Here is an 891,180-nt window from a genome sequence, read left to right as displayed (position 1 = left end):
CGTGGTGCGAGCGCTCCTATTCCGACGTCGAGGCCGAGCACGGCCCGATCGTCATCGAGGACCATCTGCTGCGCCCCGCTCCCGATGGCGAGGACTATCCCGCGATCGCCGCGCGCCTGCGTCGCTGGATCGAGCGCACCGGCGACGATGGGCGCGACCATGTCGTCGTGATGCACGGCATCTCCAGCCGGGTGCTGCGCGGGATCATGGCGGGCTATCCGGTCCATCCGGCGCACGGCGTGCCGATCGCGCCCTCGCTGGTCCAGGGCTCGGTGGCGCTGGTCAAGGACGGCGCCGAATGCGTGCTCTATGGCGCAGAGCGCGGAACCGAGCACGCCTGATGGCCGAGATCGTAAATCTTCGCACCGCGCGCAAGGCAAGGCAGCGCGCCGATGCCGCGGCGCAGGCGGCGGGCAATCGCGCGAAGTTTGGCCGGACCGCCGCCGAGAAGGCGCGCGACGGCGCCGAAGCGGCGCGCGCCGCCCGCCTGCTCGACGGCGCGCGGCGCGAGCGCGAGGGCGACTGAGCGGCGATGCGCACGACTTACGGCGAAGCGACCGTGCGGCTCTATCACCTCGGCGACGGCGTCGAGGGCGGGCAGGCCGAGACGCTGTTCTATGGCCCGCTCGACGAGGCGATGGCGATTGCCGCGGCGCAGAGCGAGACGGTGCAGGACGGGCTCTACCTCGCGACCGACAACGACGTCGTCGCCTATCTCGACCTGCTCGAGGGATGACGTGAGGTGACGCGCGCCGTTGCCGCCGCGCTGGCGCTGGCGCTGGCCCTCCCCCTCGCCCTCGCCCCGGCCGCCCGGGCGCGCGATGCGCTGGGGGTGTGGAACGACTGGGCGGCGTTCCGCGATCCCGGCGTGCCGCGCTGCTATGCGATCGCGATGCCGCGGCCGGCGCCGGGGCGCAAGCGCGACTTCCAGCCCTACCTGACGGTGGCGACCTGGCCGACGCGCGACGTGCGCGGGCAGGTCCACGTGCGCTTGCCCCGCGTCGCCCCGGCCGCGGCGCAAGTCACGCTGTCGCTCGGCGGGCAGAGCTTCGCGCTGCTTGCCGGCGGCAACAGCGCCTGGGCGCCCGACCGGCGCAGCGATGCCGCGATCGTCGCGGCGATGCGCTCGGCGGCCGAGCTTACCGTAACGCTGCGCGAACCCGGCCGGGTGACGCGCGAGGTGTGGCGGCTCGCCGGCCTGCCCAGCGCGCTCGACGCCGCCGCGCTCGCCTGCGCCCGGCGCTAGGCCGTGAACTCATAAACGGCGCCTTCGAGGCGTCAAAATGGCGAACAGCGCGGGCCAAGGCGCCCGCCGGGAGGGCTGGTTGCCCTTCCAAGGGCGGCTTGGTTCGCGATGGAAGCCATTTTGACGTCCCTTCGGGATTTGACCGGAAGGGCCATCTGCCGCGTCGGGAAGGCTTGAAATATCGACATATTCCTGCGCCTTCCCTCCTTGCACCTGGCCCTTCTGCCTCAAACCTCGAAGGCGCCGTTTATGAGTTCACGGCCTAGACGGCAACGGGCCGGGGTTGCCCCCGGCCCGCCACACGCCCGGGCCTTCGCGCCGGGCGATCGAAGCAGGCGATCAGAAGCGCACGCCGACCGCGGCAACGACCTGGTGACGGTCGGTGTCGATGTTGAAGCGGCCGCTGTCCGGCACGTCGTCGTTGAAGTCGAATTCGCCCTTCTGGTAGTTCGAGTAGCGATATTCGAGACGGCCGAAGCCGTGGTCGCCGAGCTTCTGCTCGATGCCCGCGCCCGCGCGCCAGCCGTCGGTGTCGAGGCGCCGCTCGCTCGAGAAGCCGCCGCCGTTGCCGCGCAGCGCGAAGCGGGCGTTGGTGTAGCCGCCCTTCACGTAGAGCAGCGTCTTGGGCGACATCGCGAAGCCGAGGCGGCCACCGGCGTAGAAGTCGCGCTCGGCCTTGACCCGGCCGAGGTTGAAGGTGTTGGGCACGCCGTTGTTGTTGTCCCAGCGGGCCGAGCTCGTGGTCCCTTCGGCTTCGGCGCCGAGCGTCAGGCGGTCGCCCAGCGGCACGTCGAAGCCGATGCCGCCGCCGAACACGATGCCGTTAAGCGACTGCTTGACGTCGGCGTTGCTATCGATGTCCCTGGTGCTGCCCGAGCGCAGGTGGTCCCAGCCGATCACGGTGTTGATGCTGAGGCCGCTGAAGTTCCGGGCGGGCGACGTGGTCTCGTCGGTCATCGCATCCTGCGCAAAGGCGGGAGCGGCGACGGCGATGGCGGACACAGCGGCAAGCGCTGCAATGAACTTCTTCATAAATGAAACTCCATGCTCTTACTTCTGCCGACAACCGGAAGGTGGCGACCCGGCCGACAGTCCCCTCACGAATGACTTTGAGAGCAAAGGGTTTCCTGAAACGAATACAACAAATGATTGTGCCTATTTAGCAACACTACTTTATGGCAGGCACGACAAGGGGCGAGCCGGACTGCTGCCCGACCCGCCCCTGTGCTGTCGGCGGTCAAACCGTCAGATGCTAGTCGGTTCCCCGATCAGAACCGCACGCCGGCGCCGACCATCACCTGGTGGCGGTCGGTGTCGATGTTGAAGCGGCTGCTGTCGGGCGTGTCGCCGTTGAAGTCGAATTCGCCCTTCGAATAGTTCGAGTAGCGGTATTCGGCCTTCACGTAGGCATTGGTGCCGACCTTCTGCTCGACGCCCGCGCCAAGCCGCCAGCCGTCGGTGTCGAGGCGCTGGCGCAGGTTGGTGGTGCCGTCGCTGCCTTCGAGGTTGTAGCGCGCGTTGGTGTAGCCGCCCTTCACATAGACCAGCGTCGAGGGCGACACGGCATAGCCCGCGCGCGCGCCGAAGTAGAGGTCGCGGCCGGCTTCGACGCGGCCGAGGTTGAAGGTGTTGGGCACGCCGTTGTTGTTGTCCCACTTGGCGCTGCTGTCGGTCACCTCGGCCTCGGCGCCGATGGTGAAGTTGCTGCCCGCCGCGACGTCGTAGCCGACGCCCACGCCGTAGACGACGCCGTCGATCGACTGCTTGATGTCGCGATTGGTGTCGATGTCGACGCTGCTGCCCGAGCGGTTGTGGTCGTAGCCGACCAGGCCTTCGACCCTGAGGCCCTGGAACTCCTGCGCGGGCGTGGCATCCTGCGCGAATGCCGGGGCCGCGATCGCTGCCGCACCGGCGGCAAGGAGGGCGCTGATCTTCTTCATACTGAAACTCCGTTCAAATACCCCTGCCGGACTGCACAACGTGCACGGCGGCATTGGTCCTTCGAACGGCCTCGCGCAGCGGCGGTTTCCTGAACCTCACACAACGACGACCTGTGACGAAACTGTCACACTGGCCCTCGAGCGTTTGCGCATCCGCGCGACATTCCTTATATGCCGCCCATGCACACCCCCCTGATGCCGATACCCGGGCACACGGACCCCGTTCCGGTGCCGCGTGACGTGACCCCGCGCGACGATGGCCGGATCGACCTGATCGGCCTGCCCAAGAAGCGGATCGTCGAGCTGTTCGGTGAAGCCGGGCTCGACCCCAAGGCCGCCAAGCTGCGAGCCAAGCAGGTGTTCCACTGGCTTTACCACCGCGGCGTGACCGATTTCGAGGCGATGACCGACATCGCCAAGACGATGCGCCCGTGGCTGGCCGAACGGTTCGTGATCGGCCGCCCGGAGATCGTCGAGGCGCAAGTCTCGACCGACGGCACGCGCAAGTGGCTGCTGCGCACGGCGGACAAGCACGACTTCGAGATGGTGTTCATCCCCGACGCCGACCGCGGCACGCTGTGCGTCTCGAGCCAGGTCGGCTGCACGCTCAACTGCCGTTTCTGCCACACCGGCACGATGCGGCTGGTGCGCAACCTGACGCCGGGCGAGATCGTCGGGCAGGTGATGCTCGCACGCGATTCACTCGGCGAATGGCCCAAAGGCAGCGGCACCATGGCCGGGCTCGACTTCGACGACGAGGACGAGGAAGCCGCCAGCGCCTATACCCCCGACGGTCGCCTGCTGACGAACATCGTGATGATGGGCATGGGCGAGCCGCTCTACAATTTCGACAACGTGCGCGATGCGCTCAAGCTGGTGATGGACGGCGACGGCCTTGCCCTGTCGAAGCGCCGCATCACGCTGTCGACCAGCGGCGTCGTGCCGATGATGGCGCGCGCGGGCGAGGAGATCGGGGTGAACCTTGCCGTCTCGCTTCACGCGGTGACCAAGGAGGTGCGCGACGAGATCGTCCCGATCAACCGCAAGTACGGGATCGAGGAACTGCTCCAGGCCTGCGCCGACTATCCCGGCGCCTCGAACGCCCGGCGCATCACCTTCGAATACGTGATGCTCAAGGACAAGAACGACAGCGACGACGACGCGCGCGAACTGGTCCGGCTGATCAAGCAGTACAAGCTGCCGGCCAAGGTCAACCTGATCCCGTTCAACCCGTGGGACGGGGCGGTCTACGAATGCTCGAGCCCCGAGCGGATCAAGCGCTTTGCCGAGATCGTGTTCGAGGCGGGGATTTCGGCGCCGGTGCGCACGCCCCGCGGGCGCGACATCGACGCGGCCTGCGGGCAGCTCAAGACCGCTGCCGAGAAGAAGAGCCGCGCCGAGCTCGACCGCCTCGCCGAAGAGAAGCTGGCCGCGCTCGGCTGACGGCGGTGGTCCGCGCCGGGATCAGGACGCGGTATAGCTGCTCGACAGGCGGAACACGGTCTGCGCGCTGGCGCCGTTGACGTAGCGCACGCGGTAGAGCACGCCCGCGCCGAGGCCGCCGCACAGGCGGACCGAGAGGTTGGCCGCGCTGCCCGCGGTGACCGCCTGGCTCATGACCGGCTGATAGGTCGTGCCGGTGTCGGTCGACTGGTCGATGAACAGCGTGCCCGCCTGGTCGGCATAGGCGCAGGCATTGAAGAAGCAGTACTGGGTGCCGTTGGTGTTGCGCGCGGTGCCGGTAAAGCTCGCCGAGGCGCCGAGCGCGGTCTGGGTGTCGGTGTAGCCGGTCGTGGCGTTGATGGTGCCGGTCACCGTGACCGAGCCCAGCGCCGAAGTGCCGCCGGCGAGCGAGACGCCGCTGAAGCTGCTCGACTGCTGCTTCTGGGTCAGGGTGATCGCGACCGTGCCGCTGCCGTAGGTCGAGACCCGGGCGCGCACGAACGCGGCGGACGAGGTGAAGCTGTAGAGCCCGGTCGCGGTCGAGGTGGTCGTCGGCGCGCTGGTGGCGGTCGCGGACGAGATCACCGGCAGCGTCACCCAGTTGGTGCCGTCGTTCGACTGCTCGTAGGTGACGGTGCACGAGGTGCCCGCATTGGTCACCTGGAACGAGCCGCCCATGTAGAGCGAGTTGCTCGCCGAGACGACGGTGGTCGCCGAGGTCGCACTGCCCGAGATCGCCGCGCCTTCGCTGCACGAGCGGTAGATCGCCGACAGCCAGCCGGTCAGCCCGACGCCGCCGGTCGGCATCGTCGTGCCCGTCACCGGAACGCCGGCCGGCTCGGCATTGGCAAGGTCGCTCGCCGGCCCGACCGACAGGCTCGCCGCCGCGGTCTTCGCTCCGAGGCTGGCGGGAAGCTGCGCCGAGATCGCCGACAGCGTGGTCAGCACGTTGGCCTGCGCGGCGGCGGTGGCGGCGCCGCTCGGCAGCGGCAGGCTGGCGGCCGAGATCGCCTGCGTCGCCGGGAAATTACCGACGTTGACCGCCTGGCTCGCGGGGAAGTTCGACACCGTGACCGTCTGGTTGGTCGGGAAGTTGCCGACGCTGACCGTCTGGCTCGCGGGGAAGTTGGCGACGTTGACCGTCTGGCTCGCGGGGAAGTTCGACACCGAGACCGTCTGGCTCGACGGGAAGTTCGAGACCGTGACGGGCTGGCTGGCGGGAAAGTTCGAGACCGTGACCGCCTGCGCGGCGGGCAGGTTGGTCACCGCGACCGGCAGCGGCGCATCGAGGCTGACCGTCTGGGCCGAGTTGTCGGGGTTGGCGAAGGCCACCGCATTGGCGGCGGTGAAGGTCGAGGGGAACTGGATCGGCGGATTGGGCATCACTGTGGCTCCTTGCAAAGGAACCCGTCAGATAACCAAATTGGCTCGTGTAGGAAAATGCACTATCCAAATTGTAACATCCCATCGCGCGACACCATGTCCGCGCGGCCGCCGATCCACACCCCGTCGGCCTGACGGCGCACGCTGATCCGACCATCGGCGCCGACCTTGCGGCCTTGCGCGGCGACATAGCCTCCGCCCTCGCCGGCAACGCCCGGATCGCCGCGCTCGACCAGCGCGAGCGCGATCGCCGCGTTGAGGCTGCCGGTGACCGGGTCCTCGGCCAGCGTCCCGTCGGGCCGCGCGAAGAAGGCGCGCACCTCCCATGCCGCCGCGCTGCCCGGCGGGCACGGTCCGACCAGCCCGATGTCGGTCGGCACCGATGCGCGGGCGACCGGTTCGGCCGCAAGCACGTCCGCCGCCGAGCGCAGCATCAGCAGCTGCCATCCCGGGCCGTTGTCGGCATGGACCGCATCGACCACCTGCTCGGCGCGGACCCCGGCGATGCGGATCGCCGCCGCGCGCTCCTCGTCCGAAAGCGCTCCGGCGCGGCGCAGCGGCGGGGCGCGGAAGGCGAGCGTTTCGCCCTCCTCGCGCACTTCGACCAGTCCGACGCCGCACTCCTGCACGATCGTGCCCGCCGTGCGCGGCACCCCGCCTGCCGCCCGCCAGGCGCGCGCGCTGCCCAGCGTCGGATGCCCGGCGAAGGGCAGCTCGCCCGCGGGGTAGAAGATCCGCACGCGATAGTCGGCGGCAGGATCGGTCGGGGGCAGCAGGAACGTCGTCTCGGAAAACCCGAGCCAGCGGGTCAGCGCCAGCATCTGCTCCGCGCTCAGCGCATCGCCGCCGCGTACGACGGCCAGCGGGTTGCCGCGCAGCGGCTGCGCACCGAAGACATCCACCAGATCGAGTTGCATCGTCGCCTTCTCCATGGCCCGGGGTCGGGATCGCGGTCGGGGTCCGCGCCTGCGGCGTCGACCGTCGCGCCACGGCCACGGCTCGTCGCGCAAGGCAGCGCCCCTGCAGGCGTTCATCCGGCGTTGTGGATCGCAAGTCCACCCCCGTCGTTGCCCGTCTCGTTCGACTTTTCGCTGCATGGAGCAGGGAGCTTACCGATGAAGAAATTCGTTATCGCCGCGGTACTTGCCGCTGTCGCCCTTCCCGCCGCGCCGGCTCTGGCCGACCCGCCGGCGTGGGCTCCGGCGCATGGCCGCCGCGCGCATGATCGCGACGACTGGCGGCGCGACGACTATCGCCGCGACGCGCGTCCCCAGCGCTATTACGCCGGCACCTACGACCGCTACGGCCGCTATGTCGAGCCGCGTCGCCTGTCGCGCAACGACCGCGTCTGGCGCGGGCGCGATGGCCGCTACTACTGCCGCCGCGGCAACGGCACGACCGGGCTGATCATCGGCGCCGGCGTCGGCGCGCTGCTCGGCCGCACGATCGACACCAGCGGCGACCGCGCGCTCGGCACGATCCTGGGCGCGGCGGGCGGTGGCCTGCTCGGCCGCGAGATTGACCGCGGCGGTCTCAAGTGCCGCTGACCCGACGGCGGCGCTGAGCACGGCGTCGTCCTGACGAGGGCCGTCCTTGTCCGACGCGCGGCTTGCGGGAACGCTCGCCGCGCGTCATGCATTGCAGGGCGGGGATCTTGCGGGAGATGCACATGAGCATGCTGTTGCTGGACCAGGCGCTCAAGCGCCTGATCCGCCGGGGAACGCTGACCGTCACCGAAAGCTCGGGCAAGACCCGGGTCTATGGCACGCGCGAGGAAGGCTGGCCCGATCTGGGGCTCAGGCTGATGGACGCCAAAGTGCCGGGCGCCATCGCGCGCGATCCCTCGCTTGGCTTCGCCGAAGCCTACATGGACGATCGCGCCCGGATCGAGGGCGGCGACATCATGGACTTCGTCGGGCTCGTCCGCCGCAACAATCCGTGGGAGCGCGGCGGCAACCTCGACAATCCCGGCCCGGTCAAGAAGGCGCTCGACCATCTCGCCTTCCTGCTCGACCAGCGCAACCAGCGCGTCGCCTCGCGGCGCAACGTCAAGCACCACTACGACATCGGCAACGATCTCTACGAGCTGTTCCTCGATCCGCTGCGCCAGTATTCGTGCGCCTACTGGACCGACGAGACCGCCACGCTCGAAGCGGCGCAGGAAGCCAAGATCGCGCATATCGCGGCCAAGCTGCGCCTCTCGCCCGACGTGCGGGTGCTCGACATCGGCTGCGGCTGGGGCGGGCTTGCCATCACGATCCACCGCCTGACCGGGGCGCGGGTCCACGGCGTGACGCTCAGCGAGGAGCAGATCTCCTACGCCAAAGCCTGGGCCGAGCGCGAAGGCGTGGCCGACAAGGTCACTTTCGCCCTGACCGACTACCGCGATGTCGAAGGACGGTTCGACCGGATCGTCTCGGTCGGCATGTTCGAGCACGTGGGCGTGCCCAACTATCGCACCTTCTTCCGCACCTGCCACGACCTGCTGGCGGACGACGGGGTGATGCTGATCCACACGATCGGCCGCGCCGGGCCGCCGACCGGCACCGACGGCTTCACGCGCAAGTACATCTTCCCGGGCGGCTACATCCCGTCGATGAGCGAGATGCTGCGCGCGATCGAGCCGAACCGGCTGATGGTCAGCGATGTCGAGGTGCTGCGCCGCCACTACGCGCTGACGCTGCGCGAATGGTACCGGCGCTGCGTCGCCAACGAGGCGCGGATCGTCGAGCTCTACGACGCCCGGTTTTATCGGATGTGGCTGTTCTACCTCGCGGGCGCGGCAACCGCGTTCGAGCACGCCGATCTCGTCAACTTCCAGTTCCAGATCGTGCGCAACCGCGATGCCGTGCCGCTGACGCGCGATTACATCGGCACGGCCGAGGCGGGTCTGGCGGCAGAGGGGGCGGCGGGCAACGTGGTCCGGCTCGACCGGAGCGGGCGCGCACGCTAGTCGCCGTGGCGCGGCGGCTGCCGCTCAGGCGCGCGCGGCGCGTCCTGGCTTGCCGCGCTCCGGCGGCGCGCGGCGCGCGCGCCAGTCGGCGATCGTGCCCCAGGTCATCAGCAGGAGCGCAGGCAGCGACCAGACCGCAGCGAGGTTGGTGAACACCAGATGGGGCACCGCCACCGCGAGGGCTGAGACAAGCTGGGTGACAATCGCGAGCGATTGCATCGCGGCGAACCACAGCGGCCAGTAGCGATCAGAGCGCAGCGCCACGGCCCAGGCCAGCAGCAGGATCGCGCCGTCCGACGCGATCCCGATGCCTGCCAGCACGGCCGGCGCCACATAGGCCGATGCCGCCAGCACGGCCACGCTGATCAAGCAGAGCGTGCCGGCAAAGATCCGCTCCAGCGCCCGGCCGAAGATCGCCGCCGAGGCCATGTTGGCAAGCAACATGAGCCAGAACAGGATCAGGACGGCGAGCGTGAACACGGGTCGGCCATCGTCAGCAGGTGACCGGCTCGGCCGTGTCGGCGATCGCCGTCCACAGGCCTGCGGGGCAGCCGAAGCTGACTTCGCGCAAGTTGCTGTGCTTGAGGATGCGGGTCATCTCGCGAACCGAATTGGATACCTTGGCCCGCCCTTCGACAAGGCAGGCGAGCCCGTCGGCGAGCGACTGCAGCGCCGGCTGGGTCATAGGCATGGCCAGCTTCGATTCCTGGCTCGCCTCGATGAAGCTGGTGGCGAGCCGCATCTGCTGCAGCAGCGCCCGGTCGATCATGCCGCCCATCTCTTGGGCATCGCTGGCCACGACACGGGTCGAACCTTCACGCAGGTTGATCATGGAATACCTCCTGTCTCGCTTCGAGGTCCATGATTGTACAATCACATATGCAATTTGAGCACGAAGATCAAACCAAGAACAAAAGTGATCGCGGCAGATGCGGCCATTATCGAGAGGATCGAGACCTGCGCGATCAGAAAAATCCTTTCCTTCAACGAAAGTGAATTGCGAATCCCTCCCACCGGGATGGGCAGGATCCACCGACGCCAAAGCGGAGACGCGGCCTCGTCCTTGTCTGTCAGCTTGCGCGATTCGCTCTGCTCGCGATACCAGCGACCGACTGCGCCGCGGTTCGGGAAACCGAACTGGTGCATTGCCGTGGCAATGTGGTTGTCTACGGTGGAGGGCGAGATGCCCAGCTCGCGCGCGATCTCCTTCGAACTCATGCCCTGGGCGACGAGCGCGATGCAGTCTTCCTGACGCGCCGTGAGCCTGACATCCTCGAGCCGGTGAGGTGCATCGTTAACCATGGCAGTCAAATCAATGCCATGGGCCCTTGCTGCGCGCATCTTCAACAACGCCCAATTTGGCACGATAAGCTCCGCAACGGCGCAATGATTGCGTCACGGATACGCGTAATGTCGCCAAGGACTTGGCCGAGGTATTAACCGTGACGAGCGCGCGTTTTCGGTTATCTCCACCCGATCTCCAGCGATCTCCGGTCGATCGCCAGCCGATCTCCGGCAAGTCTCCAGGCAGGCCGCACGGGAACTAGGCAATCTCCGCTTTCCTCCAGTCAGGCGCCGCCAATGGCCTGGAGATGCCCGATCCTGCGACAAGGCGGCCAGCGAAAGGCGGATTGGCCATAGCTCCGGAGGGTTGCCAGCGGCGTGGGTAGTCGTGGCAGCTGCTATCCGTCGGGAGGTCCACGCTCCCGACCCGCCAACCCTGAAGCGACCGGCCGCCTGCCTGCGCAAGCGGCCGGGTGATCGAACACAGGCCACTGTCGGTGCGGTGGGCCAGGATGCACCCGCCGCACCCGGCCCCATGGACCGACGCAGGCGGACCAGACGGGGATGGCGGCGCTCCCCCGTGCCGCCTGTCGCCTGCCTGCCGCCCCGTGCTGCCTGCCGCCGCGTGCTCCCTGCCTGGCGTGGCCAACCGGCCCGCCCTTCCCTGCCGACCCGCCCTGCCGCCCCGCCCTGCCGATCCGCCGCGCGCCGGCCGCCCGCCGCGCGGCTCGGCGCGACGCGCCCCGCGGCGCCGCCCGGATCGACGGATCGCGCTGGGCCTTACGCCCGGCAGGGCGACGCCCGGTTCACGGGGCAAGGCGACCGCCCGGTTCCCGGGCAGGGCGACCACCCGGTTCTCCAAGGGTTCCCGATGCGGTTGCGCCCCCGCCCCCTGACTGTTAGGCGCGCGGCGCGAAAAATTCTGGCGCGCAAACGGGAGTCGCCCATGACCGATATCAAGCGGGTCGTCCTTGCCTATTCCGGCGGGCTCGACACCTCCGTCATCCTCAAGTGGCTGCAGGTCACCTACAACTGCGAAGTGGTGACCTTCACCGCCGACCTCGGGCAGGGCGAGGAACTGGGGCCGGCGCGCGCCAAGGCCGAGCTGATGGGCGTGAAGCCCGAGCACATCTACATCGACGACCTGCGCGAGGAGTTCGTGCGCGACTTCGTCTTCCCGATGATGCGCGCCAACGCCCGCTACGAAGGCGACTACCTGCTCGGCACCTCGATCGCGCGCCCGCTGATCTCCAAGCGCCTGATCGAGATCGCGCGCGAGACCGGCGCCGATGCGGTCGCCCACGGCGCCACCGGCAAGGGCAACGACCAGGTCCGCTTCGAGCTGTCGGCCTATGCGCTCGACCCTTCGATCAAGGTGATCGCGCCGTGGCGCGAATGGGACCTCGCCAGCCGCACCGCGCTGATCGCCTGGGCCGAAGCGCACCAGATCCCGGTGCCCAAGGACAAGCGCGGCGAAAGCCCGTTCTCGACCGACGCCAACCTGCTCCACACCTCGTCCGAGGGCAAGGTGCTCGAAGATCCGTGGGAAGAGACGCCCGACTACGTCTATTCGCGCACGGTCAATCCGGAAGACGCGCCCGACCAGCCGGAATACATCACCATCGACTTCGAGAAGGGCGACGGAGTGGCGCTCAACGGCGTCGAGATGAGCCCGGCAGCGCTGCTCACCGCGCTCAACGAACTCGGCCGCAAGCACGGCATCGGCCGGCTGGACCTCGTCGAAAACCGCTTCGTGGGCATGAAGAGCCGCGGCATGTACGAAACGCCCGGCGGCGAGATCTACGCCCGCGCCCACCGCGGCATCGAAAGCATCACGCTCGATCGCGGCGCCGCGCACCTCAAGGACGAGCTCATGCCCAAGTATGCCGAGCTCATCTACAACGGCTTCTGGTTCGCGCCCGAGCGCGAGATGCTGCAGGCGGCGATCGACCACTCGCAGCAGCGGGTCAACGGCACCGTGCGCCTAAAGCTCTACAAGGGCAGCGCGCAGGTCGTCGGGCGCAAGTCGGTCGACAGCCTCTATTCCGAGCGCCACGTGACGTTCGAGGACGACGCCGGCGCCTACGACCAGAAGGACGCGGCGGGCTTCATCAAGCTCAACGCGCTGCGCCTGCGCCTGCTCGCCCAGCGCGACCGCCGCTGATCCTGCGCGCGGACGACCGGCCGTGACCGACCTCGACGTCGACCCGTTCCACCTGTTTCTGGTCGCGGGGCTGGTCATGGCCGCGCTCTCGGTGCTGTCCGGCTGGCTCGACCGCCAGCAGAACCGCCGTCGCAACCTTGACCGGGTCAGCCTGGTCAACTGGCGGCTGCTTTCGACGCTGTCGCTGCTGACCGCGATCGTCGCGCTCAGCGTCGCCGCCAAGCTGTGGTTCACCACGCCCTAGCGCGGTCTGCGCCAGCGCATAGAAATTCTTGATTGCCCGAAACCCCTCCCAGATGGGAGGTGGGCACTGGCGGCACGCGTGCCATCTGCGGCGCCACCAGGTTCATCAAGGGTTGCTCATGTCCGACAGCACTGTCCTCACCCACCTGCAACGGCTCGAGGCCGAGGCGATCCACATCATGCGCGAGGTCGTGGCCGAGGCGGACAACCCGGTCATGCTCTATTCGGTCGGCAAGGACAGCGCGGTGATGCTGCACCTTGCGCGCAAGGCGTTCTACCCCTCGCCGCCGCCCTTCCCGCTGCTCCACGTCGACACCACCTGGAAGTTCCAGGCGATGTACGAGCTGCGCAACAAGATGGCCGCCGAAAGCGGGATGGAGCTGCTCGTCCACCGCAACCCCGAAGCCGAGGCGCGCGGGATCAATCCGTTCGACCACGGCGCGCTCCACACCGACATGTGGAAGACCGAAGGGCTGAAGCAGGCGCTCGACAAGTACGGCTTCGACGCGGCCTTCGGCGGCGCGCGGCGCGATGAGGAGAAGAGCCGCGCCAAGGAGCGCATCTTCTCGTTCCGCACCGCCAGCCACGGCTGGGACCCCAAGAACCAGCGCCCCGAGCTGTGGAACCTCTACAACGCCCGCAAGAACAAGGGCGAGAGCATCCGCGTCTTCCCGATCTCGAACTGGACCGAGCTCGACATCTGGCAGTACATCCACCTCAACGACGTGCCGATCGTGCCGCTCTACTTCGCCGAGGAGCGCCCGACCTACGAGTGGGAGGGGCAGCTGTTCATGGCCGACGATATCCCCCGGCTCGAACGCGTCCTCGGCTATACCCCCGAGATCACGATGAAGTCGGTGCGCTTCCGCACGCTCGGCTGCTTCCCGCTGACCGGCGCGGTGGAAAGCACCGCCACCACGCTGCCCGAGGTGATCCAGGAAACGCTGCTGACCACCACCAGCGAGCGCCAGGGCCGCGTGATCGACAAGGACGCCGGCGGCGCCGGCATGGAAGTCAAGAAGCAGCAGGGGTACTTTTGACGCGCTACGGCAATGCCGCAAGGCGTTGCCGTAGCGTCAACCCCGGACTTGATCCGGGGCCTGGCTGCCTTCCGGATCGACAGAGAAAGCCCAGCCCCGTGTCGGGCACGGGGCGACGAGGATGAAGACGATGGCCGATAGCGAAGCTACCACCGACGTGATCTACAAGACCGACGACCTCATCGCGCAGGACATCGACGCCTATCTCGAGCAGCACCAGCACAAGACGATGCTGCGCTTCATCACCTGCGGGTCGGTGGACGACGGCAAGTCGACGCTGATCGGGCGGCTGCTCTACGATTCGAAGATGATCTTCGAGGACCAGCTCGCCGCGCTCGAAAGCGACAGCAAGAAGGTGGGCACGCAAGGGGCGGAGATCGACTTCGCGCTGCTCGTCGACGGCCTTGCCGCCGAGCGCGAACAGGGCATCACCATCGACGTTGCCTATCGCTTCTTCGGCACCGAGAAGCGCAAGTTCATCGTGGCCGACACCCCGGGCCACGAACAGTATACCCGCAACATGGTCACCGGCGCCTCGACCGCCGACCTCGCGGTGATCCTGATCGACGCGCGCAAGGGCGTGCTGACGCAGACCCGCCGCCATTCCTACCTCGCCCACCTGATCGGCATCCGCCACATCGTGCTGGCGGTGAACAAGATGGACCTCGTCGGCTACGACCAGGCGACCTACGACGCGATCGTCGCCGATTACGCCGCCTTTGCCCGCTCGATCGGGATCGAGCGCTTCGTCGCCATGCCGATTTCCGGCTTCAAGGGCGACAACATCACCGGCCCCAGCCCCAACACCCCGTGGTACACCGGGCCGAGCCTGATCCAGCACCTCGAGACGGTCGAGGTCGACACCACCGCCGACCAGGCCAAGCCGTTCCGCATGCCGGTGCAGTGGGTCAACCGCCCCAACCTCGACTTCCGGGGCTTTTCGGGCCTGATCGCGAGCGGCGCGGTGCGTCCGGGCGATGCCGTCCGCGTGCTGCCCTCGGGCAAGACCAGCACCGTCACCCGCGTGGTCACGCTCGATGGCGACCTTGACGAAGCCGTTGCCGGCCAGTCGGTGACGATCTGCCTTGCCGACGAGATCGACTGCTCGCGCGGCGACGTCCTCGCCACGGCCGACGCCCCCCCGCAGGCCGCCGACCAGTTCGAGTCCACGCTCGTGTGGATGGCCGACGAAGCGCTGCTGCCCGGCCGCGCCTACTGGCTCAAGCTCGGCACCCAGACCGTCTCGGCCACGGTGCAGGCGCCCAAATACACCGTCAACGTGAACGATGCAGGCGGAGCGGGGTCGCATCTTGCCTGCAAGACGCTCGATCTCAACGCGATCGGCGTGGCGGAGATCACCACCGACCGCCCGATCGTGTTCGAACCCTATGCCGAAGGGCGCACGCTCGGCGGGTTCATCCTGATCGACAAGATCACCAATGCGACCGTTGCCGCCGGCATGCTCCATTTCAGCCTGCGCCGCGCGCAGAACGTGCACTGGCAGGCCCTGGACGTCAGCCGCGCCGCCCATGCCGCGCTCAAGAACCAGCAGCCCGCCGTGCTCTGGTTCACCGGCCTTTCGGGCTCGGGCAAGTCGACCATCGCCAACCTTGTCGAGAAGAAGCTTCACGCACTCGGCAAGCACACGTTCCTGCTCGATGGCGACAACGTGCGCCACGGTCTCAACAAGGACCTCGGCTTCACCGAGGCCGACCGCATCGAGAACATCCGCCGCGTGGGCGAAGTCGCCAGGCTGATGACCGATGCCGGCCTCATCGTCCTCACCGCCTTCATCAGCCCGTTCCGCGCCGAGCGCGAGATGGTGCGCGGGCTGCTTGCGGCGGGCGAATTCCTCGAGGTGTTCATCGACACCCCGCTCGAGGTCGCCGAAGCGCGCGACGTCAAGGGGCTCTACAAGAAGGCGCGCTCGGGCCAGCTCAAGAACTTCACCGGGATCGACAGCCCCTACGAAGCGCCGGAAAACCCCGAGATCCGGGTGGACACCACCAGGGAAAGCCCCGAAGACGCGGCCGAACGGATCGTCGACCACCTGCTCGGCTGGGCGCCGACGATCTGATGGGAGAGAAAGCGATGACCGATGCCGACCTTGCCGCGCATCTCGCCGAGGTGGCCGGGCGCCTGCTGCTGACCGTGCGCGACAGCCAGGTGCTCAGCCTCAAGGCGCTGGGCAAGGCGGGCGACGCCACCGCCAACCAGTTCCTCTGCCACGCCCTGCGCGAACAGCGCCCCGACGACGGCCTGCTCTCGGAAGAGGAAAAGGACAACCTCGATCGCCTCGCCTTTTCGCGCACCTGGATCGTCGATCCGGTCGACGGCACCCGCGAATACGGCGAGGAACGCACCGACTGGGCGGTCCATGTCGGCCTCGCGGTCGATGGCGTCGCCACCACCGGCGCGGTCGCGCTGCCCGGCGCCGGGATCGTGCTGCGCTCGGACCAGCCGCGCGCGCTGCCCACGGCGCCCGCGGTCTTGCGCATGGTCGTCAGCCGCACCCGGCCGGCCAAGGAAGCGCTCGCCGTGGCCGGAGCGCTCGGCGCCGAGCTGGTGCCGATGGGCAGCGCCGGCGCCAAGGCGATGGCGGTGATCCTCGGCACCGCCGACATCTACCTCCACTCGGGCGGCCAATACGAATGGGATTCGTGCGCCCCGGTCGCGGTTGCGCTCGCCCACGGCCTGCACTGCAGCCGCATCGACGGCAGCCCGCTGGTCTACAACCAGGCCGACACCTACATGCCCGACCTGCTGATCTGCCGGAAGGAACACGCCCCCCGCGTCCTCGCCGAAGTCGCGAAGGTGAAAGACTAAACCAGCGCGAGCACGCTGGTCAGCAGGCGCCGCACCAGGTCGGATTGGCCGCGCGCGCCGGTCTTGGCGTAGACCTTCTTCGAATAGTTGCGCGCGGTCTCGACCGTGAGGCCAAGCTCTGCCGCCGCCTCGGCGATGCCCTGTCCCTGCGCCAGCGCCCAGGCAAGCCGCGCCTCGCTCGGGCTGAGGCCGAACAGCGCGGCGACGAGGGCGCTGCGGTCATGGTCGGGCATCCCGCGTTCGCCGATGTAGGCGGTCGCAACCGCGCCCTGCCCTGCAACCGCGCCCTGCCCTTCGACCAGCGCCGCGTGCCGCGCCGGGAGCACGAGCAGGTCGACCGGCGGGTCCTGCGCCAGGGGCAGCGCCAGCGGCTCGTCGCGGCGGTGATCCGCCAGCGCACGCACGCCCTCGACCAGCTTCGCGTCGCTTTCGGGCGCGGCGAGCAGCAGGCGGCTGCGCGGCCCGCGATGGATCACCGGCGCGCGCGCCAGCAGCGCCTCGGCCCGCGCATCGCAATCGACGATGCAGCAATCGCGATCGAGCGTGATCCAGCCGACGCCGAGCCGATCGAGCACGCCGGCGCTCGCTTCGGCCCGCGCGCGCGCAGCCTCGAGCGCACCCAGGGCCAGCAGCGCGGCGCGGAAGAACGGCGCCAGCAGCGTCAGCATGCGCCCTTGCGCGGCGCCCAGTTCGCCCTTGCCGACCAGCGCCAGCCAGCCGTCGATGCCGCCCGGCTCGCGCAGCCGCATCGCGCGCACGTCGGCGAGGCCGGCCGGGGCAAGCTGGCTCGCGACGAAGGCCGCCTGCGCCTCGCCGCCGCTCTCGACCAGTTCGGCCAGGCCATAGACCCGGCCTTCGCGCATGAACCGCAGCCGCTCCGCCGCCTCGGCGCGGCCCGCCGTGAAGAAGGCGGCGAAGTCTTCCGCGCCGAGGCCCGAGCGGATCTCGATTGCCCTTGCCGGGTCCGCGCCCATCACCACGATCACCGCCTGCGCGACCCCGGTCGCGCTGCGCAGCCGCGACAGGAACGTCTGCCACATCGGCCGCTCGAAGATTCCCTCGACCAGCGGCAGCAGCAGGTCGGTCTCTCCGGGCGTGGGAATGCGCATGGCGCCGATCCTACCGCCGCGCGCGCGCCGCCGCCACTCCGCTTGCGCCCGCCCATCGGCGCAGCCCGCCCCCGCGCCAGCCGGGCGACGCGGGGGCGGCGCCGGGCGCCGGCCCTACTTGACGATCAGCCCGCTGGCGTTGGTCTGGTAGGTGATCGCGTAGTTGTTGGCGCTGCCGGCCGAGAACACCGCGTTCGAGCCGAACAGCGAGTAGGTCCCGGCGAGCGAGGCGAGCGTTGCGTCCGAGGTCACCGAGATGCTCGACACCGTGTCGCCATTGACGAGGCCGGTGGTCGCGGTCGCAGCGGTGGCGGTCGCGGTACCGGTGGTCGGGTTGGCGGCGCCGATCGCGCGGGTCAGCTGGTTGGGCGTAAGCACCAGCGTGCGCTTGGTGATCGTCAGCAGTCCGGCGTTGGCGAAGGTATAGGTGTAGTTGGCGTTGGTCGCGGTCAGCCCCGAGCCGGTGATGGCGTATGTCCCGACCCCCGAAAGGTTGGTCGCGGCCGTGGCGAAGCTCGCCGTGCCCGAGACGGTGTTGGCAAGCGTATCGCCATTGACGAGGCCGCTCGCCACGACCGTGCCCGACAGCGCCGGGTTCGCCGTGCCGTAGATCTTGGTCGCGGCATTGGCGGTGTAGGTGATGGTGAGCGGCGCGGCGATCACCGAAAGCGCCGTGGCATTGCCCGCAGCCTGGACGAAGGTGAAGGTGTAGTTGCTGCTGGCGCCGGCAAGGCCCGAGCCGGTGATCGCATACTTGCCGACCGGCGAAGTGGCGGTCGCCGTGGTGCTCCACCCCGCCGTGCCGGTGGTGACGCTCGCCAGCGTCTGGCCATTGGCGAGGCCCGTCGCGCCGATCGTGCCGGTGACCGCCGGCAGTGCGGCGCCATAGGTCTTGCTTGCCGCCGTGGCGGTGTAGGTCACCGTCACCGGCGCTGCCGTCACGCTGAGCGCGGTGGCGTTGCCCGCCGCCTGCACCGCGGTAATCGCGTAGTTGCTCGCGGTCAGCCCCGCCCCGGTCACGGCATAGCTGCCGACGTTCGAGGTGGCGGTCGCTGCGGTCGTCCATGTCGCCGCACCGCCGAGGTTCGCCAGGGTCTCGCCGTTGACGAAGCCGCTGCCGGCAACCGTCCCCGTCAGCGCAGGATTCGCCGCGCCGTAAATGCGGCTGGCCGCGCCCGCGGTATAGGTCAGCGTCAACGCCGCCGGCGTGATCGACAGCGCGGTGGCGTTCCCTGCCGCCTGGACGAAGGTGAAGGTGTAGTTCGCGCTGTTGGCGGCGAGCCCCGCTCCTGCGATCGCCACCTTGCCCACCGGCGTGGTCGCGGTCGCTGCCGTGGTCCAGGTCGCGGTGCCGGTCGTCACGTTCGCCAGCGTCTGCCCGTTGACGAGGCCGGTCGCCGTCACCGTCCCGGTGAGCACCGGGTTGGCCGCGCCATAGGTCCGGCTGGCGGCGGTGGCGGTATAGGTCACCGTCAGCGCTGCCGGGTTGATCGTCAGCGCGGTGGCGTTGCCCGCCGCCTGGACATTGGTCACCACGTAGTTGCCGTTGGCGACGAGTCCCGCGCCCGTCACCGCGTACTTGCCGACGTTCGAGCTCGCGCCCGCCGCGGTGGTGAAGGTGGCGGTGCCGGTGGCTACGCCCGCCAGCGTCTCGCCGTTCATCAGCCCGGTCGCGGCGACCGTGCCGGTCAGCGCCGGGTTGGCCGCGCCGTAGATCCGGCTGGCCGCGCCGGCAGTGTAGGTGATGGTGAGCGCGGCGGGGGTGATCGACAGGGCGGTTGCGTTGCTCGCGCTCTGGGCGAAGGTGAAGGTGTAGTTCGCGCTGTTGGCGGCAAGGCCTGCGCCGACCACCGCCACCTTGCCGACGGGCGTGGTGCCGGTCGCCGCCGTGCTCCAGGTCGCAGCGCCCGTGGTCACCGTGCCCAGCGTATCGCCGTTGGCGAGGCCCACGGCGGTGAGCGTGCCGGTCAGCGCCGGATTGGCCGCGCCATAGGTCCGGCTCAGCGGATCGGCGGTATAGACCACCACCAGCGCCGCCGGGTTGATCGTCAGTGCGGTGGCGTTGCCGGCGGCCTGCGCAAACGTGAAGGTGTAGTTTGCGCTGTTGGCGGCGAGCCCCGCGCCCGTCACCGCGTAGCTGCCGACGCCCGAGGCGGTCGTGGCAGTGGTGGTGAAGGCGGCCGTGCCGGTCGTCACCGAGGCGATGGTGTCGGCGTTCTGCAGGCCGGTCGCAACGACCGTCCCGGTCAGCGCCGGGTTCGCGCCGCCGTACGTCCGGCCGAGCGCGGTGGCGGTATAGGTCAGCGTCAGCGGCGCGGGCGTGACGGTGAGGTTCGCCGCGGTCGGCACGATCACGCGGTAGGCGACGCCGAGGTTCGACTTGGCCGCAGGATTGCGCGTGATCGCGTAGGTGCCGACGTTGCTCGTCGGCGTGGCGGTGGTGGCGAAGAGGTTGCCGATGGTGAGCGCATCGCCCGCCGGGCCGAAGGCGTAGTAGGCCGCACCCCCGCCGGTGATCGACCCGCCGAAGGTCGGATTGGCCGCGCCGTAGGTCCGGCTCGCCGCCGCCGAGTTGGCGACCACCACCGGGGTCAGCGCATAGAGCTGCGGATAGAACGCCGCGGCTTGCCCCGCCTGGCCCGAGAGCGAAGGCGGCGACCAGGTGCTGGTGAAGTTCCACCCGGCATAAGTCGTCGACGCCAGCGTGTAGTCGGTCATCTGCGCGGTGGTGAAGCCCTTGGTGTTGTCGCAGCCCGCGCCATTGACCTGGCCGCACATCACCGCGCCGCCCCCCTGCTTGTTCCACAGCGACTTGGAAATGCTGGAATTGGACGCGGCCCAGCCGACCAGGCCGCCGACCGAGGTGCTGCCCGCGCCGACGGACAGGCCGCCGCCGGCGTAGGTCTGGTTGAGCCGGGCATAGTAGAGATAGCCGACCAGCCCGCCGACATTGGCCGAGCCTGCGCCCGAACTGACGTTCCCGGTGGCATAGGCCTGGAAGATCGTGCCGGTGTCGAAGGCACCGGCAAGGCCCCCGACGCTGAACGCGCCCGCGCCCGCCTTGACCGCGCCGCTCGCATAAGCGGTGGTGATGCTGGCGTTGGAATAGCCGACCAGCCCGCCGACGTTGTAGGTGCTGCTGCTCACCGCATCGCCCACGGTGACCGCGCCGGTGGCGAAGACCTGGGTCAGCGGCGCGGTGTTGTAGCCGATCAACCCGCCGATGTTGCTGCCGGTGACCGGCGCGGCGGTGGTGCCGATCGTCACCGCCCCGTTCGCCTTGGCCTGCGTGATGGCGGCGGCATTGTAGCCGGCGAGGCCACCGATGTAGCCCGATCCGGCCCCCGCCGACACCGCGCCGATCGCCGAAAGCTGCGACCCGCTGCCGCTCTCGAACGATCCGGCAAAGCCGCCGACCGCGTTCGCGCTCGCGCCGACGCTGACCGCGCCGACCGCGTAGGAATTGGTCACCGTCCCGCGCATCAGCCCGGCGAACCCGCCGACCTGGTATGCGCTCGCGCCGAGCGCGCTGACATTGCCGGTGGCGTAGGACCCGGTGATCGGAGCGTAGTCGTTCTGGCCGATCAGGCCGCCGACCTGCTGGAGGCCGCTCACCGCGCCTTTGGCGTAGGATTGCGTCACGCTACCATAGCTCTGGTAGCCGACCAGGCCGCCGACGTAGCGCCCACCCGAGACTGCGCCGATCGCGTAGGACTGGATCACCGTGCTACTTGGATTGCTGCCGACGAGGCCGCCGACATAGTTGGTCGCAGAGGTGCCGATGACCGCACCGTCACCGTGCGATCCCTGGATCAGCGAACCTGCCGAACCGACGAGGCCCCCAACATAGTCGACCTCGGCAGGAAGGGCCGAGATCGTCACCGACCCGGTGGCATAGGAGTTGTGGATGGCGCCCACGCCGCTGCTTCCGACAAGCCCGCCGATGTTCGAGTAGGAGATGCCGGCGCTGCCGATTTGGACCACGTTGCCCTTGGCGAAGCTGTTGCTGATCGTGCCGTCGGAGCTTACACCGGCTAGACCTCCGACGTTGGAACTGCCGGTGACCGCCCCGATCGCGTAGGAGTTATCGATATCGGAATCGGACGCGTAGCCGATCAGGCCACCGACGTAGCTGGATTCGACACCCGTGGTGACCGCGCCTTGGGAATTGCTGCCACTGATCGAAACTGTCCCGGCATATCCCGCAAGTCCGCCGATGTTGCTGCTGGAAAGGCCGGTCTTCACGGCGCCGGCTGCATAGCTGGCGTTGATCGCGCCATAGTCTTTCTGGCCGACGAGGCCGCCGACCTGCTCGCTGCTGTCTCCTGCGGTCACGTTGCCCTTGGCGAACGAACTCGCGATCGTGGAGTTGGCATGATCGTAGCCGATCAGCCCGCCGAGATACTGGCTCTGGAAGCCCGCAGAGACCGCACCGATCGCGTTCGAGGTGCCGATCGTGACCGGCGCTCCGCCATCGAGATACCCGACCAGTCCGCCAACGCGAGCGCTACCGGTCCCGACCGTGACCGTACCGATGGTGTTGCTCCCGGTGATCGAGCCACCGAAGTCATAGCCGATCAGCCCGCCGATCGAGCCGCTGTCGTTGCCTGCCTTGACCGCGCCATTGGCGTAGCTCGCACTGATCGTGCCGAAGGTCGTGCTGCCGTCGCCGTAGCTGTAATTGCCGACGAGACCGCCGACATCGTAGGACGAAGCGCCGACCGTGACGTTGCCCTTGGCGAACGATGTGTCGATCTTGACGACATTGGTCGCACCGGCCAGGCCGCCGACGTAATAGCTGCCGTCGCCCACTGTCACCGCGCCGATGGCGTTGCTGCCGGTCAGGACGGCCGCAGTGCCATTGGCTTCGAGATTGCCGACGAGGCCGCCGACATGCTCGCTGGTCGCGCCGGTCGTGATCGCGCCGCTTGCGCTGCTGCCGGTGACCGAAGCTCCGTATACGTTGCCAGCGAGCCCGCCGACGTACCGCGCGTTGGTGCCGAGCGTGATCGCGCCCGTAGCCGACTGCGACGCGATCGGGCCGTCGATGGTGCCGACCAGACCGCCCACCTGATAGGCATAGCTGCCGCCCTTGATCGTGCTGCTCGACGAACTGGTGGTGAGCGTCGCGCCGGCGATGCCGCCATTGGTGAAATAACCGACCAGCCCGCCGACGTAGCTTATTGAACTGCCGAGCGTGATCGCGCCGCTGCTGGTGCTGCCCGAGATTGCCGCGGCGTACTGGTAGCCGACCAGGCCGCCGACATTGCTCGAGTTGTCGCCCGCGGTGATCGTTCCGGTCGCCTTGCCGCCGCTGATCTTGACGCCTTGCGAACTACCCACGAGACCGCCGAGGTACGTCCCGGACACCGGCGCCGTGGTCGTGCCGAGCAGGATGGCGCCGCTGGCGGTCGAGTTGGTGATCGCCCCGGTGATCGATTCCGCCGAGCCGATCAGCCCGCCGACATTGGTGCTGCCGGCGCCCGCCAGCGTCACCGCGCCGGTCGCGGACGATCCGGTCACGTTCTGCGCGCAGAGGCTGTCGCACTGGATGCGCCCGACGAGGCCGCCGAAGTACTGGCCACCCTGCGCGGTGCTGACCGCGCCGCTCGCCGACGAGTTCGTGACCGAGGCGTTGTAGAGGTAGCCCGTCAGGCCGCCGAACGCGTAGGAACTGCCGCCGGTGGCGCTGTCGCTGACCGCGCCCGTGGCCGAGGAGGCGGTGATCGTTGCCCGCTCGGTCCAGCCGATCAACCCGCCGACATAGTTGCCGGCGACCACATTCACCGTCGCCGACGAGCTGAGCTTGTTGATCGCCCCGCCCACATCGACGCCGATTGCGCCGCCGATGTAGGAGGAACTGCTGGTGGTGGTCACCTTGCCCGCCACGGTGATGTTCGAATAGTCGGCGCCGCCGGTGCCGTTCTGGTAGTTGTAGTTCGAACCGACCAGCGCGCCGGTGTAGGAGCCGCCCACGACATTGGCGTTGGTGAGGGTGAGGTTCTCGATCGTCTTGCCGACGCCGCCGACCACGCCGAACAGGCCGATGTACTGCACCCCCGCCCGGTTGATCGTCAGCTTGTCGAGGGTGAAGCCCTGCCCGTCGAAGCTGCCGGCAAAGCCCGCCCCGCCATTGAAGTAGTTGCCGTTGCCATCGGTGCCGAGCGGCACGAAGTTGGTGATCGCCGAGAGGTCGAGGCTCCTGCCCAGCGCGTAGTTCTCGTTGAGGTTGCTGTTGATGTTCTGCAGGTCGCCCGCGCGGTTGACCAGCTCGTAGGCGGTCACCTTCGTGGCGGTCACCGCCGGGAACGCCACCGCCGTGCCGAAGACGGGCGCATTGTAGTAGATCTTCGCGAACGAGCCCGCGCCGGTCAGCTTGGCGGTGATCCCGCTGGCGAAAGTGACCGTGCCGGTGCCGGTGCCGGTGTTGTCGGCGCGCAGGACCAGCCCAGCGCCCGCGCCGGTCGCGGCGATGTTCTTGTTCACCGCAACGTTGCGGAAGGCCGAAAGCGTCAGCGCATTGCCGCTGGTCCAGCTCACCGCATCGTTGACGATCACGTCGCCCGCGGTGCCGGTGAGGCCGGTGCCCGCCGCGATCGTCACCGAGGTGGTGGCGAGCTTGGTCGCCAGCGCCGCGCCGGTGATGTCGCCGCCGCTCGCCGCAACAACGTAGTCGGTGGGATCGATCAGCCAGGTGCCGACCTTGCCCTTGGCCGAGGTCGTGTCGACCGACAGCCCGCTCGCCGCGACATGCTGGCCCGAGGTTTCGACGAAGCCGCCGTTGCCGGCAGCGCCGGTCGCCTTCGCGCTGATCGCGCCGGTGCCGGTGACGGTGCCGCCCGCGCCGCCCAGCAGCACGACCTTGCCGCCCGCGCCGGTCGCGCTGTCGGCGTTGATCGTGCCGGTCAGGTTGACGACGTTGCGAACCAGGTCCTTCACTGTCGCCGCCTGCAGCGCGACATAGCCGCCGCTCGCGCCGATCGTGCCGGCATTGGAGACCAGCGCGCCCGTGCCCGCCTGGGTCGAGGGCACCGAAAGCTGCATGAAGTTGCCGCCGTTGAGATCGAGCACGACCTTCTCGGCCGAGGCGAGGCCGACCTTGCCCACCGGCACGGTGATCGTGCCGGCATTGCTCACGCTGCCGCCGAGCAGCGCGACGTAGGCGCCCTGCGCCGCCGCGATCTTGCCGGCATTGCTCACCGCCGCCGAGCTGCCCTTGCCGGCAAAGGCGAGCTTGCCCGCCATGAAGTCGGCATCGGCGATGTCGAGCGTCGAGGCGACGAAGCCGCCGCCGGTGCTGACCGCGCCGGTCGCGGTGATCGCGATGCCGTTGGGATTGACGAGGTAGACCGCGCCGTTCGCATTGATTGCGCCGGCGATCGTCGATCCGGCGCTTCCGGTCACGCGGTTGAGCGTAGCGCTTGCCGCCGTGGGCTGCTTGAAGGTCACGCTGCCGCCCTGGCCGACCGAGAAGTCGGTCCAGTTGATCACCCCGCGCGCGCTCGTCTGCGTCACGGTCACCGCGCCGGGCGCGGTGGCGATCGACGCGGAACCGGCGGCGACGACGCCGCCCGTCGGCACGGTCTGGGCGAGCGCGGGGCTGGACGCGAGCACGCTGGTGGCGAGCAGGGCAAGACGCAGGGGACGCTTGGTGCGGGTCATCGAAGGTCTCCGGGGATCGAGGGCGCTGCTGGTCACAGCGAAAGGCCGAGGGTGAGGTTGAAGCGGGTCGCCCGGTCGAGCGGGCGGAGGCGGGAAAATCCGAAGGCGAGCTCGCTCGCCAAGCTCAGCTTGCCGCCCAGCGCACCGGCGCGAAGCCCGGTGCCGAGCGCGAAGGCGGTCACGCGCGAAGGCTCTGGGCCGGTCGGGCGCGCGATGCGTCCGGTTCCGGCCGCGCCGAACAGGTAGGGGTTGAGGCCGAGCGTCCGCGCCGGCAGGCTGGCGACGAGCTCGCCGCGCGCCACCGCGCCGCTGTCGACCGCGGTCTGACCGCCGACATAGGCCGAAAGACCGTCCGCGCCTTCGAGCGAAAGCTGCTCGGTGCGCAGCAGCGCCGCGCCGAACGCGCTCTGCGCGCGCACGTGGAGGGACAGCGACAGCGCCGGCGCGACCGGCATCACCCCGGTCAGCTCGGCATCGACATGGCTGAAGTCGTTCGCCGCGCCCTGGCGCGAGAACGGCACGAAGCTCGTCGCGACGTCGTGCGCCGTGCGCGCGCCGAGATCGCCGAGGCCCTGGTTCCAGCGCAGCGCCAGCGTCGCCGCCGGACGGCCGGCGCCGCCGAGGCTGGCGCTGAGCCCCAGCCGCGCGGCGAGGAAGCGGTCGTGGCTGAGGTCGACGTCGAAATCGGTCGCGCTGTTGATCGAATCGGTGCGCTCGAGCGTGGCGGTCAGCACCACCGTGCGCGCGCGGCGGCGCACCGCGACGTAGCCCAGCCGCAGCGTCTCGCGCTCGAGCCGCCCGAGCGTGACCGGAGCGCCCGGCGCGGGGTCCGGCCGGGTGCGCGAGAACGTCGCTTCGGGGTTGAGCGTCAGCGCGCCGCGCGCAAGGCGCAGCAGCGCGCCGCCGCCGAGCACCCGCACGCGTCCGGTGCCGTCGACGAGCCGGCCGAGATCACGGCCCGAAGCGACGTAGCCGTACAGCAGTTCGCCGCCGCCGAACGGCGAGTTGAGCGAGGCTTCGGCGCTCAGCCCGAGCGAGCCGAGCGCCGGGTCGTAGTCGTTGCGCAGCCCGAGCGATGCCCCGGCGGAGCGGAATTCGCCCGCCAGCAGCAGCCGCGTTCCGCCCGGATTGGCCCCGCGCTCCAGCGCCGAGCGCAGCGCGAGGCCCGGCACGTCGCCCGCCAGCAGCAGCGCCCGCTCGACCTCGCGGGCGCGCAGGTGCGGCTTGCCGCGCAGGCCCATGACGCTTGCCGCGACCGCGCCCCGCGCCGCCGCAGGCACGCCGGTCAGGTCGATGTCCTCGAGGAAGCCGTCGGTCACGACAAGGCGCAGCGTGGCGCCGGGCGCCAGCTCCTGCGGCGGCACCGACACGCGCACGAGGAAATGGCCCGCCGCGGCATAGGCCTGCTCGAGCGCGCTCGCCGCGGCATAGACCTCGCCCAGCCGCACCGGCCGGCCGACCAGCCTCGCCAGCAGCGGCCGCGTCCGCTGCGCCAACGGGCCGAAGCCGCCGTCGACGACGACGTCGCCGAGCCGCAGTTCGAGTTCGTCCGAACCAGGCGGCGCGCGCAGGCCGTCGGATGGCGGCAGCGGCGGGGCGGAATCGTCGGGGCGGGATTGCGGCACCAGCACCCGCGGGGTCACCGTCACCGTCGCCGGCGGCGCGCCGGGCGCGGCGGCCAGGGCCGGCGAGCCTGCGAACAGCGCAAGGCCGGCCACGACCCGCAGGGCATCGGTCGCGCTGGCCGGACGAAGTCGCTGCGGTCGACACTGCACGGGATCCGGCCCTTCTGGTTACGCGTCGACTGCAGGAAACCTGCAGAAGCGCAGATTCACGAAATAATCGCGCACCCAGAAGTTCGGTTTGATTGGTAGCTGATCTTCAATTCGATTGATTCGCTACTTGAGGCGATGATTGCTCCAATATGAACCGAAGTCTAACCCTTTTTCATAACAAATCCACATCGGTTAATATTTCAGTTTTATTTGTCTATGTGCGGAGCAGGCACAAAAGCGCGCCAGCTCGACGTACCGCTCGCGCGTCGATTGGGCGGGAAGGAAAATCAGGAGATTGCAGATCGCCTTTCGCGCCGGCGCAGGCAGCCGCAGCGGGCCGCTTGCCCCGCGCCGCGGCGCGCGCGGCCGGTTTCCGCGATGGTTAAGGCGCCCGGCAGCCCACGCTGCGCTGCGGCATCGAGTCCGGCGGATTGGGCCGGATCGGGCCGGATCGGGCCGGATCGGGCAGGACCGGGCTTAGTCAGGCGCCCCAGTGCCGCCGTCGCTGTCGCTGCCGGTGCTGCCGACGTGGCGCCGCCCGCGCGCCGCGGCGAGGCGGACCTGGCGGTGGCGCTCGCGGTACCCTGCGCGCTGCGCCGCGTCGCGCCGGTCGTGGCAGGCGGGGCAGCTCACCCCGTCCTCGTAGAGCGGCGAGGCGCGGTCGGCGGCGCTCACCGGGCGCCGGCAGGCGCGGCACAGCCCGTGGCTGCCCTCGCGCAGCCCGTGGCCCACCGCGACGCGCTCGTCGAACACGAAGCATTCGCCCTGCCACAGGCTCTCGTCCTCGGGCACCGTCTCGAGGTACTTCAGGATCCCGCCCTTCAGGTGGTAGACCTCGTCGATCCCTTCCTGGCGCAGGAACGCGGTCGACTTCTCGCAGCGGATGCCGCCGGTGCAGAACATCGCCACCTTGGGCGTGCGCCCTTCCCCCAGCAGTTCGTCGCGGTGCGCGCGGAACCAGCCTGGAAAATCGCGGAACGTGGCGGTCTTCGGGTCGATCGCGCCGGCGAAGGTGCCGATCGCCACCTCGTAGTCGTTGCGCGTGTCGATCACGATCGTTTCGGGATCGGCGATCAGCGCGTTCCAGTCCTGCGCATCGACATAAGTGCCGACGCTGGCGCGCGGATCGATGTCGGGCACGCCCATCGTCACGATCTCGCGCTTCAACCGCACCTTCAGCCGGTGGAACGGCATGGTCGAGGCCTGCGACAGCTTGACGTCGGCGTCCGCGCAACCGGGCAGCGCGCGGATATGCGCGAGCACCTCGGCAATGCCTGCATCCGGCCCGGCGATCGTGCCGTTGATGCCCTCGTTCGCCAGCAGCAGCGTGCCCTTCACCTTCGCCGCGCGGCAACGGGCCTCGAGCGGCCCCTGCAGCGCCGCCGGGTCGTCGAACGGCGTGAAGCAGTAGAGCGCGGCGACGGTGAACGCAGGAGAAGCGGCGGCGGTCATGACGCGCCGCCCTTCCCCGATCGCGGCCCTTTCGTCAATTCACGCGGCACCGATCATCCCGCGCCTGCTCAACCTCCCCCGAACGCGCGCTCGAGCAGCGGATCGTTCGTCCCGCGCGGATTGCGGCGGATCTCGGCCTCCTCGCGTCCGATCGCGCGCCAGATCGCATCGTCGGCCTGCCGGGCAAGGTCGTTGGCAAGGCCGTTGACGTCGACGCCCGTCGCCAGCTGCAGCGCCTGGCCCACCAGCGGGTCCGAGGTCGCGTGGAGCAGGTTGCCGAATTCGGGGAACATCACGTCGATCAGCCGCCCCGCCATCTCGCCGCGCAGATACCTGGTCGCCTCGTCCGGCCGGCCGCGCACCAGCGCCAGCGCGTCGCGCACGCCGATCCCGCGGATCGCCTCGGTCACCGCGGGCGCGGCGCGATAGGCGGCACGCTCGGCCATTTCGTTGAACACGCGCGCCAGCCGGTCCTTGAATAGCGGTCCGGTCAGCAGCTGCTGCAGCGCCCCGCCCCGATTGCCGAGCTGCTGCGGCAGCGTCAGCCGCGCCATCTGGTCGTCCCAGAACCCGCCGGGCGCGAGCAGCCGGTCGAACGCGCGATTGGCCGAGAGCTGCAACAGGCGCCGCACCACCTCGACCAGCGAGAAGCCGCCATAGCCGGCGCATCCGCCAAGCCCCAGCGCCGCCGCGCCGACCAGCGCGCCCGTCCCCAGCATCAGCCTCCTGCGGGTCAGAACCGTCGTTGCCGCCATCGCCTCACTCCTCTTTTTGCCGCGGTGCCCTTTCGCCCGACAGCCATGCCCGCCATATGCGATCCCCACGATGAACCGCGTCCGCTGCCTCGTCTTCAACGCCGCGCTTGGGGCCCTCGACTACCGCGTGCCCGAAGGCATGGCGGTCGAGCCGGGCAGCGTCGTTGTCGCGCCGCTGGGTCCGCGCCAGATCGTCGGCGTGGTGTGGGAGAGCGAACGGCTCCCCGCGACCGAGGTTCCGGAGGCCAAGCTGCGCCCGCTGCTGCAGGTCCTGCCGGTGCCGCCGATCGCCGCCCCGTTGCGCCGGCTGATCGAATGGTGCGCCGATTACTACGTCGCCGGCCTCGCTTCGGTCGCGCGCATGGCGCTGTCGAGCAGTGCCGCGCTGCGCGGCGGCGGCACCGTCACCGAATACCGGCTCACCGGCCACGAACCGGCGCGCCTCACCCCGCAGCGCGCGCAGGCGCTCGACCTGCTCAACGGCCAGCAGGGCACGATCCGCGAGCTGGCCGAGATCGCCGGCGTGTCCGACGCGGTGCTGCGCGGCATGGTCAATGCCGGCATCCTCGAGCCCGTGCTGGTCGACAGCGACCGCCCCTACCCCGCGCCCGATCCGCGCCATGCCGAGCCCGACCTTTCGGCCGAGCAGGCCGAAGCAGCGGCGAAAATGGTCGCCGCGGTCGAGGCGCACCACTTCCGCCCCTTCCTGCTCGACGGCGTGACCGGCTCGGGCAAGACCGAAACCTACAGCGAAGCCATCGCCGCCGCCATCGCAGCTGGGCGTCAGGTCCTCGTCCTGCTGCCCGAAATCGCGCTCACCGAAAGCTTCCTCAAGCGGTTCGAGGCGCGCTTCGGCGTGCCGCCGGTCACCTGGCACTCCTCGCTCAAATCGTCCGAGCGCCGCCGCGCCTGGCGACAGGTGGCCTTCGGCCAGGCCCGCGTCGTGGTCGGCGCGCGCTCGGCGCTGTTCCTGCCGTTCGCCCGGCTGGGCCTGATCGTGGTCGATGAAGCGCACGAGATCAGCTTCAAGCAGGACGACGGCGTACGCTACAACGCGCGCGACGTCGCGGTGATGCGCAGCGCGTTCGAAAGCGTGCCGGTGGTGCTGGCCAGCGCCACGCCTGCGCTGGAAAGCCTGCAGATGGCCGAAGCCGGGCGCTACGAACGGCTCGTCCTGCCGAGCCGCTTCGGCGGCGCGACGCTGCCAGACATCCGCGTGGTCGATCTGCGCGAACAGCAGCCGCCCCGCGGCCAGTGGCTCGCCCCGGTGCTGGTCGAAGCGCTCAAGGACCGGCTCCTGCGCGGCGAGCAGAGCCTGCTGTTCCTCAACCGGCGCGGCTATGCGCCGCTCACGCTGTGCCGCACGTGCGGCCACCGCTTCCAGTGCCCCAACTGCTCGGCCTGGCTGGTCGAGCACCGCCTGTCGCGCCGCCTCGCCTGCCACCATTGCGGGCACGAGATCCCGCCGCCCGACGCCTGCCCCGAATGCGGCGAGAAGGACTGCCTCGTCGCCTGCGGCCCCGGCGTCGAGCGCATCGCCGACGAAGTCGCCCACATTCTCCCCGACGCCCGCGTCGCGCTCGTTACCTCCGACACGCTGACCAGCCCGGCCAAGGCCGCCGAATTCGTCGCGCAGGCAGAGGCGAAGGCGATCGACGTGATCGTCGGCACCCAGCTCGTCACCAAGGGCTTCCACTTCCCCGACCTGACCCTCGTCGGCGTGGTCGATGCCGACATGGGGCTGGAGGGCGGCGACCTGCGCGCGGCCGAGCGCACCTACCAGCAGGTCGCGCAGGTCGCAGGGCGCGCCGGGCGCGGCGAGAAGCCGGGCGAAGTGCTGATCCAGACCCGCCACCCCGATGCTCCGGTGATCGAGGCGCTGGCGAGCGGCGATCGCGACGCCTTCTACGCCGCCGAGACCGAAGCCCGGCGCGAGGCCAACGCCCCCCCGTTCGGGCGCTGGGCCGCGATCATCGTCTCCAGCGAGGACGAAGCCGAGGCCCGCGACGCCGCCCGCGCCATCGGCGGCACCGCGCCGCGCCTGCCCGATGTGCTGGTGCTCGGCCCCGCGCCCGCGCCGCTCTCGCTGCTGCGCGGCCGCTACCGCTATCGCCTGCTCATCAACGCCCGCCGCTCGACCGAGCTGCAACGCGTGATCCGCGAATGGCTCGATCCCTTGCGCTTTGCCCCCGGGGTCAGGGTGGCGGTGGACGTCGATCCCTATAGCTTCGTCTAGTGAAGAAGCCCGTCCTCGTCCTGATCCTCGGCGACCAGCTGTCGCCCGCCATCTCCTCGCTCGCCGACCGGACGCCCGACGACACGATCGTGCTGATGGCCGAAGTCGCCGACGAGACGACCTACGTGCGCCATCACAAGGCCAAGATCGCGCTGGTGCTCTCGGCCATGCGCCATTTCGCGGCCGAGCTGCGGCAAGCGGGCTGGAGCGTCGATTACGTGCGGCTGGACGATGAAGGCAATTCGGGCAGCCTCACCGGCGAAGTCGCGCGCGCGATTGTCCGGAACCATGCCCGCGGCGTGCAGGTGACCGAGCCGGGCGAATACCGCCTGCGGCAGGCGATGGAGCAATGGCGCGAGGACTTGCCCGTCCGCCTGCGCATCCTGGCCGACACGCGCTTCGTCTGCCCGCTGCCTGATTTCTACGAATGGGCCGCCGCGCGCCGCGAACTGCGCATGGAGTATTTCTACCGCGACATGCGCCGCAAGACCGGCCTGCTGATGGAGGGTGACAAGCCGGTCGACGGCCGCTGGAACTTCGACGCCGAAAACCGCTCAGGGCCCGAAAAGGGCGCGAGCTTCCCCGCCCCGCCGCGCTTCGCCCCCGATGCCGTGACGCGCGAGGTGAACGCCATGGTGGAAAGCCGCTTCACCCGCCACTTCGGCACTCTGGATGCGTTCAACTGGCCGGTCACGCGGTCAGACGCCGAGACACTCCTTGCCCACTTCCTGAAAAGGCGCCTGCCCCACTTCGGCCGCTGGCAGGATGCGATGGTGGCGGGGCAGGACTTCGTGTTCCACGCCCTGCTTTCGCCCGCGATCAACCTGGGCCTGCTCGACCCGCTCGCCGTGTGCCGGGCCGCCGAGGCCGAATACCGTGAAGGGCGCGCGCCCATCGAGGCGGTCGAGGGCTTCATTCGCCAGATCATCGGCTGGCGCGAATACGTGCGCGGCATGTACTGGCTCGACATGCCCGCCATGGCCGAGGCCAACTTCCTCGACGCCACGCGCCCGCTGCCCGACTTCTGGCGGACGGGCGAAACGAAGATGCGCTGCCTGTCGGAAGCGGTGCGCACCACGCGCGACAATGCCTATGCCCATCACATCCAGCGGCTGATGGTGCTGGGCAACTTCGCGCTGCTGGCGGGGCTCAAGCCGCAAGAGGTGGCCGACTGGTTCCTCACCGTCTATGCCGATGCCTACGAATGGGTCGAACTGCCCAACGTCGCCGGCATGGCGCTCCACGCCGACGGCGGACGCCTGGCCTCCAAACCCTATGCCGCGAGCGGCGCCTACATCGACCGGATGAGCGACTATTGCGGCACCTGCGCCTACAAGGTGAAGGTCAAGACCGGCCCGGACGCCTGCCCCTTCAACGCGCTCTACTGGCACTTCCTCGCCCGCAACGAGAGCAAGCTCGCCCGCAACCCCCGCCTGTTCCAGCCCTACGCCACCTGGCGCCGCATGACCGCCGACAAGCAGCGCGAATACATGGAGAGCGCCGAGGCGTTTCTGGCGACGCTGGAACCGGCGGAACCGGGCTGGGCGCGGGGGTAGTGGGGGGGGGGTGACTGTTCGGAAACGCCGACTTGCGGACGTTTCATGGCGGCTGGGAGAGGCCAGCTATCCGGCGTCGCCGCACAAAAGGCGCTGTTCCGCACACGACGACATGGCGGACGTCGGATGGCACGGGTTGTGCGGCTGGGATACAGATGGTTGATTGGAGGTGCTATTCTTCCGCAAGTTGCCACGGGAACCGCCGACTGACCAACCAGCATACCCCAACCATGACCGCCCAACTCCCCAAACAGTCGAGGACGAACAAGCCCTTCACAGCACCTTTGGAAGGCAGATCCGGGTTCGCGACGTAATTACGTTCGACATAAAGCAGGACTAGATTGGCCACCTCGAGCAGCACAGTGGTCGGCCAGAACCAAACTGAGCCGCGAAGTCGCCAGAATGGGGCGACTGCGAATCCGACAGCGGTTAAAGTTCCGGAAATCCAGAAGTATTGGCTAGGATAACCCCACCCACCCACGATGATGAGACCGCAAATCCAGACCGCAAAGAGGCCGAAAACGACGAGCATTTTCTTCGTCCAGCTCACGTTTCGTCGCCTCTGATGTGGATCCCCTTGATTGCCTATCTGAGCGATCCACATTTTGAAAGTTCAATGGGCGGTTCGGCATACACGCTGAGCCAGCGACCGCTTCCCACCAAAACCAGACGGCGTCCTCCGAACAACACGCCGTCATCCCGGGCTTGACCCGGGATCCCGCTTCCTTCCTGCAACCTCGCCAGAAAAGCGGGACCCCGGGTCAAGCCCGGGGTGACGGGAGGGGGTATGGGCAAGCAGCTTCTGCGTGTGTCCACGCGCTGACGCACCAGCGCTCCCCTACCCCTCCAGCAGTTCCGCCGCCGCCAGCAACCTGTTGCCGTGGTCCACTTCCTCCGCCCCGTTCTGGCGCAGCAGCGCGGCGGCTTGGGGGTTGTCGATGCGCGCGGCCCAGCTTTCGTAGAGCGCCTGCCCGCCGAATTCGCCCTGCGCCTGTTTGCGCAGGCCTTCGGGCGTGATGGGGGTGACCGGCAGGTTGTCGGCGGCGAGGTAGGGATTGTCCTCAGCCGCCGGCGGCTCGAACGCGCCGCCGCCGAGCAGGCCGACCACTTGCGCGGCGCGGCGGGCGTGGACCATTTCCTCAGCACCGTTGCTGTGCAGGATCTGGATCACCCCGGGATGTTCGGTGCCCTTGGCCGAAAGCTGGTAGAGCGTCTCGCTCGCGGCCTCGACCAGCGCCATGATCTTGATGTCGTCGACGCTCGGGCTGGTCACCGTCCCGATATGTGCAAAAGCCTCGCGCAAGCTCTGCGGCCAGCCCGGTTCCAGTGTAAAGGCCATCGTTTCTCTCCCCGATTGTCGTTCGCGCGCAGCCTGCCCGAAACCGGCCCGTGCGTTAAGCGCTTTTCGCCTCGTCCGTCGGGGGAAGCCAGCCGAACGGCACCCAGTGTCCGCGCCTGATCGCGATGCGCAGCATGATGAGGCCGGCGATCGTCGCGATCACCAGCGTCACCGCCGACGCCTCGAGCCCGAAGGCGCCGCCGGTCAGCCAGTCGGGGCCGTTGCGTTCGGTCAGGAACAGGCCGTCGCCCGCCGGATTGCCCGAAACCGGGATCGACCAGATGAACCCTTGGGTGAAGTTCCAGCCGGCGTGGAGCCCCACCGCCAGCCACAGCCTCCGCGTGACCATGTAGGCCGCGCCGAGCAGGATGCCCGCCTCGACCGCGATCGCCACCGCCGCGAACAGCGACGCGCCGGGATTGGCAAGGTGCGCCACGCCGAAGAACTGCGAGGCGGCGAACAGGCCGACGATGCTGCCGCCCAGCTTTTCCACGAAGCGGAAGCCGATGGCGCGGAACATCACTTCCTCGTTGACCCCCGCCGCAAGCGACATCGCCGCAATGGGGAAGAAGATCGTGCCGTGCCCCATGCCGGTAACCTTCAGCCCGCCCATCAGCGCCACCGCGCCGACAAGCAGGCTGAACAGCGCAACGCCGAGCGCGAAGCCACCCGTCACCTCTTTCAGCGAACCCATGCCGAGCGGCAGTTCGCCATCGGGCTTGCGTTCGATCCATCGCTTGAACGCGCGGTACGCCAGAAACGTCGCCATTACCGCCGCGACGGTGAACGGGAACACCAGCGCCGGGTTGATCGCCCGGATCTGGTTGGGACCGAAGCTGGCGAGAACGATCGCCGGAAAGCCGACCAGCGCCTCGCCAAGGATCAGCAAGGTCAGCGGATGGGCAAGGATGCGTGAAAACGTACCAGGCGCAAGATCGCGCGCAGAAGTGGCCATGGTTACCCCCCTACGTCGCGTCCGCCCTCCTTATCGAGCAGCGCCTGCTTTATCGCAAGGCCATAGGCATAGCCGCCAAGGCTACCGTCCGATCGCACCACGCGGTGACAGGGGATCAGCACGGCGACGTTGTTGGCCCCGTTGGCGCTGCCCGCCGCGCGCACCGCGCCGGGCTTGCCCACTGCGGCCGCGATCTGGGCATAGCTGCGCGTCTCGCCCGGCGGGATGCGCTGCAGCTCGCGCCACACCGCCTCCTGGAACGCGGTGCCGCGCACATCGAGTGGGATGTGCGCGGCACTCCCCGGCGCCTCGACCGCCGCCACCACTTGCGCCAGCAGCGCGGCGAAGTCCTCGCCGCCTTCGACCAGCTCGGCCCTGGGGAAGCGCCGGGCGAGCGCCTCGGGCCCTTCGGCGAAGGAGAGACGGCACACCCCCTTGTCGGTCGCGGCCACCAGCATCGCCCCCAGCGAGGTATCGACGACCGCCCAGCGGATCGTCACCCCCGCCCCGCCGTTGACCCACGCCGATGGCGCCATGCCCAGTCTCCCCTCGTTTGCGGCGTAGAACCGCGACGGCCCCGAAAATCCCGCCTCGTAGATCGCTTGCGTCACGCTGTCCTCGCCGCTCAGCGCCTCGGCCGCGCGCTCGGCGCGCAGCGCGCGGGCATAGGCGGCGGGCGAGAGGCCGGTGTGGCGGGCGAAGACCCGTTGGAAATGCGTCGGCGAATAGCCCGCCTGCGCGGCGAGATCGGCGAGCGCCAGCGGCTGGCCAGCGCTGCGGATGGCCGCTATCGCCGCCAGCACCGCGCGTTCATCGCGCGCCACGTCGTCGGGCGAGCAGCGCAGGCAGGGCCTCAGCCCCGCCGCCCGCGCGCCCGCGCCATCCGCGAAGAAGCGCACGTTCGCGCGCCGCGGATGCCGCGCCGCGCAGCTCGGCCGGCAATAGATCCCGGTGGACAGCACGCCGGTGACGAAGCGCCCGTCGAACGCCCGGTCGCGCGCCAGCACGGCGCTCCACGCTTCGTCGTCGGCAATCGCGGTCGTGGCGCTCACGCAGCGTCTCCCTCGCGCGCGATCCGGGCGACGAAGCACCCGTGCGCGGCGTTGTGCGCATCGATATAGGCGATCGCCGGATCGGCGAACAGGTCGCGCACCGGCCCGTCGCCCTGGTCCGGCAGCATCAGCCGCGCCGCGCGCAGCATGCCCGCCTCGTCGAACCCGCGCAGACCGATCGGGCGCCCGGCGAAGACCGGCGGCAGGCGGTCGACATGCGGCGCCGCCCGCGCGTCCGCCCCTTCGCGCACGTAGATCGCATAGGCGCTGCGATAGGGCGTGGCGACGTCGTGGCTGACATGGTGGAGCAGCAGCAGCGCCTCGCCCGCCCGCGCGTCCTCGAGCGTCACGCGGCAGGGAAAGCCCCGGTCCGCCGCCGCGACCACCCGCCGCGCGCCTTGCGCCGCGAGCGCGTCGTCGGAGAGTCCGAACAGCGGGGCGAAGGCAGCGGGATCGAGTCCCTCGATGCGATAGGTCATGGCATGGTCTCCTTCAGGGGGGCCTCGTCGGCCGCGACCGCGACCGGCCGCCCGCTGTTCTTGCCGCAGCGGACGCATCGGCGCGTCCTGCCGCTTGCGGTCAAAGCGAAAGGCGGCAAGAAGTCCGCGCATGTCGAAGCTGGTCGCCCGCCTTCTCGCCGCGCTCGCGCTGGTCCTCCTCGCCCCGTCGGCGCTCGCCGATCCGGCGGACATCGCCGCCGCCAGCCGCAGCGTGGTGCGCGTGGTGATCCTCGAGACCGACGGAACGCGCGCCAGCATCGTCGGCCACGGCACCGGCTTTGCCGTTGCGCCGAACCTCGTCGTCACCAACGCGCATGTCGTCGAGCAGCTGCAGGAGGACGATTCGCTGCTCGTCGGCGTCGTCCCGCCGCAGGGCCGCGCCGGCGTGCAGGCAAGCCTCGTCGCCACATCGCCGCGCAACGACCTCGCGCTGCTGCGCATCGACGGAAAGGGAATGCTGCCCGCCGCCACGCTCTATCCCGGCGCGGTGCAGGACAGCGCCGAAGTCTTCGCGGTCGGCTACCCCGGCAATGTCGACATGGCGCAAGGCCTGTCGATGGCCGACCTCGTCACGCCACAGGCCGCGGTCAAGACGCGCGGCTATGTCTCGGCCGGGCGCTCGTCGAAGCAGTTCGACACGATCCTCCACACCGCGCCCCTGGGCTCTGGCAATTCGGGCGGGCCGCTGCTCGATTCGTGCGGCCGCGTCGTCGGCGTGAACAGCTTCGGCACGGTCAGCGACAACGGCACCGATTCCTCGTTCTTCTTCGCCATCTCGATGCGCGAACTCGCCGCCTTCCTCCGCCAGGCCGGGGTCGAGCCGCACACCAGTGGCCTTCCCTGCACCTCGATCGCCGATCTCGACCGCGCCGACGCCACCCGCGCGATGGGCGAGCAGGCGCGCGCCGCCGCCGAGCAGCAGGGCCGCCTCGAAGCCCGCCAGCGCGCGCAGGACAAGGCGCGCCGCGATGCCGAGCTTGCCGTGCTGGCGGAACGCGACAACGGCCTCGCGCTCGCCGTGCTGCTGCTGGTCGGCGCGCTCGCCATGGGCGGCTGGGCGTTCCTGCAGGGCCAGCGCGGCGAAGCGCGGGCGATGAAGGTGTTCGGCGGCCTCGCCGGCGCGCTGGTGCTCGGCGCCGTCGTCGCCTGGCTGCTGCGCCCCTCGCTCGCCAGCATCGACGAGCGGGCGCAGGACATGCTTGCCGAACCCGAAGCCAGCGCGTCTGCCAGCGCCGAACCGCTCCCTGCGCGCGCCGCCGGCACCGGGCCGATGACCTGCGTGATCGACACCAGCCGCAGCCGCGTCACCGTCTCGGACATCACCGACGTGCCGCTCGACTGGAGCGCCGACGGCTGCGTCAACGGCCGCACCCAGTACGGCCTTGCCGAAGACGGCTGGAGCCGCGTGCTCGTCCCCAACGGCGAGGACACGATCTCGGTCACCCACTACGATCCCGCCAGCCGCGGCTATACCGTCGAACGCTTCCTGATGGGGCTCGACGCGATGACCCAGGCGCGCGCCGCGCGGAGCAAGATCGTCGCGCCTGCTTGCGGCGCGGGCGAGGACGCCGCCCGCCAGTTCGGCGCGGCGCAACGCGCGATCACCGCGCTGCTGCCCGCCGAACCCAACGAACGCATGCGCTACAACTGCCAGCCGACGCCCTGATCGCGCCCGGGGCAATGCCCCACCCCCGTCTGCCCTGAGCCTGTCGAAGGGCTGCCCTTTTCTTCACGTGGCGCCCCAGGCTCGCAAACCCGCACTGCCCGACGGCAAGCCCGCAAGCCGCAAGGACGAACCCCGGCGCACAGCCCGCGCGCATACGTCTGCGCGCGCTTCGCCGCCGCCTGGCATCTGCTCTCTTGTCATCCGGGGTCGACGTTGCTAGGCGCGCCCCGTCTGCGGGCCGTTGCGTGAGTTTTCGCGCGACATGCGTGCCTGCCCGACTCATCGGTACGAAGGGGACACAGGCGCGTGGAGATTTCCGGCGGCATTACGGCCAGCTTGGCAGGGCGCTACGCTTCGGCGCTCTATGAACTGGCGAACGAACAGGGCTTCGTCGCCGCGGTCGAGGCGGACCTGGAAAAGCTCGCCGCCGCGGTGCGCGAATCGGACGATCTCGCCGCGCTGATCCGCAACCCGCAGGTCGGCCGCGAAGCCGCCGCCCGCGCGGTCGATGCGGTCGCGAACCTGCTGGCGATTTCGCCGCTGACGAAGAACTTCCTCGGCGTGCTCGCCGGCAACCGCCGCCTTTCGGCGCTGCCCGACGTCGTGCGCGCCTTCGTGACCATCGCTGCCGCCATGCGCGGCGAAGTCACCGCCGAAGTGACCACCGCGCACCCGCTCGACGATTCGCAGCTCGCCGCGCTCACCGAAAAGCTCGCCGCGCGTGAAGGCAAGGCCGTGAAGGTCAAGGCTTCGGTCGATCCCGAGATCCTCGGCGGCCTGGTCGTGCGCATCGGCAGCCAGATGATCGACAGCTCGATCCGCACCCGTCTCAATTCTCTCGCCCAGGCGATGAAGGCCTAACGGCCCGCATAAAGTTTCAGGAAGGACTGAACATGGAAATCCGCGCCGCTGAAATCTCAAAGGTCATCAAGGACCAGATCGCCAGCTTCGGCGCCGAGGCGCAGGTCTCGGAAGTCGGGTCGGTGCTGTCGGTCGGTGACGGCATCGCCCGCATCCACGGCCTCGACAAGGTCCAGGCCGGCGAGATGGTCGAATTCGCCAACGGCGTGAAGGGCATGGCCCTCAACCTCGAAGCCGACAACGTCGGCGTCGTGATCTTCGGCTCGGACGCCGAAATCCGCGAAGGCGATACCGTCAAGCGCACGGGCACCATCGTCGACGTGCCCGTCGGCAAGGGCCTGCTCGGCCGCGTCGTCGACGCGCTCGGCAACCCGATCGACGGCAAGGGCCCGATCGAGAACGCCACCCGCCAGCGCGTCGAAGTCAAGGCGCCGGGCATCATCCCGCGCAAGTCGGTGCACGAACCCGTGCAGACCGGCCTCAAGGCGATCGACGCGCTCGTTCCCGTCGGCCGCGGCCAGCGCGAGCTGATCATCGGCGACCGCCAGACCGGCAAGACGGCCGTCGCGATCGACACCTTCATCAACCAGAAGGACGTCAACAAGGGCGACGACGAGAGCAAGAAGCTCTACTGCATCTACGTCGCCGTCGGCCAGAAGCGCTCGACCGTGGCGCAGATCGTCCGCCAGCTCGAGGAAAACGGCGCGATGGAATACTCCATCGTCATCGCCGCTACCGCTTCGGAGCCCGCGCCGCTGCAGTACCTCGCGCCCTACACTGGTGCGACCATGGGCGAATTCTTCCGCGACAACGGCATGCACGCCGTGATCGTGTACGACGACCTTTCCAAGCAGGCCGTCGCCTATCGCCAGATGTCGCTGCTGCTCCGCCGCCCGCCGGGCCGCGAAGCCTACCCCGGCGACGTATTCTATCTCCACAGCCGCCTGCTCGAGCGCGCCGCGAAGATGAACGACGAAAACGGTGCCGGCTCGCTCACCGCGCTGCCGATCATCGAAACCCAGGCGGGCGACGTTTCGGCCTACATTCCGACCAACGTGATCTCGATCACCGACGGCCAGATCTTCCTTGAAACCGGCCTGTTCTACCAGGGCATCCGTCCGGCCATCAACGTCGGCCTCTCGGTGTCGCGCGTCGGTTCGTCGGCCCAGACCAAGGCGATGAAGAAGGTCGCCGGCTCGATCAAGCTCGAGCTCGCGCAGTACCGCGAAATGGCGGCCTTCGCGCAGTTCGGCTCGGACCTCGACGCCTCGACGCAGAAGCTGCTCAACCGCGGCGCGCGCCTGACCGAGCTGCTCAAGCAGCCGCAGTTCTCGCCGCTCGCCTTCGAAGAGCAGACCATCGTGATCTTCGCCGGCACCAACGGCTACCTCGACGCCATCCCCGTGTCGCAGGTCACCGAATACGAAGCCGAGCTGCTGCACCACCTGCGCAACGACAAGCCCGAGCTGCTCGCGGAAATCCGCAACGCCAAGGACCTGACCGACGCCGCCAAGGCCAAGGTCATCGAAACGCTCGACGCCTTCGGCAAGCAGTTCGCCTGACGCCCTTTTCCCGTCACCCCGGCCTCCGCGCCGGGGTCCCGCTCTTGCGGGGCAAAACCAGGCGGGACCCCGGATCAAGTCCGGGGTGACGATTTAGAGGAACCGATAGAGTGGCTTCACTCAAGGAACTCAAGGGCCGGATCAACTCGGTCAAGTCGACCCAGAAGATCACCAAGGCCAAGCAGATGGTCGCCGCGGCGAAGCTGCGCAAGGCGCAGGCCGCGGCCGAAGCCGCGCGTCCCTACGCCAGCCGCCTCGCCGAAGTGATGGGCAGCCTCGCCGCCAAGGTGGCAGGCCAGAACAACGGCCCGCTGCTGATGCGCGGGACGGGCTCGGACAAGCGCCACCTCCTTGTCGTGGTCAACACCGACAAGGGGCTGTGCGGCGGGCTCAACTCGAACATCGTCAAGGAAGCCAAGCTCCGCGCCCGCGCCCTCGCAGCCGAGGGCAAGGACGTGACCTTCTACCTCGTCGGCAAGAAGGGCCGCGCGCCGATCAAGCGTGACTACCCGACCGCGATCGCGAAGAACTTCGACACCAGCCTCGTGCGCACGCCCGGCTTCGACGAAGCCAGCGCGATCGCCCACGAACTGATCGCCATGTTCGAAGCCGGCGCATTCGATGTCGCCCACCTCGTCGCGCCGAAGTTCCGCACCGCGCTGTCGCAGGACCCGGTCACCACCCAGCTGATCCCGGTTCCCGCGCCCGTCGCGAAGACCGAAGGCGGCGCCGTGGTGGAATACGAGCCGAGCGAGGAGGAAATCCTCGAGGAGCTGCTGCCGCGCTACGTCACCACGCAGCTGTTCGGCGCGCTGCTCGAGCGCGAGGCATCCGAACAGGGCGCCTCGATGACCGCGATGGACAACGCCACGCGCAACGCGGGCGAGCTCATCAACAAGCTCACCATCCAGTACAACCGCAGCCGCCAGGCGGCGATCACGACCGAACTGATCGAGATCATCGCCGGCGCCGAAGCGCTCTGATCGAACAATAAGGCCGGGGCTCGCTCCGGCCTTTTTGTTTCAGGGTCGCCCGCGCCCCCCAGCCCCGGCACAGCCCATGACCGAACCGCTTTCCGCAGAGGCAACCGGCAACCGCGACGGCGGCCCCTCCTTCTCGCTTCGCAACCGGCTGTTCCGCGTCATCTGGGGCCTTGCCTGGCTGCTGCTCTGCCGCTGGACCCCGCCGCCGCTCCACGCCTGGCGCGCGCTCGTGCTGCGCGCGTTCGGGGCGCGGCTGGGGCCCAGGTGCCGCATCTATGGCTCGGTCGCGATCTGGCACCCCGGCAACCTCGTCTGCGGGCGCAACGTCACCGTCGGCCCCGGCGCGCGGCTCTACAACCAGGGGCGCATCGTGATCGGCGACGATGCAACGATCTCGCAGCGCGCCCACGTCTGCGCCAGCACCCACCGCGTCAACGACTTCCACTTTCAGCTCGTGCTGCGCCCGGTCACGATCGAGAAGCTGTGCTGGGTCGCCGCCGAAGCCTTCGTCGGCCCCGGCGTCACCATGGGCGAAGGTTCGGTCCTCGCCGCGCGGGCCGCGCTGTTTGAATCGACGCAGGCCTACGGCGTGTACCGCGGCAATCCCGCCACCCTGCTCAAGACCCGCGTGCTCTCGAACGTGCCGCAGGAATGACGCAATTGCGCCGCTCTGCCCCGCGCGTGGCGCAAGATCGTGCATACCAATGCACGGCTTATCCGCGACTGCGTGCGCGGCCCGCCAATCGAGAGTGGACGCAAGCGCCAGGTTGTGCTTAGGGGCAGCCCGACTCATTCGCCGTTTTGGACCGTTGCATCGGCCACGCCACCCGTGTGGACCGAGCGAAGAAAGATAAGGAACTGACGCATGGCAACCGCCCCCGTCATCAGCACCACTGGCAAGATCAGCCAGGTCATCGGTGCTGTCGTCGACGTGACCTTCGATGGCGAGCTTCCGCCGATCCTGACCGCGCTTGAAACCGACAACAACGGCAACCGCCTCGTTCTCGAAGTCGCGCAGCACCTCGGCGAGAACACCGTCCGCACCATCGCGATGGACTCGACCGACGGCCTCACCCGCGGCCAGGCGGTTTCGAGCACCGGCTCGCAGATCTCGGTGCCGGTCGGCCCCAAGACGCTCGGCCGCATCATGAACGTCGTCGGCGATCCGATCGACGAGCGCGGGCCCGTCGGCGCCGACCAGTTCGCCCCGATCCATGCCAAGGCGCCGGAATTCATCGACCAGTCGACCGAAGCGGCGATTCTCGTCACCGGCATCAAGGTCATCGACCTCCTCGCCCCTTACGCCAAGGGCGGCAAGATCGGCCTGTTCGGCGGCGCGGGCGTGGGCAAGACCGTGCTCATCCAGGAGCTGATCAACAACATCGCCAAGGGCCACGGCGGCGTGTCGGTGTTCGCGGGCGTCGGCGAACGCACCCGTGAAGGCAACGACCTCTACCACGAATTCCTCGACGCCGGCGTCATCGCCAAGGACGCCGACGGCAACCCCACGCCCGACGGCTCGAAGGTCGCGCTCGTGTTCGGCCAGATGAACGAGCCCCCGGGCGCCCGCGCCCGCGTCGCGCTCTCGGGCCTCACCATGGCCGAGTACTTCCGCGACCAGGAAGGCCAGGACGTGCTGTTCTTCGTCGACAACATCTTCCGCTTCACCCAGGCCGGGTCGGAAGTGTCGGCGCTGCTCGGCCGCATTCCCTCGGCGGTGGGCTACCAGCCGACCCTCGCCACCGACATGGGCGCGCTGCAGGAGCGCATCACCTCGACCACCAAGGGCTCGATCACCTCGGTCCAGGCGATCTACGTCCCCGCGGACGACCTCACCGACCCGGCGCCGGCCACCTCGTTCGCGCACCTCGACGCGACGACCACGCTCAACCGCGCGATCTCGGAACTCGGCATCTACCCCGCGGTCGACCCGCTCGACTCGACCAGCCGCGTGCTGTCGCCCGCCGTCGTCGGCGAGGAGCACTACCAGACCGCCCGCCGCGTCCAGGAGACGCTGCAGAAGTACAAGTCGCTGCAGGACATCATCGCGATCCTCGGCATGGACGAGCTTTCGGAAGAAGATAAGCTCACCGTCGCCCGCGCCCGCAAGATCCAGCGCTTCCTCAGCCAGCCGTTCCACGTCGCCGAAGTGTTCACCGGCATCCCGGGCAAGTTCGTCCAGGTCGAAGACACCGTGCGCTCGTTCAAGGCGGTGGTCGACGGCGAATACGACCACCTCCCCGAAGCCGCGTTCTACATGGTCGGCGGCATCGACGAAGCCGTCGAAAAGGCCAAGAAGCTGGCCGCCGAGGCCTAAGGCTCACTGGCCCTCTCCCCTTCAGGGGAGAGGGTTGGGAGAGGGGCGAGGCGCCAGAACCCCCTCTCAACTCCGACTAGCCGCTCAAGCGGCAAGTCTGCGTATCTCTCCCCTGAAGGGGAGAGAGCTTGCGAGGACCACAGATGTCGCTGCACTTCGAACTCGTCACCCCGGCCCGCCAGGTCCGTTCGGAAGAAGTCTACATGGTCGTCGTGCCCGGCACCGACGGTGAATTCGGCGTGCTCGAAGGCCACGCGCCGTTCATGTCGACGATTCTGGACGGCACCATCCGCATCTACCGCGCGGCCGGCGCAAGCCCCGAAGAAATCAAGGTCCAGGGCGGTTTCGCCGAAGTGGGCGACAAGGGCCTGACCGTCCTTGCCGAACACGTCGAAGGCTGATCCTAGCCCCCGAGACCTGACGAAGAGGCCGGCCCATTGGGTCGGCCTTTTTCGTTTCGCCCCCCTCCCCAAGCAGCGCCACTCTCTCCCCTCCCCGGCGGGGAGGGGCCGGGGGTAGGGGTCCGGCGCCCGCTCCAAAAGACAGGTTCGCGCAGAGCCCGCAAAGCCCGCAGAGACACCGCGCCACCCCGCGTCGCCGCCCCACCTCCTCCGCCCGTCCTGAGCTTGTCGAAGGCCCGCCCTTCTCCTTCATGCCACCGCTCGACAACCTCATGCCCCCTTCCCCCAAACTCTAAAAGACCCTCGTCGCCCCGTGCTCGACACAGGGCTCGGCTTCTTTGCATTCCCGCGCGAAGACCTCGCCATCGCGCCACCAGAAGGCGGCTGCGAAACGCGGTTTCCTTCACGCAAAGCCGCAAGAGAAGCGGACTGCGAGCAAGCGGCGATGTAGAAGGATGTAAAGCAGTCGGGACCGGACAAGTTATTGGGCCGTCGCTCCTTTCGCCTTGCCTTCTATTGCGTCCAGCGAACACATTGCCTTGACGGGGTCGATTACCGCCAATAACCCCATGATAAATCCCAATTGGAGGTGGTATGGTGGTACGGCGCCCCAGTTCTCTCACTGATGAAGATTGGCATGCAAAGCGGTGGGAGGTCGCTGAACTGTTCACGCCCTCAGCGCCAGTGACGACCGCCGACCTGTTCGCAGGTCGGCACGCCCAAATAACCAAACTGCTCGACGTGATAAGCGAACGAGGACGCCATGCAATCATCTATGGAGAACCTGGAGTTGGTAAAACCTCACTCTCGCAAATCATCAAACTTATTGTTCCGACAAAAGCATCACGGATAAGATATATAAGAAAAACAGTATTTTCATCTGATACTTTTTCGTCAATTTGGATGGATATATTCAGAGATATTAAGTTCGTCGCTGACATCGGTGAAGGCAACAAGGAATTTTCGGTATCGGACCTCTATCCAAGAGAAGGGGTCAAGCCAGCAGACGTTGTTCGCGAACTATCCATTTTCAGCGAGAACGACATTCCGATTATAGTGATTGACGAGTTTAATCTGATCCGCGATCAGAACGCATCACGCCTCATGGCTGAGACAATCAAAGCTCTTTCCGACGAGGGCGCGAAGGCAACGGTTGTCGTGGTAGGTATTAGCGATAGTGTCGCAGACCTCATCGACGGACATCAATCAATCACCCGATGTACAGAAGAAATTCTCATGCCGCGCATGGATAAAGAAGAAATGCGTGACGTGGTCGAAGGTAGAATTAGACGTCTTGGAATGGAAATTGAGGGAAATGCTAAATGGAAGGTGATAAACCTGACGAAGGGCCTCCCGGCATTTGCCCACGGACTTGGAAAAGAGTCCGCAATAGCTGCTATTTCAAAAAAGCGTCTGCGCGTTTTAGAAGAGGACGTAGATAAAGCTATAGACGCCATTCTAAACAGCAACCAAAATAGCCTCAAGCAAGATTATGAAAACGCCACGCACAGCAATCAAGCGCGCGCGCGATATCGCCAGATACTTATGGCTTGTGCTTTAGCGCAATCAGACGAAGTTGGATATTTTACACCGAAGCAGGTGGTTGATCCTCTTAGTTCCATATTAGGCAAAGATACACCCGTTGATTACTTTAATGATAATTTGAAGGAATTTACAGAAGAGAAAAGGGGGCGGGTACTTTATAGACAGGGATCCTCTCGGATCTATCGGTATAGGTTCCGAAATCCGGCAATGCAACCATACGTGATAATGAAAGGCATCAGGGATGGATTTTTAGGCGACGATGCAGTCAAGGCTCTAGCTAGTCCTGAGCAACCTGATCTTTTTTCAACGATGTAGCTGGCCTTTTCTTCGGATTGCGGTGGCAGATTACGGTGCCAGTTTTCCAGATTCCTAAGTCACTCCAGCAGCCGCCCCAAGGCACCCCCTTCTCCGCCCCTCCGCGCCTCTGCGCAAAACATGAACCCTTCCCCGCCATGCCCCTCCCCCAACCTACCATCCGCCCCGCCACCGCCGCCGATGTCCCCGCGCTGCTCGATCTCGTGCGCGCTGCCGGCACGCTCGACCGGCACACGCCCTACACCTACTGGGCGCTCGTCAATGCCGGGCTAGTGCTCGTCGCCGAGCGCGAGGGCGCGCTGGTCGGGCTGCTCACCGCCATGCGCGCAGTCGAGGGCGAGGCGATGCTGCTCTGGCAGGTCGGCCTGCGCGAGGCCGAGCGCGGCACGGGGCTGTCGCAGCGGCTGCTTGACGCCTTCCTTAGGGAAGCGCACGGGCTCGGGGTCGGCGCGATCACGCTGACCATCGCCGAGGACAACCGCGCCTCGCTGGGCATGATGCGGCGCTTTGCCGAACGGCATGGCTTCGCGCTCGAACCGGTGGGCGACACCGCGCCGGCAGCGTCGGTGATGGCGCTCGAAACGCTCTATGCGATGAAGCTGACGCGCGCGTCAGTTTAGATATTGCATATGCAAGGCGGACGCGGCGCTGTCCTACAGCCGCGAGATGCGCTAGACGCCTTCCCCTCGCTCCTTGAAATCGCCGGCAATCAGCGCCTTGCGCCAGGGCTCGCGAACAAAGCGCCGGGGGGGCTCGGAGTTTGCGCCCAGGACTGTGTAAACCCCGTCAACCCCCTGCCCTCCGGCAAGGCGAAAAGAGCCCGCTTGCGCACGGCCGCTTCCCGTTCGATCCGCTGGGGCGCAACGGCACGGTGAACGCCGAGGGGTTGGACCTCGCCCGCCGGAATTGCCACCGCCTCCGTGCGGTTGCGGATGGCCCCGCGGACAGGGGGTGTCGTCATGCAGAAGTCACAAAATCGCGACAGACAGGCCACGCTTCCAAGTCGCGGGACCCCATGCGCCAGATCGACATCCTGCTCACCGAAACGCTGCCCGGCGGGCACGATCCGTTCGTTCACGGCGACTTGCGCGTGCAGTTCCACCGCTGGACCTGGGCGAGCCCGCTGCCGCTGCTCGACGGCCAGCCCTGGGCCTTCGTCGACTGGGTGCTGCCCGAGATGTCCGGGCTCGAGCTGTGCCGCCGCCTGCGCTGCGATCCCGCGACCGAGCAGGCGCACGTCACGATGATCCTCGAGGAGGACGAGGCCGAGGCCAAGCGCCGCGCGCTGCGCGCCGGTGCCGACGACTACATCGTGGGGCCGGTCGATCGCGGCGCAGTGCTCGACCGCGTGCTTTCGGTCCAGATCCCCGAGCGCGAGACGCCCGGCCGCACGCTCCAGCTCGGCAACCTCAGCCTCGACCTCGCCGCGCTCCAGGCGCGCTGGAAGGACACCCCGATCGCGCTGATGCCCAACGAGCTGCGCCTGCTGCGCTACCTGATGGAGCAACCGGGCAAGGTGTTCAGCCGCGGCCAGCTGATCGCCGCGCTCGGCAAGAACGACCAGCCGATCGACGAGCGCACCGTCGACGCCTGGGTCAGCCGCCTGCGCCGCGCGCTGCGCGAAGTGGGCGCGGGATATCCTTTGCGGACGGTGCGCTCGCTCGGCTACGTGCTCGACAAGCCGTAACCGAGCGCCCCTCTTTCCGCTGTGCCTAGAACTTCGCGCCGGCGCGCAGGCCGATCGTGCGCGGGGTGATCGGCACGTAGTACGGCCGCTGCGTGCAGGCGCCGCACTGGACGAAGCGCGAGAGCTGGCCGCGTTCGTCGAGCACGTTCTGCATGAACAGCTCGAGCGAATAGTTCGGCCAATCGGCGCCGAGCGCGAGGTTCATCGTCGCGAAGTCGGGCAGGTCGCCCTGGGCCTTGGCGAAGTTCACCCGGATGTCCGAGGTCGCCTTGGACTGGTAGGCGAGGTTGAATTGGCCGTAGACCTTGGCGCTGTCGACCGGCACGGTGTAGCGCACGGTCGTCGTCGCCTTGAACTGCGGCGTGATCGGCAGGCGGGTGCCCTTGGGCGCCTGGATCGCGCTGGTCGCGCAGGTGAACGTCGGGTCGAAGCTGGCGCACAGGTTTTGGCGCGTCTTGGCGTCGGTGTAGGCCGCCGCCAGGTTGACGCTCAGCCGCTCGATGTTGAAGCCCGCATCGACATCGAAGCCGCGGATCCGCGCGTCGGGACCGTTGGTGATGACGGTGAAGCTGTTCTCGCCGAGGAAGGCGAACTGGAAGCTCTGCCAGTCCTGCTGGTAGATCGCGGCGTTGAGCCTCAGCACCCCGCCGAGCGTGGTCTTGAGCCCGAGTTCGTAGTTGATCAGGTAGTCGGGCTGGTAGGCGCCCTTGTCGCCGCGGCGGTTCTGCCCGCCCGGGCGGAAGCCCTTGGACACCGTGGCGTACATCATCAGCGTGTCGCTGGGCTTGTAGGTCGCGTTGAAGCGCCAGGTCACGCCGTCGCCCTTGGCCACGACCGGGCGGACCTTGCCGTTGCTGAACTCGCCCAGGTTGGTGCACGGGCTGCCCGCCACCACCGGCGGCAGCAGCACGCGCGAGCTGGCGTAGGTATCGCTGTCGCGGTCGTAGAGCCGCTCGCCCGACTGGGTGAAGCACTGCGCGACGCCGGTGCGGTTCGAGCCGACGCCGTTCGGCGGCGAGCCCTCGAAGTCGCCGGCGGGGCCGGGGTTGCGACCGAAGCCGAAGAAGCCGACCAGCGAGTTGTCGTACTTGAACAGGCGCGCGCCGCCGGTCAGCGAGAACTTGCGGCTGATGTCCCAGGTCAGTTCGCCGAACGCGGCATAGTCCTTGTCGACGCGCTCCTGCTGGGTCAGCCAGAGCGTGCCGGGCACGCCGTTGACCGACAGCGCGGGCGCCAGGCCGGCGACCTGGTAGTCCTGGTGGATCGCGTTCGACTGGCGCTGGAAGAAGGCGCCGGCGACCAGCCGCAGCGGCTTGTCCGAAGGCGAGGCGATGCGCAATTCCTGGCTGATCTTCTTGAAGTGGTCGCTGCCGATCACCTTCTGGCGCGGGTCGATGGTGTTGCCCGCCGCGTCCTGGAAGTAGAGGTAGCTGGCGATGCCGCCCGACGAGGCGTAGATCTGGTCGTAGGCCTCGGCATAGTCGGTATAGTCGCTCGACGAGAAGGTCTTGCGGTCCATGTACGAGCCCGCATAGGTCACGTCCCAGTTGCCGATCCGGCCCTCGATCGTCAGCGCCGCGCTCCAGAAGCGGTCGTCGCGGTATTCGGGGAAGAAGTGCTGCACGGCCAGGTCGCCGACGCTGGCGTCGGTGCCGTAGGAGCCGTGGCTCTTGGTGTCCTGGTACATGACCGTGGGCGTGACGGTCCAGTTGTCGTCGAGATCGACCTTGAGCGCGGCGCGGCCGCCGTAGATCTCGGTGTCGTTGTAGTCCTTCTTGACGAAGGCCGAGTTGTCGACGGTGATGCCGCCGTTCTTGGCGGGCGGGCAGCCGAACGGGTCGGGCTCGGGCAGGAAGGCGCGGCAGCCGGGCACGTTGTCGATGAAGCCGGCGTCGCGCTGGTAGTAGCCGATCACGCGCAGCGCTGCGGTAGGCGAGAACGGCACGTTGATCATGCCTTCGAGCTTGCCGCCCTGGCCGCCCTTGTTGACGGTGTTCACCTCGCCATCGACGCGGCCGTAGAAGCCGCTGGTGTCGGGCTTGTTGGTGATGATGCGCAGCGTGCCGGCTTCCGACGAGGCGCCATAGAGCGTGCCCTGCGGGCCCGACAGGCTCTCGATGCGGGCGACGTCGTAGATGTGGACATCGAGGTTGCCGCCGACCGTGGTGACCGGCTGTTCGTCGAGATAGACGCCGACCGAGGGCAGCGAGCCCGAGTGGTTGCCGTCGCCGCCCGAGGCGACGCCGCGCATGTAGATCACGTTGGTGCCGGGGGTGCCGGCCGACTGCGCCACGACCGAGGGCAGTTGCTGGGTGTAGCTGTTGAAGTTGCTGACGTTGAGCTGTTCCAGCTTGGCTTCGCCCAGCGCCTGGATCGAGATCGGCACCTTCTGCAGGTTCTCGCTGCGCTTCTGCGCGGTGACGATGATCACGTCGGGGCCTTCGGCGCTTGCCGCACCGTCCGCCTGTGCGGCCTGCGGCGCCTCCTGCGCGAAGGCGGGGACGGCGAGCAGCGCGCCCGATGCGAGAAGCAGACCTTGCGCGATGCGCGCCTTGCGGGACATCCTCATGCGTACTTGCCCACCCTGTTGTGACTTTGTCCAAGAACGAGCCTGCGCCCGGACACATCCGATGGCAAGACGGCAACGCTTTGCAATTATTGTTCGTCCACAGGCGTGGCGAAATTACAACGAGGTTTCATGGCGCGTGCGGATAGGCCGCGAGCACCGGCCCCAGCGCCGCCTTGAGCGGGTCCAGCCACGGCTCGAACGGCTTCCAGCTGTCGGCGCCGTCGCGGTTGATCGGGCGGCGGACCTGTTCGGAACTGGCGGTGCGGACCGCGCGCTCGGTCTTGTGGAAGGCAAGGCACGCCTCCTCGAATGGCAGGCCGCAGACATCGAGCAGCCGGCGCACCTCGCCCTCGAAATCGTCGAGCAGCGCTTCGTGGATCACGCGGTGGACCGCGCCCGGGGCTACCGCATCGACATGCGCCATCAGCCGCACATAGTCGCGGTAGTAGCGCCCCATGTCGTCGAGGCTGTAGGTGAAGCCCTGCCCCTTGGCGAAGTGCTGCTTGAAGTTCGAAAAGCCGCAGGCGAGCGGATGGCGCCGCGCGTCGATGATCGTGGCGTTGGGCAGGATCAGGCGGATGAAGGGCACGTGCAGCCAGTTGTTCGGCATCTTGTCGACGAACCGCGGCCGCGCGGTGTGCCGCTGGATGCGCGTGCGCTCGACATAGCGCGCGCCGAGACGGCGCAACTCCGCGCCCGAAAGCCGCGCAAGGCCGGCCGGATAGTCCTCGACGCTGCGCGCGAGCAGCGCGATGTCGCCCAGTTCGCTGGTGCCTTCGACCTGGCTGTGGCTGGCGAGGATCTGCTCGATCAGCGTCGACCCGGCGCGCGGCATGCCGAGCACGAAGATCGGGTCGGGCGCTTCGCAGCCCCCGCCCTGCCCGCCCGCCAGCAGCGCGGGCGTGGCCGCGGCGATCGCGGCGTCGACCTGCGCGGTCGTGTCCGCCGCCTTGTAGGGCATGCGCCGCTTGCGCAAGGCATTGCCCGCGGCATAGTGCGCAAAGGCGCGCGCGGCCTCGCCCCGGTCCTCGAACGCCTTGCCGAGCGCGAAGTCGAGGTGCCAGCGGTCCTCGGGCGAAATGCCCGCGTCGCCGAGCGCCGCCTCCATCGCGGCGATGTCCTCGTCCGAGAACCGCACCGTCTTGAGGTTGGCGAGGCTCCACCACACTTCGCCCAGCGTCGGCGTCAGCGCCAGCGCGCGGCGATAGGCGGCAATGCCCTCGGCCTGGCGCCCCACGGTCTTGAGCATGTGGCCGTAGCTCATCCACACCTTGGGCTGCTCGGGCATTTCGGCGAGCACGTGCGCATAGAGCGCCAGCGCCTCGTCGAATTCGCCGATGCGGCCATAGGCGGCGGCCTGGAGGTTGGCGATGCCGATGTTGTCGGGGTCCTCGGCCGAGACGCGCGCCAGTTCCTCGAGCGCCTCGCCCGCGCGGTTGGTGCGATAGAGCACGAGCGCGAGGTTGGCGCGCGCAGGCGTGAACTGCGGCGCCAGCTCGATCGCGCGGCGCAGCAGGTTCTCGGCATCCTGGTAGCGCCCGATGCGGCCGGCAAGCTCGGCGAAGAGGCGGATGGCGCGCACGTCGAACGGATTGTCCTTGAGCAGGCTGCGCAGCAGCGGCTCGGCCACGGGCAGGTCGTTCGCATTCATCGCGTGCGCGGCGCGCACGAGGCGCGGGTCGTAGGAACGGGGGTCGAAGTCGGGAAGGCTCGCCATCAAGGCGCAACAAACACGGTGACGCGGCGCGATCAAGCGTTAGTCTGCACGTTTCGAGACGGCGGGGAGACTATTCGCTTGAGCACCACAGCCACCAGACCGGCCCGCCAGCTCGGCTTCCTGATGACGCTGGCGCTGGTCGTCGGCAACCTGATCGGTTCGGGCATCTACCTGCTGCCGGCGACGCTGGCGCCGCTGGGGGCGAACCAGCTGCTCGGCTGGCTGGTGACGATCGGCGGCGCGCTGTGCCTTGCCATCGTGTTCGCCCGGCTGGGCGGCAAGCTGCCCTTGGCGGGCGGCCCTTATGCCTATGCCAATGCCGCGTTCGGCCCGCTTGCCGGGTTCGCCACGGCGTGGTCGTACTGGACGATGATCTGGGCGGGCAACGGCGCGATCGCGGTGGCGGTGGTCAGCAACATCAGCCTGATCGCGCCGGTCATCGGCCGGACGCCGGGTCTGCCCGCGCTGCTCGCGGTCGCCTGCGTCTGGCTGCTGACCGCGGTGAACATCCGCGGCGTGCGCACCGCGGGCGAAGTGTCGCTGGTGACGAGCGCCCTCAAACTGATCCCGCTGGTGGTGCTGATCGCACTGGCGCTGTGGCTGGCCCTGACCGGCGCGCCGCACGTGGCGCAGCCGCCGGTGCCGATCGCAGCAGGCGCGATCGCGAGCGCCGCGGGGCTGACCTTCTGGGGCTTCCTCGGCCTCGAATCCGCAACCGTCCCGGCCGACAAGGTGGAGAACGCAAGCGCGGTGGTGCCGCGCGCGACCTTGATCGGCACGGTGCTGACCGGCGTGGTCTATGTCGGCATCAGCCTCGCCTTCTTCGCCTATATGCCGACCGGACAGGCGGCGGCCTCGCCCGCGCCCGTGGCCGACTTCCTTGGCCAGCATTTCGGCGGCGGGGTGGCGAGCGTGGTTGCCGTGTTCGCCGCGATCAGCGCGTTCGGAACGCTAAACGGCTTCATCCTGCTGCAGGGCGAAGTGCCCTGGGCGATGGCCAAGGGCGGCGTATTCCCGGCGTGGTTCGCCAAGGAGACGACGCGCGGCACGCCGGGGCGCGCGCACGTCGTATCCTCGGTTCTGCTAACCTGCGTGGCGCTGATGAACTATTCCAAGGGGCTGGGCGACCTGTTCCAGTTCATCGCCTCGGTCAGCCTGGCCGCCGGCATGCTGAGCTACCTGATGGTGATGCTCGCTGCCTTGAAGCTGCTACCGGGCGAGCGGCTCCTCGCCGTGGTCGCGCTGATCGCGGCGGCGTTCATCGTCTGGGCCTCGTGGGGCCTGGGCGCGCACGCGCTGGGTTATGGCGCGCTGTTCGTGGTGGCCGGGGTGCCGGTCTACTGGCTGGTGCGGCGGGGAGCGGCAGCATGACCCCCCCACCACCCGCTGCGCGGGCGGTCCCCCTCCCCGTTTGCACTGCGTGAAAACGGGGAGGATCTTGTTCCTCCCCATTTTTGCAGAAGGCACAAATGGGGAGGTGGCAGCCCGCAGGGCTGACGGAGGGGCTCACCGCCCGCGGTGCAGCACCTTCCACAGCACCGAGCGGTCGCGGATGATCTCGTGCGCGGCGTTGTGGCCGGGCGCGCCGGTCACGCCGCCGCCCGGGTGGGTGCCGCTGCCGCACATGTAGAGGCCCTTGATCGGCGCGCGATAGTCGCCGTTCCCCAGGAACGGCCGCGCGGCCCAGAGCTGGTCGAGGCCCATGTTGCCGTGGAAGATGTCGCCGCCGATCAGGCCGAACTTGCGCTCGAGATCGAGCGGCGAATGGATCTGGCGCGCGATCACGCTGGCCTTGAAGTTGGGCGCATGGTCGTTGACCGTGTCGATGATCAGGTCGGCAACCTTCTCGCGGTGCTGGTCCCAATCGACGTTGGGATCGAACTGCTGGCAGAACAGGCTGGCGACGTGGCTCCCCGGAGGGGCGAGGCTGTCGTCGACGGTGCTCGGGATCTTGATCTCGACGATTGGCTTCTTCGACCAGCCGTGCTGCTGCGCGTCGATGAAGGCCTGGTCCATGTAGTCCATGCCGGGCGCGATGATGATGCCGGCGGTGTGGTGCTCGGCCTTTTCCTTGCCCGGCAGCACGGTGAAGTCGGGAAGCTCCGACAGCGCGACGTTCATGCGGAACGTGCCCGAGCCGGTCTTGTAGTTCTTCACCCGGCGGTTGAAGTCCTCGTCGAGGTCGCTGGAATCGACCAGCTGGCGATAGAGCAGCGCGGGGCCGACATTGGCGGCGATCACGGGCGCATAAAGCTCCTCGCCGCTTTCGAGCTTCACGCCCTGCGCCTTGCCATTGTTGACGAGAACCTTGGCGACCGGCGCTTCGAGGCTGATCTCGACGCCGTATTCCTCGCAAGCCTTGGCCATCGCCTGGGTGATCGCGCCCATGCCGCCGACCGAGTGGCCCCAGGCGCCGAGCTTGCCGTTCACTTCGCCGAACACGTGGTGCAGCAGGACATAGGCACTGCCGGGGGTGGAGACGCCGGCATAGTTGCCGACCACCGCGTCGAAGGCGAAGGCCGACTTGACGTGATCGTCCTCGAACCAGCCGTCGAGGAAATCGCGCGCCGACTTGGTGAAGATGTCGAGCAGGTCGCGCTGCGTCGCAAGGTCGAGCCTGGCGAGCGGCCAGCCCTGCATCACCGCGTTCTTCAGCGCGGCGAGCCCGCCGCCGAGGTTGGGCGGGGTCTGCAGCGCGATGTCGCGCAGCACGTTGGCGACCTTTTCGAGCGCGGTGTCGTACCTGGGATAGGCCTCGGCGTCCTTCTTGGAAAAGCGCGCGAACTCGGCCTCGGTCCGGCCCGGCGCGCCGCCGAGCTTGAGGTAGGTGTCAGGGAACGGGAAGAAGTTGCTGATCGTCCGCTCGAGCACGCGGTAGCCGCGTTCGTGCAGCTTCATGTCGGCGATGACCTTGGGCCGCAGCAGGCTGACCGTGTAGCTGGCGGTCGAGTTGCGGAAGCCGGGGTGGAATTCCTCGGTCACCGCGGCGCCGCCAACCACGTGGCGGCGTTCGAGCACGCGCACCTTCATGCCGGCACGGGCGAGGTAGAACGCGCAAGTGAGGCCGTTGTGGCCGCCGCCGATCACGATGGCGTCGTAGCGATTGGTCATCTGGTGCTCCCGGAAACTCTATATCGTGTGCTTCAGCGCTTGCTCCACCCCGCCGGCGGCGCCTTGTGCAGGCGCGCTTCGGGGAAGATCGCGCGGATCTTGCGGGCGAAGCTGCGCAGGCAGACCTCGCTGCGGCCGATGGGGCCGGCGCCGTAGCTGCCGCTCGCCATGCCCTGCTGCACCCGCTCGATCAGCCAGGTGTCCTCCTGGTTGACCACGCGGTTGATCCGCCAGTTGGCATAGCGGGCGAGCTTCATCTCGCGCCGGTCATCCGGCAGCGCATAGGCCATTTCGCGCAGCACGCAGCTGGTCGGCCCGGTCGGGATCCACTGCATGAAGTCGATCTGGTCGGCGTAGATGTCGAAGGCGATGTTCGGCCACAGCTTGTAGTAGAGCCAGCGGCGCTGCGCCGTTTGCGACAAGTGCGGCACTTCCGGCAGGTGCGCCTGGTAGAACCGCTCCCAGAAGTTGGCCGAGGGCTTTTCCACCAGATCGCCCTTCATCCGGTCGGCCCAGCCGTGCGCCGAAATCTCGTAGGACCGGGCGAAGATGCGGGTGAGGCCGTCGTGCGCGACGGGAATGTGCAGGTTGTCCGAATAGTTGTCGCCCACGTTCTTCCAGTTCACCGCGCGCGGGCGCAGGCGGACATCGGAAATGCGCTGCATCTCCTCGAAGCGGTAAGGCGCGACTTCGTCTTCGAACGGCGCCATCATTTCGGCGACCGAGGGGAAGCCCTTGTCGACGAGGCGGACGAAGACGAAGCCGCGCCAGATCTCGACCGCCACGGCATGAAGCCCGTTCTCCTCCATCTTGAGCGCGGGGTAGTCGGACTTCATCGGCACGCCGGTCAGGCGCCCGTCGGTTTCGAAAGCCCAGGCGTGATAGGGACAGATCAGCTTCTTCGCGCAACCCGAAGGGCCCTCGACCAGTCGCATCGCGCGATGGCGGCAGACATTGGTAAAGGCGCGGACCTGTCCGTCCTCGCCACGGATGACGAGGACGCTTTCGCCGAGGTAGTCGAGAGTGCGGTAGTCGCCGGGGGCAGCGATGTCGTTTGCGTGACATACAATCTGCCAGGAAGGCCGGATAACCTCCTCGATCTCCTTCGCATAGTATTCGGGATCGGTGTAGAGCCAGCCCGGCAGGCTCCAGTCACCATCCGGGTCGACGTCGACCGACGCGATCTCTGCAAAGGCGGAAGATAGATCACCCATCGCTTGGTCCTTGCCGCCGGCTCCTGAACCGACTTATTGGACGATTGTATAACAAACCGAGGCCCGACACCAGCATGAAAGCACCCGCCTATCGCCGCTCGGTTCCCGATGCCCGCCGCCGCAGCCTGATCGAGGCGTGCATGCGCGTGCTCGCCCGCGAGGGCGCGACGCGCACCAGCGTGCGCGCGATCGCGGCCGAGGCGGGGGTCTCGGCCGGCCTCGTCAACCACTACTTCGAAGGTGTCGATGCGCTCGTCGCGGAAACCTACGCCGAAACCGACCGGCTGGTGACCGACCGGCTCGCCGAGGCGGTGGCCGCGGCAGGCCCCGACCCGCGCGACCGGCTGGCCGCCTTCGTCACCGGCAGCTTCGCCGCGCCGATCGCCAACCCCGACCTGCTCGCCACCTGGATCGCGTTCTGGTCGCTGGTCTCCGCCCGGCCCGAGATCGCCGCCCAGCACGAGGCGCACTACTGCGCCTTCCGCGCCCGGCTCGAGGAACTGCTCGCGGCCTGCGGCGTGCCCGCCGACCGCCTGCGCAGCGCCGCCATCGGCGTCACCGCGCTGGTCGACGGGCTATGGCTCGAACTGTGCCTTTCGCCCGGTCAGTTCGACCCGGCCGAAGCCGATGCGATCGCCCGCCGCTTCCTCGACGCGATCATTGCGTCAGGCGGGTGAACAGCGCGTTGTAGTAGACGAGGCCGGGGCGCACGTTCGACAGGCGCACGCGTTCGTTGAGCCCGTGCGAGAATTCCTCGCTGTCCTTGGTCATCAGCGGGCTGGCGCCATAGGCGGCGACGCCGACGCTGCGATACCACATCGAATCCGAAGCGCCCGAAGCCTGCATCGGGATCACCGGCACGCCCGGCCAGGCGGCGTGGATCGCCGCTTCGGCCGCGCCGACGAAGTCCGCCCGCATCGGCGAGGCGGGCGAGGCGGTCGAGCCTTCGCTGACGTCGGTGAAGGTGACCGAAGGCTCGGCCGCCACCCGGGCGAGTTCGGCCATGACCTCGGCCGGCTTGTTGCCGGGGAAGATGCGGCAGTTGATGTTGGCGGTGGCGCGCTGCGGCAGGGCGTTGAGCGCATGGCCGCCCGAGACCATCGTCGGCACGCAGGTCGTGCCGACCTTGCCCACCGTCGAGGGATTGGCGCGCAGCACCGCCAGCGCCTTTTCGTCGTTCGGGTCGGCGGCGAAGGCGCGCATCGCGGCGGCCGTCGCCGCATCGGATTCGAACGCGGCGGCGCGCTCGAACCACGCCTTGGTCAGCGGGTTCTGCTCCGCCGCGAAGTGATGCGCGCCGATCCGCTCGAGCGCGCGCGAAAGCTGGACGATGGCATTGTCGGGCCTCGGCGCGCTGCTGTGGCCGCCGGGGTTGGTAACCTCGAGCTTGAAGTCGGCATAGGTCTTCTCGGCGCCGTCCCAGGCCCAGTAGACCGGCTTGCCCGTGGCCTCGTCGAGCTTGCCGCCGCCGCCATCGACGTTGATCACCAGTTCGGCGCCCTTGAGCCGCTCGGCGATCGCGCGCGAGGTCGCCATCGTCGTCTCCTCGTCGCCCGAGAAGGCGATGACGATCGTGCGCTTGGGCTTGTAGCCCGACTGGCGCAGGTCGATCAGGCTCGACACCGCTTGCGCCGCGTTGAACTTCATGTCGGTCGCGCCGCGGCCGTAGAGGATGCCGTCCTCGACCACCGGCACGAAGGGATCGCGCTGCCAGTCGGCGCGCTTGGCTTCGACCACGTCCATGTGGCCCGAGACGACCAGCGGCTTGAGCTTGGCGTTGCTGCCCTTCCATGTCGCGATCAGGTAGGCGGTGTCCTTGAGCGGCACGATCTCGACGTCCGCGGCCGACCAGCCGCCGGCGACGAGCGCATCGCGGATCGCGGCCGCGACCCTGGGCGTCTCGTTGCCCTCGCCCACCACCGAGCGCATCGCCATGATCTGCTGCGAGAGCGCCAGCACTTGCGCCTCGGCGCGGGGCGTCGGCGCGGGAGCAGCGCCCGCGGCACACGCGACCGGCGCGCCCGCGACCGACAACGCCGCCGACAGCGACAGCGCGAGCGCGAGCGCGGCGCGACCGGACCGGCCGGGGGCAGGGAAACGGATGCGGGTGGAAACGGGGGTGGTGAACGAACGAGGCATGGCGGTGGCGACTCCTTTGCCCGGGACCTTGCGTCCGCCCCGCCGCCTTCGCAATCCCCCCGCGTCACCCTTTCCACCCCGCCGACGGTTGCGCCGGAAACCGGATGACGAAGCCGCCGGAGTGGATCCAATGCGGAAAAAACCTGTCCTAAAGGGCAGGCCATGCTGCACTGCACCTTGCGCGTGTTGCAATTTCCCAACGCGTAAACCCTGCCCACATACGAATGCACGGCCTGAAAACGCCCGGTTTTCCGCGATCGCTGCAAAAGCGCCGCTCCGACCGGCACAGAATGACAAAGCTATGATTGCAAAAATTTCAATTGAACGAGCGCGTTTCGCACTTGTCGGAATCGGTGCTGCAGCGCACATAGGACGGGCCTTTCAGGCATCCTCTCCCAAACTTTCCAGGGCCGCCCTCCGGGACGGCCCTTTCTTTTTGCGCATGGTCCGCGGGCGCACGCTACGCCTTGCGCGCAACGGAAAGGGCCGGCGGATCGGTCAGGCGTGCGGCAGGATGATCGTGCGGCCGACCACGCTGCGATCGCGCATCGCGGCATAGGCTTCGCGATAGGCGTCGAGCGGCACTTCGCGATGGACGGTCGGCGCGATCGTCCCGTCCTGCGCCATCTGCATGATCGCCGCGACGTTCTCGCGCCCCAGCGCGGGGAACTTGCGCCCGAATTCGCCCGCGCGCACGCCCACCACCGAAAAGCCCTTGATCAACGGGATGTTGGCGCGGATTTCGGGAATGCGCCCGCTGGCAAAACCGATCACCAGCAGGCGGCCGCCGAAGGCGATGCAGCGGGTGGATTCGTCGAACACGTCGCCGCCCACCGGATCGTAGACGATCTGCACCCCCTTGCCGCCGGTGATCTCCAGCACCCGCTCGCGAAAGCCGGTGGGGCCGAGAATGGCGTGTTCGGGCGCGAACAGTTCGCGCACGCGGGCAAGCTTGTCCTCGCTCGAGGCGACGGCGATGACTCGCAGGCCCAAGGCCCGCGCCATGTCCACCGCAGCAAGGCCCACGCCGCCGGCGGCGCCATGGACCAGCAGCCAGTCGCCCCGCTCGGCGCGACCGCAACGCACCAGCCCGACATAGGCGGTGAGATAGGCGGCGCGAAGGCCCGCCGCCTGCCCGAACGAAAGCCGCGCCGGCTTGGGCGATACCGCCGCCGCCGGATGCACCGCGTACTGCTGGACGCCCCCGGTCAGCCCGCCGACCACCACCTCATCGCCGATCGCGAAACCCGCGCCCTCGCCGACCGCGGCGATCGTACCGGCGGCCTCCATGCCGGGCACGAACGGCAGCGGGGGCTTTGCCTGGTAGAGCCCTTCGGTCATCAGCAGGTCGGGAAAGCCGAGCGCCGCCGCCTCGATCCGCACCAGCACTTCGCCGGGGCCGGGCACGGGGATCGGCTTCTCGACGATCGAAAGCCCGGCAAGGTCCGGGGCGAGCGCTCCCACTTCGACGGCACGCATCATGGTCATGGCTTTTCTCCCGCCACCGCCATGCAGGCCCGGCACCGATTAATCAACCGGGCAACTAAGGCGGGGCTTACGGAAGCGGCGCGCCCCGGCTCGCCACCAGCACCGCGTACCACTCCGCGCGGGTCCAGCGCACCTTGAGCGCCTCGGTCGCCTCGACCACCCGCGCCAGCTTCTGCGATCCGACGATCGGCACGATCCCCGCGGGATGCGCCATCAGCCAGCTGAACGCCGCGCTGCTGCGCGACACCCCTTGCGCCTGCGCCACCACGTCGAGCGCGGCGGCGACCGCCTTCTCGCGCGCGGTCTGCGGATCGAACAGGCTGCCCCCGCCGAGCGGCGACCAGGCGAGCGGCGCGAGGTCCATGACCATCGCCTGGTCCATTTCGCCGTTCTCCAGCGGCTCGATGCGCAGGGGACTGATCTCGGGCTGGGTCGAGACGAGCGGCGCATCGAGGAAGTGCGCCAGTGCGGCGATCTGCGCCGGGGTGAAGTTGGAGACGCCCAGGCTGCGGATCTTGCCCGCCCGCACCGCATCGTCGAGCACGCGCGCCACGTCCTGCGGATGGGCAAGGATGTCGGGGCGGTGGATCTGGTAGAGGTCGATCCGGTCGGTGCGCAGCCGCCGCAGCGAAGCGTCGATCGCGCCGGCGAGATAGGCCCGCGACTGGTCGTAGGGCAGCGGCGGCATGATCCCGCCCTTGGTCGCCAGCACCATCCGGCCGCGCAAGGACGGCGCGAGCGCCAGCGCCTGCCCCAACAGCGCCTCGGCCTCGCCGAACCCGTCCTTGCCATCGAAGCCGTAGATGTCGGCGGTGTCGAGCAGGGTCACCCCGGCGTCGAGCACGCCCTCGACCAGTCGCGCGACCCCGGCGGCGTCCAGCCCCGCCGCCGTCAGTCGCCACATTCCCCAGCCCAGCGACGAGATCGCAATGCCGCTGCGCCCCAGGGGGCGGTCGGCGGGCGGGAGCGGCAATTCGGACATCGGGACGCCTTTCGCATCGGTGGAACCCGCCGGCCATGCCAGCAAGCGCCGCCGATGCGAACGGCGCGGGACCTCATCGCATACGAATAAGGTCCGCGCCGGTGCCCCGCTTCATCGTCGCGGCCGCGCTCAGGCGGCCGAAGCCTTCTGGTGCAGGCGGGTGATCGCGTCGATCGAGGACAGCAGCGCGCCCTCCTGCCAGCAGCCGTAGTACGAGCAATGTTCGCCCGCGAGCACGATGCGGCCCTCCATCGAAACGAGGTTCTGGTAGTGCGCGGCGCGGCTTTCCTCGGTCCAGGCGGCGCAGCAGCCGAGGATCCACGGCATGCGGTTCCAGGCGACGCTCGCGCCCGACAGGAACTCGGCCTTGTACTCGGCCGGATGGAACACCGATCCCTGGTCGAGCGCGGCCTGGATGCGCTTTTCCGGGGTCATGCCGGCCAGCATGTAGGCGCCCGGCCCGAACGGATAGGCGCCGAGCAGCACCGCCGGCCCATCGCTGAAGCAGCCCGCGCTGGGATACGAGATCAGCGAGATGGCCTGATCGGTGAACGAGATGCCGCCGTAGATGGCATAGTCGGTCTCCCAGAAGCGGCGCTTCATCTCGAGCCCGATCTTGACCGAGTTGCCATAAGGCAGCGCGCGGATCGCCGCCTTCTTCTCCGGGCTCGCCTGGAAGTCGATCTGGTTGAGCACCGGCGCGGGGATCGTGCAGACCATCCAGTCGGCATGGGTCTCGCCGGTCTGGCCGGTCTTGGTGTCGGTCCAGCTGGCGGTGACGCCGCGCTCGTCCTGCGCGATCTTCGAGACGCGCGTGTTGAAGCGGATCAGCTTGCCGACCTTGGCCTGGAAGCCCTTGCCGATGTGATCCATGCCGCCCTTGGGCTGGAACATCGTCGTCTGCATCACGTGCTCGGCATAGAAGCCGAGCGACTGCCAGATGCCGCTGTCGAGCGTCTCGGTCAGGCTGAACGGATCGTTGGGGATCGGCGCGCCGTTGACCCCGCCGCCCGGCGGCCGCTCCCAGCCGCGCTGTTCGCCGACATGGTCGCTCTTGGTGTACTTCATGTCCTTGTCGAGCACGCCCCAGCCGCGCATCGCCTCGAGCAGCTTGGCCTTGTCCTCAGGCGTGACGGTGGTGTCGAGCGCGCCGGCGTTGAGCGACTTGCCCAGCAGCTCGGAAACGTGACCCTTCCAGTCGACCATCAGGTCGCGATAGGGCTGCGGCTTGCCGCCAAACGCCTTCTTGTTGTGGATCAGCGCGTTGTGGTTGATCTGCAGGAACGGCTCGAGCTCGACCCCCAGCTCCTTGCAGTAATGCAGCACGGTGCGGTGGTGGTAGGGAATGCGCCATGGCCCCGGGTTAAGGTAGTTGCCCGGAGCAAAGCTCACCTCCTGCTTCGAACCGATCTCGGTGATCGTGTCGCCGCCGCGCACGGTATAGTTGCGCCCGCCGGCGCGGCCCTGGAATTCGAGGATCTGGACCTTGTAGCCCGCCTTGGTCAGCTCGTAGGCGGCGAGCATCCCGGCAAGCCCTGCGCCCAGCACCAGCACGCTCGCCCCCGGCTTGGCGCCCGAGAGCTTGGGCGGGCCGGTGAACTGGCTGTCCTTGGCGTGGCCGAGCACGGTCATCGCCTGGTAGAGCGCGGCGGCGCCGCCCGCCTTGCCGATCATCGTCAGCAGCTGGCGGCGGGTCGGCGGGGTGAACTGGTCGAGCATTGCAATCCCTTCGTGGTCGGATCGGGAGAACTGGAAAGCGTTGGCGAGCGGCGGCTTCAGTGGCCGCAGGTGTTGCACTCGGGCACGGGCGGGTTCGTCGCGACGATGCGGTCGATGTCGGCGACGGTCACCGGATCGTGGTAGTCGTTGAAGTGGCCGCGCACGTAGGTGATCACCGCGGCGATCTGCTCCTTGGTCAGCACGCCGTTGAACCACGGCATGCCGCCGCGGCCCTTCATCACCACGATGATCGGGTAGTCCTTGTCGGCAAGGTTCTTGTTGCCGGCGAGCGCGGGGATCATCGCGCCGGGCTCGCCGCCGCCCTTGGCGTCGGCCATGTGGCAGGCCTGGCAGATCTGCTCATAGACCTCCTGCCCCTCGCTCGACACTTCCACCGTCGCCCCGCCCGGCCCCGGCCGGTCCTGAGCGAAGCCGGGGCTGGCAAGGCACGCCACTGCGGCAAAGGTCGCGCCGGCCAGCGCCAGCACGGCAACCCTGATCGTCTTGTTCATCGGATACTCTCGGCTGTGAATGGGCCCGTCACGCGCGCCACCCCTCGCGCGCATCCCCCAGCGCCTGCGACAGCGGCGCGAGGAACGGTTCGAACTTGCGCCATTGATCGAGTCCGGCGCGGTAGATCGGCTGGCGCACCTGCTCGGAACTGACCGTGCGCACCGCGCGGTCGTTCTCGAAGAAGCGCAAGGTCGCCGGGTCGAACGGCAGGCCCACTGCATCGAGCAGGCGGCGCACCTCGCCCTCGGTGTCCTCAACGAGGTCCTCGTAGACCAGCGTGTGCACCGCGCCGGGCGCTGCGGCATGGAAATGGCGGACGATGGCAAGGTATTGGCGATAGTAGGCGCCCAGATCGCCAAGGTCGTATGAGAACTCCTGCCCTTCGGCGAAGAGCTGCTTATAGCCCGAGAAGCACGCGGCCATCGGATTGCGCCGCACGTCGACGATCCGCGCGTTGGGCAGGATCAGCCGGATCAGGCCGATGTGCCGGAAATTGTTGGGCATCTTGTCGATGAACCGGGCCCGGCCCAGCCGACGATGGACCTGCGTGCGGGCAAGGTACTCCTCGCCCCAGCCACGCAACTCCTCCGGGGATGCGGCCGCGATCCGCGCCGGCCCGCCCTCGCGCTCGATCCGGCCGACGAGGCTGCCGATGTAGGGCAGCTCCATCGTCCCCTCGATCGCGGGATGGCTGGCGAGGATCTGCTCGACCAGCGTCGAGCCCGAGCGCGGCAGCCCGACGACGAAGATCGGCGCATCGTCGGCCGCGCCCTGCCCGGCGCGCGCAGCCAGGAACTCCGCGGAGTAGAGCGCGGTGACCGCCTCGGCCTCGGCGGCATAGTCGCGGGTCTCGCCGCCGAACTTGGCGCGCGCCAGCGCCGCGCCCCTGGCGTAATGCGCGAAGGCTTCCCCGGCCTCGCCCGCGTCCTCGAGCCGGCGACCGAGCGCATATTCGATGCGCATGCGGTCGTCGTCGGGGAGCGATCCGGCGAGCAGCGCGCGCATCTGCGCCTCGTCGCTCTCGCCCATCGCCCCGATCTTGAGGTTGGCGAGCCCCCACCACGCCTCGCCCGCCTTGGGGCTGAGCTGCGTTGCGCGGCGATAGGCGGCGATCGCCTTGTCGCGCAGACCCGCGGTGCGCGCGGCATGGCCGTGGTTGACGGCAACGCTCGCGTTCTCTGGGAAAGCCGCGGCAAGCTCGGCATTGATCGCCTCGGCGGCGCGGTCGTCCCCGAGCAGGCCGAGGCAGGCGGCCTGGAGGTTGAGGTAGGCGGGGTTGGCCGGCTCCGCCGCGAGCAGCGGGGCAAGCTCGGCCAGCGCCTGTTCGGCAAGGCGCGCGGCGAACAGCGCGTGCGCGAGATCGAAGCGGATGCGCGCCGAGCCGGGTTCGATGGTCAGCGCATGGCGCAGCAGCGTCTCGGCGGCATGGACGGTGCGGTTGGCGACATGGCACGCCGCCATCAATCGCGCGGCTTCGGCATGGTTGGGGTTGGCGAGGCAGAAGCGCCGCAGGATCGGATCGGCCTCGCCATGGCGGCCGAGCGCGACGAGTTCCGCCGCCCGGCCGAGTTCGGGGTGGCCGGCATCGAGCCGCGCCAGCGCGGCGCGGGCGCGGCGTTCGGCTTCCGCATCGCCGCGGGCGAAAGCGCGGTCGGCTATTGCCGCCCAGGCCTCGGCATGGTTGGGATCGAGCGCCACGGCGGCGTCGAGCTGCTGCTCGCCCTCGCCCGCGCGACCGACCGCGCAGAGCGCCAGCCCCAGCTCGTAGCGCGTGCGCGCGGCTTTGGGATAGGCGCGCGCCAGTTCGATCAACAGCGGCAGCGCCTCGCCCGCGCGGCCCAGCCGGCGCAGCGCCGAAGCGAGGATCAGGCGCGGGCGCGGATCGGCGGGATTGCGCCGGACCAGCTCGCGCGCGGTCCGCTCGGCGGCCTCGGGCCGTGTCCCCAGATCCTTGGCGGCCTGGTCGAGGGGATCGTTCATCGCGGCGAGCATGACACTTCGTCAGGAAAAGGGAACCGGATCGCAGCGATCCGGAAGAGACCGGGGCGACGCGCGCCCCGGCCCGAAGGACCGCGCCCCCCCGCCCGCGCCAGGCCGGTGCAAGGGGGCGCCGCCGTCATCGGCAACCGTCAGAAATTGAAGGTTGCACGGGCATAGTAGTAGCCACCGTTGATGCCCCACGGGGTGAAGGTGATCGGCGGATTGTAGACGTTCGCGCCGTTTGCCGGGCGCTTCGATCCCGACGGGTGATCCACCAGCGGCACGGTCGGCGCCTTCTTGTCGAACAGGTTGTTCGCGCCGACGTCGAAGCGGATCTTGGGCGTGATCTTGTAGCCGAGGTTGAGGTCGGTGATCGCGCTGGTGCCGATCCGCAGCACGGTATAGCCGCTGCCGTCGCCCGGCGCGCCATAGCCGCTGCCCGAGAAGCTGGTGCGCTGGTGCGTCACGCCATAGATCGATTCGCGCAGGTTGACCGAAAAGTCACCGAACGTGAGCAGCGCGTTGGCGATGATCTTGACCCGCGGCGTCGCGGTGGTCAGCCCGTCGATCGAGTTGGGATCGAGCAGGTTGGTCTGGCTGAAGGCGGTGTTCACCACCGCTGCCGGCAGCGGATAGATCTTCTCGATCTTGGTCTGGTTGTAGTTGAAGCCCAGCGTCCAGTTGGCCTTCGCCCCGTCGCCGAAGTCGCTGGTGTAGTCCACCGTCGCTTCGACGCCGCGGGTGCGGGTGTCAGCGCCGTTGGTGAAGATGTTGATGCCGGCGTAGCTGGTCGCGTCGGCAAGGCTGACGCCGCGCGCGATCAACGCGTCGATGACCGCCTGCGAGACGATGTCGCTGCCGAGCGAACCGAAGATCGCCGCCGAAGGCACGATGCGCTTCTTCAGCTTGATCTGGTAGGCATCGACCGTGATCTGCAGGTTGGACAGCGGGTGCGCGACGAAGCCGGCCGAGAAGCTGGTCGCCTTTTCGGGCTTGAGCGGCGCGAAACCGAGCACCGTCGCGGCGCTGGAGTTCGGCGGCAGCTGGCCGAAGGTCGAACCCGGGCCGACGTTGACCGACGAGTAGTAGGATTCGGCGAGCGTCGGCGCGCGGAAGCCGTTCGACACGGTGCCGCGGATGCCGAAGGCGGGGCTGAAGTCGTAGCGGCCCGTGAACTTGCCGTTCCACACCTTGCCGAAGTCGGAGTAGTGCTCGTAGCGGCCGGCGAGGTCGAGGTGCAGGCCTTCGACCGGGTCCATCGCGAGGTCGACGTAGGCGCCCCAGGCCTTGCGGCTGTAGGAGCCGGCGTCGGTCGGGGCAAAGCCCGGATAGGACTGGCCGCCGCCACCGAACCACGAGGCGAACTCGCCCGACTGGATCGCGTAGGTGTCCTTGCGCCACTGGCCGCCGAACGCCAGCGTCAGCGGCTTGGCCATGCCGACTTCGAAGTCCTTGGTCACGCCGGCTTCGACCGCCCACTCGCTGTTGACCAGCGTGCCGTCGTAGAAGTTGCGCTGCAACGAGATCGGATCGGGGTTTACCGACTGCTGCTGGGCGAAGATCGTCGGGTTGGCGGAATCGAGCGTGTAGAGCGCGACCGCATCGCGGCCATAGGTCAGCGACAGGTCCCAGACCCAGCCCGAGACCGTGCCCTTGAGCCCGCCGGTCAGCGAGAAGTCTTCCTCGTCGAGGTGCTCCTGCGGGTTGAACCCGGCCGGCAGCGGATAGACCTTTTCGCCCTCGCTGGTCGTGCCCGAGATGCGCGTGGCGCGGCGATAGTTCTCGTAGGCATAGGCCTTGCGCTTGCCGTAGCTGCCGAAGGCATAGGCCGAGACCGCATCCGAGAAGTCGTAGCCGGCGTTGAGCACGAAGTTGTACAGGCTGTACTTGGCATCGCCGTTGATCGTGTTCACGCGCGGATAGAACGGGTTCGCCTCGACGCCCGCCGCATCGATCGGATTGATGTCGGTGCGGGTCTTGCAGTCGAGCGTCAGGTAGCGCCGGTCGCAGCCGCCGCGCTGGGTATAGTCGTGGAACTTGTACTCGCCGGTCACGTTGACGAAGCCGCTGTCGCCGAGCTTGAAGCCCATGTTGAGCGCGGTCGAGAAGGTCTTGCCGTCGCCTTCGTAGTATTGGCCGCCGGTGGCGGTGAACAGGCCGCCTTCGGACTGGTCCTTGAGGATGATGTTGACCACGCCCGCAATCGCGTCCGAACCGTACTGCGCCGCGGCGCCGTCCTGGAGGATTTCGATGCGGCCGATCGAATTGGTTGGAATGAAGCTGAGGTCGGTGGTCGCCGCGCCCGAGTAGGGCGAGCCGCCCAGCACCGCGAGGTTGGCGGTGAAGTGGCGGCGCTTGCCGTTGACCAGCACCAGCGTGTCGTTGGGCGAAAGCCCGCGCAGCGCGGCGGTCAGCGTGAGGTTGGCGGTGTCGCCGCCGAAAGCCTGGAAGTTGAGGCTCGGCAGGCTCTGCGCCAGCACCTGCGTCAGGTCCTGCTGGCCGACGTTGGCCATCGCCTGGGTGCCCACGACCTGCACCGGCGCGGCGCTGTCGGCGGCGCGCATGCCGGTCACGCGGGTGCCGGTGACGATGATGTCCGACGGCAGTTCGTCGGCGGCGGGCGCTTCCTGCGCCATCGCCGCGGTCGGAAGCGCGGTCGAGGCAAGGAGCGAAATCAGGGCAGCTTTGGACAGTGGCGACATGAATAGACCCCCATTGAACGTGTCGCTCCCGGCATCCGCTCTCGATCGGGGTTCGTGTCCGTCGGGCTTCCTGCGCCCGCGCTGCCGACCCCTTGGTGTTTCGCGCGTGTTGTGAAATTTTTGCACGATGTTTCCGGCAGAGACGGCAAAGCGGGGGACTTGCCCATACGCAGATTGTCGTATCACCTGGGCCCGCACGCGCTTTAGGGTGAGCCCTGCCGGAAGGGTCGTGCCGCCCGTCCTGCTCCCGTCACGCCACGACCAGCCAAGGACTGCCCATGCGCTTCATCACCGGTAACCGGATCGCCGCCCCTGCTCTCGCCCGTGCCCTCGCGCTTTCCGCCACCGCCGCCGTCGCCCTGCTCGCCCCGCTCGGCGCCGCGCAGGCGCAGGTCACCAAGATCCAGTCGAACCCGCAGGCGCTGATTCTCGATGCCGCCGACGTGAAGGCGGGCACCGATATCATCTTCCTTTCGGGCCAGCTCGCCTCGCCCGTCGATCCCAAGAAGACCTTCGCCGACGTCAAGTCGGTCGATGATCTGGGCGACACCAAGACGCAGACGATCAGCGTGCTCACCAAGATCAAGGCGCTGCTCGAGGCGCGCGGCTACACGATGGCCGACCTCGTCAAGCTGACGCTGTTCGTCGCGGCCGATCCCAAGCTCGGCCACATGGACTTCGCCGGCGCCAACGAAGGCTTCAAGCAGTTCTTCAAGACCGCCGAGAACCCGACCACGGTCGCGCGCTCGACCTTTCAGGTCGCCGCGCTCGCCGGCCCCTACTTCCTGATCGAGATCGAAGGGATCGCCGCCAAGAAGAAGTGAGTTCCCCTGCCCGGGCGGCGCCAGGCGGGCCGGCCGGCGATCAGGGTGCGATCACCTTGATCGCGATCGCCGCCGCCGCCGCCCGGGTTTCCACGCCCAGCTTCTCGTAGATCCGCTCGAGGTGCTTCTGCACGGTGCGCGGGGATATCGTCAGCACTTCGCTGATGTCGGCGTTGGACTTGCCGTAGCTGATCCACAGCAGCACCTCGGCCTCACGCTCGGTCAGCCCCAGCTTGCTCTGCAGCCGCGCCGCATCGACGTGCGGGTTGAGCTCGTTCAGGCGGATCAGCACTTCGTTCTCGCGGTAATGCGCGATCAGCACCAGTTCGAGCGCGCCGTCGCCCTGCTCGATGCGCAGGCTCGCCCCTTGCGCGTCGCGGGTCAGCAGCCGCTCGACCGAATGGCGCAGTTCGACGGGCAGTTCGGCCTGGTCGCGGTTCCACCCGGGCGAGAGGCGGTTGATCGCCTGTTCGGCGAGCGGCGTGCACCACAGCAGGAAGCCGCGCGTGTCGGTGGCCATCATCAGCCGCCCCGTGGCGTCGAGGCTCGCCGTGCTCGCCTGCACCGCGCGCGCATGGCCTAGGTGGACGCGCACGCGGGCCAGCAACTCGTGGACGTTGACCGGCTTCCTCACGTAGTCGACGCCGCCGACCTCGAAGCCCTCGATCACGTGCTCGCTTTCGGTCAGCCCGGTCATGAAGATCACCGGCACGTGCGCGGTCAGCGGGTTGGCCTTGATCCGCGCGGTCGTCTCGAAGCCGTCGATGCCCGGCATCACCGCATCCATAAGCACCAGGTCGGGCACGACATGGCCGAGCAGGTCGAGCGCCGCCCCGCCCGAGGTGGCGACCAGCACCTGGATGCCGCCGGCTTCCAGCGTGTCGGTCAGCAGCCGCAGCGAATTGGGCTCGTCGTCGACCACCAGCACGGTGTCGCGGCGCTGGAGAAGATCCTCGGTCACGAAATCACAATCCTTCCAGCTTGCGCGACAGCGCGGCGAGGTCGAAGCGGTCGAGGCAGGCGTAGAGCGTGCCGGCGAGCGCCGCGCATTCGGGTGCGGCCTGTTCGAGCGCGCGGATTTCCGCCTCGATCCCGCGCACGTGGCCAATCCGCACGAGGTCGCGCAACCTGCCGACATGGGCGAGCGCCGCTTCGGGAAGGCCCCCCGCGCCCCCGCCGCCTTCGCCCCCGCCGCTTTCGCCCCCGCCCGTATCGCCCGCGCGCGCCGGCGCCGCGCCCTCGCGCAGCCATTGCAGGCCGAGCTGGCGACCGATCGTGTCGATCAGCTCGCCGATCTCGACCGGCTTCAGCAGGAACTGGTCGTGGGCCTGCTCCTCGTCGTCGCCGGCCGGGCCGTGGCGTTCGTGGGCGTTGGCCGAGAGCATCACGATCTTCAGCGCCCGGCCGTTGACGCTGCGCAGGTGGCGCGCGGTGGACCAGCCGTTGCGCGCGCCCATCTGCACGTCGAGCAGCACGAGATCGAAGCTGCGCGCCGCGCACAGCGCGATCGCGGTGTCGCCGTCGGGCGCGACCGCGACATCGAAGCCCGCGTCCTCGAGCGCCTGGCGCACGAACGAGAGCTGGCGCACGTCGTCGTCGACCGCGAGGATCTGCCGGCGCGGCCCCGCGTGGCCGACGATGCGGCCAAGATCGGGCTTGCCCGCGCCCGCCACGCGCACTTGCGGCAGGTGCAGCGATACCCGGAACATGGCGCCTCCGCGCGGCGCGTCGACGATCGCGATGTCGCCGCCGAGGATCTGGACGATGGCGCGCGTGATGGCGAGGCCGAGGCCGAAGCCGCTGCCGCGCCCGTCCGCGTCCTCGCCGCGCTCGAACGGCGCGAACACCCGCTCGCGGTCGGCGGGCGCGATGCCGGGCCCGGTGTCCTCGACCTCGAAGCGGGTGACTTCGCCGGTGCAGCGCAGGCGCAGCGTGACCGAACCCGCGTCGGTGAACTTGATCGCGTTGCTGATCAGGTTGATCAGCACCTGGCGCAGCCGCTTCTGGTCGGTGCGCACGAACTCGGGCAGCCGCTCGGGCAGGTCGAGGTCGAACGACAGGCCCTTGGCGTCGGCCGCGGGCGCGAACATCCGCGCGAGCTGGTCGAGGAACGCGGGCAGCCGCACGATGTCGCTGGCGACGCGGCTGACGCCGTTCTCGACCAGCGAGATGTCGAGCAGCCCCTCGACGAGGTCGGTGAGGTGCTCGGCGCTGCGGCGGATCACCTTGGCCGCCTCGCGCGGGTCGACCCCCGAGCCGCGCTCGATCAGCTGGGCATAGCCGTAGATCGCGTTGAGCGGCGAGCGGAGCTCGTGGCTGACGTTGGCGAGGTAGCGGCTCTTGGCCGCGCTCGCCGCCTCGGCGACGTCGCGCGCGCGCTCGAGCTCGGCGATCAGCGGCGGGCGCGGAGCGGCGGCCGCGGGCCCGCGCCAGAGGCGTCGCAACGCCGCCCGCGCCCGATCGGCGCGCACGGCAAGCGTGTTCCATGGTGAACCGTGCGGGGGCTCTCGGCCTTGCGCCGGACCCCTCTCCAACGCCGTCTGCATTTTTATGATGTGGACCCTGCGCGCCGTGGGTTGACCGACGCCGACACGGCCATTGTGCACTGCAAGGCGGCGGGCTTCAAGCCCCTGCCGTCGCAGGCGCCGCGGCTCCCTTGGCGGTTCGCCCGGATCGCGGCTGCCTGCTCAACGGTCCGTCAGATCAGCTGGTCGCGCTGCAGGCGCTGCATCAGCCGCTCCGCGACCGAGTGGCGGATCGCCTTGCCTTCGCGCAGCTTGACCCAGGTATTGAGCCCGATGCCGAAATGGGTCTGGATCACTTCGGGCTTCTGGCAGGTGATGACCGAACGCATCTTCGCCACGATGTCCGGTTCAAGGTGAGTGAGTCGCTGCGCGCGCATGGGTCCTCTTCTGATGATGCGGTGCACGCGAAATTATGCCGCAGCGCGGCACCGCCCATACGCAATTTCTCGCATGGGCAGACCGCGGCGAACCCCGCAAGCTGGTGCGATACGCGCGCAAGGGATGCTGACATTCCCGCACGCCCGCGCTAGGCGGCGCCAAGGCCATCGCGGCAGCACCATGCCGGCGGGGCCATGCTGATCGTGAGGGGTTTTCCATGCGCCGTCTCGTCCCGCTCGCCGCGCTCGCGGCGGGCAGCGCCAGTGCCGTCCCTGCAATCCCTGCCATGGCCGCGGACGCGCCGCCTGCCGAGCAGATCGTCGTCACCGGCCGCGGGCTCGCCGAAACCCCCGCCGCCCCGGCCTACGACGTGCAGCGGATCGAACGCGAGCGCCTGCTCGTCGCCGCCTCGGGCCGGATCGACGACGCGCTCTCGGCCGCCGCGGGCGTGCAGCAGTTCCGCCGCTCCGACAGCCGCGCCGCCAATCCTTCGGCGCAGGGGCTGACGCTGCGCGCGCTCGGCGGCAACGCCACCAGCCGCACGCTCGTCCTGCTCGACGGGGTGCCGATGGCCGACCCCTTCTTCGGCTACATCCCACTGTCCGCGATTGCCCCCGAGCGGCTCGGCGGCATCAGCGTGATCCGCGGCGGCGGCTCGGGCGCGTTCGGCGCGGGCGCGGTCGCCGGCACGATCGCGATGACCAGCGCCGGCCCCGACCAGCTCGGCCTGCTGAGCGGCAGCGCGCTCGCCAACGATCGCGGCGAGACCGAGCTGTCGGGCACGCTCGCGCCCAGGCTCGGGCAAGGCTTCGCGGTCGTCTCGGGGCGGTGGGACCGCGGCCGGGGCTTCTGGACCACGCCCGAGAGCCAGCGCGGGCCCGCATCCGTGCGCGCCCGCTTCGACAGCTGGTCGACCTCGCTGCGCGCGGTCGCGCCGATCGCCCCCGACATCGAGCTGCAGGCGCGCCTCGCCGCCTTCCGCGACGAGCGCACCTTGCGCTTCAAGGGCGCGGACACCGGGATGGAGGGGCAGGACGCCAGCCTGCGCCTGGTCGGGCGCGGGGCCTGGGCGTTCGATGCGCTCGCCTACCTCCAGTCGCGCGATTTCCACAACACGGTGATCAGCGCGACCACCTTCCTGCGCACGCTCGACCAGCGCAAGACACCCTCGACCGGCGCGGGCGCCAAGCTCGAGCTGCGCCCGCCGGTCGGCGGCGGCCATGTCCTGCGCCTCGGCGCCGACTGGCGCTCGGCGCAGGGCCACACCATCGAGGACACCTACCGCCTCGGCGCGCCCTCGGGCCACCGCCGCGCCGGCGGGACCAATTCGGATGTCGGCTTCTACCTGGAAGACGACTGGACCACCGGCCCGCTGGTGCTCACCGCCGGGGCGCGGGCCGATCGCTGGTCGATGCGCAGCGGGGTCTACGAGCTGACCGACCTTGCCGGCGCGATCCAGCCCGGTTCGACCGCCTACCCCGATCGCGCGGGCTGGGAAGGCAGCTTCCGCGGCGGCGCGCTGCTTCACGCGGCCGGCGCCATCGACCTGCGCGGCTCGGTCTATACCGGCCTGCGCCAGCCGACGCTCAACGAGCTCTACCGCCAGTTCACCGTGTTTCCGATCACCACGCTCGCCAATGCCCAGTTGCGCAACGAGACGCTGTTCGGCTTCGAAGGCGGGGTCGACCTGCGGCCGCTGCCGGGCCTGACGCTCGGCCTCACCGCCTTCGACAACGACGTGCGCCACGCGATCGCCAACGTCACGCTCAACGCCACCACCCGCCAGCGCCAGAACGTCGACGCGGTCCACGCGCGCGGGATCGAGGCGAGCGCCGCCTATGCCGCCCGGCGCTTCACGCTCGCCGCCTCGCTTGGCTATACCGACGCGCACGTCCGCGCGCCCGGCCAGCCGCTCGACGGCAAGCGCCCGTCGCAGACCGCGCGCCTCGCCGCCAGCGCCACCGCGAGCTGGCAACCGGCGGACCGCTGGCGCCTCGCGCTCACGCTGCGCCACACCGGCGCGCAGTACGAGGACGATCTCGAAACCGACGTGCTCGCGCCCGCGACCACGCTCGACGCCTTCGCGCAAGTGCCGCTCGCGGGTCCGTTCAGCCTCGTCCTGCGGGGCGAGAACCTCACCGACGAAACGATCGTCACGCGCAATTCCGGCGGCTCCCAGGATCTCGGGACGCCGCGCACGCTGTGGGCGGGCCTGCGCATGGATATGCGCTGAGCGCGCCGCGGGGCGCGCCCGCAGACGTATTCCCCGTCGCCACCGCGCCCCGGCCGTGCCAACCCGGTGGCGAGGGGGGATTTTTTCGCCGTGGGCCAGCCATCGCACCTTGTGGAACGCGCAGCGCCTCGCCTAGTCTTGCAGGCGGGAGAGCCGGGCGGGTCACGCGCGGCAGAAGCAACGAGCGGCAGATGCCGTCCTGACAGGCCAGGACAACCGGTTCGCCGGCGCGCGGGGGCTCGCCCTTGCGCCCGCCGCGACCCCAGCAGGTGGAGCGCATTGCCATGAGCCTCGACATCCCCTTGAGCACCGGCTCGAACGCCGCCGAGATCGACGCGCACATCATCGACGTGCTGCGCCATCGCGTCGGCAAGGACGAACGCGCGGCCAAGCCGCACGACTGGTTCACCGCCACCGTGCTCACCCTGCGCGACGCGGTGATCGACCGCTGGATGGAGAGCACGCGCAAGACCTACGCCGAGGGCGGCAAGCGGGTCTATTACCTCAGCCTCGAATTCCTCATCGGACGCCTGCTGCGCGATGCGCTGTCGAACATGGGCCTGACGCGCGAGATGGAGAAGGCGCTCGCCGCGCACGGCTTCGACCTCGCCCAGCTCGAGGAGCTGGAACCCGACGCCGCGCTCGGCAACGGCGGTCTCGGCCGGCTCGCGGCGTGCTTCATGGAAAGCCTCGCCAGTCTCGACATCCCCGCCTACGGCTATGGCATCCGCTACAAGAACGGCATGTTCCGCCAGCGCATCGACGATGGCTGGCAGGTCGAACTGCCCGAAACCTGGCTCAGCCACGGCAACCCGTGGGAGTTCGACCGGCGCGAGAGCGCCTACCGCGTCGGCTTTGGTGGCGAAGTGATCGACCGCGGCGACGGCGTCGAATGGAAACCGGCCGAACAGGTCGAGGCGAGCGCCTACGACATGCCGGTGGTCGGCTGGCGGGGCAAGCGCGTCAACACGCTGCGGCTGTGGACCGCGCGCGCGCTCGATCCGATCCGTCTCGACGCCTTCAACGCCGGCGACCACGTCGGCGCGCTGGTCGAGGACGCGCGCGCCGATGCGCTGGTGCGCGTGCTCTATCCGGCCGATTCGAACGCCGCGGGCCAGGAGCTGCGGCTGCGCCAGGAGTATTTCTTCACCTCGGCCTCGATCCAGGACATCATCCGTCGCCACGCGCAGTTCCACGGCGACGTGCGCACCCTGCCCGACAAGGCGGCGATCCAGCTCAACGACACCCACCCCGCGGTCGCCGTCGCCGAGATCATGCGCATCCTCGTCGACGACCACGGGCTCGAATTCAACGAAGCGTGGGAGGTGACGCGCAGGACCGTCGCCTACACCAACCACACGCTGCTGCCCGAAGCGCTCGAGACCTGGCCGCTGCCGCTGTTCGAACGGCTGCTGCCGCGGCACATGCAGATCATCTACGCGATCAACAGCCGCGTGCTGCGCGAAGCGCGCAAGGGCGGCATGGACGATGCCCAGATTGCCGCGATCAGCCTGATCGACGAGCATGGCGAGCGCCGCGTGCGCATGGCCAACCTCGCCTTCTGCGGCGCGCATTCGGTCAACGGCGTCGCCGCGCTCCACACCGAGCTGATGAAGTCGACCGTGTTCGCCGATCTCCACGCGCTCTACCCGGCGAGGATCAACAACAAGACCAACGGCGTCACCCCGCGCCGCTGGCTGCAGCAGTGCAACCCCGGCCTCGTCTCCGTGCTCAGGGACGCGATCGGCGACGGCTTCCTCGACGATGCCGAAAAGCTCGCCGAGCTCAACGCGCTGGCCGACGACGCTGCGCTGGGCGAGCGCATCGCCGAAGTGAAGCGCGCCAACAAGGTCGCGCTCGCCGGGCACATCAAGGCGATCACCGGCGTCCGCCTCGATCCCGACGCGCTGTTCGACGTCCAGATCAAGCGCATCCACGAATACAAGCGCCAGCTGCTCAACCTGGTCGAGACGGTCGCGCTCTACGACCAGATCCGCAGCCACCCCGAACGCGACTGGGTGCCGCGGGTGAAGATCTTCGGCGGCAAGGCGGCGCCGAGCTACCACAACGCCAAGCTGATCATCAAACTCGCCAACGACATCGCCCGGCGCGTCAATTCCGATCCTTCGGTCGGCGGGCTGCTCAAGGTCGTGTTCGTGCCCAACTACAACGTCAGCCTTGCCGAGCGGATCATCCCCGCCGCCGACCTGTCCGAACAGATCAGCACGGCCGGCATGGAAGCCAGCGGCACCGGCAACATGAAGTTCGCATTGAACGGCGCGCTCACCATCGGGACGCTCGACGGCGCCAACATCGAGATCAAGGACCGCGTCGGCGACGACAACATCGTGATCTTCGGCCTCACCGCCGACGAAGTGCTCGAACAGCGCGCGAACGGCTACGACCCGCGCGCGGTGATCGAGGGCAACCGCGAGTTGCAGCAGGCGATCAACGCCATTGCCAGCGGCGTGTTCAGCCCCGACGATCCCGACCGCTACGCCGCGCTGATGGGGGGCCTGTACGACAGCGACTGGTTCATGGTCGCCGCCGACTTCGACGCCTACCATGCCGCGCAGCGCAGCGTCGACGCGCGCTGGGAAGATCAAAAGGCGTGGCGCGCCAGTGCCTTGCGGAACATCGCCAATGTCGGCTGGTTTTCATCGGACCGGACCATCGGCGAATATGCGCGCGATATCTGGGGGGTCTGAGCAGCCACGATGAAGCCCGACGCGCGTGCCATCGAAGCCCTGCTGGAAGGCACGCACGCCGACCCGTTCTCGTTGCTGGGCGTCCATCCCGGCCCGCAGGGCGCGTTTGCCCGCGCGATCCTGCCGGGCGCGGAAACAGCCGAAGCCTTCGCGCTCGACGGCACGCCGCTCGGGGCCCTCGCCCGCACCGATCCGCGCGGCCTGTTCGAGGGCCTCGTTGCCGGCCCGCCGCAGCCGGTGCGCTACCGCTGCGGCGCCGGCGTCCACCGGTGGTCCGTCACCGACCCCTATTCGTTCGGTCCGGTGCTCGGCCCCACCGACGATTTCCTGATCGGGCAAGGCACGCATTTCCGCCTGTTCGACAAGCTGGGCGCACATCCGATCGAGCATGAAGGCGCAAGCGGCGTCCACTTCGCGGTCTGGGCGCCCAACGCGTCGCTGGTCAGCGTCGTCGGCGATTTCAACGACTGGGACCACCGCCGCCACCCGATGCGCAAGCGCGCCGACACCGGGGTGTGGGAAATCTTCCTGCCCGACATCGGCACGGGCCGCGCCTACAAGTACCGGATCGTGGGGCCCGACGGCGCCGCCCAGCCCTTGAAGGCCGACCCTTACGCCTTCGCCGCCGAGCTGCGCCCCGCCACCGCCTCGATCGTGGCGCGCCCCGGCAAGCCCGACTGGGCCGACCACGCCCACCGCGCGCATTGGGCGAAGGCCGATGCTCGGCGCGAACCGGTCTCGATCTACGAGGTCCATCCCGGCTCCTGGCGCAAGCCCGACGCGGCCGAGTTCTACAGCTGGGACGAGCTCGCCGACCGGCTGATCCCCTACTGCGTCGACATGGGCTTCACCCATATCGAGTTCCTGCCCGTCTCCGAGCATCCCTACGATCCTTCGTGGGGCTACCAGGCGACCGGCCTCTATGCGCCGAGCGCGCGGTTTGGCGAACCGGCCGGCTTCGCCCGCTTCGTCGATGGCGCGCATCAGGCGGGGCTTTGCGTGCTGGTCGACTGGGTGCCCGCGCATTTCCCCACCGACGCCTTCGGCCTCGCGCGGTTCGACGGCACCCACCTCTACGAGCACGAAGACCCGCGATTGGGCTTCCATCCCGACTGGAACACCGCGATCTACAACTTCGGCCGGCGCGAGGTGGAGGCCTTCCTCGTCAACAATGCGCTGTTCTGGGCCGAACAGTACCACGTCGATGGCCTTCGCGTGGATGCCGTCGCCTCGATGCTCTACCGCGACTATTCGCGCAAAAGCGGCGAATGGATTCCCAATGCCGAGGGCGGGCGCGAGAACTGGGAGGCGGTCGGCTTCCTGCAAGCCATGAACAAGGCGCTCTACGGCCAGCATCCGGGCGTGATGACGATCGCCGAGGAATCGACCTCGTGGCCCGGCGTCACCCTGCCTGCCCACGAGAAAGGGCCCAATGGCGGGGGCCTCGGCTTCGGCTTCAAGTGGAACATGGGCTTCATGCACGACACGCTGAAGTACATGGCCCGCGATCCCATCCACCGCCGCTACCATCACGACGAGATCACCTTCGGCCTGATGTACGCCTTCGCCGAAAACTTCGTCCTGCCCTTGAGCCACGACGAAGTCGTCCACGGCAAGGGCAGCCTGCTCGCCAAGATGGCCGGCGACCAATGGCAGAAGTTCGCCAACTTGCGCGCCTACTACGGCCTGATGTGGGGCTACCCCGGCAAGAAGCTGCTGTTCATGGGCCAGGAGTTCGCGCAAGCGCGCGAATGGAGCGAGGCGCGCGCGCTCGACTGGGACCTGCTGCAACACGAACCCCACGCCGGGATGCAGCGCTGGGTGCGCGATCTCAACGCCGCCTACCGCACGCGCCCCGCCCTCCACGCCCGCGATTGCGAGGCCGAGGGCTTCGCCTGGCTGGTCGTCGACGATGCCGCAGCCAGCGTGTTCGCCTGGCTGCGCAAGGCGCCGGGCGCCGCGCCGATCGCGGTCGTCTGCAACATGACGCCCGCCACCCACGGCTACTATCGCCTGCCGCTGCCGCACGACGGGGTGTGGCGCGAGGTGCTCAATTCCGATGCCGAGCCCTATGGCGGGTCGGGCCAGGGCAACCTCGGCGCGGTCGAAGCGAAGGACGGCGCGGCGCTGGTCGTGCTGCCCGGACTTTCCACGCTGATGTTCGAATTTGCCGGAACCGGAGAGGATCAATGAGGGACAGGACGATCGGCCAGCCGCTGGCGCGCGATGCGATGGCCTACGTGCTCGCCGGCGGGCGCGGCAGCCGTTTGAAGGAGCTGACCGACAACCGCGCCAAGCCGGCGGTCTATTTCGGCGGGGTCAGCCGGATCATCGACTTCGCGCTGTCGAACGCGATCAATTCCGGCATCCGCCGCATCGGCGTCGCCACGCAGTACAAGGCGCATTCGCTGATCCGCCACATGAACCGCGCGTGGAACTTCATGCGCCCCGAGCGCAACGAGAGCTTCGACATCCTGCCCGCCTCGCAGCGCGTGTCCGAGCACCAGTGGTACGAAGGCACCGCCGACGCGGTGTTCCAGAACATCGACATCATCGCCGCCCACGCGCCCAAGTACATGGTCATCCTGGCCGGCGACCACATCTACAAGATGGACTACGAACTGATGCTGCAGCAGCACGTCAGCTCGGGCGCGGACGTCACCGTCGGCTGCCTGGTCGTGCCGAAGAAGGACGCCAGCGGCTTCGGGGTGATGGCGGTGGACGACAATTCCACGATCACCGCCTTCGTGGAAAAGCCCGCCGATCCGCCGACCATCCCCGGCGACGATGCCCATTCGCTCGCGTCGATGGGCATCTACGTGTTCGAGACGAAGTTCCTGTTCGAACAGCTCAACCGCGATGCCTCCGATCCCCATTCGAGCCGCGATTTCGGTGGCGATATCATCCCGTACATCGTCCGCCACGGCAAGGCGGTGGCCCACCGCTTTACCGAAAGCTGCGTCCGCGCGGCGGAGGAAATCGAGGAATACTGGCGCGACGTCGGCACGCTCGACGCCTATTTCGACGCCAACCTCGATCTCACCGATACCGTGCCCAAGCTCAACATGTACGACCGCGACTGGCCGATCTGGACCGACCAGGTCGTCGCCGCCCCGGCCAAGTTCGTCCACGACGAGGAAGGCCGCCGCGGCATGGCGATCTCCTCGCTGATCAGCCAGGACTGCATCGTCTCGGGCGCGCTCGCGCGCCGCTCGCTGCTGTTCACCGGGGTCAAGATGGGCTCGTTTTCCTCGGTCGAGGAAGCCGTGATCCTGCCCTACTGCAACATCGGCCGCCACGCGCGACTGAAGCGGGTGATCCTCGATTCGGGCGTGCGCATTCCCGAGGGCCTCGTCGTCGGCGAAGACCCCGAACTCGATGCGCGCCGCTTCCGCCGCACCGAAAACGGCGTGTGCCTGATCACCAAGGCGATGATCGAACGCCTGCCGTGACCTTGCGCGTCCTCTCGATCGCCTCGGAAGCCGCGCCGCTGGTCAAGACCGGTGGCCTGGCCGACGTGGCGGGCGCCCTGCCCGCCGCGCTCGCCCCGCACGACGTCGCGATGACCACGATCCTGCCGGGCTATCCCAAGGTCATGGCCGCGCTGGGGGCGAAGGCGGCGAAGGCCAGGGCGATCCACGCCTGGCCGTCGCTGCTGGGAGAGCCGGCGCGGCTGGTCGCGGGCAAGCTCGGCCAGCACGAGCTGCTCGTGCTCGATGCGCCTGCCTTCTTCGCGCGCGATGGCGGGCCTTATGCCGATGGCGGCGGCCGCGACTGGGGCGACAACTGGCGCCGCTTCGCCGCCTTCGCCCGCGCCGCCGCCGATGTCGCCACCGGCGCAGCAAAGGGCCTCGCCTTCGACCTTGTCCACGCCCACGACTGGCAGGCGGCGATGGCGCCCGCCTACTTGCGCTACGACGGGTCGCCGCTGCCTTCGGTGATGACCATCCACAACATGGCGTTCCAGGGCCACTTCGGTGCCGAGGTGTTCCCCGCGCTCGGGCTCCCGCGCGAAGCGTTCGCCTTCGACGGAGTCGAATATCACGGCGGCGTCGGCTTCCTCAAAGCCGGGCTCGAAGCCGCGAGCGCGATCACCACGGTCAGCCCCACCTACGCGCGCGAGATCCGCACCGCCGAATTCGGCATGGGCCTCGAAGGGCTGGTCCGCAGCCGGGGCGCGCGCGTCCACGGGATCGTCAACGGCATCGACACCGCCGAGTGGAACCCGGAGACCGACCCCGCGCTCGCCCAGCGCTTCTCGCTCCGCAGCTTGCCCAAGCGCCTTGCCAACAAGCGCGCGCTCGAAGCCGAATTCGGGCTCGACAGCGATGCCGATGACCGAGGGGGTCCGCTGTTCGTCGTCATCACCCGCCTTACCTGGCAGAAGGGCATGGACGTTCTGCTCGAGGTGATCGACCACCTCGTCGGCCTCGGCGGGCGGCTCGCGCTGCTCGGCTCGGGCGATGCCGCACTGGAAGGCGCGCTCCACGCCGCCGCCGCGCGCCATCCGGGCAGGGTCGCGGTGCGCATCGGCTATGACGAAGGCCTGTCGCACCGGATGCAGGCGGGCGGCGACGCGATTCTGGTGCCGAGCCGCTTCGAACCTTGCGGCCTGACCCAACTCTACGGCCTTGCCTACGGCTGCGTCCCCGTGGTCAGCCGCACCGGCGGGCTTGCCGATACCGTGGTCGACGCCAACCTCGCCGCGCTCGCCGCCGGCGCGGCGACCGGCGTGCAGTTCAACGCGGTCAACTACGCCAGCCTCGCCGACGCGATCGACCGCGCCATTGCGCTCTATCATCGACCAGACCTCTGGCGCGGCCTCCAGCGCGCGGGGATGAAAAGCGACTTCTCGTGGCGGCGCAGCGGCAAGGCCTACGCCGATCTCTATCGCAGCCTGCTGCCGCAGGGATGACCGCCAGCAGCCGCTTCACCGTCCGCAGTCCCCGCGCGCAGGCGGTCTGGCTGTGCCTGTTCGACGGCTGGGGCGAACGCCGCATCGCGATGGAGCGCAGCGGCGAGGACTGGACGGTTGAGCTTCCAGGCGACCTCGCGGGCGTCGCCTACGGCTATCGCGCGGCGGGTGAATGGGCGCCCGAGCGCCGCCTGTGGTTCGATCCCGCCAAGCTGCTGGTCGATCCGCGCGCCGTCGAGCTCGACCGGCCCTTCGTCTACGATCCGCGCCTGTCGCGATACGGCGTCGACACCGCCGGCATCGTCCCCCGCGCGATCCGGCCGGGCGCGCTGCCCGAAGTCGCGCGCGCGCCCGCGATCCCCGTGCGCGGCGGGCTGATCTACGAGGTCAATGTCCGCGCCTTCACCATGCTGCACCCCGAGATCCCGCCGGCGCAGCGCGGCACCGTCGCCGCGCTGGCGCACCCGGCGGTGCTCGCGCACCTCCGGAAGCTCCACGTTACCGCCATCGAGCTGATGCCGATCGTCGCCTGGATCGACGAGCGCCACCTGCCTCCGCTCGGGCTGTCGAACGCCTGGGGCTACAACCCGGTCGCGCCGATGGCGCTCGATCCGCGGCTGTGCCCCGGCGGCCTTGCCGAACTGCGCGAGACGGTTGCCGCGCTGCACGCCGAAGGGATCGGCGTGCTGCTCGATCTCGTGTTCAACCACACCGGCGAAAGCGACGCGGCAGGGCCCGTGCTCTGCCTGCGCGGGCTCGACAACGACAGCTACGCCCAGGCGCGCGACGGCAGCCTCATCAACGACACCGGCTGCGGCAACACGCTCGACTTCGGCAACCCGGCGGTGCGCGCGCTGGCGCTCGATGCCTTGCGCCACTTCGTCCGCCATGCCGGCGTCGATGGCTTCCGCTTCGACCTCGCCACGATCATGGCGCGCTCACCCGGCTTCGACGCGCAAGCCCCGATTTTCGCCGAAATCGCCGCCGATCCCTGGCTGTCGGACCGCGTGCTGGTCGCAGAGCCCTGGGACATCGGCCCCGGCGGCTACCAGCTCGGCAGGTTTCCCGCCCAGTGGCTCGAATGGAACGACCGCTTCCGCGACGACCTGCGCCGCTTCTGGCGCGGAGACGGCGGCATCGGCGCGCTCGCCACGCGGCTGGCGGGCTCGGCCGACATTTTCGGCAAGGGCCCTTCCCGCTCGGTCAATTTCCTCGCCGCGCACGACGGCTTCACGCTCGCCGACACGCTCGCCTACGAACACCGCCACAACCACGCCAACGGCGAGGACAACCGCGACGGGCATGGCGAGAACTTCAGCTGGAACAATGGCGTCGAAGGCCCGAGCGACGATCCGCGCGTGCTTGCCGCCCGCGCTGCCTTCGCGCGCGCCATGCTGGGCACGCTGTTCGTCTCGACCGGGACGATCCTGCTTACCGCCGGCGACGAATTCGGCCGCAGCCAGCGCGGCAACAACAACGCCTATGCGCAGGACAACGCGCTGACCTGGATCGACTGGGAGGCGCGCGACACCGCGCTCGAGGACCATGTCGCGCGGCTCGCCGCCTGGCGCGCGGCCAATCGCGAAAGGCTGGTCGAATTCCCCGAGGACGGCCGCTGGCTCACGCCCGGTGGCGCGCCGATGACGCCGGAGCGCTGGGAGGATCCGGCCACAAACGGCGTCCGCTGGGAGCACGGCGAACCGGCGCGACCGTTCGGTTTCATCCTCGATCGCGCCGGCCCGTACGCAGAGCCTCTGGAGGACGGCTTCGCCCGGGGGCTTCGGGCGGCGTCAGGCTCCCAGCCGTCGTAGCGCGGGGTCGATGAACCGCCGCTGACCGGGTTCGTAGCGCGCCGGGCCTTCGTCCAGCGACAGCGGGCGCGGCAGCAGGCGGTTGAGCAGCAGGCGCCCGAAGGTCCACTCGCCCAGCTCCGAGCGCGCGTTGATGTGGCCCGCAAGGCCCGCGTCGGCAAAGCTCGCGCCCCAGGTCCGCGCCAGCGCCCGCGCGCTGCCGAACGGCATGTAGGGATCGTCGCGGCTGGCGACGACGATGCTGCGGAACGGCAGCTCGCTCCCCGGCACCGGCGCGAAGCGGGTCAGCCGCCGGTCGATCGGCGCGTCCTCGACGTCGGGCGGGGCGACCAGCAGCGCGCCCGCCACGCGGTCGAGGCTGCCGCCGCCCGACAGCCGCTCGTATTCGGCCCACCAGGCGACCGCGTGGCAGCCGAGCGAATGCGCCACCAGCACCACCGGCCGGTCGGCGCGCTCGATCGCGAGGTTGATCTTGTTGACCCAGGTGTTGCGGTGGGGGTCGTCCCACAGCCCCAGGTCGACCCGCCGGCAATCGGGCAGGGTCTCTTCCCAGCGCGTCTGCCAGTGCCCGGCGCCGCTGTTGCCGAGGCCCGGCACGGTCAGGATCACGGGGTCGCGCTGCGTTGCATGTGTCTGTTCGAAGGCCATTGCATCGTCTCCAATCGAAGAGGCGGCCGGTCGACTCGGATTACGTCCCGACAGAGTTCCAAGATAACTCCACCTTTGGAGTAGACAATGGCCTTGCGACCATCCGCGCCGCATCGTCGCCGGACCGAGCGCGCAAATAAGCGTTGCAAATCGCGCGGCGCTGTCACAGGCGGCAAGCCAAGCGGAGACGGGCCAGGCGCTCGCCGCCCTTGAAAGATCGCGCCGCGCCCGCCACCTGACGCATCGATCGCGCCAGAGCGCACGGGACCGGCCCGTCATGCGGATATTCGAACCTTGGACAGAGCGGCCCCACCGTCCCCGGCAGACACCAGCAACCGCCGCCTGCTCGTCTCGATCCACGACGTCTCGCCCCGCTCGGAGGCCCAGGTCGACCGGCTCGCCGCGCTGATCGAGCGCCACACCGGCCCCGCCCGCTTCGCCATGCTGGTGATCCCCGACCACTGGCGCGAGGCGCCGATCGCCGGCAACGCTGCCTTCGCCACGCGGCTGCGCGGCTGGGCCGACACGGGCATCGAGATGTTCCTCCACGGCTGGTGCCACCGCGACGAGACCCCCGCCCGCGACGGCCTCGCCGGGTTCAAGGGCAAGCACATGACCGCCGGCGAAGGCGAATTCCTCAACCTGCCGCGCGCGCAGGCCCTGTCGCGGATGCGCGAGGGCAAGGCGCTGCTCGAGGACATCCTCGGCCGCCCCGTCACCGGCTTCATCGCCCCCGCCTGGCTCTACGGCGAAGGCGCGCATGCGGCGATGCGCGAACTCGGCCTGCCGCTCGCCGAAGACCACATGAAGGTCTGGCGCCCGACGACCGGCGAAGTGCTCGCCCGCGGTCCGGTGGTCACCTGGGCGAGCCGCAGCCGCGGCCGCATCGCCAGTTCGCTCGCCTTCGCGCGGCTTGCCCGCACCGTCCTCCCGCTCGCGCTGCCGACGCTGCGCCTCGCGGTCCACCCCGGCGACACCACCGTGCCGGCGCTGATGGACAGCATCGAGGGCACCCTCGCCCGCTTCGTCCGCAGCCACGCGCCATCGCGCTACGCCGCGCTCGGCGCTCCGGGCTGAGGCGCGAAGGGGACCGATGGCCCGCGACGAAACTCAGCCCTCGCGCAGCTTGCGCGTGCTCACCTTCCTGCACAGCTTCGCGCCAGGCGGGGTGGAGCGCGTCGCCTTGCGCCTGCACGCCGCCTGGGTCGCGCAAGGGATCGACGCGCGGCTGGTGATGGGCCGCGATGAAGGCGCTATGCGCCACGAATGGCCCGGGCTCGCCTACGACCTGCTCGATTCCGGCAACCGCACCGGGCCGTTCGAAACGCTGTGGATGATCGCCTGCCTTCCCGGCGCGATCCGCCGCCACCGCCCCGACGTGCTGTTCTGCGCGGGCAATTCCTACACGATCGTCTCGGTGGCGATGAAGCTGCTGCTCGGCCGCCGCTGTCCGCCGATCCTCGCCAAGATCAGCAACGATCTCCAGCGCCCCGACCTGCCGCGCCTCGCCATGCCGTTCTACCGGCTGTGGCTGCGCATCCAGGGCCGCCGGCTCGACCGCATCGTCGCCATCGCCCCGGCAATGGCCGAGGAGATCGCCGCGATGATGCAGGCGCCGCGGACGCGGATCGCGGTGATCGACAACCCGGCGCTGTCCGAGGCCGAGCTCGATCACCTCGCCACGATGCCGCGTCCGCGCCACGACGGCGCCGGCCGCCGCTTCCTAGCGATCGGCCGGCTCGCGCCGCAGAAGAACTTCCTCGGCCTCGTCGAGGCCTTCGCCCGCATCGCCCGGGCGCACGACACGCTGACGATCTGCGGCGAAGGCGGGCAGCGCGCCGCGATCGAGGCGCGGGTCGAACGCCTCGGCCTTGCCGGCCGGGTGCGCCTGCCCGGCCACACCTTCCCGCTCGACGGCGAGCTCGCCCGCGCCGATGCGCTGGTCCTGTCCTCCGATTACGAAGGCCTGCCCACGGTCGTGCTCCAGGCCTATGCCGCCGGCCTGCCCGTCGTCGCCACCGATTGCAGCGTGTCGATGCCCGCGCTGCTCGGCGAGGGGCGCTTCGGCGCGCTCGTGCCGCCGCGCGATCCGCACGCGCTCGCGCGGGCGATGGACGCGGTGCTCGACCGCCCGTTCGACCTGTCCGCGGCGCGCGCGATGGCGCGTCGGTTCACCGTAGATTTAGCTGCACGGCGCTACCGGCAGGCGATGGAGGACCTCATTCCGTCGGCGGCGCTTTCGCGCGCACCGCGCATCAAGTTCCGCTAAGGGTCCGATTCGATGTCCGATTCCACGATGATCCAACCGCCCCTGCCGGCGACGGCAGCCCCCTCCCAGACCGCCCTGCGCAAGTGGGGGGCCTATGTCGGGCCGGCGATTTCGGCCGCGATCCTGATCGCGGTGCTGATCGAGCTGCGCAAGCTCAACTGGGGCGTGGTCACGTCGATCCTGCCGACCAACCCGCTGATCTGGATGGTGTTCCTGGTCAGCTATTTCCTCAGCCCGATGGGCGACTTCCTGATCTTCCGGCGGCTGTGGTCGATCCCGGCCACGGGGATCCTGCCGCTGCTCAAGAAGCTCGTCGGCAACGAACTGCTGCTGGGCTACATCGGCGAAGTCTATTTCTACGACTGGGCGCGCCGCCACGTGAAGATGGAAGGCTCGCCCTTCGGCGCGGTCAAGGACGTGGCGATCCTCTCCGCGCTTGCCGGCAACATCATGACCGTGATCATGCTCGCGCTGACCTGGCCGGTGATCGGCACCCTGGGCCTCGGCGTCAGCGCGAACATCATGGCCGCCTCGCTCGGCCTCGTGCTGATCACCTCGGCGGTGATCATGTTCTTCCGCAACGGCCTGTTCAGCCTGTCCAGCCGCGACCTGTGGTTTGTGTTCGGCGTGCACTGCGCGCGCATCGTGCTCAAGACCGGGCTGACCGCGCTCGCCTGGGCGCTGATCCTGCCCGAAGCGCCGCTCAGCTCCTGGCTGCTGCTCTCGACCGTGCGCCTGCTGCTCTCGCGCCTGCCCTTCCTGCCCAACAAGGACATCGCCTTCGCCGGGGTCACCGCGCTGCTCGTGGGCGCGCAGGTTAAGACCGGAGTCATGATCGCCATGCTTTCGATGCTGACGATATCGATGCACGTCGTGCTGTTCATCGCACTGATGCTGATCGATCTCGCCGCAAGGGAACGAACTGCATGACGATCCGCCCGCCTGTCCTCGCCGCCGCGCCGATGCTGCTGGCTGTCGCGGCCGCGCCGCTGCTGCTCGGCAACGGCCCGCTGCGCTCGACGCCCGATCTGGGCAAGGCCGAGGGGCAGTGCCGCGCGGGCGAAAGCGGTCCGGCCTTCCTCGTCGACGTGGTCGGGCTCAAGGACCGCTCGGGACACCTCAAGCTCGAGGTCTATCCCGCCAACGACGCCGATTTCCTTGCCGACGACAACCTGCTGGTCATGGCCGGCAAGACCTTCCGCCGGGTCGAGGTGACGACGCCCGCCACCGGCACCCCGCGCCTGTGCGTGCGCGTGCCCGGCCCCGGCGCCTATGCCGTGACGGTGCTCCACGATCGCGACGGCAACCGCAAGTTCAACTGGACCCACGACGGCATCGGCTTTTCGGGCAATCCCCGCCTCGGCTGGTCCAAGCCCAAGGCGCGCAACGTCGCGGCGCAGGCCGGCGCCGGGCCGACCCCGTTGCGCATCGTGCTCAATTACCGTAACGGCCTCGCATCGGTGGGACCGATCAAGGGGAGCTGAGCCGGCTCTATGAAGCTCGTCGATGTCTGCGCCTTCTACGCGCCCAAGGGCGGCGGCGTCCGTACCTATGTCGATCGCAAGCTCAAGGCCGGCGCCGCCATGGGCCACGAAGTCGTGGTCATCGCGCCGGGCAGCCACGATCATGTCGAACACCGCGGCCCCAACGCGCGGATCGTCTGGCTGAAGTCGACGCTGTTCCCGCTCGATTTCAACTACCGCTACTTCTCTGACATCCCCGGCCTCTATGCCGCGCTCGATCGCGAACAGCCCGATTTCGTCGAGGCGTCCTCGCCCTGGCGCAGCGCCTCGGTCATCGCCGACTGGCCCGGCGCTGCGCCGCGCGCGCTGATCATGCACGCCGATCCGCTGTCGGCCTATGCCTACCGCTGGCTCGATCCGATCGCCACGCGCCCGACCATCGACACGATCTTCGATCGCTACTGGCAGCACCTGCGCCGGCTCGACACGCGCTACGACATGATCGTGAGCGCGAGCCAGGGGCTCAGCGACCGGCTCGCCGCCGGCGGCGTATCGCGCGTCGTCACCAATCCGATGGGGGTCGATCCCGGGGTGTTCTCGCCGGGCTTGCGCGACGAAGCCCTGCGCGCAGGGATGCTGGCGATGGTCGATCTGCCGCCGCAGGCCACGCTGCTGCTCGGCGTTGGCCGCTTCGCGCCCGAAAAGCGCTGGCCGATGCTGGTCGAGGCGGTCACCGCCGCGGGCACGCGCACGCCGGTCGGCATGGTGCTCGCCGGCCAGGGGCGCGACCGCAAGGCGATCGAGCGCAAGATCGGCGAGAACCCGCATATCCGCATCCTCGCCCCGATCACCGAGCGCGCCGAACTCGCCCGCGTGATGGCGAGCGCCGACGCGCTGATCCATGGCTGCGAGGCCGAGACCTTCTGCATGGTCGCCGCCGAAGCGCGCGCCAGCGGGCTGCCGCTGATCGCGCCCGACGAAGGCGGCGCGGCGGACCAGGCCCGCGCCTCGGGCGGCTTCCTCTATGAAAGCGCCGATGCCGCCGCCGCGGCCGACGCGGTGGTCGACTATGCCACGCAGCGCCTGGCCGGCCTTGCCGGCCCGCGCGCCGACCTCCCGCCCCCGCGCACGATGGACGATCACTTCGCCGAACTGTTCGCAAGCTACGAGCGGATCATCGCGCAAGGCAAGGCAGGCGGCCTGCGCGCCGCCTGACGCCCGCGCCGCTCCCGCCCCGCTCCAGGCGTCCCCTGCGCCGGCGGGCGCCCCCTCAAGGCCTAAGGCAGCCCTTCGACAAGCGCAGGGCAGGCGGTCTTCGAGACCGCAAACTTCCCTCACCCGTGCCGGCCTGTCGAAGCACTGGGCTCCCCTTCGCGCCTCAGCCCGCGTCCGAACCGGAAGCAGCCGTTCGACAGGTTCAGGGCAGATGGTCCTCGCACACCAGGCATCCTCCGTCCGCCCGTGCTGAGCTTGTCGAAGCACTGCCCTTCCCTTCGCGCCCCACCCCGCGATCCGAACCGGAAGCAGCCGTTCGACAGGGTCGAGGCAGCTGGTCCTCGCCCCCCAAACAACGCCACCCCCGCCGGTGCCGGCCTGTTGAAGCACGGCCCTTTTTCGGTGCCCCGCAGCGCCGCCCCGCACCCTCGACCGGGATGCCTTCGCACGGGCTGGCGGACATATTGCATATGCAACGATCACCGCGCGCTGTCCTACAAGCCCGCGCCGAGCTATAAGCGCGCGCAACCGCTCCTTGAAACCCACGTGAATCAAACGCTTGTCCGCGAAGGGAGAGCTTTCGCGAAGGGTTCGGATTTCATCCCTGGACTGTGTAAACCCCGTAAACCCCCTCCCCCTCGGCGCGCCCCGGGACCCAACGAAAAAACGGCGGCAGGATCGCTCCTGCCGCCGCCAGTCTCAGGGTGGATTCGTGACCGGTCCGGCGCGCCTTGCGCGCGCCGGCACGGGGGTCCGTCAGAAGTTGACGGTCGCTTCCAGACCGTAGGTCCGGGGCGCGTTGAAGTTGGCGTAGTCGCCCAGCACGGCCGCGTTCGCGTTCGAACGGCGGTAGATGTACTGGGTGTTGAACAGGTTGCGGGCCCAGGCCGCGATCGTCAGCTTCTGGCCGCCGGCGCTGCTCATCGGGATGTCGGCGAGGCTCAGGCGGGCGTTGACGACGAAGCTCTTGTCGGTCTTCACGTCCTCGTTGTCGAACGAGTAGACCGGGTCCGAGTAGTTGCCGTCGAGGTGGAAGCGCACCAGCGCGCCGGCGCCGCCCACGGGCAGGTCGTAGTCGATGCTGCCCGACAGCGCGTTCTCCGGGGTGAACACGATGAACACCGGCTGGAACACCTTCACGCCGTCGTTGTTCTGCTGCTCCTGCACGGTGTTCTCGGCGAGCGGAACCTTGGTGTAGGTGTAGGCATAGGACAGGCCCAGCGACAGGTTGTCGATCGGCTTGACCGTGACGTCGGCCTCGATCCCGCGGATCTTGGTGGTGCCGGCCGCATTCACGGTTTCAAGCGTGTTGCGGATGGTGCCGTCGGCCTGCGGGATGAAGAAGTTGAAGTCGACCTGGCTGTCCTTGCGGTCCATGATGTAGCCGGCAAGGTTGAAGCGCACGCGGCGGTCGAACAGCTCGGACTTGAGGCCCACTTCGTACGACTTGACGCTTTCCGGGCCGAACGAGCGGTAGGTCAGCGAGCGCGAGCTAGCCCCGCCCGCGCGGTATCCGGTGGCGTACTTGGCGTAGAGGTTGACGTCGGGGGTCACGTCGTAGGCGACGATGGCGAGCGGGTCGAACCGGTTGTTCTTGTACTCGAAGGTGCAGACCGTCGGCGCCGCGGCGGTGCCGCAGTTCGAGGCCGCGCCGTTGACCAGCTCGAGCGTGCCGTGCTTCTCGTCGCGGGTGAAGCGGCCACCCAGCGTGATGTGCAGCGGATCGATCGGGCTGTAGGTCGCCTGGCCGTAGGCCGCGTAGCTCTTGGCATAGGCGATCGACTGGCGGGCGATCGTCGCGTTGAGGTACTGGCTGGGGTCGTTGATGGTGTAGCCGGTGATCGCGCCGGTGACCGGATCGACCTTCCAGGTGTTGCTGTTCGGCGTGCGCGCCCAGTCGTTGGCGCGCTCGTTGAAGTAGTAGAGGCCGAGCACGTAGTCGAGCTTGTCGATCGAGCCGACCGCCTGGAACTCCTGGCTGAACTGGCGCTGGTCGAGGTAGGCGAGCGAGTAGCGGCTGAACGCCTGGCCGACGTAGCTGCCGGGCGCGCCCTTGACGTTGAACGCCGGGGTGCGGTGCGCGCCGCCCGAGTTGTCCCACTGCTCGTCGGTCACGGTGCGCCACGCGGTGATCGAGCGCAGCTCGATCTCGGGGCTGACCTTGTACTTGATCGTCGAGGTGAAGCCCTTGGTGTTGTCGATCGAGGGCTGCTGCGGCACGCCGATGTCGGCGGTGCTGACGCGCTTGTCCGAAACGATCACCTGCGAGGGCAGCGGCGCGATCTTGCCCGAGGGCACCTTGCCGCCGTTGGCCGCGATCTCGGCGACGGTGGCGACGGTCTTGCCGAGCGGGTTGTAGTTGATCAGCTGGCTGTAGAACGGCGTGTTCTCGTCGCGGCTGCGGTCGAAGGCGAGGTCGACGGTCAGGCCGTCGATCGGGCGCCAGCGGGCGGCGATGCGACCGCCGTAGCGCTGGTACTGGTTCCAGCCGGCCTGGCCGGGGAGCGGGTTCTTGACCGTCGGGTCCTGGTGCTGGACCACGCCGTCGAGCTTGAACGCGACGTTGGCGATCTCGGGCAGGTCCATGTGCAGCTGCGCGGTGTAGCTGCCGTAGTTGCCGAAGCCGGCGGTCAGGCGGCCGCCGAATTCGCCGGTCGGCGCCTTCGACACGATCGACAGCGCGCCGCCTTCGGTGTTGCGGCCGAACAGCGTGCCCTGCGGGCCCTTGAGCACTTCGACGCGCTCGACGTCGAACAGGCTGGCGTTGAGGCCGTGCTGGCGGCCGAGGTAGACGCCGTCGAGGTAGACGCCGACGCCCTGCTCTCGCGCGGGCTGGTTGGCGTCGAGCGGCACGATGCCGCGGATGCCGATGGTCAGCGCCGACTGGCGGGCTTCGAAGGTCGCGACGCGCAGGCTGGGCACGGCGCCGTCGGCGAGGTCGATCAGGCTCTGGACGTGACGCTTCTTGATGTCGTCGTTGCTCATCACCGAGATCGAGATCGGCGTGTCCTTGAGGTTCGTCTCGCGCTTGGTCGCAGTGACGACGATCTCGGTCAGGCCCGAGCTGTCACCGGCGGCCGCGGTTTCGGCGGCGGCGGCGTCGGCCGGTGCGGTCGCGGCGGCGGCTTGCGCGAAGGCAGGGCTGGCGGCGAGCGCAAAGACGCCCGCTCCGGCCAGCAGGCCGGCGCGAATCTGGTAATTGAAAGTCATGGTTCCCTCACTTGCGAAGACGGCATGTCCCCCCGGGCGAGGCCCCATTAGGCGCGCTAAAAGACAGTTATGTGACAGGTTTGCTGAACGGATTGTAATGTTGCGCCAAAATTGACCGAATTGTGACTTCCCACCGCACCGCAAGCGGCAAGCCAAGCTTTTCCAACGCACAAGGGTGCGGGACCCTTCGCGCGTTGTCGCAATCGGACGGCTATCTGACCTTCTTTTGACCAAAATCGATCGGTCTGTCCTCCGCCGAGGGCAGTCCGACGCCCATCAATGCGGCCAGGGTCGGGGCGACCTGGCGCATGTTTATTTCACCCACGTTCGCACCTGCGGGAACATTCGGCGCCGTGACGAGGAAGGTCGCGTTCATTTCGGCAAGTCCGGGAAAATACCCGTGCATGCCCTTGACCCGCGCCGGTCGGACGAACGGGGCGCTGGCCCCCGCGAAGGGCGAGGCGACCGCGCCGGCGGACAGATCGAGGTAGAAATCGGCCTGCGGATTGCCCCCTGCGGCAACGATCTGCGCCGCATCGAGCACCTTGGCGATGCGCGCCTCGGGATCGGCGGAAAGTTTCGCGACCAGCGCGCGGACCTTGTCCCGCAGCGCCGAATCGTCGCGGCGGGCGAGCACGATCGCCACCGATCCCCCCGAACTCCACGGCATCGCGTCCCAGCCGCTGACCTTGCCCTCGCCGTCGAGCGTGATCAGCCCGGCATCGATGAAGGCGCGGAAGAAGTTCACCTCGGTGTCGGTCGGCGCAAAGCCATGGTCGCTGACCACCGCCACCGCGGCGTCGGGATGCGCGGCAAGCTCGGCATCGCGCAGCTTTCCGACCACCGCGTCGATCCGTTCGAGCACGGCATTGGCCTCGCTCGAGCCGGGACCCGTCGCGTGCTCCTGGTGGTCGAGCCCGGCGAGGTAGACCGTCACGAAGCCGGGCTTGTGCCGCGCGATCAGGTCGGCGGCGAAGGCCGCGCGGTTTTCGTCGCCATCGACCGATTCATCGATGCCCTGCGCATAGGCGCGGCCGCAATCGTGCTCGAGCTCGTCGACCAGGCCCGGACTGGCGAGCGCCTTCAGCAGCTTGGCGTCGTCCTCGTGGCCCGAGCGCCAGATCTGCGGCAGGTTCCAGGTGAGCGCGCGCGCGCCGACGCTGACCGGCCAGTGGACGTTGGCGGTAGTGAGCCCGGCATCGTGCGCGGCGTCCCACAGCGTGCGCGCCTTCTGGTCCTGCGCGTACCAGAACCAGCCGCCATAATTGATCTGCCTGGGATCGAACGTGGTGTTGCCGACGATCCCGTGGCGCGCCGGGGCGACGCCGGTGAGCAGCGTGGTGTGGCTGGGATAGGTCAGCGTCGGCAGCACCCCGGTGACCCCGGTCGCCGACGCGCCTTCGCGCACCATCCGCCGCAGGTTGGGCACCTTGAGCCCCCGCCTGTCCGCTTCGAGCACGTCGCCCGGGCGCAGCCCGTCGATGGAGATCAGCAGCAGCGGCCGTGCCGGCGCGAGGCCCGGCGCAACAAGAAACGCCGCGCTGCAAAGCAGCGCGGCGCTCTTGAGGAGGCGACGATCGACGAGACGATGCTTCATCGCTTCCTTGTGACGCATCAGAAGCCGGCCTTCAACGTCACGAACACCTGGCGCGGCGCCCCGGCGAGGAAGGTCTGGTTGTCGCCGCTGTTGCCGAAGCCGTTCGACCCGATCGTCGCGATGTAGCGCTTGTCGAACAGGTTGGTCACGTTCGCCTGGATCTCGATCGGCTGGCGCAGGCCCGCATCGAAGCGATAGCCGAGCGCGGCATCGACCAGCGCGCGGCTGGGGACGAAGCCCTTGCCGTCGCCCGCGGCATAGAGATCGTTGGTGTAGGTGAAGTAGCGCTTCGACATGTAGTTCACGCCGATCCGGCCGAACAGCGAGGTGCTGTCGTAGGCGATCTCGGCATGGGCGAGGTGCTTGGGGCTGTCGACCACGGTCTTGCCCTTGGTCAGCACCGTGCTGGTCGGGTTGCCGGCGCTGTCACGCACGACGACGTTGTTGCGGTAGGTGTTGTCGTTGTAGCTGTACGAGGCGAACAGCGACAGGCCGAAGTCGAACTTGTATTCGCCGCTGGCCTCGATGCCCTGGGCGCGGACGTTGCCGACGTTCTGCAGCGCGTTGGCCGCGCCGACGATGCCGACCGAGGTCGGGATGGTCAGCAGGCGGTTGCGGAAATCGACGTGGTAGCCGCCGAGGACCCCGCGGAACGCGCCTTCGGTCACGCGCAGGCCGGCCTCGTAGGTGTCCGACTGCTCGGGCTTGAGGTAGGGCTTGATCGCGTCGAAGCCCGCCTGGGTCGACGAGAACGGACCCGCCGTGGTGGCCGAGGCGAAGGCGCGGGTCACCTGGGTGAAGCCGGCGAAGGCTTCGACGCCGCCGCCGAACTTGTAGTTCACGCCGGCGTGCGGCTGGAACCAGTCCTTGGTCGAGAGATCGCCGACCGTGCGGCCGCCCGAGACGATCGCGCGGGCCTTGTTGTCGACCTTGAAGCCCTTCCAGCCGAGGTTGATCGTCGCGTCACCGAGCTTGATCTCGTCCTCGACGAAATACTGGTAGGTCTTGGTGTTGAACGCGATGTCCCATTGCGTGAAGAACGGGTTGCGCATGAACTTGAGGTGGTCGCGACCCGGATTCGAGCGGCTGGCATAGGCGTAGAAGCGGCGCGCCTGCTCGAAATCGTTGTTTTCGTACCAGCCGCCGACGGTCAGCTTGTTGAAGGCGACGTCGAAGGCGAGGCTGCCGAACACGCCCTTGCGGTCGATGTCGTATTCGGTGGTGCGCACCGCCATCGGCACGCCGGTCGGGCTGCCGACATAGGGCGTGCCCCAGGTGCCCTGGCCCTCGTTCTTGTGCAGGTAGGTCTTGAGCTTGAAGGTGACGTTGTCGCCGATCGGCGCCTTCATGCCGATCGAGGCGAGCGTGTCGCGACGCAGGCCCGAGGCATCGTAGTAGGCATCGTCGATCGACTTGATCTTGCCGGGATAGGTGGTGCCGGCAGCGGGGTTGCTGGGCGCATAGCTGGTCACGTCGGACAGGCCGTCGGGGCCGGGCGCGCCGGTCGTGTTGTTGACGTTGTCGATGTTGTTGGCGACGTCGGCGACCTTGATCGCGGTGGCGTAGCCCGAGGGGCCGAAGTTGTCCCAGTCATAGCCGAGACGCTTGATCATCTCGAGGCTGAGATCCTGGTAATCCTGCTCGGCGCGGTCCGAATGGCTGAAGAAGCCTTCGAAATCGACGTTGCCGACCGGCACGATCGCCTTGGCGTTGACCGCCCACTGGCGCTGCTTGCCGTCACCCTTCCACTTGTCGGCGGTGCCATAGGCGAACGAGCCCATGAGCCGCGAGCCCGAGGCGTCGCCGATCGCGGCGCGCACGAAGCCGCGGTAGGTGTTGTCCGAACCGGCGGTGCCGTTGATGTCGAGCGCCTGGTTGGCGCTGCCGAGCATCGAGGCAGGGTCGATCGAGGTGAATTCGAGCGTGCCGCCGAGGTTGTTGGTCGACTGCGTGTCGATCGAGCCCGAGCCCTGGCTGACGATGGTCGAGGCGATGTTCTCGGGGCTGATCGCGCGGCTGATGTGCAGGCCGTTGTAGTTGCCGTAGCTCATGTCGCCGAGCGGAATGCCGTCGAGCGTGAAGCCGAGCTGGTTCTGGTTGAAGCCGCGGATGGTGATGCGGGTCGACCATTCGTAGGCGCCGAACGGATCGGCCGACTGGAAGTTGACGCTCGGGAGCTTCTCGACCGCCTTCAGCGGGCTCGAACCGCCGGCGAGGATGGCGATGTCGGCGGCGCCGAGTTCCTGGACCTGGCGCGTCTGGCCCTGGCCGAACACGACGATCTCCGACGATTCACCGGCATCTGCTGCAGGTGCGGCCTGCTCCTGGGCAAGAGCGGGAACGGCCGAGAAGAGCGCGGTCGTGGCGAGGAGATAAAATCCTGAACGCATTATAAATTCCCTCATGCGCAGTTGTTCTGCGTCGCGGCAGCTAGGCTTGCTGCATTGCAAGGAGGTTCCCGTTGCATGACAGATCCATGTCATGACCCGATGGGCAGACCCTGCGGCACGAACGCCACACATTTCCATTTCATCGAACAATCGAGATCATTTTATCCGGATTTTGCGAAGCGTCGAAACGTCATAGCCAAGGTGCATCGGACGGACCTGCCCCGCCCGGCTCCTCGCTCCCTCGTTTTGCAAAGGACCCGACCCATGACGCTTTCCACCACCGCTGCTTCCGCACCCGTTCCTGCCGCGCCGGCAACGCTGCGCGATACCCCGACCGGCAACGCGCTCGCCTTTGCCGGGCGCGTGCTGATCGCCGCGATCTTCGTGTTGAGCGGCCTGTCCAAGGTGACCGCGCCCGCCGCCACGATCGGCTACATCGAGAGCGCCGGGCTGCCCTTTGCGCAAGCCGCGCTGGCCCTGGCGGTGCTGGTCGAACTGGGCGGCGGCCTTGCCCTGATCGCGGGCTACCGGGTGCGCCTCGTCGCGCTGCTGCTCGCCGGCTTCTCGCTCGTCACCGCTTTCGCCTTCCACGGCGCGATCGGCGACCAGAACCAGTTCATCCACTTCTTCAAGAACGTGGCGATGGCCGGCGGCCTGCTCCAGGTCGCGGCCTTCGGCGGCGGGCGGATTGCCTTCCACCGCGACTGAGACCACGATGCCCGGGCGGGGACGGCGAGCGCCGCCCCGCCTCCATTCCTGCCGGTTTCCGCTTCTACTTCTCCGCCCTCATCCAAGGACTTCGCCATGACCGCCCGCAGCGCCAATCCGCTCGTCCTGCCGCTGATCGTCGACCGTTGGTCGCCGCGTTCGTTCGACGCGACTGCCGTCCCGCAAGCCGATCTCCACGTGATCCTCGAGGCTGCGGGGCTTGCCCCCTCGGCCTACAACCACCAGCCCTGGCGCTTTCTCTACGCGCTGCGCGGCGACGCCAACTGGGATCACTTCGTCTCGCTGCTCGTGCCCGGCAACGCGGTCTGGGCCAAGGATGCGGGCGCGCTGCTGTTCGTGCTGTCGCAGAGCACCTTCCCCCGCCCCGACGGAGCCAAGGCCAACCGCAGCGCGAGCTTCGATGCGGGCGCGGCCTGGGCGTTGCTCGCGTTGCAGGCGACGCACATGGGCTACCACGCCCACGCCATGGTCGGGATCGAATTCCCCCGCGTGCGCGAGGAACTGGGCATTCCCGAGGACGTGCGGGTCGAGGCCGCCGTCGCGATCGGCCGGCGCGATGCGCCCGCGAAACTGCCCGACGGCTACCGCGAGCGCGAGGCGCCCTCGGCGCGCAAGCCGGTCGGCGAGATCGCGGCCGCCGGCAGCTTCGCCAACCTGCCGGCCTGAGCCGGAAACGCCGATTCGCGCCCTGCGCCACCGCCCGCGGACCACTGCGACGGGCGGTGGCGCACGCGCGACCGGCGCATTCGTTCCCCGGCCCGGCGAACGCCCGGCGGCGCTGCGCGCACGGCCCGTCGCAGGATCCGGGCGGCAGGGGTTTGCTTCGCCGGCTGCTTGCCTAAGTCGGATGCAAAGAACACTTCGGGGTCTCGCATCATGACGTTCGGCCGGCGCCGGTTCCTCGGCGCCATGGCGGCTTCGGCCACTACCATGCTTTTTCCGCGTACCGCAGCCGAGGCGATCGCACCGCAGGTGCCGGCGGGCAACGGTCTCGTCGTGCCGCCGGCTGCGCCCTGGGGCATCGGCGGCCAGAGCGCGGGCGCGGCGCCTGCCGGGCTCGACATCCCGGGCGCCCCGGCGCTGCTGCCGCGCGCGCTGGCCGCGCTGCAGCAGCACCACGCCCGGCTCGCCGAACGCGACGTGATCGGCATCGTCGATTTCTCGATGCCCTCGCGCGAGCCGCGCTTCCATCTCGTCGACATTGCCGGCGGACGGGTGCTCTCCACGCATCTCGTCAGCCACGGCAAGGGCTCGGACCCCGCCAACAGCGGCTGGGTCGAGCGGCTGTCGAACCGCATGGGCTCGGAAGCCTCGTGCAGCGGCGCGTTCCTCACCGGCCCGACCTATGTCGGCAAGCACGGCCGCTCGCGCCGCCTGCTCGGTCTCGATCCCGAGAACAGCCTCGCCAGCGAACGCGGCATCGTGATCCACGCGGCGAGCTACGTCGACGCAGGGCTTGCCGCGGCGCAAGGGCGGATCGGGCGCAGCCAGGGCTGCTTCGCGGTCTCGCAGGACGAGATCGGCCGCGTGCTCGCGGCGCTGGGTCCGGGCCGGCTGCTGTTCGCCGCGCGCTGATCGCGCGACGCCACTCGAGCAAGATGTAACATTATGTCGTAGCGCGGCAATCTCCCGACAAAGGGGGATGGCGCGCGGCCGATCTGTGATAACCCGCCGGCGTCGACTCGCAGCGTGCCGCACTGCACCATGGTGCAGGAAGGCGCGCGGCGGGAACCGGATCCGCCGAAAGCGCTTTCGTCGCCGTTGCACCCCGGGGTGCGACCCGCTCGCCCCGACGATTTGCCTTTCCTGGCGGACACAGCATCGAGAGTACCCGTTTTGCGCCAGTCATCCCGCCTGCCTGCGTTCCTCCCCGCGCTTGCGCCCGCTGCCCTGCTTGCCACGATGATCGTCTCGCTCTCCGCCTGCGGCGCGAAGGCGGAGGACAAGCAGATGCCGCCGCCGGTCGTCGGCGTGATCATCGCGCGGACCGAGACGGTCCCGCTCGAAACCGAGCTGTCGGGCCGCACCGAAGCCTCGCTCGTCGCCGAAGTGCGGCCGCAGGTCTCGGGCATCGTGCTCGACCGCCTTTTCGCCGAGGGAAGCCGGGTGCGCGCAGGCCAGCCGCTCTACCAGATCGACAGCCGCCTCTACGCCGCATCGGCGGCGCAGGCGCGCGCGGCGCTCGCGACCGCCGAAGCGACGGTCGAGGCCAACCGGCTCAAGGCCGAACGCTACCGCCTGCTCGCTGCCGAAGGCGGCGTGAGCAAGCAGGACGCCGCCGACGCGCTCGCGACCTACAACCAGAGCCGCGCGCAAGTCGCCGCCAGCCGTGCGGCGCTGCAATCGAGCCAGGTCAACCTCGGCTTCACCCGCGTCACCTCGCCGATCACCGGGCAGATCGGGCGGTCGAGCGTGACCAAGGGCGCGCTGGTCACCGCGAGCCAGGCCGATCCGCTCGCCAAGGTCCAGCAGCTCGACCCGATGTTCGTCAACATCCAGCAATCGAGCAACGATTTCATGAGCTTGCGCCGCTCCTTGCAGAAAGGGTCGCTGGCGCCGGTAGGGTCGATCCCGGTGCGCATCGTGCTCGCCGACGGCAGCGCCTATCCGGTCGAGGGCCGGCTCAACTTCGCCGATGTCGACGTGGCCGAAGGCAGCGGCACGGTCACCCTGCGCGCGACCGTGCCCAATCCGCAAGGGCTGCTGCTACCCGGCCTGTTCGTCAAGGCGCGGCTGGCGCAGGCGAGCGTCCCGGGCGGCATCCTGATCCCGCAGCAGGCGGTGACGCGCACGCCGCGCGGCGATGCCTCGGTGCTGCTGGTCAACGGCAAGGGCGAGATCGAGCCGCGCCCGGTCACCGCCGACACCGCGATCGGCGACAAGTGGCTGGTGACGAGCGGGCTCAAGGCCGGTGACAAGGTCGTGGTCGACGGCCTGCTCAAGGCCAAGCCCGGCGCGAAGGTCAAGGCCGTGCTGGCAACCACGCCGTCCGCTTCGGTCGCACGGTAAGGGCGCGCGCCGATGCTTTCCCGCTTTTTCGCGCACCATCCGATCTTCGCCTGGGTCATCGCCATCGTCATCATGTCCGCCGGCGCGCTGGCGATCACGCGGATGGGCGTCGAGCAATATCCCGACATCGCCCCGCCGACGATCTCGATCAACGCCACCTACCCCGGCGCCGATGCGCAGACGATCGAGAACAGCGTCACCCAGGTGCTCGAGCAGCAGCTCAAGGGCATCGACGGGCTGCTCTACTTCACCTCGAGCAGCAACCAGGGTTCGGGCTCCATCACCGCGACCTTCGAGAAGGGCACCGATCCCGACACCGCGCAGGTCCAGGTGCAGAACGCCACCAGCCGCGCGCTCAGCCGCCTGCCGCAGGCGGTCCAGCAGCAGGGCGTCAACGTCAACAAGGCGCAGGCCGACATGCTGCTGGTCGTCGGCCTCTACGACACCACCGGCAAGAGCACCAACGGGGACATCGCCGACTACCTCGCCACCCACTTCCAGGACCCGCTCTCGCGCGTCGAGGGCGTCGGCAGCGCCGACATCTACGGCGGCCAGTACGCGATGCGCATCTGGCTCGACCCGGCAAAGCTCGCCGCAGTCAGCCTGATGCCCTCGGACGTGATCAGTGCGCTGCAGGCGCAGAACACCCAGGTCTCGGCGGGCGAAGTCGGCGCGCAGCCCGCGCCCGAGGGCCAGCGGCTGAGCGCGACGGTTACCGCTCGCTCGCGCCTGCAGACCGTTCCCGAGTTCGAGGAGGTGATCGTCAAGACCGACGCCAACGGCAACACGGTGCGCCTCAAGGACGTCGCCCGGGTCGAGCTCGGCCAGGAAAACTACGGCAGTTACAACCTGTTCGACGGGTTTCCTTCGACCGGACTTGCGGTCAGCCTGTCGTCGGGCGCCAATGCGATGAAGACCGCGCAACTGGTCAAGGACAAGGTCGCCGAACTGTCGAAGGACCTGCCCGCGGGCTATGCCGTGTCCTATCCGCGCGACAGCAGCCTGTTCGTCAAGATCTCGATCGAGGAAGTGGTCAAGACGCTGTTCGAGGCGATCGTGCTGGTCGTCATCGTGATGTTCCTGTTCCTGCAGAACTGGCGCGCCACGCTGATCCCGGCGATCGCGGTGCCGGTGGTCCTGCTCGGCACCTTCGGCATCCTTGCGGCGGCCGGCTATACCATCAACACGCTGACGATGTTCGGCGTGGTGCTCGCCATCGGCCTGCTCGTCGACGACGCGATCGTGGTCGTCGAGAACGTCGAGCGCGTGATGCACGAGGACCACCTCTCGCCGCTCGACGCCACGGTCAAGTCGATGGACGAGATCACCTCGGCGCTGATCGGCATTACCCTGGTGCTTTCGGCGGTGTTCGTGCCGATGGCCTTCTTCGGCGGTTCGACCGGCGCGATCTACCGCCAGTTCTCGGTGACGATCGTCTCGGCCATGGCGCTGTCGGTGCTGGTCGCGCTGACCCTGACCCCGGCGCTCTGCGCCACGCTGCTGCGCCAGGTGGAAAAGCCGAAGGGCCGCTTCTTCGAGGGCTTCAACCACCGCTACGAGCGGCTGCAGAACGGCTACCACGGCCGGCTCGAGCGCTTCGTCGGCAAGCCGCGCGCCTGGATGCTGGTGTTCCTCGCACTCAGTGCTGCGATGGCGTTCCTCTACGCCCGCCTGCCGACGAGCTTCCTGCCCGACGAGGACCAGGGCAACCTGATGCTCTCGATCACCCTGCCCGCCGGCGCGACGCTCGAGCAGACGCAGAGCGTCGCCGCGCGCGTCAACAAGTACATCCGCGAGAGCGAGAAGGAGGATGTGGTCCACGTCTTCACCGCCGCCGGCCGCGGCAACCAGGGTTCGGGCCAGAACATCGCGATGGGCTTCGTCATGCTCAAGGACTGGGACGAGCGCCACGGCAGCGAACACAGCGCCGGCGCCATCGCCCAGCGCATTTCGAAGCACTTCATGGGCGATCGCGACGCGCAGATCCTCGCGCTCTCGCCGCCTGCGATCCGGGGCCTGGGCAATTCGAGCGGGTTCGAGATGTGGCTGCAGGATGCCGCAGGCAACGGCGTGCCGGCGCTGACCGCCGCGCGCAAGCAGCTGGTCGAGGCCGCCAATGCCGATCCCAAGCTCGCGCAAGTGCGCTTCAACGGGCTCGAGGACACCCCCCAGCTCAAGGTCGATCTCAACGACGATGCGGCAAGCGCCTACGGCATTGCGCCGGCCAACGTGAACGCGACGCTGGCGACCGCCTGGGGCGGCACCTACGTCAACGACTTCGTCGACCGCGGGCGGGTCAAGCGCGTCTATGTCCAGGGCGATGCGCCCTACCGTTCGAACCCGTCGGACCTCGGCCAGTGGTTCGTGCGCAGCGACAGCGGCGCGATGGCGCCGTTCTCGGCCTTCGCCACCGCCAAGTGGGGCAGCGGCCCGCCGATCCTGCGGCGTTTCAACGGCATCGCCGCGCAGCAGCTGCAAGGCGGCGGCGCGCCGGGCACCAGTTCGGGCGAGGCGATGGCGCTGATGGAGCAGAAGGCGGCGCAGCTCGGCAGCGGCTACTCGGTCGCATGGGGCGGGCTGTCGTTCCAGGAGCGCGCGGCAAGTTCGCAGTCGGGCCTGCTGTACGCCGCCTCGATCTTCTTCATCTTCCTGTGCCTTGCCGCGCTTTACGAAAGCTGGTCGGTGCCGGTCTCGGTGCTGCTGGTGATCCCGCTCGGCGTGATCGGCGCGGTGCTGGCGGTGACGCTGCGCGGGATCGACAACGACATCTACTTCCAGGTCGCGCTGCTCACCACCATCGGCCTGTCGGCCAAGAACGCGATCCTGATCGTGGAGTTCGCCGAAGCCGGGCTCGCGCGCGGCCTCTCGCCGTTCGAGGCGGCGATGGAGGCGGCGCTGCTGCGCTTCCGCCCGATCGTGATGACCAGCGTCGCGTTCATAGCCGGCGTCGTGCCGCTGGTCGTGGCGAGCGGCGCGGGCGCGCACGGTCGCCAGGCGATCGGCACCGCGGTGATGGGGGGAATGCTTTCGGCGACGGTGCTGGCGATCTTCTTCGTGCCGCTGTTCTTCGTCTTGGTGAAGCGCCTGTTCGCGCGCCGGACGAAGCTGTCGCCAGACGTCCATGGGCCCGACGTTCATGGGCCCGACGTCCATGGGGAGCCCGCGGCATGAGCGCGCTGCGCACCCTGGTGGCAACCGCATCGGCGCTGGCGCTCGCCGGCTGCAGCCTTGCCCCGCGCTATGTCCAGCCGGCCGCGCCGGTGCCGCCCGCGCTGCCGCAGGGCCAGGCCTTCCCCGCGCTCGCCCCCGGCGACGGCGCGATCGACGCGATGGGCTGGCAGTCGTTCTTCACCGATCCCCGGCTCAAGGACACGATCGCGCTGGCGCTCGCCAACAACCGCGACCTGCGCGCGACGATCGCCAATGTCGAGCGCACCCGCGCGCTCTACCGGGTGCAGCGCGCCGGCCAGTTCCCGACGATCGGAGCGAGCGCCAGCGCGAGCGTGACCCACAACGCCTCGAGCGCCGCCGCGGCGGGATCGGGCACCGGCGCCGCCTTCGGCGCGGGCACCAACGAAAGCTACGGCGCTTCGGCGAGCATTTCGTCGTTCGAACTCGACCTGTTCGGGCGGCGGCAGAACCTGACCCGGTCGGCCTTCGAAGCCTATCTGGCCAGCGACGAAGGCCGCAAGGCCGCGCAGATCGCGCTCGTCGCCGAAGTCGCCAACGCCTGGCTGACCTATGCCGCGACCGGCGATGCGCTCGCCGTCGCGCGCGAGACGCTGGCGAGCCAGGAGCAATCGCTGCGCGTCAACCAGCGGCGCGAAGGGCTGGGCATCGGCACCGGGCTCGACGTCGCGCAGGCGCAGACCCAGGTCGACACCGCGCGCGCCGCGGTCGCCGACTACGAAACCGACCTTGCCCAGGCGAAGAACGCGCTCGACCTGCTTGCCGGAACCACGCTCGGCGCCGAGCTGCTTCCCGCAACGCTCGGCGCCGGGGACCAGGTGCTGGCGAGCCTGCCGGTGGGCCTCGATTCGAGCGTGCTGCTGCGCCGTCCCGACGTGCTCCAGGCCGAGCACCAGCTGCGCGCCGCCAATGCCGACATCGGCGTCGCGCGCGCGGCGTTCTTCCCGACGATCTCGCTGACCGGGCTGCTGGGCTTCGCCAGCCAGAGCCTGTCTTCGCTGTTCAGCGGCGACCGCTTCCGCTGGAGCGCCAGCGGATCGGCGAGCCAGACGCTGTTCGACTTCGGCGGCAATGCGGCCAACCTCGCCGCGAGCAAGGCGGCGCGCGATGCCGCGGTGGCGACCTACGAAGGCGCGATCCAGACCGCGTTCCGCGAAGTCGCCGATGCGCTGGCGCGACGCGGCACGATCGACGCCAAGCTCGCCGCGCAGCAGTCGCTGGCCGACAACGCGACCCGCGCGGCGCGCATCTCGCAGTCGCGCTTCGCCAACGGCATCGCCAGCTACCTCGAGCCGCTCGATGCGCAGCGCACCGCTTATGCCGCGCGGCAGGCGCTGGTCAGCGCGCGCCTTGCCAGGGCGAGCAACATGGTCACGCTCTACCGCACGCTCGGCGGAGGCCTGCGGCCCTAGCTCGCCGGCGGGGAATCCCCGCTGCGCGTGCCCGGCCACTTGAGCAGGAAGCTGCCCGCCGCGGACACCTCGGCGCAAAGCAGCGCGCCGTCCTTGCGGAAAGCAAGGTCGCTGCCGTCGTAGGCGCGCAGGCCATAGGCCGAGGGATCGGGCGCCCCGCCGTCGAACTGCAGGAACAGGCGCGCGGTGCAGCCGTCCTGCCCATCCAGCCGGAAGGCGATGGTGGTCTCGTCGAAATGCTTCCAGGCGCGCAGGAAGTGGTCGCTGAACAGGACGAACGGCGCCCCCTCGATGCGATGGAAGGCGCGCGTTGCATAGACCAGCGCCGCGCCCGCGCCATAGATCTCCTGCCCCACCTGCCCGGCCTGCTGCCCGTCGGGATAGAGATCCTCGAGCGGGAAGTTGAGCGCGGGAGCGATGTAGCCGTTGCGGGGGCTCGCGGCGATGGCGTCGGCGGGCAGCGCGTCGGGGTAGTAGTACCAGGCCCGGTCGAGCGCGTGGCGGCAGTATTCCCCGACCAGCAGGCGGACCGAGGTGATCAGGTCCGGTCCGCCGAGGTCGAGGTAGCGCTCGAACGCGGCGTAGCTGTCGAAGCACTCGTAGGCGGCCATGTACGGCGCATCCTGGAGGCAGGTGACGCCAAGGAAGTTGGTGTAGTTGCGCGCGAGCGCGATCTCGCTCTCCCACAGCTGCGCGTTGTGGAAGAAACCCGCAAGGTAGACGTAGCTCTGCGTCAGGTAGCTCTTGTCGCCGGTGATCCGCCACAGCCGGATGCAGGCGGCAGCGCCCCAGGCGGTCAGGTTCGCCTGGTAGTTGAGGTCGAAGCGCATGCCCTTGGCCGCCTCGATGGCCGCCACCGCTTCGTCGAGGAAACGCTTCTCGCGGGTCAGCTCGAAGGCCTGGAGCATGACCCAGGCATAGATCCCGCCGACGTCGGTCTGGCCGCGCTGGTCGGCTTCGGCGACCGCGCGGATCACGCTGAAGTCGCGCATGTTGTACATGATCGGCCAGCGATAGGCGAAGTGCTGCGCGGCGCGGATGCCGTAGTCGACGCTGCGCAGGAAAAGGTCGCGCGCCTGCGCGTTGCCGGTCAGCGCCACGTTGGCGAGGTTGAGCAGCGGGTGGTAGAGATACCAGGAATCGACCGCGTCCGGGTCCTTGTCGCTGCCGACGTTGGGCAGGTAGCGGCGGATCGAGCCGACCTGCGGATCGTAGAACCGCTCGATCCCGGCAAGGATCTCCGAGGCCAGCGGCTGGTGCTCGCCGCTCCAGTCCTCCCACTCGCGGATGGCCGAGAGCAGCGAGAGCTGGACCATCACGTCGGGATATTCGCTCGCGGTATAGCGGTGGAAATAGTCGCGCCCGTAGTGCTCGATCCGCGCCTCGGGCGCCTCTGCCAGGTCGGCCAGCGTGCGCTGCGAGCGCTCCACCCAGTCGTGGTAGGACAGCGCCGGCGCGCCGAGCCAGCGATAGGCGGCGCCGAGCATGTCGAGGAACTGCCAGGCCGAATCCGCTTCGCCGTTCTCGCTGTAGCGGCGGATCACGAGGATGGTGTCGTAGAGCGTCACCTCCCGGTGCGCGAGCAGCAGCGCCTTGCCGCTTTCGGGATCGAGCGGCGGGCGGTAGCCGAGGTCGGGCCATTCGCCGCCGACGGCGTCCTCGGGCTTGCTCCCGGTGCGGTTGAAGTAGTCGTTCAGCGACGAAAGGTTCTGGATATACAGAACCTTGCCGAACGAAGGCCGCGCGAATTCGAAATAGAGCAGGCCGGTGTTGAGCCGCCGCTGCTTCGCCTCGATCCGCCCTTGCGCGCCGGCGGGATCGTCGTGCTCGTCGTGCTCGTCGAGCGGCACAAGGTCGCGCGGCAGTTCGCGCAAGGCGATGTCGTGCGCCGGGCGGAAGCGCAAGCCCACCCGCAGCTGTTCGAGATCGAAGCTGTCGCCCTCGAGCGTGATCGTGCTGGTCCCGGCGCTGCTGCGGCACACGACTTCGACGCGCCCGTCGCGCTCGGTGCAGGTGCAGTCGTCGGGCGCGGCGAACAGCGGCAGGCGCAGCGCGAGGCCGCCCAGGTGCGGCCGGCGCATCACCACCCAGGCCTCGGTCGCATGGTGCGCGAGCGTGATCTCGAGCCCGCCCTGGCGCGTCCGGTGGAGCGTCTCCGCCGCCTTGCTGCCCAGCGCGGCGGCGGCGGAAAGCGTATCGGCGGTCGGCACCGATCGCGGGTCGGCATCGGCCATGGCAAGGTCCTCCTTCGCTGTCGTGCGACGGAGGAACGTTTGTATGTCAGATGTTTATCCCGCGATGCGGACCGGCTCGCTGCGCGTCTCGCCCGCTTGGCCGGGTTCGCCCGCGCCGGCTCTCGCACCATTGCCGAGCGGTACGGCGCCCACCGACCAGGCGCGTCGGTCCAGTTCGCCGATCGTGCGGTCGGGTGCGGTGCGCGCCAGCTCGCGCAAGTATTGCACCTTCAGCGGGAGCACCAGCACCGCCAGCGTCGCGGTGGTCACCGCCCAGCGCCAGGCGTCGAAGCCGCCGGTCTGCACCGCCGACATGAACTCCGCCGTGGTCGCCCAGATCGCGATCGCGCCGAGCAGCTCCGACGCGCGCTGGTCGGGAAACGCCATCATCAGCAGCATGCCGAGGCCGAAGGCGCCGAGCGCCGCGGTCTCGAGCGTCAGCCAGCCATCGGCGTACCCGATCATCAGCAGGACAAGGGTGACCAGCGACAGTGCGCGCGCAAGGCGGACGAGGAGGGCGGGCGTGAGATGCGCGATCAGGCTGTTCATGGCCCCACTTTCGCCGGGAAAGGTCCTCATCGCCCTATCGAACATGGTTAACGGCGCGGTCGGTCCCCGCGATGCCCCGGCGCCACGCCCTCGCAAATTTATATTGTGTGCAGTTTAATTGTGAACTATTTAAATCCCATCGTACGCACAGTGAAAGGAAGCCTGCCATGTCCACGCTCTATACAACCCGCGCCAAGGCGGTCGGCGGCCGCAGCGGCCGCGTCGCCACCGACGACGGCCTGCTCGACGTCCAACTGGCGATGCCCCAGTCGCTCGGCGGCAAAGGCGGGGCCACCAACCCCGAACAGCTCTTCGCCGCAGGCTATGCCGCCTGCTTCGGCAACGCGGTGATCCACGTCGCGCGGGGGCTGGGCGAGCGGATCGCCGACGACGCCATCGTCGTCGATGCGGTGGTCGGGATCGGCCCCAATGCCGGCGGCGGCTTCGCGCTGAGCGTCGACCTCAACGTCGCGATCACCGGCCTGTCGCAGGACAAGGCCGAGGAGATCGTCGCCGCCGCCCACGCCACCTGCCCCTACTCGAACGCGGTGAAAGGCAATATTGACGTCGGCCTGAACGTCACTACTGCCTGAGACATGAGCGAAACGGAAAGCACGGCCAGCCCCGCAGACGACGTGCTGCGTCTCGACCGCCAGCTGTGCTTTCCGCTCTACGCGGCCTCGAACATCCTCACCCGCGCCTACCGTCCGCTGCTCGACGGCCTCGGCCTGACCTATCCGCAGTATCTCGTGCTGCTGGTGCTGTGGGAGCGCGCCCCGCGCGCGGTCGGCGAGATCGGCCAGCAGCTGTTTCTCGACACCGGCACGCTCACCCCGCTGCTCAAGCGGATGGAAGCGGCTGACCTCGTCCACCGCCAGCGCGATCCCGAGGACGAGCGCCGCGTGATCATCTCGTTGACCGCGCGCGGCGAAGCGCTGCGCGCCCAGGCGCGGGCGATCCCCGGCCAGATGGCCGCCACCCCGTGCCTCACTCTCGACGAGGCGCAAAAGCTCCACGAAACCGTGTGGAAGCTGATCCGGGGCCTCACCCCTGCGGCCTGACGGCAATTGTCGCCAATCCCGTGCCATCTGCCGCACCGTTACGTTGCAGTTCGGTGACAGCAACGATATTCTCTCTGTATCGCGACGCACTGCCGCTAGGCTTCCGGTCGGAAGCCCGCAGTGGCGGGAATCCGGCGACGACTGTCGCGACGAGAACACAAGGGACCGGGCCGGGGGGCCACGGTTGATGGACGGGACGCACCAATGGCAAAGGCATTCAAGGCACAGCACACGCTGTCGGGATCGGAATCGCGCTACCCGGTCGACCCCGAAGGCGTCGAAACGACGCGGGGACTGCTGATCGGTTTCGCAATCAGCCAGGTGCTGTGGATCGGGATTGCGCTGCTGGTCTTCTGATCCCGTCGGTTTTTTCGGGCGCGGACGGCTCTTCGGGGCACGAAGGCTTTTTCGGGCCAGGCCGTTGCTCAAGGCCGGACGCGCCGACGCCGTCACGCCCGGCGCGGAAGTCTCACCACAGCGCGCGGATGCCCCAGGCGATCGCCGCCCACAGCAGGGCCGAAGCGCCGATCGGAAAGCCTACGCGAAACCAGCCGGGATAGAGATCGGGGCGCCGCGCGACCTGCGCCCCACCCGCCATCGCTGCGCCCTGCTCGAAGATCGCCAGTTCGTGCTGCAGCCGGTGGACCGGCGAGACCACGGCCACGTCGCCTTCGCCGGCAAGCCGGGCGACCCGCGCCGCCTCGCCTTCGGGATCGAAGAACCGCTCGGTGGCGGGACGCAGGGCGGGCTTGGTCTTGGGCATCGAAATGGGCTGGGGAATGGGCTGGGGCATGGGGGCAAGACCTCCGCTGCCAGTGCTATCCCGTGCCCGCTTGACGGCTCCTGACACCGCCTATGGCATTTATCCTAAGGGATTTTACTAGGACGCCCGGCCCGCGCGTTTGCGCCCTCCCGCGCCCGCACGCCCTCCCCCGTCAGGCGCGGCTTGCCTGATCCAGCGGTTCGCCGTCGTAGGGGTAGCCCGCCTCGGGCGGGATCGTCAGCCACTTGACCCCGTCGCGCAGCTCCACCCGGGGGGTGATGATCGACACCGGCGTCGCCAGCGCATGGGCCCGCGCGCTTTCGAAGTCGGGATAGACCGCCAGCCGCTCGAGATTGCGCCGGGTCGGGAAGATCACCTTGATCGCGCCCTCGTCGGCAAGGCGCAACGCCTCGTGCGCGCTCGCCCAGAACAGGTGCCGGTTCTCGGTCGCATCGACCGCGATCTCGACCGCGCCGGTGCCAAGGTCGGCGAGATAGAAGCGCGTATCGAACACACGGATATGGCGGTGGCGCGGCCACCATCGCGCCCAGGGCACCAGCCGGTCGAGATCGAGCGCCCAGCCCATCGCATCGAGCGCATCGCCCAGCCGCCCGGTCGAAATCGCGATGCGACGCGCCTCGGCCGCCCCTTGCGCGCTGACATCGCCGGCGATGCCGACGGCAAGGCCGGTCTCCTCCAGCGCCTCGCGCACCGCGGCCACGCGCGCGGCAGCGTCCTCGGGATCGAGGTGCGCGCCGAAGCGCTGCGCCAGCGCGTGGTCGTCGGGATCGACCTTGCCCCCGGGAAACACCGTCGCGCCGCCGGCGAACTTCATTTCGCTCGAGCGCTCGACCATCAGGATCTGCGCCGGGCCTCCCGCCGGATCGCGGCGGAACACCACCACCGTGGCGGCCGGGGTGGCGGTCGGCGGGGCTTCGTCCTCGCCCCAGGCGTCGTTCGTGTCATCCATCTCCATGCGACGCACCATGCGCGCGCGCCATGGCCTTGCCAAGGGGCTCGTGCCCCCCGCCCTGCCCGCCTCCCTGCCGCGCGCCATCGCCGCAAGTGTCGACCAGCTTTACAAACTCCATGCATGGTTGGCGGGCATTAACTATCGTCGCGCGCCGCATTCCATCCCGCGACGAAATTGGCACGCTCCGTGCAATGAATGTTGCGTCCCGAAGATGTCTTCTTCAATCGGGGCGGAGCCGGTCCCTCAGTCTTCCCGGCTCCGCCCCTCCCGGGACTTCCCCGAACCGCTCCAAACCCTTGGCCGCCATACGAAAAAGCGCGACTCCAGCAGGGAGCCGCGCCATCGTGGCCGGTGGGTGAAGGCAGGATCGGCGGCCAAAGCCTGCCGATCGCCCGGCAGGCTTTGGCCGGCGGGGCACGATCAGGCCGCGCCCTTGATCCCGTGCTGCTGCATCAGCTGGCCGAGTTCGCCCGCCTCGTACATTTCCATCATGATGTCCGAGCCGCCGATGAACTCGCCCTTCACGTAGAGCTGCGGGATCGTCGGCCAGTCGGAGAAGGCCTTGATCCCCTGGCGGATTTCCTGGTCCTGCAGCACGTCGACGCTGGCGTATTCGACGCCAAGGTGATCGAGGATCGCGACCGCGCGGCTCGAAAAGCCGCACTGCGGGAACAGCGGGGTCCCCTTCATGAACAGCACGACGTCGTTGTCGCCGACGATCTGGGAAATGCGGTCTTGGGCCATGGCGTTTCTTGTTGTCCTGGAGGGCGCGGATGCGCCGGATCGATGGTTCAGGTGGGGACCCCGGTGGTCAGTTGCAAGGCGTGAAGCACGCCGCCCATGCGCCCGCCGAGCGCGGCATAGACCGCCTTGTGCTGGGCAACGCGCGAAAGGCCGGCGAACGCCGGGCTGACGACGTGGGCGGCATAGTGGTCGCCATCGCCGGCAAGGTCGGTGATGGTCACCTCGGCATCGGGCAGCGCCGCCTTGATCATCGCCTCGATGTCTGCGGCCGCCATCGGCATCAGGCTTCGCCCATCAGCTGGCGGCGGGCATCGATCGCACGCGCGTCCATTGCCGCGCGGATTTCGCTTTCGTCGATCTCGACCCCGGCCGAGACGAGGTCGCCGAGCAGCTTGCGGATCACGTCCTCGTCGCCGGCTTCCTCGAAATCGGCCTGGACCACCGACTTGGCATAGGCCTCGGTCTCGGCGGCATCGAGCCCCATGCGCTCGGCCGCCCACTGGCCGAGCAGGCGGTTGCGGCGGGCGTGGACGCGAAACAGCATTTCCTCGTCACGCGCGAACTTGGCTTCCTCGGCGCGCTCGCGGTCGTCGAACATGGTCATGGCGCATGGTCCTCTTTCGGCGGGCCGCGGGGCGGCCTCGCGTGCTGGTGCTTGTCCTTGCGGATAGTCGCAGGGCGGGCGGGCGGCAAGCACCGTCCGCATCGGCGGCGCGCAAAGGCGGCCCCGCGCCCCGGACCCGAAACGATGCGACGGCATCGCGCGGCGGCGGCGCCTCAGTCGAAGGTGACTCAGTCGAAGGCGACTCAGTCGAAGGTTACCGCGGGCCTTGCCGGATCGGGGCCGGCGCAGGTGAAGCGCACGGCGTCGTAGCCGCGCAAAGCCGGTGTCCAGCCGCGGAAGTCGCCCCGCCAGCCGCGCCCGTAGACGCGGTCGCCTGCCTGCCAAGGCCGGCCCAGGCGGTTGACCGCGACCCGGCCGGCGATGCGGTAGCCGCCGGCGCGTGGCTCGACCTGCGTGACGTCGATCGCGTCGGCGCCGCTCCCGGGCGCGGCCTGCTCGGCCGCCGCGATGCAGGCGGCGATGGCGCCGCGCACCCGGCCGTCGTCGGCGAGCGGGATGCGCTGCGCATCGGTGGCGCGGGCGGGCACGCGCACCACGGCGCCGCCAATGGACTCGCCCCGCGCGACAACCGTTTGCGATATCGAAGCAGAGCCCGCGCCGGTTGCGACGACGGCCAGGGCGACGAGAACAGAATTGATCAAGATGCGTGCGACCGTTTTACTTGAAGCGCCTGACCCGATGGCGGTGAAAGGCTGCGCTCGACGACTCCCTTAGTCGCCGCTCGGTTCCCGTTTGCCCACCGCAATTTCCTCCGATGCGGTTGGTTCGTCACGCGTCCGCTGCGCAACCGGCGCCGGCGCGGCGAGCCCGGTCCAGTAGGCGAGGAAGGCGAGCGTGTCGGCCCCGCTGGCGATGGTCTTGTCGAGCGGCTTGCCCGCGCCGTGGCCGGCCCTGCTTTCCACCCGCAGCAGGTGCGGACGCTCGCCGATCCGCGCGGCCTGGAGCGCGGCGGCGTACTTGAAGCTGTGCGCCGGGACGACGCGGTCGTCGCTGTCGCCGGTGGTGACCAGGATCGCCGGGTACTCGGCGCCCTCGCGGATGTTGTGGTAGGGCGAATAGCCCCGCAGCACGCGCCAGTCGTCCTCGCGCGCCGGCTGGCCGTAGTCGCCGGTCCACAGGCGTCCGGCGGTGAAGCGGTCGAAGCGCAGCATGTCGAGCACGCCGACGTCGGGATTGGCGGCGACGAACAGGTCGGGCCGCTGGTTGACCACCGCCGCCACGAGCAGGCCGCCGTTCGATCCGCCTTGCGCGGCAAGGCTGCCGCTGGCGGCGATCCCCTCGCGCACCAGGTATTCGCCCGCGGCGATGAAGTCGTCGAAGCTGTTCTGCTTCTTGTCGCGCCGCCCGGCGTCGTGCCAGGCGCGCCCGAACTCGCCGCCGCCGCGCACCCCGGCCAGCGCGAAGACGCCGCCCGCCTCGAGCCAGGCCATCCGCACCGGCGAGAAGCTGGGGGTCATCGCGATGTCGAAGCCGCCGTAGCCGTAGAGCAGTGTCGGCGCCGCCCGCCCGGCCAGCGCGCGCTTGCGCACCAGGTAGAGCGGGATCCGGGTGCCGTCCTTCGAAGGGTAGAAGCGCTGCTCGACGAGGTAGTCGGCCGGATCGAAGCCCATGCGCGGCTGGGCGAAGGGCGTGGTCGCGCCGCTGTGCAGGTCCATGCGGTAGATCGTCGGCGCGCGGTTGAAGCTGGCGAACTGGTAGAAGGTCTCGCCTTGCCCCGGGCGGCCGGCGAAGCCCGAGGCCGAGCCGATGTCGTTGAGCGTGATCGCGCGGCTCGGCCTGCCCTTGAGGTCGGTCACCACCGCCACGCTCGCCCCGCCGTTGAGGTAGGACAGGATGAACCGGTCGCCCACCGCATTGGCGGCGGCGAGCTGCTGGTCGCGCTCGGGCACCACCACCTTCCATTGCGGCGGACCCGACAGGTCGAGCTCGACCAGGCGGTAGCGGGGGGCGCCCTGGTTGGTGACGAACCACAGGCGGTCGCCGATGCCGTCGACGAACTTCCAGTCGTTGTCGAAGCCCTCGGCGACCTTTCCGCTGGCCCATTGCCCCGGCTTGCCGCTGCGCAGGTCGAGCAGGTGGATCGCGCGCAACGGCTGCGTGCCGATCTCGCTGGTGATCACTGCCCAGCGCCCGTCGGCCGAGACCGCCGCCTTGTGCCCCTGCTCGGGATGGTCGGGCGTCGCGAAGACCGGCAGGTCGTCCGCCTGCGGCGTGCCGACGCGGTGATACCACACGGCCTTGCCGTAAGTCGGCGCAAGGTGCTCGGCGCCCGGCGCGGGCGCAGGATAGCGCGAATAGAGGAAGCCCTCCTCGCCGACCCAGGCGATCGCGGTGTCGTTGGCCCAGGCGAGGGTATCGTCGAGCACCCGCCCCGAGCGCACGTCGAGCAGGCGGATCGTGCGCCAGTCGCTGCCCGCCACCTGCACCGTATAGGCGAGCGAGCGGCCCTGCGGGCTCGGCACCCAGGCGTCGAGCGCGACCGTGCCGTCGCTCGACCAGGCGTTGGGATCGAGCAGCAGCCGGTCCGGACCGGCGAGGCCCGCGCGCACGTAGAGCCCGCTCTGGTTGGCAAGGCCCGGGTTGCGCAGGAAGAAGTACGACTTGCCGGCGCGGCGCGGGAGGCTGATCCGCTCGTAGTCGTAAAGGCTGCGGATGCGCGCGGCAAAGGCGTCGCGGCCCGGCAGCTGCGCGAGGTAGGCGGCGGTCGTCGCGTTCTGCCGCGCGACCCACTGCGCCACCTCCGGGCTTGCCGCCGGGCTCTGTTCGAGCCAGCGGAACGGATCGGCCACGTCCTGCCCGAACAGATGCTCGACCAGCGGCAGGCGCCGCGTCGGCGGATAGGCGAGCGGGGCGATCGGCGGCAGCGCGAGCCGCGGCGCGGCCGCCGCCGCGCCCGGCCGGGGCGTGGCGATGGTGAGGCCGCCCGATGCCGCGACGTGGGACGCGCCCTCGGCTTCCTCGGCCGCGGGCATCGCCGATTGCGCATGCGCCCAAGGCGGCGCGCAGGCGAGCAGCAGCGCGGGCGCCAACCCGCTCCACACCTTCGTGGCGCGGCCTCCCGGCCTAGCTGTCCTCTCCGCACGTCGCATCTTTTATCCTGCACGCCTTAGCACCCCGGCGGGGCTTCAGGCGAGAGGCAAAACGGCGAAAGTCGCGCCGCTTTCAGGGCCTTGGCCGAAGGCCCGTCCAGTGCGCGAGGAAGGCGTAGACATCGGCGCTTTCGGCGATGGTCTTGTCGACCGGCTTGCCCGAGCCGTGGCCGGCGCGCGTCTCGATGCGGATCAGGTGCGGCTTGTCCCCGATCTGCGCCGCCTGCAGCGCGGCGGCGTACTTGAAGCTGTGCCCGGGCACGACGCGGTCGTCGGTATCCGCCGTGGTGACGAGGATCGCCGGGTAGTCGGCGCCATCGCGGATGTTGTGGTAGGGCGAATAGGCGCGCAGCACCTTCCAGTCCGCCGCGCGGTCGGGGTGGCCGTAGTCGTCGACCCAGTAGCGCCCGGCGGTGAAGCGGTCGAAGCGCAGCATGTCCATCACCCCCACCGCAGGATGCGCCGCGGCGAACAGGTCGGGGCGCTGGTTGACCACCGCGCCGACCAGCAGCCCGCCGTTCGAGCCGCCTTCGACCGCGAGCCCGCCCCTGGGCGCAATGCCGTTGGCGAGCAGCCATTCGCCGGCCGCGATGCAATCGTCGAACACGTTCTGCTTGTTCGCGCGGCGGCCGCCGTCGTGCCAGGCATCGCCGTATTCGCCGCCGCCGCGCAAGTTGGCGACGGCATAGGCCCCGCCGCTTTCCAGCCAGGCCATCCGCGTCGAGGAGAACGCCGGCGGCAGCGAGACGTTGAAGCCGCCGTAGCCGTAGAGGATCGTCGGCACCGGCCCGGCGGCGTCCTTGCGGCGGATCACGAACATCGGGATCTTCGTGCCGTCCTTCGACGGGTAGAACACCTGCTCGCTGACGTAGTCGGCCGGATCGAACTTCAGCGCGACCTTTTCCCACACGCTCGCCTTGCCGTCGGCCTCGCTGAAGCGGAACACGGTCGAGGGCATGGTGAAGCCGGTGAAGCCGAAGTAGCCCCCCGCCCTGCCCGGCTTGCCCGACAGCCCGGCGAGCGCGCCGACGCCCGGGAGGGCGAGCGCGCCGGCGGGCGCGCCGTCGAGCGTGAACAGCCGGACATCGGCCTTGACGTCGCGCAAGTAGGCAACGACCAGCCGGTCGCCGACGATCGCCGCGCCATCGAGGTTGGCGTCGCTTTCGGGCACGATCGTGGTGAACACCGGCTCCACGCCCGACAGGTCGACGCGGACGATCTTCTTGAGCGGGGCGTCCTTGCTGGTGACGAACCACAGCACATCGCCCACGCCATCGATCAGGTCCCACTGCGCGGCAAGGTCGGGGATCAACGGGCGAACCTGCCAATCGCCCTTGCCGATGGGCGCGATGCCGACGGCGGTGGTGGGATCGGTGCCTTCGTGGCTGGTGACGACCAGCCAGCGCGCATCGCTGGTGACCTGCGCGCCATGGCCCCAGGTGGGCTTGTCGGGCGTTGCGTAGACGAGCCGGTCCTGGTCCTGCGGCGTGCCGAGGCGGTGGTAGTAGACCTGCTGGTCGTAGTTGCGGGCCTGGAACGCCTCGCCCTCCTTCGGCGCGGCGAAGCGCGAATAGAGCACGCCGTCGTTGCCGACCCAGGCGATGCCGCTGAACTTTACCCACTTGAGCTCGTCGGCGAGCGGCTTGCCGTGGGCGGCGGCGACGAACTTCATCGTCCGCCAGTCCGAGCCGCCATCCTGCACGGTATAGGCGAGGAGGTTGCCATCGGGCGACGGCTCCCACGCATCGAGCGCGGTGGCGCCGTCGCTGGCCCAGCCGTTGGGATCGAGCAGCACGCGCCCGCGGGGCGAGGCGGCATCGCGCACGAGCAGCTGCGCCTGGTTCATCAGCCCCGAATTGAAGGCGTAGAACAGCCGCCCGCCTTCCTCGCGGGGAACGCCGAAGCGGGCGTAGTCGAACAGGCCCTTGAGCCGCGCCTCGAAGGCCGGGCGTTCGGGCAGCGCCTTGAGATAGGCGTCGGTGAAGGCGCTTTGCGCAGCGACCCAGTCGTGGACCCGGGCATCGGTGCGCACGTCGGCCTCGAGCCAGCGCCAGGGATCGGCCACCTGTTCGCCGAACGCGGTTTCGACGACGTCGCCGCGCGGGCTGGCGGGATAGGGCGGCAGGGCAGGCTCGGACGACATCGCGGCGGGACTCGTGTTGGCAAGGACCGGCAGGGGGTGGAGCAGCAGCCCGCCGACGGCAAGCGCGAACCGCAGCCCGGCGATCCCTTTCGCCCGCAGGGGTTGACGGGGTTTACACTGTCCTGACGAAAAAACCGCAGGCCCGGCGCGGGCCTCGTCGCGATCGCGGGAAATGGCGGAAGCGTGCGGTCTTGCGGGGGCCTGGCGGTGCGTCATGGCCCATGCATACCGCGCGCCGCGGCTGTAGGACAGTCCCCGGCCGCGCCCTTGTGGAGTTGCATATGCAACAAGGCCGGACCGCCCTCGCTGGACCACCCTCGCCGGGCGCGACCGCAGGACGCCCGCCGCGCCGCGAACGGCAATGGCCGGCAACGCCCGCCAAAGGCAAAAAAGGGGCGGCAGCCTTGCGGCGCCGCCCCTTTTCCGTGGATGTCGCTTCAACCGAAGCGCTGGTCAGGCAGCCCGACAAGACGGGCCGATCGGACCGCCGGCCGGGAAGGCCCGATCAGGCGGCTTCGTATTCGTCTTCGTCCGCGGTCTGCACCGGACCCGAGTCCAGGCCCTTGGCGGCGGTGTCGCGGTCGACCAGCTCGATCACCGCGATCGGCGCGGCGTCCGAAGCGCGGAAGCCGGCCTTGATGATGCGGGTGTAGCCGCCGTTGCGATCGGCATAGCGCGCGGCCAGCACTTCGAAGAGCTTCTTTTCCTGCGCTTCGTCGAGCAGACGGGCGTGGGCCAGACGGCGGTTCGACAGACCGCCCTTCTTGGCGAGGGTGATGAGCTTTTCGAGGTAGGGGCGAAGTTCCTTCGCCTTCGGCAGCGTGGTGGTGATCTGCTCGTGCTTGATCAGCGCGGCCGCGAGGTTGCGCAGCAGCGCGATGCGGTGCGAGGAAGTACGGCCGAGCTTACGCTGTCCCAGCTTGTGACGCATGTTCTTGTCTCCGTTCGTAGGGGGGCCGTGTCAGGTACCCCGATCCAGGTCGGTTGAGGGGCCGACCAAATCCCCATTCCCAAAGCCTAGTCGCCTGAAGTTTCAGGCCTTGGCTGAAGCCATTTGGGCCAGGTGGGAGCGAGAAGCGTGGTTTCCGAGTACCGGAGCGCAGCGTACTTTCAGTACGTGAGCACCGGAACGCAGGAAACCGCGCTTCGCAGCCCCGCATGGGCCGAATGGATCAGCCAAGGAGCTCTTGCTCGAGCTTCTTGGCCATCTCTTCGATATTTTCCGGCGGCCAGCCGGGGATGTCCATGCCGAGGCGCAGGCCCATCGACGAGAGGACTTCCTTGATCTCGTTGAGCGACTTGCGGCCGAAGTTCGGCGTGCGCAGCATCTCGGCCTCGGTCTTCTGGACCAGATCGCCGATGTAGATGATGTTGTCGTTCTTGAGGCAGTTGGCCGAACGCACCGACAGTTCCAACTCGTCCACCTTCTTGAGCAGGTAGCGGTTGAGCTGGTTGGCATCGCTCTCTTCGGGCGTGTGCGCCGCGACGCCGCCCGCAACCGACGGCGCGTGGCCGGTCGGCAGCTGGTCGTCGAAGTGGACGAACAGCGAAAGCTGGTCCTGGAGGATGCGCGCGGCATAGGCCACGGCATCTTCAGGCGTAATCGTGCCGTCGGTCTCGACCGTCAGGTTGAGGCGGTCGTAATCGAGCTCCTGGCCGATACGCGCGTTCTCGACCTTGTACGAGACCTGGCGAACCGGCGAGTAGAGCGAATCGATCGGGATCAGGCCGATCGGCGCGTCGACCGGGCGGTTCGACACGGCCGGGACGTAGCCCTTGCCGGTGTCGACGGTCAGTTCCATGTTGAACGTCGCGCCTTCGTCGAGGTGGCAGATCACGAGATCCTTGTTCATCACCTCGATGTCGCCGGTGACGGCGATGTCACCCGCCTTGACCTCGCCCGGGCCGGTGGCCGAGAGCTGCAGGCGCTTGGGGCCTTCGCCCTGCATCTTGAGCGCGACCTGCTTCACGTTGAGGACGATGTCGGTCACGTCCTCGCGCACGCCGGCGAGCGAGGAGAATTCGTGCAGCACGTTCTCGATCTTGATCGAGGTGACGGCCGCGCCCTGGAGCGACGACAGCAGCACGCGGCGCAGCGCGTTGCCGAGCGTCAGACCGAAGCCGCGCTCGAGCGGTTCGGCGACGAAGGTCGCGCGCGCCTTGGCATCGGTGCCGGGCTTGATCTCGAGGGAGTTGGGCTTCTTCAGTTCCTGCCAGTTCTTGATGTTGACAGTCATGGAATTCCCCTGGGGTTGGTTCGGGAGCCGAAAGTCGGCCTGAGGGCAGGCCGCTTCCGGTCAAAGATATTGGGCGGCCGGCGCGGTGGATCCGCCGCGCCGGTCGCCGAAAGGCAGGTCAGACGCGACGACGCTTCGACGGGCGCACGCCGTTGTGCGGGATCGGGGTCACGTCACGGATCGCCGTGATGGTGAAGCCGACCGCCTGGAGGGCGCGCAGCGCGCTCTCGCGGCCCGAGCCGGGGCCCTTGACTTCGACTTCGAGGGTGCGGACGCCGTGCTCGGCGGCCTTCTTGCCGGCGTCGTCCGCGGCCACCTGGGCGGCATAGGGGGTCGACTTGCGGCTGCCCTTGAAGCCCATCATGCCGGCCGACGACCACGAGATGGCGTTGCCCTGGGCATCGGTGATGGTGATCATGGTGTTGTTGAAGCTGGCGTTGACGTGCGCGACACCACTGGTGATGTTCTTGCGCTCGCGGCGCTTAATGCGCTGAGGTTCGCGTGCCATGTGCTGAATTCCTGTCGAGAAACCGTTGGGAAGACCGGACCGTGAAGGTCGATCTTACTTCTTCTTGCCGGCGATCGGCTTGGCCTTGCCCTTGCGGGTGCGGGCGTTGGTGTGCGTGCGCTGACCGCGGACCGGCAGGCCCTTGCGGTGACGCAGGCCACGATAGCACGCGAGGTCCATCAGGCGCTTGATGTTCATCGCGGTTTCGCGACGAAGATCGCCTTCCACGGTGTGCTCGGCGTCGATCGTCTCGCGGATCTGCAGGACTTCGGCGTCCGACAGGTCGGCCACGCGGCGGGTATGGTCGATACCCAGCTTGTCGGCGATCTGCTTGGCCTTGAACGGGCCGATACCGTGAATGTAGGTGAGCGCGATGATCACGCGCTTGTTGGTGGGGATGTTGACCCCGGCAATACGAGCCACTTGTTTCTCCGTCTGCTCCACAGGACGCCGACGGCGAGTCGGGGTCCTATCTCATCGCTTCACACCCGGGCCGGAATGGGAAAAATCCCCAAGAACCAAAGCTCTGCCTTGACTGGGGAGAATCTGCCCGGTTGAGTGTGAAAGGCGCGCTTAGGACTTTTGGCGAGGAGCGTCAACCGCCAAGCCGCGCAAATCGGCGAAAGTCCGCCACTTCGGTGAAGGACGGGCGGTTCGGGCCGAGGTCGCCATGATACTGCATCGCCGCGCGGTCGTCAAAGGGGTGGCGATCGCGGCGCGAGACTCCGAAGCGGCGATCAATTGCATTGTGATTTCTCCGCAAGGGCGCAATGATGCGCCAATAGCGCAATGTAACGGATCGAGGCGATGGCGGAAATCGGAGGAACAACGGGGAACGACACGCTGAACGGCACAAGTTCCGACGACATCATCATCGGCTACGACGGCGACGACGTCATCCATGGCGGCGCCGGCAACGACCGGATAACCGGCTCGTCGGGCAGCGGCTATGGCAGCCACGACCTGCTCTACGGCGAGGCCGGCGACGATGTGCTGTACATCTATGCCGCCGACGGTCGGCGCGCCGATCCCTGGAGCCTTGCCGACGGCGGCGATGGCGACGACACCGCGGTGGTCAGCTTCTCGAACTTCGGCAGCGGCCTGACCTATGTCCACAACGCCACCTCGGCCGACATCCATTGCGGGCGGCTCGCCGGGCGACTGGTGGGAATCGAGCACGTCGTGTTCTTCGGCGGCTTTTCCAACGACAACCTGACCGGGGGCAATGCCGCCGACCAGATCTTCGGCAACGGCGGCGATGACACGGTCGACGGCGGCGGCGGCGACGACGTGGTGACCGGCGGCGGCGGAACCGACATCGTGCGCGGCGGCGCCGGCGACGATCTGCTGCTGTTCGACGGCTTCGGCAACGACAGCTTCGATGGCGGCACCGGCGACGACCTGCTCGACTTTACCCAGCAGTTCGACGCGGCGGCGGGCGTCGCCATCGACTTGCGCAACCGGTCGCAGAGCGTCGGCGGGACCACGATCACCGTCACCGGGGTCGAGAGCCTCGCCGGCACCAGCTATGGCGACACGCTGCAACTGGGCGCAAGCGCGGGCCGGGCGTTCGGGCTCGGCGGCGACGACACGCTGATCGGCGGCGCGGGCAACGACCGGCTGGTCGGCGGGACCGGCGCCGACACGATGCTGGGCGGCGCCGGCAACGACAGCTACGAGGTCGACGCGGCCGGCGACGTGGTGATCGAGACGACCACGGCGAACGCGACCACCGACGCCGGGGGGATCGACACGGTGCTGGCGAGCGTCGGCTTCAACCTTGCCAACACCGCCGTGGCGCGCGGCCGGATCGAGAACCTGACCTTGACCGGCAGCGCCGCGATCAACGGCACCGGCAACTATCTTGCCAACACGATCATCGGCAATGCCGCCGCCAACCTGCTCGACGGCCGCGGCGGCGCGGACATGCTGCGCGGCGGCGCGGGCAACGACACCTATGTCGTCGACAACGCGGCGGACCAGGTGCTCGAGACCGTCTCGGCGAGCGATGCGGGCGATGCCGGCGGGATCGACACGGTCCGCGCCGCGGTCTCGTTCACGCTCGGCGCCTATGTCGAGAACCTGGTCCTCACCGGCAGCGCGCAAGGCGGCACCGGCAATGACGCCGCCAACCGGCTGATCGGCAACGATGCCGCCAACCTCCTGTCCGGCAAGGGCGGCAACGACGTGCTCGACGGCGGCGCGGGCGGCGACACGCTGAACGGCGGCGCAGGCGACGACCGGCTGGTCGGGCGCGCCGGGCAGGACCTGCTCGAGGGCGGGACCGGCGCCGACCGCTTCGTCTTCGTGGCCGCCGACACCGGCAAGGCCGCGGTCGCGGCGCCCGACCGGATCGTCGACTTCAGCCACGCCGAAGGCGACCGCATCGACCTTTCGTCGATCGACGCGGTGGCGGGCACGGCGACCAACAACGCCTTCCGGTTCATCGGCGCCGCGGCGTTCAGCGGCCACAAGGGCGAGTTGCACTATGCGATCGGCGGCGACGGCACCACGCGGATCGAGGCGGACATGACCGGCGACGGGCTGGCCGACCTGATGATCGTGCTGAGCGGCGCGCACCAGCTCGTCGCGGGCGACTTCGTGCTGTGACCTGACAAGCGCGCGCGCCGCTGCTAGGGCGCGGCCGAAGCCCGCATCGGGCGGGCGCAGGGGATGGTGATGACGACAGCGGCGGCGCAAGTGCAATGTCCCGGCGCGGTCACCGGTCCGGGCCCGGCCGGGCCGCGCGTGGCGGTGCTGCTGCCCGCCTACAACGAGGCGCTGGCGATCGGCGCGGTGATCGAGGCATTCCGCGCCGCGCTGCCCGAAGCGACGATCTACGTCTACGACAACAACAGCCGCGACGCGACCGCCGAGATCGCCCGGGCGGCGGGCGCGGTCGTGCGCAGCGAGCGGCGCCAGGGCAAGGGCTATGTCGTGCGGCGGATGTTCGCCGACGTCGACGCCGACATCTACCTGATGTGCGATGCCGACGCGACCTACGAGGCCGCGGCGGCCCCGGCGATGGTCGAGCGCCTGCTGCGCGACGGGCTGGACATGGTGGTGGCGACGCGCAGCGCGGTGAGCGAGACCGCCTATCGCCCGGCGCACGCCTTCGGCAACCGGATGCTGACCGGGATCGTGCGGGTGATCTTCGGCAATGTCTTCACCGACATGCTGAGCGGCTACCGCGTGTTTTCGCGCCGCTTCGTCAAGTCGTTCCCGATCACCTCGCAGGGGTTCGAGATCGAGACCGAGCTGACGATCCATGCGCTCGAGCTGCAGATGCCGGTGGACGAAGTGCGCGCGCGCTTCACCGACCGGCCCGCCGGATCGACGAGCAAGCTCAACACCGTGCGCGACGGCTTGCGCATCCTGCGCACGATCGTCGGCCTGCTCAGGCTCGAGCGGCCATTCCAGCTGTTCGGCTGGATCGGCGCGCTGTTCATGGCGCTTTCGGTGCTGGCGGGATGGCCGGTGGTGACCGAGTTCCTGCGCACCGGCCTCGTGCCGCGCCTGCCGACCGCGGTGCTCGCCACCGGGCTGATGCTGATCGGCTGGCTGAGCGTGTTCAGCGGGCTGATCCTCGATTCGGTGACGCGCGCGCGGCAGGAAGTGAAGCGGCTGCGTTATCTCGAGCTGGCCGGGGTCCACGCGCTCGCCGCGCCCGATCCGCTGGCGGCCGCGGCGGCGGCGCCGCGCTGAGATGCCGCCCTTCGCCCGCTTCGCGCTGGTCGGCGCGGCCGGCTTCGTGGTCGACGCGGGCGTGCTGACCCTCGCCCGATCGACCGGCGCCGGGCTGCTCGCCGGGCGGGCGCTGTCCTATCTCGTGGCGGCGACGTTCACCTGGGGCTGCAACCGGCGCTTCACCTTTGCCGCAACGCAAGCGCCGAGCGTGGGCGAATGGGCGCGGTTCCTCCTCGTCAACGCGGGCGGCGGGCTGGTCAACCTTGCGGTCTATTCGGCGCTGGTGCTGGCCTTGCCGCCGGTCGCGCGGATGCCGGTGCTGGGCGTGGCGGCGGGATCGCTGGCGGGGCTCGCGGTCAACTTCGCGCTGTCGCGCCGGTTCGTGTTCCGCGCCTGATCGGGCCGCGGCAAGGCGACCGGGCAGGCATAGGGCGGCAGCCAGCAGGGCCAGCCGATCGTCAGCGCAGGCGCGTAGCGCGCGAGCGGGGCGCGCGGGAAGACGCCCGGCAGCGGAGCTTCGTCGATCTCCATCGGGTTGAACGGCCAGGCAACGCCGCGCGCGGGATCGAACCACTGCTCGTTCCCCGCGAAGTCGCGCCGCAGCGCCTCGGCGAGCACCAGCCCCTGCCCCGGCGCCGGGACCTGGTGGTATTCGAAGTAGTTGCGCATCGGCCCGGCCGCATCGCCGATCGACGAGCGGGCGAAGTAGACCCGGTTCACCTCGGCAGCGACCCCGGCGAAGGCGACGAGCCGCGCCGGGGCTGCGCCCGCCACGGCCACCGGCTCGAGCCGCAGCGCGCCCAATGCGAGCAGCGGCGCGAGCGCCAGCAGCGCGCGGGCCGGCGCGCGCCGCAGGATCGCCAGCCAATGCGCCAGCCCGAGCACGAAGACGGGCACGAGCCACTTGAAGTAGTGGACGTTGTTGAACTTCCACAGCCCGCTCGGCAGGAGGTCGATATAGGCGAGCATGACGGCGGCATAGGCGAGCGCGGGCAGCAGCAGCAGCAGGCCGAGCATCCGGCGGCGCGGATCGGCGAGCAGCAGCAGCAGCCCGGCGAGCCCGGCCGGCAGCCACGGCAGCACCCGCAGCAGCCCTTCCCCTTCGGGATACCACGGGCGCGGCTCGACCAGCAGCAGGTAGGCCTTCCATCCGATCCACGAAAAGTTGGCGCCATAGGCGCGTGACAGCAGCATGTAGGGCGAAGGCCGCGCACCGTAGATCGCGAGATGCAGCGCAAGGCCGGCGGCGGCGACGGCAAGGCCGGCGGCGGCCATCGCGCCGAGCACGCGCCAGCGCCGCCCGTGGCGCAACAGCCCGATTCCCGCGATCGCGCCGACGATCGCCGCCACCGGGGCATCGCCCGGCCGGCCGAGCGGAATCAGCGCGAGCATGGCGCCGAGCAGCGCGGCGCTGCGCAGCGGCATCGCGCGCGCCGCCTCGCGATCGAGCGTGCGGCTGGTCGAGGCGAGCGCGAGCCAGATCAGCGCGGCCGAAGGCGTGGTCGTCCAGGGCAGCAGCCACTGGCTGCCGAGCCGGGGCCAGAGCACCGTCGAGACCAGGAACAGCGCGACGAGCCGCCATCCGGCAAGACCGATCCGGCCCGCGACCTCGCGAAAGCCGAGGAACGTCGCGAGGAAGCAGACGAGATCGACCAGCGTCGTCTGGAGCAGCGAGGGCAGCCAGGCGATCGGCGCCAGCAGCAGCGGATAGAGCAGCGGATACCAGTGGCGCGCGGCGGCGAGATCGCCGTGGAGCAGCGCCCGCGCCGAGGCGAGGTACTGCCCTTGGTCGAACCACAGCGCGAACTTGGGCGGCTTGTCCAGCAGCAGCACCGGGATCGGATAAGTCAGGATCACGCCGACGACGAACACCAGGCCGACGAGGAGCAGTTCGGTCCGGCCGGTGGACTTCGCCGGGAAAGAGGGTGCGGTCATCGCTCTCCAGCCATCGTGGCCGGATCGGCCCTTGCCCGCCGGTGCATAAGCCAGCCCCGGCCCGCTGCCAATCGCAGGCGGACCGGGGCGCGGGCGGACCGGGGCGCGGCGGACCGGGGTGCGGGCGGACCGGGGCCGCGTGTCCGGCGCGCGCCGCGCCGGCTCAGACCACGCCGAAGGCCAGCATCGCGTCGGCCACCTTCTTGAAGCCGGCGATGTTCGCGCCCTTGACGTAATCGACATAACCGCCGCCCTGGTCGCCATAAGTAAGGCAGGACTGGTGGATGCCGAACATGATGTCCTTGAGCATCTGCTGCAGTTCTTCCTCCTTCCACGCGCGGCGTTCGGAGTTCTGGCTCATCTCGAGGCCCGAAACCGCGACGCCGCCGGCGTTCGAGGCCTTGCCCGGCGCGTAGAGCAGCCTGGCCGCCTTGAACACGTGGACGCCTTCGAGGTCGGTCGGCATGTTCGCGCCTTCGGCCAGCGCCTTGCAGCCGTTGGCGACGAGCGTGCGCGCGTCCTCGCCCAGCAGTTCGTTCTGCGTGGCGCAGGGCAGCGCGACATCGCAGGGGACGCCCCACGGCGTCTTGCCTTCGTGGAAGGTCGCCTTCGGGAACGCCTCGACATAGTCCTGGATGCGGCCGCGGCGGTGGGTCTTGTGGGTCTTGACCCAGTCGATCTTGTCCTGCGTGAAGCCGTCGGGATCGTGGACGAAGCCGCCCGAATCCGACAGCGTCAGCACCTTGCCGCCCAGTTGCACGATCTTCTCGGCGGCGTGCGTGGCGACGTTGCCCGAGCCCGAAATGACCGCGGTCTTGCCGACCAGATCCTCGCCCTTGGTCGCGAGCATGTTGGCAAGGAAGTAGACCGCGCCATAGCCGGTCGCCTCGGGCCGGATCAGCGAGCCGCCGTATTCCAGCCCCTTGCCGGTGAGCACGCCGGTGAACTGGTTGGTGATGCGCTTGTACTGGCCGAACATGAAGCCGATCTCGCGCCCGCCGACGCCGATGTCGCCCGCCGGCACGTCGACGTCGGCGCCGATGTGGCGATAGAGCTCGGTCATGAAGCTCTGGCAGAAGCGCATGATCTCGCGCACGCTCTTGCCCTTGGGATTGAAGTTCGAGCCGCCCTTGCCCCCGCCCATCGGCAGGCCCGTGAGCGCATTCTTGAACGTCTGCTCGAAGGCGAGGAACTTGAGCACGCTTTCATTGACGCTGGGGTGGAAGCGGATGCCGCCCTTGTAGGGGCCGATCGCGTTGTTGTTCTGGACGCGGTAGCCGCGCTGGACGCGGATGTTGCCGTTGTCGTCCTCCCAGCAGACGCGGAAGCTGACGACGCGATCGGGCTCGGCGATGCGGCGCAGGATCTGCTGCGCGTGGTACTCTTCCTTGTCCTCGATGAATTCGTAGATGTCCTCGGCAACCTCCTGCACCGCCTGGACGAATTCGGGCTGGTGCGGGTTGCGCTTCCTGACGCCTTCCATGAACGTCGGCAGGTCGACGTGATCGCTCACGGCCATTGATACTCTCCCCCGGTGGCCGGCGCCTGCGCGGGTGCAGGCAGGCCGGCAGTCGTTACGACGCGTGCGACCGGTGGAGCGTCTGTGGCGATCGAGGCCGAGTCGCGCTCCTTGTGAGCTGGAACGTAACGATTTTTTGCGCCCTGGGTAGGCGTTCGCACCGAGTTGGATGCAGCTTGGGCGGGCGCTGCCCCTATTGCGGCGTCGGCGCAGGCCCGAGCAGCGCATCGAACGCGGCGTTGGCGTCCTCGTGCTCCTGGTCCACCGGCTTGGCGACCGGCTTTGCGGCAGGCTTTGCCGGCGGCCTGGCGGCAGGCTTTGCTGCGGGCGCGACAGCAGGCCTGGCCGGCGGCTTGGGCGCGGCGGGCTTCGCGGCGGCGGGAGCGGCAGCGGCAGCGGGCGGCGGCGCCAGAGGGGCGGCACGGCGCGCGGGCTTGCTGCCCGGCCCCGGCGGCAGGCTCCACCCCTGCGGCGCCAGCGCCGCGGCGGACGCATCGCCGGACGGAGACGGTGCAGCCGGATCGGCCGCTGCCACGGAGTCCGCCGCGGGCCCGGGCGTCGGCGCCGATGCCGATGCCGGGGCGGGCGTGGACGCGGGCGCGCCGCCCATCGGGCCGAGCTTCATCGCCAGCGACGCGAGCTGCGCCGCGATCACCGCATCGACCGCCGGCGCGATCTCGGCCACCGGGTAGCGCATGTAGCCGCCGACGACGTAGTCGAAGACGATCCGGCTGCCCCCGTCGATCGGCTTGATCGTGATCGTCAGCGTGCCCTGCACCGCCTCGCTCTGCAGCGGCCCCAGCGCCCCCGACAGGCGCAGCGCCTTGCCGGGTTCGGCATAGAGCACGCGCATGTGCTGGACGCCGCCGGGGCGCTCGCCCTTGGCCGCGGTCTTCGGCAACGGCAGGCGCTCGCAGAAGCAGCCGCCCGGAACGGGATCGAGGGTGAGATTGGCGGCATCGCCGGAAAAGGTGTGCTGGCCCTGCCACCACTGGGCCGGGGCGGACAGCGCCTTCCACGTGGCGGCGGGATCGCTGGTGACGCGCGCGGCGACGCGGACGACGAAGCCGCTGTCGCCCTTCGCCACGACTTCGGCGCGCGCCGGGCCGATCGTGGCCGCGGCGAGCAGCAGGGCGAGCGCAGGTCGCTGAAACATCGGTGGTCCCCCCATCGCGCCGCCGGCGCCGCCAGGGCGGCGGCGCGGGCGACGATCGAGACCTAGCCGATAATCGCTTCGATGGCAGCCGTCACGTGGTCCATGTCGGCCATGCCGTCGACCCGGGTGACGATGCCGCGACTTTCGTAGATCGGCAGGATCGGCGCGGTCTTGGCGCGGTATTCGGCCATGCGCGTGCGCACGGTCTCTTCGTTGTCGTCGGGACGGCGCTTGAATTCGTGCCCGCCGCACTTGTCGCAAGTGCCTTCGACGGCCGGCTTCTCGAACTTGTCGTGATAGCCCTTGCCGCAGGTGGCGCAGGTGTAGCGGCCGGTGATGCGCTCGACGAGCGCGTCCTCGTTCACTTCCAGCTCGATCACGTGGTCGAGCTTGCGGCCGCGGCTTGCGAGGATCGCGTCGAGCGATTCCGCCTGCGGCGCGGTGCGCGGGTAGCCGTCGAAGATCGCGCCCTGCCCGGCGGGCATCGCGTCGAGTTCATCGCCGATCAGCGCCGAGACGATCTCGTCGGAAACGAGCTGGCCCGCATCCATCACCGCCTTGGCCTGGAGCCCGACCGGGGTGCCCGCCTTGACCGCGGCGCGCAGCATGTCGCCGGTCGAAAGCTGCTTCATGCCGTGGCGCTCGACCAGACGTTGCGCCTGGGTGCCCTTGCCCGCCCCCGGCGGTCCCAACAGGATGATGTTCACGTGCCTTGCGTCCCCCTTGCGGCGCTGCGCCTAGCGCATGCGTCCCTTCAGTTTGGCCTTCTTGATCAGGTCGCCGTACTGGTGCGCCAGCAGGTGCGACTGGATCTGGGTGATGGTGTCGACGGTCACGTTGACCACGATCAGCAGGCTGGTGCCGCCGAAGAACAACGTGCCCATGCCGGTTTCGGCCATGATCCATTCGGGGACCACGCAGACCACGGTGATGTAGGCGGCGCCGAGCACGGTGATGCGGGTCAGGACATAGTCGAGATAGGTGGCGGTGTTCTTGCCCGGGCGGATGCCGGGGATGAAGCCGCCGTTCTTCTTGAGATTGTCGGCGGTCTCTTCCGGATTGAACACCACCGCGGTGTAGAAGAAGCTGAAGAAGATGATCCCCAGCGCATAGAGCAGCATGTAGACCGGCTTGCCGTGGCCGAGATACTGGTTGAGCGTGACGATCACCTGGCCGGTGGTGCTGTCGGGCGACACCGCGTTGCCGGCGAACTGGGTGATGGTCAGCGGCAGCAGCAGCAGCGAGCTGGCGAAGATCGGCGGGATCACGCCCGCGGTGTTGAGCTTCAAGGGCAGGTGGCTGCGGTCGGCGGCCATCATGCCGTTCTGCGTCGCGCGCTTGGGATACTGGATCAGCAGCCGGCGCGTGGCGCGCTCGAAGAAGCAGATGAAGATCACCACCGCGACGATCAGCGCCAGCACGCCGGCGATCACGAACGGGTTGAGCGAGCCGGTGCGGCCCTGCTCGAACAGGTTGCCGAAGAACTTGGGCATCTGCGCGACGATGCCGGCCATGATGATCAGCGAAACGCCGTTGCCGATGCCGCGGCTGGTGATCTGCTCGCCCAGCCACAGCAGGAACATGGTGCCGCCGATCAGCGAGATCACCGCGCCGACCTTGAACAGCAGGCCGGGGTTGACCACCGCCTGCAGCCCGCTCGACGCGCCATAGGCCTCGAGACCCGAGGCGAGCACCCAGCCCTGGATCGCGGTCAGCAGCACCGCGCCGTAGCGGGTGTACTGGTTGAGCTTCTTGCGCCCGCTTTCGCCTTCCTTCTTCATCGCCGCGAGCGCGGGATGGAGCGAGGCGGCGAGCTGCACCACGATCGAGGCGGTGATGTAGGGCATGACGCCCAATGCAATCAGGCTCATGCGCTGGAGCGAGCCGCCCGAGAAGGCGTTGAAGATATCGAGGATGCCGCCGCGGGTCTGGTTGTAGAGCGTCTCCATGATCAGCGGATTGACGCCCGGCAGCGGCACGAAGCTGAGGAACCGGAACACGATGAGCGCGCCCACCGTGAACCAGATGCGCTTCTTGAGCTCGGTGGCCTTCGAGAAGTTCGCCAGGTTGAGGTTGCTGGCGATGTTGTCGGCGCGGGATGCCATTGGTCTGGTGTCAAGCCTTGCTGGGGCGCCGGGACGAATTGGGTCAGGCGCCGCATTCACGGAAGCGGCCCGTCGCGGACGGACCTTGCGTGAAGCCCATATAGAGCGGGCGCAGGGATTCCAAGAACCCCCGCGCCCGCAATACGCGATTAAATGAGATCAGGCAGCTTCGACCTTGGTCGCAAGCACTTCGACGGTGCCGCCGAGCTTCTCGACCGCAGCGGCCGCGCCCTTCGACACGCCGGCGACCTTGAAGCTGACCTTTTCGGTCAGTTCGCCCTTGGCGAGGAGGCGCACGCCGTCCTTGCCGCCACGCGCGAGGCCCGCCGCCTTGAGCGCGGCATGGTCGATCACCGCGTCGGTGGCGAGCTTGCCGGCGTCGATCGCCTTCTGGATCATGCCGAGGTTCACGTGGGCATAGTCCTTGGCGAAGATGTTGTTGAAGCCGCGCTTGGGCAGACGCATGTGGAGCGGCATCTGGCCGCCTTCGAAGCCGTTGACGCTGACGCCCGAACGCGCCTTGGCGCCCTTCTGGCCGCGCCCGGCGGTCTTGCCCTTGCCCGAGCCGATGCCGCGGCCCACGCGCATGCGGCCCTTGCGGGCGCCGTAGTTGTCGGAGAGTTCGTTAAGCTTGGTCATGTCGGAGCACTCGCTTTCGCTTTGAGTCGCGCTTGATGGGAAGCGGCGCCGTTAGACGAAAGCGGGGGGGTTGTCGACTCTCACGCGACCGAGGGGCGCGGCGCGGGTCCGCGACGAGGTGCGTTTTCTACATCTGGGGAAAATCGGCGAGACTGTACGCGCCCGTTAGGCGGGCAAGCGCTCCACCGCGCGACCCCGCCGATCCAACCAGACGATGAACCGGCGGCCAAAGACATTCGCCCGATCCTCGATCAAGTGCTTGCTGACCACGCCGATCGCGTAGCTGGCGCCAATGGTCAGCAACAACGTCGGGACGTAAAGCAGCAAGCCTCTCACATCCCAACCGCCGGCCCCCGGGACGCCCCCTCGCCCCGCCATTGCCACCAGTCGCTGCGTAATCGGCCAAGCGAAAATGAAGTGGAAGATGTAGATCGAATAGGAGACTTGGCCGATCTTCGCGACGATCTGAGCCGGTCGCGCCGATGCATGCAAGCGCGCAAGATTGAATACGAAGACAAAGCATGCCGCCGCCGCCATCGGCATGAGCGCAAGGCAGACCCGCGGCATCCAGTTAAAATGCGAACCCAGAAGCAGGACGAGTGCAACCATTGCGAAAGCCGCCGCGCCGACAGAATCGCGGCGAGGTGAAGGCTGCCACCCGTCGCGCGCCGCAAAATACAGGACCATACCCGTCAGGAACGCCGGCAACTGGTTGAAAAGACTGTAATACATCATCTCGCGATCGACAGGAATGCCGACCCATACCAGGAGGGAGATGGCTGTGAACACCAATGGCAGGCCGCATACGACCTTCCAGCGACGCATATCTACCCAGCCCGAGACCAGTGCGAACAGGACAGGGAAGATCAAGTAGAACAGCACTTCGACGCCGATGCTCCACCCCCCCGGCACGATCCCGTTCATCGCTTCCTCGCGAAACGACTGTAGGAACGTGACGTTAAGTGCGATGTTGAGCGGGGTGTAGATCTCGTACCCCTGGTGCTTCACGTAGCGATAGAGCACGAAATACATCGGAATCGCGAGGTAATAGAGCGGCGCAATCCGAAAGAAGCGGCGGACCAAAAAGTTGCGGTACGCATTCGGCTCGCAACCGCGCGATGTTGCCGAGTGGCAAAGGGTGAATGCAGACGCAACGAAGAACAACTGTACGCCAAATTGCCCGAACGCAATCAGGTAATAGGCGTTACCGATTGCAGTATACTTCTGGCCATGGTGAACGACGATAACCATCAGCACCGCAAGTCCACGCAGGACGTCGACGAACTCGAACTTCTCGATGGTCTCGTTCGATTGCGCCACTGATGCCTCCAAGGTGCAAGTCACACCTGCAGTCCGACACGCAGTCGGCCTGACTCCTCCATTTTGGGAGTATCAGAAAGGACACCGGGGGACAACCGCGGCTGCGCGTTTCTCCTGCGTGATTGAACGACTTCAGCCGCGCATCCCACAAGAGTGCGCCAACCCGACAAGGCCAGAGGATCCTAGCGTCTTTGGACCCAGAAGAGCGGCCCTCCCCTTACCTGAGCGCGCACTATCGGGCGTGGGATCGCCAGTACGATAGTGCGGCGCACCAAGTGCCTCGAAGCGTTGCGAACGCACGGGCACGGAAAGTCGACCACAACGCAAAAGGCCCCGGCATTGCTGCCGGGGCCTTTCGTGTTGGTGCCTGCAGGCGGGCGGTGGTCAGTCGACCACGGCCACCATGTGCGGCAGCTTGGCGATCGCGCCGCGGACTTCGGCGGTGTCTTCCACCTCGACCACGCGGTTCATCTTGCCGAGGCCCAGGCCGACCAGGATCTTCTTCTGGCTTTCCGGGCGGCGGATCGGCGAACCGATCTGCTTGATCTTGATAGTCGCCATGATGCTTACTCCACGATGGCAGCGGCTTCGGCTTCCGCCTCGACCGCCGTTGCGCCGCCGCGACCGAGCAGGTCTGCAACCTTCTTGCCGCGACGCTGGGCGACCGACTTCGGCGAAGTCTGGTCGGTCAGCGCGTCGAAGGTGGCGCGGATCATGTTGTAGGGGTTGCTGGTGCCGACCGACTTGGTCACCACGTCGGCAACGCCTAGGCTCTCGAACACGGCGCGCATCGGACCACCGGCGATGATGCCGGTACCGGCCGGCGCCGAGCGCACGTTGACCTTACCCGCGCCGAAACGGCCCTTGCCGTCGTGGTGCAGGGTGCGGCCTTCCTTGAGCGGAACGCGGACCATCTTCTTCTTGGCCGAGGCGGTCGCCTTGGTGATGGCTTCGGGCACTTCGCGCGCCTTGCCATGACCGAAGCCGACGCGGCCCTTGCCGTCGCCGACCACGACGAGCGCGGCGAAGCCGAAGCGCTTGCCGCCCTTCACGGTCTTCGAAACGCGGTTGATGTGGACGAGCTTCTCGATGAGCTCCTCGCCACCTTCTTCCTCGTTGTTGCCACGGCCACGACGGTCGTCGCGACGGCCACGGCCGCCACGCTCGCCGCGTTCGCCGCGATCGTTGCCACCACGGCCACGGCCACGGCCACGACCTTCACGCTGCGGCTCGCCGCCGGTCGCTTCGACCGGTGCGGCGGCGTCCAGGTTGGTTTCGTCAGCCATCGTCAGAACTCCAGGCCGCCTTCGCGGGCAGCGTCAGCCAGCGCCTTGACGCGGCCATGGAACAGGAAGCCGCCGCGATCGAACACGACGGTGGTGATGCCGGCAGCCTTCGCCTTCTCGGCGATGTCCTTGCCGACCTGGGCGGCCGCATCGACGTTGGCGCCGATCGACTTCTGGCCCTTCACCAGCGACGACGAGGCGGCAAGGGTCTTGCCGGCGGCGTCGTCGATGATCTGGGCGTAGATGTGACGGCCCGAACGGTGCACCGAAAGGCGCGGACGGCCACCGGCACGCGCCTTGAGCGCAGTGCGGACGCGGCGGCGGCGGCGATCGAAGAGGGACAGCTTGGCCATTACTTCTTCTTCCCTTCCTTGCGGAAGATGAACTCGCCGCGGTACTTGATGCCCTTGCCCTTGTAGGGTTCGGGCTTGCGCCAGCGACGGATCTCGGCCGCAACCTGGCCGACCTTCTGCTTGTCGATGCCGGAGATCTGCACCGTGGTGTTGTCGGGCGTCTTGATCTCGATGCCTTCGGGCACCGCGAAGTCGACGTCGTGGCTGTAGCCGAGCTGCAGCTTCAGGTTCTTGCCCTGGGCCGTGGCGCGGTAGCCGACACCGGTGATCTCGAGAACCTTGGTGTATCCTTCGGTCACGCCGGTGACGAGGTTCGAGACCAGCGTGCGCTGCATGCCCCAGAAGGCGCGCGCCTGCTTGGTGTCGTTCGCCGGCTTGACGAGGATGCTGTCACCTTCGACGGTGTAGCTGATCTCGTCGCGCAGGTTGAGCGTGAGGGTACCCTTGGGGCCCTTCACGGTCAGCACACCGTTCGCGATATCGGCGGAGACCCCGCTCGGGATCGCCACCGGCTTCTTGCCGATGCGGCTCATCAGAACACCTCCGCCAGCACTTCGCCGCCGACGTTGGCAGCGCGCGCCTCGGCATCCGAGAGCACGCCCTTGGGCGTCGAGACGATGGTGATGCCAAGGCCGTTGCGGATCACCGGGAGTTCCTTCGAACCCGAGTAGACGCGGCGGCCGGGCTTGGAGACACGGGCCACATGCTTGATCGCGGGCTGGCCCTCGAAATACTTGAGCTCGATGCGCAGCTGCGGGTGGGCACCGGTGGTGTCCTCCGAGAAGCCGCGGATGTAGCCTTCGCGCTGAAGGACTTCGAGCACGTGCGCACGCAGCTTCGAAGCGGGCGAGAGGACTGCGTCCTTCTTCGCCTGCTGGCCGTTGCGGATGCGGGTGAGCATATCACCCAGGGGGTCGGTCAATGCCATCGGATGATCCTTACCAGCTCGACTTGGTCACGCCGGGGATGAGCCCCTTGTTGGCCAGGTCGCGCAGCTCGACGCGGCACAGGCCAAACTTGCGGTAGTAGCCGCGCGGACGGCCGGTGGTGTTGCAGCGGTTGCGCACCCGGGTCGGGTTCGCGTTGCGCGGCAGCTCGGCCAGCTTGAGGCGGGCGATCAGGCGCTCGGTTTCGTCGAGCGATTCATCGTCGGCCTGGGCCTTGAGCGCAGCGAACTTGGCTGCATACTTCTGAACGAGCTTCTTGCGCTTCTCGTTCTTGTTGATCGAACTCAGTTTCGCCATGGACTTAAGCTCTTCCTTGGAACTGACTTACGCGGCCTGCTGCTGTTCAGCAGCGTCCAGCGGGAACGGGAAGCCGAACAGGCGAAGCAGCTCGCGCGCTTCGTCGTCGGTCTTCGCGGTGGTGGTGACGATGATGTCCATGCCGCGCACCTTCTCGATCTGATCGTAGCTGATCTCCGGGAAGATGATCTGCTCCTTCAGACCCATCGCGTAGTTGCCGCGGCCGTCGAACGACTTGGGGTTCAGACCACGGAAGTCGCGGATGCGGGGCATCGCGATGGTGATCAGGCGGTCGAGGAACTCGTACATGCGTTCGCGGCGCAGGGTGACCTTGCAACCGATCGGCATGCCCTCACGCAGCTTGAACTGCGCGATCGACTTCTTCGCCTTGGTGATCACGGGCTTCTGGCCGGCGATGAGTTCCATCTCGGCAGCGGCCGTGGTGACCTTCTTCTTGTCCTGGCTCGCCTCACCGACGCCCATGTTGAGCGTGATCTTCTCGATCTTCGGGATTTCCATGGCGTTCTTGTAGCCGAACTTGGCCTGCATCGCCTTGGCGATGTCGGCTTCGTACTTGGCCTTCAGACGCGGAACGTACTTGTCAGCCATCGATGGCCTCCCCGGACTTGACGGCCACGCGGACCTTCTTGCCGTCGCGCTCCTCGAAACGGACGCGGGTGGGCTTGCCATCCTTGTCCGCGACCGCGACCTTCGAGATGTGGAGCGGCGCCTCCGAGCGGTCGATGCCGCCCTGGGGGTTGGCCTGGCTCGGCTTGCGGTGACGCGTGGCGATGTTCACGCCGGCGACGACGACCTTGTTGTCCTTGGGCAGGACCTGGAGCACCGTGCCGGTGCGGCCCTTGTCCTTGCCCGAGCGGACGACGACGCTGTCACCCTTCTTGATCTTCGCGGCGGCCATTACAGCACCTCCGGAGCGAGCGAGATGATCTTCATGAAGCCCTTGCCGCGCAGTTCGCGGACGACGGGGCCGAAGATACGGGTGCCGATCGGCTCTTCGTTCTTGCCGACGAGCACGGCGGCGTTGCTGTCGAAGCGGATCACGCTGCCGTCGGCACGGCGGACGTCCTTCTTCGTGCGCACGATCACGGCGCGGTGCACGTCGCCCTTCTTCACGCGGGCGCGCGGCTGCGCTTCCTTCACCGACACCACGATGATGTCGCCGACGCCGGCAAAACGACGCTTCGACCCGCCCAGCACCTTGATGCACTGGACGCGCTTGGCGCCGCTGTTGTCCGCGACGTCGAGATTGGATTGCATCTGGATCATTGATCCGGTTCCTTCTCACTGGCTTGCCGGAACCAGTCCGGCAGTTCCAAAATCGCTCGGTAAGACGTCAGACGTCGGCTTCGATCGCGGCGGTCTTGCCGGCCGTGACGCGGTCGATGACCTTCCACGTCTTCAGCTTCGAGATCGGCGCCGTTTCCTCGATGCGGACGGTTTCGCCGGTCTTGAACGAGTTCTGCTCGTCGTGCGCATGGTACTTCTTCGAGCGGCGGATGATCTTCCCGTAGAGCGGGTGCTTCACCTTGCGCTCGACCTTGACCACCACGGTCTTGTCGGTCTTGTCGGAGACCACGGTCCCGATCAGAATACGCTTGGGCATCGTGTACTCCTTACGCCTTGGGCGACTGAGAACGCTCAGTCTGCAGCGTCTTGATGCGAGCGATGTCGCGGCGCACTTCCTTGATGCGCGCCGGACGCTCCAGCTGGCTCGTCGCCGCCTGGAAACGCAGGTTGAACTGCTCGCGCTTGAGCTCGGCGAGATCAGCAGAGAGCTGGTCGTCGCTCTTGACGCGAAGGTCTTCGAACTTGGCCATCGTAGTCTCTCCTTACTCGCCGCCAAGGTGCGAGGTGTCACCGAGGCGGGCGACGACCTTGGTCTTGATCGGCAGCTTCATCGCGGCGCGGCTGAACGCCTCGGCCGCGAGCGGGCCCGGAACGCCGTCCAGCTCGAACAGGATGCGGCCCGGCTTCACGCGCGCCGCCCAGTATTCGATCGAGCCCTTGCCCTTGCCCTGACGGACTTCGGCAGGCTTCTTCGACACCGGCACGTCGGGGAACACGCGGATCCACAGGCGGCCCTGACGGCGGATGTGGCGGGTGATCGCACGACGGGCGGCTTCGATCTGGCGCGCGGTGACGCGCTCGGGTTCCATGGCCTTGAGGCCGTAGGACCCGAAGTTCAGGTCGGTGCCACCCTTGGCGGCGCCATGGATGCGGCCCTTGAACGCCTTGCGGAACTTGGTCTTCTTCGGTTGCAGCATGGCTTAGTTCCTGCGGTCTTCGCGGGCCGGACGGACGCCGGAAGTCTGCGCTTCCATCATCAGGCGGTCCTGCGCCATCGGGTCGTGACCGAGAATCTCGCCCTTGAAGATCCAGGTCTTGATGCCGATCACGCCGTAGGCGGTGTGGGCTTCGGCCTCGGCATAGTCGATGTTCGCGCGCAGCGTGTGCAGCGGCACGCGACCTTCGCGGTACCATTCGACGCGCGCGATTTCCGCGCCGCCGAGACGGCCGCCGCAGGTGATCTTGATGCCTTCGGCGCCAAGACGCAGCGCCGACTGCACCGCGCGCTTCATCGCACGGCGGAAGGCGACGCGACGGACGAGCTGGTCGGCAATGCCCTGGGCAACGAGCTTGCTGTCGATTTCCGGCTTGCGGATCTCGACGATGTTCAGCTTGACGTCGCTCTGGGTCATCGTCGCGAGCTTCGAACGAAGCTTCTCGATGTCAGCGCCCTTCTTGCCGATGATGACGCCCGGACGAGCGGCATAGATCGACACGCGGCACAGCTTGGCCGGACGCTCGATGACCACCTTCGAGATCGCCGCCTGGGGCAGGTTCTCGACGATGTACTTGCGGATCTGCAGGTCTTCCTTGAGCAGCTGCTCGTAGGAACGGCCTTCGGCGTACCAGCGGCTGTCCCAGGTACGGTTGATCTGAAGGCGCAGACCGATGGGGTTCGACTTGTGACCCATGATCAGGCCTCCTCGACTTCGCGGACGACGATCCGGAGGCGCGAGAACGGCTTCAGGATCCGGGTCGACTTGCCGCGACCACGGGTGTGGAAGCGCTTCATCGTGATCGACTTGCCGACCGAGGCTTCCGCCACGACGAGCGAGTCGACGTCCAGGTTGTGGTTGTTTTCCGCGTTGGCGATCGCCGAAGCGAGCACCTTGCGGGCGTCGACCGCCATCGCCTTCTTCGAGAAGGCGAGGATGTTCATCGCATCTTCGGCCTTGTGGCCGCGGATCAGCGCCGCCACCAGGTTCAGCTTCTGCGCCGAACCACGGATCTGCGTGCCGACCGACAGCGCTTCCTTGTCGCCGACGCGACGGGGTGCCTTAGGCTTGCTCATCAGCGCTTGCCCTTCTTGTCAGCGGCGTGGCCGGGGAAGTTGCGCGTGGGCGCGAACTCGCCGAGCTTGTGGCCGACCATCTCTTCCGAGACGGAGACGGGGATGAACTTCTGCCCGTTGTAGACGTTGAACGTCAGGCCAACGAACTGCGGAATGATGGTCGAACGACGCGACCAGGTCTTGATCGGGCCGGCGCGGCCGCCTGCATCCTGAGCGACTTCCGCTTTCTTCAGGAGGTGCAGGTCGACGAAGGGGCCCTTCCAGACGGAGCGTGCCATGGGGTGTTACCTCTTCTTCTTCGCGTGGCGCGAACGGATGATCATCTTGTCCGTCTGCTTGTTGTGACGGGTGCGGGCGCCCTTGGTCGGCTTGCCCCACGGGGTCACCGGATGACGGCCACCCGAGGTGCGGCCTTCACCACCACCGTGCGGGTGGTCGACCGGGTTCTTGGCGACGCCGCGGGTCAGCGGACGACGGCCGAGCCAGCGGTTGCGACCGGCCTTGGCAAGGTTCTGGTTGGCGTTGTCGGGGTTCGACACGGCGCCGACGGTGCCCATGCAGTCGCCACGCAGGTAGCGCTGCTCGCCCGAGTTGAGGCGGACGATGACCATGCCGCGGTCACGACCGACGAGCTGGACATAGGTGCCTGCCGAACGCGCGATCTGCCCGCCCTTGCCCGGCTTCATCTCCACGTTGTGGATGATGGTGCCGACCGGCATCTGCGACAGCAGCATGGCGTTGCCCGGCTTCACGTCGGTCTTCTCACCGGCGACGATGGTGTCGCCGACGGCCAGACGCTGCGGCGCCAGGATGTAGGCCTGCTCGCCGTCCTCGTACTTGACGAGGGCGATGAACGCCGTGCGGTTGGGGTCGTATTCCAGACGCTCGACGGTGGCCGGCATGTCCCACTTGCGACGCTTGAAGTCGATGTAGCGGTACTTCTGCTTGTGGCCGCCCGCGATGCCGCGGCTGGTCACGTGGCCCTTGTTGTTGCGGCCGCCGGTCTTGCGCTTGCCTTCGGTCAGCGCCTTGACGGGCTTGCCCTTCCACAGCGCCGACTTGTCGACGAGGACCAGGCCGCGCCGGGCGGGGCTGGTCGGATTGTAGGTCTTGAGTGCCATGGTTCTACCCGCCTCAGATACCGCTGGTGACGTCGATCGACTGGCCTGCTGCCAGCGTCACGACGGCCTTCTTGACGTCCGAACGCTTGTAGGGCTTGCCCTTCCAGCGCTTGGTCTTGCCCTTCTGGGTCAGCGTGTTCACGCCGGTGACCTTGACGTTGAACAGGGCTTCGACCGCCGCCTTGATCTCCGGCTTGGTCGCCTTGTCGGCAACCTTGAAGACCACGGCGTTGTGCTCGGACAGCAGCGTCGACTTCTCGGTGATGTGGGGAGCCACGATCACGTCGTAGTGGCGCGTGTCGATCGCTTCCTTAGCCATTGAAACGCGCCTCCAGCTTTTCGACCGCAGCGCGCGTCAGCACCAGCGTGTCGTGCTTCAGGATGTCGTAGACGTTCGCGCCGATCGCCGGCAGGACGTTGACACCGATGATGTTGCGGGCAGCCTTGGCGAAGTTGTCGTTGACGGCTTCGCCGTCGATCACGAGCACCTTCTTGCCGAAGCCGGACTTGGCGAGCGTGGCGGCCAGCGCCTTGGTCTTGCCGTCGACGTCGAGCGTGTCGACCACGACGAGACCGGCCTTGGCCTTGCTCGAGAGCGCCATCTTGAGGCCGAGCGCGCGGACCTTCTTGTTCAGCGAGATGTTGAACTCGCGAACGCGCGGGCCGTGCGCCTTGCCGCCGCCGATGAACACGGGCGCCTTGCGGTCGCCGTGACGGGCGGTGCCGCCACCCTTCTGGCGACCGAACTTCTTGCCGGTGCGGGCAACGTCCGAACGCTCGCGCGCCTTGCGGGCGATGCCGCGGCGGTTTTCGAGCTGCCAGGTGACGACGCGATGCAGGATGTCGGCGCGCGGCTCGAGGCCGAACACGTCGTCCGAGAGTTCGACTTCGCCGTTGCCGGTGGTGCCGTCGAGGTTGAGAACCTGAACCTTCACGACTTAGCCCTCCTGACCTTCGGTCGCCTCGACAGCCGCGACGTCGTCCGCCGGGGTGTCGGCAGCAGCCGAGTCATTGCTGTTGGCGGCCTGCTTGAGGCCGGCGGGATAGGGCGCTTCCGCGTGGCGCGAGACCTTGACGGCGTCGCGGACGAGCAGCCAGGCATTCTTCGAGCCGGGCACCGAGCCCTTGACGAAGATCAGGCCGCGCTCGTCGTCGGTGCGGACGACCTCGAGGTTCTGCTGGGTGCGCTGACGGTCGCCCATGTGGCCGGCCATCTTCTTGTTCTTGAAGACGCGGCCCGGGTCCTGGCGGTTACCGGTCGAACCGTGGGCACGGTGCGAGATCGACACGCCGTGCGTGGCGCGCATACCGCCGAAGCCCCAGCGCTTCATCGCGCCCTGGAAGCCCTTGCCCTGGGTGTGGCCGGTGATGTCGACGTACTGGCCGGGGACGAAGTGCGAAGCGGCGATGGTCGAGCCGACCTCGAGCAGCGCGTCGTCGGCGACGCGGAACTCGGCGACTTCCATCTTCAGCGGCACTTCGGCCTTGGCGAAGTGTTCGCGCTGCGGCTTGGCAACGTTCTTCTGCTTGGCTTCGCCGGCACCGAGCTGGAGAGCGACGTAACCGTCACGCTCAGCAGTGCGAACCGAAACCACCTGGCAATCTTCAAGCGACAGGACGGTGACCGGCACGTGCCGTCCGTCGTCCTGGAAAAGGCGGGTCATCCCCACCTTCTTCGCGATCACGCCGGTGCGCATGATCCATACTCCATCACAGAGGCCTGCCGGGCCCATCCCGACAGGCGTGTTCAGCCCGTATGTGAAGCATGCCCCCGACCGGGCTGAGTGCTCCTGCCAAACAGGAGCGATCGGGGGACGCTTGCCCGGCTATGTCCCGAAGGACGGCGCCGGAGGTATCCCTATGTCGCGGTGGCCTTTGCGCCACCAAGCCGGCTTTGGACCGGAAGGAATTGTGGACCCGAAGGTCCGAAACTTGCGTCGTTGATCTGTCCGCCTTCGGCCACCCCGGCTTTCGCCGGGGCTGAAGGCAAGCTCGCTTAGGCGAGCTTGATCTCGACGTTCACGCCGGCCGCGAGGTCCAGCTTCATCAGCGCGTCGACGGTCGCAGCATTCGGCTGAACGATGTCGAGCAGGCGCTTGTAGGTGCGAACCTCGAACTGCTCACGCGACTTCTTGTCGATGTGCGGGCCGCGGTTGACGCAGAACTTCTCGATGCGCGTCGGGAGCGGAATGGGGCCCCGGATGAGCGCGCCGGTGCGGCGGGCGGTGTCAGCGATTTCGCCGGTTGCCTGATCAAGCACGCGATGATCGAAGGCCTTGAGGCGAATGCGGATGTTCTGGGCTTCCATGTCCGTTTACCGATGCGAAAGAGCGAAAAACAAAAAACCAGTCGCCCCGCCCTCTCACCCTGCCCCAGCTGGTGAAGCGAGGGGAAAGCGGGCCGACTGAATCGAAAAACCGGACCGGCGAGGGAGCGAATCCCCCGCCGGTGCGCGGCCTATATTACTTCGTGATCTTGCTGACAACCCCCGAACCGACGGTGCGGCCGCCTTCGCGAATGGCGAAGCGCAGACCTTCGTCCATCGCGATCGGCGCGATCAGCTTGACCGACAGCGTGACGTTGTCGCCAGGCATGACCATCTCGGTGCCCTCGGGAAGGATCACTTCGCCGGTCACGTCGGTGGTGCGGAAGTAGAACTGCGGGCGGTAGTTGGCGAAGAACGGCGTGTGACGGCCGCCTTCGTCCTTCGACAGCACGTAGACCTCGGCCGAGAACTCGGTGTGCGGCTTGACCGAACCGGGCTTGCAGAGGACCTGGCCGCGCTCGACTTCTTCACGCTTGATGCCGCGGACCAGCGCGCCGATGTTGTCGCCGGCTTCGCCCTGGTCGAGCAGCTTGCGGAACATTTCGACGCCGGTGACGGTGGTCTTGGTGGTGTCCTTGAGGCCGACGATCTCGACTTCTTCACCAACCTTGACGATGCCGGTCTCGACGCGGCCGGTCACGACCGTACCACGACCCGAGATCGAGAACACGTCTTCGACCGGCATCAGGAACGGCTTGTCGGTCGGGCGCGGCGGCTGCGGGATGTAGCTGTCGACAGCGGCCATCAGCTCGTTGATCGAGTTCTTGCCGATGTTGTCGTCGCGACCTTCGAGGGCGGCCAGAGCCGAACCCTTGATGATCGGAATATCGTCGCCCGGGAAGTCGTACGACGAGAGCAGCTCGCGCACTTCCAGCTCGACCAGCTCGAGGATTTCCTCGTCGTCGACCTGGTCGACCTTGTTCATGTAGACGACCAGCGCAGGCACGCCGACCTGGCGGGCGAGCAGGATGTGCTCGCGGGTCTGCGGCATCGGGCCGTCAGCGGCGTTCACGACCAGGATCGCGCCGTCCATCTGGGCGGCACCGGTGATCATGTTCTTCACGTAGTCCGCGTGACCCGGGCAGTCGACGTGGGCATAGTGGCGGTTGGCGGTCTCGTACTCGACGTGGGCGGTCGAGATGGTGATGCCACGCTCGCGCTCTTCGGGAGCCTTGTCGATGTTCGCATAGTCGGTGAACGTCGCGCCGCCGGTCTCGGCGAGCACCTTGGTGATCGCCGCCGTCAGCGTGGTCTTGCCATGGTCGACGTGACCGATGGTGCCGATGTTGCAGTGCGGCTTGGTCCGCTCAAACTTAGCCTTGGCCATTGCTCAAACCTTCTTTTCGCTAATTGTTGATTGCTCTTGGAGGGCGGCACCAGCCGGACTCGCCAGAAAATCAGGCGCCGCCCCTAGCCTGATCCATGCGATCAGGCAAGCGTTCGTGAGACCCGTCGTAGCGACCTGTCGGATTGCTCCGCTCAGGCCATCTTCGACTTGAGTTCGGTCGCGACGTTCGCCGGGACCTCGTCGTAGTGCGAGAACTGCATCGAGTAGTTCGCGCGGCCCTGGGTGAACGAGCGCAGCTGGTTCACGTAGCCGAACATGTTCGCGAGCGGCACCATGGCTTCGACCACCTGGGCGTTGCCCCGGCTGTCGGTGCCCTGGATCTGGCCACGGCGGCTGTTGATGTCGCCGATGACGTCGCCCATGAACTCTTCCGGCGTCACGACCTCGACCTTCATGATCGGCTCGAGGACCTTGATGCCCGACTTGCTCGCCGCTTCGCGCATCGCGCCGCGGGCGCAGATTTCGAAGGCCAGCGCCGACGAGTCGACGTCGTGGTAGGCGCCGTCGTAGAGCAGGACTTCGAAGTCGATGATCGGGAAGCCGATCAGCGAGCCGGTCTCGGCGGTTTCGCGGAAGCCCTTCTCGATCGCGGGGATGTATTCCTTCGGAATGTTGCCGCCCTTGATCTCGTCCTTGAAGACGAAGCCCGAACCGCGCTCACCCGGGGTCAGCTTGACCTTGACGCGGCCGAACTGGCCGGTGCCGCCCGACTGCTTCTTGTGGGTGTAGTCGATGTCGACCGGCTTGCCGAGGTATTCACGATAGGCCACCTGCGGGGCGCCGACGTTGGCTTCGACCTTGAACTCGCGACGCATGCGGTCGACGAGGATTTCGAGGTGAAGTTCGCCCATGCCCTTGATGATGGTCTGGCCCGATTCATGGTCGGTCGAGACGCGGAACGAGGGGTCCTCGGCCGAGAGACGGTTGAGCGCGATGCCCATCTTCTCCTGGTCGGCCTTGGTCTTCGGTTCCACCGACAGTTCGATGACCGGCTCGGGGAATTCCATGCGCTCGAGGATGATCGGCTGCTTTTCGGCGCAGAGCGTGTCGCCCGTCGTCGTTTCCTTGAGCCCTGCCAGAGCAACGATGTCGCCGGCATAGGCGGTATCGATGTCCTCGCGGTTGTTGGAGTGCATCAGCAGCATGCGGCCGACCTTCTCCTTCTTGTTCTTCACCGAGTTCAGGTAGCTGCCCTTGGTCAGCGTGCCCGAATAGATGCGGGTGAAGGTCAGCGAGCCGACGAAGGGGTCGTTCATGATCTTGAACGCCAGCGCCGAGAACGGAGCCTCGTCCGAGGTCGCGCGGGTGTCCGGCTCGTCGGTGTCGGGGTTCACGCCCTGGACGTCGGGAATGTCGAGCGGCGAAGGCAGGTAGTCGACGACCGCGTCGAGCAGCGCCTGGACGCCCTTGTTCTTGAACGCCGAGCCGCACAGCACCGGCACGAAGGCCTGCGCCAGCGTGCCCTTGCGGATCAGCGCCTTGAGCGTGGCGACGTCGGGCTCGTTGCCTTCGAGGTAGGCTTCCATCGCCTCGTCGTCCTGTTCGACGGCGAGTTCGATCAGCTGCGAGCGGTAGAGCTCGGCCTCGTCGGCCATGTCGGCCGGGATCTCTTCGTAGAAGAACTCGGCGCCGAGCGATTCGTCCTTCCAGATGATCGCGCGCTGCTCGACGAGGTCGACCAGGCCCTTGAAGTCGGCTTCGGCGCCGATCGGCAGGTAGAGCACCGCAGGCTTCGCGCCGAGACGGTCGATGATCGTCTGCACGCAGTACTTGAAGTTCGCGCCGGTGCGGTCGAGCTTGTTGATGAAGCACATGCGCGGCACGCCGTACTTGTCGGCCTGGCGCCACACGGTCTCCGACTGCGGCTCCACGCCGGCGACGCCGTCGAACGCGGCGACCGCGCCGTCGAGCACGCGCAGCGAACGTTCGACTTCGATGGTGAAGTCGACGTGGCCGGGGGTGTCGATGATGTTCAGGCGATGGTCACGCCAGAAGCAGGTCGTCGCGGCCGACGTGATCGTGATGCCGCGTTCCTGCTCCTGCTCCATCCAGTCCATGGTCGCAGCGCCGTCGTGGACTTCGCCGATCTTGTAGGACTTGCCGGTGTAGTAGAGGATGCGCTCGGTCGTCGTCGTCTTGCCGGCGTCGATGTGCGCCATGATGCCGAAGTTGCGATAGCGCTCGAGCGGATGGCTGCGGGCCATGGGAGGTTTCCTTGGGTGCTGGGGGAGCCTGGATCTCAGGCTCGCCCCATATGGTTACGTACGTGACCGTTTAAAGACGGGAACCTTACCGCCGCGGGATTACCAGCGGTAATGGCTGAACGCGCGGTTCGCGTCGGCCATGCGGTGGGTGTCTTCGCGCTTCTTGACCGCGTTGCCGCGGTTGTTGGCGGCATCGAGCAGCTCGCCCGACAGGCGCGCCGACATCGTGGTCTCGCTGCGGTTGCGCGCCGCGGTGATCAGCCAGCGGATGGCGAGCGCCTGGGCGCGTTCCGGGCGGACTTCGACCGGGACCTGGTAGGTCGCACCACCGACGCGGCGCGAACGGACTTCGATCTGCGGCTTCACGTTGTTCAGCGCATCGTGGAACAGCTGCAGCGGGTCGGCCTTGGCGCGGGTCTGCATGGTGTCGAGGGCACCGTAGACGATCGACTCCGCGACCGACTTCTTGCCGTCGAGCATGAGGTTGTTCATGAACTTCGACAGGACCTGATCACCGAACTTCGGATCAGGCAGGATTTCCCGCTTTTCGGGACGACGACGACGAGACATCGCAAATTCCTTATTCTCTGGCCAGCAACCTGGCCCCTGGGGGCGCCATGCGGGCGCACCCCGGTTGATCCGGTGGAGCCGGGCTTACTTCGGACGCTTGGCGCCGTACTTCGAGCGGCTCTGCTTGCGGTCCTTGACGCCCTGGGTGTCGAGCACGCCGCGCAGGACGTGGTAGCGAACGCCCGGAAGGTCGCGCACACGGCCGCCGCGGATCAGCACCACCGAGTGCTCCTGCAGGTTGTGGCCTTCACCCGGAATGTACGAAATGACTTCGCGGCTGTTGGTCAGACGGATCTTGGCGACCTTGCGAAGCGCCGAGTTCGGCTTCTTCGGGGTGGTCGTGTAGACGCGGGTGCAGACGCCGCGCTTCTGCGGGTTCTGCTCCATCGCAGGGACCTTGCTCTTGGCCTTCTGCGGTTCGCGACCCTTGCGGATCAGCTGGTTGATCGTAGGCATGAAGTACTCTTCACCTTGACTGTGGCGCGAGCGGCCTGCGTGGCGAAGAGAAAAAAGACCGTCACCGCTTGCAGCAAGCGGGCGCTGCCCCTGCAAGGAAGGGCACCATGACGAGCTTGAAACGCTCCACCCGCGCCGCGGCGCCGGGTTACTTTGACGGATTACGCAAGGACGAAACCCCGCACGCACCGGCAATGTTCAGCTCTTCCCGCAAACCGAATCCGGCTGCGGAACACGGCGCCCCTAGTGGATGGCCCGGTTGCGGTCAAGTCCGGTGGCGATCGGGCCCGGGCGCGATCAGGCCCGGGCGCGATCGGCGGCGCGCCGCGCAACAAGACGCTGGACAGGCCCGCCCGCGCATTGGGATAGGGACCATTCTATTGGGGACGGCCTCGAGGACGGGCAGCGGGAGCGACGCCAGATGAAGCTGACACGGCGGGACATCATCGGCGGCGCGGCGGCGCTGGGCGGCATGGCGCTGGGCGGCGTGGTGGCGGGCGGCCGGGCGATGGCGCAGGCGGCACAGGCCGTTGCCCCTGCATCTGCATCGCCTGCGCCCTTCGCCCTCGCGCCGCTGCCGGTGCCGGCGACGCCCGAGGCGCTCGACATGGCGCGCTTCATCCGCGTCATGCCCAAGGCCGAATACCACGTCCATCTCGAAGGCACGCTCGAGGCCGAGATGAAGTTCCGGCTCGCCCAGCGCAACGGCATCACCCTGCCCTTCGCCGATGCGGAGGCGCTGAAGGCGAGCTACCAGTACCACGACCTGCCGAGCTTCCTCGCCATCTACTACGACGGGATGCAGGTGCTGGTCACCGAGCAGGACTTCCACGACCTCGCGCTCGCCTACCTCGCCAGGGCGGCGTCGCAGAACGTGCTCCACACCGAGATGTTCTTCGACCCGCAGGAGCACCTCAAGCGCGGCGTCACGATGGGCACGGTGATCCTGGGGATCACCCGCGCGCGCGAGGAAGCGGCGCGGCTCTACGGGATCTCGTCGGGGCTGATCCTGTGCTTCGTGCGCGATCTCGACCCGCACACCGCGATGGAGGCGCTCGATGCGGCGCTGCCCTATCGCCAGCACCTGGTCGGCGTCGGCCTCGACAGCGACGAGAAGGGCCACCCGCCGGGCAAGTTCGCGGCGCATTTCGCCAAGGCGCGCGCCGCCGGGCTCAGGGTGACGGTCCATTGCGACGTCGACCAGGAGAACAGCCTCGCGCACATCCGCCAGGCGATCGTCGACCTCAAGGTCGATCGCATCGACCACGGCGGCAACATCCTGCAATCGGCCGAGCTGGTCGCGCTGGCGCGGCAGCGCGGCATAGCGTTCACCGTCTGCCCGAGCTTCTCGGGAACGGTGCGGGCGGGCGGGCAGGACATCGACGTCGTGCGCGGCATGCTCGATGCCGGGCTCAAGCTGACGATCGCCTCGGACGATCCCGCCTACATGGGCAGCGAGTACCTGTCCGAGGTCTTGCTGCGCGCCCAGCAGCGCAGCAGGCTGACCAAGGCGGACCTGCTGCAGATCTCGCGCAATGCGATCGAGGCGGCCTGGCTGGGCGAGGACCACAAGACGCGGATGCGAGCGCGGCTCGACATCTTCGAGCGCGCCTGGGCCTGAAGCGCACGAAATTAATCCCGCTAACATAAGTATTTGCCCGAGCCCTGTTGCACGGGAATCACAGGCTCGGGCCAATCCGATGCTGCACTTTCAGGCAGCATTGCAGACGTGCGTGCGGTTGCAGCATTAAGCGCGCATGATGCCACCCGGCGTCGCAAAGAACACGGAACGCATGTTCTTGCAGGGAGGACTTGAAATGGCTCGTCACGCCACGACGGCGCGCAGCATGCTGCTCGCTTCGACCACCGCACTGATCTTCGCCGCCGCGCCGGCCCACGCGCAGAGCTCGGACGCCACCGTCACCGAGGGCAACGAGATCATCGTCACCGCGACCAAGCGCGCGCAGAGCATCCAGGAGGTGCCGTTCTCGGTCAACGCGCAGACTTCGGCGCAGATCGAGAAGATGGGCGCCAATTCGATCGAGGACATCTCGCGCGCGGTCGCCGGCCTCACCGTCCAGAACCTCGGGCCCGGCCAGAGCCAGGTCTCGGTGCGCGGCGTTTCGGCCGGCCAGATCGTCCGCGACCAGCCCGGCGTGAAGGAACAGGTCGGCATCTATCTCGATGAATCGGTGACCTCGCTGTCGCTGTTCACGCCCGACTTCGACCTGTTCGACCTCAACCGCGTCGAGACGCTGCGCGGGCCGCAGGGCACGCTGTTCGGCTCGGGCTCGGTCGGCGGCACCGTGCGCTACATCACCAACCAGCCCAAGATCGGCAAGACCGAGGGCCAGGTGGCGGGCGACGTCAACGTGCTCAAGGGCGGCGACGTCGGCTATTCGCTCAAGGGCGCGGTGAACGTGCCGCTGGGCGAGAAGGCGGCGCTGCGCGTGGTCGGCTACGGCGAGCACTTCGCCGGCTTCATCAACGCCATCGGCCCGGCGGCGGGCAAGCACGTCAACGACGGCGAGCGCTTCGGCGGCCGCGCCGCGCTGCTGCTCGAGCCGGTCGAAGGGCTCAGGATCACGCCGCGCGTGGTCTACCAGGACATCAAGGTCAACGGCTTCAACCGCGAAGACGTCTACAACTTCTACCGCAGCCCGCTGACCGGCGCGGCGCCGCTCGACGAGCGCACGCAGTACCTCAAGCTGCGCGAGCAGTTCCACGACAAGACCACGCTGGCCGACCTCACCATCAACGCGCCCGTCGCCGACGGCGTCGAGGCGACTTCGGTGACCAGCTACATCCACCGCAACATCCTCGTCAGCCGCGACGCCTCGGCGCTGACCGGCTCGGTCGGGGTCAGCGTCGGCCTGCCCGCGGGCGCGATCGACCTGCCCTCGAACCTGCGCGACACCACCAAGCTCGACACCTGGACCCAGGAGCTGCGCCTGTCCTCGACCGGCGCGGGGCCGCTCCAGTGGGTGCTCGGCGGGTTCTACAGCGACATCAAGCGCACTTATGCGCAGCGCCTGCCGACCCCGGGCTACGACGCCTTCGTCGATGCGAAGTTCGGCGCCGGCACCTCGGACGCGGTAGCCAACGGCTTCCCCGACAACTCGCCCTACAACGCCGACATTCCGTACCGGATCAAGCAGTTCGCGCTGTTCGGCGAAGGCAGCTACAAGGCCGGCGACTTCAAGCTGACCGCCGGCGGCCGCTACTACGACTTCAAGGAAACGCGTGACTTCGTCTCGGGCGGCCTGTTCGCGAACGGCGACCGCAACCTCGGCGACAAGACCAAGTCGACCGGCTTCAACCCGCGCTTCATCGTCAGCTACGAGCCCAGCCGCGACCTGTCGTTCAACGTCCAGGCCTCGAAGGGCTTCCGCCTCGGCGGCGTCAACGATCCGCTCAACATCCCGCTCTGCTCGGGCGGTGCGAACGGACCCGACGCCAAGACCTTCGGCGGGCGCCCGAAGTACGAGGACGAAAGCCTGTGGAACTACGAGGCCGGGGTCAAGGCCTCGACCGGCGGCGTGACCTTCAACGCCGCGGTGTTCTACAACGACATCAAGAACCTGCAGGTCACCGCCGACGCCGGCTCGTGCTCGTCGCGCGTGGTGTTCAACGTGCCCAAGGCGCACACCACCGGCCTCGAGGTGGAGCTGAGCGCACGGCCCGCGCCGGGCCTCGACCTCTCGCTCAACGGCAGCGTGATCGATTCGAAGTTCGACAGCAGCGTCACCGACGCAAGCGGCAACGTCGTGGCGGGCATCCGCGACGGCAACCGCCTGCCCACCGTGCCCAAGTTCCAGATGTCGGCCACGGCAAGCTACGCCTACCCGGTCGCGCAGGACATGGACTGGACCTTCAACGCCACGTTCAGCCATGTCGGCAACCGCTTCACCCAGCCGGCCGACCAGGAAGCGGGCGCGGGCAACTTCACCAACTCGCTGTTCTTCAACCCCGGCACCGGCGCCTCGGGTTCGGGCAGCTACAGCTTCGGCTCGTACCAGTTGCCGAGCTACAACCTCGTCAACCTCTCGACCGGGCTCGAGTGGAACAACGGGCTGTCGGTGCTGCTCTACGTCAACAACCTGTTCGACGAGACCCCGCTGCTCTCGCTCGACCGCGAACGCGGCGGCCGGGCGCGGATCGGCTATAACATCGGCACCCCGCGCAAGATCGGCATGACCGTGCGCAAGAGCTTCTGACCGGCCCGCGCCGGTCCGGCTTCGCGAGCCCCCTTTCCACCACGGAAAGGGGGCTCTTTTTTTGAACGGAACCGGCTTGTTCGTTTATTCTACTTCTTCAGTAGAGATAAGAGGCATAGACTGGCCTGCATCACCAGACCGACCCCGGCCGCAGATCCGGCAGGCCGGCCGGATGCAGGACCGGGGCGGCATTCGAGAGAGGATGAAGCCCATGGCCTATGCATCGGAACGCGCGCGCGGCGGCAGGTTCGGCGCAGGCGCCGCGGTGGTGGCGCTGCACGCGGGTCTCGGCGCGGCGCTGCTGTCGACCTTCGCCGGCGGGATCATCGGCGGCACCGTCCACAACGCGCTCGACGCCAACGACTGGACCTGGGCGCCGCCGCCCCCTGCCCCGCCCGAGCCGCCGGCGCCGCAACCGACGCACGCCGCGCAGGCGCACGCGCAGACCGAGATCGTCGCGCCCCGGCCGCCGCTCGGCCCGCTCGAACCGCTCGCGCCCGGCAGCCTCGGCACGGTCGATCCCGGGCTCGCGCTGCCGCCGCTCGATCCGGTCGACCTCGCGCCGCGCGGCGCCCTGGCCGGCGTCGATACGGCGGCAAGGCCCGCCGGCCCTGCGCTCGCCGCGCGCGCCAAGGGCGATCCCGGCGCCTGGATAACCCGCAACGACTATCCCACCCGCGCGATCCGCGAGGAATGGACCGGGATCACCCGCCTGCGGCTCGGCATCGGCAGCGACGGCCGGGTCGCCGCCTGCGACGTGACCGCGGGCAGCGGCCATGCCGAACTCGACGCGGTCGCCTGCGATCGCGTGACTCGCCGGGCGCGCTTCGAGCCCGCCCGCAGCGCCGACGGCACCGCCATGGCAGGCGCTTACGAAACCTCGGTGCGCTGGGTGCTGCAGGACTGATCGCCACCGCGCGATGGCGGTTTCGACCTCGCGGTGACGATCGATCGCGCGCCGATCCGGGCCGATGTCGACCCGCTCGCGCTGCCGCGGATGCCGGGGGGCGACGGGTCGGCGGCGGCCTTTCGCCGCGCGATCCCGGTCGCGCCCCCCGGCTGGTCATCGCGCGCACCGCCTGAAGGGCGGCGAAAAAGCGGCGGCTCGTCGCATCGCCGCGCCCCCGGTGGAACGTCGGGGGGCGTTCGCCCCTTCCTCCTTCGGGCCGCGCACGATCCGCGGCGAAGGAGAGCGATCATGACGAAGAACAACGGCAATGTCCCGGGCGCGCAGGGCGGCGGCGCCGACGAGGGCAATCTCGGCGGGCAACTGGGCGGCGACCATCGCCAAGGCCACGGCCAGGACGGGCGCGCCGCCGGCCAGCAGCAGCAACAGGGCGGACAACAACAGGCTGGACAGGCGCAGGAGGGCCAGGGCCAGATGGACCAGCAGCAGGACCGCACTAACCAGATGGGCCGGACCGCGAGCGATGAATCCGCTGACAGCGAGGGCGAGAGCGCGGGCGAGGCCGGTCCCGACGCGGCGGGGGGCAGCGCGGCCCGGCGGTCTCGCGACGATTGATCCCGCGCGGATCGCAGCGCGGCCCGTTCCGGCCAGCGATGGCGTTGCGCGCGCGTTTCGGCGCTGGCCTGCGCGCGCCGAAGCGGGCAGGATCGGAACCGGCGGGCGGCGCAGATCGTTGGCGCCGGCCCGTTGCCGTTTCGCAATCGTACAGGAGTTGACCGATGCGCCGTCCGATCCGTCCCGCCCTGCTCGCCCTCGCCGCGCTCGCGGCAGTCGCCAGCGCTCCCGCCGAAGCCCGTTGCGGCAAGCGCATGACCAAGATCGAGGGCGCGCTGGTCGGCGCGGCCGGCGGCGCGGTGCTGGGCAAGGTCATCGCCGGCGGCACCACCGGCACCCTGCTGGGCGCCGCCGCGGGCGGCCTTGCCGGGCACGAGATCGCCAAGAAGGGCCAGCGCAAGTGCCGCTACGACCGGCGCTGATCCTTCGCTGATCGGGCGTTTATCCGGCGGCCGCGGCCGCGCCGCTTCGGGCCCGCCCCGGTGCGGCGGCGCGGCCCCCTGCCGCGATTACAGCCCCCCGTGCGACTACAGCCCCTTAACCCGCGCCATCGCCTTGTCGATCGCGACCAGCATGTTCTCGAGCCAGCCGTCCATCGCCAGCAGCCCCTTGTCGGTGAGGCGGACGAAGGTCCTGCGCCCGTCGCGTCCATCGTCCTCGCGCTCGACCAGGCCCTTGGCCTCGAGAATGCGCAGCCAGCGCAGCGCGGTCGTCGGCGGAACGTGCGCGCCGATGCAGGCGCTGGTCGTCGGCACGCGGCGATCCTCGCGCGCGGCGACGTAGAGATCGAGCAGGATGTCCCAGGTCGGTTCGCCGAACAGGTCCCCGCTCATGAAGCGCTCGCGCTTGCGCCGCCCGACGTAGAGCTCGTGCGCCAGCGCCAGCGCGGCATGGCCGGCGAGCGTCGTGGGCGCCAGCGAATCCGCGGGCTCGGTCGCCGCGGCAGTGGGTCGGCATGCCGGCGCTGCGTCGCGCCCGGTGGCCATCATCGATCGAACCGTCATGATCTTGTTCCCTGGAAGCTCCGGCCCCGTCCCTTTCGCGATCGGCACGGTGGCCTTGCGGAAGCGGGGTCGAGCGGTTTCCCGAAGTCGGTATTCGTTCAGGCGGGGCGCCAGTTGTGGTAGCTGCCGACCCGGCGCCGCCGCGCGATGTGCGCCGCGGTGCCGAACGCGAGGACGCAGAGCTGGAACAGGAAAGGGATCTGGGTCATCGCCCAGTAGGCCCAACGCACCATGTCCAGTTCCCAGACCTTGGCGATATGGCCGATCACCACGATCAGCTGGCCCGATCCCACCAACAGCGGCCAGCCGCGGTTGGCGCGGAGCGCGATCCACATCAGCAGGACGAAGGCCCAGCTGTCGATCACGAGATGGCCGGGATCGACGGTGAACCAGTCGGGCGTGCCGAACCAGGCATGGTTGGCGATGTCGAGCGCGAAGGTGGCGAACAACACGGCGGCAACCAGCCGCTCGGGTTCTTCGCCCCGTCGCGCCGCGAAAAGCACGCTCAGGAACAGGGCAATTCGAGGTATCCACAGCGAAACCATCTGCGCACTATACCCTTGCGAACCTTGAACATCGCGGGACCACGCCCCGCACCGCTGACCGGCCACCTGGGACCTTCCCTCGCGGGATCGGTCCCTGCCGATCATCCCGAACGCGCCGGCTTCAGGCGACTTTGGCGGAGAGGTCGTCGTCTGCCTCGCGCGCGGCGGGCGGACAGGCATCGTTGCCGCCGTTGGTTTCCGCCCCGATCGTGCTGAGCCGGCCGTGGACGCGGGCGAGTTCGCCGCCCGCGTCAACCAGCGTCTGCTGGCTGCGGATCAGGCGCAGCAGCGCATCCTGGCCGAGGAACGGCGCCACGCCCGTTTCGCGGCGGGCGCCGACCATGGTCTGGAGCAGTTGGGCCTGGCGCACCAGCGCTTCGTCGAGCGCCGCCTCGGCATGGTGCAGATCGCGCGCGATGCGCATCTGCGCAACTTCGGTAGACATCCCCGAATCGAGTTTTTCCAACTTCATCTTCTTCCCCCTTCCGCCCGTCCGGAGACGGGCCCTCAGAAACGGGAGACGAAGCGGCAGGTCAGTGACCGATCAGCTCGGAAAGCTGCGCGAAGAGCGACAGCCCGCCCAGCACGATCAGGATGAGGAACGCGGTGATCACGGCGATCGCGCCGAGACGCACCAGGGTTCCGCCAGGCCCGTCGAACATCTCCGGGAGAACGCGGTAGTAACCCTGGCCGGCTGCGAACCCGTCGTGGCGCGCCATCGCTCGCGGCGCTTCGCCAGGACGCTCGAAGCCGGAGTGGCCCTGTGCCTCGTCTTCCTGCTGCCGACGATGCACATCCGATCCGGATGATTCGACGTAGGACGGCTCATATACGGGTTTTTCCCATGTCATCACGGGACTAGAGATTGCGGACTGGCGCTTGCATTCCAGCAACTTGCGATATTGCTGCGCCACTTCGCCGCGCGTCGCGACATTCAGCTTGGCGCGCGCCAGCATGATCCGCTGGTCCACCGTATGCGGCGAAATGCCGAGCAGCCTGGAGATTTCCTTCGAGGTCTTGTGCTGGATCAGCAGGTCGAGAACCTCGCGCTGCTTTGGCGTGAGCGCTTCGAGGAGATCCTCTTCGGGCTCAAGCGGAAAGGTCGTCATGATCATCGTCGTGCCTGCCCTCCCGCAACGCCGCCTTCTTCCGTAAGGAGGCCGCGCGCCCCTGTCATCGCTGCTTCCCTCGTCCAGCCATCGCACATCTGGCACGCCCGGTTCTTCGACCTTTGCACTGCCATGGCAATTTTTCCCACATCCAACATGAAAATGGTCTAAGATTAACATCGCCGCAAGTTATCGTTGGCGTGAGCACGGTGAGATAGTTCCAGCGCGAACCCTTCTAACGTGTGAACAGAGTATTACAAAGAGCTTAATGGCCGCGGGCGGGCGCGGGATCCGGGATGGGTCAGGACGGGATGGCAGGGCAAGTTCGGCAACGCATGTTCATGCGACGGACCGGCAGGGTCCTTGCCGTGACGCGTCTGGTGCTGGCGATCGTGTTCCTGCTCGCGGTGGTGGTCGAGCCGACGCAGCCGGCGCGCGCCGCCCTGGCCGGGCTGGCCCTGCTCAGCGCCTACATGGCGCTTGCCGCGGCGCAGGTGGCGATCGCCTGGCGCAGCTGGTGGTTCGACCTGCGCCTTGCCCGCATCGCCCACCTGGTGGACATCTGCGCGTTCGTCGCCGGGGTCTATTTCACCGAGACCAACAACAGCGATTTTTCCAGCCCGTTCATGGCCTTCGCGGCGTTTCTTCTGGTCAGCGCGAACTTGCGCTGGGGCTGGAAGGGGATCGCCGCCACCGCGCTGGCGCTGCTTTTCGCCAACAGCGTGGCGGGCGCCGTGCTCTACATGCTGCACTTCGATCTCGATCTCTACCGGTTCAGCCGGCGCATCGTCTACATGCTGGTGCTGTCGATCGTGATGGTCTGGCTGAGCAGCGACAACCTCCTCGCCCAGGCGATCGCGCTGGCCGATCCCGGCGGCGATCCCGGCGAGCGGCGCGGGCGCGTGCTGACCGCGGCGATGGCGCAAGCGCGCCAGGCGCTCGGCGCCCGGGGCGTGGCGGTGGCGCTGTTGCGCAACGAGGAACCGCTGGTCGAGATCTTCCAGGACGATGGCACCGCGACCCACGCGATGGCGGCGCCCGGCGACTTGTCCGACGCGCTTGCCGCCGGGCACCCGGCAACCCTGTTCGACCTGCGGCGCGGCCGCCGCATAGAGCTTGCCCGCGGCGAAGGCTTCGTCGCCCGGACCGGCCCGGTGTCGATGCCGCTCGCCCGGCGCTGCAACACCGACGAGGGCATTTCCTGCGCCTTTTCCACCGCGAGCGGCCCGGCCGAGCTGCTGGTCTGGGGCATGCGCGACATCACCGTCGACGACATGCCGCTGGTCGAGGCCTTCGCCCGCGAGATCGGCCTTGCCCTCGACCGCGAGGAAATGGCCCTGCTGGCGCAGCAGGCGGCCGTCTCGGGCATCCGCAACGCGCTCGCCCGCGACCTCCACGACAGCGTCGCGCAGTTCCTTGCCGGCACGCTGTTCCGGATCGAGGCGCTGCGTCGCTGGATCCGCGAGGGCAACGACCCCGAAGGCGAGATCGACGCGATCAAGCAGGCGCTGCGCCGCGAGCAGGTGCAGTTGCGCGGCCTGATCGACCGCCTGCGCAAGGGCGAGGACGGCGACCGCCGCACCGACCTTGCCGAGGAGCTCGACGCGCTGCTCGTCGAGCTTGCCCACCACTGGCACATCGCGACCCGGCTCGATGCCGCAGTGCGACCGCTGCCGGTGTCGATCGAGCTTGCCTATGAACTGCGCCAGCTGGTGCGCGAGGGAGTTGCCAATGCGGTACGCCACGGGCATTGCTCGAGCGTGACCGTTTCGATTGCCGGAGAGGCCGAGGCGCTGCGCCTGCGCATCCACGACGATGGAGCCGGTTTCCCCAAGGGCCCCGTCCCGCTGCGGCCGCGCTCGATCAGCGAGCGGGTCGAAGCGCTCGGCGGCCAGCTCCTGATCGCGGACGCATCCAGGGGCGTCACGCTCGACATTTCACTGCCTGCAAGGATGGCCGCATGATTCCCGTACTCGTAGCCGATGACCATGGTTTCATCCGCGCCGGCGTCGAAGCCGTGCTGCGCGGCACGCCGTTCCAGATCGTCGCGGCCACCGCGAGCGGCGAGGAAACCCTCGCCGCGATCGAGACGCACGATCCGGCGATCGTGCTGCTCGACATCAACATGCCGGGAATGAACGGGGTCGAGGCGCTCGAAGTGCTGCGTTCGCGCGGCGACCGCCGGCCGATCGTGCTGCTCACCGCCGAAATCAACGACCGCCAGCTGCTGTCGGTGATGCGCGCGGGGGTCGACGGCATCGTCTCGAAGGACGGCGCCGAGGACGAGCTGGTCGATGTGCTCGAGAAGGTCCACGGCGGGCAGAAGGCGATCGCGCCGATCTTCCTCCAGCGCGCGCTCGATCTCTCGCTCAGCCCCCAGGCGGGCCCGCTCGACCGGCTCAACCCGCGCGAGCGCAAGATCGCCCGGCTCGTCGCGCGCGGCATGCGCAATCGCGACATCGGGGCCGAGCTCAACATCGGCGAAGGCACGGTCAAGGTCTATCTCCACGCGATGTACCAGAAGCTGGGCATCGAGAACCGCACCGAGCTGGCGCTGCTCGCCATCAACGATCCCGGAGATTGAACGGGGGCGACTGAACGGGGCCGACTGGGGGCGCGGCCGAACCGGCTGCCGCTTCGTTGCCGGCGCTCTCAGGAGAGTCACGTAACAGCGGGCTAACCGAATCCTCGCGCCCTGCGTCCTAACACCGGCCCACCATGGCCATGACCAACGCCGAGCGGCAGCGCCGCTATCGCCAGAGGCTGAAAGCCCGCGCATCCGGGGCCGCGCTGCCCGAACAGGCGCGCGACGCGGTCGAGCGCGCGATCGTCGCGCTCTGGGCGTTTCACGAACGCCCCTCGCCGCAAGGACTTGTCTGGTCCGATATCGACGGTTGCACCACGATCGACCAGTACCGCTCCGACCTCGAGCGCAACCCCGGCAACCTGATCCAGGCCTGCCGCGCCTTCCTCCCCGATTTCGTCGGCCTGACGCCCGAGGAAGCCCAGGCGGTCGCCACGGTGATCGCGCTGGCCGATGCGCTGCGGCTTGCCCCGCCGCGCACGATGAACCTGCCCCGCGCCGCCTGACGCGGCGCGCGCGCGCGGGCACGCCCCATAGCGTGCGAATCGCTGCCCACCGCGTCGCGTCGCGCCACCGCGTCGCGCCGCCCGTCGTTCGATTGACAAGCCTTTCGCCATTGCGCCACTGGTCATATCGCGGTGACGGGTCCATGGAGGGTCCGTTGCGCACCAGATTGTCGGACGAACCGGCAAGGCCGAGACCGAGTCCGGAGACAGGGGATGAACAGAGCGAGGCTCGTCCGCCGGGCGCTGGTCCGGCAGCGCGGCACTGCCGAGCAGATGCTGCTGGTCGTCCTGCTGATCGCCCTGCCCACCGCGTTGCGCGCGCTGGTCGACCAAGGCACCAGCTCGCTGCCGTTCCTGACCTACTGGCCGAGCATCCTGATCGGCGCGCTGCTGCTCGACACGCGCTATGCGGTGATGCTCTCGTGCCTTGCCGCGGTTGTGTCGCAGCGGCTGTTCGGCGGCGGCGCGTGGTTCGCCACGATCGACCCGGTGCGCATCGCCTTCTTCGTCATGTTCTGCTTCTCGGCCGGCCTGATCCTCGGGACGGGGGCCTCGCTGCGCTGCGCGGTGCGCGAGCTCGATGCGCTCCACCTCCAGGCCGAAGGGTTCAACCGCGAGCTGCGGCACCGCGTGCGCAACATGCTGACGATCGTCCAGGCGCTCGCCTCGCGCGGGCCCAAGGCGGAGAACCCGCTTGATTTCTATCGCGAATTCTCCAGCCGACTCGAAGGGCTGGCGCAGGCCAGCGACCTCCTGCGCATCGGCACCGAGACCGAGGGCCGCCTGCCCGAGATCGCCGAGCGCACGCTGACCCCGTTCGGCAAGGACCACCGGTTGCGCATCGCGGGCGAGCCCTGCTTCCTGCCCGACGCTTCGTGCATTCCGCTGATCATGGCGCTCCACGAACTCGCCACCAACGCGATCAAGCACGGCGCCTGGTCCGACGAGCGGGGCCTCGTCGAACTGAGCTGGTTCCTCGCGGTCGACGGGCGCAGCCTCTACATCCTGTGGAAGGAACAGGGTGGGCCGCCGGTTTCGCCGCGCAACCGCGAAGGCATCGGCACGCGGCTGCTGACGCCCCAGCCCGGGCTCGATGCGGTCGAACTCAACTTCGATCGCCGCGGCGTGTGGTGCGAGATCATGATCGAGGGCGCGCGCCTGGTCGACGAAGGCGCAGCCCCGCGCCGGCCGCCCCCGACCCGCTGACGTCAGCGCAACGGTTCGTCATTCCAGCGCAACATTCCCGCGCGAGGCGCGCCTGCCGGGATCGTCCTTGCGACCGCAACCCGATTGCTTTAGCCCGGCAAAAACAAAGGAAGTCCGAGACCGTGGATCGGCAGGTTCTTAACTTATTCATAAGCCGGTATCGCGGGGGCCTGGTCCTCGTCGCCGTGGCCAGCGTGCTGCTCAACGTGCTGGTCTTCGCAGGCTCGGCCTACATGATGCTGGTCTACGATTCGGTGCTGCCGAGCCGCTCGATCCCGACGCTGATCGGCCTGTTCGTGATGCTGGTGCTGGTCTATGCGTTCCAGGCAATCTTCGAGGCGATCCGCAGCGAAGCGCTGCTCGGCGTCGCCAACGGCGTCCACGACGACCTGTTCGAAGCGGTCCACTACGCCACCGTCACCCGCCCCTTGCGCAACGGCCCGGAAAAGGGCGACGGCCTGCAGTTCACCCGCGACCTCGATTCGATCCACACCTTCCTCGCAGGCCAGGGGCCGATCGCGCTGATCGACCTGCCGTGGGTCATCATGTTCCTGATCGTGCTCACCTCGCTGCACTGGTGGCTGGGCCTGACCGCGCTGTTCGGGGTGGTGGTGATGACCGCGCTGGCGCTGGTCTCCAACCGCCGCACGATGGCCGGCTCGCGTGAGCTTGCCAACATCACCGGCCGCCGCTCGGCCGCGGCGCTTGCCGAGATCCGCTTTGCCGAGAGCGCGCTGGCGATGGGCATGCAGGAGCGGCTCGTCGCGCGCACCTCGGGCTGGGAAGACAGCTTCATCGGCGCGCAGTCGTACCTCTCGCGCACCGTCGCGCGGCTCGGCGGGGCGAGCCGCATGTTCCGCATGTTGCTGCAATCGCTGATCCTTTCGGTCGGCGCGCTGCTGGTGATCGACGGCAAGGCGAGCGGCGGCGTGATCCTCGCCTCCTCGGTGCTGTCGGGCCGCGCGCTCGCGCCGGTCGACCAGGCGATCGCCAACTGGCGCGGCCTCGTCGCCGCGCGCGCCGGCTGGAGCCGCGTGGTCCAGGCGGTCTCGGCCTATCGCAAGCCGCCGCCGCGCGAAGTCCAGCTCAGCCGCCCTTCGGGCGAGCTTTCCCTGCGCGACGTCTGGGTGGCGCCGCCCGGCACCCAGCGCTTCACCGTCTCGGGCGTTTCGCTCCAGCTCACCCCCGGCCAGGCGCTCGCGATCATCGGGCCGAGCGCGGCGGGCAAGACCTCGCTGGTGCGCGCGATCCTCGGCATCTGGCGCCCCCAGCGCGGCGAAATCCGCCTCGACGGCGCCACGCTCGACCAGTGGGACGCCGAAACGCTCGGCAGCTTCTTCGGCTACGTGCCCCAGATCGTCGACCTGATGGACGGCACGATCGGCCAGAACATCGCCCGCTTCGATCCCGACGCGACCTCCGAAGGCGTCGTCGCCGCGGCCAAGGCGGCGGGCGTGCACGAGCTGATCCTGTCGATGCCCGATGGCTACGAATCCCCGGTCTCGGCCGGCGGGATCGAGCTTTCGGCCGGCCAGCGCCAGCGCGTCGGCCTTGCCCGCGCGCTTTACGGCAATCCCTTCCTGCTGGTGCTCGACGAAGCCAACTCGAACCTCGACGCCGCGGGCGACGCCGCGCTCGCCCAGGCGGTGATGGCCATGCGCCAGCGCGGCGGCATCGTCATCATGATCACCCACCGCCCGGCGACACTCGGCCCCGCCACCCACGTCGCGCTGATGCAGGGCGGCCGCATCGCCGACTTCGGCGAGCGCGACGCGGTGCTCGCCCGCCTGCAGCAGGGCGCCGATGCCTCGCGCATCCAGCCCGGCGGCAACGCGGCGGCCCATGCCGCGGCGTCCGGAGTTTCCGCATGAACGCCCAGCTTCCCACCGATCCCGCCCGCATGCTCTTGCCCGTGCTGTGGGAGGACGGCGCCGAGAAGGCGGCGCAGCCGGTCCTGCTGCGGCGCCTGCTGATGGCGGTCGGCGGCCTGTTCGTGGTGCTGTTCGTGCTCGCCGCGGTCGTGCCGATCGGCGGCGCGGTGATCGGCGGCGGCCAGGTCGGCGTCGAAAGCCGGGTCAAGCGCATCGCCCACCCGACCGGCGGGGTGATCGACGCGATCCTTGTCCACAACGGCGAGCACGTCAGGGAAGGCCAGCTCCTGCTGCGTCTCGACGACCGCGTCACCGGCACCGATGCCTCGCTATCGAACCTCACCGTCGAGCAGCTGCTCGCCCAGCGCGCCCGGCTCGAGGCCGAGCGGCTCGGCGAAGGCGGCATCCGCTTCCCGCCCGAGCTGACCGGCGCCAACACCGACAGCGCGCGCAAGGCGATGGCAGACGAGGAAAAGCTGTTCCGCCTGCGCCAGGTCGAGGAAGGCCAGATCCGCGCCCAGCTCGCCGCCCGCGTCCAGCAGTACAACCAGGAGATCCGCGGGCTCGAGGCGCAGATCGCGGCCTTGCGCGAACAGCGCCGGCTGATCGAGCCCGAGCGCCAGGGCGTCAAGGACCTGTGGGACAAGCAGCTGGTCACGATCAACCGCCTGAACCAGCTCGAACGCACCGCGGTCGATCTCGAAGGCAACGTCGGTTCGCTCCAGTCGCAGATCGCCCAGGCCCGCGCCCGCATCACCGAGGCGCAGGAGCAGTCGATCCAGCTCGCCCAGACCCGTCGCGTCCAGGCCGGCACCGACCTCGCCCAGGTCAACACCGCGCTCAACCAGCAGCAGGTCCGCTCGGTCGCCGCGACCGACCAGAAGGAGCGCACCGAGATCCGCGCGCCCTATTCGGGCACGGTCGAGAAGATCGCCTTCGCCGCGATCGGCGACGTGATCCGCCCGGCCGAGCCGATCATGGAGATCGTGCCCGACAAGGACGTCTTCGTGGTCGAGGCGATGATCAGCCCGGCCGACATCGACCAGGTGATCCAGGGCCAGCACGCCCGCGTCCGCTTCACCGCCTTCAACCACGCCGCCACCCCCGAAATTCCGGGCAAGGTGGTCTACGTCGCGACCGACCGCAGCGAGAACCCCGAGGCCAAGGCCTCGTACTACATGGTCCGCATCGCGGTCGAACAGGACAAGGTCCGCAAGGAAGGGCTCGACCTCAAGAGCGGGATGCCCGCCGAAGTCTACATCGAGACCGGCGAGCGCTCGATGCTGTCGTACCTGACCAAGCCCCTGCGCGACCAGTTCATGCGGGCCTTCAGGGACAATTGAAGAAGGGAACGAGGGCAATGCGGCCGAACATCCTGCTGCTTGCCGGAGCCGCGCTCTGGGCGGGTCCGCTCGCCGCGCAGGAGCAGGCGACGATGGGCCCGGCCGATCCGGCGCCCGCCGGGCCGCTGCTCTATGCCCCCGAGCTGGCCGGCGGCACGCCCGCCGACGTCGCCGAGGCGGCGCGCGCCGGAACGCCCGTCGCCGCGCTTCCCGACGCGCTCAAGCTCGCCTACTGGACCAGCCCGACCCTGCTCGCCCAGCGCGCGGCAGTGCGCAGCGTCGATTACCGCGTGCCCCAGGCGCGCGCCGCGTTCGGGCCGCGGCTCGATTTCCAGGTCGATTACGGCATCACCCGTTCGGGCACGCGCACGCCGGGCAACGGCTGGTCCGACGGCACCTATCGCAGCGCCACCGCCACCGCGATCCTCACCCAGCCGCTGTTCACCTTCGGCCGCAACGCCGCCGCCGAACGCTTCGCCATGGCCCAGCTCGGCTACCAGCGCCAGGTCATGCGCTCGACCGAGCAGCAGGCCATGCTCGATGCAATCTCGGCCTATGTCGGGCTGCTGCGCGACCGCGCCAGCGTCGACATCGCGCGCGACAACCTCGACACGCTCGAACGCGAGCTGTCCGACAACCGCGCCCGGCTCAAGCGCCGCGAGGTGACCTCGACCGACGTCGAGCAGGTCGAGACCCGCGTCGAACTCGGCCGCGCCCAGGTCTACACCGCGCAGCGCGACGCCGCCGCGAGCGAGGCGACCTTCCTGCGCATGATCGGCGCGCCCGCCGGGGCGCTCGCCGCGCCCAACCCGCTGCGCCTGCCGGTCGAGACGCTCGAGGCCGCCTACGCCTATGCCGAAGGCCACAACCCGGTGCTGATCGCCGCGACCGAGCGCGAGAAGGTCAGCCGCGCCAGCCTCGAATCCGCCAAGGCCGACCTGATGCCGCGCGTCGACCTCAAGGGCCAGGCCGACTATACCAATTCGTGGAGCCCGCCGAGCTTCTTCAACCAGACCGGCCGGCAGGACCAGCGCAGCGTCGCCGGCCAGGTCGTGCTGTCGGGCCCGATCTACGAAAGCGGGCTGCGCCAGGCCCGCGTTGGCGAGGCCATCGCCGCCAACGATGCCGACTGGCGGCTGATCGACGCCTCGCTGCGCGAAAACCGCGCCACGCTCGCCGCGGCCTGGGACGACTGGACCGCGCAGACCGCCGCGATCGAACGCTTCGCCGGCGCGGTCGAATCCGCCCGCCGCGCCTACGACGGGGCGCTGCTCCAGGAAAAGGCGGGCCTGCGCACCACGCTCGACGTGCTCGACCTCGCCCGCGAACTGCTGCTCGCGCGCAGCAACTACAACAGCGCCATCGCCAGCTCCTATGTCGCCAAGGCGCGCGTGCTCGCCGCGATGGGCGCGCTGGAACAGGGCTGGCTGCTGCCCGACGAGCCGCGCTACGATCCGGCCACGCACTTCGACAAGGTGAAGCGCCGCGGCGACGTGCCGCTGCTCACGCCGCTGCTGCGCGAAATCGACCGCCTGCCGCTCGGCAGCGGCTCGGCGCGCGCCTTGCGCGATCCCGCCGCCCCGCGCACCGCCGCCCCGGTCGCGCTCGACCCGGTCAAGGAACTGCCGGTTCCCTGAATCATCGACTGGCAGATCCCAGACGCATCACCGAGCGCTGGTCGCGAGCGCGCGTCACCTCTCATCACGGAGACAACTTGTCCTGGACCGCGAGCCGGTAGCCCACGCCCGGTTCGTTGCGCAGCGCCGACTGGCCCTGCCCGGCGTCCTCGAGCTTGCGCCGGATGCCGCGCGCCGCGACGCGCAAGTATTCGACGTCGTCCTCGTGCCCCGGCCCCCAGATCTCGCGCAGCAATTGCGCATGGGTCAGCACCTTACCGCTGTGCGCCGCCAGCAGCGCAAGCAGCGCGTATTCCTTCGGCGCTAGGTGGACCTCCTCTCCCCCCCGCGTCACCCGCCGCGCGACGAGGTCGATCGCGCATTCGCGGGCGAAATGCACCACGCTCGTCGCCGCCGCGGGCGCGACGCGGTGGCGCAGCGCGGTGCGCACCCGCGCCAGCACTTCGGCGGGGTCGAAGGGCTTGGTCACATAGTCGTCCGCGCCGAGATCGAGCGCGGCGACCTTCTCCGCCACCGCGTCGCGCGCCGAGACCACCACCACCGCCGCGCCCGCGCGCTTGAGCAGCGGCACCAGCTCGAGCCCGTCGCGGTCGGGCAGGCCGAGGTCGAGCAGCACCAGCGCATGGCCGCCGGCATGGTGCGCGGCGATCGCGGTGCGGGCATCGCCGGCCTCGTCCACCGCATAGCCCGCGCCGCGCAGCGCGCCCGCCAGCAGCGCGCGGATGGAGGCCTCGTCGTCGACCACCAGCACCTGCGGCAGCGCGCTCATGCCATGTCCTCCACCGCGCGCAGCAGCGCCGGCGCAAAGCGCAGCACGAACCGCGCGCCCGGCCCGTCGGCGCGATTTCCGGCGCTCGCCTCCACCCCCATCGCCTCGGCAAAGCCGCGCACGATGGCAAGGCCGAGCCCGGTCCCGCCCACCCGGTCCGACCCTTCGAGCCGCTCGAACTGGCCGAACACCCGCGCCTCGCTGCCCGGCGGCAGCCCGGGTCCGCGATCGAGCACGGCGAGTTCGACGGCGCCGTCGCCGGTCCGCGCCGCCGCGATCGCCACGTCCCGGCCGCCGCCGTGGCGCAGCGCATTGTCGATCAGGTTGATCAGGCAGTGGTGCAGCAGCCGCGCATCGGCCATGACCAGCGGCAGGTCGTCGCCCACGCGCACCGCCACGGCCAGCGCGCCGCTGTCGCGGCCGAGATCGGCGAGCGCCGCGGCCACCGCCTCGCCGAGGTCGACCGCCTCGCGCAGGCCGGCGACCGATCCGCTCTCGATCCGTACCATGTCGAGCAGGTTGGCGACGAAGCGCTCGAGCCGCTCGGCCGCCGCGCGGGCCTGGGCGAGCGAGGCGCCCGCCTGCCCCGCCTCGAGCGCGTGGAGGCTGGCGAGCAGCGTCGTCAGCGGCGTGCGCAGGTCGTGGCCGAGCGAGGACAGCAGCGCCCCGCGCAGCGCGTCGCGCTCCTGCACCCGGCCGAGCGCGATCATCTCGTCCTCGGCGACGATCCGCGCGTGGGCGAGGCTCGCCTGGTCGATCAGGCTGGCGAGCAGCGGCAGCCGCTCGGTGCGCAGCGGGGTCGTCGCATCGGGCCGGGCGAGGCCGACCGTGGCGACCGCCTGCGCCCCGGCGAGCACCGGGTGGAACAGCCATTCGGAGGCGGTCGGCACCGGCGCGCCGGGTCCGGCGGCGCGCGCGTTGTCGAGGCTCCACTGCGCCGAGACCCGCTCGAGCAGGTCGAGCTGCGCCAGCGGCGGGGCCGCGGCGGCGAGCCGCGCGTGGCCCTCGGCATCGGCCTCGCACACCACCACGCGCACCCCGAAACGCCGCGCCAGCTCGGCGGCGAGCACCTGCCACAGCTCGTCGCGACGGGTCACCCCCATCAGCACCCGGGCAAAGCCGGCGAGCGCCGCCTCGCGGCTCGCCTCGTCCTGCGCCGCGCGCGCCTGCCGCCGCACCTTGGCCGCCATCTGGCTGGCGACGATCGCCACGCCGAGCAGCACCAGCACGGTGATCGCATGGCTCGGATCGCGGATCGCGAAGGTCAGCACTGGCGGGATGAAGAAGAAGTTGTAGGCGAGCGAGGAGACGAGCCCCGTGGCGATGCCGGTGACGAGGCCGTGCCGCGTCGCCGCGAACATCACCGGCACCAGGTAGAGCAGGCCGATGTCGGCGATATTGCCCCGCTCGACCAGCAGCCCGCCCAGCAGCGTCATCAGCGCGACCAGCGCGAAGGCGGCGACATAGCCCTCGGCGCTGCCCAGCGGCGCAGGATCGGAAGAAACGGTTTCACGCGCCATGCGCCAACGCCATAGCCGCTGCCGCACGCGATGGGGAGAGGGTCGCTGCCCGAGGCGTCACCCATCCGCGAGCGCAGCCCGCCGTCCGCCCCCACCCCCCGCATAAACATCGCGTAAAGACGCGTGAACCGTGCGCCGGGCGGGGGCATCGGGGCGTCATGTCCCAGACCCTCACGCTCGATTCCGCACCCTCGTCAGACGCCGCGACCGCTGCCAGCCCGGGCGGCGATCACCCTGGCGCCCACCCCCGCGAAAGCCTTGCGACGCTCGCGATCGGGGCGATCGGGGTGGTGTTCGGCGATATCGGCACCAGCCCGCTCTATGCGCTCAAGGAGAGCTTCATCGGCGCGCACCCGCTGACCGTCGACCCGGCGCACATCTACGGCGTGCTGTCGCTGATGTTCTGGACGATGACGCTGGTGGTCACGATCAAGTACGTCTTCGTGATCCTGCGCGCCGACAACAAGGGCGAAGGCGGCAGCCTCGCGCTGATGGCGCTGATCGGGCGCAAGCTCGGCGAAGGCGGCAGCGTGCGCTGGCTTTCGGCGATCACCACGATGGGGCTGGTCGCGACCGCGCTGTTCTATGGCGATGCGATCATCACCCCGGCGGTCTCGGTGCTCTCGGCGGTCGAGGGGCTGCAGGTCGCGGCGCCGGGCGCGGCGCGCTACGTGCTGCCGATCGCGATCACCATCATTGTCGGCCTGTTCGCGATCCAGTCGCGCGGGACTGCGGCGGTCGGCCGCCTGTTCGGCCCGGTGATGGTGGTCTATTTCCTCGTCCTTGCCGTGCTCGGGGGCATCCAGATCGCGCAGGCGCCGCAGGTCCTCGCCGCGCTCAATCCGTTGTATGCGGTGAACTTCTTCCTGCTCGATCCCGCGCTCGCCTTCCTCGCGCTCGGCTCGGTGGTGCTCGCCGTCACCGGGGCCGAGGCGCTCTATGCCGACATGGGCCATTTCGGCCGCCGCGCGATCAGCCTTGCCTGGCTTTGGTGCGCGTTTCCCTGCCTGCTGATCAACTACCTCGGCCAGTCGGCGCTGCTGCTGCGCCAGCCGGCAGCGGTCGAGAACCCGTTCTTCCTGATGGCGCCCGAAGCGCTGCGCCTGCCGCTGGTGGTGCTGGCGACGCTCGCCACGATCATCGCCAGCCAGGCGGTGATCTCGGGCGCCTATTCGGTGACGCAGCAGGCGATCCAGCTCGGCTTCCTGCCGCGCCTCGCCATCCGCCACACCAGCGAGAAGGCGGCCGGGCAGATCTACGTGCCGCTGGTCAACTGGCTGCTGCTTGCGCTCGTCATCCTGCTGGTCATGGGCTTCCGCTCGTCGGGCGCGCTCGCCGCCGCCTACGGCATCGCGGTCACCGGCACGATGTTCATCACCGCCTGCATGACCGGGGTGCTGACGATCCGGGTGTGGAAGTGGCCGCGCCTCGCCGCCGGGCTGCTCACCGCGGTGTTCCTCGTCGTCGACGGCGCCTACTTCGCCTCGAACGCGACCAAGGTGCCCGATGGCGGCTGGTTCCCGCTGCTCGTCGCCGGCATCTGCTTCTTCGTGCTCACCACCTGGGCGCGCGGGCGGCAGATCATGCGCGAGCGCCTCGCGGAGGATTCGATGCCGTTCGAGCTGTTCCTCGCGAGCGTCCCGAACAGGGTCAAGCGCGTCGCCGGGACCTCGGTGTTCCTCGCCGCGAGCGCCGAGGGCATTCCGCCCGCGCTGCTCCACAACCTCAAGCACAACCACGTGCTCCACGAACGCGTGGTCGTGCTGACGATGGTGACCGAGGCGGTGCCGCACGTCGCGCCCGCGGCGCGCGCCGGGATCACCGACCTCGGCCACGGCTTCTACCGGATGGTGGTGCGGCTGGGCTTCATGGACGAGGCCGACCTGCCCGCCGAGCTCGCGCGCGAGAGCCGCGCGGGCGGCCCGTTCCGGCCGATGGAGACGAGCTGGTTCCTCTCGCGCCAGACGCTGATCGCGTCGAACCGGCCGGGGCGCGGATCGGGCATGGCGATCTGGCGCGAGGCGTTCTTCGCCTGGATGGTGCGCAATGCCTCGTCGGCGATGCAGTTCTTCCACCTGCCGACCAACCGGGTGATCGAACTGGGCAGCCAGCTCGAGATCTGAGCGGCCCGGAAGGGGCGGCGCGGGATGCGTCGATTCACCCTGCGCAGCGCTCCCCTTACGGCAAATGCGCATTGGAGATTCGACTTCGCTTCAATTATTTGGCATAAGCGTGGGGCTGGTCAGCAGCGTAGGACACGATGGCAAGACGGGGTCGGACAGTAACCGTGGGCGCACGCAAGCGGCGGGGCCTCGTCGAGAGCACCGAGTGGGCGCGTGCGCGCCTTTCCCGCTGCCTGCAGATGGCCTACCCGATCCAGCCGGTGCCCCAGGCCTTCGACGACCTCGCCTACGCCATCGAGAACGAGGAAATCACCCGGCTGCTGCGCGAGATCGAGGATCTCGAGAGCGATCGTCTCGACCGTCTCGGCCGGGTGCTGTCGCGGCACCACTGCAACGACAACTGAAGCTCCGTTCCGCGCTTGACCTGCGCCCCGGCTTGCCCGATCCGGATTTAACCAATCGGTTGAAACGGAACGGGAGACGCGCGTGAAACTGGCCGGCATCCGGGTGCTCGACCTGTCGAGCTTCATTCCCGGCCCCTACCTCACCCTCGCCATGGCCGACCACGGCGCCGAGGTGATCAAGGTCGAGGCGCCGGGCGGCGACCACACCCGCCACATCGGCCTGTCCGACGGGGCCGAGACCGTCTATTTCCGCGCCTTCAACCGCGGCAAGAAGAGCGTGGTGCTCAACCTCAAGGACGAGGCCGACCGCGCCGCCTTCCTCGCGCTGGTGGACACGGCGGACGTCGTCGTCGAATCCAGCCGCCCGGGCGTCGCGGCGCGGCTCGGCATCGATTACGCGACGCTTTCGGCGCGCAATCCGCGCATCGTCTACTGCGCGATCAGCGCCTTCGGCCAGGACGGCCCGCTGGCGAAGCGCCCGGCGCACGACCTCGCGCTCGAGGCGATGACCGGCGTGCTCGGCGCAACGCTGGGGGCCGACGGCAAGCCCGCCATGCCCGGCATCCCGGTCTCGGACTACCTCTCGGCGCTGCAGGGCCTTGCGGGCGTGCTGATGGCGCTGCTGGCGCGCGAAAAGACCGGCCTTGGCGACTTCATCGACATTGCGATGCAGGAGGCGCTGCTCTCGGCGACCTCGAACGTGATGGGCCCGGCGCTCGCCGAAGGGCGCCAGCCGGTGATCGCGCACGAGCGGACCACGGGCGGCGGCGCGTTCTACCGCTGGTACGCATGCGGCGACGGGCGGATGCTGGCGATCGCGGGGCAGGAGACCAAGTTCATCGCGGCGCTGCTCGGCCATCTCGACCGGCTCGACCTCGCGCCGCTGTGCAAGGAGCCGGGGCCGCACCAGCAGCCGGTGGTCGACCTGCTCGCCGCCATGTTCGCGACGATGACGCTGGGCGAGGCGGGCGCGCTGCTCGACCGGCTCGACGTGTGCTGGGGCCCGGTCAAGACCTACCCCGAGGCGCTCGAGGACGAACAGGTCGCCGCGCGCGGCTTCGTCCTCACCGATGCGGAGGGCCGCCGCCACATCGGGGCGCCGATCCGCTTCGCCCGCGAACCCGCGCAGCCCGACCTGCACGCCCCGGCGCTGGGCGAGCATCAGGATCTGTGTCACACGCCTGCCACGCGACCGTGAAAGGGCGCGCGCTTGCTCTCCCCAAAGGAACCTCGCTTGATCCGCACCGCTCTTGCCGCCGCCGCGCTGGCGCTCGCCTCGACCGCCGCCGCCGCCGCCGCCGCCCCGGCGATGCCGCTGCCCGGCCAGAGCAACGGCGCCGAAGACCCGGTCCGCGCCGAAGGCGGCTGGCGCAGCGCGGACCTGGTCGCGCCCGCCGGCAAGAGCGACCGCATCTACGGCCCGGCCGACGCCGACCTCACGCTGATCGTCTGGCTCGATCCCGAGTGCCCGTACTGCAAGCAGTTCGGCAATACCGGCGAGCGGCTGGTCGACAGCGCGAACGGCAAGCTCAACCTCGTCGTGCGGCTGCTGCCGCTACCCTTCCACGGCGAGCCCGCGATGGCCGCGTCGGTCGCCTCGTTGTGCGTTGCCGACCAGGCGGGCGCGGCGGGCTTCTATCGCTTCCTTGACGCCTACCTCGCGATGACCGCGACCAACGGGCGCGGCATCCCGGCGCGGATGGGCGGGGGCGCGGACCCGGTGCTGAGCCTCGCCGTCGCCTCGGGCGCGAGCGATACCGAAGCCCTGCGCGCCTGCCGCCGCTCGGCCGACACGCTGCGCCGGGTGAGCGCCGAGACCGCGGCGGGCGAAGCCGCGGGCGTGGGCGGCACGCCGTCGGTGGCGATCCGCAACAACCGCAGCGGGACAAGCGTGATGGCCGACGGCGCGATCCCCGAGGACGACATCAAGGCCGCGGTCAACTGGCTCGCCGCACATCCGGCCGCGCCTGATGCCGAAACCAGGCGGCTGTAATCGCACGGCGAAGCAAGTTGCGCCGAGACGAGCGTGAAGTTACGCTCGGGAAAAGCCGCGCGAACACCTTGCGCGGCAACGCGGGGAGACTGTCATGGCCATCGTCAATTCCGGCGCCAGCATCGGCGAGACCTGGAGCAACGTGCTCGACGCCGAAGTCGTCGCCGATTTCCAGTTCGGCCAGACCGCCGCGCCCGCGCTGCTCGACAAGGGCGGCCAGCTGGCCTTCACCTTCGGCGCCGACCAGATCGTGTTCAGCGCGCTCAACACCTTCACCCTCGCCCCGCCGGCCGGCACGATCGCCGGGTTCGAAAGCGCCGACACGGTGGCGAGCGGCCTGTCGGTCGGCCTCGCCGAGTTCTTCGCGATGGTCCGCGACGGCGATGTCGATGCGCTCAACGCCGTGGTCTGGGCGGGCGCCGACACGATCAACGGCGGCGCCAGCGACGACCTGATCCGCGGCTTCGGCGGCGGCGACACGCTGTTCGGCAACGACGGCAACGACTCGCTGCTGGGCGACGGCGGCTCGGACCGGCTCTATGGCGGCAACGGCAACGACGTGCTTTCGGGCGGGGCCAACGCCGACCGCCTGCAGGGCCAGGTCGGCAACGACCGGCTGAGCGGCGGCTCGGGCAACGACCAGCTGACCGGCGGCGCCGGCTTCGACCGCATGGTCGGCGGCAGCGGCGCGGACACCTTCCTGTGGAAGGCGACCAGCGAGTTCGCCGGGCGCCTGCCCAACGCCAGCTTCGCGGTCGACATCGTGCTCGACTTCAGCCATGCCGACGGCGACCGGCTCGACGTCTCGGGCGTCGACGCCAACGACGGGCTGGCGGGCAACCAGACCTTCGCCTTCATCGGCAGCGACCCCTTCGCCGCCGACGCCGCCGGCCAGATCCGCGTCGCCGCGACCGACAACGCCAACGTGTTCCTGGTCCAGCTCAACACCGACACCGACGCCCAGGCCGAAGCGAGCTTCCTCGTCGTCAGCCCGGCCGGCGCGCCGGTCGCCGCCGACTTCGTGCTCTGACGCCGCTGCCGGCGATTTCCGTTCCGTCCCCGTTCCTGTCGTCCCCGTCGTCCGCCCCGGAGCGCGGCGGCGGGGTTGACGGGGTTTACACGGTCCCAGCGACTTGAATTCGACCGGCCCGGGAAGGTCCGTCGGGATGGCCGCGATCGCGCCTTCCGCCTGCGCACGATCCGCGTCATCGTCCCCGGCGTCGGCGGCGACCTCCTGCTCGTCCGCGACATTCTCGTCGTCCCGATCCTCTTCGTCGTCCTCCTCGTAGTCCTCCTCGTAGTCCTCTTCGTAGTCCTCTTCGTCCTCGACGATGGGCTCGCCGGCGAGGAGCGCGTCGATGCGGGCGAGCGCGCGGGTGCGGCCGGCGTGCCAGTCCGCCTCGGCGGCGGCGACGGCGGCCTGCGAATGGATCTCCAGCGCGGTCTCGTAGACCTCGTCCTGGTCGGGCTTCTCCACTTCGGCGAATTCGGGCAGGCTGAGCACGCGGATCAGCAGCTCGGTATCGACCCCGCGCAGATCCTCGGGGAACTGGCGACAGGCCGCGCGCCACGCCGCCTCGCGCGTTTCGGCGAGCGTGCGCACCGGGGTATCGGCCGAGGCGGCGCCGGCGGCGAGCTTGCCGACATAGACGTCGAAATCGGCGGCGATCGCGCGGACCTGCGCGCGCCGCTCGCCGGGCATGCGCGCGGCCTGGGCATCGAGCCGGGCGACGTGGGCGAGCAGCAGGCGATTGTCGAAGCGCACGCGCGTGGCGACGACCTCGCCGCGATGGAACACCTGCTCGGCCGTGCCGAACAGCGCGCGGTCGGCAAGCACCTGCCCCGCATGTTCGGCGGCATGGAGCAGCGCGGCGTCCCAGCCGGCGGCGAAGGCGCGGTCGCGCCGCCGGGCGATATAGGCGCTGGTCGGCGACGTCCCCGCCGCGCGCGCGGCGAGCCGGGCATTGCCGTGCTCGGCGAGCGCGAGCAGGAACAGCGCGCGCTTTTCCGCGGTGAAGGCGTGAGGGTTGACGGGCGCCGGACCGGCGACGTCGGCATCTGCAACCGGGCGCGCCGCCAACGAGGGATCGGCAAGGCCCGGCGCTTCTGCCGCCGGAAGGCGCGCAGGCAGCAGCGGATCGTTCGGCAGCGGATCGTTGGGCAGGCCGATGTCCCGGCCGGCGGGAATCCAGCCGCGCCCGAAGGCGCTGGACGGGGCGACATCACCCAGGGCGGAAGCGGACATGGCGGCACTCCTGTTGGAACAAAACAGGAATATCTAGGCCGGAAGGGGGGCTGTAGGAAAGGGGATGATATCGAGCAGCGTCCCAAGCAATTCGGCGCGCAGAAGCACCTGACATGAGAGCCTTTTTGCCGGTCGAGGCAACGCGGCATTAATGGTTAACACGCAGCGGCGTTAAGACCGCAGACGACCTGCTAGCGCGGCCCGACACGGGATTTCCGATAAGTATATGATTTGAATATATTTATTGCGTTACAGGTGCGGCACGTTCGTGAAAGTCGTTAACCAGTGACAACGATTGCGGAATTTCGCAACGCGTTCATAAGTGCCACGTCCCCGGCGGATAAGCCCAGCGCGGAATTACACAAATGTTTCAGTTTGATAGTAGCCGCAAGTTTGTTCCAGAACATAGCGACGAGTCCGCGCGTTCCTCCGCCTTTGCGCTCCCTGGCACGTCGTGTCCACGCGCGAGGGTGGTTCACTTCGGCGATAGCGTTGCCGAGGCCAAGCTCACGTGGTTGCAACTGGTGGGCCTGCCATTCGACCGCCGCAAGATTTCCGAAGCCTACGTAACCGATCTTGGCAGCAGTGGCGATCCGTTCGACATCCTGCTGGTTTCGGGCGGCGATCAAGTGCGCATCCGCAGGTTCCTGCGGATCAACAAGCCGCTGCTGAACGGCAAGTTGAAAATTGCGCTGATGCCAAGCTCGAAGCCGCGCGACCGGGCACTGCTGCTGAGCGCCGGGTTCGACGACGTGTTCGATTTGAAGATGAACACGCTCGAGGCCCGGATGCGCGCCTGCGCGATGAGCGAGCGGATGGGCGCGTCAACGCCAATGCGGGTGCGCGACGTGGCCTGACGTCGCGCCTGCCAAAGCATCCCCTTCCCTGCAATCCGATCAGCGGCGCCCCTGCGACAGCGGGGTGTGCCTCCACGCGCGTAGATCCGCGTGCGCCTTTTTTGAAGGACAACCCCGATGAATTTCGGCCACGCGCCGACCCGCGAAGAGGAACAAGTGGCGAAGGCGGAGCATAAGCTGCGCCACCCGCAACAGTATTATTGTTCGTACCTGTCCGAGCTCGCCAGGCTGTGCGAGAGCACGGGGAAGGACGACGCCGCTCCGGTCGTCCACTCGGTGCTCGAGGCGATCGGCGCGGTCTTCGACCGCCATGTCAGCAAGGGCTGGTCGCGGCGAGCCACCGCGGCGCAGCGCATGCTCCGCGCCGGCGCGCTGGAAAGCGCGGTGCTGCATGTCATACCGCCCGAGTTCCGGCTCGATTTCTGCACCATCGGCGGTCACGGCGAATTCGTTGCCAAAGTGGTGCAGCCCGACGCCCGGCCGGGCTTCTCGGTCGGCGCCAACCGACCGGGCATGGCCTGGATGGCAGCGCTGCTGCGAGCGGCAGCGAACAAGATCGGTCACGACGATGCGCAGTGAGACTCCGGCTGACACCGCTTGCAGTCCCCGCGAACCGATCCGCGATGGCATCTTCGCCGCCGGGCTGCACCTACTCGCACTGGCCCTGTCAAGGAAGCGCTTCCGCAAGTTGCGCTGCTTCGTGGACATGTGCCGCTATGACTACCATGTTCCGCGCCGTGGCTTTCCGCAGCGTCCACGCTGGATGGGGAGCGGCTTTCGTGGCGTCTGCCGATATTGCGGGACAACCATCTACCTATCCAGCTACCTTCCCGAGCGCGAACGCAAGCAATGGAGCGCCCTGGAACCCGAGTTGATCCCGATGCTCGGCGGCAAGCGCTTCGGCCGCCAGCGGCCCGCGCCGTACCCGTTCGCGGTGGCAGCGATGATTCCGAAGCGCGTGCAGCATCAGGCGGCGCGAGCAGCAGGAGCGACCGCGACGGAGCGGGAACGACAGGACTGACTGCGCCGGCGCCTCGTTCACCTCGGCGGGGTCAGAGCGTGCCCGAGACGCCGATGATGGCGCAGGCGAGGGTGAGGAGAGCGAGGCGGGGCCAGGAGGCGGGTTCGCCGGCCACGAAGACCGCGATCAGGATCACCACCAGCGGCACGGTCGCGGCAAGGAGCGGCATGAGCAGGCTGAGCGGGCCGCCGCCGCGGATCAGCGTCGCGAGCGCCCAGAGCGAGACGGCGTAGGTGAGCGCGCAGGCCGCGCTCCAGCCGGGGTGGGTGAAGGCCGCGGTCCGGCCGAGCATCAGCGAGCCGGCGACCTGGCCCGCCGCGCAGACGACGAACAGCGTGACGACGCGCGCGGTGAGCGCTTCCATGGCAATCCCCTTCCCCTTCGTTTCGTTGCGCGAAGGCTAGCGGATCGCTGGGGCTTGGGGACTGGTGGTTTGGGGAGGGGGCGTCGGGGCTGCGGCTTTACCCCTCCACCATGCTGCGCGGGCGGTCCCCCTCCCCGTGACGGGGAGGTTTTTACCCCTCCACCATGCTGCGCATGGTCCCCCTCCCCGTGACGGGGAGGATGGGGGTGGACTGTTGGGACCGGCCCCCTCCGTCATCGCTCGCGCGATGCCACCTCCCCCAAGGGGGGAGGATCTGGGGAGAAATTGCGAACGATGGCACCGTTCGTGATCGCTCGTGCGATGCCCCCGGCGGGGAGGGTCGGGGGTCAGCGCTCGAGCAGGGGTTTGAGGTAGTGGCCGGTGAAGCTGCGGGGGTTTTTGGCGACCTGTTCGGGCGTCCCTTCGGCGACCAGTTCGCCGCCGCGCACGCCGCCTTCGGGGCCCATGTCGAGGATCCAGTCGGCGGTCTTGATCACGTCGAGGTTGTGCTCGATGACCACGACCGAGTTGCCCTGGTCGACGAGGCGGTGGAGCACCTCCAGCAGCTTGCGCACGTCTTCGAAGTGGAGGCCGGTGGTCGGCTCGTCGAGGATGTAGAGCGTCTGCCCGGTCGAGCGGCGGGCGAGTTCCTTGGCGAGCTTGACCCGCTGCGCCTCGCCGCCCGAAAGCGTGGTCGCCTGCTGGCCGACCTTGACGTAGCCGAGGCCCACTTCGTTGAGCATGTGCATCCGGTCGCGGATCGGGGGCACGGCCTGGAAGAAGGCTTCGGCGTCCTCGATCGTCATGTCGAGCACGTCGGCGATCGAGAGGCCCTTGAACTTCACCTCGAGCGTTTCGCGGTTGTAGCGCTTGCCGTTGCATTCCTCGCAGGTGACGTAGACGTCGGGGAGGAAGTGCATCTCGATCTTGAGCAGGCCGTCGCCCTGGCACTTCTCGCAGCGGCCGCCCTTGACGTTGAAGCTGAAGCGGCCGGGCTTGTAGCCGCGCGCTTCGGATTCCGGGAGCCCTGCGAACCAGTCGCGGATCAGGGTGAAGGCGCCGGTGTAGGTGGCGGGGTTCGAGCGCGGGGTGCGGCCGATGGGGGACTGGTCGATCTCGATCACCTTGTCGCAGTGTTCGAGGCCGGTGATGCGGTCGTGCGGGCCGGCGATGACGCGCGCGCCGTTCAAGGCGCGGGCGGCGCCGGCGTGGAGCGTGTCGATCGTGAACGAGGACTTGCCCGAGCCCGAGACGCCGGTGACGCAGGTGAAGGTGCCGAGCGGAATCGACGCGGTGACGTCCTTGAGGTTGTTGGCGCGCGCGCCTTCGACGGTCAGTTTGAGGCCGTTGCCCTTGCGGCGTGCCTTGGGCACCTCGATCCGGCGCGCGCCGGTGAGGTACTGGCCGGTGAGGCTGTTCTCGTTGGCGAGGATCTCGGCGAGCGTGCCCTGCGCGACGATCTCGCCGCCGTGGACGCCGGCGCCCGGCCCCAGGTCGACGACGTAGTCGGCGGTGCGGATCGCGTCCTCGTCGTGCTCGACCACGATCACCGTGTTGCCGAGATCGCGCAGGCGCTTCAATGTTTCGAGCAGGCGGTCGTTGTCGCGCTGGTGCAGGCCGATGGAGGGTTCGTCGAGCACGTAAAGCACGCCCGACAGCCCCGAGCCGATCTGGCTGGCGAGGCGGATGCGCTGCGATTCCCCGCCCGACAGCGTACCTGAAGTTCGGTCGAGGTTCAGGTAATCGAGGCCGACATTGTTCAGGAATCCAAGACGTTCGTTGATTTCCTTGAGGATCGCGCGAGCAATCTGGCTCTGCTGGCTGGTGAGCTGGTCATCGAGAGCGAGGAACCAGGCGACTGCCGCCGCGACCGACAGGCGGGTGACGCTCGAGATGTCGTGCCCCGCGACCTTGACGCTCAGCGCCTCGGGCTTGAGCCGGGCGCCGTGGCAGGTCTCGCACGGCTGCGCGGTCTGGAACTTGGCCAGCTCCTCGCGCATCCAGGCGCTTTCGGTTTGCAGCATGCGGCGGTTGAGGTTGCCGATGACGCCTTCGAACGCCTTGCTGACGGTGTAGGACTTCTTGCCGTCGACGAAGGTCAGCGGCACCGGCTTGCCCGCGGTGCCGTAGAGGATGACGACCTTCACTTCGGCGGGCAGCTGTTCCCACGGCGTCGCCAGGCTGAAGCCGAAGTGTTCGGCAAGGCTTGCCAGCACCTGCATGTAGTAGGGCGACGGCGGGTTGCTCTTGGCCCAGGGCACGATGGCGCCCTGCTTGAGGCTGAGGTGCTCGTTGGGGACGACGAGCTGGGGATCGAACAGCAGCTTTTCACCGAGGCCGTCGCAGGCCGGGCACGCGCCCTGCGGAGCGTTGAACGAGAACAGCCGCGGTTCGAGCGCGTCGATGGTGAAGCCGCTGACGGGGCAGGCGAACTTTTCGGAGAAGACGATGCGGTTGGGCGGAAGGCCGGTCTTCTTCATGCCGGAGGTTTTACCGCCGGCCTTGGCCTTTACCCCTCCACCAGCCTGCGGCTGGTCCCCCTCCCCTGCCAGGGGAGGATTGCCGAGTTCGGCGAGGGTGGTGTCGGCGAGGTCGACGTAGGCGAGGCCTTCGGCGAGCTTGAGCGCCTGTTCGAAGCTGTCGGCGAGGCGCGTCTGGATGCCGTCCTTCACCGCGATGCGGTCGACCACGACCTCGATGTCGTGCTTGAGCTTCTTGTCGAGCGCGGGGGCGTCCTCGATCGCCATCAGCTCGCCGTTGATGCGCACGCGGGTATAGCCCGCCTTCTGCCATTCGGCGAGCTCGCGGCGGTATTCGCCCTTGCGGCCGCGCACCACGGGCGCGAGCAGGTAGGCGCGGGTGCCCTCGGGCAGGGCCATGACGCGGTCGACCATCTGGCTGACGGTCTGCGCCGCGATCGGCTCGCCGGTGGCGGGCGAATAGGGCACGCCGACGCGCGCCCAGAGCAGGCGCATGTAGTCGTAGATCTCGGTGACGGTGGCGACGGTCGAGCGCGGGTTGCGGCTGGTGGTCTTCTGCTCGATCGAGATCGCGGGGCTGAGGCCGTCGATGTGCTCGACATCGGGCTTCTGCATCATCTCGAGGAACTGGCGGGCATAGGCCGAGAGGCTCTCGACATAGCGGCGCTGGCCTTCGGCGTAGATCGTGTCGAACGCGAGGCTCGACTTGCCCGAGCCCGAAAGGCCGGTGATGACGATCAGGCTGCCGCGGGGAAGATCGACGTCGATCCCCTTGAGGTTGTGCTCGCGCGCGCCGCGCACCGAAAGGGTCGTGAGGGACATGATGCCGATGTTCCAGATTTGTTCGATTCAGGCAACGGGGTTTTGCCTGCAATCGCGGAAGAGCGGCGGATGTGGGGAGCGCCGCGCGGCGGGGCAAGGTGGCGGCAGGGGCAAGCGGGAGATGTAAGAGCTTTCGCGCAAAGGGCGCAGAGACGCGGAGCTCGATTGACGTGGGGAATGGTTCAGGAACCCATCCGCAACGCACTTGCGGGAGGGCGGAATTCGCTTACTCTTGTGCGGCATCGGGGATGCGACGCGCGCGTGGTCGAGCGGGGCGCGACGGGCGGGGACGAGAGGGACGACATGCAGCAGATCGCGGCAACCCTCGCGCAAATATCCGCGGGCCTGCGCGATACCGCCAATTAGCCGCCGCCCTTCAGGGACTCGGCCTTCTGATCGACCGGAAAACGCGCCGCGGCACGCGCGGTGATAGCGTGGAGCAATTTTTTCCAACCAGGCATGACCAATCGCGGTATGCATAGCGCGAGTTATTGATCTTTTGTCGGACAATAACACGAACTGCGCCTGCTACACGGACGGGCGACAATAAAATGAAAGCAGGGGGCTTATCTTGGCATTAATCAATGGCACAACGGGCAATGACAAGCTGATTGGAGGTTCCGCAAGCGATCGCATCAACGGCCTTGCCGGTGACGATATCTTACGCGGCGGCGATGGCGCCGACACGCTCGCCGGGGGCGAAGGCGTGGATGCTGTCTATGGCGGAGCAGGCGACGACATCATCCTGCTGACGAAGTCGGAAGACATCGCCGCGGGCGATGCCGTCGATGGCGGTTCAGGATATGATACGCTTCGGGTCGATTTCGGCAGCATCTATGCGCCGCGCGCAGAAATCACGTACACGAAGCTCACATCCATCGAAGCGATCGATTTCGGACTCAACAACGGCGGACTGATCAAGGCAGACCAGCTGGCTCCGCTTGCTGCAATCAGCGGAGAAATCTGGCTGTCGGGTGGCGGCACGTTCCATTTCGAAGGAAGCCAGGGACAAGGCCAGTTCCATCTGGCGCGCGCCGCGACGCGGTTCGACGGCTCGCTTGCCGACACCGGACTTGTCATCGCCGGCAATATCGGCGCGGACGTCGTGCTGGGCAGCGCCTTCAACGACACCATCGTCGGCGGAGGTGGCAACGACACGATCCGGGGCTATGCCGGCAACGACAGGCTCGACGGAAACGTAGGACTCGACAAGGTCTACGGCGGTACCGGAGACGATACCCTCGTCGTCCACAACTACGCTACGGCCGGAGCGCTGCTCGACGGCGGCTCCGGGATCGACACGCTGGAAGTTGCCGAGGCCGGACTCATCGACCTGAGCAAACTGACGCTGGCCGGGCTCGAGCGGATTGCGTTGCCCGAATTTTCGCTGGCTACGCTGACGCTCGGCCAATTCCACCAATTCCAGTTCCTGTCGGGGAGTTTTGTGCTGACCAGTGGCGGCACGATCTCGCTGAAAGGCAAGGCATTCGAGAATTTCTCGCTGCAGCTGGCGGCGGTGAACAACGTGGTCGACGCCAGTTCGGTAACGGGCGCGGTCGCCATTTTTGGTGCGCAGGGGAATGACACGATCCGTGGTGGCAGCGCAGACAGCACGCTGTCGGGAGGCTTCGGCGCCGACCTCCTGCGGGGTGGAAGCGGCAACGAGACGCTCGTCGGCGGGTTCGGTCTCGACCAAGTCTACGGCGGCGGCGGCAACGACACGATCATCATCGGCAGCGATGACGCGGTTTCGGGCGAGCTGGTCGATGGCGGAGCCGGATACGATACGCTTGCATTGGACAGCCCGGGCCAGACCGACCTTTCGCTCATCAAGCTGGTCTCGGTAGAGGCGCTGACGAGCCTCTACCCATCGTTCATCCGGCTGACCGCGGCGCAACTGGGCAGTTTCGCCAATCTGCCGCAGGCGACATACGTTCTCGCCGACGGGGGCCTGGTCGCACCGACCGCGACGATCGCAAGCGGCACGGACTTCCAGCTGGCCGGCGGGGCTGCGACGCTCGACCTGCGCGGCGCGAAGGCGAACTACGTCGACATCTTCGCAGGCGACGGCGCCGATACTGTCTGGGCAACCGAATCCGCCAACACGATCCAGCTCTGGGGAGGAAACGACGTTGCCTATGCGCGGGGCGGAGACGATGAGGTCGATGGCGGGGCGGGGAACGATCGGATCGATGGCGGCGGCGGAGCAGATGTCATTGTCGGCGGTGCGGGCGCCGACAGCCTGAGCGGCGCTGCCGGAAACGACCGGCTCGAGGGCGGCAGCGACAACGACACGCTGAATGGGGGCGATGGCAATGACCTCCTGATCGGCGGCGCAGGCCAGGACATGCTGACCGGTGCGACCGGCGCGGATACCTTCCTGTTCATCGCGGCCGACTGCGGCACCACCCGTGCCAGCGCGGACCGGATCGCCGACTTCAGCCATGCTGAAGGCGATCGGATCGACATCTCGCTGATCGATGCCGATGGAGCGACGTTCGGTGACCAGACGTTCACGCTGGTTTCGGACGCCTTCACTGCGGCAAGCCAGGTGCGAGTGGTCCAGGCGGACGGCAATACCTACGTCGAAATGAACACCAACGGCGATACGGTTGCCGACCTGGTGATCCGGCTGGACGGCGCGGTGACGCTGGTGGCCGCCGACTTCGTGCTCTGATCCCGCCTTCCCCCTAGCTCCCCCCCCCTTCCCCCGCCTATGCGCTTGCGCACTGGCGGGTGGGCGGGATTCGTTTACTCTTGTGCGGCATCGCGGATGCGGACGCACGCTTTGCCCGGCGGGGCGCGGGCGGGGACGAGAGGGACCACATGCAACTGATCACGGCGACCACGGCGCAGATTTCGGCGGGCTTGCGCGAGGCGGGGATATCGCTGGGCGCGAGCCAGCGGACCTGGTCGGTGCCGGGCGCCGGCTCGACCTGGCCGGGCGACGACTATCCCGCCGGGTCCGAGCCGTTCACCGGCTATGCGACGTTCAACGCGACGCAAGCCGCCAATTTCGGCAAGGCGATCGCGGCGTGGGACGAGGTCGTCGCGGCGAACTTCACGCAAGTGGCCGACAACGCCTCGTCGCGCGGGGAAATCCGCGTCGCCTTCACCACGATCGCCGACGCGGGCGTGGCGGGCTATGCCTACCAGGGCTTCCCCGGCGCGCCGGGCAGCTCGACCGGCGACATCTGGATCGACGACGAGAGCAAGGCGGCGACGATGGCGCCGGGCAGCTACGACTTCGAGGTGCTGATCCACGAGATCGGCCACACGCTGGGCCTGAAGCACCCGTTCGAGGGCACGCCGCTGCCGCAGGGGCTGGACGATGCGCTCTACACGGTGATGAGCTACAACCACTTCGCCCAGGCGGTGACGGTGACGCTCGCCGACGGGGCGTTCTCGACCGACTTCGCGATCGTCTCGGCGGTGACCCCGATGGTGCTCGACATCGCCGCGGCGCAGGCGATCTATGGCAAGGACACGACCACGCGCAAGGGCGACACGGTCTACAGCTTCGTGCAGGGGCAGGCGCAGGTCGAGACGATCTGGGACGCCGGCGGCACCGACACCTTCGACTGTTCAGCCTTCACCCGCCGCTGCAACATCGACTTGCGCGCCGGCGCCTACAGCGACATCGGCGTGCTGACGATCGCCGACCAGGTGGCCGCGCAGAAACCGGTGCAGCAGGCGGGCGAGAGCGACTTCGCCTATGCCCAGCGGCTCGACGTGTGGCACCAGTTCGCCGACTGGGTCGATACCAGCGTGCTCCCGGTGATCCGCCAGTCGGGGATCACCGCGTTCGAGTTCAAGGACAATGTCGCGATCGCGCTGGACGTGACGATCGAGAACGCGATCGGCGGTTCGGGCAACGACCAGATCGGCGGCAACGGCGCGGCCAACGTGCTGAGCGGCGGCGCGGGCGCGGACACGCTCTCGGGCCTTGCCGGCAACGACACGCTGAACGGCGGCAGCGGCGCCGACAAGCTAATCGGCGGCGGCGGCGACGACACTTTGCGCGGCGGCAGCGGGCGCGACGTGCTGACCGGCGGGACCGGCGCGGACCGCTTCGTCTTCGCAGGCGGCGAGACCGGCAAGCTGCACACCGGCGCCGACCGCATCACCGACTTCGCCCATGCCCAGGGCGACCGCATCGACCTTTCCGCGATCGACGCCAATGCGACGCTCGCGGGCAATCAGGCCTTCGCCTTCATCGGCGCGGGCGCGTTCGGCAAGGTCGCAGGGCAACTCCACGCGGTGCTCGACGGCGGCAACACCTATGTCGAGGGCGACGTCAACGGCGACGGCCTTGCCGACTTCGCGATCCGGCTGGACGGGGCAGTGACGCTGCTGGGGTCGGATTTCGTGCTCTAGGCCGTAAACTCATGGAGTTTAGGGCCCTGGCAAATGCGCCGGATCGGGCCGAAGCCCTTGTCAGCAGGAAATTAATCCCGCAGATCAGGATGATAAGTCCGCGCCGCGAGGGCGCAGGGGAGAGATCGCAGGCACCGCTGGCGCAAGGCGCGCACGGGCGGCGCGCCGTCTTCTCCTCCCTTCCCCCCTCGGCCAAGCGGTGGCCCGCGCGTGGCGACGCCGGGGACCAAGGTCGCATAGCCCGTCGCCGTCCCGATGCCACCGCCGCAGCGCGCGCGTCGGCGGCGATGCCTGCACCTTCCCGGGGACCCTAGCGACCATGGCCACTTTCACCGTCCGCACCAACAACGTTCCGATCGACTTCGACAACCTCGACCTCAACTGGTTCTGGCGCAACCAGACCGATGCGGACCTGCAGCAGGGCGCGTACTACACCGTCTATGGCATCACCTATCCCGACGTCGCCTACATCTCGGCGAGCCAGGGCGGCGACGACGGCGAGATCCAGGTCGGCGGCACCGGGCTGACCGCCAGCAGCAGCGGGCTGACCGGCGGCACGATCACCGGGCTGCTCGAACAGCAGAACGGGGTCACGCTCTACACCATCGAGAACGTCAGCGTTTCGGCGCGCGCGCTGCAATCGGCGCTGCAGAGCCAGTCGAGCGCCGACGACAAGGCGCTGCTCGCGGCGGCGTTCTCGGGCAACGACACGATCGAGCTGTCCGACGCCGCGGACCGGGTCTACGGCTTTGCCGGCGACGACACGATCAGGGGCGCGGGCGGGGTCGACTACCTCGACGGCGGCGCGGGCGACGACCTGATCGACGGCGGCAGCGGCAACGACATCATGGTCGGCGGCGCGGGCGACGACAGCTTCATCGTCGAACAGGCGGGCGACCAGGTGCGCGAGAACGCCGGCGAAGGCCGCGACGCGGTGGGCGCGACGATCAGCTATACGCTGGGCGCCAATGTCGAGGACCTGTTCCTGCTGACCGCCGGCGGCGCGATCGACGGCACCGGCAACGAGCTCGACAACCTCATCGTCGGCAACAGTTCGGTCAACGTGCTCAAGGGGCTGGGCGGCAACGACCGGTTCTACGGCAACGGCCCGGGCGACAGCTTCATCGGCGGCGCGGGCAACGACACCTACAACGTCAACTTCGCCGGCACGACGGTGGTGGAAGCGGCGGGCGAAGGCACCGACACGGTCCGCGCCGGGATCAGCTATGCGCTGACCGCCTATGTCGAGAACCTCGAGCTGACCGGGACCAATGCCATCGAAGGCACCGGCAACGGCAGCTCCAACCGCATCACCGGCAATGCCGCGGCCAACGTGCTGGCGGGCGGCGCCGGGGCCGACGTGCTGCTCGGCCTGGGCGGCGACGACACGCTGCGCCCGGGCAGCGGCGGCGGCCGGGTCGATGGCGGCGACGGCTTCGACACGGTGAGCTATGCCGGCGAGAGCTTCGGCGCCCGGGCCGCGTTCGGCGCCGAGATCAGCGGCGGCGACCGGCTCGACAACGTCGAGCTGCTGATCGGATCGGGCAAGGCCGACAGTTTCTTCGGCGACGCCAACGGCAACCGCATCGAAGGGCGCGGCGGGGCCGACCACATCGAGGGCGGCGCGGGCGACGACGTGCTGTCGGGCGGCGCCGGCGACGACGTGATCCTTGCCGGGAGCGGCGCCGACACGGTGGCTGACAGCGGCGCGGATGCGGGCGGCAGCGACGAGATCGACCTCGGCGACGGGGCCGACACGGCGACGCTCGTGCTCAAGACCGGCAACGTGCTGCAGGTCCGCGGCGGCAAGGACTACGACACGATCACCGTCAGCGGCAGCGCCGGGGCGGACGGGCTGGTCCATGTCGAGACCGACGACGAGGCGAACAACGCCTACGTCGGCAACGGCGCGAAGGTGGTGCTGGCGGTCGACAACGCGGTGGTGATCGGCGGGGCGAGCCAGGACACGGTGGTCTCGACGCTGGGCCGCGGCGGCGTGCAGACCTATACGCTGGGCGATGGCAGCGACACGATCCGGCTCGGCGGCGCGGGCCTGGGCCGGACGCAGGTGACGGTGACCGACTTCGCCGCGGGCGCGGGCGGCGACGTGTTCGCGCTCGACGACCTGATCGCGCGGATGACCGGCCTCGCCCCGCTCGCCAACCCCTTCGGCGACGGCCATCTGCGGCTGGTGGCCGAGGGCACGGACACGCTGATCCAGATCGACCGCGACGGCCTTGCCGGCAACGACTTCGCCTTCCAGACCGTGGCGCGGCTCGAAGGGCTGTTCCCGGCGGTGCTGACCGCGGACAACTTCGGCGGTTATGCGCCGTCGTTCTCGTGGGTCTATTTCGGCACCGGTGCGGGCGAAACGCTGACCGGCACGGTCAACGACGACACGATCGTGGGCTTTGCCGGCAACGACACGATCAAGGGCCTGGCCGGCAGGGACACGCTCGAGGGCGGCAACGGCGACGATGCGATCAGCGGCGGCGACGGGGCCGACCTGCTGCGCGGCGATGCCGGCAACGACACGCTGCGCGGCGGCGATGCGGCGGACGTGCTGAACGGCGGGGACGGCGACGACGTGCTGTTCGGCGATGCCGGTGGCGACACGCTGCGCGGCGAGGCGGGCGCCGACACCCTGCGCGGCGGCGCCGGGCTCGACACGCTGATCGGCGGGACGGGCGCGGACCGCTTCGTGTTCGGCAACCGCGAGACCGGCGCGACGCGCGCCGGCGCCGACCGCATCGCCGACTTCAGCCACGCGCAGGGCGACCGCATCGACCTGTCGCTGATCGACGCGCGGGCGATGACCGACGGCAACCAGACCTTCAGCTTCATCGGCACGGCGGCGTTCACCCGCGCCGGGCAGCTCCACGTGGTCCACGAGGGCGGCTCGACCTGGATCGAGGGCGAGATGACCGGCGACGGCGTGGCCGACCTGGTGATCCGGCTGAACGGCACGGTGGACCTCGTCGCGGCCGACTTCGTGCTGTGACGGGGCCGGTGGCGCGCAAGTGGCGGGCAGGCGGCGACGGTAACCAAAAATTTCCCATCCATGTCGTTCCGATACAAGCGCTGAGGGGCAATACGTGCTAACCCAATGGAAGGATTGGCATATATCGTAAGATTGGATAGTTTGCCCGTGACCGAGCTGCGCGACTTCGAATGGCGGATCGCCCCGACGCGGGCGGCTGCGCCGATCCCTTGCGCGACGCCCGCGCCAGGGAGCGCATCGCCCGCTCCCGTACCCGTACCTGTCCCCGCCCCCGCTCCCGCCCTGCTTGCCGACCCGCACCGCGAGCCGCCGGCAGCGCACCTGTTCGGCGCCGGTCCGCACGGCCCGGCGGCGGCGCGACCGGCGATCCCGCTGGCCGAGCGCGATCATTTCGCCGAGCGGTTCGCGATCGATTTCGCCGCCGCGCTCGACCGGCGCGGCTGAAGCGCCCCCGCTTCCCTTTACCGCACGACCAGGACGCCCCGTCGCGAATTCGCGGCGGGGCGTTGTCGTATTGAAGTCATCTTACGAAACGCGAATGTAACCCTGCAACAAATAATGATTCCAGTTGAAACCGAATTAGTTTCACGCAAGCGTTTGTTGCATTTAATCCAAATAAATACGCAAAACGAATCCTTTACATTGTATTAAACTGCGAGCATTGCGCGGGCGGGATCGCGATAACTACTCGACACCCCCAGTTCCCAGGAGATTATCGTATGGTTCGCACCGCAGTTTTCGCGGCGATGGCGCTCGCCACCACCGCTTTCGCTCCGCTCGCGCAGGCGCGCGACGACGCCCTCGCCCCCGTGCAGAGGCTCGACGTCCGCTACGACGACCTCAACCTTGCCAGCGGGCGCGGCGTCGCCACGCTCGACCGCCGCATCGCCCGCGCCGCCGTGGCGGTCTGCGGCAGCGCCGACGGCGCCGAGCTGGCGCTGCGTCGCGCGGTCAAGGCGTGCCAGCGCCGCGCGATCGGCGGCGCGAGCGACGCGCGCCGCTTCGCCATCGCCGCCAACGCGACGCGCATGGCCGCGCGCTGAGGCGGGGAAGCCGCTTGGAGAGGCCCGCCGGACGCAACGGTCCGGCGGGCCTTTTCGCATCAGCCGAGCGCGAGCGCGCGCGCGCCCGGCTCGCCGAGCCAGCGCGCGGCGACGCCCCAGACCTGCGCGATCAGCGCAGGGGTGAGCACGGCGGCAGGCGCGCCTTCGGCGACGAGGCGGCCGCGATCGAGCACCGCGACGCGGTCGGCGTGGTTCATCGCCAGCGCGAGGTCGTGGAGCACCAGCACGACGCCGCGGCCCGCGCCCGCCAGCGCGCGCAGCTGCGCGAGCAGCACCTGCTGGTGCGAAAGGTCGAGCGCGGCGAGCGGTTCGTCGGCGAGCACCCAGTCGGGCTCGCCCGCGAGCACGCGCGCAAGCAGCGCGCGGGCGCGCTCGCCGCCCGAAAGCTGCGCGACGGGGCGCTCGGCAAGCGCGGCAAGATCGAGCTGGCGCAGCGCGGCGTCGATCGCGCGCGCGTCGTCGGCAGCGCCGGCATCGTGCGGCAGGCGGCCGAGCGCGGCGAGCGTGCGCACCGAGAGGTTCCAGGCGACTTCGCCCGACTGCGGCAGGTAACCGATGCGCTGCGCCCGCCGACGTGGGGGGAGCGCACGCAACGCATCGGACCCGAGGCTGACGGCGCCGGGGACGAGCCCGGCGAGCGCCGCCAGCAGGGTGGACTTGCCCGCGCCGTTGGGCCCGACGATGGCGGTGACGGTGCCCGGCGCGAGCGCGAGGGACACGCCTTCGAGCCGTCCGTCGACGATCAGGTTGCGGGCGAGCAGCGTGCTCATGCGACCTCGCGCCGCAAGCGCAGCAGCAGGTGGAGGAAGAAGGGCGCGCCGGCGAGGCTGAGCGCGATGCCGAGGCGCAGCTCGCCGCCGGGCAGCGGGACCAGCCGGCACAGGCAATCGGCGAGCAGCAGCAGCAGCGCGCCGGCCAGCGCGCTCGGCAGCAGCAGCGCCGACGGGCGGCCGTCGGTGAACGGGCGCACCATGTGCGGCACGATCAGCCCGACGAAGCCGATGATCCCGGCGACCGCGACGCCGGCGCCGACGAGGCAGCCGACCCCTGCCGCCAGCAGCCATTGCAGCCGCACCGGATCGACCCCGAGCGAGCGCGCCGCCGCCTCGCCCAGCGTCAGCGCATCGAGGCTGCGCCCGGTGCGCGCGAGCAGCGCGAGGCCGAGAAGCGTCGGCGGCGCGGCCAACGCGACATCGCGCCAGCCGCGATCGGCGAGCGCGCCCATCAGCCAGGTGACGATCTCGGACAGCGCGAAGGGGTTGGGCGAGAGGCTGATGGCGAGGCTGGTCAGCGCGCCGGCGAGGCTTGCGATCATCATGCCGGCGAGCGTGAACAGCGCGATCCCCGCGCCGCGCCCGGCGATCAGCGCGAGCAACCCCATGGCGAGCGCGCCGCCGGCGAGCGCGAAGACGGGCAGCGCGAAAGGCTGGACCGCATAGCCGGTATAAAACGACAGCACCGCGCCCAATGCCGCCATCGGCGCGACGCCGAACAGCCCCGGATCGGCGAGCGGATTGCGCAAGTAGCCCTGCATCGCGGCGCCGGCGGCGCCGAGGCCGCCGCCGACCAGCAGCGCGAGCACCGCACGCGGCGCGCGCAGTTCCATCAGGATCGGCACGGCATTGCGCACCGGGGGCCCGAACGGATCGATCCACACCTGGCCTGCCAGCAACGAGAGCGGCAGCGCGAGGAGCAGGAGGCCGGCGAGAAGGGTGGCAGGGCGGGTCATCGGGCGTGGACGGGCTGCATTACCCCTCCACCGCCTGCGGCGGTCCCCCTCCCCCGTTGGGGGAGGATCTGGTTGCGGACTTCGGCGAGGCGGCGGGCGGCACGGATGATCGTTGGGCCGCCGCAATAGAGCAGGTTGGGCGCGAAGGCGGCGCGGGTGGTGCCGGCGAGCGCGCGCAGCGCCGGGTGCGACAGCGCGCGGTCCTGGTCGGCGGTGGCGCGGTCTGTCGCGTCGGCGACGAGGATCACCCGCGGCGGGTCGGCGAGCATGCGTTCGAGCGGCAGGCGGTCAGCCTGGCCCAGGCCACGCAGCGCGCTGAAGTTGCTGTAGCCGGTGCGGACGAGCAGGTCGGAGACGAGCGTCCCCTTGCCCGGCACGATTCCGCCCGGCTCCCATACGACGGCCGGGACCGGCGGCGCGCCCGGCGGCGGCGCGGCGGCGGCGAGCGCCGAATCCATCCGCGCGACCAGCGCCTCGCCGCGGTCGGGATGGCCGACCAGCGCGGCGAGCCGGCGCACCTGCGCGCGCGAGGCCCCGACCGTCGCGGCCATGTCGAAGGTCTCGAACCGCAGGCCGAGGCGGGCGTAGGCATCGGCGGTGGCGGGCGCGACGAAGGCGCCGTCGATCACCACGTCGGGACGCAGCGCGAGCACTTCCTCGACGGTGCCGTGCGTGCTCGGCAGCCGCCGGGCGAGGCCCGGGTCCATGCTCGACGCGCGGGGATCGCGGCTCCACGCCGAGATCGCGAGGATCTGGTCGCGGTCGGCGACTTCGGCGAGGATCGCATCGGTGCAGGGGTTGAGGCTGACCACGCCGGGATGCGCGCGCGGCGCAGCCGGGGCGTCGGCGCGGCTGGCGGGAATGCACCCCGCGAGCAGGAGCAGCGGCGCCGCCCCGGCGAGCGCGCGCGCCGCGCCGCGGCCGATCGCCTTAATAGCGCACCCTGACGCCGGCGAAGACGCTGCGCCCCCAGGTGTTGTAGGTCGCCGCGGTCGGCACGTAGGCGTCGAACACGTTCTCGACGCGCCCGTAGAGTTCGAACGCGGGAGCGATGGCATAGGCGGCGCGCAGGTCGGTGATCATCCCGCCCGGCAGCTTGACGGTGTTGGCGCGGTTGTCAAAGCTCTCCGAACGGAAGCGCAGGTCGGCGCCGAGCGACAGGCCCTCGAGCGGGCTGGTCCAGTCGATCGAGCCGGTGACGGTGGCGAAGGGCCGGCGCGGCAGGTCCTTGCCGTCGTAGAACGAATCCGTGCTGCGGTCGCGCGCGCGCAGCAGCGTGGCGTTCATCTGCACCGCAAGCTGCGGCGAGGCCTGCGCGGACCATTCCAGCTCGACGCCCTCGGCGCGGGCGCGGCTGGCGTTGTAGTAGAAGCCGCCGAAGCCGAACCCGGCATCGTTGGCCGCGACGCAGGCGGGCGAGGTCTCGCCGAAGCACGAGAAGAACTCGACGAGGCTGCGGGTGTCGCGGCGGAACAGGGTGACCGCGGCGAAGACCCGGTCGCGGCTGCCCCATTCGAGCCCGGCCTCGTAGCTGCGGCTGCGCTCGGGCTTGAGCGGGTCGAGGCCGAGCGGCTGGTAGGCGACGTTGCCGTAGGTGGGGTCGTAGAGTTCGAACAGCGTCGGCGCGCGGAAGCCCTCGCCGTAGCTGGCGCGCAGGCGCAGGTCGGCGGGCAGGCGGACGCTGGCGTTGGCGCCGAAGGTCCAGGCATCGCCGTACTGGTTGTGGTCGTCGTAGCGCACGCCGGCCGCGACCTGCGCGCGCTCGCCGTACCAGCCGAGCAGCGCGTGGGCGCTATTGAGGCGGCTGCGCGGGCTGGCCGAGCCTTCGCGCGGCAGCGTCTGGCGCTCGCTGTCGGCGCCGAAATCGAGCGCGAAATCGGCCGGCAGGCGGACGCGCCCGGTCAGCTCGGCGCGCTGGCTGCGGCCGGCAAAGCCGTATTCGAGCGCATCGCCGGCGCCGCCGTCGTAAGTGTCGCGGCGGGTGTCGGAAAAGGCGTAGCCGGCATCGAGGTCGAGCGCGCTCGAACGGTAGCGCAGGCCGGCGCGCGCGGTGAACTGGCGCGTGACCTGGTATTCGAGCGTGTCGCCGAAGGTGTATAGCGGCGGCGGGAAGCCGTCGATCTCGCTGCGGCTGCGGGCATAGCGCGCGGTGGCGACGACGCTGAGGCCGGGGACCAGCTCGAAGCGGCCGCGCCCGCCGACGCGCCACTGGTCGTAGCCGTCGGCCTCGGTCCCGGCGCGCGCCGCCGAGACGCCGTCGGTGCGCTCGTAGCCGCCGTTGAGGGTGAGCGCGGCGCGCGCACCGGAAAGGCCGGCGACGGCATTGCCCGAGAAACTGCCGTAGCTGCCGCCTTCGGCGCTCGCCTCGACGCCGTTCAGTTCGCGCGAGGTGACCGCGAGCACGCCGCCGATGGCCTCGGAACCCCAGATCACCGAGTTCGACCCGCGCAGCAGCTCGACCGAGCCGAGCCCGCCGGTCTGGAGCGTGGCGAAGTCGTTGGCGCCCTTGGGCGAGGACACGTCGTTGAGCCGCACGCCGTCGACGAGGACGAGGAGATGCTCGGAATTGGCGCCGCGCACGAACAAGCTGGTCTGGCCGCCGGGGCCGCCGGTGCGGGCGAAGGCGACGCCGGGCAGGTGCTCGACGACGCGGACGAGGTCGGGGCCCTGCAGGCGCTGGAGATCCTGCGCGGTGAGCACCGCGATCGCCTGGCCGGTCTGGTCGATGCGGGTCTCGGTGCCGGTGGCGAGCACGGTGATCGGCTCGGGCGCGGGCGCGGGCGCGCCCTCTTCGGCGTGCGCGACCTGCGCAGACAGCGCGAGCGCGCAGGACAAGGCAATGAACGACGAACGCATGGCATTTCCCCCGGCCCATGAACGACGAGGCGTCGTCCATGGCGGGAGCCTGCGCGGGGCCAAACGGCGCGCGGGATCACGCATGCGCCCGGTACACCCCGCCCGGCCGCGGAACGACCGCACACCGGCAGGTTTCCTGGCTCGCCCGGGTCATCGCGGGGGCCGTCCGCCTTCCCGGCGCTGGGGCCAGTGGCATGTGGACGGTCCGCTCGCCGGGCACAGTTGCGGGGGCAGCTCCGGCTGGCTTCGCTGGGCGAAGATCCGGATTCCCTCTTAGCCCCGTCTCCGGGGCACCGATGGCGTCGGCGGCGCGACTAGCGGGGTTTGCCCGTGCGGGCAAGAGGCGCACGGACGCATCGCTCGCCGCGCCAAGGCCGGCGTTAACCACAAGGCAGGCGCGGCGGGCTATGGCGGCGATGCCGCGCGGGATGCAGCGTTGCGCGCGCAAATGCGCTATGGTCGGCGCCGGATGGAGGGAGGTCCCTGCCGCTTGTCGCGATGATGGTTGACGCCGCGTGCCTTTGACGATCGCCTATCGACCGGTGATCCTGTCGCCCGAAGCGGCGAGCCCTGCTCGGGTGGCGCCCGTGCCGGCCGACGGCCCGCACCCGCGCGACTTTGCCGCGCGCATCCGCCAGAAGGACACGGTTTCGGTGCGGCGGGCGCTGGCGCGGCCCTCGCTGCTGCGCCAGCGGCTGGCCGGCGTGGCGGCGATCGGCATCGGCGCGGCGGTGCTCGGCAGCCTCGGCTGGGGCGATCCGCAGGGCGTGCGCGAGGCGGCGGCGCAGGCAGGGCCGTTGCAGCCGTTCGAGCGCCCGGGCGAGAGCTTTCCGGGCTCGGCCTTCTATTACATCGCGCCCGAGGATTCGGGCCTGCTCGCCCCCGACAGCGCCGAGGCGGCGTGGCGCGCGCGGCGCGACGACGAGGACGCCTCGCCCGCCGGCGCGATCGCCCGGCCGGTGTTCGCGCGCGGCAGCAGCGAGGACCGCTGGCGCGCGCAGCAGTGCCTGACCACCGCGATCTACTACGAAGCGGCGAGCGAGCCCGACGCCGGGCAGCGCGCGGTGGCGCAGGTGATCCTCAACCGCGTGGCGCACCCCGCCTTCCCCAAGACGGTGTGCGGCGTGGTCTACCAGGGCTCGGAGCGGCCGGGCTGCCAGTTCAGCTTCGCCTGCGACGGCTCGCTGGCGCGCAAGCCGGTGGCGCAGTTCTGGGACCGCGCGCGGCGCGTCGCGGCCGAGGCGATGGCGGGCTATGTCTATGCCCCGGTCGGCCTCGCCACGCACTACCACACTTGGGCGGTGCATCCCGGCTGGGCCGACAAGCTCGCCTTCATCGGCGCGATCGGCGCGCACCGGTTCTATCGCTGGGGCGGCAGCGCCGGGCAGCCGGCGGCGTTCAGCGCGGTCTATGCCGGCGGCGAGCCGGTGGCGGCGCCGCATCCGCGCAGCTGGACCCCGACCGGCGCGGACTTCGCCGATCCGGTCGCGCTCGAACGCGCGTTCGAGGAAGGACGGCTGGCGGCGCTGCGCGCGCAAGCCCCGTCCACGCCCGCCGCGGCGGCGGGCGCCGCCGCATTCGGGCAGCAGCCGCTGCCGCACGCGAGCGCGCCGGCCTATGCCCCCGAGATCGAGCAGCGCGGCGGCGACGCCGTGTTCAAGGGCGACGGCCTGCCGCAGGGCGGCGCGGTGAACCCGGCCTACGAGAACGCCGGCAAGTGGATCGCCAAGCCCGGCGCGTGAGCGGGCGGGAAGCGGACGGGGACCGGGCATGGGCCGGGCGCGGTTCGTCCTGCGCGAGGGGCGGAGCGAGGGGTTATCGCTTCCTTTACCGTGAGGGCCAACCGACTGTTCATGCGGGGGGCGCTAACCGCTCGGCCCAGGAAGACACCGACCCCGACCCGCCCCCGCCCCGGCCCCCGGCCCGGGCCTCGGGGGCCGGGGACGGCGACAGGCGATGGAGACCGTGACATGCTGCGCTTTGCCCCCCGCTACGGGATCGTCTCGCCCTGTCTCGTCCGTCCCAGCCGCAACCCGCGCCGCCGCGCGATCGAGCGCCCCGCCAACGACAACGCGCCGCTCGACGCGAGCGACCTGTTCGACGCCGAGGGCGTGCTGGCCGCGGCGCTGCGCCTGTTCGCCGCGCACGGCATCTGCGCCGCGGAGCGCGCCTGCGAGGCCGCGCAGATCGCCGAGGCGACCGGCGATGCCGAAGGGGTGGTGTGGTGGCTCGAGATCTGCCGCACGCTCGACCGGCGCATGGCGCGCGAAGCCTCGCGCCGGCTGGCGCAGGGAGGATAGCGCCCGCCCGCGGCGCGCACCCCCGGCATACGGCCGCGCCGCAACGGCGGACGGCGCGCGAAGCCCGGGCGGGAAAGCGGGGCGAGCACCGCGGCGCGCGGCATTCTTGCTATTGCGAACTGTTATCGAAAAAACCCGGAAATCAGGGTTTTTTGCGGGTTGCTTTCGCCTGGAGAGCGGCCTACGGCGCCTTCCGTTCCGTCCGAACCTTCCCGTCATGCGGGGCGCGGGAGGTTGCCGACCGGGCGGTTGCCTGACCTCTTGTCCCGCATGTTTCGGGAAAGGACCGAAAAGCTCATGGCACGCAAGAAGATCGCCCTGATCGGGGCCGGCAACATCGGCGGCACGCTGGCCCACCTCGCCGCCCAGAAGGAACTCGGCGACATCGTCCTGTTCGACGTCGTCGAAGGCGTGCCGCAGGGCAAGGCGCTCGACCTGTCGCAGTGCGGCCCGGTCGAAGGGTTCGACGCCAAGATCACCGGCTCGAACGACTATGCCGACATCGCGGGCGCCGACGTGATCATCGTCACCGCCGGCGTCGCCCGCAAGCCCGGCATGAGCCGCGACGACCTGCTCGGCATCAACCTCAAGGTGATGAAGGCGGTCGGCGAGGGCATCAAGACCCACGCCCCCGACGCCTTCGTGATCTGCATCACCAACCCCTTGGACGCGATGGTCTGGGCGCTGCGCGAATTCTCGGGCCTGCCGACCAACAAGGTCGTGGGCATGGCGGGCGTGCTCGATTCGGCACGCTTCAGCACCTTCCTCGCCTGGGAATTCGGCGTTTCGGTGCGCGACGTGAACTCGTTCGTGCTCGGCGGCCATGGCGACACGATGGTGCCGGTGGTCGAATATTCGACCGTCGCGGGCATTCCGGTCACCGACCTCGTCAAGATGGGCGCCTCGACCCAGGAGAAGATCGACGCGATCGTGCAGCGCACCCGCTCGGGCGGCGGCGAGATCGTCGGCCTGCTCAAGACCGGCTCGGCGTTCTACGCCCCGGCGGCTTCGGGCATCGCGATGGCGGAAGCCTATCTCAATGACCAGAAGCGCATCCTGCCCTGCGCGGCTTACGTCGACGGCGCCTATGGCGTCGACGGCCTCTATGTCGGCGTGCCGGTGGTGATCGGCGCGGGCGGCGTCGAGAAGGTGATCGAGATCGCCCTCGACGACGCGGCCAAGGCCAACCTCCAGGTCTCGGTCGACGCGGTCAAGGAACTGCTGGTGGCGTGCAAGGGCATCGACCCCACGCTCGCCTGATCCGACGCGCGCCGGGGCGGCGGGCGATTCCCTCGCCCGCCGCGCCGGCGCAGTCGTATTCTGCCGGGCGGACCCCACGCAAAACCCGCTCCGGCATCATACCTAGAGGCTCGCTCGGCGGGCCTTTGCACCAAGGCCCTATGGCGCATGCGCGCAGCGGGGCGGATGGTTGACGAATTGGGCGGAACGCTTCGCCCGCAGGAAAGTACCTGACGCTGTTCGAGCGGGGCCCGCGCGGCCCCGGCGCGGACCGCGCTAAGTCCGAAGCCCCACCCTCCCCGGGGGCAGCAGGAGTGACCGATGGGCCAGGAAGTTCACGAGTTCGACGTCGATCTGTTCCAGGAAGCGCCGCAGGCCGGCCCTTCGTGGGCGTCCAAGCGCTGGCCGATCATGGATGCCGCCGCGGGCGACGACCTGACCCAGGCGCTCGATCCGATGGCGCTGAAGCTGGAAATCGCCAAGGCCGCCAAGAAGGGCGGCGCCGGTGCGCCGGGCGGCGCGGGCGCGCTCGACGAAGCCGCGCTTGAAAAGGCGGCGAACGATTCGATCCGCGCGATGCTGCTGGTGCGCACCTATCGCGTGCGCGGCCACCTTGCCGCCGATCTCGATCCGCTGGGCCTTGCCCGGCAGGACCTGCCCGCCGACCTCAGCCCGGCGTTCCACGGCTTCCTTCCCGCCGATCTCGACCGCAAGGTGTTCATGGGCGGCGTGCTCGGCCTGACCTGGGCGACGGTGCGCGAGGTCGAGGCGATCCTGCGCAAGAACTACTGCGGCAAGGTCGGCTTCGAATACATGCACATCGCCGACGTGGAGGAGCGCCGCTTCATCCAGGACCGCATCGAGGGCGGCGACAAGTCGATCGACTTCACCCCCAACGGCAAGAAGGCGATCCTCGCCGCGGTGGTGCGCGGCGAGCAGTACGAGAAGTTCCTCGGCAAGAAGTACGTCGGCACCAAGCGCTTCGGCCTCGACGGCGGGGAATCGATGATCCCGGCGCTCGAGGCGGTGATCAAGTACGGCGGCCAGCTGGGCGTGCGCGAGATCATCTACGGCATGGCCCACCGCGGGCGGTTGAACGTGCTCGCCAACGTGCTGGCCAAGCCCTACCGCGTGATCTTCCACGAATTCTCGGGCGGCACCGCCAATCCCGAGGACGTCGGCGGTTCGGGCGACGTGAAGTACCACCTCGGCACCTCGACCGACCGCGAGTTCGACGGAATCAAGGTGCACATGAGCCTGCAGCCCAACCCCAGCCACCTCGAGACGGTGGACCCGGTGGTGCTGGGCAAGGCCCGCGCGCAGCAGGCGTTCCGCGACGACCTGGGCGAAGGCAAGCACAAGCAGGTGCTGCCGGTGCTGATCCACGGCGACGCGGCCTTCGCCGGCCAGGGCATCGTCTGGGAGTGCTTCGGCTTTTCGGGCGTGAAGGGCTACAACACCGGCGGCTGCCTGCACTTCGTCATCAACAACCAGATCGGCTTCACCACCAGCCCCCAGTTCAGCCGCGGCTCGCCCTATCCCTCGGACGTCGCCAAGGGCGTCCAGGCGCCGATCATCCACGTCAACGGCGACGATCCCGAGGCGGTGACCTTCGCCTGCAAGCTCGCCATCGACTATCGCCAGAAGTTCGGCCGCGACATCGTCGTCGACATGTGGTGCTATCGCCGCTTCGGCCATAACGAGGGCGACGAGCCGGGCTTCACCCAGCCGCTGATGTACGCGAAGATCCGCCAGCACCCGGCGGTCTCGACGCTCTATGCCGAGCGCCTCGTCGCGCAGGGCGTGATCGACAAGGACACCAAGGGCGAGATCGAGGACCACTTCACCGCGACGCTCGAGACCGAGTTCGAGGCGGCCAAGAGCTACAAGGCGAACGAGGCCGACTGGTTCGGCGGGCGCTGGTCGGGGCTGAACAAGCCGGCCGACCCGGTGACCGCGCGCCGCAACGTTTCGACCGGGATCGACGCCAAGCTGTTCGACAGCCTCGGCCGCGTGCTGACGACGGTGCCCGAGGGCCTGACCATCCACAAGACGCTCGGCCGCGTGCTCGACGCCAAGCGCGAGATGTTTTCGAGCGGCGTCGGCTTCGACTGGGCGACGGGCGAAGCGCTCGCCTATGGCAGCCTCGTCACCGAAGGGTTCAACGTGCGTCTGTCGGGCCAGGATTCGGGCCGCGGCACGTTCAGCCAGCGCCATTCGGTGTGGGTCGACCAGACCGACGAGCACAAGTACGTGCCGCTCGCCACGCTGCCGCACGGCCGCTTCGAGGTGCACGACAGCCCCTTGAGCGAATACGGCGTGCTCGGCTTCGAATACGGCTACGCCAGCGCCGACCCCAAGACGCTGGTGCTGTGGGAAGCGCAGTTCGGCGACTTCGCCAACGGCGCGCAGATCATGATCGACCAGTACATCGCCTCTTCGGAATCGAAGTGGCTGCGCGCCAACGGGCTCGTCATGCTGCTGCCGCACGGCTACGAGGGCCAGGGTCCGGAGCACTCGTCGGCGCGCCTGGAACGCTACCTCCAGCTCTGCGCCGAAGACAACATGCAGGTGTGCAACATCACCACCCCGGCCAACTACTTCCACGTGCTGCGCCGGCAGATGCACCGCCCGTTCCGCAAGCCGCTGATCATCATGACGCCCAAGAGCCTGCTGCGCCACCCGCTGGCGAAGTCGGTGCGCGAGGACTTCATCGGCGAGGGGCACTTCATGCGCATCCTGTCCGACACCAACGGCGCGGCGGACCAGGACACGCGCAAGGTGATCCTGTGCAGCGGCAAGGTCGCCTACGACCTGATCGAGGCGCGCGATGCCGCGGAAGCCAAGGACGTGCAGATCATCCGCCTCGAACAGCTCTACCCCTTCCCCGGCGAGCCGCTGAGCTTGCGCTTCTCGCGCATGCCGAACCTCGAGGAAGTGGTGTGGTGCCAGGAAGAGCCCAAGAACAACGGTTCGTGGTTCTTCGTCGAACCGCTGATCGAGGAATCGCTGAAAGCCGCCAAGGCCAAGGTCGCGCGCGCCCGCTATGCCGGGCGTTCGGCTTCGGCCTCGCCCGCGACCGGCCTCGCCAAGCGGCACGCCGCCGAGCAGGCCGCGCTGGTGGCCGATGCGCTTTCGCTTTCGGTGCGTGGCGAGATCCGCCGCAAGCAGAAGGCGTAAGGGCTCGAGCGCTCGCCTGATCCATCAGAAGAATTCTCCCCAAGGAAACGCAAGTCATGTCCATCGAAGTCAAGGTTCCGACGCTGGGTGAAAGCGTCAGCGAAGCGACGGTCGGCCAGTGGCTCAAGAAGCCCGGCGAAGCGGTGGCGCTCGACGAGCCCATCGTCAGCCTCGAAACCGACAAGGTCGCGGTCGACGTGCCCGCCCCCGCCTCGGGCGTGATGGGCAACTACGTGGCGCAGGAAGGCGACACCGTGTCGGTCGGCGCGCTGCTGGCGATGATCGAGGACGGCGTCGCGGCGGCCGGTGGCCAGGCCCCTGCCCCGCGTACCGAAGCGCCGGTGGCCCCCGCTTCGGACACCATTGCGCCCAAGGCCGATGCCGGCGCGCCCAAGGGTGACGACGCCGCGGTGCTCAGCCCCGCCGTTCGCCGCGCGGTGCTGGAACACGGCATCGACCCGTCGACGGTCAAGGGCACCGGCAAGGACGGCCGCCTGACCAAGGAAGACGTGCTGGCTGCGGCCCAGGCGAAGCAGGCCGCGCCTGCGGCTCCCGCGGTGACCGCCGCCGCGCCGATCCCGGCGGCTGCGCCGACCGCGCCCGGCCGCAACGAGGAACGCGTCAAGATGACGCGCCTGCGCCAGACGATCGCCAAGCGGCTGAAGAGCGCGCAGGAAACCGCCGCGCTGCTGACCACGTTCAACGACGTCGACATGACCGCGGTGATGGAGGCGCGCGCCAAGTACAAGGACGTGTTCGAGAAGAAGCACGGCGTGAAGCTCGGCCTGATGAGCTTCTTCGCCAAGGCTTCGGTCCTCGCGCTCAAGGACATCCCCTCGGTCAACGCCCAGATCCAGGGCGAAGAAATCGTCTACTTTGATTACGTCGACATCTCGGTCGCGGTGTCGGCCCCGAACGGCCTCGTCGTGCCGGTGGTGCGCAATGTCGACAAGATGAGCTTCGCCGATATCGAGAAGGCCATCGCCAACTACGGCAAGGCCGCGCGCGACGGCACGCTGACCATGGCCGACATGGCGGGCGGCACCTTCACCATTTCGAACGGCGGCGTGTTCGGCGGCCTGATGTCGACCCCGATCATCAACCCGCCGCAGTCCGCCGTGCTCGGCCTGCACCGCATCGAGGACCGCCCGGTCGTCCGCAATGGCGAGATCGTGATCCGCCCGATGATGTACATCGCGCTGTCCTACGACCACCGCCTGATCGACGGGCGCGAAGCGGTGACGGCGCTCAAGACGATCAAGGAAGCGATCGAGGATCCGACCCGCCTGCTGATCGATATGTAATATTCGATCCTCCCCTGAAGGGGAGGAGGACCGCCGCAGGCGGTGGAGGGGTGTGGCGCGGTTGTGCTACCCCTCCGTCAGCCCTGCGGGCTGCGACCTCCCCTTTCAGGGGAGGATGAAGTTAGGAGCCAAGCAATGGCTGATTACGATTACGACGTCCTTGTCATCGGTGCCGGTCCCGGCGGTTATGTCGCGGCGATCCGCGCGGCGCAGCTGGGCCTGAAGACAGCGTGTGCGGAAGGGCGCGAGACGCTGGGCGGGACCTGCCTCAACGTCGGCTGCATTCCTTCGAAGGCGCTGCTGCACGGCTCGGAGAAGTTCGACGAGGCGAAGAACGGCACGTTCGCCAGCTATGGCATCAAGACCGGCGAAGTGACGCTCGATCTCGATGCGATGCACGCGCAGAAGGCGGATTCGGTCAAGCAGCTGACCGGCGGGATCGAGTTCCTGTTCAAGAAGAACAAGGTCACCTGGCTCAAGGGCTATGCGAGCTTCGAGGACGCGCACAGCGTGACCGTGGCGGGGCAGAAGGTGACGGCGAAGAACATCGTCATCGCCACCGGTTCGAGCGTGACCCCGCTGCCGGGCGTGAGCGTGGACAACGATGCCGGCGTGATCGTCGACAGCACCGGCGCGCTCGCGCTGAAGAAGGTGCCCGACCACCTGGTGGTGATCGGCGGCGGCGTGATCGGGCTGGAGCTGGGCTCGGTGTGGCGCCGCCTTGGCGCGAAGGTCACCGTGGTCGAATTCCTCGACCAGCTGCTGCCCGGCATGGACGGCGACGTGCGCAAGGAAGCCGCCAAGATCTTCAAGAAGCAGGGCATGGAGCTGAAGCTTTCCACCAAGGTGACGGGCGTTGCCGTGGACGGCGCGAAGGCCACGCTGACCGTCGAGCCGGCCAAGGGCGGCGACGCGGCGACGATCGAAGCCGACTGCGTGCTGGTGGCGATCGGCCGCCGTCCGAACGTGGATGGCCTGGGCCTCGACAAGATCGGCCTCGAACTCAACGCGCGCGGCCAGATCGAGACCGACCACGACTTTGCCACCAAGGTCGACGGCGTGTGGGCGATCGGCGACTGCATCCCCGGTCCGATGCTGGCGCACAAGGCCGAGGACGAGGGCATTGCCGTCGCCGAGAACATCGCTGGCCTGACCGGCATCGTGAACCACGACGTGATCCCGGGCGTGGTCTACACCTTCCCCGAGTTCGCCGGCGTCGGCCTGACCGAGGAAGCGGCCAAGGAAAAGGGCGAGATCAAGGTTTCGAAGTTCCCGATGCTCGCCAACAGCCGCGCCAAGACCAACCACGAGCCCGACGGCTTCGTGAAGGTGATCGCGGACGCCAAGACCGACCGCGTGCTGGGCGTCTGGGCGATCGCATCGGTTGCCGGCACGATGATCGCCGAAGCCGCGCTCGCCATGGAATACGGCGCGACGAGCGAGGACATCGCCTATACCTGCCACGCGCACCCGACCCATTCGGAAGCGCTGAAGGAAGCGGCGATGGGCGTGGCTGGCAAGCCGATCCACATCTGATCGCTCCACCTCCATCCACGGTGAGCGAGGGGCCGCGCGAGGGAAACCTTGCGCGGCCTTTTTCTATTGCCGATCAACGGCTTTCATCGAGAACAGGGCCAAGATCGCCGCAACTGGATATTTGGGCGATACTGTCGTACTCTTGCAACGTACCTTGCAAGGGGGATCAGACGATGAAGTCGTGGCAGGGAGCACTGGCGGCCGCCGCACTCTGGTCTTGGGGAACATCGTCCAGCGCGCAGGACCGGCCGGTCCAGCCCCCCGCCGCGGACCAGCCCGGTGGAACGGTCGGCGAGGTGGTGGGCGGCGAGTTGATTGGCGGCGAAGACGGCGTGGACCGTCCCGCCGAGCGCCGCGACGAGACCACGGTGCGCTACCGCATCACCCGCGCGCTGCCGCCGCAACCGGTGCCGGTTGTCGGCTCGGTGCCGGCGCTGGCCGGCGTGGCGCCGGTGCCACCGCAGGCCGGGCACAACAACGCCGGGCTGGTGCCGAGCTACGGCGGCACGTCGAACTACGGCGCCGGCGGCAATGTGACGCAGCCGGGCCTCGGCGCGGGTGTCGCTGGCGTGCAAAGCGTCGATGCCCAGCAGAACGATCTGATCAAGAAGCTGATCGCGCGGGTCAAGGCGCTCGAGGACCGGGTCGACAAGCTCACGCACCACTGACCGCTGCGATAACGGACAGCGGCGCCATCAACAGGGGGGAACCACAATGCCAGACGACACCGCGAGCAACGCGCCGCTCGATTCCTCCTCGACGGCCGCAACCGACGATTTGACCCGACTGCAGCAGGCGCTGGATCAACAGACCGCGCAGGCCGATACCGCAAAGAAGAGCGTCGATCTTGCCACGACGGCGCTGGCCGAGCACCAGACCCGCGACGAGCAGTGGCAGGCGCAGGCGCCCTATATCGCCAGCGCGATCCTCCTCTACGGGCTCGCCATCACCGGGATTTCGGTCTGGCTGGTCAACCGTGGCCGCGATTCCGACGAGGTCCTGCGGCTGGTGGCGGTGCTCTCGGCGGTGATCCTCGCCGCGTTCCTGCTGGTGGCGGGGTACGACGACAAGCAGATGACCCCGGTGATGGGGCTGCTCGGCACGATCGTCGGCTACCTGCTCGGCAAGGAACAGGGCGTGCGCCAGGGCGTGCGCCAGGGCGCGGGGACGGCGCAGGGCGAAGGCGCGCCCGCCGACGCGAACGCCGCGGTCGCGGGCGGCGGCGCCGCCTGACGCCCGCCCTTTCGGGAAACCTTGCGCCGCTTTTGCATTGTGCGCCCGTCGGGCTATCCTGCCCGCCGGGGGGCGCGCATGACCGGACGAAGGACCCTTGCTGTCGTGGCGGCGGCGCTGGCGCTCGCATCGTGCGGGCGCGAGGCGAAGTTCGCGGCCCCGCCGCGCGCGACCGACGGGTTCGCCCCGCCCGCGCAACGCTCGCACATCGCGGTGCCGGTCGAGGCGCGGCTCGCGCTGTTCCGCGAGGCGCTGGAGCGCGCGGTGCCCCGGCAGCTGTGGTCGATCGACGAGCGCGGGCGGACCTGCGTACGCTCGAGCAAGGTCAAGCTGCTGGTGGTCAAGGTCAAGACGCCCACGCTCAAGTGCGACCTGCAAGGCGCGGTCACGCGCGGGCGGCTCTCGCTCAGCGGGCGCGGGGCCGACTTCGTGGTGACGATGCCGCTCCACGCCGAAGTCCACGCGCGCAAGGTGGCGGGCATCGCCCGCGAGACCGCCACCGCCGATGCGCAAGTGCGCGCGGTGGTGCGGCTCGACATCGGCGGCGACTGGAACCCGCGCGCGAAGGTGCGGATCGAATATGGCTGGACCACCGAACCGGGGATCGACTTCCTCGGCCAGCGCATCCGCTTCACCGACAAGGTTGACCACAAGCTCGCCCCCGCGATCGACAAGGTCGAGCGCACGCTCGAGCGCGAAGTGGCGCGGCTCGACTTGCGCGGCGAAGTGGCGAAGGCCTGGGGCGAGGCGTTCACCTCGCTCCAGCTCAACCGCGAGAACCCGCCGGTGTGGATGCGGATCACCCCCGACAAGCTGCACTACGGCGGCTATGTCGTGGAAGGCGATGCGGCGCGCGGCGGGCGGCTGCGGCTTGATCTCGGCATGACCGCGACGACCGAGACCTTCGTCGGCCCGCGCCCGGCCGACCCGCCGGCAAGGCCGCTGCCGCCGCCCTCGCCGCTCGAACAGGGCGCGGGCAAGCTTGTGTTCTTCGTTCCCGTGGTGGCCGACTACCGCGAGCTCGAGCCGGTGATCGCCAGGGCGCTGATCAAGCGTTCGGCGCGGCCCTTCGTGCTGCCCGGCATCGGCCCGGTGCGCGCGCGCTTCGGCAAGGTCACCGCCTATGGCACCGGCCACGGCAAGATCGCGGTGGGCGTGCAATTCTCGGCCAGCGACGCCGCCAACCGCATTGGCACGGCCAAGGGCACCGTCTGGCTGACCGGCACGCCGACCAACGCGCCCAATTCGCGCGCGGTGCGCATCGTCGACCTGTCGGTGGCGGGCGCGACCGACAGCATCGGCACCGACCTGCTGCTGACGCTGGCGCGGCTGCCCGAGATCAACGGGCTGATCGCCGATGCGCTGGCCCAGGACTTCGCGCGCGACTACGACAAGCTGATCGGCAAGATCGACCGCGCGATCGAGCAGAAGCGCGCGGGCGCGCTGCTGATCCGGGCGCGGATCGACGCGGTGGAGACGGGCACGCTGGTCGCCGCCGGCCAGGGGCTCTACCTGCCGGTCAGGGGCACCGGCACCGCGGCGATCACGCTCGTCCGGCGCCCGCGCTGAGCGCACCGGTCGGGCTGACTTCGAGGAAATGGCGCGGACCTGCGGGCACCGCGGCGAGCGCGGCCCGGAGCGCGGCGGGCGAGACGCGGTGGCGGGTGACGAGGCCGCCCGCGCCGTCCGAAACGAGCGGGGTCTCGAACTCGACGCCGATCGTCGCCTCCTGCGCGCGCACCACGGTGCAGACCGCAAGCTGGCCCGCGCCGAGATCGAGCACCAGCCTGGTCCCGACCGGCACGCCGACCAGCCCGTCGATGCGCGCACCGGTCGCCGACAGGTCCTTCATCACCGCTTCGTAGCGGTGGTCCTCGTGGATCAGGCCGATGCCGCGATAGACCGCGCGGCGTTCGGGGCGGTGGCGCTGCGGCCCGCTCGGCGCGATGCGGAAGGCGGCGGCGGCGATCCGGTCGAGCGTTTCGCCGAGCGGCAGCGGCGGCGAATAGAGGTAGCCCTGGACGAGGCTGGCGCCCTTGTCGCAGACGAGGTGGAACTGGTCGAACGCCTCGACCCCCTCGACCACGGTCTCCATGCCCAGCGCCTCGGCCAGGCCGATGATCGCGGCGATGATCTTGGCGCTCGAGCTGTCCCTGAGCGTGCAGGCGTCGACGAAGGCGCGATCGACCTTGAGCTTGTCGAACGGCGCCTGGCGCAAGTAGCTGAGGCTCGAATAGCCGGTGCCGAAATCGTCGAGCACCAGCCGCACGCCCAGCGCCTTGAGTTGGGCGAAGGCGGCCTGCGTGCGCTCGTCGTCGCCGAGGAAGATCGTCTCGGTCAGTTCGAGCTCGAGCCGCTCGGGCGCAATCCCGGTCTCGGCAAGGATCGCGCCGACCGTATCGGGGAACTGCGGATCGGCGAACTGCACCGCCGACACGTTGACCGCGACGCGCACCGTTTCGGGCCAGGCGAGCGCGTCGCGGCAGGCATTGCGCAGGACCCATTCGCCGAGCGGATGGATCAGGCCGCATTCCTCGGCGATGGGCACGAACACCTGCGGCCCGATCGGCCCGCGCTCGCCGTCGTCCCAGCGCAGCAGCGCCTCGAAGCCGACCACGGTGTGGTCGGCGGTGCGCACCACCGGCTGGTAGTGGAGTTCGAGCGCGTCGGTATCGAGCACGCAGCGCAGCGCTTCCTCGATCGCGCGGCGCTCCTCCTTCTCGTCGGTGAGGTCGGCCGAATAGAAGCGGTAGGCGCCGCGCCCGCCGTTCTTGGCGGCATAGAGCGCAAGGTCGGCGGCATGGGTCAGCGCCTCGCGGTCGTTCCCGTCGTGCGGCGCCACCGCGATGCCGAGCGAGGCCCCGATCACCGCGCGGTCGCCGCCGACGAGGTAGGGCTGCGAAAGCAGGCCGATCACCCGGCCGGCCAGCTCGCCCAGCACGCCGCGGTCCTCGAGGTCGGGGAGGAGGACCTGGAATTCGTCGCCGCCCAGCCGGCCGATCTCGCCACGGTCGCCGATCACCTTGCGCAGCCGCTGCGCGACCTGCTGCAGCAGCTCGTCGCCGGCCGGGTGGCCGAGCGTGTCGTTGACCTGCTTGAAGCGGTCGAGATCGAGCATGACGAGCGCGCAGGGACGGCCGGCGGCGCGATAGGCGGCGAGGATCTGGTCGAGCCGGCGGTTCAGGCGGTGGCGGTTGCCGAGCCCGGTCAGCGTGTCGAATTCGGCCAGCCGCGCATCCTCGATGCGGCGCAGGTGGTCGGCGGTGACGTCGCGCGCGGTGCCGCGATGGCCGAGGAATTCGCCCTCGCTGCCGAACGCCGGTTCGGCGCTGAGCGACCACCAGCTGACCGCCGCGCCCTCGACCGCCGCATCCGGGGCGAGCCGCACGACGAGATCGTCGATGCGCTGGCGCGCGGTCATCACGAATTGGAGCGGGCGATCGGCGCGCGCCGCGGCGGTCTCGGGGTCGGTGGCGAAGACGTGCGCGAAGGCGCTACCCACGAGATCGGGCCTGCGCGCGCCCAGCCGCGCCGCCGCCCCGGGCGAGAGGTAGAGCAGGCGGCCGGCGCCGTCGGTGCTCCACAGGAACAGGCGGCCCGAAGCCTCGAGCGCATCGACCAGCTCGGCGCGGGCGGCGGGATCGGCGGCGGAATCGGCGACAGGAAGGGCGGCCCTATCGCCGGCGCGCTGGCCGCCGGGATGTCCGGCGGGCAGGTCCGGCGGGGCCGCGCGCACGGCGAGCGGAGCGGTGCCGGTGTCCGCCGATGCCCCTCGCCTCCGCAGCAATCGTGTCAACGCCATGGCGCAGCCGCCTTTCGCAAAAGGACTTGCCATGCAGATGGTTACCATTGGCCTAAGGGCCATTCCGCAGGCCGCAGCGAGCGTTGCGGGCGCCTCGCCACTGGCACAAGGCGGCCGCGCGGTGCTAGGCACGCGGCGATGCCGACACCGATCCTGCCCCCCCAGATCCTGCCCGCCCCTTCGCTGACCGCCGTGCTCGGCCTGCTCGACCTCGCGGGCGTTGCCGTGTTCGCGCTGTCGGGGGCGCTGCTGGCGGCGCGGTTGCGCCAGACGCTGGTGACGATGACCTTCTTCGCGCTGGTGACGGGCGTGGGCGGCGGATCGGTGCGCGACCTGCTGATCGGCGCGCCGGTGTTCTGGGTGCGCGATCCCCTCGTCGCGCCGGTGTGCCTCGGCGTGGCGCTGGTGGTGTGGTTCAGCCCAAGCCGCTGGTGGGCGGCCTCGGACTACGACTGGCCGATGCTCGACTGGGCCGACGCGCTGGGCCTTGGCGCCTATGCGGTGCTGGGGACGGCCAAGGCGCTCGCCTACGGGGTGACGCCGGTGCCGGCGATGCTGATGGGCGTGATCACCGGCTGCGTCGGCGGGGTGATCCGCGACGTGCTCGCCGGGCGTCCGTCGATCCTGATGCGGCCCGAACTCTATGTGACCGCAGCGGCGCTCTCGTCGCTGGTCTGCGTCCTGGGCACCGGGCTCGGGCTTGCCAATGCGGTGGTCTGGCCGTTCGCGGCGCTGGCGGGCTTTGCCCTGCGCGGCGCGGCGATCCACTGGAAGCTGGGGCTGCCGACCTATGGTGCGAAGGAGCGGGATTAGGCTTTACCCCTCCACCATCCTGCGGATGGTCCCCCTCCCCTTGCCGGGGAGGATCACGGGGGCTCACCCCCTCCGCCGTCCTGCGGTTGGCGGAGGGGTCGCGAACGCCCCTCCGCCTTCGATCACATCGTCACCACGACCTTGCCCACGGCCTGGCGGTTTTCGAGCATGGCGATGGCCTCGCCGCCGCGCTCCAGCGGGAAGCGGGCCGAGACGCGGGGGCGGATCTTGCCCTGCTCGACCATCTCGAACAGCTGCGCGACTTCTTCCTTGAACTTGACCGGCTCGCGCGCGGTCCAGGCGCCCCAGAACACGCCGCGCACGTCGCAGGCCTTGAGCAGGGTGAGGTTGAGCGGCAGCTTGGCGATGCCGGCGGTGAAGCCGATGACGAGGAAGCGGCCCTCCCAGGCGATCGCGCGCACGGCCGGTTCGGAATAGTCGCCGCCGATCACGTCGTAGACGATGTCCGCGCCGTTGGGTCCGCAGGCGGCCTTGAACGCGTCGGCGAGTTCCTTCGACTGCGCCTTGTCGAGCGGGGCGCGGGGGTAGATCACCACTTCATCGGCGCCGGCCTCGCGCGCGATCTGGCCCTTCTCCTCGGTCGAGACGGCGGCGACGACGCGCGCGCCGAAAGCCTTGGACAGCTCGATCGCGGCAAGCCCGATGCCGCCTGCCGCGCCAAGCACGAGCACCGTGTCGCCGGCCTTGATCTGGCCGCGGTCGACAAGGCCGTGGATGTTGGTGCCGTAGGTCATCAGCAGCGACGCGCCGGTCTCGAAATCGACGCCTTCGGGCAGCGCGAACAGCCGCGCGGGGTCGGCCACGACCTTTTCGCGAAGGCCGCCGTTGCCGACCATGGCGATCACGCGGTCGCCGACCTTCCAGTCGGTCACGCCCTCGCCCACGCTGTCGATCACGCCGGCCAGCTCACCGCCCGGCGAATAGGGGCGCTGCGGCTTGAACTGGTACATGTCGCGGATCATCAGCGTGTCGGGAAAGTTGATCGAGCACGCCTTGACCGCGACCACGACCTGGCCCGGGCCGGCGACCGGATCGGGCAGGTCGTCGAGGACGAGCGTGTCGGGTCCGCCCACGGCGTGGGTCTGCAAGGCCTTCATGAATCTGTTCTCCCGCGTCTCGATGACGGGCGTCGACGCGCCCGGTTGCGGGGATCAGAAAAGCAAGTTTCGCCGGCGAAGGGAAGCGGTAATTAACCGGGCAGTTAAGCGGCGATCGACGTCCCGTGGGTAAGGAAGCCGCGCTCGCGGGCGAGCTTGCTCTCGTAGCTCGCGATCTGGGCGTCGCGGGCGAGGGTCAGGCCGACCTCGTCGAGTCCGTTCATCAGGCAATGCTTGCGGAACGGGTCGATCTCGAAGCTGAAGCGATCCTGGAACGGCGTGGTGACCGTCTGGTTCTCGAGGTCGATGGAGATCGGATCGGTGCGCGCGACCTCCATCAGCCGGTCGACCGCCTCCTGCGGCAGGACCACGGTGAGAATGCCGTTCTTGAACGCGTTGCCCGAAAAGATGTCCGAGAACGAGGGCGCGATGACCGCCTTGATGCCCATGTCGCCCAGCGCCCAGGCGGCGTGCTCGCGGCTCGACCCGCAGCCGAAGTTGTCGCCCGCGACGAGGATCGGCGAGCCTGCGAACTCGGCGCTGTCGAACAGGTTGTCCGGATCCTGGCGCAGCGCTTCGAACGCGCCCTTGCCGAGCCCTTCGCGGGTGACCGTCTTGAGCCACTTGGCAGGGATGATCACGTCGGTGTCGACGTTCTTCAGGCCGAACGGATAGGCGCGGCCATCGATCTGGTTCACGGGTTCCATGGCGCTTCGCTATACGCGCGGGCAAGCGCCATGCAACACCGGAATCGGGCGCCTGGTCAGTCGGTTTCGGGAACGTCGACCGGGGGCGACTTGGGCGCGGCCTTTTCGGCGCGCTCCTTGCGGCGCGAGGCGTAGAGCAGCGCGGCGGCAATCGCGGCCGAGCCGATCGCGGCGCCTGCCATCGCGGCCTTGCCGGTCCAGTTGTCGCTCTTCTTGCTCACGCGTCGCTCCCTTTCTGGTCAGGCGCGCCATTGTCGACGCCCGCACTCGCAATTTCAAGTTTCAGCGCAGGAATTTCCGCAAGTCGTTCCACGCCTGCTGCTTTTCGTGGAGCGAGACGCGGCAATAGGCCGGGCTGCTGGACGGAAGCTGAACGAGCGCGAGCGCGCTATCAGCGGCGAACTGGCGGCGGCCGATGCGCCACGCGGCGCCGCCGTTGAACGCCACCGCGCACAAGGCCGGAAGCGTCGCCGCAAGCGCGCCCAGCGGCGCGGGTTCAACCTCGCGGATCGCGGCGTCGAGACTGCCCTGCCGCGTGGCGCGCGCGACGCTGTCCCACAGGCCGACGCGGTGCGCGAGCAGCGCGGCCAGCCGCGCATCGTAGTCGAGGCGCACGAGATCGCACCCGATCACCCCGCCGATCAGCGTCCAGAACTGGTTGCGCGGATGGGCGTAGTAGCGGCCTGCGCCAAGCGACGCCTCGCCCGGCAGGCTGCCGCAGACGAGCACGCGGGTGTCGGGGGAAACGACGGGGGCGAAGGCGGATTTCAGCGTCGCGCCAGCCCTTATGGGTCGAGTCCGACCAGACGCGCGCTGTCGTCCCACAGCCGCGCGCAAGCCTCGTCGTCACGCGCGAGCTGCGACGGGGCGACCTCGACGAGAGCGGGCCCGCGCACCGACCAGTAGCTGCCGCGCGCGCCGGCAAAGCGCCCGTCGGTCGCCAAATCGGCGAGGAACTGGCCGGAGCGCGGGATCGTGCTGGTGCGGTCGGCCTTCATCAGACGCGGCAGGATCAGGCTGACCAGCGCGGCGATGATCCGCCCGTTGTCGCGGCCGAGACCCGTGTGCGGCACATAGCCCGGATCGTAGGCAAGCACGTCGACGCCCGGCAGGCGCCTCGCCGCTTCGCGCGCGGTCATGATGTTGGCGAGCTTGGACGAACTGTAGGCGCGAAAGCACGCCTGGCGCGTGCCCTTCTCGGCGGTCGGATCGCGCTCGGGATGCGCCAGCCAGTCGGCATTGGCGTGGACCGGCGGGGTAACCGGGGTCTTCTCGGCGGGATCGTGCGTGCCGCTGCCGGTCAGCACGATCCGCCCGCCTTGCGCCAGCCGCCCGGCGAGCAGGCGCAGCAGCAGGTAGTGCGCGAGGTGATTGACCGCGAACGTGCGCTCGAAGCCATCGGCGGAACGCGCGGGCCTGGCCAGCTGAAGCCCGGCGTTGAGCACCAGCACGTCGATCGGCGCCTCGCCCAGCGCGTCGGCGAAGGCGCGCACATTGGCGAGCGCATCGAGGTCGAGCGGATGCGCCGCGACGCGCCCCGCGAGGCTTGATGGCAGGGCAGAGGGACTGCGCGCGCCAATGACAAGGTCCGCGCCGGCCGCCACCAGCCGCTCGGCGGCGAACAGGCCGAACCCGGCAGTGGCGCCGGTCATCACGATGCGCATCGACGCGGGCTCCCGAAAATAGGTCTCAGGTTTGAAACCTATTCCCGCGGGATCGACAAATCAAGCGGGCGCTCAGACCAGCTCGCGCACGTCGGTGAGCCTGCCTGTCACCGCCGCCGCCGCCGCCATCGCCGGGCTGACGAGGTGGGTGCGCGCACCCGGGCCTTGGCGTCCGACGAAGTTGCGGTTGCTGGTCGACGCGCAGCGTTCGCCCGCCGGCACCTTGTCCGGGTTCATGCCGAGGCAGGCCGAGCAGCCGGGCTCGCGCCATTCGAAGCCGGCCTCGGTGAACACGCGGTCGAGCCCTTCGGCTTCGGCCTGTTCCTTGACCAGCCCCGAACCGGGCACGACGATCGCCCAGCGGACGTTGGCGGCCTTGGTGCGGCCTTTCAGGATCGCCGCAGCAGCGCGCAAGTCCTCGATGCGGCTGTTGGTGCAGCTGCCGATGAACACGTTCTGGACCTCGACATCCTGCAGCCGCTGGCCGGGGACGAGGCCCATGTAATCGAGCGACTTGCGCGCGGCGTCCTGCTTCGAAGCGTCGGCGAAGCTTTCCGGCGCGGGCACCACGCCGGTGATCGGCAGCACGTCTTCCGGGCTGGTGCCCCAGGTGACCGACGGCGCGATGTCCGCAGCGTCGATGGTGACGACCTTGTCGTAGGTGGCGCCGGGGTCGGTGGCGAGGCTGGTCCACCACGCGACGGCGGCGTCCCATTCGGCGCCCTTGGGCGCATAGGGGCGGCCCTTGAGGTAATCGAACGTCTTCTGGTCGGGTGCGATCAGGCCGGCGCGCGCGCCGTGCTCGATCGCCATGTTCGACACGGTCAGGCGGCCCTCGATCGACAGGTCGCGGATCACGTTGCCGGTATATTCGATGACGTAGCCGGTGCCGCCCGAGGCGCCGAGCACGCCGGTGATGTGCAGCACCACGTCCTTGGCCGAGACGCCGGGGGCAAGCTCGCCCTCGACGCGCACTTCCATCGCCTTCGACCGCTTGAGCAGCAGGGTCTGCGTGGCCAGCACGTGCTCGACCTCGCTGGTGCCGATGCCGAAGGCGAGCGCGCCGAGGCCGCCGTGGCAAGCGGTGTGGCTGTCGCCGCAGACGATCGTCGCGCCGGGCAGCGAGAAGCCCTGCTCCGGCCCGACGACATGGACGATGCCCTGTTCGCGGTCGGTCGCGCCGATGTAGCGGATGCCGAACTCGGGCGCGTTGGTTTCGAGCAGCGCCAGCTGCTGCGCGCTTTCGGGGTCCTCGATCGGCAGGCGGTTGCCCGCAGCGTCGGTCCGCGCGGTGGTCGGCAGGTTGTGGTCGGGCACCGCGAGCGTCAGATCGGGGCGGCGCACCTTGCGACCGGCGGCGCGAAGGCTGGCGAAGGCCTGCGGGCTGGTCACCTCGTGGACGAGGTGGCGGTCGATGTAGACGAGGCTGGTGCCATCGTCGCGATCTTCGACGACGTGGGCGTCCCAGATCTTCTGGTAGAGCGTTCGCGGAGTCTTGGCCATGGGCGCGGGTTAGGCGCGCGCATTCCGCTTTTCAAGCAGGAAAGGCGCGCCTTGTTGCCCATCGACGTAATTTAATTACACAACGTTGGTCCGCCGCGCGTCAACCGCGATGGCCGTCGCGGTCCCAGCGTTCGGCGCGCAGCTTGTCCTGGACGAAGCCGACGCGGCGTTCGAGCGCGGCGTGCTCGTAGCGGTCGAGGCCGCCGCGGGCGAAGTCGGCGTACTGGCGCTGGATCTTGCCGACCTCGCGGCGCAGGTAGTCCGCCTCGCGCCACGAGATCGCCCGGCGCTGCTGGGCGCGGTCGATCTGCCAGCGCAGCTGGTTGATGTCCTGGCGGATGTCGGCATTGCGCGAGGGATTGCGCCAGCCGTTGCTGTAGCCGTTGTTGTATCCGTTGTTATAGGACTGGCCCCAGCCCTGGGCGCTCGCCGGCGCGGCGGCGGAGAGCAGCGCGGCAGGGACGAGGGCGGCAAAAACGAGCTTCTTCATGGCGTTCGGTCCTTTCGTTCGGGGCGGCGTTCGATGCGCCGCCGACCCACAGGAACATGTCGCCAGATCAATGAACGGCCGCGAAATTGGTTGTCTCAAGCGAACGAGAAAGTGTCGCGGATTGTCGCGCAACGCAGTAGAGAGCGCAGCCATGGATACCGTCATTGCCATCGTCATCGTCGTCGCGACCGTGCTCGGCATGGAGCTGGTGGCCTGGAGCAGCCACAAGTACGTGATGCACGGGTTCGGCTGGAACTGGCACCGCGACCATCACGAGCGCCACGACGGCTTCTTCGAGAAGAACGACCTCTACGCGCTGGTCGGCGCAGCCCTGTCGATCAGCATGTTCGCGATCGGGAGCCCGCTGATCCTGGGCGCCAGGGCGTGGTGGCCGGGCACGTGGATCGGGCTCGGCGTTCTCGCCTATGGCGTGATCTACACGCTGGTCCACGACGGACTCGTCCACCAGCGCTGGTTCCGCTACGTGCCGCGGGGCGGCTATGCCAAGCGGCTGGTGCAGGCGCACAAGCTGCACCATGCGACGCAGGGCAAGGAAGGCGGCGTCAGCTTCGGCTTCGTCTTCGCGCGCGATCCCGCGGTGCTCAAGCAGGAGCTGAAGCAACAGCGCGACCGCGGCATCGCGGTGCTGCGCGAAGCAGTGGAGTGAGTGGTCGATGAGTGAGAGTCGCACAAGCAAGGTCGCTGCCGCCACTTTCGGCTTCTGGATCATCAAGATCCTCGCGACGACGCTCGGCGAGACCGCCGGCGATACGCTGTCGATGACGTTCGACCTCGGCTATCTCGTCAGCACCCTGATCTTCGTCGCGGTGCTGCTGGGGCTTGCCGCCGTGCAGGTCCGCGCGGCGCGGTTCTACGCCCCGCTGTACTGGGCGACGATCATCGCCTCGACCACGGCGGGCACCACCCTTGCCGATTTCGCCACGCGCTCGCTCGGGATCGGCTATGCTGGCGGGTCCGCGCTGCTGCTCGTCCTCGTCGTCGCCTCGCTCGCCGCGTGGCACTTCACTACCGGCGCGGTGAAAGTCGACCACCTGACCGACCGCACGTCCGAGTGGTTCTACTGGCTGACGATCTCGATGTCGCAGACGCTCGGCACCGCACTGGGGGACTGGACCGCCGACACCAACGGGCTCGGCTACCTCGGCGGAGCGACGCTTTTCGCGGGCGCGCTGGCGGTGATCGCGGTGCTGTACTTCGCCACCAGGATCAACCGCGTCGCCCTGTTCTGGACGGCGTTCATCCTGACCCGCCCGCTCGGCGCGACGGTGGGGGATTTCCTCGACAAGCCGGTGGCCAAGGGCGGGCTCGACTTCAGCCGCCCGCTCGCCTCGGCGGTCCTGCTCGCAGCGATCGTGTTGCTCGTCGCGGTCCTGCCGCACCGGTCCAAGGCGGCGCTCACGCCAGATTGATTTCGTTGAGCACGCGCTTGGCGGCGGTGCGGAAGCGCAGGGCGTCGGGCACCGTGACGACCTCGCCGCGGGTGGCGGCGGCGCGCAGCGCGGCGAGTTCGACGACCTGGCCGCGCACGCGGCGGTCGAGCGCATCGCTTCCGCCTCGCCGGGCAAGGCGCGCGAGGCCCTCCTCGACCCGCGCCCAGGCATCGAGCACGGCGGCGCTCGGCGAAAGCTCCAGCAATTGCAGGAAGCGGGCATGATCGCCCGAGAGCGCGAGGTCGGGCTCGTCCTCGTGCGGCGGCGGCAGCGCGGGCGGGAACGGCGCGGCGCGCTCGAGCCGGTCGAGCCGGCGCGAGAAGCGCGCGGACTTGTCGCCCCAGCGCAGTTCGTCGAGCCGATGGAGCAGCGCGATCCACTGCGCGCGGAACAGCAGCGCGACGAGCACCAGCGCCAGCGGCCAGGCAAGCGCGCCGGCCAGCGCGACCAGCCGGTCGAGCAAGAGCATCGAACCCGCCGCCTTGGCGACCGTGACCGTAACCATTGCCATCCGACTCCGACCTTTCCTCCCGGAGCCGATTTTACGGTAAGAACAAATCAGGAACAATAGCGCGCAAGCAGATCGGCGAGCGCGCCGAGGCCATCGCGGGCGATCGCCCCGCCCGCCATCGGCGCAAGCAGCGCCGCGCCATCGACCGCGACGATCATCAGCGCGGCAAGCCGGGCGCGGGCGGCATCGTCCGCCACCGCAAGGCGCGCGTCGGCCCAGTCGCGGAAGCCTGCGGCAATGGCATCGGCGATGGCGTCGAACGGCGCTTCGCCGCGCGCGGCGCCGGCGGCGATCTCGCTCCACAGCTCCATGTAGGGGCGCATCTGCGCGGTGCCCGCCATCGCGCCGAGCCGCGCGAGCAGGTCGGCGGGGGCAAGGCGCTCGGCCGAAGGCAGCGCGCCGTCGAGCAGCGCGGCCATGTCGGCGGCGATCCGCGCAAGCACCACGCCGAGGATCTCGGCCTTGTCGGCGAAATAGTAGAGCAGCATGCGGTCGCTGGTGCCGGCTGCCCGGGCAAGGTCGCGCAGCGAGGTGCGCGACAGGCCATGCGCCAGGACATGCGCGGCAAGGCGCGCCTCGACTTCGCTGCGGCGGGTTTCGCGATCGATCATCGGCGGGTGCCTAGCAGGCTCTTGTAGCGACCGCTACATCGGTGTACGAATGTAGCGACTGCTACATAGACTCGAGGAGACCACGATGTCCGCTGCACCAAGCGCTTCCGTCCTGTCCGGCCGCCAGACCGCGGCGATGATCGTCGCCGGCATCGTGCTGTGGTACGCCGCCGCGCTGCTGCTGCGCGCGCTGAGCGATGCGCATCTGCTCGGCGGGACCACCGGCGCGCTGGTCTTCGCCGCGGTGGTGCCGGGCACGCTGCCGTTCGTGCTGCTGCTGCAGAAGCTGGGCGGGCTGTCGGCCGAGCAGATGGTGCCGGGCTATACCCTGGCGACGACCGCCGCGCTGCTGTGCGACGGCGTGGCGATGACCTGGCACCCGGGCCTCTATGGCGCCGACGACACCGCCGCGCGGCTTGCCGCAGGCGGCGTGATCTTCGGCGGCGCGGTGGGCCTTGCGCTCGCGTTCCTGGTCGCGGCGCGGATGCGCGCGCGCTGAAACGGCGAAAGGGCCGGCCCCGCGCCTGGCGGGCCGGCCCCTTCTTCGTGCGACCGGCCGAAGCCGGTCGCAGCGCCGGTCAGACCAGCGCGAGGTCGTGGAACGGACGGTCGAGGCCGATCAGCCCGAAGCCCGAAGTGGTGGCGAAGTCGCCGTCCTGGACCTGCGCGAGGGAGAGCAGCGTCAGCGTGCCGCCGCTGGTCAGGGTGACGCGGGTGTCGAGCACGCCGTCGTTGTTGTAGTCGGCATGGGTCTCGCCCTTGAACCACACGCCCTCGGCCAGCAGGATCACGTCCTGGCCGTGGGTGAAGTCGGTGATCGTGTCGTTGCCGGCGGGCGCCTTCTTGCCGTCTTCGAGGCGGCTGTAGTCGAAGGTGTCGTTGCCCGCGCCGCCGGTCAGCCTGTCGTCGCCGCGACCGCCGATCAGGACGTCGTTGCCGGCCATGCCGTCGAGCACGTCGTTGCCGTTGTTGCCCCACAGCACGTCGTCGCCCGAGCCGGCGCGGATCGTGTCGTTGCCGTTGAAACCCTTGATCACGTTGGCGGTGCCATCGCCATTGAGCAGGTCGTCGCCGTTGCCGCCGTCCTTGACCGCATCGACGGTCATCAGCAGCAGCTGGCCCTTCTCGACGGTCCTGGGATCGCCGGTGGTGGCATGGACCTGCGCGTCGAGCAGGTAGGCGCGGGTGTCGGCATCGCCCCAGATCGAGCTGACGTCGAGCACGCCCGAGCTTTCCTCGTCCTGGGTGATGAAGCCCGGCAGGCCCGGGGTGAACTGCGCCGGGTCGAACTTGAGGATCGAAGTCAGCGTGTCGGTGGCGATGTCGTATTCGTAGACCTTCGACACGTAGCTCTGATTGCCCGGGTCTTCCTGCAGGATCACCTTGCCGTTGGCGACGGTGATGTTGTCGAACATCTGCTGGCCTTCGGTGCCGTCGAGCACGGCTTCGAGCTTGCCGCCCTTGGCCGGGTCCGTGATGTCGTCGAAGGTCGCCTTCCACAGGCGCGACGGGCTGTTGAAGGCGTTGGTGGTGACGAAGTAGAGCACGTTGGGGTGCTCGGGATCCCAGGCCGCATCCTCGGGACGCAGGAAACCGGTGATGCCGTCGGCGACGCTGGCGTTCTGGATCTGCGCGCCGGTCATATTCTTGACGTTGCCGTCGGCGCCGACCGCTTCGAGCGTGAAGGTGGTGTTGAGCGAGGTGCCGGTGCTGGCTTCGGCGGCGAAGGTCGCCTTGATGCCGTAGAGCGTGCCGGCGTCGAGGCCCGCCTTCTGCAGCTCGGTGCCGCTCGCCTGCTTGTCGCCGACGTAGATATAGACCTGGCCGCCGGCGGTGTCGTCGGTGGTGGCGATGATCGTCTTGTTCTGCGCGAACGGATTGGCGACGAGGTTCTCGAACGACTGGTTGCCGAGCGCCGCGATCTCGTAGGCCTTGCCGGCATCGGCGCCGGTCAGGATCGTCGCCATCGGACGCCCTTCGTTGCCCGCTTCCTCGCCGGTCAGGTAGATCCGGGTCTGGGTGCCGAGGCCGGTGGCGGCGTTGTAGTAGGCGCTGGTGTCGGCAAGGTCGCCCGAGCAGAAGCGGTTGAACGCCGGGCTGGCGAGGTCGTACTGCTGCGAGGTCGCGTTCCACAGGTAGACCTGCTTCATCGCGTCGTCGCCGCTCAGCACCTGCAGGCTCGCCTTGTCGATGACGAGGCGGTCGACGTACGACCCGATCGCGCCGTGGTCGCGCAGCACGCCGGCGGTGGCGCCGATCTCGTGGTTGACGAGCACGGTAACGGTGCCGTCGCCGTTGTCGAACGCGCCGAGGCCGTCGGGAACGCCGCCGAACACGCCCGAGGTGCTGCCCGAGAGCGAATCGCCGGTGGTGATGATCGAGGTGATCGTGACGTTGGGCTCGAGCGCGAGCAGATACGGATTGGTGGTGGTTGAAGGTCCGGTTGCCATCGTTGGTCCCCTGGCTGGTTGGATCAGGGGCTTCGGCTAACGCTCGAATAAGAAAAATTAGGGAAGATTAAAAGTCTACAACGTTACACTTCGATACAATGCGGCGATCTTTCGATAGGATGCGGTGCGCCTCACTCGGCGCGGGTCCAGATCCAGGCGCCCGACAGCGCCATGACCAGCGCCGGGACCAGCACCCAGGGCCAGCCGGCGGTCGCCGCGGTGATCGCCACGCTGATCGCCATCGCCAGCAGCGCCGCCTTCTTGGCGCGGCGGGGGATCGCGCGGCGTTCGCGCCATTGCCGCAGCGGCGGGCCCCATTTCGGATGGTCGAGCAGGCGCTGCTCCCACGCGGGGTTGCCCCGCGCGAAGCAGAACAGCGCGAGCAGCAGGAACGGCACCGTGGGCAGCAGCGGCAGGAACGCGCCGACCGCGCCGATGCCGACGAAGGCAAGCCCCGCCCCGGTCCACAGGTGGCGGCGCAAGGGGGGCGCTTCCGCTCAGCCCGCCGCGGCGAGGCGCGCGGCATGCTCGCGCACCAGCGCGATCATGTTGGGCACCCCTTGCGTGCGGTTCGAGGAGAGCTGGTTGCCGAGGTCGAACGGCGCCAGCCGCGCGGCGATGTCGGTCTGCGCGACCTCCCCGGCGGGGCGGTCCTGCACCGCGGCGAGCACCAGCGCGACGATCCCCTTGGTGATCGCGGCATTGCTGTCGGCGAGGAAATGCAGGCGCCCGTCCTGTGCGCCCGCGACCGGGTAGACCCACACGCTCGCCGAGCAGCCGCGCACCTGCGTCGCTTCGGTCTTGAGCGCGTCGGGCATCGGCTCGAGCGCGCGGCCCAGCTCGATCAGCAGGCGATAGCGTTCGTCGCCGTCGAGGAATTCGTACTCTTCGAGGATGTCTTCGAGACTGCGCATGGCGCGAGGCTCTAGCCGCCCCCCGCCCGCGCGTCCATTACCCCGAGAGGCCGCCGGGGCGCGTGAACAGGTACCACAGCACGTAGAGCCACGAGAGCACCCCGTGGATCGCCGCCCACAGCACCGACTTGTGGAGGCTCCACGAGATCGTCACGGCCAGCGCCGAGCCGAGCCCGATGCCGGCCTTGGCGCCTTCGCCGGCGCGGCTCACAGGTCGACCCCGGCGGCGATCGCCTCGAGCTTGCGCAGTCGTTCGCGCAAGTCCGACAGCTCGATCCGGCTGGCGACGGCAGGGTCGCCGCCCGCGGCGCGATCGAGTTCCAGCCGCTTGAGGTCGAGCCAGCGCTCCCACGCGCGCCCGGCGGCGCGGGCGAGCACGAGCAGCCCGGCAATGGCGCCCAGCGTCATCACGATGGTGTCGAAAGAAGCAAGGGTCATGGCGGATTTCCCTCTGGCGTGGCGCGCGATCAGCTGTCGCGCAGGGCTTCGATCTCGTGCGCGAGGCGGCGCGTCTCGGCGCCGTCGGTGGCGATCCGCTCGAGCACCTCGAGCCGCTTGCGCAAGTCGGCGATCTCGCGCTCGAGTTGCGCGGTATAGGCGGGGTCGGCGCCGGCCAGCGGCGTCCCCGCGTGGCTGCGGTAGCGCGCCTGGCGGGTCGTTGCCCAGGCGATGATGGCGACGATGGCGACAACGGAAGTCCAGAAGCCCACGATCAGGTTCCTCAGTTCGCCCGCGCTTCGCGCAGGGCTTCGATCTGTCCGACAAGAGCCGGGTTCTGCTCGGCGGCCCCGTCTCCGATTTGGCCGATGGTCTCGGCAAGCTGCGCCGCGCGGTCGGTGGCGATGCGTTCGAGCACGCGCACCCGCTGTTCGAGCCGTTCCGCGCCGGCGGCATATTGCGCGGCCTTTTCGGCGGCGCGGACCGCCAGCAGCTCGAGCTCCTTCTCGCGCAGTTCCATCGACCGCTTGTAGGCTTCGAGCGCCATGCCCATCGCGCAGATCAGCAGCAGCACCACCGCGCACAGCGCGAAGACCTCCATCCCGGTCACTGCGCCCGTCCTTCCGAACGAAGCGCCTCGATCTGGCGAGTCAGCGCATAGCCGCTGTCGGTGACGATGCGCTCGACGTTGGCGAGGCGGTCCTTGACCGATCCCAGCTCGGCCTGAAGGCGGGCATTTTCCTGGCTGAGCAGCGCAATCCGCTCCTGCTCGGCGCTGCTGGTCCTGGGATAGACCGGCTTGCCCCACGAGTTTTCGAGCGGGTAGCCGTGGCGGACGCGGAGCCAGGTGTTGACCACCCAGCCGACGGTGATCGCGATGGCGGGAACGCCGATCATCGCAGGCGAAAGATCGAACGGCATGTGATGTCTCCCCTTTTATGTCTTGTGCCCGCGCCCCGGCCTCAGGCGTGGCCCTCGGTCTGACCGGGTCGGTCCTCGAGCCGGCGCACGTCGCGCAGGGCCTCGATCTGCGTCGCCACGTCGTAGCCGCCATCGGTGACGATGCGTTCGAGCACGCGGACGCGTTCCTCCAGCGCCTGGTTTTGCGCGGCGTACTGCGCCGCCTTCTCGGCGGTGTTCTGCGCGCGGATCTCCTCGACCTTGCGGTTGTGCCGGGTCCAGATCGCGAACCCTGCCAGCATGAACGGCGCGAGCGGGATCAGCAGTGCGAGTGTACCGTGGTCCATGATTTCCCCCTTTTGTCCCGGCGACGCGTGGCAGCGGTCAGCGCAGGCTTTCGATTTCCGCCGAAAGGCGCGGGTTGGACGAGACGTAGAAGCTTTCGACATCGGCGAGGCGGCGGTCGATGTCGCGGAACTGGGCGCGCACTTCGCGCGCCGTGCGCGCCGGGCTCTGCCGCACGCCCTGCCAGAACTTCTGCTCCTGGCGGTCGCCGTAGAGATAGCCGGGCTTCTTTTCCGACAGGAACCCGAGCACGAAGTAGGCGATCGGCAGGAAGCCGAGCCCGCACAGCGTGCCGATGACGAGGCCGAGGCGGACCCACAGCACGTCGACGCCGGTGTAGTCGGCGATGCCCGCGGCAACGCCCATGAACTTGCCGTTGACCTTGTCGCGATAGAAGCGGGTGCGTTGCGCGGTCATTTACAGGGTCCCCCTCTTTTCGGCGAGCATGCGGTCGAGCTCGCGCAGCTTTTCGTTGTCGGTGGCGCGGTCGTGGGTGATCCGCGCCGGGCGGAATTCGGGATTGTCGGCCGCGACGAGGCGCTCGACGGTGTCCATTCGCTCGTCGAGCCGGCGGGCGAGCTGGTAGAGCTCCTCGAGCAGCGCCTCGTCACCCGAGGTGAGCGTGGCGGCAGTCTTCCAGCGGGTGATGTAGTGCAGGATCACCCAGGGCATCCCGACGAAGATGCCGAGGATGGCGACCATGGGAACGACGACGTCTTCCATCACTGGGCATCCTTTTGGTCATGGGCGCCGAGCGCGCGCTTCATCGCCTCGAGTTCCTCGTCGATCTTGTCCTGCCCGGCGAGCGCGGCGATCTCGTCGGCGAGATTGGGCGCGGTGCCATCGGCCAGGCTCAGCGCATCGGCGCGGCCTTCGGCGTAGTCGACCCGGCGTTCGAGCTGGTCGAAGCGGGCGAGCGCCTCGTCGACGCGCTCGTTGGTCAGCAGCGAGCGCAGGCGCACCCGGTTCTCGGCGCTTTCGAGGCGCGCGGCGATCGCGGTCTGGCGGCTGCGGGCTTCGCGCAGGCGGGTCTGCAGCTTCTCGATGTCCTGCTCGTAGGCGCGCATCGAATCGTCGAGCACGGCGATCTCGGACTGGAGCTGCGCGGCCATGTCGGCGGCCTTCTTCTTTTCGACCAGCGCCGCGCGGGCGAGGTCCTCGCGGCCCTTCGACAGCGCGAGCTGCGCCTTTTCGGCCCAGTCGGCCTGGAGCCGGTCGAGCTTGGCGACGTGGCGGCCCATCTCCTTCTGGTCGGCGATGGTGCGCGCGGCCGAGGCTCGGACTTCGACGAGGGTTTCCTCCATCTCCATGATGATCATCCGGATCATCTTCGAAGGATCGTCCGCCTTGTCGAGCAGGTCATTGAAATTGGCGGCAATGATATCGCGCGTCCGCGAAAAGATGCCCATCAGGTTGGCTCCGGTTGTGAAGGGGGGGCGGGCGCGGTCGGCCGCGTCGCGATTGCTGGTCTGGCGCTGGCGCAGCGCGTCGATCTCGGCGTCGAAGCGCGAGGTCCGCGCCTCTTCGCCGCGCGCCCGGCGTTCCGGGCCGATCGGGGTCAGGTCCACGCTCACGCCAGCTCGCCGGTGATCGCGGCGCTCGAGGCGAGCACCTGCGGCGCGGCGTGGAGCTGCTGGGTGAGCGCGAAGCAGTTCATCGCCACCATCGCCACGATGCTGGCGAGGCTTGCGCGGCCGAGCTTGGTCGAGAAGAAGCGGGCGGTGTACATGGGTGTTCTCCGGTGGTCCGCCGGTCTGGTCCGGCAGGGTCGTTCACCATTAAGCAAGGGTCGTGCCAAATGCTGCCAAGCCCCGATTTCCGCGATTTTCTTCGCCGTACGCGCCAAGCCTTATGGGAAATCTTGCGCAAGGTTGGGAAAATATGCCATCCCTTGGCGCGCGATTGAGAAGAGGGCATAAAACGTGGATCGCGAAGTCCAGTTCATCGGCCAGTCGGGTGCCTTTCTCGATGCGGTGGAACGTGCCAGCCGCGCCGCGCCGATGCGCCGTCCCGTCCTCGTCATCGGCGAACGCGGCACCGGCAAGGAACTGATCGCCGAACGGCTCCACCGCCTGTCGACGCGCTGGCAGGAGCCGCTCGTCACGATGAACTGCGCCGCGCTGCCCGAAACGCTGATCGAGGCCGAGCTGTTCGGGCACGAGGCGGGCGCCTTCACCGGCGCCACCCGCGCCCGCGCTGGCCGCTTCGAGGAAGCCGACAAGGGCACGCTGTTCCTCGACGAGCTGGGCACGCTGTCGATGGGCGCGCAGGAGCGGCTGCTGCGCGCGGTCGAATATGGCGAGGTCACCCGCATCGGCGCGAGCCGCCCGATCCGGGTCGACGTGCGCATCGTCGCGGCGACGAACGAGGACCTGCCGAAGATGGCGGCGCAGAACCGCTTCCGCGCCGACCTGCTCGATCGCCTCAGCTTCGAGGTGATCACCCTGCCCCCGCTGCGCGTGCGCGAGGGCGACATCGCCGTGCTGGCTGACTACTTCGGCCGGCGCATGGCCGCGGAACTGCACTGGGACGCCTGGCCGGGTTTCGCGCGCCACGTCGCCGACCAGCTCGAACGCTACGCCTGGCCCGGCAACGTGCGCGAATTGCGCAACGTGGTCGAACGCGCGGTCTATCGCTGGGACGATCCTTCCGCGCCGATCGGCCATGTCCAGTTCGACCCGTTCGAAAGCCCGTGGAAGCCAGCAACGAGCCAAGCCGCCGCGCATCCCGCGCCGCCGCCCGCCAACGATGCGCCTGCCCGCCCCGCCCCGGCGCGCGCCGACCTCGACGACATCGCCGACCTGCGCAGCGCGGTCGAGGCGCACGAGCGCGCGATCCTCGAACACCACCTGGGGCGCAACCGCTACAACCAGCGCCAGACCGCCAAGGCGCTGGGCCTCACCTACGACCAGCTGCGGCACTGCCTGAAGAAGCACGGGCTTCTGGAGCGCGGGCAGGGCTGATGGAGCGCGAAATCTGGTTCCGCAGATGGCTGTTCGGCTACGTGCCGGTGCACTGGAAAGGCCTCGCGCTGATCCTCGGCGCGGTGGTCTGCGTGCTGACCTGCTTCGTCGTGCTGGTGGCCTGCGCGCAGTATTTCGAGCGCCCGGCCATCGCCTTCACCATCCCGGTGCCGTTCCTCTACATCCTGATCACTGCGCTGCGCATCGCGCAGAGGCATGCGGTTTAGTTGGACCGCCTGGTTGTGAGCGGAGCGACGGGATATTGGGTGGAAAGTGGACTTTCAGGTTTTGGAGGCAATGCTCTGATAAGCCGACGCTTCTTGTGGTTCGACCGTGGGGAAACCGGACCACAATCTTGCTAGGCACATGAAGGCACTAGCGGCCGGAAACGAGATAGCCGCGCTTACAATGCCGACAAGTGAACCGGTTGCCCACCACATCCCCGCGACGCTCAACCCCACCGCAGAGACCGCCGCAATCATAGCCCATCGATAAGGGTGCTTTGAGATCGAACGGGCGAATATCCACGCAAAGACCAAGGCGATGGCAATCAGCGGGGACGATCCGATCAGGAGTATGCCTGCCCACCATAGGCCCTCAGTTCCGACAAAAAGGAGTGGGAGATAGCCGGCGACAAAGCTAACGAAAACGGCCACAGTGACACGAACGCGGTTCAAGCCTGTAAAAGTCGCCTTCGGCTCCATTCTGTTACAATGCCGCATTTCGGGAACGTCCGCAAACAGGTACGCCCGAGTTAACATAGATGTGTCCGCAACCGGGCGAAACCGGCCTTCCCCATCGCCCCTCCCCAGTTGACCTTTGCGCACAGGGCGCAGACGCACTAACGCCGCCGACGTGGCTCTCACCCGCCTGACCCTGCGCGATTTTCGCAACCATGCCGCCAGCCGGCTGGAGGATACGCGCGCGTTCAACGTGCTGGTGGGAGAGAACGGCGCGGGCAAGACCAACGTGCTCGAGGCGATCAGCCTGCTCGCGCCGGGCAAGGGCCTGCGCCGCGCCGCGGCTGCCGAGATGGCTGGGCGCAGCGGCGATGGCAGCTTTGCCGTGGCGGCCGAGATGGAGCACGGCGACATCGCGCTCGCGACCGCGACCACGCCCGCCGCCCCCAACAGCCGCAGCGTGCGGATCAACGGCGCGGCGGGTCCGGCAACGCGCCTCGCCGACTGGCTGTCGATCACCTGGCTGACCCCGGCGATGGACCGGCTCTTCGCCGAAAGCCCGGGCGACCGGCGCCGCTTCCTCGACCGGCTGGTGCTGGCGCTGCGCCCCGATCACGCCCGCACCGCGACGCGCTACGAGACCGCGCTGCGCGAACGCAACCGCCTGCTGGCCGAGCCCGCCGAACCCGACCCCGCCTGGCTCGACGCGCTCGAGGCGCAACTGGGCGAGACCGGCACAGCGCTGGCCGAGGCGCGCCGCGCGCTCGTCGCCGCTCTGGCGCGCGAGATCGCGACGCAGCCCGAGGCGCCCTTCGCCCGGCCCGCGCTCGCCTATGCCAGCGAGACGCCGCGCGATCCCGAGGACTTGCGCCGATCCTTGCGCGACAGCCGCCGCCGCGACCGGGCGGCAGGGCGCACGCTGGTCGGGCCGCACCGCGACGACCTCGCCGTCACGCTCGCCGCCAAGAACGCGCCCGCCGCCGACTGTTCGACCGGCGAGCAGAAGGCGATGCTAATCGCGATCGTCCTCGCCCACGCAGCCATCACGGGTAGCGAACGCCCGCGCCTCCTGCTGCTCGACGAGATCGCCGCGCACCTCGATCCCCTGCGCCGTGCGGCCTTGTACGAGCGCCTCGCCGCCTCGGGCGCGCAAGTGTGGATGACCGGCACAGAGCTTGCGCCGTTCGCCGAGATCGAGGGCCAGGCGGCAGTGTGGAAAGTCGCCGACGGGATCGTCGGGCGGCTCTAGCGTTCGGCCGCCTTCAGCGCCTCCGCAACCTGCTCCTCGGTCGCCGCGACGATGCGCTCGACGCCCTGGGTGTTGGGGTGGATGTGATCGCCCAGCAGCAGCTTGTCCTGCCCGAGCACCGGGGCGAGGAAGAACGGCACCAGCGGCGCATCGTATTTCTTCGCAAGGCTCGGCCAGATCGGGTTGAACGCCTTGACGTAGTCCGCGCCGAGGTTGGGCGCGGCGAGCATGCCGGTCAGCATCACCGCGATCTTGCGCTTCCGGAACTCGGCCAGGATCGCGTCGAGATTGGCGCGGGTCTCGGCGGGCGGCAACCCGCGCAGCATGTCGTTGCCGCCGAGCCCGACCAGCGCGAGCGTCGGCTTCACCGGCTGGTTGTCGAGCGTGAAGGCGAGCCGCTGGCGCGCCGCCGCGGTGGTGTCGCCCGAAACGCCCGCATTGACCACCCGCGCCTTGATCCCGCCGGCGTTGAGCGCGGCTTCCAGTTTCGCGGGATAGCTGTCGGTCGGCGGCAGCTGGTAGCCGGCGTAGAGACTGTCGCCGAACGCGAGGATCACCGGCGCGTCGGCCGGAGCGGGAGGGGGCGCGGGCGTGGTGGTGGTGGCTGCGATCGCCGCGGCGCTCGCCGGCGCTTGCGGCGCGCTCGCCTCCTGCGAACAGCCGGCAAGGACAGCAAGCGCGAACAGGATCGACAGGCGGCGCATCGGGCTCTTTCGGGAAGGTTGCGGCAAGCAACCAATCTAGGCATGGTCGCGCCCGTGACAAGCGATCCCCAGGCGCCCGCCTCCTTCCTCACCGGCCCCGTCATCATCGCCAAGGCCCTGACGCTTTCGCTCGGGCAGGGCGAGGCGCGGGTCGAGATCCTGCGCGGGATCGACCTCGAGATCGGCGTGGGCGAGACGGTCGCGCTGCTCGGCCCCTCGGGCTCGGGCAAGTCCTCGCTGCTCGCGGTGCTGTCGGGGCTAGAACGCGCGAGCGGCGGCACGCTGCTGGTCGCGGGGCAGGACTTCGCCCGGCTGACCGAGGACGGCCTCGCCGAAGCGCGGCGCGGGCGCATCGGCATCGTGCTCCAGGCCTTCCACCTGCTGCCGACGATGACCGCGCTCGAAAACGTCGCGACCCCGCTCGAGCTGGCGGGCGCGGACGGCGCGATGGACACCGCGCGCGCCGCGCTCGAAGCGGTCGGGCTGGGCCACCGGCTGAACCACTACCCCACCCAGCTTTCGGGCGGCGAGCAGCAGCGCGTCGCCATCGCCCGCGCGCTCGCCCCTTCCCCGCGCATCCTCTTCGCCGACGAGCCGACCGGCAACCTCGATGCCGCGACCGGCGCGAGCGTCGCCGACCTGCTGTTCGCGCAGAGCGAGGCTGCCGGCGCGACGCTGATCCTGGTCACCCACGACGAGGACCTGGCCCGCCGCTGCCAGCGCATCGTGCGTCTGGCCGACGGCAAGATCGCCTCGGACAGCGGCAGGCCATGAGCATAAGCTGGGCGACCGCCTGGCGGCTCGCGCGCCGCGGGCTCGACTGGCGCTTCCGCGGCTTGCGCCTGCTGCTCGTCTGCCTCGTGCTTGGCACCGCCGCGCTGGCCGCGATCGGCACGCTGACCGGCGCGATCCGCACCGAACTTGCCGCGCGCGGCCAGGCGATGCTCGGCGGCGACATCGAATTCACGCTCGCCGCGCGCACCGCCAGTCCCGCCGAACGCGCCGCGCTCGAGAAGCTCGGCACGCTGTCGGTCGGCACGCGGCTGCAGGCGCTCGCCCGCCGCCCCGGCGACCTGACCAGCGCGGTGCCGGTCGAGCTGAAGGCGGTCGACGCGCGCTGGCCGCTCTACGGCCGCTTCACGCTCGAAGGGGGCCGGCAGGCAGGACCGCCGCCGGGGATGACCGCATGGATCGCGCCCGGCGTGTCCGACCGGCTGGCTGTGCGGCGCGGCGACCGGCTCCAGATCGGGCAAGCCGTGCTGACCGTCGGCGGGGTGATCGAAGCCGAGCCCGACCGCCTCGGCGAAGGCTTCGCGCTCGGCCCCACGGTGATCGTGTCGGTACAGGCGCTGGCAGCGAGCGGCCTCGTCCAGGTCGGCTCGATGGCGCGGACCAAGTACCGGGTGCGCCTGCCTGCCAGCGCCGACCCGCAAGGCCTCGCCGACGCGGTCAAGGCGCAGTTCCCGGTTTCGGGCTTCGAGATCCGCACCCGCGACAAGGCTTCGCCCGGGCTCGACCGGTTCGTGTCGCGCATGGGCCAGTTCCTCGTCCTCGTCGCGCTGGCCGCGCTGGCGATCGCCGGGATCGGCATCGGCAACGGCGTGTCCTCCTACCTCGAGGCGCGCCGTTCGAGCATCGCCACGCTCAAGATCCTCGGTGCGACCAGCGGTGACGTGGCGCGGGTGTTCCTGCTTCAGCTGGTCGTCGCCTCGGCGCTGGCCATAGCCGCCGGCCTCGCGCTCGGGGTGGCGACGACGCCGCTGATCGGGCGGGCGCTGCAGGGGCTGCTGCCGATCGAGGCCGGGCTGGTGGTCGATCCCGCCGCGCTTTCGCTTGCCTCTGCCTACGGCCTGCTCGTCGCGCTGACTTTCGCCGCGCCGCCGCTGCTGCGCGCGCGCGACTTTCCGGCCATGGCGCTGATGCGCGCGCGGGTCGCGCCGCTGGCGACACGCTGGCGGGCCGCGGCGCTTCCCGTGGCGGCCGGGCTCGGCGGCATCGTCGCGCTGGCGGTGCTGACCTCGCCGCAGCGGCTGGTCGCAGCCGGCTTCCTCGCCGGCGCCGCCGCGCTGTTCCTCGCGCTCGCCGCGCTCGGCGTCGGCCTCACGCGCCTCGCCGCGCGGCTGCCGCGGCCGCGCGGGGCCATCGCGCGCATGGCGCTCGCCAACCTCCACCGCCCCGGCGCGCAGACTTCGGCGCTGGTCGTGGCATTGGGCTTCGGCCTTGCCGCCTTCGTCCTCCTGGCGAGCGTGCAGACCAGCCTCGATGCCAACATCGCCCGCCGCGTGCCGGACAAGGCGCCCGACTACTTCGTGCTCGACCTGCCGCCCGCCGACCTCGCGCGGTTCGAGGGGATCGTGCGCAGCGCCGCGCCGGCCGCGGCGATCCGCACCGTGCCCGCCATGCGCGGCAGCATCGTCGCCTACGGGCCGAAGGATCGCATGATCCGCGTCGCCGACCTCAAGGACATTCCCGACGACGCCTGGGCGCTGCGCGGCGATCGCGGCCTGACGTATGCCGCCGACCTGCCCGAAGGCAACGTCGTGACCGCAGGCGCGTGGTGGCCGAGGGACTACGCCGGCGAGCCGCTGGTCTCGGTCGACGAGCAATTGCGCGACGCCATCGGGCTCAAGCTCGGCGACCGCATCACCATCGCGCTGCTCGGCGTCGAGCGGACCGCGACGGTCGCCTCGTTCCGGCGGATCGACTGGGACTCGATGGGCTTCAACTACGTGCTGGTGTTCAGCCCCAACGCCATTGCCGATGCCCCGCACAACCTCGCCGCGACGATCAGCCTGCCGCCGCGGGACAAGGGCGCGCGCACCCGCCGCGCGATCCTGTCGGGGCTGGTCGCCGCGCTGCCCTCGTCGTCGGTGATCGAGATCGGGCCGGTGCTGGGCCAGGTGCGCGACGTGCTCTCGCAGATGGGCACCGCAATCCTCGCCGCCGCCAGCGTTGCCGTGCTCGCCGGCATGGCGGTGCTGGCGGGCGCGATCTCGGCGGCGCGCGAGCGGCGCCAGTACGACAGCGTGATCCTGCGGGTGCTCGGCGCGAGCCGCCGTCAGTTGCTGACGCTGCTGCTCGCCGAATACGGCCTGCTCTGCGCGCTTCTCGCCGCCGTCGCGCTGGGCTTGGGCACGCTGACCGGCTGGCTGGTCATCACCCGCCTGTTCGAGTTCGAGTGGCTTCCCGACTGGCCGCGCGTGCTCGGCGTGCTCGGCGCAGGGATCGCGCTGGTGCTGGTGCTGGCGCTGGCCGGATCGCTTTCGCTGCTGCGCACGCGGCCCGCGCAAGCGCTACGCGAGCTTTAGGCCCTAAGCCGCCTCCTCGCACAGCGCCTTCAATTGGTCCGCGCAAGCGCCCCAGCCCTGTTCGAAGCCCATCTCGGCGTGACTGCGCATCGCCTCCTCGGTCCAGTGGCGGGCGCTCGCGGTATAGCGCGTGCCCTCGCCTTCGGGCGCGACGTCCCAGATGCCGATCATGAACGGGCCGGCCGGCTGCAGATCGGCGGTCACCGCGTCGGTGGTGGCGAAGCGCCGCCCCTCGTCCCAGGCGAGGTAGATGCCCTCGTTGGGCACGACCTCGCCGTCGGGACCGTACATCGTCAGCGAAGCGCGCCCGCCCGCGCGCCGCTCCTGCACGACCACTTCGGCGCGCCACGGCTTGGGGCACCACCACTCGTTCTGGCGATTGACCATCACGTCCCACACCTTTGCCGGCGGGGCGGCGATGAAGCGGCTGATCGACAGTTCGTGCATTTCAGGGTCCTTTCTCAGTCCCGGTCCGGCGCGCCGAGCGGGAAGAAGGCGCGGTAGGGGCGGGCGTCCTCGACGCAGCGGACGACCGGCGGCAGCGCGAGCAGTTCGGCGCGCAGCGCGCGCAGGCGCGGCTGGTCCTCGCCGATCGGCTCGATCCAGTCGGCATAGAACAGGCTCGGCGCGGCAGCGCAGGTGACGAGGCTGACGTTCGGCGGCAGGGCGTTCGCCACCAGCCAGCCGTCGAGCCAGGCATAGGCCTGTCGCAGCCGCGCCTTGGCGGCGGCGATCTCGGCGGCGTCGGGCTCGGCGCGCAGGCCGAGTTCGGGCTTGTCGCGGCTGGCGAGGTGCGCCGCGACGACGCGCTGCATGTTGCCCATCACGTAGTTGTCGAACACCCGGTCGAGCATCCGCGCCACCACCGCTTCGGCCGGATCGGCGGGAATCAGCGGCGCGGGACCGGGATGGTGGACGGCAAGGTGCTCGACGATGCTGGTCGCCTCGATGACCACCGCGTCGCCATCCTCGAGCACCGGGATATGCCCGCCGGGATGGACCCTGCCCGGAAACTGCTCGGACAAGGGCCGCTCGCCGTCCATCTGCACGAATTCGAACGGCGTATCGTTGGCGTAGAGCGCGATCAGCGCCTTCCAGCAATAGGAGGAAAACGGATGGGCGTGGAGCCGCAGCACCGCGTTCACCCCTTCCGCGCCGCTTCGATTGCGGCGATGTCGATCCTGCCCATCGTCATCATGGCTTCGAACACGCGCTTGCGCACGGCGGGATCGGGATCGGCCATGCCGTCGGTCAGCGCGCGCGGGGTGATCTGCCACGAGATGCCCCACTTGTCCTTGCACCAGCCGCAGGCCGATTCCTGCCCGCCGTTGCCGACGATCGCGTTCCAGTAGCGGTCGGTCTCCTCCTGCGTGTCGGTCGCGATCTGGAAGGAAAACGCCTCGCTGTGCTTGAACATCGGGCCGCCGTTGAGCCCGATGCAGGGCAGGCCGAGCACGGTGAATTCGACCGTCAGGACATGGCCCGCCTGCCCGTCGGGATAGTCCGCGGGCGCCTGGTGGAGCGCACCCACCGCGCTGTCGGGAAAGGTCTGCGCATAGAAGGTCGCAGCGTCGAGCGCATCGCCTTCGTACCACAGGCACAGCGTGACGGCGGGGGCGCTGACGGGGGCGGCGCTCACCTCTGCGCCTGCGCGATCAGCGCGGCGTCGATGCCCTTGGCCTCGACATAGGCGGGCCGCGCGCGCAGGCGCTCGGCATAGGCGACGAATTCGCTGCGCTCGGGCAGCGACTTGAACATCAGGCCCCAGTCGACCTGGCTGCCGACATAGACGTCGGCCATGGTGAAGCGGTCGCCGCAGACGTACTCGTTCAGCGCGAAATGCCCCGCAAGCGTGTCGACCGCGCGCTCGTAGCTGCCGAATCCCGCCATGACCTGCTGCTGGCCCTTGGGCTCGAAGCCGAGGCTGCGCGCGGTGATCGCCTGCTCCACCGGCCCCGCCGCAAAGAAGGTCCAGCGCAAGTAGGCGGCGCGCTCCGCATCGCGCGGGGTCAGCGCTTCGAGCGGCGAGACTTCGGCGAGGTAGAGGCAGATCGCTGCCGCCTCGCTCACCACGTGGTCGCCGTCTTCGGCGTGGTGGACGATGGTCGGCACCTTGCCCATCGGGTTGGCGGCGAGCAGCGCCTCGGGCTTGGCCTGCCAGTCGACCAGCACCGTCTCGTAGTCGACGCCCGCCTCGTGCAGCGCCCAGCGCGCGATCTGGCCGCGCGACATCGGATTGGTGAAGAAGGTGAAGCTCGCCATGGTCACGCTCCTTGCGGGCCGACGACGCCGAAGGCGGCGCCCTGCGGATCGGTGGCGACGACGATCCAGTCGCCGCCGGGCACTTCGTGCGGCCCCATCATCACGAAGCCGCCGGCGTCCTCGATCGCGTCCTTGGCCGCAGTTGCGGATTCGACGCCGAAGTAGACCAGCCACGACGGCGGCCGCGCCGGGTCCATGATCGGCATGACCGCGCCGAGGCCCTGCCCGTCGAAGTCGATGAAGCTGTATTCGCCTGCCGCGCCCATCGGCATGCTGTTGTTGAATTCGAAGCCGAAATGCTTCGCATAGAACGCCCTGGCGCCGGCGGGATCGCTCGTCGCCAGCTCGTTCCAGCGCGCGTGCTGCGCTTTCTCGCGATCCCACGCATGGCTCTGGCCGTCGGGACTGCCCTCGCGCGGGGTCGGCTGCATCAGGTAGAACGGCGCGCCCTGCGGGTCGGTCACCATCGCGAAGGCGCCTTCGTCGATGTCGGTGCGCGGCATCAGCACTTGCGCGCCCTCGGCCTCGATCGCCGCCAGCGTCGCATCGATGTCGGCGGTGCCGAGGTAGGGCACCCAGGCGGGACGCGCGCCGCCCGCCTGCATCTCGGCCGTCAGCGCCAGCAGCCCGCCGGTCGGCGCGCCGTCGTCGCGCAGGATCATGCGGTAGTCCATCGGCGATCCGGGCTCGGCCTCGCCGATGCGCCAGCCGATGACCTTGCCGTAGAAGTCCGCCGCGCCGGTCGCGTCGGTGGTCATCAGTTCGTACCAGACGAACGGAACCTGCCTGCTCATGCCCCTGCTCCCCCTGCTGCGCGGATCGACAGGATCTGCTCGAACCCGCCCATGATCATCCGCTTCGAATTGAACACGCTCATGTCGATCGCCGCGGCGATGCGCGGGTCCTCGAACACCGCCTTGTGCCCGGCATCGCGCGTGGCCCGGTCGGGCCAGACGATCAGCGAAAAGACCACGCCTTCGCCCTCCTCGGCCGCCACCGCGCGGCGGAAGTCGGTCACCTCGCCTGCGGGCAGGTCAGCCCCCCAGCTTTCCAGCACGTGGAGCGCGCCGTGGTCGAGGAACACATGCGCGGCTGCCTCGGCCATGCGGGCGTAATCCGTCCGCCGCGCTTCGAACACGGGTATCGCGTAGCCATCGATCCACGCCATGATCGGCACTCCTCCCTCGAGCCGGGCAGCCGGGAACGCAACGCGTACCACCGCCGATTCGGGACCGCCCGTTCACCGTACCCGACGGGTTGCGGGGCACCGGCAAGCTTGCGGCCAAGCGAGCGGCTGGCGGGGCCGCCTGTGCGCCCCGCTCCCGCCCGCCCCCGGATCAGGCGGCGGCTGCCGCCATGATCCGCTGCGCCATGACATCCTCCATCTCGGCCACCCTGGCCCAGGACGGGCGCGCGGCGACGCGGCCGAACCAGGCGGCGGTCCTGGGCCGCGCCGCGGCGTCGACCCCGTGGTGGATGTAGGCGAGCGTGCGGAACAGCGAGGCGACCGAGATGTCGGCGAGCGTGAAGGTCTCGCCCAGCAGCCAGCCGTCCTCGGGCGCCACGCTCTCGAACCAGTCGGTCCAGCGCGGCAGCTCGGCCTCGCCCTGCAGCGCCAGCGCCTCGTCGCCGCCGACCTTGAGCAGCTTCGGGCCGACCAGCCGGTTGAACAGGATCTTGAGGCCCGCCGCGCCGAGCACGGTATCGGCGAACTCGTCGTAGAACACCGCCTTGCCGCGCGCCTGCGGCTCGTCGGGGATCAGCCGCGGCTCGGGATGCTTCGCGTCGAGATAGAGCGCGATCGCGGTCGAATCGGCGAGGGTGAAGCCGTCGTCGTCGATCGCCGGGATCTTCCCCAAGGGGCTGGCGGCGAGGAACTCGGCATCGCCGCTGCCCGGCCCGCCGCGGCCCAGCTCCCACGAAACGCCCTTTTCCGTAGCGATAACCGCGACCTTGCGGACGAATGGCGAAATCAGCGCGCCATAGATCTTCATCGAAAATCTCCCTCTCAGACCAAATCCTCTCCCAAAGATTATTGCAGGCCTTGGCCGCCGCGTATAGGCGAACGGGTGATGAGCGAACTTCCGACCAATCATGCGACGACGCTGATCGCCGCGCCCGACACCGAAATCGATGTCCGCGACACGTTCGGCATCGACATCGACATGAAGGTCCCGGCGTTCTCCGCCGCCGACGAGCGCGTGCCCGACCGCGACGACAGCTACGTGTTCGATCCCGACACCACGCTGGCGATCCTCGCCGGCTTCGCGCACAACCGCCGCGTGATGGTCCAGGGCTATCACGGCACCGGCAAGTCGACCCATATCGAACAGGTCGCAGCCCGCCTCAACTGGCCGTGCATCCGCATCAACCTCGATGCGCACATCAGCCGCATCGACCTGATCGGCCGCGACGCCATCGTCCTGCGCGACGGGCTCCAGGTCACCGAATTCCGCGAAGGCCTGCTGCCCTGGGCGCTGCAGACGCCGACCGCGCTGGTGTTCGACGAATACGACGCGGGGCGGCCGGACGTGATGTTCGTGATCCAGCGCGTGCTGGAAACCGAAGGCAAGCTGACGCTGCTCGACCAGAACCGGGTGATCCGCCCGAACAAGTTCTTCCGCCTGTTCGCCACCGCGAACACCGTCGGCCTCGGCGATACCAGCGGCCTCTACCACGGCACGCAGGCGATCAACCAGGGCCAGATGGACCGCTGGAACCTCGTCGTCGCGCTCAACTACCTGCCCGCCGAGACCGAGATCGCGGTCGTCACCGGCAAGGTGCCGACGATGGACCCGGCGCTGATCGCCAACATGGTCCGCGTCGCCGACCTCACCCGCAAGGGCTTCATCGGCGGCGACATCTCCACCGTGATGAGCCCGCGCACGGTGATCAGCTGGGCGCAGAACACCCAGATCTTCAACGACGCCGGGTTCGCCTTCCGCCTCTCGTTCCTCAACAAGTGCGATGAGACCGAGCGCGTGCTCGTGGCCGAATACTACCAGCGCGTGTTCGGCAAGGATCTGCCCGAAAGCGTCGTCGCCAAGGCCTGAGGCGGTAGCGCGCGGGCCCTGGCCTAACGCGCCGCGGCCCCTTCGCGGCGCGGCGCGTCGGTGGCGCCGGCGTGCAGGCTGCGGCGCCCTTCGCTGATCGACGCGATGTCGGGCTGCGGCAGCTCCTGCTTGGGCGAGGTTCGCTCGATCGGCAGGTCATTCGCCGCCAGCGCCTTGCTGAACAGATAGCCCTGGACCTGCTCGCAGCCGCGCTCGCGAAGGCTGTCGAGCTGCGCGACGTCCTCGACCCCTTCGGCGATCGTCTGCATGTTGAGCTTGGCCGCCAGCTCGAGCACCGCCTCGACGATCGCGCCGCTCTCGTCGTTCCGCGCAATGTCGGTGACGAAGCAGCGGTCGATCTTGATCTTGTCAAACGGGAAAGAGCGCAGGTAGTTGAGCGAGGAATAGCCCGTCCCGAAGTCGTCGAGCGCAATCCGCACCCCCAGCGCGCGCAGGCGGTGCAGCAGCCGCAGCGGCTCGTCGCTGTCCTCCATCAGCATCGTCTCGGTGATCTCGAGCTCGAGCCGGCGCGGGTCGAAACCGGTGGTCGAGAGCGCCGAGACGACCTGACGCAGCAGCTCGCCGCCGCGCAGCTGCGCGGCCGAGACGTTGACCGCAACGGTGAGGTGGTCCGGCCAGGTCGCGGCCTCGGCCACGGCCTCGCGCAGCACCCATTCGCCGATCTGGACGATCAGCCCGCTTTCCTCGGCGATCGGGATGAACACGTCGGGCGGCACGTTGCCGCGCTCGGGGTGATTCCAGCGCAGCAGGGCCTCGAACCCCGCAATCGCATCGTTCTCGATCCGGAGCAGCGGCTGGTAGTGCAGCGCGAATTGCCCGCTGGCAAAGGCGACGCGCAGGTCGGCCTCGAGATTGCGCCGCTCGAGCAGTTCGGCCTGCATGCCTTCGTGATAGAGCGAAGCCGAGCCGCGCCCGTTGGCCTTGGCATCGTAGAGCGCGAGGTCGGCGGCGCGCATCAGGTGCGCGCTGTCGCAACCGTCCGCGGGCGCGACCGCCACGCCGGCGCTGGCGCCGACCTGGACCTTGCGTCCTTCGACCGCGATCGGCTCGGACAGGCCGCGCACGAAACCGAGCGCCTTGTCCCGCGCATCGGCCCCGCCGGTCACCCGCGGCAGGATCACCGCGAACCCGTCGCCGCCCAGCCGCGCCGCCACCGAACCCGGTCCGCCGATCTCGGTCAGGCGCCGCGCGGTCTCGATCAGCACGCGATCGCCGATCCCGTGCCCCATGCTGTCGTTGATCGTCTTGAAGTGATCGAGGTCGACGAGGAGCAGCGCAAGGCTGCGGTCGCGCTTCAATCGGGCCAGCATCGCCTCGAGCCGGGCATGGAACTCGCCGCGATTGGCGAGACCCGTCAGCGAATCGTGGTGGGCGAGGTAGCGCACCCGGTTCTCCGCCGCGCGGCGTTGCGTCACGTCGCGGATGAAGCCGCGAAAGCCGCGATGCTCGCCCGATTCGGTGAACATCGGACACCCGGAGATCGACCAGTGCCGCACCCCGTCGTCGCTGCGGAACGTCACGGACATGTCGCGGAAGGGCTTCAGGCGATGCGCTGCGCTGCGCAGCGCGGTCAGCTCCTGGCCCTTGACGAACAGGTCGACCAGCTTGCGCCCCGCAAGCTCGGCTGCCGACAGGCCGGTCGACCGACACAGGCGCTCCGAAGGGTTCACGATCAGCCCGCGCGCGTCGGTCTCCACCAGCCAGTCGCTGCCATGCTCGTCGTACTGGTTGAGCAGCAGCTGGATCGTCTCGTGCGCGGTCTGCAGCTTGCGCGTGCGCAGCCTTCGCGTCGAATAGAGGTAGTTGAGATTGAACAGTTTCATGTGCAGCGCGAGCGCCTGCACCGCCAGGACCGCAAGCACCGGCCCGGCATCGACATCGGGCCGCAGGGCAAGGCCGAGCGCCAGACCGGCGGTGGCGATCAGGCCGGATACGAGGCCTTCGACCGGCATCGTGAACTGGCCGAACAGCTCGATGTTGGCGATCACCACGGTGGCGAGCACGACCGCGCTCAGCCGCTCGGGCGGCGCGCTCCAGACCAGCACCAGCGCCAACAGCGACGTGGCGAAGCTGCGCCAGATCATGGCCTTTGCGATGAACCGCATCAGCGCCGAAGCGCTTTGGCCGGCCCGCTTGCGCCGGCGGATTTCCTCGACCATCGCGAGCGCAACGATCGACCATACCGCGGGCAAGAACATCAGGGCCGGATCGCGCGGCGCGCAGATCAGCACCAGCATCAGCGCCCGCACGATCTCGAAGGGCAGCAACGGCAGCGACTGGAACTGCGTCAGGCGGCAGCCGTCGAACCATTCGCGGTCGGCGGGGTCCACCTCATGCCGGATGAGGTGGGTCATCGCCAACGGATGGCGCAGCAGGGAATTGCGCAATCTGCCTAACAAGCAAGGGCTCCCCACCCGAACGGTATTCCTGAGATGCTAGGCATCGGGACTACACGTGGCTGGTTAGAAGCTCCCTGCGCGATCCTGCGGCGAATCCCCTATCCGCCCCCTCGCCCGTCAGTTGGGCACGACCAGGTACTTCTCGCCGGTGCGGCGGGCGTTGTAGTCGAGCACCGCCTCGCGGGTCAGCGCCTGCTCGAGGTCGACCCTGGCCTTGTACTTGCTGGCGAAGGTCGTGGTGATCCCGTCGCGCACGCGCTGGCGCAGGCGCTCGACGTTGTGCTCGCCGATCTTCTGGAGGAAGGGCATCAGCAGGAAGCCGTTGATCCCGAAGCTGAAGCCGAAGTTCAGCTGGAGCACCGTCGGCGACAGGTCGAGCAGACCGTAGATATAGGCCTGCTTCGGGCTGTTCGAACCATAGCGGCTGTAGCCGGCATTGGCGTTGGCGACGCGCTCCATCGCCGAAAGGATCTGCGTCACCAGCTTGCCGCCGCCGGTCGCGTCGAAGGCCATCGTCGCGCCGGTCGCCGAAAGCGCGGCGGCCAGGTCGTCGTGGAAGGTGGGCGCGCTGCTGTCGACGACGTGTTCGGCGCCGATCTCCTTGAGGATCGCGACCTGCGCCGGGCTGCGCACGATGTTGACCAGCGGCACGTTGTCCTCCTGGCAGATGCGCACCAGCATCTGGCCGAGGTTCGAGGCCGCGGCGGTGTGGACAAGGCCGGTGTGGCCCTCGCGCTTCATGCATTCGACGAAGCTCAGCGCGGTCAGCGGGTTGACGAAGGCCGAGGCGCCCTGTTCGGCGCTGGTCCCTTCGGCGAGCACCATGCACTCGCGCGCATCGACCAGCCGGTACTGCGCATACATCCCGCCGGGGATGCAGGTCACGACCTTGCCCAGCAGCGCTTGCGCCTCGGGCGCGTCGCCCGCGGCGATCACCGTGCCCGCGCCCTCGTTGCCGACCGGCATCGCCATGCCCCAGCGCGCCTTCATCGCGCGGGTGCCGCCTTCGGGCATCTTCGCCACGATCTTGCGGGGGCTGTAGTCGGCATTGGCGACGTCGGCCGGGCCGAACAGCAGGCCGAGGTCGGAGGGGTTGATCGGCGCCGCCTCGACCCGGATCAGCACTTCGTGGCCGGTGGGTTCGGGCAGCGTCTGCTCGACCAGTTCGACCGTCAGCGTGCCGCTCTCCTCGAGCGTCGACAGCAGTTGCAGGCCACGCGTCTCTGGCATCACGATTCTCCCGGATAGCTTGCTTTGACGAAGTAGAGCCCTTCGGGTGGCGCATTCAGTCCCAGTTTGCAACGGTCCCGCGCGGCGAGCGCCTCGGCGACGCGCTCGACCGGCCACTCGCCGCGACCGACGAGCGCGAGGCAGCCGACCATCGAGCGCACCTGGTGGTGGAGGAAGCTGCGCGCCGCCGCCTCGACGATCACGTGGTCGGCCTCGCGCCGCACGTCGAGCCGGTCGAGCGTCTTGACCGGGCTCGCCGCCTGGCACTGCACCGAACGGAACGTGGTGAAATCGTGCTTGCCGACCAGCGCCTGCGCGGCGCGGTGCATCGCCTCGGCATCGAGCGGGCGCGCGATGCGCCAGGCGCGCCCGGCCTCGAGCGTCAGCGGCGCGCGGCGATTGGCGATGCGGTATTCGTACGACCGGTTGATGCACGAAAAGCGCGCGTGCCAGTCTTCGCCGACCTCGACGCAATCGAGCACCGCGACCGCCTCGCCCGCCATCCGCAACCGCGCGTTGAGCGCCTCGGACAGGCGGAAGGGCTTGAGCGCCTTGTCGCTGTCGAAGTGCGCGCGCATCCCCAGCGCGTGGACCCCGGTGTCGGTGCGCCCGGCCGCGTGCAGCGTCACCGCGTGCCCGACGACCGTCTCGGCCGCTGCCTCGACCGCCTGCTGCACCGAAGGCCCGTGCGCCTGCCGCTGGAACCCCATGTAGGGCGTCCCGTCCCATTCGAGCGTGAGCGCGTAGCGGGTCATTACCCGAGCACCGTCCCCGCCGCGATCGCCCGCCCGCGCAGCAGCGCCGCCGTGTCCATCGCCGGCCGGCCCGCGCGCTGCACGATGGACGGCCGCAGCGCCCCCTCGCCGCAAGCGATGGTCAGCGCTTCGTCGAGCACCGTGCCCGGCGCACCCGATCCGTCGACCACTTCGGCCGCCAGCACGCGATAGCGCTCGCCCTCCAGCTCGAAGAACGCCCCCGGCGCCGGCGCGAAGGCGCGCACCTGCCGCTCGACCTGCGCCGCGCTCGCGGCGAAGTCGAGCCGGCTCTCGGCCTTGTCGATCTTGTGGGCATAGGTCACGCCCTCCTCGGGCTGCACCACCGGCGGATACGCGCCGAGATCGGCCAGCACCTCGACCATCAGCGCCGCGCCCTTCTCGGCCAGCTCGGTGGTCAGGTCGCCCGCGGTCTTGCCCGCCACCGGGGTCTCGACCGTCGCGAGCATCGGACCTGTATCCAGCCCGCGCTCCATCTGCATGATCGTCACGCCGGTCGCCGCGTCGCCCGCCAGGATCGCGCGCTGCACCGGCGCCGCCCCGCGCCAGCGCGGCAGCAGCGAGCCGTGGACGTTGAGGCAGCCAAGGCGCGGCGCATCGAGAACGGCTTGCGGCAGGATCAGCCCATAGGCCGCGACCACCGCCACGTCCGCGCCCAGCGCCGCGAGCGCCGCCTGTTCCTCGGCGCCCTTCAGCGATACCGGCACGCGCACCGCGATGCCGTGGCGCTCGGCGGCAAGCTGCACCGGCGAGGGTTGCAGCTTCTTGCCCCGCCCCGCCGGACGCGGCGGCTGGCTGTAGGCCGCGACCACCTCGTGCCCGGCCGCGACCAGCGCCTCGAGCGTCGGCACCGCGAACTCGGGGGTTCCCATGAAGATGATGCGCATGGCGCTCCGATAAGGCCTTTCGTTTGTTGCGCCCGGCCCTATCTGTGCAGCCATGGCATCGCAAGAGATCGAGGCGCTGGCCGGCGCCCTCGCCCGCCTTCCCGGCCTCGGCCCCCGCAGCGCGCGCCGCGCCGTGCTGTGGCTGATCAAGCGCCGCGACACCGCGCTCGACCAGCTCGTCGGCGCGCTCCAGGTCGTGCGCGACGCGCTCGTCGAATGCGAGGTCTGCGGCAATGTCGACACCACCAACCCCTGCGGCATCTGCGCCGACCCGCGCCGCGATCCGCGCGCGATCTGTGTGGTCGAGGAAGTCGCCGACCTCTGGGCGCTGGACCGCGCGCGCCTGTTCACCGGCCGCTATCACGTGCTCGGCGGCCGCCTCTCCGCGCTCGAAGGGGTGCGGCCCGAAGACCTCGCCATCGCCGGCCTGCTGACCCGCGTCGCGGCAGGGGGGATCGACGAAGTCGTGCTCGCGATGAACGCCACATTGGAAGGCCAGACTACCGCGCACTACATCGCCGAACGGCTCGAAGCCTACCCCGTCCGCCTCACCCAGCTCGCCCACGGCCTGCCGGTGGGCGGCGAGCTCGACTACCTCGACGAAGGCACCCTCGCCCAGGCCCTGCGCGCGCGGCGGCCGATCGGATAGACCAGACGCAGGGAGACCCGGCATGCAGTTCGAAATGGTGGCCATCGGCAAGGTCGTGGGCGGGCGCGACGAGATCCGCGACGACGACTGGGGCGCCAGCCGCGCGGCCATCGCACTCGACCCTGCCCAGGTAGACAACGATGCGCTCGCCGGCCTTGCCGCGTTCAGCCATGCCGAGATCGTCTTCGTGTTCGATCGCGTGCCCCACGACCGCATCGAGCGCGGCGCGCGCCATCCGCGCAACCGCGCCGACTGGCCGCTCGTCGGCATCCTCGCCCAGCGTGGCAAGAACCGCCCCAACCGCATCGGCGTCACCGTCTGCCGGATCGTCGCGGTCGACGGCCTCACGCTCGAGGTCGAGGGCCTCGATGCGATCGACGGCACTCCGGTGCTCGACATCAAGCCGGTGATGCGCGAATTCCTCCCGCGCGGCGAGGTGCGCCAGCCTGCGTGGAGCAGCGAGCTCATGGCCGGCTATTGGTGACGAGGGGCGGACGACAAGGCTCCCTTGCGACTCTGCCGCATCGCGCTTATCTGCCCCCCATGGCCATTCTTCCGATCATCGAAGTCCCCGATCCCCGGCTCAAGCAGGTCTCGGTCCCCGTCGACACCTTCGACGACCAGCTGCGCATCCTCGTTTCCGACATGTTCGAGACGATGTACGATGCGCCCGGCATCGGCCTCGCCGCGATCCAGGTCGGCGTGCCGCTGCGCGTGCTGGTGATCGACCTCCAGCCCGAGGACCCGGACGCCGAGCCCGAAGTCTGCCACAGCCACGGCGGCCATCACCACACCCACCAGCCGACCAAGCGCGAGCCGCGGGTGTTCATCAACCCCGAGATTCTCGATCCTTCCGAAGAGCACAGCATCTACCAGGAAGGCTGCCTCTCGGTGCCCGAGATCTATGCCGAGGTAGAACGCCCCGCGCGCATCCGCGCCCGCTGGCAGGACCTCGACGGCAAGGTCCACGAGGAAGAGCTCGACGGCCTCATGGCCACCTGCCTGCAGCACGAGATGGACCATCTCGAGGGCGTGCTGTTCATCGACCACCTCAGCCGGCTCAAGCGGCAGATGGCGCTCAAGAAGCTCGACAAGCTGCGCAAGGTCGCCTGACCTTACGCAGCCCCTCGGCCCTGACCTGTCGGGCGTATCCTGTCCCGTCAGGCGATCTCCGCCTGGACCGATTCCATCGCCGCGCGGCAATCGTCCGAGCATTCGCGGCACATCTGCGCGCAGCGGCGGCAGTGCGGGTTGTCGTGCTGCGCGCATTCCGCCGCGCAGACGTCGCAGGCGCGGATGCAGGCGAGCAGTTGCGAGACCAGCACCTCGCGGTTCGATCCCGTCCGCCGCGTCGCCACCCGCGCGGTCGCGGCGCAGACGTCCGAGCAGTCGAGGCAGGTGCGCACGCACTGGTCCATGTCCATCGCCTCGGCAAGGCAGGCATCGGCGCACGAATTGCAGATCGCCGAGCAATAGAGCAGGTGCTTCACCGCCCTGCCCAGCGCCTCGTTGTAGGTCTCGTCCGAGACCTGCGGGTGTTCGCGGATCATCGCTTCGATCGACATTGTCCTGGGGTCCCTTCCTGGCAGTGCTTGCGATACCCGATCAGCGCGGCGGTCGCAGGCGCGTTCCCTATCAAAGGACATAATGCCCGGCAGGGTTGCCAGACCGTGCCGTGACGGGCTAGGTTCTCGCTTCGTTCCCGCCATCGGAGCCTTGCCTTGGACTCGCCGCTCGTTCTCGCTCTTGTCGTCCTCGTCGCCACGCTCGCCGGCCTCGCGCTCGGCTGGGTGCTCGGCGGACGCCCCGCCGCCGACTGGAAGGCCCGCCACGCCACCCGCGATGCCGAAGCGAAGGCGCACGAGGAGCGGGTCAAGGCGATGACCGTCGATCTCGCGACGATGGCCGAGCGCAACAAGCAGGCCGAGCAGCTTGCGCTCGATCTCGCCGCCATTCGTCAGGAACGCGATACCCTCGCGCCCGAACTTGCCGCCGCCCGCGCCCGGATCGGCGAGCTTGAAGCCCTTCGCGGCGAACTCGCCCAGGTCGCCTCCGAACGCGACGCAATCCGGCAGGAACGCGACGACCTCGCCCCCCGCCTCGCCACGGCCCTGTCGCGCGCCGCCGAAGGCGACCTCGCGCGCGAGGAGCTCGCCCGCATCCGCGCTGACCGCGACGCCGCGCGGACCGAGCTCGAACGGATGAAGGCCGACGCCGACAACTTCGCCGAGCAGAAGCGCCTGCTGGTCGAGGCGCAGGAAGCGCTGCGCAAGGAATTCGAGAACGCCGGCAACAAGGTGCTGGAAAAGGCGCAGGAAGCCTTCCTCAACCGCGCCCACGCCCGCTTCGAGGAAAGCGAGAAGACCAGCGCCGAGCGCCTCAAGGCCCTGCTCGCGCCCGTCGATCAGCGGCTCAAGAGCTACGAGGAACAGGTCACCGGCCTCGAAAAGCAGCGCGTCGATGCCTTCGGCCAGCTGACCGGCCTGATCCAGTCGATGCGCGAGGGACAGGAAGCGGTGCGCATGGCCGCCGCACAGCTCGGCAACAGCTTGCGCAACGGTCCCAAGACCCGCGGCCGCTGGGGCGAATTGCAGCTGCGCAACGTGCTCGAACAGTGCGGCCTGTCCGAACACACCGATTTCGTCACCGAGCATTCGGTCGAGACCGAGGAAGGCCGCCTGCGCCCCGACGCGATCGTGCGCATTCCCGGAAACAAGTTGCTGGTGATCGACGCCAAGGTTTCGCTGAACGCCTACCAAGACGCCTTCGAGGCCGAGAGCGACGAGGCGCGCAAGACCGCGCTCGGCGCGCACGTCCAGTCGATGCGCAACCATATCCAGACGCTGGGCGCCAAGTCGTACCAGAGCCAGTTCGAGGAAGCGCCCGACTACGTGCTGATGTTCGTGCCGGGCGAACACTTCATCGCCGCCGCGCTCGAGCGCGATCCCACGCTGTGGGACTTCGCCTTCGAACGCCGCGTCCTGCTGGCGAGCCCGACCAACCTCGTCGCCATCGCGCGCACCGTCGCGCAAGTCTGGCGGCAGGACGGCCTGGCACGCGAAGCGCGCGAGATCGGGCGCATGGGCGGCGAGCTTTACGACCGCCTCGCCATCGCCGCCGACCACCTCAAGCGCGTCGGCTCGGGCCTCGAAAGCGCGGTCGGCAACTACAACAAGTTCGTCGGCAGCTTCGAACGCAACGTGCTGTCGGCGGGCAAGCGGCTGCGCGACAAGCACATCGAGATCGGCAAGCGCGAGATCGAGGACGTGCCGCTGGTCGAGACAAGCCCGCGCTACGGTGATAGCCTCGCGGAACCCGCGGCGCTCGCCGCGATTGAGGACGCGACGTCCTGAAGGGTGGCGGCAAGGTTGATGAAGCAGCGGATCGGCGGAACCATCGCAAGCCTCGCGTTGGCGGGTCTCCTCGTCCTCTCGGGCTGCAACGACCCTGCCGAAGCCCCCGCGGCGCCAGCCTCGGACCCTGCCGTTGAGACCGCCCCGAGCGCGGCCGCCGCGCCGGTCGCCGCGACCTCGCCCGATCCGCACGTCGGCGCGGCGCCCTCGGGCGACCCCGAACCCGAACCCGATGCCGAAGCCAGCGCAACCCCTGCCCCGCGCAAGGTCGCGCACCTGCGCCCGCAGGACGAATGCGCCGGGCTGCCCGGCTGGCGCGCCTTCCGCGCCAGGCTCGCCGACGCGATCGCCCGTCGCGACAGCAAGGCTCTCGTCGCGCTCACCGCGCCCGATGTCACGCTCGATTACGGCGGCGGCCACGGCCACGACGAACTGACGCGGCGTCTGTCCGCGCCGCAGACCGGCACCGCGCTGTGGAGCGATCTCGCCACGATCATGCCGATGGGCTGCGACACCCGCGACGGCCTTCTGGTGATCCCGTGGTTCTTCTGGAACGTCCCCGAAAGCGCCGATCCGGGCGAGGCGATGCTCGCCACCGGCGCGGCCGTCCCGCTGCTGTCGAGGGCGAAGGCCGATGCCGACCCGGTCGCCACGCTCGACTGGGAGATCGTCACCCTGCAACCCGGCTTCGACGCCGCCCGCCGCTTCACCGCGGTCGAGACCGAGGACGGGCTCAAGGGCCAGGTCGAAACCCGAAACCTGCGCAGCGTCCTCGCCCGCCGCATGATCGTCGAACGCGGCGACGCCGGCTGGCAGGTCACCGCCATCGTCGCGGGGGACTAGCGTTAAATCCTCCCCGTTTTCACGAAGTGCAAACGGGGAGGTGGCAGCCCGGAGGGCTGACGGAGGGGTTTGCTGTCAATCCAGCCGCCGCGCCTCGGACCCGCCCGCCGCATGATCGTCGAACGCGGCGACGCCGGCTGGCAGGTCACCGCCATCGTCGCGGGGGACTAGCGCCAGATCCTCCCGATTTCACGAAGTGCAAACGGGGAGGTGGCAGCCCGGAGGGCTGACGGAGGGGCCTGCTGTCAATCCAGCCGCCGCGCCTCGACTTCGTGGCCGGCGGACTTGAGCCGCAACGCGCGGCCGCTGCGCTCGAACGCGGGCGCGCCGGCCAGCAGCGCGCTGACCGCCTGCTCCTGGTCCCACACCGGTCCGTCGCAGAACATCTGCGTCGCGATCAGCGGGCCGGCGATCACGCGCCCGCCTTCGACGCGGTAGTCGCCGCCCATGCCGTTGCAGCCGACATTGGCCGAGATCCGCGCCGCATCGAACGCGATGCGCGCCTTGTCGGGGGCGGCGCTGGCGGCGCCGTCGACGCGGACGATCTGCCACTGGGTGCCGGCGAGCGGCGCATGGGCCGCGCCGGCGCCGGCGCAGGCGGCGAGCGCGAGGACGCCTGCCATGCTGCCGGAAAGGGAAAGAAAACGCCACATGATCAGTAACATGGCACGCAAGGGCTGACCGCGCGCTTAACGTTCGACTGCGGCAAGCACCTCATAGGCGAGGACCGCGGCGGCGACCGCGGCGTTGAGGCTGTCGGCGCGGCCCTTCATCGGCATCGTCACGCGCAGGTCGCAGGCCATTTCATAGGCCTCGGGCAGTCCTTGCGATTCGTTGCCGACCATGACGAAGCACGGCGCGGCGTAGGGCGCGCCGCGATAGGGTTGCGCCTCGCGCAGCGAAGCCGCCACCAGCTGGCCGCCCGCGCCATCGGCGCCCTGCCGCAGCCAGGCCTCGAATTCGGCCCAGCGCGCCTGCGCCAGCGCCACGGTGAAGATCCCGCCCATGCTCGCGCGCACCGCCTCGACCGAGAACGGATCGACGCAATCGTCGAGCAGGATCAGCCCGCCCGCGCCGACCGCGTCGGCGGTCCGCAGCATCGTGCCGAGGTTGCCCGGATCGCGCATCGCCTGCGCCACCAGCCAGATCGGCGCGGCCTTGCGGTCGATGCGGGCAAGGCGCGTGTCCCATTCGGCGAAGACCCCGGCGACGGCCTGGGGGTTGTCCTTGCCGGTCACCTTGGCGAGCAGGTCGACCGGCAGTTCGATCACCTCGCCCCCCGCCGCCTCGACCGCGCGTTCCAGTTCGGCGAGCAGCGGGTGCTCGTCGCGTCCCTGCGCCATCAGCAGCATCTCGGGCAGCCGCCCGCCTTCGCGCGCGTCGGTCAGCAGCCGCAATCCCTCGACGAGGAACCGCCGCGCCTCGCGCCGGTGCTTCTTCTCGCGCAGCGAGCGTACGAACTTGACGGTGGGATTGGAAAACCCGGTGATGACCTTGCGCGGCATGGCCGGTCCATGCGTCAGCGCGGACCGCGAGGCAAGGTGGTCAATCCTCGCCGAAGCCGTCCTTGACGAGGCCGGCGAGCTTCATCAGCACGGCGTCGGCATCGCCCGGCGCGCCCGCCACGGTGATGTCGACGCTGTCGCCCTTGGCCGCGCCGAGCATCATCAGCCCGAGGATCGAGGCGCCGTTGGCTTCGGTGCCGTCCTTGGCCACGGTCACGGCGAAGCCTTCGGGCAGCTTGGCCACGGCGTTGACGAACTTGGCGCTGGCGCGCGCGTGCAGCCCGCGCTGGTTGACGATCGTGACGGTCTCGCGCGCGGCGTAGGCGGATTGCTCCATCAGGCGTCCTGTCCCAGGAATTCGGACGCGATGGTGATGTAGTTGCGCCCCGCATCGCGCGCGGCGGCGGTCGCGTCCTTCACGCTCATGCAGGTGCGCGCCTTGGCGAGGCGGATCAGCATGGGCAGGTTGATCCCGGCGATCACCTCGACGCGGCCCGCCTCGAGCAGCGAGATCGCGAGGTTCGAAGGCGTGCCGCCGAACAGGTCGGTGAGGATGATCACCCCCTGCCCCGAATCGACCCGGCGGATCGCGTCGGCGATCTCGCGGCGGCGCTTTTCCATGTCGTCGTTGGGTCCGATGCAGACCGCGACGACGTCCGACTGCCGACCGACGACATGCTCCATCGCGTGGATGAATTCGTCGGCAAGCGCGCCGTGGGTGACGAGAATGAGACCGATCATCGAGGGGAATGGCTCCGAACTGCAGCCCGGCACTCTGCCGCGGCCTGCCTGAACGCAGGCTGGGCGCAGCGCTCGGGCATGCTGGCAAACTGGGGCATGCTGGAAATCTGGCACTCTGCAGGCATGGCTTCCAGCGCCGCTCCCCTCCCCAAGGGCATCGTTATGGGCGACCCGTTCATCACACTTGCGGCCTTTCGAGCAGGCCGGCGCTGCGCGACGCCAGGTTGCGGTGCAGCAATGTGGGAGAAAATCCCGCCTCGCGCAAGGCCGAAGCGATGCGCTCGGCGGTATAGACCGAGCGGTGTTTCCCGCCGGTACAGCCGAACGCGACGTGGACATAGGCCTTGCCCTGCGCCTCGAAGCGCGGGAGCAGGAGCAGCAGCAGGTCGCGGATGCGCGCGAAGGCCTCCTCGAACGCCGCATCCTCGCGGATGTAGTCGCCCACCGCCGCGTCCTTGCCGGTCAGCGGCCGCAGCTCCTCGACCCAGTGCGGGTTGGCGAGGAAGCGCATGTCGAACACCAGGTCGGCGAGCGGCGGCGTCCCGCGCGAGAAGCCGAAGCTCGAGATCGTCAGCGTCGACCGCCCCGGCGCCTCGCTGGAAAAGGCGCTGCGGATCGCCTGCTGCAGGTCGTTGGTGGTGAAGTCGGTGGTCGAGATCACCACGTCGGCCCAGCGCCGCAGCGGATCGAGCAGCTCGCGCTCGGCCGCGATCCCGGCGAACGCCGGCTTGTCCGCGCTCATCGGGTGGCGCCGGCGCGTCTCGTTGAAGCGGCGTTCCAGCTCGGCCCCGCCGCAGTCGAGGAACAGCGTGCTGATCGAAAGGTCGCTGCGCGCGGCCAGCGCTTCCACCCGCTCGATGATCTTGGCGGGGTCGAAGCCGCGGGTGCGCGTGTCGAAGCCGATCGCCAGCGGCGCGCCGGCATCGAGCCGCGCCGAACCCGGCTCGGTCTCGAGCAGGCGGTCCAGCAGGCGGATCGGGAAGTTGTCGATCGCCTCCCAGCCCATGTCCTCGAAGGTGCGCAGCGCGGTGGTCTTGCCCGCGCCGAGCACGCCGGTCACCAGCAGGATGCGCTGGGGGCTAGGGTCCGACTCGGCGTCCATCGTGGCAGCGTTCTTGCGCCTTCGCAGCCGCGAAGGGAAGTCCGCTCGCGGTGCTATCCCACGGGTAACCTTTTGCGAAGTCTCACCGTTCGGGCAGGCCGTACTGCGCCAGCGCGAGCTCGGCGCGCAGGGCGAGGACCGGGGTTTCCGGGGTCAGCCGGATCAGCGGCAGCGGCACGCCGGCGCGCACCGCCGATTCCGCGCCCGAGACGAAGCGCGGCGCCGCCGGGTCGAGCGCGACGACCAGCGCGATCGGCGCCGCGACCACCGAGGGCATGTCGACGATGCCGAGGTTGCGCACCTCGAGCTTGCCCGCGATGTTGGGGTGCGGGCTCGCCAGCAGCACGTCGCCGTCGACGTCGAGCAGCACGCCGTCGTCGCCCACCAGCACCGCGCCGCGGTCGATCAGCGCGAGCGCCAGGCTCGACTTGCCCGCGCCCGGCTCGCCCTCGATCAGCAGCGCGCGCCGCCCGATCATCACGCAGGTTGCCTGGTGGGGGGTGCCGCCAAGGCCCAGGGTCACGCTTCCTCCTCGCCGGCCGCCGGCAGTTCGAGCACCAGGCAGGCGCCGCGCGCGCCATCGGCGCGATCGGCGATGCCCAGCGTCCCGTCATGCGCCTCGGCGATCGCGCGGGCAATGGCAAGACCCAACCCGCTGTGCCCGCCGAAGGCTTCGTCGGCCGGACGAACCGAATGGAATCGCTCGAAAACCTTGTCGCGCTCGGTCACCGGCACGCCGGGGCCGTGGTCGGACACGGTCAGCCGCACGCGCTCGCCTTCACCCCCGCCTTCACCCTCCCCGCGAACCTCTACCGCCACCTCCACCGCCGCGCCCGGCGGCGAGAACGAGACCGCATTGTCGAGCAGGTTGTCGAGCACCCGCTCAAGCCGCAGCGCATCGCCGCGCACCCAGGCAGGCGCGCCCGCGCTGCGGAAGCGGATCGGGCAGTCGCCGCGCTGGTCCGGCCGCGCGCCGCGCGCCGCCACCACCTGCGCCGCGAGATCGGCCAGGTCGAGCTCGACGAACGTCGCGCGCGACAGCTCGGCGTCGATCCGGCTGGCGTCGGCGATCTCGGTGATCAGCCGGTCGATCCGCTGCACGTCGTGGCCGGCAATGCCGAGCAGCTGCCGGCGCAAAGCGGCATCCTCGACCTTGCCCATCGATTCGATCGCGCTCGACAGCGAGGCGAGCGGGTTCTTCAGCTCGTGCGCGACGTCGGCGGCGAAGCTTTCGACCGCGTCGATCTTCTGGCGCAGCGCATTGGTCATGTCCGAGATCGCGCGGGCGAGCAGGCCGATCTCGTCGCCGCGCTCGGGCAGGCGCGGCACCACCACCTCGCGCTCGCGCCCCAGCCGCACCCGCACCGCCGCGCGCACCAGCTGGCGCAGCGGCTGGACGATCGTGCGGGCGAGGAACAGCGAGAGCTGGATCGAGGCGAGCAGCGCGAGGCCGATGATGATCACCAGCGTCTGGCGCGCATCGCGCACCGCCTGGGTGATGTCGATCGCGTTGCGCATCGACAGCAGCATGTCGCCCCTTTCCCCCACCGGCGTCGCCGCGGTGATCACCGGGGTGCGGTCGGGGGCATAGCGCAGATAGACCTCGGTGGCCTGCGCCCGGCGCGCCAGCGCGATCTCGGGCCAGTTGCCCGCGCCCGGCTGCGGCGGCTCGCGATAGCGCTCGATCCGCGGCGCGCCGACGATGAAGTCGACCCCGCGGTCGAGCCCGCGCGCCGCGGTCTGGTACCACGGCTCGCGCGCCGGATCGACGAAGGCGAACGAGGGCGGGGCAAGCCGGAAGCTGTCGTCGAGCAGCCGCCCCCTGGCATCGTAATAGGTCAGCCGCAGCGCCTGTTCGGTCCCGATCCGCGCCAGCAGCTCGCGCCGCCGCACAGCGTCCGCGCCTTCGAGCGCATCGGCCGCGATCTCGGCCTCGGCGCGCGCCAGCTTGAAGCGCTCGGCCAGCAGCTGCTTGCGATAGCTGTCAAGGTAGAACACGCTGCCCGCCAGCAGCACCAGCGCGATCACGTTGACCGCGAGGATGCGGACCGTCAGTGATACGCCGCGCGCGCGGGCCAGCCGCAGCCGCGCGGCGAGCGAGCGGTCAGCCTTCGGCAAAGCTGTAGCCTGCGCCGTAGAGCGTCTCGATCCCGCCGAATCCGGGGTCGACTTCGCGGAACTTGCGCCGCAGCCGCTTGATGTGGCTGTCGATCGTGCGGTCGTCGACGAACACGTCGTCGTGATAGGCCGCGTCCATCAGCTGGTTGCGCGTCTTGACCACGCCCGGGCGCAGCGCCAGCGCTTCGAGGATCAGGAACTCGGTAACGGTCAGCGAGACCGGCTCGCCCTTCCACGAAACGAGGTGGCGCGCCGGGTCCATCGTCAGCGCGCCGCGCCGGATCGGCTCGGGCAGCGGCTCGGCCTGTTCGCCCGCGCCGTCGGCCGGCGCCGCGCGCACGAACTCGCTGCGCCGCAGGATCGCGCGGATGCGCGCGATCAGCAGTCGCTGGCTGAACGGCTTGGCGATATAGTCGTCGGCGCCCATGGCGAGGCCCAGCGCCTCGTCCGCCTCGTCGTCCTTGCTGGTCAGGAAGATCAGCGGCAGCGCGCTTTTCTCGCGCAGCCGGCTCAGCAGCTCGAGCCCGTCCATCCGCGGCATCTTGATGTCGCAGACGACGAGGTCGGGCGGATTGTCGAGCAACGCCTTGAGCGCGCCCGCGCCGTCGTTGTAGACGCGCGTGGCGAAGCCTTCGGTCTGCAGCGCGATCGACAGCGTGGTCAGGATGTTGCGGTCGTCGTCGACCAGCGCGATCACCCGCGGGCCGGGCGCCGGCCCGTTCGGCCCGTTCGGCGCTGCAGCCGCGCCGGCGGCCAGGTTCGGCGGCGGGGGCGAGCCCGGTCCCTCGTGCGGGGCGGCGGGAGCCTCTTCCTGTCCGGCGAAGCTGTCGGCCATGATGGGTTTCGCGTCCGTCTGCCTGTGCGCCCGATGGCGCGGGCGCCCACGATTACCGGGTGCGCAAGGGGCTGGCAATGCGTGGGCGTCGGTCATGCCCCGGTAACGTCGGCGCAGTTGCTTTCCTTGCAACAATCGACGCAAAAATCTGTATTGCCGCACGCCGTTTGACGCAGCAAAGGCCAAGCACTATGCGCGTTGGAAATCGCCGCGCATTCGTATTCAGATTCTGCGGTCCGGCGTAGCTGTTGGGAACTCTTCCCACCCGCCGCGGCCTGCACAACGGGAGGCTTGAAGTGTCCGATACCAGCCTGAACGTCACGCTCTCGCAGCAGGGTTACCCCGAGCCGGCGCAGCTCTTCGCCAACCTCGGCACCGCGCCGCTCGTCGAACACGCCGTGCGCAACGGCGAAGGCCTGCTCGCCAAGGACGGTCCGCTGGTCGTCGCCACCGGCAAGCACACCGGCCGCTCGGCCAAGGACAAGTTCATCGTCCGCGATGCCGAGACCGAGAACACCGTGTGGTGGGGCAAGACCAACGTCGCGATGACGCCCGAACACTTCGCCAACCTCAAGGCCGATTTCGTCAAGGCGCTGGGCGAGAAGGACAAGCTCTACGTCGCCGACCTGTTCGGCGGCTCGCAGAGTGAACACCGCGTCAACGTGCGCGTGATCAACGAGTTCGCCTGGCACAACCTGTTCATCCGCACGCTGCTGGTGCGCCCGACGGCCGAGGAACTGACCTCTTTCGTCCCCGAATACACGATCATCGACCTGCCCAGCTTCCGTGCCGATCCCGAACGCCACGGCGCGCGCAGCGAGACGGTGATCGCGGTCAACTTCACCGAGAAGCTGATCCTGATCGGCGGCACCAGCTATGCCGGCGAAATGAAGAAGTCGGTGTTCGGCATCCTCAACTACCTGCTGCCGGTCAAGGGCGTGATGCCGATGCACTGCTCGGCCAACATCGGCCCGAACGGCGATACCGCCGTGTTCTTCGGCCTGTCGGGCACCGGCAAGACCACGCTCTCGGCCGATGCCAGCCGCACGCTGATCGGCGATGACGAGCACGGCTGGTCGGACACCGCCGTGTTCAACTTCGAAGGCGGCTGCTACGCCAAGATGATCCGCCTCTCGGCCGAGGCGGAACCCGAAATCTTCGCCACCACCAAGCGCTTCGGCACCGTGCTCGAAAACGTCGTGATCGACCCCGCCACGCGCGAGATCGACCTCGACGACGCCAGCCTCGCCGAAAACAGCCGCGGCTCCTACCCGATCGACTTCATTCCGAACTGCTCGGAAAAGAACCTCGGGCCGGTGCCGCAGAACATCATCTTCCTCACCGCCGATGCCTACGGCGTGCTGCCGCCGATCGCGCGGCTCACGCCCGAACAGGCGATGTACCACTTCCTCTCGGGCTACACCGCCCGCGTCGCCGGCACCGAAATCGGCGTGACCGAGCCCGAAGCCACCTTCTCGACCTGCTTCGGCGCGCCGTTCATGCCGCGCCACCCGTCGGTCTACGGCAACCTGCTCAAGGAGCGCATCAACAAGGGCGGGGTGAAGTGCTGGCTGGTCAACACCGGCTGGTCGGGCGGCAAGGCCACCATGGAAGGCATCAAGCGCATGCCGATCAAGGCGACCCGCGCGCTGCTCAACGCCGCGCTCGACGGCAGCCTCAACGACGCCGAGTTCCGCGAAGACCCCAACTTCGGCTTCGAAGTGCCGGTCGCGGTGCCGGGGGTCGAGGCCAAGCTGCTCGATCCGCGCGGCGCCTGGGCCGACCCGGCCGAATACGACAAGACCGCGCAGGACCTCGTGCGCAAGTTCATCGACAACTTCGAGCAGTTCGCCGAGCACGTCGACGAATCGGTCCGCCAGGCAGCCCCCGTCGCCGCCTGATCGGCCGCTCTGCCGGACAGCAAGGCCCCGCCCCTCGCGGCGGGGCCTTTTGCTTTCGCGACAGGGACCGGCGGGCGCCGGAATGCCGGCGTGCGCTCCGATATTGCATATGCAAGAGCTGGCGGGGCGTGGCGGCCTTGCCGCGGCCGCGCTGTCCTACACCGCCCGTCTCGGCTAAGGCGGTCGCGTGACCATGCCCGGACCCCTCGCTTTTCCGCCGTTTCTTCCGGCCGAGCGGCATCCGTCGCGGCGGCTCGCGAAGGCCTTGCCGGGCCCGTCCGTTTCGACTCCTGAACAGTGTAAACCCCGTAAACCCCCCGGCGCTTTTTCACCGCGCGCCAGCCCCAGGATCTCCCCGCCATGACCGCCCAGCCGATTCGCCCGTTCGCTTCCGACGACGCCGTGCGCCACGTCGCCCAAGGCCTGCTCGATCGCTCGCTGCCCAAGGCGGAATGGACCCACGAGGCCCACCTCGCCGCCTGCCTGTGCCTGCTGCGCGAGCATCCCGCCCTGGTGCTCGAACGCGATCTGCCGGGCGTGATCCGCGCCTACAACGAGGCGGTCGGGGGCAAGAATACCGACAGCGCCGGCTATCACGAGACGCTGACCCAGCTCTACATCCGCGGCGTGCGCGCCTTCGCCGCCACGCTCCCCGCCGGCGCGTCGCTGGTCGATGCGGTCAACGCCCTGCTCGCCAGCGAGATCGGCCCGCGCGACTGGCCGCTGTGCTTCTACTCGCGCGAGCGCCTGTTCGGCGTCGAGGCCCGCCGCCACTGGGTCGAGCCGGACCTTGCGCCCGCCGGATGATTCAGTCGGGAAAGCCGACGAAGCGCGCGCATTCGGCCACGCGCTTGCGGTTGGAGACGACCGCGTTGGCCGGAAAGTCCTCGTCGGGCCAGCCCATCGCGACGCAGATCATGATGACCTGGTCGTCCGGGATCCCGGCGTGCTCGCGCACCACCGGCGACTGCATGATGCCCTGGCTGTTGATCACGCAGCCCAGGCCCTTCGACCAGGCCGCGTTGACCAGCGCGTTGGTCACCGCGCCGCAGTCGAACGGGGCGATGTCGCTGCCCTCGAGCACCTTGTCGTAGGTGACCACCACCGAGACCGGCGCGTCGAACTGGCGGAAGCCGCGCAGGACCCAGTCCATGCGGCCTTCCTTGTCCTCGCGGGCGATGCCCATCACCCCGAACAGCTGCTTGGCGACCTCGATCTGCCGCTCGCGGTGCTGCGGGCCGATGGCGCCGCCGGCGCGGAACTCGCGGCTGTCGGGCACGCCGGCCAGATTGCGCTCGGTGTTGCCGGCGCGGATCTTGTCGAGCGGCTCGCCCGCCACGACGGTGAAGTTCCACGGCTGGGTATTGTGCGACGAAGGCGCCCGCAGCGCGAGCTCGAGCACCTCCTCGATCACCTTGCGCGGCACCGGCTCTGCCCTGAAGCCGCGGATGCTGCGCCGACCGGTGACGATCTCGGCATAAGTCGCGGTTTCGTTCATCGCATCTGATCTCCTCTTGCGCGCTGTTTAACCGAACAGTTAAGTGGCGCAAGGCAGATCAGGCAAAGGCGGATGTCGAGCGGAGATGATTGTAGGCCTCGACCACTTCCTGCAGCCGTCCCTCGAAGCTGCGGTCGCCGCCGTTGCGGTCGGGATGGTAGCGGCGCACCAGCTCCGAATAGCGGCTGCGCAACGCCTTGCGGTCGGCGTCGAGGCCGAGCCCGAGCACTTCGTACGCGCGCCGCTCGCTGGGCGAGATGCCGCGCCGCGCCGCTTCCTGGCGATGCATCGCGTCCTCGCGCCGCGCCCGCGCGCGCTGCTGGATCGCCTCGAGCGGATCGGCGAAGTCGTTCCAGCGCGGCGCCTGGTCGATCCCCGCGTCGGGACGGAAGGCGCGGGTGTGGGTCTCCCAGCCGGCGATCGGCGATTGCGCGGCGAGGATTTCCTCGGGGCTCATCCCGGCGAAGAAATCGTAGCCCGAATTGAACTGGCGCACGTGGTCGAGGCAGAACCAGCGATAGTCGCCCGGCCCGTCGAAGCCCGAGGGACGCCCGCCGGGCGCGCGGAATTCGCCCGGCTCGTCGCAGCCTGGCGCATTGCAGATGCGCCCCGTACGGTGGACGCGGCCATGGAACTTGTCTTGCTTCACCCGATTGCACATGGTGCCTCTTCTGCTGGAAGGGAAGCCATGACCGGACCGATCGCGCGCGAAATCGAACGAAAGCTGGCGGAGGCCTTCGCCCCCGTCCGGCTCGACGTGATCAACGACAGCGACCGCCATGCCGGGCATTCGGGCCACGACGGATCGGGCGAATCGCACTTCACCGTCGAGATCGAAAGCGCCGCCTTTGCCGGCGTCTCGCGGCTCCAGCGCCAGCGCATGGTCAACGCCGCACTGGGCGACCTGCCCGGCCAGCGCGTCCACGCGCTCGCGATCAAGGCGCGCGCGCCCGGTGAGTGAGCGGCGCATCCGCCGCGCCGCGCGCATCCTGTTGAGCGATGCGCAAGGGCGCGTGCTGCTGTTCCGCTACAGCCCGCCCGGTCGCCGCGCGTTCTGGTGCGCGCCGGGCGGCGAGTGCGATCCGGGCGAGGACTTTCCCGCCGCCGCGCGGCGCGAACTGCGCGAGGAAACCGGGCTCGACATCGACTGCGGCGCCGAGTTCGCCGCCCGCGCCGACGATTTCGTCACGCTCGAGGGGGAACCGGTGCGGTCGGACGAGCGCTTCTTTCGCGTATTGGTCGAGACCCACGCGGTGGTCGATCACGGCCGCACCGAACTCGAAATCGCCATGGGCATGACGCACCGCTGGTTCACCCGCGACGAGATCGCCGGATGGGCGGAGCCGATCTTCCCCGAAAACCTCCTCGCCCTGCTCGACCACGAGGTGCCGGCATGAACGACGCGCTGATCCAGACCATCCGCCCCGTCACCCACGACCTCGGCGCGTTCGAGGTGCGCCGCGCGATCCCGACGCGCGAGCGGACGATGGTGGGGCCGTTCATCTTCGTCGACCAGTTCGGCCCGTCGCACCTGCCGCCGGGCAGCGCGATGGACGTGCGCCCCCACCCGCACATCAACCTCGCCACCGTGACCTGGCTGTTCGAGGGCGCGATCGAGCACCGCGACAGCCTCGGCAGCCATGCGACGATCCGCCCGGGGCAGGTCAACCTGATGACCGCGGGGCGGGGCATCGTCCACTCCGAGCGCAGCCCGCAAGCCGCGCGGCTGACCACGCAAACGCTCTACGGCATGCAGACCTGGCTGGCGCTCCCCGACGGGCGCGAGGAGATCGATCCCGCCTTCGAGGCGCAGGCCGACCTGCCGCTGGTCGAGGATTCGTGCGTGCAGGCCCGCGTCATCATGGGCACGCTGTGGGGCAGGACCGCGCCGACCACCCAGCACGCCGCGACGATCTACGCCGAGATCGTGCTCGCCGCCGGCGGCGCGCTGCCGATCGACAGCGAGGCCGACGAACGCGCGGTGATGCTGGTCGGCGGCGAAGCGGAGATCGAGGGCACGCCGCTCGAACCCTATGCGCTCGTCGTGCTCGCGCCCGGGCGCACGCTCACGCTGTCGTCGGCGCGCGGCGGGCGGGTCATGCTGCTGGGCGGCGAAGCTTTCGCGACGCCGCGCCACGTCTGGTGGAACTTCGTCAGTTCGGACCGCGCCCGGATCAACCAGGCCAAGCAGGACTGGGAACAGGGGCGCTTTCCCAAGGTGCCCGGCGACAGCGACGAGTTCATCCCGCTGCCGCGCATCGCGACGACGGTCAGCTACCCATAAGCACAGGACAGGACGGGAGAGAGATCATGACATTTGCGGGCGAAGTCGCCTGGGTGACCGGCGCATCGTCGGGGCTCGGCACGGCCATGGCGCAGGAACTGGCCAGGGACGGCGCGATGCTGATCCTGTCGGGGCGCAACCGGGAGGCGCTGGATGCCGTGGCGAAGGACTGCGGCGTCGAAACGCTGGTGCTGCCGTTCGAGGCGGCGGACTATGGCGCCGCCGAAGCGGCCGCAGCGCAGGCGTGGGACTGGGCCGCCGCGCGTTCGGGCGGGATCGACCTGCTGATCAACAACGCCGGCATCTCGCAGCGTTCGGTGGCGCTCGAAACCGCGTTCCCGGTCTACGAGCGGATCGTCGCGGTCGACCTGCTCGCTCCGATCGCGCTGACGCAAGCCGTGCTGCCGAACATGGCGGCGCGCGGCAAGGGGCGGCTGGGCTTCGTCTCGAGCATTGCCGGCAAGGTCGGATCGCCGATGCGCACCGCCTATAGCGCGGCCAAGTTCGGGCTGATCGGCTATGCCGACGCGCTTCGCGTGGAAGTGACCGGGCTTGGCTTGTCGGTCCACACGATCTGCCCCGGCTCGGTGCGCACCAACGTTTCGCGCAATGCGCTGACCGCCGACGGATCGGCCCGCGGGGTGAGCGACCGGAACATCGAGAACGGACTGGAGCCCGACGCCACCGCGCGCGAGATCATCGACGCGATCGCGGCGGGCGAGAAGGAAATCATCGCCGCGATCGGCTTCGAGAAGGAAATCGGCGAACTGCGCCGCACGCCCGAGCCGCTGATGGACCGCATGGCGCAACTGTTCGAGGCGGGTTATGCCGCGAAGATGAAGGAAGGGGCATGACCGGGATGCAGCAGAAGATGGTCATGCTGAAGAACGGCATCGAGCTTGCCGTGGTCGACGAAGGACCGCGCGATGCGCCGGCGCTGATCTTCCTCCACGGCTTTCCCGAATCGCACCGCACCTGGCGCCACCAGATCCGCCATTTTTCGGACCGCTATCGCTGCATCGCGCCCGACCAGCGCGGCTATGGCCGGTCGGCCAAGCCCGATGGCGTCGAGGCCTATACCGCCAACAACATGATCGGCGACGTCTTCCGCCTGGCCGATGCGCTGGGCATCGACGACTTCACCGTGGTCGGCCACGACTGGGGCGGCGCGATCGCCTGGGGCGTGGCGCTGACCGGCCAGAAGACCCGCGTGAGGCGCGCCATCGTCGCCAATGCGCCGCATCCCGGCGTCTTTCCCAAGCTCGTCTGGACCGACAAGGCGCAACGGCAGGCGAGCCAGTATTTCCGCGACTTCCGCGATTCCCTGAACGACGCGGCGCTCGACAAGGGCGGGCTGAAGCCGCTGCTGGGCCAGCAGACCACCCAATTGTTCAGCGACAAGATGGAACCCGAGGAGCGCGCCGCGCTCGAAGCCGACTGGGCGGACCCCAAAACCGCCAAGGCAATGGTCAACTGGTACCGGGCCAGCCCCGTGTTCGTGCCGCCGATCGACGCGCCCTACGAACTGCCGGCGGACTACAAGCCGCTGAACGTGCCGGTGCTCGAGATCCCGACGCTGGTGGTCTGGGCGATGGACGATCCGGCACTTTCGCCCGCCAATGTCGATGGCCTTGCCGAAACGATTCCCGACCTCACCGTCGAACGGGTTTACGATTGCGGGCACTTCGTGACGTGGGAGGCGGCCGACCGCTTCATCGCGGCGATGGAGGAGTTCCTCGCCCGCACCGAAGCCGCCACGTGAGCGAACCGGCGCGCGACCGCCCCTCGCTGCTGCGCGGGCACGGTGGCGGCCATGCGCCGGTCAGCTACCTCGAACTGTTCTTCGACCTCGTCTATGTCTTCGCGATCACGCAGGTCTCGCACTTCCTGCTGAAGCACCTGTCGTGGAACGGGCTTGCCGAGGGCGCGCTGCTGTTCCTCGCGGTGTGGTGGGCCTGGATGTACACCACCTGGGCCGCCAACTGGGCCGAGCCGGAACGCGTGCCGGTGCGGATCATGCTGCTGTTCGGGATGCTCGCGAGCATGGTCATGGCCGTCGCCATGCCGCGCGCCTTCGCCCATGGCGAGGCGGACCGCGGGGTGCTTTTCGTTTGCGCCTACCTTGCGCTGCAGGTCGGGCGCACGCTGTTCATGGCCTGGGCGATGTGGCGCGACGACCGCGCCGGCGCGATGACGATGGTGCGCATCGCCTGCTACTTCGCGGTTTCCGCGCTGTTCTGGTTCGCCGGCGCCGGGGTCGAGAACTCGGGCCGTCGCACGATGCTCTGGCTGGCGGCGCTGGCGATCGAATATTCGGGTCCGATCATGGGCTATCGCACGCCGTTCCTCGGCAGGGCGACGCCATCGGACTGGACCATCTCGGGCAGCCACATGGCCGAGCGCTGCGCGCTGTTCATCATCATCGCGCTGGGCGAAGGGATCATCGTCACCGGCGCGAGCTTCGCCGACCTTACCCCCGGTGCCGCCCACGTCGCCGCGTTCCTGATCGCCTTTGCCGGCTCGGTGCTGATGTGGTGGATCTACTTCGACGTCGGCGCCGAGCGCGGCGCGAAGCATATCGAGCACCACGACGAGCCGGGGCGCGTCGCGCGCAACGCCTATACCTACCTGCACATGCCGATCGTCGGCGGGGTGGTGGTGACCGCGGTTGCCGACGCGCTGATCCTCGAGGCGCCCGAAGGCGCGGCCGTGCTCGGCCTCGTGCTCACCCAGTGCGGCGGACTGCTGCTGTTCCTTGGCGGCGTGGCGCTGTTCAAGCGCTTCGCCAGTCCGTTGCGCAACCTGCCGCTGAGCCACCTCGTCGGCGCCGGGCTGCTGCTGGCGCTGGGCGGATGGAGCCTGTGGCGGGGCGTTCCCGCGCTGGGCTTCGTCGGCTGCACCGTGGGCGTGCTCGCGCTCGTCGCGCTATGGGAATGGGGCTCGTTCCACGGCGGCTGGGAGGAGCGCGTTTCGCGCTTCATGCCGCGCGTGCTGGCAAACCTGCGCGGCTAGGCGCCGAACCATTCGACCCAGGCGCCATGCGCGTGCGCGGTGCCGAGCAGCGTCTCCTCCCCGCCGCCGGGCCAGTAGCGCAAGCGCAGTTCGTGGCGGAAGGTTTCGCGGTTGGTCTCGAGCTTGACCCAGGCGAGGCGGCGGCGGGCGTCGGCCCTGGCCCCCGCCGCGGCCATCGCCGCTTCGATCCGCGCGCGGGTCTCGCCCGGCAGGTATTGCCAGACGATCGAATGGTAGACGACGCGCGTGGTATCGTCGGCCTGCTGCGCGGCGAGACGCTGGTCGACGAAATCGGCGGCGTCCATCTGCACCAGCCTGGGAGGCCGGGCCTGCGCCAGCGCGATGGCGGCGTCGATCCGGGCGATGCGTTCGGTCACCTCGGCCCAGACATAGGCTTTCAACCGCAGCGCCTGTTCGGGATCGGCCAGGCTGACCGGCGCGCGGTCGCAGCCTTCGATGGCGACGATCTCGACCGGGGCCTGCTGCGGGGGCGGCCCCTTCCATTCCGGCCGGATCTGCATCGGCGAATCGGCCGGGCCGGCGGTGGCGCCGCCAAGGTCGAAGTGGAAGCGCTCCATCATCGTGTTGACGCCCGCGCTCGCGCCAAGCTCGTTCATTTCGAAGCGGGGGCCGAGGCGCGGCGAGAGCCACAGCAGCGCCGCCATGATCGAGGCCGAGCGCCCCGCCTCGTTGGTCTGCGGAGGGCCGTCGAGCCAGGGCAGCAGCGCGGCATCGTGATCGCGGGTGACGGCGTAGACGAGCGCGTCGACCTCCGCCTGATCGGTCACCTCCCCGCGATAGACGGCGCCGAGGCGCGCATCCGCGCCGGTGAGGCTGAGGAAATGGTGCCCGCCCGCCAGCCGCAGCGGCAGCGCATCTTCAAGCGGGCGACCCGGCCAGTGTGCCAGCGCGCGGCCCACAGCGCTTGCCCCATCGAGCAGGGCGAGCTGCGCGCGCACCACGCGGCCGGTGCATGGCGCGCCGTTGTTGGCGGCATGGTCGGCCTGCCAGCGGATCGCGTTGGCGACGTTCTCGATCTCCATGATCGGTTCCATGAGGTTGCCCTTTCCGGCCCTTTGCCATAGGGCGCGCATCGTCATGACCGCCGCCGCCCAGCTCGTATTCGCCCTGCCCAAGGGCCGCATCCTCGACGAGGCGCTGCCTCTGCTCGAACAGGCAGGCGTGGTGCCCGATGCCGACTTCTTCAACAAGGCCTCTCGCGCGCTTTCGTTCGCCACCAACCGGCCGGACGTGAAGATCATCCGCGTGCGCGCCTTCGACGTGGCCACCTTCGTCGCCCACGGCGCGGCGCAGATCGGCATCGTCGGCTCCGACGTGATCGACGAGTTCGACTATGCCGACCTCTACGCGCCGGTCGATCTCGACATCGGGCATTGCCGCCTGTCGGTGGCAGAGCCGGTCAGCGCGGTCGAAAGCGGCGCCAATGCGCGTGAAAGCCATGCCCGCGTCGCCACCAAGTATCCCAACCTCACCCGCCGCCACTTCGAGAAGCTGGGCGTTGCGGCAGAGGTGGTGAAGCTCAACGGCGCGATGGAGCTTGCGCCTTCGCTCGGGCTTGCCAGCCGGATCGTCGACCTTGTCTCGACCGGCAAGACGCTGAAGGACAATGGCCTTGTCGAAACGAGCCGCATCCTGCCGGTCTCGGCGCGGCTGATCGTCAACCGCGCGGCGCTCAAGACCGACAGCGCGCGCATCGGCGCGCTGGTCGATGCGTTCCGCGAGATGGTCGCCAGGCGCAAGGCGGCCGCGTGATGCTCAAGCTCAGGACCAGCGACGCCGGGTTCGCGCAAGCCTTCGCCCGCCTCGTCAAGGATCGCCGCGAGAGCGACGAGAACGTCGCGCGCGACGTGCAGACGATCATCGACGACGTCCGCCTGCGCGGGGACGAGGCGCTGGCCGAATATACCGAGCGCTTCGACCAGCACCTGCCCGCCGACGACGGCTGGCGCATTCCGGCCGAGGCCTGCCGCGAGGCCTTCGACGGCCTGAAGCCCGACCTGCGCGCCGCGCTGGAACTCGCCGCGCAGCGCATCCGCGCCTATCACGAAGCGCAGCTGCCGCAGGACCGCGACTATACCGATGCCGCCGGCCTGCGCCTCGGCGCGCGCTGGACGCCGGTCGATGGCGCGGGGCTCTACGTGCCGGGCGGGCGCGCCGCCTATCCCTCGTCGCTGCTGATGAACGCGATCCCGGCCAAGGTCGCGGGCGTCGAACGGCTGGTGGTGGTGACCCCGACGCCCAAGGGGCTGGTCAACCCGCTGGTGCTCGCCGCCGCGCATCTTGCCGGGGTGGACGAAGTGTGGCGCGTCGGCGGGGCGCAGGCGGTGGCCGCGCTCGCCTATGGCACCGGGCGCATCAAGCCGGTCGACGTGATTACCGGCCCCGGCAATGCCTGGGTGGCCGAAGCCAAGCGCCAGCTGTTCGGCGTGGTCGGCATCGACATGGTGGCGGGCCCGTCCGAAATCCTCGTCATCGCCGACGCGCAGAACGATCCGCAGTGGATCGCCGCCGACCTTTTGAGCCAGGCCGAGCACGATCCTTCGGCGCAGGCGATCCTGATCACCGACGACGAGGGCTTCGCCGACCAGGTGGCCGACATGGTCGGTGTCGAAATCGCGCTGCTGCCTACGGCGAGGGTCGCCAAGGCGAGCTGGGACGCGCACGGCACGGTGATCGTGGTGGACAGCCTCGACGAGGCCCCGGCCCTCGCCAATGCGCTCGCCGCCGAGCATGTCGAGATCGCCACCGACTCGCCTGAGCGCCTGTTCGACAAGATCCGCCATGCGGGCTCCGTTTTCCTTGGGCGGATGACGCCCGAAGCCATCGGCGATTACGTCGCCGGCCCCAACCATGTCCTGCCCACCGGCCGCCGCGCGCGGTTCTCTTCGGGCCTTTCGGTTCTGGATTTCATGAAACGCACCAGCTTCATCGCCGTCAGCGATGCTTCCATCTCCGCCGTCGGCCCCGCCGCGGTCGAACTCGCCGAGGCCGAGGGCCTTGCCGCGCACGCCCGCTCAATCGCGCTGAGGCTCGGCCAGTGAGCAGCGGAAAGGACCAGACGCGCGCGCGCAGCGCCGCCCGCCTCGCCGCCGTGCAGGCGCTCTACCAGCTCGAGATGGAAAGCCCTGAGCTGCATCTGCTGCTCGACGAGTTCCACATGCACCGCCTCGGCGCCGAGATCGAGGACGTAGAATATGCCGCCGCCGACGTCGCCTTCTTCGACGACGTGGTAAAGGGCGTTGCCGCCCGCCGCGACGAGATCGACGCCCTGCTCGGCGCCAAGCTCGCCTCGGGCTGGTCGGTCGCGCGGCTCGACCGCACGATGCTCCAGATCCTGCGCGCAGGGGCCTGGGAGCTGATGGCGCGCAAGGACGTGACCGTGGGCACCGTGATCAACGAATACCTCGACGTCGCCCACGCCTTCTTTGATGCGCGCGAGGCGAAGTTCGCCAATGGCGTGCTCGACGCGGTGGCCAAGTCGGTCCGCTGATCGCCCCACCTTTGAGGACAGAAAAAAGGGCGCGCCGGAAGTCCGGTCGCGCCCCTTTTCGTCTGCGCTAGTGATGGTTTCTTACGAACCGATCACGTGCAGCGCGCAGAGCTTGTTGCCGTCCGGATCGCGCAGGTAGGCGAGGTAGAACGGGCTGCCGGCGCGCGGTCCCGGCGGATCTTCGCAAGCCGTGCCGCCATTGGCGACGCCCGCGGCGTGCCAGGCATCGGCCTGTTCCGGGGTCATCGCGAAACCGATCGTGCCGCCGTTGGCGCCCGTCGCCGGCTGGCCGTTGATGGGCGGGGTGACGATGAACATTCCGCCGTTGTGCTGATAGATCAGGCGGCCCTTTTCGTCCGTGATCGCGGGCTTGCCGCCGAACGCGGCGAAGGTCGCGTCATAGAACTTCTTCGAGGCGGCAATGTCGTTGCTGCCGACCATCACGTGACTGAACATCTGAGGAATCCTCTCCCTGTTGAGCAAGGTAGCCAGAGGTGTGCCGCCCGCCCGGCAAGCGGTCAAGCCTCGGTTGCGCAATGCAACGTATCAGCCCTGTGAAAGCGTGCGGCGCACCGCGTCGCGCCACAAGGCGGCCAGCCCGGCGCGACGTTCCGACGGCATCGCCGGCGTGAAGCGCGCGGCGCTTTCCCAGGTGCGCGACAGATCGTCGAGCCCCGACCACACGCCTGTGGCAAGGCCCGCGTGGAAGGCCGCACCCAGCGCCGTGGTTTCGAGATTGGTCGGCTTTTCGACCGCGACGCCGAGCATGTCGGCAAGGAACTGGCACAGCCAGTCGTTGGCCGCCATGCCGCCGTCGATGCGCAGCGCCGCGGCCAGCGCGCCGCTGTCGCGCACCATCGCCTCGACCAGGTCCATCGTCTGGAATGCGACAGATTCGAGCGCCGCGCGCGCGAGATGCGCGGCCGTTGCGCCGAGCGTGAGGCCGTATATCGCGCCCTTGGCGTCCGGGTCCCAGTATGGCGCGCCCAGCCCGGCAAAGGCCGGGACCATGACCACGCCGTGGCTGTCGTCGACTTGCGTCGCGAGGCCATGCGTCTCGCTGGCATGGGCGATCACGCCCAAGCCATCGCGCAGCCACTTGACCGCGGCCCCCGCCACGAAAATCGACCCTTCGAGCGCATAGGTCATATGCCCGTCGAGGCGGTAGGCGGGCGTCGTCAGCAACCGATTGGCCGAGCGCGGCGCTTCGCCGCCGGTGTTCATCAGCATGAAGCAGCCGGTGCCATAGGTGCTCTTGGCCATGCCGGGCGCGAAGCAGGCCTGCCCGAACAGCGCCGCCTGCTGATCCCCCGCCATCCCGGCGATGGGCAGGCTGGCGCCGAGCAGCGCGGGGTCGGTCGTGCCGAACAGGCCGGAATTGTCGCGCACCTGCGGCAGGATGGCGGGTGGCACGCGCAGAAGGCGACACAGCTCCTCGTCCCAGCACTGGCGGCGGATGTCGTAGAGCAGCGTGCGCCCGGCATTGGTCACGTCGGTGGCGTGCACCTTGCCGCCGGTCAGCCGCCACAGCAGGAAGCTGTCGATCGTGCCGAAGGCCAGCTCGCCGCGCTCGGCCCGATCGCGCGCGCCCGGCACGGAATCGAGCATCCACGCCGCCTTGGTCGCGCTGAAGTAGGGATCGAGCAGCAGCCCGGTGCGCTCGGTCACGATTCCCTCGGCCCCGTCGGCCTTCAGCGCGGCGCAGGTTTCGGCGGTGCGGCGGTCCTGCCAGACGATCGCGCGATGGATCGGCGCGCCGCTCGCCCGGTCCCAGACCACCACCGTTTCGCGCTGGTTGGCGATGCCGATGGCCGCGACTTGCGACGGCGGCACGCCGTCAAGCGCCTCGCGCGCGACGGCAAGGCAATCGCGCCAGATGTCCTCGGCGTCGTGCTCCACCCAGCCGGCTTGCGGATAATGCTGGGCGAATTCGCGCTGCGCCACGCGAACCGAACGGGCGTCCTCGTCGAACAGGATGGCGCGAGTGGAGGTCGTCCCCTGATCGATCGCCAGAACGTGCCGCAAGTGTCCTCTCCGCCTTGTTATCGGCGCAGATGACACCGGCGGCGCGCAAGGCGCAAGATCACAGTTCTCCCGAAGCGAAGCCCAGCGTATCGAGCAGCGCGGTGCGCGCGGTGCGGCATTGCCGCCAGAGCGCCGGATCGCCGAGGTCTTCCGGAGCAATCCGTTCGGGCCAGTGCGCCTCGATCACCTGGGCCATGCGGTCGGCCTTGGCGGGATCGAGCAGGAAGCGCGGATCGATCGCAGCAAGAGCCTCGTCGCTCACCGCCACGCGCAGTCGCAGGCAGGCAGGGCCACCGCCGTTGCGCATCGATTCGCGCACTTCGACAACTTCCAGCCGCCGGATCGGACCATTGCCGGCGACGATTTCCTGCAGCCAGTCCCACACTTCGGGCACTTCGCGCACTTCGCCGGGCAGGACCAGCGCCATGCCGCCTTCGGGCAGGGAGATCAGCTGCGAGTTGAACAGGTACGAGCGGATCGCGGCGTCGAGGCTGATCCGCGCGGCGGGCGCTTCGACGATCTGCACCGAGGGCAGCCGTTCGCGGATCGCGGCATAAGTGCCATCGCGGTCTTCGAAGGCGAGTTCGTGGGTGAACAGCACGGTCTCGTTGGCAACCGCGACGACGTCGTTGTGGAACGCGCCCGCCGCAATCGCGGCGTCGCTCTGGCAGACGAGCAGCGTGCCCGCTTCCGACAGCCCGTGGCGGCGTGCCACCGCTGCGCTTGCCGCCTTGTGCTGGCGCGCGGGGAATTCGGCGCGGCCCTGCTCTCCATAGACCAGCACTTCGAGGCCGGGTGCGCCGTGAGCGGTGGCAAGGCGCATGAAGTTCGCCGCACCTTCGTCGCCGAGTCCACCCGGCAGAGCATCGTGCACCGCGAAGTGGCGCGAGTCAGCGAAGGCGAGCTTCAGTTGCCGCAGCGTCTGCGGCGCCTCGATCGAGCGGTGAAGCATGGTCGAGAGGTTGGCGACCGAGATGTGGCAGCGCCCGTCGGCGCAATCGGGCGCGGGGCTGACCGTGCCGGCATTGGCGGTCCACATCGCGCTCGCCGACATGGCGTTGCGCAGCAGCGCGGGCTCGGCCTTCCACGCCGCTTCGCAGACCTCGTCGTCGCTTCCGGCAAAGCCGAGCGTGCGCAGCCAGTCGGCATCGGGGCGCGCGTGGGGCAGCAGGAAGCCTTGGCTGAGCCCCATGTCCATCACCCGGCGCATCTTGGCGAGGCCCTGCAGCGCGGCGGCGCGGGGCGAGGACACCCCGCCCGCGTTGCGCGCCGAGGCGAGGTTGCCGAGCGAGAGGCCGGCGTAGTTGTGGCTGGGGCCGATCAGCCCGTCGAAGTTGACCTCGCGCATAGGATCAGCCCCTCAGCCCGACGAGGTCGGCGGTGAGATCGGCCAACGCCGGGCTTTCGAACGAGGCGACCGGATAGGCGCTGTAGTCCGCCGCGTAATAGGCGCTCGGGCGGTGGTTGCCCGATGCGCCGAGGCCGCCGAACGGCATCGCCCCGCTTGCGCCCGTGGTCGGGCGGTTCCAGTTGACGACGCCGGCGCGGCTGCGGGCGAGGAAGTCCTCCCACTTCGCGCCATCTTCCGAAACGAGCCCGCCCGACAGGCCGAACCCGGTCGCATTGGCGAGTGCGATCGCCTCGTCCCAATCGGCGGCGCGGCGAACCTGCAGCACGGGAGCGAAGATCTCGGCATCGGGAACATCGAGCCCGGTCACGTCGATCATCGCCGGGGTTACGAAGGCGGCGGAGCGGCCGGGAACGGCGGCGAGCGGGCGGATCACCTTGGCCCCGCCAGCCACCAGCGCACCATAAGCGCGGTGCGCGGTTTCGGCGGCGCGGGCCGAGATCAGCGAGCCGAGCGTCGGCTGCGGGTCTTCGTCCCACGCGCCGATGGTCATGCGGTCGGAAAGCGCGGCCACCGCCTGAACAATGGCGTCGCCCGCAGCGCCTGTCGGCACGATCAGGCGGCGCGCGCAGGAACAGCGCTGGCCGGTGGTGGCGAAGGCCGAGGCCGCGACGATCGAGGCGACGGTCTCGGGCGCGCCGTCCCAGGCGATCAGCGGGTTGTTGCCGCCCAGCTCCAGCGCGAGGATCACGTGCGGCCGATCGACCAGCGCACGGCGCAGGAACGCGCCGGTGGTGGCGCTGCCGGTGAACAGCAGGCCATCGATATCGGCATCGACCAGCGCCGCGCCGGTTTCGCGCGCGCCCTGCACCACCTGCAGCACGTCCGCCGGCAGGCCCGCCTCGCGCCACAGCGCGACCATCGCCTCGCCCACCAGCGGGGTTTCCTCGCTCGGCTTGAACACCACGGTGTTGCCGGCGAGCAGCGCGGGGACGATGTGGCCGTTGGGCAGGTGGCCGGGGAAGTTGTAGGGCCCGAGCACCGCCATCACCCCGTGCGGCTTGTGGCGCAGCGTGGCGCTGCCGAAGGGCGCGGGATCGGTGCGGGTGCCGGCGCGCTCGGCCTGGGCGCGGATCGAGAGTTCCACCTTGCCGACCATCGAGCCGACCTCCTGGCGCGTCTCCCACAGCGGCTTGCCGGTTTCCTGCGCGATCGTGCGGGCGAGCGGCTCGGCCTGGTCCTTGAGCCGCGCGGCATAGGCGCGAGCGAGCGCGATGCGCTCCTCGAGCGGCATGCGCGACCAGCCGGGCAAGGCGACGCGGGCGCGGGCGACGGCAGCGGCGACCGCGCCGGCATCGGCGGCCTCGCCGGCCCAGAGAACGGCGCCGGTGGCGGGACAGGTGGAAGTGAGCGTGGTCATCGAACGAGCGCCTGCTGACAAGGAAATTTCGGGCCATCCTATACGCGCGGATGCGCTCTGGATAAGCCGATAATCGCGCCGTATTGATGACCTATGGTCATGAAGGACGACGATCCCCGGCTGCTCCCGCCGCTGTCGATGCTGCGCTGCTTCGAAGCCGCCGCGCGCGAGGGCAGCTTCAGCCGCGCTGCCGCCCGCCTCGGCCTGACCCAGAGCGGGGTGAGCCGGCAGATAGCCCATCTCGAGGACTGGCTGGGGCAGGCGCTGTTCGAGCGCCACGGTCGCCGGGTCGCGCTCAACCGCACGGGCGAGGCCTACCTCGGCGAAGTCTCCGCCGCGCTCGGCCTGGTCCGCACCGCCACGCGCCGCCTGATCGCGCCGCACGACCACGGCGTGACGCTGGCGACGCTGCCGGGCTTCGGGATGCGCTGGCTCGCCCCGCGCCTGCCCGCGCTTTCGGCGATCCACCCCGACCTGATGGTGAGCATGATCGCGCGGACCGACCTGTTCGACTTCGCCGCCGAGGACTTCGACGCCGCGATCCACGTCGGCCCGCCCGACTGGCCTGCGGGCGCGAGCGGCGAGCCGCTGGTCCACGAGCGGCTGTTCGGCGAAGTGATGGTGCCGGTGATCGCGCCCGCGCTGCGCGCCCGGCTGGGGATCGTCTCGGCGCGCGACCTGCTCGAAGCGCCCCTCCTCGCGCTCGCGGCGCAGCCCGAGGCGTGGAGCCGCTGGTTCGCGGCCGACGGGCTCGAGCTTGCCGCAGGCCCGCCGCGCCAGCGCTTCTCGCAGTTCCTGATGCTGGCGCAGGCCGCCGTGGCAGGCGCGGGCGCCGCGCTGCTGCCGCGCTTCCTGGTCGAGACCGAGCTTGCCGCCGGCCTGCTCGAAGTGCCGGTCGAACGCCCGCTCGAAGGCACCCGCGCCTATTACCTGGTCCACCCCCCGCGAAGGACGCGCGACGGCGATTTCGCCCGCTTCAGGACCTGGCTCCTCGCCGAGGCACGTAAGTAGGCTATTCACGATCGGGGGGATGACAAGCGGACGCGCGACGCGTAACCGCGCCCGTCATGCAGGCGCTGCGTTCGATCCTGATGCGCAATCGCGGGCTCGCCATGGCGCTGGTCGCGCTGGCGTTGGCGCTGCGCGCGCTCGTGCCGGCGGGATACATGCCGGGCCGCACCGTCAGCTCGAGCTTTACCGTGCTGGTCTGCGCCGACGCGACCGGCATCGCGGCGCCGGTGACGATCAAGGTCACCAAGCAGGGCGTGCCTGAAGGCGCCAAGGCGAACGAAAGCTGCGCCTTTGCCGGGCTGGGGATGGCGGCGCTGTCGGGCGCGGATCCGGTGCTGCTGGCAGCCGCGCTCGCCTTCCTGATCGTACTCGGCTTCGGCGCCCTCGCCCTTCCGGCGCTGCGGCGCGCGCCCCGGCTCCTGCCCCCGCCCTGCGGCCCCCCGGCCCTGTCCTGAGCCGCCGACGCGGCTGAACCGATGCGACCTGCGCGCGCCCCGCCGGCGCGCGCGACACTCCGTCTTTCAGGACTGGCTTGTTTTCATGACCGTTTCCCGTACCGCGCTCGCGCTCGCGAGCCTGCTGCCGCTTGCCGCTGCCCCGATCGCCGCCCCGCTCGCCCACGCCCAGCAAGCGCCCGACGAGGGCGGTGCGGCCCCTGCGATCATCGTCATCGGCCAGGGCCAGGCGACCATCGCCGAAGAGCAGATCGCCAGGACCCCCGGCGGCGTCGATGTCGTCCCCTATCACGACTACGCCGATCGCACGGTGGTGTCGCTGCGCGACACGCTGGCCTTTTCGCCCGGGGTCTACACCCAGCCGCGCTTCGGGCAGGAAGTGCGCATCTCGATCCGCGGCTCGGGCCTTTCGCGCAGCTTCCACATGCGCGGGCTGACGCTGCTGCAGGACGGCGTGCCGATCAACCTGTCCGACGACAACGGCGATTTCCAGGAACTCGAGCCGATCTTCCTCGACCATCTCGAGGTCTATCGCGGCGGCAATGCGCTGCGCTTCGGCTCGGGCACGCTGGGCGGCGCGATCAACGGCGTGACGCCGAGCGGCGACAGCGCGCGCGGGATCTATGCCCGGCTCGACGGCGGCTCGTACAACATGATCCGCGGCCTCCTTTCGGGCGGCTTCGGCGATGACCGCGCCAATGCCTGGGCCGGCCTTTCGGTCGACAGTCACGATGGCGACCGCACGCATGCCAGACGCCATTCGGTGCGCTTCAACGGCAATGTCGGGGTGAAGCTTTCGGACACCATCACGACGCGCTTCTATGCCAGCGTCAACGACATCCACCAGGAGCTGCCCGGCGCCCTGAATGAAAGCGATGCGCTGACCGATCCGGCCAAGGGCAATACGGCGGGCGACCAGCAGCGCGACATCACCAGCCTGCGCCTGCAGAACCGCACCACCATCGACCTTGGCGCCGGCACGCTGACCTTTGGCGGCTTCACCAACAACAAGCAGCTGTTCCACCCGATCTACGTGGTGATCGACCAGAAAAGCGAGGACAAGGGCACCTTCGCGCGGGCCGAATGGAGCAGCGGGATCGTCTCCGCCACGCTCGGCGGCGAAATCCGTTGGGGCACGACCGATGCCAAGCAGTTCGTCAACCTGAACGGGCATCGCGGGGCGCAGATCTTCGAAGCAACGCAGCGCGCGCGCACCGCCAACCTTTACGGGGAGCTGCGGGTGACGCCGGTGGCCGGGCTGTCGCTGATCGCCGGCGGGATCTGGGCCGACGGCTGGCGCGAACAGGACCGCACGATGCCCAGCACGGTCAACGCGCGTGCCTCGTTCCAGGCGTTCAGCCCCAAGATCGGCGTGCTGTGGCAGCCGGCCGAGGGGATCGACGTCTACGCCAACACCAACCGCTCGGTCGAATTCCCGACGTTCGTCGAGCTGGCGCAGACGGTGACCTTCGTGCCCGTCCAGCCGCAGAAGGCCTGGACCGCCGAAGTGGGCACGCGCGGCAAGCGCGGGCCGTTCGCCTGGGACGTGACCTACTATCGCGCCACGCTGAAGGGCGAGATGCTCCAGTACACGGTGAGCGTCGACATCCCGGCGAGCACGTTCAACGCCGACCGCACGCTGCACGAAGGGATCGAGGCCGGACTTTCGTGGGAGCCGGCGGACTGGCTGCGGCTGCGGCAGGTGTGGCAGTGGTCGAACTTCCGCTTCCGCGGCGATGCGCAATACGGCGACAACCGGCTGCCTGTCGTTCCTCGCAATGTCCTGCGCAGCGAAGTGCGCTTCGGGTCCGAGGCGCTGCACATCGCGCCCAATCTCGAATGGGTGCCGCAAGGCGCCTATGCCGACTATCGCAACACCACGCGCACGCCGGGCTACGCCTTGCTGGGGCTGACCGCGGGCGCGACCTTGCGCGACGGGCTCGACCTGTTCGCCGACGTGCGCAACCTGACGGGCAAGAAGGCGATCGGCGACGTGGCGGCGGTCATCGGCGCGAGCGCGGGCTCGGTGATCTATTACCCGGTCGAGCGGCGGGCGATCTACGCCGGCCTGCGCGCGCGGTTCTGAGCGGAGGGGCCAAGGCATGACGACCATCCCCGCGCAGCGCCGCGCCGCGCTCGTCCGCACGATCTGGCGCTGGCATTTCTATGCCGGGCTGTTCGTGATCCCGCTGATCGTGGTGCTCGCCTGCACCGGGGCGGTCTACCTGTTCAAGCCGCAGATCGACGCGTGGGAGGAGCGCGCCTTCACCGGCATGCCCGACCGCGGCAGCGTTGCGCCCGAAGCGCAGGTCGATGCCGCGCGCGCGGCCTTTCCCGGCGCGAGCGTCCTGTTCTACCGCCTGCCGGCGCGCGAGGGGGATGCCGCGCTGGTGCACCTCGCGCTGCCGGCGCAAGGCGGGATGCGCGACGTGTTCGTTTCGCCGCAGGGCCGGGTGCTGGGCGCGCTTTCCAGCGAGACGCGCATCGCCGAGATCGCGCACCGCATCCACGGCCAGCTGCTGCTCGGCCGGCAGGGAAGCTGGCTGGTCGAGCTGGCGGCGAGCTGGGCGATCGTGCTGATCGCGAGCGGCCTGTACTTGTGGTGGCCGCGCGGGCGTGGCCTCGCCGGCGTGGTCTGGCCGCGCCTCGGCAAGGGCGGGCGCACCGCCCTGCGCGACCTGCACGCGGTGACGGGCTTCTGGGTGGCGGGGCTCGCGCTGGTGCTGCTGGTCACCGGGCTGCCGTGGGCCGACGTCTGGGGCTCGGCGTTCCGCGCGGTGCGGACCGAGATGGGCTGGGTCAAGGGACGGCAGGCCTGGACCGTGGGCGGCAAGGCGCCGCCGCCGGTCGCCGGCGAGGACCATGCCGGCCACGACCACGCCGCGATGCTCGCAGGGTCTGCAGGGCCCGCAGGGGCCGGGGCGAGGCTCCAGCCCATGTCTCACGGCGATCACGGCGGGCCGCAGGGTCCGACGCTGAGCGAAGTGGTGGCGCTGGCCAAGGCCGAGCACCTCGCCTTCCCCGTCGTGGTCGTGCCGCCCGGCGCGCCGCAGGCGTTCGGGGCGCCGCCGCGCGAGGACTGGACGATCCGCTCGGACACGCAGGATCGCCCGCTCGGCGTGACCATCCGGCTCGATCCGCGCACCGGGCGCGAGACCGCGCGCGAGACCTTCGCCGACAAGCACCCGATCGACCGCGTGGTCGGCTACGGCGTCGCCTGGCACGAAGGCGCGCTGTTCGGCCTTGCCAACCAGCTGGTCGGGCTGGCGACGGCGGTGATGCTGGTGACGCTGGCGGCGAGCGGGTTCGCGATGTGGCGGCGGCGCAAGCCGAAGGACCTGCTCGGCGCGCCGCCGCTGCCCGCGGCGCCGGCGCGGATCGGCGGGGCGATGGCGATCCTGTGCGCGCTGGCGCTGCTGCTGCCGATGCTGGCGATCTCGCTGGCCGGGCTGGCGCTGCTCGAGCGGCTGGTGCTGCGCCGGATCGACCCGCTGGCGCGCTGGCTCGGGCTCGCTGCCTGAGCCGGTCGGGCGCAGGCCGGACAGGCAGGGGGTTTACGGGGTTTACACAGTCCTGGAGGCGAATTGACGGCCCCCGCGAGGCCCGAATCCCCGGCACGTCGCATCGCGCCCGCAAAGGCATGGCTTTCCAGCGATTTCAGTGCCTTGTTCGATCATGCGGGTGCAGTCTAGCGCAAGCGCGGACTGTAGGACAGAGCCGGCCAGCGCCTTGCATATGCAAGGCCATTCCTGACATACGCGTCAGCTTCCTTCGAGCGCGCGGCGGAAGCGGCGGCGGGCGAGCCGCGGCTCGAGCCAGCGCCCCAGCACATAGAGCGCGGCGAAGATCCCGGCAAAGACATAGCCCGGCGTCGGCGACAGGTCCTTGAAGCGGCCGCCCTGCTTCTTCTTGTCGTCCTTGGGCTTTTCCGGCGCGGGCGCGCCGAGCGCCTTGTCGATCGGGTTCTGGTAGAGCACCGGCTCGGGCTTCTTCTTCTCGGGCTGCGGGTGCGCCTTGGCCGAGGCGGCCTCGCGGTCGGCGATGAACACCGCGGTCTGGGCAAAGGCGAGGAACAGCAGCGGCGCGAGGAAGCAGGCGAGCAGCGCCTTGCTGACGAGCCGCCAGGCAAGGACGAGGCCGGCGCCGCTGTCCTCGATCGCGAGGCTGCCCCGGTCGAAGGTCGCGAGCGGGTCCTGCGCCGCGGGATCGGTCTTGGTGTAGGCCAGCGCATCGCCGCTGCGCACGGTGCGCGTGCCGTAGTGGTCGAGCAGCGGTTCGAGCCGGGCGAGCGCTTCGTCGCGGGTGAGCGCCGGATCGAGCGGCAGGCGGCCCTGCACGGTCCAGATCGACCGGACCAGGCCAAGCAGATTCATCGGTGTTCCTGTAACGGGTACGGTGGCGAGAGGCGCTGCGATGGTCGTGGGGGCGGCGTTCATTCGGCAGGCACCGCCTGGGCCTCGGCAGGCGCGGCCCGGCCCATCCGCTCCTTGATGGTCTTCCAGCCTTCGGTGAAGGGATAGGTCATCTGCTCGCGGATCGACATGCGGCGGCCGCCTTCCATGCCGAGCAGTTCGGCCTCGCCATCGACGCAGGTGCCGAACATGCGGTCGATGAAGATGAACGAGTTGGCGTAGTTGCTGCGGGTCGATTCAAAGTCGCGCGAATGGTGCAGACTGTGGTGCTCGGTGGTGTTGAACAGGAAGCGCCACCAGCGCGGCGTGTTGAAGCGCACGTTGATGTGCTGGTAGGTGCCGATCGCCATGCCGATGGCGCCGGCCATCATCGCCGCGCGCGGCAGGAAATCGAACATGCCGCCGATGCCGAGCCCGATCAGGAACAGTTCGAGCGGGTTGCCGACCGCGCCCTTGTTGATGTTGAGCTGGGTGATGTAGTGGTGGACCGAGTGCGGCAGCCACAGCGGATACCAGTTGTGCATGCCGCGATGCATCCAGTACTGGCCGAAATCGAAGATGAACACGATCGTGAAGGCCTGGAGCAGCAACGGCCAGTGGGTGAACCAGGCGAGCTTGTCCCAGTCGTAGCTGTTGCGGACGAGTTCGATCAGCGCATCGCTGCTGATGAAGTGATCGACGATCCCGAGCGCGGTATAGCCGAGGCCCACGTAGAACAGGTCGGTGGCGAGTTCCTTCCAGGTAAGGTCCCAGCTTTCGTGCCGCGGCGCGATCTTTTCGAGCGCGAGCAGAAAGACGCGGAAGCCGATGCCGATCCAGATCGCGGTCGAAGCCTTGGCGATCGAATTGGGCGCATAGAACCAGAAGGCGAGCAGGCCGAACAGCACCGCCGGCTGGAACCAGGTGAAGAACAGGCGCTTCCATGGCCCGCCTTCGACCCGGGGGATGTTGTCCCAGCCGATGGTGACGGGCGACTGGGTGCCGAACACCCGCTTGCCTACGCGAACTCCGTCCATTGCCTGCGTCCCTCGATAGAGCGAATTCCGTCGTCGTTTCAGCGTCCTGCAACCACCCTCATCTCGCCAGAGGGCAAAGTTTGATGGAACACATAGAGGCGATCTATGCCCCCTTCACTCCGCGCGGGGCGGCACGGTGACGATGATGAAATGATCGTGGACCTGGCGGATATCGGGCGCATCGAGCAGGGCCCGCAGGCCCGCGCGCAGCTCGGCGATCTGCGTCGGCGGCAGTTCGAGGCGATGCTCGTCCGGGTGGGCCGGCGCTTCGTGGCCGTAGTCCTTGCCCGGGCTCGTGGTCATCTCGATGTGCGCGCCGAGCGCGGCGCGGATCGGGTGGCTGCGCGCAAAGGCGGCAAGCCGGTCGAGGCTGGCGCGGTCGTCGGCGAGGAAGTTGACCGGCACGTAGAGCCGCCCGGGGTAGAGCGTATCGCCCGAGAGCAGGATCTTCAGGCGCGGATCATAGACCATGATCGCCGCGGCCTGGTGGCCGGGCGTGGGAATGATCGACAGCCTGCGGCCGCCGAGGTCGAAGCTCGCGATGTCGCGCGGCCAGTCGCGCACGCCGAAGAACGCGGCGACGTCGGCGGGCTTCAATCCGACGACGGTGGTGCCGGGCCGCGCGCGGAAGGCGGCGTCGGTGGCGACGTGATCGCCGTGGCTGTGGCTGTGCGCGACGATAAGCGGGGGGACCTTGCCGCCGTGGCGCGCGGACCACGCGGCGATGAGCGCATCGACGGTGGGCACAATGCGCGCGCCTTCGGCCCCGCTGTCGACGAGCAGCGCCTTGTCGCGGCCGAACAGCAGGTAGAGGAACGGCGCCTCAAAATTGCTGTGGACCGACTGGCGCAGGACGAAGGTGTCGGCGTCGAGCGCCTGGACCTGCACCGCGGGTTCGGCGCCGTTGGTGCCGTCGATCCAGCGTTCGGGAAAGAGCGTGGGCGCCGGCGCGGGCGCAGCGTGGGCGGCGGCGGCGGGCGCGAGAGTGGCGAGACCGGCCGCAGCGATCGCGGCCTTGGTGAGCTTGCGCATGGCGGGGCGACCCCCTGGGGCTCGGGAGGGGAGGTGACGCCGCCGGTGAGGACGGCGCCACCTCAGGGGAAGACTCAGTACTTGATGCGGAATTCGAGACCGACCGTGCGCGGGTCGATCACCGCCTTCTTGTAGTAACGCAGGCGCACGCCATCGTTCAGGCCGACGCGCGAGCGGTCGTTCGAGACCGAGGCGACGGCGTACTTGTCGAAGATGTTGTTGGCCCAGAGCGAGACGGCGTAGCGATCGGTCTCGTAGCCGAGGGTCGCGCGGTGCAGCACGTAACCCGGCAGCTTGTCGCCATAGGCGCGCTCCCAGCCGAGGCGGGTGACGACTTCGCCGCGATAGGTCGCGGTCCAGTCGGCGATCACCTTGCCCTCGCCCACCGGCACGGTGTAGGTCGCGCCGAGGCTGCCGCTGTGCTTGGCCGAGCCCGGCAGCTGGTCGCCCTTGAGCGCATCGAGCTGGATCGGCTTGCTGGGATAGGTTCCGGCCGGCGAATTGACCGCGATGATCGCATCGACGTCCTGCGTCAGGCGGGCATTGGTGTAGGAATAGGTGCCCTGGATCGAGAGGCGATCGGTCGGGCGCAGCTGGAACGAGGTCTCGAAGCCCTCGGACTTGGCCTTGCCGCCGTTGACGGTGATCCCGACGATGCCGTTGACCGTGGCCGAATCCACCTGGATGCCGTCCCACTTGATCGAATAGACGTTGAAGTTGAAGGTCAGCTTGCGGTCGAACAGCTGGGTGCGGATGCCGATTTCGGCGTTCTTGGTCGAATCCGGCCCGTATTGCTGTTCGTTGGGCAGCGCGCAGACGTTCTGCACGTTCGGATCGAGCGGCAGGATGCACGCCGCCACCGAGTTCGGACCGCCGATGCGGTAGCCCTTGCTGTAGGTTGCGTAGAGCATCACGTCGGGGGTGAAGTTGTACGAGCTGTTGAACTTCCACACCCAGCCCTTCTTGCCCGACTTGCCGCCCGCGGGGGCAAGATCGTAGGGGCTGATCGGGTCGCCCAGGATCGGCACCACCGCGCGACCGGCGATCTGCGAGGTATATTCGAACCAGCGCGCGCCCGCGGTCAGCTGCCACTGCGGCGTGACCTTGAAGGTGCCTTCGCCGAACGCCGCCTTCTCGGTCACGCGCGACTTGGTGTACGAGGCGTACTCGATTTCGTCGGGGTTGGTCGAAAGGTCGATCCAGGGGTGGTTGGGCAGGTGCTCGCGGTAGTCGTTGTGCAGCCGCTGGTTGTTGTAGAACCCGCCGAGCACCCAGCTGAACGGCCCGCCGTGGGTCGAGACGAGGCGCACTTCCTGGTTGAACTGCGAACGGCGGTTGTCGCTTTCGTTCCAGCTCGAGAAGGCGGGGAAGCTTTCGTAGCCGTAGTCGAGATCGAGCAGCAGGTCGGTGTTGTCGCTGCGGCGGCGGTTGCGGACATTGGTCCAGGCGGTGGTGGCGACGAGCTGCGCGATGTTGCCGAGGTTGGCGTTGATCTCCATCGCATAGAGGTGCGCCTGGCGGTCGACCGGCTCGAGGTAGCGCGCGGCGTTCTCGTACTTGCCGGTGCCGAACACGCCGTCGCTGTTGTACTGGCCGCCGTCGGTCTTCGTCTTCTGGTAGGCGTAGGTGAAGTTGACCTGGAGATCCTCGTTGAGCTTGAGCAGCAGCTGGTTGCGGGTGGTGAAGGTGCGCTCGAAGTTCACGTCCTTGCGGCTGGTGAGGTTGGCGGCGTAGCCGGCCGGGGTCACCACATCGGGACCGTCGGGCTGGGGCAGCGAGACCCCCGGGGTCTGCAGCAGCAGCGTGGAATCGATGAAGCCCGGGTCGAAGTAGTAGCCGGTGGCGCTGCGGAACGCGACGTGGTCCTTGATGATCGGGATGTTGATCACCCCGTCGGCCTGGTAGCCGGTGGCGCTGCCGTGGGCCTTGCCGTAGACGCGGCCGTGGACTTCGGCCTCGATCTTGTCGGTGTCGGGCCGGTTGGGAATGTTGCGGATCGCGCCCGCCAGCGTGCCGAGGCCGTAGAGCGTGCCCTGCGGCCCGAGCAGCGTTTCGACGCGGGCGATGTCGAGCAGCTTGAAGTCGTAGTAGAGCGGCACTTCGCCGAGATAGACGCCGAGCGCGTTGTCGTAGGACGCGCCGCTGGCCGAGGAATCCGAGGCGTTGAGGCCGCGCAGCACGATCGTGCCGGTATTGCCGGGGCCGGTGTCGGCGATGGTCAGGCCGGGGGTGAAATCGGCGATGTCGCGCACGTCGTTGATGCGCTGGCGTTCGAGCTGTTCGGCGCCGACCGCGGTGATGTTGATCGGCACGTCCTGCAGCGAGGTGGCGCGCCGGGTGGCGGTCACCACGATCTCGTTGCTGGCGCCGTCGGCGGCGGCGCCTCCAGCGCCGGATTGCGCCTGGGGCGCTTCCTGCGCGAACGCGGCGGTGGCGCCGAGGCCCATGAGCATGGTCGCTCCGAGCAGCGTGTTGCGAAACAATGTCTTAGTCACTCCGACCCCCTCGCTCTGGTGCCCGTGGTGTGGTGACATCACTCTCCCCGCGACGCCCGGCTCGATGGCCGGCGCCTTTTTGGTCCGTGACCCGCTGCGTGAGGCCCGGTTGACATGGTGCATTCGTGGCGATGGCGCCGGGAACAGCCGGGTTCGGCGCGCGCTCCGCATGACGCGGGGCCGGGCCGACCGCTGGCTCCCCTGGCTGACGCCGGCAGGCCGGCGCCGTTTCCACCCTTCTTCGTCGTCGATCCTTGGTCGACAAGGGGTACGGTATGGATATTACCTAATGCGTCAAGCGTAATAATTCCGCACCTGCTCAGTATGAACCAACAAGGGTGGTCGGACCGCGAAAAGTGACGGTTTTGCGTCAGCGCATACGCCATTTGTCGTACGTCGCGACCGCCCTCGCAACGGCCGTAGGCAGCCCGGCCAGCGCCCGCGACGAATCGCCGCAGACCGCCGATTCGCGCGAAATGGGGCGCCATGGGGAGCCGAACCGGGGCATCGGCCGCAGACACCGGTTGGTATTACCCTTTTTCAAACTCGTAATATTTTTCGGTTGCCAAGCGGGCGAAGCGCGGTGATGCTGCACTGCGAAAGGGGATCGACTCGATGATCATCACGGGGACCAGCCTAAGAGCCAAGTTCGTAACCGCCGGCATGATCGCCGCATCGCTTGCGCTGGCCGCCTGCTCGCCGTCCGCGCCGCCGGCCGCGGCGCCCAAGACCGAGTTCAACATCGGCTGGTCGATCTATGCCGGGTGGATGCCCTGGCCCTATGCCCAGCAGGCCGGCATCGTGAAGAAGTGGGCCGACAAGTACGGCATCAAGATCAACCTGGTGCAGGTCAACGACTATGTGGAGTCGGTCAACCAGTACACCGCCGGCAAGTTCGACGGCGTGACCGTGACCAACATGGACGCGCTGACCATCCCCGCCGCCGGCGGCAAGGACACCAGCGCGATCATCGTCGGCGACTATTCTAACGGCAACGACGGAATCCTGCTGAAAGGCGCCAATTCGCTCGCCGCGATCAAGGGGCGGCAGGTCTACCTGGTCGAGCTGTCGGTCTCGCACTACCTCCTGACGCGGGGGCTGGAGACGGCCGGCCTGAAATCGACCGACGTGAAGACGGTCAACACTTCGGATGCGGACATCGTCGGCGCGTTCAACGCCCCCGACGTGACCGCCGCGGTCGCGTGGAACCCGCAGCTTTCGGTGATGAAGGGCGGGTCCGGTGTGGCGCAAGTGTTCAGCTCGGCGCAGATCCCGGGCGAGATCCTCGACCTGATGGTGGTCGATACCGCCACGCTCAAGGCCAATCCGAACCTCGGCAAGGCGCTGGCCGGGATCTGGTACGAAACGATGGCGCTGATGCAGCGGCAGGACGCCGAAGGAAAGGCCGCCCGCGCGGCGATGGCCAAGCTTTCGGGCACCACCCCAGAGGTGTTTGACAAGCAGCTGACCACGACCTTCCTCTACGCCGATCCCAAGGCGGCGGTGGCCGCGGCCGATGCGCCCGCGCTGGTCACGACCATGACCAAGGTGCGCGACTTCAGCTTCTCCAAAGGGCTGTTCAAGGGCGCCGCTTCGGCCGACGCAGTGGGCATGGCCTTCCCCGGCGCGAAGACGCTGGGCGACCCGGCGCACGTGACGCTGCGCTTCGACGACAGCTTCATGAAGCTCGCCGCCGACGGCAAGCTTTGACCCGCCCGGCCCAGGCCCTGCCCTTCGGGCCAAGTCCCGCCCTTCGGAACGCAACAAGGACACAACGATGCGCTGGGTGAATCGGCAGGTACGACGGAGCGACGCGGTCCTGCTGGGCGCGGTGCCGATCGTGCTGCTGCTGCTGGTCTATCTGTTCCTGGCGGTGAGCCGGCACGCGGCGAACCCGTTCGACAAGATCCTGCCGCTGCCGCAGGGGATGGTGACGGGCATGGTCCCGCTGCTGTTCCAGCCCGACCAGCTCTCGGGCCAGTACGTGTTCTGGGCCGATACGCTCGCCAGCCTCGAGCGGCTCGGCCTCGGGCTCGCCATCGCCACCGCGACCTCGCTGGTGGTCGGGCTGGTGCTGGGCGTGCTGCCGCCGGTGCGCGCGACGATCGGGCCGCTGGTGACCGGCATCGCGGTGATCCCGCCGATCGCGCTGCTGCCGATCCTGTTCATCGCGCTGGGCCTGGGCGAGACCGCCAAGGTGGCGCTGATCGTCATCGGCATCACGCCCGTCATGGTGCGCGACATTGCCGCCTATGTCGGCAGCCTGCCGCGCGAGCAGATCGTCAAGGCGCAGACGCTGGGCGCCGGATCGTGGCAGATCATGCTGCGGGTGGCGCTGCCGCAGGCGCTGCCGCGGCTGATCCACGCGCTGCGGCTGGCGCTGGGCCCGGCCTGGGTGTTCCTGATCTCGGCCGAGGCGATCGCCTCGGACATCGGCCTTGGCTACCGCATCTTCCTCGTCCGCCGCTACCTGTCGATGGACGTGATCATCCCCTACGTCGCCTGGATCGCGCTGCTGGCGATCGTGATGGACGTGGCGCTGGCGCAGTTGAGCAAGCGCGCCTTCCCCTGGGCCCACGGAGCAAGCCATTGAGCACGCCGGACCACACCCCGGGGGCCAAGTCCCCACCGATCCTGTCGCTCCACGACGTCTGGGTCGAGTATGGCGACAAGATCGTGCTCGAGAAGGTCGAGCTCGATTTCGAGGCGGGCTCGTTCGTCTCGATCGTCGGCCCCTCGGGTGCGGGCAAGAGCAGCCTGCTGCGCGTGATCCTGGGCCAGGAAGTGCCGACGCGCGGGCGCATCCTGCTCGACGGGGAGCCGCTCGCCCCCGAATGCGGGCCGGATCGCGGCGTGGTGTTCCAGCGCTATTCGGTGTTCCCGCACCTGACCGCGCTCGGCAACGTCGTGTTCGGCCTCGAGTGCGTGAAGGCGCCGCTGCTGGCGCGGCTGTTCGGCAGCGCGCGCAAGGCGGCCGAGGCGCAGGCGGCGGACATGCTCGCCGCGGTCGGCCTCGGCGATGCGCTGCACCTCTACCCGGCGCAGATGTCGGGGGGGATGCAGCAGCGGCTGGCGATCGCGCAGGCGCTGATCAAGCGGCCGCGCATCCTGCTGCTCGACGAACCGTTCGGCGCGCTCGATCCGGGCATCCGCGCCGACATGCACGCGCTGATCACCCAGCTATGGCGCGATTATGCGCTGACCATCATCATGGTGACGCACGACATCCGCGAGGCGTTCGGCCTCGGCACCCGGGTGCTCGCGCTCGACAAGCGCCGCCACGATCCGCACGCGCCGCACCGTTTCGGCGCCACCGCCGTCTACGACCTCGCGCTGCGCAAGGCTGCGCCGGGCGCGGTCGACGAACCCGCCGCGCAACCGGCGAACATCGCGCAAAGGGCTTCGGCATGAACAACGAACCCACCAGCCTCGCCCGGCTTTCGATGAGCCTTCCGGGCGAACTGTTCCGCCAGCTCGACGTGATGGTCGAGGAGCGCGGGCTGCCGTCGCGCTCGCAGCTGATCGCCGAGCTGATCCGCCACGCGCTCGCCGAGCACGAGGCCCACACCCGCCCCGACGAGATGCTCGCCGGCACGATCACCATCGTCTACCGCGGCGACCGCGGCCGGGTGCGCCACCAGCTGGCGCAGACCCAGGGCGAGTACCTGAAGGAAGTGATCTCGTCGCAGCACGTGTTCCTCGAGGACGACCAGTCGCTCGAGGTCCTGCTGGTCCAGGGGCCCGCCGTCCGCCTGAAGGAGCTGTGCGACGCGCTGCGCCGGGTGCGCGGCGTGCACCAGCTCCAGCTCGTCACCACCACCGCTCTCCTGCCGCCGCTCTACGAGCCGGACGCGGCCGAGAGCAGCAATGGAGCCGTTGCATGAGTGCCGTTCTCGACAATCCTCTTGCTGCGCGCGACCATGCCCGCGCCATGGCCGGCACCGTGGTCGAAGCGATGCCCAAGCTGCCGCCGGTGGCAGGCGACCTCCCCGCAGGCGTCGCGGCCGACGACCTCGTGTGGGAGGAGACGATCGCGGCGGGCGGCTATGCCACGCGGCGCCTGACGCGCGGCACGCGGCTGCGGCTGATCGACCTGAAGGGCGATGCCTGCGCCGGGTTGCAGGTGTTCAACGCCGAGATGCCGAGCGAGCGGCTGAACGTGGCCGACACGGTCAAGGTCCAGTGGAACGCCTACCTCGGCGCCGGAAAGCTGCTGCTGTCGGACATGGGGCGCGTGCTGCTGAGCATCGTCGAGGACGACGCCGGCACGCACGATGCGTTCTGCGGCACTTCGAACGCGGCCACCAACGAAGCGAAGTACGGCGAGGGCCGCAACAGCGGGGCCTATCCCAACGGGCGCGACCGCTTCCTGCTGGGCGCGGCCAAGCACGGGTTGCAGCGCCGCGACGTGCACCCGTGCATCAACCTGTTCAAGGGCGCCAGGATCGAGGCCGATGGCGCGATCACCCCGCAGGTCGGCCCCTTCGCGCCCGGCCGGCAGGTGGTGCTGCGCGCCGAGATGGACGTGATCTTGGTGATCGCCAACGTGCCGCACGTGGCTGATCCCCGGCCCGACTGGTCCGTGACCCCGCTGCGCGCGACCGCGTGGCGCGGGGCGGTGACCGGCGAGGACGATCCCGTCCGCAATGCCACCCCCGAAGGCCTGCGCGCCTTCCTGAACGTCGAAGACTACTTCCGCCGCTGAGAGGGAAGGAACACGAACCCATGAGCACCGATCCCCATCTCGCCGGGCTTTCCGGCCCGGTCGTGCACGATTGCGTCGTGCCCGCGCGCGCGCCCTGGCTGCACCACGTGGCCGCCGGACAAACGCTGCGCATCGTCGACCTCGAAGGCAACCAGGCGGTCGACTTCCTGCTCTATGCGACGGCCGACGATGCCGAGCGCTACAGCGCGCAGGACACCGTGGCGGCGCAGGGCAACCTGTTCCTGCGCCAAGGCACCGTGCTGCGCTCGAACGAGGGCCGGCCGATGATGACGATCACCGCCACCTCGGTCGAATACCACGACACGATCGGCGGCGCGTGTTCGTGCGAATCCAATACGCTGCGCTACGGTCATCACACCAAGTCGGAGCACGCCTGCGTCGAGAACTTCCTCGAGGCGAACCTTATCGAAGGGCGCGGCAAGCGCGACATCGTCTCGAACATCAACTTCTTCATGAACGTGCCGGTGGAGCCCGACGGGTCGCTGGGGATCGTCGACGGCATCTCCGCGCCCGGCCTGACGGTCGACCTGCGCGCCGAGATGGACGTGACCGTGGTGGTCTCGAACTGCCCGCAGATCAACAATCCCTGCAACGGCTTCAACCCCACCCCCGTCCGGATGATCGTGACCGCATGAGCGCAGCACCCGCCCTCGCCTCCAGGCCGCCGTTCGACACCGTGCTGATCGCCAACCGCGGGGCGATCGCCACGCGGATCATCCGCACGCTGCGCAAGATGGGGCTGCGCTCGGTCGCGGTCTATTCCGAGGCGGACAAGGATTCGCTGCACGTGGTGCAGGCCGACGAAGCGGTGTGCATCGGCGGCGCGCGGGCTTCGGAAAGCTACCTCAACATCGCGGCGATCCTCGCCGCGGCGAAGGCGAGTGGCGCGGGCGCGATCCATCCGGGCTACGGCTTCCTCGCCGAAAACGTCGACTTCGCCGAGGCCTGCGCGGCCGAAGGAATCGTCTTCATCGGCCCGACCGGCGACAACATCCGCACCTTCGGCCTCAAGCACACCGCGCGCGCGCTGGCCGAGGCGCACGGGCTGCCGCTGGCGCCGGGCACCGGCCTGCTGACCGACGAGGAGGAAGCCGCGAAGGCGGCGGCGCAGATCGGCTACCCGGTGATGCTCAAGGCCACCGCCGGCGGCGGCGGCATCGGCATGCGGGTGTGCGCGGACGAAGCGGCGGTGCGCGAGGGCTTTGCCGCGGTGGCGCGGCAGGGCATGGGCAATTTCGGCGATGCCGGCGTGTTCCTCGAGCGCTTCGTCGCCCGCGCGCGGCACATCGAGGTGCAGATCTTTGGCGACGGGCGCGGCCGCATCGTCGCGCTGGGCGAGCGCGACTGTTCGCTGCAGCGGCGCAACCAGAAGGTGGTCGAGGAAGCCCCTGCCCCGCTGCTGCCGGCGGCGGTGCGCGCCGACCTGATCTCCGCCGCGATCCGGCTGGGCCAGGCGGCGAACTACCTCTCGGCGGGCACGGTCGAGTTCCTCTACGACGCCGAGCGCGAGGAGTTCTTCTTCCTCGAGATGAACACCCGCCTGCAGGTCGAGCACGGCGTGACCGAGGAGGTCATGGGCGTCGACCTCGTCGAATGGATGATCCGGGCGGGCGCGGGCGACTTCGGCTTCCTCGACACCGATCCGCCGCGCGGCCATGGCCATTCGGTGCAGGTGCGGCTCTATGCCGAGGACCCGGCGCTCGATTATCGCCCGACCTCGGGCACGCTGACCGCGGTCGATTTCCCGCAAGGCATCCGCGCCGAGACCTGGTGCATGGCGGGCAGCACGGTGAGCGCGTGGTACGACCCGATGCTCGCCAAGCTGATCGTCCACGGCGAAACGCGCGAGGCGGCAGTGGCGGCGATGCAGGCGGCGCTCGATGCCTCGCGGATCGACGGGATCGAGACCAACCTGCGCTGGCTGCGCGAGGTGGTGCGCTCGCACGCCTTCACCAGCGGCGAGGTTTCGACCCGCGCGCTGCAGGACGTGGCCTATGCCCCGCGCAGCGTCACCATCGCCAGCGGCGGCACCGCGACGACGGTGCAGGACTGGCCGGGGCGGCAGCACCTGTGGTCGGTCGGCGTGCCGCCGTCGGGGCCGATGGACGACCAGTCGTTCCGCCTGGGCAACCGGCTGCTCGGCAATCCCGAGGGGACCGCGGGGCTCGAGGTGACGATCACCGGGCCGACCATGACCTTCAACACCGACACGCGCATCTGCCTGATGGGCGCGGACTTTTCCGCCACGCTCGATGGCCGGCGGGTCGGCCGGGGCGAGCCGATCGCGGTGCGCGCAGGCCAGACGCTGGCGCTCGGCCGCGCGGTCGGCGGGGGCCTGCGCGGCTATGTCCTGTTCGAAGGCGGGCTCGACATCGCGCCCTATCTCGACAGTCGCAGCACCTTCGAGCTTGGCCAGTTCGGCGGCCATGCCGCGCGGCGGCTGCTGGCGGGCGACACGCTGCACCTGGGCACGGAGCCACGCGAAGCGCCCCTGCCCTCTGCCACGCTGCCCGAGATGGGCAACGAATGGACGCTGCGCGTGCTCTATGGCCCGCACGGCGCGCCCGACTTCTTCACCGACCGCGACGTCGACACGCTGATTTCGGCCGAGTGGCAGGTCCACTACAACTCCAATCGCACCGGCGTGAGGCTGGTCGGCCCCAAGCCCGAATGGGCGCGCAAGGACGGCGGCGAGGCGGGGCTGCACCCGTCGAACATCCACGACAACCCTTACGCCATCGGCGCGGTCGACTTCACCGGCGACATGCCGATCATCCTCGGCCCCGACGGCCCATCGCTGGGCGGCTTCGTCTGTCCGTTCGTGGTGATCGCGGCGGACCGATGGAAGATCGGCCAGCTCTCCCCCGGCGACAAGCTGCGCTTCTGCCCGGTCAACGCGGTCGACGCAGCGCTGGCCGACAGCCTGCAGCGCCGCCTGCTGGCGAGCGGCGAGCGCCCCGATTGCGGCCCGGCGCGTCCGATCGCGACGCTTTCGCCGATCCTGTCGGAAATTCCCGAGGGGCCGAAAAACCCGCACACGGTCTATCGCCAGCAGGGCGACCGCAACATCCTCGTCGAATACGGGCCGATCGTGCTCGACATCGAGCTGCGCATCCGCGTGCAGGCGCTGATGACCGAGCTGGAGCGCATGGCGCTGCCCGGCGTGATCGACATCGTGCCCGGCATCCGGTCTCTGCAGTTCCACTTCGACGGCGCGACGATGACGCAGTCGCAGGCGCTTTCGACGCTGATCGCGGCGGAGGAGCGGCTGGGCGATCTCGAGGACTTCGCGATCCCTTCGCGCGTGGTCCACCTGCCGCTGAGCTGGCGCGACCCGGCGACGATCGAGACGATCGAGAAGTACATGGGCGCGGTGCGCGACGATGCGCCGTGGTGCCCGGACAACATCGAGTTCATCCGCCGCATCAACGGCTTGCCCGACGCGGCCGCGGTCGAGAACCTGATCTTCGAAGCCAACTACCTCGTGCTCGGCCTCGGCGACGTCTACCTCGGCGCGCCGGTGGCGACGCCGGTCGATCCGCGCCACCGGCTGGTGACGACCAAGTACAACCCAGCGCGGACCTGGACCCCGCCCAACGTGGTCGGCATCGGCGGCGCGTACATGTGCATCTACGGCATGGAGGGGCCCGGCGGCTACCAGCTGTTCGGCCGCACGATCCAGGTGTGGAACACCCACCGCCAGACCGACGCCTTCATCGACGGCAAGCCCTGGCTGCTGCGCTTCTTCGACCAGATCCGGTTCTATCCGGTGAGCGCTGAGGAGCTGGAAGCCTGGCGGCGCGACTTCCCCACCGGGCGGCGTTCGATCCGGATCGAGCCGTCCGAGTTCCGCCTTGCCGACTATCGCGCCTTCCTCAACGACAATGCCGAGGCGATCGCCGCGTTCGAAGCGCGGCGGCAGGCGGCGTTCGACGAGGAGCGCGCCGAATGGCAGCGGCGCGGCGAGTTCGACCGCGCCGAGGCGGCCGAGACCGAGCCGGCGCCGGCGAGCGCGATCCAGGTGCCCGAGGGCGCCGACCTGATCGAAGCGCCGTTCGGCGGCAGCGTGTGGAAGATGCTGGTCGAGGTGGGCGACACGGTCGAAGCCGGCCAGACCATCGCGATCATCGAGGCGATGAAGATGGAATGCCGCGTCGAAAGCCCGGGTTCGGGCGTGGTCGCCGCGCTCTATGCGCAGGAGAAGCAGGCAGTGCAGCCCGGAACGCCGATGCTCGCGCTCAAGGCCCACGCACCGGTGGAGGCGGCATGACCATGCTCGACCGTCGCAGCGTGATCGCCATCGCCGAGGCCGTGCGCAGCGGCCGGTCCACGGCGCTGGCGCAGGCGGAGGAGACGCTGGCCCGGCTCGCCGCCTACGATGCGGTGCAACCGCAGATCTGGATTTCGCGCGCCAGCGACGAGGCGCTGCGCGAAGCGGCGCGCGCGATCGACGCGCGGCTGGCGGCGGGCGAGGACCTGCCGCTTGCCGGCGTGCCCTTCGCGGTCAAGGACAACATCGACGTCGCCGGGTTCGCGACGACCGCGGCGTGCCCTGCCTTCGCCTATCGCCCGGAGACGAGCGCTACGACGGTCGAGCGGCTGCTGGCGGCGGGCGCGCTGTGCGTGGGCAAGACCAACCTCGACCAGTTCGCGACAGGGCTCAACGGCACGCGCAGCCCCTATGGCGCGCCGCGCAATGCCTACAACCTCGCCTATGTCAGCGGCGGATCGAGCTCGGGTTCGGCAAGCGCGGTGGCGGCGGGGCTGGTGGCCTTCGCGCTCGGCACCGATACGGCGGGGTCGGGCCGCGTGCCCGCCGCCTTCCAGCACCTGATCGGGTTCAAGCCGAGCAAGGGGCGGTGGAGCAATTCGGGACTGGTGCCGGCCTGCCGCACATTGGACTGCATCAGCGTGTTCACCGGCGACACCGCCGATGCCGCGCTGATCGACAGCGTGGTCGCCGGCTTCGATGCGGGGGATGCCTGGTCCAAGCCGCTCGCCGACCGGCCGCGCGCGCGCAAGCGCATCGGCGTGCCGCGCCGCGACCAGCGCGCCTTCATGGGCGATGTCGATTCCGAATTGTTCTACGACCGCGCGCTCGAAGCGTTCGGCGCTTTCGCCGAGATCGTCGAGATCGACTACGCTCCGCTGCAGGAAGCGGCGCAGCTGCTCTATGGCGGGCCGTGGGTGGCCGAGCGCACCGCCGCGCTCGAAGCGCTGCTGCGCGACGATCCCGGTGCGCTCGACCCGACGGTGCGCGAAGTGGTGGCGCCGGGGCTGGAGATCGGCGCGGTCGAGCTGTTCAACGGGATCTACCGCCTCGCCGAACTGAAGCGCCATGCCGACCTGCTGTGGCAGGACATCGACCTGATGGTGTTCCCGACCACGGGCACGACCTATCGCGTGGCCGAATTGAAGGCCTCGCCGATCGCGCTCAACAGCGCGCTGGGGTTCTACACCAATTTCGTCAACCTGCTCGACATGGCGGCGATCGCCGTGCCGGCGGGGACGCGCGGCAATGCGACCGGCTTCGGCGTGACGCTGATCGGCCCTGCCGACAGCGACCGCGCGCTGATCGCCGCGGCCGACGCCTACCTCGCACAAGCCCAGCTTCCACCCCCACCCCCGCTCGATCTGGAGGGCCGCATGCAGACCGTCAAACTCGCCGTCGTCGGCGCGCATCTCAAGGACATGCCGCTGCACTGGCAGCTGACTTCGCGCGAGGCGAAGTTCGTCGAGGCGACGCAGACCGCGCCGACCTATCGCCTCTACGCCATGGCCGACAGCGTGCCGCCCAAGCCCGCGCTGGTGCATAGCGCCGACGGCGCGGCGATTCTCGTCGAGGTCTACGAGCTGGGCGTGGCCGAGTTCGGCAGCTTCGTCGTCGAAGTGCCGCCGCCGCTCGCGATCGGCACGGTGACGCTGGCCGACGGGACCAGCGTGAAGGGCTTCGTTGCCGAACCGCGCGCGCTGACCGGGGCCGAGGACATCACCCACCTCGGCGGCTGGCGCGCCTATATCGCGCAGAAGGCGTGAGCGCGATGCGCAGGATCGAGAGCGCCATGCTCGCCGCCGCAGCCGCCGTGCTCGCGCCGGCTGCCGCCCATGCCGAAGACGCGGCACCTGCGCCACAGGTGCAGGTGGTGCCGGGCTTCGCCGACTTCCTCGCGATCGACGGGCCGACCGTCTGGGCAACGAACAAGGGCCGCGTCGAACAGTGGTCGACCAAGGGCAAGCTCGCCGAGGCGCCGATGGGGCGGCCGTGCGGCGGGATGAGCGTCGACTTCGGTTCGCTGTGGGTCGCCGATTGCCCGGAGAACGCGGTCAAGCGGATCGACGTGAAGACGGGAAAGCTGCTCGCGACGATCTCGAGCGGGATCGCCAACCAGCGCGAAGGCGAGCTCAACACCGTGACCGGCGCCGGCGCGGTGTGGATCGGCTCGGATGCGGCGGGCAAGATCGCGCGGATCGATCCGGCGACCAACACGGTGGTGGCGAGCGTGACGGTGGCGCCGGGGACCTGGTACCTGTCGTTCGGGCTTGGCGCGCTATGGGCGGTGAGCGCGAAGGAGCAGCTGCTCCAGCGCATCGATCCCGCAACCAACGCGGTGACCGGGACGGCGCCGCTCGGCAAGGCGCCGGGCTTCCTCGTCGCCGGCGAAGGCGCGGTCTGGGTTCAGGAACAGGGCGACGGCACCGTGGCGCGGATCGACCCCGCGACGATGGCGGTGACCGCGCGGATCAAGGTCGGCGACAACCTGAAATGGGGCGACATCGACACCGGGGCGGGCAAGGTCTGGCTGCGCACCACCGACGACCAGGAATACGTCGTGATCGACGCCGCGACCAACGCGATCCTGTCGCGGGTGGGCAAGCCGGTCGGCAGCGGCGCGCTGCGCTGGACGCCGCGCGGCGTGTGGACGTCGGCGCACGACGTCCACACGCTGACCTGGTGGCCCAGCGCGAAGTAGGGGAAAGTTTCAGGCCTCTCCCCTAACCCGGATCAGCGCAGCGAGGCGACGCGGGTACCGGTCTTGTCGGCGGCGGCGAGGCGCGCTTCGATCTGGTTGCGCACGTCGGCGGTGACGGCGGTACGGCAGGCCTGGGCCTTGGCCTCGAGCGCGAGGTGGACGCCTTCGAGGCGCTCGCCGCAGACCGCGCGCGCAGCGGCGTCGATGCGGATGGCGAGGCGCTGCTGGCCGTCGGCGCTGGCGAGATCGAGGCCCTTGAGGTCGAGGATCGCCTGATCCTTGGCAAACGGATTGCCGGTGCTGGTCGGGGTGGCGGCCGAAGCCTGCGTTGCACATGCGAACATGGCGAGCGCCACGAAAGCCTTCTTCATCTTCATCTCCTGCGCGGAAAACACGCGCCGCTCTTCGGGCGGCTGCTATGGTCGATATAGCGCCCGGGGATGAAACTTTCAATAATGAAGGCTTGTTTGTAGTTTTATTACTCCAGTTCTGTGCGGTTATTACCGTGCCCGGACGACGAGCATGGCCAAGTCCTTGGGGTGGCCGAGCATTCCCGTGGGAAGCGGCGTTTCGGCGACGGCGCCGGCGACCGCGACGGCGATCGAACGGGCATGGGGTTCGGACCAGGCGCGCACGGTGGCGACGGTGATCTTCGCCTTCCAGCGGCGTCCGCCCGCGACGGCGACGGGGTGGTCGTTGACCGTGACCGCGGCCGCCGGGTCGGCGCGCTGGCCGGTCACCAGCAGGCAGTCTGCCGCACCGCAGCGCACGAGCTTCGCCTGCGCGGCATGCGCCGGCGTGGCCGCGCCGGCCAGCGCGAGCGCGAGCGCAGGGAAGATCGCAAGGGCCCTGGGGTTCATCGTGGCTCCCTTCATTCGACCGCCACGCCCGCGCGGACGAGGTATTGGCGGACGGGTTCGAGCACGTCGGCGTGGCGCTTCCAGCGCGCGACGGCCTCGGTGTAGATCGGGCGGCGGACCTGCGCCGCGCTGGGGGTCGAAACCGGCGCGGCATTGGCGTGGAAGGCGAGGCAGGCCGGGTCCCAGTCGAGCCCGCAATGCGCGAGCAGGCGGCGGCTTTCGCCCTCCTGGTCGGCGACGAGGCCCTCGTAGGACAGTTCGAGCACGCGGCCCGGCAGCGCTGCGCGCCAGAACGCCATCATCCGGTCGAAGCGGACATAGTAGGCGGCGGTCTCGAGCAGGTCGTAGCTGTAGTCGTAGTAGCGCGAGCCGACCGCGAAGAGATTGCGGAAGTTGCCGAGCACGGTGTCCATCGGATTGCGGCGCAGGCAGACGATCCGGGCATTCGGCAGCGCGCGGGCGATGAAGCCGAGGTACTGGAAATTGCCGGGGAACTTGTCGACGAAGCGCGGCGCGCCGGTGCGGCGATGGTGGCGCGCGCGATCGAGGTAGGCGCGCCCGACCGGGCCGAGGTCGACCTGCGCGGCGGCGCGCACGGTCTCGGCGTCGAGCACGGTGCGGCTGCGCGTGGCCGCGGCCTGCTTGACGGCGAGCGGCATCGCCTGAAGCTCGCCCGCGCTTTCGACGGCGGGGTGCGAGGACAGGATGCGGTCGACCAGCGTGGTGCCGGTGCGCGGCATGCCGACGACGAAGATCGGCGCATCGCCGGCGGGATCGGACACCGGCGCGCGGGCGAGATCGCCCCACGCCGCCTCGATCGCGTCGAACACCGCCTCGTCGCGGGCGAAGCTGTAGGGCAGGCTGCGGCGGTGCTCGCCGTTGGCGGCAATCAGCGTGTCGAGCGCCTGCTCGGCCTCGCCGATGTCGTCAAGTTCCTTGGCGAGCGCATAGCCGAGCAGCAGGCGGGCCTGGCCCTGCGCCGCCGCGGCGCGCGCCTGGCCGAGCCGGGCGACGTGGTTGGCCTCGCGGGTCTGCCGGCGCAGCGACGAGAGCAGATGGTGCGCCCGCGCCGCGCCGGGATCGCGCGCGATCAGCGCCTCGAGCGCGGCCTCGGCCTCGTCGACGCGGCCGAGGAAATTGAGCGTGACCGCCTGGTTGTAGCGGAACTCGCTGCTGTCGGGCTGGCCCGCGACGGCGGCGTCGAAGTGCGGCAGTGCGGCGGCGTGATCGCCGAGGCGGGCATAGACGCAGCCCATCGTGTCGCGCGCGAGGGCATCGGCGGGCAGCGCCCGTTCGGCCGCGCGCAGCATGGCCGCGGCATCGCCTTCGCGGCGGACGAGGGTGTAGAGCTTGGCGAGATGGGCGCGGTATTCGCCCTGCGGATCGAGTGCCACGGCGCGTTCGAGCGCGGCGATCCCGGCAGTGATCGCGCCCGACGAGGCTTCGGCGATGCCGAGCAGGAAATGGGCCTCGGCGCAGGCGGGCTCGGCCGCGAGCAGCGCCTGCGCGTGATCGAACGCCGCATCGAAATCGCCCCGCGCGAGGGCGGTCCGCGCCAGCGCGCGGCGCGCCGCCGTGGCCGCCGCGGGGCGCGTCGCGATCATGCCGCGGCGGCGCCTTCGGTGCCGGGGACCGCAGCGGAGGCCGCGGCGGCGGCGGCTGCCTTGCGCGCCTTGTACCGATCGACCAGCGGCTGGAAGGGGAACACCGTCTGCTCCCAGATCGACAGGCGGCGGCGCTCGTCCTGTCCGACCAGCACGCCCTCGCCCTCCTTGTAGGTGCCGAAGATGCGGTCGAGCAGGATCAGCGAGTTGCCGTAGTTGCAGCGGGTGCTCTCGTAGTCGGTCGAGTGGTGCAGGCTGTGGTGGCGGATCGTGGTGAAGAAGAACGAGTACCAGATCGGCGGGTTCGACTTCACGTTGGCGTGCGCGAAGGTCGAGACCACCGCGGTGGTGGTGAAGCAGGCGAACAGCGCGGTCTGGTCGAAGTCGAAAAAGGCCAGCACGCTGAGCGTGATCAGGAACAGCTCGATCGGATTGCCGACCGCGCCCTTGGCGGCATTGAGCTGGGTGAGGTGATGGTGCGGCGCGTGGGTCAGCCAGAACGGCGTCCAGTTGTGCATCAGGCGATGCATCCAGTACTGGCCGAACTCGATCACGAACACCGCCAGCGCGACCTGCGCGAGCCACGGCAGCTGCCCGACCCAAGGCGTGTGGATGCCGAGCGCGGTCTTGAGCGACTGGAGCGGGGCCTCGGCGAAAGTCTGCGTCATCCACGCGATCACGGTGGAGCTGAGCACGACGTAGTAGAGGTCGGTGAAGAACTCGCGCCGGTTCATGCGCCAGCCTTCGTGGCGCTCGAAAACGAATTCGAGGCCGAGCACGCTGATCGTGACCAGCGCGGTGCAGACGACCAGCGTCCACGGATTGGCGAGCAGGTCCTTGGGGCCATAGGCCCAGAACAGCAGGAACGCCGCGACCATCGCCGGGGGAATGAGGTTGATGAGCGTGGTCCTGACACTGGCAAGCATTCGTGCGACTCCCGATTTGGGTCGCAGGTTGCGTTGCAGCGCGTCATCGAGGCAGGGGCATTTCCCCGATGAAAGACATAGACACCATCTATGACCGGTGCTGCGAGCGGACGCGGCGGAACACTTCGTCCCAGAACAGCTGGGTCGCGGTGTCGCGCGCGGGATCGGTCCGCGCAAGCAGGTAGATGTCGTAGGAAGGCTCGAAATCGGCGTGGAGCATCGGCCAGAGCGCGCCGCGCGCCACTTCGGCCTCGGCCGCGGCGACGGGCAGGAAACCGATGCCGACGCCGAGCTTGATCAGGCGGCGCGCCTCGTTGATGTCCTCGGCCTGGCCGCTGACGCGCGTGCCGAGGCGGTAGCGCCGGCGCAAATGGGTGATCAGCTCGATCTCGTCCTCGCCGGTCAGGACGAAGCCTTCGTCCTTCAATTCGTGAAGCCGGCTGATGCGGTAGCCGAAGTACGGGCTCGAGCGCGAGCAATAGAGCTGCTGCCGTTCGACCAGCAGCGGCTCGTACATCAGGCTGCCGCGCACGGTGCTGTCGTAGCCGACGCCGATCTCGACCTCGCCCTGCTCGAGCGCATCGAGCACTTCGCGCCAGGGCGAGACCCGGATCTCGATGTGGATCGCGGGGTTGCGACGGTGGAAGCTGGCGATCGCCTCGTCGAATTCGGGCGAGACCAGCCCCGAGACGATCTGGATGCGGACGAAGCCTTCGACCCGCTTGGTCGCCTGCGCGATCTGGTGCGGCATCATCCGCGCCGCCTCGAGCATGTCCTCGCACAGCGCGAGCATGGCCTTGCCCGCCTCGGTCATCTCGACCCCGCTGGCGCTGCGGGTGAGCAGCGTGGCGCCGACGTGCTCCTCGAGCCGCTTGAGCGCCGCGCTGATGCTGGGCTGCTGGCGGTTGAGCTGGCGCGCGGCCGCGCCGATGCCGCCCGCGCGCACGATGTCGACGAACGTGCGCATCAGGTTCCAGTCGACCCGGCTGGCGAACTTGCGGTCGATCAGGGGCACGCGGTCGGTCATGGCGCAACAGGACTCATTCGCAACGGAAGCGGACATATCCCCGCTTTGCGCGCGAGGGCATAGATGAGATTGATGAAAAACATAAGGACGTCGTCAATGGCGTTATAACCTTCCCGTCCTATGCCGGAGTGCATGATCGAGACCGCCGTGCTCCCCGTCGTCGACATCACCGCGCTCGTCCAAGGCGACCGCGCCGCGCGCGCCGCCGTGGCCGCGCAACTCGACCGGGCCTGTGCCGATGCGGGCTTCCTCACCATCACCGGCGCGCAGCTCGACCCGGCGATCTTCGCGCGCGTGCTCGCCCGGGCCAAGGCATACTTCGCGCAGGACGAGGCGACCAAGATGGCGAGCTACATCGGCAAGTCGGTGAACCATTCGGGCTATGTCCCGGTGGGCGAGGAACAGTTCGCCGGCGCCACGCCCGATCTCAAGGAAGCGTTCGACTGCAATCGCGACTACCGTGCCGAGGAGGGCCGGCGACCGCTGCTCGGCCCCAACCTGTGGCCGGAGATGCCCGGCTTCCGCGAGGACGTGCTGGCCTACTACGAACACGTCACCGCGATCGGGCGGCAGTTGTTCGCCGCCTTCGCGCTGGCGCTGGGGCTGGAGGAAGACCACTTTGCGGCGCACACGCGCCATTCGCCGAGCCAGCTGCGGCTGATCCACTACCCGTTCGATCCGACTGCGCAGGACCGCCCGGGGATCGGCGCGCACACCGACTACGAGTGCTTCACGCTGCTTTACGCGACCACCGCCGGGTTGCAGATCGTCGACCGCGACGGCGCCTGGCGCGATGTGCCGCTGGTCCCGGACAGCCTGATCATGAACATCGGCGACATGATGGAGATCATGTCCAACGGCCGCTATCTGGCGACCCGGCACCGGGTGAAGCGGGTGGCGCAGGAGCGCTACGCGTTCGCGCTGTTCCATGCCTGCGACTACGATCACGTGGTGGCCCCCGTGGTGCGGGGCGAGGCGCCGCGCTATGCCCCGCTCAAGTCGGGCGAGCACCTGTTCAACCAGACCGCGCAGACCTTCCGCTACCTGAAGGAGCGCATCGCCCGCGGAGAGCTGGTGCTCGACGATGCAGTCCCGCTCGACAGCTTCGGGCGCCGTGTCGAGGTGGCGCCGACATGACGCTCGCCGAACTGCTGAAGAAGCTGCCGCCGGTGGTCTGGCCGGGCGAGGTGCCCTTCCCGCCCCGCCTGCTGGGCGCGTTCCGGCGCAAGAGCATCACCTTCTGCACCGGCGAGACCGACGAGGAAACGCAGGTGTTCTGGTTCCAGTCGGCGAGCTTCACCATCGACCTGCGGCTGGCGGCGGGCGCGCAGACCCCGCTCGAGCTGCGGCAGGGCTGGACCGGCGACACGCGCTGGAACGCGGCGCGCGGGCAGATGGCGTGGGACATCGCGCGCAGCTACCAGCCGCACGACATCTGGCCCGAACCGGCCGACTTGCGCTTCATCGGCAATGCCGTGCTCGAGTTCGCGCCTTCGGGCGCCTACGTCGAGGACTGGCGCCAGCTCGCGACCTCCGGCCCGCTGCTGGGCCTGCGGCTGGTCGAGCGGACCGCGCGTGGCACCGGGGCGCGCCACGTGATGGACGGCGGGCTGATCGTGGCGGGCGAGCACATGGCCTATGCCTGTTCGCGCCTGCCGGACGTCGATGCGCGGCTGCGCGCGGCAGGATCGATCGCGGCGGCGCTGGCGAGCGGCGCGGCGAGCGCCGACGAGGTGGAAAGCTACGAGGTGTCGGTTGCGAGCGGCGGCGACGCGGTCGCGCTCAGCACGCAGCCCTGGCGCATCGGTCAGCCGCTGATCGAGGGTCCCTTCACGGTCGAGCCGGACGGATCGGTGTCGCTGCACGATCCGGCCACCGGCGACCGCCTGTGCTTCATCATCGACCTGCACCTGCCCACGTTCCTGTTCGCCGGGACGTCGGAGGCGACGCCCGCCGCGCGCCAGTGGATCGCCCGGGAGCGGGCGCACGTCATGCCCCACGGCCGCGTGGTGCGCTGAGCCGCGCCGTGCTATCGTCGCCATCGGCGGCAATCGGCGAAAATCGGCGGCAACCAGCAGGGGGGAAACGATGCGCAGGCAGTGGACGGCAATCGCGGCAGGCCTGTTCGCGCTCGCCGGAGCCCGCGCATCGGCGGCGCCGCCGCCGCCGCAATCCGCCGTGCCGCCGCCGGTCGCGCAGACCCATGCCGAGTGCGCCGCGCCGACCTATGCCTCGGACCAGCTCGTCTGCTCCGACCCCGGCTTGCGCGAAGCCGACGCGGCGATGGTCGCGGTGCTGGCCCGCGCCGGCACGCAGGCGCTCGTGCCCGCCTCGCCCGGGATCGAGCCGCAGGAGGCCTGGCTGCGGCGCCGCTCGCTCTGCGCGATGCGCTCCGACCACGCCGCCTGCCTGCGCGCGGCCTATGCCGACCGCACCGCGGTGCTGGCGGCGCTCGCTGGCCCGGGCGCGACCGAGGCGGCCGGCTGGAACTGCCCCGGGTTCGGCACGGTGCGGCGCGCGGGCGCGGTGTGGGTGGGCGCCGACGCCGACGGCGCGATCGTCGCGCTGGCCTCGCCGCCGGGCGCGTCGAGCTGGACGCCGTTCGTCACCGCCAGCGAGAAGGGCGGCAGGCTGCGGCTGGCGCCACTGGGCGGCAAGCCCGTGACCTGCCGCGCGCTGCGCTGAGGCTTCAGGCGGTGAACTAGTTCTGCGGCGGCGTGGCGAGCGGCTGGGGCGCGGCCGGAGTCGCGGGCGCCGCCGCTTCCGCCGCACGTTCGCGGGCGATGCGGGCGTCGTACTGCTTTTCGAGCTGTTCGACCCGGGCCTGTTCGGCCGCGGCATCGGCGTCGATCGTCTGGAGCCGCCTTGCGCGCTCCTCTTCGATCAGCTTGCCCATCTGCACGTCGGTGCCCTGCTTCTTTTCGGCGTAGGCCTGGTTGATGAGCTTGGCCATGCAGCCCGAGGCGCCGCCCGAACCGACCGGCGAGCACGAATAGGCGCCGGCCGCGCCGACCGTTTCGTAGGCCTTGACCCGATCGGTCCAGCCCTGGTTGACCGCGGCGTTGGGATTGTCGCGCAACGGTGCGGGGATGCGGAAGCGCTCGGATTCCTCCTTGCGCGCGCAGACGGTGATCGAGCCGTCCTTCGATTCAGGGCAGGGATCGTCGCCATAGACGATCAGCTGGTTGACCTTTTCGCCCGGGGCGGCCTGGGCGAGGACGGGGGACGGCGCGAAGGCGATGAGGCCAAGGGCGGCGGCAGCGGCGAGAACGGGCTTCATCGTGCGGGCACTCCGGGGGGCGGTCAGATGCGCTTGGACAGCGCGATGGCGGCGCGGCAGCCGAGGCGGACGGCGCCGAACAGCAGCGGATAGGCCGGCGCGCGCTCGGCGCCGGCGGCAAAGGCGGCGTCGCGGTGCTCGCGCTCGTCGTCGCGGAACTCGCGGATCACGGCGGCGAGCTCGGGATCCTCGTCGCCCAGCTCCTCGAGCTGCTCGGTATAGTGCTGGTCGATCTCGGTCTCGATCGCCGCGGTGCAGGCCATCGCCGCCTCCGGGCCGATCAGCGCGGTCGCGGCGCCGAGCGCGAAGCCCGCCGCCGACCACAACGGCTGCAGCGCGGTCGGCCGCACCCCGCGCTGCGCGATCATCGCATCGAAGCGGCGGCGATGGTCTTCCTCCTGCCGCGCCATTCCGGCGATCTCCTGCGCGCCCGGCGCACGGTCGCCCATCACCGCCAGCTGCCCGGCATAGATGCGCGTGGCGCCGAACTCGCCGGCCTGGTCGACGCGGAGCATGGCGGCGGTCTTGCGCGAAACGGTGGTCATGCGATCCTCCTGCGGCCCTTGCCGAGCAGCACGAACACCGCCACGGCTCCGAACGTGGAAATCAGGAAGTTGAACCCGGCAAGGCTCACTCCGAACAGCGTCCACTGCGCCACGTCGCAGCGGACCACCGGCGCGTCCATGATCGCCGCGAGCGGATCGCCGCCCGACGCCGCGGTGCGGGTGCAGGCGGTGATCCCTTCCCACCAGTGATATTCGACACCGGCATGGAACGCGCCGATCAGCCCGCTGATCCCGATGGCGACGGCGGCGAGCCGGACCAGCCAGTCGCCCGCCGCGCCTTGCCGCAGCGAGAACGCGAGCGCGGCGAGCACGAGCGCGGCGATGTGCGGATAGCGCTGCCACCAGCACATCTCGCAAGGGTAGAGCCCGAAGGCGTATTGCGAGACCAGCGCCCCGCCGAGCAGCGCGGCGGGAACGAGCAGGGCAAGCGCGTAGGCGGCGTGGCGCGACTGGTGCGGAGTCATGGCCTGTTCCTCAGCGCTTGCGCGACGCGAGCGCCTGCGGCGTGGTGCGGCCGAGCGTCTGCTCGGCATACCACAGCTGGAAGTCCTCGATGTTCTTCGCCTTCAGTTCCTCGGGGGTCATCTTGAAGCGCGGGTCGTCGATCTTGTCCTTCTCGAGATCCTTGTCGTCCTTGATCTCGTTGACCAGGTGGCCGCGCAGGTCGCTTTCGCGGTAGGAACGCAGCGCGCGCTTGCGCAGGTCGGGGTCGGAAATCTGCGGCACGGCAATGTCGGGATCGATGCCGCCCTCCTGGACCGAGCGGCCCGAAGGCGTGTAGTAGCGCGCCGTGGTCAGCTTGAGCGCGGTGGTCGGGGTCAGCTGGATCAGCGTCTGGACGCTGCCCTTGCCGAAGCTGCGCTGGCCCATGATCAGCGCGCGGTGCTGGTCCTGCAGCGCGCCGGCGACGATCTCGGAGGCCGAGGCCGAGCCTTCGTCGATCAGCACGATCACCGGCACGCCCCTGGCGATGTCGCCGGCCTGGGCGTTGTAGACCTCGTTGTCGCGGGCATAGCGGCCGCGCTGCGAGACGATCGGCCCCTTTTCGAGGAACTGGTCGGACAGCGCCACGGCTTCGTCGAGCAGGCCGCCGGGATTGCCGCGCAAATCGAGCACCAGGCCCGCCGGGCGGCCCCCGGTCTTCGCCTTGATCTGGTTCCACGCCGCGGCGACCTCGGTGCCGACGTTGGCGCTGAACTGCGAGACCGAGATCACCCCGACATTGCCGTCGACCTTCCAGTCGACCGGCTTGAGGTCGATGATCTGGCGGGTGATGGTCACGTCGAACGGCTCGTCGCGGCCGGGCCGGAAGATGGTCAGCTTGATCGAGGTGTTGGGCGGGCCGCGCATCTGGTCGACCGCTTCGTCGAGCGTGCCGCCGTAGATCAGCTTGCCGTCGAGGTGGGTGATGTAGTCGCCGGCCTTGACCCCGGCCTGGTCGGCGGGGCTGCCCTTGGTCGGCGCGATCACCTTGACCGCGCCGTCGTCCATCGTCACCGACAGGCCGAGCCCGCCGTAGGAGCCGTCGGTCTGGGTGCGCAAGTTCTCGAAATCGCGCGCGTCGAGATAGGAGCTGTGCGGATCGAGCGTCGCCAGCATGCCGTCGATCGCGCCCTTGATGAGCTTGTCGTCGTCGACCGGCTCGACGTAGTTGGCCTTGATCCGTTCGTAGACCGCGAGCAGCTTGCCGAACTGCGGGCCGCTCCTTGCATCGACCGCGGCGAGGCCGGCCGTGGCGACGGGAAGCAGCGCGACGGCGCCGACCAGCGCGGTCATGCGCAGCAGCGGGGCAAGGGACTTGGCCATCGGGGCCTTTCGCGTGAGGGATTGCATCGTCGCCGCTTCTATAACGCCGCCGGGCTGAACGCCAGATGGCGAAAGGGGATGACGCGGCGCCGGCGTCATCCGGGCATGACCGACAGCGGATTGACCGGGCGGCCGTCCTTGCGCAGCTCGACCGTCACCGCCGCGCGACCCGGCCCTGCCGCGCCGAGCGGCGAGCCCTGCAGCACGCGATCGCCGACCGCGACGTCGAGCCGGCCGAGATCGGTGACAAGGCTCGACCAGCCGCCGTCGTGCTCGATGATCACGATCCGGCCGTAGCCGCGATAGGGTCCGGCATAGGCGATCCGGCCCGGCGCGGGCGCGACGACCTGCGCGCCGGGGGCGGGGGCGAAGGTCAGCCCGCGCGCGGCGCCGCCGGGGGTCGCCTCGCCGAAGCCGCTGACGATCCGCCCGCCGAGCGGCGCGATCCACGAGAAGCGGGCCGCCGCGCTTGCGCCGGGCGCCACCGCATCGGCCACGAGCACGTCGCCGGGGCGCGCGGGCCGCTGCACCGGTCCGGGCAGCGCGGCAAGCTCGCGCCGCAGCGCGCCGTCGGCCTCGAGCCGGCCGACCAGCGCCGACAGGTCGCGCGCCTCCTCGGCGAGCGCGAGCGCGCGGTCGGCCTCGCGGCTGGCGACCCCTAGCGCCGCGCGCGAGGCGATGCGCTGCCGGCTTTCGAGCGCGATCAGCTCGGCACGGCGGCGGGCCAGCGCCGCCTCGCCTTCGCGCAACCGCCCGGCCGCGAGCCGCGCGCTGTCCTGGAGCGCGCGGCCCCGCACGATTTCGCCGCGCAGCGCGGCGGTGCGGCGGCGCACTTCGGGCACCACCGCTTCAAGCACCGCGCGCAAGTAGACGGTATCGCGCAGCGACTGGGTGCGCATCAGGCTGAAGGCGAGCGGCCGGCGGGCGAGCAGTTCGAGCGCGCCGGTGAGCCGCACCACCGGTTCCTGCCGCGCCGCCATGCGCAGCCGCAGGGCATCGCGCTGGCGCGCCACGGCCGCGCCCTGCGCCTGGGCCAGGCGGATCTCGGCCTCGGACTGCTGGATGCGCGCGGCGGTCGCGGCGACCTGCGCGGCGGTGCGATCGGCCTCGGCCGTGGCGCGCCGCGCGGCGCGGTCGAGCCCTTCGGCGCGCTGCTGCGCCTGCGCGAGCGCGCGCGCCGCCTCGCGCAGGGCGTCGCCCGCCTGCGCGCTGCTGCCATAGGGCGCCGGCTGGCCGAGCGCCGCCCACGCCAGCAGCGGCGCAAGGCAGGCGGAGACGAGAAGAAGTGCGGCGCGCGACGTCATGGGACCCTTGGGCGCGGCTTATCCCTCGCGATGGTACGGATGGCCAGCGATAATGCTGGTGGCGCGAAACAGCTGCTCGGCGAGCATCGCGCGGGCCAGCATGTGCGGCCAGGTGCAGGCGCCGAAGGCGATCAGCAGGTCGGCCTTTTCGCGCAGCGCCTCGTCATGCCCGTCGGCCGCGCCGATCAGGAAGCGCGCCTCGCGCACGCCGTCGTCGCGCCAGCGTTCGAGGATTCGCGCGAATTCGCTGCTGGAAAGCTGGCGCCCGCGCTCGTCGAGCGCGACGGTGCGCACCGGGGTGAACGCCGGTGGCGGCAGGGTCCCGCCCTTGTCGGGCAGTTCGGTGACCTTGAAGTCCTTGCCGAGCCGCTTCGCATAGCGGTCGACCAGCTCGCCTTCGGGCGAGCGGCCGATGCGGCCGCGGGCGATGACGTGGAGCAGCATGGCGTGTCAGACCCGCGCCCGGCCCTGCCCTCGACGGAAGGCAGAGACCGCCCGCGCGACGCGTCGTTCGCTCAGGCCGCGCCCTGGTCGCCGAACGCCCACATCCGCTCGAGGTTGTAGAACGAGCGCACTTCGGGGCGGAACAGGTGGACGACGACGTCGCCCGCATCGATCAGCACCCAGTCGGCGGCGGGCAGGCCCTCGATCCGCACCGAGCCGTAACCGCCGTGCTTAATCCGCTCGGCGAGCTTCTGCGCCATCGCCGCCACCTGCCGGGTCGAGCGGCCCGAGGCGATCACCATGAAGTCGGCGACCGAGCTCTTGCCTTCGAGCGGGATGGTGATGACGTCCTGCGCCTGGTCGTCGTCGAGCGACTGCAGCACGAGATCGTGCAGGCTGGCCGGAGCGGCCTTGGGGGCAACGCCGGCAGCCGCCGGCAGGGGTTCGAGGGTGGTCATGTGGGGTAGATGGTCTCCATGGCGGGCAGTTCAATGACACAACGCGCAGGCGCCGCAACGTGCGCCGGTGCAATATGCCGCAAGGATCGGTGCGGAAGCGATGCGCGGGTCAAGCGCCGCTCTGCCCGAAAGGTCGGTGCGTCACCGCATCGTGCAGTGATCCCGGCCGGGGCAGCGGGCGATGCCAGTCCGGATCGGCGGCACGGATGTCCGAGGCCGAGCGCGGATCGGGATCGAAACGCAGGATGGTCAGCGCCGGTGCGCTCCCGCTTGCGCCATCGAATTTCTGTCCGCTTCGCCGGCGCCAGCGGCGCAGCCAGGCCATGGCGGGGCTCGCCAGGGCGGAAGCATCATACCCCGGACGCGCGACAACCGCAATCGGCATCTCCCGGGCGATGCCGCGCCAGTCGCGCCAGCGGTGGAACTGGGCCAGATTGTCCGCGCCCATGATCCACACGAAGCGCCGCCGCGGGTAGCGCCGCTTGAGCGCGCGCAGGGTGTCGATGGTGAAGCGCGTCGCCAGTTCGCGCTCGATTGCGGTGACCCGGATCGGCGCCCGTCGCGCCTGCGCCCGCGCCGAAGCGACGCGGGCGGCGAGCGGCGCCATGCCGTCGCCCGGCTTGAGCGGATTGCCCGGCGAGACCAGCCACCACACCTCGTCGAGCGCGAGCGCGCCGGCGACGAACAGACTGATCCGCCGGTGGCCGCCGTGCGCAGGATTGAAGCTGCCGCCGAGCAGGCCGGTATGGATCGGCGATCGACTCAACCCGGCACGCGCCTCGGCGAGACCGCCTGCGCGCGGTAGCTGCCCTGAAGCTCGAACATCCAGCCGGGATATTCGCGCGGCAGCGCCGAGAGCGCATCGAGCCGCGCCAGTTCGTCGGCAGTGAGCTCGACCGCGCACGCGCCGATGTTGTCGGCGAGCTGGTCCGCGCGCTTGGCGCCGACGATCACGGTCGAGACGACCGGCTGGTAGAGCAGCCAGGCCAGTGCGACCTGCGCCACCGTTGCGCCCCTGGCGGCGGCGATCGCCTGCATCGCATCGACGAGGTCGAACGCGCGCTCGCGCTCGACCGGCGGGAAATCGAAACTGGCGCGGCGGCCCTCGCCTTCGCCGGCGCGCGTGTACTTGCCCGAGAGCAGGCCGCCGGCAAGCGGGCTCCACACCATCAGCCCGACGCCCTCGCTCGCCAGCATCGGCACGATCTCGCGCTCGAGATCGCGACCGGCGACGGTGTAGTAGGCCTGGAGCGAGGCGAAGCGTTCGAGCCCGAGCCGCTCGGAAATGCCCAGCGCCTTCATGATCTGCCAGGCCGCCCAGTTCGACACCCCGACGTAGCGCGCGCGGCCGCTGCGCACGATATCGTCGAGCGCGCGCAGAGTCTCCTCGATCGGGGTCTGCGGATCCCAGCCGTGGATCTGGTAGAGGTCGATATGGTCCATCCCGAGCCGCGCGAGGCTGGCGTCGATCTGGTCCATGAGGTGGACGCGCGCCATGCCCGCATCATTCGGCCCCGCGCCCATCGGCCCCATCGCCTTGGTCGCGATGACGACATCGCTGCGCCTGATGCCGAGATCGCGCAGCGCCTGGCCGGTGATCTCCTCCGACTTGCCCTCGGAATAGATGTTGGCGGTGTCGATGAAGTTGATGCCCGCATCGAGCGCCTGTTTCACCAGCGCGGTCGAGGCCCCGAGGTCGAGCCCGGCGATCGCGCCGAAACGGCCGTTGGTGACGCCGAAGGTCATCGTGCCGAGGCACAGTTCGGAGACGATCAGGCCGGTCGAGCCCAGTCGGTTGCAGCGCATTGCTTGTCCTTTCGCATCCGTCCGCCGCCGGGTTTAGCCGGTGACAGGGGACCGTCAACCGGGCGGGCGGCGCTTACGGCCGGATCTGCCCCGTGCCGCGGACGAGCCACTTGTAGGTGGTGAGCCCTTCCAGTGCGACCGGCCCGCGTGCGTGCAACCGTCCGGTGGCGATGCCGATCTCGGCGCCGAGGCCGAACTCGCCGCCGTCGGCGAACTGGCTCGAGGCGTTGTGGATCACGATCGCACTGTCGACTTCGGCGAGGAAGCGGTCGGCGACGGCCTGGTCGCTGGTGACGATCGCATCGGTGTGCGCCGAGGAGTGGCGCGCGATGTGCGCGAGCGCGTCGTCGAGCCCGTCGACCACCGCGACCGAGAGGATCGAATCGAGATATTCGGTGTCCCAGTCCTCGTCGCTTGCAGCGGCGATGCGCGGGTCGATCGCGCGGGCGCGGGCATCGCCGCGCAGCTCGCAACCCTCGGCCAGCAGCGGCGCGACGAGGCCGTGCGGGTCGGGATAGGTCGCATCGACCAGCAGCGTCTCCATCGCGCCGCAGATGCCGGTGCGGCGCAGCTTGGCGTTGCGCACGATCGCGCTGGCCATCGCCGGATCGGCGTCGTGGTGGACATAAGTGTGGTTGATGCCGTCGAGGTGGGCGAGCACGGGCACCCGCGCCTCGGCCTGAACGCGGGCGACGAGGCTCTTGCCGCCGCGGGGCACGATCATGTCGATCAGGCCCGCGGCGGTCAGCATCGCGCCGACCGCGGCGCGGTCCTGCGTGGGCACGAGCTGCACCGCCGCCTGCGGCACGCCGCCCGCGACGAGCCCTTCGACCAGCGCCGCATGGATCGCGCGGTTGGAATGGACCGCTTCCGAGCCGCCGCGCAGCAGCACGGCATTGCCCGAGCGCACGCACAGCGCCGCGGCGTCGGCGGTGACGTTGGGGCGGCTTTCGTAAATGATGCCGATGAGGCCGATGGGAATGCGCACGCGCTGCAGCACCATGCCGTTGGGGCGCGCCTGCTCGTCGATCAACGCGCCCACCGGATCGGCCAGCACGGCCACGTCCTCGATCGCCGCGGCGATGCCTTCCAAACGCTTCTCGTCGAGCCGCAGGCGGTCGATCAGCGCGGGCGTCAGGCCGTTGGCCTCGGCCGCGGCGACATCGCGGGCATTGGCCGCGAGCACCTGCGGCGCGGCGCGGCGCAGCGCGGCGGCGGCGAGCTTGAGCGCGTGCTCCTTTTCCGCCTGAGTCAGCCGCGCCAGCACGCGGCCGGCGTCGCGCCCGGCGCGGCCGAGCGAAACGACGAGGTCTTGGGGCGAAGTCACGGCGGGGTCGGGCTGATCGGTCATGGCGCCCTGCGACTAGCAGCGCGGCGCGGCCTTGTCATGTCAAGGAGTGAGAAGCCCCTTGGCGGCGCACGAGTCGCCAGGCACCGGCTCCGCCCGGCGCATAACAACACCGATTCGGCGCAGCGGTTCCCGCAAAAGTGACAAAAATCGCGGCGCACGCGCATTTCATCGCTGGCCAGGCACGATTCGGCCCGAGTCGATTCGACCTTGCCCGGCCCGGTGCCTAGACGCCCATGCGTTCCCGTGCGCAAACCGCTGCGGTGAACGACGAAACAAACCCGGGGGTCGCCCATCTTGTCATCCATCGCCACCCAAAAGGTGCTCGTGCGCCTGCGCCGGTGGTTCCCCGACCGCGAATTCTTCATGCGCGCCGATGGCGAGGTGAAGTTCGTGCGGATCTCGGGGAAGCTGCAGATGACCGCTGCCGCCGCCGTCTGCGCGGTCCTGCTGCTGTGGATCGGCGCGCTCGGCTGGGCGCTCGCGGCGCAGATCCTCGCCGGCAGCGAGCGCTCCAGCCTGCAATCGCGCGAGGCCGCGGTCGCCCGCGCCGAAGAGCAGGTCGCCAGGTACCGCAACGGCATCGGCGGCGTGGCGCAGGAACTGGAACGGCGGCAGGACTATCTCGAACGCATGGTCGAGAGCCATACCGGTGATCTGCCGGCCGCCGCCGCAGACGCCCCGACCGCCGGCGCGCCGGCCGCAGGCGCGCCCGCCGCCGCAGGCGCGAAGGTTTCGCTGGCCGATCCCGTGTCCGGTCCGGCAGGCGGCCTCGGCGCGGGCCCCGATGCCGGCCGCTTCGATCGCATCGCCGCGCGCCAGCTCGCGCTCGTCGACCACCTGACGCGCTATGCCGAGGCGCGGACCGCCCGCGCCGAGACCGCGATCCGCCGCGTCGGGCTCAACCCCGCGATGATCGCCGCCGCCGACCGCAAGGCGATGGGCGGCCCGCTGATCCGCGCCGGCGCGATGCCGGGCGATCCGCGCTTCCTCGCCTTCGGCCGCGCCTTCGAGCGGATGGGCGCGATGCAGGCGGGGCTCGCCCGCATTCCCAACACCCTGCCGGCGCGGCTCGAATACATCTCGAGCGGCTTCGGCTACCGCGCCGACCCGTTCGACGGCGAGGCCGCCTTCCACGCCGGGCTCGATTTCCGCGGCCCGCTCGGCGCCCCGATCTACGCCGCCGCCGCCGGCACGATCAGCTTCACCGGCGTGCGCCAAGGCTATGGCAACTGCGTCGAGATCAGCCACGGCAACGGGCTGATGACGCGCTATGCCCACATGTCGCGGATCGGCGCGCACCTTGGCGACAAGGTGGCGCCAGGCGCGGTGATCGGGCAGATCGGCAGCACCGGCCGCTCGACCGGCCCGCACCTCCATTTCGAAGTCCGCATCAACGACCGCCCGGTCAATCCGCGTCCGTTCCTCGAGGCCAATCGCGATGTTTTCCAGCAAGACCGCGCCAAGCGCGGCTGACCGCAGCACCGGCGCAACCTTTTCGATCCTGGGCGCCGACCTTGTCGTGCGCGGCGACATCAGCGCCTCGTCCGACCTGCACATCGACGGCGAGGTGACCGGCGACATCGCCTGCGCGAGCCTCGTCCAGGGCGAGCGCAGCACGATCCGCGGCGCGATCGCGGCGAAGTCGGCGCGGCTGGCCGGCACCGTGGTCGGCAACATCGACGCGACCGAACTGGTCGTGCTGCGCAGCGCGCGGATCGAGGGCGACCTGCTCTACGATGCGCTGACGATCGAGCACGGCGCGCACGTCGACGGCCGCCTGTCGCGCCGCACCAGCGAAAGCGCAGTCGTTCCCGCCCTCGCCGGATAACGCGGGCGCTGCCCGTCGGGCAGCGGCTGGCGTGATCTGCCCATCGGCTGGCGGCATTTGGCCGATGGTCTTGCGGGCAGACATGGCGCACTTTTCCTGACCGGGACCACCGGGGTGGCGCGCGCCGTTCCCGATGCGCCCTTACGCGCTCGCCGCAGATTCAGGTAGGAACCGTCAATGCTCCGCATCGCTTCGCGCATCGCGCTCGTCACCGCCGCATCAACGATGGCCATCGCCCCGACCCTTGCGACGGCGCGCAGCGCGGGGGACCTCCAGGACCTGATCGGCACCCGCGGCTCGTCGGGCGAGAGCGCGCTCGAATCGCGCGGCTGGGTCCTGACCGACGGGCATCAGGGGGGCGGCGCAGCCTATACCTACTGGTGGAACCCCAGCCGCAAGGATTGCGTGATGGTGACGACCCGGGACGGCAACTACGCCGCGATCAGCGACGTGCCCCCCGCCGACTGCAACCAGCGCACCGGCAAGGGCGGCGACGCGGCGGTGGCGGTCGGCGCCGTCGCGGCAATCGCCGCACTCGCCCTCCTTGCCTCGCACAAGTCCGGGCACCACGACAACGGCCAGCACTATTCGGACGAACGCCAGGAGGCCGCTTACGAGCGCGGCTACAACGACGGGCTCTATAACGAACCCTATCACAACTACGACCGGAGCGATTCCTACAGTTCGGGCTACCAGAACGGCGTCGAACAGCGCCGCGACAAGACCAGCTATCGCGACACCAACCGCTGGGGCGCGGGCTATGCGCCGTCGATCAACCTCGACGATCTCGAGGGCGCGCGCGCTGCCGGGGCCGAAAGCGACCTCGAATCGCGCGGTTTCCGCAGCGTCGACGGCTTCCAGTCGGGCAATGGTCGCGGCGCCGTCTGGTGGAACGGCCGCACCCGCCAGTGCATGCAGGTGATCGTCGCGGACGGCCGGGTCGACAGCGTGACCGACATCCACACCCACCCCCGCTGCCGCTGAGCCGCCGACGGAGCGCGGCGACGACCCTTGCCCCGGCGGGCCCTGCGATGCGCAGCACGAGGCCGCTCCGCCTGCCAAGACCGGTCGCCTGGCGACAGGGGATTGACGCGGGGCGGTGCTTGGTGGCAAGCGCGCGGCTCGCACCGCTGCGTCGGCACCGGGCGGGTGTAGCTCAATGGTAGAGCAGCAGCTTCCCAAGCTGAATACGAGGGTTCGATTCCCTTCACCCGCTCCATTTTCCCCTTCGCCGAGGCCGTGCTTCCCCTGCCCGCAACTCCCGCACCGGCGAGGCCCATGGCGTCGCGCCGCGCTTGCAGATGCGGCTTCTGCACGCCCTCCGGCAGGCGCGGCGCGGCCAGCGCATTCGATTTTGTGCTAAACCTCGCGCGAAGGTTCCTCTAAGACCGCGTGGCCGGCCCGGGACAACCCGGGCGGCTGGGTCGATGCGAGGGGTGGATGGATCGGGTGATCGGCAAGGTTGTCGTGCTGGGCGGCGGAACCGCGGGGTGGATGACAGCCGCGCTGCTGTCCAAGGTGCTGGGCGCGCAAGTCGCGATCGAGCTCGTCGAATCCGACGACATCGGCATCATCGGGGTGGGCGAGGCGACCATTCCGCCGATCCAGGTGGTGAACTCCGTGCTCGGCATCGACGAGGCCGAGTTCCTGCGCGAGACCAAGGCGACGATCAAGCTCGCCATCCGCTTCGAGAACTGGGGCGACGTCGGCCAGTCCTATTACCACACCTTCGGCACCGCCGGGCGCAACACCGCGTTCGCCTCGTTCCATCACTTCTGGAACCGCGCGCGCAAGCTGGGCTTCGGCGGCAGCTACTGGGACTACGACCTCAACTTCCTCAGCGCCGAGGCCGGCAAGTTCGCCTCGACCCGGGGCAACGACCCGGTCTGGGACATGCCCTATGCCTATCACTTCGATTCGGCGCTCTACGGCCAGTTCCTGCGCCGCCATTCCGAGGCGCGCGGCGTGGTGCGGACCGAGGGCAAGGTCGCCGACGTGGTCCGGTCCGGCGAAACCGGCGATGTCGCCGCGCTGGTCCTGACCGACGGCCGGCAGGTGAGCGGCGACCTCTTCGTCGATTGCTCGGGCAGCCGCGGCGTACTGATCCAGCAGCACCTTGCCACCGGGTTCGAAGACTGGGGCCACTGGCTGCCCTGCGACCGCGCGATGGCGGTGCCCTCCGAACGGTTCGAGCACACGCTGCCGTTCACCCGCGCGATCGCGCATGGCGCGGGCTGGCAGTGGCGCATCCCGCTGCAGCATCGCAACGGCAACGGCCTCGTCTATGCAAGCCGCCACTACAGCGACGACGAGGCGGCGGCGATCCTGCTCGGCAACCTCGATTCCCCGGCGCTGGCCGATCCCAGGATCATCGCCTTCCGCACCGGCTGCGCGCGCCGGCAATGGAACCACAACGTCGTCGCCGTCGGCCTGTCGAGCGGGTTCCTCGAGCCGCTCGAATCGACCAGCATCTACCTGATCCAGTCGGCGATCACGCGGCTCATCCACCTGTTTCCGCACGCCGGGATCACGCCCGACCTGGTCGACGAATACAACCGCCAGTCGCGCATCGAGATGGAGCTGATCCGCGACTTCATCATTCTCCATTACCACGCCAACGCGCGCACCGATTCCGCGTTCTGGGCCGAGCTGCGCACGATGGCGGTGCCCGAGCGGCTGGCGCGCAAGATCGCGCTGTTCCGCGCCAACGGCACGCTGGTGCAGGACCAGTACGACATCTTCATGGAACCCTCGTGGGTGCAGGTGCTGATGGGCCAGGGCATCGTTCCCGAGGACCATCACCCACTGGCCGACGGGCCGAGCGAGGCCGAGCTCGCCGCGCAGCTCGCCCAGCTCGCCCAGCTCAAGGCGCGCCCGCTCGACCAGTTGCCCAGCCACGACGCCTACCTGCAGCGCCTGGTCGCGGGCGCCCGGTGACGCCAGCGCTGCGCATCGTGATCGCCGGCGGCGGCAGCGCGGGCTGGATGACCGCCTGCCTGATCGCGCACCGCTGGGCCCACCTCGGCGCACAGGTCACGCTCGTCGAGGCGCCCGACATCGCCACGATCGGCGTCGGCGAAGGCTCGACCCCGTCGCTCAAGCGCTTCTTCGAAGTGCTCGGCATCGCCGAGCGCGACTGGATGCCCGCGTGCAACGCCACCTACAAGGCCAGCATCCGCTTCCGTGGCTGGAGCCCGGCCTCGGGCGTGGCCGAGTATAGCCACCCCTTCACCACCCAGCTCGACCTCCACACCGAAGACGCCTTCGTCAACAATTGCCGCAACCGCCGGCTCGGGTTCGACGTGCCCACCCTGCCCGATGCCTTCCTGCTCGGCGGCGTGCTCGCGGCCGCGGGCAAGGCGCCGCTCGCGCCGGCGCACTTCCCGTTCCGCATGGAATACGGCTACCACTTCGATTCCGCCCGCCTCGGCGCGTTCCTGCGCGAGCACGCGGTGCGCCTCGGGGTCACGCACCTGCCGCGGCGGATCGTGCGCTGCGAACAGGCCGCGGACGGCAATCTCACCGCGCTGGTCACCGACCGCGACGAGCGCATCGCCGGCGACTGGTTCGTCGATTGCAGCGGCTTTTCGGCGATGCTGATGCGCGGCGCGCTGGGCGTGCCGTTCACGAGCTTCAAGGACAACCTGTTCAACGACGCGGCCGTGGTGATGCCGACGCCGCAGCACCGGGGCGTGCCGGTCGAGACCGTCTCGACCGCGCTGTCGTGCGGCTGGGCCTGGTCGATCCCGCTGACCACGCGGTTCGGCAACGGCTATGTCTACAGCCGCGACCACCTTTCCCCCGAAGGCGCCGAAGCCGAATTGCGCGCCCACCTCGGCGCGCCGGCCGAGAATGCCGAAGCCCGCCATCTGACCTTCTCGCCCGGCCAGCTGGCGCGGCACTGGGACCACAACTGCCTCGCGGTCGGCCTCGCCCAGGGTTTCGTCGAGCCGCTCGAGGCGACCGCGCTGCATCTGGTGCTCAACACCGTCGACCTGTTCACCGACCACCTCGAGCGCGGAGGGTTCACCGCGCGCCACCGCGAGGACTTCAACGCGGTGATCACCGGCCGGGTGGAGCGGGTGCGCGACTACATCGTCGCGCACTACAAGCTCAACACCCGCGACGACAGCGACTACTGGCGCGCCAATCGCGCCAACGAAGCGCTTTCGGACCCGCTGCTGCATATCCTCGAGACCTGGTTTCGCCGCGGCGACCTCGCCGCCGAACTCGCCGGGATGGAGGGCCTGAGCCATTTCCAGAGCCTGTCGTGGCACTGCCTGCTCGCAGGGTACGGCGCCTTCCCCCCGCTCGGGCGGACGCAGCGCGACGACGTCGACTTCCATCGCAGCCGCGACATCGCGGCATTCCTCTCCGGGTGCGCGATGAACTTTCCTTCGCACGACGAGGCGCTCGGACTCCCTCCCCTTCCCGCGGCACAGGACCAGGCATGATCACCCCCTCACGCACCCGCAGGCGCAGATGCGCCGTGCTTCTCGCCCCGCTGCTGGCCGTGCTTTCGGGCGCTGGCGCCGCACCGGCGCAAGCGGCCAGCGCGCCTGCGACGCCCCCCGCGCCGGCATCCTCGCCCGCGCCGGCGGCAACCAGCCCCGGCACGACGGCAAAGTGGTGGCACAACGCGGTAATCTACGAGATCTACCCGCGCAGCTTCCAGGACAGCGACGGCGACGGCATCGGCGACCTCAAGGGCATCACCCAGCGGCTCGACTACCTCGCGCAGCTCGGCGTCGACGCGATCTGGGTGACCCCGTTCTTCCCCTCGCCCAACGCCGACTTCGGCTACGACGTCGCCGACTATACCGGCGTCGCGCGCGAATACGGCACGATCGAGGACTGGGACACGCTGACCCGCGAGGCGAAGAAGCGCGGCATCCGCGTTCTGGTCGATCTGGTCGTGAACCATTCCTCGGACCAGCACCCGTGGTTCGTCGAATCCCGCTCGTCGCGAACCAATCCCAAGCGTGACTGGTACGTCTGGCGCGATCCCGCCCCCGACGGCGGCCCGCCGACCAACTGGCAGTCGATCTTCGGCGGCTCGACCTGGCAGTTCGACAAGGCGACCGGCCAGTATTACTACCATATCTTCCTCGCCCAGCAGCCGGACCTCAACTGGGCCAACCCGCAGGTGTGCGCGGCGATGCACGCGGTGATGCGCTTCTGGCTGAGCCACGGCGCCAGCGGCTTCCGGCTCGATGCGACGCCCTACCTGTTCGAGGACCCGGCCTGGCCCAACGACCCGGATGTCGCGAGCGGACCGCCGGTCTGGCTCAAGCCGTACAATTCGGGGCTGAAGGAAGGCAACGTCGCGCTGCGCGGGTTGCGCCAGGTGGTCGACAGCGTGCCCGGCGACGCGATCCTGCTCGGCGAATCCTCGACCGCCACGATCGAGGACCTGCGCAAGGTCTATGGCGCCCATGCCGACGAGATCAACCTGCCGATGAACTTCCTTTACGGCAACCTGACCAGGCTCGATGCGAAGGTCTTCAAGAAGACCATCGACGAGGCCGAGACCCGGCTCGACGGCCTGCCGCCGGTGTTCTTCTTCTCCAGCCACGACCATTCGCGCCAGTGGACGAGCTTCGGCAACGGCGTCGACAACGACCGCATCGCCCGGCTGACCGCGGCGATGACGCTGACCCTGCGCGGCACGGCGCTGCTCTACTACGGCGAGGAGATCGGCATGGCCGACCTGCCGGCCGACCTGCTCGAAGGCTTTCCGCTCGGCCCCAAGCGCAAGGTCGCCGACAAGCGCGATCCCGAACGCTCGCCGATGCAATGGACCGGCGAGCCCGGCGCCGGGTTCACCACCGGCGCGCCCTGGCTCCCCGTCGCGCCCGCGGCTCGCACCGTCAACGTCGCGCGCCAGCAGGGCGAGGCAGGCTCGATGCTCGGCTGGTACACCCAGCTGCTCGCCTTGCGCCGGACCGAGCCGGCGCTGCGCGAGGGCGCCTACGTGCCGCTCGATTCGGGCAATGGCGACGTCGTCGCCTACGCGCGGCGGCTCCCTTCGGGCGAAGGCGTGCTGGTGCTGCTCAACATGAGCGGCCGGCGCCAGGCGCTCAGGATCACCGGCTGGCCGGACGCCGCGCCCCGCGCCGGCGAAGTGATCATGACCAGCGCCCCTTCAGGCGCCGCCAACGTCGTCGACCCGGTGCTCGAACCCTACGCCACCACGCTCGTCCGCCTGCACCCCGCCGCCCCCGGCTGAAGCCGGGCGTCACCCGGAAACCGCTTCGACACCGGATGGCGCACCGCGTTCAGCGTCTGCCAGGCGATCAGCATGGCCATCACCGTGGTCTTGCCAGCGCCGGTCGCGAGCTTCAGGGCAAGGCGCAGCAGTTCCGGATTGGACGCCGCGTTTGCCGCTTCCAGATGGGTCCAGAACCTGCGCCCCTGCGACGAGGACTTCGGTGCGACCTCGGTCAGCCAGATCACCGTCTCGACCGCTTCGACCTGGCAGAAGAACGGACGCTGGTCGGCAAGAGGATGCCTGCGCCAGTGCCGCAGCAGCCGCTGCCTAGTGGGCGTCACCTGCCACTGGCTTTGGGGCAGAGCACGCCAGCACTCGATGGCCGAGCGGATGCCGTTGATGACTTCGGTTGGGTTGTATTCCTGCCCCTCCTCGCCGCTGAGGAAGTCGGCCTGGACCGGCGCCTTGCCCTTGACCTTCTTCGCCTCCGGAATCAACGAAACCTGAGCGAAGCGACGGCGCGCGGCCGCTATGACCAGCGTGCTCCGAAGCGGGTGTCTGAGTTGCTGAGCGCGGGCCGCATCATGCCGGCAGTTCCCTCGCCAACACGTGCATCTCGCGCACCACCGCGCGCAGGCGGTCGGCGCCTGGACCTGGGAGATGGCGGACGAACGCTTCGGCCAGCGCGTCGTAGTACCACAGCGTGCCGTCGCGCCCGCCGTTGAAGCGGGCCCACAGCGCTTCGCCGTGGAGCGCGAGATCGTCGACGATGGCGCGAGCGTTGTGGGTCTTGTCGGCAAGGCTGACCAGCAGCGCGTCTGCGTCCTTGTCCGCCATGCCTGCGATGTAGGCGAGTTTGCGCGCCCGCCACGGGGCCTTCTCGCCAGTCGCCGCGTCGGGCGTTCCGTCGGTGTTGGCGGCGACCATGCCAGCGACGCGCGGGCCGAAGCGCGCCTCGATCTCGGCCAGCACCGGCGCACCGCCCTGGTCCTCGTCCGCGCCCAGTTCGAGCGCGATCGCGGCGACGCCGAGCAGGTGAGCGACATAAGGGATGTCCGTTCCCTTGCGCCGCTGCGTGCGATGCAGCCGCGTCGCAAGGCCAAGCGCGTCCTCGAAACGGTGGGTCAGGTCGGTCATTGTCCTTGCCTCCAGTTCACACCGTGCCTTCGACGCACGACAATTCCGGTCGCGGCGCAGGCCGCCTGACAACCCGGCGACCGGGTCGAAATCCATTCAAGTTCTTCCGAAAGCGCAGGCAATGTCAAACCGTGAGACCGACGGTCCCCAACACTCGCAGGGCCCCATCACCGTAATTCAATGACGCGTTCATGAAATGCCCTGCCGGATTCCACGGCGCTTTTGCCGGAACCCGTGCGCGACAAGCGCAAGATCACACGACGACTATGCGGATCTGGCGCTATTAGCTCCCGGTCGAAGGCAGCGAGGCACGGTCTTGGCGGCGGAGCTATCGGCCGCCCCAGCCAACCCCGGCACTGAAGCTGCGGGGGAGCACGCCACCGTCCGCGCGTCTGCCGGGACCAGCGAGAAGAATACTGAGGGGCTTGAAGCGGCGCAATGGCCCACGCCGGCGCCGCGCCCAGGCGAGCCTGATCAAACCGGCTCACCGCCGCAAACTTGCGAATTTCCTGGAAAATGGTGCCGCTTACGTGACTCGAACACGTGACCCCATCATTACGAATGATGTGCTCTACCGACTGAGCTAAAGCGGCGTGCCTTGTGGGCAGGGGCGCGCTTTAGCCAGCGGTTCAGCCAGTGGCAAGGGGTTTCGGCAGCGTGTGCGCGCAGTTTGCGCGGGGTTTGCGCGCGGGTTTGCGCAAGGTCCTGCCGCGCCCTACCAGGTGCCGGTGTTCTCCATGCTCGCCCACGGCTCGCGCGGTTCGAGCCGGCCCTTCTGGAGCAGTTCGACCGAGATCCCGTCGGGCGACTTGACGAAAGCCATGTGCCCGTCGCGCGGGGGGCGGTGGACGGTCAGCCCGGCATCGAGGAAGCGCTGGCAGGTCTCGTAGATGTCGTCGACCTGGTAGGCGAGATGGCCGAAGTTGCGCCCGCCAGTGTAGGTCTCGCCCTGCCCGTCGGCGTCGGGCCAGTTGTAGGTCAGCTCCACTTCGGCAACGCCCTCCTCGCCCGGCGCTGCCAGGAAGATCAGCGTGAAGCGTCCGGCCTCGCTGTCGAAGCGCCGCACTTCCTCGAGCCCGATCAGGCGGAAGAAGGCGATCGTCGCCTCGGGGTCGGTGACGCGGATCATGGTGTGGAGGTACTTGGTCACGGCAGAACGGGCCTCGTCGCGGGGGAATGATGGCCCGAGAGATAGGCGCCCGCGCCCAAAAGGAAAGGCCTGCCGGGCGCTCGCCCCGCAGGCCTTCCGCTTTGCCGTGGGGTCACGGCGCCGATGCGCCGCGCGCCCCCCCTTGCGATCAGAACGTGGCGATCAGAACGTGGCGGTCAGCGAGACCACCGCGACGTCCTTGGCCGCGCGATAGGTCTCGCGCGCCGAAGGCACGCCGCTGCCGTCGTTGAACGGCACCGCGCGGGCATCGGCGCGGCTGACGTTGGTGCCGACCCACGAGACGTCGAGCGTCAAGTTCTTGTAGGTCGCGCCGACGCCGACCGAATAGTCGAGGTACTGCTTGGTCCAGTCGAACGCGCCGCCGGTGTGGCCGAGGTGCGAGTGCACCGTCAGCGGGGTGTTGGGGATCGCGCTCGACAGTTCGCCGTAAACATAGGTGTTGGTGTGCGTGGGGTAGATCCGCAGGTTCTTCTGCGCCGGGGCGAAGTTCACGCCCGCCTTGGCGTTGACCGGGCCGAGCGCGCCCGAGAGCGAGCCGTAGACTTCGTAGTAGTTGGCGGCCGGCGCGCCCGGATAGAGATAGCCGTAGACGCCGACGTCGACGTTGACCCCGCTGCTGCCCAGCGCATGGGCGAAGCCGCCGTAGACGTCGATCTCGGTGCCGCCGATCTGCACCGCGCTGTTGCCGCCGGTCGCGCTCGAGCCCCAGGTCGAGACATAGAAGCCCGACGAATGCGAGATCGTCAGCGCGCCCTGCACCGCCGGCTTGTTGTCCGACTGGGCGATGCCGCGGAAGCGGTACTGGCTGACGATCGCGGCCGAGCCGCTGATCTTGATGTCGCTGGGCGGCGCGGTGTCGTCGGCCAGCGCCGGGGTCGCGGCGGCGAGGAAAAGGGTCGAGGCCAGGAGGGCCTTGATGGACGTGCGCATGAGCATTCCTTTGCTTGGGTCTTGACGCGGCGTCCCACCTGCGCGGGTCCTGTCGCCCTCTGTCGTGTCCCGGTCGCGGGATGCGGGGCGGCTTGGGCCTGCGCCAGCATCGGTGCATCCAGATATTGCAGCGCACAAGTCCAATGTAACCGAATATTGCTGGTTTGCGTCGGAATGTGGCTTTTCCGCACCACGTGGCCGCTGCGACTTGTGCGCCGCGTCACAATGGGCTTATCGCCCGGCACGTAGCGCGCGATCATGATCAAGAAGCTCCGCTCCCTTTTCGCCGGCCGCCAGGACCAGCCCGCGCCGCAGACCGCGGTCCCCGCGGGCGAGCGCGTCTATGCCGTGGGCGACATCCACGGCCGACTCGACCTGTTCGAGGCGATGATCGAGCGGATCGAAGCCGACGATGCCGCGCGCGGCCCTGCGCAGACCACGGTGATCCTGCTCGGCGATCTCGTCGACCGCGGCCCCGACAGCGCCGGGGTGATCCGCACCGCACAGGCCTGGGCGCGCACCCGCACCGTCCGCGTGCTCGCCGGCAACCACGAGGAGATGTTCCTCGGCGCGTTCCGCCGCGACGATACGCTGCGCCATTTCCTGCGCCACGGCGGGCGCGAGACGCTGCTCAGCTACATGGACTACGACGCCTACGAGCGGACCACGATCGAGGAACTGCGCGCGCTGATGCCGCAGGTCGTGCCCGCGGGCGACGTCGCCTTCATGGAAGCGATGGAAGACCGCATCCGCATCGGCGACTACCTGTTCGTCCATGCCGGAATCCGCCCCGGCGTCGCGATCGAGGACCAGCAGGTCGCCGATTTGCGCTGGATCCGTGGCGAGTTCATCCAGGACCGCACGGCGCGCGACTTCGCCGTCGTCCACGGCCACACGATCACCGAGATGGCCGAAGTCACCCCGTTGCGCATCGGCATCGACACCGGTGCCTATGCCTCGGGGCGGCTCACCGCGATCGGGCTCGAGGGCACCGCGCGCTGGCTGCTGACGGCCGAGGCTCCCGCCGCTCCGCCGGCCTGAACGCCCTTTCGCCCCTGTCGCTCGCTGACAGAAGCCGGTTCACGAGAGGGGGCGCCGGGCGCGCCCGAAGGGCGCCGCGCAACGCCGCAAAGCCGCTTCGGTTCCCCTATATCTTCCGATAGGTTGCGATTGCCTCGCCCCTGCGCGTCAAAGGCTTTTTCCCGCTGCGTTGCAGCGATGCCACAGCCAACAGTTTCCTATCCCATACCGCTGATTTCGTGAAATTTTCGTGCGCTATGGGATGCCTTTCGTTGCCCATGATGTCGCATATCCAATGATAGGATTTTAATCCTCACGAAAGTGTCTTGGAGGTGTCACACCGGGCCTCTTTGGCGGCCCCGCGGGCGCCGCTAAAGGCGCGCCCGTCCCGGCAGGGCGCGTGCCGCATGGCGCGCTCCAACCGGGTCCGCCGTGCGGCGCTCGCCTGCACGAGGGTTCGCAAAATTCCGCCCGGGCCTCTCCCAGCCGGGCAACAGACGGGGTACTTCGATGCAACGCAATCTCCTCACCGCCGCGAGCGTGCTCGCGATCGTCGCGGGCGGCCAGGCCGCCTTCGCCCAGTCCACCGGTTCGGCCGACGTCGAGGAATCGATCGTCGTCACCGGTGCGCGCGGCGAACGCGCGGTCGACGGCATCAAGACGCCCGACACGCCCAAGGCCAAGGCCGTGCTGACGCAGGAGCTGATCGCGCGGCAGAACCCGGGCAAGGCGATCTTCGACACGATCAACATCGTCCCCGGCGTCAACTTCACCAGCACCGACCCCTATGGCGCGGGCGGCGGCAACCTGCGCATCCGCGGCTTCGACGGCGCGCGCGTCTCGGCCACCTTCGACGGCATCCAGGTCAACGATTCGGGCAACTACGCGCTCTACACCAACCAGCAGCTCGATTCGGAGCTGATCGAGCAGGTCAACATCAACTTCGGCGCGACCGACGTCGACAGCCCGACCGCCAGCGCCGCCGGCGGCACGGTCAACTACCGCACCCGCCTGCCCAAGCAGGACCTGGGCGCGACCTTCAACTACTCGCACGGCACCTACGACTACAACCGCGTGTTCGGCGCGATCGACACCGGCGAGTTCGGCCCTTGGGGCACGAGCGCGTTCGTGGCCGCCAGCAACACACGCTACGACCAGTTCCGCGGCCCCGGCGAAATCAGGAAGACGCAGTACAACGCACGCATCTACCAGCCGCTCGGCGGCAACGGCGACTTCGTTTCGATCGCCGGGCACTACAACCAGAACCGCAACAACTTCTACCGCCGGATCGGCGTGAACGACATGGTCTCGCGGCTTCCGGCCGGCACTGTGGTCGATCCCAAGACCAACTTCTACACGCCCGCCAACCCGCTCGACCTTGGCAAGCTGTCGGATGCCCAGTTCGACACGCTGTTCAACGTCAACAACGACGCCACCTGCACCCTCGGCCCGCGCGGTGAAGTTACGCCCAGCGGCGGTTCGACGAGCACCTGCAGCGGCTACTACGGCTTGTCGATCAACCCGTCCGACACCGGCAACGTGCGCTTCAATTCGCGCTACACGCTGGCGAGCAACCTGATCTTCACGCTCGATGCGAGCTACCAGTACACCCTCGCCAACGGCGGCGGCAGCTCGGTCTTTGCCGAAACCGACTCCGAAGCCGGAAAGAACGGCGCCTACAACCGCCAGGGCACGCGCCTCGGCGCAGGCGTTGCAGCGGGCGTCGATCTCAACGGCGACGGCGATCTTGCCGACTACGTCCGGCTCTACTTCCCCTCGAACACCCGCACCCATCGCCTCGGCGCCACCGCCTCGCTGCGCTGGGACATCGATCCCTCGCAGACCGTCCGCCTTGCCTATACCTATGATCGCGCGCGCCATCGCCAGACCGGCGAAGCGGGCTACATCGCGCCCAACGGCAATCCGCTCGACGACTTCGGCGGGATCAAGGGTGACGTCGCCGCGGTCGACGCTGCCGGCAACGTGATCCAGAAGCGCGACCGGCTGTCCTACGCCATCCTCCACCAGATCGCGGGCGAATATGTCGGCCACTTCATGGACGATGCGCTGACCCTGCAGGCGGGCGTGCGCGCGCCGTTCTTCAAGCGCAACCTGACCAACAACTGCTGGACGATTCCCGGCAGCTCGAACGACGCCTACTGCACCAGCGAGAGCGCAGCCGTGGTGGCGGCGAAGTATCCTGCTTACGCCGCGCCGTACAAGAACCGCACGGTCAACTACAACACCGTGCTGCCCAATGCCGGCTTCGTCTACAAGTTCACGCCCGAAGTCAGCGTGTTCGGCAACTTCAGCCAGGGCTTCTCGGCGCCGCGCACCGACAACCTCTATGCCTTCGACGGGGTGAAGCTCCAGCCGACCATCGACGTCAAGCCCGAGCGCACCGATTCGTTCGACCTCGGCCTGCGCTACGCCTCGGGCCGGGTCCAGGCCCAGCTTTCGGGCTGGTACATCGGCTATCGCAACCGCATCATCTCGTCGCAGGTGCAGCTCGAGGACGGCTCCTCGCTCAACATCGACCGCAACGTCGGCAAGGTGAAGAGCTACGGCGTCGACGCCAGCATTGCGTTCAAGCCGATCGACCAGCTCTCGCTTTACGCGTTCGGCTCGTGGATCAGCGCCAAGCTGCAGGACAACGTGGTCGACGCCTCGGGCAACGTGCTCTCGCCGACCAAGGACAAGTTCGTCGCCGAGACGCCCAAGTGGCAGGTCGGCGGGCGCGTCCAGTTCGATCTCGACCGCTTCTCGCTCGGCGCGCAGGGCAAGTATGTCGGCAAGCGCTACCTGACCGACATCAACGACGTGATCGCGCCCTCCTACACCACCGTCGATCTCGATGCCCGCTTCACCCTCGGCAAGATCGGCAACGGTTCGGCCTGGCTGCAGCTCAACGTGATCAACCTGTTCGACCAGAAGTACTTCGCCAACCTGTCGACCCAGCCGCAGGCGTCGAACAACCCGCAGGTAGAATTCGGCGCGCCGCGCACGATCGTGGGCTCGATCAACCTCGACTTCTGATCCCTCCCGCGCTTCCTTGCGGAAGCAGCGGAGCGGCGCGGATGGCCCTGGCCGTCCGCGCCGTGCTTTTTCCGGCCCGGCGCCCCGCACGGCCCCTCTGGCGCGGCCACGTAGTCGTACGGGCGCGCGCCGCCCGCTTTGACAAGCGCAGTCGTGCTAGGCGGTCGTTGCGAGCGTCCGGATTCCGGCCATCAAGTTCCGGCACCGGTTTCCGGCCATCGGTTTCCGGCAGGGCAGGCGTACACCTGCCGGGAAGGGGGTCGCCCACCAGCCCCGGGCGGCCCCCGCACCCGACCGGTCGCGGTTCAGCGATAGACGCAGCCGTCGTAGTCGCCGCGCACCACGTTGACGCGCGCGGCGATGGCGTTGCCGTGGCGGCGGGTAAAGCCGCTTGCGCCGACCACTTCGCGCCTTTTGGGCGCCGGGAAGGCCGCCGCGATCCGGGCGGCCTCGACCCGGCTCAGCCTCGCCGCGCTCTTGTTGTAGTAGCGCTGCGCCCCCGCCTCGACGCCGTAGGTGCCGATCCCGGTCTCGGCGACGTTGAGGTAGACCTCCATGATCCGCCGCTTGCCCCAGATCTGCTCGATCAGCACGGTGAACCAGGCTTCCAGCCCTTTGCGGAAGTAACCGCCGCCCTGCCACAGGAACACGTTCTTGGCGGTCTGCTGGCTGATCGTCGAGCCGCCGCGGATGCGCCCGCCTTTCAGGTTGCGCTCGAAGGCCTGCTGCATCGCGTCGGTGTCGAAGCCCGAATGGCTGCAGAACTTCGAGTCCTCACCGGCGATCGCGGCGTCGACCATGTTGCGGTCGATGCGCGACAGCGGCGTCCAGTCCTTGGTCACGCCATTGGAATCCATCGCCATCGTCAGCGTGTAGGGCACCGGCACGAACTTGTAGAGCAGCGTCAGCCCGACCGAAACCGCGAGGAACAGCACGATTCCTCGCCCGATCCACCAGCCGAGCCGCCAGGCGAATCCGCGGGACCTTGTCTGGCGAGAGGGCTTGAGCGCGTTGGTGGCCATTGCGCGCACCTTAGCCAATGTTCAGCGCCGCGATCAATCCGCACGCATCCGCTTGCCCACGTCCGCCGCGCCGCCTATTCCGCTGCGCATGCCCAGCTCTTCCCCCGCCCGCATCTGGCTGATCTTCGCCGCTGCCTCGCTCGGCCTGCTGTTCCTGCTGCTGCTGCCTGCCGCCGACGACGGCTTCAACCGCACCGTGGTGATCTCGCAGGTGGTGCTGTGGATCGGCGTGACGCTGATCTGCGGCTTCGGCCTGCGCTTCTACCTCAAGGCCGGGCGCTGAACGCGAAAACGGCCGGAGTTTCCCCCGGCCGTCTCGTCTGCATTTCCCGCTTTCGCAGCTTTTCCAGCCTGGCCGCTCAGCCCGCCGCCAGCAACCGCCGCTCGCCGGCGATCTTCTGGATCGCCTTCTGCAGCTTCTCGAACGCGCGCACTTCGATCTGGCGGACGCGCTCGCGGCTGACGTTGTAGACCTGGCTCAATTCCTCGAGCGTCTTGGGCTCGTCGACCAGGCGGCGGTCGGTCAGGATGTGGCGCTCGCGGTCGTTGAGGCTCTCCATCGCCTCGACCAGCAGGTCGTGGCGCACTTGCGCTTCCTCGGCATCGGCGACGGTCTCGTCCTGCAGCGGACGGTCGTCGGTCAGCCAGTCCTGCCACGAGCCTTCGCCGTCCTCGCGGATCGAGACGTTGAGCGAGGCATCGCCGCCCATCATCATCCGCCGGTTCATGTTGATCACTTCCTGCTCGGGCACGCCGAGGTCGGTCGCGATCTTGCGCACGTCGTCCGGATGCAGGTCGGTGTCCTCGAACGCCTCGAGGTTCTTCTTCATCCGGCGCAGGTTGAAGAACAGCTTCTTCTGCGCCGCGGTGGTGCCCATCTTGACCAGCGACCAGCTGCGCAGGATGAACTCCTGCATCGAGGCCTTGATCCACCACATCGCATAAGTCGCGAGGCGGAAGCCGCGGTCGGGCTCGAACTTCTTGACGCCCTGCATCAGGCCGATGTTGCCTTCGCTGATCAGCTCGCTCACCGGCAGGCCGTAGCCGCGGTAGCCCATGGCGATCTTGGCCACGAGCCGAAGATGGCTCGTCACCAGTTGCGCGGCGGCCTGGGGATCCCCATGTTCCTGATATCGCTTGGCAAGCATGTATTCCTGCTCGGCGGTCAGGACCGGGAACTTGCGGATTTCGGCAAGATAGCGGTTGAGGCTGGCTTCCCCGTTGAGCGCGGGGACGCTGGCGGCCTTGGTCTGTTCGCTCACCTGGACACTTCCTTTCGTCGCGTCGGCACCCCGATGCCTAACCCCTACTGGGCGTCGGGCGGTGGGGCCACACATGGAATCTATCGGGCGTGATACCCGTCACTACAGCTTCGCCATAAGCCGTGCACCCTGTTCTTGAGCGCACAGTTCGATGATGAGTTCCCGCATGTCGACGGGCGTCGGGCTGGCGAAGCGGAGCGCCGCGCCGTCGACCGGATGAACGAAGCCGAGCTCGGCGGCATGGAGCGCCTGGCGGCGGAAGCCGAGGCGCTGGAGGATCGGGCGGATGCGGGCCGGAGGGCGTCCATAGACAGGATCGCCCAATAGCGCATGGCCGATTGATGCAAGGTGAACGCGCACCTGGTGGGTCCTCCCGGTCTCGAGCCGGCACTCGACCAGCGCCGCCCCGTCGAGCGCCTCGAGCGTGCGATAGTGCGTCACCGCGTGCTTTCCGCGTCCTTCCTCGACCAGCGCCATCTTCTTGCGGTCGTGGCTCGAGCGGCCGATTGCGCCGCGCACCGTGCCCGCAGGGGGCATCGGCACGCCCGCGGTCACCGCCTTGTAGGCGCGCGTGATCGAATGGTCGGCAAACTGCTTTGCCAGTCCTTCGTGCGCCACGTCGGTCTTGGCGACGACCAGCAGGCCCGAGGTGTCCTTGTCGATGCGGTGGACGATGCCCGGGCGCGCCACGCCGCCGATGCCGGACAACTGGCCGGCGCAGTGGTGGAGCAGCGCGTTGACCAGCGTTCCGTCGGGATTGCCCGCGGCGGGATGGACCACCAGCCCCGCCGGCTTGTCGACCACGATCAGGTGCGCGTCCTCGAACACCACGTCGAGCGCGATGTCCTGCGCCACCGCCTCGGCCGGGGCCGCCTGCGGCACGCGCACGCAAAACGGCGTCCCTTCGGCGGCCTTGAACGAGGCCTGCGTCGCCGCCTTGCCCGACAGCTCCACCCGGCCCTCGTCGATCAGCGCCTTGATCCGTTCGCGCGACAGGCCGGTCGAATCCGCCAGCGCCCGGTCGAGCCGCTGGCCGCCGGGACCAATCACGCCTTCGATGATCGCGTCGTGTCCCCCCATGTCCTGCCATATGGGGATGCTTCGCAGTCCAACAAGAGCGCGGATCAGAAGCTCGCGGTGGTGCGCAGGCTCAGGATCAGCGCCGAGCGCGCCTGGCGGTCGCCGCCCGGGTGGCGCACCCATTGCACGTCGGGCTGGAGCGAGAGCCAGGGCAGCACGCTGTCGGCATAGGTCGCCTCGATGCCCTGCTCGTTGGCCGGGACGACGCCCTCGGCGCGCGCCGCGGCGCGGAAGTTGCGGTTGGTCCAGGCCTGGTGGAAGCCGATCGAGAACAGGCTCTCGGGCCGCGCCTTCAGCGCCGGGGCCAGCAGCACGCCGGCCTGCAGCGCGCCGCGGAACGGCGCCGAATCCGGGCTCGCCACCCCTGCGCGGACGAAGGCGGTCAGCTTGCGCGCCTCGCCCAGCGGCAGGTCGTGCTCGACCATCGCATAGCCGCCGTAGGACGGCTTGCGCACCGGTTCGCCGTCGGCGCCGGCGAGGTAGAAGTTGGGCGCGCCGCGCGAATAGCCCCAGGCCCCCACCGCCAGCCGCGTCGCCCCCTTCGCCTTGCCCGCCTCGCCGATGAACAGCAGGCCGTCGCCGAAATGCAGGTCCACCCCGCCGACGTCGCCAAAGGTCTGCGCGCGGGCATCGAGCACGGCCATGCGGACGAAGCCGCCGTCCTTGCCGAGCGGCAGCGAAAGCCGCGCGGCGAGCGCCGAGGAGGGAAAGATCGACGGACCGTTGCGCCCGGTCGAGGCGAACTCCGAGCCGATCCCGAACGGCGGGCCCAGCAGCAGTCCCGAGGAATCGGTCACGTAGAACTCGCTGTTGAGGTCGTAGAGTCCCACCCGCAGGTTCGCGCCGCGCCCGAGGTCCTGTTCGATCCACGCCTCGAACAGCCGCGTCGCGGCCCTGCCCACCTCGATGTTGTTGACCCCCTCGAGTGTGCCGGCGGCATCGTTGGGCCGCAGGCCGTGGTTGTCGAGCACGTAGACGAAGCCGCGCGCGCCCGACCAGCCGGCAAGCGCGTCGAGATCGAGGTCGGCCGTCAGGTCGAGGTTGCTCAGCACGCGCGCGCGGTGGTCCGCCCCGCCGCGAACCGCCGCCACGACATCGACGGTCAGCGCCGCGGCGAGTTCGACCGCGCGGCCGGGGGCCGTCGCGGCCCCGCTTTCGCCAGCGTCCTGCCCTGCCTGGGCCGAGCGCGCCGGCTCCGCGCAGCACAACGCGACGCAGGCCGCGACCAGGGCGGCAAAGGGTTTCACGCGGCCAGACCGTAGTCCGACCGCCGCGCCGCGCCGCGCGCGATGACGAAGCGATCCAGCTCGCGGACCACCTCGTTGATCGAGGCGACCACCTCGCGGCTGGCCTTGGTCACCTCGTCGGCCACCGCGGCGTTGCTCTGGGTGATCTTCTCGATCTGCTTCGATGTCGCGTCGATCGAGGCGAGCGAGGAGTTCTGCTCGCTGGCCCCGGCCTCGACCACTTCCATCATCCGGTTGATCTCGCTCATCTGCTCGGTGATCGCGCGCAGGCTCGCGCCCGCATCGCGCACCAGCCGCACGCCCTCGCCGATCTCCTGCGACGAATTCTCGATCAGCTGCTTGATCTCGCGCGCGGCGTCGGCGCTGCGCAGGGCGAGCGCGCGGACTTCGCTGGCGACGACCGCGAAGCCCTTGCCCTGCTCGCCGGCGCGGGCGGCCTCGACCCCGGCATTGAGCGCAAGCAGGTTGGTCTGGAAGGCGATCCCGTCGATCACGCTGACGATGCTGCCGATCTGCTGCGAGGCGACCTCGATCCGGTCCATCGCCGCCTCGGCGTCCTGGATCACCTCGCCGCCGCGGCTCATCTCGCTGCCCACGTTGTCGACCGCGTGACGCGCGGTGGACACAGCTGCGGTCGATCCGGCGACGCGTTGCGCCAGGCTGGCGATCGCCGCAGCGGTCTCCTCGAGGCTCGCCGCCTGGTTGGCGTTGCGGTTGGACAGGTCGCCCGCCGCGCCGCCGATGTCACGTGCCACTGCATGAAGGTGCTCGGTCGAGTTCTTCATCTCGCCCAGGACCTGGCCCAGCGCGCCGAGCGCGTCGTTGAAGTCGGTGCGCAGCTTCTCGAAGCGGCCGGCGAGCGGCTGCTCGATGCGGTAGGCAAGGTTGCCCCCGGCAAGCTCGCTCAGGCCCGCGCCGATCGAATCGACGATCGTGTCGGCCTGCCGCCCGGTTTCCGCGCGCGCTTCGGCGAGGCCGTCGCGCAAGTCGGACACCGACCGCGCGAGGTCGCCGATCTCGTCGGTGCGCTCGCCGCTGGACACGACGATGTCGAGCCGTCCGTCGGCCAGCTCGCGCAGCCGCGCGGCGATGCCGAGGATCGGATCGATCAGGAAGCGCTGGCCCGAGCGCGCGACGAAGGCAAGCGCCAGCAGGATCGCGAGCAGGCTCGCGATGGTCATCCAGCGTGCCTGGCCGGCCACCGCGTCCGCTTGCGCCGAAGTCTCCGCGACGTGCGCCTGGACCGCATCCGAAACATTGGCCATCTCGCCCTCGAGCTCCTCGAAGAGCTGCTGGAAGCGGCGCAGTCGCGCATCGTCGGGTACCCGGCCGGCCGCGCCGTCGTCGGCGATCTGCCGCGCGATTTCGACATAGGCGCGGAACGCGGGGTCGGCCTTGGCCCGGGCGCGCGCCACTGCCGGCGCGTTCTCGACGCGTGCGGTGGTCTCCATGTGCTGCGTAAAGTCGTCGACGCGGTCGCGCAGTTCGGCCGCCGCGGCCGGCCCGTCGATGGCGCCTGTCTGGCGCGAGGCGACGATGCTGACCACCTCGCCGCGGATCGCGTCGTGGCCCATGTCGGCTTCCATGTGATTGCGCAGCAGCGCACTCGCGCCCGCAATCGCGTGCATCGCCTCTTGCTGGCGGCTCATCCCGATCACGCTCACGGTCGCCGAGGCGATCGCGGCGACGGCGAGGATCGCGCAGCCCGTCCAGACTTTGGCAATGATGGTCTTGTTACGCAGCAAGCGGCTTCTCCCCAATCGGTCCGAACAATCGAAGGGAACGGGTCGAAAGGTGTCATGCCGCAGAATAGGTAACATCGGAATTGCGCCGGTTATGTAGTTTTCCGCCGGATTTGGCCGTAATCAACCGGATCAAGTTGCGGCTTGTGCCTGCGCGGCTTTGCGCCCAATCTCGCCTTCGTGACGGTGACGTTGACAGCCTCCGCCCACGCCGCGATCCTCGATGCCGCCGCAAAGGCCCATCCGCTGGAATGCTGCGGCCTGCTCGTCGGACCCGAAGGGATCGTGCGAAACGCGCTCGCCGCGCGCAACGTCGCGGCAGACCCCGCGCAGGCTTTCGAGATCGACCCCGCGGCGCTGGTCGCGGCGCATCGCGCCGCGCGCGCCGATCGCGATGCCCAGGTTCTCGGCTACTTTCACTCGCACCCCAACGGTCTTGCCCGGCCCTCGTCGCGCGACGCGGCGAGCGCGGCCGGCGACGGACGGATCTGGGCGATCGCCGCGGCGGGCTCGGTCACGCTGTGGCGCGACCTCCCTTCAGGTTTTGCGGCCCTTTCCTACGCGGTCGCGGATGGGTAAGGCTGACCGCGTGACGAAGCGCCGCCCTCCGCTGCCGCACTTGGCGAAACCCCGGATTTCCGGCCGCGCCGGGCCTTGCGAGTTTTTGCTCAGGACTGTGTAAACCCCGTAAACCCCCCTCCCCCCTCCAGGATGCGAAACCCGCCCATGACCACCGCCTCGCCCGATTCCCACGCGCTCGATCTGGCCAGCCTGCTCTGCTCGCGGCTGTGCCACGATCTGTTGAGCCCGGTGGGCGCGCTGACCAACGGCCTGGAGCTGCTCGCCGAGGAAAAGGACCCCTCGATGCGCGAGAAGTGCTTCGAACTGCTCGAACAGAGCGCACGCATCTCGGCCGACAAGCTGCGCTTCTTTCGCCTCGCTTTCGGCGCGGCAGGCGGCTTTGGCGACATGGTCCCGCTCGCCGAGGCGCGCAGCCTCGTCGATGCGCTGGTCGGCAACAATGGCCGGATCGCGGTCAACTGGGTGCTGGGTGGCGACAGCCTGCCCAAGAGCGCGATCAAGGTGCTGCTCAATCTCGCGCTGATCGGCATCGACGCGCTGGTCCGCGGCGGGCAGCTCGACATCGGCGCCGAAGCCGGCGCGCAGGCGATCGAGATCGTGGTCCGCGCAAGCGGCGCGCGCGTCGCCTTCGACCCCGCGGTCGGGCAGGCGCTCGAAGGCACGCTGCCCGATGGCGAGCTGTCGAGCAAGACCGCGCCGGCGACGATGGTCCAGCTGATCGCGGCGCAGCTGGGCGGCGGCGTGCAGGTCCACGCCACGGCAGAGGCGCTGGTGCTCGGCGCGGTGCTTCCGGCTGCGGCCTGATCGCGGGGCGATGAGCCGCTGGCCATGAACCGCTGGCTGATCCACCGGGAAGCCGCCTCGCCCAACTGGAACGAGCGCAAGCTCCCGGTGACCATGGTGGTGCTCCACTACACCGGCATGCAGAGCGCCGACGAGGCGCTCGCGCGGATGTGCGATCCCGCCGCCGAAGTCAGCGCGCACTACATGATCGACGAGGACGGCACCGTCACCCGCCTCGTCGCCGAAGAAAAGCGCGCCTGGCACGCGGGGCGCTCCTACTGGCGCGGGGTGACCGACGTGAATTCGGCGAGCGTCGGGATCGAGCTGGTCAACCCGGGCCACGAATGGGGGTACCGTCCCTTTCCCGATGCGCAGATGGAAGCGCTCGCCCCGCTGCTGGCCGACATCGTCAGGCGCCACAACGTGCCGCGCGCCAATGTCGTCGGCCATTCGGACATTGCGCCGGCGCGCAAGAGCGACCCGGGCGAGCTGTTCGACTGGGACATGCTCGCCCGCCTGCGCCTCGCCCTGCCCAAGCCGAAACTCAAGATGCGGCTGCTTTACGACAACGACGGCGCCTTCTTCCTCGCGCTCGAGCGCTTCGGCTACGACATCAGCGATCCCGCCGCCGCGGTGCGCGCCTTCGAGCGGCGCTGGCGCCCGCACCGCATCACCGGCGAGATCGACGGGCAATTGGGCGCGCTGCTCTTCGAACTCCTGTTGGAACGCGATATGGGTCATGCTAGGTGACCCATCGCGCCGGGGGGCCGGGCAGCCGCGTCGTCAGCTCGTCTGATGCCGAGGAAAGTCCGGGCTCCACGAAACGAGGGTGGCGGGTAACGCCCGCCGGGCCGGAGGCTTCGCCGAAGGTCAAGGGAAAGTGCCACAGAGAGCAGACCGCCCCTTTTTCGAAGGGGTAAGGGTGAAAGGGTGCGGCAAGAGCGCACCGCGCGACTGGCGACAGGAGCGGCACGGCAAACCCCACCCGGAGCAAGATCGAATAGGGACCGCGCGCCTCGCCTGCGCGAGGCAGGCCAGTTTCGGGCCAGCGGTCCGGGTTGATTGCTAGAGCAGTCCGGCAACGGCCTGCCGAGAGGAATGGCTGCCAGCGGCGATACGGTGCGATGATCGCATACCGTCGGCGCTACAGAACCCGGCTTACAGGCCCCCCGACGCACCAAAGGCATTTCCTACCCCCGCGCGAGGGTCTAGGGCGTCCGTCATGTCGGGCTCCCACGCGCATCATCACCATCACGGCCATTCGCACGGGCACGGGCATTCGCACGGGCACGGGCATTCGCACGGGCACGGGCATTCGCATGGGCACGGCCACGCACATGCGCCGGCCGACTTCGGTCGCGCCTTTGCCGTCGGGGTGCTGCTCAACACCGGCTTTGTTGCCGTGGAGGCGGGCTACGGCGTCCTGTCCGGCTCGATGGCGCTGGTCGCCGATGCCGGGCACAACCTGTCCGACGTGCTCGGCCTGCTGATCGCCTGGGGCGCGAGCGTGCTCGCCAGGCGCCCGCCCTCGGCGCGCTTCACCTATGGCTTCAAGTCGAGCTCGATCCTCGCCGCGCTCGGCAATGCCTCGCTGCTGCTGGTGGCATTGGGCGCGATCCTGGTCGAGACGGTGCGCCGCCTGTTCGACCCGCAACCGGTGGCCGCCGGCCCGGTCATGGTCGTCGCCGCGATCGGCATCGCGATCAACATGGGCACGGCGCTGATGTTCATGCGCGGCCGGCACCACGACATCAACGTGCGCGGCGCCTACCTGCACATGGTCGCAGACGCCGCGGTGAGCGCCGGGGTCGTGCTCGCGGGGCTCGCGATCATGCTGACCGGCGCGACCTGGATCGATCCCGCTACCAGCCTGGTCATCGTCGCGGTGATCGCGCGCGGCACCTGGGGCCTGCTCAAGGACTCGCTCAAGATGGGGCTGCTCGGCGTTCCGGCCGGGATCGACGAGGCGAAAGTGCGCGGCTTTCTCTGCGCGCTGCCCGGCGTCACGGCGGTCCACGACCTGCACATCTGGCCGATGAGCACGACCGAAACCGCGCTCACCGCGCACCTCGTGATCCCCGCCGGGCACCCAGGCGATGCCTTCCTCCACCACCTTGCCGAGGAGCTCGAGCACGACTTCGGCATCGGCCACGCCACCGTGCAGATCGAGCTGGCGAGCGAGAGCCACGCCTGCCGCCTGCACCGCGAAGAGGTCGTCTGAGGAGCGCCGGGCGCGCCGCGCTTCCCTTCGGGACAGGTGGTCAGCTCACGCATCGTGCCCATCTGGCAAGCGGGAAGGGGCGATGCGGATCGAGGATCTGCGGTCGCACGCCGGCGTTCCCCCTCGCCGGCGCTGCGCCGCCGCCCACGGTCCGGCGCCTCTTCTCGTCCAACGAGGAGAGTCACGATGAACCGCTTCCCCCTTCGCGCCGCCACGGTGGCCGCCGCCGCGCTTGCCGCCACCGGTGGCCTCGCCGCCACGCCGGCGCTCGCCAGCCATCACGAAACCCCTGCCTCGGTCATGGTCGGCGGCGCGGCGATGCTGCCAAGCCGCACGATCGTCGAGAACGCGGTCAACTCGGCCGACCACACCACGCTGGTCGCCGCGGTCAAGGCGGCGGGCCTGGTCGATACGCTCAACGGCGCCGGGCCCTTCACCGTGTTCGCGCCGACCAACGCGGCCTTCGCCAAGCTTCCCGCCGGCACCGTCGATACCCTGCTCAAGCCCGAGAACAAGGCCACGCTGACCAAGGTGCTGACCTACAACGTCGTGCCCGGCCGCGTTTCGGCCGAGCAGTTGATCGCCAAGATCAAGGCCGACGGCGGCAGCACCCGGCTGACCACCGTTGCGGGCGGCACGCTGACCGCCGCGATCGTCGACGGCAAGGTCGTGCTGACCGACGAGAAGGGCGGCACCGCCACCGTCACCCAGGCCGACGTCTTCCAGAAGAACGGCGTGATCCACGTGACCGACGCGGTCTCGCTGCCCAACTGATCCCCGCGCCCGACGGGTCGCACAAGCAGAAGGGCCGGCCTTCCCCATAGGAAAGCCGGCCCTTCGAACTTGCGGTGAACGGCGTCAGCCGGTCAGGCCGCCGCTTCCTTGCCCTTGAGCACGCGGACGGGTTCCTTGCGGCCTTCGACGACGTCCTTGTCGACCACGACCTCGGCAATGTCGCTTTCGGTCGGCACGTCGAACATCGTGTCGAGCAGCAGGCCCTCGACGATCGAGCGAAGCCCGCGGGCGCCGGTCTTGCGTTCGATGGCCTTCTTGGCGATCGCCTCGAGCGCCTCGTCGGTGAAGGTGAGCGCGACGTCCTCGAGCTCGAACAGCTTGGAGTACTGCTTGACCAGCGCGTTCTTCGGTTCGCGCAGGATCTTGACCAGCGCCTCGATGTCGAGGTCGTTGAGCGTCGCGATCACCGGCAGGCGGCCGACGAATTCGGGGATCAGGCCGAATTTGAGCAGGTCCTCGGGCTCGGCCTTCTGGAGCAGTTCGCCGACCTTGCGCTTGTCGGGATCGGCGACGTGCGCGCCGAAGCCGATCGAGCGCTTCTGCAGGCGGTCGGCGATGATCTTCTCGAGGCCGGCGAAGGCGCCGCCGCAGATGAACAGGATGTTGGTCGTGTCCACCTGCAGGAATTCCTGCTGCGGATGCTTGCGCCCGCCCTGCGGCGGCACCGACGCGGTGGTGCCTTCCATCAGCTTGAGCAGAGCCTGCTGCACGCCCTCGCCCGAAACGTCGCGGGTGATCGAGGGGTTTTCGGCCTTGCGGCTGATCTTGTCGATCTCGTCGATGTAGACGATGCCGTGCTGCGCCTTCTCGACGTTGTAGTCGGAAGCCTGGAGCAGCTTGAGGATGATGTTCTCGACGTCTTCGCCGACGTAGCCTGCTTCGGTAAGCGTCGTCGCATCGGCCATCGTGAAGGGCACGTCGAAGGTCTTGGCGAGCGTCTGCGCGAGCAGGGTCTTGCCCGAGCCGGTCGGGCCGACCAGCAGGATGTTGCTCTTCGACAGTTCGACGTCGCCGCCCTTGCCGCTGTGCTTGAGGCGCTTGTAGTGATTGTGCACCGCCACCGAGAGCACGCGCTTGGCGCGGTCCTGGCCGATCACGTAATCGTTCAGCGTCTCGAAGATGTCGCGCGGAGTGGGGACGCCGCCGTCCTTCTTGCCGGCGATGCCGGCCTTGGTTTCCTCGCGGATGATGTCGTTGCACAGCTCGACGCATTCATCGCAGATGAACACGGTCGGGCCGGCAATCAGCTTGCGCACCTCGTGCTGCGACTTGCCGCAGAAGCTGCAGTAGAGCGTGCTCTTGGTATCCGATCCGGAAAGCTTGGTCATTCTTCAATCCCAGGCGCCTCTCCACGAGAGGCGGGCCCGATCATCCTACTACCCCAAGGGCATTAATCAACCGGACACGATGACAGGAAAACCGCCTTATCCCACGGCACCTTGCTTTCAGCTTAAGGTGCCGCGGAACAAGCATTTATCAGGCGCTCGGAGCGCCGCCCGAGCCCTCCTCGACACCGGTCTGGTCCGTCGCGGGACGCGACTCGAAGACCTTGTCGACAAGGCCGAAAGCACGGGCTTCTTCGGCCTCGAGGAAAGTGTCGCGATCCATCGCCTTCTCGATCTCGTCGAGCGAACGGCCGGTGTACTTGACGTAGAGGTCGTTCATCCGCTTGCGGATGCGCAGGATCTCGCGCGCCTGGATCTCGATGTCCGAGGCCATGCCGCGGGCGCCGCCCGAGGGCTGGTGCACCATGATGCGCGCGTTGGGCAGCGCGATGCGCATGCCCGGCTCGCCGGCGGCGAGCAGGAACGAGCCCATCGAGGCGGCCTGGCCGATGCACACCGTCGACACGCGCGGGCGGATGTACTGCATGGTGTCATGGATCGCCATGCCCGCCGTGACCACGCCGCCCGGCGAGTTGATGTACATCGAGATGTCCTTCGACGGGTTCTCCGATTCGAGGAACAGCAGCTGCGCGACGATCACCGAGGCCATGTGGTCCTCGACCTCGCCGGTGACGAAGATGATGCGCTCGCGCAGCAGGCGCGAGTAGATGTCGAAGCTGCGCTCACCGCGGCTCGACTGTTCGACCACGACCGGGATCAGCGCGCCGGTGACGGGGTCGGTGGTGAACTTTCCTTGTGCGCCGTGGACGGATGCGCCGCTGGCGCCGAACAGGTCGAGCATGATGTTCCTCATGTGATTGGCGAGGGCCTATGTCGCGTGCCCCGGCGCGATGTTCAAGGGCGTTAACCCAAGATGGGCGCAAACCCTGATGCGGCCCGGTCCGGCCCGAGCGGGCAACACCCTTTTTGGACCGCACGGCTTGCCCTCCCCGGCCCGGCGCAGCACCAAGGCGCAGACACCGAGCCACGCTGCCGAAGGAACGCCCGCCATGCGCCGATCCGCCCCTTGCGCCATCCTCCTGTCCCTGGCTGCCGCAGCCGCGCCGGCCTGCGCCGCCCCGCCCGTCACTCAGCCTGCCGGCCCGTCCGCCGTCCCGTCGGTTGCCGACTATCGCGCGCGGATCGCGGCGATCGACGATGCCGGCCCGATGATAAATGCGGTGATCGCGCTCAACCCCGATGCCGAGGCGCAAGAGGCGGTGGCCCGCAAGGTCCAGGGCCCGCTCGCCGGACGCGCGGTGCTGGTCAAGGACAACATTGAGACGCGCGATGCGATGGCGACGACGGCGGGAAGCCTCGCGCTCGAGGACAACGTGACCGGACGCGATGCGCCGCTGGTCGCGCGGCTGCGCGCGAGCGGGGTGGTGATCCTGGGCAAGACCAACCTGTCGGAATGGGCCAACATCCGGTCGGACCACTCGGTCTCGGGATGGAGCGCGGTCGGCGGGCAGACGCGCAATCCGCACGCGCTCGACCGCAGCCCGTGCGGATCGTCCTCGGGCAGCGGCGCGGCGGTGGCGGCGGGCCTTGCCTGGGCCGCGATCGGCACCGAGACCGACGGATCGGTGACCTGCCCCGCGAGCATTGCCGGGATCGTCGGGTTCAAGCCGACCGTGGGCCTCGTCAGCCGCACCCACGTCGTGCCGATCAGTCACAGCCAGGACACGCCCGGGCCGATGACGACGAGCGTGCGCGATGCGGCGATGCTCCTGACCGCCATGGCCGGGAGCGATCCTGCCGACAGCGCCACCGCCGCCGCCGACGCGCACAAGGCGGACTTCGCCGGCGGGCTCGACGCCGCCTCGCTCAAGGGCCGGCGGATCGGCGTGTTGCGCCGCCAGGCCGGCAGCAACGCCCGCGTGCTGGCGCTGTTCGACGGGGCGCTGGCCGACCTCGCCCGCGCCGGCGCCGAGCTGGTCGAGATCGACTTCAAGCCCGACGAGGCGATGTATCGCGACGAGTTCACCGTGCTGCTCACCGAGCTGCGCAGCGACCTTGGCGCCTACCTCGCCGGGCTTCCGGGCAAGCCGCCGGTGCGCAGCCTTGCCGACCTGATCGCGTTCAACGCGGCGCATCGCGACAGCGAGCTGCGCTGGTTCGGCCAGGATACGTTCGAGCTGGCCGAGAAGAGCACCGACCGCGCCGCCTACGAAAAGGCGCGCGCCAATTCGCTGCGGCTGGCCGGCGTCGAGGGGATCGACAAGCTGTTGCGCGACAACCGGGTCGAGCTGCTCGTCGCGCCGACCGAGGGGCCGGCCTGGCCGATCGACATGGTCACCGAATCGCACGGCCTGTCCGGGATCGGCGCCGGCTCCCTGGCGGCGATCGCCGGATATCCGCACCTCACCGTGCCGATGGGCGCGGTCGAAGGCCTGCCGGTGGGGCTGAGCCTGATCGGCGCGGCGTGGGACGACAAGCGGGTGCTCGAAGCGGGCGCGGCCTACGAACGCACCCGCACCGCGCCGCTCGCCGCGCCATCGTTCAGGCGCTGGGGCGAATGACCACGCGAAAAGGCCCGCCCTGCGGGGTGCGGGGCGGGCCTTTCGGTTGATCGCTGGGCGCGAGGAAGATCAGGCTTCCTCGGCCTTCTTCCTGGGCGCGGCCTTCTTCTTGGGAGCGGGCGCTTCCTCCGCGGCCGCTTCGGCCGGGGCTTCCTCGGCAGCCGCCTTCTTCTTCGGCGCGGCCTTCTTGGCGGGCTTGGCTTCCTCGGCGGCCGGGGCTTCGTCGCTCACCGGAGCCTCTTCGGCGGCAGCCTTCTTCTTGGGCGCGGCCTTCTTCTTGGGCGCCGCTTCGGCAGCCGGAGCGGCGCCGTTCTCGTCAGCCTCGATCGCGGCCTGGAGCTCGTCGCGGGTCACCTGGCGCTCGGTGACTTCGGCCTTGTCGAACAGGAAGTCGACGACCTTTTCCTCGTAGAGCGGCGCGCGCAGCTGGGCGGCGACCATCGGCTCGGAGCGGACGTACTCGACGAAGCGCTGGCGGTCCTGCTCGCGGTACTGCTGCGCCGCCTGGCGGATCAGCATTTCCATTTCCTGCTGCGAGACCTGCACGCCGTTGGCCTGGCCGATTTCCGACAGGAGCAGGCCGAGGCGCACGCGGCGCTCGGCGATCTTGCGGTAGTCGTCCTTCTCGGCCTCGATTTCCTTGAGGGCTTCCTCAGGGTTTTCCTCGTTGCCGGCTTCCTGCTCGAGCTGCTGCCAGATCTGCGCGAACTCGGCCTCGACCATCGAGGGCGGCACGGCAAAGTCGTGGCCGGCGGCGAGCTGGTCGAGCAGCGCGCGCTTCATCGCGGTGCGGGTGAGCCCGGCGGTCTCCTGCTCGAGCTGGCCCTTGAGCAGGCCACGCAGCTGCTCGAGGCTTTCAAGGCCGAGCATCTTGGCGAAATCGTCGTTGGCTTCGAATTCGCCCGGGTTCTTCACCGCCTTGACCTTGATGTCGAAGGTGGCTTCCTTGCCCTTGAGGTTTTCGGCCGGGTAGTCCTCGGGGAAGGTCACGGTGATGACCTTCTCGTCGCCGACCTTGGCGCCGACGAGCTGCTCTTCAAAGCCGGGGATGAAGCGGCCCGAACCGATCTCGAGCGGCTGGTCCTCGGCGGTGCCGCCGTCGAACGCCACGCCATCGACCTTGCCGAGGAAGTCGATGATCAGCTGGTCGCCGTCCTTGGCCTCGGCGCCTTCGGGGGCGTCGGTGAACGACTTCTGGCCCGAGGCGATGCGCTCGATCTGTTCGTCGACTTGGCTGTCCTCGACCGGCACGACCAGCTTTTCGAGCTTGATGCCCTCGAGCGAGGGGACGGTGATCTCGGGCAGCACTTCGAGGCTGACGGTCAGCTGCGCGTCCTTGCCTTCTTCGTAGCCTTCGACCAGCGCGACATCCGGGTTCATCGCCGGGCGCAGCTGGTGGTCGGCGACGAGCTTGTCCATCGCTTCGCGGATCGAGGTCTGCAGCGCTTCCTGGTGCAGCGCCGGGCCGTGCATCTTGCGCACGAGGTTGGCGGGCACCTTGCCGGGGCGGAAGCCGGGCATGCGGACCTGGGGGGCGATCTTGCCGACTTCGCCCTCGACGCGCGACGCGATGTCGGCCGCGGCGATGGTCACGGTGTAGGCGCGCTTCAGGCCCTCGTTGCTGGTTTCGACGATCTGCATCTGTGATCCAACTTTCTCGTAAGACGTCACGTCATTTGGGGGCGGAGCCGGCATCGGCGGCTCTGGTGCGGGCGAAGGGACTCGAACCCCCACATCTTGCGATGGCAGGACCTAAACCTGCTGCGTCTACCAGTTCCGCCACGCCCGCATCCGGCGAAAAGCGAGCAGCGCCCCTATCGCAGGCACGGGGAAAGGGCAAGCGCCCATGGACGCGCAGCGCCGCGCGTGCCGTATCGGGCCGGAACCACGTCGCGACCGGACCCGTTGCTGCAGTCTCACCTCGACGAGGACACACCGCCCGATGGCCAGCCAGCCCGCCGCACCCGAACCCGACCGGATCGAGCCGCAATCGCCGCCCGAGACCCCGCCGACGCCGTCGCCGGCCGAGGACCCGGCGGGGCAACCCGACGAAATCAGCCCGCCCCGGCCCGACACGATCGACCCGGACGCGCCGATGGAGACCCCGCTGCCGCCCGATTGAGCGCAAGCTTATCCCAGCAGGCGCAGGACCAGCGTCTGCAACAGGCTCCTGCCCGCCGCCGGCGTCGTGCGGGCGGGCGCGGCCAGGCCGGCGCATTCGGCGCAATAGACCTGCGCCCCGGCGCCGCTGCCGAGCCGGTCGAGATCGGCGAGCAGCCGGCTCGCCAGCGCCTGCTGTCGCCCAGCGACGAGGCCGGCGATGTCGTGGGCGCTGCCCTGGCCTTCGCCCTGGTCGACGCTCGAGCCCATGATCTGCTCGAGCAGGCTGCCGAAGGTATCGTTGCCGGCGCCGAGCCAGACGGCATGCCACTGCTGCGCGCCCGCCCGCTTCGCGGCATAGGCGAGCGCGTCCTCGATCCCGCCGAACTGGTCGACGAGGCCGATCTGGCGGGCGGTTCCGCCGTCCCAAACCCGTCCTTGCGCGATCGCATCGACCTGTTCGGGGGTCTTTCCACGCGCCTTGCCGACGAGCCCGATGAACCGGGCGTAGATGTTGTCGACTTCGTTCTGGGTGACGGCGGCGAACTGGGGATTGAGGCCGCCGAGCACGTCGGGCTGGCCCGAGAGCGGCGTGGTGCGCACGCCGTCGGTGGTCACCCCCAACTTGCCCAGCGCGCCCTCGAAGGTCGGGATCACGGCGAAAACGCCGATCGACCCGGTGATCGTCGAGGGTTCGGCAAAGATGCGTTCGGCCGGGGTCGAGACCCAGTAGCCGCCGCTCGCGGCAAGGCTGCCCATCGACACCACCACCGGCAGCTTGCGCGCCCTGGCTCGGTCGATCGCGGCGCGGATGCGCTCGGCCGCGGGGACCGAGCCGCCCGGCGAATCGACCCGGACCACGAGCGCCGAATAGTCGCCCGACGAGACCGCTCCATCGATCAGGTCGGCAATGCGGTCGCCGCCGGCGACGCCGGGGCCGGCCTTGCCGTCGACGATGTCGCCCGCGACCGTCACCACCGCGATCGCCTTGCCCGCACCGGGGGCCGGACGGTCGGCGAGATAGGCGGCAAGGCTGGTCGAACGGAAGGCGCCGTCGGGACCTGCCGGATCCGCGCCGACCAGCTGCGCGACGCGCCGGCCGAACGCCACCTTGTCGCCGATGCGATCTACGAGGCCCGACTTCACCGCGGCCTGCGCGGCATCGCCACCCGAAGCGGCGAGCCACCGGACCGGGTCGGAGGTGATCGCGGCGATATCGGCGCGCGGGCGCGCGCGCTTCACGTTCGCCTGCCATTCGGCCCAGAGCGCGCCGAGCAGGCCCTGCAGGTTCTCGCGCGCTTCGGGCGATGCATCCGAGCGGATGAACGGCTCGACCGCGCTCTTGTAGGTGCCGACCTTGAACACGTGGGCGGTAACCTGGAGCTTGTCGAGCAGGGTCTTGTAGTAGAGCTGCGTGCCGCCCGGGCCGGTGAGGATCAGGCCCCCGACCGGATCGACCCAGGCCTCGCTCGCATGCGCGGCGAGCAGCGCGGCATCGTCGGTGTAGAGCATGGCGCGGACCAGCACCGGCTTCTTCGCCGCGCGCGCCTTGTCCATCGCCGCGCCGATGCGCTCCATCGCCACCTGGCTGCCGCCGCCGAAGCCGTCCAGATCGAGCACGACCGCTTTGATCCGGGCGTCCTCGGCCGCGGTCTCGATCGCCCGGGCGAGGTCGCGGGTCTGGACCTCGTGCCGCGGCGCCTGTTGCGAGAGCAGCAGCGCGGTCGGGTCGAGCCTCGCCTTCTCCTCGACCACCGGGCCGTCGAGCGTGACGTAGAGCGCGCCGTCGCGGACCATGCCCGGTACCGGGCGCATCGTCAGCACCGCATAGAGCGCCCAGAAGAACAGCAGGAGGAGGGCAAGGACGAGGCCGTCCTTGATGGCGACGAGGATCTTCCAGACCGAGCGGGCAAAGTTCATGGGGGATATCTACGGGGGCGGACACGATCTTGCCACCCCGAACCCTTGAGTGCCGCGTCCATGGAGACTAACGGGTGGTCTTCGATGCAACCATCGACACCTTCACCCGATCGTCGCTACCCGCAGGGCGGCCTCGCCTTCCCGCACCGCGACCTGACCGGCATCGCCCAGCTGGCCCGGCACGAAATCCTCTACCTGCTCGACGAGGCCGAGCAGTGGGTCGAGCTCAACCGCCAGCCCAAGAAGCGGGCCGAAGTGCTTTCGGGCCTGACGATCATCAACGCCTTCTTCGAGAATTCGACGCGGACGCTGCTGAGCTTCGAGATCGCCGGCAAGCGCCTCGGCGCCGACGTCGTCAACATGCATGCCGCAACCAGCAGCGTGAAGAAGGGCGAGACGCTGATCGACACGGCGATGACGCTCAACGCCATGCGCGCCGACGCCATCGTCATCCGCCACGGCAGCTCGGGCGCGGTCCGGCTGATCGCCGAAAAGGTCGACTGCCCGGTGCTCAATGCCGGCGACGGGCAGCACGAGCATCCGACCCAGGCGCTGCTCGACGCGCTGACCATCCGCCATGCGCTGAAGCTGGCGCCGGGCAGCGACCTCAACGGGCTCAAGGTCACGATCTGCGGCGACATCCTGCACAGCCGCGTCGCCCGCTCGAACATCCTGAGCCTGACCGCATTGGGCGCCGACATCAGCGTCTGCGCGCCACCGGCGCTGATGCCGGCCGAAATCGAGGCGATGGGCGTGCGCGTGTTCCATGATTTCGACGCGGCGTTGAAGGGAGCCCAGATCGTGATGATGCTGCGTCTGCAGCAGGAGCGGATGCAGGGCCAGTTCATCCCCTCCCCGCGCGAATACCGCCACCTCTACGGGCTGACGCTCGAGCGGCTGGCCAAGGCGGACCCGGCCGCGCTGGTGATGCACCCGGGACCGATGAACCGCGGCATCGAGATCGACAGCCAGGTCGCCGACCACCCGACGCGCAGCCTGATCACCGACCAGGTGGAGCGCGGCGTGGCGATCCGCATGGCCTGCCTCGACGTGCTGACGCGTCGTGCGCGAGGCCTCGAAGGCTGGGACGCGCTGGCAGGAGGCCGGGCATGACCCCGCGCCCGCTGACCATCACCGGCGGCCGGCTGGTGCTGCCCGAGGGCCCCGCCGTGAGCGGTGCGCTGCGCTGCGTCGACGGCCGGATCGCGGCGATCGGCCCCGACGTGGTCGCGCAGGACGGCGACGACGTGGTCGACGCCAGGGGCGCGCTCGTGGCGCCCGGTCTGGTCGACCTCGGCGTATTCGCCATCGACAAACCCGCGTTCCACTTCGGCGGCATCACCCGCGCGGGCCTGATGCCCGACCAGAGTCCCCCGCTCGACCACCCGGCCCGCGTCCGGTTCGCAGCGCAATCGGGCAAGCCTGACATGTGGGTCCACCCACTCGCCGCGGCAACCGTCGGGCTCGAGGGCGCACACCTCGCCGAGCTGGCGCTGATGCGCGACGCGGGCGCGCGCGCGGTTGCCACCGGCCGGCAGTGGATCGCCGATTCGGGCGTGATGCTGCGGTTGCTGTCCTATTGCGCGATGCTCGACCTCGTGGTCGTGACCCATGCCGAAGACGCCGGGATCACCGGTAGCGCGGTCGCCACCGCAGGCGAGATGGCGACGCGGCTGGGGCTGCCTTCGGCGCCCGCCGAGGCCGAGGCACTGGCGGTCGCGCGCGACCTTGCACTCGCGGAGATGACCGGCGCGCGGGTCCACTTCCGCCAGGTGACGACCGCGCGCGCGCTCGATCTCGTCCGCGCCGCCAAGGCCCGCGGCGTGCGGGTGAGCGCGGGGGTGACGCCGGCGCATTTCATGCTTTCGGACCTCGAACTGGCCGATTTCCGTACCTTCTGCCGCCTTTCGCCGCCGCTGCGCAGCGACTCCGATCGCAAGGCGGTGATCGCCGCAATCGGTGACGGCACGATCGACGTGATCGGCTCGGGCCACGATCCGCGCGGCGCGGAGGACAAGCGCCTGCCGTTCAGCGATGCCGAGCCGGGCATGGCGGGCGCGGAGACGCTGCTGCCGCTGACGCTGACGCTGGTCCGCGACGGCCATATCGACATCGCCCGCGCCTTTGCCCTGCTGGCGCGCAACCCGGCAGCATTGCTGGGCGTGCCGGCGGGCGCGCTGACGGTCGGCGGGGAAGCGGACATCGCGCTGATCGATCCGCACCGGCCGTGGATCGTCGATTCGGACAAGATGGCCGCAGCCGCAGGCAATACGCCGTTCGACCGCCGTCCGGTCGAAGGCCGCGTGCTTGCGCTGTTCAAGGGCGGCGCGCGGGTCGACTGACCTTCGCTGCAGGCCGGGGCGCCGACAAAAATGGGGCCGGACGCGCTGACGTCCGGCCCCAGTTGGTTCATTCAGGGGTAATCGTGACGGTGGGTCAACGCCGTCGGGCAAACCTGGTTTCCGCAGCCGCGACCGGCGCGGGAGCGCTGGCGCTCGCCATGACGAGGCACGACCCGCCGCGCGCCTTCACGGTGCCGCACAGGGCGCTGGCGCGGGCATAGCCCTGGAAGCCGGCGGCCTGGACGCGCCAGAACATGCGTCCGTGAACGTTCGCCTGGGTAATCAGCGGCTTGTAGCCGGAAAGCGTCGGGCTTTTGGCCACGAAATGACGCCAGGCGCGGCGCGCGCCCTCGGCGCTCGAGAAGGCGCCGAGCTGGACGACGTGGCTGCCGCCCGCCGCCGGAGCGCGCGATGCCGCCGGCGCAACCGGGGCGGGCCGCAGCGCATTGGCGCCGACGACGCGGTAGGCGACGTGCGTGGCAGCATGCGAAGACGGCGGAACGGCGGCCTCGGCCAGGGTTGGCGCGGGCGCCGGCGCTGCGGCAGACGCTTCGTCGTCGGCACGGACTGCCGGGAGTTCCTGCGTGGCGGCCTCGGCGAGGACCGGGGTCGCGGCCGCGGGCGTTGCCGCGCCCCCCGGCGCTGCGGCTTCGCCGGAATCGGCCTGGCGCACCGCCCCGTGTTCCGGGAAGTTCACCAGCGCGAGCGCTTGCGGCTGCCCCGCATCGGCGCGCAGCGGGGCGCCGAGCAGCGCGGCGACGCGGGTGCGGGTCTCGCGCGGGCCGGCGCTGAGCAGCCATTGCTGCATGCGCGCATCGAGCTGGTCGGCCGGAAGATCCTGCGCGGCCATCACCCGCGCCTCGCGCCACTGGCCGGCAAGGGCATAGGCATAGGCAAGGTTCTGGCGCAGCTTGGGACTGTCGTCGCCGGCGCGCAGGGCAGCGACCAGCGTGCTCACCCCTTGCTGCGTGCGTCCGGCCATCGCCATGGCGAGGCCGTAGTCGGGATCGGGAATGCTCGCGCGGTAGACATCCAGCGTATCGGCCGCGGTATCGAAGCGGCCCATGGCGATGTCGGCAAGCGCGAGGCTGAGCGCGGCCTTGCCGCTGTCGTCACCCAGCTGCATCGCCTCGTCGAAGGCCTGACGCGCGGATTCGAACCGCCCGGCGCGAAGATAGGCATTGCCGAGCGCGGTGCGGCGGGCGGCATTGCGCGGATCGGTCAGGACCGCCCGTTCGGCAAGGGCGATGGCCTTGTCCGTCCGGCCCGCGACGGCGGCCGCATCGGCTCCGGCGGCGGCGCGCGAAGGGTGGACGCCCACGGCGCTGCAGCCGGCGACGAGGCTGCCGAGGAACACCGTCGACAGCGACAGGGCGAGGCCGGTGTTCCAGGAGCGTCTGATTTCGGCGCGGAGAGTCATGGCGTCTGGTTCCCGATTATCAGTGTTCGCGCGCACGACGGGCGAAGTCGTCCATGCCTGGAATAGCGTTAAGAAATTGGTCGAGGGCCTCTGCGACAACTGCCTGGGCGCTGCGGCTTTCGAGCGCGGCGGCAAGGCGCAGGCGCAAGTGCTGCTCGCTGTCGAGGCGCAGGGTGAAGGCAGCCTTGCGGCCTTCCTTGAGCGCTTCGCCCTTGCGCCGCGACGGGCGGGGCATGGCGAGCGCCTCGGCCGCGGCGACTCGCGCGTCCATCGCGACCTTGCGGGTGATCACGTCGGCCAGCGAATCGAGCTGGCGCACCACTTCGGGCGGCTCGACCGATGCGGCCACGGGCGCCTTGGCGGAAATCGCGACGACGGGTGCGAGTGCATCCTCGCCCATGTCGTTCCAGCCGAGATCGTCTTCGAAAACGGGGCGGTCGCCGTGCATCGGCACCACCCGCGGGCTGTCGTCGAAACCGAGCGCGTGCAACTGCGAGCGCATCGCCGGGCGGGCGGTGCCCTTGCGGGCGAGCAGGCCCGGCGTCAGCGACGCGACGGGGCGGGGTTCGGCCATCCGGGGATCCTCCGTCACGAGCCGACGACGCGGCGACCGAAGCCGCCGGCGGGCCGCGGAGCGCCGGCCATCGGCATCGGCGTTGTCGATGCGGCAGGTTGCGGGACGGCGAACACGGTGCGCCGGAAATTTTTCTCGAGCCGCTCGGAAACGTAGGTCCAGAGCTGGACCACTTCCTGCGCCGACTTGCCAGCCGGATCGACTTCCATGACCGTGCGTCCGTCGATCATCGACGAGGCGAAATCGGTGCGGTGGTGCAGCGTGACCGGAGCGACGGTGCCATGCTGCGACAGCGCGACGGCGGCCTCCGAGGTGATGCGCGCCTTGGGCGTCGCCGCGTTGACCACGAAGATCAGCGGCTTGCCGGCGCGTTCGCACAAATCGACGGTGGCGCCGACGGCGCGCAGGTCGTGCGGGCTCGGCCTGGTCGGCACGACGACGAGTTCGGCGACCGAGATCACCGACTGGATCGCCATCGTGATCGCGGGCGGCGTATCGATCACCGCAAGACGGAAGCCCTGCTGGCGCAGGATCGCGAGATCGGCGGCCAGACGCGACACGGTGGTCTGGGCGAACGCGGGATATTCCGCCTCGCGCTCGTTCCACCAGTCCGACAGCGAGCCCTGCGGGTCGATGTCGATCAGCACCACCGGGCCGGCACCGGCGCGCTGCGCCTGAACGGCGAGGTGACCGGACAAGGTGGTCTTGCCCGAACCGCCTTTCTGCGAAGCCAATGCCAGTACGCGCAACGTATCCCCCTCGAAGCCTGAAGCAGGTTCGCGGAAAGGAATCGCAAAACTCACTAAAATATTGGTTAACGCCCCGGCGTTCCGCGGAAACGCGCCTGCGCGTCTGCATCAAGGCTTTGCTAATGCCTTGTTGACTATGTCTGCTACTGTATCGCTTGAACTTTGCCGACGGCGAGGCGCCGGCGGCCGGACAAGGACGTGCCTCGATCCCATGCGTCGCCCGATTGCCTTCCTCGCCCTGCCCGCGTTCGCTACCGCGCTGGTGCTTGCGACGCCGGCGCTTGCCGACGTCCGCGCCGGAGTCGAGGCATGGACCAGGGGCGACTATGCCCGCGCGGTCAAGGAGTGGCAGGGTCCGGCGGCCAAGGGCGATGCCGATGCGCAGTTCGACCTCGCCCAGGCCTACAAGCTGGGACGCGGCGTCGCCCCCGATCTCGCCAAGGCGGAGCAGTACTACCGCGCCGCCGCCGAGCAGGGCCATGCGCGCGCGGCCGACAACTATGGCCTCCTGCTGTTCCAGTCGGGCCGGCAGGCCGAGGCGATGCCCTGGCTCGAGCAATCGGCCGAGCGAGGGGAGCCGCGGGCGCAGTATCTGGTCGGCGTGGCGGCGTTCAACGGGGACTTTGCCAAGCGCGACTGGGTGCGCGCCTATGCCTTGCTGACGCGCGCAGCGGCAAGCGACCTCCCGCAGGCGCTGTCGGGCCTTGCCACGATGAACCAGACGATCCCGCTCGACCAGCGCCAGCAAGGCGTCGCGCTTGCAGGAGAACTGCAGCAGCGCGAGGAGCGCGCCCGGGCGATCCAGCTCGGCGGCGCCGACCTTGCCGCCCGCAGCGGCCTTGCCGTCAACGAGCCGGCGCAGGCCGCGCCTGCTTCGGCTGCGCCGTCGCCTGCCCCGCCGGCGCCTCCGACCCCGCCCGTGCCGGCGCCCGAGCCGCCGCGACCGGTGCGGGTGGTGGGCGAGCACGCGGTCGTTCCACCATACCAGAGCGATCCGACCCGCCCGGTCGCGGTTGGCGCGGACTACGCCGGCGCAGTGGTCGTTCCGCCGCGCGCGGTGCGCGGCGCCGCGACCGGGCCCGGCAGCGCGCCACCCACTGCCGCCAACGCCGCTGCCGCGGGTTCGACGGCGGCGCGGCCCGCAGCGCCGAGGTCGCTACCGGTCACGGGCCCCTGGCGCGTCCAGCTCGGCGCCTTTGCGAGCAAGGCCAATGCCGATGCGCTGTGGGCCCGGGCGCGCACCCGGCCGGAAATCGTCGGCCGCGCGCGCATCGACCTTTCCGCACAGGGCGTGACCCGGCTCCAGGCAGGCGGCTATGCCAGCGAGGCCGAGGCGGCGCGCGCCTGCAGCGGACTGAAAGCGGCGGACCTCGCCTGCCTCGTCACGAAGCCCTGAACGCTTGGCGACCGCTGCCCGTCCCGCACGGCCGCGCGACGCGGCGGACGGCCGGCGGATCGAATCGCTGGACTTCATTCGCGGCATCGCCGTCCTCGGCATCCTCGCGATCAACGTGACCGGCCTGTGGGGACCGACGCTCGCCACCTTCAGCCCGCGCATCGGCCCGTCCGACGCTGCGGGAACAGCGTGGTTCGCTTTCGCCTTCGTCGTGTTCGAAGGAAAGATGCGGGCGCTGTTCACGATGCTGTTCGGCGCGAGCCTGATGCTGTTCGCGCAGAGCGCCGAGCGACGCGGGCTGCCGCCGGACCGGCTGCAGGCGCGCCGGTTGCTGTGGCTCGCCGTCGCGGGATATCTCCACTACCTGCTGTTCTGGTGGGGCGACATCCTGTTCCCCTACGCGGTCTGCGGCCTCGGCGCGATGGCGCTGCGCCGGCTCGCTCCGGCGACGCTCGCGGCCTTGGGCCTCGCGGTGTTCCTCGTCAGCCACGGCCTGGCGAGCCTGGGGGACCTGCAGGGAATCGCGGTCGAACAACGGATCCTGGCGGGCCATGCCGCTCCCGGCGAGGTGGCCGAGCAGGCGGCGGTCATGCAGCGGATCGCCGAATCGCTCGCGAGCGATCTCGCCATCCTCCATGCAGGCTTCCTGGCGGCGATACGGCTGCGGCTGGCGACCGCTCCTTTCCTGCCCTTCGACACCCTGCTGGTTACCGTAACCGAGACCTTTCCGCTGATGCTGGTCGGCATGGCGTTGCAGGCAAGCGGCCTGTTCGCCGGGCAATGGCCGCCGGCGCTCCTGCGCCGGGCGGGCCGCATCGGCATCGGCCTGGGCGGCGCAATGACGCTTGCGCTGCTCGTCTGGCTGTGGCGGCACGACTTTCCGCCGCGGGCGATGTTCGCGGCGCTCGGCAGCCTGTCCGCCCTGCCCCACCTGCTTATGGCGCTCGGCTATGCGGCGCTGCTGGTGCGGTGCTGGCCGCAGATTCGGCACAGCCGCCTTGCACGGCAGGTCCGGGCGGCTGGGCGTTGCGCCTTCACCAACTACATCGGCACCACGGTGCTGATGAGTGCGCTGTTCGCCGGCTGGGGGCTGAACCTCGCGCCGATGGTGCCGCGCGGTGCTTTGCCCGGCTTCGTCGTGCTCGGCTGGGCCGCGATGCTCGCCTGGCCGGGCTGGTGGCTCGCCCGGTTCGCCCAGGGTCCGCTAGAAGCGCTGTGGCGTCGGCTCACCCGGCTCGGGCTTGCGGCCGCTAGCCCACCGGTGGATCGGCGGGAGCGCGACGCGGGGTAAGCACGAGCACGCCCTCCTCGACGCGCCAGCCCTTCAGGCGCGAGAGGAAATTCATGCCGAGCACGTTCAACCCGCCGGTCGAGCCGGTGACGATCGCATCCATGTCGCGCGCCACGATCGAGCCGAAGCGCACTTCGTCGATCCGGGCCATCTGCGCCTGCGTCGCGCCATTGGCGGTGCGCACGACGACCGGGAGGCGGAGGGGATCGGGACGGATGCCGGCGGCGTTGGCGGCCTCGGTCGACAAGGCCGTGATCGTCGCCCCGGTATCGACCATGAAGCGCTGCGACGCACCGTTCACGCGCGCCTCGATCCAGTAGTGCCCGTCCGCCGACAGCGGGACGCGCGTTTCGCCTCCCGAGACCGTCTGGGCCGGCATCGCGAGGTTCGACGTCAGCGAATCGAACGCGGGGTCGAGCCGGACGAAACGCATCGCCGCCAGCAGGAACACAGCGAGCAGGGCAAGGTTGCCGCTCAGGCGCAGGGCACTGCCGAGCCGCGGCGATACGCGCCCCAGCCCGCCCGCGAGCAAGGTGAGCGCCATCGCCGCGCCAGCCCCGATCAGCAGCGGCGGCGCACTGCCGAGCGAGGCTTCGAGCCCGCGCAGAAAGGGAAGGACCTGGTCCATCGGGAGCTTATGCCATGCGTTTCATTGCGCTGTCCTGAAGGGACTCGTCGCTCGCGGCCGGGTCATGCTATTCGCGCCGCGCGGGAAGCGGGGATACGGCACCAGCATGGCGAAGAGCGGACCTGTCGAATTCGTGCGGCGATACCCCCTGGCGGTGATGCTCGTCGGCGCCATCGGGCTGCTCGGCGCAATGCTGCTGTGGCAGGTCGGCGGCGAGGTGTTTTCGGTCGCGCGCGCGCGGCTTCGCCCGGCAATCGCGGCCGCGCCGGCCCCGCGCCCTGCACCTGCTGCTTCGGCCCCGCAGCGGCCGGTCGACGACAGCCCCTTCGTGGTGAAGTCGATTCTCAAGATCGACGGCCCGATCAAGTACGGACAGTTCTACTGGGACGAGAGCAAGGGCGCGCCCGGGCCCACGGTGATCACCGTCGATCTTGCTGCACGCACGCTGTCGGTGTTCCGCGGCGGCCACGAGATCGGCGCGACGGCGATCCTCAAGGGCTATGGCGAGAAGCCCACGCCGCTCGGCATTTTCCCGATCATGGAGAAGGATGCCGATCACGTATCGAACATCTACGAAGCGCCGATGCCCTACATGTTGCGCATGACCAACGACGGGGTGTCGATCCACGGCGCCAACGTGCGCAAGGGCTACGCCACCAACGGCTGCGTCGGCGTGCCCGAGGAATTCGCGAAGAAGCTGTTCGCGGTAACGAAGGTCGGCGACCGCATCATCGTCACCGACGGCAAGCGGATCGGGGTCGGCGATCCGATCGTGGTTGCCGACCCCGCACCAAAATCATGAACTTCAGCGTGGCGCCATGCGGATGGCGCCGTCGAGGCGGATCGCCTGGCCGTTGAAGTAGGAGTTGCGCACCAGCTCCATCGCGAGGCTCGCGTACTCCTCGGGCTTGCCGAGCCGCTTGGGGAACGGCACCGAGGCGTTGAGGCTTTCCTTGACGTTTTCGGGCAGACGCCCGAGCAGCGGCGTGCCGAAGATGCCGGGCATGATCGAGTTCACCCGGATGCCGAGGTCCATCAGGTCGCGCGCCATCGGCAGGACGAGCCCGTTGACGCCCGCCTTGAGCGATCCGTAAGCGACCTGCCCGATCTGCGCGTCCTGCGCCGCGACCGAAGCGGTCAGCGTGATCACCCCGCGCTCGCCGTCCTCGAGCGGCTCGAGCGAGGCCATGCCGAGCGCCGAGAGCGAGGCGACACGGTAGCTGGCGACGAGAATGCCTTCGGCGGCGAAGGCATAGTCCTCGGTCGAGAGGCGGACGAATTCGCCCGTCTCGCGGTTGCGGCTGATCGTCTTGCCCTTGCGGCTGGCCATCGCGCAGTGGACGGTGATCCGCTCCTGCCCATGCGCCGCGCGCGCCTTGGCGAAGCCGGCGACGACCGACTCCTCGCTCATGATGTCGACCTTGCAGAACAGGCCGCCGATGGCCTCGGCGACCTCCTGCCCCGCGTCCTCGTTCAAATCGAAGATCGCGACCTTCACCCCGGCAGCGCCGAGCGCCTCGGCAGTGGCGCGGCCGAGGCCCGAGGCGCCGCCGGTGACGACGGCGCTGGTGGTTGCGTCGATCTTCATGCCATGAACCCGGCGAGACGCTGCTTCAGGATGTCCTCGGCCTCGGCCATGATCCGGTCGATCAGCACCTGGCAGGTCGGGATATCGTGGATCAGGCCCTGGATCATGCCGGCGGTCCAGATGCCGTGATCGGGATCGCCGTTCTCGAGCCCTTCCTTGCCGCGCTTGCCGTTGACGAGATGGGCGATCGCCTCGAACGGCTGGCCCGACCGTTCGATCGCCACGGCTTCGACCGCGACCTTGTTTTTCGCGACGCGGGCGGTGTTGTGATAGCTGCGGAACATCAGCTCGGTGGCGCGCTCGTCGTTGTCGACCATCGCCTGCTTGATGCCCTGGTGGATCGGGGCTTCGACCGTCGCGCAGAAGCGGGTGCCCATGTTGATGCCCTCGGCGCCGAGCGCGAGCGCGGCGACGAGGCCGCGGCCATCGCCGAAACCGCCCGAGGCGAGCATCGGGATCTTGACCTTGTCGGCAGCCGCCGGGATCAGGATCAGACCGGGAATGTCGTCCTCGCCCGGATGGCCGGCGCATTCGAAGCCGTCGATCGAGATGGCATCGACGCCCATCCGTTCGGCGGAAAGCGCGTGGCGGACCGCGGTGCACTTGTGGATCACCTTGATCCCGTGCTCCTTGAAGTGGTCGACATGCTCCTGCGGCTTGTAGCCGGCGGTCTCGACGATCTTGACCCCCGAATCGATGATCGCCTGGCGATATTCGGCGTAGGGCGGCGGGTTGATCGAGGGCAGGATGGTCAGGTTCACGCCGAACGGCTTGTCGGTCAACGTGCGGCAGCGGTCGATCTCGGCGCGCAGGGCGTCGGGCGTGGGCTGGGTCAGCGCGGTGATGATGCCGAGCCCCCCTGCATTCGAGACCGCAGCGGCGAGGTCGGCGGTGCCGACCCACATCATGCCGCCCTGGACGATCGGATGCTCGATGCCGAGCATTTCGGTGATACGGGTCTTGATAGCCATGTCCCTCTCCACAGGAGTTGTTTAATCGAACGATTAAACAGAAAAGGGAGAGCGGCGCAAGCGGCTAAATCGGCGCTGGGGGGCCGATGGCTACAGCACGTCGAAGCCGTCGCCCAGCGCGGCGCGCAACTTTTCGAGCGCCTGCGCCTTGAGCTGGTGGACGCGCGGCACCGAGACCTGGAGCACCTCGGCGATTTCCGCGAGGTTGAGTTCCTCGACGAAGTAGAGCTGGATCACCATCATCAGCCGCTCCGGCAGCGTCGCGATCGCCTCGGCCACCTGTCCGCGCATTTCGGCATCGGCGAGCAGCGCGAAGCTGTCGGGGCGATCGTCGGCGAAGGCGCTGTCGCTGTCGGAATAGGCATCGTCGATCGCCTCAAATCGGACCGGTTCGGCAGCAGCACGCAAGTCGGCAAGATCGGCGCCGGTCAGACCCAGCTCCTTTGCCAGCTCCTGCTCGGTGGGCTCGCGGCCGAGGCGGGCGTGCAGGGCGCTGGTCGCCTCGCGCAGCGTCCGCCGGCGATCGGCGGCCGTCCGCGACAGCGGGTTGGCGCGGCGGACGAGATCGACCATGGCGCCTCGCACGCGCAGCTTGGCATAGGCGGCGAAGCCGTCCTCGGTCGGGCCGGCGTGCTTCTGGGCGCACTCGGTAAGCGCGACGAGGCCCGCCTGGACAAGGTCGTCGAGTTCGATCCCCGCCCGTCCCGAGCCGTGGACATGCCAGGCGAGGCGCCGGACCATCGGCAGGAAGCGGCGGATGCGGTCGGCCGTGTCGTCGCGATAGGCGCGCGCTGCGGCAAAGCTGCGTTGATCGTAGTTCATGCGGCAAGTCCCTGAACGGTGGGAGCTGGCAAGGAGGGGGGCGCGGCCGTCTCGCCGATGACCGAGACGACCTCGATCGGCTGGGTCGGCGGCAGCTCGGAGATCGAGATGACCAGGCATCCCGGCGCACGCAGGCGAAGCAGCGCGGCGAGCGACCGGCGCGCGCGGGGCTGGACGATCAGCGCCATCGGAGGTGCGGCTGGACCGCGCTCGGCGACGATGTCGGCAACGCGCTCGCCAATGGCGCGGGCAAGGTCGGGCTCGATCACCGGCTGCCCGGTGACGGGATCGTGCATGCCGTTGACGATCATCTGCTCGAGCCCCGCTTCGAGGGTCAGGACCGGCAGTCGCTGCGTCGGCGGACAGATTCGCGCGACGATCAACGGTCCCAGTTCGGCGCGGACAATGTCGATCATCCGTTCGTGGTCGGTGGTCTGCTGCACCGCCTGGCCGATCGCCGACAGGATCGGCAACGGATGCGCGACGCTGATCCCGTCCTCGAGCAGCGCGTGGAACAGCCGCGTCAGCGCGCCCAGCCCCAGCGGATTGGGATGGATCGTTTCGACCAGGCCCGCCGCGCGTTCGCGAACGCCTTCGACGATCGAGCGGACCTCGTCTGGCCCGAGCAGCAGGTGCGGCCGCTCGCCCAGCAACTGGTTGAGATGGGTGGCCAGCACCGTGCTCGCATCGACCGTCAGAAAACCTTCGGCGATGGCCTGGTCGCGCTGCGCAGGGTCGATCCACAAGGCCGGGCAGCCGAAGCTGGGATCGCGGGTCGGCTCGCCGCCGAGGCCGTGATCGGGACGGGCTTCGCCCGCATCGATCGCAAGGACCCGCTCGGGCCGGATCTCCGCGCTGCCGACGACCACGCCGCCGAGCAGAATGCGGTAGCCGCCGGGCACGAGTTCGAGCGAATCGCGCACCCGGAACTGCGGCACGACGAAGCCGAACGCCTGGCTGAGCTGCTTGCGCACCCCGGTCACCCGCGCCACCAGCGGCGCGCCGCGACGTTCGTCGACGAGGTGGACGAGGCCGTAACCCAGTTCGATGGTCACCAGCGTGTGATCGCTGACGTCCTCCAATGCGATCCGCGACGGATCGGGCGGCGGGGCGGCTTCGACCACCGGCGCCTGCCGCGACCGTTCCTCGCGCTTCTTGAGCCGCCACCACAGCCAGCCGGCGAGACCCGCGGCCGGCAGGAACACGGTTTGCGGCATGGCCGGGATCATCCCGATGGCGGCAAGGATCACCGCGACCGGCAACCAGGTCCGCGGGCTGGCGAACTGGCCGCCGATCTGCCCGGACAAGTCGCGCGTATCGGTCACGCGCGTGACGATCACCGCCGCCGCGATCGACAGCAGAAGCGAGGGCACCTGCGCCACCAGCGCATCGCCGACCGCAAGCGTGATGTAGCGCTGCGCCGCATCGGTGGCCGAGAGCCCGTGGCTGATCATGCCGAGGCAGAAGCCGGCGATGATGTTGACGCCCAGGATCAGAAGCGCGGCGACCGCATCGCCCTTCACGAACTTGCTCGCGCCGTCCATCGAACCGTAGAAATCGGCTTCGGTCGAGACCTCGCGCCGACGGTTCTTGGCTTCGTCCGCGGTGCACAGGCCTGCGGCGAGGTCCGCGTCGATCGCCATCTGCTTGCCCGGCAACGCATCGAGCGTGAAGCGCGCGGACACTTCCGAGACGCGCCCGGCGCCGCGCGTGACGACGACCATGTTGATGATCATCAGGATCAGGAAGACGAACAGCCCGACCGCGAAATTGCCGCCGATGAGAAATTCGCCGAAACTCTCGATCACGTGCCCTGCCGCCGCGCCGCCTTCGTGCCCGTGGACCAGCACGACGCGGGTGGAGGCGACGTTGAGCGACAGGCGCAGCAACGTCGCGAACAGCAGCACGCTGGGAAACGAGGAGAAATCGAGCGGCTTTTCGGCGTTCATCGCCGCCATCAGGATCGCGACCGACAGCGCGATGTTGAGCACGAAGAAGACGTCGAGCAGGACCGAGGGGATCGGCACGATCATCAGAACGATGAGCGTGAGGATGCCCGCCGGAAGCGCCAGTGCGCCGGGGTTGGCGCCGAACCGTTTCAGCATGGCCTAGAGCCCGAAAGCGCGCAGGCGACCATAGGCCGCGCGCACGTGCTGGGGCGCGGCACCGCCTTCGCCGACGCCGAAGGTGTCGCGCAAGGTGTCGGCCATCGTCGCGGACCTGCCCGGCGCAACCGCCGGCAGCGCGCTGGCGACGGCGTGATATTCGCGCGCGACGTCGCCGCCCCAGCTCGGCGCCTCGGCGCCCTGGCGGGTAAGCGGAACGGGCAGGTAATCGAGCGTCGGGGCGGCGCTACCCAGCGGCGCCTGGTCGTAGGGCAGCCCGTTGCCGCCCGGCAGCAAGTTGCCGACGCCGGGCATCGCGGCTTCGAGCCGCGAGCGTACCAGATCCATCACCTCGCCCACGCTGCGCGCGCCGCCGGGGCCGAAGAATATCCCGCGGTTGGCCGCGGCGGCCTTGGGCAGGATTGCCGCGGCAGAACGGGTCGGATCGCTGTCGAGCGCGGACAAGAAACGCACCGCGCCTTCCGAGCCGAGAAAGTGTGCCATGTAGAGCTCGGCGCTGTCGGGCTCGCGGCCGAGCGTCGCGCCAAGCTGGGCGCGATTGTCGTTGGCGAGTTCCCCCGCCATGAGCGCGGAAATCTGCGGGTCGTAGCGCAGCGCCATCAGCTGCGAGCGGATCTGCGGATCGCGCGCCGCGCCGCTCTGGATCGCATCGGCCGCCCATGCGATGCCATGCTCGGCAGCGTGGTTGCCGAGGGTGCGCAACCAGGTCGCATCGGTGAACTGGTAGAGCCCGCTGGCGCTCGAGGTGCGCGCCTGGGCCGAAGGGTCGAGCCCGGATTCGAGCTTGGCCTGCGCCAGCAGATAACTGAAATCGACGCCGGTGGCCTCGGCCGCGCGGGCGATCGCTGCGTGGACTTCGCCGGGCCTTCCCGCGCCCGGCAGAGACTGGACTGAACTCACGCACTTCCCTTTCCATCGCGCCTGTCGAGGCACACGGAAAGGCTTCAGCAAGGGCCGTGCCAAACGCTGGCGGACCTTGCCTCGGAAGTCGGGCGGGTCAGCGTGCGCGGCCAATCCTGGCCGGCGCGGCATGGGCACGATAGAGCGCCGGCTGCCCGGTCATCGCATCGAGCCGCTGCGCCACGTTGGCCGCGATGAGGTTACGCACGCGGCGATTGGCCTCGTTGAGCCGGCGCGCCGCGTCGAGCAGCCCCAGGCACTCCTCGTCGACCATCGCCATGGCGGCGGTGTCGAGCCGTCCGCACAGCGCGTTCTTGCCGACCGCGCACCCCATGATCGCATCGACGTCGAGGCCTGCAAGCGCGTGCCTTTCGTCTTCGAGCACGGCAAGCATCTGCCGCAGGGTCTCGCGCAGCTCGACCGGGTCGAGAATCGGGTCGAACGCGGTCTCGTGCGCGGCAAGCGACATGGCCATTACTGGGGGCTCCTCAACAACATTCCGGCGGCGATCATCGCATCGGCGATGCGGGTGGGAATGACCGGGTAGTGTCCCTCCTCGATCGCCTTGCGGATCTTCGCGACCCGTTCGGAATCGATGGGAGCGTCACCGCCCTTGACTGCGTCGCTGGTCTGGACCTGCGGCGCGGCGCTGGCGGGCGTCGACGTCTTGGCACTCTCTACCTGACCGGTCTCGGCACAGATGGTTTTCACCTGAACCGCGCCAACCGGGCGCGACGGTCCGATTTCAATGGGTGGCATGGTTCCGCTCCTCGGCGTTGTTACACAGGGAAGAACGACGCGGGAGCAGCTGGATTAAGGTGGTGCGGCGCTTTTTTGCCGAAACCGGCAAAATGCGTTATTCTACAGGCAGTTGCACGAGGCCTGGGCGGACGATCTGCGCGCGCATCGGGTCGGCCTTGGCATTCGTACGAACACGTATCCAGGCGCCGACCGCGCCGGCGTCGAGCGCCTCGCCCGGTTGCGACACCGAAAAGCCGTCGCCCGTGGCGGCGATGGTCACCGCATCGCCCCGCGCCACCGCCGGGGTCGTATCCGCCTGCTGCTGCTGCGCGACGGCGACGAAGATGCGCCAGCCGCCTGCCTCCGGACATTGCACGACCACGCTGTCGTGCCCGCCGTTGCGCCAGCTGAGCGCGAGCGGTGCGGTACATTGCACCAGGCGAAGCCGACGGTCGACCGGCAATTGCGCGCCGCCCGGCACGCCGATCGGCGCACCGGTGAATGCGGCGACGGCGCGGTCGATCTCGACGGGATCGGTGAACCCGCCTGCCCGGGCGGGTCTGGCAGGAAGCGAAGCGCCGGCCAGCAGGGCGGCAATCAGCGGAAGTCGGCGAAAGAGCATGGCGCGTCTCGGCAAGCGGTTGAACTTGCTCCAGTTCCAAGCAATCATCGTGCCATCGGGTCCGCATCGTAGCCGAGCGTGACCGTTGCTCCCGCTCCTTCGCGCCCGCTCGGCTCGACCACGAGACGGGCGTGCGGAGCGAGCGGCCCCAGTTGGCCGAGCAGTTCGCGGGCATGCTCGAGCGCGAGCCCGGTGTCGCCGGTTTCGCGCACCAGGACGGTGGCGCGAAGGCGCGGATCGGCGCCTTCCTGCGCGACCCATCGGGACAGCGGGGGCATGCCGGGCCCCTCGCGCCATACTCCGACCGGTTCGCCCGCAGGCGAAGCGCGCACAGGAGTCGGCATCGGCCGCGGGCTCGACGGGGCCGGCGCCGCGGGCTTCTGCGGCGGCGCGGCGGCCGGGTCGGACAAGGCCGAGGCCGTGACCATGAACAGGATCAACGCAAGGTCCGCGAGGATCGTCTGCCATGTCAGCGAGGGCCGCAAGGTCAGGCCACTTCCCCGAGGGGATCGACTGCGGGACGGTCCTCGGCTTCGACCGGCGCAGGCGCGCGCACCGGGGCGGCGCGCGGCGCTTGCCGGGTCGCTGCGACCTGGGTCGGCAGTGCAGGCGCGAGTTGCCACGAGAGCCAGTCGATCACCTCCTGTCGGGCTGCCTCCTCGGCATCGGCCTGACGCTCGACCGCACGCGCCAGCGGGGCGAAGATGATGTTGGCAACGAGCACGCCGTAGAGCGTGGTCAGCACGGCGAGCGAAATGGCGCCCGACAGCGCAGCGCGCGCGACCCCTTCGGGCGGAAGCTGGCTGAGCGAGACGAGCGTGCCGGCAAGGCCGAACACGGGACCGAGGTCCGCGGCCTGGTACAAGGTTCGCGCCGCGGCCGCGGCAGCCTTGCGCCGCCGCCGTGCGTGCTGTTCGTGGCGCTCGATCAGCGCCTCGATCGAGCGGGAGCTAATCAGCGCTTCGGTGGCTTCGTCGAACTCGGCGTCGCCGACCTGGCGGAAGCGCGCGCGCAGCACGCCGTCCTGGCGGATCTGCGCGACCTGCCCGGCAAGGTCGGCGCGCACCTTCTCGGCATGGAACGCCGGACGCACCAGCCGCGCCAGGGCGACGATCGTTGTCCGGCAATCGCCGATGCCGGCCCGCAGGACCGTGCCGAGCACGGTCCCGCCGCCGACGACGATGGCAGCCGAAGCGTTCAGTAGGTGAGAAATTTCCATCGGGGCGCGCGTTCCTCCTCATCCACGAGAACGGCCTCGCGCGAGGGAAATTCAGTCGAGGCCGAACTTTGCCGGGGCGGCAAGCGGTTGCCGGGCAAGGCCCGCACCCGGGACTCACAAAATCGCGCGGGACTCGCCTGCCAGCCCCTCGCCCGCCCCCGCATCTGCAGACCACGGCGCCGGCTTGGCACGCACCTTGCTGAGGTTGGAGGGCAATAGCGTCCACCTCCGCAGCAAGGCGGCCAGATCATGAGCGATACACTCTTCGGCATCCACGGAATGGCGCTGGAACTGCGCTCGCAGCGCATGGGCCAGCTCGCCTCGAACATCGCTAATGCCGGCACCCCCGGCTACAAGGCCAAGGACATCGACTTTGCCGCAGCGCTTGCTGCGCGGACCGGCGGGGCGAGCACCGACAAGGCGATCGGCGCGGCGACCCGCTATCGCGTGCCGGTCATGCCCAGCCTCGACGGCAACACCGTGGAGATGGCGACCGAGCAGACCGCATTCGCCGAGAATGCGGTCGGGTACTCGGCCACGCTCAGCTTCCTCAAGGGCCGGGTCGAGGAAGTGACCCGCGCGATCAAGGGCGATTGATCGTGGCCGGGCCCGTCAACCGCAATCCGATGACCCTGTTCGACGTCGCCGGCCGGGCGATGTCCGCGCAACTCGTCCGGATGAACGCCGCCGCTTCGAACCTCGCCAATGCCGGCACCGTCGCCGCGAGCGAGCAGGAAGCCTACCGCCCCCTGCGCGCGGTCTTCGCCGAGCAGCTCGACAGCGCCAACGGCCTCTCCACGGTCAAGGTCGACGGGGTCTATCGCTCCGATGCGACCCCGATCCGCGAGCACAACCCCGATCACCCGCTGGCCGATGCGAACGGCGACGTGTGGTCGGCCCCGGTCGATGAAAACGCCGAGATGGTCGAGATGCTCGAAAGCAGCCGCCAGTACCAGAACGTGGTCGAGGCCATGCAGACCGCAAAGCAGCTGATGCTCGAAACGATGAGGATGAAGTGATGACCACTGCCATTACCAACACCGGGGTCGGTGCGGCGTCCGCGAGCGCCGCGACCTCCGCCAAGGCCGCCACCAAGTCCGGATGGGGCTCGCTCGGAGCGGGCGACTTCCTCAAGCTGCTTACCGCGCAGCTGCAGAACCAGGACCCGACGCAGCCGACCGACAACATCCAGATGGTCACCCAGCTCGCGCAGTTCTCGTCGCTGTCGAACAGCACCGAGATGTCCGCAACGCTCAAGACCATCTCCGACCAGCTCGCTGCGCTCAACAGCAAGTTCGACTGACCCCTGCCGCTACAAGGAAGTATCGATGTCCTTCTATACCTCGCTCAACGGCCTCAAGAACGCCCAGACCGACCTCAACGTCATCAGCCACAACATTGCCAACGCCGAGACGGTCGGCTTCAAGCGGAGCCGCACCGAGTTCGCCGACATCGTCGCCGGCAGCGCCTTCACCAACCCCAAGCAAATCCAGGGCATCGGCGCCACGCTGACCTCGATCACCCAGAACTTCGCGCAGGGCGCCGTCCAGCAGACCGGATCCGCGCTCGACCTGATGGTCAACGGCGACGGGTTCTTCTCGACCAAGTCGGCCATCACCGGCGACACCTTCTTCACGCGCAACGGCGCCTTCTCGCTCGACGGCAACGGCATGGTGCAGGACGGCTCGGACAATGTGCTGCAGGTCTTCCCAACCGACGCCGCAGGCAACGTCACGGGCACCACGCTGGTCGATTGCACGGTGCCGGCGACCAACACCGCCGGCGCCGAATTTGCCGGCCTGACCGTGCTCGAAAACGGCAACGTCACCGCCTCCTATGCCGACGGCAGCAACACGGTGGTCGGCAAGATCGCGGTCGCATCGTTCATCGCCCCGACCGGTCTCAAGCAGGTCGGCTCGTCGAACTGGGTATCGACCGGCATCTCCGGCACGGCGACCTACGGCCAGCCCGGCAACGGCCAGTACGGCGACATCCTGTCCGGCGCGCTCGAGCGCTCGAACGTCGACATCGCCGAGGAGTTGGTCGGACTGATCACCGCACAGCGCGATTTCCAGGCGAACGCCAAGGCGATCGATACGGCGACGCAAATCTCGCAGACGATCATCAACCTGCGCACCTGACGCTGAGGGCCGGACACGATGGACCGCCTGATCTACACCGCCTATTCGGGCATGAGCGGCTCGATGGTTCGCCAGCGCGTGATCGCCAGCAACATGGCGAACGCGCAGACCACCGGCTTTCGCGCCGAAATGCTCAACGCCCTGCCGGTGACGCTCAAGGGGCCCAGCCTCGAGGCCCGCGCCATGACCGAAGGCGAAGTGCGCGGCGCCAGCATGAAACAGGGCACGATCGTCGAGACCGGCAATCCGCTCGACGTCGCGCTCGAAGGCAAGACCATGCTGAGCGTGCAGGCCGAGAACGGCGACGAGGCCTATACCCGGCGGGGCGACCTGACCATCGATCCGACCGGCCTCCTGGTCAACGGCGATGGCCGGCCGGTTGTCGGCGACGGCGGACCGGTGACCGTGCCGCTCGGCTCGAAGGTTTCGATCGGCCCGGATGGCGCCGTGCTCGTCGCCGACCCGGCAACGCCCGACACGCCGCCACAGCAGGTCGCCCGGCTCAAGCTGGCGAGCTTCGAAGGCTCGCAGATCGAGAAGGGCCTCGACGGCCTGTTCCGCGTCGTCGGCGGCGGGGTGCTCCCTGCCGACGAGGAGGCGGGCGTCCACGTCGGCGCGCTCGAACAGTCGAACGTCGATCCGACCGCGATCCTCGTCGAGATGGTCGAGGCCCAACGCCTGTTCGACATGCGCACCAAGCTGATCGCAACCGCCAAGGAGGTCGACGAAAACAGCGCCTCCCTGATGCGCCTTACCTGACGGAGTTCTGACCCATGCCATCATCCGCCCTTCACGTCGCCCGCACCGGGCTCGAGGCGCAGGACACGCGCATGCGCGTGATCGCCAACAACCTCGCCAACGTCGGCACGACCGGCTTCAAGCGCGATCGCGCCAACTTCGCCACGCTTGCCTACCAGGACGCCCGCGTCGCCGGACAGCAGTCCTCGGGCGAGACGGCCTATGCCACCGGGCTCAACCTCGGCACCGGCGTCGGCATCCAGGCAACCACCCGCATCGACAGCCAGGGCTCGCTCCAATCGACCAGCAATGCGCTCGACCTGGCGCTCGATGGCGACGGCTATTTCCAGATCGCGCTGCCCGGAGGCCAACTGGCCTATACCCGCGCCGGCAATTTCTCGCGCTCGTCCGAAGGCCAGCTGGTGACCGCGCAAGGCTACGTCGTGCAGCCGCCGATCACCGTGCCGGAAGGGGCGAGCGCGATTACCATCGCGCCCGACGGGACCGTTTCGGCGACAGTTGCAGGTTCGGGCGAGCCGACGCAACTCGGCCAGTTAACGATCGCCAGCTTCACCAATCCGTCGGGGCTGCAGAACAAGGGCGACAACTTCCTGCTCGAAACCGCAGCCAGCGGCGCCGCGCAGATCGGCATCGCCGGGCAGGACGGCCGCGGCCAGATCCGCCAGGGCTACCTCGAGGCGTCGAACGTCAACGTGGTCGAAGAGCTCGTCGACATGATCGAATGCCAGCGCGCCTACGAGATCAACTCCAAGATGATCTCCGCGGTCGACGAGATGCTCAAGAACGCGAACCAGACGCTGTGACGATGCTCGACGCGCCGTTCGACGCGATTTTCGACGCCGTGTTCGTTCCCCGCCGGGCGCGCCGTCTTCCGCGCCCTGCGGGACTGCTTCTGGCGTTGGCTGCGCTGGCGGGCGCATTGGTGCTAGCGCCTCCCGCGCATGCCAAGACCCGCCCTGCCCCCGGCTTCGAAGCCACGCTGCCGCCATCGCCCGCCGCACCGCAGGGCAATGGAGCGATCTTCAACGTCGCCGCAGGCTACGCCGGCCTGGTCGAGGGGCGTCGCGCCCACGCGGTGGGCGACCCGCTGACCATCGTGCTGGTCGAGCAGCTGACGACGTCGAAGTCGGCCGCATCGAAGACCCAGCGCAGCGGCGACTTCAACATTGTCCCGCCGACGGCGGGGCCGCTGTCGTTCCTCAACCCCAACGCCCTTAAAGCCTCGGGCGGATCGTCGTTCAACGGACAGGGCAACGCGACCCAGACCAGCTCGCTGGGAGGAACGGTTTCGGCGACCATCGCCGAAGTCCGCGCCAACGGGACCGCGCTCGTGAAAGGGGAAAAGCGCTTGCTGCTGAGCCAGGGCAACGAATGGGTGCAATTCTCCGGGATCGTCCGCCTGGGCGACATCGACGGGGACAACTCGATCCCCTCGAGCCGGGTTGCCGATGCCCGCATCGAATATGCCGGCAACGGCGCCGTCAGCCGGGCCAGCCGCGAAGGCTGGCTGTCGAAGTTCTTCAACGCAATCAGTCCTTTCTGAAGTCGGGGAAGCCACAAGCCATGCGCCGCCTGTTCTATTTCGTCCTTGCTCTGATGACCCTCGCGACCCCGCTCGCGGCGCCGGTCGCGCATGCCGAGCGCGTGCGCGATCTGGGCGCGTTCCAGGGCGTTCGGAGCAACCAGCTTACCGGCTATGGCGTTGTCGTCGGACTTCCCGGCACGGGCGACGACAACCTCGACTATCTCACGCAGGCGATGCGCGGCGTCTCGGGGCGGCTCGGCGTGCAGTTGCCGCCGGGTGTTTCGCCTGGTCTGAAGAACGCTGCGGCGGTGCTGATCACCGCGGATCTGCCCGCCTTCGCCAAGCCCGGCCAGCGCATCGACGTGACCGTCAGCACGATCGGCAAGGCCAAATCCTTGCGGGGCGGCGCGCTGATCCTCGCGCCGCTCTATGGCGCCGACGGCCAGATCTACGCGATGGCGCAAGGTAACCTTGCAGTCGGCGGGCTCGGCATCACGGCGAAGGACGGCTCGCAGCTCACGGTCAACGTCCCCACCGTCGGCCGCATAGCCGACGGCGCAAGCGTGGAGCGTGCCGTGGCCACCGGCTTTGACACCGGCGAAGTGCTGCGCTGGAACCTGTTCCAGTCCGACTTCCTGACTGCCGCGCGCGTGCGCGATGCGATCAATACCCGCTATCCCGGCATCGCCTCGGTCGAGGACGGGGTCACCCTCGCGCTCCGGCTTCCCGACGGGGCCGATCGCCGCGCGAGCACGATGGCCGCGATCGAAATGCTGCAGGTTTCGCCGGCCGAGGCCGCAGCCAGGGTCATCGTCAACAGCCGCACCGGCACGGTCGTGATCAACAGCGCGGTGCGCCTGTCGCCGGCGGCGATCAGCCACGGCAAGCTCGTGGTCAAGATCGACGAGAAGCCTCAGGTATCGCAGCCCGGTCCGTTTTCGCGCGGGCAGACCGCAGTGACCCCGAACAGCCAGATCAGCGTGTCCGAACAGGAAGCGCACGTGGCAATGTTCAAGCCGGGTGCCTCGCTCTCGTCGCTCGTCGATGCACTCAACAAGCTCGGCACCAGTCCCTCCGATCTCGTCGCGATCCTCGAAGCGCTCAAGGAAGCGGGTTCGCTCAAGGCCGAGATGGAAATCCTGTGAGCGTGCTGCTCCCCCCTGCCCCCGTCGCGCCTGCCGCCGCCGGCGCAGCGAGCGACGCCAAGGCGGTCGAGCGGCAGAAGCTGCGGCAGGCCGCCGAGGGCTTCGAGGCGATGTTCGTCCGCCAGATCCTCGCCGCAGCGCGCCAGGGCAGTTTCGGCGGGGAAAAGGACCTTTTCGGGGGGAATCCCGTAGGGGGGGCAGACGATACCTTCACCCAGATGCGCGATGAACGCTTTGCCGAAATCGCCGCGCACAGCGGTGCGTTCGGTCTAGCGCATCAGATCGAGGCCCAGCTCGCGCGTGGCCTGGACCTGGGCAACGGGGCCGCGCCGCGCGCGCCTCTCGCCACCAACCCCGGCACGTCCGCCGCCACCCCGTCAGCCACGGAGGGCTGAAGCCATGTCGTCCGACCTGCTTTCGATCGGCCGCAGCGGCGTGAAGGCCGCGCGCATCGCGCTCGACGTCACCGCGCAGAACATCGCCAATGCCTCCACCGACGGTTACGTGCGGCGCAGCGTTTCGCTGTCCGAAGTGGCCACGACCGGTTACTTCGGCACGTCGCGCGATGTTTCCCTCTCGGGCGTGCGGGTCAGCCAGATCCAGCGCAATGCAGACGCATTCCGCCAGGCGGAAGTGCGGCGCACCGGAGCCGACACCGCCCGGGCCGAGGCGGAAGTGAAGGGCTTGCAGAACGTCGAGGCGGCGCTGGAACAGTCGAACGCGTACGGTTCGATCAACGATTTCCTGAGCGCGCTGCAGCAGCTCAAGCACAACCCGACCGACACCTCACTCCGCGCCTCGGTGTTCGAGGCGGCGCGCAGCATGACCGGGACCTTCCAGATTGCCGCGCAGGAGCTGGATGCGGTGGGTTCGGGCCTGCAGTTCACCGCGAACCTCGGGGTGAGCGAAGTGAACCGCATGGCAGCCGAGCTGGCGCGCACGAACTTGCGCCTGACGCGCGCCTCGGACGCGAGCAGCGACCAGACCAAGCTGCTCGACCAGCGCGACAACCTGCTCCAGCAGATCAGCCAGTACGGCGACATTTCCACGACGTTCGCCTCGGACGGCAGCGTCCAGGTGCGCATGGGGGGGAGCAGCGGCCCCCTGCTGGTCGATGGCGGCACCGCCACCACCCTGACCGCCACGACCGCCAGCAACGGCACGATGAGCTTCGCGCTCGGCTCCGCAGCCGTGACCTTGTCCGGCGGCTCGCTCGCCGGCGAAGCCCAGGCCTTGGCCAAGCTGGCCCAGATCCACGGCGATCTCGACACGCTTGCCGGCAAGATCGTGACCACGGTGAACACCGCCAATGCCAACGGCAGCGATCTCGACGGCAATCCCGGCGGCGCGATCTTCTCCGGCACGAGCGCCGCGAGCTTCACGCTCGTCGCCGCCAGCGGGCGCAAGATCGCAACCGCAGCTGCCGGTGCGACTGCCGGCAGCCGCGATGCTTCGAATCTCAATGCATTGCAGAGCGCCCTCGATGCCGACGATCCCTCGGTCGCGATGGACGGCATCCTGTTCGACATCTCGGCTACGGTAAACGGGCGCAAGATCACTCGCGATGCGCTCACGACCATTTCGGATTCGGCCCGGACCGCGCTTGCCGCGCAGTCGGGCGTCGATCTCGACACCGAGGCCGTCAACCTCGTGCGCTACCAACAGGCATTCCAGGCTTCGGGCCGGGTGATGCAGGTCGCGACCACGCTGTTCGATACCCTGCTCAACATCCGCTGAGGCCCGCCATGACGATCTTCGCCACCAGCACCAGCGCCTTCTTCGACCGCGGCGCCCTCGACCTTACCTCGCTGCGTTCGCAAGCCGAGCAGATCCAGAGCCAGATCGGCTCGGGCCAGAAGCTGACGGCATCGTCCGACGATCCCCTCGCCGCTTCGCGCCTGCGCAGCCTTTCCCGAAGCGAATCGATGGCGCGGATCGACGGCGCGGCAGCCAATCGCGCCACGACGGATCTCAACCTCGTCGATTCGGCGCTAAACGAATTCGCGGCCTTCGTTACCCGCGCGCAGGAGCTGACGACGCAGGCAGCGACCGGCACCCTGACCGACAGCCAGCGCAAGTCGATCGCCGCCGAGCTTTCGCAGATCCACGGCAATCTCGTGTCGCTCGCGAATACGCGCGACAGCGCCGGCAATGCGCTGTTCGGCGGCGACGCTGCCGGGCCGGCCTACACCGTCGATGCTTCGGGCAATGCCACCTACGTCGGCAGCGGCAGCGCGGGCGAGCTGTCCCTGGGCGACGGGCAGACCGTGGCCCGCACCTTCACCGGCCCCGAATTCCTCGACTTCCAGTCTGGCGGGAGTTCGAAGAACCTGCTTTCGACGATCAAGACGCTGGCCGACACGTTGACCGCGGGCGGTCCGGGCACGGCGAGCGCGGCCAATGCGGCGCTGACCACGCTGTCCGACGGACTGGATTCGATCACCACCACGCAGACCGTGCTGGGTGCCCGGCTTTCGTGGATCGACCTTAACACGCAGCGCCAGCAGGTGATGAGCGAAGCACGTTCGGAAGAGCAGACCCAGATCGGCACCACCGACCTGACCGAAGCGCTGACGCGGCTCAACGAACTTTCGACCGTGCTGCAGGCGAGCCAGGCAAGCTTCACGCGCCTCGCCGGCCTGTCGCTGTTCGACCTTCTCAAGTAAAAACCAGATCTCGGGACGTCTCCAGACATGTACGCAGGCATTGGCATCGTTGTTCTTCTGGCGATGGTCTTCGGCGGCTTCGCCATTACCGGCGGCGCGCTCGGGCCGGTCATGGAGGCCATTCCCCACGAGATGCTGATCATCGGTGGCGCTGCGCTGGGGGCGACGATCACCGGGAACTCGCTGCACGAGCTCAAGGGCATCGGCGCAGGCTTCGGCAAGGTGTTCAAGGGGCCCAAGCACAACAAGCAGGACCATGTCGATGCCATCGTGCTGTGCACGAAGCTGATGAAGATCCTGCGTTCCGATGGCCCCGTCGCGCTCGAAAGCCATGTCACCGATCCCAAGAATTCGCCCATCTTCGCCGAATACCCGCGACTGCTCGCCAACAAGGCGCTGATTTCGCTGGTTTGCGACACGCTGACGCTGATCGTCGTGTCGTCGGGCACCCTCGAGGTGCATGCCGTCGAGGACGTGATGGACCACGCGATGAAGACCCACTTCCACGAGGAAAGCGAGGCGCAGCACGCGCTTCAGGGCCTTGCCGACGCGCTTCCCGCGCTGGGTATCGTCGCGGCGGTGCTCGGCGTGGTCAAGACCATGGGTTCGATCGACAAACCGCCTTCGATCCTCGGCGCGATGATCGGCTCGGCGCTTGTCGGCACGTTCATGGGCGTGTTGCTGGCCTACGGCATGGTCGCCCCGCTCGCCCAGCGCCTCAAGCAGGTGCTCGACCAGGACGAAATGATCTTCCAGGCGGTCAAGCAGGTGATCATCGCGAGCCTGCACGGCTGGCCGCAGCCGCTGGTGGTCGAAAGCGCCCGCTCGGGACTGGGGCATGCATTCCGCCCTGGCTTGTCCGAACTGCTCGACGCCCTGCGCGGCCGTTAAGAGAGGCTCGGATAGATCATGGCCAAGGCGGGCAAAGGCAAGGCGGAACCGCCCAAGCCGATCATCGTCAAGAAGATCACCGTCGTCGCCGGCGGGCACCACGGCGGCGCCTGGAAGGTCGCCTATGCGGACTTCGTGACCGCGATGATGGCGTTCTTCCTGCTGATGTGGCTGCTCGGGGCGACGACCGAGAAGCAGCGCAAGGGGATCGCCGACTACTTCACCCCGACGCTGGTGAAGATGAAGGAAGGGAGCGCCGGGTCCTACGGCCTCCTGTCGGGGTCCTCGCTGACCGATTCCGATACGTACCAGTATCGCGCCGGGCAGACCGGCACGAAGACGCTGACCATTCCGCGCGATGCGAGCGGCGGAGCCAAGGACGGCGGATCGAAAGTCAAGCGCACCGCAGCGCTCCAGCAGAAGTTGCAACAGAAGCTGGCGGCAAGCGAGAAGCTGCGCAAGCTGTCGCGTCAGGTGCGCATGACCATGACCCCGGAAGGAATCCGCCTCGACCTGGTCGATGACGCGAAGTTCTCGATGTTCCAGCTGGGTACGACGATCCTGACGCCCGACGCGCTCGAGCTGGTCCAGGCGATCGGGCAGGTCCTCTCGACCGATGTGTCGGGCCTTACCGTGCGCGGCCACACCGACTCGCTGCAGTGGAAGCCCGGGGATGCCGCGAACAACTGGTCGCTCTCCGCCGGTCGCGCCGAGGCGACGCGCCAGGCGCTCATGCGCAGCGGTATCGCCGAGGGACGCTTCCACCGCATCGAAGGCGTGGCCGACAAGGAGCCGCTGGTCCAGGACAATCCCGCGGACCCGCGCAACCGGCGGATGTCGATCCTCCTGCTGAATTGAGTGAGGCGGGCGCCGCTCCTGGGACGCCTGCGCTCTCGTGCCGCGGTGACACGCCACGCACACCCGTCGGCGCCTCGGACAAGCCCGTGTTCTGCACGAAAGGCACTCTCGCTGCGCGCAGCAGCGCGTCGTCGTCCTGGCAAATCCGCTTTATGAAGACGAGCGTCAGGCCGCTGCGCTGAGGGTCCCGCTGCCGCGGCCGGCCTGCTGGATGCTTGCTGCAAAATAGCTGCGCAAGCTGCGCCGCGCATTCGCGGTCAGCGAGATCCACACCCGCCTCGCATCGCGCGGATCCGCCTTGCGGGCGATGAGCCCCTGGTTCTCGAGCAGCTGGATCCAGCGCAGGCCGGTGGCGACCGGAACGTTGGCGCCGATGCACGCGCTGGTCGTCGAGACCTGGCGATCCTCGCAGGCGGCGATGTAGAGATCGAGGAGCATGTCCCACGCGGGCTCGCCGAACAGGTCGGCATCGAACATGTCGCCGCGGCGGCGGCGATCGCGGTAGAGGCGCTTGGCGATGCCGAGCGTCAGTTCCTCGCTGTTGAAGGCGCGGCGCGCTTCTTCGGCCGGGACGGCAGGATTTCCTGCACTCCCTTCGAGCAGACGATTGCGCACGTCGCCGACAAGCGCTTCGAGCTCGGCCGCGAGGCCGGAGAGGTGACTGTGCGCGGGACAGGCCGCAAGGTCGGCCTGATCGGGCGATCCGGCAAGACCGGTGCCGCGGCATCCCCCGTTGGTCGATCGCTCCATGCTCGCCATAGCAGTCGTCTCCAGTTGACCGTCGCGTCACGCTACCGGTTTGGGGCAGCGCCTCGGCTCGCACTGAAATGCCTACAATTTTCTCGCATAAACAAGGACATAATTAAATTTTTAGGCATTCCGGGCTACGCAAATGTCACTTTATTGACAGAATTAAAACGAGCACATTAACCTTCGTATATGCCTCGCTATATCGTTGCACCGATATCCAGATCCGAACGGCAAGGCATTCAAAAGAACAGATATTTTCTAGATCGCCGACGATCGGACCGCGAATCGAGCGCCAGGAGCGCGGACGCGAGCCTGTAGAGAGCGCAAACGGCCCGAAACCCGGCGATCGGGGGATCGCCGGGTCCGGGCCGCCTGTGGAGACAGGCGATTACGCTGGGTGACCTTAGCGCAGCAGCGACAGGACGTTCTGCTGGCTCTGGTTCGCCTGGGCGATCATCGCGGTCGAGGCCTGGCTGAGGATCTGGGCCTTGGCCATCGCGGTGGTTTCCGCCGAGTAGTCGGTGTCCTGAATGCGCGAACGCGCGTCCGACAGGTTGGTGATGTTGTCGTTCAGGTTGTTGACCACCGATTCGAGGCGGTTCTGGCCCGCACCGAACGAAGCGCGCGCGGCGTTCACTTCACCGAGCGAGGTATCGACGTCGCCCATCGTGGTGGTGGCTGCCGAAGCGCCGGTCACGTCGAAGGTGACCGAGGCGATCCCCTTGCTGGTGATGTCGACGGTGTCGCTGGTGTCGGCGCCGACCTGGATCGTGAAGGTGCTGTCCGAAGTGCCGAACACGGCGTTGCCGTTGAACTTGGTGTTCGTCAGCACGTTGTTGATCTGGGTCGACAGTTCCTGGACTTCCGCGTCCATGTAGCCGCGGTCGGAGTCCTGGTAGGTGCCCGAGGCTGACTGCACCGCCAGCTCGCGCACGCGCTGCAGCATGTTGGTGACTTCGTTGAGCGCACCTTCCGCCGTCTGCGCCAGCGAGATGCCGTCGTTGGCGTTGCGGACGCCCTGGCTCATGCCCTTGATCTGCGCCGTCATCGTGGTGCTGATCGCGAGGCCCGCCGCGTCGTCCTTGGCGCCGTTGATGCGCTTGCCGGTCGACAGGCGCTCCATCGCCGTTGCCGCCATCTTGCCTGCCGAGTTCGAAGCGTTGGCAGCCTTGATGGCGCTGATGTTGGTGTTGATAACCGCCATTTTTTCTCTCCAGTGAGATCGTTCCCGAAAGACTGCCTGATCCTCGTGGAATCGGGCCGTCGGGACAAAGACCGGCAAGAAGCTGCCGGAATTAAGTCTGCCGGCTGCCGGAATCTGCCGGTCATGAGGGCTGACACTAGGTGAAAACACGCAGCTTAAAGTTTCGGCCTGTTGGTCGTTTCCGCGCGAAAAGGCCCTTGGAAGACATGGTTAAAGACGGGGTTGAAATGATGAGTCGCAGGCTTACACGATTGCACATCTCGGAGGCGGCGAGCCGTGACCATGCTCCGTTGACGGTGCGCGCTTCGAGCGTGGCAGCAAGCTTTGGCGGCGCATCGGCCGAACTTCGCGACATCTCGGACAAGGTCCCGGCCGATCCGCGGCGGACGTCGGTGATGCTGGAGCGGTCGGACGCCTGTTCGATCACGAGGCTTGCCGGCGGTCAGCGGTTCCTGCTGCGGTATGGCGACGGAGCGTCGCCGGCGGTGCTTGCAGCCTTGCTCGCCTGCGCTTCGGCCCCTGGCGCTCCGATTGCCGCCGATCCCGAAAGCCTGTCGATCCTGGCGCTCGCCGAGCGAATCGCCGGCAGCGACATCCCCGTACTGATCAACGGCCCGACCGGAACCGGCAAGGAAGTGCTCAGCCGCTTCATCCACGAGCGTTCGCCCCGCGCGGGCAAGCCGTTCATCGCGATCAACTGCGCGGCCATGCCCGAGACCATGCTCGAGGCGATGCTGTTCGGGCACCAGAAGGGATCGTTCACTGGCGCCAATGCCGCGGGCGAAGGGTTCTTCCGCGCGGCCGACGGCGGCACGCTGCTGCTCGACGAGATTGCCGAGATGCCGCTGTCGCTCCAGGCCAAGCTGCTGCGCGCGCTTCAGGAAGGCGAAGTCGTTCCGATCGGGGCGACGGCGCCGGTCAAGGTCGATGTGCGGGTGATCGCCTGCGCCAACCGCGATCTTCCGCTCGAAGTCGAGGAAGGCCGCTTCCGTGCCGACCTGTTCTATCGGCTCAATGTGTTTCCGCTCGCACTGCGGCCGCTTAGCGAGCGCAGCGAGGACATCGCGCCGCTCGCCTTTGCGATGATCCTGCGTCACGCTCCCGTCGGGCAGGTCGTGCCGTGGCTGTCTGACGCGGCGATCGCAATGCTCGCCTGCCATGCCTGGCCCGGCAACGTGCGCGAACTCGAGAACGTCATCCGCCGCGCCCTCGTCCTCCTGGGCAACGAGCACGAAATCGGCCCCGAGCACATCGTCTTCGACCGCGCGGTTCGACTTGCCGGCACCGAAGCGCCGACAGAGAGCACGGCTGCGGCCGGCGGCAAGCTCTCGAACATCGTGCAGCTTTCCGAGGCTCGCGCGATCCTTGCAACACTCGAGGCCTGTGGCGGCAGCCGCGTGGCGGCCGCCCGCCAGCTCGGCATCTCGGAGCGGACGCTGCGCTACCGCCTCGCCAGCTTCCGCGAAGCCGGCATTGCCATCGGCGGCCTCGCCGCCGGAGGCCGGCGATGAGCGGCATCGGCGCCATCGGCGGTGCGACCGGCGTCCAGCAGATCATGGCCTTGCGCCAGCAGATCGTCGAACGCTCGCAGCTGCTGCAGCAGATCCGCAATCCCTCCGACGCGACCGCGGAAACCGGAGGGGCGGCACCGGCCGGAGGGTTTACCGGCGCGCTCAAGTCCGCGCTCGATCAGGTCGCGGCAACGCAGGACAAGGCGGCGGTGCTGAGCGAAGGCTATGAAAAGGGTGAAGTGACCGACGTCGCCAAGGTGATGCTCGCACGCCAGGAATCGGGAGTCGCATTCGAGGCGACCCTGCAGGTCCGCAACAAGCTGCTGTCCGCCTACCAGGACATCATGCGGATGGGGATCTGATAGATGGCGGATATCGTACCCGCGTCCTCCGGCGCCCTGCCGGCAGGACCGGCCCCGTCGTTGCTCGCGCCATTGACCGATCCCGCTGGAGGGCCGATCCTTACCCGTGTCGGGCAGTTTCTCGGCCAGCCGCCGGTTCGCAGGGCGCTCCCCTGGTTCGGTGGAGTGACAGCGGCCGGGCTGACCGGCCTGCTCTGGATGACGATGGCGCCTGCACCGCAGCGCGTGCTCTACAGCGAACTTTCCGACAGCGAGCGCGCGCAAGTCGCCGCCGCGCTCGACAAGGCTTCGATTCCCTACACCATCGACAATTCCACCGGCGCTCTCTCGGTCGGCGAGGACGATCTTTACAAGGCGCGCATGGTCGCGGCCTCGGACGGCGCGATCGCCACGCCGGAGACAGGCGAGCAGATGATCGACAAGCTGCCGATGGGCGCCAGCCGCACGGTGGAAGGCGAGCGCCTGCAGGCCGCTCGAGAGCGCGAGCTCGAGCTGACGGTCATGCAGATCGACGGTATTGAGGCGGTCAGGGTGCACCTGGCCGAACCCGAGAAATCGGTCTTCGTCCGCGACAACGCGGCGCCTTCGGCCTCCGTCATGGTCAAGCTGGCGCGCGGGCGGCAGCTTTCGGACAGCCAGGTCGCGGCGATCGTCAACCTGGTCGCCGCGTCGGTCCCCGGCCTCTCTGTCGACGCCGTGCGGGTGATCGACCAGCACGGACGCCTGCTGTCTTCGGACAAGCCAGGCGACAACGACCGGCTCGAGATGCAGGGGCGGCTCGAGGAAAAACTCCGCCAGCAAGTCGCGGCGCTGCTGACTCCTATGCTCGGCGATGGCAATTTCTCGTCCGAGATCCAAGTCGAACTCGACATGGACCAGACGACCTCGGCGCGCGAAAGCTACGACAAGAACGGCGCGGTGCGCCAGGAATCGCAGTCCGCATCGCAATCCTCTGCCGCAGGGGGCGCTGCGGGCGTGCCCGGAGTCCTGTCGAACACGCCACCGCCCCCGACCACGCCACAGCCCGGGGCGCCGGGCGCAACCCCTAGCCCGGCCGCGACACCCAGCGCCGCGCCGACCAACGGCGAAAGTTCGTCGACCAAGACCTACGAGCTTGGCCGCGAAGTCGCGGTCGTCAATGCAGGCCCCGGCAAGATCAAGCGCCTGTCAGTCGCTGTTGCGCTCTCGGGCGCGGTAATGGCCAAGGCCAAGCCCGCCGAAATCGAGCAGATCAAGCAGCTGGTCTCTGCGGCGGTCGGCGCTGATCCCGCACGCGGAGATCAGGTGGCGGTTGCCGTGCGCAGCTTCCAGCCGGCGGTGGTCACGCCACCGAAGTTCTGGGAAACGCCATGGTTCGCGACGATCCTGCGCAACGTCGTTGCCCTGCTCGCAGTGCTGATGACGCTGCTGCTCGGCGTACGTCCGCTGATCAAGGCGCTGAGGCGCGATCCCGCCACTGGAGCCGGCAAGCCGGGCAAGAAGAAGGGCAAGTCCGGGGCGGTCGAAGACGCCGATGGTGAGGACGCAGGGGCGGACGAGGACAACGATGCCGATGCCGATTCAGCATCCGCCGGTGCCGGCGGCAACCGCAAGCCGCCGCAGCTGACCAATGCCAGCGGCCAGATCGATCCGGAGCTGCTGAGCGCCCAGGTCGGGCTCGCCCAGCGGCTGGTCGCCGAAAAGCCGGAGAGCGCCGTCGAAGCGCTGCGGCAGATGCTCAAGGAACCTGAAGAGGAAGGCGCGCGATGAGCGAGATGAGCGCAATCGAGGCCGACGCGACGATCAGCGATCCCGAGCGCGCGGCCGTTATGGTCATGCTGCTCGAAGACGATCAGGCCGCACACCTGCTTTCCCAGCTGGAGCCGGGTGAACTGCGGCTGCTCGGCGAAAAGATGTGTGCGTTGGGCGAAATCGGCCCGCGTACGATCGCCCAGGCCATCGTCGGCTTCGTCGAGAAGACCGAGAAGCTCGGGCTTACCGCACACGACCGTGTCGGCCAGGTTCGGACACTGATGACGCGCGCTGTCGGCGAAGTGAAGGCCGACAGCCTGATGCAGCGCATAGCGCCCGAAGAAGCTGGCAAGACCAGTTCGCTGGAACTCGCCCGCTGGCTGACCCCGCAGGTCATCGTGCCACTGGTGCGCGATGAGCATCCGCAGGCGATCGCCGTCCTGCTGGTCCAGCTCGATCCCGAGGTTGCCGCCGCCGTGCTTCACGCACTGCCCGACGCGATCCAGCCGCAGGTGGTGCACCGGATCGCGACGTTGGGCCCGGTCGCGCCCGAAGCCATCGTCCTGCTCGAGGAAATGCTCGCACGGCGGATCACCGAATGCCACGGTCGCGCCGCGCTCACCATGGGCGGTCCTCGCGAGGCCGCCGACATCATCAACGCGGCCGCGCGTGCGGTCGAAAAGCGGGTGATGCCCGAGATCGCCAAGCAGGACAAAGCGCTGGCCAAGGCGATCGAGAACGAGATGTTCAAGTTCGAGCACCTCTACGTGCTCGACGACAAGTCGATGGGCTCGCTGCTGCGCGAAGTCGATTCCGACACGCTCATCGCTGCGCTCAAGGGAATTCCCGAAGACCAGCGTGACTGTTTCTTCCGGGCCATGTCCAGCCGCGCCGCCGACGGCGTGCGCGACGAGATCGCCGCGCGAGGCCGGATGAAGATGGCCGAGGTCATCGAAGCACAGAAAGCCATCGTCACCGCCGCCCGCCGTCTCTCTGCCGAGGGCGTGATCGTTTTCGGCGCAGGCGACGACGACTATGTCTGAGATGCTCCACGATCGCTTTGCGCCTCCTGGTGCCCGCTCGTTCGCGCTCGCCGAACTGCTGGGCAACGGCGCGAGCCTGTTCGCGCGCGACGCCCGGTTCGTGTCCGAGGCCGATCGAACGGCGGACGAGAAGGCATCCCTGCAACGCGCGCCGCAAGGGATCGACGAAGATCCCCTGCAGAGCGCCTTCGCGGACGGCTATGCGCAAGGCGCCGAGGATGCGCGCCGCGCAGCCCAGGTCGAGGCAGCCGAACGCGACGCGGCGCGCCATCGGATCGAGACTGGCCTCGCCCGGTTGGACGAAGCGATGGTTCATCAGTTGCAGGACCGCTTGCGCCAGACCGTGCTCGCCTTGTGCGAAACCGTCACCGCGCAAGCCGCGATCGACGCAGATGCGCTCGCGCGCCGGGTCGCGGCCGCCGCAGCGATGCTGGCGCGCGCCGAGGATGCGCGGGTGATCCGCCTGCACCCGGAAGACCTCGCTCTGGTTCACGCCCGCCTGCCCGAAGCCTGGCACTGTGAACCCGACCCGACGCTCGAACGCGGGTCCATCCGCGTCGAAGGCGCGCACGGAGGGGTCGAGGACGGCCCCGAGCAGTGGCGCCGGGCGATCGAGGACGCGCTGCGCCAATGCTGAACCCCGCCCTGCCGATGCTGGCGCGGTTCGGAGAGGTGCAGCCCGATTTCGCTCCGCGCCGCTATGGCCTGCTGTCCGCCTGTGACGGGGGCCTGCTCGAAGTCAGCGGTCTTTCGGTGCCGATCGGCACCCAGTGCCGGATCGCGCATGGCGCAGGCTCTCTGGCGGCGGAAGTCATCGGCTTTCGCAACGGCAATACCCTGATGATGCTGCTCGGCGATGCAGTCCTGCTGCGACCCGGTTCACGTGTCCGGCCCGAAGGGCGCCCGGGCATGCTGCCGGTTGGCGAAGCCTTCCTCGGTCGCGCGGTGGATGGCGAGGGCAAGCCGATCGACGGCGGGCCGGCCATCGAGGCGAGCCGCGAATGGCCATCGGGCGGCGTCCGTGCCGGCGCGCTCGATCGATCGCCCGTGCGCTTGTCCTTCGACACCGGCGTACGCGCGCTCAATGCATTGACCACGTTCGGCGTTGGCCAGCGCATCGGCGTCATGTCCGGGTCGGGGGTGGGCAAGTCGGTGCTGCTCGACATGATCGCGCATGGCGCCGAGGCCGAGATCGTCGTCGTCGGGCTGATCGGAGAGCGCGCGCGCGAGGTGTCGGACTTCGTAGAGCGCCACATGCACGGCACGAAGCGCGCGCGCAGCGTGATCGTGGCCGTGCCTGCCGACCACGCGCCCAACTTGCGCATCCGCGGCGCGATGCTCGCCACGAGCATGGCCGAATACTTCCGCGCGAAGGGCAAGCGCGTGCTGCTGATCATGGACTCGCTGACCCGCGTGGCGCACGCCGGTCGTGAAATCGCCTTGCTGCTGGGCGAACCCGGCGCTGCGCGTGGCTATCCGCCATCGGCGCTCGCCACCATCACCAAGCTGGTCGAGCGCGCCGGCAATTCGGCGGCGAGTGGCGGTTCGATCACCGGGCTCTACACCGTGCTCGCCGATGGCGACAACCAGGACGATCCGGTTGTCGATACCGCCCGCTCCATTCTCGACGGGCATATCGTGCTCTCGCGCGATCTGGCGCAGCGCGGGCAGTATCCGGCGATCGACATCGCCGCCTCGCTCTCGCGGGTGATGAGCGACATTACCGCACCCGACCATCAGCAGCTCGCACGCCAGTTTCGCGCGCTGGTAGCGACTTATGAAGCCAACCGGGATCTCGTGCTGATGGGTGCCTATCGCTCCGGCACAGACCCCCAGCTCGATCGCGCAATTGCCATGCACGAAGCACTGAGCGCCTTCCTGTCGCAACCGCAGCGCGAAGTGGTCGATCTCGATGCCAGCATAGCTGCGCTGGTGCGCCTGCTCGGTCATGAAGGCTGAGCGCGTCCGGCTTGCCCGGTTGCAGCGGCTCGAGCGAATCCGCGACGTGGCACGGCGAACCGCACTGGCCGAGGCAGGCAAGGCCGAAGGCACGCTCGCCCAACTCGAGGCTCTGGGCCACCGCACCCGCTCGCTGGTCGCCGAGTACGCCGCCCGCGCGGATGCGACCGACGCTGCAGCGCTCCAGCAGCAGCACACCTTCATTCGCGGCCTTGAACGCATCGCGACCGGAAACGAGCGCGACGTCGCACGGGCGCGCAGCATCGCCGACGCCCGCGCCGCCGAGGCGGCCGAGGCCGAGCGCCGTCGCGCGGCGGTTCAGGATCGCGCCGAGGAACAGGCTCGCAGGATCGCTCGGCTGCGACAATCGGGTGCGGTGCCCTCAGCATCAGCGAGAAGCCGTCGCACCGAAAGCTGACCGACCTACCGCACTTGGCACGCATCTTGAAGAGCGTGCGGTGCCAACCGCTTGAAGGACCTGCCAATGGTCGATTTCACCGCCAATGCCACTCTGCTCCCTGCAAGCGCGCTCGATGCGCTCGGCGCGCGTCCTTCCGGCAAATCGGCGGTTTCCATCGGCACCGCGGGCACCGGCCCCGACTTCGCTGCCGCGCTTGTCGAAGCGCAGTCACCGTCCGCTCTCGCCGAAACCATGACGACGGGCCCGCAGGTGGTTGCCGCCCGGCAGAAGCTTGCCGCTGCCGCTCCCGATCCTGCAGCGTCGTTGCCGGCAGACCCCATTCTTGCCGTTCCGGCGACCAGTGGGACCGCGGCCGATGCTCTCTCAATCGGGGCGAACAACGAAGACGCGGCTCAGGATGAAGACCTCGCCGAAGATCGCAAGCTTGCCCGGCCCATCGAGCTCGTTGTGCAGTTCACGGGCATCCTGCAGGCGTCGCCTCTGCCGTCCGCTCCTTCCGCTGGCCCTGCTCGCGCGTCTGCATCTACACCTGCACCTGCGCCTGCAACCACGACAGCCGGTGCTGGCGCTGTGCAGCCCGCACCGGCGCAAAGTGTTGCAGCCGCAAGCCCTGCAGTGACCGCCAATCCTGACCTCGTCCCGCCCGCCAGCAGCACCAGGCCGTCATCTCGCCCGCTTCTCGCAACTGGTTCCACCGCCTCGGCCCAGCCGGTGTCGCCCGCGCAGGCGCGACCTGCTCGGCCGGTCCGCACGCAATCAGCCGTAGCAGCACCGCAGCGCCCAGCTCCGGTCGGGGCGCTTCCATCCGGCGGGCGCGCCGGCATGGTGCCGGACGTCGCGCTAACGCTGGTCGCCGAACCCCAAACGCCGACGCCTGCCGCGCCGTCCGGATTCCGCCCGACCGTACTGACCGTTGCCAAGGTTCCGGTCGAACCGACGGTGTTGCCGACCGGGATGCCCGTCACCCGGATTGACACGAAGCCGACCGAGGCCTTGCCCGAGACCGCCCCAAAACGAGCGTCGCAGCCCATGCTACCGGACGCTGCACCGGGCGCCGCGAGCCCGGTTTCGGCTGGCACGGTAGGCTCGGCCATACCGGTTGGGACCGGCCCGGTCCCGGGTGCCCCGGCCGCCCCGGCAACGGACACGACGGTTTCGTCTCCAACGCACGATGGCGTAACCCGAACTGCGCCGCGCGAAGCCGATCCATCGGCCGCACCGGTCGCGCCTGCAACACCTCCCGCCTCACGGCCCGCCGATCCGAAGGGTCCCGTGGAACACGTTCGGGCAGCGGAGCCGGACGTGGCGCAGAGCGCCAAGCAGGCGAGCACTGCGCTTGTCGACAGCGAGCGGCGGGCCAAGCCCGTGATGCAGCCCGATGCTCCGATCGTTTTTCCGGCAACCGATCACACGGCCACATCGAACGAGCGCCCCCCCGTCGCTCCCGACGTCCCGCAGCCCCTGCGCAGCGGCGCGCGAATCGACATGGACGGGCTGGTGGACGCCATCGCCCGCGCAAGGTCGGACGCGCACAATCCGGCGGCGCCGATCGCCGTCGCGCTCACGCACGGAGAATTCGGCAAGGTCTCGATGCGGTTTCGCGCCGACGACGATGGCCTGTCGGTCCAGATGACGAGCAGCGATGCCGGCTTCGCCCCGGCAGTCGCCAGTGCGAGCCAGGCGATGCCTGCAGCACAGCAGGCGGGAGGCAGCCAGCAGCAGGACCAGCCCCGCGGCGACCAACCACCACGATCGACGCATGGATCGAACGCGAACGACCCCGCTGGCGCGGGGAGCGGCCCGGCAGGACAAGGGAACGGGAACGGGAACGGGAACGGGAACGGGAACGCCGGCGCGACGGGCAGCGGCCAGGGCGACAATCGCTCGGGCGGCAACGCACGCAACCCGGCAAACTCCCAGCTCGTGCAGACGAACCGCGGACGCGGCACCGCTTCGCAGCAGCCACCGGCGCGCGACGGCATTTTCGCCTGATCCGCTTACCTAGACCATTCGGGAAACCAGCATGAGCGACAAGAAGGATAAGGAAGCCAAGCCCAAGAAGAAGGGTGGCGGCAAGATGATGATCATCGGCATCGCGGTGGCGATGCTCGCGGTCGGAGGTGGCGGCGCCTATGGCCTCGTGGCGGCCGGCATCATCGGGGGCGGCGGGCACGAGAAGGAAGTCAAGGAAGACAACCGCCCCAAGCTGATCAAGAAGGGCGAGATCGATCCCTTCGCGCCCAAGCCCAAGGAAGGCGGTCATGGCGAGGGTGAGGAAGGCGGCCAGGAAACCGAGGGCGAAGGCGGCAGTGAATATCGCACTGTCTACTATTCCTTCGCGGACGACTTCACCTCGAACCTCAAGGACAGCGACGCACTCGTGCAGCTCTCCGTGGCCTGTTCGACCCGGCGCGATTATCGCGTGATCCTCTGGGTCCAGAAGCACGAACTGGCTATCCGCTCGGCGCTGCTCGATGTCCTGGCTGAAACCCCCGACACCGACGTCCAGACCAGCAAGGGCAAGGAACAGCTGCAGAAGCGGATGACTGCCGCGATCAACAAGGTGCTGACCCAGACCGAAGGGTTCGGCGGAGTCGATGCCGTCTACTTCAAGACCTTCATCGTCCAGTAATTTCCTCATCTTGCGGACGGCACGAACAGCGACATGAAGCCTGAACGATCCCTCGTGGCCGAGAGGCCCATCGCTCGTCACGCGGCGGAGCTGGTGCGGCAGGGTCCGAGCGCTGCCGAGCTGTTGCCGGCGCTGGCCCGGGCGAGCGAGCGCATGGCGCGGTCGCTGCGCGGCGCGCTGGCCCTGCTGCTCGGCGGCGAGCCGCCACTGGTCGATTGCGGAGAGCCCGAAGATCTCGTCCTGGGCGACATCGAGGCGCGAGTACCGGGGCTTGCCGCATGGAGCCTGTACCGGGTGGCCGGATCGGGCGGGCGCCTGCTTTCGGCGATCGATGCTGAAGCGGTTCTTCGCCTGGTCGACCGCGCATTCGGCGGCCCGGGCGAAGCGCCCCACCCGATGCCGCGCGAACTGCCGCTTTCGGCCGAACTGATGGTCCAGCGGATCGAATCCGTGTTCGCCGCCCAATTCGCGGCTGTCGCCAACCTGCGTGGACCCGAGCCGATCGCCGCGGTGCGGCGCGACAGCAACCTTGCACAACTCGAGCCCTACGGTCCCGATGCGAGGCTGGCTGTGCTGTCGTTCGCGATCACTGAAGCCGGGCGCAATCCGTGGGAAATGCGGCTGGCCATTCCGTTTGCGATGCTCGCCGACTTTTTCGGCCAGGCAGACCAAGCATCTCGCAAGCCGGCGCGACGGAGCCGGCCGGCCAGTCCGGAAGACGCACCGTTCGGCGAACTGCCGTTGCCGGTGAGCGCCGTGCTCGTCGATGTGGCGCTACCCCTCGCAGTGCTTTCGGCGCTCGAGGTTGGCCAGGTCCTCTCCGTCCCTATCGCACGCTCGATTCCGCTGCGGGTCGCCGACCGAACGGTCGCTCACGGCAGCATCGGCGCGGTCGACGATCGCGTCGCCGTTCAACTCACCCAGCTTTCCTGAAGAAGAGGCTTAGATGACCTTCCAAACCCGCGGCTTCGATTTCCTCAAGGACGTCGATGTCCGCCTGACCGTCGAGCTCGGCCGCACCGAGATGAAGCTCAAGGATGTGCTGGGGCTCGCCGAGGAGAGCGTGGTGATGCTCGACCGGCTGACCGATGAACTGCTCGACGTCATGGTCAACGGCAAGCTGATCGCGCGCGGCGAGGTCGTCGCGCAGGGCGATCGCTTCGGGCTGCGCATTGTCGAACTGATCGGCCAGCCCACCTCCCTGCCGCGCGAGGATGCCGCCTGATGCTGTGGTACATCCTCAAGCTGGTCATCCTGCTCCCGCTGATCGGGGGTCTTGCCTGGGCCAGCCTCAAGTTCGCCAAGCGCATGGAGGGCAAGTTCGGAACGTCGACCGGCACGCGATCGGTGAAGATCGTCGAAACGCAGATGCTCAGCCCGAGCTTGCGGCTTGCCGTGATCGAGTTCCGTGGGCGTGAAATTCTCGTCTCGGCCAGCAAGGCCGGGCTGGTTCCACTCGCCGAGGCGCCTGCGCGCGCGAGCGACGCGCCGGCCGAAGAATGACGACGATGCGCCTTGCCATGGTTCTTCGCAGTGGCGTGTTCCTGCCGCTGCTGCTCCTGCCCACGCTGGCCCTTGCCGCTCCTGCCGCCGCTCCTGCCGCTGCACCGGGCTCGACCGCCGCCGCCATTCCGGGCGCGCTCGATCGCGCCTTCGGCCAGATCGCCGGCGCACAGTCGGGCGGCAGCCTCTCGCTCTCGCTCCAGCTCCTGTTGATCATGGGGCTGCTGACGATCCTGCCCAGCCTGATCCTGATGATGACGAGCTTCACCCGCATCCTGGTGGTGCTGGGCATCCTGCGCCAGGCGCTCGGCCTGCAGCAGTCTCCGCCCAACCAGGTGCTGATCGGGCTCTCGCTGTTCCTCTCGCTGTTCGTCATGGCGCCGACGCTCGACAAGGTGAACCAGACGGCGATCAGTCCCTATTCGGCAGGCACCATCAATGCAGAACAGGCGATCGCCAATGCGGGCGGGGAATTCCACAAGTTCATGATCCGCCAGACGCGCGAGCACGACCTGTCGATGTTCGCCGACATGGCGCATGCGCCGAAGTTCGCGAACAGCGCCGACGTGCCGTTCTCGATCCTGCTCCCGGCCTTCATCACCAGCGAGCTAAAGACCGCGTTCCAGATCGGCTTCATGCTGTTCTTGCCGTTCCTGGTGATCGACCTCGTGGTCTCCTCGGTGCTGATGAGCCTTGGCATGATGATGATGAGCCCGACCATTGTCTCGCTACCCTTCAAGCTGCTGCTCTTCGTCCTCGTCGACGGCTGGGCGCTGCTGATGGGCAGCCTCGCTTCGAGTTTCGGCTGATGGACGATACTGCCGCCCTTCTCGCGCTTGCGGACCGGATGCTGTGGGTTGCAGCGCTCGTCGCCGCGCCCGTGCTGCTCGCCAGCCTCGCCGTCGGCCTCGTCGTCGGGATCATTCAGGCTGCGACCTCGGTCAACGAACAGACGCTGACCTTCGTGCCCAAGCTTGCCGTTACCGCGCTCGTGCTGGTCCTGCTGGGCGGCGCGATGCTCGGGCTGATCGGCGACTTCCTCAAGGACGTGTTCGTCCAGATCGCCGCAACCGGGCGCTAAGGCATCCGATGATCGCCCTCGATTTCGGATTTGGCGCGCTCGAGGCAGAGTTCTGGCGGATGGTCTTCGTGATGACGCGGATCGCGGCAGCCCTGTTCGCCGCACCGCTGTTCGGTGCGAATACGGTGCCGCCACAAGTGCGGGTCATGGTGAGCGGCGCAGTCGCGGTCCTCGTCTGCGCCTGGACCAGCGTGGTCGCCCCGCCCAACCTGCTCTCGCTGACCGGCATGCTCGCCATCGCCAACGAGGTGGTGCTCGGCCTCGCCCTCGGCTTCGTGCTGCAACTCTCGTTCGCAGCCCCGCTGATTGCCGCGGAACTGATCGGGGGCGGCATGGGGTTGTCGATCGCGACGACGTCCGATCCTGTTAGCGGCGCGCACTCACCGGCGCTCGGCCAGTATTTCTCGGTCGTGATGACCGTGCTGTTCCTCGGCCTTGGCGCACACCTCGACTGGTTCTCGCTACTGGTCGAGAGCTACCGCACCTTCCCGCCCGGCACCGCGTGGTTTTCGGCAGGCCACATGGCCCAGGTCACCGCATTCGCCTCGCAGATGTTTGCAACCGCCCTGATAATTGCCCTGCCGGTCACGCTGCTGCTGCTGCTCGTCCAGGTCATGACCGGGGTGATCAGCCGCTCCGCGCCGAGTCTCAACCTGTTCTCGCTCGGCCTTCCGGCCGGGGTCCTTGCCGGCCTCGTCGCGTTGATCGCCTCGGCGCCGCTCGTCACCGACCGGTTGACCGATCTCACCCGCACCGCGGTCGGCCAGAGCGCCGCATTGCTGGAGCACTGAGCCGTGGCCGAAAGCGCAGGCGAGAAGACCTTTGCTCCCAGCGCCAAGCGCAAGAAGGACGCGGCCCGCAACGGCGACGTCCTGCGCTCACGCGAACTTACCACCGCCGTCTCGATCCTGATCGGGGCGGTCTGGCTGCGACTGGCAGGGCCCTGGGTGCTGACCGCACTGGGCGAGACGGCCAAGCGCGGGCTGGTCTGGGATCGGGCCAGCCTCGATGATTTCACCCCCGGCACGCTGATCGTCCAAGCGCTTCAGGCTGTTCTGCCGCCTGTTTTCGCGCTCGGCGGCCTGATCCTGCTGTTCTCGCTGGCTGCCCAGCTGGGTCCGGGCGGTGAAGGTCGCTGGGTTGCCTCGAACCTCGCCCCGAAGGCTTCGCGGATCAATCCGATGAGCGGCTTCAAGCGCATGGTCGGACCGCAGGGATGGATCGAGATCGTCAAGGGCCTCGCCAAGCTCGCCCTGCTCGGCACGATCGCCTGGTCCTGGCTGCACGGCAGGCTGGCCACGCTGCTCGGGCTCGGCAGCGGAGAGGTCGTCGGACAGTTGTCCTACGCATGGGATTCGCTGCTCTCGCTGCTGTTCGCGCTCGGCGGCGGTCTGATCGTGATCGCCCTGATCGACTTCCCGATCCAGTGGGTACGCCGGTTCCTGCGCTTGCGCATGAGCCTGCAGGAGATGAAGGACGAGCACAAGGAAAGCGAAGGCAGTCCCGAACGCAAGGCGGCGATCCGCCAACGGCAGCGCGATATCGCGATGGGCGGGCTGCAGAAGGCGATGCGCGAGGCGCAGTTCGTGGTGACCAATCCGACGCACTTCTCGGTTGCGCTGGCCTATGATCCCCAACGCGCGTCCGCTCCGATCGTTCTGGCCAAGGGCCGGGGGGAGAAGGCGCTCGCGATGCGCGAGCTTGCCGCCGAACTGCGCGTGCCGACGCTGGAATACCCGGCGCTCGCCCGCGCGGTCTATTTCACCACGCGCGAGAACCAGACGATCCGCGAGGAACTCTATGCCGCGGTAGCGTCGGTGCTCGCCTTCGTGCTCTCGCTCAAGCGCGGTGAAACGCCGGCCCGGCCGCGGATCGATGTGCCGATCGAGTTGCGTTTCGACGCCGAGGGGCGGCTCGAAAAACGCGACGGAAAACCCCTTGGCAGCGCTTAAGGCGCGCGCCGCAAAGCCGTTCTAGCTGGTATGACCACGAATTCGACGACTTCGGCCACTTCGTCCAGTTCGGCAACCGCCAAGCTGGTGTCGGCGCTGGGCGGTGGCAGCGGGATCGACACTGCAAGCCTCGCCGAGCAACTCGCCGCCGCGCAATTCGCATCGCGGCTCGACCAGATCAATTCCCGCAGCGACAAGCTGGCCACGCAAATCTCGGCTGCCTCGACCCTCAAGGGCATGGTCTCCACGATAGCGTCCTCGTTCGGCGACCGGGTACGCACCGGCGATCTCGCCGTGACGCCCCAGATCGCGAACGGCTCCGTCGCCGTCGTCTCGAAGGGGACACTGACGGGCAGCGGCACGTCCACGCTCGAAGTCACTTCCCTTGCCAAGGGTGCGACGCTGGTATCCCCGGCTTACGCTGCAGGGGCTACTGCGACGGTCGGTTCGGGCACGCTCACGCTTCGCTTCGGAACGATTGCCGGCACGACCTTCACCGCCGACGCCAGCCGCTCGCAGGTCGACGTGACGATCGCGCAGGGCGCGACGCTGACCGACGTCGCCAACGCCATCAATGCCAAGGGTGCGGGCGTCACCGCATATGTCGCGACAGGAGCGGGTGGCGCGCAGCTCGTGCTCAAGGGCAAGGACGGCGCGGCGAACGGCTTCCAGATCGAGGCGAACGAGAATCCTGCCGATCCCGGCCTATCGGCGCTCGCCTGGACACCCGCCGACGACGCAACGCGGCTCAAGTCGGCGGCGAGCGATGCGGCCTTCGTTCTCGACGGCGTACCGCGCACATCGGCCAGCAACATCATTACCGATGCCGCGCCGGGCTTGACGCTCAAGCTGACCGGGACCAATGCCGGGGCTCCCACCACGATCAGCTTCAGTGACCCGGCAAGCGGTATCTCGGCCGCCATGGGCGATCTCGTCGCCGCGCTCAACGAGATGGTGTCGGAGCTCAATCGCGATACCGACCCGATCTCGGGCACGCTCAACAACAACCCCGGCGCTCGCGAACTGCGGCGCCAGCTCGGCGCGCTTGCCCTGGCCAAGGTGATGCCCAACGCGGCGACCGGCGAGCCTTCGACGCTTGCCGAACTCGGGCTCAAGACCAATCGCGACGGCAGTTTCACCTTCGACAGCGCCCGGCTGTCGACGACCATCGCGGGCAATCCGGCGGGCACCGCCAAGATGTTCACCACCGGTCTCTACGGGGTCTACGCCACGCTGGACAAGATGTCGCGCGCCGTCACCTCGACGGCAGGCGCCAACACGCTGGGTGGGTCGGTGGCAAGCATGACGACGCTGCAAGCCAAGCTGGCAACCCAGAGGAGCGACATCGAGACCAAGCAGGAAACGCTGCGCCAGAAGCTGGTCACGCAGTACGCCGGGCTCGATGCCCGCCTGTCGAGCTCGAAGTCGACGCTCTCGTTCCTCCAGGGCCAGATCGCCGCCTGGAACGCCAAGTCCAACTAAGCCTGCGAGGGACCGATGCTGCTTTACCGAGATCCTTGCGAAGCCTACCGCCGCGTCGACTTCGATGCGCGGGTCAAAGGCGCGAACTCGATGCAGCTCGTCGACCTCTGCCTGGAACAGCTGACCGGGTCTATCGGCCGGGCGATCTACGCTGAATCCCGTGGCGACAACAGCGCCAAGAGCGCCGCTCTGACCCGGGCAACGGCTGCGCTGACTGCCTTGCAGCTGGGCGTCGATCCTGAAAACCCGGCGGGCCCGGCGCTTCTCCACCTCTACCAGACTGCACGCAAAAGCGTGCTCGACAGCGCGGTGCGGTTCGACGCCGCAACGCTCCAGGCGATCCGGGCGGACTTCATCGAGATCAGGGCCGCAATGCTCGGCAGCGCGAGCTGATCCAACCAGCCCCGGACGGGGGCGCGCTTTTTCCCTCCCATCTCCGACAAAAAAAGTCCGGAACCGCACGTTCTGCGGTTCCGGACCAATGGGACGGTCCGCCAAGAAGGGGGACTGGAGGCGTACCGTCCGGGGTATTGTCCTGCGACCGTGAGGGCTCCCTCAGCTTTGATTGCAACTGGCGAGGACAGCACTGCCGATGTCGTCGAGCGCGATCTCGCGCGTCGCTGCCTCGAGCGCGATCACCGCGTCCGGGGTCTCGGCGACGAGTGCCGTCTTGCGGTCCTGGACAAAGGTTTCGAATCCAGAATCCCGCAGTAGCTTCAAGCCTTTCGCCCCGTCGGATCCCATCCCTGTAAGGACCGCTCCCACCGACTGGATCGCGGCGCGCGCAATCGAGCCGAACAGCAGGTTGGCGCTCGGCCGCGCCCCCTCGACAGGATCGCGCTGGAGCAGACGGATCTTGGGCGGCTGGCCTGCCTCGACCACGACGTGGCTTTGCGGATCGGCGGCAATATGGATCGTGCCCTGCACGAGCGCGGCACCATCGCGCGCCGGCTTGACGCTGCATTTGAGGTCGGTGTCGAGCCGCTTGATGAAGGTTTCGACCAGCATCGGCTCGGCCTGCAGGCAGACCACCGTCGGCGGGCAGTTCTGCGGGAAGACCGACAGGATCGTGGTGAGGGCATCGATTCCGCCCATCGACGCACTGAACGCGACGATGCGGCCGTTCCATTCGAACACGGTGCCCGTTTCGACATGGACCCGCTGTCCGGCCTTGCGGTCCTTGACGTTCGAGTTGGCCGCCGCGAGCACGATCTTGCCGAGCTTGCCGACGGTCTTGGCGAACTGCTCCGGGGTCGCCTTGAGCGGCTTGGGGAAGCACTCGACGGCGCCGAGCTCGAATGCCTTCAGCGAGGTTTCCGTGCCCGCCTGGGTCAGCGACGAGAGCATGACCACCGGAAGCGGGTTCTTCTCCATGATTTCCTCGAGGAACTCGATCCCGCTCATGCCGGGCATCTCGACATCGAGCGTGATGACGTTCGGCTTGAGTTGCAGGATCTGCTCGCGCGCGTCGTCCGCGCTGCGGGCCGCGCCCACGACGCTGACGTTCTTCGCCTGATCGAGGATGTCGGAGAACAGGGCGCGCATGGCCGCGGAGTCATCGACAACCAGAACGCGTGCTTCGTGCATCGGTACCAAACCCTTGCTTTAATGCAGTTTCATCGGCGCCCGAGTTGGCGTCCTCGGCAATGCTGTTAGCCTGCCACCGGACAGCAAATTCCCCCCGGGGCGATAGGTATCTCACCCTAAGTCACGGGCAATCCGACCTTTGCCGCTTTGTCGGTAGGCCGCTGAGCCGAAATGTCGCTTCAAGCCCGCCGAATCACCGGAAGGGGCCGAGCGGCCGAGGTCTCGCAAAGGGAAACCCGTACCAATGCCGACGATCACCCTGCCGTCCCGGTGCGATCGCGCCGCAGCCGAAGCGCTGCTGCCCGAGATGGTCGCATCGCTGGGTTCCGGGCCGCTGCACATCGACGCACGCGAATGCACGCAGATCGGCCTCGCCATGCTGCAGGTCCTGGTCAGCGCGCGCCACACCGGCGAAGGCGCGATGATCGAGCCGTCCACCAGCCTTCGCGATACGGCGCGCCAGCTCGGGCTCGAGGCGGAGCTGTTCGACGGGGACGGTCGCGGAGGCACGCTGTGAACGCCGAGGAAATCCAGGCCATCTTCTTCGCGGAGTGCGAAGAATCGCTTGCCGCCGCCGAGCAGGGCCTTGCGGCCTGCAAGGCAGGCACCCATGATGCCGATACCGTCAACGCGGTCTTTCGCGGCGTCCATTCGATCAAGGGCGGCGCAGGCGCGTTCGGCTACACCGCGCTTCAGGGCTTCACCCACACCTTCGAGACCCTGCTGTCCGACGTGCGCGATGGCACCGTCGCCATCACCGATCCGCTGGTCGATCTCCTGCTGCGCGCGCTCGACACCTTGAGCGACCACGTCAGCGCCGCCCGGGGCATGGGCGATACGCCCGACGACACCGCGCTCCAGGTCGAGCTCACTGCGGCGATGGCGGCCAATGCCGGCGCCGTGGCAGACGACGCCCAGGCCGAGACCCCCGCCGCGGTTGCGGCAGGTGATGGCGACAGCGCGCCTGCCGCAAGTTCTGCGGTGGACGACGACTTCGGCTTCGATTTCGATGCCATGCTCGACGACATCACCGGCGCCGTCGGCGCTGGCGCGGGCACCGCTGAAGGCGACGAAGGCGCGGCCGGCGGCGACGAGCAAGCCCCGGGCGACAACCTCTGGCTGTTCAAGGTCCGTCCGCACGCAGGCTCGATGCGCAACGGGAGCGAACCGCTGCTGATGCTGCGCGAAATGATCGCGCTCGGCGGCGCCTGCATCGAGTGCGACATCGACCAGATCCCGCCACTCGATACTCTCGACCCGGGCACCGGCTACCTCGGCTGGACATTCGGTTTCCCGCCCGAGGCGTCGCAGGACTCGGTCCGTGAGATCTTCGACTTCGTCGGCGACGAATGCGGCATTGCCGTGGGCGAAGGCGCCCCGATGCCTGCGGTCCAGTTCCCGGCGCCACGCGCGGCGAACCCGGTTCCTGCTGCAGCCGCGCCGGCCGTCGCCCGCGACGAGGCGCAGGGCGTGCAAGCCACGCCGGCAACCACGCCCACGGCTGCAGCCGTCCCGGTGGCCGACAGCGCTCCCACGCCGCCGCCGCAACAACAGCAGGCCGCCGTTCCCGCTCCGCCCGCTCCGGGACAATCGATCCGCATCGAGCTTGGCAAGCTCGACAAGTTGATCGATGCCGTCGGCGAACTGGTCATTGCGCAAGCGATGATGGCGCAGCGCCTGGCCGGCGACGGCCTCGCCGTGACCGAGGAACTCGCGGTGCTAGAAGGCCTCACCCGCGACATCCAGGAATCGGCGATGGCCATCCGCGCCCAGCCGATCGGCTCGGTCTTCAGCCGCGTGCCCCGCATTCTTCGCGAACTTACCACGAGCACCGGCAAGCATGTCCGGCTCGAAGTCTCCGGCGAGAGCACCGAACTCGACAAGACCGTCATCGAGCGCCTCGGCGAGCCGCTCACCCACCTCATCCGCAATGCCGTCGACCACGGCATCGAATGTGCGGAAGACCGCATCGCCGCCGGAAAGTCGGCCGACGGTACGCTGACCCTTTCGGCCGAGCACCGGTCGGGCCGCATCCTCATCCGCATCGCCGACGACGGGCGCGGCATCAATCGCGAGCGCGTTCTTGCCAAGGCGATCGAGAAGGGACTCGTCGCACCCGATGTGCAGTTGTCGAAGGAAGAGATCGACGCGCTGATCTTCGCGCCCGGCTTTTCGACCGCGCAGCAGATCTCGAACATCTCAGGCCGCGGCGTCGGCATGGACGTGGTCCGCCAGAACGTGAAGGACCTCGGCGGCCGCATCACGATCGAATCCGAAGAAGGCAAGGGCACGACCTTCACCCTGACGTTGCCACTGACCCTTGCGATTTCCGACGGGATGATCGTCAACGTGGGGGACCAGACCTTGGTTGTCCCGCTCGCCAACGTGGTCGAGAGCTTGCGCCCCGATCCGAAGGAAGTTCAGGGTCTCGGTGCCGCGCGGGCCATGATCAACGTCCGCGGCAGGTTCATCCCGGTCGTCCCGCTTCACCTCGCGGTCGGCGCCCGCGGCGCGGTCGAAAGGGCCGACGAAGGCGTGCTGATCGTCGTCGAGACCGAGCGCGCAGGCCGCGCCGCGCTGCTTGTCGATGCGATCTGCGACCAGCGCCAGGTCGTGATCAAGAGCCTCGACACGCACTATCGCTCGGTTGAGGGCGTCGCCGGTGCGACCATCCTCGGCGATGGCCGCGTCGCGCTGATCGTCGATGTCGACGGCCTCGTGTCGCGCTCGCTGTCGGGCCAGTCGCTGGCGGAGGCAGCGTGAACCTGACTGCGACCTTCTCCGAGACGCTGCCGGGAATCAGCCCGGACGTCTATGGCCCTGCCGACTTCCAGGCGGTGAGCGACCTTGCCCACCGAGAGGCAGGGATCGTCTTGCCGCAAGGCAAGGCGATGCTGGTCTATTCGCGGCTCGCGCCGCTGGTTCGCGCCTCCGGATGCCAGACGTTCGGTGCCTATGTCCTCCGCCTGCGCGAGGATGCCGCCGAGCGGACCAAGGCCATCTGCGCGCTTACGACGAACCACACCTTCTTCTATCGCGAGGCGCACCATTTCGAGCACTTCGAGCAGGAGGTCCGGCCCAAGCTCGTCTCGCGCCTCGAACGTGGCGAGAAAGTCCGGCTGTGGTCGGCGGGATGCTCCAGCGGCGAGGAAACGTGGTCGCTGCTGATGACCCTGCTCGGGCCGGATCGCAACGCTGGCCAAGCCATCGCACGCCGTGACGTTCGCCTTCTCGCCAGCGACATTGCGACCCACGCGATCGCAAAGGCGGAGAGCGGCACCTATCGCGCAGAGGACCTCAAGCCGGTGCCCGAGCCTCTGCGGCGCGCGTGGACCGCAGTGTCGGGCGAGGACGCCAAGATTGCCGCCGAGGTGCGCAACCTTGCGCGTTTCCGCACCCTCAACTTGCTTGGCGATTGGCCGATGCAGGGCCGTTTCGACGTTATCTTCTGTCGTAACGTCATGATCTATTTCGACAATCCCACCAAGGAGCGGCTTGTCGCGCGCTTTGCGGAAATGCTGGTGCAAGGCGGATGGCTCTACATCGGCCACAGCGAACGGGTGACCGGGCCTGCACTTTCCGAGCTCGCGCCGATGGGGCCCACGATCTATCGGAGGAATGCGGCATGACCATTCGCGTCATCATCGTCGACGATTCGCCAACCATGCGCGCGATCCTGATGAGCCGTCTGGCGAAGGAGCCCGACATCGAAGTCGTGGCGGCGGCCGCCAACGCCGCCGAAGGGCGCCAGGTCATCCGCGAACTCGATCCGGACGTGGTCACGCTGGACGTCGAAATGCCGGGCATGAACGGTCTCGATTTCCTCGAGAAGATCATGCAGCTGCGCCCGACGCCGGTGATCATCGTCTCGGGCGCAACGCAGAAGGGGGCCGAGACCACCGCGCGCGCGCTCGCCCTGGGCGCCGTAGATTGCTATGCCAAGAGCGAGAACAGCACCGGCCTGCCTCTCGACGACAATGGCAAGCTGGCACAGATGATCCGCGAGGCTTCGAAGATCTCCTTCAAGGGGCGCGCCGCCCCGCCGCCAGCGCCTGCCGCGGCCCAACGACAATCGGTCCAGCGGGTCGCTACCGAGGCGCGCGGCTCCATGCGCGAGCGCCCCAGGCTGATCGCGATCGGTTCCTCGACCGGCGGGGTCGAAGCGCTGCAGATCCTGCTCGGCGGCTTCACCGAGACCTGCCCGCCGACCATGGTCGTCCAGCACATCAACGCGCGGTTCGCACCGGCGGTCGCGCGCACACTCGACGGATCCTGCCCACCCAAGATCGTCGTTGCCGAGCCAGACATGCCGCTCAAGGACGGGCACGTCTACATCGCGCCTGGCGACGATCGCCATCTTCTCGTCGGTGGCGCCGGCAATCTGCTCACGGCGAAGTTGCGCAAGGGCGATCCCGTTTCGGGCCATCTGCCGAGCGTCGATGTCCTGTTCGGCTCGGTTGCAGAGGTGATCGGCGCGAACGCGGTCGGCATCCTCCTGACCGGCATGGGCAGCGACGGCGCACGCGGATTGCTCGCGATGTCGCAGAAGGGTGCGCACACCATTGCGCAGGACGAAGCAACCTGCACCGTGTTCGGGATGCCGCGCGCCGCCATCTCGCTCGGTGCGGCCGGAGTGATCGCACCGATCAGCCACATCGCCCGTCACGCATTGAGCAAGGCGGCCTGACCATGATGATGGAACGTCCCATCGCCGCAGCCCCGGGCCGCGCGATCGACCGTATCACGGTCATGCAGGGTCAGGCGCTGGCGACGGGCGACCCGGCGACTGAATACTCCACCGTGCTCGGCAGTTGCGTCGCAACCTGCCTGTTCGATCCTGAATCACGCGTGGGCGGCATGAACCATTTCCTGCTGTCCGAACCCCCGGCGGGATGCGGCAATGCCACCGTCGACGAGCACTACGGCGTCTACCTGATGGAACTGCTGGTCAACACCATGCTGGGCAAAGGAGCCCGCAAGGGCCGGCTCAAGGCGCACCTCTACGGCGGCGCCAACGTCAACCGCAACATGATGCGTATCGGCACAGCCAATGCCGAATTCGCCCGCGCCTTCCTGATCCGCGAAGGGATCGAGCTTATGCGCGAGGATCTTGGCGGCACTTGCGCCCGCCGCGTCGATTTCCGCCCGGCCTCCGGCCAGGTGCGCTGCCGCACGGTCGAGGATCGTCTCGCACCGCCCGTCCAACCCGCCGGCCGTCCCGAAAAATCCACCGGCGACGTCGAACTGTTCTGATCCAAGAGCGAGCCTGATCCATGAGCACCACCACCCGCATCCTCACCGTCGACGACAGCCCGTCCATGCGCGCGCTGCTCAACCATGCCCTGACAACGCAGGGCTTCGATGTGGCGCAGGCCGAGGACGGCATTGCCGCGCTCGACTGGCTTGCGCTAAACGAGGTCGATGTCGTCATCACCGACATCAACATGCCCAGGCTCGACGGTTTCGGCCTGATCGAAAAGCTGCGCGAAGGCAGCCGCCATCGCGATCGCCCGATCCTCGTGCTGACGACCGAAAGCAGCGAGGAGAAGAAGGCGCGCGCTCGCGCCGCCGGCGCCACCGGCTGGATCGTGAAGCCGTTCGACCCCCAGAAGCTCGTCGCCGCGGTCCGCCGCGTCGCCCACTGACCCTTTCCTGCAAGGAGGCCCGCGCCATGATCCGCGAACTCATCACATTCGAAGTCGAAGGCCAGGTCTTCGGGCTCGACATCATGTCGATCCGCGAGATCCGCGCGTGGACGCCGACGACCCGCCTGCCGCGCGTGCCGCACTATGTCGCCGGCGTCGTCAACCTGCGCGGCACGGTGCTGCCGGTGGTCGACCTTGCCGCGCGCCTCGGCTGGTCCGCCACGGAGCCCACCCCGCGCCACGCGATCATCGTCACGCAGCTGGGCGCTCAGGTCGGCGGGTGGATCGTTGATTCGGTCAGCGACATCGTTACCGTCCCGGACGAAGCGATGCAGCCGCCGCCGCCCACCGCAGGCCACGACACCGTCGTCCCGTTCCTCGAAGGCCTTGCCGCGATCGAGGACCGCATGGTCATGGTGCTCAACCTCCAGGCGCTGAGCGATGGGGCCCAGCTCGCCGAAGCCGCCTGACGGAAGGAAACGCCGATGGCCAATCAGGCCACCCACCGCCAGATCGCGGTGGTCCTCGAAGAGCTTGCGCAGGAAGTCGAAGCGCTCGGCGCGAAGCTGTGTACCGACATGGACATCGCCATGCGGCACATGGATTCGCTCCAGGGCATCGATCTGATCGCCCAGAAGCAGCGCTCGCTGGCGACGCTGCTCGATGCCGATTGCCCGATGGAGGAGATCGAGAAGATCGCGATCGACGTTCTGCGCGAACGCATGCGGATGCTCGGCACCGCCCACTGATCGCACATCCTGCGGGGCATTGGTCGAGATCCGCGCTGGGGCGCCCGTCGGGCGCAGTGTGTCGCTCGTCGATGACCGACGCCGGCAGGCCGCAGCACAAGCCTATGATTGCGAATGAAATCGCTTCGCATGATGGCCTGCCCGCTGCTCCTGTCGACCGCGCTTGGCGCTCCTGCGCTCGCTGCCGCAGGTGACCCTGCCGACGCGCCCGCAGGCGCTGACGCGCCAGCGCCCTCGCCCCAAGCCGCCCTTAGCGTCTTCACCCCCGCTGACTTCGCGCGCTTCGCCCCCCGTAACGCGCTCGACCTGCTGCGCGTCGTCCCCGGCTTCTCGATCCGCGAAGCGGAACAGGCGCGCGGCCTTGGCCAGGCGAGCGGCAACGTGCTGGTCAACGGCCAGCGCCTCTCGTCGAAATCGGATGACATCTACACCCAGCTCTCGCGCATTCCGGCAAGCACCGTCGAACGCATCGAACTGGTCGATGCGGCCACGCTCAAGGTGCCCGGCCTGTCGGGCCAGGTCGCCAACATCATCGCCCGGACCGACAGCTTTTCGGGCCAGTTCCGCTGGGAGCCGCAAGTGCGCCCGCACTATGCCCACCCCCGGCTCTACGACGGCGAAATCTCGGTCAGCGGCCGGCAGGACTGGGTCGAGTATACCATAAGCCTCGTCAACGACGCCAACCGCGGTGCCGCCGGCGGCCCCACCACGATCCGCGATGCAGGCGGCAGGATCGTCGAACGCCGGCACGACGAACTGACTAGCGACGAAGACAATCCCAAGCTCGCCGGCCGCTTCGTGATCGATGGCCCCGGCTCGTCGGTCATCAACCTCAACGGTTCGATCCAGAAGATCTGGTCGCATTACGACGAACGCTCGCAGCGCACCCGCCTGCCCGCCGATGCGCCGTGGGGCGGTCCCGATCGCCTGCGCCTGATCAAGGTTCGCAACGATACGTGGAACTGGGAGCTGGGCGGCGATGTCGAGTTCGCGCTGGGCCCCGGCCGGCTGAAGCTGATCGGCCTCAACCGCGAAAGCCAAGAACCCTACCTGCAGACCGTCGTCACCTCCTACGCCGACCAGAGTCCCGCCGACGGCGATCTCTATGCCCAGGCCGGCGATACCAGCGAACGCATCGCCCGCGCCGAATACAGCTGGAAAATGTTTGGCGGCGATTGGCAGATCGCCGGCGAAGGCGCGTTCAACCGCCTCGACAACGTCGCTTCGGTCGGCACGCTCGCCGATGATGGCAGCTTCACCCGCGAACCTTTCCCCGGCGGCACGGGCGGAGTCGCCGAAGACCGCTACGATGCCAGCCTTTCGGTCAGCCGCCCGGTCTCGAAGACGGTGACGCTGCAGTTCGTCGGCGGCGCCGAATGGTCGACCTTGCGCCAGACCGGAGCCGATGGTCTGCAACGCCGCTTCTTCCGCCCCAAGGGCTCGCTCTCGCTCGCCTGGAAGCCGGACCCGACGTTCGACCTGTCGGTCCGCGTCCGCCGCCGCGTCGGGCAGCTTTCGTTCTACGATTTCCTTGCCCGCCGCTTTCTCGACAACGGTAACGCCAACGCCGGCAATGCCGAACTGGTGCCGCAGCAGGACTGGACGCTCGAGGTTGAGGCGAACAAGAACCTCGGCCGCTGGGGCTCGACCAAGCTGCGCTTCATCGGGCGGCAGGTGGAAGACTACGTCACCGTGGTGCCCGTCGGCCCCGACGGCGAGTCCGTGGGCAACGTGCCAAGGGCGCGCGTCCGCATCCTCGAAAGCAACACCACGCTGCAGCTCGAACCGCTCGGCTGGAAGGGCGCGCGGCTCGATGTGCACCTGCTGCTGCAGCACACCCGGCTGAAGGACCCGGTCACGCTGCGCACCATCACCTACAGCAACATCACCGACCGCCTTGCCGAGATCGAACTGCGCAACGATCTGCCCGGCACCAACTGGGCCATCGGCAGCTCCTTCAACTATTCGCACCAGTCGCTCGGCTACCGCGTCGGCGAATTCGGGCGAGACTGGGAGGGCCCTGTCTTCGCCGGGCTCTATATCGAGAACAAGAACGTGTTCGGCCTCACCGTCCGCGTCTCCGCCGACAACCTGCTCAACGCCCGCCGGCGCTGGGACCGCGTGGTCTATGCCGGCCGCCGCGACCAGTCGCCGATCCTGTTCACCGAAACACGCAATCAGCTGATCGGACCGCTGTTCACGCTGCTCATCAAGGGCAGCTTCTGACGGGCGGCTGCGCTTTCCCCCTTCGCCCCACCCTGCTAGGGGCGCGCGATGCTTTCGATCCAGTCCCTCACCGTGCGCCTTGGCGGGCGCGAAATCCTGTCGCGCGCCTCGGCTGCCATTCCGCCCAAGGGCAAGGTCGGCCTGATCGGTCGCAACGGCGCGGGCAAGTCCACGCTGATGAAGGCGCTGATCGGCCAGATCGAGCCCGACGACGGCGAGATCGAGATGCCGCGCGGTACGCGCCTGGGCTACATCGCGCAGGAAGCGCCGGCCGGCGATGCCACGCCCTTCGAAACCGTGCTCGCCGCCGACAAGGAGCGCACCGCGCTGCTCGAAGAAGCCGAAACCTGCACCGATCCCAACCGCCTGGGGGACGTCCACGACCGCCTGATCGCGATTGACGCCTACACCGCCCCTGCCCGCGCCGCGCGAATTCTCTCCGGCCTCGGCTTCGATGAAGAGATGCAGGGCCAGCCGCTCGACAGCTTCTCGGGCGGCTGGAAGATGCGCGTCGCGCTCGCCGCGCTGCTGTTCAGCCAGCCCGACGTGCTGCTGCTCGACGAACCGTCGAACCACCTCGATCTCGAAGCGACGCTCTGGCTCGAAAACTTCCTCAAGTCCTACCCCGCCACGCTGCTGGTGATCAGCCACGAGCGCGACCTGCTCAATTCGGTGTGCGACCACATCCTCCACCTTCAGGGCGGCAAGGTCACGCTCTACCCCGGCGGCTACGACAGCTTCGAACGCCAGCGTGCCGAACGCGCCGCGCAAGTGGCCGCCGCGCGCGCCGCACAGGAAGCGCAGGCCGAACGGTTGCGCGACTACATCGCCCGCAACAGCGCCCGCGCCTCCACCGCCAAGCAGGCGCAATCGCGCGCCAAGATGCTGGCCAAGATGCAGCCGATCGCGGCGATGATGGAAGATCCCTCGCTGTCGTTCGATTTCCCGGACCCGGAAGAACTGCGCCCGCCGCTGATCACGCTCGATCTGGCGGCCGTCGGCTATGCCGAAACGCCGATCCTGCGCCGGCTCAACCTGCGCATCGATCCCGACGATCGCCTTGCTCTGCTGGGTCGCAACGGCAACGGCAAGACCACGCTTGCGCGCCTGCTCGCTGCGCAGCTGGCGCCGATGGAAGGCGCCATGAACGCGGCGGGCAAGATGCAGATCGGCTACTTCACGCAGTACCAGGTCGAAGAGCTGGCGGGCGATGCCACTCCGCTCGAACACATGACCCGCGCCATGCCGGGCAAGACGCCCGCTGCGGTGCGCGCGCAACTGGGCCGCTTCGGCTTTTCCGGCCCGCGCGCGACGGCGCAAGTCGGCACGCTATCGGGCGGCGAACGCGCCCGCCTCGCCCTTGCGCTCGTCACGCGCGATGCGCCGCACATGCTGATCCTGGACGAGCCGACCAACCACCTCGACGTCGATGCGCGCGAAGCGCTGGTCCAGGCGCTCAACGAGTACAAGGGCGCCGTCCTGCTGATCAGCCACGATCGCCACATGGTCGAACTCACCGCCGATCGCCTCGTGCTTGTCGACGAAGGCACCGCACGCGAATTCAACGGTTCGATGGAGGATTACATCGACTTCGTGCTGGGCCGCAACCAGCCAAAGGCCGAAGGCACCTCGGGCGGCAAGGGCGGCAGCGGCAAGCAGGATCGCCGCGCCAATGCCCAGCTGCGCGAACAGTTGAAGGGCCTCAAGAAGACCGTGACCGAGGCGGAAACGCGCGTGGCCAAGCTCCAGGCCGAACTCAGCGAGCTCGATCGCGCGATGTTCGAGCCCGGCAGCGTCAAGGGCGATCTCGCCAAGCTGACCATGGGCCAGCTTTCGGAACGTCGCGGTCGCAAGGCTTCGGAACTGGAATACGCCGAAACCGCTTGGATGGACGCCAGCGAAGCCTACGAACTGGCGCAGGAGCAAGGTGCATGAGCGTTGCCTTCCGCCGCGAAAGCGACGACGAACATCTCGAACCCAAGTTCGAAGTGCCGATCCCGCCCGGTCCCAACTGGGTCACGCCCACCGGCCTTGCCCTGATCGAAGACCGCGTCGCGCAGTTCGAAGCCTTGGTCGCCGCCGAACCCGAAGAGACCGCGCTCGCGGCCGCCAAGCGGTACTTGCGCTACTGGAAGGCCCGCCGCGCCAGCGCCGAGCTCATCGCGCCTGCCGATGGGTCAAGCGTCGCCTTCGGCACGCGCGTCACCTTCCGCATGGGCGGGCAGGAGCGCACCATCGCCATCGTCGGCCATGACGAGGCGGACGCCGGCGAAGGCAAGGTCGCCTTCACCGCCCCGCTCCCGCGCGCGATGATGGATGTGGAGGCCGGCGAACGCGTCGATTTCAACGGCAAGGCCGAAGCCATCGAAGTCCTGAAGGTCGAGCCTATCTGACAAGCGGGCGCACGTCCGCCACCCTATCCCCGTTCGCCCCGAGCCTGTCGAAGGGCCACCCTTCCCCTTGCGGAACAGCAGCCCCCCAAAGCCTCGGAGCGATCCTTCGACAAGCGCAAAAGGGCGGGAGCATCAGCCCCCAGCCGCCCTCAGCGCTCGAAGCGCTTGGCCTTGTAGACCTTCTTGCGGAACGGCGCGCCGCCGGGACGGTCTCCGCCGTGCGAACGATCGCCATAGGCGCGCTCGCCACCGTGCGGACGGTCGCCGTTTGCGCGCTCACCGCGATTCGGCGGGCCGGCGCGGCGGTTGTCGCGGGCCATCTCGCGCGGCGGCTGGGCCGAATGCTCGATGGTGATGCCACTTTCGTCGTCGCCTTCGACACCCGCCGTTCGGGCCACGGCATGGGCAAAGCGGTCGGCCGCCGCGCGCGGGATTTGCACGAAAGTCTCGTTGGCCGAAATGCGGATCGCACCAATCTCGCCGCGCGTCACATGGCCGCGACGGCACAGCAGCGGCAGCAGCCAGCGCGGATCGGCGTTCTGGCGACGGCCGACATCAAGCCGGAACCACACCACGTCCTCGAAACCGGGACGCTTGCGCTCGGCGCGCGCTTCGGGGCTGTTGCCGATCAGATCCTCGGGCTGCGGCAGCGCGGCCGAATGCGCGCGGACCAGCGCGATGGCCAGTTCCTCGGCGCTCTTGTGCGCCAGCAGTTCCTGGACCAGCGTGGCGTCGGCCTCGTCGGCCTCCACCGGTTGCAGCAGCGTGCCGAGCAGGCGTTCGCGGTCGGCGGCGCGGATTTCCTCCGGCCCCGGCGCATCGATCCACGCCGCTTCGATCCGCGCCCCGCGCAGCATCATTTCGACGCGGCGACGACGCGGGAACGGCACGACTATGACCGCGGTGCCCTTCTTGCCCGCGCGGCCGGTGCGGCCCGAACGGTGCTGCAGCGTTTCGGCATCGCGCGGGATTTCCACGTGCACCACCAGCGAAAGCGACGGCAGGTCGATGCCGCGCGCGGCCACGTCGGTGGCAACGCAGACGCGGGCGCGGCGATCGCGCAAGGCCTGCAGCGCGTTGTTGCGTTCCGACTGGCTGTGTTCGCCCGACAGCGCCACGGCGGCAAAGCCGCGTTCGACCAGCAGCGCGTGCAGCCGCTTCACGTTGTCGCGCGTCGCGCAGAACAGGATCGCGGTTTCCGCTTCGTGCAGGCGCAGCAGGTTGACCACGGCGTGCTCGATGTCGGCCGGCGCCACGGTCACCGCCTGGTAGGCGATGTCGCCATGCCCGCGCGCCGCGTTCATCGTCGAAATGCGCAGCGCATTGTCGGTGTAGCGGCTCGCCAGCATCTCAATCGGACGCGGCATCGTGGCCGAAAACAGCAGCGTGCGGCGGCCCTGCGGCGTCGCGTCGAGCAGTTCTTCCAGATCCTCGCGGAAGCCCATGTCGAGCATTTCGTCCGCCTCGTCGAGCACCACCGCGCGCAAGCTAGACAAGTCAAGCGCGCCGCGTTCGATATGGTCGCGCAACCGGCCAGGCGTTCCGACCACGATATGCGCGCCGAAGTTCAGCGTGCGGCGCTCGCGCATCGGGTCCATGCCGCCAACGCAGGTGGCGATGCGCGCACCGGTTTCGGCATAGAGCCACTCGAGCTCGCGGCTGACCTGAAGCGCCAGTTCGCGGGTAGGCGCAATCACCAGCGCCAGCGGCGCGCCGGCCTGGGGCAGCACGCCTCGCTCGCCCAGCAGTTCGTCGCTCATGGCCAGGCCGAATGCCACGGTCTTGCCAGAGCCGGTCTGGGCAGAAACGATCAGATCGCGACCCTTGGCTTCGGCCTCGATCACGGCGGCCTGCACCGGCGTCAGCGCCGAATAGCCATGGCCGGTCAGCGCCCGGTCGAGCGCGGAGTTAAGTCCTTCGAATGTCATAACAAATGCCTATGGAGCGGGTGTGCGGCCCGATCTTTTCTTGTCGTTGTCGTGGATGCCGCTCCCACCGCGGCAGTGATGCCCTTTGCGCACACGCCCGGGCCATCGTTGCGCTGCCCCCTACAGCAAGTCAGGCGGCTTGGCTTGCACTTTTTTCGGCGATTACAGATCGGGCAGCGTCTGGCTGGCAAAGCCCCAGCCGGCAAGGCCCTTGCCCTTGGCGCGCCGCAGCAGCGTTTCGGCATCGCGGATCGAGTAGGGATGCGCGCTGTCGAACTGGTCGAGCTCGCCCCATGCGATCGGCAGCGCGACCGGCGCCCCCGCCCGCGCCCGCGCCGAATAGGGGGCAACCGCCGTCGCCCCGCGCTGGTTGCGCAAGTAATCGATGAAGATCTTGCCCACGCGCTTCGCCTTGCTCATCGTGGCGATGAAGCGGTCGGGCTCGGCCATCGACAGCGCTTCGGCAAAGCGCCGCGCGAAGTCCTTGTGCGCCTCCCACGAATGGCCCGGCGTGAGCGGCACCACCACGTGCACGCCCTTTCCGCCTGACAGCATGGCAAAGCTGGCAAGCCCGATGTCGGCCAGCCGGTCGTGCAGGTGCCGTGCCGCGCGGCGGACCTCGTCCCAGCCGAGCCCCTCGTCGGGATCGAGGTCGAAGATCATCCGGTCCGGTGCCTCGACGTCATCCACCCGCGCGCCCCAGGTGTGGAACTCGATCGTGCCCATCTGCACGCAGGTCAGCAGCCCCTCCGCATCCTCGACGTAGATGTAGTCCTCGGCATGCCCATCCTTTTCGGCAATCGGCACCTGCCGCACGTGATCGCCGAAGCTGCCGCTGTCATGCTTCTGGAAAAAGCACTTCTTCCCGCGCCCTTGCGGACAGCGCACCAGGCTCACCGGACGGCGGCCCACGAACGGCAGCATCAGCGGCGCCATCTGGGCGTACCAGTCTGCCAGCATGCCCTTGGTTTCGCCGCTTTCGGGAAAGATCACCCGGTCGCGATTGCTGATCTTCACCTCGGCGCCCACGTCCCCCTCCTCGGGCGCTGCCTCCGCGCGCTCGGGCACGACTTGCGACGCGGGCTTGTCGCCCCGCAGCCCCACGAAACTCGCGTGGCGCACCGATCCCTCGGCGGTGAATTCGGCAAAGGCGATCTCGGCCACCAGCTCGGGCCTCATCCATGTCACCCCGCGCCGGTCTTCGCGCGGCACTTCGGCGGGGGCCGTCTCCACCACCAGCTTGCCCATTGCAGCGGCCAGTTCCTCCATCGCCCCGCCGCCGAACCCGGTGCCGACATTGCCCTTGTAAACCAGCTTCTTGCCCTCGTTCTGCGCCAGCAGCAGCGACGCAAACGGCCGCCCCCGCGCGCTCGACTTCTTCCAGCCGATGATCACGAACTCCTGCCGCAGGATGCACTTCACCTTCAGCCAGCTCTTGCTGCGCCGGTTCTGGTACGGCGCGTCGATCCGTTTGGAGATCACGCCCTCCTGCCCTGCGGCGCACATCGCCTTGAACAGCTTTTCGCCCGCGCCGATCACGTGGTCGGCCACGTGGATCGGCGGCTTGGCCTGCGCCAGCAGAGCGTGGAGCCGCTCCTTGCGCTCGATATTGGGCAGCGTGGCCAGATCCTCTCCATCCAGCTCGAGCAGGTCGAAGGCGTGGAACGATAGCGGCGTGGTCTCGTCCTGCGCGCCGTGGCCGCGCTTCAGCACTTTCTGCAGACTCGAAAAGTCGGGATTGCCCTTGTCGTCATAGGCGACGATCTCGCTGTCGATCAGCGCAGGCGGCAGCTCCAGTCTGGCAAGCTCGCGCACCAGCGGAGCGAACTTGTCGGTCCAATCGAGCCCGTTGCGGGTATAGACGCGCACCTCCATACCATCGGTCGCGACCAGCGCGCGGTAGCCGTCGAACTTGATCTCGTGCATCCAGCCGTTTCCGGCCGGCACGCTGTCCACCAGAGTGGCCAGCTGCGGCGAGCGAAAGGCGGGCAAGCCCTTGGCGCCCTGCGCCGCCCTGCCTGCCTTCTTGCGCGCAGGCGCAACTTTGGCATTGCGCTTGGCCGCCGCCTCCATCTCGGCGGCAAAGGCCTTGCCCTTCTTGCCTTTCAGCGAATGCTCGCCCTTCACGTCGCCCTCGATCTCGGCCATCGTCCGCCCGGTCAGTACCGAGGTCAACCCGCGCTCCACCAGCACGTCGCCCTTTTCGGCGAAGGCATCCTCCACCTTGCGCAGCAGCCAGTTTTCGCGGGTTTCCTTCCCCCTCGGCTTCAGCCGGAAGATGATCCACTCCCCCTTCATCCGCTCGCCCTCGAGCGTGAAGTGCAGATGCCCCTTGTCGAGATCCTTGGCCGACTTGCCCGCGATCGGCGCCCAGGTGCCCCGGTCCCACAGCATCACGGTGCCGCCGCCATATTCGCCCTTGGGGATCGTCCCCTCGAAGTCAGCATAGGACAGTGGATGGTCCTCGGTCCGCACCGCCAGCCGCTTGTCGTCCGGGTCAGGGCTCGGCCCGCGCGTTACCGCCCAGGACTTGAGCACGCCGTCGATTTCCAGCCGGAAATCCCAGTGCAGCCGCGTTGCATCGTGCTTCTGCACGATGAAGCGATTGCCGCCCTTCCCCGCCGCGCGCTTGCCCGCAGGCTCTGCCGTCTTCGCGAAATCGCGCTTGGCGTTATAGGCTTCGAGCGGATCGACCGGCTTCTTGGCCATGGCTCAGGCCTTCTTCCGCCGCGGCGGAACGCGCTTCTTCGGGGCCGCTTCCGCCGTGCCTTCCTTGCCGTCCTTCGCGCTTGAGCCCAGCGACTTCTTGAGCGCCGCCATCAGGTCGATCACATTGCCGCCGCGCGGCGCAGGTTCGGACACGTCCTCGAGGATCTTCCTGCCCCGCGCCTTGACCTTCTTCTCCACCAGCCGGTGCAGCGCATCGACGTAACGATCGTGGAATTCCTCGGGCTTGAACGGCGCGCTCTTCTTCTCGATCAGCGTGGTGGCCAGGTCGAGCAGGTCCTCGGATGGCGCATCTTCGGGGATCTCGGCAAAGAACCCGCGCGCTTTGTGCACCTCGTCGGCATAGCGCAGCACTTCCAGCACGATGCCCCGCCCGCACGGCTTCAGGCTCACCAGCTGCTCGCGCCCGCGCACCGACAATTGCCCCAGCGCCACCTTGCGCGCCGCGCGCAGCGCCTCGCGCAGCACGACATAGGCTTCCTCGGCAAGGTCGTCGGCCGGCACGACGTAAAAGGGCTTCTCGTACCACAGCGGCTCGATCTCGTCGGCATCGACGAACTGCACGAGCTCCAGCGTCTTGCGGCTTTCGATCTTGACCGCCTCGATCTCGTCGTCGTCGAGCAGCACGTATTCGCCCCGGCTCACTTCGTAGCCCTTGACGATCTCGTCGCGGTCGACCGGCCCGATCCCGGCCACCACCTTCTCGTAGTTGATCGGCTTGCCGCTTGGCTCGTGGATCTGGCTGAACGAGATCGCCGCGCCCGACCGTGTCGCCGAATAGACCTCGACCGGGATCGAGACGAGCGCCAGCCGGATCTGCCCCTGCCAATATGCCCTTGCCGCCATCTTACCCTCGCGCTTGTCCGTGCAAGGTTCTAGAATCCGGCTGGCCGTGCAGGTTCCCGGTGCAAAAATCGCCGGGCGGGCGCTGGGGCGCTGGACTTGGCCCGCCGCGATCGTCCATTGACCGCAGAATCATGTGGCAACTCTATCAGTTCCCCCTCTGCCCCTTCTCGCGCAAGGTCCGCCTGCTGCTGTCGGAAAAGGGCGTCGCCTACGATCTCATCCGCGAGAATCCGTGGGAGCAGCGCGACGAGTTCCAGAACCTCAATCCCGCGCTGCGCACACCGGTGATCCACAATCCCGAGCGTCAGATCACCATCGTCGACAGCCGCGCGATCTGCGAATATTTCGAGGAAACCATCGACAAGGCGCCGATGATCAACGGAACTGCGACCAATCGCGCGGAAATCCGTCGCCTGATCGCCTTGTTCGACGAAAACTTCTTCGCCGATGTCACCCACCCGCTGCTCGAAGAGCGGATGAAGAAGCGGCTTGTCTATCGTCAGTCGCCCGATTCGCGCCTGCTGCGCGAAGCGATGCGCATGGCGAACCTGCACCTCGACTACATCGACTACCTGATCGACCACCGCCCCTGGCTGGCCGGCGCGACGATGAGCCTCGCCGACCTTACCGCGGCGGCGCAGATTTCGGTGGCGGACTACCTCGGCGGCATCGACTGGTCGCAGCACGAACAGGCAAGAGGGTGGTACTCTGTGTTCAAGAGCCGCCCCAGCTTTCGACCGCTACTTTCCGAACGGATGGACGTGATCCACCCGCCCGCGCACTACGCCGACGTCAACGCCTGAATGGGCAGAGGGAAGAAGAAGCAGGGATTTGCCATCCTGCACCCTGGTGAACGTCTCCCGGCGAGAGGACGGAGCCGACCGCGCGCTCCCCTGGTTCCTCCCCGCTTTCGCCGACCGCGCCAATCGGGAGGGGGACCACCCGCAAAGCGGGTGGTGGAGGGGTAATGCTTCCCGCGCTCAGGCGGCGCGCGTCTTCGCCCCGAACCGCCCGTACTTGCGATAGCGGACCATCCAGCGGTCGAGGAACAGACCGAGCGGGCGCGCATCGACGCCAAGCTCCTCGAGCCCCGGCAGCGTCCCGCTGGCGACATTGCCCTGGGCGAGCAGCTTCCACTGATCACGGCTCAGCGGCGCGCCGGGCAGCCAGCCCGTCGCCGTGGCAATCGCCGACGACACGCCATCGGGCAGGTCGAGGAACAGGCGGTTGCGGCCTTCGGCCTTGGCGATCCGGCGGTTGAGATCGCCCATCGCGATCTGTTCGGGGCCGGCGACCTCGTAAGTCTTGCCCGCATGGGCCGCAGGCGCAGCGAGGATGTTGCCGACCGCTTCCGCCACGTCATCGACGAACACCGGCTGGAACTTTGCCGCAGGCCCGAACACCGGCAGCGCCGGGAATGCCGCGATCAGCCCCGCAAACATGTTGATGAACTTGTCGTCCTCGCCGAACATCACCGAGGGGCGCAGAATGGTTACGCCGGGGAAAGCTGCCTGCAGCGCTTCTTCGCCCTGCGCCTTGGTGCGGGCATAGGCGACGTCGCTGTCCGCATCCGCGCCGATGGCCGAGATGTGGACCAGCGCCTGGACGCCCTTGGCCGCGGCGATCTCGCCCAGCCGGCGCAGGCCCTTGCCCTGCACCGCATCGAGATTGCCGGCAAAGGCGCCGACGAGGTTGACCACCGAATCGACGCCGGTCAGCGCGACGTCGAGCGTGTGCGGCTTGGCCACGTCGACCGCGACCTGCTGGACCTGGCCGAGAATGCCGAGCGGCTTGACGCGGAACGCCCGCTCGGGATGGCGGCTGCAGATGCGCAGCCGCGCCCCGCGCGCCAGCAGTTCCTGTGCGAGGTGCGTGCCGAAGAAGCCGCTGCCGCCGATCAGCGCGACCAGCCGTCCTTCGAGATCCCGCGTCCTGCCCTTGCCCATATGCCTAGTTCCGCCCGCAATTGGTGTGAACGTGATGCCGTCGCCCCTAGCGGACTTCGGATATCCGCCACTGGTTCCGGTCGCCGCCTTTGGCACAGAGCGCCATGCCCGTTCAATGGCGAAGAAAAAGAGTCAGGTCCATCCGTCAAACCCTTGTTGACACCCCGCGAAGGCCGCTTTAGAGGCGCCCTCCTACCCGGCGAGACGGCGCTTTTGCCCCTCGCCTCCGTGCCCAGATGGCGGAATTGGTAGACGCACCGTCTTCAGGTGGCGGCGCTGGAAACGGCGTGGAGGTTCGAGTCCTCTTCTGGGCACCATTTCTCCTTCGGATATCGATCCGATTCCATGCGGGCCGATCATGGCGGCTACCTCGATCTCTCCAGAGAGCAACGCCTCCGCCCCCCCTGCAGCTGTCCCGCGGAAGCAACCGGCGTAAATTTCTCGCGGCGGTCCGCGATCATCGACCGGTTTGCAGCATGGTCTCCTGCTCGCCAGCCGTTTCCGCAGTGCCGAAGATGGTGGCGAGCGCTGCCGGGGCGGACGGGAAATAATGGTGCATGTAGCTCGCCCAGAGGGCGCCGTGCCGGAAGATCTGCTCCCCTTTCGCTCCCCCCTTGCCATACGCATGCTGCACCGGCGCGAGCGGCGTTTCGAGACGGGAGTAATGGAAGGTGTGGCCGCGCACCGTCCCGCCGGGAAGCTCGACGGATTGCAGCCCGAGCGCGGCCAGGCTGCGCTGCATGGTGGCTCGCCCCGGCATCAGCCCGAGCATCGCGGCGCTGCGCCCGGCTGCGTCCTCGAGGGCATCGACACAGTAGAGCATGCCGCCGCATTCGGCGAGAATGGGCTTCCCTGCGGCAAAGTGCGCGCCGATGGCCGCATGCATCGGCCGGTTGTCGGAAAGCGCCTGCAGGTGCAGTTCGGGATAGCCGCCCGGAAGCCATAGCGCGTCGCATCCGGGCAGGTCGCGGTCCGAAAGCGGCGAGAAGAAGGTAATCTGGGCGCCCATCGCGGCAAGGCACGCGAGGTTTGCGGGATAGACGAAGGCAAAGGCCGCGTCGCGGGCGACGGCGATGCGCCGTCCCGCGAGAAGCGGCGGCACGCCGGGCTCCGCCGCGTACCGGAAGGGCACGGGCTCGGGCAGCCACAGCGCCGCATCCCCAAGGGCGGCCGCGGCACGGTCGAGGCGCATGGCGAGGTCGCCCACTTCGTCCGCCTGGACCAGGCCCAGATGGCGTTCGGGGAGAGCAGCAGCCTCGTCGCGCGGCAGGAACCCCAGCCAGCGCATGTCTTCGGGCAAGCTCGCTTCGAGCATGGCGGCATGGCCGGCGCTGCCGACCCGGTTGGCGAGCGCCGCCACCACGCGTACATCGGTCCGATAGGTGGCGAGGCCGTGGGCGATCGCACCGAAGGTCTGCGCCATGGCGCTGCCGTCGATCACCGCCAGCACCGGCAGCCCGAACAGCGCTGCGAGGTCGGCTGCGGAAGGTTCGCCGTCGAACAGGCCCATCACCCCTTCGACGAGGATGACGTCCGCCGCGCCTGCCGCTTCGTGCAGCAGGCGGCGGCATTCGCCTTCCCCCACCATGAACAGGTCGAGCTGGTGAACCGGGGCGCCGCTGGCGGCCTCGAGGATCATCGGATCGAGGAAGTCCGGTCCGCACTTGAACACCCGAACGCGGCGCCCGGCCTGAACGTGGCGTCGTGCCAGTGCTGCGGTGACGGTGGTCTTCCCCTGCCCAGAGGCCGGCGCGGCGACCAGCAGGGCCGGGCACCGCGCCACGGTCACAGGTCGATCCCTTCCTGCGCGCGCACGCCATCCCGGAACGCGTGCTTGACGTCGCGGATGGCGCTGACCGTGTCGGCAGCCGCAATCAGCGCATCGTCGGCGGCGCGGCCGGTGACGACCACGTGCTGCATCGGGGGGCGCGCCTCGATCGCGGGAAGTATCTCGTCCAGACCGAGGTAACGATAGGTGACGAGATAGGTCAGTTCGTCGAGCACGACGAGGCTGATCCCCGGATCGCGCAACGCCGCGCAGGCCTTGTCCCACCCGGCGCGGGCGGCAGCGATGTCGCGGGTGCGGTCCTGGGTCTCCCAGGTAAAGCCTTCACCGCACTTTTCCCAGATCACGTCCGGATGCGACGCGAAGAACGCGCGTTCGCCGACGTTTTCCGCGCCCTTGATGAACTGGAACACCGCTGCCTTGCGGCCATAGCCCAAGGTCCGCGCAACCATGCCGAACGCGCTGGACGACTTGCCCTTGCCGTTGCCCGTCAGGACCAACAGCAGGCCCTTGTCTCGCTGGGCGGCGGCGATCCTCGCGTCGACCGCCGCCTTGTGTTTGCGCGCGCGTTCGCGGTGGGCCTCGTCGGTCGCGCTCATTGCTTCTCGCGCGCGAACAGCGTCGGACGCACGATCGCGACCAGCGTGCCTGTTGCTGCCGCGGTGCTGCTCCACAGCAACGTCGCGAACAGCGTCGGCGGAAAGTACCGGGCGAGGCGGGGCAGGAACCCGGCGATGGTGGGATCGGCGAATCGACCGCCAAGGAAGTAGAAGCCACCGCTGGAAAACAGCTCGGACACCAGCGTGGCGGCGCAGATCAGCGCCAGAAGCGCAGGAAGCGAGGCTGCCGTGGCGCCCAGCCGCTCCGCTCCGACACGACCCGCCAGCCACATCGTGCCATAGGCGGGAAGGAGCATGGCGTAGGCGGGCGTAAAGCAGAAGCTCGACTGCCCGAACCAGCCGATCACGGTGATGTCGATGGCGAAAGCGAGCAGCGCCAGTCCCGCGAAAAACACCGGTCGACGGACCATGAAGCCCAGTACGAAAAAGCTTGCGAGGCTCGTATCGGGCAGGTGGATCGCATTGCTCAGCGAATGCGTGCGGGTGGCGAGCATGACGAATGCGAGCGCGCCGAACAGCGCGAGGTCGATACGCGAATTGCGGACCATGAAAGGTCTCCTGATGACAGCCAAGGCAGGAAGGGCCGGAACATGCCGGCGCCATGGGCGGCGCGAGCCGGCGCGCAGCGCGCGCCGATGCCCGGACCGCGGACGGCAGGCGCAATCGGTCAGCGGGTGTTGGTCATCGCGGATCTCCCTTCGCCAAAAAACGCACCACGGTGTCGTCCGCGAAGGGTGTGCCTTCGTCCGCCCGGTACATCCCGCCCGCGCAGAGAAACGACTGCACCGGGCCGGTTTCCTGACTTCCGGATCTTCGCGCCCCCGCCGCCTTCTCGGGCCGAAGCCCAATGGCATGATGGCGAGGCGCTACCGGTTACAGTTGCGGGAGCAGTGCCGGATCGGGCGGCTTGCGACCGCCTCCCGGACTTCCCGATTAAGCCCTTGCGGGCACCCGTTGCAGTGCTTCGGATAGGCCAAGCGAAAGCCCGGCGCAAGCATTCGCACTTGCAGCAGCGTAGTCGCGGCGCTACCTGCAGCGCCGCGACAGGTTCCCCGAGAGGGGATCAAAAGGGAACGGAGTGAGAGACTCCGGCTGCCCCTGCAACTGTAAGCGGCGAGCCGACCGGCCATTCACGCCATTGGGACCCATCGTCCTGAGAAGGCGGCCGGACCGGCACTGACCCGCGAGCCAGGAGACCTGCCTGACGCGGTCGTTCTTCGTTCGGGCAGGGTGCACCGGACGTTCGAGGTTGCCGCCGGCACAGGCGGCCCAGCCCTCGCGCAACGACAGCCATCGCCTGCCGGGATGACCCGCGCAGGAAGCGATGCCGCGTTGCGCCCCTGCGGGCGCAAGGTCCTGGCGCGTGCTTCCTGCGCAGGTCGGAACGGCAGGTCCTTGCCGTTCGTACCGGAGGGAATCGCACCATGCGTCCTACCCATAGTTCTGTTCTTCGTTGTTCTTGCCGCAAGCCCTTCGTCCTCGGGCCCGCGGCCTGCCTGCTTGCGCTGATCGCTCCGCCAGCGCTCGCGGACGAGGCGCCCGACGGCGCGATCGTGGTCACCGCGTTGCGCAGCCCGGTTGCGCAGCGCGAGGTCTCCGCCACCGTAACCGTGCTCGACGAAGCCGCGATCCGCGCGCAGCAACCGATCGCGCTGACCGACCTGCTGCTGCGCACGCCCGGCATCAGCCTGTCGCGCAACGGCGGCTACGGGACGGCTACCTCGCTGCGCATCCGCGGCGCCGATGCCGCGCAGACCGTGATGGTCATCGACGGCGTGCGCATTGCCGATCCTTCGGCCACCGGTGGCGGATATTCGTTTTCGAACCTGCTGGTCGACGACATCGACCGGGTCGAGATCCTGCGGGGGCCGCAGTCGATCCTGTGGGGCAGCGATGCGATCGGCGGCGTGGTCAACGTGCTCACTCGTCGCGCGCAGGAGCCGCTCGAGGCGAGCATGGCGCTGGAGGCCGGTTCGCACGACACCGTGAGCGCCCAGGCCGGCATCGGCGGCACCGGCGCGTTGCTCGACTGGCGCGTATCGGGGTCCGCCTTCACCACCGATGGCATCTCGGCGCGCAGCAACGGGACCGAGCCCGATGGCTATCGGCGGGTTTCGGCAAGCGGCACGGCGCGCATGAAGCTCGCAGCCGACCTCTCGGTCGATCTGCGCGGCTACTGGGCCGATGCGCGCAACGACTTCGACGGCTTCGCGGGCGATTCAAGGGCCTACGGGCTGAGCCGCGAATGGACCGGCTATGCCGGCGTCAACCTTGCCCTGTTCGACGGCAAGCTGGCCAATCGGTTCGCCGTGCTCCAGACCGAGACCGACCGCGAGAATTACGACCCGGCACGCTCCGTCCGCCCGCTCAATTTCGATGCGCATGGAAGGATTCGTCGGTTCGAGTACCAGGGAACGCTCGCGCTTTCGAGCCTCGTGCAAGCGGTCTTCGGGGCCGAACGCGAGGAGCAGCGGATGACCAGCGCCTCGCCCGGCGACAACACCAAGCCCTACGCTCTCGTACCGCAAGGCGCGGACACCGATAGCCTCTACGGCGAGGTGCGCGTCAAGCCCTTCACCGGGCTCGCCCTCAACGGCGGCGTCCGCTACGATCACCAGTCGCGCTTCGGCGGCAACACCGTGTTCAGTGCGGGCGCCGCCTATACCCCCAACCGGGGCGCGACGGTGCTGCGCGCAGGATACGACGAAGGGTTCAAGGCGCCCTCGCTCTACCAGCTGTTCAGCATCTACGGTTCGGCATCACTCCAGCCCGAAGGGGCCCGCGGCTGGTCGGTCAGCGCCGAGCAGGCGCTGGGCGAGACGATCCGAGCCACCGCGACCTGGTTCGAGCGGGACAGCGACAACCTGATCGACTTCGCCTTTTGCCCGACGAGCGGGCCCGTGCCTGCCGCCTGCACCATTCCCGGCACCACAACCAGCCGCTTCGGATATTACGCCAATGTCCGCAAGACGCGGGCAAGAGGGCTGGAGCTCGGCGCCGAAGTGCGCGCGGGCGCGCTCTTCGCCACCGGCAACTACAGTTGGATCGCAGCCGAGGATCGCGCGCGCGACAGCGCCGACTTCGGTCGCCAGCTCGCCCGCGTGCCGCGCCACCTCGCCAACCTCGAAGGTGGTGTGGACCTGCCCCAAGGCCTGCGCGCCAGCGTCGCTGCGCGCTATTCGGGCAGTTCCTTCGACCGCGCCGGCAGCCCCGGCGTCCTTGCCTCGTACTGGCTCGTCGATCTGCGCGGCCAATGGCGCGTCGCGCAGACCCTGACCTTCCAGGCCCGGGTCGAAAACCTTGCCGACAAGCGCTACGAGACTGCCGGCGGCTACGGCGCGTTGGGCCGAACGGTCTATTTCGGTCTGCGGAGCCGCTTCTGATGCTGCGCGCGGTAGAAACGGGGCCGTCGGTGGTGGTCTGCTCGACCTGCCGCGTGTCGGCCGAAGCCCGCGAAGATGGCGACGGTGTTCGTGGCGGCGCCCTGCTCGCCAAGGCCCTGCGCGAGGTCCAGCACGAGGACCCGAGCCTGGCGGTCGTGGCGGTGCAGGACATGCCATGCCTGTTCGCCTGCCAGCGCCATTGCGTGATCCACCTGCGCGCGCTTGGTCGGATCGGCTACGTTCTCGGCGGGTTCGCCCCAAGCGCAGACGATGCGCGCGCGATCCTCGACTACGCGGTGCTCCATGCCCGGAGCGCCGACGGGGTCGTGCCCTACGGCGAATGGCCCGAGGGGGTGAAGGGGCACTTCATCGCCCGCACGCCGCCCGAAGGCTTCGTCTGCGCATGATCCGGTTCGACGACGCGGAGGCGTTCGCAGCGGCCCTCGCGGCGCTGCCCGCCCCCGATGCCGGCTCGATCGCGCTCGCGCACGAACGACAGGCACTGCTCACCAAGCCGGCCGGTGCGCTCGGCCGGCTCGAGGAAATCGCGGCTTTCATGGCCGGCTGGCAAGGCCATCCGAGGCCGGTGCTCGAACGGGTCAAGGCGGTGGTCTTCGCGGGCAACCACGGCGTCGCGCGGCACGGGGTCAGCGCCTTCCCTCCCGAGGTAACGGCACAGATGGTAGCGAACTTCCGTTCCGGCGGCGCGGCGATCAACCAGTTCGTCCGCACCGCGGGCGCATCGCTCGAGGTCGTCGCGCTCGACCTCGAGCGGCCGACCGCAGACATCGCGCAGGGCCCGGCGATGTCGTCTGCCGAATGCCTCGCCGCGATCAACGCCGGAGCGGCGACGGTCGCGTCCGATCTCCATCTGCTGCTGGTGGGGGAAATGGGCATCGGCAACACCACCCCTGCCGCAGCGCTGTGCGTGCAGGCGCTGGGCGGCAGCGCGCGCGACTGGTGCGGCCGGGGCAGCGGTCTCGACGACGAGGGCGTCGCGCGGAAGATCGCCATCGTCGAGACCGCGCTGGCGACGCACCGGGTGCGATGCACGTCTCCGTTCGAAACCCTGCGCCACCTGGGTGGACGCGAGCTGGCAGCAATGGCGGGCGCGATCCTCGCCGCACGCATGCTGCGCATCCCGGTGATGCTCGACGGCTTCATCTGCTGCGCCAGCATCGCCCCCCTCGTCGCCGTGCGCGCAAACTTCCTCGCCCACTGCCTCGCCGGACATTGCTCGGCCGAGCAGGCCCACGCGCGGCTGCTCGAGCGGTTCGGCGTGGAACCCCTGCTGCGGCTCGACATGCGCCTGGGGGAAGCGTCGGGTGCGGCGGTGGCGGTTCCGATCGTGCGCGCCGCGCTTGCCGCGCACGATGGCATGGCGACGTTCGCCGAGGCCGCGGTGGCGCAGGTGCCATGAACGGCAGGACCATCCACCTCCTGCGCCATGGCCCGCCGCGTCGCGCAGGGCTGCTGCTCGGCCATCGCGACGAGCCCGCCGCAGACCCGGCAGGGGGCCTCGGCGGCGCGGTGCCTGCAGGCCTCGCGATGTCCTGCATCGTCAGCTCGGACTTGCAGCGCGCGCGCACAGGCGCGCAGACGCTCGCCCAGCAGCGTGGCCTCGCCTTGACGATCGATTCGCGCTGGCGCGAACTCGACTTTGGCGATTGGGACGGCCTTGCGCCCGAGAACCTGCCGGCCGAAGCGCTGTCCCGGTTCTGGAACGATCCCGAAGCGTGCCCCCCGCCCCGCGGCGAGCGATGGTCGGCCTTGTGCGCGCGGGTCGCCGCAGCGCTTTGCGATCTTCCCGATGACGCGCTGGTGGTCACCCACGGCGGCGCGATGCGCGCGGCAGTCGCAGCGGTCACGGGCCTCGATTTCCGGCAGGTCTGGGCCTTCGACCTGCCTTATGCCGCGCTGCTTGGGCTGCGCATATGGCCGGCAGCCGAAGCCGGGGCGCCGCCATCGGGCCAGATCGTCCGCCTGCATTCGGGCGCGATGCGATGACCGCGCTGATCGTCGCCTTGCAATTCCTCACGCGCCTGCCCCTGCCGACCGTCACCGCCTCGCAGGCAGACTTCGGCAAGGCGATCCGCTGGTTCCCGCTCGCGGGCGCGGCGGTTGGGCTGGCCGTGGCCGGAGCCGGGTCGCTCGGCGCGATGCGCGATCCCGCGCTCGGCGCGCTGCTCGCGCTCGCGGCTTGGGTGGGCATGACGGGCGGTCTTCACCTCGACGGGCTGGGCGACATCGTCGACGCGGCCGGCGCCGCCCATCGCGACCCGGCGCGCCAGCGCGCGGTGCTTGCCGATCCGCACCTGGGCGCGTTCGGAGCGATCGCCATTGCGCTGCAGCTGCTCGCCAAGCTCGTGCTGCTCGCGCTGATCCTTGCCTCCTGCACAACGGCAAGGGAGGTGCTGGCGCTGGCGCTGGTCCCGGTGCTGGGCCGGATCGGCCCGCTGGTCTGGGTGCGCGTGCTGCCCCCGCTGCACGAAGGACTGGGCACCCTGTTCGCGCAGCGCGCCGGAGCCGCAGTGCTGGTGGCATGGCTCGTCGGCTGGAGCCTCGCCGCCTGGCTACTCGCGCCGGTCCTGCTCGCCGCCCTGCCCGCGCTGCTGCTCTGGCCGCTGTGGTTGCGTGCGCGAATCGGTGGACTTTCGGGAGACGGCCACGGTGCCGGGATCGAGCTGGTCGAGACTGCGGCGCTGCTGGCCCTGGTGCTGACGCCGTGACCGCCGACTTCGTGCATCACGGAGGACGCCTCGGCGCAGCCTGCGCGCGCTTCGGCGGCGAACCTTCCGCCTGGCTCGACCTCTCGACCGGCATCAATCCGCTGCCCTGGCGGGCGCCCGGCGACCTCTCGATCGATTGGCACCGCCTGCCCGAACCGGCGGAGCTCGAAGCTCTCGAAACCGTGGCGGCGCGCCATTTCGGCTGCGACCGCGCGCATTGCGTCGCGGTGGCGGGCAGCGAATCGGCGCTGCGCCTGATCGGCCGGATCCTGGAGTTGCCGGGGCTCTACCGCCCGCCCTGCTACGGCACCTATCGGACCGCCTTCGCCCGGGCAGAGCCGTGCCTGTCGCTCGATGCCCTGCCCGGCCGCGCCACCGCGCTGGTCCTCGGCCACCCGAACAACCCGGATGGCGAAGCACTCGGGACAGACCGGCTGCACGCCGTGCTCGCGCATCAGGAACGGCACGGCGGCTGGCTGATCCTGGACGAAGCCTTCGCCGATTGCGACCCGCGCGCCAGCCTCGCCCCTCTCGTCGACGCCGAGCGCCGGCTCATCGTGCTGCGCTCGTTTGGCAAGTTCTTCGGCCTTGCCGGGTTGCGGCTCGGCTTCGTCGTCGCCCCGCCGCTGCTCGCCGCCGCGCTGCGCGCGCTGCTCGGCGACTGGCCGGTCCATTCCGCCGCGATCCGGCTAGGGCGGGCCGCCTACGCCGATCGTGCCTGGATCGAGCAGGCGCAGCGCCAGCTCGCCGCCTCGGCCGCGCGCCTCGATGCGATGCTGGCGCGCCGTGGATTTCCCACCCGCGGCTCCTGTCCGCTGTTCCGCCTGATCGTGACGCCGCAGGCGCCCGCCCTGTTCGACCGGCTGGCACGCCGGCGCATCCTGACGCGACCCTTTGCCGACCGGCCCGACCTGCTGCGGATCGGGCTCCCGGCGAACCGCGCGGCGCGCGACCGGCTGGAGCGCGCGCTTGGCTGAGCCGGTCGCCCTTCCCGCGCTGGTGCTCGATGCGGCGTTCGGCTGGCCGCGGGCGCTTTATGCGCGGATCGGCCACCCGGTCGGCATGTTCGCGCGGATCATCGCGATCTGTGATGCGCGCTGGAACCAGCGCACCTCGCCTGACGCAGCGCGAAGGGCAGGCGGCGTTGCCACGGTGGTCGTGCTTGTCGGCACCGCGGTCGGGGCGAGCCTCGGCCTTGCGCAGCTGGCCGGTACGGTCGCCGGCAGCCGCTCGTGGATCGTGCTGTCGCTGCTGGCCTGGCCGGCGCTCGCGCAACGCAGCCTCGACCAGCACGTCGCACCGGTCATCGACCACTTGCGCGAGGGCAGGCTCGACGAGGCGCGGCAGGCCGTAGGCCTGATCGTCGGCCGCGACACCCTGTCGCTCGACGAGGCAGGGGTCGCGCGGGCAGGGATCGAAAGCCTTGCCGAAAGCTTCTGCGACGGCGTTGTCGCTCCGCTGTTCTGGCTGATGGTGGCGGGCCTGCCGGGTATCTGGACGCTGAAGGCGGTCAACACGGCCGACAGCCTGATCGGGCACAAGGACGCGCCATATCGCGACTTCGGTTGGGCCGCGGCGCGGCTCGACGATGCGATGAACTTCGTCCCCGCGCGGCTGTCGGCGCTGCTGATCTGCCTCGCCGGCCTAGGTGGCTGGCGCATCTGCCTCGCTCACGCCCACCGCCACGCTTCGCCCAACGCCGGCTGGCCCGAAGCGGCGATGGCAGGCGTCCTGGGCGTTCGCCTGGCAGGTCCGGCAAGCTATGACGGCGTTGTCGCCGACAAGCCCTGGATCGGGCAAGGCGGAGAAGCCGACGGTCGGGCAATGACGCGCGCGCGCCGGGTCTATCACCGCGCCTGCCTGCTCGGCTGGCTGATCGCAGGGGGAGTGGCATGGCAGGGCTGATGCTTCAGGGAACGGGATCGGACGTCGGCAAGTCGGTGCTGGTAGCAGGGCTGTGCCGCGCCTCCGCCAATCGCGGGCTGAAGGTGCTGCCGTTCAAGCCGCAGAACATGTCGAACAATGCCGCCGTCACGGCCGACGGAGGCGAGATCGGGCGCGCGCAGGCGTTGCAGGCGCTCGCTGCGCGCGCCGAACTACACACCGACATGAACCCGGTGCTGCTCAAGCCCGAGGCGGACCACACCTCGCAGCTCGTCGTCCACGGCAAGGTGCGCGGGCGGCTCGGCGCATCCGGCTTTCGCGAAGGGCGGCGAAGCCTGCTGCCCGAAGTCCTCGAAAGCTGGAGCCGGCTCGAGGCGCGCTGCGATCTCGTCGTGATCGAAGGCGCCGGATCACCGGCCGAGATCAACCTGCGGGCCGGGGACATCGCCAACATGGGATTCGCCCGCGCGGCGCAGGTCCCGGTCGTGCTGGTCGGCGACATCGACCGCGGCGGGGTGATCGCCTCGCTGGTGGGTACGCGAGCCGTGCTCGATCCGGCCGATGCGGCGATGATCCGCGGCTTCATCGTCAACAAGTTCCGGGGCGACCGCGCGCTCTTCGCCGATGGCTATGCCGCGATCGAGCAATTGTCGGGTTGGCCGGGCCTGGGGGTCGTGCCATGGCTGCCCTGCATCGCCAGCCTGCCGAGCGAGGACGCTGTGGTCCTTGAGCGCGATAGACGCCGCGACGCCGCGCGGCGGCTGGTCGCCTGCCCGATGTTGCCGCGCATCGCCAACTTCGACGATCTCGACCCGCTGCGCAGCGAGCCCGAAGTCGAACTGGTGATGGTCCCCCCGGGGCAGCAGATTCCGCTCGCCGCGGATCTCGTCGTCCTGCCGGGGACGAAGGCCACCGCCGCCGACCTCGCCTTCGTGCGCGAACAGGGCTGGGACATCGACATTCTCCATCACCATCGCCGCGGCGGCATGGTGCTGGGCATTTGCGGCGGATACCAGATGCTCGGGCGCGAGCTGGCCGACCCGCTCGGAATCGAAGGCGCGCCCGGCGGCTGCGCCGGCCTCGGGCTGCTCGATGTCCGCACCGAGCTCGGGCCGCGCAAGGCGCTGCGCCGCGTCTCGGGCATAGCGCTCGGCGCTCGGTTCGACGGGTACGAGATGCACATGGGCACAACCGCAGGGCCGGACTGCGCCCGCCCGTTCGCGCAGCTCGACGACCGCGGCGCGGAAGGCGCCGTCAGCGCCGACGGCCGGGTCATCGGGACATATTGCCACGGATTGCTGGGTGGCCCCGCGCTGCGCGCCCGACTGCTGCAGCGCATTGCCGCACGCAGCGACGGGCACGACCACGCCCGCCTGGTCGACGCCGCGCTCGACCAGCTTGCCGACGCGCTCGAAAAGCATCTCGACCTCGAGCGGATGATCGCGCTTGCCCGGGGGCGGGCATGACGCGCACGCTGTTCGTGCTGGGCGGCGCGCGCTCGGGCAAGAGCGCCTATGCGCAAGCGCGCTGCGAGGCGCTGGGCCGGCGGCTCGTCTACATCGCGACGGCAGAGGCCGGGGACGACGAAATGGCCGAACGCATCGCGCGCCATCGCGCCGACCGTGGCGAATGCTGGTCGACGCTCGAGGCGCCGCTCGACCTGCCGGGCGCCATCGCGCACGCTGCCCTGCGGGCCGATGCAGTGCTGGTCGACTGCCTGACGCTGTGGCTGTCCAACCTGATGCTGGGCGGCCACGATCCCGCGCCCGCCCGCACTGCGTTGGCGCTCTCGATCGAGAAATTGCAGGTCCCGCTGGTCCTCATCGCCAACGAGGTCGGCCTCGGAATCGTGCCCGACAATGCGCTCGCCCGGCGCTTCCGCGACGAAGCAGGCCGCCTCAACCAGCATGTCGCGGCAGTGGCGGCAGAGGTGGTGCTGATGGTTGCCGGGCTGCCGGTCCAGGTAAAGGGCTGACTGTCCAGCCCGGTGCGCGGCGCCCGCCCGTCGAAGCACCCCGCGCTTGACGGGCGGGTGCGACTTGTCCAGTTGCGCCCGATACTTGGCCTCAAATGGGAGCATGCACCTTGCGGACCAGCCTGATCGTGGCACCCGTCCTGTCGCTCGCACTCGCGGCCGCGCCCGCATGCGCGCAGGACCATGGCGCGATGGACCAACACGCGATGGAACATGGCGCCATGGACCACGCCGCCATGGGCCACGATGTGCCCGACCACGCGGCGATGAACCATGGCGACATGGCGGGCATGGTCGGCGCGCTCGGGGCCTACACAATGATGCGCGACAGCTCGGGCACCGCCTGGCAGCCCGATTCGGCGCCGATGCAGGCGATCATGGGTCGCGTCGGCGGCTGGTCGACCATGGTCCACGGCAATGCCACGCTGGTGCAGGACTGGCAGGGCGGCCCGCGCGGCGACGACAAGGCCTTTGTCTCCTCGATGCTGATGGGCATGGCGCAACGTCCGCTCGGCGGTGGCACGCTCACCTTGCGCGCGATGGGCAGCCTCGATCCGCTGATGGGCAAGCGCGGCTACCCGCTGCTGCTGGCAACCGGGGAGACCGCCGACGGGCGCACCGAGCTGGTCGATCGCCAGCATCCGCACGATGCCTTCATGGAACTCGCCGCGACCTACAGCCACCCGCTCGGCAACGGCGTCTCGGGCTTCGTCTATTTCGGCCTGCCGGGCGAACCTGCGCTCGGCCCGACGACGTTCATGCACCGGTTTTCGGGGATGGCGAACCCCGAGGCGCCGGTGTCGCATCACTGGCTCGATTCGACCCACGTTACCTTCGGGGTCGCCACCGCGGGCATCGTCGCGGGCAAGGTGAAGCTCGAAGGCTCGCTGTTCACCGGGCGTGAGCCCGACGAGAACCGCTGGGACATCGAGCGCCCGCGGTTCGACAGCTGGTCGGCGCGCGTCAGCTGGAACCCCACCGCCAATCTCGCGCTGCAGGTGAGCCACGGCTTGCTCAAGAGCCCTGAAGCGCTTCACCCGGACGAGGACGTGCACCGCACCACCGCCTCGGCCACCTGGAACCTGCCGCTGGGGCCGCGCCGCAACCTCCAGACCACCTTCGCCTGGGGCCGCAACGCGCCAACCGGCGGCGAGGACCACCACGGGCATCCGACCAACGCCTTCCTGCTCGAGAGCGCGCTCCAGCTCGGTCGCTGGACCCTGTTCGGTCGGGGCGAGAACGGCGACAAGGGCGAACTGTTCGCCAGCGGTCCGCTCGAAGGCCGCGTGTTCAACGTCTCCAAGCTCAGCCTCGGCGGCTACCACGCGCTGCCGATCGGCAAGGTCTCGCTCGACTTCGGCGGTCTCATCAGCGCGATCGGCCTGCCGGCCGCGCTCAAGCCCGCCTATGGCGGCGAGCCGATCAGCGGCATGATCTTCACCCGCCTGCGCGTGACCGGCTGAACGCCCTGCCGCCGCCGCGGCGCCGGGTGGCGGTCAGGCAGCTTCGGCGATCCGATAGCCGAAGCCGCGCACGTTCTCGATCTGCGCGCCGCAGCCGTCGAGCTTGCGGCGCAGCCGGCTGATGTAGACCTCGACGATGTTGGTCAGCGGATCGTCGTCCAGCGTCCACACCGAGCGCAGGATCTCGTGGCGCGAGAAGACCTTGCCCGGCGAAAGCACCAGCAGCGTGAGCAGGTCGAGTTCCTTGGCGGTCAGCGTGAACGGCTGGCCGTCGACCGTTGCCTGCTTGCGGGCGTGGTCGATCGTGAGCGTGCCGAACGAAACCGGCCCGGTCGCCGCCGCCAGCGGGTTGCCGCTGCCGGCGTCCTGGGGCTGGGCGCGGCGCAGCACCGCCTCGATCCGGGCGAGCAGCTCCTCGAACGCGAAGGGCTTGACGATGTAGTCGTCGGCGCCGGCGCGCAGGCCCGCGACCCGGTCCTTTACCTCGTCGAGCGCGGTGACCATGATCACCGGGACCACGATGCCGCGCTCGCGCAGCGTTTCGGCGACGTCGAACCCGCTCATGTCCGGCAGCATCAGGTCGAGCAGGACGAAATCGAAGCGGGTTTCCGCGGCGAGCGCGAGCGCCTGGCGGCCGGTCGCGGCATGGCTAACGCGATAGCCCTCGCTTTCCAGCCCGCGCGACAACGTCTCCGCGAGCTTCAGTTCGTCCTCGACGATCAGCAGACGCATTACTTTTGCCCTTCCCTAGCTAGAACCGCAGACGCTTCGGGCCCGACCCCGAAGACCGCCCCACGCCGGGCCTCGCGCGAAGTCGAGAGCCGGGGGTCGTCTTGCGGGGCCGCCGGGTCCGCGCACGGCAACCGCAGGGTGACCTCGGCGCCGACGCAGGCCCGCGACGCGATGGCGATCGATCCGTCGTGCGCTTCCATGATCGTGGCAGCGATTGTCAAGCCCAGGCCGTGGCCATCCTCGGTCCGGCGGCGCGGCCACTGGCTGCGATCGAGCAGCCCGGCCAGCCGTTCGGGCGCGATGCCCTCGCCACAGTCGGCAATGCGCACGCAGGCAAAGCCGTCCTCGCGCCAGAGGGTCGCGCAGATGCACAGTTCATCGCCCCCGTGCGTGACCGCGTTGTCGAGCACGATCCGCACGACCTGCTGGATGCGCAGCGGATCGACCCGCACCGGCAAGGGCTCGACCGAAGGCGAAGCGGTGATCGAGCCTCCGTCCGCCTCGATCACCGGGCGGAACTCATCGAACGTTTCGCCGACGATATCGGCAAGGTCGACCGCCTTGCGTTCGTAGGACAGCACCGGCGCATCGGCGCGCGCCAGCCGCAGCATGTCCTCGATCAGCCGGCCGAGCGTCCCGGCCGTGCGGGTAATGCGCTCAAGGCTCGCCTGGAGCATCGGAACCGTTGGCGCCGGCTCGCGCAGGGCCACCTCGGCGTCCGCGCGCAGCACCGCGACCGGCGTGCGCAGCTCGTGCCCGGCGGTGGCGATGAAGCCGCGGCGGCGATCGTCGAGTTCGCGCAGCGATTGGTTGGCGGCCATGAGTTCCGCGGTGCGGGCCCGCACTTCGTCTTCGAGCCGCCGGTTGACCTGCACCAGCCGGGCCTGCGAGCGGCCGACTTGCGCCGCCATCGCATTGAACGAGCGGTTGAGAGCGCGAAATTCGCGCGGCCCCTCGTCGGGCAGGTCGATGCCGTAATCCTCGCGTGAGATGCGTCGGGTCGAACTGAGCAGCCTCTGCAGCGGCGTGACGATGTTGGCCCCTGCCCACAGCGCGATCGCGATGCTGCCGATCACCAGCACCATCGAAATCGCGAAGAAGGCGTGCTGGGTGCGCTGGAGCGCGGCCACGGCGCGTTGCTGCGCGCCCCGCACCTCGGATTCCTCGCTGGCGATGCCGAGCCGCAGCTGGCGCCACCAGGCGTCGTCGAAGCGGCCGGTCAACGCTTGCGCCTTCATCGCCCGCAGGCGGTCGGTCCCGGCCTTCTGGCCGTCTTCCTCGCGCTGCATCTGCGCGGCACGATCGGCGCTGAACCGGCCTTTGGCGATGACCGCCATCTCGGCCGCGGTCGCTTGGTCGATCTGCGCGATCTGTGCCTCGAGCGTGTCGAGCACCGCCTGGCGCGAGGCAGCGTCGCGAACCTTACCGCTGCGCACTTGCGCCACCACCTCTTCCGAAGTCGTTCCCATCGCCAGGTATTGCCGCAGCGCGGCCGTGGCGTATCCGGCGCGCTCGTTCTCCTCGCGCACGGTGATCAGCGAGTATTCGGCGTAGAGGCCCGGGATCACCACCAGCGCGCCGATCAGCAGCGCGATCGCGGACATCCGCGCCGGCAGGCTGAACGAACTCAGCAGCGCTCTCAGGTTCGGCATGCAACGCCTCGCATGGCGCCATTGTCGCATGCTGCGCAGCAACTGTGAAGAGTACGGCCACGCGACGTCCCACAGCGGGTCACGCGTGCCGCAGAGGTGCCGGCAGGGATCGCCACCAAGGGTGATCGCGCCGCTTGCCAGCCGCTGCCGCTGCGGCGATATTGCCGCGTCGCCAACGCTCCCGGAGCATTCGATGTCGCACCAGCATCACTGCCTTGCCAATGACCGGGCCGACACCGCGACCCAGTTCCTCCAGCATCCGGACAATCCCATGATCCACGCAAAGACCATCGTACTCGCGCTCGCCGCCGTCAGCGCGCTTGCCGGCGGCGCCGCCTCGGTCGCCGCCCTGACGCCCCAGCAGGCGATCGACATGCGCCACGCCAACTTCGAGAAGATGGGCAAGGCGATGAAGGCGATAGGCGGCGAGCTCAAGTCGGGCGCGCCGAACAAGGGCTTGCTTCTTGCCAACGCGAAGATCATCGCCGCCGCGGCGCCGCAGGTGACCAAGCTGTTCCCCGCCGGCACCGGGCCGTCGTCGGGCCTCAAGACCGACGCGCTGCCCGCGATCTGGACCGACCGCGCCACCTTCGACGCGCTCGGCGGTCGCCTCGTGGGCGAAGCCAACAAGCTGGTCGGCGTCGCCGGTTCGGGCGATGCCGCCGCGGTCGGCGCGCAGATGAAGGCGCTCGGCGGGGTCTGCGGCGAATGCCACCGCAAGTTCCGCAAGGAAGACTGACCCGAGCGATGGCCAGCACCACTTCCGGGTCGGACGCAACGACCATGCCTGCGGTTCCGCTGTGGGACCTTCCGACCCGGGTGTTCCACTGGGCGCTCGTCGGTCTCGTCGCCTTCTCGTGGTGGAGCGGCGAGAACCACGACATGGATCGCCATCGCCTGTCGGGCTACACGATCCTCGCGCTGCTCGTGTTCCGCGTGTTCTGGGGCCTGTTCGGGAGCCGCACCGCACGGTTCTCGCAGTTCCTCAAGGGCCCCGGCGCGGTGCTGGCCTACGCCCGCGGCCTCACAGGACGGCGGCACGCGCCTGCCTTCGGCCACAACCCGATGGGCGGGTGGAGCGTTGCCGCGCTGCTTCTCGCACTGTTCGCGATGGTCGGCGCCGGCCTTTTCGCGGTCGACGTCGATGGGCTCGAATCCGGCCCGCTGTCGGACTACGTCAGCTTCGAGGCCGGACGCCAGGCGGCCGAGATCCACGAGGCGGCGTTCAACGTGCTGCTCGCGCTGGTCGCGCTGCACGTCCTCGCCATCCTTTACTACCGCTTCGTGCTGGGGACCAACCTGCTGACCGCGATGATCACCGGAAAGACCCGTCCGGCCGCGGGCGCGCAAGTCGAACCGGTGCGGGCAAGTCCGGTCGCGCTGGTCGTCGGCATCGCCCTTGCAGGCGCCGTCGCCTGGGCGATCTCGACCGGCCTGCGCTTCTGAGCCCGATCTCGGGGCAGCGCCGGCGCGTGCGTCAGCAATGAAGCTCATCGGCGTGCTCGGCGGCACGAGCTGGCCCTCGACGATGCTCCCTTACCGCCTCCTAAACGAAGAGGTCGAGCGGCGCTGCGGAGCGCATCACTCGGCGCGGATCGCGCTCTACAGCATCGACTACCACGCGATCCGCACCGCCTATTCGCACGACTGGAGCGTGATTCCGGGCCTGCTGCGGCGCGAGATCGAGACGTTGCTGGCGTTCGGGCCCGATTGCTGGATGATCGCGAACAACACGCTGCACAAGATCTACGACACGATCGCGCCCGACTTCACGCACGCGCCGCCGATGGCCCACGCCATCCGCCTCGTGCGCGACGACCTCGTCGCCCGCGGGGCCAGGCGGGTGCTGCTGCTCGGCACGCGCTTCACCATGGAGGACGGCTACTATGCCGATCCGCTGCGTGCCGCAGGGCTAGAGGTCGAGGTCCCGGTGGAAGCCGACCGCGCCACGATCGGCGCGATCCAGACGCGGCTCGCCAATGGCGAGAACGACCCCGCCTTCACTGCCTGGTTCGCGACGCTCATCGCCGACCACGCCGCACGAGGGTGCGAGGCGGTGATCCTCGGCTGCACCGAACTGCCGCTTGCGATCAGGGCCGCAAGCTCCGCGCTGCCGCTGGTCGATCCGCTCGTCCTGCAGTGCCGCGCCTGCGTCGACCTGGCGCTCGCCGGCTAGCCGAGGGCGAGGCGGATGCCGCTGAACGCCCAGCGCGCGGCGGGGGGAAAGAAGTTGCGATAGGTCGTCCGGGCATGGCCCTGCGGCGTCGCCAGCGACCCGCCACGCAGCACCATCTGGTTGATCATGAACTTGCCGTTGTATTCGCCCACCGCCCCCGCCGGCGCGACGAATCCGGGATAGCCGAGATAGGCCGAACCGGTCCACTGCCAGGCGGTGTCGCAGCATTGGTCGAGCGCCACGGTCTGCGCCGCGACCTCCCATTCGGCCTCGGTCGGGAGCCGCGCCCCGGCCCAGCGGGCATAGGCGTCGGCCTCGTAATAGCTGACATGAAGCACCGGCGCCTGCGGATCGATGGGAACGAGTCCACCCAGCGTGAAGCAGCGCCAATCCTCGCCATCGCCGTCGCGCTCCCAATAGAGCGGCGCCTGCCAGCCCTCGCGCCGGGCCTGGTCCCAACCGTCGGAGAGCCACAGCTCGGCGCGCGCATAGCCGCCATCGGCGATGAACGCGCGGTATTCACCGGCGGTAACCAACCGGCTCGCGAGCGCGAACGGTTCAAGCCAGACGCGATGGCGCGGCTGCTCGTTGTCGAAGCAGAACGCGCTTCGACCCCGGTCTGCGCTCCCGTCCGAGCCGGCGTGACCGATCTCGTAATGGCCGCCCGGCACCGCGCGCCATTGCGCCGGTCCTGCCGCTTGCCCGCCCTCGCCCTCGGCGCGGTAGGCCGGACGCAGCGGATTGCGCGAAAGCACGTGCTTGATGTCCATCAGGATCAGCTCCTGATGCTGCTGCTCATGCTGGCAGCCGAGTTCGAGCAGCGCCGCCCAGCCTGCCGCCGGCGTCCCCGCGACCAGGTCCGCGATCGCTGCGTCGACATGGACGCGATAGGCGAGCACCTCGCTGAGCGAAGGGCGGGTCAGCAGTCCCCGCTCGGCCCGCGGGTGGCGCGCCCCGACGCCGACGTAGTACGAATTGAACAGCACCGCATAAGCGGGATCGAACGCGCGATAGCGCGGCAACAGCGGCAGCAGCAGGAAGGTCTCGAAGAACCAGGTGGTGTGGGCAAGGTGCCACTTCGCCGGGCTGACGTCGGGCATCGACTGGACCTGGCAATCCTCGGCAGAGAGGTCCGCGACGAGCGCCACGGTCGTGTCGCGCACGCGGCGGTAGCGCGCCAGCGCATCCCCGGTCTGCAGGGCGTCCGCATCTCCGGCCCGCGCACGCTCGGGCGCCGTGCTCACGGTTGCAGGACCTCGTCCGCCGCCGCCCAGACATGCAGCCCGAACAGGTCCTGCGGATCGGTCCAGGCGGCAAGCGGCTCCCAGCCCGATGCCCGCGCCAGCAAGCGCGCCTCGGCCGGGGTGTACTTGTAGCTGTTTTCGGTGTGGATCGTCTCGCCCGCGCGCATCGTGAAATGGCGGCCGGCCACCGCGAAGGCGACATCGCGCGTCGCGACGAGGTGCATCTCGATACGGCCATAGCCGTCGTGCCACACCGCGCGATGCTCGAACGCCTCGACCGGAACCGTCCCGCCGAGCTCGCGGTTGATGCGGTGCAGCAGGTTGAGGTTGAACGCCGCCGTCACCCCTTGCGCATCGTCGTAGGCTGCCTCGAGCAGATGCGGGTTCTTGCGCGTGTCTATCCCGATCACCAGCCGCGCGTCCTTGCCCAGCGTCGCGCGGAACGAGCGCAGCAGGTCGACTGCGGCGCGATGGTCGAAGTTGCCGATGGTCGAGCCCGAGAAGAACCCGGTGAGCGGCCCGGGCAGCGCCGGCAGCGCGAGCGGGCGGGTGAAGTCGCCCGCGACCTCGACCACCTCGAGCGCCGGCCGTGCGGCGGCAAGCGCGCGCGCCGCATGGCGCAGGAACTCGGCCGAAATGTCGATCGCGACAAACGTGCGCGCCTCGGTCGCGTCGAGCAGCAGCGGCGTCTTGGTCACCGAGCCCGCGCCGAATTCGACCACCGTGCGCCCGCGCCCGGCGAGCCGCGCCAGATCGTCGCCATGCCGCTCGAGCAGCGCGAGTTCGGTGCGGGTGGGATAATATTCGGGCAGTCGGGTAATGTCCTCGAACAGTTCTGACCCGCGCAAGTCGTAGAAGTAGCGCGCCGGGATCGTCTTGCGCGGCTGGCAAAGTCCCTGCACCACGTCGCGGGCAAAGTTCGGGTCGATCTTGGCGAGAGTCTCGGTCATGACGGCGGTCCTTCGAAGCTTCGACAGGGCCCGAGCCGGTCGCACCTTGCGACATCCCGTTTCCCCCACGCGGATTATCGCGTGAACCGGCAGAGTTTATGTTAGTTCCGCAACGATGATCAAGCCAGCAACCACGCCGACCCCGCCGCCATCGCGGTCGACCCAGCCGGCGCCCGCGCCGATGTCGCGCGCCTCGCAGGCGATCGCCGCGTTCTCGACCATCGTCGAATGGTACGACTTCACCTTGTACCTCTATCTCGCCGCGGTGCTCTCGCGCGTGTTCTTCGGCGCGGGACAGTCCGGCGTGCTGGTCACGCTCGGCGGCTTCGCGGTCGCCTATCTGATGCGCCCGATCGGCGCGATCGTGTTCGGACACGTCGGCGACCGCTTCGGCCGCCGCCTGACGATGCTCGCCTCGATGCTGATGATGAGCCTCGCCATGCTCGCCACCGCGCTGCTGCCCGGCCGAGGCGAGGTCGGCGAGCTGGCGGGCGCGCTGCTGCTGTCGATCCGCTGCGTCATGGGGTTCTCGGTCGGCGGCGAATATACCGGCGTCGTCGCCTATCTGATGGAGGGCGCACCGGCCGAGCGGCGCGGGCTCGTCACCTCGCTCGCCGCCGCCGCGAGCGAGATCGGCGCGCTGCTCGCCGCCGGCGTCTCGGCGCTTACCGTCAGCCTGATGAGCGATGCCGATCTCGTCACCTGGGGCTGGCGCATACCGTTCCTGTTCGGCGCCGTGCTCGCCGCCGGGGTTCTCGTCGCGCGCGTGCGGATCGAGGAATCACCCGATTTCGACCGGCAGCGCGCTTCGGGCACGGTCCCTGCAAACCCGCTGCGCCATGCCCTGCGCCACCATCGCGCCGGGATCGTGCGGGGCTTTGCCATTTCCGCACTGGGCTCGATCACCTACTACGTCGGGATCACCTACGTTCCGGTCTACCTCGCCTCCGTCGGTGCGATGAGCGAAGCGCAGACCCTCCAACTCGCGACGGTCGCCGCGCTCGCGGTCATCGTTGTCACTCCGCCGCTGGGCGCGCTGTCCGACCGCATCGGACGCAAGCCGGTGCTCGTCGGCTTCGCGCTGGCCAGCGTGGTGCTGCCGATCAGCCTGTTTTCGCTGATGGCTGGCGCGTCGGGCGCAGTCGCGACCGTGGGCGCGGTGATCCTCGCCGCGCTCGCCGGCGGGGTCAGCGCGGTCGGCGCGGTGGCGACCGCCGAGCAGTTCCCCGGCGAAGGTCGTCTGAGCGGCCTCGCCTTCGGAGCGACGACTGCGACCGCGATCTTCGGCGGGCTCGCTCCGTGGATCGCACAGGCGCTGCTGGCGGCCACCGGCTGGGCGCCGCTGCCCGGGGCGATGATCGCCGTGGTCGCGCTGGCGACGGTGCCGGTCCTGCTGAAGATGCCCGAAGCGCACGCCGTGCGGTGACCGCCCGAAGGCGAGGATCACCGTTCCGTTCTGACTGTCTGGTGCGGTCGAGAAGACTCGAACTTCCACGGGCTTTCGCCCACAACGACCTCAACGTTGCGCGTCTACCAATTCCGCCACGACCGCAAATCGTCCGGGGTGCCAGGCTTCGAGCGAACTCGTGAAAAGCGGCTTCCCGTCGGGGTAGGAGCGCGCCCCTAGCAAAGGACTTTGGGGCACGCAACAGCCCCGGCACGATTTTTTCGCGCCGGCCGTCGCAAGCGGCGTCAGTCGGGCTTCCAGCCGATCTCGGCGACCTTGGCGCTTCTCGGCACGTCGGTGACCGCCTCGTTGATCGTCACGCTTTCGCCGGGCTTCAGGCTCGGCCTGGGTGGATTGACGTCCCAGGTATAGACGATGCGGTCCTTGGCATCGCGCAGCACGATCAGGATCGGCGGCAGGTCGCGGACCTCCTTGCCGACGTTGGTCACGGTACCGCTCGCGCCGAAATATTCGGTGCCGTTGGGCAGCGTGCGCCGGTCCTGGCGCTCGGCGGGAAACGACAGCTCCAGGTCGGCCTGGCTGGGACCGAACGTCGGGCGCGCCACGGGCAACCAGTCGGGCAGGCCGAACCAGGCGACCGCGCCGATCAGCGCGGCGACGAGCAGCGCGAAGGCGATCGCCGCGGCGGTCCACCACCGCGCGAGGTTGCGCCGCGGGCGGAAAGGGGGTTCGGGCGCGAAGGTCGATGCGACCTCGGCATCGGCCTCGCCCGCCGTCTCGGCTTCGTCGGCAAAACCGTAGCGGCGCGGCACGCTCGGCGTGGTCGGGAACGTTTCCTCGGCAACCGCCGCTGCCGGAGAAGCCGCCGGGCGCGGCGGCACGGGCTGCGCCGGAGCCGGCCGAGGCGCAGCCGGCTGCGGGGCCGGCCGGACGGGCGGCGCAGCAGCCGGCGGAGGCGGCGCAGGCGGCGGCGGCGCTGGTGGCGGCGGCGCAGATGCGGGCGACGGACCAGCCTCGCTTGCCTGGAGCGGCAGCTCCGGGCCGTGCTGGAACCAGCTGTGGCGGCATTTGGCGCAGCGGACGGTGCGGCCGTCCGCACCGATCGCACTGTCAGGAACGACATAGCGCGTCGAGCATGCGGGGCAGGCGATGATCATCGCGTTCGATCTAAGCATGGCCGCTGGAGCCGAAACAATAGCCGAGGCCCCGGCAAAATGCGTCCCCAACCTTTTTTCCACATGGATTGACGCCTATAGCGGCGGAAACGACAGCAGGACCGCGAGCCGCCGCAAGCTCCGTCGCCGCCTCGCCAGTGGGACCCGCCGCAGACGTGATGATCAAGCCCGATGCCGAGATCGTCCAGTTCGACAACGTCGGGCTGCGTTACGGCGCCGAGCGCGAGGTGCTGAGCGACATCTCGTTCACGCTCTATCCGGGGTGCTTCTACTTCCTCACCGGGGCGAGCGGCGCGGGCAAGACCAGCCTGCTGCGCCTGCTCTACCTGGCCCAGCGCCCCTCGCGCGGGTTGATCCGCATGTTCGGCACCGATGCGATCACCCTCCCGCGCGAGCGGCTGCCCGGCTTCCGCCGCCGCATCGGCGTAGTGTTCCAGGACTTCCGCCTTGTCCCCCATCTCTCCGCCTTCGACAACGTCGCCCTGCCCTTGCGCGTCGCCGGGGTCAGCGAGAGGGAGATCCTGCGCCCCGTCGCCGACATGCTCGACTGGGTCGGCCTCGGCGATCGCCAGCACGCGCGGCCCGCCACGCTTTCGGGCGGCGAGCAGCAGCGCGTCGCGATCGCCCGCGCGGTGATCGCGCGGCCCGACATGCTCGTCGCCGACGAGCCGACCGGCAACGTCGATCCCGAAATGGCGATGAAGCTGATGCGCCTGTTCGAAAGCCTCAACCGGCTCGGGACCACCGTCGTCGTCGCCACCCACGACCTGCACCTGATCGGCAAGGTCGAGGGCAGCCTGCTGATGCGGCTCGACAAGGGCAAGCTCGCCGACCCGACCGGCGCGCTGCGCTATCCGCCGCGCCGCGCTACCGTCGAGACGGGGCTGGCATGATCGGCCTGCGCCTCTCCTTCTCCCTGCCCGACGGGCGCCGCCGCAGCGACACCCGGCTGCTTCCCGAAGGCTCGCTGTCCGGTCCGATGCCTTGGGTGATCGCGATCATGATCGCGCTGACCGTCGTCGCCGCCGGCAGCGGTCTGGCCTTGCGCAATGCGGCGCGCGCCGCCAGCGCCGATCTCGAAGGCGGGGTCACCGTGCAAATCGTCTCTGCCGCGCCTGCCGAGCGCAACCGCCAGGCCGAGGCGGCGATCGCCGCGCTGCGCCGGGCGCCGGGCGTCGCCTCGGTGTCGCGCGTCTCGCAGGGCGATCTCGAGACCCTGCTCGAGCCCTGGCTCGGGACGCGACCGGGCGACGACCTCGAAGCGCTGCCGATCCCGGCGCTGATCGACCTGCGCCTGGCCGCGCCCGCCTCCCCGGCGCGCCTCGCCGCGCTGCGCGCGCGCATCGCCGCGGTGGCTCCGGCCGCGCGCGTCGATGCCCAGTCCGCCTGGCTCGCACCGGTGTTCGGCGCGATCGGCGCGCTGCAGTTGCTCGCCGCCGGCCTGATCGCGCTGCTCGCCTTCGCCACGGTCGCTTCGGTTCTGCTCGCCTCGCGCAATGCGCTGGGCAGCCATCGCGAAACGATCGAGATCGTCCACATGCTCGGCGGCACCGACCGCCAGATCGCGCGCGTGTTCCAGCGCGGCATGGCGGTGGATGCGGCGGTCGGCGGGATCGCCGGGCTGCTGTTCGGCGGGGCCGCGCTGCTCGCGCTCGGCCGCGCCTTCGCGCCGCTCGGCTCGGGCCTCGCCAGCGGGGCCATGCTCGGCTGGAGCGACTGGCTGGCGCTTGCCGCGATCCCGCTCGCAGGCGTTGCGCTGGCAGTGGTCACCGCGCGGCTGACGGTGCTCGCCGCCTTGCGCGAGATGCTGTAGGGCAGGCCGACGATGCGCAAGCCACCCGGTCTCTTCCGCCGCCTTTTCGCGAGCGCGCTGCTGGTCTGGGCGCTGGGTTTCCTGTGGTTTGCGCTGGCCTTGCCGCAGCCGGCGGGCGACGTCCGCACCGACGGCGTGGTCGCGCTGACCGGCGGCGGCGGGCGCATTCCGCGCGCCTTCGAGGTCCTGCGCCGCAAGCTGGCCGACAAGGTGCTGATCTCGGGAGTCGACAGCGAAGTCCGCCCGCGCGAGTTCGCCGCGCAATACAAGGTGCCGCCGCGGCTCTTCGCCTGCTGTGTGACGCTCGGCTACGAAAGCGTCGACACCCGCTCGAATGCCCAGGAAACGGTGCGCTGGATCGCCGCGCGCAAGATCGGCTCGGTGCGCCTTGTCACCACCGACTGGCACATGCGCCGCGCCGCGCTCGACTTGCGCCTCGCCGGCCCTAAGGATCTGGTGATCGTCGAGGATGCGGTGCGTTCGCGGCCGAGCTTCAAGGTGCTGTTCGTCGAATACAACAAGCTGATCGCCCGCGTGGTCGCCTGGGCGGCGGGCTGGTAGCGATGGCGGGTGTTGCTTGGGAGGAGCGCGTGCGCGCCGTGGAAGTGTTGCGCAGCCTCGCGTTCTACGCGGTGTTCTATCCCGGCACCGCGCTGTTCGTGTTCGCCTGCGGAGTGGTCGTTCCCTTCTCGCGCACCGGCTTCCGGCGCGTGGTGCGCGGCTGGGCGGCCTTCCATCGCGCCTGCGCGCGGCTGCTCGTCGGCATCCGGCTCGACGCCAGCGACACCGGCCCGCGTGGAAACGTGCTCTACGCGATCAAGCACGAATCGTTCTTCGAGGCGATCGACCTGCCGCGCCAGTTCGACCTGCCGGTGATCTTCGCCAAGGCCGAGCTGATGCGGATCCCGCTGTGGGGGCGCACGGGGGCGCGCTATGGCCTGATCGCGGTCGAGCGCGATGCGGGCGCGCGCGCCTTGCGCACGATGATTTCCGAGGCGCGCCGGCTTACTGCCGACGGGCGCCCGCTGGTGATCTTCCCCGAAGGCACGCGCGTGCCGCACGGCACGCAGCCGCCGCTGCAATCGGGCTTTGCCGGGATCTACAAGCTGCTCGGCCTGCCGGTGGTGCCGGTCGCGGTCGATACCGGCCCGCTCTACCACCGCCGCTGGAAGCGCGCGGGCACCGCCCGCTACCGCTTCGGCGAGGAAATCCCGCCGGGCCTCCCGCGCGAGGAGATCGAGGCGCGGGTCCACGCCGCGATCAACGCGCTCAACGACGCGCCGCCGCTGTGAGCGCTTCCCGCCCTGCGCGCCGCCCGTGGTACGCCGTGCTCGGCCCGGGCCTGGTCACCGGCGCCGCGGACGACGATCCCTCGGGCGTCGGCACCTACAGCCAGGTCGGTGCGCAGTTCGGCTACGGCCTTGGCTGGACGCTCGTCTTCGGCTTTCCGCTGCTGGCATCGATCCAGGCGATCTGCGCCCGGATCGGGGCGACCACCGGCAAGGGCATCGCGCGCAATCTCGCCGCGCATTACCCGCGCTGGCTGCTGCGCGGCGTGGTCGTTCTCCTGCTGGTCGCCAACATCATCAACATCGGCGCCGACCTCGGCGCGATGGCCGAGGCGCTGGCGCTGCTGCTGCCAGGCCCGGCGCTGCTCTACGTCGCCGCGTTCGGCGCGCTGTCGGTGGTGCTCGAGATCGCCCTCAGCTACGCGCGCTACGCCGCGATCCTCAAGTGGGCGACGCTCTCGCTGTTTTCCTATGTCGCGGTGGCCTTCGTGGCCGACGTGCCGCTCGCCGAAGCCGCCCGCGGGCTGCTGGTGCCCAGCCTCACCTTCGGCAAGGCCGAGGCGATGGCGCTGGTGGCGGTGTTCGGGACCACGATCAGCCCGTACCTGTTCTTCTGGCAGGCGGGCCAGGAAGTCGAGGAGCAGCACCGCCGCCACGTCAAGCCGCTGATGGTCAGCCCGCGCCGGGCCGGCCCGGAACTCGAGCGGATCCGCGTCGACACGCTCGTCGGCATGGGCTTCTCGCACCTCACCGCGCTGTTCATCATGGTCGCCACCGCCGCGACGCTGCACGCCCACGGCATCACCCGGATCGACAGCGCGGCACAGGCCGCCTCGGCGCTGCGGCCGATCGCCGGCGACATGGCCTTTGGGCTGTTCGCGCTCGGCATCGTCGGCACCGGCCTGCTCGCCGTGCCCGTCCTCGCCGGTTCGGCCGCCTATGCGGTTTCGGAAACCTTCGGCTGGGTCGAAGGGCTTGATCGCAAGCCGCGGGAAGCGCGCGCGTTCTATGCGGTCATCGCCCTTGCCACCGGCGGCGGCGTCGCGCTCAACCTGCTCGGGATCGATCCGATGACCGGGCTCTACTGGGCGGCCGTGGTCAACGGGCTGCTCGCTCCGCCGCTGATGGTGGTGACGATGCTGATCGCGCGCAATCCGCGGGTGATGGGCCGGCTGGTCATCTCGCGCCGGCTGGCCTTCGGCGGCTGGGTCTCGACCGCGGTGATGAGCGCGGTCGCGCTGATCTTCCTGCTCAGCTGAGCCGCGCCCGCGCCGCTCTCGTCAGGCGGCGCCGTTGTGGTCGCTGCGGCCGAAGTCGGGGCGCGCGTCGTCCTGGCCCATCTCGATGATGCCGCGGCGGATCGCGCGGGTGCGGGCGAAATGGTCGAACAGCGCATCGCCGTCGCGTTTGCGGATCGCCTTCTGCAGCTCGGTCAGGTCCTCGGTAAAGCGCTGGAGCATCTCGAGCACCGCATCGCGGTTCGACAGGAACACGTCGCGCCACATCGTCGGATCGGACGCGGCAATCCGGGTGAAGTCGCGGAAGCCGCCGGCCGAAAACTTGATCACCTCGCTCTGCGTCACTTCCTCGAGGTCGGAGGCGGTGCCGACGATGGTGTAGGCGATCAGGTGCGGCAGGTGGCTGGTGACCGCGAGCACGCGATCGTGGTGTTCGGCGTCCATCAGCTCGACCCGCGCGCCGAGCGCTTCCCAGAATGCGGTGAGTGCGGCGAGCCGCGCCGGGTCGGCGTCCTCGGGCGGGGTGACGATGCACCAGCGGTTGCGGAACAAGGCGGCAAAGCCCGCGTCCGGCCCGCTCTGCTCGGTGCCGGCGACCGGGTGCGAAGGGATCACCGCGCGGCCCGGCAGCGCTTGGTCGAGCTGCGCCATCACGCGCGCCTTGCTCGAGCCGACGTCGGTGACGAGCGCATCGGGCGAGAGGCCCGCCGCCATCGCGCGCGCCGCATCGGCCATCGCGCCGACCGGCACGCAGAGCACGACGAGGTCGGCACCCGCTACCGCATCGGCAGCGGTCTCGGCCACCGTTCCCGCCAGCGCGATCTCCCGCGCCCGCGCTCGCACGCCGGCGTCGGCGTCGTAGCCGGTGGTCGCCGTGCCCGGCAGGAACTGCTGCACGGCGCGCAGCACCGAGCCGCCGAGCAGCCCCAGTCCGATCACCGCGACATGGCGGAAGGGTGCCGCGCTCACTGCGCCGCCTCGGCCAGGGCGCGCAGCGCGGCGAGGATCGCGTCCATCTGTTCGGACGTGCCGATCGTCACGCGCAGGCACTGGGGCAGGCCTTGCCCCGGCAGCCAGCGGGTGATGTAACCGTGCTCCATCAGCCCTTCGTAGGCGGCCTCGGCGGTCAGCTTGCCCGAAAACTCGATCAGCACGAAGTTCGCCTCGCTCGGCAGCGGGCGCAGGCCGTGGTTGCCCATCGCCTCGAGCGCGGCCACGAAGCGCGCGCGCTCGCTCGCATTGTGGACCCTGCTCGCCTCGACGAAGGCCTGGTCGGCGACCGCCGCCAGCCCGGCCGCCTGGCCGCTCGAGGTCACGTTGAACGGCCCGCGGATGCGGTTGAGCATGTCGACCAGCGCCGGCGCGCCGGTCGCCCAGCCGATGCGCTCGCCGGCGAGGCCGTAGATCTTCGAGAAGGTGCGCGTGACCAGCACGTTGGCGTGCGCCGCGGCAAGCTCGAGCGCGCCGTCGCCGTCCTCGGGCGCGACGTACTCGGCATAAGCCTGGTCGAGCACCAGCAGGATGTCGGGGCGCAGGCCGGCGTGGAGCCGCGCCACCTCGCTGCGGCCGATATAGCTGCCGGTGGGATTGTTGGGGTTGGCGAGGAACACCACCCGCGTGCGCTCGGTCAGGCAGGCCAGCAGCGCGTCGACGTCGGTGCCGTAGTCGCGGTCGGGCGCGACAACCGGAGTCGCGCCGCAGCGCCGCGCGGCAATGTCGTAGACGGCAAAGCCGTAGCGCACGTAGAGCACTTCGTCGCCCACGCCGGCAAAGGCCTGCGCCGCAAGGTTCAGCAATTCGTCCGAGCCGGTGCCCATGACGATGCGTTCGGGCGCAATGCCGTGCAGCCGCCCCAGCGCGGCGCGCAGGTCCTTGCTGTCGGGATCCGGATAGAGCGAAGGCGCCAGCGGTGCGGCGCGGGCGGCCAGCGCCTGCGCGCTGGTGCCGAGCGGGTTCTCGTTGGCCGAGAGCTTGACCAGCGGCCGCCCGTCCTTGCCCGCCGACTTGCCGGGGACATAGGCGTGGATGCCCAGGATCCAGTCCTTGGGACGCGGGGCTTGCGCAACGGGGGCGGCGCCGGGGAGGCCGGCGGTGGGGTCTTGCTGATCTGCCATCTCGGCTGCGCGCCTTAGCGGCCCTGCGCGATCAAGGGAACAGGCGCAATCAGCGATCGAAGCGATAGAATTTCATCTCGCCTTCGGGACGGCGCAGCACCAGCGCGCCGCCGTCGAGGTCGAGGCAGGTCTTGTCGAACTTCGCCTTGCCCATATCGTTGGGCACCAGCGTGATCAGCAGCCGCCGCGAGCCGTCGAACGGGAAGCGCGGGCTGGCGAGGTCGTGGACCGGGTCGAACAGCTCGACCCAGCGCGGCGCGCGCTTTTCCTCGGCAGGCAGCACCCAGCCGTCGTCGAGCGTGTAGCCGCCCGCGAGCACGCCCGCGCCCGCGCTCTCGCCCACGGGGATGCCGAGGCCCACGCGCACCCCGATCCCGGCGAGACCGGTCCCGTCGGGCAGGACGACGCGCACCGTTGGCCCGCTCGCCACCGGCATCGCCCGCCAGGCCGGCGGCTGGGGGGCGGGAACGGTGGTGAGGCAGGTGCGCGCGCCGATGAACTCCCAGGTTCCCGCCGCTTCCTCGGAGAGCGCGCCGGCCACCATGCGATAGGCAAAGCGATGGTCGCGCGTGATGCTGAGCGAGCCGCTGACGTCGGGGCCGGCGTCGAGCTTGTAGCTCCCGGTCAGTTCGACCGGCAGCTCCTCCGCCACCACCACCGGCGTCTCGGCAGCCTTGCGCGCGCCCGCGCTGGCGGGGGCAAGCACGAGACTTGCGGCAAGACCCGCGAGGACCGCCGCGCGCGGAAAGGTCCGTTCGATTCGCACCGCGCCACAGTGCCGGTTTTGCCGCCCCCGCGAAAGGTCCGGAAGGGCGCTTTCGTGCGGAGTCGCACGAAAAAGGGCCGGAAGCGGGCTAGCGCTTCCGGCCTTAGTCTGTTCGCAGGAGGAACATCGTCTGGCGGGTCCGGTGGACGAGAGGGAGAGGATCTGACCCCCGGCCCCGCCAAGCTCTTCAGAACTCAGTAGTTGTAGGCGCGCTCGCCATGCTCGGTGATGTCGAGGCCCTCGCGCTCGGCTTCCTCGGTCGGACGCAGACCGATGGTCTTGTCGAGGACGAAGAAGAGGATCGCGGAGACGCCGCCCGAGAGCACCAGCGTCAGGACGACCGCCTTGATCTGGGTGACCAGCTGCGCGGCCATGTCGTAGGCGCCGGCCTTGGCCGGGAACACGGTGTAGTCGACCCAGCCTTGGCCGCCGAGCGACGGATCCGCGACGATCGCGGTGCCGATCGCGCCGACGATGCCGCCGATGCAGTGAACGCCGAACACGTCGAGCGTGTCGTCGTACTTGAGCGCGTTCTTCACGGTCGAGACGAACACGAAGCAGATCGGCGAAACCACGAGGCCGAGCACGATCGAGGTCATCGGCGCGGCGAAGCCCGAAGCCGGGGTGATCGCGACGAGGCCGGCGACGGCGCCCGAGGCAGCGCCGAGCATCGACGGCTTCCCGTGCTTGATCTGCTCGACGATCGACCAGGAGACGGCCGCGGCGGCGGTGGCGACGAAGGTGTTGATGAAGGCGAGCGCGGCCAGGCCGTTGGCTTCAAGGTTGGAACCGGCGTTGAAGCCGAACCAGCCCACCCACAGCAGCGAGGCGCCGATCATGGTCATGGTCAGCGAGTGCGGCGGCGTGGCTTCCTTGCCGTGGCCGATGCGGGGGCCGATGATCAGGCAGCCGACCAGGCCGGCGATGCCGGCGTTGATGTGCACGACGGTGCCGCCGGCGAAGTCCAGCGCGCCCCAGCCATAGAGCAGGCCGGCATCGGCAGTGTTGTCCGACAGGAAGTCGGGGCCGGCGAAGTACCACACCATGTGCGCCATCGGGAAATAGACCAGCGTCAGCCACAGCACGGTGAAGATCATCAGCGGGGTGAACTTCACGCGCTCGGCAAAGGCGCCCACGATCAGCGCCGGCGTGATGCACGCGAAGGTCATCTGGAAGATGACGTAGGCGTATTCGGGGATGTAGACGTTGTTCGAGAACGTCGCGGCGTAGGTCGAGGCCGACACGCCCATCAGGAACGCCTTCGAGAACCCGCCGAAGTAGGGCGAACCGCCGGTGAAGGCCATCGAATAGCCCCAGCAGCACCACACCAGCGCGGCGACCGACACGATCATGAAGACCTGCATCAGCACCGAAAGCATGTTCTTGGTGCGCACCAGGCCGCCGTAGAACAGCGCCAGCGCGGGAATGCTCATCAGCAGGACGAGCGTCGAGGACAGCAACATCCAGGTGGTGTCGCCCTTGTTGACCATCGTGGCCATCTGTTCGGCGGTCGGCGCCTTGATCGGCCCGGCCTGTGCAAACGCGGCGGACGCGGCGCCGAGCGTCAGCCCCAGCCCCGCTACGCCACTGATCATCTTGCGGATCATATGGTTACCCCTCATGTCGGAAGTCAGAGAGCCGTGTCGCCGGTCTCGCCGGTGCGGATGCGCGTGGCGGAGGCGAGGTCGAGCACGAAGATCTTGCCGTCGCCGATCGCTTCGGTGCTCGCGATCTGCTGGATCGTCTCGATGATCTGCGGCGCCAGCGCATCGCTGGCGGCGATCTCGATCTTCACCTTGGGCAGCATGTTGGTCGAATATTCGGCGCCGCGGTAGATCTCGGTCTGGCCTTTCTGACGGCCAAAACCCTTCACTTCCGACACCGTCATCCCGGCAACGCCCAGCCCGGACAGCGCTTCACGCACCTCGTCGAGCTTGAACGGCTTGATGATGGCGATGATGAATTTCATTCATGCCCCCTTTCACGGCCTTCCCGCCGGGCGACCCGCCGGCAGGAAAGGTAAAGCAATGGGCGTGCCAAACGGTAAAATGCCTAGAAAACCTACGCAGGCCGGAACGAACGCGTCCGAAACGGGTTAGATTGCGCCCGATTCTTGTGCATCGCAGCGAACGTGCCTAATTTTTAGGCAACCATTTGGAGCGACAGCCGCGCGAAGACCGGCAGGTGGTCCGAGGCGATCGCCGCCTGCGGGCTGTGGTGGACGGCCGCCGCCTCCACCTGCCACTCGCGGCTGACGACGATGCGGTCGAGCTGGGCGAGCGGGCGCCGCGCGGGGAAGCTGCGGCCGGGCGCGAGCACGCTAAGGTTCGGCGCGAACGCCGCAAGCGCGCCGCCGCGCAGCGCCCATTCGTTGAGATCGCCCATCAGCACCGCCGGCGCTGGCGCAGCGCGCGCCGCAAGGTGGTCGCAGACCGCGCGCACCTGCTGGCGGCGGCGCAGGCCCGACAGGTCGAGGTGCATGCCGACCACGCGGAAGATGCGGCCTTCGACCGCCAGTTCGGCGCAGACCGCGCCACGCGGCTCGAGCGTCGGCAGCGCGACCGCGCAAACGTCGCGCACTTCGATCCCGCGCCGCACCAGCAGCACGTTGCCGTGCCAGCCCAGGCTCCCCGGGCGCATCCCCGGCGCCACCGGCATCCACGGGCTATGATCATCGAGGCTGGCGCGCGGGATCACCGCTTCGCGCGCGCCGAAGCGGCGGTCGGCTTCCTGCAGCGCGATCACGTCGGCGTCGATCTCGCGCAACACCGACAGGATGCGATCGGGGTCGCGGCGCCGGTCGAGGCCGACGCCCTTGTGGATGTTGTAGCTGGCGAAGGTCAGGCGCACCGGGGGACAATCCGCGCGCCCGTGCACCGGTTCCGCGGCGCCCGCGGCGTCAGAGGAAGTCCTTGAGCGTCTTCACGAAGCGGTCGAACTGGTCGTGGTGCAGCCAGTGGCCGGCGTTCTCGAATTCGACCACCGTGGCGTTGCGGAAATACTGGATGCGCCCGTCGCGCTCGGGATTGCCCGCGGTCGAATCCGCGCCGTTGAGCAGCAGCGTCGGGCACGTGATCGAATTCCACAGCCCGTGCAGCTGGTCGAGGCTGATGTCGTAGGGCGCGGCATCGACATTCAGGTGCGGGTCGAACTTCCAGCTGAACGTTCCGTCCTCGTTGCGGTTGATCCCGTGGATCGTCAGATGCCGCGCCTGCGCGTCGGTCAGGTACGGGTTCTCGCTCTTCATGCGCGCGTAGGCGTCCTCGAGGCTCGGATAGCGGCGCGGCAGGCGCCCGGCGGCCTTGCGCTTCTCGCCGATGAACTCGCGGACCCGGCGCGCGAAGGGCACGTTCTTCATCAGCGCCTCGCGCTCGGGCGTCGGGTGGATGCCCTCGATCGCGACGATCTTGCGCACGTTCTCGGGGAACAGCCCGGCATAGCGCAAGGACGTGTTGCCGCCCCACGAATGCGAAACGATCGTCACCGGCGCGAGGTCGAGCTGGTGGATCAGCTGGGCGACGTCGTAGACCAGGTCCATCGTCCGGTAGTTGCCGTCCGAGGTCCATTCGCTGTCGCCGTGGCCGCGGTGGTCCATGGCGATCACGTGCCAGTCCTCGCGCAGCGCCTCGGCGGTCCAGTCCCAGCTCCGGCAATGGTCGCGCCCGCCGTGCACCAGCAGCAGCGGCGGCTTGTCGGTGTTGCCCCAGTCGACGTAGTGCAGCCGCAGGCGTTGCGAGATGAAGGTGTTCGAAGTCGGACCAAGCAGATTCATGCAGCGCTACCTGCAACGCGCGACCGGGCGGCGCAACCCCCGCAGGACTACCTTTCCTTGGTCGCGGAAAAGGTAAGCTCGGGATTTCGCTCCTGCTGGTAGCCGACGTCCCAGGCCGAGCGCGCCATGAACACCGGATCGCCGTCGCGGTCCTTGGCAAGGTTCGACAGGTTGAAGTCGGCAAAGGCCTTGAGCGCCGCATCGCTGCCCTTGAGCCAGCGGGCGGTATCGAACGGCGAAGCCTCGAGCACCGCCTCGACCTTGTATTCGGCCTCGAGCCGGCTGATCAGCACGTCGAGCTGAAGCTGGCCGACCACGCCGACGATCCACTGGCTGCCGATCTCGGGGTAGAACACCTGGATCACGCCCTCTTCGGACAAGTCGTCGAGCGCCTTGCGCAGCTGCTTGGTCTTGGTCGGGTCCTTCAAGGCCACGCGGCGGAGGATTTCGGGCGCGAAGTTGGGCAACCCCGTAAAGCGCACGTCGTTCTTTTCGCTGAGCGTATCGCCCACCCGCAGCGTGCCGTGGTTGGGAATGCCGATGATGTCGCCCGCCTCGGCGGTGTCGGCGATCTCGCGGTCCTGCGCGAAGAACAGGATCGGCGAATGCACCGCGATCGGCTTGCCGAGGCCCGACGGCGTCAGCTTCATGCCCCGCTTGAACGTGCCCGAGACCATGCGCATGAACGCGATGCGGTCGCGGTGCTGCGGGTCCATGTTGGCCTGCACCTTGAAGATGAAGCCGGTCACGTCGCTGCGCTCGGGCAGGACCGTGCCCTGCTCCGAGCTTTGCGGGCGCGGCGGCGGGGCGAAGCGGGCGATCGCGTCGATCAGCTCGGCCACGCCGAAGTTCTTGAGCGCCGAGCCGAAGTAGACCGGGGTCATGTCGCCGTGGCGATAGGCTTCGAGGTCGAATTCGGGGTAGCCCGCCTGCGCCAGCTCGATCTCCTCGGCCACCTCGTCGGGGATCGGCGCGCCTTCGCCCTTGGCGTCGCGGCGCCCCAGGAACTCGCGGCTGTCCCCCTCGGGCCGCGCGATCGTGTCGCTGGCGAAGTCGAGCACGCCTTCGAAGATGCCGCCCATGCCGATCGGCCAGGACATCGGCACGACGTCGAGCGCCAGCGCATCGGCCACTTCATCCAGCGTCTCGAACACGCTGCGCCCCTCACGGTCGACCTTGTTGACGAAGGTGATGATCGGCACCGACCGCATCCGGCAGACCTCGAACAGCTTGCGCGTCTGCGGCTCGATGCCCTTGGCCGCGTCGATCACCATGATCGCGGAATCGACCGCGGTCAGCGTGCGGTAGGTGTCTTCGGAAAAGTCCTCGTGGCCCGGCGTGTCGAGCAGGTTGAAGACGACGCCGTCCTTCTGGAAGGTCATTACCGAGCTGGTAACGGAGATGCCGCGCTGCTGCTCGATCTTCATCCAGTCCGAGCGCGCCCGCCGCGCCGCCCCGCGCGCCTTCACCTCGCCCGCCAGATGGATCGCGCCGCCCTGTAGCAGCAGCTTTTCGGTCAGCGTGGTCTTGCCCGCGTCAGGGTGCGAAATGATGGCGAAGGTGCGGCGATTGGACATGGGGAGCGCCCCTAGCCGAGCGCCGCCCCGCTGTCACCTAAGGCCACGCATCGCGAGCGCCAGCAAAACCGGCCATGTCGCGACGATGCCGGCGAACACGCTCGCGACGCCCCAGGGCACCGCCTGCCCCGCGCGCCAGGCCGGCCAGACGAACAGGGCGAGCCACAGCGCCTTGTAGACCACCTGCACCAGCAGCAGCGGCGCGAAGAAGGCGGGCGCCAGCAGCCCCGCCGCCGAGGAGACAAGGATCGCCGCCCACAGGCTGAACACCAGCAGCCGCAAGCCCTCGCTCTCGTCCACCGCGCCCTGGAACACGGAGGCGGCGGCATTGCGCGACAGCATGCCGAGGCACACCGGCACGAGGATCGCGATGTTCGCGGCATAGGCGATCCGCAGCACGCCGGGTGCGACGAAGACATTGCTGCTCATTTCCATCGCATCCCCCGGCTCCTGCCTCGCGATCAAGCTAGGCGCTCGGCGCGGCGGCGGCGAGGACCCTGTCCCAATGGGCAGGCTTCACCCCGCGGCGAGGCAGCGGCGCAGCGCTTCGGCTTCGACCTTGTCGAGCGGGCGGCCCCCGCGGCTCGACAGTTCGAGCCGCGCGCCCTTGCCGTGCGGCGCGACGACCACCTGCAGATCCTTCGCTGCAAGGCCCGGTGCAAGGCAGGCGCGCAAAGCGCGCGGCGCCAGCGCGGCGTTCGCGAACAGCACGTTGCGCATCTCGGCCTTGCGCTCGCGTTCGCCAACGGTCAGTGCGAACAGCACCAGCGCGCCGACCAGCGCGATCATCACCGCCATCCGCTTCACGCTCGCCGTACCGCCACCGCCAATTGGAACCGCGCCGTCTCGCCCGGCGGCAGCAAGACCACGCCCGGCTTGTCGCGGAAGTCGCCGGTAAAACCGACAGGATCGGCCACCCCGGCCCAAGGCTCGAGACAGATGTAATGCGCCCCCGGCACCTGCCACAGCCCGAACATGTGCATGTCAGGAAAAGCCACGTCGAGCCACGCGCCGCCGTCCGCGCCATACGAAACCTTGCGGCTGGCAAGCCCGGTCCAGATCACCGCGTCGGCTTCGAACAGTTCAGACCGCAGCGCCAGTTCGCGGCCCACGACCGGCGTCGCCTCGCCCTCGGGCAAGAGCAGCCCCGCGCCCTTGCTGATCCGCCGCACGTCCTGCGGCTCGTCGCGCTCGAACACCAGCTTGTGCGCGGCCTTGTCCGCCCCGCCCGGCAGCGGCCAGGCAAACGCGGGGTGGAAGCCGAAGCTGAACGGCAGCGCCCGGCCGTTCGGATTGAACACGCTCGCTTCCATCACCAGCGTCAGGTCCTCGACCGAATAGGCCATCTCGAGCACGAAGCCGAACGGGTAGGACGCGCGCGTCTCGGGTGAATCGGTCAGCCGGAAGCGCGCGTGCGCCGGGCCCGTCTCGACCGGCGCGAAATGGCTGCGGCGGGCAAAGCCGTGCTTGGGCAAGGTGTAGTCCCGCCCATCGAGCCGCAGCCGGTCTCCGGCAAGCGCGCCGACCACCGGGAACAGCAGCGGCGCATGGCCCGTCCAGAATGCCGGATCGGCATCTGTCATGTATTCGTAACCTTCATGGTCACGTAACGACCACAGTTCCGCGCCAAGCGGATGAATGGCGACTTGCAGAGCGGCGCTTTCGATTCGCACCAATTCGTCGTCTTCCATCGCGATCATGGCGTTTCCTTAACGAATAATTGGCGGTCGACTCGTACAATCCCAGTTGTTCTTGACCGGGGAATCAACCGATGCACGCCTGCTCGATACTGCCCGCGCCCGTGCGTGTTGCATTGCAACAGCGGCCGGAGCAACTGCGATGATCGCGCGCCGCCTTCCGCTCGTCGTGCTCGCCGCGCTCGCGCTCGCCGCCTGCGGCAAGGGCATGCACTATCCGGTCACCCCGAACGAGGCGCACAAGCGGCTGGTCAAGCACGAGCTGCCGCTGGTCATGTTCGGCGGCAATGCGGCCGAAACCAAGCTGGTCTCGGCTTCGAACGACAAGGTCGTCTGGGCGGTGACCGACGACGAGGACAACGAACTTCTGCGCCTTGCCGCCAATATCGCGCCCGAATCCGACGGCAGCCGGATCACCACCGAAGTCATCGCACCGATGGGTCTCTATCACGACCGCATCGCCAAGGGGCTCGCCGAAAAGACCTCGATCACCGATGTCTACCGCGCCGTCGCCGACGAACAGGTCGCCTCGTCGATGGCCGACCGCATGTTCAACTACGATGCGATCAATCCCGCGCTGATGAAGGCGGCGTTCGACATCGTGCCCGAAATGCGGCGCGAAGCGATGGACCAGGCATCGGAGGCGCAGCGCATGCGCAAGCGCGCGGCCGAGCAGGCCGAGGACGTCAGCGCGCGCTACCGCGAAAAGGCAGGCGCGCCGGATCCGACCTACGGCCGCCCGATGGACGAGCAGCAGAAAGCCTACGGCGAGGAGTACTGACCCCTTCGCCGCAAGCGCTCACCCGCGCAACGTGGCTCCCTGCTTGGCCGCCGCCGCGACGATCCGGTCGGCAATCGCCTTCAGCGCGGCTTCGTCGTAGCTTTTCTCGACCGGCTGGAGCGTAACCTCGATGGCCACGCTCTTGTGGCCCTCGGGCACGCCAGCCCCCCGGAAATCGTCGAACACGCGGGCCGACACGATGTTCGCCTTGTCCGCGCCCTTGACGCTGCGCAGCAGGTCGCCCGCGGGCACGCCCAGCGGCAGAAGGAAGGCAAAGTCGCGGGTCACCGCCTGCAACGCGGGCGGCGCATAGGCCGCGCGGGCAAAGCCGCTTTGCGCCTTCTTCGGCGGGATGCGGTCGAGGAACAGTTCGACCAGCGCCACCGGCCCGTCGATGTCGAAGGCCTTGGCGGTCGCCGGGTGGATCATGCCGAAGCGCGCCAGCACCTGCTTGGGGCCGAGCCGCAGTGTGGCCGACTGGCCGGGATGGAACTGTGGCCCCGCCTCGCCCATGACCTGCAGGTTTTCGACCGGCGCGCCCGCTTCGCCGAGCAGGGCCAGCGCCTCGGCCTTGGCATCGAACGCGTCGAAGCCTCGGGCCTTGCCGGTCGCCCAGCCGCGCGCCGCGCTTTCGCCCGCCAGCACCACCGCAAGGCTCAGCTTCTCGTCGCTCGCGCCGCCCTCGCCACGCAGGTAGCGGCGGCCCAGCTCGAACAGCCGCACCGACGCCGCCCCGCGGTCGAGGTTGCGCTTGGCCGCGCCGAGCAGGCCCGGCAGCAGCGACGGCCGCATCGCCTTGAGGTCCTCGGAAATCGGATTGGCGAGCGTCCATACGCCGCCGTTGTCGTCAGCAAAGTGTGCCGCCTCGCTCTCGGGCAGGAACGACCAGGTCACCGCTTCATTCAGGCCCCGCGCCGCCGCCGCCCGGCGCACGCGCCGCTCGAGCAGCTGCACCGCCGTCGCCGTCGGCCTCGCCACGCCATCGGCACGCGGCAGCGCCACCGACGGCACCGCATCGAGCCCGTGAACCCGGATCACTTCCTCGACGAGGTCGGCCGCGCCATCGACGTCCGGGCGCCAGCTCGGCACCGAGACCGTCCACCGGTCGCCGGAACCGACCACGCCGAACCCCAGCGCCTCGAGAATGCGCTGCTGTTCGCCGCGCGCCACGTCGATGCCTCCGAGCCGGCCGGCCAGCGCCGGATCGTAGGCCACCGTCTTGTGCCCCGAAGGCGGCGTCCCTGCGCGCACGACGTCGCTGGCTTCGCCGCCGCAGATTTCGAGGATGAGCTTCGTCAGCAGGTCGAGCCCGGTGTCGAGGAACGCCGGGTCTACCCCGCGCTCGAAGCGGGTGCGCGCGTCCGAGGACAGCGCCAGCGCCTGTCCGGTGCGGGCGATGCGCTGCGGATTGAAGTAGGCCACTTCGAGCAGCACGTCGGTCGTCTCGTCCGAGCAGCCCGAATGCTCCCCGCCCATGATCCCGGCGATGTCGTGCACCCCGGCCTCGTCGGCGATCACGGTCATGCCGGCATCGAGCACATAGTGCTTGCCGTTGAGCGCGGTCACGCCTTCGCCATCGACCGCACGCCGCGCGACGACCGCGCCGGTCAGCTTGGCCAGGTCATAGGCATGGGCCGGGCGGCCATAGCCCAGCATGATGTAGTTGGTCGCATCGACCAGCGCCGAGATCGGCCGCTGGCCCGCGCCCTTCAGCGCATCCTGCAGCCACTTCGGGGATGGACCGTTCTTCACGCCACGGATCACGCGGCCATAGAAGGCAGGGCAGCCCTGGGGATCGTCGGTGCGGACCTCCACCGGGCAGGGATAGCTGCCGGCCACGCCGCCTGTCGCGATCGGCTTCAGCGTGCCGAGGCCTGCCGCCGCCAGATCGCGGGCAATGCCGTAAACGCCCATGCAGTCGGGGCGGTTGGGCGTTATCGCCACGTCGAACACCGGATCGCTGCCGAGGTAGTCGGCAAAGCTCGTGCCCACCGGCGCATCGGCAGGCAGCTCGATGATGCCGTCGTGTTCCTCGCCCAGCCCCAGTTCGCGGGTCGAGCACATCATGCCGTTGGATTCGACCCCGCGCACCGCGGCGACCTTCAACGTCATGCCGTTGGCCGGCACCACCGCGCCCGGCACGCCCAGCACGCCGACCAGGCCCGCGCGGGCGTTAGGCGCACCGCAAACCACCTGCAGCGGCGCGCCTTCCCCGGTATCGACGGTCAGCACCTGCAGCTTGTCCGCCTGCGGGTGCTTTTCGGCCGTCAGCACGCGCGCCACCTTGAACTTGGCGAGCGCGGCCGAGGCGTCCTCGACGCCCTCGATCTCGAGCCCCAGCGCGGTCAGCTTCTTGGCGATGGTATCGGCGTCTGCTTCCGTGTCGAGGAAGGTCTTGAGCCACGACAGAGCGAACTTCACGGCTTGACTCCCACGCCACCGGACAGAGTGGGCACGTCCAGCGCCCCGAAACCATAGTGCGCCAACCAGCGCGCATCGCCGTCGAAGAAGGCGCGCAGGTCGTCCATGCCGTATTTCAGCATGGCGAGCCGGTCGACCCCGGTGCCGAAGGCGAAGCCCTGCCATTCGTCGGGATCGAGCCCGCCGAATTCGATCACCTTGCGGTTGACCATGCCGCTGCCCAGCACTTCCATCCAGCCGCCGTTTTCGACGTCGCCGCCGCCGCCGACCACGCGCTTGCCGTTCACGATGGTGTAGCCGACGTCGACCTCGACCGAAGGCTCGGTGAACGGGAAGTAGCTCGGCCGCAGCCGCAGCACGATGTCGTCACGCTCGAAGAAGGCCTTGAGGAAGGTCTCCAGCGTCCACTTGAGGTGGCCGAGGTGGATGCCCTTGTCGATCACCAGCCCTTCGATCTGGTGGAACATCGGCGTATGCGTCGCATCGCTGTCGCTGCGATAGACGCGGCCCGGGGCGATCACGCGCAAGGGCGCCCCCTGGCTCAGCATCGCGCGGATCTGCACCGGACTGGTGTGCGTGCGCAGCAGCATCGCGCGGCCCTGCGCGTCCCGGTCGGGGAAATAGAACGTATCGTGCATCGCGCGCGCCGGATGCGTCTCGGGCATGTTGAGCGCGGTGAAGTTGTGCCAGTCGTCCTCGATCTCCGGCCCGCTCGCCACGGCAAAGCCCAGGTCGGCGAAAATCTCGGCAAGTTCCTCCATCACCTGGCTGACCGGGTGGATCGAACCCCGCGGCGCTTGCGGCGCGGGCAGCGACAGGTCGACCGTTTCGGCAACCAGCCGCGCTTCGAGCGCCGCGCTTTCGAGCGCCGCCTTGCGACCCGCCAGTGCGGCGGTCACGCCTTCGCGCGCGGCGTGGATCTTCGGCCCCTGTGCCTGGCGCTCCTCCGGGCTCATCGCCCCCAGCGTCTTGAGCAGGGCGGAGACCCAGCCTTGCTTGCCGAGCGCGGCCACGCGGATCGCTTCCACCGCCTCGGGGGTTTCGGCCGCCGCGATCGCGGCCAGGGTCTCGTCGAGCTGTTCCATGGTGGCTCGCGCGCTAGCGCCAAACCGCGCCGATTCCAACCCCGCTCCCGGAGGGCGCCCTATCTGTCCGCCGGGTGCCGCAGCAGCGGATGGTGCAGCGCCTGCACCGCCGCGCCCGCCGCTTCCTGCCGGGCGCGCATCACCGCCGAGAGCACCGGGTGGGGCGCTGCGGCATACTGGCTCGGGCTCATCCCCATGAAGCGGTGGAAGTCGCGCACGAACTGCGCCTGGTCGTGATAGTGCCCGTCGATCGCGCCGATCCACTTGAGGCTCGGGTCGAGCATGTATTGCGCAAGGCTGCGCATGAACCGCTGGCGCCGCAGCAGCAGCCGCGGCGGAAAGCCGAAGTGGCGGCGGCACAGGCGCTCGAGGGTGTGCGCCGGCAGCCGCGCGCCTTGCGCAAAATCGGCCACGCTCGACAGCTCGGGATCGAGCAGCGCGGCATGGCAGGCGACGATCCGGTCCTCGTCGGGCAGGTCGACCGGCGGTCGGGCAAGGAAATGGGCGCCGATCCGGTCGAGTTCGGCCCGCTCGTCGGGCTCGGCCTCGAACAGCGTGTCGACCAGCGGGCGGAACGGCGCGAACACGCGCTCCTCGCGCGGGTCCATCAGGCGGTCGGCATAAAGATGCGCCGGCGCGCCGACGAAGCGCGCCCATCCCAGCGGCAGTAAGCCGATGCCCCAGATCCGCGTGGTGCCGACCGAGAAGCGCACGGTGGTGCTGGTCGGGCCGGTGAAGGTCGCCGGCACTCCGCCCAGCGGCTCGCGCCCGCCGATGTCGCTGTCGGGCAGGCTGCCCTGGAACATGCGCAGGTTGGCCCATTCGGGATGGAGCCAGTCGAACGCGCAAGTGCCTTCCGCGACGTCGATCTCGGTCAGGTAGAAGGTGGTGAAATAGCGCCGCAGCGCCGCCGGCGGCGGATGGAATCGAACCCGGACGGCGATGTCCCCGCTCACCCTAGCGAACCCCTGTTATGCCCTTCGTTACGGCATAACCCTGTTCGACGCGCAAAAGAAACACCGATTCGGACAAGTCTCCGGATCGGACATTCACAAACGTATGAAAAAGGGCGCCGACCCTGGCGGGTGGCGCCCCAATTCTTCAGGCATGCTACCGGCGATCAGGCCGGAAGCGCGGCCTTCGCCTGGGCGATGACGGCGGTGAACACGCCACCTTCGTTCATCGCGAGGTCGGCCATCGCCTTGCGGTCGAGTTCGATCCCGGCGAGCTTGGCGCCGTGGATGAACTGCGAGTAGGTCAGGCCTTCGGCGCGGACAGCGGCGTTGATGCGCTGGATCCACAGGGCGCGGAACGTGCGCTTCTTAACCTTGCGGTCGCGATAGGCGTACTGGCCGGCCTTCTCGACGGCCTGGCGGGCGACGCGGATGGTGTTCTTGCGACGGCCGCGATAGCCCTTCGCCTGATCCAGAATCCGCTTGTGCTTGGCACGGGTGGTAACACCACGCTTGATACGGCTCATAAGTCAGCGCTCCTCAGTTCAGCCCGTAGGGCGCCCACTTCTTGATCACCTTCGCATCGGCGTCGGAGATCACTTCGGTGCCGCGGTTCTGGCGGATGTACTTGGCGTTGTGGCTGATCAGGCGGTGGCGCTTGCCGGCGACGCCGTGCTTCACCTTGCCCGACGCGGTGATCTTGAAGCGCTTCTTCACACCGCTCTTGGTCTTGAGCTTGGGCATTTTCGTCTCCTCGACTGAAAGCGCGGCAGGCCCGCCATGGCAGCCCTAGTTGGCCAGGCGAGTCAGCGAATCCGCGCGAACGGAAGCGGCGCCGTTAGGGGAAGCGGGGCACAAAGGCAAGCGCAGTTGCCCACCTGCCCCGTTTCCTGCAGCCTGCCCTGCACGACAAGACGGTGTGCATCGCGCACAAAGCGGCCCCGGAGCCATGCGCGCGACGGGGCGCTGCCCCTCACAGCTGCCCGATATCCCCCAGCTCGTATGGCGTCGTCTGGTAGGTCTCGTTGATCCAGTTGCCGAACAGCAGGTGCCCGTTGCCGCGCCACGAATTGACCGGCTGCGCCTGCGGATCGTCGCCGGGAAAGTAGTTCTTCGGCAGGTAGCCCGCCTCGTCCCGCGCATATTCCCCCGCCAGCGTCAGCGTGTCGTATTCGAGGTGGTTGAACATGTGCAGCGCATTGTGCGCGGGGTCGTCGATCAGGCACAGGCCGGTCTCGTCGCTCTCGGCCAGCACCTGCAGGCCCCGCCCTTCGGGCAGGTCTTCGCGGCGGATTTCGCTCCAGCGCGAGACGGGAACGTCGAACACGTCAGGCAGGCCGCGCATCCACGGGCTCGCGGGCGCGCGGTTGTGGTGGCGGAACACGCCCGAGGCCTTGGCGGCAAGCGCGTGCTTGTCGACGCCGTGGAAGTGGTGGAGCGCCGCCATCGCGCCCCAGCACACCGCCAGCGTGCGGTGGACGTTGCCCTGGCTCCAGTCGAAGATGCGCCGCAGCTCGTCCCAGTAGGTCACCTCGGCGAAGGGCATCGTCTCCACCGGCGCGCCGGTCACGATCAGCCCGTCGTACTTTTCACCCGCCACTTCGGCCCAGGGTCGGTAGAACTCCGAGATGTGCCCGGCCGAGGTGTTCTTGCTGACATGGTCGGAAATGCGCACCAGCTCCAGCTCGACCTGCAGCGCCGTCGCGCCCAGCAGGCGGGCGATCTGGGTCTCGGTGGTGATCTTGTCGGGCATCAGGTTGAGCAGCGCGATGCGCATCGGCCGGATGTCCTGCCGCGCCGCCTCGGTCTCGCCCATCACGATCACGCCTTCGGCTTCGAGCGTGCGGCGGGCGGGCAGGTTGTCGGCGATGCGGATCGGCACGGGTTCGTCTTCCTCTGCAGCGGCAGGGACGGACGCGAACGCAAGATGCAGCCTGGGCTCCGCTTGGTTGCCGGACCGGCCACATCCCTCCGCAAGGAGGCGCCACCTTGCCCGGAGAAGGCAGGTTGGCGTCGGGGCGTCTTCCCCAACTCTTGATGCTGGGGGCGATCTAGCGCGGGCGCAGGGCGATTGCAACCGAAGGGCCTTTGCGCAGCGCCCGCTCAACTGCTCGCAAACCATTCGCAACAGCCTTGATAATGCGAACGCGTCGCATTAAAAGATGGAGACACCGCCCGGAGACTCGGCCCGATGTACATCTGCATCTGCAATGCGATCCGCGAGAAGGACCTGCGCGCCGCGGCCCGCTGCCACGGCGGCGATGCCGAGACGCTCTACGGCCGCATGGGCTGCCAGCCGCAGTGCCGCCAGTGCCTCGACGACGCAGAGGACGTGATCGCCGACGAACGCGCCTGCCTCGCCGCCTGAAGCTTCCCCCCGATTTCGGTGTCTTCGCGGCTTGCGCCGCTCCGCGCCCGGCGGCACCATCGCGCAACCCGCCAGCCAATTGGGAGACGCGCCATGAAGGGCGACGCCAAGGTCATCGAGTTCCTCAACAAGGCACTGCTCAACGAACTGACCGCGATCAACCAGTACTGGCTGCACTACCGCCTGCTCGACAATTGGGGCGTCAAGAAGCTCGCCGAGTTCGAGCGCCACGAATCGATAGACGAGATGAAGCACGCCGACCGCCTGGCCGACCGCATCCTGTTCCTCGACGGCCTGCCCAACTTCCAGGCGCTCGGCCGGCTGCGGGTCGGCGAAAGCGTCGAGGAAATCCTCAAGGCGGACCTCGCGCTCGAGATGGACGCGCTGCCGCTGCTGCGCGACGGCATCGCCCATTGCGAGGCGGTGCGCGACTATGTCAGCCGTGATCTGCTGCAGGACATTCTCGAAAGCGAGGAAGAGCATGTCGACACGCTCGAAAAGCAGTTCGACATGATCGCGCGGATGGGCATCGAGAACTACGTGCACCTCAACAGCAAGCCACCCGAAGGCTGATCGGCCGCCGCAGCGACGCAGTATTTATCCCGATGGCGCGTCCTGTGGAACTCTAACCCGGCACCGCTAGCCGCATCGTGTCCCCACAATGCGGATTCTTGCGATGACCGACCTGCCGATTTCCCGCAAACTGCTGCTGGCGGTTTCCGCCTTTATCGCCACCTTGCTGGTGGTCGGCGCGGTCGGCTTCTTTGCCTTGGGCATGCTGTCCGACATCACCCAGGATCTCGGCGTGTCCCGTCGCGAAAAGCTCGAGGCGGCGGCCGACGTCGATCGCAGCGTCGCGGCGCTGCGCGGCGCCGAAGCCGCGCATATCCTGTCCACCACGCCCGACGAAATCGCGGCCCAGGCGAGCAAGATCCAGGAGATCCGGCAGGAAATCGACGCCCGGGTCGAATGGCTCAAGCCCCGCCTCAACAAACCGAAGACCAAAGCCGCGCTCGATGCCTTCATCCCGCTGCGCGATGCCTACTACACCAAGTCCGACGCCCGCCTCGCGCTTTCGGCGCAGAACCGCAACCAGGAAGCCTTCGACAACTTCCGCGAATCGGCCGCATCCTTCGCGAAGCTCGACGAGACGGCCACCGCGATCCAGACCGCGCAGGCTGATCTCATGAAGAAGGTCGCCGCCGATGCCCAGACCACCGCCACCACGGCGCGCATCGTCGTCGTCGTGGTCACGCTCATAGCGCTCGGCATCGCCGGCGCCATGCTGGTGGTGCTCACCCGCCTGATCGCCAACCCGCTCGTCGAAGTGACCGAGACCATCTCGCTACTCGCCGAAGGGCGCACCGACGTCATCGCCCGCGCCACCGACCGGCGCGACGAGGTGGGCGACCTGTCGCGCGCCACGCTGGCGCTGCGCGACCTGCTGGTCACCGCCGAACGCGCCAAGGACGAACAGGCCCAGCTGATCGTTCGCAGCGTCGGCACCGCCCTGTCCGAACTGTCGCGCGGCAATCTCGGGCACCGCATCGACGCCAACCTGCCCGGCGTGTTCGCCTCGCTCAAGGCCGACTACAACGGCGCGGCCGACCACCTCGCCCAGACCATGGGCGAAATCGCCACCGTCTCGCACGGCGTCGACCGCGGCGCGGGCGAGATCCGTCACGCCTCGCAAGACCTCTCCTCGCGCACCGAGGAGCAGGCCGCCAGCCTGGAAGAATCGGCAGCCGCGCTCGCCGAAGTCACCCGCACCGTGTCCGACAGCGCCAGCGCCGCGCGCGAGGCCAACCAGGCGGTGACCGGCGCGACCGGCGAAGCCACCGCCTCGGAGGACGTCGTGCGCCGCGCGATCGCCGCGATGGATGCGATCGAGGCCACCAGCCGCGAGATCGAGCAGATCATCGGCCTGATCGACGGCATCGCCTTCCAGACCAACCTGCTCGCGCTCAACGCCGGGGTCGAAGCGGCGCGCGCGGGCGAAGCAGGCAAGGGCTTCGCCGTCGTCGCCACCGAAGTGCGCGCGCTCGCCCAGCGCTCGGCCGAGGCCGCGAGCGAGATCAAGACCCGCATCAGCCAGGCCTCGCGCGAGGTCGCCAACGGCGTTTCGCTGGTGTCCGAAACCGGCAACGCGCTCTCGCGCATCGTCGAGCAGATCCATCGCGTCAGCGCGCTGATGACGCGCATCGCCGAAGCCTCGGAAACGCAGTCGTCGGGCCTGATCCAGGTCAACGCCGCGATCAACGAGATGGGTAAGATGACCCACCAGAACGCCGCGATGAGCGAGGAATCGACCGCGGCCGCGCGCAGCCTCGCCACGCAGTCGGCCGAACTGCTCGAAAAGGTCGCGCGCTTCCAGCTCGGCCACCAGCAGGCGAACCTCGCCGCCTTCCCCGGCCCGCGCCAGGCAAGCCCGGCGCCCGCCTACGAGCCGGCGCCGAGCTACGAACCGGCGCCCGCCTACAAGAGCGAACCCGCCCCCGCGCCCTTGCGCGTCGCCAACGGCGGCTTCGCGTCGGGCGGCGGCGACGACTGGTCGGAGTTCTGAAGCCTCAGCGCGCCGGGGCGGCCTTGGCCACTTCGCCGCCCTTCATCACGAAGCTGACGGTCTCGAGCGCGCGGACGTCGGCGAGCGGATCGCCGTCGACCGCGATCAGGTCGCCATAGCGCCCGGCCTCGATCGCGCCGACGTCGCCGGTCTTGTCGAGGAACTTCGCCGCGGTCACCGTCGCCGCACGGATCGCCTCGATCGGGGTCATCCCCCACTCGACCATCTTGGCGAACTGCAGCGCGTTGTTGCCGTTGGGATAGACCCCGCCGTCGGTGCCGAACAGCAGCGTCACGCCGGCGGCGTGCGCGGCGCGGAAGGTCTCGCGCTGCTTGCGCCCGATCATCCGCTCCTTTTCGAGGCTTTCGGCAAAGACGCCGTTCTTCTCGCCCTCGGCGAGGATGTAGTCGTCGTTGTAGATGTCCATGTCGAGCGCCGCGCCCTTCTCCTTGGCGAGGCGGAAGCTTTCCGCGTCGGCGAGGCTGGCGTGCTCGATCGTGTCGACGCCCGCGCGCAGCGCGGCGTTGATCCCGGAGTTGCCGTGGGCGTGCGCCGCCACGCGCATGCCGAGCATGTGCGCCTCGTCGACCACTGCCTTGAGCTCGGCCTCGTTCATCTGCTGCGCGCCGACCGAATCGGTCTTCGAGAACACCCCGCCGGTCGCGCAGATCTTGATCACTTCGGCGCCGTACTTGCGCACCTTGCGCACCAGCGCGCGGAAGGCGTCGGGCGAATCCGCGACGCCCGGCGCATCGGCGTGGATCGAAGGCGGAAACTCGGTCGAATCGCAATGCCCGCCGGTCGCGCCCAGCGCATACGTCGCCGGCACGATGCGCGGTCCGGTGACATACCCTTCCGCGATCGCCTGCTTGAGCGCGACGTCGTCGTAGTTGCCTGCGCCCACGTTGCGCACCGTGGTGAAGCCCGCCTCGAGCGTCTTCTTCGCGTTGGCGACGCCGACCACGGTCCAGAACGCGTCGGTATACTCGAGCCCGCGATAGCCCGAATAGCGCGGATCGCCGGTGAGGTGGACGTGCATGTCGATCAGCCCGGGGAGCAGCGTGCGCTCGCCCAGCTCGATTACCTCGGCGCCCTGCGGCACGGCATCGCCCCGCTTGCCCACCGCGGAAATGCGCCCGTCGGTCACGGTGACCTGCGCATCGTCGACGCGCTTGCCCGCGACCACGTCGATCATGTGCGCGGCGCGCACCACCACCGTGCGCGCTACCGCGCCGCTTGCCGAACCCGCCAGCGCCAGCGCCGCGATCGCGGCGGTCGTCATCCTGATGTTCATCGCGCACCCCTGTTGCATCGTTGTTCAACAGGTTGCACGCGCGCAGGCCCCGCGGCAAGGGCCGTGCGCTATTCGGCGTAGATCATCCTGCGGGTCATCCCGCCGTCGACGACGATCTGCTGGCCGGTGACGAAGCCCGCATCGGCGAGCCAGGCGATCGCCTCGGCGATGTCGCGCACCTCGCCCACGCGTCCGACCGGATGCTGCGCCTTGTCCGCCACGCTGTGCGCAGGCTCGCTCCGCCGCGCCGCGGGCTGCCACGGCCCCGTCTCGATCCAGCCGGGAAGTACCGCGTTGACCCTCACCTGCGGCCCCAGGCTAATCGCCATGGCATGGGTCAGCGAGCACAGCCCGCCCTTGGCCGCGGCATAGGCGAAGCTCTCGGGCTCGGACTGCAGCGCGCGGGTCGAGGCGATGTTCACGATCGAGGCGCCTTCGCGCGTGCGCAGCAGCGCCAGCGCCGCGCGGCTGCACAGGAACGCAGCGGTCAGGCTGGCGTCGATCCAGCGCTGCCAGTCGGCGAGCGCGAGGGTTTCGAGCGGCCCGCAATAGGGATCGGCGATCCCGGCATTGTTGACGAGGCAGTCGATGCCGTCGGCCCAGCGCGCGACCTTCGCAAAGGCCCGCCGCACTTGCGCCTCGCGCCCGACGTCGCAGGTGACCATCAGCGCATCGGCGCGCGGCAGCAGCGCGGCGAGTTCGGCGAGCCCCGCCGCATCGCGGTCGAGCCCCACCACCCGCCAGCCGAGTCCGGCAAAGTGCAGCACGGTGCCGCGCCCTATTCCGGAAGCGGCCCCGGTCACGACAATCACGCGGCGGGTATCGGGGCTGGCGCTGGTTTCGGTCATGGCCGCTTCAACGCATTCCCTGCTTTGCGGTGCCCGCACCATAGACTCGTGCCCTGCCTCGCCTCGCGAACGCCGCAAAGTCTCCCGACGCCACCCGTTTCATCCCCGCATGCACTGTTCGCGCATGGACATAGGCCTCGGCCAGCACGCGCCGCCCACCGACCCGCACCAGCACGGCTTGCCGGCGATATTCGGGCCAAGCCCGGTCGGCCTCCTCGTACCGGTCGAGCCGAGCCAGCATGCGCCGGTCGAACCCGCGCTTTGCGGCATAGAGCCATCCCTGCACCCAGCCACGCCCGCGCCGATCGAGAACGGGGTAGCAGCCCTCGTGGTGCATCACGACAAACAGCGAACCGCGCACCGCTCCTTTTGCCAAGTGCGTCATCCGCCGCCTCGCCGCCGCGCTCGCCAGGTTGTCGTGTTCGTGGGTCAGCGTGCCATAGAAGAAGAACAGCCGTGCCCGCACAGCCCTGCCCTCAGTGCCCGCAGGCAAGCGCCTCGACCACGTCCTCCAGCCGCGCCGGATCGCCGAGCGCGAGCACGTGCCCGTCCGAGCCCGCGTGCAGCGGCTCGCCGTTCCAGTCGGCCATGACCCCGCCCGCGCCTTCGACCACCGGCACCAGCGCCGCCCAGTCGTGCAGCTTGAGGTTCGCCTCGCAGACGAGGTCGAGCTGCCCCGTCGCGAGCATGGCATAGTTGTAGCAGTCGCCGCCCATGACCATGCGCTTGTGGTCGGTCCTGGCCGCCAGCGCCATGAAGTGCTGGCCCTGGTGGTCGTCGAAATAGTGCGGGCCGGTCGTCGCCAGCGTCGCCTCGGCGAGTTCGCGGCAGGCGCGCGTGCGCACCTCGCGCCCGTTGAGCGTGGTCGCGCGCCCCATCGCGCCGACCCAGCGCTCGCCGCTGATCGGCTGGTCGATCACGCCGAGCACCGGGAAGCCCTCGACCACCAGCGCGATCAGCGTGCCGAACAGCGCGCGGCCGGCCAGGAAGCCGGCGGTGCCGTCGATCGGGTCGAGCACCCAGCTGCGGTTTGATCGCCCGGCGGTCGCGCCGAACTCCTCGCCGATCACCGTGTCCTGCGGCCGCTCGGCGGTGAGCAGGCGGCGCATCGCCTCTTCCGCGGCGCGGTCGGCGAGCGTCACCGGCGTCGCGTCGCCCTTGCGCTCGGCGGCCACGCTGCGGAAGTGCGGGCGAATGGCCGCGCCCGCCGCATCGGCAAGGCGCAGCGCGAGCGCGATATCGTCGTCGAGGTTCATGCCGCCTGCATGCCCCTGCCGCCCGCGCCCGGTCAAGCGCCACGCCGCGCCACGCGAGGAGGCGCACCGCGCCTGCGGCAACACTTTGCAACCGGGCGAGGCGTTCATGGCACTTGGACGGCGGCGCATTTCGCGCGTATGGATATTTTTGCCAGAGCGTGACGAAGATCACGGTTAACAGGAGGTGAACCCGACTAACGTCCTTGCATGGCAACGAGAACGGGGAGCATGATGAACGAACAGGCGCAGCCTGCTTTCGACCGGGCGCTGGCGGCGAACGGACACGCCACCCGCGACGGCCAGCCGCTGTCCTACAACCGCGCGCCGACGCCCGATCTCGCGCCGTGGATCGCGCGGCTCTACGTGACCGACGTGCGCGCGCCCGACGACTACCACCTCGATTGCGGGCTGTTCTGCGATACCGCCTTCCTGCGGGTCCAGCTGAGCGGCGCGTGGACCGCGCAGACGCTCGACGGGCCCCGCCAGCTGGGGCGCGCGGCGGTATTCCTCGGCCCCAACACCCGGCGCATGCCGATCAGCGTCACCGGCAGCTTCACCAGCATCGGCGTCGCCTTCCGCCCCGGCTGCTTCGTTCCGCTCGGCCTCGGCGCGATCGCCGACCACCTCGACCGGCTGGTCGAGATCGAAGCGCTCGGTTTCTCGGCGAAACGCTGGCTCGCGCTCGGCGACCTTGCCGGCAGCCCCGAACAGATCGTGCTCGCGATGGAGCAGGAACTGCGCGCGATCCTGCTCCAGCGCCGCCCGCCCGAACCCGATCCGGTCTCGGCGCGCTTCGAAGCGGCGGCGTTCACCGATCCCAACGCCACGGTGGGCGCGCTCGCCGCCGACATGGGGGTGGAGCAGCGCCGGCTCGAACGCATCGTGCGCCGCGACTTCGGCATCCCGCCCAAGCAGGTGCTGCGCCGCGCCCGCGCGCTCGACATGGCGAGCCACCTGCGCGGCGTCGCCGATCGCGACGAGGCCGATGCGCTGGTGCTGCGCTACTACGACCAGAGCCACCTGATCCGGGAATTCACCGCGCTGTTCGGGATGAGCCCGCGCCAGTTCATGGCCCGCCCCCAGCCGCTGATGACCGCAGCGCTCGAAACGCGCCAGGCGCGCCGGCTCGAAACGATCGAACGCATCGCGCCCGGCGGCATCCGCCCTTGGCAATAGCACGGGCGCGGCCCGCCTCGATCCTGCCCGCCCCCCCGCTGCCGGCCTTCTGCTGCCCACCCGCTGCGGCGCCCCGCATTGCCCGCGATCAACGTCGTGACGCCAGGCTCCTGAAAATCAACTCGAATCCATTCAGATAATCACGCGCAAGTCTTAAAATAGAGAATCTCGTATACGGGGAGTATTCGCCGGCATATACTTTGCGTCGATTCGAGATTTCCATGCTTTGATCGGACGACGACATGACCAGCATGACTTCCCTCGTTGCGATTCCCTCCGGCATCAACCCCAATCTTTCCGCTGCGCGACAGGCAACGATGTTGAGCCTGCTGGGATCGCCCCGGACCAACTACAGCCAGTCCTGCCAGCCCGTCACCAACCCGGTGCTCAAGCGGCTGGTCGTCTCCAGCGACGTCGGGCCGTTCAAGGTCACCGGCCTCGCGCCCGCGGTGGAAAGCCTGAAGCAGGTGCTGGCGGCCGTGCGCGACGAACAGCCGCAGGTCCATGCGGCGCTGGGCACCGCGGGCATGCTGTGCGCGCGCAACGTCCGCAACTCGTTCACGTCGGTAAGCAACCACAGCTGGGGTTGCGCGATCGACCTCAACCTCGACGGCGTGCTCGATACGCGCGGCGATGGCCTGGTGCAGTACGGGCTGACGCTGATCGCCCCGATCTTCAATCGCTTCGGCTGGTTCTGGGGCGCGGCCTTCGGCACCGAGGACGGAATGCATTTCGAATGCAGCGACCAGCTCGTCCGGCGCTGGGCCGGCGAGGGCCTGTTCGCCAGCCCGCAGATCGCGGCGCAGCTGCCGCATCTGCTGACGCTGGGCGATCGCGGGCCCGAGGTGGAGAAGCTCCAGGCGGCGCTGAACCGGCTCGGCGGCGCCGGGCTGAAGGTCGACGGGATGTTCGGGCAGGGCACGCTTCAGGCGGTGATGGCCTTCCAGGGCAGCCACGGCCTCACCCCCGACGGTGCGGTCGGCGACCGGACCTGGCAGGCCCTCACCGCGCCCTGACCGCTGTTGGACAGGCTGGCGCTGTCCTACAGGCCGGGTCCTGCGCTATGCCGGCGCAATGAGCGCGGACAAAGCCAGTCGTTCCAACATCTTGCTCTTGGCGGGCGGGCGCCGCCGGACGCCTGCGCGCCGGCCCGGAGGGGGCCTGGAATTTTTTCTCAGGACAGTGTCAACCCCGTCAACCCCCCTCGCTCGCGAGCGGGGAAACGGGGCCTCAATCGAACAGGCTGGAGACCGAGCTTTCGTCGGCGATGCGGCGAATCGCCTCGCCGATCAACGGCGCGATGGTCAGCACGCGGATGCGGTCGCACTCGCGCGCGGCGTCGGTCGCGAGGATCGTGTCGGTGATCACCAGTTCCTTGAGCGCCGAGTTGCCGACGCGCGAAACCGCTGCGCCCGACAGCACGCCGTGGGTGATGTAGGCGGCGACGCCCGAGGCGCCGGCATCCATCAGCGCCTGCGCCGCGTTGCACAGCGTGCCGCCCGAATCGATGATGTCGTCGATCAGCACGCACATCCGGCCCTTCACGTCGCCGATGATGTTCATGACTTCGGACTGGCCGGGCTTGTCGCGGCGCTTGTCGACGATGGCGAGCGGCGCGTTGTCGAGCCGCTTGGCCAGCGCCCGGGCGCGGACCACGCCGCCGACGTCGGGCGAGACGACCATCAGCTTCTCCCCGCCGTAGCGGGTCTGGATGTCCGCGGCCATGACCGGCGCGGCGAACAGGTTGTCGGTCGGGATGTCGAAGAAGCCCTGGATCTGCCCGGCGTGGAGATCGACCGCGAGCACGCGGTCGGCGCCTGCGGTGGTGATCAGGTTGGCGACGAGCTTGGCCGAGATCGGCGTGCGCGGCCCCGGCTTGCGGTCCTGGCGGGCATAGCCGAAGTAGGGGACGACCGCGGTGATCCGCTTGGCCGAGGCGCGGCGCAGCGCATCGATGCAGATCAGGAGTTCCATCAGGTTGTCGTTCGCCGGGTAGCTGGTCGACTGGATCACGAACACGTCCTCGCCGCGGACGTTCTCGTGGATCTCGACGAAGACTTCCTCGTCGGCGAAGCGGCGCACCGCCGCGTCGGTCAGCGGCAGCTCGAGATACGCCGCGACGGCGCGCGCAAGCGGCAGGTTGCCGTTGCCGGACATGATCTTCATGGCGGTTACCTCGAGTCCCTGGTGTGATCCCGTTCGCGCGCCCTTAGCCCAAGATGACAGCTTTGCAACGATTCACCGCCGTTTACCCGCAACTCTTGCACGCATGAACCGTTGCCCCCTAGGAACCGGACATGGCCGACAAACTCACGATCACCCTTGCCCAGCTCAACCAGACCGTCGGCGACCTTGCCGCCAACGCGGCGGCGATGCTCGCGGTGCGCGAGAAGGCGCGCCATGCCGACCTGATCGTGTTCCCCGAAATGCAGCTGATCGGCTACCCGCCCGAGGACCTGATCCAGAAGCCCGCGCTGATCGAGCGCGCCGCGGCCGAACTCGAGCGGATGGCCGCGGTCACCGCCGACGGCGGCCCCGCCATGCTGGTCGGCAGCGTGTTCGTGCGCGACGGCGCGCTGCACAACGGCGTCGCCCTGCTCGAAGGCGGGCGCATCGCCGCCACGCGCTTCAAGTACGAGCTGCCCAACTACGGCACCTTCGACGAAAAGCGCCATTTCCTGCCCGGCCCCCTGCCCGAGCCGGTGCTGTTCAAGGGCGCGATGCTGGGCCTGCCGATCTGCGAGGACATCTGGCACCCCGACGTCTGCCGCCACCTCGCCGAACTCGGCGCCGAGATCTTCATCTGCGTCAACGGCAGCCCCTACGAGATCGACAAGGACGTGCTGCGCATCGACGGCGTCGCCAAGCGCCGCGCGATCGATACCGGGATTCCGCTGATCTACCTGAACCGCGTCGGCGGGCAGGACGAGATCGTGTTCGACGGCGCGAGCTTCGTGGTCGGCCCCGAAGGCGCGGTCTGGGTGCAGATGCGCGACTGGGAGGAGGCGGTGGTCGACACCGTCTGGAACAAGGTCGCGGTGGGCACCGGCCAGCGCTGGCGCTGCGCGGCGGGCGAGGTCCACGAGCTCGCCGAACATCCCGAGGACATCTACTGCGCCATGGTCATGGCCTTGCGCGACTATGTCGACAAGAACCGCTTCCCGGGCGTCGTGCTCGGCCTGTCGGGCGGGATCGATTCGGCGATCTGCGCCGCGATCGCGGTCGATGCGCTGGGAGCGGATCGGGTGTGGTGCGTGATGATGCCGAGCCGCTACACCAGCAGCGAGAGCCTAGAGGACGCCGCGGCCTGCGCGCAGATGCTCGGCGTGCGGCTCGACACGGTGCCGATCGGTCCCGCCGTCGATGCCTTTGCCGAAATGCTCGCCCCGGTGTTCGAGGGTCGCCAGCCCGATCTTACCGAAGAGAACCTCCAGTCGCGGATTCGCGGCACGACGCTGATGGCCTTGTCGAACAAGTTCGGCCCAATGCTGGTGACGACCGGCAACAAGAGCGAGATGAGCGTCGGCTACGCGACGATCTACGGCGACATGAACGGCGGCTACAATCCGCTCAAGGACGCCTACAAGACCACCGTCTTCGCGATCTCCGAATGGCGCAACACGGCGCGGCCCAGGATCGGCCTCGGCCCGGACGGTCCGGTCATGCCGAAGCGGATCATCACCAAGCCGCCGAGCGCCGAACTGCGCCCCGACCAGAAGGATTCGGATAGCCTGCCCGACTACCCGGTGCTCGACGCGATCCTCACCGGCCTGGTCGAGCAGGAAAAGAGCGTCGACCAGATCGTCGCCGAAGGGTTCGACCGGGAGACGGTGGCCCGGATCGAGCGCCTGCTCAATGTGGCGGAATACAAGCGTCGCCAGGCGCCCCCCGGGGTCAAACTCGGCGTGCGCAACTTCGGGCGCGACCGGCGCTACCCGATCACGCACGGGTTCCGCACGGGCTGACGCTTCTTGCGAACGATTCGCATTGACCTGGCGGGCGCTGCGACCTAGCTTGCGAATAGTTCGCAAGAAGGAGCGCCCGCGTGACCGACCAGACCAGCCGAGCCCCGTCCGCCGCCTCGATCGCCACGCTCGCCACGCTCGCGCGGCCGCACGACATCCGCGCGCTGCCGCTTGGCGCGCTGCACCTCGTCATGGCGATGCGGCTGTGCGCGCTGTTCGAGCGGGCCGACCGCGACCCGGTGCCCGATCTCGCCCGTCGCTATCGCAGCGTCGAGGCGGCCTGCGCGGTCCACGGCCTCGTCCGCACGATCATGCGGACCTGGCCCGAGCCGTTCATGGTCAATCGTCCCTGCTGCCTCGCCATGAGCCCCGACGAGGTGACGCTCGCGGCGATGACGCGCACCGCCCTGGCGGCCGACCGCGCCGGCTTCGCCGCGGTGCTGGCGGGCTTTGTCCGCGCCGATCGCCACGACGCCCTGCACGAAGCGACCCGCCACGCGGTCGCCACGCTCGCCGCCGGCTGATCGCCGGCCGGCAGCGAGCTGCGGCGCCCGGCCGATCAGCGGCTCAGCGGTTCAGCGGCACTTCGGGTGGGTGTGGATGTCCGAGGCGTCGACGACCTTGCCATCGGCCATCGTCAGCTGCGCACAGACCCGCGAGGCGCGGTTGAAGAAGATGCCGTACTGGGTGTTGCCGGACGAGAACGAATCGACGTCGGCGAAGCCGCGGCGGCTCATCTCGTCGATCGCGGCGATCGAGTTCATGCCGGCGAGGCCGCCGAGGCCGCCGCCGTGCGCCGCGCTGCCGTGGGGCGCCTGGTGCGTCGATCCGCCGCTCTGGCCGCACGCGGCCGGCGGCACCGCGTTGATCGCCGAGACCCGACCGTTCGAGATCGACACCCCGACGCAGCTGCGCGTCGCGCCGTTCCAGAAGTATTGCGGGCCGGACGCCTTCACGAAGGTATAGCCGCGACCGGTCATTTCCTGCTCGATGAAGGCTCCGCGCATGCCGATCAGATCCGCCACGGCCGGCGGCGTTCCTGCGTTCGCGGCGGCGCCGGACAGAGCCAGGGCCATGCCACCCGCAGCAATGAGAAACTTGAGGTTTTTCATCATGTTATTTCCTTGCTCGACATGATGACCGGAAACGCGTTGAGAGTCGCGCCCAACACCGCCCCAATCACCGGAGTCATACGGCGGGAATTACTGTGAATACATTCATAAATTGACTGCCCCTTTCCTTTGCAGCGGAGGCATGCGGTCCTCGCCGCGCGGACGGGCCGGGTGCATCGCGACGCCTCCCGCGTCGCGGTACGGCCGGGCGCATCGCCGGCGCCCTCTGGCCATCGGCGCCGATAAGCCCTAATCGCCGCGCCATGTCGCCCCGTGCCAGCTCCGTCGTCACCCGGTTCGCGCCCTCGCCGACCGGCCGTCTCCATGTCGGCAACATCCGCACCGCCTTGCACAACTGGCTGCTCGCGAAGAAGCACGGCGGGCGCTTCGTGCTGCGGATCGACGACACCGACGCCGCGCGCAGCCGCGAGGAGCATGTCGCGGCGATCCGCGCCGACCTTGCCTGGCTCGGCCTTGATCCCGACGGCGAGGAGCGGCAGTCGGCGCGCTTTGCCATCTACGAGGAGGCCTTCGCCCGGCTCGCCGCGCAAGGCCGGGTCTATCGCTGCTACGAGACCGCGCAGGAGCTGGAGCTCAAGCGAAAGGTGCTGCTCGGCCGCGGACTGCCGCCGATCTACGATCGCGCCGCGCTCGCGCTGACCGAGGCGGACCACGCGGCGAAGGCGGCGGCGGGCGAAAAGCCGCACTGGCGCTTCAAGCTGGACCACGACACCCCGATCGCATGGCACGACGGCGTGCGCGGGCCGCAACATTTCGATCCGCGCCAGATGTCGGACCCGGTGGTGCGCCGCGCCGACGGATCCTGGCTCTACATGCTGCCGAGCGCGATCGACGACGTGGCGATGGGCGTGACCGACGTGCTGCGCGGGGAAGACCACGTTTCGAACACCGCCACGCAAGTGCAGATGTTCGCCGCGCTCGGCGCGCCCTGCCCGCGCTTCGCCCATGCCGCGCTGCTCACCGGCGCGGAAGGCAAGCTGTCGAAGCGGCTGGGCTCGCTCGGCGTCGAGGAACTGCGCGCCGAAGGCATCGAGCCGCAGGCACTGGTCGCGCTGCTGGCGCGGCTGGGCACCGCCGATCCGGTCGACCCGGCGCTCGACGCCGCGGCGCTCGCGGCCAGCTTCGACCTGTCGCGCTTCGGCCGGGCCCCGGCCCGCTTCGACGAGGCCGAGCTGGCGCGCGTCAACGCCGCCATCGTCCACGCCCTGCCGTTCGACGCGGTGCGGGACCGCCTGCCCGAGGGCATGGGCCCGGCCGCCTGGGAGGCGATTCGGCCGAACCTTGCCCATCTCGGCGAGGCGGCGGACTGGTGGCGAGTGGTCACCGGCCCGGTCGAGGCCCCGGACTTCGATGCCGAAACCCGCGGCTTCCTCGATCAGGCAGCGACGATCGCGGCGCAGCTCGATTGGCAGGCCGGCCCGTGGGCGGCGCTGACCGCAGCGCTGAAGGACGCAACCGGGCGCAAGGGCAAGGCGCTGTTCCTGCCGCTGCGCCAGGCGCTGACCGGCATGGACCACGGCCCGGACATGGCCGCGCTGCTGCCCCTGATCGACCGCGACGAAGCAGTGCGGCGGCTTGGGCTGGACGGGATGCGCTGAATACCGCTGGACGCGGCGTCAGGCCCGCCCCGTTGCCGCGACGAGGTGCGAGGGGTCGATCCCTTCGGCGCGCCAGGCCGCGGTCCAGCGCTGTTCGACCGGGGTGTCGAAGAGGATTTCGCGGCGGCCTTCGACGGCGTGCCAGCCGTGCTGGCGCATCTCGCCCTCGATCTGGCCCGCCGACCATCCGGCATAGCCCAGCGCGATCAGCCACTTGCTGGGGCCACGCCCCTCCGCGATCGCGCGCAGCACGTCGAGCGAGGCCGACAGCGCGCAGAGCCCGGCGACCTGCACGGTGCCATCGCCGCCCCAGTCGTCCGAATGGAGGACGAACCCGCGCGCGGTCTCGACCGGACCGCCCGACAGGATCGGCACGTCGGGCGCGACCCCGGGGTCGATGCCGACGTCCTTGAGCAGTCCGTGAAGCGAGATGCCTTCGCGCACCTGGCCGAGGCCGATGCCGAGCGCGCCGTGGTCGTCGTGCACGCACATCGCGATCACGGCGTGGTCGAAGCGGGCATCGCCCATCCCCGGCATCGCGAGGAGCAGGCGTCCGGACAGGTATTGCGCTTCGGTCATGCCCGGCAGCCTAGCCGCTCGCGACAGGGGGAGAAAGCGCCCATGCGATCAGGCCGCCGCGGCCTTGCGTCCCTTCTCCTCGGTCGCGGCTTCGAGCAGGCGTTTCTCGACGCTGCGCACGCGCGTCTCGCCCTCGAGCTTTTCGCCGAGCAGGTCGGTGACGTAGAAGGTATCGACCGCGCGCTCGCCGTAGGTCGCGATGTGCGCGGAGTGGACGATCAGCCGCGCTTCGAACAGCGCGCGGGCGAGGCGCGACAGCAGCGCCGGGCGGTCGAGCGCGCCGACCTCGATCACGGTGAAGCGGTTCGAGGCCTTGTTGTCGAAGATGACGATCGGCTGGACCTCGAAGGCATCGGCGCGCGCGCGGGCCGAGGGACGCGCCGCCAGTTGCGGCAGCAGCTTGACCCGGTTGGCGAGGGCATCGGCGATCGCGGTCTTGAGCCTCGCGATCTGCGCAGGCTCGTTGAGCGGGCGCCCCAGGGGGTCCTGGACGAGGAAGTTGTCGACCGCGGTGCCGTTGCGCGCGGTGTGGATGCGCGCGTCGATGATGTTGCCGCCGGCCAGGTGGATGCCGCCGGCGATGCGGTAGAACAGCCCCGGATGGTCGGCGGCGAGCACGGTGACGAGCGTCGCGCCGCGCGCCGCATACCAGTGCGCCTCGACCGTGAGCGGTTCGCCGAGGCCTGCGTCCATCTGTTGCAGGTTGAGCGCGATGATGTCCTCGGGCTCGGCGATCCAGTAGGCATCGCCCAGCTGGCGCCCGACGGTGCCGATCAGCGCGTCGCGCTCCTTGAGCAGCGCGGCGACGGCCTTCTTCTTGGCGGCGATCCGCTCGGCGCGGCCGTGCTGCTTGTGGCCGAGGCGGAGCATTTCCTCGCTCGACAGGAACAGGTCGCCCAGCAGCTGGCGCTTCCACGAGTTCCAGATGCCCGGTCCCACCGCACGGATGTCGACGATGGTGAGAACCAGGAGCAGGCGCAGCCGCTCGACGCTCTGCACCACGTTCACGAAGTCGGCGATGGTCTTGTAGTCGGCGAGGTCGCGCTTGAAGGCGGTTGCGCTCATCAGCAGGTGCTGGCGCACGAGCCAGGCGACGAGTTCTGTCTCGGCCGGGGAGAGCCCGAGCCGCGGGCAAAGCTTCATCGCGACTTCGGCGCCGAGCACCGAATGGTCGCCGCGCCGGCCCTTGGCGATGTCGTGGAGCAGCGTCGCGACGTAGAGCACGCGGCGCGACGAGACCTTGGCGATGACCTCGCTCGCCAGCGGGTGCTGTTCCTTTTCCTCGCCCTTCTCGATCCGCGCGAGCAGGCCGATGGCGCGAATGGTGTGCTCGTCGACGGTGTAGTGGTGATACATGTCGAACTGCATCTGCGCGACGACGCGGCCGAAATCGGGCACGAAGCGGCCGAACACCCCGGCCTCGTTCATCCAGCGCAGCACCGTCTCGGGATCGTGGCGGCTGGTCAGCAGCTCCATGAACAGCGCGTTGGCGCGCGGATCCTTGCGCACGGCGCCGTCGATCAGCGCGGCATCGCGGCTGGCGAGGCGCATCGCCTCGGGGTGGATCTCGAGGTTCTCGCGGTCGGCGAGGGCGAACAGCTCGACCAGCCGCACCGGATCCTGCGCGAAGAAGTCGTTGCCGGCGACGCCGAGCTTGTCGGCGACGAGCGGAAACGCGCCGATCTTGCGGGTGCGCCTGGGCTTGAACCGGGCGAGGAAGCCGGTGCGCGCCTTCTTGGCGAACTGTTCGTCGAGCTGGGCGAGGAACACGCCGGTGAGCGCGCCGACCTGCTTGGCCTGGAGGAAGAAGAACTGCATGAACCGCTCGACCGCGCTCTTGCCCGGGCGGTCGGCGAAGTTCATGCGCATCGCCACTTCGCGCTGGAGGTCGAAGGTCAGCCGGTCCTCGGCGCGCCGGGTCAGCATGTGGAGATGGCAGCGCACCGCCCAGAAGAAGTTCTCGGCGCGGCGGAACTGGCGGTATTCCGACGCGGTGAGCAGGCCGACATCGACCAGCTCGGAGGGATCGCGCACCTTGTGGATGTACTTGCCGATCCAGTAGAGCGTATGCAGGTCGCGCAGGCCGCCCTTGCCTTCCTTGACATTGGGCTCGACCACGTAGCGGCTGTCGCCCAGGCGCTTGTGCCGCTCGTTGCGCTCGGCGAGCTTCTCGGCGACGAACTGGCGCTCGGTGCCGGCGGCGACTTCGTCCCAGAAGCGGCGCGAGGCTTCTTCGTAGAGCGGCTGGTCGCCCCAGACGTAGCGCCCTTCGAGCAACGCGGTGCGAATGGTGAGGTCGCTCTTGGCCATGCGCACGAGATCGTCGAGCGAGCGGCTGGAATGGCCGACCTTGAGCCCCAGGTCCCACAGGAAGTAGAGCATCGCCTCGATCACCTGCTCGCACCAGGCGGTGGGCTTGATCGGGGTGACGAAGGCGATGTCGACGTCCGAATGCGGCGCCATCTCGCCGCGCCCGTAGCCGCCGACCGCGAGGATCGCGATGCGCTCGCCGGTCGAGCGATTGCTGGCGCGGTAGACCCGGCCGACGACGTGGTCGTGGATCACCCGCACCAGCTGGTCGACGAGGAAAGCCTGGCCTTGCGCGCATTCGTGGCCGGCCGAGGGCTTGGCCTCGAGCCGGCGGGCGAGCTCGTCGCGCCCGCGCGCCAGCGCCTCGCGCAGCAGCTCGACCACCGCGGGCCGCGCCTTGTCGCCCTGTTCGGCGGCAAGCGCGGCGATCGCGTCGGCAAGGGCGCGGCGATCGACGATCGCGCGCTGGCTGGCAATCCTGGGGAGCGTCATGCTCCCCCTTTAGCCTGTCTTCACTTTACAGTCTCTGCCCATTCGGCCCGGTACTTCTCGCGAAGCGAACGCCGGTCGACCTTTTCGGTGCCGAGGCGCGGCAGGGCTTCGTGGACTTCCCAGAACTTCACCGGGATCTTGAATGCGGCGATGTGCTCCGCGAGAAACGCGCGCAGCTCCTCGGGCGAGACCGCGCAGCCCTCCTTGGCGAGGTAGACCGCGGCCGGGACTTCGCCGTAGAGCTCGTCGGGCAGGCCGAACACGCTCGCCTCGGCGACGCAGGGGTGGGCGTAGATCGCGCTTTCGACCTCGATGCAGGCGATGTTCTCGCCGCCGCGGATGATGATGTCCTTCTTGCGGTCGACGATGAACAGGTAGCCGTCCTCGTCGAGATAGCCGAGATCGCCGGTGCGGAAGTAGCCATCGGGCATGATCGCGGCCGCAGTGGCTTCGGGGTTTTCCCAATAGCCGAGGAAGTTGGCCACCGAGCGGATCGAGACCTCGCCGAGCTGGTTGGCGGGCAGCGGCCTGCCCTCGTCGTCGAGGATCGCCATGTCGACCAGCGGGCGCGAGGCAAGCCCGGTGCTGTTCGGCTTGTTGAGGTAGTTCTCGTTGAAGTTGCCGGCGCCGACGCCGTTGGTTTCGGTAAGGCCATAGCCGATGATCGGAAAGGCATGAGGCATCGCCTTGCGCAGGCGGTCGACGTGCTCGACCGGGCGCGGCGCGCCGCCGGCCGCGAAGGTCACGCAGCTCGACAGGTCGTACTTGTCGCGATCGGGGTGGGTGGCGATCTCGAAGCTCATCAGCGGCACGCCGACGAAGTAGCTGACCTGCTCGCGCTCGATCAGCTCCATCGCGCGGACCACGTCCCACTTGGCCATGAGCACCAGCTTGCGCCCGAGCGCGAAGGACTGGAGGAACACCGGGACTTCGCCGGTGACGTGGAACAGCGGCACGTTGACGAGGGTGGTGGGCTGGCGTTCCGGCGGGGTCTCGCCCCGGGCGACCGCGACGCCCAGCGCCATGACGCTTTGCGCAAGGTAGTTGAACGTCCCCTGCACCACCCCGCGATGATCGGAGTAGGCGCCCTTCGACAGCCCGGTCGAGCCCGAGGTGAACAGCACGGTGGCAAGGTCGTCGCCGGTAAGCTCCGGGAGCGCCGTCGCGGCGCCGCCGCCCTTGGCGAGCAGCGTCCGGAGCCCTTCGAGCGGGGGCACGTCGTGTTCGAGCGGCAGGATCTGCGCGCCATGGGCGAGACCTTCGAGCCGCTTGGCGCGGGGCGCGTCGGCGATGAGGTAGCGGCAGGCGACCATGTCGATGCCGTGGACCATCTCCTCGCCCTGCCACCAGCCGTTGATCAGGACGGCGCAACCGCCGGCCATCAGCACCGCCATGTAGGCGACGACCCAGCTCGCCGAATTGCGCGCGGCGATGCCGATGCGATCGCCCTTGGCCACGCCGTAGCCCTCGACCAGGCCGCCGGCGACCTCGCGCGCGGCGGCGTAGATGGCGCCGAAGGTCAGGCGCTGGTCGCCATCGATGATGAATTCCTTGTCGGCGTGCTCGGCGCAGAAATGCGCGAGATAGGCCGGCAGGTGCGGCGGAGCCGCCGCGATCATCGGCAGGTCCTGACCGTACTTGCGCCAGGTGGTCAGCTCGAACATCCCGCCCGAGCCGATCAGCCCGTCCATCACCGCCTTGAGTTCACGATCAAGCTGCGTCTGCATCGCGTATCCACTCTCTCCAAAGCATCGGCCGATCTGCGGTCGGCTTTTGCGGTTTGCCCGCCGATTTTCCCTGTGCCAAAAGCCGGTGCGTCAGGCGCCCGGCGGTCGATGCCAAGCTGGCCGGATTGGTCCTGAAAAGCAACCTTGTCGGAGACGCGAAACTTGTTGTCACAAACGGCCGCTGCCGCCGCCGCACTCGCGCCGCGCCCGCCCCTGCAATGGACCGACCTCGGCCTCTCGCCGATCGCGGTCGACCTCGGCTTCTTCACCATCAAGTGGTATTCGCTCGCCTACCTCGCCGGCATCCTGCTGGGCTACTGGCACCTGTCGAAGATGATCCGCCAGCCCGGCGCGCCCTTGGCGCAGCGCCATGCCGACGATCTGTTCTTCTATGCAACGCTGGGCATCATCCTCGGCGGGCGGCTCGGCTATGCGACGTTCTACGCGCCCGAGCTGTGGGCCCATCCGCAGAACCTGCTCAAGCTGTGGGAAGGCGGGATGAGCTTCCACGGCGGGCTGATCGGCACGACCATCGCCATCGCCTTCGTCGCCTGGCGCGGCGGCCTGAGCTTCGTGCGGGTGTGCGACTACATGGCCGTATGCGTGCCGTTCGGGCTGTTCTTCGGGCGCTGCGCCAATTTCGTCAACGGCGAGCTGTGGGGGCGGATCACCACGCCCGACATCCCCTGGGCGATGGTCTTCCCCGGAGGCGGGCCGATGCCGCGCCATCCCAGCCAGCTCTACGAGGCCGTGCTGGAGGGCATCGTCCTTGGCACCGTGCTGCTGCTGCTGTTCTGGAGGACGCGTTCGCGCTGGCGGCCGGGCCTGCTCGTCGGCGTGTTCGGCACGGGCTATGCGCTGTCGCGCTTCGTCGTCGAGTTCTTCCGCGAGCCCGATGCGCAGCTGGCCGATTTCGCGCATCGCTCGGGGCTGTCGATGGGTCAGTGGCTGACGCTGCCGATGATGCTGATCGGGCTGTTCCTGACGATCCGCGCGCTGAACCGGCCGCCGGTCGCGGTCGCCTTTGCCGGCAGCGATCGCAACGCCGGCGCCTCGGTCAACGCGCAGGGCGAAGCGGGCAGCGCGTGAGCGAACCGTTGCGCCGCGTGTTCGAGCGGCTGATCGAGAACACCGGGCCGGTCAGCATCGCGCACTACATGGCTGAATCGAATGCGCGCTACTACGACAGCCGCGATCCGCTGGGGCGCGACGGCGATTTCGTCACCGCCCCCGAGATCAGCCAGATGTTCGGCGAACTGCTGGGGCTCTGGCTCGCCGACCTGTGGATGCGCGCGGGCCGGCCGGCCCCGGTGCACTATGTCGAGCTGGGGCCCGGACGCGGCACGCTGGCGCGCGATGCGCTGAAGGCGGCGCGGCGCTTCGGACTGGAGACGCGACCGCACTTCGTCGAGGCGAGCACCGCGCTCAAGGCCGCGCAGCTGGAGCTACACCCCGACGCCGTCTGGCACGCGGACCTTTCGACGCTGCCGACCAGCGGCGCGCTGCTGATCGTCGCCAACGAATTCCTCGACGCGCTGCCGGTGCGCCAGATCGTGCGCGCCGCCGCCGGGTGGCGCGAACGCATGGTTGGCCTCGTCGACGGCGCGCTGACGCCGGTCGTCGGCGCGCGGCCGATGGATGCGGCGGTGCCGTCCGCTTATGCCGATGCGCCTGAAGGCGCGATCATCGAGACCTGCCCCGCGGCCGCGGCGGTGGTCTACGAAGTCGCCGGCCGGCTCGCCGCCCAGGGGGGCGCTGCGCTGTTCATCGATTACGGCCATGCCGAGCCGCGCCTCGGCAGCACGCTCCAGGCGGTGCGCGCGCATCGCATGGTCGATCCCTTCGCCGCGCCGGGCGAGGCCGATCTGACCGCCCATGTCGACTTCGCGGCGCTGGCGGCGATCGCGCAGTCGCGCGGCGCGCGCTGGCTGGGAACCGTCGAGCAGGGCCGCTTCCTGCGGCTGCTGGGGATCGAGGCGCGCGCAGAAGCGCTGATCGCCTCCGCCCCGGACCAGGCCGAGGCGGTGCTCGCCGCGCGCGACCGGCTGATCGGCGAAGGCCAGATGGGAGCACTGTTCAAGGTCATGGGACTCGCCGCGGCCGAATGGCCCGACGGCGCCGGCTTCTGAAAGCGCCCGGCGCCATCGCCGGACGCCGCCGCAACCCCGGATTCGCCACCGAATCCGTGGTTTTACCTTGCCCAAAAAGCCTGTTGGCAAAGCGACGGATTTGCGTCTATCAGGCGCGCCAAGTGGGGGTGGGCGCGCTCCGATAGCGCGCGCCTTTCCCCGCCCGAGCGGCAGCGCTCGCCTCTGGACATGCATCCATCTGGCGTCGCTTCCGTGCGGTTCAAGAGGGGCAAGTTGGACCGCGCCCGGTCCGCGGGCGCGGCGGCAGCAGGCAGGGAATTTCAATGGCTGATGAGGCGAGCATCGATCCGGCGGAAGTGACCGGAGAGGGCGTGCGGCGGCGCGATTTCATCAATATCGCGGCGGTAAGTTTTGCGGGCGTGGGCGGTCTTGCCGTGCTCTATCCCCTGGTCTCGCAGATGAGCGCGTCGGCCGACGTTCTCGCCGAAAGCTCGACCGAGATCGACGTTTCGGCGATCGCGCCGGGCCAGGCGATCAAGGCGGTGTTCCGCAAGCAGCCGGTGTTCGTGCGCAACCTGACGCCGACCGAAATCTCGGAAGCCGACAAGGTCGATGCCGCTTCGCTGCGCGATCCCCAGACGCTCGACGAGCGGACCAAGGAAGGCAAGAAGAACTGGCTGATCACGATGGGCGTCTGCACCCACCTCGGCTGCGTGCCGCTGGGCGCCGGCGAAGGCGAAGTGAAGGGCGAGTTCGGCGGCTACTTCTGCCCCTGCCACGGTTCGGTCTACGACACCGCGGCGCGCATCCGCAAAGGCCCGGCACCGAAGAACCTCGAAGTGCCTCCCTATGAATTCACTTCCGACACTGTCGTGAAGATCGGCTGAGGACAGATCCGATGAGCTTTCCCTGGGCGAACGAGTACAAGCCTGGCCACCCGCTGATGCAGTGGCTCGACGAGAAGCTGCCGCTGCCGCGCTTCGTCTACAACGCGGTCGGCGCCGGCTACCCGGTCCCGCGCAACCTGAACTACATGTGGAATTTCGGCGTGCTCGCCGGCTTCTGCCTGATGCTGCAGATCGTCACCGGCGTGATCCTGGCGATGCACTATGCCGCCAACGCCGGCGTCGCGTTCGACAGCGTCGAGCACATCATGCGTGACGTGAACTGGGGCTGGATGCTGCGTTATGCGCATGCCAACGGCGCCAGCGCGTTCTTCGTGGTGGTCTACATCCACATCTTCCGCGGCTTCTTCTACTCCTCGTACAAGGCCCCGCGCGAGATGATCTGGCTGCTGGGCGTGGTCATCTTCCTGCTGATGATGGCGACCGCGTTCATGGGCTACGTGCTTCCCTGGGGCCAGATGAGCTTCTGGGGCGCCAAGGTCATCACCGGCCTGTTCTCGGCCATCCCGCTGATCGGCGATCCGCTGCAGCAGTGGCTGCTGGGCGGCTTCGCGCCGGACAACGCCGCGCTCAACCGCTTCTTCTCGCTGCACTTCCTGCTGCCGTTCGTGATCGCGGGCGTGATCATCCTGCACATCTGGGCGCTGCACATCCCCGGTTCGTCGAACCCGACCGGCATCGAGGTGAAGCAAGAATCGGACACCGTGCCGTTCCACCCCTACTACACCGCCAAGGATGGCTTCGGCCTAGGGATCTTCCTGATCCTTTACTGCGCGGTGCTGTTCTTCGCGCCGAACATGCTCGGCCACCCGGACAACTACATCGCGGCCAACCCGCTTTCGACCCCGGCGCACATCGTCCCCGAATGGTACTTCTGGCCGTTCTACGCGATCCTGCGCGCCTTCACCGCCGACTTCTTCTTCATCCCGGCCAAGCTGATGGGCGTGCTGGCGATGTTCTCGGCGATCCTGGTGTGGTTCTTCCTGCCCTGGCTGGACACCTCGCCGGTGCGCTCGGGCCACTACCGTCCGCTGTTCCGCAAGTTCTTCTGGATCCTGCTGGTGGACGTGATCGTGCTCGGCTACTGCGGCGGCTCGCCGGCCGAGACCAAGTACGTGCTGATCTCGCAGATCGCCGCGACGTACTACTTCCTCCACTTCCTCGTCATCCTGCCGCTCGTTTCGTCGATCGAAAAGCCGGAGCCGCTGCCGTTCTCGATCACCGAGGCCGTGCTGGGCAAGGACGAGGGCGCAGTCCTCAACGCCACCCCCGCCGCTGCCTGAGCCAGCCGAAGCGTAAGAGAGAAAGAGAACCCTATGGTCCGTCTTTTTGGCCCCCTGGTTGGCCTCTTCTTCGCCGTGGCGCTGCTCTGGTCGTTCGGCGTGGGCGCCATCCAGGCGATCCGCGAGCCCGAGCCGGCCACTGCCGCGCACGAATTCTACAAGCACCCGAAGGAGGTCGAATTCTCCTTCAACGGTCCGTTCGGCAAGTTCGACCGTGCGCAGCTCCAGCGCGGCTTCCAGGTCTACAAGGAAGTCTGCTCGAACTGCCACTCGCTCAAGCAGATCGCGTTCCGCAACCTGACCGACCTCGGCTATTCGGAACCCGAAGTGAAGGCGATCGCCAAGCAGTGGGGCACCAAAGCCAAGACCTTCGACGCCAAGACCGGCGATGCCGGCGAGCGTGACAACACGCCCGCCGACCACATCCCGGCGGTCTACTATGCCGGCACCGGCAATCCGCCCGACCTGTCGCTGATCACCAAGGCGCGCCACGAAGGCCCCGAGTACGTCTACTCGCTGCTGACCGGCTACACCGACCAGCCCGCGGAGCTGCTCAAGAAGTTCCCGGACGCCAAGACCCCCGAAGGCCTGCACTACAACCCGTACTTCGCGAACCTCAACATCGCGATGCCGGCGCCGCTGACCGACGGCCAGGTGACCTACGCGGACGGGACGAAGGCCACCGTCGACCAGGAAGCCAAGGACGTCGCCGCGTTCCTGACCTGGACCGCCGAGCCCAAGCTCGAAAAGCGCAAGCAGACCGGCTGGGCCGTGCTCGGCTTCCTCCTCGCCGCCACCGTGCTCGCGTACCTTGCCAAGAAGAACGTCTGGGCCAACGCCCACTGATCCTGCCGGCAAGGCGCAAACGAACAAAGGCCACCGGCAACGGTGGCCTTTTTCGTATCCGGCGATATGACGCCCGCGGGCCCGGCCCGGATCCAGCCACCACGCGGAAGCGATGATGACCGTCGAAGACCTCAAGCACCTCGTCCGCACCGTTCCGGACTTCCCCTCGCCCGGCATCCTGTTCCGCGACGTGACCACGTTGATCGGCCATCGCGAAGGCTTCGCCGCGAGCATCGAGCACCTTGCGCAGCGCGCCCGCGCCGCCGGAGCCGAGGCGATCGCCGGGATGGAGGCGCGCGGCTTCATCTTCGGCGCGGCGGTGGCTGCCGCCATGGGCATCGGCTTCGTGCCGGTGCGCAAGCCGGGCAAGCTGCCGGTGCCGACGATCGGCGTGGATTACGCGCTCGAATACGGCCGCGACCGGCTGGAGATCGACCCGACGGCGGTCGATGCCGGACAGCGCATCGTGCTCGTCGACGACCTGATCGCGACCGGCGGCACGGCGCTCGCCGCCGCCGAGCTGTTGCGCAGCGCCGGCGCGCGCGTCAGCCACGCGCTGTTCGTGATCGACCTGCCCGATCTGCACGGCGCGGCGCGGTTGCGCGATGCCGGGCTCACGGTCGAGGCGCTGATGGACTTTCCCGGGCACTGACCGGCTTGCCTCGGCCCTCCTGCCGTGCTGCACTGGCAAGCGGGAGAGACGAAGCGATGATCGAGCTGTACACCGCGCCGACGCCGAACGGGTGGAAGGTGTCCATCCTGCTCGAGGAATGCGGCCTGCCCTACACCGTCCACTGGGTGGACATCGGCAAGGGCGAGCAGTTCGCCCCCGAGTTCCTCGCGATCAGCCCCAACAACCGCATTCCCGCGATCGTCGACACCGCCCCGGACGACGGCGGGGCCCCGGTCCCGGTGTTCGAGACGGCCGCGATCCTCGTCTACCTTGCCGAGAAAACCGGGCAGTTCCTTCCTGCCGACCTGCGCGGCCGCAAGGAGGTGCTCGAGTGGCTGGCCTGGCAGGTCGCGGGGCTCGGCCCCATGCTCGGCCAGCACGGTCATTTCGCACTCTACGCGCCCGAGCGCCTGCCCTACCCCACCGAGCGCTACCGCCGCGAGACGCTGCGGCTCTACGGCGTGCTCGACCGCCGGCTTGAGGGGCGCGACTACGTGGCCGCCGACCGGTACACGATCGCGGACATGGCGTGCTGGCCATGGATCCGCACGTGGAAGGCGCAAGGCATCCCGCTCGAGGACTTCGCCAACGTGCGCCGCTGGTACGAGGCGCTCAAGCAGCGCGACGGACTGCGGCGCGGCGTCGCCCTGGGCGCCGAGCGGGTGCGACGCAATCCGCAGGACGATGCGCAGGCGGCAAGAACGCTGTTCGGCATCTCGGGAAAGGGCCTTGCATGAACGCCACGACGTTGGACTTCTTCTTCGATCTCTCCTCGCCCTGGACGTTCCTTGCCTTCAACAACGTCCAGCCGATCCTTGCCGAAACCGGTGCGCAGGTCCGCTGGCGGCCGTTCCTCGTCGGCGGGGTGTTCAACGCGGTGAACCCGCGGGTCTACGAGATGCGCGCCGATCCCGAGCAGAAGGCGATGAAGCGCAGCTTCGGCTGGCTCAGGGAATGGGCGCAGCTGGCGGGGCTGCCGATGAACTTCCCTTCGCCCCACCATCCGGTCAAGTCGGTCAACGCGATGCGCTGCTGTTGCGCCTTGCAGGACGACCAGGCGACGCTGTTCCGCTTTGCCGACGCTGCCTTCACCGCCTATTTCGGCGAGGCGCGCAACATCGACGATCCGGCCGAGCTCGCTGCGATTGCCGACGCGATCGGCCTCGATGGCGCGGCCCTGCTCGGCCGCGCCGGCGAACAGGCGGTGAAGGATGCCTTGCGCGCGAACACCGAGGAAGCGATCGCGCGCGGCGCGTTCGGCTCGCCGACCCTGTTCGTGCAGCGAGCCGAGGGTGGCGAAGCGATGTACTTCGGCAACGACCAGTTGCCGCTAGTCCGCCAGGCGCTCGTCGCGGCCGCAGGGTAAAAGCGCCAAACGAAGGTTGACGCCCCGCCCGCAGCCGTGGCAAGCGGGCCCTCCAGCGGGCGGGTATAGCTTAGTGGTAAAGCCCTAGCCTTCCAAGCTAGTTATGCGGGTTCGATTCCCGCTACCCGCTCCACTCCCCCGCCGATCGACGCCGCCGTCCGTCAGCGATTCGGAATGTGGGCGCCCAAGTGCTTGCCCGCGATGTAGCCGAAGGTCATGCCCGGCCCGAGCGTGCCGCCCGCGCCGCCGTACACGTCGCCCAGCACTGCCGCCATGGCGTTGCCGGCGGCATAGAGCCCGGGGATCGGGTTGCCGCTCCAGTCGACCACTTGCGCATCGGCGTTGGTGCGCGGACCGCCGGCAGTGCCGAGCGCGCCGGCTTCCATCTTCACCGCATAGAACGGCGCCCGGTCGATCGGCCCCAGGGTGCGGAACGGCGGCGCGAAGTCGAGGTCGCCCCACATGTAGAAGTTGTCGTAGGTGGAGTCGCCGCGCTGGAAGTCGTCGTCGTGCCCTTGCGCGACGAAGCGGTTGAAGCGTTCGACCGTGGCCTCGAGCCCTGCCGGATCGATGCCCGCCTTCTCCGCAAGCTCCGCCAAAGTGTCCGCCTGCAGCATGTAGGAAGGGGCAGGCCCGCCGGGGGGCGAAGTGAAGTTGTGGTACTTGTCCTTGTTGCGCTGGTCGATCACCAGCCAATACGGCAGGTTGGCATAGGCATGACTGCCTGCGTCGAATGCGTGCAGCGCCTTGCCCAGCGCATTGTAGTTCGCGGCCTCGTTGACAAAGCGCCGCCCCTTGCGGTTGACCAGGATCGCGCCCGGCCTCGCCCGCTCGTCCGATCCCAACATGAAGTTGGGCTTTGCCGCGCGGTGCTGCGGTTCGTACTCGAGCACGCTCTGCATCCAGAAGGCGTGCTGCATGTTGCCCAGCTGTGCGCCCGCCTCGATCGCCATCAGCAGACCGTCGCCCTCATTCTCCGGCACGCTGACCGGCCCGGTGAGCGGTCCACGCAGGAAGTTCTTCACCAGGGTCTCGTTCCATTCGAAGCCCCCGGTGGCGATGACCACCCCGCGCCGGGCGCGCACGCGGAAGTCCTTGCCACTGGCGTCTTCCGCCAACACACCGATCACCCGGTCGCCGTCCTTGACCAGCTTGCGCGCACGCTTTTCGAACTCGACCGGAATGCCTCGATCGAGCACCGCCCTGAACAGCGAACCGGCGAGCGCCTGGCCCAGCCCCCGATAGTCGCCGCGCTCGCGCTCGGCGAGCGTTGCTTCGTCGAGCGTGCCGCGCGTCGCTTCCATCAGGCTGCCGCGCAACGGATAGGCCATCTTGCTTGGGTTGACCCGCGCCGCCCACTTGCCGAGCCGCTCGAACGAGAACGCCTCATTGTCGAGGCTGCGCCCGCCATCGGGCTTCGCGCCGGGGGCATAGGGCTGGTAGTCGGGAAAGTCGGTGAACGAAACCAGCCGTACCGGCGTCTTGTCGGCGAAGTAGCGCAGCATCTCCGGCCCGTTCTGCATGAACGCCCACAGCAGATCGGGATCGAGCGCGCCGGGGGCGAGGCTGTCGAGATAGGCGACGATGTCCTCGTCGCTGTCGCCGATGCCCGCCGCGTGCTGATGATGGTTGTTCGGGATCCACAGCATGCCGCCCGACATCGCGGTGGTGCCGCCGACCATGCCCGACTTCTCGAGAATGACGACGTCCTTCGCGCCGTGATCGTGCGCCGAGATCGCAGCGGTCATCGCCGCGCCGCCAGAACCGAGCACGACGACATCGGCTTCGCCGTCCCATTGCATGCCCGCCGCCACCTGCTCACCCGTCATCATCGCTCTCCCGTTCGCAGTCCCATCTGCCGGGGACCGCCCACACCAGGCACGTTATACAACAGCTGTTGCACATGGAGTCCTCGGACTTTGGCTAGGCCCCTTGGCTCGGAGGGACCGGGTGCGATAGAAGAGGCCGATGCCCGCTCCGGTCGACCACGAGGAAAAGCGCAAGGCGATTGCCGGCATCGCGGCCGACCTGATCGCCGACGGCGGGCTTGAAGCAGCGACGATCCGGCAGGTGGCCGCCCGAGCCGGGTTCAGCACCACCGCCGTCACCCACTATTTCGCCAACAAACGGGCGATGCTGCTCGCAGCCTATCGCCACATGGCCGAGAGCACCCAGCGGCGCTTCGACGCGCTGGCCGCCGACAGCCGGTCCGACCCGCTGTCGCGGCTCGAGATCCTGCTGCCGATCGACGAGGACGGGCGGCGCGCGTGGCGGGTCTACTTCCAGTTCTGGCCGTTGGCGGACCACGACGCGGAACTCGCCGACGAACAACGCTGGTGGAGCGCCAATGCCGTGGGTCTGGCACGCGAAACGCTGAAGCTCGCCTATCCCGCGATCGACGACATCGACCTCAAGGCAACCATGGCGCTCAGCGCCCTGCAGGGCATCGCCATGCAGGCGCTGTTCGACCCGGACAACTGGCCCGCAAGCCGCCAGCGCGCGCTCTGGCGCATCAACGCCCGGCTGATCATCGCGGGCACGGTCGGCTGACGCGGCGGAGGTTTCGCCGATCGCGTTGAAACGAATGGAGCGCGCGACGCGAACCCTGTAGCGTGAACGGCGCACCGCCCTTGCACGACGGGCTCGAGGAGACGGCCATCGCCACCGAGGATCTGATCGGCGCGCTTGCGAAGGACCTTGCCCCGGTGCGGCCGGTGCGCTGGCAGGCGGCAGCCCTGGCGAGCTTGGCGACCGGGATCGTCTGTGCGCTGGCGCTGGGGATCGTCCCCGGGTGGCGGCCCGACGTCGCGCGGGGCGCGCCGGCAGCGATCGTCGAGCAACGGCTGGCGCTGCTGGTCCTTGCCGGGGCGCTGCTCGCGATGGCCGCCGCGCGCGAGGCCATGCCGGGCGCGAAAAAGGCGCTGCTTCGCCGCGCCGGTCTGGCGCTCGCAGCCCTGCCGATGATGATCGCCGTGCTGTCCTGGCCTGTTGCAGCGGCCACGGTGCAGCAGGCCGCCCGGCTCGAGCTCGCCGGGATCGGGCGCTGCCTGCTGATCGCCACGGCCTGCGCGCTGCCGCCGCTTGTGGTGCTGGTGCACTGGGCGCGACGTTCAGGCGCGGTCACGCGGCCCGAGCGCGCCGCGACGACGATCGGCCTTGCCGCCGGCGCGATCGGCACCGCCGCCTACAGCTTGACGTGCCCGTCGCAGCACTGGCTGTTTGCCGGCATCGCCTATCCGCTCGCCATCGCGCTGAGCGCCGCGTCAGCCCGGATCGTGCTGCCGCGCTGGCTGCGCTGGTAGGCGTCAGACGACCCCCAGCGCCTTCAGCATCGCGCGTGGTTGCGCCCGCAAGCGGAAGTCGGGCTCGACGAAGGCGGCGCGCACGATCCCGTCGCTGTCCACCGCAAAGGTCGCCGGGATCGGCAGGAGCCCCGCCCCGGATCCGTAGACCGCGGCAAGGTCGAGCCCATCGCGCAGATATTGCGCGATGAACGGCGCCCCGAGGTGGAAGGCGAGATCGAATTCCAGCGCGAGTCCGTGATCGACGTCGCACAGCACGGCGACCTCGCGCGCGAAGCAGGTGCCGACCTCCGCCGCCGCGCCGCCCGTCTGCCCGACGATGCAGACGAAAGCGACAGCGTCCGGCGGGACCGCCGCCAACGCCGAGTTCCAGGCGGCCAGTTCGGCCTGGCAATAGGGGCACCACCGCCCGCGCATGAAGCTCACCACCGCAGGCCGGCCGGCAAGAAGCTCGCTCGAGCGCCGCAGGACTCCTTGTGCATCGGGCAGGGCAAAGGCGGGCAGGGCCTCGCCGACCGCCGGTGCAGCGGCGCCCGCCCGGCGCGCGCGCAAGGCCGCGACGAGATCGTCGGCGAGTTGCCCGTAGTCGGCTCGGTGACCTTGCGGCGGCTGAGTCATGGCAATCTGATAGCGCAGTCAGGCGTCGGCGCGAGGGCCGCCCGGCGCATCGGTTCGATAACCGCCAGCTATCGCCGGCGCACCGGCCGTGCGTCCCGCGGCGGCAGGTTCGGCGCCCTCGACCCAAGCGGCGTCCCACGCCAGCGTCCGGCATGCCCGCAGGAAGGCATCGGCCGCCACCGAGCGGCGCCGCCCCGCAACGCTTGCCACCGCGACCGCGATCTCGGCCCCCGGGATCCGGACCGGCGAGGCGGTCAGCATCTCGGGCAGCAGCCGGCGTGGCAGCCAGCCGCAACCGAGGCCACCGAGGACGAGCTGCCGCACGATGCCGCAGTGCTGGGCCTGGTGGCGGACCTCGATCATCGCTCCTTGCGTCGCGGCGTAGCTGGCGAGCGCCTCGCACCCGTCGCCCGACAGGTCGATCCAGCTCTCGCTCTCCAGTTCGGCAGCGGTCACGGTCGCGCTCGTCGCCAGGGTGTGGTCGCAGGTCGTCGCGATGCAGAACGCATCCTCGTAAAGCCGCCAGTTCTCGAAACGGTCGGGGACATCGGCCGGCAGCGCGACGACCACGACATCGAGCGCGCCGGCCATCGCCATTTCGACCAGTTCGGCATCGCTGCCGCTGGTGACGCCGATCTCGACCCCATGAAGCACTGCCTGAAGGTTGCGGAAGATCGGCGCGAAGCCATGGTCGGGCACGATCCGCGAGATCCCGATCGACAGCGGCGCCACGTCGGCGCGCTCCATCTCGCGCGCCAGCTGCCGCGCTGCCTGGGCTGCATCGAACGTCCGCTGCAGGTGCGGGAGCATCGCCTTGCCGAGTTCGGTAAGGTGCGTGCGGGCGCGCTCGCGGCGGAACAGCGGACCGCCGAACTCCTCCTCGAGCTTCTGGACCGCCTTGGTCAGCGCCGGTTGCGAAACATTGCATTCGAGCGCCGCGCGGGTGAAGTTCAGCAAGCGCGCCGCCGCGAGGAAATAGCGGACCTGATGCATTTCCATCGTTCCGGCCCCGTCGCGTGACCCCCGTGCCACCGTTGACTGTCCCTCTTTCCAGCGCGGCCCGCAAGGCCGTGGCAGCGATATGACTTATGCGCCGCGCGCATCGATGCGCGGTTGCCGTCGCGCGCGTCGGGGCTAGGCTGCCGCGTGCTGGAGAAGGGAGTGCTGCGGTGGAACTCGCAACCTGGATGAAGACGTTCGTCACCGTGGCCGACCTGCAGAGCTTTTCCCGCGCCAGCGACGTGCTGGGGCTGACCCAGTCGTCGGTCTCGCGCCAGATCGGCGCGCTCGAGCGGCACCTGGGAGTGGCGGTGCTCAAGCGCACCACCCGCTCGCTCGCGCTGACCAGCGAGGGGCAGTTGTTCTACGAATCCGCGCAGCGCGCGCTCGCCGCGATCGACGAGGCCGAAGCGACCATCGGCCGGTCCGAGGCGTTGTCCGGCGTGGTGCGGCTGACCGCGCCGCTGACGCTCGCGCAGTCGCGGCTTATCGGCTTCCTTGCCGTGTTCCAGCGGACACACCCGCGCATCCAGCTCGACCTCAAGCTGTCCGACCATGCGCTGAACCTCGTGGCGGACCACCTCGATTTCGCGATCCGCGTCGGCGAGATCGGCGACAACCGCAACCTCGCGCGCAGGATCGGAGTGGCGCGGCGGGTAATGGTCGCGGCGCCCGCCTACCTCGCCGCCGCAGGCACGCCGCGCACACCGCTCGACCTGCGCCAGCACAACTGCATCTCCTACGCGCTGCTGAGCTCGGGCACGCTATGGCGTCTGTCCGGGCATGCGCCGGTGCAGGTCCAGGGCAACTTCCGCTCGGACAGCCCGGACGCGCTGCGTGCGGCCGCGCTCAACGGGATCGGCATCGCCGTGAACGCCCGCTGGCTGTTCGAGGACGACCTCGCATCCGGGCGGCTGGTCGAGGTCCTGCCCGACCATCCGCCCGCCGACATGCCGATCCATCTGGTGATGCCGCCTTCGCGGTACATCGCGACCCGGGTGCGTGCCCTTGCCGACCACGTCATCGCCGCGTTCCAGGCCGATCCGCTGCTGCGCTCGGGCCCCGAGGCGGGGTAGCCGCGAATTCGTGCGGATCAGCCGCCGGTCATCATCATCGTCATCACCGTCATCGCGGCGATGGCCGCGGCTCCGATCATCAGCACGAAGCCGAGGCCCGTGCCGAGGACGGCGGCGAAGCCCGACTTGTCTGCCGGGCGGGACGGTCTGCGCATGGTGTTCTCCTCTATCCGCGGCGAAGGCTGCAGCGCCTTCGTCGGGCCGGGGTTCGGCGCGCGAAGGCGATCCGTTACGTGGCCCCTGTCCATCGCGCCCGGCCGCCGCCCTAGGGCGCCCACGCCGCATCCCGCGCGTTTCCGCGCCGAAGCGGCAGCGACATTCCCGCCACGCATGGAACCCATAACCGCGCGGTGCGTGGGCCTCGGCCGCCGGATCGCGCACTTTCGCATCGTACCGAGACGAGGAGGCGACGATGCAGATACAGCGGCAGAAAGGGCAGGCGCCGTGCGCCCCCGCGCGACGCGCAGGCTTCGACTGGGAGGGCGCGATGCGTGCGGCGCAGGCAGGCGACGCGGACGCCTATCGCGCACTGCTCGCGGCCAGCGCCGCCTGGCTGCGCCGGTTCTTCGCGCGCCGCCTGGCGCCTGATGCGGTCGAGGACGCGGTGCAGGAGTGCCTGATCGCGCTCCACGCGCGCCGCGCGACCTTCACCCCCGGTCGCCCCTACCTGCCATGGCTGACCGCGATCGCGCGCTACAAGTGGGTCGATGCGCTGCGTCTGGCGGGGCGCCAGGCCGCCGACGAACTCGTCGAGGCGCCGATCGACGGACACGAGAGCCCGGTCCTCGCGGCAATCAGCGTCGCCACGCTGCTCGGCCAGTTGCGCACGGCGCAGGCCGAAGTGATCCGGCTCGTCAAACTCGAAGGAATGTCGATCCGCGAGGCCTCTGCCGCGACCGGGCAATCGGAATCGCTGGTCAAGGTCAATATCCACCGCGGGCTGATCGCGATGCGTGCGGCCTTGGGCCTGAGCGCGGGCGGGGCCGTCTCCGCAGTCTGACCGCCGCAGTCTGACCACCGCCGGCCAGCGTCCGCCGCTCAGTCGATCGCGGCGACCATCGCTTCGCCCAGCCAGCGGCCGAGCGCGCGCCCCGCGAGCGCGACGGCCGCCTCTTCGCCGGCTCCCTGCGCGAGCGTCTCGCACGTGGCGGCAAAGCCGAGGCCGGACCGGGCAAGGTCGAAGACGCGCCGCTCGTCCTCGTCGAGGCGGCGCATGACCGTCTCGAATCCCTGTCGCCACACCACCACCACCGGCGATGGCAGCTCCGTGCGCGGCTGCGGGGGCGCCTCGCCCGAAACCAGCGCGCGCCAGATCGCGTCCGCGTTGCCGCGAAGGACCAACCGGTCGAACGAGGGCACGAACCTTATCGCGGCGCTGTCCCAATCGACCGCAGCAAGGTCGGCCGGCCCGATCGGCACGGCATCGGCCGCCACGAACGCCTGCCCCAGCGCCCAGTCGAGCCGCGCGAGGTCGGCAATCTCGGGATCGTCGGGGTAGAGTTCGGCCAGCATCCCGGCCAACCGGTCGCCAAACGCATCGAGCGTCCAGTGATGCGGCGGGTGGGCATCGGCGTATGTCGCGGCGCAGGCGGCGAAGCGCTCGCTGCCGAGCCAGGCGAGAAGGCGCGGGTAGCTCGCCTCGAGGCTCTCGACCAGCGCGCTGCGATAGTTGTTCTGGTAGACGGCAAGGCCGCTCGCTGCGCCGAGGGGCTGCGCCGCGGCCTCGTCGCCCTCGACGAGCCAGTCGCGGAATGCGCGCTGCAGTGTGGCGAGCGGCATGTCCGCCGCCGGCGCGGCGGGCGTGCAGGTCATGCCGCCTCGCCGACGCGCGCGCCGGTCGTTGCGATGGTCCGGGCGATCGCCAGCTCGCCGAGCAGGTCGTCGAGCGGGGGGATGTCGCCGTCGCGTTCGATCATCGTCGGACGCACCCCGCCGCGGGCGACCGCGGCGCAGTAGAGCGACCAGACGCTGTCGGGCACCGGGCGGTCGTGGGTGTCGATCAGCAAGGCTTCCCCCTGGCTGTGGCCGGCGAGGTGGACCTGGTCGACCGCGTGCCACGGAATGCTGTCGAGATAGGCCAGCGCGTCGAAACCATGGTTGGTGGCGCTGACGAAGATGTTGTTGATGTCGAGCAGCAGGCCGCACCCCGTCCGGCGGACCATCGCGCTCAGGAACTCCCACTCGGTCATCGAGCCGGCGAAGGCGATGTAGCTCGAGGGGTTCTCGAACAGCATGCGGCGGCCGAGGTGATCCTGCGCCCGCTCGATGTTGGCGCAGACGACGCCGAGTGCTTCCTCGGTCATCGGCAGCGGCAGGAGATCGTGAGCGTTGAAGCCTCCCGTGCGCGTCCAGCACAAGTGGTCCGACACCACTGCCGGTTCGACGCGCTCGACCAGAAGCTTCAGTCGGTCGAGATAATCGGCGCGCAGGCCGTCGGCCGAACCGACCGAGAGCGACACGCCGTGCAGCGCGAGCGGATAGTTGGCCCGCGCGCGCATCAGCGTATCCAGGGGCCGGCCGCCGTCGACCAAAAAGTTTTCCGAGATGACCTCGATGAAGTCGACCGGCGCGCTGCCTTCGACATAGGCTGCATGATGCGGCCGGCGCATGCCGAGGCCGAAGCCGGCGAGTGTCTGGGTCATCGTCGCGAGTCCGCTCGGTCGAGAGGAGCCGGGACCGCCCCCTTCGCCCGCGTCGGGACGAATGGGAGCTGGGCCCCGGCGGTCAGCAGGCGGCTTACTTCGGCGCGGTCAGGCTGCCGCCGGCTGCGGTGCACTGCTTCTCGGTCAGCTCCTTGAAGCCCTGGCCCTTGCAGGTGTTCTGGCCCTTGCAGCTGTTGCTGGCGGTGGCGCAGTCCGAGGTGCCCTTGCAGCTGTTCACGCCGTAGCAGTGGACGACTTCGGCCTGGCCCTTGGCGGCGAGCGCCGGCGCGGGAAGCGCGGCGACGGCAGCGGCGACGAGGGCGGCGTTGGCAGCGAGAGTGAAGCCGGTCTTGAGCGAGGTCATGCGATGTCTCCAATGATGTGCCGGGGTGGCAAGGCGGAGTTCGGCGCGCCTGACGCAAGGTTACAGCGCCCGGGCGGGAATTGTCGAGCGGGCGGGGAACGGAGGCCCGCTGTAACCGCGTGGCGTCCCCTCGCGAACCCGGCATCGAGACCTGTCGGCGCCGTGCCGGCGGCTCGAACCGTCTTTCGTGCTCCATCCCGCAAAAGGAAAACGCCCATGAAGTTCGCCAATGCCGCGCTCGCCGCCACGCTCGCCTCGAGCCTCCTGTCCGGCGCCGCGCTCGCCGCCGACGCCAAGCCTGCCATGGAAAAGTGCTACGGCGTCGCCACTGCCGGCCACAACGACTGCGCCGCCGGCGCCGGGACCAGCTGCGCGGGCACGTCGAAGGTCGATTACCAGGGCAACGCCTGGAAGCTGGTCAAGGCCGGGACCTGCGTCACGATCAAGACGCCCAAGGGCAACGGCTCGCTCACCCCGCGCTGATCGAGCGCCGGGCCGGCCCCCGCCTCCCCTTCCCGGAGGGCCGGCCCGACCGCTTCCGACCGCTGCCAGACCGGATCTGCCCATGGCTCTCCTCACCAACGCCTACCATCGCGCCTGCGTCCTTGCGGCGCGGCTGCTGCCCGACAGCCTGCTGCTGCTGGTCGCCCGCCTCGGCGCGGCGGCGATCTTCTTCCTCTCGGGCCGGACCAAGGTCGAAGGGCTGCTGACGATCACCGACAGCACCTACTACCTGTTCGAGACCGACTACCGCCTGCCGCTGGTCGCGCCTTCCGTCGCGGCCCATGCGGCGACCTATTCGGAACATCTCTTTCCGATCCTGCTCGTGCTGGGCCTCGGCTCGCGGTTCGCCGCGCTTGCGCTGCTCGGCATGACGCTGGTGATCGAGGTCTTCGTCTACCCCGATGCCTGGCCGACGCACCTCAGCTGGGCGGGACTGCTGCTCCCGATCATCGCTAAGGGCGCCGGCGCGGTCTCGCTCGACGCGTTGCTGGCACGCAAGGCCCGCGCCGCCTGACGGCAAGCTTGTTCCAGCATGCAAACGACGAGGGGCCGACCGGTTGCCACCGGCCGGCCCCTTGCCGTGCTGCCGATCGGGACAGCGCGCCTGTCAGAGCACGAAGTCGCCGGGGAACATCACGCTCTGCGGCGTGTCGATCACGAAGGTGAAGTCGGCAACGCCGTCGCCGTTGACATCGCCATAGACCTCGGTGTGCCCGGAGACATTGGCATAGCGCAGCTGGCCGGCGGCATAGAACCCGGCGGTTCCGATGAAGAAGAACGCCTGGTCGCCCGCGAGATTGGTGTTGGCATCGATCTGCGACAGGTCGATCCGGTCACCGTTCTTGCGGCTGTAGTCGGTGATGTGATCGATCCCGGCGGCGGCGTTGCTGTCGGCGATCGAGCTGAACACGAAGGTGTCCTTGCCGGTGCCGCTGGTCAGCGTGTCGCTGCCGATCCCGCCAAAGATCCGGTCGTTGCCTGCGCCGCCGTCGATCCGGTCGTTGCCAGCGCCGCCGTTGAGGACGTCGTCACCGGCGCGGCCCAACAGCAGGTCGTCGCCAAGGCCGCCGCTCACCGTATCGTTGCCCTTGCCGCCATCGATCTGGTCGGCGAGCGTGGTGCCGAGGATCGTGTCGTTCCCGCCCAGGCCGTCGATGGTGACGTCCTTGGCGATGCTGGTGACCGCCGAGAAGTCGAGCGTGTCGCCGCCCGAGGTCCCGTTGATCACGAAGCCCGAGCCGGTGATGATCTCCACCCCGCTGATCGCCGAGAGCATGAGCTTGGTGGCGCCCGCGGCAACCTGCAGCGTGTCGACCCCCGCGCCGGCATCGATCGAATCGGTGTCGTCGCCCTTGGCGTAGATGATCAGGTCGTTGCCGGCCCCGGTCGAGATGATGTCGTTGCCCTTGCCGCCGGTAACCTGGTCGTTGCCGCCCAGCGTGGTCAGGATGTCATTGCCGGCAAGGCCCATCACCGTCCAGTCGTCATTGTTGGTGGCGGTGATGACGTCGGCCTTCTTGGTTCCCGACGCGGCGCGGGATTCGACGACGTTGACGAGGTCGATGGTGATGTCCTTGGTGACGAAATCGCCGTATAGGTCAGCAACCCGCACCGTCACGGTCAGGCTGGGGGTGCTCTCGAAATCGAGCACCGCGTTGTTCGCCACCGTGATCGCGCCGCTCAAGGTGTTGATCGTGAAGCGACCGCCCGCGTCCGACAGCAGGTTGTAGATCAGCTCGTCGCTGTCGATGTCGTCGGCCGTCACGGTGCCGACGAGCGTGCCCGGGTTGCTGTTCTCGAGCACCGTCGCACGATCGATCGTGACATTGCGGGGCGCATCGTTGACCGCAGCGAGGCTGTAGCTCTGCGTTGCGGCAACGCTGGCGACGCCGTCGGTGACGTCGTAGCCGAGGGTTACCGCGCCGTTGAAGTCCGCGCCCGACGTGATCGTGTAGGTGCCATCGCCATTGTCCTTGACCGTGCCATTGCTGGCGACGAGGTTGGCGACCGCGAGCGAATCGCCATCGATGTCGCCGTAGCCGGCTAGCAGGTCGCTGGCGCTGACGATGTAGGGGGTGTCCTCGGCGCCGTCGGCCAGGACGGCCTGCGCCCCGGTCTTCACCGGTGCGTCGTTCACCGCCTGGACGGTGTAGCTGCTCGATGCGGCGATGGTGCCGTCCTTTCCGTCGGTAACGCTGTAGCTCAAGGTCATCGTGCCGTTGAAGTCCGCGGCCGGCGTGATCGTGTAGGTGCCGTTGCCGTTGTCCTTCACGGTGCCGTTGCCGGCGACGAGGTTCGACACCGCCAGGGTGTCGCCATCGACGTCGGTAAAGCCCTGCAGCAGGGCGCTCGCGCTGACGGTATAGCCCTGGTCCTCGTTGCCGGCGACGAGGACCGCCTTCGCTCCGCTGAGCACGGGAGCATCGTTGACCGGATCGACGACGAACGCAGTCGTCGCGGCGGTCGATCCGCCATGACCGTCGGTCACGGTGAAGCTCAGCGTGACGGCGCCATTGTAATCGGCCTCGAGCGCGACCGAATACGTGCCATCGGCATTGGTGGTGACCGTGCCGTGGTTGCTGGTGACCGAGCCGAGCGAGAGCGTGTCGGCATTGGCGTCGGTGAAACCGGCGAGCAGTTCGGCCCTGGTAATGGTGTAGGCGGTGTCTTCGGTGCCATGCACGAGGATCGCCTTGGCGCCGGTCAGCACCGGCGCGACATTGATGCTCGCAGCCTCGATCGTCGCGTCGGCGAACTGGAAGTGCTCGACCCCGGTCACCGTATCGACGCCGTCCGCGCCGGTGACGGTGAAGGTCGTGCCGACGCGGGTGATCGTGCTGTCTGCGGCGTTGCCGGCGAAGATCGCAGTGTCGTCGCCCGCGCCGGCCTTGATCGTGTCGTCGCCCGCGCCGCCGGTGATCGTGTCGGCGCCCGCGCCGGTATCGATCGTGTCGGCGCCGTCGCCGCCGATCACCGCGCCGTTGAGCGTGCCGGTGTTGGTGAAGCTGTCGCCGCCATCGCCCAGCGTGACGCTGCCGTTGATCGTGCCGTCGCTGACGATGGTGTTGGCAAAGGTGCTGATGATGACGATCGCTTCGCCCGAATCCCCGGTGATGGTGCCGTGGTTGGTCAGCGTCAGCGCGCCGAAGGCATTGCCCTGGTTGCTGTCGTCGACCTTGATGCCGCGCTCGGCCGAATGGATCGTGCCGTTGTTGAGCACAATGCCGCCGCCGATGGCGAGGCCCTCGTTGCTCTCGCCGTCGGTGTGGCCGAGCGTCTGGATCAGGCCGTCGTTGGTGATGTCGACCTGGCCGTCGACGTCGATGCCGTCACCGTCGGTCAGGCCGTTGGCGGTTCCGGTGATCGTGCCGGTCGCTTCGTTGACGATCGTCGTGACGGTGTCGCCCGCGGTGTCCATGTTGAGGCCGCTGCCGCCGTGCGCGGTGATCGTCCCGGCGTTGCCGAAGTACCCGAAGGGCAGCTTGCCGGTCACGCCGTGGCGCGCGCCGTCGATCGTCGCGCCTGCGTAGTTCCACACCTCGACGCCCGAGGCCGACTGCAGGTCGATGCCGTCCGCGCCGGTCGCGCCGAGGCTGTTGCCGGTGATCGAGCCGTAGTTGTTGATGATGGTATTGTTGCCGACGCGCAGGCCGTCGTTGTCGGCGCCGGTGATCGAGCCCTGGTTGTTGACCTGGACCTGGCCGAAGAACCGGGCGTTGAGGCTGCCGAGGTCGACGCCCTGGCCGCTGCCGGCGCCAAGCGTCTTGATCGTGCCGTCGTTGTCGAGCGTGAAGTTGCCGGTGAAGGTGCCCGCAAACGAGGCCCGCACGCCGTCGTTGGCCGACTGGATGGTCGCGCCGGCGCGATTGCCGACATAGAACGTCCCGCCCGCTGCGGTCGCCGTCAGGTCGACGCCGCGCGTGCCGGTGCCGTTGATCAGGCCTCCGTCGTAGTTGAGGATCGAGACGGTGCCGGCCGAGGCCAGCGTGATCGCAACCCCGTTGGTCGCCCCGCTGACCGTACCGCGGTTGTAGAGCGTGAAGCTGGAATCGCCCGAAGCCGGTGCAGTCGCTACTGCGCCGATGGCGGTGCCGCCGGTGCTGCTGATCGTGCCGTTGTTGGTCAGCTCGACCCCATCGCCCGGCGTCGAGGCCACCGCCTCGTTCCACGTCACCGGGGTGCTGCTCGCCGAAAGCGTATCGCCCAGCGCCACGGTGTAGTGGTCGTCGCCCTGCAGCGTGAGATCGTCGTTGGTGATCGTGCCGGTGCCCGTGCTCCCGGAAATCGTGCCGTTGACCGCGTTCGAGAGCTGGAGCGTGAAGGTTTCGTTGGCCTCGACGGCGAGGTCGCCGTTGACGGTGATCGCGACGGTCTTGGTCGTCTCGCCCGGCGCGAAAGTCAGCGTGCCCGACGCCGCGACGTAGTCGCTGCCGGCGGTCGCGGTGCCATCGGCGGTGGCGTAGTTGACGGTCACCGTCTGCACCGAAGCCGAGCTCAGCGTGACGGTGAACGTCAATGTCCTGGTGCCGCTGTTGCCTTCGGCGACGCTCACGCTGTTGACCGAAAGACTGCCAAGCGGTGTCGCGACGAGCGAAGCCGACTGGTTGGTGCCGTAAACGAGGTTGCCGGTCTGCTTGGTCCAGTTCGCAGTGTTCGAAATGAACGCAAGGTAGTCGGAAATGTTGGGATAGCCGCTATGCGCGCCGCTGTAGTATGCGCTGTCGCTGCCGTCGGTGAAGCTGATGACGTACTTGCTGTCGAGCGACGACGGGATCGGGTCCTGCGCATTGCCGATGTTGATGAACGCAAGGAAGCTCGACGGCGTGCCCACTGTCGCATCGCTGGTCGCGGTGAAGGCGTAGAGCGAGTCCGAGGTGCTGCTGAGGCCCGGATTGGCGCTGCCGGTGGAGGTCACCCAGGCCGCGGTCCCGGTGCTGGCGACGGGAGCGTTCGTCTGGTTGCCGAGCACCTGGATCTGGACGACCGTACCTGCCGCAACGCCGCCCGCCGGGGCCGTCCACTTGAAATAGGATTCGCCGCCGGTCGGGCTGCCGTTGAAGGTGCCGGACGAGGCGCTGGTCAGTTCGTTGTCGCTGAAATAGATCACTTCGCCCGCGGCGATGTTCTTCAGCGCGGCGAAGGCCACCCAGTCCTGGTCGCTGCCACTGCCGGCGCCGGCAGTGTTGATCCCCACGAACGCGATATCGCCCTGACTGACGGCCATGTCTATGTAATCCCCCGGATACGGTCGACAGGCTGCCTGCGAATCCTGCCGCGCCGGGTGGTTATCCGTCGGTTATGTCCGACCCGTGACAAATACGTATAGCGCCCGCCGCCGCCGGCTCCGGACCGTGCCCCCCTGCTTGCCTTTTGCAGCGCGGCAGGGCAGGACGCCGTAGCGTCCGCGCGGCAATTGCTTGACCAGCTAATGAAACGGAGATAGGCCGGGTTCCCTGCCCAAAGGCGACCGCCGCCGTCGCCGCCGTTGCCACAGGCGTTTGATGACCCGACCGACCACTGCCCGCCGCAAGGCGTCGAATGCCAAGGCCTCGACCGAAGCCCGCTCCACCCGCGACCTGCTGCTCGATGCCACCGGCGCGCTGATGAGCGAGGGCAACACCACCAACGTCAGCTTCGCCGACATCTCGCAGCGCTCGGGGATCAACTCCGCGCTGATCCGCTATCACTTCGGCAGCAAGCAGGGCCTGCTCGAGGCGCTGATCGAACGCGACGCCGGCGCGAGCTACGAAGGGCTCGACCGGCTGGTCGGGCTGGCCATTCCGCCCGAGGACAAGATGCGCAAGCACGTCCACGGGATCATGCGGCTCTACCACCAGTTCCCCTATCTCAACCGCCTGCTGATCGAACTGCAATCGCAGAGCGAGACCGAGATCGCGCGGCACATCTCGGAAACCTACACGCGGCGTGCGGTGAACGCGCAGACCGCGATCCTCGAGGAAGGTTTCGCCAGCGGCGCCTTCCGCAAGGTCGACCCGATGATCTTCCACTTCGCGCTGGTAGGCGCGTGCGACGCGATCTTCCACTCGCGCTCGGCGCTCGACCACGTGTTCGGCGTGCGCCAGATCGACGAGACGCTGCGCGACCGCTTCGCCGAGCAGGTTTCCGAGATCGTGCTCGCGGGCCTCAAGCCCAAGCCGGCGTGACCCGAACCGCTTGTAACTTAACCGCTTAAGCAATAGCCTCGCCCCGAAACGACTGTTCGGGAGAGAGACGCATGGACCTGGGGCTTGCAGGCAAGGTAGTGGTCGTGGCTGGGGCCAGCCGCGGCATCGGCCTCGGCATCGTCGAGACCTTGCTCGACGAAGGCGCAAAAGTCGCAATCGCCGCGCGCGGCGCCGAGGCGCTCGAGGACCAGCGCGCGCGTCTTGCCGACTCATACGGCGCCGAGCGGCTCTGGTCGATGTCGGGCGACCTTCGCGACAGCGACACGATCGATGCGCTCGTCGAGGGCGCGGAAGCCAACCTCGGTCCCGTCTGGGGCGGCGTCGCCAACGTCGGCCTGCATCCCTGCCCGCCGGGGTTCGAGGTCGACGACGAAACCTGGGACGCAGGGATCGGCCAGAATCTCGATTCCGCCTTCAAGCTCGCCCGCGCGCTGATGCGGGTGATGACGCCGCGCAAGGAAGGCGCGGTGCTGATGATCAGCTCGATCGCGGGGCTCGGCGCTCTCGGCACGCCGGTCACCTATGGCACGGCCAAGGCGGCGATGAACCACCTCGCCAAGGAACTGGCCCGGGTCGGCGGCAAGGACGGCATTCGCGTCAACGCGCTGGCGCCCGGCAACATCATCTTCCCCGGCGGCGACTGGGAGGCGCGCTCGACCGGCGAGCGCAGCGAGGCCTGGTGGGGCTGGATCCGCCGCGAAGTACCGCTGCGCCGCTTCGGCACGCCCGAGGAGATCGGCAGCATGGCCGCCTTCCTGCTCAGCCCCAGGGCCAGCTTCGTGACCGGCGCGGTGGTGCCGGTCGACGGCGGCCAGACGCGTTAGCCCCAGCCGCCGCTTCGTCGGATCAGGCGTATTGCGCCTCGCGCTTCTCGAGGCGCGAGCTGACCGCTTCCTTCTGGTTGGGCGAGCCGATCAGCGCGCCGATCTCGCGGCTTTCGGCCTTGAGCAGGTCGGCGACGGTGGCGTCGAGGCCCATGTTGAAGATGCGCTTGGCCGCCTTGATCGCGTCCGGGTTCTTGCCCGCGATCTCGCGGGCATAGGCCAGCGCCTCGGCGCGCGGATCGGCGCAGACGCGGGTGGCGAGACCGATGGCGAGGGCTTCCTCGCCCTCGACCACCCGCGCCGAATAGACGAGGTCGCGCGCGACGTCGGCGCGGACCAGTTCGCGCAGGATCGGGAAGGCGCCCATGTCGGGCACGAGGCCCCAGTTCATCTCGAACGCGCTCATCTTGGCATCGGGCGTGACGAAGCGGAAATCGCCCCCGAGCGCGAGCTGGAAGCCTGCGCCGAGCGCCACGCCGTGCACCGCCATGATCACCGGCACGGGCAGATCGCGCCACCCGAAGCTCACCTGCTGGCCGCGATTGGCGCCCGTCGGCGTGCGCGGCAGTTCGACGATCGACTGCCCGCTCTTGAAGTCGCCCGAGGCCATCTTGCCGAAGTTCGACAGGTCGAGCCCGGCCGAAAAGCACGGGCCTTCGCCCGAGACGACGACCGCGCGCACATCGGGATTGGCGGCGAGTTCGGCGATGGCGGCATTGACGCCTTCGAACATGGCGTCATCGAAGGCGTTGCGCTTTTCGGCGCGGGTCAGGCGGACATCGGCGACGCCGCCTTCGACGGTGATGCTGACACGATCGTTCATTGGTTCAATCTCCCCTCTTATCCTTGATCAGCGCTGGTTGAAGCGCGCCGGGCGCTTTTGCAGGAAAGCGGCGACGCCCTCGGCGAAGTCGGGGCTCTTGCCGACCTGGCGCTGAAGGTTGCGCTCGAGCGCCAGCTCGTCGCCGAAGCCGTTGTCGGCCGCATACCAGCCCGCCTTGCGGATCAGCCCGAGCGCGAGGCGCGGCCCGCTGGCGAGCCGCTGCGCGATGGCGAGCGCGGTCGCATCGGCCTCGTCGGTCGGCACCACGCGGTTGATCATGCCCCATTCCAGCGCCTTGGCGGCGGGCAGGCGCTCGCCCAGCAGCATCATCTCCATGGCGCGGGCGCGGCCCGCCGTGCGCGTCAGCAGCCAGGGCGATCCGCCATCGGGGACGAGTCCGATGCGGCAGAAGGCCTGGAGGAAGTAGGCATCCTCGCTCGCGACGATGAGGTCGCCGACCAGCGCGAGCGAGGCGCCGACGCCGGCCGCCGCGCCGCGCACCGAGGTGATGAACGGGATCGCGAGATCGCGGATGGTCATCATCAGCGGATTGACCGTGTCCTGCAGCACGAGCCCGGCGTCGATCTCGCCGCTGCCCATGCGCGGGCCGGAAAGGTTCGCGCCCGAGCAGAACGCCTTGTCCCCGCCGGCGAGCAGCACCGCGCCGCAATCGGCCTCGGCAGCGAGCAGCGCGTCGCGCAGTTCGGCGGCCATGTCCATGCCGAGCGCGTTGCGCGTCGCAGGATCGTTGAAGCGGATGACGCAGACGTCGCCTTCGCGCTCGATCAGAAGCTTGCCGGATGCGGCCATGTCGCTGGTTCCTGTCCCTTCGGCCCTGCAGGTCATCGGACGCGCGCGGGCCTTGCCTTTCGCGTCCGTTCCGGCATTCTCATTTTTCAATTAATCGCTCAAGTAAAATACTTCGCAGCGCCCGAGCGGGCAGGCCTGGAGGAATTATCGACGCAAATCCAATGGTTTGGCCGTATCCTTGCGCTTCCTGCAGGCGGCTTCGGGCCTGCGTGAACCCTCTGCGGCGAGGGACTCGGGCGCAAGAGCACTGGACATAGTTATAACGTGATATAAAAATATCACTGCCGCCCCGATCGCGCCTCCGCCCGGTCGACCGGCAAACGACACAATGAGGGACGCATCGCCCCTGCCCAAGCGGCGGCGTGACGATCCCGCAGGAGAGGATTGTACCATGTCCAGAACAGCCACCGCCCGCGGCCTTTCCCTCGGGACCGCAGCCATTGTCCTGATCGCCGCGCCATCGATCGTCCACGCCCAGCAGCAGGCGCCGCAAGCCGCGCAGGCCGATGCCGCCACCGCCGATGACGACATGTACGGCGCGATCATCGTCACCGCACAGAAGCGCGCGGCCAAGATCAACGACGTGCCGATGTCGATCACGGCCGCTAGCGGTGATCAGCTGACCAGGCTCGGCGTCACCGACGCGACGCAGCTGACCAAGGTCGTGCCGGGCTTCACCTACAACGAATCCGCCTACGGCACGCCGGTCTTCACCATCCGCGGCGTCGGCTTCCAGGAAACCAGCCTCGGCGCGAGCCCGACGGTCAGTTCCTACATCGACGAAGTCCCCGTGCCCTTCCCCGCCGAGACGCTCGGCCTCGCCCTCGATCTCGAGCGGCTCGAAGTGCTCAAGGGGCCGCAGGGCACGCTGTTCGGCTCCAATTCGACCGGCGGCGCGCTCAACTACATCGCCGGCAAGCCCACGTCCAAGCTTTCGGCCGGACTCGACGCGAGCTTCGGCAGCTTCAACACGCTCGACCTGCAAGGCCATATCGCCGCGCCGCTGACCGAGACGCTCGGCATCCGCGTGGCCGGTCGCTACACGCGCGGCGACGGCTGGCAGAAGAGCCAGACCCGCCCCGGCGACCGCCTCGGCGCGAAGGACTTCCTCCAGGGCCGCGTGCTGCTGGTGTGGGAGCCGACGTCCAGCTGGCGCTCCACGCTCAACCTCACCGCGCAGCGCGACCATTCGGAATCGGTCGCGCCGCAGTACTACCAGTTCGTCGCGCTCAACGACGGCCCGCTGATCCCCGAGGGCTTCCGCAACTTCCCCCGCGCGCCGCAGGACAACCGCGTCTCCGACTGGGATCCGGGCGTCAGCTTCCGCCGCAACAACCGCTTCTACCTCGGCTCGCTGCGCAACGAGCTCGACCTCGGCGATGCTGCCCACATCACCTCGATCACCGCCTTCGAACGCTTTCGCCGCTTCCAGCCGGTCGAGGGCGACGGCACCCCGTTCAACGACTACCGCGCCGAAAGCTTCGGCAAGATCAACACCTTCTACCAGGAGCTGCGCCTCGACGGAAAGATCGGCGCATTGAGCTACATCGTCGGCGGCAACTACGAGTACGACTTCGTCAACGACAACACGATCCAGTATTACACCCAGTCGTCGAGCGCGAGCGTGTTCGGCATTCCCCTGGGCCCCACGCGCCCCAACACCCAGCAGCGCCTGCGCACCTACGGCGTCTTCGCCAACGTCGACTACGAGATCAACGACCAGTTCACCGCACACGGTGCCGTGCGCTTCACCCAGGCGAACCGCGAGCTGCTCTACGGCTGCGGCCAGGACATCGACGGCAGCTGGGGCCGCGTCTCGCAGGCGATCCAGGCCTACATCCACACCCTGCGCGGCGAAGCCCCCACCTCGACCCCTGTTCCGGTCGGCGGCTGCGGCACGATCAACCTCGCCAACGTCCAGCCCGAAGGCGCGCACGACAAGCTCGACGAGAACAACATCTCGTGGCGCGCCGGGCTCGACTACAAGCCCAGCCGCGACGTGCTGCTCTATCTCAACGCCTCGCGCGGTTACAAGGCGGGCAGCTTCCCGACGCTCGCCGCCGCGACCACCCGCCAGTTCGAGCCGGTGGTGCAGGAATCGGTGCTCGCCTTCGAGGCCGGGGCCAAGATCACCGCCGCGGGCGGGCGCGTCCAGGCCAACGGCGCGGTGTTCTACTACGACTACACCAACAAGCAGGTGCTGGGCCGCATCCCCGACATCGCCTTCGGTCCGCTGCCGGCGCTAGTCAACGTGCCCAAGTCGCGGATCTGGGGCGCCGAGCTCGACCTGACGCTCAATCCGGTCGAAGGCCTGCGCCTGCGCCCCGCCGTCACCTACATCAACTCGCGCATCGGCGACGGCTTCGTGAACTACGATTCCTTCGGCGTGCAGGGTGATTTCGGGGGCGAACCCTTCGCCTATACGCCGAAGTGGCAGGCCAACGTCGATGCCGAATACAGCTTCCCGGTGAACGAGGGCGTCGACGCCTTCATCGGCGGCAACATGCTCTACTACGGCAAGACCAACGGCGCCTTCGGCCAGTTCCCTAGCCTCGACATCGATGCCTACACCACGTTCGACGCGCGCCTCGGCGTCAACGCGCACGACGACAAATGGCGCTTCCAGGTCTGGGCCCGCAATCTGACCGACAAGTACTACTGGACCTCGGCGTTCCGCGTGAACGATTCGATCAACCGCTACCCCGGCAACCCCCGCACCTTCGGGGCAACGCTGAGCTTCCGGTACTGAGCGCGCGGATGGCGAACAACCACGCCCTTCGCCACCCCCAGGCAACCGGCCGGGCCTTCGCGCCCGGCCGGAGCTGCGGCGACAATTTCTTATAAACGACGGAGAGACGTGATGGATTTCAACCTGCCCCAGGAACTGCTCGACTACCTGAAGGAGCTCGACGCCTTCATCGAGAAGGAGATCCGGCCGCTGGAGGAGCAGGACGACAACGTCCGTTTCTTCGACCATCGCCGCGAATGGGCGCGCACCGATTTCGAGCGCGACGGCCTGCCGCGCGAGGAGTGGGAAGAGCTGATGCGCGAGGCCAAGCGCCGCGCCGACAAGGCGGGCCATCTGCGCTTCGCGATGGACCCCAAGTTCGGCGGGAAGGGCGGGTCGAACCTGTGGATGACGGTCATTCGCGAATATCTCGCGGCCAAGGGCCTCGGCCTGCACTACGACCAGCAGACCGAGCACTCGATCGTCGCCAACAACCCCTTCGCCAAGATGTTCGACGATTTCGGCACGCCCGAACAGCGCGCCGAGTTCATCCAGGGGATGTTCGACGGCACCCGCCGCGTGACCTTCGGCCTGACCGAGCCCTACCACGGCTCCGACGCCACCCACATGGAGACCCGCGCCGTGCGCGAGACCCGCGACGGGGTCGAAGGCTGGCTGATCAACGGCGAGAAGATGTGGACGACGGGCATGCACGTCGCCACCCACTGCGCGCTGTTCGCCCGCACATCGGGCGAGGACGGCGCGGCGCGCGGGATCACCTGCTTCCTCGTGCCGGCAGACGATCCGGGCGTGAAGGTCGAGCAGTACCTGTGGACCTTCAACATGCCGACCGACCACCCGCGGGTGTCGTTCACCAATGTCTGGGTGCCCGACAGCACGATCTTCGGGCCCATCGACAACGGCCTGCCGCTGGCGCAGTCGTTCGTGCACGAGAACCGCATCCGCCAGGCGGCCGGATCGCTCGGCTCGGCGGTCTACTGCATCGAGGAATCGGTGCGCTATGCCCGCATGCGCCAGCCGTTCGGCGAGGATCTCGCGCGCAACCAGGCGATCCAGTTCCCGCTGGTCGAGCTTGCCACCCAATGCGAGATGCTGCGCCTGCTGATCCGCAAGACCGCCTGGGAAATGGACCAGATGACCCATCCCGAGGTCGAGAAGCGCATCTCGGACAAGGTCTCGATGTGCAACTACTGGGCGAACCGGCTGTGCTGCGAGGCGGCCGACCGGGCGATCCAGGTCCACGGCGGCATCGGCTATTCGCGGCACAAGCCGTTCGAGCACATCTATCGCCACCACCGCCGCTACCGCATCACCGAAGGCACCGAGGAAATCCAGATGCGCAAGGTCGCGGCGTTCCTGTTCGGCTATCTCGGGCCGAAGCGGAAGGAGTTCGCCGAACTCACCTACGACGACGTCGACTATCGCAAGCAGTCGCAGATCCGTCCGCGCAGCGGCTGGCAGGCGATCGACACGACCCGGCCGGAAGCGATCTGAATGCCGCCCGGGGGCACTCCTCGCTGCAACGCGGGCGGCCGGCTCTTGCCGGCCGGTGCGCCTCGCTGTCGGCGGAGCGGACGTGCTTCCGCCCGGAGGACGGAAGGCCGCGCGGGCCTAGTCGGCGCGCGCCTTCCGTTTTTCGGCTTCCAGCAACCGGGCCTGGCACTCGGCCACCCGCTGTTCGAGCGCGGCGCGCGCGCGTTCGCTCGCCGCGCCGCACAGGATCAGCGCGTAGCCGAGCTTGATCGTCGGCCCGAGCGAGATCGCGCAGAGGTCGCCCGCCACCCAGTCGAGCATGACCGAGCGGAACTGGTGGTCGAGCTGGCGCAGCAGCTGGCGCGGATCGATGCCGTCGCGCAGCAGGCCGGCGGCGGCGATGTCCTCGACCAGCCCCAGCCAGAATTCGTCGCGCCGCGGATTGTAGATCGCGCTGCGCACTTCGCCCGAGATGGCGAAAACCTCGCGCCACAAGGTGGTGTAGAAGGCGGGGTCGGACAGGTAGTAGTCCACGCCGAGGTCGACGACGGCGAGGATGTGGTCGACCGGGTCGCCGGTCCGCGCCTCGGCGAAACGGGCGCGAAAGTCGCGCACGTCCTCGAGCACCGCCAGAACCACCGCCCCGCGCGAGCCGAAGAGGTTGTAGGGCGTCGCCAGGCTCACCCCCGCGCGCTCGGCCAGCGCCCGCATCGACAGGCCGGTGCTGCCGGTTTCGCGGATCATTTCCTTGGCGGCGTGAATGATGCGGCGGCGCCGCTCTTCCTTGCCCGCCTCGCGCCGCCCGGCGGGCGCCGCAGCGACCGTCTTGCGCAAGGTCTGTTCGCTCATTCCCACCACTCCACCGTAGCTCCGGGCACCCCCCGCATAGCGCGAAAAAGGTTTGCTGAAACCCCGCAACCGGCCGGGCAATGCGGCCGCAATTCCCAAGAAAGGATGTCCTGATGGATTTTACCTATACCGATCGCCAGCAATACTGGATCGATCGCGTCTCGCGCTTCATGGACGAGCACATCTACCCCGCGATCCCGATCTACGAGCAGCAGCACGCCGAGGGCGAGCGCTGGAAAGTCATCCCGATCGTCGAGGAGCTGAAGGCCAAGGCCAAGGCCGCCGGCCTGTGGAACCTGTTCATGCCCCCGCATTCGGGCCAGCCGCAGCTTGACGACACCTTCGTGTTCGAAGGCGAACAGCTCACCAATCTCGAATACGCCCCGGTCGCCGAACTGTTCGGCCGCGTCGGCTTCGCCTCGGAAGTGTTCAACTGTTCGGCGCCCGACACCGGCAACATGGAAGTGCTCTACCGCTACGGGACGCGCGAACAGAAGGAGCAGTGGCTGCGCCCGCTGATGAACGGCGAGATCCGTTCTGCCTTCCTGATGACCGAGCCGCAGGTCGCCTCGTCCGACGCCACCAACGTCGAGACCCGCATCGAGCGCGATGGCGACCATTACGTCATCAACGGCCGCAAGTGGTGGTCCTCGGGCGTCGGCGATCCGCGCTGCAAGGTCGCGATCCTGATGGGCAAGACCGATCCCTCGGCCGGCTCGTACACGCAGCAGAGCCAGGTGCTCGTGCCGATGGATACGCCGGGCATCAAGGTCCTGCGCATGCTGCCGGTGTTCGGCTGGGATGACGCGCCCCACGGCCATGCCGAGATCCTGCTCGAGAACGTCCGCGTGCCGGTCGAGAACGTGATCTGGGGCGAGGGCCGCGGCTTCGAGATCGCGCAAGGCCGCCTCGGGCCTGGCCGCATCCACCACTGCATGCGCACCATCGGCACGGCCGAAGTTGCGCTCGAGAAGATGGCGCGCCGCCTGCAGTCGCGCGTCGCCTTCGGCAAGACCATCTCGACCCATTCGATCTGGGAGCAGCGCATCGCGCGCGCCCGCATCGACATCGAGATGACCCGCCTGCTGTGCCTCAAGGCGGCGGACATGATGGACCGCGCCGGCAACAAGTCGGCCCGGCTCGAGATCGCGATGATCAAGGTCCAGGCGCCGAACATGGCGCTGCAGATCATCGACGATGCGATCCAGGCTTTCGGCGGTGCGGGCGTCACCAGCGATCCGGGCCTCGCCCGGATGTGGGCGGGCCAGCGGTCCTTGCGCATCGCCGACGGCCCGGACGAAGTCCACGCCCGCACCATCGCGCGGATGGAGTTCGGCAAGTACGCCGACGACCTGACCCGCGCCAAGAATGCCGAAGCCGCCCGGCTTCATGTTCCGGGCATCCGCTGAGCAAGACCACGTGAACGGGTGGCGCGCTCCCTCGCGCGCCGCCCCCCCCCCCGGGAGAGAGAACAATGGAATTCGAACTGATCACCGAAGGGCTGCAATTCCCCGAAGGCCCGATCGCCATGGCCGACGGTTCGGTCGTGCTGGTTGAAATCAAGCGCCAGACCCTCACGCGCGTGCATCCCGATGGCCGGCAGGACGTGATCGCCGAACTGGGCGGCGGCCCCAACGGCGCCGCCATCGGCCCCGACGGCGCGGTCTATGTCTGCAACAACGGCGGCTTCCAGTGGAACGAGGCCGGTGGTCTCCTGCTGCCGCATGGCACGCCGGACTATTACGCCGGCGGCTCGATCCAGCGCGTCGACCTGTCGACCGGCGACGTCACTACGCTCTACAGCGAATGCGACGGCAAGCCACTGCGCGGGCCCAACGACATCGTGTTCGATGCCGACGGCGGCTTCTGGTTCACCGACCTCGGCAAGAGCAACGGCGATGTCAGCCATGTCGGCCATCTCCACTACGCGACGATCGACGGCCAGAAGATCGTGCTGGCGCGCGATGGCATGACCACCCCCAACGGCGTCGGCCTCTCGCCCGATGGCAAGCAGGTTTTCGTGGCGGAAACCCAGACCGGCCGCCTGTGGGAATTCGACGTCGCCGCGCCCGGCGAACTCGCCGCGCCCGCCGACATGTGGACCGCCGGCAAGGTCATGGGGCCGCTTCCCGGCTACCAGCTGTTCGACAGCCTCGCGGTCGAGGCCAATGGCCGGGTCTGCGTGGCGACGCTGGTCAACGGCGGGATCACCTCGTTCGACCCTGCGGACGGGACCTGGGAGCACCATGCCTTCCCCGATCCGATCACGACCAACATCTGCTTCGGCGGCGACGACATGCGAGACGCGTTCATCACCTGCTCGGGCACCGGCAAGCTCTACAAGGCGCGCTGGCCGCGGCCCGGCCTCAAGCTCAACTTCAACGCCTGAGCCGAGGAAAAGCGATGCAATTCAGCGATATCCTCTACGCCGTCGACGGTCCGGTGGCGACCATCACGCTCAACCGGCCCGACAAGCTCAACGCCTTCACCGCGACGATGGGCGCCGAACTCGCAGCTGCGGTGCGGCTCGCCAACGAGGATGATGCCGTGCGCGTGATCATCATGACGGGCGCGGGCCGGGGCTTCTGCGCCGGGGCCGACATTTCGGCGGGCGCGGGCAGCTTCGACACCAAGTCGGGCGAAGGCGCGAAGAACTTCGGCGCCAGCCGCAGCGCCGAGGGCGATGGCGGCCTGGGCGGCGACGGCGGCTTCGTCGGCGCGCTGTTCAACTCGAAAAAAGCGACAATCGCCGCGTTCAACGGTCCTGCCGTCGGCGTCGGCGCGACGATGGCGCTGCCGACCGACATCAAGATCGCTTCGGACCAGGCGCGCTTCGGCTTCGTCTTCGCGCGGCGGGGCCTCGTCCCCGAAGCCGGCAGCGCGTGGTTCCTGCCGCGCCTCGTCGGCACCGCGCAGGCGCTGCGCTGGGCGATCGAGGGCAATGTCTTCGACGCCGCCGAAGCGCTCCGGGGCGGCCTCGTCAGCGAAGTCGTGCCGCACGACCAGCTGCTCGACCGCGCCCGCGCGATCGCGCTCGGCATCGCCGAAAACACCTCGGCGGTGTCGGTTGCCCTGACCCGGGCGATGATCTGGCGGTTCGGGTCGGCGGAGCTGCCGTTCGACCTGCTCAAGCTCGACGGACCCTTCGCGCTCAAGCTGGGCTCGGGCGGCGACGTAAAGGAAGGGGTCGCCTCGTTCATCGAAAAGCGCAAGCCGCAGTTTCCGAACAAGGTTTCGACGGACATGCCCGCCGGCTATCCGTGGTGGTGATGCGCTGACCCGGCAGGGCCGCTCCCGCGAAGGGGCGGCCCTGTCCGTCTCACGGCCGCAGCAGTTCGAGCCGCCCGTCCCTGATCCATTCGCGCAACTCGCGCTTGAGCACCTTGCCCGAGGCGTTCTTGGGCAGTTCGTCGACGAAGGCGACCGCGCGCGGCTTCTTGTAGCTCGCGATATGTTCGCGGCAGTGGGTGACGAGTTCGGCGCACGAGGTACTCTCGCCGTTGCGGCAGGAGATCACCGCCACCACTTCCTCGCCCCACTTCTCGTCCTCGGCGCCGACGACGGCGGCTTCGAGTACGGCGGGGTGCTTGTAGAGCACTTCCTCGACCTCGCGCGGGTAGACGTTCTCGCCGCCGGTGACGATCATGTCCTTCTTGCGATCGACGATCCACAGGAAGCCCTGTTCGTTCCAGCGGCCGACGTCGCCGGTATGGAACCAGCCGTCGACGAAGGCGCTGGCCGTCGCTTCGGGATTGCGCCAGTAGCCCGACAGGACTTGGTCGCCCTTGACGAGGATTTCACCCTCCTCGCCCGGCGCAACGTCGCGGCCTTCGCCGTCCACCACCCGGACCCGGCTGAGCAGCATCTGGTGGCCGACCGAATTGAGCGTCGGAAGGCCGTTGTCGACCGCCTCGTCGTGCTCCTCGGCGGTGAGGACCATGACGTTGCCGGCCAGCTCGGTCATGCCGAAGCCGGTGGCGAAGCGCACCTGCGGCCAGATTTCGCGCGCGCGCAGCAGCACCGCGGCGGGCATGGCCGAGGCGCCGTAGCCGATGTTGCGCAGGCTCGAGAGATCGTAGTTCGCGCGCGACGGGTGGTTGAGCAGCATCGCGATCATGGTGGGGGCGAGGCTGAGCGCGGTCACCTTGTGCCGCTCGATCGTGGCGAAGAACACCTCGATGTCGAAGTTCTGCATCACCACCACCGGCACCGCGCGGACATGGTTCACCAGCAGCGCGTAGCCCGCGACGTGATACATCGGGAACGTCAGCATGAACACCGGATCGGGCGCGCCGGGCGGGTCCTTGTCCCAGCTGACGAGGCTGTTCATCACCGCAGCGACGACGTTGCGATGGCTCAGCATCGCGCCCTTGGGCAGGCCGGTCGTGCCCGAGGTGTAGAGCAGCCAGGCAAGATCGTCCTCGCGCACCTGCACCGGCGGCGGACTGGCCTCTCCGGTCGCGAGGAAAGCGTCGAAGCCGAGCGTGCCGGGCTGCGTCCCGCCGATCGAGATCAGGTGCCTGACCGTGGGGATCTCGGCGCGGATCTGCTCGATCGCGCCGATGAACTTGTCCTCGACGATCAGCACCGAAGGCTCGGCATTGCCGATGATCCAGGCCAGTTCGCGCGGGGAGAGGCGGTAGTTGAGGAACGTCAGCGCCATCCCTGCGGCCGGCACGCCATAGTAGGCAAGAACGTATTCCGGGCAGTTTTCGGCGAGGATCGCGATGCGATCGCCCTTGTCGGCGATTCGCATCAGCGCATTGCCGAGCTGCCACGCCTTGTCGCGCATTTGCGCGTAGGTCCAGGAGCGGCCCTGGAACTGCACCGCCAGCACGTCGGGCGCGCGATGCGCCGCAAGCGCCGGAATATCTCCCACCAGCATAGGCTTTTCCTCTCGAGCAGCGCCGGAGGTTTCCGGTCGCTGGACAAACTTATATCCTGTTATAAACTTTGCAATGCGCCGAGCGCGTCGAGCCGGGCTATCACGGCGCGAGCGTTTGACTAAGCGATTAACTAATGGCACCCACGAAACAGGTCGAGGGCATTCGCGCGGAACGAGCCAGCCGTGACGAAGCCCCGGGAGAGAAGACGATCATGGAAGCTGCTGCAAGCCCCGCCGAGGCCGTCGCCAAAGTCCAGCCGGGCCAGATTCCGGCAGGCTGGCCGGCTGTCAGCATCGCCGAGACCTATCGCATCCTGACCGCGCCGGGCGCGCCGTTCGAAATGCGCGAGACCGAGATTCGCGGGCGCACCTATCGCACCTACGTCAACGCGATGGGCACCTTGCGCGAAGTGTTCGACATCGCACGCGGCTGGGGCGACCGGGAATTCATCGTCTTCGAGGACGAACGCCTGACCTATGACCAGGCCTTCCGCGCGGCGGGCACGCTCGGCCGCATCCTTGCCGAGCGCTACGGGGTCAAGAAGGGCGACCGCCTCGTCATCGCCATGCGCAACCTGCCCGAATGGATCATCGCCTTCTGGGCCGGGGCCTCGATCGGCGCGGTGCTGACCCCGCTCAACGCCTGGGGCACCGGCGAGGAACTGGCCTACGGCATCGAGAACTCGGGCGCGAAGGTCGCGATCGTCGACGGCGAGCGACTCGACCGCCTCGCTCCCGAAGTCGGGCGGCTCGCGCTCGCCGGCCTGATCGTGACGCGCGGTGATGCGGCGCATGGCGCGGTGACGCTCGAAAGCCTGATCGGAAAGCCGGCCGACTATGGCAGCCTGCCCGACGACCCGATGCCCGACCCTGCCTGCGACACCGACGATCTCGCCACGATCCTCTACACCAGCGGCACCACCGGGCGACCCAAGGGCGCGATGGGCTCGCATCGCAACATCATGACCAACATGATCAGCCTCGCCTTCAATGGCGCGCGCGCCGCGATCCGCCGGGGCGAGGCCCTCCCCCCGCCGGCCGATCCCGATGCGCCGCCTGCGCCGCAGAAGACGCTGCTGATCCCAGTGCCGCTGTTCCACGTCACCGGCACGAACTCGATGATGGTTCCGGCGATCGTCGCCGGCTCCAAGATCGTGCTGATGTACAAGTGGAACCCCGAACGCTTCCTCGAACTGATCGAGCGCGAGAAGGTCAATTCGACCACCGGTGTGCCCGCGATGGTCTGGCAGGTGCTCGAATCGCCCGACTTTGCCAAACGCGACCTGTCGAGCCTCGAAGGCTATGGCTATGGCGGCGCGGCGATCGCGCCGGAACTGACGATCCGCTTCAGCCAGGTCTTCCCGTGGTTCCCGGTCGGCCAGGGCTATGGCGCGACCGAAACCTCGTCGGTTTCGGCGACGCACAGCGCGGAGGACTACCTGACCCACCCCGACAGCGTCGGCATCGCGGTCCCCTGCGTCGATCTCAAGGTCGTCGACGATGCCGGCAACGAAGTGCCGCAGGGCGCCTCGGGCGAACTGTGCATTCGCGGGCCGAACGTCGTCGCGGGCTACTGGAACAATCCCGAAGGCACCGCCGCCGCCTTCGCCGACGGCTGGTACCACACCGGCGACGTCTGCCGGATCGACGAGGAAGGCTTCGTCTATCTGCTCGACCGCAAGAAGGACATGCTGATCCGCGGCGGCGAGAACGTCTACTGCGTCGAGGTCGAAAGCGTGCTGGTTTCGCACCCGGCGGTGATCGACGCCGCCGTGGTCGGCCTGCCCGATCGCGTGCTCGGCGAGGAAGTCGGCGCGCTGGTCCAGCTGAAGCCCGGCGAAAGCGTGACCGAGGCCGAACTGAAGGCGCACGTCGCCCAGCACCTCGCGCCGTTCAAGGTGCCGGTGGCGATCGACGTGCGCACCGAGGAATTCCCCCGCAACGCCAGCGGCAAGACGCTCAAGCCGGTGCTGCGGGCCGAAATGATCGCCTGGATGGAAGGACGAAAGGGATGAGCGCCAGCAGCGCCGAAGTAACGGAAGAGGGCGTCGGCCAGCGCATCGGCGCGGTGACCGGCAAGCACCGCTTCGACGAAGCCGCGCTCGACCGCTGGATGGCGGCGAACGTCGAGGGCTATGCCGGCAACCTCGAAGTGCGCCAGTTCGCAGGCGGCGCATCGAACCCCACGTTCCTGCTGATCTCGGGCGGCAAGCGCTATGTCCTGCGCAAGAAGCCGCCGGGCCAGCTGCTGCAGAGCGCGCACCAGGTCGACCGCGAATACAAGGTGATGAAGGCGCTGGGCGCCACCGACGTCCCCGTCCCGGTGATGCGCGGGCTGTGCACCGACCCCGAGGTCATCGGCACGACATTCTACGTGATGGACTTCCTCGAAGGCCGCATCTTCCGCGATGCGACGCTGCCGGGAATGGCGCCCGCCGAGCGCGCGGCGATCTACGACGATCTCAACGCCACGCTCGCCAAGCTGCACAAGGTCGACTGGCAAGGCGTGGGCCTCGGCGACTATGGCAAGCCGGGCAACTACTTCGAGCGCCAGATCGCGCGCTGGACGCGCCAGTACCGCGATTGCCCGCTGCCGCCGGTGCCGGCGATGGAGCAGCTGATCGAGGAACTGCCGGCGCGCATCCCGGCGGACCAGTCGGTGGCCATCGCGCATGGCGACTATCGCCTTGAAAACGTGATGTACCACCCGACCGAGCCGCGCATCGTCGCGGTGCTCGACTGGGAGCTTTCGACCATCGGCCATCCGCTCGCCGACCTCGGCTATTCGGGCTTCCTGTGGCATTCGCATGGGAGCAGCTGGGGCTCGCTCGACGGCGTGGACTTCGCCACCAGCGGCATCCCGACCGAGCGGCAATGGGTCGATGCCTATTGCCGGCGGACGGGCCGCGAGAGCCTCGACGACTGGAACTTCCTGCTGGCGTTCTCGGTCTTCCGCCTCGCCTCGATCAGCCACGGCGTCTACGCCCGCGCGCTCGCCGGGCAGACCCCGACCGCGCAAGTGGGCGAGAATGGCTGCCCGTTCCTGGCCGAACAGGCGCTGGCGCTGCTGCACCGGTGAGCACGGGCGCCAAGCCCCAAATGGAGAGGATGCCATGAGCGAGGAAAACCCCGCCGAAGACGTGATCTATGCGGTCGATAACCACATCGCGACGATCACGCTCAACCGCCCGCACCGCCGCAACGCGCTCAACTGGAACGCCTATGCCCAGCTCGAAGCCGCGCTGAAGGCCGCGTCCGCCGACGACGAGGTGCGCTGCGTGATCGTCACCGGCGCCGACCCGGCGTTCTGCTCGGGCGACGACGTGGCCGAGATCATGGCGGGACCGAAGTCCTTCGCCGCGACGCGTTCGGCGCTGACCATCGTCAAGCACTCGCCCACGCCCGCCGCGATGGCCGCGCTCGAATGCGAGAAGCCGATGATCGCCGCGATCAACGGCGCCGCGATCGGCTGGGGGATGGAGCTGGCGATCTATGCCGACATCCGCATCGCTTCGGAAAAGGCGAAGTTCTCCGAGATGTTCATCAAGCGCGGCCTCGTCCCCGACGTCGGCGGCTTCTACCGCCTGCCCGCGATCGTCGGCCCTGCCAAGGCGGCCGAGCTGATGTTCACCGGCGACGTGATCGACGCCGCCGAGGCGCTGAGGATCGGCCTCGTCACCGAAGTCACGCCGCACGAGGAGCTGCTGACGCGGGCGCAGGCGCTCGCCGCGCGGATCGCCGCCAACCCGCCGCTCGCGCTGCGCTTCATCAAGGAGGGCCTCACCCGCCATTCCTACGGAAACCCGCGCGAAATCGGCGCCTGGGCAATCGAGGCGATCCGCCGCCTGATGGAAACCGAAGACCACAAGGAAGGCGTCGCCAGCTTCCTCGAAAAGCGTGAACCGGTGTTCAAGGGGAAGTGATCGCATGAGCACGGAGCGGACGGCAGGCCCGGTCGAGGAGCGCCACAGGTTCGACGAGGCGGCGCTGGCGCGCTGGATGGAAGCGAACGTCGCAGGCTACGCCGGGCCGCTGACGGTGGAGAAGTTCGCTGGCGGGCAATCGAACCCCACGTTCCGCCTGTCGACGCCGACGCGCCAGTACGTGCTCCGCCGCAAGCCCGCGGGCCTGCTCCACGCCTCGGCCCATGCCGTCGACCGCGAGTTCCGGGTGATGCAGGCGCTGGGGGGGCAAGGCTTCCCCGTCCCGCGCGTGCTGGGCCTGTGCAGCGACGATGCCGTCATCGGCTCGATGTTCTATGTCATGGACCTCGTCCCCGGCCGGGTGTTCTGGGACCCGCTGCTGCCCGAGCTTTCGCCCGCCGAGCGCGCCGCCGCCTACGATTCGATGAACGCCACGATCGCGCGGATGCATGCCTTCGATGTCGATGCGATCGGCCTTGGCGACTACGGCCGCCCCGGCAACTACGTCGAACGGCAGGTCGCGCGCTTTTCCAAGCAGTATCGCGAGGACGAGCTTGCCGGACGCAATGCCGACATGGACCGGCTGATCGAATGGCTCCCGGCGAACATGCCCCGGGACACCGAAAGCCGCCGCCTCGTCCACGGCGACTACAAGATGGACAACGTGATGTTCGCGGCCGACCGGCCCGAGATCAGCGCGGTGCTAGACTGGGAACTGTCGACGCTGGGCGATCCGCTGGCCGACTTCGCCTACAACGTGATGGTCTGGCGCACGCCGGGCGAGGCGGGCAACTCGCTCGCGACGGCACGCCCCGAGGGCATCCCGAGCGAGGAGGACTACGTCGCCGCCTATTGCGCGCGCACGGGGCGCGATGGCATTCCGGACCTCTCGTTCTACGTCGCGTTCAACATGTTCCGCCTCGCCGCGATCCTCCACGGCATCATCGGGCGGACGCTGCGCGGCAACGCCTCGAACGCGCAGTCGCACGAGGTGGCGAGGCGCTTCGCCCCCCTGGCGGCCGCAGCTTGGGAACAGGCGCAGCGCGCGGAGCGCGAACGTTGAGCGACAAGCCGCGCAAAACCTTCGCCATCCGCCCCGGCGGCATGGGCTACGACGATCCGCCCGCCGACGCGCCGCCGCAGCGCCAGTGGCTCGAGACCGCCTGGGCCGCGCCGGCCGAGGAGCGCGCGGTCGAGGTCGAGGGCGCGGTCATCCGCTACCGCGGCTGGGGCCTTGACGATGCGAGCAAGCCGGGCCTGATCTTCGTCCACGGCTTCATCGCCCACGCCCGCTGGTGGGATCACATCGCGCCGTGGTTCGCCGACCGCTACCGCGTCGCCGCGATCAACCTGTCGGGCATGGGCGACAGTGACCGGCGCGAGACCTACAGCCGTAAGCAATACGCGCGCGAAGTGCTGGCGGTGGCGCGCGATGCGGCGCTGGAGCCGCTGACGATCGTCGCGCACAGCTTCGGCGCGATCACCGGGCTCTATGCCGCCTGGCTCGCGCCCGATCTGGTCGAGCGCGCGGTGGTGATCGACGCGCACCCCTTCCGCGAAGGCGGCAGCAAGCTGGGCGAGGCCCCGGCGGAAAAGTTCTATGCGACGCGCGAGGAGGCGCTCGCCCGCTACCGGTTGAGCCCGCCCGGCGCCTGGCCGGACAAGGACGTGCTCGCCTATGTTGCGCAGCATTCGCTGCGGCAGAGCGCACAAGGCTGGGGCTGGAAGTTCGATCCGAAGACCTTCGCGGCTAGCGACCGCGAGGAAATGACCGCCGCGCTGCGCGGCCTTGCCGTGCCGGTCGACTACATCCACGCCGACCGCTCGGACTTCGCCGGGATGGACGCGGTCGAGGCCTTTGTCGCGGCGATGCCAAATTGCGGCGCGCCCGTCTCGCTGCCGTTCTGCCACCACCATGCGATGATCGAGCAGCCGGTCGCGCTGGTCGCCGCGCTCAACGGCCTGTTCGCGCACCCGAGGCGCCGCGCGTGAGCTACGAGAACGAGCCGGGCACGCGCGGCCTCGACCTTGCCGGCGATCCGCTGCCGGTCTGGCCGCAGGCGCCCTCGCAGCCGATCGGCGCCTCGCCGCCGCGCCGCCGCAACTCGGTGCGCCGGACGATGACGCTCGAGGCGACCTGGCCGCAGGGCCTGCGCGGGCCGACGATGATCCACGGGCGTTGCCGCGATGCGTGGACCCGCGATCCCGCCGCCGCGCCCGAAGTTCTGGCCGAGGACGCGCTCGAAGCCGAGGCGCAGGACCGCACGATTGTCGCCCTTTGCTCGGCGCCGGCGCGCCCCGGTCTCGCCGCGCTTGAAGGCGCGCGGCCGGGCGGCAAGTTCCGCGGCATCCTCAACGAAGCGCTGCCGGGCGAGCGCGAGTCCGGCACGCCGCTTTACCTGATGCTCGACGATCTTGCCGGCACCACGCTCGTCTCGCGCTGGGCGTGGAGCCGCTGGTTTCCCGGCTGGGCCACCGCGCCGACCGAGGAAGGCCGCAAGGCCCACGCCGCGGCGATGCTCGGCAACTGCCTCGGCCTTCGCCCCGGATCGCGCGGGATCGTCGACCAGGGCGCGCCGGTGCTGCAGCAGAACAGCAGCGCGGTCGGATCGATGCGCAACGCCGCCGATCCCGAAGGCTGGCACGCCTTCACCGACCTGTCGGACGAGATCCAGTTCCGCCGCGCCCGTCGCATCGATGCCTGGCGCGATGGCGACACGATCCACGTCGAGACCCATTTCCAGGACAGCGCGAACACCCGCGAAGGCGGCAGGCGCGCGCTTCACGAATACCTGCTGTGGGCGAGCGCCGATGCGGGAAGCGGCCTCGTCACCGCGATCGAGGCCCGCGCCGGCACCCTTCCCTATGGCGAATGCCCGGGCGCGATCGCCAACTTGCGCTTCCTCATCGGCACGCCGCTGACGCAATTGCGCAGCACCGTCCTCCAGATGCTGCGTCGCACCAACGGCTGCACGCACCTCAACGATGTCGTGCGCTCGCTCGCCGAAGTCCCTGCGATGCTCGAACGCGCGCCCAAGGAGATGCCCCTGCCATGACCACCGCGCCCGCCACGCCGCGCCCAGCCGCCACCGTCCTGCTGGTGCGGGACGACCCGTTCGAGGTGCTGATGGTGCGCCGCCACGCCGCCGCGACCTTCGCCTCGGCGCTGGTCTTCCCCGGCGGCGTGGTCGACCCCGAGGATTCGCACCCCGACTGGCTGCCGCTGCTGCGCGGCCACGAGGCGCTGAGCGATCACGAGCGCGCGCACCGCATCGCCGCGGCCCGGGAAACCTGGGAGGAGGCCGCGATCTTGCTCGTCACCGGCGGCAATGGCGAATGCTCGCTTCCGCCCGAGCGCCCGCACGGCAGCCTGTTCCGCAAAGTGGTGCAGGAAAGCGGCGGCCATCTCGACCTCTTGGCCATCGCGCCGTTCGGCCACTGGATCACTCCGGTCGATGCCCCCAAGCGCTTCGACACGCGCTTCTACCTCGCCCACGTCGGCCGCGACCAGGAGGCGCGCTGCGACGGCGCGGAAACGGTCGAGCTCGAATGGATCGCGCCGCACGAAGCGCTGGAGCGCGCACGGCGCGGCGATGCCGGGATCATGTTCCCGACCAAGCTCAGCCTGCTCCGCCTGACCGAAACACCCTGCCCGCGCACCGCGTTCGAAGCCGCGCTGCAGCGCGCCATCGTGCCACTGACCCCGGTGGTCAGCGCGCGCGACGGCGGCACAGTCGTCGCCATTCCCAAGGATGCGGGCTATGCCGAGTGGGAGGAGTTCACGCCCTACCCGCGCCGAGGCTAGACTCGTGGTGTGATCCCGCGCTCGCCCATGCGGCGCAGCAGGCGGACGAACATTTCCTCGGTATCCTCGCAATCGGCAAAGCCTGCCTTGCGCAGCTTGATCGTCGAGACCAGCACCGGCGCCCGCTCGGCATCGGCCGGCGCGTGCACGCCGAACAGCAGGTCGGCATAGTGGTGGCTCTCGCCGACCAGCTTCTCGAGGTCGGGCTCGCGCAAGCCCTCGCGGCTCGCGATCCGCGCCCAAGTGTCGCGGTGTTCCATTAGGAAGTCGACGAGGCTGAAGGGCTGGCCGAACGCAGGCTCCAGCCCCACTGCGCGGGCGATGGCGGGCCAGACATTGGCAAACGCGAAGACATCGCCGTTGGTCAGGTTGAAGGTCTCGTCGCGCGCCGAGGGCGCGGTTGCCGCCCAGCCGAGCGCCCGCGCGACCAGCCCGGCATCGACCGCTTCCGAAACCCCGCCCGGCCGGCCCGGGAAGGCGAGCGGCATGCCGAGCTCGCGGCAGATCGCGGCATAGGCGCCCAGCACCGGGATCATGTTCATGGCGACGCCGGTCGCCTCACCGAACACGATCTGCGGACGCCAGATCGTCAGCGCCCAATCCGCCCCCTCCCGCTTTTCGCGCAGGTAGTCCTCCTGCAGCCAGTAGAAGTTGGCGTGCGGGTCGCGCGGGGCGCTCTCGCGCGCCGGGACCGCGATCTGGTGGACGTGCGCGCCATAGGCCTTGGTCCCCTGCAGCGCGCTCACATGTTGCAGGCCCTTGGCGTGCGCCAGAAGCGGCTCCATCAGGTTGCGCAGCATGGCGAGGTTGCGCTCCATGTGGTCGCGCTCGAGCCATCCGGCATAGAGCCCCGGCTTTTCGTAGAGCGCGGCGAAGACCAGATGCGTGACGCGCGCCAACTTCGGCCCAAGCGCCGCGCAAGCCTCGGCATCGGTCAGGTCTACCGCGAGGTGCTCATGCGGGGCGCTGCTGTCGGGCGCGCGCCGCGACAGCGCAAGCACGTCCCATTCGCCCGAGCCGCCGAAATGGTCGACGCAGGCCTGTCCGATCACGCCGCTCGCGCCGGCGATAAGCACCGTGGGGCGCTGCTGCATCCTCTTGTCTCCACTCGCCGGATCGTCTGCGTCCGCTTGGCGGGAGCGTACGGCAGCCTTAATTAGTTAGTCAATCAACTACTTCTGGCAGCGATCGCAGAAGAACGTCGATCGCCCGCCCTGCACGATCCGCTTGACCGTGCCGCCGCAGGGACAGGCCTCGCCCTCGCGGCCGTAGACGCGCCAGTCCTTGGCGAAGTAGCCCAGCTCACCGTCGGGACGGGCATAGTCGCGCAAGGTCGATCCGCCGGCGGCTATCGATTCCTCGAGCACCGTGCGGATTGCCGGCACCAGCCGCGCCAGCGCGGGTTTCGACACCTTGCCAGCCTCGCGCTCGGGATGGATGCGGGCGCGGTTCAGCGCCTCGCAAACGTAGATGTTGCCAAGTCCCGCCACGATCCGCTGGTCGAGCAGCAGCAGCTTTACCGCAGCAAATCGGTTCTCGAAGGCGCGGTGAAGATGCGCGGCGGTCAGCCCCGGTCCCAACGGCTCGGGTCCAAGCGCCGCGAAGGCGGGAAACGCATCGAGTTTGTCCGTATCGACCAGATCGACGGAGCCGAACCGGCGCGCATCGTTGAGCGCCAGAACGTGTCCATTGCCCGTCTCGATCACCAGGTGGTCATGCTTGCCCAATTCCGCGGGATCGATTCGCCACCGCCCCGACATGCCGAGATGGAACACCATCGTGCTGTCGCGATCGGTATGGATGAGCCCGTACTTCGCCCGCCGGCCCAGCCCCGTGACGCGGGTGCCGGTCAGCGTCTGGACAAGGTCGGCGGGAAATGGCCGGCGCAAGTCGGCACGGTTGACCGCCACGCGCGCGACGGTCTGCCCTTCAAGCACGGTGGCAAGGCCGCGAACGGTGGTCTCTACTTCGGGGAGTTCAGGCATCGTGACGCAACCCGTAACAGTCTTTGCCGTCCGGGCAATTCCCCACTAAAGGCCCATTCCATGACCACATCCGAGACCGTGTCGTTCGGCTACGAGGAAATCCCCGCCGAGGAGAAGCAGGCCCGCGTCGGCGCGGTGTTTTCGAGCGTCGCCAAGAAGTACGACATCATGAACGATGCGATGTCGGGCGGCATGCACCGGCTGTGGAAGGATCGCTTCGTGCGCCGGGTCAAGCCGCGCGCCGGCGAATCGATCCTCGACATGGCCGGCGGCACGGGCGACATCGCCTTTCGCATGGCGTCTTCGGGGGCGGACATCACCGTTTCCGACATCAACCAGGATATGCTCGACGTCGGCATGGAGCGCGCGCAAAAGCGCGGCATCGCGGGCCTCGAATGGTCGCGCCAGAATGCCGAGGAGCTGTCCTTCGCCGACAAGGCGTTCGACGCCTACACCATCGCCTTCGGCATCCGCAACGTGACCCACATCGACAAGGCGCTGGCCGAAGCCTTCCGCGTGCTGAAGCGCGGCGGACGGTTCTACTGCCTGGAATTCTCGACCACCGAGTGGCCCGGCTTCGCCCAGGCCTACGATGTCTATTCCCACAAGCTGGTGCCGCAGATCGGCAAGGCGATCGCCGGCGACGCCGAATCCTATCGCTATCTGATCGAATCGATCCGCCGCTTCCCCAAGATGCGCGAGTTCGAGCGGATGATCCACGCCGCCGGCTTCCGCCACACGCGGGTCGAGCCGATCATGGGCGGGCTCGTCGCGATCCATTCGGGCTGGAAGGTCTGAACGGCACCGCACGCATGGCGCGACCTTCCACGCATATCCGCCGCCTGCTCGGCTGGGGCCGCACCGTCGCGCGGCACGGCGCGCTGCGCCTGCTCGAGGAGAACCCCAACACCCCGGCGCAGGTCCGCTCGCTGTGCCGGATCGCCCGCTTCGGCACGCGCCAGCCCGAGGTGCCCGACTACGCCGGCGCCTTCCGCGCGATCGGGCCCGCCGCGATCAAGCTCGGCCAGACGCTGGCGACGCGCCCCGACCTCGTCGGCGAGGAAGCGGCGCGCAACCTGCTCTCGCTGCAGGACAGCCTTCCCGCGGTCGACTTCGCGCTGATCCGGCGCGAGATCGAGACGACCTTCGAACGCCCGCTCGAATCGCTCTATGCCGAGTTCGACCCCGTGCCGGTCGGCGCCGCCTCGGTCGCGCAGGTCCACCGCGCCGTCACCGCCGACGGGCGCAAGGTCGCGGTCAAGGTGCTGCGCCCCGGCGTGCGTGAGAAGTTCGCGTGCGACATCGACACCTACGAATGGGCCGCCGCGCATCTCGAGGCGCTCGGCGGCGAAGCCAGCCGCCTGCGCCCGCGCATGGTCATCGCCAATTTCAAGCGCTGGACCGTGCGCGAGCTCGACTTGCGCCGCGAAGCCGCCTCGGCCTCGGAACTCGCCGAGACGATGCACGCCTTCGAAGGCTACCGCATCCCCGCGATCGACTGGGACCGCACCAACGGCCGGGTGATGACGCTCGACTGGATCGACGGCATCAAGATCAGCGACAACGCCGCGCTCGATGCCGCCGGCCACGATCGCAAGGAGCTTGCCGAACGGCTGGTGCTCGCCTTCCTCACCCAGGCGATCAGCGGCGGCTTCTTCCATGCCGACATGCACCAGGGCAACCTGTTCGTCGAACCCGACGGCACGATCGCCGCGATCGACTTCGGCATCATGGGCCGGATCGACCGCCGCGCCCGCCAGTGGCTCGCCGAAATCCTCTACGGGCTCACCACCGGCAACTACCGCCGCGTCGCCGAAATCCATTTCGAGGCGCAATACGTGCCAAGCTACCATTCGGTCGGGGAATTCGCCACCGCGCTCCGGGCGGTCGGCGAGCCGATGCGCGGCAAGCCGGTCAGCGAACTGTCGGTCGGCCAGATGCTCGACGGCCTGTTCGCCATCACCCGCGATTTCGACATGCAGACCCAGCCGCACCTGCTGCTGCTGCAGAAGACGATGGTCATGGTCGAAGGCATCGCGACGCAACTCGATCCCGAGATCAACCTGTGGGACACGGCGGCGCCCTTCGTGCGCGGCTGGATCCGCGACGAGCTCGGCCCCGAGGCGGCCATCGCCGAGCGCCTGCGCAGCGATGCCGAAACGCTGCTGCGCGTGCCCGACCTGATCCGCCGGATCGAGGAGCGCTTCCCGCCCAAGGGCGGCGCGCCCGAGGCGCCGCCGCTCCCCGAAATCCCGCTGATGTGGGACCGCGACCGCCGCCGCACCTTCCCTGTCTGGCTCGGCTACCTGTTCTCGGGCGCGGCCGGCGCTGCCGTGGTCGCCGCGGGGTTCACCCTCGGCTGGTGGGGCTGAACGCTTCGCCATGGCGCGCTCCGAACCCCTGCCCGGCCTGCAGCTCAAAAAGCGGCACTTCAACGCGCTCGACCTGTCGCGCCTCGTCGCCGCCTGCGCCGTGCTGTTCTGGCACTACCAGCACTTCTTCGTGCCCCCGGTCGACTATGGCTACCAGGTCGACCGCGTCGCGCTGACCCCGCTCTACCACCCGTTGCGCTGGCTGTTCGACTACGGCCACGTCGCGGTGCAGTATTTCTGGGCGGTCTCGGGCTTCGTCTTCGCCCACGTCTACCTCGCCGACCGCAATGCCCGCGGCCGGTTCTGGCTCGCCCGCTTCGCCAGGCTCTGGCCGCTCCACCTGCTGACGCTGCTGCTCGTCGCGGTGCTCCAGGCGACCTATACCGGGATCAACGGCACCGCCTTCATCTATCACCAGCAGGACATGAAGCACTTCCTGCTCAGCCTGCCGCTGGCGCACTACTGGGGCTGGCAGACCAACCAGTCGTTCAACGGTCCCTCGTGGTCGCTCTCGACCGAGATTCTCGCCTACCTCGCCTTCTGGCTGCTGCTGCCGGGGTTGCGGCGGCTGCCGGTGCTGCTCGCGCTGCCGGTCGCGGCGATCACGCTCGGCGCCTTCTTCATGGGCGCGCCGAACAAGCCCGTGCTCACCTGCACCGGCTTCTTCTTCGGCGGCGTCGCCACCTATGGCCTCGTCCTGCGCCTGCGGCTCGGCCCGGTCGCGCTGCTGGCGCTGAGTGCCGTCGCCGTGGGCCTCGCCTTTTACGCGCAGCTCGCGTTCCACTCGCTCGACGCGACCACGCTCGCGGGCACATTCGCCGCGCTGTTCGCGATGCTGGCGGTGGATCTTGCCGACAAGCGCGACCTGCTCAAGCTCGGGCGCCAGCTCGGCGATGCCTCCTACGGCATCTACCTGTGGCATTTCCCGCTCCAGCTCATGCTGGTGCTGGTGATCGACGCGACGCTGCACAGCCGCGCCATCGCCAGCCAGCCGGCCTTCCTGGTGTTCTTCGTCGGACTCGCCACGCTCGCCGGGTTCGCCTCGCACCGCTGGTTCGAGCGCCCTGCGCAGAAGGCGATCCAGCGCCTTGCCGGACGCGTGCGGCCCGGCAAGACTGCCGCAGCTTAGGCCGCGATCTCCTGGATGCGGTGATGCGGCAGCGTCCGCCAGCCGACCAGCAGCAGCACGACGTGGAACAGCTCGACCGCGATCGGCACCGGCCAGCCCTCGTAGGGTCCGGCCACGACGACGTTGACGAGGCGCGCCGCCGCCGCCGTGCCGAACAGCAGCGTCGGCACCAGCAGCAGGTCGGCATTGCGTCGCCAGGCGCCCCACATCATGCAGAAGGCCGCCACGCCGAAGAAGGCGGTGAAGTCGGCGCGCAGCGACGACAGCCCGGCGAGGCCCGTCGGCGCCAGGCCGAAGCCTGCCCCAGCCTGCTGCGGCCCGGTCAGAAACGAAACGGCCAGGAACAGATCGAACATCCCGGCCAGGAAGATCAGCGCGGTCAGCACCAGACGCATCGGCATATCCTTCGTTGTTTACGCCACCCTGCGCGCTTGCGGCGCGCGACGCAAAGGGATTGCGCCCGCTCGCGCCCCATTGCACAAGCCGGGCGATGATTTCGTCTCCCCGCATCCTGCTGATCGTCGGCGGCGGCATCGCCGCCTACAAGTCGTGCGAGCTCGTTCGCCTGATCCGCAAGAACGGCGGCGAGGTCACCTGCGTCCTCACCGAAGGCGGATCGCACTTCGTCACCGCCATGACGCTCGCCGCGCTCAGCGAGAACCCGGTGCACACCACGCTCTGGGACCTCAAGAACGAGGTCGAGATGGGTCACATCCAGCTCTCGCGCCAGGCCGACCTCGTCGTGGTCTGCCCGGCGACGGCCGATCTCATGGCGAAGATGGCGGCGGGCATCGCCGACGATCTCGCCACGACGCTACTGCTCGCGACCGACAAGCCGGTGCTTGCCGCGCCCGCGATGAACGTGCGCATGTGGAGCCACGCCGCCACGCAGCGCAACGTCGCCACCTTGCGCGCCAGCGGCGTGACCGTGCTCGATCCCGACGAAGGGGCGATGGCCTGCGGCGAATACGGCCCCGGCCGCCTGCCCGAGCCCGAGGCGATCTGGACCGCGATCAAGGCCGCGCTCGGCCCTGCTACGCAAGAACCGAAGCCTCTCGCCGGCCACCACGTGCTTATCACCGCCGGCCCGACGCACGAGCCGATCGACCCGGTGCGCTACATCGCCAACCGCTCGAGCGGCAAGCAGGGCTATGCCATCGCCGCCGCCGCCGCGAAGGCCGGCGCGCAGGTTACGCTGGTCAGCGGCCCGGTCGCCCTGCCCACGCCGCCTGGCGTCACCCGCATCGACGTCGAGACCGCGCGGCAGATGGCCGCAGCGGTCGACGCGGCGCTTCCCGCCGACGTCGCGATCATGGTCGCTGCGGTCGCCGACTGGCGCAGCGCCGGGGAAGCCGCGCAGAAGATCAAGAAGGACGGCTCGGGCGCGCCGCCGCCGCTGCAGCTCGTCGAAAACCCCGACATCCTCGCCACGCTGTGTCGCTCGGATCGCCGCCCGCCGCTGGTGATCGGGTTCGCGGCCGAAACCAATGACGTGATTGACCACGCCACCGCCAAGCTGGCGCGCAAGGGCGCCGACTGGATCGTCGCCAACGATGTCGCCACGCACGCCATGGGTGGCGACATCAACCGCCTCCACATTGTCAGCGCTGCCGGCGTCGACAGCCTGCCCGAACTGCCCAAGGACGCGGCTGCCGCCGCTCTGATCGAGAAAGTCGCCGATGTCCTCGCCCGATAACGTCCCCGTCCTCGTCAAGCGCCTGGCCGGCAACGACGACCTGCCGCTGCCCGCCTATGCCACCGAAGGCGCAGCCGGCATGGACGTGGTCGCCGCCGAGGACGTCGACCTTGCGCCGGGCGCGCGCCACGCGGTCGCCACCGGCCTCGCCGTGGCGATCCCCCACGGCTACGAAATCCAGGTCCGCCCCCGCTCCGGCCTCGCGCTCAAGCACGGCGTCACCGTCGCCAACGCGCCCGGCACGATCGACAGCGACTATCGCGGCGAATTGAAGGCGATCCTGATCAACCTCGGCAGCGAGCCCTTCGCCATTCGCCGCGGCGACCGCATCGCCCAACTCGTCCTCGCCCCCGTGACCCGCGCCGGCTGGGTGGAAGCGAGCGAACTCGACGACACCGCGCGCGGCGCCGGCGGCTTCGGCTCGACCGGAGGGCTGTCTGCGCTGCCGGGCTGACGCCTCAGTCCTCGTAGACCAGCCGCACCCTGCCCGCCGCTTCTGCCGCCAGCTTCCGCGCCTCGTCCGTCGTCGCCGCGCGCGCGAGCGCGACGGCCATGCGGCGATAGGGCCGCGTCACCGGCTTGGCGAAGACGCGCACGTCCATCGCTTCGGCCGGCACCGCCAGCGCCTCGGCGAGGCCCTCGACACGGAAATCCTCGGCGTGGCGGTCGGCCAGCACCACGGCGGAGGCGCTGGGGCCGCGCAAGCCGATCTCGGCCGGGATCGGCAGGCCGAGGATGGCCCGGGCGTGGAGGTCGAATTCGGTCAGGTCCTGCGAGACGAGCGTGACCATGCCGGTATCGTGCGGGCGCGGCGAAAGCTCGGAGAAGATCACCTCCTCGCCGCGCACAAAGAACTCGACGCCGAACAGGCCGTAGCCGCCGAGGTTGTCGACCACCTTGGTCGCCATCGCCTGCGCATCCGCAATGGCTTGCGCGCTCATCGGCGTCGGCTGCCACGATTCCTGGTAGTCGCCGCGCTCCTGCCGGTGGCCGATGGCGGGGCAGAACGACACGCCGCCGCGATGGCGCACGGTCAGCAGGGTGATTTCGTAGTCGAAGGCGACGAACTCCTCGACGATCACGCGCTTGCGGTCGCCGCGCATGTTGGCGACGGCATAGTCCCACGCCGCTTCCAGCCCCGCCGCGTCCCGCACGGTGCTCTGGCCCTTGCCGCTCGACGACATCACCGGCTTGATCACGCAAGGCAAACCGGTGTGCGCAGCGCCCTCGCGCACTTCGTCGAGACTCTCGGCATAGCGGTAGCGCGAGGTCCTGAGGCCCAGCTCGACCGCGGCAACTTCGCGGATGCGGTCGCGGTTCATGGTCATGATCGTCGCGCGCGCCGAGGGCACGACGTTGAAGCCCTTCGCCTCGAAATCGGCGAGCACTTCGGTGCGGATCGCCTCGATCTCGGGCACGATGTAGTCGGGCCTGGCCGCCTCGATCGCGCCGGCCAGCGCCTCGCCGTCGAGCATCGAGAACACGCGCCGCTCGTCCGCCAGCTGCATCGCGGGCGCGTCGTCGTACGAATCGCAGGCGGTGACATGGCAGCCCAGCCGCTTGGCCGAGATCACGAACTCGCGCCCCAGTTCGCCCGAACCGAGCAGGAGGATGCGTGCGGTATGTGCCATGGTCGTGCGCTGCCCTTGCCGAAGTGTGGCGCGGCGATGCCCCGGCGCTGGCGCGCGGTCAATGGGCGGGCGCGGCCCCGTACCGGGAAGCCGCGCCGCGCGCGCTCACTTCTTCTTTTCGGGCGCCACGCTGATGCGCACCGTCTCGCCGTTGTGGCCGGGGAAGTCGGTGAACATCGCCTCGACCAGGTTGGGCACGAGATAGGGCAGGCGGTTCGAGGTCGAGGCGGCCTCGGCCTTGCCCTCGAACAGGCGCTTGCCGTCGGCGCGGCGGTCGATCTTCAGGTCGATGCCGCTGGTATAGACGGTCGTGACGTCGACGTTGTTGTAGCCGGGCCCGCCGAAGAAGAACGGATCGTACCAGCCATAGCCCCAGCCGCGACGGCCATAAAACCCGGGACGGCCCCAGCCGCCCCAGCCCGGCCCGTACCAGCCGCCCCAGTAGGGATCGCCGAAGCCGGTCGTGCGCAGCTTGTCGCGGCCCTTGTCGACGCCGTAGTCGAACTTCACCAGCAGGTCCGCGCTCTGCGGGTTGCCCGGCACGTAGCCGACCTTCTGCATCTGCGCCGACACCAGCGCGGCATAGTTGGCGAACTCGAGCCCGCCCTCGTCGCGCGGGTCCTGCGGCACGATCGCGAAGGTCTGGCCGGCGGGCGCGGGCAGTTCGCGCTGGTAGCGCGAGACATTGGCGTTGAACGGGGTGGCGCAGGCCGACAGCGCAAGGAGCAGCGGTGCTGCAGCCAGAGCGAGGCGATTGGGGGCGAAACGGTTACGGCCGGAAGCGGTGTTCATCCTAAGCGACTCCATCAGGTGCGGCCCGGGTCCCCCGGCTGACGGCGGGCGCGGCTCGGTTCTAGCATGGCCCGATGCTAGGCGGGAGGTGCTGAATGCGCGTTGAATGGGTCCTGCAACAATTGTTGCAGCACTGCAGCATTCAGCAACGATTCAAGCGTGTTAGCGAACCAGCCCGAGCGCCGCGTAGGCGGCGTCCAGGGTCGGCACGGCCAGCGCCCGCGCCTTTTGCGCACCCTTGGCGAGGATCGCGTCCAACGCCGCGCGGTCCTCGCGCAATTCGCGATAGCGCGCCGCCATCGGCGAAAGCTTCTCGACCAGCAGCTCGCCCAGCGCGGGCTTGAACGCGCCGAAGCCCTGCCCGCCGAACTGGCCGAGCACCGCCTCGACGCTGGTGCCCGCCATCGCGGCGTAGATCCCGACGAGGTTCGCAGCCTCCGCCCGGCCTTCGAGCCCCGCCTTGTCCGAAGGCAGCGGCTCGGGGTCGGTCTTGGCCTTGCGCACCTTGGCCATGATCGCGTCGGCATCGTCGGTCAGGTTGATGCGGCTCATGTCCGAAGGATCGGACTTGCTCATCTTCGCGGTACCATCGCGCAGCGACATGATGCGCGCGGCTTCTGGCGGGATGATCGGTTCGGGCTGGATGAACAGCGGCGCGTCTTCGGGGCAGAAGTCGTTGTTGAACTTCTGCGCAATGTCGCGCGCCAGTTCCAGATGCTGCTTCTGGTCTTCGCCCACCGGCACGTGCGTGGCGTTGTACAACAGCACGTCGGCCGCCTGCAGCACGGGATAGGTGAACAGCGCGACGCTCGCGCCCTCGCGGTTCTTGCCCGCCTTGTCCTTCCACTGCGTCATGCGGTTGAGCCAGCCCATCCGCGCGGTGCCGTTGAGCAGCCACTGCAGCTGCGCGTGCTCGGGCACCTGCGCCTGGTTGAACAGGATCGACCGGTCGGGATCGATCCCGCAGCTCACCAGCGCGGCGACCATCTCGCGCGTGCTCGCGGCAAGCTCCTCGGGCTTGTGCGGCATCGAGATCGCGTGGAGGTCGGCAAGGAAGTAGAGGCAGGTCGCGCCGCGCGCCGTCCATTCGTCCTGCATCGCCACCCAGTTGCGGATCGCCCCCAGGTAGTTGCCGAGGTGGAGATTGCCGGTGGGCTGGATGCCGGAAACGATACGCATTGGAAGGTGCCTTACGTGATGGTGGAGCGCTTGCGGCGCAGGAGAAGCGCCAGGTCCGCCTTCGAGAAAGCCCCGAGGAGGATGGCGGCGAGGCCATAGACCAGCCCGCCCGCGCAAACCAGCACGGCGAGCGCAGCAAAGCGCACGGCCCAGCTGCCATGGACATACGGCGTCAGGTAGCCTTGCGTCGCCCAGAGCACCGCGCCCATCGCGATCGCCGCCAGCGCCAGCCGCGGCACGCGACGCTTCAGTTGCGCATCGGCGACGAAATGGCCGCGCGCCACCAGGGTGCGATAGAGCATGGCGACGTTAACCGTGCTGGCGATCGCGGTGGCGAGCGGCGGGCCCACGTGCTGCAACGGCACGATCAGCACGAGGTTGCCGACCAGGTTCACCAGCATCGACAGCGTGGCATAGCGCACCGGCGTCCTGGTGTCCTGGCGCGCATAGAAACCGGGGGTGAGCACCTTGACCAGGATGTAGCTCGGCAGCCCGATCGAAAAGGCCGCCAGCGCCTGCGCGGTGAAGTGCGTGTCCTGCGCGGTATAGCGGCCATAACCGAACAGCGCGGCGGCGATCGGCTCGCCCGCCAGCACCAGCGCCGTCGTCGCCGGCAGCGTCAGCAGCAGCGCCAGCTCGAGCCCGCGGTTCTGCGTCTCCATCGCCGCCCTGTCGTCGCCCGCGCCCAACTGGCGCGAGATCGTGGGCAGCAGCACCGTGCCGAGCCCGATGCCGATCAGCCCGAGCGGCAGCTGGTTCAGCCGGTCGGCGATGTAGATGTAGGTGACCGAGCCGTGCGCCAGCAGCGAGGCGGCCAGCGCGGTCGAGATGACGAGGTTGATCTGGACCGCGCCCGCGCCCGCCGCGGCAGGCCAGATCAGCGCGAGCAGCCGCCGCACCTCGGCAGTCAGGCGCGGCCGCCGCAACCGCAGCGAAACGCCGTTGCGCCTGCACGCCCAGGCGAGCCAGCCCAGCTGCAACGCGCCCGAAACCGAAACCGCGATCGCCTGGTTGCGCGCGGTCACCAGCGGATCGGCGTGGTGGAAGAACAAGAGCGCCGCGATCAGCGTCAGGTTGAGCAGGATCGGCGCCGCCGCGTTGACCCAGAACTTGTGCAACGAATTGAGGATGCCGCCGAACAGCGAAACCAGGCTGATCAGCATCAGGTAGGGCACGGTGATCCGCGAAAGGGTGACGGCAAAGGCGAACTGCTCGGCCGAAACCCCGTTGAACTTGCCCGAAAGCAGGAACGTCACCGGCCAGGCGAAGACCTCGAGCAGCACCGTCATCGCCAGCAGCACCGGCAGCAGCACCGCCAGCGCCTGCTCGGCAAAGGCCAGTCCGTCGTCGAGCCCTCGCCCGTCGGGGTCCGCCACCTTCTGGTTGAACATCGGGATGAACGCCGAGGCGAAGGCCCCTTCGGCGAACAGCGCCCGGAACAGGTTGGGCAGGCGGAATGCGACGAGGAACGCATCCGAGGCGAAGCTTGCCCCGATGTAGCGCGCGAACAGGCTGTCGCGCACCAGCCCGAGCACCCGGCTCGCCAGCGTCAGCCCGCCGATGGTGCCGGTCGCCTTCAGGAGATTCATGCGATGACCTGCTGCGACCGGCTATCGTCCCGGAATCAGGCCTGGCCCGCGCCGGCGGCCAGTTCTTCCTGCTGGCGCTGCTGGAGCTGCGCGAAATAGAGGCCGTTGAAGTCGATCGGCTCGAGCATCAGCGGCGGATAGCCGGCGTCGCGCACGGCATCGGCGATGATGCGGCGGGCGAACGGGAAGATCAGGCGCGGGCCTTCGGCGAACAGGAACGGGTGGGCCTGGTCGTCGCTCACGTTGCGCATGCCGATCAGCGCGGCATAGACCAGCTCGATCGCGAAGGCGGTGCCCTGGCTGGTCTTCGATGTGGCGTTGATCTTCAGTTCGATCTCGTGGACATCGGGCGCCAGCGTGCGCGCGGCGATGTTGAAGTCGATGTTCATCTCCGGCTGCTCGGTCCACTGGTAGGACTCGGGCGCGTTCGGGTTCTCGACCGAAAGGTCCTTCACGTACTGCGAGATCAGGCCGATCGCCGGGGCGGTGTCCTCGCCGTCGGGCGCGGCGTCGAGGTTGAGGTCGGAAATGATGTTGCCTTCGTCGGCCATGGTCGCAAGCTTTCGTGGAAATGGGCGGGACGTGGTGTTGCGCGCCGCCTAGCACCCCAGCCGGGGTCGGGCAACGCTTGCGCGCTTCGCCCGCCGCCGCATCGGTTCTTCCCGGCAAGGCCCGGTCGCGCCGGCTGGCTGCGTTCCCTTGTGGGCAAGCCGGCCCCGCCGGCGGCTTTGTAAGGGCAACTTACCGTCGTCCACACGTTGTTCATTTGTAATCCGTACCTATTTGAGGCACGGTGACTCACTGTCCCCGGAACCGAACTCAGCGACCGACTTTCGCGGAGCCCGGGCCGGGCCATGTTCGGGACGAGTGCGCGTGATTGTTGAAATTGTCATCCTGGCGATGATCGCAGCCTTCCTCGGCCTGCGACTCTATTCCGTGCTCGGGCGCCGTCCCGAGCAGAACGAGGAGCCCCTGCGCCGCCGGGTCGAGCAGCCCGATCCTTCGGCTGCCGCCCCGCGCCCGCTCGCCCCGCGCCTGCCCGAGAAAGCCGCCGCGGCCACCCGCCCGGCGCTCGCCGCGCCCGAAGCGAACGCCTTCGAAAGCCCCGCCGAAGCCGGCATCCGCGCCATCATCGCCGCCGACCGCCGCTTCGACGTGGCGCAGTTCGTCGCCGGCGCGAAGGGCGCCTACGGCATGATCCTCGCCGCCTTCTGGCGCGGCGACAAGGACGAGCTTGCCCAGCTGTGCGACCGCGACGTGTTCGAAGGCTTCGCCGATGCGATCGACGCGCGGGCGCAGGCGGGCGAAACCGTCGATGCGCGGCTCATCCGCATCGAGGAGGCCCGCATCGTCGCGGCCGACTACAGCGCGCCGGTCGCGCGCATCACCGTCCGCTTCGTCGCCGACGTCGCCTCGGTGACGCGCGACGCCGACGGCGTGGTCATCGCCGGCTCGCTCGACGACGCGATCGAGAGCCGCGACCTGTGGACGTTCACCCGCAACCTGACCGCGCGCGATCCCGACTGGCTGCTCGACGAAACCGACCAGGCCTGATCGTTCACGGCCATGCGCGGCGCCGTGCTGCTTCTCGCGCTCGCGCTGCTGTCGGCGTGCGGGCGCGTCATCCCGCAGACCGGCGGTCCCGCAGCAACACCGCGCCCCCTGCCTCCGGCCAGGCCCCAGCTGACCGCCGCCCTGCTCGGCGTGACCCCGGGACCGTCGACGCCGGGGCTCGGATTTAGCGACCAGAGCGCCCGCGCCGCGCTTGCCTCGTTCGTCGCGAGCTGCCCGCGCCTTGTGCGCCGCACCGACGCCAGCGGCCTTACCCAGCCATCGGACTGGGCCGCGCCCTGCGCCGCCGCGGCGACCTGGAGCCCGGCCAATGCGGCGAGCTTCTTCACCACCTGGTTCGAAACCGCTCAGGTCGGCGATGGCAGCAGCTACGTCACCGGCTACTTCGAACCCGAGATCGCCGGGGTACGCCAGCGCCAGCCCGGCTACGACGTCCCGGTCTATGCCGTTCCGCCCGATCTGGTGCGCGCACGGCCGGGCGATGCCGCGCCGATGCCCGACGGGCGCACCCCGCTCGGCCGCTACGACGAAACCGGGCGCTTCGTGCCCTATTGGGACCGCGCCGCGATTGAGGACGGCGCGCTTGCCGGAAAGGGGCTCGAAATCGCCTGGGCGGCGGACCCGGCCGAGTTCTTCTTCCTCCAGGTCCAGGGCTCGGGCCGGCTGCGCGCCCCCGACGGCAGCGTGATCCGCATCGGCTATGGCGCAGTCAACGGCTACGACTACACCGGGATCGGCTCGGTCATGGCGGCCCAAGGCCTCATCGGCAACGGTCCCGGCGAATACCCCGGCTCGATGCAGGGCATCCTGCGCTACATCCGCGAACACCCCGCCGAAGGCCGCGCGCTGATGCGCCGCAACCGCAGCTACGTGTTCTTCCGCGAAGTCACCGGCGATGGGCCGGTCGGCGCGCTCGGCGTGCCCGTCACCGGCGGCGCCACGCTCGCCGCCGATCCGCTGTTCGTGCCGCTCGGCGCGCCGGTGTTCCTTGCGACCGACCGCCCTGAAGTCGGCGGCCTGTGGGTCGCGCAGGACACCGGCGGCGCGATCAAGGGCGCCAACCGCTTCGACAGCTTCTGGGGCGCTGGACCCGAAGCGCGCCGCATCGCCGGGGGCATGAGCGCCCGCGGGCGGGCGCTGATCCTGCTCCCCCGCGGCACGCTGGCAAGGCTCGGCCGGTGATGCGCACACCGCGTGGCCTCAGCCCCGAGGAAGCCGAACTGTGGCGCCGCGTCGCCCAGACCGTCACCCCGCTCCATCCGCCGCGCGCCGCGCCCGCTGCCGCGGCCCCCGCGCCAGAGCCCGCCGCCCCCGCGGCGCCGCCGCCCAAGCGCGTCAAGGGCCGCGCGCCGCCGCCGCGCGTCGCCGCGCCGGCGCCGCCACCGCCCGCGCCCACCCGTCCGCTCACCCGCCACGGCCTCGATTCGAGCTGGGACCGCAAGCTCGCGCGGGGGGGCGTCGAGCCCGACGTCACCATCGACCTGCACGGCATGAACCTCGACCAGGCGCACGCGCGCCTCGTCGGCGGCATCGGCCAGGCGCTCGCGATGGGCTATCGCGTGATCCTGCTGATCGCCGGCAAGCCGCGCCCCCACGGCGACCATGACCTCCGCGGAGAACGGCGCGGCGCGATCCGGGCCAAGCTGCTCGACTGGCTCGCGCACAGCCCGCACGCCGGCAGCATCGCCGCCGTGCGACCCGCCCAGCCGCGCCACGGCGGCGCGGGCGCGGTCTACATCGTGCTCAGGCGGCGCTAGGGGCGAGCGCCGCCAGGGCGATCCGGCGGTAGATCCGCGCGAGCACGCGCAGGTCCTCCATCGCCACCGCCTCGTCGGTCTTGTGCATCGTCGGGTTGGTGAGGCCGAACTCGATGACCGGGCACAGGCTGCGCAGGAAGCGCGCATCGGACGTGCCGCCGGTGGTGGACAGCTCGGGCGCGATGCCCGTCTCGGCCTCGACCGCCGCCGAGACCAGGGCCGATTCGGCGCCGGGTAGGGTGATGAACGCCTCGCCGTGGAGCGTGGCGCGCACCTCGACCCGGTGCCGCGCGGCGATCGCGCTCACGCGGTCGACCAGCGCCTGCCCGGTGTGGTGGTCGTTGTAGCGGATCGACAGTCGCGCGCGCGCTTCGGCCGGGATCACGTTGGTCGCGCGGTTGCCCACCTCGAGGTCGGTGATCTCGAGGTTGGAGGGCTGGAACCAGTCGCTGCCCTCGTCCAGCACCAGCGCGTCCAGCTCGGCGAGCAGCGCGACCAGCCGCGGGATCGGGTTGTCGGCGAGGTGCGGATAGGCGACGTGCCCCTGCGCGCCCCTGGCGGTCAGCCAGACGTTGACCGAGCCGCGCCGCCCGATCTTGGCCATGTCGCCCAGCCGGCGGACCGAGGTCGGCTCGCCGACGAGGCAGAAGTCGGGCAGTTCGCCGACCGCGCGCATATGCGCGATCAGCGGCACCGTGCCGTACCTCGCCGGGCCTTCCTCGTCGCCGGTGATGATCAGGCTCACCGTCCCCGCCTCGACCGGGATCTGCGCCACCGCCGCGACGAAGCTCGCGATCGCGCCCTTCATGTCGACCGCGCCGCGCCCGTAGAGCAGCTCGCCGCGGCGCTCGGCCCTGAACGGCGCGCTCGACCAGCCCTCGCCGGCCGGGACCACGTCGAGGTGGCCGGCAAAGGCGAAGTGGCGGCTGCCCTCCGGCCCCTTGCGGATCGCGAACAGGTTCTCGACCGGCCCCTCGGGCGGCTCGCCCGCGACGAAGCGATGGACGGCAAAGCCCAGCGGCGCCAGCATCGCCTCGAGGCAGGCGAAGACCTCGCCCGTCGCCGGCGTCACGCTCTCGCAGTCGATCAGCCGCTCGGCGAGCACGACAGGATCGAGCGTCATGCCGGCTGCGCCTGCTCGAACTGCTCGATCGTCCATTCCTCCTCCTCGGCCGCGGCGACCCACGCCTGCATCCACGGGTGCTCCCAGATCGCCTCCATATAGGCTTCGGCGAAGCCCGGCACCCCCACCCCATAGGTCAGGAAGCGCGAGACCACCGGCGCATAGATGATGTCGGCGGCGCAGAACGTGCCGAACAGGAACGGCCCGCCCTGCCCGAAGCGCGCCCGCGCCTCCGCCCACAGCGTCAGGATGCGCACGATGTCGGCCTGGACCTCGGGCGGCACCGCCAGGCCCGTCACCCGCCGCCGCACGTTCATCGGCATCTGCCGGCGCAGCGCGAGGTAGCTCGAATGCATTTCCGCGACCATCGAGCGGGCCATGCCGCGCGCGGCGTCGTCCTTGGGCCAGAAGCGGTCGCGCCCGACCTTGTCGGCAAGGTATTCGATGATCGCGAGGCTGTCCCACACCACCGCGGCCGCCTCGCCTTCGCCGTCCCACAGGATCGGCACCTTGCCCGACGAGGGCGCCAGCGTGCCGTCGCGCGTCTTGCGCTCGTCCCAGTCCTCGCCATAGAGCGGGACGGTGATCTCCTCGAAGACGAGGCCCGACTGCCTGCAGGCGAGCCAGCCGCGCAGCGACCAGCTCGAATAGTTCTTGTTGCCGATCACCAGCTTCATCGCGTCCGCCTTCGCTCGCACCTGCGCCCGCCTAGCCACTGCGCGCCGCCCTGTCGAGGCTGCCCCCGCCGCGCCCGGCGCGAGGCCCGCTGACCCGCCCGGACATGCTCGCAATACTGCGTAGGGTCCCTGACTCCCAATCGGTAAGCCGGCAACGCTTACTCAACCTGCGATGCGCGTCAGGTTTCGTTCCTTGTTTTCGTCAGGCCCGGCCAGGGGCGGCGCACGTCAGCACGCCGTGGCGCAGTTCGGCCACCTGCGTCGCCAGGTCCCGGCGATGTACTTCATGGTCGCGGTCAGCGCGGCGACGCTCGCCTACACCCACCGCATAGTCGCGCCACCGTGGCTCTATCTCTATCTCCCCACGGTGCTCATCGGGCTCAGCCTCGTGCGCCTCGCGCAATGGCTCGTCCCGCTGCCGGCGCACCAGGTCGGCGAGGCCTTCGCCAGCTCGATGCTCCGGCGCACCGAGCTGTTCTCGGCCGTGCTTTCGATCGGCTTCGTCGGCTGGGCGCTGATGCTCGACCGCTTCGGCGGACCCTACGAGCACGGCCATGTCGCGGTGTTCATCGGGATCACCGTCATGGGCTGCATCCTGTGCCTGACGCACCTGCCCCGCGCCGCGCACACCGTCTTCGTGGTCGTGCTCGGCACGTTCCTTGCCTACTGCATCGTCCTCGGCACCGAGGTGCTTGCGGCCATGGCGATCAACATCGTCATCGTCGGGCTGATCAGCCTCAAGGTCCTGCGCAACTATTTCGCCTCGTTCCTCGCGCTCGAGGAATCGCGCCGCGCACTCGAGACCGAACGCATCGCCGCCCAGCGCTTGAGCGAGGAGAACGCCCGCCTCGCCCACTCCGATTCGCTCACCGGCCTGCCCAACCGCCGCTACTTCTTCGCCCGGCTCGATGCGATGCTGGCGCGCGACCGGTCGGCCGCGCCGTTCTGCATAGGCGTGATCGACCTCGACCGGTTCAAGCCGGTCAACGACACGCTCGGCCATGCCCAGGGCGACCGGCTGCTCCAGGCGATGGGCGACCGCCTGCGCCCCTTGTGCAACGCCGACGTCACCATCGCCCGCCTCGGCGGCGACGAGTTCGGGCTGATCGTCGAAGGCACGATGGACGCGGCCGCGCGCGTCGGCCAGCAGATCTGCGACGCCATCCAGCGCCCGGTGCAACTGGGCGATACCGTCGTCTCGGTCGGCTCGTCGGGCGGGCTCGCCGCCTGGCCCGATGCCGGCCACACCGCGCACGACCTGTTCGACCGCGCCGACTTCGCGCTCTACCACGCCAAGAAGAACCATCGCGGCACCTGCGTGCGCTTCTCCGGGGTGCTCGAACGGATGATCCGTTCGGAACAGGCGCTCGAGGCCGCGCTCCAGGCCGCCGAGCTCGAGCGCGAGCTCGACATCGCGTTCCAGCCGATCATCTCGACCCGGACGATGGAGATCAGCGGGCTCGAGGCGCTGGCCCGCTGGTCCTCGCCGACCCTCGGGCCGGTCCCGGCGGAAATGCTGTTCACCACGGCCGAGCGCCTCGGCATCGCGCGCAGCGTCACCCTCGCCCTGTTCGGCAAGGTTCTCGCCCAGATCCCGCGCATGCCGCCCGCCATGCGCGTGTCGTTCAACCTCTCGCCCGCCGACGTCGCCGACGTCGAGACCGTCCATGGCCTGCTGACGATGATCGCCGCGACCGCGACCCGCGCCGACCGGCTGGTGTTCGAGATCACCGAGACCAGCCTGATCCACGATCCCGAAATTGCGCGCGGTGCGCTCGAACAGCTGCGCGCCACCGGCGCGCGCATCGCGCTCGACGATTTCGGCACCGGCTATTCAAGCCTCAGCACGCTCCACCAGTTGCCGCTCGACGTGCTCAAGATCGACCGCAGCTTCGCCGCGCGGCTCGACGACCCGGTCGGCCGCCGCCTGGTCGGCGCGATCCGCACGCTCGCGCGCACGCTGTCGCTGTCGTGCGTGTTCGAAGGCATCGAGACCGAGATCCAGCTGATGGAAGCGACGCTCGCCGGTTACGACTATGCCCAGGGCTACCTGCTCGCCAAGCCCGACAGCCTCGATGCGATCCTCGCCATGGACTTCCCCGGCCGCGCCGCCGCCTGACGGATTCGCGTCGCGCCCCCGGGCGATGTCGTGGCGCCGGCAATGACGGAGCGGGGCGGAAGCCCGGCCGGCGGCCAAGGTTCCGGGGGCCCCACCGTTTCGCCCTTCTGCCGACCTGCCGCCTACTGCTCGGCGTCTTCCAGCACCGCGGCGCGCAATTCGGCAATGCCCATGCGCTTTTCCGAGGACGTGACGATCACCTGCGGATAGGCCGCAGTGCGCTTGCGCGCGGCGGCTTCGGTCGCCGCGGTCACTGCCGCCAGCTCGCTCGCCTTGATCTTGTCGGCCTTGGTCAGCACCACGCGATAGCCGACGCCCGCTTCGTCAAGCATCTGCATCATGTCCTCGTCGACCGGCTTGATGCCGTGGCGGCTGTCGATCAGCAGCAGCGTGCGCTTGAGCACCACGCGCCCGCGCAGAAAGTCGCGCACCAGCCGCCGCCATTGCTCGACCACCTTGGGCGGGGCCTTGGCGAAGCCGTAGCCGGGCATGTCGACCAGCCGCAGCCGGGTCGGCTCGCCCACCTCGAAGTAGTTGAGCTCCTGCGTGCGTCCCGGCGTCACCGAGGTGCGCGCCAGCGACTTGCGCCCGGTGAGCGCATTGAGCAGCGACGACTTGCCGACGTTCGAACGGCCCGCGAAGGCGACTTCCGGCACCGTCGGATCGGGCAGGAACTTGAGCGCCGGCGCCGACTTGAGGAATTCGATCGGCCCGGCGAACAGCAGCCGGGCGCGCTCGACCAGTTCGGCGCGCGCGGCTTCCTCTTCGGGCGAAAGCGCGGCGGGCGAAGGGGCGGCGGGCGAAGGGGTCAGGGGCTCGCTCAACGCGGCTTCGGCTTGTTCGAGGCCGCCTTCTTGTCGCGCGCCACCGCGCGGTCGATGTCCTGCTGGTCCTTCGCGCCTTGCGCCTTGAGCTGCGGATGGCGGCTGTAGAGGTAGCGCTGCTGCGCGATGGTGAGCAGGTTCGAGGTGATCCAGTAGATCAGCAGGCCGGTGGCGAACGGCGCCATCACGAACATCATCATCCAGGGCATGATGCCCATGACCTGCTGCTGCGCCGGGTCCATCGCCGCGGGCTGGAGCTTGAATTGCAGCCACATGGTGAAGCCGAGCAGGATCGCCAGCGGGCCGATCGCAAGGAAGCTCGGCGGGGTGAACGGCAGCAGCCCGAACAGGTTGAGCACGTGCAGCGGATCGGGCGAGGAAAGGTCGTGGATCCACAGGCCGAACGGCTGGTGGCGCATCTCGATCGTCAGCACCAGCACCTTGTACAGCGCGAAGAACACCGGGATCTGCAGGAAGATCGGCAGGCAGCCGGCGAGCGGGTTGACGCCCTCCTGCTTGTACAGCGCCATGATCTCCTGCTGCTGCTTCTGCTTGTCGTCCTTGTAGCGTTCCTGCAGCGCCTTCATCTTCGGCTGGATCGCCTTCATCGCCGCCATGCTGGCGAACTGGCGCTGCGCGACCGGGAACATGATCCCGCGCACGATCAGCGTGAGCAGGATGATCGCGAGGCCGAAGTTCTTGACCGCGCGGAACAGCGAATCGAGCAGCCAGAAGATCGGCTTCTCGAACCAGCGGAACCAGCCCCAGTCGATCGACAGCGACAGGTTGGTCACGCCCTGCTGCTCGTAGGCCTCGAGGATCTTGTTCTCCTTGGCCCCGGCGAACAGGCGGACCTGCTGCGTCTGGGTCTGGCCCGGCGCGATGGTCACCGGCTGGTAGAGCAGGTCGGCGAGGAACAGCCCGTTGCCGAGCGCGCGGTAATCCGCATCGACCTTGGCCCGCGCATCGGGGACGAGCGCGGACAGCCAGTAGATGTCGGTAAAGCCGATCCAGTTGGGCTTGCCGGCGGCGGTCACCGTGCCCGCGGCGGTCACGTCCTTGTAGTTGGTGGCAAAGCTCACCGAGCCGTCGAACGCGCCGATCGGCCCCGAATGGACCTGCCAGGTATCGACGCTGGCGGTGCGGTCGGTGCGGTTGATCTGCGCGATCGGCTGGACGACGACCGGCGCGGCGCCGGCGTTGGCCACGCTCTGCGTCGCGGTGATCATGTAGTTTTCATCGATCGCATAGCGGATCGCGAAGGTCTGGCCGGTGGGGTTGGTCCACTTGAGCGTGACCGGGGTCGCCGGCGTCAGCTTCGCACCCTCGACCGTCCACTGCGTGCGGGCGTCCGGCACGGCGATGCCGCCGCCCTTGGCCGCCCAGCCGAGCTGCGCGAAGTGCTGCGCGGGCGTGCCGGCGGGCGAAAACAGGCGGACCGGCGCGCTGGTCTTGTCGAGCGCCTCGCGGTGGCGGGCGAGCGTCAGATCGTCGATCGCGCCGCCGATCAGGTTGATCGAGCCCTTGAGGCCCGGCGCATCGATGGCAACGCGGGTGGGCGCGGCCAGCGCCTGCGCGAGGTCCTGCTTCTCCAGCGCCTGGTCCGCCGGGCTCTGCAGGCCGCCCTCGCGGGTCGGCTTGGCCTGCGCGGCATCGCCGGTGGCGGCGGGGGCGGAGGCGACGGCCCTCGGCTTCTGGCCGCTCTGCGGGTAGAAGTACCTGAGGCCGATATCCCAGCCGATCAGCAGCAGGCCCATCAGGACCACCGTGAGGATCAGGTTGCGCTGGTTTTCCACTATGCCTCGCGTTCGTTCAAATCGTCGTGTGGGGAAGTGCGGCGGCGTGCGACCTCGCGCCGCGCGATGCACCGGCTATGGACGGGCCTCAAGGAACCGGATCATAGCCGTGGCCGCCCCAGGGGTGGCAGCGCAATAGCCGCTTCACGGCAAGCCAGCCACCCTTAATCGCACCGTGCTTGTCGAGCGCCTCGATCGCGTACTGCGAGCACGAGGGCGCATAGCGGCACGAGGGCGGCAGCACCCGCGAAGGGCCCATCTGCCAGGCCTTCGCCACCAGGATCAGCAGCCGCTTCACTTGCCCCGCCCCTGGCTCTTGCCGGGCGCCTTGCCCCCCGACCGACCCTTGCGCCCGCCCCGTCCGCGCGGCGGATCGCCCTTGCCCGCGGCGGCGCGCGCCAGGGCGCTCGCCAGTTCCTCGCGCAGCAGCGCGAAGTCGCGCTCGATTCCGGTCTCGCGGCCGATCAGCACGTGATCGGCCCCGGCGATGCCCTGCACCGGCAGCAGCTCGCGCAGCAGCGCGCGGAAGCGGCGCTTCATCCGGTTGCGCACCACCGCGTTGCCGATCTTCTTGGTGACCGTCACGCCGAAGCGCTGCGATCCGTCGGCGCGGGCGAGCGGGTTTACCAACAGCACAAATCCGGGCCTCGCGACCCGGATTGCGTGGTTTGCGGCAAGGAAGTCCGCCCGCTTGGCAATGGTCGCAAGCCCGGGCGCCGAAACCGGCGCCCCGCCTGCGGACTGCGCGGCTTGCGGGATCAGGCCGAGAGCTTCTTGCGGCCGCGGGCGCGACGCGCGCGCAGCACCTTGCGACCGCCGACGGTGGCGGTGCGGGCGCGGAAGCCGTGGCGGCGGGCACGCACGAGGTTGCTGGGCTGGAAAGTGCGCTTCATCGGTCTGCTCTTTTCGTTCGAATCGGTTGGCCGGCCACCGCCACCAGAGGGGCGACGCGGAATCAGGGGGCGGCGCATAGGCAAGAGCGCGCCCGCCGTCAAGCACGCCGACGCCGCGCGCTGCCTGTCGACGCCCCCTTGCGCGGTTGCCGCGCGCGCGAACATCCTTTAGGCACGCGACCTTATGGCCAGCGTCCCCCCCGCCGAGCCCCGGCCCCGCACGCGCTGGTGGCGCCGTGCTCCCCGCATCCCCACGCTGGTGCTGTTCACCGTCGTCGCGATGGCGCTGCTCGGCGCGTTCACCCTGATCTTCGCCACGGTCGAGGCCGAGCGCGTCCAGCGCACCCAGGCGACCCGCACCTCGGGCGTGCTCGCCGCGCTCAACGGCGTGGTCACCGCCACGATCAACGGCGAGACCGCCCAGCGCGGCTACTTCATCACCAACGACCGCCGCTACCTCGCGCCCTACTTCCGCGGCCGCTCCGACTACGAGCGCGAGAGCGCGGCGCTGCGCCAGCGCCTCGGCGACGAGGCGAGCGAGCAGCAGCTCGCCATCGTCGACGAGATCGACCGCCTCGGCGACGCCAAGTGGTCCGAAATGTCGGGCACGATCAAGCTGGTCGAGCAGGGCCGCATCGTCGATGCCCAGACCCGCATCCTGTCCGACGAAGGGCAGATCGCGATGAACGGCCTGCGCGCCGCGGTGCGACGGCTCGAGGTCGCCGAACGCGCGCATCTCGACGACGCCACCCACCGCGCCGCCGCCGCCGAAGCGCGCATCGTGCCCTCGCTCGCGCTGCTGTTCGTGGTCATCGTCTGCGCGCTCGTGCTCGGTCTGTGGCAGGCGATCCGCACCGCCCAGGCCGAGGCCGCCGCCGCCAACGCCGACGCCATCGCCGAGGCGCGCGACCGCGCCGACCTGCTCGCCAAGGAACTGAACCACCGCGTCAAGAACCTGTTCGCGGTGATCCTCGCGATCGTGAAGATGTCGGCGCGCGGCGATGCCGAAGCCGCACCCGCGGTCGACCGCATCGCCAAGCGCATCCACGCCCTCGTCACCGCGCACGACGTGACCCAGGGGGCGCCGGGCGAGACCCAGGTCGACATCGCCGATCTCGTCGGCAAGGCACTCGCCCCCTACCGCTCGAGCAGCGAGAAGTGCGAAGTCTCGGGCGGGGCGCTGGTCATCTCCGGGCGCCACGCGGTGCCGCTCGGCCTCGTCCTCCACGAACTCGTCACCAACGCGGTCAAGTACGGCGCCTGGGCGCGTCCCGGCGGCCTGCTCAAGGTCGACTGGCGCGAGGAGGCGGGCCGCGTCCGGGTGACCTGGGCGGAACACGGCCAGGATTTCTCCCCGCCCGAGGGGGGCAAGCCGGGCCGCGAAGGCTTCGGCTCGATGCTGATCCGCAGCTCCGAACGCCAGCTCGGCGGCACCATCGTCCGCCGCTTCGAGGCCGAAGGCATCGTCGTCGAGATGGACTTCCCGCGCGAGGCATAAGGAAAAGGCGGCAGTTTCCCGCCGCCTTTCCCGAAACCTCGAGCGAACTCGAGCTTTACCCGTGCTTGGTCTCGCGGGTCGACTGGACCATGCCGGGGCTCAGGAACCCGATCGGGCTCGGTTCCATCGCGCGCTTCTTCAGCTCGCCCTTCATCCGGCCGTATTCGGCTTCCATCTCTTCGGTCACCGTCGCGCGCGAATCCTCGAGCGCATCGGCGAAGTCGGCCCCGGTAACCTGCTGCACCTCGCCGCCCGCGCGCCGGATGGCGTTGAGGCCGGCGCGGCGCACCACGTCCTCGAGGTCCGCCCCGGTGAAGCGTTCGGTCTGCCGCGCCACGTCCGCCAGGTCCACGTCGCTGCCGAGCGGCATGTTCGCCGTGTGGATGCGCAGGATGTGCTCGCGCCCCTCGCGGCTCGGCGTGCCGACATAGACCAGCTCGTCGAACCGGCCGGGGCGCAGCAGCGCCGGATCGACCAGGTTGGGCCGGTTGGTCGCGCCGATCAGCACCACCGACTGCAACTCCTCGAGTCCGTCCATTTCGGCAAGGATGGTGTTGACCACCCGCGCCGTCACCTGCGGTTCGCCCACCCCGGTCCCGCGCGCGGGCACCAGGCTGTCGATCTCGTCGATGAACACCACGCAGGGCGCGACCTGCCGGGCGCGGGCGAACAGCCGCGCGATCTGCTGCTCGCTCTCGCCATACCACTTGGACAAGAGGTCGCTCGACTTGATCGCGATGAAGTTCGCCTCGGCTTCCTTGGCGACGGCCTTGGCCAGCAGCGTCTTGCCCGTGCCCGGCGGGCCATAGAGCAGGAAGCCCTTGGCCGGCCGGATGCCGAGCCGGTGGAACGCCTCGGGGTTCTTGAGCGGCAGTTCGACGCCTTCGCGCAGCTTCTCCTGCGCTTCGTCCAGCCCGCCGATGTCGGACCAGCCGATCGTCGGCGCCTGGACCATCACCTCGCGCATCGCCGAAGGCTGCACGCGCTTCAGCGCCTGCAGGAAGTCGTCGCGATCGACGCGCAAGCTGTCGAGCACGTCCTGCGGGATCGTCTGCTGCTCGAAGTCGAGCTTGGGCATGATCCGCCGCACCGCCTCGATCGCGGCTTCGCGCGCCAGCGCGGCAAGATCGGCGCCGACGAAGCCGTGGGTCGTGCGGGCGAGTTCCTTGAGGTCGACATCCTCGCCCAGCGGCATGCCGCGGGTGTGGATGCCCAGGATCTCGCGCCGCCCGCTTTCGTCGGGCACGCCGACCACGATCTCGCGGTCGAACCGGCCCGGCCGGCGCAGCGCCTCGTCGATCGCGTCGGGCCGGTTGGTCGCCGCGATCACCACCAAATTGGAGCGCGCCTGCAGCCCGTCCATCAGCGTCAGCAGCTGCGCGACGAGGCGCTTTTCCGCCTCGCCCTGCACCTGGCTGCGCTTGGGCGCGATCGAATCGATCTCGTCGATAAAGATGATCGCGGGCGCATTCTTGGTCGCGTCCTCGAACACCTCGCGCAGGTGCTTCTCGCTCTCGCCATAGGCCGAGCCCATGATCTCGGGGCCGTTGATGGTGAAGAACGAGGCGTCGCTTTCGTTGGCGACCGCGCGCGCGAGTCGCGTCTTGCCGGTTCCCGGCGGGCCGTGCAGCAGCACGCCCTTGGGCGGCTCGACGCCGAGGCGGGTGAACAGCTCGGGATAGCGCAGCGGCAGTTCGACCATCTCGCGCAGCTGGCGGATGGTGTCGTCCATCCCGCCGACGTCGTCGTAGTTGACGTCGGCGCGGCTCGAGCGCGGCTCCTCGTATTCGGCGCGCAGTTCGACTTCGGTGTTCTCGTCAATGTGGACCACGCCCTTGGGCACGGTCGACACCACCGTCAGGCGAATCTGCGTGAGCGCGAAGGCCGGCGCGTTGAGCATCTGGCGCAGCGCCGGCGGCATGTCGCCGCGATTGACCTGCTGCTGGCCTGCCGTCGCGACGAGGTCGCCCGTCACCAGCGGCCGCTCGGCGAAATTGCGCTTGAGCGCGGCGGCGGGGCCCTGCAGCCGCAGGTCGCGCTGGGCGGGCGCGAACACCACGCGCTGCGCCGGGCGGCTCTCGACCTTGCGCACTTCGACGTGCTCGCCCGAACCGACGTCGGCATTGGCGCGCTGCAGCCCGTCGAGCCGGATCAGCTCGAGCCCTTCGTCCTCGGGATAGGGCAGCACCGCGCGCGCCGCCGTGCTGCGCTTGCCGACGATCTCGATCACGTCGCCCTCGGTCACGCCGAGGCGTCCCATCACCGCGCGGCTGATCCGCGCGATGCCGTGTCCGCTTTCTTCCTGCCGCGAGCCCGCAACCTGGAGCCGCACGACCCGGTTGTCGGGAATGGTTGCCGCGTCTGCCATGAACCGCCTTCTTTCCGTCCAGCGAATTGTTCCGGCTTCCCAGCTAGGAACCGGCGCGAAGCATTTCAAACGCCGCGCAGGCAGGAAGGTTGCGCAAGGCTAAAGGCGGGCTTTCGCGACAGGCGCTTTTCAGTCCCCGATCATCGCGACGAGCTGGCCTGCGGCTTCGGCGAATTCCTCGCGGAATTCCTGCACTACCGCGCGCGCCGAGCGGACCTGCTCGACCAGGCCGACGCCCTGCCCGACGAAATAGCTGACAAGCTCGCGCGCGCCCTGGTTGCCGCCGGCGGCCGCCTTCTCGATCTGGCGGAACGAAGGTTCGGACACCAGCCCCATCAGCGGCATCGGCAGCGTGCCGGGGCTGTCGGGCCCCTCCCAGGCTTCGTGCCAGCCGGTCTTGAGCTGGCGCGCGGGCTTGCCGGTGCGCGCCTTCGAACGGATCGTGTCGCGGCTGCGCGCGGCGACCATCTTGTCGCGGAAGGTCTCGCTGGTCTCGGCCTCGGTCGTCGCCAGCCAGACCGATCCGCACCACGCGCCTTGTGCGCCCATCGCCATCATGCCCGCCATCTGGCTGCCGGTCATGATCCCGCCGGCGGCGAGCACCGGGGTCTCGTAGCCCGCCTGGCGCAGCGCGCGGACCACTTCGGGCACCAGCACGATCGTGGCGACCTCGCCACAGTGGCCGCCCGCCTCGCCGCCCTGCGCGACGATGATGTCGACGCCCGCCGCCGCCTGGCGCAGCGCGTGCTCCTTGGCGCCGACCAGCGCGCCGACCGGGATGCCGCGCGCGTGCGCCTGCTCGATCATGCTGGCGGGCGCGATGCCGAGCGCATTGGCGATCATCCGGATCGGGTGGCGGAAGGCGACCTCCATCAGCGCAAGGCCGATCTCGGGCGTGATGCCCGCGCCTTCGGGCACGCCCATGTCCTCGGAGGCGGGCGGCACGCCGTAGCTGTCGAGCAGGTTCCTGGTGAAGGCCTTGTGCTCGGGGCTGATCGCCGCCGAACGCGCCGCGTTGGTGGCAAGCTCCATCACGCGCGGGTCGACCGTCTCGGGCACCAGCACGTCGACGCCATAGGGCGCGCCGTCGATGTGCTCGTCGATCCAGGCGAGTTCGCGCTCGAATTCTTCCGGAGAGAAGGCCGCTGCGCCCAACACGCCGAAGCCGCCCGCCTTGCTCACCGCGACGACCACGTCGCGGCAGTGGCTGAAGGCGAAGAGCGGGAATTCGCAGCCGACCATGCGGCACACGGCGTTGTTCATGGCGTGATCCTCTCTCGGGCCGCGCCGTTGCGCGCGCGCCTCTCGGCCCAGGATGTTCCACAGTGCGCAGGCGATTTCCAGCCGATTCTTAATCGGTCGGTTAAGACGCGGCCGCGCGCCTGCCGCCCGCCTTGCATATGCAAGCTCTGTCCTACACTGGACCTGCGCCCTATAGTCGCCGCACGGACATCGGGATCATTGGAAATGACCAACCGGTTCAACGATTTGGAGCAAGGCGCGGGCCTGGTCCGGCAGACTCGGCGGGGCTCCCGGTTTTTGTTCCAGGACAGTGTAAACTCCGTAAACCCCCCTCAGCGTGGGGGCGCCCGGAAGTCGGCCGTGATCGCCCCGGCCTCGGCCAGTTCGGCCTCGTGGCTTTCCTCGCGCCAGCTCTCGAGCAGCGCCTCGGCTTCCCACTGGCGCATCGGCTCGCTGGCCAGCACATGGTCCACCCAGGCCTGCCCGCGCCCGACGTCGAGGCCGTAGGTGCGGATGCGGAAGGCGACCGGCGCGAAGAAGGCGTCGACCACGCTGAACCGCTCCCCGGCGAGCCACGGTCCGCCGAAGCGGTCGAGCCCCTGCTCGAAGATCTCGCGGATGCGGGCGACGTCGCGGAGGAGCGCCGGCCGCATCGGCTTCGGGCTGACGCGCACGCCGACGTTCATCGTGCAGTCGTTGCGCAGGGCGGAGAACCCGCCGTGCATCTCGGCCACCACGCACGCGCCCCAGGCCTTCGCCGCCGCGTCCTCGGGCCAGACGCCGGGGTGGCGGTCGGCAAGGTAGAGCGCGATGCCGAGCGAATCCCACACCGTGGTCTCGCCATCGACCAGCACCGGCACCTGGCCGGTGGGCGAGAAAGCGCGGAACTCGTCGTAGTTCGACGGCTTGGTGAACGGTTCGAGCCGGTCGGCGAACGGAATTCCCAGCGCTTTCATCAGCACCCAGGGCCGCAGCGACCAGCTCGAATAGTTCCGGTTGGCGGTGATCAGGGTGTAGGCCATGGCTCAGACCTCGTAATGGGCGGTGGTCCTCGCCGCGACCTCTTCGGCGGTGACGCCGGGCGCCAGCTCGACCAGGCGAAAGGGCGAGGAATGGTCGGGCCGCGCGAAGACGGCGAGGTCGGTGACGATCATGTCGACCACCCCCTTGCCGGTCAGCGGCAGGGTGCAGGCGGGCACGAACTTCGGACTGCCGTCCTTGGCGCAGTGCTCCATCACCACGATGATCTTCTTGACGCCGGCGACAAGGTCCATCGCCCCGCCCATGCCCTTGATCATCTTGCCCGGCACCATCCAGTTGGCGATGTCGCCGTTCTCGGCCACTTCCATCGCGCCCAGCACGGTCAGGTCGATATGCCCGCCGCGGATCATCGCGAAGCTTTGCGCGCTGTCGAAATAGGCCGACTGCGGCAGCTCGCTGATTGTCTGCTTGCCGGCGTTGATCAGGTCCGGGTCTTCCTCGCCGGCATAGGGGAACGGCCCGATGCCGAGCATCCCGTTCTCGCTCTGCAGCGTCACCGTCATGCCTTGCGGGATGTGGTTCGCGACCAGCGTCGGGATGCCGATGCCGAGGTTGACGTAGAAGCCGTCCTGCAATTCGCGCGCGGCCCGCGCCGCCATGTCGTCACGTGACCAGGGCATCAGGCGGTCTCCTTCTCGCGGACGGTGCGGAACTCGATCTTCTTGTCGTAGGGCGCGCCGACCACCAGCCGCTGGACGTAGACGCCGGGCAGGTGGATCGCATCGGGATCGAGGCTGCCGGTGGGCACGATTTCCTCGACCTCGACCACGCAGACCTTGCCGCAGGTGGCGGCGGGCACGTTGAAGTTGCGCGCGGTCTTGCGGAACACGACGTTGCCGGTCTCGTCCGCCTTCCATGCCTTGACCAGGGCGAGGTCGGCGAAGATGCCTTCCTCGAGGATGTAGTCTTCACCCCGGAAGCTCTTCACTTCCTTGCCCTCGGCCACCAGCGTGCCGACGCCGGTCCTGGTGTAGAAGCCGGGGATTCCCGCGCCGCCCGCGCGCATCCGCTCGGCGAGCGTGCCCTGCGGGCAGAACTCGACCTCGAGCTCGCCCGAAAGGTACTGTCGCTCGAACTCCTTGTTCTCGCCGACGTAGGACGAGATCATCTTCCTGACCTGCCGCGTGCGCAGCAGCTTGCCGATGCCTTCGCCATCGATCCCTGCGTTGTTGCTGGCGAAGGTCAGGTCCTTGACCCCGCTGTCACGCACCGCATCGAGCAGGCGCTCGGGGATCCCGCAAAGGCCGAAGCCCCCGCAGGCGATCAGCAACCCGTCGCGCAGCAGCCCGTCGAGCGCGGCGGCGGCATCGGGATAGAGCTTGTTTGCCATTCATCACTCCGGCCGAAGTCGACGCGGCGACCGGTCGGCCGGCGCCGCGACATGCGCGGCCGGCCCTATCAGGCAGGCGAATTGAGGTCGATACCCAGCACCGAAGAAAGGTCCGCCAGCGCCTGCTCGCCGCTCGTCACCTTGATCGCATGCATGCCGAGCGCGGCGGCGGGCTTGCAGTTGATGCCGAGGTCGTCGAGGTAGACGCAGTCCGACGGCGCGAGGCCGAGATGGTCGCACATCATCTGGTAGATGCGCGGATCGGGCTTGCGCACGCCCGCCTTGCTGCTTTCGATGACATGCTCGAAGCGCGCGAAGATCTGCTCCATCTGGTCGTGCGCGTCGGCGCTGCGCGCCATGCCCGCGCCGTGACCGGTGGGGACGTTGTTGGTGATGCACCCCAGGCGAAAGCCCGCGTCCTTGAGCGTGTCGAGCGCGCGGACCATCGCCGGGCGGACCGCGCCCGCCAGCACGTCGAGCACCGCGCGGCCCTCGATCTCGTGCCCGAGCGCGCGCGCCTCGGCGGCGAACAGCCGGTCGAATTCGTCGCGGCTGATCTCGGCGCGCTCGAACAGCGCCCAGGCGTTGGTGTCGGGATTGGTGGCGTTGATGGTGCGGATGAAGTCGCGCGGCAGCCCGCGCTCGGCCTCGAGCCGGTTGAACGCCTCGAACGGCGAGGCCGTGATCACTCCGCCGAAATCGAAAATCACCGCCGCATAGGCCATAAGCCTGCATCCTCTCGTCGTCGTTCTGGTCGCGCCTGTCCTTAACGGCTCGGTTAAACACTGCAAGCGCCGCGAGCCGCCGCCGATTTGACGTGGATCATGGGCGAATCGCGAAGGCGCGCGCAGCATGACGGCACCCGAGACCCCGGAGGATCCCCATGCGCTCCATTCTCTGCCCCGCCGACAACGCCCCCACGCTCGACGACCGCGTCGAGACCGCGCTCGCGCTCGCCCGCGCCACCGGCGGGCACGTGACCTTCCAGATCGCCACCCCGTTCGCGCAGATGGCGCTGTGGGAGCCGTTCGGCGGCGCCGCGCTTTCGGCGGTCGCGATCAACGAGGTGCGCGCCGAGGACGAGAAGCTGGCGGCCGCGCTCGATGCGCGCCTCGCCCGCCAGGACGTCGCCTTCGACGTGACGGTGGTCGACGTCGGCCGGGTCGAGGGCCTGGCCGCGGCGTCGCGTTTTGCCGATGTGATCGTCGCCAGCCTCGACGACCCGGCGCTCGAGGAAGTCGCGCTCGAAGTGCGCTGCCCGGTGCTCGCGCTGCCGCAGGGCGCGCCGAAGCTGGCGTTCGATGCGCCGGTGCTGGTGGCCTGGGACGGCGGTTACGAGAGCGCCAACGCCCTGCGCGCCAGCCTGCCGCTGCTCGCGCTCGCGCCGGCCGTCCACATCCTGACCGTGCGCGAGAAATCGGAGGACTTCCCCGCAAGCGAGGCGGCCAGCTACCTTTCGCGCCACGGCATCCACGCCGAAGTGCGCGAGGCCGAGCCCAACGGCACGATCGCCTTCACCATCGAGGAGACCGCGCTGCGCCTTGGCGCCGGTCTCGTCGTGATGGGGCTGTTCGGCAAGAGCCGGCTGCGCGAGCTGCTGCTTGGCGGCGTGTCGCGCTCGATGCTCGACCGCAGCCGCATCCCGCTGCTGCTGGCGCATTGACGCCGCCCGGTCTATCCTGCCGCCAACCATCCGGGGGCAGGAGACCGTTTCGCGTGACCACACGCCCGTTGCCGCATCCCGCGCCGGCCCCGTCCCGGCTGGCGCTCCTTGCGCCCGCCCTCCTCGCCGCCCTCCTCGCCGGCTGCTCGAAGCCGCCGGCGACGCCCCCGGTCGACGCCACCGCGCCCGATGCCGCCGCCAGCGCCGCCATCGAAGCGCGGGTGTCCGCCGCACCGCCCTCGCCCGCCCCCACCGCAGCCGCAGCGCCCGCCGCAGGCCCGGCCGGAGCCGCCGACCCCGTCCCTGTCGGCGGGTCGCTCGACCTGCCCCGCAAGCTCCGCGCGATCGGCACCGAGCCGTTCTGGAGCGCCGATGTGGTCGGCGCCACGCTGACCTACGGCACGCCCGATTTCCCGGCGGGCATGTCGATCACCGTCGCGCGTCGCGACGGCCCGGGCTTTGCCGAATGGAGCGGCGCGCTCGACGGCAAGCCGTTGACCCTGCGGGTCGAGAAAGGCCCTTGCAGCGACGGCATGTCCGACCGCATCTATCAATTCCGCGCCACCCGCACCATCGGCCCCGAGACCGAACAGGGCTGCGCGCGGGCGCGCTGACGGCGCGCCGTGATCGACCGAAGGGGAAACGAGATGAAGCAGACCGTCGTGCTTGCCCTGGTGGGCGCATTCGCGCTGGCCCAACCCGCCGCGGCCGCGCCGAAAAAGGCCGTGGCGGCCGACCCGGTGGCCGCCGCGATCGCCGACACGGCCCGCAGCGACGACAACCGCAAGCTCGACGAGGGCCGCATGCCCGACAAGGTGCTCGCCTTCGCAGGGTTCCGCCCGGGCGATGCGGTGGCCGACTGGGGTGCGGGCGGCGGCTATTACACCGAGCTTCTTGCCGACGTGGTCGGTCCGAAGGGCCGGGTCTATGCGATCAACAGCCCCGCTTTCGCCAAGCCCGAGGTCTGGGCGGCGATCGGCAAGGCGCATCCCAACGTGCTGGCCCTGCTGGCGCCGGCGCAGGCGCAGGCGCTCGCCCCGGCGAGCCTCGACGGGATCTTCGCCCATCTCGAATATCACGATCTCTACTTCGTTTCGGAGAAGTACCAACACCCCGCGCTCGACGTGCCCGCGGTGCTGCGCAACTGGTTCGCCGCGGTGCGCCCGGGCGGGCGCGTGGTGATCGTCGACCATGTCGGCCCGGCGGGCGACCCGCGCGAGGTGGTCGAGAAGTACCACCGCATCGACCCGGCGCGCGTCCGCGCGGATCTGGAAGGCGCGGGCTTCGTCTACGAAGGCAGCTCGGACGTGTTGCAGCGCACAGCGGACCCGCACGACATCGGGGTGTTCGATCCCGCGATCCGCGGCAAGACCGACCGCTTCATCTTGAAATTCCGCCGGCCCTGAGATTCGTTACAGGTCCAGATGCAAAAACTGCAACCAGTTTGACCCATTTCGCACTTGCACAAAACCCGAGTCGCGAGCATATCGAGGAGGCCTTTCAGGCATCCTCTCCCAAAACTTCCAAGCCCGGCTGGCAACGGCCGGGCTTTTTTTCGGCCAACGTTTGCGCATAAGCGGAGGCCGGCGCGGCGCGGCGGGCGCGCTGCTCGATCAGGCGGGCGGCATGTCGTCGCCCTCGCCCACCCTAACGCCATCGCCCTCGCGCGCGTTGAGCTTGGCCCACAGGCCCTCGGTGCCCGCCTCGATCGCCCTGTTGACGTATTGCGAAGCGACCAGCCAGCCCTTGAACGGGCGCAGCGTAGCGAGGCAGCCGACCCCCAGGATCGGCACCGAGGTCAGCAGGTGCACCCACCACGGCGGATCGTAGGCGACCTGCACCCACACCGCGACGAAGGTCAGCGGGAAGGCGGTGATGCACAGCGCGAAGAAGGCCGGGCCGTCGTCGGCATTGGCGAAGCTGTAATCGAGCCCGCAGACGTCGCACTTGTCGGCGAGCTTGAGCCAGCCGTCGAACATCTTGCCCTTGCCGCAGCGCGGGCACCGGCCCTTCCAGCCGCAATCGAGGATCCAGCGGAACTTCTGGTTGGTCAACAGGCTCATCGTGCGTCCTTCGTGGCTGGTCGCGCGATAGGCCCGCCTGCCCGCCGGGGCAAGCATCGCGGCCGTCAGTGGTCGGCGGCCATCTGCGGCAGCGGCCCTGCCGGCTGGCGGTTCACCTTGACCAGCGCGAGCACCGGGATCGTCGCCCAGCACACCAGCGCCATCAGGTAGAAGTCGTTGAGATAGGCGATCATCGCCGCCTGCTGGTTGACCATGCCGTCGACCACGCGGGCCACGCTTTCGGCGGCGCCGCCATAGGCGGTGATGCGGTCGAGATCGGCCGGCACGCTCATCCGGGTGATGCGCTCGGCAAGCTCGGCATGGTTGCGCTGGATGCCCTGGCTGAGCAGCACGGTCACCACCGCGATGCCGATCGAGGAGCCGATCGAGCGGCACAGGTTGAGCAGGCCGGCCGCATCGGTGCGATATTCGCCCGGCAGGGTGGAGAAGGCGATCAGGTTGACCGGCATGTAGGTGAAGCTCATGCCGATGCCCTGGATGACGCCCGAGACGACGATCGGCCAGGTCGGCATGTCGGGCGCCCAGCCGGCCATCATGTGCAGCGACCAGCCGGTGACGACGAGGCCCAGCCCCAGCGCCAGGCGCGGGTCCATCTTCGCCATGACCTTGCCCAGCAGCATCATCGAGGCGAGCATGCCGATGCCGCGCGGCGCCAGCAGCAGCCCGGCATCGATCACAGGATAGCCGTAGAGGTTCTGCAGCAGGCCCGGCATCAGCGCCGAGACCGAGATCAGGATCGAGCCCATCAGGAACTGCAGGCCCATGCTGACGACGAAGTTGGGATCGGCAAAGATCCGGCGGGCGTAGATCGGGCGGGCGGTGGTCGACAGGTGGACCACCGCGAGCCACGCGCCCACCGCCGCGATCACCGCATAAGTGACGATCTCGCCCGAACCGAACCAGTCCTTGGTCTCGCCGCGGTCGAGCATCAACTGGAAGCAGGCAAGCGCCAGCGCGATGAACAGCCAGCCCATGATGTCCATCCGCTGCGGCCGGACCTCGGTGCGCGGCAGCAGCGCGATCAGCACGAGCGCGGCGAAGATGCCGACCGGCACGTTGATGAAGAAAACCCAGCGCCAGTCGGAATTCTCGGTGATCCAGCCGCCCAGCACCGGCCCGGCGATGGGGCCGAGCATGATGCCCTGGCTGAACAGGCTCATCATCCGGGGCCGTTCCTCGGGCGTCGAGACGTCGAGCATGACGGTCTGCGCGAAGGGGCCGAGGAAGGCGCCGAACAGACCTTGCGCGACCCGGAACAGCACCATCTGCGTCAGGTTCTGGGCAAGCCCGCACATCACCGAGGCGGCGGTGAACCCGATCACCGAGATGACGAACACCCGGCGCAGGCCGAAGTTGGCGACCAGCCAGCCGCCGAGCGGCAGCGCCACCGCCGAGGCGAGCACGTAGCTCGTCAGCACCCAGGTGATCGTCTCCTGCGTCGCCGAAAGCGAGGCGCGCATGTGCGGCAGGGCGACGTTGGCGATGGTGGTGTCGAGAATCTGCATGACCATCGCGGCCATGACCGCGACGATCAGCAGCGGCCGGTTCGCCGTCTGCAGCGGCGCCAGCGCCGCGGCGGCGGCGGCGGCGTCAGTCCTTGCCGACATGGACCGTGACGTCGGCGCTCAGCCCGGCGATCAGCGGGCGGTCGGTCTTGTCGTCGATGGCGATGCGCACCGGCACGCGCTGGATCACCTTGACCCAGTTGCCGGTCGCGTTCTGCGCCGGCAGCACCGAGAATTCCGAGCCGGTGCCCGCGCCGATCGAATCGACGTGGCCCTTGAGCTTGAGGCCCGGATAGGCGTCGAGCCGGACGACTGCAGGCTGGCCGGCGCGCATCCGGGCAAGGTCGGTCTCCTTGAAGTTCGCCTCGACCCGCGCGCCGTCGTCGCGGACGATCGACAGCATCGGCACCCCGGCGAAGACCATCTGGCCGATCTGCAGCCGGTTGACCTGCGTCACGCGGCCGTCTGCGGGCGCGCGCACGACCGTGCGGGTGAGGTCGAGCGCGGCCTTGGCGCGCACCGCCTGCGCCGCGGCGATGGCCGGATTGACCCCGGGCACCTGCGCGCCGGTGGCGAGCTGGGCCTGCGACTTGGTCACTTCGGCCTCGAGCGCGCGGAGCTTGTCGCGCGCGCTGGCGACGGCGAACTCGGCCTGGTCCATGCTGGCGCGGGTGTTGAAGCCGCGATCCATCAGCGCCTTGCCGCGGGCGTAGTTGGCCTGGGCGAGGCGCACTTCGTCGCGCGCGGCGGCAAGGTCGGCGGCGCTGGCGCCGACGTCGGCCTGGAGCGCGGTGACCTTGGCCTGCGCCGAGGCGATCTGCGCGTCGGCCTGCTGCATCGCGACCTTGAACGAGGAGGGATCGATCGTGAACAGAACGTCGCCCGCCTTGACCTGCTGGTTCTCGCGCACCGCGACCTTGACGATCAGGCCGTTCACCTCGGCCGCGATCGAGACGATGTCCTGCTTGACGTAGGCGTTGTCGGTATCGACCTCGCCCGGGCTGCCGAACCAGTACCACAACCCCGCGCCGACGATCAGCGCCGGGACGATCGTCATCAGCACCAGCCGCACGCGCTTGCGCCGGGTGGCGGCGGCGCGCTCACGCGCGGCCTCGGCCGCATCCTGGTGGATCGGAAAGGGATCGGCTTCGGCCATGGCGTTCACTCGGCAGCGGCCACGGCGGCGTCGCCGGGCGAATTTTCAAGGAGGTTGGTGCGGACCCGGCCGAGCAGGGCGAGCAGCATCTGGTGCTCGTCCTCGCCCAGGCCGTGGAGCGCTTCGGCAAAGACGTCGTCGGCGCAGGCGCGCAGGTGCGCCATCTGCGGGTCGGCCGCGGCGGTAAGGTAAAGCCGCCAGACGCGGCGGTCGGCAGGGTCGGGCCGGCGTTCGACGAACCCGGCCTTCTCCAGCCGGTCGATCATCCGCCCGGCGGTGATCGCCTCGACCTCGAGCCAGGCGGCGAGCGCGCACTGGTTCATGCCGGGAGTGCGCTCGAGCGCGGCGAGCACGCGCCATTGCGGCCCGGTGACGCCGAGCGCGCGCGCCGCAAGGTCGAAGCGCTTGCGGATCAGCCGGCTGACGTCGGCCGAGAGGAAGGCGATGTTGTTCTGCATCGGGCCATGATGATAATAACCATGCTTATTATGGTCAAGGAAGCGCCGCGCGAAGCTGGTGCAAGGAACAGGTCAGAGCGCGCGCATCAGCCCCGGGACATGGGCCAGCAGCTCGCGGGCGAGGAAGCCGAGCGGCCCCATCTGCTCGGCGCAGCGCCGTCCCGCCTCGCCGTGGAGCCACACCGCCCAGGCCGCTGCGACCGGCGGCGCGGCCCCGCGCGCGGCGAGCCCGGCGACGATCCCGGCGAGCACGTCGCCCGAGCCGCCGGTGGCAAGACCCACTCCGCCCCCGGCATAGGCGAGCACCGGCGCGCCCGGCGCGGCGACGAGACTGGTCGCGCCCTTGAGCACGCAGACTGCACCGAAGCGGTCGGCGGCGCGGCGCACGGCGGCGGCGCGGTCGGCCTCGATCGCGTCGGCAGGTTCGCCGAGCAGCGCCGCCATCTCGCCGATGTGCGGCGTCAGCACCGCCGGGCGGCGGCGACGGGCGAGGACAGGCGCGTGGTCGGCGAGCACCATCAGCGCGCCGGCATCGAGCACCAGCTCCGCCTCGCCCTCGTCGGCGAGGAGGTCCGCGACCAGGCGCCGCGCGGCCTCGTGGCAGGCGACGGCAGGCCCGGCGATGATCGCATCGGCGCGGGCCGCGAGCCGGCGCAGCGCATCGCCGCACGCGCCGAGCTCGCCATTGTCCGCCTCGGGCATGGCGTGGACCGCGATTTCGGGCATGGCGATGCCGAGCGCCAGCGCGGCGCCGGCGATGGTCGCAACCTGGACCTTGCCCGCGCCGGCGCGGAACGCGGCTTCGGCGGTCAGGCGGATGCCGCCCGGCACCGTCCGGCAGCCGCCGACCGCGAGCACGCGCCCGCGCGCGTTCTTGTCGGCGTCGGAGGCCGGCTGCGGCAGCGGATGGGCGCGCAGCCAGTCGCTGTCGAGCGCCTCGGGCCGTTCAGCCACGCGCAGCGACCATCTTGTCGGGCGCGGCGGTGACGGGGGTATCGTCGGCGACCATCGGCGCGGTCACGTTGTAGCGCGCCAGCACCAGCGCGCCGTGGTGACCCGCTTCCGGGTCGAAGCGATATTCAGTGATGCCGCAGTTGGCGACATCGCCCTCGCGGTCGATCGCGAGCACCTGCGCCTCGTCGAGCCCCTCGATGATGTAGCGCAGGCACAGCACCACGACCTGGTGGGCGACGATCATCACCCGGCGGCCGGCGTGGTGGAGCGAGACCGTGTCGAGCAGCGCGCGCAGGCGGAAGATCACGTCGACCCACGATTCGCCGCCCGGCGGGCGATGGTAGAACTTGCCCAGCAGGCGGCGGAACTCGGCCTGGTCGGGCTGCAGCTGGTGGATGCCGCTGGTGGTCAGCCCGTCGAGGATGCCGAACTCCTTCTCGCGCAGCCGCTCGTCGATGCACACCGGCTCGTCGGGCGCGCAGCCGCCGTGTTCGCGGAACAGCCGGGCGGTCTCGACCGCGCGGACATAGGGCGAGGCGAGCAGCACTTCCGGGCGGCCGTCCTCGTGCGCTTCGGCGAACCAGCGGCCGAGCGCGGCGGCCTGCTGGCGGCCGAGGTCGGACAGCGGCACGTCGACATCGCGATGGGTCAGCGGGATCCGCGCGAGCCCCTGCTCGGTCGCAGCGTCGCGGGCGACGTTGCCCGCGCTTTGTCCATGGCGCACCACCCACAGCACCGAGGGCCAGCGCGTCGAGGCAAGTGGTTGTTCTTGCGAAGGAATATCGGCCAGTCTGTCCATCCCCCGGCAACGGCACCACGGGGCGGCTTGTTCCCTTCGACAAGCCGCGGCGAGTGCGATAATCTGTGCCGCGGGAGATGGGGATGGACAAGACCGATGCGGCCGGGCCACGGCCGAGCCTGATGTCGCGCCTGCTGCGGCGGGTGCTGCTGTGGTTCTACAAGCGCCAGGGCTGGACCGCGATCGGCACGCCGCCGCCAGGCGGTCGCTACGTGCTGATCGCCGCGCCGCACACCTCCAACTGGGACTTCGTCTATTTCCTCGGGCTGGTGAACGCGCTCGGCCTCGATACGCGGTTCATGGCCAAGGACAGCCTGTTCCGCTGGCCGCTGGGGCGCTTCATGCGCGACATGGGCGGCATCGCGATCGACCGCAAGCACCGGCGCAACGTCGTCCAGGCGATGATCGAGGAGTTCGGCAGGCGCGACCGCTTCGTGCTGACCATCGCGCCCGAGGGCACGCGCAGCGCGGTGACGCAATGGCGCACGGGCTTCTACCAGATCGCGCTGGGCGCAGGGGTGCCGATGGTCGTCGGGCTGATGGACTACGGCACCAAGACCGGCGGTCTTGGCCCCACGATCATGCCCACCGGCGACTATGCCTCGGACATGCGGCAGATCGCGCAAGTCTACCGCTCGGTGACACCCAAGCACCCCGAGCGAAGCATCCGCAACTTCGAGGAGCTGCTGCCATGACCGATGCCCTGCTGGTAAACGCGGCCGCGCTGGCGCTCGCGATGCTGGTGCTGTGGCGCGTGGCGGTGCGGATCGGCGACGTCAGCTTCGTCGATGCGGTGTGGGCGGGCGGCATGGCCGCGCTAGCGCTGCTTTCGCTGGCGCAGGCAGGGTCGGGCGCTGCGGCGCGGGCGCTGCCGATCGCGGCGGCGACGGCGATCTGGGGCGCAAGGCTCGGCCTCCACCTGTTCCGCCGCTGGCGCGCGACCGGCGAGGACCCGCGCTATGCGCGCATTCTCGGCAAGGCGAAGGCGGAAGGACGCTTCGCCTTCGCGGCGCTGACCACGGTGTTCGCGATGCAGGGCCTGCTGCTGTTCGCGACGTGCCTGCCCGCCCAGTTCGGCATCCTCGCTCCGGGCGGGGCGCAGATCGGCCCGCTGGTCGTGGCGGGCGGGCTGCTCTGGCTGGTCGGCTTCGTGTTCGAGAGCGTCGGCGATGCGCAGCTCGCCCGCTTCCGCGCCGATCCGGCCAATCAGGGCAAGGTGCTCGACACCGGGCTGTGGCGCTACACCCGCCACCCCAACTACTTCGGCGACGCCTGCGTGTGGTGGGGCATCTGGCTGATGTCCGCCGACGCCGGCGGGCTGGTGGCGCTTGCCGGGCTGATCGGGCCGGTGTTCCTGACGTTCACGCTGACCCAGTGGTCGGGCAAGCCGATGCTCGAGCGCGGCATGGCCAAGCGCCGCCCCGGCTATGCCGACTACGTCCGCCGCACCTCGGGCTTCATCCCCCTGCCGCCGCGAAAGTGACCCGCGCCTCGGCCGGAACGGTGCGCGAAGGCGCGGCGCGCAGCCAGCTTTCGAGCGTATCGAGGTCGGTCGGGCCGGTCACCGCGTCGGGCTTGCCGGCGAACACCCCGAAGCCGTCGCCGCCGAGCGCAAGGAAGCCGTTGATCGTCACGCGGTAGCGCGCGGCCATGTCGAGCGGCCTGCCCATGAAGCTGATCGACGCGATCCGGCTGCCGACCGGCTTGCTGCGATCGACGACGTAGGAAAAGCCCGATGAGGGGGCGAGCGCCTGTTCCGGCCCCTTGTCGTCGAAGCCCTGCTCGAGCGCGGCCTTGATCTCCGCGCCGGTCAGCGTCTCGGTCACCACCTGGTTGCCGAAGGGCTGGGTCAGGTAGATGTCGCCATAGGTCAGCGTGCCGTCGGCGGCGGGGACCAGCGGCGCGCGGATGCCGAACGGGTTCATGAACGCAATCTGCGCGCCCGCGCCCGCGGTCGCGTCGCGCTGGGCATCGGCGATGATGTTGCCGAGCGTCCCGCCCACGCCGGCTTCGGCGCCTTCGCCCTTGGTGGCGGGGCCCGACAGCTTGCCCACGGCGCGCGCGGTATAGGCCTTCGAGGCATCGACGTAGCGCTGGACATAGGCCGCGATGTCGGGGCGCGGGGCGAACTGCGGGACGAGGTCGCTATTGCCGAGCGGCCCCTTGGCCGAAGTATAGGGCACCGACTGGACGATCACGTTGTGCGCGCGCTTCGAGACGACCTTGTGCGCGACCGGGTCGATCTCGAGCCGGATGTCGGTGATCTCCTTGCCGTAGAGCCCGGCGCTCGTCAGCAGCACCGGATGCGCCGGATCCTGCTTGCTCCAGTCGCAGACGTAGTCCCAGTGGGTGTGGCCCGAGACGACGACGTCCACCCGCGGATCGAGCCGCGACAGGATCGGCCGGATTTCGCCGACCAGATCGTTGCAGCCGTCGGGATCGGGCGCGCCTTGCGTCTTGCCGCCCTGGTGGATCAGCACGACCACCGCATCGGCGCCTTGCGCCTTGAGCGCAGGCACCGCGGCGTTGATCGTGTCGGCCTCGTCGGCGAAGGTCAGGCCCTTGATGCCGGCCGGGCTGACGAGATCGGGCGTGCCCTTGAGCGTCAGGCCGATCACCCCGACCGAGACCTTGCGCTTGCCGCTGCCGAAGCTGCGAAGTCCGGTGGCGGGGAACAGCGGACTGCCGCTTTCGGTCAGCGTGCTGGCGGCAAGGTAGCGGAAGCTGGCGCCGGCAAACTTCTCGAGCTGGCACGGCTCCTTGGCGGTGAACCTGGCGCAGCCGCCGTTCTGCATCCGCAGCAGTTCGTCGCGCCCGCGGTCGAACTCGTGGTTGCCGACCGCGTTGAAGTCGACGCCGAGGCGGTTCATCACCCCGATCGTCGGCTCGTCGAGGTAGAGCGAGGAGGCGAGCTGCGAGGCGCTGATCATGTCGCCCGCCGAAACGGTCAGGTGGTTGGCGTACTTGCCGCGGATCGAATCGAGCGCCGAGGCGAACCACGCGGCGCCGCCGGCGGGCACCTGGACCTGCCCGCCCTTCCCGTCGGGCGCGATCACCGACTGGCGCGGCGGCTCAAGGTTGCCGTGGAAATCGTTGAACGCGACGATCCCGACCTCCACTGGCGCCGCCGCCTCGCGCATCGCGGGCGTGGCGCAACCCGCCAGCAGCAGGGCGGCAAGCATGGGCGCGGCCAGGATCGGGGAGCCAAGCATCGGAGTGCGAAGACCGGGCCGGGCGCGAAGCGAAGACGTCATGGAAAGACCTGCTTTTCCGTTCGATTGCAAGAGCATGACCGCGCTAGCGGCGATGCGTGACGGTTGGAAGGCATGGCTGTTCATTGAAACACGCCGCGCCACGCCCTACAATCGGTGAAAGTGCCCACTCCCCGGGAATGCAGGACGCAGCGATGAACCGCGCTCAGACCGATATCGAGGCCACCCGCGAACGCCTGGTCGAGATCGCGACCAAGCTGCTGGAGGAGCGCGGTTCCCCGGCGCTGACGATGCAGGAACTGGCGATCCGCGCCGGCATGTCGCCCGCCACCGTCTACCGCTACTTCGAGGACAAGGACGCGCTGCTCGAGGCGCTGGCCGAATACTGGTTCCGCCCCAAGGTTGCGGCAATGGAGGAGGTCGTCGCCAGCGACCTGCCGGCGCGGCGCAAGATGTACGAGTTCTTCGCCCGGCGCTTCACCATGATGCGCAACCACTACCTCGCCGACCCGGTCGCGTTCCAGAGCTACATCGACATCGGCAACGAGCACTTCGAGCAGGTCCGCAGCTACGTCGACCTTGCCGACCACTACCTCGGCATGATCATCGGCGAGGCGATGGGCGAAGGCTACTTCGCCGGGCTCGGCGTCGACGAGACGATCAGCCTCGTCAACCAGATGGTCGCACCCTATTGCGCGATCAGCTTCATGGCGATGGCAATGGACCGGCTGAGCGAGGAAAAGCTGGCGCGGATCGTCGATGCGGTGTTCGACGGCCTGTCCGCCGCCGACCGCGGCGCCAAGGGCGTGGCCGACCTGCGCGCGGCTTAAGAGGGCTGACCGGCGCCGGCGCACCAGTCGCCGCGCCGGCCCTTCCAGCGCTCTGCCAGGCCCTCGCGTTCGAGCGCCAGGCCGAGGCTTTCGCCATCGCGCATCACCACCCGCAGCGCGCGGCCGTAGCGGTCGGTGGCGCGCGAGCCTTCGATCGTCAGCGTGAACGGCCCTGCATTGAGCAGTTCGGTGAGCCGCCGGGTCGCCGCCGCGCCCAGTCGCGCCTCGTCGGCACACGCGGGATGGCCCACCTCGGGCGCGTTGATGTCGGCGATGCGGATCTTGGTGCGGCGCAGCCAGAAGGTGTCGCCATCGACGACGCAGGTCACGCGCGGGCCCGGCCCGCACACGGCGAAGCGCGCGCGCTCCTGCGCAGGGTTCTCCTCTGCCGGCGAGGCCGCGGCAGGACGGGGCGCGGAAGGCCAGGCCGCGGCGGTGAGGACGAGCAAGACGAGCAGGGCGAGCGACGCAGGGCGTGGGGGCGGGGACGGCATGAGCGGCCCCTGCAATGCCCGGCGGTGGCTGTCTGTTCCGGGAAAAGACTCATCTGCACAGTTCCTTAGCGTTCCTGTCGCAGCGCCCGCGGCCTGGGCGGCCGGGGCAGCAAATGCTTAACCCGATTCGCGCTAGGCTGCGGGACATGTTCGGTTACCGGATGATCTTTCGCAGCCGCTGGGGCGCCCTGCTGTGGGCGATCGGGATCCTGTTCACGGCCTGGCGGATGACGCCGCGCGCCGAGGACACGCCGAGCGACGCGCCATCCGAGCACGCCCACGTCAATCCCTGGGCCAAGGACCCGCCCAAGGAGGGCTGACCGCGGCAGCGCAGGCGCGCCCGCCAGGATCAGCGTCCGACGAAGAGGAAGGCGACCGCCCCCATCAGGCAGGCGAACGCGGCAAGATGGCGCCAGTGCAACGGCTCGCCGAGCACCAACACCATGAAGCCGCCGAACACGACCAGCGCAATCGCTTCCTGCACGACCTTGAGCTGGCCCGGACTCCAGCCGGCGGCGAAGCCGAGCCGGTTGGCGGGCACGGCGAAGCAATATTCGACGAAAGCGAGGCCCCAGCTCACCAGGATCACCGCCAGCAGCGGCCGGCTCTCGGCGACCTGCACCCCGCCCTTGAGGTGCCAGTACCACGCCGTGGTCATGAACAGGTTGGAGACGATCAACAGCAGGATCGTGGGCAAGGACAAAGCTCCTCGACAGGACGGGACGGGTCGCGCGGGGATGGGCGAACCCCGAAGGACCGGTCCCTTGCGCCGCGTTCCCGCCCGATGGCAAGGCGCGATCGCTTTATCCGGATGTTAATGCGGCATCCGTAGTCGGACCATATCCGGCCAACCGCAAACGGACCCACGCGCGATGGACTTCCTGTTCCGCAACCGACTGTTCGGGGCGATCGTCGCCCTGCTGCTGCTCGCCGGGATGTTCGGCGTCGCCGTGCGCGCGGTCGCCCCGGACCCGACGCCCGCACCGCGCCCCACCGAGGACCCTCACGAGCGCTTCGCCCGCTGGGCCGCCGAAGATCCGGCGCCGCCCGCCGACGAGCCCGACGCGGACGGCAAGAAGCGCTACGAGGTGCGGGTCTACGAGAACGGCCGCGACGTCACTGCGCAGGTCGGCGACCTGCCCGACGGAGCGTCGGCGCAGCCTGCCGGCCAGGCCTACGGCCAAGGCCCCGGACAGACCCCGCCGCCGCAGTGACCGGCGCGCGCTAGTCGCGCGCGCGCGGCGTGTCGTCGTCGATGCCCTGCTCGCCGTAGAGGCCTTCCTCGTCGTCGTCGCTGCGCTCGCCGCGATAGGCGTCCATGTCGATACGGCCCGAGGTGACCATCTGCTTCATGTGGTCGACGATGTCGGGGGTGTCCGAGCCCGGCTCGTCGCCGAGGCCGCCGCCGGCGCGCTCGGTCTCGCCATCCTCGCCGAACACGCTGGTGGCCCGGCCGATCGCCTCGTCGGCGAGCGTCTGGGCCTGTGCGTCCTCGTCGTCCTGCTCGGCGTTGTGCGCCTCGGGCGCGAGGTCGCGCTCGTCGAAATTCTCGCCGGCGTCGTTGCTGGCGGTGTCGATCGGTTTGTTGCCGGACATCGGTGTCTCCTTCGTGCGGAGACTACGCCCTGCCGGCAGGCCCGTTCCCTTCAGCGGGTCGGGACCGGCGCTTCGCCCGAATAGTCGTAGAAGCCCCTGCCGCTCTTGCGCCCGAGCCAGCCCGCCTCGACGTACTTGGCGAGGAGCGGCGCGGGGCGATACTTCGAATCGCCGGTGCTCGCGTGGATCACGCGCATGATCTCGAGGCAGGTGTCGAGCCCGATGAAGTCGGCGAGTTCGAGCGGACCCATCGGGTGGTTGAGCCCGAGCCGGCAGCCCTTGTCGATGTCGGCCACGCTCGCGGTGCCCGAGCCGAGCACGAAGCACGCCTCGTTGAGCATCGGCACCAGGATGCGGTTGACGATGAACCCCGCCTCGTCCTCGGACTGGACCGCTTCCTTGCCGAGCCGCGCGACGAAGTCCTTCACCGCCGCAACCGTCGCCGCCGAGGTGGCGAGGCCGGGAATCACCTCGACCAGCTTCATCACCGGCACCGGGTTGAAGAAGTGCACGCCGATGAACCGCGCCGGATCGGGCGAGGACACCGCCATCCGCGTGATCGGGATCGAGCTGGTGTTCGAGGCCATGATCGCATCGCCGCGCAGGACCTTGCCCGCGGCGTCGAAGATGCGGTGCTTGATCTCCTCGCGCTCGGTCGCCGCCTCGATGATCAGGTCGGCTTCGGCCATCGGCGCATAGTCGCCCACCGGCGCGATTCTGGCGAGCGCGTCGGTCGCCTCGCCCTCGCCGATCTTGCCCTTCTCGACAAGCTTCAGCAGGCCCTTGGTGATCTTCGCCTTGGCCCCTTCGGCCACTTCGAGGCTGACGTCGGAGAGCAGCACCCTGATCCCGGCCTGCGCCACGACTTGCGCGATGCCCGCGCCCATCTGCCCCGCGCCGATCACCGCAACCGTCTGCATCGCCCGTGTCCTTTCGTTCGATCGGCGCGCGGCTTAGCTTTGCGGGCGGGGAATGACAATCAGCCGCGCGAGGCGCCCGGAACCCACAGCGGATCGTTGCCGGCGTTGATCGCGCGGGCGAGCACGAACAGGTAGTCCGAAAGCCGGTTGAGATAGCCCAGCGCCGCCGGGTTGACCGGCTCGGCCTGCGCCAGCGCCACGCCGGCGCGCTCGGCGCGGCGCGCGATCGAGCGCGCGAGGTGGACTCGCGCCGCCGCTTCGCTGCCGCCCGGCAGGATGAAGCTGGTGAGCGGGGGAAGGTTCTCGTTCAGAGCATCGATCGCCTGCTCGAGCCAATCGACCTGGCCCTGCACGATGCGCAGCACCATCTCGGAGGGCGTGAAATCCTCTCCGGGCGTGGCGAGGTCGGCGCCAAGGTCGAACAGGTCGTTCTGGATGCGGCGCAAGTCGCGCGTGGTGGCGTCATCGGTCGCAACCGCAGCCAGGCCGATCGCGCTGTTGAGTTCGTCGACCTCGCCGATCGCCTGCATCCGTGCATCGCACTTGGCGCGGCGCGAGCCGTCGACGAGGCCGGTCGTGCCGTCATCGCCGGTGCGGGTGTAGATCTTGTTCAGCTTTACCATGCAGCAGCGCCTAGCGCCGTTCGGATCAGCGCGCCACTGCCAGCAGGATGGCGACGACCGCGACCGCGAGGCCCTGGTACTTGATGCGGTTGAACATCATCTTGTTCTGCAGGACCTGCATCTCCTTGATGCCTTCGTCCCCGCGCTCGAGCCCTTCGCGCGTGGTGTTGAGGAACGCGACGATCCCCCGCACCAGCGAATAGACGGCAAGACCCATGAAGATGAGCAGGAGCGGGATGAGGACGTAGGTCATGCTTCGAGAAGTAGGGTGTCGGCAAAGGAAATGCCAGTGTCCAAAAGACCATGGCGCAGTTCCGCGGCGACCGCCCGTCCGTCCTCGCCCGCCCGCCGCCGTTCGGCGAGCGCCGGGGCATCGCGCCGCTTGGCGAGCTTGCGTCCGTCCGCTTCGACCAGCAGCGCATGATGGTGCCAGACGGGCGGCTCGATCCCGAGCAGCGCCTGGAGCAGGCGATGGACGTGCGTTGCGTGGAACAGGTCGAGCCCGCGGGTGACGCAGGTGACCCCGTCGGCGGCATCGTCGATCGTCGCGGCGAGGTGGTAGCTGGCCGGCGCGTCCTTGCGCCAGAGCACGACGTCGCCGAACATCTCGGGGCGCGCCTGCTGCTCGCCGCGCCGCTCGTCGGTCCAGGTCAGCGGCCCGCACAGGTCTGTCGCCTGCTCCATGTCGAGCCGCCAGACGACGCCGGGGCCCGGCGCGATCGGGCGGTGCAGGCAGGTCCCGGGATAGACCGGGCCGTCCGGCCCCATCCGCCGCGCCGCGGCGGCGATCTCGGCCCGGGTGCAGCGGCAGGGATAGATGAGGCCCATCGCGCGCAGCGAATCGGCCGCGTCGCGATAGGTGGCGATGCGCTGCGACTGCGGCGCCACCTCGCGGTATTCGAGGTGCAGCCAGTCGAGGTCGCGGCGAAATTCGTCGGCGAGTTCGGGCCGGCTGCGCGTGCCGTCGATGTCCTCGATGCGGAGCAGGAACGCGCCGCCGCGCGCTTCGGCAATGTCGTGCCCGACGATCGCCGACCAGGCATGGCCGAGATGGAGCGGGCCGTTGGGGCTGGGCGCGAAGCGGGTGACGGTCACCGGGTCACGCTAGACCGGCGCGCGGCACAAAGCAAAACGGCTGCCCCAAGGTTCAGGACAGCCGTGTCGATGCTTTCGTGCCGGGCACCGCGGCACGCTCAGACGAGCGTGGCGGTGAACATCATGCCGCTGACGCCAGCGGCAACGATGATCGGCAGGACATAGGAAACGATGCTGCGCATGGTGGTCCTCCTGTTGAAGGCACTTCCAGGCATCTCCCCGTTCATCGGCGCCGGCAGGGTGGTGGATTGCAGGAGCTTGCTGAACGAGGCCGCAAATACGCCGTTTGACGTATGCTGCAAATGCGAAGCAGGCCCACGCGATTGCAGGAAACGCAATTACCGCCGTGCAACCGTTCGCGCCGGCGTGATCGTCGCGTCTGGACAGCCGGAGCCGCGCTCATTATCGGCCAGCCATGAGCATCCAGCCCTCCGAATCCATCCTCATCGTCGACTTCGGCAGCCAGGTGACCCAGCTGATCGCGCGCCGCGTGCGCGAGGCCGGCGTCTACTCCGAAATCGCGCCGTTCACCCAGGCCGAGGCCGCGTTCCACCGGATGAAGCCCAAGGGCGTGATCCTTTCGGGCTCGCCGGCCAGCGTGCCTGCCGAGGGTTCCCCCCGCGCACCGCAGGTGCTGTTCGATTCCGGCCTCCCGATCCTGGGCATCTGCTACGGCCAGCAGGTGATGAGCGAGCAGCTCGGCGGCAAGGTCGAACCCGGCGATTCGGGCGAATTCGGCCGCGCCTTCCTTACCGTCACCGAGCCCTGCGTGCTGTTCGACGGGCTGTGGAGCGCGGGCGAGCGCCACCAGGTGTGGATGAGCCACGGCGACAAGGTCACGCAGTTCGCGCCCGGCTTCCGCATCGTCGCGGTTTCCGACGGCGCGCCCTTCGCGGTGATCGCGAACGACGAGAAGAAGTACTACGGCACGCAGTTCCACCCCGAAGTGGTCCACACCCCAGATGGCGGCAAGCTCATCGCCAACTTCGTGCGTCACGTCTGCGGCTGCACCGGCGACTGGACGATGGCCGAGTTCCGCAAGACCAAGATCGCCGAGATCCGCGAGCAGGTCGGCGACAGCCGCGTGATCTGCGGCCTGTCGGGCGGCGTCGATTCGGCGGTCGCGGCGGTGCTGATCCACGAGGCGATCGGCGACCAGCTGACCAGCGTCTTCGTCGACCCCGGGCTGATGCGCATGGGCGAGGCCGAGCAGGTCGTTTCGCTGTTCCGCAACCACTACAACATCCCGCTGGTCCACAAGGATGTCTCGGCGCTGTTCCTCGGCGGCCTTGCCGGGGTGACCGACCCCGAGGCCAAGCGCAAGTTCATCGGCAAGACCTTCATCGACGTGTTCGAGGCCGAGGCCCGGCAGGTCGGCGGCGCGGACTTCCTCGCGCAGGGGACGCTCTATCCCGACGTGATCGAATCGGTCAGCTTCACCGGCGGGCCCTCGGTCACGATCAAGAGCCACCACAACGTCGGCGGCCTGCCCGAACGCATGAACATGAAGCTCGTCGAGCCCTTGCGCGAGCTGTTCAAGGACGAGGTCCGCGCGCTCGGCCGCGAGTTGGGGCTGCCCGACGTGTTCGTCGGCCGCCACCCCTTCCCCGGCCCCGGCCTTGCCATCCGCATCCCCGGCGAAGTGACGCGCGAGCGCTGCGACATCCTGCGCAAGGCCGATGCGATCTACCTCGAGGAGATCCGCAACGCCGGGCTCTACGACGCGATCTGGCAGGCCTTCGCGGTGCTGCTGCCGGTCAAGACGGTGGGCGTGATGGGCGACTTCCGCACTTACGACAGCGTCTGCGCGCTGCGCGCGGTCACCAGCACCGACGGCATGACCGCCGACATCTATCCGTTCGACGCCGGCTTCCTGTCGCGCGTGGCGACCCGCATCGTCAACGAGGTCAAGGGCATCAACCGGGTGGTCTACGACTACACCAGCAAGCCGCCCGGCACGATCGAGTGGGAGTGAGGCCGGAGCGATGAAGCCCCCCGCCTGGCGGCTCGAGCCCGCGATCTATCCGCACAGCTGCCTGATCCAGACGCGCTACACCGACGAGGACCTGCTGCGCCACGTCAACAACATCGCCGTGGCGGGCTACTACGACGAAGCGCGCTCGCGCTTTTCGCGCGCGATCTTCCAGGCGGCGAACGCCGCGGGGGGCGAGACGCTGGGCGCGGCGCAGGGGCGCGGCCGCATCGTCACCGCCGACAGCCGCTGCAGCTACCTTGCCGAAGTGTTCCACCGCGACGATCAGCCGGTCGAGATCCGCACCGGCATCCTGCGCATCGGCACCGCCTCGTACGAGCTCGGCCAGGCGCTGTTCCAGGACGGGCGCTGCGCAGGCCTGTGCACGACGACCTTCGTCCAGGCCGACGCACAGGGAGCCTCGCCCCTTTCGCCGGCGATGCGCGCCGTGCTCGAAGCGCACCTGATCCCGGCGCCCGATGGCGCCTGACACCGCGACCGTCGCGCCGGCCACGGCCGCGGACGAGGAGGCGATCGTGGCGCTGTGGCAGGCGGCGGGCCTGACCCGCCCGTGGAACGATCCGGTCGCCGACTTCCGCCGCGCGCTTGCGACACCGGCTTCGGACGTGCTCGTCGCGCGCATCGGCGGCTCGCTCGCGGGCGCGGTCATGGTCGGCGACGACGGGCACCGCGGCTGGGTGTACTATCTCGGCGTCGATCCGCAGCGCCGGCGCCGCGGGATCGGCGGCCAGCTGATGGCCGGCGCCGAGGACTGGCTCCGGCGGCGCGGCTGCGACAAGATCATGTTCATGGTCCGCAACGACAATCTCGCGACCAAGGCGTTCTACGCAGCGCTCGGCTACGAGGAGAACGCCGTGGTCACGATGGGCCGCAGGCTCGACGATCAGGGACGCGGGCGCAGCCGGTCGTAGGCGCTCGGCGTGGTATCGGCCGAGAACCGGTAGGAGGAGGCGGTGACCCCGCCGCGCAAGTCGTCCTGCGCATAGATGCAGGTGCCGGGATCGCCCCCGGCCGCGCCCACCGCCACCATCAGCGGGATGAGATGGTCTTCGCGCGGGTGCGCCTCGCGCGCGGCCGGGGCGTCGGCCCACTGCCGCAGCAGCGCTTCGCGGTCCCTCGCCGGAACGCCCGTCAAGGCGTGGCGCAGCCAGGCTTCGAAGGCCGCCGAAGGTGCGCGCGCGCTGGGATCGAAGCGCCGCAGGTTGTGCCAGGTGAGGCCCGAGCCGACGATGACCACGCCCTCTTCGCGCAGGGGCGCGAGCGCCCGGCCGAGCGCAAGGTGCGCCTCGACGTCGTAGTCGGCGCGCATCGACAGGCTGACCACCGGCACCCCCGCGTCCGGGTAGATCGGCTGGAGCATCGAGAACGTGCCGTGGTCGAAGCCGCGCGCGGGATCGGTCGCGATCGGGATGCCCGCCGCGGCGCCGAGGTCGACCACGCGCGCGGCGAGCTCGGGCGATCCCGGGGCGGGATAGGAGATGTGGTAGGTGTGCTCCGGGAACCCGTAGTAGTCGTAGACCATGCCCGGCTGCGCCGCGCTGGCGACGGCGAACCCCGGCTCCTCCCAGTGCCCCGAGACGACCAGAACGGCGCGCGGGGGCTCGGGCAGCATCGCGGGAATCGCCTGGAGCGAGGCTTCGAGCAGGGCAAAACCTTCGCGGAAAGGACCTTCCAGCCACGGCCAGGGCCCGCCACCGTGCGAAAGGAAGAATACCGGCTGCATCGTCATCGTGATCGTATCCCATCGAGGAAGCCCCGATCTAGGCATTCCTGACGAGTGCCATCAGCCGGAAACGCTCGATCGTCCGGTTCGACCGGATCGAACGATGCCTCCATGGCCAAATCGTAATCTTCCGCTCACGCAAGCGACCGACCCGCGGCCCTAGAGCGGGTCTCGACGGTGAGCAGCCGGCACGAATCGCAACGAGACGGTCCCCTGTTCCGATTCACAGCCGCTGGTTGCCCACCGTCACCTTTTTTTGGGCGCCAGCTTTCGGGGCGCTGCCTCCCCCAGCCCAGCCGTCGTTCAGCGCGGAGATATCCGCGCCAGCTCGGCGCGCAGTTGCTCGGCCGGGCGCGTCCCCACGACCCGCTCGAAGAAGCGCCGCGACCGTTCCGAGGCCTCGCGCCAGCGCGCCGGGTCCGACAGCGTCTCCATGCAGGCGGCAAGCGCCGCGCCATCGGGCTGGCACATCGTTTCGGCAAGTTCGGGCGCGAACGTGGCGGTGGCCGAGCGCGGGTGGACGAACCCGATCACGGGCAGCCCGAGCGCGCCGAAGTCGAGCACCCGCGACGGCACCGAATAGGCGCTGCGATGGTTCGTTTCGGGCGGCTGCGTCGGCCCCAGCATCAGCGCGAAATGGCAGGCCGCGAGCGCCTCGTCGCGCGCCGCGTCGGTCCGGGCGGGGCCGGCGAGCGTGAGCATGTCGCGCAGCGCCGGATCGAGCCGGCGCACGATCCCGCGCCATCCGATGTAGCGCCATTCGACCGCGATGCCGCGCGCGCGCAAGGCCTCGGTCGCCGCCTGCATCGCCGGCAGCCCGGCGGCGTAGGACCCGATGTCGCCGATCAACGCGACCCGCAGCCGCTGCGGATCGACCGGCGCGGCGGCGCGCACGGCGCTGTCGGGACGCATGAAGAACAACAGCTCGGCGTCGCTGCGCCCGCTGGCCTGCGCCATCTCGCGGGTCAGGCTGAGCACGCCCGCGGCATGGTCGATCAGCCAGGCGAGATCGCCACCGGGCTGCGGCGGGCCGTCGAGCATGTCCCACAAGTGGACGACGAAGGGCTTGCCGAGGATTTCGAGCAGGTGCCGCATCCGCGTGGCGTCGGCCCCGCCGATGGGCGCGACGTAGACGCTGCCGGTGGTGGCGGCGAGGCGCTCGACCACGCGTCGCCCGGCGCCGCTCAGCACATCCCCCCGCCACAGCGACAGCCCGAGCGCGCGCGCCGCGCTCGCCGCCGGACCGGGTCGGCGGAAGATCGCCAGCCGCGAGAGGACCGGGCGTTCGAGGCGCACCGAGCGCGCCGGGCGCTGCAGGGTCAGGTCTTCCCAGTAGAGGTGGCGGGCGTTGCCGATGCCGTTGCAGTAATGGATCGTCTGCACGCCGATGGCGGTGCGATTGGTCAGCGAAAAGCGGGTGATCAGCAGCGGCTGGACGTCGCCTTCCCGGTCGTTCGACGGCATGCTTCCTCAAGCCCCCCGGGCAATGATGACCAAAAATTCAGGTCGCGGCCACCGGCCTGTCCGACGGCCGGGGCTACACAAGATCGGTCGCGATCGATCCGCAAGCCCCGCACCGCCTTCGCGTGCGACTCTCGTCTTGTTGCAGTGCGGAATCAAGCGCCGACTTGTCGCATTCCGGGAATTGCCCATGTCACGCCCGATCTTCTTCGATCCCACCGGCCGCCGCAGACGCTGGACCCGCCGCCTCGCCTTCGGCACGCTCGCGCTGGTCGTCGCGCTGGCGGTGATCTTCGCCAGCACGGTCGTCGCCGTCCCGCAGGCGCGGCCGCTGCCGCTCGGCTTCGAGCGCATGGCCCCGCTTCCGCTCAAGACGCAGGTCGGTCGCCTGTCGCATCGCCTCGCCGAGCTGCTCGGCGGACGCCACGCCGCCGCCGCGCCGGGCCGGCCGCTGATGGTCGGGTTCTACACCTCGTGGAGCGACGGCAGCGCGCAGGTCCTCGCCCGCCACGTCGGCCAGCTCGACTGGATCGCGCCGACGCTGATGTCGCTCGACCACCAGGGCCGCCTGACCGTGACCGACGATGCGCCGATGCGGCGCGTGCTGGCCGGCGCGCTGCACCGGCCGCTGGTCGTTCCGGTCCTGCAGAACGCTGCCGACGGCACCTGGGACGGCGCCGGCACCACCGCGGTGCTGGCCGCGCCGGCGCGGCGCCGCGCGCTGGCCGATGCGATCGCCGCCGCGCTCGACAAGTCGGGCGATGGCGGCGTGATGCTCGATTTCGAGAACCTGCCGCCCGCCGGCATCGCCGGCCTGCGCGCGCTCGCCGCCGATCTCCACGCCCGGCTGGCGCCCGCGCACCGCGTGGTCGCGGTGACGATGCCGATCGACAGTCCCGAATGGTCGGCGCGCGCGCTGGCGCAAGTCGCGGACAAGGTCGTGCTGATGGCCTACGACGAACACTGGCAGGGCGGCCAGAGCGGGCCGATCGCCTCGCAGACCTGGTTCGCCTCGCACCTCCTCGCCCAGTTGCGCGGGGTGGACCGCTCGCGCCTGATCGTCGCGCTGGGCAACTACGGCTACGACTGGCACGAAGGCCATGCCGACAGCCTCAGCGTCGAGGAAGCCTGGCTCGCGGCGCACGACAGCGGCGCCACCCCGGTGTGGGACAAGCAAAGCGGCAATGCCGGCTTCGCCTATACCGACGACACCGGCGGCAAGAGCGTTCGCCACGACATCTGGATGCTCGATGCCGCGGCGAGCTGGAACGAGATGCAGCTGCTCTCGCGCCTCGGCCTCGGCAACGTCGCGCTGTGGCGACTGGGGTCGGAGGATCCCGGCTTCTGGTCCGCGCTCGATGCCTGGCGCGCCGGTGGCTCGCATCGCCCCGCGCTCGGCGCGATCACGCAGGCCAGCAACGTCGATGTCGAAGGCGACGGGGAAATCCTGCGCGTCGACGCCGTGCCGCAGGGCGGCCGCCGCGACGTCGCCTTCGATCCGAAGTCGGGGCTGGTCACGGGCGAACACTACGTCAGCCTGCCCACGCCCTATGTCGTGCGCCGCACCGGCGCACGCCCCAAGCTCGTCGCGCTGACCTTCGACGACGGTCCCGACCCCACCTGGACGCCGCGGATCCTCTCGGTGCTCGAGCGCCACAACGTGCCCGCCACGTTCTTCGTGATCGGCGAGAACGGCGTTGGCAATCGCGGCCTGCTCGAGCGGATCGTCGCCGACGGCGACGAGATCGGCAACCACAGCTATACCCACCCCGACATGGCCGACGAAGCGCCGGCCGGCGTGAAGCTCGAGCTCAACGCGACGCAGCGCCTGATCGAGGCCTATACCGGGCGTTCGACCCGCCTGTTCCGCGCCCCCTACTTCGGCGACGCCGAGCCGACCACCGCCGACGAGCTCGACCCCGCGCTGATCGCGCAGCAGCAAGGCTACACCGTCGTCGGCCTCCACGCCGACCCCAACGACTGGAAGGTGCGGACCGCGCAGGACATCGCCGACGATGCGGTCGGGCAGATCGAGAACGCCACGGCCGAGCGCACCGCCAACATCATCCTGCTCCACGATGGCGGCGGCAACCGCGCAGAAACGGTCAAGGCCCTGCCCCAGATCATCGAGCGGCTCGAGGCGGACGGCTATCGCCTGGTCCCGGTCTCCACGCTCGCCGGGCTCGACCGCGACGCGGTGATGCCCAAGGTGGGCGGCTGGGACCTGACCGCGGTGCGCGCCGACGTCGCGATCTTCTCGATCCTGGCGGTGCTGCTGGTGGCGCTCAACTGGACCTTCTTCTTCGCCATCGCGCTCGGCGTGATCCGCGCGGTCGGCCTTGCCGGGCTGGCGCTGTTGCCCCAGCGCGGCAAGGCCCTGCCGCCGAGCGCTGCGGCCGACGCGCAGCCGCTCGTCACCGTGATCATCCCGGCCTTCAACGAGGAGCGGGTGATCGAGGCTTCGGTCCGGCGCATCCTCGCCAGCGACTATGCCGCGATGGAAGTGATCGTGGCCGACGACGGGTCGAAGGACCGCACCAGCGCGATCGTCGCGCAGGCCTTCGGCGGCGATCCGCGCGTGCGCCTGATGACCATGGCCAACGGCGGCAAGGCGCGCGCGCTCAACCGCGCGCTGGCCACCGCCAACGGCGAGATCGTCGTCGCGCTCGATGCCGACACCCAGTTCGAGCCGGCGACGATCGCGCGGCTGGTGCGCTGGTTCGCCGACCCGGCGATCGGCGCGGTGGCGGGCAATGCCAAGGTCGGCAATCGGGTCAACCTGGTCACGCGCTGGCAGGGCGTCGAATATGTCACCGCGCAGAACATCGAGCGGCGCGCGCTGACCCGCTTCGACGCGATCATGGTCGTGCCCGGCGCGGTCGGCGCCTGGCGCCGGGCGGCGCTCGATGCGGTCGGCGGCTACCCCGAGGACACCCTCGCCGAGGACCAAGACCTGACCATCGCGATCCAGCGCAAGGGCTGGCGCGTCGCCTACGACGAGGACGCCGTGGCCTGGACCGAAGCCCCCGAAACGCTGCGCGCGCTCGGCAAGCAGCGCTTCCGCTGGGCGTTCGGCACGCTGCAGTGCCTGTGGAAGCACCGTTCGATCCTCGCCGAACGCCGTCCTTCGGGCCTCGCCTTCGTCGGCATGCCGCAGGCCTGGCTGTTCCAGATCGCCTTTGCCGTGATCTCGCCGGTGATCGACCTCGCGCTCGGCGTCTCGATCGTCGGCACGGTGCTGCGCGTGCTCCAGCACGGCTGGGCCCAGACCCAGACCGACGTGCTGCGGATGGGGCTGTACTGGGCCGCGTTCACCGCGATCGACCTCGCCTGCGGCTGGGTCGCGGTGCGGCTCGATCGGCGCGAGGAGCGGTTCAGCCCGCTGCTGCTGCTGGGCCAGCGCTTCGTCTATCGCCAGCTGATGTACGGCGTGGTGATCCGCGCGATCGGCGCCGCGCTCGCCGGGCTCGGCATCGGCTGGGGCAAGCTCGAACGCACCGGCCGGGTCGAAACGCCTGCCGCGGGCGCAAGCCCGGCGACCCGCGCCGCAGCCGGTTCAGCGCGGTAGCGACAGCGTCGCCGAAAGCCCGCGCTGCCCCTCGGGCCCGGCGGCGTCGCCGTCGCCGAGCACCAGCGCCCCGCCGTGGAGCCGCGCCACCGCCGCGACCATGGCGAGGCCGAGGCCGCCGCCCGGCCGGGTCCGCGCGTTGTCGAGCCGGACGAACCGCTCGACCGCGCGCGCCCGGTCGTCGGGGGCGATGCCCGGCCCGTCGTCGACCACCGTGATCTCGCCCCCGGCATCGACCCGCCGGGTGCGCACGACGAGGTGGCGCCCGCCGTACTTCATCGCGTTGTCGATCAGATTGGCGAGCGCGCGCGAGACCAGTTCGCGATCGGCCACCACGCCCGCCGGCTGGAGTTGCGCCACCAGGGTGACGCCTTCCTGTTCGGCGAGCGGCTCGTACAGCTCGACGAGATCCTCGGCGAGCGTGGCGAGGTCGAGCGGCGCGCGGCGGTCGGCCACCGCGCCGCCTTCGAGCCGGCTCAGCTCCAGCGCGGTCTCGAGCATCGCGCGCAGGGCGTCGGCATCGGCGCGCGCCGCCTCGAGCGCATCGAGCGCCTGCGGCTCGCCGACCAGCGCGCTCGCCCGCTCGATCGCGGCGGTCAGCCGCGTGACCGGCGAGCGCAGGTCGTGCGCCAGCGCGCCCGAGACCGCGGCGAGTTGCGAGACCAGCTGGTCGATCCGCTCGGCCATCAGGTTGATCTGGCGGCGCAGGTGGTCGAAGCCGTCGCCGGTCTCGGCGCTGGGCAACCGCGCACCGAAATTGCCTGAGGCAAGCTCGGCGGCGGTCTCGGCGATCTCGTGGGTGCGATGGCTGATGACGAGGCCGAGCAGCGCGGCGCTCAGGCTCGCGAGGACCACCGCCACGGCCGTGGTCACGCCGATCGCGGTGGCGAAGGCGAGGTCGAAGCGCCGGTCGCTGTTACTGGCGACCCCCACCACCAGCGTCTCGCCGTCGGGCAGCCGTCCGGCAAGGGCAAGGCCGTCGGTGGGCAAAGTGTCGGCCCCGTGCATGACCTTGACCCGCACCGGGCGCGCGCCCACCGGCACGCGCGGCACTTGCGACAGGTTCGACAGCACCGGGGCCTCGGCGCCGCCGGTCAGCGCGACGAAGACCGTGGGGTCGGCCGCGCTCCCCCGCCGCGACAGGATGAAATCGGCAAGCTCGCCGCGCCCACCGTCGTAGTAGGCGGCGAGCATGTCGTCGCGCACGTCGACCACCTGCCGCACGCGATCGGCCTGCACCACCTCGACCAGCTGGGTGCGCAGGAAGAAGATCGCCGCCGCGTTCGAGAACAGCTGGAGCACGAAGACGGCGCCGACCAGGCGCACCATCGTCGGCGAAAAGCGGCGGCGGACGAACGCGGCGGGCACCGGGGCCGGCTCAGTCGGCGGCGAGGCGATAGCCGGCGCCGCGCACGGTGTGGAACAGCGGCATGTCCTCGCCGTCGTCGATCTTGCGGCGCAGACGGCTGATGTGCACGTCGATCACGTTGGTGCCGGGATCGAAGTGATAGTCCCACACCGCCTCGAGCAGCATGGTGCGGGTCACCACCTCGCCCTGGTGGAGCATCAGGTACTCGAGCAGGCGGAACTCGCGCGGCTGCAACGCGATCTTGCGCGTGCCGCGGCGGACCTGGCGGGTCAGGCGGTCGAGCTCGAGATCGCCGCAGCGCAGCGCGGTCTCCTGCACCTTCTGCTGGTGCGCCCCGCGCCGCATCAGCGCCTGGACCCGGGCAAGCAGCTCGGCGAACGAGAACGGCTTGCCGAGGTAGTCGTCCGCGCCCGCGTTGAGCCCGCCGATGCGATCGTCGGTGCTGCCCTGGGCCGAAAGCATCAGCACCGGCGTCGCCACCTCGGCCGCGCGCAGCGCGCGCAGCACGGCAAGGCCGTCCATCGCCGGCAGCATGCGGTCGAGCACGATCACGTCGAACTGGCTGTCGGTGGCAAGGAACAGCCCGTCGCGGCCGTTGTCGGCGCGGTCGACGGCAAAGCCCTGCTCGGAAAACCCCTGCGCCACGTAGTCCGCGATCTTCGGATCATCCTCTACCAGCAGGATCCGTCCGCTCATCCCGTTCGCCTTCGTTCATCGCCGTGTGGACATGCCCGGACCGCTCGTCGCAGGAGCCCCCCGATGCGCTCTAATCGTGGATCGGACGGCGCGCCAGACCACATCGGGGTCAGAACGGATGCGCGCCGCCGCCCGGTCCCGCGCCCGGGCCGACGCCCGATCCGCCCATACCCGATCCGCCCATACCGGGGCCACCCGACATCGTCACCGGCGCGCCGGCGGGCAGGCCGCCCGCGATGCCGCCGGTATAGCCGAAGCCCTGCGGCAGCGAAGGCCCCATCGGCCCGCGCGGTCCGACCGGTGCTGCATCCTCGGCGCTGGGAGCGGCGACCGCTGCGCTCGGCCCGGGTGGGACCGCCGCGGCGAGCGCAGGCGCATCGCCGGTGTCCGGCTCTGCCGCAGCCGATGGGCCCGCAGCGTCGCGCGTTGCGGCGCCACGCACGGTCCGCGCGGCGGCGGCCGACCCGGCGGGGGTGCCCTGCGCCGCCGCGGCGGCCAGCGCCACCGGCTGGCCGGAAGCGACCGGCGCTAAGGGCGCGGCCGTGTCCGCACCGGCGGGCGCCGGGGAGCGAACCTCGCCGGCGATCGCGGCAATCGGCGCGGTCGCTGCGTCCTGCTCGCCCCGGGGCAGCCCGACCAGCACGACGAGCGCGAGGCCTGCGGCCAGCGCCGCCACGCCGGCGCCGGCACGCCAGCGCAGGGCGTTCGCTGCGGCGGGCGGCGAACGGCCGGGCAAGGTTGCGGCAAGCGGGGCCGGCGGAAGCGAAGTCGAAAGAAGGGAGGCCTGCGCCGCCAGCGGCGCCGCCGGCGCTGCGCCCGGAACCTGCGGGCGGCGGACCGCCTCGTGCGCGATCCGCGCGGCAAGGCCTGCCGGAACCTGCGGCGCGACCAGCAGGTCGAGCGCGCGATCGAGTCCCGATTCGGCGAGCGCGGGATTGGACGGCGGCGATCGCTTCACGCAGCCGTGCTCGCCGGCACGAGATCGAGGCAACGCACGTCGCGCTTCTCGAGAAGGTCGCGCATGTGGCGACGGGCGCGGAACAGCAGCGATTCCATAGCCTTGATATTGAGCTCCAGCACTTCGGCGGCAAGCGCGTTCGACAGGCCCTCGTAGTAGCACAGCACCAGCGCCGCGCGATAGCGTTCGGGCAGGTCGGCAAGCGTGCGGGCGACTTCGGCGCGCGCCTGCTCGGCCACGATCGCGGCGTCGGCGAGCGGGGCCTCGTCGACCTGCTCGGGCAGCTCGGGCGCCAGCACCACGCGGAAGCGGCGCTTGCGGTCGAAGCACAGGTTGATCGTCACGCGGTGGAGCCAGCCGACCAGTCCGGCGCCGCTCGGCTGCCAGCGCGGCGCCTGCTGCCACACGCGTGCAAAGGCTTCCTGCACCACGTCCTCGGCTTCTTGCGCATCGCCCAGCATGCGCATGGCGACGCGGTAGAGCGCGCCGACGTGGCGGTCGACGATCTGCGCGAAGGCGGCGGCATCGCCCGCAGCGACGCCGGCCATCAGCGCGGTATCGTCGGCGCGGGCGAGCGCGGGATCGGAGCGCCGCCGGCCCTGCGCACCGCGTTCGGCCGGGCGGCCGAGCGGCTCGGGGGGAAAGCTGCCTTCGCCGAGGACGTCGGCGTGGCGCTGGATATCGCCGTGGAACATCATGCGGCGGGTCTCTGGCAGTGGCGCACGCAAGTCTCCGTCCAACCCCCTTGATGGCCGTCTAGCTGGTCTCTGGCGCCTGAACCGAAAATTTACGAAACCGTCAGCCGCGGGCAATTTTTTTGGGGGCGCACGAAGGGGTCCGTGTGCTAGTCGCGTTGGTGCATGCGGAAGTCGTGCGGTGCCGCCCCCGGACCTGCCGTGCGATTTCCACCCCTTGTCTTGCCGGTCGCGCACAGTTTTCGCGCGGCAGGCCGACGAACTCCTGCGCCCGTGGACCGGTCTGGATTACCGGTCGCGGGCGCTTCTTGCCGGATGGACCCATGATGCTGCGTCTTCGTCACGATCGTTACCTTGCCTCGACCGCAGCGCGCGCGGTGATTGCCGCGGCGCTGGTTCCCGCCGGCCTGCTGGCCGCCGCCCCGGCGATGGCGGACACGACCATCTCGACCACCTCGACCACGCCGCTCGCCACCTCGAGCGCGGGCAACGTGACGATCGCCAGCGGCGGCAACCTCAAGATCCCGAGCGGCACCGCGGTCACCGTCGATTCCGCCAACACCGTCACCGTCGCCAGCGGCGGCACGATCACCGCGGGCGAAGGCGACAACGCAACCGGCATCTTCATTGCGCCGGTTGCGACGACGATCGGCAACGCCGGCACGATCATCGTCACGCAGACCTACTCGGTGTCCGATACCGACGGCAACCAGATCGCCGACGGCCCGCTCGCCACCGTCTCGAACCGCTACGGCATTCATGTCGGCGCCGGCGGGACGTTGACCGGGTCGGTCAGCAACAGCGGCACGATCACGCTCGACGGCCTCGATTCGGCGGCCATCGCGATCGATTCGACCCTTTCCGGCAGCTTCACGAACAGCGGCACGATCACCGTGATCGGCGACCGCAGCACCGCCATCCGCACCGGCGCGGTCACCGGCGACGTGACCGTCGGCGGCACCATTCAGGTCGCGGGCGCCGGCACGCAGCTGCTCGCCGTGGGCGGCGATGTCGGCGGCGCGCTCAAGATCAACGGCACGCTGCGCCAGGGCACCACGATCACCACCGACGCCGGCGCCACCCTCACCCTGCCCCGCAGCGCGCTGCAGAGCGGCGTCGCCGCGGTCGCGGTCTCGGGCAACGTCGCCAAGGGCGTGCTCGTCTACGCGCCCTCGTCGAGCTCGGCGAGCGACCAGTCGACCGGCGCGATCACCGCCTATGGCAACGGCCCGGCGCTGCTGATCGGCGGCGCCACCGACACCACCATCGGCGGCGGCACCACCAACCTCGGAACCTACTCGGTCGGCATCGACGGCGCAGTCGTCTCCTCGGCGTTCTATTCCGCGACCGATGCCTACGGCGTCGTCATCGGCGGCAAGGGCGGCGCGGTCACGCTGACCAACGGCATCGGGGTGAAGGGCTCGATCACCGCCAACACGGTCGATTCCTCGGCCGTCGCGCTGCTGATCAACGCCGGCTCGACCGCTACGACGCTGACCAACGACGGCACGATCAAGGCGGTCATCTCCTCGCCCGGCATCGGCGCATCCTACGCGATCCGCGATCTTTCGGGCACGCTGACGACGCTCAACAACACCGGCGACATCACTGTCACCGGGTCGAGCGAGGACAAGCTCGCCGCCATCGACCTTTCGGCCAACACCAGCGGCGTCACGATCAAGCAGTCGCTCAATTCGACCGACGCCGCCAGCCAGACCTCGGACAAGGCGGCGAGCGGCTACAACGTCGACAGCGCCACGGTCTACACCTCGATCACCGGCAACATCTACACCGGCTCGGGCAACGACACGCTCGACATCCAGAGCGGCAAGGTCACCGGAACGGCGTTCCTCGGCGCGGGCGACGACACGGTCAAGCTCGCCGACGACGCCAAGTACATCGGCAACATCGACTTCGGCAGCGGCACCGGCACCCTGTCGATGACCGGCAATTCGCGCCTGACCGGCAATGTCGTCGCCAATGGCCAGCTCACCACCGTCACGCTCGCCGACGGCGCGCGCTGGCTCGGCTCGGTCACCGGCGGTTCGCAGCTGACGGTCAATGTCAACGGCGGGACCTTCGGCGCCAACGCCACCGGCACGACCACGCTGCACGCGCTCAATGTCGGCGCCAACGGCACGCTGCGCGTCTACGTCGACGGCGCCACCGGCACCGCCTCCAAGCTGGTCGCCGATACCGCGACCTTCACCAGCGGCGCCAAGATCTCGGCCACCGTCTCCTCGCTCGCCAAGGCCGAGGGCACCTACACCGTGGTCAGCGCCGGCTCGCTGACCGGGGTCGACACGATCGACGCCTCGGCGCTCAACATGCCGGTGCTGTTCAACGGCACGCTGTCGCAGACCAACAACGACCTGCTGCTGACGATCTCGCGCAAGAGCGCCGCCCAGCTCGGCCTCAACGCCGCGCAGGCTGCCGCCTACGACGCGATCCTCGACAACGCCGGCGACTACAGCACGCTGCAGACGAGCCTGCTCCAGGTCGCCGACACCGCCGCGCTGCAGAGCCAGTTCAGCCAGCTGCTGCCGGTGTTCAACGGCGGCGCCTTCGACCTCGTCACGCGCGCCTCGCGGCTCGCCTCGCAGCACGTCTCCGACGATTCCTCGATCTTCACGATCAGCGATTTCGGCGGCTGGCTCGAGCCGATCTACTTCCGCGGCACGCGCCAGGCCGATGCCTCGGGCGCCGGCTTCAAGACCGACGGCTTCGGCATTTCGGCAGGGCTCGAGCGCCGCTTCGGCTTCGGCAACGTCGGCGCCTCGTTCCTCTACTTCTCGGGCAACGCCAAGACCGGCGACTACCAGAAGGTGAAGGGCTCGAGCTACGAATTCGGCCTGCACTGGCGCCTCGCCAGCGGCCCGTTCTACGCCTATGCCCGCGGCTCGTTCGCCAAGACCAACTTCAAGTCGACGCGCAACTTCACCGGCACCGTCTCGGGCAGCGACTTCGGTTATGCCGCGGCCGGCAAGTGGAACGGCAACCTCGCCTCGGCGTCGGGCGGCGTGTCCTACCAGCTCGGCTTCGGCAGCGGGTTCTCGCTCAAGCCCAAGGCGACGCTCGAATACTACCGCCTGCACGAGAACGACTATGCCGAAACCGGCGATGCCGCGATCGCGCTGACCGTGGGCAGCCGCAATTCGAGCGTGCTCAACGCCAACACCACGCTGGTCGCGGCGTGGAGCGCGGGCGAATCGAGCTACGAAGGCCGCCCCTTCACCGTCGAGCTCGAAGGCGGCCGCCGCAACCGCCTGTCGGGCGACCTCGGTACGCTCGCGGTCGAAACCGGCAGCGGCGGCAGCTACACGCTGACCCCGGAAACGCTCAAGTCGGCCTGGGTCGGCTCGCTCAGCATCCTCCAGGGCGGGCTCGACTACACCTGGAAGCTTTCGGGCGGCGCCGAAAAGATCCAGGGCGGCGGCATGGCCTACACCGCGCGCGCCTCGTTCAGCATCGCGATGTAATCAGCGGCTTCGGCCACCGGACCCGTGCAAGGGCGGCGCTTCACGGCGCCGCCCTTCTCGTTTCAGGCATAGGGCTGGAGCAGGTCGCGATACTGCCGCGGCTGGCTGCGCAGGTACTGGCTCGGGGCCGAAACCTGCGCGCCGAGTTCGGCGGCGACGTGCCAGGGCCAGTGCGGATCGTAGAGCATCGCCCGCGCCACCGCGACGAGATCGGCATCGCCGGTCGCGACGATCGCCTCGGCCTGCTGCGCTTGCGTGATGAGGCCGACCGCCACCACCGGAATCGACACCGCCTGCCGCACCGCGCGCGCCAGCGGCACCTGGTAGTTGGGGCCGACCGGGATCGCCTGCGCGGGATCGAGCCCGCCGCTCGAGACGTGGATCGCCGCCGCGCCGCGCGCTTCGAGCGCCTTGGCGAAGGCGATCGTCTGGGCCTCGTCCCAGCCGCCTTCGATCCAGTCGCTGCCCGACACGCGCACGCTGACCGGGCGGTCTGCCGGGAAGGCCGCGCGCACCGCGTCGAACACCTCGAGCGGGAAGCGCATCCGGTTCTCGAGGCTGCCGCCATAGTCGTCCGTCCGCCGGTTAGAAATCGGCGAGAGGAACTGGTGCAGCAGATAACCGTGCGCGGCGTGGATCTGCACCGCGTCGAGCCCCAGCCGCGCTGCCCGCTTCGCGGCATCGGCAAAGGCGTCGCGGATACGCTCGAGTTCGGCCCGGTCGAGTTCGACCGGGGGATTTTCGTCCTCGCCATGCGCGAGCGCGGACGGCGCGACGGTTTGCCAGCCATTGGCGGCGTCGGGTGCGATCTGCTTGCCCCCGTCCCACGGCCTTGCGGTCGATGCCTTGCGCCCGGCGTGCGCCAGCTGGATGGCAATGGGCATCGGCGAGTGACGACGCACGGCGGCGAGCGTGCGCGCCATCGCCGCTTCGGTGGCGTCGTCCCACAGACCCACATCGGCGTAGCTGATTCGCCCCTCGGGCAGCACTGCGGTGGCCTCGATCGTCAGCAGGCCGGCGCCCGACAGGGCAAGCTGGCCGAGGTGGATCGTGTGCCAGTCGGTCATCTGCCCATCCTCGGCAGAATACTGGCACATCGGCGCAATGACGATGCGGTTGGCGAGGGTCAGGTCACCCACGGTGACGGGCTCGAACAATCTGGGCTTGGGCATGACGGGCAAACTCCCTCGGGGACCATGTGATCCGCGATATGGGGTCGCCCCGCCGCATTGCAGCGCGGCCCGAGCTCAATCCTTCTTCTGGGCGGCAAACCACGGCTTCATCCGCGCGATCGCTTCCTCGACCAGCGGGGTCGAAACCGCGAAGCTCATGCGGAAGTAGCGGCGACCTTCGACCGGATCGAAGTCGATCCCCGGCGCGGTGCACACTCCGGTGTCGCGCACCAGCCGCTCGCAGAAGGCGAGGCTGTCGTCGGTCAGGTGGCCGATGTCGGCCCAGATGTAGAATGCGCCGTCGGGCGGGGCGATGCGCTGAAGCCCCAGCTCGGGCAGCGCCGCCAGCAGCAGGTCGCGGTTGCGGGCATACGTCGCGACATGGCCTTCCAGCTCGTCGCGGCAGTCGAAGGCGATCAGCCCGGCGTGCTGGGCCAGCGACGGCGGGGTCAGGAACAGGTTGCCCATCCGCGCCATCGCCTGCGTCACCAGCGCGGGCGGCACGATCAGCCAGCCGAGCCGCCAGCCCGCCATGCTGAAGTATTTCGAGAAGCTGTTGACGATCAGCGCCTCGGGATCGAGCCCGGCGACTGACAGCGCCGGCTCGCCGTAGGTGATGCCGTGGTAGATCTCGTCCGAGACCAAGCGGATCCCGCGCGCCTTGCACACCGCCACGATCCGGGCCAGCTCGTCGGCGGCGATCACCGTGCCGGTCGGGTTGGCGGGGCTCGCCAGGATCACGCCGTCGGGCGCGGGATCCACCGCCTCCAGCGCGGCGGCAGTGATCTGGTAGCGCTCGTCCGGCCCGCACGGCAGCTCCACCGGCTCCATGAACAGCGCCAGCAGGTTGTTGCGATAGGCGACGTAGCCCGGCCGCGCGATCGCCACGCGCGCGCCGGGATCGAACAGCAGCGACAGCGCCATGACCAGCGCCGGCGAGGCGCCGTTGGTCAGGATCACCTGCTCGGGCGCGATCGTCGCGCCGCAGGTCTCGGCATAGTGGCGCACGATCCGCGCCTTCAGCGCATCGCTCTGCCAGTAGCCCATCGGGTCGTTGTCGAGCACGCGGTGCGCGGCGGCGATGGCCGCGGCCGGCGCGCCGGTCGATGGCTGGCCGAACTCCATGTGGATGACGTCGCGCCCTTCGGCCTTGAGCCGGTGCGCGATGGTGGAGATCGAGATGGCGTGGAACGGTTCGAGGATCGCGGGCATGCGCGCTCCTAGCAACCGGGACCGCGCGGTTCAAATCCGCGATGCGATACGCGCGCTTACTTAGTCAAGTGATTGACAGGCAGGCGCGGTCATGTCCCAATGCCGCCAGACGCCGGCTCGAACCAGGCGCATCAAGGAGAGGTCCATGTCTGCTGATTCCCATACGGCAACGCCACCGCCTTCGACCGGTATCGCCGCCGCCATCACCTTCGCCGCCGTCGTCCTGATCGCCGGGTTCATCGCGATCGGCACCGCGCTCCACCTTCAGCCGCTCTACGCCGGGTTCACCCTGCTGTGGTTCTGGTCGAGCGTCGATGCGAGCGACATCAAGAAGCTGCCCGCCGCCGTGATCGGTGCGCTGGCCGGCACCGCCACCAGCTACCTCGTGCAGTACGGCACGGTTACCGGCAACGCCGCGCTGGTGTTGCTCGCGCTCGGCATCATCGTCGTTGCGCTGTTCATGGTCATCGCCCAGCGCCTGCCGCTGGTGTTCAACGCCAGCTACATGCTGTTCGTGACCGTGATGAACGCGCCGCTGATCCAGGCGGGCGAGAGCTTCGCCAACGTCTTTGCCTCGATCGCGCTGTCGGCGCTCTACTTCGGCGGGATATTCTTCGTCGGCGCAAAAGTCATGGCGAGCCGCGCCGCGCGCGTCGCCAACGCCTGACATCCACCAGCTACCACCCTGCCGGGCGGGGCCTGCTCCCGCCCGGTCCTTTTGCGAGAGACCCCTGATCCCATGCTGCTCTATGACCACCCCTTTTCCCCTTATGGCCAGAAGGTGCGCATCATGCTGCGCGAAAAGGGGCTGGCGTTCACCCAGAGCCTGCCGACCGGCATCGGCGCGGGCAACAATGAAGACTATGCCCGGCACAACCCGCGCATGGAGGTTCCGGCGCTGGTCGTCGACGAGGCGCACACGCTCTACGATTCGAGCGTGATCCTCGAATATATCGAGGATGCCCATCCCGAGCCCGCGATGCGTCCCGGCGACCCGCTCGAGCGCGCGCGCTGCCGGATGATCGAGGAAGTCTGCGACACCCATTACGAAGCGATCAACTGGGGCCTGGGCGAAGTGCGCTTCTTCGGCCGCGGCGCCGACCGGCCCGACGATTTCCGCGCCGTCGCGCAGAAGGACACCGCGCAGTTGCAAGGCTGGCTCGCCGGCCACCTCCAGCCGAGCGGCTGGCTGTCGGGTGCCGACTTCGGCTGGGCCGATATCTGCGCCGCGCCCTACGTGATGATGTCGGGCATCTTCGGCTTCGCGCCCGAGCGAGGCACGCCGCTGTCCGACTGGCTCGAGCGCGTCCGCGCGCGGCCTTCGGTCCAGGCGACGTTCGACGAAGCCAGGACCCAGGTCGAGCCGATGGGCCAGGTCGCCGCGCTGCTCGACGCCGGCCTGTTCAAGCGCCAGTACCGCGACCACCGGCTCGAATGGATGATCCGCGCCGGCGGCATCGACGTCGTGACGCAGGGCCTTGCCAAGGACAACATCCGCTTCACCGACCTCGCGCGGTTCAACGCCTAAAGTTCAGCCCCCCAGCGCGCGGTGGCAGGCCAGCACCGCGCGCGCCACTTCGACCTGCGCGTCGCGCACCGCGTCGATTCCGTCGATCTGCACCGCCTCGGCGCTGCGCAGCTGGTCGCGGCTGATCTCGCCGACCTTGTAGGCCTTGCCCGCGCGGTCGGCCGCGCGCGCCAGCGCTGCGGCCTGCTCCTGCCGCGCGTCCAGCGCCGCGCGCGCCGTGGCGAGCCGCGCGAACGCGCTTTCGACCTGCTCGCCCGCGCGCAGCACCGATCCGCGGTAGCTCGCCAGCGCTTCCTTCTCCGCGCCCTTCGCCCGCTTGATCTCGGCATCGACACGGCCGAAGTCGAACAGTCGCCAGCGCAAGCCGACCGCGCCCTGCACCGTCGCCGAATCGCCGCTGCCGAACGTGCCGAGCGTATTGGTGGCAAAGCCGAACAGCCCCGACAGGCTGAGCTTGGGCCAGTATTCTCCCAGCGCCTGGCCCACCCGCGCATGGGCGGCGCGCAGCTTTGCTTCGGCTACCACCAGATCCGGCCGCCGCCGCAGCAGGTCCGAGGGAACCCCCGCCGCCGGATCGCCCGCGACCGGGATGCCCTGCGCCTGCGCCAGCTCGGGCAGGTCCGCCGAGGCGGGCTTGCCGACGAGGATCGCGAGCCGCCCCTTGGCCACCGCCACCCCGCCGCGCACCTGCGGCAACAGCGCGTCGATTACCGCTAGGGTCGCGGTCGGCTCCTCCAGCGCGTTCGCCGCCGCCTCGCCGGTCGCCACGCGCCTGCGCATGATTTCGAGCCGCTCGGCCGCGATCGTGCGCCGCGTCGCGAGCGCGGAGAGCTGCGCCTCGCTGCCGCGCAGGCCGAGGTAGGTGTCGACCAGGTCGCCCACCACCGCCAGCCGCGCCGCGTCGGTCCCCGCCTGCGCCCCGACGAGATCGGCCAGCGCCGCCTCGCGCCCGCGCCGCAGCTCGCCGGCGAAGTCGATGTCCCAGCCCGCCTCGATCGCCGCCGCCGCGCGGTTCTGCGTGCGCCCGAAGCCCGGCACGTAGCGCGCCAGCCGCCCGATCCCGTCGTCGAGCGACTGCTGCGAGCGCGCGAGCGATCCGGTCACGTTGGCCGAGGGCAGCTGGCTGGCCTTCGCCATCCCCGCCGCGGCGCGCGCCTGCTCGACCCGCGCCAGCGCCACGTCGATGTCCGGGTTGGCGACGAGCGCCTGCTCGACCAGCGCATCGAGCGCCGGATCGCCGAAGTCCTTCCACCACGCCCCCGGCGCCGGGCGCGGCGTCGCCGCCGCCGCCTTCCACGCATCGGCCACCGGCAGCGCCGGCGCGCGATAGGCGCTGCCCGCCGCGCAGCCCGCCAGCAGCAGCGGCGCCGCGATCACCAGCCGCTTCATGCCGTCGCCTCCTTCACGCTGATCACCGGCTTGCGCTTGCGCTCCGCGCGTTCGGCCAGCAGCAGGTACATCACCGGCGTCGCGATCCGCGCCAGCACGGTCGAGGTGACGAGGCCGCCGATCATCGCAATCGCCATCGGCGCGTTGAGCCCGTTGCCTTCGACCGCCAGCGGCAGCAGCCCGCCGATCGCGGTGATCGAGGTCAGCAGCACCGGCAGGAAGCGCAGTTCGCCCGCCCGCTCCACCGCCGGGCGGATCGCCATCCCGTCGCGCCGCAGCTGCTCGGTGAAGTCGACCAGCAGGATCGAGTTCTTGATCTCGATGCCGACCAGCGCGATCAGCCCGATCGAGGCGGTGAACGAGAGGCTGTAGCCGGTCAGCCACAGCGCCGCGACCGCGCCGAAGAAGCCCAGCGGCACCACGCCCGCGATCACCACCACGTTGCGGAAGGTGCCGAACTCCAGCACCAGCACGGCGAGGATGCCGACCGTCGCCACCACCACCGCCGGCAGCAGCCCGCCGAAGCTGCGCGCCTGCGCCTCGGCCTCGCCCGCCACCTTGAAGCCATAGCCCGGCGGCAGCACCAGCTCGCGCTTGAGCGTCGCGATCGTTGCGGTCGAAGCCCGGCTCGAGAGCACGCCGTCGTTGACATAGGCGGTCAGCGTCACTGCGCGCTCGCGCTGCACCCGCTCGATCTGCGGCACGCCCGATTGCAGCCGCACGCTGGCGAGCGCCGACAGCGGGATGCTGCCGCCCCCGGCGCTCGAAACGAACACCCGGTCGAGCGCGCCGATCTCGTTGCGCCCCTGCATCGGCAGGCGCACCGTCACCGGGTAGTCGTCGCCGTCGCGGTCGCGCACGATCGCCGGGCTCGCGCCGCCCAGCGCCACCTGCACCGCCTGGCGCAGCGCGCCCGCCGGCACGCCCAGCGCCCGCGCCCGCGCCTCGTCGACATCGAGCACCACGTCGGTCCGCGCCGCGCGCACCGGATTGGCGACGTCGCGCAATTCGGGCATCGCGCGCATCAGGTCCTCGCCCTTGTCGGCAAGCGTGCGCAGCGTGTCGAGGTCGGGGCCGACGATGCGCACCGCGATCGGCGCCTCGATCGGTGGCCCCTGCTGGAAGTTGACCAGCTTGATCCGCGCGCCGGCCATCTGCGCGAACCTGGCGCGCAGGCGCTCCTGCATCTGCGGCGTCTCGCGCGGCTTCCATTCCTTGAGCGAGACCTGCACTTCGGCGGTCGCCGGGTCTTCCGGATTGGGCAGCGCGTTGTAGTAGAGCCGCGGCCCCCCGCGCCCGACGCTGGCGACGGTCCAGACCACGTCCTTCTCGGCGCGCACCACCTGCTCGACCTTGCGCACCATGGCGTCGGTGGTGGCGAGCGCGGTGCCGCGCGGCATCTCGATCTTGATGCTGAACTGCGGCAGCTCGGCGGGTGGGAACAGGCTGGTGCCGATCGCCGCCACCAGCGGCACCGACAGCAGCGAGATGCCCAGCACGATCGCGAGCGCCAGCTTCGGCGCCTCGAGCGCGCGGTGCAGCACCGGCGCATAGACCCGCTCGATGCCGGTGGTCATCACCTGCAGCAACGGGTTGCCGTGGCCATCGCCATGGCGCGGCAGCAGGCGGCTCGCCGCGAACGGCATCAGCGTCATCGCCACGATCAGCGAGCCGAGCACCGTGCCCAGCACCGCCACCGGCAGCGAGCGGATGAACGCGCCCGCCGCTTCGGGCAGCGCCACCAGCGGCAGGAACGCGAACATCAGGCAGGCGGTGCAGCCCAGCACCGCCAGCGCGATCTGCTGCGTTGCCGCGATCGCCGCGGTCATCCGGTCGGCGCCCTCGCGCAGCCAGCGCGCCACGTTCTCGATCACCACGATGGCGTCGTCGACGAGCAGGCCGAGCGAGATGACGAAGCCCGAGATCGCCATCTGGTTGAGCCCCACCCCGGTCGTCGCGAGGATGCCCATGCCGATCAGCAGCGACACCGGAATCGAGATCATCACCACGCCCGCCGCGCGCCAGCCCAGGGGCAGCAGCGTGAAGGCGACGATGACGAAGGCGAGCAGGAAATCGCGGGTCAGCGCGCCCAGCCGGTGGCGCACGTTGTCGGCCTGGACGAAGCCGATCTGCAGCTTGACGCTGCCCGGCAGGCTCAGGCGGAAGCGGTCGACTTCCCCGCGCACGAGGTCGGTCAGCCGCCGCACGTCCTGCCCGTCGGCCTGCTCGGCGGTGACGAGCAGCGCGCGCTTCCCGTCGAAGCGCACGATCTGGGTCGGCTCGCGCTGCGCCCATTCGACCTGCGCCACGTCGCCCACCAGCACCGGGCGCCCGCCGTCGACCTTGACCGGCTGGCTCCGCACCGTGGCGAGATCGGGATAGGTCCCGGCATAGCGCACGTTGAAGCGGCGGTTGCCGGCGTTGACCGTGCCGATCGGGGTGTCGGCGCCGCCCGCGCGCAGCGCGTCGATCACCTGCCCCGGGCCGATTCCGAGCGCCGCCATGCGCGCGGTGTCGAGCGCGACGCGCAGCTCGCTGACCGGCGAGCCCAGCACTTCGGCCTTGCGGATGCCGGGCACGCGGGCCAGCGCATCGCGCAAGTCCTGCGCCTGCTTGTCGAGCGCGCGCATCGGCAGGATCGGGCTCTCCAGCGCGACCTGCACGATCGGCACCCCGGTCGGACGCGCGCGCTGCACCTCGAACCGCACGATCCCCGCCGGCAGCGTGGCACGCAGCGCGTTCGCCTCGCGCACCACTTCGTCGTACTTGCGCTCGGGATCGGTGCCCCAGACATATTCGGCGTGGACCTGGACGACCCCGTCGCCGGTGGTCGAGCGCACCTCGCGCAGGCCGTCAAGCCCGGCGAGCGCGTCCTCGATCGGCTTGGTGACCTGCTGCTCCATATCCGCCGGGGTGGCCCCGGGCAGCACTGCGATCACCGAATAGTTCGGGAAGTTGAGCTGCGGGTCCTCGGTGCGCGGGATCGACAGGAAGGCGTTGATGCCGAGCGCGATGACCATCGCGAAGGCGAGCAGCGAGAACTGCCAGCGCTTGACCGCGAATTCGATGATCGCGTTCATTCGCCGGTCACCCGCACGGCTTCGCCTTCGGCGACGAAGCCCGCGCCGGCGGTGATCACGCGTGCGCCGCGCGGCAGGCCGGCGACGCGCGCGGTGCGATCGTCGAAGCCGGCAAAGCGCACTTCGACGCGCCGCGCGCGGCTCTGCCGGTCGATGACGTAGACGAAGGCGCGCGCGCCTTCGGCATCGAGGATCGCCTCGGCCGGAATGTCGGCAAGCGTAGCGCTCGCGGCCCCGGCGGCAGGACCGGCGGCCGCTTCGCGCGCGAACCGCACCGAGGCCGAAAGGCCGCTCGGCAGCGCCGGCGGCTGCACCAGCGCAAGGTCGACCGCCACGGTCCCGGCGCGCGGATCGCTCGCCGCCCCGATCCGGATCACCCGCGCCGCCAGCGGCTGCGCCATGGCCGGGACCAGGACCTGCGCGGCAGCGCCCGGGCGCAGGCCCGCCGCGCGGCCCGCGGGCAGCTGGGCGGTGGCGATCAGCGGCGAGGAGAGGTCCGCCACCATCGCCACCGCCTGGCCTCCCGCCACCGTCTCGCCGATCTCGGCGCGGCGGGACAGCACGACCCCGGCAAAAGGCATTGTCAGGGTCGCGCTCGAAAGGTCGTAGCGCGCGGCGGCGACCGCGGCGCGCGCCGCCGCCAGCGCATCGCGCGCGTCCTTCGCCTGCGCGTCGGACACCGCGCCGTCGGGCGCCAGCGTCGCATAGCGCGCCGCCGCGCGCGACAGGCGGTCTTCCTCGGCCTGCGCGCGCACCAGCGCCGCGCGCCAGGGCGTCGCATCGATGCTGGCGACGACCGCGCCCGCGCCGAGCCTCGCGCCTTCGCGCGGGGGGCTGGAGCCCAGCCGGCCGGGCAGCCGGAACGACAAGGTGGCCTCGCGCTCGCGGTGGATCGTGGCGGCGAAGCTTTCGCCCCATGGCGTCGCGCCGGCGGCGCCCGCTGCGCCCGCGCCGTCCCCGCCGTCCACGCCGCCGATGGTCACCGCACGCACCGGCGTCGGGCCCTTGCCCGCCGCCGCGGCCGGCGCGTCGGCCTGCCCCCGGCTTGCGCCGATGGCCACCAGGCCAACTGTCGCGACCCCTGCGACTATGGCAATGACCTGACCCCTGCGCATCGGCGAATCCCCTATCCCTGATAGGCTATCTATGATAGGTTGCAAAATGCAATGTCAATCGGGTTCGATCGCGATCACGAAGAAAGCAGAAAGCAAGGCATGAACACGGCGGGCGCCCATGGCGCGGAGAAACGCGGTCGCGGGATCGACCGGCGCGAGCAGATCCTGCAGGTGGCGCTGCAACTTTTCGCCCAGCACGGCATGGCCCAGGTCTCGACCCGGCAGATCGCGCGGGCGGTGGGCATTTCGCAGCCCTCGCTCTATGCGCACTTCGCCAGCGCGCACGAAATCTCGGCGGAACTGTGCCTGCGCGCCTTCGCCGGGCTGTCGGCGGCCTCGCGCAAGGTGCTCGAGGCGCCGGGCACGGCGCGCGACCGCTTCTACCGGCTGGGGCGCGCCTATATCGACTTCGGGCTCGCCCACCCCGACATGTACCGCCTCGCCTTCATGCAGGAGCCCGACGAAACCGTCTCGCAGCTGGTGCAGCAGGGCAAGGACCCGGTGATGGCGGCGGGCCAGGGGGCCTTCGACCTCGCCCGCCAGGCGCTGGCGCAGATGCTGGGCCGGACCGAGGCGGAGGTCGAACTCCAGGCCCAGTCGATCTGGGCCTCGGTCCATGGCCTCACCGCGCTGCTGATCGCGCGGCCGATGTTCCCCTGGGTCGATCGCGAACGGCTGATCGAGCACCACCTCGCGGCGATCTGCGCGCCTTACGAGACCGCCGCCGCGTCCGGTTGACGGCGTCCTTGCATATGCAAGGACGGCAAGAGCTGTCCTACATCGCGCGGGCGCTGTACAATCGGCCGGCGATGACCACCAGAATCGTCTCTTTCCAACGGGTTGCATGTGCCGGGCATGCGGCGTTCGGCGGACGCCCGGCGGACTGCGATTTTACTCCCTGGACTGTGTCAACCCCGTCAACCCCGCGGCTCAGAAATCGATCGAGGCGCTCGCCCGGAAGGTCCGCGGCTGGCCCTGCAGCAGCGCCGCCGAGAACACGTCGAAGGCCGAGGCCCAGAAGCGCTTGTTGGCGACGTTGTCGACGCCGAAGCGCAGCGTGACCGGCTTGTCGGCGGCCACCAGCACGTAGCGCGCGCCAAGGTCGAAGCGCGTCCAGGCCGGGATTTCGAGCGTGTTGGCGACGTTGACCGCCTGCTTGCCGGTGTGGACGACGCGGCCGGTGAGGGTAAGGCCGGTCGCCGGCACGTCCCATTCCACCCCGGCGTTGCCGGTCCAGTCGGGCACGCCCACCGCGCGGTTGCCCTGGTTGATCCCGCCGCTCGTCCGCCGCAGCTTGGCGTCGACCACCGAGGCGCCGCCGATCAGCCGCAGGCCCTTCGCAACCTCGCCGTTGACGGTGAACTCGATCCCTTCGTTGCGCTGCAGGCCGTTGAGCCCGAAGCGCTTGAGGCCGCCGCCGATGTCTACCGAGTAGCCCACCGGCAGGTCGATGCGGAACAGCGACAGGCCGGCCTCGATCCCGCCGACGCGCAGCTTGCCGCCAACCTCGTACTGCGTCGACTTGACCGGCTCGAGCACTTCGCCGGCGTTGACCACGCTCGGATCGATCGGCGCGGTCGGCCCCTGCTGCAGCGCCTCGATGCGGTTGGCGAACAGCGACAGGCCCTCGGTCGGCTTGACCACCAGGCCGACCACCGGGGTGATCGCCGCCTTGCGGTAGGTGCCGGTAAGCGATCCGTCGCCATAGCTGTAGCTCTTGACCTCGATGTCCTGCAGCCGCACCCCGCCGGTCAGCAGCACGCGGTCGCCCAGCAGCCCCACCGTGTCCGAGACGAAGGTCGAGAGCAGGCGCGTGCGGCTGATCGGGAACGGATCGTCGAGATTGCCGCCGACCAGCGCCGAGGCGGGCAGCGCGACCTGCGGGGTGTCGTAGATGTTGGTGGCGAACCCTGCGAAGCCGGGACCGTAGCGGAAGTCGTAGGCATTGCGGTTGACCTGCCACACCGCGCTGCCGCCGATGCTGATCTCCTGCGTCACCGCGCTGCCGAGCTTCACCCTGAGGCCCGCCTCGAGCGCCTCGTTGTTGTCGGTGCGCGGCACGTAGAGCCCGTTGCCGTTGGCCGCGCCCGTGCCTGCGTCGAGCACGGTCACCCCGCCGTAGATCCCCTGCTCGCTGCCGTCGCGCGCGCCGCCGGTCACGTAGAGCATCGCGTGCTCGCCCAGGTCCTGCTCGAAGCGCAGCACCCCGAACACGTCGCGCAGGTCGGTGTAGGTCCAGTCCTGCGCGTAGTTGGCATCGGCGCGCGGCACCTTCGGGATGGTCGCGGTCCCGATCGTCACCTTGGGCCGCAGCCCGTCGACCTCGACCTTCTGGTAGCCGAGATCGAGGAACAGGCGGGTGTTGTCGTCGCGCCAGTCGAACGCGCCGCCGATCACGGTGGTGCGCCGGAACTCGCCGCCGATCGCGACGTCGCCGGTGCGGAACGCGGCATTGACCCGCACCCCGAAGGCACCGTCCTCGCCGAAGCGGCGCGACACGTCGAAGCTGCCGCCGAAGTTGGCGTCCGAGGTATAGCCGACCGTCACGCGGCTGAGCGGATCGGCGCCCGCGCGCTTCAATTGCAGGTTGACGCTGCCGCCGAGCGACGAGCCCCCCGGCGCCGCGCCGTTGAGGAAGGCCGAGGCGCCGTTGAGCACCTGAACCGACTGGAACAGTTCGGGCGCGACCAGCTGGCGCGGGGCGATGCCGTAGAGCCCGTTGAGGCCGACGTCGTCGCCGTAGAGCGCGAAGCCGCGGATGACGAACTGCTCGGCGGCATTGCCGAAGCCGTAGCTGGTGCGCACCGTGGGATCGTTCTCGAGCACCTGGCCGAGCGTCTGCGGCTGCTGGTTGAGGATCAGCGCCTCGTTGTAGCTGCGCACGGTGAACGGCACGTCCTCGGCCTTCTTGCGGCCGAGCGCGCCGAGGTCGCCCTCGCCCATCACCCGCGTCGCGTTGAGCGCCTGCGCGGTGACCACAATCTGGTCGGGCGCATCCTCGGCCGCGAGCGCCGGGGTGGCGGCGACGCAGGGAACGAGCGCGGTGGCGGCAAGCAGGGTCAATCGCTTCATCATGGGGCGCTTCATCATCGGGTCTTTCGGACAGGAACGGCGCGCCGGCGGCGGCGCCAGTGGAGGAGGAACAGGACGAGCGGCAGGCCGGTGGCAGCGGCGCACAGCGCGTCGCGCCAGCCGCTGCCGGTCAAGCCGAGGACGAGGCCGCCGAGCGTGAGCGCGGCGACCAGCAGCGGCGCGCCGAGCGGGCGCCACGGCGTGCGGGCGCGGCGCCCGCTCATGCCGCGCGCGCCTTGCGCTTGCCCCACCACAGCGCGAAGCCGCTCCACAGCACGCGGATCGTGGCGAGGTCGAGCAGCGCCCAGACGAGCTTGAGCGCAAGGCCGCCGTAGTCGCCGAAATGCAGCGGTTTCGACAGCATTAGCGCCTGCATCGACAGCGGCATCGCCCGCACGTCGGAAAGGTGCGCAGTCTCGGCATCGACCAGCACCGGGGTGAGGACATGGCTGGTCAGCGGCGTGTCGCCCTGGAAGAAGATCGCGTAGTGCCGCGTCGAGGAGAAGGACCCGCCGGGAAAGCCGACGAACTGCGGCGCAAGCCCGCCTTGCGCCCGCTGCGCCGCAGCCATCGCCGCGTCGAGCGAGCCGTAGCGCGCCGGCGGCAGCGCCGCATCGCCGTGCCGGGCGGCGACCATCTGCGCGAGCTCGCCCTGCCGCCACAGCGCGGTGAGCGGATCGGCGAAGGCGTTGATCACGCCGGTCGCGCCGACCACCAGCGTCCAGCCGAGCAGGAGCGCCCCGAGCAGGTTGTGCTCGTCGAGGCGGCGCACGCGCTCCGAGCGGTCGAAGCGCAGCGTGCCGAAGGCGAGCCGCCGGACGAAGGGCACGTAGAGCACCACGCCCGAAACGATCGCGGCAAGGAACAGCAGGCCCATCACCCCGAGGAACAGCATCCCCGGAAGGCCCAGCAGCAGGTCGGTGTGGAGCTTGAGCAGGAGCGGCATGATCCCGTGGCGCGCGACTTCGCCGACGCTGCGTCCGGTCGCGCGGTCGTACGAGAACAGCCGCATCTGCGCTTCGTCCGCATCGGGGCGCGGCCCGAAGGTGACGGTGATTAGCAGGCTGTCCTGCGAAAAGCCGACGAACAGCGGCACCCCTTGCGCCCCTGCCGCCCTCGCGTAGTCGGCCCGCGCCTGCGCCACGATCGCATCGAGCGGCCGCCCGCCGCGGGCCGAGGCTACGCCCGCCAGCGCCGTCTCGCCCGACCAGGCGTCGATCTCGTCATGGAAGATCAGCGGCAGCCCGGTGACGCACAGCAGCAGCAGCGCGAGCGTGCAGACGAGGCTGCTCCACGTGTGGACCCATGCCCAAGCCCTGATCGACCCTGCCCGCATGGCTGGCGCGGCTAGGCGATCGGGCGGTTCCCGTCAATGAGAATTATTCGCATTAGCGACGCAACACCAGCGTCACACCCCGAGCTTTTCCAGCGCCTGCTCGAGATCGCGGCACAAGTACGGCTTGGACAGGAAGATCGACCCCTCCACCGGTTGCGCCTCGGTTCCGGGGTAGCCGCTGACGTAGATCACGCCGGTCTGCGGCGAAACGGTGCGGATGCGGCGCGCCAGCTCCCAGCCGTCGATCGCGCCCGGCGTGCGGATGTCGGTCACCAGGCAGCCGAACGAATCGCCTGATGCGATCATCCGCCAGGCCTCGTCGCAGGTCGTCACCGGCACCACCTCGAAGCCCAGGTCCTCGAGGTCCTCCTGCGTCATCACCCGCAGCAACGGCTCATCTTCGACAAGACAGATCCGCGATCCCATGCGCTCCCCCGGCTCAGTCAGAGGCCCGAGCCGGGATCAACAGCCTGACCGTGGTTCCGGTTCCCGGGGCGGATTCGATTTCCACCCGGCCGCCCATCTGCTCGATCGTGCCCACCACCTGGCTGAGCCCGAGCCCGGTGCCCTTGCCGAGGGCCTTGGTCGAGAAGAACGGCTCGATCGCGCGTTCGAGCGTCGCTGCGTCCATGCCGCAGCCGGTGTCGGCGACGCTCAGCTCGACCCAATCCGGCGCGTGGAGGCGCGTGCGGATCGTTACCCTGCCCTCGCCCGAGATCGCGTCCCTTGCGTTGAGCCCGAGGTTGAGCAGCGCCACTTCGAGCTGTGACCGATCGACCAGGCACGGCGGCAGGCCCTCGGCGAGATCGAGCTCGATCGCGATCTGCGCACCGATGGTCTGGTCGAGCAGCTCGGCCGCGGCGCGTGCCACCGGGGCAAGGTCGTGCAGTGCGCGCTGCATCGGCTGCTGGCGCGTGAAGGCGAGCAGCTGGTGCGTCAGCTTGGCGGCCTGCGCCGCCCCGGCCAGCGCATTGTCGAGCGCGCGTGCGCCTTCGGGCGTCGCCGCGCCCTTGCGCTGCGCGCGATCGATGCTCCCGACGATCACGCCGAGCAGGTTGTTGAAATCGTGCGCGACGCCGCCGGCAAGCTGGCCCATCGCCTGCATCTTGTAGGACTGCCGCAGCATTTCCTCGGCCTTGGCGCGCTCGATCGCCTCGCGCTGCAAGGCCTCGTTGGCGCGTTGCAGCTGCGCCGGCGAAGGGATCGCGACCAGTCCCGGCAGCAGGCGCACCAGCAGGACCGCGGTGACCAGCGAGGCGAGCGCGGTGACCGCCTTGACCAGGCCTTCCCAGCCGTAGGCCGGGATCCACAAGGTGACGATCGAGAGCACATGCGTGAGGCCGCAGGCAAGGATGAACAGCGCGAAGGCGCCGATCATCCAGCCGAACCTGATGTCGCGGCGGATCATCAGCAGGCGCAGCAGCACCAGCGGAATCGAGAAATAGGCGGCCGCGATCACCGCGTCGGAGGCGACGTGGGTCCAGATCAGGCGCGGTTCCCACAGCAGGCAGTACCCGTGCGGGGCGAGCCCGCGCACCGCGAGGAACGACTGCAACGAATCGAGCACGTGATGGTCTCTCCGCACGGACCGCCCGGCCGGCCGCCCGTTCCCCCGGCAGATACGCCAATTCGCCGCGCGAGGCGATGCCCTTAGGGCCGTACCGCCCCCGGAATTGAAGGACTTACGCCTTCCTCGCGGGCGCCGCTGGCGCCGCCGGCCGGGCGCGCCCGCCGCATCGCCCCTTCGGCCGTGCCGGCGCCGTCCGGGCCGGGCGCAATCCGCCGGCCGCCGCCCGCGGGGAAACGGCGGCGACGGCCGGGCGCGCCCGCGCTCAGCGGCTGCGCGTGGGCGTATACCAGATCGGCGAGGACCAGGCGCGCTGCTGGATGGTCGGCGCGACTTCCTTGGGCAGCGGCAGGCCGAATTCGATCGCACGCAAGGTGGACCAGCGTGGCGTCGGGATTTCGAGCACGCGGACGTAGTAGACCGCGGTCTGGTCGGCCTTGAAGGTCGGGTCGGTCCACACCGTCGCCAGGCGGGCGGCGCCGATCGAATTGTCCCACTTGCCGGTCTTGAGATCGACCGTGCTGCCGATCGCGGAGAGCTTGCCGGTGTCGGGATCGATCTTGCGCGCGCCGCTGGCGGCATTGCCCCAGGCAACGTCGAAGATCTTTTCCTGCTGCTTGCCCCCCTCGACGTAGACCTTGACCACCTGCACGCGGTCGAGGTTGCCGCTCAAGGGATCCTTGACCGCCTCGATCACGAAGTTCGGCGCCTTTCCGGCGCGGGCCTGCGGCAGGTCGCCCCCCATCGGCACGCCGAGGCGGTAGGCATCGTGGACCCAGTTCGGCTTGGCGACGAAGCTGCGGGAGAAGTCCCAGCCGCCGAAGAAGCGCAGCTTGAGCCGGCTGCCGCTGGTGGCATAGGTCTCCTTGCGGCGGAACGCGGCGTAGATCGCGTCGCGGGTATTGGCCTCGGCCCAGACGCCGGTCAGCGCACCGGGGCTGAGGATCACCGGATTGAGCCCGACGCTATGCGCGGGCGCAAGGCCGAGCTGCTCCTTAGCGCTATCGTCCTTGAGCTTGCCGCCGCCGAGGTTGGCGCCGGCAATGCCGCCGTATTCCTGCGCGGTCGAGACCTGCAGGCCGCCGTGCAGGTCGCTCGACCCTTCCGCGCCGTCCTTGTACGGGTTCACTCCGAGCTTTTCCTGGAGCACGAGGCCGCGTCCCAGCGCATCGCGCCAGTATGAGCCGGCGGGCTTGCTGGCGGTCGTGCCGATCAGCAGCTTGTCGAAGATCTCGTAGTTGGCGAACTCGTCGTTGGCGGCGAGCGCCGGGTGGGTCTCGCTGGTGCCCTTGTTCTGCGAGACTTCGGACAAGGGCTCGTTGGTGGCGCGCAGCTGCGCATAGGCTTCGTCGATCGGTTTGCCGTCGAGCGAGGTCCAGTCGTACATCAGCCCGTTAGAGGCATTGCCGTTGTGCGGAATGGCGAGCGCTTCGTAGCCCTGCCCGCGGATCTTGGCGAGCCAGGTCCACAGGTCCTTGGGGTCCTTGCTGTCGATCGAGGTGAAGGGCGCGGGCGCCGTGTCCCCCTTGAAGATGACGTTGCGATGGAGGTTGGCGCCGCCGGGCATCGAGGTCCACTCGTAGGCGATGAAGGTGGTGAACTTGCCGGGCGCATAGAAGCGGTTGGCGGTCTCGATCTCGCGCGCCCAGGTCGAGGCGGAGACTTCCGCGGCATTGCCGCCGAGACGCGTGCCACCGGTGATCAGCCCGACGATCTTGACGAAGTTGGCGACGCCGCCCTCGCGCGCCAGCTTGCCGATGTCCGACAGCGAAAACTCGCTCTTGGGGTCGTCGAGCTGGTTGAACACGCCGAGGTTTTCGGAGTGGTCGGTGACCGCCTCGAAATCGAGCGGGAAGCTGCGCTTGATCGGCGCGCCGAGGTACTGGATCGTGTCGCCGCGGGCGAAGCGGTAGGCGTCCTCGGGCGTGGTGCGCGTGCCCATCAGCACGTAGGCGTCGAACGAGTTGGTGGTGTGCAGATGCAGGTCCCCGAAGAAGGCCTGCTTGTCGGGGAAGGTCTCGATGCCTGCGGGCGCAGCGCTTTCGCTGCGGGCCGGCTGGCTGGCGGACGCCGCGCCGAAGCCGATCAGGACATGGTAGGCGAGCGGCGCGGCGATGGCGGCGCCGGTCAGCCAGCGGGTGCGCTTGGTCATGGGACATTCCCTCCTGTTGTGTGCTTGCACGTCATGCGAAGTCGATCACGGCGTGGAGCCGCTCGAGGAACCAGAAGAAGGAGAACGAGCCGATCGCGTAGCTCGCGGCCGTCCAGGCGATGCGCGGCGTGGCGGCGGGCCAGCGCAGGCGCTTGAGGCCCCACAGCGCGGCCATGACAGCGGCGACGAACAGCAACTGGCCGATCTCGACGCCTAGGTTGAAAAGGAACAGCGAGGCCGGGATGTTGCCCTGCGGCAGCCCGATCTGCTTGAGCGCGCCGGCGAAGGCCGCGCCGTGGAGCAGGCCGAAGCCGAACGCGACGAGCCATGGCTGGCGCTGGGTCAGCCCGTCGGCGCCGCGCTGCTTGCGCACCAGTTCGACCGCGAGGAACAGGATCGACCAGGCGACCATCGCCTCGACCAGCGCGGGGTCGAGGGTCATCAGCTTGAGCGCGGTGAGCGCAAGCGTGATCGAATGGGCGACGGTAAACGCGGTGATCGTGCGCAGGAGCTGCCGCCAGCCCGAGCTGAGCAGCAGCAGGCCGAACACGAACAGCAGATGGTCGACACCGGTGAGGATGTGTTCGACGCCGAGCACGAGATAGGCGGGGACCGCAGCGCCGGCGTGCGCGTCGATCGTCATCGCGGGCTCGCCGGGCGTCAGCACACGGCTTTCCTCGTCGCCATCGGGCAGGTGGATCAGCAGCAGAGTGTCGGTGATCGTCTGGTCGAGCCCGTCGACGCGCACCTCGCGCCCGTCGAGGCCCTGCGGACCGAGGTCGACCCCGTCCCAGTGGCGGATCTCGAAGTTGGTGGCGGTCTCCACCCGGTGCGCCCGGCCGTCGATCAGTCCGCCCGAGATGCGCGGGCGCAGCGGCACGACCAGCATGCCGATGCTCGGCTGCTTCCAGGTGACGTCCGCCTTGCCGTCGGGCCGGGCGACGATCTCGAGGAAGGCGGGGCGGACTTCATGCGCACGGGCCGACGCCGCGCCGGCAAGGAGCGCGACGAGTGCGAGGAAGGCGCGCAGCAGATGCATCAGCGTACCTGCGGCACGGTGACGGTGTAGCGCGCGCGCAGCGCGGTCCATGCCGCGTCGTTGCGCGCCTTGCGGTCGGCCTCGATCCAGTCGCGGCGGACGTCGGCGCGCGCCTCGTCGAAGCTGCGCGGGCGAGCCGGGGTCAAGTCGGTAACGCGCACGAGGTGCCAGCCGAAGCCCGAGCGGAACGGACCGGCCCAGCGGCCCCGGGGCGCAGCGAACACGCCCGCGGCAAAACCGCTGCCGCCGAACACGCGGTCGACGTCCTCGTGGGAAAGCGCGACGATCCGTGCCGGGCCAGGGAAGGTGTCGCCGGGCGTCGCGTCGGCATTGGCAAGCGCAGCGGTGGCGAGCGCCCTCGCTGCGCCATCGCCGCGCTGGTCCGGCGCGAAGTAGCGCTGTTCGAACGAGACCTTGGCCGGCTCGGCGAAGCGCGCGGCGTGCGCAGCGTACCAGTCACGCAGCTGGCTCTCGGCGGGCTCGCGCGGGGCGGCCTGGTCCTGTTGGAGGAAGTCGAACTTCTGCGCGATGCGGCGGCGGACGATCTCGTCGTTCTTGTCGAGCCCGAGCGCGAGGCCCTCGCGCAGGTAGATTTCCTCGCGCACGGCGTTGTCGATCATCGTGCGCATCTGCCCGGGGCTGGCCTGCGCGCCATATTGCTGGGCGTAGGAGTTGGCGATGCGCAGCACATCGGCGTTGGTGAGGGTGAGGTTGTAGCGCGACTGGCGCTGCTCGATCACGTGGCTGACGAGGAAGATGCCGATCCCGATGGCGACGAAATGCGTCAGCGGCTCACGGACGACAGCGCCGATCCAGCGAGGCAATCGCTCGGCCAGCGCCGTCATTGGTCGATGCCGTAATGGTCGGCGACATGCTGGCCGGTGATCCCGTGGGTGTACGATGCAGGATCGAGGGGCAGCATGGTCTTGTCCCACTCAGCCCAGCGCTGCGTCAGGTCGGCGTAGATCTCGGGCTTGCGCAGCTTGAGGTTGGCCCGCTCGAGCGGATCGGCGACGACGTCGAACAGGAACGTGTTGCCTTCGAGCTTGAGGTATTTGTAGCGGCCCTTGCGCGCGGCCTGCTGGCCGTGCCCCTTGTATCGCCAGAACAGCGTGCGCTCGGGCAACGCGGCGCCTTCGAGCGCAGGGCGGATGTCGATGCCGTCGGGCGCATGGGCGCTGTCCGGCGCGGTTCCTGCCGCGGCGACGAAGGTCGGCAGCCAGTCCATCGACATGATCTGCGCATCGCTGGTGGCGCCCGGCCGGGTCACCCCGGGCCAGCGCACGATGGCGGGAATCCGCAAGCCGCCCTCGAGCAGCTCGGTCTTGTGACCGCTGAAGGGCCAGGTGTCGGAAAACCGTTCCCCGCCATTGTCGCTGGTGAACACGACGATGGTGTTGTCCGCCTGCCCGCTCGCCGCGAGCGCATCGAGCACGCGCCCGACCTGAAAGTCGAGGCGGGTGACCATCGCCGCATATGTCGCGGCGCTGCCGCCGTCGTAGTGGAACTGCGCCTCGGGATCCTTGAGGGCGGCAAGACGGCGGGATTCGGCCTCGTCCGCGGAGCTTTCCCAGGGCCAGTGCGGCGCCGTGAAATGGAGGCTCATGAACCACGGCCGCGAGCGCTGGCCGAACGCGCGCAGCACCTCGATCGCGTGGTCGGCCAAGAGGTCGGTGGTGTAGCCCGCCTTCTCCAGCGGGGTCGGGCCGTCCCACAGGTCGGGCTTGCCGTTGGCGGAAGCGTGCGAGAAGTAGTCGATGGCCCCGCCGCGCAGGCCCCAGAAATGCTCGTACCCGCTTTTCAGCGGATCGTAGGCGGGAAGGCTGCCGAGATGCCACTTGCCGACCAGCGCGGTGGCATAGCCCGCCGCGCGCAGGAGCGAGGGCAGCGTCGGATGCTCGGGCGGCAGGCCGACGTTCTCGCGGTTGGCGAGCGGCTCTTCCAGCCCGACCGGCAGGCGGTACTGATAGCGCCCGGTGATCAGCGCCACCCGCGTCGCGGTGCAGACGGCGCTGTTGGCATAGGCGCTGGTGAAGCGCAGTCCTTCGCTCGCCAGCCGGTCGAGCCGCGGCGTCTGGTAATCGCGCCGTCCGTAAACCGACAGGTCGGCATAGCCCATGTCGTCGGCGAGGATGAACAGGATGTTGGGACGCCGCCCGGTCGGCGCGGACCGCACGCTTTCGGGCATGGCGGCGACGCCTGCCGTGGCGGCGGCAAGCGAAAGGGCGGCACGACGGGTAAGCTTGGGAGTAAGCTTGGCAGGAACGGATGCTGGCACGGCGGGGGTGGCGCTTTCGCTTCGGAACAAAGGTGGAGGCGGCCCAGGGAAAGCCGCCTCCGAGGGAGCGCGGCAGATCAGGCGGGCTCGGACTGCGCCGCCTTTTCCTTCTTGATCGTGCGGCTGGTGCGGCCGTCGATGCCGACCGGCACTTCGCCGGCGACGGTGGCGCGACGCAGCGTGCGGCGCTGCAGGCCGAAATCGGCGACGGCGCGGTGCTGGGTCGACTGGTTGTCCCAGAACGCCACGTCGCCCTTGCGCCAGTTCCAGCGCACGACGTTTTCGGGCCGGGTGATGTGATCCTGCAGGATCTGGAACAGGCGCGCCGAATCCGCCTGGTTCAGCCCGACGAACTGCTTGACGAAGTGGCCGAGCAGCAGGCTGCGCTGGCCCGAGACGGGGTGGACGCGGACGACGGGGTGCTCGGTCTCGTAGACGGTCGAGGCGAAGACGTTGCGGTTGAAGGCCGAGCGGGCGTTCTCCGCATCGGTGTTCTTCGGCGCGTTCTGCAGCACGGCGGCATAGTCGTAGACGTTGGTGTGGACCGCCCAGAGGTTGTTCACCAGCTGGCGCAGCGCTTCGGGCAGGCCGTCGTAGGCGGTCTCGCCATTGGCCCAGAGCGTGTCGCCGCCCGCTTCGGGAATGGTGATCGCGCGCAGGATCGAGCCCTTGGGGTAGGCATCGACGAAGGTCACGTCGGTGTGCCAGCTCGAGGCGGCGTAGCCTTCCTTGCTGTCGAGCTCGAGCAGGTAGCGCGAGCCTTCGGCGACGGGCACGGTGGGGTGGGCGACCGGATCGCCGAAACGCGCGGCGAAGGCTTCGTGGGTGGCGTCGTCGAGATCGTGCTGGTCGCGGAAGAACACCACCTTGTGGCGCACGACCGCGTCCTTGATCGCCTGGACGGTGGTATCGTCGAGATCGCCCGAGAGCGTGACGCCGCGGATCTCGGCGCCGATGGTGCCGGTGACGGGGCGGATGTCGAGCGGCGAGGCGGGGTCCTTGGCGTTGGCGTAAGTCACGATGGCAGTCATTTCAGGTCTCCTTCGGGGCACTTCGGGGGGCGGGGGGGGGGGAGGGGATCATTCGGCGGGCACCAGGCGCGGCGCCTGGTAGGCAAGCTTGCGGCGCACTTCGGCATGGGCGCGACTGTCGAGCGGGAAGCCGGCGACGAGCGCGGCGGCCGCTGTGTGCGCGAGCGCCGGGCCGAGCGCGAAGACGAGGATCAGCGCCTGCAGCGCCTGCGGCGGGTTGACCACGCCGCGCGGGTCGAAGCCGAAGGCCGAGACCAGCGGCAGGGCCACGCCCACCGCGATCGCCCCGCCCAGCTTCTGCGAGACGCTGAACACCGAATAGTAGAGCCCGACGCGGTCCTCGCCGGTTTCGGCGCGATGGTGGTCGGCAATGTCGGCGACCATCGAGCGCAGGAAGAGATTGCCCGAACCTTGGCTCAGGCCCTGCAGCAGGGCGAGCGCAAGCATCAGTCCGAAGCTTTCGGGGGTGAGGAAGACGAGACCGAAGTTGATTGCGGCCTGCACCAGTTCGGCGAGCACGGCGGCACGGCTCTTGCCGAGGCCCGTGCCGATGCGCTGCCAGATCGGCGCGGCGAGGATGCCGAACGAATACTGGAACAGGAACATGCCCGCCGCCCACTCGGGCTTGCCGAAGTAGATCGTGATCACGAACAGCAGCAGCCCGGTGCGCACGCCCTGCCCGGCGGTGACCGCGGTGTCGGAGGCGAGCACGCGCAGCAGCAGCGGATTGGCGAAGACCGCGCGCAAGGTGGCCTTGAGGTCGAACGGGCCCTGCTCATGGCGCGCGGCGCTGCGGTCGGGCAGCGCGGTGAGCGTGAGCCAGAGGCCGGGCAGCGCGGTGCCGAGAACCAGCGTGCCGAACAGCGTCAGCCGCAGCGGGCCGTCGTCGGGACGCAGCTGGTCGGCAATCGCCGGCAACAGCAGCGTGAGGACCAGTGCGGCGGAGGAAAGGAAGGTGAAGAGCGAGGCGATCCGGGTGCGCTGGTGGTAGTCGCCGCTGATCTCGCCCGACCAGGCAAGCAGGGGCGTGACCGTCGCCGCAGCGCCGGTGTAGTAGAGCAGCACGGCGGCGCTGACCCACGGCACGCTCACCAGTCCCGGCGGCGGGAAGAACAGCATCGCGCAGCCGAGGATGAACAGCACCCCGCCGCCCGCGATCCAGGGCCTGCGCCGCCCGAAGCGGCTCACCGTGCGATCGGACAGCGCGCCGATGACCGGATCGAGCAGCGAGTTGAGCACCTGCCCCGCCAGGAACAGCAGCCCGAGCGTCGCGAGCGGAATGCCGTAGTGGCGCGAGAGAATCGCCGGCACGAACGCGATGACCGGCTGCGCGGCGGCGTAGATCGGCACCGCCATCGCCGAAAAGCGGAGGAGCCGCCCCCGGCTCAGGTGTTCGGAAGAGGTGTCTTCCGCAGGCGTGTAATAGGGCATGGGGCGGCTCCTTGCTTGTGGCGGGGATCAGAACTTCGTGCGCAGCGTGGCGCCGATCGTTCGCGGCTCGCCCACCTGGCCGGTGACGACGCCGGTCGCCGCCGCGGAGAGCGAGAGGAAGTAGTCCTTGTCGAGCAGGTTGCGCGCCCAGATCGAGGCGTCCCACAGGCCATCGCCGGTCCTGAAACCGATGCGCGCGTTGAGCAGGCCGTAGCCGGGCACTTCGGCCCAGATCGAATTGCTCGACGAGGTGTTGAACTTCGTGCGGTACGACCAGTCGGCGTGGGCGTAGACGCTCACCTCGCGGCCGCCGAGCTCGCCCAGCGGCGCATTGGCGTCGGCGCCGAGGCTGTAGGCGAACTTGGGCACGCCCGGCAGCTGCTCGCCCGACAGGTCCGCAGCGACGATCTTGGGCAGGCCGACCGGGCTGGGGTTGATCTCGGGCGCGACCGGGGCATTGGTATAGCGCACGTAGGTCGCCTCGGTGTAGCTCGCCGAAGCGTTGAGCTGGAAGCGTTCGCTGACCGCGAGGTTGAAGTCGCCCTCGATGCCCTTCGAGCGGACCTTGGGAATGTTCGCGATGTACTGGCGCGTGACCAGCGGATTGGCCGGATCGACGTCGGTGATCGCGGTCTGGTAGTCGCCGATCTCGGTCAGGAACGCCGCGGCGTTGAGCGTGGCGCGGCGATCCCAGAACTGCGACTTGAAGCCCACTTCGAAGGAATCGACCTTTTCCGGGCGCACCGTCGGATCGGTGATGCTGGCCGGCAGCTGGGTGAGGTTGAGCCCGCCCGACTTGTTGCCGCGCGCATAGGTGCCGTAGAGCAGCACGTCGGGCGCGACCTTCCAGCTGAGCGAGGCGAGGCCCGAAAGGCTGTCGTCCTTGAAGCTCGTCTCGTAGAGAGGGACAACCTTGTTGAAGTTGGCGCGGATGCCCAGGATCGCGGCCTTGGCCGCATCGGGGAAGGCGGAGATGTCAGCCGCCTTGGCCACCCACTGCTGGAAGGTGCCGGTCTTCTCCTCGTGGGTGAAGCGAAGGCCCGTGGTCAGCGTGAGCGCCGGGGTGATGTGCCAGTCGGTCTGGCCGAACACCGCGAAGGTCTTGGTGCGCGGCTCGGAGTAGGAGTTCACCTCGTAGCCGTTGAGCGCGGCGTTCGAGACGGCGGCGGGCACCGCCGGGATGAACCAGGTCGGCGCGGCGGCGCCATAGCCGGTCGCGCCATAGCCACGCACCGTCTGCCAGAAGTAGTAGGCGCCGAGCACGTAATCGAGCGTGTTGGTGCCCTTGCTGGCGAGCCGCACTTCCTGGCTGAACTGGCGCTGGCGGTTGGCCTGCTGCGCCTTGACGATCACCGGCAGCGAGGTGTTGTCGGCATCGTTGGCCGGGTCCCAGTCCCACCAGCGATAGGCGGTGATCGAGGTCAGCGCCGCGCCGCCCAGGTCCCAATCGACCTGGCCCGAGACGCCGTAGCCCGCCATGTTGGCCTGGTAGTGGCTGTCGGATTCGCCCACGCGGTCGAAGGCGTTGAAGCTGGGCGCGGTGTAGCCGGGGAAGCGGGCGATGCGCTGCGCGAAGCTGTTGGGGATGGCGACGCCATCGGTGAAGGTCGTGTTGCTGGCGACGAACAGGTTGAGCACGTTGTGCTGGCGCTGGCGCGAATAGTCGCCGATCACGCGCACTTCGAGGTTCGACGCGGGCGTCAGCAGCGCCTGTGCGCGGATGCTTTCGTTGCGATAATCCTGCGCGCGGGTGCCGTAGGTCTTGTTGTAGGTGAAGCCGTTGTTCTGGCTGATCGCGCCCGAGACGCGCACCGCCAGCAGGTCGGGCACCACCGCGCCCGAGACCGAACCGCGGATCTGGTAGAAGCCGTAGTTGCCGACATGCGCCTCGAACGAGGCTTCGGGATCGAAGCTGGGCTTGCGGCTGGTGATGTTGATCACGCCCGACGTGGTGTTCTTGCCGAACAGCGTGCCCTGCGGCCCTCGCAGCACTTCGATGCTCTCGAGGTCGACGAGGTCGAACTGGGTGAGCCCGACGCGGCCGTAGTAGACGTTGTCGATGTAGAAGCCGACGCCGTTTTCCAGCCCGTCGTTGGTCAGCGCGACGTTGGAGCCCAATCCGCGGATGTTGATGTTGGTGTTGCGCGGGTTGAAGCTGAACACCTGCAGGCTCGGCACCTGCTGCTGGATCTGGCCGAGCGTGAAATCGCCCCGCTTCTCGAGCGCAGCGGCGCTGACCACCGAGACGGCGAGCGGGATGTCCTGGACGTTCTCCTCGCGGCGGCGCGAGCCGGTGACGACGATGCCGCCCTCCTCAGCGCCGTCCGAAGGTGCGAGCGTGGCGTCTGCCGGGGCAGCCTGATCCTCGGCGGCGGCGGCCGCGGCGGCGTGCGCCGGCGCGAGGCCGAAGGCCAGTGCGCTCGCCGAGGCGAACAGCGCGGTGATGGCGGTACGAGCGGTTTTCATTGGTCGATCCCTGAACCTTGTTGTTGGTCTGGCCGGTTGTCGGCGGATCGGGGCGCAACCTGGTCGCTGTCGGGCAGGCCACCGGCGCCGGCCGACGGCTCGACGCCCGCAAGGGCGGCGATGATCTGCTGCAGCGACACGGGATACCGGCCCAGATCGCGCAGGTCGGCCTGCGTCAGTCTGTGCATGGTCGTCTCCTGCCGCGCGAAGGGCGGCCGAAGCGCTGGTGTCGGTGGTGAAGGAACGTCGGCGCGGCCCGATGCGCCCCGTCCAAGGCGGCGCTCAGCGGCTCGTCGCCGGTTCCGTTTGCGCGGGCGTCAGCCGCGCTGGGTGGTCATTCGCATCATGTCACCTCGTAGAAGGAGAGGAACACGACGCCTGGCGCTGTCGCCTTGGTGTCGCGCGCTTTAGCCGTTGGTGACGCGGAGCAAGCTGCTTCCAGATCAAATGCCGCGGTCCAGGAAACCCTTGAATCGAGCGAACGGCCCGGACTCCGTTCTGCTCGGGTTAATCTCTACCTATTTGATAGAACCTCCCCGGTCAAGCGAAGGCTTTGCTTTGCACCGCACAAGCCGCGCTATTCGTCGCGGCGGCCTGCCGCTGCAGGCTGGCGAAATTCCGGAAGGGGAAAATCTGGCAATGCGCGCGGCAGCTCCGGCCATCGGCGCGGCATGGCGAGCCCTGCTGGATTCGAACCAGCGCGCAGCCAAGCCCGCAGCTATGACTTAATCGTGATTATCAGTCACTTCGTATGACACAGCGTGCTGCTAGCTGTGTAACACCGAGTATCCCCGATGGCCATTTACATCCCCCGCGTGATCGAGCGCGACGGCGTGCTCTATTCCAAGCGCCGCGTGCCGAAGGCGGTGGTCGACGCACCCGGAGCATTGCAGCGCTTCTTCAAGGGGCAGAGGGTCTCGAAGGCTCTGGACAAGCGTGCGGAGAATAGCGGTCAAGACCTTCGTCCAACCGCGCAACGGCATTGGCAAGCGGGGTAAAGTCCGGCGGCATGGACCGCTGTTGCCACCATTGCATCTGCACTGGCAAGGACTGTGCGACCGTGGTTTCAGGGGACGTTACCCGTCCGGCGTGCCGAGCAGCACCAGGCGCGCGCCATGCGTCCGTCAACGATCCCGGCAGTATGGAGAGTGAACACCACGTTAAATCGCGTCACGGGGCTGGACTGCCTCAATCTGAAATTCTACTGAATTAGTAGAATTTACGAGGGTGACGTGAGGCGGCTTTTCAGTTTCGTTCTCCTGGCCGGCGCCCCGGCCGCAGGCGCATGGGCTCAGTCGGCAGACTCCTCCGCGACGTCCGACGAACCGATCGTTGTCTTCGGGCGAGGAATCGAACAGGTCGGCACCGCAACTTCGGGATCCGAAGGCGTCGTGGGCTACGCCGACTTCGAAAACCGACCGCTTGCGCGCGTCGGGGAGCTTGCCGAGAGCGTGCCCGGTCTTGTCGCCACCCAGCATTCGGGCGAAGGCAAGGCCAACCAGTTCTTCTTGCGCGGCTTCAACCTCGACCACGGCACCGACCTTGCCGGCACGGTCGATGGCGCGCCGATCAACATGCGCAGCCACGGCCACGGGCAGGGCTATCTCGACCTCAACTTCCTCATCCCCGAACTGGTCGAGCGTATCGACTACACCAAGGGCCCTTACCACGCCGACAAGGGCGATTTTGCTTCGGCGGGGACGCTCGCGTTCACAACGCGCAACCAGCTTGCGACGCCGCTGCTCGAAACAACCGTCGGGACCTACGGTTACCTGCGCGGACTTGCGGCGGGAAGCACCGCGGTTGGAGGGAGCGAATTGCTTGCCGCGCTCGATGTGACCAGGGCCAACGGTCCTTGGGTGCTCGACGAAAGGCTGCGCAAGGTCAATGCGCTCGTCAAGCTATCTGGCCCGACTTGGGCGCTGAGCCTCAGCGGCTACACCAACCGCTGGAACTCAACCGACCAGGTGCCCGAGCGGGCCATTCGCGATGGCCTCATTCCGCGCAACGGTGCGATCGATCCCACTCTCGGCGGGCGGGCAGAGCGTCTGGGCCTGACATTCCAGGCGCACTTCGGCGCGACCGACCTCGCCGCCTTCGCCGTCGCCTCGCGCCTGCGTCTGACTTCGAACTTCACATACCTGCTCGACGATCCGGTCAACGGAGACCAGTTTCGCCAGATTGACCGGCGCGCGGTGTTCGGCGGCTCCATCGTCCATCGCCTCACGCATGGCGCACTCGATGTGCGACTCGGCGGTGACGCGCGATGGGACCGCATCGGCACAGTCGGCCTGTATCGCACTCGCGCTGGCGTCGTGCGCGAAAACGTGCGCGAAGACCGCGTGGATGAGTGGAGTGCCGCCGCCTTCGCAGAGGCCACATGGCGCATTACCCCGGACCTGCGCACAATTGCAGGCTTACGTGGCGATGCGGTCGCCTATCGCGTCCGCTCCGACCTCGCCGCGAACTCGGGCAGTGGCGGCGCGGGGATCATCACGCCCAAAGTCGCGCTCGCCTGGCGCGCATTTCGCGGGGTCGAAGTCTATGCGGATTATGGGGAGGGCTTCCATTCGAACGATGTGCGGGGTGCGACCATCACCGAGGATTTGGCAACGGGCGAAGCCGCCGGCCGGGCTCCCGTGCTGGTGCGCTCGCGCGGGGCTGAGTTCGGCGCGCGGATCGAGCGCGGGACGCTTACGGCGTCGTTGGTCGGGTTCTGGCTCGACCTTGGATCGGAGCTGGTCTTTGTCGGCGATGCTGGCGCCACCGAGCCTAGCGCACCCAGTCGGCGGCTTGGCGCCGAAGCGAGCGTTTTCCTGCGACCAGCAACATGGCTGACCCTTGATGCCGCCGCCGCCCTTACCCGCGCACGCTTCCGCAATGTGGCTGCGGGCGCAGACCGCATTCCAGGCGCAGTGTCCGAGGTGTTCAACAGCGGCGCCGGCGTGCAAGCGGGGCCGAACCTCGTCCTGGCATTGCGCGCACGCCATTTTGGCAGCGCGCCGCTGATCGAGGATGGTTCGGTGCGGTCGCGACCGACAACCCTGTTCAACGCGGGTGCCTACTGGACGCACAAGGCGCTGCGCGTCTCGCTCGATGCGCTCAACGTGTTCGGCTCGACTGCACCCGACATCAGCTACTTCTATGCGTCGCGCCTGCCCGGTGAGCCAGTTGAAGGCGTCGAAGATCGTCATGTCCACCCAGTCGAACCGCGCCAAGTGCGTCTGACGCTGCGGTATGCATTCTGAACCAGCAGCATTGTCGCGCGCCTTGCCGAACGCTTCGCCGGGGTCGCATACTGGGTCGGTCATCGCGAGGGCTGGTGCATCGCACCAGCGGATGCGGAGCCTGCTGTGATCATCTTCCCACTCGACCCGCCGATGAAATGCTTCGTCTTCCAGGACGACGACATGGGCGAGCGATCACCGAGCTCTCGCCCTGGCTGCTCACCGGCCCCAAGGTCCGTCTGCGCGAGCTGATGGACGCAGGCTGGGATGGCGTCGGCGTTCCCGGTGAGAACGGCGAGTGGACGATCATCCCGGTCGAGGAGTTCGCCAAGCATAGCGGAGGCTGACGCAGCTCCGCATGGCGCGGCGGGAGCCTGGACGACATCTTCGCGCCACGTGCCTGCCGGCGATCTCGTAGTGCCCATTTATGGCGCCGCGGCCGTATCCCGCAGAGTCATGCAGGCAGGCGCAAACAACCCACAGCGTCGGGCCGATCTTCAACTCAAGGCGCGAGCTTCAGCTGGTTCTCGTCATGGACTGCATCGGCACCGTCACACCATCAGGCGGTAACCAACGCCGGGCTCGTTGCGGATAGCGCTCGCTTCCACATCGACGTCTTCAAGCTTCTTCCTCACCCCACGCGCGGCAACGCGAAGATACTCGACATCATGATCGTGGCCTTCGCCCCACACGGCACGCAACAGCTGGGTGTGCAGGATCACCCTTCCCGGGTGTCGGCAAAGTTCGGCAAGGAAGCCGTATTCCTTTGGCGACAGATGCACGTCGACGCCTCCCCGAGTGACACGGCGGGATGCAAGATCGACGACGACATCGCGGAAAGCAACTGCACCTTCCTCCCGTGTCGCGCGGCTGCGCGCGCGCAGCGCCACGCGAATGCGGGCCTGGACCTCCTCGGTGTCGAAGGGCTTGGTCACGTAGTCGTCGGCCCCGAGATCGAGTGCGCTGACCTTTTCCTCCGTGGCATCGCGCGCCGAGACAACGAGCAGAGCTGCACCGGATGCCTTGACCGGCGCAACCAGCTCGAGCCCGTCACGATCGGGTAGGCCCAGGTCGAGGAGAACCAGTTCAGGCTTGTCGATCGCGAGCGACGCAAGCGCCGCGCGTGCGTCAGGCGCCTCAATCACCGCGTAGCCTGCTGCGGCCAGGCTGCCGCGCAGTAGCCGGCGGATGGCGGGCTCGTCGTCGACAACGAGAACCTTTGTTCGCATGGTCATGCTGCCTCGCCCACTTCGCGTAGCCGATCTGCCGGAAATCGGATCGTGAAGCGTGCTCCGCGTCCTTCGACGCGATTGGCGGCGGTGACTTTGAGCCCCATTGCCTCGGCAAAACCACGCACAATCGCGAGACCGAGCCCGGTGCCGCCCTTGCGGTCGGACCCTTCGATACGATGGAATACTTCGAACACGCGCTGCTCCATGCCGACGGGTATGCCAGGTCCTTCATCGCAAACCGACAGCTCTAGCCCGTCGCCAAGGCGCTTTGCAGACACGAAAATCGGTCCCTCGCGACCGCCATGCCGCGCCGCGTTTTCAACCAGGTTGATCAGGCAGTGATGGAACAGGCGCGGATCGACGAGCACCAGCGGCAGATCCTGATCAATGCCGAACCGAACTTCCTGGGAGCCGAGGGTTCCACGCAAATCGCGCACGGCAGCGGCGGCCGCCTCTGCCAGATCGACCGGCTCGATATGCAGGTCGATTGCGCCAGCCTCGACCCGCACCATGTCGAGCAGGTTGGCGACAAAGCGGCGCAGCCGCTCGGCTTCTCCCCGTGCCAGCGCAACGATTTCGCGTTGGTCTGGTTCGGCCGGAGACAAATCCCGCAAAAGCCCCAGCACTGCGGTCAAGGGCGTGCGCAGGTCGTGGCCGACCGAGGACAGCAGGGCTGCGCGCAAGCGATCCCGTTCCTCCAGCGTCCTGACGGCGGCCGCTTCGCGTTCGAGGCGGATGCGCTCAAGCGCTAACGACGCCTGGTCGGTCAAACTCGTGAGCAGCGGCAGTTGATCTGCGCGCACTGGCACAGCCGCATCAGTCCGCGCGACACCGAAAACGCCCAGCGCTGTTTCGCCTGCCGCAAGCGGAGTGAACAGCCATTCCGAAGCCGTCAGTGTGCCGGCTCCGCGCCCGGCGGGCGTCTGGTTGGCAAAGCTCCATTGTGCGGCGGCATTGTCGAGCACTTCGAGACGGATCGGCTTCGACATCGCGACAATCTCAAGCTCTCCCTGTCGCGGGAGGAGGAGAACGGCGTTCGTCTCAAGCAGATGTGCCGCCTGCTCGCACAACAACTGCCCTACCTTTGCGGCCTCTTGCGCGCCGGTAAGCAGCCGCGCGAACCCGGCGAGCGCTGCGCTCTGCCGGGCGCTTTGCGCAGCGAGAATCGCCTGTGCGCGCAGGCGTCCGGCAAGCTGGCTGGCAACGGCGGCGACGAGCAGCAGCACGCCAACCGTGATCACGTTCTGGGGATCGGCAATGGTGAAGGTGCCCGTCGGGGGAATGAAGAAGAAATTGTAGGCAAGCGAGCCGATAACGCCCGTGACGATGCCAGTCGCAAGCCCGTATCGGGTGGCGGCAAGAAGCACCGGGAGAAGGTAGAGCAACCCCACGTTGGTGATGTTGTCTCCGGCGGAAAAGATCGCCAACCCGAGGACGGTGACGAGGGCGGTGGTGAGCAGCGAAGGCAACCAGCCCGGTATCGCCGGACGTCCCGGCTTCCACTGTCTTGCTGAAGGTGCTCTCCGCGTCGAAATCTGGACGAGGTGGATCGAAAGCTCGGGTAGGCGCCGCGCAAGCGGCCGCACGCTCAATCGACGTTGCCAGGGCAACCGGCGTGGCTGTGGCCGGCCCAGCACAAGCATCGTGGCGCGCGTGTCGGCTGCCGCCAGGGCAAGACCTTCGACGACGCTTTGACCGGGTAGAGACAGGACCTGCCCGCCGAGCATGCTCGCAAGATGCATTGCATCGGCAAGATGCCGTGCGGTGTCCGGCGCGCGCTCTGACGTCGTTTCGACATGAACGACTGTCCACGGCGCGCGCAGCGCATCGGCAAGCCTTTTGCCCGCCCGCACGACCTCGCCCGCGACCGGGTTGGCGCCGACGGCAACCAGCAGGCGTTCGCCAACGGCAAACGACCCGCCGGTTGCCGAGGCGCGCAGATCATCGAGCATCTGTGCGTCGATTGCCTGCGCTGCGCGGCGCAGGGCAAGTTCGCGCAAGGCGGAGAGGTTCGATTTCGAGAAGAAATGATCGAGCGCGCGCGCCGCTTCGTGGGGAACGTAGACCTTGCCCGCCTTGAGCCGGGCGATCAGTTCGTCCGGAGGCAGGTCGACGACTTCGATCTCGGCATTGTCGAGCAGGCGGTCGGGCACCGTTTCGCGGACCCGGACATGGGTGAACGAGGCGACGACATCGTTGAGGCTTTCGACGTGCTGGATGTTTAGCGTTGTCCAGACGTCGATCCCGGCGGCGAGCAGTTCCTCGACATCCTGCCAGCGCTTGTCGTGCCGGCTGCCTGGCGCGTTGGTGTGCGCGAATTCGTCCACCAGGACCAGCGCCGGGTGGCGGGCGAGGATGGCGTCGAGGTCCATCTCCTCGAGCGGCTGGCCACGATGCGCGATGCGCGCGCGGGGCATGATCTCGAACCCGGCAAGCTGTGCCTGGGTTTCGCTACGGCCATGGGTTTCGACGACCCCGACCACGACGTCCAGCCCGCCCGCGCGGCGGGCAGCGGCGTCGCTCAACATCTCGTAGGTCTTGCCGACGCCCGGAGCCGCCCCGAGGAAAACCTTGAGGCGGCCGGTGCTGTCGCGCGCGGCGGCGCGCAACAGGGCGTCTGGATCGGGGCGGGCTGGGCTCACGTCGGTCCGTTTGCCCCCGAAGCGGCCATCGCGTCGAGCGCGATGTTGAGTTCGAGCACATTGACGCGCGGTTCACCCAGAAGGCCGAGCAGCGGACCTTCGACATGATCCTGCACCAGCGTGCGGACGCGCGCTTCGGGAAGGCCGCGCGCCCTGGCGACGCGGCTCACCTGAAGAAAGGCCGCCTCGGGGCTTACATGGGGGTCGAGCCCCGAGGCGGAAGTGGTCACCAGGTCAGGAGGAACGAGGGAACCCGGTGAGGATGGGATGGACTTGAGCGCATCGCGCACACGGTCGCGCAGAGCCTGCGAGGCAGGGCCCAGGTTGGAGCCGGACGAGGCCGCGGCGTCGTAACCATTGCCGGCGGCCGAAGGGCGGCCGTGGAAGTAGCCGGGCGCGGCGAACTGCTGCCCGATCAGGTGCGAGCCGACGACCTTGCCACGCTCCACGATCAGGCTGCCATTGGCTTGCTGCGGCATGGCGACTTGCGCCACGGCGGTGATGGCGGCGGGATAGGCAAGGCCGAGCAGCCCTGCAAAAAGGCCGGTCATGACCAGTGCCGGACGCAGGCTGGCGGCGAATTCCTTGAGCATGGAAGCGGTCCTTCAGGCGAGGTGGAGCGCGGCGACGACGAGGTCGATCGCCTTGATGCCGATGAACGGGGCGACGAGGCCGCCGAGGCCGTAGACGGCAAGGTTGCGGGCAAGCAGCGAGCCGGCGTCCATCGGGCGGTAGCGCACGCCCTTGAGCGCGAGCGGCACCAGCACGGGGATGATCAGCGCATTGAACATGATCGCCGAAAGGATCGCGCTCTGTGGGCTGGCCAGCCGCATCACGTTGAGCACGCCGAGCTGCGGGTAGAGCACGATGAACATCGCCGGGATGATCGCGAAGTACTTGGCGACATCGTTGGCGATCGAGAACGTGGTCAGCGCACCGCGCGTCATCAGCAACTGCTTGCCCAGGCCCACGATCTCGATCAGCTTGGTCGGGTCGCTGTCCAGATCGACCATGTTGCCGGCTTCGCGCGCGGCCTGGGTGCCGGTGTTCATCGCGACGCCGACGTCGGCCTGGGCGAGCGCGGGGGCATCGTTGGTGCCATCGCCGCACATCGCCACAAGCTTGCCGCCCTGCTGTTCGCGGCGGATCAGCGCCAGCTTGTCCTCTGGCGTCGCTTCGGCGAGGAAATCGTCGACGCCGGCTTCGGCGGCAATGGCGGCGGCGGTCAGCGGGTTGTCGCCGGTGATCATCACGGTGCGGATCCCCATGCGGCGCAATTCAGCAAAGCGTTCGCGCACGCCGGCCTTGATCACGTCCTTCAAGGCGACGACGCCCAGCAGCACGCCGTCCGATGCAACCGCCAGCGGGGTCTGCCCGGCGCGGGCGATGGTTTCGGCAATCTGGCGCAGTTCGGCGGCTGTCGCGCTGCGTTCGCCCTGCGGGTTGGCGCGCAGGATCGCATCGACCGCGCCCTTCTGCACGAGGCGTCCGTTGTGGGCGAGGCCGGAGATGCGGGTCTGCGCGGTGAAGGGGATCACTTCGGCGCCGTCGGGCACGCCCTGGCGGACAAGGCCGTGCAGTTCGCCGGCAAGGCGCACGATCGAGCGGCCTTCGGGCGTTTCGTCGGCAAGGCTGGCCAGCAGGGCCGCTTCGGCGAGCGTTTCGGGCATGACGCCGGACAGCGGGCGGAAGGCGCTGGCCTGACGATCGCCGATGGTGATCGTGCCGGTCTTGTCGAGCAGCAGGACATCGACATCGCCCGCCGCCTCGACCGCGCGGCCGGACTTGGCGAGGACGTTGAAGCGCACCAGGCGGTCCATGCCGGCGATGCCGATGGCCGACAGCAGGGCCGCGATCGTGGTCGGGATCAGCGTGATCAGCAGCGCGGCGAGCACGGCCACCGGGATGCGGCCACCGGCATAGTTCGCAAAGGCGGGGATCGTGCCGACCGCGATCAGGAAGATCAGCGTGAGCCCCACGAGCAGGATGGTAAGCGCGATCTCGTTCGGCGTCTTCTGCCGCTGCGCGCCTTCGACAAGCGCGATCATGCGGTCGAGGAAGCCTTGCCCCGGCTCCTGCGTCACCCGCACGACGATGCGGTCGGAAATGACGCGGGTGCCGGCCGTCACGGCGCTGCGATCGCCGCCGGCTTCGCGGATCACGGGCGCGCTTTCGCCGGTGATCGCCGCCTCGTTGACGCTGGCAACGCCTTCGATGACTTCGCCGTCCGCCGGGATCAGGTCTCCGGTTTCGACCACCACGGTATCGCCCCGGCGCAGTGTTGCGACGGGCACCTGTTCGCCCGAAGGCAGGCGGGCGACGAGATCGGACTTGGTGGCGCGCAGAGATGCAGCCTGGGCGCGGCCACGCCCTTCGGCCAGCGCTTCGGCAAAGGTGCCGAACAGGACCGTCAGCCAGAGCCAGACGATCAGCTGGAGCTGGAAGCCGAGCGAAAGGCCGCTGCCGCCGACGAACACGAGCGCGCTGAGCAGCGCGGCGACCACGGCGGTTGTGAACAGCACCGGGTTCTTGACCAGCTCGCGCGGGTTCAGCTTGCGGAAGGCGTCGCCGATGGCGGGCAAGACAAGCTCGCCCGAGAACATCGACGTGGCTTTGGAAGTTTCTTGGGACGCTGATTGGGACACGTTCGTGGTCCTCAGTAAAGCTTGCCGGAAAGCAGGGTCAGGTGGTCCGCCACCGGGCCGAGCGCGAGCGAAGGCAGGAAGGTGAGGCCGCCGACGATCAGGATCGTGGCGACGAGCAGCCCGATCCACAGGCCGCCGGTGGTCGGGAACGATCCCGAAGTCGCGGGGGTGTGCTTCTTGGCGGCAAGGCTGCCGGCGATCGCCAGCACGGGGACGATCACCAGGAAGCGCCCCAGCCACATCGCAACGCCAAGAAGGCCATTGTAGAAGGGCGTGCCAGCCGTAAGCCCCGCAAAGGCCGAGCCATTGTTGCCGGTGGCCGAGCTGAAGGCATAGAGCACTTCGGAGAAGCCATGCGGTCCCTTGTTCAGGGGGCCTGCAAGACCCGCCGGCAGCACCACGGACAGCGCGGTGAAGCCCAGGATGCAAAGCGGCAGGATGACGATGGCCAGCACCGCCAGCTTGACCTCGCGCGCCTCGATCTTCTTGCCGACGTATTCGGGCGTGCGACCGACCATCAGCCCGGCAATGAACACCGCGAGCAGGGCATAGAGCAGGAAGCCGTAGATCCCCGACCCGACGCCGCCGATCACGATTTCGCCCAGCTGCATGTCGAACATCGGCACCAGGCCGCCGATCGCGGTGAAGCTGTCGTGCATGGCGTTGACCGCGCCGCAGGATGCAGCAGTGGTGAGGACCGAGAACAGCGCGCTCGCGGCAATGCCGAAGCGCACTTCCTTGCCTTCCAGGTTGGCGCCGGCAAGGCCGATCTGGTGCAGCGCGGGATTGCCCGCCGCTTCCTGCCAGTAGGTGACCGATGCGCCGACGAGGAACAGCGTTAGCATGGCGGCAAGGATCGCCCAGCCCTGGCGGCTGTTGCCGACCGCCTTGCCGAAGGTGAAGGTAAGCCCCGCGCCGAGCACGAAGATCGACAGCATCTGGATCAGGTTGGTCAGCGCGCTGGGGTTTTCGAACGGGTGGGCAGAGTTGGCGTTGAAGAAGCCGCCACCGTTGGTGCCGAGCATCTTGATCGCTTCCTGGCTGGCGACGGGGCCAAGCGCGATCGTCTGGCGCGCGCCTTCCAGCGTCGTGGCATCGATGCTGCCCGCGAAGGTCTGCGGCACGCCGCAAAGCACCAGGAACAGAGCATAGAGGATCGAGGCGGGCAGCAGCAGGTAGAGCGTGACGCGGGTCATGTCGGCCCAGAAGTTGCCGACCGTCTTTGTCTCGGTGCGCGCAAAGCCACGGAGCAGCGCGAAGGCGATGGCGATGCCGGTCGCGGCCGACAGGAAGTTGTGGATCGTCAGGCCCAGCATCTGCGACAGGTTGGAAAGCGTCGCCTCGCCCGAATACCACTGCCAGTTGGTGTTGGTGACGAAGGCGATGGCCGTGTTCATCGCGCCATCCGCGCCGACGCCGGCAAGGCCGCGCGGATTGAGCGGCAGCACGCCCTGCAGGCGCAGGACGGCGTAGGTGAACAGCGTCGTCACCAGCTGGAACATCAGCATGTGCAAGGCATAGGCCTGCCAGCTTTGCTGGCGGTCGGGATCAATGCCGGACAGGCGATAGAACCCGCGCTCGATCGGGCCGGCGACGCGGTGAAGCGGAGTGGTGCGGCCTTCGTAGAGCGCGAAGAGCCACTGCCCGAACGGCTTGGCGAGCAGCGCGACAAGCGCGGCGAAGCCGAAGATGAGGAGCCAGCCGGAGAAAGTCATGACGGTGGGCCCTTCTCAGAACCGCTCTGGCCGCAGGAGCGCGACCACGAGATAGACAACGAGGCCCGCCGCGGTGATCGCGGCGAGCAGTTCGGGCAGATGCATGGGAAAAGTCTCCTCAGGCGCTTTCGCAAAGACGCAGGAAGGCGAGCGTGGCGAGCACAAGGCCGGCGAGAATAGCGAGCCAGACAAGATCGCTCATAACCTGCGCACCCCGCGCACAGGCAGCCACGAGCGTGGTGGAGCGGGCTGTGGCTTCAACAGTTCGGCACCGGCAACGATCAGGCAAAGGCCGCTCCACAGCGCCACGACCACGGCAAGCGCCGCCAAGGCAGAGTGCGGACTACCCGGTCCGTGGAGCAGGTCTTCGTTGCGCTCGACAGCAAGCAGTCCTGGAAGGGCGCCCAGCACTGCGAGGCCACTGAAGCGAATGACCAGGTCAAACAACCTGGGATGGGAAACGGCGGCGTTGCCGATCCGCTCTGCGAATAAGTCCATGCGAACGTTCCTCTGGTGTGAGGAGCGATGTCGGACGAACCTCCCTTAAGGTTCCACGGCGATCTCGACGCTGCAGATAAAGGTTCCGTAAAGCAGCACGGGGCTGGACGCTGGGCCGACTGCCCTGACACTCCGCCTTCGAGATTGATCGCCGCGTCAGGGACCAGCTGTATAAAGGGGGGGGGCAAACGGAGCGATTTCCAACCTCGGCGGATAGGCACCGTCGGGGTGGCAATCGGCGTTCCAGCTAGGACATCGACCTCTTGGGCAGGAGATGTAGTAGGCTGATTTTGTTGTGTTCTCGGACCATTTCCCACCCGCATCCATCGCAGCGATGCGTCATGGTGAGCTCATCGACAATGACACGAGGTCACCGATCAATGGCTCGAGTATTCCTGGCGTCCGACCAATCCTGGCGCACCCCGCTGACGATCGTCGTGCGCGACAACGACGAAGCATTCCGCATGGCTTACCTCTGGAGCGAGGCGCATGGGCAACTTGGCGTTCGGCGGCATGACGCCCGATGCGCAGCGCAAGTTGATCCAGAAAGCGATTGAGGCTTCGCTTAAGGGGGCGCGAGTTCAGGAACCTGCGAAGGCCCTGCCGATGCTTTCGCCGCCGGGCATGCCGAAGGGGGCAGTACCCCCGCCCCCGCCGGGGTTCAGGTTGGACTAGGTGCTAACGTCCCTATTGGCTCTAATGCCCTATTCGGCTGACATCTCAGCTTGCGGCCAGAGGCCGTCCATTGCAGCGTGGTAAAACTGGACAGGCAGGGGTGGGCCTATGGATGTAGAAGCAGAGTTAGTGAGGCGTCTGGCAAAGCGAAAATTAGCACGGATCCGGCGAGCGTACGATCTCACCACGGAGCAAGGCGTTTCATGGTCAAAATAGCTAACCGCGTCGCTATTAGGCTTGAACGGCGCCGGGGCGCTGGGTATCCTTAACACGGTAGATAAGCTGCGAAATCCGCAATTCGCGGCCGCAACCTTCGTCCTTGGGATCGTGTTAGCTTTGCTGTCAGGTTGGGCACTGCAACTGATCTACTTTCGCCAAAGTTCATTTGCCGAGGATGCGGAAGACTACTGGCAACGTGCGGAAGACGAAGGCGCCGTCGATGAGCAGGCTCACCAGCGGCTAGTCAGGGATGCTGCAAAGGCTCTCGCTGGTCGCGGGTTCCCCCGACTCTAGGCTTTATGTCGGGGCTAACGTTCGTCGTGGCAACTGTCGTCGCTGCGTTCGCCGGGGTGAGTGCCAAGTGACGCCGTGCTTACTCCGTGCTTACTCCGTGTTTACCATGGCTGGAAAACGCTATTCAATCCGGCCTTTCTCGACCATTCAAAAGTTGCGGTTTTCTGCAATGGTGAGCCCTGCTGGATTCGAACCAGCGACCTACTGATTAAAAGTCAGTTGCTCTACCGACTGAGCTAAGGGCCCGCGCCTTGCGGTGCGCCGTCATCGTGCGCGGCGCCGTGCGGCACTAGGGGCGCGGGTCGTGCGGGTCAAGCGGGCGCGCAGTTGCCCGAGCGTGAGGCCGGTCAGCGGATCGCGCCAGTCGCGTGCGATCCGCGCGGCGGGGCCGAGCACGAAGGCGCGCTCGCGGAACGCGGGATGCGGTATGGTGAGCGCCGCATCGGACCAGGCGCCTCCGCTCCACAGCACGAGGTCAAGGTCGAGCGTGCGTGCGCCCCATCGCCGGCCGCGCCGGACCCGGCCGAAATCGTGCTCGATCGCCTGCAACAGCGCGAGCAGCGCGCGCGGGGCGAGCGGCGTTTCGACCACCACCGCGCCATTGGCGTAGAGCCGCCGCGACGGCCCGAGCGGGGCGCTCGCCAGGACCGGCGCCGTCGCCAGCACCGCCAGCCCCGCCGCGTCGAGCGCTGCCACCGCCGCAACCAGCACGGCGCGCGGCAGCCCGTGCCGCGCGTGGCGCACGTTCGACCCCAGCGCGACGAGATAGCGCTGGCGCTCCAGCGTCAGACGTCCTCGGCGAGGCGGCCGTAGAGCTGCGGGCGACGATCGCGGAAGAAGCCCATGCCGGCGCGATGCTTCGCCGCTTCGCCAAGGTCGATCGTCGCGACGAGCGTGCCGGTTTCCTCGGCGCCGTATTCGGCCAGGAAATCGCCCCACTGGTTGGCGATGAAGCTGTGGCCGTAGAAGCGCTGGTCGCCCTCCTCGGTGCCGATGCGGTTGGCGGCGATCACCGGCATGCAGTTCGACGCCGCATGGCCGAGCATCGCGCGGCGCCAGATGCGGCTGGTGTCGAAGCTTGCGTCATAGGGTTCGGAGCCGATCGCGGTGGGATAGAACAGCAGCTCGGCCCCCATCAGCGCCATCGCGCGCGCGCATTCGGGATACCATTGGTCCCAGCACACGCCCACACCGATGCGCGCGCCGAACACGTCCCACACCTTGAACCCGGTGTTGCCGGGGCGGAAATAGAACTTCTCCTCGTAGCCCGGCCCGTCGGGAATGTGGCTCTTGCGATAGGTGCCCATGACCTCGCCGTCGGGTCCGACCATCGCCAGCGTGTTGTAGTAATGGTGGCCGTCGCGCTCGAAGAAACTGGTCGGGATGGCGATGCCCAGCGCCTTGGCAAGCTTGCGCATTTCCTTGACCGAGGGATCCTCGTCCAGCGGATGGGCGAGCGCGAACAGCGCTTCGTCCTCGCGGCTGCAGAAATAGGGCCCGGCGAAGAGCTCGGGCGGCAGCACCACTTGCGCGCCCTTTTGCGCGGCCTCCTCGACCAGCGCGGCGACCGCGGCGATGTTGGTCTGCTCGTCGGCGTCGAGCGCGAGCTGGAGGGCGGCGACGGTGATGCTGGTCATGCGCCGGACCTAGGCGTCCGACGCCGACAATTCAATCGTGGCCGTCAGCCGCGCTTGCGGAACAACAGCGTCATCCGGTCGCTTTCGCCGATCGCCTGCAGCCTCGCCTTCTCGGCATCGTCCTTCACGCCGTCGAGCGAGGGTGGCAGGGTCCACACGCCTCCGGGCCAGTTCGCCGGGTCCTTCGGGTTGGCATTGACTTCGCTCGCGCCGACGAGCGCGAAACCCTTCGCTTCCATCAACCGGACGAGGTCGGCCTCGCGCAGATAGCCCTTGCTGCCATCGACATAGGCATCGGGCGCGTCGGGCCGGGCGCGGTGTTGCTCGATGCCGAGCAGGCCGTCGGGCTTGAGCAGATCGCGCATCGTGGCGATCTCGACGTCGGCGGTCTTCGAGCGGAGCAGGTTGTGCATCGCGCGCATGACGAGGATGCGGTCGAACGTGCCCTTTTCGCCGGCCGGAACCGCGCCGAGCGAGAAGGCGGCGAACCGGTCGGCGGGCTGCGCCGCCCAGCCCGCAACCTGCGCGGGGAACTTGTCGACCGCGGCCTGCGTGGCCGCCTGCCGCTCGGCGCCCGCGCTGCCGACATCGGCGAACAGCCCGACGAGCTTGCCCCTCGGCGCGAGATAGATGCCGAGCAGGCGCGAGTACCACCCGCCCCCCGGCGCATATTCGCCGACCTTCATCGCCGGGCCGACGCGGAAGAACGCCAGCGTCCGGTCGGGCTTGCGGTAGACATCGCGCGCGGCATCGGCCGCACGCAGCGGGCTGGCGACGGCGGCCGCGAGCGCGGGATCGATTGCGGGCACGGGCGCCGGCATCGAAGCGGGCATGGAAGCGCGGGCGAGCGCCGGATCGGGCGCGCCCTGCGCGACGACGGGCGCAACGAGGGCGGCAGCGGCGAGGGCGGCAACAGCGAGGGCCGGAAGCAGGGCACGGCGGGAACGGCGCATCGGGATTCTCCTCGGGACCGGTGACAAGCGCGGGATCGGTGCCTATCTTCGGCGCACTTCAGGAGAATAAAGCGCATGAGCGAACAAGCAACGGCCGTCCTTGCCGGAGGCTGCTTCTGGTGCACCGAAGCGGTGTTCCGCGACGTGATCGGCGTGGAACGCGTCGAAAGCGGCTATATTGGCGGCACCAAGGCCGATCCGACCTACAAGGAAGTGTGCTCGGGCAACACCGGCCACGCCGAGGCGATCCGTGTCACCTACGATCCCGCGACGATCAGCTATGCCCAGCTGCTCGACATCTTCTTCGCCACGCACGATCCGACGCAGCTCAACCGCCAGGGCAACGACATCGGCACGCAGTACCGCTCGGCGATCTTCCCGCTCGACGAGGCGCAGCGCGCCGAGGCGCAAGCCGGGATCGAGCGCGCCCAGGCCGAGCGCGAGGGCAAGATCGTGACCACGATCGAGGGCCCCGCGACGTGGTATGCCGCCGAGGACTACCACCAGGAGTATTGGGAAGGCGAAGGCCAGCGCAATCCCTACTGCCTCGCGGTGATCCCGCCCAAGCTGATGAAGCTGCGCAAGAGTTTTGCGAACAAGGTCAAGGCCTGAAGGATATCGCTGCGTGCGGGTGGCCGGCTCAGGCCGCCTTCACCCAGCGCGCCGCGAAGAAGCCGTCGATCCCGCCTGCTCCTGCGAGCATGCCGGGATCGGCGCGGAACCAGCCCTCGTCCGTCGGCGCGAGGCCGCCCGGCAGTTCGTCGGCGCGGATCGGCGCGGGGCGCAGCGCACGGACCCATTCGGCCTGGCGCTCGCCCTCGGCCGGCTCGAGCGCGCAGACCGCATAGACCAGCGTACCGCCGGGCCGCAGCGCCCCTGCGGCGCGTTCGAGGAGATTGCGCTGCAATTCCTCGAGCCCGGCGAAGTCGGGCTGGCGCAGCAGCACGTCGGGGTGGCGGCGGCAGGTGCCGGTGGCCGAGCACGGTGCATCGAGCAGCACCGCGTCGTAGATCTCTTCGGGCCGCCACTGCATCGCATCGGCCGCGACGATCTCGACATCGGCTTCCAGCCCGACGCGCCTGAGGTTGGCGGCAAGCCGTTCGAGCCGCCGCGCCGATTTGTCGAGCGCAGTCACCTTCCACCCGGCGGCGGCGAGCTGCATCGTCTTGCCCCCCGGCGCCGCGCACAAGTCGAGCACGCGGCGACCGGCGCCGGCGCCAAGCAACCGCGCCGGCACGCTCGCGGCGAGGTCCTGGACCCACCACGCGCCTTCGGCGAAGCCTTCGATCGCTTCGACCGCCCCGGCCCGCGCCAGCCGGACATGGCCTGGCATCAGCGCCTGGCCGCCCAGCCGCTCGGCCCATTCCTCGGTCCGCGCGCCATCGCGCAAGGTCAGGTCGAGCGGCGGCGGCTCGGCAAGGCCCGCGGCAATCGCCTCGATCCGTCCGGGCCAGGCCGCGCGCCAGCGCGCCGCCACCGGCTCGGGCAGCATCGGCGCCGCGGGCAGGCCCTGCCCGGTCTTGAGCACCGCCGAGAACACCCCGTGCGCCAGCCGCCGCGGCCCGCCGGCAAGCAGCGGCAGGCCGGTCGCGATCACCGCGTGCGGCGGCAGGCCCAGCCGCAGCGCCTGGGCCAACATGATCCGCAGCACGCTGCGCGCCTTGGCGTCGTCGGGGAGCGCCTGGCGGGTGGCGCCATCGATCAGCGCGTCGAGATCGGCGAGCCAGCGCAGCGCTTCCTGCGCGATCGCGGTGGCGAGCGCCCGGTCGTCGCCGCGTTCGATCGCGCGCAGGATCGGCGGCGCGCTCTGGTCGAGCGGCTCGCCCCGGCGCAGCACGGCATCGAGCATGCGCAGCGCGGCGCGGCGGGCGGCGAGCCCGGCAATGTCGTCGTGGGGGGATGCGTTCATCGCCCGCCTATCGGCCCCTCTGCCCCAAATGGCAATTGCATCGCGCGGTGCGAGCGCCCATCTCCGCAGGCATGGACAGACCCGCTCCCTCCGCCACGACCCCGCGCGCGACGCAGCGCCCCGCCGATTTCGTCAAGCCCGAGCACTGGAGCAACGACCCGGCGCCGCGCCCGCGCAGCGTCGAGCGCGGCGAGGATCCCGACGGGATCGACCCGACCCGCTTCGGCGATTGGGAGAAGAACGGCATCGCGATCGACTTCTGATCGCGCGGGCTTCAGCCCTCGATCACCCCGCCTGCCGGATGGTGGCGGTCGAGGTGCCGGCGCACGATCCTGAGATTACGGCTGTTCGAACGGAACAGCACGTCGAAGGCGTCACCGACCACCGGGATCGCCCCGACCGCGGCATCGAACGCGACGTTCGCGCTCATCTGCCACAGGCGCCAGCGCGGCAGGCCGAGGTTGCGCGCCTCCCACACCAGCCACGCGCCCATCGCCGCGGTGACGAGGTCGCCGACCACCGGAACCAGCCCGGCCAGCGCATCGATCCCGATCGTGCGGCCCAGCAGCGGCACGCGCACCGCCCGCTCGAGCACGAATTCGGCCGCTTCGATCCGCGCGCGGACCGAAGCCGGATCGCGCCCGAGACCGGGAAGGTCGGGGACCTGGCGACGCAGGCGTGAGGCGGCGGAGGCGGTTGCGGTCATGCCTCCTATCTGGGAACGACCGCGAAGGGCGGCAAGGGATGCCAGCCCCAGGGATTTGCGGCAAACCCGGTTACCCCGCTGCGCACCAGCGACCAGCGCAAGGGGCGCGCAATCGGGATGAAGCCGTTGGCCGCGGTGATCTCGGCCTCGGCCTCGCCCAGCAGCGCGGCGCGCTGGCGGGGATCGATCGCCCGGCGCGCGTCGTCGAGGCGCGCGTCGCCCACCGCGTTGCACGCGGCCTTCTGCACCGCGCAGGTGAGCTGGTTGAGGAACCACGTCGCGCGGCCGTAGCGGGCGACGCTGTCGACCAGGCGCAGGTCCGCCCGGCTCGTTTCGCTCACCCGGTCGAGCCCCACGCCGATCGCGGCGAAATCGGTGGTGAGCCGCGCCAGCACCAGCCGCGATCCCGGTCCGTCGGGCATGGCGATGCGCAATACCGGCGCCGGGTTGCCTGCCGCCTTCCACCGCGTCACGCGTTCGAGCGCCGCCGCGCGCCGCGCGGCCATGTCCATCGCCACCCAGCGTTCGCCGACGGTGCCGAGATCCCCCTCGACGTCGCTCGAGACGATCCGGGTGGTCGGCTGCCAGCCGCCGACGTTGAATTCGCCGAGCAGCGCCGCCCGGTCGATCGCCAGCGCCAGCGCCTCGCGGTTGGGGGGCTCGGCAAGGAAGCCCGCCCCGCTCTCGACCATCAGGCCGAACATGCCGATCACCGGGTCGATCTGCACGTTGCCGCGGGTAAGCCCGCCGATCCCGGCGAGCGGCAGCGAATCGATCCGCCCGCCCAGCACGACATCGACGAAGCCGTCGTTGAACCGCGCCACCGCCCGCGCCGCGTCGGCGACCTCGAGGCGCACCGGCCGGCTGCGCGCGGCGAAGCTCTCCTGCGGCGGCAATCCGCGCTTGTCGGGCGGAATCAGCGCCAGCACCGCTCCGGTTCCGTCGCGCCTCAGCCCCATCGGCCCGCTGCCGCGCTTGCGGTAGGGCAACCCGAGCTCGGGCTGGGCAAGCAGGGTCAGCAGGTCGGGCATCGGCGCCGAAAGATCGACCTCGATCACCCGCGTCGCCATGACCCGGACCTGGTCGATCGGCGCGAGGTCGAGCCCGAGCGCGGTGCCTTCGAGCGAGGCCACCGCCTTGCGCAGCGCGGCGGCCGCGGTCTCGGCGGTGATCGGCGATCCGTCGGGCCAGGCGCCGTCGCGCAGCCGGAAGATGTAGCTTTGCCCGTCGTCGGTGACGATCCAGCGCTCGGCGATGGCGGGCACCACGCGGCCTTCGGCATCGAAGCCGACCAGCCCCTCGACCGTCGCCGCGCGCAGCACCTGCGCCGCCGGCGTCAGGCGCGCCCGCGAGGTCTGGAACGCCTGGTCGTCACCGACCAGCGCGATCGGGACCGCGCCTTGCCGCGTGCGCCCGCACCCGGCCAGGAGCGACGGCAGCGTGGCGGCGAGCGCGAAGGCGATGGCGGCAGTCCTGCGCGAAGTCACGGTCATCGCGCCGAGTGCTAGCACAGGCGCTGCGGCAGGTCAGCGTCCGTGTCATCGACAGGGTCCAGGGCTGGGTCCGGGACAGGATCAGGGCCTGGGGCGGCTCCGGGGCAGGCCCGCTTCCGGCGGCGCGAAGGTCAGATCTTGCGCAGGCGCTGCAGGTCGACCGTGGCGAGCGGCGGGCGCACGAAGCGCGGCGTGCCTTCGCCCTGCCCCGGCGCCGGCGTCAGCTCGCGCGCCAGCAGGGGGTCGATCGGTTCGGCAAAGGCGATGCCGAAGCGGTTGTCCTGGATCCAGGCGATGGCGCCGCGCACCCAGCCGATGTTGCGCAGCGACACGTCGACCATGTCGGCATGCCCGACCTTGACGCTGCCCTCGGCCATCATCCCGCCGGCCGACAGGTTGCGCACGCGCACCTTGTGCTCGCCGTCGGTGCCGACCAGGCGCAAGTCGGCCATCAGGAACATGCTGTCCCGTCCGAGCTGGCGATGGTCGATCTCGTCCATGACCCCGATCCGTTGCCCTAGCTTCGGCAGGTTAACCGCAATGCGGCAAAAAAGCACCTGCAGAAGCGCGTGTTCGGCGCGCTTCTGGTGCAAATTTGCCCAGACATCGCAAAAGAACGTCGCTAACGCCGGGTTAACGCACGCCCCTGTCTCGTTACGAGACAGAAAATTCACATGTCGCGGGAGATCTTCTCGCGCCGCTCGTGCGCTTCCTGCGCTTCGACCGTCATCGTCGCGATCGGTCGCGCGATCAGCCGGCCGAGCCCGATCGGTTCGCCGGTCACTTCGCAGAAGCCGTATTCACCGTCGTCGATCCGGCGCATCGCCGAATCGATCTTGGCGATCAGCTTGCGCTGGCGGTCGCGGGTGCGCAGCTCGATGCCCCAGTCGGTCTCGCTCGACGCGCGGTCGTTGAGGTCGGGTTCGCGCAAGGGTCCGTCCTGTAGCGCCGAAAGCGTGGTCTCGGACGCCGAGAGGATCGACTTCTTCCACTGCAGCAGCAGCCGGCGGAAGTAGTCGAGCTGCTGCTCGGACATGTATTCTTCGTCGTCGCTCGGAACATAATCGCTGGGCATGGCCCGGCGGGCCTTTGCCAGTACGTCGATCTCGTCACTCAGTACGCCAGCCATTCGGCCCTCCGCATGGCCCGGAACCGGCAAGGGTCCGGGCTGAAAAACGACGACCCCGAGACTTCCAGCACCGCACGCCGACGCGGTGCAAGCTTCTGGTTTGGCGGGGCCTATAAGGGCGGGCCGGAATCGCCACAAGTCCTTTAGACACAGGCCGATCTCGCGGCATAACGCATCCCCGGACGGGCAGGAACACGGTTAGCGAGAGGACAACGGGCGCTCCGCAACCGCATTCCTCGGAGCGTTAACGCTTTATTGACCAAACATGGTGACTTTTATCCCAGGCCGGGGCCGCAGGGGCGCCGCCGCACAACGGGGTTTCGAGGAACGTGGGCATCAATCACATCACCGCGCTGTCGGCCGTACCGGGATCGACCATCGCCACCATCGCATCGGCCAGCGCGCACGACGAACTCGTCGCCAGCTGCCTCGCCGCCGCGCAAGGCGGGGACATCTCGGCCTATTTCGATCTCGGCGTCGCCTATTCGACCGGCAGCCACGGCGCGCCGTGCGATCTCGTCGAGGCGCACAAGTGGTTCAACCTCGCCGCCGTCGCCGGCCACGAGGAAGCGCCGCTGTGCCGCGCCGATGTCGCCGACGAGATGACCGCGCGCGAGATCGCCGAAGCCCAGCGCCGCGCCCGCGAATGGCTGCGGCTCACCGCCCGCCGCGCCGCCTGACCGCGCTTCAGGCGCCGCCCGCCCGGGCCACCGCCGCCGAGCTGTCGCGCGGACGGACATAGACCCTGGCCACGATCGGGAAGCTTTGCGCCACCTCGCGCTCGATCGCGAGCACGATCCGCTCGACATCGCGCGCCAGCATCGCGTCCTCGAAGTCGGCGCTGATGATCACCGTCACCATCGTCGGCGCGCTGTGCAGCGTCAGCACCTCGTGGACCCGGACCACGCCCGCGTGCGCCGCCGCCCTGGCGCGAATCGCCTCGACCAGCGCCGGATCGGCGCTCTCGCCGATCAGCAGCCCCTTGGCCTCGTAGAGCAGCACCACCGCCAGCACGCCCAGAACCAGCCCGATCACCACCGAGGCGAGCCCGTCCCAGAACGGCTGGCCGGTGACCAGGCTCAGCGTGAGCCCCAGCGCGGCCGCCACAAGTCCGATCAGCGCGCCCGAATTCTCGAGCAGCAGCACGAGCGTCGGGGCATCCTTGGTCTTGCGGATCTCGGCCCAGATCGATCCCCGGCGGGAGCTGTTGAAGTCCCTCAGCGCGGCGATCGTCGACCAGCCCTCGAGCGCGAAGGCGATGCCGAGCACCGCAAAGGCGATCAGCGGACTGGTGGCAGGCTCTGGATCGAGGATGTGCAGCACGCCCTCGTAGACCGAAACCCCCGCGCCCAGCGCGAAGACCAGGATCGCGACGATGAACGACCAGAAATACAGCTCGCGGCCATAGCCGAACGGATGCGCCGCGTCGGCGGGCTTGATCGAGCGCTTGCGGCCATAGAGCAGCAGCACCTGGTTGGTCGAATCGACCAGGCTGTGCACCCCCTCGGTCAGCATCGCCGAAGACCCGGTCACCGCCGCCGCGGCGAACTTGGCCACCGCGATGCCCACGTTGGCGCCGAGCGCGATCAGGATCGTCTTGGTCGAACCGCCTGCCATCTTATCTCCTGTGGGTGCGGCCTCACAACCAGCCGATCCGGCGGAAGCGCCAGTAGAGCCCGCCGCAGATCGTCACGATCGCGGCCCAGACCATGTAGTAGCCGTAGTGCCACTTGAGTTCCGGGATGTACTCGAAATTCATCCCGTAGATTCCCGCGATCGCGGTCGGCACGGCAAGGATCGCGGCCCATGCGGCGAGCTGGCGGGTCATCTCGCCCTGGCGGTGCTGCTCGAGCAGGCTCGCCGTCTCGACGATCGCGGCGAGCGTCTCCTTCAGGCCGCGCATCCGCGCCATCACCCGCCGCACGTGGTCGAGCACGTCGCGGAACCAGATCCTGGCCGACGGGTCGATCGTCGGCAGGTCCGCCTGGACCAGCCGCTCGACCATCTCCTCCATCGGCCCGACCACCCGCTCGAAGCGGCGCAGCTGGCGGCGCAGGCGGAAGATGCGGCGGATCACCGCCTGTTCGGGAAACACGTCGATCGCCGCTTCCTCCATCCCCTGCGCCACGTCCTCGAGCCGGTCCATGATCGGCAGGTAGCCGTCAGCGATGAAGTCGAGCACGGCGTGGAGCACGTAGTCGGCCCCTTCGGCCAGCCGCTCGGCATCGGCTTCGAGCTCGCGGCGCAGGTCGCGATGCGCGCGCGACGATCCGAACCGCACCGAGATGATGAAGTGCGCGCCCATGAAGAACGCGGTCTGGCCGTAGACGATGCTCTCGCCGTCCTCGCCGAGCGAGGCGGTGCGGGCGACCACGAACAGCTGCTTGCCGTAGATGTCGACCTTGGGCAGCTGGCGCGGATTGAGCGCATCCTCGATCGCCAGCGGGTGAAGTCCGTACTGCCGGCGCACCAGATCCATCTCGGCCGCATCGGGCTCGCACAGTCCGATCCAGTCGAAGCACCCTTCGGGGCAGTCCCGCGGCGCGCCGTCCAGCTCGATGGCGACGTCATGGGCCTTCCCGGCGGAATAACGGCGTGCGGCGACGATCATCGGCGCCCTGTCTGTCGCGGTCGCCGGCAAAACGCAATCGCCGCTGGAAATTGCCGGCAATGCCGCTAACATCGCTGTCAATAATAATCGGGAGAATGTTCCATGGGCGTCGAACACAGCCTCGCCAGCGCCACCCCGGACGTCGATGTCGCCGTCGTCGGCGCAGGGATTTCCGGCATCGGCATGGCTGCGCACATGCAGATGCTGTGCCCCGACCGCTCCTATGCGATCTTCGAGCGGCGCGAGGCTATCGGCGGCACCTGGGACCTGTTCCGCTACCCCGGCGTGCGCTCGGACAGCGACATGCACACGCTCGGCTTCGTGTTCGAACCCTGGCGGCACGAGAAGTCGATCGCCGACGGCCCCTCGATCCTCGAATACCTCAACCGCATCGCCGATGAACGCGGCATCCGCCCGAACATCCGCTTCGGCACCAAGGTCGTCTCGGCCGACTGGGACAGCGCCGCCGGCCTGTGGCGGCTGGTCAGCGAGGACGCGGCAGGCGCGCGCCGCGCGTCCACCGCGCGCTTCCTCTACCTGGGCTCGGGCTATTACGACTACGACGAGCCCTACGAGGCGGAGATCCCCGGCAAGGCGGACTTCGCCGGCACGATCGTCCACCCGCAGTTCTGGCCGCGCGATCTCGACTATGCGGGCAAGCGGGTGGTCGTGATCGGCTCGGGCGCGACGGCGGTGACGATCGTCCCCGCCATGGCGCAACAGGCGGCGCAGGTGACCATGCTCCAGCGCACGCCGACATGGTACGCCTCGCGCCCCGCGCGCGATGCCTTCGCCAACACCTTGCGCAAGTTCCTGCCGGAAAAGGCCGCCTATGCGATCACCCGGTTCAAGAACATCCGCCTGCAGAACTTCTTCTACAACCGCGCCCGCACCCGGCCCGACAAGGTCAAGGAGTTCCTCACCCGACGGCTGAAGGAGATGCTCGGCGACAAGTACGACGCCAAGGCCTTCACCCCGCCCTACAACCCGTGGGAACAGCGGCTGTGCCTGGTGCCCGATGCCGACATGTTCGAGGCGATAAAAGCCGGCAAGGCCGAGGTCGTGACCGACCGCATCGCGAAGATCGACGGCACCGGCATCCAGCTCGAATCGGGCAAGCACCTCGATGCCGACGTGATCGTCACCGCGACCGGGCTCAAGCTCGCGATGGCGGGCAAGATCGCGCTGGCGATGGACGGCGAGCCGATCGACCTGTCGGACCACTACTACTACAAGGCGGTGATGTTCTCGAACCTGCCCAACCTTGCAGCGGTGTTCGGCTATCTCAACGCCTCGTGGACGCTGCGCGCCGACCTCAACGCCGAGTACGTATGCAAGCTCCTCAACCGGATGCGCGAGACCGGCCGGCAGGTGGCGACGCCGGTCCTGTCCGACGCCGGCGCGCTCACCTTCGACGACGTGTTCGACTTTTCCTCGGGCTATCTCCAGCGCGGCAAGCACCTCCAGCCCAAGAGCGCGACCGACATGCGCTGGCGGCTGAGCCAGGACTATGTCCGCGACCGCAAGTTCATGAAGAGCGATCCGGTCGAAGATGGCGTGCTGCAGTTGTCCGACCCCGGCGCCACCGCAAGCATGGCCGATCCCTTGCGGGAAGCCGCCGAGTAAGCGCCCCCCGCCGGCAAGGGTCGGCCAAGGACACCAAAGGCCCCCTTGCCAGCGTCCGGCTTTGCGGTAACGGTGCCGGGCGATGACCGACACCGCCCGCATCTGGACCGCCGCGCTGATCGTGATCGGGGACGAGATCCTCTCCGGCCGCACGCAGGACAAGAACATCGCGCAGATCGCGACCTGGCTCGGCGTGCAGGGCATCCGCCTGCGCGAGGTGCGCGTCGTGGCCGACGACATGGACGCGATCGCCGAGGCGGTGAACACGCTGCGCGCACGCAACGACTACCTGTTCACTACCGGCGGCATCGGCCCCACGCACGACGACATCACCGTCGATGCCATCGCCGCTGCCGTCGGCGTGCCGGTGATCGTCCACCCGCAGGCGCGCGCCGTGCTCGAACGCTATTACGAAACGCGCGGGGGCCTCACCGATGCGCGGCTGCGCATGGCACGCGTACCCGAAGGCGCCGACCTCATCGCCAACCGCATGTCGGGCGCGCCCGGCATCAAGTTCGGCAACATCTACATCATGGCGGGCGTGCCCTCGATCACCGCCGGCATGCTCGACGGCCTTACCGGCACGCTCGAAGGCGGGCTGCCGCTGCTCTCGGTCACGGTCGGCTGCTGGGTCGCCGAAAGCGAGATCGCCGACCTCCTGGCGCAGACCGAGCGCGCCTACGAGGGCGTCCAGATCGGCAGCTATCCCTTCTTCCGCGAAGGCCGCACCGGCGCGAACTTCGTCATCCGCTCGACCGATGCGGCGACGCTCGAATCCTGCGCCGCCGCGCTGTCCGAGGCGCTTTCCGACATGGGGCGCGAGCCTTTCGCCGGAGGCATCTGAGCAAGAGGGCGGAAGGCATGGTCCTACGGCAATCGGTCGCGGTTCTCGCCGTCGCCGGGCTTGCCGGCTGTGCGCCGGCCCAGCTCCACCGCTTCCAGCAGACGCTGCGCGCGCGCGACAGCGCCACCGCCGCGCTCGCCGACTGGTGCCGCGCCGAAGGCCTCGGCCCGCAGGGCGAGATCCGCGCGCTGGTCGACCGCGCCGCGTTCGAGGCGCCCGACGCCGCCACCCGCGCGCTGCTCGGCCTTGCACCCGATGCGCCGGTCGGCTTCCGCCATGTCCGCCTCGCCTGCGACGGCGTGGTCCTGTCCGAGGCGAAGAACTGGTACGTTCCCGCCGCGCTCAGCCCCGAGATGAACCACGCGCTCGAGACCACCGACGTCCCCTTCGGCAAGGTCGTCGCGCCGCTCGGCTTCCATCGCGAACGCCTTTGCGAAAACGCCGGCGGCTGGCCGGGCTGCCCGAAGGATACCGTGCTTTCGCATCGCGGGCTCTTGCACCGCGCCGACGGCACCGCCATCAGCCTCGTTATAGAGTGTTATACAAAAGCCAATTTCAAGAGAGGATCGAACCGATGAGCGAACTGGTCACCATCGAAAAGCGCGACGCCGTCGCCATCGTCACCCTCAACCGGCCCGAGGCGATGAACGCGCTGTCGCGGGCGCTGCGCGATGCGCTGGCGCAAGCGATGGCTGCGGTCGCCGCCGACGACGACGTCTCGGTCGTGATCCTGACCGGCGCAGGCGAGCGCGCGTTCTGCGCCGGGCTCGATCTCAAGGAATTGTCGACCGGCAACGGCCTGTCCGCCGTCGCGCCCACCGGCGATGAACCCGCCGATCCGGTCCATGCCATCGAACATTGCCCCAAGCCGGTGATCGGCGCGATCAACGGCGTCGCCATCACCGGCGGCTTCGAAGTCGCCATCGCCTGCGACGTGCTGATCGCCAGCGACAAGGCGCGCTTTGCCGATACCCACGCTCGCGTCGGCATCCTGCCGGGCTGGGGCCTGTCGCAGAAGCTGCCGCGCCTGATCGGCATCGCCCGCTACAAGGAAATGGCCTTCACCGGCAATTTCATCGATGCAGGGCGCGCGCTCGAATGGGGCCTCGTCAACCGCGTCGTGCCCGCCGCCGAGCTGATGGACACCGCGCTGGCGCTCGCCGCCGAAATGGCGACGATCCCGGCCAAGACGCTGTCGGCCTACAAGGCGCAGATCGATGGCGGCAACGCGCTCGCCTATGGCGAAGGCCGCGCATACGAAAAGAGCGCGAGCCGCGCCTTCTCCGCCTCGCTCACCGCCGAGGACATCGCCGGCCGCGTAGCCGGGGTCCAGGCGCGCGGCCGCACCCAGGCGGGCTGAGGGGGAGCAAGCGCGATGCGCGTGCTGGTCACCGGATCGTCGGGCTGGCTCGGCCGTCCGCTTGCCGCGCGGCTGCGGCAGGACGGGCACCGCGTCACCGGGCTCGACATCGCCGCCGGGCCCGAGACGCAGGTGGTCGGCTCGGTCGCCGACCGCCGCGCGATCGAGCGCGCGTTCGCGTTCGGCGCGGACGCGGTGATCCACACCGCCGCGCTGCACCAGCCCGACATGGCGCGCGCCCGGCTGCAGAGCTTCGTCGACATCAACGTCTCGGGCACGCTCGCGCTGCTCGAAGCGGCCAAGGCGGCGCAGTGCAGCGCCTTCGTGATGACCTCGACCACCTCGCTGATGATCGACCGCGCGATCCGCGAGGAACAGGGCGAGGCCGCCGTCTGGCTCGACGAAAGCCACGCCCCGCTCAACCCCCGCAACATCTACGGCACCACCAAGCTCGCCGCCGAAGGCCTCGTCCGCCTGTTCGCGCAGGAGCACGGCCTGCCCGGCGTCGTGCTGCGCACCAGCCGCTTCTTCCCCGAGGACGACGCGGTGCGCGGCCTCCTGTCCGGCCCCAACCTCAAGGCCAACGAGTTCCTTCATCGCCGCCTCACCGTCGAGGACGCGGTCGACGTCCACCTCGCCGCGCTCGACCGCGCCGCGACGCTCGGCTTCGGCCTGTTCATCGCCTCGGCCCCGCCGCCGTTCACGCGCGACGAGGCTACCGAGCTCAAGCGCGATGCCCGCGCCGTCATCGCGCGCCACTTCCCCGATGCGGCCGAGCTCTACGCCGGGCGCGGCTGGCAGCTGCCGCGCAGCATCGGCCGGGTCTACGACCCCTCGCTGGCGCAGACCGCGCTGGGCTGGCGGGCGAGGACCGACTTCGCCGCCGTGCTCGAGGCCTTGCGCAGCGACGCACCGCTGCCGTTCGCGCACGATGCGTCGTACGTTTCGCCCAAGGACCGCTGAGGCGCGCGCCGCCCTCAGGGCTGCTTGACAGGCACCACCGGCAGCCACACCGCGCTCGCCTGCGCGCCGCCGCGCTCGACCGAGATCGTCGCCGCCTTGTAGTCCTCCTTCTTCGCCAGGAAGATGTTGGGCACGAAGGTCTGCGGATTGCGGTCATAGAGCGGGAACAGCGACGACTGCACCTGCACCATGATGCGGTGGCCCGGCTGGAACACGTGGTTCACCGTCGGCAGGCGGAAGCGATAGCGCTGCACCTGCTCCGCCGGGATCGCGGTCGGGTTGCTGAAGCTGTCGCGATAGCGCCCGCGGAAGATGTCGAGCGCGATCGGCAGTTCATAGCCGCCCATCTTGGGATCGGAAGCCACCTCGTCCGGATAAACGTCGATCACCTTGACCACGAAGTCGCCATCGGTCCCGGTGGTCTTCGCGAACAGGTCGGCGATCGGCGCGCCGCTCACCCGCACCGGTGCGTCGAGCACACCCGTCTGGTAGGTCAGCACGTCAGGGCGGCCATCGGCGTGGCGCTGGTCGCTCACCAGCCAGTCGCCCCAGCGGCCATCGCCGAAGTTCACCGGGCGCGGCAGGTGCGGCACGGGCTTGGCCGGATCGGAAACGTAGGAATCCTCGCCCGCCGCCGCCTTGTCGAACGACAGGCCGCCGTCCGCGCCGAGGTAGATCGGCGTCAGCCCCGCCTTGCACCCGCTCTCGCAGGCGAGCGGCCAGTCGGCCAGCTTGTCCCAGTGGTTCTCGCCGGTGTTGTAGATCGCCACCTGCGGCAGGTTCGCCGGCGGCCCGTCCTTCAGGTACTGGTCGAACAGCGGCAGCACCATCTGCTCGCGGAACTGCTGCGCGGTATCGCCATTCCACTGCAGCGGGCCCAGCGAGCGGCCATCGCGGTTGACCTGGCTGTGCCGCCACGGCCCCATCACCAGGAAGTTGTTGCCGAGCTTGCCCTTGGCCTTCAGCGCCTCCCACGAATGGATCGCGCCATACATGTCCTCCTGGTCCCACAGCCCCTGCTCCCAGATCGTGGGCACGTTCGAAGGGTTCGCCGCCAGCAGCTTGTCGAGCGCCTGGCCTTGCCAGAACGCGTCGTAGGATACGTGCTCGACCATCTTCTTCCACGCCGGCAGCTGGTCGAAGCCCGATTTCTTCGCCCACTCGTTCGCCCCGCCCAGCCGGCGGAATTCCTCGTAGTTGTCGTAGACGCCGGTTGCAGGGTCCTTGCCATCGCCCTTGTAGCCGGTCTGCGATCCGATCCAGCCGATGTTGGCCAGGCGGAACGCGCCATGGTGGAACCAGTCATCGCCCATCCAGCCATCGATCATCGGGCTTTCGGGCGCGGTCACCTTCAGCGCGGGATGCGGATCGAGCAGCGCCATCACCACGGTGAAGCCTTCGTAGGACGACCCGATCATCCCGACCTTGCCGTTGCTTTCGGGCAGGTTCGCCTTGTTCACCAGCCAGTCGATCGTGTCCCAGGCGTCGGTCACGTGGTCGACCTTGGTGGGGTTGAGAGGCCCGCGCACGGGCCGCGTGACGATGTAGTCGCCTTCCGAGCCGTACTTGCCGCGGATGTCCTGGAACACGCGGATATAGCCCGCCTTGACGAAGCCCTCCTCGGCCAGCGGCAGCGTCGAGAGCACGTTGGGGCTGTCGAGGCGGTTGGCCCGCGCGCGCGCGTTGTAGGGCGTGCGGGTCAGCACGATCGGCGCGTTGGTCACCCCCTTGGGGAAGACGATCACGGTGTAGAGCCGCGTGCCGTCGCGCATGGGGATCAGCACCTCGCGCTTGACGTAGTCGCGCGCGTCGACCGGCGGCGCGAACTTCGCCGGAATATCGCCACCCGGCGCGGCGTTGGCGGCGGCGGCGATGTCCTTGGGGCTCGACACCACTTGCGCCGCGACCGGCGAGGCGAGCAGCGCAGCGAATGCGGGGGCAACGATCAGCGACGCGAGATGCGCGGACTTCAGACGCATGGACGACCCTCTATGTGGTTGCAACGGCAACGATGGCCCGTCCGTGCCCCGAACCGCAGCGGCTGGCAAGCGCCGAGCGGCCCTCCTTTTCGCGCGCGGGGCGCGCGTGCCGGCGCTAGTCGCGCGTGCGGGGCCGGCGCCGGCGCTTGCGCGCGCCCGGCGAAGGCGCAGGCTCGGTCGCGGGCACCAGCGCCCAAGCGGTCTGCGCCGCGGCATAGGCCTCGAGCTCGCGCCAGTGCCGGTCCCAGCCGGGACCGCGCCGCTCGGGCGGCACCTCGGCCTCGACCATCGCCCGCGCCCGCGTCACCGGATTGGCAGGAACCAGTTCATCGTCGGGACAATCGGACACGCGGCACTCCTGCTGGAGAGCGTCGATGCCGCGCGCCGGCGCCACCGGCAAGCACGGCGGCTGCGAAACATGGGGATTGGCGCGGTCGCTCGCGTTCACGCTCCCCGCTCGAGCGCGGCGATGATGTGCTGCGCCAGCCGGTGCGCGGTATCGGGCAGGCCCGCCGCCTCGATCAGCGCGATCTCGGTATCGTAGAGCGGCGGCAGGCCGCTTTCCTCGCCGAGCGCGGTCAGTCCCGGAGGGACCATCTCGAACGGCAGCACGGTGATGCCGAGCCCGGCGCGGACCGCCGAAAGGCTGCCGGCGAGGCTGGTCGAGGTATAGGCGACGCGCCAGGGCCGCCCCATCGCGTCGAGCGCATCGCTGGCGCGGCGACGATAGACGCACGGCTCGGGCGAGACGACCAGCGGAATGCGCGCGACATCGGCGATCGCCTGGCGGTCGCGTCCCACCCAGACCAGCGGTTCGCGCCAGACGCGCACGCCCGGATCGCGCGCCTGCTCGGGCTGGCGCTTGACCAGCACGAGGTCGAAGGCCCCGGCGTGGAACCGCTCGAGCAGGTTCAGCGTCAGGTCGCAGGTCACCTCCAGCTCGACCAGCGGATGCGCCTCGGCAAAGGCGGCGAGCACGGCCGGCAGGTGCGCGGTGGCGAAGTCCTCGGGCACGCCGAGCCGCACCTGTCCGGCGACGTCGGGCTCGAACATCTCGGCGACGGTGGCGTCGTTCAGACGCAGGATCTGCCGCGCCGGGCCGATCAGCCGCTCGCCCTCGGGGGTGATCGCAAGGAAGCGCGGGCTGCGCTCGAACAGCGTGCGTCCGAGCTGGTCCTCGAGCCGCTTGAGCTGGAGCGAAATCGCCGATTGCGTGCGCCCCAGCCGCTGGCCGGCGCGGGTCAGGCTGCCGGTCTCGGCAATCGTTACGAAACAACGCAGTAGATCGATATCGAGGTTGCGCAGGGCCATGCCGTGCGCCTTATCATTTGCAAATTCAATGATCAAGATTTCACAAATTCGTTTCCCTCATGTTTCAGCCGCTGTCATCTGCGCCTCCCAAGGAGGTGATCCATGGCAACGACATTCGACCAGATGCACGACAACCGGACCCGGCGCGGCCCGGCCGCAGTCTCGGGAGCCTCGCTCGCGCTCGGCGCGATGGGGCTGGGCCTCGTCGCCGCGGCGGCCGCAGGGCTGCTCGCGCCGACCCCGGCAGGCATCGCGCTCGGCGGCCTTGCCGCGCTGCTCACCGCCATCGTGCTGGTCTTTGCCCAGCGCCACCTGCGCGCCGACCCGCGCCGCGCCGCGCACGCCCGCCTCGCCGCGGCGCTCGCTTGCGCCACGCTGCTGGTCGGCCTTGCCGACAACGTGCTGCTGCTTGCCGCCGGATGGATCGCCGCGGGGCGGCTGATGACCGGCCTCGTCCGCCACGCCGGCGACTGGAGCGAGGCGCGCGCCGCCGCCGCCCGCGCCCGCGCCGCCTTCCTCGTCGGCGACCTCGCGCTCGTCGCCGCGCTCGCCACGCTCGCGCTCGGCGCGCGCTCGACCGCGCTCGACGCTGTCCTGCGGGCGGTGCCGACGCTCCCGCCGGCGTTCGTCGCGACCGCTGCGGTGCTGCTCGTCGTCGCCGCCGCCGCGCGCTGCGCCACCCCGCCGTTCGCGTCGTGGCTGCTCTCCTCGATCGCCGCGCCGACCCCGGTCTCGGCGCTGATGCACGCCGGCTTCGTCAATGCCGGCGGTTTCCTCGTGATCCGCTTCGCCCCGGTGCTTGAGGCGGTTCCCGCCGCGCGGGCCGCGCTGCTCGTGCTCGGCGTCGCCGGCGCGCTCTACGGCTCGGCGCTGATGCTCGTCCGCGCCGACGTCAAGGGCGCTCTCGCCGCCTCGACCGTCGCGCAGATGGGCTTCATGCTGCTGACCTGCGCGCTCGGCGGCTATGCCGCGGCGCTGTGGCACATGGTCGCGCACGGCGCGTTCAAGGCCTGGCTGTTCCTCGGCGCCTCGGGCTCGATCGTTCGCGCCGGGGAGCGCGCCGACAAGGCGCTGCCCGCTCCGCTCGCAGGCCTGATCGCGCTCGCCGCGCTCGGCGCCGCGGCGCTCGCCATGAACAATCCGCTGGCGCAGACCACGCTGCTGCCGCTCGGGCTCGCCGCCACCGCGCTGTTCGTCGCCATGGCGCTGGCCGCGCGCGACCTGCGGATCGAGACCGCCCGCCTGACCCTGCTCGCGCTGCCCGCGCTGCTGGTCGCGGTCAACGCCGCCGCGCTCGCGCTGGTCGAAGCGGTCCAGCCCAACGCCGCCGCGGCGCTGCTCGCGCCCTGGGCGCAGCTCGGCCTGCTCGCGCTGTTCCTCGCCGCCTGGCTGATCCAGCAGGACCTCGCCGCCGGCCGCCGCCGCCTGCCGCCCGCGCTCCATGCCCGCCTGCTCCACGCCGGCGCGCTTCCCGCCGCTCCCCGTTCCACCTCGACCCGGAAGGACTGACCGATGGCCTCTTCTGCCTTCACCCCGATCTTCGACGCCGGCGCCCAGGCCGACCTTGCCGCCCGGGTCGCGGATGCCGCGCAGGCGATCGCGCCGCTCTGGCCGCTCGAGAGCGCCATCGCCGTCAACCCGCTGTCAGGCTTCGAGGACCGCCCCTTCGAAGTCGCGCTGCGCGAGGGCGCCGACCTGTTCGGTGCGCGCACCACGCTGGCGCTGGGCCAGTGGCGCGCGCTCCATGCCGAAGGCCGCATCGCCGATGTCGCGCTGCGCAAGGCGATCGTCGCCACCCTCGGAGGGCTCGATGCCGCGTTCACGCTGTTCGGCCCCGACCTCAATGCCTTCGCCCTGCTCCACGCGCGCCTCGTCGAGCTGCCGGTGGCGCCGGCGGCGGAGCCGCAGCGCCGCGTGCTGTCGCCGGGGATGACCGTGCTGGCGCGCTGGATCGGCTGCTTCCTCGATCGCGCCGCGCCGCCGCTGTTCGGCCGCGAGCTCGGCCTCTATCCCTGCCTGCGCCTCGCGCTGCAGGCGGACCCCGCGCTGCGCGCGATCGCAACCCGCGACGGGCTGCGCCTGCTCGACCTCGCGCCGGAGGATCCCCTGGCGACGCTCGGCCTGGTCTTCGACCGGCGCGGTATCGCGCCAGCGGCCACCGAGGATACCGTGCGCCGGCTGTTCGCGCGGCTGCCCGGCTGGGCCGCGCACTTGCGCTGGCGGACGGGCCACGCCGAAGCGCACCAGGTCGCCGGCGCGCCCGCCTCGATGCTCGATCTTGCCGCGCTGGTCGCGCTGGTCAGCTTCGTCGCCGGCGAGGACTTCGCCGACCGGCAGCCCGCCCACGCGCAGCCTGCGGGCCTGCCCGGCCGCGACGAGGTCGCCCGCGCCCTGCTCGCGCACTGGAACCTCGCGGCCGACGCGCCCGAAGCGTGGAGCGACGAGGCCCGCCAGCGCTTCGCCCGGATCGTCGCGATGGACGAGGCCGCGCTCGGCCTGGTGTTCCAGCAGGCCGCCGAGCGCGGCGTGATCGACAGCCTCGGCCACGCGCTCGAAGGACGGTCGGCCGCCTGCGCCAACGCGGCGCCCGCCGCCTCTCCCGCCGCCCCACCTGCCGCCCCACCCGTCGAGCGCCCCGCCGCGCAGCTGGTGTTCTGCATCGACGTGCGCTCCGAACCGATGCGCCGCGCGATCGAGGCCGCGGGCGCCGCTGCGGGGACGTTCGAGACCTATGGCTATGCCGGCTTCTTCGGCCTTCCCATCGCGCTCCAGCCGGTGCTCGGCCGCACCCCGCGCAAGCAGCTGCCGGTCTTGCTCGCGCCGGCACACCATGTCGCCGAAGCGCCGCTCCCCGGCCGCACCGACGAGGCGCGCGAGGTCGTCACCCGCCGGGCCTGCGCCCACCGCGCGCAGGGCATGCTCGAAAGCACCAAGGGCGGCGCGACCGGCTTTGCCGCGGCCGAGGCGCTCGGCCCGCTCGCCGCGGTCGCGCTGCTGGCGCGCACGCTCGCGCCGCGGCTCGCCGAACGGCTCACCCGCGGCTTGCTTGGCAGCGCGCACGAAGTCTTCGCCCCGCACGCCTCGAACGACGACGAGGCGGCGATCCCGCTCGCCGACCGGATCGGCTATGCGCGCGGGATGTTCCGGCTGACCGGGCTGCCGGCGGCGACCGCGCGGCTGGTGGTGCTCGTCGGACACGGCGGGTCGACCACCAACAATGCCTTTGCCGCAAGCCTCGATTGCGGCGCGTGCGGCGGCCACCCGGGCGGCCCCAACGCGCGGCTGATGGCGGCGATCCTCAACGATCCGCTGGTGCGCGAGGGCCTTGCCGCGGACGGGCTCGCGCTGCCGGACGATACCGTGTTCCTCGCCGCGCAACACGACACCACGCGCGACGAGATCACCCTGTTCGACCGCGCATCGGTCCCGGCGAGCCACCACGCCGATCTCGCCGCGCTCGAGGCGGTGTTGCGCGCCGCCGGCCGCAGCGCGCTCGAAGGGCGCGCCGGCAAGCTCGCCCGCCCCGCCGACGACCTGCTCGCCGGCGCCGCGCACTGGGGCGAAGTGCGGCCCGAATGGGGGCTGTCGGGCAACGCCGCCTTCATCGTCGGCCCGCGCCGCCTGACCGCCGGGCTCGACCTCGAAGGCGCCGCCTTTCTCCACAGCTACGACTGGCAGACCGACAAAGACGGCAGCGCGCTGACCACGATCCTCACCGCGCCGATGATCGTCGCGCAGTGGATCAGCTGCCAGTACCTGTTCTCGACCATCGACAACGCGGTCTACGGCGCCGGCGACAAGGTGACGCAGAACGTGATCGGCGGCTTCGGGGTGGTCCAGGGCAACGGCGGCGACTTGTGCACCGGCCTGCCGCGCCAGTCGCTGTTCCGCGACGACGGCACGCCCTACCACGTGCCGCGCCGGCTGACCGTGTTCGTCCAAGCGCCGCTGCGCCGGGTCGAGGAAATCGTGTTCGCCCACGAAAACCTCGTCCACCTCGTCGAGAACGGCTGGATCAACCTCGTCGTGATCGATCCCTGGAAGCACCGCGCCCACCACTGGCAGCGCGAGCACTGGGTGCCGCGCCCGGGCTGACGCGGCCCGAGGCGCGACGACGCGCGGCGGGGATCTCGCCGCGCGATGCGCCGCCCCGCCAAAAACGAAGGGGCCGGGAAGATCGCTCTTCCCGGCCCCATTTTCGTGTCTATGCGACGGTACGGGCGATCAGGCGCCCTGGACCTGCGCGAGATCGACCTTGATGCCCGGGCCCATCGACGAGGACAGGCCGACCTTGCGGACGTACTTGCCCTTGGCGCCGGCGGGCTTGGCCTTGACGATCGCGTCGACGAAGGCGTCGAAGTTGGCGCGCAGCGCTTCGTTCGAGAACGAGAGCTTGCCGATGCCGCCGTGGATGATGCCGGCCTTCTCGACGCGGAACTCGATCTGCCCGCCCTTGGCGGCCTTGACCGCTTCGGCGACGTTCGGGGTGACGGTGCCGAGCTTCGGGTTCGGCATCAGGCCCTTGGGGCCCAGCACCTTGCCGAGGCGGCCGACGAGGCCCATCATGTCGGGGGTGGCGATCACGCGACCGTAGTCGAGGTTGCCGTTCTGCATGTCCTCGAGCAGGTCTTCGGCGCCGACCTTGTCCGCGCCCGCGGCGAGCGCGGCTTCGGCCTTGTCACCGCGCGCGAACACGGCGACCTTGACGTCCTTGCCGGTGCCCGAAGGCAGCGTGACCATGCCGCGGACCATCTGGTCGGCGTGGCGCGGGTCGACGCCGAGGTTCAGCGCGACTTCGAGGGTCTGGTCGAACTTGGCGGTGCCGAGGTCCTTGAGGAGCTGGATCGCTTCGTCGATGCCGTAGAGCTTCTGGTTGTCGCCGAGCTTGGCGGTCAGCGCCTGCTGCTTCTTGGTCTGCTTTGCCATGTGATCAGCCCTCCACGACCTGGAGACCCATCGAGCGGGCCGAGCCCTCGATGATCTTGGTCGCCTGTTCGATGTCGTTCGCGTTCAGGTCCTTCATCTTGGCCTGCGCGATTTCGGCGAGCTGAGAGCGCTTGATCGTGCCGCCCGAGGCCTTGCCCGGGGTCTTCGAGCCCGACTTGATGCCGGCGGCCTTCTTGATGAAGAAGGTGGCGGGCGGAGTCTTGGTCACGAAGGTGAACGAGCGGTCGGCATAGACCGTGATCACGGTGGGCAGCGGCGTGCCCTTCTCGATTTCCTGCGTCGCAGCGTTGAACTGCTTGCAGAATTCCATGATGTTGACGCCGCGCTGACCCAGCGCCGGGCCGATCGGCGGCGCGGGCTTGGCTTCGCCTGCAGACACCTGCAGCTTGATGTAGCCTTCGATCTTCTTGGCCACGAAGGGCCTCCTTTCTTCCTGTCGGCGCAGCCCGCAGGCGCGGGCCGGGCCTCAGAGTGAGCGGTCAGGCGAAGGACGGGGACCGCCCTTCTTCCGCAGGGGAATCGACAGACCGCACGCGAACGGCGGCCCGGCGAGCTGCGCGCGCATAATCGCAAGCCGGCGCGAAGGCAAGTCGGTACTCGCGCGTTGAACTGTCAAATTTCGCCGTTAGACTTGGGACGACAATGCGCATAGCCCTGATTGCCACCCACCACGCCGACTATGCCGCAAACCTCGCCGCCGCACTGGCCGAGCGGCACGAGGTGCTCCTGATCCTCAGCCGCCGCAACGCCGGCCGGCAGATCCGCCCCGAAGCGATGGCCTGGCTCAAGGCCCGGATGGAGGTGCGCATCGTGCCCCATCACCTCGCCCCGCTCCAGCCACTGGTCGCGCTGCTCTGCGCCCGCCACATCGCGCGCTTCGATGCCGACGTGGTCCATGTCCAGGAACACCCGACCCACGCCATGGCCCAGCTCGCCACGCTGCTGCGCGGGCGGGTGCCGCTGGTCACCACCGTCCACGACCCGCTGCCGCACAGCGGCGACGATGCCCGCGCGGCGCAAGTCTATGCGAAGTCCTACGCGCTGCTGCGCGCCGCCAGCGACCGCATCCTCGTCCACGGCGACTGCCTCGTGCGCGCGCTCGCGGGCACCGGCGTCGCTGCCGACAAGGTCGCGGCGGTGCCGCACGGTGTCCTGCGCTTCGGCCGCCACGGCGCCGGGGTGCCGCGGGCGCGCCCGGCGCCGGCGCGGCTGATCTTCTTCGGGCGGATGGAGGCCTACAAGGGGCTCGAGGAGCTGCTCGCCGCCAATGCCCTGTGGCTCCAGGCCGATCCCGCCGCCGGACCGCGCCCCGAGCTGGTCATCGCCGGTTGCGGGCCCGAACTGTCGCGCCTCGCGCCGCGGCTCGATGCGCCCAACATCACGCTGCTGCGCGGGCGGATCGACCAGGCCGAGCTCGAGTCGCTGGTCGCCACCAGCACCGCGGCGGTGCTGCCCTATCGCGATGCGACGCAGAGCGGGGTGATCGCCAGCAGCTTCGGCGCCGGCCGCCCGGTGATCGCCACGCGCGTCGGCGCGCTGCCGGGGGCGGTCGGCGATGCCGGCCTGCTCGTGCCGCAGGGCGATGTCGCGGCGCTGGCGCAGGCGGGACTGGCGCTGGTCCGCGACGCCGGCTTGCGCACCCGGCTCGAACGCGCGGTCGAGGCGCGCTGCGCCGAGGCGCTGTGCTGGCAGAAGATCGCCGGGCAGACGCTCGAGCTCTATGCCGAGGCGCGCGGCGCGGCGGCGCGGGCGCGGCGGCATTCGCCGGCCCTCGCCCCGGCGTTTACTTGACCAGCTCGACTTCCTCGAAGCTCAGCTCGACCGGCGTGGCGCGGCCGAAGATCGACACCGCGACCTTCACGCGCTGCTTCTCGAAGTCCAGTTCCTCGACGGTGCCGTTGAACGAAGCGAACGGCCCCGCGTTGACCTTGACCGAATCGCCGATCTCGTAATCGACCGCCACGTGCTTGCGCGGCTCGGCCGCGGCCTGCTCGCGCGCGCCGAAGTAGCGCGCGGCTTCCTTCTCGGAGATCGGCTGCGGCTTGTTGTTGTTGCCGAGGAAGCCGGTCACCTTGGGGGTGTTCTTGACGAGGTGGTAGATGTCGTCGTTCATCGTCAGCTTGGCGAGGACGTAGCCGGGCATGAACTTGCGCTCGACCGCAACCTTCTTGCCGCGCTTCACCTCGGTGACGGTCTCGGTCGGCACTTCGACCGATTCGACGAGCTGCGAGAGCCCCATGCGCTCGGCTTCCGAGATGATCGAATCGCGGACCTTGTTCTCGAAGCCGGAATAGGCGTGGATGATGTACCAGCGGGCCATGGATTATCCTTGAGGTCTTGTCCGGGAGATCAGGCGAGCGAGAGCAACCACTGCACGATGAAGCCGAACACCGTGTCGATGCCGAGGAACAGCACCGACAGGATCAGCATCATCACGCCCACGAAGATCGCGGTGGTGATCGTTTCCTGCCGCGTCGGCCAGACGACCTTGCGCGCTTCGGCACGGACCTGATTGATGAATTCGCCGGGGGTCGTCTTCGCCATCGCTTGTCCCGCCTCGCCTTCGCTTGCCTGAGATGAATGTCGCGCCTTCCGGCTAGGGGACATCGCCGCCCCGGACAGGTCCGGGAGGGGCTTGGCGATGTTCCGATGTCGGAAGGTGGCGGTCATTTAAGCGCAAGCGCCGGCAATGGCAAGGCTCCCCCGCCGCGCCCCGTCCATGCGCCCCGTCCACGCTCCCCGTCCGCGCGCGCCGGAGGGGCTGCTCGCGGCGCGGTTCAGATCACCACGAAGTCGGCGGCGGCCAGCGCGAGGTGCGGCGCCAGCCGGGCGAACTCGACCGCCGCGGTCGCGCCGCTGCCGTCGGCGTCGTACGACAGCGCGCCGGTCCCGGGATCGTAGACGATGCGGTCGCTCGCATCGTGCGCGCCCGCGCCGCTCCAGAACGCCTCTCGCGCGATTGCCCCGCCCGGCACGCCGTTCGCCGGGACGAGCGCGGCAAAGCGCAGGTGGTCGAGCACGATGGTGTCGTCGGCCGGGTTGAAATCGAGGATCTTGTCGACCGGCCCGGTCGAACCTGCGCCGAACACGAAGCGGTCGCGCCCCGCGCCCCCTTCCAGCGTGTCGGCGCCATGGCCGGCCTCGAGCCGGTCCGCGCCGCCGCCGCCCTTGATCGCGCTGCCGCCGTCGGCCGCGACGATCCGGTCGCCGCCGGCGCTCCCGGTGACCGAGACGAAGCCGGCGAAACCCGCCAGCGAAAGCTGCGCGCCGGGAGTCTCGAGCACGATCCAGCCGAGGTAGCCCGTGGCGTGGCCGAGATCGAGCGGGGTCTTGCCGACGATGGTGAGCTTGCCGACGTTGAACTCGTCGAACTGCCGCACTTGCGCCGCGGTCATCCGCAGCAGGGCATCGGGCGAGAGCACTTCCATCCCGGTGATCTTCACGCAGGTGAGGTCTACGGTGTTGGACGGCGAATTCAGCGCGGTCACGCCGAGCCGGTCGCGACCCGCGCCGCCCGAAACGACCTCGCCCTTCGCGGTGTCGCCCGCCAGCACGAGCCAGTCGTCGCCCGCGCCGCCATAGAGCCGGTCGAGCCCGGTCCCGCTGGTCAGCTTGTCGTCGCCACCGCTGCCCGAAAGGGTGTCGTTGCCGTCGTCGCCGGAGAGGTCGTCCGCTCCCGCGCCGCCGACGATGACGTCGTTGCCTCCTCTGCCGTAAACCCAGCTTCCGAACTGGCCGACCGTGATCCGGTCGGCGGCGCTGCTTCCTCCCACGCTGATCTTTCTGTCCGCGTCGGACCAGTCCACCGTCGCGCCATCGAGCAAGGCGACCCCGCTCAAGCCGCCACCGGGACGAATCGATCCTTGGCCATAGACCTGTACCGAAACATCACCAGAAATGGCGATGGTATTGAACTGCTCCACACTGCAGATCAACCTGCAGCCATATCCTCCACCCTGTATAGCTTCGATGTTGACGAAGGAATACTTGCGCAGGTCATACAACGTGCGCTCCGAGAGTTTGATCGTGTCGAAGCCGTCCCCGCCATCGCAGGCGGAACTATACATATCCATGAAGTAGTCGTTGCCCGAAGTCCCGAGCGTGACCCCGTAGCTGTCAGCAGCAAATGTGTAGACCGACCCGTCGCTCAGCGTCACCGCGGCTCCGACGACCCCGGTCACGGTGATGGGACCGGAGTGGCTTCCGCTCACGAGATGCGCTCCGGGAGCCGCCAGTTGGATGCCGTAAGCAACGACATCGACCTGCCCCAGATCGACCTCCCCCGCGCCGACGATCTCCAGCGTGCCGACGTGGATCGAGCGCAGCGCCGAGGCCTGCGCCGCGGTCATCCGCACCGTGCCGCCCGCCTCGACCGCTTCGAGGCCGGTCAGGTCGAGCCCCGAAAGGTCGGCGGTGGCATAGCCGTCGATGCGCAGCGTGTCGGTGCCGGCGCCCCCGTCGATCACGCCGCCGCCGACGAGCTCCGCGGCCGAAGCGACGAAGGTGTCGTCGCCATCGTAGCCGTACAGGCGGTCGGCCCCGCCGCCGCCGCGCAACCAGTTGTCGAGCGCGTTGCCGCTGATCGTGTTGGCCAGCGCATTGCCCACCCCGGCGCGCGCGGGCGCCAGCAGGACGAGGTTCTCGACATTGTCGGGCAAGGTGAAATCGACGCTGGCGCGCACCGTGTCGATCCCGCCGTCGGGCTGCTCGACGATCGAGACGCCGGCCTCGGCCACGTCGAAGACGTCGTCGCCAGAACCTCCGAACACGCTGCTCGCTGCCATGGCACACCCCTTCGGTCGCGCCGGGGCAGCGGCAGTCGCCGGCACGGCCATGCGCGTATTCCTAAGGAGTAATACTACCAAAATGGATGTATTGCAGTAAGCAAATGGAGCGCCGAAGTCCTTTTTCAGGACTCGCGGGTCGATCTGCAGTAACGTTACGGATGCGTGACCAGTCTGCGGCCTCAGCTCGTCGATCGCGCGGCCCCGGACATGCGGGGCGCCTTCACACGGAATCGGCGTCCGCCGCCGTCGCGATCGCAGGCGACGGCGCAAGGATTCGCGCAAGGTACGTCAGGATGTCGGAATGGCCTGCTGCGGCAGCGCCGGGGGCATAAGGCAGGCGGACCGGCGCTACGGGCCGACGGGTCAGCCGGGGTTGGCCGCCTCGGGATCGGTGGCGGCGCCACGCTCTTGGCGGCAAGTGGCAGGAGTGGAGGGACTCGAACCCCCGGCCCTCGGTTTTGGAGACCGATGCTCTACCAACTGAGCTACACTCCTGTGCCGGAGAAGCGCCCTTAGTGGCTTGACGCAGGCGATGCAACCGGCCGACAACGATAAATGTCAGATATGGCCCGCGAGGACCCGATCATCCCGCCCGAGCTGCTGCTCAGGGCCTATCGCGCCGGCATCTTCCCGATGTCGGACAGCCGCGACGATCCCGAGATCTATTGGGTCGAGCCGCGCCAGCGCGCGATCCTGCCGCTTACCGGTTTCCACCTGTCGAAGTCGCTTGCCCGCACGCTGCGCCGCGGGCGCTTCACCGTCACCTGCAACGCCGCCTTCGACGCGGTGATCGATGCCTGCGCCGCGCCGCGCGAAGGGGCCGAGGACAGCTGGATCAGCCGCCGCATCCGCGACAGCTACCGCGAGCTGCACCGGCTCGGCCACGCCCACTCGATCGAGAGCTGGACCACCGACGCCGAGGGGCGCCAGCACCTTGCCGGCGGGCTCTACGGGGTCGGTTTCGGCCGGGTGTTCTGCGGCGAAAGCATGTTCAGCCGCGTCGCCGACGGCTCGAAGGTGGCGCTCGCCTGGCTGGTCGCGGCGATGCGGCGCTCAGGGATGGAGCTGCTCGACTGCCAGTTCTCGACCGCCCACCTGATGTCGCTCGGCGCGGTCGAGATCCCGCAGTCGCAGTACCTCGTCCTGCTCGCCCAGGCGCTGGGACGCCCTTATGCCGGCGGCGCTTCCTCGGCCGGGGCATCCTCGTCGGGGGCCGGCGCGGCAGGGGCGGCGGGCTTTGCCGACGGCGCGCTGGTGCCCGAAGGCTTTGCCGCGTTGCTAGACGACGCGCTCGCCGCCGGGCTGTCCTCCTCGCCGGGGAACTTCATCGCGCAATCCTTGACCCAGACGTCGTAGACCGGGTGCTGGACGACGTTGAGCGAGGGCGAATTGCGGAACAGCCAGCCGGAGAACACTTTCTTCCAGCCGAGCTTTTCCTGCGTCGTCGCGCGCTCCTCGACATAGAGCTGGACGAACGCGCCGGTCTCGGGCGGGTCCTCCCACGGCGCGGTCTTCTCGCAGGTGGCAAGGCGGACGATGGCGTTGCCGATGCGCCGCGATTCGCCGGTGCGCAGGACCAGGTCCTGGGTGATGTTGTTGCGCTTGTTGAGGAAGCCGAGCGTCGCCACGCGGTCCTTGACCGGAGTGCCGTATTCGCTTTCGACCACGCCGCTGGCGGCCGCGACCGGCCCGGCGGTCTGCGTCGCCTCGGGCGGCGGGGCGGCCTCTTCCTGGGGCTTGCAGCCGGTCACCACCGCCGCGCCGAGCAGCAGCACGAAGGCCGGCTTGGCGGCGCGAATCATCAGGCTTCTGGAGACGCTTCTGGAGACCAGGCTTCGTAGTCGCCGGTGGCCGCCGCGCGCTTGCCGCCGCGCTCGAGCGCGCCCTGCGGGCGATAGGCGGCCGAGGTGCCGGTGGCGTTGGGGGTATAGTCGACTTCCCAGATCCGCGGCGGCGGCAGGTTGCTTTCGGGCACGCCGTCGAAGCTGCCGTGGAGCCAGCCGTGCCATTCGGCGGGCACGCGGCTGGCGTCGTTGGGACCGTTGTAGATCACCCAGCGGCGCTCGCGCCCGGCGAAGGGATGGCCCTTGGGATAGGGCTTCTTCGCGCGGTAGTAGCGGTTGCCCTGCGCATCGGTGCCGACCTGCTCGCCGTTGCGCGCGCTGTCGAGCATGGTGCCGAAGGTGGCGCCGTCCCACCAGGTGAAGATCTTGCCGAGGATGCTCATGTCGGCAGCGCTTAGCCGCGAACGGGGGGTTTCGGCAAGCGCGCGATGCGCCCTATGCCGCCCTTAACCCGCCCCGCGCCGGCCTCACCACTCGACCAGCGTGCCCGGCACGATGCCGTACTTGGCGGCAAGGCCCGCGTTGAGTTCGAGCACCGCCGCCGCCGGCCCCGCCGAGGGCAACGGCGTCAGGTCGTAGGGCACCGCGTTGGCCGCGACGTTGAGCACGCGATGGTCCGCGCCGATGAAGATGATGTCGAGCGGCAGGATCGTGTTCTTCATCCAGAACGCGGTGCGCTGCGGCGGATCGAACGGAAAGATCATGCCGCGCCGCTCGTCCATCTCGGTGCGGTTCATCAGACCCTTGGCCTGCTCGGCGGGAGTGGAGGCGACTTCGACGGTGAAGCTCTGGGCCTGCGGCGCGGTGGCGACCGTCAGCGTGATCAGCCGCAGGTGCGACTTGGCGTCGAACTGCGGCGCAGCCGGAGCCGCAGCCGCCGCCGAAGCCGGAGCCGCCGCCGGAGCCGCCGCCGGCTTCGCCGCGCGCTGCCGCGCATCGGCCGGCGAACATGCCACCAGCCCCGCTGTCACCGCCAGTGCAACAACCCTAGTCCACTTCGTCATCGACCCAACTTTCCGCTTCCTCGATGCTCGCTGCATCGACCATGGCCCGCGCGCTGGCAAGAGGGTGCCCGGCGCGCAGCATCGCCGCCACCTGCTTTTCGCGCGTGGCAGGATCATGACGCCCGGTGTGCCCCGCCTCACCTGTACCGCGCCCGAACGGACCGAAGCGCCGCTTGCGCGCCATCGTCAGCGCCGCCTGCCGCCGCTCGCGGTCCGAGCCGAGCCCGTCGGCGCGCAGGTCCTCGCCGATCCCGGCCTGCCCCAGCGCCTGCCCGATCCGCCGCGCGCCATAGCCGCGACGCAGCAGGCCCTGCCCCTTGGCGCGCGCGAACACGGCATCGTCGACATAGCCCGCGGCGACCATCCGCGCGACCACCGCCGGAACGTCCGCAGCCGCCTCGCCTTCCCAGCCGCGCTCGCGCAGCTTGCGGCGCAGGTAGTCGGCGAGCTTGCCCGCGCTCGTGGCGAAGCGCGCGACATAGGCCAGCGCCAGCTCGTCGAGCCGCGCCGCATCGAGCGGGCGCGGGGGCCGGGGGCCTCGTTCGGGGCGGCTGGCGTCATGCACGCCTTATTCGTGCCACAGTCCGCGCTAAATGAGAAACATTGCCTGCCCGTGCCGCGGGACCGGTCCGCCGCAGGCAAGACAGTCATGGACCATTCACCTGCGAACGCAGAGAGGGTTCGCAAGGTAACGACAAAGAATTCGGGGTATCGCATGACCGTTCAGGACACCGTCGCCGCAAAGGCGGCCCTTGTTCCGACTCCCAACGACGATGCGCAGCCGCGTCGTTACGCCGATTTCGACACCTTTTGCGACGCGCTCGACTATGCCGCGCAAGGGGAGCGTGGGTTCAACTTCCACGATCCGCGGGGCCAACTTGCCCGCGTCTATCCGTTCAGCGAGCTGCGCGCCGATGCGCTGGTCGCCGCGCGCCGTCTCGTTGCGCATGGCGTGCAGCCGGGCGACCGCGTCGCGCTGATCGCCGAGACCGGCCCCGAATTCGCCGCGCTGTTCTGCGGCGCGATGTACGCCGGCGCCTGGCCGGTGCCGCTGCCGCTGCCGACCAGCTTCGGCGGCAAGGAGAACTACATCGACCAGCTCGCGGTCCAGCTCGGCAGCTCGGACCCCCGGATGCTGGTCTATCCGGGCGAGATCGCCGAGATGTGCGCCGCCGCCGCCGCGCGCCAGGGCTGCCCCGGCCTGTCGTGGGCCGAATTCGATGCCGTCGCCCCCGCCGACGCGCCGCTGCCCGCGCCCGATCCCGAAGCGATCAGCTACCTCCAGTATTCCAGCGGCTCGACCCGCTTCCCCCACGGCGTCGCGGTCACCCACCGCGCGCTGCTCGCCAACCTCGCCGGCCATTCGCACGGCATGGAAATCGGCGACGGCGACCGCTGCGTCAGCTGGCTGCCGTGGTACCACGACATGGGCCTCGTCGGCTGCTTCCTCTCGCCGATCGCCAACCAGGTCTCGGTCGACTACCTCAAGACCGAGGACTTCGCCCGCCGTCCGCTTGCCTGGCTCGACCTGATCAGCCGCAACCAGGGCACCACGCTGTCCTATTCGCCCACCTTCGGCTACGACATCTGCGCGCGCCGCATCTCGAGCCAGACCAACGTCGCCGAACGCTTCGACCTGTCGCGCTGGCGCGTGGCGGGCAACGGCGCCGACATGATCCGCCCCGACGTGATGCAGAACTTCGTCAACGCCTTTGCCGGCGCCGGCTTCAAGGCGAGCGCCTTCCTGCCGAGCTACGGACTTGCCGAAGCGACGCTCGCCGTCACGATCATGCCGCCGGGCGAAGGCATCCGCGTCGAACTGGTCGAGGAAGAACGCCTGTCGGGAACCCCGCGCGACCTCTCGCGCCCCGCGCGCTATCGCGCCATCGTCAACTGCGGCCTGCCGGTGCGCGGCATGGAAGTCGAAGTGCGCGGCGAGGACGGGCATCCGCTCGGCCACCACCACATCGGCAAGGTGTGGTGCCGCGGCAGCTCGGTGATGCACTCCTACTTCCGCGATCCGGAAGCGACCGAGGCCTGCATGGTCGGCGGCTGGCTCGACACCGGCGACATGGGCTACGTCAACGAGGCGGGCTACCTGTTCATCGTCGGCCGCGCCAAGGACATGATCATCATCAACGGCAAGAACCACTGGCCGCAGGACATCGAGTGGGCGGTGGAACAGCTGCCCGGCTTCCACCAGGGCGACATCGCCGCCTTCTCGGTCGAGACCGAGAACGGCGAGGAAGCGCCCGCCGTGCTGGTCCACTGCCGCGTTTCCGATCCCGAAGAGCGGGTGCGCCTGCGTAACGAGATCCGCGAGAAGGTCCGCTCGATCACCGGCATGAACTGCGTCGTCGAACTCGTGCCGCCGCGCACGCTGCCGCGCACCAGCTCGGGCAAGCTGAGCCGCGCCAAGGCGAAGAAGCTTTACCTCGCGGGCGAGATCGAACCCTACCGGCTGGCGGCGTAACAGGCTCTTACCGGACGGCTTCCCTTCACCCGTCACCCCGGACTTGATCCGGGGTCCCGCTTCCTTGCCCGGCTAGAACGGCACTTCCGCCCCGTCCCAGGCGAACAGCTTGCCGCTGTCCGCGGCGCTCAGGCCGTCGAGCACGGCGAGCAGGCGCTCTGCGGAAAAGGCGGGGGCGAACAGCTTCTCGGGGGTCACGCCCTTCTGGAAAGGCGCGGACAGGCCGGTGTCGACCGTTCCGGGGTGGAGCGCCACGACCACCGCCTCGCGGTGCGTCCGCCCCAGCTCGACCGCGAAGTTGCGCACCAGCATGTTGAGCGCGGCCTTGCTCGCGCGGTAGCCGTGCCAGCCGCCCAGGCGATTGTCCGCAATCGAGCCGACGCGCGCCGAAAGCGCCGCGAAGACCGCGCGCCGGTCGCGCGGCAGCAGCGGCAACACGTGCTTGGCGACGATCGCCGGGCCGATCGCGTTGACCGCGAAGCTTTCGGCGAGCCGCGCCGGATCGAGCGCGCGGTACGACTTTTCCGGGCCGCTGCCGTCGTCCAGCGTCAGCCGCCCCGTCGCCACGATCGCGAGGTCGAGCGGCGCGGCCATGCCGGCGCAGGCGGCGGCGATGCTGGCCTCGTCGGCGAGATCGAAGGCGAAGCCGCGCACCTTGCCCGCATCGTCCTGCCCCTTGCGCGACCCGGCCCAGACTTCGGCAACCTCGTCGCGCGCGGCGAGCGCGGCGACCAGCGCCTGTCCGATCCCGCCGCTCGCGCCGAACACGGCGCAGCGCAGGCTCATCGCTTCCACGCGTCGCGGTCGGCGGCGATCCGGCCCACCGCGGCGAGCACGGCTTCGTCCTGCGCGCGGATCTCCTGCGGCGCGCCGGCCGGCTCGTAGAACGCCGCAACCAGCAGCGGGGCGCGCCCGCCCGGCGGAAACAGGATGGCGATGTCGTTGATCTTGCTCTCCATTCCCGGCGCCATGCCGGTGCCTGTCTTGTCGCCGCTGCGCCAGTCGCGCGGCACGCCGGCGCGAATGCGCCGCAGGCCGGTGGTGGTCTCTGCCATCCAGCGCAGCAACATGTCCCGCGAGGCGGGGGCGAGCACGTTGCCCGCAAGGACCTGGGCGAGGCTGGTGGCGATGGCGCGGGCCGAGGTGGTGTCGCGCACCTCGCCCGGCGGCACGTTATTGACCGCGCCTTCGTAGCGGTCGAGCCGGCTGACCGTGTCGCCCAGCGCGCGCCAGAACGCGGTCACCGCCGCGGGGCCGCCAAGGCGCTGCATCACCAGGTTGGCGGCCAGGTTGTCGCTGGTCGCTTGCGCCGCCTGCGCCAGCGCGACCACCGTCATCCCCTGCGGCCCGCTCGCCGCGCCCGTCACCGGCGAGTTGGGCAGGACATCGAGCAGCGACCAGACGAGCCGCTCGTCGGCGGGCAGGCGCCCGGCATCGACCTCGCGCAGCACCAGCGCGGCAAGGCTCAGCTTGAAGGTCGAGCACATCCCGAAGCGCTCGTCCTCGCGCCAGCCGAAGCCCAGCCCGCTGCCGGTATCGAGGACATAGGCGCCAAGCCGCCCGCCCGCGGCGCGCTCGAGCCGCCCGAGCATTTCCACCCCGCGGAACGGCCGCGCGCCCTTCGCCTTCGCGGTCCGCGCAGCGGCAGGGACGGCGGCCTGTCCGGCGGCAAGGGCAGCAACGGCAACGAGGCCGGAGGCGAAACGGCGACGGTCGAGCATCGCGCCAAGCTATTCCTCCGCAGGCGCCGAGGGAAGAAGAAAGCCGGGGAATCCCGCTCCCGCAAGGCAGGGTCCGGGGCCCAAGCAGAGCCGGAACAGAGGTTCTCGCACTGAAGCGCAGAGTTCACCCTAGACGCGGAGACCCTCATCCTCCCCTGCAAGGGGAGGGGGACCACCCGCAGGGTGGTGGATGTAGCGCGGCGCGACCTTTTTGAGTGATTGACAGGACCTTTTGTAGCACTCAGTCGCCATGTCCAGGCGCGAGCGCGTCGCCCCCTTTGGTGATCCGAACGCCATTAATCTCGTCGACCGGCACCCAAATTCGCTGCTGGTTATCACTCTGCGGGACGATGCAGGCCACCCCGCTATGGCCCACGTCAATGACACGTTCGACCCAAAGCCAGCCTGTGGCCTTCGTCGAAATCTCTACCGCGAAGCGATCCTTTTCGATTGCCTCGATTGCAGCCTGCAACACTCGGAACGATCCATTCGCCATACTACCTCCTCCTCAGTCCGGACCCGAGATTATCACCTCGCGTGCCGGCGTCATCCCACCCCCGACACCGTAGTTGAGGGAAACTTCCTCGATCGAGAACTGGGCGAACAGCTCACGCACTTCAGGCCGATCGTTGAGCGACAGGATGAAGCGCCCCTTGAGCGCTCCTAAGAGGTCTCTCAGACGGGCAAAATCAGCCTCTGAGAAGATGTCCCGGCCATAGTCGTCAGTGCAGCCCCAGTAGGGCGGATCGAGGTAGAAAAGCGTGCCAGGGCGGCTGTCATAGCGGCGGATGCAGTCCTCGTACGGCAGGTGCTCGATGATCACCCCGGATAGCCGTTCATGCACGGATTCTAGGACCGGAATCAGCTTGGTCAGATCCCATCGGCCGGGCTGGTCGTAGGAGACGCCGAAGACCTGCCCGGTGACCTTTCCGCCGAACGTGGTGCGCTGCAGGTAAAGGAAGCGCGCCGCCCGCTCGAGGTCTGTCAGCGTGCTCGAATCCGTCTTGAGCAGGCGCTCGAAATCAGCCCGGCTGCACACTTGCCATTTCAGCGTGTCGAGCAGCTGCTGGTAGTGGCGCTGGAGCAGCCGAAACAGGTTCACGATCTCGCCGTTGATGTCGTTGATCACTTCCAGCTTCGGCCGAAGCTTGCGGCGGAAGAACACGCCGCCCATGCCGGTGAAGGGCTCGACGTAGCGCACATGGGGAATGGCGGCTATGCGCTGCCCGATCCGCTCGGCCAGTGCCCGCTTGCCGCCTTGCCACGGCGCTGGTGGCTTGGCCGGCTTGACGGGCTGGAGCGCCTCGAACTCTCTCAATCCTTCCTTCATAAATCAGCACCTATCGTCGCCCCGCCGTCACGGCCGGGGGAGCTGGAAGGCTGTTCGCGACAGCCCAAGGTGCGAGTGCCTGCTCGCGGTTCGAGGCGCTGCAATCGCCTCTGCCGCCCCCGTCAGGGGCGATAAGACTTCATCCGGATTCGCCGGGCTTGAACATGATCACCAGGCTAGGTTCGATCAGGGTATCTCGCACCACTCGGTCGGGTGCTGCCACAGGCCGTAAAAGCCGCCGTCATACTCGGCGAAGCGCCAAGCTTCGGTGCCGTCCTCCTGCAGCTCGAACTTGGCCACCACACAGGGCGGATAGAACTGCGCGACGCCGGCAAGGTGGGGATTGGACTGGACCGTGTAGGCGTCGTGCAGGTGTCCAGGATAATCGCCGCCGTCCCATCCATAGCCGGGCTTCCCACCCCTGATCAGCACGAAGCGATCTCGCGGTGCCCTCTCGATTGGTTGCCAGGTCATATCAAACCCCCACGTTGACTGCGGTCAGTTCGCACATCGGCGCGCAGTGGAACATCTGCCAGCTCGTGCCGCTGATCGTGATGCGGTCTGGCGTGCTGTCGCGCAGCGTGCAGGACGCGCCGCTGTCGATGTTTCGCCCGGCGCCGAGGTAGTCGAGCGCGAAGCGGGCCTTAACCGGGCCTGCCAGATTGGCCGAGCAAGTGATCACGACGGTATCCTTGTCGATCGAGAGCCCGGTAATCGTCGCCGTTCCGCTCGCATCGACAACCCTGATGCCCTGGGTTGTTGTCGCTCCCAACGCGGTGCTGTCGAACACCAGGGGCAGCGTCGGCACCTCGAACCGCACGCGAACGATGTTGCCTTCGTACTCCGCCGAGATCGGCTTGAGCGATTGCGGCTTCTTGCCGGCGAGGATCGCAGCTGCAGCCCGGCCCTCATACGCACCGTGCAGCTTCACCCCATCGCGGGACAGATGCACCTGATCCGCAGCGTGCGGATAGCGGTACATTGGGCCGACCAGGTGATAGCGCGGATTGGGTTGCGCGGCCGTCGGCTGCGCGGCTTCAAATTGCGCAAGAACAGGGCCGCTGCCGCCATCGCCAGTGCGCCGCAGATAGGCCACCGGCTGCGAAATCAGCACGATCAGGTCATCGGTGTTGCCGGTAACGCCACGGATCGTCGATCGCGCCGAAACGCGCCAGTTCTCGAGGTGGTTCGCATAGGTGGCCTTGGCCATGCCGTTCAGCTGGTCGGTCTCACCCTGGGTGAGGAAGACAAGCGGAACCGAAAACGACTTGCCGGCTGCCGTCGCCGCGTTCTTCAGCGTTGTGGCCTGCGTTCCAAGGCTTGTAACCGAGGCCGATCCGGCGCCCATGGTGGTGCCCGCCGCAGGGTCGATCGACGCTCCGTTGACGCCTGCCGTGTAGGACGAAAGCCACTGCGAGGCCGGGTCGGTCAACCAGCCCTGGCGCAGCCCGGTAACGGTCGCGAAGTTGGCCGCCGTCACCCAGTTCTTTTCAGTCGTGACGCTGACCAGGCCGGTAAATCCGCCCGATCCGTTGGACATCACGTTGCTGTAAAGCTGCGTCGTGGTGATCGGTGCGCTGGTCTCACCGGCTGCGAAGAACGGCACCGAATTGCTCTGCCCGGTCGCTGGCATCGCCATCACTTGCGCGCTGGTGATCGTAATGCCCAGCGCGTCGAACGATCGCGCGGTGATGCCAGGAGTTGCACTGGCGTTTTCGAGCGTGCTGACACGCGCGGCTAGTGCCGTGTTCAGGCTTTCGACAAAATCCAGCTTGGCCATGAGGCCCGTCTGGATGGTGTACTGCATCGCGAACGTGACGCTGGCTGTCGAGCTGGTCCGCGCAGTGTTGGAGAAATTCGGACCGCCAAGGATGTAGTCGAAGCCGACACCGCCGCCCGTCTGCCACTGCAGCGTGCCTGCAGGCGCATAGAGCGCGAGATATTGCCCCGCCGCGATCTCGATGTTGAGGCCGCTGTACGAGTTGGATCCGACGACGGTCGCGCCGGGCAGGGTCGTGGCCGAAACCGTCGTCCAGTTATTGCCCGATTTGGTGGCAACGACGGCGGTTACCTGGCTGCCGGCCACTGCAGCCGGGAAGGTGATGTTGGTGACGAGCCCCGTTTTGGTGACGGCCGACAGCGGGAAGATCGTCAGGGCGGCGCCACCCTGCGTCGCGTTGGCAGCGGTTGATCCGAAGGTGATTTGCGAGCCGACAATGAGGTCGAGCAGCACCGCGTCGCCTGCGTCCATCTGCGCTTTCAACCCAGCGACGAGCGGGCTGATAGTGTACCCGAGGCGCGGCGCGTTGGTCGCCTGGAATGAGGGCGCAAAGCCTATCCCCACCGTGCCGGGCGTACCGCTGCGGAACCAGACGCCGCCGCCTTGTCCGCTCGCCGTGCCATAGCGAACAGTGGCCGTGGTATAGACTGCCACGAACTGCCCGCGCCGGATCGGCATGATCAAGTCCGTGAAGTCGTTGGCGCCCGCCGCGAAGTTCCGCAGGTTTGGCTCGATGTAGCGCGGGACCAGGTTGGCGCCCACGCGCTCGAGGACGGCAAAGTACCCCGTGCCCGAATTGGCCGTGTGCGTGGATGCCGCAGTGACCACGCCGTCGAAGGTGGCGGGCTGGCGACTGACGAGGGTGAGCGAACCTGCGCCATAGCTGGCCGAGCCGTCCGACGCGGGGATGATGCCGACCGACGCGGTCGCCGTCCCCAGCGCGAAGGTTGAAGCAGTGCGCGCGGCAATGTCCTTGATCTCGTCGCCGCGCTGCCCGGTCGAAACCTCCCAATAGAGCCGCATCCGGGAATTGCTGACAATGGTTCGAGCCGAAGACCCGCTCGACAGATTATCGGGCGGCACTGTGCCCGCGACCGTCCAGGTATTCCGGCCCGATGCTGTGGCGATGGAAATCACCCCCTGCTCGGTCACAAAGCCGGGATAATGGTTGGCGGCAACGTCCGGCGTGAAGCTCGGAAAGCTGACTACCGTGCCACCCACCGCCGCGCGTGGCACGCCGATCTGTTCCAGCTTGATCGTGTTGTCGCCGTTGAGTGAGCACGTGAAGGGTGTGATCCAGCCATCGGCGCCTGCATAGACCCACAGCTGCAGTACGCCCGCCGCACCGAACGCGGTCGCGTCGATCAGCGTACCCGTGCCGTTGCTGGTGCCTGCGGTCGGCGGATTGGCCGTGCCCGAATTGGTGACGGTCCCCAACAACGTACCCGACTTGGTGCTGTCCAGGTCGTCGACGCGCACCCACCCTGTCGGCGCCGAGGCAGAATACTGGAATACGCCGCTGTTCGCTGTCTGCCCTCCGCTTGCACCGAAATCACCCGACAGCGACGCGTGCGTCCCTGTATCGGCCGCCGACACTTGCGCGCGATCGCCGGCCACCATTCCGGTTGCCGCAGCCAGCGCCGACCAGCTCTGTTGCATGACGGCGTTCTGCGCCCGCGCCCGGTGCCCGGAAGCCGCCGTCACAAACGGCTGCGCCAGACCGCTGATGATCGTGTGGAAGGCCGAAGTCAGCGTCCAGGAGCCGGCGCCGGATGCGCCGCTCTTGGTGTACAGGTCATTGTTGGCGTCCGTGCTGTCGCCATAGACCAGCGCCACGCTGCCGGCTGCCCAGGCAAGATCGGCATTCAGCGCGGCGCGCGTGGCATAAGTCACGTCGACCATCGCCCCCAGGCTCACCTGCGCGATCGCATTTTCGATGATCGGGCCGATCGCCCGCGCCTCTGCCTTGTCGACGTCCTGGATGCCGCTCGAGGCGATACCGTCGGTGACATAATCACGGAACGCCCGGTTGATCTGGTCTACGATGCTACCCATGCTGCCCTCGCTCAGGTGACGGTCGCGGTCACCGGCCCGGCAAGCGCGCCAGCGCCTCCCGAGCTGGTGAAGGCGCGCGCCCAGTAATACTTGGTGCCGGCGCTAAGGCCGGTGTCGGAGATGGTTTTGACCTCGCCCAGGGCGCCGACGATATCCCCGCCGACTTGGGTGGCGGATCCGAACGAGCTGCTCGTCCCGCGATATAGCCGCGCATAGGCCAGGCTGCTTTCAACCGGCATGCGGAAGGTGATGCTGGCCGATCCGGCCGCGCCCGTCGCCGCGAGCGAGGCCGGCGCCGATGGCGTGTTCGAGGCGACCGGCGTGATGGTAACCGAGCTGCTCCAGGCGCTCGCTCGATAGCTCAGCGTCACAGCCCGGATCTGCACCTCGTACTGCGTCGAGGTATCGACAGGCCCGCTGCGCGCAGTCAGCGCGTCGTTGTCGACCGTCATCATCACCCAGTCGCCGCCTGCCGTCGGCCGGTAGCGCACCTCGTAGGCCAGGTCCGCGCGATCGGGCGACCAGGTGGCCGCGATCGCCACCCCGCCGCCACTGCTCAGCGCGATCTGCACGGCGCTCAGCGCAAGGCCTGTCGGCACGGCGATAACCACGGGCGCGCTCGTGGTGTCGGGCGCGATCGGCGGCGTGCCTTCCTCGGCCGAGGCGTCGAACGCCCAGTCCTCCGGTCGCACTTCGATCAGCCCGGCCTGGATCGTCGTGCGGGTGCGGCCGATGTTGATCTTGACCCCGCTGTCGATCGCGAAGGTCGCATCGATCGGGAACTGCTCTGAAACGATCCGGACGAAGCGCCGGCCGAGCAGGTTGAGCCCGAACAGGTTCAGCGACAGGTCCAGGTGCCACCGGTCGCCCAGGCGCGCTGCCATCAATTTGCCCACCCGCTGCGCCTGGTTATGGTGCGGCGCATAGTAGAGCTGGATTGCCTGGGGATCCGTGTTCGGATCCTCGTCGGCGCCTGGCACGTCGATGCCGGCGCTCTCCTGCTCGCGATACCCGATCGCCGCTTCGGTATAGAGCATCTTGAGCGTGCTCACCCGCTGCTGCGCCTTCGGCCCCAGCGACGCGCCCAGCGCCAGGATATGATCGTCCGTGATGGTCAGCGTCGGCGCTTCGTAGGCGCCCACCAGCAGGTTGAACTTGAAGTCCGGCCCCTGCCAGCAGAAACCGTCGCAGGCCTTCAGCATGTCGGCCAGCACCTGGCGGCGCTCATCCTTCGAAAGCTGGTAGCTCGCCCATAGCCGCCAGCGCTTGATCGTCGCGGCCGTGACGGTCGTTACCGTCTGGTCGCAGATGTCCGCCTGGGCCGCGATGTTGGCCCAGTTCACATTCTCGTAGCCGAGCCCGTAGCCGTCCTCGTGCGCCGCATAGTCGCCGATCACCAGCGCCGCGTTGTCGTTCCAGGCCCAGGTGCTCCGATCGTTCAACCGCTGCGGCCCGCTGCCGCCTGCCGTCGAATCAAGCCGTGGATCGTAGACTTTCACGCCCTTGCGGATCGAGGTGTAGACAGGCTCGCGGCCGTTGAAGACTTCGCTGAAATACTTCTGCTTGACCGGGTCGCAGATGATCGCGGCATGCGTGCAGCCGCGCTGGCGATGGTTGCTTGTCCACTGCGAGAACTTGGCCGTCAGTTGCGATATCGCCGTCTGGGACGCGGTGCCCAGGCGCGTGTAGATATGGATCGCGCCGCGATAGCTCGCCTCGGTAACAGTGCCGCTGCCGTCCAGCGTTACCTTCCGGTCGTTGATCCGATGCTCCAGGATCTCGGTTTCTTCGCCGGTCCCCTGCGTCACGACGATGCCCAGCGTGCCGTTGCTGCTTTCCTCGAACGTCAGCACCCCGCCCGTATGGACGATGCCGTAGTTGCGACGGCGGCTCTCGACCGAACCGCGGGCGGTCAGCTGGCCGTCGCTCGGCTTGGGCCGCGCCGGCCCGAAGACCGAAGTCACCAGCGCGCTGAGGCCGGTGGTGATCGCGGTCAGGACCAGCCAGCCCACGATCTGGCCGACCGTTGTCGCGGCAAAGGCCACGCCGCCGATGAAGGCTGCTATTGCCTGGGGCACTGGCTGCCTCCTGCCACCACGCGCCAGGCGATTTCGGGCTCGCACCGTGCGGTCAGGACTTCATGGTCGCCGCGCGCGGCCCACAGCTCACCGATGCACAGGCACATGGTCAGGCCTACGTCGGGCAGGCGGACCAGGCCCACGTCGCCGCGTTCGGGATTGACCGTGGTCGGGCAGCCGAGCCGCGCCATGACCATGCTGCAATAGGCCTCGAAACCGCCCCAGCGCTGCAGGATGCGCTGCGCGCCCAGCGCGGTGCGATAGCGCGGCCTGACCTGCAGTTGCCGGCCGGTCACGAACTCCACATGGTCCAGCACCGACAGGAAGCAGTCGGTGCTGCCCCACTTGAACGGCAGCCGCGCCCACACTTCCAGCGTTGACGCGACTGCGTCCTGGCCGGGTCTCAATAGTCCGGCCATGTCACCACCTTGTTGACCAGCGAAGAGACGAACTCGAACCCCTTGTCGCCGGGGAAGCGCCGCTGCTGGTCGGCGTCCGTGTACATCGACCAGCGCGGTCGGCTGCGCAGCGAAAACAGGCTCTCGGCCTTCACCGTCACGGATCGCTCACCGTTCTCTGCAAACTGGAACTCGGGTTTCAGGCAGCGCGCGGCGGTGATCGGATAAGGCAGGTCGAGCGGGCGCTGGTTGTCCGGATCGTCGGGATCATCCACGCCGAAGAACTGCAGCAGCACATAGACGAGGCGGCCCTTTACCTCGGCCTCGAACTCATCCTTGGCGAGCCGCATGATCTGCGCGTCGATGCCCGACAGGGTAAAGCTCATTTCCGGCGCATCGCCGTTGACGGCCTGCTCAACCCCGCTCACCGCGCCGAATTGGCCAAGCCCGCTCCAGACCTGCCCGTCGTTGGTGGTCAGCTTGCCGTTGCCGCCGATCCACAGCCGCACCGGCTCTGTCGTGAAGTCGAACTTCACCAGGAAGCAGCACTGCACCACCTTGCCCGCAAGGTCGGCCGCGATCGTGTCAGGAAAGAGGCTCAACGAAGTCCTCCTGAAACGTGATCGACGGCGCGCCGTGGCGCAGGTTCTTCAGCATCAGGGCGCCGCCGTCGTCGCTGGTCAGCCGCCCGATCATCGTCGGCTTCAGCTTGAGCGGCGCATCGGCATAGGCAGTCCGCAAAGTCGGCGAGCAGCGGATCCGCGCCACGGTGCCCGTCCAGACCACGCTGCTGGCAATGTACGGGTGTTCGCCAATGCCGAAATACAGGCCGCCCTCAAGCAGCTGCCCATGGTCGCCGAAATCGACTTCGATCCAGCGCTGGCCCTGCGCTCCGGTCACCGTGACGTCGGCAAGGTCCGACGTCGAAAAGGACGCCCCGTCCGAAAACAGCGCACCGTCGCTGAAACCCGAAAGCCCGGCCGCGATCGCTGCCTCGCTGGCGCGATACCAAAGGTCGAACAGCGGCAGCCGGGCGCAGTGCGCGCGGCCTTCCAGCAGCGCCAGCATCGCGCGCCAGGCCAGCACATCCCGGCCGAACAGCTCGTCGAATTCCATCGTCACCGTGAACGGCGGCCGGATCACCGGCTGCGCCTGGGTGAACTGGGTCAGGCTTTCGGTAAGCCCCTGCGTCGCGCGCGGCGGCAGCACCTGGATGTTGCGCGGCACCAGCGTGGCGGGCCAGTCGAAAATGCTCATTGCTGCCCGCGCCTCGCCAGATGTTCCTGCACCCGATCGCCGACGCCGGCATCGTAGGCGGTAAGGCCGGCCGCGACGCCCTGGCGCACCATGGCCTCGATCTCGGCGTTGCCGCGCGCGCCCGAAACCGTCACGTGCAGCGCGCCCGGTCGCTGGCCGCCCATCTCGCGCAAGGCCGAATTGGGCATCACGCCCACGCCGCTGCCGGTTGCAAATACCGGCTCCGGCCCTTCTTCGCCGACGATGCCCCAGCTGCCGGTCGGGATCGTGCCGCCGTCGGCGAACAGGCCTGCGAAGGCCGGGTCGCTGATCGTGGCGCTGGCGCTGCTCACCAGCGACGCCTGCGGGCTCGCGCCGCCCAGGATCGAACCGATGCCCTTGACCAGCGATCCGAGCAGCCCGCCGCCGCCGCCGCTCGATCGCGCCGCTTGCAGCGCCTCGGCGATCGGCCGGATCAGCACGTCCTGGATGAACAAGTCGAGCAGGCCCTTTAGCAGCGGGTCCTTCACCCCCAGGCGGCTGCTGATCGCATCGGTGATCGCGTTGTGGACGTATTCCAGCTCCTCGACCACCAGCGCCTCGGCGCGGCGGCCATTGTTCAGCTTGTCGTCGCGCAAGCCGGCCACGTAGGCGGCAAGCGGCCCTTCGCTGCGCTGCTCGAGCCCGGTGCGCGCCGCCGCCTGCTGGCTCGCCAGCTCGGCACGGGCCTTTTCGGCATCGGCCACCTGGCCGCTCGCGATCTGCTGCTCGAGCAGGTTGGTCTGGATCTGCTGCTGCAAGGCCAGCGCCTCGGCTTCGAGCCGCGCGCGCTCGTCGGCGCTGCGGCTCACCTGCGCCCAGGCTTCCAGCGTCTGCGCCTGGCGCGCCAGCATGTCGTTGGCGAGGCGCGCCTCCTCGTCGCGCTGCTGCTTGCCGACCTGCTGGTTGAACAAGCCGCCTGCGAGATCGAGAACGCCGGGCTTGTCCGATTCCTTGCCGTAAAGCGCGTCGAGCCGTGCCTTCAGCGCGCGCTTTTGCGCTTCGCTATAATCCTTGTTCGCGTCGATCTCGGCCTCGCGCTGGGTGCGCTGTTCGCCGAGCATCTCGTAAGCGATATCGGCCCGCTCCTGGGTCGACGTTGCCAGGTCCAGCTTGGCCTGCAGCTCCTCAAGGTCGAGCGCCGCCATGTCCTGCTCGAACGCTGCCGCGATCTCGGCGGCACTCTTGCCGTTCTTCTTCTTCGGGCTGCCAGGCTGGCGCAGCGACGGATCGAGAACGCCATCCTTGAGCGACTGCTCGATCGCGTCGGCGATCTTCTGCTTCTCGGGATAGGACACCCCGTCGGCAACGGCCTTCAGGAACTCTTCCTTGGTGACCGCAAGACCACTGAAGTCGAGCCCTTCGGCACGCTTCGCTGCCTGCATGCCGTCGACGCGGCCGGCGCGCATGTCGGCCACCAGCTGGCGCACCGCGTTCTCGCGCTCGACCGAGGCACCGACCGGAATGCCGAGCGCGCCCAGCGCCTTCTGCCCCATCGACAGGCCGATTGTGCCGGTTCGGAAGTTACCCATGGCGCTCTCGTTGTTGGCCTTCTCGGCCGACGCCTGGGCGCGCAGGTTGATCGCCATGAGCTGCGCGTTGAGCCGCAGCATTTCGTTCTGCTGCTTCAGCTTGCCGGTGGTCAGATCGAACATCTTGCCCAGGACGCCTTGCGCGTCAGAAAGCCCGTCCGATGCCAGCTCGACCTTTTTCATCGCGTCGTCGGCCGAGAGCAGCTCGCCAACGAGCGGGCCAAGCACCATCACCGCCGTCGAGATCGCCAAGCCCCAAGGCCCGCCAAGAAAACGCGCGAACTTGCTGCCTTCGCCAGCCATCAGCTGGATGGCGCCGGTTACTTGCCCGATCTGGCTGGCGAAGATCTGCTGCGGCCGCATGCCGAGCGCGTACATCGTCGACATGTCGCCAAGCTGCTGCGTCAGCTGCATCAGCCCGGCTTTCTGCCCGGCCGATGCGCCCGTCGTCTGGCCCATGGCGTTGATCGTCTTGCGCAGCTCGGTCTGGGCGCGGCGGTGTTCTTCCTCGTACAGCGCCAGCGTCTGCTTGGCCTCGATCACCGTCCGGTTGTGCTCGTCCTGGGTGATCTTCGCCGCCCGCAGCGCGGCGGCCGAATTGTCGATCGCGACCTTTGCGTTGGTCTGCGCGATCGCCAGCGCATCGGTCGCGGCAGCCGCCACGGTGAACGCGCGCGTGCCCTGCTCACCGCTTGTCGCCGCCTGGCGCATCTTGTCGGCAAGGTTGAGCGAACTGCCCGAGGCGGCGTCCAGCGTCTTGCCGAGGCCCGTTGCCGCCGCCTTGGCCTTGTCCACGCCGGCATTGAAAGCGCCGTCATCGGTGCGCAGCATCAGCAGCGCTTCGCCCAGCACCTCAGCCATTGCTCAGCGCCTCCTGAGAAGGCTCTGACGGCGGGTCCACGAACTCCACGTGGATGCCCATCGCCGCGATCTGGTCGAACGTCGGCCGCTTTGGCTTGGCCTGCGCATCCTCGCGCTCACCGCGTTCGGCAGCGTGCAGCGCATCGATCATCGCCTTGCGGTCGGCTTGCTCATAGCCGCCGAAGGCGATGCCCTGGCCCCGGATGGCGTCCAGGTGCTCGCGGGCTTCGATGCGCGACATCATCGTCACGAAAGCGCGAACCAGCGCGCGAGGCGCTTCAGCCAGCCACCATTCGGGACGGCCGCCGTAGAACCGCTGGAGCCGGGGGACGAGCTCTCCCCAGTCAGCTGGTCGCCGATCGCGCCGTTCGTCCCCACCGCCTTCGCGATCGCTCCCGCCAGGCCGAGACGCTTGCCCAGCAGGAGCCCGGTAAAAACATCGACGATGGCTTGCTTGGCCGCGCCGCTCAGCCTGGCGAAGACTTCGGCCGGCACGCCGACCGCCACGCGCTTCGCAATGCGGTCGACCAGCTCCTCCAGCTCGGCCTCTTCCGCCTCGCTGGCGACGTCGCTTTCGGCAATGGCGTTGATGCGCCGGCCCCATACGCCGAAGCGGTGGCCGTCGATGATCGAAAGCTCGTCGGGCGACAGGATTTCATAGCGCTGATCGTCGATCGCGATCACCGGCCGGATGATCAGCGTGTCGAGATTGAGCAGCGGCGCGAAAGCGCTTTCGAGCGTGGTGGTTTCGGGAGTGTCCATGCCCGGCGATATGCCTGCGGCGTTGGCTGCCCCGCGCCCCGGAACAAGTTCCGGGCTGTACTGCGATCAGATCATGCGGGGGATGCAAAGCGGGACCTGGAACAGCTCCCGACTGCTCCAGGTCCCTTACGCCAGGCGGCGCCAATCCGCAACGCCGCCCGTCGAAGTCGTCGCGGGCTCAGCCCGTCAGAGCGCCACCGCGTGCTGGAACACCAGCTTGCCGAAGCGCAGGTCCGCGCTTGCTGCCGACAGGTCTTCCAGCGCGTCGAACATCAGCTCGACACCGGCCGGCACGCCCTTGCGGTGCACGATCGCCGGGCTGTTCGACATGAAGCAGCGCGGCACCTGGTACTGCGCGGTCATACCGTCGCCATAGGGCGAACTGCCCCGCGCCAGGAGCGCATATTCGGTCACGTCCACGCCGCGCGACAGGCCGATCGACTTGAAGCCTGCCGTGCCCACGCCGGCCGCCGTGGTGGTCAGCGTGTTGGCATTGAGTGCCACCTTCAGCTGCTCGAGCGTCAGATCCCAGATCGTCAGCTTGAACGACAGGTCCTCTTCGTTGCGGAACGCCTTCACCGCGCCGGTGGTGCCGCCCGGCCGCACCTTCTGGATCGTCTGGCTGTGCGTCGTGGTAACGCCGCCTTCGTCCTGGTTGCGCGTGCCACTGGTGCCGATCAGCGCCCAGCTGCCCGAAGGCGCCGCGCCGATCAGCGGGAAGGTGGTGCCCACAGGCGCGAGCCACAGCGAAAGCGGCTGCCCCACGATCTCAAACGGTTGTCCCATCGAAACTACTCCTCACGAAATGCGCGCCAGCGCGAACATCACCTGGAATGACCGCCAGGCGCGCGGCCAGTCGGTTTCGGGCTCCCGGCCCGACGAATACCCGCCCGCCGATTTCACCCAGTGGATCAGCGTGCCGTTCACCGTACGCCGCTCCACCCGCCGCAGCTTCAGCGCGATCAGGTCGGCCAGCTGGCCGGCCACGTTCGGCGTCTCGCCATAGGCGAACAGGTCCACGCGCTGGGCGTCGATCTCGGCATTGCTGCCAGCAGTCAGGGACACCCCGCCAGAGGCGCGCAGCACGAAGGCCGGGCGTGGCATGAGCCTGGTCTGCGCGGCCGGCAGCTCGCCGCCATAGCCGCGCGCCGCCGCGATCGCCGCAATGTCGCTGTCAGCCAGCAGCAGCGCCACCAGCGCGCCGATCGGATCTGCGGCAACATCAGGCATCGCCGCCTCCATCGGTCGGCGCGGCCGGCGTCGCGCTGCCGCCCGGCTTCATCTTGTCCCAGGCCTTGCGGATATTGGCGGCAAGCTCCGGATACTTCGCGTCCGCTGCCGGCCGCAGGTATGGCCGCGCCGGGATCGTGACCCGCTTTTTCAGGATGTAGTGGACCTTGCCGCTGTGCTGGTCGACCAGCATGGGCTGGCCCTTGATCGACTGCACATAGGCAAGGTTGCCCATGTTGCGCGGGGAGCCTGCGCGCTTCGCCGCCTCGCTCACCGGCACCGACAGGAACTTGGCGTTCTTCGGCTCGATCGTCCCGCCCAGCTCGTGGATCAGCGCATAGGCAACGTCCTGCACGCCCCACACGCCTTCCACGCCTTTGCCGTCCTCGGCGGGCGCGGCGTACTTCACCACGTCGATGCCGCCTGTCAGCACGCCGGTCTGGTTCTGCCAGGTGTGGTTCTGGCGCGCGTGGTTGACTGCCGCGCCCATCGTGCGGTTGACGCCTTCGATCTGCGCCGCGCGCATGCGGGCGGTCACCGCCTCGCCCTTCCAGACCAGGGATTGCTCGGCCATTAGCCAATCCTCCGCAGCGCCGCTTCCAGGTGCGTGTGCTTGCGCTGCACCGGGCCTTCGACCGACAGCCGGCCGGGGATGATCTCCAGCCCGCGCCGGTCCACGATCGCGGCCAGCTGGTCGCCGGGCTGCAGATCGGTCCCCAGCGCGAACAGCGCGCGGAATTCCTCCAGCTCGGCCGTCTTGCCCCCGTCGATCGACTGCGTCGCGCTGATCGACCAGACGAAGCACGCGACCGGATCGCCGATCGCGGTAAAGCCCGGCGCAACCGGGTTGCCCCAGCTGTCCGTGCCTGTCGCCGCGTTGCGCTCGATCGAGGCGCGCATGGTGAGCCGGCCGGCGATCATGCGCCATCGTCCCCGTCGCTGTCGCCGATCGGCCCCAGCTCGTTCTCCTGCGCTACGTCCAATGTGGGGAAAACGGGCTCGAAGAAATAACCCTCAGGCCCGCAGCGCCGACGGCGCAGCAGGCTGCGCTGGGTCGAGCGCTCGAGCGCGATCGGCGTGTCCAGGCGCGAGCGGTGCCGGTTGGTCGCAGGGTTCCACCTGGCGCCCGTCGGCCGCGCGCAGGTCAGCCGCCCCACCATGTGCTGGCAGACGTGGCAGTCGGGCGCGCTCATGCCGCTTCCTTCCGCATGCTGCCGTGCCATTTCATGCTGTAGCTCGACAGCTTCATCTCGCCGCCGCGAGGCAGCGTGAACCACAGGTCGGCCGACCAGCCATTGTCCCAGGTCGCGCGGCACCGCCGCAGGTTGCCCTGCCGGTCGCGCCACCCGACCAGGTCGACCAGCGCGGCGTCCTTGCCGATCGGCACGAGCTCGTTGAGCATCGCCTCGGCCTTGTCGGACCTCTCGAGCTGGTGTCGGGTCTGTTTCTGGGAGCGCTTGCGCGGCATGGGATCAGAAAACCGGATCGCCGCCAGCGGCATTCGCCACCCAAAGGAACGCCGTCTCGAATTGCGTCCGCGCCACAGCCAGGCCGCGTGGATCGACTTCGGCTTCCTTCATGGCAGCGAGCATCGCCTTGACCGCCTCGATCGCCGCGCCCGTCTTGATTGTCAGCTCGTCCATCACACCCTCACGCCATGACCAGGCCGCGCCGGTTGGCGAGCCCTTCAAAGATCGCTTCGCGTTCCTTCGTGAAGCTGTCGGAAAGCTGGAATTGATAGTCGCCCGCGCGCTCGCTCTTCAGGCCGCCGCGATAGGACAGGTCGAGCTGCACCAGCTTGATCGTCGCTTCCTCGCGCGCGGCGCCCTCACCGATCGGCGTGTAGGTCACTGTCACGAAGGGCGCCCAGTACAGGCTGCCGTTGGGGCCGCCCTGCAGCCGCTGTAGCGTCCGCCCGCCATGCACCACGCGGTAGTCTGCCGGATCGAGCGTGCGCGCGGCAGAAGCTGCGCCCGTATTGCCCGGATCCATCTCGACCACGGTCACCGCCTGGCCCACGTCCATCGGCCGCTGCAGGCGCAGCGACCGGCGATAGCGCGAGGCGGTGTCGTCGAGGTCGCCGAACTCCTGGACGATCGGCCCTGCCGTTCCGAAGCGCGCGTCCAGCTCGGCAGTGATCCCCTCGATCATCGCCAGCAGTTCGCTATCCGGCAGATCGCTGCCAGTGCGGGTGCGCACGCGGTCCAGCAGGGCCATCGCCTCCGCCCCTTACTTCTGGCGCTGGCGCGGCGGCTTCGCCGCCTTGTTATCCGGCGCCGCAGCTTCCTTGTTGTCCGCAGCAGCCGCTTCCTTGGCGGCAGCCTCGGCCGCTTCGGCAGCGATGCGATCGGCTTCAGCCTTTTCGGCGGCGAGCCGATTCGCCTCGGCTTCCTCGTCCGCCTTGAGCTGGGCCTCGGCCGCTTCGGCGGCGATGCGATCGGCCTCGGCCTTCTCGGCGGCGAGGCGATCGTGCTCCGCCTGCTCGAGCGCATCGCGCACGACGGCGGCCTTCGCTTCGGCATCCTCGCCGGCACCGTCGGGCAGGCGCCCGTCGACCAGGCCGTAAAGCTCGGCCGCGCTGTCGGGGATCTCGTCGCCCGGAACCGCATAGAGGAACGCCGCGCGCGGATCTTCCGCTGCGACCAGGGCATCCTTGGCGGCCGTAAGGCACAGCCGCTGCTTCGCGATCATCATGGCAATGCTCCTCAGTTGGTTTCGTAGTAGTCGACGAGCACGGCCGAGCCGTTCAGGGCCGAGCTGAGCGCGATCGTGTTGCTCTCGCGCGCGCTGGCCGAGAACGTGACCGTCGGCCGGGTCGCTTCGCGCACGCCGGCCAGGAACGCGCTGACCACGGCGTCGCGGCTATTGCTGACCGGCAGGCCGAGCTTGGCGCCAGTGCCGACGCGGATCCGCTCGGTCCCCGCCGAGGCATAGGCCGGCAGCGTGATCGAGGTGACAGTGGCGAAGGCCTTGTTCCCGACGATCGTCGCTGTGCCGGCAGCCACGATCGTTTCGCTGATCGCTTCGCCGGCATTGTTGGTGCCCGCGATCACCACGTTGCCGGCCACCGTGGATGCGTTGCCGGTAACGGTCAGATTGCGGGCGACGTCGGGCGCGGTGATCCCGGCCGTAACCAGCGTCGTCGCACCGTTCGCCATGGCGGTATCGCCAAGCACCGCGTTGGTGGTCCCCAGCGCAGGCGAGCCGAGCGCAGCGTTGAGCACGCGCGATCCGGCTCCGGAAATCTTCGGCATCGGGAAATCCTTTCAGGGGGTGGAGGCCGTCGGGTCCGGCCGACGCCCCCGGTTTGCAGCCTCGGCAGTGCCGGCCCGGACGCCGGCACTGCGTCAAAGGCTTCCCTCGCGCGGTATTAGAGCCCGGTGTTCTGGCAGAAGGCTGCCGGGCGGAACCAGGCGAGCGCGGCGCGCATGTCGGCGCGCACGGTCCGCTTGCCCTTGCCGAAGTCGTCGTTGACGTAACCGACCGCCACGTCGACGCCCTTGCGCTCGAACAGGCCCACCGTCGAAACGTCGAAGGCGCCGGTGTAGCCGGTGCCGGCGCTGCCGGCGTCGATCTGCACCACCTGCAGGCCCCACAGACGCTCCGGCCCGGCCTCGGCGGGCGAACCCCAGATGTAGATGCCGTCGGCGGTGCGGGTCAGGCGGATGCCCTGCCAGTCGGTCGGATGGATCAGGTGATGCGTCGGGTTGGCGCGGCCGGTCAGGCGGACCTTGACCATCGCCTTGAAGAACGTGTCGAGCACCGGATCAGCGCCCTTAGCCTGCGTCTGGATGCCCGAGACGTTGGCGAGGCCGCGCAGGTTCGGTGCCGACCCATCGCCCAGCAACGCCTGGCGATCGAGCCGCTGGCGCACGCCGAACATCAGGCGGCTGCTGATATAGCCGCTCATCATCGCAACGTCGGCCAGCTGCTCGTCGGTCACCGGCAGACTGTCGGTGATCTTGCGCACCGGGCTGGTGCGTTCGGTGAAGGCAAAGGCGCTCTCGGCATAGGCGGCGGCTTCGGCGGTTTCCGCCGCCGAATGCGTCCGCGTGGTCTCTTCCATGTAGACCACCGCGTTCTGGTCGGTCTGGAACATGGGCAGGATGTCGAGCAGCTGGATCGGCCGGGTCGCAGCTTCGACGATCTGCGGCAGGCGGATGGCCTGCGGTGCATAGCCGGCGCTGGTGGTCATCACCGTCTTTTCGCCGAAGGTCTGGCCGGTCAGCGCCTTGACCATCAGGTCGGAAGCCCAGGCATCCTCGAACGTCAGGTCGAGCCCGCCGCTGCCGCTCCAGTTTTCAAGCTGCTTGCACTCGGCCAGCAGCTCACCCAGGCCCTTGACCTGAAACTGACCACGGTTCTCCGGGCGCTGGTCGCCGAAGCCGCTGCCCAGGCCGGGCAGGCGGAAGCCGCTGCGGGCCTTCTCGCGCGCCTGGTGCTGCATCGCCGCCTTCTCGGCCTCGTCCAGCTTGTCCGCATGTTCGCCAAGCGCGTTGAGCTCGTCGTTCATCGCCTTGACCTTCTCGGCCACCGCGATCGAACCCTTAACGTCAGCGCCCAGGCACTTGACCTTGTTGAAGTCGTAGCCGTCGTCCGACTTCGCTTCCTCGAACACCTTGCCCAGCGCGTCCTGCCTCGCCGCCATCTTCTCGCGGGTCTGCTTGAGCGTCAGTCCTTCGATACCGTCCATCGCGAATGCTCCCTTGGCCCGCATGCCGGGCAACCAATTGACCGGAGCATTTGGCAGGAGCGCGGACACGCCTTCGCCCCGGAACAGGTTCCGGGCGAGCGGGACGATGATCGAGGGATTGGCCGGCGCGATCGCGCTGCCGGCAGGGATGGTCTAGCCGATTGGGGCCGCCGATGACAACCGCCCGCCTCCGATCGAGGACGAAAGGGCCGAATTTGCCATTTGAGAAGGGCTAAGAAGGGGGTCAGGGCAATTTTACGGGAAATCCCCCGCCAGCGCGCCCACAGGCCTCCTGGCGGGAAATTTCGGCAGGTTCAGATCCGGGCCTGCAACCGCCCGCGCGACATGGCCTGCAGGTAGCCTGCGACCGCCTCGTTGACCGCCTTGGTCTCGTCGCCGTTGTCAGCGCCGGACTTCACCTGCATTAGCGCATCACCCAGCGCCGCGTGGATCTCGCCCAGCTGCTTCAGTCCCACGGCCGACAGGCAGGACGGATCCTCGCCGATCGCGCTCGCCAGCTCGGCCAGGTTGCCGATCAGCGGCGCGAAGGCCGCTTCCTTCAGCTCGGCAGACTTCACCGCGATCGTGCCGGTCCGCGAACCCATGCCCCGCAGCACCGGACTGAACTCGTAGACGTCCAGCTGCTTCAGCACGCGCACCTGGCGATTGGCGCGCAGCTCCTTCGCGCTGTCGAGCGTGCGATAGCCATAGCTCCACTCCTGGACGGGCCTGCCGGTCTCGAGGTCGAACTTGAGCGCCTCGTGCCAGTCCTTCCCCGCCTGGGTGTTGAGGTTGAGCGTGAAGTCCGCCAGCGCCTGGCCGTTCTGCTCGTAGACCCAGCCCTTGCCGAACGGCATCGCCTGCTTGTTGTGCGCGGGGATCATCAGCGCCCACTGTCCGCCGCCGTCCTTCCAGCTGAAGGCGCCCTTGGCGTAAGTGTCGCCCTCATTGTCGATGTCCGAAAGCACCGCAAGCAGCGCCTTGCCCTTGCCGGCCGCGTCGATGTCCTGAACCTGAAGCGCCTTGGTCTGCATGTCCGTTACTCCTCGAAATTCGGCGCGAAGCTTAGCGTGCCGTTCGGATGCTCCTCGTCCGCCATGACCAGGGCCTTCTCGATCGACACCACCGAACCGTTGCGGGCGATATGGGTCAGCAGCGACCGGCCCGGTCCCAGCAACCCGTCATAGACGATCAGCGTCTCGATCCCTGCGGCGCGGGCGCGCTCGATCGTCGAGATGTTCTGTGCGTACTTCGTCTCGGTGCGGGCGATCCGGCGCGATCGCTGCAGCGGGTTTTCGCTTGGACCGTCCTCGACCAGGCCGGCGATGCGCCCGGCGAGCTGCACCGCGCCTTCGCCGGCCGCGCGGCCTTCGGCCAGCGCGTTGAACATCGCGTCCTTCGTCTGCTCTTCCAGGTCGACCAGGCCGGCGCGCCGCCCGCCCGCCGCGATCACCGATCGCGCGACAACGTCGGGCAGCGACGCGCCAAGCCCGGCGCGCTCGGCCACGTCGTTCTCGGCCGTGGCAACGGCCAGGTACTGCGCCTCGTACATCTGCCGCAGCTCGCCCTGCCAGCGCTCGATGCCCAGATCGTCCAGGATCGCCTGGATCAGCACGTCGTCCTCGCCCAGCGCCTTGCCGGTGCGCATGGCCAGATCGGGATCGCGCTCGAGCGGCACCTTCGCCGCAGCCTCGGCAGCGGTCCCCAGCCTGCCAAAGAAGGCCGTGAGACGCTTCTCGAAAGCGGCTTGCAGTCCGGCCGCCTTCTGCTGCTGCAACAGCGCCCAGGCATAGCCGCGCTGGTAGGCGCTATCGCTTGCGGCTTTCTCCTCGCCCGCTTCGGCCGACTTCTGCGCGGCAGGCGAAAGCGCGGCCTGGCGCACGGCGAGCTCGCGCCCGTTGCCCTCTGGCACTTCGATCGAGGAGATCGGCCGCAGGTAGAAGCGGTGGCTTTCGTCGGCGGCAAGGCCGATCGCGAGGCGATAGTCGAACACCGTGATCGCGCCGCTCGCCAGCATCTTGCCCCAGCGCTCGACCTTCTTGTCTTCGTCCTCCTGCAGCGCCAGCACCGCGCTGGTGTCCCAGGCGACCTTTTCGCCGCGATCGGAGCCGAACTGGCCGAGCAGCGAACGCTGCAGCTCGTCGGCAAACATGCGCGCCATCGGCAGCACGCCGTTGTTCCAGGCAAGCTTGCGCAGCTCTTCCATCGTCGCGCCGACCTTGGTCGCCTGCAGGCCTGCGCCGAAGCCGACTACGGCAGCCGGGATGCCAAGGCATGCGCAGACGCGCTCCTCCGCAACGTCGCGGCCCTCGCTCATGTTCATCTGCTGCGGATTGAAGCCATAGGCCTGGACGTCGGTCGGCGCGCCCATGACCAGCGTACCGCCCCGGTTGTCGCCGCCGAACTGCTGCTTGAACCACTGCTTGGTGGCTTCGACGTCGTCGCCGCTCGCGATCGCGCCGGTCTTCGGGCTGATCACCACGCCAGGCACGCCCATGTTGCGCAGCAGGCTGGCGACGAAGTTGCTGCTTTCCAGATCGATGAAGATCTCGCGGATCACCCCGTCCATCGGCGAAAGCCCCATGCGCGGGTTGCGCGGGTCAATGCCGTGGCGGAAATGGACCACGTCCTCGAACGGGATCTGTTCCTTGCCCTGGCCGTCGCCTGGGTCGTACTCGTAGTGCGAGATATAGGCCGATCCGTTGGCCGGGTACTTGGGCTCGATCATCCAGTTGGGCACGAACCACAGTTCGACCGGAACGCCCGCGCCGTTGCGCACGATCGCCCAGTAGGCATTGCCGGTGATCGCGAACATCATCACCGTCGCCATCCACAGCGCGATATCGCCATAGAACGGGTTCGGCGCCTGGATCAGGTCCAGCATCTTGTGGCTGGGCACCGGCTGCGCATTCCCCTCGCGATCGGGGACGGTCACCTCGAGCACGGCCTCGGGCAGCGCGCGCGCGATCCACATGGCCGGCGCAGTGACGACGGAACTGTCCAGGCCGTCGCCCACTTCGCGGCGGTAGTCGAACCGCGTTCGCTTGAGCAGCCCGCCGAACAGGGGCGGGCGCGACGGATGGCGCATCGCCGTAAGCGCCTTGGTCAGCCAGTTCATGCCGGGGTCCACTTCGAATCGAGATCAGAGGTTTCGAGCGCGCGCGCCAGGGCGACGAAGCCGGCCGGCGTCAGGTAGAGCCGCCCGTCGCCATTGAGCGCGATCAGGTCGGGCATCAGCCGTTCGCGCAGCATCGGGCCGATCGGCGCGTGATCTTCGTCGAACTGCGCCATCGTCGCGCGCCCGGCATTGAGCACGTAGGCGAGGACGCGCCGATCGGTCGGCGCAATATCCGCCGCCTTGGCCGGCGCGGGCGAGACCGGACGCCACGCCGCGCCCTCGGCCGACGCGGCGGCATGCACGGCCAGGCCCAGCGCCCAGAAGCGGTCGCTGTGCCCGTCTGGCGTGCGCTCGGCGGTAAAGCGGATATTGCCCGAAAGCGTGGTCTGCTTGGTCACGGCGCGAAGATCGGCGCGGATCTTCGGATCGTGCGGGATGCGCAGGCCCTTCGATTCCATGTTGCTGCGGACCGGATAGGCGAGCTGCTCTTTCACACGCGGGGTGAAGGTAATCCCTTCCACCTTGTACGTGCCGAAGGCCTTCTGCGCGTCGTCGGTCCACCCGATGCCAAGGCCGGTGGCGTCGATGCACACCCGGTCGCAGCGCTGGAACCACGGCCACAGGATCTTCTCCTGGTCGCCCTTGGTCATGTTCTTCAGCGCTTCGACGTGGCGGGTGTAGAGCACGTCGCCCAGCTTCTCGACCACCCACAGCACAGTCAGGTCGTGCTTGCGGCCGATATCGACGCCGGCATAGAGCGCGCCGCCCTCGATGCGCTGCCAGTCGACGCCGGTCAGGTACTCCGCGCCCGCGATCAGGTCGTATTCCAGGAACGCCGCATCGTCGTCGGCGGGCTGGCACATGTACTCCTGCTGGAAGCTTTCCTCGTCCGCGCAGCCCGACTTCACGAAGTCGAAATACGCCGCCTCGTCCATGCCCTGGCGCTCGTCGTCGTCAGGCAGCGAACGCTGCAGCTTGTACAGGAAGCCGTCGTCGAGCGCGGTCTGCAGTGTAACGGTGTGTAAGGAAATCCCCTTGGGATTGCCGCTTTCCTTCACCTCGCGCACCAGCTGGTTGAAGAAATTGTGGCTGCCGCGATGCGTGCTGATCAGCTCCATCGCACCGCCCCAGGTGATACCTGGATAGGCGATGGCCCACAGCTTGCGCGGATCGGGGTGCAGCGCGAATTCGTCCAGGATGCGCCCGCCGCGCTTGCCCGCCTGCGCGTCGGGGTTGGACGACATCGAATTGATGCGCTTGCCGGTTGTGAAGCTCAGCACATAGGCCGTCTGCTTCGTGCTCTCGTCGATGATCCGCTCGCCCAGGTCCTGCGCGGCCAGGTTGAGCACGCCGGTAAAGAGCTTGCAGTCCTCCAGGAACAGCCGCGCCTGGATATCGTCGCGCGACGACACCCACTGATCATGCCGCGCGCCTTCCTTGCCCGTGCGCGCCACGGCGGCATAGGCCGTCGACCAGGAGATACCGATCTGGCGGCTCTTCTCCATGAGCTTGAGGCGGCTCTCATCGGCGATCCACCGGCCCTGGTACGGCAGGAAGATCGCGTCCGGATTGGCAGGGATAACGCGCGCGTTGCCCATTATCCGGATGCTCGGTCCTGGTTGCCACGGCGGCGGCAAAGCACCTCCTGATAAGCCAGAAGCATCTCGCGCTTAAGCTTCCAGCGCCGGATGATCCACTCAAAGAAAAGTGCCGAAACAACCGTGAAAGCTGCGCTCGCGTAGGCCGCAACATGGATCAACCCAATCCACCAGAGGATGCGATCGAACATCACCCAACCCCCAGCGCGCGGTTGATCTCGGCCAGTGTCTCGGCCGAAACGCCGTTCTTCTTGCCCACGGCCTCAACCTCGGCCGCTGCCTTGCGCAGCTGCGCATCGACCTCTTCCTGCAGCTTGCGCCGTGCGTCGGCCGAAGCCTTCTGGGCGTTGACCGTCGCCTGCAGCGCGCGGCCCAGCTCCATCACTTCCTTGGTGGTGGTGTTTTCCGCCTTCTCGAGCAGGTTGAACATCGCGAGCTTCAGCATCTCGGCCACCGCGACCGTCACCTGGTCCGGCCGCTCGGCGCCGAGCGAGGTGACCAGCTCGCCCGACATGCGCTGGATCTCGTCCAGCTTGCGAAACTGGATCGCCTTGCGCACCGCGAACCGGCTCCAAGCCGACTTGGACACCGGCTCGATCCCGCGATCGGCAAGGCGCTCGTTGAACTCTGCCAGGATCACGTTCTGCGGCAGCTTGCGATCGCGCAACTGGTCGAGCGCCCAGACCACGTCCGGCTCGGCCTCGTCCGGCAGCATGTCGATCGACGACAGCCTACCGCGTCCCTCGCGCCGGTTCTGCTCCTGCCGGTCGGCGGGTTCTTCGCCGGCCATCACTCGACGTCCGCAGGGCGGCTGACCCCTTCGATCACCGCGCGCTCTTCCACGTGATCGCGGCCGGCGCGCGTGATCTTCGCCACCAGCAGCTCACCGGCCGGCTGCAGCTCGACCGCGTCCAGCTGCTCGAGCTTGCGCATCTGGGTACGAACCCAGTCGCGATCGCGGCGGATGCCATAGATGTCGAGCGTGCGCTGGATCAGCAGCTCGTTCATCCGGCCGTCGGTCTGGCGGTGAAGTTCCTTCAGGATGCGCACGCGCGCCTCCTGGGCAACGACGTCGGTAAAGCTCACGGCTGCCTCCGCAAAAAATCGTCGATCCGCTGCACCGTGTGGCTCACGCTGGTGACATGCGTGTCGAGCCGGGTGATCTTCTGGTCGAGCCCGTGGAGATCGTCCTTGGTCGGCATGTGCGGCAGCACGTCCTCCAGCTTCTGGATGCGCCGGTCGTGGTTCTTCAGATCCTCGCGGTGCCGATCAGCGCGGGCGTCGGCCGCTGCCGCCAGATCGTCGACGCGCTCGTTGGTCTCGTCGATCCGCTTGTTGGTGTCGCGCGCCGGGCGGCTGATCCAGATCCACGCCGCATTGGCGATCCCGATCAGAAGGGCGACGACGCTCAGCCACTGCTGCACTGCTGTCAGGCTCATCGCGTCACCCGATCCGCTTGGTGGCGCGCAGCCGGCCGATGATCGCCAGCAGGCCGAGCACACCGGTCAACACCTGCTGCGCTTCCACGCCGCCCTGGACGATATCCGACGAGCTGGCGGGCTGATCGAGGACGAACCCCGCGATCGCCACCACCAGCGAGCCAAGGCCCGCCCAGATCGTGCTCGATTGCCACCACGGCTTGCTGTCGTTGACGCTCACTGTTCGATCCTCCTGAGTCCTGGTCACTTGCGGCTTGGCGGTGGCGGCGGCGCTTCGATTGGCGGGGGCACCTTCGGCCGACTTGCGCCGCGCCGCGCGGGCGGCGTGAGCACAATCAGCAGCGCGATCGCGCCAACGCCGATCCAGCACCCGTTCATCGGCCCAGCCTGTCGGCGCGCGCGATCCAGCCTTTCAGGAAGCGCTTCTGCTCGGGATAGCGCCGAACGATTTCGCGATAGCGTTCGCGCGCCGACTCCCGGTACGCCGTGACCAGCGCCGGCTTGCCCAGGCTCGGCCATTCCAGCACCTGGCGCAGGCAATCCTGGGTGGCGTTGCCGATGGCGCCGTCGACCTTCAGCAGCGCCACGCCCTTCTTCGAAGCAGGGATCTGCAGCAGGCAGGAATTGATCGCGCGCTGCAGCAGCTTGCGCGCCGCGACCAGGCCACCGTTGACGGCCTGGTCGAACATCATCTCGCCAATCGGCGCGGGGAACGTCTCGGCCTGCAGCCGCAGCCAGAAGCAGCGATGGTAGAGGAAGGCGGCGTCGCCGGCCGTCAGCTTGCGGATATCGGCGCCGTCGATATCGCCGTCTAGATCGAGGTCGAAATCGGCCTTGCCGTCGCCATCGGCGTCGAAGGCGCCTTCGCTGGCAAGAAAGCGCAGCGAGATCCCGTACTTCGTCTCGCCGCCGCGATCGACCTTGTCGTTGACGTAGCCGCCTTCGGCTTCGAACACGTGGCGCAGCGCCGCAACAAAGCGCGGCGAATAGCCGCTTACCGTAATCGGTTCGGGAGGAATGTCGGGCCTGTCCATGGCCCGGTTGTGGCCGCAGGCGCGGCCTGCACGCGCCCCGGAACGCATTCCGGGCGCGGTGCTCTTGCGGTCAGAACAGCGTCATCTGGCGATTGTCGGCATCGCGGCGCGGGCCTTTGGCGCGGCGCAGGCGGATGCCTCGAATCGTGTATCCCGTGGCGAGCGCGATGTCACGTTCCGACCGTCCCTCGGCCAGCATGGCATCGACCTTGGCGCGCTGCCGGGCAGCGTGCCCTGCCGGGCCGAGCGGGATTTCCACGCGCAGCCCGGCAAGGCCGCAGGTCAGTTCTTCCGCCACGGCCTGGGCGGCTTCACGGCCGATCAGGCGCGTAAGCCAGTGATCGGCCGCAGGGTTCGGCGGAATGTAGACTTCGGTGCCGCCGCGCACCTTCGCGATTGCCAGCGCGGCCTCTTCGCCGGCCACGCTGGCAATCCGAGACAGTAGAGGCGGCAGATCAGTCCGCATCGCCTGCGGTCCGATCAGGCTTTGTGCGGGCCATGTTGCGCGCATGGTTGTGCCGGCCGTCTTCGTGCAGAACAGTCACCAGCGTGCCGTTCCGGATCACGTAGACGAGCCCAGCTGACAGCACGAGCAGCTCGCCGCCGCTCATTTCGGCGCCGGCCTGCCAGGCGCGGTCGAGCGACTGCGCCAGCGCCGTGCGGATCTTCTCAACATCGACCACGCCGGCCCGCTCCATCCAGCGGAACAAGGCATGATCCGACACCTTCACGGGCGCGGCGGGCTTCCTCGCCGCCTTCACAGCACAAACCCCGCAAGGAACGGAGCTACGAAGCCCGCCACGAAGCCCGCCACGAAGACCAGGCCGAACGCGATCGCGCCCGGCGCGATCTTCAGGTCCGCCGCATAACCTGCCTCGTTGATGGTCGGCAGGTTGCGAAATTCCAGCGTCTCGCTGGATTGGCGGATTTGGGTCACACGATGGCTGGTCATGCCGCATGCCCTCCCGTCGCTGGCGTGCCGAACTCGCGCAGCTTGCGCCCCAGCGCGGCGGCGAGGCGGTCATAGTCCTCGGCAGTCCACGGATCGGCCTTGGCGTTCTCGATGCCGCACAGCTTCCACGCGGCATCGTGCAGGCCCCAGTCGGCCGGTGCCATGCCCGCTGCCTTCAGCTTCGCCAGGATCAGGTGGCAAAGGCTCGATTGCAGCGTGCGCGGGTCCAGCTGCTTGCCGGACACCCGGCAATGCTGGATCCAGCCCGCGCGCGCGGCCATGCTCTTGAGCGCCTCGATCAGCCGGAACGCGTCCGATTGCTTGGCCCACTGCAGCCGATCGCAGCCGAGCTGGCGCTTGGCGAAGGCCTCCAGCGCCTGCTCCGACGAATTGTGCACCGCGCCCAGGTGATAGAGCGAGATCCACAGCGCACGCGCCTTGCGCGCCATCGGATGATCGGCCTTGCCACGCCCCGGCATCGGTCTGAAGCCTTTCGACTTCAGCCAGTCGAGCACGCGGGCGAGCTGCAAATCGTTGCACTCGGTCAGGCTCGTCTTGCCTGTCGTGTCGAACAGGCCCTGGCGATAATCGTCCTCGTCCATCGCCAGCTGCTTTCGTGCGACGTGGATCTTGCCCAGCATCGCCCGGCGCTCCTGGCTTGCCCGGTCGAACTGCGCAGGCTGTGACTTAGCAGTCTGCATGGCTGAATCCTTCCGATCGTGCGTGGAATCGCTGCAGCGCGCTGCAGCAGCTGAGGAAGAAGCCATCGCTCATCCGCAACCGGACGGCCCTGGCGTGCAGCGCCATCGCGGTAGTGTGGTCCCGGCCATCCATGGCCCGGCCGATTTCCGGGTAGCTGAAGGGCTTTTCCGGAATGGCCCGGTGGCACCAGGCCACGAGCGCCCGCGCGTTCTCCAGCGCGGCGCCCCGGCGACGCGAAAGCAGCTCGCGCACGTCCACGCTGTAGAGCGCCGCCGCGATGCGGATCGCGACGCTCGAGAAATCCCACGAAGGCAAGTCGCCCTCGATATGGATCGCGGTCTGATCGGGCCGGGATGCGAAGTCGCAGCCCATCAAGACGGGTGCTGCGCCGCTCATGACGGCCACCCCGTCATCAGCAGTGCGCTCACACCCATCGCCAGGCAGGCGAGAGCCCCGAGCGCCGTCGGCTTCGCCCCCGGCTTCAGCTCGCGCGGCTCGATCGTGATAACCCCGCCCGCGACCTGGTCAACGCGCCCGCTCACCATGTCGATAGCCACGGCCAGCGGCGACATGCCGCCTGCGTCGAGCGCCTGCCACGGCACCAGCACCGAAGTGCGATAGCCATCGAGCCTGCCGAGCACCCGGCCGACCACGGCGATGCCGTCCACGCCGATCGACAGCTCGATCGACCGGCGCGCATCGAACATCGCGGACCGCTGCCACGCCATCTGCGCGGCCTGTTGCAGCAGCGCGATCATGCTGCCACCGCCCGCTGGGACAGCTGCGCCCAGGCATCCTGCAGGTGCTGCACCGAAAGCGGCATGCGCTCGGCCGAGGCGAGCATCCACGCCAGCTCGAGCGTCATCGTGCCGCTGCGCAGTCCCCCCGGCATCGTCACGATCTTGCGCAAGTATCCGATCGCATCGTCCTCGTGGACGTTCCAGGCCTCGGCCAGCGCATCGGCGTCCGACTGCAGCGGCACCGGGCGGATCAGGCGCATCGAAACCCGGCTGTAAAGCTGCGCGAACGCGGCGGCGCGCGCACCGCCTTCCAGGCGCTGCATCACCGTCATGTTGCCCAGCAGCGCGATGCCGACGCCGGTTTCGTCGTGCCAGCTGCGGATTTCCTCGATCGCCTTTTCCGAAAGGTGCTGCGCTTCGTCGATGATGATCAGCGGATTGGTCAGGTCGCGCACGCGGTCCATCACCCGGCCGGACAGCCGCTGCGGCGTGCCGACGGCGTCCTTTTCGCCCAGCGCCTTCAGCACTTCCTGCTGCATGTTGTTCACGCCGGCCGTGGAAGGCTTCATCGTGGCGATGAACACGTTGGGCAGGCAGTCGCGATGGTGGCGGGCCGTCTTCGTCTTGCCCAGGCCGGCACCCGTGGCGACCACGATGATCCGGCCGCGCTGCGCCCAGTTGAGCAGCATCGTGATCTGCTCGCTGGTCGGCGTGGTGAAGTAATCGGGCAGCTTGGGCGCTTCGACGGTCAGCTGCTTCTGCTGGTCGAGCAGCTGGCGATAGCGGAACACCGTCTCGGCAATCCGCCGCTCGTCGCCCGAATAGCCGCTCGGCCCGCCGAACTGGCTCAGCGTGCCCTGCTTGATGCCGATGCGCTTGGCGATCTCGGACCAGCTCGTGTTGGTCGCCTTGCGATGCTCGATCAGCCAGGCGCGCTGCTCTTCGATATCGATGGGTGCGTTTGCTGGGTCGTTCATGTAGTAATGCTCCTGTCTCTTCGTTGGGACAGGCGCGCGGGGGCAGTTTCCTAGGCCGGCCCCGCGCGCCCTTTCATTCCGACGGCCTCACAAGCTTGAGGGCGGCGAAAACTCTGGATTCGTGTTCAGGCTGCGCGGGCGCAGTCACCGGCTTCAGCGCGGCGGCGCTCTGGCCGCGATGGCGCACCGGACGGATCACCTGCGGTTCGGGCAGGACCGGCATCGGCGCATCCACCTGCAGAGAAGCGACTTGCGCGGCGGTAAGAAGGTCCTGCGCCTCGACCGCGTCGCGGATCCTGCGGCGATATTCCGCCACCCGCTTCGCCGTCGCCTTGGCCTCGGCCGCGTCCAGGAAGTGGACGTCCCCCAGCAGCTGCGCGGCGCACAGATAGCGGCCCTGCAGGTCGTACAGGTGCACGTCGCGCAGCAGGTTGTCGGGGTCGAACCGCACCGTCACCTGCTGCCCGTGCAGACGGCCGCATTCCGGGCTCCAATACCGGTTGCCGAACAGGCGGATTTCGCCGGTCTGCCGGTCGATCCGCTTCTGCTCGCCGGCCAGCAGCGCCAGGCGCATCTGCTCAGGCGTGGCCTTGCCGATCGGCGAACGGGCATAGCTCTCGGCGAAGGTTTCGTCGAAGCTGCGCCCGCGCGCCGATTCCGTGCGGCGGCTCAGCCGGGCGTTGTGGTCTGCCATGCCCTTGTCGACCTGGGCGACGAACTCGGCCCAGTCGATCGCGCGGCTGCCGTAGTTTTCCGGCTTCGCCATCGGGTTGTTGCCGACATAGGCGCCCGCGAAGGCGGGATGCTTGGCGATCCGGTCGCACAAGTCGCGGAATCCGCGCTCGATCGGCTTGGACTGGCCGCGATAGGGCGTCGCCCAGTGGATCTGGATGCCAAGGCCGGTCAGCAGGCCGGTCGGATCCTCCTCGCGGATCTTGAAGCGGAAACGGCTGTTCGCACCGCCCGTGATCCACTTGCTGGCAAAGGCGCGCCCGTTGTCGAGCAGGCAGGCCTTGGGAATGCCGAAGTTCTGGAACAGGTCGGCAAAGCACAGCCGCGTCTGCACCGCCGATTCCTCGCCGCCGATGCGCCAGGCGAGGAACTTGCGGCTATAGACGTCCTGGATCGCAACCATGATCGGGCGGATCACGCGGCCCTCGCCGGTACGGACGAACACGTCGAACTTGTGGCCGTCGATGTTCACCAGCTCGAGCGCGTGCAGCTCGGCCACGGTGCGCTTCTGCGCCGGAATCGATCGACGCAGCGCCTCCTCGCCCTTGCGGCGCAGCAGCTGCACGCGCGGATCGACTTCGCGGTCGAGCTTGCGGCGCACCGAGCGCTCGGACGGCATGTCGAGCCCGCGTTCCTTCGCGATCTCGGCCGTGCGGTCATAGCAGCTGGTCAGCGTCGGTTGTTCGGGCCGCAGGTAGTCTGACAGGAAGATGCGCCAGATTTCGTCGTCGATCTCGGCCTCGCGCCCGCCGCCGCGCACACGCGGCGCCAGCGCCGGCAGCCGGTTGTGGGGCGCAACGCCATCGATCAGCTTCAGCCAGTTCCAGATCGTCTGCGCGCTCTTGCCGTGCTCGATCGCGGCGGCGTTCACCGCCATTGTGCGCGAAAGGCCCGACTGCTCGAGCAGCTCGATCTGCGCCACGATTGCCGCGCGTTGTTCGGCCGCAGCCTTCACCTTGTCGCCCTGCAGCTCGTACCACGTCCAGCTGCTCGCGGCCGGGTCTTCGGCTTCGACCAGGACCGTCTCGCCCAGCTTGCGCGCAAGCTCGATCCGCGCTGGGCCGGGCAGCAGCGAGACATGGAATTCCAGCCCGCCGCCGCGCCCGGCGCGCGGGCGCGCCAGATAGTTGCCGGCCTTGTCCGCCTGGATTTTCCAGCGCCGCTCGTCGGCAAAGCGGTTCATTGCGCGCTTGTCGGCGGGCAGGCCCGGCAGCGCCAGGTCGGCCAGCTCGGCGGCGGTGAACCACTCGCGCGCGGCGGGCGCGGCCATGTCAGGGGAAAGGGCTGGCTTGGCCGTCACTGGAATCGATCCCCCCGGATAAGCGGCGCTGTCGCCGAAACCTTCTGTCGTTCTTTCTTCAGCCGCTCGATCTCGCGGTCGATCTGGCCGAGGCGCGCGGTATGAACTTCCTCGCCAACCAGCACGGCCGCGCCGATCTCGCGCAGCAGCGGGTCGAGCAGGTCCTGCCGGCCGCTCACCGCGATCAGCGCAAAGAACCGGCTCATCGGCACCTTGTGATCGGCCCGCGCCGGGCTCGAATAGGCGTCGAGCATCGCCCGGCTGACTTCCTCGTCGAGCAGGATGCTCATTTCGGCCGCGATGATCTCGCGCGGGCGGGAATCGCTGGCGAGAATGGTGCCGACCACCCGGCAGATGCGCTGCTCGAGCCCAGCCAGAGCAGCGGCGCCCGACGCAGGCGCGGGGGCCTCGAAGGTGAAGCCAAGCTGTTCGGGATGGGCCTTCGCCTTAGGCATGGACGAATGCCCCTGCGCTCAGCGTGTCGGGATCGTAGTAGCTGGTCGGCTCGAAATCGACGCGCATGCCCGACGTCGCCGGGTAGACGAACGCCTCTCCGTTCCACTTGCCCAGCGCCATCGCGTTGCCGCGCTTCAGCAGCACCGAACGGCCGTCGCGGGCGCGCGCATCAAGCGGCTTCCATGGGAGCTGCGCAGGCCTCACAGCGACCTCCTGCGCTCGAAGGACGAGAGCTTCGCCCGCGTGTCGCCTGGCTCGCGATGCTTGCAGCCAAAGCCACTGCGCGCGCCGCAGCGCGGGCAGGCCGTCTCGCCATAACCGACGTCGGCCACACCCCGCTCGCTGCGCGGCGTGTTGCTCAGCTTGCGCGCCTGGCGCAGCTGCTGCTCGCGCAGCGCCGCTTCGGCACGCGCAGCCTGGCGGAGCATTTCGAGGCGCTCGCTCACAGCGCGCCTCCCTTGAAGTCGCCATCGTCGTTCGCGCGCGCCAAGCGCGGATCCTCGGAGCGGCGCGGCCGATCGACCAGGCGCATCGACACAACGGGAACGCGGACCACGCCCGCGCCATGCTGGTCGGTCAGCAGCGCGCGCACGGTGCTCTCGTTGAGCATGAAGGGGGCTGGCCGCAGGTTCACGCCATGCCTCCCTGCTCTTGCTTCCACCAGGGCAGGTTGTCGCTTTCGCCTTCGGCGCCGACCTCGCAGGCCGTGGTGATCGGGATCGGGCGCGATACGCGATCCATCTGCGCCTTGCGGGCTTCCAGGCGGCGGTGCGTCTCTTCCCAGCGCAGGCGCGCCTGCGCCTCGCGCGGGGTGCACCCCAGCTTCATGCCCGCCTCAAAGGCTTCTCGGGCTGCGCGGAATCGCTCGGCGAGCGACTGGGCCATCACTTCGCCTCCCACCGGATGACATGGCCGGCGAAAAGGCCGGGTCCGTGGTGGCGCAGCCAGAAGTTGCCCATCGCGCGGCGCGCGCTGCAGCCCTCGCTCGCGGCAAAGCCGTCGGCCACCGCGAACCGCTCGATCTCGTGATCGCGCAGCTTGAACTCGCCGAAATCCAGCTCGGCGATGATCTCCGGGTGCGCTCTATCGACCGTGATCACGATCAGCGCGACCTCGGTGCAGATCACGTCGGGCATGATCTTGCGGCAGTGCTTGGTGCGCATGCCGACATAAAGCTGCAGCGTGTCGCCCGGCTTGGGCGGGTGCTTGCGATTGCGGATCGTCTGGCGCTTGGTGCCGGCCAGGATCGGACCGGCAAACTGCGCCTTGAAGCTGAGTGCAACCATTACGGGCGCTCCCCACTGAAGATCATGCTGGGCGAAGGGATCAGCGGCACGGCGTAGAGCGGTGCACCGCCGATCGAAGGAATGGAGGGGCGCTCGATCAGCTCGATCGCCCGCGCGTGCCCTGCCAGCGTGCGGATCGCGCCGCGCTCCTCGAGGCAGGACATCATCCGGCAGATGTTCGACTTGGCCTTCTGCCCGAGCGCACGCCGACACTCTTCGAGTGTGGGCGAAACGCCACCGTGCGCGGCCTGATAGCCCGCGATGAAGCGCAGCAGCCGTGCTTGCGTTGGAGTCAGGCTCAAGGCCATCAGCGCCCCCTCGCGATCTGGATCGCGCGCAGCAGCGCGGCCGATCCACGGCGCAGCATGTCGCGCTGGCGCCCCTCGCTGCCGGTGTCGTCGTACAGGCCAACGATGCGCTCGATCCGGCTGATCGGCAGCTGGGTCTGACACGCGATGGCCGGAATCAGGTAGCCCCGATCCCACAGCGCCATCACGGCCGCTTCCTGGGGATAGAGCCCGGCCATCACGCGCGCTCCTCGACCAGGCCTAGCGGCGGCAGCCAGATCGTGCGCGTATCGCCGGGCGCGGTCGGGTTGCGCACGTCCCACACGACGGCGCAGTAATCGACCATGCCGCCGCGATAGGCGCGCCCGCCCATGGCCTCGATCATGTCGCCGGGAGGCATCGACGGGCGCTCGCAGAAGTGCAGCACGAACTGCGGCGGATGATCCACGCGGACGAGGCGCGAGCGGCGCTTGCCCATCGCCAGCCACTTGGCCGGCAGGATCATCACCACGCGATCCGTGGCGATCTGTAGCGCCCGGCGCACGAACGCCTCGGAGACGATCATCTTGCGGCCGTCGAGCCAGTAGTGGCGGTAGCTGAAGGGCGGATTGCACCAGATCGACACGCGACCATGAAGGACCTCCCACGGGCCGTCTTCGATGAAGCAGGCGCTCGTGAAGGTGACGTCCTCGGGCCGCTCGAAGTCGTCCCAGGCCACGCGGTTCACAATATCCGACAGCAGAAGCGAGCCCGCGAACCCCATGCCTTGCAGGCGCGATGCGCTATGGCCGAACCCGGCAGCAGGATCCCAGATCATGGTGCCCGTTTCGGCCTCTTCCAGACCGATCGCCGCGACGATCTGCTCCCACTCCCAGCCCTGCTCGACATACCAGTCGTAAGGGTGGCGCTTCGCCTGCCGGCCGGTGGAGATTTCACCGCGCATCAGGCCTCGTCCTCATCCAGGGTAAGGTTGGGAGCGGTGAACGGGTAGTCCATCGGCAGGTCCCACCGGGCGAGATACTTGACCATGGAAAGACCATGCGCCTCGCGAATGTGCGGCATCAGCCGCTCCATCTTCTCGCCGCAGTCGAGGCAGACGAGATGGTCCGGCTTTACTGATTGCCGGACCAGGACTGCCGGCTTAGGCGGCGTTACGGGCGCATCGCCCAGCTGCTCGTTGAGCACGTCGCGCAGCTGCCGCTTGACCTCGTCGCTCTTCAGCGACTTGGCGATCTCGCTCACATAGCGCTTCTGCTGCGGCGCGCTCAGCCGGCCGAGGTTGCCGACCACCGCCGAGACGGCCTTTTCTTCCTGGCTCGGCTTGCGCCCGCCACCGCTATCGATGCCGACCGCGATCCGCGCATCGTCGGCGCCGATCTCCGGGTCCGCCAGCAGCGCCTCGATCACGCGGCGCCGATCGGCTTCCTCTCGGACCTGGGCGATGGCGCGCAGCTGCGAGGCGTTTTCGCCGACAACCGGATGGCGCGCCAGCTGCTCGATCACGTCGCCGAAGGGCTCGATCAGCAGGCGGAAAAGCTCAAGATCGCGATGGATAGACCGGCGCGACATGCCGAGCGCTTCGCCGACCGACTCCTCCCAGCCGTATACTTGTGCCATCGTGGCATAAGCATCGCTGACTTCCTCGGTAAGCGCTGCGTCAGGGCGCGTTTCGTGGGCTTTCACACGCTCCCAGCGCAGCTTTGCACCGAGCTTTTGGTGTGAAAGGTTGCCATGCGCGCGAGCAATCCGCTCCTGCGCCGCCTGGACCAGCGCCGCCGTGAACTTGGCCCGCTCGATCGGCGCCAGCGGCCGGCGATGCAGGTTCTCGCTCGCTTCCAGGTCGGCCAGGTCCTCGGGCTTGCCCGCGACCTCGATCGCCCATACGGCGATGCCCTCCAGCCGCGCACCGATCAGGCGATGCATGCCCGTCACCAACCGCCACGGTTGCGCCGTGTTCTTCGGCTGCGCGACCACCTTGATCGGGTCGCGCTGTCCGTCGACCTTCATCAGCCGGCCGATCGCGGCTGCCTTGTCCTGATGCAGGAAGCCGATGCGCTTCCCTTCGTCGACTTGTGCGGGGTCAAGCTCGAACAACTGGGCGTTCGAGAGCAGGCTGTTCATTTGCGCTTCTCACTTAGACGATGCGCGACAACCGCGCGGGCAATACGCTTCTCCTCGTCGGCAAGGGTGCCGATCTCGATTGCAGGAGAAGCTGGATGACGATCACGCCGCAGGACCGGATAGAGGCGCTCGAATACCTCGTTCTCGCCCTCGCCATTGCGACCGGCCGCGCCATTCCGGGTGCCGCCGACGCAACGGTAGAACAGGGCAGCGCCTTTGCCGATGAACTTGCCGAACAAGGGCAGCATGGAGCCGCCAAGCAGCTGCAGGATCTGCTGGACACGATCCGCGCCTCGGGCGCGCTTCGCTTTGCCGGCTAGAGCCGCGCGATAGCGCGCAACACGGCGGGCGGTCGCGATCGCCTCGTCGCTGGAAAGGTAAGCTCGCTCGTCAACATCGTCCGACGCCGAAAGCCCCGCTGCAAGCCGCTGGCGCACTGCATAGACGCGGGCGGCAATTTCGCGCTCGCGCATCATGCGGACACCGCCTTGCGGCCGCGACGACGCTCGACAGGGTAAATGTCAGGGCGCAGCTCGTGTCGGCTAACGCCGTATAACCGCTCTGCCTTGAGGACATGCTCGGCGGGAAGCTGCTTCGTCTGATTGAGCCAACGCCACATGGTGGACTGCGGCACACCAAGATCGCGTGCCATCTGACTGTCAGACCCAGCCGCGTGACGGCAGGCCTTTAGCGCTTCATATCGGGTGCGGTTTCCTTCCATAAATGGATACCTATCCAACATCGGATAGGTCTGCAAGCCGATAATGAATAGGGCGACTCTACCCGGTTATGGATAGGAGGGGGTATGGCTGAATTACGCCCCGATCGGCTCATCGCACTTCGAGAGGAACGCGGCTTGTCGCAGGCGGCGTTGGCCCGCGAGGTTGGCGTTGGACAATCAACACTAGTGAGGTTGGAGAAGGGCGAAACACGCAACCCAAGAGAAATCTTGGCGATTGCGCGGGCGCTCGATTGCTCCCCTGAGTACCTACTGGGGGAGAGCGATGAGCGTGGCTCAATTAGGGCTGCAGCGAAGCCGTCGAAGAGAGAAAAACCAGCACAGCCAATCGTCGATCAAGACGATGACGTAGTTCAACTACGCGAGATTGATCTGCGATATGGCATGGGCGCCCGCTATCTAGATCTCCCGATCGCGGAAGAGATGCGTAGCTTTTCTCGCGAATGGCTGCGTAGTGTGACCAGGGCGCCCCCTGAGTACCTTTTTTGGGCTACCGGCGACGGCGACTCTATGGAACCGACGATCCGCGCAGGTGAGACCTTCCTGATAGACACATCGCAACGGACACCGCGAATGTCCGACGGCATATGGGCCCTGGCTGTTGGCGAGATTGGAATGGTCAAGCGGCTTCACTTCGATGGTGACGGCGTGATCGAATTGCACAGCGACAATCAGCTGGTTCGCCCCAGCCGCGTGAGTGAGGATGAGCTGCACATCATCGGCCGCGTCGTCGCGGTGGTAAGGAGGCTGTAATGAGCGAGGACTTGGTGGGGGTCGTCGTCGTTTTCGCAGTGCTTGCGGTAATGCTGGTCGGCATTCTCGCGCTTCGTGCGGACAAGCAGACCGAAGTCGACACCGCCGAGCAGCCCGAAGTCGAAGCCACAGCCGCGAGATTGAGTAGCGATAGTAGCAGCCGCTGGGTACTCGGCATACTTGCCACAATCGGTGGCTTCGTGGGCATGGTTGGCGCGGCAAACCTTGATGTTTCCAACGGTGGCGTCGCCAACATTGATCTAGTGGGTTGGCGCGGCATTCTGTTCACCAGCGCTGCCGTCGCGTTCCTCACAGGCATCATCCAGCTCGCTGTCGCCCGCGTTGTGGAAGAGCTGCGCAAGCGGGACTGACCTATGAACCCACAACGACACGTCCAGATTGCGATCGAGCACCTCGCCATGGCACTCGACGCCTGGCGCGATGACCCGGAAGAGCCGCTCGACGGTCCAGACTACTGGGCGGATCTGCTCGTGTTGACCGAGGCGCTGGAAAAGCTCGTCGAGCGCATTCCCCAGGACGAAGTCAAACAACCCGAACTCCATATCCGCGCCAAGCAGCTGCTCGACCGGTCATCCTTCGGCGAAGCCGGCCGCACCGACCAGGGCACGATCTTGAAACAAGACGCCTACGTCGCCTGGCTCGATATGCGCAAGCTCTGGGAAGACGAGATAATCCCCGCGCTATGGCGCGCGCAGCAGCCATAAATGGGCGCGGAAAAGTGTCCCACTTCGTGCCGGCGCCAATGCTAGACTCGGCCGATGCCCGATGCGCTAAGAAGCCCGGTTTCTGCGGGCTGCGGGCCGATCGGCGCGCCATTATCGAACTGGGCAGCTTTGCACCCCACTTCCGCCCACTTCAGAAGGCCCTCACGCGCGCCTTATGGCCCAGTGAGAAGCCTCTGAGGCGCAGAAAACCGCCGATGCCGCGCGTGGAGCGATTTTCGTGCTACTCAAACCGCTCTTGGCAAAGCCATGTCTAGATGGCCCGGTCACTTAGACAGTTCCCAAGGCCCGCGAGCGCCCGCCACAAACCGCGAAAATCCCCAAAATCCACGGATTTCCCCCGATGCGACCGCTCAATCCCGGAAAACCCCGCTACTCAAGACGGTCCTGTCAAACCACAGTGGAGGGGTGCCGCGCCGAGCCAGCCTTCGAAGAAGGACGATCCTTCGACAAGCTCAGGACGGACGGGGAAAGAGGTCCGCGCTCCGCAGCCCTGAGCCTGTCGAAGGGCCGCCCTTCCTTCAGTGCAACCCCCGAAGCCCTCTGCACCCCGCGCCGCATCCGCAAGGCCAGCGCCGGAAGACGTCCCGGGAGCGCGAGGGGCCCCGCCCCTCGCCCCCCCTACTCCCTTCCTTCTCCGCGCCTCTGCGATCTCTGCGCGAACCCTCCCCAACCCATCTTGACACAACTAACCATATAGGTTATACACCGCCCCACGGACCGGGAGCGGCATGGCCGGCTTGCTCTTCGCTCCTTCGGGCTGATCTCCACGCGGGGTGAGGCCCGACGCGACCGGCGCGGGTCGGCGCTGCGGGAAGCCGGATCTCTCACCAGATGCGGCGAGCGAGGGCGTAAAGCCCCAAGTCCCTCAGGGCATACCCCAGCCAGTGCAACGGACGGGCGGATGTGGTGCGGCGGTCCAGCCGCGTGGCAGCGCTCCCATGAAGTCCGGTTCCGGTCCGGCCTGGCCCCCTCGTGCGGCCCTGCTTATCCCGGAACTTATCCTTAGGGACTCGCTACGGACCCGATGCGGCACGCGAGCCGTCGCAAGGGATACGAGCCCCCGTCCGAACAAGGCCGAGCCGTGCGGGAAGCAACGCCCCGCCGGCCACTCGCCAGAGCGTTCACCGCCCTCCTTCGCGCAGCGCCAGGCAATGGCGCCCGCGCCGGTCGCGCAGGTCCGCATCGCTTCCCCAAGGCATCAGGTCCGGGTTCGCCGCCGGATGTTTTTGCGTGTGCGGCCTTGCGGGCGCGACTCCCCCTACAGCCCGAGCGCTGCGCGATCGGCGACGACGGCGGCGAGTTCGGCGCGGGCGGACGCTTCGCGCAAGGCCGCGTCGAGCGTGCGCAGCGCGGCGTCGGCGGCGCTTTCCTCGCGCAGGTTGACGAGCAGGAAGTCGCTCGCGCCGAGGTCGAAGCGGCGCCGCTCGGCCTCGGCCATGCGGCGCGCGAGCGCGGCCTCGTCGCCGGCGAGGCGCACCAGTTCGCCCGCGCCGCGCACTTGGGCGCGCAAGTTGGCGATCTCCACCCCGATCTGGTCCTCGAGCAGCCGCTGGCGCTGCGACAGCGCGTCGCGCTCGGCGGCGACTTCGGCGATGCGCCCGCGCGCGCTGCGCTGTTCGAGCGGCAGCGAGAAGCGCAGGCCCACCAGCGCCTCGGCCGGCCGCCGCGTCGCGCTGCCCGCGCCGAAGTCCTTCGAGGCCTCGGCGCGGATGTCGAGCCGCGGCCGCAGCTCGTTCTGCGCCAGCGCCGCGCGGGTCTCGGTCTGGCCGATCCGCGCGGTCAGCGCCTTGAGGTCGGGCCGGTCGGCGAGGTGGACCTGCGTGTCCTCGAGCCGCGGCCGCACGCCCTCGGGCATCGCGTCGGGCAGGCGGTCGGCGGTCGGGGTCACCCGCTGGCCGAGCTGGTCGCGCAGGAACAGCGAGAGCGCGTTGGCGGCAAGCTGCAGTTCCTGCTCGCTGCGCACCACCAGCGCGCTGCGGCGGACCATGTTCTGCCGGTTCTCGACCGCGAGGATCGCCGGCCGCGCGCCCAGCTGCACCTGCCGCTCGATCGAGGCCTGGCGATTGCGCGCAAGGTCGGCCAGCTCGCGGTAGAGCCGCAGCCGCAGCCCGGCCGCGACCCATTGCTGGTAGGCGTCGATCGCACGGCGCTGCACGCCGATGGCGACCGCCTCGCGCTCGAACGCGGCGATCTCGATGTCGCTGCCGGCAAGGTCGCGCTTGCCGCGCCGCTCGTCGATCAGCCGGTCGCGCAGCAGCGAAAACACCGCGCCCGCCCGGAATTCGCCGAGCCCGTTGGTCACCTGCTTGCCGTCGTAGACCGGGAAGTCGCCGAGCGAGAGGCGGTAGCCGCCATAGACCTGGCCGCCGTTGCCCGGCAGCGGGCGCGTCGTGCGCAGGTCGGCATAAGTGCCGTCGTAGTAGCCGAGCGCGCGGGCTTGCGCATCGACGTCGAACACCAGGTCGAACGCGCCTTGCGCGGCCAGCAGGCGGGCGTCGGCCTGCCGCTCGCGCGCGATCGCCTCGAGGATCTGCGGCTGGTGCTGCGCCGAGGAGGCGAGCACCTCGCCCAGGGTGAGCGGGGCGGCCGGCGCCGCCGCTGCGAAGGACGGGCCGGCCACGACCAAGGCGAGCGCGGCGGGCAGGGCGCGCAGCCGGCGGCGGATCACTTGCCCTCCTCGCCGTCCTTGCCGGCGCCGCCCTTGCCGCCCTTGGCCGCGCCGCCGCCGCCGCCATAACCGCCGCCGTAGCCGCCCCCATAGCCGCCTTTATCGACGAACCCCTTGCCGGCGCCCTTGCGCGGGCCGGTCTCGACGGGCGCGGGGAATTCCAGCGGGAAGTCGTTGAGCTGGCGCCACAGCTCGTAGCCGATGCTGACCGTCTCCATCTGGATCCAGCCGCGCACCTTCGAGCCGAGGCGGACGAAGTTGTCGTCGGGCCAGCGCGGCTTGCCCGGGCTCGGCTCGACCAGCACGCGGAACAGCCCGCTGTCCTGCGCGGTGGGGTCGATCGCGCGGACGCGGCCGTCGAACATGCCCTGCGCCACCGAGGGCCAGCCGCTGAACTGGATCGCCGGCCAGCCTTCGAAGTGCAGCCGCACCGGTTGCCCTACGCGCACCAGCGCCACGTCGCGGCCATCGACCAGCAGCTCGACCACGCGGGGCGAATCCTCGGGCGCGAGCGTCGCCAGCCAGTCGCCCGCACCGACCAGCGTCGCGCCGGCGGCGGTGTTGAGCGCCTGGATGCGCCCGTCGCGCGGCGCGCGGACCAGCTGCGCGGCCGAGCGGTTGAGCGCGATGTCGGCCTTGGCGAGCTTGGCGCGCGCCTCGGCGAGCTTGGCGGCGTGCTCGGCCACCTTGATCTGCGCGGCTTCGTAGTCGCGCCGCGCGGCAAGGCCGTCGGCGAACAGCTGGCCGGTCCGGCCGACGTCGATCCGCGCGGTCGCCATCGCCTGCTCGCTCGCGGCGATCTGCGCCGCGACTTGCGCGCGCTCGGCGGCGAGGCGGGCGAGGAGGTCGGGGTCGTTATCTGCGATGCGGGCGATCGGGTCGCCCTTCTTCACCGGCTGGCCGTCGACCACGTACCAGCGCTCGACCCGCCCGGGGACCAGCGCGGTGACCTGCTGCAGGCGGTCCTGCGGATCGAGGGCGACAACCTGGCCGCGCCCGGGCGCGGTCTGCACCCAGGGCACGAAGACCAGCGCGAGCAGGATCAGCGGCACGGCGATGGCGATCATCCAGCCAAGCGCGACGACGAGGCGCGGCGGGCGGATCGCGGCGAGCGTGCGGAACTGCGCGAGGTTGTCGGGACGGGTCGCCATGGCTCAGCCCTCCTGCCCGGGGGTGGCGGGGGCGGCGGTGTGGCCCGGCAGCACCTCGGCGAGCGTCGCCCCCTTCGCCTGCGCGCTCTCGCCCAGCCACAGCCAGGCGTCGCGGGCCAGGCCCTCGGGCCGCGCGGTGAACTGCAGCACGGTGGTGCCGTGCGCGCGCAGCGCGGCGAGCACGCGGTCGATCCGCGCCGGCGGCAGCAGGTCGTAGAGCGGCGCGAGCACCAGCACCCGCGGCCGCGCGAGGATCGCGCCGGCAAGCTTGAGCGCCATCGTCTCGCCCACCGAAAGCGGCCAGCCCGAGCTCGACAGCGGCGTGTCGAGCCCGCCCGGCAGCGCGCCGATGCGCGCCTCGAGCCCGACCAGCGCGAGCGCCTCGAGCATCGCCGCGCCCTGCCCCGCCGCGGCCAGCGTCAGGTATTCGCGGCAGGTCATCTCGACGATCGTCGGGCGGTCGAGCACGATCACGTCGGAGCGCAGGCGGTACATGTCGAAGGTGCCGAGGTCGGCGCCGCCGACAGTGACGAAGCCGCGCTCGGGCGCGCGCAGCCGCTTGAGCAGGGTGACGATGCCGCGTTCGACGCCGGGCGCGGCGACCACGCCGACCTGCTCGCCGCTCGCCACCGAAAAGTCGAAGCGATGCGGCCCCAGCTGCACCCGGTCGAGCCGGATCGCGCCGTTGCCGAGGCCCGGCGCATCGGTTTCGGGCGCGGCTTCCTGCGGCACGTCCCAGAACAGCGACAGCTCCTCGAGCCCGGCGGCGAGGTCGTAGAACACCTCGAGGTAGGAGCCCAGTTGCGCGATGCCGTAGAACACCCCCGACAGGATCAGCTCGGCGGCGACCAGCTGGCCGATCGACAGCTCGCCCTGGAGGATCAGCCAGCCGCCCATCGCCAGCAGCCCCGCGCTCGCCAGCGCATAGAGCGCGAGCAGCGCGATGGTCTGGCCGAAGGTGTAATGGAAGTGGCGGCGGTGCGCGGCGACGTAGGCGGCGGTCATGTCCTCCGACCGGTCGATGGCGAAGCGCATGTGGCGGCTCGACTTGTAGAAGCCGTTCGAGCCGCCGACGCTTTCGAGCCAGTGCGCCGCGGCGTGCTTGGCGTGGCTCTTGGCGACCGCGCTCGCCAGCGAGCCGGCCAGCCAGATGCGCCAGATCACCAGCACCAGCAGCACCAGCAGCGCGTTGAAGGCGAGGAAGAAGGGGTGGTAGAAGCTCGTCACGACGAGCCCGACGAGGCTCTGGAGGACGATGGTGAAGCCGCCGATGACGAGGCTGGTCAGCGCCTTCTGCACCGTGCCCAGGTCGAAGAAGCGGTTGAACAGGTCGCCGCGCCGGGCATCGACGAAGAACGGGTTCTGCGCATGGACCGCGCGCAGCGTGATCTCGGCGACCATCCGCGCGAAGAAGCGCCGCTCGAAGCGCGCCATCAGCAGGACGCGCAGCGCCATCAGCAGGCCGGCGATGGCGAGCAGCGCGAACAGCAGCAGCGAGAGCGTGAACAGCGGCGCGGGCAGCGCGGTGTTGGCGACCGAGTTGATCAGCAGCTGGACCGAGATTGGCGTCGCCAGCGACAGCAACGAGATCGCCGCGCCATAGAGCAGCGCGAGGCGGATGAACCCGCGATCGGGTCTCAGCACGTGGCCGCTCCAGCGCGCGAAGTCGCGCATCGTCGGGGTGTGGTGCTCGGCGGTCTCGGTCGCGGTTGCGGCCATCACGAAACGGGGTCCTCCTGCGCAGGTGCGGCGCGCTAGGTGGCGCGTCCACCCGCATGCTGCAACCGCGAGCAATCTATCCTCACAATTGTGCAAGCAGGAATACGGATCGCCCCCGGATCGCGCGCGCCTCCGCCCCCGAAGGACCGTCAGGACCGGCGGGCGCGGCCGGCCCTAGCCGGCGTGAGGCTCGTCCACCCAGTCGCGCCGCAGGGCAGGCCCGGCGAGCGCCATCAGCGCCGAGGCGACGACCAGCAGCGCCAGCGCGAACAGCATCGACATGCGCAGCGCCTCCTCGCCGTAATGCGGCTTGAGCGCGGTCGACAGCGCGCCCAGCGCATAGATCCCGCCGCCAAGGCCGATGAGGTTGTTGATCAGCAGGAACAGCGAGCTCGCCAGCGAGCGCGCGGGCGGCTCGACCAGGTGCTGGATCGCGTTGAGCACGGGGCCCAGCCAGACATAGGCGAAGGCCTGGGGGATGAGGAACAGGACGAAGGCGAGCCAGACGTTGTCGTTGAGGATGCCGGCGACGAACAGCGGCACCGCGGCGATGAACGAGATGGCCGGCACCCAGCCGAACCAGGCGCGGTCGCGCCGGCCGAGGCGGTCGGCAATGCGCCCGCCCAGCACCATGCCGCTGACGCTGCCGAGCAGCAGCAGCGCGCCGATGAAGTACGAGGTCTCGATCAGGTCGAGCCCGTAGGAGCGCTGGAGCAGGCTCGGCATCCAGAAGCCGACGCCGTAGCCGAGCATCGAGCTGGCGGTGGCGCCGAAGGTCAGCAGCCAGAACGAGGGCTTGGCCATGACCGTGCGCGCGACCACGCCGAGCCGCGGCGGCGCCGCCACCGCTTCGCCGGCGAGCCGCGGGCGGTCGCGCACCAGCAGGCGGAACACCGGCGCCAGCACCACGCCCGCCCCGCCGACGACGAGGAAGGCGACCCGCCAGTCGATCGTCGCGGCGATGTAGCCGCCCGCCAGCACGCCGAGCGCCGAGCCCAGCGGAATGCCGAGCGCATAGATCGACAGCGCCGAGGCGCGCTTCTCGCTCGGGAAATAGTCGCCGATCAGCGCATAGGACGGGGCGACGCCGCCGGCTTCGCCCACGCCCACCCCGACACGCGCTGCGAACAGCTGCCAGAACCCCTGCGCCATGCCGCACAGCGCGGTGAACACGCTCCACACGACGAGCGCGCCGGTGATCACCCAGGTGCGGCTGACGCGGTCGGCGACGAGCGCGAGCGGCACGGCGAGCGTCGAATAGAGCAGCGCGAAGGCCATGCCGCCAAGCAGGCCCATGCGCGCGTCGCTGATCCCCAGTTCGGCCTGGATCGGCGCGGCGAGGATCGAGAGGATCTGCCGGTCGACGAAGTTGAGGACATAGACCCCGAGCAACATGGCCAGGACAAGGTTCGCGCGCGGAGCCGGGCGGGGGGCGGCGCCGGACATGTCGCGGGGGGGCTGGGGCGGCGCGGCGCGCGCGCTGGCGCCCGTCGGGCTTGCGGTCTGCGGCATCAGGCTGTCGGTCTCCCGTGTCGGTCCGCCCTTGCCGGGCGGCCTTGCTTATCGAGAGATAGTGACGCAGCCGGCCGCCCCGGACAAGCGCGAAGCGTCGGGGGCAAGCTTTTGTTGCAAAGCGTTACCGCGTCGCGGCGGGCGCTCAGCCGTCCTGCGCGCCGATCGCCGCCGCCACCGAAGCGGCGATCTCCTCCTTCCACGGATTGCGGCGCAGCGTCAGCCCGCCGTTCACCTGGAGATTCTGCCCGGTCATGAAGCATTCGTCCGAGGCGAGCCAGACGACCGCCGCGGCGATGTCCTCGGCCGTGCCCACCCGGCCGAGCGGATAGGACGGCAGGAACGCCTCCCACAGCCCCGGCGTCTGCGCCGCCTCGGCGGTCATCGGGGTCTCGGTCAGGCCCGGCGAGATCGAATTGGCGCGGATTCCCTGCGCGCCGAACTCGTTGGCGATGCAGCGGATCACGTGATCGGTGCCGGCCTTGGTGCCCATGTAGGCGGCGTGGTCGTTGAGCATGATCGTCGCCGTCGCCGACGAGATCTGCACGATCGAGCCGCCCTCGCGCATTGCCTCGATCATCGCCTGGAAGAACATGTACGGCCCCTTGAACTGCAGGTCCGAAATGCGCTGGATCTCGTCCTCGGTGGTGTCGAGGAAGGGCTTGAGCAGGCCCCAGCCGGTGGCGTTGACCGCGATGTCGACCCCGCCCATCTGCGCGAGGGCGGCGGCGGCGAGCGATTTGTTGTCGGCGCGGCTGGTGATGTCGCACAGCGCCATGAAGCCCTGGCCCGGATGCGCCGCGACGAATTGCTCGAGGTATTCCGGCTTGCGCCCGGCGACCAGGACAATCGCGCCTTCAGCCACCAGCCGCCGGGCGATGACCTGCCCCATGTTGTCCTTGCCCGCCGCGCCGAGCACGATCGCCCGCTTGCCCTCGAGCCGCCCTTGCCCTGCCATCGCGTCTCTCCCGTATCGCCGGCCGACCGTTCGCCGCGCGCCTTTGCGCCGGTGATAGGTGCGCCTTGCCGCGCCATGCACTCGCACTTGGATCAGGTTGCGCAACCGTTGACGCACGCCGGGCGCGCCGCCACGCTTGGCCGCAAACCACGGAGAGGCCCATGACCGCTGACAGCCACGACCTCGTGCTGGTCGATTTCCCCGCGGACGGCGTGCGCCGCCTGACGCTCAACCGGCCGGAGAAGCGCAATGCGCTGTCCAACCCGCTGCGTGCGCGGCTGTTCGACCTGCTCGAGGCGGGTGACGGCGACGATGCGGTGCGCGTCACCATCCTGCGCGGCGCGGGTCCGTGCTTTTCGGCAGGCTACGATCTGGCGGGCGGGGCCGAGCCGCCGTTTCCCTACCACACCGCGCCCGGCGCCGGGCACTGGGCGCGCCACGTGGTCGAAGGCGCCTTCCGCATCTGGGACCTCGCCAAGCCGGTGATCGCGCAGGTCCACGGCTGGTGCCTTGCCGGCGGCTCCGAGCTCGCCACCGCCTGCGACCTCGTCTACGTCGCCGAGGATGCGCAGATCGGCTATCCGCCGGTGCGCAACATGAGCCCGCCCGACAACCAGTTCCACGCCTGGCTGTGCGGCCTTCGCGGCGCGATGGAGATGATGCTGACCGGCAACGCGATCGACGGCAACGAGGCGGTGCGCCTGGGCTTCGCCAACCGCGCCTATCCCGCCGACCGGCTCGACGAGGCGGTCGTGGCGATGGCGGTGCAGGTGGCGCAGGTGCCCGCCGACGTGCAGGCGATCAACAAGCGCTCGGTCCACCGCGCGATGGAGATCATGGGCCTGCGCGCCGCTATCCGCGCGGGGACGGAGATGCAGGCGCTCGCGCTCGCCACGCCGACCAGCCGGCAGGCCTTCGCCGAGGTGCGCGAGGGCCTGACCCGCGCGCTCAGCGCCCGCGACGCGGCTTTCGGCGATTACCGCGCGGGGCTGGGGGCGGGGCTGGGGGCGGGGCGGGGGGCCGGACCGGAGGCGGCAGGCCCGGGCGCGGAGCACGACGACGCGAGCTGACCCCACCGCCCGCGCGCTGCCGGCGCGTCCGATCGACCAACGGCTGTATTGCATCGACAACACAGCTTGCACCTTCGGCTCGCCAGCGCCATCTTGGCGGCCAGCCCCTTGCGCCACCGACAGGAAGATCATGGCCAGCACCGCGACCGATACCGCCGCTCCGATCACCCTCACCCCGCCAGAGCCGGTGCCGGTGGTCGCGCCGACGCAGGCCGCGGGGCTGGTGCCGGTCAGCGACGACGCCAAGTCCAAGCTCGAGGCCAAGGTCGACGCCTTCGTCGCCGACCTCGTCGCGCAGGATGCGCAGAGCCCCGAATTCGGCAAGCGCGTCGACCAGCTGACCGCGATGGGGCGCAAGGAGATCAGCGCCGCGGCGGGGATGTCCAACCGCTTCCTCGACCGGCCGATCCGGGCGATGGACAAGGACACCGGCGTCGGCGCCGATCTCGCCGCGCTGCGCCGCACGGTCGAGGACCTCGATCCCGGCCGCCAGGGCAATCTCTCGTCCGGGCGCAAGTTCCTCGGCATCCTGCCCTTCGGCAACAAGCTCAAGAACTACTTCGACGGCTACACCTCGGCGCAGGGGCACATCAAGGCGATCCTCGAGCGCCTCGCCTCGGGCAAGGACGAGCTGTTGATGGACAACGCCGCGATCGACGTCGAGCGGCAGAAGCTGTGGGAGGCGATGGGCAACCTCGAGCAGATGATCCACATCTCCAAGGTGCTCGACCAGCGGCTCGAGGACGCCGCGCTCGATCTCGACCACTCCGATCCCGCCAAGGCCAAGGCGATCCGCGAGAGCGCGCTGTTCTACACCCGCCAGCGCACGCAGGACCTGCTGACGCAGATGGCGGTGACGGTGCAGGGCTACCTCGCGCTCGACCTCGTCAAGAAGAACAACGTCGAACTGGTCAAGGGCGTCGACCGCGCCAGCACGACCACCGTCGCCGCGCTGCGCACCGCAGTCACCGTGGCGCAGGCGATGACCAACCAGAAGCTGGTGCTGGCGCAGATCACCGCGCTCAACACCACCACCGCCAACATCATCGATTCGACCGGCAAGCTGCTGCGCGAGAACACCGGCAAGATCCACGAGATGGCCGCCTCGAGCACGATCCCGATGGAGACGCTGCAGCGCGCCTTCCAGAACATCTACGACACGATGGACACGATCGACACGTTCAAGCTCAAGGCACTGGATGCGATGAAGCAGACCGTCGACACGCTTTCGGGCGAAGTCGAGAAGTCGAAGGGCTATATCGCGCGGGCCGAAGGCGCGGCCCAGGCCAAGGCGCTGTCGGGGCCTGAAACCTCGCCGCTGCTGTCGCTGGAGGGCTGATGAGCGCTTCGCAGAGCGACCGAATCCTGGCCGAGGCGCGCCAGTCGCTGGTGCGCCAGCGCGAAGGCGGGCGGCGCGTGACAGGACGCGCCATCGGCCAGCGCTCGGCCGAAGTGCGCCGGCGGCACCTCGCGCGCAAGGTCGCGCGGGTGGCGATGGCGATCGCGGCGGTGCTGACCGCGGCGATGGTCGCCGGGCTGGTGATCGACGGGATCGGCTTCACCGGGCTCGTCGTCACGTTCTTCGCGGTGGTCGCGGCGACGTGGTTCTTCTCGACCTATCCGCGGCTCAAGGTGCCCGACCTCGCCTCGCTCAACACCGGCGACGCGCGCACGCTGGTCGCGCGCACCGAGCTGTGGCTCGAGGCGCAGCGCCCGGCGCTGCCCGCGCCGGCGGCGAACCTGGTCGACCGCATCGGCGTGCAGCTGGATGGCCTGGGGGTTCAGCTCGAAGGGCTGGACGGATCGCTCGCCCCGGTCGGCGAGGTGCGCCGGCTGGTGGGCGAACACCTGCCCGGCATGGTCGAAAGCTGGCGCAAGATCCCGCCGCACTTGCGCAAGGAGCAGCGCGGCGGTCGCGATGCCGACCAGCAGCTGGTCGACGGGCTCGGCAAGATCGCCCAGGAAATCGACGAGATCAGCCGCACCCTTGCCGCCGGCGATCTCGACGCGCTCGCGGTGCGCGGCCGCTATCTCGACTACAAGTACGGCGAGGGGCTCGACAGCGCGCCCCAGCTCGTCGCGCCGAAGGACCCTGCATGAAAGTCTCGATTCCCCACACCCTCGGCAAGGACGAGGTCCGCCGCCGCCTCCACGCGCGCGCCGGCGAAGCCGAGGGCAAGGCGTCGGACATGCTCGGCGGCGCGGTGTCGATCGCGATGCACTGGCTCGACGAGGACCACCTGAAGATGGACGTCAGCGCGATGGGCTTCGCCATTCCCTGCGCGCTCGAGATCCAGGACAAGGCGATCGAGTTCGACGTCGAGATCCCGGCCGGGCTCGGTTTCGCGCGCGGCATGATCGAAGGCGCGATCCGCGAGAAGGGCGACAAGCTGCTGCGCTAGGGGCGCGAGGTCACAGGTCCTTGCGGTGCAGTTCGAGCAATGCTCGCGGCAGGCGCAGCGTGCTCGAGACGAGCCGCGTCTCGAGCAGCAGATAGACCAGCGCCACCATCAGCAGCGCGATCGCGATGAAGAAGGTGATGCCGGTGGCGGTGCGGAACTCGCGCCCCGCCATCTCGCCCACGAACAGCGTGCCGACGGTCACGCCGATGGCGATGCCGCTCAGCACCAGAAGCAGCAGCGCATGGCCGATCAGCTGGATGCGGCGATCGACATAGCGCATCTCGACCACCACGGCGTCGTGCGCCGCGCCGGTGGTGTCGGCGTGGAGCTGCTGCAACGTGCGCGAACGGTCGACCACGCGGCCGAGCCGCGTCGTCAGGATGTTCATGATGTTGCCGATGGCGACCAGCACGAACACCGGCGCCAGCGCGAGCTGGATGGTCTGGGCGATCATGGCGCGAAGCTTCGCCCGATGCGCGCGGCTGCGCAAGACGTGCGGATACGAATGAGGACGAGGTCCGAACGCACAATTAGCCCACCCCGCCCGTCCTGAGCTTGTCGAAGGACTGTCCTTGGCCTTTGGGCTTCGTGCAGCGACGCAAGAGAAGAGCAGCCCTTCGACAGGCTCAGGGCAGGCGGCATGAAGCAGGCGGTAGCGCTGCCTCGCCGAACGCGCGTTGGCCGATCAGGCGGCCTTGACCAAGATGTACCGTCCGTCCGCCGGCAACGTCAGCGCGGCGATGCCCGGGGCCGAGGCGCAGTCGCCCGGGCGCAGCACCTCGTCGCCCAGCCGCACCTCGCCCTCGCGCGGGATCACCAGCAGCGGACCGGCATAGGCGGCGCGCAAGGTTTCGTCGGGCAGGCCGTCGACGCGGTGCGCGGTGAAATAGCGGCCGCTCGCCAGTTCGACCGTGCCGCGCTCCGGCACGTGCCTGCGCAGCGCCGGGTCGAGCGGCTCGCCGCGCGACACCGCGATGCCCTTGTCGAGATGGAGCTCGCGCGGGCGGCCGTAGTCGTAGAGGCGGTAGGTGATGTCCGAGTTCTGCTGGATTTCGATCAGCGAGACGCCCGCGCCGATCGCGTGGACGGTGTTGGCCGGGATGTAGAAGAAGTCGCCCGGCCCCACCGGATGCCACACCAGCATGTCCTCGATGCTGCCGTCGAGCGCGGCGGCGCGCATCGTTTCGGCATCGACGTGCCCGGCAAAGCCGACGCCCAGCGTCGCGCCCGGTTCGGCGTCGATCACCAGCCAGCACTCCTCCTTGCCGCCGTAGCCGGTCGCCTCGGTCTCGCCCGAAGCGGCCGCCTGTTCGTCGCTGGGGTGGACCTGGACCGAGAGCTTCTCGCTGGTGAAGATGTACTTGACCAGCAGCGAGGGCACCTCGGCCGGCGGCTCGAACCAGATCTCGCCGATCCGCTTGTCCAGCGGCGCGACGAACGGTGCGGGCAGAACGTCCTTGCCCCAGGGCTTCTCGACGGTGCGGATCGGCAGCTTGCTCACCGCGTCCTCACTGGTTCGCCGCGCCCGACAGCTTGCCCACGGCCTGCGCGCCCTCGGGCGTGCAGACCAGCACTTCGTCCTTGTCGACCACGACGATCAGGTTCGACGCGCCGACCACGTTGACGCGCGGGCCATCGGAATGGACGAGGACGTTGCTGCAATCCTTCAGCTCGGCGGGGCCCCTCACCGCGTTGCCGTCGGCGTCGCGCTCGAGCGCTTCGTGCAGCGCCTGCCAGTTGCCGATGTCCGACCAGGCCATGACGGCGGGGACCATCGCCGCGCGGCTGGTGTTCTCCATCACCGCGTAGTCGACCGATTCGCTTTCGATCCGGGCGAAGGCCGCGGGATCGGGATGGAAGCGCAGGCCCTCGGCGCTGCCCGCATCGACCGCGGCCTTGACCGCGGCATGGAGCGCCGGGCGATGCGCCGCGAGCTCGTCGAGGAAGGTGCCGGCGCGGAACGCGAAGATGCCGCCGTTCCACGAGTAGCCGCCGTGGCCGAGGAATTCGATCGCACGTTCGAGGTTGGGCTTTTCGACGAACTTCTCGACCCGGGCGCCGGCGCTCCCGTCGATCGCCTCGCCCCGCTTGAGGTAGCCGAACCCGGTCTCGGGCGCGGTCGGCGCGATCCCGAACGAGACCAGCCAGCCTTGCGCGGCGAGCGCCGCCGCTTCGCGGGCCGCGGCCTGGAACGCGGCGACATCGCCGATGTGGTGGTCGCTCGGGCAGACCAGCATCACCGCGTCCTCGGGCAGGCGCAGCGCGGCGAGCGCGATCGCAGCGGCGGTGTTCTTGCCTTCGGGCTCGACGATGATCGCGGTGTGCGCGCGGTCGGGCAGCTGCGCCTCGACATGCTCGAGGTGCGCCGCGCCGGTGACGATCACCGGATCGCCGAAGCCCGCCGCCTTGTCGCAGCGCAGCACGGTCGCCTCGAACAGCGTCGAATCACCGACGAGCGGGAGGAACGGCTTGGGCTTGGCCTTGCGCGAGCGGGGCCAGAGCCTGGTGCCGCTGCCGCCGCACAGCACTACCGGAATGATATCGTTCATGTAATCCCGTCTTCTTCCCCGCGTGGCGCCCTTTGGAAACAGGGCGTTACTCCATCAGTTGCAGTATCTCGGCGATCGTCGCGGTCGCAAAACCGACGGCGCTGTCGGATATACCATAGGGAACCAGCAGCGCATCGCCCACCTTCAATGCGCCGCAGGTGTAGACGACATTCGGGACATATCCAAAACGGTCCGCGTCGATCGCGGTCAGCAGCGGCGTGCGGCTGCGCGCCAGCACCCGCGAGGGATCGTCGCGATCGAGCAGCGCGCAGCCGAGCGCGTACTTGCGCATCGCGCCCACGCCATGGGTGAGCAGCAGCCAGCCGGCATCGGTCAGGATCGGCGCGCCGCAATTGCCGATCTGGATGAACTCCCAGGGGTACTTCGGCTCCATCAGCAGCACGCCGTCGTCGTCCCAGCAGTCGAGCCGGTCCGAATACATCAGGAACAGGTTCTTGCCGTCCTGGCGCCCGACCATGCAGTAGCGCCCGTTCACCTTCTGCGGGAACAGCGCCATGCCCTTGTTACGCCCGGCCCTGCCCTCGATCGGCTCGAGCACGAATTCGCGGAAATCGCGCGTGCGCAGCAGTTCCGAGCGGATCGAGCTGCCCGAATAGGCGGTATAGGTGCCGATCCATTCGTAGTCGCCGCCGCCCGCCGCATCGTGGTCGAAGCGCACCAGCCGCAAGTCCTCGAGCCCGCCCTTCTGCTGCTCGGTGATCGGGAAGATGACCGAGTTCGACAGGCTCGATTCGGCGTGGCGATGCACCGTCACCGCGCTGTCGGCATCGACCAGCGAGGTGTCGTCGATGCCCATCGCGGTTGCGAAGTGGCTCTGCGGCCAGAGCTGGAAGCTGCCGTCGGCATTGGCGATGCCTTCGCGGAACACGATCGAGCTGATGTGCCCCTCGCCCACCGCGCGCAACGACATCACGAAGCGCACCGCGCCGCCCGACATGCCCGACTGGTCGGGATGCGGGACCACGCTGGGGTTCATCAGCGCGGCCGCGGCGTACGTGTATTCGTGGCAGAAGTAGGCGCCGATCAGCTTCTTGCGCACCGCATCGATCGCGCTGCCGTCGAGGCCGAGGCGTTGCTCGACCTCGTGGTAGCGCTCGAGGAACAGCTGTTCGGTCTGCCAGTGCCGCTCCTCGAAATCGACGAGCACGCGGGCATACTCCTCGGCCGCCTCGGCCGCCGGGAGCGCGAGGACGTCGGCCACCAGCCGCGCCGGGCGCGAGCCTTGCGCGGTGTCCGACGACCATCCCAGATGGAATGGCCGAAGGACTACCCGCGAAGGATCGGCGTGGAGTCTTTCCTCAAGAATTCGCAAGCTGGTGTGCGCCCTGCTGCGGTCGGTCGACAAGTGCACTCCCCAGGATTCGCGCAGGGGCCGTCGCGGCCTGGCCCTGCGGCCGGGCGCGGCGGGCAAGCGCCTGCATCGCGTAATGCGAAAGCTGGAATGCCAGAATCGATTCGGCACCGCAATTCTCGTTCGCGCCCTGCGGCGTAATCCCGTCGCGGCAACGCCCGCTGGCGATGTCGCCCAGCACCACGCCGCGGTCGTTCTCGCCCAGATACCAGCGATAGGCCGCCTCGGCATGGTCGAGCCAGGCCTTGTCGCCGGTCGCCTCGAAGGCGGTCGCGGCGGCGTCGATCGCCGCCCAGGCCTCGAGCGGCTGCTGGTCGAAGGGCATGTTCTCGAACGGGCGGTGGAAGGTCTCCGAACCGATCGCACGGAAGCGGCCGCTCGCCGAGATCTGCTGGCCGCAGATGAAGCGCAGCGAATCGAGCCCGCTTTCGAGCCAGTCGGCGCGGTCCATCACCATCGCCGCCGCGATCAGCGCCTGCGGCATGCGCGGGTTGTCGTAGCCGAGCACGGTCTCGAACCAGGCCCAGTCGGGCCGCCGCTCGGCCTGGAGCAGGCGGTGCAGCATCTCGCCCCCGTGCAGCACGAGGTCGCGCGCGCGGCGGTGGTCGGGCACGACCTTGAGCGCCTCGATCGCGCCGAGCATGGTGAAGGCGACCGCGCGCGGATAGCCAACGTCCGACAGCGGGCCGACCGCGATGTCGAACCACTGCCGCGCCCAGGCGCGCAGGCCCGCATCGGGCGCATGGCCCATGGCATGGCCCAGCGCCCACAGCGTGCGGCCGTTGCTGTCCTCCGAGCCGACGCTTTCGCACCAGGTCCGGTCGAACGCCATGAAGTTGCGGAAGCGCTGCTCGTCGGGATTCCAGGCGTACTGGATGAACGAGGCATAGACCGTCGCCCAGCGCTGGCGCTCGGCGAGCGGCACCGCGTCGGCCTCGCCCATCAGGATCAGCGCGCGGACGTTGTCGTCGATGCAGTAGCCGTGGCGGCGGTCGGGGACGATGCCGATGGCGTGCTGGAGCATGCCGGTATCGTCGCTCATCGCGCGCACCCCGGTGAAACCGGGCGTGGCGAGCAGCGGCGCGGCGCGCGGCAGGGTTACCGCGACTTCCTCGACCAGCCCGGCGGTGGCCTCGGCAAAGCGCGGCCAGATCGTCTCGCGCCCGCGGGCATAGGCGCGGCGCTGCATCGCCGCGAGCTTTGCGGGATGGTCGAGCAGCCCGGTGACCGCCTTGCCCAGCGCCTCGGCCGAGCGCGGCGGCACGAGCAGCCCGACCTCGTCGGCGAGCAGTTCGGTGGCGTGGACATAGGGCGTCGCCACCACCGCCTTGCCCAGCGCGACGGCATAGCTGAGCGTGCCCGAGGTCGACTGCTGCAGGTTGGGATAGGGGGTGACGTAGATGTCGCAGGCCTCGATCGCGTCGAGCAGTTCCTCGGTATCGAGGAAGCGGTTGTCCCAAGCGATGTTGGCGGCAACGCCCAGCCGTTCGGCAAGCGCCATCAGCCGCTCGCGATAGGCCTCGCCCTCGCGCGCGACGAGGTTGGGGTGGGTCGCGCCGACGATGCGGTAGACCGCCTGCGGATGCGCCGCGACGATCGCGGGCATCGCCTCGATCATCGTCTCGAGCCCCTTGCCCGGGCCGAGCAGGCCGAAGGTCATCAGCACCGGCCGCCCGGACAGGCCGAGCCGCGCCTTGAACTGTTCGCTGCGGCCGAACGGGCGGTCGGGCGCGCCGTGCGCGATCACCGCGATCCGGCTGCGCTCGACGCCGTATTCGCGCGCGAGCAGGCCCTGCGAATGGTGGCTCATCACCATGACCTTGCTGGCCCGGCGCAGGATGTGCTCGAGCACGCGGCGCTGGTCGGCGCTGGGCTCGGCCAGCACGGTATGGAGCGTGACGATCAGCGGCGCGGCGACGCGGTCGACCAGGTCGAGCACCATGTCGCCCTCGGGCCCGCCGAAGATGCCGTATTCGTGCTGCAGCCAGACCGCATCGACGCCGTCTTCGTTGATCCGCCGCGCGGCGACGCGATAGTCCTCGGCGCGGTCGGCGAGGATCACGCTGCGCGCGTCAGGATAGGCGTGCGGATCGCTCGGGCTGTCGATCACGTGGAGGTCGACCGCGACGTCGGCGCGATGCGCGCCGATCTGCTCGAACAGGTCGGTGGTGAAGGTCGCGATGCCGCACTTGCGCGGGCGGAAGCCGCCGATCAGCGCAAGGCGCAGCGGACGCGTCGCCGGTTGCGGCGCATTGGCGGGCGAATCGGCGAAGAAAGGCAGGACCGCAGCCATGCCCGTGGGCTGGCGCTGGCGGCCGAAAGCAGTGTGATGTTCGATCGTCATCGATGGCAGGCCCCGAATGGTCTGTGACACGCCGAGCGGTTCGTGACACCTGGTCAGAAACTGTGCGTACGATGAACCAAACGCCGCAAACGCGATTCAGTTGCGGTGCGTTGCAGCACGATTTGGTCAGTGCCGACTGATTTTGTCGCACAAAACCTTCGTTTCAAGGGGGGAAAGCCAGAAACTGCGGCTCGCAGGTGCAGCAATGGCGCGCGCGGGCAGGCTCAGGGGGCGAACCAGCGCTGCTCCCAGCCGAAGGTCGCCTCGATCGGGTTGCCGTTCTGGTCGAGAGCCGGACGGAAGCGGAACCGCTCGGTGGCGAGCCGGCACGTCACCGCGTCGGCGGAGGCATCGCCGCTGGGCCGGTAGATCCTGCAACCGGCGACGCGCCCGTCGGTTCCGACCGTCAGCATGATCACCACGCTGCGCCCGAGCCGCGTCTCGCGCCCCTCGCGCGGGTAGTCGCGCGCCGAGGTGATGTCGCCGGCCACCTTGACCGGACGCGTCGCGACCCGGCGCCCCCCGGCGCCACTGCCGCTGCCGCCGCTGCCGGTGCCCGTCCCCGCCGCGCCGCCGCCGCTGCCCTCGCCCGCCGCCAGCGCGCCCGAGCGGGTGTCGTTGCCGCTGCCTGCGACCGGAGCGGCGGCAAGCGGCGGCGGCGTCGCCACGATCCGCGCCCTGGGCGCCACGACCTGGGTCGCGCGGGCCTTGCGCCCGGCCGCGCCTTCGCGCCCCTCGTCCTCGCGCGAGGCGGTCGCCGGGGTGCTCGGCGTCGGCGTGGGAGCTGGCGCAGGCGGCGCAAGCGGGATGTCGGTCGCCACCAGCATCGGGCGTACCGGCTCGGGCAGCATCCCCGCCACGCCGAGCCCGCGCACCACGATCAGCGCGAGGCCGAGATGGACGATCGCCACCAGCGTCAGGGCCAGCAGACGCGGCGAGCGGCCCAGCTGGTCGCTGTCGGCAAAGCGGGCCCCGGCGGCTTCGGATTCGGGTCCGCCTGCCTGCTCCTGGCGATCATCCCTGCGCATCGGGTTCCCTGCTCAAGTCCCTGTTCGACATGATTTTTGCCAAAAATGCGATGTCGTGTTTGCGCCAACCGACGAACGCCGGTTAATATCCTCTACGATCGTGTACTGTGACACAGCTGATGCGGAAAATGCGACTATAACGAGAGCGGGCCTGCGCCCGGTGAGGAATGGTATGAAGATCCTGGTCGTCGAGGACGAACCGCTGCTCGCAATGCTGCTCGAGGAAAGTCTCGCCGACCTGGGCCACGAGGCGGTGACCACCGCCGCGACGGTCGACCAGGCGCTGTCGGTGCTCGGCGACCGCGAGATCGACTGCGCGCTGCTCGACTTCTCGCTCGGCCGCGACACCACCTCGGCGCCGGTCGCGCGGCGGCTGCAGGAGATGGGCACGCCCTTCTACTACCTCAGCGGGCACGCCTCGCTCGAGGAATCGGACGATGCGCCCGAGGCGCCGCTGCTGGTCAAGCCGGTCAGCATCGATGCGCTGAAGAAGGCGCTGGTGGCGATGGCGCCGACCACGCGCGCGGCCTGAACGGCGCGAAGCGGCGCCCGCTTTCGCGCCCGCACGCCGCCTCAGGCAAGGCCTTCGTAGCGGCGATACCAGTCGACGAAGGCGGCGACGCCGTCGCGCACGCTGGTGCGCGGCTTGTAGCCGAGATCGCGCTCGAGATCGGACACGTCGGCGAAAGTGTCGGGCACGTCGCCCGCCTGGAGCGGCAGCAGGTTGCGCTGCGCCTTGCGCCCGATCGCCTCTTCCAGCGCTTCGATGTATTCGGTGAGCTTCACCGGCGCGTTGTTGCCGATGTTGTAGATGCGGTAGGGCGCGTCGCTGGTGGCGGGATCGGGGTTGCGGGCGTCCCACGCGGGATCGGGCTGCGCCGGCCGGTCGAGCGCGCGGATCACGCCTTCGACGATGTCGGTCACGTACGTGAAGTCGCGGGTGTGGTTGCCGTAGTTGAACACGTCGATCGGCTTGCCCGCGATGATGTTCCTGGCGAACAGGAACAGCGCCATGTCGGGCCGCCCCCACGGACCGTAGACGGTGAAGAAGCGCAGGCCGGTCGTCGGCAGGCGGTAGAGGTGGCTGTAGCTGTGCGCCATCAGCTCGTTCGCCTTCTTGGTCGCGGCGTAGAACTGCAAGGGGTGGTCGACGCCGACGTGCTCGCTGAACGGCATCGCCTTGTTGGCGCCGTAGACCGAGCTGGTCGAGGCATAGACGAGGTGCTCGACGCCGCCGTGGCGGCAGGCTTCGAGGATGTTGGTGAAGCCGACGATGTTGCTCTCGACATAGGCGTGCGGGTTCTCGATCGAGTAGCGCACCCCTGCCTGCGCCGCGAGATTGACCACGCGGCGGATGTCGTGGCGGGCGAAGGCCTCCTCCACCGCGGCGCGGTCGGCGAGGTTGGCGCGCACGAAGCTGTAGCCGGCATTGGTGCGGCGCGCGGTCTCCTCGAGGATGCGCAGCCGCGCCTCCTTGATCGCCGGGTCGTAGTAGTCGTTGACCACGTCGAAGCCGACCACGTCGTCGCCGCGCTCGAGCAGCGCCTTTGCCGTATGGAAGCCGATGAAGCCGGCATTGCCGGTCACGAGTATCGCCACGTCCTCACTCCGTCCCCGCCCGCCGGCCATCGCGATGCCGGCGCGTCGTTGTCGCTCTAGGCGAGCCACCGGCGCAAGGCAAAGCCAACTGCGGTCCCTCCGATCAGGCCTCAATATCGATTGCGCGCAAGGTCCGCGCGGGGCATCAACAGGCGGGATGACCGGAATGCTGCGAACCACCCTGCTGCTTCCCTGGTGGACGGCCAGCCTCGCGACCGGGGCGAAAAGCTTCGTCGACCACCCGCTGATCGGTTCGCGACGGCTGAACGAGGCGGGGCTCCACACCGCCCGGGTGCGCGCGGCCCATGCGCTGGCCGAGCGGCGGCGGCGGGCCACCGCGGGCCGCATCCGCGCCGAGGACCGCGAGGCTTTCGCCCGCGACGGCCTCGTCGTGCGCCACGATTTCCTGCCCCCGGCGCTGTTCGCCAGGCTGCGCGAGGGACTTGCCGCATGGCGCGGGCCCTGCCGCGACATGCGCCAGGGCGATGCGGTGACCCGCCGCTTCGCGCTCGACCCCGCGCTGCTCGGCGCGGTGCCCGAACTGCGCGCGCTTTCCCGCCATCCCGAATGGCAGGGGCTGATCCGCCATGTCTCGAGCTTCGATGCCGAACCGGTCGCCTATGTCCAGACGATCCTCGCGCGGCAGGGCGCCGGCGCCGGCGGCGCGGCGGGCGGCGGGTCGAGCGACCCGCAATTGCGGCTCCACGCCGATGCCTTCCAGCCCTCGGCCAAGGCCTGGCTGTTCCTCGACGACGTGGCCGAGGACGAAGGGCCGCTGACCTATGTCCCCGGTTCGCACCGGCTGACCCCGGAACGGCTGGCGTGGGAGCGGCGGATGAGCCTGTCGGCGGCGCAGGCCGAGCGGCTGACCGCGCGCGGCTCGTTCCGCGTCACCGACGAGGACCTCGTCGCGATGCGCCTGCCGCCGCCGCGTCGCCTCGCGGTGCCGGCCAACACGCTGGTCGTGGCCGACACCTTCGGCTTCCATGCGCGCGGCCCTTCGGCGCGCCCCTCGCGCCGGACCGAAGTCTGGGCCTATTCGCGGCACAATCCGTTCGTCCCCTGGCACGCGCCCGACTTCGCCGCGATCGCCGCGATCAACGAGCGGCGGGTCACGGCCTACTGGCGCGGCCGCGATCTGCTCGCCCGATGGATCGGGCAGCCCTGGCGAAAAGCCGGCAATCGTGGTCCTTTCGACACGGAACCGTCATAATGCCATCATACCCGGCCCGTCCGGACAGTGCCGGACGCGCCGCGCGGGCATGCCTTCGCGCATCGTCCGGCGGCGTAACGGCCGGGAAAGCAAAGGCAGGGTTCGGTTGGTTACCCCCCTTGCAAAAAGTTAGGGGGCGTGGTGCTAGCGCAATGCGACCGATGGTAATTTTTCGGTCAAGAAACGACAGGATGCGCCCATGCTGAGCAAAGCCGACACGCCGGGGAACGCAGCACGCAAGGCCGCGGCCACGCGCGCCGCCGATGCGTCGCCCGCCGTTTCCACGGTCGAACTGCTCAGCCACGGGCGCACGGTCATCCAGACCGAGGCCAAGGCGCTGGGCGACCTGTCGGCGATGCTCGACGAGCGCTTTGCCGAAGCGGTGCGCACCATCCTTGCAACGCCGATGCGCGTGGTCGTCACCGGCATGGGCAAGTCAGGCCACATCGGCCGCAAGATCGCCGCGACCTTCGCCGCGACCGGAACCCCGGCGATCTTCGTCCACCCGGCCGAAGCGGCGCACGGCGATCTCGGGATGCTGGTCGCCGGCGACACGCTGCTGGTCGTGTCCAATTCGGGCAACACCGCCGAGCTGCGCCCGATCCTCGCCCACGCAGCCGCGCTCGGCTGCGCGGTGATCGGCATGGCCTCGCGCGCCGAATCGCTGGTGATCCGGCGCGCCGACGTCGCGCTGATGCTGCCCCAGGCGCGCGAGGCGTGCCCCGCCAACATCGCGCCGACGACCTCGACCACGCTGATGCTGGCGCTCGGCGACGCGCTCGCGGTGGCGGCGATGCGCGCCCGCGGGGTGACGCGCGAACGGCTGCAGGCGCTCCATCCGGGCGGCGCGATCGGCGCGCGGCTGATGCCCATCGCCGACTTCATGCGCGGCGCCGAGCACCTGCCGCTGGTCGCGCCCGACCGGCCGATGCGCGAGGTGCTGGTGACGATGACCGAAAAGAGCCTCGGGATCGCAGGGGTGGTCGACGACGAGGGCATGCTGATCGGGGTGATCACCGACGGCGACCTGCGCCGCCATGTCGACCGGCTGCTGACCTCGACCGCGCGCGAGGTGATGACCCGGCGCCCCAAGACGATCGAGGTCGGCGCCCGCGCCGGCGATGCGCTCGCGGTGCTGGCCGAAAGCCGCATCACCGCGCTGTTCGTGGTCGATGCCCCGGCCGGCGCGCGGCGCGAGGGCCAGGCCGGGCGCCCGGTCGGCATCGTCCACATCCACGACTTCGCAGCGCCCGGACCCGTCTGACCGACCGCATGCCCGCGCCTGCCGATCCCCGCGTCCTGGTCGTCGTGCCCGCCCGGTTCGCCTCGAGCCGCTTCCCGGGCAAGCCGCTCGCGCTGCTGCGCGGCGCGGACGGCGCGCAGCGGCCGCTCGTCGAGCGCAGCTGGCGCGCCGCCTGCCGCGTGTCCGAAGCCGCGCGGGTGGTGATCGCCACCGATTGCGACGAGATCGCGACCTGCGCCCGCGGCTTCGGCGCCGAAGTGGTGATGACCCCGCAGCACTGCCGCAACGGCACCGAGCGCTGCGCCGCCGCGCTCGCAGCGCTCGGCGAAGAGGTGGAGATCGTCGTCAACCTGCAGGGCGATGCGCCGCTCACCCCGCCCGCGCTGGTCTCGGCGCTGATCGGGCGGATGCGGGCCGATCCGACGCTGCCGGTGTGCACCCCCGCTCTGCCCTGCACGCCGACGATGCTGCGCGCGCTGGTCGAGGACCAGGCCGCGGGCCGCGTCGGCGGCACCACCGTGGTGTTCGACGCGGCGGGCGATGCGCTCTACTTTTCCAAGCGGGTGATCCCGTTCGTGCCGCAGAACGCGCTCGCCGAGCGGCCCGGCGCGGTCCATCTCCACGCCGGGCTCTACGCCTATCGCCCCGCGGCGCTCGCCGCCTATGCCGCGCTGCCGCCGTCGCCGCTGGAGGAATTGGAAGGGCTCGAGCAGCTGCGCTTCCTCGATGCGGGCATTCGCGTCGGACTTGCGGTATGCCCGATGCCGGCCTGGGACCTGGTCGAGCTGAACAATCCCGGCGATGCGCCCGTGATCGAGGCGATCATGGCCGCGCACGGGCTGGAGTGAGCGAGCGATGGCGGTCATGAACCTGCTCGGGCGCGAGGTCGGGATCGGCCTTCCCCCGTTCCTGATCTGCGGACCCTGCGTGATCGAAAGCGAGGCGCTGTGCCTTGAAGTGGCCGAGGCGCTGCGCCGGCTCGCCGGCCAGACCGGCCTGCTGGTGGTGTTCAAGGCGAGCTTCGACAAGGCCAACCGCAGCTCGGGCAGCGGCTATCGCGGGATCGGCATGGAAGCGGGCCTGCGCGTGCTCGAAAAGGTCCGCGCCGAGACCGGCCTGCCGGTCCTGACCGACGTCCACGAGGCAAGCCAGGTGGCGCCGGTGGCGCAAGTGGTCGACATGCTGCAGACCCCGGCGTTCCTTGCCCGGCAGACCGACCTCATCGCCGCGGTGGGCGCGAGCGGGCGGCCCGCCAACATCAAGAAGGCGCAGTTCATGGCGCCGCTCGACATGGTCCCGGTGGTCGAGAAGGCGCGCGCCGCGGCGCGCGCGGCGGGTCTTGCCGAGCCGGCGATCGCGGTCTGCGAGCGCGGCACGAGCTTCGGCTACAACAACCTCGTCGTCGACATGCGCGCGCTCGTCGAGATGCGCCGGACCGGCTGCCCGGTGGTGTTCGATGCGACCCATTCGGTGCAGTTGCCCGGCGCCAACGGGACGAGTTCGGGCGGACGGCGCGAATTCGTCGCGCCGCTGGCGCGCGCGGCGGTGGCGGTGGGGGTCGCCGGGCTGTTCCTGGAAACGCACCCCGATCCGGCGCAGGCGCTGTCCGACGGACCCAACGCGGTGCCGCTCGCCGAGCTGCCGGCGCTGGTCGACGATCTGCGACGAATTGCCGACTGCGCGCACGGTGCAGCGCAATCCGGGCTGGCAAGCCGATGAGCGTTACGCTAAGCGCGCGCCGGGGCGTGGGGGAGGACCGACCGGAGCGCCGCTTGGAGACGTCGCGTTCGCTGCCGGATTCCGGCGCGGATGCGTGGCACTGGGGAGTTCGGTCATAGCTTCTGGCGCATCTCGATCGCAGCTGCAGGTCACGCTCGGGGTCTGGCGCGCGCTGATCCTGCGCGAGGCCGAAGCCAAGCTGTTCGCCAGCCGCGTCTCGTGGATCTGGGTGCTGGTCGAGCCGGTGTTCCACGTGCTCTACCTGATGGTGCTCTACAGCGTCATCCGCGTGCACAAGGTGGGCGAGCTCGACACCGCGATCTGGGTCATGGTCGGCCTGCAGGCCTACTTCATCTTCCGCAAGACCGCCGATGGCGTCGCCAATGTCGCCAACGACAACAGCGCGCTCTTCGCCTATCGCCAGGTCAAGCCGATCGACACGCTGATCGCCCGCGCGCTGCTCGAGGCGACGATGAGCGTGGTGACCTGGCTGCTGCTGATCGCGCTGGTCGAGGTCTGGGGCCATCCGTTCCAGCCCGACTATCCGCTCGAGATGCTCGGCGCGCTGGCGGGCATGTGGCTGTTCGGGTTCGGCTTCGGCATGATCGTCTCGGCGCTGACCTCGCTGGTGCGCGAATTGAAGCTGCTGCTGCAGATCGTGCTGCGGCCGCTGTACCTGGTGTCGGGCGTGATCTTCCCGATCTCCAGCCTGTCGCAGCCGATCCGCCAGGTGCTGATGCTCAACCCGATCGCCCACGGGGTCGAGATGGCGCGCTCGGCGATCTCGCGCAGCTACGATGCGGTGCCCGAGACCGACCCGACCTATCTTTTCGCCTGGGCCGGCGTGACGGTGTTCCTAGGCCTTGCGCTGCAGATCCGCTTCGCCTTCAGGATCGCCGAACGATGATCATCGCCCGCAACCTGTCGAAACGCTACGTCACCGCGCACGGCGCCGGGCGCTGGGTGATCGACGACGTGAGCTTCACCATCCCGCCGCGGCTGAGTGTCGGCCTGGTCGGCTCGAACGGCGCGGGCAAGTCGACGCTGCTGCGCATCCTTGCCGGCGTGGACAAGCCGACCCGCGGCGAAGTGGAGCGGCGCTGCCGCGTGTCCTGGCCACTGGGCTTCGGCGGCGGGCTGCAGGGCACGCTGACCGCGCGGCAGAATGCGAAGTTCGTCTGCCGCATCCACGGCCACGAGGACGACATCCCCGAGCGGATGGCGCGGATCGAGGAGTTCGCGGCGCTGGGCAAGGCGTTCGACGAGCCGATCCGCACCTACTCCAGCGGCATGGCGGCGCGGCTGCGCTTTGCCATTTCGCTGGCCTTCGACTTCGACGTCTACATCTCGGACGAGGCGACCTCGGCCGGCGATGCGGCGTTCCGCAAGCGCGCCGCCGACGAGTTCCGCCGCCGCGCCAACGAAGCCAGCGTCATCATGGTCAGCCACGATCCCGGCACCTTGCGCAAGTTCTGCACGGCCGGAATGTTCCTCTCCAATGGCAAGGCCCACTGGTTCGACGATCTCGAGGATGCGTTGAAGGCCTACAAGGAATCGACAGAGCAATGAATGCCGAGACACCCCTGCTCCAGGCCGAACCGGACGCCCCGCGCGAACGCTTCCGCATCCGGCCGCGCGCGCTGGTGCGCGGGCCCTGGACGGCGCGGCGGATCCGCAATGTCGTGCTGGGGCTGGCCACGCTCGCCAGCCTGCTCGGCGCGATCTACTGGCTGCTGATCGCGTCGGACCGCTACGTTTCGCACGCCAACGTGGTGGTGCAGCGCACCCAGCTGCCCGGCGGCGGGCCCGACTTCGGCGGGCTGCTCTCGGGCTTCTCGTCGAGCGGAGCGCGGTCGGACCAGATGCTGCTGCGCGACCACCTGCTGTCGCACGACATGCTGCGCAAGCTCGACGCCAAGCTGCACTTGCGCCAGCACTACAGCGACTGGCACCGCGACCCCTTGTCGCGGCTGTGGTCGGCCACGACCCCGATCGAGCCGTTCGAGGACTACTTCCAGAACCGCGTGCGCATCGACTACGACGACTACGACGGCGTGCTCGAGATCAGCGCCGAGGCCTTCGACCCCGTCACCGCGCGCGAGATCGTCACCGAGATGCTGCGCGAGGGCGAAGCCTTCATGAACGAAAGCGACCACAAGCTGGCGCAGGCGCAGGTCGATTTCCTCGAGGGCGAAGTCGCGAGGATGAGCGAGCGCAACCAGCGCGCGCGCCAGGCGGTGATCGCGTTCCAGAACCGCGAGGGCCTGGTCTCGCCCGAAGACACGCTGCGCTCGGTCGCCGGGATCATCACCCAGCTCCAGGCGCGCAAGAGCGCGCTGCAGACGCAGATGGCGACGATGCAGTCGTACCTCGTGCCCGACCACCCCGACGTGGTTTCGATGCGCCAGCAGATCGCCGCGATCGACGCGCAGATCGCCAGCGAGCGCGAGCAGGCGACCGCGCCGTCGAACGGCGCGCTCAACCGCACGACCGAGAAGTTCCAGCGGCTGCAGCAGGAAGCGGCCTTCACCCAGGCGATGTACCAGACCACCCTCGCCGCGCTGGAAAAGGGCCGGATCGACGCCGCGCGCACGGTCAAGAAGATCTCGATCCTGCAATCGCCGACGACCCCGGAAATCTCCGAGCAGCCGCGGCGCGCCTACAACACGCTGGTCTTCACGCTCGTCGCCTTCCTGCTTGCGGGCATCGGCCTGCTGCTCGTCTCCATTGTCCGCGACCATTTCGATTGACAGGACGCATGACCTTGATCCGCTTTGCCAAGCCCCGCCCCGCCGCCGCGCCGCTGCGTCGCACCCCGCTGCTGACCGGGGCCTTCGCCGCCGCCGGCGTCGTGCTCGCGGCCGCGCCCGCCGCGGCGCAGATGAACCCGCTGTCCCCCGACGCGATGTCGTCGGTCGTTTCCGGGCTCGACCCCTCGACCGTCGCCGCCGCCATCGCCGCGGCCTCGACCGCGCAGGGGAGTGGCGGGTCGCCGACCTCGACCGGCGATGCCACCACCGGTGATGCGACCGTGACGCTGCCCTCGACCAGCGTGCCCTCGTTCTCGAACGGGGCGACGCTCGATGCGCCCGGCGCGACGATCAGCAGCAAGGGCGCGCCCTTGTTCGACTATCGCGCCAACCTGCAGTCGCCCGCGTTCGGCGCGCGGCTGTTCACCGGCGCCTTCGCCCGCGCGGGCGCCTCGCAGTTCAACCCCGACTACGTGATCGGCGCGGGTGACCGCATCGTCGTGCGGCTGTGGGGCGCGTTCAACTTCAACCAGATCCAGACGGTCGACGCGCACGGCAACATCTTCCTGCCCTCGATCGGACCGGTCAACGTGCTGGGCGTGCGCAACCAGAACCTGCAGGGCATGATCGAGCGCGCCGTGGCGCGGTCGTACAAGAGCAACGTCTACAGCTATGCGAGCATTGCCGAGGCGCAGCCGGTGCGCATCTTCGTCGGCGGCTTCGTGCGCCGGCCGGGGCTCTACGACGGCACCAGCATGGACGGGGTGCTGCACTACCTCGACCTTGCCGGCGGCATCGATCCCGAGCGCGGCAGCTTCATCCAGGTCCAGGTCAAGCGCGGCGAGCAGGTGCGCGCGCGCTTCAACCTCTACGAATTCCTGTTCCGCGGGGTGATGCCGCTGATCAACCTGTCGGACGGCGACGTCGTGTTCGTCGGCCCGCGCCAGAACACCGTCACCGTCTCGGGCCTTGCCGAGAACGCCAACGTGTTCGAATTCCCGGTGGGTTCGAACGCGACCACCGCCGACCTCGTGATGATGGCGCGCCCGCTGGCGGCGGCGACCAACATGCGCATCACGCGCAACACCGGCACGGTCAAGAATGTCGAATACTACCCGATCAGCCAGGCCGGCAGCGTCGCGCTGGTCAATGGCGACGAGGTCGAGTTCACCGCCGACAAGAAGCCCGGCACGATCACCGTGCGGGTCGAGGGCGAGCACGACAGCGCGCAGGAATACGTGCTGCCCTACGGCTCGCACCTGGGCGACCTGCTGCAGAAGGTGCAGTTCTCGAGCCGCTCGGCGCCCGAGAACATCCAGCTGTTCCGCCAGAGCGTGAAGCAGCGCCAGAAGGACATGCTCGCCGCCTCGCTCAAGAGCCTCGAGGCCGCCGCGCTCAACGCGCGCTCGGGCACCAGCGAGGAGGCGCGGCTGCGCGCCCAGGAGGCCGACCTGATCCTCAAGTGGGTCGACCGCGCCAAGCAGGTCGATCCGATGGGCCAGGTGGTGCTCGGCCAGGGCGCGGCGCGCAACGACCTGCTGCTCGAGAACGGCGACCGGCTCAAGGTTCCGGGCAAGGACGGCCTCGTGCTGATCAGCGGCGAAGTGCTGTTCCCCAATGCGGTGACCTACGACCGCGGCGCCCCGGTCGCGGGCTATGTCCGCCAGGCCGGCGGCTATACGCAGAAGGGCAATGCCCGCCGCATCGTCGTCGCGCACCAGAACGGCAGCTTCGACGAAGTGGGCGACAACAGCCGCGCGATCACCGCGGGCGACGAGATTCTCGTGCTGCCCAAGGTCGATTCCAAGTCGCGCCAGCTGTTCAAGGATCTTACCCAGATCCTGTACCAGATCGCGGTCAGCGCCCGCGTGGTGCTGGCGTTGTGACGAGGCGGCGATGACGCGCAAGGTCCTGACCGTCTTCGGAACGCGCCCCGAGGCGATCAAGATGGCCCCGCTGGTCAAGCGGCTGGCGGCGGCCGAGGGGATCGATGCGCGGGTCTGCGTGACCGCGCAGCACCGCGAGATGCTCGACCAGGTGCTGCGCCTGTTCGAGATCGTGCCCGACTACGACCTCGACATCATGAAGCCGGGCCAGACGCTGTCGGGGATCACCAGCGAGATCCTCACCCGGATCGAGGCGCCGCTCAAGGATTTCGCGCCCGACATCGTGCTCGTCCACGGCGATACCTCGACCACCTTCGCGACCACGCTGGCGAGCTATTACCAGCAGATCCCGGTGGGCCACGTCGAGGCGGGCCTGCGCACCGGCAACCTGCTCTCGCCCTGGCCCGAAGAGGCCAACCGCAAGCTGACCGGCGCGCTGGCGCGTCTGCACTTTGCGCCCACCGACCAGTCGAAGCGCAACCTGCTGGCCGAGAACGTCGACGAGGCGACGATCCACGTCACCGGCAACACCGTGATCGACGCGCTGCTGATGGTGAAGGACAAGCTCGAGGGCGATGCCGCGCTCTCGGGCGAGCTTGCCGCCCGGTTCGCGCCGGTGCTGCGCGAGGGCGCGCGGCTGGTGCTGATCACCGGCCACCGCCGCGAGAACTTCGGCGGCGGGTTCGAGCGGATCTGCGCGGCGATCGCGGACCTTGCCGAACGCCACCGCGACGTCGACTTCGTCTATCCGGTGCACCTCAACCCCAACGTCCGCGCGCCGGTCAACCGCATCCTCGCCGGGCGCGACAACGTCCACCTGATCGAGCCGCTCGACTACCTGCCGTTCGTCTACATGATGGTCCGCAGCACGCTCATCCTGACCGATTCGGGGGGAATCCAGGAGGAAGCGCCTTCGCTGGGCAAGCCGGTGCTGGTCATGCGCGACACCACCGAGCGGCCCGAGGCGGTCGAGGCGGGGACCGTCCGGCTGGTCGGGACCGACGCCCGCGCGATCGTCGAGGGAGCAGCCGAACTGCTCGAAGACGAGGCGAAGTATCGCCAGATGGCCTTCGCCCACAACCCTTATGGCGACGGTCGTGCTTGCGAACGCATCCACAAGGTGCTTGAGCAGTGGTCATGAGGACCGCAACGATTGCATCGCCGCCAGCGCCCGTCGAAGAACACGCCATGGCCTTCAGCAGAGTATCGGTAATCGGGCTCGGCTATATTGGGCTGCCGACTGCTGCAGTATTCGCTTCGCGCGGGATCGAGGTGATCGGCGTCGACGTCAACCCGCACGCGGTAGAGACGATCAACAGCGGCCGGGTCCACATCGTCGAACCCGATCTCGACATGGTGGTCCACGCCGCGACGGTGGCGGGCAAGCTGCGCGCGACGGTTACCCCCGAGCCGGCCGACGCCTTCCTGATCGCCGTGCCAACTCCGTTCCGCGGCGACCACGAGCCCGACCTTTCCTATATCGAGGCGGCAGCGAGGGCGATCGCGCCGGTGCTGCGCGCGGGCAACCTCGTCGTGCTCGAATCGACCTCGCCGGTCGGCGCGACCGAGCAGATGGCGGCCTGGCTGGCCGAGGCTCGCCCCGACCTGACCTTCCCGCAGAGCGACGGCGAAGGCTCGGACATCCGCATCGCCTATTGCCCCGAACGCGTCCTGCCCGGACACGTCCTGCGCGAGCTGGTCGAGAACGACCGCGTGATCGGCGGCATGACCCCGCGCTGCTCGTCGGCGGCCTGCGCGCTCTACAGCACCTTCGTGATGGGCGAATGCGTTGTCACCAACGCGCGCACCGCCGAGATGTGCAAGCTGACGGAAAACGCCTTCCGCGACGTGAACATTGCCTTCGCCAACGAGCTTTCGCTGATCTGCGACAAGCTCGACATCAACGTGTGGGAGCTGATCGCGCTGGCCAACCGCCATCCGCGCGTCAACATCCTCCAGCCCGGCGCGGGCGTGGGCGGGCACTGCATCGCGGTCGACCCGTGGTTCATCGTCCACCGCACCCCCGATGCGGCGCGGCTGATCCATGCGGCGCGGCTGGTGAACGACGCCAAGCCCGGCTGGGTCGTGGGCAAGGTGATCGAGGCGGTCGCCGAGCGCGCCCGGCGGCGCGGCGTCGAACAGGCGCAGCTTTCCATCGCGGTGTTCGGGCTCGCCTTCAAGCCCGACATCGACGACCTGCGCGAAAGCCCGGCGGTCGAGATCGCGATGCACCTCGCCGCGCTCTATCCGGGTCAGGTCCTTGCGGTGGAGCCGAACATCGCGGCGCTGCCCGCCGCGCTCGCCGACCGCGGCGTGCGCCTCGCCAGCACCGAGGAGGCGCTCGCGAGCGCCGACGTCCGCGTGCTGCTGGTCGACCACCGCCCGTTCCGTGACGATCCGCCGGCGCCGCGCGAAGGCGTCCCGCTGGTCGATGTACGCGGCATCTGGCCGACCTGAGCCGGCGACCGTGCGCATCGAGCCCGGCCACGCTCCGCAGGACAGCGACCCGGCGGCGCCTGAATCCGGCCGTGCGGCGGACGAGGAACGAACCGCGGCACCGCCCGCGCCGTCCTCCGCCGCGCCCGCGCCCTCCGCTGCGCCCGCACCGGTCCCCCGCCCGGCGGCGGCGCGCGCCGACGCCGCGCTCGCCGACGAAGTCGCGCGGCTCCGCCGCGAGGTGGTGGCGCAGAAGAATGCGTTCCGCCACGCGAGCCAGGCCTACGAGGCGCGCATACTCGCGCTGCGGCGCACGCTCGTCTGGCGGCTCGGCGACCTGCTGGTCCATGGCTTCAAGACCCCGCGGACGCTGGCCGCGCTGCCCGGCCGGCTGCTGGCGCTGCGGCGCGAGTTCAACCAGCGCAAGGCGCAGCGCGAGCGGGCCCGGCGCGAGCTGGGCGGCGAGGCGCTCGAGCGCATTCTCGCGCTCCATGCGGGCGGCGGCTTCGCGGCGGCGGCCGAGGCGATCGAGACGCTGGCCGCCGGCGATCCGGTCAAGCGCGCCGAAGGCTACGGCGCGCTCGCCCGCGCGGTCGTGCAGTACGACCCGGAGGCGGGCAAGCAGGCCGCGCTCCGCGCGTTCGAAGCCGATCCCGCACCGCATCGTGCGGTCTGGCTTGCCTTCCGCATGTTCGACGCCGGCCTGCTGGTCGAGCCGGCGCGGCTGATCGAGGCGCTTCCTGCCGACGCCTTCTATGGCGAAGGCGAACGCCGCCGCGCCGAAGCGATCGTGTCGCAGGCGCGGCTGCTGGCCGCCCCGCCCACGCTCGCACGGGCCGGCGCGCCCGCCTATGCGCCGCTTCCCGATCGCCTGCTCTATGTCGCGGCGAGTTCGCGGCCGCATCACCTGAGCGGCTATACCGCGCGCACCCAGTCGCTCGTCGCCGCGCTCGCGCAGGCCGGGCTCGAGGTGAAGGCGATGACCCGCCCCGGCTATCCCTGGGACCGCAGCGACTTTGCCGGGACCGCCGGCAGCAGCAGCGCTTGCGACGGCATCGTCTATCACCACGCCGCCCAGCCCGACCAGCATCTGCCGCTCGACGCCTATGCCTGGCGCGCCAGCGAGGTGATCGCCGAAGCGGCGAGCGAGCACCGCGCCGCCGCGATCCATGCCGCGTCCAACCACGTCAACGCGCTGCCGGCAATGCTCGCCGCGCGCAAGCTCGGCATCCCGTTCTACTACGAGATGCGCGGGTTGTGGGACCTCAGCCGCGCATCGAAGCAGCCCGGCTACGAGCACAGCGAGCGGTTCGCGCTCGGCCAGTCGCTCGAATTCCATCTCGCCGCCAATGCCGACCGGCTGTGGGTGATTTCGCGCGCGCTGGCGGACTACCTCGGCGAGCGTGTCGACCTGACCGGCGTGGCGATGGAGATCCTGCCCAACGGGATCGACGCCGCGACTTTCGGCGAGATCGTCGCGCAGGAGCCGCAACGCTTCACGCTCGGCTATGCCGGCGCGCTGGTGCATTACGAGGGGCTGGACCTGCTGATCGATGCGATCGACCGGTTGCGCGCCAAGGGGATAGCCATCGAGGCCGAGATCATGGGCGACGGCGAAAGCCGCGCCATGCTCGAGGCGCGGGTCGCCGCGCTCGGCCTTGGCGAACAGGTCCGCTTCCACGGCAAAGTCGCGCCCGACGAGGCGCGGGCGCGCCTGTCGCGCACCTCGCTGATCTGCCTGCCGCGGCGGCCCAGCACCGTGTGCGAGATCGTGCCGCCGCTCAAGCTGGTCGAGGGCATGGCGCTCGGCCTGCCGCTGCTGGTCCCCGACCTGCCGGTGTTCCGCGACGAGGTGACCGAGGGCGAGACCGCGGTCTTCTTCCGCGCAGGCGATCTCGACGATCTCGCCGCCGTGCTCGAACGGCTCGTTTCCTCGCAGGAGCGGCGCGCCATCGGACGCAGCGCCCGGCGGCACGCCATGGAACAACGCAGCTGGCGCACCCACGCGGAACGGATCCGCGCCGCGCTGCACGAGGACACAGGCCAATTCAACCAGGACCGAACGCGATGAGCCAAGCCTATCCGCAGTTGCACCGCGAAGTCTACCGGACCTTCGGCCGGCTCCGGCCGCGGTTCCACCGCCTCTCGTTCGAGGCGCCGGGGGGCAAGGTCGACCTGCGCGTCAAGCTGGTCGAGGGCGCGACGCGGCTGGTGGTCAACTTCCACGGCGCGCTCGACCGCGAGAAGCGCGACCTGCCGGTCTTCGTCAACGGCGTTCCCGGGATTGCCGACGCGCACCAGATCAGCGTGGCGGATCCGACAATGTCGCTGCTCGACAAGCCCTTCCGCATTTCGTGGTACGCAGGCCACGAAGGGTTCGACGCACAAGGCGTGATCGGCACCATCCTCAATGCCGCGGCGCGCGCGCTCAAGGCGCAGCGCACCGTTTATTTCGGCAATTCGGGCGGCGGTTTCGCCGCGCTCTACTTTTCGTGGCTGCATCGTGGCAGCATCGCGGTGGTGGGCAACCCGCAGACCGACATCGCGGCGCACTTCCCGACCCCGGTGGCCGACTACCTGCGCTATTGCTGGCCTTCGCTGTCGGGGGCGGACGAACTGCCGCGGGTGATCCGCAGCAACCTTGCCGCGCTCTATCGCGAAGGTTTCCCCAATACGGTGATCTACATCCAGTCGCTGGGCGACCGGATGCACTACCAGAACCACATGCTGCCCTTCGCCGCCGCAGTCGCCGGGACGCCGGATGCGCGCCGCTTCCTGCTGCACAGCGACTTCGGCGGCACGCTCGGCCACGTCGCGAGCCCGCAGGACTGCACCGACTGGGTGGGCGCGGCCTGCAATGCTCCGACCAAGGATCCGACCGACATCCTGACCACGCTCCACGCGCTGCGCTCGGCGCGCAGCGCCAATCCGCTGCTCGCCGGGCTGATGCGGCGCAAGCCGGCGCTCCCTGTCGCGCCCGCGCCACGGCGGGGAGCGACCGCCAAGGCGGCGCCGGACCGCGCGGAACGGCCCGCTGCGGTCGCTGCAGGAGCTGCACCCGCCGCCGCTCCGCAACCGCCTGCACCGTCCACGGAAGCGGCTTCTGCGGCGATGGCAGCGGCGGCGGCTCCGCCACCGGCCCGCACGGCCGATCCACGCGGCTTTGCGGCCGAAGACCTGGCGATCGCCGAGCGCCTGCGCGCCTGGCGCGAAGCCAACGCCGGCACGGAGACCGTCGCATGAGCCATCCCTATCGCCACCAGCCCCGCCGCGCCTTCTGGAAGGGCGCGGTCGCCGAGGTCCACCTTGCCGACATGGCCGACCTGTGGGACCCGATCGTGCTGCGTCGCAGCGATCGCGTCGCCACCGCCGGCAGCTGCTTTGCCCAGCATATCGGCCGAAATCTTGCCTTGCGCGGCGCGAACTACATGGACCTCGAGCCGGCCCCGCCGGTGTTCGACGACACCGAGCAGGCGCGGCGCTTCGGCTACGGGGTGTTCTCGTGCCGCTACGGCAACATCTACACCTCGCGCCAGCTGCTCCAGCTGGTCGGCGAAGCGCTCGAGATGCGGGCGCCCTCGACGCTGGTGTGGGAAAGGAACGGCCGCTACTTCGACGCGCTGCGCCCCGGCATCGACCCGGTCGGGCTCGAAAGCCCAGAGGCGGTGATCGCTGCGCGCAAGGCGCATCTGGCGGCGGTGCGCGAGATGCTGACCACGCTCGACCTGCTGGTGTTCACGCTTGGGCTGACCGAAACCTGGGTTACCGCCGACGGAACCTTCCTCCCGTCCGCACCCGGAGCGATCGCGGGCACCTACGACCCCGACGCCGTATGGTTTCACAACCTGTCCTACCGCGAGGTGCGCTCGGACATCGAAGCCGCGTTCAAGCAGATCAAGGCGCTCAACCCCGGCGCGCGGATGCTGCTGACCGTCTCGCCGGTGCCGCTGGTCGCCACCGCGACGGGGCAGCACGTGCTGCCGGCGACGACCTATTCCAAATCGGTCCTGCGCGCCGTGGCCGGGGATCTTGCCGCGCAGCACGACGACATCGGCTATTTCCCGTCCTACGAAATCATCATAGGACACCCGTCTCGAGGAATGTTCTTCAACCCGGACCTTCGGACCGTGAACGGTTTCGGCGTCGACCTCGTGATGAAGCACTTCTTTTCCGGGCCGCTCGCCGCCGAATTCAGCGGTGGCGACGCGTCCGACGAAGAAGAGGGCTTCGAACTCATCTGTGACGAAGAGGCAAACGAGAGCGCATGAACCGCAAGGCCGTACCCCGCAAGTCGCTCACCATCGAGGAGCGGCGCGCGCGGACCGAACGCGTCCGCGCCCGCCAGAACCGCATCGCGACGCAGATGCCCAAGCCCGGCCAGGGGCTGAAGACGCGCGCCATCGTTCTGCACATCGGCGCGCACAAGACCGCGTCCTCGTTCCTGCAGACCCTGCTCAAGGGCCATTCGGTCGAACTCGCGCAGCGCGGGGTCGGCGTGGTTCACCGCAGCCACCTGCTGGCGAGCCCGCTGCAGGAGGCGCTGATCGCGATCGGCAAGGGGCAGGCGGTCAAGCCGCCGCTGATGCTCGCCGCGGCGCAGTCGCTGCGCGGGATGCTCGCCCGGCGCAAGCCCCACGTCCTGTTCAGCAGCGAGGACCTGCTGCACCGCATCCGCGACCTCGGCTTCTTCGCCAATGCCGGCAAGGCGCTGGAATTCGTCAAGTCGCTCGCCGGGCCGATCCCGGTCCGGGTCGTGCTCTATACCCGCTCACAGGCCGACTACATCGAATCGGTCTACATGCAGTTCATGCACCTCGGGCGGGACTTCACCTTCGAGGAGTTCATCGAGCGGCTCGACGGCAACGACTACTCCTGGAAGCGCGTGCTCGACGAGATGGCCGCAGTCGTCGGCCCGGAAAACGTGACCGCGGTGCCCTACGAAGCGATCAAGCGCCTGGGCTCGGCCGAGTTCTATCGCCGGTTCCTCGAAGCCTGCGGCGTGCCCGATGCAGGTTCGCTGCAGGTTCCGGCCGAGGCGGAAAGCTCGCGCGGGGCGAACCGCAGCTATTCGGCCGATGCGCTGAAGATCGCCAAGTTCGTCGGCCCGATGATCGACGAGAGCCAGCGCGCCGAACTGCGCAAGTTCCTCCAGGAGAACTTCTCGACCGCGACCCACGCCAAGGTCGAGCTGTTCACCCCCGAAGGCCGCGCGAAGCTGCTCGAATCGTGCGCGCAGGACAACCGCGCGCTGTTCGAGACCTGGCTGAAGGACTGGCCCGAGGAGCGGCGCTTCTACGTCTGACCCGCCCCGCCCGGGGTCAGAACCCGGGCGGGTCGATCGGATAGCCGAAGGCGCGGAAGTCGTCGGCGTAGATCTGCCGGATCAGGCCGATCGTCTCGGCATCGAAATGCTCGCGCATGCGCGCGCCGGCCGAGGTGACCCGCGGCCCCTTGCGAACGGCCCCGAGCGCCGCGCGATCGAACATTTCGCGTCCGAAGAGCAGCTTTTCGACCGCCAGCAGGTCGTCCACCAGGCTCTCCTGCCTGCCGATGAAGTCGTAGTTGAGATGGCGGTAGAGCGTCGAGGCGCACTGCACCTGCCAGTGGCGTTCCATTTCCCCCGGCGGCTGGTCGGCGATGAAGCCGAGGAATTGCGCGAAGGTCGGCTTGTTGGTGTCCGAGAACTCGGTCGCGGCGTAGAGTACCATCTTGCTCGGGTTCATCTTGCGCTCCTCGACGATGCGATGGAGGTAGCACGAGAGGATCCGGGTGAAGGGATTGCGCACGAACGCGATCTTGCGAAAACGCGGCGAGTTGATCACCTCCAGCGCCGTCGCCTCGGGCAACTGGTACAACCGCAGGTGCGGCGAGGCATAGTGGTCGTTGACGTCCTGCACCTCGAGGTTGGTGCCCTCGTACTCGGCATATTGCAGGTGATGCGAGACGGTGCTCGATGCCGACTTGCAGCACATGAAATAGACGTATTCGTGCCGCAGTGAAATGAAGATGTCATACAAGCAGTCGCGCTTGGACTTCATCGCGTAGAATTGCTTGAGAGAATTGAATTTCATGGCCGGGTCCCCGCGGGGCCCATGCCAAATCCCCCGCGCCATGGCAATGACCCGGCCCGCTCCGGCAATGCACCGACTTGGCGGGAAATGCTCCCGGCAGCGCTCAGCCGCAGCGGTCGAAGGCGGAGGCGTAGAACTCGGCGCGGACCTTGGCGAAGGTCTCCTGGGCCTTGGCCGGGCACATCGTGTCGCGCCGCGCCATCGGCGAGGACCAGGCTGCAGGATCGGGGTTCGTCATGCGGATGCGGGTGGCGCGATAGGCCTGCGCCAGCGGACTCGCGCATGTCATCGCGCCGGCCGGCGGCTGCCAGGTGCGCGTGCGCTGCGCCCGCTCCATGAGCTGCGCGGTCAGGTCGAGGACATGGACCTGGTAGCCGCAGTCCTTGCCATTGCGGTTGAGGAAGTAGCCGCCCGATCCCAGCGGCTTGTCGGCATTGAAGCCATAGTAGAGCCATTGCACATTGTCGCGGCCGACCGGCTCGGAAAGATAGTCCTGGAAAGTCGGCAGGTCGCCCATGCGGCTGCGGCTGCCCGGCTGGAACACCTGGTTGAGCCCGGCGCCGATCGCGTCTTCCCAGCCGGCCGGGACCGGCCAGCCCATCTTGCGATGGAGGTCGATCATCATGCCGAGGTCGCGCAGCACGTGCAGGTCCTGGTTCAGCGTCAGCCCCGAGCGCGCCGGGCGATCGCGGCGCGAGACCGAATGGTACCAGCTGCAGCTCCGCCCGCGCAGCGTGGTGCACGGCATCTCGGTATCGAGCCCGCCGGCACGGGTATCGAGCAGGACGGTGCGCATGATCCCGGCAGCGAGACCGCGATAGAGCGCGACATCCTGCTGCGCGCGCGGATAGCCGCCGGCCTGCGCGCTGGCCGCGAGCTGGAACAGGAAATAGGCAAGGCCGCTCTGGCCCATGCCGTTGTAGGGCTGGCCGACGTCGTTCAGCCAAGCGACCTGGAGATCCGCCGGCGCCGCGCGGCCGCCGTCGCTGCCGAAGAACGCGGCAAAGCCCTGCGCCCCGCGCAGCGAGCGGCGCGAATCGCGAAAACCGACGTCGTCGAGCGACATCGCCGCGATCACCCGGGCGCGCGCATCGCCGGCCGCATTGCCAACCGCAGCGCCGCTCGCGCGGTTCCAGTTGTCGCGGACCGCGCGCAGGCAATTGGTGAAGAAATGCCAGTTCGTCGCCGGCGCGAGGCCGTTCTTGAGCGGCGCTTCGCAGGCCTGTTCAAGCCGGTCGCCGCCGTCGTTCCACGGCTGGTCCTCATCGTCGTCGGCCAGGCCGGGGCGCGCCTCGGCCCGCAAGCCTTGCGCCGACCCCGGCGCCGAGAGCGCCGCCGCGGCAAGACCGCAGGTTCCGACGAGGAACGCCGAAACCCCGAGGGCGACCAGACCGTGCTTCCTGCTGACGACCATCCGAAACACTCCCGAGCGAGATCCACCAAGACTGGGAACGGCACCTACCATGCGAAGATGACATGAACCGGACCTTGCAGCCGGGCGCAAGCGCAGGGGCACCGCGTCCGATTCGAATGCAGAGCCAGGCTGTGCCAGGCCGGGCTCGGCAAGGCGGCGCTGGGCTAGGCGAGGCTAGGCGAGGCCAAGCACCGCATCGAGCCGCGCGAAAACCGTGGCGAAACCGTAGCGGTCGCGCACGAGGTCGCGGTTGCGCAGCAGTTCGGCCTGGCGCACGTCCGCCTGGGCGCTGCGGAAGGCGAGCACCCGGTCGGCCGCCTGCACGACATCCTCGACCAGCCAGTCGGGCGAATAGATCGTCTCGGCCTCGCTCCACGGCCAGACCAGCGGATGGCAGCCGCTGAGCACGCCATCGGCCAGGGCATAGTGGAACGATTCGAAATCGCTGCACGAGACGATGTGATCGATCCCGCGATACCATGCCGAGACATCGTTGCCCCACGGCTGGAAGCGCAGCTCGCTGCCCAGCGCCTCGAGGTGTCTCGCGCGGTCGTAGACCTCGCGATAATAGGCAAGCTCGTCGACGCGGGTCGGCGCGCGCATGAAGTCCAGCGTCTCGGGCCGCGGCCCCTTGATCTGCAGCGAAGTGCGGTGGCCGCGGCGCGACAGTTCGAGCGCAAGGTCGACCGCGCGGTCGAAGCGCTTGCGCTGCGGGACGATGCCGACCATGCCGAGGTGGATCACCTCGCCCGGCTCGGGCGGGTGGAACGCGTATTCGTCGTCGAGCACGAAGTTGGGCACGACCACGGTCTTTTCGACCGGCCAGCCGAACAGCTCGACCGCCTGGTCGCGCACCCCGGCCGACACGAAGATCACCGTCTCGACCCGGTCGATCGCGATCTGCGCGCCGAACCCGCGCGCCCGCTCGCCGACTTCCTGGAGATGGCACCGGATCACCAGTCGCTTGCCCTCGGGCAGGTTCTGCGAGTGCCAGACCGCATTGCCGAGGCCCCATTCGCAGAACACGATGTCGGCCCATTCGGCGAAGCGACGGCTGCGCTGTTCGTCGGAAATGCTGCCCCAGCCGCAGTCGTCGTGGCGCACCTCGTGGCCCTGAGCCTTGAGCCGGGAGACGTAGGGTTCGACGAACTTCATGTCGTGCCCGGCAAAGCAGATCCGGCGCGGCGCCGCGACCTGCGGGGCGACGAAGACCTCGCTCGCCATCCGCTCGCTCAACGGCTGGAGGCCGTGGCGCGCGCGGACCCGCCCGGCCAGCGCAGGATCGACCGTGGCCGTGCTCTTGAGCACGGTGCGCAGATCCGCCACCCAGCGCACGAAGTAGGGATAGTCCTCGCCCAGCAGCGACCGGTTGATCGCGCTGGGATAGCAGATGCAGCGCGCGCCGTTGGCGACCATCTCGACCAGCTTGGTCGACAGCTCGAGCGTGTGCTCCTCGAGCTCTTCGGGCCGCCAGCACCAGACATAGTCCATGGTCGCCATCAGCTCCATCGACTGCGCGCGGTCGAAGTCGACGTGATGGACCACGCCAAGTTCGGCGAAGGCCTCCTTGATCCGCGCGACGAAGCCCGACACGCCCGAGGCCGAGATCTTGTTGGCGACGACCGTCAGCTCGACCTCCTGCCCGGTCAGGCGCAGCTGGCGGGTCCAGTCGAGCAGTTCGCTGATGCCCCAGCGCGGGTTGATCTTGCCGGCATAGCCGATGCGGATCGGCCGGTTCGCGATCGGCGGAAGCTGCGCGGGATAGGGATCGTCCGGGATCGCCGGCGGCATCGCGCTCGCGGCGAAGTCGACGCCGGTCAGCGCGGCGAGGCGCGCGGCGATCTCGGGCGTCTGGGTCAGCACGGTTCCGGCATGGGTGACCGCCTGGACCGCCATCCGCCGCTGCGCCTCGCTGGTCTCGAGCCCGTTTGCGCCGATCGTGTAGAAATCGGTGAGATAGATGCGCAGCCGGTCGCGGAACTGGCGCGTCGCGGTCAGCTCGGCAGCGGCGGTCAGGCCGCGCACCACCACGTCGCGGACATGGGGGAGCTGGTCGTCGAGCGCGCGGACCACGTGCGCCGCGTCCTTCACCGTCAGCTGCCCGGTCAGCCCGAGGTCGCGCGGCCCGATCACCACCAGGTTCTCGCGGTTGCGGACGTTGCCGAGCACGATCTGCGTCTCGGGATCGGCCTTGGCGACGAGGATGCAGGGCCCGACCGCGCAGAGCACCGAGGCCATCGACGACAGCCAGACCGACGATCCGTCGACGACGTTGAGGCTGATGTCGGCATAGAGCAGGCTGCGCGCCGTCTCCAGCTGCGGCGTTTCGGCGAGCAGCTTGGCGATTCCCTTGTCGAGCGCGCGGACGCGATCGGCGGCGGCATCGCGGACCACCGGCGGCCGGCGCAGGACCACCGAGTTGACGTTGACGCTGCGTTCGATCGGCAGCGACAGCTCGAGCGCCAGCGCGCGCTGCGCCGTGGCGAGGCTGAAGCCGAAGCTCTGCGTCACGACGTCGCCCTTGCGACCGCCGCCCAGATAGGAATAGGCATGGCCGCGACTGCATTCGGCCATGCCGAGCCGCTTGATCAGCGCGCTCGACGGCGGCTCCTCGGACAGCGCGATGCGCCCGATCAGGCTCGAGCGGTTCTGCTGGATGTAGCGATCCTCGTGCGCCACCTCGATCTGCCAGTCGCCCGCAGGCACGTCGGGGAAGACCACGTGGCGGCGGGCCATCGGCGCAAGGACGAAGGGGCGGGTGCGGCGGCCGATCCGCGCGATGATCGAATCGCTGCCGTCGCTCGCCCCGAAACGTTCGACCGCGACGCCGCCGTAATAGCCGTGCAGCACCTCGACCGACGCCGACCGGATCCGCGCCCTGCCCACTCCATGGCAGCGGATCGCCACCAGCACCCGGCGCACGCCCGGGCGCGGATGGTAGAACAGCCGCTCGCCCGGCATCGCGCGGATCGTGTTGATGCGGTCCCCGGCGGGGCTGTATTCGAGGATCATCGCCGAGCAATCGGTCTCGCCCTCGACCTCGGCATCGAGCGAGACGGCGACGGCGTCGTTGAGCGAAACCTCGAGCCCGTCGCCGTCGGCCAGCTGGTTGAAGCCGCCGGGCGGGCCGAACAGGGTGTAATAGGCCGCCTCGCCTTCGCGCACCTCGACCTCGGCGGCGAACTGCTTGCCCGACTGTGCCGTGATCGTACCGCGCGCCACCTTGCTTTCACGCCAATCTCCGCCCGTGGCGGAACGATCCGGTCCTGCGCTGAAACGTGCAAGCAAGTTGATCATCGACACCCCTTCGTTTGCCTCGCTTTAATCGCAAGGGCGGCGGGCCGGAAGTCCAAAGTCATGGAAACCATGACAAGATCGGACACCAAAATGGCGCGATTTCAGCAGTTCGGGGAGCAACCGGGACGCATCGACCTTGCCAGAGGGCAAGTGGTCGGGGCACAGGGGGCGGCGATGCAGGACCTTCCCCCGGCCTCCAGGCGCGCCGCCGCCCGCCGCATGTGCGCGCTGGTCATGGCCGCCGCCGCCCTCGCAGCGATGCCGGTCCGGGCCGGCACGATCTATCTCGCCCCCGGCGGGAGCGACGCCGCGGCCGGAACGACGGGCGGATCGGCAGTGGCGACCCTCCCGCATGCGGTCGCGCTCGCGCTGCAGGCGCCGGGCGAGGCGCAGGTCGTGGTGCTGGGCGGAACCTACCGCGGCCAGACCTTGGAGCTCGACGCGCGCCGGCTGACGCACAGCCTGACCATTCGCAGCGCGACCGACGCGACCGCGACGGACCCGACCGCCTCGTACCCCGCGTTCGTCGGCGACGGCAACGCGACGTTCGTGCGCCTGCGCGGAGCACGCCCCCAGGGAGTCGGCTTCGTGCTGCGCAAGCTGCGCGTTGCGGGCTATGCGACGGCGATTTCGATCGAGGCCGGCCGCGACGCGCCCCGGCCGGCCACGCGGACCATCATCGCCGACAACGTCTTCGAACGGATCGGCAGCTCGCCCGGGGATGCGGGCGCTTCCCCGCCGCGCCCGTCGACCGCCGCGATCCGGCTGGTCAACGTCGGCGGGGCGGTGGTCGCGCGCAACCTGTTTCGCGACATCCGCAACACGCCGAGCGCCGCGTGCCCGCTGCTCCACGCCGTCTACCTCGCCCATTTCTCGTCGCGGGCGATGATCCTGGGCAACACCTTCGACGGCTTCTGCGGCAGCGCGATCAAGCTGCGCGACCGGTCGAACGATGCGCTGATCTTCGACAACCGGTTCGCCCGGGCGGGCGAGGCCGGCGCGATCGAGGAGTGGTACTGCGACAAGGCGCGCAGCGCCGAATGCACCAAGGCCGAAGGCGAGTGCCCTTCGACCGGCGCGCTGGTCGGACGCAACCGCTTCGACGGACTTGCTCCGGCGCGGCAGGTCCTTGTGCGCGGCGGCCGCAGCGAGCGGGCGTGGTGCGCCGATGACGACTATCGCCGGCCGCGGATCACGATCGATGCGCGCTTCGACACCGCGCCGCTGCTTTCCGGCGTGGACGACTGACGCAATGGCGCGCAGCAGGCTTCGCATCGCGCTGGTGGCCGACGAGCTTACCCGCGCGTGCCTGTCGCACGAATGCACCGTGCTCGACGTGGCGGGCGACGACTTTTCCGCGCTGTCGGGCGCGGCGCGCCCCGACCTGCTGCTGGTGGAATCGGCCTGGCACGGGATCGGCGGCAGCTGGAAGGGCCGGATCGCCCGTTATCCTGCGTGGATGCTGCGCTCGAACCGGCGGCTGCGCGCGCTGGTCGCCAAGGCGCGCGACCTCGGCATTCCGGCGGCATTCTGGAACAAGGAGGACGGGGTGCATTTCCCGCGCTTCATCGACAGCGCGCGCCTGTTCGACCATGTGTTCACGGTCGATGCGAACTGCCTGCCGCGCTACCGCGCGGAAATGGGCGTGCAGGCGCGGCTCGACGTCCTGCCGTTCCCGGTCCAGCCCGCGTTCCACGCCTTCACCGGGTTCCACTTCGAACGCAACGACGCCAACTTCGTCGGCAGCTACAGCAGCCATGTCCACGATGCGCGACGCGCCTGGCAGGACATGGCATTTCGCGCCGTGCTCGACGCCGGGATGGGGCTGGTCGTCTACGACCGCAATTCGAACCGGCAGCGCCAGGTCTACCGCTACCCCGACCTGCCCGGGCTGGAGGTGCGCGCGGCGGTCGACCACGCCGCGACCGCGCAGATCTACAAGACCAACCTCGTCTCGCTCAACGTCAACACCGTGACCGATTCGGAAACGATGTTCTCGCGCCGGCTGGTCGAGATCCTGGCCTGCGGCGGGATTGCGGTAACCTCGCCGGCAAGGTCGGTCGACGCCTCGTTCCGCGACTTCTGCCATGTCGTCTCCTGCGACGAGGAGGCGCGCGCGCTGTTCGCCCGGCTGCGCCATGGGCCCTCTGCCGAGGACCTCGACCGCGCGCGAGAAGGGGCGCGGCATGTCCTTGCCAACCACACCTGGGCGCAGCGGCTCGACCAGCTCGCGGCGGCGCTGGGGTGCTGAGCGCGGCGCCGCGCTTCGGCCGGATCGTCGGCGTCGGCATGCGGCGGTGGAAGGCCTACAACCTCGCGCCCATCCTCGCCGCGCAGTGCCGCGCGCTGCGCTTCTGCGCCGATGCCGCCGCCGCGCGCGCGCTGGCGCCGGGGCCGGGCGATGCGCTCGCCGTCTGGGGGGCGATCGCTCCTGCCGGGGTGAAGCGCCTTGCCGGCGAGACCGGCGCCACTTTACTGCGCATCGAGGACGGCTTCGTCCGCTCGGTGGGCCTCGGATCGGACCTGATCGCGCCGCAGTCGCTGGTGATCGACGAGATCGGGATCTACTTCGATGCGACGCGGCCGAGCCGGCTCGAGACGATCCTGAACGGCGCCGCGTTCGACGATGCGCTGCTGGCGCGCGCGGCGGCGGCGCGGGCGACGATCGTCGAGCAGGGGCTGACCAAGTACAACATCGAGGCGCGCACCGCCCCCGCCTGGCGCGGCGCGGGACGGCGCATCGTCCTCGTCCCCGGCCAGGTCGAGAGCGACGCCTCGATCGCGCTGGGCGGCACCGACGTCCGCTCCAACCTCGCGCTGCTCGAACGGGTGCGCGCGACCTGCCCCGATGCCTGCATCGTCTACAAGCCGCACCCCGACGTGATGAGCGGCAACCGGCGCGGGCGCGGCGCCGAGCGCGAGGCGATGGCCATCGCCGACGTGGTCGAGACGCAGTGTTCGATCGTCAGCTGCATCGAAGCCTGCGACGAGGTCCATACGATCACCTCGCTCGCAGGGTTCGACGCGCTGCTGCGCAACAAGCCGGTGACCACCTGGGGCATGCCGTTCTATGCCGGTTGGGGCGCAACCACCGACCGCGCCCCGCTCGCCGCGGCTGCCGCGCGGCGGACGACAAGACTGAGCGTCGATCAGATTGTTGCAGGAACGTTACTGCAATATCCGCTCTACTGGGATGAACTGCATCAACGACCGACAAACTGCGAATCCGTCCTATCCAATATTGCACGGCAGCGTAATATGCTGGAAAGGGATGGAAAGCTCGACGGGCTGCGCACAGGGGGAACCGCCCGGTTGACCCGCAAGCTGCGCACGCTCGGCCGGGCATGGCTGGGGGCCCGCAGTCGTGATCGATGGTGGAATTAAGGCATTTCGGGGGCGGCGCATCCTGCTGCTGCAGGGACCCGTCGGCCCGTTCTTCACCCGCTTCGCACAAGACCTGGCCGAGGCCGGGGCCAGCGTCCACAAGATCAACTTCAATGCCGGCGACTGGCTGTTCTATCCGGGCGGCGAAACCTATCGCGGAACGATGGAGGACTGGCCGCGCTGGCTCGGCCACCGGCTGGCCGAGCTCGACATCGACCTGGTGTTCCTGTTCGGCGATTGCCGCCCGATCCACCAGGCCGCGCACCGCGTCGCGCAGGACCTGAATATCGAGGTCGGCGTGTTCGAGGAAGGCTACATCCGGCCCGACTTTGTCACGCTCGAGCGCGACGGCGTCAACGCCAACAGCCTGATGACCCGCACGCCCGAGGAGTACCGGCGCGCGCCCGACCGGGTCATCGCCCGGCGCTCGATGCCGCACAGCTTCTGGTGGATGGTGTGGTGGGGCTTCCTCTACTTCACCATCGGCGGGTTCGGGCAGGTCTTCTTCCCGCACTACCGCCACCACCGCCCGCTGACGATCATGGAAATGTTCCCCTGGCTGCTCTCGCCCTTGCGCAAGCAATGGTTCAAGTGGCGCCAGCGCGGCGTCCAGGCCCGGCTCGAGGGGGAGTTCGACAAGCGCTTCTTCCTCGTGCCGCTGCAGGTCCACAACGATTCGCAGGTCGTCGTCCACGCCGACGTCGGCGGGGTCGAAGGCTTCATCGCCTCGACCATCGCCTCGTTCGCCCGCCATGCCCCGGGGGATTGCCTGCTCGTGCTCAAGCACCACCCGATGGACCGCGGCTATCGCAACTACACCCGCCTCGTCCGCACCCTCGCGGCCGAGGCGGGCTGTCCCGGCCGCGTGCTCTACATCCACGACCAGCATACCCCCACGCTGATCCGGCACTGCCGCGGAGTGGTGGTGATCAACAGCACGGTCGGGCTGACCGCGGTGGGGATGAAGTGTCCGACCAAGGCGGTGGGGCAGGCGGTGTGGGACATGCCCGGGCTCACCTACCAGGGCTCGCTCGACCGGTTCTGGGCCGATGCGCCCGAGGCGGTGCCCGACAACGACCTGTTCCTCAAGTTCCGCGACGAACTGATCGCGACCACGCAGATCAACGGCAGCTTCTATCGCAAGCTCGCTCCCGAGGCTTCGGCCACCGGCCTGATCTGGAGCGCCGAGGCGACCAGCCTGCCCCGCGCCGCGGTGCAGCGCCGCCCCGCAGCCGGCGAGGCCGCGAGCGCGGCCGCAGGCATCGCTGCCGGCGAGGCTGCGTCCCGCCCGCCGATCGCCGCCCTCGCCGGCCGCTAGCTGCGCAGGTTCAGTCGGCCAGCATCGCCGCGAGCGCCGCGGCGATGGCGTCGAGCGTCGCCGGATCGGTCCAGGTCGGGTGCGGGCGCGAGGTATCGGCAAGCTCGCTTTCGCGCGCCGACAGAATCCCGCCGAGCGAGGCGCCCATGAACAGCAGCCGCCGGTTGATCGTTGCCGGCGGGCGCGGCGCCAGCAGCCGGCGGATGTGATCGAGGCACCGCTGGTAGCCCGAATTCCACCGCCCCTCGAGCGCCTCCATGAACAACGCGCGGTTGGACAGCTGGAGCACGACCACGAAGCGGTTGTAGCAATCGCTCCACGGCGGGTCCGACGGCAGCAGCGAGGTGCGCACCAGCAGCCGGGTCGCGTCGAACAGCGTCTGCGGCCCACCCTGCGCCTCCAGCGCGTCGAGCTCGCGATTGCGCAGATCGTCGATCAGCCGCGCGCCATGGGCGATGACCGCGCGCACCAGCGCTTCCTTCGACCCGAAGTGGTAGCCCACCGCGGCGTGGTTCTTCTGCCCGGCGAGTTCGGCGATCTGGCGCACGGTCACCCCGTCGACGCCGTGCTCGGCAAAGAGCCGCAGCGCCGCTTCCTTGAGCATTTCGGCCGGATCGACCCGCGAGGCCGCAGCGCTGGTTGCCATGGCGCGCAAATACCCTTTGACAGCGCATTAAGTCAAACACATTATCCATCTGGATAAGGGATTCGGCGCCTGCGACGAAGGGCGGACCGACCCGGCGATGGAGGATGCGTGAACGAGCCGGCGGACATACCGGGCGTCGATCTGGCGGCGCTGGCGGGCTGGATGGATGGCGAGGGACTGGGCGCGGGCCCGCTCGAAGCGGTCGAACCGCTGACGGGCGGCACGCAGAACATCCTGCTGCGCTTCACCCGCGCCGGGCGCACCTACGTGCTGCGCCGCCCGCCGCCCCACTTGCGCGCCAACTCCAACGAGACGATGCGTCGCGAAGCGCGCGTGCTGGCCGCGCTCGCCGGCAGCGACGTGCCGCACCCGGGCCTGATCGCCGCCTGCCCCCAGGAGGACGTGCTCGGCGCCGCGTTCTACCTGATGGAGCCGATCGACGGGTTCAACGCCACGCAGGGGCTCGAGCCGCTCCACGCCGCGGACGCCGCCGTGCGCCACCGCATGGGGCTCGCCATGGTCGACGCCATTGCGGCGCTGAGCAAGGTCGACGCCCTCGCGGTCGGCCTGGCCGACTTCGGCAAGGTCGACAACTGGCTCGGCCGCCAGGTCGGGCGGTGGGCGGCGCAGCTCAAGAGCTACGAGGAATTTCCCGGCTGGACCGGCCCGCAGGCGATCCCCGGCGTCGACAAGGTGGCGCGCTGGCTCGAGCAGCACATGCCGCCCTCGTTCCAGCCCGGCCTGATCCACGGCGACTTCCACCTCGCCAACGTGATGTTCCGCCACGACAGCGGCGAACTCGCCGCCGTGGTCGACTGGGAGCTGTGCACATTGGGCGATCCGCTGCTCGATCTGGGCTGGCTCGCCGCGACCTGGCCCGAGGACGGCGTGCGCCGCGCGACCGACGTCGCGATCACCCCCTGGGAAGGCTTCGCCACGATCGACGAGATGGTCGCGCGCTATGGCGAGACGACCGGGCGCGACCTCGCCCACTTCGACTGGTTCGCGGTGCTCGCCTGCTACAAGCTCGGCATCATCCTCGAAGGGTCGAACGCGCGCGCCTGCGCCGGCAAGGCCCCCCGCGAGATCGGCGACCGCCTCCATGCCCACACCATCGACCTGTTCGAGCGCGCGCTGCGCCGCATCGGGTAAGCAAGGACATCCAGGAATGATCGACGACACCGACTTTACCGGCAAGCGCGTGCTGGTCGTGGGCGGCTCGAGCGGCATCGGCAACGGCATCGCCCACGGCTTCCGGCTGCGCGGCGCGCACGTCCACGTCTGGGGCACCCGCGCCAGCGCCGGCGACTACGATCCCGCCGAAGGCTCCGATCTCGCAGGGCTCGGCTACTCTTGCGTCGACGTCGGCGATCCCGATGCGATCGAGGCGGCGCCGGCCCCGTTCGACGGGCTCGACGTGCTGGTCCTGTGCCAGGGCACCGTGGTCTATCGCCGCGGTGAATTCGAGCGCGAGGGCTGGGACAAGGTGATGGCGGTCAACCTCGACAGCCTGATGCACTGCGCGCGCAAGTTCCGCGCCGCGCTTTCGGAAACGCGCGGTTCGATCGTCATCGTCAGCTCGATCTCGGGGCTCAAGGCGAATATCGGCAATCCCGCCTATGCCGCGTCGAAGGCGGGCGCGATCAGCCTGACCAAGACGCTCGGCCAAGCCTATGCCGCCGACGGCATCCGGGTGAACGGCCTTGCCCCCGGCCTCGTCGACACCAAGCTGACCAAGGTCACCACGCAGAACCCCCAGCGGCTCGAAGGCGCGCTCGCCGCGATCGCGCAGCGCCGCGCCGGCACGCCCGAAGACATGGCGGGGGCCGCGATCTTCCTCGCCTCCCCCCTCGCATCCTACGTCACCGGCCACACGCTCGTGGTCGATGGCGGTCTATCGCTCTGATTTACCCGGAAAGGCACCGACCATGATTTTCGAACATACCGACAAGGTGAAGGGTCTGCTGGCGCAGATCGAAGCCTTCATGGACGAACACATTTATCCCAACGAGCAGGCCTATACCGACTTCGTCCACGATCCCGCCAACCTGTGGAAGGAATGGCCGGGGATGGAGGAGCTCAAGGCCAAGGCCCATGCGCAGGGCCTGTGGAACCTGTTCCTGCCGCACGAGTACGGCGAATTTTCGCCGGGCCTGACCAACCTCGAATATGCGCCGCTGGCCGAGCTGATGGGCCGCGTGCCGTGGTCGAGCCAGGTGTTCAACTGCTCGGCGCCCGATACGGGCAACATGGAAGTGCTCGCCAAGTTCGGCAGCCCCGAGCAGCAGGAAAAGTGGCTCAAGCCGCTGCTCGCCGGCGAGATCCGCTCGGCCTACGTGATGACCGAGCCGCAGGTCGCCTCGTCGGACGCGACCAACCTCGAGCTGTCGATCCTGCCCGATGGCGACGACTACGTGATCAACGGGCGCAAGTGGTGGATCTCCAACGCGATGCACCCGCGCTGCGACATCTGGATCGTGATGGGCAAGAGCCGCTTCGACGGTCCGCGCCACAGCCAGCACTCGCAGATCCTGGTCGAGCCCAACACGCCTGGCATCACCATCGTGCGCCACCTCACCGTGTTCGGTTCGCACAATTCGCCCGGCGGTGAATGCGAGCTGCGCTTCGACAACGTGCGCGTGCCCAAGGAGAACCTGATCCTCGGCGAAGGCCGTGGCTTCGAAATCGCGCAAGGGCGCCTCGGGCCCGGCCGCATCCACCACTGCATGCGCTCGATCGGCCAGGCGCAGCGGGCGCTCGAGTTCATGGCGCGCCGCGCCGACAGCCGCACCGCCTTCGGCAAGAAGCTCGCCGACCAGTCGAGCATCCGCCAGGACATCGCCAAGAGCTTCTGCGAGATCGAGATGGCGCGCCTGCTGACGCTCAAGGCCGCCGATGCGATGGACCGCTTCGGCAACAAGGTGGCCAAGGATCTCATCGCCGCGATCAAGGTCGTCGCGCCGCAGATGGCGCAGACCGTGTGCGACCGCGCGATCCAGGTCCACGGCGGCATGGGCGTGAGCGGCGACACCCCGGTGGCGGCGTTCTTCACGCTCAACCGCTTCGTGCGCATCGCCGACGGACCGGACGAAGTCCACATGAGCCAGCTCGGCAAGCAGAAGATCCAGGAATACGTGCAGAGCAACGCGCGCTGACCTGATCGTGCAAGGGGGGCGGCAGCGAAGCGCGCCGCCCCCCGCCAGACGACGACCCGCCACGGCGCGGGCGCAAGGCCGGAGAGAGAGGATGGGCTGGATCAAGAGCGGCGATGTCACGCTGACCCCGGCGCAATTCGATGCGCGGGCGCGCAAGGCGGCGAGCGTGCTGCGCGCGGCGGGCGTGGGGCCGGGCGACGGCGTCGCCTTCTACTTGCGCAACGACCTCGCCTATTTCGAAGGCTCGTTCGCCGCCGGCATCGTCGGCGCCTACCCGGTGCCGGTCAACTGGCACTACACGCCGGACGAGGCGGGCTACCTGCTGCGCGACAGCGGGGTGAAGCTGATGCTGATCCACGCCGACCTGCTGCCGCCGATCGCCGAGGCGATCCCCGAGGGGCTGAAGGTGATCGTGGTCGAGACCCCGCCCGAAATCCGCAGCGCCTACCACCTCGGCGAGACCGCGCCGCCGCCGGGCCTGCCGGTCTGGGGCGCGCTGGTCGACGCCGCGGCCCCGTTCGACGGCGAGCCGCTGCCGCCGCTCGCCTCGATCATCTATACCTCGGGCACCACCGGCCGGCCGAAGGGCGTGCGCCGCACCCCGGCGACCCCCGAGCAGGCCGAGGCGGTCACGCTGATGCTCGGCCGCTCCTATGGCTACATGGACGTGATCGAGGGCCGCGCCCCGCCCGAAAGCGTGGTCACCGCGGTGATCGGCCCGGTCTACCACTCGGCGCCGAACGCGCATTCGGCCTTTTCGATCCGGCTCGGCGCCAACGTCGTGGTGACCCCGCGCTTCGATGCCGAGGAATTGCTCGCGCTGATCGAACGCGAGAGGATCACGCACCTCAACATGGTGCCGATCATGTTCAACCGCCTGCTGCGCCTGCCCGACGAGGTGAAGCGCAAGTACGACCTCTCCTCGCTGCGCTTCATCACCCACGCCGCCGCGCCCTGCCCGCCGCCGGTCAAGCGCGCGATGATCGAATGGTGGGGACCGGTGATCAACGAATACTACGGCTCGACCGAGATGGGCAACGTGACCAGCCTCACGTCGGAGGAATGGCTCGCGCATCCCGGCTCGGTGGGGCGGGTCATGCCCGGCGTCGACCTGCGGGTGGTCGACGAGGCCGGCAACGACGTGCCTCCCGGCACCGTCGGCGAAGTCATCGGCAAGAGCCGCATCGCCACCGAGTTCACCTACCAGAACGCGCCTGAAAAGCGCGCGGCGATGGAGAAGTACGGGCTGATCACCCCGGGCGACGTCGGCTACTTCGACGCCGACGGGTTCCTCTACTTGTGCGACCGCAAGAACGACATGATCATCTCGGGCGGGGCCAACATCTATCCGGCAGAGATCGAAGCCGAACTGCACAAGCTGCCCGGCGTCGCCGACTGTGCGGTATTCGGCATCCCCGACGAGGAATTCGGCGAGAGCGTGATGGCGGTGGTCCAGCCGATGCCGGGCGCCGCGTTGCACGAGGACGATCTCAAGGCCGACCTGCGCCGCGTGCTCACCGCCTACAAGGTGCCGCGCCGGATCGACTTCGCCGATAGCCTGCCGCGCGAGGATTCGGGCAAGATTTTCAAGCGCAAGCTGCGCGAGCCGTTCTGGGCCGGCCGCGACCGCGCGATCTGAGGGAAACGGACACGATGAAGGCGCTGCGCTACTACGGCACCCGCGATATCCGCCACGAGAGCATGGACGATCCCGTGCTCGAATCCGACCGCGACGTGATCGTCAAGGTCGACGCCTGCTCGATCTGCGGCTCGGACCTGCACATCTACCACGGCCATGGCTTCTCCGAGGACACGGGCTTCTGCGTCGGGCACGAGGCGGTCGGCGAAGTGGTCGAAGTGGGCCGCGGCGTCCATCGCCTCAAGAGCGGCGACAAGGTGATGATCCCCGCCGCGGTCGGCTGCGGCGCCTGCCGCGCCTGTCTGTCGGGCGTGGTCAACTTGTGCGAGAATGGCCAGTCGGGCTGCTACGGCCTGTCCGCCAAGCTCCAGGGCTCGCAGGCCGAGGCGGTGCGCGTCCCCGCTGCCGACATGAACGCGGTGAAGATCCCCGAGGGCATCGACACCGAACAGGCGCTGATGATGACCGACGCGATGGCGACCGCCTGGTACGGCGCGCGCATGGCCGACATCGCGCCGGGATCGAGCGTCGCGGTCGTCGGGCTGGGGCCGATCGGCCTGATGGTGGTGGACAGCGCCTTCGTCATGGGCGCGCACGTGGTCTATGCGATCGACCCGATCGCCGAGCGGCGCAAGCTCGCCCAGGAAGCCGGCGCGATCGCGCTCCATCCCGACGAGGCGATGGAGCGGATCAAGGCGGATACGCACGGCCGCAAGCTCGACTGCGCGGTCGAGGTCGTCGGCGCCGACGCGACGGTCGATTTCGCGCTGCGGCTGGTGCGCCCGCGCGGCACGGTCTCGGTGATCGGAGTGCAGCAATCGCGGCGCTTCGCCTTCCCGCTCGAGCGGGCCTTCGCTGCCGGGCTCACCTTCCGCACCGGCACCTGTTCGGTGCCCGAGGAACTGCCCGCGCTGTTCGCGCTGGTCCAGGCGGGCCGGCTGCGCCCCGAACGCTACATCAGCCACCGTCTCCCGCTGTCGCAGGGGGCGGAAGCCTACCGCATGTTCGAGGCGCGCGAGGCGGGCGCGCTCAAGATGGTGCTGCGGCCGGACTAGGCCGACCGCAGGGCCGGGGAATCAGAGCAGCTTCCAGGTGATCGGCACGGTCACCGCGGTGGCGCCGCCCGGGGGCGGCGGCAGCGTGCCGGCGCGCGCCGGGAGAGCAAGCGCCTCGCGGTCGAGCGTGGCCGAGCCCGACGCCGCGACGAGTTCGGTCTTTTCGACGGCGCCGGCAGCGGAGACGAAGACCTTCACCTTGGCGGTGCCTTCCTCGCCGCGCATCTGCGCGGTGCGGGGGTAAGTCTGCTTGGCCGCGATCGCGCGCGCGACCTGCGCGATCCAGGCGGCCGGCTGCGCGGCGGCGGGAAGCGGGAACAGCGCGCAGGCGACGAGCGCCGCGCCGATCATCTTGTTGGTCTTTCCGATCATGGTCGATTTCCTCGAGTGTGACGAAGTGGGCGGGGACGAAAGGAACGGAGCGGGACGGGAGCGACGGAAAGTTCAGAACTCCGACCAGTCCTCGGCATCGAGCTGGTGTGCGGCATTGCCGGTGAAGGCCGGCGTGGGGGCGGCACGGGGCGCAGCCACAGCCCGCGGCGCGGGCGCGGCTTCGGCCTCGTGGTCGTTCGACACCGCAGGGTGGGCGACGGACGGCTGGACGGCGCCAGAATGGGCGGCGGCAGAGTGGGAGACGGGGGAATGGAACCCGCTCGAACCGCGCGCCGCGCTGCCGGCGCCGACGCGGAACCGCGCGACCTGCTCGACGAGGCTCTCGGTCTCGACCGAGAGGTTGCGCGTGCCGGCCGACGTTTCCTCGACCATCGCGGCGTTCTGCTGGGTGAACGAATCCATCGCCGCGACCATCGCCGAAATCTCCGAGATGCCGCTGGCCTGCTTCTCCGCCGCCTCGGCGATCTCCTCGACGAGGTTGGAGACGGCGGCGACCTCGGTCACGATCTGGCGCAGGGCGTCGCCGCTGCTCTCGACCAGCGACACGCCGCCGCCGACCTGGTCGGTGCTGGTGCCGATCAGCGCCTTGATGTCCTTGGCCGCGTCCGCCGAACGCTGGGCGAGCGCGCGGACTTCGTTGGCGACCACCGCGAAGCCCTTGCCCGATTCCCCGGCGCGCGCTGCCTCGACCCCGGCGTTGAGCGCGAGCAGGTTGGTCTGGAAGGCGATGCCGTCGATCACGTTGACGATCTCCGCCATCTGCCGCGACGAGCCTTCGATGCTGCGCATCGCCTCTACCGCGCGGCGGGCGATGTCCTCGACCCGCCCGGCCGTGTCGCGCGCGACCGCGAGGCGCCCGCTGGTCTGGCGCGCGTTGTCCGCGGTGATCTTCACGGTGCCGGTGAATTCGGCGAGCGTGCGCGCGGTCTCGGCCAGCGAGGTCGCCTGCTGCTCGCTGCGATCGGACAGGTCCGATGCCGCCGCGGCGATCTCGGTGGTGCCGAGCTTGATCGTGTTGCAGCCATCGGCGATCTGGCCGAGCGCGCCCGACAGCGCCGCAACCGCGGCGTTGTAGTCGGCATGGAGCTTGGCGAATTCGCCCGTGCCGTTTTCGGGCACGCGGTACTGCAGGTCGCCCGAAGCGAGCGCCGAAAGCCCGCCGCCGATCGCTTCGATGGTGGTCTGGGTGGCGGCGGCGCGGGCCTTGTCGGCCTCGGCCCGGGCATGATCGGTCGCGAACAGGTCCTTGAACCGGTCGAGCGCGCGCGCGAGGTTGCCGATCTCGTCGCTCCGGGCGAGCCCCGGGAGCGCGACCGCGAGATCGCCGGCGACCAGCCGCGCGACCGCGTCGCTCATCCGGTTGAGCGGTCGCGCGATGTTCTGCATCAGCAGCACCAGCAGCACGATCGCGCTGGCAAGGCCCGCGCCGATCGCGGCGAACATGAACGTGCGCGAGCGAGCGAAGAGCACGTCGCTGTGCGCCGACACCGCCGAGGCGCCCTTGCTGTTCAGGTCGATGACCTGGAGCACCGAATCCTCGAGCGAATAGAACGAATCGAGCAGTTCGCCGTCGAGCATCTCTCGGGCGGCGGGATCGCCGGCGCGGGCCTTCTGCAGCAGGACTTCGCTTTTCGCGGCATAGGCCTGCCAGGCGGTGGCGAACTGGTCGAACGCCGCCTTCTGGTCGCCACCGATGCCGAGCTTGCCGTAGTCGGCGATCAGCCCCTCGATCACCGCCTCGGCGTTGCGCGTCAGCTTTTCGGTGCGCGCCGAAGGGGCGGCGACGAGGTCGGTCTGCTTGATCCGGTACTGGGAGATATAGGCGTGGATGTCGCCGAGGTTCTGCGCGGCGGGCAGCCAGCGGCCGCGCAGCTCGGTCGAGGCCTGGTTGACCTGGGCCATCTGGTCGATCGCGAAAAGGCCCATGCCCGTCATCACCGCCAGAAGCAGCGCGAAGGCGGAGATGAGCTTGGCCGAAATATGAAAGCGAATCATGCAGTCTCCAGCCCCGAAAGCGTTTGCTGTCAGTAGGCTGGGCCGGATCAGCGATCGGTAAGCGCCCTACTGCGGGACTCTGCTTGGTCCAGAATTAACCAATTGCGCGGGAGCCTTGGCAAACCCCGCGCGATCGGCAGACTGCGGCCATGCACCGCCGAATCGTCCTCGCCGCCCTGCCCCTGCTCCTGCTGACCACCGCCGCCGCGCCGCGCGGAGCGCCACGAGCCCCCGCCGCGCCGCCCGTTCCCCCGCCGGCCGCCGCGCTCGCCGATACGGTCCGCGTCACCCTGACCACCGAGCTCGGCCCGATCGTGATCGACCTCGACGGCAAGCACGCGCCGGTCAGCACCGCCAATTTCCTGCGCTATGTCGATCTGCGCCGTTTCGACGGGATCGCGTTCTATCGCTCGATGCACCTCGATTGGGGCACGCCGCCCAACGGCCTCATCCAGGCCGGGCTGCGCGGTGATCCGCGCAAGGTGCTCAAGCCCATCGCCCACGAGCCGACCAGCCAGACCGGCCTCACCCACAAGGCGGGCGCGATCTCGATGGCGCGCTTCGCTCCGGGCACGGCCACGGCCGACTTCTCGATCATGGTCTCGGACATGACCGGGCTCGACGCCAATCCGCAGGCCACCGATCCCGAGACGCAGGCGGGCTATGCCGTGTTCGGCCAGGTCGTCGAAGGGATGGACGTGGTGCGCCGGATCTGGGACGCGCCGATCTCGCCCACCGCCGGCGAAGGCGGGCTCAAGGGCCAGATGATCGAGAAGCCGGTCAAGGTGCTGACGGTGCGCCGCACGCCGGCACCCGCGCCCGCCAGCCCCTGATCGCCTTCCCCTGATCGCCCGCCGGCCCTCAGCCTGCGCTAGGCCCTGACCGCCTCCACGCCGCGCACGATCGCCGCCTCGATCTGTGCGTGGTCGGCCTCGTCGAGGCAGTACGGCGGCATCACGTAGATCGTGTTGCCCAGCGGGCGCAGCAGCACGTCCGCCTCGCGGAACAGCGCCATCAGCCGGGGCGCGAGGTTCGAGAGGTAGCCGCCGTCGCGCGCCTCGACGTCGATCGCCGCGACCGTGCCGCAGCGCCGCGGGCGGACGAGTCCCGGCACCTGCGCCAGCCGGTCGAGCATCGCCTGCTGGCGCGCGCCCAGCGCCGCGATGCGCTCGCGCACCGGCTCCTCGCGCCAGATCGCGAGGTTGGCGACCGCCGCGGCGCACGCGATCGGGTTCGCGGTATAGCTCGACGAATGGTAGAACATCTTCGCGCGGTCGGTCGACCAGTGCGCCATGAAGATCTCCTCGCGCGCCATCGTCACCGCCAGCGGCATCGAACCGCCGGTCAGCCCCTTGGCGAGGCACAGGATGTCGGGCACCACGCCCGCCTGCTCGCAGGCAAGCAGGGTGCCGGTGCGGCCCCAGCCGGTCATCACCTCGTCGGCAATGAACAGCACGTCGTGGCGGCGGCAGATCTCGGCCATGCTGCGCAGCAGGTCCGGCGAATAGACCAGCATGCCCCCGGCGCCGAGCAGCAGCGGCTCGACGATGAATGCTGCGGCGCCGGACCGGCACGCCGTCTCCAGCGCCTCGAGCGTCGCCGCGCCGTCGCCGGTGGGGAACGGGATCGTGCCGACGTCGAACAGCAGCGGCTCGTAGGGCTTGTTGAACACGCCGCGCTCGCCGATCGACATCGCGCCGATGGTGTCGCCGTGGTAGCTATGCTCCATCACGAGAATGCGCTGCCGGTCCGATCCGCGGTTGGACCAGTAGCCCAGCGCCATCTTCAGCGCGACTTCGACGCAGGTCGAGCCGCTGTCCGAGAAGAACACCCGCGTCAGCTCGCACGGCATGATCTCGACAAGGCCCGCGGCGACCTGCTCGGCCGGCTCGTGCGTCCAGCCGGCGAAGATCAGCTGGTCGAGTTTCTCGGTCTGCGCCCGCACCGCGGCCATGATCCGCGGATGGCAATGGCCGTGCGTGGTCACCCACCAGCTCGAGATCGCGTCGATCACCCGGCGCCCGTCGGCGGTGTGGAGAGCTGCGCCCTGCGCGTGGGTGACCAGCGGCACCGGCTCCTGCAGCCCGTGCTGGGTGAACGGATGCCAGACCGGCGAGGCCATCAGGAAAAGTCCGCGAGCGCGAAGGCCCCGGCAAAGGCGGCGGCGAGGCTGGCGCGCGTCAGCGTCTCGAGCCGCGGCAGCCGGCCGAGCTGCCGCACGCCACCCATCGCGCAGATCGTCGCCTGGCTGTCCGCCACCTCGTCGCCGACGAAGGCGACGCCGTGGATCGGCACGGCGCGCGCGCGCAGCGCCTCGATCGTCATCAGGGTGTGATTGATCGTGCCGAGGCTGGTGCGCGCGACGATGATCGCGGGGATGTTCCACCAGGCAAAGACATCGGCATAGGTCGTGCTGCGCGTCACCGGCACCAGCGCGCCGCCCGCGCCTTCGACGACCAGCGGCGCGACCTCGGGCAGCGCGAGCCGGGCAAGGTCGATCGCCACGCCATCGATCTCGGCTGCGCGATGCGGCGAGCACGGGGTTTCGAGGAAATAGGCCTCGGGCAGCACGCGTTCCGCCGGAACCCCGCCCAGCTCGATCACCGCGTCGTGGTCTGCGCCGTCGTCGCGGCCCGACTGGATCGGCTTCCAGTAATGGGCGCCGATCGCCCCGGTCAGGGCTGCCGAAAACACCGTCTTGCCGATTCCCGTATCGGTTCCGGTCACCACGAAGCGCGTCACGTCAGGGCCTCCTCCAGTGTCGCCGCGAGCGCGTCGACATCGTCCGTTGTTGCATTGAGCGTCAGCGAGATGCGCAGCCGGCTGGTCCCTTGCGGCACCGTCGGGGGGCGGATGCCGCGCACGTCGAAGCCGGCCAGCCGCAGCCGCTCGGCCACCGCCATCGTCCGCGCATCGTCGTGCAGGATCAGCGGCAGGATCTGCGACCCGCTGGCCTCCACGCCCAGCGGAGCGAGCCGGGCCTCGGCATGGCGTACCAGCGCCGCCAGCCGCGCGCGCCGCTCGGGCTCGCCGGGCAGCATGCGGATCGCCTCGCGCACCGCGGCGCAGACCAGCGGCGAAGGCGCGGTCGAGAAGATGAAGGCACGGCCGCGGTTGACCAGGAAGTCGCGCACCACCCGCGGCCCCAGCACCAGCGCGCCCTCGCAGCCCAGCGCCTTGCCGCAGGTGCGCAGCACGATCGTGTCGGGCCGGCCCTCGAGGTGCCCGGCAACGCCGCGCCCGTCGCGCCCGAACACGCCGGTGGCATGCGCCTCGTCGATGAACATGATGGCGTCGTGGCGCTGCGCGACGGCCGCGAAATCATCGATCGGGGCGATGTCGCCGTCCATCGAATAGAGCGTCTCGAACGCCAGCCAGATGCGTCCGGTGTGGCCCGCCGCGCGCCATTCGCGTGCTGCCTCGTCGAACCCTTGCGGATCGTTGTGCGGCGCCGATACCGCGGTCGCGCGCGTCAGCCGCAACCCTTCGTGCATCGAGGCGTGGACCAGCTCGTCGTGGACGATCAGGTCGCCGCGCTGGGGCAGGGTCGAAAGCAGCGCGGCATTGGCCGCATAGCCGGCCGAAAAGAACAGCGCCGCCTCGCTGCCGAAGAAGGCCGCGGCTTCGGCTTCGAGCGCCTCGTGCTCGGGATCGTTGCCGCGCAGCAGGCGCGATCCGCCCGAACCCAGCGGCACGCCGCGCGCGATCGCGTCGCGCACGGCCTGGGCGAGGCGTGGCGAGGACGACATCGCGAGATAGTCGTTCGACGCAAAGTCGATGCCCTTGCGCGGCGCCAGCGCGCGCAACCGCGAGCGTTCGCCGAGCGCGGCAAGGTCGGCCTCGTGCGCCTGCCACAGGGCGGAGGCGGGAAGCGTCTCCGCCCCGGCCTCCTGCACGATCATGCGGCGCATCCGCCCGAGCAGCCGCCGACCTGCTGCTTGATCGCCCGCAGCGGTTCCTCGCCTTCCATCGGCCTGAGGCCGAGGCGCGCGAACATCGCGGCGTCGGCGTCGTCGCCGGCATTGGCCGCGGTGAGCAGCTTGTCGCCGGTGAAGATCGAATTGGCGCCGGCCATGAAGCACAGGGCCTGCGTCGCCTCGCTCATGCTCTCGCGGCCCGCCGACAAGCGCACCATCGACAGCGGCATGGTGATGCGCGCCACTGCCACCGTGCGCACGAACTCGATGTCGTCGATCTTGGCGAGCGGCGTGTCGGCGAGCATGTCGCCCAGCACGGTCCCCTTGATCGGCACCAGCGCGTTTACCGGCACGCTCTCGGGATGCTGCTCGAGCGTCGCTAGCGCGTGGACGAAGCCGACGCGGTCGGCGCGGGTCTCGCCCATCCCGACGATGCCGCCCGAACAGACGTTGATCCCGGCGTTGCGCACGGTCGCCAGCGTGTCGAGACGGTCGGCGAAGCTGCGCGTGGTGATCACCTCGCCATAGCGTTCGGGCGAAGTGTCGATGTTGTGGTTGTAGTAGTCGAGCCCGGCCTCGGCGAGTTGCTCGGCCTGCGCCGGGGTCAGCATCCCCAGCGTCATGCAGGTCTCCATCCCCATCTCGCGCACGCCCTTCACCATCGCCACGATCGCGGGCATGTCGCGGTCCTTGGGGTTGCGCCAGGCCGCGCCCATGCAGAAGCGCTTGGAACCGGCGTCGCGCGCCTGCGCCGCCGACTGCAGCACCGCCTGCACGTCCATCAGCTTGGTCGCCGCAACGCCGCTGTCGGCCTTGACCGACTGCGAGCAGTAGCCGCAGTCCTCGGGGCAGCCGCCGGTCTTGATCGACAGCAGCGTGCACAGCTGCACCTCGCCCGCGCGGTGGTGCGCGCGATGAACTTCGGCCGCGCGGAATACCAGCTCGGTGAACGGCAGGTCGAACAGCGCCGCGATCTCCTCGCGCGTCCAGTCGTTGCGGACAGCGGCGCGCACGGCAGGAGCGACGACAGCCTCCGGGGCGGAAAGCGTGGCGGTGTCGGACATTGTCATCTCCCTGCAATCAGCGATTCACCGCGCCCTTAATCCAAAAGATGCGGCCATGCTTGCGTAAAAATGTTTCCCGGTCCCTCGGTCGGATTGGGCAAAGGGGCGCGGATTAAAGCTATCGAAGGAATGGCGTGGCAGGGCCCTGATCCGCTAGACAGCGTGGCAAGGACCAATGAGGGGGAATCGGGGTCTCGTGAACAAGCCCGTCGAATCGATCGGTGTCGTCGGCCTCGGCTATGTCGGCCTGCCCCTCGCGGTCAGCTTCGCGCGCAAGTATCGCGTGGTCGGCTTCGACATCAGCGCGCACCGCATCGCGACGCTGCGCGAAGGGATCGACTACACCAACGAAGTGACGGCCGAGGAGCTGGCCGCCTGCGCGCTCGAGGTCACCGACGATCCCTCGGCGCTCGCCGGATGCCCGGTGATCATCGTCACCGTCCCCACCCCCGTCGACGAGAGCCGCCGCCCCGATTTCTCCGCGCTCGACGGCGCCTGTCGCACCGTGGGCAAGGTGCTGCGCGATTCGGGCGCGCGCGGCACGATCGTGGTGTTCGAATCGACCGTCTATCCCGGCGCCACCGAGGAAGTCTGCGCCCCGATCATCGAGCAGGTCTCGGGCCTTTCCAGCGGCGTCGACTTCAAGCTCGGCTACAGCCCCGAGCGCATCAATCCCGGCGACAAGGACCATCCCTTCGAGAAGATCGTCAAGGTCGTCTCGGGCCAGGACGCCGAAACGCTCGACACGCTTGCCGCGCTCTACGGCTCGGTCGTCACCGCCGGGATCCACAAGGCGAGCTCGATCAAGGTCGCCGAAGCCTCGAAGGTGATCGAGAACACCCAGCGCGACATCAACATCGCGTTGATGAACGAAATCTCGAAGATCTGCGACCTCGTCGGCATCCGCACCAGCGAGGTGCTGGCCGCGGCCGGCACCAAGTGGAACTTCCTGCGCTTCTACCCCGGCCTCGTCGGCGGCCACTGCATTGGGGTCGATCCCTACTACCTCACCGCCAAGGCCGAGCAGCTCGGCTACCATCCCCAGGTGATCCTCGCCGGGCGCCGGATCAACGACGGCATGGGCAGCTACGTCGCGCAGCGCACGGTCAAGATGATGGCGCTCGCGGGGCGTCCGCTGGCGCAGGCGCGGGTCGGCATCCTCGGCCTGACGTTCAAGGAGAACGTGCCGGACATCCGCAATTCCAAGGTCGAGGACATCGTGCGCGAACTGCGCGAGTTCGGGATCGAACCGCTGGTCCACGACCCGCTCGCCGATCCCGCCGCCGCGCGCCACGAATTCGGCATCGCCCTTTCGCCGGTCGACGCGCTGGCCGAATGCGACGCGCTGATCCTGGCGGTCTCGCACAAGGCCTTCGTCGAACTGCCGGTGGAACGGCTCGCCGCGATGCTGCGCCCCGATGGCGTGCTGGTCGACGTCAAGTCGCTGCTCCACCCCGGCGCGCTGCCGTCGGGCGTCCGGTACTGGAGCCTGTGACGAAAAAGGGGCGATGGCTCGAAAAGAGCCGTCACCCCAGGTTTCATCATGCGCTCACGTCTGATGGCAATGCACCGGCGGCGCTGCGGTTCCCGCCCGATCAGGCTTCGATCAGGGCAGCGAGCCGGCCGGCGATGTCGAGCAGTTGCGCGGCGTCGAACGGCTTGGTCACCACCGGCTTGTCGCGGAACGCGTGCGGCAGGTGCTCGCGGCCGTAGCCGCTGACGAAAGCGAAGCCGATCCCCGCCGCCTCGAACGCGGCGGCGACCGTGTCGACCCGCTCGCCGCGCAGGTTGCCGTCGAGCAGCGCGATGTCGGGGCGAAGGCCGGCGATGGCCTCGATCGCCTCGGCGCAGGTGCCGACCGGGCCCAGCGGCGTAGCGCCGGCGTCCTCGAGCAGCATCTCGAGCTCCATCGCCACCAGCGGCTCGTCCTCGACCACGAGGATGCGGCGCCCTGCCAAGGACGCCGTGCCCGGCGCGACCGCGCCACGCGGCGCGCGCGGCTGCGGCACCGCGCAGGATGCGCCCCGGCCGAGCGGCATGGTCAGCGTCCACGACAGGCCTCCCGCGGCGAAGTCGGCAACGGCGCTTCCGCCGAGGCTCGATTCGATCAACCGCGTGCCGAAGCCCGCGCGCGTCGGCTTGCGCACTGGCGGGCCGCCGCTTTCGCGCCACGACAGCACGAGGTTGCCCGCCTGCGTCTGCCAGCCGAGCTCGACCCGCCCGCCCGCTTCGGACAGCGCGCCGTACTTGATCGCGTTGGTCACCAGTTCGTGGAACACCAGCGCCAGCCGCAGCGCCGGCTCGGGCGCCAGCTGGACCTCGGGACCCGAAGCGACCAGCCGCTCGGGAGCGATCGCGCCCAGCGCCAGCTGCTCCTCGACCAGCCGGCCGACGCTCGCGCCTTCCCAGGTCGCCGCGCTCAGCAGCGAATGCGCCCGCGCCAGCGCCTGCAGCCGCCCGGTGAAGGTGCTGAGGAAATCCTCGGGCGAAGCGGCATGGCGCACGCTCTGCGTCGCGATGGCCTGGACCGTAGCCAGCGAGTTCTTGACCCGGTGGTTCAGCTCGCCGACGAGCAGCGCCTGCGTTTCCTCGGCGCGCCGCCGCTCGGTCACGTCGAGCACCTGCAGCGCCAGCGTGCCGCGCCCGCCCGCCTCGGTCAGCGACGAGCAGTACCATTCGCCGTCGATCGCCACGCCGTCGGCGCGCAGCAGCGGGTGCTGCAGAGTCTCGCTCGCCTCGCCGCGGTCGAGCAGCGCCTGCATCGCCGCGACGAAGCGCGCGCGCCCGTCCTCGGCCAGCCACGGCACCTGCCGCAGCGACACGCCGACCACGTCGCCCCGGGCAAAGCCGGTCATCCGCTCGGTCGACCGGGTCCAGGTGATCACCCGCAGGTCGGCGTCGATCTCGATGATCGCGAGCGGCGAGTTGTCGCTGTGCGCCCGCAGCCGCGCGAGCACCAGCCCGAGTTCGTCGCGCTGGCGGGCGAGCTCCTGGCGTTGCCGCGCAAGCTCGGCGAAGACCCCGACCTTGCCCGCCAGCACCACCGGGTCGACCGGCTTGAGCAGGTAGTCGACCGCGCCTGCCTCGAAGCCGCGGAAGCGCCGCCGCTCGTCGGTGGCGAGCGCGGTCAGGAAGATGATCGGCACCGCGCGCGTCCGCTCGATCCCGCGCATCAGTTCGGCCAGCTCGAAGCCGTCCATGCCCGGCATCATCACGTCGAGCAGCGCGAGCGCGAAGTCCTCGCGCAGCAACAGCTCGAGCGCCTCGAACCCGCTGCGGGCCTTGACCACCTCGATCCCGTCCTGCGCGAGCAGCGCCTCGAGCGCGCGCAGGTTCTCCTCGACATCGTCGACGGCGAGCACCCGGACCGGATCAGGCTGGCGCATCGCTCGCCTCCACCCAGGGCGCGGCCGTGCGCCGGAAGACCTTTTCCTGCGGGACGAAGTCGGCGAACAGCGCCGAATGGCGCGAGAAGCGCAAGGTCTCGCGCGATCCCAGGCCGAGGAACCCGCCGCGGGCGAGCGAGCTCGCAAACAGTCCCAGCGCGCGGTCCTGCAACTGCCGGTCGAAGTAGATCAGCACGTTGCGGCTCGACACCAGCTGCACTTCGGAAAAGACCTCGTCGCTGGCGAGGTTGTGGTCGGCAAAGACCGCGCGGCGGCGCAGCGTCGGGTCGAACCGCGCCGCCCCGAACGCAGCGGTATAGTAGTCCGACAACGACCCCGGCGCGCCCGAGGCGCGATGGTTGCGGGTGAAGTCGGGGATGCGCTCGAGCTCGTAGATCCCCGCCTTCGCCTTCTCGAGCGCGGCCGGATTGATGTCGGTGCAGTAGAAGATCGTCCGCTCCTCGAGCCCCGCCTCGCGGAACAGGATCGCCAGCGACCAGAACTCCTCGCCGTTGGCGCACCCCGCCACCCACACCTTGAGCGAGGGCCAGGTGCGCAAGTGCGGCACGACGTGCTCGCGCAATGCGCGGTAATAGGCCGGATCGCGGAACATCTCGCTGACCTGGATGGTCAGGAACCCCATCAGCGCGGGGTGGACCTCGGGATCGTGCAGCACCCGGTCCTGCAGCTCGGACAGCGTCGCGCAGCCGAAGTGCGCGCGCGCCCGGTCCATCCGCCGGCGCAGCGAATCGCGGGCATAGTTGCGGAAGTCGTACTGGTAGCGCCGCCAGATCGCCTCGAGCAGCAGGTCGAGCTCGATGTCCTCGGTCGCAAGCGCGGCGGCATCGCTCATCGCGGCATCCACACGCGCACCAGCGACAGCAGCTTGTCGACGTCGAGCGGCTTGGCGAGATAGTCGTTGGCCCCCGCATCGAGGCAGTCCTGCTGGTCGCGCGCCATCGCCTTGGCGGTCAGCGCGATCACCGGCAGGTCGCGCCAGCGCGGCTGCTTGCGGATCTCGCGCGTGGCGGTCAGCCCGTCCATCTCGGGCATCATCACGTCCATCAGCACCACGTCGACCGGCAGCGCCTCGCCGCGCGCCACCTTGTCCAGTTCGGCAAGCGCCTCGAGCCCGTTGCGCGCGATCCGCACCCGCGCGCCGTGCGGCTCGAGCACGCTGGTCAGCGCATAGACGTTGCGGATGTCGTCCTCGACGATCAGGATCTGGCGCCCTTCGAGCGCCGCATCGCGGGTCAGCGCCTTGGCCAGCAGCTTCTGCTGCGGCTCGGGCAGGTCGGCGACGACCTGGTGGAGGAACAGCGTCACCTCGTCGAGCAGCCGTTCGGGGCTCTTCGCGCCCTTGACGATGATCGACTTGGAATAGCGCCGCAGCCGCAGCTCCTCCTCGGCGGAAAGGTCGCGGCCGGTATAGACGATCACCGGCGGGAAGCCGACGCTCTCGTCGCTGCTCAGCCGCTCGAGCAGGTCGAGCCCGGGCATGTCGGGCAGGTTGAGGTCGAGCACCATGCAGTCGAAGGTCTCGGCGCCGAGCTTCTCGAGGCACGAGGCGGCGCTGTGCGCCTCGATCGTCTCGACCTCGCGCGAGGCGAGCAGGTGGCGCACGCTTTCGGCCTGCGCCACGTCGTCCTCGACCACCAGCACCCGCCGCAGGCGCTGCTCCATCTTCGCCTCGAGCCCCTCGAGCATGCCCACCAGCGCCTCGCGCCGCACCGGCTTGAGCAGGTAGCCGACCGCGCCGTTCGACAGCGCCGCCAGCGTGTCGTCGTCGACCGACACGACATGGACCGGGATGTGCCGCGTGCGCGTGTCGCGCTTGATCCGGTCGAGGACGGAAAGCCCGGTGTGGTCGGGCAGGTTCATGTCGAGGATCACCGCGTGGGGCACGTATTGCCGCGCCATCAGCGCGCCCTCGTCGGCCGTCCCGGCGAGCAGGCACTGGAAGCCCATCTCGTGGGCGAGGTCGCGCAGGATGCCGGCGAAGACCGGGTCGTCCTCGACCACCAGGATCACACGCGCATCGCCCGACAGCACCTCGCGGTCGTCCTCGGCGTGGGCCCTTGCAGGCTCCGCCTGCGCAGACTGCGCCGGCACCGCCGCCGCAGCCGGCCTTGGCGGCGCAGGCCGCGCAGCAGCAGGCGGCGGCGGGGGCGGCAGGACCGCGGCAGGATCGAACGCCGCCGGCAGGTCGAGCGTGAAGGTGCTGCCCCGCCCCGGCGCCGAATCGAGCGCGATGCCCCCGCCCAGCAGCCGCGCCAGCTCGCGCGAGATCGACAGGCCGAGCCCGGTTCCGCCGTACTTGCGGCTGATCGTGCCGTCGGCCTGGCGGAAGGCCTCGAAGATCGTGTCCTGCTTGTCGGGGTCGATGCCGGGGCCGGTGTCGCGCACGGCAAAGGCGATGCGGTGGTTGTCCTGCGGCGCGACGACGATCGCCACTTCGCCGCGCTCGGTGAACTTGATCGCATTGGCGAGGAAGTTCTTGAGCACCTGTTCGAGCCGCTGCGGATCGGTCTCGATCTCGGCCGGCGCACCTGCGGCGATCTCGACCTCGAGCGCGAGGCCCTTGGTCTCGGCCGAGGCGCGGAAGCCTTGCGCGATCTTCTCGACCAAGGGCGCGATCCGCACCCTTCGCGGTTGCAGTTCGAGCCGCCCCGCCTCGATCTTCGAGATGTCGAGGATGTCGTTGATCAGCGTGAGAAGATCGTTGCCCGAGGTCTCGATCGTGCGGGCGAAGCGGACCTGCTCCTCGTCGAGGTTGCCCTTGCGGTTGTCGCCCAGCAGCCGCGCCATGATCAGCAGCGAATTGAGCGGGGTGCGCAGTTCGTGGCTCATGTTGGCGAGGAATTCGCTCTTGTAGCGGCTCGCGAGCTCGAGCTCGCCCGCCTGCGCCTTGAGCGCGGTCTGCGCGCGCGACAGCTCGTCGCGCTGCGCCTCGAGCGACCGGGTCTGTTCCTCGAGCTGGACGTTGCTGCGTTCCAGCTCGGCCTGCTGCTGCTCGAGCTCGCCCTGCGCCAGTTGCAGCGCGCGGGTCTGCGCCTCGAGCTCGTCGTTGTTGGCGCGCAGCTCCTCGCTCTGCGCCTGCAGTTCCTCGGCCTGCTGCTGCGTCTCGGCGAGCAGCGCCTGGAGCTGCGCGCGATACTTGGCCGAGCGGATCGCCAGGCCGAGCTGGCGCCGGACGAGTTGCAGCAGCGCCACCGGATCTTCGCCGCCGGATCCAGCGCGATCGGCGCCGAGCGCGAGTTCGACCACGCTGTTGACCGTGCCGTCGACTTCGCTGATCCCGATCAGCAGGCGCTCGGGCGACCCGTCGCCAAGCGCTGAGCCGAACCGGAAGTAGCCTTCGGGCAGCCGGTCGAGCACGATCGCGCGTCGCTCGGCGATCGCGCGTCCGGCCAATCCGTCATCGTGGCCGAGCCGCGCCGCCGGAGCAAGCGCCTCGGGCACGCCGATCGCCGCGAGGCGCCGGAAGCCGTCGCCCTCGCGCACGAACTGCACGCCTGCGCGCGCGCCGGTGCGGTCGATCAGATAGGCGAGCGCCGCCCGGCCGAGATCGTCGAGCGACTGTTCGCCGGCGATGGCGTTGGCAAGGCCGGCCTCGCCGTCGCGCAGCCACTGCTGGCGAATCGCCTCGTTGCGATAGCGGATGAACAGCGCGCCGAGCCCGGCGAGCGCGATCTCGACGATCGTCGCCAGCGAGCGATTGACGATCGCCACCGAGGGGTCGATCCCGGCGGGGGCGAAATGGAAGCCGACGATGGTCAGGGCCGTCGCGACGAGGGCCGAGGCGACAGGCACCCACGGCCGGTCCGACAGGAACGCCAGCACCGTGGGGACCAGATAGATCACCCAGACCGCCGTCCCCAGCGGAAGCACAAGGTCGGCGGCGAACGTCGCGGCAAGCAGCAGGACCAGCGCCAGATTGAGCAGCGAGCGAGCGGCAAGTCCTCGCGTAGTGAGCATCGTCATCCTTCTGCCGTGACAAACGCCGGAGCGTTTCCGGCGTGATCAGCGCAGACCGGGTCGTATTTCGGCCGGCAACGTCCGGCGCCGCGGTTGGTTCCCTGCGCCTTCTCACCGGCAGCCGCGCGCCCTTTTTGGCTTGCGCGAACCCGCTTGGGAAAAATGGCAATAAATTCTTGATCGGACAGCCACTAGTCATGCTAGCTGCACTGCAGCACGGGAGCGATCCCGGGCAATCTTCAGCAACAAGGGTGCGCCGTGAACGCGAAGGGGCCCAGTCCGCAAAAGTCCGAAGTCCGGCCGCCAAAGGCCGAAGTCCGGAGCATCGCCGACCTCGCCCGCATCGCCGGCGTCTCGGTCTCGACGATCTCGCGCGCGCTGACCGGCAAGGGCACCCTCAACGAAAAGACCCGCGAGCGCGTGCGCGCGCTGGCCGACGAGCACGGCTTTCGGCTCAACGTCGCGGCGCAGAACCTGCGGCTCGGCCGCACCGGCGCGATCGGCGTGCTGCTGCCGCTCGGCCACGATCGTGGACAGCACCTGTCCGATCCTTTCTTCAGCGCGATGCTCGGCCATCTCGCCGACGAACTGGCCGAACACGGCTACGACCTGCTGATGTCGCGCGTGCTTCCCGGGCGCGCGAACTGGCTCGACGATTTCGTCCGCTCGGGCCGCACCGACGGCGTTATCGTGATCGGCCAGTCGAACCAGGGCGCGGTGCTCGATGCGGTCGGCCGCCACTACCGCAATCTCGTGGTATGGGGCGCGCACGGCACCGACCTGCCCTACCTTACCGTCGGCACCGACAACGTCGCCGGCGGCGCGCTTGCGGCCGAGCACCTGCTGGCGCGCGGGCGGCGGCGGCTGGCCTTCTTCGGCAACGTCGAGGCGCCCGAATTCGCCGCGCGCGAGCAGGGTTTCCTTGCCGCGCTGCCGCCCGACCTGCGCGCGCAGGTCGAAATCGTGCCGATCCAGCTCACCCCCGAAAGCAGCTTCGCCGCGGCGAGCGCCTACTTCGCCGCGGGCAACCGGCCCGACGGTGTGTTCGCAGCGTCGGACATCATCGGCATGAGCATCGTTTCGGCCGCCGCCGAACAGGGCATCGTCGTGCCCGAGGCGATGTCGGTGGTCGGCTTCGACGACATCCTGCTCGCGCGGATCGCCACCCCTCCGCTCACCACCGTCCGCCAGGACATCGCCGAAGGCGCGCGCCGGCTGGTCGCGCTGCTGCTGCAGCGAATCGCCGGCGCCGACGTCGCCTCGGTGCTGCTCGAACCCCGCCTGGTCGAGCGCGGCTCGAGCTGAGCGGCGCGCCCGCCGCCCCCGACGCCAGGTCCGCCCGCGCAAGACCGCGCCGCGCCCCCCGTCCCGTCCCGCCAGCCCGTCCCGCCGAAAGAGCGCCGCGCTCCGCCAGTGCTCCGCCCCGTTTCTGCCAGCTATATGGGCCGGCTGCCCCGAGGGGCACGATCAAGGTCATTCGCAATCGTTTGCTGATTTGGCCTTGCAATCGTTTGCCGAGAGGTCTAGCGGCGCTGTCTGAGCGGTCCGTCCGACGGCCGCCAATGCCCTGTCCGGGCAGCATGGGAGGTTTGTCATGAAGCGTGTTTTGCTCACTGCGTCCGTTGCCCTGTGCGCGCTCGCCGCGCCGGCTTTTGCCCAATCCGCTCCCGCAGATGAAACGGCGGCGGACGCCAAAGCCGATCCGCTCGGCCTCGACGAAATCGTCGTCACCGCGCAGCCGCGCGCGGTGAACAAGCTCGACAGCTCGGTCTCGGTCTCCTCGCTTGGCGCCGACGCCATCGCGCAGGCCGCGCCCCGCACCACCGCCGAAATCTTCCGCTCGATCCCAGGCATCCGCTCCGAATCGACCGGCGGCGACGGCAATGCCAACATCGCCGTGCGCGGCCTGCCGGTCGCCTCCGGCGGCGCCAAGTTCCTCCAGCTGCAGGAAGACGGCATGCCCGTCATGCAGTTCGGCGACATCGCGTTCGGCAACGCCGACATCTTCCTGCGCGCCGACCAGACCATCGCCTCGATCCAGGCGGTGCGCGGCGGCAGCGCCTCCACCCTCGCCTCGAACGCGCCGGGCGGCGTGATCAACTTCATCTCGAACACCGGCGAAAAGGACGGCGGCGTGGTCATGGCGACCGCCGGCGTCGACTATCGCGACTACCGCCTCGATTTCGATTACGGCGGCCACATCGACGACAAGACCACGTTCAACGTCGGCGGCTTCTGGCGTTCGGGCAATGGCCCGCGCGATGCCGGCTACACCGCCAACCAGGGCTACCAGATCAAGGCGAACCTGACGCGCAAGTTCGATGCGGGCTACGTCCGCCTGTACTTCAAGCACCTCGACGACCGCGCGATCAGCTACCTGCCGATGCCGACGCTGGTCACCGGAACCAACAGCGATCCCAAGTTCGGCTCGATCGACGGCTTCGACATCAAGTCGGACACGATCCAGAGCGCCTACTTCACCAGCGCCTTCGGCCTCGACGGCCAGAACAACCGCCGCACCACCGACCTCAAGGACGGCATGCACCCGCTGGTCAATGCAGTCGGGCTCGAGGCGGTGTTCGACGTGGCCGACGGGCTGAAGCTCGAAGAGCGCTTCCGCTACCAGTCGGTCAAGGGCAACTTCGTCTCGCCCTTCCCGGCCGAGATCGGCTCGGCGCAGGGCATCGCCGACAGCACCGGCAACTACCTTGCCAACGGCAGCTTCTCGGGCGGCGCGACGGGCGCCTACTCGCTCAAGTACGCCACCGGCCCCAATGCCGGTTCGGCCTTCACCGGCGGCGCCAACGGCCTTGCCATGCGCGTCCACCTGTTCAACGTCGACATCAACGATTTCGGCGGGTTCACCAACGACCTCAAGCTGACCAAGACCTTCGGCGATTATTCGCTGACCGCCGGTCTGTACAATGCCCGCCAGTCGATCGACATGGACTGGGTGTGGGACAGCTTCCTGATGGAAGTGAAGGGCCACAACGCCGCGCTGCTCGACGTCGTCGACAACGCCACGGGCCAGGTTCTCTCGTCCAAGGGTCTCTATGCCTATGGCGTCCCCTTCTGGGGCAACTGCTGCACCCGCAGCTACAACGTCGATTACGACATCATCGCGCCCTACGCCGCGTTCAGCGCGCAGGTCGGCCCGGTCAACCTCGACGCCTCGATCCGCTACGACAGCGTCAAGGCGCGCGGCGACTATGCAGGCGCGGTGCAGTCGGTGCTCGACGTCAACCAGAACGGCGTGATCGACCCGGTCGAAAAGAGCGTGTCGGTGATGAACAACGGCGCCGCCTCGCCGGTGAACTACGACGTCCACTACACCTCGTGGTCGATCGGCGCGAACTACCGCGTCAGCAACGACCTCGCCGTCTTCGCCCGCGCCAGCCGCGGCGGCCGCGCCAATGCCGATCGCCTGCTGTTCGGCCTGGTCCAGCCCGACGGTTCGGTCCGCCGCCAGGACGCGATCAACTTCGTCAACCAGTACGAACTGGGCGTGAAGCTGCGCTCGGGTCCGTTCGCGCTGTTCGTCACCGGCTTCCACGCCAAGACGCAGGAACAGAACTACGAGGCGACCAGCCAGCGCTTCTTCAGCCGCGTCTACAAGGCGACCGGCGTCGAGCTCGAAGGCGCCTACCGCCAGGGCGTGTTCGACCTGCGCGCCAGCGCCACCTGGACCGACGCCAAGATCAGCAAGGACGCGATCAGCCCGGCCAACGAAGGCAACCGCCCGCGCCGCCAGGCCAACCTGATCTACCAGTTCACCCCCGCGCTCGACTTCGACGTCGCCCGGGTCGGGTTCAACGTGATCGGCACGACCAAGGCCTATGCCCAGGACAACAACGACCTGGTGTTCCCCGCCTATGCCCAGGTCAACGCCTTCGTGAACGTCCGCCCGGTCGAAAACGTCGAAGTCTCGCTCAACGCCAACAACCTGTTCAACGCGACCGGCTTCACCGAGGCGGAAGAAGGGTCGATCACCAACAACGCGACCAACTACGTCCGCGCCCGCGCGATCAACGGTCGCACGATCTCGGCCTCGGTCAAGTACACCTTCTGAGCCCTGCCCGCAGGCGTCGCCTCCCCCGGGGCGGCGCCTGCCGGTTCTCGCGATCACCGATCATCAGGCAGGAGCCGCCGTGCCCGCACCCTCTCCCTGGCGCGCCCGTCACCTCGATGCCATCCGCGCCGGCGATCCCGCGCCGCTGATCGCCGAGCGCGACATCGTCCGCGTCTCCGACACCACCGACGTGTGGGACGCCTGGCCGGTCCAGCGCCGCGACGGCCATCCCTTCACCCTCGCCGATGGCGCGCAAGTGTGGATGGCGCTCGCCGCACCGCGCTTTCCCGATCCCGACGAGCGCCACGGCCATGCCCGCATCACGCTGTTTCGCCGCGCGGCCGATGGCGCCTGGCGCGAACTTGGCCCGGCGATGCCCGACGGCTTCTCGCCCGGCAGCCGCGAATGGTCGGGCAGCGCCATCGCCGAACCGGACGGCGCGCTGACGCTCTACTTCACCGCCGCCGGGCGCCGCGGCGAGCCTGCGCTCAGCTTCGAGCAGCGGATGTTCCGCGCGCGCGCCACGCTTGGCGCGGACGGTCGCTGCACCGCCTGGCGCGACCTTGCCGAGATCGTGCCGCTCGACCCGGCGCACTACATGCCGACCACCGCGGGCGGCGGGATCGGCACGATCAAGGCCTGGCGCGATCCGTCCTACTTCCGCGACGAATGCGGCCGCCACTGGCTGACCTTCGCGGCCTCGCTCGCCGGATCGCCGAGCGCCTTCAACGGCGTCGTCGGCGCCGCCTGGGCGGCGGCGGAGACTCCCGAGGACTGGCGCCTGGTGCCTCCGATCGTCTCGGCCGACGGGCTCAACAACGAGCTCGAACGGCCCCACCTCGTCGCGCACGGCGGCCGGGTCTACCTGTTCTGGTCGACCCAGGCGCACGTGTTCGATCCTGCGGGGCCGGTCGGCCCGACCGGGCTCTACGGGATGGTCGCGCCCTCGGTCGAAGGCCCGTGGCAGCCGCTCAACGGCAGCGGCCTCGTCTTCGCCAATCCTCCCGAGGCGCCGGCGCAGGCCTATAGCTGGATGGTCCTGCCCGATCTTTCGGTGACGAGTTTCGTCGACAACTGGGGCGGCGGCGATGTACGCCGGTTCGGCGCGACCTTCGCCCCGTTCCTCCATCTCGCGCTGGACGGTGCGAGCGCCGCGCTGAGGCAGGACTGAAGACGATGGCACAGCCCCGTATCGCCGGCGTCGAGCTCGGCGGCACCAAGACGATCCTCGTGCTCGCCGATGGCCGCGACATCGTCGAGCAGGTCGCGCTGCCGACGCAGACGCCCACGGCGACGCTCGCCGAGGCGAACGCGCGCCTTCGCCAATGGCACGAGGACCGCCCGCTCGCCGCGCTCGGCATCGCTTCGTTCGGACCGCTCGACCTTTCGCGCGGCACCATGCTGCCCACCCCCAAGCCGAACTGGAGCGGCGCGCCGATTCTCGCCGGCTTGCGCGACGGCCTCGACTGCCCGGCCGCGATCGACACCGACGTCAACGGCGCGGCGCTCGCCGAGTACCGCTGGGGCGCGGGCGCGGCGCACGGCTTCGCGAACCTGTGCTACATCACCATCGGCACCGGCGTCGGCGGCGGCATCGTCATCGACGGCAAGCCGCTCCACGGGGCGATGCACCCCGAACTCGGCCACATCCGCGTGCGCCGCGCCGCGGGCGACCTCTTCGCCGGCGCCTGCCCGTTCCACGGCGACTGCCTCGAAGGGCTGGTCAGCGGCCCTGCGCTCGCCGCGCGCTTCGGCATGGACGGCGCGCAGATCCCCGACGACCACCCCGGCTGGGCCGAGGTCGCCGCCGAACTTGCCGACGCGATCGCGACGCTGTTCCTCGTCACCTCGGTCGAAGCGGTCTTGATCGGCGGCGGCGTCGGCACCGCGCGGCCGGGCCTGTTGCCCGCGGTGCGCGCGCAGGTCGTCGCCAGCCTCGCCGGCTACCTGCCGTTCATCGACCCCGCCGGCGCGGAACTCCGCATCGCCCCGCCCGCGCTCGGCGACCGCGCGGGCCCGCTCGGCGCGCTGGCGCTCGCGCTCGACGCCCTGGCTTAACCAATCCCGGCTGCGGAGAGCAGCGCGGGGATGCGCTGCTTCATCGAGAAGAAGCCCTTGGTCGCGTGCGGCCAGGCGCGCTCGTCCCAACTGCGGCGGTGCTCGGCCAGCGCCAGCCCTTCGCGGCGCAGCGCGCGGTTGACCTCGGGCACGGCTTCAAGCGCGGGCCCGACGCAGGCAAAGCCCGTGACCACCTGCCGCGCCCCTTCGCCCGCGGCGAAGGCGGCAAGCTCCTCGGCCGAGGCGCAGATTCGCGAGGGGCAGTGCCAGCGCGCCACCGCCCGCGCCATGCCGTCGCCCAGCGCCGCCCTGTCGACCGCGCCCGCCCCGTCCGCGCCCAGCACGGCAACGCCGCGGACGTCCAGGTCGGCGAGCGCGGGTTCGAGCTCGAGCGACAGGTCCTCGCAGGTCAGCCAGACCACGCAAGGGGCCGCCCGATCGACGCGCAGCGGCGAGCGCACCGGCTGCGCTGCGGGCGCGGCAGGCCCGTCCGGGATCCGCGCCTGCGTCGCAAGGCCCCGCGGGGCGAAGCGGCCGCTGGTCATCCGCGCGATGCGTTCGGCATCGGCGAGGTAGGCCTTGCCCCGGGTGTGGAGCCCGGCGACCCAGCGCCACGACAGCGTGTTCGATGCAGGGTCCGCATCGACCAGCCGGTCGTGGAAGAACCGCGCGCCCAGCTGCCAGGGCAGGCCGAGCGTGAACACCCAGATCGAGGCGAACTGCATCCGCGCCCAGTTGTGGAGGTATCCGGTCGCCTCCAGCTCGCCGACCCAGTGGTCGAAGCAGTCGATCCCGGTTTCGCCCCGGCTGGCGCCGAGATGGCGCGCGGCAAAGGCATCGTCGCGCGCCAGCCGCAGGTCCAGCCGGTGGAGATCGCCGCGCCAGTCGGACCAGACTTGCGGACGCGCTTCGAGCCAGCCCTTGAAATAGGTCCGCCAGAACACTTCGGCGACGAACTTCTCGGCGCCTTCGCCATGCGCGGCATGGACCGCGGCGACGACCTCGTGCTCGGACAGAACCCGCCGCCGCAGCGCCGCCGACAGGCGCGAGACCGCGTCGTGGCGGCCGGGCCCGAACACGATGTTGCGCCGCGCGGCATAGGCAGCGCCGGCCTGCGGCAGGAACGCGTGCAGGCGCGCCAGCGCCTCGGCGCGGGTCACGGGGTGCGCGGCGAAGTCGGGCGCGGACGCGGCGCCGGCGAACGAGGGGAGCGAGGCCATGCGCGTGCTGGTGCAACCCCGCGCGCCCGCCCGCAATCCGGCCCGTGGGGCAGGCGCGCGGCCGCCTCAGGCCGCGACCGGCACCTCCTCGGGCGCCAGCGGGGCGCGGCCGCGGATCACGTCGGCGATCTTCTCGGCGATCATGATCGTGGGCGCATTGGTGTTGCCGCCGACCAGCGTGGGCATGACCGAGGCATCGACCACGCGCAGGCCTTCGAGCCCGATGACCTTGCAGTCCTTGTCGACCACCGCCAGCGGATCGCTCGCCACGCCCATCCTGCAGGTGCCGACCGGATGGTAGATCGTCTCGCCGCGCGCGCGCACCCAGGCGTCGATCTCGTCGTCGCGCTGCACCTCGGCGCCGGGCCACAGCTCCTCGCCGCGATAGGGGTCGAGCGCGCTCTGGTTCACCACCTCGCGCGCGATCCGCACGCCTTCGCGCACCGCGCGGCGGTCTTCCTCGGCGGCCATGAAGTTGCACAGGATCGCGGGGTCGGCATAAGGATCGGCCGAGCCGAGCGAGACCGTGCCCCGGCTTTCCGGGCGCAGCTGGCAGACGTGCATGGTGAAGCCGTCGCGCTTGACCGAAACCTTGGCGTGCTCCTGCATGATCGCCAGCACGAAATGCAGCTGCAGGTCGGGCCGGTCGAGGTCGGGCCGCGACTTGAGGAAGGCCCCCGCCTCGAGCCCGTTCTGCCGTCCTGCGCCCTTGCCGGTCAGCAGATACTGCAAGCCCACCTTGAGCATGCGCAGGCCCTTGATCTCGTTGTAGAGCGTGATCGGCTGGGTGCAGGCCCAGTTGAGCGTCACGTCGAGGTGGTCCTGCAGGTTCTGCCCCACGCCCTTGCGCGCATGGACCGTGGCGATGCCGTGCCGCGAAAGCTGTTCGGGATCGCCAATTCCCGAAAGCTGGAGGATCTGCGGCGACTGGAAGGCCCCTGCACAGACCAGCACCTCGCGCGTGGCGATCGCCCGCTGCACCGGCTTGCCCGGACCGAGGCTGTATTCCACCCCCGTCGCCCGGCCGTCCTCGACGATCACCCGGTGCGTGCGCGCGCCGGTCACGATCGTCAGGTTGGCGCGCTGCCCTGCGATCGGGGCGAGGTAGCCGCGCGCCGCGCTCCAGCGCTGGCCGTCGTGGATGGTCAGCTGGTAGCGGCCGAAGCCTTCCTGCTCGAAGCCGTTGAAGTCGTCGGTCACCTTGTGCCCGGCCTGCGCGCCGGCCGCGATCACGCCCTTGTAGAGCGGGTGTTCGGACCGCTCGCCCCAGCTGACCTTCAGCGGCCCGCCCTGCCCATGGTAGGTGTTCGCGCCGTCCTGAAAATCCTCGGCCCTGCGGAAATAGGGCATGACCTCGGCATGGCTCCAGCCTTCCAGGCCCATCTGCCGCCACTGGTCGTAGTCGCGGGCATGGCCGCGCACGTAGAGCATGCCGTTGATCGCGCTCGATCCGCCCAGGCCCTTGCCGCGCGGATGCCACATCCGGCGGTTGTCCATGAACGGTTCGGGCTCGCTCCAGAAGCCCCAGTTGTGCTTGCTCTTCTGCTTGATCAGCGAGCCGACGCCGGCCGGCATGCGCACCAGCACCGACGTGTTCGCGCCGCCCGCCTCGAGCAGCAGCACGCGCGCCTGCGCATCCTCGCTCAGCCGCGCGGCGAGCACCGACCCCGCGCTGCCCGCACCGATCACGATATAGTCGAACGCGCCCTCTGGCATCTTCTCATCCCATTCCAACTCTTGTTGACAGAGGGGTAAGTAAACGGAATTCCGATTGCAAGCCGCACGAGCGGTCATGCAAACCTGACGGAAATTTCACGCAACCGCGTTCTTTCTGCTGCGTTTCCGGCAGATGATTGCAGATAACGCGCCGGCGCTGGTTACCGGGGGAGAGAGTGGCATCGGCCGGGCCTGTGCCCTTGCGCTGGGCAAGGCGGGCCACCCGGTCGTCCTGACCTATTATGCCGATGCGGCGGCCGGCGCGGCCGTCGCCGGCGAAATCGAGGCGGGCGGCGGGCGCGCGCTCGCCTTTCGCTGCGACGTCGGCGACGAACGCCTGGTCGATCTGCTTTTCGCGCAGGCCGAATCGCGCTTCGGGCTGATGCGCCTGCTGGTCAACTCGGCGGGCCTCAACATGAGCGGCACGGCTCTCGAAGACATGGCGCTGGCGCAGTTCGACCGCGTGCTGCGCGCCGATCTCTACGGGCCCTTCCTCACCTGCCGCCGCTTCGTGCGCGGTCTTGCCGGCATCGCCGCCGCACCCGGTCGCACCGCGCGCGGCATCGGCCGCGTGGTCAACATCTCGTCGATCCACGAACGCGCGCCGCGCCCGGGCGGGCTCGATTACGATGCGGCCAAGGGCGGCCTCGCCCAGCTCACCACCACGCTCGCGCTCGAACTCGCGCCGCGCGGCATCGCGGTCAATGCGGTCGCGCCGGGCATGATCCTGACGCCGATGAACCAGTCCGCGCTCGACCACCCGGACGAGCTGAAGGCCAAGGAAGCGGCGATCCCGTGGGGCCGCGCCGGCCGCCCCGAGGAAGTCGCGGACCTTGTGCTGTTCCTGCTGTCGGACCGCGCCGACTACATCACCGGCAGCACCGTCACCATCGACGGCGCGCTTTCGCTCACCGTGGCGCAAGGCGCGTGATGGTGAGCGGGGGCAAGCCCGACCACGCCGTCCGGCTCGACTTCGCGGTCGAGGCGCACCACGTCGTCACGCTCGACGCCGCACGCAGCGACGGTCTGCTCGCCGGCTACGATCTGATGAGCCCCTACGTGTGGCAGCGCGATGGCGCCTACCGCCTGCTCGTGCGCGTGCTGCCCAATCCGCTGAAGGCCGACGATCCCACCGGGATCATCTATGCCGGCGCCTCGCGCGATGGCCTCGCCTTCGCGATGGAGGACCGACCCGCGATCGCGCCGGGCCCGGAGGACGTCGACGCCGCCGGGGTCGAGGACCCGACCGTGGTCCATTCCGGGCAGCAGGTCATGGTGTTCTACACCGGGGTCGAAAAGGGCCGCGGCCAGGGCTCGCTGCTCGTCGCGCAAGGGCCGGACCTGACCGACCTGACCAAGCGCAAGGTGCTGCTCCAGGCGCCCGAAGGCGAAGGCAACATCAAGGAGGCGACGGTCGCCCAAGGGGCGGACGGGAAGTACCGCCTGTTCTACGAATATGCGCGCGAGATCCGCCCCGGCCATGCCGCCTCGCGCATCGGCATGGCCGTGGCCGAGGCCCTCGAGGGTCCGTGGACGGTGGCCGACGATCCGTTCACCGTGCGCGAGGACGCCTGGGACAACTGGCACCTCTCGACCGGCCCCATGCTCGCGCGCCACGGCAGGCCGCCGGTGATGTTCTACAACGGGGCTACCGACGATGCGCGCTGGCGGATCGGCTGGATCGCCTTCGACGAAAACTTCACCCGCGTGGTCGACCGCTGCGTCGAGCCGCTGATCGTGCCGCCGCCGCCGCGCCTGCGCTCGGGCACCGACATCGCCTTTGCCGCCTCGTGCCTCGACGAGGACGAGGGCATCCGCCTCTACTATTCGCTGGAGGACCGCGTGCTGCGCCGGGCGACGCTGGCCTGGCTCGCACCCGCATAAGCGCTCGGATTGTCGACAATCTGTTGACAATCGCCGGGCGAGGATCGAGCCTGCCCGTCATGACGCCCCCCGGCCCCGCTTCCCGATCGAGGATTTCCGCCAGCGACATCGCCAGCGCGATCGTCCGGGCGATCGAATCGGGCGAACGGCAGCCCGGCGAACGCCTCGTCGAGGCCGACCTGTGCCTGCGCTTCGGCACCGGTCGGCAGGCGGTGCGCGAGGCGCTGCAGCAACTGAAGGCCGCCGGCGTGGTCGAGATCGTGCCCAATCGCGGCGCGCACATCCTCGCCATCTCGGCCGAGCAGGCGATCCTCACGCTCGAAGTCACCGAACTGCTGTTCGGCCTCGCCGCGCGCAGCGCCGCCCGGCGCATCGCCGCCGGCGCCGATGCCTCCTCGCTCGAACGCGCGGTGGCGGAACTCGAAGCCTGCCGCGACGAAGGCGATGCCGCCAGTTACATGCACGCGCGCCGCCACCTGTTCGGCGCGCTGGCGCACATCGCCGCCAACCCCGAGCTCACCCGCAGCCTCGACCAGGCGCGGGTCCATGTCATGCGCGGCCAGTTCGGCTTCGCCATGATGCGCCACGAACACGCCGGCGAACTGGCGCAAGTGGGCAAGCTGGTGCTTGCAGGACAGGCCGCCGAAGCCGAAGCCGCCGCGCGCGCCTATGTCGAACGCATCCGCCACCGGCTCGAAACGCCATGAAATCCTGAAGACAGAAGGCAAACGTCGCAAAGACGACAAGCGGGAGAGAATGACCATGCAGTACGATCTCGTGATCCGCGGCGGCCTTGTCGTCGACGGCACCGGCGCCACCCCGTTTCACGCCGACGTGGCAGTGAAGGACGGCCGCATTGCCGAAGTCGGCGCCATCGACGGCCGCGGCGCCGAAGAGATCGACGCCACCGGCAAGATCGTCACGCCCGGCTTCGTCGACGTGCACACCCACTACGACGGGCAGGTGACCTGGGAGAACCACGTGGCGCCCTCGTCGGGCCATGGCGTCACCACCGTGCTGATGGGCAACTGCGGCGTCGGCTTCGCGCCCTGCCGCCCGCACCAGCGCGACATGCTGGTCAAGCTGATGGAGGGGGTCGAGGACATCCCCGAAGTGGTGATGACGCAAGGCCTGCCGTGGAACTGGGAGACCTTCCCCGAATATCTCGACGCGCTCGCCGCGCGCGAGCTCGACATCGACGTCGCCGCGCAGCTGCCCCACTCGGCGCTGCGCGTCTACGTGATGGGCGAGCGCGCGCTGCGCCAGGAGGCGCCGACGACCGAGGACCTCGACCGGATGCGCGCGCTCGTCGCCGAGGCGATCGCCGCCGGCGCCTTTGGCGTCACCACCTCGCGCAACATGATGCACCGGACCAAGGCGGGCGAGCTTGCCCCCAGCCTCCACTCCGAAGTCGACGAGCTCTGCGCGCTGATGGATGGGCTCAACCAGGCCGACGCCGGGGTGTTCCAGCTGATCCCGGCGCCGGCGAGCGACGCCGAGGAGGAGTTCGCGCTGCTGCGCAAGGTCGCCGAACACGGCCGCCGCCCGCTCTCGTTCACCCTGCTCGACGTGCCCAACCAGCCGGGCGCCGGCTGGCGCGCCCAGCTGCGCGCGCTCGAACAGGCGCGCGCCGACGGGCTGGAAATCCGCGGACAGGTCGCCCCGCGCCCGGTCGGCATGTTCTACGGGCTCGACCTCAGCCTGCACCCGTTCAGCGCCCACCCCTCGTACCGCGCGATCGCGCACCTGCCGCTGGCCGAGCGCGTGGCCCGGATGCGCGAGCCCGCATTCCGGGCGCAGCTGCTGTCCGAAGCGGCCGAGGACACCAACCCGGTCACCCTCGCGCTGATCGACGCCTTCCGCGCGACGCACGAATGGGATGGCGACCGGCCCGACTACGAACCGGCGCGCGACAGCCGGATCGAGCAGCGCGCGCGCGACGCGGGCAAGGACTGGCAGGAATTCGCCTACGACCTGCTGCTGAAGAACGAAGGACGGCAGATGTTCTACCTGCCCGCCGCCAACTACAGCGAGGGCAACCTCAAGGCAGTGCGCGAAATGCTCGGCCATCCCGACACGCTGATGGCGCTCGCCGACGGCGGCGCGCACTACGGCCTGATCTGCGACGGCAGCTTCCCGACCTACTTCCTCCAGCGCTGGGTGCGCGACGCCGCGCCCGACGAACGCATCGCGCTCGAGGATGCCGTCGCCGAACTGACCTCACGCGCCGCCGCGGCGGTGCGCATGGACGATCGCGGGCGCATCGCGCCGGGGCTCAAGGCCGATCTCAACGTGATCGACCTCGACCGCCTCGACCTGCACCTGCCGTTCGTCGCCTACGACCTCCCCGCCGGCGGCAAGCGCATGCGCCAGGAAGCCGACGGCTACGTCGCGACGATCGTTGCGGGCACGATCATCGCCCGCAACGGCAAGCCCACCGGCGCGCTCCCCGGCCGCCTCGTCCGCCGCGGCCAGGACCACGCCGCCCTCGCCGCCTGACCCCCACCGCCCAAGCCCCGCCGCCGCCCATCCTCCCCTGCAAGGGGAGGGGGACCACCCGCAGGGTGGTGGAGGGGTACCGCGCAACGCCACTCCCGAAGAGAAGAACGATCCTTCGACAAGCTCAGGATGGACGGGAAAGAGGTCCGCGCTCCGCAGCCTTGAGCCCGTCGAAGGGCCGTCCTCCCTTCAGCGCAACCCCCGAAGCCCCCCGCACCCCGCGCCGCATCCGCAAGGCCAGAGCCGGAAGACGTCCCGGGAGCGCGAGGGGCCCTGCCCCTCGCCCCTCTCCTCCTTTCCTTCTCTGCGCCTCTGCGATCCCTGCGCGAACCCTCCCCAACCCATCTTGACGCGACGAACCATATAGGTTATATGCCACCCCACGGACCGGGAGCGGCATGGCCGGCTTGCTCTTCGCTCCTTCGGGCTGATCTCCACGCGGGGTGAGGCCCGACGCGACCGGCGCGGGTCGGCGCTGCGGGAAGCCGGATCTCTCACCAGATGCGGCGAGCGAGGGCGTAAAGCCCCAAGTCCCGGGCACAAACCCAGCCAGTGCAACGGACGGGCGGATGTGGTGCGGTGGTTCAACCGCGTGGCAGCGCTCCCATGAAGTCCGGTTCCGGTCCGGCCTGGCCCCCTCGCGCGGCCCTGCTTATCCCGGAACTTATCCTTAGGGACTCGCTACGGACCCGATGCGGCACGCGAGCCGTCGCAAGGGTACGAGCCCCCCGTCCGAACAAGGCCGAGCCGCGCGGGATGCAACGCCCCGCCGGCCACTCGCCACAGCGTTCACCGCCCTCCTTCGCGCAGCGCCAGGCAATGGCGCCCGCGCCGGTCGCGCAGGTCCGTATGGTTTCCCCAAGGCGCAAAGGTCCGGGTTCGCCGCCGGATGGTTTCGTGTGTGCGCGAAACCCGCTACTTCACCACCTCGCCGCCCTTCATCACGTGGGCGATGTTTTCCAGCACCGTGATGTCGGCCAGCGGGTCGCCTGCGACCGCGATCATGTCGGCATGGTGCCCGGGCGAGAGCGCGCCGACGTCCTTGTCGCGCCCCAGCAATTGCGCGCTCACCGTGGTGGCCGACTGGATCGCCTGCATCGGCGTCATCCCGTAGCGCACCATGTAGCGGAACTGCCGCGCGTTGAGCCCGTGGGGATAGACCCCGGCATCGGTCCCGAAGCTCAGCTTCACGCCGGCCTTCACCGCCTTGGCGAAGCCCTGGCGCTGCGCCTCGGTCGTGTCGTCGTTCTTGCGCAGCATGTCGGCGGGCCAGTGATCGCGGCGGCCGACTTGCGCGATCCAGTCGCCGTCGTAGATGTCCATGTCGAGCCACACGCCCCTCGCTTTCGCGAGCGCGATGCCTTCGTCGTCGATCAGGCTGGCGTGCTCGATCGCGCGCACGCCGGCCTCGATCGCCGCCTTGATCCCGGCGGCGCCATGGGCGTGCGCGGTCACCCACGATCCGCGCTGGCGGGCGACGTCGACCGCCGCCTTCATGATCCCGGGCGAAAGCTCGAGCTGCCCCGGCTCGGTCCCCTGCGCCAGCACCGCGCCGGTGGCGATCAGCTTGATCGAATCGGCGCCGTTCTGAAACAGGCGGTTGACCACCAGCGTGGTGTCGGCCGCATCGCGCACCACCCCTGCGCGAAGGTCGGCAGGCACGGTGACGTCGGGCGATAAGCCGGTCACCTCGCCCCCGCCGCCGGGGATGGTGACGTAGGCGCCGACCGCGCTCATCCGCGGTCCGGGCACGTCGCCGCGCTCGATCGCGTTGCGCAGCTCGACATCGGCATAGGCGCGGAACGAGCCGACATCGTGGACCGTGGTGAAGCCCGCCAGCAGCGTCCTCCTCGCATTGCGCGCGCCGACATAGGCGATCTCCATCGCGGAGTGCAGCAGCGGCTCGGCGACGTTGTTCGATTGCTCGACGTCCGCCAGGTGGACATGGCAGTCGATCAGCCCGGGCAGCACGGTGAAGGCGGACCAGTCGACCACCTGCGCGCCCTGCGGCACCGCGCCGGCGCCATCGGCGACGATCGCGGCGACGCGCCCGTCCTCGATCCGCAGCACCTGCGCCGCCAGCACCCGCCCGGCCTCGGGATCGACCAGCCTGCCCGCGCGGACATAGAGCGTGTCGGCGAGCGCGGCCGATGGCAGCAGGGCGAGCGAGGCGAGGAGGAGATGGCGCAGCATGGGGCGCGAGACTAGCGCGCCTGCCGCCCCGCGCCAGCGCCTATTCGCGCGATCAGGCAGCGCGGGGGCGGCGGCGCCGGCGGGCGAACATCAGCCCCGCCGCGCCCGCGCCGAACAGCGCGACCATGCCGGGTTCGGGAATCGCCACGCCGCCGCTGCTGGTCGTGCCGCCCGAGGACGAGGTGGTGGTCGACGAAGCGGGCGCCTGCGGCACGACGTACGTGCCGGCATAGGTGCCGATGTGGAACTCGCCGTTCTGGGTCAGGCTGCCGAACACCGCCGAGCCCTGCACGTAGTTGCCGGTATTCGCATTGGCGAGCGGCGCCAGCACCGAGCCGCCCCAGGCGGTGGTCAGCGTCAGGCTGGTCGCGTCCTTGAAGTTCCAGATCACCTTCTCGCCGAGGTTGTTGGTCCCGCCGAGGAAGTTGTCGTTGAGCAGCACCTTGTCGCCCGAGACGTTGACGATCACCGTGTCCGCGCCGTTGGCGCTGAACTGGATCTCGCCGATCTTGTCGAGGTCGGCGGACGAGATGTTGAACACGGCAAGGCCGGAAGCGTCGGGCCTCGCATCGAACGTGCCGCGGTTGCCGCTGATCGAGAAGGTGCTGTTCGCGGCGTTGGTGCCGAGCTGGTAGGACAGCTCCTTCATGCTCGTCGTCATCAGGCTCGCGTCCTGCTTGAGGTTCTGCACGAAGGCGGGGTCGGTCCTGGCGAGGCCGGAGATCACCGTGTTCTGGTTGACGTTGGTATTGCTGATCGTGCCACCGACCTTCACCGTCTGCGGCGCGCCGTTGAGGTTGAAGCCGCTGCTCACGCTGCCGCCGACCACCGCGCCCGATCCGTTGTTGAGGTTCTTGAAGCCGCCGGTGACGTCGCCGACCACGGTCAGGCCCGGACCGGTGAAGGTCGAGGCGGGCAGCGCCTTGATCTGGTAGTTCGACGAAGTGCCGGTGAGGTTGCCGCCCACCCAGGTCCGCCCTTCGACCTCCGACGAGGAATTGAGATCGCCGAGCACGACGAGGTTGTAGACCTTGAGCGCGTCGATCCCCACCGCGGTGCTTTCGGCAAAGGCGGCGCCGGCGGGCGCGGTCAGGGCAAGCACGGCGAGCGAGGCACGAACGAGAGTCTGGCGCAGCGGCATGGGCGGTCTCGAATCCGGGTCGGCGCGCGGAAAATGGCGCCTTTCGCCAGTACCACCGAAACGGACCGGAATTAAGCCGTGCAGCCGCCCCGCAACCATGAACAGAGCACGAATTCGCGCGCGCCCCGGCCCGCGCGGCTACTCGCCGATCAGGTGCGCCACCACCTGCCGGCGGTGGGCGGCGCGGCGATGTTCGACGAGATAGATCCCCTGCCAGGTCCCCAGCGCCATCCGCCCGCCCAGCACCGGGATCGACAGCGTGACGCCGGTCAGCAGTGCTTTGAGGTGCGCGGGCATGTCGTCGGGGCCCTCGTCGTCGTGGGCATAGCCGTCGTTCTCGGGCGCCAGCCGGTCGAGCCAGCGCAGCACGTCGCCGCGCACTTCGCGCGCCGCGTTCTCCTGGATGCACAGCGAGGCCGAGGTGTGCCGGCACAGCAGCGTCAGCAGGCCCTTCATGATCCCCTGCGCATCGATCCATTCGGCGATCAGCGGGGTGATCTCGTGAAGGCCCCGCCCCGGGGTCTCGATGGTGAACGTGGTGGTCGCCTGCTGCATCGTCCCCATATGGCTCAGATGTCCCCGCACCAGCCAGACCTGTTCGACGAAGCGGTCGCCGGCCCGCCCCGGCTCGCGCTGCCCGAAGGCATGGCGCTCGCGCCCGGCATGGTCGACGCGGCGCAAGAAGCCGCGCTCGTCGCCCGCATCGACGCCTCCCCGCTCGCGCCGTTCGCGTTCCAGGGGTGGCTGGGCAAGCGGCTGACGATGGCGTGGGGCAGCGCCTACGACTACCAGCGCGGCACCGTCCTGCCCGCCCCGCCGATCCCCGACTGGCTGCTACCCTTGCGCGCGCGCATGGCCGACTGGGCGGGGCTCGATCCCGCCGCGCTCGTCCAGGCGCTCGCGATCCGCTACGATCCGGGCGCCGGGATCGGCTGGCATCGCGACCGGCCGCAGTATGGGGTGGTGCTCGGCCTGTCGCTCGGCGCGCCCGAGCGCCTGCGCCTGCGCCGCCGCCGCGCCGACGGCACCTTCGAACGATGCGAAGTGCCGCTTACCCCGCGCGAAGCCTATCGCCTCGACGGCCCCGCGCGCAGCGAATGGGAGCATTCGATCCTGCCCGCCACCGCCACGCGCTGGTCGCTGACCTTCCGCACGCTGCGCTGAGAGCGGAGCTTAGGCCAGCGCGGTCTTGAACAGCGCGAGCATCCGGCCCCACGCCTTTTCGGCCTGCGCCTGGTCATAGATCGGCGCATCGATCGTGCACCAGCCGTGCTGCGCGGGATAGACCTCGACCTCGGCCGCGCGGCCCGCCGCCTTGGCCGCTTCGCGCAGCGCGTCCTTGTCGCCCGGCGCGCGCTCGTCGTCGTTCTGGGCGATGGCGAAGAGGTAGCTCGCCTGCGTGCGCGCCAGCAGCTTGTGCGGACTGTCGGGCGTATCGTTCACCAGGTTCGCGCCATGGAAGCTCGCCGCCGCGCCGACGCGCGCCGGACTCGCCACGGCGGTGCGCACGGTGAACGGCCCGCCCATGCAATAGCCCGCCGAACCGATCTTGCGCGCCGTATCCACTTCGCCCTGGCCATCCAGCCAGGCGACGAAGGCGCCGGCATCGCTGGTCGTGCCCGCGGGCGTGATCGCCGCGATCATCGGCTTCAGTTTCTCCTGTCCCGCCGGCGAGCGCCATTCGGACAGGCTCGACAGGATCGGGGCCGGGCTCGAGCGGTAGTACTGGTTGACCACCAGCACGGCATAGCCCGCGCTCGCAAGGCGCGTGCCCATCGTGCGGTAGGCATCGCGAAGGCCGGCGATGTCGGGCCACAGGATCACCGCCGCATGCTTGCCCGACTTGGGGTGGACGAAGAAGGCGTCGGCCTTGCCGTCGGGGGTGGTGATCGTCACCGCGCGGCTGGCCGTCGGCAGGGCGCCGGCATCGGCGGCAGGGCTGGCGACGCAGCCCGGCGCCACCGCCAGCACTGCCGCGCCCGCGCCCAGCGCGGCAAAGCGCCGCCGGTCGAGAACGTAGCTTTCGTTGTCGCGCTCGGTCAGTTCATCGCACATCGGGTCCGCTCCTTTGCCCGCCCTCGCCCGCCACGATACCGTGCCGCCGCCCATGCGCAATCCTGCCCGGAGCTTGCGCCTGCCCCGACGTTCCGCTTGCCCGCGCGCGCCAAGCGATTTAACTGACGAGTTAAATAACCACCGAAGAGAGGATGCGCGTGGCCGATCACATCGCCGGAAAATCGATCGTCGTGACCGGCGCCGGCGGCGGGTTCGGCAAGCTGGTCGCGGAAAAGGCCGCGGCGCGCGGGGCCAAGGTCACGCTGGGCGACATCGACGGCGCGGCGCTCGATGCCGTGGTGGCGCAGATCCGCGAGCATGGCGGCACCGCGCAAGGCGCGGCGACCGACGTGACCGACCTTTCCGCGATGAAGGCGCTGGTCGAGTTGGCGGTGCGCGGCCACGGCGGGATCGACGTGATCGTCAACAACGCCGGCGTCATGCCGCTCGCGTTCTTTTCCGACCATGCCGCCGCCTACGACGCGTGGGTGCGCTGCATCGACATCAACTTCAAGGGCGTGCTCAACGGCATGGTCGCCGCCTACGATCCGATGATCGCGGGCGGAAAGGGCCAGGTGATCAACGTCTCGTCGATCTACGGCAATTTCCCGACCGTGGGCGCGGGCGTCTATGGCGCGACGAAGGCGGCGGTGAACGTGCTGGGCGAATCGCTGCGGCTGGAATCGCGGGGCAAGATCAAGGTGACGACGATCAAGCCGACCGGCGTTGCCGGCACCGGGCTTGGCGGCACCGTGGTCAACATGGCGGGGCTCGCCGGTATCCTCGGGCTCAACGCGGCCGAGGCGAATGCGGTGTTCGCACAGATGGCCGACGGCTCGCTCGATCCGGCGCGGCTGGACCCGGAAAACATCGACTACGCCAATCTCGAACCGCGCTTCATCGCCGACGCCGTGCTCCACGCGATCGACCAGCCCTGGGGCGTGTCGATCGGCGAGATCACCGTGCGCGGCGCGGGCGATTACTACATGCTGTGATTTGGGCGCGGCGCGGCACGCGCCGCCAGGACGAACGGGAGTACCGGGCTTGAGGCCCGGCGGATGGAGAGGATCCGAGGATGCGCATGAAGAAGCTTTCGGCAGTCGCGATTTCGGCGGTGGCGCTGGCCGTCGCCGCCTGCCAGGTGAGCGGCGTGGGGCCGCTCAGCGCGGGGACCGGCACCGGCGTCACCGACGCCATGCTCGCCGCCGCGCCCGACGCCGAATGGCTGAGCTATGGCCGCGACTACGGCGAGCAGCGCTTCTCGCCGCTGACCCAGGTGAACGACCGGAACGTCGGCCAGCTCGGCCTTGCCTGGTACGCCGATCTCGACACCGCGCGCGGCCAGGAAGCGACCCCGCTGGTCCACGACGGGGTGATCTACGTCTCGACTGCCTGGTCGATGGTCAAGGCCTACGACGCGAAGACCGGCGCGCCCAAGTGGTCCTACGATCCCAAGGTCCCGCGCGACACGCTGGTCCGCGCCTGCTGCGATGCGGTCAATCGCGGCGTCGCGATCTACGGCGACAAGATCTACGTCGGCACGCTCGACGGCCGGCTCGTCGCGCTCGACGCCAAGACCGGCAAGGAAGTCTTCGCCAAGGTCGTCGTGCCCGACCAGACCAGCTACACCATCACCGGCGCGCCGCGCGTGGTGAAGGGCCGCATCGTGATCGGCGCGGGCGGCTCGGAATATCGCGCCCGCGGCTACATCGCGGCCTACGATCCCGACACCGGGGCGCAAGTCTGGCGCTTCAACACCGTTCCGGGCAACCCGGCCGAAGGCTGGGCCAAGGACGGCCTGAACGCCAAGGCGATGGAAGCCGCGGCCAAGACCTGGGCCGGCGACTGGTGGACCATCGGCGGCGGCGGCACGGTGTGGGATTCGATCACCTACGACCCCGCGACCAACCTCGTGCTGTTCGGCACCGGCAATGCCGAGCCGTGGAACCCGGCCGCGATGGGCCGCGAGGGCGATGCGCTCTACACCTCCTCGATCGTCGCGGTGAACGCCGACACCGGCCAGTATGCCTGGCATTTCCAGGAAACCCCCGAAGACCGCTGGGACTTCGATTCGGCGGCGCAGATCACCATCGCCGACATCATGGTGAACGGCCAGAAGCGCCACGTCGCGATCCACGCGCCCAAGAACGGCCACGTCTACGTGATCGACGTCAAGACCGGCCAGTTCCTGTCGGGAACGCCGTGGGTTCCGGTCAACTGGACCACCGGGCTCGATCCCAGGACCGGCAAGGCCGCGATCAACCCCGAGGCGCGCTACGAAAAGACCGGCAAGGCCTGGGTCGGCCTGCCCGGCGCGATCGGCGCGCACACCTGGCACGCGCAGAGCTACAGCCCGAAGACCGGGCTGCTCTACATCCCCACCAACATCGCCGCGCAAGGCTATGTCGCGGCCAAGGACTGGAAGCCGAGCGCGATCGGCTACCAGTTCGCGATCGATCCCTCGCAGACCTCGCTGCCCGCCGAAGGCCGCGCCGCGGCGAAGGCCGCGACGGTCGGCTCGCTGATCGCCTGGGACGTCGCCGCCAAGAAGGAAGCCTGGCGCGTGCCGATGCCGACGCCGTGGAACGGCGGCGTGCTCTCGACCGCGGGCAACCTCGTGTTCCAGGGCAACGCCACCGGCCAGTTCGTCGCCTACAGCGCCGACAAGGGCCAGAAGCTGTGGTCGTTCGGAACGCAAAGCGGGGTGATCGCCGCGCCGATGACCTACACCATCGACGGCGAGCAGTACGTCGCGATCCTCGTCGGCTGGGGCGGGGTCTGGGATCTTTCGGCGGGCATCCTCGCCCACACCGGCGGCGCCTACCGGAACATCAGCCGCCTGATGGTGTTCAAGCTCGGCGCCAGTGGCCAGCTGCCCGCCGCGCCCAAGCTCGACAACCAGGCGGTGCTCGATCCGCCGCCGTTCACCGGCAAGCCCGAACAGGTTGCGCGCGGCAGCCAGCTCTATGGCCGCTACTGCACGGTCTGCCACGGCGACGCCGCGATCGCCGGCGGCCTCGTCCCCGACCTGCGCCATTCGGGTGCGCTCGGCTCGGACGAGGCGATCCGCTCGATCGTGATCGACGGCGTGCTCCACGAAAACGGCATGGTCTCGTTCAAGTCGGCGCTGAAGCCCGAGGATGCCGAGGACCTGCGCCAGTTCCTGATCAAGCGCGCCAACGACGACAAGGCTCTCGAAGGGCGGGCGCTGGAAGAAAAGAAGGGCGGCTGATCCGGCCCGCTTGCGGATCACGGTCATGCCGGGCACCCTGCCGGGCATGACCACCGCTCCTTCCAACGATCCCGAAGACATCCGCGCCTTCCATCGCCTGAGCGAGGAAATCACCACCTCGGGCCGGCTGGAAGCGCACGATATCGACCGCCTGGCCGCGATCGGGGTGGCGCACGTGGTCAACCTGGCGCTCGCCGACCATCCCGAAGCGCTGGGGGACGAGGCGGCGCGCTGCGCCGCCGCCGGGATCGGCTACACCCATATTCCGGTGCCGTTCGACGCGCCGGGCGAGGACCACCTCGCCGCCTTCGACGCCGCGCTTGATGCCGCCGGCGGCCCGGTCCATGTCCACTGCATCATGAACTGGCGCGTATCGGCCTTCTTCTACCGCCGCCACATCGCGCAAGGCATGGCGGAGGAGCAGGCGCGCGCGCTGATGGAGCGGCACTGGTCGCCCGAAACCAGCGACAATCCCCACGCGCCCGCCTGGGCGGCCTTCGTCGCGCGCGCCTGACCGGCCGAAAAAATCCTGTCCCGGGCGGCGCCGACACGCGGCAGCCATGCGCCTGTATCCAAACGAAAGTTCCTTTTTCCCTGTACCCCGGATGAACGGGCCCGTCTCAAATCTGTCAGCGGCTCGCCATAGCGTCCCGCTTCGGAACGAGGGGACATGACCCGTCGCGACAACGCCAAGGGGACCAACATCATGAAGCCGATCTTCAAGTTCGACCTGACCGCCGATCCGATCGCGATGTACGAAGTCGATGGCGGCGAAACCGAATTGCAGGTGCTGCGCCCGAACCAGAAGCTGAGCTACGACGCCGGCAGCGGCCTCGTCACGCTGACCACCACCAATCCCAGCTTCATCAAGGTGATCACTTTCGCGCAGACCGCCGACACCACCGACGACGCCTCGTTCTACAACCGCGACGGCCTCGTCTTCACCACGCTCGACGGCAAGGTGATCAACGATCCCTCGAGCGAGGAGGAAGAGGACGGCGTGCCCGCGGACCAGGACGGCGACGGCATGAACGACGATTCGCTCTATGGCGACAGCGGCAAGAACACGATGCACGGCGGCGCCGGGGACGACCACCTCGACGGCCGCGGCGGCGACGACATCCTCCACGGCGGCTCGGGCAACGACGACCTGTTCGGCGGCGCGGGCAAGGATGCGCTCGACGGCGGTTCGGGCGACGACGTGCTGGTCGGCGATGGCGGCAACGACGTGCTCGACGGCGGCACCGGCAACGACATCCTCGACGGCAACGACGGCATCGACAAGCTCTACGGCGGCGACGGCGCCGACGACCTGTCGGGCGGCCAGGGCGCCGACCTGCTCGATGGCGGGGTCGGCAACGACCATATCGTCGGCGGCGCCGGGTCCGACCGCCTGTTCGGCGAGGCCGGCGACGATGCGCTGTCCGGCGGCGCCGATGGCGACGGCCTCCACGGCGGGCTCGGCAACGACGACCTCGCGGGCGAGGCGGGCGCCGACAAGCTGTTCGGCAACGAGGGCGACGACACGCTGCTGGGCGGCGAAGGCGACGATGCGCTCAACGGCGGCGACGGCAACGACCTGCTCGAAGGCGGCAACGGCCGCGACAGCATCGCCGGGGGCAAGGGCGCCGACGTGCTGTCGGGCGACGACGGCGACGACAAGCTTGCCGGCGGCGATGGCGACGACACCTTCCTTGCCGGCGCCGACGCGGGCAACGACAGCATCGCCGGCGGCGCGGGCGACGACATCGTCGACTATGCCGCGGCAAAGGCGGGCATGGCGGTGAACCTTGTCTCGGGCCTCGCCTTTGCGGCCAATGGCGGCAATTCGGGCACCGGGATCGACAAGCTTTCGTCGATCGAGACGGTGATCGGCAGCGTCTTTGCCGACAGCATGATCGGCGGCAAGGGCGCGCAGACGCTGCGCGGCGGCGACGGCGACGACCGGCTCGAGGGCGGCGCGGGCGCCGACACGCTGACCGGCGGCGCGGGCAACGACACCTTCGTCTATTCCGCCTCGTCGGATTCGGCGAGCGCGAAGGTCGACACGATCACCGACTTCACCAGCGGCGACCGGATCGACCTCTCGGCGATCGACGCGGTCAAGGGCGTGCCCGGCGACCAGACCTTCACCTTCGCCGCGACCGCGCCCGACGAGGGCAACGCCGGCGGCGTGGTCTGGTTCGATGCGGCGACGAGCACGCTCTATGCGAGCACCAATGCCGGCGCCGCGCCGGAGCTCGCGATCGTGCTGAACGGGGTGACCAGCCTCTCGGCCGGCGACCTCGTGCTCTGACGAAAGCGGTCGAACCCCTGCGGCGCGCCCCTGTGGCACGGCGGCGCCGCGGGGGTCAGCCCGGCGCGTCGCGGAAGTTCAGCTCGAGCAGCACGCCGTCGGGATCGAGCGTGAACACTTGCGTCAGCCCGATCGCCTCGATCCTGTTCTGCCGGAAGTCGCGGCCCATCGCCTTCAGCCGGGCCAGCACGATGTCGCTCCCGCTGCACGCGAGCGCGACATGGTGGATCGCCCCGGTCTCTCCGCCCGGCACCGCCGCGCGGTCGTAGGCGCGCGGGCAGTCGACCGCGTTGAGATGCAGGATCGGCCGGCCCTGCCGATCGTGCATCCACTGGATCTGGTCGGGACGCGAAGGCGGCGGCCCGTCGCGCCGCTCGAGCCCGAGCAGCGCGGCATAGAACGCCGCGCTCGCATCGAGGTCGGCGCAGATGATGTTGACGTGATCGAGCGCATCGACCTGCATGGCCGTCCGGTTCCTCTTGCCGGTTCCTCTGGCCCTTGTGCCGGCACGGTGCGGCCGCACCGTGCCGGCACAACAGGCAAGCAGGATCAGAAGATCTCGAACAGCCCGGCCGCGCCCATGCCGCCGCCGACGCACATCGTCACGACCGCATATTTGGCGCCGCGGCGCTTGCCCTCGATCAGCGCATGGCCCGTGCAGCGCGCGCCGGTCATGCCGTAGGGGTGCCCGATCGAGATCGAGCCGCCGTTGACGTTGAGCAGCTCGTTCGGGATGCCGAGCTTGTCGCGGCAATAGAGCACCTGCACCGCGAAGGCCTCGTTCAGCTCCCACAGGCCGATGTCGTCGATCTTCAGGCCGAAGCGTTCGAGCAGCTTGGGGATCGCGAAGACCGGGCCGATGCCCATTTCGTCGGGCTCGGTGCCGGCCACCGCCATGCCGACATAACGGCCGAGCGGGGTAAGGCCCTTGGCGGCGGCGACGCCCGCTTCCATCACGATCGCGGCGGCCGACCCGTCGGACAGCTGGCTCGCATTGCCGGCGGTGACGATGCCGCCTTCGATCACGGGCTTGAGGGCCTGCAGGCCTTCGAGCGTGGTTTCGGGACGGTTGCCCTCGTCCTTCTTCAGCGTGATCTCCTTCATCGAGATCTCGCCGGTGGCCTTGTCGGCCACGCCCATCGTCGTCGTTACCTCGACGATCTCGTCGTCGAACTTGCCCGCGGCTTGCGCGGCGGCGGTGCGCTGCTGCGACTGGAGCGAATATTCGTCGCAGGCCTCGCGGCTGATGCCATAGCGCTGGCCGACGATTTCGGCGGTCTGCAGCATCGGCATGTAGATCGCCGCATGCATCGCCTTGAGCGAGGGATCGGGAGCGACGCGCATTTCCTTGGTCTGGACGAGGCTGATCGAATCCTGGCCGCCCGCGGCGACGACGTCCATGCGGTCGATGATCACCTGCTTGGCGGCGGTGGCGATCGACATCAGGCCCGACGAGCACTGGCGGTCCATGCTCATCGCCGAGCTGGTCACCGGCAGGCCGGCGCGCAGCGCGACCTGGCGGGCGATGTTGGTGCTCTGCGTGCCCTGCTGGAGCGCGGCGCCCCACAGCACGTCGTCGACTTCGGCGGGGTCTATCCCGGCGCGGGCGACCGCGGCCTCGAGCGACAGCGCGCCGAGGGTGGCGCCCGGCGTTGCATTGAACGCGCCCTTGTAGGCCCGGCCGATCGGGGTGCGGGCGACGGAAACGATGACGGCATCACGCATGGTATGATCTCCTTGTGGGTTTTCCTGTGGCCAGGCTTTCCCGGGGAGGTTGAGGGAACGGGTGAGAAATCAGGCCTTTTCGTAGCCTTGCGGCGCGATCGGGTTGCCGCCGAAGCGATCACGCAGCTCGCGCTTCAAGACCTTGCCGATCGGGCTGCGCGGCAGCTCGTCGACCACTTCGATGGCGGAAATGCGCTGCGTCTTGCCGAGCTTGCGGTTGGCTTCGGCGAGGATCGCTTGTGGGTCGGCGGTCTTGTCGGCCAGCACCACGACGGCGAGCGGGGTTTCGCCCCAAGCATCGCTGGGGACGCCGACGACGGCGGCTTCGCGCACTTCCGGCTGGCGGGTCAGTTCACTTTCGAGGTCGGAGGGGTAGATGTTGAACCCGCCCGAGATGATCATGTCCTTGGCGCGGTCCATCAGGATGAGGAAGCCGTCCTCGTCGAACTTGCCGACGTCGCCGTGGCGGATGTAGCGCCGACCTTCCTTGTCGTACCACTCGACCTCGCGGGTCTTGTCGTCCTTGCCGTGGTAGCCGTTCATCATGATCGGCGAATGGCCGACGATCTCGCCCACTTCGCCCTGGGGCAGTTCGTTGCCGTCCTCGTCGATGATCTTCATGATGTGCCCGGGGCTCGGCTGGCCGACGGTGTGCAGCTTGTCCGGGTGCGCGTGGGCGACGAGGATCGAGGTCGCGCCGCCTTCGGTCATGCCGTAGCCGTCGGTCAGGCCGCCGGGCCAGCGCCTCAGCACATCGGCCTTGAGCCAGGCGGGAAACGGCGCGCTGGTCGAGGACTTGAGCTTGTACGAGGACAAGTCGAAGTGATCGAAATCGGGCACTTCCATGATCCGGCGGTACTGCACCGGCACCAGCATGGCGTGGGTGACGCGCTCGCGCTCGGACAACACGAGGAAGCCGCGCGCGTCGAACTTCTTCATCAGCACGACCTTGCCGCCCGCGGTGAGCGTGGGCAGGAAGCTGACCAGCGTGGTGTTCGAATAGAGCGGGGTCGAACAGATCACGGTAGTGTCGTCGTCGTAGCCGCCGAGGATCGTGCGCCGGGCATATTCGTGGCGCATCTTGTGGCTCTGCACGATGCCCTTGGGCGCGCCGGTGGTGCCCGAGGAATAGATGATGTTGAAGGGATCACCCGGCGCGGGCAGGCGCTCTTCGGGCTTTACGCCTTCTTCCGCCATCCATTGCGCAAAGGGCACGCCGTGGGCGCCGCCATCGAGCGCGATGCGCTTGACGCCTGCCGGGAAATCCAGCCCTTCGAGCCGCGCGGCGATGTCGGCGTCGAGGAACAGCACGCGGCTGCCGCTGTCGACCAGCATGGCGAGGATCGTCTCGGCCGTGGCGGTGGAGGTGAGCGGGGCGGCGACGGCGCCGGCGCGGATCGCGCCGAGGAAGGCAAGCGCGGTGGGAACCGCGTTCATCGCGGCAATCGCCACCGGCTCGTCTTTTTCCACCCCTTCGCGCTGCAGGGCGACGGCGACGCGATCGATGGTGGCGTCGAGATCGCGCCAGCTGACCTGGTTCTGTTCGTCGGCGAGCGCGATCGCCCCTCCCCTGCGCGCGGCATGCGCGCGCAGGATCGTGGTCAGCGGCATGAACTCGGCTTCCGCGATTTCCTCGATGGTCACCGCCATGGCGCCTCTCCCCGTCGTCAGTTGAAGGTTTCCCCGGCCACCGCCTTCTTGGCGAGCAGCGGCGCGACCGGAAGCCCGTGCTTTTCGAGGCCATCGACCACGGTCTTCAGGCCGATGTGGTCGGCCCAGAACATCGGGCCGCCGGTCCACGCGGGCCAGCCATAGCCGTTGAGCCAGACGGTATCGATGTCGCTGGCGCGCTGCGAGATGCCTTCCGCAAGGATCAGCGCGCCTTCGCTGATCATCGGGTAGAGCAGGCGTTCGCGGATCTCTTGCCTGTCAATCGACCGCTGCGGCTTGCCCTCCTTTTTGGCGAAGTCGGCGATGATCGCCTTTACTTCATCCGAAGGCGTGCGCTGGCGGTTGTCGTCGTAATCGTAGAAGCCCTTCTTCGTCTTCTGGCCCCAGCGGCCGACGGCGCAGAGCGCATCGCGCAAGCTTTCGATGCGGTTGGGATCGCGGTGCCAGCCGATGTCGACGCCGGCGAGGTCGGCCATCTGCCACGGGCCCATCGGGAAACCGAATTCCAGCAGCGCTTCGTCCACGTCCCAGTAGTTCGCGCCTTCCATGATCAGCGCATGGGCCTGCGCCTGGCGGGGCGAGAGCATGCGGTTGCCGATGAAGCCATGGCACACGCCCGAGACGACCGGCACCTTGCCGATCTTCACCGACAGCGCCATCACGGTGGCGAGCTGCGCCTTGCCGGTCTTTGCCCCGCGCACGACTTCGAGCAGCTTCATCACGTTGGCGGGCGAGAAGAAGTGCATGCCGAGCACCGATTCCGGTCGGCTGGTGGCCGAGGCAATCTCGTCGATGTCGAGATAGCTGGTGTTGCTGGCGAGGATGGCGCCGGGCTTGGCGATCTTGTCGATCCGGCCGAAGACCTCCTTCTTGACGTCCATGTTCTCGTAGACCGCTTCGATGATGAGGTCGGCCTGCGCCAGTGCATCGAAATCGAGCGTGGGGTTGAGGCGACCCATCGCCGCTTCGGCGAGGGCGGCGTCCATCTTGCCGCGCTTGACGGTGTTCTCGTAGTTCTTTCGCATCGTGGCGACGCCGCGATCGAGCGCTTCCTGCGTCATTTCGACGATCGTCACCGGGATCCCGGCGGTGAGGAAGTTCATCGTGATGCCGCCGCCCATCGTGCCGGCGCCGATCACGCCGACGCGTTCGATGGGGAGCAGCTGGGTATCGGCGGGAATGTCGTCGATCTTGGCCGCGAGCGTGCGGGCGGCCTCGATGTGCTCCTTGGCACCGGGAATGGGGTCGGACATCGGATATTGGCTCCTGTGGCTGAGGGATGCTTTCGGAGGGGAGGACGAAACGGCAAAGGGTCAGGCGCGGCTTTCGGCGAGCGCGGCGTAGATCAGGGTCTTGAGATCGCGGCGGATCGGGTAGGCCGACGAGGGCAGCAGCTGCGCCATCAGCACCATGTGCACCTTCTCCACCGGATCGACGAAGAACCCGGTCGAGAAGATGCCGCCCCACGAGAACTCGCCCGCCGATCCGGCGCTGAGCGCGCGCACCGGATCGAACACGACGCCGAAGCCGAGCCCGAAGCCGACGCCGGCGTTGTTCGCTTCGCTGAACATCGAGCGCGACATCTGGGTGAGGTCGACCCCGCCGGGCAGGAAGTTCGAGGTCATCAGCGCCAGCGTCTTCGGACTGACCAGCCGCACGCCGTCGAGGCTGCCGCCGTTGGCGAGGGCGCTGGCAAAGCGGTGGTAGTCGGCGGTGGTCGAGACGAGCCCGCCGCCGCCGCTTTCGAAGCGTGGCGCGCGCACGAGGTTGCTGGTCTCGGCCCGGTCGAGCAGGTGCGGCGCGGCCCCCGGGACATAGCTCCAGGCATCGCACAGGCGGTCGAGCTTTTCCGGCGCCACGGCAAAGCCGGTATCGACCATGCCCAGCGGATCGAAGATGCGCGCCTTGAGGAATTCGCCCAGGCTCATCCCCGAGAGCCGCGCGACGATCACCCCGCAGACGTCGGTCGAAACCGAGTAGTTCCACGCCTCGCCCGGCGCGAATTCGAGCGGCAGCTTGGCCAGTTCGGCGATGAAGTGATCGTTGCCGGGAAGGCTCGCATGGCCGTCGAGCCGCGCCTTGCGGTAGGCGGCATCGACGTTGGTGCGGTTCTGGATGCCGTAGGTGAGCCCCGACATGTGGGTGAGCAGGTCGACGATGCGCATGCCCTGCGCAGGGCGCCCCGGCATGAAGGGCGCATCGCCGCCGCCGCCGGCATAGACCGACAGCCCCGCGAATTCCGGGATCACCCGCGTGACCGGATCCTCGAGCGCGATCGCGCCTTCCTCGACCAGCATCATCAGTGCGATCGAGGTCAAGGGCTTGGTCATCGAGGCGATGCGGTAGATCGCGTCGTCGCGCACCGGCGTGCCGTCCTCGCGCATCGCGCCCAGCGTCGTGCGGTAGATCGCCTGCCCGTCGCGCGCGACGAGCACGTCGAGGCCCTTGAACCTGCCGGTCGCGACATAGCGCTTGTCGAGCAGCGCGGCGATCCGCGCGAGGCGGTCGGAATCGAAGCCGTGGGCGGCGGGATCGGCGAGGGAAATGGTCACGGGCATGCGCTCCTTTTCAGCCGAAGATCGCGACCGACTGCAGGCCGTGCATCACCTGCACGCCGTCGGTGTTCCACAGCCGCAGCGTCTCGCTGGAGAACCCTGCCGCCATCGCGTTCGAGCTGGTTTCGAGCAGGTACCAGCCGTCGTCGGTCCGGGGCTTGTCGGTGAGCACGGTGAGCGACCAGTTGATCGACGAGAGCGGCCCCATGCGCTCCTGCGCGGTCATCGCGCCGGGCGGCAGGGTATCGCCGATGCCGATCAGTTCGCCGACGGGATCGAGCCCGGCGCGGTCCTTGAGGCGCACCCAGCGGCGGATCGTGCCGACCGGCACTTCGCCCTTGGGCGCGGCGTGGCGCAGGTCCATGCGGTGGGTGAAGAAGGCGGGGTCGGGATGCGGCCGTGCCGGCACCGCCTGGTCGTGCGGCACGAAGCCTTCGAGCCGGCGCTGCGGCACGCCGCCGTTGTCGGGCCGGGCGCTGCCGAAGATCCACAGCGCGCGCTGCAGCAGTTCGCCGTTTGCGCTGATCTCGGTCTCGACCTGGGCCACGCTCTTGCCGGCGCGCAGCACGCGTGCGGCTATCTCGACGTCCTCGCCCACCGGCGCGATGAAGCCGATCTGCGCGGCCCGCAGCGGCGGCAGGTCGGGGAAGGCCATGCGCGCCGCGGTGAAGGCGACGAACGAGGACGCGCCGCCGTACATGGTGCGGCCCTGCATCCAGCCGGCCGCGCCGTGCAGCACGAAGCGATCGCCCTGCCGCTCGATCGCAGCGGCCAGATCGCCCAGGGTGCGCGGGGAATCGGTCATCACGCCATCTCCGGCGAGGCCGGATGCGGAGCGGTCTTCGACATTGGTTCTCTCTCCCGGAGGGCGGATTGCCGCCCTGCTGCCGGTGCGCAGGAAAAAGCCCTCGCAACGCTCCGGTCAACCGAAAAAGGCGCGCAGGACTCCCATTTTCCCGCCTTCCGCTACGGCATCGCGGCGGCGGCGAGCGGCGCCCCGCGCGTGTCCGCGCTTTACCCTAAGTTAGAGGCTATCTATCTAATTTGTAACGTTTTTTATAGTGGGAACCGTTCATCGGGCGTTGTTCGTGCGGCCGGGTGCATCGTCCCCGGTGCGACTCGGACGCGCGATCCGGCGGGCAGAGGAAGACCATGGAAACAGCGACCGCGACCCTCGACGCCCGTCGGGCGCGCATTCCGATCGCGCTCGCGGCCGGCGAGGCGCTGTCGCCACCGGGCGGCGCGGGGCGGCAGCTGCTGGTGCTGCGCAAGGGCTGGGCAGCGCGCTGCCACCGGTTGAGCGACGGGCGCCGCCAGATTTCGGCGCTGTTCGTGGCGGGCGACCTGTGCGACCCGCTGTGGCTTGCCGGAACGCCGCACCACACCGTCGAGGCGCTGACCGCGATCGAGGCGGTGCCGATCGCCGAGAGCGAACTCCAGCCGCGCGGCGAAGGCCCCGCCGACCTGGTGCGCGAGCTTGCCGCCGACGTCGGCCATGCCGCGAGCTGGACGGTGAGCCTCGGCCGCAAGTCCGCGCTCGAGCGGATCGCGCACCTGTTCTGCGACCTGCTGGTCCGGCTCGGCCGCAGCACCGCGGTCGGACGCTCGTGCCCGCTGCCGCTGTCGCACGACGACATTGCCGACGCGACCGGGCTGACCGCGCAACACGTGCAGCGGCTGCTCGCCGACCTGTCCGGCGCCGGCCTTGCCCGCGTGGCGCGGCACAAGCTCAGCGTTCCCGACTTCGCGCGGCTGGCGCGGACCGCGCGCTTCGACCTCGCCGACGTGCCGCGCCGGCCGGACTGGCTCGCGCGGGTCTAGGCCGACGCGCTTCGCAAGGCCCCCGGCCCTCTGGCGGGCACTGCGGTGCGGCCCCTTACGCGAGAAAGGCGGCCTCTTGCGAGACCGCCTTTCCCTGGGTGACGTCCGTGGATGGGGAACGCACTGTCGGTTCAGTGACGCGATTCCCAGCCGCGACGCGCCGCCTCGGAATGGCCGCGGCTGTCGCCGAACCACCCACCCTGGCCGCCGCTGCCACTGCTGCCGCGTCCGCCGCGACCACCGCGGTCGTCGTCGTCGTCACGGCTGCGCGAGGAGCGCGAGCCGCCGCCGTTGCCACCGCGACCGCCCCGGTCGTCGTCATCGTCACGGCCACGCGAGGAGCGGCTCTGCGATCCGCGTCCGCCGCGATCGTCGTCGCGATCATCCCAGCCGCGACGCGCCGCTTCGGAATGGCCTTCGCTGTCGCCGAACCAGCCGCTCTCGCCGCGCCGTTCGTGATCCCAGCCGCGGCGCGAGGCTTCCGAATGGCCCCCGCTGTCGCCGAACCAGCCGCTTTCGCCCCGACGTTCGTGGTCCCAGCCGCGGCGCGAGGCTTCCGAGTGCCCTTCGCTGTCGCCGAACCAGCCGCCCCGGCGGCCGCCGTCGCGCTCGCGGTCGTCGTCGTCGCGCGACGAACGCCCGCCGCCGCCCCGGCTGCTGCTGCTGCTGCGACGATAGTCGTCGTCATCGTCACGACCGCGCGAGGAGCGCGAGGACGAGGAACCGCCCCGATCGCGATCGTCCCAGCCGCGGCGCGCCGCTTCCGAATGGCCTTCGCTGTCGCCGAACCAGCCGCCGCGACGACCGCCATCGCGTTCGCGATCGTCGTCATCGCGCGAGGAGCGCCCGCCGCCGCTGCGGCTCGAGCCGCCCGAGCGACCGCCGCGATCGTCGTCGTCGCTCATGAACCGGCCGTATTCATCGCGCTCGCGGCTGCCGTTGCCGTTGTTGCCGCCACGGCTGCTGCCGCCGCGTCCACCTCGGTCGTCATCCCGACCATAGTCCGCACGTGCCATGTCTCTCTCCTTCTCTCGCTGGAAGTCGTCGTAATCGTCGTTGTCGTCGTAGTCGGCGCGCGAGCGCCGGTTGCCGCCGCCGCCCTGCCCGGCCCCGCGGCCCAGGCTGAACGAGACGATCTCGGGGGGCTGGCGCATGCCGTCGCCGATCTCCTCGGCGTAGCTCTCGCGCGCCTGCGCCATCTCGCGGCCGAGCTGCTTGAGGTCGACGCCGTCCTTCTTCGCGCGGGCGAAGATGCCGTCGGGGCCTTCTTCCTCCTGCACGTGATGGCGGATGTATTCGCCCAGCACCTTGACCTTGGCGTCGTAGTATTCGTCGCCCGGCTCGCCGCGCTGCAGCTCCATGATCAGCAGCTTGGCCGAATCGTGTTCGACCTGCGCTTCGTCGAGCGGATCGTCGTCATCGGCGGCTTCGCGGCAGGCGGGGTAGAAGATGTGCTCCTCGAGCAGCGTATGCAGCTCGAGCGCGCGGGCGATGTTGCGGACCAGCTCCTGCTTCTTCGACCGGCTGTTCGCCGCTTCGTAGTCCTTGAACATCTGGTCGACTTCGCGGTGATCGCGCGTCAGCAGCGCGACGGCGTCGTCGCCCGCCTGCGCGCTCTCGCCGTTCCCGTTCCCGTTCCCGTTCGCGCTCTTGCCGCTCTCGCTCTTGCCGCCGGTCCTGGCGGAGGCGGCGCTGCCGCCGCCCGAAGCGCCCTGCGACTTGGCTGCGCCGGTCTGGCCGCCCTTCTGGGGCTGGGCCTGCGTCGGCGACTTGGCTTCGGCAGAGCCCGCCTGCCCGCCGCTGCTGCCGCTGCTCGCGCTGCCGCCGCTGCTGCTGGTACCGCTGCTGCCGCTGCCTGCGCTGGCGCCGCCATTGCCGTTCGCACCTTCGGCCTTGGTCGTCTCGCCCTGCTTGGCGCTTTCCGCGCCGGTGGATTTGGATTGTTCGGCCATGTGGTTTCATCGTCCTGTCTGGAGGGACGAGACGGGGAACGGGTCGCCCATGGCCCGGTTTCACCTGCGATACCCGAGCATGGGCTTGGGTACGCGAGCGTACCGGAGCGATGAGGCAGCCCTTCCAGCCGGAACCCGCGACAGCCGGAGCCGCGGCGCTCCATCCCCTGCTCGGCAATCTCGCCACCGTCGAGCGCGCCGCGGTGGTCCGCCGGCTGCGTCTGGTGCGGCTCGAGACCGGCGCGGTGCTGGCCGCGGCGGGCGCGGCGCCGGGGCACCTGCACTTCCTGATCGACGCGGCGGTGGCGTTGCGCACGCAGAATGCGCAGGCCTGCGCGCTCGAACTGGCGGTCGTCGGCCGGGGGCGGGTGACCGCCGCGCTGGCGACGATCACCGCCGCGCCCTCGGCGCACGCGCTGGTGGTGGTCCACCCGGGCGCCGCGCTGGCGATGCGCCGCCCTTCGCCGACGTTCCTTGCGCGCATTGCGCCCGGCCTCCAGGCGCGGCTGCGCGAGGCTGCGGCGCGCGAGGTGCGCGCGATCACCACCGCGGTGCTGCGCCAGGCCGGAGCCAGCGCGCGCGAGCGGGTCGCGGCGCACCTTGCCGAGATGTGGATGGCGACCGAAGCGCGGCTGCTGTCGGGCCACCACGACGCGATCGCGCGGCAACTGGGGTTGCGCCGGGCGACGGTGACGGTGGCGCTGCAGGAACTGGAACAGGCGCACGCGGTGCGCGCGCGACGCGGGCTGGTCGAGATCGTCGACCCGGTCACGCTCGAGCGCGAGGCGGGGCCCTATCTCGCGGCCTGAGCGCGAGTTACTCCTCCGCGAGCACGTCCTCGAGCATGTCGAGCGTGGCGGCGAGCGCGAGGTGGCGGACCTCGGCCCGCTCGCGCGCGCCGAAATGACATTCGCGCGTATGCGGCGGGTGGTCGCGGCGCAGCACCGCGATGTGGACCAGCCCCGCCTCGTCGTCCTCGCCCGAGGCGCCGGCAAAGCCGGTGATCGCGGCGACGAGACCGGCGTGCGAATGCGCCAGCGCGCCTTCGGCCATGGCCAGCGCCACGGTTTCGCTGACCGCGCCGTGGCGGCGCAGCACGATCGGCTCGACCCCGAGCAGCTCGCACTTGGCCGCCTCGCTATAGGTGACGAAGCCCCGCTCGAAGCAGCCCGAATGACCCTCGATGTCGGTAAACAGCGAGGCGAGCAGGCCGCCGGTGCAGCTTTCGGCGGTGGCGATCATCAGGTCGAGCTCGCTCGCACGCTGCAGGATCCGGCGCGCCTGCTCCTCGAACGCCTGTGCGTCATCGCGTAGCTCCCGCGCTCCGGTCATGATCCTCTCTCCTTTGTCGTGCCGCGCTCGGCATCTCTGACAAAATCGAACGGAATCAAGAAGATCGTGTTCCTTGTCGCGTGGCCCGCGCGCCCCGGCCCGGTTCCGCGCCCGGGGCGAAACCGGGCGACACGCGCCCCGTTGGCGCGATGAAGGAGCACGAGAGATGCAGAACAAGGACGAACGCACCCCGCCGCTCGACGCGAAGTCGGACAACGCCTCGCTCAACAGCGAACTGCACGCCGCGACCAAGGTCCAGTCGAACGTGCGGCCCGAGGACTATCCCCCCGAGGAGCGCGCGATGCAGGTCTCTTCGGCGCAGGCGCCGGTCGAGGGCGACCGCAAGGCGATCGCGGAGGAAGTGGCGAAGAAGGGTCAGGCGAGCAAGGGCTGATCGAGCCGAACGACGCGGTTCGCCAGCCGCTCGACCTCTTCGGCGCGATGGCTGACGAGGACCATCGGCAGGCCCAGTTCGTCGCGGATGCGTTCGATCACCGCCATCACCCCGTCGCGCCGCGCGCCGTCGAGCGAGGACAGCGGCTCGTCGAGCAGCAACAGGCGCGGGCCCCGCAGCAGCGCGCGGCCGATCGCGACGCGCTGCGCCTCTCCACCCGACAACGTGCGCGGGCGGCGGCCGAGAAGGTCGGCGATGCCGAGGAAGGCGCAGGTCTGCTCAAGCGTCATCAGCCGCGCCGACGACGGCGCGAAGCGGGCGCCGTAGAGCAGGTTGTCGCGCACCGAGCGATGGGGAAACAGGCGCAGGTCTTGGAACACCACGCCGCAGCCGCGCGCTTCGGGAGGAAGGTCGATGCGGCGCGCGGCATCGAACAGCGCCTCCCCGCCGAGTTCAATCCGCCCTTCGACCGGGCGCAGCAGCCCGGCGATCGCTTCGATCACGCTGGTCTTGCCCGCGCCCGACGGCCCCAGCAGCGCGGTGATGCCGCCCCTCGCGGTGAAGCATGCGGCGATGCGGCGCTCGCCCCGCAGCACCGCGATGTCGACCTCAAGCGACATGGCCGAACCCGCTGCGCCGGGCGAGCGCTTCGGAAGCGACCAGCGCCGCCAGCGACAGCATGACCGAAATGGAGGCGAGGCGCGCCACCTGCACGTCGCCGCCGGGCAGTTGCAGCGCCGAATAGATCGCCAGCGGCAGCGTCTGCGTTTCGCCCGGGATGTTCGAAACGAACGTGATCGTCGCGCCGAATTCGCCGAGCGAGCGGGCAAGGCCGAGCACGCTCGCGGCGATCAGCCCCGGCAGGCTGAGCGGCAGGGTGACGGTGGCGAAGGCGCGCCACGGCCCCGCGCCGAGCGTGCGTGCGGCGGCTTCGAGGCGCGGGTCGACCGCCTCGAGCGAGAGACGGATGGCGCGGACCATCAGCGGCAGGGCCATGACCGCGGCGGCGAGCGCGGCGCCGGTCCAGCGGAACATCAGCGTCACGCCGAACAGGCCTTCGAGCAGCCGCCCGGCCGGGCCGTTGCTGCCGAAGCCAAGCAGGAGCAGCCAGCCCATCACCACCGGCGGCACGACCAGCGGCAGATGGACCAGCGCATCGAGCACGATCCGCCCGGGAAAGCGCGTGCGCGCCAGCACCCAGGCGAGCGCGAAGGCCACAGGCAGGGTCAGCGCGACCGCGACCAGCGCCACCTTGAGCGAGAGCGCGACGATCGCCCAGTCAGCCGTCGAGAGCACCGCCGGCGCGCTCAGCGGGTGCCGAAGCCGAAGCGGCGGAAGATCGCCTTGCCTTCGCCCGACAGGAGGAACCGGCGGAACGGCTCGGCATCGCTGGCGGAGCCGCGGGCGAGCCGGGCGAGCGGATAGACGATCGGCGGATGGCTGTCGGCAGGAAAGGCGGCGACCACGCGCACCCGCGGCTCGGCCCGGGCATCGGTCGCATAGACCACCCCCAGCGGCGCCTCGCCCCGCGCGACCAGCGCGAGCGCGGCGCGCACGCTTTCGGCCCGCGCGATGCGGGGGGCCACCTGCGGCCAGACGCCAAGGCGGGTGAGCGCGGCCTTGCCGTAGATGCCCGCCGGCACGGCGTCGGGGTCCCCCATCGCCAGCCGCCCGGCGCCGAGCGCGCGGGCGAGCGGGAAAGCGGGACCGATCGCGAGCGCGACGCGTCTCGACGCCGGCGCGACGAGGACGAGGCGATTGGTGAGGAAGGGCGCGCGCGTGCCCGCTGCGACGAAGCCGGCAGCCGCGACATGGTCCATCCACTGCTGGTCCGCCGAGACGAACAGGTCGGCCGGCGCGCCCGCCTCGATCTGGCGGGCGAGCGCGGAGGAGGCGGCGAACGAGATCAGCGGACGCTCGTGGCCCTTGGCCACCCAGCGATCGGCCGCCGCGCTCAACGATTCCTGCAGGCTCGCCGCCGCCAGCACGACCGGCGGCCGCGCCAGCGCGGCGCCCGCGGCGAACAGCGCCAGAAGAGCGAGGAAACGGGCGATCGCGCGCGACAGCAAAGCCATGCCCCGTGCGATAGGGCGCGGCGTGCCGCCGGGCAATCGCCTCGTTGCTCAGAGCCCTTCGGTGAGGATAACGCGGTAGTCGGCCGAGGCCTTCCGCAGCTTGGCGACTTCCTGGTAGGCATCGCCGAAGTACCAGGCCTTGGCTTCATCCATGGTGTCGAACTTGACCATGACGACGCCTTCCGCCGGTTCGCCCTCGGGCGTCTCGCAGGGGTTGTAGACGACCAGCGGCTCGACCTTGTGGCCGGCCATCGTGCCGCCGGCCTTCTGGCCGTATTCGCCGAACGTGGCGGGGTCGCTGACCGAATTGCGGATGAAGATCGCGTAAGCTGCCATGGCACTCCCTCTTTCCTTAACTGGTTAGCTAAGAGCGATAGGCATGCCGACAGGGCTTGGCAATGCGCTTCGAACAGGGCAACCTGTCATTTGATAGGTTCGTGAGAGGATGCGCGGAGGACAGGCCGGACAGATGGCCGCCCCGCCGGGAAGGAAAAGCCCCATGCCGCTGTTGCGCCAGGTTCCCCGCGGCGAGATCACCGACGAGGTGGTGCTCGCCTACATGCAGCACCTGTTCGGGGACCGCGACCCCACGGTCGAGCCCGGCACGGCGACCGGCACGCCGGGCGACTGGTGGAGCGTCTTCGCGCTTTCGCCCGACATCTTCCGCCACGCGGTGAGCGGCTTTGCGCTCTACCGCAGCCCCGAGCGGCGCATCGACCCGATCCTGCGCGAGCTGGGCCAGACGCGCGCCGGCTGGGTCAAGGGCAGCCAGTTCGTGTTCTCGCAGCACTGCAAGAGCCTGCGCGGCCTCGGCTGCAGCGAGGAGAAAATCGCCGCCGTGCCGCACTGGGCCGTGGCCGATTGCTACAACGAACAGGAACGCGCGGTGCTCGCCTATGCCGACTGCCTGTGCCAAGCGAACGGGCGCACGCCCAAGGCGGTGATCGACAAGCTCAAGACCTTCTGGGACGACCAGCAGATCTTCGAGTTCACCTACATCACCTGCCTCTACGACATGCACGCGGTGATCACCCGCGCGCTGCGCATGGAATTCGACGACCGCGAGGACCCGATCGTGGAAGTGGCCGCGCCCGAAGGCTTCGATGCGGCGGACTTCCTCGGCGGACGGCGCAAGCAGCAGCAGGAGAGCGAGGCATGAGCGGGAACAGCGTGTTCGACATCCGCGGGGTCAACCACCTTGCGCTGGTCTGCCGCGACATGGCCAGGACGGTGGAGTTCTACCGCGACGTGCTGGGCATGCCGTTGACCAAGACGATCGACCTGCCCGGCGGCATGGGCCAGCACTTCTTCTTCGACATCGGCAACGGCGATTCCATCGCCTTCTTCTGGTTTCCCGATGCCCCGCCAGCGGCGCCCGGCATCGCGGCGCCATCGGGCCTGCCGGCAATGGGCGACATGAAAAGCGCGCACGGATCGATGAACCACATCGCCTTCAACGTGCCTGCCGACAAGTTCGACGAATATGTCGCGCGGCTGCACGAGCGCGGGGTCGAAACCTCGCCGGTGCTGAACCACGACGATTCCGAATGGCAGGTCGCGCCGCAGATGCAGGACGGGGTGTTCGTGCGCTCGGTCTATTTCTTCGACCCCGACGGCGTGTGCCTCGAGTTCGCGGCCTGGACCGCCGAGCTCGGGGGCGAGGCGCACGTGCGGCACGACCCGATGCGCGCTGACGGCACCAAGGCAGTGGGCATGATCGTCAAGGATGCGCTGCTACAGTAGTGAAGGATCGACCACCCGGCCTTCGCGCGCGGAGACCTGCGCCGCCTCGATCACCGCGTGGACGCCCAGCAATTCGTGGAGGGTGTTGGGCGGCGCGCCCTGCCCGCGGATCGCCGCGGCAAGGCTTGCATAGAACGCCTGCTGCGCGCCGCGCGGCGCAAGCGTCTGCGTTTCCGCGCCGGCGGCGTCGATCCGGCGCAACGGATCGGGATCGCGCCCCCAGCTTTCGTCGCCCGGCCGCAAGCCCGCGACCGACTGCGCTTCCTGCGGATCGAGGCACTGCTTGACCAGCGTGCCTTGCGTGCCATGGACGACGAAGCGCGGCGCGCCGCCCGCCACGCACATCCCTGCGTGAAGGATCGCCCGATGCCGGCGATAGCGCAGCACGACGTGCGCCCAGTCGTCGGCCTGCGCGCCGTCGCGCAAGGCGGCGATGTCGGCGCTGACGCCTTGCGGCATGCCGAACAGCGCCAGCGCCTGGTCGACGAGGTGCGGCCCGAGATCGAACCACACGCCCCCTCCCGGCCCCGCCGCCTCGCGCCAGCGGTCGCGGACCTGCGGACGGAAGCGGTCGAAGTGCGATTCGAAGTGGACCACCCGCCCGATGCGGCCGTCGCGGACCGCCTCGGCGATGGCAAGGAAATCGCTGTCCCAACGGCGATTGTGGAAGGCGACGAGCAGTCGGTCGCACGTTTGCGCGAGCGCCGCGAGGTCGCGTGCCTCGGCCAGCGACAGCGCCAGCGGCTTTTCGGCGACGACGTGCTTGCCCGCGCGCAGCGCCTGCGCGGCGAGCGCTGCATGGGTGTCGCTCGGCGTGGCGACGACGACCAGCTCGATCGCCGGATCGTGGAGCACCTCGCTGATCTCCGCGCGCCGCTCGGCGCCGGCGGGAACCGGGACCTCGGGCCGGCGCGAGACCACTGCGGCAAGGCGCAGCGCCGGGCAGGCGGCGATGTAGGGGGCGTGGAACACCCGCGTCGCCATGCCGTTGCCGACCACGGCGACCCCGATCGGCGAGGATGCGGCGGGCGCGGCCGGCGTCATTGCGGGTCGGCCTCGGCCACGAAGCTGCGGGCGAAGCGGTGGACGCGAATGCGCTCGACCGCGAAGCCCTGCGCGCGGATGCGGGCGAGGATGTCGCGCGCGGGCCAGTCCTGCGGCCGCGTCCACGCCGCCCAGAACAGCGTCGGGCAGCGCGGCGAGAGCGCGCGCGAGCCCGCCGGGGCGAGCGCGAAGCCGTGGCGCGCGGCCATCGCGCGGTAGGCGAAGGGCACGACCTGGCGGTTGTCTGCCGGCGGAGGCGTGATCGATTCGGCGTTCCAGAACGGATCGGTGTGGACGCGCGCGTCGGGGCAGGCGGCGACGATCCGCCCGACGAGCGCCGCGCTCGGGGTCCAGTCGCCGTTCTGCTGCTTGGCGAGCGCGGCCTGGGCGGCGGCCGCGACCGAAAGCGCGGCAGCGAGCGCGACGCAGGCGTGCGCCAGCCGCGCATCGAGGCGGCGCAGCAGCGCTTCGGCGCCGAGCGCGAGGATCATCGCCATCACCGGCACGAGGCCGAGCAGGTAGCGTTCGTAGATGAACGGACGCCACAGGTGGATGGCGACGATTGCTGCCACGGCGAGCGCCCAGCCGACCAGCAGGAACGCGGCCGATTCGATCTGGGAGATTTCCTCTGGATCGTGCGCGCCGCTGCGCCGGAAGAGCGCGAGGCCGGCAGCTGCGAACCCGGCGACGGCGCAGCCGAGCAGCAGCAGGTTCGCTTGGCCCACGCGCAGCACCAGCAACTCGATCGTCCAGCGCGCGACGCCGAGCCCCGGCGGCAGCCAGAACGAACTGGTGTTGGCGAGCCAGTGCCGCGCCTGCACCGCCGAGACCGCGACGAACAACAGCCCTGCGACGAGCGAGGGCAGGCCCAGCCGCCAGAACCGGGCAAAGTCACGCGCGGCGAGATAGCGCAGCAGGAACGGCAGCTGGATCGCGCTCGCCACGATCGTCGTGGTGATGTGGCTGTTGAAGGCGACCAGCGCTGCCGCCCACAGCACCACGCCGTCGCGCCGCCGCCAGGGCCGCCCGCCCGGCGCGGCGGCGCCAAGGTGCACCACCTCGACCGCCACGGTCAGCAATGCGATGGCGCAGACCGACAGGAAGTACGAGCGGTAGTCGGCGGCGAAGCGCACGACCACGCCCTGCGCCGCCAGCGCGATCGCGAACAGGGCGAAGAGGCGGTGCAGGTCGGCGCGCGGCCGGACGAGGACCAGCGCTCCGAGCAGCGCGGCTGCGAAGAGCACGAGGTTGAGCAGGCGCTTGTGTTCGATCGTATCGCCGATCCACCAGAACCCGCGCGCGAGCGCGTAGTAAAGCGGCGGATGGTTGTCGGGGAGCCAATGCCCGACCAGCGCCTGCCCCAGCGGCATCGTGGGCCGCGCGACGTAGAAGGTGAAGAACTCGTCGTACCAGGGGCCGAAGGCGAGCATCGTATGGAGCACCGCCGCCGCCAGCCCGGCCAGCGCAACCCCCGCCGCGCCCGGCACGATCCACCCGGAAAGACGCACACGCTCCATCGCCAGCCCCTGCCCCGGCATCGACTGCGCGTCCGGCCCGACCGGACAGACGCCCGCCCGAAGCCGAGCGGCCGCGATTAGCTATCGGCAATGCCGCGCCGACGCCAGCGCCAAGGCGGGCAAAAGCGCAAGGCGCCCCCTATCGCGACGATGCGTGCGGCACGAAGGACAGCGGAAGCCCGGCGTGCTTGATGTCTTCCATCACGATCGATGCGTGGACGACGTTCATTTCGACCCGGGCAACGATCGCGTTGTAGACCTTGTCGTAGTCGTTCACCGAGGGGAGGACGATCTTCAACAGGTAGTCGACGCTGCCGGTGAGGCGGTACACTTCGACGATCTCGGGGATCGCTTCCACCGCGCGGCGGAAGTTCGCGGTCCATTCCGCGCTGTGGATGCGCGCGCTCACGGTAACGAACACGGTGGTGCCGAGCCCGAGCCGGTCGCGATCGAGGACGGCGACGTTGCGCCGGATATAGCCTTCGTCGCGCAGGTTGGCGATCCGCCGCGAACAGGCCGAGGGCGACAGGTGGACCTTCTCCCCGATCTTGCTCAACGAAGTGTCGCTGTCCTTCTGCAACACGTCGAGGATCGCGAGATCCCGCTGGGTCAGCATCGTCGTCTCCCTTGCCTGCCGGTGGGGTACCGGAGCCTCGGCCTTCCCCATCGCCTGTCCCGACTGTGCCCCTGCCCTGTCAAGAGCCGAACGGTTGCTCTTGGCAGCGCCCACGTCCGCCCGGGGTGGTCACATGCGGTAGTCGCCGGTGTCGAAGAAGCTTTCGATCGCCTTCAGGTCGGGTGCGATGTCCAGGTCGCGGGCGCGGAGCCAGGCATCGCTGAAGATCGTCGAGGCGTAGCGATCGCCGGAATCACACAGTAGCGTCACGATCGAGCCGCGCCGCCCCGCGCGCGCCATCTCGGCGGCTAGGCGGGCGCAGGCGACGAGGTTGGTGCCGGTCGATCCGCCCACGCGCCGGCCGAGGCGCTGCGAGAGGGCGCGCGCGGCCGCGATCGACGCTGCATCGCCGACGATCTCCATGCGATCGACCACCGAGGGAATGAAGGAGGGCTCCGCCCGCGGCCGGCCGATCCCCTCGATCAGGCTGCAGGCTCCGGCAACGGTGGTGACGCGCGGGTCGCTCCAATGCCGGTGGAACACCGACGCTTCGGGATCGGCGACGCAGATCCTGCTCGCATGGCAATGGTAGCGCACGAAGCGGCCGAGGGTGGCCGAAGTCCCGCCGGTGCCCGCGCCGCAGACGATCCACTCCGGGATCGGCGAGGGCTCCCGCTCCATCTGCGCGAAGATGCTTTCGGCGATGTTGTTGTTGCCGCGCCAGTCGGTCGCCCGCTCGGCATAAGTGAACTGGTCCATGTAGTATCCGCCGAGCTCGGCGGCGAGCGCCTGCGCGACCTCGTAGATCGTCGCCGGATCCTCGACCTTGTGGCAGACACCGCCCTGCGCCTCGATTGCCTCGATCTTCTCCGCCGCCGTGCGCGCCGGGACGACCGCGACGAAACGCAGCTTCAGCATGCGCGCGAAATAGGCCTCCGACACGGCGGTCGAGCCCGAAGAGGCCTCGACGATGGCAGTGTCCGGCCCGATCCGCCCGCTGCACAGCGCGTGCAGGAAGAGCGACCGGGCAAGCCGGTGCTTGAGGCTGCCCGTCGGATGGCTGCTTTCGTCCTTGAGGTAGATGGCGATGTCGGGAAGCGCCGGAAGGTCGAGCGGGATCAGGTGCGTGTCGGCCGACCGGGTATAGTCGGCGTTGATCCGGCCGATCGCCCAGGACACCCATTCCGCATCGCTGCCTTGCCGCCCACAGGCGCGCAGTTGCTCCACCGCTCCTGCGCCGTCCGACGTCTTCACCACCTGCATCGCGCCCGTTCCCCCCTGACCGTGTCGTGGTGCGGAAATAGCAGGGAGCGCACGACGCGTGCTTGCAAACCCGGCCCGCAGCGCCCTCGATGCTGCAACCCGTTTGCAGCGATGCGAAGGTTCCTGCAAACCGCGACACCGGCGGCGAAAGCTGTTGCTAACGGCTCCCCCCGGAATGACCGAGCGAGAGGCGTTGCGCGGCGCGACGCCATCTCGGCAAACGGCGAGAAGCAACGCCTCTGCGGATGGCATCAAGGGAAAAGCGATACTAGGAGGACCGACCGCGAATGGCCCTGCTGCCAAGAATGCGCAGATATGGCGGAGACGGAGGGATTCGAACCCTCGGTACCGGATTTACCAGTACGACGGTTTAGCAAACCGTTGGTTTCAGCCACTCACCCACGTCTCCGGATCGCAGCGGCGAGGGCGCGCTATAGCGAGCGATTTGGGGGGCGGCAAGGCTGCCGCTGAAATTCTTCATGCGGCGCACAAAGGGCGCGGATCACACGCATCCGGACGCAAATTCGACTCGGCTCATCGCCCGTTCATTGTACGCAGGCGAGCTTGCGCCGCACTGCAGGGCGTTCGGGCCGGCACGGGATCGCAAAGGCCGCACCGGGCCAATTTGGGGATGGGACTTCCGATGACGAAACTTCACCGCACAATCATGCTGGTCCTGTCGGGACTGGCGCTCGTCCCCGCCACTGCCGTACAGGCCCAGGTCCAGACGATCGACCCCAACCAGGCGATCGATGCCGATCTCGATCCGCGCACGCCGGCAGCGCCGGCGACTGCGCCCTACCCCGCGCGCATCGACCAGGCCGCGCCGGTCGGATCGGAAGCGCCTCGCCCGCTGCCGCCGCTCGCCGATCCGAATGCGCCGGTGCCAGCCTCGCCGGCACCGACGCCCGTCCCGGTCACGACCGCACCGCCGCCGCCAGCGGGGTCGCAGGGGGTCCCCCCCGGCACCTACAAGGAGGACGACCTGATCGGCGCCGCCGAAGGCGTGTTCGGCAAGGGCGCGCGGGGTCTTGCCCTGATGATCAAGGACATCCTCAAGAAGCAGGGCGAGCCGATCGGCTACATCACCGGGCGCGAGGCAGGCGGCGCGGTGGTCGTGGGCGTGCGCTATGGTTCGGGCACGCTGCACCACAAGATCGAGGGCGACCTGCCGGTCTACTGGACCGGGCCTTCGGTCGGCTTCGATCTCGGCGCCAACGCCGCGAACACGTTCGTCCTCGTCTACAACCTGCACGACACCGCCGAACTGTTCCACCGCTACGGCGCGGGCGAAGGCCAGGCCTACCTCGTCGGCGGATTCCACGTGAGCTACCTGCGCAGCCACGATGTCGTGCTGATCCCGGTGCGGATGGGTGCGGGGCTGCGGCTGGGGCTCAACGCCGGCTACATGAAGTTCAGCCGGACGCAGAACTGGGTGCCGTTCTGAGCCGAGCGGCACGGCGCCCTCGCGGACTCCACGCCGGAACCAAAATCAGGGGTTGCGGCGAAGCAGGCGCGGCGGCATGGCGCGCGCAATTTCCGCAAACCCGGACAGGAGGGTCCGCCCATGCTCGAAAATCTTGCCGCCCAGCCCGCCGACGCGCTGCTCGCGCTGATCAAGCTGCACAACGCCGATCCGCGCGCCGACAAGATCGATCTGGGCGTGGGCGTCTATCGCACCGCCGAGGGCGCGACTCCGGTGTTCAAGGCGATCAAGGCCGCCGAGCAGAAGCTTCTCGCCGAGCAGGATTCGAAGGCCTACCTCGGCCCCGAGGGCGACATGGGCTTCGTCCATGCGCTGATCCCTTATGTCTTCGGCAAGGACTTCGACCGCGCGCGGGTCGAAGGCATGCAGTCGCCGGGCGGCACCGGTGCGGTGCGCCTCGCCATCGAGGTGGCGCAGCGCTCGGGCATCAAGCGCATTCTCATGGGCACGCCTTCCTGGCCCAACCATGCGCAGATCGTTGCGGCAGTCGGGCTGGAGCTGGTGACGTTCACGCACACCACCGCGGACGGCACCGCCGATCTCGACGCGCTGCAGGCCGCGCTTGCCGCAGCGCAGCCGGGCGATGCGGTGCTGCTCCACGGCTGCTGCCACAACCCGACCGGCGTCGACTATACCGAGGCGCAGTGGGACGCGATCGCCGCGACGCTCGCCGACGGCAAGGTCCTGCCGATCATCGACCTTGCCTACCAGGGCCTGGGCGACGGCATGGAAACCGATGCCTATGGCCTGCGCAAGGTGTTGGGCGCGGTGTCCGAGGCGCTGGTCGCCTATTCCTGCGACAAGAACTTCGGCCTCTACCGCGACCGCGTCGGCGCGTTCTACGCGGTCACTTCGGATGCGACCGCGCTGGCCAACGCGATGGCCAATGGCGCTGCGGTCGCACGCGCGTGCTGGTCGATGCCGCCCGACCACGGCGCCGCGGCGGTGCGACTGATCCTGTCGGACGCCGAACTGACCGCGATGTGGCTCGCCGAACTCGACGAGATGCGCGAGCGCATGGCCTGGGTGCGCGAACGCCTTGCCGCTGCCCAGCAGGTGGGCAGCGTCAACATGGCGCCGCTCGGAATCCAGAAGGGGCTGTTTTCGATGCTGCCGCTGTCGGGCGAGCAGATCCTCGCGCTGCGCGAAAAGCACGGCATCTACATGGCGGGTTCGGGCCGCATCAACGCGGCCGGCCTGACCACCGGCAACATCGACAAGTTCATCGCCGCGCTGGGCGACGTCGCCGCCTGATTGCGCACGAGGGTTGGAAAAACAAGAAGGGCGGGCGCCGCGTGGCCCCGCCCTTTTTCGTGCATGCGGGGTTCGGTTCAGGCCTTGGCGGCGAGCGACTGCATCCGCTTGAGATAGCGCGCCAGCACATCGATCTCGAGATTGACGGCATCGCCCAGCGCGAGCGTGCCGATGGTCGTCACTTCAGCGGTGTGCGGAATGATGTTGAGCGCGAAATGGCAGGTGCCATCGGCCTGGTCGGTCACTTCGTTGACCGTGAGTGACGTGCCATCGACGGTGATCGAACCCTTGGGCGCGATGTAGGGCGCAAGTTCGGCAGGAGCGGAAATGCCGATGCGCGTCGAGCCGCCTTCCGGGCACAGGCCGACGACGTGGCCCACGCCATCGACATGGCCCGTCACGATATGGCCGCCGAGCTCGTCGCCCAGCTTGAGCGCCGGTTCGAGGTTCAACTTCGCCCCTTCCCGCCAGTGCGCCGGCGCGGTGCAGGAGATCGTCTCGCCCGAGACATCGACCGCGAACCAGGCGTCGCCGGCCGTGCCGCCGCGATCGACCACCGTCAGGCACACCCCCGAGCAGGCGATCGAGGCGCCGACCGCGATCTTCGCCGGGTCCATCGCGCAGGCGATGGTCATGCGCTTGTCGCCGCGGTCCTCGATTCGGGTGATCGCGCCGATTTCGGTGACGATGCCGGTGAACATTGCTCTCTCTCCTTCAGCGCCTGCGCTCGTAGACGTCGAGCGTGTCGCTGCCAAGCTGGCCACGCGTGACATGGCTCCAGCGGCCGTGCGCCGCATCGAGCGTGGCGAGGCCGATGTCGCCGATGCACGGCCTTCCGCCGCCGATGACGATCGGTGCGCGGTAGATCATCAGCCGGTCGACCAAGTCCGCGGCAAGAAACGTGGCCGCCGCGCCCGCGCCGCCTTCGACATAGAGATACTGCAGATCGCCGAACGCGTGGGGCGCAGTGATGTTGGCGACGGCGCGCCAGCCTTGGGGCGCAGCTCCGCGCGTCAGCACCCAGCGTTCGGGACTGCGGGCCTCGAGCCCGGGCAGGCGCACGTCGAGCCGGGGCGAATCGGCGCGCAGCGTGCCGCCGCCGACGAGGATCGCTTCGGCGCGGGCGCGCTCGACATGGACGTGGGCGCGCGCCGCTTCGCCGGTGATCCAGCGGCTCGAGCCATCGGCAAGCGCGATGCAGCCATCAAGCGAGGTCGCGAGCTTGAGCGTCACGTGCGGACGGCCAAGCCTGGCGCGCGCGAGGTATCCGGCAAGCGAGGCTTCGGCCTCCGGGGAAGGCAGCAGGTCGACCGTAATGCCTGCTTCCCGCAGGCTCTCCATGCCGATGCCGGCGGTGCGCGGATCGGGATCGGGGCACCCGACGACCACCCGCCAAAGGCCGCTCGCGACGACCAGCGACGAGCACGACGGCCCGCGTGTGCTTGTGTGCGCGCAAGGTTCGAGCGTGACGTAGAGCGTCGCGCCGCGCGCGGCATCGCCCGCCTGCGCCAGCGCCATCGCTTCGGCGTGGGGCCGCCCCCCGGCCTGGGTGAAGCCCCGCCCGACGACGCGTCCGCTACGGACGATCACCGCCCCGACAGCGGGATTGGGACGGCTCGCTGGACGGCCGCGGGCCGCCAGCGCTGCGGCGGCGGCCATCCAGTTGCGGTCGCTGCGCCCCTCCACCGCCAACGTCAGGGCTTGGGCGTGGGCGGCACCGGCTCGCCGGTGATCTGGCGCAGCAGCGCCTCGTTCTTTTGCTGCTCGGCCTTGCGCGCCGCTTCGCGCTCGGCCGTGCCTTCGTCGTACATCTTCTGGGTGTCGATGCCGGTGGCCGCGCCGACCGCCTTGTACATCTTGCGGATGTCCTCGGCGCGACGATCCTCTTCGGCCTGTTCGGCGTCGAGTTTCTTCTGTGCGGCGATGTTGCCGGCAAGGATTTCCTTGTCCGAGCGGTCGGCGCGCCAGCTTTCGAAGTAGATCACCTTGGGCGGACGCGGCAGCCCGCGCCCTTCCTGCTGGGCCATCAGGTAGAAGATGCCGCCGGTAACGCACGCGGCGAGCGCCAGCGCGCGCCAGCGGTACTCGCTCGGCGCGCCGAGCACCTGCCACAGGTCCTTCAGCGCGCGCGCCGGCGAAACGTTGGAAAAGAAACCCTTCATCGTTGCGCCTAGATAGGAGCGCAGGCGCGTTTGCGCCAGTTGCGGTTACATTTCCTCGTCGAGGCTGAGCAGCGAGGCGTTGCCGCCCGCGCTGGTGGTGTCGGTCGTGGTCACCCGCTCGACGCAGAAGCGGGCAAGATAGTGCGGCCCGCCGGCCTTGGGCCCGGTGCCCGAAAGCCCTTCGCCGCCGAACGGCTGGCTGCCGACCACCGCGCCGATCATCGAGCGGTTGACGTAGAGATTGCCGACCCGGGCGGCGCCCTCGACCGTTTCGGCAACCCGCGCGATGCGGCTGTGCAAGCCCATGGTCAGGCCGAAGCCCTTGGCGTTGACCCGTTCGATCACCTGCTCGAGCTCGCCGGTCTTCCACGTTGCGACGTGCAGCAGCGGGCCGAACCATTCGGCGTCGAGATCCTCCAGCGAATCGAGACGGATCACCGTCGGCGGGACGAACAGGCCGTGGGGGGGAACCGCAACGGTCTTGACGATCCGCGCTTCCATCGCGCTGCGCCGCCCCATCAGCCGCGCGAACGCGGCCTCGTCGATCACCGGGCCGACATCGGTCGCCGGGTCCGCCGGATCGCCGATGACGAGCGCATCCATGGCGCCCGCCAGCATCTCGAGCGTGCGCTCGGCGATGTCCTCCTGCAGCAGCAACAGGCGCAGGGCGGAGCAGCGCTGGCCGGCCGAACGGAAGGCGCTGGTGACGATGTCGCGCACCACCTGTTCGGGCAGCGCGGTCGAATCGACCACCATTGCATTGATCCCCCCGGTCTCCGCGATCAGCGGTACGATCGGGCGATCGTCGTCTGCCAGAAGCGCGCGGGCGATGCGCTTTGCGGTCGGCACCGAACCGGTGAAGGCGACTCCGGCGACACGCGGATCGGCGACGAGCGCCGAACCTGCCTCCGCCCCGCCGACGAGCAGTTGCAGCGCGCCCTCGGGCACGCCCGCCTCGCGCGCCAGCGCAACCGCCCAGGCGCCGATCGCCGGGGTCTGCGGCGCGGGCTTGGCGACGACCGTGTTGCCGGTGACGAGCGCGGCCCCCACCTGGCCAAGGAAAATCGCCAGCGGGAAGTTCCACGGCGCGATCGCCGCCCATACCCCGCGCGGCAGCAGGCGCAGCACGTTGGTCTCGCCGGTCGGCCCCGGCAGCGGCAGCGGCTGCATCAGCTCGCGCGCCTGTCGGGCGTAGTAGCGGCAGAAGTCCGCCGCCTCGCGCACTTCTGCCAGGGCATCGGGCAACGTCTTGCGGGCCTCGTGCACAAGCAGGGCAAAGGCTTCGTCGCGACGCGCCTCGAGCAGGTCGGCGAGGCGTTCGAGCACCTCGGCCCGGTCCTCGAGCCGGACAGCGGCCCAAGCAGGCGCTGCCGCTGCCGCTGCGCCGACCAGGCTCGCGGCATCGCCTTCCGCCGGGACGCGCAAGGTCGGGGCAGACTTCATCGCCGCAGCGAGCTCGGCCAGCACCGCCCGGTCGTTGAGGTCGATGCCGGCCGAGTTCCCGCGCACCGGTTCGAACAGGTCGCGCGGCAGCGGGATCGACGGGTGCGACTGGCCGTCGCTCGCCCGCGCCTTGGCGACCGGATCGGCCAGCAGGTCCTCCTCGGACAATTCGGCATCGGCCAGCTGGTGGACGAAGCTGGTGTTGGCGCCGTTCTCGAGCAGGCGGCGGACGAGATAGGCGAGCAGGTCGCGATGCCCCCCCACCGGGGCGTAGATCCGGCAGCGATAGCCCTCTTCGCGCACCAGCTTCTCGTAGAGTCCCTCGCCCATGCCATGCAGGCGCTGGAACTCGAAGTCGGCGCCGCTGCGGCCCATGGCGCGCGCCCATTCGACGATGGTCGCGACGGTGCGGGCGTTGTGGCTGGCGAACGCCGGCTCGACATGCGGGCTCGCCAGCAGTTCGCGCGCCGCGGCAAGGTACGAGACATCGGTGTGCGCCTTGCGCGTGAACAACGGATAATCGGGCAGGCCCTGTTCCTGCGTCGCCTTGATCTCGCTGTCCCAGTACGCCCCCTTGACCAACCGCACCTTGATCCGACGCCCGGTCGCCTCGCCGAGGCCATTGGCCCAGCGGCACACGCTGCGCGCGCGCTTCGAATAGGCCTGAACCGCCATGCCGAGGCCATCCCAGCCCTTGAGCGCGCCATCGGCGGCAACCGCGGCGATGATGTCGAGCGAGAGGTCGAGCCGCTCGCTTTCCTCGGCATCGACCGTCAGCGGAATGCCCGCCCGCGCCGCTCCCCGCGCCAGATCGAGCAGCATCGCGGTAAGCTCCGGGATCGCGGCATCGGCCTGAGCCGCCTCGTAGCGCGGGTGGAGCGCCGAAAGCTTGACCGAGATCGAGTGGCCCTCGCCCGCGGCCTTGCCCACCGCGGCGATGGCGGCTTCATAGCTTTCGAAGTAGCGATGCGCGTCGCCGAAGGTACGCGCTGCCTCGCCCAGCATGTCGAAGCTCGCGGTGAAGCCCTTGTTCTCGCCCTTGCGCATGCGCGCCATCGCCTCGTCGATGGTGCGCCCCATGACGAAGACCTCGCCCATCAGCTTCATCGCAGCGCCGACCGCCTGGCGCACGAACGGCTCGCCGCTGCGCGCGATCAGGCGGCGAAGCACGCCCGCCTGCGGCTCCACCCCGATCACCGCGCGACCGAGCACCAGCCCCCAGGTGGCCGAATTGACCAATGCCGAGGACGACTTGCCCGAGTGCGCGCGCCAGTCCGCCTCGCCGATCTTGTCGGCGATCAGCAAGTCGGCAGTCGCAGGATCGGGCACGCGCAGGAACGCTTCGGCCAGGCTCAGCAGGGCGAGGCCCTCGGCGCTGTCCATGCGGTATTCGGCCATGAAACGGTTGACCCAGCCGCTTGCCTGCCCCTTGCGCAGTTCGGCGATCAGGCCCTTGCCCCGCGCCATGATCGCGGCTTCGCCATCGCCCGGCAACGTCACGAGCAGGGGCCGCACCACCTCGGGCTCGGCAAGACGGTGCTGGCGACGCATCTCGGCGCGGGCGAGCGCCATGGCGGGGGTAAAATCGAAGCGGTTGTCCATGGCCGGCCCCTAGCGCAAACCGGTTACGGTTGCGACCGGATTTGGTAGCAGTCGCCGCTCCGTCAGCCGAACAGACGGTAGAGCGCGCGACCCTCGCGCTTGAGCCAGCGGTTGGCGTCCTCGATCCGCCCCTCGTAAAGCTCGGCAAGATGGGCGTGAAACGCCCGGCTGTGGTCGAAATGGGTCATGTGCGCGACCTCGTGCGCGACCACCGAGCGGCGGACGAAATCGGGCGCCATGACCAACCGCCAGTTCATCCGGATCGATCCGTCGGCAGCGCAGCTGCCCCAGCGGCGCTGCGCTCGCGACAGCGCAAGGCGCGGCACGGCCTTGCCGGCGCGGGCGCAGTAGTGGGCAAGATCGTCGGCCATGAGCCGCAGCGCCTCGCTTTCGAGCCAGCGCGCGAGCCGCGCCTGGAGGCTTTCGCGCGGTCCTCCAAGCACCACCATGCCATCGTCGAGCACCGGCTTGCGCGGCGCATCGGCCAGCCAGGCCACCTGCAGCGCCTCGCCGCGATAGGGAACGTGGCTGCCCTCGGTCACGCTGGCGCGCTCGGGCACGCGGCGCAGCTGCTGCGCCAGCCAGTCGCTGCGCTCGCGCGCGAAGGCCTCGGCATCGCCGACGCGGCCCCAGCGCGGGATCGAGACGCGGACCTCGCCCCCGTCGGGCGAGAGCCGCAGCGTCATCCGCCGCGCCTGCGCCAGCCGCCGGATCACCAGCGGCATCTCGCGTCCGGCTACAGTGATCGCGCGCGGGGCGATCGGCCGGGGCGAGGCCGGTTGCCGGTCAGGTCGGCGCAGCCAGTCGATCACGGCAACGCGTCCTCGCCCGCAACGTCGTCGGGATCGGGGATGACGTGATCCTCGATCGGGCCGGCCAGCACTTCGCTGATCGCCCGGCCGCGGACCGAAACGCCCGCGCGGTGCACGCTCTCGCGGTCGCCGCTGATCAGGTAGTGCCAGTCCCGCAGGGGTTCGCCATCCGCACGCAGGCGATAGGCGCAGGTCGGCGGAAGCCAGGTGACCTCGCGCACCAGGCGGGGCGTCAGCCGCAGGCAATCGGGCACCAGCGCCTTGCGGTGGCGATAGTCGGCGCAGCGCCCCGTCTTGATATCGAGCAGGCGGCAGGCGACGTTGGTGCGATAGACCCTGCCGGTGTCCTCGTCCTCGAGCTTGTGCAGGCAGCACTGGCCGCAGCCGTCGCACAGCGCTTCCCATTCGTCGCGGGTCAGCGCCTCGATCGGCTTCTCCCAGAACCTCTCGCTCAACGCACCCATTTCGCCAGTTCCGCCGCGACCGCGGGTCCGTCCTTTTCCGCCGGCAGCAGCGCGATCGGCTTGCCGTCCGGCCCCATCAGGTAGCCTGCGCGGCTGTGATCCATCAGGTAGGCGTCGGGCGCGGAGCCCTCGCGCTTCTGGTAATAGACGGCAAAGCTCTTGGCGACTGCCGCGATCTGGGCGGGCGTGCCGGTCAGGCCGACGAGTTCGGGACCGAAATTGGCCGCGAACCTGCCGACGGCCTCGGGCGTATCGCGCGCCGGATCGATGGTGATGAACAGCGGCACGACCTTGGCCGCAAGTTCGGGACTCGTCCTGGCGAAGGCATGGTAGCCCTGCATCAGGTGCTGCACGTCCAGCGGGCACACGTCGGGGCAGAAGGTGTAGCCGAAATAGATGACGCGGTACTTGCCCGCGAAGTCGGCATAGCGCACCGGCCTGCCGTCCTTGCCGACGAGCGTGAAGTCGCCGCCGATCGCCGCGCCTTCGAGCGGGGGACGCTCGGCCGGCCCGCTGCCCGAACAGGCAGACAGCGCGAAGGCCAATGCGCTGGCAAGCGTTAGGAATATCGGGCGGCGCCGAAGCGGGCGTGCGGATCTGGGCGGCATGGCGCGCAGGTTCATGCTCTGCTAACCAGCCGCTTGCAAGGGGCGAGCCCGCGGTCGCGAACAGGAGGACGACAACGTGAACAGGTGGACCGGCTGGGCGCGCTGCGCCGCGGCGACACTCGCAGGACTGGCCCTCGGCCTTGCCGCGCCGGCCAGCGCGCAGTTCTCCGACAGCTACAAGTTCCTCGAGTCGGTCAGGAAGAAGGAAGCCGACAAGGTCACCGACGCGCTCAACGAGCCCGGCACGCAGATCGTCAACACCCGCGACGTCACGACCGGCGAATCCGCGCTGCACATCGTGACCGCGCGCCGCGACGTAACCTGGATGCAGTTTCTCGTCGGCAAGGGCGCCAACGTCAACATCCGCGACAACAAGGGCACGACGCCGCTGGTGCTTGCCTGCAACCTCGGTTTTCTCGAGGGCGTCGACTTCCTCATCTCGGCCGGCGCGCGCGTCGACGAGCCCAACAACACGGGCGAGACCCCGCTGATCAGCGCGGTCCACCGCCGCGACGTGGCCCTCGTCCGCGCGCTGCTGAAGGCCGGCGCCAACCCGGACCGCCCGGACAACTCCGGTCGCTCCGCCCGCGATTACGCCACGCTCGACGGCAAGGGCAGCGCCATGCTGGGCGAGCTCGAAAACGCCGCCCGGGCCAAAGCCGCCAATCCGGCCAAGAAGAGCTACGGCCCAACTTTCTGATCGCGCCGAAAGGACCCGCCATGACCGCAAACGACGCCACGCTCGAAGACCTGCGCATGGACCTCGCGCCGCTGATCGCCGAATCGGCGATGTTCGACGGCTGGAGCGACGCTGCGGTCGAAGCCGCCGCAGAGATGGCCGGCATCGACCCGGCGGCGGCGCGATTCGCCTTCGAGGGCAAGGCGATGACCATGATCGCCGCGTGGATCCACGCGATCGACCGCGACATGGCCCGCGAACTGCCGAACGAACGCATCGGCAACCTGCCGATCCGCGAGCGCATCCGCAGCCTCGTCCAGTTCCGCCTCGATGCGCTGGTCGGGCGCGAGGAGGCGCTGCGCCTCGCGCTGATCGAGATGGCCAAGCCCTGGAACGCCGCGGCCGCTGCGCGGCTCGGCTGGGAAAGCGCCGATCGGATGTGGCGCCTCGCCGGCGACACCGCTACCGACTACAACCACTATACCAAGCGCGCGACACTGGGCGCGATCTATGCCGCGACGCTGACGTTCTTCGCCCAGGACAGGAGCGAGGACCACGACGAGACCCGCGCCTTCCTCGCCCGCCGGATCGAGGACGTGATGAAGTTCGAAAAGGCCAAGGCCCGCGTGATGCGCCCGCGCGACGAGAGCTTCAGCCTGACCCGGCTGCTGGGGCGGCTGCGCTATCCCGCGACCTGACCGGCGCAATCGTCCCGATCCGGGCTCAATCAACTATTGCGAATGACTTGCAATTGTTGCGGGGCTGTGGCAGCGCCACACGCGTGACTCTCGACCAGCTTCCCCTTGGCAGCAGCGCCCGCATCGCCGCGGTCGACTGGACCCTGCTCGTTCCAGAAGAAGCGCAGCGCCTGCGCGCGCTCGGCCTCGACGAAGGCGCGCAGGTCACGCTCGCCTATCGCGGCGTGTTCCTCGGCCGTGACCCGCTGGCGATCGAGATCGGGCGGATGACCGTGGCGCTGCGCCGCGCCCACGCGCGCGCGATGACGGTCGAGACGACCCATGCGCCGCAGGCGGCCTGAACGATGAGCCGCCGCCCCTGCGTCGCCGCGCTGGTCGGCAATCCGAATGCGGGCAAGAGCGCGCTGTTCAACGCGCTGACCGGAGCGCGGCAGAAGATCGCGAATTACCCGGGCGTGACTGTCGAGCGCAAGGCCGGGCGGATGCTGCTGCCCAATGGCGAGCCGGTCGAACTGGTCGACCTGCCCGGCTCCTACGGCCTCCACGCCACCACCAGCCCCGACGAGGAAGTCACCCGCCGCGTGGTCATGGGCGAGCAGGAAGGGCAGGCCCGCCCCGACGTGCTGGTCATCGTGCTCGACAGCTCCAACCTCGAACAGCACCTCGTCTTCGCGCAGGAAGTGCTCGAGCTGGGGCGGCCGACAGTGGTCGCGCTCAACATGGTTGACCTTGCCGAGCGCGATGGCCTCGTGCTCGATCCTGCCGCGCTTTCGGCGGCGCTCGGCGTGCCGGTCATTCCCACGGTCGCCGTGCGCCGCCGCGGGCTCGACGATCTTGCAGCCGCCGTCGCCGCTGCGCGCGATGCGGTCGTGGAGCAGCCGCTGGCCCGCCCCCACGTCACCCTGCCCGAACGGCGCATGCTGGCGCACGAGATGGCGCAGGGCGCCATCCTCTCGGAAACGCGCAAGCACCGCATCCACGCGCGGATGGACAGGGTGCTGCTCCACCCCTGGGCCGGACCGCCGATCCTGTTCGCGCTGCTGTTCGTGGTGTTCCAGGCGGTGTTCAGCTGGGCGACGCCGTTCGCCGACGCGATCGATGCGGGCTTCTCCGCCATCGGCGACTGGGTCCGCGCGGAAATTCCGCCGAGCCTTGCCCGCGACCTGCTGACCGACGGCGTCATCGCCGGGGTCGGCGCGGTCATCGTGTTCCTGCCGCAGATCCTGATCCTGTTCTTTTTCATCCTGACGATGGAGGCGACCGGCTACATGGCCCGCGCCGCCTTCCTGATGGACCGGCTGATGGCGGGCGTGGGCCTGTCGGGGCGCAGCTTCATCCCGCTGCTGTCGAGCTTCGCCTGCGCGGTGCCCGGCATCATGTCGACGCGTTCGATCACCGATCCCAAGGACCGGTTGACCACGATCCTGATCGCCCCGCTGATGACCTGCTCGGCGCGGCTGCCGGTCTATGCGGTGATCATCGCCGCATTCATTCCCAACCGGATGGTCGGGCCCGTCGGCCTGCAGGGTCTCGTGCTGTTCACGCTCTATGTCGCCGGGATCATCGGCGCGATGGTCGTGGCGCTGGTGCTGCGCCGCTCGGTGACCAGGGGTGCGGCGTCAGGCTTCATCATGGAGCTGCCCAAGTATCAGCTGCCCACGGTCAAGGATCTCGCGCTCGGCCTGTTCCAGCGCGCCTGGGTGTTCCTGCGCCGCGCCGGCACGATGATCTTCACGGTCACCGTGGCCTTGTGGGTCCTGCTCAACTTCCCCCGCGCCGAGCCAGGGCAGGACCAGGTCAACGCCTCGATCGCCGGGCACATCGCTAACGGCCTTGCCGTGGTGGTCGAACCGATCGGCTTCAACCGCGACATCGCGCTGGCGCTGATCCCGGCCATGGCCGCGCGCGAAGTCGCGGTCAGTTCGCTCGCCACCACCTACGCCGTCGGCGCCGCGGACGAGGACCAGCAGGGCCGCCAGCTCGGCGACCAGCTCAAGGCGCGCTGGAGCCTCGCCACCGCGCTCGCCTTCCTCGCCTGGTTCGTCTTCGCGCCGCAGTGCATGTCGACCATCGCGGTCACCCGGCGCGAAACCAACGGCTGGAAATGGCCGGGCTTCATGCTCGCCTACCTTTTCGGCCTCGCCTACCTCTTCGCCGGCGCGACCTACTGGACCGCGGTGGCCTTGGGCTTGGGATAAGTCCCTTGCGCTCCTTGAGGTCGATGTCGACGCTGCTTACCTCGTTGGCTCGACATTCCAAGGACACGATTCGATGGCAGGCAGCGTCAACAAGGTCATTCTGATCGGCAACCTCGGCGCCGATCCGGAAGTGAAGAGCTTCCAGAACGGCGGCCGCATCGCCAACCTGCGCATCGCCACCAGCGAAAGCTGGAAGGACCGCGCCACCGGCGAGCGCAAGGAGCGCACCGAGTGGCATAGCGTCGTGATCAATTCCGAAGGCCTCGTCGGCGTGGTCGAACGCTTCCTCAAGAAAGGCAGCAAGGTCTACATCGAGGGCCAGCTGCGCACCCGCAAGTGGCAGGACCAGTCGGGCAACGACCGCTACACCACCGAGATCTCGGTCGGCGGCATGGGCGGCGTGCTGACCATGCTCGACGGCCCGCAGGGCGGCTCGGGCGGCGGCATGGGCGGTGGCGGCCGCTCGTCGGGCGGCGGCTGGAACGATGGCGGTTCGTCGGGCGGTTCGCGCGGCGGCGCCTCGTCGGGCGGCAGCAGCTGGAACCAGGGCGGCGGCTCTTCGGGCGGCTTCGGCGACGATCTCGACGACGATATTCCGTTCTGATCGCGGGCGATCAAGCGCCACCCCGGCGAAAGCTGGGGTCGCTTCCGGCCCCACATCCTCAAGTCCCGCGCGTATCCCCGTACAGGTGGATATGCAGCCGGTCGGTAAACCGCCACCCGGCGTCGAGCGCCGCATCCGACAGCCATTTCGACCGTTCGCGCAAGGTTGCGCTGTCGGTGCCCTCGGGCATTACGAACAAGCGCTCGCCGGGAATGGCGTAAGCCTCCTGCAGTGCGGCCGCTTCCTCCACATCGGCAGGCGTCGCCACCACGAACTTGAAATAGGCGCGCGGCTCTGCCGCCCACGCCGCCAGCCGCTCCGGGATCAGCGCCAGCTCGGCCGGATTGCCCGAATGCGCAAGCTTGGGGCTGACGTTGTACTGGTCGACCAGCGCGTCGAGCGCCGCATGCGGCGCGACCGAACCGTTGGTTTCGATCTCGACGTGGAAGTCTGGCCGCGCTTGCCGGACCGCCGCGACCATCCGCGCCAGCGCCGCTCCTTGCAGCAGCGGCTCGCCCCCGGTGATGACCAGCCGGTCGGGCAACAATGCCACGATCCGCGACGCCACCTCGCCCTCGTCCAGCACCAGCTGGTTCGCGCTGCGTTCGAACGCCAGGTCGTCGCGGTGCGGCCGATTGTCGCCGGTAAAGCGCCACGTGTACGCCGTGTCGCACCAACGACAGGCGAGGTTGCAGCGCGACAGGCGCACGAAGGTGGAGGGCCGACCCAACGACGGCCCCTCCCCCTGCAGCGAAGCGAAGATCTCCGCCTCGCCCGGCGTGACGGTGGCGAGCGTCAGCAAGGCAATCCTCCCCTGCAAGGGGAGGGGGACCGCCGCAGGCGGTGGAGGGGTATCGCGCGCACGCTACCCCTCAGTCGACGCTGCGCGCCGCCACCTCCCCTGCAGGGGAGGATGGTGGGCCATGTCCTGATCACCCCAACCGCTTGAGCGCGGCGGCCAGCCGCTCGGCTTCGGCCGCGTGCATGGCATGGTCGGCGCGCGCCTTCTCGACCGCTTCGGGCTTGGCGCGCTCGACGAACGAGGGGTTGGACAAACGCCCTTCCAGCGCCTTGGCTTCCTTCTGCGACACGGCCAGCGCCTTTTCCAGACGCGCCTTTTCCGCCGCAATGTCGATCACGCCTTCGAGCGGCACGATGATGTTGGCGTCACCCGCGCCGATCTGCATCGCGGCGCCTGCAGGCGCCGCTTCGAAACGGATCGCGTTGAGCCGCGCCAGTCGTTCGATCGCGGCCGGATTGGCGTCGATCGTCGCGCGCGTCTGGGCCGAAGGTTCGGGCAGGTAGGCATCGAGCCGGGCACCCGGCGCGATGCCGAGTTCGTTCTTGGCCGTGCGCAGGTTGGACACCAGCGCGATCAGCCACTCGACTTCGCGCTTGGCATCCGCGTCCGCCGGGACATCAGCCGCAGGCCATTGCGCCACGATCAGATCGACCGACCGATCGCCAAGCGCGTGCCACAATTCTTCGGTGACGAAAGGCATGAACGGATGCAGCATGACCAGGATCTGATCGAGCACCCAGCCGGCAACGGCGCGCGTTTCGTCATCGAAGCTGCCCTTGATCAGTTCGATGTACCAATCGCAGAAGGTGTTCCAGGTGAACTGGTAAATCGCATTGGCCGCCGCGTCGAAGCGCAGGTCGGCCATCGCCTGGTCAAGTGCGCGGACGGTTTCGCCCACTTCGCCCACGATCCACTTGTTGACCGCGCTGGTCGCCGGCGGAGCGGCCGCCGACGTGCTGCCGACGATGCCGTTGCTCTGGCAGAAGCGCGCCGCGTTCCACAGCTTGGTGGCGAAGTTGCGGTAACCCTCGACCCGCTTTTCGTCCATCTTCACGTCGCGGCCCTGGCTTTCCATGGCGCACATGAAGAAGCGCAGGGCATCGGCCCCGTACTTGTCGATCAGGCCCAGCGGATCGACCACGTTGCCCTTGGACTTGGACATCTTCTGCCCATCGGCCGCGCGGACGAGGCCGTGGAGATAGAGCTTCTTCCACGGCACCTGCCCCATGAACTCGATGCCCTGCATCGCCATGCGCGCATCCCAGAAGAACAGGATGTCGAAGCCCGACACCAGCAGGTCGTTGGGATAGTGCTTCTTGAGCAGCGGCGCGTCCTGATCCGGCCAGCCGAGCGTGGCAAAAGGCCACAGCGCGGAGGAGAACCACGTGTCGAGGACGTCAACATCACGCAGCAAGACGATCTCGTCGTCTAAACTCAAATCACCTTTGTCTGCGCGATTTATGTGTTCAATGTTGCGGTGAAGCCATTCATTACGATCTGACGCGATAAATATTTTTTTCTGACTGCCGTAATAGGCCTCGCAATCAGCTTCTAGATGAGCCTCATCGACACACACAAAGACCTTATTTTTAGAGAGGTCGGACAAATCAACGCTTAGATCGTTTCCTTTCTTGTGAGGACCATACCACGCCGGGATCCGGTGGCCCCACCACAGCTGGCGGCTGACGCACCAGGGCTGGATGTTTTCCATCCAGTTGAAGAAGGTCTTCTCCCAGGTCTTGGGCACGATCTCGATCTTGCCAGTGCGCACCGCCTCGATCGGGGCCTTGGCCAGCGTCTCCGCATCGACGTACCACTGGTCGGTCAGCCAGGGCTCGATCACCACGCCGCCGCGGTCCCCGAACGGGGTCTGGATCGTGCGCGGTTCGGCGTCGAGCAGGGTCTCGTTGCCGTCCTTGTCCTTGACCACGTGCGGGATCAGGAAGCCCGCCGCCTTCATGTCGGCAACGATGGCCTCGCGCGCATCGAACCGGTCCATCCCGAGGTACTTTTCGGGCACCAGGCCGTCGGCGGTCTGCACCACCTTGGCTTCGGCATCGAACATGTTGAGCATGTCGGCAGCCTTGATCCCGGCGCGCTTGCCCACTTCGAAGTCGTTGAAATCATGCCCCGGCGTGATCTTCACTGCGCCCGACCCGAGCTCGGGATCGGCATGCTCGTCGGCCACGACCTTGAACCGGCGGCCGGTCAGCGGCTGCAGGATTTCCTTGCCGATCACCGACTTGTAGCGCGCGTCCTCGGGGTGGACGGCCACGGCCATGTCGGCCAGCATCGTCTCGGGCCGCGTGGTCGCGACCTCGATGTAGTCGAGCCCGTCGTCGCGGATGACGCCATCGGCGAGAGGGTACTTGAAGTGCCAGAACCCGCCCTTGATCTCGTGCGTTTCGACCTCGAGGTCGGAGATCGCGGTCTTGAGCTTGGGGTCCCAGTTGACCAGCCGCTTGTCGCGGTAGATCAGCCCCTTGTTGTAGAGGTCGACGAAGACCTTGACCACCGCGCGGGTGAAATGCGGGTCCATCGTGAACTGCTCGCGCGACCAGTCCATCGAACAGCCCAGCCGCCGCAGCTGGCGGGTGATGGTGCCGCCGCTCTCGGCCTTCCACTCCCACACCTTGTCGACGAAGGCCTCGCGCGAATAGTTGGTGCGCTTGTCCTGGCGCGCCTCCAGCTGGCGCTCGACCACCATCTGCGTGGCGATGCCGGCATGGTCGGTGCCGACCACCCACAGCGCGTCCTTGCCGCGCAGGCGCTCGTAGCGGATCACCACGTCCTGCAACGTGTTGTCGAGCGCATGGCCGATATGCAGCGAGCCGGTGACGTTCGGCGGCGGATTGACGATCGTGAACGGCGCGGCGTCCGGGCGTTCGGGGCGGAACAGGCCGTTGTCTTCCCAGTGCGCGTACCACCTGGCCTCGATGCCGGCCGGCTCGAAGGTCTTGGCCAGTTCGGCGGCGGCGTTGATCGCGGGGGTCTGGTCGCTCATGCGCGGCGCTCTGCCACCCCGACGCCCACGCTGCAAGCACAAGGCGGGATACGAGGCCATGCTTCGGCGTTACGTCGCACGTGCTGCACTTGTCGCCTTGCAACTTTTCCCGCATGAAGCGGATACGATGCGGGCGCTGACCGACTTCACGATCGCGTCGGACGAAGCTGCGTCCGGCGATGGCGGTGGCGCCACGCTGGCGTTCTCCGGCCCGATGACCGTGGCCTCGCTCGGGCCGATCGACGCACGCATCCGCGATGTCCCGGCCCCGCTAGCGCGGATCGACATGACCGGCGTCACCCGGATCGACACCGTCGGCGCCTGGGTCGCCTGGCGCGTCGCGCAGCGCACCGGCGCGCGGATCGTCAACTGCAAGCCCGAAGCCGAACGCCTGATCGCCGCGGTCAGCCAGGCCGACGACAACCGCGAGCCGGTCGCCGGCGAGCGGCTGCCGCTGTTCAGCCGCGTGCCCGCGCGGGTGGGGGAGACGATCATCGGCCTCGGCCGTGGGACGCTGCAGGTGCTCGGCTTCCTCGGTCTCTACGTCCAGGCCTGCTGGGCGCTGCTGCGCCGCCCCTCTACCTTCCGCACCAAGGCGCTGGTCCACCAGATGGAGCTGGTCGGCGTCAACGCGCTCGGCATCATCGCGCTGATGAGCTTCCTCGTCGGCATCGTCATCGCGCAACAGGGCGCGGTGCAGCTGCGCCAGTTCGGCGCGGAGATCTACACCGTCAACCTCGTCGGCCGCCTGACCTTGCGCGAGCTCGGCATCCTGATGACCGCGATCATGGTCGCCGGCCGCTCGGGCTCGGCCTTCGCCGCGCAGCTCGGCACGATGAAGCTGACCGAGGAAGTCGACGCCATGCGCACGATCGGCGTTTCGCCGATGGAGGCGCTGGTGATCCCGCGCATTCTCGCGACGATGATCATGATGCCGCTGCTCGGCATCTATTCCGCCTTCCTCGGCATCGTCGGCGGCGCTTTCCTGTCCTCGCTCACGCTCGGCATTCCGTTCTTCACCTTCCTCGCCCGCATCCAGGAAGTGGTGCCGCTGCACGATGTCTGGGTCGGGCTGGTCAAGGGCCCGGTGTTCGGCCTGATCGTTGCGGTCTCGGGCTGCTACCAGGGCTTGCAGGTACGCAACAATGCCGAGGAAGTCGGCACCCGCACCACCGCGGCCGTGGTCATGGCGATCTTCATGGTGATCGTGCTCGACGCCTTCTTCGCGGTGTTCTTCACCGAGATCGGCTGGGGATGAGGGAGTGCCCGGACATCCCGATCCGCGTGCGCGGCCTGAAGAACGTGTTCGGCGACCACGTCGTCCACGAAGGGCTCGACCTAGAGGTGCGCAAGGGTGAGATCATCGGCGTGGTCGGCGGCTCGGGCACCGGCAAGTCGGTGCTGATGCGCTCGATCATCGGCCTGCAGGTGCCGGCCGAGGGCGAGATCGAGGTGCTGGGCAGCTCGATCACCGACGCGCGCGACGACGAGGACATCGACATCCGCAGCCGCTGGGGCGTGCTGTTCCAGGGCGGCGCGCTGTTCTCGACGCTGACCGTGGCCGAAAACGTCGAAGTTCCCCTGCGCGAGTTCTATCCCGAGATCGAGGACGAGCTGCGGCACGAGATCGCGCGCTACAAGGTGCTGCTGTCAGGCCTGCCCGCCAATGCCACGCGCAAGTATCCGAGCGAACTGTCGGGCGGCATGAAGAAGCGCGCCGGGCTCGCGCGCGCGCTCGCGCTCGATCCCGAACTGCTGTTCCTCGACGAGCCGACCGCGGGCCTCGACCCGATCGGGGCGGCGGCGTTCGACCAGCTGATCCTGGGGCTGCAGCAGACGCTGAACCTTACCGTGTTCCTGATCACCCACGATCTCGACACGCTCTACGAGATCTGCGACCGCGTCGCGGTGCTGGCCGACCGCAAGGTGATCGCCTGCGGGACGATCCCCGAACTGCTCGCGCTCGATCACCCCTGGATCCAGGAATACTTCAACGGCCCGCGCGGGCGCGCCGCGCAATCGGCCAAGCAGCGCAACGGCGCCGCGTCAGAGCAGCAGAAGGGCTAGCCATGGAAACGCGCTCGAACAACATCTGGGTCGGAGCCGTCACGCTGCTGCTGCTGGCGGGCATGGCCGCGCTCACCATCTGGATCGCGCGGCTCAACCAGGGCGCGCAGAACGAATACGACATCTTCTTCAAGCAGTCGGTCGACGGCCTCGCCAAGGGCTCCGAAGTGTCGTTTTCGGGCGTCCCCTCGGGCCAGGTCAAGGATATCGAGCTGTGGGAGCGCGATCCCGGCCTCGTCCGCGTGCGCATTCGCGTCGACAGCAAGGTGCCGATCCTCCAGGGCACGACCGCGAGCCTGCAGGGCAGCTTCACCGGCGTCACCACGATCCAGCTCCAGGGAGCTATGAAGGGCGCCCCGCCGATCGTCGAGCCGGGCCCCGAGGGCGCGCCGGTGATCCCGACCAAGCGCAGCGGGCTCGGCGAGATCCTGTCGAACGCGCCACTGCTGCTCGAACGGCTGGCGACGCTGACCGAACGGCTGACGATGGTGCTGTCGGACAAGAACCAGAAGTCGATCGAGAACATCCTCGCCCATACCGACAAGCTGACCGGCAACCTTGCCGATGCCTCGCCCGACGTGAAGCGCACGCTGGCCGAACTGCAGGCGACGCTGCGCCAGGCGAACTATACGCTCGCCGCCTTCGAGAAGGTCGCCGGCAGCGCCGATTCCATGCTGAACGACGAAGGCAACGGCATCGCCAAACAGCTGCGCACCACGCTAAAGTCGGTGCAGGGCGCCGCCGATGCGCTCAAGGCGACCGCCGACGACGCGCGGCCCGGGGTGCAGCAGCTCAACGCGCGCACGCTGCCCGCCGCCGAAGCGGCGATCCGCGAACTTCAGGCGACGACGCGCTCCTTGCGCGAAGTGACAGACCGCATCAATGATCGCGGCGTATCGAGCATCGTCGGCAGCCCCAAGCTGCCGGACTACAAGCCCTGAGCCGGGAGGCCCCACGATGAACAAGACCCTGCTGTGCTCCCTGCTGCTGCCGCTCTCGCTGGCTGGCTGCGTGTCGATCGGGGCGAAGCCCCCGACGAGCCTGCTCAGTCTCGATGCCGAAGCGGCGCCGGCGGTCGGCGCGACCGCCAGCGGCAAGCCGAACGACGCCCTGATCGTGGTCGAGCCGACCGCGGCGGCGAAGGTCGCGGTGCTGCGCGTGCCGGTCCAGATCGATGCGACCCGGATCGCCTATCTCAAGAAGACGATGTGGGTCGAACGCCCATCGCGCCAGTTCCAGCACCTGCTCGCCGAAACGCTGCGCGCACGGGGCAACCGCCTGGTGAGCGAACGCGATAACGGGGTTCTGGGGACGCGCGTGTCGGGCCGGCTCCTCGACATGGGCTACGACGCCGCGACCCGCGCCGTGGTCGTCGGCTTCGAGGCCTCGCGCGAAAATCCCGACGGGACGATCGCGACCAAGCGCTTCGAAAATCGCGTGCCGGGGATCGACCCCGATGCTCAGGACATCGCCCCGGCGCTCAACCGGGCAGCCAACGAAGTGGCGCGCGAGGTCGCCGACTGGGTCGGCTGACCGTCAGGCTGCCGGCATCTGCTGGCTGGAACAGTGGAATCCGCCCCCGCCCGCCAGCACCGCATCGGCCATCAGCCCGATCGTGGCGCGGGTCGGAAACAGCTCGGCAATCGCGGCCACGCCATCATCGTCGTGCGCCGTGCCGAAGATCGGCACGATCACCACGTTGCTGGCGATAACGAAGTTCATGTAGCTCGCCGGCTGCACCGTACCGCCCCATTCGACCCGCCCGGGTGACGGGACATCGACGACCTCGACCCCCGCGTCGCGCGCCCGGGCAGCGGTATCGGCGTAAATCGTGGCGTTGGGATCGTCCGGTCCGGTGGCGCGCGGCACCGCCAGGCGGTTGGGCGCAACGAACCGGGCGAGATTGTCGACGTGGCCGTCGGTATGGTCGTTGATCAGCCCGTCGCCCAGCCACAACACCCGGTCGTAGCCGAGGTCGCGCTCGAGCCGCGCCTCGATCTCGCCGCGCGTCAGGTGCGGGTTGCGGTTGGGGTTGAGCAGGCACTGCTCGGTCGTGGCGACAAGACCGGTGCCATCGCCGTCCAGCGCACCCCCTTCGAGGATCCAGTCGCACCGGTCGGCGGCAAGGCCCGCATCGGCGGCCAGCGTCGCGCCGATCTCCTGGTCGCCGGGCATCAGGTATTTCCCCCCCCAGCCGTTGAAGCCGAACAGCCGCGCCGCGCGCGCGCCCGATGCATCGCGCACCACCAGTGGACCGGTATCGCGCACCCACACGTCGCCATAGACGCGCCGTTCCAAAGTGACCGCCGCCGACACCAGCGACCGCGCCCGCATCTCGTTGGCGGCGTCGCGCACCAGCAGGCGCACCTGCTGGCCGCTGTCGGCAACGGCGCTGGCGAAGGCGGCGATCTGTTCCTGCGCACGATCGATCACCCCCGACCACTCGTCGGCGATGTGGGGGAAACCGATCCACAGCCAGTCCTGGGGATGCCATTCGGGGGGCATTCTCCCCGAAAAGACCACCGGCGCCGCCTCGCTCATGCGTCTTGTCCCTACTTCTTGCCCGCTTCGCCCAAGCTCTTGTCGCGGATCGCGCGGAATTCGTCTCCGGGGTGCCAGTTCGGCCAGTCGCTGCCGTCGGCAAGCCCGCGGCCGAGCCGGTAGAACAGTTCGACTTCCTGCGCCATGCCCGACATGTCCCAGCTGTCCGAGTATTCGTCGCTGGGCTGGTGGTAGCGGTTGACGGTGTAGTCCTCCGAGGCCGCCTCGCCGGCCGCGCGGCCGCCCTTCTCGAGGTCTTCGCCAAGGCCGACGTCGAACATCGGCACGCCCAGCTTGGCGAAGCTGAAGTGATCCGACCGGTAGTAGTACCCGCGCTCGGGATGGCTTTCGGGCGTCTCGGACAGGTTCATGTCCTTTTCGACCTTGCGCAGCAGCGTGGTCAGCTCGGACTTGTCGCCACCGGTGACGGTCACGTCGCGCGCGCGCCCCGTCGGCGAAAGGCCGTCCATGTTGACCCCGCCAACGGTCCTGGCGAGCGGGAACACCGGGTTCGCGGCATAGTATTCCGATCCCAGCGTCCCCGATTCCTCGAGCGTGACGGCAAGGAACACCTGGCTGCGCGCGGCAGGGCCGGCGCGGTGGTTCATGTCCGCCAGCGCGGCGAGCGCACCCACCCCGGTCGCGTTGTCGACCGCGCCGTTGCAGATGTCGTCGCCGGACTTGTCCGCCTCGCAGCGGCCGAGGTGATCCCAGTGCGCGCTGTAGAGCACGTATTCGTCCGGGCGCGTCTTGCCCGGCATCAGGCCGACCACGTTGTGCGACATCGCCTTGCGGATCGCGTTGTCGAAAGAGAGGTCCATGGTCAGGCCGAGCGGCACCGCCTTGAACCCCTTCTGCTTCGCCGCGGCGGTCAGGCCGGCGAGGTCCTGACCGGCGGCCTTGAAGACCGCCTCGGCCACGCTCTTCTGCACCCAGGCGTTGGCGACCGTCTGGTCCATGCCGTCATTGGCCGACTGGACGAAGTATTGCGCGCCGGTCCAGCTCGACTGGACCACGTTCCAGCCATAGGCGGCGGGATAGGTATCGTGGATGACGATCGCCGCCGTCGCCCCCTGGCGCGCGGCCTCCTCGAACTTGTAGGTCCAGCGCCCGTAGTAGGTCATCCGGCGGCCCTTGAACGGCCCGTCCTCGCCCTGCATCTCGTAGTCCGGGTCGTTGACGAGGATGACCGCGGTCTTCCCCTTCATGTCGAGCCCGGCATAGTCGTTCCAGCCGAGCTCGGGGGCGTTGATGCCGTAGCCGACGAACACCAGCTCGCTGTCGGCGATCCTGGTCTGCGGCACGAAGCGGTACGACCCCGCCACGAAGTCCTTGCCGATCGCGAAGCTCATCGGCGCCAGGCCCTTGGCCTTGATCACCATCGGCGAGAACTGGCTTGCGGTCATCTCCACGGTCGGCACGTCCTGGAGCCACGATCCCTTGTTGCCGGGCTGAAGGCCCGCGGCCTTGAACCGCGCGATGATCGCGTCGAGCACCTTCGGCTCGGCGGCGGTCGAAGGGGCGCGCCCTTCGAACTCGTCGGAGGCCAGCGTCTTGATGGTCGCGCGCAGCGCCGGCACGTCGACCGGCGGCACCGGCGCGGCGGCGAAGGTTGCCGATGAAATCAGCGTGGCGCAGGCAGCGCCCGCGACCAGCGCGGCGCGAAAGGCGCGATCGACACGGTAAGGCATTGAATTTCCCTTCATGTTCACAGCCCACCGCAGCATTGCCGGGGCGTCCCTGCGGTCCTGCCATGACGTTGGCAGAGCGTGGCGGGCGACGCAACACCGCCCCGGCCGGCGCGCGCAATGCTTGCCTCGGCTGCTCCGACCGGGCATCGCCGGGACATGACCGACTGGCAGAATGCGCTGACCCGCGCCCGCACCTGCTCGCCCTTCCTCGCTCGCGCGCTCGACCGGCAGGGCGAACTGGAAGCGCTGCTCGCGCAAGGCCGTCTCGACGAAGCCATGGCCTGGGTCGCTGCTGCGGGCGACGGCGCCGCCGATGTCGCGGTGGCGCTGCGCCGCGAGCGGCTCGCGCTGGCGACGGCGATCGGCATTGCCGACCTCGCCGGCGCCATGCCGTTGCCCGCGGTCACCGGGGCGCTCTCCGCCTTCGCCGACCGAGCGCTCGACGCCGCCATTGCCGCCGCCATCCTTCGGCGCGCGCCCGATGCCGTGCCGCAGGGGTTTTCCGCCATCGCGCTCGGCAAGCATGGCGCGGGCGAGTTGAACTACTCCTCGGACATCGACCCCATCCTGCTCTACGATCCCGACGTGCTGCCCCGGCGCGAGCGCGACGATCCGGGCGAGGCGGCGCAGCGGGTGGCGCGCGCGGTGGTCGAGCTGCTCGGCCAGGTCACCGACGAGGGCTACGTCTTCCGCGTCGACCTGCGGCTGCGCCCTGCGTCCGAGGTCAGCCCGCTGGCGATTCCCTTCGAAGGCGCGATCACCCACTACGAATCGAGCGCGCTCGCCTGGGAGCGCGCCGCTTTTATCCGCGCCCGCGCCGCCGCGGGCGACATGGTGCGCGGGCAGGCCTTCCTCGACACCATCCGCCCCTTCGTCTGGCGCCGCAGCCTCGATTTCGGCGCGATCGACGAGATCGGCCGCCTGACCACCCGCATCCGCGACCACTACATCGGCGGCCAGGCGCTCGGCCCCGGCTACGACCTCAAGCGCGGGCGCGGCGGGATCCGCGAGGTCGAATTCTTCGCCCAGACCCACCAGCTGATCCACGGCGGCCGCAACCCGGCGCTGCGCCTGCGCGGCACGCGCGCCAGCCTCGACGCGCTCGCGGCGGCCGGGATCATCGCGCGCGAGGATGCCGACGTGCTGGGCGCGAGCTACGACCGCCTGCGCACGATCGAGCATCGCCTGCAGATGGTCGCCGACCAGCAGACCCACTCGCTCCCCGCCGATCGCGCCGCGCTCGACAACGTCGCGAGGCTCGACGGGCTTGCCGATGGCGCGGCGCTCGTGGCCGAGCTCGCCACGATCTCCGAGGCGGTCGGCGCCCGCTTTGACGCGCTGATCGCGACTTATGCGCCCGCCGGCGCGGTCCAGGTCGCGGAGAAGCCGCTGGTGCGCGAACTGGCGGACTGCGGCTTCGACGAATGCGAGCAGCTCGCCGCGCGCATCGAAGCCTGGGAGAACGGACAGTTCCGCGCGCTGCGCAGCGACGAGGCGCGCGCCGCCTTCGCCCGCCTGCGCCCGCAACTGCTGCGCGCGTTGTCCGAAGCGCCCGATCCCGATCGCGCGCTGCTGCGCTGGGAGCAGCTGATCGGCGCGCTTCCTTCGGCGATCAACGTCTTCCGCCTGCTTGAGGCGCGCCCGGGCCTGCTCGCCGTGGTCATGCGCGTGCTCGCCCATGCGCCCACGCTCGCCGACGAGCTCGCCCGCCGCGCCGACCTGCTCGATACGCTGATCGACCGCTCGGCCTTCGACCTGCCCGGCACCGTCGCCGAGATCGCCGCGGACTTGCGCCGCAACGAAGCCGGCGACGATTACCAGCGCCTGCTCGATGCGGTGCGCCGCAAGGTCGGCGAACTGCGCTTCGCGCTCGGCGTCCAGCTGATCGAAGCGGGGCGCGATCCGCTGGAGATCGCCGCCGCCCTGTCGCGCGTTGCGGAGGCCGCGATCCTCGTCCTCGGGGACGCCGCCTGCGCCGAGTTCGAGACGGTCCATGGCGCGGTGCCCGACAGCCGGCTGGTCGTCCTGGGGCTCGGGCGGCTCGGCGGCGCCGCGCTGACCCACGCCTCGGACCTCGACCTCGTGTTCCTGTTCAGCGGCGATCACATGGCCGAGAGCGACGGCCGCCGTCCGCTGGGGGGCACGCTCTACTACAACCGCCTCGCCCAGCGGGTCATCGCCGCGCTGTCGGTGCCGACTGCGGCGGGCGCGCTCTATGAGGTCGATACCCGGCTGCGCCCCTCGGGCGCACAAGGCCCGATCGCGGTCAGCCTCGACAGCTTCGCGCGCTACCAGCGCGAGGAGGCGTGGACCTGGGAGCACATGGCGCTGTGCCGCGCCCGCGCTCTGTTCGGCAGCGCCGCCGACCGCGCGGCGCTCGACGGCATCGTCGCCTGCGTGCTCAACCATCCGCGCGATGCGGAAAAGCTGCGCGGCGACGTGCTGGCGATGCGCGGCGAGATGGCGAAGCACAAGCCCGCCCGGGGGCCGCTCGACGTCAAGCTGCTGCGCGGCGGGCTCGTCGACATCGAGTTCATGGTCCACTTCCTCCAGCTGCGGGACCATGTGGCGATCGAACCCGGCCTTGGCGACGCCGTTTCCGCGCTCGAGGATGCAGGGTTGTTGCCACAGGGCCTGCGCGAAGCGCACGACCTGATGGCGCGGCTGCTGGTGGTGGTCCGCCTGGTCGCGCCCGACGGCGAATATCCGCCGCCCGCCAGCCGCGCGATCGTCGCGCGCGCCTGCGGGCTTGCCCGGTGGGGCGACTTGCTTGACGCCGTCGCCGCCATGCGGCAGCGCGTGGCGCAGGCATGGAGCGCCGTTTTCGGCGAAAGGCTGGAGATCCGAACATGAGCGAGCGCATCGGCGTCGGCGACGCCCTTCCCGACATTGCCCTGGCCACGCCCGATGGCGGCACGGTCAAGCCGTCCGACTTCGCCGGGCGCAAGCTGGTGCTGTTCTTCTACCCCAAGGACGACACCCCGGGCTGCACCACCGAGAACAAGGATTTCTCGGCGCTGGCCGACCAGTTCGCCGCGGCCGGCACCGCGCTGCTGGGCGTCAGCAAGGATCCGCCCAGGAAGCACCAGAAGTTCGCCGAAAAGCACGCGCTCGTCGCGCCGCTCGCCAGCGATGCGGAGGACGGCGGCCTGTCCGACGCGCTCGGCATCTGGACCGAGAAGTCGATGTACGGCCGCACCTACATGGGCATGGAGCGCACCACCTACCTCGTCGGCGCCGACGGCCGCATCGCGCAGGTATGGAACAAGGTGAAGGTCAAGGGCCACGCCGACGAAGTGCTCGCCGCCGCCCGGGCGCTCTGACCCGCGGTGAGCGTCCCCGATTCCGCCAGGCCGCCGGTGGCGCAGGCCATTCGCGCCGCGATGCTGACCGCCGAACCCGAGGCCAAGGCGATGGCGGCGCGCGCGGTCGCCCGGCGCTGGCACGCGGGCGAACTCGCCTTCGCGTTCGACGTCGCCATGCCCGACGTGCCCGCCCGGCCGGAGGCGCCGCAGTTGCTCCCGCCCAACGCCATGCCCAAGCGCGGCCGCGGCGGCTCCGAACGCGGGCGCATCGCGCTGCTCCATGCGCTGTGCCACATCGAATTCGTCGCCATCGACCTCGCGCTCGATGCGGCGGGACGTTTCGGCGCGGAGCGCGGGCCGGGGTTCGTTGGCGACTGGCTCGGCGTCGCGGCGGACGAAGCAATGCATTTCGCGCTGCTCGCCCGGCGGTTGCGCACGCTCGGCTCGGCCTATGGCGCGATGCCCGCGCACGACGGGCTGTGGGACGCCGCGCGCGAGACCGCACACGATGTCGCGGCGCGCCTGGCGGTGGTGCCGATGGTGCTCGAAGCGCGCGGGCTCGACGTCACTCCGATAACCATCGAGCGGTTCGAAGCGGCCGGCGACCTGCGCTCCGCGCGGATCCTGCAACGAATCCTTGACGACGAAATCCGCCATGTGCGTTTCGGCACAAGCCATTTCGAACGGGTATGCGAAGAACGCGATGAATCGCCCCCGCAGCTTTGGAAAGCGTTGGTCGAGAGGCACTTCCGCGGGGCCATTAAGCCACCGTTCAACGACTCGGCGCGGCGAAAGGCCGGTCTATCTTACGAATTGATGGCAGGGGTTGCCTGATCCGGACCACTGCCGTTACCCCTCCAATCACGAGTTGGGCGGGGGGTTCCGATCCTTCTCAAATATTTCTCCGCGCCGGTTTTCGCGAACCGATGCGGCACGCACTGGGGGTCAGCGCGTCTGCGCCGATGCTTGCATCGATGCGGGTCGAAAAGAAGAAGGTCGTTCGGGTCGTAATGTCGCACAACACCAGCTTTTACCGCAGGCCGCTCGGCGCACTCGCCGCCATCGCAGCACTGATCTCGGTCCCCGCATTCGCCAACAGCGCCTCGGCCGACATCGCCTCGCCGCTCCGCACCGCCGACGCATCGCGCAGCGCCGCGGTCAGCACCGACAACGGCGACCAGCAGTTCCGCAACCTCTTCGCCTCGTGGCAGGCGCTCGACGGCGGTTCGGTCTCCGGCACCGTCGCCCCGGCGCGCTCGGGCACCGTCTCGATCCCCTCGCTGATGCCCGTCAATTCGGCGCGCGCCATGTCGAGCGGCTTCGGCCTTCGCGTCCACCCGGTGCTCGGCGGCCTGCGCCAGCACAAGGGCATCGATCTTCCCGCCGCCACCGGCACGCCGATCTACGCCTCGGCCGACGGCGTGGTCGGTAAGGCCGACTGGTTCGGCGGCTACGGCCTGTGCGTTGAGCTCGAGCACGGCGCCAGCCTCGAAACCCGCTACGGCCATATGTCGCGCATCGCGGTCGCCGAAGGCCAGCGCGTCCGCAAGGGCGACGTTATCGGCTACGTCGGCTCGACCGGCCGCTCGACCGGCCCGCACCTCCATTACGAAGTCCGTGTCGCGGGCGAAGCGGTCAATCCGCTGCCCTACATGCAGGGCGCCACGGGCCTCTATGCAGACAACGACCCGGCCGAAGGACGCGGCGGACCCGAATAAGCCGCCCCGGTCGAACATAGCCATCCTCGGGAGAGGATGCGGAAAAAGGCGGCCCTGGTGCCGCCTTTTTCTTTGCCTGCGGCCGACGTTCCCGATGCTTGCTGGCGGGCCAGCAACTTTTTTTGCGCAGCGGGTCCGTCGAGGCAACGAATCCCTTTGCGTGATTTAATCATGCAGTTAAGGTCTCGCGCGAACGGCCCGAAGCCGTCAGCGAAGAGAGGAATGCATGCACCACCACCCGAGCGCGCACGCCCGGAACCACCCGGACAAGCCGGCCGTCATCATGGCCGACGGCCGCACCGTCAGCTACCGTGAGCTCGACGAGGCCAGCAACCGCTTCGCTCAGCTGCTGCGCGCGCGCGGGCTGCAGATCGGCGATACCGTGGCGTTCAGCCTCGAGAACCGGCCCGAATACTTCTCGCTGGTGTGGGGGGCGCAGCGCGCCGGCCTGGTCTTCGTCGCCATCTCGTGCCGCCTCGCCGCGCCCGAAATCGCCTATATCGCGCAGGACAGCGGGGCAAAGCTGCTGGTCAGCTCGACCTACCTCGACAAGGTGCTCGACGAAGTCGCAGCGCTCGCGCCATCGGTCCCGCAGCTGCGCCTCGGCGGCGTCGGCGCGCACGATCTCGAGGCGGAGCTGGCGAAGATGCCCTCCACCCCGATCGGCGACGAGCGCGCCGGCGGCGACATGCTCTATTCCTCGGGCACCACCGGCAAGCCCAAGGGCGTGCGCGTGCCGATGCCGGAGGAGCCGGCCATCGGCGCGCCCACCGCGCTGATGATGCTGGCCGCCGAAGCCTTCGGCTTCACCCCCGATTCGGTCTACCTCAGCCCGGCGCCGCTCTACCATGCCGCTCCGCTGCGCTGGTCGATGAGCGTCCACCGCCTCGGCGGCACCGTCGTGGTGATGGACAAGTTCGACCCCGAACATGCGCTGCAACTGATCGAGCAGTACCGGGTCACCGACAGCCAGTGGGTGCCGACGCACTTCGTCCGCCTTCTCAAGCTGCCCGAGGAGGTGCGCGCGAAGTACGACCTGTCGTCGCTCAAGTGCGCGATTCACGCCGCCGCGCCGTGCCCGATCCCGGTCAAGCACGCGATGATCGACTGGTGGGGCCCGATCCTCAAGGAATACTATGCCGGCACCGAGGGCAACGGCTTCACCTTCATCTCGAGCGAGGAATGGCTGCAGCGCCCGGGCTCGGTTGGGCGCGTGCTGACCGGCGTCGTCCACATCTGCGACGAGAACGGCGACGAGCTGCCGGCCGGGCAGGAGGGCCAGGTCTTCTTCGAGGGCGGCAGCACCTTCGAATACCACAACGACCCCGCCAAGACCGCCGAGGCCACCAACAAGCACGGCTGGACCAGCCTTGGCGACATCGGCCGGGTCGACGACGAGGGCTACCTGTTCCTTACCGACCGCAAGAGCTTCATGATCATCTCGGGCGGGGTGAACATCTACCCGCAGGAGATCGAAAGCCTGCTCGTCACCCACCCCAAGGTGGCCGATGTCGCGGTGATCGGCGCGCCGGACGCGGACATGGGCGAACGCGTCGTCGCGATCGTCCAGCCGGCCAACCTTGCCGAAGCAGGCCCCGCGCTCGCCGCCGAGCTGACCGAATGGCTCAATCCGCAGCTGTCGCGCGTGAAGATGCCGCGCCAGATCGACTTCCGCGAGGAACTGCCCCGCGAGCCCACCGGCAAGCTGTTCAAGCGCCTGTTGCGCGATGAATACAAGGCCGCGGCCGCCCTGGAGGCCTGATACCATGGCAACGATCCCTGCGCCCGCCGCAGCCCCGGTGGCCTCGCCCGAGGACGCCATCGCCGTGATCGATCCCCGCTCCTATGCCGAGTGGAATCCGCTGCTCGACCGCTTCGACCGCATCCGGGCCGAAACGCCGGTGGTGCGCATCGAAAGCGCGGAAGGCTTCCACGAGCCGTTCTGGCTGCTGACCCGCCACGAAGACGTGATGCGCGTGTCGAAGGACAACCAGACCTTCCTCAACGCCCCGCGCCCCACCGTGTTCACCGGCAAGGACGGCGAGGCCTTTGCCCGCGCCGTCACCGGCGGCAGCCCCAACCTCGTCAACTCGCTCGTCTCGATCGATGCGCCCTCGCATCCCAAGCTGCGCCGTCTGACGCAGGAATGGTTCATGCCCAAGAACCTGCGCAAGATCGAGGAGGACATCCGCACGCTCGCCGCGCACACCGTCGACCGGCTGATCGCGGCGGGGCCGGAAGCGGACTTCTGCCCGCTCGTCTCGGCGCCCTACCCGCTCCACGTCGTCATGCAGATCCTCGGCGTGCCCGAGGAGGACGAGCCGCGCATGCTGTTCCTCACCCAGCAGATGTTCGGCGGACAGGACGAGGACCTCAACAAGTCGGGCATGGCCGACCTGCCGCCCGAACAGATCATGCAGATCGTCATGGGCGCGGTGAACGATTTCGAGGCCTACTTCTTCGCGCTCGCCGAAGAGCGCCGGAAGAACCCCACCAACGACGTCGCCAGCGTGCTCGCCAACGCCAACATCGACGGGGAGCCGCTCTCGGCGCGCGACCTTGCCGGCTACTACATCATCGTCGCCGCGGCCGGCCACGACACCACCTCGGCCTCGACCGCCGGGGCCATGCTCGCCCTGGCGCAGGACCCGGACCAGTTCGCGAAGGTCAAGGCCGATCGCAGCCTGCTGCCGGGCGTCGTCGAAGAGGCGATCCGCTGGACCACGCCGGTGCAGCACTTCATGCGCACCACCACCTCGGACGTCGAGATCGGCGGCGTGCCGATCGCGGCGGGTGACTGGCTGATGCTCAACTACGTCGCGGCCAACCACGATCCGGCGCAGTTCGACAACCCGCGCAAGTTCGACGCCGCGCGCGACGGCAACCGCCACATCGCCTTCGGCGCGGGCGCGCACCAGTGCCTGGGTCTTCACCTCGCCCGGCTCGAAATGCGCATCCTGTTCGAAGCGCTGCTCGACCGGATCGACAGCCTCGAGCTGGCGGGCGAACCCAAGCGCGCCAAGAGCACCTTCGTCGGCGGCCTCAAGACCCTGCCGATCCGCTTCAGGGCGAGCTGACCGACAAGCCTCGGGCGGCGCGAGGTCAGGCGAACTTGTCCGCCTTGCGCCGCCCGAAGCGCATGCCGCGCTCCAGATGCGCGCGCAGCTGGGTGTAATAGGCCTCGAGGAACGCGCGTTCGTCGCCCGCGCCCGCGCTCCAGCCGATCTTGCCGCAGATCGTGGCCGCAACTTCTTCCAGCGTTTCCGCCCGGTTCTCGCGCAGCACCCGCTCGAGCGCCTGCAGCTCGTATTCGCCATAGACCGAGAGCTCCTCCGGCCCGAAGCGATAGGTCACCCCGGTCGTCGCGCTCGGCCCGGCCGCCGCGCCGGCGAGCGACAGCGCCTGCCCCAGCTTGCGCTTCTGCGCCTCGACCACCCAGGTGCCCGCGATCATGTCGCCGCAGCGAAGCGCGTCGCGGTTGAGGAACGGCATCGCCATGAACAGCGCGAACCAGCCGAGGCCCATCCAGCCGGCAACGTCGGTGTCGCCTCCGCTCGACGCGGCGCCGCCGATGAACACCAGCGGCATGAACAGCTCGATGTCGCGCACCAGGTTGCGCGCGATCACCGCCTCGGTGGTCAGCCGCCCGCCGTCGCGCGCGGCGATGCGGATGCCGAGCAGCCGCTTGCCCGGCGTCGCCCCGCGGGGCCCCAGCTCGAAGGCGAGGAACCAGGCGTTGCGCGCCAGGAACACCGCGAGGAACCACACGATCGCGAGCGCCTGGAGCGCGTGGCCCGCCGGCCCCTTGAGGTTGGCGTTGAGCCCCAGCCCCTGCGCGGTCCACAGCAGCGCCATCGTCGTCAGCACGATTGCCGCGCCGATCAGGAACAGGTCGATCGCCACCGCGCCTGCCCGCGCCCCGCGCGAGGCGAGCACGAACGGCAGCGCCACGCCTTCGGGCGTGGTCAGCCAGCGCTTGCGCCGCTCGGCATCGGGCACGATGCGGCCCGTGGCTCCCCGCGCGCTCATCGCCCGCGCCGCCAGACGAACAGGTAGCCGATCCAGAACACCAGTATGAACGCGCCCACCACCAGCCGCGGCAGCGTGGCGTCGAGCAGCTGGCGTGCGAAGGCTTCGAGCAGCGCGGCGACGATCAGCATCAGCACCACCCCGGTCATCACCAGCGCCGCGCGCCGCCCCGCCTCTGCCGCCGCGTCGAGCACCGCGCGGTTGCCCGGGAACGCGATCGCGCGGCCGACGTGAAGCCCGGCCGCGCCGGCCAGCAGGATCGCGAACAGCTCGGTCGTGCCGTGCACCGAAAGCCAGCCGACCAGTTCGAAGGTCAGCCCCTGCCCGTGGTAGAGCCACAGCAGCGCGCCCAGCATCGCGGTGTTCTGGACCAGCAGCAGCAGCGTCGGCACCCCGCAGGCAAAGCCCAGGGCAAAGGCAAGGATCGAGACTTGCGCGTTGTTGCTGAACAGCATCGCGGCGAACACCGACAGGCCGTCCTGGTCGGCATTGCCGAACAGCGTGCGTTCCAGCACCGCGCGGCTCGCGCCGGGCTGGCGCTCGTCGCCGCCGGGCATCAGCGCATAGAACCAGTCGGGATTGCTCGAGACCAGCAGCCAGCCGACGACCGTCCCCACCACCATCGTCAGCAGCGCGATCACGATGTCGGGGCCGATGCTGCGCACCGCCCGCCCCCAGCCGCCGCCGAGGAAGCCGCGCAGCCAGCGCCCCAGCCCGGCGCGCGGGCCATAGACCGCGAACCACGCGCGCTGGGTCAGCGTCTCGAGCCAGTCGACCAGCGCCTGGTCGAGCGAGGTTTCGCGCGCGATCGACAGTGCGCTCGCGGTCATCCGGTAGAGCCCGGGCAGCGCCAGCAGGTCCTCGTCCGACAGCCGCTTCAGCCGCCCGCGCTCGATCTGGCCGACGATCTGCTCCAGCCGCTTCCAGTCGCCCTCGCGCTCCAGCCGGAACCGGTCGGACCGCAGCGCCGCTTCCTCCACGCGCGCGGCATCCTCGGCCGCGCCGCGCCCGAGCCATCCTGCCAGCTTGTCGCCCAACGCGCTCATCCGACAAGCCCCCGCCGCTTGACCGCAAGATAGGCATCGAGCAGCCGCAGCCCGATCGCCTCGTGCGGCGCCTCGACCACGCGCACGCCGAGGCGCCGCAACCGCTGCAGCACCTGCTGGCGCTGGCGCAGCAGCGCATCGGCGGTCACCGCCTGCGCCACGTCGTCGAGGTCCTCGGGCGTGGCCGTGGCGATCCCGGAAAGTTCGGCATCTTCCATCACCACGAACAGCACGACGTGGCGCTCGACCAGCCGGCCGACGTTCTCGATCATCAGCTCGGCGCTGGTCGGATCGGTGAAGTCCGAAAACACCACCACCAGCGAGCGCCGCTTCAACCGCGCCGCCAGCGTCGCCAGCGCGAGCGTGAAATTGGGCTCCTCGGCATGGTAGTCGAGGCTGGCGGCGGCATCCTGCAACCGGTGGAAATCGCGCGCCGCGGCGACGAAGGGCGTCGCCACCAGCGGTCTTGCGGCAAAGCCGAACAGCGCGATGCGGTCCTGCCCCTTCAGCGCGACCCACGCCGTGGTCAGCGCGGCGGTGATCGCCCGGTCGATCCGCGCAAGGCCAGCCACCGGCTCGCACATCGTCTGCCCGCAATCGAGCGCGAACACGATCTGGGTGTTGCGCTCGGTTTCGTATTCGCGCGCCACCAGCCGGGCGTGCCGGGCGGAGCTCTTCCAGTCGATCCGCCGCCGGTCCATGCCGGGTTCGTAGTCGGCCAGCGCCTCGAACTCGGCCCCCGCCCCGCGAATCCGCCGCGCGATCTGGCCGAGATCGGCATCGCGCAGGAACAGCTGCAATTCGCCCGAGCGCAACGGCGAGAGGTCGGGCCGCACCCGCACGGTCCGCTCGAGCGGCCGCTGCGCGGTGCGCTGGCCCAGCCCCAGCGGCCCGTTCCAGCGCAACCACACCGCCTCGATCAGCCCCGGCCCGCGCCGCACCGGCACGACGTCGCCCGCCCCCTCCCACGCCTGCGCGCCCGGCGCCAGCGCCAGCGCCAGCGCCAGCCGCCCGCCTTCGACAAGGCGCGGATCGAGCGCCAGCGCCGCCTCGATCCGTCGCGCCGCGGTCCGCGCGAAGTCGGCGAGCACGACGAAGCGCAGGCTGCGGCCGACTTCGGCGTCCGCCGGCGCCAGCACGCGGACATCGACGAACCGCCCGGCGAAAAGCGCGTCGAGCGCGACCAGCAGCAGCAGCGCGCCCGCCAGCGCCGGCGCCAGCACCCACGCCGCGGGCAGCAGCACCGCGACGAGAAGCGCGAGCGGCGCGACCGCGGCCAGCAGCAGCACCGCCCGCGCCGTGGGCTGGAAGGGCAGGCCGTTCAGTCGCGGGCGCAGGTTCATCTCGGGCTGTCGGTCCGCGCGATCAGGTCGGCGACGATCGTTTCGGCCTGGCGCCCTTCGATTTCCGCCGCCGGGCTCAGGATCATGCGGTGGCGCAGCACCGCCGGGGCGAGCGCCTTGACGTCGTCGGGCACCACGTAGTCGCGTCCCTCCAGCGCCGCCCGCGCGCGCGCCGCGCCGCCCAACAGCACCGCCGCACGCGGCGAGGCGCCGGCGACCAGGTCGGCGCTGTCGCGCGAGGCGCGGACCAGCCGGACGATGTAGTCGACCACGCCCTCGGCCAGCTTCACCCCCGCCACGGCGGCGACGGCGGCGCTCAGCACCTCGCGACCGGCGACCGGCGCCACGCCCATCTCGGCGGCCTTGGCCCCGGCGCGGGCATCGCCGTGCTGCGCCACGATCCGGCGCTCCTCGTCGATGTCGGGATAGGCGACCAGCACCTTGAACAGGAAGCGGTCGAGTTGCGCCTCGGGCAGCGGATAGACCCCCTGGCTCTCGATCGGGTTCTGCGTCGCCACCACCATGAAGCGCTCGGACAGCGCGTGCGCCTGCCCGTCGAGCGTCACGCGGCGCTCCTGCATCGCCTCGAGCAGCGCGGCCTGGGTCTTGGGCGGGGTGCGGTTGATCTCGTCGGCGAGGACCAGCTCGTGGAAGATCGGCCCGCGCGTGAGGGTGAAGGTGCTGGTCTGGAAGTTGAACAGGTTCGAGCCCAGGATGTCGCCCGGCATCAGGTCGGGGGTGAACTGGATGCGCCCGAAATCGAGCCCCAGCGCGGTCGCGAAGCTCTGCGCCAGCAGCGTCTTGGCGGTGCCGGGCGGGCCTTCGAGCAGGACGTGCCCGCCCGCGAACAGCGCGATCAGCAGGTGGTCGACGGTCTGGTGCTGGCCGACCACCGCCTTGCCCACCTCGCCGCGGATGGCCTCGCCAAGCGCGCGCACGTCGTCGAGAGTCATCGCATCAGGTCCTTTTCGAAGGTGTTGAGATCGCGCGCGGCGCGGACGATCTCGTCGGGGCGCCGCGCCGCCGAGAGGCGCGCGGCGAGCATGGCGAACGCGGGCGCCCCGCTCCGCCGCGCCTGGGCGATGCGGTCGATGGCGCTGTCGGTATCGCTCGCCGCGCGGCCTCGCGGCAGGCCGAGCGCGGTGGCGATCCGCTCGCGCGCGGCGGCGGCATAGGGCGGCGCGATCAGGTGCAGCCGGCCAGAGCGGCGCACCAGCGCGGCGGCATTGGCCACGAGCGCGCCCTTGCCGTGCGCCAGTGCCCGGCCCGGCGCGAGGCGCGGACCGAAACCGGCAAGCGCGCGCCAGATCGCGGCGGCGGCGGCGAGGATCAGGCACAGCGTCGCGGCAAGGAACGGCGGCTCGAAGGCGAGCGTCAGCAGGTTGCGGTTGGCGCCCAGGCCCGCGAGCGACAGGTCGAACGTCACCGGCCCGCCTTGCCCGTCCGCCGCCGCGACGATCAGGTCGCGCGCGAGCAGGCCGGTCGCCTTGTCGGCAAGGCCCCAGTTGTCCAGCAGGTCGGGTTCGAACACGAAGACCAGCGGGTAGAGATCGGGGTCGTTGCCGCCGATCGGCCCCGCCGTCCCGGCGAACTTCTCGAGCGCGGGATAGCTGCCCGAATCGTTGACGAACCCCGCCAGGATGCGCCCGTCGCTCGCCCGCACCAGCTCGACGAGCGCCTTGCCGCTGCCCGACAGCACCGCCTTCGGCGCGGGCAGGCGGCCCATCCGGCTGTCGGCGGCATACCAGCCTGTCGCCGGGCCAAGGCGCACCGCCACGTCGTCGGCAAAGCCCGGCCACTGCGGCGGCGCGGTGCCGACGATGGCGGTCCAGCCCCGCCTCGCGCGGGGATCGCCCGAGATCGACGTGGCGAACCACTTGGGCGTGACCACCAGCGTCGGCCCGACGTGGCGGTGGCGCACGACGATGTCCGCGATGTCGGCGCCCTTGGCCTCGGCAGAGGGGGTGAGGATCAGCAGGCCCGGGAGCGCGGCGGGATCGTGCGCACGGCTGCGGCCGACCTCGTAGCCGTCGGCCTCGAGCATGGCGGCGAGCGCGGCAAAGCCGTTGAGCCCGCGCCCGCCGGCATGGCCGCCGCCGTTGTTGGCGTCGGGCGCGGCATGGCCGAGGCTCCACAGCAGCGCGACGAAGGCGACGAGCCCGCCGAACAGCATGGCGACGAGCGTGCCTCGGGCAAAGGGCTGGCCGCTCATGCCGCGCCCGCCTGCAGGCCGACGCGGGCGAAGGCGGCATAGGCCTCGCGCGCCGCGCTCCAGTCCTCGCGGGCGAGCGGCCGCAGCGCATAGAGCGCGCGCTCGACCGCGCCGGCCATCGTGGCGAAGGCGGCGCGGGCATTGGCCGGAAGCGCCGCCATCGCGGCGATGTCGCGCGCGGTGTCCGAGGGCGCGAGCAGCGTCGGCTGCGCCTGCGCGATCTGCTGCACGCTGCGGCGCAGCAGCAGGTGCGCGGCCTCGTCGAAGCGGCCCTGCGCGGCCAGCGCATCGGCGTCGGCCAGCAGGATCGCGGCCTCGCCGGCATCGGGCGTCCAGTCCCCGGGCGGCGGAGGCGCGCGACCGCGCTGGCGCCACAGCGGCAGGAGGAAGCTTGCCAGGATCCACAGCGCGCCCCCGGCGGCGGCGACGAGGAGCAGGATCTCGATCGTCCCCCAGCCCTTGCCGAGCAGGCGCCCGAGCGGTTCGAACAGCTTCGAAAGCCACTTCATCAGCGCCACCAGCCAGTCGGGCGGCGGCGTGGGCGCGCGGGGTGGCAGCGGCGCATACTGGATGTCGGCGAGCCCGCGCGCGGCGCGCCAGGCGCGCTCGCCGCTCTCGGCCGCGTCGGCCGCCGCGTTTGCGGTTGCGGTTGCTGTCGCTGCTGCTGTGGCCGGCCCCGTCACGACCTGCTTGCTGGCACGCCCTTGCGCCGCCTGCAAGCGATCGCTCGCCGCCCTTCTAGCCGCGCGGGCGTTCGAGCGGGTAGGTGCCGAGGATGCGCAGGTCCTTGGCGAAGAACGCCAGCTCCTCGAGCGCGCGGTCGACCGCCGGGTCGCCGGGCGCGCCGACGATGTCGGCATAGAACGCGGTCGCGGCGAAGCTCGCCCCGCGTTGGTAGCTCTCGAGCTTGGTCATGTTGACGCCGTTGGTGGCAAAGCCGCCCATCGCCTTGTAGAGCGCGGCGGGGATGTTGCGCACCTCGAACACGAAGGTGGTGATCGCCTCGCCGACGATGGCGACCGGGTCGAGCGGCTGCTTCGCCAGCAGCACGAAGCGCGTCATGTTGTCGTGCGCGTCCTCGACGTTCTCGGCCACGACCCGAAGGCCATAGAGCTCGGCGGCGATCTTCGGCGCGAGCGCAGCGATGCCTGCCTCGCCGAGTTCGGCGACATAGGCGGCGGCGCCCGCGGTGTCGGCATAGCTCATCGGCACGATGCCGCGTGTCCGCAGGTAGAAGCGCGACTGGCCGAGCGCCTGCGGGTGGCTGTAGGCGGCGGTGAACGGCCCCTCGCCCAGCCCCATCAGGCAGGCGTGGATTTCCATGAAGTGCTCGCCGACGATGCTCAGGCCGGATTCGGGCAGGAGGAAGTGGATGTCGGCGACGCGGCCGTGCTGCGAGTTCTCGATCGGGATGATCGCCTGTCCCGCCCGGCCTTCCTTGACCGCATCGAGCGCGTCCTCGAACGAGAAGCAGGGCAGCGGCAGGCCGTCGGGCACCGCTTCGAGCGCGGCCTTGTGCGAATTGGCCCCGGGCGCGCCCTGGAACGCGACCGCGCGCGCCGGTTCGGCGGCGGCGGCGAGGCGCATCGATTCGACGAGGGCGAGCGCGGGGGCGGGATAGCTCTGCATGGTGATCGCGGCGCTTAGGCGGCGCCAGCGGGGCGGGCAAGCGCGATTGCGCCTGTCCTTGTAGGTAGAGTGCGCGATGAGGCTGCAATCGCACTTGCGCAGGCGCGGGGGGCTGACTAGAGCGACGCCAAACATTCGCGCGGGGGCCGGCAGGGTGCCGGTATGCGCTGCATGGGGTACGGAATGGACGATCGTTTCAACACCATCGCCGGTTGGACGCTGTTCGGCGGCATCGTGGCTCTGGGACTTTCGAGCCTGTCGGCGCACTACTTCCTCGCCGACAAGCCCGAGCGTCCCGAAAAGATGGGCTATGCGATCGAGGGTGTCGAAGCCGAAGGCGGCGCCGGCGCCGCTGCGGTCCTGCCCATCGCCAACCGCCTCGCCAGCGGCGACGTGGCCAAGGGCGAGGCGATCTTCGCCAAGTGCAAGGCCTGCCACACCATCGACCAGGGCGCGGCCAACGGCATCGGCCCGAACCTGTGGGCGACCGTGGGCGAAGGCATCGCCCAGGGCAAGGGCGGCTTCGCCTTCTCGGATTCGCTCAAGGCCAAGGGCGGCAAGTGGGACTTCGCCTCGCTCGACGAGTGGCTGACCAACCCCAAGAAGTTCGCCGACGGCACCAAGATGTCGTTCGCCGGCATCGCCAACCCGCAGGAACGCGCCGACGTGATCCTGTACCTGAACTCGAAGGGCTCGAACCTGCCGCTGCCGGCGCCCGAAGCGGTCCCGGCCGCGGGCGCCGCCCCGGCTGCCGGCGCTGCCGCCGCCGCGGGCCCCGTGGTGGGCGACGCCGCTGCGGGCGAGAAGGTCTTCGCCAAGTGCAAGGCCTGCCACACCATCGAGCCCGGCCAGCCCAACGGCATCGGCCCGAACCTTGCCGGCATCGCCGGTGACAAGGTCGCCGAAGGCCGCGGCGGCTTCGCCTTCTCCGACGCGCTCAAGAGCAAGGGCGGCGTCTGGGACGACGCCTCGCTCGACGCCTGGCTGACCGCGCCTGCCAAGTACGCGCCGGGCACCAAGATGACCTTCGCCGGCATCGCCGACGCCAAGCAGCGCGCCGACGTGATCGCGTACCTGAAGACCAAGAAGTAAGCCCGGCCGGCCACCCGCCGACCAGCGGCACGACGATCAGGGGCGCCCCCATCCGGGCGCCCCTTTTTCGTGGCGCGCGGCGGACGCGAGGGAGGTTTCCGCGCCCCGAAATGCGAGGGGGGGTTTACGGGGTTTACACAGTCCTGGAGAGAAATCCGCAAGGCCCGCCGCGCCCGCCCGGCAGGACTCGCCTCGCGGCGCCATCCTGCTGAAATCACGGGCGTTTCTAGAAAGCGAGCACAGGCCATGCGCCCGGTTATACGGCGCGCGGCGGGTGTAGGACAGCGCCTGCCCTTGCCTTGCATATGCAATACCCGCCGGAAGGGCCTCCGGACCGGCCCCGGACAACAAGAAGGGCGCCCTTGCGGACGCCCCCGATCGGCGCTGTGGGGGCGGCAAAGCCCCGGTGGAACGCTGCTTGAAAGAGGCCTCGCTCAGTCCACCATGTCGCGGACGAGGCGGCGGAGTTCGGCGCGCGAGAGCACCGAGGCCGGGCCGGGGATCGCCAGCTCGGGCCGCAGGCGGCGGAGCAGGGCGACGGGAAAGGTCGAAAGGGTATTCGTGGTATCGTTCAGGTTCATCTTCATTCCTGGTGCGTAGGACGCACCTGTTTCAGCTTGGGGACTCGCCGGCCTTAACGCCGACGGGCCGCCCCGGGTCCGCCGCCACCGATCTTTTCGCGGTAGACGATGCGACCCTTGGTGAGATCGTAAGGGGTCATCTCGACGCGCACGCGGTCTCCCACGATCGAGCGGATGCGGAACTTGCGCATCTTGCCCGCAGTATAGGCGATGATCCGGTGGTCGTTTTCCAGCCGGACTCCGAAACGTCCATCGGGCAGGATCTCGTCGATCTCGCCGTCGAGCGTCAAAAGTTCTTCCTTGGCCATCGAGCGGCTCCCCTCTTGCGAAGTGACAGGACCGTCGCCCGAAGGCAGAGCCGAACGATGCGCGAGAGCTTCCGACCCGTTGAAACGGGCCGAAAGTGCGCGAGGCTCGGATGGAAAAAGGGAGCGGGGAAGCGGGAAGTTTGCCCCGGATGTCCGCCGGTATTTTCCGTCGCAGGCGACGTGTGCTGAGCGGCATATGGGCGCAAACCCCTGCAAATGCAAGGCCTGCCGCCCGATCGCCGGATTCAGCCCTTCTTTCGCCGCGCCTGCGCGGCCGCGGCGACGTTGATCGTGCCCAGCGGCCCGGCAAGGTCGTGGACCCGGCATTCGCCCACCGCGACCCCCGCTTCGCTCAAGTGCCCGGTCAGTTCGTAGCCCAGCCATTCGCCCTGCGGCAGGCGGTGGAGATAGGCGGTGAAGTCGGTGTTGACGAAGTCGATGCCGAAGCGGCTCGAGTGCGTCAGCGGGCTGGCGAAATCGCCGGTGACGACGACGCGCATGAACGGCGAGAGCGCGTGGCCCGCGACGATCTCGCCCAGCGGCTTCAGCCAGACCTGCCGCCGTTCGGGCGCGGAAATATCGCCCAGCACCGGCACGTTGCCGTGCGCGGCATCGCCGCCCGGTGGCGCCGCGCGCGCGACGCGGGCATAGTCGGGCGGGATCGGCCGGGCATCCCAGCGGGTGAAGCGGTGCAGCGTGGGCAGCGTGTCGGGGTGCGGCACGTCCCAGGCCGGGCTGCGCCAGACGGGATTGTCGGGCTGCTCGGTCGCGCGGATGAACTGGCAGGTGGCCCGCGTCACCAGCTTGCCGCCGCAGACGATCCGCGCCTCGATCAGCTTGAGCCGGTTGCCGTCGTGGATCGCCTCGGTCGTGACCTCGAGCGGCTCGGACGGGGCCATGCGCAGCATGTCGACGCAGAAGCGCACCGGCACGAGGCCCTCCTCGCCAAAGTCGCGCTCGATCACCCAGCCGGTGAGCGCCGCCACCGCCGAGCCGTTGAGCGTGCCTTCCTGCCAATAGCCGCGCCCCGCGCGGGTCGGCGCGAAACGGTCCCCGTCCTGCTCGAACAGCGGCAGCGGTGCGTGCGGCGCCGGGGCATCGGTTGCGGGGGCAGGGGCAGGAACAGGCGAGGAGGTGGTCAAGCAGGTCTCCATGGGACGCGTGACGCGGATTAATTGCACGGTTAAATACGATTGCCAAGGAGCGGCGCGGCAAGATAGCATTGCGCACGACATAACGGAGAGCGAGCCATCATGACCGACCTTCTGCTGCACCAGTACGACAGTTCCCCCTTTTCCGAAAAGGTACGCATCTGCCTTGGCATCAAGGGCCTGGAATGGGCCGCGATCGACCAGCCGGTGGTCATGCCCAAGCCCGAGCTGCTGCCGCTGACCGGCGGCTATCGCAAGATCCCGGTGCTGCAGGTGGGCGCCGACGTCTATTGCGACAGCGTGCTGATCGTGCGCGAACTGGAAGCGCGCCACCCTGCGCCCAGCCTGTTCCCCGGCGGCACCGGCGGGATCGCCTCGGCACTGTCGGAATGGACCGACCGCTCGTTCTTCCAGGCGGCGGTGGCGGTGATCTTCGCGCACGTCGGCGAGACGATCGGCGAGGAATTCATCAAGGACCGCGAGAAGCTGTCAGGCGCGCCGTTCGATATTGCCGGCATGAAGGCCGCCTTCCCGCACATGGCGACGCAGCTGCGCAGCCATGCCGCCAACGTGGCGCAGCAACTGGCCGACGGACGCACGTTCCTCGAGGGCGACACGCCGGGCCTTGCCGACGCCAATGCCTTCTACAACCTCTGGTTCGCCGGCTCGTTCTATCCGCCGTCGAAGGCCCTGTTCGAGGATCTGCCGGGCCTTTCCGACTGGTATGCGCGCGTGGCGGCGATCGGCCACGGGCAGCGCCGCGAGGGCACGCGCGCCGAGGCGCTGGCCGCCGCGCGCGACGGCGCACCGCTGGCCGACCCGATCCCTGCGGGCGAAGCCCCGGCCGCGCCGGGCGATGCGGCGCTCGTCGGGCAGAAGGTCGCGGTATCGGCCACCGACTACGGCCGCGATCCGATCGCGGGCACGCTCGTCGCGGCTTCGGCGCACCGGCTGGTGGTGCGGCGCGAGGACGCCGACCTCGGCGCAGTCAACGTCCACGTGCCCCGGCTCGGCTTCGCGCTGATGCCAGCGGCCTGACGCGAAAAGGGCGGGCCCTGCACCGTGCAGGACCCGCCCCTTCATGCGGTGCGATGAACGGCGGCGCCGCTTACATCGCGTAGCTGAGCCGCAGGTAGCCGAACTGGCCCGGCACGTCGTAGGTGGTCGGGTCGTAGTTGTTCAGGCTGCAGCTGTAGCAGGCCGGCGGATCGACATCGAACAGGTTGTTGACGCCGAGCGTGAAGACGAAGCGGCTGTCGGCAAAGCTCGGGCGATACTGGATCTGCGCATCGGTGTAGAACCGGCTGCCCAGCTTCTTGGTGGTGTCCTGGATTTCCTTGACCCCGCTGATGTAGCGACCGGTCAGGGTGGTGGTCACCGGCCCGATCGTCCAGTCGAGCACCGAGGTCGACTTGAAGCGCGGGTAGGCCTGGTCGGGGCTGCCGCGCTCGTAGCCGAGGTACGACGTGGTGGTCACGCCGGTGGTGGCGGGAACGCCTTCTTCGTACTTGAACAGGAAGTTGGCATAGACGCTGAGGTTGAACGCGCCCGCGCCGGTATCGCCGGTGTGCAGGTTGAGCGTCGCGTCGAGACCCTTGGTGCGGATCGTGCCGGTGTTGAGCAGCACCCCGTTGATCGACGAGATGAAGCCCGACGGCGTGCGCTTGACCGCGTTGCAGCTGAGCGCGTCGCCGGCGAGCGCGCAGCGGTTGAGCAGGACATCCGCGCCGATCGAGGCGATCGCGCCTTCGAGCTTGATGTCGTAGTAGTTGACCTCGAGGCTGATCTTCCGCTGCGCCCAGTCGGGGCTGTAGACGCCGCCGATCAGGATCGTGCGCGCCGTTTCGGGCTGCAGGTCGGGGTTGCCGCCGGTGAGCACCGGAAGCTGGCCGCCCTGCGGTTCCTGGTAGCTGCCGTTCGCCGGCACGCCGTTGGCGATGCAGTTGGCCTTGGCGGTGGCCGAGGTGTTCCACAGCGAGCCGGGGACATTGGTGCACGGATCCGACAGCGGCTGGTCGAAGCGCGAGCGGGCGCCGTAGAGTTCGCCGATCGACGGCGCGCGCAGGCTTTCACCGTACGAGCCGCGGAACATGAGGTCGGCAACCGGCTTCCACTGCACGCCGCCGGTCAGCGTGGTGTTGCCGCCGAAGGTCGAATAGTCGGAATAGCGCGCCGCGCCGTTCAGTTCGAGCGAGTGGAAGAACGGCGTATCCTTGAGCAGCGGCAGGCGGATTTCGCCGTAGATCTCGTCGACCTTGAAGCTGCCGCGCGCGGCCTGCGCCGGGATGTCGGCGCCAAGGCCGGCCTGGATCACCGGATCGGGCTCGAAGTAGCCTTCCTGCTTGCGGTGCTCGGCGCCGATGGCGATGCCGACCGGGCCGCCGGGCAGGTCGAACAGTTCGCCCGAAAGGTTCGCCTGGAAATCGTAGAGCGCCTGGCCGCTCTTGGCGCGTTCGTCGAAGCCGACATAGTCGAGCATCGCCTGGGTGACCGAGCCGACGCCGCCGAAGATGTTGAACGGCACGCAATCGCCGGTGCAGTTGGCGACGGGCCCGAGCGCCTGGGCGAGCTTGGCCGCATTGACGTTGCCGGTGAACAGCTGGCGCGCTTCGTTGGTGCCGTAGACGCCGGTGACGTCCCAGAACCAGTTCTTGCCGAACATCGAGAACTTGCCCTCGAACCCGGCCTTGACGTCGAAGGTGTCGACGTCCTGGGTGTAGGTGCGCTGGCCGGCTTCGACGAGGCGGCGGGCGATGAAGCTGTAGTTGCTCGAATCGAGCGTCACGCCGAACGGATTGTACGGGTTGGTCGCATCGATCTTGATCGTGTCGAGCAGGTTGCCGTTGCCCGCGTCGGGGCCGATGAACAGGGGCAGGAACGCCGCCTGGTTCTGCGAGTGACGGTGGTTGTAGACCGCCATGCCCTTGAACGCGATCGCGTCGCTGAATTCGGCGCGCACGTTGACGAAGCCGCCGTAGCGCTCGCTCGGGGTCTGGAAGTAGTTGAACGGCGCGAAGTTGAAGCGGTCGGCCGAGGTGAACGGCTTGAAGTCGCCGGTGGCGAGCGTGGGATCATAGACCGGCTTGCCCGTGAGCACGGGGCTGCGCAGCGTCATGTTCTGGCCGAACACGATGAAGCGGCCGAGCGGCGTGGCGCTCGAGCAGCCGCCGATCGGGTCGGAGCACGAGGTCTGGCCGGGGTTGGGGAACTGCGAGATCGAGCGGTCGCGGGCCTTGACGTCCATCTGCTTGACGTAGCTGCCGCCGACGACGAGCGAGACGCCGTCCTTGCCGGTGCCCCAGCTCAGCTGGTAGTTCTGCGTCTCGCCATCGCCCTTGCCCAGGTACTGGCCGTACTGGGCCGAGCCCTTGAAGCCCTTCTGGTTGGTCTTGGTGATGATGTTGACCACGCCGGCGATCGCGTCCGAGCCGTAGAGCGGCGAAGCGGCCGACTGCAGCACTTCGATGCGCTCGATCATGCCTTCGGGGATCGAGTTGAGGTCGACCGAGGCGGGGATGCCGCTGGCCGAGGCGCCGTTGACGTAGCGCATGCCGTCGACCAGCACGAGCGTGCGCTTGCCGCCAAGGTAGCGCAGGTCGATCGTCGCCGAACCGGCGCCGACGCCGCCGCCGTCGGGCGGGTTGCCGAGGTTGCCCGAGTTGTTGAACTTGGTGTTGAGGCCGCCCGCCGAGCTGGGCAGGCGCTGGAGCACGTCGGCGACCGAGGACAGGCCGGTCTTGGCGATGGCCTCGCTGTCGAGCGTGACGACCGGCGCGGCCTGGTCGAGCGGGTCGCGGCGGATGCGCGAGCCGGTGACGATGATCGCGGCGCCTTCGTCGGCGCTGGCGCCTTCGGGCGCGCCCTGCGCGAGCGCCGGCGCGGCGCCGCCCGTGGCCACGGCCGCGAGCGCGACCCCCGCCAGCCAGATGCTGCCAAACTTCTTCATCAGCAAAACCCCTCTTCGCTTGCGTACCGCGCGCGGCCAGTCCCCTCCGCAGCGCCGGAATGGGACAAGGCTAATTCGCGATATTGCGGTGCGGCAAGCAGGGGGCGGCACGCCGCGTCAGAATTGTGCCACGCTATTGCAAAAATGTATCACAATGTGTCCCGCAACCGGCCGAAAGCTGCACGATATGGAAATGCAACTTCCTTGTGCGCCGCGCGCGACTGTCAGTGGACCGGGGGATCGACCGGAGGGATCGCGCCGATCGGGGCCACCGGCTCGCCCGGCTGGCGCGGGGGCAGCGCGTTCTCGGGCACGTCCTCGATCTGCATCGCGCGGGTCGGGATCATCTCGAGGTTGCGCACGCGCACGCGGATCTCGCCGTTCTCGAAGGTCAGCTCGTTGAAGCTCGGCGGGGTCGAGCGGACGCGCTGCGACAGCGTGCCCGCGCCGATCATCCGCACCGGCCCGTGCGGCGTCGGGTGGATCAGGTCGAAGGCGTCGTGGACGTGGCCCGAGAGCACGGCGAGCACATTGCGGCGGGCAAGCTCGGCCAGCGCGTGTTCGCCGCCGCGGGTCAGCGCCTTGCCGCGGGTGCCGGCCTCGACCAGCGGGTGATGGCAGGCGACGACGGCGCGGGTGCCGGCCGGCAGCGCGTCGATCCGCGCGAGCGTGTCGGCAAGCGCCGCGCCCCCGACCACGCCCTTCGACCAGTTGAGCCGCCATTGCGCGCGGGCGGTGGTCTTGAGCGGGACGATCGCGGCGCCGGGCAGCGGCACGTCGCGTTCGAGCACGTGCTCGATCGCGCGGAAGCGGCGGTAGGGATCGACGAAGCGCTCGACGAGGTTGAAATATGGCAGGTCGTGGTTGCCGACCTCGACCGTGACCGGCACGTCGAGCGCGCCGATCCATTCGCAGGCAGCGCGGAATTCGCGATGGCGCGCGCGCATGGTGAGATCGCCGGTGATGGCGACGGCGTCGGGCCGTTCCTCGCGCACGCATTCGGCGACCCACGACAGCGCGCGGCGGTCCTCGAGCCCGAAGTGGATGTCGCTGATGTGGAACACGCGGGTCATACCCGCCTCCTCTCCCGGCGCGGCGGCGCGGTCAACCGCCTGCGCGCGGGCTCGAGCCCAGAAATTGCACGGGCAGGGTGATTGCGGTGAAGGTTTCGGACAATCCTCCATCGAAGCGTTCGCCATCGAGCATCAGCGCGATCGGCGCGTCGCTTTCGACGGTCACGCGCTCGCAGGTGCCCAGCTCGTCGTGCGGGCCGGCGCGGAAGTCGCGCTTGACCAGCATGGCGAGCCCTTGCGCAGCGACGTCGCCGACGCCCTCGACGTCGTAGCCGTCGAGCGTCAGCGGCCCGGCAACAGCATCGACGCGCAGCGCGCGGTAGCCCGCGGGCTTGCCTACCGCCGGATCGACCACCCGCACGAGCGCGCCGGCGGCGGTGTTGCGCACCGCTTCGCCGAGCGCGCTGGCGATGGTCGGGAGGTCGAGATCGCGCACGCCTTCGCGCACATCAGCCCAGGTCGCGCCCGGCCCGGCGAGGACCTCGACCAGCGCCGGCCCCTGCGAAGTCTGCACCGCGCGCAGCGCCCGCGGCGACATGCGTTGCGCGGCGAGCGCCTCGACGATGCTCTCGACCGAACAGTCGACACCGTGAAGCGCCTTGGCGAGCAGGTTCTGCGTCCCGCCCGGCAGGATCAGGATGGTCCCGGTCCAGTCGATCAGCTTGCGCACCTGCGAATTGATCGTGCCGTCGCCGGTGAAGATCGCGAGCGTGCACACCCCGGCGGCATCGAGCTCGGCCACGCCCGGCAGCGCATCGTCGGGAAAGCGGACGATGCGCGCGGGTTCATGCCCTGCCGCGGCGAGGCGCGCGACGAGGGCGGCGCAGGATTCCTCGGAATTGCTGCCGCTGGCGGCGTTGACCACCAGCCACAGCGGCCCCTGCGCGGGCGACGACGCGGACGAAGGCGAGGCGGGGGCAGCCGACGGGGGCGTCGCCGACGGGGGATTCGCCGTGGTGGAGGGTGCGGCGGCGCAGCGGGAAGCGGGATCGGCCATCGCCGTCCCAACCGTAGCGGAGCGCAAGGGTTCCCGATTCGGCCGCGCTTGCCCCTGCGTGCGATGCCGCCGCTCGACGTTCGCAGAGCAGGACAGGCGGTTCGTCGGATGCCGTTGCCGTTGGTCGGCGCAAAACGGCGCCCATCGAGCCTGCGCTGCGGCGGGCAGCGGGGCGGCTTAGGAAGATGGCATGCGGCGGCGGACACGCAATCCCCCGAACCCTGCAACCGCCGCCGCAGACCGTAACCTGAACCGACCCGTACCTGAACCGACCCGCCCGATCCCTTCCGAACCCCAGATCAAGGAGCACTGCCATGACCCGCTCGATCTTCCGCCCGCTTGCAACCGTTGCCGCCTTCGCCGCCGCCACTGCCGCCATGGCGCCTGCCGCCTTCGCCCAGCCGGTCGCGCTCGAAGCGCGCAGCAAGGTGGTGAACTACGGCGATCTCGACCTGAACACCGCCCAGGGCCAGGCCCTGCTCGAAGCCCGCCTGCGCCGCGCCGCGAACGCGGTCTGCGACATCACCGGCGGCCCCCAGCCGCTCGCCGAGACGCTCAACGAACAGCGCTGCTTCAACGATGCGCTGAGCGCCGCCCGCGCCAGCTACGCCATGGCGCGCCAGCAGCCGAGCATGGCGCGCTGAGCCGACCGTCGCTCCGCCGAGCGCCTGCGGTCACCCCGAGCGTCGCAACCAGCCAGTCCCCGACGCGACCGGATCACCACAGGACAGCGGACGACGAGGGGCAGGCCTCCACCCCGGAGGCCTGCCCCTTAGGCGCGTGGAGCCAGGTCGTGAAACTTCAGGGCGTGACCGCGCGCGGACGCGGACGGGCTTCGTCCGCATCGACATCGGCCTTCATCCGCCAGGCGAGATCGTGGCCGCACACGACGCGATCGTCGTGCGCGCGGATCGAGATCGGCTTGATCGGGCGACCGTCGCGCTGATCGCACAGCACCGGATCCGACGGCGCCCCGCCCCACTTTTCGCCCCACTGGCGCAGCGCCAGCATCGCAGGCAGCAGGTCGATGCCCTTGTCGGTCAGGCGATATTCGATCCGGCGGCGATCGTCGGCGCAATGTTCGCGCTTGAGCACCCCGGCTTCGACCAGCCTTGACAGCCGGTTGGAAAGGATGTTGCGGGCGATGCCCAGGACATCGAGGAAGTCCTCGAAGTGGCGAACCCCGTTGAACGCCGCGCGCAGGATCATGAACGACCATCGCTCGCCCATCGCCTCGAGCGCGACGGGAAGGCCACAGAGGGCGAGATCGGCAAGGGGTTCCCTGAGCTTGTCCATGCGCGTGGTTTACTCCATTTCGGCGGCCAGTTTAAGTTTCTAGTTGCAACTTGCAACCTACAATGATAGGTAGTGATTCGCAACGGAAATCGCATCCTCTCCACCTGCCGTTCCCTTCGCAAGGCAATGGCGCGCGAAATCCGCGGCTCGAAAATGGGGAATGAACATGTTTGCACCTGCCAATGGCGCGCTGCGCCAGCTTCTTCCTGCCGTCCTCGCGCTGGCCGGCACCGCCGCCAGCTTCGGCGTGACCGCAACCCCGTCGCACGCCGCCGCGACCTACTACTCGGTCACGCTGGCGAGCCCGCTCGACGCCCCCAAGCGCTTCATGAACGGCGACACGCCGTGGGCCTGCGCGGGCAGCGAATGCACCGCCCCGCGCGACACCTCGCGCGCTGCGGTGGTCTGCGCCCGCCTGGTCAAGAAGGTCGGCCCGATCGCCCGCTTCGCCACGCCCGAGGGCGAGCTGGCGGCCGACGACCTGACCAAGTGCAACGCCGGCAAGTAAACGCCGGGCGCTGCTCCCAACCCTCTCTCTCCAGCGCGGGCCCTGCCACCCTACCTTTGCCATGCGCTGGTTCCTCGAAGGCCGCGACGGGTTACCTGGCCCTCGCGGCCTCCTTTTTTGTTCATGACCGGTCGAGGCGGGGCACCTATAGCGAGGCGATGCGTCCGCTTGTCCTGATCGCCGCCGCCGCTTCGCTGGCCGCCGCCCCGCCCGCGCCCCCACCGCCCGCTCCCTCGCCCGATCTTTCGCGGCTGACCGCCACGCACCGGCGGGACCTGCAGTGCGCGGCGACGCTGGCGCTGGCCGCACAGGCGCAGGCGCAGGGCGACAATGCCGTGCGCGACGCGCCGCCGCTCGCCGTGCGGGGCAAGCGCTATTTCGCGCAAGTGGGCCTGCGCGTGACGCGCGAGGCGGGGCTGACGCCCGAACAGGTGCGCGACCTGATGACCGCCGACGTCATCGCCGTGCAGAAGGCGGCCGACCCCGACGCGGCCTTGCGCGCGGCGCTCGCCCCCTGCCTCGTCCGGCTCGAGGCCGAGGTGCCGCCGCTCAAGACCCCCGACCTGTCCCAGTGCGGCGCGATCCTCGCCATCGCCTACGAGGAACTCCATGCGCGCGAGGGACTGACCGCCGCGGCGCAGGACCTCAAGACGCTGGCCTCGGTGCTGGCGGCGCGCGAGCGCGAGGCGCTGGTCGCTGCGGGCAAGAGCGGCGACGAGGCGGACGCTGCGATCGCGATGGCGCACGATGCGATGCTCGGGCAAGCGTTCGAGGGCGACGGGGTCGAGGCCTACGACATCGCGCATTGCTACGATCTCGCGAGGCCCGACCCGAACTCGCACTATTGAGCGCGGGCCGAGCGCCACCATATTGCGCGGCAGACCCCAGGAGACATCGCATGGCCGACAAGCTGAACCTGACCGACGCCGAGTGGCGCCAGCGCCTGACCCCCGAGCAGTACCACATCCTGCGCGAGGCCGGCACCGAGCGCGCCTTCACCGGCAAGTACGACAAGAACAAGGCCGCGGGGGAATACTTCTGCGCGGGCTGCGGCGCGCCGCTGTTCGAGAGCGAGGCCAAGTTCGACAGCGGCTGCGGCTGGCCGAGCTTCACCGCGCCGGTCGATGCGCAGGTGGTCGACGAACACGTCGATCGCTCGCACGGCATGGTCCGCACCGAAGTGCGCTGCGCGCGCTGCGACGGGCACCTGGGCCACGTCTTTCCTGATGGCCCGGCGCCCACGGGCCTGCGCTATTGCATGAACAGCGCAGCGCTCGATTTCACCCCCCGCGACTGATCCGGCGCGACGGAACGCAAAGTTCCGATTAACCCTGCGTTACAAATTGCCTATGCAAAGGCCCGGCGCGGCGCTTCGCACGAGGGGCGCGGCGCCGGGTCGCGCATAGCATCAGCAAGGGAAAGAGCCGAACAGCGATGGCGAGAAGGGAAACGCCCCGCCGCCCCGATCCGGAGCGCAGGTCCGAACGCGGCCGCGCGCGCGAGGTTCGGGAAGGTTCGTTCCTCGGGCGCATGGTGCGCCGCCTGATCGTCTGGGGCGGCGGCGTCGCGCTGCTCGCCGCGATCGGCGTGGCGGTGGCGGTGCTGATCACCGCGCGTTCGCTGCCGAGCTACGACCGGCTCAAGTCGAGCCAGGCCGGGCAGATGATCGTGGTCCGCGCCAAGGACGGCTCGGAGATCGTCACGCTGGGGCCGAGCTACGGCAAGTGGGTGCCCTATGCCCGCATCCCGGCGGTGATGAAGGATGCGATGATCTCGGTCGAGGACCGGCGCTTCCGCGAGCACTGGGGCGTCGATCCGATCGGCATCGTGCGATCGGTGATGGTGCGCGTGCAGAGCGGGCGCTGGCGCCAGGGCGGCTCGACGATCACGCAGCAGCTCGCGCGCAACGTGTTCCTCAACAACAGCCGCACCTTCGACCGCAAGATCCGCGAGGCGGTGCTGGCGATGGCGCTCGAGACCAAGTTCAGCAAGAACCAGATCCTCGAGCTGTACCTCAACAAGGTCTATTTCGGCGGCGGCGCCTATGGCGTCGATTCGGCCGCGCGCAAGTTCTTCGGCCACCCCGGCGACCAGCTGACGCTGGAGGAAGCCGCGATCATCGCCGGGCTGGTCAAGGCGCCCTCGCACTATTCGCCGACCGCCGACGCCAAGGCCGCGGTCGACCGGGCGCGGGTGGTGGTCGAGACGATGCAGGATGCCGGCACGATCACCCCGGCGCAGGCCGCCGCGGCGAATTTCAGCACGGTCAAGCTGGCGGCTGAGCAGGGCCAGAACTCGGCGCGCTACTTCACCGACTGGGTGCTGCCGCAGCTCGACCTGGTGGTGCCCGACGTCGACCAGCCGATCGAGGTGTGGACCACGCTCGATCCGGTGGCGCAGCGCGCGGCGACCTCGGCGCTCCAGGCCAACGTGCCCGGCGGCGTGCAGGGCGCACTGGTCAGCGTCGACCGCGACGGCGCGGTGCTGGCGATGGTCGGCGGCACCGACTATGTCACCAGCAACTACAACCGCGCGGTCAACGCGGTGCGCCAGCCGGGCTCGGCGTGGAAGCTGTTCGTCTATCTCGCCGCGCTCGAGGCGGGCTACACCCCCGACGACCGCGTGGTCGACGAACCGGTGACGATCCAGGGCTGGAGCCCGCGCAATTCGGGCGGGACCTACGCCGGCCCGATCGACGTGCGCACCGCGTTTGCCTATTCCAAGAACACCGTGGCGGCGCAGCTCGGCAACGAGGTCGGCTTCGGCGCGGTGGCCAACATGGCGCGGCGCTTCGGCATCACCACGCCGATCAACACCCAGCCCTCGATGGTGCTGGGCACCAGCGACGTGCGGGTGATCGACATGGTCCGCGCCTTCGCCGAAGTCTCGGCCAAGGGCACGACGGTGGTGCCCTACGGCATCCGCAAGGTGACCACGACCGACGGCGAGGTGCTCTACAGCCACCGGCCCGACGTGCAGCAGCAGCTGGTGCCGACATATGTCGCCGCGGCGATCACCGACCTGTTGCAGACTGCGGTCAGCACCGGCACCGGCCGCGCCGCGCAGATCGGACGGCCGGTGGCGGGCAAGACCGGCACGACCAGCTCGAACAAGGACGGCTGGTTCCTCGGCTTCTCGAGCGGGATCACGACGGGGGTGTGGATGGGGCGCGACGATGCGCGGCCGGTGCCCGGGCTCCAGGGCGGCACCGCGCCCGCGCGCGCCTTTGCCGCCTACATGAAGGTGGCGACGGCGAAGCGGCCGCCCGAGAAGTTCGAGACCGAGCTCAAGCTGCCGCAGTGGCAGCTCGAACCCGACGACGAGGCGATGCAGGCCAACCCCGACGACTATTTCTACGTCGATCCCGACGGCAACGTGGTCAACCAGGGCGGGCGGCGCGCCGGCGACGACGGCAGCGCCGAGCAGGACCCGGCGCCCGCGCCGCAGGACGAGAATGATGGCGCTCCGCCGGCGGCGGCGAACGAGGATTTCCTCGATCGCGCCACCGGGCGGCAGGACATGGCGCGCCAGCGTCCGGCGGCGGCGCCGGCGGCGCGGCCGCGTCCCGGCGCGACGGCGCGCCCCCTGCCGCCGGTCGGCAACCCGCAGCCCTAGCTCCGGGCCGCGAACCAATCGCGCCCCGGTTCGTTACTGCAGGCGACGGGCATCGCGCCCGCATCGCGACAGGAGACGACGATGGGACTGCTTCGACTGGCCGCCGCAGGAGCGGTCGGCTACTTCATCTGGAACAAGTTCAAGGCCCAGGACGGCGGCGCGACGCAGCACGCCGCCTTCGCCACCGGCGAGCAGACCGGCGACAACTTCGCCAAGGTCCGCACCGCCGGGACCGAGGGCATGCGCTCGGATCCCAAGAGCTGGGACAAGGTCGACCAGGCCGCCGACGAAAGCTTCCCGGCGAGCGACCCGCCCTCGACCTACTGACCGGACGCGCCGGCCGGTCGGGCTACTTGACGAGCTCGACCGGCTGGAACTGCCCGAGCCCGCAGGCGCCGCGGGTCATCGGCGGATTGGTCTGGACGACCTTGATGATGTCGGTCGAGCAGAGCTGCGAGAGCGAGGTCTCGTAGGAGAACGCGCGTTCGAAGCCGAGGCCGTTGCACCGATAGGGCAGCGTGTTGCGCACCCAGCGATTGCCCGACAGGCGGAAATCGATGGTCCAGTCGTCGCGCACCCGGCTTTCCGAGATCTGCGCGAGCGGAATGCAGCTCTGCGCCGCGCCGATCGGGCGCGCGGCCGGCACGTTGCGTCCGCGCCCGTCGCTCGCGCCCGTCGGCGGGGGCGCGCAGGATGCGAGGCCTGCGGCGAGGAAGGCCACAGCGATGGGGGCGATTCCGACAGCTCTTGCTTTCATGCGCCTTTCTCCTTGGCTCTGCGCGGCGTCGCGGCCGCCTGAGGCTTGCCGCCCTTTTCCAGCACCTTCGCCTTGTAGCCGCACAGGTCGACCACCGGACACCGCCAGCATTCGGGCGTGCGCGCCTTGCACACATAGCGACCGTGGAGGATCAGCCAATGATGCGCGCCGACCCGGAACGGCTGGGGCACCTTTTTTTCGAGCTGCTTCTCGACCGCCAGCGGGGTCTTGCCCCGGGCGAGCCCGGTGCGATTGCCCACGCGGAAGATATGCGTATCGACCGCGAAGGTTTCCGCCCCGAACGCACAATTGAGCACGACGTTCGCGGTCTTGCGACCCACCCCCGGCAGGAGCGTGAGCGCATCGCGATCGGCCGGAACTTCGCCGCCGTGATCGCGCACGAGGATTTCGGCCATGGCGATGACATTCCTGGCCTTGGAATTGAACAGGCCGATCGTCTTGATGTGGTCCTTGAGCCCCTCTTCGCCGAGCGCGAGCATCTGCGCCGGGGTCTTCACCTCGGCAAACAGCCGCCGCGTCGCCTTGTTGACGCCGACGTCGGTCGATTGCGCCGAGAGCGTGACCGCGACGAGCAGCTGGTAGACGTTGCCGAACTCGAGCTCGGTTTCGGGCGAGGGATTGGCCTCGGCTAGCCGGCGGAAGAACTCGAAGATCGCGTCCTTCTTCATTTGGTCCATAGATCCCATAGGATCGGCGCCAGAAACGCCGCCCAGAATACGGCCAACACGGTCCAGAGCACCCTGTTGTGCTTCGCCAGCTTCGCACGCTGCTCCGCGACCATCTCCGGCGTCGACTGGAGCACGCACCACAGCAGGAACAAGCCGATGCCGATCAGGATGTGCATGTTCTACAGGTCCAGCACCTCGCCCATGCCGTAGCGGCCGGGCTCCCTGCCGATGATCCATTCGGCCGCGCGGACCGCGCCGCGGGCGAAGATGCCGCGGTTTTCGGCGAGATGCGACAGGGTGAGGCGCTCGTTGTCGGCGAGGAAGTGGACCGAATGGTCGCCGGCGACGCTGCCGCCGCGCAACGATGCAAAGCCGATCGTGCCCGCCTTGCGCGCACCGGTGACCCCGTCGCGACCGCGCACCGCCTCTTCGTGCAGATCGGCGCCGCGCCCGCGCGCCGCCGCTTCGCCGAGCAGCAGCGCGGTGCCCGAGGGTGCGTCGACCTTCATCCGGTGGTGGGTCTCGACGATCTCGATGTCCCAGTCCTCGCCCAGGCGCTGCGCGGCTTCGCGCACGAGGTGGGCGAGCAGGGTGACTCCGAGCGAGGTGTTGCCGGTCTGGAGCACGGGGATCGACACGGCAGCGGCATCGACCAGCCAGTGGTGGCGCTCCTCGAGCCCGGTCGTGCCGATCACCACGGGCACGGCGGCATGGATCGCGGCGTCGAGATTGTCCTCGAGCGCGGCGGGCGCAGAAAAGTCGACGAGCACGTCGCTCGCCTGCGCCAGCGCCTTGACGTCACCGCCCTTGTCGATCCCGCCCGACAGGTCGTGACCCGCCGCCGCGACTGCCGCCTGCAGCGCCTGCCCCATGCGGCCCGCGCTCCCGATAATCCCGATTCTCGCCATTGCTCACCCCGTGCTGGCCGTGCTTCATGGGCGCGATGAGCCAAGTTCGCAACATCGTGATCCTGACCGGCGCGGGCATTTCAGCCGAAAGCGGCATTGACACCTTCCGCAGCGCCGGGGGCTTGTGGGAGCAGCACAAGGTCGAGGACGTCGCCACGCCCGAGGCGTTTGCCCGCGATCCCGAGCTGGTGCTGCGGTTCTACGACATGCGCCGCGCCGCGATCCAGACCAAGGAACCCAATCCGGCGCACGTCGCGCTGGCGCGGCTCGACCGCGAATGGGCCAAGCGCGTGCCCGGCGGCGACGTGCTGATCGTGACGCAGAACGTCGACGACCTGCACGAGCGCGGCGGCGCGGTGCGCGTGCTGCACATGCATGGGGAGCACCTCAACGCCTGGTGCACCGCGTGCGATGTGCGCAGCCGCTGGACCGGTCCCCTGATCGACCGTCCGCCCTGCCCCGCGTGTGGCGAACGGGCGTTGCGGCCCGATGTCGTGTGGTTCGGCGAGGTTCCCTACCGCATGGAGGAGATCCACGACGCGCTCCGAGAAGCGGACCTGTTCGTCTCGATTGGCACCTCGGGCGCGGTCTATCCGGCGGCGGGGTTCGTGCGCGCGGCGCGCGACCTCGGCGCGCGGACGCTGGAGCTGAACCTCGAGCGTTCGCAAGGCTCCGCCTGGTTCGACGAGACGCGGCTTGGCCCGGCGAGCGAGATCGTCCCGGCCTGGGTGGACGAGATGCTAGGCTGCTGAGCCGTTGCAGCCCCGGCATTCGGGATCGCGCGCGATCTTCATTGTGCGCAGGCCGGGCTTGAGCCCGTCGAGCACGTGGAGCTGGCCCCATTGCGGGTCGCCCAGCGTGGCGACGCCCTCCAGCAGCACCCGGATCGCCGCCATCGCGCCGAACGCGCCGACCATGCCGACCATCGCGCCGAGCACGCCCTGATCGGCGCAAGTGTCGCAATCCTCGGCATCGAAGGCATCGCCGACGAAGCAGCGGTAGCAGGCATGGCCTTCGCGATGGCCGGCGAAGTTGGCGACCTGGCCCTGGAAGCGGCCGAGCGCTGCAGTCGTGAGCGGTATGCCGGCGGCGACGCAGGCGTCCGACACGGCAAGGCGCGTGGCGAAGTTGTCGCAGCCATCGAGCACGACGTCCGCCCCGGCGATCAGCGCGGGTGCATTGTCGCGGCCGATGCGCACGGCGTGTGCGGCGACCGTGATCGCGGGATCGAACCGGCGCACCCAGTCGGCGGCGGCCTCGACCTTGGCCCTGCCGATATCGGCGGTCGTGTAGATCGTCTGGCGCTGGAGGTTGCTCGCCTCGACCGCGTCGTCGTCGATCAGGGTGAGCCGGCCGATGCCCGCGCCGGCGAGGTATTGCAGCGCCGGGCTGCCGATTCCGCCCATGCCGACGAGCACCACGTGGGCCTCCACCAGCCGCGCCTGACCCGCGCCGCCCACTTCGGGCAGGACGATGTGGCGGGCGAAGCGATCGAGGCGGTCGGGGGAGAGCGTCATGGTGCGGGCGATGTAGGGACTTTGCCGGCGATGCGAAAGCCGCGTGACAAGCCCTGCCCGCGCGCGCACTCTGGTCGAAACAGACCAGAACAAGGGATTGGATGCATGGGCGAGCTTGACGGCAGGATTGCATTGGTGACCGGCGCATCGCGCGGGATCGGCGCGGCGACCGCGCGGGCGCTGGCCGAGGCCGGGGCGAAAGTGGCGGTGACCGACCTTGCCGCGCCCGAGGACCTCGCGGCCGAGATCGACGGCATCGCGCGCGCGCAGGACGTGACCAGCGAGGAGGATTGGGCGGCGACGATCGACTGGCTCCGCGCCGAGGCGGGCGGGCTCGACGTGCTGGTCAACAATGCCGGGCTGTTCCTGATGAAGCCGCTGGTCGAGACCACGCTGGCCGAATGGCAGCGGCTGCACCGGGTCAATGTCGAAGGCGTGTTCCTCGGCACGCGCGCCGCCATTCCGTTGCTGGCCGAGCGCGCCGGGCAGTGGGCGGGCGGCGCATCGGTGATCAACCTGTCGTCGATGGCGGGGCTGGTGGGATCGGCGGGCGCGGCCTGCTACAACGCCAGCAAGGGCGCGGTGCGGCTGTTCACCAAGGGCGCGGCGCTGGAACTCGCGCCGCACAAGATCCGGGTCAATTCGGTGCACCCCGGCGTGATCGACACGATGATGGGCGACGAGGTGGTCAACGGCCTTGCCGGTCTGACCGGGCTCGGCGCCAACGAGGCGCGGGTGGCGGCGACGGCGATCCACCCGCTCGGCCACATGGGCCGGCCGCAGGACATCGCCAATGCGATCGTGTTCCTGGCGGGCGACAAGGCCGCGTTCATGACCGGCAGCGAGCTGGTGGTCGACGGCGGCGCGACGGCGGGGTGAAAGCGTGCCCGTGCCCGTGCGGACAGGGGCACGCAAGGCGCAGCGTCAGGCGACTTTCGCTTCGGCCTGCGCGAAATAGCCCGGCACCGCCGCGGCTTCGAGCGGCCGGCTGAAATAGAACCCCTGGAGGTGCGTGCAGCCGGCGGCCTCGGCCGGGCCGAGCAGCGCCGCTTCGCCGATGCCCTCGGCGACGACCTGCGCGCCGATCCTGCGGGCCATCGAGACCGCGGCGTCGAACACCGCGCGCGAGCGTTCGTCGTGGGCGAGATCGACGATCAGTTCGCGATCGAGCTTGAGCCGATCGAACGGGAACCCGCGCAGCAGCGACAGCGACGAATAGCCGGTGCCGAAATCGTCGAGCGCGATGCGGCAGCCGGCCTGGCGCAGCAGTTCGAGCGAGAGCAGCGCGCGGCGATTGCGTTCGATCGAGATCGATTCGGTGACTTCGAGGCACAGCCGCTGCGGCGCGATGCCGTGGCGGCGGCAGCTGTCGAGAAAGCGGCCGACGAACTGCTCCTGCTGGAGCTGCAGCGGCGAGAGGTTGAGGCTGAGCCCGATCCCCGGCCAGGCGGCGAGATCGGACAGCGCGCGCTCGACGATCCAGTCGCCCAGCCGGGTCATCATGCCGCTGCGCTCGGCGGCGGGAATGAAGCGCGACGGGGGCACCGAGCCGTGCGCCGGGTGGTCCCAACGGACCAGCGCCTCGACTTCGTGGGGATCGCCCGCGACCGGGTGGATCGGCTGGTAGACCATGCGCACCTCGTCGCGGCGCAGCGCCTCGGCGAGGTCGCGCTCGAGCGCGCGCTCGATCTCGTGGTCGGCGAGCAGCGCGTCGCGAAAGCCGGTCGCGCCGTTGCGGCCGCCGTGCTTCGAGGCATAGAGCGCAAGGTCGGCGCGCAGCAGCACGTCGGGAGCGCTGGTCGCCTTCCAGCCGAACCGCGCATCGCCGTGGCTGACGACGTAGCCCGCCGAGAGGGTGACGCGCACGCTGGTCGAATCGCAGGCGAAGGGCTCCGCGCCGACCAGCGCGACGATCCGCGCGGCAAGCGCGGCGGCGCTTTCGGCGGTGCCGAGCGGGATGAGCAGCGCGAACTCGTCGCCGCCGAGCCGGGCGACCATCGCCGCATCGCCGAGCGCCTCGCACAGGCGCCGGCCGATCAGGCGGATCAGGCAGTCGCCGACGGCGTGGCCGTAGTCGTCGTTGATGTATTTGAAGCGGTCGACGTCGGCGAGCATGACGAGGTGGTCGCCCGCGCGCGGGTCGGCGAGCACCGCGTCGAGCCGGTCCATGAAGGCGCGGCGGTTGGGCAACTCGCTGCCGGGATCGGTGAAGGCAAGGCCGCTGACGGCGCGGGCATTGCGGCGGAAGGTCTCGAGCGCGCCGGCAAGGCCATTGACCTCGGTCAGGCGCGAGGGCTCGATCGTGACGTCGAGGTCGCCGCCGGCGAGGCGCTGGAGCGCGCGGTGGACCTGGCGCAGCGCGGGCAGGATGTTGAACAGCACGTCGAACGAGATGCCGAGCACGGGCACCATCACCAGCGCGCCGAGCAGCCCGACGAGGACGTGCCAGCCGTCGATCAGCTCGGCAAGGTTGGCGAAGGCGTCGGCGCGGCGCGCGGTGATCGCGTGGTCCATCTCGGCGACCGTGTCGGCCATGCCGCGCAACGCGTGTTCAAGCCGGCGGCGGGCGGCGGGCGGCATCGGCTTGCCCGGCTCGAGCGCGAGCACCGGGCCGGTGATCGCGTCGAGATCGGTCAGCCGCTCCCAGCGGACGATGCCGGTGGCGCCGCCGGCGAGCGCGGCGGAGATGTCGTTGGCGGCCGAATCGACCGCGATCGCGTCCTCGGTGAACAGGTCCCGCCCGCGCTCGGTGTCGAGTGCGCTGCGCGGCAGGGTCAGCGCCAGCGCGTCGATGCGGAAGGTGGCGACCGCCTCGGTCAAGGCGCGCGACTTGTCAGACAGCGCGACCGCCTGGCGATAGGCCTCGCTCTCCTGGCGCAGCTGGAGCGCGCGCTGCTGCGAGACGAACTGCTGGCCGACCATGCCCAGCCCGATCAGGATCAAAGCGGCGGTGGTGCGGTAATGGAAGCTGCCGACGATGCCGCGCCACCAGTCGCGGCGCCATACCCGCCAACCGAACACGACCAATGGCGCTCGCACCTTGCTGACGGGATCGTTCATGCGGGGATCTCTAGGGCGACCGAAGTTAAGGTTCCGTCGGCATCCGTTTCACCCAACCGTCACAATTCGGCCGCCGCGGGCGCCTGTTCTGGTAGGCCCGGCGCGGTGCGCACGATATTCCGTATTGCTGCGCAGTAGCGCTCGCGGAAGGGCGACCGGGCGGCTCGGCGATCGCGTTTGCGCACGCCGCGCCGAACGCCGGCCCTTCCGGTGGGCGCGGCGATGTGCCAAAGCGCCCGCCACAGATCCCACACCCGACGACCAGACCCTGGCCGAGAGAACCACGATGTCCGAACTGCTCAAGATCACCCTGCCCGACGGTTCCGTGCGCGAGGTCGCGCCCGGCACCACGCCGGCGGACATCGCCGCGGCGATCGGGCCGGGCCTCGCCAAGGCGGCGATCGCCGCGCGCGTCGATGGCGAACTGCGCGACATCATGCGCCCGCTCGAGGCCGACGCGCAGCTTGCGCTGGTGACGGCGAAGGACGAAGCCGACGCGCTCGACCTTGCCCGCCACGACTTCGCGCACCTCCTCGCCGAAGCGGTGCAGGCGCTGTTCCCGGGCACGCAGATCACCTTCGGGCCGAGCACCGACGACGGCTTCTACTACGACTTCGCGCCGAAGGATCGCCCGTTCACCGACGACGACCTGCCTGCGATCGAGGCGAAGATGCGCGAGCTGATCGCCGCCAACAAGCCGCTGCGCCGCGAGGAATGGAGCCGCGAACAGCTGATCAGCCGCTGGAAGCAGCAGGGCGAGACGTTCAAGGCCGAATGGGCCGCCGAACTGCCCGAGGGCGAGGCGCTGACCGTCTACTGGTCGGGCGACGACTGGCTCGACATGTGCCGCGGGCCGCACTTGGCCAGCACCGGCAAGCTCGATCCCCAGGCGTTCAAGCTGACGCGCGTTTCGGGCGCCTACTGGCGCGGCGACCAGAAGAACGCGATGCTGAGCCGCATCTACGGCACCGGCTGGCTCAACAAGAAGCAGCTCGATGCGCACCTGACGCGGCTTGAGGAAGCGGCCAAGCGCGACCACCGCAAGCTCGGCAACGAGATGGACCTGTTCCACCTCCAGGCCGAAGCGCATGGCTCGGTGTTCTGGCACCCCAAGGGCTACAAGGTGTGGCGCGAGCTCGAAGCCTACATGCGCCGCGCGATCGACGATGCCGGCTACCGCGAGGTGAAGACGCCGCAGGTGATGGACGCGCGGCAGTGGGAGCAGTCGGGCCACTGGGGCAAGTACCGCGAGAACATGTTCGTCATTCCCGACGAAGTGCCCAACACCGAGGAAGAAGGCCCGCTCGTTTCCAACGATGCGGACTGGATGGCGCTGAAGCCGATGAACTGCCCGGCGCATGTGCTGATCTTCCGCCAGGGCATCAAGTCGTACCGCGACCTGCCGCTGCGCCTTTATGAAAACGGCTGCTGCCACCGCAACGAGCCGCACGGCGCGCTGCACGGGCTGATGCGCGTGCGCCAGTTCACGCAGGACGATGCCCACATCTTCTGCCGCGAGGACCAGATCGTTTCGGAAGTGCAGGCGTTCTGCGAACTGGCCGACCGCATCTACAAGGACTTCGGCTTCACCTACTCGATCAAGCTGGCGCTGCGCCCCGAAAAGCGTTTCGGCAGCGAGGAGATGTGGGACAAGGCCGAGGCCGAGCTGCGCGACGCGGTGGTGCGCGCAGGCCTTGCCACGGAGCAGTACGGCTGGGAGGAACTGCCGGGCGAAGGCGCGTTCTATGCGCCCAAGCTCGAATGGCACCTGACCGACGCGATCGGCCGCACCTGGCAGGTCGGCACGATCCAGTCGGACCGCGTGCTGCCCGAACGGCTCGATGCGAGCTACATCGGCGAGGACGGCGAAAAGCACCGCCCGGTGATGCTGCACCGCGCGATCTTCGGTTCCTACGAGCGCTTCATCGGCATCCTGATCGAGCACTTCGCCGGCAAGCTGCCGACCTGGCTCGCCCCGGTGCAGGCAGTGGTGGCGACGATCGTGTCTGATGCCGACGACTACGCGCTCGACGCCGTGGCCAGGCTCAAGGCGGCGGGCATCCGCGTCGAGAGCGACCTGCGCAACGAGAAGATCAACTACAAGGTGCGCGAACATTCGCTGCAGAAAGTCCCCTACCTGCTGGTGGTGGGCAAGCGCGAGGCCGAGGAAGGCACCGTCGCCATCCGCACGCTGGGCGAGCAGCAGCAGAAGTTCGTTTCGCTCGACGAAGCCATCGCGTTGCTCAAGGCCGAGGCGACGGCGCCGGATTTGCGCTGAAGCTTGATTCGCGCGGCGATTGCCGGAGGCGGCGGAATGCCCGCCGCCTCCGCATCACCCCCAAGACATCCTTAACCGCCGCCAAGGCATAGTCCCGTCGACGGAACAGACGGGGACCCGCGCCATGTCGCATCATTTTCGGGATATTGCCGCGCGCGCGGTCGCCGACGGGGTGATCGATGCGCACGAAGTGCTGGCGCTGCGCCAGCTCGTCTGGCCCGACGGGGTGGTTTCGCCCGACGAGGCCGAAGCCATCCTCGTGCTCAACGATCACGTGCGCGAGCATACGCCCGAATGGACCGACTTCGTGGTCGAGGCGGTGGGCGAGTTCGTGATCAACGGCTGCGCCCCGCGCGGCTATGTCAGCGCCGACACCGCCGACTGGCTGATCGCGCGGATCGACCACGACGGGCGGCTCGATTCGATGACCGAGCTCGAACTGATCGTGCGCGTGCTCGAAAAGGCGCTCAACTGCCCCGAGCGGCTCAAGGCCTATGCGCTGGTGCAGATCGAGCGCGCGGTGGTGTTCGGCTCGGGCCCGACGCGCAGGCATGGGGCGCTGTCGGCCGGGAGCATCGGCGCTGCCGAATGCGCGCTGCTGCGGCGGATGATCTTCGCGGGCGGCGGCAGCGGCCCCGCGCAGGTGACCAGGTCCGAAGCGGAAATGCTGTTCCGGATCAAGGACGCGACGCTCGACGGCGACAACGCGCCCTGCTGGGAGCGGCTGTTCGTGCAAGGGGTGGCGAACTTCCTGCAAGGGTGGAAGCGCCCCGAGCAACTGACCCGCGAACGCGCCGGCCAGCTCGAGTCGTTCATGGAGGACCGCACCACCAACGTCGGGCGGTTCTTCGGCCGGATGGCCCGGACGGCACCGAACGGTCTCCAGTCGGGCTTGCGCGGAACCGGCTTCGGGCGGCGCGGCCTCGGCGCGCACTCGGTGGCCGAGGCGCGCGCCGACTTCGAGGTGACCGACAGCGAGCGGCTGTGGCTCGACACCCAGATCGACGCCGACGACACGCTCGACCCGCTCGAGCAGGCGCTGCTGCGCTTCGTCATGCAGGACGAAAGCTGACGCGGCTCACGCCGCCGGCTTGAGTTCCGGCGCGGGCTTGTACTTGGCGGCATCGGTGGTGAACTCGGCGTGGCCGAGGCTGCCGAGGTAGCTGCGCACCTTGCCCACCAGCCGCCGGTCGGCAAGATGGCGCACGATCGGCGTCTTCGCGGCGACGCCATAGGCCTGGACCTGCCCCATCAGGGTGAGCCCCACGGCGGCGGCGCGCATCTTGTCGATCGGGCGGATCCTGACCCCGAAGCCGGCGGCGATGGCTTCGCTGCCGTCGCAGAAGTTCTGCATGAAGTAGACCTTGGCAAACGAGCGTTCGAGCCGGTCGCGGACCTTGCCGGCAGGCGTCGAGGTGTCGGCGAGATCCGCTTCCATCGTCGCGCGCAACAGGCCGCCGCAGGTAGCTTCGTCGAACCCGCTGCGCAAGCTGAGCGCGCGGGCGTTCCAGGCATCGACGATGCCGCGCGGGCTTTCGGCAAGCAGGTCCTCGGGCAGGCCGAGCAGGAAGCAGCGATAGCGCGACAGTTCGATCTGCGCGCGCTCCTCGGGGGTGAAGTCCTCGCGGCCTTCCTTGAGCACCTTCGACGAAATGAGGAAGTCGGAGATGAGGCCGGCGGGCATCTGGTCGACCTGCGGGATCGGAATGCCATAGACCTTCTGGTCCCAGCGCCCGCGCGACAGCACATTGAAGCGCACCATCGAATGCATCAGGCGGACCATGGCGGCGGCCTTGAAGCCGGGGCCGAAGCGGCCGAGCGCGCCGGGCAGCACCGATGTGCCGAAGAACGTGGCGGTCTCCTTGATCCGGCGCGCGGCGGTCTTGTTCGACAGCGTGCCGGTCAGCGCCATCGGCAGCGCGGCGTACTTGTTCATGAAGGTGGCGATGAACGCGCCGCGGATGGCCCAGGGAGCGAAGTTGGCGAAGGCGACGCGCTGGAGCCGCGCACCTTCCTCGACCAGCTTCATGTCGACCCACGCCGGCGTCGCCTCCATCGCGCGGATGAACGCGACGAGTTCGGCCGGGGCGCCGTCGACCTTGTCGACCCCATTGTCGCAAGCCTCGACCAGCATGTCGACGAGGCGCTTGAAGCCGTGCTGCGGGATCAGCGCGGCATAAGGGTCGGCCACGGCATCGCCCATCATCGTGTAGGCGGCCATGCGATCCATCAGGTCACGATCGTCGAGCAGCCGGGCAGCAACGCCGGGATGGCCGCGCAGCTCGCTGCGGGCGATGTCGTCCACGCTCGCGCCCAGCAGGCGCTCGGGATGGATCGCGAAGTCGACCGCGCCGTACATCGCCGGGTTGTCGGTCTTCTGCGCTTCGATCCGGCGGCGCAGCTCTGCAATCGGGGTGGGCATGGGACTTCGCTCCGTCGGACGGCCGTCGAGGCAAAAATACTATCCCGTGATAGAAATTCAAGCCCTGCCCTAGAGGGCGTCGATCTCGGCATCGAGCGCGGCGGTGATCGCGGCGAGCTGCGGACCGGCGATGTCGTCCCAGCCGAACACGCGCAGCGCGACCGCGCGGCCCGACTGGAAGGCGGTGAGGCTGGCGATCATCAGCATGGCGCGGATCCGCGCCTGCTCGTCGACCACCTCGCGCCCCTGGATGCGGGCGATCATCGCGGCGATCAGCTCGATCCCCGGCGCGAACAGGCGCTCGAGCATGACGTCGAAGGCAGGGCCGGGCGCGAGCAGCTCGCGGCTAACGAAGGCGCCCCACAGCCCTGCCGAATCGGCGCCGGTCATCGCGCGGGCGACGGCGGCCATCGTGCTCTTGAGCGCGGCGCGAAGGTCGGTCTCGCCCGCGAGCAGCGCCTGCGCCGCCGCTTCGGCGGGCGCCCGGGTCAAGGCGACGAAGCGTGCGGCGATCTCCTCGGCGCAGGCACGGTAGAGCCCTTCCTTGCCGCCGAAATAGTATTGCAGCGAGGGCAGCGTCGCGCCCGCGCCTTGGGCGATGGCGCGCGTGGTCGCGGCGGCAAAGCCGACCCGGCCGAACTCGGCAATGGCGACTTCGAGGATGCGCTGGCGCGATTGGTCGCCCTTGCGGTAGCCGCCGCGCCGGCTTCCCGCTTGCGATCCTCGCGTCACTTGCGCGGTGTCAGACAGTGAAGCTTTCCCCGCAGCCGCACGAACCCTTGGCATTGGGGTTCTGGAACACGAAACCGGCGGTGAAATCGTCCTCCTGCCAGTCCATCGTGCTGCCGATCAGGTAGAGCACCGAAGCGGCGTCGATGAAGAACAGGCCGCCCGGCGTCTCGATCCGTTCGTCCATCGCGTTCGCCTCGGTCACGTAGTCGACCGAGTAGGCGAGCCCCGAACACCCGCGGCGCGGGGTCGACAGCTTGACCCCGATCGCGCCTTCGGGCGCGCTCGCCATCAGCGTTGCGACCCGCGCCTCGGCGCTGGGCGTGAGCACGACGGCGGCGGGACGGGGGCGGCGGCCGGTGGTGGCGATGGTGGCGGTGTCGGTCATGGCAGATCCAATATAGGGCGCAGCTTACAGCATTCCCAGTTCGAGCTTGGCCTCGTCGCTCATCTTCTGCGGATCCCACGGCGGATCCCAGACGAGGTTGACCTCGGCATCGCGCACGCCCGGCACCGCCGAGACGCGCAGTTCGACTTCGCCCGGCATCGATTCGGCGACCGGGCAGTGCGGCGTGGTCAGCGTCATCGTGACGGCGACATGGCCGTCCTCGCCGACGTCGACACCGTAGATCAGGCCGAGGTCGTAGATGTTGACCGGGATTTCGGGGTCGAAGATGTCGCGCAGCGCTGCGATCACGCCTTCGTAGATCGCGCCGCCCGGCTCGCCCGCGGCGAGGCCCTGCGGCTTTTCGGCGAGGAAGCCTTCGAGGTAGTCGCGCTTGCGCTCGAGCTTTTCGGCCGCGGTTTCGAGGGGCGTCTCCTCGACGGCGTCGTCGACGAAGGCGCGGCGGGGCGCGGCGACCTCGTGCACTTCCTCGATCGCGAACTTGCGGGTGTCGTCGTTCATCCGAAGATCCTCATCGTCCTTTCGATGCCGCGGACGAGCGCGGCGATATCGCTGTCATCGCTGTAGATGCCGAAGCTGGCGCGCGCGGTCGCGGGCACGCCGAGGTGCTCCATCAGCGGCTGCGCGCAATGGTGGCCGGCGCGGATCGCGACGTTCTCCTCGTCGAGGATCGTGCCGAGATCGTGCGGGTGGACGCCATCGATCGCAAAGCTGACGATGCCGGCGCTGTCGTCCGGACCGAACAACCGCACCGAGTTGAATCGGCCGAGCTCTGCACGCGCCTGACGCACCAGCGCGGCTTCGTGGGCGTGGATGGCCTCAAGCCCGATCCCTGCAACGAACTCTACCGCGACGCCGAAGCCGATCGCCTCGACGATCGCGGGCGTGCCCGCCTCGAAGCGCTGCGGCGCGGGCGCCCAGGTCGTGCGTTCGAAGGAAACGCGGTCGATCATCGAGCCGCCGCCCTGCCAGGGCTGCATCGCATCGAGGATTTGGGCCTTGGCCCAGAGCGCGCCGATGCCGGTCGGGCCATAGAGCTTGTGCGCGGAAAAGACGTAGAAATCGCAGCCGAGCGCCTTCACGTCGACCGGCAGGCGCGCGACCGACTGGCAGCCGTCGAGCAGGATCTTCGCCCCCACGCCGTGCGCCAGCGCGACCGCGCGCGGCGCATCGAGCACCGAGCCGAGCACGTTGGAGACGTGCGCCAGCGCGACCAGCTTGTGCGCCGGCGTCAGCATGCGCTCCGCCGCGTCGAGATCGATGCGGCCGTCCTCGGTCAGCGGGCAGACGTCGATGGCGACGCCGGTGCGGTCCTGGATCAGCTGCCAGGGCACGATGTTCGAATGATGCTCGAGCTGCGAGAGCAGGATGCGGTCGCCGCTCTTCAGGTTGGCGAGGCCCCAGCTCTGCGCGACGAGGTTGATCGCCTCGGTCGCGCCGCGGGTGAACACCAGCTCGTGCTCCGCCCCGCCGACCAGCGCGGCGACGCGGCGACGCGCGGCCTCGTAGCCGAGCGTCATTTCGGCCGAGCGGGTATAGACCCCGCGGTGGACGGTGGCGTAGTCGGCACCCAGCGCGCGGGTCACCGCGTCGATCACCTGCCGCGGCTTCTGCGCGGTGGCGGCGCTGTCGAGGTAGTGCCAGCGCCGGCCGTCGGCATCGACGAGGCCGGGCCACTCCTCGATGCGGGTGAGCGTGTCCAGGATCACAGCAAGCCCTCCAGCGCAGCGATCGCGGCCTGCGTCAGCCGCTCCTCCTCGGCCGCGCCGACGAAGGCTTCGGCGATGAACGCCTGGAGCATCAGCTTCTTGGCCTCGGCGGGCGGAAGGCCGCGCGATTGCAGGTAGAACAGGCCCTGCGCGTCGAGTTCGCCGACCGCGCAGCCGTGCGCGCACTTGACGTCGTCGGCGTAGATCTCGAGCTCGGGCCGCGCATTGGCGGTGGCGGTGCGATCGAGCAGCATGGCGCGGATCGACTGTTCGCCGTCGGTGCCGACCGCGCCGCGATCGACCACCACGCGCCCGAGGTAGGTCCCCGTCGCATGGCCGGCGAGGACCGAGCGCACGACCTGGTTCGAGGTCGCGTCGGGTTCGGCGTGGACGACTTCGGTGACGATCTCGAGCGTCTGGTCCCCGCCCGCCAGCTGCGCCGCGCCGAAGTGAAAGTTCGCGCCCTTGCCCAGCGTGACCCGCACGGCGACGCGGCCATAAGCGCGCCCGGCATTGAGCACGCGCAGGTCGTAGCTCGCGCCTTCGCCCAGCACGATCTCGATGTCGCGGGCCTGCGCGCCGTCGGCATCGACCACGATGGCCCTGGCACCCTGTTCGCCCGCGCCCAGCACGATGCGTTCGGCGGGCAGCGGCCAGAGCGTTTCGAGCGCGGCAAGGTCGGCGTAGCGATACGCTTCGTCCTTGCGGGTGGGCAGGGTCGCGACGGTCATGCGACGACGGCCTCGTAGCCGTGCTGTTCGAGTTCGAGCGCGAGTTCGGGCCCACCCGAACGGACGATCCGGCCGCCGGCGAGGACGTGGACGAAGTCTGGCTTCACGTAGTCGAGCAGGCGCTGGTAGTGGGTGATCAGCAGCACGGCCTTGTCGCTCTTGCGCATGATCGCGTTGATGCCTTCGCCGCAGACCCGCAGCGCATCGATGTCGAGGCCGGAGTCGGTCTCGTCGAGGATCGCTAGCTTCGGATCGAGGATGCCCATCTGGACCATCTCGGCGCGCTTCTTCTCGCCGCCTGAAAAGCCGACGTTCACCGGGCGCTTGAGCATGTCCATGTCCATGCGCAGCAGCCCGGCCTTTTCCTTGGCGAGCTTGAGGAACTCGCCGCCCGAAAGCGGCGGCTCGCCCCGTCCCTTGCGCTGGGCGTTGAGCGCCTCGCGCAGGAACTGGACGTTGGAAACGCCCGGGATCTCGACCGGATACTGGAAGCCCAGGAACAGCCCGGCGGCGGCGCGCTCGTGCGGCTCCATCGCGAGCAGGTCGGCGCCGTCGAAATCGACCGAGCCGCCGGTGACGTCATAGCCCGGACGGCCGCCGAGGGTATAGGCGAGCGTCGACTTGCCCGCACCATTGGGCCCCATGATCGCGTGGATCTCGCCCGCGTTGATGGTCAGCGACAGCCCCTTGAGGATCGGCTTGCCGGCGACTTCGTTGGCGAGGTTGTCAATTTTCAGCATTGCGTTTTCCGGTCGTGCAATTGGCGAGGTAATCGGCGCGGACCTCGTCGAAGAGGTCGCGCCAGCTCTTTTCGGTGGCGCGGGCATCGTCGAGCAGCTTCTGCCGGGCATCGAGCTGGGCGAGCGCGGTGGCGGTCGTCGCCTGTCCGCTGGCGCTCGCCGGGGCGCCGGTCGGCGCGGCGGCGAGCAGCGTCGAGCGCTCCTGCGCGATGGCGCGCTGTTCGGCATAGGCGGCGGCGGCGAACTCGGTGCGGCGGTGGGGCTCGTTGCCGATCAGCGTCTTCATCTCGCCACGGTCGCAGGTCTTGACCGCCGCGAGCGCGGGCGCGGGATCGGGCACGTCGGCCGCCACCATCAGGGCTGCCAGCAGCATCATCGCGGCGCGACCCGGGGGCGCGGGCCGGCACGACCACCGCGCGGGGCGGCGCCGGCGAAGCGCGGCGTGCGCGCCGGCCGTGCCGGACGGGTCAGCGCGGCGACCGCAGCGCGCACCTGTTCGACCGCCGCGCCGACGTCGGCCAGCACCGCCTCGGGCTCGAAGCGCAGGACGGTGAGCTTCTGCTCGGCAAGCTGCCGGTCGGCGCGCTCGGCAAGCGCAGGATCGCCCCCCAGCATCAGCGCCAGCGGGCGCTGGCGGCACTGGAAATCGGCGATGACCGAGCCCGCCACCGCCTTGCGCTTGAACAGCAGCGCCGGGAAGGCCTCGGCAAGCGCCGCGGCCAGCGCCTGCTCCGCCGGCGAAGGGTGGCGGCGCTGCTCGCGCGCGAGATCGTGGATGCGGTCGAGCCGCGAGGCGGAAATGGCGCGCCGGGGTCGCGCACCGGGTGCATCGACGGCGGCGGCCGGGCGGAGAGTGAGGGTCTTCTTCATCAGGCGAGCTGCGGCAGGTATTGCGCGCGGCGGCCCCGCATCACGTCGACCACGTTCTTGACCATGGCGAGGTGGCGGCGGCCGCGGGCGTGCCGGCGGTAATGGTCGGGGAAGCCGGCGACGTCGAAGGGCGCGCCGGCGCGCGCGGCGAGGTAGTCCTTGTCGGCGGGCAGATGGAGCATCGCGGCGTCGAGCGAGCGCGCCAGCGGCTGGATGCGCGTGCGGGTCCGCGCCGACCACCAGCGCTGGACGAAGCCGAGCGAGCCGGCTTCGCGCAGCGGGAAGCCGCGCGCGGCGAGCCGCAGCAGCGCGCTGGTCACGACCATCTCGTCGCCGGTGTGGTGCGTGGTGCCGAGCGCGGCGAGATAGTGGGGCCAGATCGCCTCGATCTCGGCGGAGAGCACCGCGAAGTTGGCGGGGCTTCCGGCGATGAACTCGCCACCGTACCAGCGATGATTGCCCGCCGGCACGTCGAACTTGCCGAGGTCGCGGCTGAGCACGTCGCCGAATGCCGAGGCGACGTGGTCCCAGATGTCGTAGACGTAGAGCGCGTCGGGATCGGGCAGCGCGAACTTGCGCTGGACCACCATGTCGAGATCGACCAGCGCCACCTGCTCGCCGAGCGCGCCGGTGCCGAACATCGAGAGCAGGTCGAGCTTGTAGTGCGCCGCCTGGAACGGGATGCCGCCGGGCACTTCGCGCGCGAAAGCCCCCGCGATCACCTCGGCCGCGCCGGCGAGGCCAAGCCCCGCAAGCCGCGCCTCGAGCCATTCGGGCGCATTGCTGACCAGCCGGAAGGGCATGTCGGCGACCCGCGCCGATGCCGCCAGAGTCGCGGCATTGCGCAAATAGACATCAACCTTCTGCGGCGCAGGGGACGCGGGATCGGTGGCGAGGACCGCCGGGTCGGCCACGTGCATCAGTCCATAGAGCTGCAACATCACCCCACACTCCCTTCGAGCGAGATGCCGAGGAGCTTCTGCGCCTCGACCGCGAATTCCATCGGCAGTTGCTGCAGCACCTCGCGCGCGAAGCCGTTGACGATCAGCGCCACGGCATCCTCCTGCGACAGCCCGCGCTGCATCGCGTAGAACAACTGGTCGTCGGAGATCTTGCTGGTGGTCGCCTCGTGCTCGATCGTCGCGCCGGGGTTGCGCACCTCGATGTAGGGCACGGTGTGCGCGCCGCATTCGCCGCCGAGCAGCAGGCTGTCGCACTGGGTGAAGTTGCGCACCCCGTCGGCCTGCGGCGCGACGCGGACGAGGCCGCGGTAGGTGTTGTTCGACTTGCCCGCGCTGATCCCCTTGGACACGATCGTCGAGCGCGTGCCCTTGCCGTTGTGGATCATCTTGGTGCCGGTATCGGCCTGCTGGTGGTTGTTGGTCACCGCCACCGAGTAGAACTCGCCCACCGAGTCCTCGCCGTTGAGCACGCACGAGGGGTACTTCCAGGTGATCGCGCTGCCGGTTTCGACCTGGGTCCAGCTGACTTTCGAGCGGGCGCCCTGGCACAGCGCGCGCTTGGTCACGAAGTTGTAGATGCCGCCCTTGCCCTCGGCGTCGCCGGGGTACCAGTTCTGGACGGTGGAATACTTGATCTCGGCATCATCGAGCGCGACCAGTTCGACCACCGCGGCGTGGAGCTGGTTTTCGTCGCGCTGCGGCGCGGTGCAGCCTTCGAGGTAGGAGACGTAGGCGCCCTTGTCGGCGACGATCAGGGTGCGTTCGAACTGGCCGGTGTTCTCGGCATTGATGCGGAAATAGGTCGACAGCTCCATCGGGCAGCGCACGCCCTCGGGGATGTAGACGAAGGTGCCGTCGGAAAAGACCGCGCAGTTCAGCGCCGCGAAGTAGTTGTCGTGCATCGGCACGACCTTGCCCAGCCAGCGCCGCACGAGATCGGGGTATTCGCGGATCGCCTCGCTGATCGAGCGGAAGATCACGCCGGCGGCCTCGAGCTCCTTGCGGAAGGTCGTCGCCACCGAGACGCTGTCGAACACCGCATCGACCGCGACCTTGCGCACGCCGGCCAGCACCTTCTGCTCCTCGAGCGGGATGCCGAGCTTTTCGTAGACGCGCAGGATTTCAGGATCGACCTCATCGAGGCTGTCGAGCTGCTTCTTCGCCTTGGGCGCGGCCCAGTAGTAGGCCTCCTGGTAGTCGATCGGCGGGATCGACAGCTTCGCCCAGTCGGGTGTGGGCATCGTCAGCCAGTGGCGATAGGCCTTGAGCCGCCAGTCGAGCATCCATTCGGGCTCGTCCTTCTTGGCCGAGATGAAGCGGATGGTGTCTTCGGACAGCCCCTTCGGACCATATTCCTGCTCGATGTCGGCGACCCAGCCGTGCTCGTATTCGGCGACGCGTGCGGCCGCGTCGCGCGCGGCCTGGTCGCGCACGGGCGTGTCGAATTCGACGGGCGCGGGGGAGAGATCGTCGCTCATGGCATCAACTCGGGCGAAAAGGAGAGGGAGGGGGCGTGCGAGGGGGTGGCAGACGGCGTCGGCGCAGAAGACGGAAACGGGCGCGACAGCTGGACCAGCGAGATGCCCGCCAGCGCGCCGCGCAGCGCGGCGTCGACCACCGGCCAGTGCGGACGGACCGAGCAGGCGGGTTCGAGGGTGCAGTCGTTGCGGCCGGGCATCGAGCAGCTGGCCAGCGCGATCGGCCCCTCGACCGCCTCGACGATGTCGGCAAGCGTGATCGCCGCGGCCGGGCGGGCGAGCTTGAGGCCGCCGCCGAGCCCGCGCACGGACTTGAGCAGCCCCGCTGCCGAAAGCTTGCTCACCAGCTTCTGCACGGTGGGCAACGGCAGCCCGGTCTCTTCGGCGAGCTGCTGCGCGGTGACGCGCGCCCCGCCGCAATGGCGCGCGGCGGCGCTCATCGTGACGACCGCGTAGTCGGCCATGCTGGAAAGACGCATCTCGGGAAATCCGCCTGGGAATCGGGCCGGACCGAAATCGGACCGGATTGCTCCGGTTATCTAGGCGGCGGGACCGGGAAAGGCAAGGCGCGAACCGCGCATCGCGGCGGCGGTCGCCCCCGAGGGCCGGCTCAGCTCTCGCCCCCGCCGCCGCCGAAGTCGCTCGGCAGCGCGGCGAAGCTCGGGCTCACCTCGCGGAAGTTGCGCAAGTCGAGCAGCGCGGAAAGCACCGGCGCGTCGCTGGCGCCGAGCCGGGCCGGCGTGCGCCCGGCAAAGAGCCGCAGTTCGCGGATCATGTGCGACTGGTCGTAGAACTGGTCCTCGACCATCGCGATCTGCTCGGGCGGAGTATCGGGGTGGCCGAGCAGTGCCGCGGCCCGCAGCGCGCGATACTTGCGCGCAAGCTGCTTGGGCGGAAGCCCGAAATAGAGATCGACCAGGCGCTGCAGCTGGCGCGGCGAATAGGGCGAGCGGGCGGCGAGGTCCTCGACCATCGGCGAGAGCGAGCCGCCCAGCCAGTCCGCGACGATCGCGATCAGCCGGGCGTGGGCCGGCGGGACATCGCGCAGCAGCGGCACCAGCGCGGCGCTGGTCAGCTCGACCATTTCGGGCGCGGACAGGCCGGGCGCCTCACCCAGCGCATTGTAGCGCGCGGCAAGTGCCTGCGCGAAGGCGGTGAGCGAGGGATCGATCGCCTCGCCCGCTTCGAGCAGCCGGTTGGCGTGGGTGGCCGCCGACAGCCCGCCGGTCAGCGCGCCCCAGCCGAGCGGGCTGATCGCGGCGCCGAACACGTGCCACGGACCATTGACCAGGATCGGCGCCGCCGCCGACAACGGCGTGAGCAGGCTGGCGGGGTGGCTCGGGTCGATCGTCCCGTCGCGCACGAACAGCTCGCCGTTTCCGCGCAGGAAGAACGTCAGCAGCCCCGCGCTCGCCGGACGCAGGTCCGAGATCAGCGGTTCTTCGCAGGTGAAGTGGAAGAATGTGGTGACGAACGGGGCGAGCGGCTCGGGCGCAGGATAATAGTCGAGCTTGATCAGGCCGGCATTGGTCAGAGGCCGCCGTGCCAATTCGGCACGCCGCCGCTCGAAATCCGCCGCACGGAGTCGATCCGCGCGCGCCCCTGATGTCAAGCCTAGCCCCATGGGGAAACCCAATCGGGAAACCGGGGAACCTGTCAAGCAGGTACCCTTTGGGGCAGGCGAAAAAAAGGCGGTCGCGCCAGGGGCACGACCGCCCTGAAGTCGAGAACCCGATACATCGCTGCACCGAGCCCTTCGGGTCGCAAGGCCTCACTACGGTATCGCTCGATTCGGGAATTGTACGGATTCGACAAAATCGGTGGCCCACATGCAACAGCGTTCGCCAATTCCGAGGTAGGGTGAAACAATGCGGTGAAACGGTCATAATACCGACTTGGCGCATCGAGGCGCACCCGCGATAGCTGGCGCATCTTCCCAACGCTCGATGGACTTCGCACCAGGATGCTCTACCAAGCCGCACGGCCCCTGCTTTTCCGTATCCCGGCCGAGCCCGCCCACCGCCTGACGATTGCCGCGCTCAAGACGCTGCCGGTCGGGACCGCCGCGGCGCCCGAGCCCGCGCTGGCGCAGCGCGTCGCGGGCCTCGTTTTTCCCAATCCGGTTGGTCTTGCGCCCGGCTTCGACAAGAATGCCGAAGTCGCCGACCAGATGTTCGAGCTCGGCTTCGGCTTCGTCGAGATCGGCACGGTCACGCCGAGACCGCAGGAGGGCAACCCGAAGCCGCGCCTGTTCCGCCTGGTCGAGGACCAGGCGGTGATCAATCGCATGGGCTTCAACAACGAAGGGTCGCTGGTCGTTTCGGAGCGCCTGCGCCGGCGCAAGGGCCGCCCCGGGATGCTCGGCGCGAACATCGGCGCGAACAAGGATTCGCCTGACCGCGTTGCCGACTATGCGCAGATGACGCGGATCATGGCGCCGCTCGCCAACTACCTGACCGTCAACATCTCCTCGCCCAACACCCCCGGCCTGCGCGCGCTGCAGGACGAGAAGGCGCTGGGCGAGCTGCTCGACGCGGTGATCGAGGCGCGCGGCGCCAACCCGACCCCGATCTTCCTCAAGCTCGCGCCCGACCTTGCGCGCAGCGACATCGACGCGATCTGCCGCATCGCCATCGACAAGCGGCTCGATGCGCTGATCGTGTCGAACACCACGATCACCCGGCCGGGCCTGCGCTCGCCGCTCGCCGAGGAAACCGGCGGCCTGTCCGGCGCGCCGCTCAAGACGCTCGCGCTCGAGCGGCTGCGCGACTTCCGCATCGCCAGCGGCGGGCGGATTCCGCTGATCGGGGTGGGCGGCATCGCCAGCGTCGACGATGCCTGGGACCGCATCCGCGCGGGCGCCAGTCTGATCCAGATCTACAGCGCGATGATCTACGAAGGCCCGGGCCTTGCACGGCGGATCGTGCGTGGCCTTGCCGAACGCGTGCGCAGCGAGGGGTTGACCAGCATTGCCGAGGCGGTCGGCAGCGAATAGCCTGCAGGCCATGACGCTTCGCTCGACCCGCGCGCCCGCCCGGCCCGCACTTCTCGCCCGGCCGCCTCGGTCCGCCCGGCTTGTCCCCCTCCTTGGCAGCCTCGCCCTCGCGGCCTGCGCCGTGCCGATGCAGACGCCGGTCCAGTCGGCCGCCGCGCGCCCCGCGCCGGTCGCCGGACAGGCCGACAGCGTCCGCGCAGGCGAGCGCGGCATTGTCTCGGCCGCCGATCCGCGCGCTGCCGACGCCGGCGCCCAGATGCTCCGCCTCGGCGGTTCGGCGACGGACGCCGCCATCGCCACGATGCTGGCGCTGAGCGTGGTCGAGCCGCAGAGTTCGGGCATCGGCGGCGGCGGCTTTCTCGTCGCAGGTGATGCCGCGGGCCACGTCGCGACCATCGACGGGCGCGAGACGGCCCCCGCCGCCGCCGATCCGCGCTGGTTCTACGTCGATGGCAAGCCCCTGAGCGTGCCCGAGGCGATCCCCGGCGGGCGCAGCGTCGGCGTGCCCGGCTCGCTCCGGCTCGCGGCGCTGGCGCACGAGCAGCGCGGCGTGCTGTCGTGGCGCACGTTGTTCCAGCCGGCGATCCGCCTTGCCCGCGACGGCTTCGTGGTCACGCCCCGCCTCTACATGATGCTGAGCCGTTACCCGGGCACGGCGGGCTTCGATCCGGCGGGCCGCGCGCTCTATTTCGGCGAGGACGGCAAGCCCAAGCCGGTCGGCACGGTGATCCGCAACCCCGCCCTCGCGACGTTCCTCGAAAGCATCGCGGGCCGCGGCGCCGACGCCTTCTATTCCGGCGACAACGCGGCGACGCTCGCCGCCAAGGTCGGCACCGCGCCGCGCAACCCCGCGCCGATGACCACGGCCGACATCGCCGCCTATCGCGCCGTGCCGCGCGATCCGGTCTGCGCTCCGTACCGCACCTGGCGCATCTGCGGCATGGGGCCGCCTTCGTCGGGCGCCACCACCGTCTATGCCGTGCTCAAGCAGCTCGAGCGCTTCGACCTCAAGGCGCTCGGCCCGGACAACCCGGTGTTCTGGCACCTGCTCGCCGAGTCCGAACGGCTCGCCTACGCCGACCGCGACCGTTACCTCGCCGACCCCGCCTTCGTTTCGGTGCCGGTGCGCGGGCTGACCGATCCCGGATACCTCGCCGAGCGATCGCGACTGATCTCGGAGACGACCACCATCGCGGCCGTCGGTGCGGGCACGCCGCCGCAGGCCACCGCGCTGCTCGCCCCGGCGCCGCAGCAGGAGGAGCACGGGACCTCGCACTTCGTCGCGATCGACCGCAACGGCAATGCGGTCAGCTATACCTCCACCGTCGAAAGCGCGTTCGGATCGGGGGTGATCGTCAACGGCTACTTCCTCAACAACGAGCTGACCGACTTCAACATCGTTCCCGACAAGGACGGACTGGCCACCGCCAATCGCGTCGAGCCGGGCAAGCGGCCGCGCAGTTCGATGGCGCCGACCCTGATCTACGGCCCCGACGGCGCGCTGGTCATGGCGGTGGGCGCAGCCGGCGGCGCGACGATTCCGGCACAGGTGATCCGCACGATCATCGGCGTGCTCGACTGGAACCTGCCGGTAGCGCGGGCGCTCGCACTGCCGGTGCTGTTCGCGCCGGGGGGCGATGCGGTCTATATCGAGAAAGGGTCGGCGCTCGAAGCCATGGCGCCCGCGCTCCAGGCGCTCGGCCACGCCAAGGTGACCGCGATCGAGATGCCGCTCAAGTCCAATGCCGTCGTCCGCGCAGGAGAGCGCTGGGTCGGCGGCGCCGACCCACGCAGCGAGGGCGCCGCGGTCGCCCAGTAGCGGCGCGGCGGCACCGCCCGGTCACAGGTTGAGGGTAAGGTCCCAATAGCCGTAGTGCGTGTCGCCGTTGGCGCGGCCATTGGGCGCATCGCGCAGCAACCGGCCCTTGAGCAGGGTGGCGACGCCCATGTCCGACTGGAGCAACCCCGGAACGATCCAGTAGCGCAGCCGTGCCTCGAGCTGGGTTCCGGCAAAGCGGCCCGACGCCCCGCCCGCATCGCGCACGCCGGTCGCCGCGAACGTGTCGCGGACGTTCTCCGCCCAGGCGAGCCGCGCCGTCGCCATCAGGTCGAGCCGCTTGCCGGGCACCGCCTCGACCCGCAGCCCGGGAGAAACGAGGTTGGCGCGCTGGAGCGGTCCGAACAGGCTGGTCGGCCCGAAATCGGCCCGGCGCGCGCCGAACAGCGTGTCGAAGCGGCGGAAGTGGCCGGCGCGGCCCGAATCGCCGCTCGCCGCATCGAACAGCGCCGACAGCCGCGGGGTCCAGCCGCCGGCGAACGTGTACCCGGCTTCGGCGTGGACCAGCCAGGCCGACACCGCGAGGTCGCTGGTGTCCGCCGCGGCCGCCGACTTGCGCGCGGTGCCGGACTGCCAGGCCACCTCGACGTCGTGGTCACCTTTGCCTTCGGCGGGCTTCGCGAAGGCCCTTGCGCCCAGCGTCCACAAGCGGCGATCGCGCGTCGCCCAATCAGGCCGGTCGTGCTCGACCAGCCGCAACGCGTAGAATTCGAGCGTACCGCCGAGCACCTTGGGGACGGTGACGTCACCCCCGAAGAACTGCTGGTCGATCGTCTCGCGATCGAGTTCGACCTTGTTGTCGGCGATGTCCGCGGCAGCATCGGGAAGGCGGACCTGCGGCATCGTCCAGAAGCCGATCGCGCGCACGCCGTTCGCGGTGGTCCAGTCCGCCTGCACCCCGGTGAAGGCGTTGGTGGTGTTGCGGAAGCGGTTGCGCGCGACGAGCCGGCGCCCGCCGAGGTCCATGGTGAAGCGGCCGAGCGTGACCAGGCCATGCGCGCCCTTCGCGCCCTTGCCGAACGCCCCCTTGCCCGAATCGCCGAGTTCGAGACGGATGAACGCCTGCACCGGCTCGAACGCATTGACCTCGGCAGTTCCGGCGGTCGAGTTCGAGCGCTGGAAATAGGCGCGGCTGTCCTGCACTTCGCCCCCCAGGCGCACCCGTCCGGCGTCGTATTCGGCGACGACGTCGGTGCGCAGCGACAGCATCGAATCGCCATCGGGCCCGCTCGCCCGGAACTGGTTGTCGATCGCATCGACGCGCGTCCGCAGCGAAGCGGTGATCTGCAGGTCGTCGGGCGCGCCCAGCGCCTGCGCCAGCGGCCCCTGCCGGGCTTGCGCGGGGCCGGCGGCGAGGCCCGCTGCGGCAACCGCGCAAAGGGCCGACAGGGCAACTCTGTTCATCGACCTCGGCATTGCTGGCAACCCTCTGATTCCGCCCGCGTTCGGGGTTTGGGCGCGGCCTGCGGGGCCGCATCCCGGGGCTATGGCAGCTAGGCGCTGAACTGCAAAGGACGACTTGCCTGCTCCAGCGGGTTTGACTAAGGGTCCGCCCGTCACTTGGGGAGTAGCCTTCCGCGCCGCGGCGCGGATCCCGACGCGTCAACATGCTCGGCCGAGAGGCCGTGGCGCAGGCGAAGTGGGCCGATCTTGCGGCCGATTTCGGGCGAGACCAATGGCGATGGCGCTTTTCGTCCGGCCGGGCGGAAGGGCGCGGTCGTCGTTCGTCTCGACTGGTTCGCCCGGCCCCGGAATTGCCCGATGATGTTCGAAGCTCTCACCACCTCGACCGCCGTGGTCGCGCTCGCCGAGATCGGCGACAAGACCCAGCTGCTTGCGGTGATCCTCGCCGCCCGCTTCCGCAAGCCCTGGCCGATCGTGGCCGGGATCCTCGTTGCCACGCTCGCCAACCATTTCCTCGCTGCGCTGCTCGGCGCGACGATCGCCGGCGTGATGGACGGCCCCGCGTTCCGCTATGCGGTCGCCGCGGGGTTTATCGCAATGGGTCTGTGGACGCTGGTACCCGACCGCATGGACGATGAAGAAGCCCCCAGGCCCGCCCGCTTCGGCGCCTTCCTGACCACGCTCGTCGCCTTCTTCGTGGTCGAGATCGGCGACAAGACGCAAGTCGCGACGATCGCGCTGGGGGCGCAGTACCACGACGCGGTGGCGGTCACGATGGGCACCACGCTGGGCATGATGCTGGCGAACGTCCCGGCCGTCTTCCTCGGCGAAGCGCTGCTGCGCCGCGTGCCGCTGGCGGCGGTGCGGATCGTCGCCGCGCTGCTGTTCGTGGGCCTTGGCCTGTGGCTGCTGGCGCGGACCGCCGGCCTCGTCTGACTCGCTAGACCCCGTCGCCCCAGGCGGCGCAATCGGCATCGAGCCCGACCAGCTGACGGCGCAGCGAAGTGCGCGCCAGCCGCTCGATCTCGGCCTTGCGCCGCGCCGCGGCGAGCGCAAGCGTCGGCGCCGGCCGCACGATCTCGGCATCGTAGCCATCGGCCACGATCACCCCGCAGGCGTGCGGCAGGAACGCCGCATCCTCGAGGCAGGCGCGATCGAGGTGCGGGGCAAGGCCCCAGTAGAAGCGGTCGCAATGCTCGAGGTAATCGGGCCACTTGCCGTCGCCGAGCAGATCGGCGCGGCTGACCTTGATCTCGACGATGACGATGCGCCCCTTGGCGTCGATCCCCATCAGGTCGGCGCGCCGCCCCGAGCGCAACGGCATCTCGGGCAGGCACCAGGTGTCGTTGCGGGCGAACAGCCGGCAGATCCCGCGCGCGACCATGCGTGCATCGGCAAGCTCCTGCCCGGCGGCGACGGTGGCGGGAGCGGTGGCGGAAGCGGCGGCCCAACCGGCCGGGGACAATGGTGACGATTCGACCATGCCCGCGAGCTTAGGAACATAATGCGAACGGGTAAAGCCTCAGCCGAGGCGCTTGACGCCCTGTTGCGGGACCAGGTCGAGCAGCGCCTCACGCGCGAGCAGGAACTCCTGCCACAGGGCCTCGGCCGCCGGCACCGCGGCGATCCCCCGCGCGCGGACCGCGAGCAGCGCCGAGAGCCCCGGCTCCATCATCGCCGCGAGGTCGTCGATGCCGCGTCGCGCCTCGTCGTAGCGCCACCCGCCGAGATCGCGGACGACGGCGGGGAAGTTGCGCACTTCGGCGCGTCGCGCCTCCACCGGCTGGCCGGCCAGCGCCGCCACGACCGCCGCGGCGTCGTGCAGCGCCGACCACTTCATCGACAGCGCCGAGCCGGCCCCGGCGCCGAAATCCGCCCGCCCCGCGCCCGGCAGCGGAAAAGGTTTGCCCTCGCCGCGGGCCGGGACTCGATGGGGGCTGGAAAAGGCGGTGACCATGGGCATCGGCCTACCAGATGCGCTCCTTCCAAATCACTAAGCCCGAGCGCGTATAAGGGTTCGGCCGCAGGCAACCCGGGGAAAAACGAGCATGGGGGCTGGCCGGGGGCGCAATGCGCTGCTAGAGGCGCTGGCGACTGCACCCGTAGCTCAGCTGGATAGAGCGTTGCCCTCCGAAGGCAAAGGCCACAGGTTCGAATCCTGTCGGGTGCGCCAGCCTTCCCCAGGCCCTTCCCCATCATCGTCGAAATCACGCTGCGGACCACGCCGGAACGCTGCGCGCGCTGATGCCTGCCGCGCGCTCCCGGCCCGCGCCGATAGTTAAACTGACCTTTCTCAAAATGGTAATAGGGCTGGGGCAAAGCGCGCCGGCACGCCCTTAGTTTTTCCCCTTAGCCTCAGGATTCGCCGCCATGCCGCCGCTCAACACGATCACCGGCGACGATACCGCCAATGTCCTCGAGGGCACGGCCGGGGACGACGCCATCTACGGGCTCGGCGCGGCCGACACGCTGCGCGGCCTTGACGGCGACGACTGGCTCGACGGCGGCGCCGGCAACGACACCATGGCGGGCGGGACCGGCGACGACACCTACGCGGTCGACGCAAGCGGCGACAGCATCACCGAACTCGCCGGCGAAGGCACCGATACCGTGCGCGCGATGGTGTCGTGGGTGCTCGGCGCCAATCTCGAGAACCTCGTCCTGCTCGGCAATGCGGCGATCAACGGCACCGGCAACACGCTCGACAACGTGATCACCGGCAACGCCGCTTCGAACATCCTCAACGGCGGCGCCGGCAACGACACCCTCGATGGCGGCCTCGGCGCCGATACGCTGGTCGGCGGGACCGGCAACGACACGTTCATCGTCGAGACCGTCGGCGACACGATCATCGAGAACACCGCCGAGGGACGCGACACCGTCCGCTCGAGCCTGTCGTGGGTGCTTTCCGACAACCTCGAGAACCTGACTCTGACCGGCAGCGACGCGATCGACGGAATCGGCAACAGCCAGGGCAACGTGATGATCGGCAACGACGCCGAGAACACGCTCAACGGGCTCGACGGCAACGACACCCTCGACGGCGGCCTCGGCGCCGATACGCTGATCGGCGGGCTCGGCTCCGACGTGATGATCGTCGACGACCTTGCCGACCGCACGATCGAGAACGCCAACGAGGGCACCGACACGGTGCGCGCCTCGCTGTCGTGGACGCTCGACAGCAATATCGAAAACCTCGTCCTGACCGGCTCGGCCGCGATAGACGGCACCGGCAACGCGCTCGACAACACGATCACCGGCAATGCCGCGATCAACATCCTGCTCGGCCTCGACGGCAACGACACGCTCGACGGCCGCGGCGGCGGCGACCGGCTCGAAGGCGGCAGCGGGGACGACACCTACGTGCTCGCGGGCGCCGACGACACGATCGTCGAAAAGGCGGGCGAAGGCATCGACACCGTCCAGGCCGGCTTCAGCTATACGCTCGGCGCCAATCTCGAGAACCTGACGCTGACCGGGACGGACGCGATCGATGCCACCGGCAACGATGGCGACAACGTCATCACCGGCAACAGCGCCGCCAACGTGATGACCGGCAAGAGCGGCGACGACACCTATGTCGTCGATGCGATCGGCGACCGGACGATCGAGACCGCCGGCGGCGGCACCGACACCGTGCGCGCAAGCCTCGACTGGACGCTCGCCGCCGAAGTCGAAAACCTCGTCCTGACCGGGACCGCCGCCATCAACGGCAACGGCAACGCGCTCGGCAACCGCCTCGACGGCAACGACGCCAACAACACCCTCGACGGCGCGGGCGGAGCCGACGTGCTCGCCGGGCACAAGGGCAACGACACCTATGTCGTCGACAACGCCGCCGACCAGGTGGTCGAGATCGCCAACGAAGGGCGCGACCAGGTGCTGGCGAGCGTGTCCTTCGTGCTGGGCGCGGATGTCGAAAACCTCACGCTGACGGGCACCGGCGCGATCAACGCCACCGGCAACGGCGTGGCCAACGTGCTGCGGGGCAATGCCGCGGCCAACGTGCTCGACGGCGGCGCGGGCAGCGACGACATGGACGGCGGCGATGGCTCGGACATCTATCTCGTCTCGGCGATCCGCGACCACATCGGCAACGAGATCCACGATTCGGGCACGACCGGCACCGACGAGCTGCGCGTCGCGGCGCAGAGCCCCGGGACGGTTTCGCTCGGCGCGTTCGAGACGGGGATCGATCGCATCGTGATCGGCACCGGCACCGCCGCCCAGGCCGACACCAGCGGCACCGTGGCGGTGAACATCAGCGCCTCGCGCTCGGCCATCGGCCTGACGCTGATCGGCAATGCCGGCGCCAACCAGATCACCGGCTCGAAGTTCAGCGACGTGATCGACGGGGGCGCGGGCGCGGACCGGATGGCCGGCGGGCTCGGCGACGACGTGTTCTACGTCGACAACAGCGCGGACTACGTCCGCGAAGGCACCAACGGCGGCAACGACACCGTCTATGCGAGCGCGAGCTACGTGCTGCGCACCAGCGTCGAGACGCTGGTCCTGACCGGCTCGGCGGCGATCGACGGAACCGGCAACGGGCTTGCCAACACGCTTGTCGGCAACGATGCCGCCAACCGCCTCGACGGCGGCAAGGGCGACGATTTCGTCGATGCGCGCGGCGGAGACGACACCGTGATCGGCGGAGCGGGCAACGACGACCTGCGCGCGGGCGCAGGCAACGACGTCCTGTCAGGCGGCCTCGGCAACGACAAGCTCTCCGGCGGTTCGGGCGCCGACATGTTCCGGTACGACTTCACCCTGCGGAGCAACAGCGGCTTTGACACGATCACCGACTTCAGCACCGCCGAGGGCGACAAGATCCAGTTCACGCTCGCCCAGTTCAAGGCGCTGGGCGCGACCGGCGCGCTTGCCGAGGACCAGTTCTGGGCCGCGAGCGGCGCCGACTTCGCGCACGATGCGACCGACCGGATCATCTACAACACCAGCAACGGCCAGATCTACTACGACGCCGACGGCAGCGGCACGCGATACGCCGCGCTGCTCGTCGCCGTGGTCGGAACCGACTTCCACCCGTTCCTCTCGGCCAGCGACTTCATGGTGATCTGACGCGGCCTGCATCCGCGCTTGGCCGCGCGGACGCAATGCGCCATGGTCAGGCTTGACCAGCGGACCAACGATCCGCCGGCGAGAGGAGCCATGCCGTCGTGACCGATCCGCTGCTGCCGAGCGTGCCGCCCCCCGAATCGCTGCGCGCCGAGTGGCTGGCCGCGCTGCTCGCGCGAAGCGGCGTCGACTGGGACATCGAGGACATCGCGCTCGAGCGCGTCGGCACCGGGCAGTTGGGCGACACCGTGCGCATCACCCCGCGCTATGGCCGTCGCAAGGGCCCCGCGACGCTGATCGGCAAGTTCGCGGCAAGCGATCCCGCCAGCCGCGAGGCCGCGGCCGGCAACGGGCTCTATGCGCGCGAGATCGGCTTCTACCGCGAGCTCGCTGCCGAGGCGCGGGTGTCGACCGCGCGCTGCCATGCAGCCGAGCTGGCCGAGGACGGCAGCTTCGCGCTGCTGCTCGAGGATTGCCATCCGGCGCGCCCGGGCGACCAGATCGCGGGGATCAGCCCGGCGCAGGCCCGGGCCGCGGTCATCGAGGGCGCGCGGCTTCACGCCGCGTTCTGGAACGAGGGCGGCGAGCGCGACCTGTCGTGGCTGGAAAGCGGCGAGCCCGCGATGCGGCCCCTGGCGCAGCCGTTCTATCCCGCCGAGGCGATCCGCAGCGCCTGGCCCGGCTATCGCGAGCGGCATGCGGCGGACCTGCCGGCTGCGACGATCGCGATCTGCGACCGGTTCTGCGAACGCTACGAGGCCTATGCCGCGATCGACCCGGCACGTCCGCGTTGCGTGACGCACAACGATTTCCGCCCGGACAACATGCTGTTCGACGGCGATCGCGGGCTCAAGGTGGTCGATTGGCAGTCGGCGGCGCTGGGCTATGCCGCAGTCGACGTCGCCTACCTGATCGGCGGCGCGTTCGCGCCCGACGTGCGCCGCGCGCACGAGCCGGTGCTGGTCGAGACCTATTTCCGCGAGCTCGAGGCGCAGGGGGTGCGCACCTACACCCGCGCGCAGTTCAACGAGGACTACCGCCGCTTCACCTTTGCCGGAATCAATGTGGCGGTCTGCGCGGCGATGTCGGTGATGCGCACCGAGCGCGGCGACCGATTGTTCCTCACCATGCTCGACCGCCACGTCCGGCACGTGGCCGACAGCGGCGCGCTCGACCTGCTCGGCTGAACGCAGCCGGGCGAAGGCAGGCGCGCGACCGGAGCCTTTGAAAACGACGGAAACGGCGTGGTGGGCCACCCGGAAACTGGAGCGGGCGAAGGGATTCGAACCCTCGACCCCAACCTTGGCAAGGTTGTGCTCTACCCCTGAGCTACGCCCGCTCGTGCGTTTCTGGCCGGTGGGAAAAGGCCCCGTCCGGCTGGGGTGTGGGGGCCTCTAACGGTGACTCGGGCGCGGCGCAACCCCCCAAATGCACTTTCCGCGCAGATCGGCCCGACTGCCCCGCATGGCCCTTGCCGAACGGGCCCGCGATCCCACATGAAGGCGGCACGACATCGCATCGATCCGGAGAAGTTCATTGGCAAGCCTCGGTCTCAGTCTCGACGAACAGAAGGCGGTCGACCGCTTCCGCAAGACCGTGGTCGAGCCGTCGATGACCAAGCTGGTGATCGTCGATTTCTGGGCGGAATGGTGCGGTCCCTGCAAGGCGCTGACCCCGGTGCTGGAAAAGGTCGCGGCCGAGTATGCCGACAAGGGCGTGGTGCTGGCCAAGGTCAACGTCGACGAGGAACAGTTCATCGCGGCGCAGTTCCAGGTGCGCTCGATCCCGACGGTCTATGCGCTGTTCCAGGGCCAGCCCGTGGCCGACCTGACCAATGCCCGCAGCGAATCGCAGATCAAGCAGTACCTCGACCAGATACTCGCCCAGCTGCCGGTGCAGGCGGGCGAGGAGCCCGCGCAGGACGTCTCCCCGCTGCTCGCGATGGGCGAGGATGTCCTGGCCGAAGGCGACGGCGAGCGTGCCGCCGACATCTTCGCGCAGATCGCCGAGATCGCACCCGACAGCGCCGCGGCGCATTCGGGCCTGATCCGCGCCCTGCTGCTGGCCGGCCGGCGCGAGGAAGCGGCAGGGGTGCTCGCCGCCCTCGATCCCAAGCTCGCGGAGGATCCCGCGCTGGCGCAGGCGAAGTCGGCGCTGGCGCTTGCCGAGGACGCGCCCGAAGCGGGCGAACTTGCAGCGCTGCGCGCAGCGGCGGCCGAGCGGCCGGCCGACATGGAAGCCCAGCTCGCCTTCGCCAACGCGCTCTATGCGAGCGGCGACCGCGACGGCGCGGCCGAGAAGCTGCTGGCGATGATCGCCGCCGACCGCACCTGGAACGAAGGTGCCGCACGCACCCGGCTGCTGCAGATCTTCGAGGCGATCGGGCTCGAGGATCCATGGGTCGCGGCGACCCGGCGCAAGCTCTCGACCATCCTGTTCGGCTGACGCGGATGGTCACGATGCAGGACGGGATACGGCTGTCGATCTTTCCGCTCGGCGGGGTGCTGCTGTTTCCCGGCCTGCAACTGCCGCTGCACATCTTCGAGCCGCGCTACCGCGCGATGGTCAGCGACGCGCTCGCCCGCGACCGCCGGATCGCGATGATCCAGCCGCAGGCGCCGGTCGAGGGCGCGCCGTTGTTCCGGGTCGGCTGCGTCGGCAAGATCGTCGATGTCGAGGCGCTCGAGGACGGCCGGTTCAACCTGGTGCTCGAGGGCCTCGCCCGCTTCCGGCTGGTCCGCGAACTCGACGTGACCACGCCGTTCCGCCAGGTCGAGGGCACGCTGATCACCGATCCCGAGGGCCAGGTGCTGAGCGCGATCGAGCGCGCCGGGTTCGAGCGCGAGGCACGGCGCTTCGCCAATGCGCAGGGCTATGCGGTGGACTGGGACTCGGTCTCGCGGCTCGACGACGAATCGCTGATCAACGGCGTGTCCCAGATCGCGCCGTTCGACGCTGCCGCCAAGCAGGCGCTGCTCGAGGCGCCCGACCTCGCCAGCCGCTGCGAGCTGCTGGTCCAGCTGATGCAGTTCTTCGGCCGGCGCGAAGGCGACGACGACGGCGCGGTGACGCTGCAGTAGCAGGCGCCGTCAGCCGCCGTCAGCCGCCGTCGCGCGGCTTCGCCGCCGGTACCTGGACTCCGCGCCGCGCCAGCGCTTCGCGCAGCAGGCATTCGATCTCGGCATTGACCGAGCGCAGGTCGGCCGCCGCGGCGCGCTCGACCGCGGCGTGCAGCGCCGGGTCGAGGCGCAGCGCGAAGGCCTTCTTGCCGGGCGAGGCCATCGTCGCGCTACTGGTACAGCGTGCCGGTATTGACGATCGGCTGGGTCTCGCGCTCGCCGCACAGCACGACCATCAGGTTCGAGACCATCGCCGCGCGGCGCTCGTCGTCGAGGTGGACGACGTTCTTTTCCGAAAGCTGCTGCAGCGCCATCTCGACCATCGTCACCGCGCCTTCGACCAGCTTCCTGCGCGCCGCGATCACCGCCTCGGCCTGCTGGCGGCGCAGCATCGCGCCGGCGATCTCGGGCGCATAGGCGAGATGCGTGAGACCGCACTCGTCGACCGTGATGCCGGCCAGCGCGAGCCGGGCGTTCAACTCGTCGCGCAGTTCGGCGTTGATCACCTCGTGGTGGCCGCGCAGCGTCACTTCGTGGTGCTCGATGTCGTCGTAGGGGTAGCGCGAACCGATCGAGCGCACCGCCGCTTCGATCTGGACCAGCACGAAGGCCTTGTAGTCGTCGACATCGAACAGCGCCTGCGCGGTGTCGGCGACGCGCCAGACGACGTTGGTGGCGATCTCGATCGGGTTGCCGCGCAAGTCGTTGACCTTGAGCTTTTCGGAAACGACGTTGTTCGCGCGCACCGAGATCCGCGTCTTGCCCATCCACGGCCAGACCCAGCGCAGGCCGGCGTTGCGGTCGGTGCCGCGATAGGAGGCGAACAGGGTGATCGCCGCCGCCTGGTTGGGCTGGATCATGTAGAAGCCCTTGGCGATGACCACCAGCGCGACCGGCAGCAGGAAGATCGAGCCGACGAAGGTCGCGACTTCGGCGTCGCTCGGCTGGCCGCCGGCAAAGCTGGTCAGGCGCCAGAGGAACAGCGCGAGAAGGACCAGGAATACCCCCAGCACGAGGTAGCCGCTGGTGCTCCAGGCAGCGCGTTCGCGGGTGGTGGACATGGCGGCGGCAGGAATCTGGGACATCACGCTTCCCCTCGAAGTGATATCATATTAATATCATTTCGCGCCAGCAACACAACATAACTTGATTGCCGCCCGGCGATCCGTACCTTGGGCTTCGCGGTACCGGGCCCCTCTGGCGCGGCGCGCAGGTTGCGGTGGAGCCTTCGGCTTCGCATCCGCAGCCGGCCGCCACGCGATGTCGGACCGCATCGGGTCATGCCGATGCCGAAGGTCCGGAGCGTCCCCCTACCCCGCCCCGGATCCCGCACGCTCGGCAGACCCGATCGAACGCAACCGTTCTGATCGAGGAGCAATCGCCATGACCAATCGCACCTTCCGCCTGCTGGCCTACCGCCTGCTCGAGCGTCACCAGAAGCTCGACGCCGCGCTGCGCGACGCCCAGGCCCGGCGCTGGGCTGATCCGTTCGAGATCGCCCGGCTCAAGAAACTGAAGCTGATGATCAAGGACCGCCTCGCCCGGCTGGCGCGTCCGCAGCGGCTCAGTACCGGCGGATGACGTCGAGGAACGCCTCGCCGTAGGCGTCGAGCTTGCGCTGACCGACCCCGCCGATCGCGCCGAGTTCGGCACGGCTGGCGGGGCGGATCGCGGCCATCTCGCGCAGCACCGAATCGTGGAACACGACGTAGGGCGGCACCCCGGCCTCCTGCGCGATATCGCGGCGCAAGGCGCGCAGCGCATCGAAGAGCGGATCGCCCACCGGGTTGAGCGCGGCGCCTTCGCCCCGCGCACGCTTGCCGCGGCCGCGCTCGGCCTTGGGCGGCAGGATCACGTCGACGTTCGCCTCGCCCTTGAGGATTGCGCGGGCATCGCCGCCGAGCGCCAGCCCGCCGTGCTCGTTGGCGACGAGGCTGCCGCGCGCCTGCAGCGCGCGCGACAGCGCGCGCAGCAGCGGCGCGTCCTCGCCCGATACGATGCCGAACACCGACAGCTGGTCGTGCCCGCGCTGCAGGACCCGTTCGTCGGCGACGCCGGTGAGCACTTTCTCGAGATGGCCGAAGCCGTAGCTCTGGCCGGTGCGATAGACCGCCGAAAGCAGCTTGCGCGCGAGTTCGGTGGCGTCGGTCGACGAGGGCGGCGCAAGGCAGTTGTCGCAATTGCCGCAGGCCGGCGGCGGATCCTCGCCGAAATGGCGCAGGAGCACCGCACGCCGGCAGCCGGCGGTCTCGACGAGCCCCGCGAGCGCATCGAGCCGCGTCCGTTCCCCCTGCTGGCGCGCCGGTTCGACCTCGCCGAGCCGCTGGCGCGCGCGCACGAAATCGTCGGCGCCCCACAGCAGCACCGCCACCGACGGATCGCCGTCGCGCCCGGCGCGGCCCGTTTCCTGGTAATAGCCCTCGATCGACTTGGGCAGCGCGGCATGGGCGACGAACCGCACGTCGGGCTTGTCGATGCCCATGCCGAAGGCGACGGTCGCGATCATCACCATGTCCTCGCTGGCGACGAAGGCGGCCTGGTTGGCGGCGCGGACCTCGGCCGGGAGCCCGGCATGGTAGGGCAGCACGCGGCGTCCCTGCGCGCCCAGCTGCTCGGCAAGCCGCTCCACTTGCGCGCGGGTCGGGGCATAGACGATGCCCGGCCCCGGATTTTCCGCCATGACCTGCTTCAGTTGCCGCAGCGGATTGTCGCGCGGGGTGATCGCGTAGCGGATGTTGGGCCGGTCGAACCCGGCGACGATCAGCCCTTCGGCCGGGATGCCGAGCTGTTCGAGGATGTCGGCGCGCGTATGCCGGTCGGCCGTCGCCGTCAGCGCCAGCCGCGGCACCTCCGGGAATGCGTCCATCAGCGGGCGCAGCAGGCGATAGTCGGGGCGGAAGTCATGGCCCCATTCGGACACGCAATGCGCCTCGTCGATGGCGAAAAGCGATATGCGCGCCCGGCTCAGCAATTCGCGGAAGTGCGGCTGGCTGGCGCGCTCGGGGGCGACGTAGAGCAGGTCGAGCGCGCCGGCACGGAACTTTGCGAGGGTTGCTTCGCGATCGGTGTCGACGCTGGTCAGCGTCGCCGCGCGGATGCCGTTGGCGGTGGCCGAGCGCAGCTGGTCGTGCATCAGCGCGATCAGCGGCGAGACGACGACGCAGGTTCCCTCGCGCATCATCGCCGGCAACTGGTAGGTCAGCGACTTGCCCGCGCCCGTCGGCATCACCGCCAGCGTCGAGCGCCCCGCGAGCACGCGCGAAACGACCTGCTCCTGCACGCCGCGAAAGGCATTGAAGCCGAACACGGCATGGAGCGCCTCGACCGGATCCGATGAAACCTGCGCGCGCGGAGCGAAGACGGGTTCATCGGCCGGGTACAGGTCTTCGGGCCCGACCGGCTCGTAGCCGGCGAAGCCGTCGTCCTCGAACGGATAGTCGGGTTCGTCGGGCCAACCGTCTGCCATGCCTTGCGGCCTATGGCAGAAGGTCCGCGCGGATCAAAACCTCATTCGCCCAGAATCACGTGAAGACGGGTGATGCGCGAGGTGACGATGCGCCAGGCGCCGCCGTCCTTGCGGTAGGTTTCGTGGTAGTGGCCCATGCCATGGAGGAACAGCTTTCCTTGCGCGTCCCAGATCTTGTCCTCCATCGCGATCACGCCGCGCGCCTCGGTGGCGGAGAGCACCTCGATTTCGTGACAGTGGCCATGGTGGACGGTGCGCAGCGGATCGACGGCGGCCTCGACGAAGGCCGCGATGTTGTCGCCGCCCTGGTGAATCCAGTTTTCCGTATCCTCGGCGGGTTCGATCGACAGCGAGCAGGCGGCATCGAACACGGCGTCATCGGCAAAGACGGTGCGTAGCCCGGCGTAGTCCTTGGTGTCCATCAGGCGGAAGTAGCGCGCCTTCAACTGCTTGATCTCCTCGATGGCGATCAGGCGGGCGACGGGGTCGATCTCGGTCACGGGGCTGCCTCTCCATGGCGTGTTTGCTCGGCAGACTAGTCGAGCGCGCCGACCCCGCGCCCTGTCACTTGTGCGAGACCGCGTCGGCCATCCGCTCCCACACCATGCGGGGCGGCTGGCCGGGCTTGTCCGCGATCGCCTCCAGCCACGCCGGCGGATCGCCGGTCCGCGCCCAGTCCATGCCCCACAGCGCGATCGCCGCGACGAAGCCTAGCGACAACACCGTCATCGCGTTCCAGTACCACGGGCCATAGGCGGTCACCCGCGTCGGGTCGGCGCGGTCGTACCAGATGCGCAGCACGCTCGAGGGCTGCCAGGCGCGGGTCACCTGCCGCCCGACGATGGCGCGGCGGCGCTCGCCTGCTGCGGTTTCGAAGGCAACCTCGTCCTCGATCCAGCGCTTGCCTTCGCCGTCGCGCCAGTCCCACCCGCGCCGGGTCGCGAAGGACAGGCCCATGCTCAGGAAATCGTCGCGCCGGTCGGCCTCGCCGTAGCCGCTGCGCATCACCGTGGC

Annotated in this window: 856 protein-coding genes, 12 tRNA genes, 1 other RNA gene, 4 pseudogenes and 4 riboswitches (2 of these 877 running past the window's edge); of the genes and pseudogenes, 382 read left to right on the top strand and 491 right to left on the bottom strand. The window is 69.2% G+C overall.

Annotated features, from left to right (window positions below; all coding sequences use genetic code 11):
- The 4 genes in view from K3A85_RS08245 to K3A85_RS08230 are tightly spaced (at most 6 nt apart) and all read left to right on the top strand, a layout consistent with a single transcriptional unit that may run on beyond the window.
- A protein-coding gene (locus K3A85_RS08245) for a histidine phosphatase family protein (protein WP_225205972.1) crosses the window boundary here: on the top strand, positions 1-341 show its 3' portion. It extends 289 nt beyond the left edge of the window; 341 of the gene's 630 nt are visible here — the last part of the coding sequence; its start codon lies beyond the left edge, outside the window; it ends in the stop codon at positions 339-341.
- Positions 341-526: a DUF4169 family protein gene (locus K3A85_RS08240; RefSeq protein ID WP_225205971.1), complete on the top strand. Its 186-nt coding sequence runs from the start codon at positions 341-343 to the stop codon at positions 524-526. The genes K3A85_RS08245 and K3A85_RS08240 overlap by 1 nt, the downstream gene beginning before the upstream one ends.
- A 6-nt stretch (positions 527-532) precedes the next feature.
- Entirely contained in the window at positions 533-736 is a 204-nt protein-coding gene (locus K3A85_RS08235; RefSeq protein ID WP_225205970.1) for a hypothetical protein, read from the top strand.
- A 6-nt stretch (positions 737-742) separates the two neighbouring features.
- Positions 743-1,246, top strand: a complete 504-nt coding sequence (locus tag K3A85_RS08230; protein ID WP_225205969.1) for a hypothetical protein — start codon at positions 743-745, stop codon at positions 1,244-1,246.
- A 339-nt stretch (positions 1,247-1,585) separates the two neighbouring features.
- Here K3A85_RS08230 and K3A85_RS08225 read toward each other — a convergent pair whose 3' ends face one another.
- Together K3A85_RS08225 and K3A85_RS08220 are read right to left on the bottom strand one after the other, a co-directional pair.
- Positions 1,586-2,278 (bottom strand): outer membrane protein, encoded by a 693-nt coding sequence (locus K3A85_RS08225; RefSeq protein WP_225205968.1) that lies wholly within the window; start codon positions 2,276-2,278, stop codon positions 1,586-1,588.
- A gap of 236 nt (positions 2,279-2,514) precedes the next feature.
- Positions 2,515-3,186: an outer membrane protein gene (locus tag K3A85_RS08220; RefSeq protein ID WP_225205967.1), complete on the bottom strand. Its 672-nt coding sequence runs from the start codon at positions 3,184-3,186 to the stop codon at positions 2,515-2,517.
- Between the two features lie 180 nt (positions 3,187-3,366).
- Here K3A85_RS08220 and rlmN point away from each other — a divergent pair, with 180 nt between their 5' ends.
- The gene (gene rlmN / locus K3A85_RS08215; RefSeq protein ID WP_404822904.1) at positions 3,367-4,629 is read left to right on the top strand and encodes a 23S rRNA (adenine(2503)-C(2))-methyltransferase RlmN; all 1,263 of its coding nucleotides are present in this window, start codon (positions 3,367-3,369) and stop codon (positions 4,627-4,629) included.
- Positions 4,630-4,650: 21 nt separating this feature from the next.
- Here the strand turns inward: rlmN and K3A85_RS08210 are convergent, their stop codons facing one another.
- Both K3A85_RS08210 and K3A85_RS08205 read right to left on the bottom strand, forming a co-directional pair.
- Positions 4,651-6,012 carry a hypothetical protein gene (locus tag K3A85_RS08210; RefSeq protein ID WP_225205965.1) on the bottom strand — a complete coding sequence of 454 codons (1,362 nt, stop codon included), beginning with the start codon at positions 6,010-6,012 and terminating at the stop codon, positions 4,651-4,653.
- A gap of 62 nt (positions 6,013-6,074) precedes the next feature.
- Positions 6,075-6,929 (bottom strand): PhzF family phenazine biosynthesis protein, encoded by an 855-nt coding sequence (locus K3A85_RS08205; protein ID WP_225205964.1) that lies wholly within the window; start codon positions 6,927-6,929, stop codon positions 6,075-6,077.
- A gap of 198 nt (positions 6,930-7,127) precedes the next feature.
- Here K3A85_RS08205 and K3A85_RS08200 point away from each other — a divergent pair, with 198 nt between their 5' ends.
- Positions 7,128-7,559, top strand: coding sequence for a glycine zipper 2TM domain-containing protein (locus K3A85_RS08200; RefSeq protein WP_225205963.1), 432 nt, complete (start codon positions 7,128-7,130; stop codon positions 7,557-7,559).
- A 128-nt stretch (positions 7,560-7,687) separates the two neighbouring features.
- Positions 7,688-8,965, top strand: a complete 1,278-nt coding sequence (locus K3A85_RS08195; RefSeq protein WP_225206037.1) for an SAM-dependent methyltransferase — start codon at positions 7,688-7,690, stop codon at positions 8,963-8,965.
- A gap of 24 nt (positions 8,966-8,989) precedes the next feature.
- Here the strand turns inward: K3A85_RS08195 and K3A85_RS08190 are convergent, their stop codons facing one another.
- From K3A85_RS08190 to K3A85_RS08180, 3 genes are read right to left on the bottom strand one after another with little or no spacing between them, the layout of a single operon-like run.
- Positions 8,990-9,445, bottom strand: coding sequence for a hypothetical protein (locus K3A85_RS08190; RefSeq protein WP_225205962.1), 456 nt, complete (start codon positions 9,443-9,445; stop codon positions 8,990-8,992).
- Positions 9,446-9,458: 13 nt separating this feature from the next.
- The gene (locus tag K3A85_RS08185) at positions 9,459-9,797 is read right to left on the bottom strand and encodes a hypothetical protein (protein WP_225205961.1); all 339 of its coding nucleotides are present in this window, start codon (positions 9,795-9,797) and stop codon (positions 9,459-9,461) included.
- A gap of 41 nt (positions 9,798-9,838) precedes the next feature.
- Positions 9,839-10,306, bottom strand: coding sequence for a response regulator transcription factor (locus tag K3A85_RS08180; RefSeq protein ID WP_225206036.1), 468 nt, complete (start codon positions 10,304-10,306; stop codon positions 9,839-9,841).
- Between the two features lie 889 nt (positions 10,307-11,195).
- Here K3A85_RS08180 and K3A85_RS08175 point away from each other — a divergent pair.
- The 5 genes from K3A85_RS08175 to K3A85_RS08155 all read left to right on the top strand — a co-directional run bounded on the left by K3A85_RS08175 (position 11,196) and on the right by K3A85_RS08155 (position 16,522).
- Positions 11,196-12,413 (top strand): argininosuccinate synthase, encoded by a 1,218-nt coding sequence (locus K3A85_RS08175; protein WP_225205960.1) that lies wholly within the window; start codon positions 11,196-11,198, stop codon positions 12,411-12,413.
- A 22-nt stretch (positions 12,414-12,435) separates the two neighbouring features.
- A complete protein-coding gene (locus K3A85_RS08170) occupies positions 12,436-12,657 on the top strand; it encodes a hypothetical protein (protein ID WP_225205959.1) in 222 nt (73 codons plus the stop codon).
- Positions 12,658-12,775: 118 nt separating this feature from the next.
- Complete coding sequence (cysD, locus tag K3A85_RS08165) at positions 12,776-13,696, top strand: sulfate adenylyltransferase subunit CysD (RefSeq protein ID WP_225205958.1); 921 nt, start codon at positions 12,776-12,778, stop codon at positions 13,694-13,696.
- Between the two features lie 130 nt (positions 13,697-13,826).
- Positions 13,827-15,773 (top strand): sulfate adenylyltransferase subunit CysN, encoded by a 1,947-nt coding sequence (gene cysN, locus K3A85_RS08160; protein ID WP_225205957.1) that lies wholly within the window; start codon positions 13,827-13,829, stop codon positions 15,771-15,773.
- A gap of 14 nt (positions 15,774-15,787) precedes the next feature.
- Complete coding sequence (locus tag K3A85_RS08155; RefSeq protein ID WP_225205956.1) at positions 15,788-16,522, top strand: 3'(2'),5'-bisphosphate nucleotidase CysQ; 735 nt, start codon at positions 15,788-15,790, stop codon at positions 16,520-16,522.
- On the opposite strand, the gene K3A85_RS08150 is transcribed toward K3A85_RS08155, so the two are convergent.
- The 5 genes from K3A85_RS08150 to K3A85_RS08130 all read right to left on the bottom strand — a co-directional run bounded on the left by K3A85_RS08150 (position 16,519) and on the right by K3A85_RS08130 (position 29,275).
- Positions 16,519-17,631 carry a helix-turn-helix transcriptional regulator gene (locus K3A85_RS08150; protein WP_225205955.1) on the bottom strand — a complete coding sequence of 371 codons (1,113 nt, stop codon included), beginning with the start codon at positions 17,629-17,631 and terminating at the stop codon, positions 16,519-16,521. The two genes, K3A85_RS08155 and K3A85_RS08150, sit on opposite strands and share 4 nt — an antisense overlap.
- Before the next feature lie 114 nt (positions 17,632-17,745).
- Positions 17,746-25,293, bottom strand: a complete 7,548-nt coding sequence (locus K3A85_RS08145) for an MBG domain-containing protein (protein WP_225205954.1) — start codon at positions 25,291-25,293, stop codon at positions 17,746-17,748.
- 32 nt (positions 25,294-25,325) lie between these two features.
- The gene (locus K3A85_RS08140; protein ID WP_225205953.1) at positions 25,326-27,068 is read right to left on the bottom strand and encodes a ShlB/FhaC/HecB family hemolysin secretion/activation protein; all 1,743 of its coding nucleotides are present in this window, start codon (positions 27,066-27,068) and stop codon (positions 25,326-25,328) included.
- 477 nt (positions 27,069-27,545) lie between these two features.
- Entirely contained in the window at positions 27,546-28,520 is a 975-nt protein-coding gene (trhO, locus tag K3A85_RS08135) for an oxygen-dependent tRNA uridine(34) hydroxylase TrhO (protein ID WP_225205952.1), read from the bottom strand.
- Positions 28,521-28,588: 68 nt separating this feature from the next.
- Positions 28,589-29,275 (bottom strand): DUF4197 domain-containing protein, encoded by a 687-nt coding sequence (locus tag K3A85_RS08130; protein WP_225205951.1) that lies wholly within the window; start codon positions 29,273-29,275, stop codon positions 28,589-28,591.
- A 70-nt stretch (positions 29,276-29,345) separates the two neighbouring features.
- On the opposite strand from K3A85_RS08130, the gene K3A85_RS08125 reads away from it, so the two are divergent.
- Together K3A85_RS08125 and K3A85_RS08120 are read left to right on the top strand one after the other, a co-directional pair.
- Positions 29,346-31,511 carry a primosomal protein N' gene (locus K3A85_RS08125; RefSeq protein ID WP_225205950.1) on the top strand — a complete coding sequence of 722 codons (2,166 nt, stop codon included), beginning with the start codon at positions 29,346-29,348 and terminating at the stop codon, positions 31,509-31,511.
- Positions 31,511-33,067, top strand: a complete 1,557-nt coding sequence (locus K3A85_RS08120; protein WP_225205949.1) for a cryptochrome/photolyase family protein — start codon at positions 31,511-31,513, stop codon at positions 33,065-33,067. Before K3A85_RS08125 ends, K3A85_RS08120 begins: the two co-directional genes overlap by 1 nt.
- A gap of 172 nt (positions 33,068-33,239) precedes the next feature.
- Here the strand turns inward: K3A85_RS08120 and K3A85_RS08115 are convergent, their stop codons facing one another.
- The 5 genes from K3A85_RS08115 to K3A85_RS08095 all read right to left on the bottom strand — a co-directional run bounded on the left by K3A85_RS08115 (position 33,240) and on the right by K3A85_RS08095 (position 36,892).
- Complete coding sequence (locus tag K3A85_RS08115; protein WP_225205948.1) at positions 33,240-33,617, bottom strand: hypothetical protein; 378 nt, start codon at positions 33,615-33,617, stop codon at positions 33,240-33,242.
- A 288-nt stretch (positions 33,618-33,905) separates the two neighbouring features.
- Complete coding sequence (locus tag K3A85_RS08110; protein ID WP_225205947.1) at positions 33,906-34,406, bottom strand: ferritin-like domain-containing protein; 501 nt, start codon at positions 34,404-34,406, stop codon at positions 33,906-33,908.
- 55 nt (positions 34,407-34,461) lie between these two features.
- Positions 34,462-35,361 (bottom strand): CPBP family intramembrane glutamic endopeptidase, encoded by a 900-nt coding sequence (locus K3A85_RS08105; RefSeq protein WP_225205946.1) that lies wholly within the window; start codon positions 35,359-35,361, stop codon positions 34,462-34,464.
- A 2-nt stretch (positions 35,362-35,363) separates the two neighbouring features.
- The gene (ada, locus tag K3A85_RS08100; RefSeq protein WP_225205945.1) at positions 35,364-36,413 is read right to left on the bottom strand and encodes a bifunctional DNA-binding transcriptional regulator/O6-methylguanine-DNA methyltransferase Ada; all 1,050 of its coding nucleotides are present in this window, start codon (positions 36,411-36,413) and stop codon (positions 35,364-35,366) included.
- Positions 36,410-36,892 (bottom strand): DUF1203 domain-containing protein, encoded by a 483-nt coding sequence (locus K3A85_RS08095; RefSeq protein WP_225205944.1) that lies wholly within the window; start codon positions 36,890-36,892, stop codon positions 36,410-36,412. Before K3A85_RS08095 ends, ada begins: the two co-directional genes overlap by 4 nt.
- A 130-nt stretch (positions 36,893-37,022) precedes the next feature.
- On the opposite strand from K3A85_RS08095, the gene K3A85_RS08090 reads away from it, so the two are divergent.
- The 10 genes from K3A85_RS08090 (at position 37,023) to K3A85_RS08045 (ending at position 48,250) form a co-directional block, all read left to right on the top strand.
- A complete protein-coding gene (locus tag K3A85_RS08090) occupies positions 37,023-38,579 on the top strand; it encodes a S1C family serine protease (RefSeq protein WP_225205943.1) in 1,557 nt (518 codons plus the stop codon).
- A gap of 306 nt (positions 38,580-38,885) precedes the next feature.
- Positions 38,886-39,440 (top strand): F0F1 ATP synthase subunit delta, encoded by a 555-nt coding sequence (locus tag K3A85_RS08085; RefSeq protein WP_225205942.1) that lies wholly within the window; start codon positions 38,886-38,888, stop codon positions 39,438-39,440.
- Between the two features lie 32 nt (positions 39,441-39,472).
- Positions 39,473-41,002, top strand: a complete 1,530-nt coding sequence (atpA, locus tag K3A85_RS08080) for a F0F1 ATP synthase subunit alpha (RefSeq protein WP_225205941.1) — start codon at positions 39,473-39,475, stop codon at positions 41,000-41,002.
- 110 nt (positions 41,003-41,112) lie between these two features.
- On the top strand, positions 41,113-41,985 hold the full coding sequence (locus K3A85_RS08075; RefSeq protein WP_225205940.1) for a F0F1 ATP synthase subunit gamma: 873 nt from the start codon (positions 41,113-41,115) through the stop codon (positions 41,983-41,985).
- 76 nt (positions 41,986-42,061) lie between these two features.
- A complete protein-coding gene (locus tag K3A85_RS08070) occupies positions 42,062-42,640 on the top strand; it encodes an LbetaH domain-containing protein (protein ID WP_225205939.1) in 579 nt (192 codons plus the stop codon).
- Between the two features lie 210 nt (positions 42,641-42,850).
- Positions 42,851-44,302 carry a F0F1 ATP synthase subunit beta gene (atpD, locus tag K3A85_RS08065; protein WP_225205938.1) on the top strand — a complete coding sequence of 484 codons (1,452 nt, stop codon included), beginning with the start codon at positions 42,851-42,853 and terminating at the stop codon, positions 44,300-44,302.
- Between the two features lie 143 nt (positions 44,303-44,445).
- On the top strand, positions 44,446-44,703 hold the full coding sequence (locus tag K3A85_RS08060; protein WP_225205937.1) for an ATP synthase F1 subunit epsilon: 258 nt from the start codon (positions 44,446-44,448) through the stop codon (positions 44,701-44,703).
- 684 nt (positions 44,704-45,387) lie between these two features.
- Positions 45,388-46,563 carry an nSTAND1 domain-containing NTPase gene (locus K3A85_RS08055; RefSeq protein ID WP_225205936.1) on the top strand — a complete coding sequence of 392 codons (1,176 nt, stop codon included), beginning with the start codon at positions 45,388-45,390 and terminating at the stop codon, positions 46,561-46,563.
- A gap of 137 nt (positions 46,564-46,700) precedes the next feature.
- Entirely contained in the window at positions 46,701-47,183 is a 483-nt protein-coding gene (locus tag K3A85_RS08050) for a GNAT family N-acetyltransferase (RefSeq protein WP_225205935.1), read from the top strand.
- A 395-nt stretch (positions 47,184-47,578) separates the two neighbouring features.
- The gene (locus K3A85_RS08045) at positions 47,579-48,250 is read left to right on the top strand and encodes a response regulator transcription factor (RefSeq protein WP_225205934.1); all 672 of its coding nucleotides are present in this window, start codon (positions 47,579-47,581) and stop codon (positions 48,248-48,250) included.
- A 25-nt stretch (positions 48,251-48,275) separates the two neighbouring features.
- Here the strand turns inward: K3A85_RS08045 and K3A85_RS08040 are convergent, their stop codons facing one another.
- Both K3A85_RS08040 and K3A85_RS08035 read right to left on the bottom strand, forming a co-directional pair.
- A complete protein-coding gene (locus tag K3A85_RS08040) occupies positions 48,276-50,819 on the bottom strand; it encodes a TonB-dependent receptor (protein ID WP_225205933.1) in 2,544 nt (847 codons plus the stop codon).
- 127 nt (positions 50,820-50,946) lie between these two features.
- Entirely contained in the window at positions 50,947-52,536 is a 1,590-nt protein-coding gene (locus K3A85_RS08035) for a tetratricopeptide repeat-containing sulfotransferase family protein (RefSeq protein WP_225205932.1), read from the bottom strand.
- 78 nt (positions 52,537-52,614) lie between these two features.
- Here K3A85_RS08035 and K3A85_RS08030 point away from each other — a divergent pair, with 78 nt between their 5' ends.
- Complete coding sequence (locus K3A85_RS08030; protein WP_225205931.1) at positions 52,615-53,907, top strand: amino acid permease; 1,293 nt, start codon at positions 52,615-52,617, stop codon at positions 53,905-53,907.
- A gap of 135 nt (positions 53,908-54,042) precedes the next feature.
- Here K3A85_RS08030 and K3A85_RS08025 read toward each other — a convergent pair whose 3' ends face one another.
- Positions 54,043-55,647 (bottom strand): phytoene desaturase family protein, encoded by a 1,605-nt coding sequence (locus K3A85_RS08025; protein WP_225205930.1) that lies wholly within the window; start codon positions 55,645-55,647, stop codon positions 54,043-54,045.
- 32 nt (positions 55,648-55,679) lie between these two features.
- Entirely contained in the window at positions 55,680-56,861 is a 1,182-nt protein-coding gene (locus K3A85_RS08020) for an aromatic ring-hydroxylating oxygenase subunit alpha (RefSeq protein ID WP_225205929.1), read from the bottom strand.
- A gap of 74 nt (positions 56,862-56,935) precedes the next feature.
- Between K3A85_RS08020 and betI the strand changes: the two genes are divergently transcribed.
- Complete coding sequence (gene betI / locus K3A85_RS08015; RefSeq protein ID WP_225205928.1) at positions 56,936-57,538, top strand: transcriptional regulator BetI; 603 nt, start codon at positions 56,936-56,938, stop codon at positions 57,536-57,538.
- On the opposite strand, the gene K3A85_RS08010 is transcribed toward betI, so the two are convergent.
- The 7 genes from K3A85_RS08010 to K3A85_RS07980 all read right to left on the bottom strand — a co-directional run bounded on the left by K3A85_RS08010 (position 57,519) and on the right by K3A85_RS07980 (position 68,384).
- A complete protein-coding gene (locus K3A85_RS08010; RefSeq protein ID WP_225205927.1) occupies positions 57,519-59,000 on the bottom strand; it encodes a M20/M25/M40 family metallo-hydrolase in 1,482 nt (493 codons plus the stop codon). The two genes, betI and K3A85_RS08010, sit on opposite strands and share 20 nt — an antisense overlap.
- A gap of 498 nt (positions 59,001-59,498) precedes the next feature.
- Positions 59,499-60,488, bottom strand: a complete 990-nt coding sequence (locus K3A85_RS08005) for an NADPH:quinone oxidoreductase family protein (RefSeq protein ID WP_318248073.1) — start codon at positions 60,486-60,488, stop codon at positions 59,499-59,501.
- A gap of 67 nt (positions 60,489-60,555) precedes the next feature.
- Positions 60,556-61,470 (bottom strand): aldo/keto reductase, encoded by a 915-nt coding sequence (locus tag K3A85_RS08000; RefSeq protein ID WP_225205926.1) that lies wholly within the window; start codon positions 61,468-61,470, stop codon positions 60,556-60,558.
- A 129-nt stretch (positions 61,471-61,599) separates the two neighbouring features.
- Positions 61,600-63,189: a flavin monoamine oxidase family protein gene (locus K3A85_RS07995; RefSeq protein WP_225205925.1), complete on the bottom strand. Its 1,590-nt coding sequence runs from the start codon at positions 63,187-63,189 to the stop codon at positions 61,600-61,602.
- 56 nt (positions 63,190-63,245) lie between these two features.
- Complete coding sequence (locus K3A85_RS07990; RefSeq protein ID WP_225205924.1) at positions 63,246-63,701, bottom strand: c-type cytochrome; 456 nt, start codon at positions 63,699-63,701, stop codon at positions 63,246-63,248.
- 28 nt (positions 63,702-63,729) lie between these two features.
- On the bottom strand, positions 63,730-65,682 hold the full coding sequence (locus K3A85_RS07985) for a tetratricopeptide repeat-containing sulfotransferase family protein (protein WP_225205923.1): 1,953 nt from the start codon (positions 65,680-65,682) through the stop codon (positions 63,730-63,732).
- Positions 65,683-65,831: 149 nt separating this feature from the next.
- Positions 65,832-68,384: a TonB-dependent receptor plug domain-containing protein gene (locus K3A85_RS07980; protein ID WP_225205922.1), complete on the bottom strand. Its 2,553-nt coding sequence runs from the start codon at positions 68,382-68,384 to the stop codon at positions 65,832-65,834.
- Between the two features lie 278 nt (positions 68,385-68,662).
- On the opposite strand from K3A85_RS07980, the gene K3A85_RS07975 reads away from it, so the two are divergent.
- Positions 68,663-69,208: a Rid family hydrolase gene (locus K3A85_RS07975; RefSeq protein ID WP_225205921.1), complete on the top strand. Its 546-nt coding sequence runs from the start codon at positions 68,663-68,665 to the stop codon at positions 69,206-69,208.
- 40 nt (positions 69,209-69,248) lie between these two features.
- On the opposite strand, the gene K3A85_RS07970 is transcribed toward K3A85_RS07975, so the two are convergent.
- From K3A85_RS07970 to K3A85_RS07960, 3 genes are all read right to left on the bottom strand, one after another.
- Positions 69,249-70,169, bottom strand: coding sequence for a response regulator (locus tag K3A85_RS07970; protein ID WP_225205920.1), 921 nt, complete (start codon positions 70,167-70,169; stop codon positions 69,249-69,251).
- A gap of 4 nt (positions 70,170-70,173) precedes the next feature.
- Positions 70,174-71,679, bottom strand: coding sequence for a hybrid sensor histidine kinase/response regulator (locus tag K3A85_RS07965; RefSeq protein ID WP_225205919.1), 1,506 nt, complete (start codon positions 71,677-71,679; stop codon positions 70,174-70,176).
- Between the two features lie 227 nt (positions 71,680-71,906).
- Positions 71,907-72,071 carry a hypothetical protein gene (locus K3A85_RS07960; protein WP_225206038.1) on the bottom strand — a complete coding sequence of 55 codons (165 nt, stop codon included), beginning with the start codon at positions 72,069-72,071 and terminating at the stop codon, positions 71,907-71,909.
- A gap of 257 nt (positions 72,072-72,328) precedes the next feature.
- Between K3A85_RS07960 and K3A85_RS07955 the strand changes: the two genes are divergently transcribed.
- From K3A85_RS07955 to glgX, 6 genes are all read left to right on the top strand, one after another.
- Positions 72,329-74,344, top strand: a complete 2,016-nt coding sequence (locus K3A85_RS07955; RefSeq protein ID WP_225205918.1) for a TonB-dependent receptor — start codon at positions 72,329-72,331, stop codon at positions 74,342-74,344.
- Positions 74,345-74,628: 284 nt separating this feature from the next.
- On the top strand, positions 74,629-77,052 hold the full coding sequence (locus K3A85_RS07950; RefSeq protein WP_225205917.1) for a glycogen/starch/alpha-glucan phosphorylase: 2,424 nt from the start codon (positions 74,629-74,631) through the stop codon (positions 77,050-77,052).
- Between the two features lie 9 nt (positions 77,053-77,061).
- Positions 77,062-79,245 (top strand): 1,4-alpha-glucan branching protein GlgB, encoded by a 2,184-nt coding sequence (gene glgB / locus K3A85_RS07945; RefSeq protein ID WP_225205916.1) that lies wholly within the window; start codon positions 77,062-77,064, stop codon positions 79,243-79,245.
- Positions 79,242-80,504, top strand: a complete 1,263-nt coding sequence (glgC, locus tag K3A85_RS07940; RefSeq protein WP_225205915.1) for a glucose-1-phosphate adenylyltransferase — start codon at positions 79,242-79,244, stop codon at positions 80,502-80,504. The genes glgB and glgC overlap by 4 nt, the downstream gene beginning before the upstream one ends.
- Positions 80,501-81,967, top strand: coding sequence for a glycogen synthase GlgA (gene glgA, locus K3A85_RS07935; RefSeq protein ID WP_225205914.1), 1,467 nt, complete (start codon positions 80,501-80,503; stop codon positions 81,965-81,967). Before glgC ends, glgA begins: the two co-directional genes overlap by 4 nt.
- Entirely contained in the window at positions 81,964-83,778 is a 1,815-nt protein-coding gene (gene glgX / locus K3A85_RS07930) for a glycogen debranching protein GlgX (RefSeq protein ID WP_225205913.1), read from the top strand. The genes glgA and glgX overlap by 4 nt, the downstream gene beginning before the upstream one ends.
- Here glgX and K3A85_RS07925 read toward each other — a convergent pair.
- Positions 83,758-84,426, bottom strand: coding sequence for an RBBP9/YdeN family alpha/beta hydrolase (locus K3A85_RS07925; RefSeq protein WP_225205912.1), 669 nt, complete (start codon positions 84,424-84,426; stop codon positions 83,758-83,760). The two genes, glgX and K3A85_RS07925, sit on opposite strands and share 21 nt — an antisense overlap.
- Before the next feature lie 294 nt (positions 84,427-84,720).
- On the opposite strand from K3A85_RS07925, the gene K3A85_RS07920 reads away from it, so the two are divergent.
- Genes K3A85_RS07920 through K3A85_RS07900 form a run of 5 tightly spaced genes read left to right on the top strand, consistent with a single transcriptional unit; the run spans position 84,721 to position 89,373 of the window.
- Complete coding sequence (locus K3A85_RS07920; RefSeq protein ID WP_225205911.1) at positions 84,721-85,503, top strand: DUF2334 domain-containing protein; 783 nt, start codon at positions 84,721-84,723, stop codon at positions 85,501-85,503.
- A 16-nt stretch (positions 85,504-85,519) separates the two neighbouring features.
- A complete protein-coding gene (locus K3A85_RS07915) occupies positions 85,520-86,695 on the top strand; it encodes a glycosyltransferase (RefSeq protein WP_225205910.1) in 1,176 nt (391 codons plus the stop codon).
- A gap of 27 nt (positions 86,696-86,722) precedes the next feature.
- A complete protein-coding gene (locus tag K3A85_RS07910; RefSeq protein ID WP_225205909.1) occupies positions 86,723-87,625 on the top strand; it encodes a hypothetical protein in 903 nt (300 codons plus the stop codon).
- Positions 87,626-87,657: 32 nt separating this feature from the next.
- Positions 87,658-88,179, top strand: a complete 522-nt coding sequence (locus K3A85_RS07905) for a DUF2141 domain-containing protein (RefSeq protein ID WP_225206034.1) — start codon at positions 87,658-87,660, stop codon at positions 88,177-88,179.
- Positions 88,180-88,188: 9 nt separating this feature from the next.
- The gene (locus tag K3A85_RS07900; protein WP_225205908.1) at positions 88,189-89,373 is read left to right on the top strand and encodes a glycosyltransferase; all 1,185 of its coding nucleotides are present in this window, start codon (positions 88,189-88,191) and stop codon (positions 89,371-89,373) included.
- A 756-nt stretch (positions 89,374-90,129) separates the two neighbouring features.
- Here K3A85_RS07900 and K3A85_RS07895 read toward each other — a convergent pair.
- From K3A85_RS07895 to K3A85_RS07885, 3 genes are all read right to left on the bottom strand, one after another.
- On the bottom strand, positions 90,130-92,583 hold the full coding sequence (locus tag K3A85_RS07895) for a TonB-dependent receptor (RefSeq protein ID WP_225205907.1): 2,454 nt from the start codon (positions 92,581-92,583) through the stop codon (positions 90,130-90,132).
- Positions 92,584-92,794: 211 nt separating this feature from the next.
- A complete protein-coding gene (locus tag K3A85_RS07890; RefSeq protein ID WP_225205906.1) occupies positions 92,795-94,180 on the bottom strand; it encodes an alkaline phosphatase family protein in 1,386 nt (461 codons plus the stop codon).
- A 17-nt stretch (positions 94,181-94,197) separates the two neighbouring features.
- Positions 94,198-96,570 carry a TonB-dependent receptor gene (locus K3A85_RS07885; RefSeq protein ID WP_225205905.1) on the bottom strand — a complete coding sequence of 791 codons (2,373 nt, stop codon included), beginning with the start codon at positions 96,568-96,570 and terminating at the stop codon, positions 94,198-94,200.
- Between the two features lie 264 nt (positions 96,571-96,834).
- Here K3A85_RS07885 and K3A85_RS07880 point away from each other — a divergent pair, with 264 nt between their 5' ends.
- From K3A85_RS07880 to K3A85_RS07855, 6 genes are all read left to right on the top strand, one after another.
- Positions 96,835-97,278, top strand: coding sequence for a DoxX family protein (locus K3A85_RS07880; RefSeq protein ID WP_225205904.1), 444 nt, complete (start codon positions 96,835-96,837; stop codon positions 97,276-97,278).
- Positions 97,279-97,374: 96 nt separating this feature from the next.
- Positions 97,375-97,965: a nitroreductase family protein gene (locus tag K3A85_RS07875; protein WP_225205903.1), complete on the top strand. Its 591-nt coding sequence runs from the start codon at positions 97,375-97,377 to the stop codon at positions 97,963-97,965.
- Positions 97,966-98,229: 264 nt separating this feature from the next.
- Positions 98,230-98,874 (top strand): murein L,D-transpeptidase catalytic domain family protein, encoded by a 645-nt coding sequence (locus K3A85_RS07870; protein WP_225205902.1) that lies wholly within the window; start codon positions 98,230-98,232, stop codon positions 98,872-98,874.
- Positions 98,875-99,135: 261 nt separating this feature from the next.
- The gene (locus K3A85_RS07865) at positions 99,136-100,308 is read left to right on the top strand and encodes an efflux RND transporter periplasmic adaptor subunit (protein WP_318248072.1); all 1,173 of its coding nucleotides are present in this window, start codon (positions 99,136-99,138) and stop codon (positions 100,306-100,308) included.
- 12 nt (positions 100,309-100,320) lie between these two features.
- A complete protein-coding gene (locus K3A85_RS07860; RefSeq protein ID WP_225205901.1) occupies positions 100,321-103,479 on the top strand; it encodes an efflux RND transporter permease subunit in 3,159 nt (1,052 codons plus the stop codon).
- Positions 103,476-104,909 (top strand): efflux transporter outer membrane subunit, encoded by a 1,434-nt coding sequence (locus K3A85_RS07855; RefSeq protein WP_225205900.1) that lies wholly within the window; start codon positions 103,476-103,478, stop codon positions 104,907-104,909. Before K3A85_RS07860 ends, K3A85_RS07855 begins: the two co-directional genes overlap by 4 nt.
- Here the strand turns inward: K3A85_RS07855 and K3A85_RS07850 are convergent.
- Positions 104,906-107,143: a hypothetical protein gene (locus K3A85_RS07850; protein WP_225205899.1), complete on the bottom strand. Its 2,238-nt coding sequence runs from the start codon at positions 107,141-107,143 to the stop codon at positions 104,906-104,908. The genes K3A85_RS07855 and K3A85_RS07850 overlap by 4 nt on opposite strands.
- A 54-nt stretch (positions 107,144-107,197) precedes the next feature.
- The gene (locus K3A85_RS07845) at positions 107,198-107,692 is read right to left on the bottom strand and encodes a hypothetical protein (RefSeq protein ID WP_225205898.1); all 495 of its coding nucleotides are present in this window, start codon (positions 107,690-107,692) and stop codon (positions 107,198-107,200) included.
- Positions 107,693-107,859: 167 nt separating this feature from the next.
- Between K3A85_RS07845 and K3A85_RS07840 the strand changes: the two genes are divergently transcribed.
- The 3 genes from K3A85_RS07840 (at position 107,860) to K3A85_RS07830 (ending at position 109,110) form a co-directional block, all read left to right on the top strand.
- The gene (locus tag K3A85_RS07840) at positions 107,860-108,285 is read left to right on the top strand and encodes an organic hydroperoxide resistance protein (protein WP_225205897.1); all 426 of its coding nucleotides are present in this window, start codon (positions 107,860-107,862) and stop codon (positions 108,283-108,285) included.
- A 3-nt stretch (positions 108,286-108,288) separates the two neighbouring features.
- Positions 108,289-108,753, top strand: coding sequence for a MarR family winged helix-turn-helix transcriptional regulator (locus tag K3A85_RS07835; protein ID WP_225205896.1), 465 nt, complete (start codon positions 108,289-108,291; stop codon positions 108,751-108,753).
- Between the two features lie 204 nt (positions 108,754-108,957).
- Positions 108,958-109,110, top strand: a complete 153-nt coding sequence (locus tag K3A85_RS07830) for a hypothetical protein (RefSeq protein WP_225205895.1) — start codon at positions 108,958-108,960, stop codon at positions 109,108-109,110.
- Between the two features lie 112 nt (positions 109,111-109,222).
- On the opposite strand, the gene K3A85_RS07825 is transcribed toward K3A85_RS07830, so the two are convergent.
- The 12 genes from K3A85_RS07825 to rpsM form a co-directional block, all read right to left on the bottom strand.
- On the bottom strand, positions 109,223-109,516 hold the full coding sequence (locus K3A85_RS07825) for a hypothetical protein (protein ID WP_225205894.1): 294 nt from the start codon (positions 109,514-109,516) through the stop codon (positions 109,223-109,225).
- 172 nt (positions 109,517-109,688) lie between these two features.
- Positions 109,689-110,486, bottom strand: a complete 798-nt coding sequence (locus tag K3A85_RS07820; protein ID WP_225205893.1) for an NUDIX domain-containing protein — start codon at positions 110,484-110,486, stop codon at positions 109,689-109,691.
- Between the two features lie 423 nt (positions 110,487-110,909).
- Entirely contained in the window at positions 110,910-111,233 is a 324-nt protein-coding gene (grxD, locus tag K3A85_RS07815) for a Grx4 family monothiol glutaredoxin (protein WP_225205892.1), read from the bottom strand.
- Between the two features lie 47 nt (positions 111,234-111,280).
- Positions 111,281-111,514: a BolA family protein gene (locus K3A85_RS07810; protein ID WP_225205891.1), complete on the bottom strand. Its 234-nt coding sequence runs from the start codon at positions 111,512-111,514 to the stop codon at positions 111,281-111,283.
- Positions 111,514-111,837: a DUF1476 domain-containing protein gene (locus tag K3A85_RS07805; protein ID WP_225205890.1), complete on the bottom strand. Its 324-nt coding sequence runs from the start codon at positions 111,835-111,837 to the stop codon at positions 111,514-111,516. Before K3A85_RS07805 ends, K3A85_RS07810 begins: the two co-directional genes overlap by 1 nt.
- Before the next feature lie 203 nt (positions 111,838-112,040).
- Positions 112,041-112,391: a hypothetical protein gene (locus tag K3A85_RS07800; protein WP_225205889.1), complete on the bottom strand. Its 351-nt coding sequence runs from the start codon at positions 112,389-112,391 to the stop codon at positions 112,041-112,043.
- 177 nt (positions 112,392-112,568) lie between these two features.
- Complete coding sequence (locus K3A85_RS07795; protein ID WP_225206032.1) at positions 112,569-114,830, bottom strand: prolyl oligopeptidase family serine peptidase; 2,262 nt, start codon at positions 114,828-114,830, stop codon at positions 112,569-112,571.
- 190 nt (positions 114,831-115,020) lie between these two features.
- On the bottom strand, positions 115,021-117,090 hold the full coding sequence (locus tag K3A85_RS07790; RefSeq protein ID WP_225205888.1) for a prolyl oligopeptidase family serine peptidase: 2,070 nt from the start codon (positions 117,088-117,090) through the stop codon (positions 115,021-115,023).
- 505 nt (positions 117,091-117,595) lie between these two features.
- Positions 117,596-118,021, bottom strand: coding sequence for a 50S ribosomal protein L17 (gene rplQ / locus K3A85_RS07785; RefSeq protein WP_225205887.1), 426 nt, complete (start codon positions 118,019-118,021; stop codon positions 117,596-117,598).
- 241 nt (positions 118,022-118,262) lie between these two features.
- Entirely contained in the window at positions 118,263-119,327 is a 1,065-nt protein-coding gene (locus K3A85_RS07780; RefSeq protein ID WP_225205886.1) for a DNA-directed RNA polymerase subunit alpha, read from the bottom strand.
- Between the two features lie 118 nt (positions 119,328-119,445).
- A complete protein-coding gene (gene rpsK, locus K3A85_RS07775) occupies positions 119,446-119,835 on the bottom strand; it encodes a 30S ribosomal protein S11 (protein ID WP_008065643.1) in 390 nt (129 codons plus the stop codon).
- Positions 119,836-119,889: 54 nt separating this feature from the next.
- Positions 119,890-120,258: a 30S ribosomal protein S13 gene (gene rpsM / locus K3A85_RS07770; protein WP_225205885.1), complete on the bottom strand. Its 369-nt coding sequence runs from the start codon at positions 120,256-120,258 to the stop codon at positions 119,890-119,892.
- Positions 120,259-120,642: 384 nt separating this feature from the next.
- Between rpsM and K3A85_RS07765 the strand changes: the two genes are divergently transcribed.
- From K3A85_RS07765 to K3A85_RS07755, 3 genes are all read left to right on the top strand, one after another.
- Positions 120,643-122,445 carry a hypothetical protein gene (locus K3A85_RS07765; protein WP_225205884.1) on the top strand — a complete coding sequence of 601 codons (1,803 nt, stop codon included), beginning with the start codon at positions 120,643-120,645 and terminating at the stop codon, positions 122,443-122,445.
- A gap of 69 nt (positions 122,446-122,514) precedes the next feature.
- Entirely contained in the window at positions 122,515-123,540 is a 1,026-nt protein-coding gene (locus tag K3A85_RS07760) for a glycosyltransferase family 2 protein (RefSeq protein ID WP_225205883.1), read from the top strand.
- A 1-nt stretch (position 123,541) separates the two neighbouring features.
- The gene (locus K3A85_RS07755; protein ID WP_225205882.1) at positions 123,542-123,919 is read left to right on the top strand and encodes a GtrA family protein; all 378 of its coding nucleotides are present in this window, start codon (positions 123,542-123,544) and stop codon (positions 123,917-123,919) included.
- Positions 123,920-125,620: 1,701 nt separating this feature from the next.
- Here K3A85_RS07755 and gdhA read toward each other — a convergent pair.
- From gdhA to rpsL, 30 genes are all read right to left on the bottom strand, one after another.
- Entirely contained in the window at positions 125,621-126,976 is a 1,356-nt protein-coding gene (gene gdhA, locus K3A85_RS07750; RefSeq protein WP_225205881.1) for an NADP-specific glutamate dehydrogenase, read from the bottom strand.
- 193 nt (positions 126,977-127,169) lie between these two features.
- Positions 127,170-128,132, bottom strand: a complete 963-nt coding sequence (locus K3A85_RS07745; RefSeq protein ID WP_225205880.1) for an SRPBCC family protein — start codon at positions 128,130-128,132, stop codon at positions 127,170-127,172.
- A 62-nt stretch (positions 128,133-128,194) separates the two neighbouring features.
- Complete coding sequence (locus K3A85_RS07740) at positions 128,195-128,839, bottom strand: adenylate kinase (protein ID WP_225205879.1); 645 nt, start codon at positions 128,837-128,839, stop codon at positions 128,195-128,197.
- Positions 128,840-128,869: 30 nt separating this feature from the next.
- Positions 128,870-130,237, bottom strand: a complete 1,368-nt coding sequence (secY, locus tag K3A85_RS07735; protein WP_225205878.1) for a preprotein translocase subunit SecY — start codon at positions 130,235-130,237, stop codon at positions 128,870-128,872.
- Between the two features lie 159 nt (positions 130,238-130,396).
- The gene (gene rplO, locus K3A85_RS07730) at positions 130,397-130,876 is read right to left on the bottom strand and encodes a 50S ribosomal protein L15 (protein ID WP_225205877.1); all 480 of its coding nucleotides are present in this window, start codon (positions 130,874-130,876) and stop codon (positions 130,397-130,399) included.
- A 165-nt stretch (positions 130,877-131,041) separates the two neighbouring features.
- Positions 131,042-132,196 (bottom strand): acyltransferase family protein, encoded by a 1,155-nt coding sequence (locus tag K3A85_RS07725; RefSeq protein ID WP_225205876.1) that lies wholly within the window; start codon positions 132,194-132,196, stop codon positions 131,042-131,044.
- A 384-nt stretch (positions 132,197-132,580) separates the two neighbouring features.
- Positions 132,581-132,757 carry a 50S ribosomal protein L30 gene (gene rpmD, locus K3A85_RS07720; RefSeq protein ID WP_225205875.1) on the bottom strand — a complete coding sequence of 59 codons (177 nt, stop codon included), beginning with the start codon at positions 132,755-132,757 and terminating at the stop codon, positions 132,581-132,583.
- 5 nt (positions 132,758-132,762) lie between these two features.
- Entirely contained in the window at positions 132,763-133,482 is a 720-nt protein-coding gene (rpsE, locus tag K3A85_RS07715; RefSeq protein ID WP_225205874.1) for a 30S ribosomal protein S5, read from the bottom strand.
- 2 nt (positions 133,483-133,484) lie between these two features.
- A complete protein-coding gene (gene rplR / locus K3A85_RS07710; protein ID WP_225205873.1) occupies positions 133,485-133,835 on the bottom strand; it encodes a 50S ribosomal protein L18 in 351 nt (116 codons plus the stop codon).
- The gene (gene rplF, locus K3A85_RS07705) at positions 133,835-134,368 is read right to left on the bottom strand and encodes a 50S ribosomal protein L6 (protein WP_225205872.1); all 534 of its coding nucleotides are present in this window, start codon (positions 134,366-134,368) and stop codon (positions 133,835-133,837) included. Before rplF ends, rplR begins: the two co-directional genes overlap by 1 nt.
- Positions 134,368-134,763 carry a 30S ribosomal protein S8 gene (gene rpsH / locus K3A85_RS07700; RefSeq protein ID WP_169492447.1) on the bottom strand — a complete coding sequence of 132 codons (396 nt, stop codon included), beginning with the start codon at positions 134,761-134,763 and terminating at the stop codon, positions 134,368-134,370. Before rpsH ends, rplF begins: the two co-directional genes overlap by 1 nt.
- Before the next feature lie 10 nt (positions 134,764-134,773).
- Positions 134,774-135,079 (bottom strand): 30S ribosomal protein S14, encoded by a 306-nt coding sequence (gene rpsN / locus K3A85_RS07695; protein ID WP_225205871.1) that lies wholly within the window; start codon positions 135,077-135,079, stop codon positions 134,774-134,776.
- Between the two features lie 27 nt (positions 135,080-135,106).
- Entirely contained in the window at positions 135,107-135,688 is a 582-nt protein-coding gene (gene rplE / locus K3A85_RS07690; RefSeq protein ID WP_225205870.1) for a 50S ribosomal protein L5, read from the bottom strand.
- On the bottom strand, positions 135,681-135,998 hold the full coding sequence (gene rplX / locus K3A85_RS07685) for a 50S ribosomal protein L24 (protein WP_169492444.1): 318 nt from the start codon (positions 135,996-135,998) through the stop codon (positions 135,681-135,683). The genes rplE and rplX overlap by 8 nt, the downstream gene beginning before the upstream one ends.
- A complete protein-coding gene (gene rplN, locus K3A85_RS07680) occupies positions 135,998-136,366 on the bottom strand; it encodes a 50S ribosomal protein L14 (protein WP_169492443.1) in 369 nt (122 codons plus the stop codon). Before rplN ends, rplX begins: the two co-directional genes overlap by 1 nt.
- A gap of 67 nt (positions 136,367-136,433) precedes the next feature.
- Positions 136,434-136,703, bottom strand: a complete 270-nt coding sequence (gene rpsQ, locus K3A85_RS07675) for a 30S ribosomal protein S17 (protein ID WP_225205869.1) — start codon at positions 136,701-136,703, stop codon at positions 136,434-136,436.
- Between the two features lie 10 nt (positions 136,704-136,713).
- The gene (gene rpmC, locus K3A85_RS07670; RefSeq protein WP_225205868.1) at positions 136,714-136,917 is read right to left on the bottom strand and encodes a 50S ribosomal protein L29; all 204 of its coding nucleotides are present in this window, start codon (positions 136,915-136,917) and stop codon (positions 136,714-136,716) included.
- A gap of 12 nt (positions 136,918-136,929) precedes the next feature.
- A complete protein-coding gene (gene rplP / locus K3A85_RS07665; RefSeq protein WP_225205867.1) occupies positions 136,930-137,364 on the bottom strand; it encodes a 50S ribosomal protein L16 in 435 nt (144 codons plus the stop codon).
- Positions 137,365-137,367: 3 nt separating this feature from the next.
- Positions 137,368-138,078 (bottom strand): 30S ribosomal protein S3, encoded by a 711-nt coding sequence (gene rpsC, locus K3A85_RS07660; protein WP_225205866.1) that lies wholly within the window; start codon positions 138,076-138,078, stop codon positions 137,368-137,370.
- A gap of 2 nt (positions 138,079-138,080) precedes the next feature.
- Entirely contained in the window at positions 138,081-138,458 is a 378-nt protein-coding gene (gene rplV / locus K3A85_RS07655; RefSeq protein WP_169492439.1) for a 50S ribosomal protein L22, read from the bottom strand.
- A complete protein-coding gene (rpsS, locus tag K3A85_RS07650) occupies positions 138,458-138,736 on the bottom strand; it encodes a 30S ribosomal protein S19 (protein WP_169492438.1) in 279 nt (92 codons plus the stop codon). Before rpsS ends, rplV begins: the two co-directional genes overlap by 1 nt.
- A gap of 6 nt (positions 138,737-138,742) precedes the next feature.
- Positions 138,743-139,579, bottom strand: coding sequence for a 50S ribosomal protein L2 (rplB, locus tag K3A85_RS07645; RefSeq protein WP_169492437.1), 837 nt, complete (start codon positions 139,577-139,579; stop codon positions 138,743-138,745).
- A gap of 13 nt (positions 139,580-139,592) precedes the next feature.
- Entirely contained in the window at positions 139,593-139,898 is a 306-nt protein-coding gene (locus tag K3A85_RS07640) for a 50S ribosomal protein L23 (RefSeq protein WP_225205865.1), read from the bottom strand.
- Positions 139,891-140,514: a 50S ribosomal protein L4 gene (rplD, locus tag K3A85_RS07635; protein WP_225205864.1), complete on the bottom strand. Its 624-nt coding sequence runs from the start codon at positions 140,512-140,514 to the stop codon at positions 139,891-139,893. Before rplD ends, K3A85_RS07640 begins: the two co-directional genes overlap by 8 nt.
- Before the next feature lie 3 nt (positions 140,515-140,517).
- Entirely contained in the window at positions 140,518-141,276 is a 759-nt protein-coding gene (rplC, locus tag K3A85_RS07630; protein ID WP_225205863.1) for a 50S ribosomal protein L3, read from the bottom strand.
- 299 nt (positions 141,277-141,575) lie between these two features.
- A complete protein-coding gene (gene rpsJ / locus K3A85_RS07625) occupies positions 141,576-141,887 on the bottom strand; it encodes a 30S ribosomal protein S10 (protein WP_011444906.1) in 312 nt (103 codons plus the stop codon).
- A 154-nt stretch (positions 141,888-142,041) separates the two neighbouring features.
- On the bottom strand, positions 142,042-143,232 hold the full coding sequence (gene tuf / locus K3A85_RS07620) for an elongation factor Tu (RefSeq protein ID WP_225205862.1): 1,191 nt from the start codon (positions 143,230-143,232) through the stop codon (positions 142,042-142,044).
- A 152-nt stretch (positions 143,233-143,384) separates the two neighbouring features.
- A complete protein-coding gene (fusA, locus tag K3A85_RS07615) occupies positions 143,385-145,457 on the bottom strand; it encodes an elongation factor G (RefSeq protein WP_225205861.1) in 2,073 nt (690 codons plus the stop codon).
- 99 nt (positions 145,458-145,556) lie between these two features.
- The gene (gene rpsG, locus K3A85_RS07610) at positions 145,557-146,027 is read right to left on the bottom strand and encodes a 30S ribosomal protein S7 (RefSeq protein WP_169492431.1); all 471 of its coding nucleotides are present in this window, start codon (positions 146,025-146,027) and stop codon (positions 145,557-145,559) included.
- A gap of 84 nt (positions 146,028-146,111) precedes the next feature.
- Entirely contained in the window at positions 146,112-146,483 is a 372-nt protein-coding gene (rpsL, locus tag K3A85_RS07605; protein ID WP_169492430.1) for a 30S ribosomal protein S12, read from the bottom strand.
- A 421-nt stretch (positions 146,484-146,904) separates the two neighbouring features.
- On the opposite strand from rpsL, the gene add reads away from it, so the two are divergent.
- The 5 genes from add to K3A85_RS07580 all read left to right on the top strand — a co-directional run bounded on the left by add (position 146,905) and on the right by K3A85_RS07580 (position 152,644).
- A complete protein-coding gene (gene add / locus K3A85_RS07600; protein ID WP_225205860.1) occupies positions 146,905-148,104 on the top strand; it encodes an adenosine deaminase in 1,200 nt (399 codons plus the stop codon).
- Between the two features lie 196 nt (positions 148,105-148,300).
- Entirely contained in the window at positions 148,301-150,700 is a 2,400-nt protein-coding gene (locus K3A85_RS07595; RefSeq protein WP_225205859.1) for a TonB-dependent receptor, read from the top strand.
- Positions 150,701-150,911: 211 nt separating this feature from the next.
- A complete protein-coding gene (locus tag K3A85_RS07590; RefSeq protein ID WP_225205858.1) occupies positions 150,912-151,607 on the top strand; it encodes an energy transducer TonB in 696 nt (231 codons plus the stop codon).
- Positions 151,608-151,898: 291 nt separating this feature from the next.
- Entirely contained in the window at positions 151,899-152,222 is a 324-nt protein-coding gene (locus K3A85_RS07585) for a hypothetical protein (protein WP_225205857.1), read from the top strand.
- A gap of 164 nt (positions 152,223-152,386) precedes the next feature.
- On the top strand, positions 152,387-152,644 hold the full coding sequence (locus tag K3A85_RS07580) for a glycine zipper 2TM domain-containing protein (protein WP_225205856.1): 258 nt from the start codon (positions 152,387-152,389) through the stop codon (positions 152,642-152,644).
- Positions 152,645-152,749: 105 nt separating this feature from the next.
- Here K3A85_RS07580 and K3A85_RS07575 read toward each other — a convergent pair whose 3' ends face one another.
- The 4 genes from K3A85_RS07575 to K3A85_RS07560 all read right to left on the bottom strand — a co-directional run bounded on the left by K3A85_RS07575 (position 152,750) and on the right by K3A85_RS07560 (position 154,886).
- Positions 152,750-153,226 carry a winged helix DNA-binding protein gene (locus tag K3A85_RS07575; RefSeq protein WP_225205855.1) on the bottom strand — a complete coding sequence of 159 codons (477 nt, stop codon included), beginning with the start codon at positions 153,224-153,226 and terminating at the stop codon, positions 152,750-152,752.
- A gap of 98 nt (positions 153,227-153,324) precedes the next feature.
- Positions 153,325-153,729, bottom strand: a complete 405-nt coding sequence (locus K3A85_RS07570; RefSeq protein WP_225205854.1) for a hypothetical protein — start codon at positions 153,727-153,729, stop codon at positions 153,325-153,327.
- Between the two features lie 163 nt (positions 153,730-153,892).
- Positions 153,893-154,243 carry a hypothetical protein gene (locus K3A85_RS07565; RefSeq protein WP_225205853.1) on the bottom strand — a complete coding sequence of 117 codons (351 nt, stop codon included), beginning with the start codon at positions 154,241-154,243 and terminating at the stop codon, positions 153,893-153,895.
- Between the two features lie 61 nt (positions 154,244-154,304).
- Entirely contained in the window at positions 154,305-154,886 is a 582-nt protein-coding gene (locus K3A85_RS07560) for a helix-turn-helix transcriptional regulator (RefSeq protein ID WP_225205852.1), read from the bottom strand.
- A 362-nt stretch (positions 154,887-155,248) separates the two neighbouring features.
- Between K3A85_RS07560 and K3A85_RS07555 the strand changes: the two genes are divergently transcribed.
- The 7 genes from K3A85_RS07555 to K3A85_RS07525 all read left to right on the top strand — a co-directional run bounded on the left by K3A85_RS07555 (position 155,249) and on the right by K3A85_RS07525 (position 164,027).
- A complete protein-coding gene (locus K3A85_RS07555; protein WP_225205851.1) occupies positions 155,249-156,844 on the top strand; it encodes a sensor histidine kinase in 1,596 nt (531 codons plus the stop codon).
- A complete protein-coding gene (locus K3A85_RS07550; RefSeq protein ID WP_225205850.1) occupies positions 156,841-157,464 on the top strand; it encodes a response regulator in 624 nt (207 codons plus the stop codon). Before K3A85_RS07555 ends, K3A85_RS07550 begins: the two co-directional genes overlap by 4 nt.
- Before the next feature lie 134 nt (positions 157,465-157,598).
- Positions 157,599-157,970: a hypothetical protein gene (locus tag K3A85_RS07545; protein WP_225205849.1), complete on the top strand. Its 372-nt coding sequence runs from the start codon at positions 157,599-157,601 to the stop codon at positions 157,968-157,970.
- Between the two features lie 213 nt (positions 157,971-158,183).
- On the top strand, positions 158,184-159,176 hold the full coding sequence (locus K3A85_RS07540) for a sensor histidine kinase (RefSeq protein ID WP_225205848.1): 993 nt from the start codon (positions 158,184-158,186) through the stop codon (positions 159,174-159,176).
- Between the two features lie 185 nt (positions 159,177-159,361).
- On the top strand, positions 159,362-161,047 hold the full coding sequence (locus K3A85_RS07535) for a type I secretion system permease/ATPase (RefSeq protein ID WP_404822901.1): 1,686 nt from the start codon (positions 159,362-159,364) through the stop codon (positions 161,045-161,047).
- Entirely contained in the window at positions 161,044-162,390 is a 1,347-nt protein-coding gene (locus K3A85_RS07530) for an HlyD family type I secretion periplasmic adaptor subunit (protein ID WP_225205846.1), read from the top strand. The genes K3A85_RS07535 and K3A85_RS07530 overlap by 4 nt, the downstream gene beginning before the upstream one ends.
- A gap of 17 nt (positions 162,391-162,407) precedes the next feature.
- Complete coding sequence (locus K3A85_RS07525; RefSeq protein ID WP_225205845.1) at positions 162,408-164,027, top strand: TolC family outer membrane protein; 1,620 nt, start codon at positions 162,408-162,410, stop codon at positions 164,025-164,027.
- 64 nt (positions 164,028-164,091) lie between these two features.
- Here the strand turns inward: K3A85_RS07525 and K3A85_RS07520 are convergent, their stop codons facing one another.
- Complete coding sequence (locus K3A85_RS07520; protein WP_225205844.1) at positions 164,092-164,796, bottom strand: response regulator transcription factor; 705 nt, start codon at positions 164,794-164,796, stop codon at positions 164,092-164,094.
- A complete protein-coding gene (locus K3A85_RS07515; RefSeq protein WP_225205843.1) occupies positions 164,793-166,316 on the bottom strand; it encodes a DUF4118 domain-containing protein in 1,524 nt (507 codons plus the stop codon). Before K3A85_RS07515 ends, K3A85_RS07520 begins: the two co-directional genes overlap by 4 nt.
- Before the next feature lie 158 nt (positions 166,317-166,474).
- Between K3A85_RS07515 and K3A85_RS07510 the strand changes: the two genes are divergently transcribed.
- From K3A85_RS07510 to K3A85_RS07470, 9 genes are all read left to right on the top strand, one after another.
- Complete coding sequence (locus K3A85_RS07510; protein ID WP_225205842.1) at positions 166,475-168,439, top strand: potassium transporter Kup; 1,965 nt, start codon at positions 166,475-166,477, stop codon at positions 168,437-168,439.
- 239 nt (positions 168,440-168,678) lie between these two features.
- Positions 168,679-168,843, top strand: a complete 165-nt coding sequence (locus K3A85_RS07505; RefSeq protein ID WP_225205841.1) for a hypothetical protein — start codon at positions 168,679-168,681, stop codon at positions 168,841-168,843.
- Positions 168,844-168,925: 82 nt separating this feature from the next.
- Positions 168,926-170,041, top strand: a complete 1,116-nt coding sequence (locus K3A85_RS07500) for a CaiB/BaiF CoA transferase family protein (protein WP_225205840.1) — start codon at positions 168,926-168,928, stop codon at positions 170,039-170,041.
- Positions 170,042-170,077: 36 nt separating this feature from the next.
- Positions 170,078-170,836 carry a DsbA family protein gene (locus tag K3A85_RS07495; RefSeq protein ID WP_225205839.1) on the top strand — a complete coding sequence of 253 codons (759 nt, stop codon included), beginning with the start codon at positions 170,078-170,080 and terminating at the stop codon, positions 170,834-170,836.
- Between the two features lie 94 nt (positions 170,837-170,930).
- On the top strand, positions 170,931-171,866 hold the full coding sequence (locus tag K3A85_RS07490; protein WP_225205838.1) for a calcium-binding protein: 936 nt from the start codon (positions 170,931-170,933) through the stop codon (positions 171,864-171,866).
- Positions 171,867-171,941: 75 nt separating this feature from the next.
- The gene (locus K3A85_RS07485) at positions 171,942-173,198 is read left to right on the top strand and encodes a hypothetical protein (protein ID WP_225205837.1); all 1,257 of its coding nucleotides are present in this window, start codon (positions 171,942-171,944) and stop codon (positions 173,196-173,198) included.
- 353 nt (positions 173,199-173,551) lie between these two features.
- Complete coding sequence (locus tag K3A85_RS07480) at positions 173,552-173,938, top strand: hypothetical protein (protein WP_225205836.1); 387 nt, start codon at positions 173,552-173,554, stop codon at positions 173,936-173,938.
- A gap of 117 nt (positions 173,939-174,055) precedes the next feature.
- Entirely contained in the window at positions 174,056-174,517 is a 462-nt protein-coding gene (locus K3A85_RS07475; protein WP_225205835.1) for a hypothetical protein, read from the top strand.
- Positions 174,507-174,959: a hypothetical protein gene (locus K3A85_RS07470; protein WP_225205834.1), complete on the top strand. Its 453-nt coding sequence runs from the start codon at positions 174,507-174,509 to the stop codon at positions 174,957-174,959. The genes K3A85_RS07475 and K3A85_RS07470 overlap by 11 nt, the downstream gene beginning before the upstream one ends.
- A gap of 31 nt (positions 174,960-174,990) precedes the next feature.
- Here the strand turns inward: K3A85_RS07470 and K3A85_RS07465 are convergent, their stop codons facing one another.
- Together K3A85_RS07465 and uvrA are read right to left on the bottom strand one after the other, a co-directional pair.
- Positions 174,991-175,323: a hypothetical protein gene (locus K3A85_RS07465; RefSeq protein WP_225205833.1), complete on the bottom strand. Its 333-nt coding sequence runs from the start codon at positions 175,321-175,323 to the stop codon at positions 174,991-174,993.
- Positions 175,324-175,670: 347 nt separating this feature from the next.
- Positions 175,671-178,625 carry an excinuclease ABC subunit UvrA gene (gene uvrA / locus K3A85_RS07460; protein ID WP_225205832.1) on the bottom strand — a complete coding sequence of 985 codons (2,955 nt, stop codon included), beginning with the start codon at positions 178,623-178,625 and terminating at the stop codon, positions 175,671-175,673.
- A 571-nt stretch (positions 178,626-179,196) separates the two neighbouring features.
- Here uvrA and K3A85_RS18125 point away from each other — a divergent pair.
- From K3A85_RS18125 to K3A85_RS07400, 5 genes are all read left to right on the top strand, one after another.
- Complete coding sequence (locus tag K3A85_RS18125) at positions 179,197-181,302, top strand: calcium-binding protein (protein ID WP_318248071.1); 2,106 nt, start codon at positions 179,197-179,199, stop codon at positions 181,300-181,302.
- A 149-nt stretch (positions 181,303-181,451) separates the two neighbouring features.
- On the top strand, positions 181,452-183,002 hold the full coding sequence (locus K3A85_RS18120) for a M10 family metallopeptidase C-terminal domain-containing protein (protein WP_318248070.1): 1,551 nt from the start codon (positions 181,452-181,454) through the stop codon (positions 183,000-183,002).
- Between the two features lie 319 nt (positions 183,003-183,321).
- Positions 183,322-186,003 (top strand): calcium-binding protein, encoded by a 2,682-nt coding sequence (locus K3A85_RS18115; RefSeq protein WP_318248069.1) that lies wholly within the window; start codon positions 183,322-183,324, stop codon positions 186,001-186,003.
- Positions 186,004-186,150: 147 nt separating this feature from the next.
- Positions 186,151-186,447 carry a hypothetical protein gene (locus K3A85_RS17980; protein WP_263624627.1) on the top strand — a complete coding sequence of 99 codons (297 nt, stop codon included), beginning with the start codon at positions 186,151-186,153 and terminating at the stop codon, positions 186,445-186,447.
- A gap of 275 nt (positions 186,448-186,722) precedes the next feature.
- Positions 186,723-187,046 (top strand): UrcA family protein, encoded by a 324-nt coding sequence (locus tag K3A85_RS07400; protein WP_225205831.1) that lies wholly within the window; start codon positions 186,723-186,725, stop codon positions 187,044-187,046.
- Positions 187,047-187,105: 59 nt separating this feature from the next.
- Here the strand turns inward: K3A85_RS07400 and K3A85_RS07395 are convergent, their stop codons facing one another.
- From K3A85_RS07395 to K3A85_RS07380, 4 genes are all read right to left on the bottom strand, one after another.
- Complete coding sequence (locus K3A85_RS07395) at positions 187,106-187,837, bottom strand: ABC transporter ATP-binding protein (RefSeq protein ID WP_225205830.1); 732 nt, start codon at positions 187,835-187,837, stop codon at positions 187,106-187,108.
- Positions 187,834-188,796: a FecCD family ABC transporter permease gene (locus K3A85_RS07390; protein WP_225205829.1), complete on the bottom strand. Its 963-nt coding sequence runs from the start codon at positions 188,794-188,796 to the stop codon at positions 187,834-187,836. Before K3A85_RS07390 ends, K3A85_RS07395 begins: the two co-directional genes overlap by 4 nt.
- On the bottom strand, positions 188,793-189,608 hold the full coding sequence (locus tag K3A85_RS07385; RefSeq protein ID WP_225205828.1) for an ABC transporter substrate-binding protein: 816 nt from the start codon (positions 189,606-189,608) through the stop codon (positions 188,793-188,795). The genes K3A85_RS07390 and K3A85_RS07385 overlap by 4 nt, the downstream gene beginning before the upstream one ends.
- Before the next feature lie 118 nt (positions 189,609-189,726).
- Positions 189,727-191,652 carry a TonB-dependent receptor plug domain-containing protein gene (locus K3A85_RS07380; protein ID WP_225205827.1) on the bottom strand — a complete coding sequence of 642 codons (1,926 nt, stop codon included), beginning with the start codon at positions 191,650-191,652 and terminating at the stop codon, positions 189,727-189,729.
- Between the two features lie 122 nt (positions 191,653-191,774).
- Positions 191,775-191,951, bottom strand: a riboswitch (cobalamin riboswitch).
- A gap of 216 nt (positions 191,952-192,167) precedes the next feature.
- On the opposite strand from K3A85_RS07380, the gene K3A85_RS07375 reads away from it, so the two are divergent.
- The 9 genes from K3A85_RS07375 to K3A85_RS07335 all read left to right on the top strand — a co-directional run bounded on the left by K3A85_RS07375 (position 192,168) and on the right by K3A85_RS07335 (position 204,013).
- Entirely contained in the window at positions 192,168-193,394 is a 1,227-nt protein-coding gene (locus K3A85_RS07375; RefSeq protein ID WP_225205826.1) for a cell wall hydrolase, read from the top strand.
- Positions 193,395-193,622: 228 nt separating this feature from the next.
- Positions 193,623-193,952 (top strand): hypothetical protein, encoded by a 330-nt coding sequence (locus K3A85_RS07370; protein WP_225205825.1) that lies wholly within the window; start codon positions 193,623-193,625, stop codon positions 193,950-193,952.
- 297 nt (positions 193,953-194,249) lie between these two features.
- Positions 194,250-195,212 carry a malate dehydrogenase gene (gene mdh, locus K3A85_RS07365; RefSeq protein WP_225205824.1) on the top strand — a complete coding sequence of 321 codons (963 nt, stop codon included), beginning with the start codon at positions 194,250-194,252 and terminating at the stop codon, positions 195,210-195,212.
- A gap of 300 nt (positions 195,213-195,512) precedes the next feature.
- Positions 195,513-198,371, top strand: a complete 2,859-nt coding sequence (locus K3A85_RS07360; protein WP_225205823.1) for a 2-oxoglutarate dehydrogenase E1 component — start codon at positions 195,513-195,515, stop codon at positions 198,369-198,371.
- Between the two features lie 56 nt (positions 198,372-198,427).
- Positions 198,428-199,675 carry a 2-oxoglutarate dehydrogenase complex dihydrolipoyllysine-residue succinyltransferase gene (odhB, locus tag K3A85_RS07355; protein ID WP_225205822.1) on the top strand — a complete coding sequence of 416 codons (1,248 nt, stop codon included), beginning with the start codon at positions 198,428-198,430 and terminating at the stop codon, positions 199,673-199,675.
- 135 nt (positions 199,676-199,810) lie between these two features.
- Positions 199,811-201,211, top strand: coding sequence for a dihydrolipoyl dehydrogenase (lpdA, locus tag K3A85_RS07350; RefSeq protein ID WP_225205821.1), 1,401 nt, complete (start codon positions 199,811-199,813; stop codon positions 201,209-201,211).
- Positions 201,212-201,543: 332 nt separating this feature from the next.
- Positions 201,544-201,879, top strand: coding sequence for a hypothetical protein (locus K3A85_RS07345; RefSeq protein ID WP_225205820.1), 336 nt, complete (start codon positions 201,544-201,546; stop codon positions 201,877-201,879).
- 46 nt (positions 201,880-201,925) lie between these two features.
- The gene (locus tag K3A85_RS07340; RefSeq protein WP_225205819.1) at positions 201,926-202,444 is read left to right on the top strand and encodes a hypothetical protein; all 519 of its coding nucleotides are present in this window, start codon (positions 201,926-201,928) and stop codon (positions 202,442-202,444) included.
- 78 nt (positions 202,445-202,522) lie between these two features.
- Positions 202,523-204,013 (top strand): DUF4403 family protein, encoded by a 1,491-nt coding sequence (locus K3A85_RS07335; RefSeq protein WP_225205818.1) that lies wholly within the window; start codon positions 202,523-202,525, stop codon positions 204,011-204,013.
- Here the strand turns inward: K3A85_RS07335 and K3A85_RS07330 are convergent.
- A complete protein-coding gene (locus K3A85_RS07330; RefSeq protein WP_225205817.1) occupies positions 203,988-206,246 on the bottom strand; it encodes an EAL domain-containing protein in 2,259 nt (752 codons plus the stop codon). The genes K3A85_RS07335 and K3A85_RS07330 overlap by 26 nt on opposite strands.
- 138 nt (positions 206,247-206,384) lie before the next feature.
- Here K3A85_RS07330 and K3A85_RS07325 point away from each other — a divergent pair, with 138 nt between their 5' ends.
- Entirely contained in the window at positions 206,385-207,059 is a 675-nt protein-coding gene (locus K3A85_RS07325; protein ID WP_225205816.1) for a trimeric intracellular cation channel family protein, read from the top strand.
- Between the two features lie 122 nt (positions 207,060-207,181).
- Here K3A85_RS07325 and K3A85_RS07320 read toward each other — a convergent pair whose 3' ends face one another.
- The 7 genes from K3A85_RS07320 to K3A85_RS07290 all read right to left on the bottom strand — a co-directional run bounded on the left by K3A85_RS07320 (position 207,182) and on the right by K3A85_RS07290 (position 212,541).
- Positions 207,182-208,177: an NADPH:quinone oxidoreductase family protein gene (locus K3A85_RS07320; RefSeq protein ID WP_225205815.1), complete on the bottom strand. Its 996-nt coding sequence runs from the start codon at positions 208,175-208,177 to the stop codon at positions 207,182-207,184.
- 104 nt (positions 208,178-208,281) lie between these two features.
- Positions 208,282-208,884, bottom strand: a complete 603-nt coding sequence (gene leuD, locus K3A85_RS07315; RefSeq protein ID WP_225205814.1) for a 3-isopropylmalate dehydratase small subunit — start codon at positions 208,882-208,884, stop codon at positions 208,282-208,284.
- A gap of 56 nt (positions 208,885-208,940) precedes the next feature.
- Positions 208,941-209,105, bottom strand: coding sequence for a hypothetical protein (locus K3A85_RS07310; protein WP_225205813.1), 165 nt, complete (start codon positions 209,103-209,105; stop codon positions 208,941-208,943).
- 61 nt (positions 209,106-209,166) lie between these two features.
- Positions 209,167-209,709, bottom strand: a complete 543-nt coding sequence (locus tag K3A85_RS07305) for a DNA-deoxyinosine glycosylase (protein WP_318248068.1) — start codon at positions 209,707-209,709, stop codon at positions 209,167-209,169.
- Positions 209,670-210,548, bottom strand: coding sequence for an SDR family NAD(P)-dependent oxidoreductase (locus K3A85_RS07300; protein ID WP_225205812.1), 879 nt, complete (start codon positions 210,546-210,548; stop codon positions 209,670-209,672). The genes K3A85_RS07305 and K3A85_RS07300 overlap by 40 nt, the downstream gene beginning before the upstream one ends.
- Positions 210,549-210,620: 72 nt before the next feature.
- Positions 210,621-212,051 (bottom strand): 3-isopropylmalate dehydratase large subunit, encoded by a 1,431-nt coding sequence (gene leuC, locus K3A85_RS07295; protein ID WP_225205811.1) that lies wholly within the window; start codon positions 212,049-212,051, stop codon positions 210,621-210,623.
- A 100-nt stretch (positions 212,052-212,151) separates the two neighbouring features.
- Positions 212,152-212,541: a hypothetical protein gene (locus K3A85_RS07290; protein ID WP_225205810.1), complete on the bottom strand. Its 390-nt coding sequence runs from the start codon at positions 212,539-212,541 to the stop codon at positions 212,152-212,154.
- Positions 212,542-212,692: 151 nt separating this feature from the next.
- Here K3A85_RS07290 and K3A85_RS07285 point away from each other — a divergent pair, with 151 nt between their 5' ends.
- Both K3A85_RS07285 and K3A85_RS07280 read left to right on the top strand, forming a co-directional pair.
- On the top strand, positions 212,693-213,208 hold the full coding sequence (locus tag K3A85_RS07285) for a sterol desaturase family protein (RefSeq protein ID WP_225205809.1): 516 nt from the start codon (positions 212,693-212,695) through the stop codon (positions 213,206-213,208).
- Between the two features lie 7 nt (positions 213,209-213,215).
- Complete coding sequence (locus K3A85_RS07280; RefSeq protein WP_225205808.1) at positions 213,216-213,971, top strand: COG4705 family protein; 756 nt, start codon at positions 213,216-213,218, stop codon at positions 213,969-213,971.
- Here the strand turns inward: K3A85_RS07280 and K3A85_RS07275 are convergent.
- Both K3A85_RS07275 and K3A85_RS07270 read right to left on the bottom strand, forming a co-directional pair.
- The gene (locus K3A85_RS07275) at positions 213,958-214,503 is read right to left on the bottom strand and encodes a hypothetical protein (RefSeq protein ID WP_225205807.1); all 546 of its coding nucleotides are present in this window, start codon (positions 214,501-214,503) and stop codon (positions 213,958-213,960) included. The genes K3A85_RS07280 and K3A85_RS07275 overlap by 14 nt on opposite strands.
- Before the next feature lie 47 nt (positions 214,504-214,550).
- On the bottom strand, positions 214,551-215,114 hold the full coding sequence (locus K3A85_RS07270) for a TetR family transcriptional regulator (RefSeq protein ID WP_225205806.1): 564 nt from the start codon (positions 215,112-215,114) through the stop codon (positions 214,551-214,553).
- Positions 215,115-215,199: 85 nt separating this feature from the next.
- Between K3A85_RS07270 and K3A85_RS07265 the strand changes: the two genes are divergently transcribed.
- Complete coding sequence (locus K3A85_RS07265) at positions 215,200-215,613, top strand: hypothetical protein (RefSeq protein WP_225205805.1); 414 nt, start codon at positions 215,200-215,202, stop codon at positions 215,611-215,613.
- Positions 215,614-215,692: 79 nt separating this feature from the next.
- Here K3A85_RS07265 and K3A85_RS07260 read toward each other — a convergent pair whose 3' ends face one another.
- The 13 genes from K3A85_RS07260 to K3A85_RS07200 all read right to left on the bottom strand — a co-directional run bounded on the left by K3A85_RS07260 (position 215,693) and on the right by K3A85_RS07200 (position 221,890).
- Positions 215,693-217,564 carry an alkaline phosphatase PhoX gene (locus K3A85_RS07260; protein ID WP_225205804.1) on the bottom strand — a complete coding sequence of 624 codons (1,872 nt, stop codon included), beginning with the start codon at positions 217,562-217,564 and terminating at the stop codon, positions 215,693-215,695.
- A 131-nt stretch (positions 217,565-217,695) separates the two neighbouring features.
- Positions 217,696-218,046: a YbaN family protein gene (locus K3A85_RS07255; RefSeq protein WP_225205803.1), complete on the bottom strand. Its 351-nt coding sequence runs from the start codon at positions 218,044-218,046 to the stop codon at positions 217,696-217,698.
- 15 nt (positions 218,047-218,061) lie between these two features.
- A complete protein-coding gene (locus K3A85_RS07250) occupies positions 218,062-218,478 on the bottom strand; it encodes a SufE family protein (protein WP_225205802.1) in 417 nt (138 codons plus the stop codon).
- A gap of 37 nt (positions 218,479-218,515) precedes the next feature.
- Positions 218,516-218,689, bottom strand: coding sequence for a hypothetical protein (locus tag K3A85_RS07245; RefSeq protein ID WP_225205801.1), 174 nt, complete (start codon positions 218,687-218,689; stop codon positions 218,516-218,518).
- Entirely contained in the window at positions 218,686-218,916 is a 231-nt protein-coding gene (locus K3A85_RS07240) for a hypothetical protein (RefSeq protein ID WP_225205800.1), read from the bottom strand. Before K3A85_RS07240 ends, K3A85_RS07245 begins: the two co-directional genes overlap by 4 nt.
- Positions 218,917-218,945: 29 nt before the next feature.
- Complete coding sequence (locus tag K3A85_RS07235; RefSeq protein ID WP_225205799.1) at positions 218,946-219,188, bottom strand: hypothetical protein; 243 nt, start codon at positions 219,186-219,188, stop codon at positions 218,946-218,948.
- Positions 219,189-219,199: 11 nt separating this feature from the next.
- The gene (locus tag K3A85_RS07230; protein ID WP_225206028.1) at positions 219,200-219,517 is read right to left on the bottom strand and encodes a hypothetical protein; all 318 of its coding nucleotides are present in this window, start codon (positions 219,515-219,517) and stop codon (positions 219,200-219,202) included.
- 5 nt (positions 219,518-219,522) lie between these two features.
- Complete coding sequence (locus tag K3A85_RS07225; RefSeq protein ID WP_225205798.1) at positions 219,523-219,837, bottom strand: hypothetical protein; 315 nt, start codon at positions 219,835-219,837, stop codon at positions 219,523-219,525.
- A 41-nt stretch (positions 219,838-219,878) separates the two neighbouring features.
- A complete protein-coding gene (locus K3A85_RS07220) occupies positions 219,879-220,163 on the bottom strand; it encodes a hypothetical protein (protein ID WP_225205797.1) in 285 nt (94 codons plus the stop codon).
- Positions 220,164-220,200: 37 nt separating this feature from the next.
- A complete protein-coding gene (gene pspC, locus K3A85_RS07215) occupies positions 220,201-220,578 on the bottom strand; it encodes an envelope stress response membrane protein PspC (RefSeq protein WP_225205796.1) in 378 nt (125 codons plus the stop codon).
- Positions 220,579-220,884: an envelope stress response membrane protein PspB gene (pspB, locus tag K3A85_RS07210; protein WP_225205795.1), complete on the bottom strand. Its 306-nt coding sequence runs from the start codon at positions 220,882-220,884 to the stop codon at positions 220,579-220,581.
- Positions 220,884-221,570: a phage shock protein PspA gene (gene pspA, locus K3A85_RS07205; RefSeq protein ID WP_404822914.1), complete on the bottom strand. Its 687-nt coding sequence runs from the start codon at positions 221,568-221,570 to the stop codon at positions 220,884-220,886. The genes pspB and pspA overlap by 1 nt, the downstream gene beginning before the upstream one ends.
- A gap of 161 nt (positions 221,571-221,731) precedes the next feature.
- Positions 221,732-221,890, bottom strand: a complete 159-nt coding sequence (locus K3A85_RS07200) for a hypothetical protein (RefSeq protein ID WP_225205793.1) — start codon at positions 221,888-221,890, stop codon at positions 221,732-221,734.
- 193 nt (positions 221,891-222,083) lie between these two features.
- On the opposite strand from K3A85_RS07200, the gene pspF reads away from it, so the two are divergent.
- The 3 genes from pspF to recF all read left to right on the top strand — a co-directional run bounded on the left by pspF (position 222,084) and on the right by recF (position 225,053).
- The gene (gene pspF, locus K3A85_RS07195) at positions 222,084-223,124 is read left to right on the top strand and encodes a phage shock protein operon transcriptional activator (protein ID WP_225205792.1); all 1,041 of its coding nucleotides are present in this window, start codon (positions 222,084-222,086) and stop codon (positions 223,122-223,124) included.
- A complete protein-coding gene (locus K3A85_RS07190) occupies positions 223,124-223,351 on the top strand; it encodes a hypothetical protein (protein WP_225205791.1) in 228 nt (75 codons plus the stop codon). Before pspF ends, K3A85_RS07190 begins: the two co-directional genes overlap by 1 nt.
- A gap of 628 nt (positions 223,352-223,979) precedes the next feature.
- Entirely contained in the window at positions 223,980-225,053 is a 1,074-nt protein-coding gene (gene recF / locus K3A85_RS07185; RefSeq protein ID WP_225205790.1) for a DNA replication/repair protein RecF, read from the top strand.
- Here recF and K3A85_RS07180 read toward each other — a convergent pair.
- A complete protein-coding gene (locus K3A85_RS07180; RefSeq protein WP_225205789.1) occupies positions 225,050-225,757 on the bottom strand; it encodes an arylesterase in 708 nt (235 codons plus the stop codon). The two genes, recF and K3A85_RS07180, sit on opposite strands and share 4 nt — an antisense overlap.
- A 42-nt stretch (positions 225,758-225,799) precedes the next feature.
- Here K3A85_RS07180 and K3A85_RS07175 point away from each other — a divergent pair, with 42 nt between their 5' ends.
- Both K3A85_RS07175 and K3A85_RS07170 read left to right on the top strand, forming a co-directional pair.
- The gene (locus tag K3A85_RS07175; RefSeq protein ID WP_225205788.1) at positions 225,800-226,531 is read left to right on the top strand and encodes an ABC transporter ATP-binding protein; all 732 of its coding nucleotides are present in this window, start codon (positions 225,800-225,802) and stop codon (positions 226,529-226,531) included.
- Positions 226,528-229,065, top strand: coding sequence for an ABC transporter permease (locus tag K3A85_RS07170; protein ID WP_225205787.1), 2,538 nt, complete (start codon positions 226,528-226,530; stop codon positions 229,063-229,065). Before K3A85_RS07175 ends, K3A85_RS07170 begins: the two co-directional genes overlap by 4 nt.
- Before the next feature lie 3 nt (positions 229,066-229,068).
- On the opposite strand, the gene K3A85_RS07165 is transcribed toward K3A85_RS07170, so the two are convergent.
- The 7 genes from K3A85_RS07165 to K3A85_RS07135 form a co-directional block, all read right to left on the bottom strand.
- Positions 229,069-229,512 (bottom strand): SRPBCC family protein, encoded by a 444-nt coding sequence (locus K3A85_RS07165; protein ID WP_225205786.1) that lies wholly within the window; start codon positions 229,510-229,512, stop codon positions 229,069-229,071.
- Positions 229,513-229,526: 14 nt separating this feature from the next.
- Positions 229,527-230,201: a glutathione S-transferase family protein gene (locus tag K3A85_RS07160; RefSeq protein WP_225205785.1), complete on the bottom strand. Its 675-nt coding sequence runs from the start codon at positions 230,199-230,201 to the stop codon at positions 229,527-229,529.
- Between the two features lie 5 nt (positions 230,202-230,206).
- Complete coding sequence (locus tag K3A85_RS07155) at positions 230,207-230,704, bottom strand: VOC family protein (RefSeq protein WP_225205784.1); 498 nt, start codon at positions 230,702-230,704, stop codon at positions 230,207-230,209.
- Positions 230,701-231,327: a glutathione S-transferase family protein gene (locus K3A85_RS07150; protein WP_225205783.1), complete on the bottom strand. Its 627-nt coding sequence runs from the start codon at positions 231,325-231,327 to the stop codon at positions 230,701-230,703. Before K3A85_RS07150 ends, K3A85_RS07155 begins: the two co-directional genes overlap by 4 nt.
- Before the next feature lie 2 nt (positions 231,328-231,329).
- Entirely contained in the window at positions 231,330-232,121 is a 792-nt protein-coding gene (locus K3A85_RS07145; protein WP_225205782.1) for a VOC family protein, read from the bottom strand.
- Entirely contained in the window at positions 232,118-232,495 is a 378-nt protein-coding gene (locus tag K3A85_RS07140; protein ID WP_225205781.1) for a DUF1428 domain-containing protein, read from the bottom strand. Before K3A85_RS07140 ends, K3A85_RS07145 begins: the two co-directional genes overlap by 4 nt.
- A 169-nt stretch (positions 232,496-232,664) precedes the next feature.
- The gene (locus tag K3A85_RS07135) at positions 232,665-233,321 is read right to left on the bottom strand and encodes a glutathione S-transferase family protein (protein WP_225205780.1); all 657 of its coding nucleotides are present in this window, start codon (positions 233,319-233,321) and stop codon (positions 232,665-232,667) included.
- Between the two features lie 78 nt (positions 233,322-233,399).
- On the opposite strand from K3A85_RS07135, the gene K3A85_RS07130 reads away from it, so the two are divergent.
- Complete coding sequence (locus tag K3A85_RS07130; protein WP_225205779.1) at positions 233,400-234,380, top strand: AAA family ATPase; 981 nt, start codon at positions 233,400-233,402, stop codon at positions 234,378-234,380.
- Between the two features lie 23 nt (positions 234,381-234,403).
- Here the strand turns inward: K3A85_RS07130 and K3A85_RS07125 are convergent, their stop codons facing one another.
- From K3A85_RS07125 to fmt, 4 genes are all read right to left on the bottom strand, one after another.
- The gene (locus K3A85_RS07125) at positions 234,404-236,755 is read right to left on the bottom strand and encodes a putative bifunctional diguanylate cyclase/phosphodiesterase (protein WP_225205778.1); all 2,352 of its coding nucleotides are present in this window, start codon (positions 236,753-236,755) and stop codon (positions 234,404-234,406) included.
- Between the two features lie 162 nt (positions 236,756-236,917).
- A complete protein-coding gene (locus K3A85_RS07120; RefSeq protein ID WP_225205777.1) occupies positions 236,918-238,030 on the bottom strand; it encodes a zinc-binding dehydrogenase in 1,113 nt (370 codons plus the stop codon).
- The gene (gene truA / locus K3A85_RS07115) at positions 238,030-238,785 is read right to left on the bottom strand and encodes a tRNA pseudouridine(38-40) synthase TruA (RefSeq protein WP_225205776.1); all 756 of its coding nucleotides are present in this window, start codon (positions 238,783-238,785) and stop codon (positions 238,030-238,032) included. The genes K3A85_RS07120 and truA overlap by 1 nt, the downstream gene beginning before the upstream one ends.
- A complete protein-coding gene (gene fmt / locus K3A85_RS07110; protein WP_225205775.1) occupies positions 238,785-239,690 on the bottom strand; it encodes a methionyl-tRNA formyltransferase in 906 nt (301 codons plus the stop codon). The genes truA and fmt overlap by 1 nt, the downstream gene beginning before the upstream one ends.
- Before the next feature lie 52 nt (positions 239,691-239,742).
- Here fmt and recR point away from each other — a divergent pair, with 52 nt between their 5' ends.
- From recR to def, 3 genes are read left to right on the top strand one after another with little or no spacing between them, the layout of a single operon-like run.
- A complete protein-coding gene (gene recR / locus K3A85_RS07105; RefSeq protein WP_225205774.1) occupies positions 239,743-240,339 on the top strand; it encodes a recombination mediator RecR in 597 nt (198 codons plus the stop codon).
- A gap of 22 nt (positions 240,340-240,361) precedes the next feature.
- Positions 240,362-240,823 carry an SAM-dependent methyltransferase gene (locus K3A85_RS07100; protein WP_225205773.1) on the top strand — a complete coding sequence of 154 codons (462 nt, stop codon included), beginning with the start codon at positions 240,362-240,364 and terminating at the stop codon, positions 240,821-240,823.
- A 59-nt stretch (positions 240,824-240,882) separates the two neighbouring features.
- Entirely contained in the window at positions 240,883-241,452 is a 570-nt protein-coding gene (gene def / locus K3A85_RS07095) for a peptide deformylase (RefSeq protein WP_225205772.1), read from the top strand.
- Positions 241,453-241,499: 47 nt separating this feature from the next.
- Here def and K3A85_RS07090 read toward each other — a convergent pair whose 3' ends face one another.
- Positions 241,500-241,904, bottom strand: coding sequence for a four-helix bundle copper-binding protein (locus tag K3A85_RS07090; protein WP_225205771.1), 405 nt, complete (start codon positions 241,902-241,904; stop codon positions 241,500-241,502).
- Between the two features lie 156 nt (positions 241,905-242,060).
- On the opposite strand from K3A85_RS07090, the gene rmuC reads away from it, so the two are divergent.
- On the top strand, positions 242,061-243,692 hold the full coding sequence (gene rmuC, locus K3A85_RS07085; RefSeq protein WP_225205770.1) for a DNA recombination protein RmuC: 1,632 nt from the start codon (positions 242,061-242,063) through the stop codon (positions 243,690-243,692).
- Between the two features lie 18 nt (positions 243,693-243,710).
- Positions 243,711-244,535, top strand: a complete 825-nt coding sequence (locus tag K3A85_RS07080) for a hypothetical protein (RefSeq protein ID WP_225205769.1) — start codon at positions 243,711-243,713, stop codon at positions 244,533-244,535.
- Positions 244,536-244,780: 245 nt separating this feature from the next.
- Here K3A85_RS07080 and K3A85_RS07075 read toward each other — a convergent pair whose 3' ends face one another.
- The 8 genes from K3A85_RS07075 to K3A85_RS07040 form a co-directional block, all read right to left on the bottom strand.
- The gene (locus K3A85_RS07075; protein WP_225205768.1) at positions 244,781-245,158 is read right to left on the bottom strand and encodes an META domain-containing protein; all 378 of its coding nucleotides are present in this window, start codon (positions 245,156-245,158) and stop codon (positions 244,781-244,783) included.
- A 66-nt stretch (positions 245,159-245,224) separates the two neighbouring features.
- On the bottom strand, positions 245,225-246,040 hold the full coding sequence (locus K3A85_RS07070; RefSeq protein WP_225205767.1) for a TrmH family RNA methyltransferase: 816 nt from the start codon (positions 246,038-246,040) through the stop codon (positions 245,225-245,227).
- Positions 246,041-246,080: 40 nt separating this feature from the next.
- Positions 246,081-246,377 (bottom strand): HPr family phosphocarrier protein, encoded by a 297-nt coding sequence (locus K3A85_RS07065; RefSeq protein ID WP_225205766.1) that lies wholly within the window; start codon positions 246,375-246,377, stop codon positions 246,081-246,083.
- A complete protein-coding gene (locus K3A85_RS07060) occupies positions 246,377-246,781 on the bottom strand; it encodes a PTS sugar transporter subunit IIA (protein WP_225205765.1) in 405 nt (134 codons plus the stop codon). The genes K3A85_RS07065 and K3A85_RS07060 overlap by 1 nt, the downstream gene beginning before the upstream one ends.
- Before the next feature lie 178 nt (positions 246,782-246,959).
- Positions 246,960-247,883 carry an RNase adapter RapZ gene (gene rapZ / locus K3A85_RS07055; RefSeq protein WP_225205764.1) on the bottom strand — a complete coding sequence of 308 codons (924 nt, stop codon included), beginning with the start codon at positions 247,881-247,883 and terminating at the stop codon, positions 246,960-246,962.
- An 82-nt stretch (positions 247,884-247,965) separates the two neighbouring features.
- Entirely contained in the window at positions 247,966-248,406 is a 441-nt protein-coding gene (locus tag K3A85_RS07050) for an HPr kinase/phosphorylase (RefSeq protein WP_404822900.1), read from the bottom strand.
- The gene (locus tag K3A85_RS07045; protein ID WP_225205763.1) at positions 248,403-250,001 is read right to left on the bottom strand and encodes an ATP-binding protein; all 1,599 of its coding nucleotides are present in this window, start codon (positions 249,999-250,001) and stop codon (positions 248,403-248,405) included. The genes K3A85_RS07050 and K3A85_RS07045 overlap by 4 nt, the downstream gene beginning before the upstream one ends.
- Entirely contained in the window at positions 249,988-250,836 is an 849-nt protein-coding gene (locus K3A85_RS07040) for a response regulator transcription factor (protein WP_225205762.1), read from the bottom strand. The genes K3A85_RS07045 and K3A85_RS07040 overlap by 14 nt, the downstream gene beginning before the upstream one ends.
- Before the next feature lie 296 nt (positions 250,837-251,132).
- On the opposite strand from K3A85_RS07040, the gene K3A85_RS07035 reads away from it, so the two are divergent.
- Together K3A85_RS07035 and K3A85_RS07030 are read left to right on the top strand one after the other, a co-directional pair.
- Positions 251,133-252,737 carry a phosphoenolpyruvate carboxykinase gene (locus K3A85_RS07035; protein WP_225205761.1) on the top strand — a complete coding sequence of 535 codons (1,605 nt, stop codon included), beginning with the start codon at positions 251,133-251,135 and terminating at the stop codon, positions 252,735-252,737.
- 360 nt (positions 252,738-253,097) lie between these two features.
- Complete coding sequence (locus tag K3A85_RS07030; RefSeq protein ID WP_225205760.1) at positions 253,098-253,544, top strand: hypothetical protein; 447 nt, start codon at positions 253,098-253,100, stop codon at positions 253,542-253,544.
- 1 nt (position 253,545) lies between these two features.
- On the opposite strand, the gene K3A85_RS07025 is transcribed toward K3A85_RS07030, so the two are convergent.
- Positions 253,546-254,235, bottom strand: coding sequence for a nitroreductase (locus K3A85_RS07025; protein WP_225205759.1), 690 nt, complete (start codon positions 254,233-254,235; stop codon positions 253,546-253,548).
- A gap of 58 nt (positions 254,236-254,293) precedes the next feature.
- Positions 254,294-254,884, bottom strand: coding sequence for a J domain-containing protein (locus K3A85_RS07020; protein WP_225205758.1), 591 nt, complete (start codon positions 254,882-254,884; stop codon positions 254,294-254,296).
- A 39-nt stretch (positions 254,885-254,923) separates the two neighbouring features.
- Here K3A85_RS07020 and K3A85_RS07015 point away from each other — a divergent pair, with 39 nt between their 5' ends.
- The 6 genes from K3A85_RS07015 to K3A85_RS06990 are packed head-to-tail and all read left to right on the top strand — an operon-like array spanning position 254,924 to position 259,531.
- Positions 254,924-255,196 carry a BolA family protein gene (locus K3A85_RS07015; RefSeq protein ID WP_225205757.1) on the top strand — a complete coding sequence of 91 codons (273 nt, stop codon included), beginning with the start codon at positions 254,924-254,926 and terminating at the stop codon, positions 255,194-255,196.
- A complete protein-coding gene (locus K3A85_RS07010; protein WP_225205756.1) occupies positions 255,189-255,632 on the top strand; it encodes an NUDIX hydrolase in 444 nt (147 codons plus the stop codon). Before K3A85_RS07015 ends, K3A85_RS07010 begins: the two co-directional genes overlap by 8 nt.
- The gene (locus K3A85_RS07005) at positions 255,629-256,519 is read left to right on the top strand and encodes a pirin family protein (protein WP_225205755.1); all 891 of its coding nucleotides are present in this window, start codon (positions 255,629-255,631) and stop codon (positions 256,517-256,519) included. Before K3A85_RS07010 ends, K3A85_RS07005 begins: the two co-directional genes overlap by 4 nt.
- A gap of 26 nt (positions 256,520-256,545) precedes the next feature.
- Positions 256,546-257,373, top strand: coding sequence for an SDR family NAD(P)-dependent oxidoreductase (locus tag K3A85_RS07000; protein ID WP_225205754.1), 828 nt, complete (start codon positions 256,546-256,548; stop codon positions 257,371-257,373).
- The gene (locus K3A85_RS06995) at positions 257,370-258,281 is read left to right on the top strand and encodes an alpha/beta fold hydrolase (protein ID WP_225205753.1); all 912 of its coding nucleotides are present in this window, start codon (positions 257,370-257,372) and stop codon (positions 258,279-258,281) included. Before K3A85_RS07000 ends, K3A85_RS06995 begins: the two co-directional genes overlap by 4 nt.
- Complete coding sequence (locus K3A85_RS06990; RefSeq protein WP_225205752.1) at positions 258,278-259,531, top strand: low temperature requirement protein A; 1,254 nt, start codon at positions 258,278-258,280, stop codon at positions 259,529-259,531. Before K3A85_RS06995 ends, K3A85_RS06990 begins: the two co-directional genes overlap by 4 nt.
- Here K3A85_RS06990 and K3A85_RS06985 read toward each other — a convergent pair.
- A complete protein-coding gene (locus tag K3A85_RS06985) occupies positions 259,528-260,586 on the bottom strand; it encodes a DUF2332 domain-containing protein (RefSeq protein ID WP_225205751.1) in 1,059 nt (352 codons plus the stop codon). The two genes, K3A85_RS06990 and K3A85_RS06985, sit on opposite strands and share 4 nt — an antisense overlap.
- A gap of 43 nt (positions 260,587-260,629) precedes the next feature.
- Between K3A85_RS06985 and hisG the strand changes: the two genes are divergently transcribed.
- The 3 genes from hisG to nusB are packed head-to-tail and all read left to right on the top strand — an operon-like array spanning position 260,630 to position 263,042.
- Complete coding sequence (gene hisG / locus K3A85_RS06980) at positions 260,630-261,304, top strand: ATP phosphoribosyltransferase (RefSeq protein WP_225205750.1); 675 nt, start codon at positions 260,630-260,632, stop codon at positions 261,302-261,304.
- Positions 261,304-262,593, top strand: coding sequence for a histidinol dehydrogenase (gene hisD, locus K3A85_RS06975; protein WP_225205749.1), 1,290 nt, complete (start codon positions 261,304-261,306; stop codon positions 262,591-262,593). Before hisG ends, hisD begins: the two co-directional genes overlap by 1 nt.
- Positions 262,590-263,042, top strand: a complete 453-nt coding sequence (gene nusB, locus K3A85_RS06970) for a transcription antitermination factor NusB (RefSeq protein ID WP_169492328.1) — start codon at positions 262,590-262,592, stop codon at positions 263,040-263,042. The genes hisD and nusB overlap by 4 nt, the downstream gene beginning before the upstream one ends.
- 81 nt (positions 263,043-263,123) lie before the next feature.
- Here nusB and K3A85_RS06965 read toward each other — a convergent pair whose 3' ends face one another.
- The 4 genes from K3A85_RS06965 to astD all read right to left on the bottom strand — a co-directional run bounded on the left by K3A85_RS06965 (position 263,124) and on the right by astD (position 267,835).
- Positions 263,124-263,498 carry a VOC family protein gene (locus K3A85_RS06965; protein WP_225205748.1) on the bottom strand — a complete coding sequence of 125 codons (375 nt, stop codon included), beginning with the start codon at positions 263,496-263,498 and terminating at the stop codon, positions 263,124-263,126.
- A 90-nt stretch (positions 263,499-263,588) separates the two neighbouring features.
- Entirely contained in the window at positions 263,589-265,067 is a 1,479-nt protein-coding gene (gene glpK, locus K3A85_RS06960; RefSeq protein ID WP_225205747.1) for a glycerol kinase GlpK, read from the bottom strand.
- Positions 265,068-265,125: 58 nt separating this feature from the next.
- Positions 265,126-266,415, bottom strand: coding sequence for an N-succinylarginine dihydrolase (locus tag K3A85_RS06955; RefSeq protein WP_225205746.1), 1,290 nt, complete (start codon positions 266,413-266,415; stop codon positions 265,126-265,128).
- Positions 266,416-266,419: 4 nt separating this feature from the next.
- Positions 266,420-267,835 carry a succinylglutamate-semialdehyde dehydrogenase gene (astD, locus tag K3A85_RS06950; protein WP_225205745.1) on the bottom strand — a complete coding sequence of 472 codons (1,416 nt, stop codon included), beginning with the start codon at positions 267,833-267,835 and terminating at the stop codon, positions 266,420-266,422.
- A 99-nt stretch (positions 267,836-267,934) separates the two neighbouring features.
- On the opposite strand from astD, the gene K3A85_RS06945 reads away from it, so the two are divergent.
- From K3A85_RS06945 to K3A85_RS06930, 4 genes are all read left to right on the top strand, one after another.
- Positions 267,935-268,846: a LysR substrate-binding domain-containing protein gene (locus K3A85_RS06945; protein ID WP_225205744.1), complete on the top strand. Its 912-nt coding sequence runs from the start codon at positions 267,935-267,937 to the stop codon at positions 268,844-268,846.
- Positions 268,847-268,902: 56 nt separating this feature from the next.
- The gene (locus K3A85_RS06940; RefSeq protein ID WP_225205743.1) at positions 268,903-269,301 is read left to right on the top strand and encodes a hypothetical protein; all 399 of its coding nucleotides are present in this window, start codon (positions 268,903-268,905) and stop codon (positions 269,299-269,301) included.
- Between the two features lie 85 nt (positions 269,302-269,386).
- The gene (locus K3A85_RS06935) at positions 269,387-271,387 is read left to right on the top strand and encodes a TonB-dependent receptor family protein (protein WP_225205742.1); all 2,001 of its coding nucleotides are present in this window, start codon (positions 269,387-269,389) and stop codon (positions 271,385-271,387) included.
- 16 nt (positions 271,388-271,403) lie between these two features.
- Complete coding sequence (locus tag K3A85_RS06930; RefSeq protein ID WP_225205741.1) at positions 271,404-272,822, top strand: PepSY-associated TM helix domain-containing protein; 1,419 nt, start codon at positions 271,404-271,406, stop codon at positions 272,820-272,822.
- 240 nt (positions 272,823-273,062) lie between these two features.
- Here the strand turns inward: K3A85_RS06930 and K3A85_RS06925 are convergent, their stop codons facing one another.
- From K3A85_RS06925 to K3A85_RS06910, 4 genes are all read right to left on the bottom strand, one after another.
- Positions 273,063-273,674, bottom strand: coding sequence for a hypothetical protein (locus K3A85_RS06925; protein WP_225205740.1), 612 nt, complete (start codon positions 273,672-273,674; stop codon positions 273,063-273,065).
- A gap of 59 nt (positions 273,675-273,733) precedes the next feature.
- Positions 273,734-274,729 carry a sterol desaturase family protein gene (locus K3A85_RS06920; RefSeq protein WP_225205739.1) on the bottom strand — a complete coding sequence of 332 codons (996 nt, stop codon included), beginning with the start codon at positions 274,727-274,729 and terminating at the stop codon, positions 273,734-273,736.
- Positions 274,730-274,843: 114 nt separating this feature from the next.
- Positions 274,844-275,761, bottom strand: a complete 918-nt coding sequence (locus K3A85_RS06915; protein WP_225205738.1) for an MBL fold metallo-hydrolase — start codon at positions 275,759-275,761, stop codon at positions 274,844-274,846.
- Between the two features lie 74 nt (positions 275,762-275,835).
- The gene (locus K3A85_RS06910) at positions 275,836-278,214 is read right to left on the bottom strand and encodes a TonB-dependent receptor (RefSeq protein ID WP_225206026.1); all 2,379 of its coding nucleotides are present in this window, start codon (positions 278,212-278,214) and stop codon (positions 275,836-275,838) included.
- A 705-nt stretch (positions 278,215-278,919) separates the two neighbouring features.
- Between K3A85_RS06910 and K3A85_RS06905 the strand changes: the two genes are divergently transcribed.
- The 9 genes from K3A85_RS06905 to K3A85_RS06865 all read left to right on the top strand — a co-directional run bounded on the left by K3A85_RS06905 (position 278,920) and on the right by K3A85_RS06865 (position 289,953).
- Positions 278,920-279,966, top strand: a complete 1,047-nt coding sequence (locus K3A85_RS06905) for a putative urea ABC transporter substrate-binding protein (protein WP_404822913.1) — start codon at positions 278,920-278,922, stop codon at positions 279,964-279,966.
- A gap of 67 nt (positions 279,967-280,033) precedes the next feature.
- Positions 280,034-280,849, top strand: a complete 816-nt coding sequence (locus K3A85_RS06900) for an ABC transporter permease (RefSeq protein WP_225205736.1) — start codon at positions 280,034-280,036, stop codon at positions 280,847-280,849.
- Positions 280,846-281,667 carry an ATP-binding cassette domain-containing protein gene (locus K3A85_RS06895; protein ID WP_225205735.1) on the top strand — a complete coding sequence of 274 codons (822 nt, stop codon included), beginning with the start codon at positions 280,846-280,848 and terminating at the stop codon, positions 281,665-281,667. The genes K3A85_RS06900 and K3A85_RS06895 overlap by 4 nt, the downstream gene beginning before the upstream one ends.
- Positions 281,664-282,140 (top strand): CopG family ribbon-helix-helix protein, encoded by a 477-nt coding sequence (locus K3A85_RS06890; RefSeq protein ID WP_225205734.1) that lies wholly within the window; start codon positions 281,664-281,666, stop codon positions 282,138-282,140. Before K3A85_RS06895 ends, K3A85_RS06890 begins: the two co-directional genes overlap by 4 nt.
- Positions 282,137-282,961, top strand: coding sequence for an urea amidolyase associated protein UAAP1 (locus tag K3A85_RS06885; RefSeq protein WP_225205733.1), 825 nt, complete (start codon positions 282,137-282,139; stop codon positions 282,959-282,961). Before K3A85_RS06890 ends, K3A85_RS06885 begins: the two co-directional genes overlap by 4 nt.
- Positions 282,962-282,981: 20 nt before the next feature.
- Positions 282,982-283,617, top strand: coding sequence for an urea amidolyase associated protein UAAP2 (locus tag K3A85_RS06880; protein WP_225205732.1), 636 nt, complete (start codon positions 282,982-282,984; stop codon positions 283,615-283,617).
- Complete coding sequence (gene uca / locus K3A85_RS06875) at positions 283,614-287,252, top strand: urea carboxylase (protein ID WP_225205731.1); 3,639 nt, start codon at positions 283,614-283,616, stop codon at positions 287,250-287,252. The genes K3A85_RS06880 and uca overlap by 4 nt, the downstream gene beginning before the upstream one ends.
- Positions 287,249-289,018 carry an allophanate hydrolase gene (gene atzF / locus K3A85_RS06870; protein WP_225205730.1) on the top strand — a complete coding sequence of 590 codons (1,770 nt, stop codon included), beginning with the start codon at positions 287,249-287,251 and terminating at the stop codon, positions 289,016-289,018. The genes uca and atzF overlap by 4 nt, the downstream gene beginning before the upstream one ends.
- 5 nt (positions 289,019-289,023) lie before the next feature.
- Positions 289,024-289,953, top strand: coding sequence for a Vgb family protein (locus K3A85_RS06865; protein WP_225205729.1), 930 nt, complete (start codon positions 289,024-289,026; stop codon positions 289,951-289,953).
- A gap of 32 nt (positions 289,954-289,985) precedes the next feature.
- On the opposite strand, the gene K3A85_RS06860 is transcribed toward K3A85_RS06865, so the two are convergent.
- The 5 genes from K3A85_RS06860 to K3A85_RS06840 all read right to left on the bottom strand — a co-directional run bounded on the left by K3A85_RS06860 (position 289,986) and on the right by K3A85_RS06840 (position 294,370).
- Positions 289,986-290,324: a UrcA family protein gene (locus K3A85_RS06860; RefSeq protein WP_225205728.1), complete on the bottom strand. Its 339-nt coding sequence runs from the start codon at positions 290,322-290,324 to the stop codon at positions 289,986-289,988.
- A 129-nt stretch (positions 290,325-290,453) separates the two neighbouring features.
- On the bottom strand, positions 290,454-290,813 hold the full coding sequence (locus K3A85_RS06855) for a hypothetical protein (RefSeq protein WP_225205727.1): 360 nt from the start codon (positions 290,811-290,813) through the stop codon (positions 290,454-290,456).
- Between the two features lie 11 nt (positions 290,814-290,824).
- A complete protein-coding gene (locus tag K3A85_RS06850; RefSeq protein ID WP_225205726.1) occupies positions 290,825-292,417 on the bottom strand; it encodes a tetratricopeptide repeat-containing sulfotransferase family protein in 1,593 nt (530 codons plus the stop codon).
- On the bottom strand, positions 292,414-293,343 hold the full coding sequence (locus K3A85_RS06845; protein WP_225205725.1) for a sterol desaturase family protein: 930 nt from the start codon (positions 293,341-293,343) through the stop codon (positions 292,414-292,416). The genes K3A85_RS06850 and K3A85_RS06845 overlap by 4 nt, the downstream gene beginning before the upstream one ends.
- Before the next feature lie 88 nt (positions 293,344-293,431).
- A complete protein-coding gene (locus K3A85_RS06840; RefSeq protein WP_225205724.1) occupies positions 293,432-294,370 on the bottom strand; it encodes a LysR family transcriptional regulator in 939 nt (312 codons plus the stop codon).
- 132 nt (positions 294,371-294,502) lie between these two features.
- Between K3A85_RS06840 and K3A85_RS06835 the strand changes: the two genes are divergently transcribed.
- The 3 genes from K3A85_RS06835 (at position 294,503) to K3A85_RS06825 (ending at position 297,055) form a co-directional block, all read left to right on the top strand.
- On the top strand, positions 294,503-295,507 hold the full coding sequence (locus K3A85_RS06835; protein ID WP_225205723.1) for an isopenicillin N synthase family dioxygenase: 1,005 nt from the start codon (positions 294,503-294,505) through the stop codon (positions 295,505-295,507).
- A complete protein-coding gene (locus K3A85_RS06830; protein WP_225205722.1) occupies positions 295,504-296,388 on the top strand; it encodes a hypothetical protein in 885 nt (294 codons plus the stop codon). The genes K3A85_RS06835 and K3A85_RS06830 overlap by 4 nt, the downstream gene beginning before the upstream one ends.
- 70 nt (positions 296,389-296,458) lie before the next feature.
- Positions 296,459-297,055 carry a lysozyme inhibitor LprI family protein gene (locus K3A85_RS06825; RefSeq protein ID WP_225205721.1) on the top strand — a complete coding sequence of 199 codons (597 nt, stop codon included), beginning with the start codon at positions 296,459-296,461 and terminating at the stop codon, positions 297,053-297,055.
- Between the two features lie 16 nt (positions 297,056-297,071).
- Here K3A85_RS06825 and K3A85_RS06820 read toward each other — a convergent pair whose 3' ends face one another.
- From K3A85_RS06820 to K3A85_RS06775, 10 genes are all read right to left on the bottom strand, one after another.
- Positions 297,072-297,650, bottom strand: a complete 579-nt coding sequence (locus K3A85_RS06820) for a hypothetical protein (protein ID WP_225205720.1) — start codon at positions 297,648-297,650, stop codon at positions 297,072-297,074.
- A gap of 23 nt (positions 297,651-297,673) precedes the next feature.
- On the bottom strand, positions 297,674-298,195 hold the full coding sequence (locus tag K3A85_RS06815; RefSeq protein WP_225205719.1) for a demethoxyubiquinone hydroxylase family protein: 522 nt from the start codon (positions 298,193-298,195) through the stop codon (positions 297,674-297,676).
- Positions 298,192-298,680 (bottom strand): disulfide bond formation protein B, encoded by a 489-nt coding sequence (locus K3A85_RS06810; protein ID WP_225205718.1) that lies wholly within the window; start codon positions 298,678-298,680, stop codon positions 298,192-298,194. Before K3A85_RS06810 ends, K3A85_RS06815 begins: the two co-directional genes overlap by 4 nt.
- Before the next feature lie 10 nt (positions 298,681-298,690).
- Positions 298,691-300,022, bottom strand: a complete 1,332-nt coding sequence (locus K3A85_RS06805; RefSeq protein ID WP_225205717.1) for a S41 family peptidase — start codon at positions 300,020-300,022, stop codon at positions 298,691-298,693.
- Positions 300,023-300,117: 95 nt separating this feature from the next.
- Positions 300,118-301,326, bottom strand: a complete 1,209-nt coding sequence (locus tag K3A85_RS06800; protein WP_225205716.1) for a murein hydrolase activator EnvC family protein — start codon at positions 301,324-301,326, stop codon at positions 300,118-300,120.
- A gap of 18 nt (positions 301,327-301,344) precedes the next feature.
- A complete protein-coding gene (locus tag K3A85_RS06795) occupies positions 301,345-301,770 on the bottom strand; it encodes a 23S rRNA (pseudouridine(1915)-N(3))-methyltransferase RlmH (RefSeq protein ID WP_225205715.1) in 426 nt (141 codons plus the stop codon).
- A gap of 71 nt (positions 301,771-301,841) precedes the next feature.
- Positions 301,842-302,228 carry a ribosome silencing factor gene (rsfS, locus tag K3A85_RS06790; protein ID WP_225205714.1) on the bottom strand — a complete coding sequence of 129 codons (387 nt, stop codon included), beginning with the start codon at positions 302,226-302,228 and terminating at the stop codon, positions 301,842-301,844.
- A 109-nt stretch (positions 302,229-302,337) separates the two neighbouring features.
- Complete coding sequence (locus K3A85_RS06785; protein WP_225205713.1) at positions 302,338-302,994, bottom strand: nicotinate-nucleotide adenylyltransferase; 657 nt, start codon at positions 302,992-302,994, stop codon at positions 302,338-302,340.
- Complete coding sequence (locus K3A85_RS06780) at positions 302,991-304,034, bottom strand: aldo/keto reductase (protein ID WP_225205712.1); 1,044 nt, start codon at positions 304,032-304,034, stop codon at positions 302,991-302,993. Before K3A85_RS06780 ends, K3A85_RS06785 begins: the two co-directional genes overlap by 4 nt.
- A 73-nt stretch (positions 304,035-304,107) precedes the next feature.
- The gene (locus K3A85_RS06775) at positions 304,108-305,385 is read right to left on the bottom strand and encodes a glutamate-5-semialdehyde dehydrogenase (RefSeq protein WP_225205711.1); all 1,278 of its coding nucleotides are present in this window, start codon (positions 305,383-305,385) and stop codon (positions 304,108-304,110) included.
- A 294-nt stretch (positions 305,386-305,679) separates the two neighbouring features.
- Here K3A85_RS06775 and K3A85_RS06770 point away from each other — a divergent pair, with 294 nt between their 5' ends.
- The 7 genes from K3A85_RS06770 to K3A85_RS06740 all read left to right on the top strand — a co-directional run bounded on the left by K3A85_RS06770 (position 305,680) and on the right by K3A85_RS06740 (position 313,442).
- Positions 305,680-306,858, top strand: a complete 1,179-nt coding sequence (locus tag K3A85_RS06770) for a M23 family metallopeptidase (protein ID WP_225205710.1) — start codon at positions 305,680-305,682, stop codon at positions 306,856-306,858.
- A complete protein-coding gene (locus tag K3A85_RS06765) occupies positions 306,824-307,213 on the top strand; it encodes a bactofilin family protein (RefSeq protein ID WP_225205709.1) in 390 nt (129 codons plus the stop codon). The genes K3A85_RS06770 and K3A85_RS06765 overlap by 35 nt, the downstream gene beginning before the upstream one ends.
- A 177-nt stretch (positions 307,214-307,390) precedes the next feature.
- A complete protein-coding gene (locus K3A85_RS06760; protein WP_225205708.1) occupies positions 307,391-308,197 on the top strand; it encodes a hypothetical protein in 807 nt (268 codons plus the stop codon).
- Between the two features lie 161 nt (positions 308,198-308,358).
- Positions 308,359-308,432 (top strand) — tRNA-Gly (locus K3A85_RS06755).
- Between the two features lie 230 nt (positions 308,433-308,662).
- Positions 308,663-310,150, top strand: a complete 1,488-nt coding sequence (locus K3A85_RS06750; protein WP_404822898.1) for a tryptophan halogenase family protein — start codon at positions 308,663-308,665, stop codon at positions 310,148-310,150.
- Complete coding sequence (locus tag K3A85_RS06745; protein WP_225205706.1) at positions 310,147-311,667, top strand: tryptophan halogenase family protein; 1,521 nt, start codon at positions 310,147-310,149, stop codon at positions 311,665-311,667. Before K3A85_RS06750 ends, K3A85_RS06745 begins: the two co-directional genes overlap by 4 nt.
- A complete protein-coding gene (locus K3A85_RS06740; RefSeq protein WP_225205705.1) occupies positions 311,664-313,442 on the top strand; it encodes an alpha-glucosidase in 1,779 nt (592 codons plus the stop codon). The genes K3A85_RS06745 and K3A85_RS06740 overlap by 4 nt, the downstream gene beginning before the upstream one ends.
- A gap of 17 nt (positions 313,443-313,459) precedes the next feature.
- On the opposite strand, the pseudogene K3A85_RS06735 reads toward K3A85_RS06740, so the two are convergent.
- The 5 genes and pseudogenes from K3A85_RS06735 to K3A85_RS06715 all read right to left on the bottom strand — a co-directional run.
- Positions 313,460-313,957, bottom strand: a pseudogene (locus tag K3A85_RS06735) (restriction endonuclease); the annotation flags it as partial.
- Between the two features lie 49 nt (positions 313,958-314,006).
- Positions 314,007-314,561 (bottom strand): HD domain-containing protein, encoded by a 555-nt coding sequence (locus K3A85_RS06730; protein WP_225205703.1) that lies wholly within the window; start codon positions 314,559-314,561, stop codon positions 314,007-314,009.
- Between the two features lie 517 nt (positions 314,562-315,078).
- Positions 315,079-315,154, bottom strand: a tRNA-Thr gene (locus K3A85_RS06725).
- 122 nt (positions 315,155-315,276) lie between these two features.
- Positions 315,277-315,711: a VOC family protein gene (locus tag K3A85_RS06720; protein WP_225205702.1), complete on the bottom strand. Its 435-nt coding sequence runs from the start codon at positions 315,709-315,711 to the stop codon at positions 315,277-315,279.
- 162 nt (positions 315,712-315,873) lie between these two features.
- Positions 315,874-316,662 (bottom strand): TorF family putative porin, encoded by a 789-nt coding sequence (locus K3A85_RS06715; RefSeq protein ID WP_225205701.1) that lies wholly within the window; start codon positions 316,660-316,662, stop codon positions 315,874-315,876.
- A 258-nt stretch (positions 316,663-316,920) separates the two neighbouring features.
- Here K3A85_RS06715 and K3A85_RS06710 point away from each other — a divergent pair, with 258 nt between their 5' ends.
- Both K3A85_RS06710 and K3A85_RS06705 read left to right on the top strand, forming a co-directional pair.
- A complete protein-coding gene (locus K3A85_RS06710) occupies positions 316,921-317,703 on the top strand; it encodes a metallophosphoesterase family protein (protein ID WP_225205700.1) in 783 nt (260 codons plus the stop codon).
- Between the two features lie 489 nt (positions 317,704-318,192).
- Positions 318,193-320,718: a TonB-dependent receptor gene (locus K3A85_RS06705; RefSeq protein WP_225205699.1), complete on the top strand. Its 2,526-nt coding sequence runs from the start codon at positions 318,193-318,195 to the stop codon at positions 320,716-320,718.
- A 305-nt stretch (positions 320,719-321,023) separates the two neighbouring features.
- On the opposite strand, the gene mtgA is transcribed toward K3A85_RS06705, so the two are convergent.
- Entirely contained in the window at positions 321,024-321,740 is a 717-nt protein-coding gene (gene mtgA / locus K3A85_RS06700) for a monofunctional biosynthetic peptidoglycan transglycosylase (RefSeq protein WP_225205698.1), read from the bottom strand.
- 88 nt (positions 321,741-321,828) lie between these two features.
- Between mtgA and K3A85_RS06695 the strand changes: the two genes are divergently transcribed.
- Complete coding sequence (locus K3A85_RS06695; RefSeq protein ID WP_225205697.1) at positions 321,829-322,023, top strand: hypothetical protein; 195 nt, start codon at positions 321,829-321,831, stop codon at positions 322,021-322,023.
- A gap of 76 nt (positions 322,024-322,099) precedes the next feature.
- On the opposite strand, the gene rpoH is transcribed toward K3A85_RS06695, so the two are convergent.
- The 4 genes from rpoH to K3A85_RS06675 all read right to left on the bottom strand — a co-directional run bounded on the left by rpoH (position 322,100) and on the right by K3A85_RS06675 (position 327,074).
- Positions 322,100-323,002 (bottom strand): RNA polymerase sigma factor RpoH, encoded by a 903-nt coding sequence (rpoH, locus tag K3A85_RS06690; RefSeq protein ID WP_225205696.1) that lies wholly within the window; start codon positions 323,000-323,002, stop codon positions 322,100-322,102.
- A 102-nt stretch (positions 323,003-323,104) separates the two neighbouring features.
- Positions 323,105-324,082 (bottom strand): RluA family pseudouridine synthase, encoded by a 978-nt coding sequence (locus tag K3A85_RS06685; RefSeq protein WP_225205695.1) that lies wholly within the window; start codon positions 324,080-324,082, stop codon positions 323,105-323,107.
- A gap of 44 nt (positions 324,083-324,126) precedes the next feature.
- Positions 324,127-325,329: a carbohydrate porin gene (locus K3A85_RS06680; RefSeq protein ID WP_225205694.1), complete on the bottom strand. Its 1,203-nt coding sequence runs from the start codon at positions 325,327-325,329 to the stop codon at positions 324,127-324,129.
- A complete protein-coding gene (locus K3A85_RS06675) occupies positions 325,326-327,074 on the bottom strand; it encodes a methyl-accepting chemotaxis protein (protein WP_225205693.1) in 1,749 nt (582 codons plus the stop codon). The genes K3A85_RS06680 and K3A85_RS06675 overlap by 4 nt, the downstream gene beginning before the upstream one ends.
- A gap of 183 nt (positions 327,075-327,257) precedes the next feature.
- Between K3A85_RS06675 and K3A85_RS06670 the strand changes: the two genes are divergently transcribed.
- The 6 genes from K3A85_RS06670 to K3A85_RS06645 all read left to right on the top strand — a co-directional run bounded on the left by K3A85_RS06670 (position 327,258) and on the right by K3A85_RS06645 (position 331,431).
- Positions 327,258-327,650: a Mov34/MPN/PAD-1 family protein gene (locus K3A85_RS06670; protein WP_225205692.1), complete on the top strand. Its 393-nt coding sequence runs from the start codon at positions 327,258-327,260 to the stop codon at positions 327,648-327,650.
- Positions 327,651-327,797: 147 nt separating this feature from the next.
- On the top strand, positions 327,798-328,457 hold the full coding sequence (locus K3A85_RS06665) for a histidine phosphotransferase family protein (protein WP_225205691.1): 660 nt from the start codon (positions 327,798-327,800) through the stop codon (positions 328,455-328,457).
- Positions 328,458-328,481: 24 nt separating this feature from the next.
- On the top strand, positions 328,482-329,186 hold the full coding sequence (locus K3A85_RS06660; protein WP_225205690.1) for an N-acetylmuramoyl-L-alanine amidase: 705 nt from the start codon (positions 328,482-328,484) through the stop codon (positions 329,184-329,186).
- Between the two features lie 9 nt (positions 329,187-329,195).
- Positions 329,196-329,613: RNase P RNA component class A (gene rnpB, locus K3A85_RS06655), an RNA gene on the top strand.
- Between the two features lie 45 nt (positions 329,614-329,658).
- Positions 329,659-330,657 carry a cation diffusion facilitator family transporter gene (locus K3A85_RS06650; RefSeq protein ID WP_225205689.1) on the top strand — a complete coding sequence of 333 codons (999 nt, stop codon included), beginning with the start codon at positions 329,659-329,661 and terminating at the stop codon, positions 330,655-330,657.
- A 186-nt stretch (positions 330,658-330,843) separates the two neighbouring features.
- A complete protein-coding gene (locus K3A85_RS06645; protein ID WP_225205688.1) occupies positions 330,844-331,431 on the top strand; it encodes a fasciclin domain-containing protein in 588 nt (195 codons plus the stop codon).
- 92 nt (positions 331,432-331,523) lie between these two features.
- Here K3A85_RS06645 and clpX read toward each other — a convergent pair whose 3' ends face one another.
- Together clpX and clpP are read right to left on the bottom strand one after the other, a co-directional pair.
- The gene (gene clpX / locus K3A85_RS06640; RefSeq protein WP_225205687.1) at positions 331,524-332,780 is read right to left on the bottom strand and encodes an ATP-dependent Clp protease ATP-binding subunit ClpX; all 1,257 of its coding nucleotides are present in this window, start codon (positions 332,778-332,780) and stop codon (positions 331,524-331,526) included.
- 148 nt (positions 332,781-332,928) lie between these two features.
- On the bottom strand, positions 332,929-333,639 hold the full coding sequence (gene clpP, locus K3A85_RS06635; protein ID WP_225206025.1) for an ATP-dependent Clp endopeptidase proteolytic subunit ClpP: 711 nt from the start codon (positions 333,637-333,639) through the stop codon (positions 332,929-332,931).
- A 208-nt stretch (positions 333,640-333,847) separates the two neighbouring features.
- Here clpP and K3A85_RS06630 point away from each other — a divergent pair, with 208 nt between their 5' ends.
- The gene (locus K3A85_RS06630) at positions 333,848-335,359 is read left to right on the top strand and encodes an amidase (RefSeq protein WP_225205686.1); all 1,512 of its coding nucleotides are present in this window, start codon (positions 333,848-333,850) and stop codon (positions 335,357-335,359) included.
- A gap of 69 nt (positions 335,360-335,428) precedes the next feature.
- Here the strand turns inward: K3A85_RS06630 and tig are convergent, their stop codons facing one another.
- Both tig and K3A85_RS06620 read right to left on the bottom strand, forming a co-directional pair.
- Positions 335,429-337,000, bottom strand: a complete 1,572-nt coding sequence (gene tig / locus K3A85_RS06625) for a trigger factor (protein ID WP_225205685.1) — start codon at positions 336,998-337,000, stop codon at positions 335,429-335,431.
- A 63-nt stretch (positions 337,001-337,063) separates the two neighbouring features.
- A tRNA-Leu gene (locus tag K3A85_RS06620) sits at positions 337,064-337,148 on the bottom strand.
- A gap of 153 nt (positions 337,149-337,301) precedes the next feature.
- On the opposite strand from K3A85_RS06620, the gene K3A85_RS06615 reads away from it, so the two are divergent.
- Positions 337,302-337,481: a hypothetical protein gene (locus tag K3A85_RS06615; RefSeq protein ID WP_225205684.1), complete on the top strand. Its 180-nt coding sequence runs from the start codon at positions 337,302-337,304 to the stop codon at positions 337,479-337,481.
- Positions 337,482-337,489: 8 nt separating this feature from the next.
- On the opposite strand, the gene sppA is transcribed toward K3A85_RS06615, so the two are convergent.
- Positions 337,490-339,379 carry a signal peptide peptidase SppA gene (gene sppA, locus K3A85_RS06610; RefSeq protein WP_225205683.1) on the bottom strand — a complete coding sequence of 630 codons (1,890 nt, stop codon included), beginning with the start codon at positions 339,377-339,379 and terminating at the stop codon, positions 337,490-337,492.
- 84 nt (positions 339,380-339,463) lie between these two features.
- Here sppA and K3A85_RS06605 point away from each other — a divergent pair, with 84 nt between their 5' ends.
- Positions 339,464-340,492, top strand: coding sequence for an aspartate carbamoyltransferase catalytic subunit (locus tag K3A85_RS06605; protein WP_225205682.1), 1,029 nt, complete (start codon positions 339,464-339,466; stop codon positions 340,490-340,492).
- Positions 340,489-341,721, top strand: a complete 1,233-nt coding sequence (locus K3A85_RS06600; protein ID WP_225205681.1) for a dihydroorotase — start codon at positions 340,489-340,491, stop codon at positions 341,719-341,721. Before K3A85_RS06605 ends, K3A85_RS06600 begins: the two co-directional genes overlap by 4 nt.
- A 94-nt stretch (positions 341,722-341,815) precedes the next feature.
- Here the strand turns inward: K3A85_RS06600 and K3A85_RS06595 are convergent, their stop codons facing one another.
- The 3 genes from K3A85_RS06595 to K3A85_RS06585 are packed head-to-tail and all read right to left on the bottom strand — an operon-like array spanning position 341,816 to position 344,464.
- Entirely contained in the window at positions 341,816-343,141 is a 1,326-nt protein-coding gene (locus K3A85_RS06595; RefSeq protein ID WP_225205680.1) for an SPOR domain-containing protein, read from the bottom strand.
- Between the two features lie 19 nt (positions 343,142-343,160).
- Positions 343,161-343,715, bottom strand: coding sequence for a hypothetical protein (locus K3A85_RS06590; protein ID WP_225205679.1), 555 nt, complete (start codon positions 343,713-343,715; stop codon positions 343,161-343,163).
- Positions 343,716-343,729: 14 nt separating this feature from the next.
- Positions 343,730-344,464, bottom strand: coding sequence for a ParA family protein (locus K3A85_RS06585; protein ID WP_225205678.1), 735 nt, complete (start codon positions 344,462-344,464; stop codon positions 343,730-343,732).
- A 211-nt stretch (positions 344,465-344,675) separates the two neighbouring features.
- Here K3A85_RS06585 and K3A85_RS06580 point away from each other — a divergent pair, with 211 nt between their 5' ends.
- Both K3A85_RS06580 and K3A85_RS06575 read left to right on the top strand, forming a co-directional pair.
- Entirely contained in the window at positions 344,676-345,860 is a 1,185-nt protein-coding gene (locus tag K3A85_RS06580) for an SPOR domain-containing protein (RefSeq protein ID WP_225205677.1), read from the top strand.
- Between the two features lie 4 nt (positions 345,861-345,864).
- Entirely contained in the window at positions 345,865-347,151 is a 1,287-nt protein-coding gene (locus K3A85_RS06575) for a DUF418 domain-containing protein (RefSeq protein ID WP_225205676.1), read from the top strand.
- On the opposite strand, the gene K3A85_RS06570 is transcribed toward K3A85_RS06575, so the two are convergent.
- A complete protein-coding gene (locus K3A85_RS06570; protein WP_225205675.1) occupies positions 347,111-347,779 on the bottom strand; it encodes a retropepsin-like aspartic protease family protein in 669 nt (222 codons plus the stop codon). The two genes, K3A85_RS06575 and K3A85_RS06570, sit on opposite strands and share 41 nt — an antisense overlap.
- Positions 347,780-347,969: 190 nt before the next feature.
- Between K3A85_RS06570 and K3A85_RS06565 the strand changes: the two genes are divergently transcribed.
- Positions 347,970-348,581 carry a L,D-transpeptidase family protein gene (locus K3A85_RS06565; RefSeq protein ID WP_225206024.1) on the top strand — a complete coding sequence of 204 codons (612 nt, stop codon included), beginning with the start codon at positions 347,970-347,972 and terminating at the stop codon, positions 348,579-348,581.
- Positions 348,582-348,584: 3 nt separating this feature from the next.
- On the opposite strand, the gene K3A85_RS06560 is transcribed toward K3A85_RS06565, so the two are convergent.
- From K3A85_RS06560 to K3A85_RS06515, 10 genes are all read right to left on the bottom strand, one after another.
- On the bottom strand, positions 348,585-349,367 hold the full coding sequence (locus K3A85_RS06560) for an SDR family oxidoreductase (protein WP_225205674.1): 783 nt from the start codon (positions 349,365-349,367) through the stop codon (positions 348,585-348,587).
- Positions 349,364-350,338, bottom strand: a complete 975-nt coding sequence (locus K3A85_RS06555; RefSeq protein ID WP_225205673.1) for an NAD(P)H-dependent flavin oxidoreductase — start codon at positions 350,336-350,338, stop codon at positions 349,364-349,366. The genes K3A85_RS06560 and K3A85_RS06555 overlap by 4 nt, the downstream gene beginning before the upstream one ends.
- Positions 350,339-350,428: 90 nt before the next feature.
- Positions 350,429-351,160, bottom strand: a complete 732-nt coding sequence (locus tag K3A85_RS06550; protein ID WP_225205672.1) for a sigma-70 family RNA polymerase sigma factor — start codon at positions 351,158-351,160, stop codon at positions 350,429-350,431.
- Positions 351,157-353,265: a flagellar biosynthesis protein FlhA gene (locus tag K3A85_RS06545; protein WP_225205671.1), complete on the bottom strand. Its 2,109-nt coding sequence runs from the start codon at positions 353,263-353,265 to the stop codon at positions 351,157-351,159. Before K3A85_RS06545 ends, K3A85_RS06550 begins: the two co-directional genes overlap by 4 nt.
- 3 nt (positions 353,266-353,268) lie before the next feature.
- Entirely contained in the window at positions 353,269-354,186 is a 918-nt protein-coding gene (locus K3A85_RS06540; RefSeq protein WP_225205670.1) for a transglycosylase SLT domain-containing protein, read from the bottom strand.
- A 97-nt stretch (positions 354,187-354,283) separates the two neighbouring features.
- Entirely contained in the window at positions 354,284-354,661 is a 378-nt protein-coding gene (locus tag K3A85_RS06535) for a flagellar protein FlgN (protein WP_225205669.1), read from the bottom strand.
- Positions 354,661-354,945, bottom strand: a complete 285-nt coding sequence (gene flgM, locus K3A85_RS06530) for a flagellar biosynthesis anti-sigma factor FlgM (protein WP_225205668.1) — start codon at positions 354,943-354,945, stop codon at positions 354,661-354,663. The genes K3A85_RS06535 and flgM overlap by 1 nt, the downstream gene beginning before the upstream one ends.
- A gap of 97 nt (positions 354,946-355,042) precedes the next feature.
- Complete coding sequence (locus tag K3A85_RS06525) at positions 355,043-355,597, bottom strand: flagella basal body P-ring formation protein FlgA (protein WP_225205667.1); 555 nt, start codon at positions 355,595-355,597, stop codon at positions 355,043-355,045.
- Entirely contained in the window at positions 355,594-356,034 is a 441-nt protein-coding gene (locus K3A85_RS06520; protein ID WP_225205666.1) for a hypothetical protein, read from the bottom strand. Before K3A85_RS06520 ends, K3A85_RS06525 begins: the two co-directional genes overlap by 4 nt.
- A 2-nt stretch (positions 356,035-356,036) precedes the next feature.
- Positions 356,037-356,768: a MotA/TolQ/ExbB proton channel family protein gene (locus tag K3A85_RS06515; protein ID WP_225205665.1), complete on the bottom strand. Its 732-nt coding sequence runs from the start codon at positions 356,766-356,768 to the stop codon at positions 356,037-356,039.
- A gap of 249 nt (positions 356,769-357,017) precedes the next feature.
- Here K3A85_RS06515 and flgB point away from each other — a divergent pair, with 249 nt between their 5' ends.
- The 13 genes from flgB to K3A85_RS06450 are packed head-to-tail and all read left to right on the top strand — an operon-like array spanning position 357,018 to position 366,753.
- The gene (flgB, locus tag K3A85_RS06510) at positions 357,018-357,365 is read left to right on the top strand and encodes a flagellar basal body rod protein FlgB (RefSeq protein ID WP_225205664.1); all 348 of its coding nucleotides are present in this window, start codon (positions 357,018-357,020) and stop codon (positions 357,363-357,365) included.
- 29 nt (positions 357,366-357,394) lie between these two features.
- On the top strand, positions 357,395-357,787 hold the full coding sequence (gene flgC / locus K3A85_RS06505) for a flagellar basal body rod protein FlgC (RefSeq protein ID WP_225206023.1): 393 nt from the start codon (positions 357,395-357,397) through the stop codon (positions 357,785-357,787).
- Positions 357,787-358,071, top strand: a complete 285-nt coding sequence (locus tag K3A85_RS06500; protein ID WP_225205663.1) for a flagellar hook assembly protein FlgD — start codon at positions 357,787-357,789, stop codon at positions 358,069-358,071. Before flgC ends, K3A85_RS06500 begins: the two co-directional genes overlap by 1 nt.
- Positions 358,072-358,096: 25 nt before the next feature.
- Positions 358,097-358,909, top strand: a complete 813-nt coding sequence (locus tag K3A85_RS06495; RefSeq protein ID WP_225205662.1) for a flagellar hook-basal body complex protein — start codon at positions 358,097-358,099, stop codon at positions 358,907-358,909.
- Positions 358,910-358,927: 18 nt separating this feature from the next.
- Positions 358,928-359,668 (top strand): flagellar basal body rod protein FlgF, encoded by a 741-nt coding sequence (locus tag K3A85_RS06490; protein ID WP_225205661.1) that lies wholly within the window; start codon positions 358,928-358,930, stop codon positions 359,666-359,668.
- A gap of 14 nt (positions 359,669-359,682) precedes the next feature.
- Complete coding sequence (gene flgG / locus K3A85_RS06485; protein ID WP_225205660.1) at positions 359,683-360,471, top strand: flagellar basal-body rod protein FlgG; 789 nt, start codon at positions 359,683-359,685, stop codon at positions 360,469-360,471.
- Positions 360,468-361,211, top strand: a complete 744-nt coding sequence (locus K3A85_RS06480) for a flagellar basal body L-ring protein FlgH (RefSeq protein ID WP_404822897.1) — start codon at positions 360,468-360,470, stop codon at positions 361,209-361,211. The genes flgG and K3A85_RS06480 overlap by 4 nt, the downstream gene beginning before the upstream one ends.
- A gap of 20 nt (positions 361,212-361,231) precedes the next feature.
- On the top strand, positions 361,232-362,338 hold the full coding sequence (locus K3A85_RS06475; protein WP_404822896.1) for a flagellar basal body P-ring protein FlgI: 1,107 nt from the start codon (positions 361,232-361,234) through the stop codon (positions 362,336-362,338).
- Positions 362,335-362,733: a rod-binding protein gene (locus K3A85_RS06470; protein ID WP_225205659.1), complete on the top strand. Its 399-nt coding sequence runs from the start codon at positions 362,335-362,337 to the stop codon at positions 362,731-362,733. The genes K3A85_RS06475 and K3A85_RS06470 overlap by 4 nt, the downstream gene beginning before the upstream one ends.
- Before the next feature lie 4 nt (positions 362,734-362,737).
- A complete protein-coding gene (gene flgK / locus K3A85_RS06465) occupies positions 362,738-364,075 on the top strand; it encodes a flagellar hook-associated protein FlgK (protein WP_225205658.1) in 1,338 nt (445 codons plus the stop codon).
- An 8-nt stretch (positions 364,076-364,083) separates the two neighbouring features.
- A complete protein-coding gene (locus tag K3A85_RS06460) occupies positions 364,084-365,004 on the top strand; it encodes a flagellin N-terminal helical domain-containing protein (RefSeq protein WP_225205657.1) in 921 nt (306 codons plus the stop codon).
- Positions 365,005-365,031: 27 nt separating this feature from the next.
- Positions 365,032-365,895, top strand: a complete 864-nt coding sequence (motA, locus tag K3A85_RS06455) for a flagellar motor stator protein MotA (RefSeq protein ID WP_225205656.1) — start codon at positions 365,032-365,034, stop codon at positions 365,893-365,895.
- An 18-nt stretch (positions 365,896-365,913) separates the two neighbouring features.
- Positions 365,914-366,753, top strand: coding sequence for a flagellar motor protein MotB (locus tag K3A85_RS06450; protein ID WP_225205655.1), 840 nt, complete (start codon positions 365,914-365,916; stop codon positions 366,751-366,753).
- Between the two features lie 165 nt (positions 366,754-366,918).
- Here K3A85_RS06450 and K3A85_RS06445 read toward each other — a convergent pair whose 3' ends face one another.
- Positions 366,919-367,503, bottom strand: coding sequence for a helix-turn-helix domain-containing protein (locus K3A85_RS06445; protein ID WP_225205654.1), 585 nt, complete (start codon positions 367,501-367,503; stop codon positions 366,919-366,921).
- A gap of 403 nt (positions 367,504-367,906) precedes the next feature.
- Positions 367,907-368,707, bottom strand: coding sequence for a flagellin N-terminal helical domain-containing protein (locus K3A85_RS06440; protein ID WP_225205653.1), 801 nt, complete (start codon positions 368,705-368,707; stop codon positions 367,907-367,909).
- A 230-nt stretch (positions 368,708-368,937) separates the two neighbouring features.
- On the opposite strand from K3A85_RS06440, the gene K3A85_RS06435 reads away from it, so the two are divergent.
- From K3A85_RS06435 to K3A85_RS06350, 18 genes are all read left to right on the top strand, one after another.
- Positions 368,938-370,218, top strand: coding sequence for a sigma-54 interaction domain-containing protein (locus K3A85_RS06435; protein ID WP_225205652.1), 1,281 nt, complete (start codon positions 368,938-368,940; stop codon positions 370,216-370,218).
- Positions 370,215-370,580: a flagellar hook-basal body complex protein FliE gene (gene fliE / locus K3A85_RS06430; RefSeq protein ID WP_225205651.1), complete on the top strand. Its 366-nt coding sequence runs from the start codon at positions 370,215-370,217 to the stop codon at positions 370,578-370,580. Before K3A85_RS06435 ends, fliE begins: the two co-directional genes overlap by 4 nt.
- Before the next feature lie 3 nt (positions 370,581-370,583).
- Positions 370,584-372,329 (top strand): flagellar basal-body MS-ring/collar protein FliF, encoded by a 1,746-nt coding sequence (gene fliF, locus K3A85_RS06425; protein WP_404822895.1) that lies wholly within the window; start codon positions 370,584-370,586, stop codon positions 372,327-372,329.
- Positions 372,326-373,354 carry a flagellar motor switch protein FliG gene (fliG, locus tag K3A85_RS06420; RefSeq protein ID WP_225205649.1) on the top strand — a complete coding sequence of 343 codons (1,029 nt, stop codon included), beginning with the start codon at positions 372,326-372,328 and terminating at the stop codon, positions 373,352-373,354. Before fliF ends, fliG begins: the two co-directional genes overlap by 4 nt.
- Positions 373,347-373,991: a FliH/SctL family protein gene (locus K3A85_RS06415; RefSeq protein WP_225205648.1), complete on the top strand. Its 645-nt coding sequence runs from the start codon at positions 373,347-373,349 to the stop codon at positions 373,989-373,991. The genes fliG and K3A85_RS06415 overlap by 8 nt, the downstream gene beginning before the upstream one ends.
- Positions 373,985-375,313 carry a FliI/YscN family ATPase gene (locus K3A85_RS06410; RefSeq protein ID WP_225205647.1) on the top strand — a complete coding sequence of 443 codons (1,329 nt, stop codon included), beginning with the start codon at positions 373,985-373,987 and terminating at the stop codon, positions 375,311-375,313. Before K3A85_RS06415 ends, K3A85_RS06410 begins: the two co-directional genes overlap by 7 nt.
- Positions 375,303-375,731 (top strand): hypothetical protein, encoded by a 429-nt coding sequence (locus K3A85_RS06405; RefSeq protein ID WP_225205646.1) that lies wholly within the window; start codon positions 375,303-375,305, stop codon positions 375,729-375,731. Before K3A85_RS06410 ends, K3A85_RS06405 begins: the two co-directional genes overlap by 11 nt.
- Before the next feature lie 66 nt (positions 375,732-375,797).
- The gene (locus tag K3A85_RS06400; RefSeq protein ID WP_225205645.1) at positions 375,798-377,726 is read left to right on the top strand and encodes a hypothetical protein; all 1,929 of its coding nucleotides are present in this window, start codon (positions 375,798-375,800) and stop codon (positions 377,724-377,726) included.
- A gap of 31 nt (positions 377,727-377,757) precedes the next feature.
- Positions 377,758-378,366 (top strand): flagellar basal body-associated FliL family protein, encoded by a 609-nt coding sequence (locus K3A85_RS06395; RefSeq protein WP_225205644.1) that lies wholly within the window; start codon positions 377,758-377,760, stop codon positions 378,364-378,366.
- Positions 378,367-378,399: 33 nt separating this feature from the next.
- Positions 378,400-379,299, top strand: coding sequence for a FliM/FliN family flagellar motor switch protein (locus K3A85_RS06390; RefSeq protein WP_225205643.1), 900 nt, complete (start codon positions 378,400-378,402; stop codon positions 379,297-379,299).
- 13 nt (positions 379,300-379,312) lie between these two features.
- Complete coding sequence (gene fliN, locus K3A85_RS06385) at positions 379,313-379,591, top strand: flagellar motor switch protein FliN (RefSeq protein WP_225205642.1); 279 nt, start codon at positions 379,313-379,315, stop codon at positions 379,589-379,591.
- Entirely contained in the window at positions 379,591-379,869 is a 279-nt protein-coding gene (locus K3A85_RS06380; RefSeq protein ID WP_225205641.1) for a flagellar biosynthetic protein FliO, read from the top strand. The genes fliN and K3A85_RS06380 overlap by 1 nt, the downstream gene beginning before the upstream one ends.
- Positions 379,870-379,886: 17 nt before the next feature.
- Entirely contained in the window at positions 379,887-380,678 is a 792-nt protein-coding gene (gene fliP / locus K3A85_RS06375) for a flagellar type III secretion system pore protein FliP (protein ID WP_225205640.1), read from the top strand.
- Positions 380,678-380,950, top strand: a complete 273-nt coding sequence (locus tag K3A85_RS06370; RefSeq protein ID WP_225205639.1) for a flagellar biosynthetic protein FliQ — start codon at positions 380,678-380,680, stop codon at positions 380,948-380,950. Before fliP ends, K3A85_RS06370 begins: the two co-directional genes overlap by 1 nt.
- Positions 380,951-380,958: 8 nt before the next feature.
- A complete protein-coding gene (gene fliR, locus K3A85_RS06365) occupies positions 380,959-381,741 on the top strand; it encodes a flagellar biosynthetic protein FliR (RefSeq protein WP_225205638.1) in 783 nt (260 codons plus the stop codon).
- Positions 381,742-381,744: 3 nt separating this feature from the next.
- On the top strand, positions 381,745-382,902 hold the full coding sequence (locus K3A85_RS06360) for an EscU/YscU/HrcU family type III secretion system export apparatus switch protein (RefSeq protein ID WP_225205637.1): 1,158 nt from the start codon (positions 381,745-381,747) through the stop codon (positions 382,900-382,902).
- A gap of 30 nt (positions 382,903-382,932) precedes the next feature.
- Positions 382,933-384,384: a flagellar filament capping protein FliD gene (fliD, locus tag K3A85_RS06355; protein WP_225205636.1), complete on the top strand. Its 1,452-nt coding sequence runs from the start codon at positions 382,933-382,935 to the stop codon at positions 384,382-384,384.
- A gap of 15 nt (positions 384,385-384,399) precedes the next feature.
- On the top strand, positions 384,400-384,777 hold the full coding sequence (locus K3A85_RS06350; RefSeq protein ID WP_225205635.1) for a flagellar protein FliS: 378 nt from the start codon (positions 384,400-384,402) through the stop codon (positions 384,775-384,777).
- A 162-nt stretch (positions 384,778-384,939) separates the two neighbouring features.
- Here K3A85_RS06350 and K3A85_RS06345 read toward each other — a convergent pair whose 3' ends face one another.
- A complete protein-coding gene (locus tag K3A85_RS06345; RefSeq protein ID WP_225205634.1) occupies positions 384,940-385,971 on the bottom strand; it encodes a chemotaxis protein CheB in 1,032 nt (343 codons plus the stop codon).
- Positions 385,972-386,215: 244 nt separating this feature from the next.
- On the opposite strand from K3A85_RS06345, the gene K3A85_RS06340 reads away from it, so the two are divergent.
- From K3A85_RS06340 to K3A85_RS06290, 11 genes are all read left to right on the top strand, one after another.
- A complete protein-coding gene (locus K3A85_RS06340; RefSeq protein WP_225205633.1) occupies positions 386,216-386,488 on the top strand; it encodes an STAS domain-containing protein in 273 nt (90 codons plus the stop codon).
- Positions 386,485-388,734, top strand: coding sequence for a chemotaxis protein CheA (locus K3A85_RS06335; protein WP_225205632.1), 2,250 nt, complete (start codon positions 386,485-386,487; stop codon positions 388,732-388,734). Before K3A85_RS06340 ends, K3A85_RS06335 begins: the two co-directional genes overlap by 4 nt.
- Positions 388,731-389,600: a CheR family methyltransferase gene (locus tag K3A85_RS06330; RefSeq protein ID WP_225205631.1), complete on the top strand. Its 870-nt coding sequence runs from the start codon at positions 388,731-388,733 to the stop codon at positions 389,598-389,600. The genes K3A85_RS06335 and K3A85_RS06330 overlap by 4 nt, the downstream gene beginning before the upstream one ends.
- On the top strand, positions 389,597-390,658 hold the full coding sequence (locus K3A85_RS06325; RefSeq protein ID WP_225205630.1) for a protein-glutamate methylesterase/protein-glutamine glutaminase: 1,062 nt from the start codon (positions 389,597-389,599) through the stop codon (positions 390,656-390,658). The genes K3A85_RS06330 and K3A85_RS06325 overlap by 4 nt, the downstream gene beginning before the upstream one ends.
- Positions 390,659-390,663: 5 nt before the next feature.
- Positions 390,664-391,224, top strand: a complete 561-nt coding sequence (locus tag K3A85_RS06320; RefSeq protein WP_225206020.1) for a chemotaxis protein CheD — start codon at positions 390,664-390,666, stop codon at positions 391,222-391,224.
- Positions 391,225-391,244: 20 nt separating this feature from the next.
- Complete coding sequence (locus K3A85_RS06315; protein ID WP_225205629.1) at positions 391,245-391,616, top strand: response regulator; 372 nt, start codon at positions 391,245-391,247, stop codon at positions 391,614-391,616.
- Between the two features lie 26 nt (positions 391,617-391,642).
- Positions 391,643-392,086 carry a chemotaxis protein CheW gene (locus K3A85_RS06310; RefSeq protein ID WP_225205628.1) on the top strand — a complete coding sequence of 148 codons (444 nt, stop codon included), beginning with the start codon at positions 391,643-391,645 and terminating at the stop codon, positions 392,084-392,086.
- A gap of 15 nt (positions 392,087-392,101) precedes the next feature.
- Entirely contained in the window at positions 392,102-392,365 is a 264-nt protein-coding gene (locus tag K3A85_RS06305; RefSeq protein WP_225205627.1) for a hypothetical protein, read from the top strand.
- 114 nt (positions 392,366-392,479) lie between these two features.
- Positions 392,480-394,591 carry a TonB-dependent receptor plug domain-containing protein gene (locus K3A85_RS06300; RefSeq protein ID WP_225205626.1) on the top strand — a complete coding sequence of 704 codons (2,112 nt, stop codon included), beginning with the start codon at positions 392,480-392,482 and terminating at the stop codon, positions 394,589-394,591.
- 48 nt (positions 394,592-394,639) lie between these two features.
- Positions 394,640-396,526, top strand: a complete 1,887-nt coding sequence (locus tag K3A85_RS06295) for an ABC-F family ATP-binding cassette domain-containing protein (protein WP_225205625.1) — start codon at positions 394,640-394,642, stop codon at positions 396,524-396,526.
- Positions 396,523-396,984, top strand: coding sequence for a GreA/GreB family elongation factor (locus K3A85_RS06290; RefSeq protein ID WP_225205624.1), 462 nt, complete (start codon positions 396,523-396,525; stop codon positions 396,982-396,984). The genes K3A85_RS06295 and K3A85_RS06290 overlap by 4 nt, the downstream gene beginning before the upstream one ends.
- Positions 396,985-397,133: 149 nt before the next feature.
- On the opposite strand, the gene K3A85_RS06285 is transcribed toward K3A85_RS06290, so the two are convergent.
- From K3A85_RS06285 to ku, 3 genes are all read right to left on the bottom strand, one after another.
- Entirely contained in the window at positions 397,134-398,912 is a 1,779-nt protein-coding gene (locus K3A85_RS06285) for a DEAD/DEAH box helicase (protein ID WP_225205623.1), read from the bottom strand.
- Positions 398,913-399,074: 162 nt separating this feature from the next.
- On the bottom strand, positions 399,075-401,621 hold the full coding sequence (ligD, locus tag K3A85_RS06280; RefSeq protein ID WP_225205622.1) for a DNA ligase D: 2,547 nt from the start codon (positions 401,619-401,621) through the stop codon (positions 399,075-399,077).
- A 3-nt stretch (positions 401,622-401,624) separates the two neighbouring features.
- Complete coding sequence (gene ku / locus K3A85_RS06275; RefSeq protein ID WP_225205621.1) at positions 401,625-402,485, bottom strand: non-homologous end joining protein Ku; 861 nt, start codon at positions 402,483-402,485, stop codon at positions 401,625-401,627.
- Between the two features lie 131 nt (positions 402,486-402,616).
- Here ku and K3A85_RS06270 point away from each other — a divergent pair, with 131 nt between their 5' ends.
- On the top strand, positions 402,617-403,288 hold the full coding sequence (locus K3A85_RS06270) for a glutathione S-transferase family protein (RefSeq protein ID WP_225205620.1): 672 nt from the start codon (positions 402,617-402,619) through the stop codon (positions 403,286-403,288).
- A 177-nt stretch (positions 403,289-403,465) separates the two neighbouring features.
- Here the strand turns inward: K3A85_RS06270 and K3A85_RS06265 are convergent, their stop codons facing one another.
- Entirely contained in the window at positions 403,466-404,431 is a 966-nt protein-coding gene (locus tag K3A85_RS06265) for a complex I NDUFA9 subunit family protein (protein ID WP_225205619.1), read from the bottom strand.
- 230 nt (positions 404,432-404,661) lie between these two features.
- On the opposite strand from K3A85_RS06265, the gene K3A85_RS06260 reads away from it, so the two are divergent.
- A tRNA-Leu gene (locus K3A85_RS06260) sits at positions 404,662-404,748 on the top strand.
- Positions 404,749-404,888: 140 nt separating this feature from the next.
- On the opposite strand, the gene K3A85_RS06255 is transcribed toward K3A85_RS06260, so the two are convergent.
- From K3A85_RS06255 to K3A85_RS06245, 3 genes are read right to left on the bottom strand one after another with little or no spacing between them, the layout of a single operon-like run.
- Complete coding sequence (locus tag K3A85_RS06255; protein WP_225205618.1) at positions 404,889-406,220, bottom strand: cobyrinate a,c-diamide synthase; 1,332 nt, start codon at positions 406,218-406,220, stop codon at positions 404,889-404,891.
- Complete coding sequence (cobO, locus tag K3A85_RS06250; protein ID WP_225205617.1) at positions 406,217-406,816, bottom strand: cob(I)yrinic acid a,c-diamide adenosyltransferase; 600 nt, start codon at positions 406,814-406,816, stop codon at positions 406,217-406,219. The genes K3A85_RS06255 and cobO overlap by 4 nt, the downstream gene beginning before the upstream one ends.
- On the bottom strand, positions 406,813-407,385 hold the full coding sequence (locus K3A85_RS06245; protein ID WP_225205616.1) for a hypothetical protein: 573 nt from the start codon (positions 407,383-407,385) through the stop codon (positions 406,813-406,815). Before K3A85_RS06245 ends, cobO begins: the two co-directional genes overlap by 4 nt.
- A gap of 223 nt (positions 407,386-407,608) precedes the next feature.
- Positions 407,609-407,807: riboswitch (cobalamin riboswitch) on the bottom strand.
- Positions 407,808-407,865: 58 nt separating this feature from the next.
- Positions 407,866-408,056: riboswitch (cobalamin riboswitch) on the top strand.
- A 205-nt stretch (positions 408,057-408,261) separates the two neighbouring features.
- Between K3A85_RS06245 and K3A85_RS06240 the strand changes: the two genes are divergently transcribed.
- The 10 genes from K3A85_RS06240 to K3A85_RS06195 all read left to right on the top strand — a co-directional run bounded on the left by K3A85_RS06240 (position 408,262) and on the right by K3A85_RS06195 (position 418,271).
- The gene (locus K3A85_RS06240; RefSeq protein WP_225205615.1) at positions 408,262-410,220 is read left to right on the top strand and encodes a TonB-dependent receptor plug domain-containing protein; all 1,959 of its coding nucleotides are present in this window, start codon (positions 408,262-408,264) and stop codon (positions 410,218-410,220) included.
- The gene (locus K3A85_RS06235) at positions 410,220-410,627 is read left to right on the top strand and encodes a DUF1636 domain-containing protein (protein ID WP_225205614.1); all 408 of its coding nucleotides are present in this window, start codon (positions 410,220-410,222) and stop codon (positions 410,625-410,627) included. Before K3A85_RS06240 ends, K3A85_RS06235 begins: the two co-directional genes overlap by 1 nt.
- Positions 410,624-411,640, top strand: a complete 1,017-nt coding sequence (cobT, locus tag K3A85_RS06230; RefSeq protein WP_225205613.1) for a nicotinate-nucleotide--dimethylbenzimidazole phosphoribosyltransferase — start codon at positions 410,624-410,626, stop codon at positions 411,638-411,640. Before K3A85_RS06235 ends, cobT begins: the two co-directional genes overlap by 4 nt.
- The gene (locus K3A85_RS06225) at positions 411,637-412,227 is read left to right on the top strand and encodes a histidine phosphatase family protein (protein ID WP_225205612.1); all 591 of its coding nucleotides are present in this window, start codon (positions 411,637-411,639) and stop codon (positions 412,225-412,227) included. Before cobT ends, K3A85_RS06225 begins: the two co-directional genes overlap by 4 nt.
- Complete coding sequence (locus K3A85_RS06220) at positions 412,224-412,949, top strand: adenosylcobinamide-GDP ribazoletransferase (protein WP_225205611.1); 726 nt, start codon at positions 412,224-412,226, stop codon at positions 412,947-412,949. Before K3A85_RS06225 ends, K3A85_RS06220 begins: the two co-directional genes overlap by 4 nt.
- The gene (cobD, locus tag K3A85_RS06215) at positions 412,946-413,926 is read left to right on the top strand and encodes a threonine-phosphate decarboxylase CobD (RefSeq protein WP_225205610.1); all 981 of its coding nucleotides are present in this window, start codon (positions 412,946-412,948) and stop codon (positions 413,924-413,926) included. Before K3A85_RS06220 ends, cobD begins: the two co-directional genes overlap by 4 nt.
- Positions 413,919-414,854: an adenosylcobinamide-phosphate synthase CbiB gene (cbiB, locus tag K3A85_RS06210; RefSeq protein WP_225205609.1), complete on the top strand. Its 936-nt coding sequence runs from the start codon at positions 413,919-413,921 to the stop codon at positions 414,852-414,854. The genes cobD and cbiB overlap by 8 nt, the downstream gene beginning before the upstream one ends.
- A complete protein-coding gene (locus K3A85_RS06205; RefSeq protein WP_225205608.1) occupies positions 414,842-416,299 on the top strand; it encodes a cobyric acid synthase in 1,458 nt (485 codons plus the stop codon). Before cbiB ends, K3A85_RS06205 begins: the two co-directional genes overlap by 13 nt.
- Positions 416,296-416,808: a bifunctional adenosylcobinamide kinase/adenosylcobinamide-phosphate guanylyltransferase gene (cobU, locus tag K3A85_RS06200; protein ID WP_225205607.1), complete on the top strand. Its 513-nt coding sequence runs from the start codon at positions 416,296-416,298 to the stop codon at positions 416,806-416,808. Before K3A85_RS06205 ends, cobU begins: the two co-directional genes overlap by 4 nt.
- 191 nt (positions 416,809-416,999) lie before the next feature.
- A complete protein-coding gene (locus tag K3A85_RS06195) occupies positions 417,000-418,271 on the top strand; it encodes a hypothetical protein (protein WP_225205606.1) in 1,272 nt (423 codons plus the stop codon).
- Between the two features lie 33 nt (positions 418,272-418,304).
- Here the strand turns inward: K3A85_RS06195 and K3A85_RS06190 are convergent, their stop codons facing one another.
- Positions 418,305-419,003: a response regulator transcription factor gene (locus K3A85_RS06190; protein WP_225205605.1), complete on the bottom strand. Its 699-nt coding sequence runs from the start codon at positions 419,001-419,003 to the stop codon at positions 418,305-418,307.
- The gene (locus K3A85_RS06185) at positions 419,003-420,655 is read right to left on the bottom strand and encodes a sensor histidine kinase (RefSeq protein ID WP_225205604.1); all 1,653 of its coding nucleotides are present in this window, start codon (positions 420,653-420,655) and stop codon (positions 419,003-419,005) included. The genes K3A85_RS06190 and K3A85_RS06185 overlap by 1 nt, the downstream gene beginning before the upstream one ends.
- Positions 420,656-420,848: 193 nt before the next feature.
- Here K3A85_RS06185 and K3A85_RS06180 point away from each other — a divergent pair, with 193 nt between their 5' ends.
- From K3A85_RS06180 to K3A85_RS06170, 3 genes are read left to right on the top strand one after another with little or no spacing between them, the layout of a single operon-like run.
- Positions 420,849-421,394, top strand: coding sequence for a c-type cytochrome (locus K3A85_RS06180; protein WP_225205603.1), 546 nt, complete (start codon positions 420,849-420,851; stop codon positions 421,392-421,394).
- A gap of 8 nt (positions 421,395-421,402) precedes the next feature.
- Positions 421,403-422,101, top strand: a complete 699-nt coding sequence (locus K3A85_RS06175; protein ID WP_225205602.1) for a cytochrome b/b6 domain-containing protein — start codon at positions 421,403-421,405, stop codon at positions 422,099-422,101.
- Between the two features lie 37 nt (positions 422,102-422,138).
- The gene (locus K3A85_RS06170; RefSeq protein WP_225205601.1) at positions 422,139-422,831 is read left to right on the top strand and encodes an aspartate/glutamate racemase family protein; all 693 of its coding nucleotides are present in this window, start codon (positions 422,139-422,141) and stop codon (positions 422,829-422,831) included.
- Here the strand turns inward: K3A85_RS06170 and egtB are convergent.
- Together egtB and egtD are read right to left on the bottom strand one after the other, a co-directional pair.
- Entirely contained in the window at positions 422,828-424,075 is a 1,248-nt protein-coding gene (egtB, locus tag K3A85_RS06165) for an ergothioneine biosynthesis protein EgtB (RefSeq protein WP_225205600.1), read from the bottom strand. The genes K3A85_RS06170 and egtB overlap by 4 nt on opposite strands.
- Positions 424,072-425,025 (bottom strand): L-histidine N(alpha)-methyltransferase, encoded by a 954-nt coding sequence (gene egtD, locus K3A85_RS06160; protein ID WP_225205599.1) that lies wholly within the window; start codon positions 425,023-425,025, stop codon positions 424,072-424,074. The genes egtB and egtD overlap by 4 nt, the downstream gene beginning before the upstream one ends.
- 181 nt (positions 425,026-425,206) lie before the next feature.
- On the opposite strand from egtD, the gene K3A85_RS06155 reads away from it, so the two are divergent.
- On the top strand, positions 425,207-426,451 hold the full coding sequence (locus tag K3A85_RS06155; protein ID WP_404822912.1) for an MFS transporter: 1,245 nt from the start codon (positions 425,207-425,209) through the stop codon (positions 426,449-426,451).
- Between the two features lie 39 nt (positions 426,452-426,490).
- Here the strand turns inward: K3A85_RS06155 and K3A85_RS06150 are convergent.
- From K3A85_RS06150 to K3A85_RS18190, 3 genes and pseudogenes are all read right to left on the bottom strand, one after another.
- Positions 426,491-426,577 (bottom strand) — tRNA-Leu (locus tag K3A85_RS06150).
- A 140-nt stretch (positions 426,578-426,717) separates the two neighbouring features.
- Positions 426,718-427,314 (bottom strand): thioredoxin, encoded by a 597-nt coding sequence (locus K3A85_RS06145; protein WP_404822915.1) that lies wholly within the window; start codon positions 427,312-427,314, stop codon positions 426,718-426,720.
- A gap of 219 nt (positions 427,315-427,533) precedes the next feature.
- Positions 427,534-427,590, bottom strand: a pseudogene (locus K3A85_RS18190) (MJ0042-type zinc finger domain-containing protein); the annotation flags it as partial.
- Positions 427,591-427,766: 176 nt separating this feature from the next.
- Between K3A85_RS18190 and ftsE the strand changes: the two are divergent.
- The 5 genes from ftsE to K3A85_RS06120 are packed head-to-tail and all read left to right on the top strand — an operon-like array spanning position 427,767 to position 431,969.
- A complete protein-coding gene (ftsE, locus tag K3A85_RS06140; RefSeq protein WP_225205597.1) occupies positions 427,767-428,501 on the top strand; it encodes a cell division ATP-binding protein FtsE in 735 nt (244 codons plus the stop codon).
- A complete protein-coding gene (locus K3A85_RS06135) occupies positions 428,498-429,421 on the top strand; it encodes a cell division protein FtsX (RefSeq protein WP_225205596.1) in 924 nt (307 codons plus the stop codon). Before ftsE ends, K3A85_RS06135 begins: the two co-directional genes overlap by 4 nt.
- A 12-nt stretch (positions 429,422-429,433) precedes the next feature.
- Positions 429,434-429,982, top strand: coding sequence for a YdcF family protein (locus tag K3A85_RS06130; RefSeq protein WP_225205595.1), 549 nt, complete (start codon positions 429,434-429,436; stop codon positions 429,980-429,982).
- 2 nt (positions 429,983-429,984) lie between these two features.
- Positions 429,985-430,713, top strand: a complete 729-nt coding sequence (locus K3A85_RS06125) for a lysophospholipid acyltransferase family protein (protein WP_225205594.1) — start codon at positions 429,985-429,987, stop codon at positions 430,711-430,713.
- On the top strand, positions 430,710-431,969 hold the full coding sequence (locus K3A85_RS06120) for an NRAMP family divalent metal transporter (protein WP_225205593.1): 1,260 nt from the start codon (positions 430,710-430,712) through the stop codon (positions 431,967-431,969). The genes K3A85_RS06125 and K3A85_RS06120 overlap by 4 nt, the downstream gene beginning before the upstream one ends.
- 21 nt (positions 431,970-431,990) lie before the next feature.
- Here K3A85_RS06120 and K3A85_RS06115 read toward each other — a convergent pair whose 3' ends face one another.
- From K3A85_RS06115 to K3A85_RS06065, 11 genes are all read right to left on the bottom strand, one after another.
- Complete coding sequence (locus tag K3A85_RS06115; protein WP_225205592.1) at positions 431,991-432,917, bottom strand: prephenate/arogenate dehydrogenase family protein; 927 nt, start codon at positions 432,915-432,917, stop codon at positions 431,991-431,993.
- Positions 432,914-434,062 (bottom strand): histidinol-phosphate transaminase, encoded by a 1,149-nt coding sequence (gene hisC / locus K3A85_RS06110; protein ID WP_225205591.1) that lies wholly within the window; start codon positions 434,060-434,062, stop codon positions 432,914-432,916. Before hisC ends, K3A85_RS06115 begins: the two co-directional genes overlap by 4 nt.
- A 49-nt stretch (positions 434,063-434,111) precedes the next feature.
- Complete coding sequence (locus tag K3A85_RS06105; protein ID WP_225205590.1) at positions 434,112-434,828, bottom strand: hypothetical protein; 717 nt, start codon at positions 434,826-434,828, stop codon at positions 434,112-434,114.
- A gap of 194 nt (positions 434,829-435,022) precedes the next feature.
- Complete coding sequence (locus tag K3A85_RS06100; RefSeq protein WP_225205589.1) at positions 435,023-436,435, bottom strand: ammonium transporter; 1,413 nt, start codon at positions 436,433-436,435, stop codon at positions 435,023-435,025.
- 23 nt (positions 436,436-436,458) lie between these two features.
- Complete coding sequence (locus K3A85_RS06095) at positions 436,459-436,797, bottom strand: P-II family nitrogen regulator (protein ID WP_225205588.1); 339 nt, start codon at positions 436,795-436,797, stop codon at positions 436,459-436,461.
- Between the two features lie 173 nt (positions 436,798-436,970).
- The gene (locus tag K3A85_RS06090; RefSeq protein ID WP_225205587.1) at positions 436,971-437,678 is read right to left on the bottom strand and encodes an endonuclease/exonuclease/phosphatase family protein; all 708 of its coding nucleotides are present in this window, start codon (positions 437,676-437,678) and stop codon (positions 436,971-436,973) included.
- Between the two features lie 49 nt (positions 437,679-437,727).
- Positions 437,728-438,600 carry an alpha/beta fold hydrolase gene (locus K3A85_RS06085; protein WP_225205586.1) on the bottom strand — a complete coding sequence of 291 codons (873 nt, stop codon included), beginning with the start codon at positions 438,598-438,600 and terminating at the stop codon, positions 437,728-437,730.
- A 47-nt stretch (positions 438,601-438,647) separates the two neighbouring features.
- On the bottom strand, positions 438,648-440,177 hold the full coding sequence (locus K3A85_RS06080) for a peptide chain release factor 3 (protein ID WP_225205585.1): 1,530 nt from the start codon (positions 440,175-440,177) through the stop codon (positions 438,648-438,650).
- Positions 440,178-440,210: 33 nt separating this feature from the next.
- On the bottom strand, positions 440,211-440,606 hold the full coding sequence (locus K3A85_RS06075) for a hypothetical protein (RefSeq protein ID WP_225205584.1): 396 nt from the start codon (positions 440,604-440,606) through the stop codon (positions 440,211-440,213).
- 87 nt (positions 440,607-440,693) lie between these two features.
- Positions 440,694-440,984, bottom strand: a complete 291-nt coding sequence (locus K3A85_RS06070) for a hypothetical protein (RefSeq protein WP_225205583.1) — start codon at positions 440,982-440,984, stop codon at positions 440,694-440,696.
- Complete coding sequence (locus tag K3A85_RS06065; RefSeq protein ID WP_225206018.1) at positions 440,981-441,868, bottom strand: aldose 1-epimerase family protein; 888 nt, start codon at positions 441,866-441,868, stop codon at positions 440,981-440,983. Before K3A85_RS06065 ends, K3A85_RS06070 begins: the two co-directional genes overlap by 4 nt.
- Positions 441,869-442,016: 148 nt before the next feature.
- On the opposite strand from K3A85_RS06065, the gene K3A85_RS06060 reads away from it, so the two are divergent.
- The gene (locus tag K3A85_RS06060; RefSeq protein WP_225205582.1) at positions 442,017-442,655 is read left to right on the top strand and encodes a hypothetical protein; all 639 of its coding nucleotides are present in this window, start codon (positions 442,017-442,019) and stop codon (positions 442,653-442,655) included.
- Between the two features lie 18 nt (positions 442,656-442,673).
- Here K3A85_RS06060 and pheT read toward each other — a convergent pair whose 3' ends face one another.
- From pheT to K3A85_RS06030, 6 genes are all read right to left on the bottom strand, one after another.
- On the bottom strand, positions 442,674-445,076 hold the full coding sequence (gene pheT, locus K3A85_RS06055) for a phenylalanine--tRNA ligase subunit beta (protein WP_225205581.1): 2,403 nt from the start codon (positions 445,074-445,076) through the stop codon (positions 442,674-442,676).
- Positions 445,073-446,161: a phenylalanine--tRNA ligase subunit alpha gene (gene pheS / locus K3A85_RS06050; RefSeq protein ID WP_225205580.1), complete on the bottom strand. Its 1,089-nt coding sequence runs from the start codon at positions 446,159-446,161 to the stop codon at positions 445,073-445,075. Before pheS ends, pheT begins: the two co-directional genes overlap by 4 nt.
- 59 nt (positions 446,162-446,220) lie before the next feature.
- Positions 446,221-447,117: a helix-turn-helix domain-containing protein gene (locus K3A85_RS06045; protein ID WP_225205579.1), complete on the bottom strand. Its 897-nt coding sequence runs from the start codon at positions 447,115-447,117 to the stop codon at positions 446,221-446,223.
- A 164-nt stretch (positions 447,118-447,281) separates the two neighbouring features.
- Entirely contained in the window at positions 447,282-447,641 is a 360-nt protein-coding gene (gene rplT / locus K3A85_RS06040; protein WP_225205578.1) for a 50S ribosomal protein L20, read from the bottom strand.
- A gap of 13 nt (positions 447,642-447,654) precedes the next feature.
- Positions 447,655-447,858, bottom strand: coding sequence for a 50S ribosomal protein L35 (gene rpmI, locus K3A85_RS06035; RefSeq protein ID WP_124810521.1), 204 nt, complete (start codon positions 447,856-447,858; stop codon positions 447,655-447,657).
- A gap of 229 nt (positions 447,859-448,087) precedes the next feature.
- On the bottom strand, positions 448,088-448,996 hold the full coding sequence (locus K3A85_RS06030) for a homoserine O-succinyltransferase (RefSeq protein WP_225205577.1): 909 nt from the start codon (positions 448,994-448,996) through the stop codon (positions 448,088-448,090).
- Between the two features lie 53 nt (positions 448,997-449,049).
- Positions 449,050-449,160: riboswitch (SAM-I-IV-variant riboswitch) on the bottom strand.
- 145 nt (positions 449,161-449,305) lie between these two features.
- On the opposite strand from K3A85_RS06030, the gene K3A85_RS06025 reads away from it, so the two are divergent.
- From K3A85_RS06025 to K3A85_RS06015, 3 genes are all read left to right on the top strand, one after another.
- Positions 449,306-449,482 (top strand): (2Fe-2S)-binding protein, encoded by a 177-nt coding sequence (locus K3A85_RS06025; protein ID WP_225205576.1) that lies wholly within the window; start codon positions 449,306-449,308, stop codon positions 449,480-449,482.
- A 93-nt stretch (positions 449,483-449,575) separates the two neighbouring features.
- A complete protein-coding gene (gene bfr / locus K3A85_RS06020; protein ID WP_225205575.1) occupies positions 449,576-450,055 on the top strand; it encodes a bacterioferritin in 480 nt (159 codons plus the stop codon).
- 103 nt (positions 450,056-450,158) lie between these two features.
- Complete coding sequence (locus tag K3A85_RS06015; protein ID WP_225205574.1) at positions 450,159-452,045, top strand: methyl-accepting chemotaxis protein; 1,887 nt, start codon at positions 450,159-450,161, stop codon at positions 452,043-452,045.
- A gap of 4 nt (positions 452,046-452,049) precedes the next feature.
- Here the strand turns inward: K3A85_RS06015 and K3A85_RS06010 are convergent, their stop codons facing one another.
- The 4 genes from K3A85_RS06010 to K3A85_RS05995 all read right to left on the bottom strand — a co-directional run bounded on the left by K3A85_RS06010 (position 452,050) and on the right by K3A85_RS05995 (position 455,443).
- Positions 452,050-453,339: a Xaa-Pro dipeptidase gene (locus tag K3A85_RS06010; RefSeq protein WP_225205573.1), complete on the bottom strand. Its 1,290-nt coding sequence runs from the start codon at positions 453,337-453,339 to the stop codon at positions 452,050-452,052.
- A 68-nt stretch (positions 453,340-453,407) separates the two neighbouring features.
- Entirely contained in the window at positions 453,408-454,187 is a 780-nt protein-coding gene (locus K3A85_RS06005) for an SDR family oxidoreductase (protein ID WP_225205572.1), read from the bottom strand.
- Positions 454,188-454,194: 7 nt separating this feature from the next.
- Positions 454,195-454,653: a gamma-glutamylcyclotransferase family protein gene (locus K3A85_RS06000; RefSeq protein ID WP_225205571.1), complete on the bottom strand. Its 459-nt coding sequence runs from the start codon at positions 454,651-454,653 to the stop codon at positions 454,195-454,197.
- 10 nt (positions 454,654-454,663) lie between these two features.
- Entirely contained in the window at positions 454,664-455,443 is a 780-nt protein-coding gene (locus K3A85_RS05995) for an inositol monophosphatase family protein (RefSeq protein WP_225205570.1), read from the bottom strand.
- A gap of 228 nt (positions 455,444-455,671) precedes the next feature.
- Between K3A85_RS05995 and K3A85_RS05990 the strand changes: the two genes are divergently transcribed.
- Positions 455,672-456,619, top strand: coding sequence for an AraC family transcriptional regulator (locus tag K3A85_RS05990; protein ID WP_318248067.1), 948 nt, complete (start codon positions 455,672-455,674; stop codon positions 456,617-456,619).
- A gap of 251 nt (positions 456,620-456,870) precedes the next feature.
- Complete coding sequence (locus K3A85_RS05985) at positions 456,871-457,635, top strand: peptidoglycan-binding protein (RefSeq protein WP_225205569.1); 765 nt, start codon at positions 456,871-456,873, stop codon at positions 457,633-457,635.
- 214 nt (positions 457,636-457,849) lie between these two features.
- Here the strand turns inward: K3A85_RS05985 and K3A85_RS05980 are convergent, their stop codons facing one another.
- Positions 457,850-458,785, bottom strand: a complete 936-nt coding sequence (locus K3A85_RS05980) for a ribose-phosphate pyrophosphokinase (RefSeq protein WP_225205568.1) — start codon at positions 458,783-458,785, stop codon at positions 457,850-457,852.
- Positions 458,786-458,916: 131 nt separating this feature from the next.
- On the opposite strand from K3A85_RS05980, the gene K3A85_RS05975 reads away from it, so the two are divergent.
- Together K3A85_RS05975 and K3A85_RS05970 are read left to right on the top strand one after the other, a co-directional pair.
- On the top strand, positions 458,917-460,584 hold the full coding sequence (locus K3A85_RS05975; protein ID WP_225205567.1) for an NAD+ synthase: 1,668 nt from the start codon (positions 458,917-458,919) through the stop codon (positions 460,582-460,584).
- Positions 460,585-460,664: 80 nt separating this feature from the next.
- The gene (locus tag K3A85_RS05970; RefSeq protein ID WP_225205566.1) at positions 460,665-461,108 is read left to right on the top strand and encodes a hypothetical protein; all 444 of its coding nucleotides are present in this window, start codon (positions 460,665-460,667) and stop codon (positions 461,106-461,108) included.
- 51 nt (positions 461,109-461,159) lie between these two features.
- Here K3A85_RS05970 and K3A85_RS05965 read toward each other — a convergent pair whose 3' ends face one another.
- The gene (locus tag K3A85_RS05965; RefSeq protein WP_225205565.1) at positions 461,160-461,696 is read right to left on the bottom strand and encodes a hypothetical protein; all 537 of its coding nucleotides are present in this window, start codon (positions 461,694-461,696) and stop codon (positions 461,160-461,162) included.
- Between the two features lie 263 nt (positions 461,697-461,959).
- On the opposite strand from K3A85_RS05965, the gene gltX reads away from it, so the two are divergent.
- A complete protein-coding gene (gltX, locus tag K3A85_RS05960) occupies positions 461,960-463,315 on the top strand; it encodes a glutamate--tRNA ligase (RefSeq protein WP_225205564.1) in 1,356 nt (451 codons plus the stop codon).
- Between the two features lie 18 nt (positions 463,316-463,333).
- On the opposite strand, the gene K3A85_RS05955 is transcribed toward gltX, so the two are convergent.
- From K3A85_RS05955 to K3A85_RS05945, 3 genes are read right to left on the bottom strand one after another with little or no spacing between them, the layout of a single operon-like run.
- On the bottom strand, positions 463,334-463,894 hold the full coding sequence (locus tag K3A85_RS05955) for a YqgE/AlgH family protein (RefSeq protein ID WP_225205563.1): 561 nt from the start codon (positions 463,892-463,894) through the stop codon (positions 463,334-463,336).
- Positions 463,895-463,942: 48 nt separating this feature from the next.
- Positions 463,943-466,696, bottom strand: a complete 2,754-nt coding sequence (locus tag K3A85_RS05950) for a [protein-PII] uridylyltransferase (RefSeq protein WP_225205562.1) — start codon at positions 466,694-466,696, stop codon at positions 463,943-463,945.
- A gap of 20 nt (positions 466,697-466,716) precedes the next feature.
- A complete protein-coding gene (locus tag K3A85_RS05945; protein ID WP_225205561.1) occupies positions 466,717-468,423 on the bottom strand; it encodes a class I adenylate-forming enzyme family protein in 1,707 nt (568 codons plus the stop codon).
- 165 nt (positions 468,424-468,588) lie between these two features.
- On the opposite strand from K3A85_RS05945, the gene lgt reads away from it, so the two are divergent.
- From lgt to K3A85_RS05900, 9 genes are all read left to right on the top strand, one after another.
- Positions 468,589-469,512 carry a prolipoprotein diacylglyceryl transferase gene (lgt, locus tag K3A85_RS05940; RefSeq protein WP_404822911.1) on the top strand — a complete coding sequence of 308 codons (924 nt, stop codon included), beginning with the start codon at positions 468,589-468,591 and terminating at the stop codon, positions 469,510-469,512.
- Positions 469,509-470,552 (top strand): class I SAM-dependent methyltransferase, encoded by a 1,044-nt coding sequence (locus K3A85_RS05935; protein WP_225205560.1) that lies wholly within the window; start codon positions 469,509-469,511, stop codon positions 470,550-470,552. The genes lgt and K3A85_RS05935 overlap by 4 nt, the downstream gene beginning before the upstream one ends.
- A 284-nt stretch (positions 470,553-470,836) precedes the next feature.
- Positions 470,837-471,400, top strand: coding sequence for a ubiquinol-cytochrome c reductase iron-sulfur subunit (gene petA, locus K3A85_RS05930; protein WP_225205559.1), 564 nt, complete (start codon positions 470,837-470,839; stop codon positions 471,398-471,400).
- Positions 471,401-471,411: 11 nt separating this feature from the next.
- The gene (locus K3A85_RS05925; RefSeq protein ID WP_225205558.1) at positions 471,412-472,701 is read left to right on the top strand and encodes a cytochrome b; all 1,290 of its coding nucleotides are present in this window, start codon (positions 471,412-471,414) and stop codon (positions 472,699-472,701) included.
- 33 nt (positions 472,702-472,734) lie between these two features.
- The gene (locus K3A85_RS05920; protein WP_225205557.1) at positions 472,735-473,547 is read left to right on the top strand and encodes a cytochrome c1; all 813 of its coding nucleotides are present in this window, start codon (positions 472,735-472,737) and stop codon (positions 473,545-473,547) included.
- A gap of 115 nt (positions 473,548-473,662) precedes the next feature.
- On the top strand, positions 473,663-474,199 hold the full coding sequence (locus K3A85_RS05915) for an adenine phosphoribosyltransferase (protein ID WP_225205556.1): 537 nt from the start codon (positions 473,663-473,665) through the stop codon (positions 474,197-474,199).
- 56 nt (positions 474,200-474,255) lie between these two features.
- Positions 474,256-474,957: a glutathione S-transferase N-terminal domain-containing protein gene (locus tag K3A85_RS05910; protein ID WP_225205555.1), complete on the top strand. Its 702-nt coding sequence runs from the start codon at positions 474,256-474,258 to the stop codon at positions 474,955-474,957.
- The gene (locus K3A85_RS05905; protein ID WP_225205554.1) at positions 474,954-475,586 is read left to right on the top strand and encodes a 2-hydroxychromene-2-carboxylate isomerase; all 633 of its coding nucleotides are present in this window, start codon (positions 474,954-474,956) and stop codon (positions 475,584-475,586) included. The genes K3A85_RS05910 and K3A85_RS05905 overlap by 4 nt, the downstream gene beginning before the upstream one ends.
- Before the next feature lie 59 nt (positions 475,587-475,645).
- Positions 475,646-475,719: transfer RNA gene (locus K3A85_RS05900), tRNA-Gly, on the top strand.
- Between the two features lie 28 nt (positions 475,720-475,747).
- Here the strand turns inward: K3A85_RS05900 and K3A85_RS05895 are convergent.
- Positions 475,748-477,415, bottom strand: coding sequence for an FAD-dependent oxidoreductase (locus tag K3A85_RS05895; protein WP_225205553.1), 1,668 nt, complete (start codon positions 477,413-477,415; stop codon positions 475,748-475,750).
- A gap of 139 nt (positions 477,416-477,554) precedes the next feature.
- Between K3A85_RS05895 and K3A85_RS05890 the strand changes: the two genes are divergently transcribed.
- Positions 477,555-478,136 carry a TetR/AcrR family transcriptional regulator gene (locus tag K3A85_RS05890; protein WP_225205552.1) on the top strand — a complete coding sequence of 194 codons (582 nt, stop codon included), beginning with the start codon at positions 477,555-477,557 and terminating at the stop codon, positions 478,134-478,136.
- A gap of 62 nt (positions 478,137-478,198) precedes the next feature.
- Complete coding sequence (locus tag K3A85_RS05885; protein ID WP_225205551.1) at positions 478,199-478,888, top strand: NrsF family protein; 690 nt, start codon at positions 478,199-478,201, stop codon at positions 478,886-478,888.
- A gap of 3 nt (positions 478,889-478,891) precedes the next feature.
- Here the strand turns inward: K3A85_RS05885 and K3A85_RS05880 are convergent, their stop codons facing one another.
- Positions 478,892-479,506 (bottom strand): redoxin domain-containing protein, encoded by a 615-nt coding sequence (locus K3A85_RS05880; protein WP_225205550.1) that lies wholly within the window; start codon positions 479,504-479,506, stop codon positions 478,892-478,894.
- Positions 479,507-479,524: 18 nt separating this feature from the next.
- The gene (locus tag K3A85_RS05875; RefSeq protein ID WP_225205549.1) at positions 479,525-480,538 is read right to left on the bottom strand and encodes a LysR family transcriptional regulator; all 1,014 of its coding nucleotides are present in this window, start codon (positions 480,536-480,538) and stop codon (positions 479,525-479,527) included.
- A 137-nt stretch (positions 480,539-480,675) separates the two neighbouring features.
- Between K3A85_RS05875 and K3A85_RS05870 the strand changes: the two genes are divergently transcribed.
- Entirely contained in the window at positions 480,676-481,581 is a 906-nt protein-coding gene (locus tag K3A85_RS05870; RefSeq protein ID WP_225205548.1) for a LysR family transcriptional regulator, read from the top strand.
- Positions 481,582-481,598: 17 nt separating this feature from the next.
- Here the strand turns inward: K3A85_RS05870 and K3A85_RS05865 are convergent, their stop codons facing one another.
- Entirely contained in the window at positions 481,599-481,736 is a 138-nt protein-coding gene (locus K3A85_RS05865; RefSeq protein WP_225205547.1) for a hypothetical protein, read from the bottom strand.
- Positions 481,737-481,993: 257 nt separating this feature from the next.
- Between K3A85_RS05865 and K3A85_RS05860 the strand changes: the two genes are divergently transcribed.
- Complete coding sequence (locus K3A85_RS05860; RefSeq protein WP_225205546.1) at positions 481,994-482,581, top strand: sigma factor-like helix-turn-helix DNA-binding protein; 588 nt, start codon at positions 481,994-481,996, stop codon at positions 482,579-482,581.
- A gap of 38 nt (positions 482,582-482,619) precedes the next feature.
- On the opposite strand, the gene K3A85_RS05855 is transcribed toward K3A85_RS05860, so the two are convergent.
- The 3 genes from K3A85_RS05855 to bufA2 all read right to left on the bottom strand — a co-directional run bounded on the left by K3A85_RS05855 (position 482,620) and on the right by bufA2 (position 484,587).
- On the bottom strand, positions 482,620-483,393 hold the full coding sequence (locus tag K3A85_RS05855; protein WP_225205545.1) for an HvfC/BufC N-terminal domain-containing protein: 774 nt from the start codon (positions 483,391-483,393) through the stop codon (positions 482,620-482,622).
- Positions 483,390-484,223: an MNIO family bufferin maturase gene (gene bufB, locus K3A85_RS05850; protein WP_225205544.1), complete on the bottom strand. Its 834-nt coding sequence runs from the start codon at positions 484,221-484,223 to the stop codon at positions 483,390-483,392. The genes K3A85_RS05855 and bufB overlap by 4 nt, the downstream gene beginning before the upstream one ends.
- Positions 484,224-484,317: 94 nt before the next feature.
- Entirely contained in the window at positions 484,318-484,587 is a 270-nt protein-coding gene (gene bufA2, locus K3A85_RS05845; RefSeq protein ID WP_225205543.1) for a BufA2 family periplasmic bufferin-type metallophore, read from the bottom strand.
- A gap of 216 nt (positions 484,588-484,803) precedes the next feature.
- On the opposite strand from bufA2, the gene K3A85_RS05840 reads away from it, so the two are divergent.
- Complete coding sequence (locus K3A85_RS05840; protein ID WP_225205542.1) at positions 484,804-485,070, top strand: BufA1 family periplasmic bufferin-type metallophore; 267 nt, start codon at positions 484,804-484,806, stop codon at positions 485,068-485,070.
- A gap of 82 nt (positions 485,071-485,152) precedes the next feature.
- Entirely contained in the window at positions 485,153-485,605 is a 453-nt protein-coding gene (locus tag K3A85_RS05835) for a DoxX family protein (RefSeq protein ID WP_225205541.1), read from the top strand.
- Between the two features lie 93 nt (positions 485,606-485,698).
- Here K3A85_RS05835 and K3A85_RS05830 read toward each other — a convergent pair whose 3' ends face one another.
- Entirely contained in the window at positions 485,699-490,315 is a 4,617-nt protein-coding gene (locus K3A85_RS05830) for a beta strand repeat-containing protein (RefSeq protein WP_225205540.1), read from the bottom strand.
- A gap of 277 nt (positions 490,316-490,592) precedes the next feature.
- Here K3A85_RS05830 and K3A85_RS05825 point away from each other — a divergent pair, with 277 nt between their 5' ends.
- Both K3A85_RS05825 and K3A85_RS05820 read left to right on the top strand, forming a co-directional pair.
- On the top strand, positions 490,593-491,255 hold the full coding sequence (locus K3A85_RS05825) for a TetR family transcriptional regulator (protein WP_225205539.1): 663 nt from the start codon (positions 490,593-490,595) through the stop codon (positions 491,253-491,255).
- A 71-nt stretch (positions 491,256-491,326) separates the two neighbouring features.
- Entirely contained in the window at positions 491,327-492,100 is a 774-nt protein-coding gene (locus tag K3A85_RS05820) for an SDR family NAD(P)-dependent oxidoreductase (RefSeq protein ID WP_225205538.1), read from the top strand.
- Positions 492,101-492,122: 22 nt separating this feature from the next.
- Here the strand turns inward: K3A85_RS05820 and K3A85_RS05815 are convergent, their stop codons facing one another.
- Both K3A85_RS05815 and K3A85_RS05810 read right to left on the bottom strand, forming a co-directional pair.
- Complete coding sequence (locus tag K3A85_RS05815) at positions 492,123-492,923, bottom strand: crotonase/enoyl-CoA hydratase family protein (protein ID WP_225205537.1); 801 nt, start codon at positions 492,921-492,923, stop codon at positions 492,123-492,125.
- Between the two features lie 27 nt (positions 492,924-492,950).
- Positions 492,951-493,733 (bottom strand): enoyl-CoA hydratase-related protein, encoded by a 783-nt coding sequence (locus tag K3A85_RS05810; protein ID WP_225205536.1) that lies wholly within the window; start codon positions 493,731-493,733, stop codon positions 492,951-492,953.
- 391 nt (positions 493,734-494,124) lie between these two features.
- On the opposite strand from K3A85_RS05810, the gene K3A85_RS05805 reads away from it, so the two are divergent.
- Positions 494,125-496,482 (top strand): TonB-dependent receptor, encoded by a 2,358-nt coding sequence (locus K3A85_RS05805; protein WP_225205535.1) that lies wholly within the window; start codon positions 494,125-494,127, stop codon positions 496,480-496,482.
- Between the two features lie 111 nt (positions 496,483-496,593).
- Entirely contained in the window at positions 496,594-497,976 is a 1,383-nt protein-coding gene (locus tag K3A85_RS05800) for an acyl-CoA dehydrogenase family protein (RefSeq protein WP_225205534.1), read from the top strand.
- A 117-nt stretch (positions 497,977-498,093) separates the two neighbouring features.
- On the opposite strand, the gene K3A85_RS05795 is transcribed toward K3A85_RS05800, so the two are convergent.
- Entirely contained in the window at positions 498,094-498,804 is a 711-nt protein-coding gene (locus K3A85_RS05795) for a TetR/AcrR family transcriptional regulator (protein ID WP_225205533.1), read from the bottom strand.
- Between the two features lie 113 nt (positions 498,805-498,917).
- Here K3A85_RS05795 and K3A85_RS05790 point away from each other — a divergent pair, with 113 nt between their 5' ends.
- From K3A85_RS05790 to K3A85_RS05780, 3 genes are all read left to right on the top strand, one after another.
- Positions 498,918-500,213: an acyl-CoA dehydrogenase family protein gene (locus K3A85_RS05790; RefSeq protein WP_225205532.1), complete on the top strand. Its 1,296-nt coding sequence runs from the start codon at positions 498,918-498,920 to the stop codon at positions 500,211-500,213.
- Positions 500,214-500,278: 65 nt separating this feature from the next.
- Positions 500,279-501,193 carry an SMP-30/gluconolactonase/LRE family protein gene (locus K3A85_RS05785; protein WP_225205531.1) on the top strand — a complete coding sequence of 305 codons (915 nt, stop codon included), beginning with the start codon at positions 500,279-500,281 and terminating at the stop codon, positions 501,191-501,193.
- A 14-nt stretch (positions 501,194-501,207) separates the two neighbouring features.
- Complete coding sequence (locus tag K3A85_RS05780) at positions 501,208-502,074, top strand: enoyl-CoA hydratase-related protein (protein ID WP_225205530.1); 867 nt, start codon at positions 501,208-501,210, stop codon at positions 502,072-502,074.
- Between the two features lie 49 nt (positions 502,075-502,123).
- Here K3A85_RS05780 and K3A85_RS05775 read toward each other — a convergent pair whose 3' ends face one another.
- Positions 502,124-503,689, bottom strand: a complete 1,566-nt coding sequence (locus tag K3A85_RS05775) for an acyl-CoA synthetase (RefSeq protein WP_225205529.1) — start codon at positions 503,687-503,689, stop codon at positions 502,124-502,126.
- A 212-nt stretch (positions 503,690-503,901) separates the two neighbouring features.
- On the opposite strand from K3A85_RS05775, the gene K3A85_RS05770 reads away from it, so the two are divergent.
- Genes K3A85_RS05770 through K3A85_RS05740 form a run of 7 tightly spaced genes read left to right on the top strand, consistent with a single transcriptional unit; the run spans position 503,902 to position 511,417 of the window.
- Entirely contained in the window at positions 503,902-505,704 is a 1,803-nt protein-coding gene (locus K3A85_RS05770) for a class I adenylate-forming enzyme family protein (protein WP_225205528.1), read from the top strand.
- Positions 505,701-506,768 (top strand): phosphotransferase, encoded by a 1,068-nt coding sequence (locus K3A85_RS05765; RefSeq protein WP_225205527.1) that lies wholly within the window; start codon positions 505,701-505,703, stop codon positions 506,766-506,768. Before K3A85_RS05770 ends, K3A85_RS05765 begins: the two co-directional genes overlap by 4 nt.
- A gap of 34 nt (positions 506,769-506,802) precedes the next feature.
- Positions 506,803-507,612 carry an enoyl-CoA hydratase/isomerase family protein gene (locus K3A85_RS05760; RefSeq protein WP_225205526.1) on the top strand — a complete coding sequence of 270 codons (810 nt, stop codon included), beginning with the start codon at positions 506,803-506,805 and terminating at the stop codon, positions 507,610-507,612.
- Positions 507,613-507,616: 4 nt separating this feature from the next.
- Positions 507,617-508,675 (top strand): phosphotransferase family protein, encoded by a 1,059-nt coding sequence (locus K3A85_RS05755; RefSeq protein ID WP_225205525.1) that lies wholly within the window; start codon positions 507,617-507,619, stop codon positions 508,673-508,675.
- On the top strand, positions 508,672-509,604 hold the full coding sequence (locus K3A85_RS05750; protein ID WP_225205524.1) for an alpha/beta fold hydrolase: 933 nt from the start codon (positions 508,672-508,674) through the stop codon (positions 509,602-509,604). The genes K3A85_RS05755 and K3A85_RS05750 overlap by 4 nt, the downstream gene beginning before the upstream one ends.
- The gene (locus K3A85_RS18110; RefSeq protein ID WP_225205523.1) at positions 509,601-510,668 is read left to right on the top strand and encodes a DUF2889 domain-containing protein; all 1,068 of its coding nucleotides are present in this window, start codon (positions 509,601-509,603) and stop codon (positions 510,666-510,668) included. The genes K3A85_RS05750 and K3A85_RS18110 overlap by 4 nt, the downstream gene beginning before the upstream one ends.
- The gene (locus K3A85_RS05740; RefSeq protein WP_225205522.1) at positions 510,665-511,417 is read left to right on the top strand and encodes an NUDIX hydrolase; all 753 of its coding nucleotides are present in this window, start codon (positions 510,665-510,667) and stop codon (positions 511,415-511,417) included. Before K3A85_RS18110 ends, K3A85_RS05740 begins: the two co-directional genes overlap by 4 nt.
- Here the strand turns inward: K3A85_RS05740 and K3A85_RS05735 are convergent.
- Positions 511,414-512,511 carry an NAD-dependent epimerase/dehydratase family protein gene (locus tag K3A85_RS05735; RefSeq protein WP_225205521.1) on the bottom strand — a complete coding sequence of 366 codons (1,098 nt, stop codon included), beginning with the start codon at positions 512,509-512,511 and terminating at the stop codon, positions 511,414-511,416. The genes K3A85_RS05740 and K3A85_RS05735 overlap by 4 nt on opposite strands.
- A 78-nt stretch (positions 512,512-512,589) precedes the next feature.
- Entirely contained in the window at positions 512,590-513,402 is an 813-nt protein-coding gene (gene mutM, locus K3A85_RS05730) for a bifunctional DNA-formamidopyrimidine glycosylase/DNA-(apurinic or apyrimidinic site) lyase (RefSeq protein WP_225205520.1), read from the bottom strand.
- 60 nt (positions 513,403-513,462) lie between these two features.
- Between mutM and K3A85_RS05725 the strand changes: the two genes are divergently transcribed.
- The 3 genes from K3A85_RS05725 to K3A85_RS05715 are packed head-to-tail and all read left to right on the top strand — an operon-like array spanning position 513,463 to position 516,903.
- Positions 513,463-514,200, top strand: a complete 738-nt coding sequence (locus tag K3A85_RS05725) for a class I SAM-dependent methyltransferase (RefSeq protein ID WP_225205519.1) — start codon at positions 513,463-513,465, stop codon at positions 514,198-514,200.
- A 14-nt stretch (positions 514,201-514,214) separates the two neighbouring features.
- Positions 514,215-515,774 (top strand): 2-polyprenylphenol 6-hydroxylase, encoded by a 1,560-nt coding sequence (ubiB, locus tag K3A85_RS05720; RefSeq protein WP_225205518.1) that lies wholly within the window; start codon positions 514,215-514,217, stop codon positions 515,772-515,774.
- Positions 515,775-515,784: 10 nt separating this feature from the next.
- Positions 515,785-516,903: an acyltransferase family protein gene (locus K3A85_RS05715; RefSeq protein WP_225205517.1), complete on the top strand. Its 1,119-nt coding sequence runs from the start codon at positions 515,785-515,787 to the stop codon at positions 516,901-516,903.
- Here the strand turns inward: K3A85_RS05715 and K3A85_RS05710 are convergent.
- The gene (locus tag K3A85_RS05710) at positions 516,900-517,298 is read right to left on the bottom strand and encodes a hypothetical protein (protein WP_225205516.1); all 399 of its coding nucleotides are present in this window, start codon (positions 517,296-517,298) and stop codon (positions 516,900-516,902) included. The genes K3A85_RS05715 and K3A85_RS05710 overlap by 4 nt on opposite strands.
- Positions 517,299-517,396: 98 nt before the next feature.
- Here K3A85_RS05710 and coaBC point away from each other — a divergent pair, with 98 nt between their 5' ends.
- Positions 517,397-518,599, top strand: a complete 1,203-nt coding sequence (gene coaBC / locus K3A85_RS05705; RefSeq protein WP_225206015.1) for a bifunctional phosphopantothenoylcysteine decarboxylase/phosphopantothenate--cysteine ligase CoaBC — start codon at positions 517,397-517,399, stop codon at positions 518,597-518,599.
- Positions 518,583-519,053, top strand: coding sequence for a dUTP diphosphatase (dut, locus tag K3A85_RS05700; RefSeq protein ID WP_225205515.1), 471 nt, complete (start codon positions 518,583-518,585; stop codon positions 519,051-519,053). Before coaBC ends, dut begins: the two co-directional genes overlap by 17 nt.
- 4 nt (positions 519,054-519,057) lie before the next feature.
- Here dut and purT read toward each other — a convergent pair whose 3' ends face one another.
- The 5 genes from purT to secB all read right to left on the bottom strand — a co-directional run bounded on the left by purT (position 519,058) and on the right by secB (position 524,341).
- Positions 519,058-520,230, bottom strand: a complete 1,173-nt coding sequence (gene purT / locus K3A85_RS05695) for a formate-dependent phosphoribosylglycinamide formyltransferase (protein WP_225205514.1) — start codon at positions 520,228-520,230, stop codon at positions 519,058-519,060.
- A 105-nt stretch (positions 520,231-520,335) separates the two neighbouring features.
- The gene (locus K3A85_RS05690) at positions 520,336-521,022 is read right to left on the bottom strand and encodes a DUF4136 domain-containing protein (protein ID WP_225205513.1); all 687 of its coding nucleotides are present in this window, start codon (positions 521,020-521,022) and stop codon (positions 520,336-520,338) included.
- 162 nt (positions 521,023-521,184) lie between these two features.
- Positions 521,185-522,201 carry a tryptophan--tRNA ligase gene (gene trpS, locus K3A85_RS05685; protein ID WP_225205512.1) on the bottom strand — a complete coding sequence of 339 codons (1,017 nt, stop codon included), beginning with the start codon at positions 522,199-522,201 and terminating at the stop codon, positions 521,185-521,187.
- A gap of 11 nt (positions 522,202-522,212) precedes the next feature.
- Complete coding sequence (gene murJ / locus K3A85_RS05680; RefSeq protein WP_225205511.1) at positions 522,213-523,790, bottom strand: murein biosynthesis integral membrane protein MurJ; 1,578 nt, start codon at positions 523,788-523,790, stop codon at positions 522,213-522,215.
- Between the two features lie 35 nt (positions 523,791-523,825).
- Positions 523,826-524,341, bottom strand: a complete 516-nt coding sequence (secB, locus tag K3A85_RS05675) for a protein-export chaperone SecB (protein ID WP_225205510.1) — start codon at positions 524,339-524,341, stop codon at positions 523,826-523,828.
- A gap of 322 nt (positions 524,342-524,663) precedes the next feature.
- Here secB and K3A85_RS05670 point away from each other — a divergent pair, with 322 nt between their 5' ends.
- Genes K3A85_RS05670 through K3A85_RS05660 form a run of 3 tightly spaced genes read left to right on the top strand, consistent with a single transcriptional unit; the run spans position 524,664 to position 527,119 of the window.
- A complete protein-coding gene (locus tag K3A85_RS05670) occupies positions 524,664-525,344 on the top strand; it encodes a Tim44/TimA family putative adaptor protein (protein WP_225205509.1) in 681 nt (226 codons plus the stop codon).
- Positions 525,345-525,356: 12 nt separating this feature from the next.
- Positions 525,357-526,544 carry a murein transglycosylase A gene (mltA, locus tag K3A85_RS05665; RefSeq protein ID WP_225205508.1) on the top strand — a complete coding sequence of 396 codons (1,188 nt, stop codon included), beginning with the start codon at positions 525,357-525,359 and terminating at the stop codon, positions 526,542-526,544.
- Positions 526,544-527,119: a Smr/MutS family protein gene (locus K3A85_RS05660; protein ID WP_225205507.1), complete on the top strand. Its 576-nt coding sequence runs from the start codon at positions 526,544-526,546 to the stop codon at positions 527,117-527,119. Before mltA ends, K3A85_RS05660 begins: the two co-directional genes overlap by 1 nt.
- On the opposite strand, the gene dapE is transcribed toward K3A85_RS05660, so the two are convergent.
- Complete coding sequence (dapE, locus tag K3A85_RS05655; RefSeq protein WP_225205506.1) at positions 527,106-528,242, bottom strand: succinyl-diaminopimelate desuccinylase; 1,137 nt, start codon at positions 528,240-528,242, stop codon at positions 527,106-527,108. The genes K3A85_RS05660 and dapE overlap by 14 nt on opposite strands.
- A complete protein-coding gene (locus K3A85_RS05650; protein ID WP_225205505.1) occupies positions 528,239-528,919 on the bottom strand; it encodes a glutathione S-transferase family protein in 681 nt (226 codons plus the stop codon). The genes dapE and K3A85_RS05650 overlap by 4 nt, the downstream gene beginning before the upstream one ends.
- A 238-nt stretch (positions 528,920-529,157) precedes the next feature.
- Here K3A85_RS05650 and K3A85_RS05645 point away from each other — a divergent pair, with 238 nt between their 5' ends.
- Entirely contained in the window at positions 529,158-531,038 is a 1,881-nt protein-coding gene (locus K3A85_RS05645) for a putative bifunctional diguanylate cyclase/phosphodiesterase (RefSeq protein ID WP_225205504.1), read from the top strand.
- Between the two features lie 122 nt (positions 531,039-531,160).
- Here the strand turns inward: K3A85_RS05645 and yihA are convergent, their stop codons facing one another.
- The 5 genes from yihA to rpmH all read right to left on the bottom strand — a co-directional run bounded on the left by yihA (position 531,161) and on the right by rpmH (position 534,551).
- A complete protein-coding gene (yihA, locus tag K3A85_RS05640) occupies positions 531,161-531,781 on the bottom strand; it encodes a ribosome biogenesis GTP-binding protein YihA/YsxC (RefSeq protein WP_225206014.1) in 621 nt (206 codons plus the stop codon).
- Between the two features lie 77 nt (positions 531,782-531,858).
- Positions 531,859-533,658 (bottom strand): membrane protein insertase YidC, encoded by a 1,800-nt coding sequence (gene yidC / locus K3A85_RS05635; RefSeq protein ID WP_225205503.1) that lies wholly within the window; start codon positions 533,656-533,658, stop codon positions 531,859-531,861.
- An 88-nt stretch (positions 533,659-533,746) separates the two neighbouring features.
- On the bottom strand, positions 533,747-533,917 hold the full coding sequence (gene yidD, locus K3A85_RS05630; RefSeq protein WP_404822910.1) for a membrane protein insertion efficiency factor YidD: 171 nt from the start codon (positions 533,915-533,917) through the stop codon (positions 533,747-533,749).
- 35 nt (positions 533,918-533,952) lie between these two features.
- Positions 533,953-534,318, bottom strand: coding sequence for a ribonuclease P protein component (gene rnpA, locus K3A85_RS05625; RefSeq protein ID WP_404822909.1), 366 nt, complete (start codon positions 534,316-534,318; stop codon positions 533,953-533,955).
- A gap of 98 nt (positions 534,319-534,416) precedes the next feature.
- The gene (gene rpmH / locus K3A85_RS05620) at positions 534,417-534,551 is read right to left on the bottom strand and encodes a 50S ribosomal protein L34 (RefSeq protein WP_058735136.1); all 135 of its coding nucleotides are present in this window, start codon (positions 534,549-534,551) and stop codon (positions 534,417-534,419) included.
- Positions 534,552-534,735: 184 nt separating this feature from the next.
- Between rpmH and K3A85_RS05615 the strand changes: the two genes are divergently transcribed.
- Positions 534,736-536,049 (top strand): sensor histidine kinase, encoded by a 1,314-nt coding sequence (locus K3A85_RS05615; protein WP_225205501.1) that lies wholly within the window; start codon positions 534,736-534,738, stop codon positions 536,047-536,049.
- A gap of 55 nt (positions 536,050-536,104) precedes the next feature.
- Here the strand turns inward: K3A85_RS05615 and K3A85_RS05610 are convergent, their stop codons facing one another.
- The 6 genes from K3A85_RS05610 to K3A85_RS05585 all read right to left on the bottom strand — a co-directional run bounded on the left by K3A85_RS05610 (position 536,105) and on the right by K3A85_RS05585 (position 542,755).
- Positions 536,105-538,417, bottom strand: a complete 2,313-nt coding sequence (locus K3A85_RS05610; RefSeq protein WP_225205500.1) for a CDC48 family AAA ATPase — start codon at positions 538,415-538,417, stop codon at positions 536,105-536,107.
- A gap of 129 nt (positions 538,418-538,546) precedes the next feature.
- Complete coding sequence (locus K3A85_RS05605) at positions 538,547-539,680, bottom strand: NAD(P)H-dependent flavin oxidoreductase (protein ID WP_225205499.1); 1,134 nt, start codon at positions 539,678-539,680, stop codon at positions 538,547-538,549.
- Between the two features lie 311 nt (positions 539,681-539,991).
- Positions 539,992-540,681, bottom strand: coding sequence for a glutathione S-transferase family protein (locus K3A85_RS05600; RefSeq protein WP_225205498.1), 690 nt, complete (start codon positions 540,679-540,681; stop codon positions 539,992-539,994).
- 3 nt (positions 540,682-540,684) lie between these two features.
- Entirely contained in the window at positions 540,685-541,320 is a 636-nt protein-coding gene (locus K3A85_RS05595; protein ID WP_225205497.1) for a CoA transferase subunit B, read from the bottom strand.
- Positions 541,320-542,030 carry a CoA transferase subunit A gene (locus K3A85_RS05590; protein ID WP_225205496.1) on the bottom strand — a complete coding sequence of 237 codons (711 nt, stop codon included), beginning with the start codon at positions 542,028-542,030 and terminating at the stop codon, positions 541,320-541,322. Before K3A85_RS05590 ends, K3A85_RS05595 begins: the two co-directional genes overlap by 1 nt.
- 68 nt (positions 542,031-542,098) lie before the next feature.
- The gene (locus K3A85_RS05585) at positions 542,099-542,755 is read right to left on the bottom strand and encodes an HAD-IA family hydrolase (RefSeq protein ID WP_225205495.1); all 657 of its coding nucleotides are present in this window, start codon (positions 542,753-542,755) and stop codon (positions 542,099-542,101) included.
- Between the two features lie 158 nt (positions 542,756-542,913).
- Between K3A85_RS05585 and K3A85_RS05580 the strand changes: the two genes are divergently transcribed.
- From K3A85_RS05580 to K3A85_RS05570, 3 genes are read left to right on the top strand one after another with little or no spacing between them, the layout of a single operon-like run.
- Positions 542,914-543,693, top strand: coding sequence for a universal stress protein (locus K3A85_RS05580; RefSeq protein ID WP_225205494.1), 780 nt, complete (start codon positions 542,914-542,916; stop codon positions 543,691-543,693).
- Between the two features lie 53 nt (positions 543,694-543,746).
- On the top strand, positions 543,747-544,307 hold the full coding sequence (locus K3A85_RS05575) for a COG3650 family protein (RefSeq protein WP_225205493.1): 561 nt from the start codon (positions 543,747-543,749) through the stop codon (positions 544,305-544,307).
- Between the two features lie 33 nt (positions 544,308-544,340).
- Positions 544,341-545,099: a class I SAM-dependent methyltransferase gene (locus tag K3A85_RS05570; protein ID WP_225205492.1), complete on the top strand. Its 759-nt coding sequence runs from the start codon at positions 544,341-544,343 to the stop codon at positions 545,097-545,099.
- Between the two features lie 207 nt (positions 545,100-545,306).
- Here K3A85_RS05570 and K3A85_RS05565 read toward each other — a convergent pair whose 3' ends face one another.
- From K3A85_RS05565 to K3A85_RS05540, 6 genes are all read right to left on the bottom strand, one after another.
- The gene (locus K3A85_RS05565) at positions 545,307-545,756 is read right to left on the bottom strand and encodes a DUF983 domain-containing protein (protein WP_225205491.1); all 450 of its coding nucleotides are present in this window, start codon (positions 545,754-545,756) and stop codon (positions 545,307-545,309) included.
- A 65-nt stretch (positions 545,757-545,821) separates the two neighbouring features.
- Positions 545,822-547,384 carry a DHA2 family efflux MFS transporter permease subunit gene (locus tag K3A85_RS05560; RefSeq protein ID WP_225205490.1) on the bottom strand — a complete coding sequence of 521 codons (1,563 nt, stop codon included), beginning with the start codon at positions 547,382-547,384 and terminating at the stop codon, positions 545,822-545,824.
- Positions 547,368-548,438 (bottom strand): HlyD family secretion protein, encoded by a 1,071-nt coding sequence (locus K3A85_RS05555; protein ID WP_225205489.1) that lies wholly within the window; start codon positions 548,436-548,438, stop codon positions 547,368-547,370. The genes K3A85_RS05560 and K3A85_RS05555 overlap by 17 nt, the downstream gene beginning before the upstream one ends.
- Positions 548,439-548,443: 5 nt before the next feature.
- Positions 548,444-548,896 (bottom strand): MarR family winged helix-turn-helix transcriptional regulator, encoded by a 453-nt coding sequence (locus K3A85_RS05550; RefSeq protein ID WP_225205488.1) that lies wholly within the window; start codon positions 548,894-548,896, stop codon positions 548,444-548,446.
- 72 nt (positions 548,897-548,968) lie between these two features.
- A complete protein-coding gene (locus tag K3A85_RS05545; RefSeq protein WP_225205487.1) occupies positions 548,969-549,850 on the bottom strand; it encodes an NAD(P)H-hydrate dehydratase in 882 nt (293 codons plus the stop codon).
- Complete coding sequence (locus tag K3A85_RS05540) at positions 549,843-550,649, bottom strand: histidine phosphatase family protein (protein ID WP_225205486.1); 807 nt, start codon at positions 550,647-550,649, stop codon at positions 549,843-549,845. The genes K3A85_RS05545 and K3A85_RS05540 overlap by 8 nt, the downstream gene beginning before the upstream one ends.
- An 83-nt stretch (positions 550,650-550,732) precedes the next feature.
- Between K3A85_RS05540 and K3A85_RS05535 the strand changes: the two genes are divergently transcribed.
- Both K3A85_RS05535 and K3A85_RS05530 read left to right on the top strand, forming a co-directional pair.
- Positions 550,733-551,344, top strand: a complete 612-nt coding sequence (locus K3A85_RS05535; RefSeq protein WP_225205485.1) for a lysophospholipid acyltransferase family protein — start codon at positions 550,733-550,735, stop codon at positions 551,342-551,344.
- Positions 551,341-552,132, top strand: a complete 792-nt coding sequence (locus K3A85_RS05530; protein WP_225205484.1) for a DUF1295 domain-containing protein — start codon at positions 551,341-551,343, stop codon at positions 552,130-552,132. Before K3A85_RS05535 ends, K3A85_RS05530 begins: the two co-directional genes overlap by 4 nt.
- On the opposite strand, the gene K3A85_RS05525 is transcribed toward K3A85_RS05530, so the two are convergent.
- Positions 552,107-553,861, bottom strand: coding sequence for a bifunctional metallophosphatase/5'-nucleotidase (locus K3A85_RS05525; RefSeq protein ID WP_225205483.1), 1,755 nt, complete (start codon positions 553,859-553,861; stop codon positions 552,107-552,109). The genes K3A85_RS05530 and K3A85_RS05525 overlap by 26 nt on opposite strands.
- A 194-nt stretch (positions 553,862-554,055) precedes the next feature.
- Here K3A85_RS05525 and K3A85_RS05520 point away from each other — a divergent pair, with 194 nt between their 5' ends.
- On the top strand, positions 554,056-554,691 hold the full coding sequence (locus K3A85_RS05520) for a TetR/AcrR family transcriptional regulator (RefSeq protein WP_225205482.1): 636 nt from the start codon (positions 554,056-554,058) through the stop codon (positions 554,689-554,691).
- Here K3A85_RS05520 and K3A85_RS05515 read toward each other — a convergent pair.
- Entirely contained in the window at positions 554,688-555,185 is a 498-nt protein-coding gene (locus K3A85_RS05515) for a thermonuclease family protein (protein WP_225205481.1), read from the bottom strand. The two genes, K3A85_RS05520 and K3A85_RS05515, sit on opposite strands and share 4 nt — an antisense overlap.
- Before the next feature lie 146 nt (positions 555,186-555,331).
- On the opposite strand from K3A85_RS05515, the gene K3A85_RS05510 reads away from it, so the two are divergent.
- Positions 555,332-555,505 carry a hypothetical protein gene (locus K3A85_RS05510; RefSeq protein WP_225205480.1) on the top strand — a complete coding sequence of 58 codons (174 nt, stop codon included), beginning with the start codon at positions 555,332-555,334 and terminating at the stop codon, positions 555,503-555,505.
- A 29-nt stretch (positions 555,506-555,534) separates the two neighbouring features.
- On the opposite strand, the gene K3A85_RS05505 is transcribed toward K3A85_RS05510, so the two are convergent.
- Complete coding sequence (locus tag K3A85_RS05505; RefSeq protein ID WP_225205479.1) at positions 555,535-555,882, bottom strand: DMT family protein; 348 nt, start codon at positions 555,880-555,882, stop codon at positions 555,535-555,537.
- 175 nt (positions 555,883-556,057) lie between these two features.
- On the opposite strand from K3A85_RS05505, the gene K3A85_RS05500 reads away from it, so the two are divergent.
- Positions 556,058-556,399: a hypothetical protein gene (locus tag K3A85_RS05500; RefSeq protein ID WP_225205478.1), complete on the top strand. Its 342-nt coding sequence runs from the start codon at positions 556,058-556,060 to the stop codon at positions 556,397-556,399.
- 10 nt (positions 556,400-556,409) lie between these two features.
- Here the strand turns inward: K3A85_RS05500 and K3A85_RS05495 are convergent, their stop codons facing one another.
- From K3A85_RS05495 to K3A85_RS05470, 6 genes are all read right to left on the bottom strand, one after another.
- Entirely contained in the window at positions 556,410-556,781 is a 372-nt protein-coding gene (locus K3A85_RS05495) for a hypothetical protein (protein ID WP_225205477.1), read from the bottom strand.
- Positions 556,782-556,831: 50 nt separating this feature from the next.
- Complete coding sequence (locus K3A85_RS05490; RefSeq protein ID WP_225205476.1) at positions 556,832-557,701, bottom strand: 3-hydroxyacyl-CoA dehydrogenase NAD-binding domain-containing protein; 870 nt, start codon at positions 557,699-557,701, stop codon at positions 556,832-556,834.
- 59 nt (positions 557,702-557,760) lie between these two features.
- Entirely contained in the window at positions 557,761-558,324 is a 564-nt protein-coding gene (locus K3A85_RS05485; protein WP_225205475.1) for a cob(I)yrinic acid a,c-diamide adenosyltransferase, read from the bottom strand.
- Between the two features lie 25 nt (positions 558,325-558,349).
- Positions 558,350-558,577 carry an HIG1 domain-containing protein gene (locus tag K3A85_RS05480; RefSeq protein ID WP_225205474.1) on the bottom strand — a complete coding sequence of 76 codons (228 nt, stop codon included), beginning with the start codon at positions 558,575-558,577 and terminating at the stop codon, positions 558,350-558,352.
- Positions 558,574-559,419: a tRNA glutamyl-Q(34) synthetase GluQRS gene (gene gluQRS / locus K3A85_RS05475; RefSeq protein ID WP_225205473.1), complete on the bottom strand. Its 846-nt coding sequence runs from the start codon at positions 559,417-559,419 to the stop codon at positions 558,574-558,576. The genes K3A85_RS05480 and gluQRS overlap by 4 nt, the downstream gene beginning before the upstream one ends.
- 98 nt (positions 559,420-559,517) lie before the next feature.
- Positions 559,518-559,721 carry a hypothetical protein gene (locus K3A85_RS05470; RefSeq protein ID WP_225205472.1) on the bottom strand — a complete coding sequence of 68 codons (204 nt, stop codon included), beginning with the start codon at positions 559,719-559,721 and terminating at the stop codon, positions 559,518-559,520.
- A 113-nt stretch (positions 559,722-559,834) separates the two neighbouring features.
- Here K3A85_RS05470 and guaA point away from each other — a divergent pair, with 113 nt between their 5' ends.
- Genes guaA through K3A85_RS05455 form a run of 3 tightly spaced genes read left to right on the top strand, consistent with a single transcriptional unit; the run spans position 559,835 to position 562,323 of the window.
- Positions 559,835-561,394, top strand: a complete 1,560-nt coding sequence (gene guaA / locus K3A85_RS05465; RefSeq protein WP_225205471.1) for a glutamine-hydrolyzing GMP synthase — start codon at positions 559,835-559,837, stop codon at positions 561,392-561,394.
- Positions 561,395-561,404: 10 nt separating this feature from the next.
- Positions 561,405-561,881, top strand: a complete 477-nt coding sequence (locus K3A85_RS05460; protein WP_225205470.1) for an acyl-CoA thioesterase — start codon at positions 561,405-561,407, stop codon at positions 561,879-561,881.
- Positions 561,871-562,323 carry a GNAT family acetyltransferase gene (locus tag K3A85_RS05455; protein WP_225205469.1) on the top strand — a complete coding sequence of 151 codons (453 nt, stop codon included), beginning with the start codon at positions 561,871-561,873 and terminating at the stop codon, positions 562,321-562,323. Before K3A85_RS05460 ends, K3A85_RS05455 begins: the two co-directional genes overlap by 11 nt.
- On the opposite strand, the gene K3A85_RS05450 is transcribed toward K3A85_RS05455, so the two are convergent.
- Positions 562,296-563,141 (bottom strand): DODA-type extradiol aromatic ring-opening family dioxygenase, encoded by an 846-nt coding sequence (locus tag K3A85_RS05450; protein ID WP_318248066.1) that lies wholly within the window; start codon positions 563,139-563,141, stop codon positions 562,296-562,298. The two genes, K3A85_RS05455 and K3A85_RS05450, sit on opposite strands and share 28 nt — an antisense overlap.
- A 297-nt stretch (positions 563,142-563,438) precedes the next feature.
- Entirely contained in the window at positions 563,439-564,599 is a 1,161-nt protein-coding gene (locus tag K3A85_RS05445) for a glycosyltransferase family protein (RefSeq protein ID WP_225205468.1), read from the bottom strand.
- Positions 564,600-564,786: 187 nt separating this feature from the next.
- Here K3A85_RS05445 and K3A85_RS05440 point away from each other — a divergent pair, with 187 nt between their 5' ends.
- Positions 564,787-568,164 carry a glycosyltransferase gene (locus K3A85_RS05440; RefSeq protein WP_225205467.1) on the top strand — a complete coding sequence of 1,126 codons (3,378 nt, stop codon included), beginning with the start codon at positions 564,787-564,789 and terminating at the stop codon, positions 568,162-568,164.
- On the opposite strand, the gene K3A85_RS05435 is transcribed toward K3A85_RS05440, so the two are convergent.
- From K3A85_RS05435 to K3A85_RS05420, 4 genes are all read right to left on the bottom strand, one after another.
- On the bottom strand, positions 568,153-569,532 hold the full coding sequence (locus tag K3A85_RS05435; protein WP_225205466.1) for a sensor histidine kinase: 1,380 nt from the start codon (positions 569,530-569,532) through the stop codon (positions 568,153-568,155). The genes K3A85_RS05440 and K3A85_RS05435 overlap by 12 nt on opposite strands.
- A gap of 10 nt (positions 569,533-569,542) precedes the next feature.
- Entirely contained in the window at positions 569,543-570,229 is a 687-nt protein-coding gene (locus K3A85_RS05430; protein ID WP_225205465.1) for a response regulator transcription factor, read from the bottom strand.
- 109 nt (positions 570,230-570,338) lie between these two features.
- Entirely contained in the window at positions 570,339-571,187 is an 849-nt protein-coding gene (locus K3A85_RS05425) for a hypothetical protein (RefSeq protein ID WP_225205464.1), read from the bottom strand.
- A complete protein-coding gene (locus K3A85_RS05420) occupies positions 571,184-571,882 on the bottom strand; it encodes an RNA polymerase sigma factor (RefSeq protein ID WP_225205463.1) in 699 nt (232 codons plus the stop codon). The genes K3A85_RS05425 and K3A85_RS05420 overlap by 4 nt, the downstream gene beginning before the upstream one ends.
- Positions 571,883-572,208: 326 nt before the next feature.
- On the opposite strand from K3A85_RS05420, the gene K3A85_RS05415 reads away from it, so the two are divergent.
- The gene (locus tag K3A85_RS05415) at positions 572,209-575,361 is read left to right on the top strand and encodes an autotransporter outer membrane beta-barrel domain-containing protein (RefSeq protein ID WP_225205462.1); all 3,153 of its coding nucleotides are present in this window, start codon (positions 572,209-572,211) and stop codon (positions 575,359-575,361) included.
- A gap of 62 nt (positions 575,362-575,423) precedes the next feature.
- Here K3A85_RS05415 and K3A85_RS05410 read toward each other — a convergent pair whose 3' ends face one another.
- Positions 575,424-576,533: an NADH:flavin oxidoreductase/NADH oxidase gene (locus K3A85_RS05410; protein WP_225205461.1), complete on the bottom strand. Its 1,110-nt coding sequence runs from the start codon at positions 576,531-576,533 to the stop codon at positions 575,424-575,426.
- 75 nt (positions 576,534-576,608) lie between these two features.
- Positions 576,609-577,745 (bottom strand): pyridoxal phosphate-dependent aminotransferase, encoded by a 1,137-nt coding sequence (locus K3A85_RS05405; protein WP_225205460.1) that lies wholly within the window; start codon positions 577,743-577,745, stop codon positions 576,609-576,611.
- Positions 577,746-577,890: 145 nt separating this feature from the next.
- Here K3A85_RS05405 and K3A85_RS05400 point away from each other — a divergent pair, with 145 nt between their 5' ends.
- A complete protein-coding gene (locus tag K3A85_RS05400) occupies positions 577,891-578,412 on the top strand; it encodes a hypothetical protein (protein ID WP_225205459.1) in 522 nt (173 codons plus the stop codon).
- Between the two features lie 72 nt (positions 578,413-578,484).
- On the top strand, positions 578,485-579,273 hold the full coding sequence (locus tag K3A85_RS05395) for a glutathione S-transferase family protein (RefSeq protein WP_225205458.1): 789 nt from the start codon (positions 578,485-578,487) through the stop codon (positions 579,271-579,273).
- 3 nt (positions 579,274-579,276) lie between these two features.
- Here the strand turns inward: K3A85_RS05395 and K3A85_RS05390 are convergent, their stop codons facing one another.
- Genes K3A85_RS05390 through K3A85_RS05380 form a run of 3 tightly spaced genes read right to left on the bottom strand, consistent with a single transcriptional unit; the run spans position 579,277 to position 584,803 of the window.
- Positions 579,277-580,662, bottom strand: a complete 1,386-nt coding sequence (locus tag K3A85_RS05390) for an efflux transporter outer membrane subunit (protein ID WP_225205457.1) — start codon at positions 580,660-580,662, stop codon at positions 579,277-579,279.
- Entirely contained in the window at positions 580,659-583,742 is a 3,084-nt protein-coding gene (locus K3A85_RS05385; protein WP_225205456.1) for an efflux RND transporter permease subunit, read from the bottom strand. Before K3A85_RS05385 ends, K3A85_RS05390 begins: the two co-directional genes overlap by 4 nt.
- The gene (locus tag K3A85_RS05380) at positions 583,739-584,803 is read right to left on the bottom strand and encodes an efflux RND transporter periplasmic adaptor subunit (RefSeq protein WP_225205455.1); all 1,065 of its coding nucleotides are present in this window, start codon (positions 584,801-584,803) and stop codon (positions 583,739-583,741) included. Before K3A85_RS05380 ends, K3A85_RS05385 begins: the two co-directional genes overlap by 4 nt.
- 153 nt (positions 584,804-584,956) lie before the next feature.
- Here K3A85_RS05380 and K3A85_RS05375 point away from each other — a divergent pair, with 153 nt between their 5' ends.
- Positions 584,957-585,595: a TetR/AcrR family transcriptional regulator gene (locus K3A85_RS05375; protein ID WP_225205454.1), complete on the top strand. Its 639-nt coding sequence runs from the start codon at positions 584,957-584,959 to the stop codon at positions 585,593-585,595.
- Between the two features lie 192 nt (positions 585,596-585,787).
- Here the strand turns inward: K3A85_RS05375 and K3A85_RS05370 are convergent, their stop codons facing one another.
- The 14 genes from K3A85_RS05370 to K3A85_RS05305 form a co-directional block, all read right to left on the bottom strand.
- On the bottom strand, positions 585,788-587,944 hold the full coding sequence (locus K3A85_RS05370; protein ID WP_225205453.1) for a TonB-dependent receptor: 2,157 nt from the start codon (positions 587,942-587,944) through the stop codon (positions 585,788-585,790).
- Entirely contained in the window at positions 587,944-588,153 is a 210-nt protein-coding gene (locus tag K3A85_RS05365) for a hypothetical protein (protein WP_225205452.1), read from the bottom strand. The genes K3A85_RS05370 and K3A85_RS05365 overlap by 1 nt, the downstream gene beginning before the upstream one ends.
- Positions 588,150-589,265 (bottom strand): PepSY-associated TM helix domain-containing protein, encoded by a 1,116-nt coding sequence (locus K3A85_RS05360; protein ID WP_225205451.1) that lies wholly within the window; start codon positions 589,263-589,265, stop codon positions 588,150-588,152. Before K3A85_RS05360 ends, K3A85_RS05365 begins: the two co-directional genes overlap by 4 nt.
- Positions 589,266-589,337: 72 nt before the next feature.
- The gene (locus K3A85_RS05355; RefSeq protein WP_225205450.1) at positions 589,338-589,691 is read right to left on the bottom strand and encodes a response regulator; all 354 of its coding nucleotides are present in this window, start codon (positions 589,689-589,691) and stop codon (positions 589,338-589,340) included.
- Positions 589,692-589,704: 13 nt separating this feature from the next.
- A complete protein-coding gene (locus K3A85_RS18105; RefSeq protein ID WP_225205449.1) occupies positions 589,705-590,832 on the bottom strand; it encodes a sensor histidine kinase in 1,128 nt (375 codons plus the stop codon).
- A gap of 265 nt (positions 590,833-591,097) precedes the next feature.
- Positions 591,098-592,984, bottom strand: a complete 1,887-nt coding sequence (locus K3A85_RS05345) for a DUF3604 domain-containing protein (protein ID WP_225205448.1) — start codon at positions 592,982-592,984, stop codon at positions 591,098-591,100.
- Between the two features lie 31 nt (positions 592,985-593,015).
- Complete coding sequence (locus K3A85_RS05340; RefSeq protein WP_225205447.1) at positions 593,016-594,023, bottom strand: HupE/UreJ family protein; 1,008 nt, start codon at positions 594,021-594,023, stop codon at positions 593,016-593,018.
- Entirely contained in the window at positions 594,023-594,868 is an 846-nt protein-coding gene (locus K3A85_RS05335) for a peptidyl-prolyl cis-trans isomerase (RefSeq protein WP_225205446.1), read from the bottom strand. Before K3A85_RS05335 ends, K3A85_RS05340 begins: the two co-directional genes overlap by 1 nt.
- Complete coding sequence (locus K3A85_RS05330; RefSeq protein WP_225205445.1) at positions 594,865-596,211, bottom strand: sulfatase family protein; 1,347 nt, start codon at positions 596,209-596,211, stop codon at positions 594,865-594,867. Before K3A85_RS05330 ends, K3A85_RS05335 begins: the two co-directional genes overlap by 4 nt.
- A 167-nt stretch (positions 596,212-596,378) precedes the next feature.
- Entirely contained in the window at positions 596,379-597,332 is a 954-nt protein-coding gene (locus K3A85_RS05325; protein ID WP_225205444.1) for a TauD/TfdA dioxygenase family protein, read from the bottom strand.
- Between the two features lie 48 nt (positions 597,333-597,380).
- Positions 597,381-598,763, bottom strand: a complete 1,383-nt coding sequence (locus tag K3A85_RS05320; RefSeq protein ID WP_225205443.1) for an MFS transporter — start codon at positions 598,761-598,763, stop codon at positions 597,381-597,383.
- Between the two features lie 27 nt (positions 598,764-598,790).
- Positions 598,791-601,229 carry a TonB-dependent receptor gene (locus K3A85_RS05315; protein ID WP_225205442.1) on the bottom strand — a complete coding sequence of 813 codons (2,439 nt, stop codon included), beginning with the start codon at positions 601,227-601,229 and terminating at the stop codon, positions 598,791-598,793.
- Entirely contained in the window at positions 601,226-601,417 is a 192-nt protein-coding gene (locus tag K3A85_RS05310; RefSeq protein WP_225205441.1) for a hypothetical protein, read from the bottom strand. The genes K3A85_RS05315 and K3A85_RS05310 overlap by 4 nt, the downstream gene beginning before the upstream one ends.
- A gap of 484 nt (positions 601,418-601,901) precedes the next feature.
- Positions 601,902-602,040: transfer RNA gene (locus K3A85_RS05305), tRNA-Ile, on the bottom strand.
- Between K3A85_RS05305 and K3A85_RS05300 the strand changes: the two genes are divergently transcribed.
- The 3 genes from K3A85_RS05300 (at position 602,024) to K3A85_RS05290 (ending at position 604,803) form a co-directional block, all read left to right on the top strand.
- A complete protein-coding gene (locus K3A85_RS05300) occupies positions 602,024-602,227 on the top strand; it encodes a hypothetical protein (RefSeq protein WP_225205440.1) in 204 nt (67 codons plus the stop codon). The genes K3A85_RS05305 and K3A85_RS05300 overlap by 17 nt on opposite strands.
- A 234-nt stretch (positions 602,228-602,461) precedes the next feature.
- Positions 602,462-604,477 carry a TonB-dependent receptor gene (locus K3A85_RS05295; RefSeq protein WP_225205439.1) on the top strand — a complete coding sequence of 672 codons (2,016 nt, stop codon included), beginning with the start codon at positions 602,462-602,464 and terminating at the stop codon, positions 604,475-604,477.
- Positions 604,478-604,614: 137 nt separating this feature from the next.
- On the top strand, positions 604,615-604,803 hold the full coding sequence (locus K3A85_RS05290) for a hypothetical protein (protein WP_225205438.1): 189 nt from the start codon (positions 604,615-604,617) through the stop codon (positions 604,801-604,803).
- A gap of 204 nt (positions 604,804-605,007) precedes the next feature.
- On the opposite strand, the gene K3A85_RS05285 is transcribed toward K3A85_RS05290, so the two are convergent.
- The 11 genes from K3A85_RS05285 to K3A85_RS05235 all read right to left on the bottom strand — a co-directional run bounded on the left by K3A85_RS05285 (position 605,008) and on the right by K3A85_RS05235 (position 616,966).
- Positions 605,008-605,691 carry a response regulator gene (locus tag K3A85_RS05285; RefSeq protein WP_225205437.1) on the bottom strand — a complete coding sequence of 228 codons (684 nt, stop codon included), beginning with the start codon at positions 605,689-605,691 and terminating at the stop codon, positions 605,008-605,010.
- Positions 605,688-608,330: a DUF4118 domain-containing protein gene (locus tag K3A85_RS05280; RefSeq protein ID WP_225205436.1), complete on the bottom strand. Its 2,643-nt coding sequence runs from the start codon at positions 608,328-608,330 to the stop codon at positions 605,688-605,690. The genes K3A85_RS05285 and K3A85_RS05280 overlap by 4 nt, the downstream gene beginning before the upstream one ends.
- Complete coding sequence (gene kdpC / locus K3A85_RS05275) at positions 608,327-608,923, bottom strand: potassium-transporting ATPase subunit KdpC (RefSeq protein WP_225205435.1); 597 nt, start codon at positions 608,921-608,923, stop codon at positions 608,327-608,329. Before kdpC ends, K3A85_RS05280 begins: the two co-directional genes overlap by 4 nt.
- Positions 608,924-608,935: 12 nt before the next feature.
- Positions 608,936-610,975 (bottom strand): potassium-transporting ATPase subunit KdpB, encoded by a 2,040-nt coding sequence (gene kdpB / locus K3A85_RS05270; RefSeq protein WP_318248065.1) that lies wholly within the window; start codon positions 610,973-610,975, stop codon positions 608,936-608,938.
- Positions 610,976-610,986: 11 nt separating this feature from the next.
- Complete coding sequence (kdpA, locus tag K3A85_RS05265) at positions 610,987-612,690, bottom strand: potassium-transporting ATPase subunit KdpA (protein WP_225205433.1); 1,704 nt, start codon at positions 612,688-612,690, stop codon at positions 610,987-610,989.
- 15 nt (positions 612,691-612,705) lie between these two features.
- Positions 612,706-612,795 (bottom strand): K(+)-transporting ATPase subunit F, encoded by a 90-nt coding sequence (gene kdpF, locus K3A85_RS05260; RefSeq protein ID WP_225205432.1) that lies wholly within the window; start codon positions 612,793-612,795, stop codon positions 612,706-612,708.
- 93 nt (positions 612,796-612,888) lie between these two features.
- Positions 612,889-613,188 (bottom strand): hypothetical protein, encoded by a 300-nt coding sequence (locus tag K3A85_RS05255; RefSeq protein WP_225205431.1) that lies wholly within the window; start codon positions 613,186-613,188, stop codon positions 612,889-612,891.
- Positions 613,189-614,546: 1,358 nt separating this feature from the next.
- Positions 614,547-614,622 (bottom strand) — tRNA-Lys (locus K3A85_RS05250).
- 18 nt (positions 614,623-614,640) lie between these two features.
- A complete protein-coding gene (gene folK / locus K3A85_RS05245; RefSeq protein WP_225206011.1) occupies positions 614,641-615,159 on the bottom strand; it encodes a 2-amino-4-hydroxy-6-hydroxymethyldihydropteridine diphosphokinase in 519 nt (172 codons plus the stop codon).
- A gap of 2 nt (positions 615,160-615,161) precedes the next feature.
- Positions 615,162-616,013 carry an N-carbamoylputrescine amidase gene (gene aguB / locus K3A85_RS05240; RefSeq protein ID WP_225205430.1) on the bottom strand — a complete coding sequence of 284 codons (852 nt, stop codon included), beginning with the start codon at positions 616,011-616,013 and terminating at the stop codon, positions 615,162-615,164.
- Positions 616,014-616,057: 44 nt separating this feature from the next.
- Positions 616,058-616,966, bottom strand: coding sequence for a class I SAM-dependent methyltransferase (locus K3A85_RS05235; RefSeq protein WP_225205429.1), 909 nt, complete (start codon positions 616,964-616,966; stop codon positions 616,058-616,060).
- 75 nt (positions 616,967-617,041) lie between these two features.
- On the opposite strand from K3A85_RS05235, the gene msrA reads away from it, so the two are divergent.
- Positions 617,042-617,578: a peptide-methionine (S)-S-oxide reductase MsrA gene (gene msrA, locus K3A85_RS05230; RefSeq protein ID WP_225205428.1), complete on the top strand. Its 537-nt coding sequence runs from the start codon at positions 617,042-617,044 to the stop codon at positions 617,576-617,578.
- A gap of 28 nt (positions 617,579-617,606) precedes the next feature.
- Here the strand turns inward: msrA and K3A85_RS05225 are convergent, their stop codons facing one another.
- Positions 617,607-618,875 carry an RsmB/NOP family class I SAM-dependent RNA methyltransferase gene (locus K3A85_RS05225; protein WP_225205427.1) on the bottom strand — a complete coding sequence of 423 codons (1,269 nt, stop codon included), beginning with the start codon at positions 618,873-618,875 and terminating at the stop codon, positions 617,607-617,609.
- Positions 618,876-618,946: 71 nt separating this feature from the next.
- Here K3A85_RS05225 and K3A85_RS05220 point away from each other — a divergent pair, with 71 nt between their 5' ends.
- Positions 618,947-619,138, top strand: a complete 192-nt coding sequence (locus K3A85_RS05220; RefSeq protein WP_225205426.1) for a DUF1674 domain-containing protein — start codon at positions 618,947-618,949, stop codon at positions 619,136-619,138.
- A gap of 11 nt (positions 619,139-619,149) precedes the next feature.
- On the opposite strand, the gene K3A85_RS05215 is transcribed toward K3A85_RS05220, so the two are convergent.
- The 4 genes from K3A85_RS05215 to dksA all read right to left on the bottom strand — a co-directional run bounded on the left by K3A85_RS05215 (position 619,150) and on the right by dksA (position 622,203).
- A complete protein-coding gene (locus K3A85_RS05215; RefSeq protein WP_225205425.1) occupies positions 619,150-619,581 on the bottom strand; it encodes a DUF4112 domain-containing protein in 432 nt (143 codons plus the stop codon).
- A gap of 5 nt (positions 619,582-619,586) precedes the next feature.
- On the bottom strand, positions 619,587-621,074 hold the full coding sequence (locus K3A85_RS05210) for an ABC transporter substrate-binding protein (protein WP_225205424.1): 1,488 nt from the start codon (positions 621,072-621,074) through the stop codon (positions 619,587-619,589).
- 131 nt (positions 621,075-621,205) lie between these two features.
- Positions 621,206-621,574, bottom strand: a complete 369-nt coding sequence (locus K3A85_RS05205) for a PilZ domain-containing protein (RefSeq protein WP_225205423.1) — start codon at positions 621,572-621,574, stop codon at positions 621,206-621,208.
- 170 nt (positions 621,575-621,744) lie between these two features.
- Complete coding sequence (gene dksA / locus K3A85_RS05200) at positions 621,745-622,203, bottom strand: RNA polymerase-binding protein DksA (protein WP_225205422.1); 459 nt, start codon at positions 622,201-622,203, stop codon at positions 621,745-621,747.
- Between the two features lie 377 nt (positions 622,204-622,580).
- Between dksA and K3A85_RS05195 the strand changes: the two genes are divergently transcribed.
- Complete coding sequence (locus tag K3A85_RS05195) at positions 622,581-622,883, top strand: SEL1-like repeat protein (RefSeq protein ID WP_225206010.1); 303 nt, start codon at positions 622,581-622,583, stop codon at positions 622,881-622,883.
- A gap of 7 nt (positions 622,884-622,890) precedes the next feature.
- On the opposite strand, the gene K3A85_RS05190 is transcribed toward K3A85_RS05195, so the two are convergent.
- Positions 622,891-623,820 (bottom strand): cation diffusion facilitator family transporter, encoded by a 930-nt coding sequence (locus K3A85_RS05190; RefSeq protein ID WP_225205421.1) that lies wholly within the window; start codon positions 623,818-623,820, stop codon positions 622,891-622,893.
- A gap of 22 nt (positions 623,821-623,842) precedes the next feature.
- The gene (locus K3A85_RS05185; RefSeq protein WP_225205420.1) at positions 623,843-624,814 is read right to left on the bottom strand and encodes a magnesium and cobalt transport protein CorA; all 972 of its coding nucleotides are present in this window, start codon (positions 624,812-624,814) and stop codon (positions 623,843-623,845) included.
- Positions 624,815-624,916: 102 nt separating this feature from the next.
- Here K3A85_RS05185 and K3A85_RS05180 point away from each other — a divergent pair, with 102 nt between their 5' ends.
- The 5 genes from K3A85_RS05180 to K3A85_RS05160 all read left to right on the top strand — a co-directional run bounded on the left by K3A85_RS05180 (position 624,917) and on the right by K3A85_RS05160 (position 629,607).
- The gene (locus K3A85_RS05180; RefSeq protein WP_225205419.1) at positions 624,917-626,440 is read left to right on the top strand and encodes a flavin-containing monooxygenase; all 1,524 of its coding nucleotides are present in this window, start codon (positions 624,917-624,919) and stop codon (positions 626,438-626,440) included.
- An 82-nt stretch (positions 626,441-626,522) separates the two neighbouring features.
- Positions 626,523-627,284 carry a competence/damage-inducible protein A gene (locus K3A85_RS05175; RefSeq protein ID WP_225205418.1) on the top strand — a complete coding sequence of 254 codons (762 nt, stop codon included), beginning with the start codon at positions 626,523-626,525 and terminating at the stop codon, positions 627,282-627,284.
- A 17-nt stretch (positions 627,285-627,301) separates the two neighbouring features.
- The gene (locus tag K3A85_RS05170) at positions 627,302-627,862 is read left to right on the top strand and encodes a hypothetical protein (RefSeq protein WP_225205417.1); all 561 of its coding nucleotides are present in this window, start codon (positions 627,302-627,304) and stop codon (positions 627,860-627,862) included.
- Entirely contained in the window at positions 627,859-628,644 is a 786-nt protein-coding gene (locus tag K3A85_RS05165; RefSeq protein ID WP_225205416.1) for an enoyl-CoA hydratase, read from the top strand. Before K3A85_RS05170 ends, K3A85_RS05165 begins: the two co-directional genes overlap by 4 nt.
- A gap of 15 nt (positions 628,645-628,659) precedes the next feature.
- The gene (locus tag K3A85_RS05160) at positions 628,660-629,607 is read left to right on the top strand and encodes an NAD-dependent epimerase/dehydratase family protein (RefSeq protein WP_225205415.1); all 948 of its coding nucleotides are present in this window, start codon (positions 628,660-628,662) and stop codon (positions 629,605-629,607) included.
- Positions 629,608-629,621: 14 nt separating this feature from the next.
- On the opposite strand, the gene K3A85_RS05155 is transcribed toward K3A85_RS05160, so the two are convergent.
- From K3A85_RS05155 to K3A85_RS05145, 3 genes are all read right to left on the bottom strand, one after another.
- The gene (locus K3A85_RS05155) at positions 629,622-631,586 is read right to left on the bottom strand and encodes a CocE/NonD family hydrolase (protein WP_225205414.1); all 1,965 of its coding nucleotides are present in this window, start codon (positions 631,584-631,586) and stop codon (positions 629,622-629,624) included.
- Between the two features lie 115 nt (positions 631,587-631,701).
- A complete protein-coding gene (locus K3A85_RS05150; RefSeq protein ID WP_225205413.1) occupies positions 631,702-632,034 on the bottom strand; it encodes a hypothetical protein in 333 nt (110 codons plus the stop codon).
- On the bottom strand, positions 632,031-632,897 hold the full coding sequence (locus K3A85_RS05145; RefSeq protein ID WP_225205412.1) for a LysR substrate-binding domain-containing protein: 867 nt from the start codon (positions 632,895-632,897) through the stop codon (positions 632,031-632,033). Before K3A85_RS05145 ends, K3A85_RS05150 begins: the two co-directional genes overlap by 4 nt.
- Positions 632,898-632,999: 102 nt before the next feature.
- Here K3A85_RS05145 and K3A85_RS05140 point away from each other — a divergent pair, with 102 nt between their 5' ends.
- Positions 633,000-634,406 (top strand): proton-conducting transporter transmembrane domain-containing protein, encoded by a 1,407-nt coding sequence (locus tag K3A85_RS05140; RefSeq protein WP_225205411.1) that lies wholly within the window; start codon positions 633,000-633,002, stop codon positions 634,404-634,406.
- 3 nt (positions 634,407-634,409) lie between these two features.
- The gene (locus K3A85_RS05135; RefSeq protein WP_225205410.1) at positions 634,410-636,992 is read left to right on the top strand and encodes a DUF2309 domain-containing protein; all 2,583 of its coding nucleotides are present in this window, start codon (positions 634,410-634,412) and stop codon (positions 636,990-636,992) included.
- 129 nt (positions 636,993-637,121) lie between these two features.
- On the opposite strand, the gene rplA is transcribed toward K3A85_RS05135, so the two are convergent.
- Both rplA and rplK read right to left on the bottom strand, forming a co-directional pair.
- The gene (gene rplA, locus K3A85_RS05130) at positions 637,122-637,823 is read right to left on the bottom strand and encodes a 50S ribosomal protein L1 (RefSeq protein ID WP_225205409.1); all 702 of its coding nucleotides are present in this window, start codon (positions 637,821-637,823) and stop codon (positions 637,122-637,124) included.
- Positions 637,824-637,827: 4 nt separating this feature from the next.
- Complete coding sequence (gene rplK / locus K3A85_RS05125) at positions 637,828-638,259, bottom strand: 50S ribosomal protein L11 (protein ID WP_225205408.1); 432 nt, start codon at positions 638,257-638,259, stop codon at positions 637,828-637,830.
- Between the two features lie 227 nt (positions 638,260-638,486).
- Here rplK and K3A85_RS05120 point away from each other — a divergent pair, with 227 nt between their 5' ends.
- On the top strand, positions 638,487-639,635 hold the full coding sequence (locus tag K3A85_RS05120) for a glycosyltransferase family 4 protein (protein WP_225205407.1): 1,149 nt from the start codon (positions 638,487-638,489) through the stop codon (positions 639,633-639,635).
- On the opposite strand, the gene nusG is transcribed toward K3A85_RS05120, so the two are convergent.
- The 4 genes from nusG to K3A85_RS05100 form a co-directional block, all read right to left on the bottom strand.
- The gene (nusG, locus tag K3A85_RS05115; RefSeq protein WP_225205406.1) at positions 639,628-640,164 is read right to left on the bottom strand and encodes a transcription termination/antitermination protein NusG; all 537 of its coding nucleotides are present in this window, start codon (positions 640,162-640,164) and stop codon (positions 639,628-639,630) included. The genes K3A85_RS05120 and nusG overlap by 8 nt on opposite strands.
- 29 nt (positions 640,165-640,193) lie before the next feature.
- The gene (secE, locus tag K3A85_RS05110; protein ID WP_225205405.1) at positions 640,194-640,388 is read right to left on the bottom strand and encodes a preprotein translocase subunit SecE; all 195 of its coding nucleotides are present in this window, start codon (positions 640,386-640,388) and stop codon (positions 640,194-640,196) included.
- Between the two features lie 233 nt (positions 640,389-640,621).
- Positions 640,622-642,628 carry a calcium-binding protein gene (locus tag K3A85_RS05105; protein WP_225205404.1) on the bottom strand — a complete coding sequence of 669 codons (2,007 nt, stop codon included), beginning with the start codon at positions 642,626-642,628 and terminating at the stop codon, positions 640,622-640,624.
- Between the two features lie 422 nt (positions 642,629-643,050).
- Positions 643,051-643,126 (bottom strand) — tRNA-Trp (locus K3A85_RS05100).
- A gap of 69 nt (positions 643,127-643,195) precedes the next feature.
- Between K3A85_RS05100 and aat the strand changes: the two genes are divergently transcribed.
- Complete coding sequence (gene aat / locus K3A85_RS05095; protein WP_225206009.1) at positions 643,196-643,987, top strand: leucyl/phenylalanyl-tRNA--protein transferase; 792 nt, start codon at positions 643,196-643,198, stop codon at positions 643,985-643,987.
- A gap of 35 nt (positions 643,988-644,022) precedes the next feature.
- Here the strand turns inward: aat and K3A85_RS05090 are convergent.
- From K3A85_RS05090 to K3A85_RS05075, 4 genes and pseudogenes are all read right to left on the bottom strand, one after another.
- Positions 644,023-644,433: pseudogene (locus K3A85_RS05090) on the bottom strand (DUF2155 domain-containing protein); the annotation flags it as partial.
- Positions 644,433-644,858, bottom strand: coding sequence for an NADH:ubiquinone oxidoreductase subunit NDUFA12 (locus tag K3A85_RS05085; RefSeq protein WP_225205403.1), 426 nt, complete (start codon positions 644,856-644,858; stop codon positions 644,433-644,435). The gene K3A85_RS05085 and the pseudogene K3A85_RS05090, both read right to left, overlap by 1 nt.
- A gap of 84 nt (positions 644,859-644,942) precedes the next feature.
- Complete coding sequence (locus K3A85_RS05080; RefSeq protein ID WP_225205402.1) at positions 644,943-645,431, bottom strand: DUF192 domain-containing protein; 489 nt, start codon at positions 645,429-645,431, stop codon at positions 644,943-644,945.
- A gap of 31 nt (positions 645,432-645,462) precedes the next feature.
- Entirely contained in the window at positions 645,463-646,044 is a 582-nt protein-coding gene (locus tag K3A85_RS05075) for a regulatory protein RecX (protein WP_225205401.1), read from the bottom strand.
- A gap of 150 nt (positions 646,045-646,194) precedes the next feature.
- Here K3A85_RS05075 and K3A85_RS05070 point away from each other — a divergent pair, with 150 nt between their 5' ends.
- Positions 646,195-647,952 (top strand): fatty acyl-AMP ligase, encoded by a 1,758-nt coding sequence (locus tag K3A85_RS05070; RefSeq protein WP_225205400.1) that lies wholly within the window; start codon positions 646,195-646,197, stop codon positions 647,950-647,952.
- A gap of 72 nt (positions 647,953-648,024) precedes the next feature.
- Here the strand turns inward: K3A85_RS05070 and K3A85_RS05065 are convergent, their stop codons facing one another.
- From K3A85_RS05065 to K3A85_RS04805, 53 genes are all read right to left on the bottom strand, one after another.
- Positions 648,025-648,738: an SDR family NAD(P)-dependent oxidoreductase gene (locus tag K3A85_RS05065; RefSeq protein ID WP_225206008.1), complete on the bottom strand. Its 714-nt coding sequence runs from the start codon at positions 648,736-648,738 to the stop codon at positions 648,025-648,027.
- Positions 648,735-649,673 carry a class A beta-lactamase gene (bla, locus tag K3A85_RS05060; protein WP_225205399.1) on the bottom strand — a complete coding sequence of 313 codons (939 nt, stop codon included), beginning with the start codon at positions 649,671-649,673 and terminating at the stop codon, positions 648,735-648,737. Before bla ends, K3A85_RS05065 begins: the two co-directional genes overlap by 4 nt.
- A gap of 241 nt (positions 649,674-649,914) precedes the next feature.
- Positions 649,915-650,169, bottom strand: a complete 255-nt coding sequence (locus K3A85_RS05055) for a hypothetical protein (RefSeq protein WP_225205398.1) — start codon at positions 650,167-650,169, stop codon at positions 649,915-649,917.
- A gap of 12 nt (positions 650,170-650,181) precedes the next feature.
- A complete protein-coding gene (locus K3A85_RS05050; protein WP_225205397.1) occupies positions 650,182-651,003 on the bottom strand; it encodes a DNA adenine methylase in 822 nt (273 codons plus the stop codon).
- Positions 651,004-651,189: 186 nt separating this feature from the next.
- Positions 651,190-651,435, bottom strand: a complete 246-nt coding sequence (locus tag K3A85_RS05045; RefSeq protein WP_225205396.1) for a hypothetical protein — start codon at positions 651,433-651,435, stop codon at positions 651,190-651,192.
- A 43-nt stretch (positions 651,436-651,478) separates the two neighbouring features.
- Positions 651,479-654,838 carry a hypothetical protein gene (locus K3A85_RS05040; protein WP_225205395.1) on the bottom strand — a complete coding sequence of 1,120 codons (3,360 nt, stop codon included), beginning with the start codon at positions 654,836-654,838 and terminating at the stop codon, positions 651,479-651,481.
- An 11-nt stretch (positions 654,839-654,849) separates the two neighbouring features.
- Complete coding sequence (locus K3A85_RS05035; RefSeq protein WP_225205394.1) at positions 654,850-656,916, bottom strand: phage tail protein; 2,067 nt, start codon at positions 656,914-656,916, stop codon at positions 654,850-654,852.
- Positions 656,901-657,335, bottom strand: coding sequence for a DUF6950 family protein (locus K3A85_RS05030; RefSeq protein ID WP_225205393.1), 435 nt, complete (start codon positions 657,333-657,335; stop codon positions 656,901-656,903). The genes K3A85_RS05035 and K3A85_RS05030 overlap by 16 nt, the downstream gene beginning before the upstream one ends.
- Positions 657,320-657,916 carry a hypothetical protein gene (locus tag K3A85_RS05025; protein ID WP_225205392.1) on the bottom strand — a complete coding sequence of 199 codons (597 nt, stop codon included), beginning with the start codon at positions 657,914-657,916 and terminating at the stop codon, positions 657,320-657,322. The genes K3A85_RS05030 and K3A85_RS05025 overlap by 16 nt, the downstream gene beginning before the upstream one ends.
- Entirely contained in the window at positions 657,900-658,571 is a 672-nt protein-coding gene (locus K3A85_RS05020) for a hypothetical protein (protein WP_225205391.1), read from the bottom strand. The genes K3A85_RS05025 and K3A85_RS05020 overlap by 17 nt, the downstream gene beginning before the upstream one ends.
- The gene (locus tag K3A85_RS05015) at positions 658,568-660,982 is read right to left on the bottom strand and encodes a coiled-coil domain-containing protein (RefSeq protein WP_225205390.1); all 2,415 of its coding nucleotides are present in this window, start codon (positions 660,980-660,982) and stop codon (positions 658,568-658,570) included. The genes K3A85_RS05020 and K3A85_RS05015 overlap by 4 nt, the downstream gene beginning before the upstream one ends.
- Positions 660,975-661,232, bottom strand: coding sequence for a hypothetical protein (locus K3A85_RS05010; RefSeq protein WP_225205389.1), 258 nt, complete (start codon positions 661,230-661,232; stop codon positions 660,975-660,977). The genes K3A85_RS05015 and K3A85_RS05010 overlap by 8 nt, the downstream gene beginning before the upstream one ends.
- Complete coding sequence (locus K3A85_RS05005; protein WP_225205388.1) at positions 661,229-661,744, bottom strand: hypothetical protein; 516 nt, start codon at positions 661,742-661,744, stop codon at positions 661,229-661,231. Before K3A85_RS05005 ends, K3A85_RS05010 begins: the two co-directional genes overlap by 4 nt.
- A gap of 186 nt (positions 661,745-661,930) precedes the next feature.
- A complete protein-coding gene (locus K3A85_RS05000; protein ID WP_225205387.1) occupies positions 661,931-662,530 on the bottom strand; it encodes a hypothetical protein in 600 nt (199 codons plus the stop codon).
- A 12-nt stretch (positions 662,531-662,542) separates the two neighbouring features.
- On the bottom strand, positions 662,543-662,974 hold the full coding sequence (locus K3A85_RS04995; RefSeq protein WP_225205386.1) for a hypothetical protein: 432 nt from the start codon (positions 662,972-662,974) through the stop codon (positions 662,543-662,545).
- The gene (locus K3A85_RS04990) at positions 662,967-663,548 is read right to left on the bottom strand and encodes a hypothetical protein (protein WP_225205385.1); all 582 of its coding nucleotides are present in this window, start codon (positions 663,546-663,548) and stop codon (positions 662,967-662,969) included. Before K3A85_RS04990 ends, K3A85_RS04995 begins: the two co-directional genes overlap by 8 nt.
- Positions 663,548-663,895 carry a hypothetical protein gene (locus K3A85_RS04985; RefSeq protein WP_225205384.1) on the bottom strand — a complete coding sequence of 116 codons (348 nt, stop codon included), beginning with the start codon at positions 663,893-663,895 and terminating at the stop codon, positions 663,548-663,550. Before K3A85_RS04985 ends, K3A85_RS04990 begins: the two co-directional genes overlap by 1 nt.
- Positions 663,892-664,167 (bottom strand): hypothetical protein, encoded by a 276-nt coding sequence (locus tag K3A85_RS04980; protein WP_225205383.1) that lies wholly within the window; start codon positions 664,165-664,167, stop codon positions 663,892-663,894. The genes K3A85_RS04985 and K3A85_RS04980 overlap by 4 nt, the downstream gene beginning before the upstream one ends.
- Positions 664,164-664,442 carry a hypothetical protein gene (locus tag K3A85_RS04975; RefSeq protein ID WP_225205382.1) on the bottom strand — a complete coding sequence of 93 codons (279 nt, stop codon included), beginning with the start codon at positions 664,440-664,442 and terminating at the stop codon, positions 664,164-664,166. The genes K3A85_RS04980 and K3A85_RS04975 overlap by 4 nt, the downstream gene beginning before the upstream one ends.
- A 4-nt stretch (positions 664,443-664,446) precedes the next feature.
- Positions 664,447-664,620, bottom strand: coding sequence for a hypothetical protein (locus K3A85_RS04970; protein ID WP_225205381.1), 174 nt, complete (start codon positions 664,618-664,620; stop codon positions 664,447-664,449).
- A 4-nt stretch (positions 664,621-664,624) separates the two neighbouring features.
- Entirely contained in the window at positions 664,625-665,191 is a 567-nt protein-coding gene (locus K3A85_RS04965) for a hypothetical protein (protein WP_225205380.1), read from the bottom strand.
- 12 nt (positions 665,192-665,203) lie between these two features.
- A complete protein-coding gene (locus K3A85_RS04960; protein ID WP_225205379.1) occupies positions 665,204-665,668 on the bottom strand; it encodes a hypothetical protein in 465 nt (154 codons plus the stop codon).
- 11 nt (positions 665,669-665,679) lie between these two features.
- The gene (locus K3A85_RS04955; protein ID WP_225205378.1) at positions 665,680-666,228 is read right to left on the bottom strand and encodes a hypothetical protein; all 549 of its coding nucleotides are present in this window, start codon (positions 666,226-666,228) and stop codon (positions 665,680-665,682) included.
- A gap of 116 nt (positions 666,229-666,344) precedes the next feature.
- Positions 666,345-667,667 carry a phage major capsid protein gene (locus tag K3A85_RS04950; protein WP_225205377.1) on the bottom strand — a complete coding sequence of 441 codons (1,323 nt, stop codon included), beginning with the start codon at positions 667,665-667,667 and terminating at the stop codon, positions 666,345-666,347.
- Between the two features lie 314 nt (positions 667,668-667,981).
- The gene (locus tag K3A85_RS04945) at positions 667,982-668,701 is read right to left on the bottom strand and encodes an HK97 family phage prohead protease (protein ID WP_225205376.1); all 720 of its coding nucleotides are present in this window, start codon (positions 668,699-668,701) and stop codon (positions 667,982-667,984) included.
- Positions 668,702-668,706: 5 nt separating this feature from the next.
- Positions 668,707-670,785 (bottom strand): phage portal protein, encoded by a 2,079-nt coding sequence (locus K3A85_RS04940; RefSeq protein ID WP_225205375.1) that lies wholly within the window; start codon positions 670,783-670,785, stop codon positions 668,707-668,709.
- Complete coding sequence (locus K3A85_RS04935) at positions 670,782-672,383, bottom strand: phage terminase large subunit family protein (protein WP_225205374.1); 1,602 nt, start codon at positions 672,381-672,383, stop codon at positions 670,782-670,784. The genes K3A85_RS04940 and K3A85_RS04935 overlap by 4 nt, the downstream gene beginning before the upstream one ends.
- Complete coding sequence (locus tag K3A85_RS04930; RefSeq protein ID WP_225205373.1) at positions 672,383-672,574, bottom strand: hypothetical protein; 192 nt, start codon at positions 672,572-672,574, stop codon at positions 672,383-672,385. Before K3A85_RS04930 ends, K3A85_RS04935 begins: the two co-directional genes overlap by 1 nt.
- Entirely contained in the window at positions 672,574-673,173 is a 600-nt protein-coding gene (locus K3A85_RS04925) for a phage protein Gp27 family protein (RefSeq protein WP_225205372.1), read from the bottom strand. The genes K3A85_RS04930 and K3A85_RS04925 overlap by 1 nt, the downstream gene beginning before the upstream one ends.
- Complete coding sequence (locus K3A85_RS04920) at positions 673,173-673,469, bottom strand: VpaChn25_0724 family phage protein (protein WP_225205371.1); 297 nt, start codon at positions 673,467-673,469, stop codon at positions 673,173-673,175. The genes K3A85_RS04925 and K3A85_RS04920 overlap by 1 nt, the downstream gene beginning before the upstream one ends.
- A complete protein-coding gene (locus K3A85_RS04915; RefSeq protein ID WP_225205370.1) occupies positions 673,466-673,822 on the bottom strand; it encodes a DUF2730 family protein in 357 nt (118 codons plus the stop codon). The genes K3A85_RS04920 and K3A85_RS04915 overlap by 4 nt, the downstream gene beginning before the upstream one ends.
- A gap of 4 nt (positions 673,823-673,826) precedes the next feature.
- Positions 673,827-674,042, bottom strand: coding sequence for a hypothetical protein (locus K3A85_RS04910; RefSeq protein ID WP_225205369.1), 216 nt, complete (start codon positions 674,040-674,042; stop codon positions 673,827-673,829).
- 154 nt (positions 674,043-674,196) lie between these two features.
- Positions 674,197-674,856 carry a glycoside hydrolase family 108 protein gene (locus K3A85_RS04905; RefSeq protein WP_225205368.1) on the bottom strand — a complete coding sequence of 220 codons (660 nt, stop codon included), beginning with the start codon at positions 674,854-674,856 and terminating at the stop codon, positions 674,197-674,199.
- A 70-nt stretch (positions 674,857-674,926) separates the two neighbouring features.
- Positions 674,927-675,280, bottom strand: coding sequence for a hypothetical protein (locus tag K3A85_RS04900; RefSeq protein WP_225205367.1), 354 nt, complete (start codon positions 675,278-675,280; stop codon positions 674,927-674,929).
- A gap of 31 nt (positions 675,281-675,311) precedes the next feature.
- Positions 675,312-675,587, bottom strand: coding sequence for a hypothetical protein (locus tag K3A85_RS04895; RefSeq protein WP_225205366.1), 276 nt, complete (start codon positions 675,585-675,587; stop codon positions 675,312-675,314).
- 26 nt (positions 675,588-675,613) lie between these two features.
- The gene (locus K3A85_RS04890; protein WP_225205365.1) at positions 675,614-675,808 is read right to left on the bottom strand and encodes a hypothetical protein; all 195 of its coding nucleotides are present in this window, start codon (positions 675,806-675,808) and stop codon (positions 675,614-675,616) included.
- Positions 675,805-676,509, bottom strand: coding sequence for a gp16 family protein (locus K3A85_RS04885; RefSeq protein ID WP_225205364.1), 705 nt, complete (start codon positions 676,507-676,509; stop codon positions 675,805-675,807). Before K3A85_RS04885 ends, K3A85_RS04890 begins: the two co-directional genes overlap by 4 nt.
- The gene (locus K3A85_RS04880) at positions 676,496-676,906 is read right to left on the bottom strand and encodes a helix-turn-helix domain-containing protein (RefSeq protein ID WP_225205363.1); all 411 of its coding nucleotides are present in this window, start codon (positions 676,904-676,906) and stop codon (positions 676,496-676,498) included. The genes K3A85_RS04885 and K3A85_RS04880 overlap by 14 nt, the downstream gene beginning before the upstream one ends.
- A complete protein-coding gene (locus K3A85_RS04875; protein ID WP_225205362.1) occupies positions 676,903-677,268 on the bottom strand; it encodes a hypothetical protein in 366 nt (121 codons plus the stop codon). Before K3A85_RS04875 ends, K3A85_RS04880 begins: the two co-directional genes overlap by 4 nt.
- Positions 677,265-678,227 carry an AAA family ATPase gene (locus K3A85_RS04870; RefSeq protein ID WP_225205361.1) on the bottom strand — a complete coding sequence of 321 codons (963 nt, stop codon included), beginning with the start codon at positions 678,225-678,227 and terminating at the stop codon, positions 677,265-677,267. The genes K3A85_RS04875 and K3A85_RS04870 overlap by 4 nt, the downstream gene beginning before the upstream one ends.
- A 73-nt stretch (positions 678,228-678,300) precedes the next feature.
- Positions 678,301-680,229 (bottom strand): transposase domain-containing protein, encoded by a 1,929-nt coding sequence (locus tag K3A85_RS04865; protein WP_225205360.1) that lies wholly within the window; start codon positions 680,227-680,229, stop codon positions 678,301-678,303.
- 26 nt (positions 680,230-680,255) lie between these two features.
- Positions 680,256-680,714: a hypothetical protein gene (locus K3A85_RS04860; protein ID WP_225205359.1), complete on the bottom strand. Its 459-nt coding sequence runs from the start codon at positions 680,712-680,714 to the stop codon at positions 680,256-680,258.
- Complete coding sequence (locus K3A85_RS04855) at positions 680,707-680,919, bottom strand: hypothetical protein (RefSeq protein ID WP_225205358.1); 213 nt, start codon at positions 680,917-680,919, stop codon at positions 680,707-680,709. The genes K3A85_RS04860 and K3A85_RS04855 overlap by 8 nt, the downstream gene beginning before the upstream one ends.
- Positions 680,916-681,161, bottom strand: a complete 246-nt coding sequence (locus K3A85_RS04850) for a hypothetical protein (RefSeq protein ID WP_225205357.1) — start codon at positions 681,159-681,161, stop codon at positions 680,916-680,918. The genes K3A85_RS04855 and K3A85_RS04850 overlap by 4 nt, the downstream gene beginning before the upstream one ends.
- A complete protein-coding gene (locus K3A85_RS04845) occupies positions 681,158-681,349 on the bottom strand; it encodes a hypothetical protein (RefSeq protein WP_225205356.1) in 192 nt (63 codons plus the stop codon). Before K3A85_RS04845 ends, K3A85_RS04850 begins: the two co-directional genes overlap by 4 nt.
- Positions 681,346-681,600, bottom strand: coding sequence for a hypothetical protein (locus tag K3A85_RS04840; protein WP_225205355.1), 255 nt, complete (start codon positions 681,598-681,600; stop codon positions 681,346-681,348). Before K3A85_RS04840 ends, K3A85_RS04845 begins: the two co-directional genes overlap by 4 nt.
- Positions 681,600-682,001 (bottom strand): ASCH domain-containing protein, encoded by a 402-nt coding sequence (locus tag K3A85_RS04835; protein WP_225205354.1) that lies wholly within the window; start codon positions 681,999-682,001, stop codon positions 681,600-681,602. The genes K3A85_RS04840 and K3A85_RS04835 overlap by 1 nt, the downstream gene beginning before the upstream one ends.
- On the bottom strand, positions 682,001-682,303 hold the full coding sequence (locus K3A85_RS04830; RefSeq protein WP_225205353.1) for a LexA family protein: 303 nt from the start codon (positions 682,301-682,303) through the stop codon (positions 682,001-682,003). The genes K3A85_RS04835 and K3A85_RS04830 overlap by 1 nt, the downstream gene beginning before the upstream one ends.
- A 5-nt stretch (positions 682,304-682,308) precedes the next feature.
- A complete protein-coding gene (locus tag K3A85_RS04825) occupies positions 682,309-682,527 on the bottom strand; it encodes a hypothetical protein (protein ID WP_225205352.1) in 219 nt (72 codons plus the stop codon).
- Positions 682,527-683,231, bottom strand: coding sequence for a hypothetical protein (locus K3A85_RS04820; RefSeq protein WP_225205351.1), 705 nt, complete (start codon positions 683,229-683,231; stop codon positions 682,527-682,529). The genes K3A85_RS04825 and K3A85_RS04820 overlap by 1 nt, the downstream gene beginning before the upstream one ends.
- Positions 683,231-684,409, bottom strand: coding sequence for a MucR family transcriptional regulator (locus tag K3A85_RS04815; protein WP_225205350.1), 1,179 nt, complete (start codon positions 684,407-684,409; stop codon positions 683,231-683,233). Before K3A85_RS04815 ends, K3A85_RS04820 begins: the two co-directional genes overlap by 1 nt.
- On the bottom strand, positions 684,406-684,885 hold the full coding sequence (locus tag K3A85_RS04810) for a hypothetical protein (RefSeq protein WP_225205349.1): 480 nt from the start codon (positions 684,883-684,885) through the stop codon (positions 684,406-684,408). Before K3A85_RS04810 ends, K3A85_RS04815 begins: the two co-directional genes overlap by 4 nt.
- On the bottom strand, positions 684,882-685,166 hold the full coding sequence (locus K3A85_RS04805) for a transcriptional regulator (protein ID WP_225205348.1): 285 nt from the start codon (positions 685,164-685,166) through the stop codon (positions 684,882-684,884). Before K3A85_RS04805 ends, K3A85_RS04810 begins: the two co-directional genes overlap by 4 nt.
- A gap of 48 nt (positions 685,167-685,214) precedes the next feature.
- Here K3A85_RS04805 and K3A85_RS04800 point away from each other — a divergent pair, with 48 nt between their 5' ends.
- The 3 genes from K3A85_RS04800 to K3A85_RS04790 are packed head-to-tail and all read left to right on the top strand — an operon-like array spanning position 685,215 to position 686,626.
- A complete protein-coding gene (locus K3A85_RS04800) occupies positions 685,215-685,901 on the top strand; it encodes an XRE family transcriptional regulator (RefSeq protein WP_225205347.1) in 687 nt (228 codons plus the stop codon).
- A complete protein-coding gene (locus tag K3A85_RS04795) occupies positions 685,901-686,272 on the top strand; it encodes a hypothetical protein (RefSeq protein ID WP_225205346.1) in 372 nt (123 codons plus the stop codon). Before K3A85_RS04800 ends, K3A85_RS04795 begins: the two co-directional genes overlap by 1 nt.
- A gap of 48 nt (positions 686,273-686,320) precedes the next feature.
- Complete coding sequence (locus K3A85_RS04790) at positions 686,321-686,626, top strand: hypothetical protein (RefSeq protein WP_225205345.1); 306 nt, start codon at positions 686,321-686,323, stop codon at positions 686,624-686,626.
- Positions 686,627-687,905: 1,279 nt separating this feature from the next.
- Here K3A85_RS04790 and K3A85_RS04785 read toward each other — a convergent pair.
- The 5 genes from K3A85_RS04785 to K3A85_RS04765 all read right to left on the bottom strand — a co-directional run bounded on the left by K3A85_RS04785 (position 687,906) and on the right by K3A85_RS04765 (position 694,655).
- Entirely contained in the window at positions 687,906-689,315 is a 1,410-nt protein-coding gene (locus tag K3A85_RS04785) for a TolC family protein (RefSeq protein WP_225205344.1), read from the bottom strand.
- Positions 689,312-690,466 carry an efflux RND transporter periplasmic adaptor subunit gene (locus tag K3A85_RS04780; RefSeq protein WP_225205343.1) on the bottom strand — a complete coding sequence of 385 codons (1,155 nt, stop codon included), beginning with the start codon at positions 690,464-690,466 and terminating at the stop codon, positions 689,312-689,314. The genes K3A85_RS04785 and K3A85_RS04780 overlap by 4 nt, the downstream gene beginning before the upstream one ends.
- 3 nt (positions 690,467-690,469) lie before the next feature.
- The gene (locus tag K3A85_RS04775; RefSeq protein WP_404822891.1) at positions 690,470-692,185 is read right to left on the bottom strand and encodes an ABC transporter transmembrane domain-containing protein; all 1,716 of its coding nucleotides are present in this window, start codon (positions 692,183-692,185) and stop codon (positions 690,470-690,472) included.
- Between the two features lie 174 nt (positions 692,186-692,359).
- Entirely contained in the window at positions 692,360-693,631 is a 1,272-nt protein-coding gene (locus K3A85_RS04770; RefSeq protein ID WP_404822908.1) for a spinster family MFS transporter, read from the bottom strand.
- 211 nt (positions 693,632-693,842) lie between these two features.
- The gene (locus K3A85_RS04765) at positions 693,843-694,655 is read right to left on the bottom strand and encodes an SDR family NAD(P)-dependent oxidoreductase (RefSeq protein ID WP_225205341.1); all 813 of its coding nucleotides are present in this window, start codon (positions 694,653-694,655) and stop codon (positions 693,843-693,845) included.
- 161 nt (positions 694,656-694,816) lie between these two features.
- Here K3A85_RS04765 and K3A85_RS04760 point away from each other — a divergent pair, with 161 nt between their 5' ends.
- From K3A85_RS04760 to K3A85_RS04745, 4 genes are all read left to right on the top strand, one after another.
- Positions 694,817-695,725, top strand: a complete 909-nt coding sequence (locus tag K3A85_RS04760; RefSeq protein WP_225205340.1) for an enoyl-CoA hydratase-related protein — start codon at positions 694,817-694,819, stop codon at positions 695,723-695,725.
- A gap of 130 nt (positions 695,726-695,855) precedes the next feature.
- Positions 695,856-697,064 carry a toxic anion resistance protein gene (locus K3A85_RS04755; protein WP_225205339.1) on the top strand — a complete coding sequence of 403 codons (1,209 nt, stop codon included), beginning with the start codon at positions 695,856-695,858 and terminating at the stop codon, positions 697,062-697,064.
- Entirely contained in the window at positions 697,064-697,825 is a 762-nt protein-coding gene (locus K3A85_RS04750) for a hypothetical protein (RefSeq protein WP_225205338.1), read from the top strand. The genes K3A85_RS04755 and K3A85_RS04750 overlap by 1 nt, the downstream gene beginning before the upstream one ends.
- Positions 697,822-698,127, top strand: coding sequence for a polyhydroxyalkanoic acid system family protein (locus K3A85_RS04745; protein ID WP_225205337.1), 306 nt, complete (start codon positions 697,822-697,824; stop codon positions 698,125-698,127). The genes K3A85_RS04750 and K3A85_RS04745 overlap by 4 nt, the downstream gene beginning before the upstream one ends.
- 10 nt (positions 698,128-698,137) lie before the next feature.
- On the opposite strand, the gene K3A85_RS04740 is transcribed toward K3A85_RS04745, so the two are convergent.
- The 6 genes from K3A85_RS04740 to K3A85_RS04715 form a co-directional block, all read right to left on the bottom strand.
- Positions 698,138-698,581 carry a DUF2721 domain-containing protein gene (locus K3A85_RS04740; RefSeq protein WP_225205336.1) on the bottom strand — a complete coding sequence of 148 codons (444 nt, stop codon included), beginning with the start codon at positions 698,579-698,581 and terminating at the stop codon, positions 698,138-698,140.
- Between the two features lie 231 nt (positions 698,582-698,812).
- On the bottom strand, positions 698,813-699,628 hold the full coding sequence (locus K3A85_RS04735; RefSeq protein WP_225205335.1) for a class I mannose-6-phosphate isomerase: 816 nt from the start codon (positions 699,626-699,628) through the stop codon (positions 698,813-698,815).
- A 7-nt stretch (positions 699,629-699,635) separates the two neighbouring features.
- A complete protein-coding gene (locus K3A85_RS04730; protein WP_225205334.1) occupies positions 699,636-700,676 on the bottom strand; it encodes a mannose-1-phosphate guanylyltransferase in 1,041 nt (346 codons plus the stop codon).
- 46 nt (positions 700,677-700,722) lie between these two features.
- Positions 700,723-702,009: a glycoside hydrolase family 130 protein gene (locus tag K3A85_RS04725; RefSeq protein ID WP_225206006.1), complete on the bottom strand. Its 1,287-nt coding sequence runs from the start codon at positions 702,007-702,009 to the stop codon at positions 700,723-700,725.
- Positions 701,996-704,392, bottom strand: coding sequence for a glycosyltransferase family 4 protein (locus K3A85_RS04720; RefSeq protein WP_225205333.1), 2,397 nt, complete (start codon positions 704,390-704,392; stop codon positions 701,996-701,998). Before K3A85_RS04720 ends, K3A85_RS04725 begins: the two co-directional genes overlap by 14 nt.
- Before the next feature lie 224 nt (positions 704,393-704,616).
- The gene (locus K3A85_RS04715) at positions 704,617-705,420 is read right to left on the bottom strand and encodes a TonB family protein (protein WP_225205332.1); all 804 of its coding nucleotides are present in this window, start codon (positions 705,418-705,420) and stop codon (positions 704,617-704,619) included.
- Positions 705,421-705,592: 172 nt separating this feature from the next.
- Here K3A85_RS04715 and K3A85_RS04710 point away from each other — a divergent pair, with 172 nt between their 5' ends.
- On the top strand, positions 705,593-705,952 hold the full coding sequence (locus tag K3A85_RS04710; RefSeq protein WP_225205331.1) for a response regulator: 360 nt from the start codon (positions 705,593-705,595) through the stop codon (positions 705,950-705,952).
- Positions 705,953-705,993: 41 nt separating this feature from the next.
- On the opposite strand, the gene K3A85_RS04705 is transcribed toward K3A85_RS04710, so the two are convergent.
- On the bottom strand, positions 705,994-707,019 hold the full coding sequence (locus tag K3A85_RS04705; protein ID WP_318248064.1) for an NAD-dependent epimerase: 1,026 nt from the start codon (positions 707,017-707,019) through the stop codon (positions 705,994-705,996).
- A 166-nt stretch (positions 707,020-707,185) separates the two neighbouring features.
- Here K3A85_RS04705 and K3A85_RS04700 point away from each other — a divergent pair, with 166 nt between their 5' ends.
- From K3A85_RS04700 to K3A85_RS04635, 14 genes are all read left to right on the top strand, one after another.
- Positions 707,186-708,232 (top strand): phytanoyl-CoA dioxygenase family protein, encoded by a 1,047-nt coding sequence (locus K3A85_RS04700; protein WP_318248063.1) that lies wholly within the window; start codon positions 707,186-707,188, stop codon positions 708,230-708,232.
- A gap of 199 nt (positions 708,233-708,431) precedes the next feature.
- Positions 708,432-709,496: a KpsF/GutQ family sugar-phosphate isomerase gene (locus tag K3A85_RS04695; RefSeq protein WP_225205329.1), complete on the top strand. Its 1,065-nt coding sequence runs from the start codon at positions 708,432-708,434 to the stop codon at positions 709,494-709,496.
- An 8-nt stretch (positions 709,497-709,504) separates the two neighbouring features.
- Positions 709,505-710,323 (top strand): 3-deoxy-manno-octulosonate cytidylyltransferase, encoded by an 819-nt coding sequence (kdsB, locus tag K3A85_RS04690; RefSeq protein ID WP_225205328.1) that lies wholly within the window; start codon positions 709,505-709,507, stop codon positions 710,321-710,323.
- 16 nt (positions 710,324-710,339) lie between these two features.
- Positions 710,340-711,194 carry a 3-deoxy-8-phosphooctulonate synthase gene (gene kdsA / locus K3A85_RS04685; RefSeq protein WP_225206004.1) on the top strand — a complete coding sequence of 285 codons (855 nt, stop codon included), beginning with the start codon at positions 710,340-710,342 and terminating at the stop codon, positions 711,192-711,194.
- A gap of 94 nt (positions 711,195-711,288) precedes the next feature.
- Positions 711,289-712,101 (top strand): ABC transporter permease, encoded by an 813-nt coding sequence (locus K3A85_RS04680; protein WP_225205327.1) that lies wholly within the window; start codon positions 711,289-711,291, stop codon positions 712,099-712,101.
- Complete coding sequence (locus K3A85_RS04675; protein WP_225205326.1) at positions 712,098-712,763, top strand: ABC transporter ATP-binding protein; 666 nt, start codon at positions 712,098-712,100, stop codon at positions 712,761-712,763. The genes K3A85_RS04680 and K3A85_RS04675 overlap by 4 nt, the downstream gene beginning before the upstream one ends.
- Complete coding sequence (locus tag K3A85_RS04670) at positions 712,760-713,944, top strand: hypothetical protein (protein WP_225205325.1); 1,185 nt, start codon at positions 712,760-712,762, stop codon at positions 713,942-713,944. Before K3A85_RS04675 ends, K3A85_RS04670 begins: the two co-directional genes overlap by 4 nt.
- An 8-nt stretch (positions 713,945-713,952) precedes the next feature.
- Positions 713,953-715,830 carry a polysaccharide biosynthesis/export family protein gene (locus K3A85_RS04665; RefSeq protein ID WP_225205324.1) on the top strand — a complete coding sequence of 626 codons (1,878 nt, stop codon included), beginning with the start codon at positions 713,953-713,955 and terminating at the stop codon, positions 715,828-715,830.
- A 10-nt stretch (positions 715,831-715,840) separates the two neighbouring features.
- Entirely contained in the window at positions 715,841-716,971 is a 1,131-nt protein-coding gene (wecB, locus tag K3A85_RS04660; protein ID WP_225205323.1) for a non-hydrolyzing UDP-N-acetylglucosamine 2-epimerase, read from the top strand.
- Positions 716,972-717,018: 47 nt separating this feature from the next.
- Entirely contained in the window at positions 717,019-718,287 is a 1,269-nt protein-coding gene (gene wecC, locus K3A85_RS04655; RefSeq protein WP_225205322.1) for a UDP-N-acetyl-D-mannosamine dehydrogenase, read from the top strand.
- On the top strand, positions 718,262-720,337 hold the full coding sequence (locus K3A85_RS04650; protein ID WP_225205321.1) for a glycosyltransferase: 2,076 nt from the start codon (positions 718,262-718,264) through the stop codon (positions 720,335-720,337). The genes wecC and K3A85_RS04650 overlap by 26 nt, the downstream gene beginning before the upstream one ends.
- Positions 720,334-721,509, top strand: a complete 1,176-nt coding sequence (locus tag K3A85_RS04645) for a hypothetical protein (RefSeq protein ID WP_225205320.1) — start codon at positions 720,334-720,336, stop codon at positions 721,507-721,509. The genes K3A85_RS04650 and K3A85_RS04645 overlap by 4 nt, the downstream gene beginning before the upstream one ends.
- Positions 721,506-722,534: a GSCFA domain-containing protein gene (locus K3A85_RS04640; protein ID WP_225205319.1), complete on the top strand. Its 1,029-nt coding sequence runs from the start codon at positions 721,506-721,508 to the stop codon at positions 722,532-722,534. Before K3A85_RS04645 ends, K3A85_RS04640 begins: the two co-directional genes overlap by 4 nt.
- Positions 722,531-723,568 (top strand): hypothetical protein, encoded by a 1,038-nt coding sequence (locus K3A85_RS04635; RefSeq protein WP_225205318.1) that lies wholly within the window; start codon positions 722,531-722,533, stop codon positions 723,566-723,568. Before K3A85_RS04640 ends, K3A85_RS04635 begins: the two co-directional genes overlap by 4 nt.
- Positions 723,569-723,584: 16 nt before the next feature.
- On the opposite strand, the gene K3A85_RS04630 is transcribed toward K3A85_RS04635, so the two are convergent.
- The 3 genes from K3A85_RS04630 to K3A85_RS04620 all read right to left on the bottom strand — a co-directional run bounded on the left by K3A85_RS04630 (position 723,585) and on the right by K3A85_RS04620 (position 728,973).
- The gene (locus K3A85_RS04630) at positions 723,585-724,337 is read right to left on the bottom strand and encodes a sulfotransferase family protein (RefSeq protein WP_225205317.1); all 753 of its coding nucleotides are present in this window, start codon (positions 724,335-724,337) and stop codon (positions 723,585-723,587) included.
- 103 nt (positions 724,338-724,440) lie between these two features.
- Complete coding sequence (locus K3A85_RS04625; RefSeq protein WP_225205316.1) at positions 724,441-725,751, bottom strand: hypothetical protein; 1,311 nt, start codon at positions 725,749-725,751, stop codon at positions 724,441-724,443.
- Between the two features lie 174 nt (positions 725,752-725,925).
- On the bottom strand, positions 725,926-728,973 hold the full coding sequence (locus tag K3A85_RS04620; protein WP_225205315.1) for a glycosyltransferase family protein: 3,048 nt from the start codon (positions 728,971-728,973) through the stop codon (positions 725,926-725,928).
- Positions 728,974-729,222: 249 nt separating this feature from the next.
- On the opposite strand from K3A85_RS04620, the gene K3A85_RS04615 reads away from it, so the two are divergent.
- Genes K3A85_RS04615 through K3A85_RS04600 form a run of 4 tightly spaced genes read left to right on the top strand, consistent with a single transcriptional unit; the run spans position 729,223 to position 733,750 of the window.
- Positions 729,223-730,296 (top strand): right-handed parallel beta-helix repeat-containing protein, encoded by a 1,074-nt coding sequence (locus K3A85_RS04615; protein ID WP_225205314.1) that lies wholly within the window; start codon positions 729,223-729,225, stop codon positions 730,294-730,296.
- 4 nt (positions 730,297-730,300) lie between these two features.
- Positions 730,301-731,299, top strand: coding sequence for a CgeB family protein (locus K3A85_RS04610; protein WP_225205313.1), 999 nt, complete (start codon positions 730,301-730,303; stop codon positions 731,297-731,299).
- On the top strand, positions 731,293-732,432 hold the full coding sequence (locus K3A85_RS04605) for a capsular polysaccharide export protein, LipB/KpsS family (RefSeq protein ID WP_225205312.1): 1,140 nt from the start codon (positions 731,293-731,295) through the stop codon (positions 732,430-732,432). The genes K3A85_RS04610 and K3A85_RS04605 overlap by 7 nt, the downstream gene beginning before the upstream one ends.
- Positions 732,413-733,750: a capsule biosynthesis protein gene (locus K3A85_RS04600; protein ID WP_225205311.1), complete on the top strand. Its 1,338-nt coding sequence runs from the start codon at positions 732,413-732,415 to the stop codon at positions 733,748-733,750. The genes K3A85_RS04605 and K3A85_RS04600 overlap by 20 nt, the downstream gene beginning before the upstream one ends.
- Before the next feature lie 10 nt (positions 733,751-733,760).
- Here the strand turns inward: K3A85_RS04600 and K3A85_RS04595 are convergent, their stop codons facing one another.
- Entirely contained in the window at positions 733,761-734,396 is a 636-nt protein-coding gene (locus K3A85_RS04595) for a TetR/AcrR family transcriptional regulator (protein ID WP_225205310.1), read from the bottom strand.
- A gap of 108 nt (positions 734,397-734,504) precedes the next feature.
- On the opposite strand from K3A85_RS04595, the gene K3A85_RS04590 reads away from it, so the two are divergent.
- From K3A85_RS04590 to K3A85_RS04570, 5 genes are read left to right on the top strand one after another with little or no spacing between them, the layout of a single operon-like run.
- Positions 734,505-735,548: a phosphotransferase family protein gene (locus tag K3A85_RS04590; RefSeq protein ID WP_225205309.1), complete on the top strand. Its 1,044-nt coding sequence runs from the start codon at positions 734,505-734,507 to the stop codon at positions 735,546-735,548.
- 16 nt (positions 735,549-735,564) lie between these two features.
- Positions 735,565-736,302 (top strand): SDR family NAD(P)-dependent oxidoreductase, encoded by a 738-nt coding sequence (locus K3A85_RS04585; protein ID WP_225205308.1) that lies wholly within the window; start codon positions 735,565-735,567, stop codon positions 736,300-736,302.
- Between the two features lie 22 nt (positions 736,303-736,324).
- Entirely contained in the window at positions 736,325-737,551 is a 1,227-nt protein-coding gene (locus tag K3A85_RS04580; protein ID WP_225205307.1) for an acyl-CoA dehydrogenase family protein, read from the top strand.
- Positions 737,552-737,558: 7 nt separating this feature from the next.
- Positions 737,559-739,190, top strand: a complete 1,632-nt coding sequence (locus tag K3A85_RS04575) for an acyl-CoA synthetase (RefSeq protein WP_404822889.1) — start codon at positions 737,559-737,561, stop codon at positions 739,188-739,190.
- Positions 739,191-739,204: 14 nt separating this feature from the next.
- Positions 739,205-740,245 (top strand): alcohol dehydrogenase family protein, encoded by a 1,041-nt coding sequence (locus K3A85_RS04570; RefSeq protein WP_225205305.1) that lies wholly within the window; start codon positions 739,205-739,207, stop codon positions 740,243-740,245.
- A gap of 21 nt (positions 740,246-740,266) precedes the next feature.
- Here the strand turns inward: K3A85_RS04570 and K3A85_RS04565 are convergent, their stop codons facing one another.
- The gene (locus K3A85_RS04565) at positions 740,267-740,617 is read right to left on the bottom strand and encodes an energy transducer TonB (protein ID WP_225205304.1); all 351 of its coding nucleotides are present in this window, start codon (positions 740,615-740,617) and stop codon (positions 740,267-740,269) included.
- A 72-nt stretch (positions 740,618-740,689) separates the two neighbouring features.
- Positions 740,690-742,633, bottom strand: coding sequence for a methyl-accepting chemotaxis protein (locus tag K3A85_RS04560; RefSeq protein ID WP_225205303.1), 1,944 nt, complete (start codon positions 742,631-742,633; stop codon positions 740,690-740,692).
- A gap of 149 nt (positions 742,634-742,782) precedes the next feature.
- Between K3A85_RS04560 and K3A85_RS04555 the strand changes: the two genes are divergently transcribed.
- Positions 742,783-743,466, top strand: coding sequence for a peptidylprolyl isomerase (locus tag K3A85_RS04555; protein WP_225205302.1), 684 nt, complete (start codon positions 742,783-742,785; stop codon positions 743,464-743,466).
- Positions 743,467-743,504: 38 nt separating this feature from the next.
- On the opposite strand, the gene K3A85_RS04550 is transcribed toward K3A85_RS04555, so the two are convergent.
- The 4 genes from K3A85_RS04550 to bioB are packed head-to-tail and all read right to left on the bottom strand — an operon-like array spanning position 743,505 to position 747,614.
- A complete protein-coding gene (locus tag K3A85_RS04550; RefSeq protein ID WP_225205301.1) occupies positions 743,505-744,755 on the bottom strand; it encodes an adenosylmethionine--8-amino-7-oxononanoate transaminase in 1,251 nt (416 codons plus the stop codon).
- The gene (bioD, locus tag K3A85_RS04545) at positions 744,755-745,375 is read right to left on the bottom strand and encodes a dethiobiotin synthase (protein WP_225205300.1); all 621 of its coding nucleotides are present in this window, start codon (positions 745,373-745,375) and stop codon (positions 744,755-744,757) included. The genes K3A85_RS04550 and bioD overlap by 1 nt, the downstream gene beginning before the upstream one ends.
- Entirely contained in the window at positions 745,372-746,535 is a 1,164-nt protein-coding gene (locus K3A85_RS04540; protein WP_225205299.1) for an 8-amino-7-oxononanoate synthase, read from the bottom strand. The genes bioD and K3A85_RS04540 overlap by 4 nt, the downstream gene beginning before the upstream one ends.
- Positions 746,532-747,614 (bottom strand): biotin synthase BioB, encoded by a 1,083-nt coding sequence (gene bioB / locus K3A85_RS04535; protein WP_225205298.1) that lies wholly within the window; start codon positions 747,612-747,614, stop codon positions 746,532-746,534. Before bioB ends, K3A85_RS04540 begins: the two co-directional genes overlap by 4 nt.
- A 196-nt stretch (positions 747,615-747,810) precedes the next feature.
- On the opposite strand from bioB, the gene K3A85_RS04530 reads away from it, so the two are divergent.
- Positions 747,811-749,109 carry a nucleotide sugar dehydrogenase gene (locus K3A85_RS04530; protein WP_225205297.1) on the top strand — a complete coding sequence of 433 codons (1,299 nt, stop codon included), beginning with the start codon at positions 747,811-747,813 and terminating at the stop codon, positions 749,107-749,109.
- Between the two features lie 100 nt (positions 749,110-749,209).
- Here the strand turns inward: K3A85_RS04530 and K3A85_RS04525 are convergent, their stop codons facing one another.
- From K3A85_RS04525 to K3A85_RS04515, 3 genes are read right to left on the bottom strand one after another with little or no spacing between them, the layout of a single operon-like run.
- A complete protein-coding gene (locus tag K3A85_RS04525; RefSeq protein ID WP_225205296.1) occupies positions 749,210-751,000 on the bottom strand; it encodes a response regulator in 1,791 nt (596 codons plus the stop codon).
- Entirely contained in the window at positions 750,987-751,853 is an 867-nt protein-coding gene (locus K3A85_RS04520) for a CheR family methyltransferase (RefSeq protein ID WP_225205295.1), read from the bottom strand. The genes K3A85_RS04525 and K3A85_RS04520 overlap by 14 nt, the downstream gene beginning before the upstream one ends.
- Positions 751,850-754,978, bottom strand: a complete 3,129-nt coding sequence (locus K3A85_RS04515; RefSeq protein WP_225205294.1) for a response regulator — start codon at positions 754,976-754,978, stop codon at positions 751,850-751,852. The genes K3A85_RS04520 and K3A85_RS04515 overlap by 4 nt, the downstream gene beginning before the upstream one ends.
- Positions 754,979-755,236: 258 nt before the next feature.
- Here K3A85_RS04515 and K3A85_RS04510 point away from each other — a divergent pair, with 258 nt between their 5' ends.
- The 4 genes from K3A85_RS04510 to K3A85_RS04495 all read left to right on the top strand — a co-directional run bounded on the left by K3A85_RS04510 (position 755,237) and on the right by K3A85_RS04495 (position 761,105).
- On the top strand, positions 755,237-756,283 hold the full coding sequence (locus tag K3A85_RS04510) for a LacI family DNA-binding transcriptional regulator (protein ID WP_225205293.1): 1,047 nt from the start codon (positions 755,237-755,239) through the stop codon (positions 756,281-756,283).
- Between the two features lie 289 nt (positions 756,284-756,572).
- Positions 756,573-759,047, top strand: a complete 2,475-nt coding sequence (locus tag K3A85_RS04505) for a TonB-dependent receptor (protein ID WP_225205292.1) — start codon at positions 756,573-756,575, stop codon at positions 759,045-759,047.
- 79 nt (positions 759,048-759,126) lie between these two features.
- Complete coding sequence (locus K3A85_RS04500) at positions 759,127-760,218, top strand: glycoside hydrolase family 68 protein (protein ID WP_225205291.1); 1,092 nt, start codon at positions 759,127-759,129, stop codon at positions 760,216-760,218.
- Between the two features lie 5 nt (positions 760,219-760,223).
- On the top strand, positions 760,224-761,105 hold the full coding sequence (locus K3A85_RS04495; RefSeq protein ID WP_225205290.1) for an ROK family protein: 882 nt from the start codon (positions 760,224-760,226) through the stop codon (positions 761,103-761,105).
- Here the strand turns inward: K3A85_RS04495 and K3A85_RS04490 are convergent.
- Both K3A85_RS04490 and K3A85_RS04485 read right to left on the bottom strand, forming a co-directional pair.
- Positions 761,102-762,325 (bottom strand): FAD-binding domain-containing protein, encoded by a 1,224-nt coding sequence (locus K3A85_RS04490; protein WP_225205289.1) that lies wholly within the window; start codon positions 762,323-762,325, stop codon positions 761,102-761,104. The genes K3A85_RS04495 and K3A85_RS04490 overlap by 4 nt on opposite strands.
- 66 nt (positions 762,326-762,391) lie before the next feature.
- Positions 762,392-764,041, bottom strand: a complete 1,650-nt coding sequence (locus K3A85_RS04485) for a choline dehydrogenase (protein ID WP_225205288.1) — start codon at positions 764,039-764,041, stop codon at positions 762,392-762,394.
- Positions 764,042-764,174: 133 nt separating this feature from the next.
- Between K3A85_RS04485 and K3A85_RS04480 the strand changes: the two genes are divergently transcribed.
- From K3A85_RS04480 to K3A85_RS04465, 4 genes are read left to right on the top strand one after another with little or no spacing between them, the layout of a single operon-like run.
- Complete coding sequence (locus tag K3A85_RS04480; protein ID WP_225205287.1) at positions 764,175-764,972, top strand: SDR family NAD(P)-dependent oxidoreductase; 798 nt, start codon at positions 764,175-764,177, stop codon at positions 764,970-764,972.
- Between the two features lie 2 nt (positions 764,973-764,974).
- Positions 764,975-765,925, top strand: coding sequence for a glycoside hydrolase family protein (locus tag K3A85_RS04475; RefSeq protein WP_225205286.1), 951 nt, complete (start codon positions 764,975-764,977; stop codon positions 765,923-765,925).
- A 59-nt stretch (positions 765,926-765,984) separates the two neighbouring features.
- On the top strand, positions 765,985-766,632 hold the full coding sequence (locus tag K3A85_RS04470; protein ID WP_225205285.1) for a GntR family transcriptional regulator: 648 nt from the start codon (positions 765,985-765,987) through the stop codon (positions 766,630-766,632).
- Positions 766,633-766,687: 55 nt separating this feature from the next.
- Complete coding sequence (locus K3A85_RS04465; RefSeq protein WP_225205284.1) at positions 766,688-768,424, top strand: N-acyl-D-amino-acid deacylase family protein; 1,737 nt, start codon at positions 766,688-766,690, stop codon at positions 768,422-768,424.
- 915 nt (positions 768,425-769,339) lie between these two features.
- Here the strand turns inward: K3A85_RS04465 and K3A85_RS04460 are convergent.
- The 3 genes from K3A85_RS04460 to K3A85_RS04450 all read right to left on the bottom strand — a co-directional run bounded on the left by K3A85_RS04460 (position 769,340) and on the right by K3A85_RS04450 (position 772,313).
- Entirely contained in the window at positions 769,340-770,617 is a 1,278-nt protein-coding gene (locus K3A85_RS04460; RefSeq protein WP_225205283.1) for a Xaa-Pro dipeptidase, read from the bottom strand.
- 52 nt (positions 770,618-770,669) lie between these two features.
- A complete protein-coding gene (locus K3A85_RS04455) occupies positions 770,670-771,758 on the bottom strand; it encodes a choice-of-anchor A family protein (RefSeq protein ID WP_404822888.1) in 1,089 nt (362 codons plus the stop codon).
- 138 nt (positions 771,759-771,896) lie between these two features.
- Positions 771,897-772,313 (bottom strand): secondary thiamine-phosphate synthase enzyme YjbQ, encoded by a 417-nt coding sequence (locus K3A85_RS04450; RefSeq protein WP_225205282.1) that lies wholly within the window; start codon positions 772,311-772,313, stop codon positions 771,897-771,899.
- 9 nt (positions 772,314-772,322) lie between these two features.
- Between K3A85_RS04450 and K3A85_RS04445 the strand changes: the two genes are divergently transcribed.
- A complete protein-coding gene (locus K3A85_RS04445; RefSeq protein WP_225205281.1) occupies positions 772,323-772,922 on the top strand; it encodes an alpha-ketoglutarate-dependent dioxygenase AlkB in 600 nt (199 codons plus the stop codon).
- Between the two features lie 9 nt (positions 772,923-772,931).
- On the opposite strand, the gene K3A85_RS04440 is transcribed toward K3A85_RS04445, so the two are convergent.
- On the bottom strand, positions 772,932-773,813 hold the full coding sequence (locus tag K3A85_RS04440; protein ID WP_225205280.1) for a dienelactone hydrolase family protein: 882 nt from the start codon (positions 773,811-773,813) through the stop codon (positions 772,932-772,934).
- 152 nt (positions 773,814-773,965) lie between these two features.
- Between K3A85_RS04440 and K3A85_RS04435 the strand changes: the two genes are divergently transcribed.
- The 4 genes from K3A85_RS04435 (at position 773,966) to K3A85_RS18100 (ending at position 779,341) form a co-directional block, all read left to right on the top strand.
- Complete coding sequence (locus tag K3A85_RS04435) at positions 773,966-774,808, top strand: SDR family oxidoreductase (RefSeq protein ID WP_225205279.1); 843 nt, start codon at positions 773,966-773,968, stop codon at positions 774,806-774,808.
- An 86-nt stretch (positions 774,809-774,894) separates the two neighbouring features.
- Positions 774,895-777,045, top strand: a complete 2,151-nt coding sequence (locus tag K3A85_RS04430; RefSeq protein WP_225205278.1) for a PQQ-dependent dehydrogenase, methanol/ethanol family — start codon at positions 774,895-774,897, stop codon at positions 777,043-777,045.
- Between the two features lie 46 nt (positions 777,046-777,091).
- Positions 777,092-777,559 (top strand): beta-lactamase hydrolase domain-containing protein, encoded by a 468-nt coding sequence (locus K3A85_RS04425; protein WP_225205277.1) that lies wholly within the window; start codon positions 777,092-777,094, stop codon positions 777,557-777,559.
- A gap of 156 nt (positions 777,560-777,715) precedes the next feature.
- Positions 777,716-779,341 carry a calcium-binding protein gene (locus K3A85_RS18100; protein ID WP_318248062.1) on the top strand — a complete coding sequence of 542 codons (1,626 nt, stop codon included), beginning with the start codon at positions 777,716-777,718 and terminating at the stop codon, positions 779,339-779,341.
- A gap of 55 nt (positions 779,342-779,396) precedes the next feature.
- Here K3A85_RS18100 and K3A85_RS04410 read toward each other — a convergent pair whose 3' ends face one another.
- The 6 genes and pseudogenes from K3A85_RS04410 to K3A85_RS04385 all read right to left on the bottom strand — a co-directional run bounded on the left by K3A85_RS04410 (position 779,397) and on the right by K3A85_RS04385 (position 786,097).
- A complete protein-coding gene (locus tag K3A85_RS04410; protein ID WP_225205276.1) occupies positions 779,397-779,804 on the bottom strand; it encodes a VOC family protein in 408 nt (135 codons plus the stop codon).
- A gap of 86 nt (positions 779,805-779,890) precedes the next feature.
- A complete protein-coding gene (locus tag K3A85_RS04405) occupies positions 779,891-781,066 on the bottom strand; it encodes an acetyl-CoA C-acyltransferase (protein ID WP_225205275.1) in 1,176 nt (391 codons plus the stop codon).
- A gap of 69 nt (positions 781,067-781,135) precedes the next feature.
- The gene (locus K3A85_RS04400) at positions 781,136-782,710 is read right to left on the bottom strand and encodes a class I adenylate-forming enzyme family protein (RefSeq protein ID WP_225206001.1); all 1,575 of its coding nucleotides are present in this window, start codon (positions 782,708-782,710) and stop codon (positions 781,136-781,138) included.
- 23 nt (positions 782,711-782,733) lie between these two features.
- A pseudogene (locus K3A85_RS04395) lies at positions 782,734-783,969 on the bottom strand (3-hydroxyacyl-CoA dehydrogenase NAD-binding domain-containing protein); the annotation flags it as partial.
- An 81-nt stretch (positions 783,970-784,050) separates the two neighbouring features.
- Positions 784,051-785,295, bottom strand: coding sequence for a serine hydrolase domain-containing protein (locus K3A85_RS04390; RefSeq protein WP_225205274.1), 1,245 nt, complete (start codon positions 785,293-785,295; stop codon positions 784,051-784,053).
- A gap of 10 nt (positions 785,296-785,305) precedes the next feature.
- On the bottom strand, positions 785,306-786,097 hold the full coding sequence (locus tag K3A85_RS04385) for a thioesterase family protein (protein WP_225205273.1): 792 nt from the start codon (positions 786,095-786,097) through the stop codon (positions 785,306-785,308).
- A 347-nt stretch (positions 786,098-786,444) separates the two neighbouring features.
- On the opposite strand from K3A85_RS04385, the gene K3A85_RS04380 reads away from it, so the two are divergent.
- Positions 786,445-787,113 carry a Crp/Fnr family transcriptional regulator gene (locus K3A85_RS04380; RefSeq protein ID WP_225205272.1) on the top strand — a complete coding sequence of 223 codons (669 nt, stop codon included), beginning with the start codon at positions 786,445-786,447 and terminating at the stop codon, positions 787,111-787,113.
- A gap of 131 nt (positions 787,114-787,244) precedes the next feature.
- Here the strand turns inward: K3A85_RS04380 and K3A85_RS04375 are convergent, their stop codons facing one another.
- Positions 787,245-789,065, bottom strand: a complete 1,821-nt coding sequence (locus K3A85_RS04375) for a hemerythrin domain-containing protein (protein WP_225205271.1) — start codon at positions 789,063-789,065, stop codon at positions 787,245-787,247.
- Positions 789,066-789,175: 110 nt separating this feature from the next.
- Between K3A85_RS04375 and K3A85_RS04370 the strand changes: the two genes are divergently transcribed.
- Complete coding sequence (locus K3A85_RS04370) at positions 789,176-789,874, top strand: helix-turn-helix domain-containing protein (RefSeq protein ID WP_225205270.1); 699 nt, start codon at positions 789,176-789,178, stop codon at positions 789,872-789,874.
- A gap of 7 nt (positions 789,875-789,881) precedes the next feature.
- Here the strand turns inward: K3A85_RS04370 and K3A85_RS04365 are convergent, their stop codons facing one another.
- Positions 789,882-790,397: a CinA family protein gene (locus tag K3A85_RS04365; protein ID WP_225205269.1), complete on the bottom strand. Its 516-nt coding sequence runs from the start codon at positions 790,395-790,397 to the stop codon at positions 789,882-789,884.
- Positions 790,398-790,563: 166 nt separating this feature from the next.
- Here K3A85_RS04365 and K3A85_RS04360 point away from each other — a divergent pair, with 166 nt between their 5' ends.
- The gene (locus K3A85_RS04360) at positions 790,564-790,791 is read left to right on the top strand and encodes a hypothetical protein (protein WP_225205268.1); all 228 of its coding nucleotides are present in this window, start codon (positions 790,564-790,566) and stop codon (positions 790,789-790,791) included.
- Here the strand turns inward: K3A85_RS04360 and K3A85_RS04355 are convergent.
- From K3A85_RS04355 to K3A85_RS04340, 4 genes are read right to left on the bottom strand one after another with little or no spacing between them, the layout of a single operon-like run.
- Entirely contained in the window at positions 790,773-791,411 is a 639-nt protein-coding gene (locus tag K3A85_RS04355) for an ATP-binding cassette domain-containing protein (RefSeq protein ID WP_225205267.1), read from the bottom strand. The two genes, K3A85_RS04360 and K3A85_RS04355, sit on opposite strands and share 19 nt — an antisense overlap.
- On the bottom strand, positions 791,401-792,087 hold the full coding sequence (modB, locus tag K3A85_RS04350; RefSeq protein ID WP_225205266.1) for a molybdate ABC transporter permease subunit: 687 nt from the start codon (positions 792,085-792,087) through the stop codon (positions 791,401-791,403). The genes K3A85_RS04355 and modB overlap by 11 nt, the downstream gene beginning before the upstream one ends.
- An 11-nt stretch (positions 792,088-792,098) precedes the next feature.
- On the bottom strand, positions 792,099-792,866 hold the full coding sequence (gene modA / locus K3A85_RS04345; protein ID WP_225205265.1) for a molybdate ABC transporter substrate-binding protein: 768 nt from the start codon (positions 792,864-792,866) through the stop codon (positions 792,099-792,101).
- Positions 792,867-792,914: 48 nt separating this feature from the next.
- A complete protein-coding gene (locus K3A85_RS04340) occupies positions 792,915-793,202 on the bottom strand; it encodes a DUF1330 domain-containing protein (protein ID WP_225205264.1) in 288 nt (95 codons plus the stop codon).
- Positions 793,203-793,365: 163 nt separating this feature from the next.
- On the opposite strand from K3A85_RS04340, the gene K3A85_RS04335 reads away from it, so the two are divergent.
- Both K3A85_RS04335 and K3A85_RS04330 read left to right on the top strand, forming a co-directional pair.
- Entirely contained in the window at positions 793,366-794,025 is a 660-nt protein-coding gene (locus tag K3A85_RS04335; protein ID WP_225205263.1) for a carboxymuconolactone decarboxylase family protein, read from the top strand.
- The gene (locus tag K3A85_RS04330) at positions 794,022-794,609 is read left to right on the top strand and encodes a VOC family protein (protein ID WP_225205262.1); all 588 of its coding nucleotides are present in this window, start codon (positions 794,022-794,024) and stop codon (positions 794,607-794,609) included. Before K3A85_RS04335 ends, K3A85_RS04330 begins: the two co-directional genes overlap by 4 nt.
- Here the strand turns inward: K3A85_RS04330 and K3A85_RS04325 are convergent.
- From K3A85_RS04325 to K3A85_RS04305, 5 genes are all read right to left on the bottom strand, one after another.
- Positions 794,601-795,653 (bottom strand): oxidoreductase, encoded by a 1,053-nt coding sequence (locus K3A85_RS04325; protein ID WP_225205261.1) that lies wholly within the window; start codon positions 795,651-795,653, stop codon positions 794,601-794,603. The two genes, K3A85_RS04330 and K3A85_RS04325, sit on opposite strands and share 9 nt — an antisense overlap.
- Positions 795,650-797,170, bottom strand: a complete 1,521-nt coding sequence (locus tag K3A85_RS04320) for a hypothetical protein (protein WP_225205260.1) — start codon at positions 797,168-797,170, stop codon at positions 795,650-795,652. Before K3A85_RS04320 ends, K3A85_RS04325 begins: the two co-directional genes overlap by 4 nt.
- A gap of 139 nt (positions 797,171-797,309) precedes the next feature.
- Positions 797,310-797,786 (bottom strand): Lrp/AsnC family transcriptional regulator, encoded by a 477-nt coding sequence (locus tag K3A85_RS04315; RefSeq protein ID WP_225205259.1) that lies wholly within the window; start codon positions 797,784-797,786, stop codon positions 797,310-797,312.
- A 129-nt stretch (positions 797,787-797,915) separates the two neighbouring features.
- Positions 797,916-799,049, bottom strand: a complete 1,134-nt coding sequence (locus K3A85_RS04310; protein WP_225205258.1) for a PLP-dependent cysteine synthase family protein — start codon at positions 799,047-799,049, stop codon at positions 797,916-797,918.
- 316 nt (positions 799,050-799,365) lie between these two features.
- Positions 799,366-799,458: transfer RNA gene (locus K3A85_RS04305), tRNA-Ser, on the bottom strand.
- A gap of 234 nt (positions 799,459-799,692) precedes the next feature.
- Between K3A85_RS04305 and K3A85_RS04300 the strand changes: the two genes are divergently transcribed.
- Positions 799,693-800,496 carry a DUF1134 domain-containing protein gene (locus tag K3A85_RS04300; RefSeq protein ID WP_404822886.1) on the top strand — a complete coding sequence of 268 codons (804 nt, stop codon included), beginning with the start codon at positions 799,693-799,695 and terminating at the stop codon, positions 800,494-800,496.
- Positions 800,497-800,616: 120 nt separating this feature from the next.
- Positions 800,617-801,789, top strand: a complete 1,173-nt coding sequence (locus K3A85_RS04295) for an amino acid aminotransferase (RefSeq protein WP_225205257.1) — start codon at positions 800,617-800,619, stop codon at positions 801,787-801,789.
- 77 nt (positions 801,790-801,866) lie between these two features.
- On the opposite strand, the gene K3A85_RS04290 is transcribed toward K3A85_RS04295, so the two are convergent.
- The 7 genes from K3A85_RS04290 to K3A85_RS04260 form a co-directional block, all read right to left on the bottom strand.
- Entirely contained in the window at positions 801,867-802,490 is a 624-nt protein-coding gene (locus tag K3A85_RS04290; protein WP_225205256.1) for a riboflavin synthase, read from the bottom strand.
- Between the two features lie 13 nt (positions 802,491-802,503).
- Positions 802,504-803,481 (bottom strand): bifunctional diaminohydroxyphosphoribosylaminopyrimidine deaminase/5-amino-6-(5-phosphoribosylamino)uracil reductase RibD, encoded by a 978-nt coding sequence (gene ribD / locus K3A85_RS04285; RefSeq protein ID WP_404822885.1) that lies wholly within the window; start codon positions 803,479-803,481, stop codon positions 802,504-802,506.
- Positions 803,482-803,483: 2 nt separating this feature from the next.
- Positions 803,484-803,951 carry a hypothetical protein gene (locus tag K3A85_RS04280; RefSeq protein ID WP_225205255.1) on the bottom strand — a complete coding sequence of 156 codons (468 nt, stop codon included), beginning with the start codon at positions 803,949-803,951 and terminating at the stop codon, positions 803,484-803,486.
- A gap of 45 nt (positions 803,952-803,996) precedes the next feature.
- Positions 803,997-806,996, bottom strand: coding sequence for an L-glutamate gamma-semialdehyde dehydrogenase (locus K3A85_RS04275; protein WP_404822884.1), 3,000 nt, complete (start codon positions 806,994-806,996; stop codon positions 803,997-803,999).
- Between the two features lie 62 nt (positions 806,997-807,058).
- On the bottom strand, positions 807,059-807,808 hold the full coding sequence (locus tag K3A85_RS04270; protein ID WP_225205254.1) for a M48 family metallopeptidase: 750 nt from the start codon (positions 807,806-807,808) through the stop codon (positions 807,059-807,061).
- Positions 807,805-808,272, bottom strand: coding sequence for a YcgN family cysteine cluster protein (locus tag K3A85_RS04265; RefSeq protein ID WP_318248061.1), 468 nt, complete (start codon positions 808,270-808,272; stop codon positions 807,805-807,807). Before K3A85_RS04265 ends, K3A85_RS04270 begins: the two co-directional genes overlap by 4 nt.
- On the bottom strand, positions 808,260-808,880 hold the full coding sequence (locus K3A85_RS04260) for an SCO family protein (RefSeq protein WP_225205252.1): 621 nt from the start codon (positions 808,878-808,880) through the stop codon (positions 808,260-808,262). Before K3A85_RS04260 ends, K3A85_RS04265 begins: the two co-directional genes overlap by 13 nt.
- A 76-nt stretch (positions 808,881-808,956) precedes the next feature.
- On the opposite strand from K3A85_RS04260, the gene K3A85_RS04255 reads away from it, so the two are divergent.
- The 5 genes from K3A85_RS04255 to ssb all read left to right on the top strand — a co-directional run bounded on the left by K3A85_RS04255 (position 808,957) and on the right by ssb (position 813,059).
- Positions 808,957-809,580, top strand: a complete 624-nt coding sequence (locus tag K3A85_RS04255) for an ankyrin repeat domain-containing protein (RefSeq protein WP_225205251.1) — start codon at positions 808,957-808,959, stop codon at positions 809,578-809,580.
- Positions 809,581-809,600: 20 nt separating this feature from the next.
- Positions 809,601-810,257: a COQ9 family protein gene (locus K3A85_RS04250; protein ID WP_225205250.1), complete on the top strand. Its 657-nt coding sequence runs from the start codon at positions 809,601-809,603 to the stop codon at positions 810,255-810,257.
- Between the two features lie 83 nt (positions 810,258-810,340).
- The gene (locus tag K3A85_RS04245; RefSeq protein WP_225205249.1) at positions 810,341-810,598 is read left to right on the top strand and encodes a FeoA family protein; all 258 of its coding nucleotides are present in this window, start codon (positions 810,341-810,343) and stop codon (positions 810,596-810,598) included.
- 3 nt (positions 810,599-810,601) lie between these two features.
- Positions 810,602-812,455 carry a ferrous iron transporter B gene (gene feoB, locus K3A85_RS04240; RefSeq protein WP_225205248.1) on the top strand — a complete coding sequence of 618 codons (1,854 nt, stop codon included), beginning with the start codon at positions 810,602-810,604 and terminating at the stop codon, positions 812,453-812,455.
- Between the two features lie 73 nt (positions 812,456-812,528).
- On the top strand, positions 812,529-813,059 hold the full coding sequence (gene ssb, locus K3A85_RS04235) for a single-stranded DNA-binding protein (RefSeq protein WP_225205247.1): 531 nt from the start codon (positions 812,529-812,531) through the stop codon (positions 813,057-813,059).
- A 58-nt stretch (positions 813,060-813,117) separates the two neighbouring features.
- Here the strand turns inward: ssb and K3A85_RS04230 are convergent, their stop codons facing one another.
- Both K3A85_RS04230 and K3A85_RS04225 read right to left on the bottom strand, forming a co-directional pair.
- Positions 813,118-813,861, bottom strand: a complete 744-nt coding sequence (locus K3A85_RS04230) for a 7-carboxy-7-deazaguanine synthase QueE (RefSeq protein WP_225205246.1) — start codon at positions 813,859-813,861, stop codon at positions 813,118-813,120.
- Positions 813,862-813,991: 130 nt separating this feature from the next.
- On the bottom strand, positions 813,992-816,865 hold the full coding sequence (locus K3A85_RS04225) for a valine--tRNA ligase (protein WP_225205245.1): 2,874 nt from the start codon (positions 816,863-816,865) through the stop codon (positions 813,992-813,994).
- Between the two features lie 127 nt (positions 816,866-816,992).
- Between K3A85_RS04225 and K3A85_RS04220 the strand changes: the two genes are divergently transcribed.
- Genes K3A85_RS04220 through K3A85_RS04205 form a run of 4 tightly spaced genes read left to right on the top strand, consistent with a single transcriptional unit; the run spans position 816,993 to position 820,465 of the window.
- Positions 816,993-818,123: an ABC transporter permease gene (locus tag K3A85_RS04220; protein WP_225205244.1), complete on the top strand. Its 1,131-nt coding sequence runs from the start codon at positions 816,993-816,995 to the stop codon at positions 818,121-818,123.
- Positions 818,120-818,932, top strand: coding sequence for an ABC transporter ATP-binding protein (locus tag K3A85_RS04215; protein WP_225205243.1), 813 nt, complete (start codon positions 818,120-818,122; stop codon positions 818,930-818,932). Before K3A85_RS04220 ends, K3A85_RS04215 begins: the two co-directional genes overlap by 4 nt.
- 2 nt (positions 818,933-818,934) lie before the next feature.
- A complete protein-coding gene (locus K3A85_RS04210) occupies positions 818,935-819,873 on the top strand; it encodes an MlaD family protein (protein WP_225205242.1) in 939 nt (312 codons plus the stop codon).
- 16 nt (positions 819,874-819,889) lie between these two features.
- On the top strand, positions 819,890-820,465 hold the full coding sequence (locus tag K3A85_RS04205; protein WP_225205241.1) for an ABC-type transport auxiliary lipoprotein family protein: 576 nt from the start codon (positions 819,890-819,892) through the stop codon (positions 820,463-820,465).
- Positions 820,466-820,468: 3 nt separating this feature from the next.
- On the opposite strand, the gene K3A85_RS04200 is transcribed toward K3A85_RS04205, so the two are convergent.
- On the bottom strand, positions 820,469-821,473 hold the full coding sequence (locus tag K3A85_RS04200; RefSeq protein WP_225205240.1) for an agmatine deiminase family protein: 1,005 nt from the start codon (positions 821,471-821,473) through the stop codon (positions 820,469-820,471).
- An 11-nt stretch (positions 821,474-821,484) separates the two neighbouring features.
- On the bottom strand, positions 821,485-823,164 hold the full coding sequence (locus K3A85_RS04195) for a M28 family metallopeptidase (protein ID WP_225205239.1): 1,680 nt from the start codon (positions 823,162-823,164) through the stop codon (positions 821,485-821,487).
- Between the two features lie 156 nt (positions 823,165-823,320).
- On the opposite strand from K3A85_RS04195, the gene glnE reads away from it, so the two are divergent.
- From glnE to K3A85_RS04165, 6 genes are all read left to right on the top strand, one after another.
- Complete coding sequence (gene glnE, locus K3A85_RS04190) at positions 823,321-826,017, top strand: bifunctional [glutamate--ammonia ligase]-adenylyl-L-tyrosine phosphorylase/[glutamate--ammonia-ligase] adenylyltransferase (protein WP_225205238.1); 2,697 nt, start codon at positions 823,321-823,323, stop codon at positions 826,015-826,017.
- Complete coding sequence (locus K3A85_RS04185; protein ID WP_225205237.1) at positions 826,014-826,487, top strand: peroxiredoxin; 474 nt, start codon at positions 826,014-826,016, stop codon at positions 826,485-826,487. Before glnE ends, K3A85_RS04185 begins: the two co-directional genes overlap by 4 nt.
- A 60-nt stretch (positions 826,488-826,547) precedes the next feature.
- A complete protein-coding gene (locus tag K3A85_RS04180) occupies positions 826,548-827,303 on the top strand; it encodes a ferritin-like domain-containing protein (RefSeq protein WP_225205997.1) in 756 nt (251 codons plus the stop codon).
- 128 nt (positions 827,304-827,431) lie between these two features.
- Positions 827,432-828,187, top strand: a complete 756-nt coding sequence (locus K3A85_RS04175) for a M23 family metallopeptidase (RefSeq protein ID WP_225205236.1) — start codon at positions 827,432-827,434, stop codon at positions 828,185-828,187.
- 226 nt (positions 828,188-828,413) lie between these two features.
- Positions 828,414-829,949, top strand: a complete 1,536-nt coding sequence (locus K3A85_RS04170) for an acyl-CoA synthetase (RefSeq protein WP_225205235.1) — start codon at positions 828,414-828,416, stop codon at positions 829,947-829,949.
- Between the two features lie 4 nt (positions 829,950-829,953).
- The gene (locus K3A85_RS04165; protein ID WP_225205234.1) at positions 829,954-831,264 is read left to right on the top strand and encodes a cytochrome P450; all 1,311 of its coding nucleotides are present in this window, start codon (positions 829,954-829,956) and stop codon (positions 831,262-831,264) included.
- Positions 831,265-831,289: 25 nt separating this feature from the next.
- On the opposite strand, the gene K3A85_RS04160 is transcribed toward K3A85_RS04165, so the two are convergent.
- The 7 genes from K3A85_RS04160 to K3A85_RS04130 are packed head-to-tail and all read right to left on the bottom strand — an operon-like array spanning position 831,290 to position 838,446.
- The gene (locus tag K3A85_RS04160; RefSeq protein ID WP_225205233.1) at positions 831,290-832,216 is read right to left on the bottom strand and encodes an RDD family protein; all 927 of its coding nucleotides are present in this window, start codon (positions 832,214-832,216) and stop codon (positions 831,290-831,292) included.
- Positions 832,213-833,262, bottom strand: a complete 1,050-nt coding sequence (locus K3A85_RS04155) for a stage II sporulation protein M (RefSeq protein WP_225205232.1) — start codon at positions 833,260-833,262, stop codon at positions 832,213-832,215. Before K3A85_RS04155 ends, K3A85_RS04160 begins: the two co-directional genes overlap by 4 nt.
- Entirely contained in the window at positions 833,259-834,605 is a 1,347-nt protein-coding gene (locus K3A85_RS04150; protein ID WP_225205231.1) for a DUF58 domain-containing protein, read from the bottom strand. Before K3A85_RS04150 ends, K3A85_RS04155 begins: the two co-directional genes overlap by 4 nt.
- Positions 834,602-835,558 carry an AAA family ATPase gene (locus K3A85_RS04145; RefSeq protein ID WP_225205230.1) on the bottom strand — a complete coding sequence of 319 codons (957 nt, stop codon included), beginning with the start codon at positions 835,556-835,558 and terminating at the stop codon, positions 834,602-834,604. Before K3A85_RS04145 ends, K3A85_RS04150 begins: the two co-directional genes overlap by 4 nt.
- Positions 835,555-836,817 carry a DUF4350 domain-containing protein gene (locus tag K3A85_RS04140; RefSeq protein ID WP_225205229.1) on the bottom strand — a complete coding sequence of 421 codons (1,263 nt, stop codon included), beginning with the start codon at positions 836,815-836,817 and terminating at the stop codon, positions 835,555-835,557. The genes K3A85_RS04145 and K3A85_RS04140 overlap by 4 nt, the downstream gene beginning before the upstream one ends.
- A complete protein-coding gene (locus K3A85_RS04135) occupies positions 836,814-837,500 on the bottom strand; it encodes a DUF4129 domain-containing protein (RefSeq protein ID WP_225205228.1) in 687 nt (228 codons plus the stop codon). The genes K3A85_RS04140 and K3A85_RS04135 overlap by 4 nt, the downstream gene beginning before the upstream one ends.
- A gap of 55 nt (positions 837,501-837,555) precedes the next feature.
- Positions 837,556-838,446 (bottom strand): prephenate dehydratase, encoded by an 891-nt coding sequence (locus K3A85_RS04130; protein ID WP_225205227.1) that lies wholly within the window; start codon positions 838,444-838,446, stop codon positions 837,556-837,558.
- Between the two features lie 183 nt (positions 838,447-838,629).
- Between K3A85_RS04130 and K3A85_RS04125 the strand changes: the two genes are divergently transcribed.
- Positions 838,630-839,538, top strand: coding sequence for a c-type cytochrome (locus K3A85_RS04125; protein ID WP_225205226.1), 909 nt, complete (start codon positions 838,630-838,632; stop codon positions 839,536-839,538).
- Between the two features lie 434 nt (positions 839,539-839,972).
- Here the strand turns inward: K3A85_RS04125 and K3A85_RS04120 are convergent, their stop codons facing one another.
- From K3A85_RS04120 to K3A85_RS04110, 3 genes are all read right to left on the bottom strand, one after another.
- Entirely contained in the window at positions 839,973-840,119 is a 147-nt protein-coding gene (locus K3A85_RS04120) for a hypothetical protein (protein ID WP_225205225.1), read from the bottom strand.
- Between the two features lie 53 nt (positions 840,120-840,172).
- A complete protein-coding gene (gene infA / locus K3A85_RS04115) occupies positions 840,173-840,427 on the bottom strand; it encodes a translation initiation factor IF-1 (RefSeq protein ID WP_169495020.1) in 255 nt (84 codons plus the stop codon).
- Between the two features lie 245 nt (positions 840,428-840,672).
- The gene (locus K3A85_RS04110; RefSeq protein WP_225205224.1) at positions 840,673-841,569 is read right to left on the bottom strand and encodes a thioesterase family protein; all 897 of its coding nucleotides are present in this window, start codon (positions 841,567-841,569) and stop codon (positions 840,673-840,675) included.
- 111 nt (positions 841,570-841,680) lie between these two features.
- Here K3A85_RS04110 and K3A85_RS04105 point away from each other — a divergent pair, with 111 nt between their 5' ends.
- A complete protein-coding gene (locus K3A85_RS04105; RefSeq protein WP_225205223.1) occupies positions 841,681-842,616 on the top strand; it encodes a glutathione S-transferase family protein in 936 nt (311 codons plus the stop codon).
- Positions 842,617-842,686: 70 nt separating this feature from the next.
- Here K3A85_RS04105 and K3A85_RS04100 read toward each other — a convergent pair whose 3' ends face one another.
- The 3 genes from K3A85_RS04100 to K3A85_RS04090 form a co-directional block, all read right to left on the bottom strand.
- A complete protein-coding gene (locus tag K3A85_RS04100; protein ID WP_225205222.1) occupies positions 842,687-845,524 on the bottom strand; it encodes a TonB-dependent receptor plug domain-containing protein in 2,838 nt (945 codons plus the stop codon).
- Positions 845,525-845,748: 224 nt separating this feature from the next.
- The gene (locus tag K3A85_RS04095; RefSeq protein ID WP_225205221.1) at positions 845,749-846,597 is read right to left on the bottom strand and encodes a metallophosphoesterase family protein; all 849 of its coding nucleotides are present in this window, start codon (positions 846,595-846,597) and stop codon (positions 845,749-845,751) included.
- A gap of 31 nt (positions 846,598-846,628) precedes the next feature.
- Positions 846,629-847,594: a diacylglycerol kinase family protein gene (locus K3A85_RS04090; RefSeq protein WP_225205220.1), complete on the bottom strand. Its 966-nt coding sequence runs from the start codon at positions 847,592-847,594 to the stop codon at positions 846,629-846,631.
- Between the two features lie 314 nt (positions 847,595-847,908).
- Between K3A85_RS04090 and K3A85_RS04085 the strand changes: the two genes are divergently transcribed.
- A complete protein-coding gene (locus tag K3A85_RS04085) occupies positions 847,909-848,238 on the top strand; it encodes a UrcA family protein (RefSeq protein WP_225205219.1) in 330 nt (109 codons plus the stop codon).
- 157 nt (positions 848,239-848,395) lie between these two features.
- Here the strand turns inward: K3A85_RS04085 and K3A85_RS04080 are convergent, their stop codons facing one another.
- The gene (locus K3A85_RS04080; protein ID WP_225205218.1) at positions 848,396-848,890 is read right to left on the bottom strand and encodes a winged helix-turn-helix transcriptional regulator; all 495 of its coding nucleotides are present in this window, start codon (positions 848,888-848,890) and stop codon (positions 848,396-848,398) included.
- A 166-nt stretch (positions 848,891-849,056) separates the two neighbouring features.
- Here K3A85_RS04080 and K3A85_RS04075 point away from each other — a divergent pair, with 166 nt between their 5' ends.
- From K3A85_RS04075 to K3A85_RS04055, 5 genes are all read left to right on the top strand, one after another.
- Complete coding sequence (locus K3A85_RS04075) at positions 849,057-849,398, top strand: CC_3452 family protein (RefSeq protein WP_225205217.1); 342 nt, start codon at positions 849,057-849,059, stop codon at positions 849,396-849,398.
- A gap of 158 nt (positions 849,399-849,556) precedes the next feature.
- Positions 849,557-850,246, top strand: coding sequence for a hypothetical protein (locus K3A85_RS04070; RefSeq protein WP_225205216.1), 690 nt, complete (start codon positions 849,557-849,559; stop codon positions 850,244-850,246).
- Positions 850,247-850,296: 50 nt separating this feature from the next.
- Complete coding sequence (msrB, locus tag K3A85_RS04065) at positions 850,297-850,695, top strand: peptide-methionine (R)-S-oxide reductase MsrB (RefSeq protein WP_225205215.1); 399 nt, start codon at positions 850,297-850,299, stop codon at positions 850,693-850,695.
- A gap of 137 nt (positions 850,696-850,832) precedes the next feature.
- Complete coding sequence (locus K3A85_RS04060; protein ID WP_225205214.1) at positions 850,833-853,013, top strand: transglycosylase domain-containing protein; 2,181 nt, start codon at positions 850,833-850,835, stop codon at positions 853,011-853,013.
- Between the two features lie 81 nt (positions 853,014-853,094).
- Positions 853,095-853,340: a hypothetical protein gene (locus K3A85_RS04055; RefSeq protein ID WP_225205213.1), complete on the top strand. Its 246-nt coding sequence runs from the start codon at positions 853,095-853,097 to the stop codon at positions 853,338-853,340.
- Between the two features lie 22 nt (positions 853,341-853,362).
- On the opposite strand, the gene K3A85_RS04050 is transcribed toward K3A85_RS04055, so the two are convergent.
- From K3A85_RS04050 to dapB, 4 genes are read right to left on the bottom strand one after another with little or no spacing between them, the layout of a single operon-like run.
- Positions 853,363-853,770: a hypothetical protein gene (locus K3A85_RS04050; RefSeq protein WP_225205212.1), complete on the bottom strand. Its 408-nt coding sequence runs from the start codon at positions 853,768-853,770 to the stop codon at positions 853,363-853,365.
- A complete protein-coding gene (gene nth / locus K3A85_RS04045) occupies positions 853,767-854,459 on the bottom strand; it encodes an endonuclease III (protein WP_225205211.1) in 693 nt (230 codons plus the stop codon). The genes K3A85_RS04050 and nth overlap by 4 nt, the downstream gene beginning before the upstream one ends.
- Positions 854,456-854,635 (bottom strand): glutamate--cysteine ligase, encoded by a 180-nt coding sequence (locus tag K3A85_RS04040; RefSeq protein ID WP_225205210.1) that lies wholly within the window; start codon positions 854,633-854,635, stop codon positions 854,456-854,458. Before K3A85_RS04040 ends, nth begins: the two co-directional genes overlap by 4 nt.
- A 3-nt stretch (positions 854,636-854,638) precedes the next feature.
- The gene (dapB, locus tag K3A85_RS04035; protein WP_225205209.1) at positions 854,639-855,367 is read right to left on the bottom strand and encodes a 4-hydroxy-tetrahydrodipicolinate reductase; all 729 of its coding nucleotides are present in this window, start codon (positions 855,365-855,367) and stop codon (positions 854,639-854,641) included.
- Positions 855,368-855,402: 35 nt separating this feature from the next.
- On the opposite strand from dapB, the gene K3A85_RS04030 reads away from it, so the two are divergent.
- The gene (locus K3A85_RS04030; protein WP_225205208.1) at positions 855,403-856,119 is read left to right on the top strand and encodes an NAD-dependent deacylase; all 717 of its coding nucleotides are present in this window, start codon (positions 855,403-855,405) and stop codon (positions 856,117-856,119) included.
- On the opposite strand, the gene K3A85_RS04025 is transcribed toward K3A85_RS04030, so the two are convergent.
- On the bottom strand, positions 856,108-856,884 hold the full coding sequence (locus tag K3A85_RS04025) for a HesA/MoeB/ThiF family protein (protein ID WP_225205207.1): 777 nt from the start codon (positions 856,882-856,884) through the stop codon (positions 856,108-856,110). The genes K3A85_RS04030 and K3A85_RS04025 overlap by 12 nt on opposite strands.
- A gap of 105 nt (positions 856,885-856,989) precedes the next feature.
- Here K3A85_RS04025 and K3A85_RS04020 point away from each other — a divergent pair, with 105 nt between their 5' ends.
- Positions 856,990-857,763, top strand: a complete 774-nt coding sequence (locus K3A85_RS04020; protein WP_225205206.1) for an SDR family NAD(P)-dependent oxidoreductase — start codon at positions 856,990-856,992, stop codon at positions 857,761-857,763.
- Positions 857,764-857,808: 45 nt separating this feature from the next.
- Here K3A85_RS04020 and K3A85_RS04015 read toward each other — a convergent pair whose 3' ends face one another.
- Complete coding sequence (locus K3A85_RS04015) at positions 857,809-859,944, bottom strand: putative bifunctional diguanylate cyclase/phosphodiesterase (protein WP_225205205.1); 2,136 nt, start codon at positions 859,942-859,944, stop codon at positions 857,809-857,811.
- A gap of 286 nt (positions 859,945-860,230) precedes the next feature.
- Here K3A85_RS04015 and thrS point away from each other — a divergent pair, with 286 nt between their 5' ends.
- Both thrS and K3A85_RS04005 read left to right on the top strand, forming a co-directional pair.
- Positions 860,231-862,222, top strand: a complete 1,992-nt coding sequence (gene thrS / locus K3A85_RS04010; protein ID WP_225205204.1) for a threonine--tRNA ligase — start codon at positions 860,231-860,233, stop codon at positions 862,220-862,222.
- Between the two features lie 124 nt (positions 862,223-862,346).
- On the top strand, positions 862,347-863,294 hold the full coding sequence (locus tag K3A85_RS04005) for a hypothetical protein (RefSeq protein WP_225205203.1): 948 nt from the start codon (positions 862,347-862,349) through the stop codon (positions 863,292-863,294).
- Between the two features lie 6 nt (positions 863,295-863,300).
- Here the strand turns inward: K3A85_RS04005 and K3A85_RS04000 are convergent, their stop codons facing one another.
- From K3A85_RS04000 to K3A85_RS03940, 13 genes are all read right to left on the bottom strand, one after another.
- Positions 863,301-864,644, bottom strand: coding sequence for an oxygenase MpaB family protein (locus K3A85_RS04000; protein ID WP_225205202.1), 1,344 nt, complete (start codon positions 864,642-864,644; stop codon positions 863,301-863,303).
- Positions 864,645-864,713: 69 nt separating this feature from the next.
- Entirely contained in the window at positions 864,714-865,376 is a 663-nt protein-coding gene (locus K3A85_RS03995) for a CerR family C-terminal domain-containing protein (protein ID WP_225205201.1), read from the bottom strand.
- Between the two features lie 10 nt (positions 865,377-865,386).
- Positions 865,387-865,761 (bottom strand): HesB/IscA family protein, encoded by a 375-nt coding sequence (locus K3A85_RS03990; protein WP_225205200.1) that lies wholly within the window; start codon positions 865,759-865,761, stop codon positions 865,387-865,389.
- 24 nt (positions 865,762-865,785) lie between these two features.
- Entirely contained in the window at positions 865,786-866,280 is a 495-nt protein-coding gene (locus K3A85_RS03985) for an SUF system Fe-S cluster assembly protein (protein ID WP_225205199.1), read from the bottom strand.
- Positions 866,277-867,488, bottom strand: coding sequence for a cysteine desulfurase (locus K3A85_RS03980; protein ID WP_404822883.1), 1,212 nt, complete (start codon positions 867,486-867,488; stop codon positions 866,277-866,279). The genes K3A85_RS03985 and K3A85_RS03980 overlap by 4 nt, the downstream gene beginning before the upstream one ends.
- The gene (locus tag K3A85_RS03975) at positions 867,485-868,219 is read right to left on the bottom strand and encodes a SufD family Fe-S cluster assembly protein (RefSeq protein WP_225205198.1); all 735 of its coding nucleotides are present in this window, start codon (positions 868,217-868,219) and stop codon (positions 867,485-867,487) included. The genes K3A85_RS03980 and K3A85_RS03975 overlap by 4 nt, the downstream gene beginning before the upstream one ends.
- Complete coding sequence (gene sufC, locus K3A85_RS03970) at positions 868,216-868,959, bottom strand: Fe-S cluster assembly ATPase SufC (RefSeq protein WP_225205197.1); 744 nt, start codon at positions 868,957-868,959, stop codon at positions 868,216-868,218. Before sufC ends, K3A85_RS03975 begins: the two co-directional genes overlap by 4 nt.
- A complete protein-coding gene (locus K3A85_RS03965; RefSeq protein WP_225205196.1) occupies positions 868,946-869,335 on the bottom strand; it encodes a hypothetical protein in 390 nt (129 codons plus the stop codon). Before K3A85_RS03965 ends, sufC begins: the two co-directional genes overlap by 14 nt.
- Positions 869,332-869,829, bottom strand: coding sequence for a DUF559 domain-containing protein (locus K3A85_RS03960; RefSeq protein WP_225205195.1), 498 nt, complete (start codon positions 869,827-869,829; stop codon positions 869,332-869,334). Before K3A85_RS03960 ends, K3A85_RS03965 begins: the two co-directional genes overlap by 4 nt.
- Positions 869,829-870,770 carry a hypothetical protein gene (locus K3A85_RS03955; RefSeq protein WP_225205194.1) on the bottom strand — a complete coding sequence of 314 codons (942 nt, stop codon included), beginning with the start codon at positions 870,768-870,770 and terminating at the stop codon, positions 869,829-869,831. Before K3A85_RS03955 ends, K3A85_RS03960 begins: the two co-directional genes overlap by 1 nt.
- Entirely contained in the window at positions 870,770-872,269 is a 1,500-nt protein-coding gene (gene sufB, locus K3A85_RS03950) for a Fe-S cluster assembly protein SufB (protein WP_225205193.1), read from the bottom strand. The genes K3A85_RS03955 and sufB overlap by 1 nt, the downstream gene beginning before the upstream one ends.
- Positions 872,266-872,748 (bottom strand): RrF2 family transcriptional regulator, encoded by a 483-nt coding sequence (locus K3A85_RS03945; protein ID WP_225205192.1) that lies wholly within the window; start codon positions 872,746-872,748, stop codon positions 872,266-872,268. Before K3A85_RS03945 ends, sufB begins: the two co-directional genes overlap by 4 nt.
- 131 nt (positions 872,749-872,879) lie before the next feature.
- Positions 872,880-873,818 carry a helix-turn-helix transcriptional regulator gene (locus K3A85_RS03940; protein ID WP_225205191.1) on the bottom strand — a complete coding sequence of 313 codons (939 nt, stop codon included), beginning with the start codon at positions 873,816-873,818 and terminating at the stop codon, positions 872,880-872,882.
- Positions 873,819-874,232: 414 nt separating this feature from the next.
- On the opposite strand from K3A85_RS03940, the gene K3A85_RS03935 reads away from it, so the two are divergent.
- Together K3A85_RS03935 and K3A85_RS03930 are read left to right on the top strand one after the other, a co-directional pair.
- Positions 874,233-875,264, top strand: a complete 1,032-nt coding sequence (locus K3A85_RS03935; protein ID WP_225205190.1) for a quinone-dependent dihydroorotate dehydrogenase — start codon at positions 874,233-874,235, stop codon at positions 875,262-875,264.
- 127 nt (positions 875,265-875,391) lie between these two features.
- Positions 875,392-877,083: a gamma-glutamyltransferase family protein gene (locus K3A85_RS03930; protein WP_225205189.1), complete on the top strand. Its 1,692-nt coding sequence runs from the start codon at positions 875,392-875,394 to the stop codon at positions 877,081-877,083.
- Positions 877,084-877,104: 21 nt separating this feature from the next.
- Here K3A85_RS03930 and K3A85_RS03925 read toward each other — a convergent pair whose 3' ends face one another.
- Complete coding sequence (locus K3A85_RS03925; protein ID WP_225205188.1) at positions 877,105-878,505, bottom strand: alginate export family protein; 1,401 nt, start codon at positions 878,503-878,505, stop codon at positions 877,105-877,107.
- 360 nt (positions 878,506-878,865) lie between these two features.
- On the opposite strand from K3A85_RS03925, the gene K3A85_RS03920 reads away from it, so the two are divergent.
- Positions 878,866-879,441, top strand: coding sequence for a TMEM165/GDT1 family protein (locus K3A85_RS03920; RefSeq protein ID WP_225205995.1), 576 nt, complete (start codon positions 878,866-878,868; stop codon positions 879,439-879,441).
- A gap of 4 nt (positions 879,442-879,445) precedes the next feature.
- Here K3A85_RS03920 and K3A85_RS03915 read toward each other — a convergent pair whose 3' ends face one another.
- Together K3A85_RS03915 and K3A85_RS03910 are read right to left on the bottom strand one after the other, a co-directional pair.
- Positions 879,446-879,889 (bottom strand): MmcB family DNA repair protein, encoded by a 444-nt coding sequence (locus K3A85_RS03915; protein WP_404822907.1) that lies wholly within the window; start codon positions 879,887-879,889, stop codon positions 879,446-879,448.
- Positions 879,890-880,027: 138 nt separating this feature from the next.
- The gene (locus K3A85_RS03910) at positions 880,028-880,468 is read right to left on the bottom strand and encodes a hypothetical protein (RefSeq protein ID WP_225205186.1); all 441 of its coding nucleotides are present in this window, start codon (positions 880,466-880,468) and stop codon (positions 880,028-880,030) included.
- Positions 880,469-880,601: 133 nt separating this feature from the next.
- On the opposite strand from K3A85_RS03910, the gene K3A85_RS03905 reads away from it, so the two are divergent.
- The 3 genes from K3A85_RS03905 (at position 880,602) to K3A85_RS03895 (ending at position 884,768) form a co-directional block, all read left to right on the top strand.
- Positions 880,602-880,678: transfer RNA gene (locus K3A85_RS03905), tRNA-Arg, on the top strand.
- A 197-nt stretch (positions 880,679-880,875) separates the two neighbouring features.
- On the top strand, positions 880,876-883,584 hold the full coding sequence (locus tag K3A85_RS03900; protein ID WP_225205185.1) for a calcium-binding protein: 2,709 nt from the start codon (positions 880,876-880,878) through the stop codon (positions 883,582-883,584).
- Positions 883,585-883,682: 98 nt separating this feature from the next.
- Complete coding sequence (locus K3A85_RS03895; RefSeq protein ID WP_225205184.1) at positions 883,683-884,768, top strand: ecdysteroid 22-kinase family protein; 1,086 nt, start codon at positions 883,683-883,685, stop codon at positions 884,766-884,768.
- Positions 884,769-884,845: 77 nt separating this feature from the next.
- Here the strand turns inward: K3A85_RS03895 and K3A85_RS03890 are convergent.
- Positions 884,846-884,920 (bottom strand) — tRNA-Gly (locus K3A85_RS03890).
- A gap of 197 nt (positions 884,921-885,117) precedes the next feature.
- Here K3A85_RS03890 and trxA point away from each other — a divergent pair.
- Positions 885,118-886,026, top strand: a complete 909-nt coding sequence (trxA, locus tag K3A85_RS03885) for a thioredoxin (RefSeq protein WP_225205183.1) — start codon at positions 885,118-885,120, stop codon at positions 886,024-886,026.
- Between the two features lie 14 nt (positions 886,027-886,040).
- Positions 886,041-886,661 (top strand): LON peptidase substrate-binding domain-containing protein, encoded by a 621-nt coding sequence (locus K3A85_RS03880; RefSeq protein WP_225205994.1) that lies wholly within the window; start codon positions 886,041-886,043, stop codon positions 886,659-886,661.
- Positions 886,662-886,680: 19 nt separating this feature from the next.
- Here K3A85_RS03880 and K3A85_RS03875 read toward each other — a convergent pair whose 3' ends face one another.
- Together K3A85_RS03875 and K3A85_RS03870 are read right to left on the bottom strand one after the other, a co-directional pair.
- Positions 886,681-886,863, bottom strand: a complete 183-nt coding sequence (locus tag K3A85_RS03875; protein ID WP_225205182.1) for a toxin-antitoxin system HicB family antitoxin — start codon at positions 886,861-886,863, stop codon at positions 886,681-886,683.
- A 7-nt stretch (positions 886,864-886,870) separates the two neighbouring features.
- Complete coding sequence (locus tag K3A85_RS03870) at positions 886,871-887,785, bottom strand: SPFH domain-containing protein (RefSeq protein WP_225205181.1); 915 nt, start codon at positions 887,783-887,785, stop codon at positions 886,871-886,873.
- A gap of 298 nt (positions 887,786-888,083) precedes the next feature.
- Between K3A85_RS03870 and K3A85_RS03865 the strand changes: the two genes are divergently transcribed.
- Positions 888,084-888,281 (top strand): YdcH family protein, encoded by a 198-nt coding sequence (locus tag K3A85_RS03865; RefSeq protein ID WP_225205180.1) that lies wholly within the window; start codon positions 888,084-888,086, stop codon positions 888,279-888,281.
- Here K3A85_RS03865 and recQ read toward each other — a convergent pair.
- The 3 genes from recQ to K3A85_RS03850 form a co-directional block, all read right to left on the bottom strand.
- Complete coding sequence (gene recQ, locus K3A85_RS03860; protein WP_225205179.1) at positions 888,265-890,166, bottom strand: DNA helicase RecQ; 1,902 nt, start codon at positions 890,164-890,166, stop codon at positions 888,265-888,267. The genes K3A85_RS03865 and recQ overlap by 17 nt on opposite strands.
- A 41-nt stretch (positions 890,167-890,207) precedes the next feature.
- Positions 890,208-890,666 carry a nuclear transport factor 2 family protein gene (locus K3A85_RS03855; RefSeq protein ID WP_225205178.1) on the bottom strand — a complete coding sequence of 153 codons (459 nt, stop codon included), beginning with the start codon at positions 890,664-890,666 and terminating at the stop codon, positions 890,208-890,210.
- 64 nt (positions 890,667-890,730) lie between these two features.
- Positions 890,731-891,180, bottom strand: the 3' portion of a protein-coding gene (locus tag K3A85_RS03850; protein ID WP_225205177.1) for a DUF3592 domain-containing protein. 108 nt of this gene lie beyond the right edge of the window; only the last 450 of its 558 coding nucleotides appear in the window; its start codon lies beyond the right edge, outside the window — the gene reads right to left on this strand; its stop codon occupies positions 890,731-890,733.

This window comes from Novosphingobium huizhouense, assembly GCF_020179475.1.
GTDB classification, from domain to species: domain Bacteria; phylum Pseudomonadota; class Alphaproteobacteria; order Sphingomonadales; family Sphingomonadaceae; genus Novosphingobium; species Novosphingobium huizhouense.
This window is presented reverse-complemented; position numbering and strand designations above follow the sequence as displayed.

What these genes read in the sequence shown, in the direction of transcription:
- K3A85_RS08240 (WP_225205971.1), top strand. Translation starts at nt 341, where the DNA reads ATGGCCGAGATCGTAAATCTTCGCACCGCGCGCAAGGCAAGGCAGCGC.
- K3A85_RS08235 (WP_225205970.1), top strand. Translation starts at nt 533, where the DNA reads ATGCGCACGACTTACGGCGAAGCGACCGTGCGGCTCTATCACCTCGGC.
- K3A85_RS08225 (WP_225205968.1), bottom strand. Translation starts at nt 2,278, where the DNA reads ATGAAGAAGTTCATTGCAGCGCTTGCCGCTGTGTCCGCCATCGCCGTC.
- K3A85_RS08220 (WP_225205967.1), bottom strand. Translation starts at nt 3,186, where the DNA reads ATGAAGAAGATCAGCGCCCTCCTTGCCGCCGGTGCGGCAGCGATCGCG.
- rlmN (WP_404822904.1), top strand. Translation starts at nt 3,367, where the DNA reads ATGCACACCCCCCTGATGCCGATACCCGGGCACACGGACCCCGTTCCG.
- K3A85_RS08210 (WP_225205965.1), bottom strand. Translation starts at nt 6,012, where the DNA reads ATGCCCAATCCGCCGATCCAGTTCCCCTCGACCTTCACCGCCGCCAAT.
- K3A85_RS08205 (WP_225205964.1), bottom strand. Translation starts at nt 6,929, where the DNA reads ATGCAACTCGATCTGGTGGATGTCTTCGGTGCGCAGCCGCTGCGCGGC.
- K3A85_RS08200 (WP_225205963.1), top strand. Translation starts at nt 7,128, where the DNA reads ATGAAGAAATTCGTTATCGCCGCGGTACTTGCCGCTGTCGCCCTTCCC.
- K3A85_RS08195 (WP_225206037.1), top strand. Translation starts at nt 7,688, where the DNA reads ATGCTGTTGCTGGACCAGGCGCTCAAGCGCCTGATCCGCCGGGGAACG.
- K3A85_RS08185 (WP_225205961.1), bottom strand. Translation starts at nt 9,797, where the DNA reads ATGATCAACCTGCGTGAAGGTTCGACCCGTGTCGTGGCCAGCGATGCC.
- K3A85_RS08180 (WP_225206036.1), bottom strand. Translation starts at nt 10,306, where the DNA reads ATGCGCGCAGCAAGGGCCCATGGCATTGATTTGACTGCCATGGTTAAC.
- K3A85_RS08175 (WP_225205960.1), top strand. Translation starts at nt 11,196, where the DNA reads ATGACCGATATCAAGCGGGTCGTCCTTGCCTATTCCGGCGGGCTCGAC.
- cysD (WP_225205958.1), top strand. Translation starts at nt 12,776, where the DNA reads ATGTCCGACAGCACTGTCCTCACCCACCTGCAACGGCTCGAGGCCGAG.
- cysN (WP_225205957.1), top strand. Translation starts at nt 13,827, where the DNA reads ATGGCCGATAGCGAAGCTACCACCGACGTGATCTACAAGACCGACGAC.
- K3A85_RS08155 (WP_225205956.1), top strand. Translation starts at nt 15,788, where the DNA reads ATGACCGATGCCGACCTTGCCGCGCATCTCGCCGAGGTGGCCGGGCGC.
- K3A85_RS08150 (WP_225205955.1), bottom strand. Translation starts at nt 17,631, where the DNA reads ATGCGCATTCCCACGCCCGGAGAGACCGACCTGCTGCTGCCGCTGGTC.
- K3A85_RS08145 (WP_225205954.1), bottom strand. Translation starts at nt 25,293, where the DNA reads ATGACCCGCACCAAGCGTCCCCTGCGTCTTGCCCTGCTCGCCACCAGC.
- trhO (WP_225205952.1), bottom strand. Translation starts at nt 28,520, where the DNA reads ATGACCGCCGCCGCTTCTCCTGCGTTCACCGTCGCCGCGCTCTACTGC.
- K3A85_RS08130 (WP_225205951.1), bottom strand. Translation starts at nt 29,275, where the DNA reads ATGGCGGCAACGACGGTTCTGACCCGCAGGAGGCTGATGCTGGGGACG.
- K3A85_RS08125 (WP_225205950.1), top strand. Translation starts at nt 29,346, where the DNA reads ATGAACCGCGTCCGCTGCCTCGTCTTCAACGCCGCGCTTGGGGCCCTC.
- K3A85_RS08110 (WP_225205947.1), bottom strand. Translation starts at nt 34,406, where the DNA reads ATGGCCTTTACACTGGAACCGGGCTGGCCGCAGAGCTTGCGCGAGGCT.
- K3A85_RS08105 (WP_225205946.1), bottom strand. Translation starts at nt 35,361, where the DNA reads ATGGCCACTTCTGCGCGCGATCTTGCGCCTGGTACGTTTTCACGCATC.
- K3A85_RS08095 (WP_225205944.1), bottom strand. Translation starts at nt 36,892, where the DNA reads ATGACCTATCGCATCGAGGGACTCGATCCCGCTGCCTTCGCCCCGCTG.
- K3A85_RS08090 (WP_225205943.1), top strand. Translation starts at nt 37,023, where the DNA reads ATGTCGAAGCTGGTCGCCCGCCTTCTCGCCGCGCTCGCGCTGGTCCTC.
- atpA (WP_225205941.1), top strand. Translation starts at nt 39,473, where the DNA reads ATGGAAATCCGCGCCGCTGAAATCTCAAAGGTCATCAAGGACCAGATC.
- K3A85_RS08070 (WP_225205939.1), top strand. Translation starts at nt 42,062, where the DNA reads ATGACCGAACCGCTTTCCGCAGAGGCAACCGGCAACCGCGACGGCGGC.
- atpD (WP_225205938.1), top strand. Translation starts at nt 42,851, where the DNA reads ATGGCAACCGCCCCCGTCATCAGCACCACTGGCAAGATCAGCCAGGTC.
- K3A85_RS08060 (WP_225205937.1), top strand. Translation starts at nt 44,446, where the DNA reads ATGTCGCTGCACTTCGAACTCGTCACCCCGGCCCGCCAGGTCCGTTCG.
- K3A85_RS08050 (WP_225205935.1), top strand. Translation starts at nt 46,701, where the DNA reads ATGCCCCTCCCCCAACCTACCATCCGCCCCGCCACCGCCGCCGATGTC.
- K3A85_RS08045 (WP_225205934.1), top strand. Translation starts at nt 47,579, where the DNA reads ATGCGCCAGATCGACATCCTGCTCACCGAAACGCTGCCCGGCGGGCAC.
- K3A85_RS08040 (WP_225205933.1), bottom strand. Translation starts at nt 50,819, where the DNA reads ATGAGGATGTCCCGCAAGGCGCGCATCGCGCAAGGTCTGCTTCTCGCA.
- K3A85_RS08035 (WP_225205932.1), bottom strand. Translation starts at nt 52,536, where the DNA reads ATGGCGAGCCTTCCCGACTTCGACCCCCGTTCCTACGACCCGCGCCTC.
- K3A85_RS08025 (WP_225205930.1), bottom strand. Translation starts at nt 55,647, where the DNA reads ATGACCAATCGCTACGACGCCATCGTGATCGGCGGCGGCCACAACGGC.
- K3A85_RS08020 (WP_225205929.1), bottom strand. Translation starts at nt 56,861, where the DNA reads ATGGGTGATCTATCTTCCGCCTTTGCAGAGATCGCGTCGGTCGACGTC.
- betI (WP_225205928.1), top strand. Translation starts at nt 56,936, where the DNA reads ATGAAAGCACCCGCCTATCGCCGCTCGGTTCCCGATGCCCGCCGCCGC.
- K3A85_RS08010 (WP_225205927.1), bottom strand. Translation starts at nt 59,000, where the DNA reads ATGCCTCGTTCGTTCACCACCCCCGTTTCCACCCGCATCCGTTTCCCT.
- K3A85_RS08005 (WP_318248073.1), bottom strand. Translation starts at nt 60,488, where the DNA reads ATGACCATGATGCGTGCCGTCGAAGTGGGAGCGCTCGCCCCGGACCTT.
- K3A85_RS08000 (WP_225205926.1), bottom strand. Translation starts at nt 61,470, where the DNA reads ATGTCCGAATTGCCGCTCCCGCCCGCCGACCGCCCCCTGGGGCGCAGC.
- K3A85_RS07995 (WP_225205925.1), bottom strand. Translation starts at nt 63,189, where the DNA reads ATGCTCGACCAGTTCACCCCGCCGACCCGCCGCCAGCTGCTGACGATG.
- K3A85_RS07990 (WP_225205924.1), bottom strand. Translation starts at nt 63,701, where the DNA reads ATGAACAAGACGATCAGGGTTGCCGTGCTGGCGCTGGCCGGCGCGACC.
- K3A85_RS07985 (WP_225205923.1), bottom strand. Translation starts at nt 65,682, where the DNA reads ATGAACGATCCCCTCGACCAGGCCGCCAAGGATCTGGGGACACGGCCC.
- K3A85_RS07980 (WP_225205922.1), bottom strand. Translation starts at nt 68,384, where the DNA reads ATGTCGCCACTGTCCAAAGCTGCCCTGATTTCGCTCCTTGCCTCGACC.
- K3A85_RS07975 (WP_225205921.1), top strand. Translation starts at nt 68,663, where the DNA reads ATGCGCTTCATCACCGGTAACCGGATCGCCGCCCCTGCTCTCGCCCGT.
- K3A85_RS07955 (WP_225205918.1), top strand. Translation starts at nt 72,329, where the DNA reads ATGCGCCGTCTCGTCCCGCTCGCCGCGCTCGCGGCGGGCAGCGCCAGT.
- K3A85_RS07950 (WP_225205917.1), top strand. Translation starts at nt 74,629, where the DNA reads ATGAGCCTCGACATCCCCTTGAGCACCGGCTCGAACGCCGCCGAGATC.
- glgB (WP_225205916.1), top strand. Translation starts at nt 77,062, where the DNA reads ATGAAGCCCGACGCGCGTGCCATCGAAGCCCTGCTGGAAGGCACGCAC.
- glgC (WP_225205915.1), top strand. Translation starts at nt 79,242, where the DNA reads ATGAGGGACAGGACGATCGGCCAGCCGCTGGCGCGCGATGCGATGGCC.
- glgX (WP_225205913.1), top strand. Translation starts at nt 81,964, where the DNA reads ATGACCGCCAGCAGCCGCTTCACCGTCCGCAGTCCCCGCGCGCAGGCG.
- K3A85_RS07925 (WP_225205912.1), bottom strand. Translation starts at nt 84,426, where the DNA reads ATGGCCTTCGAACAGACACATGCAACGCAGCGCGACCCCGTGATCCTG.
- K3A85_RS07915 (WP_225205910.1), top strand. Translation starts at nt 85,520, where the DNA reads ATGGCCCGCGACGAAACTCAGCCCTCGCGCAGCTTGCGCGTGCTCACC.
- K3A85_RS07910 (WP_225205909.1), top strand. Translation starts at nt 86,723, where the DNA reads ATGATCCAACCGCCCCTGCCGGCGACGGCAGCCCCCTCCCAGACCGCC.
- K3A85_RS07905 (WP_225206034.1), top strand. Translation starts at nt 87,658, where the DNA reads ATGCTGCTGGCTGTCGCGGCCGCGCCGCTGCTGCTCGGCAACGGCCCG.
- K3A85_RS07900 (WP_225205908.1), top strand. Translation starts at nt 88,189, where the DNA reads ATGAAGCTCGTCGATGTCTGCGCCTTCTACGCGCCCAAGGGCGGCGGC.
- K3A85_RS07895 (WP_225205907.1), bottom strand. Translation starts at nt 92,583, where the DNA reads ATGACTTTCAATTACCAGATTCGCGCCGGCCTGCTGGCCGGAGCGGGC.
- K3A85_RS07890 (WP_225205906.1), bottom strand. Translation starts at nt 94,180, where the DNA reads ATGAAGCATCGTCTCGTCGATCGTCGCCTCCTCAAGAGCGCCGCGCTG.
- K3A85_RS07885 (WP_225205905.1), bottom strand. Translation starts at nt 96,570, where the DNA reads ATGCGTTCAGGATTTTATCTCCTCGCCACGACCGCGCTCTTCTCGGCC.
- K3A85_RS07880 (WP_225205904.1), top strand. Translation starts at nt 96,835, where the DNA reads ATGACGCTTTCCACCACCGCTGCTTCCGCACCCGTTCCTGCCGCGCCG.
- K3A85_RS07875 (WP_225205903.1), top strand. Translation starts at nt 97,375, where the DNA reads ATGACCGCCCGCAGCGCCAATCCGCTCGTCCTGCCGCTGATCGTCGAC.
- K3A85_RS07870 (WP_225205902.1), top strand. Translation starts at nt 98,230, where the DNA reads ATGCTTTTTCCGCGTACCGCAGCCGAGGCGATCGCACCGCAGGTGCCG.
- K3A85_RS07860 (WP_225205901.1), top strand. Translation starts at nt 100,321, where the DNA reads ATGCTTTCCCGCTTTTTCGCGCACCATCCGATCTTCGCCTGGGTCATC.
- K3A85_RS07855 (WP_225205900.1), top strand. Translation starts at nt 103,476, where the DNA reads ATGAGCGCGCTGCGCACCCTGGTGGCAACCGCATCGGCGCTGGCGCTC.
- K3A85_RS07850 (WP_225205899.1), bottom strand. Translation starts at nt 107,143, where the DNA reads ATGGCCGATGCCGACCCGCGATCGGTGCCGACCGCCGATACGCTTTCC.
- K3A85_RS07845 (WP_225205898.1), bottom strand. Translation starts at nt 107,692, where the DNA reads ATGAACAGCCTGATCGCGCATCTCACGCCCGCCCTCCTCGTCCGCCTT.
- K3A85_RS07840 (WP_225205897.1), top strand. Translation starts at nt 107,860, where the DNA reads ATGTCCACGCTCTATACAACCCGCGCCAAGGCGGTCGGCGGCCGCAGC.
- K3A85_RS07835 (WP_225205896.1), top strand. Translation starts at nt 108,289, where the DNA reads ATGAGCGAAACGGAAAGCACGGCCAGCCCCGCAGACGACGTGCTGCGT.
- K3A85_RS07830 (WP_225205895.1), top strand. Translation starts at nt 108,958, where the DNA reads ATGGCAAAGGCATTCAAGGCACAGCACACGCTGTCGGGATCGGAATCG.
- K3A85_RS07825 (WP_225205894.1), bottom strand. Translation starts at nt 109,516, where the DNA reads ATGCCCAAGACCAAGCCCGCCCTGCGTCCCGCCACCGAGCGGTTCTTC.
- K3A85_RS07820 (WP_225205893.1), bottom strand. Translation starts at nt 110,486, where the DNA reads ATGGATGACACGAACGACGCCTGGGGCGAGGACGAAGCCCCGCCGACC.
- grxD (WP_225205892.1), bottom strand. Translation starts at nt 111,233, where the DNA reads ATGGCCCAAGACCGCATTTCCCAGATCGTCGGCGACAACGACGTCGTG.
- K3A85_RS07810 (WP_225205891.1), bottom strand. Translation starts at nt 111,514, where the DNA reads ATGCCGATGGCGGCCGCAGACATCGAGGCGATGATCAAGGCGGCGCTG.
- K3A85_RS07805 (WP_225205890.1), bottom strand. Translation starts at nt 111,837, where the DNA reads ATGACCATGTTCGACGACCGCGAGCGCGCCGAGGAAGCCAAGTTCGCG.
- K3A85_RS07795 (WP_225206032.1), bottom strand. Translation starts at nt 114,830, where the DNA reads ATGCCCGCGGCCGAGGAAGCCGAGGGCGCGTCCCACGTCGCGGCATCG.
- K3A85_RS07790 (WP_225205888.1), bottom strand. Translation starts at nt 117,090, where the DNA reads ATGTCGTCCGAGCCTGCCCTGCCGCCCTATCCCGCCAGCCCGCGCGGC.
- rplQ (WP_225205887.1), bottom strand. Translation starts at nt 118,021, where the DNA reads ATGCGTCACAAGCTGGGACAGCGTAAGCTCGGCCGTACTTCCTCGCAC.
- K3A85_RS07780 (WP_225205886.1), bottom strand. Translation starts at nt 119,327, where the DNA reads ATGACTGTCAACATCAAGAACTGGCAGGAACTGAAGAAGCCCAACTCC.
- rpsK (WP_008065643.1), bottom strand. Translation starts at nt 119,835, where the DNA reads ATGGCACGCGAACCTCAGCGCATTAAGCGCCGCGAGCGCAAGAACATC.
- K3A85_RS07765 (WP_225205884.1), top strand. Translation starts at nt 120,643, where the DNA reads ATGGCGGAAATCGGAGGAACAACGGGGAACGACACGCTGAACGGCACA.
- K3A85_RS07760 (WP_225205883.1), top strand. Translation starts at nt 122,515, where the DNA reads ATGACGACAGCGGCGGCGCAAGTGCAATGTCCCGGCGCGGTCACCGGT.
- K3A85_RS07755 (WP_225205882.1), top strand. Translation starts at nt 123,542, where the DNA reads ATGCCGCCCTTCGCCCGCTTCGCGCTGGTCGGCGCGGCCGGCTTCGTG.
- gdhA (WP_225205881.1), bottom strand. Translation starts at nt 126,976, where the DNA reads ATGGCCGTGAGCGATCACGTCGACCTGCCGACGTTCATGGAAGGCGTC.
- K3A85_RS07745 (WP_225205880.1), bottom strand. Translation starts at nt 128,132, where the DNA reads ATGTTTCAGCGACCTGCGCTCGCCCTGCTGCTCGCCGCGGCCACGATC.
- secY (WP_225205878.1), bottom strand. Translation starts at nt 130,237, where the DNA reads ATGGCATCCCGCGCCGACAACATCGCCAGCAACCTCAACCTGGCGAAC.
- rplO (WP_225205877.1), bottom strand. Translation starts at nt 130,876, where the DNA reads ATGACCAAGCTTAACGAACTCTCCGACAACTACGGCGCCCGCAAGGGC.
- rpmD (WP_225205875.1), bottom strand. Translation starts at nt 132,757, where the DNA reads ATGGCGACTATCAAGATCAAGCAGATCGGTTCGCCGATCCGCCGCCCG.
- rpsE (WP_225205874.1), bottom strand. Translation starts at nt 133,482, where the DNA reads ATGGCTGACGAAACCAACCTGGACGCCGCCGCACCGGTCGAAGCGACC.
- rplR (WP_225205873.1), bottom strand. Translation starts at nt 133,835, where the DNA reads ATGGCCAAGCTGTCCCTCTTCGATCGCCGCCGCCGCCGCGTCCGCACT.
- rplF (WP_225205872.1), bottom strand. Translation starts at nt 134,368, where the DNA reads ATGAGCCGCATCGGCAAGAAGCCGGTGGCGATCCCGAGCGGGGTCTCC.
- rpsH (WP_169492447.1), bottom strand. Translation starts at nt 134,763, where the DNA reads ATGGCATTGACCGACCCCCTGGGTGATATGCTCACCCGCATCCGCAAC.
- rpsN (WP_225205871.1), bottom strand. Translation starts at nt 135,079, where the DNA reads ATGGCGAAACTGAGTTCGATCAACAAGAACGAGAAGCGCAAGAAGCTC.
- rplE (WP_225205870.1), bottom strand. Translation starts at nt 135,688, where the DNA reads ATGGCTGACAAGTACGTTCCGCGTCTGAAGGCCAAGTACGAAGCCGAC.
- rplX (WP_169492444.1), bottom strand. Translation starts at nt 135,998, where the DNA reads ATGGCCGCCGCGAAGATCAAGAAGGGTGACAGCGTCGTCGTCCGCTCG.
- rplN (WP_169492443.1), bottom strand. Translation starts at nt 136,366, where the DNA reads ATGATCCAGATGCAATCCAATCTCGACGTCGCGGACAACAGCGGCGCC.
- rpsQ (WP_225205869.1), bottom strand. Translation starts at nt 136,703, where the DNA reads ATGCCCAAGCGTATTCTGATCGGGACCGTGGTCTCCGACAAGACCGAC.
- rpmC (WP_225205868.1), bottom strand. Translation starts at nt 136,917, where the DNA reads ATGGCCAAGTTCGAAGACCTTCGCGTCAAGAGCGACGACCAGCTCTCT.
- rplP (WP_225205867.1), bottom strand. Translation starts at nt 137,364, where the DNA reads ATGCTGCAACCGAAGAAGACCAAGTTCCGCAAGGCGTTCAAGGGCCGC.
- rpsC (WP_225205866.1), bottom strand. Translation starts at nt 138,078, where the DNA reads ATGGGTCACAAGTCGAACCCCATCGGTCTGCGCCTTCAGATCAACCGT.
- rplV (WP_169492439.1), bottom strand. Translation starts at nt 138,458, where the DNA reads ATGAGCAAGCCTAAGGCACCCCGTCGCGTCGGCGACAAGGAAGCGCTG.
- rpsS (WP_169492438.1), bottom strand. Translation starts at nt 138,736, where the DNA reads ATGGCACGCTCCGTCTGGAAGGGCCCCTTCGTCGACCTGCACCTCCTG.
- rplB (WP_169492437.1), bottom strand. Translation starts at nt 139,579, where the DNA reads ATGGCACTCAAGACCTACAATCCGACCAGCCCCGCCCGGCGCGGCCTG.
- K3A85_RS07640 (WP_225205865.1), bottom strand. Translation starts at nt 139,898, where the DNA reads ATGGCTAAGGAAGCGATCGACACGCGCCACTACGACGTGATCGTGGCT.
- rplC (WP_225205863.1), bottom strand. Translation starts at nt 141,276, where the DNA reads ATGCGCACCGGCGTGATCGCGAAGAAGGTGGGGATGACCCGCCTTTTC.
- rpsJ (WP_011444906.1), bottom strand. Translation starts at nt 141,887, where the DNA reads ATGGAAGCCCAGAACATCCGCATTCGCCTCAAGGCCTTCGATCATCGC.
- tuf (WP_225205862.1), bottom strand. Translation starts at nt 143,232, where the DNA reads ATGGCCAAGGCTAAGTTTGAGCGGACCAAGCCGCACTGCAACATCGGC.
- fusA (WP_225205861.1), bottom strand. Translation starts at nt 145,457, where the DNA reads ATGGCCCGCAGCCATCCGCTCGAGCGCTATCGCAACTTCGGCATCATG.
- rpsG (WP_169492431.1), bottom strand. Translation starts at nt 146,027, where the DNA reads ATGTCTCGTCGTCGTCGTCCCGAAAAGCGGGAAATCCTGCCTGATCCG.
- rpsL (WP_169492430.1), bottom strand. Translation starts at nt 146,483, where the DNA reads ATGCCTACGATCAACCAGCTGATCCGCAAGGGTCGCGAACCGCAGAAG.
- add (WP_225205860.1), top strand. Translation starts at nt 146,905, where the DNA reads ATGAAGCTGACACGGCGGGACATCATCGGCGGCGCGGCGGCGCTGGGC.
- K3A85_RS07595 (WP_225205859.1), top strand. Translation starts at nt 148,301, where the DNA reads ATGGCTCGTCACGCCACGACGGCGCGCAGCATGCTGCTCGCTTCGACC.
- K3A85_RS07590 (WP_225205858.1), top strand. Translation starts at nt 150,912, where the DNA reads ATGGCCTATGCATCGGAACGCGCGCGCGGCGGCAGGTTCGGCGCAGGC.
- K3A85_RS07585 (WP_225205857.1), top strand. Translation starts at nt 151,899, where the DNA reads ATGACGAAGAACAACGGCAATGTCCCGGGCGCGCAGGGCGGCGGCGCC.
- K3A85_RS07580 (WP_225205856.1), top strand. Translation starts at nt 152,387, where the DNA reads ATGCGCCGTCCGATCCGTCCCGCCCTGCTCGCCCTCGCCGCGCTCGCG.
- K3A85_RS07575 (WP_225205855.1), bottom strand. Translation starts at nt 153,226, where the DNA reads ATGACGGTTCGATCGATGATGGCCACCGGGCGCGACGCAGCGCCGGCA.
- K3A85_RS07565 (WP_225205853.1), bottom strand. Translation starts at nt 154,243, where the DNA reads ATGAAGTTGGAAAAACTCGATTCGGGGATGTCTACCGAAGTTGCGCAG.
- K3A85_RS07560 (WP_225205852.1), bottom strand. Translation starts at nt 154,886, where the DNA reads ATGATCATGACGACCTTTCCGCTTGAGCCCGAAGAGGATCTCCTCGAA.
- K3A85_RS07550 (WP_225205850.1), top strand. Translation starts at nt 156,841, where the DNA reads ATGATTCCCGTACTCGTAGCCGATGACCATGGTTTCATCCGCGCCGGC.
- K3A85_RS07545 (WP_225205849.1), top strand. Translation starts at nt 157,599, where the DNA reads ATGGCCATGACCAACGCCGAGCGGCAGCGCCGCTATCGCCAGAGGCTG.
- K3A85_RS07540 (WP_225205848.1), top strand. Translation starts at nt 158,184, where the DNA reads ATGAACAGAGCGAGGCTCGTCCGCCGGGCGCTGGTCCGGCAGCGCGGC.
- K3A85_RS07530 (WP_225205846.1), top strand. Translation starts at nt 161,044, where the DNA reads ATGAACGCCCAGCTTCCCACCGATCCCGCCCGCATGCTCTTGCCCGTG.
- K3A85_RS07525 (WP_225205845.1), top strand. Translation starts at nt 162,408, where the DNA reads ATGCGGCCGAACATCCTGCTGCTTGCCGGAGCCGCGCTCTGGGCGGGT.
- K3A85_RS07520 (WP_225205844.1), bottom strand. Translation starts at nt 164,796, where the DNA reads ATGAGCGCGCTGCCGCAGGTGCTGGTGGTCGACGACGAGGCCTCCATC.
- K3A85_RS07515 (WP_225205843.1), bottom strand. Translation starts at nt 166,316, where the DNA reads ATGGCGCGTGAAACCGTTTCTTCCGATCCTGCGCCGCTGGGCAGCGCC.
- K3A85_RS07510 (WP_225205842.1), top strand. Translation starts at nt 166,475, where the DNA reads ATGTCCCAGACCCTCACGCTCGATTCCGCACCCTCGTCAGACGCCGCG.
- K3A85_RS07505 (WP_225205841.1), top strand. Translation starts at nt 168,679, where the DNA reads ATGGCCTACCCGATCCAGCCGGTGCCCCAGGCCTTCGACGACCTCGCC.
- K3A85_RS07490 (WP_225205838.1), top strand. Translation starts at nt 170,931, where the DNA reads ATGGCCATCGTCAATTCCGGCGCCAGCATCGGCGAGACCTGGAGCAAC.
- K3A85_RS07475 (WP_225205835.1), top strand. Translation starts at nt 174,056, where the DNA reads ATGAATTTCGGCCACGCGCCGACCCGCGAAGAGGAACAAGTGGCGAAG.
- K3A85_RS07470 (WP_225205834.1), top strand. Translation starts at nt 174,507, where the DNA reads ATGCGCAGTGAGACTCCGGCTGACACCGCTTGCAGTCCCCGCGAACCG.
- K3A85_RS07465 (WP_225205833.1), bottom strand. Translation starts at nt 175,323, where the DNA reads ATGGAAGCGCTCACCGCGCGCGTCGTCACGCTGTTCGTCGTCTGCGCG.
- uvrA (WP_225205832.1), bottom strand. Translation starts at nt 178,625, where the DNA reads ATGTCCCTCACGACCCTTTCGGTGCGCGGCGCGCGCGAGCACAACCTC.
- K3A85_RS18120 (WP_318248070.1), top strand. Translation starts at nt 181,452, where the DNA reads ATGCAACTGATCACGGCGACCACGGCGCAGATTTCGGCGGGCTTGCGC.
- K3A85_RS18115 (WP_318248069.1), top strand. Translation starts at nt 183,322, where the DNA reads ATGGCCACTTTCACCGTCCGCACCAACAACGTTCCGATCGACTTCGAC.
- K3A85_RS07400 (WP_225205831.1), top strand. Translation starts at nt 186,723, where the DNA reads ATGGTTCGCACCGCAGTTTTCGCGGCGATGGCGCTCGCCACCACCGCT.
- K3A85_RS07395 (WP_225205830.1), bottom strand. Translation starts at nt 187,837, where the DNA reads ATGAGCACGCTGCTCGCCCGCAACCTGATCGTCGACGGACGGCTCGAA.
- K3A85_RS07390 (WP_225205829.1), bottom strand. Translation starts at nt 188,796, where the DNA reads ATGACCCGCCCTGCCACCCTTCTCGCCGGCCTCCTGCTCCTCGCGCTG.
- K3A85_RS07380 (WP_225205827.1), bottom strand. Translation starts at nt 191,652, where the DNA reads ATGCGTTCGTCGTTCATTGCCTTGTCCTGCGCGCTCGCGCTGTCTGCG.
- K3A85_RS07370 (WP_225205825.1), top strand. Translation starts at nt 193,623, where the DNA reads ATGCTGCGCTTTGCCCCCCGCTACGGGATCGTCTCGCCCTGTCTCGTC.
- mdh (WP_225205824.1), top strand. Translation starts at nt 194,250, where the DNA reads ATGGCACGCAAGAAGATCGCCCTGATCGGGGCCGGCAACATCGGCGGC.
- K3A85_RS07360 (WP_225205823.1), top strand. Translation starts at nt 195,513, where the DNA reads ATGGGCCAGGAAGTTCACGAGTTCGACGTCGATCTGTTCCAGGAAGCG.
- odhB (WP_225205822.1), top strand. Translation starts at nt 198,428, where the DNA reads ATGTCCATCGAAGTCAAGGTTCCGACGCTGGGTGAAAGCGTCAGCGAA.
- lpdA (WP_225205821.1), top strand. Translation starts at nt 199,811, where the DNA reads ATGGCTGATTACGATTACGACGTCCTTGTCATCGGTGCCGGTCCCGGC.
- K3A85_RS07340 (WP_225205819.1), top strand. Translation starts at nt 201,926, where the DNA reads ATGCCAGACGACACCGCGAGCAACGCGCCGCTCGATTCCTCCTCGACG.
- K3A85_RS07335 (WP_225205818.1), top strand. Translation starts at nt 202,523, where the DNA reads ATGACCGGACGAAGGACCCTTGCTGTCGTGGCGGCGGCGCTGGCGCTC.
- K3A85_RS07330 (WP_225205817.1), bottom strand. Translation starts at nt 206,246, where the DNA reads ATGGCGTTGACACGATTGCTGCGGAGGCGAGGGGCATCGGCGGACACC.
- K3A85_RS07325 (WP_225205816.1), top strand. Translation starts at nt 206,385, where the DNA reads ATGCCGACACCGATCCTGCCCCCCCAGATCCTGCCCGCCCCTTCGCTG.
- K3A85_RS07320 (WP_225205815.1), bottom strand. Translation starts at nt 208,177, where the DNA reads ATGAAGGCCTTGCAGACCCACGCCGTGGGCGGACCCGACACGCTCGTC.
- leuD (WP_225205814.1), bottom strand. Translation starts at nt 208,884, where the DNA reads ATGGAACCCGTGAACCAGATCGATGGCCGCGCCTATCCGTTCGGCCTG.
- K3A85_RS07300 (WP_225205812.1), bottom strand. Translation starts at nt 210,548, where the DNA reads ATGCGCATCGTGATGACCGGCGCCACTGCCGGGTTCGGCCTGTTCGCC.
- leuC (WP_225205811.1), bottom strand. Translation starts at nt 212,051, where the DNA reads ATGGCCAAGACTCCGCGAACGCTCTACCAGAAGATCTGGGACGCCCAC.
- K3A85_RS07290 (WP_225205810.1), bottom strand. Translation starts at nt 212,541, where the DNA reads ATGAAGAAGCTCGTTTTTGCCGCCCTCGTCCCTGCCGCGCTGCTCTCC.
- K3A85_RS07285 (WP_225205809.1), top strand. Translation starts at nt 212,693, where the DNA reads ATGGATACCGTCATTGCCATCGTCATCGTCGTCGCGACCGTGCTCGGC.
- K3A85_RS07280 (WP_225205808.1), top strand. Translation starts at nt 213,216, where the DNA reads ATGAGTGAGAGTCGCACAAGCAAGGTCGCTGCCGCCACTTTCGGCTTC.
- K3A85_RS07275 (WP_225205807.1), bottom strand. Translation starts at nt 214,503, where the DNA reads ATGGCAATGGTTACGGTCACGGTCGCCAAGGCGGCGGGTTCGATGCTC.
- K3A85_RS07270 (WP_225205806.1), bottom strand. Translation starts at nt 215,114, where the DNA reads ATGATCGATCGCGAAACCCGCCGCAGCGAAGTCGAGGCGCGCCTTGCC.
- K3A85_RS07265 (WP_225205805.1), top strand. Translation starts at nt 215,200, where the DNA reads ATGTCCGCTGCACCAAGCGCTTCCGTCCTGTCCGGCCGCCAGACCGCG.
- K3A85_RS07260 (WP_225205804.1), bottom strand. Translation starts at nt 217,564, where the DNA reads ATGGCAACCGGACCTTCAACCACCACCAATCCGTATCTGCTCGCGCTC.
- K3A85_RS07250 (WP_225205802.1), bottom strand. Translation starts at nt 218,478, where the DNA reads ATGCGCAGTCTCGAAGACATCCTCGAAGAGTACGAATTCCTCGACGGC.
- K3A85_RS07240 (WP_225205800.1), bottom strand. Translation starts at nt 218,916, where the DNA reads ATGACCCTTGCTTCTTTCGACACCATCGTGATGACGCTGGGCGCCATT.
- K3A85_RS07230 (WP_225206028.1), bottom strand. Translation starts at nt 219,517, where the DNA reads ATGGAGGTCTTCGCGCTGTGCGCGGTGGTGCTGCTGCTGATCTGCGCG.
- K3A85_RS07225 (WP_225205798.1), bottom strand. Translation starts at nt 219,837, where the DNA reads ATGCCGTTCGATCTTTCGCCTGCGATGATCGGCGTTCCCGCCATCGCG.
- K3A85_RS07220 (WP_225205797.1), bottom strand. Translation starts at nt 220,163, where the DNA reads ATGGACCACGGTACACTCGCACTGCTGATCCCGCTCGCGCCGTTCATG.
- pspC (WP_225205796.1), bottom strand. Translation starts at nt 220,578, where the DNA reads ATGACCGCGCAACGCACCCGCTTCTATCGCGACAAGGTCAACGGCAAG.
- pspB (WP_225205795.1), bottom strand. Translation starts at nt 220,884, where the DNA reads ATGGAAGACGTCGTCGTTCCCATGGTCGCCATCCTCGGCATCTTCGTC.
- pspA (WP_404822914.1), bottom strand. Translation starts at nt 221,570, where the DNA reads ATGGGCATCTTTTCGCGGACGCGCGATATCATTGCCGCCAATTTCAAT.
- K3A85_RS07200 (WP_225205793.1), bottom strand. Translation starts at nt 221,890, where the DNA reads ATGTACACCGCCCGCTTCTTCTCGACCAAGCTCGGCCGCGCAAGCCTC.
- K3A85_RS07190 (WP_225205791.1), top strand. Translation starts at nt 223,124, where the DNA reads ATGGAGCGCGAAATCTGGTTCCGCAGATGGCTGTTCGGCTACGTGCCG.
- K3A85_RS07180 (WP_225205789.1), bottom strand. Translation starts at nt 225,757, where the DNA reads ATGCGCCGCCTGTCGATCCTGTTCGCGCTTGCTGTCCTTGCCGGCTGT.
- K3A85_RS07175 (WP_225205788.1), top strand. Translation starts at nt 225,800, where the DNA reads ATGGTCGCGCCCGTGACAAGCGATCCCCAGGCGCCCGCCTCCTTCCTC.
- K3A85_RS07170 (WP_225205787.1), top strand. Translation starts at nt 226,528, where the DNA reads ATGAGCATAAGCTGGGCGACCGCCTGGCGGCTCGCGCGCCGCGGGCTC.
- K3A85_RS07165 (WP_225205786.1), bottom strand. Translation starts at nt 229,512, where the DNA reads ATGCACGAACTGTCGATCAGCCGCTTCATCGCCGCCCCGCCGGCAAAG.
- K3A85_RS07150 (WP_225205783.1), bottom strand. Translation starts at nt 231,327, where the DNA reads ATGGCGAGCTTCACCTTCTTCACCAATCCGATGTCGCGCGGCCAGATC.
- K3A85_RS07145 (WP_225205782.1), bottom strand. Translation starts at nt 232,121, where the DNA reads ATGAGCAGGCAGGTTCCGTTCGTCTGGTACGAACTGATGACCACCGAC.
- K3A85_RS07140 (WP_225205781.1), bottom strand. Translation starts at nt 232,495, where the DNA reads ATGGCGTGGATCGATGGCTACGCGATACCCGTGTTCGAAGCGCGGCGG.
- K3A85_RS07135 (WP_225205780.1), bottom strand. Translation starts at nt 233,321, where the DNA reads ATGAAGATCTATGGCGCGCTGATTTCGCCATTCGTCCGCAAGGTCGCG.
- K3A85_RS07130 (WP_225205779.1), top strand. Translation starts at nt 233,400, where the DNA reads ATGAGCGAACTTCCGACCAATCATGCGACGACGCTGATCGCCGCGCCC.
- K3A85_RS07125 (WP_225205778.1), bottom strand. Translation starts at nt 236,755, where the DNA reads ATGACCCACCTCATCCGGCATGAGGTGGACCCCGCCGACCGCGAATGG.
- K3A85_RS07120 (WP_225205777.1), bottom strand. Translation starts at nt 238,030, where the DNA reads ATGCCAGAGACGCGTGGCCTGCAACTGCTGTCGACGCTCGAGGAGAGC.
- truA (WP_225205776.1), bottom strand. Translation starts at nt 238,785, where the DNA reads ATGACCCGCTACGCGCTCACGCTCGAATGGGACGGGACGCCCTACATG.
- fmt (WP_225205775.1), bottom strand. Translation starts at nt 239,690, where the DNA reads ATGCGCATCATCTTCATGGGAACCCCCGAGTTCGCGGTGCCGACGCTC.
- recR (WP_225205774.1), top strand. Translation starts at nt 239,743, where the DNA reads ATGGCATCGCAAGAGATCGAGGCGCTGGCCGGCGCCCTCGCCCGCCTT.
- K3A85_RS07100 (WP_225205773.1), top strand. Translation starts at nt 240,362, where the DNA reads ATGCAGTTCGAAATGGTGGCCATCGGCAAGGTCGTGGGCGGGCGCGAC.
- def (WP_225205772.1), top strand. Translation starts at nt 240,883, where the DNA reads ATGGCCATTCTTCCGATCATCGAAGTCCCCGATCCCCGGCTCAAGCAG.
- K3A85_RS07090 (WP_225205771.1), bottom strand. Translation starts at nt 241,904, where the DNA reads ATGTCGATCGAAGCGATGATCCGCGAACACCCGCAGGTCTCGGACGAG.
- K3A85_RS07080 (WP_225205769.1), top strand. Translation starts at nt 243,711, where the DNA reads ATGAAGCAGCGGATCGGCGGAACCATCGCAAGCCTCGCGTTGGCGGGT.
- K3A85_RS07075 (WP_225205768.1), bottom strand. Translation starts at nt 245,158, where the DNA reads ATGGCAGGCGTCCTCGCGCTCGCCGCCTGCGCCGGCGCCGGCGCGGCC.
- K3A85_RS07070 (WP_225205767.1), bottom strand. Translation starts at nt 246,040, where the DNA reads ATGCCGCGCAAGGTCATCACCGGGTTTTCCAATCCCACCGTCAAGTTC.
- K3A85_RS07065 (WP_225205766.1), bottom strand. Translation starts at nt 246,377, where the DNA reads ATGGAGCAATCCGCCTACGCCGCGCGCGAGACCGTCACGATCGTCAAC.
- K3A85_RS07060 (WP_225205765.1), bottom strand. Translation starts at nt 246,781, where the DNA reads ATGATCGGTCTCATTCTCGTCACCCACGGCGCGCTTGCCGACGAATTC.
- rapZ (WP_225205764.1), bottom strand. Translation starts at nt 247,883, where the DNA reads ATGGACGCCGAGTCGGACCCTAGCCCCCAGCGCATCCTGCTGGTGACC.
- K3A85_RS07040 (WP_225205762.1), bottom strand. Translation starts at nt 250,836, where the DNA reads ATGGCCGACAGCTTCGCCGGACAGGAAGAGGCTCCCGCCGCCCCGCAC.
- K3A85_RS07030 (WP_225205760.1), top strand. Translation starts at nt 253,098, where the DNA reads ATGACCGCCCAGCCGATTCGCCCGTTCGCTTCCGACGACGCCGTGCGC.
- K3A85_RS07025 (WP_225205759.1), bottom strand. Translation starts at nt 254,235, where the DNA reads ATGAACGAAACCGCGACTTATGCCGAGATCGTCACCGGTCGGCGCAGC.
- K3A85_RS07015 (WP_225205757.1), top strand. Translation starts at nt 254,924, where the DNA reads ATGACCGGACCGATCGCGCGCGAAATCGAACGAAAGCTGGCGGAGGCC.
- K3A85_RS07005 (WP_225205755.1), top strand. Translation starts at nt 255,629, where the DNA reads ATGAACGACGCGCTGATCCAGACCATCCGCCCCGTCACCCACGACCTC.
- K3A85_RS07000 (WP_225205754.1), top strand. Translation starts at nt 256,546, where the DNA reads ATGACATTTGCGGGCGAAGTCGCCTGGGTGACCGGCGCATCGTCGGGG.
- K3A85_RS06995 (WP_225205753.1), top strand. Translation starts at nt 257,370, where the DNA reads ATGACCGGGATGCAGCAGAAGATGGTCATGCTGAAGAACGGCATCGAG.
- K3A85_RS06985 (WP_225205751.1), bottom strand. Translation starts at nt 260,586, where the DNA reads ATGGAACCGATCATGGAGATCGAGAACGTCGCCAACGCGATCCGCTGG.
- hisG (WP_225205750.1), top strand. Translation starts at nt 260,630, where the DNA reads ATGACCGCCGCCGCCCAGCTCGTATTCGCCCTGCCCAAGGGCCGCATC.
- hisD (WP_225205749.1), top strand. Translation starts at nt 261,304, where the DNA reads ATGCTCAAGCTCAGGACCAGCGACGCCGGGTTCGCGCAAGCCTTCGCC.
- K3A85_RS06965 (WP_225205748.1), bottom strand. Translation starts at nt 263,498, where the DNA reads ATGTTCAGTCACGTGATGGTCGGCAGCAACGACATTGCCGCCTCGAAG.
- K3A85_RS06955 (WP_225205746.1), bottom strand. Translation starts at nt 266,415, where the DNA reads ATGCGCGAGGTCAACTTCGACGGGCTGATCGGCCCCAGCCACAACTAC.
- astD (WP_225205745.1), bottom strand. Translation starts at nt 267,835, where the DNA reads ATGACCACGCTCACTTCCACCTGTCCCGCCACCGGCGCCGTTCTCTGG.
- K3A85_RS06945 (WP_225205744.1), top strand. Translation starts at nt 267,935, where the DNA reads ATGAAGGACGACGATCCCCGGCTGCTCCCGCCGCTGTCGATGCTGCGC.
- K3A85_RS06940 (WP_225205743.1), top strand. Translation starts at nt 268,903, where the DNA reads ATGCAGGCGCTGCGTTCGATCCTGATGCGCAATCGCGGGCTCGCCATG.
- K3A85_RS06935 (WP_225205742.1), top strand. Translation starts at nt 269,387, where the DNA reads ATGACCGTTTCCCGTACCGCGCTCGCGCTCGCGAGCCTGCTGCCGCTT.
- K3A85_RS06930 (WP_225205741.1), top strand. Translation starts at nt 271,404, where the DNA reads ATGACGACCATCCCCGCGCAGCGCCGCGCCGCGCTCGTCCGCACGATC.
- K3A85_RS06925 (WP_225205740.1), bottom strand. Translation starts at nt 273,674, where the DNA reads ATGAATCTGCTTGGCCTGGTCCGGTCGATCTGGACCGTGCAGGGCCGC.
- K3A85_RS06920 (WP_225205739.1), bottom strand. Translation starts at nt 274,729, where the DNA reads ATGGACGGAGTTCGCGTAGGCAAGCGGGTGTTCGGCACCCAGTCGCCC.
- K3A85_RS06915 (WP_225205738.1), bottom strand. Translation starts at nt 275,761, where the DNA reads ATGCGCAAGCTCACCAAGGCCGCGATCGCTGCGGCCGGTCTCGCCACT.
- K3A85_RS06910 (WP_225206026.1), bottom strand. Translation starts at nt 278,214, where the DNA reads ATGCTCATGGGCCTCGGCGCCACCGCCGCGTTCGCGCAGGAAGCGCCC.
- K3A85_RS06905 (WP_404822913.1), top strand. Translation starts at nt 278,920, where the DNA reads ATGATCGCCGCATCGCTTGCGCTGGCCGCCTGCTCGCCGTCCGCGCCG.
- K3A85_RS06900 (WP_225205736.1), top strand. Translation starts at nt 280,034, where the DNA reads ATGCGCTGGGTGAATCGGCAGGTACGACGGAGCGACGCGGTCCTGCTG.
- K3A85_RS06890 (WP_225205734.1), top strand. Translation starts at nt 281,664, where the DNA reads ATGAACAACGAACCCACCAGCCTCGCCCGGCTTTCGATGAGCCTTCCG.
- K3A85_RS06885 (WP_225205733.1), top strand. Translation starts at nt 282,137, where the DNA reads ATGAGTGCCGTTCTCGACAATCCTCTTGCTGCGCGCGACCATGCCCGC.
- K3A85_RS06880 (WP_225205732.1), top strand. Translation starts at nt 282,982, where the DNA reads ATGAGCACCGATCCCCATCTCGCCGGGCTTTCCGGCCCGGTCGTGCAC.
- uca (WP_225205731.1), top strand. Translation starts at nt 283,614, where the DNA reads ATGAGCGCAGCACCCGCCCTCGCCTCCAGGCCGCCGTTCGACACCGTG.
- atzF (WP_225205730.1), top strand. Translation starts at nt 287,249, where the DNA reads ATGACCATGCTCGACCGTCGCAGCGTGATCGCCATCGCCGAGGCCGTG.
- K3A85_RS06865 (WP_225205729.1), top strand. Translation starts at nt 289,024, where the DNA reads ATGCGCAGGATCGAGAGCGCCATGCTCGCCGCCGCAGCCGCCGTGCTC.
- K3A85_RS06860 (WP_225205728.1), bottom strand. Translation starts at nt 290,324, where the DNA reads ATGAAGAAGGCTTTCGTGGCGCTCGCCATGTTCGCATGTGCAACGCAG.
- K3A85_RS06855 (WP_225205727.1), bottom strand. Translation starts at nt 290,813, where the DNA reads ATGAACCCCAGGGCCCTTGCGATCTTCCCTGCGCTCGCGCTCGCGCTG.
- K3A85_RS06850 (WP_225205726.1), bottom strand. Translation starts at nt 292,417, where the DNA reads ATGATCGCGACGCGCCCCGCGGCGGCCACGGCGGCGCGCCGCGCGCTG.
- K3A85_RS06845 (WP_225205725.1), bottom strand. Translation starts at nt 293,343, where the DNA reads ATGCTTGCCAGTGTCAGGACCACGCTCATCAACCTCATTCCCCCGGCG.
- K3A85_RS06840 (WP_225205724.1), bottom strand. Translation starts at nt 294,370, where the DNA reads ATGACCGACCGCGTGCCCCTGATCGACCGCAAGTTCGCCAGCCGGGTC.
- K3A85_RS06835 (WP_225205723.1), top strand. Translation starts at nt 294,503, where the DNA reads ATGATCGAGACCGCCGTGCTCCCCGTCGTCGACATCACCGCGCTCGTC.
- K3A85_RS06830 (WP_225205722.1), top strand. Translation starts at nt 295,504, where the DNA reads ATGACGCTCGCCGAACTGCTGAAGAAGCTGCCGCCGGTGGTCTGGCCG.
- K3A85_RS06825 (WP_225205721.1), top strand. Translation starts at nt 296,459, where the DNA reads ATGCGCAGGCAGTGGACGGCAATCGCGGCAGGCCTGTTCGCGCTCGCC.
- K3A85_RS06820 (WP_225205720.1), bottom strand. Translation starts at nt 297,650, where the DNA reads ATGAAGCCCGTTCTCGCCGCTGCCGCCGCCCTTGGCCTCATCGCCTTC.
- K3A85_RS06815 (WP_225205719.1), bottom strand. Translation starts at nt 298,195, where the DNA reads ATGACCACCGTTTCGCGCAAGACCGCCGCCATGCTCCGCGTCGACCAG.
- K3A85_RS06810 (WP_225205718.1), bottom strand. Translation starts at nt 298,680, where the DNA reads ATGACTCCGCACCAGTCGCGCCACGCCGCCTACGCGCTTGCCCTGCTC.
- K3A85_RS06805 (WP_225205717.1), bottom strand. Translation starts at nt 300,022, where the DNA reads ATGGCCAAGTCCCTTGCCCCGCTGCTGCGCATGACCGCGCTGGTCGGC.
- K3A85_RS06800 (WP_225205716.1), bottom strand. Translation starts at nt 301,326, where the DNA reads ATGACGTCGCGCGCCGCACTTCTTCTCGTCTCCGCCTGCCTTGCGCCG.
- K3A85_RS06795 (WP_225205715.1), bottom strand. Translation starts at nt 301,770, where the DNA reads ATGCTGCTCCACGTCATCGCCCGCGGCCGCATCGGCCGCTCGCCCGAA.
- rsfS (WP_225205714.1), bottom strand. Translation starts at nt 302,228, where the DNA reads ATGACCACCCTCGAACCCCTGCCGGCGGCTGCCGGCGTTGCCCCCAAG.
- K3A85_RS06780 (WP_225205712.1), bottom strand. Translation starts at nt 304,034, where the DNA reads ATGCGCTGCAACCGACTGGGCTCGACCGGCCTGATCGTCTCCGAACTG.
- K3A85_RS06775 (WP_225205711.1), bottom strand. Translation starts at nt 305,385, where the DNA reads ATGACCGATCAGCCCGACCCCGCCGTGACTTCGCCCCAAGACCTCGTC.
- K3A85_RS06765 (WP_225205709.1), top strand. Translation starts at nt 306,824, where the DNA reads ATGTTTTCCAGCAAGACCGCGCCAAGCGCGGCTGACCGCAGCACCGGC.
- K3A85_RS06760 (WP_225205708.1), top strand. Translation starts at nt 307,391, where the DNA reads ATGCTCCGCATCGCTTCGCGCATCGCGCTCGTCACCGCCGCATCAACG.
- K3A85_RS06740 (WP_225205705.1), top strand. Translation starts at nt 311,664, where the DNA reads ATGATCACCCCCTCACGCACCCGCAGGCGCAGATGCGCCGTGCTTCTC.
- K3A85_RS06730 (WP_225205703.1), bottom strand. Translation starts at nt 314,561, where the DNA reads ATGACCGACCTGACCCACCGTTTCGAGGACGCGCTTGGCCTTGCGACG.
- K3A85_RS06715 (WP_225205701.1), bottom strand. Translation starts at nt 316,662, where the DNA reads ATGCGCACGTCCATCAAGGCCCTCCTGGCCTCGACCCTTTTCCTCGCC.
- K3A85_RS06710 (WP_225205700.1), top strand. Translation starts at nt 316,921, where the DNA reads ATGATCAAGAAGCTCCGCTCCCTTTTCGCCGGCCGCCAGGACCAGCCC.
- K3A85_RS06705 (WP_225205699.1), top strand. Translation starts at nt 318,193, where the DNA reads ATGCAACGCAATCTCCTCACCGCCGCGAGCGTGCTCGCGATCGTCGCG.
- mtgA (WP_225205698.1), bottom strand. Translation starts at nt 321,740, where the DNA reads ATGGCCACCAACGCGCTCAAGCCCTCTCGCCAGACAAGGTCCCGCGGA.
- K3A85_RS06695 (WP_225205697.1), top strand. Translation starts at nt 321,829, where the DNA reads ATGCCCAGCTCTTCCCCCGCCCGCATCTGGCTGATCTTCGCCGCTGCC.
- K3A85_RS06685 (WP_225205695.1), bottom strand. Translation starts at nt 324,082, where the DNA reads ATGGGGGGACACGACGCGATCATCGAAGGCGTGATTGGTCCCGGCGGC.
- K3A85_RS06665 (WP_225205691.1), top strand. Translation starts at nt 327,798, where the DNA reads ATGACCACCGCCTCGCCCGATTCCCACGCGCTCGATCTGGCCAGCCTG.
- K3A85_RS06660 (WP_225205690.1), top strand. Translation starts at nt 328,482, where the DNA reads ATGAACCGCTGGCTGATCCACCGGGAAGCCGCCTCGCCCAACTGGAAC.
- K3A85_RS06650 (WP_225205689.1), top strand. Translation starts at nt 329,659, where the DNA reads ATGTCGGGCTCCCACGCGCATCATCACCATCACGGCCATTCGCACGGG.
- K3A85_RS06645 (WP_225205688.1), top strand. Translation starts at nt 330,844, where the DNA reads ATGAACCGCTTCCCCCTTCGCGCCGCCACGGTGGCCGCCGCCGCGCTT.
- clpX (WP_225205687.1), bottom strand. Translation starts at nt 332,780, where the DNA reads ATGACCAAGCTTTCCGGATCGGATACCAAGAGCACGCTCTACTGCAGC.
- clpP (WP_225206025.1), bottom strand. Translation starts at nt 333,639, where the DNA reads ATGCTCGACCTGTTCGGCGCCAGCGGCGCATCCGTCCACGGCGCACAA.
- K3A85_RS06630 (WP_225205686.1), top strand. Translation starts at nt 333,848, where the DNA reads ATGCGCCGATCCGCCCCTTGCGCCATCCTCCTGTCCCTGGCTGCCGCA.
- tig (WP_225205685.1), bottom strand. Translation starts at nt 337,000, where the DNA reads ATGCAGATCGTCGAAACCAGCAACGAGGGCCTGAAGCGCGCCTACACC.
- K3A85_RS06615 (WP_225205684.1), top strand. Translation starts at nt 337,302, where the DNA reads ATGGCCAGCCAGCCCGCCGCACCCGAACCCGACCGGATCGAGCCGCAA.
- sppA (WP_225205683.1), bottom strand. Translation starts at nt 339,379, where the DNA reads ATGAACTTTGCCCGCTCGGTCTGGAAGATCCTCGTCGCCATCAAGGAC.
- K3A85_RS06605 (WP_225205682.1), top strand. Translation starts at nt 339,464, where the DNA reads ATGCAACCATCGACACCTTCACCCGATCGTCGCTACCCGCAGGGCGGC.
- K3A85_RS06600 (WP_225205681.1), top strand. Translation starts at nt 340,489, where the DNA reads ATGACCCCGCGCCCGCTGACCATCACCGGCGGCCGGCTGGTGCTGCCC.
- K3A85_RS06595 (WP_225205680.1), bottom strand. Translation starts at nt 343,141, where the DNA reads ATGACTCTCCGCGCCGAAATCAGACGCTCCTGGAACACCGGCCTCGCC.
- K3A85_RS06590 (WP_225205679.1), bottom strand. Translation starts at nt 343,715, where the DNA reads ATGGCCGAACCCCGCCCCGTCGCGTCGCTGACGCCGGGCCTGCTCGCC.
- K3A85_RS06580 (WP_225205677.1), top strand. Translation starts at nt 344,676, where the DNA reads ATGCGTCGCCCGATTGCCTTCCTCGCCCTGCCCGCGTTCGCTACCGCG.
- K3A85_RS06570 (WP_225205675.1), bottom strand. Translation starts at nt 347,779, where the DNA reads ATGGACCAGGTCCTTCCCTTTCTGCGCGGGCTCGAAGCCTCGCTCGGC.
- K3A85_RS06565 (WP_225206024.1), top strand. Translation starts at nt 347,970, where the DNA reads ATGCTGCTGTGGCAGGTCGGCGGCGAGGTGTTTTCGGTCGCGCGCGCG.
- K3A85_RS06560 (WP_225205674.1), bottom strand. Translation starts at nt 349,367, where the DNA reads ATGAAGATCGACGCAACCACCAGCGCCGTCGTCACCGGCGGCGCCTCG.
- K3A85_RS06555 (WP_225205673.1), bottom strand. Translation starts at nt 350,338, where the DNA reads ATGGCTATCAAGACCCGTATCACCGAAATGCTCGGCATCGAGCATCCG.
- K3A85_RS06550 (WP_225205672.1), bottom strand. Translation starts at nt 351,160, where the DNA reads ATGAACTACGATCAACGCAGCTTTGCCGCAGCGCGCGCCTATCGCGAC.
- K3A85_RS06545 (WP_225205671.1), bottom strand. Translation starts at nt 353,265, where the DNA reads ATGCTGAAACGGTTCGGCGCCAACCCCGGCGCACTGGCGCTTCCGGCG.
- K3A85_RS06535 (WP_225205669.1), bottom strand. Translation starts at nt 354,661, where the DNA reads ATGGCCATGTCGCTTGCCGCGCACGAGACCGCGTTCGACCCGATTCTC.
- flgM (WP_225205668.1), bottom strand. Translation starts at nt 354,945, where the DNA reads ATGCCACCCATTGAAATCGGACCGTCGCGCCCGGTTGGCGCGGTTCAG.
- K3A85_RS06525 (WP_225205667.1), bottom strand. Translation starts at nt 355,597, where the DNA reads ATGATTGCTTGGAACTGGAGCAAGTTCAACCGCTTGCCGAGACGCGCC.
- K3A85_RS06515 (WP_225205665.1), bottom strand. Translation starts at nt 356,768, where the DNA reads ATGGAAATTTCTCACCTACTGAACGCTTCGGCTGCCATCGTCGTCGGC.
- flgB (WP_225205664.1), top strand. Translation starts at nt 357,018, where the DNA reads ATGAGCGATACACTCTTCGGCATCCACGGAATGGCGCTGGAACTGCGC.
- flgC (WP_225206023.1), top strand. Translation starts at nt 357,395, where the DNA reads ATGACCCTGTTCGACGTCGCCGGCCGGGCGATGTCCGCGCAACTCGTC.
- K3A85_RS06500 (WP_225205663.1), top strand. Translation starts at nt 357,787, where the DNA reads ATGACCACTGCCATTACCAACACCGGGGTCGGTGCGGCGTCCGCGAGC.
- K3A85_RS06495 (WP_225205662.1), top strand. Translation starts at nt 358,097, where the DNA reads ATGTCCTTCTATACCTCGCTCAACGGCCTCAAGAACGCCCAGACCGAC.
- K3A85_RS06490 (WP_225205661.1), top strand. Translation starts at nt 358,928, where the DNA reads ATGGACCGCCTGATCTACACCGCCTATTCGGGCATGAGCGGCTCGATG.
- flgG (WP_225205660.1), top strand. Translation starts at nt 359,683, where the DNA reads ATGCCATCATCCGCCCTTCACGTCGCCCGCACCGGGCTCGAGGCGCAG.
- K3A85_RS06475 (WP_404822896.1), top strand. Translation starts at nt 361,232, where the DNA reads ATGCGCCGCCTGTTCTATTTCGTCCTTGCTCTGATGACCCTCGCGACC.
- flgK (WP_225205658.1), top strand. Translation starts at nt 362,738, where the DNA reads ATGTCGTCCGACCTGCTTTCGATCGGCCGCAGCGGCGTGAAGGCCGCG.
- K3A85_RS06460 (WP_225205657.1), top strand. Translation starts at nt 364,084, where the DNA reads ATGACGATCTTCGCCACCAGCACCAGCGCCTTCTTCGACCGCGGCGCC.
- motA (WP_225205656.1), top strand. Translation starts at nt 365,032, where the DNA reads ATGTACGCAGGCATTGGCATCGTTGTTCTTCTGGCGATGGTCTTCGGC.
- K3A85_RS06450 (WP_225205655.1), top strand. Translation starts at nt 365,914, where the DNA reads ATGGCCAAGGCGGGCAAAGGCAAGGCGGAACCGCCCAAGCCGATCATC.
- K3A85_RS06445 (WP_225205654.1), bottom strand. Translation starts at nt 367,503, where the DNA reads ATGGAGCGATCGACCAACGGGGGATGCCGCGGCACCGGTCTTGCCGGA.
- K3A85_RS06440 (WP_225205653.1), bottom strand. Translation starts at nt 368,707, where the DNA reads ATGGCGGTTATCAACACCAACATCAGCGCCATCAAGGCTGCCAACGCT.
- K3A85_RS06435 (WP_225205652.1), top strand. Translation starts at nt 368,938, where the DNA reads ATGAGTCGCAGGCTTACACGATTGCACATCTCGGAGGCGGCGAGCCGT.
- fliE (WP_225205651.1), top strand. Translation starts at nt 370,215, where the DNA reads ATGAGCGGCATCGGCGCCATCGGCGGTGCGACCGGCGTCCAGCAGATC.
- fliF (WP_404822895.1), top strand. Translation starts at nt 370,584, where the DNA reads ATGGCGGATATCGTACCCGCGTCCTCCGGCGCCCTGCCGGCAGGACCG.
- fliG (WP_225205649.1), top strand. Translation starts at nt 372,326, where the DNA reads ATGAGCGAGATGAGCGCAATCGAGGCCGACGCGACGATCAGCGATCCC.
- K3A85_RS06415 (WP_225205648.1), top strand. Translation starts at nt 373,347, where the DNA reads ATGTCTGAGATGCTCCACGATCGCTTTGCGCCTCCTGGTGCCCGCTCG.
- K3A85_RS06410 (WP_225205647.1), top strand. Translation starts at nt 373,985, where the DNA reads ATGCTGAACCCCGCCCTGCCGATGCTGGCGCGGTTCGGAGAGGTGCAG.
- K3A85_RS06405 (WP_225205646.1), top strand. Translation starts at nt 375,303, where the DNA reads ATGAAGGCTGAGCGCGTCCGGCTTGCCCGGTTGCAGCGGCTCGAGCGA.
- K3A85_RS06400 (WP_225205645.1), top strand. Translation starts at nt 375,798, where the DNA reads ATGGTCGATTTCACCGCCAATGCCACTCTGCTCCCTGCAAGCGCGCTC.
- K3A85_RS06395 (WP_225205644.1), top strand. Translation starts at nt 377,758, where the DNA reads ATGAGCGACAAGAAGGATAAGGAAGCCAAGCCCAAGAAGAAGGGTGGC.
- K3A85_RS06390 (WP_225205643.1), top strand. Translation starts at nt 378,400, where the DNA reads ATGAAGCCTGAACGATCCCTCGTGGCCGAGAGGCCCATCGCTCGTCAC.
- fliN (WP_225205642.1), top strand. Translation starts at nt 379,313, where the DNA reads ATGACCTTCCAAACCCGCGGCTTCGATTTCCTCAAGGACGTCGATGTC.
- K3A85_RS06380 (WP_225205641.1), top strand. Translation starts at nt 379,591, where the DNA reads ATGCTGTGGTACATCCTCAAGCTGGTCATCCTGCTCCCGCTGATCGGG.
- fliP (WP_225205640.1), top strand. Translation starts at nt 379,887, where the DNA reads ATGGTTCTTCGCAGTGGCGTGTTCCTGCCGCTGCTGCTCCTGCCCACG.
- K3A85_RS06370 (WP_225205639.1), top strand. Translation starts at nt 380,678, where the DNA reads ATGGACGATACTGCCGCCCTTCTCGCGCTTGCGGACCGGATGCTGTGG.
- fliR (WP_225205638.1), top strand. Translation starts at nt 380,959, where the DNA reads ATGATCGCCCTCGATTTCGGATTTGGCGCGCTCGAGGCAGAGTTCTGG.
- fliD (WP_225205636.1), top strand. Translation starts at nt 382,933, where the DNA reads ATGACCACGAATTCGACGACTTCGGCCACTTCGTCCAGTTCGGCAACC.
- K3A85_RS06350 (WP_225205635.1), top strand. Translation starts at nt 384,400, where the DNA reads ATGCTGCTTTACCGAGATCCTTGCGAAGCCTACCGCCGCGTCGACTTC.
- K3A85_RS06345 (WP_225205634.1), bottom strand. Translation starts at nt 385,971, where the DNA reads ATGCACGAAGCACGCGTTCTGGTTGTCGATGACTCCGCGGCCATGCGC.
- K3A85_RS06340 (WP_225205633.1), top strand. Translation starts at nt 386,216, where the DNA reads ATGCCGACGATCACCCTGCCGTCCCGGTGCGATCGCGCCGCAGCCGAA.
- K3A85_RS06325 (WP_225205630.1), top strand. Translation starts at nt 389,597, where the DNA reads ATGACCATTCGCGTCATCATCGTCGACGATTCGCCAACCATGCGCGCG.
- K3A85_RS06320 (WP_225206020.1), top strand. Translation starts at nt 390,664, where the DNA reads ATGATGGAACGTCCCATCGCCGCAGCCCCGGGCCGCGCGATCGACCGT.
- K3A85_RS06315 (WP_225205629.1), top strand. Translation starts at nt 391,245, where the DNA reads ATGAGCACCACCACCCGCATCCTCACCGTCGACGACAGCCCGTCCATG.
- K3A85_RS06310 (WP_225205628.1), top strand. Translation starts at nt 391,643, where the DNA reads ATGATCCGCGAACTCATCACATTCGAAGTCGAAGGCCAGGTCTTCGGG.
- K3A85_RS06305 (WP_225205627.1), top strand. Translation starts at nt 392,102, where the DNA reads ATGGCCAATCAGGCCACCCACCGCCAGATCGCGGTGGTCCTCGAAGAG.
- K3A85_RS06300 (WP_225205626.1), top strand. Translation starts at nt 392,480, where the DNA reads ATGAAATCGCTTCGCATGATGGCCTGCCCGCTGCTCCTGTCGACCGCG.
- K3A85_RS06295 (WP_225205625.1), top strand. Translation starts at nt 394,640, where the DNA reads ATGCTTTCGATCCAGTCCCTCACCGTGCGCCTTGGCGGGCGCGAAATC.
- K3A85_RS06290 (WP_225205624.1), top strand. Translation starts at nt 396,523, where the DNA reads ATGAGCGTTGCCTTCCGCCGCGAAAGCGACGACGAACATCTCGAACCC.
- K3A85_RS06285 (WP_225205623.1), bottom strand. Translation starts at nt 398,912, where the DNA reads ATGACATTCGAAGGACTTAACTCCGCGCTCGACCGGGCGCTGACCGGC.
- ligD (WP_225205622.1), bottom strand. Translation starts at nt 401,621, where the DNA reads ATGGCCAAGAAGCCGGTCGATCCGCTCGAAGCCTATAACGCCAAGCGC.
- ku (WP_225205621.1), bottom strand. Translation starts at nt 402,485, where the DNA reads ATGGCGGCAAGGGCATATTGGCAGGGGCAGATCCGGCTGGCGCTCGTC.
- K3A85_RS06270 (WP_225205620.1), top strand. Translation starts at nt 402,617, where the DNA reads ATGTGGCAACTCTATCAGTTCCCCCTCTGCCCCTTCTCGCGCAAGGTC.
- K3A85_RS06265 (WP_225205619.1), bottom strand. Translation starts at nt 404,431, where the DNA reads ATGGGCAAGGGCAGGACGCGGGATCTCGAAGGACGGCTGGTCGCGCTG.
- cobO (WP_225205617.1), bottom strand. Translation starts at nt 406,816, where the DNA reads ATGAGCGCGACCGACGAGGCCCACCGCGAACGCGCGCGCAAACACAAG.
- K3A85_RS06245 (WP_225205616.1), bottom strand. Translation starts at nt 407,385, where the DNA reads ATGGTCCGCAATTCGCGTATCGACCTCGCGCTGTTCGGCGCGCTCGCA.
- K3A85_RS06240 (WP_225205615.1), top strand. Translation starts at nt 408,262, where the DNA reads ATGCGTCCTACCCATAGTTCTGTTCTTCGTTGTTCTTGCCGCAAGCCC.
- K3A85_RS06235 (WP_225205614.1), top strand. Translation starts at nt 410,220, where the DNA reads ATGCTGCGCGCGGTAGAAACGGGGCCGTCGGTGGTGGTCTGCTCGACC.
- cobT (WP_225205613.1), top strand. Translation starts at nt 410,624, where the DNA reads ATGATCCGGTTCGACGACGCGGAGGCGTTCGCAGCGGCCCTCGCGGCG.
- K3A85_RS06225 (WP_225205612.1), top strand. Translation starts at nt 411,637, where the DNA reads ATGAACGGCAGGACCATCCACCTCCTGCGCCATGGCCCGCCGCGTCGC.
- K3A85_RS06220 (WP_225205611.1), top strand. Translation starts at nt 412,224, where the DNA reads ATGACCGCGCTGATCGTCGCCTTGCAATTCCTCACGCGCCTGCCCCTG.
- K3A85_RS06205 (WP_225205608.1), top strand. Translation starts at nt 414,842, where the DNA reads ATGGCAGGGCTGATGCTTCAGGGAACGGGATCGGACGTCGGCAAGTCG.
- cobU (WP_225205607.1), top strand. Translation starts at nt 416,296, where the DNA reads ATGACGCGCACGCTGTTCGTGCTGGGCGGCGCGCGCTCGGGCAAGAGC.
- K3A85_RS06195 (WP_225205606.1), top strand. Translation starts at nt 417,000, where the DNA reads ATGGACCAACACGCGATGGAACATGGCGCCATGGACCACGCCGCCATG.
- K3A85_RS06190 (WP_225205605.1), bottom strand. Translation starts at nt 419,003, where the DNA reads ATGCGTCTGCTGATCGTCGAGGACGAACTGAAGCTCGCGGAGACGTTG.
- K3A85_RS06185 (WP_225205604.1), bottom strand. Translation starts at nt 420,655, where the DNA reads ATGCCGAACCTGAGAGCGCTGCTGAGTTCGTTCAGCCTGCCGGCGCGG.
- K3A85_RS06180 (WP_225205603.1), top strand. Translation starts at nt 420,849, where the DNA reads ATGTCGCACCAGCATCACTGCCTTGCCAATGACCGGGCCGACACCGCG.
- K3A85_RS06175 (WP_225205602.1), top strand. Translation starts at nt 421,403, where the DNA reads ATGGCCAGCACCACTTCCGGGTCGGACGCAACGACCATGCCTGCGGTT.
- K3A85_RS06170 (WP_225205601.1), top strand. Translation starts at nt 422,139, where the DNA reads ATGAAGCTCATCGGCGTGCTCGGCGGCACGAGCTGGCCCTCGACGATG.
- egtD (WP_225205599.1), bottom strand. Translation starts at nt 425,025, where the DNA reads ATGACCGAGACTCTCGCCAAGATCGACCCGAACTTTGCCCGCGACGTG.
- K3A85_RS06155 (WP_404822912.1), top strand. Translation starts at nt 425,207, where the DNA reads ATGTCGCGCGCCTCGCAGGCGATCGCCGCGTTCTCGACCATCGTCGAA.
- ftsE (WP_225205597.1), top strand. Translation starts at nt 427,767, where the DNA reads ATGATCAAGCCCGATGCCGAGATCGTCCAGTTCGACAACGTCGGGCTG.
- K3A85_RS06135 (WP_225205596.1), top strand. Translation starts at nt 428,498, where the DNA reads ATGATCGGCCTGCGCCTCTCCTTCTCCCTGCCCGACGGGCGCCGCCGC.
- K3A85_RS06130 (WP_225205595.1), top strand. Translation starts at nt 429,434, where the DNA reads ATGCGCAAGCCACCCGGTCTCTTCCGCCGCCTTTTCGCGAGCGCGCTG.
- K3A85_RS06125 (WP_225205594.1), top strand. Translation starts at nt 429,985, where the DNA reads ATGGCGGGTGTTGCTTGGGAGGAGCGCGTGCGCGCCGTGGAAGTGTTG.
- hisC (WP_225205591.1), bottom strand. Translation starts at nt 434,062, where the DNA reads ATGGCAGATCAGCAAGACCCCACCGCCGGCCTCCCCGGCGCCGCCCCC.
- K3A85_RS06100 (WP_225205589.1), bottom strand. Translation starts at nt 436,435, where the DNA reads ATGATCCGCAAGATGATCAGTGGCGTAGCGGGGCTGGGGCTGACGCTC.
- K3A85_RS06095 (WP_225205588.1), bottom strand. Translation starts at nt 436,797, where the DNA reads ATGAAATTCATCATCGCCATCATCAAGCCGTTCAAGCTCGACGAGGTG.
- K3A85_RS06085 (WP_225205586.1), bottom strand. Translation starts at nt 438,600, where the DNA reads ATGAATCTGCTTGGTCCGACTTCGAACACCTTCATCTCGCAACGCCTG.
- K3A85_RS06080 (WP_225205585.1), bottom strand. Translation starts at nt 440,177, where the DNA reads ATGTCCAATCGCCGCACCTTCGCCATCATTTCGCACCCTGACGCGGGC.
- K3A85_RS06075 (WP_225205584.1), bottom strand. Translation starts at nt 440,606, where the DNA reads ATGAGCAGCAATGTCTTCGTCGCACCCGGCGTGCTGCGGATCGCCTAT.
- K3A85_RS06065 (WP_225206018.1), bottom strand. Translation starts at nt 441,868, where the DNA reads ATGGAAGACGACGAATTGGTGCGAATCGAAAGCGCCGCTCTGCAAGTC.
- K3A85_RS06060 (WP_225205582.1), top strand. Translation starts at nt 442,017, where the DNA reads ATGATCGCGCGCCGCCTTCCGCTCGTCGTGCTCGCCGCGCTCGCGCTC.
- pheS (WP_225205580.1), bottom strand. Translation starts at nt 446,161, where the DNA reads ATGGAACAGCTCGACGAGACCCTGGCCGCGATCGCGGCGGCCGAAACC.
- rplT (WP_225205578.1), bottom strand. Translation starts at nt 447,641, where the DNA reads ATGAGCCGTATCAAGCGTGGTGTTACCACCCGTGCCAAGCACAAGCGG.
- rpmI (WP_124810521.1), bottom strand. Translation starts at nt 447,858, where the DNA reads ATGCCCAAGCTCAAGACCAAGAGCGGTGTGAAGAAGCGCTTCAAGATC.
- K3A85_RS06025 (WP_225205576.1), top strand. Translation starts at nt 449,306, where the DNA reads ATGTACATCTGCATCTGCAATGCGATCCGCGAGAAGGACCTGCGCGCC.
- bfr (WP_225205575.1), top strand. Translation starts at nt 449,576, where the DNA reads ATGAAGGGCGACGCCAAGGTCATCGAGTTCCTCAACAAGGCACTGCTC.
- K3A85_RS06015 (WP_225205574.1), top strand. Translation starts at nt 450,159, where the DNA reads ATGACCGACCTGCCGATTTCCCGCAAACTGCTGCTGGCGGTTTCCGCC.
- K3A85_RS06010 (WP_225205573.1), bottom strand. Translation starts at nt 453,339, where the DNA reads ATGAACATCAGGATGACGACCGCCGCGATCGCGGCGCTGGCGCTGGCG.
- K3A85_RS06005 (WP_225205572.1), bottom strand. Translation starts at nt 454,187, where the DNA reads ATGACCGAAACCAGCGCCAGCCCCGATACCCGCCGCGTGATTGTCGTG.
- K3A85_RS05995 (WP_225205570.1), bottom strand. Translation starts at nt 455,443, where the DNA reads ATGAACCTCGACGACGATATCGCGCTCGCGCTGCGCCTTGCCGATGCG.
- K3A85_RS05990 (WP_318248067.1), top strand. Translation starts at nt 455,672, where the DNA reads ATGATGAACGAACAGGCGCAGCCTGCTTTCGACCGGGCGCTGGCGGCG.
- K3A85_RS05985 (WP_225205569.1), top strand. Translation starts at nt 456,871, where the DNA reads ATGACTTCCCTCGTTGCGATTCCCTCCGGCATCAACCCCAATCTTTCC.
- K3A85_RS05980 (WP_225205568.1), bottom strand. Translation starts at nt 458,785, where the DNA reads ATGAAGATCATGTCCGGCAACGGCAACCTGCCGCTTGCGCGCGCCGTC.
- K3A85_RS05975 (WP_225205567.1), top strand. Translation starts at nt 458,917, where the DNA reads ATGGCCGACAAACTCACGATCACCCTTGCCCAGCTCAACCAGACCGTC.
- K3A85_RS05965 (WP_225205565.1), bottom strand. Translation starts at nt 461,696, where the DNA reads ATGAAAAACCTCAAGTTTCTCATTGCTGCGGGTGGCATGGCCCTGGCT.
- gltX (WP_225205564.1), top strand. Translation starts at nt 461,960, where the DNA reads ATGTCGCCCCGTGCCAGCTCCGTCGTCACCCGGTTCGCGCCCTCGCCG.
- K3A85_RS05955 (WP_225205563.1), bottom strand. Translation starts at nt 463,894, where the DNA reads ATGACCGAAGCGCAATACCTGTCCGGACGCCTGCTCCTCGCGATGCCG.
- K3A85_RS05950 (WP_225205562.1), bottom strand. Translation starts at nt 466,696, where the DNA reads ATGACGCTCCCCAGGATTGCCAGCCAGCGCGCGATCGTCGATCGCCGC.
- K3A85_RS05945 (WP_225205561.1), bottom strand. Translation starts at nt 468,423, where the DNA reads ATGCAGACGCAGCTTGATCGTGAACTCAAGGCGGTGATGGACGGGCTG.
- petA (WP_225205559.1), top strand. Translation starts at nt 470,837, where the DNA reads ATGGCTGATGAGGCGAGCATCGATCCGGCGGAAGTGACCGGAGAGGGC.
- K3A85_RS05925 (WP_225205558.1), top strand. Translation starts at nt 471,412, where the DNA reads ATGAGCTTTCCCTGGGCGAACGAGTACAAGCCTGGCCACCCGCTGATG.
- K3A85_RS05920 (WP_225205557.1), top strand. Translation starts at nt 472,735, where the DNA reads ATGGTCCGTCTTTTTGGCCCCCTGGTTGGCCTCTTCTTCGCCGTGGCG.
- K3A85_RS05915 (WP_225205556.1), top strand. Translation starts at nt 473,663, where the DNA reads ATGACCGTCGAAGACCTCAAGCACCTCGTCCGCACCGTTCCGGACTTC.
- K3A85_RS05910 (WP_225205555.1), top strand. Translation starts at nt 474,256, where the DNA reads ATGATCGAGCTGTACACCGCGCCGACGCCGAACGGGTGGAAGGTGTCC.
- K3A85_RS05905 (WP_225205554.1), top strand. Translation starts at nt 474,954, where the DNA reads ATGAACGCCACGACGTTGGACTTCTTCTTCGATCTCTCCTCGCCCTGG.
- K3A85_RS05895 (WP_225205553.1), bottom strand. Translation starts at nt 477,415, where the DNA reads ATGACGGGTGAGCAGGTGGCGGCGGGCATGCAATGGGACGGCGAAGCC.
- K3A85_RS05890 (WP_225205552.1), top strand. Translation starts at nt 477,555, where the DNA reads ATGCCCGCTCCGGTCGACCACGAGGAAAAGCGCAAGGCGATTGCCGGC.
- K3A85_RS05880 (WP_225205550.1), bottom strand. Translation starts at nt 479,506, where the DNA reads ATGACTCAGCCGCCGCAAGGTCACCGAGCCGACTACGGGCAACTCGCC.
- K3A85_RS05865 (WP_225205547.1), bottom strand. Translation starts at nt 481,736, where the DNA reads ATGCGCAGACCGTCCCGCCCGGCAGACAAGTCGGGCTTCGCCGCCGTC.
- K3A85_RS05860 (WP_225205546.1), top strand. Translation starts at nt 481,994, where the DNA reads ATGCAGATACAGCGGCAGAAAGGGCAGGCGCCGTGCGCCCCCGCGCGA.
- K3A85_RS05855 (WP_225205545.1), bottom strand. Translation starts at nt 483,393, where the DNA reads ATGACCTGCACGCCCGCCGCGCCGGCGGCGGACATGCCGCTCGCCACA.
- bufB (WP_225205544.1), bottom strand. Translation starts at nt 484,223, where the DNA reads ATGACCCAGACACTCGCCGGCTTCGGCCTCGGCATGCGCCGGCCGCAT.
- bufA2 (WP_225205543.1), bottom strand. Translation starts at nt 484,587, where the DNA reads ATGACCTCGCTCAAGACCGGCTTCACTCTCGCTGCCAACGCCGCCCTC.
- K3A85_RS05840 (WP_225205542.1), top strand. Translation starts at nt 484,804, where the DNA reads ATGAAGTTCGCCAATGCCGCGCTCGCCGCCACGCTCGCCTCGAGCCTC.
- K3A85_RS05835 (WP_225205541.1), top strand. Translation starts at nt 485,153, where the DNA reads ATGGCTCTCCTCACCAACGCCTACCATCGCGCCTGCGTCCTTGCGGCG.
- K3A85_RS05830 (WP_225205540.1), bottom strand. Translation starts at nt 490,315, where the DNA reads ATGGCCGTCAGTCAGGGCGATATCGCGTTCGTGGGGATCAACACTGCC.
- K3A85_RS05825 (WP_225205539.1), top strand. Translation starts at nt 490,593, where the DNA reads ATGACCCGACCGACCACTGCCCGCCGCAAGGCGTCGAATGCCAAGGCC.
- K3A85_RS05820 (WP_225205538.1), top strand. Translation starts at nt 491,327, where the DNA reads ATGGACCTGGGGCTTGCAGGCAAGGTAGTGGTCGTGGCTGGGGCCAGC.
- K3A85_RS05815 (WP_225205537.1), bottom strand. Translation starts at nt 492,923, where the DNA reads ATGAACGATCGTGTCAGCATCACCGTCGAAGGCGGCGTCGCCGATGTC.
- K3A85_RS05810 (WP_225205536.1), bottom strand. Translation starts at nt 493,733, where the DNA reads ATGGCCGCATCCGGCAAGCTTCTGATCGAGCGCGAAGGCGACGTCTGC.
- K3A85_RS05805 (WP_225205535.1), top strand. Translation starts at nt 494,125, where the DNA reads ATGTCCAGAACAGCCACCGCCCGCGGCCTTTCCCTCGGGACCGCAGCC.
- K3A85_RS05800 (WP_225205534.1), top strand. Translation starts at nt 496,594, where the DNA reads ATGGATTTCAACCTGCCCCAGGAACTGCTCGACTACCTGAAGGAGCTC.
- K3A85_RS05795 (WP_225205533.1), bottom strand. Translation starts at nt 498,804, where the DNA reads ATGAGCGAACAGACCTTGCGCAAGACGGTCGCTGCGGCGCCCGCCGGG.
- K3A85_RS05790 (WP_225205532.1), top strand. Translation starts at nt 498,918, where the DNA reads ATGGATTTTACCTATACCGATCGCCAGCAATACTGGATCGATCGCGTC.
- K3A85_RS05785 (WP_225205531.1), top strand. Translation starts at nt 500,279, where the DNA reads ATGGAATTCGAACTGATCACCGAAGGGCTGCAATTCCCCGAAGGCCCG.
- K3A85_RS05780 (WP_225205530.1), top strand. Translation starts at nt 501,208, where the DNA reads ATGCAATTCAGCGATATCCTCTACGCCGTCGACGGTCCGGTGGCGACC.
- K3A85_RS05775 (WP_225205529.1), bottom strand. Translation starts at nt 503,689, where the DNA reads ATGCTGGTGGGAGATATTCCGGCGCTTGCGGCGCATCGCGCGCCCGAC.
- K3A85_RS05770 (WP_225205528.1), top strand. Translation starts at nt 503,902, where the DNA reads ATGGAAGCTGCTGCAAGCCCCGCCGAGGCCGTCGCCAAAGTCCAGCCG.
- K3A85_RS05765 (WP_225205527.1), top strand. Translation starts at nt 505,701, where the DNA reads ATGAGCGCCAGCAGCGCCGAAGTAACGGAAGAGGGCGTCGGCCAGCGC.
- K3A85_RS05760 (WP_225205526.1), top strand. Translation starts at nt 506,803, where the DNA reads ATGAGCGAGGAAAACCCCGCCGAAGACGTGATCTATGCGGTCGATAAC.
- K3A85_RS05755 (WP_225205525.1), top strand. Translation starts at nt 507,617, where the DNA reads ATGAGCACGGAGCGGACGGCAGGCCCGGTCGAGGAGCGCCACAGGTTC.
- K3A85_RS05740 (WP_225205522.1), top strand. Translation starts at nt 510,665, where the DNA reads ATGACCACCGCGCCCGCCACGCCGCGCCCAGCCGCCACCGTCCTGCTG.
- K3A85_RS05735 (WP_225205521.1), bottom strand. Translation starts at nt 512,511, where the DNA reads ATGCAGCAGCGCCCCACGGTGCTTATCGCCGGCGCGAGCGGCGTGATC.
- mutM (WP_225205520.1), bottom strand. Translation starts at nt 513,402, where the DNA reads ATGCCTGAACTCCCCGAAGTAGAGACCACCGTTCGCGGCCTTGCCACC.
- K3A85_RS05725 (WP_225205519.1), top strand. Translation starts at nt 513,463, where the DNA reads ATGACCACATCCGAGACCGTGTCGTTCGGCTACGAGGAAATCCCCGCC.
- ubiB (WP_225205518.1), top strand. Translation starts at nt 514,215, where the DNA reads ATGGCGCGACCTTCCACGCATATCCGCCGCCTGCTCGGCTGGGGCCGC.
- K3A85_RS05715 (WP_225205517.1), top strand. Translation starts at nt 515,785, where the DNA reads ATGGCGCGCTCCGAACCCCTGCCCGGCCTGCAGCTCAAAAAGCGGCAC.
- K3A85_RS05710 (WP_225205516.1), bottom strand. Translation starts at nt 517,298, where the DNA reads ATGCGTCTGGTGCTGACCGCGCTGATCTTCCTGGCCGGGATGTTCGAT.
- dut (WP_225205515.1), top strand. Translation starts at nt 518,583, where the DNA reads ATGTCCTCGCCCGATAACGTCCCCGTCCTCGTCAAGCGCCTGGCCGGC.
- purT (WP_225205514.1), bottom strand. Translation starts at nt 520,230, where the DNA reads ATGGCACATACCGCACGCATCCTCCTGCTCGGTTCGGGCGAACTGGGG.
- K3A85_RS05690 (WP_225205513.1), bottom strand. Translation starts at nt 521,022, where the DNA reads ATGAACACCGCTTCCGGCCGTAACCGTTTCGCCCCCAATCGCCTCGCT.
- trpS (WP_225205512.1), bottom strand. Translation starts at nt 522,201, where the DNA reads ATGCGTATCGTTTCCGGCATCCAGCCCACCGGCAATCTCCACCTCGGC.
- murJ (WP_225205511.1), bottom strand. Translation starts at nt 523,790, where the DNA reads ATGAATCTCCTGAAGGCGACCGGCACCATCGGCGGGCTGACGCTGGCG.
- secB (WP_225205510.1), bottom strand. Translation starts at nt 524,341, where the DNA reads ATGGCCGACGAAGGCAACATCATTTCCGACCTCAACCTCGACGCCGCG.
- mltA (WP_225205508.1), top strand. Translation starts at nt 525,357, where the DNA reads ATGCGCGGCGCCGTGCTGCTTCTCGCGCTCGCGCTGCTGTCGGCGTGC.
- K3A85_RS05660 (WP_225205507.1), top strand. Translation starts at nt 526,544, where the DNA reads ATGCGCACACCGCGTGGCCTCAGCCCCGAGGAAGCCGAACTGTGGCGC.
- dapE (WP_225205506.1), bottom strand. Translation starts at nt 528,242, where the DNA reads ATGACGCTCGATCCTGTCGTGCTCGCCGAGCGGCTGATCGACTGCGAG.
- K3A85_RS05650 (WP_225205505.1), bottom strand. Translation starts at nt 528,919, where the DNA reads ATGAAGCTGGTGATCGGCAACAAGAACTATTCGAGCTGGTCGCTGCGC.
- yidD (WP_404822910.1), bottom strand. Translation starts at nt 533,917, where the DNA reads ATGGGCCCTTCGCGGGTGCTGCCGCCCTCGTGCCGCTATGCGCCCTCG.
- rpmH (WP_058735136.1), bottom strand. Translation starts at nt 534,551, where the DNA reads ATGAAGCGCACTTTCCAGCCCAGCAACCTCGTGCGTGCCCGCCGCCAC.
- K3A85_RS05615 (WP_225205501.1), top strand. Translation starts at nt 534,736, where the DNA reads ATGGCCAGCGTCCCCCCCGCCGAGCCCCGGCCCCGCACGCGCTGGTGG.
- K3A85_RS05610 (WP_225205500.1), bottom strand. Translation starts at nt 538,417, where the DNA reads ATGGCAGACGCGGCAACCATTCCCGACAACCGGGTCGTGCGGCTCCAG.
- K3A85_RS05605 (WP_225205499.1), bottom strand. Translation starts at nt 539,680, where the DNA reads ATGAACAACGCCGTGTGCCGCATGGTCGGCTGCGAATTCCCGCTCTTC.
- K3A85_RS05600 (WP_225205498.1), bottom strand. Translation starts at nt 540,681, where the DNA reads ATGGCCTACACCCTGATCACCGCCAACCGGAACTATTCGAGCTGGTCG.
- K3A85_RS05595 (WP_225205497.1), bottom strand. Translation starts at nt 541,320, where the DNA reads ATGCCCTGGTCACGTGACGACATGGCGGCGCGGGCCGCGCGCGAATTG.
- K3A85_RS05590 (WP_225205496.1), bottom strand. Translation starts at nt 542,030, where the DNA reads ATGGCAAACAAGCTCTATCCCGATGCCGCCGCCGCGCTCGACGGGCTG.
- K3A85_RS05585 (WP_225205495.1), bottom strand. Translation starts at nt 542,755, where the DNA reads ATGGCCTATGCGGCGGTGATTTTCGATTTCGGCGGAGTGATCACGGCC.
- K3A85_RS05580 (WP_225205494.1), top strand. Translation starts at nt 542,914, where the DNA reads ATGCGCTCCATTCTCTGCCCCGCCGACAACGCCCCCACGCTCGACGAC.
- K3A85_RS05570 (WP_225205492.1), top strand. Translation starts at nt 544,341, where the DNA reads ATGAAGCAGACCGTCGTGCTTGCCCTGGTGGGCGCATTCGCGCTGGCC.
- K3A85_RS05565 (WP_225205491.1), bottom strand. Translation starts at nt 545,756, where the DNA reads ATGAGCCTGTTGACCAACCAGAAGTTCCGCTGGATCCTCGATTGCGGC.
- K3A85_RS05560 (WP_225205490.1), bottom strand. Translation starts at nt 547,384, where the DNA reads ATGTCGGCAAGGACTGACGCCGCCGCCGCCGCCGCGGCGCTGGCGCCG.
- K3A85_RS05555 (WP_225205489.1), bottom strand. Translation starts at nt 548,438, where the DNA reads ATGGCCGAAGCCGATCCCTTTCCGATCCACCAGGATGCGGCCGAGGCC.
- K3A85_RS05550 (WP_225205488.1), bottom strand. Translation starts at nt 548,896, where the DNA reads ATGCAGAACAACATCGCCTTCCTCTCGGCCGACGTCAGCCGGCTGATC.
- K3A85_RS05540 (WP_225205486.1), bottom strand. Translation starts at nt 550,649, where the DNA reads ATGGACAGACTGGCCGATATTCCTTCGCAAGAACAACCACTTGCCTCG.
- K3A85_RS05535 (WP_225205485.1), top strand. Translation starts at nt 550,733, where the DNA reads ATGGACAAGACCGATGCGGCCGGGCCACGGCCGAGCCTGATGTCGCGC.
- K3A85_RS05530 (WP_225205484.1), top strand. Translation starts at nt 551,341, where the DNA reads ATGACCGATGCCCTGCTGGTAAACGCGGCCGCGCTGGCGCTCGCGATG.
- K3A85_RS05525 (WP_225205483.1), bottom strand. Translation starts at nt 553,861, where the DNA reads ATGCTTGGCTCCCCGATCCTGGCCGCGCCCATGCTTGCCGCCCTGCTG.
- K3A85_RS05520 (WP_225205482.1), top strand. Translation starts at nt 554,056, where the DNA reads ATGAACCGCGCTCAGACCGATATCGAGGCCACCCGCGAACGCCTGGTC.
- K3A85_RS05515 (WP_225205481.1), bottom strand. Translation starts at nt 555,185, where the DNA reads ATGCCGTCCCCGCCCCCACGCCCTGCGTCGCTCGCCCTGCTCGTCTTG.
- K3A85_RS05510 (WP_225205480.1), top strand. Translation starts at nt 555,332, where the DNA reads ATGTTCGGTTACCGGATGATCTTTCGCAGCCGCTGGGGCGCCCTGCTG.
- K3A85_RS05500 (WP_225205478.1), top strand. Translation starts at nt 556,058, where the DNA reads ATGGACTTCCTGTTCCGCAACCGACTGTTCGGGGCGATCGTCGCCCTG.
- K3A85_RS05495 (WP_225205477.1), bottom strand. Translation starts at nt 556,781, where the DNA reads ATGTCCGGCAACAAACCGATCGACACCGCCAGCAACGACGCCGGCGAG.
- K3A85_RS05490 (WP_225205476.1), bottom strand. Translation starts at nt 557,701, where the DNA reads ATGCAGACGGTTGCGGTGATCGGCGCGGGGCAGATGGGCGCGGGCATC.
- K3A85_RS05485 (WP_225205475.1), bottom strand. Translation starts at nt 558,324, where the DNA reads ATGGTAAAGCTGAACAAGATCTACACCCGCACCGGCGATGACGGCACG.
- K3A85_RS05480 (WP_225205474.1), bottom strand. Translation starts at nt 558,577, where the DNA reads ATGACCTACGTCCTCATCCCGCTCCTGCTCATCTTCATGGGTCTTGCC.
- guaA (WP_225205471.1), top strand. Translation starts at nt 559,835, where the DNA reads ATGAGCATCCAGCCCTCCGAATCCATCCTCATCGTCGACTTCGGCAGC.
- K3A85_RS05460 (WP_225205470.1), top strand. Translation starts at nt 561,405, where the DNA reads ATGAAGCCCCCCGCCTGGCGGCTCGAGCCCGCGATCTATCCGCACAGC.
- K3A85_RS05455 (WP_225205469.1), top strand. Translation starts at nt 561,871, where the DNA reads ATGGCGCCTGACACCGCGACCGTCGCGCCGGCCACGGCCGCGGACGAG.
- K3A85_RS05450 (WP_318248066.1), bottom strand. Translation starts at nt 563,141, where the DNA reads ATGACGATGCAGCCGGTATTCTTCCTTTCGCACGGTGGCGGGCCCTGG.
- K3A85_RS05445 (WP_225205468.1), bottom strand. Translation starts at nt 564,599, where the DNA reads ATGCCGTCGAACGACCGGGAAGGCGACGTCCAGCCGCTGCTGATCACC.
- K3A85_RS05440 (WP_225205467.1), top strand. Translation starts at nt 564,787, where the DNA reads ATGTCACGCCCGATCTTCTTCGATCCCACCGGCCGCCGCAGACGCTGG.
- K3A85_RS05430 (WP_225205465.1), bottom strand. Translation starts at nt 570,229, where the DNA reads ATGAGCGGACGGATCCTGCTGGTAGAGGATGATCCGAAGATCGCGGAC.
- K3A85_RS05420 (WP_225205463.1), bottom strand. Translation starts at nt 571,882, where the DNA reads ATGTTCCACGGCGATATCCAGCGCCACGCCGACGTCCTCGGCGAAGGC.
- K3A85_RS05415 (WP_225205462.1), top strand. Translation starts at nt 572,209, where the DNA reads ATGCTGCGTCTTCGTCACGATCGTTACCTTGCCTCGACCGCAGCGCGC.
- K3A85_RS05410 (WP_225205461.1), bottom strand. Translation starts at nt 576,533, where the DNA reads ATGCCCAAGCCCAGATTGTTCGAGCCCGTCACCGTGGGTGACCTGACC.
- K3A85_RS05405 (WP_225205460.1), bottom strand. Translation starts at nt 577,745, where the DNA reads ATGCCCGCGATCCTCGAACCGTTCCACGCCATCTCGATCTCCACCATC.
- K3A85_RS05400 (WP_225205459.1), top strand. Translation starts at nt 577,891, where the DNA reads ATGTCTGCTGATTCCCATACGGCAACGCCACCGCCTTCGACCGGTATC.
- K3A85_RS05395 (WP_225205458.1), top strand. Translation starts at nt 578,485, where the DNA reads ATGCTGCTCTATGACCACCCCTTTTCCCCTTATGGCCAGAAGGTGCGC.
- K3A85_RS05390 (WP_225205457.1), bottom strand. Translation starts at nt 580,662, where the DNA reads ATGAAGCGGCTGGTGATCGCGGCGCCGCTGCTGCTGGCGGGCTGCGCG.
- K3A85_RS05385 (WP_225205456.1), bottom strand. Translation starts at nt 583,742, where the DNA reads ATGAACGCGATCATCGAATTCGCGGTCAAGCGCTGGCAGTTCTCGCTG.
- K3A85_RS05375 (WP_225205454.1), top strand. Translation starts at nt 584,957, where the DNA reads ATGAACACGGCGGGCGCCCATGGCGCGGAGAAACGCGGTCGCGGGATC.
- K3A85_RS05370 (WP_225205453.1), bottom strand. Translation starts at nt 587,944, where the DNA reads ATGAAGCGCCCCATGATGAAGCGATTGACCCTGCTTGCCGCCACCGCG.
- K3A85_RS05365 (WP_225205452.1), bottom strand. Translation starts at nt 588,153, where the DNA reads ATGAGCGGGCGCCGCGCCCGCACGCCGTGGCGCCCGCTCGGCGCGCCG.
- K3A85_RS05360 (WP_225205451.1), bottom strand. Translation starts at nt 589,265, where the DNA reads ATGCGGGCAGGGTCGATCAGGGCTTGGGCATGGGTCCACACGTGGAGC.
- K3A85_RS05355 (WP_225205450.1), bottom strand. Translation starts at nt 589,691, where the DNA reads ATGGGATCGCGGATCTGTCTTGTCGAAGATGAGCCGTTGCTGCGGGTG.
- K3A85_RS05345 (WP_225205448.1), bottom strand. Translation starts at nt 592,984, where the DNA reads ATGACCAAGCGCACCCGCTGGCTGACCGGCGCCGCCATCGCCGCGCCG.
- K3A85_RS05340 (WP_225205447.1), bottom strand. Translation starts at nt 594,023, where the DNA reads ATGCATCTGCTGCGCGCCTTCCTCGCACTCGTCGCGCTCCTTGCCGGC.
- K3A85_RS05335 (WP_225205446.1), bottom strand. Translation starts at nt 594,868, where the DNA reads ATGACGGCGCTGGCCGAGCGATTGCCTCGCTGGATCGGCGCTGTCGTC.
- K3A85_RS05330 (WP_225205445.1), bottom strand. Translation starts at nt 596,211, where the DNA reads ATGCCCGAAAGCGTGCGGTCCGCGCCGACCGGGCGGCGTCCCAACATC.
- K3A85_RS05325 (WP_225205444.1), bottom strand. Translation starts at nt 597,332, where the DNA reads ATGACTGCCATCGTGACTTACGCCAACGCCAAGGACCCCGCCTCGCCG.
- K3A85_RS05320 (WP_225205443.1), bottom strand. Translation starts at nt 598,763, where the DNA reads ATGCCCTATTACACGCCTGCGGAAGACACCTCTTCCGAACACCTGAGC.
- K3A85_RS05315 (WP_225205442.1), bottom strand. Translation starts at nt 601,229, where the DNA reads ATGAAAACCGCTCGTACCGCCATCACCGCGCTGTTCGCCTCGGCGAGC.
- K3A85_RS05310 (WP_225205441.1), bottom strand. Translation starts at nt 601,417, where the DNA reads ATGCACAGACTGACGCAGGCCGACCTGCGCGATCTGGGCCGGTATCCC.
- K3A85_RS05300 (WP_225205440.1), top strand. Translation starts at nt 602,024, where the DNA reads ATGGCCATTTACATCCCCCGCGTGATCGAGCGCGACGGCGTGCTCTAT.
- K3A85_RS05290 (WP_225205438.1), top strand. Translation starts at nt 604,615, where the DNA reads ATGCTTCGTCTTCCAGGACGACGACATGGGCGAGCGATCACCGAGCTC.
- K3A85_RS05285 (WP_225205437.1), bottom strand. Translation starts at nt 605,691, where the DNA reads ATGACCATGCGAACAAAGGTTCTCGTTGTCGACGACGAGCCCGCCATC.
- kdpC (WP_225205435.1), bottom strand. Translation starts at nt 608,923, where the DNA reads ATGCTCAAGGAATTCGCCGCCAGCCTGCGTCCGGCACTGGTCATGACC.
- kdpA (WP_225205433.1), bottom strand. Translation starts at nt 612,690, where the DNA reads ATGACTTTCTCCGGCTGGCTCCTCATCTTCGGCTTCGCCGCGCTTGTC.
- kdpF (WP_225205432.1), bottom strand. Translation starts at nt 612,795, where the DNA reads ATGCATCTGCCCGAACTGCTCGCCGCGATCACCGCGGCGGGCCTCGTT.
- K3A85_RS05255 (WP_225205431.1), bottom strand. Translation starts at nt 613,188, where the DNA reads ATGGACTTATTCGCAGAGCGGATCGGCAACGCCGCCGTTTCCCATCCC.
- aguB (WP_225205430.1), bottom strand. Translation starts at nt 616,013, where the DNA reads ATGACCAGCATCACCGTCGCCGCCCTCCAGCTCGCGCTCGACGCCGAC.
- K3A85_RS05235 (WP_225205429.1), bottom strand. Translation starts at nt 616,966, where the DNA reads ATGCGCCGTTCCCGCCGTGCCCTGCTTCCGGCCCTCGCTGTTGCCGCC.
- msrA (WP_225205428.1), top strand. Translation starts at nt 617,042, where the DNA reads ATGAGCGAACAAGCAACGGCCGTCCTTGCCGGAGGCTGCTTCTGGTGC.
- K3A85_RS05225 (WP_225205427.1), bottom strand. Translation starts at nt 618,875, where the DNA reads ATGAACGCATCCCCCCACGACGACATTGCCGGGCTCGCCGCCCGCCGC.
- K3A85_RS05220 (WP_225205426.1), top strand. Translation starts at nt 618,947, where the DNA reads ATGGACAGACCCGCTCCCTCCGCCACGACCCCGCGCGCGACGCAGCGC.
- K3A85_RS05215 (WP_225205425.1), bottom strand. Translation starts at nt 619,581, where the DNA reads ATGACCGCAACCGCCTCCGCCGCCTCACGCCTGCGTCGCCAGGTCCCC.
- K3A85_RS05210 (WP_225205424.1), bottom strand. Translation starts at nt 621,074, where the DNA reads ATGACCGTGACTTCGCGCAGGACTGCCGCCATCGCCTTCGCGCTCGCC.
- K3A85_RS05205 (WP_225205423.1), bottom strand. Translation starts at nt 621,574, where the DNA reads ATGGACGAGATCGACCATCGCCAGCTCGGACGGGACAGCATGTTCCTG.
- dksA (WP_225205422.1), bottom strand. Translation starts at nt 622,203, where the DNA reads ATGGCTGGCGTACTGAGTGACGAGATCGACGTACTGGCAAAGGCCCGC.
- K3A85_RS05190 (WP_225205421.1), bottom strand. Translation starts at nt 623,820, where the DNA reads ATGGCAGGCGGTTCGACCAAGACGATCCTGATCGCGCTCGGCGCCAAC.
- K3A85_RS05185 (WP_225205420.1), bottom strand. Translation starts at nt 624,814, where the DNA reads ATGATCGTCGCCGCACGCCGTTATTCCGCCGGGAAGGCCCATGACGTC.
- K3A85_RS05180 (WP_225205419.1), top strand. Translation starts at nt 624,917, where the DNA reads ATGGGCGTCGAACACAGCCTCGCCAGCGCCACCCCGGACGTCGATGTC.
- K3A85_RS05175 (WP_225205418.1), top strand. Translation starts at nt 626,523, where the DNA reads ATGACCGACACCGCCCGCATCTGGACCGCCGCGCTGATCGTGATCGGG.
- K3A85_RS05170 (WP_225205417.1), top strand. Translation starts at nt 627,302, where the DNA reads ATGGTCCTACGGCAATCGGTCGCGGTTCTCGCCGTCGCCGGGCTTGCC.
- K3A85_RS05165 (WP_225205416.1), top strand. Translation starts at nt 627,859, where the DNA reads ATGAGCGAACTGGTCACCATCGAAAAGCGCGACGCCGTCGCCATCGTC.
- K3A85_RS05160 (WP_225205415.1), top strand. Translation starts at nt 628,660, where the DNA reads ATGCGCGTGCTGGTCACCGGATCGTCGGGCTGGCTCGGCCGTCCGCTT.
- K3A85_RS05155 (WP_225205414.1), bottom strand. Translation starts at nt 631,586, where the DNA reads ATGCGTCTGAAGTCCGCGCATCTCGCGTCGCTGATCGTTGCCCCCGCA.
- K3A85_RS05145 (WP_225205412.1), bottom strand. Translation starts at nt 632,897, where the DNA reads ATGGCCCTGCGCAACCTCGATATCGATCTACTGCGTTGTTTCGTAACG.
- K3A85_RS05140 (WP_225205411.1), top strand. Translation starts at nt 633,000, where the DNA reads ATGGCAACGACATTCGACCAGATGCACGACAACCGGACCCGGCGCGGC.
- K3A85_RS05135 (WP_225205410.1), top strand. Translation starts at nt 634,410, where the DNA reads ATGGCCTCTTCTGCCTTCACCCCGATCTTCGACGCCGGCGCCCAGGCC.
- rplA (WP_225205409.1), bottom strand. Translation starts at nt 637,823, where the DNA reads ATGGCAAAGCAGACCAAGAAGCAGCAGGCGCTGACCGCCAAGCTCGGC.
- K3A85_RS05120 (WP_225205407.1), top strand. Translation starts at nt 638,487, where the DNA reads ATGCGCATAGCCCTGATTGCCACCCACCACGCCGACTATGCCGCAAAC.
- nusG (WP_225205406.1), bottom strand. Translation starts at nt 640,164, where the DNA reads ATGGCCCGCTGGTACATCATCCACGCCTATTCCGGCTTCGAGAACAAG.
- secE (WP_225205405.1), bottom strand. Translation starts at nt 640,388, where the DNA reads ATGGCGAAGACGACCCCCGGCGAATTCATCAATCAGGTCCGTGCCGAA.
- K3A85_RS05105 (WP_225205404.1), bottom strand. Translation starts at nt 642,628, where the DNA reads ATGGCAGCGAGCAGCGTGTTCGGAGGTTCTGGCGACGACGTCTTCGAC.
- aat (WP_225206009.1), top strand. Translation starts at nt 643,196, where the DNA reads ATGGCCCGCGAGGACCCGATCATCCCGCCCGAGCTGCTGCTCAGGGCC.
- K3A85_RS05085 (WP_225205403.1), bottom strand. Translation starts at nt 644,858, where the DNA reads ATGAGCATCCTCGGCAAGATCTTCACCTGGTGGGACGGCGCCACCTTC.
- K3A85_RS05070 (WP_225205400.1), top strand. Translation starts at nt 646,195, where the DNA reads ATGACCGTTCAGGACACCGTCGCCGCAAAGGCGGCCCTTGTTCCGACT.
- K3A85_RS05065 (WP_225206008.1), bottom strand. Translation starts at nt 648,738, where the DNA reads ATGAGCCTGCGCTGCGCCGTGTTCGGCGCGAGCGGCGGGATCGGACAG.
- bla (WP_225205399.1), bottom strand. Translation starts at nt 649,673, where the DNA reads ATGCTCGACCGTCGCCGTTTCGCCTCCGGCCTCGTTGCCGTTGCTGCC.
- K3A85_RS05055 (WP_225205398.1), bottom strand. Translation starts at nt 650,169, where the DNA reads ATGGCGAATGGATCGTTCCGAGTGTTGCAGGCTGCAATCGAGGCAATC.
- K3A85_RS05050 (WP_225205397.1), bottom strand. Translation starts at nt 651,003, where the DNA reads ATGAAGGAAGGATTGAGAGAGTTCGAGGCGCTCCAGCCCGTCAAGCCG.
- K3A85_RS05040 (WP_225205395.1), bottom strand. Translation starts at nt 654,838, where the DNA reads ATGGGTAGCATCGTAGACCAGATCAACCGGGCGTTCCGTGATTATGTC.
- K3A85_RS05030 (WP_225205393.1), bottom strand. Translation starts at nt 657,335, where the DNA reads ATGGCCGGACTATTGAGACCCGGCCAGGACGCAGTCGCGTCAACGCTG.
- K3A85_RS05020 (WP_225205391.1), bottom strand. Translation starts at nt 658,571, where the DNA reads ATGAGCATTTTCGACTGGCCCGCCACGCTGGTGCCGCGCAACATCCAG.
- K3A85_RS05015 (WP_225205390.1), bottom strand. Translation starts at nt 660,982, where the DNA reads ATGGCTGAGGTGCTGGGCGAAGCGCTGCTGATGCTGCGCACCGATGAC.
- K3A85_RS05005 (WP_225205388.1), bottom strand. Translation starts at nt 661,744, where the DNA reads ATGGACACTCCCGAAACCACCACGCTCGAAAGCGCTTTCGCGCCGCTG.
- K3A85_RS05000 (WP_225205387.1), bottom strand. Translation starts at nt 662,530, where the DNA reads ATGGGACAACCGTTTGAGATCGTGGGGCAGCCGCTTTCGCTGTGGCTC.
- K3A85_RS04995 (WP_225205386.1), bottom strand. Translation starts at nt 662,974, where the DNA reads ATGCCTGATGTTGCCGCAGATCCGATCGGCGCGCTGGTGGCGCTGCTG.
- K3A85_RS04990 (WP_225205385.1), bottom strand. Translation starts at nt 663,548, where the DNA reads ATGGCCGAGCAATCCCTGGTCTGGAAGGGCGAGGCGGTGACCGCCCGC.
- K3A85_RS04985 (WP_225205384.1), bottom strand. Translation starts at nt 663,895, where the DNA reads ATGATCGCCGGCCGGCTCACCATGCGCGCCTCGATCGAGCGCAACGCG.
- K3A85_RS04980 (WP_225205383.1), bottom strand. Translation starts at nt 664,167, where the DNA reads ATGAGCGCGCCCGACTGCCACGTCTGCCAGCACATGGTGGGGCGGCTG.
- K3A85_RS04975 (WP_225205382.1), bottom strand. Translation starts at nt 664,442, where the DNA reads ATGCCGCGCAAGCGCTCCCAGAAACAGACCCGACACCAGCTCGAGAGG.
- K3A85_RS04965 (WP_225205380.1), bottom strand. Translation starts at nt 665,191, where the DNA reads ATGGCCCTGCTGGACCGCGTGCGCACCCGCACTGGCAGCGATCTGCCG.
- K3A85_RS04960 (WP_225205379.1), bottom strand. Translation starts at nt 665,668, where the DNA reads ATGATGATCGCGAAGCAGCGGCTGTGCCTTACGGCCGCCAAGGATGCC.
- K3A85_RS04955 (WP_225205378.1), bottom strand. Translation starts at nt 666,228, where the DNA reads ATGCCGAAGATTTCCGGAGCCGGATCGCGCGTGCTCAACGCTGCGCTC.
- K3A85_RS04950 (WP_225205377.1), bottom strand. Translation starts at nt 667,667, where the DNA reads ATGGACGGTATCGAAGGACTGACGCTCAAGCAGACCCGCGAGAAGATG.
- K3A85_RS04945 (WP_225205376.1), bottom strand. Translation starts at nt 668,701, where the DNA reads ATGCAGACCAAGGCGCTTCAGGTTCAGGACATCGACGCGGCCGGCAAG.
- K3A85_RS04940 (WP_225205375.1), bottom strand. Translation starts at nt 670,785, where the DNA reads ATGAACTGGCTGACCAAGGCGCTTACGGCGATGCGCCATCCGTCGCGC.
- K3A85_RS04935 (WP_225205374.1), bottom strand. Translation starts at nt 672,383, where the DNA reads ATGGGCAACGCGCGCGTTATCCCTGCCAATCCGGACGCGATCTTCCTG.
- K3A85_RS04930 (WP_225205373.1), bottom strand. Translation starts at nt 672,574, where the DNA reads ATGTTCGATCGCATCCTCTGGTGGATTGGGTTGATCCATGTTGCGGCC.
- K3A85_RS04925 (WP_225205372.1), bottom strand. Translation starts at nt 673,173, where the DNA reads ATGGCCGGCGAAGAACCCGCCGACCGGCAGGAGCAGAACCGGCGCGAG.
- K3A85_RS04915 (WP_225205370.1), bottom strand. Translation starts at nt 673,822, where the DNA reads ATGAGCCTGACAGCAGTGCAGCAGTGGCTGAGCGTCGTCGCCCTTCTG.
- K3A85_RS04905 (WP_225205368.1), bottom strand. Translation starts at nt 674,856, where the DNA reads ATGGACAGGCCCGACATTCCTCCCGAACCGATTACGGTAAGCGGCTAT.
- K3A85_RS04890 (WP_225205365.1), bottom strand. Translation starts at nt 675,808, where the DNA reads ATGACCAGCCATCGTGTGACCCAAATCCGCCAATCCAGCGAGACGCTG.
- K3A85_RS04885 (WP_225205364.1), bottom strand. Translation starts at nt 676,509, where the DNA reads ATGCAGACTGCTAAGTCACAGCCTGCGCAGTTCGACCGGGCAAGCCAG.
- K3A85_RS04880 (WP_225205363.1), bottom strand. Translation starts at nt 676,906, where the DNA reads ATGAGCGGCGCAGCACCCGTCTTGATGGGCTGCGACTTCGCATCCCGG.
- K3A85_RS04875 (WP_225205362.1), bottom strand. Translation starts at nt 677,268, where the DNA reads ATGATCGCGCTGCTGCAACAGGCCGCGCAGATGGCGTGGCAGCGGTCC.
- K3A85_RS04870 (WP_225205361.1), bottom strand. Translation starts at nt 678,227, where the DNA reads ATGAACGACCCAGCAAACGCACCCATCGATATCGAAGAGCAGCGCGCC.
- K3A85_RS04865 (WP_225205360.1), bottom strand. Translation starts at nt 680,229, where the DNA reads ATGGCCGCGCCCGCCGCGCGCGAGTGGTTCACCGCCGCCGAGCTGGCC.
- K3A85_RS04860 (WP_225205359.1), bottom strand. Translation starts at nt 680,714, where the DNA reads ATGCCTAAGGCGAAGGCCCATCCCGAACAGCTTGGCTTCACCTTCGAG.
- K3A85_RS04840 (WP_225205355.1), bottom strand. Translation starts at nt 681,600, where the DNA reads ATGGCCCAGTCGCTCGCCGAGCGATTCCGCGCAGCCCGAGAAGCCTTT.
- K3A85_RS04835 (WP_225205354.1), bottom strand. Translation starts at nt 682,001, where the DNA reads ATGGTTGCACTCAGCTTCAAGGCGCAGTTTGCCGGTCCGATCCTGGCC.
- K3A85_RS04825 (WP_225205352.1), bottom strand. Translation starts at nt 682,527, where the DNA reads ATGGCCGGGCTCTATCCCCAGGAAGCGGCCGTGATGGCGCTGTGGGAT.
- K3A85_RS04820 (WP_225205351.1), bottom strand. Translation starts at nt 683,231, where the DNA reads ATGCGCGGTGAAATCTCCACCGGCCGGCAGGCGAAGCGCCACCCTTAC.
- K3A85_RS04815 (WP_225205350.1), bottom strand. Translation starts at nt 684,409, where the DNA reads ATGAACAGCCTGCTCTCGAACGCCCAGTTGTTCGAGCTTGACCCCGCA.
- K3A85_RS04810 (WP_225205349.1), bottom strand. Translation starts at nt 684,885, where the DNA reads ATGATGCGCGAGCGCGAAATTGCCGCCCGCGTCTATGCAGTGCGCCAG.
- K3A85_RS04800 (WP_225205347.1), top strand. Translation starts at nt 685,215, where the DNA reads ATGGCTGAATTACGCCCCGATCGGCTCATCGCACTTCGAGAGGAACGC.
- K3A85_RS04795 (WP_225205346.1), top strand. Translation starts at nt 685,901, where the DNA reads ATGAGCGAGGACTTGGTGGGGGTCGTCGTCGTTTTCGCAGTGCTTGCG.
- K3A85_RS04790 (WP_225205345.1), top strand. Translation starts at nt 686,321, where the DNA reads ATGGCACTCGACGCCTGGCGCGATGACCCGGAAGAGCCGCTCGACGGT.
- K3A85_RS04780 (WP_225205343.1), bottom strand. Translation starts at nt 690,466, where the DNA reads ATGGCGACCCGTCCCGACAACCTCGCGCAGTTCCGCACGCTCGCCGCG.
- K3A85_RS04775 (WP_404822891.1), bottom strand. Translation starts at nt 692,185, where the DNA reads ATGGCCGCAACCGCGACCGAGACCGCCGAGCACCACACCCCGACGATG.
- K3A85_RS04770 (WP_404822908.1), bottom strand. Translation starts at nt 693,631, where the DNA reads ATGTCCGGCGCCGCCCCCCGCCCGGCTCCGCGCGCGAACCTTGTCCTG.
- K3A85_RS04765 (WP_225205341.1), bottom strand. Translation starts at nt 694,655, where the DNA reads ATGGCAGGGCAAGGGCGGCTCGAGGGCAAGCGGGCGATCGTGCTCGGC.
- K3A85_RS04760 (WP_225205340.1), top strand. Translation starts at nt 694,817, where the DNA reads ATGACCGCTGACAGCCACGACCTCGTGCTGGTCGATTTCCCCGCGGAC.
- K3A85_RS04755 (WP_225205339.1), top strand. Translation starts at nt 695,856, where the DNA reads ATGGCCAGCACCGCGACCGATACCGCCGCTCCGATCACCCTCACCCCG.
- K3A85_RS04750 (WP_225205338.1), top strand. Translation starts at nt 697,064, where the DNA reads ATGAGCGCTTCGCAGAGCGACCGAATCCTGGCCGAGGCGCGCCAGTCG.
- K3A85_RS04745 (WP_225205337.1), top strand. Translation starts at nt 697,822, where the DNA reads ATGAAAGTCTCGATTCCCCACACCCTCGGCAAGGACGAGGTCCGCCGC.
- K3A85_RS04740 (WP_225205336.1), bottom strand. Translation starts at nt 698,581, where the DNA reads ATGATCGCCCAGACCATCCAGCTCGCGCTGGCGCCGGTGTTCGTGCTG.
- K3A85_RS04730 (WP_225205334.1), bottom strand. Translation starts at nt 700,676, where the DNA reads ATGAACGATATCATTCCGGTAGTGCTGTGCGGCGGCAGCGGCACCAGG.
- K3A85_RS04720 (WP_225205333.1), bottom strand. Translation starts at nt 704,392, where the DNA reads ATGACGATCGAACATCACACTGCTTTCGGCCGCCAGCGCCAGCCCACG.
- K3A85_RS04715 (WP_225205332.1), bottom strand. Translation starts at nt 705,420, where the DNA reads ATGCGCAGGGATGATCGCCAGGAGCAGGCAGGCGGACCCGAATCCGAA.
- K3A85_RS04710 (WP_225205331.1), top strand. Translation starts at nt 705,593, where the DNA reads ATGAAGATCCTGGTCGTCGAGGACGAACCGCTGCTCGCAATGCTGCTC.
- K3A85_RS04700 (WP_318248063.1), top strand. Translation starts at nt 707,186, where the DNA reads ATGCTGCGAACCACCCTGCTGCTTCCCTGGTGGACGGCCAGCCTCGCG.
- K3A85_RS04695 (WP_225205329.1), top strand. Translation starts at nt 708,432, where the DNA reads ATGCTGAGCAAAGCCGACACGCCGGGGAACGCAGCACGCAAGGCCGCG.
- kdsB (WP_225205328.1), top strand. Translation starts at nt 709,505, where the DNA reads ATGCCCGCGCCTGCCGATCCCCGCGTCCTGGTCGTCGTGCCCGCCCGG.
- kdsA (WP_225206004.1), top strand. Translation starts at nt 710,340, where the DNA reads ATGAACCTGCTCGGGCGCGAGGTCGGGATCGGCCTTCCCCCGTTCCTG.
- K3A85_RS04675 (WP_225205326.1), top strand. Translation starts at nt 712,098, where the DNA reads ATGATCATCGCCCGCAACCTGTCGAAACGCTACGTCACCGCGCACGGC.
- K3A85_RS04670 (WP_225205325.1), top strand. Translation starts at nt 712,760, where the DNA reads ATGAATGCCGAGACACCCCTGCTCCAGGCCGAACCGGACGCCCCGCGC.
- K3A85_RS04665 (WP_225205324.1), top strand. Translation starts at nt 713,953, where the DNA reads ATGACCTTGATCCGCTTTGCCAAGCCCCGCCCCGCCGCCGCGCCGCTG.
- wecB (WP_225205323.1), top strand. Translation starts at nt 715,841, where the DNA reads ATGACGCGCAAGGTCCTGACCGTCTTCGGAACGCGCCCCGAGGCGATC.
- wecC (WP_225205322.1), top strand. Translation starts at nt 717,019, where the DNA reads ATGGCCTTCAGCAGAGTATCGGTAATCGGGCTCGGCTATATTGGGCTG.
- K3A85_RS04650 (WP_225205321.1), top strand. Translation starts at nt 718,262, where the DNA reads ATGTACGCGGCATCTGGCCGACCTGAGCCGGCGACCGTGCGCATCGAG.
- K3A85_RS04645 (WP_225205320.1), top strand. Translation starts at nt 720,334, where the DNA reads ATGAGCCAAGCCTATCCGCAGTTGCACCGCGAAGTCTACCGGACCTTC.
- K3A85_RS04640 (WP_225205319.1), top strand. Translation starts at nt 721,506, where the DNA reads ATGAGCCATCCCTATCGCCACCAGCCCCGCCGCGCCTTCTGGAAGGGC.
- K3A85_RS04635 (WP_225205318.1), top strand. Translation starts at nt 722,531, where the DNA reads ATGAACCGCAAGGCCGTACCCCGCAAGTCGCTCACCATCGAGGAGCGG.
- K3A85_RS04630 (WP_225205317.1), bottom strand. Translation starts at nt 724,337, where the DNA reads ATGAAATTCAATTCTCTCAAGCAATTCTACGCGATGAAGTCCAAGCGC.
- K3A85_RS04625 (WP_225205316.1), bottom strand. Translation starts at nt 725,751, where the DNA reads ATGGTCGTCAGCAGGAAGCACGGTCTGGTCGCCCTCGGGGTTTCGGCG.
- K3A85_RS04615 (WP_225205314.1), top strand. Translation starts at nt 729,223, where the DNA reads ATGCAGGACCTTCCCCCGGCCTCCAGGCGCGCCGCCGCCCGCCGCATG.
- K3A85_RS04610 (WP_225205313.1), top strand. Translation starts at nt 730,301, where the DNA reads ATGGCGCGCAGCAGGCTTCGCATCGCGCTGGTGGCCGACGAGCTTACC.
- K3A85_RS04595 (WP_225205310.1), bottom strand. Translation starts at nt 734,396, where the DNA reads ATGGCAACCAGCGCTGCGGCCTCGCGGGTCGATCCGGCCGAAATGCTC.
- K3A85_RS04585 (WP_225205308.1), top strand. Translation starts at nt 735,565, where the DNA reads ATGATCGACGACACCGACTTTACCGGCAAGCGCGTGCTGGTCGTGGGC.
- K3A85_RS04580 (WP_225205307.1), top strand. Translation starts at nt 736,325, where the DNA reads ATGATTTTCGAACATACCGACAAGGTGAAGGGTCTGCTGGCGCAGATC.
- K3A85_RS04570 (WP_225205305.1), top strand. Translation starts at nt 739,205, where the DNA reads ATGAAGGCGCTGCGCTACTACGGCACCCGCGATATCCGCCACGAGAGC.
- K3A85_RS04565 (WP_225205304.1), bottom strand. Translation starts at nt 740,617, where the DNA reads ATGATCGGAAAGACCAACAAGATGATCGGCGCGGCGCTCGTCGCCTGC.
- K3A85_RS04560 (WP_225205303.1), bottom strand. Translation starts at nt 742,633, where the DNA reads ATGATTCGCTTTCATATTTCGGCCAAGCTCATCTCCGCCTTCGCGCTG.
- K3A85_RS04555 (WP_225205302.1), top strand. Translation starts at nt 742,783, where the DNA reads ATGCACCGCCGAATCGTCCTCGCCGCCCTGCCCCTGCTCCTGCTGACC.
- K3A85_RS04550 (WP_225205301.1), bottom strand. Translation starts at nt 744,755, where the DNA reads ATGGCCTCGCCGGTCTGGCATCCGTTCACCCAGCACGGGCTGCAGGAG.
- K3A85_RS04540 (WP_225205299.1), bottom strand. Translation starts at nt 746,535, where the DNA reads ATGATCGTGCAGGAGGCCGGGGCGGAGACGCTTCCCGCCTCCGCCCTG.
- bioB (WP_225205298.1), bottom strand. Translation starts at nt 747,614, where the DNA reads ATGTCCGACACCGCCACGCTTTCCGCCCCGGAGGCTGTCGTCGCTCCT.
- K3A85_RS04525 (WP_225205296.1), bottom strand. Translation starts at nt 751,000, where the DNA reads ATGCGCCAGCCTGATCCGGTCCGGGTGCTCGCCGTCGACGATGTCGAG.
- K3A85_RS04520 (WP_225205295.1), bottom strand. Translation starts at nt 751,853, where the DNA reads ATGAGCGATGCCGCCGCGCTTGCGACCGAGGACATCGAGCTCGACCTG.
- K3A85_RS04515 (WP_225205294.1), bottom strand. Translation starts at nt 754,978, where the DNA reads ATGCTCACTACGCGAGGACTTGCCGCTCGCTCGCTGCTCAATCTGGCG.
- K3A85_RS04505 (WP_225205292.1), top strand. Translation starts at nt 756,573, where the DNA reads ATGAAGCGTGTTTTGCTCACTGCGTCCGTTGCCCTGTGCGCGCTCGCC.
- K3A85_RS04495 (WP_225205290.1), top strand. Translation starts at nt 760,224, where the DNA reads ATGGCACAGCCCCGTATCGCCGGCGTCGAGCTCGGCGGCACCAAGACG.
- K3A85_RS04490 (WP_225205289.1), bottom strand. Translation starts at nt 762,325, where the DNA reads ATGGCCTCGCTCCCCTCGTTCGCCGGCGCCGCGTCCGCGCCCGACTTC.
- K3A85_RS04485 (WP_225205288.1), bottom strand. Translation starts at nt 764,041, where the DNA reads ATGCCAGAGGGCGCGTTCGACTATATCGTGATCGGTGCGGGCAGCGCG.
- K3A85_RS04480 (WP_225205287.1), top strand. Translation starts at nt 764,175, where the DNA reads ATGATTGCAGATAACGCGCCGGCGCTGGTTACCGGGGGAGAGAGTGGC.
- K3A85_RS04470 (WP_225205285.1), top strand. Translation starts at nt 765,985, where the DNA reads ATGACGCCCCCCGGCCCCGCTTCCCGATCGAGGATTTCCGCCAGCGAC.
- K3A85_RS04465 (WP_225205284.1), top strand. Translation starts at nt 766,688, where the DNA reads ATGCAGTACGATCTCGTGATCCGCGGCGGCCTTGTCGTCGACGGCACC.
- K3A85_RS04460 (WP_225205283.1), bottom strand. Translation starts at nt 770,617, where the DNA reads ATGCTGCGCCATCTCCTCCTCGCCTCGCTCGCCCTGCTGCCATCGGCC.
- K3A85_RS04455 (WP_404822888.1), bottom strand. Translation starts at nt 771,758, where the DNA reads ATGCCGCTGCGCCAGACTCTCGTTCGTGCCTCGCTCGCCGTGCTTGCC.
- K3A85_RS04450 (WP_225205282.1), bottom strand. Translation starts at nt 772,313, where the DNA reads ATGCAGCAGGCGACCACCACGTTCACCATCGAGACCCCGGGGCGGGGC.
- K3A85_RS04445 (WP_225205281.1), top strand. Translation starts at nt 772,323, where the DNA reads ATGGCTCAGATGTCCCCGCACCAGCCAGACCTGTTCGACGAAGCGGTC.
- K3A85_RS04440 (WP_225205280.1), bottom strand. Translation starts at nt 773,813, where the DNA reads ATGTGCGATGAACTGACCGAGCGCGACAACGAAAGCTACGTTCTCGAC.
- K3A85_RS04435 (WP_225205279.1), top strand. Translation starts at nt 773,966, where the DNA reads ATGCGCGTGGCCGATCACATCGCCGGAAAATCGATCGTCGTGACCGGC.
- K3A85_RS04430 (WP_225205278.1), top strand. Translation starts at nt 774,895, where the DNA reads ATGAAGAAGCTTTCGGCAGTCGCGATTTCGGCGGTGGCGCTGGCCGTC.
- K3A85_RS04425 (WP_225205277.1), top strand. Translation starts at nt 777,092, where the DNA reads ATGACCACCGCTCCTTCCAACGATCCCGAAGACATCCGCGCCTTCCAT.
- K3A85_RS18100 (WP_318248062.1), top strand. Translation starts at nt 777,716, where the DNA reads ATGACCCGTCGCGACAACGCCAAGGGGACCAACATCATGAAGCCGATC.
- K3A85_RS04410 (WP_225205276.1), bottom strand. Translation starts at nt 779,804, where the DNA reads ATGCAGGTCGATGCGCTCGATCACGTCAACATCATCTGCGCCGACCTC.
- K3A85_RS04405 (WP_225205275.1), bottom strand. Translation starts at nt 781,066, where the DNA reads ATGCGTGATGCCGTCATCGTTTCCGTCGCCCGCACCCCGATCGGCCGG.
- K3A85_RS04390 (WP_225205274.1), bottom strand. Translation starts at nt 785,295, where the DNA reads ATGCCCGTGACCATTTCCCTCGCCGATCCCGCCGCCCACGGCTTCGAT.
- K3A85_RS04385 (WP_225205273.1), bottom strand. Translation starts at nt 786,097, where the DNA reads ATGACCGATTCCCCGCGCACCCTGGGCGATCTGGCCGCTGCGATCGAG.
- K3A85_RS04380 (WP_225205272.1), top strand. Translation starts at nt 786,445, where the DNA reads ATGGAAACAGCGACCGCGACCCTCGACGCCCGTCGGGCGCGCATTCCG.
- K3A85_RS04375 (WP_225205271.1), bottom strand. Translation starts at nt 789,065, where the DNA reads ATGGCCGAACAATCCAAATCCACCGGCGCGGAAAGCGCCAAGCAGGGC.
- K3A85_RS04370 (WP_225205270.1), top strand. Translation starts at nt 789,176, where the DNA reads ATGAGGCAGCCCTTCCAGCCGGAACCCGCGACAGCCGGAGCCGCGGCG.
- K3A85_RS04365 (WP_225205269.1), bottom strand. Translation starts at nt 790,397, where the DNA reads ATGACCGGAGCGCGGGAGCTACGCGATGACGCACAGGCGTTCGAGGAG.
- K3A85_RS04360 (WP_225205268.1), top strand. Translation starts at nt 790,564, where the DNA reads ATGCAGAACAAGGACGAACGCACCCCGCCGCTCGACGCGAAGTCGGAC.
- K3A85_RS04355 (WP_225205267.1), bottom strand. Translation starts at nt 791,411, where the DNA reads ATGTCGCTTGAGGTCGACATCGCGGTGCTGCGGGGCGAGCGCCGCATC.
- modA (WP_225205265.1), bottom strand. Translation starts at nt 792,866, where the DNA reads ATGGCTTTGCTGTCGCGCGCGATCGCCCGTTTCCTCGCTCTTCTGGCG.
- K3A85_RS04340 (WP_225205264.1), bottom strand. Translation starts at nt 793,202, where the DNA reads ATGGCAGCTTACGCGATCTTCATCCGCAATTCGGTCAGCGACCCCGCC.
- K3A85_RS04335 (WP_225205263.1), top strand. Translation starts at nt 793,366, where the DNA reads ATGCCGCTGTTGCGCCAGGTTCCCCGCGGCGAGATCACCGACGAGGTG.
- K3A85_RS04330 (WP_225205262.1), top strand. Translation starts at nt 794,022, where the DNA reads ATGAGCGGGAACAGCGTGTTCGACATCCGCGGGGTCAACCACCTTGCG.
- K3A85_RS04325 (WP_225205261.1), bottom strand. Translation starts at nt 795,653, where the DNA reads ATGACGCCGGCCGCGCCCGCCGCATCCTCGCCGATCGGGGTCGCCGTG.
- K3A85_RS04320 (WP_225205260.1), bottom strand. Translation starts at nt 797,170, where the DNA reads ATGGAGCGTGTGCGTCTTTCCGGGTGGATCGTGCCGGGCGCGGCGGGG.
- K3A85_RS04315 (WP_225205259.1), bottom strand. Translation starts at nt 797,786, where the DNA reads ATGCTGACCCAGCGGGATCTCGCGATCCTCGACGTGTTGCAGAAGGAC.
- K3A85_RS04310 (WP_225205258.1), bottom strand. Translation starts at nt 799,049, where the DNA reads ATGCAGGTGGTGAAGACGTCGGACGGCGCAGGAGCGGTGGAGCAACTG.
- K3A85_RS04300 (WP_404822886.1), top strand. Translation starts at nt 799,693, where the DNA reads ATGACGAAACTTCACCGCACAATCATGCTGGTCCTGTCGGGACTGGCG.
- K3A85_RS04295 (WP_225205257.1), top strand. Translation starts at nt 800,617, where the DNA reads ATGCTCGAAAATCTTGCCGCCCAGCCCGCCGACGCGCTGCTCGCGCTG.
- K3A85_RS04290 (WP_225205256.1), bottom strand. Translation starts at nt 802,490, where the DNA reads ATGTTCACCGGCATCGTCACCGAAATCGGCGCGATCACCCGAATCGAG.
- K3A85_RS04280 (WP_225205255.1), bottom strand. Translation starts at nt 803,951, where the DNA reads ATGAAGGGTTTCTTTTCCAACGTTTCGCCGGCGCGCGCGCTGAAGGAC.
- K3A85_RS04275 (WP_404822884.1), bottom strand. Translation starts at nt 806,996, where the DNA reads ATGGACAACCGCTTCGATTTTACCCCCGCCATGGCGCTCGCCCGCGCC.
- K3A85_RS04265 (WP_318248061.1), bottom strand. Translation starts at nt 808,272, where the DNA reads ATGGGTGCGTTGAGCGAGAGGTTCTGGGAGAAGCCGATCGAGGCGCTG.
- K3A85_RS04260 (WP_225205252.1), bottom strand. Translation starts at nt 808,880, where the DNA reads ATGCCGCCCAGATCCGCACGCCCGCTTCGGCGCCGCCCGATATTCCTA.
- K3A85_RS04250 (WP_225205250.1), top strand. Translation starts at nt 809,601, where the DNA reads ATGACCGCAAACGACGCCACGCTCGAAGACCTGCGCATGGACCTCGCG.
- feoB (WP_225205248.1), top strand. Translation starts at nt 810,602, where the DNA reads ATGAGCCGCCGCCCCTGCGTCGCCGCGCTGGTCGGCAATCCGAATGCG.
- ssb (WP_225205247.1), top strand. Translation starts at nt 812,529, where the DNA reads ATGGCAGGCAGCGTCAACAAGGTCATTCTGATCGGCAACCTCGGCGCC.
- K3A85_RS04225 (WP_225205245.1), bottom strand. Translation starts at nt 816,865, where the DNA reads ATGAGCGACCAGACCCCCGCGATCAACGCCGCCGCCGAACTGGCCAAG.
- K3A85_RS04220 (WP_225205244.1), top strand. Translation starts at nt 816,993, where the DNA reads ATGCGGGCGCTGACCGACTTCACGATCGCGTCGGACGAAGCTGCGTCC.
- K3A85_RS04215 (WP_225205243.1), top strand. Translation starts at nt 818,120, where the DNA reads ATGAGGGAGTGCCCGGACATCCCGATCCGCGTGCGCGGCCTGAAGAAC.
- K3A85_RS04210 (WP_225205242.1), top strand. Translation starts at nt 818,935, where the DNA reads ATGGAAACGCGCTCGAACAACATCTGGGTCGGAGCCGTCACGCTGCTG.
- K3A85_RS04205 (WP_225205241.1), top strand. Translation starts at nt 819,890, where the DNA reads ATGAACAAGACCCTGCTGTGCTCCCTGCTGCTGCCGCTCTCGCTGGCT.
- K3A85_RS04200 (WP_225205240.1), bottom strand. Translation starts at nt 821,473, where the DNA reads ATGAGCGAGGCGGCGCCGGTGGTCTTTTCGGGGAGAATGCCCCCCGAA.
- K3A85_RS04195 (WP_225205239.1), bottom strand. Translation starts at nt 823,164, where the DNA reads ATGCCTTACCGTGTCGATCGCGCCTTTCGCGCCGCGCTGGTCGCGGGC.
- glnE (WP_225205238.1), top strand. Translation starts at nt 823,321, where the DNA reads ATGACCGACTGGCAGAATGCGCTGACCCGCGCCCGCACCTGCTCGCCC.
- K3A85_RS04185 (WP_225205237.1), top strand. Translation starts at nt 826,014, where the DNA reads ATGAGCGAGCGCATCGGCGTCGGCGACGCCCTTCCCGACATTGCCCTG.
- K3A85_RS04180 (WP_225205997.1), top strand. Translation starts at nt 826,548, where the DNA reads ATGCTGACCGCCGAACCCGAGGCCAAGGCGATGGCGGCGCGCGCGGTC.
- K3A85_RS04175 (WP_225205236.1), top strand. Translation starts at nt 827,432, where the DNA reads ATGCTTGCATCGATGCGGGTCGAAAAGAAGAAGGTCGTTCGGGTCGTA.
- K3A85_RS04170 (WP_225205235.1), top strand. Translation starts at nt 828,414, where the DNA reads ATGCACCACCACCCGAGCGCGCACGCCCGGAACCACCCGGACAAGCCG.
- K3A85_RS04165 (WP_225205234.1), top strand. Translation starts at nt 829,954, where the DNA reads ATGGCAACGATCCCTGCGCCCGCCGCAGCCCCGGTGGCCTCGCCCGAG.
- K3A85_RS04160 (WP_225205233.1), bottom strand. Translation starts at nt 832,216, where the DNA reads ATGAGCGCGCGGGGAGCCACGGGCCGCATCGTGCCCGATGCCGAGCGG.
- K3A85_RS04155 (WP_225205232.1), bottom strand. Translation starts at nt 833,262, where the DNA reads ATGAGCGCGTTGGGCGACAAGCTGGCAGGATGGCTCGGGCGCGGCGCG.
- K3A85_RS04150 (WP_225205231.1), bottom strand. Translation starts at nt 834,605, where the DNA reads ATGAACCTGCGCCCGCGACTGAACGGCCTGCCCTTCCAGCCCACGGCG.
- K3A85_RS04145 (WP_225205230.1), bottom strand. Translation starts at nt 835,558, where the DNA reads ATGACTCTCGACGACGTGCGCGCGCTTGGCGAGGCCATCCGCGGCGAG.
- K3A85_RS04140 (WP_225205229.1), bottom strand. Translation starts at nt 836,817, where the DNA reads ATGAGCGGCCAGCCCTTTGCCCGAGGCACGCTCGTCGCCATGCTGTTC.
- K3A85_RS04130 (WP_225205227.1), bottom strand. Translation starts at nt 838,446, where the DNA reads ATGCAGAGCTATCCCGCCCCCGCGCTCGCCCTCGTCGAATCGATGCGC.
- K3A85_RS04125 (WP_225205226.1), top strand. Translation starts at nt 838,630, where the DNA reads ATGGACGATCGTTTCAACACCATCGCCGGTTGGACGCTGTTCGGCGGC.
- K3A85_RS04120 (WP_225205225.1), bottom strand. Translation starts at nt 840,119, where the DNA reads ATGAACCTGAACGATACCACGAATACCCTTTCGACCTTTCCCGTCGCC.
- infA (WP_169495020.1), bottom strand. Translation starts at nt 840,427, where the DNA reads ATGGCCAAGGAAGAACTTTTGACGCTCGACGGCGAGATCGACGAGATC.
- K3A85_RS04105 (WP_225205223.1), top strand. Translation starts at nt 841,681, where the DNA reads ATGACCGACCTTCTGCTGCACCAGTACGACAGTTCCCCCTTTTCCGAA.
- K3A85_RS04100 (WP_225205222.1), bottom strand. Translation starts at nt 845,524, where the DNA reads ATGAAGAAGTTTGGCAGCATCTGGCTGGCGGGGGTCGCGCTCGCGGCC.
- K3A85_RS04095 (WP_225205221.1), bottom strand. Translation starts at nt 846,597, where the DNA reads ATGACCCGCGTGTTCCACATCAGCGACATCCACTTCGGGCTCGAGGAC.
- K3A85_RS04090 (WP_225205220.1), bottom strand. Translation starts at nt 847,594, where the DNA reads ATGGCCGATCCCGCTTCCCGCTGCGCCGCCGCACCCTCCACCACGGCG.
- K3A85_RS04085 (WP_225205219.1), top strand. Translation starts at nt 847,909, where the DNA reads ATGACCCGCTCGATCTTCCGCCCGCTTGCAACCGTTGCCGCCTTCGCC.
- K3A85_RS04080 (WP_225205218.1), bottom strand. Translation starts at nt 848,890, where the DNA reads ATGGACAAGCTCAGGGAACCCCTTGCCGATCTCGCCCTCTGTGGCCTT.
- K3A85_RS04075 (WP_225205217.1), top strand. Translation starts at nt 849,057, where the DNA reads ATGTTTGCACCTGCCAATGGCGCGCTGCGCCAGCTTCTTCCTGCCGTC.
- K3A85_RS04070 (WP_225205216.1), top strand. Translation starts at nt 849,557, where the DNA reads ATGCGTCCGCTTGTCCTGATCGCCGCCGCCGCTTCGCTGGCCGCCGCC.
- msrB (WP_225205215.1), top strand. Translation starts at nt 850,297, where the DNA reads ATGGCCGACAAGCTGAACCTGACCGACGCCGAGTGGCGCCAGCGCCTG.
- K3A85_RS04060 (WP_225205214.1), top strand. Translation starts at nt 850,833, where the DNA reads ATGGCGAGAAGGGAAACGCCCCGCCGCCCCGATCCGGAGCGCAGGTCC.
- K3A85_RS04055 (WP_225205213.1), top strand. Translation starts at nt 853,095, where the DNA reads ATGGGACTGCTTCGACTGGCCGCCGCAGGAGCGGTCGGCTACTTCATC.
- K3A85_RS04050 (WP_225205212.1), bottom strand. Translation starts at nt 853,770, where the DNA reads ATGAAAGCAAGAGCTGTCGGAATCGCCCCCATCGCTGTGGCCTTCCTC.
- nth (WP_225205211.1), bottom strand. Translation starts at nt 854,459, where the DNA reads ATGAAGAAGGACGCGATCTTCGAGTTCTTCCGCCGGCTAGCCGAGGCC.
- K3A85_RS04040 (WP_225205210.1), bottom strand. Translation starts at nt 854,635, where the DNA reads ATGCACATCCTGATCGGCATCGGCTTGTTCCTGCTGTGGTGCGTGCTC.
- dapB (WP_225205209.1), bottom strand. Translation starts at nt 855,367, where the DNA reads ATGGCGAGAATCGGGATTATCGGGAGCGCGGGCCGCATGGGGCAGGCG.
- K3A85_RS04030 (WP_225205208.1), top strand. Translation starts at nt 855,403, where the DNA reads ATGAGCCAAGTTCGCAACATCGTGATCCTGACCGGCGCGGGCATTTCA.
- K3A85_RS04025 (WP_225205207.1), bottom strand. Translation starts at nt 856,884, where the DNA reads ATGACGCTCTCCCCCGACCGCCTCGATCGCTTCGCCCGCCACATCGTC.
- K3A85_RS04020 (WP_225205206.1), top strand. Translation starts at nt 856,990, where the DNA reads ATGGGCGAGCTTGACGGCAGGATTGCATTGGTGACCGGCGCATCGCGC.
- K3A85_RS04015 (WP_225205205.1), bottom strand. Translation starts at nt 859,944, where the DNA reads ATGAACGATCCCGTCAGCAAGGTGCGAGCGCCATTGGTCGTGTTCGGT.
- thrS (WP_225205204.1), top strand. Translation starts at nt 860,231, where the DNA reads ATGTCCGAACTGCTCAAGATCACCCTGCCCGACGGTTCCGTGCGCGAG.
- K3A85_RS04005 (WP_225205203.1), top strand. Translation starts at nt 862,347, where the DNA reads ATGTCGCATCATTTTCGGGATATTGCCGCGCGCGCGGTCGCCGACGGG.
- K3A85_RS04000 (WP_225205202.1), bottom strand. Translation starts at nt 864,644, where the DNA reads ATGCCCACCCCGATTGCAGAGCTGCGCCGCCGGATCGAAGCGCAGAAG.
- K3A85_RS03990 (WP_225205200.1), bottom strand. Translation starts at nt 865,761, where the DNA reads ATGACCGACACCGCCACCATCGCCACCACCGGCCGCCGCCCCCGTCCC.
- K3A85_RS03985 (WP_225205199.1), bottom strand. Translation starts at nt 866,280, where the DNA reads ATGAACGACGACACCCGCAAGTTCGCGATCGAGGAAGTGCACGAGGTC.
- K3A85_RS03975 (WP_225205198.1), bottom strand. Translation starts at nt 868,219, where the DNA reads ATGACCGTCGCGACCCTGCCCACCCGCAAGGACGAAGCGTATCGCTAC.
- sufC (WP_225205197.1), bottom strand. Translation starts at nt 868,959, where the DNA reads ATGCTGAAAATTGACAACCTCGCCAACGAAGTCGCCGGCAAGCCGATC.
- K3A85_RS03965 (WP_225205196.1), bottom strand. Translation starts at nt 869,335, where the DNA reads ATGATGCTGCTGGCAGCCCTGATGGTGGCGGCCGACGTGCCCGATCCC.
- K3A85_RS03960 (WP_225205195.1), bottom strand. Translation starts at nt 869,829, where the DNA reads ATGAAGAAGACCCTCACTCTCCGCCCGGCCGCCGCCGTCGATGCACCC.
- K3A85_RS03955 (WP_225205194.1), bottom strand. Translation starts at nt 870,770, where the DNA reads ATGTTGCAGCTCTATGGACTGATGCACGTGGCCGACCCGGCGGTCCTC.
- sufB (WP_225205193.1), bottom strand. Translation starts at nt 872,269, where the DNA reads ATGAGCGACGATCTCTCCCCCGCGCCCGTCGAATTCGACACGCCCGTG.
- K3A85_RS03945 (WP_225205192.1), bottom strand. Translation starts at nt 872,748, where the DNA reads ATGCGTCTTTCCAGCATGGCCGACTACGCGGTCGTCACGATGAGCGCC.
- K3A85_RS03935 (WP_225205190.1), top strand. Translation starts at nt 874,233, where the DNA reads ATGCTCTACCAAGCCGCACGGCCCCTGCTTTTCCGTATCCCGGCCGAG.
- K3A85_RS03930 (WP_225205189.1), top strand. Translation starts at nt 875,392, where the DNA reads ATGCAGACGCCGGTCCAGTCGGCCGCCGCGCGCCCCGCGCCGGTCGCC.
- K3A85_RS03925 (WP_225205188.1), bottom strand. Translation starts at nt 878,505, where the DNA reads ATGAACAGAGTTGCCCTGTCGGCCCTTTGCGCGGTTGCCGCAGCGGGC.
- K3A85_RS03920 (WP_225205995.1), top strand. Translation starts at nt 878,866, where the DNA reads ATGTTCGAAGCTCTCACCACCTCGACCGCCGTGGTCGCGCTCGCCGAG.
- K3A85_RS03915 (WP_404822907.1), bottom strand. Translation starts at nt 879,889, where the DNA reads ATGGTCGCGCGCGGGATCTGCCGGCTGTTCGCCCGCAACGACACCTGG.
- K3A85_RS03910 (WP_225205186.1), bottom strand. Translation starts at nt 880,468, where the DNA reads ATGCCCATGGTCACCGCCTTTTCCAGCCCCCATCGAGTCCCGGCCCGC.
- K3A85_RS03900 (WP_225205185.1), top strand. Translation starts at nt 880,876, where the DNA reads ATGCCGCCGCTCAACACGATCACCGGCGACGATACCGCCAATGTCCTC.
- K3A85_RS03880 (WP_225205994.1), top strand. Translation starts at nt 886,041, where the DNA reads ATGCAGGACGGGATACGGCTGTCGATCTTTCCGCTCGGCGGGGTGCTG.
- K3A85_RS03875 (WP_225205182.1), bottom strand. Translation starts at nt 886,863, where the DNA reads ATGGCCTCGCCCGGCAAGAAGGCCTTCGCGCTGCGCCTCGACCCGGCG.
- K3A85_RS03870 (WP_225205181.1), bottom strand. Translation starts at nt 887,785, where the DNA reads ATGTCCCAGATTCCTGCCGCCGCCATGTCCACCACCCGCGAACGCGCT.
- K3A85_RS03865 (WP_225205180.1), top strand. Translation starts at nt 888,084, where the DNA reads ATGACCAATCGCACCTTCCGCCTGCTGGCCTACCGCCTGCTCGAGCGT.
- recQ (WP_225205179.1), bottom strand. Translation starts at nt 890,166, where the DNA reads ATGGCAGACGGTTGGCCCGACGAACCCGACTATCCGTTCGAGGACGAC.